This window comes from Candidatus Formimonas warabiya (assembly GCF_002777255.1).
GTDB classification, from domain to species: domain Bacteria; phylum Bacillota; class Dehalobacteriia; order Dehalobacteriales; family Dehalobacteriaceae; genus Formimonas; species Formimonas warabiya.
The window spans coordinates 3,286,852-4,209,597 of sequence record NZ_CP017634.1; the positions used below are offsets into that span (position 1 = coordinate 3,286,852).

792 protein-coding genes, 14 tRNA genes, 3 rRNA genes, 1 other RNA gene, 10 pseudogenes, 12 riboswitches and 2 other annotated features (2 of these 834 cut by a window edge) are annotated in these 922,746 nt (G+C 46.9%); of the genes and pseudogenes, 281 read left to right on the forward strand and 539 right to left on the reverse strand.

What is annotated here, in order from left to right; genetic code table 11:
* The 43 genes from ftsX to DCMF_RS15295 form a co-directional block, all read right to left on the reverse strand.
* A protein-coding gene (gene ftsX, locus DCMF_RS15085) for a permease-like cell division protein FtsX (RefSeq protein ID WP_236860031.1) crosses the window boundary here: on the reverse strand, positions 1–378 show its 5' end (the start). Its footprint begins 513 nt before the window's first position; the window shows 378 of its 891 coding nt (coding positions 1–378); it begins with the start codon at positions 376–378; its stop codon lies beyond the left edge, outside the window.
* Positions 344–1,048, reverse strand: coding sequence for a cell division ATP-binding protein FtsE (ftsE, locus tag DCMF_RS15090; protein ID WP_148137924.1), 705 nt, complete (start codon positions 1,046–1,048; stop codon positions 344–346). The genes ftsX and ftsE overlap by 35 nt, the downstream gene beginning before the upstream one ends.
* Before the next feature lie 141 nt (positions 1,049–1,189).
* On the reverse strand, positions 1,190–1,582 hold the full coding sequence (locus DCMF_RS15095; protein WP_148135183.1) for a MauE/DoxX family redox-associated membrane protein: 393 nt from the start codon (positions 1,580–1,582) through the stop codon (positions 1,190–1,192).
* The gene (locus DCMF_RS15100) at positions 1,582–1,992 is read right to left on the reverse strand and encodes a thioredoxin family protein (protein ID WP_148135184.1); all 411 of its coding nucleotides are present in this window, start codon (positions 1,990–1,992) and stop codon (positions 1,582–1,584) included. The genes DCMF_RS15095 and DCMF_RS15100 overlap by 1 nt, the downstream gene beginning before the upstream one ends.
* A 100-nt stretch (positions 1,993–2,092) precedes the next feature.
* On the reverse strand, positions 2,093–2,812 hold the full coding sequence (locus DCMF_RS15105) for a FadR/GntR family transcriptional regulator (RefSeq protein WP_148135185.1): 720 nt from the start codon (positions 2,810–2,812) through the stop codon (positions 2,093–2,095).
* Between the two features lie 63 nt (positions 2,813–2,875).
* Positions 2,876–3,592, reverse strand: coding sequence for an ABC transporter ATP-binding protein (locus DCMF_RS15110; RefSeq protein ID WP_148135186.1), 717 nt, complete (start codon positions 3,590–3,592; stop codon positions 2,876–2,878).
* Complete coding sequence (locus DCMF_RS15115; protein WP_148135187.1) at positions 3,589–4,365, reverse strand: ABC transporter ATP-binding protein; 777 nt, start codon at positions 4,363–4,365, stop codon at positions 3,589–3,591. Before DCMF_RS15115 ends, DCMF_RS15110 begins: the two co-directional genes overlap by 4 nt.
* A 50-nt stretch (positions 4,366–4,415) precedes the next feature.
* The gene (locus DCMF_RS15120) at positions 4,416–5,444 is read right to left on the reverse strand and encodes a branched-chain amino acid ABC transporter permease (protein WP_236860032.1); all 1,029 of its coding nucleotides are present in this window, start codon (positions 5,442–5,444) and stop codon (positions 4,416–4,418) included.
* A gap of 4 nt (positions 5,445–5,448) precedes the next feature.
* Complete coding sequence (locus DCMF_RS15125) at positions 5,449–6,363, reverse strand: branched-chain amino acid ABC transporter permease (RefSeq protein WP_148135188.1); 915 nt, start codon at positions 6,361–6,363, stop codon at positions 5,449–5,451.
* A gap of 87 nt (positions 6,364–6,450) precedes the next feature.
* Entirely contained in the window at positions 6,451–7,617 is a 1,167-nt protein-coding gene (locus DCMF_RS15130; protein WP_148135189.1) for a branched-chain amino acid ABC transporter substrate-binding protein, read from the reverse strand.
* 196 nt (positions 7,618–7,813) lie between these two features.
* Positions 7,814–8,836: a proline racemase family protein gene (locus DCMF_RS15135; protein ID WP_148135190.1), complete on the reverse strand. Its 1,023-nt coding sequence runs from the start codon at positions 8,834–8,836 to the stop codon at positions 7,814–7,816.
* A 625-nt stretch (positions 8,837–9,461) separates the two neighbouring features.
* Positions 9,462–10,400: a transketolase family protein gene (locus DCMF_RS15140; RefSeq protein ID WP_148135191.1), complete on the reverse strand. Its 939-nt coding sequence runs from the start codon at positions 10,398–10,400 to the stop codon at positions 9,462–9,464.
* A 45-nt stretch (positions 10,401–10,445) separates the two neighbouring features.
* The gene (locus DCMF_RS15145) at positions 10,446–11,270 is read right to left on the reverse strand and encodes a transketolase (protein ID WP_148135192.1); all 825 of its coding nucleotides are present in this window, start codon (positions 11,268–11,270) and stop codon (positions 10,446–10,448) included.
* A 51-nt stretch (positions 11,271–11,321) separates the two neighbouring features.
* Positions 11,322–12,176 (reverse strand): YitT family protein, encoded by an 855-nt coding sequence (locus DCMF_RS15150; RefSeq protein ID WP_148135193.1) that lies wholly within the window; start codon positions 12,174–12,176, stop codon positions 11,322–11,324.
* A 109-nt stretch (positions 12,177–12,285) separates the two neighbouring features.
* Positions 12,286–13,390, reverse strand: a protein-coding gene (prfB, locus tag DCMF_RS15155; protein ID WP_236860033.1) for a peptide chain release factor 2 whose coding sequence is annotated in 2 segments (ribosomal slippage) — positions 12,286–13,320 and positions 13,322–13,390 — 1,104 coding nt in all. Because the reading frame shifts where the segments join, the coding sequence is not laid out codon by codon here.
* A gap of 143 nt (positions 13,391–13,533) precedes the next feature.
* Positions 13,534–16,140: a preprotein translocase subunit SecA gene (gene secA / locus DCMF_RS15160; RefSeq protein ID WP_148135195.1), complete on the reverse strand. Its 2,607-nt coding sequence runs from the start codon at positions 16,138–16,140 to the stop codon at positions 13,534–13,536.
* A 163-nt stretch (positions 16,141–16,303) separates the two neighbouring features.
* Entirely contained in the window at positions 16,304–16,873 is a 570-nt protein-coding gene (locus DCMF_RS15165) for a DUF5317 domain-containing protein (protein WP_148135196.1), read from the reverse strand.
* A gap of 1 nt (position 16,874) precedes the next feature.
* Positions 16,875–18,170 carry an HD-GYP domain-containing protein gene (locus DCMF_RS15170; protein ID WP_148135197.1) on the reverse strand — a complete coding sequence of 432 codons (1,296 nt, stop codon included), beginning with the start codon at positions 18,168–18,170 and terminating at the stop codon, positions 16,875–16,877.
* Between the two features lie 259 nt (positions 18,171–18,429).
* Entirely contained in the window at positions 18,430–19,098 is a 669-nt protein-coding gene (locus DCMF_RS15175) for a 2-isopropylmalate synthase (RefSeq protein ID WP_148135198.1), read from the reverse strand.
* A gap of 219 nt (positions 19,099–19,317) precedes the next feature.
* A complete protein-coding gene (gene hpf / locus DCMF_RS15180) occupies positions 19,318–19,839 on the reverse strand; it encodes a ribosome hibernation-promoting factor, HPF/YfiA family (protein WP_148135199.1) in 522 nt (173 codons plus the stop codon).
* 313 nt (positions 19,840–20,152) lie between these two features.
* Complete coding sequence (locus DCMF_RS15185; protein ID WP_148135200.1) at positions 20,153–20,896, reverse strand: ComF family protein; 744 nt, start codon at positions 20,894–20,896, stop codon at positions 20,153–20,155.
* Positions 20,897–21,068: 172 nt separating this feature from the next.
* Entirely contained in the window at positions 21,069–21,524 is a 456-nt protein-coding gene (locus DCMF_RS15190) for a glycosyltransferase family A protein (protein WP_148135201.1), read from the reverse strand.
* Between the two features lie 557 nt (positions 21,525–22,081).
* Entirely contained in the window at positions 22,082–23,503 is a 1,422-nt protein-coding gene (locus tag DCMF_RS15195; protein ID WP_148135202.1) for a phosphoglucomutase/phosphomannomutase family protein, read from the reverse strand.
* Positions 23,504–24,045: 542 nt separating this feature from the next.
* Positions 24,046–24,609, reverse strand: coding sequence for a signal peptidase I (locus DCMF_RS15200; RefSeq protein WP_148135203.1), 564 nt, complete (start codon positions 24,607–24,609; stop codon positions 24,046–24,048).
* Positions 24,610–24,833: 224 nt separating this feature from the next.
* Complete coding sequence (locus tag DCMF_RS15205) at positions 24,834–25,628, reverse strand: HEAT repeat domain-containing protein (protein WP_148135204.1); 795 nt, start codon at positions 25,626–25,628, stop codon at positions 24,834–24,836.
* Between the two features lie 150 nt (positions 25,629–25,778).
* Positions 25,779–26,279: an SH3 domain-containing protein gene (locus DCMF_RS15210; protein WP_148135205.1), complete on the reverse strand. Its 501-nt coding sequence runs from the start codon at positions 26,277–26,279 to the stop codon at positions 25,779–25,781.
* Between the two features lie 17 nt (positions 26,280–26,296).
* Positions 26,297–27,361, reverse strand: coding sequence for a glycosyltransferase family 4 protein (locus tag DCMF_RS15215; protein WP_148135206.1), 1,065 nt, complete (start codon positions 27,359–27,361; stop codon positions 26,297–26,299).
* Positions 27,362–27,466: 105 nt separating this feature from the next.
* Complete coding sequence (fabZ, locus tag DCMF_RS15220; RefSeq protein ID WP_148135207.1) at positions 27,467–27,895, reverse strand: 3-hydroxyacyl-ACP dehydratase FabZ; 429 nt, start codon at positions 27,893–27,895, stop codon at positions 27,467–27,469.
* A 126-nt stretch (positions 27,896–28,021) separates the two neighbouring features.
* Entirely contained in the window at positions 28,022–29,578 is a 1,557-nt protein-coding gene (gene murJ / locus DCMF_RS15225; RefSeq protein ID WP_148135208.1) for a murein biosynthesis integral membrane protein MurJ, read from the reverse strand.
* A gap of 13 nt (positions 29,579–29,591) precedes the next feature.
* On the reverse strand, positions 29,592–30,689 hold the full coding sequence (csaB, locus tag DCMF_RS15230) for a polysaccharide pyruvyl transferase CsaB (RefSeq protein ID WP_148135209.1): 1,098 nt from the start codon (positions 30,687–30,689) through the stop codon (positions 29,592–29,594).
* A gap of 90 nt (positions 30,690–30,779) precedes the next feature.
* Positions 30,780–32,753 carry a DUF5693 family protein gene (locus DCMF_RS15235; protein ID WP_148135210.1) on the reverse strand — a complete coding sequence of 658 codons (1,974 nt, stop codon included), beginning with the start codon at positions 32,751–32,753 and terminating at the stop codon, positions 30,780–30,782.
* Positions 32,754–32,925: 172 nt separating this feature from the next.
* The gene (locus tag DCMF_RS15240; RefSeq protein WP_148135211.1) at positions 32,926–33,714 is read right to left on the reverse strand and encodes a tyrosine-protein phosphatase; all 789 of its coding nucleotides are present in this window, start codon (positions 33,712–33,714) and stop codon (positions 32,926–32,928) included.
* 15 nt (positions 33,715–33,729) lie between these two features.
* Positions 33,730–34,461 (reverse strand): CpsD/CapB family tyrosine-protein kinase, encoded by a 732-nt coding sequence (locus tag DCMF_RS15245; protein ID WP_214658631.1) that lies wholly within the window; start codon positions 34,459–34,461, stop codon positions 33,730–33,732.
* Between the two features lie 31 nt (positions 34,462–34,492).
* Entirely contained in the window at positions 34,493–35,869 is a 1,377-nt protein-coding gene (locus DCMF_RS15250; RefSeq protein WP_214658632.1) for a GumC family protein, read from the reverse strand.
* Between the two features lie 191 nt (positions 35,870–36,060).
* Positions 36,061–36,564, reverse strand: a complete 504-nt coding sequence (locus DCMF_RS15255) for a hypothetical protein (RefSeq protein ID WP_148135213.1) — start codon at positions 36,562–36,564, stop codon at positions 36,061–36,063.
* Between the two features lie 61 nt (positions 36,565–36,625).
* The gene (locus tag DCMF_RS15260) at positions 36,626–38,260 is read right to left on the reverse strand and encodes an S-layer homology domain-containing protein (protein ID WP_236860338.1); all 1,635 of its coding nucleotides are present in this window, start codon (positions 38,258–38,260) and stop codon (positions 36,626–36,628) included.
* 173 nt (positions 38,261–38,433) lie between these two features.
* Entirely contained in the window at positions 38,434–41,595 is a 3,162-nt protein-coding gene (locus DCMF_RS15265; RefSeq protein WP_148135215.1) for an S-layer homology domain-containing protein, read from the reverse strand.
* Between the two features lie 324 nt (positions 41,596–41,919).
* Positions 41,920–43,161, reverse strand: coding sequence for an S-layer homology domain-containing protein (locus DCMF_RS15270; RefSeq protein WP_148135216.1), 1,242 nt, complete (start codon positions 43,159–43,161; stop codon positions 41,920–41,922).
* 151 nt (positions 43,162–43,312) lie between these two features.
* On the reverse strand, positions 43,313–43,900 hold the full coding sequence (locus tag DCMF_RS15275; protein ID WP_148135217.1) for a TetR/AcrR family transcriptional regulator: 588 nt from the start codon (positions 43,898–43,900) through the stop codon (positions 43,313–43,315).
* An 18-nt stretch (positions 43,901–43,918) separates the two neighbouring features.
* Positions 43,919–45,070, reverse strand: a complete 1,152-nt coding sequence (locus DCMF_RS15280; protein ID WP_148135218.1) for a TolC family protein — start codon at positions 45,068–45,070, stop codon at positions 43,919–43,921.
* Entirely contained in the window at positions 45,067–48,219 is a 3,153-nt protein-coding gene (locus DCMF_RS15285; RefSeq protein ID WP_148135219.1) for an efflux RND transporter permease subunit, read from the reverse strand. Before DCMF_RS15285 ends, DCMF_RS15280 begins: the two co-directional genes overlap by 4 nt.
* A 3-nt stretch (positions 48,220–48,222) precedes the next feature.
* Entirely contained in the window at positions 48,223–49,311 is a 1,089-nt protein-coding gene (locus DCMF_RS15290) for an efflux RND transporter periplasmic adaptor subunit (protein WP_214658633.1), read from the reverse strand.
* A gap of 218 nt (positions 49,312–49,529) precedes the next feature.
* Positions 49,530–51,191, reverse strand: coding sequence for an S-layer homology domain-containing protein (locus DCMF_RS15295; RefSeq protein ID WP_214658634.1), 1,662 nt, complete (start codon positions 51,189–51,191; stop codon positions 49,530–49,532).
* A 457-nt stretch (positions 51,192–51,648) separates the two neighbouring features.
* On the opposite strand from DCMF_RS15295, the gene DCMF_RS15300 reads away from it, so the two are divergent.
* A complete protein-coding gene (locus tag DCMF_RS15300) occupies positions 51,649–54,303 on the forward strand; it encodes an S-layer homology domain-containing protein (protein ID WP_148135222.1) in 2,655 nt (884 codons plus the stop codon).
* Positions 54,304–54,529: 226 nt separating this feature from the next.
* Positions 54,530–55,219: pseudogene (locus DCMF_RS15305) on the forward strand (MFS transporter); the annotation flags it as partial.
* A 570-nt stretch (positions 55,220–55,789) separates the two neighbouring features.
* On the opposite strand, the gene DCMF_RS15310 reads toward DCMF_RS15305, so the two are convergent.
* From DCMF_RS15310 to DCMF_RS15350, 9 genes are all read right to left on the reverse strand, one after another.
* Positions 55,790–58,576 carry an S-layer homology domain-containing protein gene (locus DCMF_RS15310; protein ID WP_148135224.1) on the reverse strand — a complete coding sequence of 929 codons (2,787 nt, stop codon included), beginning with the start codon at positions 58,574–58,576 and terminating at the stop codon, positions 55,790–55,792.
* A 439-nt stretch (positions 58,577–59,015) separates the two neighbouring features.
* Positions 59,016–60,143, reverse strand: coding sequence for an ABC transporter permease (locus DCMF_RS15315; protein WP_148135225.1), 1,128 nt, complete (start codon positions 60,141–60,143; stop codon positions 59,016–59,018).
* Complete coding sequence (locus DCMF_RS15320) at positions 60,116–61,246, reverse strand: ABC transporter permease (protein ID WP_148135226.1); 1,131 nt, start codon at positions 61,244–61,246, stop codon at positions 60,116–60,118. The genes DCMF_RS15315 and DCMF_RS15320 overlap by 28 nt, the downstream gene beginning before the upstream one ends.
* A gap of 12 nt (positions 61,247–61,258) precedes the next feature.
* Positions 61,259–62,389 carry an HlyD family secretion protein gene (locus DCMF_RS15325; protein ID WP_148135227.1) on the reverse strand — a complete coding sequence of 377 codons (1,131 nt, stop codon included), beginning with the start codon at positions 62,387–62,389 and terminating at the stop codon, positions 61,259–61,261.
* A gap of 52 nt (positions 62,390–62,441) precedes the next feature.
* Positions 62,442–63,797: a TolC family protein gene (locus DCMF_RS15330; protein ID WP_148135228.1), complete on the reverse strand. Its 1,356-nt coding sequence runs from the start codon at positions 63,795–63,797 to the stop codon at positions 62,442–62,444.
* Positions 63,794–64,270: a MarR family winged helix-turn-helix transcriptional regulator gene (locus tag DCMF_RS15335; protein ID WP_148135229.1), complete on the reverse strand. Its 477-nt coding sequence runs from the start codon at positions 64,268–64,270 to the stop codon at positions 63,794–63,796. The genes DCMF_RS15330 and DCMF_RS15335 overlap by 4 nt, the downstream gene beginning before the upstream one ends.
* 231 nt (positions 64,271–64,501) lie before the next feature.
* Complete coding sequence (locus DCMF_RS15340; protein ID WP_148135230.1) at positions 64,502–65,269, reverse strand: WecB/TagA/CpsF family glycosyltransferase; 768 nt, start codon at positions 65,267–65,269, stop codon at positions 64,502–64,504.
* A 2-nt stretch (positions 65,270–65,271) separates the two neighbouring features.
* Positions 65,272–66,285, reverse strand: a complete 1,014-nt coding sequence (locus tag DCMF_RS15345; RefSeq protein WP_214658635.1) for an LCP family protein — start codon at positions 66,283–66,285, stop codon at positions 65,272–65,274.
* A gap of 74 nt (positions 66,286–66,359) precedes the next feature.
* Positions 66,360–66,971: a copper amine oxidase N-terminal domain-containing protein gene (locus DCMF_RS15350; protein WP_214658636.1), complete on the reverse strand. Its 612-nt coding sequence runs from the start codon at positions 66,969–66,971 to the stop codon at positions 66,360–66,362.
* 236 nt (positions 66,972–67,207) lie between these two features.
* Here DCMF_RS15350 and DCMF_RS29265 point away from each other — a divergent pair, with 236 nt between their 5' ends.
* On the forward strand, positions 67,208–67,366 hold the full coding sequence (locus tag DCMF_RS29265) for a hypothetical protein (protein ID WP_214658637.1): 159 nt from the start codon (positions 67,208–67,210) through the stop codon (positions 67,364–67,366).
* Positions 67,367–67,456: 90 nt separating this feature from the next.
* On the opposite strand, the gene DCMF_RS15355 is transcribed toward DCMF_RS29265, so the two are convergent.
* The 3 genes from DCMF_RS15355 to spoIIID form a co-directional block, all read right to left on the reverse strand.
* Positions 67,457–68,443, reverse strand: coding sequence for an LCP family protein (locus DCMF_RS15355; protein WP_148135233.1), 987 nt, complete (start codon positions 68,441–68,443; stop codon positions 67,457–67,459).
* A gap of 150 nt (positions 68,444–68,593) precedes the next feature.
* Positions 68,594–69,625: a rod shape-determining protein gene (gene mreB / locus DCMF_RS15360; RefSeq protein ID WP_148135234.1), complete on the reverse strand. Its 1,032-nt coding sequence runs from the start codon at positions 69,623–69,625 to the stop codon at positions 68,594–68,596.
* 201 nt (positions 69,626–69,826) lie between these two features.
* A complete protein-coding gene (spoIIID, locus tag DCMF_RS15365; protein WP_148135235.1) occupies positions 69,827–70,081 on the reverse strand; it encodes a sporulation transcriptional regulator SpoIIID in 255 nt (84 codons plus the stop codon).
* Positions 70,082–70,736: 655 nt separating this feature from the next.
* On the opposite strand from spoIIID, the gene DCMF_RS15370 reads away from it, so the two are divergent.
* Positions 70,737–72,047 carry a hemolysin family protein gene (locus DCMF_RS15370; RefSeq protein WP_148135236.1) on the forward strand — a complete coding sequence of 437 codons (1,311 nt, stop codon included), beginning with the start codon at positions 70,737–70,739 and terminating at the stop codon, positions 72,045–72,047.
* Between the two features lie 66 nt (positions 72,048–72,113).
* On the opposite strand, the gene DCMF_RS15375 is transcribed toward DCMF_RS15370, so the two are convergent.
* The 45 genes from DCMF_RS15375 to DCMF_RS15595 form a co-directional block, all read right to left on the reverse strand.
* Positions 72,114–72,788, reverse strand: coding sequence for a M23 family metallopeptidase (locus DCMF_RS15375; protein WP_214658638.1), 675 nt, complete (start codon positions 72,786–72,788; stop codon positions 72,114–72,116).
* 78 nt (positions 72,789–72,866) lie between these two features.
* Positions 72,867–73,805, reverse strand: a complete 939-nt coding sequence (gene spoIID, locus DCMF_RS15380) for a stage II sporulation protein D (protein ID WP_148135238.1) — start codon at positions 73,803–73,805, stop codon at positions 72,867–72,869.
* A gap of 87 nt (positions 73,806–73,892) precedes the next feature.
* Positions 73,893–75,146 carry a UDP-N-acetylglucosamine 1-carboxyvinyltransferase gene (gene murA, locus DCMF_RS15385; RefSeq protein ID WP_148135239.1) on the reverse strand — a complete coding sequence of 418 codons (1,254 nt, stop codon included), beginning with the start codon at positions 75,144–75,146 and terminating at the stop codon, positions 73,893–73,895.
* Positions 75,147–75,249: 103 nt separating this feature from the next.
* The gene (locus DCMF_RS15390) at positions 75,250–76,017 is read right to left on the reverse strand and encodes a YwmB family TATA-box binding protein (RefSeq protein ID WP_148135240.1); all 768 of its coding nucleotides are present in this window, start codon (positions 76,015–76,017) and stop codon (positions 75,250–75,252) included.
* Positions 76,018–76,299: 282 nt separating this feature from the next.
* Positions 76,300–76,701 (reverse strand): F0F1 ATP synthase subunit epsilon, encoded by a 402-nt coding sequence (locus DCMF_RS15395; RefSeq protein ID WP_148135241.1) that lies wholly within the window; start codon positions 76,699–76,701, stop codon positions 76,300–76,302.
* Between the two features lie 2 nt (positions 76,702–76,703).
* Positions 76,704–78,131, reverse strand: a complete 1,428-nt coding sequence (atpD, locus tag DCMF_RS15400) for a F0F1 ATP synthase subunit beta (protein ID WP_148135242.1) — start codon at positions 78,129–78,131, stop codon at positions 76,704–76,706.
* Positions 78,132–78,247: 116 nt separating this feature from the next.
* The gene (atpG, locus tag DCMF_RS15405) at positions 78,248–79,099 is read right to left on the reverse strand and encodes an ATP synthase F1 subunit gamma (RefSeq protein ID WP_148135243.1); all 852 of its coding nucleotides are present in this window, start codon (positions 79,097–79,099) and stop codon (positions 78,248–78,250) included.
* Positions 79,100–79,152: 53 nt separating this feature from the next.
* Complete coding sequence (atpA, locus tag DCMF_RS15410; RefSeq protein WP_148135244.1) at positions 79,153–80,658, reverse strand: F0F1 ATP synthase subunit alpha; 1,506 nt, start codon at positions 80,656–80,658, stop codon at positions 79,153–79,155.
* Positions 80,659–80,685: 27 nt separating this feature from the next.
* The gene (gene atpH, locus DCMF_RS15415; protein WP_148135245.1) at positions 80,686–81,225 is read right to left on the reverse strand and encodes an ATP synthase F1 subunit delta; all 540 of its coding nucleotides are present in this window, start codon (positions 81,223–81,225) and stop codon (positions 80,686–80,688) included.
* The gene (atpF, locus tag DCMF_RS15420; protein ID WP_148135246.1) at positions 81,222–81,722 is read right to left on the reverse strand and encodes a F0F1 ATP synthase subunit B; all 501 of its coding nucleotides are present in this window, start codon (positions 81,720–81,722) and stop codon (positions 81,222–81,224) included. The genes atpH and atpF overlap by 4 nt, the downstream gene beginning before the upstream one ends.
* 99 nt (positions 81,723–81,821) lie before the next feature.
* On the reverse strand, positions 81,822–82,034 hold the full coding sequence (gene atpE, locus DCMF_RS15425; RefSeq protein ID WP_148135247.1) for a F0F1 ATP synthase subunit C: 213 nt from the start codon (positions 82,032–82,034) through the stop codon (positions 81,822–81,824).
* Between the two features lie 72 nt (positions 82,035–82,106).
* The gene (atpB, locus tag DCMF_RS15430; protein WP_148135248.1) at positions 82,107–82,841 is read right to left on the reverse strand and encodes a F0F1 ATP synthase subunit A; all 735 of its coding nucleotides are present in this window, start codon (positions 82,839–82,841) and stop codon (positions 82,107–82,109) included.
* 27 nt (positions 82,842–82,868) lie between these two features.
* Positions 82,869–83,258, reverse strand: coding sequence for an ATP synthase subunit I (locus DCMF_RS15435; protein WP_148135249.1), 390 nt, complete (start codon positions 83,256–83,258; stop codon positions 82,869–82,871).
* A 6-nt stretch (positions 83,259–83,264) separates the two neighbouring features.
* On the reverse strand, positions 83,265–83,486 hold the full coding sequence (locus DCMF_RS15440) for an AtpZ/AtpI family protein (protein WP_148135250.1): 222 nt from the start codon (positions 83,484–83,486) through the stop codon (positions 83,265–83,267).
* Positions 83,487–84,079: 593 nt separating this feature from the next.
* Positions 84,080–85,204 (reverse strand): non-hydrolyzing UDP-N-acetylglucosamine 2-epimerase, encoded by a 1,125-nt coding sequence (wecB, locus tag DCMF_RS15445; protein WP_148135251.1) that lies wholly within the window; start codon positions 85,202–85,204, stop codon positions 84,080–84,082.
* 24 nt (positions 85,205–85,228) lie between these two features.
* A complete protein-coding gene (locus tag DCMF_RS15450; protein WP_148137928.1) occupies positions 85,229–85,498 on the reverse strand; it encodes a MazG-like family protein in 270 nt (89 codons plus the stop codon).
* A 57-nt stretch (positions 85,499–85,555) separates the two neighbouring features.
* Positions 85,556–86,005: a deoxycytidylate deaminase gene (locus tag DCMF_RS15455; RefSeq protein WP_148135252.1), complete on the reverse strand. Its 450-nt coding sequence runs from the start codon at positions 86,003–86,005 to the stop codon at positions 85,556–85,558.
* Positions 86,006–86,019: 14 nt separating this feature from the next.
* On the reverse strand, positions 86,020–86,649 hold the full coding sequence (gene upp / locus DCMF_RS15460) for a uracil phosphoribosyltransferase (protein ID WP_148135253.1): 630 nt from the start codon (positions 86,647–86,649) through the stop codon (positions 86,020–86,022).
* Between the two features lie 94 nt (positions 86,650–86,743).
* Positions 86,744–87,994, reverse strand: a complete 1,251-nt coding sequence (locus DCMF_RS15465) for a serine hydroxymethyltransferase (RefSeq protein ID WP_148137929.1) — start codon at positions 87,992–87,994, stop codon at positions 86,744–86,746.
* Between the two features lie 33 nt (positions 87,995–88,027).
* Positions 88,028–88,477: a ribose 5-phosphate isomerase B gene (gene rpiB / locus DCMF_RS15470; protein ID WP_148135254.1), complete on the reverse strand. Its 450-nt coding sequence runs from the start codon at positions 88,475–88,477 to the stop codon at positions 88,028–88,030.
* A gap of 63 nt (positions 88,478–88,540) precedes the next feature.
* On the reverse strand, positions 88,541–89,017 hold the full coding sequence (locus tag DCMF_RS15475) for a low molecular weight protein arginine phosphatase (RefSeq protein WP_236860034.1): 477 nt from the start codon (positions 89,015–89,017) through the stop codon (positions 88,541–88,543).
* A gap of 13 nt (positions 89,018–89,030) precedes the next feature.
* Positions 89,031–89,615: a manganese efflux pump MntP gene (locus tag DCMF_RS15480; protein ID WP_148135255.1), complete on the reverse strand. Its 585-nt coding sequence runs from the start codon at positions 89,613–89,615 to the stop codon at positions 89,031–89,033.
* 83 nt (positions 89,616–89,698) lie between these two features.
* Positions 89,699–90,430: a ZIP family metal transporter gene (locus DCMF_RS15485; protein WP_236860035.1), complete on the reverse strand. Its 732-nt coding sequence runs from the start codon at positions 90,428–90,430 to the stop codon at positions 89,699–89,701.
* A gap of 102 nt (positions 90,431–90,532) precedes the next feature.
* Entirely contained in the window at positions 90,533–91,615 is a 1,083-nt protein-coding gene (locus DCMF_RS15490) for an L-threonylcarbamoyladenylate synthase (protein ID WP_148135256.1), read from the reverse strand.
* A 20-nt stretch (positions 91,616–91,635) separates the two neighbouring features.
* On the reverse strand, positions 91,636–92,160 hold the full coding sequence (locus tag DCMF_RS15495; RefSeq protein WP_148135257.1) for a chromate transporter: 525 nt from the start codon (positions 92,158–92,160) through the stop codon (positions 91,636–91,638).
* A 71-nt stretch (positions 92,161–92,231) separates the two neighbouring features.
* On the reverse strand, positions 92,232–92,801 hold the full coding sequence (locus tag DCMF_RS15500; protein WP_214658639.1) for a chromate transporter: 570 nt from the start codon (positions 92,799–92,801) through the stop codon (positions 92,232–92,234).
* 5 nt (positions 92,802–92,806) lie between these two features.
* Positions 92,807–93,670, reverse strand: a complete 864-nt coding sequence (prmC, locus tag DCMF_RS15505) for a peptide chain release factor N(5)-glutamine methyltransferase (protein ID WP_148135258.1) — start codon at positions 93,668–93,670, stop codon at positions 92,807–92,809.
* Positions 93,670–94,737, reverse strand: a complete 1,068-nt coding sequence (gene prfA / locus DCMF_RS15510; protein WP_148137933.1) for a peptide chain release factor 1 — start codon at positions 94,735–94,737, stop codon at positions 93,670–93,672. The genes prmC and prfA overlap by 1 nt, the downstream gene beginning before the upstream one ends.
* A gap of 20 nt (positions 94,738–94,757) precedes the next feature.
* Complete coding sequence (locus DCMF_RS15515) at positions 94,758–95,639, reverse strand: DUF1385 domain-containing protein (protein ID WP_148135259.1); 882 nt, start codon at positions 95,637–95,639, stop codon at positions 94,758–94,760.
* A 100-nt stretch (positions 95,640–95,739) separates the two neighbouring features.
* Positions 95,740–95,943 (reverse strand): 50S ribosomal protein L31, encoded by a 204-nt coding sequence (rpmE, locus tag DCMF_RS15520; protein ID WP_148135260.1) that lies wholly within the window; start codon positions 95,941–95,943, stop codon positions 95,740–95,742.
* A gap of 157 nt (positions 95,944–96,100) precedes the next feature.
* Positions 96,101–97,372, reverse strand: a complete 1,272-nt coding sequence (locus DCMF_RS15525; protein ID WP_236860036.1) for a radical SAM family protein — start codon at positions 97,370–97,372, stop codon at positions 96,101–96,103.
* 157 nt (positions 97,373–97,529) lie between these two features.
* The gene (locus DCMF_RS15530) at positions 97,530–98,369 is read right to left on the reverse strand and encodes a peptidoglycan DD-metalloendopeptidase family protein (RefSeq protein WP_148135262.1); all 840 of its coding nucleotides are present in this window, start codon (positions 98,367–98,369) and stop codon (positions 97,530–97,532) included.
* A 249-nt stretch (positions 98,370–98,618) separates the two neighbouring features.
* Positions 98,619–99,872: a transcription termination factor Rho gene (gene rho, locus DCMF_RS15535; RefSeq protein WP_148135263.1), complete on the reverse strand. Its 1,254-nt coding sequence runs from the start codon at positions 99,870–99,872 to the stop codon at positions 98,619–98,621.
* Positions 99,873–99,906: 34 nt separating this feature from the next.
* Entirely contained in the window at positions 99,907–100,368 is a 462-nt protein-coding gene (locus tag DCMF_RS15540) for a DUF2062 domain-containing protein (protein WP_148135264.1), read from the reverse strand.
* Between the two features lie 381 nt (positions 100,369–100,749).
* Positions 100,750–101,727, reverse strand: a complete 978-nt coding sequence (gene glpX, locus DCMF_RS15545; RefSeq protein WP_148135265.1) for a class II fructose-bisphosphatase — start codon at positions 101,725–101,727, stop codon at positions 100,750–100,752.
* 18 nt (positions 101,728–101,745) lie between these two features.
* Entirely contained in the window at positions 101,746–102,393 is a 648-nt protein-coding gene (gene fsa, locus DCMF_RS15550) for a fructose-6-phosphate aldolase (RefSeq protein ID WP_148135266.1), read from the reverse strand.
* Positions 102,394–102,510: 117 nt separating this feature from the next.
* A complete protein-coding gene (locus tag DCMF_RS15555) occupies positions 102,511–103,365 on the reverse strand; it encodes a class II fructose-1,6-bisphosphate aldolase (RefSeq protein WP_148135267.1) in 855 nt (284 codons plus the stop codon).
* Positions 103,366–103,383: 18 nt separating this feature from the next.
* Positions 103,384–104,052: a hypothetical protein gene (locus DCMF_RS15560; RefSeq protein WP_148135268.1), complete on the reverse strand. Its 669-nt coding sequence runs from the start codon at positions 104,050–104,052 to the stop codon at positions 103,384–103,386.
* A 177-nt stretch (positions 104,053–104,229) separates the two neighbouring features.
* Positions 104,230–104,622 (reverse strand): response regulator, encoded by a 393-nt coding sequence (locus DCMF_RS15565; protein WP_148135269.1) that lies wholly within the window; start codon positions 104,620–104,622, stop codon positions 104,230–104,232.
* A gap of 103 nt (positions 104,623–104,725) precedes the next feature.
* Positions 104,726–105,898, reverse strand: a complete 1,173-nt coding sequence (gene alr, locus DCMF_RS15570; protein WP_148135270.1) for an alanine racemase — start codon at positions 105,896–105,898, stop codon at positions 104,726–104,728.
* Positions 105,899–105,942: 44 nt separating this feature from the next.
* Positions 105,943–107,025 carry a lipid II:glycine glycyltransferase FemX gene (locus DCMF_RS15575; RefSeq protein ID WP_148135271.1) on the reverse strand — a complete coding sequence of 361 codons (1,083 nt, stop codon included), beginning with the start codon at positions 107,023–107,025 and terminating at the stop codon, positions 105,943–105,945.
* A 211-nt stretch (positions 107,026–107,236) separates the two neighbouring features.
* A complete protein-coding gene (locus DCMF_RS15580) occupies positions 107,237–108,844 on the reverse strand; it encodes a CTP synthase (protein WP_214658640.1) in 1,608 nt (535 codons plus the stop codon).
* A gap of 80 nt (positions 108,845–108,924) precedes the next feature.
* Positions 108,925–110,607, reverse strand: coding sequence for an arginine--tRNA ligase (gene argS, locus DCMF_RS15585; protein WP_148135272.1), 1,683 nt, complete (start codon positions 110,605–110,607; stop codon positions 108,925–108,927).
* A gap of 297 nt (positions 110,608–110,904) precedes the next feature.
* The gene (locus DCMF_RS15590) at positions 110,905–112,257 is read right to left on the reverse strand and encodes a zf-HC2 domain-containing protein (protein ID WP_148135273.1); all 1,353 of its coding nucleotides are present in this window, start codon (positions 112,255–112,257) and stop codon (positions 110,905–110,907) included.
* Positions 112,258–112,261: 4 nt separating this feature from the next.
* Positions 112,262–112,840, reverse strand: coding sequence for an RNA polymerase sigma factor (locus tag DCMF_RS15595; protein WP_214658641.1), 579 nt, complete (start codon positions 112,838–112,840; stop codon positions 112,262–112,264).
* Between the two features lie 339 nt (positions 112,841–113,179).
* On the opposite strand from DCMF_RS15595, the gene DCMF_RS15600 reads away from it, so the two are divergent.
* Complete coding sequence (locus DCMF_RS15600) at positions 113,180–114,535, forward strand: bifunctional diguanylate cyclase/phosphohydrolase (protein ID WP_214658642.1); 1,356 nt, start codon at positions 113,180–113,182, stop codon at positions 114,533–114,535.
* Between the two features lie 7 nt (positions 114,536–114,542).
* On the opposite strand, the gene DCMF_RS15605 is transcribed toward DCMF_RS15600, so the two are convergent.
* From DCMF_RS15605 to DCMF_RS15630, 6 genes are all read right to left on the reverse strand, one after another.
* Positions 114,543–115,358: an undecaprenyl-diphosphate phosphatase gene (locus DCMF_RS15605; RefSeq protein ID WP_148135276.1), complete on the reverse strand. Its 816-nt coding sequence runs from the start codon at positions 115,356–115,358 to the stop codon at positions 114,543–114,545.
* 50 nt (positions 115,359–115,408) lie between these two features.
* A complete protein-coding gene (locus DCMF_RS15610) occupies positions 115,409–116,167 on the reverse strand; it encodes an energy-coupling factor ABC transporter ATP-binding protein (RefSeq protein ID WP_148135277.1) in 759 nt (252 codons plus the stop codon).
* The gene (gene cbiQ / locus DCMF_RS15615) at positions 116,164–116,976 is read right to left on the reverse strand and encodes a cobalt ECF transporter T component CbiQ (protein WP_148135278.1); all 813 of its coding nucleotides are present in this window, start codon (positions 116,974–116,976) and stop codon (positions 116,164–116,166) included. The genes DCMF_RS15610 and cbiQ overlap by 4 nt, the downstream gene beginning before the upstream one ends.
* Positions 116,977–117,125: 149 nt before the next feature.
* Positions 117,126–118,163, reverse strand: a complete 1,038-nt coding sequence (locus DCMF_RS15620) for an energy-coupling factor ABC transporter permease (protein ID WP_148135279.1) — start codon at positions 118,161–118,163, stop codon at positions 117,126–117,128.
* A 265-nt stretch (positions 118,164–118,428) separates the two neighbouring features.
* Positions 118,429–126,570: a glycoside hydrolase family 94 protein gene (locus tag DCMF_RS15625; RefSeq protein WP_148135280.1), complete on the reverse strand. Its 8,142-nt coding sequence runs from the start codon at positions 126,568–126,570 to the stop codon at positions 118,429–118,431.
* 225 nt (positions 126,571–126,795) lie between these two features.
* The gene (locus tag DCMF_RS15630) at positions 126,796–127,299 is read right to left on the reverse strand and encodes a DUF3024 domain-containing protein (protein WP_148135281.1); all 504 of its coding nucleotides are present in this window, start codon (positions 127,297–127,299) and stop codon (positions 126,796–126,798) included.
* 169 nt (positions 127,300–127,468) lie between these two features.
* On the opposite strand from DCMF_RS15630, the gene DCMF_RS15635 reads away from it, so the two are divergent.
* A complete protein-coding gene (locus DCMF_RS15635) occupies positions 127,469–128,470 on the forward strand; it encodes a polyprenyl synthetase family protein (RefSeq protein ID WP_148135282.1) in 1,002 nt (333 codons plus the stop codon).
* A 104-nt stretch (positions 128,471–128,574) separates the two neighbouring features.
* Here DCMF_RS15635 and DCMF_RS15640 read toward each other — a convergent pair whose 3' ends face one another.
* Positions 128,575–129,633, reverse strand: a complete 1,059-nt coding sequence (locus DCMF_RS15640) for a tetraprenyl-beta-curcumene synthase family protein (RefSeq protein ID WP_236860037.1) — start codon at positions 129,631–129,633, stop codon at positions 128,575–128,577.
* A 428-nt stretch (positions 129,634–130,061) separates the two neighbouring features.
* Between DCMF_RS15640 and DCMF_RS15645 the strand changes: the two genes are divergently transcribed.
* A complete protein-coding gene (locus tag DCMF_RS15645) occupies positions 130,062–130,877 on the forward strand; it encodes a copper amine oxidase N-terminal domain-containing protein (RefSeq protein WP_148135284.1) in 816 nt (271 codons plus the stop codon).
* A 224-nt stretch (positions 130,878–131,101) separates the two neighbouring features.
* Positions 131,102–132,106, forward strand: a complete 1,005-nt coding sequence (locus tag DCMF_RS15650; protein WP_148135285.1) for a copper amine oxidase N-terminal domain-containing protein — start codon at positions 131,102–131,104, stop codon at positions 132,104–132,106.
* 55 nt (positions 132,107–132,161) lie between these two features.
* Here DCMF_RS15650 and htpG read toward each other — a convergent pair whose 3' ends face one another.
* The 3 genes from htpG to DCMF_RS15665 form a co-directional block, all read right to left on the reverse strand.
* Positions 132,162–134,027, reverse strand: coding sequence for a molecular chaperone HtpG (gene htpG, locus DCMF_RS15655; RefSeq protein ID WP_148135286.1), 1,866 nt, complete (start codon positions 134,025–134,027; stop codon positions 132,162–132,164).
* 136 nt (positions 134,028–134,163) lie between these two features.
* The gene (locus tag DCMF_RS15660; protein WP_148135287.1) at positions 134,164–135,084 is read right to left on the reverse strand and encodes a SufB/SufD family protein; all 921 of its coding nucleotides are present in this window, start codon (positions 135,082–135,084) and stop codon (positions 134,164–134,166) included.
* A complete protein-coding gene (locus DCMF_RS15665) occupies positions 135,065–135,820 on the reverse strand; it encodes an ABC transporter ATP-binding protein (protein ID WP_148135288.1) in 756 nt (251 codons plus the stop codon). The genes DCMF_RS15660 and DCMF_RS15665 overlap by 20 nt, the downstream gene beginning before the upstream one ends.
* Before the next feature lie 197 nt (positions 135,821–136,017).
* On the opposite strand from DCMF_RS15665, the gene DCMF_RS15670 reads away from it, so the two are divergent.
* The gene (locus tag DCMF_RS15670) at positions 136,018–136,965 is read left to right on the forward strand and encodes a phosphodiester glycosidase family protein (protein ID WP_236860038.1); all 948 of its coding nucleotides are present in this window, start codon (positions 136,018–136,020) and stop codon (positions 136,963–136,965) included.
* Here DCMF_RS15670 and DCMF_RS15675 read toward each other — a convergent pair.
* The 13 genes from DCMF_RS15675 to DCMF_RS15735 form a co-directional block, all read right to left on the reverse strand.
* Positions 136,955–137,296 (reverse strand): DUF192 domain-containing protein, encoded by a 342-nt coding sequence (locus DCMF_RS15675; protein ID WP_214658643.1) that lies wholly within the window; start codon positions 137,294–137,296, stop codon positions 136,955–136,957. The two genes, DCMF_RS15670 and DCMF_RS15675, sit on opposite strands and share 11 nt — an antisense overlap.
* Before the next feature lie 37 nt (positions 137,297–137,333).
* Complete coding sequence (locus DCMF_RS15680) at positions 137,334–138,428, reverse strand: hypothetical protein (RefSeq protein WP_148135290.1); 1,095 nt, start codon at positions 138,426–138,428, stop codon at positions 137,334–137,336.
* Between the two features lie 65 nt (positions 138,429–138,493).
* A complete protein-coding gene (locus DCMF_RS15685; protein WP_148135291.1) occupies positions 138,494–139,105 on the reverse strand; it encodes a hypothetical protein in 612 nt (203 codons plus the stop codon).
* Between the two features lie 79 nt (positions 139,106–139,184).
* Positions 139,185–140,108: a type II secretion system F family protein gene (locus DCMF_RS15690; RefSeq protein WP_214658644.1), complete on the reverse strand. Its 924-nt coding sequence runs from the start codon at positions 140,106–140,108 to the stop codon at positions 139,185–139,187.
* Between the two features lie 54 nt (positions 140,109–140,162).
* Complete coding sequence (locus DCMF_RS15695) at positions 140,163–141,116, reverse strand: type II secretion system F family protein (RefSeq protein ID WP_236860340.1); 954 nt, start codon at positions 141,114–141,116, stop codon at positions 140,163–140,165.
* A 27-nt stretch (positions 141,117–141,143) separates the two neighbouring features.
* Entirely contained in the window at positions 141,144–142,496 is a 1,353-nt protein-coding gene (locus DCMF_RS15700) for a CpaF family protein (protein ID WP_148135294.1), read from the reverse strand.
* Positions 142,497–142,637: 141 nt separating this feature from the next.
* The gene (locus DCMF_RS15705) at positions 142,638–143,900 is read right to left on the reverse strand and encodes a CpaE/TadZ family protein (RefSeq protein WP_148135295.1); all 1,263 of its coding nucleotides are present in this window, start codon (positions 143,898–143,900) and stop codon (positions 142,638–142,640) included.
* Positions 143,818–144,597 (reverse strand): Flp pilus assembly protein CpaB, encoded by a 780-nt coding sequence (gene cpaB / locus DCMF_RS15710; protein ID WP_148135296.1) that lies wholly within the window; start codon positions 144,595–144,597, stop codon positions 143,818–143,820. The genes DCMF_RS15705 and cpaB overlap by 83 nt, the downstream gene beginning before the upstream one ends.
* A gap of 285 nt (positions 144,598–144,882) precedes the next feature.
* On the reverse strand, positions 144,883–145,788 hold the full coding sequence (locus DCMF_RS15715; protein ID WP_148135297.1) for a pilus assembly protein TadG-related protein: 906 nt from the start codon (positions 145,786–145,788) through the stop codon (positions 144,883–144,885).
* Positions 145,789–145,797: 9 nt separating this feature from the next.
* Positions 145,798–146,190 carry a TadE/TadG family type IV pilus assembly protein gene (locus tag DCMF_RS15720; RefSeq protein WP_148135298.1) on the reverse strand — a complete coding sequence of 131 codons (393 nt, stop codon included), beginning with the start codon at positions 146,188–146,190 and terminating at the stop codon, positions 145,798–145,800.
* Positions 146,191–146,193: 3 nt separating this feature from the next.
* Entirely contained in the window at positions 146,194–146,703 is a 510-nt protein-coding gene (locus tag DCMF_RS15725) for an A24 family peptidase (protein WP_148135299.1), read from the reverse strand.
* Between the two features lie 107 nt (positions 146,704–146,810).
* Positions 146,811–146,987, reverse strand: coding sequence for a Flp family type IVb pilin (locus DCMF_RS15730; RefSeq protein WP_214658645.1), 177 nt, complete (start codon positions 146,985–146,987; stop codon positions 146,811–146,813).
* Between the two features lie 67 nt (positions 146,988–147,054).
* Positions 147,055–147,231: a Flp family type IVb pilin gene (locus tag DCMF_RS15735; protein WP_236860039.1), complete on the reverse strand. Its 177-nt coding sequence runs from the start codon at positions 147,229–147,231 to the stop codon at positions 147,055–147,057.
* A 129-nt stretch (positions 147,232–147,360) separates the two neighbouring features.
* A riboswitch (cyclic di-GMP riboswitch) is annotated at positions 147,361–147,445 on the reverse strand.
* Between the two features lie 156 nt (positions 147,446–147,601).
* Positions 147,602–147,686: riboswitch (cyclic di-GMP riboswitch) on the reverse strand.
* Positions 147,687–147,835: 149 nt separating this feature from the next.
* Positions 147,836–147,918, reverse strand: a riboswitch (cyclic di-GMP riboswitch).
* Positions 147,919–148,175: 257 nt separating this feature from the next.
* Positions 148,176–148,258: riboswitch (cyclic di-GMP riboswitch) on the reverse strand.
* Between the two features lie 261 nt (positions 148,259–148,519).
* Positions 148,520–148,602, reverse strand: a riboswitch (cyclic di-GMP riboswitch).
* Between the two features lie 237 nt (positions 148,603–148,839).
* Here DCMF_RS15735 and DCMF_RS15740 point away from each other — a divergent pair.
* Positions 148,840–149,664, forward strand: coding sequence for a CAP domain-containing protein (locus tag DCMF_RS15740; protein WP_214658646.1), 825 nt, complete (start codon positions 148,840–148,842; stop codon positions 149,662–149,664).
* Between the two features lie 186 nt (positions 149,665–149,850).
* On the opposite strand, the gene DCMF_RS15745 is transcribed toward DCMF_RS15740, so the two are convergent.
* From DCMF_RS15745 to DCMF_RS15760, 4 genes are all read right to left on the reverse strand, one after another.
* Positions 149,851–151,029 (reverse strand): nucleotidyltransferase domain-containing protein, encoded by a 1,179-nt coding sequence (locus DCMF_RS15745; RefSeq protein ID WP_214658647.1) that lies wholly within the window; start codon positions 151,027–151,029, stop codon positions 149,851–149,853.
* 169 nt (positions 151,030–151,198) lie between these two features.
* Positions 151,199–151,642, reverse strand: a complete 444-nt coding sequence (locus DCMF_RS15750; RefSeq protein WP_236860040.1) for a hypothetical protein — start codon at positions 151,640–151,642, stop codon at positions 151,199–151,201.
* A gap of 10 nt (positions 151,643–151,652) precedes the next feature.
* Positions 151,653–151,916 carry a PqqD family protein gene (locus tag DCMF_RS15755; RefSeq protein WP_148135302.1) on the reverse strand — a complete coding sequence of 88 codons (264 nt, stop codon included), beginning with the start codon at positions 151,914–151,916 and terminating at the stop codon, positions 151,653–151,655.
* A 123-nt stretch (positions 151,917–152,039) separates the two neighbouring features.
* On the reverse strand, positions 152,040–152,747 hold the full coding sequence (locus tag DCMF_RS15760) for a hypothetical protein (RefSeq protein ID WP_148135303.1): 708 nt from the start codon (positions 152,745–152,747) through the stop codon (positions 152,040–152,042).
* Between the two features lie 371 nt (positions 152,748–153,118).
* On the opposite strand from DCMF_RS15760, the gene DCMF_RS15765 reads away from it, so the two are divergent.
* From DCMF_RS15765 to DCMF_RS15775, 3 genes are all read left to right on the forward strand, one after another.
* Positions 153,119–153,307 (forward strand): histidine kinase, encoded by a 189-nt coding sequence (locus tag DCMF_RS15765; protein WP_148135304.1) that lies wholly within the window; start codon positions 153,119–153,121, stop codon positions 153,305–153,307.
* Positions 153,308–153,327: 20 nt separating this feature from the next.
* Positions 153,328–153,714: a response regulator gene (locus DCMF_RS15770; protein ID WP_148135305.1), complete on the forward strand. Its 387-nt coding sequence runs from the start codon at positions 153,328–153,330 to the stop codon at positions 153,712–153,714.
* 250 nt (positions 153,715–153,964) lie between these two features.
* Entirely contained in the window at positions 153,965–156,706 is a 2,742-nt protein-coding gene (locus DCMF_RS15775; protein ID WP_148135306.1) for a UPF0182 family membrane protein, read from the forward strand.
* 146 nt (positions 156,707–156,852) lie between these two features.
* On the opposite strand, the gene ltrA is transcribed toward DCMF_RS15775, so the two are convergent.
* The 11 genes from ltrA to DCMF_RS15835 all read right to left on the reverse strand — a co-directional run bounded on the left by ltrA (position 156,853) and on the right by DCMF_RS15835 (position 169,734).
* Positions 156,853–158,271, reverse strand: coding sequence for a group II intron reverse transcriptase/maturase (gene ltrA / locus DCMF_RS15780; RefSeq protein WP_148135307.1), 1,419 nt, complete (start codon positions 158,269–158,271; stop codon positions 156,853–156,855).
* A 414-nt stretch (positions 158,272–158,685) separates the two neighbouring features.
* On the reverse strand, positions 158,686–159,696 hold the full coding sequence (locus DCMF_RS15790; RefSeq protein ID WP_148135308.1) for a tyrosine-type recombinase/integrase: 1,011 nt from the start codon (positions 159,694–159,696) through the stop codon (positions 158,686–158,688).
* A complete protein-coding gene (locus DCMF_RS15795; RefSeq protein ID WP_214658648.1) occupies positions 159,693–160,622 on the reverse strand; it encodes a tyrosine-type recombinase/integrase in 930 nt (309 codons plus the stop codon). The genes DCMF_RS15790 and DCMF_RS15795 overlap by 4 nt, the downstream gene beginning before the upstream one ends.
* A 29-nt stretch (positions 160,623–160,651) precedes the next feature.
* Complete coding sequence (locus DCMF_RS15800) at positions 160,652–161,884, reverse strand: tyrosine-type recombinase/integrase (RefSeq protein WP_214658649.1); 1,233 nt, start codon at positions 161,882–161,884, stop codon at positions 160,652–160,654.
* A gap of 405 nt (positions 161,885–162,289) precedes the next feature.
* On the reverse strand, positions 162,290–163,543 hold the full coding sequence (gene lysA, locus DCMF_RS15805) for a diaminopimelate decarboxylase (protein WP_148137939.1): 1,254 nt from the start codon (positions 163,541–163,543) through the stop codon (positions 162,290–162,292).
* 242 nt (positions 163,544–163,785) lie between these two features.
* A riboswitch (Lysine riboswitch) is annotated at positions 163,786–163,962 on the reverse strand.
* A gap of 123 nt (positions 163,963–164,085) precedes the next feature.
* Positions 164,086–164,916 carry an ABC transporter permease gene (locus DCMF_RS15810; protein WP_214658650.1) on the reverse strand — a complete coding sequence of 277 codons (831 nt, stop codon included), beginning with the start codon at positions 164,914–164,916 and terminating at the stop codon, positions 164,086–164,088.
* Entirely contained in the window at positions 164,876–165,823 is a 948-nt protein-coding gene (locus DCMF_RS15815) for an ABC transporter ATP-binding protein (RefSeq protein ID WP_148135312.1), read from the reverse strand. Before DCMF_RS15815 ends, DCMF_RS15810 begins: the two co-directional genes overlap by 41 nt.
* A gap of 12 nt (positions 165,824–165,835) precedes the next feature.
* On the reverse strand, positions 165,836–166,954 hold the full coding sequence (locus tag DCMF_RS15820; protein ID WP_148135313.1) for a DUF4367 domain-containing protein: 1,119 nt from the start codon (positions 166,952–166,954) through the stop codon (positions 165,836–165,838).
* A complete protein-coding gene (locus DCMF_RS15825; RefSeq protein ID WP_214658651.1) occupies positions 166,951–167,508 on the reverse strand; it encodes a sigma-70 family RNA polymerase sigma factor in 558 nt (185 codons plus the stop codon). Before DCMF_RS15825 ends, DCMF_RS15820 begins: the two co-directional genes overlap by 4 nt.
* A gap of 92 nt (positions 167,509–167,600) precedes the next feature.
* A complete protein-coding gene (locus DCMF_RS15830; protein WP_148135315.1) occupies positions 167,601–168,149 on the reverse strand; it encodes a DUF2179 domain-containing protein in 549 nt (182 codons plus the stop codon).
* A 271-nt stretch (positions 168,150–168,420) separates the two neighbouring features.
* Complete coding sequence (locus tag DCMF_RS15835) at positions 168,421–169,734, reverse strand: PhoH family protein (RefSeq protein ID WP_148135316.1); 1,314 nt, start codon at positions 169,732–169,734, stop codon at positions 168,421–168,423.
* Between the two features lie 360 nt (positions 169,735–170,094).
* Here DCMF_RS15835 and DCMF_RS15840 point away from each other — a divergent pair, with 360 nt between their 5' ends.
* On the forward strand, positions 170,095–170,649 hold the full coding sequence (locus DCMF_RS15840; protein WP_148135317.1) for a LemA family protein: 555 nt from the start codon (positions 170,095–170,097) through the stop codon (positions 170,647–170,649).
* A gap of 17 nt (positions 170,650–170,666) precedes the next feature.
* A complete protein-coding gene (locus tag DCMF_RS15845) occupies positions 170,667–171,443 on the forward strand; it encodes a TPM domain-containing protein (RefSeq protein WP_148135318.1) in 777 nt (258 codons plus the stop codon).
* A 147-nt stretch (positions 171,444–171,590) separates the two neighbouring features.
* On the opposite strand, the gene DCMF_RS15850 is transcribed toward DCMF_RS15845, so the two are convergent.
* A complete protein-coding gene (locus DCMF_RS15850; protein WP_148135319.1) occupies positions 171,591–172,007 on the reverse strand; it encodes a CBS domain-containing protein in 417 nt (138 codons plus the stop codon).
* Positions 172,008–172,176: 169 nt separating this feature from the next.
* Between DCMF_RS15850 and DCMF_RS15855 the strand changes: the two genes are divergently transcribed.
* The gene (locus DCMF_RS15855; RefSeq protein WP_148135320.1) at positions 172,177–172,995 is read left to right on the forward strand and encodes an RMD1 family protein; all 819 of its coding nucleotides are present in this window, start codon (positions 172,177–172,179) and stop codon (positions 172,993–172,995) included.
* 110 nt (positions 172,996–173,105) lie between these two features.
* Here DCMF_RS15855 and DCMF_RS15860 read toward each other — a convergent pair whose 3' ends face one another.
* The 6 genes from DCMF_RS15860 to DCMF_RS15885 form a co-directional block, all read right to left on the reverse strand.
* A complete protein-coding gene (locus DCMF_RS15860; protein ID WP_148135321.1) occupies positions 173,106–173,507 on the reverse strand; it encodes an RrF2 family transcriptional regulator in 402 nt (133 codons plus the stop codon).
* Positions 173,508–173,623: 116 nt separating this feature from the next.
* Positions 173,624–175,267: a hydroxylamine reductase gene (gene hcp / locus DCMF_RS15865; RefSeq protein ID WP_148135322.1), complete on the reverse strand. Its 1,644-nt coding sequence runs from the start codon at positions 175,265–175,267 to the stop codon at positions 173,624–173,626.
* Positions 175,268–175,464: 197 nt separating this feature from the next.
* Positions 175,465–175,662, reverse strand: coding sequence for a type II toxin-antitoxin system antitoxin (locus DCMF_RS15870; protein ID WP_148135323.1), 198 nt, complete (start codon positions 175,660–175,662; stop codon positions 175,465–175,467).
* Between the two features lie 13 nt (positions 175,663–175,675).
* A complete protein-coding gene (locus tag DCMF_RS15875; protein WP_418219655.1) occupies positions 175,676–176,458 on the reverse strand; it encodes an SPFH domain-containing protein in 783 nt (260 codons plus the stop codon).
* Between the two features lie 165 nt (positions 176,459–176,623).
* Complete coding sequence (locus DCMF_RS15880) at positions 176,624–177,298, reverse strand: TraX family protein (protein ID WP_148135325.1); 675 nt, start codon at positions 177,296–177,298, stop codon at positions 176,624–176,626.
* A 421-nt stretch (positions 177,299–177,719) separates the two neighbouring features.
* The gene (locus tag DCMF_RS15885) at positions 177,720–179,810 is read right to left on the reverse strand and encodes a glutamine synthetase III family protein (RefSeq protein WP_148135326.1); all 2,091 of its coding nucleotides are present in this window, start codon (positions 179,808–179,810) and stop codon (positions 177,720–177,722) included.
* Between the two features lie 310 nt (positions 179,811–180,120).
* On the opposite strand from DCMF_RS15885, the gene DCMF_RS15890 reads away from it, so the two are divergent.
* Positions 180,121–180,525, forward strand: coding sequence for a bacteriohemerythrin (locus DCMF_RS15890; protein WP_148135327.1), 405 nt, complete (start codon positions 180,121–180,123; stop codon positions 180,523–180,525).
* A gap of 141 nt (positions 180,526–180,666) precedes the next feature.
* Here DCMF_RS15890 and DCMF_RS15895 read toward each other — a convergent pair whose 3' ends face one another.
* The 4 genes from DCMF_RS15895 to DCMF_RS15910 form a co-directional block, all read right to left on the reverse strand.
* Positions 180,667–181,164 carry a prolyl-tRNA synthetase associated domain-containing protein gene (locus DCMF_RS15895; RefSeq protein ID WP_335582349.1) on the reverse strand — a complete coding sequence of 166 codons (498 nt, stop codon included), beginning with the start codon at positions 181,162–181,164 and terminating at the stop codon, positions 180,667–180,669.
* A gap of 140 nt (positions 181,165–181,304) precedes the next feature.
* The gene (gene cshA, locus DCMF_RS15900; RefSeq protein ID WP_148135328.1) at positions 181,305–182,747 is read right to left on the reverse strand and encodes a degradosome RNA helicase CshA; all 1,443 of its coding nucleotides are present in this window, start codon (positions 182,745–182,747) and stop codon (positions 181,305–181,307) included.
* 82 nt (positions 182,748–182,829) lie between these two features.
* Positions 182,830–183,027: a cold-shock protein gene (locus tag DCMF_RS15905; RefSeq protein WP_148135329.1), complete on the reverse strand. Its 198-nt coding sequence runs from the start codon at positions 183,025–183,027 to the stop codon at positions 182,830–182,832.
* Between the two features lie 221 nt (positions 183,028–183,248).
* On the reverse strand, positions 183,249–184,040 hold the full coding sequence (locus DCMF_RS15910) for a copper amine oxidase N-terminal domain-containing protein (protein ID WP_148135330.1): 792 nt from the start codon (positions 184,038–184,040) through the stop codon (positions 183,249–183,251).
* Between the two features lie 313 nt (positions 184,041–184,353).
* Between DCMF_RS15910 and DCMF_RS15915 the strand changes: the two genes are divergently transcribed.
* Positions 184,354–184,662 carry a zinc-ribbon domain containing protein gene (locus tag DCMF_RS15915; RefSeq protein ID WP_148135331.1) on the forward strand — a complete coding sequence of 103 codons (309 nt, stop codon included), beginning with the start codon at positions 184,354–184,356 and terminating at the stop codon, positions 184,660–184,662.
* A 27-nt stretch (positions 184,663–184,689) separates the two neighbouring features.
* Here the strand turns inward: DCMF_RS15915 and ybaK are convergent, their stop codons facing one another.
* Positions 184,690–185,166, reverse strand: a complete 477-nt coding sequence (gene ybaK / locus DCMF_RS15920) for a Cys-tRNA(Pro) deacylase (protein WP_148135332.1) — start codon at positions 185,164–185,166, stop codon at positions 184,690–184,692.
* A gap of 56 nt (positions 185,167–185,222) precedes the next feature.
* Positions 185,223–185,732, reverse strand: a complete 510-nt coding sequence (locus DCMF_RS15925; protein ID WP_148135333.1) for a hypothetical protein — start codon at positions 185,730–185,732, stop codon at positions 185,223–185,225.
* A 145-nt stretch (positions 185,733–185,877) separates the two neighbouring features.
* A riboswitch (TPP riboswitch) is annotated at positions 185,878–185,991 on the forward strand.
* Between the two features lie 125 nt (positions 185,992–186,116).
* Between DCMF_RS15925 and thiD the strand changes: the two genes are divergently transcribed.
* Genes thiD through thiE form a run of 4 tightly spaced genes read left to right on the forward strand, consistent with a single transcriptional unit; the run spans position 186,117 to position 189,555 of the window.
* Positions 186,117–186,926, forward strand: coding sequence for a bifunctional hydroxymethylpyrimidine kinase/phosphomethylpyrimidine kinase (thiD, locus tag DCMF_RS15930; protein WP_148135334.1), 810 nt, complete (start codon positions 186,117–186,119; stop codon positions 186,924–186,926).
* Positions 186,916–188,151, forward strand: a complete 1,236-nt coding sequence (cytX, locus tag DCMF_RS15935) for a putative hydroxymethylpyrimidine transporter CytX (protein ID WP_148135335.1) — start codon at positions 186,916–186,918, stop codon at positions 188,149–188,151. The genes thiD and cytX overlap by 11 nt, the downstream gene beginning before the upstream one ends.
* Positions 188,109–188,921 (forward strand): hydroxyethylthiazole kinase, encoded by an 813-nt coding sequence (gene thiM, locus DCMF_RS15940; RefSeq protein WP_148135336.1) that lies wholly within the window; start codon positions 188,109–188,111, stop codon positions 188,919–188,921. Before cytX ends, thiM begins: the two co-directional genes overlap by 43 nt.
* Before the next feature lie 4 nt (positions 188,922–188,925).
* Positions 188,926–189,555 (forward strand): thiamine phosphate synthase, encoded by a 630-nt coding sequence (gene thiE, locus DCMF_RS15945; RefSeq protein WP_148137941.1) that lies wholly within the window; start codon positions 188,926–188,928, stop codon positions 189,553–189,555.
* On the opposite strand, the gene DCMF_RS15950 is transcribed toward thiE, so the two are convergent.
* Together DCMF_RS15950 and DCMF_RS15955 are read right to left on the reverse strand one after the other, a co-directional pair.
* Positions 189,552–190,031 (reverse strand): GNAT family N-acetyltransferase, encoded by a 480-nt coding sequence (locus DCMF_RS15950; protein WP_148135337.1) that lies wholly within the window; start codon positions 190,029–190,031, stop codon positions 189,552–189,554. The two genes, thiE and DCMF_RS15950, sit on opposite strands and share 4 nt — an antisense overlap.
* A gap of 70 nt (positions 190,032–190,101) precedes the next feature.
* Complete coding sequence (locus DCMF_RS15955; RefSeq protein WP_214658652.1) at positions 190,102–192,213, reverse strand: putative bifunctional diguanylate cyclase/phosphodiesterase; 2,112 nt, start codon at positions 192,211–192,213, stop codon at positions 190,102–190,104.
* Between the two features lie 254 nt (positions 192,214–192,467).
* Here DCMF_RS15955 and DCMF_RS15960 point away from each other — a divergent pair, with 254 nt between their 5' ends.
* The 4 genes from DCMF_RS15960 (at position 192,468) to DCMF_RS15975 (ending at position 195,889) form a co-directional block, all read left to right on the forward strand.
* Complete coding sequence (locus tag DCMF_RS15960) at positions 192,468–192,929, forward strand: DUF4342 domain-containing protein (RefSeq protein ID WP_148135339.1); 462 nt, start codon at positions 192,468–192,470, stop codon at positions 192,927–192,929.
* A gap of 130 nt (positions 192,930–193,059) precedes the next feature.
* The gene (locus DCMF_RS15965) at positions 193,060–193,746 is read left to right on the forward strand and encodes a response regulator transcription factor (RefSeq protein ID WP_148137942.1); all 687 of its coding nucleotides are present in this window, start codon (positions 193,060–193,062) and stop codon (positions 193,744–193,746) included.
* Positions 193,736–194,914 (forward strand): sensor histidine kinase, encoded by a 1,179-nt coding sequence (locus DCMF_RS15970; protein ID WP_148135340.1) that lies wholly within the window; start codon positions 193,736–193,738, stop codon positions 194,912–194,914. The genes DCMF_RS15965 and DCMF_RS15970 overlap by 11 nt, the downstream gene beginning before the upstream one ends.
* Positions 194,915–195,016: 102 nt before the next feature.
* Positions 195,017–195,889 carry a DMT family transporter gene (locus DCMF_RS15975; RefSeq protein ID WP_214658653.1) on the forward strand — a complete coding sequence of 291 codons (873 nt, stop codon included), beginning with the start codon at positions 195,017–195,019 and terminating at the stop codon, positions 195,887–195,889.
* 85 nt (positions 195,890–195,974) lie between these two features.
* Here the strand turns inward: DCMF_RS15975 and DCMF_RS15980 are convergent, their stop codons facing one another.
* The 35 genes and pseudogenes from DCMF_RS15980 to DCMF_RS16145 form a co-directional block, all read right to left on the reverse strand.
* Positions 195,975–196,268 (reverse strand): iron-sulfur cluster biosynthesis family protein, encoded by a 294-nt coding sequence (locus DCMF_RS15980; RefSeq protein WP_332925418.1) that lies wholly within the window; start codon positions 196,266–196,268, stop codon positions 195,975–195,977.
* Positions 196,269–196,466: 198 nt separating this feature from the next.
* Positions 196,467–197,564: a glycosyl hydrolase family 18 protein gene (locus DCMF_RS15985; RefSeq protein WP_214658654.1), complete on the reverse strand. Its 1,098-nt coding sequence runs from the start codon at positions 197,562–197,564 to the stop codon at positions 196,467–196,469.
* A 109-nt stretch (positions 197,565–197,673) separates the two neighbouring features.
* On the reverse strand, positions 197,674–198,585 hold the full coding sequence (locus DCMF_RS15990) for a pyridoxamine kinase (protein WP_335582350.1): 912 nt from the start codon (positions 198,583–198,585) through the stop codon (positions 197,674–197,676).
* A 43-nt stretch (positions 198,586–198,628) separates the two neighbouring features.
* Positions 198,629–199,102: an HD domain-containing protein gene (locus DCMF_RS15995; RefSeq protein ID WP_148135343.1), complete on the reverse strand. Its 474-nt coding sequence runs from the start codon at positions 199,100–199,102 to the stop codon at positions 198,629–198,631.
* 58 nt (positions 199,103–199,160) lie between these two features.
* Entirely contained in the window at positions 199,161–200,588 is a 1,428-nt protein-coding gene (locus DCMF_RS16000) for a peptidoglycan D,D-transpeptidase FtsI family protein (RefSeq protein ID WP_148135344.1), read from the reverse strand.
* Positions 200,563–201,849: an FtsW/RodA/SpoVE family cell cycle protein gene (locus DCMF_RS16005; RefSeq protein WP_148135345.1), complete on the reverse strand. Its 1,287-nt coding sequence runs from the start codon at positions 201,847–201,849 to the stop codon at positions 200,563–200,565. Before DCMF_RS16005 ends, DCMF_RS16000 begins: the two co-directional genes overlap by 26 nt.
* Before the next feature lie 10 nt (positions 201,850–201,859).
* Positions 201,860–202,279 (reverse strand): FHA domain-containing protein, encoded by a 420-nt coding sequence (locus tag DCMF_RS16010; protein ID WP_236860041.1) that lies wholly within the window; start codon positions 202,277–202,279, stop codon positions 201,860–201,862.
* Between the two features lie 234 nt (positions 202,280–202,513).
* Positions 202,514–204,928: a sodium-translocating pyrophosphatase gene (locus tag DCMF_RS16015; RefSeq protein ID WP_418219656.1), complete on the reverse strand. Its 2,415-nt coding sequence runs from the start codon at positions 204,926–204,928 to the stop codon at positions 202,514–202,516.
* Between the two features lie 72 nt (positions 204,929–205,000).
* Positions 205,001–205,492, reverse strand: coding sequence for a helix-turn-helix transcriptional regulator (locus DCMF_RS16020; protein WP_214658655.1), 492 nt, complete (start codon positions 205,490–205,492; stop codon positions 205,001–205,003).
* Positions 205,470–206,243, reverse strand: a complete 774-nt coding sequence (locus DCMF_RS30595) for an NAD(P)-dependent malic enzyme (protein WP_472297462.1) — start codon at positions 206,241–206,243, stop codon at positions 205,470–205,472. The genes DCMF_RS16020 and DCMF_RS30595 overlap by 23 nt, the downstream gene beginning before the upstream one ends.
* Before the next feature lie 72 nt (positions 206,244–206,315).
* Positions 206,316–206,699 (reverse strand): annotated as a pseudogene (locus DCMF_RS30600) (NAD-dependent malic enzyme); the annotation flags it as partial.
* Positions 206,700–206,737: 38 nt separating this feature from the next.
* A complete protein-coding gene (locus DCMF_RS16030) occupies positions 206,738–207,295 on the reverse strand; it encodes a Fe-S-containing hydro-lyase (RefSeq protein ID WP_148133601.1) in 558 nt (185 codons plus the stop codon).
* A 15-nt stretch (positions 207,296–207,310) separates the two neighbouring features.
* A complete protein-coding gene (locus DCMF_RS16035) occupies positions 207,311–208,150 on the reverse strand; it encodes a fumarate hydratase (protein ID WP_148133602.1) in 840 nt (279 codons plus the stop codon).
* Between the two features lie 43 nt (positions 208,151–208,193).
* Positions 208,194–208,958: a succinate dehydrogenase iron-sulfur subunit gene (gene sdhB / locus DCMF_RS16040; protein WP_148135350.1), complete on the reverse strand. Its 765-nt coding sequence runs from the start codon at positions 208,956–208,958 to the stop codon at positions 208,194–208,196.
* Positions 208,951–210,711, reverse strand: a complete 1,761-nt coding sequence (gene sdhA, locus DCMF_RS16045; protein ID WP_148133604.1) for a succinate dehydrogenase flavoprotein subunit — start codon at positions 210,709–210,711, stop codon at positions 208,951–208,953. The genes sdhB and sdhA overlap by 8 nt, the downstream gene beginning before the upstream one ends.
* Before the next feature lie 110 nt (positions 210,712–210,821).
* Positions 210,822–211,436, reverse strand: a complete 615-nt coding sequence (locus DCMF_RS16050; protein ID WP_148133605.1) for a succinate dehydrogenase/fumarate reductase transmembrane subunit — start codon at positions 211,434–211,436, stop codon at positions 210,822–210,824.
* A gap of 104 nt (positions 211,437–211,540) precedes the next feature.
* A complete protein-coding gene (gene sucD / locus DCMF_RS16055) occupies positions 211,541–212,431 on the reverse strand; it encodes a succinate--CoA ligase subunit alpha (protein ID WP_148137945.1) in 891 nt (296 codons plus the stop codon).
* 434 nt (positions 212,432–212,865) lie between these two features.
* A complete protein-coding gene (locus tag DCMF_RS16060; RefSeq protein WP_148135351.1) occupies positions 212,866–214,080 on the reverse strand; it encodes a CaiB/BaiF CoA transferase family protein in 1,215 nt (404 codons plus the stop codon).
* Positions 214,081–214,104: 24 nt separating this feature from the next.
* Positions 214,105–214,509, reverse strand: coding sequence for a cobalamin B12-binding domain-containing protein (locus DCMF_RS16065; protein ID WP_148135352.1), 405 nt, complete (start codon positions 214,507–214,509; stop codon positions 214,105–214,107).
* Positions 214,510–214,531: 22 nt separating this feature from the next.
* On the reverse strand, positions 214,532–216,136 hold the full coding sequence (locus DCMF_RS16070) for an acyl-CoA mutase large subunit family protein (RefSeq protein ID WP_148135353.1): 1,605 nt from the start codon (positions 216,134–216,136) through the stop codon (positions 214,532–214,534).
* A gap of 29 nt (positions 216,137–216,165) precedes the next feature.
* Positions 216,166–217,059 carry a methyl-accepting chemotaxis protein gene (locus tag DCMF_RS30245; RefSeq protein WP_148135354.1) on the reverse strand — a complete coding sequence of 298 codons (894 nt, stop codon included), beginning with the start codon at positions 217,057–217,059 and terminating at the stop codon, positions 216,166–216,168.
* Between the two features lie 271 nt (positions 217,060–217,330).
* Positions 217,331–217,477 (reverse strand): hypothetical protein, encoded by a 147-nt coding sequence (locus tag DCMF_RS29270; protein WP_214658656.1) that lies wholly within the window; start codon positions 217,475–217,477, stop codon positions 217,331–217,333.
* 201 nt (positions 217,478–217,678) lie between these two features.
* The gene (locus tag DCMF_RS16080) at positions 217,679–219,220 is read right to left on the reverse strand and encodes an acyl-CoA carboxylase subunit beta (RefSeq protein ID WP_148135355.1); all 1,542 of its coding nucleotides are present in this window, start codon (positions 219,218–219,220) and stop codon (positions 217,679–217,681) included.
* Between the two features lie 278 nt (positions 219,221–219,498).
* Positions 219,499–219,651, reverse strand: a complete 153-nt coding sequence (locus DCMF_RS16090; protein WP_236860042.1) for a methylmalonyl-CoA mutase family protein — start codon at positions 219,649–219,651, stop codon at positions 219,499–219,501.
* 75 nt (positions 219,652–219,726) lie between these two features.
* Complete coding sequence (locus DCMF_RS16095) at positions 219,727–220,713, reverse strand: amidohydrolase family protein (protein WP_148135357.1); 987 nt, start codon at positions 220,711–220,713, stop codon at positions 219,727–219,729.
* A gap of 46 nt (positions 220,714–220,759) precedes the next feature.
* Positions 220,760–221,542, reverse strand: coding sequence for an enoyl-CoA hydratase-related protein (locus DCMF_RS16100; protein ID WP_148135358.1), 783 nt, complete (start codon positions 221,540–221,542; stop codon positions 220,760–220,762).
* A 105-nt stretch (positions 221,543–221,647) separates the two neighbouring features.
* Positions 221,648–222,760: an NADH:flavin oxidoreductase gene (locus DCMF_RS16105; RefSeq protein WP_148135359.1), complete on the reverse strand. Its 1,113-nt coding sequence runs from the start codon at positions 222,758–222,760 to the stop codon at positions 221,648–221,650.
* Between the two features lie 28 nt (positions 222,761–222,788).
* Positions 222,789–223,952, reverse strand: coding sequence for a thiolase family protein (locus DCMF_RS16110; protein ID WP_148135360.1), 1,164 nt, complete (start codon positions 223,950–223,952; stop codon positions 222,789–222,791).
* Positions 223,952–224,404 (reverse strand): Zn-ribbon domain-containing OB-fold protein, encoded by a 453-nt coding sequence (locus DCMF_RS16115; protein WP_148135361.1) that lies wholly within the window; start codon positions 224,402–224,404, stop codon positions 223,952–223,954. Before DCMF_RS16115 ends, DCMF_RS16110 begins: the two co-directional genes overlap by 1 nt.
* 47 nt (positions 224,405–224,451) lie before the next feature.
* Entirely contained in the window at positions 224,452–225,660 is a 1,209-nt protein-coding gene (locus DCMF_RS16120; RefSeq protein WP_148135362.1) for a CaiB/BaiF CoA transferase family protein, read from the reverse strand.
* Positions 225,657–226,076, reverse strand: a complete 420-nt coding sequence (locus tag DCMF_RS16125) for a cobalamin B12-binding domain-containing protein (protein WP_148135363.1) — start codon at positions 226,074–226,076, stop codon at positions 225,657–225,659. Before DCMF_RS16125 ends, DCMF_RS16120 begins: the two co-directional genes overlap by 4 nt.
* A 21-nt stretch (positions 226,077–226,097) precedes the next feature.
* Positions 226,098–227,702 carry an acyl-CoA mutase large subunit family protein gene (locus DCMF_RS16130; RefSeq protein WP_148135364.1) on the reverse strand — a complete coding sequence of 535 codons (1,605 nt, stop codon included), beginning with the start codon at positions 227,700–227,702 and terminating at the stop codon, positions 226,098–226,100.
* A 204-nt stretch (positions 227,703–227,906) separates the two neighbouring features.
* Complete coding sequence (locus DCMF_RS16135; RefSeq protein WP_148135365.1) at positions 227,907–229,268, reverse strand: MFS transporter; 1,362 nt, start codon at positions 229,266–229,268, stop codon at positions 227,907–227,909.
* A gap of 31 nt (positions 229,269–229,299) precedes the next feature.
* A pseudogene (locus DCMF_RS30505) lies at positions 229,300–229,695 on the reverse strand (enoyl-CoA hydratase-related protein); the annotation flags it as partial.
* 256 nt (positions 229,696–229,951) lie between these two features.
* On the reverse strand, positions 229,952–231,619 hold the full coding sequence (locus DCMF_RS16145) for a (2,3-dihydroxybenzoyl)adenylate synthase (protein ID WP_148135366.1): 1,668 nt from the start codon (positions 231,617–231,619) through the stop codon (positions 229,952–229,954).
* A 451-nt stretch (positions 231,620–232,070) separates the two neighbouring features.
* Between DCMF_RS16145 and DCMF_RS16150 the strand changes: the two genes are divergently transcribed.
* Positions 232,071–234,023: a sigma-54-dependent Fis family transcriptional regulator gene (locus tag DCMF_RS16150; RefSeq protein ID WP_214658657.1), complete on the forward strand. Its 1,953-nt coding sequence runs from the start codon at positions 232,071–232,073 to the stop codon at positions 234,021–234,023.
* A 341-nt stretch (positions 234,024–234,364) separates the two neighbouring features.
* Here the strand turns inward: DCMF_RS16150 and DCMF_RS16155 are convergent, their stop codons facing one another.
* The 19 genes from DCMF_RS16155 to DCMF_RS16245 all read right to left on the reverse strand — a co-directional run bounded on the left by DCMF_RS16155 (position 234,365) and on the right by DCMF_RS16245 (position 257,158).
* On the reverse strand, positions 234,365–236,803 hold the full coding sequence (locus tag DCMF_RS16155) for a sodium-translocating pyrophosphatase (protein ID WP_148135368.1): 2,439 nt from the start codon (positions 236,801–236,803) through the stop codon (positions 234,365–234,367).
* Positions 236,804–237,048: 245 nt separating this feature from the next.
* Entirely contained in the window at positions 237,049–238,053 is a 1,005-nt protein-coding gene (locus DCMF_RS16160; RefSeq protein ID WP_214658658.1) for an AEC family transporter, read from the reverse strand.
* Between the two features lie 116 nt (positions 238,054–238,169).
* The gene (locus DCMF_RS16165; RefSeq protein WP_148135370.1) at positions 238,170–238,574 is read right to left on the reverse strand and encodes a response regulator; all 405 of its coding nucleotides are present in this window, start codon (positions 238,572–238,574) and stop codon (positions 238,170–238,172) included.
* A gap of 2 nt (positions 238,575–238,576) precedes the next feature.
* On the reverse strand, positions 238,577–241,273 hold the full coding sequence (locus DCMF_RS16170; RefSeq protein ID WP_148135371.1) for a hybrid sensor histidine kinase/response regulator: 2,697 nt from the start codon (positions 241,271–241,273) through the stop codon (positions 238,577–238,579).
* 15 nt (positions 241,274–241,288) lie between these two features.
* Positions 241,289–242,314 carry a protein-glutamate methylesterase/protein-glutamine glutaminase gene (locus DCMF_RS16175; RefSeq protein ID WP_148135372.1) on the reverse strand — a complete coding sequence of 342 codons (1,026 nt, stop codon included), beginning with the start codon at positions 242,312–242,314 and terminating at the stop codon, positions 241,289–241,291.
* Positions 242,315–242,320: 6 nt separating this feature from the next.
* Positions 242,321–243,136 (reverse strand): CheR family methyltransferase, encoded by an 816-nt coding sequence (locus tag DCMF_RS16180; protein WP_148135373.1) that lies wholly within the window; start codon positions 243,134–243,136, stop codon positions 242,321–242,323.
* Positions 243,137–243,193: 57 nt separating this feature from the next.
* The gene (locus DCMF_RS16185) at positions 243,194–244,921 is read right to left on the reverse strand and encodes a methyl-accepting chemotaxis protein (protein WP_148135374.1); all 1,728 of its coding nucleotides are present in this window, start codon (positions 244,919–244,921) and stop codon (positions 243,194–243,196) included.
* Positions 244,918–245,433 (reverse strand): chemotaxis protein CheW, encoded by a 516-nt coding sequence (locus tag DCMF_RS16190; RefSeq protein ID WP_148135375.1) that lies wholly within the window; start codon positions 245,431–245,433, stop codon positions 244,918–244,920. Before DCMF_RS16190 ends, DCMF_RS16185 begins: the two co-directional genes overlap by 4 nt.
* Positions 245,434–245,451: 18 nt before the next feature.
* A complete protein-coding gene (locus tag DCMF_RS16195; RefSeq protein WP_148135376.1) occupies positions 245,452–247,533 on the reverse strand; it encodes a chemotaxis protein CheA in 2,082 nt (693 codons plus the stop codon).
* Between the two features lie 24 nt (positions 247,534–247,557).
* Positions 247,558–247,920 (reverse strand): response regulator, encoded by a 363-nt coding sequence (locus DCMF_RS16200; RefSeq protein WP_148135377.1) that lies wholly within the window; start codon positions 247,918–247,920, stop codon positions 247,558–247,560.
* Positions 247,921–247,935: 15 nt separating this feature from the next.
* The gene (locus DCMF_RS16205) at positions 247,936–248,538 is read right to left on the reverse strand and encodes a TetR/AcrR family transcriptional regulator (protein WP_148135378.1); all 603 of its coding nucleotides are present in this window, start codon (positions 248,536–248,538) and stop codon (positions 247,936–247,938) included.
* 269 nt (positions 248,539–248,807) lie between these two features.
* On the reverse strand, positions 248,808–250,628 hold the full coding sequence (locus DCMF_RS16210) for a cobalamin B12-binding domain-containing protein (RefSeq protein ID WP_148135379.1): 1,821 nt from the start codon (positions 250,626–250,628) through the stop codon (positions 248,808–248,810).
* 6 nt (positions 250,629–250,634) lie between these two features.
* The gene (locus DCMF_RS16215; protein ID WP_148135380.1) at positions 250,635–250,877 is read right to left on the reverse strand and encodes a hypothetical protein; all 243 of its coding nucleotides are present in this window, start codon (positions 250,875–250,877) and stop codon (positions 250,635–250,637) included.
* 1 nt (position 250,878) lies between these two features.
* Positions 250,879–251,973: a hypothetical protein gene (locus tag DCMF_RS16220; protein ID WP_148135381.1), complete on the reverse strand. Its 1,095-nt coding sequence runs from the start codon at positions 251,971–251,973 to the stop codon at positions 250,879–250,881.
* Between the two features lie 97 nt (positions 251,974–252,070).
* Positions 252,071–253,453, reverse strand: coding sequence for a hypothetical protein (locus DCMF_RS16225; RefSeq protein ID WP_148135382.1), 1,383 nt, complete (start codon positions 253,451–253,453; stop codon positions 252,071–252,073).
* A 13-nt stretch (positions 253,454–253,466) separates the two neighbouring features.
* Positions 253,467–254,750 (reverse strand): FAD-dependent oxidoreductase, encoded by a 1,284-nt coding sequence (locus DCMF_RS16230; RefSeq protein WP_148135383.1) that lies wholly within the window; start codon positions 254,748–254,750, stop codon positions 253,467–253,469.
* A 29-nt stretch (positions 254,751–254,779) separates the two neighbouring features.
* Positions 254,780–256,252 carry a PLP-dependent aminotransferase family protein gene (locus DCMF_RS16235; protein WP_148135384.1) on the reverse strand — a complete coding sequence of 491 codons (1,473 nt, stop codon included), beginning with the start codon at positions 256,250–256,252 and terminating at the stop codon, positions 254,780–254,782.
* A gap of 12 nt (positions 256,253–256,264) precedes the next feature.
* Positions 256,265–256,723 carry a RidA family protein gene (locus tag DCMF_RS16240; protein ID WP_148135385.1) on the reverse strand — a complete coding sequence of 153 codons (459 nt, stop codon included), beginning with the start codon at positions 256,721–256,723 and terminating at the stop codon, positions 256,265–256,267.
* A gap of 6 nt (positions 256,724–256,729) precedes the next feature.
* Positions 256,730–257,158 (reverse strand): DUF6917 domain-containing protein, encoded by a 429-nt coding sequence (locus DCMF_RS16245; protein WP_148135386.1) that lies wholly within the window; start codon positions 257,156–257,158, stop codon positions 256,730–256,732.
* A gap of 152 nt (positions 257,159–257,310) precedes the next feature.
* Between DCMF_RS16245 and DCMF_RS30115 the strand changes: the two genes are divergently transcribed.
* Entirely contained in the window at positions 257,311–257,439 is a 129-nt protein-coding gene (locus DCMF_RS30115) for a hypothetical protein (protein ID WP_257790912.1), read from the forward strand.
* A gap of 61 nt (positions 257,440–257,500) precedes the next feature.
* On the opposite strand, the gene DCMF_RS30120 is transcribed toward DCMF_RS30115, so the two are convergent.
* Positions 257,501–257,632 carry a hypothetical protein gene (locus tag DCMF_RS30120; protein ID WP_257790913.1) on the reverse strand — a complete coding sequence of 44 codons (132 nt, stop codon included), beginning with the start codon at positions 257,630–257,632 and terminating at the stop codon, positions 257,501–257,503.
* 287 nt (positions 257,633–257,919) lie between these two features.
* Between DCMF_RS30120 and DCMF_RS16250 the strand changes: the two genes are divergently transcribed.
* The 3 genes from DCMF_RS16250 (at position 257,920) to DCMF_RS16260 (ending at position 261,397) form a co-directional block, all read left to right on the forward strand.
* Positions 257,920–259,149, forward strand: coding sequence for an LL-diaminopimelate aminotransferase (locus DCMF_RS16250; protein WP_148135387.1), 1,230 nt, complete (start codon positions 257,920–257,922; stop codon positions 259,147–259,149).
* Between the two features lie 383 nt (positions 259,150–259,532).
* On the forward strand, positions 259,533–260,033 hold the full coding sequence (locus tag DCMF_RS16255) for a DUF6323 family protein (RefSeq protein ID WP_148137947.1): 501 nt from the start codon (positions 259,533–259,535) through the stop codon (positions 260,031–260,033).
* Complete coding sequence (locus tag DCMF_RS16260) at positions 260,030–261,397, forward strand: DUF6179 domain-containing protein (protein ID WP_148135388.1); 1,368 nt, start codon at positions 260,030–260,032, stop codon at positions 261,395–261,397. The genes DCMF_RS16255 and DCMF_RS16260 overlap by 4 nt, the downstream gene beginning before the upstream one ends.
* Before the next feature lie 11 nt (positions 261,398–261,408).
* Here the strand turns inward: DCMF_RS16260 and DCMF_RS16265 are convergent, their stop codons facing one another.
* The 6 genes from DCMF_RS16265 to DCMF_RS16290 all read right to left on the reverse strand — a co-directional run bounded on the left by DCMF_RS16265 (position 261,409) and on the right by DCMF_RS16290 (position 265,584).
* Complete coding sequence (locus DCMF_RS16265) at positions 261,409–261,849, reverse strand: C-GCAxxG-C-C family (seleno)protein (protein WP_214658659.1); 441 nt, start codon at positions 261,847–261,849, stop codon at positions 261,409–261,411.
* Positions 261,821–262,789 (reverse strand): lysylphosphatidylglycerol synthase transmembrane domain-containing protein, encoded by a 969-nt coding sequence (locus tag DCMF_RS16270; RefSeq protein WP_214658660.1) that lies wholly within the window; start codon positions 262,787–262,789, stop codon positions 261,821–261,823. The genes DCMF_RS16265 and DCMF_RS16270 overlap by 29 nt, the downstream gene beginning before the upstream one ends.
* Before the next feature lie 46 nt (positions 262,790–262,835).
* Positions 262,836–263,549 carry a TVP38/TMEM64 family protein gene (locus tag DCMF_RS16275; protein WP_236860043.1) on the reverse strand — a complete coding sequence of 238 codons (714 nt, stop codon included), beginning with the start codon at positions 263,547–263,549 and terminating at the stop codon, positions 262,836–262,838.
* A gap of 129 nt (positions 263,550–263,678) precedes the next feature.
* Positions 263,679–264,269, reverse strand: a complete 591-nt coding sequence (locus tag DCMF_RS16280) for a CDP-alcohol phosphatidyltransferase family protein (RefSeq protein ID WP_148135391.1) — start codon at positions 264,267–264,269, stop codon at positions 263,679–263,681.
* Positions 264,262–264,681: a hypothetical protein gene (locus DCMF_RS16285; RefSeq protein ID WP_214658661.1), complete on the reverse strand. Its 420-nt coding sequence runs from the start codon at positions 264,679–264,681 to the stop codon at positions 264,262–264,264. Before DCMF_RS16285 ends, DCMF_RS16280 begins: the two co-directional genes overlap by 8 nt.
* A gap of 186 nt (positions 264,682–264,867) precedes the next feature.
* The gene (locus DCMF_RS16290; protein WP_148135393.1) at positions 264,868–265,584 is read right to left on the reverse strand and encodes a YdjY domain-containing protein; all 717 of its coding nucleotides are present in this window, start codon (positions 265,582–265,584) and stop codon (positions 264,868–264,870) included.
* Positions 265,585–265,775: 191 nt separating this feature from the next.
* Between DCMF_RS16290 and DCMF_RS16295 the strand changes: the two genes are divergently transcribed.
* Entirely contained in the window at positions 265,776–266,342 is a 567-nt protein-coding gene (locus tag DCMF_RS16295) for a hypothetical protein (RefSeq protein ID WP_148135394.1), read from the forward strand.
* A gap of 209 nt (positions 266,343–266,551) precedes the next feature.
* On the opposite strand, the gene DCMF_RS16300 is transcribed toward DCMF_RS16295, so the two are convergent.
* The 30 genes and pseudogenes from DCMF_RS16300 to DCMF_RS16440 form a co-directional block, all read right to left on the reverse strand.
* Entirely contained in the window at positions 266,552–267,706 is a 1,155-nt protein-coding gene (locus tag DCMF_RS16300; protein ID WP_148135395.1) for a methyl-accepting chemotaxis protein, read from the reverse strand.
* Between the two features lie 454 nt (positions 267,707–268,160).
* Positions 268,161–268,658, reverse strand: coding sequence for an AbrB family transcriptional regulator (locus DCMF_RS16305; RefSeq protein WP_148135396.1), 498 nt, complete (start codon positions 268,656–268,658; stop codon positions 268,161–268,163).
* A complete protein-coding gene (locus tag DCMF_RS16310; RefSeq protein ID WP_148135397.1) occupies positions 268,648–269,187 on the reverse strand; it encodes an AbrB family transcriptional regulator in 540 nt (179 codons plus the stop codon). The genes DCMF_RS16305 and DCMF_RS16310 overlap by 11 nt, the downstream gene beginning before the upstream one ends.
* Positions 269,188–269,214: 27 nt before the next feature.
* Complete coding sequence (locus DCMF_RS16315; RefSeq protein WP_148135398.1) at positions 269,215–271,317, reverse strand: sigma-54 interaction domain-containing protein; 2,103 nt, start codon at positions 271,315–271,317, stop codon at positions 269,215–269,217.
* Positions 271,318–271,445: 128 nt separating this feature from the next.
* Positions 271,446–272,957 (reverse strand): tripartite tricarboxylate transporter permease, encoded by a 1,512-nt coding sequence (locus DCMF_RS16320; RefSeq protein WP_214658662.1) that lies wholly within the window; start codon positions 272,955–272,957, stop codon positions 271,446–271,448.
* A 29-nt stretch (positions 272,958–272,986) separates the two neighbouring features.
* Positions 272,987–273,478, reverse strand: a complete 492-nt coding sequence (locus tag DCMF_RS16325) for a tripartite tricarboxylate transporter TctB family protein (protein WP_148135400.1) — start codon at positions 273,476–273,478, stop codon at positions 272,987–272,989.
* 86 nt (positions 273,479–273,564) lie between these two features.
* Positions 273,565–274,518, reverse strand: coding sequence for a Bug family tripartite tricarboxylate transporter substrate binding protein (locus tag DCMF_RS16330; protein WP_214658663.1), 954 nt, complete (start codon positions 274,516–274,518; stop codon positions 273,565–273,567).
* A gap of 43 nt (positions 274,519–274,561) precedes the next feature.
* Complete coding sequence (locus DCMF_RS16335) at positions 274,562–275,059, reverse strand: 3-isopropylmalate dehydratase small subunit (protein ID WP_148135402.1); 498 nt, start codon at positions 275,057–275,059, stop codon at positions 274,562–274,564.
* Positions 275,060–275,071: 12 nt separating this feature from the next.
* Complete coding sequence (locus DCMF_RS16340; RefSeq protein WP_148135403.1) at positions 275,072–276,310, reverse strand: aconitase/3-isopropylmalate dehydratase large subunit family protein; 1,239 nt, start codon at positions 276,308–276,310, stop codon at positions 275,072–275,074.
* A gap of 11 nt (positions 276,311–276,321) precedes the next feature.
* Positions 276,322–278,196 (reverse strand): oxidoreductase, encoded by a 1,875-nt coding sequence (locus DCMF_RS16345; RefSeq protein WP_148135404.1) that lies wholly within the window; start codon positions 278,194–278,196, stop codon positions 276,322–276,324.
* Positions 278,189–278,323, reverse strand: coding sequence for a hypothetical protein (locus DCMF_RS30125; protein WP_257790914.1), 135 nt, complete (start codon positions 278,321–278,323; stop codon positions 278,189–278,191). The genes DCMF_RS16345 and DCMF_RS30125 overlap by 8 nt, the downstream gene beginning before the upstream one ends.
* A 482-nt stretch (positions 278,324–278,805) precedes the next feature.
* Entirely contained in the window at positions 278,806–280,809 is a 2,004-nt protein-coding gene (locus DCMF_RS16350; RefSeq protein WP_148135405.1) for an oxidoreductase, read from the reverse strand.
* A gap of 155 nt (positions 280,810–280,964) precedes the next feature.
* Complete coding sequence (locus tag DCMF_RS16355; RefSeq protein ID WP_148135406.1) at positions 280,965–282,587, reverse strand: BCCT family transporter; 1,623 nt, start codon at positions 282,585–282,587, stop codon at positions 280,965–280,967.
* A gap of 300 nt (positions 282,588–282,887) precedes the next feature.
* Positions 282,888–283,244, reverse strand: coding sequence for a PAS domain-containing protein (locus DCMF_RS16360; protein WP_214658664.1), 357 nt, complete (start codon positions 283,242–283,244; stop codon positions 282,888–282,890).
* 153 nt (positions 283,245–283,397) lie between these two features.
* Entirely contained in the window at positions 283,398–284,042 is a 645-nt protein-coding gene (locus DCMF_RS16365; protein ID WP_148135408.1) for a cobalamin B12-binding domain-containing protein, read from the reverse strand.
* Between the two features lie 38 nt (positions 284,043–284,080).
* Positions 284,081–285,472: pseudogene (gene mtbB / locus DCMF_RS16370) on the reverse strand ([dimethylamine--corrinoid protein] Co-methyltransferase).
* A 298-nt stretch (positions 285,473–285,770) separates the two neighbouring features.
* Positions 285,771–287,528: a sigma-54 interaction domain-containing protein gene (locus tag DCMF_RS16375; RefSeq protein WP_148135409.1), complete on the reverse strand. Its 1,758-nt coding sequence runs from the start codon at positions 287,526–287,528 to the stop codon at positions 285,771–285,773.
* A gap of 250 nt (positions 287,529–287,778) precedes the next feature.
* A complete protein-coding gene (locus tag DCMF_RS16380; RefSeq protein WP_148135410.1) occupies positions 287,779–289,197 on the reverse strand; it encodes a trimethylamine methyltransferase family protein in 1,419 nt (472 codons plus the stop codon).
* Entirely contained in the window at positions 289,194–289,847 is a 654-nt protein-coding gene (locus DCMF_RS16385) for a corrinoid protein (protein WP_148135411.1), read from the reverse strand. The genes DCMF_RS16380 and DCMF_RS16385 overlap by 4 nt, the downstream gene beginning before the upstream one ends.
* A 48-nt stretch (positions 289,848–289,895) precedes the next feature.
* Positions 289,896–291,341: pseudogene (gene mttB, locus DCMF_RS29705) on the reverse strand ([trimethylamine--corrinoid protein] Co-methyltransferase).
* A 71-nt stretch (positions 291,342–291,412) separates the two neighbouring features.
* Positions 291,413–292,213, reverse strand: coding sequence for a methyltetrahydrofolate cobalamin methyltransferase (locus tag DCMF_RS16400; protein ID WP_148135414.1), 801 nt, complete (start codon positions 292,211–292,213; stop codon positions 291,413–291,415).
* A gap of 32 nt (positions 292,214–292,245) precedes the next feature.
* On the reverse strand, positions 292,246–293,346 hold the full coding sequence (gene pylB, locus DCMF_RS16405; RefSeq protein ID WP_335582352.1) for a methylornithine synthase PylB: 1,101 nt from the start codon (positions 293,344–293,346) through the stop codon (positions 292,246–292,248).
* A 61-nt stretch (positions 293,347–293,407) separates the two neighbouring features.
* Complete coding sequence (locus DCMF_RS29280; RefSeq protein ID WP_214658667.1) at positions 293,408–293,578, reverse strand: hypothetical protein; 171 nt, start codon at positions 293,576–293,578, stop codon at positions 293,408–293,410.
* A gap of 183 nt (positions 293,579–293,761) precedes the next feature.
* The gene (locus DCMF_RS16410) at positions 293,762–295,519 is read right to left on the reverse strand and encodes a sigma-54 interaction domain-containing protein (protein ID WP_236860044.1); all 1,758 of its coding nucleotides are present in this window, start codon (positions 295,517–295,519) and stop codon (positions 293,762–293,764) included.
* A 225-nt stretch (positions 295,520–295,744) separates the two neighbouring features.
* Positions 295,745–296,764 carry an ABC transporter ATP-binding protein gene (locus tag DCMF_RS16415; protein WP_236860045.1) on the reverse strand — a complete coding sequence of 340 codons (1,020 nt, stop codon included), beginning with the start codon at positions 296,762–296,764 and terminating at the stop codon, positions 295,745–295,747.
* A 13-nt stretch (positions 296,765–296,777) separates the two neighbouring features.
* Positions 296,778–297,584 (reverse strand): ABC transporter permease, encoded by an 807-nt coding sequence (locus DCMF_RS16420; RefSeq protein ID WP_148135416.1) that lies wholly within the window; start codon positions 297,582–297,584, stop codon positions 296,778–296,780.
* The gene (locus tag DCMF_RS16425; RefSeq protein WP_148135417.1) at positions 297,574–298,455 is read right to left on the reverse strand and encodes an ABC transporter permease; all 882 of its coding nucleotides are present in this window, start codon (positions 298,453–298,455) and stop codon (positions 297,574–297,576) included. Before DCMF_RS16425 ends, DCMF_RS16420 begins: the two co-directional genes overlap by 11 nt.
* On the reverse strand, positions 298,455–299,690 hold the full coding sequence (locus DCMF_RS16430) for an ABC transporter substrate-binding protein (RefSeq protein WP_418219658.1): 1,236 nt from the start codon (positions 299,688–299,690) through the stop codon (positions 298,455–298,457). The genes DCMF_RS16425 and DCMF_RS16430 overlap by 1 nt, the downstream gene beginning before the upstream one ends.
* 88 nt (positions 299,691–299,778) lie before the next feature.
* Positions 299,779–300,831 (reverse strand): radical SAM family protein, encoded by a 1,053-nt coding sequence (locus tag DCMF_RS16435; RefSeq protein ID WP_148135419.1) that lies wholly within the window; start codon positions 300,829–300,831, stop codon positions 299,779–299,781.
* Entirely contained in the window at positions 300,821–301,057 is a 237-nt protein-coding gene (locus DCMF_RS16440) for a hypothetical protein (protein ID WP_148135420.1), read from the reverse strand. Before DCMF_RS16440 ends, DCMF_RS16435 begins: the two co-directional genes overlap by 11 nt.
* 252 nt (positions 301,058–301,309) lie before the next feature.
* On the opposite strand from DCMF_RS16440, the gene DCMF_RS16445 reads away from it, so the two are divergent.
* The gene (locus DCMF_RS16445; RefSeq protein ID WP_148135421.1) at positions 301,310–301,675 is read left to right on the forward strand and encodes a PadR family transcriptional regulator; all 366 of its coding nucleotides are present in this window, start codon (positions 301,310–301,312) and stop codon (positions 301,673–301,675) included.
* A gap of 40 nt (positions 301,676–301,715) precedes the next feature.
* Here DCMF_RS16445 and DCMF_RS16450 read toward each other — a convergent pair whose 3' ends face one another.
* The 6 genes and pseudogenes from DCMF_RS16450 to DCMF_RS16475 all read right to left on the reverse strand — a co-directional run bounded on the left by DCMF_RS16450 (position 301,716) and on the right by DCMF_RS16475 (position 332,010).
* Entirely contained in the window at positions 301,716–325,313 is a 23,598-nt protein-coding gene (locus DCMF_RS16450; RefSeq protein WP_214658668.1) for an Ig-like domain-containing protein, read from the reverse strand.
* Between the two features lie 309 nt (positions 325,314–325,622).
* Positions 325,623–326,510, reverse strand: coding sequence for a response regulator (locus DCMF_RS16455; RefSeq protein ID WP_148135423.1), 888 nt, complete (start codon positions 326,508–326,510; stop codon positions 325,623–325,625).
* A gap of 3 nt (positions 326,511–326,513) precedes the next feature.
* Complete coding sequence (locus DCMF_RS16460) at positions 326,514–329,615, reverse strand: ATP-binding protein (RefSeq protein WP_148135424.1); 3,102 nt, start codon at positions 329,613–329,615, stop codon at positions 326,514–326,516.
* 184 nt (positions 329,616–329,799) lie between these two features.
* On the reverse strand, positions 329,800–330,312 hold the full coding sequence (locus DCMF_RS16465) for a ferritin family protein (RefSeq protein ID WP_148135425.1): 513 nt from the start codon (positions 330,310–330,312) through the stop codon (positions 329,800–329,802).
* Between the two features lie 67 nt (positions 330,313–330,379).
* Positions 330,380–330,484: pseudogene (locus DCMF_RS29710) on the reverse strand (NAD(P)-dependent oxidoreductase); the annotation flags it as partial.
* A gap of 412 nt (positions 330,485–330,896) precedes the next feature.
* Positions 330,897–332,010 (reverse strand): IS3 family transposase gene (locus DCMF_RS16475; protein WP_148133300.1). Its coding sequence is split into 2 segments (ribosomal slippage): positions 330,897–331,739 and positions 331,741–332,010, totalling 1,113 coding nucleotides; the frame shifts between segments, so codons are not numbered across the junction.
* A 372-nt stretch (positions 332,011–332,382) separates the two neighbouring features.
* Between DCMF_RS16475 and DCMF_RS16480 the strand changes: the two genes are divergently transcribed.
* From DCMF_RS16480 to DCMF_RS16490, 3 genes are all read left to right on the forward strand, one after another.
* Entirely contained in the window at positions 332,383–332,730 is a 348-nt protein-coding gene (locus tag DCMF_RS16480) for a hypothetical protein (RefSeq protein ID WP_148135426.1), read from the forward strand.
* 65 nt (positions 332,731–332,795) lie between these two features.
* A complete protein-coding gene (locus DCMF_RS16485; RefSeq protein WP_148135427.1) occupies positions 332,796–333,476 on the forward strand; it encodes a response regulator transcription factor in 681 nt (226 codons plus the stop codon).
* Entirely contained in the window at positions 333,473–334,627 is a 1,155-nt protein-coding gene (locus DCMF_RS16490) for a sensor histidine kinase (RefSeq protein ID WP_148135428.1), read from the forward strand. Before DCMF_RS16485 ends, DCMF_RS16490 begins: the two co-directional genes overlap by 4 nt.
* A 147-nt stretch (positions 334,628–334,774) precedes the next feature.
* On the opposite strand, the gene gltX is transcribed toward DCMF_RS16490, so the two are convergent.
* On the reverse strand, positions 334,775–336,427 hold the full coding sequence (gene gltX, locus DCMF_RS16495; RefSeq protein WP_472297453.1) for a glutamate--tRNA ligase: 1,653 nt from the start codon (positions 336,425–336,427) through the stop codon (positions 334,775–334,777).
* 78 nt (positions 336,428–336,505) lie between these two features.
* Positions 336,506–336,580, reverse strand: a tRNA-Glu gene (locus tag DCMF_RS16500).
* Positions 336,581–336,780: 200 nt separating this feature from the next.
* Between DCMF_RS16500 and DCMF_RS16505 the strand changes: the two genes are divergently transcribed.
* Positions 336,781–337,734 (forward strand): GGDEF domain-containing protein, encoded by a 954-nt coding sequence (locus tag DCMF_RS16505; RefSeq protein WP_148135429.1) that lies wholly within the window; start codon positions 336,781–336,783, stop codon positions 337,732–337,734.
* 66 nt (positions 337,735–337,800) lie between these two features.
* On the opposite strand, the gene DCMF_RS16510 is transcribed toward DCMF_RS16505, so the two are convergent.
* Entirely contained in the window at positions 337,801–339,132 is a 1,332-nt protein-coding gene (locus DCMF_RS16510) for an amidohydrolase (RefSeq protein WP_148135430.1), read from the reverse strand.
* Positions 339,133–339,411: 279 nt separating this feature from the next.
* Between DCMF_RS16510 and DCMF_RS16515 the strand changes: the two genes are divergently transcribed.
* Positions 339,412–339,870 carry a hypothetical protein gene (locus DCMF_RS16515; protein ID WP_148135431.1) on the forward strand — a complete coding sequence of 153 codons (459 nt, stop codon included), beginning with the start codon at positions 339,412–339,414 and terminating at the stop codon, positions 339,868–339,870.
* A gap of 41 nt (positions 339,871–339,911) precedes the next feature.
* Positions 339,912–340,388, forward strand: a complete 477-nt coding sequence (locus DCMF_RS16520) for a hypothetical protein (RefSeq protein WP_148135432.1) — start codon at positions 339,912–339,914, stop codon at positions 340,386–340,388.
* A gap of 187 nt (positions 340,389–340,575) precedes the next feature.
* Here DCMF_RS16520 and DCMF_RS16525 read toward each other — a convergent pair whose 3' ends face one another.
* The gene (locus DCMF_RS16525) at positions 340,576–341,055 is read right to left on the reverse strand and encodes a hypothetical protein (RefSeq protein ID WP_148135433.1); all 480 of its coding nucleotides are present in this window, start codon (positions 341,053–341,055) and stop codon (positions 340,576–340,578) included.
* A gap of 198 nt (positions 341,056–341,253) precedes the next feature.
* Positions 341,254–341,832, reverse strand: coding sequence for a 50S ribosomal protein L25 (locus DCMF_RS16530; protein ID WP_148135434.1), 579 nt, complete (start codon positions 341,830–341,832; stop codon positions 341,254–341,256).
* 298 nt (positions 341,833–342,130) lie between these two features.
* On the opposite strand from DCMF_RS16530, the gene DCMF_RS16535 reads away from it, so the two are divergent.
* Positions 342,131–342,598 (forward strand): CarD family transcriptional regulator, encoded by a 468-nt coding sequence (locus DCMF_RS16535; RefSeq protein ID WP_148135435.1) that lies wholly within the window; start codon positions 342,131–342,133, stop codon positions 342,596–342,598.
* A gap of 35 nt (positions 342,599–342,633) precedes the next feature.
* On the opposite strand, the gene DCMF_RS16540 is transcribed toward DCMF_RS16535, so the two are convergent.
* The 33 genes and pseudogenes from DCMF_RS16540 to DCMF_RS16700 all read right to left on the reverse strand — a co-directional run bounded on the left by DCMF_RS16540 (position 342,634) and on the right by DCMF_RS16700 (position 386,301).
* Positions 342,634–342,837: a cold-shock protein gene (locus tag DCMF_RS16540; RefSeq protein ID WP_148135436.1), complete on the reverse strand. Its 204-nt coding sequence runs from the start codon at positions 342,835–342,837 to the stop codon at positions 342,634–342,636.
* Between the two features lie 427 nt (positions 342,838–343,264).
* Positions 343,265–343,435 carry a 4Fe-4S binding protein gene (locus tag DCMF_RS16545; RefSeq protein ID WP_418219659.1) on the reverse strand — a complete coding sequence of 57 codons (171 nt, stop codon included), beginning with the start codon at positions 343,433–343,435 and terminating at the stop codon, positions 343,265–343,267.
* Between the two features lie 128 nt (positions 343,436–343,563).
* Positions 343,564–344,442 (reverse strand): annotated as a pseudogene (locus tag DCMF_RS16550) (NAD(P)/FAD-dependent oxidoreductase); the annotation flags it as partial.
* 235 nt (positions 344,443–344,677) lie between these two features.
* A complete protein-coding gene (locus DCMF_RS16555) occupies positions 344,678–346,732 on the reverse strand; it encodes a chitobiase/beta-hexosaminidase C-terminal domain-containing protein (RefSeq protein WP_148135438.1) in 2,055 nt (684 codons plus the stop codon).
* A gap of 267 nt (positions 346,733–346,999) precedes the next feature.
* Positions 347,000–348,667, reverse strand: a complete 1,668-nt coding sequence (locus tag DCMF_RS16560) for a chitobiase/beta-hexosaminidase C-terminal domain-containing protein (protein ID WP_148135439.1) — start codon at positions 348,665–348,667, stop codon at positions 347,000–347,002.
* 118 nt (positions 348,668–348,785) lie between these two features.
* Positions 348,786–352,577: a hypothetical protein gene (locus tag DCMF_RS16565; protein ID WP_148135440.1), complete on the reverse strand. Its 3,792-nt coding sequence runs from the start codon at positions 352,575–352,577 to the stop codon at positions 348,786–348,788.
* A gap of 565 nt (positions 352,578–353,142) precedes the next feature.
* A pseudogene (locus DCMF_RS30510) lies at positions 353,143–353,223 on the reverse strand (hypothetical protein); the annotation flags it as partial.
* 34 nt (positions 353,224–353,257) lie between these two features.
* Positions 353,258–353,583 (reverse strand): annotated as a pseudogene (locus DCMF_RS29715) (hypothetical protein); the annotation flags it as partial.
* Between the two features lie 665 nt (positions 353,584–354,248).
* Complete coding sequence (locus DCMF_RS16580) at positions 354,249–356,246, reverse strand: molybdopterin-dependent oxidoreductase (protein WP_148135441.1); 1,998 nt, start codon at positions 356,244–356,246, stop codon at positions 354,249–354,251.
* Between the two features lie 35 nt (positions 356,247–356,281).
* Entirely contained in the window at positions 356,282–357,127 is an 846-nt protein-coding gene (locus DCMF_RS16585; RefSeq protein ID WP_148135442.1) for a 4Fe-4S binding protein, read from the reverse strand.
* Between the two features lie 177 nt (positions 357,128–357,304).
* A complete protein-coding gene (locus DCMF_RS16590; protein ID WP_148135443.1) occupies positions 357,305–359,395 on the reverse strand; it encodes a glutamine synthetase III family protein in 2,091 nt (696 codons plus the stop codon).
* Positions 359,396–359,563: 168 nt separating this feature from the next.
* Positions 359,564–360,646 carry a Glu/Leu/Phe/Val family dehydrogenase gene (locus tag DCMF_RS16595; protein WP_148135444.1) on the reverse strand — a complete coding sequence of 361 codons (1,083 nt, stop codon included), beginning with the start codon at positions 360,644–360,646 and terminating at the stop codon, positions 359,564–359,566.
* Between the two features lie 220 nt (positions 360,647–360,866).
* Positions 360,867–361,571 carry an ABC transporter ATP-binding protein gene (locus DCMF_RS16600; protein ID WP_148135445.1) on the reverse strand — a complete coding sequence of 235 codons (705 nt, stop codon included), beginning with the start codon at positions 361,569–361,571 and terminating at the stop codon, positions 360,867–360,869.
* On the reverse strand, positions 361,565–362,335 hold the full coding sequence (locus tag DCMF_RS16605) for an ABC transporter ATP-binding protein (RefSeq protein WP_148135446.1): 771 nt from the start codon (positions 362,333–362,335) through the stop codon (positions 361,565–361,567). Before DCMF_RS16605 ends, DCMF_RS16600 begins: the two co-directional genes overlap by 7 nt.
* Positions 362,316–363,269, reverse strand: a complete 954-nt coding sequence (locus DCMF_RS16610; RefSeq protein WP_148135447.1) for a branched-chain amino acid ABC transporter permease — start codon at positions 363,267–363,269, stop codon at positions 362,316–362,318. The genes DCMF_RS16605 and DCMF_RS16610 overlap by 20 nt, the downstream gene beginning before the upstream one ends.
* Before the next feature lie 10 nt (positions 363,270–363,279).
* Positions 363,280–364,176: a branched-chain amino acid ABC transporter permease gene (locus DCMF_RS16615; protein ID WP_148135448.1), complete on the reverse strand. Its 897-nt coding sequence runs from the start codon at positions 364,174–364,176 to the stop codon at positions 363,280–363,282.
* Positions 364,177–364,287: 111 nt separating this feature from the next.
* Complete coding sequence (locus tag DCMF_RS16620) at positions 364,288–365,493, reverse strand: ABC transporter substrate-binding protein (protein ID WP_148135449.1); 1,206 nt, start codon at positions 365,491–365,493, stop codon at positions 364,288–364,290.
* Between the two features lie 664 nt (positions 365,494–366,157).
* Positions 366,158–367,480, reverse strand: coding sequence for a type I glutamate--ammonia ligase (gene glnA, locus DCMF_RS16625; protein WP_148135450.1), 1,323 nt, complete (start codon positions 367,478–367,480; stop codon positions 366,158–366,160).
* Positions 367,481–367,628: 148 nt separating this feature from the next.
* Positions 367,629–368,555 (reverse strand): glycyl-radical enzyme activating protein, encoded by a 927-nt coding sequence (locus tag DCMF_RS16630; protein WP_148135451.1) that lies wholly within the window; start codon positions 368,553–368,555, stop codon positions 367,629–367,631.
* An 83-nt stretch (positions 368,556–368,638) separates the two neighbouring features.
* Entirely contained in the window at positions 368,639–371,050 is a 2,412-nt protein-coding gene (locus DCMF_RS16635) for a glycyl radical protein (protein WP_148135452.1), read from the reverse strand.
* A 28-nt stretch (positions 371,051–371,078) separates the two neighbouring features.
* Positions 371,079–371,270, reverse strand: coding sequence for a hypothetical protein (locus DCMF_RS16640; RefSeq protein WP_148135453.1), 192 nt, complete (start codon positions 371,268–371,270; stop codon positions 371,079–371,081).
* Between the two features lie 683 nt (positions 371,271–371,953).
* The gene (locus tag DCMF_RS16645; protein ID WP_236860046.1) at positions 371,954–372,748 is read right to left on the reverse strand and encodes a DUF169 domain-containing protein; all 795 of its coding nucleotides are present in this window, start codon (positions 372,746–372,748) and stop codon (positions 371,954–371,956) included.
* 142 nt (positions 372,749–372,890) lie between these two features.
* Complete coding sequence (gene panB / locus DCMF_RS16650; RefSeq protein ID WP_148135454.1) at positions 372,891–373,751, reverse strand: 3-methyl-2-oxobutanoate hydroxymethyltransferase; 861 nt, start codon at positions 373,749–373,751, stop codon at positions 372,891–372,893.
* A 34-nt stretch (positions 373,752–373,785) separates the two neighbouring features.
* Positions 373,786–375,768 carry a sigma-54-dependent Fis family transcriptional regulator gene (locus tag DCMF_RS16655; RefSeq protein WP_214658672.1) on the reverse strand — a complete coding sequence of 661 codons (1,983 nt, stop codon included), beginning with the start codon at positions 375,766–375,768 and terminating at the stop codon, positions 373,786–373,788.
* A gap of 236 nt (positions 375,769–376,004) precedes the next feature.
* Positions 376,005–376,922, reverse strand: a complete 918-nt coding sequence (locus tag DCMF_RS16660; protein WP_148135456.1) for a dihydrodipicolinate synthase family protein — start codon at positions 376,920–376,922, stop codon at positions 376,005–376,007.
* An 832-nt stretch (positions 376,923–377,754) separates the two neighbouring features.
* Complete coding sequence (locus DCMF_RS16665) at positions 377,755–378,741, reverse strand: ATP-binding protein (RefSeq protein WP_148135457.1); 987 nt, start codon at positions 378,739–378,741, stop codon at positions 377,755–377,757.
* Positions 378,742–378,819: 78 nt separating this feature from the next.
* Positions 378,820–380,028, reverse strand: coding sequence for an NAD(P)/FAD-dependent oxidoreductase (locus DCMF_RS16670; RefSeq protein ID WP_148135458.1), 1,209 nt, complete (start codon positions 380,026–380,028; stop codon positions 378,820–378,822).
* Positions 380,029–380,493: a 4Fe-4S dicluster domain-containing protein gene (locus DCMF_RS16675; RefSeq protein ID WP_148135459.1), complete on the reverse strand. Its 465-nt coding sequence runs from the start codon at positions 380,491–380,493 to the stop codon at positions 380,029–380,031.
* A gap of 88 nt (positions 380,494–380,581) precedes the next feature.
* Positions 380,582–382,630 carry a molybdopterin-containing oxidoreductase family protein gene (locus DCMF_RS16680; protein WP_148135460.1) on the reverse strand — a complete coding sequence of 683 codons (2,049 nt, stop codon included), beginning with the start codon at positions 382,628–382,630 and terminating at the stop codon, positions 380,582–380,584.
* Positions 382,631–382,676: 46 nt separating this feature from the next.
* Positions 382,677–383,327 carry an ABC transporter permease gene (locus DCMF_RS16685; protein ID WP_148135461.1) on the reverse strand — a complete coding sequence of 217 codons (651 nt, stop codon included), beginning with the start codon at positions 383,325–383,327 and terminating at the stop codon, positions 382,677–382,679.
* Positions 383,328–384,458, reverse strand: a complete 1,131-nt coding sequence (locus DCMF_RS16690; RefSeq protein WP_148135462.1) for an ABC transporter ATP-binding protein — start codon at positions 384,456–384,458, stop codon at positions 383,328–383,330.
* Positions 384,459–384,523: 65 nt separating this feature from the next.
* Positions 384,524–385,177, reverse strand: coding sequence for an ABC transporter permease (locus DCMF_RS16695; RefSeq protein WP_236860047.1), 654 nt, complete (start codon positions 385,175–385,177; stop codon positions 384,524–384,526).
* Between the two features lie 128 nt (positions 385,178–385,305).
* Positions 385,306–386,301 (reverse strand): ABC transporter substrate-binding protein, encoded by a 996-nt coding sequence (locus tag DCMF_RS16700; RefSeq protein WP_148135464.1) that lies wholly within the window; start codon positions 386,299–386,301, stop codon positions 385,306–385,308.
* A gap of 411 nt (positions 386,302–386,712) precedes the next feature.
* On the opposite strand from DCMF_RS16700, the gene DCMF_RS16705 reads away from it, so the two are divergent.
* Complete coding sequence (locus DCMF_RS16705; protein ID WP_148135465.1) at positions 386,713–388,404, forward strand: sigma-54 interaction domain-containing protein; 1,692 nt, start codon at positions 386,713–386,715, stop codon at positions 388,402–388,404.
* A gap of 350 nt (positions 388,405–388,754) precedes the next feature.
* Here DCMF_RS16705 and DCMF_RS16710 read toward each other — a convergent pair whose 3' ends face one another.
* The 13 genes from DCMF_RS16710 to DCMF_RS16770 all read right to left on the reverse strand — a co-directional run bounded on the left by DCMF_RS16710 (position 388,755) and on the right by DCMF_RS16770 (position 403,781).
* On the reverse strand, positions 388,755–389,813 hold the full coding sequence (locus DCMF_RS16710) for a DMT family transporter (RefSeq protein WP_236860048.1): 1,059 nt from the start codon (positions 389,811–389,813) through the stop codon (positions 388,755–388,757).
* A 216-nt stretch (positions 389,814–390,029) separates the two neighbouring features.
* Complete coding sequence (locus tag DCMF_RS16715; protein WP_148135466.1) at positions 390,030–390,656, reverse strand: cobalamin B12-binding domain-containing protein; 627 nt, start codon at positions 390,654–390,656, stop codon at positions 390,030–390,032.
* A 161-nt stretch (positions 390,657–390,817) separates the two neighbouring features.
* Complete coding sequence (locus DCMF_RS16720) at positions 390,818–392,257, reverse strand: trimethylamine methyltransferase family protein (RefSeq protein WP_148135467.1); 1,440 nt, start codon at positions 392,255–392,257, stop codon at positions 390,818–390,820.
* 15 nt (positions 392,258–392,272) lie between these two features.
* Positions 392,273–393,547, reverse strand: a complete 1,275-nt coding sequence (locus DCMF_RS16725; protein WP_148135468.1) for a phosphotransferase — start codon at positions 393,545–393,547, stop codon at positions 392,273–392,275.
* A 60-nt stretch (positions 393,548–393,607) separates the two neighbouring features.
* Positions 393,608–393,919 (reverse strand): hypothetical protein, encoded by a 312-nt coding sequence (locus tag DCMF_RS16730; RefSeq protein WP_214658673.1) that lies wholly within the window; start codon positions 393,917–393,919, stop codon positions 393,608–393,610.
* Between the two features lie 16 nt (positions 393,920–393,935).
* Positions 393,936–394,958, reverse strand: coding sequence for a DMT family transporter (locus DCMF_RS16735; RefSeq protein WP_148135470.1), 1,023 nt, complete (start codon positions 394,956–394,958; stop codon positions 393,936–393,938).
* 865 nt (positions 394,959–395,823) lie between these two features.
* The gene (locus DCMF_RS16740) at positions 395,824–396,612 is read right to left on the reverse strand and encodes a hypothetical protein (protein WP_148135471.1); all 789 of its coding nucleotides are present in this window, start codon (positions 396,610–396,612) and stop codon (positions 395,824–395,826) included.
* Positions 396,613–396,687: 75 nt separating this feature from the next.
* Positions 396,688–397,770, reverse strand: coding sequence for a hypothetical protein (locus DCMF_RS16745; protein ID WP_148135472.1), 1,083 nt, complete (start codon positions 397,768–397,770; stop codon positions 396,688–396,690).
* Positions 397,771–398,688: 918 nt separating this feature from the next.
* A complete protein-coding gene (rlmH, locus tag DCMF_RS16750; RefSeq protein ID WP_148135473.1) occupies positions 398,689–399,168 on the reverse strand; it encodes a 23S rRNA (pseudouridine(1915)-N(3))-methyltransferase RlmH in 480 nt (159 codons plus the stop codon).
* Between the two features lie 65 nt (positions 399,169–399,233).
* Positions 399,234–400,373 carry a S1C family serine protease gene (locus tag DCMF_RS16755; RefSeq protein WP_214658674.1) on the reverse strand — a complete coding sequence of 380 codons (1,140 nt, stop codon included), beginning with the start codon at positions 400,371–400,373 and terminating at the stop codon, positions 399,234–399,236.
* Positions 400,374–400,427: 54 nt separating this feature from the next.
* Positions 400,428–401,261 carry an MBL fold metallo-hydrolase gene (locus DCMF_RS16760; RefSeq protein WP_148135474.1) on the reverse strand — a complete coding sequence of 278 codons (834 nt, stop codon included), beginning with the start codon at positions 401,259–401,261 and terminating at the stop codon, positions 400,428–400,430.
* 228 nt (positions 401,262–401,489) lie between these two features.
* A complete protein-coding gene (murA, locus tag DCMF_RS16765) occupies positions 401,490–402,743 on the reverse strand; it encodes a UDP-N-acetylglucosamine 1-carboxyvinyltransferase (RefSeq protein WP_148135475.1) in 1,254 nt (417 codons plus the stop codon).
* A 132-nt stretch (positions 402,744–402,875) separates the two neighbouring features.
* A complete protein-coding gene (locus tag DCMF_RS16770; RefSeq protein WP_148135476.1) occupies positions 402,876–403,781 on the reverse strand; it encodes a helix-turn-helix domain-containing protein in 906 nt (301 codons plus the stop codon).
* 287 nt (positions 403,782–404,068) lie between these two features.
* On the opposite strand from DCMF_RS16770, the gene DCMF_RS16775 reads away from it, so the two are divergent.
* The 8 genes from DCMF_RS16775 (at position 404,069) to DCMF_RS16810 (ending at position 412,590) form a co-directional block, all read left to right on the forward strand.
* Positions 404,069–405,994 (forward strand): aconitate hydratase, encoded by a 1,926-nt coding sequence (locus DCMF_RS16775; RefSeq protein ID WP_148135477.1) that lies wholly within the window; start codon positions 404,069–404,071, stop codon positions 405,992–405,994.
* 71 nt (positions 405,995–406,065) lie between these two features.
* Positions 406,066–407,103, forward strand: a complete 1,038-nt coding sequence (gene citC, locus DCMF_RS16780; RefSeq protein ID WP_148135478.1) for a [citrate (pro-3S)-lyase] ligase — start codon at positions 406,066–406,068, stop codon at positions 407,101–407,103.
* Positions 407,104–407,149: 46 nt separating this feature from the next.
* Positions 407,150–407,443: a citrate lyase acyl carrier protein gene (citD, locus tag DCMF_RS16785; protein WP_148135479.1), complete on the forward strand. Its 294-nt coding sequence runs from the start codon at positions 407,150–407,152 to the stop codon at positions 407,441–407,443.
* The gene (gene citE, locus DCMF_RS16790; protein WP_148135480.1) at positions 407,444–408,325 is read left to right on the forward strand and encodes a citrate (pro-3S)-lyase subunit beta; all 882 of its coding nucleotides are present in this window, start codon (positions 407,444–407,446) and stop codon (positions 408,323–408,325) included.
* A 10-nt stretch (positions 408,326–408,335) separates the two neighbouring features.
* Positions 408,336–409,895, forward strand: a complete 1,560-nt coding sequence (citF, locus tag DCMF_RS16795) for a citrate lyase subunit alpha (protein WP_148135481.1) — start codon at positions 408,336–408,338, stop codon at positions 409,893–409,895.
* Between the two features lie 2 nt (positions 409,896–409,897).
* Positions 409,898–410,434 carry a citrate lyase holo-[acyl-carrier protein] synthase gene (citX, locus tag DCMF_RS16800; RefSeq protein ID WP_148135482.1) on the forward strand — a complete coding sequence of 179 codons (537 nt, stop codon included), beginning with the start codon at positions 409,898–409,900 and terminating at the stop codon, positions 410,432–410,434.
* 5 nt (positions 410,435–410,439) lie between these two features.
* Positions 410,440–411,312, forward strand: a complete 873-nt coding sequence (gene citG, locus DCMF_RS16805) for a triphosphoribosyl-dephospho-CoA synthase CitG (RefSeq protein WP_148137956.1) — start codon at positions 410,440–410,442, stop codon at positions 411,310–411,312.
* Positions 411,313–411,339: 27 nt separating this feature from the next.
* A complete protein-coding gene (locus DCMF_RS16810) occupies positions 411,340–412,590 on the forward strand; it encodes an MFS transporter (RefSeq protein ID WP_148135483.1) in 1,251 nt (416 codons plus the stop codon).
* A gap of 44 nt (positions 412,591–412,634) precedes the next feature.
* On the opposite strand, the gene DCMF_RS16815 is transcribed toward DCMF_RS16810, so the two are convergent.
* From DCMF_RS16815 to scfA, 9 genes are all read right to left on the reverse strand, one after another.
* On the reverse strand, positions 412,635–413,492 hold the full coding sequence (locus DCMF_RS16815) for a peptidase MA family metallohydrolase (RefSeq protein ID WP_148135484.1): 858 nt from the start codon (positions 413,490–413,492) through the stop codon (positions 412,635–412,637).
* Between the two features lie 233 nt (positions 413,493–413,725).
* The gene (locus tag DCMF_RS16820) at positions 413,726–413,899 is read right to left on the reverse strand and encodes a DUF362 domain-containing protein (RefSeq protein WP_148135485.1); all 174 of its coding nucleotides are present in this window, start codon (positions 413,897–413,899) and stop codon (positions 413,726–413,728) included.
* 159 nt (positions 413,900–414,058) lie between these two features.
* Positions 414,059–414,295, reverse strand: a complete 237-nt coding sequence (locus DCMF_RS16825; RefSeq protein WP_148135486.1) for a copper ion binding protein — start codon at positions 414,293–414,295, stop codon at positions 414,059–414,061.
* An 89-nt stretch (positions 414,296–414,384) separates the two neighbouring features.
* Positions 414,385–415,299 (reverse strand): thioredoxin-disulfide reductase, encoded by a 915-nt coding sequence (gene trxB / locus DCMF_RS16830; protein ID WP_148135487.1) that lies wholly within the window; start codon positions 415,297–415,299, stop codon positions 414,385–414,387.
* 13 nt (positions 415,300–415,312) lie between these two features.
* On the reverse strand, positions 415,313–415,699 hold the full coding sequence (locus DCMF_RS16835) for a CoA-binding protein (RefSeq protein WP_148135488.1): 387 nt from the start codon (positions 415,697–415,699) through the stop codon (positions 415,313–415,315).
* A 202-nt stretch (positions 415,700–415,901) separates the two neighbouring features.
* Positions 415,902–417,197 carry a peptidoglycan DD-metalloendopeptidase family protein gene (locus DCMF_RS16840; protein ID WP_214658675.1) on the reverse strand — a complete coding sequence of 432 codons (1,296 nt, stop codon included), beginning with the start codon at positions 417,195–417,197 and terminating at the stop codon, positions 415,902–415,904.
* A gap of 301 nt (positions 417,198–417,498) precedes the next feature.
* On the reverse strand, positions 417,499–418,185 hold the full coding sequence (locus tag DCMF_RS16845) for a cytochrome c biogenesis CcdA family protein (protein ID WP_148135490.1): 687 nt from the start codon (positions 418,183–418,185) through the stop codon (positions 417,499–417,501).
* A gap of 21 nt (positions 418,186–418,206) precedes the next feature.
* Positions 418,207–419,580: a thioether cross-link-forming SCIFF peptide maturase gene (gene scfB, locus DCMF_RS16850; protein WP_236860049.1), complete on the reverse strand. Its 1,374-nt coding sequence runs from the start codon at positions 419,578–419,580 to the stop codon at positions 418,207–418,209.
* A 70-nt stretch (positions 419,581–419,650) separates the two neighbouring features.
* Positions 419,651–419,791 carry a six-cysteine ranthipeptide SCIFF gene (scfA, locus tag DCMF_RS16855; protein WP_148135491.1) on the reverse strand — a complete coding sequence of 47 codons (141 nt, stop codon included), beginning with the start codon at positions 419,789–419,791 and terminating at the stop codon, positions 419,651–419,653.
* 164 nt (positions 419,792–419,955) lie between these two features.
* Between scfA and DCMF_RS16860 the strand changes: the two genes are divergently transcribed.
* The 3 genes from DCMF_RS16860 (at position 419,956) to DCMF_RS16870 (ending at position 423,206) form a co-directional block, all read left to right on the forward strand.
* Positions 419,956–421,158, forward strand: coding sequence for a hydrogenase small subunit (locus tag DCMF_RS16860; protein ID WP_214658676.1), 1,203 nt, complete (start codon positions 419,956–419,958; stop codon positions 421,156–421,158).
* Positions 421,159–422,502 carry a nickel-dependent hydrogenase large subunit gene (locus DCMF_RS16865; RefSeq protein ID WP_148135493.1) on the forward strand — a complete coding sequence of 448 codons (1,344 nt, stop codon included), beginning with the start codon at positions 421,159–421,161 and terminating at the stop codon, positions 422,500–422,502.
* Between the two features lie 134 nt (positions 422,503–422,636).
* Positions 422,637–423,206, forward strand: coding sequence for a cytochrome b/b6 domain-containing protein (locus tag DCMF_RS16870; RefSeq protein ID WP_148135494.1), 570 nt, complete (start codon positions 422,637–422,639; stop codon positions 423,204–423,206).
* Positions 423,207–423,305: 99 nt separating this feature from the next.
* On the opposite strand, the gene DCMF_RS16875 is transcribed toward DCMF_RS16870, so the two are convergent.
* The 14 genes from DCMF_RS16875 to DCMF_RS16940 all read right to left on the reverse strand — a co-directional run bounded on the left by DCMF_RS16875 (position 423,306) and on the right by DCMF_RS16940 (position 435,670).
* Positions 423,306–424,547, reverse strand: coding sequence for an NAD(P)/FAD-dependent oxidoreductase (locus tag DCMF_RS16875; protein WP_148135495.1), 1,242 nt, complete (start codon positions 424,545–424,547; stop codon positions 423,306–423,308).
* Positions 424,548–424,563: 16 nt separating this feature from the next.
* Positions 424,564–426,471, reverse strand: coding sequence for an anaerobic carbon-monoxide dehydrogenase catalytic subunit (gene cooS / locus DCMF_RS16880; RefSeq protein WP_148135496.1), 1,908 nt, complete (start codon positions 426,469–426,471; stop codon positions 424,564–424,566).
* A gap of 2 nt (positions 426,472–426,473) precedes the next feature.
* Positions 426,474–426,980, reverse strand: coding sequence for a 4Fe-4S dicluster domain-containing protein (locus tag DCMF_RS16885; protein ID WP_148135497.1), 507 nt, complete (start codon positions 426,978–426,980; stop codon positions 426,474–426,476).
* A gap of 113 nt (positions 426,981–427,093) precedes the next feature.
* Positions 427,094–427,735, reverse strand: coding sequence for a Crp/Fnr family transcriptional regulator (locus tag DCMF_RS16890; protein WP_214658677.1), 642 nt, complete (start codon positions 427,733–427,735; stop codon positions 427,094–427,096).
* Between the two features lie 124 nt (positions 427,736–427,859).
* Positions 427,860–427,933 (reverse strand) — tRNA-Gly (locus DCMF_RS16895).
* Between the two features lie 109 nt (positions 427,934–428,042).
* Positions 428,043–428,119 (reverse strand) — tRNA-Asp (locus DCMF_RS16900).
* A gap of 10 nt (positions 428,120–428,129) precedes the next feature.
* Positions 428,130–428,205: transfer RNA gene (locus tag DCMF_RS16905), tRNA-Val, on the reverse strand.
* 11 nt (positions 428,206–428,216) lie between these two features.
* Positions 428,217–428,293, reverse strand: a tRNA-Glu gene (locus tag DCMF_RS16910).
* Between the two features lie 11 nt (positions 428,294–428,304).
* Positions 428,305–428,380: transfer RNA gene (locus DCMF_RS16915), tRNA-Lys, on the reverse strand.
* A 340-nt stretch (positions 428,381–428,720) separates the two neighbouring features.
* On the reverse strand, positions 428,721–430,004 hold the full coding sequence (locus tag DCMF_RS16920) for an adenylosuccinate synthase (RefSeq protein WP_148135499.1): 1,284 nt from the start codon (positions 430,002–430,004) through the stop codon (positions 428,721–428,723).
* Positions 430,005–430,029: 25 nt separating this feature from the next.
* Positions 430,030–431,457 (reverse strand): NAD(P)/FAD-dependent oxidoreductase, encoded by a 1,428-nt coding sequence (locus DCMF_RS16925; RefSeq protein WP_148135500.1) that lies wholly within the window; start codon positions 431,455–431,457, stop codon positions 430,030–430,032.
* Positions 431,458–431,710: 253 nt separating this feature from the next.
* Positions 431,711–433,111 carry an aspartate aminotransferase family protein gene (locus tag DCMF_RS16930; RefSeq protein ID WP_148137958.1) on the reverse strand — a complete coding sequence of 467 codons (1,401 nt, stop codon included), beginning with the start codon at positions 433,109–433,111 and terminating at the stop codon, positions 431,711–431,713.
* Positions 433,112–433,314: 203 nt separating this feature from the next.
* Complete coding sequence (locus DCMF_RS16935; protein ID WP_148135501.1) at positions 433,315–434,292, reverse strand: VanW family protein; 978 nt, start codon at positions 434,290–434,292, stop codon at positions 433,315–433,317.
* A gap of 283 nt (positions 434,293–434,575) precedes the next feature.
* On the reverse strand, positions 434,576–435,670 hold the full coding sequence (locus tag DCMF_RS16940) for a 6-phosphofructokinase (RefSeq protein WP_148135502.1): 1,095 nt from the start codon (positions 435,668–435,670) through the stop codon (positions 434,576–434,578).
* Between the two features lie 188 nt (positions 435,671–435,858).
* Here DCMF_RS16940 and DCMF_RS16945 point away from each other — a divergent pair, with 188 nt between their 5' ends.
* Entirely contained in the window at positions 435,859–436,041 is a 183-nt protein-coding gene (locus DCMF_RS16945) for a 4-oxalocrotonate tautomerase (RefSeq protein ID WP_148135503.1), read from the forward strand.
* 159 nt (positions 436,042–436,200) lie between these two features.
* Here DCMF_RS16945 and DCMF_RS16950 read toward each other — a convergent pair whose 3' ends face one another.
* Positions 436,201–436,791: an MBL fold metallo-hydrolase gene (locus DCMF_RS16950; protein ID WP_148135504.1), complete on the reverse strand. Its 591-nt coding sequence runs from the start codon at positions 436,789–436,791 to the stop codon at positions 436,201–436,203.
* A 253-nt stretch (positions 436,792–437,044) separates the two neighbouring features.
* A complete protein-coding gene (gene ilvC / locus DCMF_RS16955) occupies positions 437,045–438,037 on the reverse strand; it encodes a ketol-acid reductoisomerase (protein ID WP_148135505.1) in 993 nt (330 codons plus the stop codon).
* Positions 438,038–438,325: 288 nt separating this feature from the next.
* Between ilvC and DCMF_RS16960 the strand changes: the two genes are divergently transcribed.
* A complete protein-coding gene (locus tag DCMF_RS16960; RefSeq protein ID WP_214659409.1) occupies positions 438,326–439,498 on the forward strand; it encodes an iron-containing alcohol dehydrogenase in 1,173 nt (390 codons plus the stop codon).
* On the opposite strand, the gene DCMF_RS16965 is transcribed toward DCMF_RS16960, so the two are convergent.
* The 6 genes from DCMF_RS16965 to DCMF_RS16985 all read right to left on the reverse strand — a co-directional run bounded on the left by DCMF_RS16965 (position 439,495) and on the right by DCMF_RS16985 (position 446,319).
* Positions 439,495–440,082: a hypothetical protein gene (locus tag DCMF_RS16965; RefSeq protein WP_236860050.1), complete on the reverse strand. Its 588-nt coding sequence runs from the start codon at positions 440,080–440,082 to the stop codon at positions 439,495–439,497. The two genes, DCMF_RS16960 and DCMF_RS16965, sit on opposite strands and share 4 nt — an antisense overlap.
* A 179-nt stretch (positions 440,083–440,261) precedes the next feature.
* Entirely contained in the window at positions 440,262–441,851 is a 1,590-nt protein-coding gene (locus DCMF_RS16970; RefSeq protein WP_148135507.1) for a polysaccharide deacetylase family protein, read from the reverse strand.
* 659 nt (positions 441,852–442,510) lie between these two features.
* Positions 442,511–443,989, reverse strand: a complete 1,479-nt coding sequence (locus DCMF_RS16975; protein ID WP_148135508.1) for a cytosine permease — start codon at positions 443,987–443,989, stop codon at positions 442,511–442,513.
* 49 nt (positions 443,990–444,038) lie between these two features.
* Positions 444,039–444,212 carry a hypothetical protein gene (locus DCMF_RS29290; protein WP_214658678.1) on the reverse strand — a complete coding sequence of 58 codons (174 nt, stop codon included), beginning with the start codon at positions 444,210–444,212 and terminating at the stop codon, positions 444,039–444,041.
* 252 nt (positions 444,213–444,464) lie between these two features.
* Positions 444,465–445,127, reverse strand: a complete 663-nt coding sequence (locus tag DCMF_RS16980; RefSeq protein ID WP_148135509.1) for a cysteine hydrolase family protein — start codon at positions 445,125–445,127, stop codon at positions 444,465–444,467.
* A 118-nt stretch (positions 445,128–445,245) separates the two neighbouring features.
* A complete protein-coding gene (locus DCMF_RS16985; protein ID WP_148135510.1) occupies positions 445,246–446,319 on the reverse strand; it encodes a C45 family autoproteolytic acyltransferase/hydolase in 1,074 nt (357 codons plus the stop codon).
* 284 nt (positions 446,320–446,603) lie between these two features.
* On the opposite strand from DCMF_RS16985, the gene DCMF_RS16990 reads away from it, so the two are divergent.
* On the forward strand, positions 446,604–447,152 hold the full coding sequence (locus DCMF_RS16990; RefSeq protein ID WP_148135511.1) for a GbsR/MarR family transcriptional regulator: 549 nt from the start codon (positions 446,604–446,606) through the stop codon (positions 447,150–447,152).
* 119 nt (positions 447,153–447,271) lie between these two features.
* Here DCMF_RS16990 and dnaB read toward each other — a convergent pair whose 3' ends face one another.
* From dnaB to DCMF_RS17070, 16 genes are all read right to left on the reverse strand, one after another.
* Positions 447,272–448,612: a replicative DNA helicase gene (gene dnaB / locus DCMF_RS16995; protein ID WP_148135512.1), complete on the reverse strand. Its 1,341-nt coding sequence runs from the start codon at positions 448,610–448,612 to the stop codon at positions 447,272–447,274.
* 75 nt (positions 448,613–448,687) lie between these two features.
* Complete coding sequence (lonC, locus tag DCMF_RS17000) at positions 448,688–450,604, reverse strand: Lon family ATP-dependent protease (protein WP_148135513.1); 1,917 nt, start codon at positions 450,602–450,604, stop codon at positions 448,688–448,690.
* A gap of 51 nt (positions 450,605–450,655) precedes the next feature.
* Positions 450,656–451,102 carry a 50S ribosomal protein L9 gene (gene rplI, locus DCMF_RS17005; protein WP_148135514.1) on the reverse strand — a complete coding sequence of 149 codons (447 nt, stop codon included), beginning with the start codon at positions 451,100–451,102 and terminating at the stop codon, positions 450,656–450,658.
* Positions 451,103–451,133: 31 nt separating this feature from the next.
* On the reverse strand, positions 451,134–453,020 hold the full coding sequence (locus DCMF_RS17010; RefSeq protein ID WP_148135515.1) for a DHH family phosphoesterase: 1,887 nt from the start codon (positions 453,018–453,020) through the stop codon (positions 451,134–451,136).
* Positions 453,021–453,073: 53 nt separating this feature from the next.
* Complete coding sequence (locus tag DCMF_RS17015; protein WP_214658679.1) at positions 453,074–454,060, reverse strand: YybS family protein; 987 nt, start codon at positions 454,058–454,060, stop codon at positions 453,074–453,076.
* Positions 454,057–454,374, reverse strand: coding sequence for a MazG-like family protein (locus DCMF_RS17020; RefSeq protein ID WP_148135517.1), 318 nt, complete (start codon positions 454,372–454,374; stop codon positions 454,057–454,059). Before DCMF_RS17020 ends, DCMF_RS17015 begins: the two co-directional genes overlap by 4 nt.
* A gap of 277 nt (positions 454,375–454,651) precedes the next feature.
* On the reverse strand, positions 454,652–454,921 hold the full coding sequence (gene rpsR, locus DCMF_RS17025) for a 30S ribosomal protein S18 (RefSeq protein WP_148135518.1): 270 nt from the start codon (positions 454,919–454,921) through the stop codon (positions 454,652–454,654).
* Between the two features lie 17 nt (positions 454,922–454,938).
* The gene (gene ssb / locus DCMF_RS17030) at positions 454,939–455,331 is read right to left on the reverse strand and encodes a single-stranded DNA-binding protein (protein WP_148135519.1); all 393 of its coding nucleotides are present in this window, start codon (positions 455,329–455,331) and stop codon (positions 454,939–454,941) included.
* 22 nt (positions 455,332–455,353) lie between these two features.
* Positions 455,354–455,641, reverse strand: a complete 288-nt coding sequence (gene rpsF, locus DCMF_RS17035) for a 30S ribosomal protein S6 (protein ID WP_148135520.1) — start codon at positions 455,639–455,641, stop codon at positions 455,354–455,356.
* A gap of 175 nt (positions 455,642–455,816) precedes the next feature.
* Positions 455,817–456,032 carry a DUF951 domain-containing protein gene (locus DCMF_RS17040; protein WP_148135521.1) on the reverse strand — a complete coding sequence of 72 codons (216 nt, stop codon included), beginning with the start codon at positions 456,030–456,032 and terminating at the stop codon, positions 455,817–455,819.
* Between the two features lie 3 nt (positions 456,033–456,035).
* Complete coding sequence (locus DCMF_RS17045; RefSeq protein WP_214658680.1) at positions 456,036–457,181, reverse strand: mechanosensitive ion channel family protein; 1,146 nt, start codon at positions 457,179–457,181, stop codon at positions 456,036–456,038.
* On the reverse strand, positions 457,174–457,998 hold the full coding sequence (locus DCMF_RS17050) for a HEAT repeat domain-containing protein (RefSeq protein ID WP_214658681.1): 825 nt from the start codon (positions 457,996–457,998) through the stop codon (positions 457,174–457,176). The genes DCMF_RS17045 and DCMF_RS17050 overlap by 8 nt, the downstream gene beginning before the upstream one ends.
* A 38-nt stretch (positions 457,999–458,036) precedes the next feature.
* Positions 458,037–458,627, reverse strand: a complete 591-nt coding sequence (gene yedF / locus DCMF_RS17055; protein ID WP_148135523.1) for a sulfurtransferase-like selenium metabolism protein YedF — start codon at positions 458,625–458,627, stop codon at positions 458,037–458,039.
* Positions 458,621–459,646, reverse strand: a complete 1,026-nt coding sequence (gene selD, locus DCMF_RS17060; RefSeq protein WP_148137960.1) for a selenide, water dikinase SelD — start codon at positions 459,644–459,646, stop codon at positions 458,621–458,623. Before selD ends, yedF begins: the two co-directional genes overlap by 7 nt.
* A gap of 60 nt (positions 459,647–459,706) precedes the next feature.
* On the reverse strand, positions 459,707–460,402 hold the full coding sequence (locus tag DCMF_RS17065; RefSeq protein WP_214658682.1) for a 4Fe-4S double cluster binding domain-containing protein: 696 nt from the start codon (positions 460,400–460,402) through the stop codon (positions 459,707–459,709).
* 75 nt (positions 460,403–460,477) lie between these two features.
* Positions 460,478–461,089 (reverse strand): CvpA family protein, encoded by a 612-nt coding sequence (locus DCMF_RS17070; RefSeq protein ID WP_214658683.1) that lies wholly within the window; start codon positions 461,087–461,089, stop codon positions 460,478–460,480.
* Between the two features lie 373 nt (positions 461,090–461,462).
* Between DCMF_RS17070 and DCMF_RS17075 the strand changes: the two genes are divergently transcribed.
* The 3 genes from DCMF_RS17075 to DCMF_RS17085 all read left to right on the forward strand — a co-directional run bounded on the left by DCMF_RS17075 (position 461,463) and on the right by DCMF_RS17085 (position 464,940).
* Positions 461,463–461,882: an EamA family transporter gene (locus DCMF_RS17075; RefSeq protein ID WP_148135526.1), complete on the forward strand. Its 420-nt coding sequence runs from the start codon at positions 461,463–461,465 to the stop codon at positions 461,880–461,882.
* A gap of 203 nt (positions 461,883–462,085) precedes the next feature.
* On the forward strand, positions 462,086–463,369 hold the full coding sequence (locus DCMF_RS17080; protein ID WP_148135527.1) for an ArsB/NhaD family transporter: 1,284 nt from the start codon (positions 462,086–462,088) through the stop codon (positions 463,367–463,369).
* 116 nt (positions 463,370–463,485) lie between these two features.
* Positions 463,486–463,536: a sequence feature (sodium ion sensor (DUF1646 type); this cis-regulatory element may regulate processes involved in with the transportation of sodium ions), on the forward strand.
* Between the two features lie 120 nt (positions 463,537–463,656).
* Complete coding sequence (locus tag DCMF_RS17085; RefSeq protein ID WP_148135528.1) at positions 463,657–464,940, forward strand: ArsB/NhaD family transporter; 1,284 nt, start codon at positions 463,657–463,659, stop codon at positions 464,938–464,940.
* A 112-nt stretch (positions 464,941–465,052) separates the two neighbouring features.
* Here the strand turns inward: DCMF_RS17085 and DCMF_RS17090 are convergent, their stop codons facing one another.
* Entirely contained in the window at positions 465,053–465,613 is a 561-nt protein-coding gene (locus tag DCMF_RS17090) for a UbiX family flavin prenyltransferase (RefSeq protein ID WP_148135529.1), read from the reverse strand.
* Between the two features lie 137 nt (positions 465,614–465,750).
* Between DCMF_RS17090 and ychF the strand changes: the two genes are divergently transcribed.
* Positions 465,751–466,845, forward strand: a complete 1,095-nt coding sequence (gene ychF / locus DCMF_RS17095; RefSeq protein WP_148135530.1) for a redox-regulated ATPase YchF — start codon at positions 465,751–465,753, stop codon at positions 466,843–466,845.
* Positions 466,846–466,915: 70 nt separating this feature from the next.
* Here ychF and DCMF_RS17100 read toward each other — a convergent pair whose 3' ends face one another.
* The 4 genes from DCMF_RS17100 to DCMF_RS17115 all read right to left on the reverse strand — a co-directional run bounded on the left by DCMF_RS17100 (position 466,916) and on the right by DCMF_RS17115 (position 470,625).
* Entirely contained in the window at positions 466,916–467,806 is an 891-nt protein-coding gene (locus DCMF_RS17100; protein ID WP_214658684.1) for a DMT family transporter, read from the reverse strand.
* Positions 467,807–467,862: 56 nt separating this feature from the next.
* Positions 467,863–468,759, reverse strand: a complete 897-nt coding sequence (locus DCMF_RS17105) for a selenium metabolism-associated LysR family transcriptional regulator (RefSeq protein WP_148135532.1) — start codon at positions 468,757–468,759, stop codon at positions 467,863–467,865.
* A gap of 173 nt (positions 468,760–468,932) precedes the next feature.
* Complete coding sequence (gene rnhA / locus DCMF_RS17110; protein ID WP_148135533.1) at positions 468,933–469,373, reverse strand: ribonuclease HI; 441 nt, start codon at positions 469,371–469,373, stop codon at positions 468,933–468,935.
* A gap of 151 nt (positions 469,374–469,524) precedes the next feature.
* Entirely contained in the window at positions 469,525–470,625 is a 1,101-nt protein-coding gene (locus tag DCMF_RS17115; protein WP_214658685.1) for a D-alanyl-D-alanine carboxypeptidase family protein, read from the reverse strand.
* 113 nt (positions 470,626–470,738) lie between these two features.
* Between DCMF_RS17115 and lepB the strand changes: the two genes are divergently transcribed.
* A complete protein-coding gene (lepB, locus tag DCMF_RS17120) occupies positions 470,739–471,263 on the forward strand; it encodes a signal peptidase I (RefSeq protein WP_148135535.1) in 525 nt (174 codons plus the stop codon).
* Positions 471,264–471,301: 38 nt separating this feature from the next.
* Here lepB and DCMF_RS17125 read toward each other — a convergent pair whose 3' ends face one another.
* On the reverse strand, positions 471,302–471,940 hold the full coding sequence (locus DCMF_RS17125) for a lactate utilization protein (RefSeq protein ID WP_148135536.1): 639 nt from the start codon (positions 471,938–471,940) through the stop codon (positions 471,302–471,304).
* 255 nt (positions 471,941–472,195) lie between these two features.
* Here DCMF_RS17125 and DCMF_RS17130 point away from each other — a divergent pair, with 255 nt between their 5' ends.
* Positions 472,196–472,849, forward strand: a complete 654-nt coding sequence (locus DCMF_RS17130) for a CBS and ACT domain-containing protein (protein WP_148135537.1) — start codon at positions 472,196–472,198, stop codon at positions 472,847–472,849.
* 56 nt (positions 472,850–472,905) lie between these two features.
* Here DCMF_RS17130 and DCMF_RS17135 read toward each other — a convergent pair whose 3' ends face one another.
* Positions 472,906–473,799 (reverse strand): L,D-transpeptidase family protein, encoded by an 894-nt coding sequence (locus DCMF_RS17135; RefSeq protein WP_214658686.1) that lies wholly within the window; start codon positions 473,797–473,799, stop codon positions 472,906–472,908.
* 99 nt (positions 473,800–473,898) lie between these two features.
* Positions 473,899–475,392: a DUF255 domain-containing protein gene (locus DCMF_RS17140; protein WP_148135539.1), complete on the reverse strand. Its 1,494-nt coding sequence runs from the start codon at positions 475,390–475,392 to the stop codon at positions 473,899–473,901.
* A 246-nt stretch (positions 475,393–475,638) separates the two neighbouring features.
* On the opposite strand from DCMF_RS17140, the gene DCMF_RS29295 reads away from it, so the two are divergent.
* From DCMF_RS29295 to DCMF_RS17145, 3 genes are all read left to right on the forward strand, one after another.
* Positions 475,639–475,809, forward strand: coding sequence for an FmdB family zinc ribbon protein (locus DCMF_RS29295; RefSeq protein ID WP_214658687.1), 171 nt, complete (start codon positions 475,639–475,641; stop codon positions 475,807–475,809).
* Positions 475,810–475,823: 14 nt separating this feature from the next.
* Entirely contained in the window at positions 475,824–475,976 is a 153-nt protein-coding gene (locus tag DCMF_RS29300) for a hypothetical protein (RefSeq protein WP_214658688.1), read from the forward strand.
* Between the two features lie 180 nt (positions 475,977–476,156).
* A complete protein-coding gene (locus DCMF_RS17145; protein ID WP_148135540.1) occupies positions 476,157–476,657 on the forward strand; it encodes a phosphatase PAP2 family protein in 501 nt (166 codons plus the stop codon).
* Positions 476,658–476,825: 168 nt separating this feature from the next.
* Here the strand turns inward: DCMF_RS17145 and DCMF_RS17150 are convergent, their stop codons facing one another.
* Complete coding sequence (locus tag DCMF_RS17150; RefSeq protein ID WP_148135541.1) at positions 476,826–478,877, reverse strand: methyl-accepting chemotaxis protein; 2,052 nt, start codon at positions 478,875–478,877, stop codon at positions 476,826–476,828.
* Between the two features lie 329 nt (positions 478,878–479,206).
* Between DCMF_RS17150 and DCMF_RS30250 the strand changes: the two genes are divergently transcribed.
* The 5 genes from DCMF_RS30250 (at position 479,207) to pstB (ending at position 488,428) form a co-directional block, all read left to right on the forward strand.
* On the forward strand, positions 479,207–484,126 hold the full coding sequence (locus tag DCMF_RS30250; protein WP_148135542.1) for a cation-translocating P-type ATPase: 4,920 nt from the start codon (positions 479,207–479,209) through the stop codon (positions 484,124–484,126).
* 207 nt (positions 484,127–484,333) lie between these two features.
* Complete coding sequence (locus tag DCMF_RS17160) at positions 484,334–485,515, forward strand: substrate-binding domain-containing protein (RefSeq protein ID WP_148135543.1); 1,182 nt, start codon at positions 484,334–484,336, stop codon at positions 485,513–485,515.
* A gap of 151 nt (positions 485,516–485,666) precedes the next feature.
* Positions 485,667–486,683 carry a phosphate ABC transporter permease subunit PstC gene (gene pstC / locus DCMF_RS17165; protein ID WP_236860343.1) on the forward strand — a complete coding sequence of 339 codons (1,017 nt, stop codon included), beginning with the start codon at positions 485,667–485,669 and terminating at the stop codon, positions 486,681–486,683.
* Positions 486,676–487,611 (forward strand): phosphate ABC transporter permease PstA, encoded by a 936-nt coding sequence (pstA, locus tag DCMF_RS17170; protein ID WP_214658689.1) that lies wholly within the window; start codon positions 486,676–486,678, stop codon positions 487,609–487,611. The genes pstC and pstA overlap by 8 nt, the downstream gene beginning before the upstream one ends.
* A gap of 1 nt (position 487,612) precedes the next feature.
* A complete protein-coding gene (gene pstB, locus DCMF_RS17175; RefSeq protein WP_148135546.1) occupies positions 487,613–488,428 on the forward strand; it encodes a phosphate ABC transporter ATP-binding protein PstB in 816 nt (271 codons plus the stop codon).
* Positions 488,429–488,491: 63 nt separating this feature from the next.
* On the opposite strand, the gene DCMF_RS17180 is transcribed toward pstB, so the two are convergent.
* Together DCMF_RS17180 and DCMF_RS17185 are read right to left on the reverse strand one after the other, a co-directional pair.
* Complete coding sequence (locus DCMF_RS17180; protein ID WP_148135547.1) at positions 488,492–488,896, reverse strand: hypothetical protein; 405 nt, start codon at positions 488,894–488,896, stop codon at positions 488,492–488,494.
* 160 nt (positions 488,897–489,056) lie between these two features.
* On the reverse strand, positions 489,057–489,578 hold the full coding sequence (locus DCMF_RS17185) for a glycine zipper domain-containing protein (protein WP_148135548.1): 522 nt from the start codon (positions 489,576–489,578) through the stop codon (positions 489,057–489,059).
* Between the two features lie 172 nt (positions 489,579–489,750).
* On the opposite strand from DCMF_RS17185, the gene DCMF_RS17190 reads away from it, so the two are divergent.
* On the forward strand, positions 489,751–490,470 hold the full coding sequence (locus DCMF_RS17190; RefSeq protein ID WP_148135549.1) for a hypothetical protein: 720 nt from the start codon (positions 489,751–489,753) through the stop codon (positions 490,468–490,470).
* Between the two features lie 104 nt (positions 490,471–490,574).
* Here the strand turns inward: DCMF_RS17190 and DCMF_RS17195 are convergent, their stop codons facing one another.
* The gene (locus tag DCMF_RS17195) at positions 490,575–492,767 is read right to left on the reverse strand and encodes a heavy metal translocating P-type ATPase (RefSeq protein WP_214658690.1); all 2,193 of its coding nucleotides are present in this window, start codon (positions 492,765–492,767) and stop codon (positions 490,575–490,577) included.
* Positions 492,768–492,950: 183 nt separating this feature from the next.
* On the opposite strand from DCMF_RS17195, the gene DCMF_RS30195 reads away from it, so the two are divergent.
* The 3 genes from DCMF_RS30195 (at position 492,951) to DCMF_RS17210 (ending at position 498,223) form a co-directional block, all read left to right on the forward strand.
* Complete coding sequence (locus tag DCMF_RS30195; RefSeq protein WP_214658691.1) at positions 492,951–497,552, forward strand: cation-translocating P-type ATPase; 4,602 nt, start codon at positions 492,951–492,953, stop codon at positions 497,550–497,552.
* A gap of 95 nt (positions 497,553–497,647) precedes the next feature.
* Entirely contained in the window at positions 497,648–497,986 is a 339-nt protein-coding gene (locus tag DCMF_RS17205; RefSeq protein WP_214658692.1) for a hypothetical protein, read from the forward strand.
* 15 nt (positions 497,987–498,001) lie between these two features.
* Positions 498,002–498,223, forward strand: a complete 222-nt coding sequence (locus tag DCMF_RS17210) for a hypothetical protein (protein ID WP_148135553.1) — start codon at positions 498,002–498,004, stop codon at positions 498,221–498,223.
* A 69-nt stretch (positions 498,224–498,292) separates the two neighbouring features.
* Here the strand turns inward: DCMF_RS17210 and DCMF_RS17215 are convergent, their stop codons facing one another.
* Entirely contained in the window at positions 498,293–498,838 is a 546-nt protein-coding gene (locus DCMF_RS17215; RefSeq protein ID WP_148135554.1) for a DUF2179 domain-containing protein, read from the reverse strand.
* Positions 498,839–499,052: 214 nt separating this feature from the next.
* On the opposite strand from DCMF_RS17215, the gene DCMF_RS17220 reads away from it, so the two are divergent.
* Both DCMF_RS17220 and DCMF_RS17225 read left to right on the forward strand, forming a co-directional pair.
* The gene (locus tag DCMF_RS17220) at positions 499,053–499,775 is read left to right on the forward strand and encodes a phosphatase (protein WP_148135555.1); all 723 of its coding nucleotides are present in this window, start codon (positions 499,053–499,055) and stop codon (positions 499,773–499,775) included.
* Between the two features lie 49 nt (positions 499,776–499,824).
* Complete coding sequence (locus DCMF_RS17225) at positions 499,825–502,170, forward strand: GGDEF domain-containing protein (protein WP_214658693.1); 2,346 nt, start codon at positions 499,825–499,827, stop codon at positions 502,168–502,170.
* 138 nt (positions 502,171–502,308) lie between these two features.
* Here DCMF_RS17225 and DCMF_RS17230 read toward each other — a convergent pair whose 3' ends face one another.
* Entirely contained in the window at positions 502,309–502,944 is a 636-nt protein-coding gene (locus DCMF_RS17230; RefSeq protein WP_148135557.1) for a LysE family transporter, read from the reverse strand.
* A 435-nt stretch (positions 502,945–503,379) separates the two neighbouring features.
* Here DCMF_RS17230 and DCMF_RS17235 point away from each other — a divergent pair, with 435 nt between their 5' ends.
* From DCMF_RS17235 to DCMF_RS17255, 5 genes are all read left to right on the forward strand, one after another.
* Positions 503,380–504,498: a BMP family ABC transporter substrate-binding protein gene (locus tag DCMF_RS17235; protein ID WP_148135558.1), complete on the forward strand. Its 1,119-nt coding sequence runs from the start codon at positions 503,380–503,382 to the stop codon at positions 504,496–504,498.
* A gap of 81 nt (positions 504,499–504,579) precedes the next feature.
* On the forward strand, positions 504,580–506,109 hold the full coding sequence (locus DCMF_RS17240) for an ABC transporter ATP-binding protein (protein WP_148135559.1): 1,530 nt from the start codon (positions 504,580–504,582) through the stop codon (positions 506,107–506,109).
* Complete coding sequence (locus tag DCMF_RS17245) at positions 506,106–507,191, forward strand: ABC transporter permease (protein ID WP_148135560.1); 1,086 nt, start codon at positions 506,106–506,108, stop codon at positions 507,189–507,191. Before DCMF_RS17240 ends, DCMF_RS17245 begins: the two co-directional genes overlap by 4 nt.
* Entirely contained in the window at positions 507,191–508,123 is a 933-nt protein-coding gene (locus tag DCMF_RS17250; RefSeq protein WP_148135561.1) for an ABC transporter permease, read from the forward strand. The genes DCMF_RS17245 and DCMF_RS17250 overlap by 1 nt, the downstream gene beginning before the upstream one ends.
* 17 nt (positions 508,124–508,140) lie before the next feature.
* The gene (locus DCMF_RS17255) at positions 508,141–508,710 is read left to right on the forward strand and encodes a xanthine phosphoribosyltransferase (RefSeq protein ID WP_148135562.1); all 570 of its coding nucleotides are present in this window, start codon (positions 508,141–508,143) and stop codon (positions 508,708–508,710) included.
* 108 nt (positions 508,711–508,818) lie between these two features.
* On the opposite strand, the gene argF is transcribed toward DCMF_RS17255, so the two are convergent.
* On the reverse strand, positions 508,819–509,805 hold the full coding sequence (argF, locus tag DCMF_RS17260) for an ornithine carbamoyltransferase (protein WP_148135563.1): 987 nt from the start codon (positions 509,803–509,805) through the stop codon (positions 508,819–508,821).
* A 175-nt stretch (positions 509,806–509,980) separates the two neighbouring features.
* Positions 509,981–510,325, reverse strand: coding sequence for a phage holin family protein (locus DCMF_RS17265; protein WP_148135564.1), 345 nt, complete (start codon positions 510,323–510,325; stop codon positions 509,981–509,983).
* 177 nt (positions 510,326–510,502) lie between these two features.
* On the opposite strand from DCMF_RS17265, the gene DCMF_RS17270 reads away from it, so the two are divergent.
* Positions 510,503–511,618: an aminopeptidase gene (locus DCMF_RS17270; RefSeq protein WP_148135565.1), complete on the forward strand. Its 1,116-nt coding sequence runs from the start codon at positions 510,503–510,505 to the stop codon at positions 511,616–511,618.
* Between the two features lie 93 nt (positions 511,619–511,711).
* Positions 511,712–511,978, forward strand: a complete 267-nt coding sequence (locus DCMF_RS17275) for a hypothetical protein (RefSeq protein ID WP_148135566.1) — start codon at positions 511,712–511,714, stop codon at positions 511,976–511,978.
* A gap of 110 nt (positions 511,979–512,088) precedes the next feature.
* Here the strand turns inward: DCMF_RS17275 and DCMF_RS17280 are convergent, their stop codons facing one another.
* The 5 genes from DCMF_RS17280 to DCMF_RS17300 form a co-directional block, all read right to left on the reverse strand.
* Positions 512,089–513,198: an ABC transporter permease gene (locus DCMF_RS17280; protein ID WP_148135567.1), complete on the reverse strand. Its 1,110-nt coding sequence runs from the start codon at positions 513,196–513,198 to the stop codon at positions 512,089–512,091.
* Positions 513,191–514,111 carry an ABC transporter ATP-binding protein gene (locus DCMF_RS17285; protein ID WP_148135568.1) on the reverse strand — a complete coding sequence of 307 codons (921 nt, stop codon included), beginning with the start codon at positions 514,109–514,111 and terminating at the stop codon, positions 513,191–513,193. Before DCMF_RS17285 ends, DCMF_RS17280 begins: the two co-directional genes overlap by 8 nt.
* Positions 514,111–515,013: an ABC transporter ATP-binding protein gene (locus DCMF_RS17290; protein WP_148135569.1), complete on the reverse strand. Its 903-nt coding sequence runs from the start codon at positions 515,011–515,013 to the stop codon at positions 514,111–514,113. The genes DCMF_RS17285 and DCMF_RS17290 overlap by 1 nt, the downstream gene beginning before the upstream one ends.
* Positions 515,006–516,001: an HlyD family secretion protein gene (locus tag DCMF_RS17295; RefSeq protein WP_148135570.1), complete on the reverse strand. Its 996-nt coding sequence runs from the start codon at positions 515,999–516,001 to the stop codon at positions 515,006–515,008. The genes DCMF_RS17290 and DCMF_RS17295 overlap by 8 nt, the downstream gene beginning before the upstream one ends.
* 180 nt (positions 516,002–516,181) lie before the next feature.
* Positions 516,182–516,775: a TetR/AcrR family transcriptional regulator gene (locus DCMF_RS17300; protein WP_148135571.1), complete on the reverse strand. Its 594-nt coding sequence runs from the start codon at positions 516,773–516,775 to the stop codon at positions 516,182–516,184.
* A gap of 165 nt (positions 516,776–516,940) precedes the next feature.
* On the opposite strand from DCMF_RS17300, the gene DCMF_RS17305 reads away from it, so the two are divergent.
* The gene (locus tag DCMF_RS17305) at positions 516,941–518,611 is read left to right on the forward strand and encodes a nucleoside kinase (RefSeq protein ID WP_214658694.1); all 1,671 of its coding nucleotides are present in this window, start codon (positions 516,941–516,943) and stop codon (positions 518,609–518,611) included.
* A gap of 192 nt (positions 518,612–518,803) precedes the next feature.
* A complete protein-coding gene (locus tag DCMF_RS17310; RefSeq protein WP_236860051.1) occupies positions 518,804–520,258 on the forward strand; it encodes an IS1182 family transposase in 1,455 nt (484 codons plus the stop codon).
* Between the two features lie 431 nt (positions 520,259–520,689).
* Here DCMF_RS17310 and DCMF_RS17315 read toward each other — a convergent pair whose 3' ends face one another.
* Entirely contained in the window at positions 520,690–521,100 is a 411-nt protein-coding gene (locus DCMF_RS17315) for a putative ABC transporter permease (protein WP_148135573.1), read from the reverse strand.
* Positions 521,101–521,266: 166 nt separating this feature from the next.
* A riboswitch (cyclic di-GMP riboswitch) is annotated at positions 521,267–521,352 on the forward strand.
* Between the two features lie 72 nt (positions 521,353–521,424).
* Positions 521,425–521,508, forward strand: a riboswitch (cyclic di-GMP riboswitch).
* 15 nt (positions 521,509–521,523) lie between these two features.
* Here DCMF_RS17315 and DCMF_RS30350 point away from each other — a divergent pair.
* On the forward strand, positions 521,524–522,534 hold the full coding sequence (locus DCMF_RS30350; RefSeq protein WP_148135574.1) for an HD-GYP domain-containing protein: 1,011 nt from the start codon (positions 521,524–521,526) through the stop codon (positions 522,532–522,534).
* Complete coding sequence (locus tag DCMF_RS17325; RefSeq protein WP_148135575.1) at positions 522,531–523,367, forward strand: GGDEF domain-containing protein; 837 nt, start codon at positions 522,531–522,533, stop codon at positions 523,365–523,367. Before DCMF_RS30350 ends, DCMF_RS17325 begins: the two co-directional genes overlap by 4 nt.
* A 20-nt stretch (positions 523,368–523,387) precedes the next feature.
* Here the strand turns inward: DCMF_RS17325 and DCMF_RS17330 are convergent, their stop codons facing one another.
* From DCMF_RS17330 to ilvB, 5 genes are all read right to left on the reverse strand, one after another.
* On the reverse strand, positions 523,388–524,350 hold the full coding sequence (locus DCMF_RS17330) for an acyl-CoA dehydratase activase (protein ID WP_148135576.1): 963 nt from the start codon (positions 524,348–524,350) through the stop codon (positions 523,388–523,390).
* Between the two features lie 10 nt (positions 524,351–524,360).
* Positions 524,361–525,464, reverse strand: a complete 1,104-nt coding sequence (locus DCMF_RS17335) for a 2-hydroxyacyl-CoA dehydratase (RefSeq protein ID WP_148135577.1) — start codon at positions 525,462–525,464, stop codon at positions 524,361–524,363.
* Positions 525,461–526,447 (reverse strand): acyl-CoA dehydratase activase-related protein, encoded by a 987-nt coding sequence (locus DCMF_RS17340; RefSeq protein ID WP_148135578.1) that lies wholly within the window; start codon positions 526,445–526,447, stop codon positions 525,461–525,463. The genes DCMF_RS17335 and DCMF_RS17340 overlap by 4 nt, the downstream gene beginning before the upstream one ends.
* Positions 526,448–526,887: 440 nt before the next feature.
* The gene (ilvN, locus tag DCMF_RS17345) at positions 526,888–527,385 is read right to left on the reverse strand and encodes an acetolactate synthase small subunit (RefSeq protein ID WP_148135579.1); all 498 of its coding nucleotides are present in this window, start codon (positions 527,383–527,385) and stop codon (positions 526,888–526,890) included.
* Between the two features lie 3 nt (positions 527,386–527,388).
* Positions 527,389–529,050: a biosynthetic-type acetolactate synthase large subunit gene (gene ilvB, locus DCMF_RS17350; RefSeq protein ID WP_418219660.1), complete on the reverse strand. Its 1,662-nt coding sequence runs from the start codon at positions 529,048–529,050 to the stop codon at positions 527,389–527,391.
* A gap of 367 nt (positions 529,051–529,417) precedes the next feature.
* Between ilvB and DCMF_RS17355 the strand changes: the two genes are divergently transcribed.
* On the forward strand, positions 529,418–530,623 hold the full coding sequence (locus tag DCMF_RS17355) for an ornithine--oxo-acid transaminase (RefSeq protein WP_148135581.1): 1,206 nt from the start codon (positions 529,418–529,420) through the stop codon (positions 530,621–530,623).
* A 176-nt stretch (positions 530,624–530,799) separates the two neighbouring features.
* Here the strand turns inward: DCMF_RS17355 and DCMF_RS17360 are convergent, their stop codons facing one another.
* The 3 genes from DCMF_RS17360 to DCMF_RS17370 form a co-directional block, all read right to left on the reverse strand.
* Positions 530,800–531,561 (reverse strand): dimethylarginine dimethylaminohydrolase family protein, encoded by a 762-nt coding sequence (locus DCMF_RS17360; protein WP_148135582.1) that lies wholly within the window; start codon positions 531,559–531,561, stop codon positions 530,800–530,802.
* A 97-nt stretch (positions 531,562–531,658) separates the two neighbouring features.
* Positions 531,659–532,945 carry an ArgE/DapE family deacylase gene (locus tag DCMF_RS17365; protein ID WP_148135583.1) on the reverse strand — a complete coding sequence of 429 codons (1,287 nt, stop codon included), beginning with the start codon at positions 532,943–532,945 and terminating at the stop codon, positions 531,659–531,661.
* Positions 532,946–533,039: 94 nt separating this feature from the next.
* Positions 533,040–534,278: an arginine deiminase gene (locus DCMF_RS17370; RefSeq protein WP_148135584.1), complete on the reverse strand. Its 1,239-nt coding sequence runs from the start codon at positions 534,276–534,278 to the stop codon at positions 533,040–533,042.
* A gap of 255 nt (positions 534,279–534,533) precedes the next feature.
* On the opposite strand from DCMF_RS17370, the gene DCMF_RS17375 reads away from it, so the two are divergent.
* Positions 534,534–536,318 carry a sigma-54 interaction domain-containing protein gene (locus DCMF_RS17375; RefSeq protein ID WP_214658695.1) on the forward strand — a complete coding sequence of 595 codons (1,785 nt, stop codon included), beginning with the start codon at positions 534,534–534,536 and terminating at the stop codon, positions 536,316–536,318.
* On the opposite strand, the gene DCMF_RS17380 is transcribed toward DCMF_RS17375, so the two are convergent.
* From DCMF_RS17380 to panB (DCMF_RS17410), 7 genes are all read right to left on the reverse strand, one after another.
* Positions 536,315–537,568, reverse strand: a complete 1,254-nt coding sequence (locus tag DCMF_RS17380) for a (Fe-S)-binding protein (RefSeq protein WP_148135586.1) — start codon at positions 537,566–537,568, stop codon at positions 536,315–536,317. The two genes, DCMF_RS17375 and DCMF_RS17380, sit on opposite strands and share 4 nt — an antisense overlap.
* Positions 537,565–540,297: an FAD-binding oxidoreductase gene (locus tag DCMF_RS17385; protein ID WP_148135587.1), complete on the reverse strand. Its 2,733-nt coding sequence runs from the start codon at positions 540,295–540,297 to the stop codon at positions 537,565–537,567. Before DCMF_RS17385 ends, DCMF_RS17380 begins: the two co-directional genes overlap by 4 nt.
* A 149-nt stretch (positions 540,298–540,446) precedes the next feature.
* Positions 540,447–541,883 carry a sodium:solute symporter family protein gene (locus DCMF_RS17390; RefSeq protein WP_148135588.1) on the reverse strand — a complete coding sequence of 479 codons (1,437 nt, stop codon included), beginning with the start codon at positions 541,881–541,883 and terminating at the stop codon, positions 540,447–540,449.
* Between the two features lie 123 nt (positions 541,884–542,006).
* Positions 542,007–543,170 (reverse strand): pyridoxal phosphate-dependent aminotransferase, encoded by a 1,164-nt coding sequence (locus tag DCMF_RS17395; protein WP_148135589.1) that lies wholly within the window; start codon positions 543,168–543,170, stop codon positions 542,007–542,009.
* A gap of 162 nt (positions 543,171–543,332) precedes the next feature.
* On the reverse strand, positions 543,333–544,103 hold the full coding sequence (locus tag DCMF_RS17400; protein ID WP_148135590.1) for an IclR family transcriptional regulator: 771 nt from the start codon (positions 544,101–544,103) through the stop codon (positions 543,333–543,335).
* Positions 544,104–544,438: 335 nt separating this feature from the next.
* Complete coding sequence (locus DCMF_RS17405; RefSeq protein WP_214658696.1) at positions 544,439–545,356, reverse strand: ketopantoate reductase family protein; 918 nt, start codon at positions 545,354–545,356, stop codon at positions 544,439–544,441.
* 44 nt (positions 545,357–545,400) lie between these two features.
* Positions 545,401–546,237, reverse strand: coding sequence for a 3-methyl-2-oxobutanoate hydroxymethyltransferase (gene panB, locus DCMF_RS17410; protein WP_148135592.1), 837 nt, complete (start codon positions 546,235–546,237; stop codon positions 545,401–545,403).
* Between the two features lie 351 nt (positions 546,238–546,588).
* Between panB (DCMF_RS17410) and DCMF_RS17415 the strand changes: the two genes are divergently transcribed.
* Complete coding sequence (locus tag DCMF_RS17415; protein WP_148135593.1) at positions 546,589–547,518, forward strand: PhzF family phenazine biosynthesis protein; 930 nt, start codon at positions 546,589–546,591, stop codon at positions 547,516–547,518.
* A gap of 26 nt (positions 547,519–547,544) precedes the next feature.
* Positions 547,545–548,702 carry a hypothetical protein gene (locus DCMF_RS17420; protein WP_148135594.1) on the forward strand — a complete coding sequence of 386 codons (1,158 nt, stop codon included), beginning with the start codon at positions 547,545–547,547 and terminating at the stop codon, positions 548,700–548,702.
* Between the two features lie 6 nt (positions 548,703–548,708).
* On the opposite strand, the gene DCMF_RS17425 is transcribed toward DCMF_RS17420, so the two are convergent.
* The 3 genes from DCMF_RS17425 to DCMF_RS17435 all read right to left on the reverse strand — a co-directional run bounded on the left by DCMF_RS17425 (position 548,709) and on the right by DCMF_RS17435 (position 553,929).
* A complete protein-coding gene (locus DCMF_RS17425) occupies positions 548,709–550,082 on the reverse strand; it encodes a sodium-dependent transporter (RefSeq protein WP_148135595.1) in 1,374 nt (457 codons plus the stop codon).
* A gap of 147 nt (positions 550,083–550,229) precedes the next feature.
* Positions 550,230–552,353, reverse strand: a complete 2,124-nt coding sequence (locus tag DCMF_RS17430; RefSeq protein WP_148135596.1) for an RNA degradosome polyphosphate kinase — start codon at positions 552,351–552,353, stop codon at positions 550,230–550,232.
* Between the two features lie 4 nt (positions 552,354–552,357).
* Positions 552,358–553,929, reverse strand: a complete 1,572-nt coding sequence (locus DCMF_RS17435) for a Ppx/GppA phosphatase family protein (protein ID WP_148135597.1) — start codon at positions 553,927–553,929, stop codon at positions 552,358–552,360.
* A 219-nt stretch (positions 553,930–554,148) separates the two neighbouring features.
* Between DCMF_RS17435 and ppx the strand changes: the two genes are divergently transcribed.
* On the forward strand, positions 554,149–555,645 hold the full coding sequence (gene ppx / locus DCMF_RS17440; RefSeq protein ID WP_148135598.1) for an exopolyphosphatase: 1,497 nt from the start codon (positions 554,149–554,151) through the stop codon (positions 555,643–555,645).
* 2 nt (positions 555,646–555,647) lie between these two features.
* Here the strand turns inward: ppx and DCMF_RS17445 are convergent, their stop codons facing one another.
* Positions 555,648–556,988 (reverse strand): vWA domain-containing protein, encoded by a 1,341-nt coding sequence (locus DCMF_RS17445; protein WP_148135599.1) that lies wholly within the window; start codon positions 556,986–556,988, stop codon positions 555,648–555,650.
* Between the two features lie 128 nt (positions 556,989–557,116).
* Here DCMF_RS17445 and DCMF_RS17450 point away from each other — a divergent pair, with 128 nt between their 5' ends.
* Positions 557,117–557,956, forward strand: a complete 840-nt coding sequence (locus DCMF_RS17450) for an AAA family ATPase (protein WP_148135600.1) — start codon at positions 557,117–557,119, stop codon at positions 557,954–557,956.
* 11 nt (positions 557,957–557,967) lie between these two features.
* Here the strand turns inward: DCMF_RS17450 and DCMF_RS17455 are convergent, their stop codons facing one another.
* The 9 genes from DCMF_RS17455 to DCMF_RS17495 all read right to left on the reverse strand — a co-directional run bounded on the left by DCMF_RS17455 (position 557,968) and on the right by DCMF_RS17495 (position 569,571).
* Entirely contained in the window at positions 557,968–559,104 is a 1,137-nt protein-coding gene (locus tag DCMF_RS17455; protein ID WP_148135601.1) for an acyltransferase, read from the reverse strand.
* Between the two features lie 191 nt (positions 559,105–559,295).
* Positions 559,296–561,485 (reverse strand): stalk domain-containing protein, encoded by a 2,190-nt coding sequence (locus DCMF_RS17460; protein ID WP_214658697.1) that lies wholly within the window; start codon positions 561,483–561,485, stop codon positions 559,296–559,298.
* Positions 561,486–561,573: 88 nt separating this feature from the next.
* On the reverse strand, positions 561,574–562,107 hold the full coding sequence (locus DCMF_RS17465; protein ID WP_148135603.1) for an FmdE family protein: 534 nt from the start codon (positions 562,105–562,107) through the stop codon (positions 561,574–561,576).
* Positions 562,108–562,198: 91 nt separating this feature from the next.
* Positions 562,199–564,001 carry an oligoendopeptidase F gene (gene pepF / locus DCMF_RS17470; RefSeq protein WP_148135604.1) on the reverse strand — a complete coding sequence of 601 codons (1,803 nt, stop codon included), beginning with the start codon at positions 563,999–564,001 and terminating at the stop codon, positions 562,199–562,201.
* Positions 564,002–564,266: 265 nt separating this feature from the next.
* The gene (locus tag DCMF_RS17475) at positions 564,267–565,628 is read right to left on the reverse strand and encodes an MFS transporter (RefSeq protein ID WP_148135605.1); all 1,362 of its coding nucleotides are present in this window, start codon (positions 565,626–565,628) and stop codon (positions 564,267–564,269) included.
* Positions 565,629–565,873: 245 nt separating this feature from the next.
* A complete protein-coding gene (locus DCMF_RS17480; protein ID WP_148135606.1) occupies positions 565,874–566,524 on the reverse strand; it encodes an RraA family protein in 651 nt (216 codons plus the stop codon).
* A 4-nt stretch (positions 566,525–566,528) separates the two neighbouring features.
* Positions 566,529–567,032, reverse strand: a complete 504-nt coding sequence (locus DCMF_RS17485) for a 3-isopropylmalate dehydratase small subunit (RefSeq protein ID WP_148135607.1) — start codon at positions 567,030–567,032, stop codon at positions 566,529–566,531.
* Positions 567,033–567,045: 13 nt separating this feature from the next.
* Entirely contained in the window at positions 567,046–568,296 is a 1,251-nt protein-coding gene (locus DCMF_RS17490; RefSeq protein WP_148135608.1) for a 3-isopropylmalate dehydratase large subunit, read from the reverse strand.
* A gap of 21 nt (positions 568,297–568,317) precedes the next feature.
* A complete protein-coding gene (locus tag DCMF_RS17495) occupies positions 568,318–569,571 on the reverse strand; it encodes a 4Fe-4S binding protein (RefSeq protein WP_214658699.1) in 1,254 nt (417 codons plus the stop codon).
* A 246-nt stretch (positions 569,572–569,817) separates the two neighbouring features.
* On the opposite strand from DCMF_RS17495, the gene DCMF_RS17500 reads away from it, so the two are divergent.
* The gene (locus DCMF_RS17500; protein ID WP_148135610.1) at positions 569,818–571,380 is read left to right on the forward strand and encodes a sigma-54 interaction domain-containing protein; all 1,563 of its coding nucleotides are present in this window, start codon (positions 569,818–569,820) and stop codon (positions 571,378–571,380) included.
* Positions 571,381–571,499: 119 nt separating this feature from the next.
* Here DCMF_RS17500 and DCMF_RS17505 read toward each other — a convergent pair whose 3' ends face one another.
* From DCMF_RS17505 to DCMF_RS17520, 4 genes are all read right to left on the reverse strand, one after another.
* On the reverse strand, positions 571,500–572,681 hold the full coding sequence (locus DCMF_RS17505; protein ID WP_148135611.1) for an acetyl-CoA C-acetyltransferase: 1,182 nt from the start codon (positions 572,679–572,681) through the stop codon (positions 571,500–571,502).
* A 33-nt stretch (positions 572,682–572,714) separates the two neighbouring features.
* On the reverse strand, positions 572,715–573,479 hold the full coding sequence (locus DCMF_RS17510) for an enoyl-CoA hydratase-related protein (protein WP_148135612.1): 765 nt from the start codon (positions 573,477–573,479) through the stop codon (positions 572,715–572,717).
* On the reverse strand, positions 573,476–574,336 hold the full coding sequence (locus DCMF_RS17515; protein ID WP_148135613.1) for a 3-hydroxybutyryl-CoA dehydrogenase: 861 nt from the start codon (positions 574,334–574,336) through the stop codon (positions 573,476–573,478). Before DCMF_RS17515 ends, DCMF_RS17510 begins: the two co-directional genes overlap by 4 nt.
* Positions 574,337–574,440: 104 nt before the next feature.
* The gene (locus tag DCMF_RS17520; RefSeq protein WP_148135614.1) at positions 574,441–574,734 is read right to left on the reverse strand and encodes a hypothetical protein; all 294 of its coding nucleotides are present in this window, start codon (positions 574,732–574,734) and stop codon (positions 574,441–574,443) included.
* A gap of 115 nt (positions 574,735–574,849) precedes the next feature.
* Here DCMF_RS17520 and DCMF_RS17525 point away from each other — a divergent pair, with 115 nt between their 5' ends.
* Complete coding sequence (locus DCMF_RS17525; protein ID WP_236860051.1) at positions 574,850–576,304, forward strand: IS1182 family transposase; 1,455 nt, start codon at positions 574,850–574,852, stop codon at positions 576,302–576,304.
* Here DCMF_RS17525 and DCMF_RS17530 read toward each other — a convergent pair.
* The 8 genes from DCMF_RS17530 to DCMF_RS17565 all read right to left on the reverse strand — a co-directional run bounded on the left by DCMF_RS17530 (position 576,290) and on the right by DCMF_RS17565 (position 582,000).
* On the reverse strand, positions 576,290–577,027 hold the full coding sequence (locus DCMF_RS17530; protein ID WP_148135615.1) for a thiamine pyrophosphate-dependent enzyme: 738 nt from the start codon (positions 577,025–577,027) through the stop codon (positions 576,290–576,292). The genes DCMF_RS17525 and DCMF_RS17530 overlap by 15 nt on opposite strands.
* On the reverse strand, positions 577,024–578,208 hold the full coding sequence (gene porA / locus DCMF_RS17535) for a pyruvate ferredoxin oxidoreductase (RefSeq protein ID WP_148135616.1): 1,185 nt from the start codon (positions 578,206–578,208) through the stop codon (positions 577,024–577,026). Before porA ends, DCMF_RS17530 begins: the two co-directional genes overlap by 4 nt.
* 4 nt (positions 578,209–578,212) lie before the next feature.
* A complete protein-coding gene (locus tag DCMF_RS17540) occupies positions 578,213–578,494 on the reverse strand; it encodes a 4Fe-4S binding protein (RefSeq protein WP_148135617.1) in 282 nt (93 codons plus the stop codon).
* A gap of 1 nt (position 578,495) precedes the next feature.
* Complete coding sequence (locus DCMF_RS17545; RefSeq protein ID WP_148135618.1) at positions 578,496–579,041, reverse strand: pyruvate ferredoxin oxidoreductase subunit gamma; 546 nt, start codon at positions 579,039–579,041, stop codon at positions 578,496–578,498.
* A gap of 34 nt (positions 579,042–579,075) precedes the next feature.
* A complete protein-coding gene (locus tag DCMF_RS17550; RefSeq protein ID WP_214658700.1) occupies positions 579,076–579,381 on the reverse strand; it encodes a hypothetical protein in 306 nt (101 codons plus the stop codon).
* Positions 579,382–579,402: 21 nt separating this feature from the next.
* The gene (locus tag DCMF_RS17555) at positions 579,403–580,863 is read right to left on the reverse strand and encodes a 4-hydroxyphenylacetate 3-hydroxylase N-terminal domain-containing protein (protein ID WP_148135620.1); all 1,461 of its coding nucleotides are present in this window, start codon (positions 580,861–580,863) and stop codon (positions 579,403–579,405) included.
* 381 nt (positions 580,864–581,244) lie between these two features.
* Positions 581,245–581,475: a hypothetical protein gene (locus DCMF_RS17560; RefSeq protein WP_148135621.1), complete on the reverse strand. Its 231-nt coding sequence runs from the start codon at positions 581,473–581,475 to the stop codon at positions 581,245–581,247.
* A gap of 228 nt (positions 581,476–581,703) precedes the next feature.
* Positions 581,704–582,000: an ATP-binding protein gene (locus DCMF_RS17565; RefSeq protein ID WP_236860346.1), complete on the reverse strand. Its 297-nt coding sequence runs from the start codon at positions 581,998–582,000 to the stop codon at positions 581,704–581,706.
* Positions 582,001–582,045: 45 nt separating this feature from the next.
* Between DCMF_RS17565 and DCMF_RS17570 the strand changes: the two genes are divergently transcribed.
* Positions 582,046–582,942, forward strand: coding sequence for an ATP-binding protein (locus tag DCMF_RS17570; protein ID WP_236860052.1), 897 nt, complete (start codon positions 582,046–582,048; stop codon positions 582,940–582,942).
* 64 nt (positions 582,943–583,006) lie between these two features.
* Here DCMF_RS17570 and DCMF_RS17575 read toward each other — a convergent pair whose 3' ends face one another.
* From DCMF_RS17575 to DCMF_RS17595, 5 genes are all read right to left on the reverse strand, one after another.
* Complete coding sequence (locus DCMF_RS17575) at positions 583,007–583,417, reverse strand: hypothetical protein (RefSeq protein WP_148135624.1); 411 nt, start codon at positions 583,415–583,417, stop codon at positions 583,007–583,009.
* 73 nt (positions 583,418–583,490) lie between these two features.
* Complete coding sequence (locus DCMF_RS17580; RefSeq protein ID WP_148135625.1) at positions 583,491–584,240, reverse strand: hypothetical protein; 750 nt, start codon at positions 584,238–584,240, stop codon at positions 583,491–583,493.
* A 55-nt stretch (positions 584,241–584,295) separates the two neighbouring features.
* Positions 584,296–585,030: a hypothetical protein gene (locus DCMF_RS17585; protein WP_148135626.1), complete on the reverse strand. Its 735-nt coding sequence runs from the start codon at positions 585,028–585,030 to the stop codon at positions 584,296–584,298.
* Between the two features lie 272 nt (positions 585,031–585,302).
* Positions 585,303–585,764, reverse strand: coding sequence for a hypothetical protein (locus DCMF_RS17590; RefSeq protein ID WP_148135627.1), 462 nt, complete (start codon positions 585,762–585,764; stop codon positions 585,303–585,305).
* Positions 585,765–585,973: 209 nt separating this feature from the next.
* On the reverse strand, positions 585,974–587,230 hold the full coding sequence (locus DCMF_RS17595; RefSeq protein ID WP_148135628.1) for a sigma-70 family RNA polymerase sigma factor: 1,257 nt from the start codon (positions 587,228–587,230) through the stop codon (positions 585,974–585,976).
* A 250-nt stretch (positions 587,231–587,480) separates the two neighbouring features.
* Here DCMF_RS17595 and DCMF_RS17600 point away from each other — a divergent pair, with 250 nt between their 5' ends.
* The 3 genes from DCMF_RS17600 to DCMF_RS17610 all read left to right on the forward strand — a co-directional run bounded on the left by DCMF_RS17600 (position 587,481) and on the right by DCMF_RS17610 (position 588,883).
* Positions 587,481–587,753, forward strand: coding sequence for a DUF3243 domain-containing protein (locus DCMF_RS17600; protein ID WP_148135629.1), 273 nt, complete (start codon positions 587,481–587,483; stop codon positions 587,751–587,753).
* Positions 587,754–587,804: 51 nt separating this feature from the next.
* Positions 587,805–588,071, forward strand: coding sequence for a DUF3243 family protein (locus tag DCMF_RS17605; RefSeq protein WP_148135630.1), 267 nt, complete (start codon positions 587,805–587,807; stop codon positions 588,069–588,071).
* A 140-nt stretch (positions 588,072–588,211) separates the two neighbouring features.
* Positions 588,212–588,883, forward strand: a complete 672-nt coding sequence (locus tag DCMF_RS17610; RefSeq protein WP_148135631.1) for a YkgJ family cysteine cluster protein — start codon at positions 588,212–588,214, stop codon at positions 588,881–588,883.
* Here DCMF_RS17610 and DCMF_RS17615 read toward each other — a convergent pair.
* The 3 genes from DCMF_RS17615 to DCMF_RS17625 form a co-directional block, all read right to left on the reverse strand.
* Positions 588,860–589,429, reverse strand: a complete 570-nt coding sequence (locus DCMF_RS17615; protein ID WP_148135632.1) for an indolepyruvate oxidoreductase subunit beta — start codon at positions 589,427–589,429, stop codon at positions 588,860–588,862. The genes DCMF_RS17610 and DCMF_RS17615 overlap by 24 nt on opposite strands.
* 1 nt (position 589,430) lies before the next feature.
* A complete protein-coding gene (gene iorA, locus DCMF_RS17620; RefSeq protein WP_148135633.1) occupies positions 589,431–591,191 on the reverse strand; it encodes an indolepyruvate ferredoxin oxidoreductase subunit alpha in 1,761 nt (586 codons plus the stop codon).
* A gap of 244 nt (positions 591,192–591,435) precedes the next feature.
* Positions 591,436–592,203, reverse strand: coding sequence for a hypothetical protein (locus DCMF_RS17625; protein ID WP_148135634.1), 768 nt, complete (start codon positions 592,201–592,203; stop codon positions 591,436–591,438).
* 145 nt (positions 592,204–592,348) lie between these two features.
* On the opposite strand from DCMF_RS17625, the gene DCMF_RS17630 reads away from it, so the two are divergent.
* Positions 592,349–593,209 (forward strand): YitT family protein, encoded by an 861-nt coding sequence (locus tag DCMF_RS17630; protein ID WP_148135635.1) that lies wholly within the window; start codon positions 592,349–592,351, stop codon positions 593,207–593,209.
* Positions 593,210–593,343: 134 nt separating this feature from the next.
* Here DCMF_RS17630 and DCMF_RS17635 read toward each other — a convergent pair whose 3' ends face one another.
* From DCMF_RS17635 to DCMF_RS17700, 14 genes and pseudogenes are all read right to left on the reverse strand, one after another.
* Positions 593,344–593,769, reverse strand: coding sequence for an aconitase X swivel domain-containing protein (locus DCMF_RS17635; RefSeq protein ID WP_148135636.1), 426 nt, complete (start codon positions 593,767–593,769; stop codon positions 593,344–593,346).
* On the reverse strand, positions 593,757–595,052 hold the full coding sequence (locus DCMF_RS17640; protein ID WP_148135637.1) for an aconitase X: 1,296 nt from the start codon (positions 595,050–595,052) through the stop codon (positions 593,757–593,759). Before DCMF_RS17640 ends, DCMF_RS17635 begins: the two co-directional genes overlap by 13 nt.
* 48 nt (positions 595,053–595,100) lie before the next feature.
* Positions 595,101–596,138, reverse strand: coding sequence for an ornithine cyclodeaminase family protein (locus tag DCMF_RS17645; protein WP_148135638.1), 1,038 nt, complete (start codon positions 596,136–596,138; stop codon positions 595,101–595,103).
* Between the two features lie 87 nt (positions 596,139–596,225).
* Positions 596,226–596,582: pseudogene (locus DCMF_RS30515) on the reverse strand (methyl-accepting chemotaxis protein); the annotation flags it as partial.
* 575 nt (positions 596,583–597,157) lie between these two features.
* Positions 597,158–597,805, reverse strand: coding sequence for a DUF1638 domain-containing protein (locus DCMF_RS17655; protein ID WP_214658703.1), 648 nt, complete (start codon positions 597,803–597,805; stop codon positions 597,158–597,160).
* A gap of 57 nt (positions 597,806–597,862) precedes the next feature.
* On the reverse strand, positions 597,863–599,854 hold the full coding sequence (locus DCMF_RS17660) for a hydantoinase/oxoprolinase N-terminal domain-containing protein (protein ID WP_148135640.1): 1,992 nt from the start codon (positions 599,852–599,854) through the stop codon (positions 597,863–597,865).
* Between the two features lie 59 nt (positions 599,855–599,913).
* The gene (locus DCMF_RS17665; RefSeq protein ID WP_148135641.1) at positions 599,914–601,365 is read right to left on the reverse strand and encodes a trimethylamine methyltransferase family protein; all 1,452 of its coding nucleotides are present in this window, start codon (positions 601,363–601,365) and stop codon (positions 599,914–599,916) included.
* 166 nt (positions 601,366–601,531) lie between these two features.
* Positions 601,532–602,524 (reverse strand): DMT family transporter, encoded by a 993-nt coding sequence (locus tag DCMF_RS17670; protein ID WP_148135642.1) that lies wholly within the window; start codon positions 602,522–602,524, stop codon positions 601,532–601,534.
* 69 nt (positions 602,525–602,593) lie between these two features.
* Complete coding sequence (locus tag DCMF_RS17675) at positions 602,594–604,408, reverse strand: nitrilase-related carbon-nitrogen hydrolase (protein ID WP_236860053.1); 1,815 nt, start codon at positions 604,406–604,408, stop codon at positions 602,594–602,596.
* A gap of 114 nt (positions 604,409–604,522) precedes the next feature.
* Complete coding sequence (locus DCMF_RS17680) at positions 604,523–605,899, reverse strand: sodium/glutamate symporter (protein WP_148135643.1); 1,377 nt, start codon at positions 605,897–605,899, stop codon at positions 604,523–604,525.
* 158 nt (positions 605,900–606,057) lie between these two features.
* Positions 606,058–607,503 (reverse strand): trimethylamine methyltransferase family protein, encoded by a 1,446-nt coding sequence (locus tag DCMF_RS17685; protein ID WP_148135644.1) that lies wholly within the window; start codon positions 607,501–607,503, stop codon positions 606,058–606,060.
* A gap of 89 nt (positions 607,504–607,592) precedes the next feature.
* A complete protein-coding gene (locus DCMF_RS17690; RefSeq protein ID WP_148137963.1) occupies positions 607,593–608,225 on the reverse strand; it encodes a cobalamin B12-binding domain-containing protein in 633 nt (210 codons plus the stop codon).
* A 33-nt stretch (positions 608,226–608,258) separates the two neighbouring features.
* Positions 608,259–609,707, reverse strand: coding sequence for a trimethylamine methyltransferase family protein (locus DCMF_RS17695; protein WP_148135645.1), 1,449 nt, complete (start codon positions 609,705–609,707; stop codon positions 608,259–608,261).
* Positions 609,708–610,010: 303 nt separating this feature from the next.
* Positions 610,011–611,786, reverse strand: coding sequence for a sigma-54-dependent Fis family transcriptional regulator (locus DCMF_RS17700; protein WP_148135646.1), 1,776 nt, complete (start codon positions 611,784–611,786; stop codon positions 610,011–610,013).
* A gap of 244 nt (positions 611,787–612,030) precedes the next feature.
* Here DCMF_RS17700 and typA point away from each other — a divergent pair, with 244 nt between their 5' ends.
* Positions 612,031–613,857 (forward strand): translational GTPase TypA, encoded by a 1,827-nt coding sequence (typA, locus tag DCMF_RS17705; protein ID WP_148135647.1) that lies wholly within the window; start codon positions 612,031–612,033, stop codon positions 613,855–613,857.
* A gap of 15 nt (positions 613,858–613,872) precedes the next feature.
* Here the strand turns inward: typA and DCMF_RS17710 are convergent, their stop codons facing one another.
* The 4 genes from DCMF_RS17710 to DCMF_RS30260 all read right to left on the reverse strand — a co-directional run bounded on the left by DCMF_RS17710 (position 613,873) and on the right by DCMF_RS30260 (position 617,144).
* Positions 613,873–614,601 carry a FadR/GntR family transcriptional regulator gene (locus DCMF_RS17710; protein WP_148135648.1) on the reverse strand — a complete coding sequence of 243 codons (729 nt, stop codon included), beginning with the start codon at positions 614,599–614,601 and terminating at the stop codon, positions 613,873–613,875.
* A 25-nt stretch (positions 614,602–614,626) separates the two neighbouring features.
* Positions 614,627–615,553: a DMT family transporter gene (locus DCMF_RS17715; RefSeq protein WP_148135649.1), complete on the reverse strand. Its 927-nt coding sequence runs from the start codon at positions 615,551–615,553 to the stop codon at positions 614,627–614,629.
* 78 nt (positions 615,554–615,631) lie between these two features.
* The gene (locus DCMF_RS17720; protein WP_214658704.1) at positions 615,632–616,351 is read right to left on the reverse strand and encodes a helix-turn-helix transcriptional regulator; all 720 of its coding nucleotides are present in this window, start codon (positions 616,349–616,351) and stop codon (positions 615,632–615,634) included.
* Positions 616,352–616,478: 127 nt separating this feature from the next.
* Positions 616,479–617,144, reverse strand: coding sequence for a methyl-accepting chemotaxis protein (locus tag DCMF_RS30260; protein ID WP_148137964.1), 666 nt, complete (start codon positions 617,142–617,144; stop codon positions 616,479–616,481).
* A 327-nt stretch (positions 617,145–617,471) separates the two neighbouring features.
* Between DCMF_RS30260 and DCMF_RS17730 the strand changes: the two genes are divergently transcribed.
* On the forward strand, positions 617,472–617,723 hold the full coding sequence (locus DCMF_RS17730) for a hypothetical protein (RefSeq protein WP_148135651.1): 252 nt from the start codon (positions 617,472–617,474) through the stop codon (positions 617,721–617,723).
* A 132-nt stretch (positions 617,724–617,855) separates the two neighbouring features.
* Here DCMF_RS17730 and DCMF_RS17735 read toward each other — a convergent pair whose 3' ends face one another.
* From DCMF_RS17735 to DCMF_RS17745, 3 genes are all read right to left on the reverse strand, one after another.
* Positions 617,856–618,233: a YkvA family protein gene (locus DCMF_RS17735; RefSeq protein ID WP_148135652.1), complete on the reverse strand. Its 378-nt coding sequence runs from the start codon at positions 618,231–618,233 to the stop codon at positions 617,856–617,858.
* A gap of 113 nt (positions 618,234–618,346) precedes the next feature.
* Positions 618,347–619,042 carry a response regulator transcription factor gene (locus DCMF_RS17740; RefSeq protein ID WP_148135653.1) on the reverse strand — a complete coding sequence of 232 codons (696 nt, stop codon included), beginning with the start codon at positions 619,040–619,042 and terminating at the stop codon, positions 618,347–618,349.
* 37 nt (positions 619,043–619,079) lie between these two features.
* Positions 619,080–620,555: a sensor histidine kinase gene (locus DCMF_RS17745; RefSeq protein ID WP_148135654.1), complete on the reverse strand. Its 1,476-nt coding sequence runs from the start codon at positions 620,553–620,555 to the stop codon at positions 619,080–619,082.
* 269 nt (positions 620,556–620,824) lie between these two features.
* Between DCMF_RS17745 and DCMF_RS17750 the strand changes: the two genes are divergently transcribed.
* Positions 620,825–621,955, forward strand: a complete 1,131-nt coding sequence (locus tag DCMF_RS17750) for an efflux RND transporter periplasmic adaptor subunit (protein ID WP_214658705.1) — start codon at positions 620,825–620,827, stop codon at positions 621,953–621,955.
* Complete coding sequence (locus tag DCMF_RS17755) at positions 621,952–625,110, forward strand: efflux RND transporter permease subunit (RefSeq protein ID WP_148135656.1); 3,159 nt, start codon at positions 621,952–621,954, stop codon at positions 625,108–625,110. Before DCMF_RS17750 ends, DCMF_RS17755 begins: the two co-directional genes overlap by 4 nt.
* A 159-nt stretch (positions 625,111–625,269) precedes the next feature.
* Here DCMF_RS17755 and DCMF_RS17760 read toward each other — a convergent pair whose 3' ends face one another.
* From DCMF_RS17760 to DCMF_RS17830, 17 genes are all read right to left on the reverse strand, one after another.
* Positions 625,270–625,818, reverse strand: a complete 549-nt coding sequence (locus DCMF_RS17760) for a nitroreductase family protein (RefSeq protein WP_148135657.1) — start codon at positions 625,816–625,818, stop codon at positions 625,270–625,272.
* Between the two features lie 232 nt (positions 625,819–626,050).
* Positions 626,051–627,328, reverse strand: coding sequence for a cardiolipin synthase (cls, locus tag DCMF_RS17765; RefSeq protein ID WP_148135658.1), 1,278 nt, complete (start codon positions 627,326–627,328; stop codon positions 626,051–626,053).
* Entirely contained in the window at positions 627,325–628,455 is a 1,131-nt protein-coding gene (locus DCMF_RS17770) for a YkvI family membrane protein (RefSeq protein ID WP_214658706.1), read from the reverse strand. The genes cls and DCMF_RS17770 overlap by 4 nt, the downstream gene beginning before the upstream one ends.
* A 492-nt stretch (positions 628,456–628,947) precedes the next feature.
* Positions 628,948–629,070, reverse strand: a complete 123-nt coding sequence (locus DCMF_RS30140; RefSeq protein ID WP_257790917.1) for a hypothetical protein — start codon at positions 629,068–629,070, stop codon at positions 628,948–628,950.
* 74 nt (positions 629,071–629,144) lie between these two features.
* On the reverse strand, positions 629,145–630,848 hold the full coding sequence (gene glgP, locus DCMF_RS17775) for an alpha-glucan family phosphorylase (RefSeq protein ID WP_148137965.1): 1,704 nt from the start codon (positions 630,846–630,848) through the stop codon (positions 629,145–629,147).
* Positions 630,849–630,964: 116 nt separating this feature from the next.
* Complete coding sequence (murI, locus tag DCMF_RS17780; protein ID WP_148135659.1) at positions 630,965–631,771, reverse strand: glutamate racemase; 807 nt, start codon at positions 631,769–631,771, stop codon at positions 630,965–630,967.
* Positions 631,772–631,832: 61 nt separating this feature from the next.
* Entirely contained in the window at positions 631,833–632,516 is a 684-nt protein-coding gene (locus tag DCMF_RS17785; RefSeq protein WP_148135660.1) for a TMEM165/GDT1 family protein, read from the reverse strand.
* Between the two features lie 212 nt (positions 632,517–632,728).
* Positions 632,729–633,442, reverse strand: a complete 714-nt coding sequence (locus tag DCMF_RS17790; RefSeq protein WP_148135661.1) for a metallophosphoesterase family protein — start codon at positions 633,440–633,442, stop codon at positions 632,729–632,731.
* A 27-nt stretch (positions 633,443–633,469) separates the two neighbouring features.
* Positions 633,470–634,681 (reverse strand): MFS transporter, encoded by a 1,212-nt coding sequence (locus DCMF_RS17795; RefSeq protein WP_148135662.1) that lies wholly within the window; start codon positions 634,679–634,681, stop codon positions 633,470–633,472.
* A gap of 38 nt (positions 634,682–634,719) precedes the next feature.
* The gene (locus DCMF_RS17800) at positions 634,720–635,433 is read right to left on the reverse strand and encodes an HAD family hydrolase (protein WP_214658707.1); all 714 of its coding nucleotides are present in this window, start codon (positions 635,431–635,433) and stop codon (positions 634,720–634,722) included.
* A gap of 143 nt (positions 635,434–635,576) precedes the next feature.
* Entirely contained in the window at positions 635,577–637,160 is a 1,584-nt protein-coding gene (gene pckA, locus DCMF_RS17805; protein WP_148135664.1) for a phosphoenolpyruvate carboxykinase (ATP), read from the reverse strand.
* Between the two features lie 229 nt (positions 637,161–637,389).
* A complete protein-coding gene (locus tag DCMF_RS17810; protein WP_148135665.1) occupies positions 637,390–638,148 on the reverse strand; it encodes an amino acid ABC transporter ATP-binding protein in 759 nt (252 codons plus the stop codon).
* 12 nt (positions 638,149–638,160) lie between these two features.
* The gene (locus DCMF_RS17815) at positions 638,161–638,811 is read right to left on the reverse strand and encodes an amino acid ABC transporter permease (protein WP_148135666.1); all 651 of its coding nucleotides are present in this window, start codon (positions 638,809–638,811) and stop codon (positions 638,161–638,163) included.
* Between the two features lie 44 nt (positions 638,812–638,855).
* On the reverse strand, positions 638,856–639,497 hold the full coding sequence (locus DCMF_RS17820; RefSeq protein ID WP_148135667.1) for an amino acid ABC transporter permease: 642 nt from the start codon (positions 639,495–639,497) through the stop codon (positions 638,856–638,858).
* 133 nt (positions 639,498–639,630) lie between these two features.
* The gene (locus tag DCMF_RS17825) at positions 639,631–640,491 is read right to left on the reverse strand and encodes an amino acid ABC transporter substrate-binding protein (protein ID WP_148135668.1); all 861 of its coding nucleotides are present in this window, start codon (positions 640,489–640,491) and stop codon (positions 639,631–639,633) included.
* Between the two features lie 28 nt (positions 640,492–640,519).
* Complete coding sequence (locus DCMF_RS29305; RefSeq protein ID WP_214658708.1) at positions 640,520–640,687, reverse strand: hypothetical protein; 168 nt, start codon at positions 640,685–640,687, stop codon at positions 640,520–640,522.
* Between the two features lie 126 nt (positions 640,688–640,813).
* A complete protein-coding gene (locus DCMF_RS17830; RefSeq protein WP_214658709.1) occupies positions 640,814–641,356 on the reverse strand; it encodes a 3D domain-containing protein in 543 nt (180 codons plus the stop codon).
* Positions 641,357–641,689: 333 nt separating this feature from the next.
* On the opposite strand from DCMF_RS17830, the gene DCMF_RS17835 reads away from it, so the two are divergent.
* Positions 641,690–642,478, forward strand: a complete 789-nt coding sequence (locus DCMF_RS17835; protein WP_148135670.1) for an amidohydrolase family protein — start codon at positions 641,690–641,692, stop codon at positions 642,476–642,478.
* A gap of 221 nt (positions 642,479–642,699) precedes the next feature.
* Here the strand turns inward: DCMF_RS17835 and DCMF_RS17840 are convergent, their stop codons facing one another.
* The 5 genes from DCMF_RS17840 to DCMF_RS17860 form a co-directional block, all read right to left on the reverse strand.
* A complete protein-coding gene (locus DCMF_RS17840; protein ID WP_148135671.1) occupies positions 642,700–643,053 on the reverse strand; it encodes a hypothetical protein in 354 nt (117 codons plus the stop codon).
* 56 nt (positions 643,054–643,109) lie between these two features.
* A riboswitch (SAM riboswitch) is annotated at positions 643,110–643,204 on the reverse strand.
* Positions 643,205–643,278: 74 nt separating this feature from the next.
* A riboswitch (SAM riboswitch) is annotated at positions 643,279–643,364 on the reverse strand.
* A 213-nt stretch (positions 643,365–643,577) separates the two neighbouring features.
* The gene (locus DCMF_RS17845; protein WP_148135672.1) at positions 643,578–644,204 is read right to left on the reverse strand and encodes a cobalamin B12-binding domain-containing protein; all 627 of its coding nucleotides are present in this window, start codon (positions 644,202–644,204) and stop codon (positions 643,578–643,580) included.
* A gap of 66 nt (positions 644,205–644,270) precedes the next feature.
* Complete coding sequence (locus tag DCMF_RS17850) at positions 644,271–645,752, reverse strand: trimethylamine methyltransferase family protein (protein ID WP_214658710.1); 1,482 nt, start codon at positions 645,750–645,752, stop codon at positions 644,271–644,273.
* Between the two features lie 41 nt (positions 645,753–645,793).
* Positions 645,794–647,056 carry an MFS transporter gene (locus DCMF_RS17855; protein WP_148135674.1) on the reverse strand — a complete coding sequence of 421 codons (1,263 nt, stop codon included), beginning with the start codon at positions 647,054–647,056 and terminating at the stop codon, positions 645,794–645,796.
* Positions 647,053–648,492, reverse strand: coding sequence for a trimethylamine methyltransferase family protein (locus DCMF_RS17860; RefSeq protein ID WP_148135675.1), 1,440 nt, complete (start codon positions 648,490–648,492; stop codon positions 647,053–647,055). Before DCMF_RS17860 ends, DCMF_RS17855 begins: the two co-directional genes overlap by 4 nt.
* A gap of 134 nt (positions 648,493–648,626) precedes the next feature.
* Here DCMF_RS17860 and DCMF_RS17865 point away from each other — a divergent pair, with 134 nt between their 5' ends.
* The 3 genes from DCMF_RS17865 (at position 648,627) to DCMF_RS17875 (ending at position 650,093) form a co-directional block, all read left to right on the forward strand.
* Positions 648,627–649,445, forward strand: a complete 819-nt coding sequence (locus DCMF_RS17865) for a MerR family transcriptional regulator (protein ID WP_148135676.1) — start codon at positions 648,627–648,629, stop codon at positions 649,443–649,445.
* Positions 649,446–649,507: 62 nt separating this feature from the next.
* On the forward strand, positions 649,508–649,795 hold the full coding sequence (locus tag DCMF_RS17870; RefSeq protein WP_148135677.1) for a type II toxin-antitoxin system Phd/YefM family antitoxin: 288 nt from the start codon (positions 649,508–649,510) through the stop codon (positions 649,793–649,795).
* Complete coding sequence (locus DCMF_RS17875; RefSeq protein ID WP_214658711.1) at positions 649,788–650,093, forward strand: type II toxin-antitoxin system RelE/ParE family toxin; 306 nt, start codon at positions 649,788–649,790, stop codon at positions 650,091–650,093. Before DCMF_RS17870 ends, DCMF_RS17875 begins: the two co-directional genes overlap by 8 nt.
* A 362-nt stretch (positions 650,094–650,455) precedes the next feature.
* On the opposite strand, the gene DCMF_RS17880 is transcribed toward DCMF_RS17875, so the two are convergent.
* From DCMF_RS17880 to DCMF_RS17910, 7 genes are all read right to left on the reverse strand, one after another.
* A complete protein-coding gene (locus DCMF_RS17880; protein WP_148135679.1) occupies positions 650,456–651,115 on the reverse strand; it encodes a DUF6483 family protein in 660 nt (219 codons plus the stop codon).
* A 448-nt stretch (positions 651,116–651,563) separates the two neighbouring features.
* Positions 651,564–652,040: a (2Fe-2S)-binding protein gene (locus tag DCMF_RS17885; protein ID WP_148135680.1), complete on the reverse strand. Its 477-nt coding sequence runs from the start codon at positions 652,038–652,040 to the stop codon at positions 651,564–651,566.
* A complete protein-coding gene (locus DCMF_RS17890; RefSeq protein ID WP_148135681.1) occupies positions 652,037–652,876 on the reverse strand; it encodes an FAD binding domain-containing protein in 840 nt (279 codons plus the stop codon). The genes DCMF_RS17885 and DCMF_RS17890 overlap by 4 nt, the downstream gene beginning before the upstream one ends.
* Entirely contained in the window at positions 652,863–655,205 is a 2,343-nt protein-coding gene (locus DCMF_RS17895; RefSeq protein ID WP_148137966.1) for a xanthine dehydrogenase family protein molybdopterin-binding subunit, read from the reverse strand. The genes DCMF_RS17890 and DCMF_RS17895 overlap by 14 nt, the downstream gene beginning before the upstream one ends.
* 397 nt (positions 655,206–655,602) lie before the next feature.
* Entirely contained in the window at positions 655,603–656,295 is a 693-nt protein-coding gene (locus DCMF_RS17900; RefSeq protein WP_148135682.1) for a DNA alkylation repair protein, read from the reverse strand.
* 95 nt (positions 656,296–656,390) lie between these two features.
* Complete coding sequence (locus tag DCMF_RS17905; RefSeq protein ID WP_148135683.1) at positions 656,391–656,993, reverse strand: class I SAM-dependent methyltransferase; 603 nt, start codon at positions 656,991–656,993, stop codon at positions 656,391–656,393.
* 44 nt (positions 656,994–657,037) lie between these two features.
* Positions 657,038–658,204 carry a DUF3800 domain-containing protein gene (locus tag DCMF_RS17910; RefSeq protein WP_148135684.1) on the reverse strand — a complete coding sequence of 389 codons (1,167 nt, stop codon included), beginning with the start codon at positions 658,202–658,204 and terminating at the stop codon, positions 657,038–657,040.
* A gap of 749 nt (positions 658,205–658,953) precedes the next feature.
* On the opposite strand from DCMF_RS17910, the gene DCMF_RS29310 reads away from it, so the two are divergent.
* From DCMF_RS29310 to DCMF_RS17925, 4 genes are all read left to right on the forward strand, one after another.
* The gene (locus DCMF_RS29310) at positions 658,954–659,121 is read left to right on the forward strand and encodes a DUF8066 domain-containing protein (RefSeq protein WP_472297463.1); all 168 of its coding nucleotides are present in this window, start codon (positions 658,954–658,956) and stop codon (positions 659,119–659,121) included.
* Between the two features lie 70 nt (positions 659,122–659,191).
* On the forward strand, positions 659,192–660,607 hold the full coding sequence (locus tag DCMF_RS17915; RefSeq protein ID WP_148135685.1) for a Na+/H+ antiporter NhaC family protein: 1,416 nt from the start codon (positions 659,192–659,194) through the stop codon (positions 660,605–660,607).
* Between the two features lie 17 nt (positions 660,608–660,624).
* Entirely contained in the window at positions 660,625–661,710 is a 1,086-nt protein-coding gene (locus tag DCMF_RS17920) for a M42 family metallopeptidase (RefSeq protein ID WP_148135686.1), read from the forward strand.
* Between the two features lie 156 nt (positions 661,711–661,866).
* The gene (locus tag DCMF_RS17925; protein ID WP_148135687.1) at positions 661,867–662,322 is read left to right on the forward strand and encodes a DUF6789 family protein; all 456 of its coding nucleotides are present in this window, start codon (positions 661,867–661,869) and stop codon (positions 662,320–662,322) included.
* Positions 662,323–662,385: 63 nt separating this feature from the next.
* Here the strand turns inward: DCMF_RS17925 and DCMF_RS17930 are convergent, their stop codons facing one another.
* Entirely contained in the window at positions 662,386–663,279 is an 894-nt protein-coding gene (locus tag DCMF_RS17930) for a multicopper oxidase family protein (RefSeq protein ID WP_148135688.1), read from the reverse strand.
* A gap of 312 nt (positions 663,280–663,591) precedes the next feature.
* On the opposite strand from DCMF_RS17930, the gene DCMF_RS17935 reads away from it, so the two are divergent.
* On the forward strand, positions 663,592–663,813 hold the full coding sequence (locus DCMF_RS17935) for a Fic family protein (protein ID WP_148135689.1): 222 nt from the start codon (positions 663,592–663,594) through the stop codon (positions 663,811–663,813).
* A 220-nt stretch (positions 663,814–664,033) separates the two neighbouring features.
* Here DCMF_RS17935 and DCMF_RS17940 read toward each other — a convergent pair.
* The 12 genes from DCMF_RS17940 to DCMF_RS17995 all read right to left on the reverse strand — a co-directional run bounded on the left by DCMF_RS17940 (position 664,034) and on the right by DCMF_RS17995 (position 677,293).
* Positions 664,034–664,131 (reverse strand) — tRNA-Sec (locus tag DCMF_RS17940).
* 78 nt (positions 664,132–664,209) lie between these two features.
* Complete coding sequence (locus tag DCMF_RS17945) at positions 664,210–665,559, reverse strand: stalk domain-containing protein (protein ID WP_148135690.1); 1,350 nt, start codon at positions 665,557–665,559, stop codon at positions 664,210–664,212.
* A gap of 171 nt (positions 665,560–665,730) precedes the next feature.
* Complete coding sequence (locus tag DCMF_RS17950) at positions 665,731–666,423, reverse strand: DUF881 domain-containing protein (protein ID WP_148135691.1); 693 nt, start codon at positions 666,421–666,423, stop codon at positions 665,731–665,733.
* A gap of 164 nt (positions 666,424–666,587) precedes the next feature.
* Positions 666,588–667,292 (reverse strand): ABC transporter ATP-binding protein, encoded by a 705-nt coding sequence (locus tag DCMF_RS17955; protein WP_148135692.1) that lies wholly within the window; start codon positions 667,290–667,292, stop codon positions 666,588–666,590.
* On the reverse strand, positions 667,292–668,062 hold the full coding sequence (locus tag DCMF_RS17960) for an ABC transporter ATP-binding protein (RefSeq protein ID WP_148135693.1): 771 nt from the start codon (positions 668,060–668,062) through the stop codon (positions 667,292–667,294). Before DCMF_RS17960 ends, DCMF_RS17955 begins: the two co-directional genes overlap by 1 nt.
* Positions 668,043–669,053, reverse strand: a complete 1,011-nt coding sequence (locus DCMF_RS17965) for a branched-chain amino acid ABC transporter permease (RefSeq protein WP_148135694.1) — start codon at positions 669,051–669,053, stop codon at positions 668,043–668,045. Before DCMF_RS17965 ends, DCMF_RS17960 begins: the two co-directional genes overlap by 20 nt.
* A gap of 9 nt (positions 669,054–669,062) precedes the next feature.
* Positions 669,063–669,941 (reverse strand): branched-chain amino acid ABC transporter permease, encoded by an 879-nt coding sequence (locus DCMF_RS17970; RefSeq protein WP_214658713.1) that lies wholly within the window; start codon positions 669,939–669,941, stop codon positions 669,063–669,065.
* Between the two features lie 257 nt (positions 669,942–670,198).
* A complete protein-coding gene (locus DCMF_RS17975; protein ID WP_236860056.1) occupies positions 670,199–671,395 on the reverse strand; it encodes an ABC transporter substrate-binding protein in 1,197 nt (398 codons plus the stop codon).
* Positions 671,396–671,583: 188 nt separating this feature from the next.
* Positions 671,584–673,494: a selenocysteine-specific translation elongation factor gene (gene selB, locus DCMF_RS17980; protein ID WP_148135695.1), complete on the reverse strand. Its 1,911-nt coding sequence runs from the start codon at positions 673,492–673,494 to the stop codon at positions 671,584–671,586.
* Positions 673,495–674,895 carry an L-seryl-tRNA(Sec) selenium transferase gene (gene selA, locus DCMF_RS17985; RefSeq protein ID WP_148135696.1) on the reverse strand — a complete coding sequence of 467 codons (1,401 nt, stop codon included), beginning with the start codon at positions 674,893–674,895 and terminating at the stop codon, positions 673,495–673,497.
* 210 nt (positions 674,896–675,105) lie between these two features.
* The gene (locus DCMF_RS17990; RefSeq protein ID WP_148135697.1) at positions 675,106–676,107 is read right to left on the reverse strand and encodes a GerMN domain-containing protein; all 1,002 of its coding nucleotides are present in this window, start codon (positions 676,105–676,107) and stop codon (positions 675,106–675,108) included.
* Between the two features lie 100 nt (positions 676,108–676,207).
* Entirely contained in the window at positions 676,208–677,293 is a 1,086-nt protein-coding gene (locus DCMF_RS17995) for a YkvI family membrane protein (protein ID WP_148135698.1), read from the reverse strand.
* 321 nt (positions 677,294–677,614) lie between these two features.
* Between DCMF_RS17995 and yyaC the strand changes: the two genes are divergently transcribed.
* Entirely contained in the window at positions 677,615–678,247 is a 633-nt protein-coding gene (gene yyaC, locus DCMF_RS18000; protein ID WP_148135699.1) for a spore protease YyaC, read from the forward strand.
* A 247-nt stretch (positions 678,248–678,494) separates the two neighbouring features.
* Here yyaC and DCMF_RS18005 read toward each other — a convergent pair whose 3' ends face one another.
* Complete coding sequence (locus tag DCMF_RS18005) at positions 678,495–678,737, reverse strand: YkuS family protein (protein WP_214658714.1); 243 nt, start codon at positions 678,735–678,737, stop codon at positions 678,495–678,497.
* A 27-nt stretch (positions 678,738–678,764) separates the two neighbouring features.
* Positions 678,765–679,031 (reverse strand): YkuS family protein, encoded by a 267-nt coding sequence (locus DCMF_RS18010; RefSeq protein ID WP_214658715.1) that lies wholly within the window; start codon positions 679,029–679,031, stop codon positions 678,765–678,767.
* A 204-nt stretch (positions 679,032–679,235) separates the two neighbouring features.
* Here DCMF_RS18010 and larB point away from each other — a divergent pair, with 204 nt between their 5' ends.
* The 3 genes from larB to DCMF_RS18025 are packed head-to-tail and all read left to right on the forward strand — an operon-like array spanning position 679,236 to position 681,826.
* Positions 679,236–679,994, forward strand: a complete 759-nt coding sequence (larB, locus tag DCMF_RS18015) for a nickel pincer cofactor biosynthesis protein LarB (protein ID WP_148135702.1) — start codon at positions 679,236–679,238, stop codon at positions 679,992–679,994.
* Entirely contained in the window at positions 679,991–681,166 is a 1,176-nt protein-coding gene (larC, locus tag DCMF_RS18020) for a nickel pincer cofactor biosynthesis protein LarC (RefSeq protein ID WP_148135703.1), read from the forward strand. Before larB ends, larC begins: the two co-directional genes overlap by 4 nt.
* A gap of 12 nt (positions 681,167–681,178) precedes the next feature.
* Positions 681,179–681,826 (forward strand): HAD family hydrolase, encoded by a 648-nt coding sequence (locus DCMF_RS18025; RefSeq protein ID WP_148135704.1) that lies wholly within the window; start codon positions 681,179–681,181, stop codon positions 681,824–681,826.
* Between the two features lie 7 nt (positions 681,827–681,833).
* On the opposite strand, the gene DCMF_RS18030 is transcribed toward DCMF_RS18025, so the two are convergent.
* From DCMF_RS18030 to rpmH, 12 genes are all read right to left on the reverse strand, one after another.
* On the reverse strand, positions 681,834–682,538 hold the full coding sequence (locus tag DCMF_RS18030; protein WP_148135705.1) for a DUF554 domain-containing protein: 705 nt from the start codon (positions 682,536–682,538) through the stop codon (positions 681,834–681,836).
* 22 nt (positions 682,539–682,560) lie between these two features.
* Positions 682,561–682,974, reverse strand: coding sequence for a hypothetical protein (locus DCMF_RS18035; protein ID WP_148135706.1), 414 nt, complete (start codon positions 682,972–682,974; stop codon positions 682,561–682,563).
* 101 nt (positions 682,975–683,075) lie between these two features.
* The gene (locus DCMF_RS18040) at positions 683,076–683,975 is read right to left on the reverse strand and encodes a ParB/RepB/Spo0J family partition protein (RefSeq protein WP_148135707.1); all 900 of its coding nucleotides are present in this window, start codon (positions 683,973–683,975) and stop codon (positions 683,076–683,078) included.
* Positions 683,968–684,729, reverse strand: a complete 762-nt coding sequence (locus DCMF_RS18045; RefSeq protein ID WP_148135708.1) for a ParA family protein — start codon at positions 684,727–684,729, stop codon at positions 683,968–683,970. The genes DCMF_RS18040 and DCMF_RS18045 overlap by 8 nt, the downstream gene beginning before the upstream one ends.
* A 180-nt stretch (positions 684,730–684,909) precedes the next feature.
* Entirely contained in the window at positions 684,910–685,635 is a 726-nt protein-coding gene (gene rsmG / locus DCMF_RS18050; protein WP_148135709.1) for a 16S rRNA (guanine(527)-N(7))-methyltransferase RsmG, read from the reverse strand.
* 1 nt (position 685,636) lies between these two features.
* Complete coding sequence (mnmG, locus tag DCMF_RS18055) at positions 685,637–687,532, reverse strand: tRNA uridine-5-carboxymethylaminomethyl(34) synthesis enzyme MnmG (protein WP_148137969.1); 1,896 nt, start codon at positions 687,530–687,532, stop codon at positions 685,637–685,639.
* Between the two features lie 10 nt (positions 687,533–687,542).
* The gene (gene mnmE / locus DCMF_RS18060) at positions 687,543–688,925 is read right to left on the reverse strand and encodes a tRNA uridine-5-carboxymethylaminomethyl(34) synthesis GTPase MnmE (protein WP_148135710.1); all 1,383 of its coding nucleotides are present in this window, start codon (positions 688,923–688,925) and stop codon (positions 687,543–687,545) included.
* Between the two features lie 85 nt (positions 688,926–689,010).
* Positions 689,011–689,745, reverse strand: a complete 735-nt coding sequence (gene jag, locus DCMF_RS18065; protein ID WP_148135711.1) for an RNA-binding cell elongation regulator Jag/EloR — start codon at positions 689,743–689,745, stop codon at positions 689,011–689,013.
* Positions 689,742–690,416: a YidC/Oxa1 family membrane protein insertase gene (locus tag DCMF_RS18070; protein WP_148135712.1), complete on the reverse strand. Its 675-nt coding sequence runs from the start codon at positions 690,414–690,416 to the stop codon at positions 689,742–689,744. The genes jag and DCMF_RS18070 overlap by 4 nt, the downstream gene beginning before the upstream one ends.
* Positions 690,417–690,463: 47 nt before the next feature.
* Positions 690,464–690,673: a membrane protein insertion efficiency factor YidD gene (yidD, locus tag DCMF_RS18075; protein WP_335582435.1), complete on the reverse strand. Its 210-nt coding sequence runs from the start codon at positions 690,671–690,673 to the stop codon at positions 690,464–690,466.
* Positions 690,655–691,005, reverse strand: a complete 351-nt coding sequence (rnpA, locus tag DCMF_RS18080; RefSeq protein ID WP_236860057.1) for a ribonuclease P protein component — start codon at positions 691,003–691,005, stop codon at positions 690,655–690,657. The genes yidD and rnpA overlap by 19 nt, the downstream gene beginning before the upstream one ends.
* A 133-nt stretch (positions 691,006–691,138) precedes the next feature.
* A complete protein-coding gene (rpmH, locus tag DCMF_RS18085) occupies positions 691,139–691,273 on the reverse strand; it encodes a 50S ribosomal protein L34 (protein WP_148135715.1) in 135 nt (44 codons plus the stop codon).
* A gap of 379 nt (positions 691,274–691,652) precedes the next feature.
* On the opposite strand from rpmH, the gene dnaA reads away from it, so the two are divergent.
* The 15 genes from dnaA (at position 691,653) to tadA (ending at position 704,832) form a co-directional block, all read left to right on the forward strand.
* The gene (dnaA, locus tag DCMF_RS18090; RefSeq protein ID WP_148135716.1) at positions 691,653–693,017 is read left to right on the forward strand and encodes a chromosomal replication initiator protein DnaA; all 1,365 of its coding nucleotides are present in this window, start codon (positions 691,653–691,655) and stop codon (positions 693,015–693,017) included.
* Between the two features lie 250 nt (positions 693,018–693,267).
* Positions 693,268–694,392: a DNA polymerase III subunit beta gene (gene dnaN / locus DCMF_RS18095; protein WP_148135717.1), complete on the forward strand. Its 1,125-nt coding sequence runs from the start codon at positions 693,268–693,270 to the stop codon at positions 694,390–694,392.
* 19 nt (positions 694,393–694,411) lie between these two features.
* A complete protein-coding gene (gene recF, locus DCMF_RS18100; RefSeq protein WP_214658716.1) occupies positions 694,412–695,527 on the forward strand; it encodes a DNA replication/repair protein RecF in 1,116 nt (371 codons plus the stop codon).
* A gap of 9 nt (positions 695,528–695,536) precedes the next feature.
* Complete coding sequence (gene remB, locus DCMF_RS18105) at positions 695,537–695,779, forward strand: extracellular matrix regulator RemB (protein WP_148135719.1); 243 nt, start codon at positions 695,537–695,539, stop codon at positions 695,777–695,779.
* A gap of 289 nt (positions 695,780–696,068) precedes the next feature.
* Positions 696,069–697,979 (forward strand): DNA topoisomerase (ATP-hydrolyzing) subunit B, encoded by a 1,911-nt coding sequence (gene gyrB / locus DCMF_RS18110; protein ID WP_148135720.1) that lies wholly within the window; start codon positions 696,069–696,071, stop codon positions 697,977–697,979.
* Between the two features lie 93 nt (positions 697,980–698,072).
* Positions 698,073–700,514, forward strand: coding sequence for a DNA gyrase subunit A (gene gyrA, locus DCMF_RS18115; protein WP_148135721.1), 2,442 nt, complete (start codon positions 698,073–698,075; stop codon positions 700,512–700,514).
* Positions 700,515–700,602: 88 nt separating this feature from the next.
* Positions 700,603–701,487, forward strand: coding sequence for a pyridoxal 5'-phosphate synthase lyase subunit PdxS (pdxS, locus tag DCMF_RS18120; RefSeq protein WP_148135722.1), 885 nt, complete (start codon positions 700,603–700,605; stop codon positions 701,485–701,487).
* A 10-nt stretch (positions 701,488–701,497) separates the two neighbouring features.
* A complete protein-coding gene (gene pdxT, locus DCMF_RS18125) occupies positions 701,498–702,085 on the forward strand; it encodes a pyridoxal 5'-phosphate synthase glutaminase subunit PdxT (protein WP_148135723.1) in 588 nt (195 codons plus the stop codon).
* Positions 702,086–702,353: 268 nt separating this feature from the next.
* Positions 702,354–703,625, forward strand: coding sequence for a serine--tRNA ligase (gene serS, locus DCMF_RS18130; RefSeq protein WP_148135724.1), 1,272 nt, complete (start codon positions 702,354–702,356; stop codon positions 703,623–703,625).
* Between the two features lie 69 nt (positions 703,626–703,694).
* Positions 703,695–703,771: transfer RNA gene (locus DCMF_RS18135), tRNA-Arg, on the forward strand.
* Between the two features lie 107 nt (positions 703,772–703,878).
* A tRNA-Ser gene (locus DCMF_RS18140) sits at positions 703,879–703,969 on the forward strand.
* A gap of 113 nt (positions 703,970–704,082) precedes the next feature.
* Positions 704,083–704,177, forward strand: a tRNA-Ser gene (locus DCMF_RS18145).
* Positions 704,178–704,182: 5 nt separating this feature from the next.
* Positions 704,183–704,259 (forward strand) — tRNA-Arg (locus DCMF_RS18150).
* Positions 704,260–704,285: 26 nt separating this feature from the next.
* Positions 704,286–704,362, forward strand: a tRNA-Arg gene (locus tag DCMF_RS18155).
* A gap of 23 nt (positions 704,363–704,385) precedes the next feature.
* The gene (gene tadA, locus DCMF_RS18160; protein WP_148135725.1) at positions 704,386–704,832 is read left to right on the forward strand and encodes a tRNA adenosine(34) deaminase TadA; all 447 of its coding nucleotides are present in this window, start codon (positions 704,386–704,388) and stop codon (positions 704,830–704,832) included.
* A gap of 75 nt (positions 704,833–704,907) precedes the next feature.
* Here tadA and DCMF_RS18165 read toward each other — a convergent pair whose 3' ends face one another.
* Positions 704,908–705,237 carry a hypothetical protein gene (locus DCMF_RS18165; RefSeq protein WP_148135726.1) on the reverse strand — a complete coding sequence of 110 codons (330 nt, stop codon included), beginning with the start codon at positions 705,235–705,237 and terminating at the stop codon, positions 704,908–704,910.
* Between the two features lie 199 nt (positions 705,238–705,436).
* Here DCMF_RS18165 and DCMF_RS18170 point away from each other — a divergent pair, with 199 nt between their 5' ends.
* From DCMF_RS18170 to DCMF_RS18195, 6 genes are all read left to right on the forward strand, one after another.
* Positions 705,437–706,975: an ATP-binding protein gene (locus tag DCMF_RS18170; protein ID WP_148135727.1), complete on the forward strand. Its 1,539-nt coding sequence runs from the start codon at positions 705,437–705,439 to the stop codon at positions 706,973–706,975.
* Positions 706,976–707,071: 96 nt separating this feature from the next.
* A tRNA-Ser gene (locus tag DCMF_RS18175) sits at positions 707,072–707,162 on the forward strand.
* A gap of 318 nt (positions 707,163–707,480) precedes the next feature.
* The gene (locus DCMF_RS18180; RefSeq protein WP_148135728.1) at positions 707,481–708,170 is read left to right on the forward strand and encodes a DUF3990 domain-containing protein; all 690 of its coding nucleotides are present in this window, start codon (positions 707,481–707,483) and stop codon (positions 708,168–708,170) included.
* Positions 708,136–708,777, forward strand: coding sequence for a helix-turn-helix domain-containing protein (locus DCMF_RS18185; RefSeq protein ID WP_148135729.1), 642 nt, complete (start codon positions 708,136–708,138; stop codon positions 708,775–708,777). Before DCMF_RS18180 ends, DCMF_RS18185 begins: the two co-directional genes overlap by 35 nt.
* A gap of 82 nt (positions 708,778–708,859) precedes the next feature.
* Positions 708,860–709,162, forward strand: a complete 303-nt coding sequence (locus tag DCMF_RS18190) for a DUF4180 domain-containing protein (RefSeq protein ID WP_335582436.1) — start codon at positions 708,860–708,862, stop codon at positions 709,160–709,162.
* Positions 709,163–709,258: 96 nt separating this feature from the next.
* Positions 709,259–709,804, forward strand: coding sequence for an MmcQ/YjbR family DNA-binding protein (locus DCMF_RS18195; RefSeq protein WP_335582355.1), 546 nt, complete (start codon positions 709,259–709,261; stop codon positions 709,802–709,804).
* A 237-nt stretch (positions 709,805–710,041) separates the two neighbouring features.
* On the opposite strand, the gene DCMF_RS18200 is transcribed toward DCMF_RS18195, so the two are convergent.
* The 4 genes from DCMF_RS18200 to DCMF_RS18215 form a co-directional block, all read right to left on the reverse strand.
* Complete coding sequence (locus DCMF_RS18200; RefSeq protein WP_148135731.1) at positions 710,042–710,224, reverse strand: hypothetical protein; 183 nt, start codon at positions 710,222–710,224, stop codon at positions 710,042–710,044.
* 97 nt (positions 710,225–710,321) lie between these two features.
* On the reverse strand, positions 710,322–711,632 hold the full coding sequence (locus DCMF_RS18205) for an Nramp family divalent metal transporter (RefSeq protein WP_148135732.1): 1,311 nt from the start codon (positions 711,630–711,632) through the stop codon (positions 710,322–710,324).
* Positions 711,633–711,812: 180 nt separating this feature from the next.
* Positions 711,813–712,289 (reverse strand): transcriptional regulator MntR, encoded by a 477-nt coding sequence (mntR, locus tag DCMF_RS18210; protein ID WP_148135733.1) that lies wholly within the window; start codon positions 712,287–712,289, stop codon positions 711,813–711,815.
* A 63-nt stretch (positions 712,290–712,352) separates the two neighbouring features.
* Positions 712,353–712,943, reverse strand: coding sequence for a flavodoxin family protein (locus DCMF_RS18215; RefSeq protein WP_148135734.1), 591 nt, complete (start codon positions 712,941–712,943; stop codon positions 712,353–712,355).
* A gap of 574 nt (positions 712,944–713,517) precedes the next feature.
* Here DCMF_RS18215 and DCMF_RS18220 point away from each other — a divergent pair.
* The 25 genes from DCMF_RS18220 to DCMF_RS18340 all read left to right on the forward strand — a co-directional run bounded on the left by DCMF_RS18220 (position 713,518) and on the right by DCMF_RS18340 (position 736,594).
* On the forward strand, positions 713,518–713,820 hold the full coding sequence (locus tag DCMF_RS18220) for a hypothetical protein (protein WP_148135735.1): 303 nt from the start codon (positions 713,518–713,520) through the stop codon (positions 713,818–713,820).
* A gap of 799 nt (positions 713,821–714,619) precedes the next feature.
* Complete coding sequence (locus DCMF_RS18225; RefSeq protein ID WP_214658717.1) at positions 714,620–714,871, forward strand: hypothetical protein; 252 nt, start codon at positions 714,620–714,622, stop codon at positions 714,869–714,871.
* Between the two features lie 123 nt (positions 714,872–714,994).
* A complete protein-coding gene (locus DCMF_RS18230; RefSeq protein ID WP_148135737.1) occupies positions 714,995–715,402 on the forward strand; it encodes a metal-dependent transcriptional regulator in 408 nt (135 codons plus the stop codon).
* Between the two features lie 147 nt (positions 715,403–715,549).
* Positions 715,550–715,792: a FeoA family protein gene (locus DCMF_RS18235; protein WP_148135738.1), complete on the forward strand. Its 243-nt coding sequence runs from the start codon at positions 715,550–715,552 to the stop codon at positions 715,790–715,792.
* Positions 715,789–717,888: a ferrous iron transport protein B gene (feoB, locus tag DCMF_RS18240; RefSeq protein WP_148135739.1), complete on the forward strand. Its 2,100-nt coding sequence runs from the start codon at positions 715,789–715,791 to the stop codon at positions 717,886–717,888. Before DCMF_RS18235 ends, feoB begins: the two co-directional genes overlap by 4 nt.
* Before the next feature lie 255 nt (positions 717,889–718,143).
* Positions 718,144–718,233 (forward strand) — tRNA-Ser (locus tag DCMF_RS18245).
* A gap of 65 nt (positions 718,234–718,298) precedes the next feature.
* Positions 718,299–718,563: signal recognition particle sRNA large type (gene ffs / locus DCMF_RS18250), an RNA gene on the forward strand.
* A gap of 159 nt (positions 718,564–718,722) precedes the next feature.
* Positions 718,723–720,279, forward strand: coding sequence for a DNA polymerase III subunit gamma/tau (dnaX, locus tag DCMF_RS18255; RefSeq protein ID WP_214658718.1), 1,557 nt, complete (start codon positions 718,723–718,725; stop codon positions 720,277–720,279).
* Between the two features lie 12 nt (positions 720,280–720,291).
* Positions 720,292–720,609, forward strand: a complete 318-nt coding sequence (locus DCMF_RS18260) for a YbaB/EbfC family nucleoid-associated protein (RefSeq protein ID WP_148135741.1) — start codon at positions 720,292–720,294, stop codon at positions 720,607–720,609.
* Positions 720,610–720,652: 43 nt separating this feature from the next.
* On the forward strand, positions 720,653–721,255 hold the full coding sequence (gene recR / locus DCMF_RS18265) for a recombination mediator RecR (RefSeq protein ID WP_269467149.1): 603 nt from the start codon (positions 720,653–720,655) through the stop codon (positions 721,253–721,255).
* Positions 721,256–721,467: 212 nt separating this feature from the next.
* Positions 721,468–721,821 carry a DUF2508 family protein gene (locus tag DCMF_RS18270; protein ID WP_148135742.1) on the forward strand — a complete coding sequence of 118 codons (354 nt, stop codon included), beginning with the start codon at positions 721,468–721,470 and terminating at the stop codon, positions 721,819–721,821.
* Positions 721,797–722,072 (forward strand): pro-sigmaK processing inhibitor BofA family protein, encoded by a 276-nt coding sequence (locus tag DCMF_RS18275; RefSeq protein WP_148135743.1) that lies wholly within the window; start codon positions 721,797–721,799, stop codon positions 722,070–722,072. The genes DCMF_RS18270 and DCMF_RS18275 overlap by 25 nt, the downstream gene beginning before the upstream one ends.
* Before the next feature lie 190 nt (positions 722,073–722,262).
* Positions 722,263–725,778 carry a pyruvate:ferredoxin (flavodoxin) oxidoreductase gene (nifJ, locus tag DCMF_RS18280; RefSeq protein ID WP_148135744.1) on the forward strand — a complete coding sequence of 1,172 codons (3,516 nt, stop codon included), beginning with the start codon at positions 722,263–722,265 and terminating at the stop codon, positions 725,776–725,778.
* 213 nt (positions 725,779–725,991) lie between these two features.
* Positions 725,992–726,504, forward strand: a complete 513-nt coding sequence (locus tag DCMF_RS18285) for an Hsp20/alpha crystallin family protein (protein ID WP_148135745.1) — start codon at positions 725,992–725,994, stop codon at positions 726,502–726,504.
* 20 nt (positions 726,505–726,524) lie between these two features.
* A complete protein-coding gene (locus DCMF_RS18290) occupies positions 726,525–728,663 on the forward strand; it encodes a CDC48 family AAA ATPase (RefSeq protein WP_214658719.1) in 2,139 nt (712 codons plus the stop codon).
* A gap of 19 nt (positions 728,664–728,682) precedes the next feature.
* Positions 728,683–729,060: a gas vesicle protein gene (locus DCMF_RS18295; protein ID WP_148137972.1), complete on the forward strand. Its 378-nt coding sequence runs from the start codon at positions 728,683–728,685 to the stop codon at positions 729,058–729,060.
* A gap of 19 nt (positions 729,061–729,079) precedes the next feature.
* Positions 729,080–729,865, forward strand: a complete 786-nt coding sequence (locus DCMF_RS18300; protein WP_148135747.1) for an Hsp20/alpha crystallin family protein — start codon at positions 729,080–729,082, stop codon at positions 729,863–729,865.
* A 10-nt stretch (positions 729,866–729,875) separates the two neighbouring features.
* A complete protein-coding gene (locus DCMF_RS18305) occupies positions 729,876–730,193 on the forward strand; it encodes a gas vesicle protein K (protein ID WP_148135748.1) in 318 nt (105 codons plus the stop codon).
* 4 nt (positions 730,194–730,197) lie between these two features.
* Positions 730,198–731,289 carry a GvpL/GvpF family gas vesicle protein gene (locus DCMF_RS18310; protein ID WP_148135749.1) on the forward strand — a complete coding sequence of 364 codons (1,092 nt, stop codon included), beginning with the start codon at positions 730,198–730,200 and terminating at the stop codon, positions 731,287–731,289.
* Positions 731,286–732,335, forward strand: a complete 1,050-nt coding sequence (locus DCMF_RS18315) for a gas vesicle protein (protein WP_236860058.1) — start codon at positions 731,286–731,288, stop codon at positions 732,333–732,335. Before DCMF_RS18310 ends, DCMF_RS18315 begins: the two co-directional genes overlap by 4 nt.
* Positions 732,336–732,671: 336 nt before the next feature.
* Positions 732,672–733,010 carry a phasin-related domain-containing protein gene (locus DCMF_RS18320; RefSeq protein ID WP_148135750.1) on the forward strand — a complete coding sequence of 113 codons (339 nt, stop codon included), beginning with the start codon at positions 732,672–732,674 and terminating at the stop codon, positions 733,008–733,010.
* A gap of 77 nt (positions 733,011–733,087) precedes the next feature.
* Entirely contained in the window at positions 733,088–734,791 is a 1,704-nt protein-coding gene (locus DCMF_RS18325) for an ABC1 kinase family protein (protein WP_148135751.1), read from the forward strand.
* A 15-nt stretch (positions 734,792–734,806) separates the two neighbouring features.
* On the forward strand, positions 734,807–735,538 hold the full coding sequence (locus DCMF_RS18330) for a putative ABC transporter permease (protein WP_148135752.1): 732 nt from the start codon (positions 734,807–734,809) through the stop codon (positions 735,536–735,538).
* A complete protein-coding gene (locus tag DCMF_RS18335; RefSeq protein ID WP_148135753.1) occupies positions 735,480–735,968 on the forward strand; it encodes an HD domain-containing protein in 489 nt (162 codons plus the stop codon). Before DCMF_RS18330 ends, DCMF_RS18335 begins: the two co-directional genes overlap by 59 nt.
* An 86-nt stretch (positions 735,969–736,054) precedes the next feature.
* Positions 736,055–736,594 (forward strand): CDP-alcohol phosphatidyltransferase family protein, encoded by a 540-nt coding sequence (locus DCMF_RS18340; RefSeq protein ID WP_148135754.1) that lies wholly within the window; start codon positions 736,055–736,057, stop codon positions 736,592–736,594.
* Between the two features lie 26 nt (positions 736,595–736,620).
* On the opposite strand, the gene DCMF_RS18345 is transcribed toward DCMF_RS18340, so the two are convergent.
* Complete coding sequence (locus tag DCMF_RS18345) at positions 736,621–737,202, reverse strand: TetR/AcrR family transcriptional regulator (protein ID WP_148135755.1); 582 nt, start codon at positions 737,200–737,202, stop codon at positions 736,621–736,623.
* 444 nt (positions 737,203–737,646) lie between these two features.
* On the opposite strand from DCMF_RS18345, the gene DCMF_RS18350 reads away from it, so the two are divergent.
* From DCMF_RS18350 to rsmI, 28 genes are all read left to right on the forward strand, one after another.
* Complete coding sequence (locus DCMF_RS18350; RefSeq protein WP_148135756.1) at positions 737,647–738,909, forward strand: hypothetical protein; 1,263 nt, start codon at positions 737,647–737,649, stop codon at positions 738,907–738,909.
* 33 nt (positions 738,910–738,942) lie between these two features.
* Positions 738,943–740,067, forward strand: coding sequence for a Glu/Leu/Phe/Val family dehydrogenase (locus tag DCMF_RS18355; RefSeq protein ID WP_236860059.1), 1,125 nt, complete (start codon positions 738,943–738,945; stop codon positions 740,065–740,067).
* A 54-nt stretch (positions 740,068–740,121) separates the two neighbouring features.
* Positions 740,122–740,970, forward strand: a complete 849-nt coding sequence (gene panB, locus DCMF_RS18360) for a 3-methyl-2-oxobutanoate hydroxymethyltransferase (protein WP_148135757.1) — start codon at positions 740,122–740,124, stop codon at positions 740,968–740,970.
* Between the two features lie 28 nt (positions 740,971–740,998).
* Entirely contained in the window at positions 740,999–742,504 is a 1,506-nt protein-coding gene (locus tag DCMF_RS18365) for a trimethylamine methyltransferase family protein (protein WP_257790918.1), read from the forward strand.
* A 49-nt stretch (positions 742,505–742,553) separates the two neighbouring features.
* Positions 742,554–744,017, forward strand: coding sequence for a trimethylamine methyltransferase family protein (locus tag DCMF_RS18370; protein WP_148135759.1), 1,464 nt, complete (start codon positions 742,554–742,556; stop codon positions 744,015–744,017).
* Between the two features lie 399 nt (positions 744,018–744,416).
* Positions 744,417–745,979 (forward strand): sigma-54 interaction domain-containing protein, encoded by a 1,563-nt coding sequence (locus tag DCMF_RS18375; RefSeq protein WP_148135760.1) that lies wholly within the window; start codon positions 744,417–744,419, stop codon positions 745,977–745,979.
* Positions 745,980–746,252: 273 nt separating this feature from the next.
* A complete protein-coding gene (locus tag DCMF_RS18380; protein ID WP_148135761.1) occupies positions 746,253–747,884 on the forward strand; it encodes a BCCT family transporter in 1,632 nt (543 codons plus the stop codon).
* Positions 747,885–748,128: 244 nt separating this feature from the next.
* Positions 748,129–748,794, forward strand: coding sequence for a hypothetical protein (locus tag DCMF_RS18385; RefSeq protein WP_148135762.1), 666 nt, complete (start codon positions 748,129–748,131; stop codon positions 748,792–748,794).
* A gap of 36 nt (positions 748,795–748,830) precedes the next feature.
* Positions 748,831–749,928: a transketolase C-terminal domain-containing protein gene (locus DCMF_RS18390; protein WP_148135763.1), complete on the forward strand. Its 1,098-nt coding sequence runs from the start codon at positions 748,831–748,833 to the stop codon at positions 749,926–749,928.
* Between the two features lie 22 nt (positions 749,929–749,950).
* On the forward strand, positions 749,951–750,718 hold the full coding sequence (locus DCMF_RS18395) for a thiamine pyrophosphate-dependent enzyme (protein WP_148135764.1): 768 nt from the start codon (positions 749,951–749,953) through the stop codon (positions 750,716–750,718).
* Positions 750,719–750,722: 4 nt separating this feature from the next.
* The gene (locus tag DCMF_RS18400; RefSeq protein WP_148135765.1) at positions 750,723–751,280 is read left to right on the forward strand and encodes a 2-oxoacid:acceptor oxidoreductase family protein; all 558 of its coding nucleotides are present in this window, start codon (positions 750,723–750,725) and stop codon (positions 751,278–751,280) included.
* Positions 751,281–751,298: 18 nt separating this feature from the next.
* On the forward strand, positions 751,299–751,562 hold the full coding sequence (locus DCMF_RS18405; protein ID WP_148135766.1) for a 4Fe-4S dicluster domain-containing protein: 264 nt from the start codon (positions 751,299–751,301) through the stop codon (positions 751,560–751,562).
* A gap of 470 nt (positions 751,563–752,032) precedes the next feature.
* A 16S ribosomal RNA gene (locus tag DCMF_RS18410) occupies positions 752,033–753,604 on the forward strand.
* 194 nt (positions 753,605–753,798) lie between these two features.
* A 23S ribosomal RNA gene (locus tag DCMF_RS18415) occupies positions 753,799–756,869 on the forward strand.
* Between the two features lie 77 nt (positions 756,870–756,946).
* Positions 756,947–757,063 (forward strand): 5S ribosomal RNA (gene rrf / locus DCMF_RS18420).
* The 16S, 23S and 5S rRNA genes sit together here, the layout of an rRNA operon.
* Positions 757,064–757,201: 138 nt before the next feature.
* On the forward strand, positions 757,202–757,984 hold the full coding sequence (locus tag DCMF_RS18425) for a polysaccharide deacetylase family protein (protein WP_148135767.1): 783 nt from the start codon (positions 757,202–757,204) through the stop codon (positions 757,982–757,984).
* Between the two features lie 324 nt (positions 757,985–758,308).
* Positions 758,309–759,883 (forward strand): PAS domain S-box protein, encoded by a 1,575-nt coding sequence (locus tag DCMF_RS18430; RefSeq protein ID WP_148135768.1) that lies wholly within the window; start codon positions 758,309–758,311, stop codon positions 759,881–759,883.
* Positions 759,884–760,281: 398 nt separating this feature from the next.
* Positions 760,282–762,183 (forward strand): methyl-accepting chemotaxis protein, encoded by a 1,902-nt coding sequence (locus tag DCMF_RS18435; RefSeq protein WP_214658720.1) that lies wholly within the window; start codon positions 760,282–760,284, stop codon positions 762,181–762,183.
* 150 nt (positions 762,184–762,333) lie between these two features.
* The gene (locus tag DCMF_RS30520; protein WP_418219661.1) at positions 762,334–762,513 is read left to right on the forward strand and encodes a sigma factor G inhibitor Gin; all 180 of its coding nucleotides are present in this window, start codon (positions 762,334–762,336) and stop codon (positions 762,511–762,513) included.
* Between the two features lie 126 nt (positions 762,514–762,639).
* Complete coding sequence (locus DCMF_RS18445) at positions 762,640–764,094, forward strand: aminotransferase class I/II-fold pyridoxal phosphate-dependent enzyme (RefSeq protein ID WP_148135771.1); 1,455 nt, start codon at positions 762,640–762,642, stop codon at positions 764,092–764,094.
* A gap of 39 nt (positions 764,095–764,133) precedes the next feature.
* Positions 764,134–764,823: a dTMP kinase gene (locus DCMF_RS18450; RefSeq protein ID WP_148135772.1), complete on the forward strand. Its 690-nt coding sequence runs from the start codon at positions 764,134–764,136 to the stop codon at positions 764,821–764,823.
* A gap of 64 nt (positions 764,824–764,887) precedes the next feature.
* Positions 764,888–765,385, forward strand: coding sequence for a cation:proton antiporter regulatory subunit (locus DCMF_RS18455; RefSeq protein ID WP_148135773.1), 498 nt, complete (start codon positions 764,888–764,890; stop codon positions 765,383–765,385).
* A gap of 4 nt (positions 765,386–765,389) precedes the next feature.
* Positions 765,390–766,601: a cation:proton antiporter gene (locus tag DCMF_RS18460; RefSeq protein ID WP_214658721.1), complete on the forward strand. Its 1,212-nt coding sequence runs from the start codon at positions 765,390–765,392 to the stop codon at positions 766,599–766,601.
* Between the two features lie 52 nt (positions 766,602–766,653).
* Complete coding sequence (locus DCMF_RS18465; protein WP_148135774.1) at positions 766,654–767,508, forward strand: DNA polymerase III subunit; 855 nt, start codon at positions 766,654–766,656, stop codon at positions 767,506–767,508.
* Positions 767,509–767,523: 15 nt separating this feature from the next.
* Positions 767,524–768,231 carry a PSP1 domain-containing protein gene (locus DCMF_RS18470; RefSeq protein WP_148135775.1) on the forward strand — a complete coding sequence of 236 codons (708 nt, stop codon included), beginning with the start codon at positions 767,524–767,526 and terminating at the stop codon, positions 768,229–768,231.
* 5 nt (positions 768,232–768,236) lie between these two features.
* Positions 768,237–768,524, forward strand: a complete 288-nt coding sequence (locus DCMF_RS18475) for an initiation control protein YabA (RefSeq protein WP_236860060.1) — start codon at positions 768,237–768,239, stop codon at positions 768,522–768,524.
* 7 nt (positions 768,525–768,531) lie between these two features.
* Positions 768,532–769,281: a tRNA1(Val) (adenine(37)-N6)-methyltransferase gene (locus DCMF_RS18480; protein WP_148135777.1), complete on the forward strand. Its 750-nt coding sequence runs from the start codon at positions 768,532–768,534 to the stop codon at positions 769,279–769,281.
* A gap of 6 nt (positions 769,282–769,287) precedes the next feature.
* Positions 769,288–770,118 carry a 16S rRNA (cytidine(1402)-2'-O)-methyltransferase gene (gene rsmI, locus DCMF_RS18485; RefSeq protein WP_148135778.1) on the forward strand — a complete coding sequence of 277 codons (831 nt, stop codon included), beginning with the start codon at positions 769,288–769,290 and terminating at the stop codon, positions 770,116–770,118.
* Between the two features lie 149 nt (positions 770,119–770,267).
* Here rsmI and DCMF_RS18490 read toward each other — a convergent pair whose 3' ends face one another.
* Positions 770,268–770,516, reverse strand: a complete 249-nt coding sequence (locus DCMF_RS18490) for an AbrB/MazE/SpoVT family DNA-binding domain-containing protein (RefSeq protein ID WP_214659414.1) — start codon at positions 770,514–770,516, stop codon at positions 770,268–770,270.
* A gap of 203 nt (positions 770,517–770,719) precedes the next feature.
* Positions 770,720–770,983: a binding site (T-box leader), on the forward strand.
* A 61-nt stretch (positions 770,984–771,044) separates the two neighbouring features.
* On the opposite strand from DCMF_RS18490, the gene metG reads away from it, so the two are divergent.
* The 11 genes from metG to DCMF_RS18540 all read left to right on the forward strand — a co-directional run bounded on the left by metG (position 771,045) and on the right by DCMF_RS18540 (position 783,713).
* The gene (metG, locus tag DCMF_RS18495) at positions 771,045–773,000 is read left to right on the forward strand and encodes a methionine--tRNA ligase (RefSeq protein ID WP_148135780.1); all 1,956 of its coding nucleotides are present in this window, start codon (positions 771,045–771,047) and stop codon (positions 772,998–773,000) included.
* 11 nt (positions 773,001–773,011) lie between these two features.
* A complete protein-coding gene (locus DCMF_RS18500) occupies positions 773,012–773,779 on the forward strand; it encodes a TatD family hydrolase (RefSeq protein WP_148135781.1) in 768 nt (255 codons plus the stop codon).
* Between the two features lie 241 nt (positions 773,780–774,020).
* Complete coding sequence (locus DCMF_RS18505; RefSeq protein WP_148135782.1) at positions 774,021–774,521, forward strand: thiamine pyrophosphate-binding protein; 501 nt, start codon at positions 774,021–774,023, stop codon at positions 774,519–774,521.
* 28 nt (positions 774,522–774,549) lie between these two features.
* Positions 774,550–775,209, forward strand: a complete 660-nt coding sequence (locus tag DCMF_RS18510) for a thiamine pyrophosphate-dependent enzyme (protein WP_148135783.1) — start codon at positions 774,550–774,552, stop codon at positions 775,207–775,209.
* A 67-nt stretch (positions 775,210–775,276) separates the two neighbouring features.
* A complete protein-coding gene (locus DCMF_RS29315; RefSeq protein WP_214658722.1) occupies positions 775,277–775,429 on the forward strand; it encodes a hypothetical protein in 153 nt (50 codons plus the stop codon).
* 40 nt (positions 775,430–775,469) lie between these two features.
* On the forward strand, positions 775,470–777,812 hold the full coding sequence (locus DCMF_RS18515; protein WP_148135784.1) for a xanthine dehydrogenase family protein molybdopterin-binding subunit: 2,343 nt from the start codon (positions 775,470–775,472) through the stop codon (positions 777,810–777,812).
* Positions 777,790–778,656, forward strand: coding sequence for an FAD binding domain-containing protein (locus DCMF_RS18520; protein WP_148135785.1), 867 nt, complete (start codon positions 777,790–777,792; stop codon positions 778,654–778,656). Before DCMF_RS18515 ends, DCMF_RS18520 begins: the two co-directional genes overlap by 23 nt.
* Before the next feature lie 20 nt (positions 778,657–778,676).
* Positions 778,677–779,150, forward strand: a complete 474-nt coding sequence (locus DCMF_RS18525) for a (2Fe-2S)-binding protein (RefSeq protein WP_148135786.1) — start codon at positions 778,677–778,679, stop codon at positions 779,148–779,150.
* 56 nt (positions 779,151–779,206) lie between these two features.
* On the forward strand, positions 779,207–780,604 hold the full coding sequence (locus DCMF_RS18530) for a UbiD family decarboxylase (protein ID WP_148135787.1): 1,398 nt from the start codon (positions 779,207–779,209) through the stop codon (positions 780,602–780,604).
* Between the two features lie 50 nt (positions 780,605–780,654).
* Entirely contained in the window at positions 780,655–781,695 is a 1,041-nt protein-coding gene (locus tag DCMF_RS18535) for a TAXI family TRAP transporter solute-binding subunit (protein WP_148135788.1), read from the forward strand.
* Positions 781,696–781,763: 68 nt separating this feature from the next.
* Positions 781,764–783,713, forward strand: a complete 1,950-nt coding sequence (locus tag DCMF_RS18540; RefSeq protein WP_148135789.1) for a TRAP transporter permease — start codon at positions 781,764–781,766, stop codon at positions 783,711–783,713.
* Between the two features lie 216 nt (positions 783,714–783,929).
* On the opposite strand, the gene DCMF_RS18545 is transcribed toward DCMF_RS18540, so the two are convergent.
* Positions 783,930–785,537 (reverse strand): PucR family transcriptional regulator, encoded by a 1,608-nt coding sequence (locus tag DCMF_RS18545; RefSeq protein WP_214658723.1) that lies wholly within the window; start codon positions 785,535–785,537, stop codon positions 783,930–783,932.
* 207 nt (positions 785,538–785,744) lie between these two features.
* On the opposite strand from DCMF_RS18545, the gene DCMF_RS18550 reads away from it, so the two are divergent.
* The 7 genes from DCMF_RS18550 to DCMF_RS18580 all read left to right on the forward strand — a co-directional run bounded on the left by DCMF_RS18550 (position 785,745) and on the right by DCMF_RS18580 (position 792,912).
* A complete protein-coding gene (locus DCMF_RS18550; protein ID WP_148135791.1) occupies positions 785,745–786,530 on the forward strand; it encodes a dihydroorotate dehydrogenase electron transfer subunit in 786 nt (261 codons plus the stop codon).
* Positions 786,530–787,444, forward strand: coding sequence for a dihydroorotate dehydrogenase (locus DCMF_RS18555; protein WP_148135792.1), 915 nt, complete (start codon positions 786,530–786,532; stop codon positions 787,442–787,444). Before DCMF_RS18550 ends, DCMF_RS18555 begins: the two co-directional genes overlap by 1 nt.
* Positions 787,445–787,493: 49 nt before the next feature.
* Complete coding sequence (locus DCMF_RS18560; RefSeq protein ID WP_148135793.1) at positions 787,494–787,979, forward strand: (2Fe-2S)-binding protein; 486 nt, start codon at positions 787,494–787,496, stop codon at positions 787,977–787,979.
* The gene (locus DCMF_RS18565) at positions 787,966–790,191 is read left to right on the forward strand and encodes a xanthine dehydrogenase family protein molybdopterin-binding subunit (RefSeq protein ID WP_236860061.1); all 2,226 of its coding nucleotides are present in this window, start codon (positions 787,966–787,968) and stop codon (positions 790,189–790,191) included. Before DCMF_RS18560 ends, DCMF_RS18565 begins: the two co-directional genes overlap by 14 nt.
* Before the next feature lie 243 nt (positions 790,192–790,434).
* Complete coding sequence (locus tag DCMF_RS30265; RefSeq protein ID WP_148135794.1) at positions 790,435–791,424, forward strand: ubiquitin-like domain-containing protein; 990 nt, start codon at positions 790,435–790,437, stop codon at positions 791,422–791,424.
* Between the two features lie 133 nt (positions 791,425–791,557).
* Positions 791,558–792,433, forward strand: coding sequence for a 16S rRNA (adenine(1518)-N(6)/adenine(1519)-N(6))-dimethyltransferase RsmA (gene rsmA / locus DCMF_RS18575; protein ID WP_148135795.1), 876 nt, complete (start codon positions 791,558–791,560; stop codon positions 792,431–792,433).
* Between the two features lie 8 nt (positions 792,434–792,441).
* Entirely contained in the window at positions 792,442–792,912 is a 471-nt protein-coding gene (locus tag DCMF_RS18580) for a ribonuclease H-like YkuK family protein (RefSeq protein ID WP_148135796.1), read from the forward strand.
* Positions 792,913–792,914: 2 nt separating this feature from the next.
* Here the strand turns inward: DCMF_RS18580 and DCMF_RS18585 are convergent, their stop codons facing one another.
* The 3 genes from DCMF_RS18585 to DCMF_RS18595 all read right to left on the reverse strand — a co-directional run bounded on the left by DCMF_RS18585 (position 792,915) and on the right by DCMF_RS18595 (position 795,972).
* Positions 792,915–793,817 (reverse strand): cation diffusion facilitator family transporter, encoded by a 903-nt coding sequence (locus tag DCMF_RS18585; protein WP_148135797.1) that lies wholly within the window; start codon positions 793,815–793,817, stop codon positions 792,915–792,917.
* Positions 793,818–793,870: 53 nt separating this feature from the next.
* A riboswitch (NiCo riboswitch) is annotated at positions 793,871–793,953 on the reverse strand.
* Between the two features lie 299 nt (positions 793,954–794,252).
* Complete coding sequence (locus tag DCMF_RS18590) at positions 794,253–795,029, reverse strand: cell wall hydrolase (RefSeq protein WP_214658724.1); 777 nt, start codon at positions 795,027–795,029, stop codon at positions 794,253–794,255.
* A 127-nt stretch (positions 795,030–795,156) separates the two neighbouring features.
* On the reverse strand, positions 795,157–795,972 hold the full coding sequence (locus DCMF_RS18595; protein ID WP_148135799.1) for a glycosyltransferase family 2 protein: 816 nt from the start codon (positions 795,970–795,972) through the stop codon (positions 795,157–795,159).
* A 121-nt stretch (positions 795,973–796,093) separates the two neighbouring features.
* On the opposite strand from DCMF_RS18595, the gene yabG reads away from it, so the two are divergent.
* Entirely contained in the window at positions 796,094–796,972 is an 879-nt protein-coding gene (gene yabG, locus DCMF_RS18600) for a sporulation peptidase YabG (protein WP_148135800.1), read from the forward strand.
* 84 nt (positions 796,973–797,056) lie between these two features.
* Positions 797,057–797,218: a rubredoxin gene (locus DCMF_RS18605; RefSeq protein ID WP_148135801.1), complete on the forward strand. Its 162-nt coding sequence runs from the start codon at positions 797,057–797,059 to the stop codon at positions 797,216–797,218.
* Between the two features lie 95 nt (positions 797,219–797,313).
* Here DCMF_RS18605 and DCMF_RS18610 read toward each other — a convergent pair whose 3' ends face one another.
* The gene (locus DCMF_RS18610) at positions 797,314–797,943 is read right to left on the reverse strand and encodes a cobalamin B12-binding domain-containing protein (RefSeq protein WP_148135802.1); all 630 of its coding nucleotides are present in this window, start codon (positions 797,941–797,943) and stop codon (positions 797,314–797,316) included.
* A gap of 379 nt (positions 797,944–798,322) precedes the next feature.
* On the opposite strand from DCMF_RS18610, the gene DCMF_RS18615 reads away from it, so the two are divergent.
* From DCMF_RS18615 to DCMF_RS18630, 4 genes are all read left to right on the forward strand, one after another.
* The gene (locus tag DCMF_RS18615; RefSeq protein WP_148135803.1) at positions 798,323–800,326 is read left to right on the forward strand and encodes a hydantoinase/oxoprolinase family protein; all 2,004 of its coding nucleotides are present in this window, start codon (positions 798,323–798,325) and stop codon (positions 800,324–800,326) included.
* Between the two features lie 231 nt (positions 800,327–800,557).
* Positions 800,558–803,185, forward strand: a complete 2,628-nt coding sequence (locus tag DCMF_RS18620; RefSeq protein ID WP_148135804.1) for a winged helix-turn-helix domain-containing protein — start codon at positions 800,558–800,560, stop codon at positions 803,183–803,185.
* 234 nt (positions 803,186–803,419) lie between these two features.
* Positions 803,420–808,315, forward strand: coding sequence for a leucine-rich repeat protein (locus tag DCMF_RS18625; RefSeq protein ID WP_214658725.1), 4,896 nt, complete (start codon positions 803,420–803,422; stop codon positions 808,313–808,315).
* A 182-nt stretch (positions 808,316–808,497) separates the two neighbouring features.
* A complete protein-coding gene (locus DCMF_RS18630; RefSeq protein WP_148135806.1) occupies positions 808,498–808,962 on the forward strand; it encodes an L-2-amino-thiazoline-4-carboxylic acid hydrolase in 465 nt (154 codons plus the stop codon).
* A gap of 38 nt (positions 808,963–809,000) precedes the next feature.
* Here the strand turns inward: DCMF_RS18630 and DCMF_RS18635 are convergent, their stop codons facing one another.
* A complete protein-coding gene (locus DCMF_RS18635; RefSeq protein ID WP_148135807.1) occupies positions 809,001–809,636 on the reverse strand; it encodes an MtnX-like HAD-IB family phosphatase in 636 nt (211 codons plus the stop codon).
* A 128-nt stretch (positions 809,637–809,764) separates the two neighbouring features.
* On the opposite strand from DCMF_RS18635, the gene DCMF_RS18640 reads away from it, so the two are divergent.
* The 12 genes from DCMF_RS18640 (at position 809,765) to DCMF_RS18695 (ending at position 822,434) form a co-directional block, all read left to right on the forward strand.
* Positions 809,765–811,948, forward strand: a complete 2,184-nt coding sequence (locus DCMF_RS18640; protein ID WP_236860348.1) for a diguanylate cyclase domain-containing protein — start codon at positions 809,765–809,767, stop codon at positions 811,946–811,948.
* 234 nt (positions 811,949–812,182) lie between these two features.
* Complete coding sequence (locus DCMF_RS18645; RefSeq protein WP_148135809.1) at positions 812,183–812,734, forward strand: RNA polymerase sigma factor; 552 nt, start codon at positions 812,183–812,185, stop codon at positions 812,732–812,734.
* Positions 812,731–813,225, forward strand: coding sequence for an anti-sigma factor (locus DCMF_RS18650; protein WP_148135810.1), 495 nt, complete (start codon positions 812,731–812,733; stop codon positions 813,223–813,225). Before DCMF_RS18645 ends, DCMF_RS18650 begins: the two co-directional genes overlap by 4 nt.
* Complete coding sequence (locus DCMF_RS18655) at positions 813,218–813,988, forward strand: hypothetical protein (RefSeq protein ID WP_148135811.1); 771 nt, start codon at positions 813,218–813,220, stop codon at positions 813,986–813,988. Before DCMF_RS18650 ends, DCMF_RS18655 begins: the two co-directional genes overlap by 8 nt.
* Complete coding sequence (locus tag DCMF_RS18660) at positions 813,970–814,881, forward strand: hypothetical protein (RefSeq protein WP_148135812.1); 912 nt, start codon at positions 813,970–813,972, stop codon at positions 814,879–814,881. The genes DCMF_RS18655 and DCMF_RS18660 overlap by 19 nt, the downstream gene beginning before the upstream one ends.
* 149 nt (positions 814,882–815,030) lie before the next feature.
* The gene (locus DCMF_RS18665) at positions 815,031–816,446 is read left to right on the forward strand and encodes a sodium:solute symporter family protein (RefSeq protein ID WP_148135813.1); all 1,416 of its coding nucleotides are present in this window, start codon (positions 815,031–815,033) and stop codon (positions 816,444–816,446) included.
* The gene (locus tag DCMF_RS18670; protein WP_148135814.1) at positions 816,439–816,681 is read left to right on the forward strand and encodes a hypothetical protein; all 243 of its coding nucleotides are present in this window, start codon (positions 816,439–816,441) and stop codon (positions 816,679–816,681) included. The genes DCMF_RS18665 and DCMF_RS18670 overlap by 8 nt, the downstream gene beginning before the upstream one ends.
* Positions 816,665–817,192 (forward strand): hypothetical protein, encoded by a 528-nt coding sequence (locus tag DCMF_RS18675; protein ID WP_148135815.1) that lies wholly within the window; start codon positions 816,665–816,667, stop codon positions 817,190–817,192. Before DCMF_RS18670 ends, DCMF_RS18675 begins: the two co-directional genes overlap by 17 nt.
* Before the next feature lie 48 nt (positions 817,193–817,240).
* Entirely contained in the window at positions 817,241–818,710 is a 1,470-nt protein-coding gene (locus tag DCMF_RS18680) for a trimethylamine methyltransferase family protein (protein ID WP_148135816.1), read from the forward strand.
* Positions 818,711–818,919: 209 nt separating this feature from the next.
* Positions 818,920–820,254, forward strand: a complete 1,335-nt coding sequence (locus tag DCMF_RS18685; protein WP_148135817.1) for a PocR ligand-binding domain-containing protein — start codon at positions 818,920–818,922, stop codon at positions 820,252–820,254.
* A gap of 15 nt (positions 820,255–820,269) precedes the next feature.
* Positions 820,270–820,935: a cobalamin B12-binding domain-containing protein gene (locus DCMF_RS18690; RefSeq protein WP_236860062.1), complete on the forward strand. Its 666-nt coding sequence runs from the start codon at positions 820,270–820,272 to the stop codon at positions 820,933–820,935.
* 80 nt (positions 820,936–821,015) lie between these two features.
* On the forward strand, positions 821,016–822,434 hold the full coding sequence (locus tag DCMF_RS18695) for a trimethylamine methyltransferase family protein (RefSeq protein ID WP_148135818.1): 1,419 nt from the start codon (positions 821,016–821,018) through the stop codon (positions 822,432–822,434).
* Positions 822,435–822,599: 165 nt separating this feature from the next.
* On the opposite strand, the gene DCMF_RS18700 is transcribed toward DCMF_RS18695, so the two are convergent.
* Entirely contained in the window at positions 822,600–824,057 is a 1,458-nt protein-coding gene (locus DCMF_RS18700; RefSeq protein WP_148135819.1) for a metallophosphoesterase family protein, read from the reverse strand.
* A 523-nt stretch (positions 824,058–824,580) separates the two neighbouring features.
* Between DCMF_RS18700 and dnaK the strand changes: the two genes are divergently transcribed.
* The 12 genes from dnaK (at position 824,581) to DCMF_RS18760 (ending at position 842,952) form a co-directional block, all read left to right on the forward strand.
* Positions 824,581–826,443 (forward strand): molecular chaperone DnaK, encoded by a 1,863-nt coding sequence (dnaK, locus tag DCMF_RS18705; RefSeq protein ID WP_148135820.1) that lies wholly within the window; start codon positions 824,581–824,583, stop codon positions 826,441–826,443.
* Positions 826,444–826,481: 38 nt separating this feature from the next.
* The gene (locus tag DCMF_RS18710) at positions 826,482–827,465 is read left to right on the forward strand and encodes a DnaJ C-terminal domain-containing protein (protein WP_148135821.1); all 984 of its coding nucleotides are present in this window, start codon (positions 826,482–826,484) and stop codon (positions 827,463–827,465) included.
* 1 nt (position 827,466) lies between these two features.
* Positions 827,467–827,790, forward strand: a complete 324-nt coding sequence (locus DCMF_RS18715) for a chaperone modulator CbpM (RefSeq protein ID WP_148135822.1) — start codon at positions 827,467–827,469, stop codon at positions 827,788–827,790.
* A 16-nt stretch (positions 827,791–827,806) separates the two neighbouring features.
* Entirely contained in the window at positions 827,807–830,428 is a 2,622-nt protein-coding gene (gene clpB / locus DCMF_RS18720) for an ATP-dependent chaperone ClpB (RefSeq protein WP_148135823.1), read from the forward strand.
* A 172-nt stretch (positions 830,429–830,600) separates the two neighbouring features.
* Positions 830,601–831,311, forward strand: coding sequence for a glutamine amidotransferase (locus DCMF_RS18725; RefSeq protein WP_148135824.1), 711 nt, complete (start codon positions 830,601–830,603; stop codon positions 831,309–831,311).
* Between the two features lie 266 nt (positions 831,312–831,577).
* Complete coding sequence (locus DCMF_RS18730) at positions 831,578–833,128, forward strand: spore germination protein (RefSeq protein WP_214658726.1); 1,551 nt, start codon at positions 831,578–831,580, stop codon at positions 833,126–833,128.
* Complete coding sequence (locus DCMF_RS18735; protein WP_148135826.1) at positions 833,128–834,228, forward strand: GerAB/ArcD/ProY family transporter; 1,101 nt, start codon at positions 833,128–833,130, stop codon at positions 834,226–834,228. The genes DCMF_RS18730 and DCMF_RS18735 overlap by 1 nt, the downstream gene beginning before the upstream one ends.
* Complete coding sequence (locus DCMF_RS18740) at positions 834,218–835,333, forward strand: Ger(x)C family spore germination protein (RefSeq protein WP_148135827.1); 1,116 nt, start codon at positions 834,218–834,220, stop codon at positions 835,331–835,333. The genes DCMF_RS18735 and DCMF_RS18740 overlap by 11 nt, the downstream gene beginning before the upstream one ends.
* A 251-nt stretch (positions 835,334–835,584) precedes the next feature.
* Positions 835,585–838,656, forward strand: a complete 3,072-nt coding sequence (locus DCMF_RS18745) for an FAD-binding and (Fe-S)-binding domain-containing protein (RefSeq protein ID WP_148135828.1) — start codon at positions 835,585–835,587, stop codon at positions 838,654–838,656.
* Between the two features lie 632 nt (positions 838,657–839,288).
* Positions 839,289–839,816, forward strand: a complete 528-nt coding sequence (locus DCMF_RS18750) for a nitroreductase family protein (RefSeq protein WP_148135829.1) — start codon at positions 839,289–839,291, stop codon at positions 839,814–839,816.
* Between the two features lie 207 nt (positions 839,817–840,023).
* A complete protein-coding gene (locus DCMF_RS18755; protein WP_236860063.1) occupies positions 840,024–841,883 on the forward strand; it encodes a SpoIIE family protein phosphatase in 1,860 nt (619 codons plus the stop codon).
* 181 nt (positions 841,884–842,064) lie between these two features.
* Complete coding sequence (locus tag DCMF_RS18760) at positions 842,065–842,952, forward strand: epoxyqueuosine reductase (protein ID WP_214658727.1); 888 nt, start codon at positions 842,065–842,067, stop codon at positions 842,950–842,952.
* Here the strand turns inward: DCMF_RS18760 and DCMF_RS18765 are convergent.
* Both DCMF_RS18765 and DCMF_RS18770 read right to left on the reverse strand, forming a co-directional pair.
* Positions 842,949–843,299 carry a DUF4870 domain-containing protein gene (locus DCMF_RS18765; protein ID WP_148135831.1) on the reverse strand — a complete coding sequence of 117 codons (351 nt, stop codon included), beginning with the start codon at positions 843,297–843,299 and terminating at the stop codon, positions 842,949–842,951. The genes DCMF_RS18760 and DCMF_RS18765 overlap by 4 nt on opposite strands.
* Before the next feature lie 26 nt (positions 843,300–843,325).
* Positions 843,326–843,790 (reverse strand): sigma factor-like helix-turn-helix DNA-binding protein, encoded by a 465-nt coding sequence (locus DCMF_RS18770; RefSeq protein ID WP_148135832.1) that lies wholly within the window; start codon positions 843,788–843,790, stop codon positions 843,326–843,328.
* A 151-nt stretch (positions 843,791–843,941) separates the two neighbouring features.
* Between DCMF_RS18770 and DCMF_RS18775 the strand changes: the two genes are divergently transcribed.
* Complete coding sequence (locus DCMF_RS18775; protein WP_214658728.1) at positions 843,942–844,544, forward strand: PAS domain S-box protein; 603 nt, start codon at positions 843,942–843,944, stop codon at positions 844,542–844,544.
* Between the two features lie 47 nt (positions 844,545–844,591).
* On the opposite strand, the gene DCMF_RS18780 is transcribed toward DCMF_RS18775, so the two are convergent.
* Positions 844,592–845,857: an MFS transporter gene (locus DCMF_RS18780; RefSeq protein ID WP_148135834.1), complete on the reverse strand. Its 1,266-nt coding sequence runs from the start codon at positions 845,855–845,857 to the stop codon at positions 844,592–844,594.
* Positions 845,858–846,182: 325 nt separating this feature from the next.
* Here DCMF_RS18780 and DCMF_RS18785 point away from each other — a divergent pair, with 325 nt between their 5' ends.
* Positions 846,183–847,958: a carbon starvation CstA family protein gene (locus DCMF_RS18785; protein ID WP_148135835.1), complete on the forward strand. Its 1,776-nt coding sequence runs from the start codon at positions 846,183–846,185 to the stop codon at positions 847,956–847,958.
* A gap of 1 nt (position 847,959) precedes the next feature.
* Entirely contained in the window at positions 847,960–849,894 is a 1,935-nt protein-coding gene (locus tag DCMF_RS18790; protein WP_148135836.1) for an S-layer homology domain-containing protein, read from the forward strand.
* 79 nt (positions 849,895–849,973) lie between these two features.
* On the opposite strand, the gene DCMF_RS18795 is transcribed toward DCMF_RS18790, so the two are convergent.
* Both DCMF_RS18795 and DCMF_RS18800 read right to left on the reverse strand, forming a co-directional pair.
* Positions 849,974–850,933, reverse strand: coding sequence for an MBL fold metallo-hydrolase (locus tag DCMF_RS18795; RefSeq protein ID WP_148135837.1), 960 nt, complete (start codon positions 850,931–850,933; stop codon positions 849,974–849,976).
* A gap of 49 nt (positions 850,934–850,982) precedes the next feature.
* A complete protein-coding gene (locus DCMF_RS18800; protein ID WP_148135838.1) occupies positions 850,983–851,783 on the reverse strand; it encodes a transposase in 801 nt (266 codons plus the stop codon).
* Positions 851,784–851,998: 215 nt separating this feature from the next.
* Here DCMF_RS18800 and ltaE point away from each other — a divergent pair, with 215 nt between their 5' ends.
* A complete protein-coding gene (gene ltaE, locus DCMF_RS18805; RefSeq protein ID WP_148135839.1) occupies positions 851,999–853,033 on the forward strand; it encodes a low-specificity L-threonine aldolase in 1,035 nt (344 codons plus the stop codon).
* Here the strand turns inward: ltaE and DCMF_RS18810 are convergent.
* Positions 852,987–853,901 (reverse strand): DMT family transporter, encoded by a 915-nt coding sequence (locus DCMF_RS18810; protein WP_214658729.1) that lies wholly within the window; start codon positions 853,899–853,901, stop codon positions 852,987–852,989. The genes ltaE and DCMF_RS18810 overlap by 47 nt on opposite strands.
* 55 nt (positions 853,902–853,956) lie before the next feature.
* The gene (locus DCMF_RS18815) at positions 853,957–855,333 is read right to left on the reverse strand and encodes a D-serine ammonia-lyase (RefSeq protein WP_148135841.1); all 1,377 of its coding nucleotides are present in this window, start codon (positions 855,331–855,333) and stop codon (positions 853,957–853,959) included.
* A gap of 301 nt (positions 855,334–855,634) precedes the next feature.
* Between DCMF_RS18815 and DCMF_RS18820 the strand changes: the two genes are divergently transcribed.
* From DCMF_RS18820 to DCMF_RS18845, 6 genes are all read left to right on the forward strand, one after another.
* Positions 855,635–857,233, forward strand: coding sequence for a sigma 54-interacting transcriptional regulator (locus tag DCMF_RS18820; RefSeq protein ID WP_148135842.1), 1,599 nt, complete (start codon positions 855,635–855,637; stop codon positions 857,231–857,233).
* A gap of 208 nt (positions 857,234–857,441) precedes the next feature.
* Entirely contained in the window at positions 857,442–858,611 is a 1,170-nt protein-coding gene (locus DCMF_RS18825) for an NAD(P) transhydrogenase subunit alpha (RefSeq protein ID WP_148135843.1), read from the forward strand.
* Between the two features lie 19 nt (positions 858,612–858,630).
* Positions 858,631–858,909, forward strand: coding sequence for an NAD(P) transhydrogenase subunit alpha part 2 (locus DCMF_RS18830; protein WP_148135844.1), 279 nt, complete (start codon positions 858,631–858,633; stop codon positions 858,907–858,909).
* A 4-nt stretch (positions 858,910–858,913) separates the two neighbouring features.
* Entirely contained in the window at positions 858,914–860,326 is a 1,413-nt protein-coding gene (locus DCMF_RS18835) for an NAD(P)(+) transhydrogenase (Re/Si-specific) subunit beta (protein ID WP_148135845.1), read from the forward strand.
* Between the two features lie 268 nt (positions 860,327–860,594).
* A complete protein-coding gene (locus DCMF_RS18840) occupies positions 860,595–861,392 on the forward strand; it encodes a TrmB family transcriptional regulator (protein ID WP_148135846.1) in 798 nt (265 codons plus the stop codon).
* 13 nt (positions 861,393–861,405) lie between these two features.
* On the forward strand, positions 861,406–862,314 hold the full coding sequence (locus DCMF_RS18845) for a DMT family transporter (RefSeq protein WP_148135847.1): 909 nt from the start codon (positions 861,406–861,408) through the stop codon (positions 862,312–862,314).
* Between the two features lie 23 nt (positions 862,315–862,337).
* On the opposite strand, the gene DCMF_RS18850 is transcribed toward DCMF_RS18845, so the two are convergent.
* The gene (locus tag DCMF_RS18850) at positions 862,338–863,378 is read right to left on the reverse strand and encodes a CehA/McbA family metallohydrolase domain-containing protein (protein WP_148135848.1); all 1,041 of its coding nucleotides are present in this window, start codon (positions 863,376–863,378) and stop codon (positions 862,338–862,340) included.
* Between the two features lie 377 nt (positions 863,379–863,755).
* Here DCMF_RS18850 and DCMF_RS18855 point away from each other — a divergent pair, with 377 nt between their 5' ends.
* Genes DCMF_RS18855 through cydC form a run of 4 tightly spaced genes read left to right on the forward strand, consistent with a single transcriptional unit; the run spans position 863,756 to position 869,520 of the window.
* On the forward strand, positions 863,756–865,144 hold the full coding sequence (locus DCMF_RS18855) for a cytochrome ubiquinol oxidase subunit I (protein WP_148135849.1): 1,389 nt from the start codon (positions 863,756–863,758) through the stop codon (positions 865,142–865,144).
* The gene (cydB, locus tag DCMF_RS18860) at positions 865,135–866,139 is read left to right on the forward strand and encodes a cytochrome d ubiquinol oxidase subunit II (RefSeq protein WP_148135850.1); all 1,005 of its coding nucleotides are present in this window, start codon (positions 865,135–865,137) and stop codon (positions 866,137–866,139) included. Before DCMF_RS18855 ends, cydB begins: the two co-directional genes overlap by 10 nt.
* Positions 866,140–866,161: 22 nt before the next feature.
* Positions 866,162–867,892 carry a thiol reductant ABC exporter subunit CydD gene (gene cydD / locus DCMF_RS18865; RefSeq protein WP_148135851.1) on the forward strand — a complete coding sequence of 577 codons (1,731 nt, stop codon included), beginning with the start codon at positions 866,162–866,164 and terminating at the stop codon, positions 867,890–867,892.
* Positions 867,889–869,520, forward strand: a complete 1,632-nt coding sequence (gene cydC, locus DCMF_RS18870; protein WP_148135852.1) for a thiol reductant ABC exporter subunit CydC — start codon at positions 867,889–867,891, stop codon at positions 869,518–869,520. The genes cydD and cydC overlap by 4 nt, the downstream gene beginning before the upstream one ends.
* Here the strand turns inward: cydC and DCMF_RS18875 are convergent.
* Genes DCMF_RS18875 through DCMF_RS18885 form a run of 3 tightly spaced genes read right to left on the reverse strand, consistent with a single transcriptional unit; the run spans position 869,461 to position 871,649 of the window.
* Positions 869,461–870,018 (reverse strand): OmpA family protein, encoded by a 558-nt coding sequence (locus DCMF_RS18875; protein ID WP_148135853.1) that lies wholly within the window; start codon positions 870,016–870,018, stop codon positions 869,461–869,463. The two genes, cydC and DCMF_RS18875, sit on opposite strands and share 60 nt — an antisense overlap.
* Before the next feature lie 34 nt (positions 870,019–870,052).
* A complete protein-coding gene (locus tag DCMF_RS18880; RefSeq protein ID WP_214658730.1) occupies positions 870,053–870,985 on the reverse strand; it encodes a polysaccharide deacetylase family protein in 933 nt (310 codons plus the stop codon).
* A gap of 43 nt (positions 870,986–871,028) precedes the next feature.
* Positions 871,029–871,649 carry a hypothetical protein gene (locus tag DCMF_RS18885; protein WP_148135855.1) on the reverse strand — a complete coding sequence of 207 codons (621 nt, stop codon included), beginning with the start codon at positions 871,647–871,649 and terminating at the stop codon, positions 871,029–871,031.
* Between the two features lie 408 nt (positions 871,650–872,057).
* On the opposite strand from DCMF_RS18885, the gene hydG reads away from it, so the two are divergent.
* From hydG to DCMF_RS18910, 5 genes are all read left to right on the forward strand, one after another.
* Positions 872,058–873,506 carry a [FeFe] hydrogenase H-cluster radical SAM maturase HydG gene (gene hydG / locus DCMF_RS18890; protein ID WP_148135856.1) on the forward strand — a complete coding sequence of 483 codons (1,449 nt, stop codon included), beginning with the start codon at positions 872,058–872,060 and terminating at the stop codon, positions 873,504–873,506.
* A gap of 28 nt (positions 873,507–873,534) precedes the next feature.
* Positions 873,535–874,584: a [FeFe] hydrogenase H-cluster radical SAM maturase HydE gene (gene hydE / locus DCMF_RS18895; RefSeq protein ID WP_148137979.1), complete on the forward strand. Its 1,050-nt coding sequence runs from the start codon at positions 873,535–873,537 to the stop codon at positions 874,582–874,584.
* A 98-nt stretch (positions 874,585–874,682) separates the two neighbouring features.
* A complete protein-coding gene (locus DCMF_RS18900; RefSeq protein WP_148135857.1) occupies positions 874,683–875,813 on the forward strand; it encodes a stalk domain-containing protein in 1,131 nt (376 codons plus the stop codon).
* A 376-nt stretch (positions 875,814–876,189) separates the two neighbouring features.
* A complete protein-coding gene (locus DCMF_RS18905) occupies positions 876,190–876,888 on the forward strand; it encodes a hypothetical protein (RefSeq protein ID WP_148135858.1) in 699 nt (232 codons plus the stop codon).
* 108 nt (positions 876,889–876,996) lie between these two features.
* Entirely contained in the window at positions 876,997–877,512 is a 516-nt protein-coding gene (locus DCMF_RS18910; RefSeq protein ID WP_148135859.1) for a DUF2179 domain-containing protein, read from the forward strand.
* A gap of 93 nt (positions 877,513–877,605) precedes the next feature.
* Here the strand turns inward: DCMF_RS18910 and DCMF_RS18915 are convergent, their stop codons facing one another.
* From DCMF_RS18915 to DCMF_RS18925, 3 genes are all read right to left on the reverse strand, one after another.
* Positions 877,606–877,890 carry a late competence development ComFB family protein gene (locus DCMF_RS18915; RefSeq protein WP_148135860.1) on the reverse strand — a complete coding sequence of 95 codons (285 nt, stop codon included), beginning with the start codon at positions 877,888–877,890 and terminating at the stop codon, positions 877,606–877,608.
* A gap of 282 nt (positions 877,891–878,172) precedes the next feature.
* Complete coding sequence (gene def / locus DCMF_RS18920; protein WP_148135861.1) at positions 878,173–878,691, reverse strand: peptide deformylase; 519 nt, start codon at positions 878,689–878,691, stop codon at positions 878,173–878,175.
* A 179-nt stretch (positions 878,692–878,870) separates the two neighbouring features.
* Positions 878,871–880,460, reverse strand: coding sequence for a methyl-accepting chemotaxis protein (locus DCMF_RS18925; protein ID WP_148135862.1), 1,590 nt, complete (start codon positions 880,458–880,460; stop codon positions 878,871–878,873).
* Positions 880,461–880,752: 292 nt separating this feature from the next.
* Here DCMF_RS18925 and DCMF_RS18930 point away from each other — a divergent pair, with 292 nt between their 5' ends.
* Positions 880,753–881,304, forward strand: a complete 552-nt coding sequence (locus DCMF_RS18930) for a flavodoxin family protein (protein WP_148135863.1) — start codon at positions 880,753–880,755, stop codon at positions 881,302–881,304.
* A 203-nt stretch (positions 881,305–881,507) separates the two neighbouring features.
* Here DCMF_RS18930 and DCMF_RS18935 read toward each other — a convergent pair whose 3' ends face one another.
* Positions 881,508–883,097, reverse strand: a complete 1,590-nt coding sequence (locus tag DCMF_RS18935; protein WP_148135864.1) for a methyl-accepting chemotaxis protein — start codon at positions 883,095–883,097, stop codon at positions 881,508–881,510.
* Between the two features lie 463 nt (positions 883,098–883,560).
* Here DCMF_RS18935 and DCMF_RS18940 point away from each other — a divergent pair, with 463 nt between their 5' ends.
* The 4 genes from DCMF_RS18940 (at position 883,561) to DCMF_RS18955 (ending at position 886,080) form a co-directional block, all read left to right on the forward strand.
* Positions 883,561–884,427 (forward strand): nitroreductase family protein, encoded by an 867-nt coding sequence (locus DCMF_RS18940; protein WP_335582356.1) that lies wholly within the window; start codon positions 883,561–883,563, stop codon positions 884,425–884,427.
* Positions 884,428–884,481: 54 nt separating this feature from the next.
* Positions 884,482–884,844, forward strand: coding sequence for a VOC family protein (locus DCMF_RS18945; protein WP_148135865.1), 363 nt, complete (start codon positions 884,482–884,484; stop codon positions 884,842–884,844).
* Positions 884,845–885,149: 305 nt separating this feature from the next.
* Positions 885,150–885,491: a PadR family transcriptional regulator gene (locus tag DCMF_RS18950; protein ID WP_148135866.1), complete on the forward strand. Its 342-nt coding sequence runs from the start codon at positions 885,150–885,152 to the stop codon at positions 885,489–885,491.
* On the forward strand, positions 885,484–886,080 hold the full coding sequence (locus tag DCMF_RS18955; RefSeq protein WP_148135867.1) for a hypothetical protein: 597 nt from the start codon (positions 885,484–885,486) through the stop codon (positions 886,078–886,080). Before DCMF_RS18950 ends, DCMF_RS18955 begins: the two co-directional genes overlap by 8 nt.
* Positions 886,081–886,155: 75 nt before the next feature.
* Here the strand turns inward: DCMF_RS18955 and DCMF_RS18960 are convergent, their stop codons facing one another.
* A complete protein-coding gene (locus DCMF_RS18960) occupies positions 886,156–887,961 on the reverse strand; it encodes a DUF4153 domain-containing protein (RefSeq protein WP_214658731.1) in 1,806 nt (601 codons plus the stop codon).
* Between the two features lie 184 nt (positions 887,962–888,145).
* Positions 888,146–889,105: an ABC transporter substrate-binding protein gene (locus tag DCMF_RS18965; RefSeq protein ID WP_148135869.1), complete on the reverse strand. Its 960-nt coding sequence runs from the start codon at positions 889,103–889,105 to the stop codon at positions 888,146–888,148.
* Between the two features lie 200 nt (positions 889,106–889,305).
* On the opposite strand from DCMF_RS18965, the gene DCMF_RS18970 reads away from it, so the two are divergent.
* Positions 889,306–890,214 carry a 1,4-dihydroxy-2-naphthoate polyprenyltransferase gene (locus DCMF_RS18970; RefSeq protein WP_148135870.1) on the forward strand — a complete coding sequence of 303 codons (909 nt, stop codon included), beginning with the start codon at positions 889,306–889,308 and terminating at the stop codon, positions 890,212–890,214.
* 8 nt (positions 890,215–890,222) lie between these two features.
* Here DCMF_RS18970 and DCMF_RS18975 read toward each other — a convergent pair whose 3' ends face one another.
* The 4 genes from DCMF_RS18975 to DCMF_RS18990 form a co-directional block, all read right to left on the reverse strand.
* A complete protein-coding gene (locus tag DCMF_RS18975) occupies positions 890,223–890,981 on the reverse strand; it encodes an ABC transporter permease (RefSeq protein WP_148135871.1) in 759 nt (252 codons plus the stop codon).
* Positions 890,965–891,738, reverse strand: a complete 774-nt coding sequence (locus DCMF_RS18980; RefSeq protein ID WP_148135872.1) for an ABC transporter ATP-binding protein — start codon at positions 891,736–891,738, stop codon at positions 890,965–890,967. The genes DCMF_RS18975 and DCMF_RS18980 overlap by 17 nt, the downstream gene beginning before the upstream one ends.
* 77 nt (positions 891,739–891,815) lie before the next feature.
* Complete coding sequence (locus DCMF_RS18985; RefSeq protein WP_148135873.1) at positions 891,816–892,427, reverse strand: TetR/AcrR family transcriptional regulator; 612 nt, start codon at positions 892,425–892,427, stop codon at positions 891,816–891,818.
* A gap of 109 nt (positions 892,428–892,536) precedes the next feature.
* Positions 892,537–893,427 (reverse strand): DMT family transporter, encoded by an 891-nt coding sequence (locus DCMF_RS18990; protein ID WP_148135874.1) that lies wholly within the window; start codon positions 893,425–893,427, stop codon positions 892,537–892,539.
* 138 nt (positions 893,428–893,565) lie between these two features.
* On the opposite strand from DCMF_RS18990, the gene DCMF_RS18995 reads away from it, so the two are divergent.
* Both DCMF_RS18995 and DCMF_RS19000 read left to right on the forward strand, forming a co-directional pair.
* Positions 893,566–894,774, forward strand: a complete 1,209-nt coding sequence (locus DCMF_RS18995) for an MFS transporter (protein ID WP_148135875.1) — start codon at positions 893,566–893,568, stop codon at positions 894,772–894,774.
* 299 nt (positions 894,775–895,073) lie between these two features.
* Positions 895,074–896,501 (forward strand): Sapep family Mn(2+)-dependent dipeptidase, encoded by a 1,428-nt coding sequence (locus DCMF_RS19000; RefSeq protein WP_148135876.1) that lies wholly within the window; start codon positions 895,074–895,076, stop codon positions 896,499–896,501.
* A 13-nt stretch (positions 896,502–896,514) separates the two neighbouring features.
* On the opposite strand, the gene DCMF_RS19005 is transcribed toward DCMF_RS19000, so the two are convergent.
* Positions 896,515–896,970, reverse strand: a complete 456-nt coding sequence (locus DCMF_RS19005) for a CBS domain-containing protein (protein ID WP_148135877.1) — start codon at positions 896,968–896,970, stop codon at positions 896,515–896,517.
* Positions 896,971–897,283: 313 nt separating this feature from the next.
* On the opposite strand from DCMF_RS19005, the gene DCMF_RS19010 reads away from it, so the two are divergent.
* The 6 genes from DCMF_RS19010 to DCMF_RS19035 all read left to right on the forward strand — a co-directional run bounded on the left by DCMF_RS19010 (position 897,284) and on the right by DCMF_RS19035 (position 902,313).
* Complete coding sequence (locus DCMF_RS19010) at positions 897,284–897,964, forward strand: hypothetical protein (protein ID WP_148135878.1); 681 nt, start codon at positions 897,284–897,286, stop codon at positions 897,962–897,964.
* Positions 897,965–898,090: 126 nt separating this feature from the next.
* Positions 898,091–899,296: a sensor histidine kinase gene (locus DCMF_RS19015; RefSeq protein WP_148135879.1), complete on the forward strand. Its 1,206-nt coding sequence runs from the start codon at positions 898,091–898,093 to the stop codon at positions 899,294–899,296.
* Positions 899,293–899,979 carry a response regulator transcription factor gene (locus DCMF_RS19020; RefSeq protein WP_148135880.1) on the forward strand — a complete coding sequence of 229 codons (687 nt, stop codon included), beginning with the start codon at positions 899,293–899,295 and terminating at the stop codon, positions 899,977–899,979. The genes DCMF_RS19015 and DCMF_RS19020 overlap by 4 nt, the downstream gene beginning before the upstream one ends.
* 43 nt (positions 899,980–900,022) lie before the next feature.
* Positions 900,023–900,502, forward strand: coding sequence for a flavodoxin domain-containing protein (locus DCMF_RS19025; RefSeq protein ID WP_148135881.1), 480 nt, complete (start codon positions 900,023–900,025; stop codon positions 900,500–900,502).
* A gap of 183 nt (positions 900,503–900,685) precedes the next feature.
* Positions 900,686–901,030 carry a PadR family transcriptional regulator gene (locus DCMF_RS19030; RefSeq protein WP_148135882.1) on the forward strand — a complete coding sequence of 115 codons (345 nt, stop codon included), beginning with the start codon at positions 900,686–900,688 and terminating at the stop codon, positions 901,028–901,030.
* A complete protein-coding gene (locus tag DCMF_RS19035) occupies positions 901,021–902,313 on the forward strand; it encodes an FtsW/RodA/SpoVE family cell cycle protein (RefSeq protein ID WP_148135883.1) in 1,293 nt (430 codons plus the stop codon). Before DCMF_RS19030 ends, DCMF_RS19035 begins: the two co-directional genes overlap by 10 nt.
* Positions 902,314–902,437: 124 nt before the next feature.
* Here DCMF_RS19035 and DCMF_RS19040 read toward each other — a convergent pair whose 3' ends face one another.
* The 5 genes from DCMF_RS19040 to DCMF_RS19060 form a co-directional block, all read right to left on the reverse strand.
* Positions 902,438–903,304 carry a hypothetical protein gene (locus DCMF_RS19040; protein ID WP_148135884.1) on the reverse strand — a complete coding sequence of 289 codons (867 nt, stop codon included), beginning with the start codon at positions 903,302–903,304 and terminating at the stop codon, positions 902,438–902,440.
* Between the two features lie 49 nt (positions 903,305–903,353).
* Entirely contained in the window at positions 903,354–904,799 is a 1,446-nt protein-coding gene (locus DCMF_RS19045; protein WP_148135885.1) for a sensor histidine kinase, read from the reverse strand.
* Positions 904,796–905,452 (reverse strand): response regulator transcription factor, encoded by a 657-nt coding sequence (locus DCMF_RS19050; RefSeq protein WP_148135886.1) that lies wholly within the window; start codon positions 905,450–905,452, stop codon positions 904,796–904,798. The genes DCMF_RS19045 and DCMF_RS19050 overlap by 4 nt, the downstream gene beginning before the upstream one ends.
* A 186-nt stretch (positions 905,453–905,638) precedes the next feature.
* Positions 905,639–906,094, reverse strand: a complete 456-nt coding sequence (locus tag DCMF_RS19055; RefSeq protein WP_148135887.1) for a DUF441 domain-containing protein — start codon at positions 906,092–906,094, stop codon at positions 905,639–905,641.
* A gap of 340 nt (positions 906,095–906,434) precedes the next feature.
* Positions 906,435–907,310 (reverse strand): LysR family transcriptional regulator, encoded by an 876-nt coding sequence (locus DCMF_RS19060; RefSeq protein WP_214658732.1) that lies wholly within the window; start codon positions 907,308–907,310, stop codon positions 906,435–906,437.
* Between the two features lie 326 nt (positions 907,311–907,636).
* Here DCMF_RS19060 and DCMF_RS19065 point away from each other — a divergent pair, with 326 nt between their 5' ends.
* Positions 907,637–908,923, forward strand: a complete 1,287-nt coding sequence (locus DCMF_RS19065; RefSeq protein ID WP_148135889.1) for an aminomethyltransferase family protein — start codon at positions 907,637–907,639, stop codon at positions 908,921–908,923.
* A gap of 210 nt (positions 908,924–909,133) precedes the next feature.
* Positions 909,134–910,543, forward strand: coding sequence for an SLC13 family permease (locus DCMF_RS19070; protein ID WP_214658733.1), 1,410 nt, complete (start codon positions 909,134–909,136; stop codon positions 910,541–910,543).
* A gap of 69 nt (positions 910,544–910,612) precedes the next feature.
* Here DCMF_RS19070 and DCMF_RS19075 read toward each other — a convergent pair whose 3' ends face one another.
* Both DCMF_RS19075 and DCMF_RS29320 read right to left on the reverse strand, forming a co-directional pair.
* Positions 910,613–911,179, reverse strand: coding sequence for a MerR family transcriptional regulator (locus tag DCMF_RS19075; protein ID WP_214658734.1), 567 nt, complete (start codon positions 911,177–911,179; stop codon positions 910,613–910,615).
* 150 nt (positions 911,180–911,329) lie between these two features.
* A complete protein-coding gene (locus DCMF_RS29320; RefSeq protein WP_236860064.1) occupies positions 911,330–914,479 on the reverse strand; it encodes a winged helix-turn-helix domain-containing protein in 3,150 nt (1,049 codons plus the stop codon).
* 318 nt (positions 914,480–914,797) lie between these two features.
* Between DCMF_RS29320 and DCMF_RS19085 the strand changes: the two genes are divergently transcribed.
* The 4 genes from DCMF_RS19085 (at position 914,798) to DCMF_RS19100 (ending at position 916,419) form a co-directional block, all read left to right on the forward strand.
* Positions 914,798–915,376 (forward strand): RNA polymerase sigma factor, encoded by a 579-nt coding sequence (locus DCMF_RS19085; protein WP_148135892.1) that lies wholly within the window; start codon positions 914,798–914,800, stop codon positions 915,374–915,376.
* Positions 915,360–915,743, forward strand: coding sequence for a hypothetical protein (locus DCMF_RS19090; protein WP_148135893.1), 384 nt, complete (start codon positions 915,360–915,362; stop codon positions 915,741–915,743). Before DCMF_RS19085 ends, DCMF_RS19090 begins: the two co-directional genes overlap by 17 nt.
* A gap of 115 nt (positions 915,744–915,858) precedes the next feature.
* A complete protein-coding gene (locus tag DCMF_RS19095) occupies positions 915,859–916,113 on the forward strand; it encodes a Nif11-like leader peptide family natural product precursor (protein WP_148135894.1) in 255 nt (84 codons plus the stop codon).
* A gap of 54 nt (positions 916,114–916,167) precedes the next feature.
* The gene (locus DCMF_RS19100) at positions 916,168–916,419 is read left to right on the forward strand and encodes a Nif11-like leader peptide family natural product precursor (RefSeq protein WP_148135895.1); all 252 of its coding nucleotides are present in this window, start codon (positions 916,168–916,170) and stop codon (positions 916,417–916,419) included.
* An 89-nt stretch (positions 916,420–916,508) separates the two neighbouring features.
* Here DCMF_RS19100 and DCMF_RS19105 read toward each other — a convergent pair whose 3' ends face one another.
* Positions 916,509–917,828, reverse strand: a complete 1,320-nt coding sequence (locus DCMF_RS19105; protein ID WP_236860065.1) for a radical SAM/SPASM domain-containing protein — start codon at positions 917,826–917,828, stop codon at positions 916,509–916,511.
* A 235-nt stretch (positions 917,829–918,063) separates the two neighbouring features.
* On the opposite strand from DCMF_RS19105, the gene DCMF_RS19110 reads away from it, so the two are divergent.
* The 4 genes from DCMF_RS19110 to DCMF_RS19125 all read left to right on the forward strand — a co-directional run.
* Positions 918,064–919,188: an ABC transporter substrate-binding protein gene (locus DCMF_RS19110; RefSeq protein ID WP_236860066.1), complete on the forward strand. Its 1,125-nt coding sequence runs from the start codon at positions 918,064–918,066 to the stop codon at positions 919,186–919,188.
* A gap of 13 nt (positions 919,189–919,201) precedes the next feature.
* Positions 919,202–920,188 carry an NHLP bacteriocin system secretion protein gene (locus tag DCMF_RS19115; RefSeq protein ID WP_148135896.1) on the forward strand — a complete coding sequence of 329 codons (987 nt, stop codon included), beginning with the start codon at positions 919,202–919,204 and terminating at the stop codon, positions 920,186–920,188.
* A gap of 61 nt (positions 920,189–920,249) precedes the next feature.
* Positions 920,250–922,376, forward strand: coding sequence for an NHLP family bacteriocin export ABC transporter peptidase/permease/ATPase subunit (locus DCMF_RS19120; RefSeq protein WP_148137984.1), 2,127 nt, complete (start codon positions 920,250–920,252; stop codon positions 922,374–922,376).
* A 34-nt stretch (positions 922,377–922,410) separates the two neighbouring features.
* Positions 922,411–922,746 carry the 5' portion of an NHLP bacteriocin export ABC transporter permease/ATPase subunit gene (locus DCMF_RS19125; RefSeq protein ID WP_148135897.1) on the forward strand. It continues 2,400 nt past the right edge of the window, so 336 of the gene's 2,736 nt are visible here — the first part of the coding sequence; its start codon is at positions 922,411–922,413; its stop codon lies off the right edge, out of view.

Sequence of the window (922,746 nt, forward strand, 5' to 3'; positions counted from 1 at the left end):
AGAATCCGGCAAGGGGTTTTCTCCCTCTAATGCGTCCAGCAAATCATTTTTTTCGCCGAATTGTTTTCGTAAAGACTCCAAAGCCTCATCACGGCTGACAAAATCAACCTCACTCACTCCCGGTAAGGCCCGGATTTGCTTTTCAATGATCTCAATCTGGTCCAACCGTGTATTGTCGTGCAAAAAGGCTTTGATTTCAACGCTGGATTCAATGGAATCGGCCACGTTATTGACATTTAAGACCAGAAGCCAAAAAATCCCACAGACAAACAAGGAAATGGCTACCGTGAGAATAGAAGCAAAGCTCATCCACCCATTTCTCCGTAAGGAGATCAACGACTCTTTAAAGAAGTAACCCATTGTTCTTATTTTCATCATAGCCACCCCCCGTGTCGTCACGCATCATTCTGCCGTTTTCCAAAGCCAGCACACGTTTTCGCATTACATCCACGATATCTCTGGCATGAGTGGCCACTAAAACTGTTGTCCCTGTTTTGTTGATTTCATTCAACAGCCGCATCAAATCCCAGGACGTTTCCGGATCCAAATTTCCCGTAGGTTCATCGGCAATAACCACCATGGGTTTGTTTACAATGGCCCGGGCAATGGCAACCCGCTGTTGCTCTCCTCCGGATAATTGAGCCGGCATGGAACCGCTTTTGTGCCCCAAACCCACCAGGTCCAGGACTTCCGGCACTCTCCGGGAAATGTCATTCTTGGCACATTCCGTTACTCTCATGGCAAAAGCCACATTTTCATACACATTTAGGTTGGGCAAAAGGCGAAAATCCTGAAAGACGACGCCGATATTGCGCCTTAGAATGGCGATCTCTTTGCGGTTAAGTCTGATGATACTTCTCCCGCCCACCATAATCTGTCCTGTTGAGGGAAGCTCCTCCCGGAAAAGTAACCGGATAAAAGTGGTTTTACCGGCGCCACTTTGGCCAATGAGAAAAACAAATTCCCCTTTTTCAATATGGATATTGATATCGTGAAGGGCAGCAACCCCGTTTTGATATAATTTTGAAACACCTACCATTTGAATCATCATCACAGTCACTCCCTGGAAATCTAGCTTGGGTCAGTAGCTGGCAGACATTTGGTAATGTATTTCGACAAGAAAGTAATAAATTCCTTTTAAAATTTTAATTTGGCAGAAAAAGGGCAAAAAAAAAGTCCTTACGGACTTTTACTTCTTCCATTCCCGGTAAAAAACAAATCCTGCTAAAACAGCAATGGACAAATCTCTGAAAACATGATACAAGGTAATTTTTTCCGGGCCGCCAAAACCAAAGCACCCGCATCCGTACGGCAAAATATTGCTGTAATTGAGAATCATCTGGACGAAAAAAAATAAGGAAAGCAGGAATAAAAACGCGCTGGAATACTTGGTCTTCCACTGCAAAACCAGGGACAACCCGGCCAGGATCTCAATCCAGGGGAAAACCAGGGCAATCAAGAAGGCCAGCCATTCCGGCATGGAGTAGTACGCCATAATGGTGGCTTTAAAAAGCAGTACATGAAAAATTTTGGATGCACCGGCAAATAAATAAATTGCTGCGAGCAATAATCTTAAGATCATCAAGCTCCACCTGTTTCTAAAAAGAATTTTTCGTATTCATCGGTCGTATCAAAAGCTCCGGTGATTCCTTTTACCAGCTTGCCCTTTTGATAAACAAAGATGGACGGGGTTCCGGGTATTTGGAGTTCTTCCCGCACAGATTCATATTTTTTCACATCCAGCTTTTTCATATTTGTGATGGAAAGCTTTTTCACAGCCTGGGCCAGCTTAGACTCGGACTTGAGACAATCCTGGCAGGTGGGGGAATAGAAGTAAACGTAAAAATCCTCTCCATCAGCCATCATTTTTTCTAATTGATCCGGCGTAATGTCCGGCGCCTGAAGGGTTTTGGATGCCTGGGTCTGCCAGAGATAGGCGCCCAAGGAAAGACAAATACCCACAATGAATATCACCAAAAACAGTTTTTTCATTACCGCTACCTTCCTATTCCTCGATCAAGGTGTCAGGGGGACGGGGTTGTTGACACACAAGTGTGTCAACAACCCCGTCCCCCTGACACCTGCTGGTCCGCTAGGCTTCAGCCTTGCCTCCCTTTGCCGTTTCCGCGATAAAATCCTTCAATTTGGCATCCACCGCGCGTAAATGTACCCGCATGGCTTCTCCCGCCTTTTCTGCTTCCCCTCGTGCTACACACTGAACAATCTGGCGCGCAGTATTAATACTATTTTCCCGCGTGTCGACAGAAATAGCCACAAAATAACTATCTTTGTAAAGCATTCTGGTAATCACTTTCATCATCTCTCTGATTACCAGATTACCTGTTGATTCTGTCAGGGCATTATGAAAATCAAGATCCGCATTTAAAAAGGTCTTCACATCCGTACTTTCCGCCATCCGGTTAATAGCCTTATGGATACGCAGAATATCCGCCTTATCAACTCTTTCCGCCGCCAATTGCACGACCTTTATTTCCAGTATTTCCCTTGCCTCCATTAAATCAAAGAAGGGTAGGGCAGCCATAGCCTTTTCCAAAAGGGAAGATTGATCACTGGCCTCTTCAGATTGGCAGAGAAAGGTTCCTTTGCCTTGAATCACCTCTAAGTTTCCCATCACAACCAGTGCCCTGATCGCTTCCCGCACGGAGGAGCGTCCAACCCCAAACATTTTACACAATTCCCGTTCGGAAGGAAGTCGGTCCCCAATCTTGAGTTTCCCTGTTTCCAGGTGTTTTCGAATTTGGTTCACAATCATTAAAGGAGTTGTGCTGCGTTGAATCGTTTCAAATACCAATTCCCTCACCACTTATCAACTGTTTTTCGTGCTCGGATAGGGGCAAAGATGGAGCCTTAAACATTAACCGCCCAGATATGCTTTCACAATACTTTCATTTTCTCTCAGCTTCGCACTGTCATCTTGCATCACAATAGATCCGGTATCCATCACATATCCATAATGAGCCAGCTTAAGGGCCATTTTCGCATTCTGCTCCACGAGAAGAATGGTTGTTCCCTCCTCGTTCAACTGTTTAATAATACGTCCGATCTCCTGCACAATTACCGGGGCCAAACCCATGGAAGGTTCATCCAGCAAGAGAACCTTCGGCTCCGTCATTAAGGCCCGTCCGATAGCCAGCATCTGCTGTTCTCCCCCGGACAGAGTGCCGCCCATCTGCTTCCATCTTTCCCGCAACCTGGGGAACCGGTCAAAAGCCCTGTCCAGTCTTCTCTTTCGTTCCTTTTCATCCTTTAAGGTAAAAGAACCTAACTCCAGGTTTTCTTTCACTGTGAGATCTTTAAAAATGTGCCTTCCCTCAGGAACATGGATCACACCCATTTCCACAATGGTGTGAGGCGCCAGGGTGGTGATATCTTTCCCCATAAACTCCACCTTGCCGGAGGATGCATGCACGATCCCGGAAATCGTCTTTAAGGTGGTACTCTTACCAGCGCCGTTAGAACCGAGCAGGGTGACAATCTGTCCTTGTTTTACCGAAATAGTGATACCCCGTAAAGCATGGATTTTTCCATAATATGTCTGCAAGCCCTGTAAGGAAAGAACTACTTCGCTCATACTGCTTCCTCATCCTCCTTCCCCAGGTAGGCTTCAATCACTCTGGGATTGTTTTTCACTTCATCCGCCGTACCTTCGGCAATTTTCTTCCCGTAGTCAATCACCACAATCTTCTCAGATATCTTCATAATCAATTCCATATTATGCTCAATTAAAAAGATGGTAATCTTGCGCTCATCCCTGATCCGGCGGATCAGAGCCATTAACTGCTGCTTTTCATCATGGTTCAGACCGGCGGCAGGCTCATCCAGAAGCAGCAATTTGGGCTGGGTGGCCAAGGCCCGGGCCCATTCTACTCTGCGCTGATCCCCGTAAGGAAGATTCCGGGCACAGCGGTCTTTTTTATTCAAAATACCTACAAAATCCAGGCATTCCTCTGCTACCTCATGAATTTTTTTCTCTTCCCCTCTTTGGTGGGGAGAACGGACAACGGCCCCCCCGATACCGGAGGTGGTACGGCAGTGCATACCGGACATGACATTTTCCAATACCGTCATATTTTTGAAAAGACGCAGGTTCTGGAAGGTCCGCGCCATCCCCATTTCGGTAATGGCATGGGGTTTCATCCGCATCACGCTTTTGTCCTGGAAAAGAATTTCTCCGGAAGTAGCTTTATAAAAACCGGTCAAACAATTAAAAGCCGATGTTTTGCCCGCGCCATTGGGGCCAATCAAACTGGTAATCGAGTGTTCCTGAACATCGAAACTGAGATCATCTACAGCGGTAACACCGCCGAATCTCAGGGTCAAGTTTTTTACTTCTAAGATCGCCATATTCACCTCGTCCTTTACTCTTTAATGGAGTCCTCTGATGGAAAAGGGCTCTAGCTTTTACGCTCGGGCCATATTCCCTGGGGACGGAAAATCATTACCATAACCAAAACTATCCCAAAAAAGAGCATTCGGGTTTCTCCAATGCTCCTGAACACTTCCGGGAATAAAACCAGCAGAAAGGCGCCGAGAAGGGCTCCAGGAATCTTCCCCATGCCACCCAGTACGATGGCCAAAAGCACATTGGCCGACTGAAGAAACAGGAAGGATTCGGGAGAAACGGCGGACATTTTAATGGCATAGAAGCATCCGCCCACACCGGCAAAAAGGGAACCCACAATATAGGCCAATAATTTATATCTTACCGTATCAATCCCCATCGCTTCCGCGGCATCCTCGTCTTCCCGGATATACTCAAGGGCCCGGCCAAATCTTGATTGATGCAGCCGGTAAGAAACAATAATCGCAATCACCACGAGAATAAAAAACACGTAGTAAAAATGGTTGATCAAGTAGATCTTCATGCCAAAGAATTCCGGCCGGGGAATACCGACCAAGCCGCTGGCTCCTCCGGTGATACTCAAATTCCGGGCAATTAACCGGGTGATTTCCCCAAAACCTAAAGTGACGATAGCTAAATAGTCACTGCGCAATTTTAGTGTAGGCCCCCCGATAATGCAGGCCACAATCACCGAGATCACCATGGCGATGGGGATGGTCAGCCAAAAGCTTATGCCCATTTTCACCAGAATCCCCGTCGTATAGGCGCCAAAGGCAAAAAAGGCCGCATTACCCAAGTTTAAAAGACCGCAGTAACCAACGGTAATGTTTAACCCCAGGCAGAGAACCATATAAAAGAAGGCATTGGTCATTACTTCCATCACATAGTTGTTTGACACCTGAGGCAAGATTAAAATGGCAGCACAAAGAATGCCCAGTACTAAATATTGAATCTTTTTATTTTCCATCTTTTCGTAAATGCTGTCCATAAACCGGGTAAAGGCATTTCCGCTTACAGCCTTTCTACCGTCAGCAGAGCCTGGCTGTTCGTTTATTTGCACGTTTTCTTTTTCTATGTTCATGGCATTACATCCTCTCAATCTCTGTTTTACCTAAAATGCCATTAGGCTTAAAGATCAAAAGCAGGATCAGCAGTCCGAAAGCAAATACATCCTTCCATTCTGAACCGATAAAGGGAACCTGGGTACCCGCCGCTTCCAGCAGCCCCAGGATCAGCCCCCCGGCCATAGCCCCGGGAATGCTGCCGATTCCCCCGATTACTGCCGCAGTAAATGCTTTGATCCCAATGACAAACCCCATGAAAAAGTGGATGCTGCCATAATAAACTCCTGCCATGTTCCCCGCAGCTGCAGCCAAAGCAGATCCGATAAAAAAGGTCAGGGCAATGATTTTATTTACATTAATCCCCATTAAACGGCAGGCATCCTGGTCAAGGGAGATGGCCCTCATCGCCTTGCCATACATGGTCTTGCTGATAAACCAGGCCAGAACGGACATTAAAGTAGCTGTGGAAAGGACTAAAACAATTTGGGTATAGGTAATATGAACGGAACCAAAATCAAACCCGTTATAACCTAAACCCGTGGTAAAAGCTTTGTATTCCCCTCCGGTGATTACCATAACCGAGTTGTATAATATCAAAGATACGCCCACCGCAGTAATTAATATAGACAAGCGAGGGGCACTCAGCAGAGGCCGGTAGGCAATGCGCTGAATAATCACGCCTAACAAGCCCACCAGGATCATGCTGCACACCATGGCAGACAGAATACCCAACCATCCGTTGCCCATCGCATCGCTCACCACGCCCAAGATAGCAAAACCAACAAATGCCCCGGTCATATAGATGTCGCCGTGGGCAAAGTTAAGCAGTTTAATAATTCCATAAACCATGGAGTACCCCAGAGCTACAAGACTGTAAAAAGAGCCCAAAATAAGTCCGTTCACAAGCTGTTGGAGGATAATATCCTGTAAGCCCATATATTTCATCCTCTCCTGCATAATTTGAGAAACATATGCCCGCCCCTGTGCAGGGCTGGCATATGTTCCAGTGGTTTTTACTTATTTCTATTGAACCAGCACAAACTTGCCGTCTTTCACTTCCACAACCATGAAGTTACTGGTGGCCAAAGTATGATTTTCCGCAAAGGTGGTGGTTCCGGCAATTCCTTGATAATCTTTGGTTTCACTTAAAGCTTTTACGACAGCGTCAAAATCTGTAGCATTGGCTCTGGTCATGGCATCGGCCAAAATTCCCAAGCCATCGAAAGCCAGCGCGGAATAGGGGCCGGGATCCATGCTATATTTCGCTTTATAATCTTCCACATATTGTTTCGCTGCCGGCAGATAATCGGCAATCGGGCTGGATAATACTTGAACGCCTTCGGTAGCCGTGCCGCCGATTTCGATCAGCTGAGGCGAGCAGGATCCGTCACCGACCATAATTTTTCCGGTATAACCGCTTTGGCGCAGCTGCTTGATCAGCAATCCGCCGTCCGCAAAGTAAGCGGTCCAGAACACCAGATCCGGGTTCTTCGCTTTGATCCGGGTTACTAAAGCGGAAGTATCCTGTTCCCCTTTATTCATTACTTCCATGGCAACTACTTCGTTGCCGGCTGCTTTCCATTCCGTATCAGCCATTTTGGCCAAGTCTTCGGAGTAGGCGTCCCCTTGATGCACGATGGCAACTTTCTTCACGCCGCCGTTGGTCCACATTTCAATGGCTTTTTCGACCTGGTGCTTCGCAGTTCCGTTGGTTTCGAAGGCATTGCCCGGGTTTTCGGTCTCGATCTTACTGGAGTTGGCTGCGGTAATCACAAAAGGAATCTTGGCATCGTTATAAAGGGTCAAAGTGGGAATGGTTGCGCCGGAGCAATAGCCGCCTACCACAGCTACCACACCCTGGGAAATCAGCTTGTTGGCAGCAGAAGCAGATTGCTGCGGGTCACAGGCATCATCGGCAGTAACGGTAACAATTTTTTTACCCATCACCCCGCCTTTAGCATTAATTTGATCCGCCGCGATATTAATGGCGTTTTCCATATCCTTTCCGTATGTTGCTTCAGAACCGGTGGTAGGCACCATAATACCTACAAGAATTTCTCCGTCAAATTGTTGTTCTTCCGTACCGGTGTTGTTGTCTGCCGGCTGCTCGGCCTGCTGCTGTCCGCACCCGAATGCCGCTAAAGCCAGCATTGCCATGACCACTACCAAGAATAACGTTTTTTTAGACATTAATTTTTTAACCCCCTTCGTTCTTCCTTCGCTTGGTTTTGAAAACCCTTTCTCTAGATAAAAATAGCTTGATCAAAACTGTCGGTTCAGACTCACCTCCTTCGTCGCCAAATAAAACTCAGTTGCAAAGCTTGAGAGCGAACCATTGCTGTCAAATGTGACGTCTTATAACAAACATGCCCCCTGCATGTAGTTATCAACCACCAGTAATGCGAAATCCTTCCGGCAGAGGATCTTCCGGTTCCAGAACCAGTTGATTGAATCCTACAATTTGAGCGGTTCCCCCCACAATGGGAATCACGGCATCAAAATCAGCCACCTTGGTAAATTCTTTAATAGTTCCGGTAAATGGGGTATCGATAATACTCTTATTAATCAAAGTCATACCCTTTTTCAATAAGCCTTTTGCATGCAAAAGAGCCACCCGGGCCGAAGTGCCTGTTCCGGTAGGAGAACGGTCAATTTGGGCATCCGCAAAAATACAGACATTCTTGGAATCCAGTCCTCCCTCCACTTCTTCCACCGGTGCGGTAATGATGGTGCCATAAATCCCGCACAGTTCCGGTTCCAAGGGGTGGACCACTTTCATCTGGTCCATAATCTGATATTTCAATTCCATGCCCCGGCGTACCAAATCATCCATCTGTTTCGGGGTCACTTCGAGACCTAATTTTTCTGCCTCCACCCAAACATAAAATGCTCCGCCATAGGCAATATCCACGGTGATTTCCCCGATGCCCCCCACCTTGACCTTCACATCCCGGGCATAAACAAAAGAAGGGACGTTTTCAAAATCGACCCGGATCACTCTGCCGTCCCGGACCTCGGCACAGGCTACCACCCGTCCCGCCGGAGAATCGATTTTTACCACTTTCACTCCGTTGGCGGCTTCAATCATACCGGTTTCAATAACTACCTTCGTCACGGCAATAATCCCATGTCCGCACATGGTACTATATCCCTCATTATGGGTGAAAATCACACCAAAATCTCCATCCTCGGTTACGGGAGGCGTAATAATACAGCCGTACATCCCGCTATGGCCCCGGGGTTCCAACATCAGCATTTTTCGAATATGGTCATAATTTTCCAGCATGAAACGGCGCTTCTCCAAAATGGTATTCCCTTTAATGGGGGGAAGACCGGAAGTGATCACCCGGAGCGGTTCTCCCGCCGTGTGTGCATCAATGGCATGAATAATCCGGGAAAACTTTAACATTTTTTTGCCTCCTTTATTATAGGTCAGGGGACACACCTCTATATTGAGCATTTCTATCTGGCTGAGGAATGTCCCCAATTATACTAGGGACATTCCTCAATCCAAAATACAAGAAGCCAGAAACCAGAAAGGTAAGTTAGAGTGAGGAAGGAATCTTGTTTCTTGCCTCTTGACTCTTGACTCTTGACTCTTGTAGCGCGGAATGTCCCCCATTCTGTAAAATTCCTCATGAGTATTCTTTATGTAAAATAATTTAACTCCTTAAAGATCTATTTCATGATTCACTCCCTTTTCCCATGCTTTTCCCTCCTTCTGTCCTATCAACTATGACCTGTTCATCATAAGGTCAGACCATATTACAATACAATAAAAATAAGAATTCCCCTTATTCCGATCTCTTCTATCATACAATTTAATAAATTTGGACTTCATATTGATTTCAATTAATTCTATTAATTCTACACTTTTTAATCTTTTCCTGCTTGATCCAAGGAAAATAAAAAACGCCTCTCAAATAATGAAAGGCGTCATTGCCATTTATCAGATACTCCCTTGTATCTAATCAAGATTATGCCACATTCCAGTTCCCTTGTCAACAACTTCCTCACGGGTCCCCCTGTCTGCCCTATTTTCGCTTGATCACTTCCCGGGCCCCATTCACAATGTTTTCTGCCGTCAGACCATATTTTATTAACAGGTCTTGAGGGGCCCCGGATTCACCAAAGCTGTCCAAGACACCGACCCTTTTCAAAGGAGCGGGCCGGTTTTCGCCCAAAACTTCTGCCACGGCACTGCCCAATCCGCCGATAATGCTGTGCTCTTCTGCCGTAACCACAGCTCCCGTAGTTTTAACAACCCGGACAATAGTTTCCCGGTCGATGGGCTTAATGGTATGAACATTCAGGACGGCAGCTGAAATGCCCTCCGTTTCTAGAACTTTAGCGGCTTGCACACAAGCATCCACCATCAGTCCCGTACCAATCAGGGCTACGTCTGTGCCCTCCCGCAGTACGACAGCTTTCCCCCATTCAAACCGGTAATTTTCATCATTAACGGCCGGAACCGCTAAGCGACCCAGCCGGATATAAACAGGACCTTCCGCCTGAGCTGCCGCTAAAACAGCTGCTTCTGTTTCCGCAGCATCAGCCGGAACAATTACCGTCATATGAGGAATGGACCGCATTAACGAAATATCTTCCACCGTTTGATGGGAGGCCCCGTCTTCCCCGACAGTAATACCCGCATGAGTCGCAGCAATTTTCACATTTAGCCTGGGATAAGCGATGGTGTTTCTAATCTGTTCAAAAGCCCGTCCTGTAGCAAACATGGCAAAGGTGCTGACGAAGGGAATTTTTCCTGTGGTGGCCAGTCCCGCCGCCGTTCCCATCAGGTTCTGCTCGGCAATGCCGACGTTAATAAACCTGTGCGGAAATACTTTTGCGAAATCCGCAGTTTTCGTGGATTTAGACAAATCACCATCGAGAACCACGATATTGGCATATTTTTCACCCAATTTAACCAAAGCTCTTCCATAAGCTTCCCGGGTGGCAATCTTAGTTGTCATGTATAGCAGCCTCCATCTCATAGGATAATTTAGGGGTTATCCGGTCTACTCCCCTGCCAACTCCGCCAATGCCTTCTCCGCTTCCTCCCGCTTCGGGGCCACCCCGTGCCATCCGGCGACATCTTCCATAAAGGAAACACCTTTTCCTTTTATCGTATTGGCAATTACCATGGATGGTTTCCCCGTGACGGTTCTGGCATGATCCAGGGCAGCCAGGATACGGGAGACATCATGGCCGTCAATGACCTGGACATCCCAACCAAAGGCACGCCATTTCTCATCTACCGGTTCCGGGGACATCACATCGGTAATTTTCCCGTCAATCTGCAGTCCGTTATGGTCCAGGAACACGGCCAAATTGTCCAAGTGATAATGGGCAGCAAACATCGCCGCCTCCCAAATTTGGCCTTCCTGACATTCTCCATCTCCAAGCAACGCATAAACCCGATAGCCGGCCCCATCCATTTTCCCTGCCAAAGCCATTCCATTCGCCGCCGAGAGACCTTGTCCCAAAGAACCGGTAGAGATCTCCACGCCGGGTACTTTTCTCATATCCGGATGGCCCTGCAGTTTGCTGCCAATTTTTCTTAAGGTCCATAGATCCTCTTTGGGAAAAAAGCCCTTTTCGGCAAGAGCGGCATATAAAACCGGGGCAGCATGTCCTTTGGACAGTACAAAACGGTCCCGCTCCGGCCAGGCGGGATTTTGCGCATCGACCCGCATTTCATGAAAATACAAAACAGTTACGATATCGGCGGCGGAAAGAGATCCCCCCGGATGGCCGGAGCCTGCTTCTGCCAGCATCTGAATGATGTCCTTTCTAATCTCTTTGGCTTTGTCTTTCAGCAAGTTGACTGTTTCTGAATCCATTTTATATGTACCTCCATGTTTTCGGTTTTCGCTCCTTTGTTCTCTGCTCTTTTACGGCAGGCCGTAATCGGCCTGTTTGAAGCCTTCCCCCAATACTTCATGAACATTGGCCACGATGACAAAAGCTTTAGGATCCACGCTGTAGACAATACTCTTTAAGGTACTTACCTCGGACTGGGCCACCACGCAGAGCAAAACTTCCCGCTCAGTCGCCGTATATGCTCCTTTGCTCTGGAAAGAGGTGACACCCCGGCTCATCCGGGTCAACAACTCTTCACTAATTTGGCGGTGATGCTCAGAAATAATTAAGGCCGCTTTGGCGTAAGTAACCCCTTCTTGGATCACATCAATCATTTTGCCGGTAACAAAGACCGTCACTAAAGCATACAAGGCCTTCTCAATGTCAAAGACAATCCCTGCTAAAATGATCACCATGGCATCAATAGACAATAAGGAGTAACCTAAACTGATCTTGACAAATTTGTGCAGCAGCGCGGCGGCAAGGTCCGTCCCTCCCGTCGTTCCCTTGGAACGAAACACAATGCCTAATCCCAAACCGCAGACCACTCCTCCATAAACCGCTGCAAGAAGAGGATCATGGGTCCATGGTTTGTCCACAATCGTGGCTAAACCATCCACAAAAAATGAAATCACAAAGGTTCCATACAGGGACTTGATGCCGAATTTCATCCCTAATTCTTTGGTACACAAGAGAAGCAACGGGATATTAATCACGAACATGCTCACACCAACCGGGAATTTAAAAACGTAATAAAGCACCGTCGCCAGACCGCTTACTCCACCGGCAGCGATTTTATTGGGAATCAAAAAAGCCACCAAGCCGAGGGCAGTGATGAAACTGCCTACCGTAACCCCGATTAGGTCGCCCACAATACGATAACGCATAAACAACTACACCCCATCAATTGGGGGCATACCTCGTTACAAGAGGCAAGAAATAAGATTTCTTGCTTCTGGCTTCTTGAACGAGGTGTGTCCCCTAACCGCTAACAAATTAATCCTTGTGCCTGAACTGGTGCAAATAGGCCGCAATGAAGGTGTCCAGCTCTCCATCCATAACCGCGTCCACATTACCCATTTCCATGCCGGTACGATGATCTTTCACCAGCCGGTAGGGTTGAAATACATAAGACCGGATTTGACTGCCCCAACCAATTTCCTGTTGATCACCCCGGAGTTCAGCCATCTGTTCCTCCTGTTCCCGGCGTTTGATCTCCAGCAGTTTCGCCCTTAACAGTTTCATCGCCTTATCCCGGTTCGCATGCTGGGATCTTTCGTCCTGACACTGGGTGACGATGCCGGTAGGAATGTGGGTAATACGCACGGCGGAATCGGTTTTATTCAAATGCTGGCCTCCTTTGCCCCCTGAGCGAAAGGTGTCTATTCTTAAGTCATCCGGATCTATTTCTACCTCGTCGTCATATTCCACCTGAGGCAAAACATCCACGGAAGCAAAGGAGGTATGCCTGCGCCCGTTGGCATCAAAAGGAGAGATTCTTACCAGCCGGTGCACGCCCTTTTCCGATCTGAGATATCCAAAGGCATTCAGCCCTTCTACAGAAAGGGACACACTCTTTACTCCCGCTTCATCTCCGGCCAAATAATCCAGCACTTCCACCTTAAAGCCTTCCCTTTCACAATACCGGGTATACATGCGCATGAGCATGGCCACCCAATCTTGTGCTTCCGTGCCTCCTGCCCCGGCATGCAAAGATAAGATGGCATGATGATTATCGTAGGGCCCTGATAAGAGTACGGCTAATTCCATGGACTCCAGGCTCTTGATCCAGCTTTTCATTTGGGCGGCAACTTCATGTTCTACCGACTCATCACTTTCTTCCGTGCCTAACTCCCAAAGGACCTTGATATCCTCAAATTGAGACGCTAATTGATCATAGCGCTTCACCCGTTCTTTTTGATCGGTAATCCGCTGCAATATTCTTTGGGCCTGCTCCCGGTCCTCCCAAAAACCAGGCCCCAAGGTTGTCTCTTCCAATTTTTTTATTTCTTCTTCCCGTTTGGCCACGTCAAAGAGAAACCCTCAATTCTCTCAGACGGCACCCTGCCTCTTCAATTTCTTTCTTTAAATCAGCAAGCATCCCTATCCCCCCTTAAAATGTTAGGGGACACACCATCCAAGAAGCAAGATGCCAGAAGCAAGGAGCAAGAAAAGAGATAAACAGTCTTGCATTTTACCTCTTGCATCTTGCCTCTTGTCCGAGGAATGTCCCCAATTTTATTGTTACTCTTGCGCGCCACAGCACTTTTTGTATTTTTTCCCGCTCCCGCACGGGCAAGGATCATTTCTGCCGATTTGTTTTTCTTTCCGTACGGGTTTCTTTACCTGGTCTTCCGCCCGATTCTCCGAAATATTTGTCCGTTCCTTAGGGGCCTCAACCACATTCACTCTCATCAGATACCGGACCACGTCGGACTGAATTTCTCCAATCATCTCCTGAAACATATCATATGCTTCGAATTTATATTCTACCAAAGGATCTTTCTGTCCATACGCCCTCAGTCCAATCCCTTGTCTCAATTGATCCATGGCGTCCAGGTGATCCATCCACTTGCTGTCCACCACTTTGAGAATGACGACCCGTTCCAGCTCACGCAGGGTCTCCTCGCCCAATTCCCCTTCTCTCTTCTCGTAGAATTCTCTCACCTTTTCCTCAAACATTTGAGGAATCTCGTCTTTATGCATCATCTTCAGGTCTTCCTCAGTCAGGGCATGATTGGGCAGGAACAAATGAGCCGATTCCAACAAGCCTTTTAAATCCCATTCTTCCGGATGAGGACTTCCCCCGGCGTAAGAGGCCACCGTCCGATCCACCACATCATGAATCATGTCATAAATGGTGTCCTTCAGATTCTCCCCGGTCAGCACCTGGCGGCGCTGTTCATAAATAATTTCCCGCTGCTGGTTCATCACATCATCATATTCCAAAACATGTTTCCGGAGCTCAAAGTTCTTCGCTTCTACCCGTTTCTGAGCTGATTCAATGGATTTGGAGATAATGGGATGGTCAATGGGCATGGAATCGTCCATGCCTAATTTATCCATCATACCGGTGACATTTTCCGCCCCAAATAAGCGCATCAGGTCGTCTTCCATGGAAATAAAAAACTTACTGGAACCGGGATCTCCCTGCCGTCCGGACCGGCCCCGGAGCTGGTTATCGATGCGCCTGCTTTCATGGCGTTCCGTACCAATAATATGCAGGCCTCCCAGTTCCACCACCTTGCGCCGTTCCTCATCCGTCTGTTCTTTGTATTTTGCAATCCATGGGCGCATTTCCTCATCGTCAAGTTCTTTTCCTGCTTTGCGTGCCTCCGCATGGGCGAGAAATTCCGGGTTTCCTCCTAATAAAATATCCGTACCACGCCCCGCCATGTTGGTGGCAATGGTCACAGCCGAATGGCGGCCGGCCTGGGCCACAATCTCCGCCTCCATTTCATGGAACTTGGCATTCAGCACCTGGTGGGTAACTCCCCTCTTTTTTAATGCCTCGCTAAACTGCTCGGATTTTTCAATAGAGATGGTCCCCACTAATACAGGCTGCCCGGTATCATGTCTGGCGACAATTTCCTCAACAACGGCATTGATCTTTCCTTTTGCCGTCCGATAGATCACATCCGGATGGTCCTTGCGCACCATCGGCATGTTGGTAGGGGCCACAACCACATCCATGCCGTAAATCTTCCGGAACTCTTCTTCTTCCGTAGCGGCGGTACCCGTCATCCCGGAAAGCTTTTTGTACATACGGAAATAGTTCTGGAAAGTGATGGTGGCCAGCGTCTGGGACTCCCGTTCAATTTTGACCCCTTCCTTGGCCTCAATGGCCTGGTGCAAACCCTCGCTGTACCTGCGCCCAAACATCAATCTCCCGGTGAATTCATCGACAATAATGACCTCTCCGTCTTTCACCACATAATCCCGGTCCCGCTTAAACAAGGTATAGGCTTTCAGGGCCTGGTTCACATGGTGGCTGATCTCCATATTGGCATTATCATAAAGATTCTCCACCCCCAACATCTGCTCGACCCGGGATACGCCCTGCTCCGTAAGAGTCACCACCCTTGCCTTTTCATCGATGGCAAAATCATCCTCTTTTTTTAACCGGGGAATAACCTTGGCGACGGTATAATACAATTGGGTGGGTTTATCTGCCTGCCCGGAAATAATCAAAGGAGTCCTGGCCTCATCAATGAGAATGCTGTCCACCTCGTCCACAATGGCGTAGTTTAATTCCCGCTGTACCATGTGATCCGGGTGAATAGACATATTGTCTCTTAAATAGTCAAAGCCGAATTCATTATTGGTTCCGTAAGTAACATCGGCACGGTAGGCATTTTTGCGTTCCTCAAAATCCAGTCCGTGCACAATCAAACCCACCGATAATCCTAAGAATTTATAAATTTTCCCCATCCATTCGCTGTCCCGGGTGGCCAAATAATCATTCACCGTAACCACGTGAACACCCTTCTCCGTTAAGGAGTTTAAATAAACAGGCAGGGTAGCGACTAGGGTCTTTCCTTCCCCGGTTTTCATTTCCGCGATTCTGCCATGATGCAAGACCATACCGCCAATCAGTTGCACATCAAAATGGCGCATCCCCAGTACCCGGCGGGATGCTTCCCGGACCACGGCGAAAGCCTCGGGCAAAATGTCGTTCAGAGAAGCCCCTGCGGCCAGTTTTTCTTTCAATTGGGCGGTTTTCCCCTGCAGGTCCGGATCAGAGAGCTTCTCTATTTCCGGTTCCAAAGCATTAATTTCTTCCACCACTTTGCTATATTTCTTGATATCTCTGGCATTATCATCCAGGAGGCTCTTTAAAAACTTGAGCAAGCTAATCCCTCCAATTTCATATTTATGGACATTTGACAATTGACAACGGACAATTATCAATTTCTTTCTGCTGTTTCCTATACTAAAAAGAAAGGAACCATATGGTTCCTATCCTTTTATGGTATCACTATATTTTAACATTTCCAGGTCCTATGTTCAAGTTTCATATCTTGAGCGTGCGCACGGAGGTGAGCTTTTCCGGAAATCTTTTCACGGTCATGGATTTAAAAACCAGCCAAAAAACACCTAGCGAAATAAAAATATCGCCGATGCTAAAAGCTTTTGCCTTCGGCCAGGGGAAAATCAGGGTATCTGCCAGCCAGGGCAGGCGGGTCTGCTCTGTGATCATGGAATAGGTAATCACGCCTTTATCCTCTAGAAGCTGAGCTAATCCCGGATCCAACCCGTCAATGGTTACGGGCATTGCGCCCCCGTTGACCCCAATGACAAGAAAATTCAAGGCAAAACCCAAGGCCAATACTTTAATTCCCGGCAGGCGGCGATGTTTCCACAAAAATATCAGCAGCAAAGCATAAGAAACCCCATAGAATAACAACCGGTAATCATCCATCGCCGTGAAACCTCTTGTCCAAAGGAGATCCATCCCCCACTGGATGATAAAAGCCAAAAATACCAGCCACACAGCGGATAGTTTGATCTTGGCCAGATTGGCTAATCTTCCCCGCGCCAGCCATCCCGCCACCACACCGATGATAATTGCTTCATATAACATATCATTCCTCCATTATCTTTTGGTCGCACGCTGGTTTGGCAGCAGGATCCATTTGTAATTTTTGCGTAAGTTTAGGATATCCCCGAATAAATGCATCCACGGCAGCCGGATCAAATTGGGTCCCTTTGCACCTTTCCAATTCCCGGAAGGCGTTCCCCACATCCATCCCTTTCCGATAAGGCCGGTCCGACGTCATGGCATCAAAAGAGTCTGCCACCGCAATAATCCGGGCGCCCAAAGGAATCTCATCACCCTTTAAGCCTTCCGGATAACCTTTTCCATCTAATCGTTCATGATGATATTTACAAATTTTGTGGTGTTTTAAAAAGGTAATCTGTTTAATAATTTCATAACCCACGGTAGGATGGGTTTTCATTTTCTCCATTTCCCAGTCGTCCAAACGTCCGGGTTTATTCAAAATATGTTCCGGAATGGCGATTTTTCCAATATCATGGAGCAAGGCAATATCTTTAAAATCCTCAATATACTTGTCGGGCAAATTCATTTCTTCGCAAATCGCCACCACATACTGGGCTACCCGTTTAGAATGACCTGCCGTATAATGGTCCTTGGCATCTATGATGGAAGCCAGATTCATAATGGTTTCTAAATAAACGTCCCGCATATCCATGTACAGCTTAAAGGAATGGCGGGCTAATACCAGGGGGATAAAGAGAATAATCACCCCAAAACTATGCAGATAGGAATAAATCACGGCAATAATATACCCTAAGGCCCCTAAGGCAAGATAATTGGGCATCGTCCACTTCAGCCCGGTGAGCCAGGTACGTAAAATCGATATATTGCTGGTAATCGATGAATACAAGATAAAAAAAAGTAAATTTAAGACCAGATAGAAAAAAATGGTAGCCAAGGCGGGGATAAAAATATTGTGTTCAATCTGTCCGGGTACGCCGCCCAACAACATAAAGATATGTCCTGAGATGAGAATGGTCACAGTAAATTGCCCCGCATCAAAAAGAGGCATAAATACATTTTTCACTTTACGAAAATTGATCATTTCAAAGATCAAATACGTACTTACTGCCACCGTTGCCGCTACCGTCGGTCCGAAAATGAGGATGACGGCAAAATCTATGGCAAAATTAACGGTTACGTGACCGGTTATGGGCAATTTTACCGGCAAGTACTCAGCCATGAGGGAAATAGCCGCAAAAGTAAGGAACGAATAGATATTTACCTGCAAAATTTCCCGATAATCACCAAGTAAACAAAAAGTCCCCACACCAAGAGCAAAGACAAATAAACAATAGGCTTTTTGTTTAAATAAAACCATAATTTATCACCAGTTAATTTAAAATTAAAAGGGCCGACAAATAACTCTATTTTCTTATGTACGAAATCTTGCACCACCGGCTAACACTAAGGTAGCCAAAGTGATAAATACCTTCAGCAAGGTAGCTTTCACTGTATAATCCCCCTTGCGGTTTATTCTGAACCTCCGCTATCTGTTCAGTGGTTGCCGCTCCGCTCGGATTATCAAAAAAGCAGTGAATCAATACATTAGGTTTCCCCTGGTATTTGTCGGCCCTTTTTTAACTTGATTGTGCACCCGGCACATAGGCTAATTTTCTGTTTACCGCACTTAAACTAGCTTTACATACCGCTTCTCTTTCATCACCTTTAATAAAGCACGCGCCCAGCAAAACATCTTCACTTTCCAGGCCTACGTAGAAAACGGAAACAATAATCACATCGTCTCCGCCAAACCTGACTTTGGCAACCTGGTCCACAGAAAGGTGCACCTTACCTTCAAAAAATTTCTCCAAAGCATCCAATGCGGCCTCAGCCACCATGCGCATCCGATTGATGGGAGAATTAGGCCCGGAAGCCTTTCCTTCTATAATCTTGTCTTCAATCATAATCTTTAACGAAACATCCGTTGTCTGCCTGGATATGGAAGTGTTAATGCTGTGTATCCGCGGTCTCCAATGATCGCCAGTCATTTTTAAATGGTCGTCCCCCATCTGCACGACACTGACGACCTTATGGTCAAGAGCGATGCCAAAAGCTACCATGATGACAGTTTCTACATCGCGGACAATCTGTTTGGGGCTTCTTTCCGTATTGGCTAAGATATGAACTTCCTCAAAATTCCCATCCTTGTCCAAAATAACCCGGGCGCTGATGACTCCCCGGATCTGTTTGATCACCGTTTCGTACATCTGTCCGCCAGAACCTAAATTACTATGATCCACTCCCATATTAACACCTCATTGACCAATAATTCTAAATTCTTCCTTTTATTACTTAATCAGATTCGACTTAAATCCTTATTTTCCTTTTTTTATTTTTTTTTTCATAGGGAAAACTTCATCATAATAAAGGGATGGTTCTGCTTCCTCACAAAAAGAAGAAGAACCATCCCCTTTGTCACACGGAAAAGCCGGGTGGCAAACACCCGGCTTCATCCAGATAAATTTTTAGAATTCTGGTTCAATCAATCCATAATTGCCGTCTTTTCTCTTATAAACCACATTTACTTCATCTGTTTCCCCATTGGAAAATACAAAAAAGCTGTGGCCCAGCAGGTTCATCTGCATGATTGCCTCTTCAACAGGCATCGGTTTAAATGCAAAGCGCTTCGTCCGTACTATTCTTGGTTCGTCACGATCATCTTCAAGCTTGACGGCTATATCCTTGATGCTATGGTTTTTAACTTTCCGATTGATGCGCGTCTTATATTTGTCGATTTGTTTTTCCAGTTTTTCAATGACTAAATCAATTGAGCTGTACATATCTAAAGTTTCTTCTTCCCCTCTAAGGATCAGGCCATTGAGAGGCATTGTCACTTCCACACGGTGGCGGTCTTTTTCAACCAGTAAAGTAACCTGTGCTTCATTCACTTCATCAAAAAATTTGTCTAGCTTACCTAATCTCTTTTCCACATAGTCGCGAAGAGCATCGGTGATTTCGATATTCCGGCCTTTAAGAATGATCTTCATAAAACCAGCTCCTTCCACCGTTATCTTAATAATAATATTATTCCCGAAATATCCAAAAAATCCTTCTAGAAAACACTCTCCCGTACATTTTTTCCCCGATGGCCGCAAAAAATACTCCTGCCCAAAAATCTTCCTAAGGGATGTTTTTTAAGTGCAAAAAAACGGCATTGTGTCGAAACCCGATTTCTCCAATGTTCTTTGTGGATGCATTTTTTGTGGATAATGTGGATAAGTCTGTTAATAACCAGCTAAAATTAGTTTCTCTCCTGTGTATTTCCCTGTGGAGGATAAAAAACCTGTCGGAAAATCAGTTTTAATACGATTTTCCCGCCGCACAGGTAACAACCCAGACAGATTTTGCCCCTTCTATCTTCAGAATCCGGGAGCAGGTTTCTATGGTAGCCCCCGTGGTATAAATATCATCTACCAGAAGAATGTTTTTCCCCGTTACAGCCTTCACGTCTTTTACCACAAATGCAGCGCCTAAATTTTCCTGCCGGGCCTTTCTGTTCAACCCTGTCTGGGAGGGAGTATCTACAATCCGTCGTAATAAATCCGGGACAACGGGCAATTTTAACCCTGTGCCGATTTCCCGGGCCAGAAGCTCACTTTGATTATAGCCTCTTGATCTTTCTCTTTTGATATGAAGGGGTACGGGAGCCAGCACCTCCACATCATGAAATCTGGCATCCCTCTCTATGGTGCGCAACATCAGCAATCCGAGCGGGACAGCCCATTTTGTCACACCATGATATTTGAACTGGTGAATGATGTCCCGCATGGCTCCCTCATAGGGGAAAACCGCTCTTGCTCCATCAAACCAATATTCTTTTTTTTGCCGGCAATTGATACAGCATGATCCTGTCTCGAAAACAAAAGAAGCACAATGAGCACAAGGGGGATATTTGTTTTCCATTTCCTCCAGCCGGCTCCAACACTGGCTGCAAAGGCCAGTACCATCCAACCCGCCTTCTTGTCCACAGGAAAAGCATCGATAATTCGGGAAGATCAAATTTAACAAAGCCCGCCACCAGTCAGCACATACTAGCCGTAACATGTAAAATTCCCCCTTTTTAGATACCCATGAGCGGCATAAAATCTCCTTTTGATTTTTATACCGGTTGACTCAGGTATGAAATTACTTATTTTCTGTTCCCTGTCGATTTAAATTTCTTCCCATCAAACAATCCGACACAATACCTCTGCCCGGATCATGACCAACAACTTTTTTACATGAAACTTCGCTCTTGGAACTCGGATCCCAACCGGCACTCATTGAGCAAAACAACCATTCTTTTTCGCACCAGCCTGGGCGGCTCCGGGCCGACAACAGAAAGAACACGCACATTCTCTCCCTGCCATCTCTTCATGCGTTCAAATCTTTTCCCCACCGAGGCACTGACCAGCACAAAGGGGTGCCTTTCTCTGATCGCTTTGAGAATGGATAAGGTATCATCCTCCGACTTATCGTCAATCACCATGAAGCTGAAATCACGGTAATTCCAACTTTGCAGCCGGAACACATCCCACATAATATATTCTACCGAATCTGCCGAATTTTTCAAAATTAAAATGAGAATATTCTTTTTCCCCGCCAGCTTTGCCTTACACATGAACCAGCCGGCCACAGCCAGGATGATCCCATATCCAGCCAACACGGATAGGAAAGCAAACAGCCCCGTCATCTGCTTTTTACCTCCCATAAACGAAGTACCATATTTTATGTATAATCTTTACCGGTTGACACATAATAGTTAAAAAAGCCCAAAGGGCTTTTCGGGATTCGGGAAAAAGAAAAGGAAAAAATTTTTTTGTTTTGAGGTTAGGAGTACCAATTTTAAGGAAGTGACTGAAATCATGGACTACGAGGTAGATAAATGCCTGATCTGCGGAAAATCATTGCGAGACTCAGATCCTTTAGAAAATGACAGCCCGGTACTAATTGGAAAAGACCGGGAACTATGCTCTTCATGCTACAAAGATATGATAGATAATAGAAAAAAGCTCTAGAGAGCTTTTCTTCACACAAAAAGCGCCTTACCGCGCTTTATTATACTTGCAAAATTTATAAGGTCCAAAAGGTTTGAAAGTATCAGTACAACTAAGGCTTGCGCCGTCGCCAGAGGCTTGACGCAAGCCAAGTTTTCTGAGGTAGGAAGGTTCTCCTATACAGTGATTTCTATTTGACTTTCCCGGAAACCGGTACCCGGATCCCGAGCCCGTAAAGCCCAAAGGGCTTTCCTTACATCTTAAAAAACGCACGCACTTCTTTTTGCATTTCCCTCATTTGCTGCTCTGAATTTGCTTCTACATAAATCCGGAACAAGGGCTCTGTACCGGAAGCCCGGATCAATACCCAGGACCCGTCATCCAGGATCACCTTAGTTCCATCCAGAGAGATTCGTTTTGTTACCTGGCGTCCGTTGAATACAGCAGGATCAAAGGCCCTTAACTCTTCCATAATACGGTCCTTTTCCTTCGGATCCACACAGACATCCATACGTTCACTGACTACAGTACCAAATTCATCGGTAATCTGTTTAATTACTCCCGTAAGAGTTTTGCCGTGGATGGCCCTGATTTCCGCCATCAACAGAGTGGCCAGAATGCCGTCCTTTTCCGGAATGTGTCCCTGAATGGACAATCCCCCGCTTTCCTCTCCCCCCAAAATGCTGCCCCGTTTTCTCATGGATTCGCCAATAAATTTAAAACCGACAGGAGTCTCTTCCGCCTGGTAGCCGAATTTTTCCGCCATGCGGTCCAACATGTGGGTAGTTGCCACGGAACGGGCCACCGGACCGCGACACTTGCGCACGTTAAGGAGATGATAGTACAGCATGTATAAAACCTTATTGGGAATTATATAGTCTCCGTTGGAGTCAATGACCCCGAAACGGTCGGCATCACCATCCAAAGCCAGCCCTAAATCCGCCCCTTCCGACAATACCCGGGATTTCAACTTGGTTAATACCCTCGCCGAAGGTTCAGGAATACTGCCTCCAAAAAGAGGATCCCGATAATTATTAATCGTAATTACACTGCATCCTTCTTCTTCAAGAATCTGATCAAGGTAATTGATCCCGGCTCCAAACATGGGGTCAACAACGATCCGTAAATTCGCTTTACAAATGGCATCTAAATTAATCAGTTGCTTGAGATGCTTTTTATACTCCGGCATGGGGTCAAATTCCTCATAAAGGTTTTCGCTTTTGGCCGTATTTAGTGCCATCTCGTAAACTAACCCCTCATCCATCACTTTGGACAATTCGTCCTCAATTTTATTTGTAATATCCGGAAGGGCAGGTCCTGCGTATTCAGGAATAAACTTGATCCCATTGTATTCAGGAGGGTTATGGCTCGCCGTAATCATAATCGCCCCTGCGGCATTATGGGTGGTAATGGCATAGGCGGCTACCGGTGTCGGAGTAGCCCTGTTGGCAATGTATGATTTAATGCCGTTTCCTGCCATGATTTTTCCCACTTCGGCAGCAAAATGTTCTGACAGGAAGCGGTTGTCATAGGCAATAACCACACCATTGTCTTTTAAAGGATGGTCTTGTAAAAAGGACGCAATAGCCTGAGCGACCAGTTTCACATTATCAAAGGTAAAATTTTCTGCCATTACCGATCTCCAGCCATCCGTACCGAATTTAATCTTCCTCATTTTACCCTCCTATTTTTGGAGTTTATTTTGCCACTCTATTCTATTTTACCAATTAAGCCCTCAATTAACAACTTAAACTGTCAGTCGAAAGTCAAATGTCATTTATTAGTTGGGCGCTGTCCTGTCTAAGTTTCAAAAGTGAAAGATCCTTAACCGGGCTTTAAAACTTCGACAGACCTTCGACTTTGGGCTTTTGACTTTTGACTCACGCCTAAAAGGACTGCTGAATAGTTATAAAATATTTTTGCCCAAAACCGGGAAGATATCCCCTTTCAGCAGAGAAAACCTTTCCATTGCCTGTTAATAAAATGACGTATCCAAAAGATACGTCTACTGGTTTACCTAAACTAACCGCAAATGGTTGGGAAAAATTTTTTTTCTACCGCTGTCGGCGGATTTTCTTGACTGCTCTGAAGTACTAGGAATAAAAGTAATATCTTTGCCGCAGTAAGGACAATTCCATATTCCGCGGTCACTGGCGGAATAAGACGATCGGTTACAGTTTGGACATAACTTATACGGCAACCCCCTACCCCCTTATCCTAATTCATTTTTTTAACGGTTTTTTCTCCTCCTGATAACTGATAGATTACCCAGAATTCTCCTGCTATCGCCAATAGGACAGGAAGAAAAATGAACAATGCCCATCCCAGCCTGGAATGGGAAAATTCGATCACATACCCGAGATATGGGATGGACAAGTTTACTCGTCCTACCACATTCTGTTCCGGAACAGGAGCAAAATCTCTCGTCTCGTTCGCGTCCCCTTTCGTAACAAAAAAGGTTTGCTCCCCTTCCCTTACAACCTGTATCACCCTGTGGGTAATTAATCGCCTTGTATCTTCCGTATCCTGATAGGTAATAATCTCTCCCCTTGTGATGGTCTGTGGATCCACTCTTTTTACCACAAGGAGGGCACCGGTGTCAAAGGTAGGCCTCATGCTACCCGATAAGACAATCATCATTTTATATCCCTTAAAACTAGGCGCCTCACCCCCATTTTTCTCCTGTTGGACCAGCAGAATAATTAAAAGACTCAACACCATGATCAGGATCAGACAAAAAAAATTTTCCGTCCAGGCTAGCACCTTTCCTTTACTGACCAACTTCTATTGCCTCCTGTTTTTTCGCCCCTAATATATCCTATCTAGGTCAGTATAACAGGAGAGGCAACAGAAACAGGCAATTCCTTGTCGAGTCTTCCTTATTTTATTTCCCCAATAATCACCCTTAATCAGACACAAAAAACAGGTGATTCTTTATCACCTGTTCATTTTTCGCACATTGCCCAAAAATCTGACCGAAAAAAATCATACCTTTTGTCGAAAAATCACGTCGGCCGATCCCAATAGAATAATTTTTTAAACTCTTTCCCGCCCATACCTCTGGCCTTAGCCTGATCCAGCAAATAATCGGGATAGGGATAGACAAAAAAATGGGGCGGATCAATTTCCGGCAAGATACTGTACCGAAAAAAACGATCAAGAACCGGATTTTCCTTCTTTACTTCCTCCCAGTAAGCCATTCCCTCTTCTAGGGAAGCAATGGCTAAAGCCAAAGCCTCAAGAATTACTTCACTTTTTACGATCCGTCCTTCCGGACTGGCCGCCCACCTGGCAATCACATCCAACGGCTCTTTTCCCCCTAAGCTGCCTAAAAGCCAGATAATTCCCCGCACCAGCAAAGGGTTATCTGTTTGACGTAAAAAAAGGGACAAGCCGGGTACCACCCTTTGGTCATGCAAAAGATAAAGACACTCCAAGGCGCGCAGCTGCCATTCCTCTCCCGGGTTACTTCCCACAAAATCCACCAAAGGAAGGCTGATGAACCGATCCTGCAACCTGCCTAAGCAAATAAAAACACGGGAACGCACCTGGTAATCCGGATGCCTGATCAATGCCATCACCTGGGCAGCCACGCCTGATTTTCCTCTTCCCTCTTGCTCAATTTTCTGCAATAAAAGAATAGCCAAAGGCCGTTCCGCCTGAGGCAACTGAAGCAAATAGCCCTGCACAACCTCATTGCGGTCGGGGTATTTCCCCAAATATTCCAGAGCTTTCTTCCGTTCCCTTGGTGCGGGATCAACCAATTGACGAATCATTGTGAAGATTTCTTCATTTCCCATGCTTAAAAGGCTCCTTCAAAGCTAGTGCCGGCATCTTGCCATCCCTTGTTTCAGAACAGGTTTACAGGTTTGTTCATGATTAGGTTTGTCCGTAGCACCATTTTTATGCGACAAAAAAATGTGGCCGGGGCCACATTTTTTCCCTCAAGTCTATTTTACTTCAACCAGCCAGTTGGCCACCCAACCTTCTTTTCCGTCTTGTAAAGTAATTTTATACCATCCATTCTCTTCCGAAACCATGGTGGCGGTATCGCCTTTTACCAAAGTGGTCACTTTAGCATAAGTGGTCCCGGGGCCTGTCCGAATATTGGCCGAATCACCGCTTACCACGACTGTCTTTCCCTGAGCGGGAGGATTTGATGATTGGGGAAGCGTGGTTTTTCCACTCCCTTTATTGGTCCCCGTGTCACCGGACAATGCGTCTACCTCTTCTTGAAGATCATCTACCTTTGCCTGCATCTCATCCAATTTGGTCTGCAGGCTTGCCACGGTTTCACCCACAATTTTTTCTACATAGCTTTGGGCCACAAGAGGATCTCCCGCAGTGCCGGGTATCGCCCCTGCCGCTTGCACCATTTGTCCGATCACAAAACCTACCGTCAAAAAAACAATCGCAGCTACTACCAGCAGCGCCGCCCGTCCTTTCGTCATCTCCCCACTCCTTCCTCTTAACCGCCGATATAATTTTTCGCCTTATTCCCATGGATACGACCAGACAGTTTTTGTCCCGTAATAATACCGATGCGGTCAGCCCCAATCAGGATCATTACTGAAATACCAATCAAAATGACGACACTTTGGGCCGTTGTGAGCATGGTCAATAAAACGGCACTGCTGCCCAGGAAGAAAGTAATGGCATAAATAACCAGTACCGTTTGTTTATGGGATAGACCCATTTCCAACAAACGATGATGCAAATGACCCTTGTCCGCTTGAAAAATGGGCCTATTATTAAAGAATCGTCTGATAATGGCAAATGAAGTATCCAATATGGGAATGCCCAGAATAACCACCGGGATAAACAAGGAGATGACGGTAGCCCCTTTGGACAGGCCCATTACAGCCAGTGCGCCCAGAATATACCCTAAAAACAGGGACCCGCAATCGCCCATAAAAAGTTTTGCCGGATGAAAGTTAAAGCGCAAAAATCCCAAGGATGCCGCTGCCAAAAACAAAGCTAAATACACGGTCGTATAATGGCCCTGGGTCCAGGCCACGACAGCCAATGTCGCGGCGGCAATGGCAGATACCCCGGCCGCCAGTCCATCCAACCCGTCGATTAAATTCACCGCATTACTCATACCGATGACCCAAAAAACCGTCAGAGGAATGCTGAAAATATTTAAAGGAAGGATTCCCCCGGTAAAGGGATTGGTGACAAATTTTACCTGCACCCCAAAGTAAACCAGTACCAGCGCTGCCGCTATTTGTCCCAGCAGCTTTACTTTGGGAGAGATCCCCCTCATATCATCCACCAAGCCCAGGACCATAACCATGGTCCCGCTGATCAGCAAGCCCCATACCTGGAGATTCAGTTCCCGCATCAGGAGAACCCCTACGACAAAGCCACCGTAAATGGCCACGCCGCCAATCCTGGTGATAATACCTTTGTGTACTTTTCGCTCATTAGGCTGATCCACCGCCCCAACCCGCACGGCAACTTTCATCATCACAGGGGTTAAGGCGTATGCTGCCGCAAAAGCAACAAATATGCTCAATATTAGTTTTAACATTGTTCCCTCTCCCTGAAATTATCATTGAAACCTAAACCAAATCTAGTTTAATACCAGTAGAAAGAAAAGACAAGATAGAATTATTATAAAATAATGCAAAAATAACTAATTTTTTTGAATCGCAAACATAATTTCCCCTTCGCAGACCAATTCTCCCTCTACGGTGGCTACTGCCTTCGCCTTTCCCACGGCACTTCGGAAGTTTAGCACTTCTACTTCCAGGCGCAGAATATCACCCGGAATTACCTGCCGCCGAAAACGGAGCTTATCAATGCCGGCAAACAGGGCAATCTTACCGGCAAATTCCGGTTTCTGCAAGACCAGGACCGCGCCTACCTGAGCCAAAGCTTCCACGATCAGTACCCCGGGCATCACCGGATAACCGGGAAAATGGCCTTGAAAAAAAGGTTCGTTCGCCGTTACGTTTTTTTGTCCCACAATGCGCTTGTCCTCTTCCATTTCTAAAATTTTATCCACCAAAAGAAAAGGGTAGCGATGGGGCAGAATTTTTTCAATTTCTCTGATATCCAACACGTGATCACCTCAATATTTTACTCAAGCATCAGGCGCCGGTTTTAGCCTTCCGGTAAAAACCACTTCTCCCGGAAATTAATGGACAATCATAATAATACTTCAACAAAAGATCCTATTCTCCTTTATTTATACCCGGTTCTTTTTTAGTTTTCCTGTTATTGTCTGCCAAATCAGGCGGACATCTTCCACTTTTAAGAGCACAACGAAAATAAAATAGCTGAGGCCCCCGGCAGAAATAGCCGTCATCACCGCCAAAGCCAGATTGTGTTTTGCCCCCATATCGAAGCGGGCGCTGAAAAAATCAGCGGCCAGCCAAGCCACAATCGCCATCATACCTGAGGCCAAACAAATTTTTCCGAAGGATACAAACAGTTCCCGCCCTTTCAAACTTGGCAGATGCTGTTTTAACCGGATAAAAAGGAACCAGGTTCCCGCTGCAGTAGCAAGCGAATAGGCCAGTGCCAATCCGGAATGGGACATGCGGCCCATCAAAGCCACGCTCAAGATTACATTCACACCTACAGACACGATTCCTGCGACGACCGGGGTCCTCACATCGCCTACCGCGTAATAGGCCCTGGTTATTACCATATAGGCCGCTCCAGGAAACAAGCCCAGAGCATAATAGAGCAAACCCGAAGCGGTGGCAATAGTGTCCTTGTGATCAAAGGCTCCCTGCTCAAACAATAACTGGACGATGGGAACCCGCAGCACCATCAGCCCAACTGCGGCAGGAATAGTAATCAGGCTGACCATGCTTAGTCCCCGCAGCATGGTATCGGATAATGATTTTTTATCTCCTTTGATCGCCTGTGCGGCCAGCGTGGGATAGATCGCCGATGCCACGGCAGCGACAAAAACGCCTTGAGGCAGGTTCATTAATTTCATGGCATAATTTAATGCCGAAATGCTGCCCTCAGCCAGCCAGGAGGCGAATACCCGATTCAGGGCCAGGTTAATCTGATTCACCGCCACGCCCAAAATGATGGGGCCAATTGTCACCATGAGCTGGCGCACAGCCGGGTGCTTGATGTCAAAAACAAAACTGTATTTAAATTTCACACTTTTCAAAAAGGGAACCTGCAAGAGAAGAAAACCCAGAAAACTCAGCAATGTTCCCACGGCAAGGCCCGTAATGCCATAATGGGCGGAGAAAAATATGACGGAAAAAATAATAATCAGATTCGAAAAACCCGGCGCAAAGGCCGCTACCGCAAACTTGTAAGATGCATTCAGAATGCCGGTAATGACCATGCCCACGCCCATAAAAACCACCGAAGGAAACATGATTTGAGTCAAAGTAACAGCCAACCGGGCGGAAACAGGATTAAAGCCCGGAGCGGTAATCTTTACCAAAACCGTCGCTCCCATTATGCCCAAAAGAGTCACCAGGGTAAGAACCACCAGGGTAAGATTTAAGATGGTGCTGGCCACATGCCAGGCCTCATCGTAATTCTCATCCACTAAATATCTCGTTAATACAGGTACGACCGCCGTTACCAGGGCAAAGCCCAGGATGGCCTGTAAAAAATAGGGCAAAGTATAGGCAATGAAGTAAGCATCGGTGTGAAAGTCCGAGCCAAACCCCCAGGCAATAAAACTTTCCCGGGCAAAGCCCAGGATTTTGGTGACCAGATTCATGACCAGAACAACGCCTACTGCCCCCACAATACTTCTTTTCATACGATATCTCCCTCTAGCTCAATTGACAATTTCCCTGATGGATCAGTTGTGCGGCAATCTTGGCGTTCTCCCGGGCCTTGATTTTGAGAACCTCGGTCTTTTGAAGCAGATCCTGCTTTATTAGACTGTAATCGCCGAGAATTTGTTCCACAACTCTTTTTAAATCCGCACAGGACAGGGTCTCTACCGAACAGGCTGCCGCCTGCCCCATCAATTCCGCAAAACGTTCTACTTTGGGGTCATAACTGACGGCAACAAAGGGGACCCCTTGAGCCCCGGCCATAATCAACGCATGAAGACGCATGCCGATGATTAAATGCATGCTGCCCACCGCATCCATCATCTCTCCAGGGCTGAAATTATCTTTTACCAGGAAGCTCTCTCCTTTCATCAAATTGGCTACTTTCCGGCATACCGAAATGTCTCCGGGAAAATGGAAAGGTAAAAAGATCACCCGGTACCCTTTTTCGCCAATAAAATCGCACACGGCAGCCATTTCCTTCTCATTGAGCCCGTCCCAATGCCGCAGGCTGACCCCGACACATTTTCTTTCATCCGAATTTAAAGGATGCAAACTGTCCGGAAAATGCCTATCCCCCGGCCGCGCCCAGCCGATCACCGGGTCAACCGTTACTGCAATGGGAGGCCGGGAAACCCCCATGGCCTCCAAATCAGCTTTGGATGCCTGATCCCGGACAGATATCGCCCTGACCCTGTTCAACACCCGGGCCATGAGTTTTCGAGCCCAGGAACGCTTTACGGGACCGATGCCCTGGGCGTAAATCATCACCGGTTTTCCGAACCAGTGGGCCAGTTGGATCACCCCTAAATAATAGAGAATGCTCTTGGGCCCGGTGACGTCTTGCAGCAAACTGCCCCCTCCGCTGATCAAGAGATTACAGCGGCGCAAGGCAGGAATAATCTGGGCCACACGCCACCGGTTCACTGCCTGAACAGAATATTGCTTTTCCGTCTGCTGAGGATCATTGGACAAAACAGTAATCTGAACGTCCGGCATCTCATCACGCAAGGCCTGAATCACCGAGGCCAAAACCGCTTCATCCCCGATATTATTAAAACCATAGTAACCGGACAAAACTATATTTTTCATTTTCTTTTCCGTCCTATCCATCGGTTATTTTTACCATACTATTCCCCGATGATTCCGGCTTCCGGAAACCGCTTACCGGATCCGAAACGGTTATTTATTCATGGTCAGCTGCCATTTTTCCATAATTATTTTACCCACCTTGTACACTCCAATCAATACGAGTCCCAAAATGATCCCCAGCCACAGGCCGTTGAAGGCCCGCATCAGGGAAATGAGCAAAGGCGTATGAATGTGGGCAAAGGTATTGACGATGGAAACCTGGCCGATCACGGCCACGAGCAGAACAGGAAGATACTTGTCCCGGTAGCCCAAGTAAAACATGAGCAGCATCAGGGGGTGACCGATTAAGAACTCCTTTGTCCGGGGCCTTACAGCGAGCAGGTCGGTCAGCCTGGCGCGCAAGGCCAGTTCCCAGGCAGAGACAGCGGCATTTTCATTGCCTGTGCGCATAATATAAACCAATAGTACGACGGCCAAAACGCCTAAAAGAACCACATATTTTACCGTTACGGGATAATCCAATAGTTTGAGCAGCTTTTTCCATGGTTTTCCCCCCCGATCCTTGAGAAACCAGAAAATAAAAATAATCAACATGACGGGAACCAGGTGGGCGATTTTAACGCCCATAAACTGGTCTAACGTATACATAAAGGCTTTGTCCCCAAGCAACCCCACCGTCAAAACAGCGCCGATCAGCGACACCAGGGTGGCCTTGATGAACAGCCAGATGGACTTGATGACTCCGGAGGGTTTTTCTCTCAAGTACCAGGTGACAGAAAGGGTAGGAAAAATAATTACTGCGAGCAAAGCCAGTCCTTTTCGGGCCAAACCCACCTGACCGATGAACAAGAGCCCGGCCGTGCCTAAAAATCCTAATACGCCTAACACCAATCCCCATTTTTCCAAACCGACGATCCGAAAGAGCAGCATTCCCCCCCCAGCCACGGCCAAAGTAATCACCAACAGGTAGATCCGGGAAAAGGGCAGAGATCCGAAAGATTCCGGTTTCCCGAAAATAAAGCCTTTACCCTGCAAAGAGCTTTGAAGTTCTTCCAGGTACAATTTTGTCTCATGCAGTCCCATATCCGGGAAAAAACGCACGAAAAGCACCCGGATATCCCGTTCGGAAGCAGCCAGGGTAAACCTGTCTACCGCTTTCGTCTGGGTCATGGCAGACATTTCATCTTCCGGAATGGAGTGGAGGCGGACCACATTCTTATCCAGATACTTGGCCACGGTCGCCAACCCTTTTTGAGGGAAAAACTCCACCATGCCCACCGGCACACCTAGACCTTCTATATGTTTGGCCAGGCTTTCAAAAGCATCGTTTTGCTTAGGAGCCGGCAGTCCTACGCCCGGAAGATCGCTGTCGTTAAAAAACACCGCGCTGACCGGCAAGTCCTTAAACTGCCCGAAAACAAAATCCAGTCCGTTTTCATTAACGGTCCGCCAGGACCGGATTTGAGGGATAATATCCAAATCCAGGGAACTGATTAATTTTAACTCCTTTTCATCAAAACCCAATCCCATGTTGGAAAGGTCTTTTGATGTCAAAGACGTTCCCAAAACAGGAATGACGCCCTGGTCGGCTTGCAGATAATAATGCACCATACTTTTTGCTTTTGATCCTGTCTTCAGCTCAAGATTCCGGCTTACTCTGTTCATGACCTGGGAATCGGAAAAGATGAGATAGTTCCAATCCTCATGAATTTCGGCAGCAGCCTCATTTTGTACGGGCAGCCGGCCGGTACCGGTCCCGAGCTTTAATTCCCACAGCATTTCCGTTCCGGTTTTCACCAAAACCTGGCCGGCGTTCTTTAAATCATTGAGTGTCGGCTCTTTGATGAGGACACCTGTAATATTCTCTTTTAATCCTGCCAATACCGCTTCTTCAGAGATGTTCTCCCGGCCGGCCAGATCTTTTACCTGGCTCCAGTCTACCGTTACCTCCAGCTTTTTGTTGGCCTGTTCCACTTGATGCCTCTCCCAGCCGATAAAAAAGGCCATCAAAATTCCTACCCCAATCATGCCCAGTAAAAGATACTTCATCCATTTATTCAACATCTTTATCCTCCGTACCGTACAATTCAACAATATCTTTATTTTACCACATCTTTCGGCGATAACAAACCCCGAAGGAGCTTTAAATAAAGCTCTTCGGGGTTGCGGGAATTGGGCTTTCACCTGAATTAAGAACTTGCGTCAAAAAGGCACGGCCGGAAGCCGTGCCCAAGTCTTATGATCCAAATATCTTGCGGAAAAACCTGCTTACCCCTGTTTTTAACGGTTTCGGTTCCCAACGCACCACATCCCGGCCTTCCAGCACGGCCAAAGGGTTATCCTGGGTTAATACTTGACATCCTTCTTTCCCCACAAGTTTCTCCACAACAGGATGCACCAGGTGCAGGCACGGTCCTCTTTCTCCCCCCGGCTCATGGGCGTCGCCCCCGATCATATGAGCCAGGTTCCGTTCCACCAGGGACAGAGCCGTCTGTCTCACCTTACTGCCAAAGTACCCCAGCAGGCTTCCCCCATTGATTTGCATCAAAACACCTTGCTGAACCATTTCAGCGACCAAATCCTCGTTCTCGCCGAGCTGGCGGTTTCTCTCCGGATGGGCCAGAATAGGAGTAACGCCCATCAGTCTCAATTCATAGAACACATGGCGGGTAAAAGAAGGCATACTGTAAAAGGGCAGCTCCACCAGCAAATATTTGCCCGTGTCGTTGATTGTTAACAGTCTCCCCTGTTTAAACAAACCGGGGACTTCATGGCAGATCTCCACTTCCATTCCCGGCAGGATTTTGATATCCAAATGGTAAGCGCTTAAAACATCATTTAACTCAGCGATGCAGTTGAAAATTTTTTCCTTGCCAATCTCACAGCTTCCCCGGATGAAATGAGGGGTTGCTGCCACAATGGTAACCCCTGTTTGGGAAAACGCTGCCGCCATTCTGATGGTGTCATCCAGGGTAGCGGCACCATCATCTCCGCAGGCCAAAATATGTGCGTGAATATCGATCATGGCCCCACACCCTTATCACTCATCGTAATATTTCCGGTAATACTGCTGGTAGTACTTTCGATATCCCTTGTAATAATTACCGCCATTCATCGTGGAATCGTTCAAAACAGTGCCTAAAAGCGGTGCCTCCGCCTTTTTGAGAAGCTCCTTTGTTTCTTTTAAGGCATTTAATTTGGTAAAACCGGCCCGAACGACCACAATCACGCCGTCGCACTTGCCGGCAAGAATAATGGGATCCGCTACCGCAATCGCGGGAGGTGCATCAATGAGAATTACTTCATACTGCTCTTTCAACAAATCCAATAAACGGTCCATACTCTTGGAACCCAACAGCTCTGCCGGATTGGGCGGGATAGGGCCGCTGGACAGTACGTTCAAATTGGGCAATTGGGTATTTTGCACAGCCTCATCCAGAGAACAGTACCCGGTTAAATACTTCGTCAAACCGATTTCATTGGTCAACTGGAAGATCTCATGCTGCACCGGCTTTCTTAAGTCACAGTCCATGAGCAATAATTTTTTCCCCGTCTGGGCCATGGCCACAGCCAGGTTGGAGACGATCGTCGACTTCCCTTCTTGAGGCCCGGAACTGGTGAACAAGATGGTTTTAACCTGCCGGTCCACATTGGTATACATTAAATTTGTGCGCAGCATTCTAAAGGATTCGCTGATATAGGCCTTGGGATGATCCATGGTGTAAAGCTTTCTGGTACCTAGCGGAATATCTTTGGTAAAAAACCTTTTCATATAAGCACACAACCCTCTCTATTCTATCACGCTAATGTCTTCCCGTCGGTATCGTGGCCAAAACAGGCACATCCATTAATTTTTTCAAATCATCAGCCGTTTTCACGGTATCATCAAAAAACTCTAAAACAAAAGCTATAAGAACCCCTCCCATCAGGCCTAAGATGGCGGCAATGGCCATATTCAGCTGCTTATTGGGCTTAACCGGCGTACTGGGAAAATAGGCCGGTGAAACCAGGGTCAGGTTCATGCGCCCAAAGTCTGCGGACTTGGCAATCTCTGTTTCGATAATTTTGCTGTTCAGCACGGTGTAGGCGTTTTCCAGAGAATCCATTTTTCGCTTTACGGTAGCTTCTTCCAATTGTTTTTTGGAAAGCTCCGCTTGTAGATCGCTAATCTCCTTTTCCAGAAGGCCAATATTTTTTTGGGTGCCGATAATTTGGGCTCTGGTCTGAGCAATTTCCGCATCTTTATCGTTTAAGCTTTTTACTAATTCCAGGTATACCGGGTTGATCTCCTCGGTAACCATACTGCCGCCATCCGCCGCCGTCCCGTTTTCTCCGGTAAGATCCTCAATGCCGTCCGCATTGATATCACCGGTCTCTCTGTTCCCATCATTCCAGGAATTTGTTTGCAGCTTGGCGGGTGTGTTGGCCAGGTTTTCTTCCAAGCGGTTCTTTCCCGCAATTAACTGTTCAAGCAATACCTGACTCTGCAGCAACTGGGCATTGGAAGTCGTCAAGATGTCGGTCTTGCTCATCAGTTCCTTTTCCAGGGAATCTGAATTTCTCGCCTGGGCTTTCCCCTCCTGATAGGCTTCCGTGGTTTTCTTCAATTCGTCCTCCGTCTGCTTTAACTGGGAAGCCAGATAGGCCACGGCCTCTTTGGCCTGCTTCTGGTTGCTGGTAAACAAAAAAGCATAAAATTCATCCACCAAAGTGTTGGCGATGGATGTGGCCAGGGCAGCATCCGTATTAATCACTTTAACTTCAATCATATTGGTTTCTTCGTTCCCGGTAACAGTGATCTTTTGGGCCAAGGTCTTGGCAGAATACCCTTCTTCTTCCAGATGTAATTTTTTGATCACATTATTCAAAATTTCCGTATTCTTAAATTGCCCCGTAAAAGTATTGAGATTTAAAGTGGGCATCCGGGAAAAACTGTCTACCGTGGACTCCAGAGAGCCGTTTTCCTCCCGGTAGACTCTTTCATAATTAGGCTGGGTAGCCATCAGCACCGAAGTAGTTTCATAAACAGGCGTCAAAATAAAAGCGCTGACAATGTAACTGGTTAAAACACAGCCCAAAGAAAAAAGAAGGATCATCCATTTCCATTTTAACAACACACTTATGTACTGCCTTAAATCAATCTCTTCTACCTGGTCAATTTCTTGTTGTGTTTGTTCCATTCTGCTCCCCATCTCCGATTTTTTGTTTTGCCGCCACACATCAACATCTGTTATTAAATGACAATATTTACGATAATTATAAACCAATAAACAGCAAGATTCAACTTGTAAAAAATCAACCTATTTTTGCGCTTAAAATAAAAAAGGCTTTGTTCTCCTGAAAACAAAGCCTTTTTCCATGCTATGATTTTTTACAGATATTTTAGAACAACCGATTTTAATTCTTTAAGATCACTGTCACTGAGCTTGCTGCGTAATAGGGTCTTGATTTCAGTTTTTTCATCCGCAGTAAAACCATTTTTTGCCAAAGACAAAATATACATGATCTCATCATTACTCAAACTTTTCTTGACGATCTTAAGGACTTTCATTTGGTCTCCTGAAGAAATATCTGCCTCCTTCAGACGGGATTCCGTTGATGCGTGATCTGTTGTGCCTTGGCTCCCCTGTTCATAGTTCTCCCAATAATTTGAACCGGTATCTTCTTCAGGAAGCGGGATTGGGTCGGAGGTTTCAGTCTTTTCCGTACTCTGAGGTTTTTGGCCTGTCTCCTCATCAAAGGTTAAGATTTCTTCCACCAAAGCTTTTTCCAGAATCGGCAGGTTTTGCAAACGCTCGTGGAAATAAAGCCCTACCCCGACAACAGACAAGACCGCCATATAACCCAGAAGAATCAAACAAATTTTTTTTTGCATGATCATCAACCCCATTTTTGATTAGATAACATAAATAACCCTATCGTCGTCAGCCTTTGTCTTATTCTATTTTTGACAAGAGCCTTTTGATGATCACCGCAGCTTCTGCTCTGGTAGTCTGGGCACGGGGGGCAAGAATCTTTTCAGAACGTCCGGTCATGATCTCATTTTCCATGGCCAGCACCAAAGCTTTTTCCGCCCAGGGAGAAATCTCCTGCCGGTCTGAATAAGCGGCAAGGCTGCCCTCCTCGCCCTCCGGCTCTTCTAATTTCTCTTTATAAGTCAGCGCATTCACCGCCATGGCGGCCAATTCCTGCCGGGTAATATTGTTGTTAGGAGCAAAAAGATCATCCTTCACACCTTGCGCCAAGCCGGCGGCACAAGCCCGGTAAACACTGTCCGCATACCAGGCCTCTGGGGATACATCCGTAAATTTCCGGTCGATTTCCTGGCTAGGAAGGCCTAACGCATTTACCAGTAAGGTGGCAAACTCCCCTCTGGTCACAGGGCGATTCGGGGCAAAAGTAGTTTCACTGGCCCCGTTAATAATCCCCCGGCTGGCCAGAAACTCAATGTCTGATTGGGCCCAGTGCTGGGAAATATCGCTAAAGGTTTTCACCGGACGGGTCATCACCGTGTATTTGCTAAAGTGGGTCACCGGACAAATGATCACTTTTCCTGTCTTATCAATAGTCCCCTCCAACGGGTCCCACTTTTTCGTCTCCTCGTTGTACCTGTAGACGGACAAATTGTCCTCCTCGGCATTGGTCACAAAGCTTTCTCCATAAGAAAAGGCCAAGGAAACCGGTTTGGCAAAATCCGGTCCTGAAGAAACAGAGGAGCTGTTTTTCAAACTTAATTCAAAAATACCGCTCACTCTCTTCATCCCGGCCGCCAGCTTTCCTGTGACGGTTTCCGCTTCCTGGGCAGTGAGTTTCGCAGCGGCAGCCTGAAGATCCTTTCCGGAAAAACCGGACAGCACTTCCGGCGGTATTGTCAAGCTTACTTCAGTGCCGTAACAGGATATGTTCAAGGACATGCCGGCTCCAATTATTTTCGTCAAATCGGCCGCCTTAATTTGGAGCGCACCGGATCCGTCCGCCATTTTTAAAGATACTTCCTTGGCGCCGGCTTTAATTTGGCGTGCAATCTCGGCACTGTCGGCTACAGATGACGATTCTTTAGCGGAACCGCCGCCACCGCCGCCGCCCCCACCGCCGCCGGGTTCATCAGAGGCATTGAGAATCTTATCTTTCACCAATCTTCCAATGGCCAAAAAGCTTTGGGGAAGCAGGTCAAGCACCTCATCCGTGCCCCCATTGCTATAAGCATCCATTAATGTACTGATCGACAAATTCCAGCCTGTAAAAACAGCCTCAAAAACATTGTCATGGTCGCCGGATAAAAATAAATTCAGTATGGCATCGGCCATCGCATCTTCAATGTTTTCTTCGGTTAGCCTGTTATTTTCCTTCAACTCACTTTCCACCGCAGAAATAAATCTTCTGATGTCAGATTCAGACGCCCCGTTATCTTTCATCCTTTGCAGTTCCTCGGGATATTGGGAACTAATTGTATCATAAATATCATCCAAGGAACCTGCCCAAGCCGGGACTGGGCACAAGGGAACAATCAGGGAAAAAAGAAAGACCATTAAAACGGTAACCGTGATTCTTTTCGTTATGTAATATTTCACTCTGGACAACAAATCCCCTCTCCTTTACCAAAATTATTCTCCATTCATTATAAACCGACAAAATGCTCCAAGACAACCATCCGCTTTATTTCATCAGAGAGCTTTTTTCTGGAAGCCTGCTTGGTATTGCAAAAAAGGGTACCGCGTGCGGTACCCTTTTTTGCAGCTGGTTTCTATTGAATCTGATCATACATTCTTTTGATCATTACAGTACTCTCGGCTCTGGTGGCATTGGCCTTCGCCACAAAGGTATCGTCGGTTCTGCCTGTAATGATGCCGAATTCTACGGCTTTGGCCACATCTGCTTGGGCCCAGGAGGCAATATTAGCGGCATCTTTGAATTTGGCCAGTTTCTCCTGGATCTGGGCGTCCGTCAGATCCGTTTCCGCACCTGCCGTCGCCATGGCCCGGGCAATCATCACAGCCATTTCCTGCCTGGTAATGTTGGCACCCGGTGCAAAGGTGGTGGCGCTGGTGCCTTCAACGATACCGGCCTTAAAGGCGGCGGCCACTTCACCGTAATACCACTGAGACTTATTTACATCGCTGAAGGACAAGGCATATCCGGGATCCGCTTCCAGGCCTATAGCCCGCACCACTAACGCGGCAAATTGGGCCCTGGTAATCGGATCATTGGGAGCAAACTTGGTGTCGGTAATCCCTTTCACCACACCCTTCTCAACCATATATTCAATATCCGCTTTTGCCCAGTGATTTTTAACATCCGTAAACGTCAGGGGTTCTTCACTGGCAAGAACGGCATACTTGCTGAAGTGGGTGGTGCTGAATTCTATCGCATTATCTGATTCATCCACCCTTCCGTCCATGGCCACCCAGGTTCCGTCTGCTTCATCATACCAATAAACATCCAGCAAGTCTTCATCTATCCCGGAAAGATCTAATCCGTCATAGGATATGGTTACATCAACTTCTTCCTGGGGCGCCGGTGTACTGGTGATATCAAACACTTTCCCCACAAGCTTCATGCTGGCATCCAATTTGTCGGTAAGATCTTTCGATGCTGTCAGTTCGCTCACCTTTAAGGTAATTTTACCGGATGAGCCGCTTACTGCAAAGGCCCCGGCGGGAATCGTGAAGGAAACTTTGTCCGTATTAATCACAAGGTCTTTATCCGCGGCAGCTATCTTTTTGTACGTCTGGACACTGATATTGATTGTTTTGGTTCCCTCGGGCACCGTAATGGTAATGGCCTTATTCCCGGCGTTCAACTGTTTCGTCACTTCACTGTCGCTGATGGTGTAACCGGTGCTGGAACCGCCGCCACCACCACCGGAACTGCCGGAAGTCGTGACATCAATTTGGGCAAAATCCGATTCCAAGTCATTGGCATCAATCGCCCTGACTTTAAAGGTATAAGTGGTGCCGGATCGTAAGCCGGTGACCGTATACGTATACGTATAGGGTTCGTTGGTGATAGTTCCTACCAAGGTATTACCCTGGTAAACTTCATAACTTCCTCCAACAAGACTGCTGGTCCAGGTCAATGCTACCGAAGAAGAAGTCGGTACGGCACCGGTAATTTCCGGAATTTCCACCGCTTCCGCTATCGCCACAGGACTCAAATTAGTTTCAAACTGCACTCCATCATCAGTTATGATTGCTTCCCTGTATTCCCACCGGTTGTTCGCAGAGTTAAAGTGGAAAGCTCCCACATTATCGTCTGGATCCAGGCCTTCAGGAAGAGGCAACACCAACGTTACTTCTTGTCCCTTTAATCCGTCGATGGTAATTTCTATAGCCAGAATTCTATTTCCCAGTTCACTTAACTCATCGGACAATTCCGCCTTTTTGATCTCCACAGAAGCCTGACCGCCCCCTAAGTCTAAGGGAGGAATTGTAATGGCCAAGGAGGATCCCGCAGGAAGCCCCAGAGCCTGGCTTAACGCAGAGGATACAGGAATTACCGCTAAAACCGGTTGGGTTTTCCCGTCATTACCCAAAGGAATATCAGGAATGTCTATGTCCGCTGTGCCGTCTTGGTCTACCGCATAATCATCAGAAATCGCAATTTCCTTAACTACAAATTTATAACTGAAGCTAGCTACCTGACTGCTCACTCCGTTTTTCACAGCAATCGCTTTAATTACCGTATCTTCCGAAATATTAATCGGGGCAGAATACCGGCTACTGCTGGTAGTCGGTGTATTCCCGTTGGTAGTATAATAGATATTAGCCCCTGATGTAATGCTACTCAAAGATACGTTGATCGATTGATAGTCTTCTTTGCTGTATGTACCCGGTCTAGGGCTGGCAGTAGGGGTAGCAGTCTTAATCGTATAAACAAAGGTTTTGATTTCACTGCTCTGATCATCCTTAACCGCCATAGCCTTGATGGTTGTAGTCCTGCTGATGGTAATGGCTCCCGAATATTTCTGGCTGGGAGTTACCACGGGATCATTTCCGTTTGTCGTATAATAAATATCCGCCCCGGCAGTAAGGGTACCTAACATAACGGACACATCATTGTAATAGATGCCTTCCTCAAGGCTGGCCGTAGGCGCCAGTACCGGTGCCGATAAACCTAAAATGCTGCGAATGGTCGCAATGTCGTCATCAGTAATTAAGCCTTCATCCAAAGCTGTTTCGATGGCAGTGTCATACGCCTCCCAATCGATCCCGTATAAAACAAGTTTCTCCTTAACATCCCCTGGCAACGCATCAATAACCCCATTAATAAAAACTTTATTCTCCGGAGTAAGCGCAAAAGGATCTATGGGCTCACTAAACAACCGGAAAAATGCAGTTGAAAGAGCTACTAAATCATATGTTTTTAACTTGTCCTTGCCGGCACCGACAGCATCGGGAAATTTCTCCGTGAAAGCCGCATCAAGGCCATGGTAGTAATCCAGTAAATCGTCCATGTCATCAAGGGTAACATTTTGTTTTCCTAGCAGGGTTGTTAAAATATCAATAAATCTTTGGAACTCATCCCCGCCAAAAACAGCATCCTCTTTATAAAATACAGCATCCAAGAATTCCTCAACCGTATCGGAGTCAATGCCATATGCCAGCAGTTTTTCCTTTGTTTTTTCAGGAACAATGCTATTTCTGGCACTGATCAGCATTTCCATTTTTTCCAGCAAAAAATCCAAATGGTGGGGAGTAATCCCTTCCAAACGGTCCTTCAGTTCAGCAAGGTCTCCCGCATAGTCTTCATTGTTTAAAATAGCGAGAATTAAATCAATTACTTCACCCGCATCATTCTCATCCTCTTGACCGGCGGCAAAGACTGTTGCCGGAAACAACCCGAACACCATAAATACAACTAACAGTACAGAAATGAAACGCATCTTTCTTATAAAAATCAAATTCATTATCGCCTCTCCTCCTTATAATAATTCTCTATTCTCTAACGCAATTAAAAAAACTCAATAATAACCAACCCCTTTACAAGCAACCTAACCGCCTCTGATGCTTGTCCACAAAGATAAAAGCTTGTTAATCTATAACAAAGAAAAACGCACCTGACGGGCGTTTTTCAGAAAGTCAGGTAACCTAAATCGGATCTTCAAAGGTAAAGTGAGAACAAACGAAAAAGATAAGACGACAATAAACGGGAGCTTTCCTAATTTTTCTATTTTATTATCATAAATCCTGCCAACTTTAAAATTTTTTTTAAAGATTAGAATAATTTCTTCTTATTTTATCGTTATGTTAAGCAGCCGGTGCAGAATTACCACCGCTTCGGCCCGGCTGGCAAATGATTCAGGAGCAAAACTATTGTTTTGCCTTCCTCCCATTATACCTGCTGTCACCACTGAGGCAACGCTTTCCTTTGCCCAACCGGCAATTTGTTTCCCGTCGCTAAATTTATTTAACAAATCCTGATTGGTTTTGACGGAAACCTTGGCATATTTTAAAGCCCGGTTCAGCATCACAGCCATTTCCTGGCGGGTAATTTTCGCCTCAGGATTAAAGCGGTCCCCGCTGACGCCGGCGACAATTCCGGAATTGGCTGCCGCCAGCACTTCCCGGTAGTATGGCTTGTCAGAGGTCACATCTTTAAACTTTTTGTTTCCCGTATTATCATTTAATCCAATGGTCCGGGACAGAAATACGGCAAACTCCGCCCGCGTAATATCCCGGTTCGGGTAAAACTTTTTATCGCCGGTCACCTGAACCACATTTTTGTCCAACATGAATTGAATATCGTTTTTTGCCCAGTGCCCGTTGATATCTGTGAATTGCTTGGGATTTTGGTTGGACAGAATGATAAACAAACCTGTTTTATTTGTGTTCAGGGTAATCACTTTTGTTTCGGTGTTCACACTGCCCCCCGCATAGTCCCATTTCGCCTTTTCTTCATTCAGCATATATAATTCCAAAGTATTTTCTTTTACAGAATTGGTCTCGCTGTTATAAGGATATGTAACTTTTAGGGTTACAGGCACCGCGAAATTCTTGACATCATATTCCTTTTTCCCTCCGATCAAAACTTCTCCGGACAGATCCCAGGCCGATGTACTGAACCGGTATAACCCCATCTGGTTATAATACCATTCATCAAAATTATCCGTTACTTTGGAAATATCACCTTTCTTTAATACAACTCGAAAAGTCAATGGTTCCCCGCTTTTTTCCGCCTGCTTCCATTCCTGGGTTAGAAACGATTCCGGGGAAAAAATCATCGTAACCTTAGGCGTCTCAATTGTTAAGGTGATTCCCTTTTTCTCCATATACCGGAGAGCTTCATCATTGATATCCAGCCTTTTCGTAGTAATATCCATATCCATCATTCTAAAGCTAACACTCGTACCCACAGCATAATTCTCTATATCCTCTTGATTTAAGCGTAGGGATTCATATTCTACTGCCCCAAATACCGGAAACGCAAACATGCAAAGAAACACGATGACCATTGGGACGAAAAGCTTTTTCATTAAATTGCCCTCCTAAATATCACACAATTAATTGAATAAATTATATCAGTTTAACACCAATTTTTCAATGAAATACCAATAGACGATCCTGAATTTACTGTTAAAAATAGCAAAATAAAGCTAAAGTGCGGTTTCGTACCGCACTTTAACTTTATTTCGCTATTCCCTTAAAAAATACTTCAATTATTGTTGTTGATAGCTGCTCAAGATCAGGTTCTTCGTCCAGAAAAATCATCGGTCCCCCCATAGAGTGAACCGCACCATGAAAAATTTGCGCGACAACTTTACAATCCAAAGGCCGAAGGATCCCCTGGCTCATGCCGTCCTGAAAAGTTTGGCTTAATAAGGTGATTTCCTGCTCATGAGCCTTCCAAAAATAATTTTGCATCTCACTTCCCAATTGCAGGAACTCTTGCATCATCACCCTGCCAAAATCCTTATATTCTTGAATAAATTTCAGGTGAAGATACGCTATTTTTTTCAATTTATTTTGAAGGCTTACTTCACTATTTACCTCTTTGGTCAAAGAATCATGATAGAAGTTCTTTCCCATTTGCAGCATTTCAAAAAACAATTGTTCTTTACTGGAAAAGTACTCATAGACCGTACCTTTTCCCACGTCGGCTTCCTGGGCAATTTCTTCCATCTTTGCCCGGTGGAAACCCTTTTGGGCAAAAACCTTGGCAGCAGACCGTATAATTCTCAGTTTTTTATCGCTTGACTCAAAACCTAAAGCCACCTTCTGCAGCCCCTTCCCTTACATTGAAGAGCTTCCAAAGATGCCGTAAGTAAATTTGGCTTTGGCAAGGTTGTAATTGTATAAGGCATTAAGCAAACCTAAATCAGCCTGTTTCAGGCTTGCCTCTGCGTTTAACACATCATAACCGGTAGCCATTCCTACATCGTAACGCAGTTTTGTTAACCTGTATGCCTCCTGAGCCTGTTCCAGGCTTTTGGTTAAGACTTTATAATTATCCTCCGCGGTCTTTAAATCTAAATAGGCCGCTTTGATATTTAATTCCAGGTTAGATTTAGCCGTATTAAAGGCAACCTCCGCATCTTTGTAAGCATAAGCAGCACTACGATAATCAAAGGTATTGGCCGTATAATATTTCTTATAGTAATCCATCGTCACCTCACTGCTATGATTGGCTTCTCGGGCTGCCACAAAAGGTTTATCCTTTTCCATCATTTCCTGGATCACCTTGGCTACATCAATAGGTTCGCCAGTTGTAAAGGTAAATTTATCAGTGAGATTTAACGGCGTATCCAGATCCAGGTTAAGGGTTTGATTCAGGTTCATTTTCGCCTTTTGAAGTCCTGCTTCCGCTTCATTTACAGACGCCTCCGCAGACTGCAGTTCAGCCTCCGCAGAAATCACATCAATCTTGGCGACCGTACCGGCTTTAAATTTGGCTTGGGCTTGTTTTAATTGCTCCTGGGCTCTTTTAAAAGAGGACTGAGCCGTTTCCAGCATCTTCTCTGATCTCAGTACCCCATAATAAGCGGCTTCTACCCCATATTTAATACTGTTTTCCGTATAGGATTTGGTTACATCCGCCACGATTTTTTGAGACTGGGCTAAAACCGGATCAACATCAATGGTCTTTGCTGTTGATTGATCTATTCTGACAACCGATGTGCCACCCAACATGTTCGTTTCTGTAGTCCCTATTTTATTTAGTGCTTTTCTCTTCGCAAACTCCTTCCTTTCCAGCTCCAAGGCCGCTTTTTCCACGCCTAAGCCGGCCAATTCCACCTGGGCGTTATCTTTCATCGCCAGTTCGATGGCCTGGTTCAGGCTAAGGCTTTTTGCCTCGGGAACAGCACTTTCTCCCATAGAAGCAGAAACACTGGCCGCTAATATGATTAGTACCGCAAGCACTCCCCATAAAACTCTCTTTTTCATGATATTACCTCCCCTTCTGAGATACTTTTTTTCTTGGCACCCAACCGGAATACCCTTCTCAACCACTGTCCAAAATCATCGATAATGGTATACATGACGGGAACAAAAATCAAGGTAAAGATGGTGGAAGTACTTAAACCGCCCACCACGGCAGTCGCCATGGGAGCTTGGGTTTCCGCCCCCTCACCGATGCCCAGGGCCAAAGGAACCATCCCTAGAATGGTCGTGAGGGCCGTCATTAAAACGGGACGCAGCCGGATGGGGCCGGCTTTCGTGATGGCTTCATTCCTGCTCAGTCCCCGGCGCCGGAGCACATTGATGTAGTCCACCAAAACAATGGCGTTATTCACCACGATACCGGTAAGCATGATTAAGCCGATAAAAGTGGTGACGCTGAAGCTCCGCCCCGTCAGGGCCAACCCGCCGATAACGCCGATAATCATGGTGGGGATGGAAAACATAATCACAAAGGGATGAACCAGGGATTCAAACTGGGATGCCATCACCATATAGGTCAGAATGATCGCCAGGATCATCGCCAATCCCAAACTGCTGAAGGCTTCTATCATATCGGCATTTTCCCCCCCATACTCTATGGTATAGCCCTGGGGAAGTTTGAAGTCTTTCAATTTGGCCTGGATATCTTTCGTGACACTGCCTACATCCCGCCCGCTCAGCTGACTGTTAATCGTGGCGGTTCTGGCCTGGTTTTCCCGGTCTATCTGAGTCGGCCCGGCATCTATATTTGTGATCACCAAATCGCTTAAAGCAACCTGGGCCCCGTTTGCAGTCGGCACGATGACGTCTTTTAAATCCCGCACATTTTCCCGGTAATGCTCCGGCAGAATTACCCGTACATCGATCTCATCCCCTCCGGTCCGGTATTTGGTGGCAACGTCACCTTCAAAAGCAGCCCGTACCGCCGACGCCACTTGGGAGACACTCAGCCCATAGGCAGCCGCCTTATCCCGGTTCACCCGGATCTGCAACTCCGGCCGGCCCACGGTGATGCTGGACTCTACCTCCCTGGTCCCCGGCACCGACTTGACCACGTCCACAATCTCCTCTGCCATGCTCTTCAGTACATCCAGATCGTCTCCTCTGATTTGGATGGATACAGGCGCTGAAGACTGGCCTCCTCCTCCTGTACTGTCACTCACAGTTACGGAAATATCCGCCCCCGGGATCTCCTGGATTCTTTGCCGGATATCATCAGCCACCTGGTCCGCGCTGCGCTGCCTTTCCGCCTTGGGCACCAGCATCACCCGCATTTGAGACACTTCCGGTGTGGAACTGCCCATAAAATCATCTCCGGCCGCCCCTACGCTGGTAAAGACGGTTTTCACTTCTTTGATGTCGCCCAATACGGTTTCAATGTGTTCCGCCACCTTATTCGTTTCAGATAAGACTGTTCCTTTATCCAACTCCACGCTGATCGCCAGTTCTCCGCTGTCCACCTTCGGCATAAATTCCATGCCGATGACCGGAACCAAAGCCAAGCTGGCCACCATTGCGGCAACTACGATCAGGACTACTCTTTTCCGGTGGGCCAAAGACCAGGCTAATCCTTTTCCATAAGCCTGCTCCAGCCTGCCAAATAAATCTCCCACTTTGGAGCCGGCCTTTTTCAAAGCGTTTTGTTTTCCTGATTCTCCCTCTGCTGCTTGATTCTTATCCACCACCGCGAGAAGTTTTGATGAAAGCATGGGTACTAAAGTGAGCGCAACCAATAAAGCGACCCCTTGGGAGGAGGCCACGGTTAAAGCCAGCTCCCGGAATAGCATGGCGGCGAGCCCCTGCACAAATACAATCGGCAGAAATACTACCATCACGGTAAGAGTAGAGGCAATTACCGGCATGCCCACCTCGCTGCCGCCTTTAATGGCAGCTTCCGTTAAGCTGTAGCCGTCTTCCCGGTAACGGAATATACTCTCCAATACCACGATGGAGCAGTCCACCAAATGCCCGATTCCCAGCGCCAACCCGCCTAAAGACATCATGTTGAGGGTCAAGCCCCCCATATAGAGCACGCTGAAAATGCCGATGATGGAAATGGGGATGGCCAGCCCGATAATGACGGTACTGCGCAGGTTGCGCAGGAACAGGTAAATCACCAGGATCGCAAGGACCCCCCCGGTCATGGCGTGGGAGGACACACTGCCGATGGACTGCCGGATAAATGTAGCCTGGTCGTAAACAGTCACGGCTTTCACGTTTCCGGGAATTTCCCGGGCGATCTGGTCCAGCTCTTTTTGCACCAGGTTGGATACCTGAACCGTATTGGCCTTGCTTTGCTTCTGCACACTAATTCCCACGCTGGGTTCCCCGTTCATCCGGGTATACTGCTGCTGCTCGGCAAAACCGTCCTTCACTTCGGCAAGGTCCTTCAGGAAAACCGTGCCGCCCCCGGGAAGGGCAATGTTGATATTCTTGATATCATCCAAGGAAGTATATTCGCCGATCGTGCGGACATAAAGCTCTTTTTTCCCTTCTGTAACCCGCCCGCTGGCCACATTCATATTTTCTCCCTTTAAGGCCTGACTGATCTGGTTTAATCCGATGCCATAGGCTTCCATTTTTACCGGATCTGCTAATACCTGGATTTCCCGGGTATACCCTCCGGTAACGCTGACGGAAGCTACCCCGGCCAAACGTTCCAAACGGGGTTTTACCACATCCTCCGCGATTTTTTTCAGGTCCATCAGGTCTTTCCCTCCGGACAAACCTAATTGGACCACCGGCATCATGGACGGGTCCGCTTTCATCACCATGGGATCGGTAACCTCGTCCGGGAAAGAGCCTTTGATCAGATCAATCTTTTCCCGCATTTGCAGCGTGGCAAAATCCATATCCGTGCCCCAGTTGAACCAGACAATGACCATGGACTGTCCGGCCATAGACTGGGACTGGATTTTATCCACATTCTGCACCGTACCCAAAACATCTTCCAGAGGCTCGGTTACCATCGACTCTACTTCTTCCGGACCGACTCCGGAATATTGGGTAATGGCAATGGCTACGGGAAACTTCATATCCGGAAAAAGATCCACAGCCAGTCTGGATAATGAAACAAATCCCAACAAAACCACACATAAGATAACCATGCAGATGGTGACAGGACGTTTTACGGAAGATTCAATAATCTTCATGGATTACATACCTCCCGACAGCGTCACGGGGGTTTCATTCTGCAGCTTGTTCTGACCTGTGAGGACAATGGCATCACCCGCTGTAAGACCGGATACCACCTCTACACGGGTGTCGTCTTCTACTCCGGTCTTGATTTCCGTTTGGATCGCCTTTTTGTCTTTAATTACAAAAACATATTTCATATCCCCGCTGTCAATCACCGCCTGCTTGGGAATCACCGGCACACCTTTTTTGGTTTCCAGGGCCAGCTTAATCTCGGCAAACATGCCCGGCTTCAATTGGTGCTGGGGGTTAAGGATCTCCACGGAGATGGGGAACGTACTGACCTGGCTGTCGGCTGCAGGACTAATGGTGCGGATCGTCCCGGAGAAGGGCTGATCACCTACAGCGGATACCCGTACATCCAGCTTTTGTCCTAAGGAAAGCTTGTTTACCTCCGCTTCCGTTACATTCGTTTCTACCTTTACCTTTTCAATATCCACAATCGTCATCACGGCGCTTTGCCCGGCGATTTCACCAACTTCAATATTTCGGGCCGACACAATCCCGTCCACGGGAGATTTGATCACCGTATTGGCTAATTGGGCCTCTATCAGTTGCACCGAAGCGGAAGCACTATCCGTGCTTCCCACGGCAGCCTGCGTTTGGGCATCATCTAACTGTTGCTTGGACACTGCTCCCTGTTCATATAAACTTTTTACCCGCTCCAGGTTGGTGAGAGCATTTTGATAATTTGCCTTGGCCAGAGCCAACCCTGCTTTTGCCTGTTTCAACTGGGCCTGAAGCTCTGTGCTGTCCAAACGGATCAAAATATCTCCCTGATGTACCCGGTCCCCTACTTGAAAGTTAACCTCCGCCACCTTTCCCGGTGTCTTGGGGATAATGCTCACTTCCTTATTTGGCGCAATCTTGCCGTTGACCGTGGAGGTATTCGAGATATCTCCGGTAACTACCTTTCCTGCCTCCACTAAGACCGCCTGTTCTTCTTGGGGCTGATCGGCCGGGGTTTCCTTTTGACCGCAACCGGCGAAGACTGACAAACTCGTGATTAGGATCAATAAAATCACGAGCTGCTTTTTCCTGATTACCACTCCGTTCTCCTCTCTTTCACTGTTTGTAATTTGTATTCCCAATTATGTTCCTAACCAAGATCGACCGACGGGTCGGTCAGTATGCTTTATATTGTAGGGTATGGAGAATCCCCTGTCAATTAAGATTTGTTTAAGATACATGATTCATTTTAAAATTTTTATTTAAAAAACAAGGCCCCCGCCAAATTAAAAACGGGAGCCCGCCATAAAGAAAAATATCAGTTTTCCTGACCAATAACCACAAGGGAAGTTGCCGTGATCATATTCCCCTGAATCTGACCCACGATCACAACCCTGTCTCCTGTTTTTAAGCGGGTTAACCGGGATAAAAGATCCCCCTCTGCTGTGATCATCTTGGTATCAGCATCTGCAAATACAATGTATGTTTTTGTCTCCATATCTTCTTTTCCCGAGATAACCAGTAAATTCAGATCAGGAATTATTCTGGTTACTTCCCCGATCACCTGGTCCTTTTCTTCCCAGGATTCCGCATATATCCGGCTGACTCGATTGCTCTCTAAACGCAGTTCAACTGCATCTCCTGCCCGCAGATCCAAAACCGTGCCGTCATTTCCGTCTTTTATGATCCTTGTCTCATTATCAATCAGAAATGTCCGCTCTCTTTCTGATTCATCGGTAATGGTTAAAACAGCTTCGTCCGAGACCAGCACTTCCTTGACCGTGCCTTCCGTTTTGCTGCTGACCGTTTCAGCCTGCATCCCGATTATTTCACTATTGATGATTTGTAAGGTGGCCTGATCTCCCGACACTATATCTTTTAATAAAGCGCTGCTGCCGTTTCTGCTCACACCACTGCAGGTATCCGCAATGGGATAGGTTTTAATTTTATTATCCTCATCCTTGACGGTAACGCTGAGGCGCGGAATAAAATTGACAGATACTATCGATACGGAAAGTTGACCGGTAAACGCCTCAGTGGTACCGGTATTTATGATATCGGTGTCCGTGTTGCCGAACGGATTGTCGGGTGGATTATCGGATATATTGTCTTCAGTAGCACCTGACGGCACAGTATCAATCAAAAGAGCCTTAAACCCGGTCTTTACGGCAAAAACCTGCCGGGAAACAGGAATATCATTTAAAGCCATGTCCGGAAAAATTAAACAGTCCTCCCCTACGGTCAAAGTCTCATAGCCGGAATCCGTCTTGATGGTAATAGTGGAGGTTGTAACCTGGGAAACCGTCCCCTGCACCTCTTTTTCAGGGAGTTTTCCCAGTTTTTCATCCAATCTGGCCATCAGTACGGCAAATTCACCCCGGGTCACGTTTTCCAAAGGACGAAAAGTCCCGTCCTCATTCCCTGTCATCATGCCGTTTGACTTAAGCAACGCCACATATCCCCTGGCGCTGGACGGAATATCCGATGCGTCCGAATAGGACAGAACGTCGGATGCATGGTTAGGGGCTATAGCTTCCAAGCCCAAGGCTTTGCCGATAAACTGGGCGACTTCATATCTTTTGGCAAAATCATCCCCCCGGAATAAGACCAGGTCATTACCGGAAATAACTCCCTGGATCACTCCCATGGCTATATATTGTTTGGCCCAGGCAGGAACTGCCTCTGGCTCTTGAAAAGTCAAAGGGATGCTTTTCCCTTCCGCCTGGGACTCTAAACCCATCGCCCGGATAATCATTACCACCGTTTCCAAGCGATTTACCGGTTTGTTAATCCCAAAAGATCCGTCATCGTAGCCTTTTGCCACACCCATCAGGTTCATCCGGGCAATATACCGCTCTGCCCAATGACCGTTAGGGACATCGGAAAAAAACCTCGTCGATGCAGCCAAAGAACTTCCGCTTAGCAAAATGATCATTATGAAAAACATAAGGCAGATTCTGACAAGTTTTGGCTTTGCCATATATTTTTTTGCTCCCTTCATCCTTTTATCTTTTTATTCGATCAATTTGCCATAAATCCTGTTAAAGCAGGAGGTTATTTCTAATTTCTATTTGTTTATTTTTTTGGGTGTGTTTCGATTCCTTATTAATTGTAAAGGACCAATTCCTTCTATTCTTTTATCACTTATGCGTAGCCAAATTTATTCAATTCAAGAACCGTCCCCGAATTTCCAGATTTATTCATCCATCATTTCCCAGAAAAAAAGCTGCAAGTTTTCTTTTCCCTGTTAAGTATTTATATATGTACGGGCTATCTAAGAGCGGATAGCTGGGGAAATACCCCCACTCATAAAAGTATGTTACTTAAAATAGTTTTTGAAGGGAGGGGACAATTACCGATCAACCAAAACATCTTGATCACTGAACTTAACGAGAAGATACCAAAATTCAACTTTGACATTAAAGGAGGACATTTGTGTGAAGAAAACAGTTGTTTTTTTGGTGATAGCAGCAATGATGCTCTGCTTTGCCGGAACAGCTTTTGCGGCTACTTTCAGCGACACTGGTGATTTGAGCAAAGATGCCCAAGCCAGCATTGCAAAATTAAACAGTTTAGAAGTCATTAACGGTTATCCGGACGGCACCTTCAAGCCGGCCAACACCATTACCCGGGCCGAGTTTGCCAAAATCGCCATTATTTTGGGCGGTTTAGGACAAAGTGCCGACGTTCTGAAAGATTCCACTACCAAGTTTAGCGATGTAGCCGCCAATCAATGGTATACCGGTTATATCAACTTGGCAGCTTCCCAGGGCTATGTGAAAGGTTTTCCGGATGGCACCTTCCGTCCCAATGCGAAAATATCCTATGCCCAGGTTGTCACCGTACTGCTCCGTGTTCTGGGATACAACGATAACCTGCCCGGTGCCTGGCCGGTAGATTATATTGCCAAAGCCGGCGCCTTGGACATAACTGAGAAGGTTTCTTTAAACGCCAATGCTGAGGCCCCCCGTTCCGACGTTGCGATCATGGCCGACGCTACTTTGGATGCGACCGTTGTAAAATGGAATAACGACACGGAAAGTTTTGATGAACAAAAAGACAGTGATGATAACGAAATCTCTTTGCTGGATAAAAACTTCAGCACCGCAGTCAACGAAGACTATATAGTCACCGACACCAAGTATGATGACGGAGTCTGGAGCATTAAAGTAACTGCTACCGACGATGAGGACGAGGCTCTGGATGAAAAGTGGATTGACCTCTCCCAAGACTGCGTCATTTCCGATGGATCCCTTCCTACCGGATTGGACAACGCCATGGTGGATATCCTCTATAATGATGACGATGAGGAAGTTCTCTATCTGGAAATTACCTCCACCACAGCGACCGTTGACGGTGAAGATTGGGAATACAATGATACCAAAGACCAATTTACCATTGACGATACCAAATACGATCAGGCCAGCTATTTTGACGGCTACGTATACGGCGAAAAAGATGCTACCGACTATAACAGCGACGCTGTTTACCGTGCTTTCATCAGTGATGATGATGAGGTATACCTGGTCAGCAAAAGAAATGCCGACACTCCTGCTATCGTAGATGAATATGACGCGGATGCCAATCAGTTGATCGTAAAAGAAGAAGGCAACTACGGCGCCTATGCTGATATCGAAGACATTGACTTCGGCAGCGACAGCGTATTGATTGAAAAAGGCGGCAAATTTATTGAGCCTAAAGATTTGGCTGAAAACGACGTAATTTATGTATCCGAAGACAGTTACGGCTATGACTATTATATCGAAGTCGCCGGCGGGATTACCCAGGAAGGCACCTTAGACGGCTTCGAAGCCGGAGATCCTGCACAAATTGAGATTAGCGGAGAATGGTACGATGTTGCCGATATTTCTCTCCTTTCCACTGATGGCGGGGATGAGTTTGACGGACAGCTTAACGACAGCGATCTGAGTGACAGCTATGACGCCACCCTGAAGTACGTGCTGAATAAATCCAATCAGGTCTGCATCGCCATCAGTAGTGCGGACGGCAGTGAAGGCAGCACCGTATACGGTGTAGTAACCGAGGTTACGGATACTAATGCCAGCGGAAAAATCACCAAAATCAAAGTGATGAAGAAAGACGGCACCGAAGCCAGTTATGCCGTGGACACCAGTGATGTAGAAGTATACTACGCGGTTGGTGCCACTACTAACCATGGCGGTACCTATGCCGGGAAAGAACTGGATGAGGATGATTTCATTAAGTTCTCGGTCAACGAAGACAATGAAATCGACAGCCTGACCATCCTTGCATATGATAATGGTGGTACCGGCGACTTCACTGACCCATCTGCAGAGGGCTCGGATAACGTAATAGACGACTACTCTGATAGCGACAGCGCCGATTATATCGGAACCATTACCGGCGGTGACGACGACAACAACAAGATTACATTTAAGAAAGCCGGCGGCAGTGCAGTCTCCTATAAGGTAAACGACAACACCATCATCTTTAATGCCGCCCCGGCTAGCGACGACGATGGAGCTGAAATCGTCAGCTTAAGCGACCTGCTGGATTGGGCTGCGGATACCACTGTGGGTACAAAATATGCTTATGTACAGTATGACGGCTCTACCGTAGATTACATTTTCATCCACAGCGATGTTTCCAACAGTACTGATGTCAGTTATGCAGCAATCTTGAAATCCTATACCAAGTCCGGAGACAAATGGGTGAAGATTGATGCCAAAGGAACCGCAGCAAGCTATGAAGTAAATGGTTCTCAAGCTCCTGAAGCAGGTTCTATCTATGATTACAGCATTACAGGCAATAAATTTAAAGCAAAAACTAACGGTGAAATATTTGATCCCCAAGACACAGTCAGTGCAACCACTTACGATAAAGTGACGGCTATTGACAAATCCGAATTGACCATCACACTGGACGACGGAACAAATGTGATGCTGGATGCGGACACCGTGATCTACGACTACAGCGATTGGTACAAAGACGGCAGCGATCCGGAATATTGCAAAAGCATCAGCTCCATCAGCAAAAACGATAAGATCTGGTACGCTCTGGATAATGACGGCAATGCGGACCTGATTGTAATCGTAAACAACATTAAGTAAATAGTTAAACAGATCCGTTTCAAAAAAAGAGATTGCTTTACAAAGGGAACTGCCCATCTGTTAAGAGGATGGGCAGTTTTTTGCTACTCTCATTCCCTCTGATCCCGTGATAGTCGGGAGTTGGCTATAGGAATTGTAAATTTGCTTGTGATGGTTGTTCACGAACTGCGATATCTGGAACCAGTGCTTGATATGAGACTATTTAAATAAGCTTTTTTTACTTTATCTACTATATATTTCTTCTGTCGTTCAAGTCGCTATGGTAGTGGCAATTTATCTTTTTCCCCTTTTCATGCAAAGCGTATTGGGACAGACCGTCACGCAAACCGGCTTGGTCATGTTGCCACCTGCGCTGGTTACAGCTATATTTATGTCCATCAGCGGTGAGCTTTTTGATAAATATTGGGCTCGGTACCTGGTCCTTATAGGCATGGTAATTATGACTGGTGCATCATACGTCATGAAGGATTTTAATGCTTCTACATCTTTTAGCACAATGACATTTTTGTTAAGGATCCGCGAAATAGGGATACGGCTAGCGTTGTCCCCCTCCATTAATGTAGGGATGGTAAGTCTTCCAAAAGAATCAGCCGGTACCACTTCTTCCTTGGGGAATGTTATTAGGAATGTAGCAACCACTTTTGGAATCGCTCTTATGACGAATCTAATGCAATCACGTAGTACCTTTCACTCTGTTAGTTTGGCTCAAAATGTAGTTTTGGATCAGCCGGATGGTTTGGATATAGTTTCGGCCATGCAGGGGATAGGGCTAAATTCTGATCTTAGGGTAAACGGAGAACAGGTTCTAAGCCTTTCTATGCTATACAAGTATGTAGCCCAACAATCGATAGTGATGGCTATTTCTAATTGTTTCATTATAGTTTTAATACTGGGCCTCCGTTCCCGGCTTTTGTAAACTAATATTTTATATCAAGGAATAGGCACATAGAGGAGTGCTTCATCTTTCAAAACCAATGCGTCCGTAATGTATTCTTCAAAATGCAGATGTAGATTTTGAAATGTGTAAACTCTTGATAAAAGCGAATTTTGCATTAGCCTAAATTGTGCGCCTGGCAACGTACAATTTAGCCTCTGCTGACTTCTCACGGTAAATTTTATTTAACCATACTACATACTTTGTTATTTCCACACGTCCATGAGACCACCCCGGTTAAGAGCGCAGTCTTTCCTTCCATTCACCTGCCACATCTACACTGTAAGCCTCCGAATATTTTAGGGTTTCAGTTTGGGTGGCAACCTTACCCAGCCTGCGTATGCCTTATGTGATTCCTGTTCATCAGGCCAGAAGTCTAGCTACGGCCTCCTTCAGATCCACCTTGCGGTGAACACCCATGCATTGGACTATGTGCCTGGCACTATCAACCCGCACTCGGGACTTGCACCCGTTAGAATACGTCCGTGCCTGGGCGCATCTATACAAAAAGAACGCTGTCCGTACGGACAGCGTTCTTTTTGTATAAACTAATTAATCTAATGTTTCGTTGTTGTTGATGATCACGACCAGATCTGCATTGCCGTCTTCATCCAGCACATACCAGACCCAATCGTTTTTGCTGATGGAACTGATGCTGCTGCAATAATCCGGATCGCTGCCGTCATCATAGTAATCGCTGTAATCGTAGATCACGGTGTCCGCATCCAGTATCACGTTCGTATCATCAGTCAGGGTTAAGGTCAGTTCGGATTTGTCGACTTTGTTCACCTTTCCGTAGGTGTCTGCAACTACCGAATCTTCCGGATCAAATACGGCATTAGCACTAGTTACTTCTAATTCGGATCCATCTTCATAATAACCGGTGTATCTCTTTGTGCTAAACTTATTGCCTGTAATGCTGTAATTATAGATGGAACCTTTATCCGGATTACCGGATTTTACTTCATAGTTTTCTGTGTTTCCTTTTGCATCGATTCTCACCCAGTCATCGGAGGACTTGGTGTAGGCCTTTAAGACTGCGGCAAAATCAACATCGGTGCTGCCGGAAACATCACTGTGGATGAAAATGTAATCTACGGTCGTGCCGTCGTATTGTACGTAGGCATATTTATCGGTAATTGATGAATCACTAGCCCAATCCACCAGGTCGTCTACGTCTACAATCTCGGCTACATCATCATCGTTAGCCGGGTCGGCATTAAACACAATGGTGCTGTCGTTTACCTTATAGGAGATTGTTCTGCCGTCAGAGTCTCTCGTAAATGTAATCCTATTATTATCGTCGTCACCGCCGATAATTTCTCCGATATAGTCTGCGCTGTCTTCATCGGAGTAGTCGTCTCTTACATTAGCCGAGCCCGCTGCAGATGGGTCAGTGAAGCCATCGGGACCACCACCATTGTCATATGCAAGGATGGTCAGATTGTCGACTTCATTATCATCATTTACAGAGAACTTAATGAAATCGTCCACATCCAGCTCTTTACCTGTATAGGTACCATCAGTATGTGCGTAGTATACTTCTACATCACTGGTATCCACGGTATAGCTGGATTCGGTGCCGTCTTTCTTCATCACTTTAATCTTGGTGATCTTTCCGCTGGCATTGGTATCCACAACCTCGGTTACCACACCATAGCTGGTGTTGCCTTCGCTGCCGTCGGCATCACTAATGGCAACTGTAACCTGATTGCAACCATTCAGCGCATACTTGATGGTGGCATCATAGCTGTCTTCCAGATCGCTGTTGGAAATTTCTCCATCAAAGTCTTCTCCGCCATCGGTGGAGAGGAGAGTAGTCCCTGCTACATCGTACCATTCCCCGCTAATCTCGATTTGGTCGAGATCGTCAGCATCTTCGCCTTCTTCAAAGCCGTCCAAGGTGCCTTCCTGGTCAATACCAGTGAGCACTTCGATGTAATAGTCATAACCATAAGCGTCGGGATCTTCGTCAACTAAAAGCAAATCGTTTTCTTTCAACTCGGAGGGCTCAATAAATTTGCCCAGGGTGTCGGATTCAATTAATACGTCGTCGCTGTCAAAATCGATGTCTTCAATGTCTTCGTAGGCGCCGTGGTTGCCCGGATCTTTCAGGCTCAGTTCGGCGGAGTCGGCATCATACTCATCCACGATGGCCGGAGTCTTATTATTTTTTGCGGAAATATCAAAGATTTCTCCGTCGCTGTTCAGGCGGACCTTGTAATACCGATTCGCATCCGGGTTGGGGATAAGTCTTTCCGTGTCGACCACCCAATCGGCGATATCGTAATTCTTGCCGTCGACATCATATTTGGTTCCATAAGTATAATCATCATCATCGTCATTTGTACCATTGTCAGAGTTCTCGATATCATCTGCATCGATGTCCAAGTCTTCCCCGTCCAAAGAAACAGAGGTGGACGTCACATTAATAAACACGATGACTTCATCATCATCATTGTAGACCAGGTCGGCGATTTTGCCGCCCAAGCCTGTCGGCAAGGAATCATCGGAGACAACAACATTATCTGCTAAATCATACCACTTGCTGGGCTGGCTCCCATCATTCTCGTCGCTGTAAGTGGCAAGTCCCTCTTCATCCTCATCAGTGGCTTCAACTTTGATTTTCCAGGTGCCGTTGTCATATTTAGAGTCGGCGATATAGTAGTCGTCGTTTACTGCAGAATCAAAGGAATCTTCCAGCAAAGTGGTGTCATCCTCGTCTTCTTCGAAGTCCTCGGTGTCGTTGTCCCATTTTACAATGGTGCAATCCAAGGTAGCGTCGGCCATAACGGCTACGTCAACACGGGTAGCGGCGCTGTTGGCATCAAAGGAAACATCTTCAGTGATATCCAGCGCACCGGCTTTGGCAATGTAATCTACCGGCCAAGGTCCAGGCAGATTGTCATTGTAGCCCAAGAGACGGGTTAAAACGGTAATTACTTCGGCATAAGTAATGGTGGCGTTGGGACGGAAGGTGCCATCCGGGAAACCTTTGACCCAACCCTGGGAGTTAGCCAGGTTTACAAAACCGGTATACCACTGTCCGGCCGCCACATCGGTGAATTTGGAAGTGGAGCTTTTCAGCACGTCGGCATTGGCGCCCATTCCACCGGCAATGCAGGCAATCTTGGCAAATTCAGCCCGGGTAATGGTGTTAGCCGGCTTGAAGGTGCCATCCGGATAGCCGCTGATAATGCTTAATGCACTTAATTTATTAATGCTGCCCTGGATGTCTTTGCTGAGGTCAGTGGTATCACTGAAACCAGCCGCCAAAGCTACGCTGCCCAGGCCAAGCACTAATGCTACTACAAGTAGAACTGTTAACAGCTTTTTCAAGTTTTAATCCCCCTTTTTCTGATTTCGATTTCTCCTCTTTTGTTCATGGCAACTAAATCATTTTTGCGTTTTGGTTCCCACTCCCTTCCTGAATATTTACTTTCTAAATGTCTAAAGGCTAGCCCCTTTAGAAACTTTGTATCAATTTGAAAGACAAGCTACTTGATACTTACATAATTAAATACAACTTATGCTAAAAATTTCTTGCACATTTTTGTCATTTTTTTTAAAAATTTTTTCCACCATTGGTTGCTGGGGTATACATTTGGATAGATTGTCCAATTTGCCCCTTTCATTATAAATGGGGAATAATGTCGAAGCAAGGATTTTTTAGGACCGGGAACACCAGGATAGATCCAGGCACAGGGTTTATGTCATTGGTAACGGTGTTACCAAGATGACAAGGATTCAACGACGAAAAACATTTTCATGAACCTTGTCAGCACGCAGAACGGTGTGTACGGCTTTTATAGAACAAAAATGCGCAAGGAAGATAAAGGGTAACCAATCCCAGCTGCCAGACCACATATTTGGCCAGCACACCCCAGTCCGCCCCCATCACCAGGCAGGCCCGGGCCCCATTCAGGAAGGGGGTTAAAGGATTCAGGTAATAAACCGGTCTTAAAAGATCCGGAATGCTCTGGAAAGGCCAGGTGTATCCTGTGACAAAGAACAACGGAGTGGCGAAAAACACAGCCGCCTGAAAGATTCTCACTTCTTCCCGGGCCAGGGAAAATAGCATCAGGGCAAAGACCGCAATCAACAAACCGTAGGGCAGGGTGAGGGCAAAAAAGCTCCCCAGGCTGCCCCGGGCAGGCAGTTTAAAAACCATTTCGGCCAATCGAAAAATGATATTGGTGACCACAGAGGCGAAAACACCGTAGGTAATTATTTTTGCCCCTAATTCCCCCAAAGAAAAATGATGTGTCCTTTTCTGCCGGCAAAGGGTCAAGGCAATCGCCGACATGGCCAGGCTGAAGATGCCGGCGCTGAACACCCCGTACGAGAGGTAATAGGCATAATTATAGTCGGGGTTGTATAAAATTTTCTGTTCCAGGATCACTCTTTGTACCGTTGCTTGGGCTTCATCAGGCAGGAATCCCTTGCCCTGCAGGGTTTCCAAGGCAATGCCGGCATTCAGGGTTTGCAGGATTTCGCTGGCTTTGGCATAAGCGGTATTTGCCGCGATATAGTTGGTGCCATCAATAATTAAGAGCAGTTCGGTCCCTTTTTGGTTCTTGATGTCCGCCGAAAGGTCCTCCGGAATGACCAGTCCCGCTATAGCCTTCCCTTCCTTGATCATCTCCAAGGCGGCGGGATAGTCGCTTACCTGGGTGACCGTGAACTTTTCGCTCTCCGAAAATCCTTGGCTGATGATCCGGCTGGTGGAGCTTTGGTCCAGGTCCGCCACCACCAGGGGAATGGATTTGAGCGCCCCCGCCCGGTATAAAAAGCCGATTAAAAAAACCAGGGCCACCATAAAGCAGGCATTCAAAATCAGCATCTTGTTCCGGGGCAGGGAGGAGAATTCCTTCCGCATCAGCCGGAAAAAGCTTGGCTCTTCCATGTATGTACCTTCTTTCTTATTGTGCAGGCAAAGAATATGCCCATGATACAAATTGCGCTCATCAAAAGCAAAACCTCTATGCCCTGCCGGTACAGGGCGCCCGTTCTGCCCGTGAGGGCCAGCTCCCGGAGGGGATCGGCAAAGTAGGTGAGAGGTTCGATCCGGCCCAGCATCTTCACAAACCAGGGAAAACCGCTCATAGGCCAGGTATGTCCGGAAAGCAGGAGGGCGGGCAGAGCGACGATGACGGCACATTGGCTGGCAACGATGGGACTGGGCAGGGCCAGGGAAAGAAAAGTACCCAAGGTTGTCAGGGCAACGACAAAGCATGCCACCAAAAGGAGAAGCGCCCCATAGCTCCCGTAAAACACCAGGGGAAATAATAGTATGGCCAGCAAAAGGCAAAAAAGCACCTCACCCATGCCGAGAAAAGAATAGGCGGCAATTTTGGCGGCAATCCCCGGAAAATCCGGTTCCTTTGCCTCCCCACCCCAGGAGGCGGCGCTAAAAACCAGGATGGGAAAATGGGCCACAGCGCCAATCAAACCCCAAAGCAGAAAATCGTAAAAACTCCCGGAAGGATTCCCCACCTGTTGATAGACATACTGTAAAGGAAGGGCCGTATTTTGCGCTTCGTCGGGGGGTAATCCCTTGCTTTCCAGCGTTTTTATCTCGATCCCGGCCTGAAAGGTAAGGATGATTTCACCCGCCCTTTTGACGGCATTGGAGGAAATCGCCATATTGGAGGCATCGGCGACGAAAAGCACGGAAGGGCTTTTTCCTTTTTTCAGATCCCGGCTGAAGCCCGGGGGCACAGCAACTACTGCATCCACCTGTTCCCGGTCTACCATTTCTACTGCGGTGTCCAGATCCTCCACTGCCCCGACGAGGTCAAAGCCTTTGTTATCGGCAAATTGGTCCACCAGGGACCTGCTTAAATTGCTTTGGTCCTGGTCCACCACCACCAATCTGGCATGTTCGATGACGCCCTGCTGAAACAGCAGCCCAAAATAAACGGTGAGCAGAGGAGGCATGATCAGGAAGAAAAACACGGTCCACCTGCTCCCTAGAATTCGTTTTATTTCCCGCCCCACAGTGCGCATTTTTTTACTCCTTTACTTTTCCCGGGAGGGAAACTGGACATAAGCCGTCATGCCCGGATACACCTTAACGTTATTCGAGTTTTCCAACGTCACTTTCACTTCATAGGCCAGCACATCATCTTCCTCATTGTTGGTGGCCCGCTGGGTGGCAAAATGAGGTTTGGGGGAAATTCTTTTTACGGTGCCGGCAAAAATCTTATCGCCTGTGGCGGCAAACCTGACCTGAACCTTTTGGCCCAATGCGACCCGGGCTAAATCCGATTCATAAACACTTAAGTTCAGCTCTATTTTGGTCAGGTCGGCCACGGTAGCGATGGGCATGCCGGTGGAAACCAGTTCTCCCTCCTCGCAGTTCAGCTCCACCACCGTCCCGCTCTTGGGGGCCACGATCTTGGTATCCTGAAGCAAGGAATTGACTTCTGCCAACCCGGCCAAGGCTTCCTGGTATTTTTGCTCCGCCAGCTGCACCTGCAGCCTGCTCGCATTGGCCGCACTCAGGGCCCCCGCGGCCTGGTTGGCCAGCCCCTGAGCCGACTCCACATCCTGCTCCCGGGCCCCTTCCTGGGCCAGGGAATACTGTTGCTCCGCCACCTTCAGCTGGGTTTCCACTTCATCTTTCTTTTGGGCGGGAATGGCCCCTTTTTCATAAAGCTTCTGCACCCGCTCATAGGTTTTCTGCATCATTTCATAATAGGCCTTGGCCTGCTCTATTTCCTGGGTGCGGGCCCCTTCATGGGCCTTATTCAGCTGGGCCTGAGCGGCTTCAAAAGCTCCGGAGGCTTGCTCCACATTGGCGTCCGCGATCTTTTTCTGCAGTTCCACCGCTTCCCGGGCCATCCTCACCTGGGCCTCCACCTGGGCTTTTTTGGCCTGGAGCTGGTTGCTGTCAATCTCCGCAATCAGTTTTCCGCTCTGCACCGCTTGACCTTCTTCTGCATAGATTTTGACTACTTTTCCGGGAATTTTGGTGTTCAAATCAACTTCTTCCATATCCACACTGCCTTTGATTACAAGTCCCTGATCCGGGTCAAACCCCCCCGTGGACGCATTGGCCCGGCTGCACCCGCTGCTGATCACAGCGGCAGCGGCAATCATCCCTGCTAAGACAAAGACACCCCATTTGCCGGTCTCTCTACTTCTCATCGATATTCCTCCCCATTGAAACTCATCGAACAGTCCTCCTAATTGTCAACCGTCACTTTTTAAACTGTTCATCCTTTTCCGTTGCCAGGTCGGCACAAATATCTACCGCATATTTGCTTTTGGCCAGATTGTAGCCATAGGTGATTTCCACCACTTTTTCTTCCACTTCGCTTAATTTTTCCTGGGCGGCCAGCACTTCAAAAACAGTGCCCCCCGCATCCTCCATATTCAGTGATTTGAGCACCGAGGAAGGAATCCCATAGCCTTCCTGGTACCGGTATGTAGCAATCTCCAAGGCCTCTTCCGCCTGTTTCACACTCTCCGTAACACAATCCAGCATGGTGCCGGTGGCCAGAACGGTCTGGTAAGAGCCGTATACCTCCGCCTGTACGGACAGCTTCTGCTGGTCCAGGGTCAATCGGGCATTATCCAAATCCAGCTGAATCTGCCGGTAATCAAAAGTTTTGGGCGCAGTATACCTTTTCGCCAGTTCCATGTTGATTTGGGCTACCTGGAGCTCCATATCCGCTTTTTTGATCTCCACCCGGTTTTCTAAAGCCTGGTCCAGCCCTTGTTCCAGCGGGGTAATGCTCTCTGTCCCGGAAAAGTCGTCTTTTAATTTTAACGGTGTATCGGCGCTTAGACCCATCACTTTTTTTAATTCGATTTCTGCCAGATGCAGGTCATTTTGGGCCTTGGCCACATCCGCCTTCATCAGGCTCAACTGGGCTTGGGCCATCAGCATATCATCCTTGGCCCGGAAACCGGCCTGGTAGCTGTCTAGAGCAAGCTGATACTGGCTTTGTGCCCTTTGGGCCGCCGCCTGTTTTACCGCGACCAGGCGCTGGTCTTTCAGCACCTCGTAATAATCCTGTCTGGTCAGCAAGGCATATTCTTTCCTGGCAATATCAACGCCCAGTTTCGTAACATTCAATCCCAGAGCGGCTTTTGTCTGATACAGTTCCGTCACCTGAGCGTTGGCAAGGTTATCCACTTGATACTGAGAATTACTTTGCAGCTCTTCTTCTGCGGCGGATAGTTCTTCTTCCATCTGCGCAATCTGCGCCTCGGTCAAAACACCCGCTGCCTTGGCTAATTTAAACTGGTGCCGCTGCTGATAATATTCCTCCCATCCTTCCTGGACCTTTTCATCCGCATCCCAAAGCTTCTCGCTGTAAAAATCTGCTTTATCAAGATCTAGCTCCCGTGCCGTAATTTGTTTTTCCAATAATTTCAGATCTACATTATTGGCCAGGGTCAGGTTTATCGCCTCCTCCAGGCTGATCGCCCTGCTTTGGTCTGTTGTTGTTTCCGGGGTTTCCTGGGCAAGGGCCAGGCCGATCCGGCAGAAAAAAAATACGCTAAAGAATACTAAAATCAGGCACATACCGGCTAATTTTCTTTTCATTTTACTTCCCCCATATTGCTCTGCTGCACTTTTCTCAGTAATTTTAAGAACAGTTCTTTTTCTTCTTCAGACAAGGTATGCATCACCTTTTCCGTAAATTCCTTCAATTGAGGAATCACTTCTTCCACCAGGTGTTTGGCCTTTAAAGTTAATCTTGCGGTCAAACTGCGCCGGTCCAGGGGATTTACCTCCCTGGTGACCAATCCCGACTTTTCTAAACGATCCATGAGGCCGGTAATATTGGCCCGGCTCACCAGCATGTTTTTTCCCAGTTCCCACAAAGCCATTTCCTCATTCTTGTGTAAGAGGAGCAAGGCGTTGAATTTTGTTTCGGACAACCCCCATTGAGAAAAAAAGTCCCCATAAACACTTTCTAACAATCCATATGTGGTAGCCATATTGACAATCAGCTTGCCCGAGTTGGTATCTACCCACCAGTAAGCAGGCAATTTCTTCAAAACATCATCAGACATGGTCGCCCTCCTCTAGCCGGTAAATTTGAAATATAGTTAATGTATTTACTATTTACTTATTAACTATTTTAGGCCGGAATCTGTGATTTGTAAAGAGAATTCTTGGAAAACAAGGAAGGAGGTGAAAGGGGCAAAAAAAACAAATCCCACCGACGGGTGGCGATTTGTCTAAATATCATAGATTAGGCTGTTCTCATCAAAGGGCCTATTTTTTATTTTTCTCCGGTTTCTTTAGGGCAGCCTCTTTTGCTTGGATTTTTTCTGCTGGGCTTCCTGAGCGCTTTTACTCTTTATTACCTGGAGTACAAACTTGGGCAAAGCCAGCATCCTTTTCGCCCGCCAGGGCTCCTTGATCAAGCGGGCCAGCCACTCCAGCTTCAATTTCTGTATCCATAAGGGTGCTCTCCTGACTCTGCCGGAAACGACGTCAAAACTTCCCCCTACCCCGACCGCCACTTTCACGGGAAGGCTGTCCCGGTAGCGGCGAATCCAAAATTCCTGGCGGGGTGCCCCCAGGGCCACAAAGATAATGTCCGGCTTCAAGCTGTCGATATGCACCAGAAGATCTTTTTCCTCGCTCTCCTGAAAATATCCATGATGGGTGCCGACAATATTGATATTGGGGTATTCTTCCCGTAATTTCTCCGCTGCTTCTGCCGCCACGTCCGGTGCGCCCCCGAGCAAAAATATTTTCCAGCCGTTATGGTGGGCCTGCTTGCAGATTTCCAGCATCAAATCAATCCCCGTCACTCTTTCCGGGACAGGCTCCCCTAGATAGCGGGCCGCCCAGACAATACCCGACCCGTCAGGCGTAACCAGATCGGCGGAATTGATTAATTCTTTTAGGGAGTCGTCAGATTGGGCACGATAAATGATCTCCGCATTAAGCGTAATAATATGATGGAACCGGCCTGCTTGAATAAAGGAATCAACAAAACATAACGAATCCATCATATCTACCTTGTCCACGCGGACCCCGAGAATTTTTAGTAACGCCATGCTTATTGCTCCTTTTGCGTTTCTTCCGTTTCTTCCGGCTCTGCCTCTTCAGGGGTGGTCCCATTCTCAAGCTCGTCTATCATTTGGGCAACTTCATCAGGATCAGTAATCCAGTAACTCACACCATTAATATATTCGGGTTTGCCCGGCAACATGCGGGTATCAATCTGGGATACATCCAAATTTTTAAAATCGTTGGCCAGTAATAACAGTTGTTTCAGCGATATATCGGTCTCCACATTATCTCTAAAAATTCCTGCCAGTTTGGGAATTTTCCACAGGGTGCTCAGGCTCATGACCTTATCCGCAAGAATGGGAAGAAATTTCTGCTGCCGTTCCACCCGCCCGATATCACCTAAACCGTCACCACGGTAACGCACGTAGCCTAATGCCTGCTCCCCGTCTAACTCCTGCAGTCCCGGCTGCAGGTCAATGCCTTCCTCCGGGGTGTACATTCTTTTTTCCACATCCAGGGTGATCCCGCCCAGGGCATCAATGAGACTGGCGAATCCTTTAAAATCCGTATCCACATAATGATCCACTTCAATATCCAAAAACCGTTCCACCGTATCTTTCGCCATCGTCATGCCCCCATAGGCAAAGGCATGATTAATCTTCGTCTTTATTTCCTTGTCCGCGATCGTTACATAGGTATCCCGGGGAATATTCAGGATTCGCACCGTTTTTTGTTTTGCATCAAGAAACACCAGGATGATGGTATCGGCCCGGGCCGGTTCATTTTTCCTTCGATCACTGCCAATAACCAGGATGGTTTGTTTATCGTCCTTGACCGGCCCGGTTTGAGCACCGGTGCCCTCGGGCTGGTCCGGTCGGGCTTCGGTGGTTTCTAAAGGAAAAAAGAAAGCCGCCTGAAAACCGATCCAAAGAAAAAAAGCCATACAAAAGAGGAGGGCCAAAAAAAACTTCACATTTCTTTCTCCCGCTCTCGTTTCTGCTTGCTGATCTTCTTGAGTCCGTTTATTTCCCCAAAATTGCTCTTCCAACGAATCTGACAAAATAGATCTCTCCTCACCCAAAGTGCACATAGTATTATTTTTGATTCCGGAACCGGCGGGCCGGTTTCCTGTCTTTATCGTATTTCCGCACTCTTTGTTTCCCCATGCCAGATTACCTTTGCGTCCAGTGATTCCCCGATAAAACGCAGGGGCACTAAGATTCTTCCCTCCGTCACTCTCCCGGGGACGTCCAGGGCAACCGACTCACTCCCCACTTGGGCATGGTTTTGGCCCATGGTCAAGACCACTTCTCCGGCGCGGGAAAGATAGGTCACTGTTTTTGATTGCTGGTCCCAGGCAAAATCAACTCCCAATGCTTCTCCCACAAAACGCAAAGGAAGGAGAATCCGCCCGGAAACAAGAAGAGGTGCTACGTCCAGTCTTTTTTCTTCCTGTCCCACCCACCCGGTTTGGGAGCCTATGGTTAATATAATAGTGGGACGAGCCTGGTCTTTAATTTGTTCCACAGAGGCATCCAGGGCCTGAATCGTCTGTTCCAGGGCCAGTGCCTGATTGTGCAGGGAAGAAAACTTTTCGTAAATATAGCCGTCCACCCATTTTTTGGTGATTAAAGGATCATCCTCTGAGGCGGGATTTAAAAAACCAGCCGTCACTTTCGGGCCAAAATAAAACCCGGTCAGAAAAAGGGCCAGAAAGATGATCGTGAAACGCCGGACAATTGTCATAAAGGTCCCCTCACGCATGAGACATCAGTATGAAATTTTATCATACATCTCTTTACATTTCTACATTTTAAGCAGATTTCCTGTTAATTTGTCGAGATAAACTGAGATTCGTCCGGTGCTTTTCACATTTTTGTCAGTATTTTACTACTAAATCAAATATTCAAAATATTTCTTTACTTTTTAAAACTCCTGAGATATAGTTTTTTTAGACCTAATTCTAGAAAGGGGAACCTGCGATGACAGAAGAGACAATCGCGTCTCTCAAGAAAGAAAAAAATTTATTGCTGCATGAGTATCTGAAGGCTCAAACCAAGGACAAGGCGAAAATACTGGTTAAGATTATAGATATCGATGACCGCCTGGAGGAAATCACCAAAAAAATAAAAAAAGCGTGACCTTTGTCCCGCTTTTTTCACGTTATGGGCAAGCATAAAAACTTTTTCGGCCGCAATTTTAGAAACTGCTTAACAAGTAAAGAACCTGCTTTAATTTGTTACGGCATATACGGTGTTCCACCAACCCTCCTGGCTGGGCACCCAAAACTTTTTCTCGTTGACCGACACATAGGTACCGGGCAGTATTTTTTTCGTAACGGAAGACGTGTCGATATTCTTAGCGATTTGGTAATGGACCCAGAGGTTGGGCCAGTTCAGTTCAAAGTCGGTATGGATATATTGTTTGCATGTCCAAACCAATTTGGGCAGCACGCCGAAATAGACCGTAGGTTTGGTTAAATTTTTCAAGAGGGAAGCCAAAATAATTTCGTCCTGGGGCGTAATTTCTTTGGTAAAGAGCTGGGCCAGGTTCACCCTTTCGCCATTCACATAAATGGGGTCCAAATAAGGCTCTACTTCCTGCAGCAAATTTCGGTCCACCATCACATAATAGTTAATCTCTATTTCCATGGCCGTTCCGATGAGCCGTTTTACTTCTTCCGCACCGTTTTGATAGAAAAACTCGGCCACAGACTGATTCCTGGTTCCCGGAACCAGAGTGTCCGTAGGGATAAAAACGGTTCCTGATTTCCACTTGTGCTCTTTATTAATGCTGTAGACGGTGAGCATCTGCAGCTTTTTGTCTTCAATACCGAAAAACATGATATTGTAATTGGCTAATGTTTTGTTTTGATGCCCAATTTCAGACAAGGGGACGGTTCTGCTGTCTGGGATTAATTCCGATGACTTAGGAGAGGTCCTATCTTTAATCTGAGCATCAGGAACCGAATGCGCAGCCTTTTCCGGCAGGATTTCCGGCGCCGTATTCGTCTGATTGGTCCTATTTTCCCTTGTTTCCTTACTCTCTCCTATTTCAGAGGCATCTTTCTTTAGATCCGACAGCACTTCCCTGCTTTGGGGTTCTTCGGTTGCGAAAGGTTTTTCCTGGTTAAACGTGAGATCAAAATACCCGTAAGCGGAAAAAACCCCTAAGCAAACTCCCACCACGATGGCCATGTGCAGTTGCTTCCAAGACATTTTTTACTTCCTTCCCATCAAGCATAATGGTTAGTTTAACCATCAGATAGGAAGAAAATGCATGCCAAAAGCCCAAAGGGCTTTTTCAGGATCCGGCACAGGTTACCGGGATCCGGAGAAACAAAAAACGCGGCAGGTGCCGCGTCACTTTTATTCCTTTTTAAAACTTCCCGTCGTCTGCAAAACATGCAGTTGGGAGAGGGCCTTTCCGGTGCCGTTTGCCACACAGGAAATGGAATCATCCGCCACATAAACCGGCAGACCGGTCTCCCGGGCCAGTAAAACATCCAGTCCATTCAGCAGCGCTCCCCCGCCGGTCATAACAATTCCTTTGTTGATAATGTCGGCAGATAATTCCGGAGGAGTTTTTTCCAGTACTTCTTTCACCGCACTCACCACCGCATCAACCGGTTCCGCGATGGCCTCATAGCTTTCTTTGGAAGAAATCACAATCGTTTTGGGCAGTCCTGTAATTAAATCTCTTCCTCTTACTTCCATCATTTTGTTTTCTTTCAATCCCTGGGGATAAGCGGTGCCGATGTTGATTTTCAGTTCCTCAGCGGAGCGTTCTCCAATCATCAGGTTATGTTCCCGCCGGATGTAGCGCACAATTGCCTCATCAAATTTGTCCCCGCCCACGCGAAGAGACTTGCTGCACACAATTCCGCCCAGAGAAAGTACGGCGATATCGGTCGTACCTCCTCCAATGTCAATAACCATATTCCCGCTGGCCTGGGAAATATCCAAGCCTGCTCCCAAGGCGGCGGCCAATGGTTCTTCAATTAAGTAGGCTTGTCTTGCTCCTGCGGACAAGGCGGCCTGTCGCACCGCTCTTTCTTCCACGCCCGTAACACCGGAAGGGATGCACACCATCACCCTGGGTTTAAAGAGCCAGCTTTTTCCACAAGCCTTTGTGATAAAATAGCGGAGCATTTTTTCCGTGGTGTCGTAATCCGCAATGACACCCTCCCGCAAAGGACGGACCGCTACAATGTTCCCCGGCGTACGGCCCAGCATGCGCCGTGCTTCTTCGCCTACCGCAAAAATATGGCTCGATTCCCGGTCAATAGCCACCACGGAGGGCTCGTTGAGGACAATCCCTCTCCCCTTCACATAGACCAGAATACTCGCCGTACCTAAATCAATTCCAATATCGTTGCCAAAATTAAACCGACTAAACATTTCCCTTCTCCCTTTCGTGCGTCCCTGTTTTACTCCTCTTTGTCTGGTAGGCTTGTCCTTTTTCAGTCCAGTAAAAACGAAGGCTACGCCTTCGAATCAAAGGTCTATTTCAGTATTGCCTTCTTATAGACACGATAAGCCAAATAATCACAATTAGTTTTATTATTCTCTCTTAAGTGAAAAAATCCTCTATTTTGCGTCTTATTTCTTCTTTGTGCTGTATTTTCTTTTTGTTGCTTCTCCGCCCCGCAGATGCCTTTCTGCTTTGTTAATTTCCAATATCTGCCTAACCCGTTTCGCAACCATTTCGTTTATTAAAGGTAACCGCTCCGTAACATCTTTATGAACGGTACTCTTACTAACGCCGAAAACAGTGGCTGTCTGTCTCACGGTGGCTGATGATTCTAAAATATATTGGCTAATTTCCAGCACGCGTTTCTGAATGTAGTCCTGCATAAACTAGCCTCCCTTACCGCCTTTTTTGTAAATATATATTGGGAAAAACCAAAAAAAAGAACTAAAAAGCGGCCACGCTTGATAGTTCTTTTTTGGTATCTTTTGGAAAATAGAGGAGAGGCTTCGCAACCGGGAATAAGGGGTAAGCCGGGGCAGCAAAATACCAGCTTCTCAATATAGACAGGCATACAATGGTCCAGACGGCAATATCCTTTTTATTGGTGATAAAAAATCGGTTTATGCACGTTTGAAATTGAAGGGTATCCTGAATCAAATCTTTTTCCCTGGTCCCGGCCAGGCTCACCGGGGTACTATTGATTCAGTTTTATGCCGATAATGGGTGTTAATTTTAAATAATTAACGCAAACAACAGCTCAGGGGATAATTAGGGTGATTAGCTTTATTGACATTCATTTTGCGATGTTGTACTTTATTAGAAAACTATCATTTAAATTCGTATTAAAGAAAATAGGATGTGAAATTATTTCATGGATGACCACCCTGACGGTAGAAGTCAAGATGGACAATGGTGTAGTTGCCTGAAAGAGGTGCAAATATTTTTTTTAAAAAAAGACGATAACTGCCTGCCCAGTGCAGTAAGGTAGTTATGTCTTTTTTTATATGCAAATTTATTTATCTATGGGGGTTGAGCGGATTGTTTTCAGAACTAGTCATATTAGCCATGCTGATTCTGCTAAATGGATTTTTTGCTGCATCAGAAATTGCCCTGATCTCATTAAGTGAAAATAAAATCAAAAAGATGGGGGATAAAGGAAATAAACGAGCCCTATTGCTTCAGAAATTCTTAGGTGAGCCAAGCAGATTTTTGGCCACCATCCAGATTGGGATCACCCTGGCCGGTTTCCTGGCCAGTGCTTTTGCCTCGGAAAGTTTTGCGGATAAACTGGTGCAGTTTATCAAAACTACCGGATTACCGGTCCATGATTCCCTACTAAAGGCTGTATCGGTAACATTCATTACCGTTATTTTATCCTATTTTACCCTTGTCTTTGGCGAACTTGTACCAAAAAGATTTGGCATGCAGAAATCGGAAGAGATATCTCTGTTTGCTGTTGGTCCCTTAACCTTTTTGTCCCGGATTACAGGGCCATTTGTGGCATTCCTCACCCATTCCACAAACTTCTTCATTCGATTAATGGGGGGGAATCCCCAAGCCGACGAAGAAAGAATTACGGAAGAAGAAATTCGCATGATGGTTGATGTAGGACAGGAGAAGGGAGTGATTCAAAGTACAGAAAAAGAAATGATCAACAATATTTTCGAGTTTGACAACACGGATGTTTCAGAAATCATGACCCACAGAACGGATGTGGTAGGTGTCCCTGTTAACGCCGGTTTTGAGGAAGTACTGAAGATCATGATCAGGGACAAATTTACCAGGATACCCGTGTATGAAGAAACCATCGACAATATTGTAGGGATCCTTCACGTCAAGGACTTTTTACAATTTATTTATCAAGACCAAAAAGAACATTTCAAATTGGAAAATATTTTAAGAAAACCGTACTTTGTTCCGGAGTCTAAAAAAACAGATGATTTATTTACGGAAATGCAAAAAAACCATATCCAAATGGCAGTGGTGATCGATGAGTACGGAGGAACAGCAGGAATTGTCACAGTGGAAGATTTACTGGAGGAGATCGTGGGAAATATTTTTGATGAACATGATGTGGAAGAAAGGGATGTTGAAAGAATTGATAAAACCACGTATTTGTTCGCCGGAAACACCAGCCTGGATAAAGTAAAGGAGTCCTTAGAAATCGAACTCCCGGTAGATGAATATGATACTTTAAATGGATTTATCCTGGGGCAGCTAGGAAGAATTCCGGATGACGAGGAAAAACCTGTTGTAGAATATACGGACGTTACTTTTAAGGTGGAAGAAATAGAGGAAAAAAGAATTGTCAAAGTCAAAGCGGTGCGTGGAACAGGGCTTACCGCTTAAATCCCTTGTCCTTTAGCTCTTCTTTTTTCCTGATAATCCGTCCCCGGTTGGCTCCCTTTATCCCTGCTAATGCAGGTATGCCATGGGATCTACTGCTTTTCCGTATTCATAGACTTCAAAGTGAAGATGGGGGGCCATTTTCGCTTCATATTTAGGTGAGACCAATACACTGCCGATGATTTCACCTTTCGCCACCGTAAATCCCGGCTCAGCCTTCTCCGGCTTGATGCCTTTATACCTGGTTTCCAATTTTTCTCCGTGTTTAATGGCGATTTCATACCCCCATAAGGGGCTGGAAGCGATTGAGGTGACTGTACCCGGCAGCGCTGCTCTCACCTCATAGCCCGGGGGTAGGGCAATATCAATACCCGAATGGAACCTGATATCATTAAATGTCTCTGAGTGGGAAAAACCAAATCCGGTAATTACCTGCCCTTGCCCCGGCCACCTCATGACGATATCCTGGGTCTCATCCGCCGGGCCCGCCAGGGGAATCTCTGCCGACTTTTGCACGGGCTCTTGAACCACCTGATTAGCACCGACTTCAGCTGCCTGTTCCTCCCTGGCACCTGAAGCCGACGGGCTTTGATCCCCAGATTGGCTTGTTTCCACAGGACTTCGATCTATTCTTTGGGAAACAAAATAGGCGCTTCCGGCAATGGTTAGCACCAGTAATACTGCAAAGGAAACCCATATTTTATTGATCTCCATATCTTTGATCTTATGCACATTGCCAAACATAAAAATCACCTCTTGCTCCATTTATAACCATTTTATGGTAATAATATACATAGCAAGAGGTTTTCTCATCTATCCGGCTTAATATAATTTTTCTATTTCGATCCCCTGATAATAATACTTTAAAATTTTCTCCGCATTATAGCCTTCTTTTGCCAGGCCGTTGGCCCCGAATTGGCACATCCCGACTCCATGCCCATAACCCACAATGGTTAACTCCACTCCTTCCTTTTGGATCTTCCAGGTAAAGTTGGTGGAATTAATGCCGAAAATTCTCCGGAATTCCGTTGCCGCCATCCGCTTATTTCCCACCAGGATCGTCTTCAGTCTTCCGGTCTTGGTTTTTTCTAAAGCTTTGATGGTGAAGGCTGAGGGGTTATTTATCTTCCCGCCTAGTTTTTCACTTAATTGAGAAAAAGGGATCAACAAGCGGGTCCGGTACTTCGGAGAATCCTGGTCCCATTTGCACGGGACACTTTTCAAATAAGGGGTGGCATAGGTCCAGACTTCTTCCGAATTTTCCGTACGCCCCCCGCAGGTGGAGTGGTATACCGGGTCGATCAATTGTTTCTCATAGGTGGCCACTTCTCCACAGGTGGCCTTTACCGCTGCTTTTAATTTTTTTTGATACTCCCAATATCTTAACCATCCCCACTTTTTTTTCATCTCTTCTTCCGATAACCAGCCCTGACAATGGCCCGGGTCGGTGCACACATCGGCGTTGGGATGCTCTTGATTGATAGTTTTCGTACTGAATTTGATTTTTTTTAAGGCATAAGTCCGGGCCGCGATGGCCTGGGCCTTTAATGCTTCTTTTTCAAATTCCGCGGGCATTTCCGCTGCCAGCACCCCCACCAGATATTCTTCCAGGGGCAGAGAAACTGTTTTCTTTTCCTGGACAAAAAAAACACGAATGGGGGGACCTTTTTCTCCTCCTGTCTCCCACGGACCGAAGTATTTGACTAACAGCACCATCCCCAAGGTCAAAATCATCAAAAAATAAAAAAATATTTTGCGCATGCTTTCTCTCCATATCGTTTTTTATTACCTAACCATATGAAGAAAAAAAGGGAATATGCCAAAAAGCCCAAAGGGTTTTTTGGTGTCTTATTCCTCCACGCGCACGATCCGGGCTCCTAACCCCTGGAGTTTTCCCACGAAGTCTTCATAACCCCGGTCGATATGATGGATGCAGCCCACAGAGGTCTTTCCTTCCGCGGCAAGGCCGGCGATAACCAGGGCCGCCCCTGCTCTTAAATCGGTTGCCTTCACATCCGCTCCCGTCAGCGTAGAAACACCTTTCACCACAGCGCTGTGCCCTTCTATTTTGATATTTGCCGACATTCTATTTAATTCATCCACATGCATAAAACGGTTTTCGAAAACCGTCTCCGTAATGACGCTGGTCCCTCTGGACCGGGCCATGAGCGCCATAAACTGGGCCTGCATATCCGTGGGGAACCCGGGATAGGGTAAGGTCTTAATATCAACAGGCGTAATCACTTCCGGTCCAATCACCCGAAGGCCTTCCGACTCTTCAATCACTTCCACGCCCGCCTCTTTCAGCTTGGCGACCACAGATTTGAGGTGATCTTCAATCACATTGTTCACCAGGACATTGCCTCCGGTAGCCGCAGCCGCCACCATAAAGCTTCCTGCCTCCACCCGGTCCGGAATTACGGTGTGCTGCACGCCCCTAAGCCGGTCGACACCGTCAATGCGCACGATTTTGGTTCCCGCCCCCTTAATTCTTGCCCCCATGGCGTTTAAAAAGTTGGCCAAATCGACGATTTCCGGTTCCTCAGCCGAATTCTCAATGATGGTGTTGCCTTCTGCCAGGGTCGCCGCCATCATAATGTTTTCCGTAGCCCCCACACTGGGAAAATCCAGGTAAATCCTGTCCCCGATCAATCTCTTGGCTTTTGCCTCAATATAACCGTGACCGATGGTTATGTCGGCGCCTAAGGCTTCAAAACCCTTGAGGTGCAGGTCGATAGGCCTGCTGCCGATGGCGCAGCCTCCGGGTAATGACATCCTGGCCCGACCCATTCTGGCCAGCAGAGGCCCCATGATCAAAAAAGAAGCTCTCATGCGGCGCACACATTCGTAGGGTGCTTCATATTGGGAAAGATCCGAAGCTTCAATCTCCAGTTTGTGTCCCCGAAAGTTGGTATGAACACCTAAAAAACCTAAGACTTCACAAATAGTTTCCACATCCGCCAAATGGGGGATGTCATTCAGTTGACAGAATCCATCCGCAAGGAGAGAACCAGCTATTACAGGCAGTACAGCATTTTTTGCTCCGCTGATGTTTACTGTTCCGTATAAAGGTACGCCTCCTTCAACTACTATCCTTTCCAAAATTCTGTTCCTCCCTGACTACTATTCCTTGCAATATTCCACAAATTCAGTCAATATCCTTCTTCATTCGTGCTGATTTTACTTCCGCTCATGCCATGTTATCTCAATAATCATAAAACACCAAAGGAGATCCTATGTAGATATAGGTCTTGTTCTCCAGCTCATTGTAAGACATGGCGACCTGCATATTCACATCATTGCTTCCCACTTTCAGCTTATCATGAATATTGGGCACATAACCCGTCTTACTGATATAATTTTCTTCCTCAACCCCCCCACTTATTTTTCCCCCGATGGAAGAAAAAATTTCATTAATTAAGGTCCGATAAGCACTTTTGGTCAATTTCCCCGGCTTAAACCCCACCATTAACTGGTTGAGTTCCGGCTCTTTTTGGAATTCCCGAAAGGCCGCGACCATTTTTTCTTTCGACCAATCCAAGGATTCCGGTCCCCTGGTATCAACCATATTTATAATTAAATACGTTTTGTCGTCCTTTTTTTTGTCCTGTAAAGACTGAAAAATAATTTCCACGCTTTGTCCTTGGGAAAGTTTTCCTTTTAACTGTAAACTATGAAATCCCTCATCTGCGATGCGCTCCCTGGTCAGGGAAGCAGGGGCTCCTAAAATATTCTCTACCAGTCCCCCATAATGATCCAATTCCGGTGCCGAGCAAAACTTTTCATCCACTTTTGCCCAGCCTTGAAGCTTCACTTCGGAAAAGACAGACTTGGAGCTTTCAAAGGCAGCCTGCATGGGCTGGTCTACTGTTTTCATGACAGGATTAATATCTCTGAGATAAAAATTCACTACAATAAGAATACCTGCCAAAAGCTCTAACAGCAACAGAAATGGCAATAAATATTTCTTCATCTTCTTCCCCCCCAATGGTATTCTTCACTATAATTGCCATCTGGGAAAAAGAATATACGTAAGTCAGTGAGTCAGAGTGAGTCAGGGGACGGTTCCCTGACTCGCCTCTTCCTGACAGCTGGTCTCGGAAAGTGAGTCAAAGAACCGTCCCCTGACTCACTCTGACTCGCACAAAGGACTGAGCTTATGAATTCAGCCCAGTCCTGTTCGCGTACCTGTTTAATAATATTTTAGTGAAACTATTACTTACATTTGGCCCTTGAAATCGTTATGAGGAAGTCTTTACTTGGCTGCTCTGATCCTGCTGATGGCCCGCTTTAAAGCCATTTCCGCCCGTAAGACATCCAAATCGGCGGCATGCTCGGTAAGACGCCTCTCCGCCCTATCTTTTGCTTCCTCGGCCCGGGTGACATCAATCTTCTCGCCCAGTTCTGCGGTATCGGCTAAAACAGTAACCTTGTTCTGGATCACTTCCATAAAGCCGCCGCTGATGGCCATCTTTTTTTCTTTGCCGTCCTGTTTAATGGTGACCACACCCACATCCAGCGCTGTGACGAGGGGGGCATGGCCGCGCAGAACTTCCAGATAGCCCAGGGCGCCGGGGACGATGACCGATTCGATGGCCCCGGAAAAAATAATCTTTTCGGGGGTTACCACGTCAAATGTAATGGGGTTATCTGCCATGATTAACCACGCCCTTCAAGCTGTTTTGCTTTTTCCACCGCTTCCTCAATGGTGCCCACCATCAGGAAAGCTTGTTCCGGTAAGGCGTCATGTTTCCCTTCAATGATTTCTTTAAAGCCCCGGATGGTTTCTTTTAACGGTACATATTTACCCGGAACAGAGGTAAATGCTTCCGCTACGTGGAAGGGTTGGGAAAGGAATCTCTGAATTTTCCTGGCCCGTGCCACGATGATCTTATCTTCTTCCGATAATTCATCCATGCCCAGGATGGCAATAATATCCTGCAGTTCCCGATAGCGCTGGAGAATTCCTTGCACCTCACGGGCTACCTGATAATGCTCTTCTCCGAGAATTCTGGGATCCAGGATTCTTGAGGTAGAGTCCAAAGGATCCACGGCGGGATAAATGCCCAATTCCACGATGGAACGGGACAGTACCGTTGTGGCATCCAGGTGGGCAAAGGCCGTCGCCGGCGCGGGGTCCGTCAAGTCGTCGGCGGGCACATAAATGGCCTGTACAGAAGTGACAGAACCTTTTTTGGTGGAGGTAATCCGTTCCTGCAGGGCACCCATTTCCGTAGCCAGGGTGGGCTGGTAACCTACCGCAGAAGGCATCCGGCCCAGGAGTGCCGACACTTCGGAACCGGCTTGGGTAAAGCGGAAAATATTATCGATGAAGAGAAGCACGTCCTGACCTTCCGAATCACGGAAGGATTCCGCAATGGTCAATCCGGTCAAACCAACGCGCAAGCGGGCGCCGGGCGGTTCATTCATCTGTCCGAAGACCAGGGCGGTCTTGGCAATAACCCCGGAATCTTTCATTTCGTTCCACAGGTCGTTCCCTTCCCGGGTGCGCTCACCCACGCCGGAGAATACCGAGAAACCGCCGTGCTCATAGGCAATGTTGCGAATCAATTCTTGAATTAGAACGGTCTTTCCTACGCCCGCACCCCCGAAGAGACCAACCTTACCCCCTTTGGCATATGGAGCCAACAGGTCTACCACTTTAATGCCGGTTTCCAAAATTTCCGTGGAGGGCTGCAACTCATCAAAATCCGGTGCCGGCCGGTGAATGGGCAGAGTCTCTGTGACTTCAATGGGGCCCATGCCGTCAATAGGTTCACCAATTACGTTAAACATCCGGCCTAAGGTGTTCCGTCCCACCGGAACCGTAATGGGGGCGCCTGTATCCTGGGCAAACATTCCTCTTTGAAGACCGTCGGTAGAGGAAAGAGCCACGCAGCGTACGGTGTTATTCCCCAGGTGCTGCATTGCTTCCAGGGTAATGTGAATATTTTTTGATTTTGCTTCTTCCGTCTTCTGGTCTTCGCTCTTAATTAAAACAGCGTTATAAATATTCGGAAGTTGGCCGGCGGGAAATTCGATATCCACAACCGGTCCGATGACTTCTTTTACGCTTCCAATTGCCACGATCTTAAACCTCCCTTACATAGGTTAGGGGACACACCTCTTTATGAGGTATTCCTGTCTGGCGGAGAAATGTCCCCAATGATAAGTGACGAGTGACTTAGGTTCCAATCACGGTTCTACTGCAGTGCCGCCGCGCCGCCCACAATCTCGGAAATTTCCTTGGTAATTGCCGCTTGGCGGGCACGATTCAGATTCAATGTCAGCTTCGCGATGATCTCTACGGCATTATCCGTGGCCGAACTCATCGCCGTCATTCTGGCCCCGTGCTCACTGGCCTTTGATTCCAAGAGGGCACGGTAAACAATGGTTTCCACATAGGAAGGCAATAGGGCATCCATTACTCCTGCTTCAGATGGCTCATAGATATACTCAACAGGCTTCTGGTCATTTCCTTGTACGGGCTCCACAGGCAGAAGCTTTAGTGTCACCGGTTTCTGGGACATGGCCGTCTTGAATTCGGTATACATTAAATAAATTTCATCAAAAACGCCCTCTAAATACAAAGCTGTGACCCTTTTGGCCAGCTCCCTGCCTTGAATAAAAGTCGGGTTGTCTCCGATATTGATGTATTCTTCCGTGATCTCCCGTCCCCGGCGCCGGAAATAATCCCGGCCTTTTCGGCCAATGGCGACAATCCCGGCCTGATGATCGGTACCTGCTAAAAAAGTGTCCGTCATGCGCATCACATTGGCATTAAATCCGCCGCACAAACCCCGGTCGCCTGAGATCACTACCAATCCCACTTTTTTCACTTCCCGGGCTTCGAGCAAAGGATGGGAATAATCCTGGGCGCTTCCTGCCAAACGACCCAATACCTCTTGAATCTTCTTGGCGTAAGGACGGGCGGCCAGCACACTTTCCTGGGCTCTTCTCAACTTGGCCGCGGAGACCATTTTCATGGCTTTTGTGATCTGCTGGGTATTTTTCACGCTCCGGATCCGCCTTCTAATATCCCGCGCAGTTGCCATACAGTATCACCACCTTTTGGTGTTAGTTGGCGGCAAAATCACCCTATTAAGGCTTACATAAAAGTTTTCTTAAATTCGGTAATGGCCGTCTTTAATTGTTCGATGATTTCATCGGATAATTTCTTTTCATCCCGGATGGTCTGCAGTATTTCCGGCTTGGAGTTGTGCAGATAATTGAGCAATCCTTTTTCAAAGCCCAGTATTCTCTTCACCTCAATGTCGTCGCAGAAGCCGTTTCCGGCGGCATAAATACCTACTACCTGTTCTTCTACGGGCATGGGAGAATACTGGTCCTGTTTCAGGATTTCTACCATTCTTTCCCCCCGGGACAGGGTGGCCTGGGTGACCTTATCCAGATCAGATCCGAATTGGGCAAATGCGGCCAATTCCCGGTATTGGGCCAGGTCCATACGGAGCCGGCCGGCCACCTGCTTCATGGCTTTAATCTGGGCCGATCCCCCTACCCGGGACACGGAAATACCTACGTTAATGGCAGGACGGACGCCGGAAAAGAACAGATCCGACTCTAAGAAAATCTGTCCGTCGGTAATGGAAATCACGTTCGTCGGAATGTATGCGGAAACGTCACCGGCCTGGGTTTCGATAATCGGCAGTGCGGTCATGGATCCGCCGCCCATCTCGTCGCTCAATTTCGCCGCCCGCTCCAATAGACGGGAGTGGAGGTAGAAAACGTCTCCGGGAAATGCTTCCCGGCCGGGCGGTCGTTTTAAGAGCAGGGATAATTCGCGGTAGGCCGCCGCCTGCTTGGACAAGTCATCATAAATAACCAGCACATGGCCTCCATTGTACATGAAATACTCGCCCATGGCAGCGCCGGAGTATGGCGCAATATAGAGCAAAGGAGCCGGTTCGCTGGCCGTTGCGGAGACCACAATGGAATATTCCATGGCGCCGAACTGCTCCAGCTTTTGGACCACGCTCGCCACGGTGGATGCCTTTTGGCCGATGGCCACATAAATACAAATAACGCCTTTGCCCTTTTGATTAATAATGGTATCAATGGCTACAGCCGTTTTCCCCGTCTGGCGGTCGCCGATGATCAGTTCCCGCTGGCCGCGGCCAATGGGTACCAGGGAGTCAATGGCTTTTAAACCGGTTTGCAAAGGTTCATAAACAGATCGTCTTTTCACCACACCGGGGGCCGGAGATTCCACCGCCCGGTAATGTTCCGTTTTGATGGGCCCTTTTCCGTCCAGGGGCTCCCCTAAAGGATTGACCACCCGGCCGATCAGCGCTTCCCCTACGGGAACCTCCATGATCCGGCCTGTGCGTTTTACTTCGTCCCCTTCTTGAATCTCGGTGTACGGTCCCAAAATAACACAACCGATGTTATCTTCTTCCAGGTTCAAGACCATCCCGGACACGCCGTTGGAGAATTTGATCAACTCTCCGGCCATAGCATTCTTCATGCCATAAATCCGGCAGATGCCGTCACCTACATTGATCACTGTGCCCACTTCAGAAACGTCCACATCAGCTTGATAATTTTCAATCTGCTGTTTTAAAATGGAACTGATTTCTTCATGTCTGATGCTCATTTATTGCTTTCACCCCTATCTTCCCAACTATATCAGTTGGAGGTGTTCTTTTAAAATATTGAGCTGTTTGGCAATACTGCCGTCATAAACCGTATCGCCTATGCGCACAACGATACCGCCAATTAATGACGGATCCACATTTACGGCAGCCTTAACTTTTTTCCCGGTCAGACGGGATAGCTTATCTTCCAATTGTCCGGTCTGAGCTTCCGTTAAAGCCACCGCCGAGCGCACCTTTGCCGTAAGGGTCTGATTCTCGGCAGCTAAAAATTGATTAAATTCTTCCACGATATCTGCCAGAAAAATTTCCCGGGATTTATCAATAATCAGGTTGATAAAATTAAACACCATGGGGTCCACCGCACCGGAAACAGCCTTCTTGATCAGGTCTTTCTTGGCGGCTCCCGGTACTAAAGGGCCATAAAAAAACTTTTTCAAATCCTCCCGGCTCTCCATTAATTCCATGATCAGTTTCAAGTCCGCGGCATATTTGTCCAGGGCATTGTGATTTTTGGCAATTTCAAAAAGCGCTTGGGCATATCGTCTGGCGACTGTTTTATTGATCATTGAATTTCGCCTACCCCTTGAATATATTGATCCACAAGCTCCTGATGCTCTTCAGTGGAAATGGCCTTACCCAGAATCTTTCCGGCCGCAAGCACGGCCAGGGTAGCTACCTCATGACGCAGGGTCGCCACCGCTTTTTCCCTTTCCACCTCAATCGCTTCTCTCGCCTTTTGCAATTCCTTCGCCGCTTCTGACTTGGCGCTGGCCAGAATTTCATCTTTCAGGCTTTCCGCATTTTTCGTCGCCTGTTCCACAATAGCGTGGGCTTCTTCCCGGGCTTTTTTCAGTTCCGCTTCCAAACCGGTTTTAATTTGCTCTGCTGCTTCCCGGCTGGCTTCAGAAGCGTTGATCTGTTCTGCAATATATTTTTTACGCTCGGACATAATCTTCACAAGCGGTTTATAAGCTACAAGTTTTAACAGGAATACCAGCACCACAAAGCAAACCAACTGGACGAGAAATGTGCCGTTTAATCCCAATTCTTGCAGTATCTCCATCAGAATCCTCCTCTCGAGGTAAATGTGGCGTATAAAGAAGGCGACCGCACCTAAAGCCGCCCAATCGCCCTCTTCCCACACGCCGAACCCTAATCAGAATTACTTATTCATTAACAAGAACGCTACCACCACTGCGATAATCGGAAGAGCTTCAATCAGACCGATACTAATGAACATGGTCGTTTGAAGAACACCTTTGGCCTCTGGCTGACGGGCGATCCCTTCAACTGTTTTACTGGAAACGAGAGCGTCACCAATAGCTGCACCGAGAGCTGCCAAACCTACTGCAATACCTGCTGCTAAAGCACCCATGTATATCCCCCCTTTCTCATCTCCGAATTTCACTTCTGTTAAAAATCCTCAATCCAGAAAATCTCCAAAAAATTAATGAGACTCTGCTTCAGCGGCCCCAATGGCCTGAGAAATATAAACAATGGTCAAAACGGTGAAAACAAAAGATTGAATAGCCCCTACAAAAATACTAAACCCGAGCCAGACAATTTGGGGAATAAACCCGCCGAAAACCAATCCCAAAATCGGCATGGACAAAATTAGCGCAATTAAAGTTTCTCCCGCAAAGATATTTCCGTAAAGACGGAAAGCCATGGTGACCGGTTTTGCCAGCAACTCGACTAAATGGATGAAAATAAATGGCGGAAAGGGCTCCAAATAATGTTTGAAATAATGGCCGCGCTGATAATTAATACCCAGGATAATCGCTAAGACATTCACTAAGACTGCCAGGGCAAGGGTCGTGTTCAAATCAGCAGTCGGTGATGCCATGGTCGGCCCTTCCACAATATGGCCAAAGACTCCGAAAGTCAGATTGGGGAATAGTCCCAATAAGTTGGAAAAGAAGATGAAGAGAATCAAGGTGACCAGCAAAGACATTAAATTGGCGCCCCTCTTTTCATCAATATTCGCTTTTACCAACCCGGAAACGAAATCAAAAACCCATTCAAAAAAATTGGCAATCCGTCCGGGATTTCTCATATCCGCCCCCGAACGAACAAAGAAAGCCAGGATTAGCAGAACGGCCATAACAATCCAGGTCATAATCATCGTCTTGGCATTTACTTCAAGTCCGAAAAAGTTCCAGATGACCTGTGCGTGTTCCATATGAGCATCTCACCCCCTTTGAAAAAATTAATTCTTATTTGAATGAATAATACTAATAAAAGCAGAAATCGTGGTATTTAAATGAATAATCAGGGGAACCACCAGCAACCCGGCGCCTGCCGCCATTAGATTGAATATCTCGGGAAGTTTTGCCGCAATATAAAGAGAGGCAATCATAAAAGTAATCCGAATCCCGGCCACTTGCTTCAACAAAAACTTTCCTTGCCAAATATCCATGGCGGAAGCTTTGGTGGTATATTTTATCAACAAATAGGCACAAATCAGGCTGACCGATGTTCCAAACAAAAAGCCGTATACCAGGGTTTTATCTTTCAGGAAAGGCCAGCAGACCAAAGCAACTCCCATCAGGAAAAGTCCCTGCCGGTAAACCCTGGATGTAATCCGTTCAAATTCCACTTGCCTTCATTCCTTCCAGAAGGAAGTTACCAAGGTGTAAATTCCGATCATGCCCACGACCACGCCGCAAATAACTCCCCCCAACATCAACCAAGGATCCGTACCCATTTTTTGATCCAAAAAGCGTCCGGCAAAAAAACCTAAGACCACACAGGTCGCCATTTCGAAACCAATCGTTGAAACAAGCGCAAGTGCCTGTAATACTTTCTGCCGGTCCTTGTCCACCATACATCCTCCTGCCTTTTTCCCAAATATGGCGGTAATCCCCCGGAAAGTCCCCAATTTTCGTATAATCTGGCTAGTATTCTACAGCAAATGTCTTATTCCTGCCGGTGCCAAAAATTAACATGGATCCCACTTCATCCTGTCCGGTGCCAACACCGAATGGACATAAAAATTGCAAGCCATATTCTCACCATCATAAACCAAGGGGACGTGCCGGGCTTTTGATCGGTCCAGCCTCCGCCTAAGACTCCCAATATATAGATCGTCAGATCTGTAGATTGCTCCATCCTTACCAGCCTGGAGCTTTTAGATACGGTTACCCTTGTTTTGCCAGAGTCAATGCTTGCACCTATTATTCATTATTCAATTTTAAAAGAGAATGTATGTATTCATTTGTAAATTTCTCCGCTGCCCACCGGTTCAACGCATCCGGCAAAGCTTCCCGGACCAAGAAATAAACCATCAAACCCTATATTTCGATATCTTTTTACTTATGTTTAAGATAATGTTATGCCTTTGTTCTTCTTTGAACAAGTTGAATTTAGTGCGATATGTTAGATTTTTTGCGCATTTCTTAATATAGCGTTAACATAGAATTAACAGCTATTTCCCCTAAAAAACTTCAATATGGCCCGAACAATCCGCCCGGATGCTTTCCCGTCTCCATAAGGATTCACCGCATTTGCCATTTCATGGTAGGCATGAGGGTTGTCTATCAGCTGTACCGTCTCTTTGATAATTTTTTCTCCATCCGTACCCACCAGTTTGACGGTACCCGCCTCCAATGCCTCGGGTCTTTCCGTGGTATCCCGAAGGACCAGCACAGGTTTGCCCAGGGAAGGAACCTCCTCCTGCATCCCCCCTGAATCGGTGAGTACCAGATAACTCTTCGCCATTAAGTTGGAAAAAGGCTGGTAGTCCAGAGGCTCAATCAAATGAATTCCTCCTGTGCCACATAAAATATCCCGGGCCAGATCCCGTACCAGAGGATTTTTGTGCACAGGAAAAATCACTTCCGTATCCGGTCGCATCTCTTTTATTTTTCGAATGGCCTGGAAAACCCGGGCCATGGGTGCTCCCCAATTCTCCCGGCGGTGACAGGTGACCAGGAGAATCTTTTTCTTCCAGTTTACCTGATCCAAACCTAACCCGGTCAGACAATATTCTTTACCTACCGTCTCCAGCAAAGCATCGATCACGGTATTGCCCGTGACAATAATGCTCTCTTCCGGTACATTCTCCCTGAGTAAATTTTTCTTCGAGGTTTCCGTGGGCGCGAAATGATAGTCGGCCAAACTTCCCGCCATGCGGCGGTTCATTTCTTCCGGAAAGGGGGCGTACTTGTTCCCGGTTCTTAATCCCGCTTCCACGTGTCCCACCTTTATTTGTTGATAATAGGCCGCCAAAGCCGCCACAAATGTGGTGGTGGTATCCCCATGGACCAATACCAAATCCGGCTTTTCCTGTGTTAAAATATCCTTTAAGCCTAAGAGGGCCCCCGCCGTAATGTCATAGAGGGTTTGGCCGTGGCGCATCAGATTCAGGTCATAGTCCGGCACGATGTGAAACAAGTCTAAAACCTGGTCCAGCATTTCCCTGTGTTGAGCGGTGACGGCCACCTGAGAGACAATTTCTCCGGGAAATTTGCTTAATTCTTTCACCACCGGCGCCATCTTGATTGCTTCCGGTCTGGTGCCGAAAACGGAGAGAACTTTAATCATAGTGGAGATTCCTTTCCTAGTAAGTTACGCGTCCTCGGTTTTTATATATCCTTTCTTTTTCAACTTGGCGATATGCTCTCTAACGACAAAATCAATGTTGACGCCAAACTTTTCCTCAATCACAAACATCATGGAAACAGCCGTTTGGGCCACATCCAGTAATTCCTCCGCAATCATTTGTACGACTTCACTTTCCTTTACCGTAACCTGCTCTCCATTTAAACCGCGGAATTTCCCGATCGCTTGGGCCAGTTCACCCGTTTCTTCCATCAGCTTTAAAGCCGTTGATTCCATGGTGGGGGACAGATTATTCAATTTGGGCAAACTAATCGTTTTCGTTACCACACACACTCAACCTCCCTTTAATTTTACCAGTTCCATGCCGACTTCCCGGGCAATCTGACAGGCAAAGGGGTCGGGGTAGTCCCCGTCAAAAATCACTTTTTTGATGCCGCTGGTAGCCATGGCCTTAATGCAGGTGGTGCACGGCTGATTCGTTACATACACCGTGGCCCCGTCCAAGGCTACCCCGTGCCGGGCGGCAAAATTGCAAATATTTGCCTCCGCATGCTGGGCCCGGCAAATTTCCTGGCGCTGGCCCGGGGGAATTTCCAGCTGGTCCCGGAGACACCCTACCTGATCACAGTGGGGTGCCCCAGGCAAAGCCCCATTATAACCGGTACCTAAAATCCGGTTATCCCCGCTCACCGCCACCGCACCCACAGAGCGCCTTAAACAGGTGGACCGGGAAGCAACCAAGTAAGCAATTTCCATAAAATACTGATCCCAACTTTTTCTCATATCCCATCCCCCGATTATTTTGTGCCAAACAGCCGGTCTCCCGCATCTCCCAAACCGGGAACAATGTACCCATGCTCGTTTAAGTGATCATCAATGGCTGCTGTAAAAATATCCACGTCTTCATGGGCTTGATGGACGACCCTGATCCCTTCGGGTGCAGCAATCAGACACATTAATTTCATACTTTTAATGCCCCGGTCTTTCAGAAACCCGATCGCCGCGGCGGCCGATCCTCCGGTGGCAAGCATGGGATCGACAATAATCACATCTCTTTCCTGGATATCATTGGGCAGCTTGCAATAATACTCGACGGGCAGTAAAGTCTCCGGATCCCGGTACAAGCCGATGTGACCGACCTTGGCAGCAGGAATCAGGCGCAGAATACCATTTACCATGCCTAGCCCGGCCCGGAGAATGGGCACGATGGCCACCTTTTTCCCGGCAATCACTTTGGCCTTTGCGGGCGCCACCGGTGTGGTGATATCAACCTCTTCCGTAGGAAAATCTCTCGTCACTTCATAAGTCATCAACATTGCCAGCTCATCGACAAGTTCCCGAAAGGATTTAACCCCCGTATTCTCATCGCGGATCATCGTCAATTTGTGCTGAACCAAGGGATGATCAAATACTTGGACTTTTGCCATGAAAACTCCCATTCCTTTCTATGCTATGACAGGGGACGGCTCCTTGTCACGAAAAAAATAGTTTCCCGCACAAGGAATCGTCCCCTGCCCCTTTTTACAGATCTGCGTAAAGAGGATATTCCTCCGTTAATTCCCGTACCATTTTTCGGGCCGCCCCCAGTTTATCCGGGTCTTTGCCCAAAGACAAAGTAGCATCAATGATCGCCGCTATTTTTCTCACGGCAGCTTCTTTCATTCCTCTGGTTGTTACGGCAGGGGTACCCATTCTGACGCCGCTGGTAACGGAAGGACTTTGGGGATCAAAAGGAATGGCGTTCTTATTTGCCGTGACGCCCACCTCATCTAAGATGTGTTCCCCTTCCTTTCCGGTCAGGCCTTTGTTCCTCAGGTCAATCAATAAAAGATGATTATCGGTGCCGCCGGAAACAAGCCGGAAGCCATAATGGGTTAATTCCTCCGCCAACACCCTGGCATTGGCAATAATCTGCCGCTGATAAAGGATAAAGTCATCCGTCAGGGCCTCTTTAAGAGCCACAGCTTTCGCGGCAATCACATGCATTAAGGGGCCTCCCTGAATGCCGGGGAAAATGGCCTTATCGATCGCTTCCGCGTATTCTTTCCGGCACAGGATCATGCCGCCCCGGGGTCCGCGTAAAGTCTTATGGGTGGTAGTCGTGACCACATCGGCATAAGGGACAGGGCTGGGATGCAATCCGCCCGCCACCAGTCCGGCGATATGGGCCATGTCTACCATCAATTTTGCACCCACTTCATGGGCAATTTTGTGGAACTCGGCAAAATCAAGGGTCCTGGGATAAGCACTAGCCCCCGCCACAATCAGTTTTGGCCTGCACTCCCGGGCAATTCTTCTCACTTCATCATAATCAATCTGTTCCGTTTCTTTATCCACACCGTAAGAGAAAAAATGAAAATATTTTCCTGATATATTCACCGGGCTGCCATGGGTTAAATGGCCGCCATGGGCTAAATTCATCCCCAGAACTGCATCCCCCGGCTGTAAGAGGGCAAAATACACGGCGGTATTGGCTTGAACGCCCGAATGGGGCTGCACATTGGCATGTTCCGCACCAAAAACAGCCTTAGCCCGTTCCCTGGCCAAGTCTTCCGCCAGATCCACACATTCACAGCCGCCATAATACCTTCTGCCCGGATACCCTTCCGCATATTTGTTGGTTAATACAGAACCTTGAGCAGCCATCACGGCCGGGCTGACAAAATTTTCCGAAGCAATCAGCTCGATCTTCTTTTGCTGCCGTGACAATTCCATTTGGAGCACCCGGGCAATTTCCGGGTCTACCTGTTCCACAAAATTCCTACACTCCATTTCCTCCACAAACTCTCCTCCGCATCTTGATGATTATTTATAATATTTCCTTTCCAGCTCGGCAATTTTTTCCACCCGACAGGCATGACGCCCCCCGGAAAATTCAGCGGCAAGCCAGGTTTTTACGATTTCCAGGGCCAAGCCCGGGCCAATCACCCGTTCGCCCATGGTCAGAATGTTGGCGTTATTATGTTCCCGGGACGCCCGGGCGGAAAATACATCATGACATAAAGCGGCCCTGATTCCAGGGACTTTGTTGGCCGCAATGCCGATGCCAATCCCCGTACCGCAAATCAAGATCCCCCGGTCATAAAGCCCCCCGGCCACGGCCTCAGCCACTTTTTCGGCAAAGTCGGGATAATCCACCGCATTCTCGTCGGCAGTCCCGAAGTCTTCAAACTCTATGTTTTCTGTGCGCAGATACGCTTTGATCATTTCCTTCATGCGGAATCCGCCATGATCACTGCCCAGTGCCAGCTTCAACTTGTCCACCTCACAAATTCATAAAATAAAAAAATTCTACAAAAAACAACATTTTCCTTTAAATCAGCAAATTACTTTTTCTATCAGCCGTTCAATGGCTGCTTCCAACTCCTCAGCACACTTTTGATAACGTTCCTCATCTCCCCCGTAAGGATCATCGATATTGACATCCGATAGGCCATGGGGAAAAATAAATTCTCTTAGGGTGTAGGTTTTCTTCTCCGCCCCGGGATCCAGAAATAGCACCTGCTGTTTTTGGATCATGGTCATGGTAAAAATATAGTCTGCCTCCTGAATCAAAGAAGGGGTTAGCCTTCTTGACCGGTGGGAAGAAAGATCAATATGCTTGCTTTTCAACACCGCTGTGGCCCGGGGAGAGGCGGGACATCCGTCGTAAGCCCCTGTGCCGGCGGACAGAATATTGATCTCGTGCGGGCCAATATTTCGCTCTTCAAGTTTGTGTCTCATTAACGCCTCAGCCATGCTGCTGCGGCAGGTATTTCCCGTACAAACAAAAAGTATGGTCCTCTGCTTGTCCACTCATGGTCCCTCCCTAAAAAAGCAATTTTGTTCCTACTGCTACCAAAATGATTCCTCCGGCTATCTCCGCCTTCTCTCCCATCCAGCTTCCCAATCCCCGGCCTAAAAAAAATCCCAGGGCGGTCATCATTCCCGCCACAATGCCCAAAACAGCTACTGTTCCCCAAATCTGGGCTTTCAAAGCGCCTAAGCCAAAACCTACGCTTAAGGCATCAATACTGACACTCCCCGCCAGCATGATCAATCCCCAGAAAGATTCCACAGGCTGGTTTTTCTTCCGGGAAAAATTCAACTGCTTCTTGGCTTGGGGAAGGGAAAACACGACATTTCTTTGCCTGATCACAGCCCAAAGCATGTTTAATCCGATCAGAATCAAGACCACAGCACCGATAATCGTGGCCACATCCCCAATTAAATTTCCCAGCACGATCCCAATCCCCAGCCCGATTAAAGGCATCACAATATGAAACAAGCATACCACGGCAGAGACAATGATGATTCTTTGCTTTCTGATTCCGGTGACGCCAATTCCCACCGCCAGGGCAAAGGCATCCGTTCCCAGGGCTAATGCGATCAAAAGGAGAGTGTATAGGCTCATGCGTTTTTCCTCCAAGACAAAGATTACCCTTATTATATGCCACTTTCCCATTTCATATTTCGGCAGATCCTTTCTAAGAAAACCTAATGGATGAGGGATATTAACAATATCACCATAATGCCCGCCGCAATACCTAATTTGGCATAATTGGGATGCCTGCGTCTTGATTCAGGTCCAATCTCTCCAAACACAATGTACAGCATCGCCCCTGCTGCCGCTGCCAGCAAAAATGAAATAAAATACCGGGAGAAGGAAACCAGCATCAGCCCGATGCATGTACCCAGAGGTGTAAAGATGCTGGTCAGGCCTGTGATGAGAAGAATAGTCCCGCCTCTCATCCCTGCCATTTTCAAAGGGGCGGAGATGGCCATTCCTTCCGGAATATTATGCAGTCCGATCGCCAAAGCAATCAAAAGTCCCAATTGGCCCGCCGCTTCATAACCAACCGCAATCGCCATCCCTTCAGGCAGGTCATGGAGGGCAATGCCGATTGCCACCAGATAGCCCATGTTCAGTAAATAGATGCGGTCTCTGGCCCGGGGCACGCCCAGGGTAATTTTTGACAAAATGAGATCCAGTATTTTTAACAGCAGCACGCCCGCCCCAAATCCGGAAAAAAACTTTGCCGGGGTGCCATAGACCCACGCAGAGGGGATCAGATCCAGGATGGCCACGCCAAACATGATCCCGGCAGCACATCCTAAAGTTAAGGCCAGGAACTTTTCCCCCGGTTTTTGGATCACCACAACCAAAAGTCCGCCCAGGCAGGTGGCTAAACCGGCGACCACGCTATAAAGCAGTATCGTCTGCATCATAGACCTCGCAAAAGCATTTTACTTCAAAATTATTCAATTTTTCGTAATTTATGCCCTAATTAACTCATTCCTTTCCCAAGGCTACAGTCACCGGACCATTACTCAATCATCCAGATCCCCCATATCTATGGTCAATGGGGCGTCTTGTACACCACCCGCCGCCTTGCGAATTCGGTTCATTACCGCAGCTCCCATCCCCTGATGGGAAAATTCTTCAATGAGAATAATTTCCGCCCCGGATAAATCACAATTGCGAAAAGCGGAAAATAACCGGTGGGCAATCCCGGACAGGTCCTGCCGTGATCCCAATACTTCCTGATAATAGGGTACAATTTGGCCTGTCATTTCCTTTTGGGTCTCCTCCGATAAAAGAAGGGCCACCTTTTTTCCTTCCTGTGTCAGGTGCAGAAAAAGCCTTTTCATTTTTTCTTTCCGTTCTTTGGCCTCTCCGGTAATCAGGACCACATCGGCCTCGGGAGAATAATGGGTATATTTCATTCCCGGTGCCCGGGGCACTTTCTTTTCAGTTAAGCCCGGGTCATATTCCACCGGTCCGATGGTGCTCTGTAATTCTTCCCGTGTTACTCCTCCTGGCCGCAAGATCAGGGGCAGGTCACCGGTCACATCCAGGACGGTAGATTCCACCCCCACCTTTGTGGCCCCGCCGTCAAGCACCAAAGGTATTTTTCCGTTCAGATCGGCCCAAACATGTTTTCCCTCCGTGGGACTGGGCTTTCCTGAGGCATTGGCGCTAGGAGCAGCCACCGGAACATTGGCCTCCTTAATCAATGCCAAAGCGACGGGATGCTTGGGCATGCGCACGGCAACCGTATCCAGTCCGGCGGTAACCTCACCCGGTACCAAGGCGCTTTTGGGAAAAATCAAGGTTAATGGTCCCGGCCAAAATTTGTCGATCAAATCATAGGCCTTCTCGGGGACTTCTTTGACCAAAGGAATTAATTGCTCCCTGTCGGCCACATGTACGATCAAAGGATTGTCCGAGGGGCGGCCTTTGGCTAAATAAATTTTTTTCACTGCCTGAACGTCTAATGCGTTTGCCCCCAGCCCATAGACCGTTTCCGTGGGAAAAGCCACCACCTCTCCCTGCTGTAAAAGCCGGGCCCCTTTCTTTAAAGCATTTTGATCAGGTTTTAAGGGGTCCACGATTATGTATTCTGTTTCCATATCTTCACCACCTCATCTTCCTAACGGTAAAGGATCACCCCTAAAAGCCCGGCACCCAGGATGACAAACAGGGGTGATACTTGAGCATATTGTAATACCAAAAAAGAGCATACGCCAATGATGACGGCTTTTGCATCAACCATGGAGGACTGGGCAATAGACAATCCGGCACTGCCAATCAACGCTACGACCATGGGTCTGATTCCTTTAAATACCCTTTGCATCGTTTCCCACTCCCGAAACCTGCTGTAAAACTTGGCGATTAACAGCACAATCAGAAAAGAGGGGGTAATGACGCCGATGGTGGCACCGACAGATCCCCAAAAGCCGCCCGCTTGATAACCCACGAAAGTTGCTAAATTAATGGCAATCGGTCCCGGCGTCATTTGAGAAATGGCAATAATATCCACCATTTGGGACAGTGTCAGCCACCCATGGATCCGTACCACTTCTTTTTCCATCAGCGGGATCATCGCATAGCCCCCGCCGAAAGAAAAAAGGCCGATTTTGAAAAAGGTAAGATACAATTGTATGAGAATAGGCATAACATACTCCTTATTCTGCATTTCTTTCTTATCGGTTACCGGGGATCCGGGTTCCGATACACCGTCCATCCTTATCGTTTCCGATAATACACCGCCCCAAACACGCCGGCTGCCAAAATCGCCCAGATCGGATGCACACCGAACCCAATGATCGCCGCCAGGCCAACCCCGATCATCAGGATGCCCGCCCGATCAAAAACAGCTTTCTTGCCCATATTTACGGCCGCTAAGACCAGAAGCACCGTAACCGCAGGGCCAACCCCCCTGAAAAAAGCCTCTATGTAAGGATTCTCACGAAAGTTCGAGAAAAAAACAGCAATCAAAATAATGATCAGAAAAGAGGGAAGAGCGGCGCCAAAGGTGGCGACAAGAGCGCCGGGGAAGCCGGCGATCCGGTAGCCTACGGAAACTGCGGAATTGATGGCAATCACGCCGGGAGCGGATTGAGAAATCGCGATCATATCTAAAAACTGATCCGATTCCATCCATCTCTTTTTCCGGACAATCGCCTCTTCTATCAGAGGAAGCATGGCATAGCCGCCCCCGATGGTAAAGGCGCCAATCTTAAAAAAAGTTAAAAAAAGGGCCCACCACAAGTTTTCTTCCCGGGTGGGTTGCATTGCTGCTTTTTCCTGGGACACTCTATTCACCTCTTTAGATGTCCGGATACGACTCGATCCCTATGTCCATAATCTTGAGAGATTGTGACGTTGGAAAAACCATAGCTTCGGCACAGGGCAGAAACATCTTCCCCCTGGTGATCGCCGATTTCCAAAAAAATAAATCCGCCCGGCTTTAGCACCCTTTGGGCCTGGGGCACCAACAGCCGGTAGCAGCTTAGCCCGTCCTCCCCGCCATCCAGTGCTAAGCGGGGCTCCTTTTGAACGTCGGCCGGGAGATAAGGAAGCTCCTTCTGGGGAATATACGGGGGATTGGACACGACGATATCATAATCTCCCCCGCCCAAAAATGGTTCCAGCAGGTTTCCCTGCAGAAAAGTAATTTTCCCGGCCACGTCATGGCGGAGGGCATTCCGTCTTGCTACCTCCAAGGCATCTTGTGAGATATCTACGGCATAATATTCCCCTTGGGGATAATATTTAGCCAGGCTAACCACGATCGCCCCGCTGCCGGTACCTACATCAACTACTGCAGGAGCGGCAAAATGTTTCATTTTATCTAGTACCAGTTCCACCAGGCTTTCCGTATCCCACCGGGGAACCAGAACAGCCTCGTTGACTTCAAACGCTAAAGACATAAACTCCTGGATTCCTGTCAAGTACTGCAAAGGATGTTTTTCCCGCCGTTTCTCTACCAATTGGGCATACTTCCGGGCTGCCCCGGCTGAAACAGGCTGATCCAATTGGACCAACAGGTCTTTGTATCCTACCCCGATGCTGAAAGCCAGGAGTATTTCCGCTTCCTGCCGGGCGTTTTCGATTCCCGCGCCGGCCAGAGTTGTTTTTCCCTGGGATAGTAATCCTATCACGGTTTCGCTAAAATCCTTCACTAGTCAACCTTCTTTAATTTTTCCGCCTGATCGGTGGTAATGAGGGCCTCAATGATTTCATCCAACTCCCCTTGAAGGACCCATTCCAGTTTGTGCAGGGTCAGGCCGATGCGGTGATCGGTTACCCGGCCCTGAGGAAAGTTGTAGGTACGAATCCGTTCCGAGCGGTCTCCTGTCCCCACCATGGTCTTTCGGGTATTGGCCAGTTCCCCTTGCTGTTCTTCCTGGTATTTTTCAAGCAATCTGGCCCGTAAAACGCGCATCCCTTTATCCTTATTTTTGATTTGCGATTTTTCATCCTGGCAGGATACCACAATTCCCGTAGGAATATGGGTAATACGCACGGCCGATTGGGTAGTATTCACCGACTGACCGCCGGGCCCGCTGGAGCAAAATACGTCCACCCGAATATCATTGGGGTTGATCTCCACCTCTACCTCCTCGGCTTCCGGAAGCACCGCCACCGTGGCCGCAGAGGTATGCACCCGGCCGCTGGCCTCCGTGTCAGGCACGCGTTGGACCCGGTGCACCCCGCTTTCAAACTTAAGTTTACTGTAGGCTCCTTTTCCTTCAATCAGGAAGATTACTTCCTTGAACCCGCCCAGATCCGTATAATGGGCGTCAAGAACTTCCATACGCCAGCCCTTTTTCTCCGCATACCGGGCATACATTTTAAACAAATCCCCGGCGAACAAACCGGCTTCGTCTCCTCCCGTTCCCGCCCGGATTTCCACAATCACGTTTTTCTCATCATTGGGGTCCTTGGGGAGGAGCAGCACCTTCAGTTCTTTTTCCAGCAGGGATACTTTCTCTGCCAATTCTTCCGCTTCAGATTCCACCATTTCTCTAAAATCATCATCCAGCTTATCCTTAAGCATCATCTTGGCGTCTTCCAGTCCGGCTGTGGCTTTCTTGAATTCTCTAAAGACGCCCACCACATCTTCCAGATCGGAATGGGCTTTGACGTGTTTCTTCCATTCCGTTTGATCCGCAATCACCTCGGGGTTTCCGATCAGCTGGGCCAGCTCCTCATATTTATCTTCCAAAGCCTGCAGCTTATCAATCATCATATCACCTCAACAAAAAATTATCTTACTAAGACTTCTGTTTTTTCCGGCAATACCGCCTTAAGAGCAGTAATCGCCACCTCCAGTTGGGCATCATCGGGTTCCCGGGTAGTCAGTTTTTGCAGCCAAAGGCCGGGAGCTACTAAAAAACGCACCAGCTTAGACTCACAGTGACGGCCGGAAAACTTGATCACCTCATAAGCTAATCCGGCAACCACCGGCATCATCACTAACTTAATTAAGATACGCAGCCATACCGTTGTCTGCCCCACGAAAGTAAAAATAAAAATCATCAGCAGCATTACCATCAAAATGAAGCTGGTGCCGCACCGGGGGTGAATGGTACTGTATTTTCGCGCATTTTCCGGTATTAATTCTTCACCGGCCTCATATGTGGAAAGGGTTTTATGCTCTGCCCCGTGATAGGCAAAAATGCGCTGAATATCCTTCATCCGGCCGATGGCAACCACATACCCAATAAAAAGACCGATCCGGATCAGCCCCTCCAGAGTACTGCGCCCAAACTGCCCGATATAGGGCAGGGCAAAGGCTGCTACCGATACCGGGACGACGATAAATAGGCCGATCCCTAAAACAAGGGCAATTCCCACGGTAACGATTAATTCCCATGAAGTTAACTGCTCTTCTTCCGATTCCCCCACCTGACTGGCAGACCAGGTGATCGCCTGCATGCCTAAAATTAACGACTCAAACAAGGAGACACACCCTCTGAGGATGGGCCACTTCAGCACAGGGAATCTTTCTCTTAAAGGAACACGGGTACTTTCTTTCAAAACAATTTCGTTGGAAGGCTTGCGCACAGCAATCGCGCTGCCCCCTGCACCCAACATCATCACGCCTTCGATCACAGCCTGACCACCATATTGAAATGGCTTCGCCATTTTAGCACCTTCTTTCTACCTAAAACACATTATACTCAATTAAAGTATTCCAGGCAAGACGGGGAAAATAAAGAAAGAGCAGAGCACTTGAGCTCTGCTTTTATTTGATGCCGTATTTTTTCTTAAATTTATCAACACGCCCACCTTGTTCCACCAGCAATCTCTTGCTTCCTGTGTAGAAGGGGTGACATTGCGAACAAACCTCCACCCTGATGCTCTTTTTGGTAGAGCCGGTGGTAAATTTATTACCGCATGCGCAAACAACTTCTACTTCCTGGTATTTCGGATGAATACCTTCTTTCATGCCCGTCACCTCTTTTCTTACCCTAACTTGACCATTTTATGTCAACGGGCAACATTATAGCATATTGGGATTAATTTGTAAACAGCAAAACTGGAACACGTCAAGGGCATCGGAGAATCATTACACCGCGCTTTTCAATTCAAGAACCGTCCCTGAATTACTCACGCATCACGGCTCTGGAATAGTTGCCTATTTCCAAATCAGGTACTTCCTGCCGCAGCATGCTGATCATGCCGGGAATTCCCCTTGTTTTGTACTTCCTTTCGGGAAGGATTGTTAAAAAATACGCCGGATCAATATTTAAATTTCTTAATTGTACTTTTTTCACTTCCGCCCTCTTGATTAAATCGATTAAACCTTTTATTTCAGATTCGTCATCGGTAAAGCCGGGAAAGGCCAGCAAATTTAGGGAAGTAAAAACCCCTGCCCGGGCGGCATAAGCCAGTGAATCAATCACGTTCCCCATGCCATAATTTCGGGGACGATGATAGGCGTGATAGATTTGGGCCGTAGGGCTGATCATGCTTACCCGCATCGCATCGATACCAGCATCCACAATCTTTTTAATATTTGCCGTATGCCCTGCGTTGGTGTTGATGTTGATCGTCCCCTGAGCGGTCTCCTTGCGCACCTGTTTGATACTTTCCGCAATCAAGCCGGCCTGAAGAGACGGCTCTCCTTCACAGCCCTGGCCGAAGCTGATCATGGCATTCTCTCCGCTATGCAGATGGGGCACAGCCAATTCAACAATTTCCTGGACGGTGGGGACAAAATTCAATCGTCTCTGGGGCGCCGGACAGCATTCTGAGGGTTGAGATGAAATGCATCCCACACACAGGGCATTGCATTCCGGCGAAACGGGGATTCCCCCTTCCCACCTGCCGTAAAAAATGTTTTGGGCGGTAAAGCAGCCGTATTCCAAAGAACAGGTAGCCAATTGAGCTACCAGCCGGTTTTGGGGAAACTCCCGCTTTTTTCTATTTACCCGTTCCGGCAGATCATGTGTATGATAATTTTCCGGGTTCCAGAGAAAATCCTCATCGGTCTGAACTGCCGCCACCACAAATTTGCCCCGGTGAAGGCCTACTGCCGTATAACCCAACAAGGGAAGAGTTTTTTGCCCTTTCGCACCGGCATAGGCAGGCACCAGGGTCCGTGTAAAGCCTTGAGGAAGCAAAGCCCCTACCGCCCAAACCCTTTCTTTGTTTCTCCTGTACGGATTAAAGCCTAAGGACAGGAACTTCCCCGTGTGCCTGTCTATCCCCAGCGGGAGCCGGCCGGGCAGGGCAGTCAGGGTGGCTCCCTGGGGAAGAGGAATCAGCTCATCCGGTCGGGGAGAGACAAGAGAGAATCCTGTCCGTCCGGCCATCTTCAGGCCAGGCAGATCCAATAACTCGCCGTTACTTCGGGCAAAAAGCAGATTAGGCACGCATACCATCCTTTACTAAAAAAGTCCGGGACTCGGGATCCGGGTACCGGGAAACCATCAAAGCAGGAATTCGGGTCCTGGGATTGCCAAAAAAATAAGGCGATAAACTATATCGCCTTTTAATGTATGTTACCTGAATAAGAAAGTCAAGTGAGAATTATAATTTAGGCAAATAACGCATCGGATCCACTGTCTTGCCGTTTACATGAATTTCCAGGTGCAAGTGAGGACCGGTGGTTCTACCCGTATCACCCACCCGGGCAATTATTTGCCCCTTATTTACCTGCTGTCCTTTTTTGACAAGCAGTTTAGAGGCATGTCCGTAAACAGATTGTATTTCATTGCCGTGATCAATGGTAATAGAGTACCCATAAATAGCGCGCCATCCTGAAAAAATCACGTTCCCGGCTTCTACGGCCCGGATTGGTGTTCCCGTCTTGGCGGCAATATCCGTTCCATGGTGAAAACCGCTTTTTCTCCACCCGTAACCGGAACTGATGATCCCCATTACCGGCAGAGACAATCCGCTTAGTCCCCGGGAGGCGACATTGAGCGCAGGTTTGGCAGCGACTCTGACAGGGGTCATTTCCTCAGCACTTTGTACCGGTATCTTGATCACCTGGCCGATTTTTAGCCTGCCTGGATCGGTAATTTGGTTGTAGCTAACCAGATCATCCACATGGACCCCGTATTTTTGAGCAACATTCCACAAGGTATCTCCCGCTTCCAAAGAATAGTTAATTTCCGGTTCCCTGGGGACATAAATACGCTGTCCTTGAAGAACCCTTGCGTCCGTATCTAAATTATTCATGGCTGCCAGCAGCTCAAAATCAACTCCGTAGTGTTGGGAAATCCTGCTCAGGGTATCTCCCGCTTCCACATAGTAGGTAATCCGGTAGGAATTTTCATTCTCTTCCTCAGTGGCGGAAACCTGTATGGGAAACAATATGAATAGGACAGCGGTCATCACGGCAATGTATTTTGTGGCTTTATTCATGCATTTCCAACTCCTTCCTGAGAACCACTCGTCCTATATAATTGACAAAAGGTGGGAAAAATATACGCAGGAGAAAGCTCAGAGCTTTTTTCTGGATCCGGGAACCGGTTACCGGGTACCGGGAAAACAAAAAAGATAGGTCCGGTCGTATGCCATCTCTATCTCTTTCGATAATTTGATCTCAGGTTTCTGTACACCTTTGCTGAGTCCACAAATTTTCCCAGACCGTCTCCTCGACTCTTGAAAAGCCTACTCGGGGAACAGCTTTGGTAAGGCTCTAAGCAAATCCGCATTGGTTTTGGTTTTATCCAGGGCATCTATAAGCATTTCCGTTACTTCCACACTGTTCATGGAAGCCGTGATGCGGCGGAAATGCCACATTAACTCAATTTCCTCTTTGTTTAGCAGCAGATCTTCCCGTCTGGTCCCGGACCGTTTCAGGTCAATGGCAGGGAATAATCTTCTTTCCGCCAGCTTCCGGTCCAGCACCAGCTCCATGTTGCCGGTACCCTTAAATTCTTCAAAGATCACATCGTCCATCCGGCTTCCCGTTTCGATCAGGGCCGTGGCCAATATGGTCAGGCTGCCCCCCTCTTCAACTTTACGGGCCGCGCCAAAAAACCTTTTCGGTTTATGTAAAGAGATAGGATCCAATCCCCCGGACAAGGTTCTGCCGCTGGGAGGAATGACCAGGTTGTTGGCCCGGGCCAGCCGGGTAATACTATCCATGAGGATCACCACATCCCTTTTATGTTCCACCAGCCTTTTTGCCCTTTCCAATACCATGTCGGCAACTTTGACATGATTTTCCGGCAGTTCATCAAAAGTGGAACTGATGACTTCCGCTTTCACGGAACGGGAAATATCGGTTACTTCCTCCGGACGCTCGTCAATGAGCAGGATCATCAGCTTGACATCCGGATAATTTTGACTGATACTGTTGGCGATCTTTTTCAGCAGGGTGGTCTTTCCTGCCTTTGGAGGCGCCAGAATCAATCCTCTCTGTCCCTTTCCCAGGGGAGCAATCAGATCGATCATCCGGGTCGCCAGGTCCCGTTCTTTCGTTTCCAGAGTAATTCTCTCCTGGGGATAAATGGGCGTAAGTCCCTCAAAATGGGACCTTTCGGGGGAAAACTCCGGGTCCATATCATTGATAGATTCTACCCTGAGCAAAGCATAATATTTTTCGCTATCTTTCGGTTTTCTGATTTGACCTGCCACGCAGTCACCTGTACGCAAATCAAATCTTCGTATTTGAGAGGGAGATACATACATATCTTCCGCACTGGGCAAATAGCCCACAGGCCGTAAAAAGCCATAACCGTCCGGCAAACGTTCCAGGATTCCTTTGGCAAAAAGCAGCCCGTCTTTTTCCGTTTTTGTCTTCATAATTTCCAAAATCAATTCTTTTTTATGCAATTGATAATACCGCGGAATTTCCAATTCCCGGCCGATTTTATATAATTCGGCCATGGTCTTGGCTTCCAAATCCGCAACTGACATATGAACCTCCTACAAACTTTTCTTTTTTTATTTTTTATTGAATCACGGTACTGTTGATTCGTCTTTTCCGGTTCCGAAAATTCCTGATCAGATACAAGGAAATAAAATAAACAGCCACACTGCTTATCAGGGCATTAATCACACTGCCCAAAAAAAAGGCATCGCTTAAATTTTTGATACTGTCCAGGCTCAAAGAAAATCCCTTCGGCACATCTACCTTTTCCACCGGTCGCCCCAGAATAATGCGTCCCACAAAAATATTGGCGGCATAAAAGGGTAGAATCAGCCATTTAAGAGCAAGAGAAGTAACCACGGCGGAAATGCGGTTTACTCTTCCTATCGTGGCAAACAGATAAGCAAATATGGCTCCCAACCCAAAAGTGGGCAGAAAATCTACCCCAACACCAATTGCAATTCCTTTGGCAATTAACTCAGGTTTTCCCCTCAAGCGCATAATTCTTAACATTTTTAAACGAAGCCAGCGCCTACACTTCATTATTTGTTAATTCTCCCCCGCAAATAAGTCGTCTGTCATCCGCAGCAACAAAAGTCAACCGGAAATACTCTGGCAAGGTAATCATTGTTTGGTGAAAATTATTTTTGAAAAAACAGGAGATAACAATGATGTGACTAGAAAGCCCTGGGGCTTTTTACAGAATTAGGGATCCGGGTACCGGAATTGACAATACCCCAAAGCCCACTGGTGGGGTCGACAAAAACTCTCTTCGTGCTCAGATTGCAAAAAAGTCTTCCAGCGAAGCAGGAAGACTTTCACTTTAGTTAGAGTATACCACCAAAAAAGTTTTTTAGTCAATCATTCCCTGAACAGTTCTAAAATTTCACAAATAAAACACCTTTGCCCCATCCGGAACCTGGATTAACACATCACATTCAATTTTCCAATTAAGGGCTTTTTAGCAAAGATATGCGTGGCTTCAATGAACCGGATCGTTCCTGTTTTTGCTCTCATTACCAAAGAATATGTTTTTGCCCCCGTGGCATTATATTCTACACCTTTGAGCAAACTGCTGTCCGTAATGCCGGTAGCGCTAAAAATGACATCATCTCCCCGCACCAGATCATTCATGGTGAGCATGCGATTCACATCACCGATTCCCATCGTTAAGGCCCGATTATACTCTTCTTCGTTGGTAGGCATTAGCCGCCCCTGCATTTCTCCTCCTAAACACTTCAGAGCGGCCGCAGCAATTACGCCTTCAGGGGCCCCTCCGATACCCATCATCACGTCAACGCCCGACCCGGCTACGGCTGCTGCTACAGCAGGGGATACATCCCCGTCTGAAATAAGCCTGATCCGTGCCCCGCAGTCCCGGACGTCCTTAATCACCTGCTCATGCCGGTCCCGGTCCAAAATCACCACAGTAAGGTCGTTGAGAGATTTTTTCAAGGCGCTTGCCACTGCTTTCAGATTGTCCCTGACCGGGGCATCCAGGCTAATTTTCCCGGCGGCTCCCGGGCCCACGGCAATTTTATTCATATACATATCCGGGGCATGGAGCAGGCATCCTGATTCCGCCACGGCCAACACGGCAATGGCCCCGTTAAGGCCTTTGGCGACCAAATTTGTTCCTTCCAGCGGATCAACGGCTACATCCAGCTTGGGATGACTGCTGTGGCCCAGCTTTTCTCCGATATAAAGCATGGGAGCTTCATCAAGCTCACCTTCCCCGATCACCACGGTACCGTTCATGGCAATGGTATCAAAAACCGCTCTCATGGCCTTTACGGCAGCGTCGTCTGCGGCAATTTTATCACCCCGGCCCATCCATCTGGCTGAGGCCAAAGCGGCTGCTTCCGTGACACGTACGAATTCCAAAGTGAATTCTCTTTCCATCCGGTTCTCCTCCCAAAATTATTTATTCTTTACGCTCTCCCAGTCAGCTAAAAATTTAGCGATGCCTGCATCCGTCAAGGGATGCTTGACCATCTGCATCAGTACTTTAAAGGGAACGGTGGCAATATCGGCACCCGCCAGGGCAGCTTGAGAAACATGGATGGGGTGCCTGATACTGGCGGCAATGATTTTTGTGGAAAGATAATAATTTTTGAAAACTGCCACCATCTCTTCAATCAGATGCATGCCATCATGGCTGACATCATCCAACCGTCCCACAAAGGGACTGACAAAGGCAGCCCCCGCCCTTGCCGCGAGAAGAGCCTGGTTGGTAGAAAAGATCAGCGTCATGTTCACCTTAATATTATCATGCCTTAAAATATGGGTAGCCTTTAAACCCTCGGGCGTGATGGGAATCTTGATCACAATATTGGGGTGAATTTTTGCCAGTTCCCTTGCCTCTTCCACCATGCCCCCGCTTTCCAGGGAAACAACCTCCGCACTGATGGGACCGTCCACCAGGGAAACGATTTCTTTCACCACTTGTTGAAAGTTTCTGCCCTCTTTCGCAATCAAAGAAGGGTTTGTGGTAACCCCGGAGATCACCCCCAGCGCGTGGGCTTCCCGGATCTCTTGAATATTGGCACTGTCAATAAACAATAACAATGTTTGCACCTCCAGCTAGAACAAATCCCCTATTCATTATTAATTTCAAAAAGGGGAAAAAATGATACTTGGGAAAAAAGAAATTAAAGAGCAGGGCATCCTGCTCTTTTTTTATCCTTAGCCCTTACCGGCGCTTCCAAACAGCCTGATCTTTTCCCGGATCACTGCAGTCATGGCTTTTTTTGCCGGCCCTAATACCTTTCTCGGGTCAATTTCACCGGGGTCTTGGGCGATTACTTCCCGCACCCCTTTCACAAAAGCCTCTCGAATATTTGTATCTATATTTACTTTTCTTACACCGAGCCGAATCGCCTCCCGGATGGCCTCATCCGGAACCCCGGAGGAGCCATGCAGTACAATGGGTATCTTTACCAAAGACTTAATTTTTTCCAATCGGGGGAAATCAAGCTTCGGTTCCCCTTTATACTGGCCATGGGCGGTGCCGATGGCGATCGCTAAAGCATCGACTCCCGTTGCTTCCGCAAAGATTCTCGCTTCCTCCGGATCGGTAAAAAGAGCCTCTCTCTCATGTACGGTAATGTCGTCTTCCGTGCCGCCGATTTTCCCCAATTCCGCTTCCACGGAAACGCCCACGGCCCGGGCCACCTCCAGCACTCTTTTGGTGATCTCAATATTCTGGTCCAAAGGCAGTTTGGAACCGTCCATCATCACGGAAGAAAAACCATATCGAATACACTGCATCACCTGGGCAAAACTGGTTCCATGGTCAAGATGCAAGGCGATGGGAACTGTTGCCTGATCTGCAGCAATTTTTGCCAATGCCACAATATAGGCTAGTCCGGCGTACTTGATCGCACCTTGACTGGCCTGAATAATCACGGGAGATTTTTCCGCTTCCGCGGCATCTACAATCGCTTGAATAATCTCCATGTTATTACAATTAAACGCCCCGACAGCATACCCTTCTCTCTCAGCTTTTTCGAGTAAATCCTTTACTGGAACTAAAGACATTCATTTCACCGTCCTAGATTATTTTTTCCATTGTCCTTTTTTTCTTTTTGGCTTGTGCACGTTCTTAATCACAAATCCTTGATCCGATAATTCTATTTTCCCCAATTGTTTTAATGTTAAAAGGTCTTCTTTGGTTTCGGCAAAAATAATTCCCCTGTTGCCGCAATCACTGCACACCATTTCTAAACGGTCCGGCAAAATATCCAAATCAATATTATGATTGCCGCATTTGCACGTAATAGCACCTTCGGCAGAAATATTGTTTAAGTATTCCAAAACCTGATACATCACATCCGGGTTATCAAAAAACTCCTCAAAACCGGTGTCTTCAATTAAATCCGCAAATGTGCGCTCTTGATTTTTTACGGCATCCTTCACCTTTTCCTTAGACCCGACAAAGCCAATCTCCAAACCGGTGTCCAAGCATACCAAAGGAAAGGCTTCCGGTGAAAACAGTTCTTTATAACTCAGATAAAACAAGTGGTTTGTCTCACACATGCCGCAGTCGGTTTTTAAAGTAAACTTTTTATAATTTGAAGTAGCAATCACCACCGAACTCGCTCCACAATCACAGTCAAAACACACGCTGCTTTTTCCGGAAAAAGCAAACAGCGAAATGGCATGAAAATTTAATTTTCCACACTTCGGACAGCGCATAGCTAAAACCGTGCCGGTATTAATCACCATCCATGCATCCCCCTTTAAAGCAATGGCCCCGGCCAACTTCAGGAATAAAAAAACAAAAGGGATACAGACCCGCTTGTTAGGCGTGTCTTTTTCACACCTCATACCCTCATGTTGGTACTATTTCGCCATCCTGCGACAAATTCCTGCAAAATTTTTATCTTCAGGAGTGAGGACTTATTACGCGATACTGGTTTCTTTTAGGGTCTCTTTAATTAATACTCTTAATTCCTTTAAATCAAAAGGTTTGGTGATATGTTTCTTCACACCCATTTTGGCCGCCTCAGAAACGATCTCCAGTTCCCCGTAGGCAGTCATCATGATCACTGGATTGTCGTATTTCATTTGTCGCAAGGTTTTTAGAACTTCCAGCCCATTCATGCGGGGCATTTTCATGTCCATCACAACCAAATCTGGATTACACTCCTGCACTTGCTCAATGGCCTCTATGCCGCTTCCTGCCGTGTATACTGCCATAAACTCATCTTTCAGCGCTTCAAAGAGCAATCTCCGTACGCCCAATTGGTCATCCACAATTAGAATGGACCAATTTTCTTTTGGTGTAGTACCCATGTTTGTCCCCCCATTGGTTCATTACCGGTATTTTGATTGTTAATGATTCTCAGTTCACCTAGTAATTTCCTTCTTTTTAAACAAAAATATCTAAATTTTTTTCCTAAATTCTGTAATCTTCCCAACGGCAAATACTGCGCAACCGCTTCAAGGAACCATCCTGCACATAAATTCTGGGCAAACGGGCTCCCGAGGTTGTCCGTCTCAAGGGAATCACCACTTCATCACCCACATGGATTCCCTTTCCTGTCACATCGATCATACTTAACTGCATGCCGACCCTGCCGATAACAGGCAATCGCTCTTGTCCCCGAGTCACGAAATGAGCCGGGACAATTCCCACCATGTTTGAGATAGATTTTGCCGCAGATTTCACAAGATCATAAGGTTTTACCGGCCTGGTATGGGGAACCATGCCAAAGCCGTCCGCGTATCCCACAGGAATGATGCCTACTTCCAGGGCCTTTTTTGCCACATAATCCCGGCCATATCCCACCGAGTCTCCCGGCTTTAATTGTTTCAGGGAGATCACGCGGGCCTTCATCTGCCAGGGGTCTTTCAAGGTAATTTTCCGGGCCACCTGATCAGACGGATACTGGCCGTAAAGCAAAGTGCCCACCCGAACCAGATCCAAATACATCTCCGGCAGATCCAGCACCGCCGCACTATTGGCAATGTGGGCAATAACGGAAAAACCTGCTTGTCTAATTTCATGCACCGCCTGGCTGAAAACGGCAAACTGCTTGTGGGCAAAACGCTTATCCGCCATCATCGCCGTGGCCAGATGAGAATAGACGCCGGACATTTCAATGGCAGGAAGATCTTTTAACCTGCTGAGGAAAGCAGAAAGCTGCTCCTGCAAAAGGCCGGATCGTCCCATGCCTGTTTCTACTTTCAAGTGAAAGCTGGCCCGGATGCTCTGTTTCTTTGCCCCTAAAGCAAGGGCCTCCAAAGCTCCCATGTCGTCAATCGTAGCAATTAGGCCTGATTTGACCATGATGTCGACCTCAAAAGGCAACATGGGGGCAAACACCAGAATCGGTGTGGAAATATCATGCTGTCTAAGTTCCAGTCCCTCCTCCAGTGTTGTTACAGCAAACATATCCACTCCTGTCTCTGCTAAAACCTGGGCCACCTCCACAGCTCCATGCCCGTAGGCATCGGATTTGACCACGGCCAGAATTTTCACAGGGGCCGGAACTAATTTTCTAATCTCCCGAAAATTATTAATAATAGCATCTAAATCCACTTCAATCCAGCGAATAAAATTATGCATGCCTATACTCCCTGATCCGGTTTCCAGGACAAAAACCCTGCAACCTATTTTTTTAACTTTTTCTTTAATCCAATCAACTTGCGCACCCCATGGTAGTAAAGGGGCTCCAGCGTCTGATACAGCCAATAGGCAGCCGGCTGGTAAACTAAATCATATTCCCCGATAAATTCCGTAAATTCTCCGCTGAACCCTTTTTTAAACCGGTACAGCCCGTAAAGGGGGTTTTCTTCCGTCAGCTGGCCGGGCACGCCGCGAAAATCATAGAGGGTACAACCCTGGCTTTTTGCCCATTGGATCATCGTCCATTGGATCAGGTAATTGGGCATGGCATTACGCTCCTTGTTGCTGGAGGCCCCATAAAGATACCAGGCTTTATCCCCTAACTTTAACAGCAGCGTACCAGCAATCACCTTGCCGCCTAATTTTGCCAGAAACAGCTTGGCATAACCCGGCGGCACCAAATAATCATACAAATCCTCAAAGTATTGATAGGACCGGACCAAAAAGTGGTCTCTTTCACAGGTCTCCTGCAAGACGCGATAGAAAACAGGTAAGTCTTCCCTGGTCCCGGTTTCTACAATCTCCACTCCTTTCCGTTCCGCCAGCCGAATGTTATAGCGGGTTTTTTGGTGAAAATTACGCATTAACTGATCACTATCCGGTGAAATATCCAAACGGAACACATATTTCGGCTGAACTCCCTCAAAACCCTCTCCTTTGTCCGCGCTCCGGAAACCTGCCTGTTTCAAGGCATCCTGCCACGCCAGGTCATGGGCGGGCACATCCGGGTCAATTTTTAAAAAAATTACCTGATGTTCCCGGGCCAAAGCTTTCATTTTCGTGAGCAAAAAGGGAAACAAGCCTGGTTCCTTGATATCCAGAACCGGTCCCCGGGGAGCGTAAAAAATATTTTTTTTTAAAAGGGGAATGGCCCTTTTTAAAACCGTCACCGCGCCTACCGGCTGTCCCTCTTTTTCGATCATGATCCGGAAGGGAATCCATCCTGTTTTTGCTTTTAGGTCTCCCCACTCCCAAGTCTGCAGAACATGTCCTTTCGGCGATGATTCAATAAATCTATTGAAATATGCTTTTTCTGAACTATCCATTAACCGCGCTTGAAAATCCAACGCCTTGTTCCTCCTTGCTGTACATTTTGCATCAATATCATTTCATGATTTCCTTATACCTATTCGTGGATTGGGATCAATTTCCTGCCTTCGGGGTGAGTCAGGGGACGGTTCTCTGACTCACCCCCAAAAGGAACAAAGGAACTTAACAACCTGAGTCAGAGAACCGTCCCCTGACTCACTGCAAAAAAAGAGCGGTGACCGCTCTTTTTTATTTATTCAATTTTTGATCCAGGGAAGCGCCGATAAACTGGCGGAACAAGGGATGAGGCCGGTCCGGCCGGGATTTAAACTCCGGATGGAATTGACAGCCGATAAACCAGGGATGGTCAACCAATTCTACGATTTCCACCAGTCTGCTGTCAGGAGATGTTCCACAAATTTTCATCCCCTTACTCTGCAATATTTCCCGATATTCATTATTAAACTCATAGCGGTGCCGGTGCCGTTCATAGACCACTTCATCTTTAAAGGCTTCATAAGCTTTGCTGTCTTCCATCAACTTGCAGGGATAAACACCCAAGCGCATGGTGCCGCCTTTATCCTCAATTTCTTTTTGTTCCGGCAAAAGATCAATCACGGGATAGGAGGTATGTTCGTTAAATTCACTGCTGTTGGCGTCGGCAAAATTGACCACATGGCGGGAAAACTCCACTACCGCCAATTGCATCCCCAAACAGATGCCAAAAAAAGGCACTTTCCTTTCCCGGGCAAATTGGGCCGCCAAAATCTTCCCTTCAATACCCCGGTCTCCAAACCCGCCGGGAACAAGAATCCCATCCGCATCCCCCAATTGTTCTTCCAGATTATCATCGGCTAAATCAGCAGAATAAACCCATTTAATCTTAATCTTTGCCTCATGGAAAATTCCCGCATGGCGCAGAGCCTCCGCCACACTTAAGTAGGCATCCTGAAGTTCCACATATTTTCCTACCAAGGCAATGGTGACACAGAATTTGGGGTTTTTAATTTTATGCACGATTTGTTTCCAGTCTTCCAAATCCGGCTCATTGCACTGCAAGCCTAAACGTTCAATAACGATATCGTCCAAGCCTTCCTGCTTTAACGCCAAGGGGACTTCATAAATACTTTCCGCATCAATGGCTTGAATCACGGCATCCTTGTCCACATCACAGAACTGGGCGATTTTCTCTTCCATTTCCCGAGATATGGGCATTTCAGAACGGCACACAATCACATCGGGCTGAATGCCGATACTTCTTAATTCCTTAACACTATGCTGGGTGGGCTTGGTTTTGGCCTCACCGGCTGCCCTGAGAAAGGGCACTAAGGTGACGTGGATATAAAGAACATTATCCCGCCCGATATCCCCCTTCATCTGCCGAATCGCTTCCAGAAAAGGCAAAGACTCAATATCCCCTACCGTACCCCCAATTTCCGTGATCACCACATCCGGATTGCTTTCTTTCGCCACCCGAAAAATACGTTCTTTAATCTCATTGGTAATATGGGGGATCACCTGAACTGTTCCCCCCAGGTAATCTCCCCGTCTTTCTTTCTTGATCACCGAATCGTATACCTTTCCGGTGGTAACGTTGCTGTTCTTGCTTAAGCTGATATCCACAAAGCGTTCATAATGACCAAGGTCAAGATCTGTTTCCGCCCCGTCATCGGTAACAAACACTTCTCCATGCTGATAAGGACTCATGGTCCCCGGATCAACATTAATATAGGGATCAAATTTTTGGATGGCGACCTTTACTCCTCTGCTTTTTAGCAAACGCCCCAAGGAAGCTGCCGTGATCCCCTTACCTAAAGAAGAAACAACTCCTCCCGTGACGAAAATAAATTTGGCCATGATCATTCCCTCCTCGCACGTTCCTGTCCAAATGCCCTCATTATTTTATCCCTTTTTTCGAAGGACTGTCAATCGCCTTTTTACATTCGTTCCGGGGCAGTAACGCCAATTAAGCGCAAAACATTGCGGATACAAATTCCTGTGGCTTTGGTTAAAAGCAATCGGGCATTCCTGATCTCAGTCTCCTCCGTTAATACCCGGCAATTGGTATAAAAACCATGGAATAAGCTTGCCAAATCATGGGCAAAGCTTGTCATGCGATGAGGCGCCATATTTAAAGCCGCAGAAACTATTTCATCCGGCAGGTCGGCCATTTTTCGGATCAGAGCGATTTCGGAGGGGTCTGAAAGAACTTTAAAATCAACCTGGGAAAGATCCGGCCATTGATAGCCCATTTCCTCCGCCTGCCTTAAAATACTGCAAATCCGGGCATGGGCGTACTGCACATAGAATACCGGATTATCGGCAGACTGGGACTTGGCCAGGTCCAAATCAAAGTCCATCTGGCTGTCCGGGCTGCGCATGATAAAAAAGTACCGGGCCGCATCCCTTCCTACATCCTCCATTAATTCATTTAAGGTCACATAGGTACCGGTGCGTTTGGACATGCGCACAATTTCCCCGTCCCGGAAAAGGCGCACCAACTGCATTAAAATCACGGTAAGCTGGTCGGGGTCATAGCCAAGAACCTTAACGGCCCCTTTCATCCGGGCCACATGACCGTGATGGTCTGCGCCCCAAATATTAATGACCTGTTCAAACCCTCTTTTGAATTTATTCTTATGATAAGCAATATCCGCCGCAAAATAAGTAGGCACACCGTTGGAGCGGACCAGCACTTCATCTTTTTCATCGCCGAATTGGGTGGTATTAAACCAGATCGCCCCTTCATTTTCATAAATATGGCCCTTCTTTTTTAATTCCGCGATCACCTTTTCCACTTCTCCGCTATCATGAAGGGTCTGTTCGCTGAACCAAACATCATAATGAACGCCAAAATCCTCCAATACCTTCCGGATACTGGAAATTTTTTCATCCAAAGCATACCGGACAAGAAATTCCCGGCGCAGGGCATCATCCATATTCTGATATTTATCGCCCACTTTTTGAATCAGGTTTTTCATGGTATCAATTAAATCCTCCCCGTGATACCCATCTTCCGGGAAGGGTACTTCTTGTCCCAATAATTGCAGATACCTGGCTTCTAAGGATTTGGCAAACTTTTCAATCTGGTTACCGGTATCGTTAATATAAAATTCCCGGGAAACATCAAACCCGGCAGCCGCCAGTACACTGGCCAAGGAATCCCCCAAAGCCGCCCCCCGGGCATTTCCCATATGCAGCACCCCTGTAGGGTTGGCACTCACAAACTCCACCTGTACCTTTTTGCCTTTACCTACCTTTGACTTTCCATACGCATCGTCTTGCTCCAGGATCACCGGCAAAACATCATAGACCCAGGTATGATTGAGATAAAAATTGATAAATCCGGGACCGGCAATTTCGATTCTATCGATCCAAGTACCTTCCGTAGAAAAATGCCCGACCATGATCTCGGCAATTTTACGGGGCGCTAATCTTGCTTCTTTCGCCATCAGCATGGCGATATTTGTCGCAAAGTCCCCATGCATTTTTTCCCGGGGTACCTCCAAAACAAAATCAGGCAGTGCAGAAAAATCCAATTGGCCGGCAGCTTTGGCTTTTTGAGCCGCCTGCTCAATCTGTCCTTTGATTTGGTTCTCCATGTTTTCCACCATACTCACAAAAAACGACCTCCGTTTATACCATGATTTTACTCTATTCGCCTCTTATCCTGTTTCTCCTGCCAAAAAAAAGATCTCTCTGTAAAAAGAGGGCATCCCCTTTCCGGGTACCGGGTACCGGGATGAAAACTCCCCTTGGCCCCTTGTCCTCCTGTCTTATCTTACCAAATAGTATTGACAAAAACAAATTGAAATAGCCGGGAAGGCATGGGCAATGTCCCTGAGAACGCCGGAAAAAATAAAGAGGGAACCTTCCGGTTCCCCATCATAAAAACCATCTTTAATTAATCCAAACGGTTAAGGCAAGGTGACACGATAAATTCCCTTAGGCGAGTCGGCATTCTTCTTGCCGTCAAAAATGATTCCTTTCGAATCCGGTGTCCAAACAAAGTGTGCCAAGCTGGTGAATTTCTCGTTCTCACTGGAATTGGTCACCGGAACCAGCATGTTTTCCTCCACATAAAACACATACAGATTCACATCAGGGTCTGTAAAGGCAATCTTTCTGCCGTCCGGGGACCAGGCGACGGCACGGCCTCCCCCCTCCGGAGCCACCTGCATTAAGACCGACCCATCCGCCTGCCCAATCCACAGGCCGGTGGAATCCGGATTAGGAGAATTCAGATTAATCGCCACCTGTCTCTGACCAGGAGCCCAGGCAACCTCTTTAGACCGGGCATCTTTCACCGGTTCCGTGTCAGTTAGCCATTCGGGGATTTTTACCTTAGGCGCCTCATACTTTCCATCTTGAAAAACCAAATCCCCCTGGGCTATCTGAGGCTTGGCGCCTTCTTTTAATTCCAATTTCCATTCTTCCTTGTCCCCATTGTCGGATACAAGATAATGAACAAACTTGCCATCCCCGGACAGAACAGGATAGGAAGCATTATCCTCCTTGTCTTCAAACAGCGGCACCACCTCAATGGTCTTCTTCTGAGTTTGGCCGGTAGCAGACAAGGGTAATTCAATCACATCTGTTTCAGGCGGAGAAACGGTTTCCGCCGGCTTCTCTTGGGAAGATGCTTCCGAATCCGGTTTTTGCTCCTCATCCCCGGAAGCCGGGTTATGATCAACATCTTTTGGCTCTGTACCTTTTGGGTTCGTGTCTTTCGGTTCCGTATCTGTATTCGGTTCAGAATCAGCCGGTGCCGTAGGTTCAGTGACATCTGCTTCACTGTCCGGCACCTGGCTCGTTTTTGCCGGATCCGGATTTACATAAGCAATCTGATCGTCGGGTGGCTGTTTTTTCACGAGCGGCGTGCCGAAAATATTTCCCCAACTGCCCGCTAAAACCAGCGCACATAATCCTAAGGTCACTGCGGCAGTCCGAAACTGCCAGCCGCCTGCCAGCCTTTTCCACCCTTCACCTAAGCCACGGAAATATTTTTTCATCCGTGCCGCCAAGCCCAAAACTTCCTCCGGGTGAGCAGCTGAGGCTACCTTTTTCTCACAAGGGAAAGGTATTTGGGCCATAATTCTATCCGTCAAATCAACCGGGGGGATTACATGGCCTAAGGCCTTTTTCAACAGATCGTCGGTGTCTTGCACTAAACCGAATTCTGTACGACAGTCCGTGCACAAAGACAAATGGTCATCGAGGGCCTTTTCTTCCTGCAAAGAAAGCTCATGATCCACGTATGGAAAAAACATTTTTCTAGCCTCTTGACAGTCCACTTTTTGCCCCCCTTTCCACTAAATTACTAAGACGTTTCTGAAGTAATATCCGTCCCCGATAAAGCCTGGTTTCGATGGTAGATACGGGAAGATTCATCACCTCGGAAATCTGCTGATAAGACATGTCCTCCAAATATTTCAAAACCATGGGGACGCGAAAATTTTCAGGCAATTCCGCGATCGCCTTATGTACCGTCTCCTGGATTTCTTTACTTTCAAAACAGGCTTCCGGCTGATCGGAAGTGAGCGAAGTAAATTCAATCACATTATCCAATGGTAAAAACTCTTTCGGCCTTTTTTTCAAAGCATTATAGCAAACATTGGTGGCAATGCGGTACATCCAAGGAAAAAATTTCCGGTCACCATCAAATTTATCCAAAACACGAAAAAGGTGTAAGAAAACTTCCTGAGCCAAATCAACAGCATCATCATAATTATTCGTTAAACGATAAGCCAAACTAAAGATCTGCCGTTCATACCTTTTAACAAGCACTTCAAAAGCTTCTCTTTTTCCCTGTAGGCAAAGCTCAACCAGTTGTTCATCTTGCAGGCGGTCCAACAAAGACCACATCCTTTACCTATCCATAATATAATACAAAAATTCGAGAGAAAAACTTGCAAAAATTTTAAAATAAATCATATCAAGTTTAACACAACAAAATTCCTTTTCTCAACGGAAAACTTTGGAGCGAAAAAAGCGTCTTGTGCTTTTTCGAGAACTCCCTGCGCCAGAGGAACCGGTGCCTGTAACCCCTAGAGAACTCTCCCTCCTAGGCGTGCCGGAGGGCAAGGTGCAAAAAAATTTCTCATGAGCCGAAAAGCAAACCCGGGCTTGGTTTTTTCTATGGAAGGATTCCCTATCCCAGGGTATAATTAGTAAATGGGGAGGGATGGGAAAATGGCGAAAAATTTAGGCGCCCGGCTTTTTTTGATGCTTCTTTTTGCCGGCCTGGTTCCGCTGGGCATCTTTTTTGCCGCCAGCACGGGGATCGTCCCCTCGGAAGGAAAAAACTACCTGCTCGTCATTTTTTTGACCTGCCTGGTGATGGTGCTGATTTCTGCTTATCTCCTCACAGGAAGCATGGTCAGACCCATCAAAAAGCTGGAAAAATCCCTCGACGAAATAGGTGCAGCTTTGGAAAATCAGGCATACTTAAGGGAAAAAAACGCGGCGTTGACGATCCTGGCCCATACAGACGATTTAACCGGCCTTCCTAATCACCGTTACCTTGATCATAAGCTGGATGAATTACTGTCCGAAGCAGAAAAAACAGGTCAACCCCTCTCCCTGGTCCTGTGCGCTATCGATCATGATGTGCCGGGATATGGGGGAGGAGATGAAATCTTAAAAAACTGCGCAAACAGGATGAAGCAAATGATTCCTCCGCTTGGTGCGGCCATAAGATATGGGGGAAACAAGTTTGCCTTAATTCTCCCGGGCTACGATAGGCCCCAGGCTTGCGCCCTGATAAAAGAAATTCAACTGGCTATGGAGAAACCGGTGCCATTAAAAAACCACAGAATCCTATTTTCTACGGGAACTGCCTGTTATCCTGCTTGGGCCTTAAACAAGCAGGAGCTGATCCAAAGGGCTGAAGAAGAGCTGGATCAAACCAAAAAAAATCATCTCCCTGAAATTGGCAAATATTTTTCCGGCCTGCTCTTTTTAAAGGATCATCCTGATCATCCTTTAAGAGAACTCCATTCTTTTGCCCAGTTTATCATGATCATGATCCATGCCAAAGATCAATATACCCTTTTTCACACCGAGCAAGTGGCAAAATACGCCGCAGCAATGGGCGAAGCCTTATCACTGCCCCCAAATGAAATCATCTATGTGCAGTTAGGCGCTCTATTTCAGGATGTGGGAAAACTGGAAGTGCCGGAAAGCATTCTGAATAAAAAAGGTCCCCTCACCGAGGATGAATGGAATTCCATCAAACAACATCCCCTGTGGGGTGCCCAAATTTTATCCCTATTTCCGGACACCGGCCCGGTAATCAACCTGGTCAAGCACCACCATGAGCGCTTCGATGGCACAGGGTACCCGGACCAATTGTCTGGCGATAGCATCCCCCTAGGGGCCCGGATCATTGCCGTAGCCGATAGTTTTGCGGCCATGACTACGCCCCGCCCTTACCGGAAAGAGCGCAGTATTTCAGATTCCTTAATAGAACTGCGGCAGCATGCCGGAACACAATTTGACCCGGAAATGGTGCAGGTATTTATGACGGTGGTCCATGATCTGATTTAAAACGCCTTTAGAATACCAGATATCCGAAAACCAAAACCACGAGGCCAATGAGGATCCGATAGTAGCCAAATATTTTGAAATCTCTTTTTTGAATATATCTTAACAAAGCAGCAACTACTCCTAAGGCGACAAAAAAAGAAACTACAAATCCTACGGCCAACACCTGCCACTGGGTGGCCGTAATCACAGCCCCCGTCTCCAGCATAGAATATAGGGAATAAACGGAGGCAGCCATCATGGTAGGTATGGCCAGAAAAAAGGAAAACTCCGTGGCCACACCCCGGGAGGCCCCAAAAACCATGGCGCCGATAATGGTGGCGGCCGACCGGGAGGTACCCGGAATCATGGCTAAACACTGAAACAGGCCGATCAAAAAAGCAGTTTTGTAACTTAACTCTCCTATGGATCGGATGGCTTGTTTTTTGTGGGTGGACTCCAAAATAATCAGGATGATCCCTCCCACCACCAGCGAGATGGCCACCGTAAAAGGATTAAACAATTTTTCTTCCACATAGTCCCAGCATAAAACGCCCAGGACAATAGCCGGTAACACGCCCACAATGGTTTTGCGCCACAGGCGCCAGATTTCAGTTTTGTCAATGATGCTTTTGCGGGACCCAAAGGGAAATAAGCGGTTCCAAAAATATACAATGACGGAAAGAATCGCCCCCAACTGAATCACCACATCAAAGGTATTGGCAAACTTGCCTGTAAATCCGACAAACCGGTTTACCAAAATTAAATGTCCCGTCGATGAAATAGGTAAAAATTCTGTAATCCCTTCTACGATTCCTAAAATCACGGCACTAATAAAATCGTTCATCTAATGCTCCTCCAACCCTGATATCATTGTCAGGCATACTTAATTATACATTATACGTTTTTTCCGCACACAGGACAACCCTGCATGCGCAAAGGTTTCTCCAAGTGCCCTTTTAGCAGCACTTCTTCATTTTGAAATATTTCCCTGGTGGGTCCATCGGCAACGATTTGCCCTTTGCTTAGTACAATGGTCCTTTCACAAAGATCCAAAACCAAATCCAGGTCATGAGAAGCAATAATCTTCGTGTGCGTAAAGCCGGACAGCATGTTGATCAGACGGCGCCGGGCCAGGGGATCTAAAGCCGCGGAGGGTTCGTCCATAATCAGAATATCCGGGGACATGGCGAGCACCGTGGCAATGGCCACCGCTCTTTTTTCCCCGCCGGAAAGCTTATAAGGAGGCCGGTCTTTCAAATGAAGAGCGCCCACAGTGTCCAGGGCCCGGTTGACCCGTTCCTGAACCTCCTCAACAGGGAGCCCCATATTTAACGGGCCGAAGGCCACATCCTCAAAAACGGTGGGCATAAAAAGCTGATCGTCCGGATCCTGGAAAATCATCCCCACACTGCGCCTTACCTGAGGGAGCGTTTTTTGGGTTACCGGGTAATCGCCCACCCGGACGGTACCGCTGGCAGGAAAAAGAAAACCGATTAAATGGAGTAAAAGGGTGGATTTACCGGCCCCATTAGCCCCTACAAGGCCTACCGCTTCTCCGTGGGTAATGCGAAAAGACACATCCTGCAAGGCCTCCGTCTTGCTGTTGGGATATGCATATCTAATTCCTTTCATTTCTACGATATGATGGCTCATTTTATGCCTCCCAAAAATAATGACCCCATAAACTCGGGAATATTATAGAGACGGGCCAGGATAAAATACCCGGACCAGCCGCACACATAAAGAATATCCTTTCCGGAGATTCGATTTGTCTTCAGCACGGGAAACTCCCCGGTAAAACCGCGGCAGAGCATGGCCTGATAGATCCTTTGGGCCCGGTCGATGGTCCTTAACAGCAGTTGGCCCAATAATGACCCCCACACTTTAAAATGGACACCTTTGTCCCGGAGGGACCGTAAGGCATTGGCCCGGAGCACCCGTGCCGTTTCCTCCAGCATCACGCTCAGATAGCGGTACATAAAAAGCAGCTGAACGACAAAAATTTTGGGTAATTTCAGCCTGAGCATGGCAGAGGCTACCCCTCCGATGCCGCTGGTAGCAATCAGTAATAAGGCCCCTAAAACAGTGAAACAAAAGCGCAAAATAATCGACAAAAAAGACACCCATCCCCCTGTAAGGACGGTACTTCCCAGCACCATCACGGGAGTGTGATCAAAAATGGGATTGAAAATGCCCACGCCGAATGCAAAGGGCAGGGAAATCAGCATCCTTTTGAAAATCGGCCCCGGGGGCAAATCGCCTAAAACCATGACGACAATCAGATATAAAGCAAAGGGCAGCAATTCTACCACCTGATACTTGTGGAAGGAAACAATGGCAATAATAAATACCAGGGTGGTGAGGAATTTTGCCAGAGGGTGCAAACCATGGATCATCGTTTGTTTCGCGGACAACTCGTCAAATAATCTTAAACTGTTCCAGGAAGAAGCAAAGTTCGCCATGTCCCTACTCCCTATTTGTGAAATATTTTAATCATGATACTACAATTGGACAAAAAAGTATACCCTATTCAGGTTCCGGGTTCCCATACGGATACGAAAGGCGGGAACCTTTGGTTCCCGCCCCTTATCATATTTGGTTCCCCCGGGTTTTATGCATGTTTCTTCATAAAGCGCAAACCGGCACCGATCATTCCGGCAAAAACCAGGGTCAGCAACCCGCCCAGCAATCCGGAAAGGGAGGTTCCCCCGTTTACCGCCGGCCAGGTTTCTTCACTGCCCGTTTCCGTTTCGGTGACCGCTGTTTCTGCCTGTTTAAAGCCATAATCGGGAAGAAAAGCCGTCTTTTCCTGTAGGGCCGCCAAAGCTTGATGAATTCCCCCAGGCGCTTCTAATTCTTCCTTCCCTGAAGTATGAAACATGGACCATTCCAAACCATCCGGATTGGCAGAGGCAAACCAGGATAAGGCCCCTCCCGTGCACACCGCAAACAGGGCAAATCCTACAATTACTTTGCGCATAGATAATTTGCCATAGGCTTTCCCCTCCGCCGCCCGTTCAATGATTTCAGGACGGGCTTTCCAGACAAAGGTAATTGCCGCCGTGGTAATCAGTCCTTCCACCACACCGATGGCCAAATGAATGGGCTGCATTAACAGCACAAAAGTACCAAAGGGCAGGTCGGAGATGCCGGAAAAAAGGGTTTCCAGAACCACACTAAAGGCCCCCAACTGCAGTCCAATCACCGCCGCAATGGTGGCGCCGAAAAAAATCCGGCCGGAAGAGAACTTATTTTTCGTTAAAGGTTTAAATAAGAGGGGATAAGCAATAAAACAGGAATAAACGCCCATATTAAAAATGTTACAACCCAGGGCCAGTAGCCCCCCATCCCCAAAAAACAGGGCTTGAATCGTCAGAATAGATGCCATGACGAGAAATCCGGCATAGGGGCCTAAAAGAGCGGCCAGAATCAATCCCCCGCCCAGATGCCCGCTGGAACCGGTGCCCGGAATGGTAAAATTAATCATTTGGGCGGCAAACACTGCCGCTCCCAACACACCCATGAGGGGAACTTTGCTCTCATCTAGATCTGCCTGCACCTTTTTAGCCGAGTAGGCGGCAAGCCCTGCAGAAGCGGCCCACATCACTCCTCCTACGGCAGGAGATATTAAAGCATCTGCCATATGCATATCTATCGTCACTCCTTTTCAAATCATAAACACGGTTACCGGGATTAGAAAACCAAAAACAAAGGAATCCTTTTTCATAAAACCGGACAAGAACCGGAAAAGAAAAAAGACCATGAAGCAGCAACCTGTTACATACAGGTTTTCCGGCCTTCATGGCCTTGTTGAGATTATAGTATTATGTCGCCCATAAAATGTCAAGTGTAATTTTTTTGTCTTCAGCGCAAAATAGCAACCATCATTCGACCTCTAACCTTTGACTGCATAATTACCCCATCACTACTTGCACCTGATGATCTTTTTGATCATTTACCAATGGGATGATCAGGTCTTTCATTTCTTTGCCATCCAGCATCATTGTCTTCACCCCTTTATTTACACCCAAAGGATTCCGGACATGAATCTGGTAAAGGGTTTGCTGATACTTGTACTTAATTTCGTATTCCGGCCAGTCCCGGGGGATACAGGGATCAAGGAAAAGCTTTTCCCCCTCTTTGCGCAAACCTAGAATCTCTTCCAGGCCCACCCGATACATCCAGGAAGCCGCTCCGGTATACCAAGTCCATCCTCCCCTGCCCACATGGGGGTAAACCGCATAAACATCCGCCGCCATCACGTAGGGTTCAGCCTTGTATACCGCAGATTCAATGGAGGTCCTGCTGTGATTGATGGGATTAATCATGTGGTACAGGGCCCATGCTTTATCGCCTAGACTCATTCGGGCAAAGGCAGAGATGACCCAAACCGCCGCGTGGGTATACTGGCCTCCGTTTTCCCGCACACCGGGCACATAGCCTTTGATATATCCCGGATTTAAATCACCGGCGTCAAAAGGAGGGGTCAACAGGAGAATCAACCCTTCTTCCTTTTTGACCAGGTAATTTTCCACTGCCGTCATAGCCTCACGAATCCGGTCTTCCCGGGCCGCACCTGAAATCACCGCCCATGACTGGGCCAGGGAGTCAATTTTGCATTCGGTATTTTCCGCCGACCCTAAAGGCCTGCTGTCGTCAAAATAGGCGCGCCGGTACCAGTTGCCGTCCCAGGCATTTTCTTCAATATTCTGTTTGATCCGCACCGCTGTGTCCAGGTATTTCTCTGCTCTTTCCGGGTCCTTCATGGCTTGACACAAGGGGGAAAAGGATTGCAAAACCTTAACCAAAAACCAGCCCAGCCAAACACTTTCCCCTTGGCCGCTGCTGCCCACGGCATTCATGCCGTCATTCCAGTCTCCCGAACCCATGAGAGGAAGCCCGTGGATCCCAAACTGGGCGGCCCGTTCTATTGACCGGATGCAGTGCTCATAGACGGAAGACGTCTCATGAGATACCCTGGGTATGCCGTATCGTTCTTGTTCACCCTCTTTCAAAGGTTCTTCTTCCAAATAAGGCACCGGAACATGCAACAGGTCAAAGTCCCCCGTCTTATCCACATATTCTGCCACAACATAAGGAAGCCACAACAAATCATCGGAAAATCTCGTCCTGACCCCCTTGTCTCCCGCCCCCGGGTGCCACCAATGCTGAACATCCCCTTCCAGGTACTGGTGGGCGCAATGTAACAGGATCTGATTTCTGGTCACCTCCGGCTGGGCATAGATCAGGCTTAACACATCCTGAAGCTGGTCACGAAAACCATAAGCCCCCCCCGATTGATAAAAGGCGGACCGGCTCCATACCCGGCACGAAAGCACCTGATACAACAGCCAATAATTGATCATGATGTCCATGGACAGATCAGGCGTAGCCACCTGGATGGTACCTAACCTTTCCAGCCAGGACGCTTTTACCCGGGCCAAAGCTTCTTTTGCCGAAACAGGGCTCAAATACTTGGGCACCAAGGCATGAACAGCCTCCATATTTTTCTCCTGCCCGAGCAAGAAGACGATTTCTTTCTCACCGCCCGGAGGCAATTCGAATGCCACCTGAACCGCCACACAAGAGTAGGATCCGGTCGGCAAACTGTCAGACAATTTTTCCCGTTTTAAGGCTTGAGGAAACACAAGGCTGCCTTCCCTGCCGATAAATTCTTCTTCATCACCCGTAAAGCTGTGTACAGGTTCCGAACTGCTCACGAAAACAAGCCGGCCGGGAAAATCATGCTGATAAGAATTATTCACGATGATACTATGCAGATCCCCTTGGTATTCTGAAGAAATAAACTGCTGGGTAATTTGGTCCGTCACCCCCAGAACCGGTTTCAGGTAATAAGTAAGAGACAGTTTTCTGGTCTCCGGTTCCTGATTGGTGAGACGAATCAGGCCAATTTTCACCGGATCATCAGGAGAAACGAACAGGGTCAGCTCCTGACCGATGCCCTGACTGTGGTGACGAAAATGGGAATATCCCAGACCGTGCCGCACCGTATAGCTTTCCTTTTCCCTGATGGGAAGAGGAGTCAGGGACCAGAGTGCGCCGGAATCTTCATCCCGCATATAATAAACTTCTCCCGGGGGATCACTGACCGGGTCATTGGACCAAGGCGTGAGTTTATTCTCCCGGCTGTTTTCTGCCCAGGTGAAACCGGCCCCGCTTTCCGTGACCAGGAAACCGAAACCCGGGTTGGAAATCACATTGGTCCAAGGAGCCGGCGTATGCATCTCTTCCTTTAAGCGGATCACATACTCTTTCCCCTCTAAATCAAAGCCACCGTACCCGTTAAAATAAGTGAGATTGAGCGGTGTGTCCTTGGAAACATAAGCCCTTTTCGGCCCGGGAAAAATTTTTTCTTCCGGTAAATGGTCCGCTTCCCGGTCTGTCTTTAACTGCACGGCCAGAGGCCCGTCCTCCCCTTTGAGAATAATTCTGGCTACCGTAAAGAACAGCACTCTATCCTCGGCCGGCATCAGCCGGGCATTCAGGACAAATACGCCGCCGGGACAGTTGAATACTTCCCGGGCCAGGCTGGACTGGACCGTCTCCATAATTTGATCCTGTACCGGCTGCAAATAGCCGGTTTCATCTTCATTTAAGATCACCAGATCCACATTAAGCCCCTTAAAACGCCAGTATTCATGGGCTTTGAGAGCGCTTTTCACCAGGCCTATTTCGTCGGTATTTTTGATCGTCACCAATACCATGGGCAAATCCCCGGAAACCCCGTAAGCCCAAAGTCCCGGCTGTCCTTTCCGGTTTTTGCGGAAAAGATCCTGATATTTGCGCCGCAAAGGGCTGAGAAAGACCAGATGGGCAACCATCTCCTGATAAACTTCTGTCTCCTCAGGCTTCAGGTTCAGATATCCCTCCTCGATCCGGCCTCTGGACCAGGCCAATTCAAAGGCCCGCTTGATGGAAGCGTTCTCATGGTATTTTTCCGCCAGCTCCATGGCCTGGACCCGGTCATCGGCCACCGCCACCACAAAAGCAATTTTGGCGGTTTTACCCGGGTTAATTTTGATCCGCCTTCTCAAACTCAGTACCGGGTCTAGCACCGGACCAATGCTGTTGGACAAAGGATGTCCCGCATCCAATGCCAAGGGATAGGCGATGGTTCGGTTCCGCCCCAAAAACTTGCCCCGGTCGGTTTCATACTGATAATTTCCCAGTGCCTCTCCGTCTACCACCATGGTATGAATGGCCCAGGTAACCGGCCGGTTGTTTTCTCTGGGCCGTCTAAAGGCCAAAATTCCCTCATATTTGGGCAAAGCCTCCGTACGCACAAAAAGATTGCTAAAGACAGGATGGGCCACATCCGTAGCATGGGAAGTGAGCACAATCTCCAAATAACTGGTAATATCCAGAACCGCCGGTTCCTCCCCGTGATTGGCCAAAGAGACTTCCCTGATTTCCGCCTGGTCTTCCGGAGAGACGGTGATTTCCGTGTGCGTGGTGATCAGACCGTCATCCCTGATAAATTCCGCCTTATGGGGAGAAAAAATCGCCTGGTATTGATCGGGAGCCTTGAGGAAAGGTTCTTGGGTGACGGACCAGGCCTGATTCGATTGCATTTCCCGCACAAAGATAAAAAAACCTGATCTGCCGGCAAAACCCCGGTCCCGCCACCGGGTCACCTGCACGCCGTCCTGACGGCTGTAGCCTAGACCTTCTTTGGTCACCAGGACAGAGTATCGCCCGTTTGATAAAAGGTGGCAGGAAACCCCGGACAGATTGGGTGCCACATACTTCCCCATGGCGTCTGCCTGTTCTTTTTCCTCCGGGGCAAAAGGCTCTACCCTTTCCTTATTTTCTTTCGTCAGGATCACACGCAGGGGCACTTTCTCCTGAAGCAAAAGTTCGCCTGCCTTGACCAGGGGATCCTGGTGGAAGCGCCGCTGCATCACATTTTCATGGAAGAAATTATTTAAGGCAATTAAACTCATGCCCTGGTGGTGGGCCATATAGCTTTGCACAATCCCCTTTTTCCTCCCCATGAAAAGCCTTTCCGGGGTATAATCCACTGCTTCGTACAATCCGTAATTCCCCTCCACGCCGTCTTCCCGCAGCCTTTTGATATTTTCCCAGGCGCTTACAGGATCAAGGGGCAGAGCTAAAAAAGTAGAATAGGGTGACACCACCATATCATTGATTAACCCTCTTTTTAACCCTAAATCAGGCACACCACATGCTTTATACTGGTAATTCAGCTGAATGTCAAAGGCATAAAAGCCGGACTCGGATGTCCCCCAGGGAACCTTCCGCTGCAGTCCGTACTTCTGCTGGGCCTTCACTACAAAACGGTATGTCTCATCCAGCAGGGTATTGGAATAGCTTTTCATGATGAGAAGAGGCATCAAATACTCGAACATGGTACCGGCCCAGGAAACCAGTCCCTTATATCCATCCACCATGGTTAAAGATTTTCCTAAGCGGAACCAATGCTCTTCCGGCACCTCTCCCCGGACGACCGCCAAAAAGCTGGTAATTCTGGCTTCCGAGGCGAAGAGATCATAGTAGCTGTTGGTCAATTTTTCTTCTTCCACATTATAGCCAATGGAAAACAATTGTTTTTGTTCGTCAAATAAAGGAGCAAAATAGGTGGCGGAAACCAGGGCATCAATTCTCGCCATTAAGTGCTCCAGTTGTGGGGCAATGCCATCCGGCTCCGCCAAAGACCGCTCCAGATACTCGGCCAGGCCCTGTTTCAGGGTGATTAAAAAGCCGACAAAATTCCCGCTGTCCACAGATGAAATATAAGCGGGGCGGAGAATCTCCAGTGTCCTGGTATCATACCAGTTATATAAATGGCCTTTCCATTTTTTCATCCTTTCCACCGTATCAAGGGTGCGGCCGATCTTTTGCGCCATTTCCCCCGTATGGATAAAGCCAAAATCCCGGGCGGTTAAAATAGCCAGCAGCAAAAAGCCGATATTGGTAGGAGAAGTACGGTGGGCAATGCCGTTGGGAGGATTCTCCTGATAATTATCCGGGGGTAAAAAATGATCTTTCTCCCCCGCGAAATCCTCATAAAAAGCCCAGATTTTTCGGGCCAGAGCCTCTAAGGCCTCTTTGGCCTCCCGGTCGAGATGAGGCTGCTTTTTCCCGTCGTCTTTGCTGATCTGATAGGCGACCCAGGGAGACCCGATCCACATTAAACAACTAAAAAAGGCATACCCTAAATTTTCCGGCGCCCAAAAGAGCACCAGGAAAAATATGATCACCGCTTCCCCAAGGGCGGGAAACATGGTATAAAAAAAGCTGGTCCCATTATTCTTAAGAGTTTTTTCCACATCCGCCGCGGTGACCCACTCCAGCATTTTTTTCCGGGAAAAAAACACCCGGTACAAAGTCCTGATCATGGCGTCGGTCATCATGTAAGCCTGATAGGGCAAGAAAATCCAGGTGAGCAGGACCTGATACAAAACGGCTTTCAGGCCGAAAATCATATTGCTGTGACATTTTTTCCACTCGGTCTTATAGTGCTTAAAAATCAAAAAATCAAGAAACCCCAAAACCAAGGGGAGACCCACGGCAAGCAAACCCAGTCCCAGCCAAACAGAAGCTTTTCCGGGAAAAACCGTCAGCCCTAAAGTAAAAAGGAGCAGCACAGACAGAGAAATCAGGCTTCTGCGCAGATTATCAAAAATTTTCCATTTAGAGAGGGGAGAAAGGGAGTTTTTCGTCACCAGCCATCTGATCAGCTGCCAATCCCCGCGCACCCAGCGGTGCATTCTCATGATATAGGAATTATAGCGGGCCGGATAAGCATCCACCAGTTCCAAGTCTGTCGCCAGCCCAACCCGGACATAACAGCCTTCCAAAAGATCATGGCTTAATACGGTGTTCTCGGGAATCACCCCGTTTAATGCCTGTTGGAAAGCCTTCACCTCATAAATTCCCTTTCCGGTAAAAATACCTTCGCCAAAATAATCCTGATAAATATCGGATACCGCCGAAGTATAGGGGTCGATCCCCCCTTGCCCGGCAAAGATTCTGGAGAAAAGGGTTTTATTGGCACTTTCCACATTGACCCCAATGCGCGGTTGAATTAAACCGTATCCCTCCATTACGATCCCTTTTGCCGGATCGTATACGGCCTTATTCAGGGGATGGGCAATGGTGCCGATTAACTTCTTGGCTACATGCAGGGGAATCCTGGTATCTGCATCGACCGTGATCACGTACCTGATTTTTTCTAAAAAGGCCGGATCGCTCCCCTGCCTAAAAGAACCTGTATCCCGCGGATTGGCCAGCAGCCGGTTCAGTTCCATTAAGGCGCCCCGTTTTCTCTCCCAGGCCATCCATCTCTTTTCCCGCGCCAAGTATCTCCGTTTCCGCAAAAAGAAATAAAATATCGGCTCTTGATCGGCGTATTTTTCATTCAGTCTTTTGACCCCTGCTTCAGCACTCTCCCATATTTCCTCATCACCGGGCAGATTTTCCTCTTCCGCGTCCTTCACGTCACCCAATAAAGCAAAATAAAGATTCTTCTCTTTATTTGACAAATAATGTACTTCCAACTGGTCAATTAACTCTTTTGCCCGCAGGGCATTGGGGAGTAAAGTAGGAATCACCACCAAGGTAGCCGCTTCTTCCGGGATCCCTTCCCCAAACGCTAATTTAGGCAAAAAGGCAGGAGCAGTTTTCCTGGTAATCACACGCTGGACCAGGTTGATGGCAATATCGCTTACGGGAATCAGCACCCCCAGTCCCACCAGCACTAAAACTGAAATCTTTTTTTCCGGCGCCGCCTGATAGGCATAAAAAAGAAACAGTACCACCAGGAGACCGGTCAGAGAAGCCACATAAATTAAATATCTGGCCAGGGGAGAAAAGCTCTTTGCCCCGCCCTTTCTCTTGCCGATGGTCTGAAGCAATAAGTTTTTCCCTTCACCAAAAATAAAGTAGCCGATATGCCGTGCCTTAAAATTCTTCCCTTCTCCTCTCCGGGCCAATTCCAGGGCATTTCTCACCACATGGGTCTCTGATGTCCTCAGTTGTTTGGCGATTTTCTCAACTTGATGCCGGTAATAATCCCGCGAGGGGAAATCCATGCGGGAGTATGTACCGTCCGGGTCCTGCCGCAGCATCCCTTCCACAAAACTAAGATTTTCAAAGACATCATTCCAATTGATGGACGTGAGCAACCGCATGCTGGTAATGGAGTTGCCCATGGCCACCTGCCTGGCTGCCTGCTCCCGGTGTTCCTCCTGAACCACCTGTTCCACAGCAAGGTCAAATTCCTGCAATTTTTTCTCCAAAAAATCATAGAGACGAGAGGTGTCCCCCCCTTCCCGGCGGGCCCTTTTCAACAGATGTTCCACAAGAGAAAATGCCCCTTTGTGCAAGGTATGATGCGCCCCCATAAAACCATCCAGATCCGGCAAAGCATTAAGGGGCATTTTTTCTGCTTTGCACCATTCCATCTGGGACCGGCCTACCTTTGCACAAATATTTTTCAGATTCTCCATCAAGGCCATTTTCAGCATCATGGGCAGGGCCCATAACTCGCCCATGGAAAGGATGCTGTTGGACTGATACGCCTTGATGAAATCCACCGTTACTTTTTCATCAATCCGGCCATCCAGGTGAGACACCAGTTCCAGAGCGATGGCATAAACCCTGGGGTAGCCTTTTAAAAAACCGCTGTCTAAAATATTCAGCCTTAGGCATTTCTCCCGGATCAAATTTTGCCTAATTTCTTTCACCTGTTCTTCCAGCAGATAAAAATTGTCCAGCAGCCATTCGGCGGCAGGAGGAACCGGTATTTTTTCCTTAATATCTTGATTTAACATGCGGTATACCGCAGTGATCAAACGAAAGTTTCGGTCCATCCGGGACAAGAGGCAGTCGGAGGACCCGGTATTTTTACTGAAGGTATGAGATTGGGCAATTTCTTGGGCATGTTTTTCCAATTCTTCCGGGTTCAGCAAAGCATCCTTCGATTCCTGGTCCATATATTTTTGCCTTTTTACCGGCCAGCTTAATACTAACAATAGGGCAGCAATGCAAAGAACAACAACCCAAAGCGGCATAATGTCAATCCTTCCTGAGTTCTGGATTAGAAAACTTGGCTTGCGCCCGGCCTCTGGCGACGGCGGAAGCCTTTTCAAACTGGTAAATCTCTGAAAAGATAAAAAAACCAAGGACAGATGTCCTTGGTTTTTATTATCTCCAGAATATGATAAATTAACCCTTTTCTAGGCCAGACCCGGTTTTTGCTCATTCCCAGACAAAATCCGCATCCCCACCCCCTTCTCTTATCCGAAAAAACAGCCGAATTCATCCAGTTTTAACAGGTATAAGGTCTTCCATAACAATCCGCCGATATTCTCGATATCCGAAACATAGGGGCACCACTTCCCGTTGCTTCTTTTCCAGTACAAATGCCACATACCGTCAAAGGGCGTGTATCTCAACTGGCAGAGATCGTAAAAACCGCTTTGCCCCTTATTCTTAATACTGACCGTGATTCTGTTTTGACGCCGTACTACCCGGTACTGCAAAGCCGGCCAAGCAGTAATAAAAAAGTCATTAATTTGATTTAAGGCCTCTTTCATGGTTTCCTTGTCCGGGGTAAAAAGCTCCGTTAAGGCCCGAATACCGGAAATTCCTCCTGCTTCGTAGGCACTGATCCATAATTCCAGTTTTTCTTCACCCAGATTAAATCTTTTTACTGATTCCATAAAGCCCCGGTCTCCACCATATATATCCATCGCCTCAATCGTCGCCTTGACAATTCTTTCTATTTCATGTGGGCTCACTATCCTGTTCTCCTTTACTAAGAGTCGACAAAAAAACTATACCTCATTTTACCCTGGCTCACCTAAAAAGCATATCCTATTTTTTAATTTTTCCTTATGGTAATTATGCACCAATATTTTTTATTATTCCAGCAAATACTAAGAAACACCGCAAGGAGGTCTTTCAAGCATGGAACAAATCTATACCAACCAGCCCTGGACAACCCAGCAGACAAAATTAGGGCAGCTGGTCCCGGAAATTACCCAGGTGGAATCTTTACTTCATGAAGTGATTGGATCCGGCACAGGAACCATCGTGGACATGTGCACCTATCTTCTGGAATCAGGAGGAAAAAGACTTCGGCCTTTATTAGTAATCTTAAGCGGGAAAACAGTTTCTTCCCCTTCCGGAGACCGATTGGTCGCTGCGGGGGCGGCGGCTGAATTAATTCATATGGCCTCCCTGGTCCATGACGATATCATCGACCAGTCCCTGGTGCGCAGGGGCCAACCCTCTTTATATGCCCTTTGGGGGCAAAAAAACGCAGTTTTAGCAGGGGATTTTTTATTTGCCAAAGCATTTGACCTCTTGGTATCCGCCCAACTCCATGCCACCTTAAAACTAATGGTCACGGCGATCCAAGAAATGTGTCAAGGGGAAATAACCCAAGCGGACCAATTGTTCCGTACATCTCAATTAGAAGAGGATTATTTCCACAAAATATACCAAAAAACAGGAAAGTTCCTGGCGGCGTGCTGTCAAGCCGGAGGGATCATTTCCCATGCCGGCGAGGCCAGAGAAACCGCTTTACAAATCTACGGGACTAACCTGGGCTATGTTTTTCAGATTATTGACGATCTTTTAGATTTTGACGGCCACAGTGAGATTCTAGGTAAACCGGTCTGCCAGGACCTGGCTCAAGGTAATTTAACACTTCCTGTCTTATATTTATTAAAGCACCCGGAACATGGCCCCCAGGTGCGGGAAATCATCAAAACCCGGCGGTTGGACAAAGTAAATTGCGCCATGATCATCGATTTGTTAAACCAAACCGGACTGCTGGACCAAGCCCGAAACGTGGCCGCCCATTGTGCCGGGATCGCCAAGGCGGAGCTGGCCAAACTGCCTCAGGGCATGAGCCGGAACATGCTGGAATACATTGTGGATCAAGCTTTGGAACGCACCTCATAGTTCAGTCTAAAGCCCAAAGTCAAAGGTCAAAAGTATCAAATCCTTAACTGCGCTTCAAGACTCTGCGGCCAGCCTTCGACTTGGTACTTTAGACTTCTGACTCATTAAATTATTTTTTTCCGGCGCAGCAGTTTACAGATTAGGTACCACCCGGTACAGGTTTTTCCGGTCTTCCTGATTAAAGTGCGTGCCGTGCCTTTCAGCCATGCCTCCGATGTTTTGGGATCAGACAGATATAAGGAGACCATCCCGGCAATCACGGCGGTATGAAAGGATGCGTGCTCCAACATGCCGGCTTTTGTGAGAGACTGGTGTAAAAAGTAGGCCAGCCTTTCCTTCATTTGGCCTGGGTCATGGTAATAAAAAAAGAAATTCAAATCGCCTTCCCGGCGGTCCTCCGCCTGATCAATGAAATAGTCCAGCAAAATATGCAGCCCGCACAGATAAGGAAAATAGGCGGTTTTTATTTTCCTCACGTCTTCCTCTGTTAAATCGGCAGCACAAGCGGCCCCGCACAATACAAAAACCCCCAAAGTGGACCCGCAGGCAGCCCCAAATTCCCAAACAGAGATATCCGGATAATCGGTTACACAGGGAGAGGCCCAGGCCACCATCTTTTCTTCCCGCCGGTCCACCCCAAGATGTTTCAGGCTTTGGAGGCTGTTGTAAAGGGAGACTAAAGCTACCGCCTCTTTGCGTACCAGCCGGTAAGAAATAAAATGACTTAAACAGGCGCGGCATTCTTCAACTAAGGAGGTAAGATAGCCTCCGTCATTCCGGTAGGGATAATAGGCATAGTAATCCGACAAAGGAAGCTCAGGGGAAAGGGCCTCCGTCATCGCCAGGTGCAGTTGGCGAAAACTCTTTTCCTCTTCACATCCTGCCCGGTCACACAGGTTGTCGAGATAATCGCTGATCGTCTGAAAAGCGACAATAAACCGGACCATGAGGTCCTGGTTTACCCCGGGATATAAGGCATAAATACTTCCTCCCTGGCAATGGAACCGTTTCATATGGATACTGGCCAAGGCCTGACGGCGTAATTCCTGATCAGGAATCCTTTCCGCCCGCTCCCGCCACTTTGCCAAAGCCTGTTCTACTTTCGGAAACACTTCCTTAATAAACCGCATCACCAAAATCCACTGCTCCATAGCCTGACGCAAAAAAAGCACATCCTTTAGTCTAAAGTCCAAAGTCTAAAATTGAAAGTTAGTCAAAATTTTTCAGGTCCGGTAAAGTTTTTTGACTTTTGACTTTTAACTTTCGACCTTTGACTTATTTTTTCGGGAACAAAGGGAGGAAAAATTTCGTCTCTATTCTATAATATGCCTTGAAAAAATGCAAATTAACCCTGAAAAGATATTCTTTTGAGAAATGGGCAAAAAATCATTTGGCGTGCATGTTTATTACTGATATAATAGGCTGATAACAGATATTGACTGTAACAAACCTGTAACATGACTTCTATATAATAATAACGAAAGCGGATCATTATTTCTTTTGATATTTCTCTCTTTTTGTTGAAGAAAAAATCTTTATTAACTATAATTAAAGTTAATATAAATACTAATTAAAATCCAAGGAGGTACATATGTTTACAAAGAAGAAAAAAGTTATCGCTATCACAGTTACCGCTCTGATTCTGGCTCTCTCTTTAGGTACCACAAGCTTCGCAGACACTGTTTCCAATACCTTGAAAGCCCAGTATAAAGCACTGAAAATATTGCTGAACGGGCAGCAGGTCACCATGGAGAGCCAGCCCATTATTGTTAACGGCAGTACCTATTTGCCCTTACGGGCCTTTGCCAATCTTTTCAACAAAAATGTAGACTGGAATGCGGCTCAGCAGCAGGTGACCATCACGGACAAACCGGATAATCAATTGACCAGCTTACAGGCGCAAGTCACGGAAAAAGAAAACCAGATCATCACGTTAAATGCCCAGCTCACAAGCGCGAAGAACAAAATTGCCGATCTGGAAGATGAACTGGACAGCAATTCAAATGATGATGAGGACGACGTTGATAATGCGATCGATGATTTGGAAGGCGACTTGAATGACAACTATGATTCCCCCGGAGATTCGGATTATATGGACAATGACGATATTGGATTTGATGAAATCGTTGTATCCGGGGATGAAGATGATATCACCATCAAAATCTATTTAGAATTGGACGATGCTGTTGACGCTGGAGATGGAGATTATGAAGATAATGAGGACTTTTGGTACAGCATTGATACGGAGGGGATCCTCAACTACCTGGACGATATTTGCGATGATGTCTGGAAAGTAGACGAACTTGAAGATTGCGACATTACAGGAACTTTCTATGATTCTGATGACAGCAACAATAAATTGGATACCTTCACCGCTGATAATGGTGACAACGCAGAAATTGATTAGACTTTCATGCTAGATTAGTGTACGATTAAAAAATAAAGGCAAAACGATTGAACAATCGTTTTGCCTTTATTTTTACCGGCAAAACAGAACATAAAAAAACTCTTAATTTTAGTAAGAAATAAAAAATTTTCGGGAACAATTTCAGGAAATTTTTCGTCTCTATGCTATAATATACTAAAAAATTTTTTGAAAAATATAAAAAATTATCATTTAAGGAGGTACATATGTTTACAAAGAAAAAAAAGATTATCGCCATCATGGTTGCTGTTCTGGTTCTGTCCCTGTCTTTTAGCACCACAAGCTTCGCTGCCAGCATTTCCGCTACCTTAAATGCCCAGTTCAAAGCCCTAAAAATTTTACTGAACGGACAGCAGGTGACCATGGAAAGCCAGCCCATTATCGTCAACGGCAGCACCTATTTGCCCTTACGGGCCTTTGCCAATCTTTTTAACAAGAATGTGGACTGGAACGCCACCCTCCAGCAAGTGACCATTACGGACAAACCGGATAATCTGGTCACCAGTTTACAGGCCCAAATCAAGGAAAAGGACAATCAAATTTTGGTTCTGCAAACGCAACTAGCCGCAAAAAGCGGCGGCAAGAGTCTAAGCGACATGGAAAAACAGCTCAATAGGGATTACGAAGATTACGAAAAAATGGATGTAAGCATTACCTTAAGCGGCAGTACCAGCAAAATTACCGTGAAAGTCGATATCGGTGATGAAGATGACTGGGACGATCTTTCCAGCACCAAGCAAACCAAACTGCTCCAATATATCGCGGACGACCTTAACGATGAATATGACGACCCGGACATTTCCGGGACGGTAAGAGACGGTTCCACAACTCTAAAGACCTTTACCGTCAACTCCAGCGGCACGGTAAAAATCAGCAGCAGTTCCAGCAGCCTCAGTAACTTCGCAGATGAGTTGGAGGATGACTATGATGAATTGGGCGATATCGACAAACTTTCTATTTCACTTTCCGGAAGCACAAGCGGTACCATTACCTTTACAGTGAAAATTAAATACTCCAGCTTCGAAGATGAGTGGGATGAACTGGACGACGATGAAATTGAAGATTTTATGCTAGACATCCAAGGGGATATTGAAGACGAGTATGATGACGCCGATGTGAAGGGCTATATTAAGGACAGCAGCGACTCCGATGCAAACATGGCTTCTTTGTCCACATCGGGAAGTTTCAAACGATACTCGGATTACGATTAAATTAAAATTTTCATAAAAACCCGGCAAGGAACATGTTCCTTGCCGGGTTTGTCTTTTATCCTTCTCTTTCCTGAGCCAACAAACTCAGAATCTTATTGCTCCTCGTGATAAACTCCGTCATGGCCGCCGGCTCCAGCTGCTTGTGGCTCAGCATGGCCAGGTCATAGACATGCCGGCAAATCATCTCCGCTTCTTCTTTTTTATCCGGCTGCTCACCCAGCCGGGCGATGGATTTGATCAAATCGTTGTCTGCGTTTAAGACCAGGGTCTCCTCGTCGGGAAACATATTTTTCATGTCCCCGCGGCCGAAAAGGGCGCTCATGTCCTGCATGCGCCGGGACTGCTCACTGAGCAGAACCATAGCCGGCATCTCCAAGGCCTTCAGATGCTCCACCTGCAGTTTCAGCTGCTCCTTATTTAAAGCACTTTTAAAGATGGCATCCAATTTTGACCCCATTTCCCGGTCATCCTCTTGATCCGTCCGCTTCATGCTTTCCGAGAGATCGGAATCGATCCGGTTAAAGTGTACCCCGGTTTCTTTGCTTTCGATAAACTGGATAAAATGAAGGTCAATGGTCCCGGACAAAATCACCGCTTCCAAGCCCTGCTCTTTAAAGAGGTTGATGTACTGGGCCTGCTGCTTTTCATCACTGACGTAAAATACCTTGTTCTCATGCTGGGATTTGTTCCGGTCTAAATACTCCTGCAAGGTCACATAATCCCCCTTGGTGGTCCGGTAAATTAAAATATCCTTCACCCGGTCATAAAATTTGTCTTCCCGGATGCACCCATATTTCACGAAAGGATTGAGATCCTCCCAGTACCCATTGTACTTTTCCCGCTCTCCCTGGAACAGCTCCGACAGCTTGTCCCCCACCTTTTTGGTAATGTGCCGGGAGATTTTGATCACGTTGCTGTCATTTTGCAGGAAGCTGCGGGACACATTTAAGGGCAGGTCGGTACAATCGATGACTCCTTTTAAGAGCAGTAAAAATTCCGGAATCACTTCCTTAATGTTGTCCGCCACAAAAACCTGGTTGTTAAATAGTTTGATTTTCCCTTCCAGGCGATCAAATTCCGTGCTGATTTTGGGGAAATAGAGAATCCCTTTCAGGTGGAAGGGGTAGTCCACATTGAGGTGAATCCAAAATAAAGGTTCCCGATAATCCATGAATACCTTATAGTAAAAATCCTTATAGTCCTGACTGGTGCACTCCTTCGGATCCCGCATCCAGAGAGGATGGATATCATTCAGGGGTTTCTCCTCTTTGGCCTGGTCCGGCTGCTTTTCATCCTGCAAAAAAATTTCTACGGGCAGGAAGGAGCAATATTTGTCGATGATCTCCCGGAGCTTGAATTCATCAAGAAACTCCCCGGACTCCTCGGACAAATACAAGGTAACGGTTGTTCCTCTTTCTGTAAGGTCGGACGGGCTTAACTCGTATTCCGTGCCGCCGGCACATACCCACCTTACCGCTTCCGCATCTTTTTGATAGGACAGGGTATCAATCTGCACCCGGTCCGCGACCATAAAGGCGGAATAAAAACCTAAGCCAAAATGGCCGATAATCTGGTTCCCTTCATCAGACTTGTCCTGATATTTGGCCAAAAATTCCTCGGCCCCGGAAAAAGCAATCTGGTTGATATATTTTTTTACTTCCTCCGCCGTCATGCCGATACCGTTGTCCCTAAAGTGCAGTATTTTCCGGTCCTTATCGAAGGTTACCCGGACCCAGTATTTCGTGTCCTCCGCCACGTCAGCCTCTCCCAAGGCAGACAGTCTTTTTAATTTATTTACGGCATCCACCCCGTTGGAAATCAGTTCCCGGACAAAAATATCTTTGTCGGAATACAACCATTTTTTGATGATGGGAAAAATATTTTCCGTATGAATAGAAATACTGCCGTTTTCCTGATGCAAGGAAATCCCTCCAATATCTCTAAATGTAAATTTTTTATTATTTATTCTATCTCTCCCGCAAAAAAATTTCAAGAAAAAATTAGCACTCATCTCAATTGAGTGCTAACAATTTTTCCCTTTATCCAGTTTTGCCGGCTTATCTCAGGAAACCCTGAAGAATGGTCTCTTCCGCTTCTTTTTCTGTCAGTCCCAGAGACATCAGTTTCGTCAGCTGCTCGGAAGCAATTTTGCCGATGGCGGCTTCATGAATAAGCTGGGCATCCGAATGGAAAGCGCTAATCTCCGGAACAGAGGAGACCCGGGCCTGGTGCATGATGATGGAATCGCACTGGATATGCCCGCGGCACCTGTTTTTTCCCCGCATATTGAGGTGGAACACCTGTTGGGAGGTATCCTGGGCTACGGAGCGGGAGATAATTTGCGCCGTAGAGTCTTCGCCCACCAGTTCCACATTGATGATCGATTCCGCCGTCTGGTCCCGGTAGGTCAACAGCCTTTCCACCACGATCAGGCGGGCATTTTTGTGCAGCCGGACCTCCGTATCCCTTTTCGTCCGGTCCACGCCTTTAATCTGCACCATTTCCAGTTCTGCTACTCCACCCTCTTCCACTTCAATGATGGTTTTGGGATTGAGAATTTTTTCTCCGCTGCCCTCCCCCTGGCCGTAGTGCTTCTCTACATATTTCAGGCGGGCCCCTTTGCGCACATGGAAATCGTGAATGCCGTCATGCTGCGCCTTTTTGCTGCCCGGATTATGGATGCCGCATCCCGCCACCACCAGCACGTCGGACCCTTCCCCAATTTCAAAGGTATTATAAACCACATCCTCCAAGCCTTCGGCAGAGACAATGACGGGAATATGCACACTTTCCCCTTTGGTGTGGGGTTTTACCAGAATATCGATACCCGGCTTGTCCGTTTTCGTGACAATATTGATGTTGGCAGTAGTACCCCGGCTGATTCCTGCTCCGTTTTTGCGAATATTATAGGCGCCTTGAGGGATGTCATGAAGGCCGGCTACAGCCTCTAATAAAACCTTATCTACCGTATTGAGCACGCGGTACCACTCCTTTGTCGCAAGCTTTACTGCACATACAGTCCAGATCCCTTTTCTGGATATCGGCCAAAACCTTATCTTTGGTAGTAATCTCCGCGATTTCTCCATTGGCCACCAGGATCACCTCATCGGCCAGGTTTAAAATCCTTTCCTGGTGGGAAATAATCACAATAGCGGTCTGATATTTTTTGTGGATGTTGGCAAAGGTTTCGGCAAGTTTTTGAAAACTCCACAGGTCGATGCCGGCTTCCGGTTCGTCGAAAACCGCCAGTTTTAGATTTCGGGCCAGGATGGTGGCAATTTCAATCCTCTTTAATTCCCCTCCGGAAAGGCTGGCGTTTACTTCTCTGTCTAAATAGTCCTGGGCGCAAAGTCCCACATCCAGAAGCAGGTCATACACGTTGATATCCTGATTTTTTCCCGCCGCTAACTGGAGCAGCTCTTTCACCTTGATCCCTTTAAACCGGGGAGGTTGCTGAAAAGCGTAGCCAATGCCCAGACGGGCTCTTTCGGTGATACTTAAATCAGTAATGTCCTGCCCCTGAAAAAATATTTTTCCCGAGGTAGGCCGGTAAATGCCCATAATAATTTTCGCTACCGAAGACTTCCCTCCCCCATTGGGTCCGGTGATCACATAGATCTTGTTTTCCTGCAGGGAAAAGGTGATCTTGTTTAGGATATCGAACTGTCCTTGTTCTTCGTCCACCTGAAAGGTAATATCTTTTAATTCCAGCATCGGTGCAACCTCCTTTATATTTCACTATTTTACATGATTCTCTCGAAAAAATATAGCAGGAGGATGGGGCACACAAAAATATTCCAAAAAAACTGCGGAACTTTTATCCCTAAAATTTCGTATACCAATTAGAGGACATGAAAGATCCGCCCAGAAAAATACCGCATGAAAAAATCTTTACACGGGAGCCTTTGGATATGGCAAAATTCTTGAAAAATTTTTTTCTTGTTTTGATGCTGCTTTTCCTTACCGGCATAGCCAGCCTGGCCTTCGTCTTGTATGGACCTTTTACCGGCTTGAGGGACTTGTATGTCACTTCCGCCATGACCACCATGCAGCACCAATATCTAGCCAAGATATTTTTTTCCGCGGATAAAATCGCCGAAATCATGCGTAAAAATGCCCTAACCGAATTTCTTTTCCCAACGAATGTAGATCTTATTGAAGAAGAGAACCAGTTGCCGGATCATATTCAGCTCATAGATGTGAGCACATCCACCTTTAAAGGGTACCTGCTTCTGGTCAGCCGTCCGGAAAGGATTAAGGTAGGGACGTCGGAGCATTTAGGATCAAAAGGAATGAAATTACAGGAAATCATCGAAAAATACCATGCCGTGGGAGGCGTCAACGCAGGAGGATTTATTGATCCGGGCGGCCATGGAACGGGAGGCGTACCGGAAGGAATCATTATAGAAGACGGAGAAATTCTTTACGCAGATAAATCATCCAAATATAACGTGATCGGATTCACGAAACAAAATGTGCTGGTGCTGGGAAAATATACTTTAAAGGAAATAAAAAAGCTAGACATCCGTGACGCCGTATCCTTTCGCCCTTTTATTATTGTGAACGGCGTACCTGCCATCACCACGGGAAACGGCGGCTGGGGAATCGCCCCCCGCACCGCCATCGGTCAAACAAAAGACGGCACGGTCCTTCTCCTGGTGATTGACGGACGCCAGGTATCCAGCATCGGCGCTACGCTGAAAGATGTCCAAGACATCATGCTGGAATATGGAGCCGTCAATGCGGCAAATTTGGATGGAGGATCCTCAAGCACCATGTACTACGAGGAAAAGCTGATCAACAGCCCCAGCAGTCAGTACGGGGAAAGAAGGTTGCCCTCGGCCTTTATTATTCAATAAAGATCAGCCGGTCACCCAAGGCAATGTTTTTCTCCTTCATGAGTCCTGCTTTTAATTCTAAAACCGCTACTGCGCCTTTTTGGCAAGCGGTAAAACCGGGGGCCAGGTGATTTGCCGTTTTGATCACCCGGTTATTTTTATCCAGAAAAACAGCATCGATCGGAAACCGCATTCCCATACAATGTACCCCGGCACAGGGGCGCAATAAAAGGCCTTCCCGCTCTCCCAGGCCCTTTCGGCCTAACAGGCCGATCAACCTGCGCCAAAAAGTTTGAGCAACCATGACCCGGTCAGCGATCAGTATATGACCATCCTTTTTGATAACTTTCATATCCTTTCTCTCCCCAGATGGTTTTTCCTCAGCTTTTTTATTTACGGATTTCTTCCAGCCATTGATCATACAGCCAGTCCCCGATATCTTTCAGTTGGAGCCAGGCGATCATCAATACTTTCTTCACAATAGTCGTGATCTCATCACAAGTTTCCATAAATTTTTCATTGAGGTATTGATTTTGCAAGTCGTAAAAACTTACGCCAAAATATTTCTGTGAAATTATTTTTCCCGTATCTGTAAATGTGAGCAGGCAATAGCAGGCGCATAAAGCGGCCAGGGTACCCATTTTATGCTTCATGATTAATCTTAGGGGAAAACAAAATAGATAAAATATCCGATCTACCGCGCCTCTCACGCAAACAACGAGTGGGGCGCTTTTTTTACGTTCCGAATCTTTGGGGTACCTCTCGTATTTTAAGAAAGTTTTTCTTTTATTTTTCTCATTTGTTTTGAGATTGGAGAGCAAATTAGTGAGCATCAAGGGTAATTTACAGGTAAAAAACAATTTTACTTTGCTGTACCAGGTGGTAAAAAATTTCTCAGAAAGACTCTTTGCCATTGTTAGGATGGTGGAAGGAAGTTTGATCAGCTTTTGCTTTCCGGTGCTGAGAAATTCGCTATAACACGCATTTAACCATTCCTGAAAGGAAAAACATGTTTCAAAGCGAATATCCTGATTTCGATGGTGATTTCCGTTTTCCCGCTCTAATTTTGAAGTAAGGGGCGATGAGGAGAGATTGAACCGGGGGGAAGAAAATGAATCCTCAAAACTGATCCTAAAGAGATCATAGTATTGCTCACTTCCGGTAAATTTATAGATCATTCGATGAGATATAAATAATTCCATCTGCCATTTTAAGCAAATGGATTTAATCGTCCAGGCAGCTAATTCTTTATTGCTGAGACTTTCCGACGGGTCATCCAAGATTCCCTCCAGAGCATTGACGGCACCTTTTAATTTCAGGCTATTGATCCTTAAAATCGCAAGACGCCGGATATATTCATCCGGATTTTTCAGATAGAACTTTAATTCTTCCCCCCGAGAAAGCTTGTTAATTATTTTTTCCGTCTCTCTTTCCAATCGATACCATTCCGGATAGTCTTTCAAACAAATATTTTCTGTATACATATCCTTTCACATCCTTGTTTTCTTACCCTTGAAGGACTGCATAAGGCCACAGGCGCTATCATAAATTACAGGGAAGAGATCCCTCTCAGCTGTGTCATGAAGCCGTCAATATCTTTGAAGTCTAACTGAACAGGATATGGGAGGGGAAGGGTCGATAGGACATATTCCAAATCTGAAACTAGTTCATTTTTTCTTGTTTCCAGCCGCAGATACCCCTGATAATAATCACCCTCCTTGATCTGCAGGAGGGCTTTTTGTTCCAGCCCCTGCTCCCAGTTGGTCAGCTTTTCCATGATAAATCGGTTTTCAATGGTCATGCTGCCAATTTCCCGATTTATTTTTCTGATCCTTTTCTTCAGTTTTCTTTGATAGAAATAGAATTGAACAGGAAAAAACAATCCTTTCATTTTTCTGGGATTTTTCACAAAATCATACCATAAGTTTATTTGATTCATGATTTCATAATTTAACGCTACATTTTTTTCGATATTTGCCTTATATTTATCAACTTGGTCTTGGATATTCCCTCTGTCTTCATCAAAAATTTTTTCGTAAACAGAACCCGAGGTCTTTTCTATCTCTAATAATTCATGAGCCAATTGATTTTGGATATTTTTTAGCGCACACAGCAGATTGAGGGAAAAATCAATTCTTCTCTGCAAGGGATCGTCCGGCACTCAGGACACCTCCTATTTCATGAAGTTAGAGGGACAATTTACCCTATCCTCTCTTTTCGCACAAATATTGGGCAAATTATTATTTGGACAGATTCTCAATTAACTGAATCACAGCAGGTGCCAATATCACAATAAAGATGGTGGGAAAAATAAAAAACACCATGGGGAGCAGCATTTTGATGGGAGCTTTCATCGCCTTTTCTTCAATGCGCTGTCTCCTGGCATTACGCTGCTGGGCCGACTGCACTCTTAACACATTGCCGATGCTCACACCCAGCTGGTCCGCCTGGATCACGGCGCTGATAAATGCATTTAGTTCCTCTACGCCGGTTCTGCTTCCTAAATCTTTTAAAGCATCCTTGCGCTGTTTACCCATTTTGATCTCCTGCAGCGCAGTGGAGAATTCTGCCGAAATGGGGCCTTTCACTTTTTGCACCACCCGGCTCAGAGCTGAATCAAAGCCTAATCCGGCTTCCACACTTACCGTCAATAAATCCAACACGTCCGGTATTTGTTTGGAGATCTGCTCCTGTCTGCTTCTCGTTTTCATTCTCAAGTAAAGTTCAACCATGAAGTACCCCAAAAACAACCCCCATAAGCCGCAGACCATTTGGGTGAGGATATTTAACCTGGCAGCAAAAGCCAAACTGCAGCTGATCAATCCGAAAAGTACCGCCATAGCATAATACAGGGAAATAAACTCGTAGGAAGTTAGCCCCATGGGTCTTCCCGCTAATAGCAGCTTTTTCTCTAAATCAACTCTTTTTTTCACGGGAGTAAACCGGCTTGTAATGAGAGAAACCCATTTGAGAATGGGCCGGATGACCCGGTCAAAAAAGGAGCGCTGTAATTCCTCATTTATCTCATGTTTGGGAACAGCTTTTTGCTTGATTTGTTTCAACCGTTTTTCGATCTGTAAACGGTCCGCGGCTACGATCAGGTAGATCCCGTAAATAAAGGAACACCCTGTGATAAAGCCCATGATGATAATAAAAATGAACACCTTACTCCCTCCAATCCCGGCCATAAATAAAACTTTAAAATTCTGCTGGGAGACTTACACTTCGATATTTACTATTTTTCTGATCATGATCACCCCAAACAACTCAGAAAGCACTCCCCCCAGCATGATAAAAAATCCGGTTTTACTTTGGATCAAGACGCTGATATAACTAGGGTTGATCACCAAAAGGAGGGCAAAAATAGCCGGGGGCATAAAACCGATGATTAAACCGGAGATCCGCCCTTGCGCGGTTAAAGTTTTAATTTCCCCCTTAATTCTGATGCGTTCCCGTAAGGTATAAGAAATATTATCCAGGATTTCGGCCAAATTACCGCCGATTTGCCTTTGGATTAAAACTGCGGTGATCATTAAATCCACGTCTTCACTCTCCACATGCGCTGCCAAATTGCTTAAAGCCTTTTCCGTGGGCGTACCAAAATTTATTTCCCGGATCGTTTTTTTTAATTCCATTGCTAAGGGGCCTGTCATTTCATTGCTTACCAAATCCATCGTTTGCTGGAGACTGTATCCCGCCCTTAAGGAATTTGTCATTACGGTAAGACAATCACTGATCTCCGAGTTGATCTTTTCCAGTCTCTTTCGTTTTCTTCTTTTGACAAGTAAATAAGGAAAAGCCATTCCCAATGCGCCAAATACCATTCCAGCGCCAATCCCTCTGGTAAACAAACCTGCTACGCTTCCCGCCAGAAAACTGATAATATTAAGGACAATAAACTCTTCTCCCCGAAGAGGAATGCCCGCTTTGGACAACTCCTCTTCCACCTTTTTGGTAAAGGAACGGGAAGCAAAAATCTTTCCGGCCGCACGCAAGATGTTTTTTACCTTCATTCTCCCTTTTCTTCTCTGATTTTCATCCGAATGATGGCCCGAGTGATCTTTGGTGTACTTTTTTATTCTTTCCGTCATCTTTCGCCTATTTTCCGTGAGCAGTAAATAGAGGCCCCAAAAAAGACTGATTCCGGTAATACCGCTACATGCGGCAATCATGATCTCCACCGATCATCCTCCTGTTCTTTATTTCATAAAGATATCCTGAGGAAGAAAAATGCCTTCCGCTTCAAACTTATCCACACATTTGGGCATGATACCGGTTGCCCGGTGTGCCCCGATTATATTTCCACTCGGATCTATTCCTGTTTGCTCATAGGTAAAGATATCTTGTAAAACAATGGTATCCCCTTCCATCCCTAACACCTCCGTCACATGGGTGATTTTCCGGCTCCCGTCCCTTAAACGATTTTGCTGGACAATGATATCTACCGCCGAAGCAATTTGCTCCCGGATGGCCCGGATGGGCAAATCCATTCCGGCCATTAATACCATGGTCTCCAACCGGGAAAGAATATCCCGGGGGCTATTGGCGTGCCCTGTGGTCAAAGAGCCGTCATGGCCGGTATTCATAGCCTGCAGCATGTCCAGGGCCTCTCCTGCTCTCACCTCACCTACCACAATCCGATCAGGCCGCATGCGCAAGGAGTTACGTACCAGATCCCGCATGGTCACAGCACCCTTTCCTTCAATGTTCGGCGCTCTCGTTTCCAAGGTAATTACATGATTCTGCCGCAGTTGAATCTCAGCGGCATCCTCGATGGTAACAATCCGTTCATCATGGGGAATAAATGCGGAGAGGACATTTAATGTGGTTGTTTTGCCGCTCCCCGTACCGCCGGAGATGACAATATTGAGCCTGGACCGCACACAGGCTTCCAGAAATTTCGCCATGGACGGTATAAGAGAACCAAATCGAATCAGGTCGGAAATTTTTAAAGGATCACGGGAAAACTTGCGAATGGTTACCACCGGTCCTTTTAACGACAAAGGGGGAATAATGGCATTTACCCTGGAGCCATCCGGTAATCTGGCATCAACCATGGGCATGCTTTCATCAATTCTTCGGCCGATGGGGGCGACAATTTTTTCAATTACATGCATCACATGCTCATCATCCCGAAAACGGATCTCCGACAAAAGTATCTTTCCTTTTTTCTCCATAAAAACCTGATGGGGGCCGTTCACCATCACCTCACTGACATCGCTGTCCCTAATTAAGGACTCTATCGGGCCTAACCCTAAAACCTCGTCCAAAATTTCGGAAGAAATTTTTTGTCTTTCGGAATAGGGCAAGAAACTGGCCTCCCGTTCCAAAATAGTATTAATCACTTCTTCCACTTTTTTCGCGATCTCGTTGTCGGAAAACCCCCGGTTTTGTTTCAACTCCTTATCCAAAATTTCAATTACTTCTTTATGTACCTTTATTTTTAATTCCCCGTATTTATCTTTAAACTCTTCCTTCGCATAATTTTTTTCTTGTTCCATCACGGTTTCCTGAGGAGCATTTCGTTTCTCTAAACGCTGCAATAAAGACATGTAAGCCCACTCCTTTTGTTAAAGCAAGTTCTTAATTCATCTGGGGATTCCTTTACTCCATCTGAATTCTAGAACTGCACATGCATGACTTAATTGGCGTTAGACTCCCGCCTACGGGAGCCTTACGCCAAGTTAGTCAGGTTAACCAAACATTTTTCCAAATAGAGATTTCTTGCGATACTTTTGGCTCAGGTCCTCTTGATATCCCTTATCATGAATCACCAGATCGGCAATTCTGTCTATGGACCGGCTGGGTTTGGCCTTTGTATCACTTAACACAAAAGGTATTCCTTTATTCACGGAAGTTACCACAAGTTTTCCGTCACTGGGAATCGTTTCCGCAATGAAAAAGTCTAACGAGGTCTCCACATCTTTAATCGTAATGCCCAGATGTTCTGTGGCTCTGTTCAGAATAAGTTTACTTTTATTCTTTTGGTTCAATGAATGAAGCAGGTCCAGATTTAGTTTCATGTTCTTAATCGCCGGCAAATCCAATGTCATGACCAATAATAACTGCTGGGACATTTCTAATGCCGTGAGCGTAGTATCCTGAAAATACGGCGGGGTATCAATAATGACGTAATCAAAATTTTCTTTTAAGATGGTGAGGATTTTAGAAATATTTTCTGCGTCAACCAGTTCCGCATATTCCGGTTTCATCGGCGCGGGCAAGATTTTTACATTTGAAATATGGGTAAGCAAATAGTTTTCGATCAACTGGATATTTAATTTTCCTCTTTCTTGGACCAGCTCTGCGATGCTTTTCCTGGGCACGACATTAAAGAAAATAGGTATATCGCCAAACTGCAGGTCTAAATCCACCAACGCTATTTTACCTTTTGTTTTATTCGCCAAATGAGCGGCTAAATTTACGGAAAGTGTGGTCTTTCCTACCCCGCCTTTTGCGCCAAAAATAGTAATAATCTGGGGATCCTGAGAAACAGATTTTCTCTTCCCCATGCTTTTATCCCGGCGGATTTTTTCTGCGTAGTTTACCCGTTTGATGGTATCCACCAATTCCTGCCCATTGATCGGCTCTACCACATACTCTCTTGCGCCGGCGACCATTGCCTTTTTTAAGTATTCCGGACCGCTTTGCATACTGATGATAATGACGGAGACATGAGGATCATTTAAAATAATCTTTTCTGTTGCCGCAATTCCATCCATTACCGGCATTTCATCATCCATGACGATGATATCGGGCAACAGCCGTTTGGCCTTGTTTAGAGCCTCTTCCCCGTTGACAGCTTCTCCCACCACCCGGAATTCTGCTTCTTGCTCTAAGATACGCCGGATATCATTTCTCGCCTCGTCATGATCATTTACTATTAGGATTTGCACCCTTTCCACTTCCATCTCCTCCTGTGCCATACTCGACAGCTTTTTGATTGATATTTTCATTTAGTAAGTCCTCCAGCTTTGAAGGTGCCGAATATCCCCATGAATTGTCAATAGGAGATCTTAGCATCAAACGGATCACGCCCCGTTGACTGGCCATCATTAAACGCTTTGCCTGCGTGAAGGTAACAGCCAGCGTAACAGTTTTATACTCTTTAGGATCCTTTTGGGAGGTATCCGATTTCTCATCCATCTCTTTTCCTACCGCCAACACCTCAATATCCTGTAAGGGCACGGAAGTATAGGCAACCTCATTGATCACCACTGTGGCCAGTACATCTACACTATCTCCCGGTTTTAGCAATCCTGCGATCCCGCTCACTTCATCAACAGGAACGGTAAGCGCTCTTTTGCCTTTCGGCACGATAAAAGCTAAGCCTTCCGTGCGGTCATCAGCGTCCAGAACTTGATTGATCATAATACTTTCTCCTGCTGTTACCGGAATTAAAAGAATCCTATTGACCACATCCTCCGCATGGGTGGTTTCCTTCGGGTGCTGATAACTTTGGGGTATTTCCTTAAAGGCCACCATTTTCTCAGTAATTTTTGTTTTAGCTGGAATATCTTGAGCCGCTACAACAATTTTCACATATTCCGTGTTGTCCAAAGCATGTTTTGCGTCCGCTAAATACTTATACAAAAGAACGGATGTTGCTAAACCGAAAACGACTGCCAGAAAAAAAACCAGTTTACCGCGCAACTTTTCTTCCTCCTTTAAAGGTCAGGGGACACACCTCTATATCAGGCATTCCTATCCCGTCGGAGGAATGTCCCCAATTTATGTCAGGGGACACACCTCTATATCAGCATTCCTATCCCGTCGGAGGAATGTCCCCAATTTATGTCAGAGGACACACCTCTATATCAGCATTCCTATCCCGTCGGAGGAATGTCCCCAATTTATGTCAGAGGACACACCTCTATATCAGCATTCCTATCCCGTCGGAGGAATGTCCCCAATTTAAAGAATTGCCTTAGGGGGCCTTTATTCGATCAATTTTACGCCCAAGACCCCAAAATTTTCTGCTTCTCCGCTAATTTCCCCGGGTAGGATTGTTTGCACAAACCGTCCTTTCACATAAGAATCATTTCCCTGACCGGTAACATCATCCAATAACAGCACCCCAAAACCCACCACTTTTACGTCCCGCGCATTTATTTTTTCAATAATAGGAATCTTTACCAATCTGGCACAGTCTCGTTGGAAATGGTCCACCGTACAATAGGGGGTATGGTTACATGCTAGGAGGCGAAAATCAATGGCCCTTTTTGTGGGATTGGAAATATTTCCTGTTTGAACATCCAAAATATCCCCAATACTGATTACTTCAGGATATCCATAAGTAAGGTTCTCTTCGTAGGTACTAGCTCCCGGACCTCCCAAAGCTAAAGCCCCAAACCATCCAGTGTCTGATTCTCCCGCCCCGACTTTTAGCGTGTACTGTTCGCCAAAATTCAGCTCCTGTTCCTGGATTCCCAGGGGGACTACCCCCTCGGTAGCGGCAATGGGCCCCACCTGAGCTGTAGCTTCATGTTCCACAAATCCCGTGTTAATGCCTAATATTTTCGCAAATAACAGGTTAACATTTCTTTCCGCCTGCACCCTGATGGCTTTATTTTCATTCATAACTTCTATATCTAAATCATGGGCATTAACCCCATTGGTCACCGCATAATTCTCTGCAACAGTAACCGCCAGGTCAGGCCTCCCGGGAAGCTCCTGAGCCCCGGCTAGGGCAGCTGCATCGACAGCGTTTACTAATTTAGCCTGAGAAACGAATATCAAGCCCGTATCTGTGACAAGAGAAACTAACCCTAATAGTACAGCCATTCCTAGTGCCACAAGGATCATGGCACTGCCTTTTTCATTGTCAAATATTTTCTTATTCATATTGATCACCTATTCTACTCTCATGGCAATTTCGCTGCTCACCGTATAGGGATCTCCTATTAAACTCGAGATAATAGGGGCATAAATTTTAACCGGATATGCAATGCGAACGGTGACAGAGTCACCTCTTATTCTTGTTGATTCGTCAGGCGAAATGGTTACGGTCATCTTAGAACTGTCCAGTATGGAAGCACTGTTTTCCGCACTTAAAACAATCGTGGCATCCGAAGCACCTACTGCCGCTTCCCGGGCAGCCTCCCGGGCACTGCTGGTAATCAGCAATTGGGTGGAAAAAACTCTGCTAAACTCAACAATGCCAAAAATAAGCAATAACAATACCGGCAAAATCAAAGCCAGCTCTACCATGGCTTGTCCTTTGCAGCTTTTGATTAATTTCATCATCGTTCACATCACCTCAACCGCATAGGTGGCCAAAACACCTACAACAATCGCAATTCCGTATGGAAAAAGATTTTGCTCACTGCTGTCCCCAAATGTGACCACACGAAAACGGGTGGAAAACAAAATAACCAATCCCCTCGCCAGGTTACCCAATGCTTTCCCTAACCGTCCCTGAAACAACAGAATTCCCAGTGCGATGAGTCCCCCGGCCACCCCAGTCCCTAAAAAAGTATAAAAGACGAATTCTGTTCCTTTAATGGCACCAATGACGGCCAAAAGCTTCACATCACCCGCCCCAATGCCCTCTAATAAAAAGGGTACAAATAATAACCCCAATCCTAAGATAAAACCCTTACCTGATACAAGCAGACCTACCCATCCATCATCAATGAAATTGATTACCATACCCAGCACCAGGCTAGGTACCAGCACCGCATTATAAATCTTCCTGTGCTTCAAATCCGTCACCAGGCAAACCAGTATTGTTACCAGTAAGAGCACGTCACGCATCATCCCAACCTCTTTTGCATTTAAAAAATTTTATGGTGGTAAAGCATTTTGTCAAAGAAGGCCCTACTTAAATTCAAGTAGGGCCTATTGCCGGAGGCTGCCGCTATTTCTTACGGCGTGGTTGCATCAGGGTCATCAAAGCTGATGCCTTCAAAAACAGCGGCAATTTTGTCTTTAAATATGACTAAAGATCCGATAAGCAACACTGCGACCAGAGCAATGATCAGCCCGTATTCCGTCATTCCTTGTCCTTCTTCTTGTTTCCATAACTGTTTCATCATGTTCATTTGTCACGTCTCCCTTTTCAAATTTTTGTAATTTTTTAAAATACCAAACTTCCTGCGTCCTGGCACATCAAACTATTGGTAGTGCAAGAATGATTCTGCTTAAGAGTGCCAGTAATTTATCTTTAAATGTCGCTAATGATACCATTAGAGCTATTGCTACCAAAACAATAATCAGTCCGTATTCCGTCATTCCCTGTCCCTTTTCATCGTAGATTAAATATTTTATGGCATTAATGATTTGCACCTCCTTCCTCATTTCACTCATTCCGTTACCAAGAGCGTTTTTCTTAGGGACCAAACAACAACAATAGCTCTATTGGGGGGTTACCAAATAGAGCTAATACACACGTATCATCACGCCATACTAGTCATCTTCGGTAACCCGGCGACCATAGTAGTTTTACCTCAGGCCCGTAGCTTTGCGTCCCCGGCTTTCACCGGGTTTGCCATTATCGGAATGCCTTTTCATCATTTAGCGCGCGCTAAAAATTATTTAACCCTCACAAAATCCTAAAGTAATCTTAATAATATCCGGATATCGGCCAAGAGAAAGCTCTATTTGGAGTCACCAAATAGAGCTAATACACACGTACCATCACGCCATACTAGTCATCTTCGGTAACCCGGCGACCATAGTAATTTTACCTTAGGCCCGTAGCTTTGCGTCCCCGGCTTTCACCGGGTTTGCCATTATCGGAATGCCTTTTCATCATTTAGCGCGCGCTAAAAGTTATTTAACCTCACAAGATCCTTAAAGTAATTCTCAATGATATCCGACCAACAAAGAGCTCTATTTGGAGTCACCAAATAGAGCTAATACACACGTATCATACGCCATACTAGTCATCTTCGGTAACCCGGCGACCGTAGTTTTTACCTTAGGCCCGTAGCTTTGCGTCCCCGGCTTTCGCCGGGTTTGCCATTATCGGAATGCGTTATGGTTCAATTTCGAAATATGATTCTGCTGCAAAAGTCAAATTTGAGGAAGTCTTAACGATAAATAGTACTTGATAAATATTGCCAGCAACAGATTGCGGGGTGCTGTATAAACAGTGTTTTTGCAGCAGAATCAAATATGATCTCCTTTCAAAGATTCCCCAGCATTTTTTTAGTAAAACAAAAATAGCTCTATTGGGGAGTCACCAAATAGAGCTAATACACACGTATCATCACGCCATACTAGTCATCTTCGGTAACCCGGCGACCGTAGTTTTTACCTTAGGCCCGTAGCTTTGCGTCCCCGGCTTTCGCCGGGTTTGCCATTATCGGAATGTCTTATGGTTTCATTTAGAAATATGATTCTGCTGCAAAATGCCCGATTTGAGGAAGACTTAGCGATATTTAATACTAGGGGAATTATTAGCTAACCAGATTATTGAGGGTGGCTGTTAAAAGAACGCATTTTGGCAGCAGAATCAAATAATATCCTCTTAAAAATCTCTCACTCTCCCTTTCCCTAAACAAACAAAAAGCTCTATTTGGTGGTTACCAAATAGAGCTAATATACGTATCATCACGCCATACTAGTCATCTTCGGTAACCCGGCGACCATAGTATTTACCTTAGGCCCGTAGCTTTGCGTCCCCGGTTTTCGCCGGGTTTGCCATTATCGGAATGCATTATGGTTTTATTTCGACAAATTATTCAAACAACTAAAAATTTTTTCTTCAAAAGTAATATATTAGGTTATTTACGTGCATCTTAGCATATAATTGGAAAATTGTAAATACCTTTGACAAAATTTACTTACAGAAATTTATGTGAAAGTATAGTAAGATAAAAACCATAAATTTTCTGCACCTAATTTCCGCAGAAAAAATAACACAAGAGGAAAAGAATGGAGGAATGTTAAATGAAGAAAGTGACTCGTCTAGGCCTGCTTGTGTGCTTGATCATGGTGTTTACAATGCTGTTTTCCACCATGGCATGGGCCGCTTCCCTTGGAACCTCCGGAACCAAATGTCCCCTAAAGAACACCGGTAACCAGCAAATTACTGTGGACCAATTTCAGAAGTGGTTAGGTTTAGGTTCTTGCTCAAACAATACTGACTGTGTGGATCAATCCTGCAATAACGTAACTTCATGTTTGAGTAAAAACCTGTGCCCGAACCCCGGGACATGCCTGGTGCAAACCGGAACAGCAAAAGACTGCAAAAAGACACAGCTTCAATCAACTCCGGCACCCGCTTCCAAGCCGACAGTAACTAAACCGGTACCTGCCAAGAATTCCACTCCTAAAGCAACCAAACCGGCACCTGAAAAAAATTCCACTCCAGCCTCAACTCCTGTAGCCGGTTTAACTGCTGACGAACAGAAAATGGTTGACCTGGTGAATGCAGAAAGAACTGCCGCCGGCTTGCCCGCTTTAGAAGTGGATATGCGCCTGGTAAAAACGGCAAGAATGAAGAGCCAGGATATGATTGATAACAATTATTTCGATCACAACTCTCCTACTTACGGCTCACCCTTCGACCTGATGAAGAGTCAAGGGATCACCTATCGCACGGCAGGGGAAAACCTGGCCGGCAACAGTTCAGTCGATGGGGCGCATAAAGGCTTAATGAACAGTTCGGGACACCGAGCCAATATTCTGAACAAAAACTATACCCACATCGGTATCGGTATTATCGACGGAGGCCCTTATGGTAAAATGTTTACGCAACATTTTATCGGCTAAACTTTTCTGAAAAAACCGGGTGGGTGCAGATCCCGCCCGCACATAAAAAGCACACAACACATGGGTTCCGGCGATTTGACCGCCGGAACTCTTTTCTATTCGGGGGTCAAAAATAGGGCCTGCCCCGGCCTTTTCGCGGCGAAATAAAAAAAACAGCAAAACTACGGGCAAACTTTTTTACCCTGATTATTGCTGAATTTTTTTCATCTTCTCTACTCTGGATTCTGTTAAGTAAGTGATGAGACCGAGATTTTGTCTAATGCGGGACCGCCTATATATAACCGTACGCATTCCCCGAATTGCCCAGCATACCGGCATTAAAAAAGGCATCTTATGCAGAAAGGGAAAAAGTATCTCCATATGGGGTCTTGCCGGGAAAAGCATGCGCAAAGCGAATTTTAGTTTGGCTACAGTGAAACCTTCCGCTTCCTTCGTTTCTCGAATAAACCTATTTATCACAGCATTTTTACCAGAACCATAGGTACCGTTGGCAAGAATATAAGCGGCCACTTCCTGATCAATTTCTTGATCTATTTTTTTGTTAAACCACTGTTCAGACAACCCCTCCATACTTTGGGCAAAGCCGGATAAACCTGTTTTTTCAAATTCAGCGCGGACATAATTCCCATCTATTTGTTCTTTGTAGTAGTTCCTGTATACCCACACATCCATCACCGACCGTATGCCGGTGCCGCCGCCTCGGTGGTGCTTGGCCATATGGGCCATGAGATAAATATAGAAATCCACTTGGGACATTTCATATTGGTAGCTGGTCCCGGCATGTAATTTCACCCGGTTCCAAATACTCTCGAAATAGGTATGTAAACGATCCATTCTTTCGGGAATAAGCGTGCGGTGAAGTTCAATATTCATCACCGGCTGTTTGTGATATACGTCATGGTGGCCGCCCGTATGCTCGACTGTATAACCAAGGGACAGCATCGTATCTCTGGCCCTTTTCATTTGGCTATGATCAACTAAAATATCCACATCAGCCATCAATCTCATATCAGGCTGCGGATAGAAATGTTTAATGATAAATCCTTTGAGGGGCATACACTTGATATAATTTTCCTCCAATGCGGACAGGATCTGCCGGACCTCCAATTCTTGCCTGGCTTCCTTGGCCAGGCCCTTTTTCCGGGCTTCCTGAAAAGCCTTCATTTTATCCGGATCCGGTAAAGGGTCCAGACGGCTCAGCCCATAACAGGCCATATTCGCCACACTGTGCCGGGATGCCAGCTTATAGAGGAATAACAGATCCAGATTCTGCGGTATGGGCGGGGGAACCTCGTTGTGCAGTACTGCAGCCAAAAGGGAGATTAAATAGCGCCCGGCTATTTCTCTATCCAGTTTTTCGTTCATCCTGTTTCCCCCCTCTTGTACGGATACGCTTATTTCCCATGCCAAGGACCCTCTCACAAACATCCGGGACCCCTGGTAATGGGATATCCTCAGACAGGACTTGCCTGACAGAACCGCCAAATGGTGCAAGAGCCTTTTTTTGGTGTTTTCGCCCGGAAGGGAAGTAGCTTCATGAGATACTTTTCCTTACCCGGCGGGCCAGGCCCTGAAACCTGAAGAAGATCTTTCTGACCCAAAACAATCTGGTCCAAATCAGGCAATACAGCCGGTAGGCCTTGTTGCTGCAGTCTATATACTTTTTCCCCCGGTAAAAGGCTTTCACTACAGCGATAACCTGATCGTGCCTGACGCCGTATTCCGGTTCCCATTGATGGTCGCCGCACAAAACGTAGCCATTCTCTTTGACAGCCACAATCCGGTGCAAGACAAACTGTCCGTTATGGCGCCGGTAAAGAGGAATATCGTATTTTTTCAGTTTCTCTGGGGCCTGGACCAGTATGATCTTATCCTGCCGGTCGCGCAGCAGAGGAAGCATGCTCTTTCCAGACGGTACGAGGGCTACTTCCCCGCCGCTTTGCAGGATCTCCACCATCAGTGCGCATACTTCCTTCAAAAAAATTCTCTTAGGCAAGTAAATCCGCGCCTTTCAACTTATCAATAAATTCTGCGATATCAGTTTTAGCAGTCGGGGCATCAATTTCATATTCACGAAGCATCGCTGCCACTAATGCCTGTTCATCTGCGTCTTTTTCAAGCATTTTCCAGAGAAAAACCCCCGTACTGTTCAAGGTGATGAGTCCGTTGAAATCCAAAGCGGTCTTGCCCACTGCCACTACCACGCTGTTTCCTGCTACCTCCCGCAGGATATATCCCTCTTTTATTTTCACTTTTTTCACCCTCTTCAACCGGAATTTGAAGCAAGTTCTTAATTCAGATGGAGATTCTTTTACTCCATCTGAATTTTAGAACTGCAAATGCATGACTTACGCCAAGTTAGTCAGGCTAAATTTTCAAATTGAAGACATGGCTTGATAAGCCATGTCCACTGCTTCAACATCGATAGTACAGCCCATTTGATAGAAGGGAATCTGCCTGATCAGTTTATCCAGTATGGTGAGTAGGCTTTCCATCCCTTGGATCTCACGAGGGCGCAAAGTTTGATTCAAAATTAGTTTCAGGGCTGCTTGCGCTTCTAATCTTTCGATCCAATTATGCCGGGATTGCTCCAAAAAGCAAACGGCCTGCAAAGGTACTTTTACATTCAGGTTCTGCTCGCTCTTGCCGCTCCAGGGGGTTCCGTAGACATAAAAAGAGTTATCCATGTACCGGAGAGCCGGTTTATCATCATTGATGATGCTGACCTGATTCCGTCCGAAATGCTGCCGCCACAACCTGGCGTGGGTGGATTTTCCGGTTCCGCAGGAGGCGGAGAAGAGATAACTTCGGCCTTCATAAGCCAGGGCCGAGGCATGGAGCATTAAGCCGTCAAAATTTAATAGCCGCCGGTAGAAGTCGGCACCGGTCCAGATGTATTCGCACTCGTCCATACTCAAGTGAGGATTCTCCTGTTGTTTATGCTGCAGGAAATCCGGGCTTAAGAAGATCGTGAAATCAACCGGGCGGGTTGTCTCAAAGAAATAGGGCTGACTTCGCCTGGCCAGGATGTGACCGTTGGCCTGCAATCCTACTGTTAAATCGGCGATTCTATATGTTGGCATATTTTTCTCCCTGGAATCCCCTAACCACCAATTAATCGATATCATTCCAGTAGATTTCATCCCTGTTTCCTTCAATCATAGTGGTCATCCGCTGGATGCACGCGCTGCTATAGAGCTGGGTAGGGTCGCAGTTAAAATTAATCATTTATTCTTCAGCCTTTTTTTGTTTTCCTTTATTTTAGATTATTTTTTTAATATAAAAGCATACCACACATAGGTGGTTTTATGATCGCTTAGTCCCTGAAATTAACAAACTTGTTAAATAAATTAAGCAGTACCTGTTTAAATTAATTACAAATATGGTAAAATACTTTTATATGTCCAATTTACTAATCCCATTGAACTACAAAAATATTAGGGGTAGGTACGGAATGAAAAACCATGATATCCTTAATTTTTGTGACGAGATATTAAATCATCTCACCGTGATCAAAGGATATTTACAATTACAAATCGAAAGAAAAGATGTCGACTATTTATTCCTGATCTTAAAGGAAATTGACCAGAGTGAATCAGTAATCGATAGTATCATCAATCAAGTGAAAGCTGACCAATATTAACAACAAAGGGGTGTCGACCTATGTTACACAAAATACTGGTGGTTGATGGTCATCTTGGGGTTTGTAGGCTAATAAAGGATGTCCTGATTGGTGAAGGCTATGATGTGTGTATTTGCCCGGAACCACTAAAGGCTTTGGAAATAGTTCAGAACGACAGGTTTTCCTTAATCCTCCTGGATGTTAGGATACGGGGAGTGGATTGCTGGGACTTGTATCACCGGATTCGTGCCTTTTGCCAGGGAACCATCGTGTTAATGGCTTCATCTGTAAACCTGGACCAAGTTGTCACCGCCCACGAAAATGGCGTTGTCGATTATTTTATGAAAAAGCCCTTTGACATTAAGGATCTCCGTAAGCTGGTAAAAGCCTTGACAGGGCAGCAAGAAAACTGTTCATGCGGGCCATAAGTATCCATAAATGCCCTCCAGGCAAAAAAGGTGCATCTTTCCAAGTAAACGACCGGAGAAAAAATTTCCCGGTTTTTATTTTATTCCCTTTCCCTTGATCCCATTTTTTCTTTTCAACTTTGAAGGGTATCATCCTAAGAAGTACAAAAAAAGGAAAAAAAATTTTTCGTTTATTTAAAGGCATATGCCTATGGTTTGAAGAATAAAAGCATCTATCAATAACTTTGTTAACCGGTTAAGGAGGGATCCCATGAAGAAAATTCGACTTTTTCAAGTTTTGGCTTTCCTTTTTTTTGCAGCCTTGTTGATAAAAATCACCTCCGGGTTTTACGTAAACTACATCTGGTTTAAAAATCTCGGATACAGCCAGCTGTTTACTACGCCTATCATTGCCAAGTTATCCATCGGCGTGATTTCCTTTCTGATTTTTTTTCTCATCCTGTTTGGCATGGGGTTGATCGCGTTCCGGACTTACCAGCGGGCAGAGCAAGAAAACCCTTCCTTTTGGAAAAATTTTCGTTTACGGGTACTGAAATACCCGGACCCTGCTGAAGAAGTCAACGTAACCCCGATCAATAAAAGAAAAGTGATTGCCGTTATTTTTGTGGTCAGCATTGCCTTCAGCTTTATCTTGTCCTTGCAGACCGTAGAAAACGGTTGGATGAAATTGCTGGAATACTTAAACTATGCCAAGTTTAATGTGGACGATCCGATTTTTCATAAAGACGTATCTTTTTATGTCTTTCAAATGCCCTTTTACAATTTTGTCTTGAATTCACTTACTTCATCCTTAACTATGATCTTTCTGGCCAGTCTCTTTTTCTTTCCTTTAACAGGCTTAATTCAACTAAAAGGAAATCTCTTCAAAAAAGGAAGCCTGCATATTCCCCGGAGTATCCGCAGGTTTTGGTCCTGCTTAATAGGAATTTTGTTCATTCTTTACGGGTTGAAACAGATTATTGCCATGTATACCATTGTTTATTCGCAAGCAGGCTACGTCTACGGAGCAGGTTATACCGATATTCATGTAACCCTGCCCTTGTCCATCATACTGGCCATTCTGGCTGTTTTGTGCAGCATCGCCGCTTTTTTGTTCTTTTTCATCAACGATCATCGTTTGGTCACCAGACCCATTGTAATTTACCTTTTAGCAGGTATCCTCGGCATGGGGGTGCACAGCTTTGTGCAATATACCGTGAGCAATAACGAATTTTTCAAAGAAAAACCCTACATTGAACGGGAAATAAAATTCACCAGGCTGGCCTATGGTTTAAATGATCTGGTGGTGAAGGACTATCCCGGAACAGCAAAAATTACTTGGGAGAACATCCAAAACAACCGGTCCACCATCGAAAACATCCGTCTCAATGACCCGAACCCCCTCAAAGCCGCCCTGTCCCAAAACCAGGGTTTAACCTACTATTACCAGTTCAACGACATTGACATCGACCGCTATCAGATAGACGGGAAGTACCGCCAAGTTCTTCTGGCCCCCCGGGAAATATCGGACAAATCCCTTACGGAAAAAGCAGGCACCTTTGTCAACCTGACCATGAGATATACCCACGGATACGGCATTGCGGCCACTTTGGCCAATGAAATCGACGAATCCGGCTACGCCCGCTTAATTGTGAAAGATATTCCTGCCAAGTCAGAAGTCCAAGGTATTGACATCAAGGAACCCCGCATCTATTTCGGAGAATTGACCAACGACAGCCGGTACGGTTATGTGATCGGCAATACCTCTGCCAAGGAGTTTGATTATACCCTGGGCGACAACAACATGGAAAATGTCTATCAAGGTTCCACCGGCCTGAAATTAACAGGCCTCGACAAGCTCTTTCTCAGCGCTTACTTTAATACCTTTCGCTTCTATTTTGCCGGCGAAATCACAGAAAACAGCAAACTGCTGATGCGAAGAAATATTGTGGACCGGGTCAATACCCTGATGCCTTATTTAAAACTGGACCAGGACCCCTATATTGTTGCCGCCGACGACGGCAAATTATATTGGATCCTGGACGCCTATTCCTTCACGGACAAATTCCCCTATTCTTCTCCCGTGGGGGACGTCAACTATCTGCGTAATTCTGTAAAAATCGTCATTGATGCATACAACGGAACCGTTAATTTTTATACCTTTGACACCAGCGATCCCATTATTAAAACGGTTTCCGCCATATTTCCGGGAATTTTTAAAGACGCATCCGCCATGCCCAGTAACCTGAAGGAGCACGTGCGTTACCCGGAAGACTACTTTAATATCCAGTCTCATATTCTTCTGAATTTCCATGTAGATAATCCTTCCATCTTTTACAACCGGGAGGATACCTGGGACATTGCCAAAAAAGTGACTACAGAAGGGACCAGCAATATCGATCCCTATTATACCATTATGAAACTGCCCGGCGAGCAAGAGAGCGAGTATACCCTGACCATTCCCTTTACTCCGGCCAGCCGGCAGGAACAGCACCGGAACAATATGGTGGCTTGGCTTGCCGCCAGAAACGACGGCGATGAATATGGCCAACTGGCCCTGTACCGGATGCCTAAAAATGTGGAAATCCAGGGACCTTTAATGATCGACAGCATGATCGACCAGGATCCCTCCATTTCCCAAAAGCTGACCCTTTGGGGGCAAGGGGATTCGGAGGTGATCCGGGGCAACCTGATGGTGGTTCCCATTGACGACGGGTTTATTTATGTGGAGCCCATTTATATTCGGGCGGAACAACAAGGGGCATCCATTCCTCAGATGCAGGCCATCGTGTTCGCTGTTGATAAGAAACTGATCCTGGTTGAGACGAAATCTCTGGACAAAGCCATTGCGGAATTTTTCGGCAAAAAAGGTTTGCCGGAAGAGCCCGGCCAAAAACCAGAACCGGGTCAGGAACAGCCTCAGGTGGTCCAACCGAAGGAATCCCTCCTGGAAAAGATTGAAATTCTGAAGCAGCAACTCTTAGAGTTGGAGGAAGAAATACGGTCCATGTAAAAATCACAAACCAGAATATCCTTAATATAACAACAACCCAGATAACCATATTTAGAGTTAGAATCGAGTAGGAGGCTACCCATTATTTGAGTAGCCGACCTCTCACACCACCACTCAAGCGGTTCCGCAAGTGGCGGTTCCCAAGTTTACACCTGGACAGATTTTAAGTAATCCGAGAAAAATACGTAACCTGCCTGTCTGAGGCGGGCATCGGTTACGGTGACATTTAGAATGTGGCTATTGGCGATCCGCCAGTAGCCTTTTCTTGTGCACGCAAACTTAATGGCATTGTCATGGTTGAGTCCGAGTTTCTTCAGCATTGCATATCTGGTGCGGATTTTCTTCCACTGTTTCCAGATATACATGCGAATTCTCCTTCTCAGCCATTTATCGGTTGCCCCAAGCATCTTCTTCATATCCGCGAGTTTGAAATAATTTACCCACCCCGTTATGAATTGTTTTAATTTAAGTTTCAGTAGTTCGTATCCGAGTCCGTTACTTCTAGACGTGATCTCTTTTACTTTTGCTTTCATCTTACTGATGCTCTTAGCATGGACACGAAGTTTGATTCCATCTTTTGATGGATAGAATCCGTATCCTAGGAATTTAACTTTGCCGATATAGGCAACCACCGTTTTCTCTCTGTTCACCCTTAGAAGCAGTTTGTCCTCAATGAAAGGTAGGATGTGCTCCAGCATCCTTTGCGCTGACCTTTTCGTCTTTGCAAAGAGTTGCACATCATCCGCATATCTGACAAATCTGATTCCTCTACGTTCCAGTTCATGGTCAAGTCCATTCAGCATGATGTTACTACATAAGGGACTGACGTTTCCGCCCTGAACGAGACCAAGTTCTGTCTCCTCGAATCTCCCTCTGTTTACTGCTCCTGCCGTGAGATACTTATGTATTAGGGATATGACTCTACCATCTCTGATTGTCCTTGACAGTATCTCAATCATTTTCGATTGGTTTACCGTATCGAAAAACTTCTCTAGGTCCATCTCTACAACGTAGGTATACCCTTCGTTCGCGTATTCCTTACACTTCCTCAGCGCGTCATGAGCACTTCTCTTCGGCCTGAAGCCGTAGCTAGTTTCTGCAAATTGGGGTTCGAAGATGGGTAACAGTACTTGTGCGATTGCCTGCTGCAGCACTCTGTCTACTGCTGTTGGTATCCCCAACGTCCGCATTTTTCCCTTGTCCTTGGGTATTTCTACTCTTCGGACTGGATTAGGACGATATTTTCCGTCCAGAACCAACTTTACGAGTTCCTCTCCATTGTCTTTGAGATATTGCGAAATATGCTCCACTTCCATCCCATCGACTCCGTGTGCGCCTTTGTTTCTCTTAACCTGCTTGTATGCTTTGTTGAGGTTGTCTCGGTTTAAAATTCTCTCTAAAAGTCCGTTCTCTTCACTGTCGGCATTGGTGTTGTTGTTTTCAGTTATCCTCCTGTCGGTGAGCGCTCCCGCATACCCTTCGTGTTCCGCACTATCTCTTTGCGAGCAGCCCTTGCCACAGCAAGGTATTCTGCTTTCTTTTATCCCGACCTTGGTAACATTCATTGACTAACACCTCCTTAGGTTCAACCCTTCATAACGCCGTCGACTGCGTTACTACTATGGTATCTGCTGACTTCTCACGGTAAATCTTGTTTCAACCGCATTTCGCTAACTCGTTCCATGCGTCCGTGAGACCTCCCACGGTAAGACACGTAACTTTCATCCCATGTACCCGCCGTATTTACATCCCCGTGTCCGTGCAGTTTATTGGATTTGTCTTGTCATGCAGACTCATCCCACTTCGGATGCCTGATACGATTCGTGTTCCTCGGGTCGGAACTTTGCCGTAGGCTTCCTTCAGATTATCTGAAAACTCAGATAATCTGAATTATCCAAGAGGAAACATTATCCGAGGAATCGCAGAAGTGCGCTGGTATGCAAGTGAAACACGCAAATTTCCTCGGATAACTTTTCCTGTTATATCTTCTTTAAAAACTCTAATCCTATGTCTTCATAAGCAAGAGCTGCTTTAACAGGCAGAATATTGGCTAAGCTGTGCTCCGCCAAATACTTATCCTTTAATTCATCGCTTACGGTTGCGTAAATCAACGTCGTTTCCAAAGAAACGTGTCCAAGAAAGTTTTTGATTACTGGTAAAGGCACGCCGGCCTCCAGCATATGAACCGCTATGGAATGCCGGAATGTGTGGGGAGTGTATATTTTTTCCTTAAATAATGCCGGATGTTTTCTTTTTGCTTCCCTTACATATTTCTTTACGATTTCCTCAACGCAGGAAATTGTCATATGTTCATGAGCCTGGCTTGAAAAAACATGGCTTTCCACCGCTTTCTTTTCGTGTTCCAGATATGTTTTGAGCAGGACTGCACAATCATCAGGAATTGTAATAATCCGGCCTCTTTTTCCTTTACCGATAAGCTTGATTGAAGCTTTCTCTCCAAAACGGATGTCAGATACCTTTAAATCGCATAATTCCTGTGCTCTGGCACCGCTTGCATAGAGTACGCTTAACAGCACAAGATCCCTGTAGCCAACTGTTCCAATCCCGGAAGGAAGATGCAGCATAATGGAAATTTCTTCTTTGGTAAAGTATACAGGCATTTTATCACTTTCCTTCTTTTTGGGGATGGAAGAAAGCGTCCCATGGAACCCGGCTGCTTCGACCGGCTCCTTTCTGGCGGCATACTTAGAGAAAGAGGATATGCAGCTTAGCCTCTGGTTTCGTGTGCTTATGCTGCATGATCTGCATTTTTCCAGCCATGACAGGAACTGCTCCGGCATATCTTTTTCCAGTGTATGGAATGTTACCTTTTCTGGAAGAACCCCTTTTTCTTCCTTTAAAAAGCTGAACAGGAGCTGGAATGAGTATTTATATGAACGGATGGAGTTACTGCTCAGCCCTTTGGTAACAGGCAGATATTCCGTAAAGTATGATGAAAGCACATCAAGAAAAGCGCTGTTTTTTCTCATGCCTTCACCTCAGGGAACAACCCTCTTGTATAGTCCGAGATTCTTTCCTGCGCCTCGGAATACAGTTCATAAGAGAACCTCAGGTAACGGTCTGTTTCCATGATGTTTTCATGACCGAGATAGGTGGATAGAAAAGGAACTGTGCCATCAAATGAATCGCCCGAGCTCTGAAAGGAGCGGAATACAAATGTATGGCGAAGACAATGGGGACAAATGCCCCTTTCTCCCGGATAACGGCGTTCCTGCTTTATGCCGCTTAATACCAATGCAACAGCAAACCACCGTTCCACCCAGCTGTTGCTGTAGGGCTTTCCATCCGTTCCGGCAAAAAGATGATCCTCCGGTTCCTGCAGGAGTCCTCTCCTGATGCAGTATTTCATTAGCAGGTCAGCAGTGCTTTGTTTCATTGGCACAAGACGCTGCCGGTTACGTTTGGCTTTACGGATAGTCAGGCAGCCTCTGTCAAAATCTATATCCCCGGATTTCAACGAAAGAGCTTCTGAAAGACGCAGCCCGCAGGCATAGAGGAGCCTTATGATCATCGGGAAAGCTATCGGCATATCGGAACCGGAAACTTTTAAAGCGTATGAAAGATTGTCTACTTCCTGTATCATGCGTCTCCACTCTGATTCGTCGAATATGTAAGGTGCATATGTACTTGCTGTTTTCCGCGGAGTTTCCGGGATATTGCAATGGATTCCTTCTGCTGAAAGATATCTCATGAACCCTCGCAGTACAATATATTTTTTCTTTCTTGTTGCCTGAGAACAGATCAGCTGACTGTCCCATGCAAAAATGGCCTGCGGCGAAAGTGCTTCTTCGGCAGAGCTGTCTTTCTGAATGAACCGCTCTAGCTCCCTGAACAGGCTTTCAACATGCGGCGTATATCTTCCTGATTTGTCCAACAGGTTGAGATAGGCACACATTTTCTCCCCCAATACAGTGGAATACAGTCTCATTTCCAGGTACCTCCTTCCAGATAGGAAGCAAAACACCCGGTTGCCTCAGGGCATTCCAGTGCGCATTTGCGAAGCCTTTCTGTGTCGATGGATGCATATCGCTTTGTTGCATTCGGATCTGTATGCCCCAACACCTTCTGGACTACCGTATAAGGGACATCGTCAGCAATCAGCCCGCTTGCCATGCTTGAGCGGATTGCATGAGCACCTCTTTTCCTGCCGTTGATAACAACAGAGCATTTCAGCCTTGATGCCACGATGCTCCAGACTGCACTCCGCGACAATGCGCTGCAAGGGGCTGAAACCCTTCGGAAGAGAAAAGTTTGGCTATGAACAGAAGCTGCTTCTGTAAGATAGGATAAGAAAGCTTTCTTTACCGCCGGAAGCAGGGTTGCACGGTATTCTTTCCCTGTCTTTGACTGGATAAAAGAAAAACAGTTATGTTGAAAATCTATATCCCCCACTTTCAGGCGTACAAGATCAGTGGCGCGAATCCCATAAGTCGCAAGCATCAGAAGAATAGCGTAATCCCTTTTCCCAATCAGGCTGCCGTAGTCGATGCTCTCCAGTGCTTTGCGGAGCTCTTCTTTTTTGTAAACTGTTGGAAGCTTTCTATCGGGCAAAAATGGCGGAACTGCTTTTGACAAGTCTCCCTTTGTCAGGCCGCTGCAATAGAGGTATTTAAGGAAATATGGGAGCTTTTCACATATTCCTTCCATAGAACCTGCACAAAGCACGGCTGTTCCTACATGCGAGGCAGTGATATCTGCTATGGAATTGATTCCCTGCCCTTCAATCGAATTTAAAAATTGCGCAGCGAAAATACGTCTGCAGGCTATCGTTGCCGGCTTTAGCCCCCGGTCTGCCATTTCCATCAGGTAACATCCCAGTATTTTTCGAAAAACCGCCGGTGGTTCAATCCCTCCTTGTGGCTGCCTGTAAGCATAAGGCGAACCAGACAGATATTCATTGAATCTCCTTACCGCTGTTCTGGTATGCTTTTTATAGCTTTCTGAAAGCGGAAGTTCAGAAAGAATATCTGTCAAAAACATTTCCGAATACTCTTTTGTATAGCTTAAGGTTCCATTTTGCTCCATAAATGAGCATGCTTTTCTCAGAAAGGACTGATAGCTTTTAAGAGTTGTTTCTGAATATCCCCTTCCTTTCATGGCGGTGAGAAATTTTTTGATTTGCCCTTCAAGCTGCTGAGGTTTGAATAAAAAGTCCATTGCATTCATCTCCTTGTATAATGTACGTATTTCATTGTTTCATGACGCATTATACTTGGATAGAACTTATCCGAGGAGTTTTTCTTGGATGCCATAAAAATACAATGTTTGATTGAATATCTCGGATAGTATTTTCTCTTGGATAATTCAGATTCCTCCTCGCGAAGGACACCCTTGCCATTGGCTAATGGTTGGCAACTGCCAGCCCCCATAGCGGACTTTCACCGCCTAGTTACGCGTCATGCGTGGCGCACATGAATAAAACAGCATCCCAAAATAATATTTGAGATGCTGTTATTTTTTTCGTAACAAGGATGCGTCATGAATCATGATTACATTTGTTTTACTAAATCATATTTTGATCATCGCCTGGAATCATGCTTCCTGATAACCGGTTCACCGGTTTTATAACTTCGAAAAATCCAAAGTGGCAAAATAATCTTCCAGAGTTTCCGCCCTTCTGATTATTGCCGCCTGTCCATCGGGTTTTAACAATAATTCGGCGGAGCGAAGCTTGCCATTATAGTTGAATCCCATGGCATGACCGTGGGCTCCGGCATCGTGTATGACGATAATATCTCCAATATCGATTCTGGGCAAAGGCCGGTCTATGGCAAATTTATCATTGTTTTCACAGAGAGAGCCGGTCACATCATAAATATGATCCAGGGGCCAATCTTCTTTACCGGGTACGGTAATATGATGGTAAGCGCCGTACAAAGCGGGGCGCATCAGATTCGCCATGCAGGCATCAAGACCGACATAGTTTTTATAGATCTCTTTTTTATGCAGTACCTTGGTCACCAGATAGCCGTAAGGCCCGGTGATCATCCGGCCGCTTTCCATGGCAATTTTTACGGGATCCAGACCATTGGCCACAATTTTTTCCTCATAACTCCTTCTGATCCCCTCTCCTACATAATCCAAATCAACCGGCTCTTCTTCAGGCCGATAGGGGATGCCGATGCCGCCTCCCAAGTTCAGATATTCTATTCTAATATCTAATTTCTCGTAGATCTCCCCGATCAGGTCAAACATCATATTGGCGGTTTCGATAAAATATTCCGGGTCTAATTCATTGGAAATTACCATGGTATGAATGCCAAAACGTCTGGCCCCTTTATTCTTCATGATCCGGTAGGCTTCAAAGATCTGCTCTTTTGTCAGTCCGTATTTTGCTTCCTGGGGTTTGCCGATAATATCGTTTCCCCCGGCGCGCAAGGGCCCCGGATTATAACGGAAAGAAATCAAATCCGGAAAACCGGCCACTCTTTCCAAAAAATCAATATGACTAATATCATCCAGATTAATAATCGCCCCTAATTCCTTTGCTTTTTGAAATTCTTCCCCCGGTGTATCATTGGAAGAAAGAATGATATCCTCTTTTTTTATGCCCGCTTTTTCCGCCAGAATCAATTCCGTCAGTGAACTGCAGTCAGCCCCCAAACCCTCTTCCCTGAGGATCTTTAAAATATAAGGGTTGGGCGTAGCCTTCACAGCAAAATGTTCCTTAAACTCAGGCGCCCAAGAAAAAGCGGATTTCAGTTTCCGGACATTTTCCCGAATATCCTTTTCTATATAAATGTGAAAAGGAGTGCCATACTCTTTAATAAATTCCTCCAATTGTTCTTTCGTAAACGGTAGTGTTTTTTCTGCCATCATGAATCCCCCTGATTATTATATTTTTTGCCAAGACGATTGGTCTACTTTTGGAGGTGTTTTGTGCCATACTTCAAGATACTAGAAAACTTGGCTTGCGCCAAGCCTCTGGCGGCGGAAGCCTTAGTTGCACTTATACTTTCAACCCTTTAAAACTTATAAATTCTGAAAGTATAAAAAAGGCGGCTATGAATGAGCACATCCACAACCGCCCGAAAAGATAAACGCTTTTCAGTTATCTTGTGTTCGATAGCGCTCCACCCAAAAGCAGAAGGGTGACAGTCCTGTATTTGTTCAATACAAGCCCAGCATAAGAATTCAGCCAAATCCTCACACTTCGGCGGGTATTCCTTTCTGCACCCTTCATGGCCGGCTGCTCCGGGTACATACTATTAATAGCCCGCACCTCTATCATAAAATATTTAATTTTAATTATTATCCTATAACACTAAACAAAAAGTCAATGGAAAAAAAATCCATTTTACTCTTTTCTAGTTGGGGTACTGGTGACCGGGATTCAAAAACATGCAAAACTAGTAATTTCAAATATCCCTTTGGGAAAACATCCTTACCGCTGCAACCAAAAAGAAGATACCATAGATAATAGTATAAATCACCATCATATTACTGGGGGGATACCTGCACGCAAAAGGATTAAAAGAAAAAATATCGAGGGGATGGGTCGGACCTGTGAGTAAACTAAAGATCATTTTGCGATATAAAGCGTCGGCAGGCATCAAGAGGCTGGTAACGATGCCGATGTTCATCAGGGAACCTTTTTCTAATATGGAACCGATTTGTTCCACCATCCCCCCGACTGCACCTATGATAAAGAGCATGCATAAGGTGATGCCATTAGCCAGCGTAGACAAAAAAGATGATCCCCAAAAGCTTACTGCTAATAATACCAGGGGAATTAGTTCAAAAAGCATGAAAGCATGCCACACACCTGCTAACTGATAGCCGGTTATGACACGGCTAATTCCGGTCACGCCGAAAAACAGTAAGGCGGAATAACCAAGCATCATCAACGCATTTCCCAAAAACTTGCCCAACAAAAATTCGGTGCGTTGAAGGGGCTTGGAAATTACTGCTTGAATCGTGCCGGATTCAATTTCTCCGGAGATGGCACCAACGGTTGAAAAAATGGTCATCAAAGCCACAATAAAGGTAGAAAAATAAAAGGCCAGAGACAAAAGCACAGACAGCATCATCACTTTTTCCACACTGGGACCCATGTCATGCAAATCTTTGACCAAATAATGCAGGACCATCCCATAGCCAAGCAAAAAGACAGCGGTCATTGCCAAAACAATATAAAAAACTTTTTTACTAAATATTTCTTTCACGGCTAGTCGAGCTATTGTCAGCAAGGTTCTTTCCTCCATCCCCCATCAGTTCCAGAAATAACTCTTCCAGAGAATTGTGCCGCATCTGAAGTTGATACAATTTGCCTCCGTTTCCCACCACAGATTCCACCAAATAAGGGATTTGCTCCTTCGTTTTGACTGTCACAATCAGGTGGCCATTTTCCTGCCGATAGGCACATCCCATGCCGGATATCGCTTGAAATATGCCCTGATTCAAGCCTGCAACCTGCATTTCTACTTCGCATATTTGGCCTAACAAGGAGTGGATACTTCCTTGGGCAATCATTGTTCCCTTCTTAATTAATGCTACATGATCACATACCATTTCCATCTCGCTTAACAAGTGGCTGTTTAAAAATATCGTTTTTCCCCGGGATTTCAAACCCAAAATTAGGTCCCGGATCTCTTTTCTTCCCAACGGGTCCATGGCAGAAGTGGGTTCATCCAAGATGAGCAAATCCGGGTCGGGAAGAAGCGCTCCCGCCAAGCCCAACCTCTGCTGCATCCCTTTGCTATAAGTCTTAATTTTATGATGTTCGTGGCCCGTGAGGCCCAATAGATCCAGTACTTCTCTTATTCTTTTTTCCCGTTCCCGGGAAGAAATGTGGTATAAGGCCCCATGAAAATGCAGAAGCTCATAACCGGTAAGCCAATCATGATAACGAAAATTTTCCGGCAGAAAACCGATCATTTTCTTGGTCTCAGGATTCCCTAAGGGTTTTCTAAAAATTGTTGCTTCTCCTGCAGAAGGATAAATTAAGCCCACCAGCATCTTTACTAAGGTACTTTTTCCTGCTCCGTTATGCCCTAAAAAACCAAATACTTGCCCCTCGGAGACCGAGAGGCAAATATTTTGACAACCAATTTTATTTCCATACCATTTGGTCAGGTTGTAAGTCTCAATGACCATACCACACCTCAATTAGTGCAAAGATTCTGCTACTTTTAATAATTCTGTTTCAGGTACATTTTCCCCTCCCAGGCTATAAAAATAACCTTGATCCTGCCAAATTAAAATCTCATCCTTTTTCCCCTGGTCAGTGATGGCGACGCCGTCAATACCGTTGATCTTTATTGGTTTCGTGCTGCCGTGGGCCGGCTGAGGAACGTAGAGAGTATTTTGCCAGTTCTTCAATGCGGCTAATTTTTGTTTGACGTCATCCGGAATAACGGGCAGATCAAGAACCGCATTCCTTACTTCTTCCACGTCAACATCTTTTGGTACATCCATTTCTGGGCTTTTTGCCTGCAATAAATGGATGGCTTGATTTTTACCTTCCTCTCCGGACTTTGCTGAAACAGTTACACTATCCGGTAAGAATAAGGTGAAGGTCTGGCCGTCAAGGTTCTCCGGGAAAAGATGGGTTCCTCCAAGCTGTTCTACAACGGTGTTTAAATTATTAATGTCAAAAGTAAAGGCAATGATATTCTCCGGCTCATAGGACAGTTCTTGACTCCATGCCATATTGTCCGGCAGGTAAGAGGGAGTCAAAGGAGTATATCCCAATAATTCTTTGGCCTCTTCCAAATCCACAGAACGATGTTTTCCCTTCTTTTGGTTTTCCACTTTTCCTAAGTTTTTAATATCCAAATTGATCCCCTGGTCATCAAAGGCCTGACTGATTTTTTCCATATCTTCTACACTGATTGTTGTTGTCGCCACGTTTTGGACCCGAAAAAGCGTTAAAAATTGAGCCGCCCAAGTTCTCACCGGGGCAAAACTGAACAGGATTCCCAGGCAGGCTGCCGCTGCTACAGCACCGGCCAGCTTACGATATTTCTGTACCATATCAAACACTCCTTTTTTGGGTTGCTGAGCAGATCTGGAAGAAACCATCATCGAAGGGTACTCCATTTTCTCCAGTTGTTTTTGATAAGTGATTAAATGGATATCAACAAATGCGGCATTTTCCTCCAATCTTTTTAATACTTCCTGACAGTGGGAACACGATGCCAGGTGATCTTTAATCAGGTTGTGCTCTTTCCCGGAGACCTCTCCATCCAAGTAGGCCTGCAAAACATTCTCATCTAAGCACATCATCGATTCCCCCCATGTCTTAAAATAAATTCCTTCTTAAACTTATCCCGAGCCCGGGCCAAAACTTGACCGACCGATGTTTTTGGCACTCCGGTTATTTGGGAAATTTCCGTATAACTAAATCCGGAGAATTTTAGAAGTAAACAGAGGCGATCCCTTTCATCCATTTGATCCAAAACCTCTTTTACTGCTAACACTTCTTGGTGGGAAACAACAGCCTCCTCCGGAAGACACAAGCCCGTGGGATCCATATTGCGGAAATAAGCCTTGCTTTCCCTCAGCTCTCTCTGCTTACGGTTTTTGAGATAGTTATAGGCCAAGTTTGATGAGACTCTTAATAACCAGGCGGTAAGATAATCGTCGGCTACCGGGGGCGACGCATATAGTTTGATTAAGGTTTCTTGGGTAATATCTTCGGCTGCGGAAGCGTCTCCCCCAACCAGGTAGTTTACGTGACGAAAAATCACAGAGAAATATTTCTGATATAACGCTTGGAATTCATGGTCTTCTTTGATAAATCTCTCCCGGGATAATTTATCAACTGAAATAGGGAGCACCTCCCTTCCTGTCTCTATGATATAAACAAAACCGGCAAGACTTTTGTGACATCATAAGGAAAAATTTTAGGAGCAGCTATGCTGCTCCTATTTTACATCGCTCTCCGTCTTGGGTGGGGAAAAATTCCCCCATGGATGGACCGGATGTCCGAAGTATTAAAAAAGGTCTCCGGAGCAACCTGATCCATGATTTTAATAATATCGGGCAAATCCTTTCTTTTAATGGTTACCACCAGAATTTCCCTAGGGCCCCATTTCCCTTCTCCCGGGATGCAAGTAACGCCATAATTATGCTCGCGCAATAGGTTTCTTAATTTGGTACAGTTTTCTTTTTCAGGGAAAATCTGCACCACCGTGTATCCAATCGCCATTTTTTGTTCGATCCTGATGCCCAGGAGATTTCCTGTGGCAAATCCTCCCGCATAGGCAACAACCTTGAAAAGGTCCAGGTGTCCTCCTGCAAACACGGTGCCCAAAGCCAGGACAAAAACACTGACTTCTACAAACCCGATGGCCGCGGCAGGAATAGAGTATCCCCGGGTTAATAATAATACCCGGAAAACATCCAGAGACACATCAATCACCCTGGCGAAGTAAATGAATAAATAGGCGAACAAAGGATGAGAACTAATAATCTCCATAGATGCACCCCTTCTTTATCATATTCTCTCCTACAAACATTAGTTCTCCACAGATATAGAAAGTCCCTTTTTTAAAAATACGTTAACATAAACTTTTAGATCTGGGTAATTCTAGATCACCCCAGACACAAAAAAATTGGAAATTGGGGAAATTCAGGGACGGTTCTTGAATTGAATCAATTCAAGAACCGTCCCTGAATTTCCTGCAGGAAAGGGGGCGGCAGAGTGATCTCTGCCGCCCCGGGCCACCTTTTTTCTAAGGGAATAGGGATTATTTCATGCGATTGCCTGCCTCCATAGCAAGAAGAGATCTTTTGGTTTCAGACAGGGTAATATGGGAGTGCCGGGTACTTCCTTTCATCATTTCAATGGTAAAAGACAAGCCGTTTGTCCTGGCATCCAGGAAGGGATGATTGATTTGTTCAGGATCCCCCACCAATACCACTTTTGACCCTTCTCCCGCCCTGGTGACAATTCCTTTCGCTTGTTTGGGGGTCAAATTTTGTGCTTCATCAATAAAGATCCATTGTTTGACAATAGACCGTCCTTGCAAGAATTGAATGGCCTCCGTAACAATAACCCTTTTATCAAACAAATAAGATACCTTGGAATTTATTTCCTTGTCGCTATCATAACTGGGTTTGGAATCGATCAGTTGCTCCAAGTTATCGATAATAGGGCGCATATAGGGAGCAATTTTCTCTTCTTCTCTCCCGGGTAACAGCCCAATATCTTCCCCCATGCCGATATTCGGCCGGCAAATAAGCATGCGCCGAACCGTCCGGGCATCAACCTTTTCCAACCCTACGCCCAGAGCGAGCAAGGTTTTTCCGCTTCCCGTGGCACCGGAGATGGTGACGAGAGGAACCGAGTCGTCTAATAGTGCTTCTCGGGCAAATTTTTGCAGCGTGTTTAATTTAAAACCATAAAAATTAGGTTCCGGATCTCTTAGCAGAACTATTTTTTTGTCCGTATATTTTCCTAAAACAGACTGTTTGGGGTTTAACCTGTTTTTTAAGATAAAAAATTTATTCGGAAGTTCTTTCTTGGACCAAGGTACCACGCCCTCACGGTACATGGTTTCAATCTTTTTTGCAGATACCCGGACTTCTTCCCAGCCCGTATATTGTTCCGATAAATCTACCACTTGATCACTTTTAAAATCCTGGGCTTCTACCTGGATGGTGTCCGCTTTGATGCGCATAAAAATATCTTTTGTCACTATTGCTACCGGCTGGCCGGTTCTTTGAAGCCCTTTGGCAACCGCCAGTATGCGGTTATCCGCTTTCGTCCCCTTCCACGTTTCCGGCAGTTTTACATCCAGGCAATTCATTTCCACCTTTAGTGATCCTCCGCCGGGCAGTTTCACGCCCTCATAAAGGGATGTCTCTTGCTGGCGCAGCCCATCTAAAAAACGGGCAATCCACCGCACATTGGCCTTAATCTCCGGATCCTGGTCAGCCTTTTTATTGTCCAATTCTTCAATCACTACTTCCGGGATCACAACGGTATTATCCTCAAAGGATAAAAGGGCCTGAGGGTTTTGCAGCAGTACGCTAGTATCCAGGACATAAATTTTTTTCAATTTTTTTCACATTCCTTTGTTGATCATAATCAATGCACCTAAAGAAACCAGCTGTTCCTTAATATTAGTCTGTTCCCTCCCCAAAACTTTAAATTTATTAAATTATATTAAAGAGAGTTTAAGTTTAAATTAAAAAAAATTGCCGAAAGCATTAAAATTATGTAAAAAATAATTTTTTTCAATTAGGAAATTCGAAATTCAGGGACGGTTCTTCTTGAATTGAATGAAATTCAAGAACCGTCCCTGAATTGAATTTTTAGAAACCAGAATTTATCCGTTGACCGCGGCAGGTCAGTTTCTTATACTGTACGTAAGTACCATCATCAGGAATCTAAGGGATAACAAACAGGAGGGAAAAAAATGAAGAAGGGACTGATCATTGGCCTGGTTATTGTGGTGTTGCTCCTATTCGGAGTATTCTCCTCATATAACGGCCTGGTCTCGCTAAATGAAGATGTCAACGGTAAATGGAGCCAAGTGGAAAATCAACTGCAAAGAAGAGCAGATTTGATCCCCAATTTGGTCGCTACAGTAAAAGGGTATGCCGCTCAAGAGCAGACAATATTTACAGCTGTGGCCGAAGCAAGAAGCAAACTCTTGAATGCCCAGGGCCCCGCCAGCTCCGCCCAGGCTGACGGAGAACTGACTTCCGCCTTAGGAAGGCTTTTGGCAATAGCGGAATCTTACCCCCAACTAAAATCAGATGCGAATTTCCGTCAGCTGCAGGACGAATTAGCGGGTACGGAGAACCGGATTGCTGTGGCGAGAAAGGATTATAATGATTCGGTACAGGTATACAACACGAAAATAAAGAGATTCCCCACCAATTTATTTGCCGGCATCCTAGGATTCCCGGCCAAAGAATACTTTCAAGCCCAGGAAGGTGCGCAAGAGGTCCCGCAAGTTGAATTCTAAGGGGAAGGAATCAAGGCATGAATGTTAAGATGAGAAATTTGTTTTTCAAATTATTGCTCCCTGTTTTTCTTTTTCAATTTATTTTGATTCCGGCCGTATACGGGCAGGCTTCATTTCCCCCCAAACCGGCGGCAGATATCTATGTTCAGGATCATGCCGGCATCCTTTCCTCCGCAACGGAACAAACAATCCTGCACATGGGAGCGGAACTGGATCAAAAAACGACCGCCCAGCTAGCGGTTGTAACGGTAGAAAGCCTGGACGGCATGGCCATAGCAGACTATGCCAACGATTTATTCCGGGCTTGGGGAATTGGGGCGAAAGATAAAAACAACGGGGTACTCTTATTAATTGCTCCCTCGGAGAGACAGTCCCGTATTGAAGTGGGATATGGCCTGGAAGGAGCCCTGCCGGACGGAAAAACAGGACGCATTCAAGACGAATATTTGATTCCCAAGTTTAAAGCGGGAGACTATGACGGGGGCGTATTAGACACCTATTCGGTGTTAGCCGGAGTTATTGCGGATGAGTATAAAATTGAATTATCCGGGGACAACGGAACCGATTCACCTGCCCCGTCTTCTTCAAATAGCTTGCCTCCCTGGTTGACCGTTCTCATCGCCATCGGCGTAATCCTGTTCCTTTTTTTGGATTTCAAGTTCTTTGGCGGCATGATCACCTGGGCTATTCTCAATTCGTTGCGCCGGGGCGGCGGGGGTGGTGGCCGCGGTGGCGGCGGCGGAGGTTTCGGCGGGGGATCTTCCGGAGGCGGCGGAAGCAGCCGAAATTGGTAAAAATACCTGCCGGCTCAACGCCAGGAAAAAGGAGCCGAGCCTGAAGTCTCTCTAACTCCAAAAAGCAGGAAAGGAGGCGCCGAAACAATCGTTTTCTGCGCCTCCTTTTTTTGGCCGGAATGAGACTAGACCATGGACAAAAAATGTTTACGGTGCAGAGGGTTTTGCCAACCCTTGGGCATAATACTCGATGATTTCTCTGCGCCGAATGATGCCGATAAAGGTGTCAAAATCATCCACCACGGGAACAAAATTCTGACTAATGGCCAAAGAAAGCAGGTCTTCCAGTCTGGCATCAATACGGACAGGTTTATTTTGAATTCTCCTGGGCACATCTTTGATCAATAATTTTTCTGTTCCTTCAAAACTTAGCCCCGGTGTGTTTTTTAATTTCCAGAGCAAGTCACCTTCGGTAATCGTTCCCACGTATTTTCCTTCTTTATCAATGATCGGCACCGCCGTATAACGGTGGTACTCCATTCTTTCCAATGCCTGCCGCATGGTGCAATCCGGCGCCAAATATACAATCTCTCTTTTGGGAATAAGGAAAAAAGCAATATTCATGAAAAAACTCCTTTCCGGTGAAAATTCCGATTATTTCTTTTTCAACACTTGCAGCGATAATTCCTGCAATCATGTTTTTCCTTTTCCCGATCCAAGCAGGACAAGCTTGCTTTTAACACCTTATTTTGGCATAATATTTAATATCAAACAAAAAAAGGAAAGTGGAAAAATGCAGATTGCTGAATTCAAAGCATTGGCATTAGATAATGAAATAAATTTGAACAAAATGGCCGCCCATTTCGGCATCGAAAAAAAGTTCAAGTGGGAAGATCCTCTCATCCTGGGAAACAACTATTTAAAAGGAATTCTTCAGGTTCCTGAGCAAAAAACGGTCCTCGTTTTTTCCTTTGGCAGCCTTGTCTGTATTAATTGCCAGGACCATGAAATCACCGACATCTTAAAATATCTGCACAAAATTGATGCCAGCCTGAATATTCAGTCCCCTTTTACCTATAGTGACGATTATAAGATGGAAATCAACCCGGAATCCCAGACAGTTTTTAACTTCGACTATATCGTCTCCCCGGAATTTAAGAATTATCATCAGGAAATATTGGCAATTGTACTGGCAAAATCCGTTGCTTTAGATAGAATTGAAGATGCCATCAATGGATTACTGGATGAAATTGAAAGCAAGATCGACCGTTTGGAAAAGGGCCGTCTGAACATTTCCGACCGCAGTCTCGCCCTCATCTCTTCTCAGGTCCTCCGCTTTAAGTACAATACCATTTCCTATCTTATGTTACTGGATAAGCCGGAGATTACCTGGTTAAACGAGGAGAGCCAAGAATTTTTTACCGATATGAGCAAATTGTTTGAACTTGATGACCGGTATGAGTCTATCCACCATAAGACGGAAATTTTAATGGATATTACCCAGGTATTAAGCGATCTCACCCATGCCGAACGGGGCACCAGACTAGAATGGATGATCATTATTCTCATTGCTTTTGAAATCCTTCTTTCCTTAGCAGAAAAGTTGATTTGACTCCTCTTTCCCGGGTAAATAAACCTTTGGCATAAACGTCCTCTCGTAAGAAAGCCCCTGCTCCGTGGTTTCGGTCAGGGGCTGGAGAATATAGACGGCAGACTGGAACTTTATAAAAACTCACTGATTTTTTTTGTTTCCAAATAGCCGATAAACTCCTGGTTCAACTTCTCAGGAAGTCCTCTGAAAATACATGCCTTAAAGCAACAGGCCTGACGGTTCGTAGGGCATCCGTCTAGCTTCACCGGACCCTCGATGACCTGATAAACGTCCAAAAGAGAAATCTCTTCCGGTGATTTAGCCATGCCGAATCCCCCTTTCGGTCCCCGGATGGAATAAAGGAAACCTGCCCGGACCAGGCGCTGAAGGACCTTAACCAGGTGAGCCTCGGAACAGCCTGTAGCCGCGGAAATCTCTTTCACATTTACAATTTCCTTGGTGCTGGCAGCAATCAGCACCACACTATGGAGCGCCAAGGAAAGCATTTCGGAAATATGCACTACGCCCGGCACTTATCAACACCTCTTATCTTACACCTGATCGTTCTACGACTGCCTGATCCAAAAAGAGGGATAACAGGACACTCCTTCTTTCCTATTATCCCCTTTTTTTCAATCAAAAACAACTCCTAGATCATCTTTCTCAGATCATCTTCCACATTTGAAATCCCGGAGATGCCGAAGTTTTCCACCAGTACCTTGGCTACATTGGGCGATAAGAAAGCGGGCAAGGTAGGCCCTAAATGAATGTTTTTCACACCCAAGTAAAGCAGGGCAAGCAGCACAATACAAGCCTTTTGTTCATACCAGGCAATATTGTAGGAGATCGGAAGCTGATTCACGTCATCCAGGCCAAAAACCTCTTTCAGTTTTAGGGCCACTACCGCCAAAGAGTAAGAATCATTACACTGGCCCGCATCCAATACCCGGGGAATGCCTCCAATGTCGCCCAGATCCAATTTGTTGTATTTATATTTGGCACAACCGGCCGTAAGAATAATGGTGTCTTTGGGAAGTTTGGCGGCAAATTCCGTGTAGTATTCCCGGCTCTTCATCCTGCCGTCGCAGCCGGCCATGACGACAAACTTCTTAATCGCCCCTGCCTTAATGGCTTCAATTACTTTATCCGCTACGCTGAGTACGGTGTTATGGGCAAATCCCCCCACAATTTCTCCTGTTTCTATTTCCACCGGAGGGGCACATTTCTTGGCATGCGCGATGATGGCCGTGAAATCTTTTTCTTTTCCCTCTTCCGCATCCCCAATGTGCTTCAGCCCTGGGAATCCCACCACACTGGTGGTATAAACCCGGTCCTTGTAAGAATCCTTGGGGGGAATGAGACAGTTGGTCGTCATCAAAATCGGCCCGTTAAAGGATTCAAATTCTTTATCCTGTTTCCACCAGGCATTGCCATAGTTTCCGGCAAAATGAGGATACTTCTTGAAAGCCGGGTAGTAGTGGGCAGGAAGCATTTCACTATGGGTATAGACATCTACCCCGGTACCGGCCGTCTGTTTCAGTAATTCTTCCAAATCCTTCAGGTCATGGCCGCTGACAAGAATCCCCGGATGGTTTCTCACGCCGATGCTCACCTTGGTAATCTCCGGGTGACCGTAAGTGGAGGTATTGGCCTGATCCAGCAGAGCCATTACATCAACCCCGTATTTGCCGGTCTCCATGGTGAGAGCAATCAATTCATCGGCACTTAAGGTATCATCCAGTGTGGCCGCTAAGGCCTTTTCCATAAAAGCAAATATTTTATCATCTTGATAGCCCAGAACATAGGCGTGTTTGGCATAAGCGGCCATCCCTTTTAACCCATAGGTGATCAGTTGACGCAAAGAGCGGATATCTTCATTTTCTGTAGCCAGAACCCCAACGGTTTCCGCTTTTTGGTCAAAATCCCCTTCGGTTTCACCCGTCCAGACTGCGGCATCAGGAAGGTTCCCCGTCATATTTCCCCCTGCCTGCATCACCCAAGCTTTCATTTGCTCCCGCAAGGCCAAAGCCTTTTTTACCTTCTCCACAAAAACCTGTTTATCAAAATTTACATTGGTAATGGTGGAAAACAAGCTTTCCATAATAAATTTGTCGGTTTCTTCATGAACAATTCCTAATTTTCTTGCCTCCACGCTGTAAAAGGAAATTCCTTTCAGAAGATAAATCAATAAATCCTGCATTCTTGCCACATCATCCGGTTTACCGCAGACACCCCTGACAGTACAGCCTGTTCCTTTGGCAGTCTCTTGACACTGGAAGCAAAACATACTCATTTGGAAAAACCTCCTTAATTTATTTTAATTTATATATGTATTGTAGTACCTAAATACCTTAATGTCAATATACTTTAAAAAATTTTTCCAATTCTATAAAGGTTTCTCTCCCCCAAAAAAGGAAAACAACCCAAGCATTTTCCTGCCCGGTTGTTTTCCTGCCTTTAGTCAGTTTTGCAACTTTTCTTTCGTTCGTTTTACATCTTTTCTCTACTGGTTTCTCCTTCTTGATCCGGTGCCTTATCCTTGGTCAGGCGACCGGCTTTCGCGGCCGCTGTGCGAAGAATAAACTCCATATGGGCATTCACACTGCGAAACTCGTCTGCCGCCCAGCGTTCCAGGACTTCATAAAGTTCGGGACTAATCCGCAAGGGAAAACTTTTCTTCGGCGCCATGATGACCCCACATTTAATACAGGCTGCCGGCATTGATTACCGGCTGGGCTGCCCGGTCGGAAACGATGGCGACCATTAAATTGTTGATCATGGCCACTTTTCTTTCTTCATCCAGTTCAACCACGCCTTCTTCCTCCAGTTTGGCAATGGCCATTTGCGCCATGCCCACAGCCCCTTCCACAATTTTTTGGCGAGCCGCTAAAATAGCTGTAGCTTGCTGGCGCTGAAGCATGGCGCTGGCAATCTCCGTGGCATAAGCCAAATGGGTCAGACGAGCCTCCAATACTTCCACCCCGGCCACCTGCAGACGCTCCTGAAGCTCCCGGGCCAATTCCCCCGCCACTTCATCGGCATTGCCCCGCAAGGAATAGCCTCCTTCTTCAAAGGTATCATAAGGATACCGGGTGGCCACATGGCGCAAAGCGGTTTCACTCTGAATTTCCACAAATTTTTCGTAATCCTCCACATCGAACACAGCCCGGGCCGAATCCACTACTTTAAAAACCACCACAGCTGCAATCTCAACAGGATTCCCTTCCACATCGTTGACCTTCAGAGTTTTGCTGTTAAAATTACGTACGCGCAAAGAAACCTTTTTATGCAAGGCAAAAGGAACCACAAACCAGATCCCGCTTTCTTTGACACAACCGATATAGCGTCCAAAGAACGTTAATACCTTGGATTGGTTAGGCTGGACAATCAAAATCCCGGCAGATAACACACAAACCAAAACCGCCAAGAGGATGCCCAGTATGATTTGGATGTTGATAAAGGCGTATACTGCTCCGGCCACCATCCCGAGCAACAATAAGATGAACACAAACCCATTTATTTTCCACGCTTGGTGTTCCGACATACCTGTTTCCTCCTTCTATATCATTAAGATATTATTATGATATCACATTAGTCAATATCTGTAAAGTCCCCTCGCCTGATCTGCTCCTTTTCTTCCCTCTGGCTGTTAATAGGCCAGTAACAATTTGATCCCGTAAAGGAAAACTAAATGGGCGGGATAGAAAATATAAAAAGTATATTTCAGATTCCTTCCTCTTTGGCCGTTATACCAGAAAATAAAAAAGAGAGCCCCCAGAGAAAAGGGTTGCACCAAATCCACAGAGGATATATTGCTGAGACGCCACCCTGCCGCAAAGGCGGCAAGGCCCAGATCGACCATGTTTAATAAGCCTTGAGACAGGACCATTTTTTTAAAATCCGTATAAAAGAAATAGAATAAAAAAATACTCAACACACCATAAAAACCATAGTCTGCCTGGATCAGTTCACTAAAAAGGGCGATGAGGAAGACTGCCCCAAAACCCTTCACCTGATTCGAAGTGGCGCGATAAAGATAAATGGCGGCCAGACCCAAAAATAGGGTAAAAAAGATATTTAGATAAAAGTCCTTAAAATAAGCGGAATAGGGAATCTGTAACAAAACAGCGCAGAAGATTAGTCTCCTCAGATAGCGAAAAACATTGCGGGTATGGAGAAAACCGGTCGCAAGGAGCCAGGCAAACAAAGGGAAGGAAAGCCTGCCGATCACTCTGAGGAAAATCTCCTGAGGAAAAAAAATCACGCCCACATGGTCAATAAACATACATGCACAGGCCAGTACTTTCATCTGAAAGCCGTTCATATCCGCTGATTCCTTTCTCCCAGCCCTCTATGGGGGATGAGGTTAAATAAAAACAATTACCTAAAATAGAGTTAGCTAAAATATGCTAAATTCCTTTTATTTTCGCGTTTAAACATCTTTCAATAGCTTCCCCGATTATGAAAAAAATAAAAAAGCCCCAAGGGCCGGGATCCGGGTATCGGTTACCGGGTAAACCGATTCAATCAATATCACCTTACTTGCCGATACCCATCACTTATAAATTCTAACGTATAAAAAGACCTGGTCTCCACCGGAAAACCAGGTCTCATTATTTTTTATGAACAGTAAAAATCGTTTTAGAAGTTGCGGATAACGGGGGCCTTGGACGGCAAGAATTTGTCTATTGCCTTTTCCCGGTACCCCGGATCCCGGAACCCGAAAAGCCTTTTAGGCTTTTTTCTTACAGCATAAACAGCATTTGAGCATAGGTGGGCATAGGCCAAAGTTCCGCATCAACTATTGTTTCTAATTTATCGGCATCCGGCCGCAGGTCATTCATTGCTTTAAAGACGCCATCCCGATAGAATACGCTTTTCTCATACAAATCATCCATGGCTTTGGCCTGGGCCGTGGCCGCCTCCAAATGATTTAACTTTTGCTTCAAGGAAGCAAGAAGAGCAGAAGCCTCGTTTAAGATCCCCTCCTGGACGGAGGTGTCGGCCAGCGCCGAGGCATTTTTCACGGCCGCCACGGAAGTGGCGAGAGAGGTCACATATTTCACCGCAGCCGGAATGATCTGTCTTTTGGCCATATCGATCATGGTTTGGGCCTCGATATTGATATGCTTGCAATATTGCTCCAGGACGATCTCATAACGGGAATGGAGTTCCACCTTGCTTAAAATATGGTGCTTTTCAAATAGCTGCACCGACTTTTCAGAAATCAGGTAAGGCAAGGCCTCGACCAGGGACTTGATGTTGGGCAGGCCGCGCCTTTCCGCTTCCTCCACCCATTCTTCCGCATAATTGTTGCCGTCAAAAATAATCCGGCTGTGTTTCCGGGCGATTTCCCGCAAAAGCTCCTGCAGTTCCCCTTCAAAATCGATGGCCTTTTCCAGCCGGTCGGCAATTTGATCCAGTACCTCCGCCACAATGGTATTGAGCACAAAATTAGGTCCGGCAATAGACAAGGATGAGGGCACCATGCGAAATTCAAATTTATTTCCCGTAAAGGCGAAGGGCGAAGTCCGGTTTCTATCCGTGGAGTCCTTGGAAAGAGCAGGCAAAGTAGTGACCCCTACCGTAATGGTTCCCCCCTGCTTGGAGCTTTTCAAGCCCCCGTTCCCCAACTGGTCAAAGATATCAGACAACTGATCGCCTAGGAAAATAGAAATAATCGCGGGAGGAGCTTCATTGGCGCCCAGACGATGGTCATTACCGGGATTGGAAGCGGCAACCCGGAGTAATTCCGCATAATCGTCCACAGCTTTCACCACAGCACAAAGGAAGGTCAAAAACTGGGCGTTTTCATGGGGGGTATGCCCCGGCTCCAGCAAATTCTGCCCGTCGTCGGTGGCCATAGACCAGTTATTATGTTTCCCGGAACCGTTCACCCCGGCAAAGGGTTTTTCATGGAGCAGACAGACCAGACCGTGTCTCACCGCTACTTTTTTCATCACATCCATCACTAATTGGTTATGGTCGGTGGCAATATTGGTGGAAGAAAAAATAGGCGCGATTTCAAACTGACCGGGAGCTACTTCATTGTGCTGAGTTTTGGCCAGAATGCCCAGTTTCCACAGCTCCGTATTTAATTCCTTCATAAAGGCGGCAACCCGTTCTTTGATGCTGCCAAAATAATGGTCCTCCAGCTCCTGTCCTTTGGGGGGCATGGCACCATACAAGGTGCGCCCAGTCAATATTAAATCCAGCCGTTTTTCATAAAACTTCTTATCAATCAAAAAATATTCCTGTTCCGGTCCCACCGTGGTGATAACCCTGGTGCTGGTTTCATTGCCGAAAAGGCGGAGAATACGCATCGCCTGTTTGGACAGGGCCTCCATAGAACGGAGCAAGGGAGTTTTTTTGTCCAGGGCCTCCCCGGTATAGGACCAAAAAGCAGTGGGAATACACAGAGTGACTGTCCCGCCTTCTTCTTTTAGAAAAGCAGGAGAGGTGCAATCCCAGGCCGTGTAACCTCTCGCCTCAAAAGTGTTGCGCAACCCTCCGCTGGGAAAGGAGGAGGCGTCGGGTTCTCCTTTAATCAGTTCTTTGCCGGAAAACTCCATGATCACCTTGCCGTCGGCAGTAGGAGAAATAAAGGAATCATGCTTTTCCGCGGTAGCGCCGGTCATGGGCTGAAACCAATGGGTAAAGTGGGTGGCACCCCTTTCAATGGCCCAATCCTTCATGGCATTGGCGACTACTTCAGCCACGCTGGGATCCAGGGCCAGCCCTTTGTCAATCGTATTACGCAAGGATTTGTACACATTTTTCGGTAAACTCTTACGCATTAAGGCATCATTAAAGACATTTAAACCAAAAATCTCCATTTTAATCTCTCCTTTTGTCTTTCTATAATTTTCCATTAAAAATAAAAACGCTCTTAAAAGATGAACTATCTTTTAAGAGCGCCGTTGCCCTTAATCACATCATCGCTTTTTTACTAACTTTGATACTAATTTATCATATTATCGATCCGGCTGCAAGAGATTTTACAGATGTACATTGTATTTTTTTCTGTGCTTGAATTTTTCGTCAAATCATGCTAAAAAACACTTTATTTCTGAGATAAAAACTCAATTTCCCCAGAATATGCTATAATAAAACCATCAAATAGATGGAAAAAATGGAGGGGATTTTATGTCATTCAAATGGAAGGATAGCTATACTGTAGGTATTGGAGAAATTGACAGCCAGCACAAGAGGCTTTTTGAAATTGGCGCCCAAATCTACGATTTAGCCCTCGTAAAAGATGATTTGGATCATTATGACGAAATCATCGGCATTCTTCAGGAATTAAAGGATTATACCAAATACCATTTCCAATATGAAGAAAAGTTAATGGACCAGCACAATTTACCGGATGCGCCCAAACACAAGACAGAACATGCCAACTTTATCAAGACCCTGGAAAAGTTCAAAGGCGAAGAGATCGACCGGTCTCAAAACAAGACCATTTTGGACATCCTCCAATTTACCGTAGACTGGATCACCCAGCACATTCTTAACACGGATCAAAAGTTTTTCGCCCGTCTAAAGGCCTAGGTTTTCTTTAGCCCAGCGCAGGGCTCGATGGATTTCCTGATGCACTTCTTCCGGGACAAGTTCGGGCCGGTGGGCGGGCGCGCTCAGCTATGGTCAGACTGCCTGCCGCCACCCGGTTTTCAAAACTAGGGATCATTACCCTTAAGACAGGGGGACAAAATGGACCTTGTTCCCACACCAGTCCAGGAACCTTAAAAAGTCTTCATAGGTCACGGTGATGGTCACCGAATTAATATTGGGATGAAAATTTACGTATGCGGCCCTGGTTAGACTTTCGTCCAGAACAACTTCTACCTCTTTTTCCCGGTCGTTGATCAGGCCAAAGGGACTAACGGCACCGGGTGTAAGCCCTAAATATTTCTTTAGCCTTTCTTCAGAAGCAAAACTTAATCCGATCGCACCTAAGGCATCTCCCGTCTTCTTTAAGTCAACTTTTTGGGGGCCGGGAATAATCACCAAATAGTGTTTGTCCCCTTTCCGGTTTCGGACAAAAAGGTTTTTACAGTCCTCTCCTTCTATGCCCAAATCTGCAATACGGAGTTCTTCCATGGTATAAACAGGTCCATGTTCGTATCTTTTATATGGAATATGTAATTGATCCAGGATTTCATAAACCCTTTGTTCCGCTTCGGTTATCATTGCTTGTCCCCTTCCTTCAAAATCCCTCTTTTCTCTTCTTATTGTAACAAAAAATTTCCTAAAAACAATTTTTTATCTGCCAAAACAGCAGAAAAGCCTCTCCCCTTTTAGGGCTGAGGCCTTTCGTTCTGAGAAATTGATCAATACTTGTTAACTTTTTGAGCCGGCTTCGGTCTGTTCCGGCGCGCCTTATTAAATCCTCTTTCCCCATCCCATTTCCGGTACTCCTGTTGCCGGGCCATGATGTTTCTTGATTTTCTGGTTTTCAAAGGAGCTTCCTCGGTAATGTTGACCGGAGTCACATTCGGTTGTTTCGTAAGAAGTTTTAAGGCAGCAGATAAGAGAGAGACCGAATCATTTTCCTCCAGCAGCTCTTCAGCCAATTCACGGTAGGGAAGCGTATCTTCCTCTTCTACTACTTTCATTAATCTTTCCACGGTGAGCCGTTGTTGCCCTTCAATGGCTTCAATCAGCGTGGGCACAGGTTTGCGGTCAATTTTTTTCCGGATCGCCTGCTCAATCAATTTCAGCTGTCCCAGCTCCCGGGGTGTGACAAAGGTCACGGCCAGCCCCGTCTTTCCCGCCCGCCCGGTTCGTCCGATCCGGTGCACATAGCCTTCCGTATCCTGGGGGATATCAAAATTATAAATATGGGTTACTCCCGGAATATCCAGTCCCCGGGCCGCCACATCCGTGGCCACCAGGATCTGTGTCGTTCCTTCCCGAAAGTGCTTCAGCACACTGTCTCTTTTCGATTGGTTCAGGTCGCCATGAAGCCCTTCTACGGAATACCCCCGGGTATTTAAGGCCTCGCACAATTCATCGACCCGGCGCTTTGTCCGGCCGAAAATAATGGCCAGGTCCGGCGTCTGAATGTCCAACAAGCGGCACAGAACGTCAAACTTCTGCCTTTCCTGGACTTCAATGTAGTTTTGTGCCGTATCGGGAACAGTCACCTCTTTATTCTTGATGCTGATAAACTCAGGATGATGCATAAACTGCTGGGCCAAGTTCTGAATCGGCTTGGGCATGGTAGCGGAAAAAAGCAGTGTTTGCCTTTGCTCCGGCACTTCCCTGAGGATATTTTCGATGTCCTCGATGAACCCCATATTCAGCATTTCGTCTGCTTCATCAATAATCACCATGGTCACATGCTGCAGCCGGATCGTCTTTCTTCGCATATGATCCATTAAACGCCCCGGCGTACCGACGATGATTTGGGGCCTATTCCTTAAAGCCCGGATCTGGTAATTAATATCCTGCCCTCCGTATATGGGCAGGGCCCGAATGTGTTTAAACCGGCCGATTTTATTTAATTCTTCCGCCACTTGGATGGCCAGTTCCCGGGTAGGAGCAACAATCAATCCTTGAACAACTTCCACGTCCACATCCATTTTCTCTACCAGGGGAATCCCAAAAGCTGCCGTCTTTCCCGTTCCTGTTTGCGCCTGTCCGATGACATCAGTGCCCTTCAGGGCAAAAGGTATCGTCTGCTCTTGAATCGGGGTAGGCTCTTCAAACCCCATGTTCAATGTGGCTCTAATGATGGGGTCGCTAAGCCCCATATCATAAAATGTTGGCATTAATTTTCCTTCCTCCAAAAAAAGGACCTTTCCGCGAATCCGGAAACGTCCTTTCCAGTACACATAAAATAATTAATCGTGATTAGACAAGAGTAACATTTGATGCCTGTGGTCCACGGTTGCCTTGAACTATATCGAATTCCACTTTTTGCCCTTCTTCCAGGGTTTTAAATCCGTCCCTTTGGATGGCTGAAAAGTGAACGAAAACGTCTCCACCTTCGTTACTTTCAATAAACCCAAAACCTTTTTCCGCATTAAACCATTTGACTTTTCCTTGCAATGTAAAAGCCTCCCTTAAATTAATTCATTAAAAAGAAGATCAACTACACAAAACCTTTCGTCCGAACCGGATCCCAGAGGCCTCAAGATATTTCGGTTGTTATCTCTTTTCAACACAATGTTAATATTACCATAAATGCAAATAAAATTGCAAGAAATTTTTGGAAAATTTTTTCTTGGGTTTATTTTCGGCATCTTTTATCTTACCCGGACCCATTCATTCTACTCTTGGCTAATGGTAATGGTACCGTTCTCCCATTTAATTTCGGCGCCCAAGGCCTCTCCTACAAAGCGCAGAGGAATAAAGGTGCTTCCGTTGATCACCTGGGCAGCAGTGGTGAGCGACTTGATTTGATTGTTCACATAGGCACTATTTTTGTTTATTGTTAATTTAACTACGGTATCATTTTTTGTGCCCACGGCTGTTTTGGTTGCTTCATCCCAGGTAACCTGGCATCGCAGCGCTTCGAAAAAGCTGCGCATGGGCACCAGTACACTGCCGTCTTTATTTACCGGTGCCGGGGAAAAGCTTTTGGGGGAACCGTTTATTACCACTTTTATCTCGGTATTGCCGGCATTGCTTTGAGGCTGTTTGATTCCTCCCGGTCCCTGGCCACTGGGGACCGGCATCATTTTCAACAGGGTATCCGCTTGGCTCTGGGTGAGAATTCCTTCTTGCACCAGTGTGGCAAACAAATTATTTTCCTTTTTGTGCTCCTCCGAATATTTCTGACGTTCCTCTTCACTGAGGCTCTGCATTTTTTCCATTTCTTCTTTTCTTGCCTCTTGCTGATCCTGCACATATGCTTTGATTTTATCAGCGGTATCTTGGGTGATCACCTGATCGGTCACCGCTGCCTCCAGAATGCTTTCCATGCCGCCACCCCCCGGCATGCCGGTGGGAGGGCCTCCTGGGGCATTGGTGGTGCTGTCCGCACATACGGCGGTTCCTCCCCATAGGAACAAGATCCCTAAAATAAATCCGCTTGCTATTTTCTTTAGCTCCTTTTTCATTCTCTGATTTCACCTTCCTTTTTATTCCTGGATATTTCCTGCTGTTGGTATTTTAGGTGTGCTTTGTTACAAACTTGTTACCGGATGATGTCTGTTTATTGACAGTTTTCTCCGGCTTTTTTTCATCCCTATTTTCTGCCTGGGTTGCGCTGGTAAAGAAAGATAATATTTTACTTGTAAATTTTCTATTTTTTGGGTATACTTATAAGGCTCGATAGTTAATGGATATACATAAACCTTCTCGATGGCCTGAGGCTAGGGAAGATTTAGGATTTTCCTTTGCCGAGCGCAATAAATTTGAGGAGGCCATTTCATGTTTAACGACAAGGTTTTAGTATGTAAAGACTGTGGCAACGAGTTTACCTTCTCCGCATCCGAGCAAGAGTTCTTTGCGGAAAAAGGGTTTACCAATGAGCCGGGTCGCTGCCCCCAGTGCCGTGCGGCGAAAAAAGCCCAGAGCAGATCTAATCACAGGGGCGGTTTTGGACGTCAAGAACGTCAAATGTACCCTGCTGTTTGCTCTTCCTGCGGAAAGGAAACAACCGTTCCCTTTCAACCCACAGGTGAGAAACCGGTGTATTGCAGAGACTGCTATCAACCACGCAGCCGGAATAGCTGGTAATAAAAAAAGCCCTTTGGGCTTTTTTTATTATTTGATTACGTCACACCAGGACGCCCCGGTAACCTCTCGTAAATCTTCCCCGCTCAATTCGATCTGGATCCCGATCTTTCCTCCGCTCACTGCCATGCCGGGCAGACGCAACCCACTCTCATCAATGAAAGTGGGATAAGATTTTTTCATCCCAACCGGGGAACACCCTCCCCGAATATAACCGGTCCACTTTTGAATATCTTTTACCGGTATCAGGTCAATATTTTTCTCTTTTGCGCAGAGAGCCGCCTTTTTCAAGTCCAACTCAGCTTCTACAGGGATGATAAAGACATAAATATTTCTGCTGCTGCCCTGGGTTACCAAAGTCTTATAAACTGTCTCAGGAGCTTTGCCCACTTTTTGGGCCACAGACACGCTATCAATTTTTCCGTCCTGGCTGTCATAGGTCATAACCCGGTAAGCAATCCCTTTGGTATCGAGAATGCGCATGGCGTTTGTTTTAACCTGTGCCATTTTTGTTTCCTCCTTCCAGGCAGAACTGGAAACGCTAGGACCGTCCCCGTGTTTCTTTATTTAAATCTGATTCTCTCCCCAATGCCTACTTGCTTGCTTTTGGGTTCTCCCTCTTTCGTGGTCCATGAGACGGTGACCATTTGGGGGCGATAGATACCCTTGATGGTGCTGTTGTCTAATCCCTTGGCGTAAAAAATAAACTCCTCATGATAGCGGGCAAAATCTTCCAAGGGATTATCCTGTTGGGAGCTCTCTCCGGACAAATATCGAGAGCTGTTGTCATACTGATTGATGCCCTCTTTCATTGGGGGAAGGGTTACTTTTCGATCCCGGATCTCTTTGGGTTGGGTGACATTTAAATCGAAAACAAATTTCCTAAAATCTTCTTTGGTGGGATTGATGAAACCCGTCGGGTCCACCTCCTGAAACTCCTCATCTGTCAGGTGATAGACGACGGCCGTGACTTTTACTTTGGGTTCTGCGGCCTTTTGTTTGCCCACATAATACCCCACTCCCATGGAGACGGCCAAAAGAAAAAATGTAACTAACAGCGCAACTTTTTTCACTTCATTCTACCTGCTTTCCCAAAAAGTAATAGCCCTTTTGAAAAAATTTTACTTGAAAAGACCTACTCTAAATAATATAATCTATCTAATAACTTACAACAATTCATTTCTCTGATTTTTTTCGAGAAAAATTTCAATCGCATAGCGTTTAGGCTGGGGGTGCTGGAAAAAGGCCGGCTGAGATAAAGACCCGATTAAGTCTTTAACCCTTTAACCTGATCTGGATAATGCCAGCGTAGGGAAGAAGCACTTCGGTATTAAGATTATTTTGAGAGCTCAGGTCCTGATTCTGGACATGGGCTTTTTTTATTGGAAACAATACGGGGAAAGGATCATTGCTTATTTTAAAAAGACCTATTTAAACGGAAAGGAATGAACCATAAAATGAAAAAAGTATTAACCATTGCCGGATCAGACAGCAGTGGCGGCGCAGGAATTCAAGCGGACATTAAAACCTTTTCCGCCCACGGCGTATTCGGCATGAGTGTCATTACCGCCGTCACCGCCCAAAATACCCAAGGGGTGTTTGCGGTTCAGGACATCGATGACGACGTGATTGCCAAGCAGATCGACGCGATTTTTCAGGATATTGAAGTGGACGCCGTGAAAATCGGCATGGTATCACAGGTAAATACCATTAAAACCATTGCTGCCAAGCTGAAAGAATATCAACCGCAAAACGTAGTACTGGATCCGGTGATGGTGGCAAAAAGCGGCTTTCACCTGTTAAATCCCCAGGCGAAAGATACCCTCGTCCATACCCTGTTGCCCTTGGCGACAATTGTCACACCCAATATTCCGGAAGCGGAAGTGATCACAGAGATGGAGATAGCAAATTTAGGGGATATGGAAGAAGCCTGCCGCAAAATTTTTTCCCTAGGCCCTCAATCTGTTCTGGTCAAAGGGGGCCATTTGGCCGCGTCATCAACCGACGTGTTTTTTGACGGACAGGCCTTTACCTATTTGAAATCACCGAGAATTCATACCAAAAACACCCATGGCACCGGTTGTACTTTATCCGCTGCCATTGCCTCCAACCTGGGAAAAGGGGATAACCTACTGGAGGCGGTAAAAAAGGCCAAAGAATACATCACCGTGGCTATCGAGCACGCTCTGTCCATCGGCAAAGGGGTCGGTCCCACCCACCATTTCTATGTTTTGTATCAGAAAGGAGGGCTTATCGATGCCGAATAATTCCCAAAACAATATTACGGCCCTCAATTTTGCTTTTCTCTGGTTCGGCGCCGCCGTTTCCATCGCGGAGATCATGACGGGAGGACTTTTGGCTCCCTTGGGCTTCCAGACGGGAATCGGCGCCATTATCGCCGGGCATCTCATGGGTACAACCATCCTGGTTTTAGGCGGTATCATCGGTACCGAGGAGCGCATCCCTGCTTTGGCATCGACCAGGATTTCTTTCGGTACCTATGGTTCCTACCTGTTTTCCGGGTTAAACGTGCTGCAGCTCTTAGGGTGGACCGCCGTGATGATCATGGCCGGCGCCAGGTCGGTCAATCAGATTACGAAGACCCTCTGGTCCTTTGACCATATCGCCCTGTGGAGTGTCGTTATCGGCCTCTTGATTTGCCTCTGGATCTGGACCGGCAAAGAGGGGTGGAAAAAGTGGAATCTTACCGCAGTGTTTGCCCTCTTCATTCTAACCATCCTCTTAAGCCTGGTGGTCTTTCAGGATGACGGCATCTTTACGAAACGCCCGGCCGGATCCATGACCTTGGGCACGGCCATCGAACTGAACGTGATCATGCCCCTGTCCTGGCTTCCTTTGATCGCCGATTACACCAGATTTGCCCGGCACAAACGGGACGGCGCATGGGGCAGCTGGCTGGGGTACTTTACGGGCAGCTGCTGGATGTATATCATCGGCCTGGGCACAGCCATTGCCGCAGAAAACTCCGACATTACCGCCATGATGCTGGTCGCCAATTTAGGGTTTGTCGCCCTGGGCATCGTCATATTATCTACCGTCACGACTACTTTTTTGGATGCCTATTCGGCGGGGGTAACCTTTTTAAACTTTTTCCCGAAGCTGCCGGAAAAAACCGTGGCGCTAGTCATGGGGGGCCTGGGCACCATCTTAGCCCTTCTCGTCAACATGGAACAGTACGAAAACTTTTTATATGCCATCGGCTCCGTCTTTGCTCCCCTATTTGCCATCGTGCTCACGGACTACTTTATTTTGAAAAATAAAAAAGCCGACCCCCAGCTGATGATCAATTGGAATGCTCTCCTGGTTTGGATTTTGGGCATTGTCCTTTATTACCAGTTTATTAAATTTGATCTGATCCTCGGCGCTACTGCCCCGGTGATGGCGTGCACAGGAGGTATCTATTTATTAACATGGAGGTGTACAAAAACATGGAAATGCTTAAAAGTATCTCAGAAAACTTACGCACAGTAAAAGAAAAAAGCCCCCTCGTGCATCATCTGACGAACTACGTCACCGTCAATGATTGTGCCAATATGGTCCTGGCTGTCGGCGGCTCCCCTGTCATGGCGGATGATATTGGTGAAGTAGCAGAAATGGCCTCCCTGGCCTCCGCCCTGGTGATCAACATGGGCACCCTGAATAAACGCACCATTGCATCCATGATTCTGGCCGGGCAGACCGCCCGGGAACACGGCATTCCCGTCATTTTCGATCCTGTGGGCATTGGGGCTACTACGTTAAGAACCGATACGGCGGTAAAAATCATCCGGGAGACCCAACCTGCCGTGATTAGAGGGAACATGTCGGAGATCAAATGCCTCTCCGGACTCAATGTGCAGATTAAAGGGGTTGACTCCACGGCAGACGAAGCCGGGGGGGAAAGGATTGCGCAAAATCTGGCCCAAAAACAGGGCTGCGTCATTGCCATTACCGGAGCCACGGATATTATTTCCGACGGCAGCAGAACCTGCCTGATCACCAACGGTGACAAAATGCTCTCCCGGGTTACCGGAACGGGCTGCATGACTACTTCTTTAATCGGTACATACTGTGGAGCCACAAAGGACCTTTTTTTAGGCGCCGCCTCCGGCATTATGACCATGGGGCTGGCCGGAGAAATTGCCTGTCACTCCCTGAAAGAAGCAGAAGGAATCGGCACTTTTCGGGTGCGCCTGTTTGATGCCGTCTTCAACCTGTCTCCCGAATCCCTGCTCAGAGGAGGAAAAATCAGCCTTGCGTAAACCTATGATGAATTATCAACTCTATTTGGCAACGGACCGGGGGCTGCTGGGTCAAAAGGATTTATGCACCAGCGTGGAGGAAGCGATCTATGGCGGGGTGACGGTGGTACAGCTCCGGGAGAAAGACGTTTCCACCAAGGATTTTTGGGAGATCGCCTGCCAGATCAAAAAGATCACCGAAAAATATCAGATTCCTTTAATTATCAATGACCGGCTGGATATTGCCTTAGCCGTCGATGCGGAGGGACTCCATATCGGCCAGGAGGATATGCCCATGGAAGTGGCCCGGAAGTTACTGGGGCCGCAGAAAATCATCGGTGTTTCCGCCGCTACGGTGGAAGAAGCGCTCACTGCCGAGAAGCAAGGGGCGGACTATTTAGGGGTTGGTGCGGTCTTTCCCACCGACACCAAAAAGGATGCCGGTCATGTGGGCTTAGAACAATTAAAACAGATTAAAGCACAGGTAAAAATTCCTGTCGTGGCCATCGGAGGCATCCATGTAGGCAATGCCTGGAGTGTCATGGAAACCGGCGTTGACGGCATCTGCGTCATCTCCGCCATCTTATGCCAAAAGGATGTGCGCAAAGCGGCCGATACGCTGCGCAAATCCTGCCTACGTCTAAGTACGCCCTAAGGTCGCTTTCCCAGAAGATCCGGTGCTTTTTTCTGCAAGCACTTCAGGCCTGTCTCTTGCCAATTCAACTGTTTGTAAAAGGCTAATGCCAGAAAATTATGCACCTCTGCCAGAAGCTGTAGTCTTCTGGCATTTTTTTGGCATGCCCAAATTTCTATGGCATGAAGCAATTCTTTTCCAATACCCTGCCGGCGATAATTTTCCTCGATCACCATATCTTCTACTAAAACGGATAAGCCCCCTTCCGCAGTGGAAACGAGCATTTGGCCGGTAATCATTCCTACCACTCGCTGGTCCATTTCCGCTACAAAAATACACCGGTTTTCCTGATCTTGCAGCATCATTTCCAGGCCCCGCCGCTGCTTTTCCTCATGATACATAAAATCCGTCTCCAGAGAAAAAAGAACCTTTAACAGCGCAACCACCGCCGGAATGTCGCCGTGCTGAGCGCTCCTGATTATCGCAGCCGTTCTCATCCGTAAATCTCCTTTCTTTCCTTGGCATCTCACCTTTTACCGCAAAAGTCTGTCATTTTTATAAAATCTATTAGGAAATGAACTCACCTATTTGGGGGGAAATCTGTACATTTAGGTACCTTTGTTCCAATGCGCCGGGGGCCAATGCTTTACTGAAAAAAAATCCCTGCATTTTGTCACAGTGACGTTCCCGCAAAAAATAAAATTGTTCTTTCGTTTCCACCCCTTCGGCAACCACGGTCAGGTTCATCTTATGAGCCAAGGATACCACGGTTTCGGTGATCACTCTTTTTTCCACATTATCCGTAATATCCCGGATAAAAGACCGGTCAATCTTAAGGGTATGAATAGGCAGCAGCCTTAAATAGTTTAAAGAAGAATACCCGGTGCCAAAATCATCCAGGGAGATTTTAAACCCTTTCTCTTTTAACTGGTTTAGGGTTCTCACCGTCGCCTCCAAATCTTTTATGGCCGTGACTTCCGTGATTTCAAATTCCAGGCTGCCTGGAGGCAAAGCCGATTCCCCCATCGTTTCCTGGAGCATGTCCAGAAAAGCGGCACTTTCGAATTGCTGGGCGGAAAGATTAACTGCCACCGGTAACAGGGTACAATCTCTTTTGCGCCATTCGTTTAACTGGCGGCACACATTTTTCAGCACCAACTGGTCGATTTTCACCACCAGCCCGGTCTCTTCAGCAATATCAATAAAAGAATAAGGAGCCAAAAGGCCTTTTACGGGATGGTTCCACCGGACCAGTGCTTCCATGCTGCTCATTCTGCCGGACACAGCGTCGATGATGGGCTGGTAATAAACAACCATCTGTTCTTTTTCCAAAGCGTATCTTAATTCGTTTTCCATTTCGACTTTATGTAAAAATGCATCATCCATTTCCCAGCTGTAAAACTTGAAGGTATTTTTTCCGGACTTTTTTACCCGGTACATGGCGGTGTCCGCCTTTCTCAAGAGGGACTCTTCATCGGTACCGTCGTCGGGAAAAACAGTTATTCCCGCACTGGCCGTAATATAGAATTGCTTGCCTGCAAGGGTCCATCTCTGCTCAAATACCTGGAGAATTTTTTCCGCAATTGCCCCCGCCTCAGACCGGTTCCTAATATCCGGAAACAGAATCACAAACTCATCCCCGCCAAACCGAAAGAAAAGCAGGTGATCCGGCAAAACTTCCTTGATTTTTGCGGTAATTTGCCTGAGCAACTGGTCTCCGCACAGATGCCCCAGGGTATCGTTTACCGATTTAAAGTTGTCCAGATCCAAATACATCAAAGCAAATTTCCGGTTCCGGTCCCTGTTTCCGGCCAGTTCCCGGGTTAAAGTTTCCTGCAGGAATGCCCGATTCGGCATATTTGTAATGGTATCGTAAAAAGCCAGGTGATGGATTCTATTTTCAAAGTTTTTCCGCTCCGTAATATCCGTGTGGGATCCCGCCATGCGCACAGGCTTCCCTTCCCCATTAAACTTAGCTTTTCCCCGGGCCAGAATCCATTTATAGGTGCCGTCTCTGGTTTTCAATCTGTGCTCACATTGATAATAGGGCGTTTTGCCCGCTAAATGGTCGGTGAGATTTTGGATGGTGGGGCCGGCATCCTCCGGGTGAAGCAGGGTCCGCCAGACGTCAAAATGGTGCTCCACCTCATTGATGCCGTAGCCCAGCATATCTTTCCACCTGTCTGAATAATACATGGTATCCCCGGCAATGTCCCAATCCCACAAACCGTCATTTGATCCTTCAATGGCCAGTTTATATCTTTCTTCACTGAGCCTGCGGAATTGATCGGTTTTATCCAGTTCCACCGATTTTGTGCGGAGCAGGTCTTCCGTTACCGCCAAATTTTTCTCTGTTTCTTTCAACTGCACACAAATTTGCCTTACCTTTTCCCCTGATTTCTGCAAAGCTTTCACATACATGTTGGTGAGGAGGTAGATCAGACAAGCGCTCACAGTGACATAGATCCACCCTTTATAGGTTTGCAGGGGAGTAATCAGGGCTCGGTCTTTGACAAAGGCCTCAATAAAATTGTCGGAGAAAAAGATCCAGACAACACCCAATAATAGATAACTAAAGGATATTTTGAAAGGAATTTTTCTGATGGCAGCGTTAGCAGACAAAAGCTCCCTGAGAATAGAAACTATATTCCCGTTCTGCTCATGCACATCCTTTTCCATCACACGCTCTCCTTTCTTGCTCTGCCCTATCGCCTGAATATGCCCGCATCTATAGTCCATAATTCCTTAAATTCTACTTCAGAGGTGGAATAACCTGCCTCGCTTTGACAAAATTTGCACTTTTTTCTGAATAATAGCAAATTCTTAATTGTTTATAGAAATGATTTTAATCGAATTCTAATCTTCAGCTAATACCGTTCTAAATCTAGTGGCCTATGCTTTATCCATAATAGAATTTAAACGGAGGAATGAACATGGAAATCACCTTAGAACAAATTGATCTATTAAGGAAAAGAGCAAATGTGAGCTACAAAGAGGCGAAAGAAGCCCTGGAAAAATGCGGAGGGAACATTGTGGAAGCTTTAGCCTTTCTGGAGGAAGAAAATAAGATTAAGCCGGAAAAAGAGTGCTCCGGCCCTTCATCTTGTTGGCAAAAGACAAAAAACATCATTAGAAAATTAAACCGGATCGGTCTTGTGATTTCTCACGAAGAGCGGACGATCTTAAATATTCCTTCCACCATTGCCGTGGTGCTGGTTGTGTTCGCCCTGCCCCTTTCCGTAGCCCTGCTGATCCTGGCCCTGTTTACAGGTTGTAAAATCAGGTTTCATAACAGTAACGGCGAGGAATACGGCATCAACAAAAACATTGAGGATATCTCCAATAAGGTGACCAAAATCACCAATAAAGTGGCGGAAGAGATCAAAAATTCTTAAAAATTTGATATCCGGGAAAACGACACGGCCTGCGGGTATTTTTTCCTGCAGGCTTATTTTTTCTTGTATTTCATCGACAATTTCATTAAATTATATAATATATAAGGAAGGTGCGCAGGAGGGGTCCATGATGTCAGGGAAAAGAATTCTCATCATTGAGGATGAAGTGAAAATCGCCCGGTTTCTCCAGTTGGAGCTGGAACATGAGGGATATACCGTGGATCAGGAACAGGACGGCCGGTTAGGTTTGGAAAAAGCCCAGCAGGGTAATGCCGATTTGGTGATCCTGGACGTGATGCTTCCTTCCCTAAACGGCATGGAAGTATTAAGACGTTTGAGACAAGTCTCCGAAATCCCGGTGATTATGCTTACGGCCAAAGATGATATCATGGACAAGGTGATGGGCCTGGATTTCGGCGCCGACGATTATTTGACCAAACCCTTTGCCATTGAAGAATTACTCGCCCGGATCCGGGTTGCTTTCAAACATAAAAGGGTGGCCCATGGGAAGGGACAGATCATTCAGGTTGGCCCCCTCAAAATTGATACGCAAAAGTATACGGTCACCTTTGATCAGGAAACCATCGATTTGACAAAAACGGAATTTGATTTACTGAAATATCTGATGCTGAACAATGAAATCGTATTAACCAGAGACACCATTTTGGAAAAAGTATGGGGCTATGACTATTCCGGGGACACTAACATTGTCGATGTCTATATCCGCTATCTCAGAAGCAAAATTGACGACCGCTATCGCCAGAAATTTATTCATACCGTACGAGGGGTGGGATACCAGCTGAAATATGAAGAATAAACTGATCTTGATCTTCACCACCTTGTTTAAGGTGATGAGAGCCTTCTTCGTGATCGCTGCCCTGATCGTTCGGTTTACCTTTCGCTTGCTGCATAGTATTCTCGACGGCATCACGGAAAAAATCCGTTTTTCCATCACCTTCAAAATCACCTTCACTTATGTCTGGTTATTTCTTTTGATTTTTTCCTTTATGAGCGCCGGTATTATGGGCAGTTTTAATTATTTTATCCAAGACCACCCGCCTGAAAATTACACCCATCTCTTAGGGGCGATCCTGAGCTTTTTTAACCTGATCGGATTGATCGCCATTATTCTCATAGGCGCCAGAGCGAGCAGAAAACTCCTGGCCCCCGTTAAAACAATGACGAAAACCGTGCAGGAAATCTCCTTTCATGCCCTGGATAAGCGGCTGAATGTGAAAGGTTCCAAAGATGAGTTAAAAGACTTGGCCAAAACATTTAACGAGATGCTGGATCGCATCCAAAAGTCGGTGGAACAGCAAAACCAGTTCGTCTCCGATGCCTCTCATGAATTGAGGACCCCCATTGCTGTCGTCCAGGGATACGCAGATCTCTTGGTGCGCTGGGGCAAGGACGACCCGAAAGTGCTGGAAGAATCCATTTCTGCCATTAAGAGCGAAGCGGAAAGCATGAATGCTCTGGTGGAAAAATTGTTGTTTCTCGCCCGGGGTGATAAGAATTCCCAAAAGGTGGAGAAACAGAGTTTTCCCCTTTGCGAAGTGGTCCAGGAAATTTTGAAAGAAACCCGGCTCATCGATCCCCATCATCAAATATTAAACGAGCGGAATGAAGAATTTATGGTCTTAGCCGATCGGAAGCTGATCAAAGAAGCGATCAGAATCTTTATGGACAATAGCATCAAATTTACTCCGGTCGGGGGCACCATTAAACTCAATCTCTATCAAAAAGCGAAAAAAGCCGTGATCAGCATTGAAGACTCCGGTATCGGCATTTCTAAGGAAGACCTTCCTTATATTTTCAACCGGTTTTACCGGGCAGATAAATCAAGAACTAAGTCCAGCGGCGGCACAGGGTTAGGTTTGGCTATTGCCAAATGGATCATCGACAATCACCAGGGTAAAATTGATGTGTGGAGTGAATTGAACGCCGGAACAGTGGTACGGATTGAATTGCCCCTGCAAAGATGAAAAAGGCGGTGGTTTTGTTAATTTCTTGTTAAGTTTATGTTAATTTTAGGTTAATTTTTGGTATAATGGATTTGTGGTGAATCTGATCCAAGGAGCATGACCATGACCTTAAGCTGGTTCCCTTTGGTTTTAGTTTATATTGTCACAAATACAATATCAAAAATCATTCAGAAGCAGGCGGTAAAAGATGACGCGGTAGATCCGACAGCTTTTAGTGCCTGTTTTCTTTTCACCGTAGGTATCATGACGCTCCCCTTTCTTTTCGTGGAAAAGATCGTGCTGACTTGGGACCTCAAAGTATGGCTGGCCGTTCTTTTATCCAGCATTTTTTACACGGCCTGCATGGCATTATTTTATCATGCCATGAAACAGATCGAGGTCAGCCAGGTCGAAGCCGTGGCCACCACCCGGTCTATTTGGGTGATGGTGATTGGAGTGGTTTTTTTCCATGAAACCCTTGGCTTCAGCAAATTCGTCGGTGTGATGCTGATCTTTTTAGGATTGGCGGCAACCTATTGGGACCAGGGGAAATTCACCAATTTTGCCCGGCCCCATTTTTACACGTTGGGTTATGCCCTGATGATCAGCAGTGCTTACGCTTTGGATAAGTACGCCTTAAATTATTTTTCCGTTTGCCTTTACCAGGTGATCATTTATATCTTTCCTTCCCTGATCACGGCTATTTTTATGCCCGGAACTTTGGGGAAAATGAAAGCTTTCCTGAAACCTCAAAAAACCACCTACTTCATCCTTTTATGCTGTTTTTTCCAGATGATTTCCACGCTGGCTCTTTACCGGGCCTACCAGGTGGGCGGAGAGTTGTCTGTGGTCGGGCCGCTATCTCAAATAACCACGGTCCTAACGATCATGACAGGCATTCTCTTATTAAAAGAAAGATGGAATTTGAAAAACAAGATTGCCGGAGTAATTCTGGCTTTTTTAGGCGTCCTTTTTATCAAAGTAATCCGTTTTTAACCGGATCGCCAAATCTCCGGCAAAAAAAAAGCCTTTTCGAGGCTAACTCGAAAGGGCTTATTTTCCTAGAAGCCGGAAAATCACCTTAACAACATCCGTCGGCATGGGGGCCATCCTTTCCCGGTTCCACATAGAAGCCGGTACCAAGCCAACTGCGGCGGAAGCCAATATTTACAAAGGGAAGAAAGTTTTCCAGATTTTTATCCACAACAAATTTGATTCCTGCTTTTTCAATCACCATATCGTTCGTCTTAGGCTCATCCAGAGCCATGCCCAATCGCGGTCCGCCTCAGCCTGCCCCGGAAGAATAAATCCGGATCGTTTTCCCCAGATACGGAACCAATTCTTTTTGGGCCGAATCAGACAGAGTAATTTCCATGCCAATGCACCTCCTCTTATTATATACCTATACCCCCTACTGGTATAAATATATCATACTATCATTCCTTTTACAAGGAAAAATATTGATAAAGTTTGCCTTATGTATCGTTACACCGCAGAGCAAAAATGTCCGAAAGCTTTCCTTGCAAAAAATGCTTCCCCGTTTTTCGGAAAAGCATTTTCTTCCTTAATCTGATTATTTTATTTTCTCCCCAATCACCTTCCAGAAGGATGGGGTCTCAAATCCCAGTCTCCAAATGCAAATTCCGTGCAGCTTGTATTTATCGACCAGATCAATTTTTTCTTTAATGGTCTGACTGCTCTCGAACCATACCTCCCGGTTCCCTCCCGTATCCGGGTCCCGATAAACATAATAGGGTTCATGAAATTCTTCACTCCATTTGACATCGATGCCCTTTTGACTTGCTTCCCGTAATATTTCTTTCGTTGGCCTGGAATAGCCGCCTCCTTTGGCAACCGGCCAATCGTATCCGTAGGTGGCCACTCCCACGCAGATCTGCTCCCGCTTGAAGCCCTGGTCCATGGTGGTGCGGATATTCGTATCCGCCCACTTTAAGGGAGAAACAGGGCCGGGAGGGCTGGAAGCCTGGTGCCTGTCATAGAGCATCAGGGTTACCACATCCACCAGAGGAGCCAGGGCGGTATAGTCATATATGCCGGAAACGTCTGTAGATACCTCAAAATGAGGGATTACCGACATATTTAATGTTTTACCCATCGGTTTCATTTTCTCGCGCAAAATGCTCATAAACTTGGTGAGGAGATCTTTGTCATGAACATAATTTTTTGTTCCCTTGGGAATGAATTCAAAATCAATGTTGTACCCGTCAAAATCGTGGGTCTTCAGTAATTGGACCAGGTTGATAATCGTTTTATCCCGTATTTCCGGCGTTGTTAGTACGATATCGTTGCTGTTTGCCACATTGACCAAGGGTATGACTTTTAACCCTTTCTTCTTGGCAAATTCCAGAGCAGTCTTATCGGTCATATCTTTGATGGAACCATCCGCTTTTACTGTCAGCCACAAGGGGGAAAACATGTCTATGTGCTTGTAATAACGCTGCAGGGAGGCAAAAGAACCTTCACTCCCCGGCTCCACATAAAAGGCAGTTACGTGGGGTTTATAAGTGTTGCGGGCCTGCTGCGCATTTTTGGGGGTTGTATCAGGGTTGGCAAGAGGTTTCTTTTGAGCCTTCGCACAGCCAAAGGCTATGATCAATCCGGTCATTAAAAGAGCTACAATGAATATTTTGGCACCATTTTTCATCCGCATCACACATCCTCCTATACCTTTTTCACATTTATTTTCTCCTCCCGCTCCGTCTTTATCCCTGTTTTTTAGCCGAAAGGAGTTCCCTGAAAAAGGCAAGAAGGACAGTTTTTTATTCTAAGAGCTCATAGCTGCTGACCAGAAAAGGCATATTCAAATGTCCCAAAACTCTTTCTAACAGCACCCCTTCCCTGTTGGGATAGGTTGTGCCGTAACTGGCTCTGATGGCCGCAGTGATAAATTGCACCCCGCGATCCAAGGCAATGGGCAGGTTGTCCCCCTGCAGCAGGCTGCCCACAATGACACTGGTAAAGGCATCCCCTGTCCCTGGGTAATGGGCCGGAATATAGACGCAGCTCACTTTCCAGAACCGGTTGTCTTCTCTGTTATAGGCCACCACATTGGTCGTTTTGGAAGCTCCCCGGGCAGGGGCACTGGTGATGATCACCTTTTCCGGTCCCATTTGGGATAAATCATAAAGCCATTTCTTTATTTCCTGATCCCCGATATCTAAATGATAAGGCCGGTCTAAAAGAAAAGCCGCTTCCGTAAAATTGGGTGTAATCATATCCGCCTTTTTAATCAGTGTGCGCATTTGCTCCACCATATCCTGACCCATGGTGCTATATAAATTTCCGTTGTCCCCCAGCACCGGGTCAATCACTACCAGAGTATCCTTTTTGGACACAAAATCATCAATAAATTTTGAAATGATGCTGATCTGTCTGGATGAGCCCAGGAATCCGGTGTAAATACAATCAAAATCAAGATTAAGCTTCTTCCAATGGGCAAAAAATTCTTCCAGAGAATCGGTAAGATCAACAAAGCTATACCCCTCAAATCCTCCGGTATGTGTAGACAAAACTGCTGTAGGCACCGAGCAGACCTGAAGGCCCATGGTTGATAAAATAGGAATTACTACCGCTAAAGATGATCGCCCAAACCCGGATAAGTCGTGTACCGCAGCTACTCTTTTTACCGACCGCTTTTCCATGCCCCATTCCTCTCTTTCAGATGTTCCCAATTTTCCTCCCCGAAACAACCATCCTCTTTTTCCTGGGGAGAAGTCAGCCCTTGATCTCTTGAAGAATTTTGCCCAGGCGTTCCCTTTGTTCTTCCCTTTCCAAAGGAAGGCCGAATTGATAGCAGTCAAGTACATCCGCATCTTTGACGACTTCTTCCAAAGGAGTGCCTATTTCCTTTTTACTGCTGTGATTCCGTGCGGTCCGGGTGATCTCATCAATTTCCCGGGCGGAGAACCAGCCGCTGGCGGCAAGAAATTCTTTGAGAGGCTCAAAGCTTGCCTGCGCATGATTTCTTTGCCTGCCGGTAACAATGCGGCCATAATCGTGGACAGAACAAGCAATAGCCGCCAGTTCCGTATCAACCCCTCGTTTCAAAGCGAGGATTTGGCCTGCTTTCGCACAGCTGATCATATGGATTCTCTCCCAGTTTAAAGGCATATCCCGCTCCATGTCCTGGTGGGCCAGTTCCTCAATCTTCTCCAGCATCTTTTCCTGCATGTAAAAAACTCTTTCCATTCCTGATTCCCCCTCTGTCTGAGACTTTATTAAGCCCCATGTTCTCCTCCTCAAGCTGTTACAGCATACCCAGTTTTTTCAGCCAGTCTACCATGAGCTCCCTGGCGATGGGCGCCGCTTGTCCTCCCCCGGTAGAACCGCTGTAAGCCAGTATCACCGCCACGGCTATTTGGGGATCTTCCGCGGGAGCAAATCCAATAAACCAGGCATGTTCTTTATCTGCCGTGGAGCGGCTCAGTTCATTCTGGGCGGTCCCGGTTTTTCCCGCCACATTCACACCCCAGATGCGCGCATTCTTTCCCGTACCGCTGACAACTACCTCCTGCATCATCTCTTTCACCTGGCCGGCGATATCGGGCGGGGCAATGCGGAAGAGTTCCTCCGGCTCCCGGTCTTTCAGAATGGTCCCCTGGGGCGAAACGACCCGGTCGACGATAAAGGGCTGCATCACCACCCCATTGTTGGCAATACCTGCGGTAATTAAGGCCATATGTAAGGGAGTAACTAAAATTTTTCCCTGTCCCATGCCTACTGCCGCCTGGTCGGTTTTACTCATGGTCTGATAATCAAAGCGGCTTGAGCTTACAGGCAAATCAAAGGGGATTTTTCTGCCGATGCCCACGTTTTTTGCCAGCTTTTTTAAATTATCCTGACCCAGTCCCACCCCTATCTGGGAAAAAACCACATTGCTGGATACGGCCAAAGCATGGGTCAGGTCCAGGGTGCCGTATGCTTTATTTCCCGAGTTGCTGATGGGCTTTCCGTCAATCACTACGGTTCCCGTATCTTCAAAAGTACGCGTCTTCCACCCTTTTTCCACGGCCATCAGGCTGATCGCCACCTTAAAGGTGGAGCCGGGAACATAGAGTCCCTGCGTCGCCCGGGGTAATAAGGGATCGTCCTCCGCCTCAACCAATTGATTCCAATTTTCCTCCAAACTTTGCCGGTTGGGATCATAATCCGGCTTGCTCACCATGGCGAGGATTTCTCCCGTTTTCGGCTTCAGCACCACTACGGCCCCGCTCCTGTTGCCTAAGAGGTCGGCGGCATAGGCCTGTAAACCATGATCGATGGTTAAAATCAGGTTGTTCCCTACACTCGGTTTGCCCAACAATCTATCTTTTAAATCCAGGACCGGATTAAGGGGATTGATGTTTAACAAGTCATTGTTAAATTTTGCCTCCAGCAAGGATTTTCCATAAGAAGTAGAGTTATATCCTACCACATGGCTGTACAGGGGACCATACGGATAAATCCTTTCCTGGCGTTCCCCCTTGATTTCACTTTTGGCGATGGCGATGCCGGTGCTGTCAAAAATAGTGCCCCGCAAAGTGCCGGTTTCCCGCTGCCATTGCCGGCGGTTATAGGCGCTGGAGATAATATCTGCCTTCATAAAAAGTTCAAAGTAGGTTAAATAGCCGATCAGGGAGATAAAAAGAATACTCATCAAAATTAAAACATTAATGATTCTCTTGTTCTGAGGCATGGACAACCTCCTCCTCTCCGGCAGATTTGTGCGAAGAAATCCCCTGCAGGATGCCTAAAGCGATAAAACTGGTAATTAACGAGCTTCCCCCATAGCTGATAAAGGGCAGCGTAATGCCTGTGAGAGGAATTAATTTGATCACACCGCCGATGATGATAAAGGCCTGGAAGCCAAACATCACCGCCACGCCCAGAGCCACGGCCTTGTGAAAACTGTCTTTTACCTGCAAAGTAATCTTGATGCCCCGGTAAAAGAGAATGAAAAAGAGCAAAATGACGGCGATGCCTCCGAAGATACCCATCTCTTCACAAATGGCGGAAAAAATAAAGTCGGTATGGACTTCAGGAATGTAATCCGGCTGCCCCAATCCGATGCCGGTGCCGAAAAAGCCCCCTGACCCGATGGCGAAAAGAGATTGGGTAATCTGAAATCCTTTGCCGGGAACATCCGCCCAGGGGTTGAGCCAGGCTTCCACCCGCACCTGAACATGATGAAAAAGAAAATAACCCATAATCGCCCCGAGGCAGAAAATGATGCCATTGGCAAGAAGGAACCGGGCATCATGGTCAAAGACATAAAACAAAACCAGGTACATGAGAAAAAATAACAGGACCGTACCTAATTCCTTTTGCAAGGCCAAGAGACCCATCTGCATATACACGAAAAGGGAAAAGAGATACTTACTATCCAGGGAAATTTCCCGTCCCCCTAATTTAATATTTTTAAGAGACAATTTTTCCGGATGGCGGAAATAGGCAGCAATGAAGAACACAAACAATAATTTCATGATTTCCGAGGGCTGAAAACTAAAATTTCCGATCAGGATCCAGTTGGTCGCCCCTTTGACACTGGTGCCGAATAATTGGGTCAGACAAAAAAGGATAAAAGAAATGAGCGGATAAATATAGATCAGCTGATCCAGGAAATTAATTTTCCGATAGATCAGGGCGGTGCAAAAAAATATCACATTTCCCAGCACAAACCACAGGATTTGTTTTAAGCCCAGATCGGGATTTAAGCGGCAAAGAATAATCATGCCGATGGTGCTAAGCATGGAAACAATGAGAAATAATATTTCATCCTCGTATTTTAGTTTAATCACCAGGATGTTGGCCAGGTAGATGATGCCGATCATGGAGCCGCCCACCAAGGCAATGTGATTATTGAGAGGCTTTTGGTATAAATACAGGAGGCCAAAAGCAATCAGGTTGATCAGGGCAATGATATTTACGGGTCTGCGGTAATTTTGCAGAACAGACACGGGCAACACCTCATTTTTGATCTGATACAAAAAGAAATTCCACCAGGCCGAAGGAGATGCGGTCCCCGTTGCGCAGCGGCATCGGTCCGGTCATTTTGCTGCCGTTCATATAGGTGCCGTTTTTACTTTTCAAATCTTCTAAAAAATACGTGCCCTCCCCAAGAATGATGCGGGCATGTTCACTGGAAATGAAGGGGTCCTGCAGCACGATATCATTCCGGGCCGAGCGCCCGATGCTTGTTTCATTGCTGAGGGAATAGCTTTCCTCCACTTTAAAATTCAATTGATCCCGCTGGTTAATCAGCTTCAGATAGGGTTGGTTCCCCTTGGCCGGGGGCCGGAAACGGTACATAATGTTGATGTCCAGATAAATCAAGCGGGCAATCCAGAAAATAAAAAGATAAATCAAAAAAGTAAAAACGTATTTCATGGACGAAGATATCAGCTCAAAGATGACTTTCTCCCCCTTTCGGGTTTCCTTTTCGCCAAAAAATTGCGGGCCTTAACCTTAATTGTACGTCCTTCCCGGAGATTTCACAATGTAAATTCCGATATTCACAATTTGTTTAACCCATTTTGGGCAAGATTATTCCAAAAAACAACCTCACAACAGGTATTTGTTGTGAGGTTGTTTTTTAAATTGCAAAACCAAAATAGATATTTTCTACTTATCCTGAATCCTCATGCCATAGAAGGAACGCCAGACGAAGAACAGGGCAATGGCCAGGAAGACAAAGCCGATCGTGGGCGCAATATTCCGGAAGGATTCGGAAATCGCCATTTCCATGGCCAGCAAACCAAATAAGGTGGTGAATTTAATGATCGGGTTCAGCGCTACGGAGGAGGTATCTTTAAAGGGATCTCCCACCGTATCCCCCACTACTGTGGCATCATGCAAGGGAGTGCCTTTTTCTTTCAGGTCTACTTCTACTACCTTCTTGGAATTATCCCAGCATCCGCCCGCATTGGCCATAAATACCGCTTGGTACAGTCCGAATACGGCAATGGAAATCAGGTAGGCTACAAAGAGGGCTACCGGTTCATTGCTGTTTTTCGGGGCCGACAGGCAGGCAAAGGCCATGGCAAAGGAGAAGATGACGATAAAGATGTTGAACATGCCGTTCTGAGCATACTGGGTACATATTTTGACCACTTCTTTGGACTTTTCTGTGGCCGCTTTCTGGTTGGCATTTTCGTCCAGGGAGATGTTCTTTTTGATATATTCTACCGCCCGGTAGGCCCCCGTGGTTACGGCCTGGGTGGACGCTCCGGTAAACCAGTAGATTACCGCGCCCCCGCACAGGAAGCCTAAGATGGTGTAGGGGTTCAAAATGTTGAGAATGGTTTCCGGCTCCACCCCTAAGACATTCCGGATGACGAGAATTAAGGAGAAGATCATGGTGGTGGCGCCTACCACAGCCGTACCGATTAAGACGGGTTTCGCCGTGGCCTTGAAGGTGTTCCCCGCACCGTCGTTGGCCTCTAGATAATGTTTGGCTTTTTCAAAATCAGGTTTGAAGCCGAATTTTCCCTGAATTTCTTTTTCGATATCGGGGATGGATTCGATTAAGGATAGTTCGTAGATGGACTGGGCATTATCCGTGACCGGTCCGTAACTGTCTACGGCAATGGTCACAGGACCCATGCCCAGGAAGCCAAAGGCCACCAAACCGAACGCGAAAATGGAGGGATAAATCATGATTTCCCCTAATCCGTATCCGCTGGCAAAATAGGCGGCAAACATTAATCCGAAGAAGACCATGCCCATCCAGAAACCGCTGAAATTACCCGCTACTAAACCGGATAAGATATTTAAGGAAGAACCCCCTTCCCGGGACGCTTTCACTACTTCCGCCACGTGAGAGGACTTGGGGCTGGTGAATATTTTCGTGAATTCGGGGATCAAGGCCGCCCCCAGGGTGCCGCAGCTGATGATGATGGAGAGCACGAACCAGAGGCCCTGCGCCATTTGATCCAGTTCTGATCCCGGTCCCAGCATCAGGTAGCTGATGGCAAAGGTGACGATGATGGAAAGGATCGAGGTAATCCACACCAGATTGGTCAGGGGCTGTTCGAAATCGAAGTCGTCTTTGTTGCTGTATTTCGCCTGGCTGAATACTTTGTTCACATAGAAAGAAGCGATGGAGGTGATGATCATTAAAATCCGCATCACAAAGATCCAGGTCAACATGGTGCTCTGCAGGGAGCTGTCCACTGCCAGCACAATAAAGGACACTAAGGCCACACCGGTCACACCGTAAGTCTCGAATCCGTCCGCCGTCGGTCCTACGCTGTCTCCGGCGTTGTCCCCCGTGCAGTCCGCAATCACGCCCGGGTTCCGCGGGTCGTCTTCTTTAATCTTAAAGACGATTTTCATCAGGTCGGAGCCGATGTCGGCGATCTTGGTGAAGATACCCCCGGCAATACGCAAAGCGCTGGCTCCCAAGGACTCACCGATGGCAAAGCCGATAAAGCTGGCCCCGGCCAGTTCCCGGGGTACAAAAATCAGAATGATCAGCATCATGATCAATTCCACGCAGATGAGCAGCACACCAATGCTCATGCCCGCATCCAGGGGGATATTTAAAAGCTTCAAAGGCTTTCTTTCCAGAGCGGCAAAGGCCATCCGGCTGTTGGCCAGGGTATTCATGCGGATCCCATACCAGGCTACGCTGTAAGAACCCAGAATGCCGATCACCGTCCAGCACAGAATCAGCAGCACCCCGCCTACGGATGTGCCTTGGAGGAAGCCAAAGTAGAAGGCAATACAAATAGCAATGAAAGCAAGCAGAATTAAGAGAAATTTACCCTGTTGGACCAGATAGGTTTTGCAGGTTTCATAAATGATATTTGCCACATCCAGCATGGATTTGTGGGCCCGGATCTTTTTCACTCTGGTAAATTGGTAGAAGCCAAAGAGCATGCCCAAAAGACAAACCCCGATGCCGAATGTAAGTGAAGTATTCTGCGCCGGCGTTAATTCCGGAATCTTCAGGTTGGCTTCACTGGCAAAGGCCATGGCCGGCGAAAAAAACAGCATCAATAGTCCTAAAAATCCTCCCCAGGTTGCGCTCAGCATTTTCTTTTTGGGTTTTGCATCCATTTGTCTAAATCACTCCTCTTAAATGATCATCTTTCTTTAGATCTTTCTTTAGATCTTTCTATGTCTTTGCGTCTTTCTGTAGCCTCTCGGTGTACACCCTTCCCATTGTTTAAAAACATTGATGAAATAGTGGACATCATGATAGCCTACCCGTTGCGCAATTTCGGAGATGTGCAGGTCTGAATGGAGGAGCAGTCTGCGCGCCTGTGCCATGCGTATTTCCGTGAGGTATTGCCGAAAACTGCATCCTCTTAATTCTTTAAAGACACGGCTGAAATAACAGGGGCTGTAATAGATCTGCCGTGCTACATCCCCAAGTTTGATGTCTTTCGGGTAGTTTTGTTCCATAAACCGCATGGCCTGGTCAATGTTTTCCCTCATGGATGGGTTCGAGAATTTCACTGCAGCCTGGACACGATTCACCATCGTCACCTTACCCGTATCTTGATTCTCATCCTTCATCAATTGGCCAAATTGGGCCGGGTAAATTTTAGCGGTAACTTCCGGCTCCTGTTCATTAAGCAATGGTATACATTTCACGGCAGTGCTGCCCGACCCATTCCGGATCCACTTGTTTCCCCGCCACGCCGCTCTCAATGGCCGCCTGTGCTACCGCAGCGGCTACCGCCGGCCCTACATCGGGATTGAAGGCCTTGGGAATGACAAATTCGGGGGACAGTTCTTCTGCTTTGACCGCACTAGCGATGGCATAGGCTGCCGCCACTTTCATGGCTTCGTTGATATCACGGGCCTCTACGTCGAGGGCGCCCCGGAATACGCCGGGAAAGGCGAGCACGTTGTTGACCTGGTTGGGGTAATCGGACCGGCCCGTGCACACGACTGCCGCCCCGGCTTTTTTGGCTTCATCGGGCATGATTTCGGGGGTGGGGTTGGACATGGCCATGACGATGGCTTTTGCGTTCATGCTCGCTATCATTTCCGGGGTGACTAGTCCGGGCCCGGAGACGCCGATGAAGACGTCGGCCCCTTGGAAGGCGTCGCCGATGCCTCCTTTTCGTAATTCCCGGTTGGTGATTTGGGCGATTTCTTCTTTGACGGGGTTCATCCCTTTTTCCCGCCCTTGGTGGATGATGCCGGTGCGGTCGCACATGATGACGTCTTTTACCCCCATGCTCATGAGGAGCTTGATGACGGCAATGCCGGCCGCCCCTGCCCCGACGGTGACGACTTTGATTTGGTCGATTTTTTTGCCGACGATTTTGAGGGCGTTGATTAGTCCGGCCATGCAGACGATGGCGGTGCCGTGCTGGTCGTCATGGAAGATGGCCATGTTGGTTTCTTTTTTGAGCCGTTCTTCGATTTGAAAGCAGCGGGGCGCGGAGATGTCTTCGAGGTTGATGCCGGCGAAGGTGGGCTCTAGGAGCTTGACGAATTGAACGATTTGATCGGGGTCTTTGGTGCCGACGCAGAGGGGAAAGGCGTCTACGCCGCCGAAGGCTTTGAAGAGGACGCATTTCCCTTCCATGACGGGCAGGCCGGCCTGGGGGCCGATGTCACCCAGCCCTAGGACGGCGGTGCCGTCGGAGACGACCGCTACCATGTTCCAGCGCCGGGTGTAGGTGTTGACGGCGCTGATATCGGTGCTGATGACCCGGCAGGGTTCGGCTACGCCGGGGGTGTAGGCCAGGCTGAGTTCTTTTTGATTGGTGACCGGGGCCAGGGGGGCGATCTCTATTTTCCCTTTTTTTTCTTGATGGAGCTGTAGTGATTCTTGGTAGATGTCCATGGTATGTTCCCTCTCTTTTTCTGGTTTTTTCCGGAGGTTTAGTCCAGGCGATATTGTTTGACCCCTTCCTGGTAGAGGTCGCCCCCGTGGATGTCGTTGATGACGGTGAGGGGCAGGTTTTCTACGGTGAGCTTTCTTACGGCTTCGGGGCCGAGTTCGGCATAGAGGATGATTTCCGCGGCTTTGATGCTTTGGGCGATGAGGGCGGCGGCTCCTCCGGTGGCTCCGAAGTATACGGCTTTGTGTTTTTGCATGGCTTGTTTGACTTCTGTGTTGCGCATGCCTTTGCCGATCATGCCTTTGAGTCCTGCTTTTTCCATGAGCAGGGGGGCATAGGCATCCATGCGGTAGCTGGTGGTGGGCCCGGCGGAGCCGATGGGCCGGCCGGGTTTGGCCGGGGAGGGCCCGACGTAGTAGATGACCTGGCCGTTGAGGTCGAGGGGCAGGTTTTGCCCCTGGCGCATGAGGTCGGCCAGTCTTTTGTGGGCCGCATCCCGGCCGGTATAGATGATGCCGTTTAGATAGACCTGGTCCCCGATCCTGAGCTGTTGTAGGTCGGCCTCGGTGAGGGGGGTGGTTAAGTGTATGACGGCCATTTTTTTCTACACCTCCTATAGGATGACTGTTTGGTGCCGGGCGGCATGGCAGTTGATGTTGAGCGCTACGGGGAAGCTGGCGATATGACAGGGATGGTATTCGACGGCAACGTTGAGGGCGGTGATCCGCCCCCCCAGCCCGGCCGGTCCGATGCCTAGTTTGTTGATGTCACTGAGCAGGTCTTTTTCTAGTTCTGCGATCTGGGGTAAGGGGCTGGGCGCGCCGATTTTTCGTAGGAGGGCTTTTTTGGCCAGGAGGGCGCAGTATTCGAAGTTGCCCCCGATCCCTACCCCGACCAGGATGGGGGGACAGGGATTGGACCCGGCCTGGTCGATGCGGTCGATGATGAATTTTTTGAGTCCTTCTACTCCGGCGGAGGGGGGGAGCATGGCGATGGCGCTCATGTTTTCGCTGCCTCCCCCTTTGGGTGCGACGGTGATTTTTAAGTGATCCCCGGGGACGATTTCGGTGTGGATGATGGCCGGCGCATTGGTTCCGGTGTTTTGCCGGGTGAAGGGATCACACATGGATTTTCTGAGGTAGCCGTCGGCATAGCCTTGGATGACCCCTTGGGTGACGGCGTCGGTGAGGCCGCCTCCGGTGACGCTGAGGTCCTGGCCGATTTCTAGGAAGACGACGGCGACCCCGCAGTCCTGGCACATGGGCATTTGTTCGTCCGCGGCGATGCGGGCGTTTTCGATGAGCTGTTGGAAGATGTCTTTGCCTGTGGGGGAGTTTTCGTTTTCCCATCCTTTTTGGAAGGCGTCTTGGACGTCTTTTCCTAAGTAGTAGTTGGCTTCGATGCACAGGCGGGCGACCTGGTCGACGATGGTTTGATAGGCGATGGTTTTCAAGAGGATGACCTCCTTTCGGCAAACGGTTTGTTTTTTCCTACCCTTAGGTGGTGAACCAGCGTTTGAGGGTGTATTTGAGGCTTTGCCGGTTCATGGCCGCGATATGGGTGGTGAGGGGGATTTCTTTGGGACAGACTTGGCGGCAGTTCTGGGCATTGCCGCATTCTTGGATCCCTCCCGCCCCCACCAGGGCCTCGAACCGTTCTTCTTGGTGCATGGCGCCGATGGGATGGACGTTGAAGAGCCGTACCTGGGCGATGGCCGCGGGGCCGATGAATTGGGATTTGGCGCTGACGTTGGGACAGGCTTCCATGCAGCACCCGCAGGTCATGCACCGGGAGATGATGTAGGCCCAGCGGTGTGCCCGGTCGGTAAATCTGGGCCCCCGGCCGATGGCGAAGCTGCCGTCTACGGGCACCCAGGCTTTGACTTTTTTGAGGTTGTCAAACATGATTTTTCGGTCGACCATGAGGTCCCGGATCACGGGGAATTTGCTTAAGGGTGCTAAGGTGATGGGCGTCCCGAAGCCGGTTTTCTCATAGATTTTGTCGATGAGGGCGGAGCAGGATTGCCTGGGCACGCCGTTGATGAGCATGGTGCACGCGCCGCATACTTCTTCTAGGCAGTTGCATTCCCACACGACGGGGTTGGTGCTTTCTCCCCGGGCATTGACGGGGTTTTTCCGGATTTCCATGAGCACGGAGACGATGTTCATGTTGGGTTTGTAGGGTACCCGGAATTCTTCCCAGTAGGGGCCGGCGCCGGGCTGGTCCTGCCGTTTGATTTTGAGCTGGATCTGTTTATCCATTTTTGGCCGCCTCCTTGTCGACGTTGTAGACCCGTTTCCGGGGCGGGATGTGGGAGGTGTCTACTTCTTCCCATTCGATGACGGGCCCTTTTTCAGTCCACCGGGATTTGGACGTTTTGAGGAATTCTTCGTCGTTTCTTTGGGGATAAGCGGGTTTGTAATGGGAGCCCCGGCTTTCGTTCCGGATTAGGGCGCCCAGGGTGATGGCCCGGGCCATGGCCATCATGTTTTTCAGCTGTTTGGTGAACAGGATGGTCTGGTTGTTGTATTCGTTGTGGTCGACGATGTTGATGTTTTGCCACCGTTGGTTTAGTTCCTGGAGCACCTGGTCGGTTTTTTCGAGAGCCGGGTTGTGCCGGACGATGGCTACGTTCTGGGACATGATTTCCCCCATTTCCTGGTGCAGTTGATAGGGGTTTTCTGGGCCGTGCATTTTTTTGACGCTGTCGTCTATTTCTACCTGGCGCCGGTGTTCTTGGTCCAGGGCTTTTTGATCTTCTGCCCCCAGTTTGTTTAAGCCGGTGACGTATTTGACCGCGGCGGGGCCGGAGACGGTGCCGCTGTAGAGGGCGGATAAGAGGGAGTTGGCTCCTAAACGGTTGGCGCCGTGATACATGTAGTCGCATTCTCCGGAGGCGAAGAGGCCGGGGATGCAGGTCATGTGGTTCCAGGCGACATGGAGGCCGCCCATGAAGTAGTGCACCCCGGGGAAGATTTTCATGGGTACTTTTTTGGGGTCGTCCCCATGGAATTTTTCGTAGATTTCTAGGATGCCTCCTAAGCGCCGGGTGAGGAAGTCGGCGGGCAGGTGGGTGAGGTCGAGATAGACCTGGTTTTGCCCTTCGATGCCTAAGCCCATTTCGACGCAGACCTGGTAGATGGCCCGGGCGGCAATGTCTCTTGGTACCAGGTTGCCGTAAGCGGGATACATTTCTTCCAGGAAGTACCAGGGTTGGCCGTCTTTGTAGGTCCAGATCCTGCCCCCGTCGCCCCGGGCGGATTCGGACATGAGCCGGGTTTTGTCGTCCCCCAGCATGGCGGTGGGATGGATTTGGATGAATTCCATGTTGGCCAGGCAGACCCCTTGCCGGTAGACGGCTCCCGCAGCGCTGCCGGTGCAGATGACGGAGTTGGTGCTTTTGCCGAAGATCAGGCCGCCCCCTCCCGTGGCCAGGATGACGGCGTCGCCGCTAAAGGAGCGGATGTCCAGGGTGGCCAGGTTCTGGGCGATGCACCCCCGGCAGATGCCCTGGTCGTCGATGACGGCGGAGAGGAATTCCCATCCTTCGTATTTGGTGACCAGGCCGGCGGCTTCGTGTTTGCGTACTTGTTCGTCGCAGCAGTAGAGCAGCTGCTGTCCGGTGGTGGCCCCGGCAAAGGCGGTGCGTCTTTTTTTGACCCCGCCGAAGAGGCGCAGGTCGAGGAGTCCTTCCGGCGTCCGGCTGAACATGACGCCCATGCGGTCCATGGTGTAGATGAGGCCGGGGGCGGCTTCTACCATGTTTTTGACCGGGGTTTGGTTGGCCAGGAAGTCTCCTCCGTAGATGGTGTCGTCAAAGTGTTCCCAGACGGAATCTCCTTCTCCTTTGGTATCGAGGGCAGCGTTGATCCCGCCCTGGGCACAGACGGAGTGGGACCGTTTGACGGGCACCAGGGAGATGAGATCGACGGGTATCCCTTTTTCGGCGATTTTCATGGTGGCCATGAGGCCGGCCAGGCCGCCCCCCACGACGATGATTTTTGGTTTCTTCAAGGGTTTTCCCTCCCTTACTGGTTTTTGTCTGCATGTCGCTTGGTTCTTTTCTGGCGCAAGGGTTTTTTGCCCCAGTTTGAGCACTGCCGATGCAGGATTTCTCTAAGACCTTAGAAACGGGCGATCACGCTGAGGATGCTGATGCCGAGGATGCCCAGGGCGGCGAAGACCGCCCCGGAGCACCAGGTGAAGATTCTCTGGGCTTTGTCTCCTTCCGCTATCCCCCAGGAGATGAGAAAGGTGAACAGCCCGTTGGCAAAATGAAAGAGGGCGGATAAGACCCCTACCGCATACAGGATGAAGAAGAGGGGATGATGCAGGCTCCCCGCCAGGCTCTGGATTACGGCGGCCGGCTCATGCTCCAGGAATCTTAAGCTCACTACGTGGGCCAGGAGAAAGACCAGGGTGATCACGGCCGTGATCCTTTGCAGGTAGAAGGCCCAATTCCTCAGGTAAGGGAATTTCAGCACATTGTTTTTCGCTACGTAGACGATCCACAGCCCATATAGGGCATGAAACAAGATGGGGATGCCGATGATCACTACCTCCGCTACCATGATCAGGGGAAGCCCTTTCATCCATTCTACCGTCACCAGGTAGTTGGCGTATCCCCCAAAGAATACCGTGCTGTTTAAACTTAAGTGCACCATGAGAAAGATCCCTACCGGGATGATTCCCAGTAAGGAGTGTACTTTCCGGATCAGATAATTGCTCTTCTCTCCCAATCTTTTTTCCCCTTTCTCTCTGATTTTTAATAGCTAAGAGAGTATAAAATACTTTCTGCTATCAAGAAAATTTACCTTGGCTGTTAGGCGAATGAAATGAGCGCTTATGCGCCAAAGGCGATTTTCTTATTTAAAGCTTTCTTTACCAGTTCAGGGACTTCAAAGGAAAGCGTGGCCACGTCTACACCCACAGCATTTAACGCCTTCACCTTCCCTTCAAAGGTGCCCATGCCCCGCTCTATGATCGCCCCCGCATGACCCATCCGCTTTCCGGCCGGGGCACTCTTGCCGGCAAGGTAAGCCACAACGGGCTTCGTGATGTGCTCTTTGATGTAGGCCGCCGCTTCTTCTTCTGCCGTGCCGCCGATTTCTCCCACCAATACGATCACTTTTGTCTCCGGGTCCTTTTGAAATTCTTTCAGGACATCGATGAAGTTTAATCCCACCACCCGGTCTCCCCCCAAACCGACGACAGTCGTTGTGCCCAGTCGTTCCGCCGCCATCGCCCCTACGATTTCATAGCTTAAGGTGCCGGAACGGGCCACTACCCCGACAGGACCCGGCACAAAATACTGGTTGGGCGGAATGCCGATTTTGCATTTTCCGGAAGATACCACCCCAAAGGTATTGGGTCCGATCACCGTGGTTCCTTTACATTTTGCGTAGTTGACGATCGCCATGGCATCATGGATGGGAATATGCTCCGGCAGCAAAACCAGCAATTTCACGCCGGCGGCCATGGCTTCAAAAGCCCCATCCTTGGCAGAGGCAGCCGGCACAAAAAGGATGGAGGCATCGATGGGCTGGTCGTTGACGGCCTCCGCGACGGTGTTGTATACGGGAATATCATCAATTTTCTGCCCGCCTTTCCCGGGAGAGACCCCTGCGACAACTTTTGTGCCGTACTTTACCATTTGCCAAGCATGAAAGGTCCCTTGCCTTCCTGTGATTCCCTGAATTAATACCTGGGTATGCTGATCAATATAGATCGCCATCTGTGCTTCTCCCCCCTTCGTTCTTTGCCAACTGAACAGCTTTTTGGGCGGCTTCATGCATGGTGTCGAAGGCTTCCAGGCCAACTTCCCGCAGGATCTCCCGTCCCAATTTCGCGAGGTTTCATTTTAATAGACAAGAGGACGCAGAAAAGGGGACAGGGACTTGTCTGTTTATCTTTTTACCAGACAGTTCCCTGTTCCTTTATCTTTGGACTTATTTATCCATATTTTCCTTACTTAAACAGAGAAGCAAAAAGAACCGTCCCTTTGATTTCCCTAGAACTGCAAATGCATGACTTAATTGGCGTTGGACTCCCGCATATATTGGGGACATTCCTATAGAGGTCAGGGGACACACCTCTTACTGAGGAATGTCCCCAATTAGTGTGTCCCCTGACCTCTAATGGCGGGGGACTTACGCCAAGTTAGTCAGGTTAGATTAATTTCCCGTTTTTCAGCATTTCGATCTTTTCCCGGTCAAACCCGAGGACGGCTGATAATATTTCTTCGGTATGCTGGCCCAGAAGGGGCGCAGGATCAGCCTTTGTCTCCACAGGCATACTCTTTATTTTTACCGGGTTGCCTACTAATTTGATGGTAGATGCCACCGGATCATTTACTTCCACCCACATGCGCCGGGCTTTTGCCTGCGCGCAATGGTAAAGGTCCTGGGAGGATCTTACCGGACCGCAGGGGACCCCCACGGCCAAAAGCTTTTCCGTCACCTCTTCGGAAGTATACTGCTCCATCCACTGCTCAATTACGGGATCAAGCTCCCGGCGGTTTTTGGCCCGCAGCATGGCGTTGGCAAACCGGGGATCTTCAAAAAATTCCCCATGCCCGATCACATCACAAAAACGTTCCCACATCTTTGCTTCCAGTACGATGATCGCCACATAGCCGTCTTTGGTCTTGTAAGCTCCCCAGGGATGGATCAGGGACTCCTTGCCCCGGCTCATGACATTTCCTGTCAAGGAATACAGGGTATTGGCCCTTTCGGTGAGGGCCATCATCACATCGAACATGGCAATATCGATATAATCGCCCCGGCCTGTCATTTGCCGGTTATAGAGACTCAACATCACGGCATAGGCCATGATCATGCCCGGTACCACATCGCCGAAAGCAATCATCGGGTGCAGGGGGGGACCGTCTTCATTGCCAATCAAATGCATCAGCCCGGCCATCGCCTGAATGACGATGTCATAAGCAGGTCTTTTGGAGTAGGGGCCCTCCAGTCCTTCCATCTGACCGTAACCGCTCACAGAACCATAGATCAGGCGCGGGTTGACCTCTTGTACCACCTCATAGCCCAATCCCATTTTTTTCAGCGTGCCCGGGCTCAAATTTTCCAACAGCACATCGCTGTTTTTGATCAGCTCTTTCATGATTTCCAGGCCCTGGGGATCTTTTAAGTTCAAGGTAATACTTTTTTTATTGCGGTTAAAGCGCAAAAAATATCCGCTTACTTTTTCTCCCTTTTCATTTTTGATGATGGGACCCGGTTCCCGGGCCACGTCGCCTCGCCCCGGCGTTTCAATCTTGATCACTTCCGCTCCTGCATCCGCCAGCATCATCGTGCAAAAGGGAACAGCCACCTGGGTTTCCACCGCCAGCACCCTGATTCCTTCCAAAGGTTTTCCTTGCATGGTAAAGTCCTCCCCTCTTACAAATTAGATTGTTTTATTTTCGAAATGGGATTGAATAAAACCGACTATTTCTTCCGACCGGCTGCCGGGGCCGAAAACGGCACCCACACCCATTTCCTTCAGGCTCTGCCTGTCCGCCTGAGGGATGATGCCGCCCAGGATCACCAAGACATCCTCAATTCCCTCCTGCCCCAGCCGCGCCATAATGTTTTTTACCAACACCAGATGGGCTCCCGAGAGGATGCTTAATCCAATCACCTGAACATCTTCCTGAATCGCTGAAGTTACGATCAGCTCGGGAGTCTGACGCAGGCCGGTATAGACCACTTCCATCCCGGCATCCCTTAACGCGCTGGCGATCACCTTAGCCCCCCGGTCATGCCCATCCAATCCGGGTTTTGCGATTAAAACCCTTATTTTCTTTTCCATTGGTGCGATCCCCTCCAGCTGTTTAATATATGCCCAGATCTTTATAAGTACCGTAAACTTCCTTCAAACACTCGGTTATTTCGCCTAGCGTGGCATAAGCTTTTACCGCCTCCACTGCGGCCGGAATAATGTTTTTCCCCGCTGTGGCCTCTTTCTTCAGGTGATCCATGGCCTTGGCCAAAGCCAGCCCGTCACGCCGCCCTCTTAGTTCATGCAATCTTTTTACTTGTCTCTCCTCAGTTTCCGGGCCGGTAACAAAGATGGGGATATTCTCTTCCTGGCCGCTTTGATAAGCATTTACGCCCACGATGATTCTCTCCCCGGTCTCGATAGATTTCTGGTATTGATAGGCCTCTTTGACCAGTTCTCTTTGAAAATAGCCGCTTCTGATACATGCCACGGCCCCGCCCATCTCCGATATTCGGCCCAGGTATTTATGAACTCCCTTTTCAATCTCCGAGGTAAGGCTCTCCACCACATAACTGCCCCCCAGAGGGTCAACGGTATTAACAATGCCCGATTCATGGGCAATGATCTGTTGGGTGCGCAAGGCCACTGTGACGGCTTGCTCCGTAGGTATGGAAAAGGCCTCATCAAAAGAGGAGGTGGCCAATGTCTGTACCCCGCCCAAAACCGCTGCCAAAGCCTCAATGGTCACCCGGGCCACATTGTTCAGAGGCTGCTGGGCGGTAAGAGCCCCCCCGGCGGTATAAGCCAGGATGCTCAGCTTCATGGAGTCCGGATCTTTCGCCCCATATTGCTCCTTCATCATTTTTGCCCAGACCCGGCGGGCCGCCCGGAACTTGGCGACTTCTTCCAGCAGATCCATCTGGGCGGCGAAAAAGGTATACATTTTCGGGGCGAACTGATCGATATTCAGCCCCCGGTCCACCGCATCCTTAAAATAACTGATGCCGTTGGCATAGCAAAAAGCCAGCTCCTGAACGGCCGTAGCACCGCTTTCCCTGATGTGGTATCCGCTTAGGGCCTGGGGAACCCAATTGGTGAGCCGATGGGCACAGTACTCAATCACGTCTACGGCCAGCTTCACAGCCGCGTCGGGAGGAAAAACGTAGGTACCCCGGGCAAAATATTCCTTTAAAGGGTCATTTTGAAGCAGAACCTTGATCATGTTGGGATCGATGCCCTTTTTCTCGGCAAAGCCCACAATCAGGGCAGTCATTAAAGGACCGATGGAGTTGGCGGTGGTTCTGATCTGGCGCACCTTTTCCAGGGGAATGCCGTCAAACAGCTTTTCCATATCCTCCAGACTGTCGATGGCTACACCTACTTTGCCCACCTCCCCGCAGGAAAGAGAACTGTCGGAATCCAATCCGATCTGGGTAGGCAGGTCAAGAGCAATAGAAAAGCCGGTCTGTCCTTGCTCCAGCAGGTACCGGTAGCGCAGATTCGCTTCCTCGGCGGAGCCAAATCCGGAATACTGGCCCATAATCCAAAGCTCATCCCGGTACATCCCAGGCTTGATCCCCCTGGTAAAAGGGTATTGCCCGGATCTATTTAAATCTTGGTTATCATCAAATTCAATACGCTCCAGATCCGTCTGAGCATAAAGTTCTTTTAAAGGTATCCCGGACATGGTCTGATACTTTTTTTCTTTTTGGGACATGTTTTTCACCACCCTGTTATTCTTTTGCTTTAAATGATCTGGGCCACTGTTTCTATTTTTTGCGCAAGGGTAGCCAGCTCCTGGACGGATGCCGAAATCTCCTCTGTGGCAGCGGCTTCATTCTGGGCCTCGTCCGACACTTGGGAAATGCTTTTGGCCATCTTGCCCACCTTTTCGTTGATAGCGACCAATATATCTTTGATCTCCTTCACGGAATTGGTGCTATAGGCCGACATCTTCCTGATTTCCTCAGCCACCACCGAGAATCCCCTGCCGCCTTCCCCTGCCCGGGCCGCCTCAATGGCAGCGTTTAGGCCTAATAGGTTGGATTTTCCCGCCACTTCCCTGATGAAACCCAAAATCGTCTCGGTCTTGCTTACCTGCTGGCGCACTTCCTCTACTACGGAAAGAAGGGTTTCATGGTGCCTGGTCAGATTCTGCGCCGACTCCGCCAGCCCCTCTACCGCCATCGACGCATCCCGGGCCAGGGTAGCCACAGTGCCGGCAACCTCCGTCAAGGCATCCTGCGCGGACAGGCTTAAGGCCAGTCCGACGGCACCAATAACACGGCCCGCCTCATCCCTTACAGGTACGGTGGTAGTCTTGAATGCCGGTCCCCCGTAAGTCTCCCCGGATACCGTGATCCTGACCGTCCCCTCCTTTTGAATCGCCTTGCTGAGACCGCTTTCCCCGGGAATAGGCTTCCCAGGGATTGCCTTAGGATTTTTAATCTCTCGCCCATCCAGGTTGTAGAGAAACTTTTCCCGGTCGGATATGCCAATCATACAGTCCAAAGGAATCAATTCCTGAATCAGCGGCGCCAGCCGCACAAAATACTCTAAAATGGGGTCCTTTTCTTCAGGCGGCAGGGAAAGTACTTCCAGGCTTTGTTGTCCCTCCCCGTCTCTGTTTTGATCATCCATTGGGTCATCTCCCCCTTTTACCTTTTTTACCTGACTAATTTGGCTTACTCTGTATTCGCAGTTCTAAGGTTTGGTAAAATACAACCAAACCTTAGAACTTGCTTACGTCGTCCGCATAAATTGGGGACATTCCTGAGCAGTCAGGGGACACACCTTTTACAGAGGAATGTCCCCAATAACTGTGTCCCCTGCCGCTTGATGACGGAAGTCAAACACCAAGTTAGTCAGGCATTTGCACTTCTCACGCTGTATTCGCAGTTCTAAAACTGCTTCAAGCGGTTCCGCTTTCCTGCTTCTGTCGGGCAACCGCAAAAGTTTGGCTATAGCCGTATCGTTCCTGGACCACCATCATGCCGAAAGCGGCGATTAAACTGGGAATGGTGATAATCATGAAATTCTGCTGAAGGGAAAAGCCCATGCCCAGCAGCGACCCATGATCAATGGTCCCAAAATTCCCCCGATACGTCCAACTTTTTTATTTGAGGCGAACCAACAAATTTGTTTTTCAAAATAATTAGAGCTTACCAACTATTTTCGGTACTTAGCAAAATCCGGTTTTCTTTCGCCTTCTAATTAAGAGACTGGCTTAGCAAATCCTCCGATATTCTAGCGTACTCCCTTACAGAGGGATATTCCCATGCTTGCGTGCTGGGCGCTCTTTTTTTCTACCCCAAAACATACGCAACGTTTGGATGATCTTCATTCTCGATTCAGCTGGCTCAATCACATCCTCAAATTTTGCGAGTTCAGCGGAACGGTAGGGGTTTAAGAATTCTTCTTCGTACTCTTCCGTGTACTTTGCCTTGGCCGCGGCAGGATCCTCAGCCTGCTCGATCTCTTTTTTATAAAGTACCTTCACGGCGCCTTCGGATCCAACCACTGCACGTTCACAGCTTGGCCATGCAATGATGAAATCCGCCTTCATGTCTATGCTGCACATCGCCTGCGTGGCGCCGCCATAGGACTTTCCGATCGGCATGACGATCTTGGGGACCGTCGACTCCGCCCATGCGTAGAGCATTTTGGCCCCGTGCCTGATGATGCCATCATGTTCCTGCTTGACCCCGGGCAGGTATCCCGGGACATCCACGATCGACAGAAGCGGAATATTAAAGGCGTCACAGGTTCGGATAAAGCGCGCCGCTTTGCAGGATGCGTTGATGTCGAGACAACCCGCCATGTAGTTAGGTTGACTGGCGATGACACCGACCGGCATACCACCCATGCGAATAAACCCGACCACAATATTGCGGGCAAATAACGGAGAAATTTCAAAAAAGAAATTGTCGTCGGCGATTATTGTAATAACGGTTTTTATATCGTAGGTTTTGCGTCGATTAACGGGAACAAGGTCGTTGAGTTCTTCGTTCCTGCGATAAATGTCATCGTCTGTTGGATAGATCGGGGGAAGCTGTTGACAGTTATCGGGGAAAAAGCTCAACAAGCATTTGATCTGTTCGATGCAGTTATAGTCGTCGATCGCTATTAGCTGAGAAAGGCCCGATTTGGTGCTGTGCGTCATTGCACCGCCCAGAGTTTCGAAGTCTACGTCCTCACCGGTTACTTCTTTGATGACGGCAGGACCGGTGATGAAAGCTTTGCTGGTCTTGTCGACCATGATGATAAAATCATTGAGAGCCGGGGAATAAGATGCGCCACCCGCACAAGGACCCATGAGAGCTGAAATCTGCGGAATGACTCCGGACGCCATCACGTTGTTATAAAAGACGGTACCGTATACTGACGCTCCAGGCCCTTCCTGGAGTCTGCCGCCACCGGAATCGTTGAGCCCGATGATGGGTACCCCAGCTTCCACCGCCAACTCCTGCATCCTGGCTAGCTTCAATCCATGCATTTCACCCATCGCTCCTCCCAGCACGGTGGCATCCTGAGAGTACGCAAAGGCTTTTCTATCATTGATAAGCCCGTGCCCCGTGATAATCCCGTCTGCTGGTGCGTCGACTTTATCCATGCCGAACCGGGTTGCCCTGGGTTTTACGAACATGTTGTATTCCACGAAGGTGCCTGGATCAAACAGCAAGTCGATTCGCTCTCTAGCGGTCAGCTTGCCCTTCGCATGTTGCCTGTCAATTTTATCTTGCCCGCCTTGGAGCATAATGTGTGCTTTTTTATCCAGCATGGTTTGAAGCTTCTGATTCATACTTATGACCATCCTCCAATAATCTTTAATTTTCTTCCGATAGCTCCCGAAATCACAGTATCTCGCCAGTTGCGCAAAGCGGCTACGGGTATGGACGGCGTCAAGCGCCAAATCCAGCGGGGAAAAGGGTATCGCAAAACAGCTTCAAGTGGTTTCTTGATGACAGGTCATACGGTAACCCACAAATCCCGCAGCAGCAATCCCCCCATGTCTAACAGGGTCGATGCCCTCAATTCCTTCGTTCTGCTTGCCCGCTAGGTGGTGTCAGTCCTGCTCCTTTACCGAGTCGATGCTCTGATGGATTCATTCAATGACCGACTACCGGCTCTGTGTTCGTAACCCATCTGCGTGGGGAAATCCAGCGCCACGGAGAAACCCGTCTGCCCCTGCTCGATCAGATAGCGAAAGCGCTCGTTGGCCCCATCGGGCAATTCCAGAAGATGCGCTCATCTCCGCCGAGTAACGTTTGACATATACCAACTATTGGCGCATGGTCATTGATTCTGTTAGACTAATCCTTTCCAAGGACTTAAGTCTAGTCCACACTTCTCAAACCTTTCGCCAAGGAAATTGAGGGCGTTTTTATACATTACTTTTTCCATTATACCAGGTCTTAGATCTATCTCCTCCCATTGTTTCAGGAGTTCGCCGAGATCGAAATATCCCCACTCGGAACCGAATACGAATTTGTCTTGTAAACGTCTGTTCATGTCATACGTCATACAATGAGGGAAATATTTGGGCCACATACCGGAGGTTTCGCGCATCACATTCCCCTTATGCATAGCCACATGGTTGATAACTTCGGGCCAAGGTTCCGCCGCATGCAACGCGATGATCTTCAGGTTCGGGAAATCCGCAGCTACTTCATCTACATGAAGAGGCTGGCAATAAGACATACTGTAAAACCCATCTCCGCCGGGGCCGCCGCTGCCTAATCCAGTATAGCCAACGTGAAATTGAACTGGCGCGCCTAGTTGCTGGCATAGATCCCATAAGGGATAGAACTTCTTATCGTTGACATAGAAACGTTGAGAACACTGCTGGAACTTTAAACCGATCAATTTCAGTTCCGTAAGAGCTCTTTCTGCTTCCTCTAGGGCCTTCTGGCCCTGCCAAGGGTCTACTGAACCCCATGCTCCTAAAAACGCATCGGGGAACTCCTTCCACAAACCGTAAACAAAATCGTTGCTGACGGGCTTTTCTCCGGTACTGCTCGTAGCATCCCAGCCGACCGGCTGCATTTTTACGCCGTGGGCGATCGCATCTTTTGCCATTACATCTCTTTCAGGAAATTCTTCATACAAGTCCTCTAAGGTTCTATTGCCCGACTTTCCGACCCAATTTGGCTGGGTGTATTTTCTGGCGGACAGCGTGGCCTTCATTGCGGGAGGGTATCCACCCTTAACATTGGGATGTGCGTGGACATCCAATACGTAGAAGCCTCTTTGTTCAAGAGTTTTCGGGATTCTGTCTCCTTCAGGCTTAGCCATGACTCTTTCCTCCTTTAATGTTTAATCTTTCAGAAACTCAAACGCATTAGCGGTAGCGGGCATAGTTGGGAGGTCTCTTTTCGTTAAACGAGTTGTGCGCTTCTAATGCCTCGTCTGTGTCTATATACATATTAAGCGCAATACCTGCCATGGACTGAATACCCCAGACAGATTCTGTGTCCGCATTGAAAGACATTTTCACCGCAGCCAGGGAGGTTGGGCTGTGCCCGACAATGGTGTCAACCCATTTATCCGTTTCTTCCATCAGTTTTTCCGGCGGGACTACCGCATTGACAAGTCCCATCTGCAAACACTCTTCTGCTGTGTAACGTTTGCACATGTACCAGAATTCCCTAGCCTTCTTTTCACCGACTATGCGGGCAAGGTATGCGCTGCCATAGCCGACGTCAAAGCTTCCGACTTTCGGGCCGACTTGACCAAACTTCGCTGTGCTGGCTGCGATGGTGAGATCGCAGACGACATGAATTACATGACCGCCGCCGATGGCATAACCGTTGACTGCTGCTATAACCGGTTTAGGGATGGTGCGGATGGTCTGCAAAAGCTGAGCGCACAGATTGGGCATGGGCAGCTTTTCAAGGAGCTGAGGTTCAGCTTCATTTGTCATATCGCCGCCAATACTAAACGCACGATCTCCTGCCCCTGTGATGATGATAGCCCCAACCTCTTTGTCAGTCCACGCGCTCTGCAGCGCCATGATCATCTCGTTTAGTGTGTGATTGGTGAACGTATTCATCTTTTCAGGTCTGTTAATGGTAATCTTGGCCCGGTTATTATACTTTTCATAAATGATATCCTGAAATGCCATTTTTTGTTGCAACCTCCTTATTTGTACGCCGCAGTGTCGGGCGCGGAGTAAGGAAGCCTTGTTTCAAAAGAAAGCAAGGCTTCCTTCGCATGCATTTAAATGATATTAGCCTTGGTAGAGAGGAGCATAGGGATCGACGCCCTTCTTCTCGCAGACCTTCTCCCAAATGATGCAGTTAACCGGCACATGAGCGCGGTCACGGTCCATGCAGGTGTTGCAGTATACGCATTTAACAAGGCTGGGATCTTTTGCAGCTGCCTTGTTGACGAATTCCGGATCAGCGATACCGGGACGGCAGTAGCCAGCGATGTCGCATCCGCCCTCGTCGATGACCTTCTGGCCAAACTCAAGGGTGTCGAGCTTGCCGGCGATGATAACAGGAACATTGTAGCCCTTGCAGACTTCGCGGATGCCCTTGCCCAGATATACGTGCAGGCCCTGCGGATAGGAAGCGGGAGCCATGCAGCGCTCGCCGGAATAACCGGTATACCACGGGCCGTCTTCGGTTTTGCCGCCGGCGGATACGCTGATGAAGTTAACGCCGGCTTCGCAGAAGATCTTAGCGCATTCGGTGGTCTGTTTCAGGGTGTTGCCGCCCTTAACAAACTCTTCACCGGAAATACGCAGACCGATGCAGTAGTCATCGCCCAGCGCTTCGCGGCAGGCTGCAATGATGTCGGTAACGATCTTACAGCGGCCTTTGGTGTTGCGGCCATACTCGTCATCTCTGTAGTTCAGCAGGGAGACGAAGGAAGAAAGGGTGTAGCCGTGGGCAACGTGCAGCTCGATTGCGTCGTAACCAGCTTTTTTAGCATAGATAGCGGAATCGATGTGCTCCTTAATAACGCCCTGGATCTCTGCCTTGTCCATTTCTTCGATCGGGCGTTTGTAGTTGTTGCGGGGGGACTGTTTCATGTAGTGAATCAACTGAATGGTGGTTTTTGCGCCAAACGAATGGCAAGCATCGTTCAGTTTCTTGTGGCCTTCGACATACTCCTCGCCGCAGAGGCGGAGCAGGCCGGGGCTCTTCATTTTGTTAACGCCGCAAGCTTCGACCATAAGAAGGCCGAAACCGCCCTTAGCGCGTTTCATGTGACGGTCGATCAGTTCGGGGGTCATCATGCCATCTTGGTCTGCGAGGCAGGTGACCGCCGGTGTCCAGGCAATTCTGTTCTTGAGCTCGAGGTTTTTAAACTTTACAGGTTCGAGAATGTTCATTTTGCCACTCCTCACATAATAATTTTAATTATTTTTTAAGAATCGTACACGAGGCATTGGGGCCTGCCCCCGAGGCATGGGTCATGCCGACTTTTGCACCCTCAACCTGTCGTGGACCGGCTTCGCCTCTGAGCTGTAATGCAATCTCATATATTTGCCTGCAGGCTGTAGCTCCCAGCGGATGGCCGCATGACATAAGTCCTCCGTCTGTGTTGGTGGGCAAATCCCCGCCAATGTCAAATTTACCAGCTCTTAGCAGACTTGGCGCCTCATTTTTCGGGCACAAGCCCAATTTTTCAATGTCCCATAATTCGGATGGAGACATACTGTCATATACCTGAGCCAAGTCAATATCTTCGGGTCCGATCCCTGCCTCTTCATAAGCCATTCTGGCAGACATTTCTGTCATGCCCTCTTTGGGCGGGAATTTAATGCTATGTTTTTGCGCCGACTGATAAAAGGGGTCGCCATATACTCCCGTTGTAAGCACTGAGCCGGCAACGGTCAAAGCATTACTTGCCGACTTTAATTTGTCTTTGCTGCAAAGGATGAATCCGGCAGCTCCGTCAGCCAGAGGGCAGCAGTGTAAAAGCCTGAGCGGTGATGCTATCGGCCTGGACGCCATTACTTCTTCTATGGTAACAAGCTTTTGAAAGCGCGCCAGGGGATTTAACGAACCGTTTTTGCGGTTTTTTACGCTGACACGGGCGAAGTCTTCAACCGTTGCACCGCTTTGAATCATATATTCCAAAGTTTCATTAGCATAATTGGCAGGCTGCAGGTTAAAACCCATTTCAAGCTCCCACGGTCTAAAGGCTGTGCTGGGAATGGGACCCCTGGGCATTTTCTCCATACCGAGTACAAGAACGCAGTCATAAATTTCAGCCGCTACCGATTGATAAGCCAGCCTGAAGGCAGATCCTCCGCTGGAACATGCATTCTCGATATTTACAATGGGAATTCCCGTAAGCCCAACTTCTTTTATTGCCTGGTGTCCGGACCCTGTCCCCTGGTAAACGCTGCCGCAGAAAGCTGCCTGGATATCAGACCACTGCATCTCAGCATCTTTTAATATACTAAGGATAGCCTCTGCACCCAGATCAAACCATTTAACGTCATCCGGGTATGCGTTAAACCTGGTCATTCCAATACCTGCTACATAAACCTGCCTCATTTGATTTAATGGTTTCATTATCTGGGCCCCCCTGCCTGTTTTTTCACCGGCTTACATTTATAAGTCAGCACTTCAGCCCCTTCAGCATTATCATGAAGTTTCTCCACAACAACTTCTACTTCCATACCCACTTTAAGTTCATCCAGTTCACAGCCGGTAAACAACGTTTCAATGCTTACTCCGTCATTCAGTGTCACCCAGCCGTAAGCATACGGTACGGGACCGAAGTAAAAACCGCCTGCCGGTTTTTGTTCAACCACCGTAAAACTCATAATTGTTCCATGACCGTCTAATTTAATTTTCTCAAGATTATTGCTCTGGCAGTGCGTACAAATGTTTTTTGCCTGTTCCGGAAAAAACAGCTCTCCGCAGGAAAGGCATTTACTGCCGATCAAATTTACCGTCCCATCCCCGGATATTTCCCACATGTCTTTTTTAATAGGTATTACAACCTTCTCTTCATTTGCCATTGCAGCCACTCACCCCTTTTGCTAATTATTTAAATAAACAGAGCCTTCTAGACTATTTTTTCATCCTTGAGAGTCTCTATTTTTTCCTTGCTGTAACCAAGAGCTGACGACAATACTTCTTCGGTATGCTCACCCAAAAGCGGAGCGGATTTAGCCTTTGTAGGTGCAGGCATACTGCCTAATTTAACGGGGCTGCCGACCAATTTGATCGTCGACGCCACCGGGTCATCAGCCTCAATCCACATGCGGCGGGCATTTGCCTGGTCGCAGTTATAGATTTGCTCTGAGTTTCTTACCGGGCCGCAGGGAAGTCCTGCCGCCAAAAGCTTTTCGGTAACCTCTTCTGAGGTATATTGGGTCATCCATTCCTCAATGATCGGGTCCAGTTCCTGGCGATTTTTTGCCCTCAGCATGGAATCAGCGAACTGGGGTTTTTCAAATAACTCAGGTTGGCCAATTGCATCACAAAAACGTTTCCACATCTTAGATTCCTGAACAATGATAGCCACATATCCGTCTTTGGTCTTGTAAGCGCCCCATGGATGAATCAGACTTTCCTTACCGCGGCTCATGACCTTTCCGGTAAATGAATATGTGGTCAGGGCTCTTTCCGTCAGAGCCATCATCACATCAAACATAGCAATATCTATATACTCACCAAGACCTGTCTTCTCCCTTTTATAAAGGCTCAGGCTTACGGCATATGCCATCAGCATTCCGGGAACGACATCTCCGAATGCAATCATGGGGTGAAGCGGCGGTCCGTCTTGAGCACCAATGAGGTGCATCAACCCGCCCATCGCCTGAATAATGATGTCATAAGCAGGCCTTTCCGAATAAGGCCCTTTAAGTTCTTCCATCTGCCCAAAACCGCTGACAGAACCATAAATGATCTTAGGATTTATTTCTTTTACATCCTCATAGCCAAGGCCCATTTTCTTAAGTGTGCCAGGTTTCAAATTTTCCAGCATCACATCGCTGCTTTTGATTAGATCTTTTACTATTTCCAGGCCCTGAGGATCTTTTAAATTTACGGTGATACTCTTTTTATTACGGTTAAACCGCAAAAAATATCCGCTGACTTTCTCTCCCTTGGCATTTTTTAAAATGGGACCCGGTTCTCTGGCGGCGTCGCCCCGACCCGGAGTTTCGATCTTAATTATTTCAGCGCCCATATCGGCCAGCATCTGGGTGCAAAAAGGAACGGCCACTTGTGTTTCGCAGGCCAGTACTCTTATTCCTTCCAATGGTTTCATGGAGCCATTACCCCCTTATTGTTTTCTTTAAAATGAGCTTCAATACAGCCGACTATTTCTTCCGCCTGGCTGCCGGGGCCGAAAACGGCGCCTACACCCATTTCCTTTAAGCCCTGCCTGTCAGCCTGCGGAATAATTCCGCCTACCAGCACCAGGATATCATTTACCCCCTCCTGTTGAAGCCGGGCCATGATATTTTTAACCAGCACGTTATGCGCTCCTGATAATATGCTTAATCCTATCACCTGGACGTCTTCCTGGATCGCCGAGGCCACAATCAGCTCAGGAGTCTGACGCAGGCCGGTATATACCACTTCCATCCCCGCATCTCTTAAAGTACTGGCAATAACCTTTGCCCCCCGGTCATGTCCATCCAGTCCGGGTTTTGCAATTAAAACCCTTATCTTCTTATCCATTGCCACGCTACCTCCAGCTGTTTAATATACCCCGAGATCTGTGAAAGCGCCGTAAACTTCTTTTAGACAATCTGTCATTTCGCCTAAGGTGACATATGCCTTTGCTGCCTCGATTGCTGCCGGTACAATATTTTTACCCTTGGAAGCATCCCTGCGCAGTTTTTCTATTGCTTTGGCCACCTGCGCGGCGTCGCGCCGCCCTTTCAGTTCATTCAATCTTTTGATCTGCTTCGTCTCGGACGCCTGGTCGGTTACAAAGATCGGGATATCTTCCTCTTCATCGTTCTGATAAGCATTCAGTCCCACTATTATTCTTTCCTTGCCTCCTATTGACTTCTGGAATCTATACGCCTCTTTGGCCAGCTCTCTTTGAAAGTACCCGGCTTTTATGCATTGAACGGCGCCACCCATATTGTCAATGCGTTCTATGTATTCATAAACCTCTTTTTCTATCTCTGACGTCCGGCTCTCGATGGCATAACTGCCGCCTAACGGGTCAACCGTATTTATCACTCCCGATTCATTGGCGACTATCTGCTGCGTACGCAGCGCCACTGTTACCGCTTCTTCGGTAGGTATCGAGAAAGCCTCATCATAAGACGAGGTGGCAAGTGTCTGAATTCCTCCCAGAATTGCCGCTAAAGTCTCTATGGTCACCCTGACTATGTTGTTGAGCGGCTGCTGGGCGATCAGCGTACTCCCGGCTGTATATGCCAGAATACTAAGCTTCATGGAGTCAGGGTTTTGCGCTCCATATCTCTCCTTCATAATTTTGGCCCAGATTTTTCGGGCAGCCCTGAACTTAGCGACTTCTTCCAGTAGGTCAATCTGAGACGCAAAGAAGGTGTACATTTGAGGCGCAAACTGGTCTATGCTCACTCCCCGCGCCACTGCTTCATTAAAATAACTAATTCCATCCGCGTAACAAAAGGCCAGTTCCTGAGCCGCCGTAGCGCCGCTTTCCCTGATGTGGTAGCCGCTTAGTGCCATGGGAACCCAGTTGGTGAGCCTTTGGGAACAGTACTCAATCACGTCTACGGCCAGTTTTACAGCTGCGTCAGGAGGGAAAATATATGCGCCGCGCGCAAAACATTCCTTCAGCGGGTCATTCTGGAGCAGAACTTTGATCTTATTGGGATCTATGCCGTTTTTTTCGGCAAAGCCCACAAGAAGCGCTGTCATCATTGGCCCGATAGCGTTGGCTGTAGTCCTTATCTGGCGTATTTTTTCGAGGGGTATGCCGTCAAACAGTTTTTCGATATCTTCAATACTGTCGATGGCTACACCCACCTTGCCAACTTCACCGCCGGAAAGAGAATTATCTGAATCCAGTCCTATTTGGGTAGGCAGGTCAAGAGCGATTGAAAATCCAGTCTGCCCCTGCTCCAGCAAATACCGGAGGCGAAGGTTTGCTTCCTCCGCAGAGCCAAACCCTGAATACTGGCCCATTATCCATAGCTCATCCCTGTACATTCCGGGTTTGATTCCTCTGGTAAATGGGTACTGCCCGGAACTGTTCAGGTCCTTGTTATAATCAAATCCCATGCTTTCCAGATCAGTCGGAGAATATAATTCCTTTAAAGGAACCCCAGACATGGTCTGATATTTTTTTTCTTTTTGCATCATGTCATTCACCACCCTGTTATTCTTCTGCTATTAATTAATTTGGTGCAGTTTCTCAATTTCTCCGCAAGGGTAGCCAGGTCCTATATGGATGCTGAAATGCCTACCAATCTCGAATGGTCTCATAAATGGTGCTTTCCCCGGGAATCAGCTTCCCGGGGAAAGCCATCGGGTTCTTAATACCCCGTCCATCAACAATAATACAGTCTACAGGGCCTTATTCCCTATATCTGCTTCCAGCTTCTCACGGGAAGTTGCCAAAGTGCTGGCACTGTTATATTTTTCCTGTACGATCATCATGGCGAAAGCCGCAATTAAACCGGGAATAGCTATTGCTATAAAGTTTAGCTGGAGTGAAAGGTTCATCGAGAGTAGAGACCCAACCATCATAGGGCCAAAAATTCCTCCTAGACGTCCTATACCTAAAGACCACCCAATCCCGGTAGATCGAACATTATTGGGGTAATATTGAGAAACATAGGCATTACAGACAATTTGAGTGCCCATTGTAGTAGCCCCGGCAATGGTAACCAGAATTGAGATAATAAATGTACTGGATTTAAAGCTGAGCAGGCAGATCGCGATGAAGGATATAGCATAAAATACTATTATTACTTTTCTGCCATTTATTCTGTCCGCGAGTAATCCGCCGATGACGGCTCCGATAATGGCCCCTACGTTGCAAATCACCATGAATAACAGGCTTGAACCCATGGAGTACCCTGCGTTTTGCATTAGCTTGGGAAGCCATGTTTGTAAGGCGTAAGTCATCAGTAAACTCATAAACATTGTTACCCAGAACATACTGGTGCTTCTTGTCCTATTGTTCTCAAACAAACTTACCACCGGCATACCCTTTGCCTTTGCTGCCCCCAGAGAATATTTTTCTCCTTCCACCGGCTTGTAACCCGGACTGAGTTTCTTTAACCATTTCTGAATTCTTTCATCCTGATTTTTGGCAACATAGAGATTCATTGATTCGGGCATGAAGATCAGAAACAATGGTAATAGCAACAGCGGTAAACCACCTATAAAGAACATCCCCCTCCAACCGAAAGATGGAATAACAGCTATGCCCACCCCGGCTGCAATCATTGCGCCCACTTGCATACCGCTAAACATAATTGTTACAAGCGTGCTGCGGATTGCCTTTGGAGAATACTCTGTAATCATGGCAATTAAGTTGGGCATGACTCCGCCTAGCCCTAGCCCTGCGATAAAGCGGAATAACCCAAATTGGTTTGGTCCTTGAGCGAAACCCACCATCAGAGTAAAGAGTCCAAATAGTGTCAGACACATCAGGATTACTTTTTTCCTTCCAATTTTGTCGGCAAGTGGCCCAAAAACCAAGGCGCCTATCATCATTCCAAAAAGTGCATAGCTGCCAAGCGCCCCCGCCTGCGCCGGCGATATATTCCAATCTTTCATTAAAACAGGGACAATGGTACCGTAAACCACCAGGTCATATCCGTCGAATATAATTGCACAGGAACATAAAATCAGGATTAGGAGGTGATAGCCATTGAATTTACTCTCATCAATAACTTTATTTACATTAACCGAATGCATCACTTTTGCCTCCCTACTTTTTTTTGACCAACTAATAAACCATCTCCCCTAAAATAATCTCTATGATTGAATAATAATCACCTCCGGTACTTGCCGTAGTCAGGTTTTCCTTTTCTAAAAAAGCATTCTTTCCCTCCACTGCTTCGTCAGTTCCATAATACATATTTAAGGCCACCCCGGCCATGGAATGGATTCCCCAGACCGACTCAGTATCAGCGTTAAAGGATGCTTTCAGAGCCGTAAGAGCGGTTCTTTTCCACTTCCTCCTCCAATTGCTCAGGAGGAACTACTTTGTTTACCAGTCCCATCTGCAAGGATTCTTCTGCAGTGTATTGTTGGCAAAGGAACCATATTTCCCGGGCTTTTTTTCGCCCACTATCCGTGCCAGATAGGCGCTTCCGTATCCGGCGTCGAAGCTGCCGACTTCCTTAGATTGCCTTTTTGCCTAATTTGGCTAATTTCTTTTCTGCTACGATGCAAATGACCGGTTCCCAAGTCTGGTCTCTTTCCATGCAGGTATTGCAGTATACACACTCAATAATATCTTTCGGCCTGTTTTCAACTTGCTTGATAAATTTAAAAGCGCCTCCTAAATTTAAGTTGTTTAAATTATTGCTTTGTAACCGGAGCAGATCGCAATTTACTCCTGCAATCCGCTCCGGCTACCTTCTTAACTCCTTGACTTAGAGTAAGCCCTCTTTTTCCATAATTTCCTGGATTTCAACCCGCAATAATTTCTTTTCAATTTTTCCTACATTGGTTTCCACTAACTCATCACGCACTTCAAGCCGTTCAGGCAACTTGAATTTAGCCAGTTTCCCTCCCAGGAACTCGCAAACTTCTTCCAGCGTGAGCGTGTCGTCTTTATTATTCAGGCTTACAAACATACAGCCTTTTTCTCCCAGTATCTTATCAGGCATTGCAACCAAGGCGCAGTTATGTACTTTGGGATGCTTGAGAAGCAGGTTCTCAACTTCCGAGCAGGCGAATTTCTCTCCGCCTCGGTTGATCAGGTCCTTAATACGGCCGGAGATTATTAGGCCCCTGCCGCTTGGATGCATTCTGGCAATATCGCCGCTCTTATAAAAACCGTCTTCCGAAAAGGCCTCTTTATTTTTCTCAGGCTCGTCCCAGTAACCCCTGATCGTATACGGACCACGGAACCAAATCTCCCCGTCCTCTCCGAAAGGAACCTCTCCGGAGCCATCTACAGCCATAAATTTGTACTCGTCATCCGGGGATACAGGCAACCCGATCGTAGTATAATTAACCTCCCATGTATCCAACAAACTCGTTTGCGTGATCGTACCTTCAGACATGCCGAACTGGGAAATCAGTTTGCATTTTAATTCAGGCACTACTCTAATGGCTGCGTTGTACTCAAGCTTAGATGCACCATTAATGATAATCTCTAAAGATGAGAGATCATATTTAGGCCTATCTTCAAAATCTAATAGTTTAATAATCATAGCGGGAACCATTGGCACGTGGGTAATCTTTTCTTTTTCAATTAATGCACAAATATCTTCTATCCGGGTAGAGGTACCCATGACAACTGTTCCGCCAAACATGAGACAGCCCTGGATTCCAGGAGCGTTTAAAACAAAATTGTGCGCCACCGGGGCAACGCACAGATACCTTGTATACATGGTAAGCGCGCACTCCCAGCTGGACTCATAACCCACATACCTGTAGGCGTTATATTCACGCGGTATCAGCTTGTTCATACCGGTTGTCCCGCCGGAAAGAAGAAGGATACATATATCATCCGGACTGGGATGGGCAAGCTCGAGAATTTCAGGCGACATTCTCTGCTCAATCGGATCATCCATCAGATCGTGAATGGAATAATAGCCTTTGGGGCATTCCTCGCCAAGCCCGGCTATCATGCAGTACTTCATCTCAGGCATATTGGCTTTGACTTCTTCAACCAGCTCCCGATAATCGTAACCGCGGAAAGTGCCGGCTACCACGTATCCTATGGCGCCGGCTTTTTTGGCGAGATACGATATCTCTGTATACCTGTGTTGCTGCAAACACATCACCGGAATAACACCTATTTTTTGCATAGCCAGATATATAACTAAAAATTCAGGTATGTTGGGAAGCTGTATCACTACTCTGTCTTCTTTTTTCAGCCCCATGTGCAGAAAATGCATGGCCAGCCTGTCTGATTTTGTCTTCAGCTCACCGTAGGTGTATCTTTGATCTCCGCCGACCAGTGCTTCTTTGTCCCAGAAACGACGGGCCATCCGGTCAAATTCATCTGTGAAAATTTCCTCTTTCCAGTACCCTCTTTTTTTGTAAAACTTAGCCAATTCGGGCCTGTAGGGGATAACTTCATTTAACATGTCTTCCCTCCATTCTATTATTCTGTGACTACCCGAGACGTCAGCGGCCAGATCACACTCTCATCTTTTGCTTTCCCTCCAATTTGATTATCTTGACAGTACTGAATTGCCAGCAATTTTCAAAAATTAAAAATATGCAAGAAAGGTACCAAAAAAAGCTCATTCTGCAATTTTTTTATTTTTTCCTTTAATTCTGTTAATTTTTTAGCTCTTTCGGCAGTGTATTGTTGGTAATCTTGGAATAATTCAAGAGAACTGCCCAAAATGCAGATCACGATTTACAAGCTTCGAAATGAGATGTATGATAAAAGTAGCTCAATTATTGTTCATTAAATGTACATTTTTGCAGGAGTTGATGTTTCATCTGTTGCAGTGTCACTGTAACATTATTGGACATGTAATATATATGGACATCCTAGGCGGATATTTTTCTTGATGGGAGATGGCATTGATGGAAACTCTGGAGACCAGAAAAGAATCACTGAAAAAAGCGTGGGAAACCTTTGTCCATGACAGCAGTATTGACCCCACAGTAAGGCCTGTCATCGCCGAGTCGTGGGGACGGAGCAAGGCGCTGGGCATCGATCCCAATGTTTTCCGCATCCAAAGAACGGCCCCGGACACGATCGAAAAAGAATTATCGGACCAGCAACAATTTATTAATACTTCCTTGTCCATCATGAAAAACCTTTTCGATTTCGTGCAGGGGACAGGCTTTCTCATCTCCTTGGCCGACAAAAACGGCATGATTCTTGACCTGGTAGGCGAGGACAAAATCGTCAAAAAAGCAGGGACCCATATTGGAGACATCTGGACCGAGGAATCCCTGGGCACCAATTCTATCTGTCTTTCTCTCCTGACTCGGGCCCCGATTCAAGTTTTTGCGGCGGAACACTATTTAACATCCTTCCACAGCTGGACCTGCTCCTCCGCGCCCATCTTCGATGAAAACGGGGCCATCCTGGGCGTGCTCTCCATGACCGGGGAATGCGATCAGGTCCATTTACATACCCTGGGCATGGTGGTGGCCGGCGTAAATGCCATTAAAGACAACCTGCAGATGCAAACATCCTTTAAACAAATCGCTATCTCCAACACCTATAAGACTGCCATTATGGAATCCATCGACGAGGGCATTGTGGCCTTGACCACAGAGGGAGCGGTAACCCATATCAACAATACGGCCAGAAGGATTCTGAAAATCGACCGGCCCATGAAGGAAATTGTGGGCACTCTTTTGCGCCAGGTGCTCGGATCCCACCACCCTCTTTGCGACAAGATTGAAAACTGTTTCAAGATATCCAACGGTGACATATTTTTCATGGATGAGGGAAGTTTTACCGTCACCCACCGGCTGATCCACTCCCGGGACAATCAAATTATCGGCATGGTATTGGTCCTACGGGAAATGAAAATGATGAAAAAACTGGTCAATGGGATGGTGGGAGCGCGGGCCCGCTACACATTCCACGATATCATCGGCAATAACACCAAATTCAAAGAAACCATCAAACTTGCCAAGGCTGCGGGCAACAGCGTTTCCAATGTTTTATTGCTGGGTGAAAGCGGTACAGGGAAGGAAATTTTTGCCCAGTCCATTCACAATGCCGGGCCGCGGCGGTCAGGTCCTTTCCTGGGTATCAACTGTGCCGCTCTGCCTCGGGGGTTGATTGAAAGTGAACTATTCGGCTATGCCGAGGGAGCATTCACCGGAGCAAAAAAAGGAGGTAACCCGGGGAAATTCGAATTGGCTGACGGAGGCACATTTTTCCTTGATGAAATAGGCGAGATGTCTCTCGATCTTCAGGCGATTCTGTTGAGAGTTCTACAGGAAAGCTCGATTGTCCGAATAGGAGGTAAAGAAATAATCCCCGTAGATGTGCGTATCATCGCCGCTACCAACAAAGACCTTTTGAAGGAAATTAAAATCGGGAATTTCAGGAGAGACTTATACTACAGATTAAATGTTTTAACCATCAACATTCCTCCCCTGCAGAAAAGAAAAGACGATATAAGCACACTGGCAACGTATTTCCTTAATATCTTGAATCAAAGATTGAATACGAATGTAAAGTTCATAAGCGACGAAGTATTGGAGATATTCGGCAGCTATCACTGGCCAGGTAATATCAGGGAACTGCAAAATATTTTGGAGAGAGCGATAAATATTACAAACGGCAACACTATTATTCCCGCAAGCTTGCCGGAATTTATGTTCAGTCCCAACGGCACGCCAAAAAACATCGCGGCCGGCAGCCAAGTACCTTTGAAGGAATATGAAAAGCAACTGATAATCTCCCTATTAGAAGAGCATAATGGCAACCGGGCAAAGGTTGCAAAAATCCTTAACATCTCAAGAACAACCCTCTACAGAAAGATAGACGACTACAACATCGGGATTTAAAAAAATCTATCAGGATTTTTGGGTAAACTAAAGACAGGATCGATTTCTGACCCTGTCTTATCTATTCCCAGTCCTCCGCTTCTTTCTGCATTCGACAATTTCATTTTAGGCCTCCCTATGGGAGGCCGTCGCAAATTTGCCCCTTATTTGCATCGAGCTAATAATTTTTCCCATTTTGCATCCACAGCCAGAATAGCCAGAGGACGGTTCCCCCTGGTTACCCCCAGAAAAATAGACGAATACCATATTGAAGCTTAAAAAAGCGGTATGAAAAAACAACCTCACAACAGGTATTTGTTGTGAGGTTGCTGTTTAAATTGCAAAACCAAAATAGATATTTTCTACTTATCCTGAATCCTCATGCCATAGAAGGAACGCCAGACGAAGAACAGGGCAATGGCCAGGAAGACAAAGCCGATCGTGGGCGCAATATTCCGGAAGGATTCGGAAATCGCCATTTCCATGGCCAGCAAACCAAATAAGGTGGTGAATTTAATGATCGGGTTCAGCGCTACGGAGGAGGTATCTTTAAAGGGATCTCCCACCGTATCCCCCACTACTGTGGCATCATGCAAGGGAGTGCCTTTTTCTTTCAGGTCTACTTCTACTACCTTCTTGGAATTATCCCAGCATCCGCCCGCATTGGCCATAAATACCGCTTGGTACAGTCCAAATACGGCAATGGAAATCAGGTAGGCTACAAAGAGGGCTACCGGTTCATTGCTGTTTTTCGGGGCCGACAGGCAGGCAAAGGCCATGGCAAAGGAGAAGATGACGATAAAGATGTTGAACATGCCGTTCTGAGCATACTGGGTACATATTTTGACCACTTCTTTGGACTTTTCTGTGGCCGCTTTCTGGTTGGCATTTTCGTCCAGGGAGATGTTCTTTTTGATATATTCTACCGCCCGGTAGGCCCCCGTGGTTACGGCCTGGGTGGACGCTCCGGTAAACCAGTAGATTACCGCGCCCCCGCACAGGAAGCCTAAGATGGTGTAGGGGTTCAAAATGTTGAGGATGGTTTCCGGCTCCACCCCTAAGACATTCCGGATGACGAGAATTAAGGAGAAGATCATGGTGGTGGCGCCTACCACAGCCGTACCGATTAAGACGGGTTTCGCCGTGGCCTTGAAGGTGTTCCCCGCACCGTCGTTGGCCTCTAGATAATGTTTGGCTTTTTCAAAATCAGGTTTGAAGCCGAATTTTCCCTGAATTTCTTTTTCGATATCGGGGATGGATTCGATTAAGGATAGTTCGTAGATGGACTGGGCATTATCCGTGACCGGTCCGTAACTGTCTACGGCAATGGTCACAGGACCCATGCCCAGGAAGCCAAAGGCCACCAAACCAAACGCGAAAATGGAGGGATAAATCATGATTTCCCCTAATCCGTATCCGCTGGCAAAATAGGCGGCAAACATTAAGCCGAAGAAGACCATGCCCATCCAGAAACCGCTGAAATTACCCGCTACTAAACCGGATAAGATATTTAAGGAAGAACCCCCTTCCCGGGACGCTTTCACTACTTCCGCCACGTGAGAGGACTTGGGGCTGGTGAATATTTTCGTGAATTCGGGGATCAAGGCCGCCCCCAGGGTGCCGCAGCTGATGATGATGGAGAGCACGAACCAGAGGCCCTGCGCCATTTGATCCAGTTCTGATCCCGGTCCCAGCATCAGGTAGCTGATGGCAAAGGTGACGATGATGGAAAGGATCGAGGTAATCCACACCAGATTGGTCAGGGGCTGTTCGAAATCGAAGTCGTCTTTGTTGCTGTATTTCGCCTGGCTGAATACTTTGTTCACATAGAAAGAAGCGATGGAGGTGATGATCATTAAAATCCGCATCACAAAGATCCAGGTCAACATGGTGCTCTGCAGGGAGCTGTCCACTGCCAGCACAATAAAGGACACTAAGGCCACACCGGTCACACCGTAAGTCTCGAATCCGTCCGCCGTCGGTCCTACGCTGTCTCCGGCGTTGTCCCCCGTGCAGTCCGCAATCACGCCCGGGTTCCGCGGGTCGTCTTCTTTAATCTTAAAGACGATTTTCATCAGGTCGGAGCCGATGTCGGCGATCTTGGTGAAGATACCCCCGGCAATACGCAAGGCGCTGGCTCCCAAGGACTCACCGATGGCAAAGCCGATAAAGCTGGCCCCGGCCAGTTCCCGGGGTACAAAAATCAGAATGATCAGCATCATGATCAATTCCACGCAGATGAGCAGCACACCAATGCTCATGCCCGCATCCAGGGGGATATTTAAAAGCTTCAAAGGCTTTCTTTCCAAAGCGGCAAAAGCCATCCGGCTGTTGGCCAGGGTATTCATGCGGATCCCATACCAGGCTACACTGTAAGAACCCAGAATGCCGATCACCGTCCAGCACAGAATCAGCAGCACCCCGCCTACGGATGTGCCTTGGAGGAAGCCGAAGTAGAAGGCAATACAAATAGCAATGAAAGCAAGCAGAATTAAGAGAAATTTACCCTGTTGGACCAGATAGGTTTTGCAGGTTTCATAAATGATATTTGCCACATCCAGCATGGATTTGTGGGCCCGGATCTTTTTTACTCTGGTAAATTGGTAGAAACCAAAGAGCATGCCCAAAAGACAAACCCCGATGCCGAATGTAAGTGAAGTATTCTGCGCCGGCGTTAATTCCGGAATCTTCAGGTTGGCTTCACTGGCAAAGGCCATGGCCGGCGAAAGCAGTAACATAAGCATAGTAAATAATCCTTTAAACATCGCTTTCGCCGTTTTCTTTTTGGATATTGCATCCATTTGTTCAAATCACTCCCTTTAAAATTATAGAATCTATGTAAAATAATGGAACTCATAAAGTTCCTTACTTTGTGGGAAGCGCTCCCTCAACAACAGCTATTATATTATAATATGGGTAAATAGATTATTCAATATGCACCATTATAGAACTTTCGGCAAATTCACGTCAAGGTTATGGACAATTATAGAAATAAATCTCTACAGATCGCAATTTTTTTGCATTCCGCCAGGACACTTCCCCCCCCTTACCGAAGCAGCACCCAAACAATACAGGGAATTGTGACCATAGACAACAAAGTACTGACAAAGATGAATCTGGACGCCAGGTGATAATCGTTGCCATACTTGGCGGATAGAATAGAAGTAATGGCTGCCACAGGCATGGCAGCATAAAGCACCGGTATGTTCATCAGGTAGCCGGTGAAATGGAATAATTTCAATAGACCGAAGATGATGAGGGGCAGGAAAAGTAATCTTTCCAAACTGCACAGCAGTACCTTCAGGTCCCGGAAAATGACTCTTACCTCGATATCTCCTAAAGCAGAACCAATAAAAATCATGGATAAAGGGGTCGTTAAGCTTCCTAATAATTGCAGGGATTGATGCACCGGTCCCGGTAATTTAGTGGAAGTGACCAGGAGAAGGAATCCGATAGCAACGGCGATGATGCTGGGGTTGACGATTTGCTTCAGCATGGGAAGCCAGGAACTGACCGCGTGATTCGTCGCCGCTTCCTGGGCCGGCCGGCACACCACCATCACCCCGAAGGTCCACACAAACAAGGCAAAAGAGACATCGAATACCGCCATAAAAAATATCCCCGGTTCTCCAAAAATGGCATATGCCACAGGAAATCCCATAAAACTGGTATTGCCGAAGACAAGGCCGAATTGAAAGATATCCCGGGTTGTGCCCTTTACTTTCAACACCTTGACCAAAGGGTATGACAATAAAATAAAGATCAGATAGGTGCACAAGGATATCAGTAATAACTGGCCGCTTTCTGCCAGCAGTTTTCCCGATAAGCTTAAACCGTTTAAAGAAACAATGATAATGGCGGGTAAGGAAACATAGACCAGAAGATTTCCCACATCCTGGTTCATATGATTGCTGATTAGCCTGGTTTTTTTACAGAAATATCCTACCCCGATCAGTAAAAATAATACCAAAATTTGCATCAATACTTTCAGCATACGACCTCCGCTTTGGGTGCCCGGGCAACCAAAATAGAGAAGTCGCAAGATCGCCACGTTACATCGTGCCTCCCACGTCTTCTCTATCTTCCTCTCGTCGAAAAGTTGTTTCATGGATCATCTATGGATGGACCTATCTTACCAGACCACAACGTTAATTTCAAGCATCAGACCTATTCTTTATTTTGGATCAGCCCCAGCTTCCGGAGCACCTCAACAAGCTTTTCCGTATCAATGGGTTTGCTGGCATAAGCATCACAACCCGCTTCAAAGGCATTCTGGACAATTTGTGTCTTTGCCAAAGCCGTAGTCATAATCACTTTCACCCGCTTTTCGGGAAGGATGCCTTTTTGCACCTCCAAATCTTTGATCGCTTTTAAGATTTTTACCCCATCCACTTTCGGCATCATAATATCCAGACAGATCAGGTCATAGGGCTTGTCCTCCTTAATGGCCATTAAAAATGCATCTAAGGTCTCCAGTCCGTCTACCGTCATATCGCATTCCCCAAACTGGGATAGAAATTTAAATAAGAATTTCCTGCTGGATAAATCGTCTTCGGCAATTAGAATCCTCATGGCTACACCCCCCTTCCGTTTAGAACCGTTGATTTTTTAAAGGTATCCCATTCATGTTTAATTAGTTTTACATAGTTCCATATATCGATGAGGGTTCCCCGACGGGCGGCAAGTTCAATCTTAAATGCCATGATCTTGATTTCATCCGCATTCACCCGATTTGACAGCACCTTGATTTTATGGGCGATTCTTTCCACCGCCTCCAGGTCGTTTTTTTGGAAAGCAGGCTCCAATTCTTCTATACATGCTAATATTTCCCTCAACACCGGAATCATGTCCTGATCCATGCGAAACTCACTTTTCTTGGTAAAAACAATATTGCCTTGGTCATCAATAAACACCCCGTGGGGTAGGTTTTTGGGCGGATCATCTTTTGCCGGGGAAATTTTCTCCAAAATGTAATACAATTCTTCCATTTGGATCGGTTTGGCGATATACTCGTCCATGCCCATGGAGAGAAATCTTTCCCGGTCTCCTTGCAAGGCGTAGGCGGTCAAGGCCACAATCGGCGTGTGCCTGGCGCTTCCCTCCTTCTCTCTTATTCTTCGGGTGGCTTCGATCCCATCCAGTTCAGGCATTTGAATATCCATAAGAACGAGATCGAAGTCCCGCCGGTGAAACAAATCTATGGCCTCCTTTCCATTGCCGGCCACTTCCACCACATGCTTCCCTTCTTGTAACATGCGGGATATCACCTTCTGGTTGATCGCATCATCTTCGGCTAAGAGAATATGCAATGGGTTGTTGGACCGGTAAACCTTCCTCTGTTTGGGTTCTTCCGGCACGGGTCTGCCCAGCTTGAATTTTAATAAAAAGTAGAAGGTGCTGCCTCGATCCTTTTCGCTTACCACGCCCATGGTTCCGCCCATCATCTCCACCAGTTGTTTGGAGATGGCCAGCCCTAAGCCGGTACCGCCGTACTTGCGGGTAAAGGATCTGTCAATTTGGTTGAAACTCTGAAAAAGATTGCCTAAATCAGATTGGGCGATGCCGATCCCTGTATCCGATACGGCAAATTTCAATTCTGCAGATTCCGGGGTGTGGGCAATGGTTTTGATGGAGACCGTGATTTCTCCGGCTTCCGTAAACTTAATGGCATTGCTGACCAGGTTATGCAATACCTGTTGCAGCCGGTATGGGTCACCCACCAAAAAGGCTGGAATGGTGGAAGAGAGGGTATAGTTCAACTCCAGCCCCTTGCTTACGGCCCGGGGAGAATGGGTTTTAATGACCTCTTCCAGGCACTCCCGGAGGGAAAAATTGGTCTCCTCGATCACCAGTCTTCCGGCCTCCATCTTGGAAAAATCTAAAATGTCGTTGATAATATTCAGCAGGGAATCGGCACATGTTTTTGCCGTGGCCAGGTTGTCCTTTTGCTCAAAATTTAAATCGGTGGAAAGGGTTAGATTGATCATGCCCACAATACCATTTAAAGGCGTCCTTATTTCGTGGCTCATGTTTGCCAAGAATTCACTTTTTGCCCGACTGGCCGCTTCCGCTTCTTCCTTGGCTTCCTTGAGCACCTGTTCCGCAAGTTTTCGCTCCGTTACATCCCGGATGATACTGAGCAGGATCTGCTTGCCTTCCAGTTCGGCCCCCTGGGAGCTGACTTCCACCGGAAAAGAAGTGCCGTCTTTTCGATAATGGGTCGTCTCAAAGAAAATACCTTTGTGCTCTGCCTGTTTCATCTGTTTCAGAGCTAAGTCTTTTGCCTTGCGCAAATCGAAGATGGTTAAATTCAGCAGCTCTGTGCGGGTATAGCCATAGGCTTTTACCGCAGCCTCATTGGCATCAATAATTTGGCCGTCACGTTCCACAAACAGGATAATGTCCCGGGCTGTTTCGGAAAGGAGGCGATACCGGTTTAACCCTTCTTCCGCACTTTTTAGCTCCGTAATATCATCGATGGCGATCATAATATGGGTTTTGCCATTTAAAGCCACTGGAACCAGATTCACTTTGTACCAGGGTTCCACCTCTTTTTCCGGCAGTCTACTGGGATATTTGACAATTAAGCCTTGACATGGCTTACCCGTATGGAAGAGCTGGATCACCTTATTGCGCAAATCGCAGCATTGGCACTCTCCCCCATTGCCGCATCCTTTGGCAAAACTGTAGAGGCATAAAAGGCCTTCACCCAGTTTGCGCCCGACAACTTCCTTCTCGCTTCTCCCAATCGTGCGCAGAAAGGTAGGATTTACCTGCTTAATGATCAACTGTTCATCCACAATAATCATACTCATGGGGGCAGCTTCAAAGATGGACTTAAAATTATTGCGCTCCGTTTTTAATTGTTCCTCCACCTGCCTGATTCTGGTAATATCCCGAAAAACGATCACCATGCCCGTATTCTCCCCCCGGGCATTTCTGATCGGGGAACAGTTGGCCGAGATATACTTTTTTCTCCCGTCTCTCAACAAGAGGGCCGAGTCCTTCTTTAGTCCGGCTACCCTATCCATCCTGGCTACAGAATCCATGAGACTTTCCAGGGGTTCTCCCGTTTCATAATCGATGACTACAAAAACCTGTTGAAAATCTTGGCCATAGGCCTCTTCCGCCCCCCATCCCGTTAAACCTTCCGCAGCCGTATTCATAAACGTGATTTTACCGTCCAGATCAATGGTAATGACCCCGTCTCCAATACAGGACAGGGTAAATGCCATTTTATCGTCTGCCTGATTCAGGTATTTTTTGCTCATGGAAACCACCTTCAATTAGGAATGAAAAATTTTATAGATCCAGAGCGGTATATTCTCTAGGGAGATCTGTTTTTCCACCGCTCCTATTTCCAGGGCTACTTTCGGCATGCCGTATACCACGCTGGATTTTTCATCCTGTCCCATGGTTCGTGCCCCATTTCGTCTCATATGGAGCAGACCTTTGGCGCCATCGCAACCCATTCCTGTTAGAATGACACCGACTGCTTGATTTTTTGCTTCCTGGGCCACCGATTCGAAGAGTACGTCTACCGAAGGACAGTGGCCGTTTACCCTGTCCCCGGGGAAACACTCGACCTTGTACCTGTCTCCTATTTTTTTCACACGCATATGTTTGTCGCCGGGAGCGATCAAAACACGTCCCGGTTCCACAGCATCTCCTGTCTCTGCCTCCTTGACCTGAAATGGGGTAGAGTTGTGCAGCCTTTCGGCAAACATGCGGGAAAACAAAGGAGGTATGTGCTGGACCACGACCATGCCCGGCATTCTGGCCGGCAAGGCCCTTAAAATCTTATAGATCGCTTCCGTGCCTCCTGTGGAAGCCCCCACGGCAATCATTTTATCACCCAGATCAGCTTTGATCCCGGGCAGGGCCGGTTGGCCCGGATGGGTTGTCTTTAAGGGGGATACATTGGCTGTGGAGGCAATTTTTATCTTTACAATCAGTTCATGAATAAATATTTCCACATTTTTTGCGGACTGGACATCAGGCTTGGTCACAAAATCGACCGCTCCGGCATTCATCGCATCAAAAACGGCCGCGCTGATCGTACTGACTACGATTACAGGAAGGGGGTATTGGGGCATCAGCCTTTTGATAAATTCTATGCCATTCATCTTCGGCATTTCCACATCACAAGTCATGACATCGGGCTGATAGCGGATGATTTTGTCCCTGGCCTCGAATGGGTCGGCTGCAGTATCTACCACTTCAATATAAGGGTCGGAAGAGATCCCTCTGGACAGTACCGCTCTGAACACCATACTGTCGTCCACAACTAGAACGCGTATTTTCCTTCCCATTCCTACCTACTCCTTTCTATAAACAGCAGGGATGATATATTTGTACCGGCACAGGTCACGATTTAATGATTCTGCATGCCCCACAAATAAATATCCTCCCGGCTCGGTCCAGTGATAAAATTTCCCCGCCAAATCCAGTTTGGTCTCATCATTAAAATAGATCATCACGTTCCGGCAAAAGATCACATGGAATTTCCTCTTAAAAGGAAATACGTTCTCCATCAGATTAAACTTTCGATAGATCACTTCGTTCCGGATCCGGTCTACCAAAACAGACTTTTCTCCGTTCAGTTTTTTAAAGTAATTGTTCCTCCAGTGCACCGGGAGTGAGGTAAGATGCTCATTAGGGTATTCCCCTTTCACAGCCTGATCAAGGACCCTGTTTGAAATATCTGTGGCTAAAATCTTGGTGTCCCACCACTTTTTTTCTTTTCCCAGAAATTCATCTAAAATCATGGCCAGGGTATAGGGTTCTTCGCCCGAGGAGCATCCGGCGCTCCAAATGCGCAAATCTTTGTCTTTTGCCGTTTCCACAAGTACGGGTAATACCTGATCCCTAAAATAGTGAAAATGGTCGGCTTCCCGCATAAAAAAAGTATGGTTGGTCGTAATCTTTTCAATCAGGGTGCCTGCGGCGTCTCCTGTTGGATCGGAGACCAGGTAATCATAATACTCGGTAAAATTGCGAAAGTTGTTACTGGTCAGTACATGGTACAGCCTCCCCGTGACCAGGGTCTGCTTTTCTTTTTTTAATTGAATGCCATAATTGGCCTGGATGTAATGGGATATTTTTTTAAATTCTTTTTCCGTAATGTTGATCACGCGCATCACCGACCTTAATACGCAGGGGGAGTACCATCTCCCCCTGCGCTAAGAGCATTAATATTTGCCGAATTCCTTATCGCTTAAGGCAATTTCCAATTTAGGCTTGGCGGCCGCCGCTTCTTCATAGTTCTCTATGTCCGGGCTGCTTTTCTTTTTCTTCTCCGCCATACCTTCCAATACCCTTAAAACGTCCGGATTGATCTCTTCCAATTCTTTGTAGGAGGATAAGCCCACTCTTTTCAACTTAAACCTATTTACCTGCCCCTTTAACAGTTCTGCCTGGCTGGATAATTCTTCACTGGCGGCTGCACTTTCCTCAGAAGTGGCCGAGTTGGTTTGAACGACCTGGGACACCTGCATAATCCCCTGGTTGACCTGGCCAATGGCGGCGGCCTGCTCGTTTGAAGCGGCAGCAATATTGCCCACAATGCCCGTTACCTTTGCCACGTTCTCTACAATCTGATTGAGGGCGGCGGCCGTTTCATGGGCGATCTTAGTACCTCCTTCCACTTTCTTGATCGATCCCTCAATCATATCGGTGGTTTCTTTGGCGGCATTCGCAGAACGGGCCGCCAGGTTGCGCACTTCTTCCGCCACAACGGCAAATCCCTTACCGTGTTGACCGGCCCGGGCCGCCTCTACGGCAGCATTTAGGGCAAGAATATTAGTCTGGAAGGCGATTTCATCAATCACCTTAATGATTTTGGAAATATTGCACGAGGCGTCATTGATTTCTTCCATGGCTTTGAGCATGCTCTTCATCTGGTCATTTCCCTGCAAAGCATTGGTCTGGGCGATTTCCGCCAGGGTGTTTGCCTCGCCGGCATGCTGGGCGTTCAGGTTGGTCTGAGAGGAGATCTCTTCCAGGGAAGCCGTAAGTTCTTCGATGGAGCTTGCCTGCTCCGTGGCGCCCTGAGAAAGGGCCATGCTGGAGGCCGATACCTGCTTCGCCCCTGAAGCCACCTGCTCCGCCGCGGCATTGATATGGGACAGGGCATTATTCATATTCTCCGTCATGGTGCGGAAAGATGCAGCCAGGATGCCGATTTCATCCTTTGTCTGAATATCAACATTTACGTTCAGATCCCCTTGGGCAATTTTGTTTGCGGCCGCCACAATCTTTTTGACAGGTCTGCTGATGGAGGAAGAAATGAATATGCCCAGCACCAGGGCCAAAATAACCCCGACAATTAACAAAATGACGGTTGAGCGTGTGGCGGCATTGGCGGTCTGGGTATTGTTCCCTGCAGCCTCTTTGGCAAACTGAACCTTCAGGTCTGTTACCAGCTTCAGGGCATCCTCCATTTGCTGAGTGGCGGTTTCCGCATCACCTTTGAGGAGAAGAATCGCTTCCTGGTCTTTGTTTGCTCTGGCCAGTTCAATTATTTTGGCAGCTTCCTCATCGTAATTGGCCTTCGCCTCCTCTAAATCCTTGATTGCGGCTGCCCCTTCATCGGATAGCAGGGTCTTTTTAAAACTTTCCAGGTTGCTGGCAAACTCATCATTTCTCAGTTTAATGCTGTTTTCATAATCATCAAATTCTGCCGGCGTGGAAGCTAGGATGATATCCCGGACATTGCCCCGCATGCGCTGGTATGATTCAGTGATCGTCACCAATTCTCCCAAAGGAGCAGTCATCTTCTCATAAAGGTCCGTATCAAGGCTCTCAATTTCTTTAATATTCTTCACGCCTATAACTCCGATAGCCCCGGCGATGATGGCGACAATAAAAAAGCCGGCCAAAAGTTTCACACTGATTCTCAAATTATAAAACCACTTCATGATATTTCCTCCTCTTTCATGACCGCATTTTCTAAAAGCTCTGCTTCATCCTGCTTCAGAAGCTTGTCGCAATCCAAGATCAGCTTTACTTCACTGCCCACTTTACCGATTCCTTTGATAAATTTGCTCCCCCCTTTGTTGAGATCCGGAGGGGGAACAATCTCTTGCTCCGGGATGGACAAGACTTCCGAGACACAATCGACAATAAGTCCGATGGATATTTCCTGCAGATCGACCACAATCACACAGGTGCGGTCATTATACTCCCGAAAGGGCTTTTTAAAACGAAGCCGTACATCCATGACGGGAATGATCTTGCCTCTAAGGTTAATGATTCCTCTTACGTATTCGGGGAGTTCCGGGACTTCGGTAATGGACTGGATACCAATAATTTCCGTAACATATTTGATCTCAATCCCATAAAACTCAGGACCAATAGAAAAGGTTAAGAACTTCCCTTTCTGCGTATCTTCTTCCTGGTCCCCTAATTCCTGCACAAATGTCTCAGCCATCTGTCGCATCTCCTTTGCTTATAGATTTCCTGCTTTTCCCGCTTCAGGTATTAGACCTCCAATATCCAGTATTAAACTGATGCTGCCGTCTCCCAGCAAGGTGCACCCTGCCAACCCGTGAATTTTTTTAAAGTTTCTGATGTAGCCGGGAAGGGCCTTCACAACCACCTGTTGCTGTCCTAATAATTGATCGGCAAAGATGCACAGGTTTTTTTCATCTTGCTCCACCAGGATCATGATGCCGTCCGTAAATGAGGCGGCTTCGGCTTTTACCCGGTATAATTCATGAAGACGCAGGATGGGCAGGCACTGCCCCCGCACCATCATCATTTCATTTCCTTCCGGGTCGGTAATGATATCCCTTTCTTGGGGCCGGAAGGATTCTTTGATGGCCGTGATGGGAATGGTGTATCTTGCAGAACCGACACGAATATTCATGCCGTCGATGATCGCCAGGGTCAAAGGGATCTTGAGCATGATCGCCGTACCTTCACCTTCCCTGCTCTCTACCGCCACAGAGCCGCCCACCGTTTCAATATTCCTGGCCACCACGTCCATGCCCACACCCCGGCCGGAAAACTCCGTAACGGTCTCTTTGGTAGAGAAGCCGGGGAGAAAGATGAGATGATAGATTTCCCGGTCAGAGAATTCCCCTTCCGGCTTATGGAGCAGACCGTTTTCCCTTGCTCTGGCCAGAATCTTCTCCTTATTTAAACCCCTGCCGTTATCTTTAATCAGAATCAAGACATCTCCGCCTGCGTTTTTTGCTTCCAGCGTAATCTTGGCAGGCTCCACCTTTCCTTTTGACTGTCTTTCTAGAGGAGGCTCAATGCCATGATCAAGGGAATTTCGAATCAGGTGCATCAGAGGGTCGGCGATATGTTCGATAATATTCTTATCTACTTCCGTTTCTTCCCCAATGATCGCCAGTTCCACCTCTTTGTCCAGCTTTTTACTCATATCACGGACCACCCGGATCATTTTCTGAAAAATGGTGGCCAGAGGCACCATGCGGATGGACATAACTACATCCTGCAATTCACCGGTAATTTTTTGCAGCTGCCGGGCTGCCTTGTGGAAATTATCCAATTCCAGACCTTTTAAATCGGGGTTTTGCGTTACCATCGCTTCTGAGATCACTAATTCTCCTACCAAATCCATAAGCTTGTCCAGCTTGGCCACATGGACAGGAATCATGCTCTGGTAATTCGTCTGGGGCCCTTTTTCCCCCTGATCCCCTTTATTTCTCAACTGCCCGTCCTCACCGCATGCTTCATCAGACTCCACCTGCCTGCGCTGAGAGAGCTGTTTGAATTTCTCATCGTTTTCCAACTGGATCAGTTCTAATTTCTGTAAGAAGGGGATCTGCATAAAAAAATCATGCATTGCTGCATAAGTCTGCTCGGTGATAAATAATACCCGGAACCCCTCTTCCTGAATCACCCGGCTACTGTCGTCATCATCAATTAAGTTCCCAGGGAGATGATAAACATCCGCAGCCCGTTCTTTCAGATCATGGATAAAGGCATAGGCACGGAGGCTTTCCATTTCACAACCCTCTTCAAAAAATATTACCGCTTCAAAGGCATTTTTCGAGGCCGGCACGGGTATTTTATTCTGCGTGATATAATACTTCTGCGGGAGATCTTCCTTTTCTTCCGCCCCTGCTTCCCGGACCGGGGAAAGATTATGCTGCTTCAGGACCACCAGGAATCCCTTGATTTTTCCCATCAAAGGCCCGGGTTCTCCGTCTGCCTGATCCCCATTTTTGATCCTCTCCATTTCCCCTCTAAAAAAATCAACGCCTTCAAAGACCAAATCTAAAAGTTCCGAGTAGTTTACGTTTTCCGGCTTTTCTTCCCGAATAAAAAAGAAAAGGTCTTCCACCGCATGGGCAAGAGTAGATATGTTTTGAAAAAGCATCATGGCGGACGAACCCTTGATCGTATGCATAATCCTAAAAATCTCATTGATCACCGGCTGTGTAAAGCCACCTGACTTTTCGCCGTTCAAGATTACTTGTTCCAGTTTTTCCAACAGTTGCGTCGTTTCAAAAATAAACAGATCCACCATTGGCTCACGGTTAAGGTGATCCGACATACCCTGTCCTCCTTGTTCTGTCCCTTACATCGCGGCAATTTTATTTAAGGTCTCAATAACCTTGTCTTCCTTAAAGGGTTTCAGCAAAAAATTTTTCGCCCCGCATTTTACCGCTTCCTTTACAAAGACTTCCTGGCCCAGCGCGGAAATCACGATTACCTTCGCCCGGGGATCCATGGCCTTAATCGCCTTCAGTGCTTGAATCCCGTCCATTTCAGGCATGGTGATATCCATGGTCACTAAATCGGGGCGGTGCTCATGATATTTTTGAATCCCCTCCGCCCCGTTTTCCGCTTCCCCAACCACATCGAAGCCGTTCTTTTCCAGCATCGTCCGCAGTAATTTTCTCGCAATCAAAGCATCGTCAACGATCAGTACTCTTCTCATTCTCCACACTCCATTCTATTGTTGTCTCACAGAGGGAGTAAAAGCATCTAAAATCACTTTTAGAGTTAATAGAATTTTTTCTTTCAAGGGAAATGCATAGTTGTTCAGCCTCCAGCTCAGGCATACGGATCGAAAGGAACCTGCCACAATATGCGTTAAATGATCACTATCCACATCTGGACAGATTTGCCCCACTTTTTGCCCTTGCTCAATTGTTTTCTGAATAAAGTCCGTGCGGTCGGTGTAAATGTTTTTTACCTTTACTGCCAGGGCAGGATCGCAAAAAAGCACATCATAGGCTTGGTCAATAGCGGTGATGGCGGGGTAGTTCTCATAGTATTCCGCAAAAGCATTCACAAAATAGGTGATCGCTTCTTTGGGCTTTAATTCCAAGACTTCAATGGACTGGAGAATATCACTGTCATATTGGGCAAAATAGTCCAGCACGGCCAGGAGAATATCATTTTTTGTCTTATAGTGTTTAAACAAAGCGCCGTCAGATATCCCTTGCCTTCTGGCAATCTCCCGGGTGGATAACCCCTGTATCCCCAGCTCATTAATGATGTCCACTACCGTTAAGATGATGCCTTCCTTTCTTGGTAGCAAGTGGCTTCCCATATCATTCCTCCATAGGAAGTAAGCGCTTACTTCCTTATTTTTAGCTTATCATGAAAAATTTACCTTTGTCAATATTTGTTTTTTTCTGTCCTAATTTTTACCCGGAATATGTCCTTTTTATCCTTGACTTAACTAGAAAACTTGGCTTGCGCCAAGCCTTTGGCGACGGCGGAAGCCTTAGTTGCACTTATACTTGTCACCTTTGAATTTATATATTTTCTGACAAGTATAAAAAGGCGCGGTCTTTCGCCGCGCTTTTTTCGGATATGTCATCTTTTAATAGTGACCGTATCTTTTCCCACTCTTCCCGGATAGGCCCCGTCTTCCCGGCTGCCCAGCATCCCTTTGTGAATCGCCTCGGTGAAATCGCCGCACTGAATTACCTGATCCAGAACAGACCGGATACCTTCCACAATTTGCTCGGCAAATCGCGGGGCCTGTTCGGTGGGCTGGATCCCGGCCTGGCCAAAAAACCGGAAACCTTCATGGACCGAATGCAGGGTGTCGATCTTAGCAGGCACCGTAATGGGACCGCCGGAATAGGCCTCATCCGTTGAGGCAATAGAAATGGCATCTACTTCCAGGGACATCCCTAAACAGGCGTGCAGGGCCGTAGTCGTCGCGGATTGGACCCGGTCTTCCGTATGGGTCAGGAAACCGATGGGGGCTCCCGGCCAAAGAGGAGCATTGATGATGCTGCGTAAGGCCAATATTTTGGCGGCATTAAAATCAATATAGTTGTCCGTCATATTGCCATTAATCATTACTTCCGGAGAATAGGCAAAAAGAGGCTGGAGAATAGGCCTGGCCCCCAGGCGGAGAGCCAGATCGGTCACAATCAGCATGCCGGCAAAGGCTTTATAGGCCGGAACACCGGACAATTCTTCATTTGTGACCACATCAAAAGGCAGCCCATACTTTTGGGCATATTGGATGCTGTAATATCCGTCCACCACCATCCTGGCCGGGTCCGTGCCCGCCCCGAGGCAGCCGTAGCAGAAATTGATTTTGGTGAGGTCGGCGCCGATTTTCCCGGCCAAAACCACCGTTTCCGGCGTATTGAGACCCCGGTGGGCCCGGACCTGCCAGAGGGTTGACTTTTCCAACCCGGAATGAATCCGGTTTAAATTCGCCGGCGTAATCACCGTGCCATCTTCCTGGTGGGTTAAAAAGCCGTCCAGAAAGCCTTCTGTGCGGGCTCCCCAGGAAGGGTCAAAATGGACCACCCCATCAATTCCCCAAGCTTCGCTGGATAAAATATGACCGATATCCATAAAGGGGCAGCCCGTCCCATACTGATTAAAAACCAGTGGTTTCACACGGGTATGCTGCAATTTATGTACAGACATGCGGGCTTTGGTTTCGGCTAAATATTTTTCTAAACCGATCACTTCTTCCCGGGTAAATCGGCGTGTTTTGGGGTGGAGGATGCCGCCGGCATAAAATTTTTTCGGCAGCTCATCACAGAGATCAGGATAGTACTTCTCTAAATCCCCGTTACCTTCCCGGTTGCGCCACCTCGCCACATCCCAGAGCTCATCCCGCAGCCGGGCCCGTTCCACCCCCGGGGAGGTCTTATCCTTGACCCATGCCATGATCATATCGGAGATGCGGCTCAGCTTTTCCCCGATCTGGACATGTCGATATTGGTAATCATAAGGAGCCGTCATATCTCTTTTTACCTTTTGGAATCGGGTGGGGTCAGGATTATAACAGGTACCCTCAATAAAGCAGATGACTTCCTCTATAGTGGTTCCGGGGCCAAAGCCCCCGTCAAAACCAAGCTCGGCGGCCAATTCCGGCCGGATCGACATGCCGCCGATGCCGATCTTGATTTTTTCCCGAATCCCTGAGGCATCCGTGAGGTCGATAAATTTGGCCAGGAGTTCTGCTACCCCGTAACCTAAGGTGCGGCTCAGGAGCAAGGTATCCACATTCCCCTGACGCACAACCTGTTCGATGATTTCTTCCGGCGCTAAGTCCGGCGGTAACAGGATCGTTTCATATCCCGCCTCTGCCAAACCCCGGGAAATTTTTTTGAGTCCAATGTCATGTACCGGATCAATCGGTGCCAAAAGTACTTTTTTCATCTCAACTCACCCCTTCAGCGACACATCCGGCAGCAGCCAAAAATATCGATCTGCCGGCCGGTAAACATAGGCCCGGCCTCTCACGCGCACACCCGGCCCTTCATGTTGGGCAAACACCACATCCACATCATTGAACCCCAGCTCTTTCAGCATACCGATCATTAAATTCCGCCCTTGCTCTTCATTATCGCAAACAAAAAAAGTTTCCACATCCAAAGCATCCATTACCTGTTCTAAAGACTTATGCATGTCACATCCCTTCCTTTCGGCTTAGAATGAGATCGACCAACGCTTCAGGACCTTGTTTCACAATATTGTATACCGGCACTTGCACCGCTCTCTGCACGGAAACCCGGAGCTGTTCCGCATCGACAAAGGCAGGATCATAGGTATGTGACTCGACCCGATAATGAGAGTAAAAAGGATTGACAGTCACAGCCAGGAGAGGGACACGCCGCAGCACGCCTACAAAGATACCTGCTTTTTCCAACCTGACGATTAATTTGTGATAGGAAGAGGGGTTTCCCGCAGCAAGGATTTTGATGGGATCGGCAAAGGTGAAAAAAGCCTGCCCCCCTTGCCTCTCAAACAGGGCACAGGCCCTATGAAAGGATTTTTCACTGGCGATGCCCGGAATATAAAGATAGCTGCCTTCTTTTCTGGGCGTGTCGGTCAGGTCGATAATATCCCTTTCCGAGAGAAGAGAAGGTGTGTCCAGCCTTTTGATCACTTTTAAGTCCGGACTGAGCAGTGCTGCAACAGGCGGTGCCCCTTGGGCCAACTCAGCTGCCCGGGGCACGGTGGGCAGGTTGCAGATGCGCCAGATGATTTCCGTTTCCTGGGCCAGGCTAAGGATATCCGGTGTTTTGGCTGCTCCCGTGGCCAGGATAAACCCATCTGTTTCCGTCATAGGGGCGATGCGGTTTAAGGCCCCGTCAAAGATGGTGATTCCTGGCCCCAGCTTTTGCAGCAAATCATTTAACCGGCGCGCCTCGGAACTTTTATTGGGGCCTGCCGTCACCACCAGGCCGGGTTTTTTCACCCGTGTGATCAATACTTCGCCCAGGGGCGTAAATATATCGGTTTTCCCCATGACTTCCAGGGCAGCCGTACTGGAAATCAAACATTTTTCCGCCGTCACCACAATATCCCCGGCTTCTACCCTCAGCTTCGGTTTAGGCAACCCGGTCACATTATCGATATTTTCTCCGTCATAACCAATGCTCGTTAAAAAAAACCTGCATTCCCTCTTCCGTAGCTCTTGGATCATGCTCGCCGTAACCGTAGTTTTGCCTGTATTTTTCGCGGTGCCGGCAACGCCCAGCCTAATTTGCATAGTGTCCATCAAACATTATCCCCATACAACGTGAAATTTCCCTTCATCCCTATTAACAAAAGAAGGTGATACTTGCTATCACCTTCTTCGAGAGATAAATGGATCCTCACATGATCAGGATCGCGATGATGGTGGTGGCAATGAAGCCCAGGACTACCGGAATGAAATTTCTCCGGGCCAGCTCAATAGGATTAACCCCGGTAATAGCTGCTACAGGAATCAGCCCCCAGGGAATAATGGTTCCCCCGCCGGTCCAGACACCGGCAATTTGTCCCAAAGCGGCCAAGGTAGCCTTATCAACGGTGAGAGCACTGCTTAAAGTAGCGGCAACACTTCCCACCAAGGGCAGGGGTGAAAAGCCGGAACCATCCAGGCCCACGACGATGCCGGTCGCTAAACTGACCAAGGCCACGAAAACCTTATTCAGAGGCACTGCCTGAGAAAGGGCGACCCCAAAATCCTCCAAAAAGCCCGTGGCTTCCGGGGCGCTAAGGATGGTTTTGGCCAGCTCGCCTTTACCCAGGAAGAAGAATCCCCCGATAATCACCACCGGGGCAAAAACCTTGATCCCAAACATAAAGCCGTCCCGGATATAGTCGGTAATTTTCTCCAAACCGTCCACGCCAAATTTGAATATGGTGCCCACAGCCAGAATGAGGGTTGCCGTGCCCCCCAACAGAGCGGTAGCATCTCCTCCTGTCAGGTGCAGCATCCACATGGCGATCACATCCAGGGCAAAAGCCACCGGAGTCGCCACCGCTAAGAAATAGGAAACCCAATTTAATTCCCGTTTCACTTCTTTTGCCATCAGCGCGTCCTGTTCCGCTTTCAAGGCCTCCGGATTTTTCCGCATATCTTTTTTGATCATCAGATAGGCCGTGACGGTGGTAACTAAACCCATGGTGATAATCAGGGGGATGCTGGCGGAAATCACCGGAGAAGGGTCGGCAAATCCTGCCGCTTTGGCGGTAATAGTAGGCGCGCCTTGGATCACATAGTCCGTGGACAGGCCAATGCCATGGCCAAATAAGTTCATGGCCATCGCCGCCCCCATCACAGGTAATCCGGCTCGCACGGCGACAGGAAACATAATGGCGCCGATCAGAGCCGTGGCCGGTGAAGGCCAAAAGAACCAGGAAGCCAGCAGCATGGTAATGCCAAGAACCCAGAAGGCAACATCCGGATTAACCATCAGCCGGGCCGCCGGGCTCATCACCAGGTAATCGGCTCCCGTTTCACTAAGCAGTTTTGACAAGGCCACGATCAGGGATATTACCACAATAATCCCCCAAAACTCGGTGCCGGCTACAATCAAGGCATTATAGACCACGGAAATACTTGCCACAAAGCTGTGCTTAAACAGCCATCCCACCGTTAATAAGCCCAAAATACAGGGAACGAGCGGATCCTTACGTAAGCCCATCACGACAATGACCACGAATACCCAGAAAAGGAACAGCCAGTGAACTGACGTCAGTGTTACTGACATATGGACTCCCTCCTTAATGTACTGGTTGAGCAAATACCCCGCTCAATCCCGCCTCTTCAACCCGACTTTTGATTGCAGGGACATCGGTACTGTACAGGCCTTTTTCCTTCATACGCTTAAAGTACTGGGCCCCGGAAAAAGTATATTTTAATTTTAGCCCGTCTTCTGTCTGCATCGCTTGATTCACGTGGCTGATGGCATCGCCGATGGCCAGACTGTCCGGCAGTACCAACGGTTCCTTTCCCATCTCAAACCGCACCGCATTATGCCCGGCCAAGGTTCCCGTGACGATGGCTTCCGTATGGCCTACCAGCAGGCCGGCCTTTTCTCCGGCGCAGAAAAGGTTGTCCACGCCTTTCACCTTGAGGGCATCATCCCGGGGCGACATGGCCAGGTATCTCATGGAATTTCCCATACTGCCGGCATAGGGATCTTCGAACCGGGCATTTTCAAATCCCGGAATCTGGCGCAGCTTGTCCAAAGGATAGAAGGGGGACATCAGCTTGGCGTGGCCGGTATCCAGGAGAACCACATTTTCCGCAAACTCTTTTAGGGCATATTGTTGACACGCTTTAATCGAAAGAGATTCCGATTTTCTCAGATTTTCAGGAATCGGCACCACCGCTACGCCACGGCGATCAAGCTCTTCTACGATTTCTTTGCCCAGAGATTCTTTCAGCAATTTACAGGATCCGCTCATGGCACCGAGAGAGCCATCTGCTTTCCTGCCGTTCAGTTCCTTCACTCCTGCCTTGGATGCTACCGAGATCCGGGGGCCAAAAGAAGGACAGCGGATAATGCACATCACACAACCATTGCCATATTTGCTGCAATTGGCCTGAGGCCCGGCCGTACCGGTGGCTTCTACAAAAACGTCACCATATACCTCATCTTCCTTATCGGTAATCACCGATTTGATCCTTGCCCCATCCATAGTAATATCTCTTACCCGGGCCGTTGTTTGAAACTCAATGCCAAATTTACTTAATATTTCTCGTACGGCAGGTTCTATCTTCGCCACATCATAAAGATTGGCATGCTGATGGCCGGGAAATTCGATATTGCGGTGACGGGTTGCCATCTCCACGGCATCGAACATATCTCCGCCCCCTAAGGCATATGCTTCTTCCGTAGCGGTAAAACGGCCGTTGTTGCGCATAATGCCTCCTACCAGCCCTGTACCTAAGAGCATGTCGGCCCGTTCGAGCAAAACCACTCTCTCAGCACCTGCTTTTCTGGCGGCAACCGCAGCGCTGCAACCTGCCCAACCTCCTCCTACTACGACAACTGTAGGCATCTTTCTACCCCCTCGTCTGGAAAAATTTTTTACTCCCTTAGGCCAGCGTAGGTGCAGGTAATTTCGATTAATTTTACCAACCCTTTAATGCCATAGCGCATGGTTTCCTCTATTAATTGCCCTTTGCTGTCACAAGTACCCAGGCCGGGCGAAATGTAGATATTGCCGTCATAAGCTACGGTGGGGATAATGCCCATTTGGGCGCATCCGGTTTGGAAGATATTGGTTCCCGCATACATGTCTTCAATCGAAAAGATAGGAATCCCCAGTTCCCCGCCCTGCCAGGTTTTTTCATAGTTTACTTCCACCGCGGTAGAATTATAGGATTTACTGATGACAATGCCGTTCTTTAAATGGCTGGGCAGATTAATCTGAGCGAATTCCTCTTTGACAATTTTTTCTAAACCATCTACCGGTTTGGTCAGCACTTCCGGCTCATCCCGCAGGACTTTCAAGGCCTGAATCTGAGTTAAAAGGGCCTCCTTCCCGGCATCAAAAGTAACATAAGCCGCTTTCCCATAAGAGGTTGTGGTCCCATAGCGGTCACCATGCATGCCAAGGGCCCGGCGGATGGGTACCATTAAATCTTCCCGGCCGATAATCAAGCCACTGGTGGCTGCTCCGGTAGCCTTGTCCATGCTGTAAATAATCACATCCGCCCCGGTTTTGAGCGGATTGCACCCCACAAAAGGCAAACCCCAGGCATTATCAATCACATAGGGCAAATCGTAACCATGGGCAAGTTCCCCCAGACCTTTTTGCAGCAGGGGCGTACCCTCTTCATCTTTTACCGCATAGCCGTAACCGGGGGTTTCATAGCCTAAACCGGTAAAACCTGCTAAAAAGGGAAGATGCACCTCCGCATGGTTGGTAATCATCTCCAGGGATTCTTCCGGATCCACATCGGTGAGCATCGGTACCGGGTGGTACTTAATCCCGTGCACATCATATCTGGCTCCTGCCAAAGGAACGATCACGGTATCAAGATTGTTTTGGCGTTTTCCATAAAAGCCCAGTTCTCCGGCAGTCGTGCCCCGGTCGGCAAGAATATCTTTGTACCGAGGCGGGTAAGGCCGTCCGTAAGCGCCTTGATGATGCAGGTGTTTTTCATATAAGGCAATATACCGGGACCGGTAATTGTCCCCTCTGCCCAACGCGGGCGGGCTAAACAAGCTGTCAAAAGTGACCCATAAACCGGCTTCACAGGTAGAGGTGGGCGCCGCATCATATTCATCGCCATACACGCTTTTGACAATTTCCCGGATATCATCCACCAGCTTGGCTAAGGGGATCACTTCTTTTGCCCCATCTTCTCCCGCCTTCATAATATCGTCCCGGAGGGGAGCCGGGCATCCGGAAATGGCGCCCGTTAAGCCGAATTTTCCTCTGATTTCCTTGGGAATGCCGATCTCATCCGCCGCTTTCCTGGCATCGGCATAGATATTGGGAATATTTGCCTGCAAAGTTTTGTACATCTGGAACTTAAATTTGGGTTTGGCCATGATTATTTCCTCCTATTTTATTTTTACAATCATTTCAACTTCTACAGCTGCATCCAAAGGCAATTCCGAAACACCTACAGCAGAACGGGCATGCGCACCGGCAGCACCGAATATCTGCCCCACTAACTCGGAGGCTCCGTTGACAACCTTGGGCTGTTGATTAAATCCGCCCGCGCTATTGACAAAACCGACGATTTTAATCACCCGTTCCACGGCATCCAAATTCCCAATCACACTCTTGATCGCGGCCAAGCAGTTCAGGGCGCAAATTTTGGCTGCGTCATAGCCATTTTCCGCCGTGACATCGCTGCCCACCTTTCCTTGATACTTCAATTCCCCGTTAACGAAAGGAATCTGCCCGGAAGTATACACATAGTCGCCCACGCGCACAGCCGGAACGTAAGCTGCTACCGGTTTGGCCACCTCCGGAATCGACAAGCCCAATTCAGTAATTTTTTGTTCAAAGCTCACTTTATCTCACCCCTTACCAATTAATATTTGATCGTTCAAAGCAACGCCCCATTCCTTGCCCGGTTTCCTGTTCCCGGACAGGACGATATTTAAGTGGTTAGGCATGTGTGTTTCATCAAATCCGGCAATCCTTCCCACCTGCTGATTTTCAATGAATACAGGGTCACCTACAATCACAACCCCCCCGGCGCTAAATTCGGCAAATCCCAGGTAGGCGATACGGTTGACCGTATCCCCCGGCTTAGCCTGCTCATCGGTGATAATAAACTCGTGCACCTCATTTTTCTTGATGGCACGGGAAGATTGTCTGATTAACTGGAGCCCCCGCTCCTCAAAGATACCGTCCAATACCACTACCAACCTGCCCGGAACAGGTATTTTAGCGTAATACGGGTTAAATTGGCCAAACATATTGCGCGCGTAAGGATCGGCCACAACTCTCCCCCCTTTCCACAGCAACCTTCTTTTGTTATTCTTTCTTTTAGAAATTTATAATATGCTTGGAAAAATAAACCACGCCTTTATCCGAACAGGACCGCAACAAAAGACCTTACTCGGGAAATACTATGGAACAGGAGGTGATATCGGTGGAACAGAGTCAACGGTTAGAGCCGACAGATACCTTAGAAAATAAAAACAAAAAAGCCTTAAGCCTCACCAAAGATGAAGAAGACTGTTTAGCGTGTGATTTCAGCTGCATTCAAGGCTGCGTATAGCTGTATAAAAAAGAAGAGGCGCCCATTTAAGGGAAACCTCTTCTTTTTTGTTCCAAAATGATTAGGGAAGGCTGTCCACCACTTCCATAATTTCTGTGACACTATTTGAAGTATAGCTTGTTTCTTCCTGGGCATCGGTTTGCGTTTTATCCGGCCGCTTCCCTTGGTTTTGCGGTGTTTTCTTGTTCTCCACGGACTTCACCCCTATCAATGATATTTTTGTTAGTCTCTGCCTAAGGCAATCCTTTTATGAAGGAAATATCTGCCAAATAATTGTATAAAAAGGTCGATTTTCGCGGGGAACTCCGCTCTTCTCAGAAAAAGCAGGGTTGAATTTATTTCCCCTAGAATAGGCCCGAAGAAATTTTTTACCATAAAATATGCGCCTTTCTCTTGGATAAAGTTGAAAAATCTGCTCAAGATCAATATAATGTTTCCATATCGTTCTAAATTTTCACGGAAAGGAGATTGAAGTAAAATATGGCACATGTAAATGAAGATTACCTAAAATTGCCCGGAAGTTACCTTTTTTCGGAAATTGCCCGCCGAGTCACCCAGTTTAAAATAGAAAACCCTCAGGCCGATATCATCAAACTAGGTATCGGAGATGTTACCCGGCCCCTTCCCCAGGCTGTTGTGGAGGCTATGAAAGGGGCGGTGGAAGAAATGGGCCGCCAGGAAACCTTTCGGGGTTATGGTCCGGAACAGGGATATGATTTTCTGATCAAAAAAATAATCGAAAACGATTTCCTTCCCAGGGGAGTAGAACTGGCCCTTGATGAGGTGTTTGTCAGCGACGGCGCAAAGACCGATACGGGCAACTTTCAGGAGCTGTTCGCCCAGGACAACATTCTGGCTGTGAGCGATCCGGTTTACCCGGTTTACGTAGACAGCAATGTTATGGCAGGACGGACCGGCCCTGTAAACCAAAACAAACAATTTGACAAAATCGTCTACCTCCCCTGCACTGAGGAAAACGGCATGAAACCTCCCCTCCCTCAGACCAGAGTGGACATGATTTATCTGTGCTTTCCCAACAACCCCACCGGGATGACGCTTTCTAAAGAGGAACTGAAAAAATGGGTGGATTATGCCAAGGAAAACAGGTCCATCATCTTGTTTGACGCTGCCTATGAGGCTTTCATCCGGGAGGAGGGAGTCCCCCACAGCATCTTCGAAATTGAGGGAGCCCGAGAGGTAGCGGTGGAATTCAGGAGCTTTTCCAAGACCGCCGGTTTTACTGGAACCAGGTGTGCTTATACCATCGTGCCCAAAGAAGTGAAAGCTTACGACGCCAAGGGCAAGGCCTACAGCCTGAATCCCTTGTGGCTAAGAAGACAAACCACCAAATTCAATGGCGTCTCCTACCCGGTTCAGGTCGGTGCAGCTGCGGTCTTTTCCCCGGAAGGGCAAAAGCAGATCAAAGAAATTATCAACTACTACATGGAAAATGCCCGAATTATCAGGGAAGGTCTGAAAAATGCCGGCTACCAGGTATTCGGAGGGATCAACGCCCCCTACATCTGGCTGAAGACTCCCGGTAATATGGGATCCTGGGAATTTTTCGATAAACTGATGAAGGAAGCCAACGTGATCGGCACCCCCGGCGCCGGCTTTGGCGCAGGCGGAGAAGGATATTTCAGGTTAACCGCCTTTGGTACCAGGGAAAACACAGAAAAGGCCATTGAAAGAATCAGGACGAAGCTATAAGGAAATTAGGGGGGGAAATTCGGGGACGGTTCTTGAATTGAATTATGGTAAAAGTGTGCATGGTTCCCATTAAATTCAGCCTATAATTTTTATTATCTGATTTGGTTGTTGGCACTTAATGATACAGCATCTGCGGGCTCTTCGGGGCCCGCAGTTTTTATTTTTAAGCATAAAAATAGGCTGGTACCCAACGAATTATTTCGTTTGCAACAGCCATAATTAACTTTCGTTATTGACTTCTCACAGAAATATTGCTATACTAAAACTTGGTACATAAATTATTATTTATACAATAATTCTATTTTACTATATCATGTTTGATTATCTTTGTCAAGAGACCTGAGAAAAATTTTTCTGTTGGGGAGGTGTCACTTGTGCAGAACATGATTTCTCTTTCCTTTCCCTTAGCTGCCCTTTCAAAACGTACCGCCCTTGAGGAAATTATGAAAACAAATGAACTGTCCCACCGGTATGGCCTGATCTTAACGGAGAAGGACGCTATTGACCTTGTGGAGACGAGGAATGGGGCCCTTCAGGCAAATGGGAGAATCGAAATAGGAAGCGGAACCATTGGCCAAATCATCGTCTCCTTTTGCTCTTCATCCTTTATCTGGCAGGAAAACTATGTACAGACCCTTCATGATCTGGTGGAGGCTTTCTACTATCTGAAAAATGAAACCTTGGATTTACTTCCCGACGATGATCTGATTAAGTTGATGCGGGACTACTTTGAAAACCGGTGCAAAGGATCACTGGAACTGCTGTTTAACCGAGACCTGGAACAGTTGGCCCGGAACCTGCGTTATGGTGTGGAGGATTATGCCAATTTAGATGAGGTATCGGAGGATCCGGAGGATTACTTGGATGAGGAGGAGATGTTTTGAATCCCGACGCTAATCAATTTGCGCTTTCCCTGATGGACCAGGGCTACAGGGCTAATATTTTTACCGGGGCGGAAATCGAGGCCATCCAGATACAGGTTTTGCAGCTGTTAAAGGAGTATATCCTGAAGTATACACACTATGACAGCAGTTCTGTAAAGGAAGAAACCGCCCAGTCTATCCTGCAGTCAATCTTTTATTGTATCAATTCCTATCTGATGGGCTTGGAAAATCATGAGCAGAGCATACGTATTTTAAAAACTACCGGTATTAAAGAGATCCACAGGAGAGGGCTCGAACTGACAAAAAACCAGGTGTGTCAAGCCAGGGACATTTATCAAGAGGTAAAAAGCACCAAGCTGGAAGTTTCCCTTACTGCCTATGAGGACACGATCAATGAAGGAATTCAGTCCTTTTTTCAAAATTATGACGTTTATTTTGACGCCCACAACACGGTGGCAAATATTGATTATCCCCTGCTCTGTGATGATATGAGCCGGACCGGTATTTCCTATATCAAAAATTATCTGGAAAAACTGAAGATGGAAAACGAACTGTGCAGACACTTCTCGCCAGAGGAAATCAACTTGCTTTTAAAAGGCTATGGCCAGCAGTATGGCTTTGAGTGCACAGAAATGTTGATTAATATTTCCGAGTTAATTCTGAAAAACGCTTTGTTTTCTGTTCTGCTGGGCAAAAGGGCAATTGAGCTCACCCTCTCTTGGGGGGAATGCGATCTGATCGGAAAAACTTTGCAGAACCTCACCAAGCAGCAGTGTTGGGAAAGGGTACAAAATGCCTTGGATAACATGCTTAGGGAATTACAGGATATCAGCCCTTCATTAAAGACATACCTCCGGGAGTTTCTCTGGGCATTCTTTCCCGCGCTGTATCATGCCATAGAGCAGAATACCCTTCCTTCTTTATTGGTGGTTTCGCAAAGGATGGATCCGCCGCCGGTGCTCCTTTATGAAGCGGGAGAAAAACTAAGTGACGAGCAATTGCGTGCCGTTATTGATGAACTGCAGCACTGCGGAGACGGCCCGGCAAAGGCCTCCCTGATCATGTCCAAAGTCCGTAGCCTGGAGGATTTGATGGAGATTTTAGGGGCAGATTGCCTTTTCGGCAATGAATATGCCGCTGTTTTTGATCTGCTGGGTGATTACGAAATGGCGATCCTGGTGGCAAAATTTTTTGAAGATACAACCTTTACCGGCACCCGTGACCTGTTTGTGGATGAGTGGCACAGGACGGCAAATGAAACGCAGTGGTTGACCCATTTTGTGCATTATCTCACCAAAGGGGCCAGTGATCGGCAGCAAAAAATTATCGATTTGGCAAAAAGTTTGGCAAACAGCACCGGTTAATCCCGGGCTGCTCAGAATGATCCCTTGCTTTTACTTTTCCCGTCCCGGATCACCTGGTCCCAAGCCTCCACCAGCATCTCCGCCGTCGTCCCGGTTAATTGCTTGCAGCCTTTGTTGAAAAATCTTTGGGGCAATGTTCTTTGCCTCCGCAGTTCTCTGCAGCAGGAAGAGCCAAACCGGTCGACAAACTGTTTATACAGGTCGGGAACCAATTGGTTCCCTTTGGGATGGGGAAACCGGCTGGACAGAATTCCCGAGACCATCACCAGGCCAACGAGAGCTCCGCAGGAACATCCGCTTCCCATGCCATGTCTAAAATACTTTGCCGCCGCCAGGGTCTCTTGGGGTAAACGAAGGTCCCAGATCTGGTCCGCCGCCATTAAGACCGCTTCACAACAGTTACGGCCCTGATGCATGGCTTCTTTACTGATTTCCGAAGCTTTCTGTGCCAACAGGCAACTCTCCCTCCTTCTTTTTGATGCCGATCCAAAGCATACCACCCCATAAGCTGCACAAGCTGACCAAAAAGGCATAGAGCACCGACGCCGTAAAAGCAGCAGCAGGCTGCACCCCAAACGGAGCGAGAAGCGTAATATAGGCACCTTCCCGGATGCCGTAACCATTAATCCCTACCGGCACCATGGAAATGGCGGCAGCAGCGGGAACCACCAGCATGGCCTCGAGAAAACTAACCCCGGTTAAACCCAACCCCTGAAAAATAAAATAATTGACCGCCACATTGGCCAGTTGAAACAAAGCAGACCAGAGTACTACTTTCCCTATCACTCCGGGCTGCTCTTTCAGCCTGCCTCCATGGCTGATAAACCGGCTCAGGAAAACAGCCCCTTTTCCCTGTTTTCCTTTTAAAAAGCCGGGCACCTTACCCCAGATTAATAACCACACCCCGACCAGGCTTCCTAGTAAAAGCAGAACAAATAATCCCTTCAGGTTCTTCAAGGATGTACCGGTTAGAATCAAGGCCGGCAAACCAATGCAAGCGATCCCCAAGGTGGCCAACACTCTTTCCGCCACGACGGAAACGCTAACCCCGGCCATATCCCCGGTTTTTTTACCGACTAAAAAAATACGCATGCCGTCTCCGCCAATACTGGAGGGCAGAAAGTTGTTGAAAAAAAGCGCCACCCAATAGGCCTGCCAGAGATCCTTCCAAGAGGCGGGAATCCTTTGGGCATGAATCAATAAACCCCATTTCACAACACTAATGATCATGGCCACAATAATGGAAAAAACGGCCCAAATCAGGGCAAAGGGCTTGATCTGATGCAAGCAATGGCAAATTTGGGGCCATTCCACCGAGCATAAAAGCCAGCCAAGCAAGAGGATGGAAACGAGGATTTTCAGCCCTAATTTAATCTTACCCTTTTGATTCATAATATGTCCATCCTTTTTATCAGGCATAAAATCGTTTCCCTGTACCCTAGCGGGTGGTCGTTTTTTCGCCTAGATTCAGGTCTTTGTTCTTGTCGGTCCAGATCTTTTTAATCAGAAAACCAAGGACGGTTAAGGAAAACAGCAGCAGCAGGCCAAAAACAAACTTTTTCGCGCCCCCTACCAGCATTCCGCCCACATAGGAGTAAACTATAGTGGCGGGAAGCTGCCCCAGTCCGGTGGCCCAGAAGAAGGGCCAAAAGCCCATGGAGGTAAGTCCAGCAGCATAGCTGACAATATCAAAGGATATAAAGGGGAGGAGCCGGGCAATCAGAATGGCATATTTGCCATATTTCTTAAAGAAAGCATCGATGTTCTCCAGAGCAAATCTGCCGGTTAGTTTCTCCACCACTTCCCGCCCATAAAACCGGGCGATAAAGAAACATACTGCTGCTCCGGCCATGGCGCTGGACCAGGAAAGAATGGCCCCCTTCACCCAGCCGAAAAGGCCCGCATTGGCAAAGGTCAGCAAAAAAGCAGGAAGAGGGGCCAAAACGGATTGAAACACCATTAAGAGAAAAGAAACAATGGGCGCCCACCACCCGAAGGAAAGAATATAGGCTTTGACCGCATCCACATCCAAGGTAGAAAATAGCACCAAAATGTCTTGTATCTTCTCCCGGCAGGGGGGGACAAGAAAGGCAATAGCCAATACCATAATAAACACAGCCAGCTTGAAACCTGTTTTTTTCTTTAAACCCATCACGGACACACACTCCTCCATTTTTGCTCTGTCATCGCCAAATTGAAGCAAGTTCTTCATTCAGATACAGATTCTTTTACTCCATCCGAATGAAGAACGGCAAACGCCAAGTTAGTCAGGTTGAAATTGCTACTCTTCTTTTGTCAACAGCCTCTTTGCCTCCAGCAACCGCTGACCGGCTGTAAAAAGAATCATGCCAAAAAAGGCCAGGGAGATCACCACCAATTGGCCGGTAAAAACCATCATCAAAGAAAACATGATGAACCCTTCCGTTCGCTCTGCCAACCCCGGCTGGTAATAAAAAGATTTCATCCCCTTTTTTTCCGTCACTGCCCCCACCGTGAGAAAAACCGTCATGGAAATAATAATGGACACACTTAGGAGCAGCAGGGACCAGGCTGCCTGGGGAAAGCGGAATGCTAATCCCAGGATTACGCTGATTTCCACCATGCGGTCAAATGTGACATCAAGCACTGTCCCCCAGGGGGAAGGTTTAGTCATTCTGGCCAGGGCACCATCCACCGCATCCAAAAAGCCGGACACCCAGAGGATGATCACCGCCGCAAGGGGATAACCGCCCCATACCAAGGGGCCGGACAGGATGCCGGTCACAAAGGCAATCCAGGTAATTAAATTGGCCGAAAAGCCTTTTTTGAGCAAAAATTTCGCGCTAAACTGGATCACAGGATCAACAAATTTTCTCCCACGGGTATCAAGCATAGATATCCTCCTTACGCAGGGATCCATTCCGGCCCGGTTTTCCCGGCAGGAACCAAAGGATGTTCCCGGTCGCCAGCAATATCAGAAGCAACCCGTTTGCCTGGGAAAGAGAAAGGAAAGATAAGAAAAAAGCTTCTTTGAGCATAATCGCCGGCATGATGGCGAAGGCAGCCGGGTCGCGATAAATCACCAAAAAAACAGCCAAAAAGAGAATTTCGGCACCATAGAAAACAAACCGGTGCACAGGGCGCTTGGGGAAGAATGCCCAGATTACCGCCAGAAAAGAACAGGCCGGTATCACCAGGGAAATATTTGTGCGCATGGCCAGCCAGATCCACTGATTTAACACCACTGCCATAAAAAACCCCAAAATAAACCCGAAAAAAAAGCATCGCCCGATCCTATTTCCCATGATGTCTCCCTCTCTCCTGTTGGCTCCCCAGCAACCTGCTCCGCCAAAAAACTCTTCTTGGCATAAACAATGATCATAAAGATAAGGGCAATACCTCCCAAAAGATAATGCCCTACGTACAATTCAGCGCAACTTGTCAGATCCAGCCCGTGTATCTCTGGATTCTAGTCCGGTGTAGAATCGACCCTATTTCTTTAATGCCATTTTGACTGCCACAAATGTGCCGTCTGCCGGCAAGACGTCTTTATTTCCCATGAACTCTACATCTTTACGGCTTTCTACGGCCCCAAAGGTATAAGCGGCATTACTGGTGATCCCCACCGGGCAGCTGTCAAGACAAATCAGGCAACCTGTCTTTTTATCCTGGGCATTCTTCAGGTTTCCGCCAAATCTGATATCAAAGGGCGTCCCGTTGCTGTCCGTAATGGCTTCATCAAGAGTGACTTCTTTTTCCGCACCTGTCCAGGTCACCGTAACATCAAACCCATCGCCTTGAACATTTGTAGTCTCCATATTTTCCATGGTCATGTTCTCTCCCGCTGTGGCCCCGATTTCCACCAAGGCATGATAAAATGCTTCCGGATCTGCGAATGCCCGGAAAACGGATTTCTCCCCATTTCCCCCTTCGGCAAAAACAGCCCCATGACGGGTTGGCTCGTAAAAATATTTCCCGTTTACCTGAGCCAGGAAGGTCACGGTCCCTTCCTCCTTATTTACCTCCAGCGGATTCTCTTTCGTCAGGTTCCCTACCGCATCCGCCGGCGGTGCAGTCTGTTGATCGGACCCCTCTACATTTTGTTGTTCCCCTGTCTGCTGTCCTTCCGTCTGGTTGCCGCATCCCGCACTGATGATCACAAATAAGGCCAATACCGCTACAAATATCAGTTTAAAATATTTTTTCATTTTCCAAACTCCCCTTTCGCTTTAACTTCTTTTCCATTATAAAAGGATCAGACAGGTTTTTCTAATTGCTTATTTTTATTGGCTTTTATGGTATCATAAAACTTTTTTATTATGTCTTTTCTTTCTTTGATTGTCTATTCATTTATATTATGATCAATACAGATGATGCACCGATCTGGAGGGATTTTTTTATGCAAAATAAACACAGACTTAAATGGTTCATAGCAGCCGGGGTTATTATTGTCTTCATCGCCCTTACCGGCTTTTACTTTTTAAAGCCGGCTTCCGTAAAACAGGCCTCCTTCCATATCAACCTGCCTGCGAACGAAGTAAGAACCTTAATGATCGATATCTCTAAAACTACTTTTTTGGACAGATCTGTGGTGAGAAAAGTGACCTTAAGCGGACAAGAAACCGGGGCAATCATCAATCAGGCAAACCGTCCTTTAAGGTTAAAGATCAGCACCTCCGGCTTTCCCGCTCCGGTGCGCATCACGACTCCCCATTCTTCTTTTGATGCCGCCAGTGGCATCATCAAGGATCCCCTGTTGCCCTCCCAAGGGCTGATGCTGGATCTGGAAACGGAAATACCGCCAGAACAAATCAACAAAGCCCAAATTTGTACCGGGTATATTCATTTGACTGACCAGGAAAAGGGGAAAGAATTGGGGGCCGTCCGGGTGATCATTTATAATTCCTACTTGACGAACAAGTATGGTCACTTGATTTCCTCCCAAAGACCTAGTTGTTGTGAATAGGCCTTCCCGGCCCAGATTCAGGACATAGAAAACAAATCAAAAGGACAGGCACCTTGATGGATCCTTCATCAGGGTACCTGTCCTGAAAAGACCTTTTTCTTCATTTTAAATATGTAATCAGGCGATTTATGCCACACAAGAATTCCATGTTAAGCCCTACTTGCAAAATCTTTCATGCCTTGCCGGGGTTGTCCGATCAGATCAACATCTTACATGCTTTTCGCTTTCTCGTTCAGTTTTTGAGCAAGAGTTGACATTGTTTCCACACTGGCGGTTATTTCTTCCGATGCTGCCGCCTGCTCCTGGGTGGAGGCAAGAATGGTTTCACTGCCTTTCACCGTGGTCTCAACCTTCGATTTGATATCTTTCGTCAGGCTCCGGATTTTCACTACCGTATCTTTCGATTGATCGGATAATTTTCGGATTTCTTCCGCCACCACGCTGAAGCCGGCACCTGCTTGTCCGGCCCGGGCCGCTTCGATTGCCGCATTAAGGCCCAGCATTTTTGTTTGGTCTGCTACTTGCTTGATGAAATCCAAGACACTGTCAATTTCATCGGAGAGCCTGTCCATTTCCTGAATATCAGTATGAAGCGCCGATTCATTAACGTTTATCTGGGAGGCAGAACCGGCTAATTGCTCAACGGCGGCAGAAATCTGCTCCATTCCTTCACTTAGTTTATCAGCCATCTCATGCAAATCAGAGGATAACTGTTTCGGCAGGGCAAGGCCGAATGTCCCCACTACCGTAGTTTTATCATCTTCGTCAAAAACAGGATAGGTCATAACCAAAGCGGGTACCCCGTAAACACTGGCATCCGTTTCCTTTTGAATCGGTTTACCGGTTCGAATCACCTCGGCACTGGAGCCGCTTCCCTTTAATACTTTTCCGGGCTGAAGCCTCGGTATATCAAATTTTTCAGACCCTTGACGATGGGTAAATGTCTCTAAATCAGTAAAATACAAAAAAGCTCCTTCCGGGAACATCTCCGCAATCAGGGGGGCAAAATCCGGAAAAGCACGGGCAACAGGATGGGTGCGGGGAATCAGGATACTTAGAGCCCCCATAATTTCTGCTTTATCATTTACAAAGGGGATCGATTTTTCAGTGATCCGCGTTCCGTAAATCGTGCGGGGAACATTTTCCATCAACTCTTTTTGTTGTGCGATCGCTTTGCAGGCTACACTTTGATCGCTGACTTGGCTGCCTACCTGTAGTGTGGACAGGTCAAACTGTTGGGATGCTAATTTCCACGTAATTTGGTCACCTTCGACGATTGTGAAAACAACCCCCCCGGGAACGAGGTCAGCAATAAAAGCGGCAAATTGTTTAAAACTCTCCAGCTGTGTGATATGCACCATCATTACTCACTCCATTTCTTGTTTCGTTTCAGTAAATCTGATCACTGCAATAATTGCAAGCAAGCCTGCTTACCTTTCCATAAATATAGGGCTGTTCCATGGATTCTTTTTCATAAGCCGCTTTTAACAAATCAACCGTCCTTTCACCTTTTTCTGAGATCTAAGAATGAAAAAATTTCTTTTTAAGTACATATTTGCATGCTTTTCCACACATATTATAACTCTTTCGACATTTTTTTGCATTAAATTATATAAAATTTTTGGAAAAAATAGAAAAGACAGTTAATTTCCCATGTTATGGGAAATCCCTCATGCCACAATGTCAGGGGGACAGGTCCCTTGACATAAGGAAGAACCAGCACATTAAAAATGAATCCCAAGGGACAAAGTTCCCTTGGGTTAACGAAAAAGATCGATAGAATTGTTAGACCAGCCGATTACTGCGTTCGATAATCTTTTATAGAAAAACAAAACCAAGCACCTTGATGACAATGGGAATGATGATCAGAACCGTGATTAAGCGAAAAAGGTGAATCGTGGTAATGGGAACCGGGTCGGTCTGAAAATCTTCTGCGTTCATGCCGATTTCCGATAGGCCCGCCGGTGTCGAGCTTAAGATCGCCGTCTTCAGATCCCAGCCATAAAGTTTGTGGAGAATAAGCATGGTCAGAAGGGTAAGGATGCTCATTCCCCCAATGGTCATAATGGCAGGCCAGAGGATGTCGCGAACTTGCCTGATCCCTTCAGCTGTGATCCCCAGACCCACATAAGCGCCCATAATCATGCGCACTAAACGCCGCACCTTCAGGGGCACCTCCATTTTGTCCTTTTCTCTCACCTGGATGATCACCGTACCCAGCATCGCTCCCACCATGGCGCCGGCCGGAATGTTCAGGTAGGTTAACAGCAGGCCCCCGGCAATTGCGCTCAAGATCGTGGCCAATTTAATCTTCATCGCTTTGCAGCCTCCTGCTGGGCTTGATGCTGTAAAAGGCCCGGGCCAAGGGCAGCATCAGAAGCATTACCAACTGGTTGCGCACCAGCTGCAGGATGATCACCTTCTCGGTTGCGGCGCCAACACTGTCCGAAAGAATCGCCATCTCCCCCTGGCCGCCGGGGGTGGTGGCCAGAATTACCGTTTTATAATCCCAATCTGTGGTGATGCCTAAAATCAACGCAATTAATAAACCGCCTCCCAGCATCAGGGCACAGACAGTTACCGTGGGCTTGATCAGCTTTTTTAGTCCGTCCAGGTGAACTTTAGCAAAGCTGGTACCCAGTACGATGCCGACAGCAATCTGTACCATGGTCCTTAACCACACCGGTCTGTCCATCAAGGGGCCGTAAAACACCTGATAGGCCCCGATGATGAGAATGGGGCCTAAAAAAACACCGGCAGGGATTTTTATTTTCATTGCCACCCAGGCCCCAATCCCACCCAATAACAGGGTAAGGGCAAGCCTGAGGGCAAATTGTGTGTCCATTTGCTCATAACTCCCTTCCTGTGGTATCTACATCCTTTGGGTAAACAAACGATGCAGAGCCTCGCCTAAATGGGTCAGCCGGGAACCTTGCCTGGTGGTGCCTACAGTAATGCACCCGGCACGTTCCAGCTTCTTGAGAAAGAGGCGTACTTTATGCTCGGGGCAGGGCATGCCCTTCTGGGCCAGGCTGGAAACCAGCATTTGGCGTCCCACTCCCCTGTTAAAAGTAGCTTCTTCATGAAATTTCTTAATAATCTCCTTTAAATAGTCTTGGCCACCCAGCTTATCAAATTCCTGAATCACATTTTTCATGAGGTCATCGGTACCGGTCTCAACCGGAGCAGGCGCCCCCCATGTGGGCACATCCTGTGTTAAATAAGTGGTGAGATATTGGGTGGTAACGCTATCCTCCGGTTTGATAATTCCGCACAGGTAGTTGGTGATATTTTGCAGCTCCCTGATGTTCCCCGGCCAATGATAATCCATAAGCAGGCGCAGGACGTCCGGAGTAAAGCCTAATTCCCGCTGATACAGCTTGCGGGCAAAATAACGAAAAAGCAGGGGAATATCTTCTTTTCTCTGGCGCAAAGTGGGAACCATCACCTGGATGGTGCATAAGCGGTAGTATAAATCCTCCCGGTATTTACCCTGTTTCACCAGTTGCTTCAGACTCTGATTCGTGGCGGCAATCACCCTTACGTTAATGGGTGTAACCGTGCTGGAACCGATCCTTCTCACTTCCCTTTCTTCCAGGACGCGCAGCAATTTCTTCTGCACTTCCAAGGAGGCATCGCCAATTTCATCCAGGAAAATGGTACCGGTATGGGCCTCCTCGAAAAGGCCGGATTTGCCCCCCTTTTTTGCCCCGGTAAAGGAGCCTTCCTCATAGCCAAAAAGTTCGCTTTCGACCAGATTGTCCGGCAGGGCGGCAAAATTGATGGCCACAAAGGGAGCGTTTTTGCGGGGAGAAGCCAGGTGGATGGCCTGGGCCAGCAGCTCTTTTCCCGTTCCGCTCGCTCCTTCAAGGAGAATGGTCAGATCGGTGCCGGCAAATGTTTTGGCCATTTCGATGGTACTTTTTAAAGCGGGAGCCTCGCCAATGATATCCTCAAAGGAATACTTGGCGATGTTCCCTTTGCGCTTTAATTCCCGCCTTACCTTGGTATCCATTTCCTGCACCTCATGAATCGGCTTCAGAGTGGACACGGCGCCCAGCACTTTATTCTCTTCATCAAGGATGGGACTGATATTGACTACAAAATAGTTGCTCCGGATACAGCGGATACTGTTAATGAGACTTTCCCCGGTCTGGAATACCGTGCGAAAATCAACCTCGGGGAGCACTTCCCCCACATTTCTGCCCAGGACAGCGTCTGCGGCAATACTCAACTGCTTTTCTGCCGCGGGATTGAACACAACCAGCTCATTGGTCTCGTCAATGGCGATAATGGCCTGGTCCACCGTATTTAGTACCACCTGAAGACGCTGCTTCAGCCGGGCGCTCTGTTCGGCAATTTTCGAGCGTCTTTCCGCAGAATGGAAGATCGTAGCAATATAATGCTTCGAGATGTCATCGATAATTTCCCGGGGCAAATCCAATTTCACAATGATTTCTACAAAGGTCGATAGATCGAGGGTTCTCACCCCAATGTCAATCACCCGTTTAATTTCGGGAGGAATGGCCTGATCACTGGTAATTACGGCAATGTCCACATGGCGCGGATAATCCTCACAGCCATCCCAGTATGGATAAAAACGAATTTTATCCAGTCCGAACCCCCGGAGCAGGTCAATCTTCTCCTGCGCGGTCTCCTTCCAAGAACCTGCCACCAGCACTTCACTGTCCTTGGGCAGGGCCATAATTTCCTCCAGGCTGTCCACTTCCAGGGTGCGATTCGCCATCAAGACCCGCTGGTCGGCAGGAAGCTTTTTTCTAATTTCCCGGTAAACAGGTTTGTTGGCCGCGATAAAAAGGTCGCAATCCTTTTCCGCCGGTACTTCCTCGGTGTCCTTCAAGCACCAGGTCCGGACTTCAATATATCCTGCCAAATACTGGGTCAGCTGCTGCTGCACCTGAACGCAGGTAAATGGGTTTTGGGAGACGATATAGACAATCTTTTTATCAGGCATCTCTTTCACTCCAGACAAGGCTTTTCCTCATTATAACAATCATTTGCGCAATTAAAAATCCCACAAATCTTGCCTGTCCTCCCTGCATCCCGGAGCAGCTCATATCACCTCTTGAGCAGCAAGGACGATCAGGGCATAACCACCTGCTTCTCGCGGCGCGTGTCACTCCAGCCCCGGTAAATCGTCAAGCCGAGACTGACGAGAGAAATGATGATTAATACGGAGCTCAGGGGGCTGCCAAAAAACACATTCCAATAACTGCCGTCACTGATAATCAGCGCCCGGCGCAGGTTATTCTCCATGATGGGTCCCAGAACAAAGCCGAGAACTGTGGCGGTAGGAGGCAACCCAATCTTTTTCATGCCGTAGCCGACCAGACCAAAGGCCAGCGTGAGAAAGATGTCGGAAATCTGGCAGTTTACGGCATAAGCCCCGGTAAAGACAAGGGCAATGATGGAAGCCAACAGGGCCGGCCTGGACAGGGTTGTAATCCGATAGGCGACTTTGATAAAAACCAGTCCCTGAACAAGCATAAAAATATTGGCAATAAATAAAGCAATGAAGGCACCGTAGGCGATCTCAGGGTTTCTTTCAAAAATCGTGGGACCGGGAACCACATTATGCAGCATCAAGGCCCCAAGCATGATGGCGGTAGAATTGGACCCCGGTATGCCCAGGGACAGTAAGGGCACCATCGCCCCGCCGGTCACGGCGTTATTGGCGGATTCCGGAGCGGCAATGGCACGGATGTCTTCCCCCTGGCCAAAGGTATCGGTATTCTTGAACCATCTTTTCGCCTCATTATAGGCGATAAAGGAGGAAGTGGACGCTCCTGCACCCGGCATCACGCCGATGATGGTACCGATGACACCGGCAAAAAGGGAGACCGGCGTCATCCGCTTGATTTCCTGCCAATTCGGCAGCTTTTTCCCTTTGGCCTCATACTTGCCAATAAAAGTTTCCCCGCCGAAACATTCCCGGGTTTGTTTCAGGACTTCGGTAACGGCAAACAGGCCCATCATTACCGGAATGAGATCAAAACCCTCGTTCAGGGAACGAATCCCAAAGGTAAAACGGGTCACGCCGGAGATATCCATGCCCACTGTGGCTAAAAAAATGCCGAACAGGCCGGCCAGGATCCCCTTAAAAACATTTTTCCCCCCTAAGGTGCAGATCATGGTCAGACCCATAATGGCCATGGCGCAATACTCGGCCGGCCCAAAAGCCAGGGCCACAGAAGCCAGGGGAATGGCCAAGATAATCAGTGCGATATTCCCCACCATCCCGCCGATAACGCCTGAATAAAGAGAGGTGCCCAGGGCCAAACCTGGCCGCCCCTTTTTCGTCATTTCATAGCCGTCGATTACGGTGCAGGCCGCAGCATTGGTTCCCGGCGTTCCAATCAGGCAGGCCGGTACGGAACCGCCATACTCGGCGCCGGCATAGACGCCCAGAAGCAGCATGATGGCAATGTGGGGCGGCATCCCCCAGGTAAAGGGGAGAATCAGTGACATCGCCACCGTAGCGTTAATGCCCGGGATAACCCCCCCTATGATACCCCAGAGAACACCCAGGAAAATCATGAGGATGGCGTGCCATTCGAAAGCAAAATTTATTCCTAATGCCAAATGTTCCAGCACGTTTATCAACTCCTTTTCAGAACTGGTTTCTACCCAAATAAGACAGGCAGCAAAACACCTAAAAGTTCGCCGAACACAAAGTACAAAAAGACGCTGAAGGCCACACTGATGATCAGCACTTTCTGCCATTTCCGTTCATTGAATAAATATAAAAGAACTGCCATCAGCATGATCGTCATGAGCAGGTAGCCCAGTTTGGGCAACAAGAAGATATAGACAAGGGAAACCAGAATCACCAAATACAAAATCCCCTCCTGGATGCCCTTCTTTGTTTCTTTCTTTTCCTTGATGCTGTCCGGATGGGCATTCTGATCCCGCATCCGGTAAGAAACGGCTAAATGCACCAAACCAATAAGGATCATCAGCACAGCAATAATATTGGGTAAACCCGAAGGCCCCATGACTTCGCTTAACTGCTGCGCCTGTTGGACCCGGCCATTGAGAGGCAGGGAAAAAAGGAGAATGAACAAACCAGCGCCTAAGGCCAGAAGACCCGTCTTCCAATCATCCTTTTTGAACATGGTTATCACCCCTTACATGGTATTGATTAACAGAGCGCAAAAGAGGCGCAGAACCAGGCGCCTCTTTTGGCATGTTGGTTCACTTGTTATTCCAGTGTCTTCTTGATTTGCTCATATTGCTCATTGATGATCTGGGCCGCCTCTTCGGGACCTTTCAGGTTGGGAACCATTTTGGCCGTCTCATAGTACTTAATGAAGCCAGGATCTTTAAAAGCTTCGGAGATCGCCTGGTACATCTGGTCGATAATCTCCCGGGGCGTGCCCTTGGGCGCCACGATGGCGCGGAACTTTTCCACATGAATATCATAACCATAGTCTTGGATCGTTTTGACGTCGGTACCGGGCAATGGATTGAAGCTCACCAGTATCTTTAGCTTGCCCGATTCCACCATGGGACCGATTTCCCCGTATTCCCCGATGCCGATGTCCAGGTGTTTGCCCACCACAGCCACGGGAGCTTCTCCGCCCCCTTCAAAAGGCACTTCTTTGATGTCCAGCCCCGCTTTTTCTTTCAAATCGCGCAGCGCCATGAAATCCACATTTCCGGGAGTTCCTCCGGCAATCTTTACCACACCGGGGTTTTCCTTCACATAGGCCACAAAATCGTCAAAATCTTTCCAACTGTCGGTACGGCAATACATAATCAAAGGATCCGTGAAGAGAACTGCCACCGGGTCATAATCCGCCGGTGTGATATCCATCTTATTAATCAACATGGAACTAAGGAAGGTGGGTGCAACTCCCCCAAAGGTATAACCATCGGGAGCGGCTTTCCTCAGATAATCCCAGGCATTATAACCGCCGGCTCCTTCCCTGTTCTCCACCACCACGGCTTTGCCCAGGTTTTGCTCTATGACGCTGCCCAAATTCCGCAAAAGAATGTCTCCGGAGGAACCTGCTTTGGAATGCCAGATAAAATGAATTTCTTTTTCCGGCCACCCACTCTGTGCTTCCGTCCCGGCTTTATCGGCGCATCCGCCCAAAATCGCCAACAAACAGACCATGCCAAGCATACCCACGATTATTTTACGATAAGACATTATCCTTAACCTCCTTAATTTTTTCGTCCCAGGCACCATTCTATCAATCAATCCTTTTTTTTAAATCCATGGCATTCAATGTTTCAATCAAGCCGCCGTTCTCCATGATTTCCCGGAGGAAAGAGGGGAAAAGGGGAAAAGAGTAAGTTACTCCTTTGGTCAGATGATGAATGGTTCCCTTCTCCAGATCCACTTCCACGCTGTCTCCTTCTTCGATTCCGTCCACAGCCTCCGGACAGATGATGGCCGGCAGCCCGATGTTTAAGGCATTGCGGTAAAAAATCCGGGCATAGGAGCGGGCGATCACGGCGCTGGTTCCCGCCCCCTTTAAGGCCCATACGGCATGCTCCCGGCTGGATCCGTACCCATAGTTCTCTCCGGCTACGATAATGTCTCCGGTCTGAAATTGGCCGGCAAAGCCGGGACGCACATTCTCCATAATATGGGTCCCCAATTCCCGGGGGTCTACCACGACCATATACTGCACGGGTATAATTTCATCTGTAGAAATATTATCACCAAATTTCCAGCATTTCGCCAAACCCTTTCCACCTCACGATCTACATGATATAAATTCTCGAGGGTCGCAGATATATCCTCTAATTGCGGAAGCAGCTACCGTGGCCGCACTTGACAGGTACACCTCCCCTCCCGGCCCCATGCGGCCCGGCATATTTCGGGTGGAAGAGCTGAGGCCCACCTCACCGGGAGCCAGGATGCCCACATCATGGGCGCCGCAGTTTCCACAACCCGGTGAGCAGATAATTCCCCCCGCGTCAAAAATTTTCTTTAGATATCCTTGAGTTAAAGCCTGGTCATAAATTTTTCTTGTGGCCGGTACGACGATCAATCGAACCCCCTCGTGGACCCGATGCCCGGCCATGATGCTGGCGGCAACGGCTAAATCCCGCAAAGAAGCCCCGGCGCAGGAGGTAATAGAAGCCTGTTGGATGAATATTTTCTCCTGTTCTACCTCCCGGGCCGTTTTCACATTGGTAGGCAAGCTGGGACAGGATACCAAAGGCTCCAGCCCCGAAACATCATAGAAAAGCCGGGCATGATAGCCTGCGTCCGCATCGCTTTTAACCACCCCCGGGCCATGAGCAGGAACAATAATCGCGTTCTTGGCACCCATTTCCATGCTCATGACGCATAGAGTGGCCTTCTCGCTGAGCTCAAATCCCTCGATCACAGGTCCGGTAAATTCTACGGCATAGTAATTGGCTCCTGAAGGTCCTAGACTTTTCATCACCTGAGAGATCACATCCCGGGCATCTACCCCCGCCTGAAGGGTCCCGGTGATGGTGATCAGAATGGATTCGGGAACCCGGAACCAGGTGGTCCCCGTGGCCAACACACCCGCCATTTCCGTGGCACCGATCCCGGTGGCGAAGCTGCCCAGGGCACCCTGACCGGTAGTATGGGAATCCGAACCCACAATCACCTGTCCGGGACCGGCCAGACCCTCCTCCAGCATCAGAATGTGGCTGATTCCCGACCCGCAGTCATAAAAATAACGAATTTTTTTATCTTTCACAAATTTGCGCATGCTCTGTTGATGAGCGGCTGCTTTTACGGAGGTAGAGGGACTGTGATGGTCAATCACAAAGACAATCCGTTCCGGATCCCAGACATCCTGAATATTCAGCCTGTTGAATTCTTTGATCACAAGGGGTCCATTGTTGTCATGAATCATGGCCCGGTCCACCTGTACCGTAATAATATCTCCCGGTTTTACGAAACTTCGGCCGCCGGCCTGCGCCAGGATTTTTTCCGTTACGGTCATAGCCATCTTATCTCACCTCATTTCACCACGATCCCCAGAGCGGTGCGAAAGGCATCATGGATAGCATCCATCGCATCCCCCGCGACCTTCGCGCTCCCGATCAAATAGACTTCTTGATCCGGATCCTGGGCCTGATGGTACAAATCTTCGTTGGCCCCGTATCCACAAGCCAGGACATAGGTATAGCGGCCTGGTATTTCCTCAGTTTCCCCATTTTTATTCTTAATGGTAAAGGAGTCGGTGCCCAGAGAGATAACCAGGGCATCCCGGATGATGCGGATCTCTCCTTTCTGAAAGCGTTCTTCCATAAAACGCCAGCGGGCGATGCCCAGCCGGGCTAAAGGATCCTCCGGATTGTCGCCGACCATGATTACTTTTTTACCCTTTGCGATCAGGAAATCCACTGTCTCGTATCCTACCAGACCGTCTCCCACTACCACAAAAGAATCCCCGTCCGCTTCCCTGATTCCGGACAAAAGGTCTATGGCCCGGTAGAGAGCGGCCCCGTTATTCTCCAAAGCAGGGATGATCTCGCGCCCGCCTACGGCCAAAAGATAGATGTCGAAGCCCCCTGGCAGTTCGTTGATCTGATGATCAAAGACAAATTTTACCCCCCGTCGCGTCAGCACCTTTTCAAAGTACCGGAGAAGATTAAGATAGTCTTTTTTCCCAGGTGGGACACTGGCCCAGCGAAATATTCCCCCCAATTCCTTCTCTTTTTCAAATACCGTCACCTGATGTCCTCTTTGGCTCATCACGTCGGCGGCTTCCAGCCCGGCGACCCCTGCGCCGATGATACAAACCTTTTTGATTGTTTCATCCTTTTTGATCTCTACCAGTTCTTCCTGTCCCAGCATGGGGTTCTGCAAACAGGTGCAGGGAGATTTTTTCTTTCCCCGCTTGTTCCGGCATCCTTGATTACAGCCGATGCAATGGCGAATCAGGTCTTGTTCCGGGCAACCGATAGATTTCATCCAGTCCGGTTCCGCCAACAGAGCGCGACCTACGGTAACAAAATCTGCCTTTTCCGTCTCAATAATCTCTTCGGCCACAGTCCAGTCCACGATCCGTCCTACAATAATCACCGGGATCTGAAGATTCTTTTTGAGCATTTCCCCCATCCAGGCAATATGTCCCTGGGGGATGTCCGAGGAGGGGCATTCCCATTGCTCACTATCCGGCATCCCTACCGATACGTGAATGGCATCCGCACCGGCGGCTTCCACCAAACGGCATAATTCAATGGTTTCCGCCATTTGCCGTCCCCCCGGTAACCTTTCCTCGCCGCTGATGCGCAGGATCACCGGGAAATCCTGGCCCGCATAATTCTTGATTTTCTTGATCATTTCCGTGACTAATCTGGCATGTCCGGCCAAATCACCGCCATACTGATCCGTCCTCTGATTAATCAGGCTGGAAAGGAAAAGAGCGACCTCATGGCCATGGGCGCCATGAATTTCTACGCCGTCAAAGCCTGCTTTTTTAGCCCGTAAGGCTCCCTGGGCATAAGATTCGATAAGAAATTGGACCTCCTCGGCGGTATGCTCCAGGGGGTTCTTGGAAAAGCCCACCCGTCCGAACTGAATGCCCGAAGGATGAAGCTGGCAAAAAACACGGCTGTCATAACGGTGCACCATATCTGTTAAACGGCGCCATTGGGATATCCGGCTGTCATCGGCAATGGAGGCCCGATTAGGCTTGTTTGTGCCATGCGGGTTGGCCGGAATAATGAAGCCGGCCACTCCGACCTGGGCCCGTCTTTCTACAAAGGTATAGAGTTTATCTGTGACATTACCGTCTTGATCGGAAAAATATAAACACATAGAGGGAAAAATAACCCGATTTTTTAACTGAATGGGTCCAATCATTGCAGGACTGAGCAATTTATACATGTTGTTTACCTCCTGCCCTCAGCTTGTCGTTCTTGACCATGGGCCTGGTTGCCGCTCCTAATTTTTCACCGGCCTTATTTTCTTTGGCGGTATCTATCCTCATTTCAAACATGGGTACTTCGATCATAGGCCTCCTCCGTCTTTTAGCTAGACTTCTGTTTATTTTCCTGCTGCATCTCTCGTTAAAGATTTCACAATAATGACCATGAAAAAAGCTTCCTTATGTCCATTTCTTTTTATGGATGGTCCCCATAACTGATCTCCCTTCCTCGTAAAATGAGAGCTTAAGCCTTACCATGCCATTTAGCAAGTTCTGTGCCACTCCCGATAAAAGAGGGATTAAAGCTGAAAACCCTTGGGCGGCATACGCTGATAGAATTCTTGCATATTGTATATTAAATTCTTTCTCTCCTATTAGGCGATATAGGTGATTTAATAGGCGAATATTAGCTTTATTAGGCGTCCTAAATAGCCTAATATTTCGCCCATCTTTCTGCCGGCATATTGCTGCTCAAAATAAAAAAAGACTAAACCCCTGATAAATCAGTAATAGGTTCAGTCTCAGAATATCAAATTGTCACAGGGACAGGTCCCTTGACATAGTTACAATTAGATGCTGCGCGCTATTTCATAGGCATCCCATATGGCCCACATGATGTTTCTTACTTTTCGGGCATCACCAATGAGATAGGTTTCCGGTATTAAATCTTTTATTTTTTCATATAATTGTCTGTCGGGTTGATAGCCGGTTGCCAGGATCACGGTAGCGGCCGGAATCTCATCTTTCTGAAAAGACCTGTCTATTATTTCAACCCTATTCAGGCTAATTTCTGCCACAGTTGTGCCGGTCATGATTTTTACATTGTGCCATTCCAACAAATCATGTAACATTTGCTTATTTGCGTAAGGAACATCCCCTGCCCACATGAGCTCTTCGGTTATTTCCACAATCGTGACATTCTTGTTCTGCCGGCGCAGCCATAATGCCACCTCACAACCGACCAGTCCTCCTCCGATCACCACGACAGGATCTCCTACCTTTTCTTGATCCAGTAAGGCTTCACATGCCGTCAATACATGATCTTGATCGACTCCCTGTATTTGCGGAATTCGGGACGTTGAGCCGGTAGCGACAATGATTACTTCAGGCTTCTTTGCCTCAATTAATTCTGCACTCACTTCTTCTCCCAAATAAATGGGAATACCTAATTCGTCCAGTTCATTTTTATACCAGTCAATGAGACGTCTTTCATCTTCCTTAAAGTCAGGAACGGATGCCTCGGTGAGATGTCCTCCTAATTGATTGGTTTTTTCATACATGCTTACCTGATGCCCCCTCAGCGCAGAAACCCTGGCAGCTTCCAATCCTGCCACACCGCCGCCGATAATGAGAACCTTCTTTTGCTGAAGCGGGGGATGCAAAGCATACTCTACTTCCCGTCCACAGGCCGGGTTTACGGCACAAGAAAGAGGACGGCACAGGTCTTGCCTGCCCAGGCAGCCGTCATGACAGCCCAGACAGGGTCTTATTTTTTCTATTTGATTAGATCTTACCTTTACCGGCCAGAAGGGTTCGGCCAGTAAACCTCTGCCCAGCAGTACCATATCGATTTTACCCTCGGATAATGCTTTCTCCGCTAAGGCCGGTATCTCCATCCTTCCCGCCATTAATATGGGAATCTTTACTACTTCTTTCAGTCTTTCCACAAAGGGTAAATAACACCCGTGTTTTTGATATCCGGGCGGGTGGGCCCAATAAAAACCTTCATAAGTACCGCAGTCAGCGTCCAGTGCATCATATCCTGCCTCTTGAAGAATCTTGGCAGCTTCCAGTCCTTCATCCACATCCCGGCCTTTTTCGATAAACGTTTCACCCGGAAGACCGCCTTTGTTCCAGTCCTTGATAAAGCTTTTCACACTAAACCGCATGATCACAGGAAATTCCTGCCCTACTACACCCTTTATCTGTTGAACGATCTCAGTGGAAAGAGCCAGCCTCCCTCTTAAGTCGCCGCCGTATTTGTCTCCTCTTTTATTAAACATGGCCAGGGCAAATTGGTCCAATAGATACCCTTCATGAACGGCATGTATTTCTACGCCGTCAAAACCGGCAAGTTTCGCGATTTTCGCAGCCTCTCCGGATTTTTTTATTAAGAACTGAATTTCTTCCAGGGATATTTCCCGGCACGTCTCCTGCGGGTTCCAAAAATTCGGTATGGCCGAAGGCGCAATGGGCTTGCAGCTGATCCACGGTTCGTAACCTACTCTGCCCAGACCCAGGGTGATTTGCAAAAATATTTTTGCTCCATAGGTATGGACTCTTTCCGTCATTTCACCGGCTGTGCAAATAAACCTGGGCGGGTTCACAGAGGGGTTTTGAACGATCCCCGAGAGAGAGACCTCCACCTCGTTTTCAATTTCCGAATATCCGGTAATGATGAGACCCGCCCCACCTTTGGCCCGTTCCACATAATAGTCGATGCCCCGCTGAGTAAAACAACCATCTGCCGATACCATCCCAAAGACAGACATAGGCGCCATGCCGATGCGGTTCTTGATTTCCACATTGCCGATAGAAATCGGTTGAAAGAGACAGGTAGATTTTTTATTCATTCATATCCCCCTATTTTCTAATTTTGTCCTCCCATAAATACTCTTTCACAATAAAGATACTGATGGAAAGATTTATGGGAGGACATATCCTTACCCTCCTGTCGAGGGTAAGGACCACCTTCCTAAAGACATTATATGATCATAGGCCTTTCAGCTCAAATATTTTGGGATTGGGATATTTCAGAACCGAGACTGTCCCGCTGATAATCGGCACTGCTCTCATCCATATACTTGTCCGTGGTTAAATAGGGGTCATAGCCAAAATCTTCCCGCAGCCACTTAACTGTAGAAATCGCCAGTATCACCAGCAGAGGGAGCACCGGCACAGCAGTTAATACGGAGGACAACTGAACAACGTCCATGCCACCCACTAATAGCAGCGCGGTAGAGGCAAAAAAGAGCATCGCGGCCCAAAATAACCGGATCCACTTGGGCGGTTCTACCCCGTCCCGGATTTCATGACAGGTCATATTGGCCAGGGTAAAGGAAGCCGCATCCGTACCAGTGGCCGTTGAAATCACCATTACCGCAATAAAGAAGGGAATGACCAGCCATTTTAAGGGCAGGGAATTCAAGAAGAAGGATACGACGGCCGGTCCCCCTTGGTCCTGCAAAACTTGCGCCACCTGGGAGCCGTGATTCAATATGGCGTCTACCTGATAACCGCCAAATATCAGGTAAAAGAGCATGCATGCCAGCGTAGAGGAAAAGATCATATTTAAAATAAGTGCCCTGATTGTGCGGCCTTTGGAAATTCTGGCCGCAAAAAGGCCTACGTACATGGCCCAGGCCAGCCACCAGGCCCAGTAAAAAACGGTCCAGTCTTGGGGAAAGCCTGATTTTGTGACAGGATCGGTATAAAAGCTCATGCGCACAAAATCATGCAGCAGCACGCCAAAATTATCACAAAACAAAGAAAGCATGAAGACAGTTGGACCGACAAGCAACACAAAGGCAAGTAAAATAAAAGTCAAATACATATTAAAATCCGCCAACCGGGCAATACCGCCCTTTAAACCGTTATAACAGCTCCAGCCATAGACGAGCGCCATCACAAAGCAAATCAGCACTTTAAAGCCTGTGGTTTCCGGAATGCCAAAGAAGTCTGCGGAAACCTTTGATATCATCGGTACAATAAAGCCAAGAGCAGTAGCCATCCCGCCCACCAAACCGATGACAACAACGGCATCAATGAGTTTTCCTACCCAGCCGTCTACCACGCTGCCCAGAATCCCCCGGCAGGCATAGCTGGGATAAAGATAAGGCCGTCTCCGGACATAATACATATAGGCGAAAGCAACAGCCGCCACAGCAAATGTAGCCCAAGCGCTGAAACCCCAGTGAAAAATTCCGTAGGCTAAGGCATATTGGGCTGATTGAGGGGAAAAAGGTTCCAGCCAAAAGGGAGGATATTGTAAATAGTAAATGGGTTCATTTAAGGACCAGTAGACGAGACCTCCCCCGGTGCCACCGCAAAACATCATGGCCACCCAGGTAAAAACAGAAAAGTCCGGTTTATCCTCAGGTCTTCCTAATTTCACTTTGCCATACCGTCCCAAAGCCAGCCAGGCTAAAAATACCAGACATCCAAAAACCACGAATTCCCACATCCAGTCCGTACTATGCGTGATAACACTCATGGATTTATTGACCAGATTCTGCGCCCCTTCTTGAAACACGACCATTGGCCCATAGAATATCAAACAGGCAAGTGCGGACCAGACAAATACGGTCTTATTCACTCTGGCATATACCGGTTTTGGTTTACCATTATCCATTGTTACTCCTCCTTTATTTTTCTCTCTGTCTATCTGGTGGCAAGCTGTGCATAGCTGTTTGATCCGGCGACGATTTTAGGACAAATAGGCACCTCCTTTTTCCCGTATTACCAAACCTAAAACAATCTTGATTTTGCTTGCCATAAACGTGCCATTCAGAAATCGCCCCTTACTATCCCCTGCCTTCGGTCAAAAGCATTACCCGGTCTAAACCATTTCCTTTATCAAGATACTATTTCATTTATTTTTTTGCATTTTCTTTTATTGTACGAAACGGGTAATTGAAGCAGTTTTAGACACTTAGCTGGACAATCTTTCTAACAATTCTTTCATTTTCCAATCACAGAACCGGCTCCTGTCTCTGCGCATTATTTTTAATGTCATCATGACCCGGATCAGTTCACCATCATTATCGGACAGCGGCATTCCCGTTGCCAGAACAATCATCCCTTTCCTTAGTTTCAGGATCCTCGCTACTTTTCTTTCCCACCGGACCGTATTCAGGCAGATTTCGGCTAAAATCACATAATTTTTACCCAAATCTGTGATATATTTTCCTGTTACATCAGCTTCTTTCACGTCGAATATGGTTTCAGCCTGGGAATCGAAATATAAAATAAAACCTTTTCGATCGGTAACAATAATCGCTTTTCCCATGCCATCTATTCTCCTTCCATCATTGCCGGATCCCATATCGAGGAATCGAAACCAATTCCGCCCAGGGTTATCAGGTAAACGGCTTCTGTTCTGGGCTGCCAAAGGGCAGAGGGAAGAGCGTCCTTTCGGGCCCTCTTCCCGGGATCATCCTGTTTATTCATTTAACAATGCTAAGGCTTTGTTTACGGCATCAGCCGCATCTTCTCCATAGGCATCTGCGCCAATTCTGTCTGCCCAGCGCTGCGTAGCAGGAGCACCGCCTACCATCGTCTTAAATTGATTGCGCAGCCCTAATCTCTTCAGTTCCTCTTCCAGCTTTTTTTGTTCCACCAGCGTGGTTGTGAGTAGGGCACTAGTACCGATTAAATCGGCATCTACTTCTACAGCCTTTTCGATAATTCTGCTTACCGGAACATCCCGTCCCAGGTCGATGACTTCAATCCCCTGGGTTTTAATCAAAGATATCACAATACCTTTGCCAATGTCATGAACATCTCCCTCCACAGTAGCAAAAATCATTTTGCCTTTTTTATGGGCCTCCTTGCCTTCTATCGCCCCTTCAAAGGCTCCGGTTACAGATTTCATGACATCTGCAGACAGCATCAATTCAGGGAGAAACACCTCTCCCCGGCCGAAAAGATCTCCCACTTGCCGGATTCCCGCGCTAAATCCATTGGTAAGAATGTCCACGGGATCCAAACCTTCGGACAATACTTGTTGGGCGACCCGGACCGCCCGCTCCTGGTCATATTTAAGGATTGTATCAATCGCTTCCTGAATGAGTGCTTCACGACTCACTGTTCCTTCCCCCTCGTTTCACATTTTTTTTTGATTTTTTATACCAGATGAATTTTACTTTTGAACCTGTTCACACTATTGATTTCGATATCGAGAACCCGCGCGATATTAAACTTAGCCTCCATGCCATTGGCGCACTTGGTCCGGTCCAACACGTGGCCGATATCAAGCTGTTCTCTTATTTCTTTCATCATATTGGAATCTGAAAGATCGAACACAGAAACCCCTAATTTCCCTGCTACATATTCTTTCGCATCCTTTAATTTCATGCCCTTCAGCATTTGCATCCGTGCTACCAGATCTCCGGCAGTCCGTATTCCGCCCATGCCTGTGGCAACCTCATGGGTAACAGCCATCCCGTAGGCATCACCATGGCCAATCTACAATCCGTCGGCCTTGGCAATTTCGATAATCGCTTTGGAAGCCCGGGATGTGGCATCGGTGGGCGATGTATTCGTTAAGGGAATTCCCCCTACGCCCATCCCGGCATTGACATGAACCGGGATATCCGCCGCTTCCACACAGGCTTTGGCAAATGTCACTGTCCGGGCCAGGTTCCAGGCAAAGGACATACTGCTGTTGGTGTTAATCACACAGCCAAAAATGGTTGCTCCGGCCTTTTCACATACTTTTACCTGCTGATGCGGGTAAAGGCCTGCCAATCTTACCCCATCATATTTCAATTGTCCGTGCATGCCTAGGACAAACTCTCCCGCCATACCCATCTCAATGGGAATCCCGGGATACTTGTCCTTTAAAATTTCTGCCGCTTTTAAGGCCGCTAAATAGTCTCCGTCTCCCGATGCGCCGATGGTATCAAAGTTGATCCCATCCGCACCGCTCTCGTACAGGGCGCTGGCAATAAAGACCATATCCCTGACAGCATGCTCCACTGCTTCTTCCTGGGCAGCTCTGGCCTCCGGAATTTTCGCCAGAGGCAAAAGTTCCGACCAGTTATCGATGGGTCCGTCGGGTTTGGTGTATAGCCCCAAATTAGGCATGGCCCCATAAAAAATAGGAATGATGCAATTTAATTGGGCCCGCTCCATGGCCATGGCCTCTTCACTGACGATATTTTTTAAGGCTTTGTAACTGTAGTCCGTAGCACAAAGTTCCATGGTATCCGAACAGAAAACCCTTTCGTGGGTGAGGATGGTCGTGGTTCTATCCATAGGAAGCCCTGCTCGCACAGGTAACTTCAATGTCCCTGCATCAAAGGTAACAACTGCTTCGTTTCCTCTTTCACAGCTCACGGTTTTTTGCGGATGGGTTATGATTTCGAACAATTGCTCGATCTCATCATCAGTTAGCTCCGGAATTTTTCCCCGGTCTGCCGCGTCTTTCATTCCTTCTTCTAAATCCCAGCGAATATCTTCATCGCTCATCCAGACTGCGGAACCGTCGCCCATCCTTGTAAAATACTTTTTCATTTAAACCCTCCTTTTCCTATTTCGCATCAAAAAATCTCATGTTACCAGGATCCCAACAATAGATAAAGCAACAGTTATGCCAATGTACCTATTCTTTTAAAAGAATCCCATTAATTCTTTCATCTCCGCGGATGCCTTGATTTTACCGGCATTTCTCCTCTCCAGGTTTTTCATGAATGAAAGGATCGTTTCGACCAACCGCCCGAAAACGCAAGAAATGGCAAGTAATTACCCGGGAGGACCGGCGATTACTTGCCGTTTCTTGCGTCGAATCGTCATTCGGTCATTGATGTTATCTTTATTTTATGCCCAGTTTACGCATGCGATACTGTAATCCCTGACGGCTGATGCCGAAGGCCTTTGCCGCCTTGGTAATGTTGCCCCCATGCCGCTTTAATTCATCCACCACTTTCACGATTTCCTGCTCCCGAATTTGCTTGGAAACCTCCACGCCTCTTTCCACACTGGGATGATTGACAATATTTAAGCCCAGATTGGATTCCCGGATAAAAAAATAGTTGAATTTTTGGGGAACATATTCCTCGATCAGGATGGTCTGATCCTCGGGGACCATATTCATGGCACATTCTACCCAGTGCTTGAGCTGCCTGACATTGCCCGGCCAATCATATTCCTCCAGGTGCCCATAAATCTCGGGGGAAATTTCATAAATATTTTTTTTCAGTTTGATATTAAAGCACTGGATAAAATAATCGACCAAAATCCGAATATCCCTTTTTCTTATCCGCAAAGGAGGAATCTCAATATTAACTACCGCCAGGCGATAATACAAATCACTGCGCAGCTGTTTTTCCGCAACGGCTTTTGTCGGCTCGCTATTACAGCTGCTAATGATCCGTACATCAACCGGTATTTCATGCTTTCCCCCCAAGCGCCTGACTTTTCTTTCTTCCAATGCCCGCAGCAATTTGCCCTGTAAATTGAGGGGCATGGAATTAATTTCATCTAAAAAAAGCGTGCCCCCGTCCGCTTCTTCAAAGAGACCTTTCCGGTCCGTAGCTCCCGTAAACACGCCTTTCACCGTGCCAAAAATGATCCCCTCCAGCAGGTTTTCCGGGATGGCGGCACAATTAATGGAAATAAGGGGTTTCAGGTTGCGGCTGCTGTTGCTGTGAATACTCTGGGCAAACATTTCTTTTCCCGTTCCGGTTTCCCCATAAAGAAAAACCGGCGAATCGGAGCGGGCGGCACTTTTGGCCCAGAGCAGGCTCTGGCGGATGGCGTCGCTTTCCCCGAGGATATCTTCAAAGGAAAAAAAGCGTTTCTCCGGTAAATAGCCGCTTCCCAGGGTCCCGGCCAAATCACGTTTTCCTTCCTGAAGGGTCTTTTGCAGTTCCACTACTTTGGCAACCATTTCCTCGCTATTTTGCAAGTTCCGATCAATGGCTACGGCACCAAGGGTTTTCGAACCCTGCTTGACGGGAAAATTATTTCCCGTGACGCGCACATACTGGCCGGCACGGGAAAGATAGTAATGAACATAAGCTTTTGACGGCTCTTCCTTTTGCAGACATTTAAACAAGGTGCTGTCCTTTTTCTCAAAATTATAGACATCCCAGGAATATCTCCCCACCACGTCTTCAAATTTTTGGCCGTCAAATTTTAACTGGACCTCATTGCAGTAGATAATTTTTCCTTCCGCATCCACCACAATAATCCCTTCATCAATATGATCCAAAACAATTTTGAAGGCTTCATTGAGCAAAACTGTTTTCGTTTCATCCCGGTTCATGACCTCGGACATGATAACGAAAAAAGTGTTGTTTCCTATCGGTATTGTTTTCACACGCACAATTTTTTGCAGATCAGGCAGGAAAAATTCCCGGGGGCCGCTTTCCCCAAGAGTAAGACCGGGAATCATTTCCCTGATACTTTTTCCCTTTAAAAGAGGATCCTTTACTCCAAGGATTTGGGAAAAAAAGCGGTTAAATATTTCTGGCACTCCTGTTTGAGCGTCTACCACCGCTAATCCCAGATCGATTTCCGAAATAATTGGTTGAAGCAAGTCTTTGATCAGGAAGTTGTTCTGTTCCATTTCTTCACCCCGTCGCAAAATGAATTGGCCTTCTTGTGGCGGTATAACCCGGGCAAAAGGCAGGCAACCTTTTACCCGGGTTAAATGGATCTCCGTGATCTTGGGGATACAGGCAGGGAATGAAATTAGCAAGTCTACATTGAAGCAAGTTCTTAACTTGGTAAGTGCTTTTCTTACCAAGTTTTAGAACTGCAAATGCATGGCTTAATTGGCGTTGGACTCCCGAAGCGGGAGTCTTACGCCAAGTTAGTCAGGTTAAATCAGCTTTTGCTGCTGCAATAATGCGGTCAAATTCTTTTTCCACTTCATCATCCAAAGGCAGTACCTGATGGGTAGCGAGCAACTCCTTTGCTCTTTGTCTGGCAATATCCTCCAGTTTTTCTCCTTTGACAGCCCACTGTTCGAAGGTCTGCCGCTGGCTGATGCCGGGCACCCACAATTCCCCGGCGCGCAACTGTTTCCTGGTATGTTTGTGTTCCAGGAAATTGCCCTGGTTTTCAATGACTTCCGCGACCACATTCACCGCCAGCTTGTCTTCATTCACTTCTACCTCTTTGATGGTTCTCTGAACCAGGGCAGAAATCTCATTGTCAATCACCAGCATCACGTAACACTTGATCAAGGCATTGTCCAAGGACCCGGCGGAACCAATAATATCCACCCCGCCCAGTCCCTGTACCAGGGCATTATACATGTGTTCATAGGCACTCTGGGCATCGGCAATCTTAGAGGCCCCGGAATATCCCCCCGGTGCGCAAGGGATCTGATAGTACCGGGCCAGTTGATTGGCGGCCAGGGCAGCCAGCCCGAACTCAGGAGCAGCCCACAAGCACAAACCGGTTCTCATATCCATAAATCCCGTCCGGGAAGACATGGTTACCGGTGCTCCCGGTCGATAAAGCTGCGCGGCAATGACACCGGCTAACATTTCCGCATTATGCATGGCCGTGCATCCGACTACGGTCATGGGACCCGTAGCACCCATGGTAGGGCTGGGTTCTACGCCAAGAGGAATTCCGGCTGCGACAATATCCAGCATGGCCTCGGCCGGATGCAGGCCATATTCCAGGGGGCTCACCGGGGATACGGGAAGAGTAGCCAGAGGCTTTTCTTTCAGAGCCTTCTCGCTGCCGGCCGCCGCAATCAGAATTTCCAGGATATATTTCATTTCGCGGCAAGATTCCACACAGATACTAAAGGGTTTCGAGCTGTTCCTGAGCAAAGTGGCGGTTTCCAGGGTCAAAATAATTTCTTGGGGAACATCTCTGGGGAAAGAAGGGGAAATAATATGGACATGGTCCAGGGCATCCGCCAACCGGGTAATATCCGCCAAATCCTGCATCAGGGTATCTCTTCTTTGGCCTGTCTCCAAATCAATCACGGAAGGTGCCCCTACCAGAGTCTGGCAGTAGGCTTTTTTCTTGCCGATATCCAGCACGTAACCGTCTTTTCGCCCATACAGCTGGAAAGAGGAGGGGGCTGTTTTCAATCCTTTGTCGATCACATCTTGGGTAAAAACAACGCGGTTTCCTTTCTCTTTACACCCGTGATCCAAAAGCAGTTCTTTCAATCTTTGGGATTGGGTACCGATCCCTACCCGCTTTAGAAGATCCAAACTGGCCTCATGAACCTGGGCCAATTGCTCCTCGGAAAGGTAATCGAATCTCATCCTGCGTGCACCTCCACTAACCTTTTCGCTACGGACACAGCTACGGAAGCATCTTCCGCATAACCGTCGGCGCCGATTTTGTCTGCCCAGGCCTGGTTAATGGGCGCTCCGCCAATCATTACTTTTACCTTTTTTCTCAGGCCTTCTTCTTCCAACAACTCAATAATCTCTTTTTGCCGGCCCACGGTGGTCGTTAACAAGGCGGAAATGCCAATGACATCCGGGTGGTATTCCTTGGCCTTTTGGATAAATTTTTCCGAAGGCACGTCTACACCCAGATCGAATACATCAAAGCCTGCCGTTTTCAACATCATGATCACAATGTTCTTCCCAATTTCATGCAAATCTCCTTGCACCGTTCCCATTAATATTTTGCCTAAGGATACTCTGTTTGTCCCGTCCAGAAGGGGTTCCAGTTTTTTAATCCCGGCATCCATGGCTTTGGCGCCCAGGAGCAGGTCGGGTAAGAAATAATCTCCCGCAGCAAAATGATCGCCCACCTGCTGAATTCCTTTCGTCAAACCGTCATTAATGATCGCCAAGGGGTCCAACCCTGCTGCGATTGCCTTGTCTGTCCATTCGGCCACCAGATCCTCGTCGCCTTCAAAAACCGCTCCTGCCAGCTCTATAAAAATTTGTTCCTGTTCCATCTCCATACCTCCTATCATTTTTTTGCCTGTTGGGCAAAAATTATCTCTTTATTTTTTCTTGATCCCATACTCTTCTTCCGCTTCTTCCACGATCGATCTGATCGTAGCCTCTACCCCCGGTGCCAAAGGCGCTACCTGATGGGTGCTGAGGATATGATTCGCCTCTTCATAGGCCCGCTCCGTAAAGTCTTTTCCCCCGTTCAGCAGCCATGTTTCCCGCATGGTGCGGTCAATTAGCTTGCTTTGGGATTGCTCTCTTTTGAAGTTTTCAAAGGTATGGGCGTGGCTGATGAATTCGCCGCCCGGGCCGATCTCTTTGATAATATCCACCGCCATGTTGGCATCGGTAACACTGATGCCGCCCACAGCTTTTCTGATCATCTTATACATTTCGTTGTCCATGACAAATTGGGCAAAATCAAAAGTGATCCCTAGCTCCAGCATCCCTGCCCCGTAGATCAGATTGGCGCCACCCTGGGCTGCCAAAAGAGCGGTAAGGGTTTTTTCATGAGCTGCTTGAGCATCCGGTATTTTGCTGTCTGCCTACCCACCGGCCACAAAGCTGGGCAACAGGTAGTACTGGGCCATCTTTGCCACCGATGCGCTGATCATGCCCAACTCAGGCGCTCCTACCGGCGCCGTGGTATATCTCATATCCATAATCGTGGTGGAACTGCCATAGATACAGGGAGCACCTTTGCAGGCCAATTGGTTGAGCACGATGGTGGACAATACTTCCGCATTATGGGTGACCAATGTTCCCGCCAAGGTCACCGGAGAGGTGGCTCCCGCCATGGCCATGGAAATGATGTTAATGGCAATACCCGCCCGGGCCGCCTCTATCACCACGTCCGTACATTCAGGAATTAGTTTTAAGAGACTGGTCGGACAAACGTTGAAGGTGATTAAGGGTCTTTCTCTTAATTGATCCTTTCCTCCGGCCACTGCCTGGGCCATCTTGATCAATTTTCTCGCATTCTTCACGCCGTCGGCGCCGATAAAAAAGTGTTTGGTGGTATTGGGAAAAATGGCCTCCGCATTATGGAGAGATTGGACATGTCCCGGTTGATCCTGGGCAACCACGGCCCGGTAGGATATGTCCATTTCCGATAAATAGTCGCTCATGCGGGCAGCATTGGCTACGTCTGCTTTGGTCGTAGTCCGGTATTTGCGCGTCACCGGGTCAATCACATTAACCCCTTCCCCAAAGTTGACAAATCCGACCCGGTTCGCCTCCATACAATAATCCTTGTTGGGATCACGACCAGCCAGGATCAGGGTACCGGGTGTGGAACGGATGGCGTCTTCCACCAGGTAAGGAGGAATCTTGACAATATTGGTCTTGGGGTCGACAAAGGCGCCGCCGCCGTCAAAAAGATCCCGGGCTTCCGGACTGTCTACCCGGACCCCTACATGGTGCAGGACATCCAAAGTAGCGCAGTGAATGGCATACAATTCATCTTGGCTAAAAGTATTGAGCGCAAAACCATCCATCCGGTTAAACCCTGCGTGTAAATTCCTTGCCACTTCTTTCACCTCCGAAAATTTTTCCGCATCTTGCTTTTTTATTCCGCATACATTCCTTTGCGATGGGCCGTTAAATAACCCATACAAAACTTGTCTTTACCTAAAAGGGCCTGCGTCCCGTAAACAAACCCCATCATGGTCTTATCCAAAGGATTGAAGATGTATCCATCCATGCCCATGCCCATGGTTAGTACGGTGAAAAGCCTGTTTAATATTTTTCGGTTCGGCAGTCCGTAAGATATATTGCTCAACCCGCAGATCTTGTGCACACGGGGAAACTCTTCGGTAATTAAGCGTACGGTATCCAAAACTTCGATCCCGGCATTGTTGCTGACACTGACGGGCTTTACCAAAGGGTCAAAATAGATATCCTCTTCCGGAACCCCTGCTTCTGTTAAACCTTTATACAAAGCGCGGGCCACCTTCATGCGGTCTTCTCCCGTTTCAGGCATGCCATGATCGTCCATGCAGAGAGCGACAATTTTGGCTTGATATTTTAACACTAAAGGCAGAATTTGCTCATAGCGCTCTTTTTCTCCCGTAATGGAGTTAATCATGGGCTGGCCATACTTGACTAAGGCCAGTCCGGCTTCAATCGCTTTCGGGTTGGGGCTGTCTAAGCACAAGGGAGCCTGCACAGCTTCCTGAACGGTGTTTACCAACCACTCCATTGTCTCAATTTCGTCAAAAACTTGGGTTCCACAGTTAATATCGATATAGTTTGCGCCGGCCTCAAACTGGTCCAGGGCAATTTTTTTAATTCCCGCCGCATCCCGTGCTTCTACTAATTCATTAATTTGCTTTCGACTGGTATTGATCAGTTCTCCCACAATAAGCATGAACTTCATCCTCCTGTTCCTTCCTGATTCCATCAGGCACCTTTTGTTTTGTAATTGCTTTCCCGTAATTTATCCTTTTCCCGGTTGACCCAGGATCGGTATTCCCCCGGACTTGCTGCTGTTAAACCCATTTGTTCCAAAATGGGGATTACTTCGTAAACCGTCCGATAGCCTTCATTGATATCTTTACTGTTTTGGGCCACTCCGGCAAAACCAAGCTGGGGGGGGATTAAAGAAGTAACTACATTTGCCCCTGCCTTTATTCTGTCCTGCAGTCCGTCAATCCCGTCCACATCAAGAGATGCCGGAATTAATCGGTCCGGGAAAAGCAGGCGCATCACGGCAATGACCTTTAATTCCTGGACCCGGGAAGAAGTTCTCCATCCTTCCATGGGGGTGCCTTTCTGGGGCACAAAACTCATGACCCGAACCTGGCGGGCGCCCATGCGGGACATATGCTCCAGAGAAATCAGGATATCAGAAAGGGACTCGCCTACCCCGGTCAATAAGCCTTCTTCCACCAGCATGCCTGCTTTCAAGGCCATTTTTTTGCTGTGCAACCGGGCATCATAACTTTGGTCAATGCGCAGCTTGTTAAACAGCACTTTGCTGTGGGTTTCCTGATAACAGGCATACCAATCGGCACCGGCAGCGGCCAATTTCTTCAAGGCATCTTCCGGAACAACTCCCGGAGAGATCATTACAGGTAATTTGGTTTCCCTTTTTACTTGGCTGATCAGGTCTGCCAGATCATCGAATCCCTTTTGTCTCTGGTAAAAAGGGTCCTCTCCTAAGGTTAAGTCAATCAGATGAACACCGGATTCTTTTAATCTGACAGCCGCTTCTATGGTCTCATCAACATTTTTCCGGTACCGGTTGCTTTCCGGGTTTGATCGGCGGTAATAACAGAAGGTACAGTCATTGCGGCACCAGGTAGAAAAATAGATAAAACCATAGAGAAAGATTTTTTGACCAAAATACCTTTCCCGCCTGTCCCGGGCAGCCTGAAAAAGTTTTTCCAGATCCTCGTCCTTATTTAAATTAAGTAAGAACATGATTTTCTCAGGGGAAACCGGCCTGCCTGAAAGCCCCTGATCCAACAAATTGTCTAAGTAATAAGTTTCCTGGCTCAAAAAACACCCACCTTCTCGCAACATCTCTGGGAAAAAGTCTGTTTTCCGGAATTTCCGAAAATTACATCTTTTCTCCTTCCTGCTTCATCATGATTCCTGCCGTGAAATATTTTTCATGAATCCCCTCCTTCAAAACCACCAAAGAGAAATGTTTTTGGTACTGACATGTTTTTGCAAAACATGTGCCAATTTTTCGGATCGCCATTTCTTTCGCCCGTGTTTGCCTTTTCATCGTTTATGTAACGTTTTTCAGAAAGCCATTCCCTAGGAAAACCTTGAGGAGGCAGAGAGGAAACGATAAAAAGAGTAAAAAATCGCAGAATTCATTCTGCGATTTTTTACTCTTTTTTACTATTTTCTGAATTTCCCCTTTGTTAGAATCCCATCTGATCTTTCATCCGCCTATGAATTGAACCTATTTCATTCCGTACTTGCGCAACCGGTACAAGAGGGATTGCCTGCTCATTCCCATCTCATGAGCGGCCTTCGTAATATTGCCTTTATGGCGTTCTAACATTTCTTTGATTTTAATACATTCCTGTTCTTTAATCTGATTGACAATGTCTCTATATTTTATGCCGTAGGGACCATCCTCTATTTTTTCTTGTGGTTTATTGTTGTTAAAATTAAAAATATGGTCTTCCTTGGGGGTATAATTTTCATCGAGAATGTTCTCGTTCTCCGGGACCAGATTCATGGCACATTCCACCCAATGTTTCAGCTGTCTCACATTTCCCGGCCAACTGTAGTCCTTGAGAAATTTTTCAATTTTGGGAGATACCGCGCATATCTTCTTGCCAAATAGCTCGTTAAAATAATTGATATAGTATTCTACCAGTAGTTTAATGTCGTTACGCCTGATGCGCAGAGGGGGTATTTTAATGGTTACAACCGCTAAGCGAAAAAACAAATCACTCCGTAATTGAGACGTGATCTCCCGGTTTGGCTCCAAATTACAACTGCTAATTAAACGGACATCCACAGGAATCTCCGTTTTTCCTCCTAAGCGCCGCACTTTTCTTTCTTCCAATACTCTTAAGAGCTTACTCTGCAAATTGAGGGACATAGAATTTATTTCATCGAGAAAAAGTGTCCCGGTATCGGCTTCTTCAAATAATCCTTTATGGTCATTGGCACCGGTATAAACCCCTTTTACCGAACCGAAAAGAATCCCTTCCAGAAGGCTTTCCGGAATCGCCGCACAGTTGATGGCGATAAAAGGGTTCTTCGATCTGTTGCTGGCCGCATGAATACTCTGGGCAAACATTTCCTTTCCGGTCCCGGTCTCACCCAGAAGCAATACAGGTGACTCCGTAACGGCAGCTCTTCTCGCCCAGGATAAAGCCTCTTGAATGTGCTCGCTTTCTCCTAAGATATCATCAAAGGTATAATATTTCTTTTTTGAACCGGTGTCGAAAGATGCCATTCCTTGTTCCATCTGGTGCTGGTGCAGCTTCTTTTGCAGTTCAATGATCTTACCCACCATTTCCTCACTTTTCTTTAAATTCCGGTAGACCGCTACCGCCCCAACCACCTTGCCGTCAATGGTCACAGGAAAATTGTTGCCCGTCACCCGGACATATTGTCCCCCATTGGTGATATAGTAATGGACATAATCCCCGAACGATTGTCCTGTCTCAAGTACTTTTAACAAGGTACTGATTTCCCGGTTGAATTGATAAACATCCCAGGTGTATCTCCCATTAATCTCCTTCATTTTTAGTTCATCAAACTCCAGTTGCACCTGATTCAGGTAAACAATTCTTCCTTCCCCGTCCACAATGATTAAACCCTCATCAATATTGTCAAGGGCAACCTCATAGGCCTTCCGAAGCAATGTTGCTCTCTCCCTATCCTGATCACCCCTGGATAAAACAAGTAAATATAGCTTTTCCTGGCTTTCATCATCTAAAATCCTTACTTTCACATTGATTATTTGCTCTCTCTCAGGAATGAGATAGGCCTGGGAACTATGCTCTATTAAATGCAAACCCGGCATAATTTCGTCCAAAACAGCTCCCGCTACATCAGAAGCCGACATTCCTAACACTTGGAAAACTTGCTCGTTACAGAGCTTAATCACTCCGGAACTGTCCACAACTAAAATTGCTTCATCTATTTCCTGAATGATTTGTTCCAGCAACTGCCTTTGGCATGTCATATCAAGATTCAATGTTGCACACCTCCGCATTTAGTCAGCTTCATTCCTGTAAAGTGATAAAGTCTGTGAAGATAATATTTGACCTTTATCGGTTAATTCCTTCAGAAATTCTTTTCCATCCGATGAAATTAATCTTTCTCACAGACGGGGGTGTTTATCTCTCCCTGCGCTATGTAAATGACTTGAGGACAGTTAACGGATTACCAAAAATAGACTTCCCTTAAAGAGGAGGGCTTATCATGGATGGGGAAACAGGACGGCTCTATCCGGATCGAAGGATAGGGACACCAAATCGCCTAATTGAAGCCTACAAGGAGAGGGAACGTTGGCATTGATCCTGTTTCCGGTAATTTTGTGCGCCAGAACAGCGCTGTAGTTTTCTCCTTTGTAGTTCATCTCACAAATCTGAAAATTTTTCTCACCTGTGAAACCAATCCGTACTGCGGAGGGACGAAACATGGCCTGATAGAGGCCGTCCGGCCGGTCTACGCGGAATGTGATCATGTCGCTTGTGAAAACATGATCTTTGATGCTGCCGTCTACATAGACAGCATCTCCAAAATATTCAGCAACTTCACGGCTGACGGGAGATTCAAAGATGATCTCAGGCGTGTCATACTGCACCACTTCACCATGCATCATAAGAGCGACTTTATCAGACATACTTAACGCTTCCTGCCAGTCATGGGTCACCAGCACAGTGGTAATCTTAAACTCTCGCTGCAGTCTAAGCACCAGGTGGCGCATATCCTGGCGCAGGTTTTCATCCAAACTGAAAAAGGGCTCATCCAGCAACAACACATTGGGCCCTGCGGCCAGCGCCCTGGCCAGGGCCACCCGCTGAATCTGCCCGCCGGACATTTGATGAGGCTTGCTCTTTTCAAAGCCTTTCAGCTGCACCTTTTCCAACAGCTCCGCAGCGGTTTTCAAATATTCCTTTTTAGACGCCCCACGCATTTTCAAAGGAAAGCCGATATTCTCTTCTGCCGTCAGATGGGGAAACAGGCGGAAATCCTGAAAGACGATCACGGTGCCCCGCTTGTAAGGAGGCAATTTGTCCGCACATTTCCCGTCCAGTATAATCGAACCGCCGGATTGAGGAATGATCCCGGCAATGGTTTTTAAGAGCGTACTTTTCCCACAGCCGGATGCCCCCAAAAGAGAGACGAAGGTGCCGTTTTCTACCGTAAGACTGACAGATTTGATGATTTCTTTCCCTGAAAGAGACACGGAGATTTTTTGCAAAGAGAGCTCCAACAGTCTCCCTCCTTTAGTCCATCTTGCCATACCAGAAAACAAATTTTTTCATACAGAGTTCGATGAGAACGAAAACAATCATCGTGGACAGGATAAATAACAAAGCATAAGCAGAAGCGATGGTCCGGTCCCCGCCCTGAATAAAGGGGATCATGACGATGGTGAGGGTTTTGACCTTGCCGCCTCCGATCATCAGCGTTAAAAAGTATTGGCTGAATGAGATGATATACCCCATGCTGGCCGCAGACATCATTCCCGGCATAATCAGGGGCAGTGTGACATAGAAAAATGCCTTTCCCGGTGGAACGCCAAGAACCTGGGCCTGCGTCTCCAGCGTTTTCCCTACGGCATGGGTGAGATCTGTCATAATATTTACCGTATAGGGCAAGGCATAGATCAAATGGACAAGGATCACGCCCAGAAAGGTATCTGCCAATCCCAGATGTATGAATACCACATGGATGCCCATGGCGAAAGCCGTACCAGGAACAATAATCGGCAAGATGGTGCCAAATGAAACCAGCGATTTGCCCTTAAAATCATAAAATACCAGGGCCCGGGCGGTCATCATGCCAATGACGGCCGCAAGCACCGCCACAATGAAGGAAAGTCCCATACTGGAAAGCAGTACAGAGAGCACATGGTTATGAGGGCCCAACAGCTCCTCCACGGCACGCAGGGAAAACCCTTCCGGTGCAAGATGAGGCCAGGTCCACCGGCTGGAAAAACTCCAGACCGGCAAAAGGAAAAGAGGTACCACAATAGAAAAAACTGAGGTATACAAAAACATCTGCAGCAACCTGCGCTTTTTAAATCTCATTCCGGTCACCACTTGTTTGATTGGTCTTTCCGGACAGTAAATAATAAACTGCGGATATGGCCAGTGTTATTAACAGCATTACCCCATTCATCGCCATCGCATAGGAACGGTGGCGTAAATCGGGATCGATATATTCGATATAGGCCTGAACGGGCAGGGCCTTTGGTAAAGTTGCCCCCAGCAGAAAGGGCAGCTCATAAGCGCCAAAGGAAAAGGCGAAAATGATTAAAAAAGCTTTATGCACCGCCGGCATAGAGAGAGGCAGGGTCACATAAAAGAAAGATTTTATTCCCGAAGCGCCCAGGTTTTCCGCGGCCTCACCCAGTGTGGTATTAATACTTGCCATTAACGCCAATACAAAATAAGCGACAAAGGGGACTTCCTTCCATAGATAGGCGATGATAATACCTGTGTTGTTTGTACTGAATAAGAGGGCAGGAAAGTCTCCCTGTACATGCAGAAGGTTCAAAGCATAAAGAATGCGCGCCAGTAAGCCATTTTGAGAGAAGAACATGATCACGAATAAGGCCACAACCATGTGGGGGATCAGAATAGGCAGTTTGATCACCTGCAAGATTTTCCCCCCCACCTTGCCGTTTAAAACAAGAGCAGCGCAAAGCAGCACGCCGAATATCGTTGCCAGTACGGATGAAACCAGAGCAATGACAAGACTGACCCGGATAGAGGCGAGCAGGGTTGGCTCCTGGAAGGCCTCTTGATAATACTGAAGCGTAAAATCAGTCATATCAAAGGCCGGAATATATCCCAGACTCTGGATCAAGGCATTGCCGATACCTAAAAAGAAAAGAAAGCCGAGTACCAGTATAGGCAAAAGGAGCAGGTAGGGGGTCCATTGAGATGAGCGGCCCATTACTTGCCTACCACCTCTTCCGCCCAGATTTCCTCAATGAGCGGAACCAAATGTGCCGGCATTTCCGGTAATCTTTTGGAAAGGAGCTCATCTTGAGGAATCGTCCCCTTGCCGATATCCACTTGATCGAATAAGGCTTTTTCATCAGCCGTCAATTTGCTATATTCCACCACAGGCAAGGCCTTCAGTTCGGAGAATTGGGTTGCCTGCAACTCAGCGGAAAGGATTTCGTTGATCGCAGCCATGGCGGCCGCCTTGTGCGGCGAGTTTGCGGCAATAGCGATATAGTTTGTGTTGCCGATGGTGCCTTTATCGAAGAGAAAAGACCGGGCCGTATCCGGATAAATACCCTTTTCAATCGAGACCGCAACGGAATAGGGGCTATAACTCATGTTCAAGACCAGTTCACCGTCGGCAAACATGTTATCTACCTCGGTAGAAGTAGCCGGGAAGGTTTTTCCCTGATTCCACAAATAGGGGTTCAGCTCTCTAAGGTAAGCCAATGCCGGCTCGATGGCAGCTTTGACCGTCTCCTTATCGGCCGGCATATCCATGAACTGTTCATAGCCCACCATATCATAGATGACATTGCGCACAAAAGCACTGCCCGTAAAGTCCGGCAGAGCAGGATAGGTAACCTTTCCCGGATATTTTTTCACATACTCCAGAAGCTCCGCCGTGTTTTTCGGTGTTTCGGGGGTCACAGCGCTGTTATTGATTAGAACCAGCTGCGCCTTGCCATAGGGGGCCTCATATCCCTCAATGGGATAACCAAAATCCTTTTGGATTTCTGCCCCATCAGCGTCAATGTATTTTTGAAAATTAGGCAGCTTATCGGCAAAAGGCCCAAAGAGCAACCCGTTTTCTTTGGCGGAATAGAAGTTTTCCCCGTTGATCCAGATCATATCAATAGAGCCGTTTTCCTGTCCCGCCTGTTTTTCGCCGGACAGCTTGGCCAGAATCTGGTCAATATCCATGGGCACACGCTCCAGGGTGATGTCATACTTATTTTTTAAAGCAGAAGCTACCGTAGTATCCAGCCATTTGTTTCTCTGTTCATCGCCGCCCCATCCGTAAAAACTGACCGTTGTGCCCTTTGCCTGTTCGATCATGGTGTCAAAATCGGTATTGACGTCAAATTCTTTGGAGGCCCCATCTTCTTTCCCGCCCGAACAGCCTGCAAGGATAAATAATGCCCCCACTGTAACCAACAGTAAATAAATTACTTTTTTTATCATATGTAACACCCTTCTCCATTTATTTAAAATTTGATTTATGCCCGTCAACTTTCCGATATATTAGACTTTGTGAAAAATGGTCCAACTAGTTTAAGGAATCCGTCTGGTGCAGATATTCTAAATTCAAAGGGATCTTGCTCTCATCGCCCCGGCGGATGTGAGTAAAGCCGCACTCAAAGAGCATTTTGCGGCAGCGGGCCATATCCATGCCGCGATTTTTAGAGGTATCGCCCTGGCAGTCCCGGGGATTTGCCCCGCTTTCTGCCGTAATGATGTTGGCGCCGGAGGCATAACTGAGCGCATTGGGTTCGTGAACACCGATGTAGGCCATGGTGGGTACGGTAAGAGAACAGAGAGCGATTACGGCCACAATGTGGGCAAGCCTTAACTCGCTGATTTGGCCGTACTTTGCTAGAGGCGTTCCCGGAACCGCCACCCTGCGCATGGCGGCATGCTGTGTGATGCCCATTTCTACGCCGATAAATATATTGTCCACCAGTTCATCTACGGTATGTTCCGGACCGATGGGCTCACAGCATGTATACAGTTCAAGGCCTGCATCAAGTGCATGGCGCATGGTCCGGATACGGTCTTCCGGCTTTAAATTGGTGTCTTTCCCCTCTCCGATCCGGCAGACGTGATAGATCCCGGTGACACCTGCCTTGCGGATTTCTTGGAGCGCTTCAAGACCGGAATCTCCTACATTCGCCCAGATCTGCGTCGTTTCAGAAGCCGATTTTCTGGCCTGACGAATGACGCGCAAATAATGATCCAGATCATACTGATGCATGGTCATCAAATAGAGACCATACAGGTCGCCAAATTTGCAAAAGCCTTCTATCTTTTCATAGAGTTCCTCCTCGCTCATATGACTGGAGGTAAATTTCGTGTGTCCATCCCCAAAAACGCAGAATTTGCAGCCCCCCGGGCAAAGAGATATATCTACGCCAATCTGTCCCAGGATAACGGCGGAGTTATCGTTTTTACTCCGGATGATACTGCCGGCCGTGCTGCGGAGCAGCCCGGACGCAAAGCTTGTCTCCTCCAAAGACAGCAGGTATTTACAGTCTTGCCGGGTCAGCGGGATGCTGCACCAGGCTTTTTCTAGTATCCTGTGCAATTCGGCTTCAATTTTCATCTTTTTTCTCTCTTTCTTTACCGGTTGATCCGGTATCTGCCCTCAAAATAGATCTGATAAACAGGTTCCTTTCTATGATCATACCAATAAGCGGCCTTTTCGTAAAGATAGCGGGCAACCGGTAATTCTGCCCGGCCAGAGCGCCGCTTGTATCCTGCCCGGGAGAAAAGGCGGTGATGCAGCTGTTTCCGGTCGCAATAGCGCTATTTCCTGTTTTGTCTATCATGACCTCCTTCCCCCGATTCTTGTATAAATCTTATTATCAGCAAGAAAGTAATATAGACTTTGTCTGATACCAGACAAAGTCTATATTACAAAAATATTATAAATTTGTGCGTAAAAGAAGTCAATCATATCTGGTTTTTTTTTCTAAATACAATAAAATTAGTATTAATAGCCTCTAAGATAGGGATCGTCCGGATACCTTGTTTTTCAAAGCAGAACGTATTACAATAATTAAAATAAAAAAGCGGGGGATATGATGAAACAGTCAAAATGTGCCTGCGAAGGAGCTTATCTGGATAAATTTATCCGTCCTTCCATTCTGTTGGAGTTATATGATCAGGAACTAAACGGATTGCAGCTTTTAAAGCATGTAAATCAGGGAACGATGTCAAGATATGGGAAACTTGATCCAACCGGCTTTTATCGGATGCTGAAAAACATGGAGGAAACCGGTTATATCTCTTCCCATTGGAAAATTACGCAAAAAGAAAAACCTGTTAAAGTATATTCGATTACCAATAAGGGAACAGCCTGTTTAAAAACTTGGGAACACACTTTAGGGCAGTATATTAAAGATATTGGTGAACTTTTAGCCCATATTATTGAAAAAACAAAATAATATGGGCTAAATTGATCATCTCCTTAAAAATAACGCTCTCTTACCATAACGGCTCTTCAATGTATTGCTCTACTTTTTCTGTCCCATCCTCATTGATGATATATTGATGAGAATGATATGCTTCCTCGATATTTCCCGCACCCCAATAGGTCCGTTTCACATCAGGGAATACATCTCTTCCTTCTCCTATAGGACCTCGGTAAAGCATCCTATTAATACAAGTAACGGCTTCTGTTCTGGTGATACTGCTATTTGGCTTTAAAGTACCATCCGGATAGCCCTGAATAATACCATACCGGTACACCTCTTCAATAGATCCTTTGGCCCAGTTTTGGTCAATGTCGCTAAAATGTACCTCAATAGGCGGAATATTGCTATCGCGTTCAACCCCAAAGTATCTGGCAATGATAACAGCCAGTTCAGCCCGGGATATCGCCTGATTGGGAGCAAAGGTCCCATTTCCCTCTCCCTTCATCAGTCCCTTTTGCGTAACTGCCATAATATATTCATGGGCCCAATGGGAGCCCGGTACATCGGAATAAGTCTCCGTCTTGTCTGTCACGGTACCCTCAAGATTTAACAGTCGGGCAAATATTGCTGCGGTTTCAGCCCGGGTAAGGTTATTCTCCGGTTTAAATTCACCTGCCGGTGTGCCTTTAATATAGCGGTGATGAATTTTTAGATAGCGGTTTGAATAAACCATAATCTGAATTTTTGAAGTGTCATCCTCCAACAAAGATAATTGATCTTCACTCGTTACCGCAACAAGGATTTCTTTGAAAACCTCTCCCTGATCAATGGTGTCGGCCTTCAAATTTAATATGAGATACTCTTTGCTTCCCGGTTGAATACCCTCTTTGTTCCATTTGACGGTATTCCCTTCTTTTATTCCTCCTTCACTGCTTACAAAGCTTAACCCTTCAGGTATGAACACCGTAATAAGGGCATTGTTAACCTCAATCTCCGACTTATTGATAAAGGGAATCGTTAATTGAACCTGGCCTCCTTCACTTACTTTCATTTTATTTGTATATATTGTTACGCCCAGGTCTTTCAACTCATTGCCGGAGGCCTCATTTGTTTCTTCCGTTCCTCCACCTGATCCTCCTGATCCTCCCGACCCTCCAGAACCAGGATCATCCTCAGATGGGATCTTCGTCATAAAAATATTGTGTTTAACTAGTGAATACTCCACTGAGATGGTGGGACTGGTATAAGAAAGATAGCCCTCTTTAGTCGCCGTAATATAATAGTCTGTTTCAGGGAACACCATAAAGGCATAGTCACCGTTCACATCCGTATTCTGAGGGTTGGCATTATCATTGGGCGGAAAATCCAGTGACGGAAGCAATACCTTTTCCCCGGAATCATGTCCTTTTGCCTTGTTGCGCTCTGAATCGGCATAATGCAGTATGACCTCAGCACCCGGAATAACCGCGCCTGTTTTATCATCTTTAACGACCCCATACGGGTCGATCAATATTTGACTGATATTGATTTCACCATCATCTTTTAATTCTACTTCTATTTCGCCGCCACAGAGCTCTACCCCATCAACCTCATAAGTAACGACAAACATATATTTTTTGTTTGGTTGCAGGTTTTCCACGCGGAAAATCCCTCTATCCGATTCCATTCCTTTATCAATATCATTCACTACCTCTCTGGTTGCCTGGTCCAGTACTTCAAATTTAAGTTTTGAAACATCTTCAACGATATGTTCCTTACCTTCCTGGTCTTTGGCAATAATCAGACCGGTCGCCGTAAGATCTGAAGAAAATGCTTTTCCGTCTACCTCATCCACTCTTGCTGTCTGAACATATTCCATCTCACTGGTTTCTCCGCCTACCGTAACAGGCTTGGTAATCATAATTTCATATTCAATGCCCGCCTTCGGTACAGCAATCCGATATGTCCCATCTGCTCCTGTGATCTGGGTAAAGGAGAAATCAGTAATTCCGTCATCATCAAAATCCTTGTATACGACCACTTTTGCCCCTGCAACAGGTTTGCGTTGGTCGACAGACGAACCTCCGGTACCACTCTCCGTGACCACACCGGTTATAAAGCCCGGAGCAAAGGTAACAAAGATGCTTTCTTGGGCAAATAGCCCTCTCTCCTCATCTCTCACCGTTATTGTTACAGGTACAATTACGGTGCTGTTGATGGCAGAAATATCCGCAGAGGTATATCTGATCTCTGCCGCGCCATTATTGCCCGTAACGGATGTAGCATTCCCGGAAAAAGTACCCATAGGTGCTTCGAAGGTTACCGTTACATTACTGATGGGCTGCCCGTCTCTATTCGTCACTATCGCGGTCAATAATGTAGATTCTATCCCGTCTCCTTTTATCGTAGTTGGGTTGGCACTTAACTGGATATTGAATGACGCCAGGTAAAAATCTTCTATGATGCTTCCCTGGGGAGCCCGATCAAAAGTAATTTCAGCAACATGCCTGTTTTCACTGTAGTGGGGATGGGTAACAACGATATGATAATAATTTTCCACGATCGCCTCAAATTTATATTTGCCGGCACCATCCGTGGTCGTTCTTTGTATGGTCTTTCCTGCCAGGTCAAGAAGGGATACTTCTGCACCACTAACCACGTTATGTGTTTCCACATCATATACTGTCCCTTCCAGCGTTAAATCTTTGTCATTGATCACAACTCGCACCAGTTGCAAGACCTGTCTCCCATCACTGCCTGTTACCAAAACGGTGAATTGATCCGTACCGACATAATTTGGATTAGGCGTATATTTATAGGTGCCGTTAGCTGCTAAATCTACTTGTCCATGCTGGGGATGTACACCAATAACACAAGTGGCTCCATTTTCCACATCGACACTTGAATCAATAGACGAATTTTTTACCGTTGTTTCAATGTATTCTTTCGTTATCGCCAATGCACGAATATCAAAACTTAAGGTGGCGGTTACTGTGCCTCCATGTCCATCTGAAACCCTTATTGCGATAGATTGATTTCCCACATATTTCGCCAGGGAATTAAAGGTCCAAGCACCTGTACTGTTTATGATAAAGTTCCCATTTATCGCACCAGGTGCAGTCTGTAGTTCAAAATTAAGCGTATCTCCATCAACATCGGTGGCAACAATTTGCCCTTTTACGGTTGACCCGGAAGTAATGATATAACTATAGTCTGCAGTAACAGGCAGGTCATTTACCGGCTGAACCGTGACTGTGACGGTAGCCGTGGCCTGGGCATTCCCGCTGTCTTTCATGGTATAGCTAAAGGTTTCCGTCCCGTTCCAGTCCGCATTTGGCGTATAGACTAATTTTCCTCCGGAAACCGCTGCCATGCCATGTTGGGCAGTCACCGGCTCAATAATAGTCTTGCTGTCCCCATCATCAATATCCGTATCATTGGCCAACACATCGATGGTCACCGCCGTTTCTTCGTTGGTACTCGCTGTGTCGGCTAAGGCTACCGGGGTATCATTGACATTTGTTACTGTTACCGTGACCGTGGCAGTCGACGTCATGTCCCCTTTATCTTTCATGGTGTATGTGAAGCTGTCCGTGCCCACAAAGTTGCTTTTCGGCGTATACGTGACAGACTTCTCATCATCCGCTACCGTGACCGTTCCGTTGGCTCCATTCCCTGCGCTTACAATGGTTAGGTTGTCTCCTTCATAATTCAGGTCGATGTCGGTGTCGTTTGCCAAAACATCTATGGTTACTGACCTTTCTTCATCGGTGCTTGCGGAATCTCCCACCGCAGCCGGTCCGTCATTCACCGGGTTGACCGTGACGGTGACGTTGGCCGTGGCCTTCACATGGGCACTGTCTTCCATGGTATACGTGAAAGTTTCCGCCCCGTTCCAGTTGGCATCCGGCGTATAGACGAGCCTACCGTTATCTACAGCCACTGTGCCATGAGGTGCGGTTAATGGTTCGATGATCGTTTTGGTATCTACGGCATCGTTGTCCGTGTCATTGGCCAGCACATCGATGGTCACCGCTGTGTCTTCGTTGGTTACTGCCGTGTCGGCTAAGGCTACCGGGGTATCATTGACATTTGTTACTGTTACCGTGACCGTGGCAGTCGACGTCATGTCCCCTTTATCTTTCATGGTGTATGTGAAGCTGTCCATGCCCACAAAGTTGCTTTTCGGCGTATACGTGACAGACTTCTCATCATCCGCTACCGTGACCGTTCCGTTGGCTCCATTCCCTGCGCTTACAATGGTTAGGTTGTCTCCTTCACGGCTGAGATCTACGTCGGTATCATTGGCCAGCACATGGACGGTTACCGCCTTTTCTTCGTTGGTGCTTGTAACATCATCCACTGCAGTCGGCCCGTCATTCACCGGGATGACCGTGACGGTGACGTTGGCCGTGGCTTGGGCATCCCCGCTGTCTTTCATGCTATAGCTAAAAGTTTCCGTCCCGTTCCAGTCCGCGTTTGGCGTATAGACCAATTTCCCTCCCTCTATCTCCACTGTGCCATGGTCCGCAGTCACCGGCCCGATGAGGGTCTTGCTGTCCCCGTCATCGATATCCGTATCATTGGCCAGCACATCGATGGTCACCGCTGTGTCTTCGTTGGTTACTGCCATGTCGGCTAAGGCCACCGGGGCATCATTGACATTTGTTACTGTTACCGTGACTGTGGCTGTCGACATCATGTCTCCTTTATCTTTCATGGTATATGTGAAGCTGTCCGTGCCCACAAAGTTGCTTTTCGGCGTATACGTGACAGACTTCTCATCATCCGCTACCGTGACCGTTCCGTTGGCTCCATTCCCTGCGCTTACAATGGTCAGGTTGTCTCCTTCATAATTCAGGTCGATGTCGATGTCGTTTGCCAGAACGTCTATGGTTACCGGCCTTTCTTCATCGGTGCTTGCGGAGTCTTCTAACGCAGCCGGTCCATCATTTACTCCTGTTACTGTGACTGTAACGGTGGCTGTGGCCTGGGCACCTATACTATCCTTAATCGAGTAAGTAAAGGTATCGATTCCACTATAGTTTTCATTTGGAGTATATGTAACCGACTTCTTATCTTCCGCAACTTTAACGTTTCCATTTGTGCCGTTTTGTGCGGATAGGATGGTTAAGTTGTCACCTTCATGACTTAGTTCTACATCAGTATCATTCGTGAGAACATCAATAGTTACTGTCGTTTCTTCATTTGTGCTCACAATATCTTCCACAGCAACCGGACTATCATTTACTGCATTTACTATTACTGTGACCGTGGCTGTCGATTGCGAACCGGCACTATCCTCCATTGTATATACAAAAGTCTCGGTCCCATTCCAGTCAGCATCCGGCGTATAGACGAGCCTGCCGTTATTTACGGCCACTGTCCCATGGGGTGCAGTCAGCGGTTCAATAATGGTTTTAGTATCTTCGGCATCGTTGTCCGTATCATTTGCCAGGACATCTATGGTTACCGCAGTATCTTCGTTGGTTGTTGCTGTGTCTGCCATAGCTATCGGGGCATCATTTACTGGGTTTACTGTTACGGTAACGGTGGCTGTCGATTCTAAATTTCCTTTATCTTTCATGACGTAAGTAAAGCTGTCTGTGCCGATGAAGTCGGTATCAGGCGTATAGGTTAGGGATTTCTTATCTCCTGCTACTGTGACTGCCCCATTTGCTCCGTTTTCTGCGGAAACAATGGTGAGATTGTCTCCTTCACGGCCGAGATCTACGTCAGTATCATTGGCCAGCACATGAATGGTTATCGCCGTTTCTTCGTTGGTGCTTGCCACATCGTCTATAGCATTAGGTACATCATTCACCGCATTCACTGTTACCGTGACACTGGCTGTTGCCTTCGCATGAGCACTGTCTTCCATGGTATACGTGAAAGTTTCCGTCCCGTTCCAGTTGGCATCCGGCGTATAGACAAGTCTCCCATTCGAAACTACTACTGTGCCATGAGGCGCGGTTAATGGTTCGATGATCGTCTTGGTATCTCCGGCATCATTGTCCGTGTCGTTTGCCAGGGCATCTATGGTTACCACTGTATCTTCGTTGGTTGTTGTTGTGTCTGCCACAGCATTGGGTGCATCGTTGGCATCCGTTACTGTTATGGTAACGGTGGCTGTCGATTCTAAGTTTCCTTTATCTTTCATGATGTAAGTAAAGCTGTCTGTGCCGATGAAGTCAGTATCAGGCGTATAGGTTAGGGATTTCTTATCTCCTGCTACCGTTACTGCCCCATTTGCTCCGTTTCCTGCGGAAACGATAATAAGATTATCTCCTTCACGGCTGAGATCTACGTCGGTATCATTGGACAGCACATGGATGGTTACCGCCGTTTCTTCGTTGGTGCCTGCCACATCATCCACCGCAGTCGGCCCGTCATTTACCGGGGCAACCGTGACGGTGACCTCTGCCGTTGCCTTCACATGGGCACTGTCTTCTATGGTATACGTAAAGGTTTCCGTCCCGTTCCAGTCAGCATCCGGCGTATAAACGAGTCTGCCATTTGACACTACTACTGTACCATGAGGCGCGGTTAATGGTTCGATGATCGTCTTGGTATCTCCGGCATCATTGTCCGTGTCGTTTGCCAGGGCATCTATGGTTACCACTGTATCTTCGTTGGTTGTTGCCGTATCATCCACAGCATTGGGCGCATCGTTGGCATCTGTTACTGTTATGGTAACGGTAGCTGTCGATTCTAAGTTTCCTTTATCTTTCATGATGTAAGTGAAGCTGTCTGTACCGACGAAGTCAATATCAGGCGTATAGGTTAAAGATTTTTTATCTCCTGCTACCGTAACACTTCCGTTGTCTCCGTTTCCTGCGGAAACGATAGTAAAATTATCTCCTTCACGGCCGAGATCTACATCGGTATCATTGGCCAACACATGGACGGTTACCGCCGTTTCTTCGTTGGTGCCTGCCACATCGTCTACTGCAGTCGGCCCGTCATTTACCGGATTGACCGTGACAGTGACCTCTGCCGTTGCCTTCATATGGGCACTATCTTCCATTGTATACGTGAAAGTCTCGGTTCCATTCCAGTCGGCATCCGGCGTATAGACAAGTCTCCCATTCGAAACTACTACTGTGCCATGAGGTGCGGTCAGCGGCTCAATAATGGTTTTGGTATCTCCGGCATCGTTGTCGGTATCATTTGCCAGGACATCTATTGTTACTTCCGTATCTTCGTTGGTTGTTGCCGTATCATCCACAGCATTGGGCGCATCGTTGGCATCCGTTACCGTTACAGTAACGGTGGCTGTCGATTCTAAGTTCCCTTTATCTTTCATGACGTAAGTAAAGTTGTCTGTGCCGGTGAAGTCGGTGTCAGGCGTATAGGTTAGGGATTTTTTGTCTCCCGCTACTGTTACTGTTCCGTTTGTCCCGTTTTCTGCGGAAACGATTGTGAGATTATCTCCTTCACGGCTTAAGTCTACGTCGGTATCATTGGCCAGCACATGAATGGTTATCGCCGTTTCTTCGTTGGTGCCTGCCACATCATCCACCGCAGTCGGCCCGTCATTCACCGGGGTGACCGTGACAGTGACCTCTGCCGTTGCCTTCACGTGGGCACTATCTTCCATGGTATAGGTGAAAGTTTCCGTCCCGTTCCAGTCAGCATCCGGCGTATAGACGAGTCTGCCATTTGAGACTACCACTGTGCCATGAGGTGCGGTCAGCGGCTCAATAATGGTTTTGGTATCTCCCGTATCATTGTCCGTGTCATTTGTCAGAACATCTATTGTTACTTCCGTGTCTTCGTTGGTTGTTGCTGTATCTGCCACAGCATTGGGTGCATCATTGGCATCCGTTACCGTTATGGTAACGGTGGCTGTCGATTCTAAGTTCCCTTTATCTTTCATGACGTAAGTAAAGTTGTCTGTGCCGGTGAAGTCGGTGTCAGGCGTATAGGTTAGGGATTTTTTGTCTCCCGCTACTGTTACTGTTCCGTTTGTCCCGTTTTCTGCGGAAACGATTGTGAGATTATCTCCTTCACGGCTTAAGTCTACGTCGGTATCATTGGCCAGCACATGAACGGTTACGGCTGTTTCTTCGTTCGTGCTTGTAGCATCGTCTATAGCATTAGGTGCATCATTCACCGCATTCACTGTTACTGTAACACTGGCTGTTGCTTTCACATGGGCACTGTCTTCCATGGTATAGGTGAAGGTTTCCGTCCCGTTCCAGTCAGCATCCGGCATATAGACGAGTCTGCCATTTGACACTACCACTGTGCCATGAGGTGCGGTCAGCGGCTCAATAATGGTTTTGGTATCTCCGGCATCGTTGTCGGTATCATTTGCCAGGACATCTATTGTTACTTCCGTATCTTCGTTGGTTGTTGCCGTATCATCCACAGCATTGGGCGCATCGTTGGCATCCGTTACCGTTATGGTTACGGTGGCTGTCGATTCTAAGTTCCCTTTATCTTTCATGATGTAAGTGAAGCTGTCTGTACCGACGAAGTCAATATCAGGCGTATAGGTTAAAGATTTTTTATCTCCTGCTACCGTAACACTTCCGTTGTCTCCGTTTCCTGCGGAAACGATAGTAAAATTATCTCCTTCACGGCCGAGATCTACATCGGTATCATTGGCCAACACATGGACGGTTACCGCCGTTTCTTCGTTCGTGCTTGCCACATCGTCTACTGCAGTCGGCCCGTCATTTACCGGATTGACCGTGACAGTGACCTCTGCCGTTGCCTTCATATGGGCACTATCTTCCATTGTATACGTGAAAGTCTCGGTTCCATTCCAGTCGGCATCCGGCGTATAGACAAGTCTCCCATTCGAAACTACTACTGTGCCATGAGGTGCGGTCAGCGGCTCAATAATGGTTTTGGTATCTCCGGCATCGTTGTCGGTATCATTTGCCAGGACATCTATTGTTACTTCCGTATCTTCGTTGGTTGTTGCCGTATCATCCACAGCATTGGGCGCATCGTTGGCATCCGTTACCGTTACAGTAACGGTGGCTGTCGATTCTAAGTTCCCTTTATCTTTCATGACGTAAGTAAAGTTGTCTGTACCGACGAAGTCAATATCAGGCGTATAGGTTAAAGATTTTTTATCTCCTGCTACCGTAACACTTCCGTTGTCTCCGTTTCCTGCGGAAACGATAGTAAAATTATCTCCTTCACGGCCGAGATCTACATCGGTATCATTGGCCAACACATGGACGGTTACCGCCGTTTCTTCGTTGGTGCCTGCCACATCGTCTACTGCAGTCGGCCCGTCATTTACCGGATTGACCGTGACAGTGACCTCTGCCGTTGCCTTCATATGGGCACTATCTTCCATTGTATACGTGAAAGTCTCGGTTCCATTCCAGTCGGCATCCGGCGTATAGACAAGTCTCCCATTCGAAACTACTACTGTGCCATGAGGTGCGGTCAGCGGCTCAATAATGGTTTTGGTATCTCCGGCATCGTTGTCGGTATCATTTGCCAGGACATCTATTGTTACTTCCGTATCTTCGTTGGTTGTTGCCGTATCATCCACAGCATTGGGCGCATCGTTGGCATCCGTTACCGTTACAGTAACGGTGGCTGTCGATTCTAAGTTCCCTTTATCTTTCATGACGTAAGTAAAGTTGTCTGTGCCGGTGAAGTCGATATCAGGCGTATAGGTTAGGGATTTCTTATCTCCTGCTACTGTTACTGTTCCGTTTGTCCCGTTTTCTGCGGAAACAATGGTGAGATTGTCTCCTTCACGGCCGAGATCTACGTCAGTATCATTGGCCAGCACATGAATGGTTATCGCCGTTTCTTCGTTGGTGCTTGCCACATCGTCTATAGCATTAGGTACATCATTCACCGCATTCACTGTTACCGTGACACTGGCTGTTGCCTTCGCATGAGCACTGTCTTCCATGGTATACGTGAAAGTTTCCGTCCCGTTCCAGTTGGCATCCGGCGTATAGACAAGTCTCCCATTCGAAACTACTACTGTGCCATGAGGTGCGGTTAATGGTTCGATGATTGTCTTCGTATCTCCCGTATCATTGTCCGTATCATTGGCCAAGACATCTATGGTTACCGCCGTGTCTTCGTTGGTTGTTGCCGTGTCGGCTAAGGCTACCGGGGCATCATTGGCATCTGTTACCGTTACCGTAACGGTGGCTGTCGATTCTAAGTTTCCTTTATCTTTCATGATGTAAGTAAAGCTGTCTGTGCCGATGAAGTCAGTATCAGGCGTATAGGTTAAAGATTTTTTATCTCCTGCTACCGTAACACTTCCGTTGTCTCCGTTTCCTGCGGAAACGATTGTGAGATTATCTCCTTCACGGCTTAAGTCTACGTCGGTATCATTGGCCAGCACATGAACGGTTACGGCTGTTTCTTCGTTCGTGCCTGCCACATCATCCACCGCAGTCGGCCCGTCATTCACCGGGGTGACCGTGACAGTGACCTCTGCTGTTGCCTTCGCATGAGCACTGTCTTCCATGGTATACGTGAAAGTTTCCGTCCCGTTCCAGTTGGCATCTGGCGTATAAACAAGCCTGCCGTTATCTACAGCCACTGTGCCATGAGGCGCGGTTAATGGTTCGATGATCGTTTTGGTATCTCCGACATCATTGTCCGTGTCATTGGCCAGAACATCGATGGTTACCGCTGTATCTTCGTTGGTTGTTGCTGTATCTGCCACAGCATTGGGCGCATCGTTGGCATCCGTTACCGTTACAGTAACGGTGGCTGTCGATTCTAAGTTCCCTTTATCTTTCATGATGTAAGTAAAGCTGTCTGTGCCGATGAAGTCAGTATCAGGCGTATAGGTTAAAGATTTTTTATCTCCTGCTACCGTAACACTTCCGTTGTCTCCGTTTCCTGCGGAAACGATTGTGAGATTATCTCCTTCACGGCTTAAGTCTACGTCGGTATCATTGGACAGCACATGAACGGTTACGGCTGTTTCTTCGTTCGTGCCTGCCACATCATCCACCGCAGTCGGCCCGTCATTTACCGGGTTGACCGTGACAGTGACCTCTGCTGTTGCCTTCACATGGGCACTGTCTTCCATGGTATACGTGAAAGTTTCCGTCCCGTTCCAGTCAGCATCCGGCGTATAGACTATCCTGCCGTTATCTACAACCACTGCGCCGTGAGGTGCGGTCAATGGTTGAATTATTGTCTTTGTATCTCCGGCATCGTTGTCGGTATCATTTGCCAGGACATCTATGGTTACTTCGGTGTCTTCGTTGGTTGTTGCCGTATCAGCTAAGGCTACCGGGGCATCATTTGCATCCGTTACCGTTACAGTAACGGTGGCTGTCGATTCTAAGTTCCCTTTATCTTTCATGACGTAAGTAAAGTTGTCTGTGTCGGTGAAGTCGGTGTCAGGCGTATAGGTTAGGGATTTTTTATCTCCTGCTACTGTTACTGTTCCGTTTGTCCCGTTTTCTGCGGAAACAATGATAAGGTTATCTCCTTCACGGCTTAAGTCTACGTCGGTATCATTGGACAGCACATGAACGGTTACCGCTGTTTCTTCGTTCGTGCCTGCCACATCATCCACCGCAGTCGGCCCGTCATTTACCGGGTTGACCGTGACAGTGACCTCTGCTGTTGCCTTCACATGGGCACTGTCTTCCATGGTATACGTGAAAGTTTCCGTCCCGTTCCAGTCAGCATCCGGCGTATAGACTATCCTGCCGTTATCTACAACCACTGTGCCATGGGGTGCGGTTAATGGTTCGATGATTGTCTTCGTATCTCCCGTATCATTGTCCGTGTCGTTTGCCAGAACATCTATTGTTACTCCTGTATCTTCGTTGGTTGTTGCCGTGTCATCCACAGCATTGGGTGCATCGTTGGCATCTGTTACTGTTATGGTAACGGTAGCTGTCGATTCTAAATTTCCTTTATCTTTCATGATGTAAGTGAAGCTGTCTGTACCCACGAAGTCGGTATCAGGCGTATAGGTTAGGGATTTCTTATCTCCTGCTACTGTTACTGTTCCGTTTGCCCCGTTTTCTGCGGAAACGATAGTGAGATTATCTCCTTCACGGCCGAGATCTACATCGGTATCATTGGCCAGCACATGGACGGTTACCGCCGTTTCTTCGTTCGTGCCTGCCACATCATCCACCGCAGTCGGCCCGTCATTCACCGGGGTGACCGTAACGGTGACCTCTGCTGTTGCCTTCACATGAGCACTGTCTTCCATGGTATAGGTAAAAGTTTCGGTTCCATTCCAGTTGGCATCCGGCGTATAGACGAGCCTGCCGCTATCTACAGCCACGGTGCCATGAGGTGCGGTTAATGGTTCGATTATCGTTTTGGTATCTCCGGCATCATTGTCCGTGTCGTTTGCCAGGACATCTATGGTTACCGCTGTATCTTCGTTGGTTGTTGCTGTGTCCGCCAAGGCTACCGGGGCATCATTTACCGGGTTTACTGTGACGGTAACAGTGGCTGTTGATAATTCCCCATTTTTATCTTTCGCAGTATATAAAAATGTATCAATCCCGTTCCAATTCGCATTCGGTTTATACCTTACAAGTTTTCCTTCTGCTACGATTTGAGCAGTGCCATGCGAAGGAACAGTTACCGAAACAACCGTAAACACATCTCCCTCAAGATCATTGTCAATATCTGTATCATTAGATAAAACATCAATAATTGTGGTAACATCTTCGTTTATAACTACAGTATCGTCAACCGCCACAACTGTATCATTTGTGGCATTTACTGCCACAATCACGGTTGCCGTGGATTTTTTATTCGTTGTGTCCGTCAGAGTATACGTAAAAGAATCGATGCCGTTCCAGTTGGCATTCGGCGTATAAGTCAGGTCCTTTTTATCATGAGAGATGCTTACAGTGCCATTTACGCCATTTGTCGCCGCATAAATGGTTAAATCATCGTGCAAAGGCAAATCGGGATCTGTATCATTCGCCAGCACATCAATGATTTTTGCTTCATCTTCATCAGTAACGGCTGTATCATTTACTGCGGTCGGCGGATCAGGTACAGGACGAACCGTCACTGTTGCTGTGCCGGTGGCTGTCCCTCCATTTTCATCCTGAATAGTATAATTAAATGTATCTTCCCCGTTCCAATTCAGGTTCGGCATATAGGTTAAGGACTTGCCGTCTGCCGATACCACCACTGTGCCGTGGGGTGCGGTAACAGGAGATACTACGGTAAGGTCATCCCCCTCAAAGTCAAAATCTATGTCCGTATCATTGCCGGCCACATCAAATGTTACCGGGGTATCTTCGTCTGTACTCGCACTATCGTCATGGGCAACCGGTTCATCATTTACGATATTTACCGTGACAGTGACAGTTGCCGTTTTCCGAGTGCCTGTAATATCCTCCATCGTATAGGTGAAGGAGTCGTCTCCATTCCAGTTGGCATCCGGCGTATAGGTTAATGTCTTTTTATCACCGGAAATACTTACACGCCCGTTTGCTCCGTTTGTTGCTTCGTAAATCTTCAAATTATCATGAAGGGGCAAATCGGGATCTGTATCATTCGCCAGCACATCAATGATTTTTGCTTCATCTTCATCAGTAACGGCTGTATCATTTACTGCGGTCGGCGGATCAGGTACAGGACGAACCGTCACTGTTGCTGTGCCGGTGGCTGTCCCTCCATTTTCATCCTGAATAGTATAATTAAATGTATCTTCCCCGTTCCAATTCAGGTTCGGCATATAGGTTAAGGACTTGCCGTCTGCCGATACCACCACTGTGCCGTGGGGTGCGGTAACAGGAGATACTACGGTAAGGTCATCCCCCTCAAAGTCAAAATCTATGTCCGTATCATTGCCGGCCACATCAAATGTTACCGGGGTATCTTCGTCTGTACTCGCACTATCGTCATGGGCAACCGGTTCATCATTTACGATATTTACCGTGACAGTGACAGTTGCCGTTTTCCGAGTGCCTGTAATATCCTCCATCGTATAGGTGAAGGAGTCGTCTCCATTCCAGTTGGCATCCGGCGTGTAGGTTAATATCTTTTTATCGCCGGAAATACTTACACGCCCGTTTGCTCCGTCTGTTGCTTCGTAAATCGTCAGATTATCATGAAGGGGCAAGTCAGGATCTGTATCATTTGCCAGCACATCAATGGTTTTCGCTTCATCTTCATCCGTAACAGCTGTATCATTTACCGCGGTCGGCGGATCAGGTACAGGACGAACCGTCACTGTTACTGTGCCAGTGGCTGTATGGCCGTTTTTGTCGCGACTCGTATAATGGAAGGTTTCTGTTCCATTCCAGTCAGGATCAGGGGTATAGGTTAAGCTCTTTGCACCGGCTTCTATTTTCACTGCACCATGAGCACCTTGTGTTACAGATGCAATAATTATTTCATCGGCATCAATGGAAATGTCGCCATCAGTGTCGTTGTCCAGGACGTTAATATTTACAAAGGTATCCTCATCACAGCTGCCGGTGTCTGCTACCGCCACCGGATCGTCGTCTACCGCATTTACCGTTATGGTTACCGTAGCCGTTGACTGGGCATTGGCACCGTCCCGCATGATGTAGGTAAATGTATCTGTCCCATGCCAGTCGGCATTTGGCGTATAGGTCAGGGATTTCTTATCCCCCGCCAGCGATACCGTACCGTAGGTCCCGTTTGTGGCCGAAACAATGGTCAGATTATCCCCACCGGTTGATAAGTCAATATCTGTATCATTGGCCAGTACCGTAATATTTTTGGCCGTGTCTTCGTTCGTAGAAGCGGCGTCGTCTACCGCCGTGGGCGGGTCGTTTACAGACGCCACGGTTACTGTCACAGTTGCTGTCGCACTATGATTATTTTCATCCGTTACGGTATAGCTAAAAGTATCCGTTCCATGGTAGTTTGCCGCCGGCGTATAGGTGACACTCTTGTTGTCCTCCGCTATGGCTACGCTGCCATGCTCTCCCTGTGTTACAGCGGTGACGTTTATTTCATCGTCATCAATGGGAATATCGCCATCGCTGTCGTTGGCAAGCACATTTATATTGACATTGGAATCCTCATTGCAGCCGGCTGTGTCTGCTACCGCCACCGGATTATCGTCTACCGCATTTACCGTTATGGTTACTGTAGCCGTTGACCGGGCATTGGCACCGTCCCGCATGATATAGGTAAATGTATCTGTTCCATGCCAGTTGGTACTTGGCGTATAGGTCAGGGATTTCTTATCCCCCGCCAGCGATACCGTACCGTAGGTCCCGTTTGTGGCCGAGACAATGGTCAGATTATCTCCCCCGGTTGATAAGTCAATATCTGTATCATTGGCCAGTACCATTATATTTTTGGCTGTGTCTTCGTTTGTAGACGCGGCGTCGTCTACCGCCGTGGGCGGGTCGTTTACAGACGCCACGGTTACTGTCACAGTTGCTGTCGCACTATGATTATTTTCATCCGTTATGGTATAGTTAAAGGTATCCGTTCCATGGTAGTTTGCCGCCGGCGTATAGGTGACACTCTTGTTGTCCTCCGCTATGGCTACGCTGCCATGCTCTCCCTGTGTTACAGCGGTGACGTTTATTTCATCACTGTCCGTTGCAATGTCGGCATCCCTGTCGTTGGCAAGCACATTTATATTGACATTGGAATCCTCATTGCAGCCGGCTGTGTCTGCTACCGCCACCGGATTATCGTCTACCGCATTTACCGTTATGGTTACCGTGGCCGTTGACCGGGCATTGGCATCGTCCCGCATGATATAAGTAAATGTATCTGTCCCATGCCAGTCGGCATTTGGCGTATAAGTAATCAATTTTTTATCTTCTGAGATGGTTACGATGCCGTTCGTTGCCGTTACAGGCGATACAATGGTGAGACTATCCCCTTCACGGCTGAGATCCACATCCTCGTCGTTTGCTATGAGATCCTTAGTCACAGGAGTATCTTCATCTGTACCGGCACTATCGTCCTTGGCTACTGGCGCATCATTAACCGGCCGGACCGTCATGGTGACGGTTGCTGTCGATTCATTATTCTCATGGTCTCTGATGGTATAGGTAAATGTGTCGCTGCCGTTCCAGTTTTCTGTATCCGGAGTATATTCCAAATATTTGCCGTCCGGCGTGATTTCAACAGTACCGAAGGACCCGTCCGTTTTATTGATAATAGTAAGAGCATCTCCTCCGTATTGAATGTCCGGATCCCCATCATTTTCCAGCACATCAAGGGTGGCGGTGGTATCCTCGTCCCCGGACAAAGCATCATTTACCGCCTGGGGTAAATCCTCCACGGCATTGACCGTAACGGTAATTGGGGACGTAGCGGTCAGATTGCCTTTATCCTTGATCGTATAGTTAAACGTTTCCGATCCGTTAAAGTTTGGGTCCGGCGTATAGGTCAGGGATTTTTTATCATCCGCAATGCTTACCCGTCCATGGGTCAAACCGGACACGCCGTCAATTAATAAATCATCCGCTTCATCCCCCAATTCTGCATCGGTATCATTTGCCAAGGGATCGATCAGGACAGATCCGTCTTCATCACATGTACTTGTGTCCGGATTTGCCACCGGTGCGTCATTGACAGCATTGATGGTAATAGATACGGTCCCTTCATCCGTCCCTCCATCACGATCCATGACGACAAAGCGGAAACTGTCGCTGCCGAAATAATCCTCCAGCGGTTCGTAGGACCATGACCCATCAGCATTTACATCCACTGTGCCATGTTCTGTCGTAAAACCTTCTATTAAGGAAAAGGTCAACGTCATATCCGCCATCTTATCCTCCACATCCGTGGCGGTTAATTGCCCGCTGTAGGTATCGTCCTCATCCATAGTGACATGATAATCTTGTGTCACAGGAAGATCATTAACGGGGTGAACGATCACATCCACCGCCTGGGTGGTAGTGTTAACGCCGTCATTGATGGTAATGGTAAGCTGCAAACTCCCATTGGCATTTAACGACGGGGTAAGCTGGATAGTGTAGTTCCCGTTTGTTCCGGTAAGCTTGATATTTTTGTCCGCAATTAGCTCCTTATTTGTGGACGTGATTTTTGTGAGCAGATTTGCGCTTGAGGTTTCAGGGTCGGAAATCACCACGCCAAAGGTTGCGCTTATATCCTCATTCATTTCCCACATCCAAGAGCCGCTATTTGACGTAACGGCAGGGGGATCGTTGAAGGATCCCACCGTGATGCTTACCGTACCGGTGCTTTCCAAGAAACCGTCGCTAATGGTATAGGTGAAACTGTCCGGGCCATTGTAATTCAATGCGGGGGTATAGGTAACCTCTCCCCTGGCGGCGTCGAATGTGACTGTGCCGTGACCGGGCTGTGCCACTCCGACCAAGCTAATGCGATCCGACTCTACATCGCTGTCATTTGCCAGCACATTCAGGGTAAACGGCGTATCCTCTTCCGTTGTTTTATAATCGGTAACGGCTCTTGGGGCATCGTTGACCGGATTAATGGTAATGGAAACCGTAGCCTGCATGGTATTGCCAAAAACGTCGGAGATGGTATAGGTAAAACTGTCTGCCCCATGATAATTTGAACTGGGTCGATAGGTTATGGTGCCGTCCATATTATTCGTGACAGTTCCGTGCTGGGGATTGGTATAACTGATCACATGAAACGAGTCTCCATCCGGATCGCTGTCATTAGCGGTGACAGGGAATACGGTTACCGTATCTTCATCAATCGTATAGCTGTCATCATAGGCCAGGACCGACCCGCTTGTAGGATCAACAATGAAAACAAAGGTGGCCACATAGTCTTCGGTTCCGTCATTGGCTGTCACCACAATCACACTGTTGCCGCTGGTATTTGGTTTTGGGGTCACGGTAAGGGTATAATGGGTGCCACTCTTCTCCAGCAAGAATCCCGTGCTATTATCAACTAAATTTGTATTTTTTGAGGAGAGGGTCACCGTAATCAGGTCATGATCCGGGTTGGGAATATCAAATGTGATGGGTTTACTCGTGTTTTTTTCCGTTGTCACCGATGCGGGCAAATTCTCAATGCCGGTGGGATCGTGGACCGGGTTTACAGTTAAATGCACCGCCTTTGTGCTGGATTCTCCTGCTCTGTCGGTAACCTGGTAGGTAAATAAATCCTCCCCGTAATAATTATGATCAGGGGTGTATACCAAGAAGCCGTTCTCATCCACCGACGCAGCGCCATGTTCCGGCTGCGCCACAATAGCTACCGTCCATTCATCGATAATATCCGGGTCAATTTGATTCTCCGCAGGATTCATGACGATTTCCGTATCTTCATCTAAGGTTTTATTTAACTCTATGGCAACCGGAACATCGTTGACCGGAGTGATGGAAATTTGAAAAGTTTCCTCCGCATAAGCAACGCCATCGCTGACTTTCATCATGATCGTGGTTTCCCCATTGGCATTGGGAACCTGGACAAATTCCAGGGTATAGGTTTCCCCGTCTTTTTGGACTGTGATTCCTTCCCGGGCAATCACAGACTGATCTGAGGAACCGATCTCAAAAACAAGGCCGGAAATAGCGTTGTCAACATCATCAACTGTTACGTCCACATCATCTATGGGGGTATCTTCGTCAACCGTGATGTCGGCCACACTTGAGAGGGTGGGAGCATCATTAACAGGCCTGATGTAAATGACAATGTCCTGTTCTTTGACGGTGTCGCCATCGGTTACTGTATATTTAAACCGTTCCGTTCCATTATTATTTCGTCCCGGTGTGTATTCAATAATCATGCCGTTGACACTGGTTGTTCCCAGGGTAGGCTTTTTGCCCTCTTCTGTTGAAACGCCCAATGTCAAGGGATTGCCTGTAAGATTCGAGATATACCCGGAAAGATCAATCGCCAGGGTTCCGCTGTCTTCCATGATCGTATTTGAATAAGACGACAAATAATAGCCTGTCCCGCCATAGGAACTAAGAATAATTGTCGCTGTGGCAGTTAATCCGCCACTATCTTCAATGGTATACGTATATGAAACCGTGCCGTGAAATCCCGGCTGGGCCGGAAAGGTGATGGAGCCATCTTCGTTAATGGTGTAGGAATCCGCGCTACAGCTTATTACCGTTAAAATATCCCCGGAATCAATATCGTAATCATTATCTAAAACAGGTACGGTCACAGGCTGGCTGAAATCATGATGATACACCCCGTCGTCCCTTGCCACAGGCGCATCGTTGACAGGTGTGACCTCAATGGTCACTTGAGCCGAAGCAGGTGCTGCGGAAGAATCCATAATGGCATAGGAAATCATTTCTGTCCCGTTCCAATCCGGATCAGGTGTATATTGGTACTTTCCGCCTCCGATATAGGTTAATAATCCATGCTCCGCTTCCCCCACAGAAAGTACCGTCACGTAAGACTCCGGATCGCTGTCATTTGCCATCAGATTCATTTCAACCGGGGTGTCTTCCTCTGTGGAAATTAGATCGTCTACTGCCGTAGGAAGATCATTCACGGGATAGACTGTGACAGTAAAATTGATGCTGCACTGGCTGCCCTGGGAATCTGTCGCAGTGATGGTAATCGTCGAGGACCCGGACTGATTGTCCAATGGTGTCACCTGAACGGTATAATTGGCATCATTAATTTTATGAAGGGATACCCCATTATCTGCTATTACTTCATGGTTGCCGGATGATGCGCTGAGACTGACACTGGATAAATCCCCGGAGTCCATGACACGCAACGCCAGATCACCGGTTGAACTGTCCTCGGCAATTATTTGACGGGGGATCATTGTTAAAATAGGCACGTGGATATCGTTTTGACAGGTTACCCGTACATTACCGGTAGCACTATTGCCGTTTCCATCCTGAATGGTATAGGTAAATGTAGCTGCCCCGACATAAGTGCCGTCCGCCGTATAGGAAACTGTCCCGTCTCCGTTCACGGAAGCACTGCCTTTGGCCGGTTGGGTAACGGAAAAAAGCGTCAGGGAATCACCGTCTACGTCATAATCATTTGTTAAAACGGAAATTTGAATGGTTTGATTGATTTTGGTCGTTGCCACATCGTCGGTGGCAACGGGTGCATCCTGCACCGATGTAACAGAAAGCAAAAAGCTCTTGGTCGTATAATACTCACCGTCGCTGACTGTAACACTGATCCTGGTATCGCCAAAAACGTTGGCATTCGGCATGATGCTAAGCAAACGGTCCGTCCCTGTTCCGGTAGCACTTAAATTTGCATCGCTGACAATACTCTGATTGGAACTGGCCAGTGTCAGTATTAATTGGTTGGGGGTTGTTTCATAATCCCCCAGGTGCAGGGGAATATCTGAGATTTCGTTGTCCTCGGGCGTGGTTTGATCAGAAAGATCATCCATCCACGGTGCATCGTTGACCGGTCTGCAGGCCAGGGTGACAGTGGCCGGATTTAAACAGCCGGTACTACCGTCAGAAATCTGATAGGTGAAAGAGTCATTGGTATCTACATTAGCATTGGGCGTATAGGTAAATGTCCCTGCAGAATCGTTATAATCTAATGTCCCTTTTGCCGTACTGGTTATTAACCCGGCAAAGTGCAGGGGATCATTTTCCACATCGCTGTCATTTGACAGAAGCTGGGCCACCGTAAAGGTGATGGGAGTATCTTCCGTAAAGCTAAATGAATCATTCCCTGCAACAGGGGCGTCATTTACCGGCAAGATGTTCAGGATAAAGGGATAGGTACCAATATTAAAACTATCCGACACCTTAATGGTAATTGTCGCCTGGCCATTTTTATTTGCCTCGGGCACCAGGTGCAATCGAAGGGCAGGATCATTGTCGCTCAGTCCGATGACGGTAATCTTTTCATTACGAATAATCGACTGGTCTGAAGAGGTAACCTGAACCGTGAGACTTTCATCGGCAGTTACGTCGTCGGATAAAGCAAAGTCAATATCCCGGACCGTATCCTCATTCATTTCATATGTTTCTTCCAGATCGATCACCTGGGGATCATAGTCAAAGTAATTTACCTCTACAGTAACCTGGGCTGTAGCGGTAGCCCCGCCCGGAACATCCATGATCGTATAGCTGAAGTTTTCCGTACCGTACCAATTGACCGTGGGCGTATAGGTCAGGGTTTTTTTGTCCTCGGCAATTTGCACGGTGCCATGGGACACATCTGACACGCTGTCAATCACCAGGGGATCCAGATCCACATCGCTGTCGTTATGCAAAACATCGATCTCTATCGCTACATTCTTGGTGGTCGTCTCTTCATCATCCTGGGCAACGGGTGCGTCGTTTACCGAAGCTACATTTATATATACACTTGCACATACCGTGGCATGATCCGGGTCCTCAATCTCATAGGTAAATTCCTCTTCGCCAAACCAATTTGCATCCGGGGTATAGGTAACCGTCTTTTGGTCGGAAGAGATTGCCACCGTACCATGATCCGGGTCGGCAGCGGATAATATCAGAAGATCATCCCCATCCGCATCGGCATCATTTTCCAGAACATCTATCACCACCGGCGTATCTTCATCGGTTTCTTTACTGTCGTTAACTGCTACCGGAGGATCATTTTCCTCAACTACGTTTACATCCACAGTTTTTGTAGCGCTTAATTCCCCATCGCTTACGGTAACCGTGAAAACAGTAGCGCCATTTTTATTTTCTCCCGGCATGGTTTCGGCAACGCAGGAGCCGTTCGTATTGGTTATTTCAACGGCGTGGGGGAACAAATCCGTGTCCTCTGCCACAACTTCCACACGAAGATCATGGGGGTCCGTTTCATTGTCATTGATATCAAATAAGATGGATAAAACATGATCCTCATCGAGGGAGATTTCGTCCGGCAAATTTAAAATCTCCGGTCTTGTGCCCAGGGTAAAAAGTTCGATGGCAGCATTACCGCAACTGTCCTCGGCATAAATTGTATATTGGATATTTTTCTCGGCAGCAAATGAGTCGGTAAAATCTGATCCGTCACTGATAAAATACTCTGCCGATTGATTGCCTACTGCGTATTTTTGCGTTACTACCTGCGTATATTGGTCGTTTGTGCTCACATGAACCGTTCCCGTTAAATCTCCCGGGTCCAAACTAAAGGTGGTACTGATGGTTGGGGCCGAATGATCCAGGTAATAAACGGTGGAAGTAGTTTTGGTCGGAATCCCTTCCTTGTTTAAGATCCGGGCCGATACCGTGTGGGAACCTTCTTCCGTCATTTGTACGGTATCGGTATAGGTTTCCCATGCCCCATCGTCGATCCGATATTGGATGCTGCCATCTTGTGGTACATCCCCGGAAATAGTAACCGAAATATTGTTTGCCCAGTCGTTGTCGTTAAGGAAAATCGTTGGTCCATCCTTGACCGGCTCCACGGTGATAGAAACCGTGGCCGTCGAGGTCTCATGTGCGGAATCTTCTATGGTATATGTAAATGTATCTTGTCCATTCCAATCAACAGTTGGCGTATAGGTGACAGTACTTTTATCCTCTGTAATAACAGAACTGCCGTGGCCAGGCTGAGTGACGGATATGATCGTTAAAGGATCATTTTCCGCATCGGTATCATTATTTAATACGTCGATCACTTCAGATGAGTTTTCCGCTACAACTACGGTATCATCTTCTGCCACCGGCCCGTCATTCACATCTGTTACGGTGACGTCAACATCTTCACTTGAGCTAAGCGTGCCGTCTGACACAGTTACCGTTATCCGGCTGGTCCCCGATAAATTTAACCCAGGCGTAGCGGTTGCTACGCAAGATCCATTTGTATTCTCAACCATAAATGGATCGGGAAATAAAGTTTGGTCCTCTGCCTCAACGGTGACAATAAGACTTTGGGCATCTGTTCCTTCATCATATACGGAAAATGTAACAGACAGTTCTGCCTCTTCATAAATATTTACTGTTTTGACCAAGCCGGAAATCACAGGCGCCGTATTTACCGTATAGTGTGTTACAGTCCCGTTTCCGACACTGTCTTCAGCAAAGATGGTATACTCTTCTCCCACAGTGGCGGCAAAAGCCCCCGTATAAATATCTCCATGCTCTGAAAAATAATCTATCGTCTGATTCCCCGGGGCATACTTTACCTGAGCAACAGAAGTATATTCCTCTGTCACAGATACGGTGACCTCCACAGTATCATTATCCGCCGCACTGGTGGCATCTATTCCCGGAGCGGTAGCATCCAGTCTATATTCAGCCGATGCTTCTTCTGAGTAAGCATCATCATTACTGCTCATACGTGTATATACGGTGTGGAATCCTTCTTCCGTCATGAAAACCGGCGCGGTATATTCCTGCCAATCTCCTTCATCGATCCGGTATTGGATACTTCCGTCTTCCGGCACAGCGCCTGTTATGGTCATTTCCACTTGTTGCGACCAGTCGGAAGTACTCATGGTGATCTGCGGCATATCCAGTGTTTCCAGTTCGAACTGGAACATTTCTTCCAATTCTAACCGGGGTGTTGTTTCCAGCTCTGTTTCCAGCTCTGTTTCCGGCGTTATTTCCGGCTCTGTCCCCTGGGTTGCCTCCGGCTCAGTCTCCGGTGTCGTTTCCGGCTCTGTTTCCGGTTCCGTCTCCGGTGTTATTTCCGGCTGTGTTTCCGGCGTTGTCTCCGGCTTTGTTTCCGGTGTTGTTTCCTGTGTTGTTTCAGGCTCTGTCTGTCCACCAATATCAGCATTCGGGGTTATGAATACGGAGTCATCGGCAAAAGCTACAAAAGCTGGTGTTTGTACCAGCATCAACATAATACATATATTTGCAATGATCTTTTTATATCTACCTATCAAATGCATAATCGAGACCCTCTCCTATCTCTATCCTTATCGTCTTTTCTCGTTATTCATTTCAATCGTTTTAAATATATGGAATAGAATATAAATACTACATTTTATCAGCTTCTTGAAAAATTTAAGAGCGTTGATCATTTCTTATCTGAATTTAGTATGTTTACCATATTGAACCTTTTTGCCCATTTTTATTATACTTTTCTGTTCTGACACGATTCTGACAAAAAAACAAAAAACGATATTTTTCGTCGTTTTTTTAAAATTTTTATTATGTTACATTTTTTCTCCGGATATTTTACATTGCCCCTATTACGTTTAAGATAGATTCTTCCCTTTTATTTTTTGCAAAGCCGTCAAGTACTTTTTGCGTAATAATAGTTTCTGCGGTTCAGCCCAAAGCCATCCTTCCTCTTCCAGATAATCACCGGTGTACAGTTTTATGGCCTGCTCCATATATGTTATATCCTTAGAATCCCTCGCTTTTTGCATCAAGCTTTCAAATTGGTCGACATCAATAACGGCATCTTTCAGGGTTAAAGTATATTTATTAACGGCATATTTTATTTCCAACTGCTCCTTCTCCGCCGCTCCAAAGGTTTTTCGAATAGAATACATAGCCGTTTGCAAATTCATCAAAGCCTTTTTAGGTGCTACGTCCGGCCATAATAAATCGCAAAGTTTTTCTTTGTGCAAGGGGCAACCCTTGTTTTCCAGAAGATAGGCAAAAAGCTCCGTTGATTTTTGACGATTCCATGCCAACAGCTCATTTCCCCTATGCACGGTAAATTTACCAAACATATGGATATACAGCCTTTTGTCCTTGTCCTCTATTCCGTTCTTTTCTTGTTTTTTTGCCATAAATTTGGTTAGGGCCTTGAAAAGCCGTTCTTCCCTAACCGGTTTTAGAACATAGTCAACCGCATTTACCTCAAAAGATTCCGTGGCATAATGATTATAAGCAGTGATAAAAATAATCCCCATATGGGGAGAGATCTGAGACAACCTCTCAGCAAGCTCCAGACCGTTCATCACCGGCATTTCAATATCCAACAAAGCCATATCAAAAGAACATTTCTTTGCCCGTTCCAAAGCCTCCAAAGCGTTTGAACAGGTCACACAGAAGTCAAAACTGCCGAATTTATGAATATGTGCCTCTATTTCCTTCAACGAATCAGCTTCATCATCTACAATCAAAATATTCATGCGCTACTCACCTTTTTTATGGCATGGTATGATAAATTCTATTGTCGTACCCTTCCCCGGCTCTCCAGCTATATCAAGCCCTTTACCGTATAAAACCATAAGCCGCTGGTGGATGTTTTTTAATCCGATACTTCCCTTGATTCCTTGTCCCGACAAAAGAGAATTTACAATATCCTGATTTATGCCGACTCCATTATCTTTTACAGTTATCTTGACATGGTCCCCTTCCTTGCCTACTGAAACGCTTACCCTCCCCCCGTCAATCAAAGGCATAATACCGTGCCTTAAAGCATTTTCTACCAATGGCTGGATAGACAGCACAGGGATCCTGCAATCCACATTTTCTTCAATATCAAATTCTACTGTCAGCCTTTCTTTAAAGCGTGCTTTTTCAATGGCCAGGTACGCCCTTACAAGTTCCAACTCCTTTTCAAGGGTAGTTAGTCCATTGTGACTTTCAAAATCGAAACTGCCGCGTAAGTAATCCGATAGATCCAGCACAAGTTCCTTTGCCCGCTCCGGTTCTCGGATACTAAGAGAAGAAATTATGTTCAAGGCATTGAATATGAAATGGGGTTTGATCTGTGCTTGCAGGAACATTAGCTCAGTAGAAACTCTATCTTTTACAAGCCGTTTAAGTTGGATCAATGTTTTGGCGCGCACGCGCAATTCCCCCGGTTCAAAGGGTTTTCTTAAAAAATCATTTGCCCCGGCACGGAAGCCTTCGTTAATATCCTCCTTGCAGGTCCGGCCGGTAAGAATCAAAACCGGCAAATCAACATAAGAATATCTTTGGCGCACGATTTTCAGCACTTCAAAACCGGTTATTCCCGGCATCATCAGATCCAGAATCACCAAATCAAAGTCACAGCGATCTGCCAGCAATTTCAAAACTTCCTGCCCGTTGGGTACTCCTTTAATGATATAACCATCCAGGGCCAGCGTGTTAATAATGGCATACAAATTTGCTTGATCATCCTCTGCTACAAGCACTTTTAACCCGGTGCAGCCTTTAAATTCCATCGTGGCAATTACTGTTTGGGCATGAAGGATCCGGACAGGTTCCGCCTCAAGCAAATATTTCTCTTTCTGGAGAAATTCCTCTGTGACCGGCAAAGTAAATAAAAACTTAGACCCTTTTCCCAGCTCTGATTGGACCCAGATTTCCCCCCCATGAAGTTTTACCAATTTAGATGCAATTGACAGGCCCAGTCCGACGCCGCCCTGTCTAGCAGATACATCACCGTTTATTTGGGCAAAGGCATCAAATATTTGAGAAAGTTTATCGGCTGGGATTCCAATGCCCGTATCCTGTACAGCAACTTCCATCCATCCCTTTTTGCATACTGCCGTAATGACAATGCTGCCTTGCTCAGTAAATTTTACGGCATTTCCAATCAGGTTATATAATATTTGTTTTAATCTTGCTCCATCAGCCAAAACATTGGGAAGGTTGTCGGAAATCTCGTTGCGTAAAGATATATTCTTCTCTTTTACCAAGAATCGAAACACGTCAATAACGGATGATGCTGCTCCTTTAACCGTTACCGGTCTCAAATCGAGTTTAATCTCACCCTGCTTTAGTTTTGAAATATCCAGAATATCATTGGTTAAATTGTACAGGCGGTGGCTTGAGGACTTTATCATCTCCATATTTTCTTTCTGGGTTTTCGTTAAATTTCCCGTATCTCCCTCCAATAAAGACTGGGCAATACTAATAATGCCATAGAGAGGGGTACGCAGTTCATGGGAGGTGCTTGCTAAAAACTCATCTTTCAATTGATCAAACCTGATCAGCGTTTCGGAAGTTGTTTGAATTTTTAAAAATGCTTCCGTATGCCGATGTGCTAGAAGCAGGGCGATCAGCAACACAAATAATAAGATGCTGCCGTTAAACGCCCAATACCCATGAAGAATGCCATGATCATAAAAGATACAGGTGATGCCGGAGAGAAAAGGAAATAAAAATGCCACCAAGAGAATCATCATACTCTTTTTCCCCATTGGGGCATAGATCTTTTTCCTGATTGCTCGGAAAATAAACACAGGTATCCCCAGCAATAAAAAATTAGATATACCATTGAAAATATCCATGAACGGAGAATAGGTTGATAGGGAGGTGAAAGCTATCAGCATAATCATAGCAGTAAAAACAGCGATAGATCCATTAAGAAATAAGGAAGGAATTATTTCCGGGCCAATCGTTGCTAAAAAAATCATATCAAAAATTAGAGCCAGGTATAAACTGCCCAGCACAATTTTATATGCCATTTCTGTAGGTAACCAAGGGACCATTTGGAAAAACACTTTTTCGCCAAAACCGGCACTGCCCAGGGCATAAAAAAAACAGCTTAAACTGAACACTAGAAATATATGATCGTTTCTTTTCCTGATAAATCCCGCCATGTATACCATAAAATAGATCAAGGAAATCATTAAGAGAGAAGAAGAAAACATCAGATCCCTTGCCAAAAAAATAAACCTTTTATCTTCAATATTCTGCTGGTTCCCAAAATATATGGGCTGTAGAATCCCCCCGCTGATAAAATCAACATTCATGTCCTGGATAATAATTTCTACCGCATCACCAGCAAAATCAAAGTACCCCGTTTGAGGAGTATTCCCGGGCCATGGATGCTTGCCGGTCACCGAAAACCGGCCATTCTCCGTTAACAAGTCCCCATTTGCATAGATCCGGCTGTCAAATCGAATATCCTCTGTTTTTAATCCCAAAACTGTTTTTAACGGATCCAGTTTTATTTTGAGGCGGTATGTTGCACATCCCCTGCCTGGTATTACCTGGTGATTTACCTCCCGGGTCCACTTGCCGGGTGCCGCTAAGTACCCGGTCAGCACCGGCTTAACCCCTGTTTCTCCGGCAAAATCCTCCGGCTGCAAAAGTTGATTCCAGTAAAATTCCCATTCACCATTGAGTTTAATTGTTCCGGTATCTTCCAGATCAATCCCGTGCAAATCCAAGACACCCTTGGTTGCAAAAACGCTGGTCCCCTCTTTTTTGACCGATCCGCTTTCTGCGCTAGAAACAAAAACCGCCAATATGAAGAATATGCCTACCAGAGAAAGAAGCATTCTGACGCGACTCAATAGCTCACCCGCTTCTGCTTAACTTCGACAATAAAAATTATTATTCTACAAAAAATAACATTTTCCTTTCTGATTCTTCCTCTCCTATCCATTTCAGGCTCTCCAATCGGAATACGCAAAGGTAAAATTATCCGTAATTGGGGAGGCGGGAAGTAACTAAGAAACAAGGATATTTTTAAAGCATTTATTCAAGAGAATCATATTGATCCGGGTCATATTTTAATAATAGTTGTGTCAAATGTTCGGCATGCTCCTTTTCCTCACTTGCTACTGCATAGAAAACATCCTTTATGTCTTGATAAGAAATTTGGGCCAGGTGTTGCTCATAGAGAATTACGGCTTCAAGTTCACCTTTTATATCATCTCTGATATTATTTAAGATTATCTGTTTGGTGTAATCAGGTTTATATTTTTGCATAGGGTCTTTAGGACCTAATTTATCATCGATATGATCTTTATAACTTTTATATTGGACGGGGTCATATTGGCGCAGTAGGTTAAGAAACCAGCCATAGTGCTTCTTTTCATCGTCCATAATGCTTCTCCAAGTGGCATTAATGTCTTCCATATTTGAATTTGCAATATGCTCAGCGTAGCCATTTATAGCATAAATTTCGGCTATTAATGCTTCTCTAATTTTATTCGTAACATAAAATGGGTATCCTTGGGGTTGCCCTTTTTTAACTGTATAACTCACAATCGTTCCCTCCCACCAATTTATATTTTGGTATTCGACTCCATTTAAAAATACCCGGCAATACCGGCTACGAGTAACGTATCTTTCCGCCATTAACGTGGAGTACCTGTCCGGTCACATAAAAGGAATCTTTAGCTGCCAAATACACATAAGCCGGTACAAGTTCAAAAGGCTAAAGGTTTTTGGTTGTTTCCGGTGATTCAGGTAATATATATGTCTCTAAATTCTATTTTATTAATATCTCAATATTTTTTGCCGGTGCCCGGTTTCCGGATTGGTATGGTGGACTACTTTGTCAAGACAATTTTTTGACCCTGTTTAAGGTGTATTCACACCACCTTTCGCTCCTTGATAATTGTATATAATTGTAAGTTTATTTAAAAACGTATTGGTAATTCCGTTAATTATTTCCACTGGATTAGATATTATGTCAAGGGTCGGCTTTGCCGACAGCGAAGCTGCTTGCCCTTGACATGTTGATCAGCAAGACCCTTTTGTTTCCGGTCTGTTCATAACAGACCGGTTGCCTCCCGGCGAGGGCGGGGTGGTTTGGAGGGGCAGAGCCCTTCCAGGGTTTTAAGAAGTCATTTTTTAAAGTAAACTTCTGCCGGAGTAAGTTCCTTCAATGCTTGGTGTGGCCGGTATGTGTTGTAGCTTTCAAGATATCTTCCAATACCATACCTGGCTTCTCTAGGGCTTGCATAATCATTAATATATATTTCTTGGTACTTAACAGATCTCCATAATCGTTCTGTGAAAATGTTATCTAATGCCCGGCCTCTTCCGTCCATGCTAATTTGGATGCTACTATTTATCAGCGTATCTATATATCGTCTGGATGTAAATTGGCTACCCTGATCGCTATTGGCAATTACAGGTTTTCCGATTTTTAGACCTGCTTCCAATGCGGAAAGAACAAAATCAACTTCAAGGTTATCACTTAATTCCCATGAAACCACGTAACGTGAATACCAGTCCAGAAATGCTACAAGGTAAAGCCAGCCGCGTCGTAAGCGGACATAGGTAATATCAGTTCCCCAAATATGGTTTGGATAACTGGCGGTAATATTTCTAAGTAGGTATGGATAAACCTTATGTTCATGGTTTCTTTTGCTGAGGTTAGGACCAGGATGTATTGCAACCAAGCCCATTTCACGCATATATTTTTGAACCGTTGACCGACTAACCAAGTGTCCCTCTCGTTTTAAGACCGTCGTAATACTTCTCGAACCGAAATAGGGTGATTTAGTATAAATTTCGTCAATGGCATGCTTAAGCCGAATTTCCTCTTCTGATGGTGGAACTGGTTTATAGTAAAGACTGCTCCGATTGAGAGAAAGCATTTGAGCTTGCACAAAAACGGACATTTCGGGATCGTCAAAATCTACAAGGGCAATCCGTTCACTTCTTGGCAGGGTCGATCCCAGATTTTTTTTTAAGCCAATTGAATTGGGCGGTGACCTCTCCAAGCTGGGTATACAGATCTTGCACTTGCTTTTTTAGATCTTCTTTTTCGTCATCCTTCCTGCGTCCATCTGCAAGTATCTGAGGGAGCCCTTCAATTGCTTCTTTCTTCCAACTAGACAGCTGATTTGGATGTACTTCATATTCGGCAGCAAGCTGGGATATGGATTTTTCTTCCTTTAGAATTTCCAGTACAACCTTGGCTTTAAATTCTCCTGTAAATGTTTTTCGCATACCTCATTATACACTTTAAATCAGGCTGTTTTGTTGTCTAGTTTTCTTAGTCCATTATATGGTATCAATATGAAAGGCTATTGCCTACCTTGCGCATACCGCAACAGTTTGGTATCCTTTTTTGCTTGGAAATAACTTTGAATGGTGAAACGAGTGATTGGCTTTCCACGTAATTAAGACTCCTCTTTGCCCAAAAACTGGAATTTGAGTAAAACCGGTGGAAGTAGTAAGATATAATAAAATAAAAGTTGCATCAAAAAATGATTTATACTTGAAATATCCTAACTATTTCTCAACCATTGACTTGTTATACTCTGATTACAGGTTGCAACCCTAAAAAATCCAGACAACAATGGAAAGGAGTAAACAAGGATGTTTTTTACAAAGCACAAAAAGATTATTGTAAGTCTCGCTGCTGCAGCAGTAATGTCTCTGGGAGGCGTTACGGCATTAGCGGCAACGGGACCTTCTCTTACCCCGGCAGGTTATGTGGATCTGGCCAATATGGATATTCAAGCAGATACCTTAACTGTTGTCAAAGACTTTACCCCGCAGATCTTCGGCAGACAGACAGCCAAGACTGCTCCGGGCCTGGCATCAACGCCTGTATCGGGCAGTATAGATACTACTAATGTTCAAGAAGGCACCTATACCGTGGTTAAAGGTGTTACCCCGCAGATCGCCGGTGGGCACACAAACTATACCACAGCCGCAAAGTAATCTGAAATCGGCAAGGTGAGCAGCAGCAGACTGTTCACCTTGCCTGTTTTGTTAAGGGAGGTTTTATGAAGATACTGCTGATCGAAGACGAAGAAGAATTATCGGCAATTGTGACGAGAGGGCTACGCAAGTGTGGTTACGCTGTTGATGCTGCGTATGACGGAGAAGAAGCGCTCGATTATTACAACGTAAATGAATACGACGTAATCGTGCTGGATCTCAATCTGCCCAGGATGGACGGCTTGGAGGTTTTAAAAAATATCAGGCAAACGGATAAAAAGACAAAAATCTTGATTTTATCCGCCCGAAGCGCGGTTGACGACCGGGTACAGGGATTGGATGCAGGGGCAAACGACTATTTGACTAAGCCCTTTGATTTTTTGGAACTGGAAGCAAGAATCCGGGTTTTATCGCGGATTGCTTATATTCAGCAGGGAAATGAACTTTCCTGCGGCGGATTAAACTTGAACATGGCGGCAAAAGCGGTTTCTTTTCAGGAAACAAAACTGCCTCTCACGAAAAAGGAATATGCCATTTTGGAATATATGATGCTCCACAAAGGACAGATCGTCGGAACAGAACAGCTATTAAACCATGTGTGGGACAGTGATGCGGAGCTTTTCCCCGACACGCTGAAATATCACATTCATACGTTGAAAAAGAAGCTGTGCGATGCCGGCTCCCATCAGGAGCTGATCCGGAACGTCCGCGGCATGGGTTATAAAATCGAGGAGGCAGGGGAATGAAAATCATGAACAGGATATCCCTGAGAATGCGCATCACATTACTTTCCGGAGCAATTCTGCTGCTTTGCTCCCTTATCCTGACCTTAGGCGCTACCTATAACGCCCGTCTCCAATTCAACGAGGTAACGCTTACCGACGGCACTTTTACGGTTGTTCCGGACAAAATAATCCCCAGCGGTCAGGCGGAACTATATTCCAACGGCACGGTAACAAATTTCCCCGAAACAAACGTGCCGATACTGACCGAGGCAAGGAAACAATTTGATACGACGAACATCCTGATCCTTGCTTTTGTTTCCGTACTCGGCATGTGTCTGGTCTATGTTGTCGCGGGCAGATCGCTCCGGCCGATCCATGATCTGAGCCAAACAATTTCCCAAATTTCCGAGGACAATTTGCGGCAGCGTATCCCGGACGACAACAGGAATGATGAGGTCGGGGCCCTGGGGCGTTCCTTTAACATTATGCTTGACCGGCTGGAAAAATCCTTCCTACGGCAGAAGCAGTTTTCCGCCAATGTCGCGCATGAACTCAAAACACCGCTTGCCACGATCAACGCCGGGATACAGGTGCTGCATCTGGATAAAAACCCGTCCGTTTCCGATTACGAGGAAACACTCGCAACGACGGAACGTAATGTGAACCGTCTCATGGCGGTTGTGGACGACTTGATGAGCCTCTATGAGCAGGAGGAATTCGAAACCGCTTCCATTGACCTGAAGAACCTGTTTGAATCCATTTTGAGCGAACTTAGTCCGGTTCTGGAGGAGAGGCATATTGAAACGGAATTCCGATGTGGTCTTAAAACTGTCTGCGGTAATCAGGTTTTGCTTTACAGAGCTTGTTTCAATCTAGTGGAAAACGCAGTTAAATACAATCAGGAGGGCGGAAAAATACTGATTGAAACCAAGGCAGAAGAGAAAGCCGGGCAGATCATGATAGCCGATACTGGCAATGGCATCCCGGCAGACGAGCTAGAACAGATTTTTGAGCCGTTTTACCGTGTGAATAAATCGCGCTCCCGCAAGGCAGGCGGGGCAGGGCTTGGTTTATCGATTGTAAAAACAGTTATTGAGAAACATGGAGGGAAAATTTCTGTTGATAGTACATTGGGGCAAGGTTCAGTATTTACTATATCCTTTGTTTCATAAAGCTACGATATCCGCGACTTTAGACCCTCTGACTTTACGAAAAAGGGGTGCCGCCTTGCCCTATGCGTTAATAAAGGGCATATAAAAAGCTGAGATATTGAAAAATGTTCATCCTCCTATCTCAGCTTTTGTATGCGTCACACCTTCTTAAATCCCCTGGATCCGGCTTTGAATTCTTTTCCTTACTTTTTCTTCGCCCATAATTTGTTGAATCTCCCAAAGTTCCGGTGAGGAGCTACGACCGACAAGGGCGATTCTCACGACAGTACTTACATCACCCACATGGCCCTTGTACATTCCGGGATTCTTCTTAAGGTCCTTCGGTTTCGCTGCATATCCATTTTCTGTGGCTATTACTCTGATCTTATCAAACCATTGGCCTTGGTCGTCACTGTGCTGATAGGTTTCAATATATGCTTTCAAGAGCTTTTTAGCTTCGGCGTCCTCAATATTTTCCGGATAGGGATCAACCACTTGAAAATAATCGTCGAAGAAATAGCTTATAAACTCCATGATTTGTTCACAATATATTAAATCTTTACGTGGCTGGGGAGAATCTCTGCCTATAGACAACAATTTTACTACCGCATTCTTGTCATCCATTAGAGGATGGACCATTTCTCTCCCATAGCGCTTCGCCCATTTCAGGAGAAAATGATAAATTTTTTCCGCAGGAATTTTTGCCAAAACATTTTTGCTGATATCATTCAACTTATCTAAATCAAATAAAGCACCGGAATTGCTCATTTTATTCAGAGTAAACGGGAAATCATCCGTACTGCTGTCCGGGTTTTCAATTCTCCATTCTTCGAAATTAGAATTCAAGATTGTCAGCAGGTATTCCCTGACTGCGGCCGGATGATAACCTAATTTCATGTAATATTCCAATCCCAATTCCGGATCTTTTCTCTTGGAGAGCTTTCTCTTTACCCCGTTGTCTATCTTCATTAAATGAGCGGTATGACAGTATACCGGCAACGCCCAACCTAATGTATGAAATAATTCATAATGGATGGGTAAGGTGGAAAGCCATTCTTCTCCCCGTACCACATGGGTAACTCTCATCAAATGATCATCTACCACATGGGCAAAATGATAGGTAGGTATGCCGTTCCCCTTTAAGATAACTACATCCTGATCATTTACCGGCAATGTAAGGCGGCCTCTAATGGCATCGTCAATCTCAAATGTTTCTTCCTGGTTCCCCAGGGATTTCAAGCGAATCACAAAACTTTGGTTATTTTTTAAACGTTTTTGGACATCTTCTAAGGACAAATCCCGATCCTTGGCCCATTTCCCATAATATCCGGTATTGATATTTGCCGCTACTTGCTCTTTCCTTATTTCTCCTAATTCTTCCTCCGTACAGAAGCAGGGGTAGGCTCTGCCCATCTCCACCAAATATTTCGCCACAGTCTGATAAATCTCTCCCCGGTTGCTTTGAAAATAGGGTCCATAATTCCCTATTTCTCCATCCATGCTTGCTCCCTCGTCAAATTTTACATCAAAGTATTCTAAGGAGGAGATAATGATTCTTTCCGCTCCCTCTACCTTACGCTTATCATCCGTATCTTCAATGCGCAGGAGAAATACCCCTTCGCTTTGATGGGCTAAACGTTCATCTACGAAGGCGCCATATAGGTTACCCAGGTGAATAAAACCGGTAGGGCTTGGTGCCAATCTGGTGACTTTTGCTCCCTCACTTAAGTTTCTCTGGGGAAATACAGTTTCTTCATAGTAAGATATTGATTTCGTAATGCCTGGAAAAAGCGTATCCGCCAACTTCTTATAATCCATCATTTTTCCTCATTTTCCTTGTCATTAAAATTAAAGACGGCTTCCTTAGGCAATTTTGCCAAGAACCGTCCTTTCCTTCTTTGGTGACCCATAGGGGAATCGAACCCCTGTTTCCACCGTGAGAGGGTGGCGTCTTGACCGCTTGACCAATGGGCCATATGCATCAGTGTTAATCATACACCTAATAGATAAATTTATCTACAAAATTTTTCAAGAAGGTAAAGATTCTGTTTCACCTCATATCTCTATTTTTAACACGCCGATAATTTTTTAAACAGATAAAAAGGAATTCCCGTAAGATAGAAGAAACTTCATTACTATTTGATGCTTTAAATTTACTTAAGGGAGGGAGAAAAATGCTCTTTGATAGGATTATGCACAGCGCAGCCATTTACAAGCATGTGATCGAAAACATGCAAGACGGCGTCATTACGGTCGATAAAAATGGGATTATTACCATGATTAACCCGGCAGCGGAAAGAATACTTGAAAAAAAACGTGCAGACGTAATAGAAAAAAAATATAGTGAAGTCTTTTTTTGCGATAAAGAAAACGACAACTTTAATCAGACTGTATTGGATGCCATCTATGAATCACCACAAGTTCACCGAAAAATAGTCAATTATTATACAGGGAAAAAACTAATAACACTTTTTCTATCTACTTCCTATATAAAAATGGAAATTGACAAAGAATGTGAAACGGTGGGCATCGTCGCCGTTTTCAGCGACATCACGGAATTGCAGGATTTGAGAGAAGCCGGTAAGGCCTTTGAGCAAATCAAGTTACTAAACAAGAAGCTGGAGAATTTATCATACCTGGATGATCTGACCCAAATTCCTAATCGCAGATACTTCAATGACACCTTAAACAGAGAATGGAAAAGAGCTCTGCGAAAGAATCAATTTCTTTCTTTGATTTTTATTGATATCGACAGCTTTAAAGAACTGAACGACCATATGGGGCATCAAGCAGGAGACAAATGCCTTTCTGAAATCGCGTCTAAATTAACTGAAATCGTGAAGCGCCCCGGTGATATGATCGCTCGTTTCGGCGGAGACGAATTTGTTGCTATATTACCGCAAACAAATCTGGAATCAGCCCGCAGAATTGCCCAAAAAATGTGCCAAGCAGTAAAAAATTTAAGAATCAAGAATCCCGGGTCCCCTCTAGGAATTGTCACCATTAGTGTTGGAGTAGCATGTGCCAAACCGTCTCTTGAAACAGGTTACGGAAAGCTGGTAACTTTGGCTGACAATGCTCTTTTCCAAGCTAAAACACAAGGTCGAAACCAGGTGTGTCAAGGATAAACCGGACTGTAAATACCTCTCCTATCCGTTCCCGGATGGGCCTGAAAACCAGCATTTCTCCTGTTATCAGGTAATATTAATAATCCGGTCCTCCTGACATTTTCCGATAAGGTTAACGACAATTTCTAAAAGTAATTCAACGCTGCACGCTAAAGTAGCTTCATCAAAGTCAAAATAATAGTCATGATGCCCACTAGCTAGTTGAGAACCAATCATCATATAGGTGCCTTGACCACCGTTTTTTTGGACCGTTGTCATAAAGGCGGTAAAGTCTTCACTTGCCCCAAAGCTTACATAATCTATTAATTCAGTAAACAACCCGGTTCCTTGGGCGATATCTTTAACTTTGGTGATTAACTCCGGACTGCTCTCACCACTTATTGTTTCACCCACAATTTTTATTTCATAATCAACCCCGTACATCTTTGCCGCACCGGCAATAATATCGCGTACGGAGTTAACCATATATTCGTTGATTTCTGTAGTTTCTCCCCGGGTTTCTATCTTCATTTCCGCATGGGGAGGAATCACATTTCGGGCTTGTCCCGCATTTAGAGTCCCTACAGTAATTCTGGTAGATCCTTTTCCATGGCGGGAAATGGCATGCAGATTCAGTGCGGCACAAGCAGCAGCTAAAAGAGCATTATGCCCTTCTTCAGGTGCAGCACCTGCATGAGCGGGAATTCCGGTAAAACTCACATCTAATTTAGATGTAGCTAAAAAATGTCCTGTGCCGCAAATTAATTGCCTATTTTTCGTTGCCTGAAAACCGATATGCGCTCCCAGAATATAATCAACCCCATCGGCAGCACCACGGGCTACCATCGCTTTAGCTCCTCTAACTCCCTCTTCGCCCGGTTGAAATATCAATCGAATCTTCCCCTGCAATAAATCTTTAATTTTAACAATCATCCTCGCAACACCCAGACCTATGGCAGCATGTCCATCATGGCCACAAGCGTGCATCACTCCCGGGTTTTCCGAAGAAAATCCTTCCCGAAAGGGCCGGTGTTTTTCTTCTTTCGGTTCATCGATATCATTGGCATCCATATCAAACCGTAAGGCAACAGTAGGTCCTTCGCCGCAATTTAACTCAGCAATAATTCCGGTAAGTCCGCCTTCCATCTCTTTTACCAGTTCAGGATTGGCCCCCTGCTTCACTGCACGGTTCATATGTATTTTTAGTTCTTCTTCCGGAGGAACTCCTAACATATCGCTTTTACTGACTGCGTCGGCACCTAATTTTACCGAGTATCCCAGCTCGAGAAGTATCTCTGTAATTTTTGCGGCAGTTCTGAATTCCGTCCATCCTGCTTCCGGGTATTTATGAAAATTCCGCCGGTATTGAACAAGCAAAGGCTCTATTTCTTGCACTAACCCCTTAAGCTTAACGTTCATTCATATATCACATCCCTCTAACGCTATTTTAGCTTTCCTTATTCCCTCTGTAAATAAGAATGAGTCAAGAGGAATTGTCCTCTTAACTCATGTGTATCTCCTCAGCTTGGTAGAATGATATTACCCTGCCAAGTTTAAACAAAAAAATTCGGAAAATATTTAGAACTTCTGATGGTAATATATTTTCATTTATGGCATATCTTCCTACCCGATAGATCATAAATCCAAGAAAGAATGCACAGAATAAACAGCAAATAGCACCAACAAGGGGAGTTCACTTTGACTGATACTATCCAAAGAGGGATTTATGCTGGTTTGGCAGGTAGTATGGGGGATTTGGTAATACATAGCATAGGATACTTTATTTTCGGAACCACCCTGACAGCCCACTATATTTCCCAATTGATTTTTCCCTTTGCTAAAGTTACAGCCATCAAGTTTGCTTTTGGACTGGCTACTCATTTGTTTGTCGGAGCAATAGCTGGTATATTACTAGCGCTCATTTTTCAAAAATTTGGTTCAGATTACCCCTATTATAAAGGTGTTGGCCTTGGCATCGTATTGTGGATCGCTCATGTTGCAGTTATCCCAAACTTAGTTGCTCCAAGACCATACTTATATCGTACTGAATTGGAGGCACTTGTTGACCTTATTGCCCATACCACTTTTGGAGTATTAAGTACCCTCTATTTGTTGCGAACAACAAAAAACATAAAGCAACATTTAGATACAGAATAAGCAAAGAATCTATTACTAAACTACATTCTGAGGTGAAGGGCATGTTTATCGGATTAGGTAAAAGTGTGTTTTTCTTTTATAAAGCCCTGTTATTCGGTTTGGCTACAGTAATTGTCATCCCGAGAAATGTCTACAAACGATATTTAATTTACGGTTTTATGTTTGGAGCTATTGGTGATTTAATAGTTGCCACTATTTTCGGTCCCCTTTTACATATCATTCGATATAAAAACATGGGGGTTTTTAACATCTTTGGTATTGTATCTTTCTGGACACCTATTGCGTGGATGTTTGCGTTTATGCTTTTCTTCTATTTCCTGCCGGTGAGAAGAATTTTCCTGTACCCTTATATTATTGGTTTTTCTTTCTTTGGATATATGGTGGGCATTGTTTTGAAGCAGCTTGGTCTGTTCGAATATATAGGAAGCTATATATATTTTGCGCCCCTAACTTTTATTGTATGGTTTTCCATAGCCGCCTGGATATACTTAAAGGACAGTTCTATCTCTTTGCATTAATCAATAAAAACTACTATAAAAGTAGTTTTGCGACACTCCCTTTTGTTTTAAGTTTTGAATTACCGCCTAGTCCACTTTTTTCACAAAAACGGTTTAAAATGTTTTTGGTTAATCCACTTCTATCTCTTTCTATCAAAAGTTCAACGTTAGCTGGTCTAATATTCCCGATTACTAAACCGGTTTACAATCAACCGGGAAGAGTCCCCACGGCTAGAGCCAGATTATCCCAAAGAATATTTTTCACCATTTCCGCCAGATCATTACGGCATTCAACGATGATAACCACCTGGGCAGCTGTTCCTTTTGCAGTGCCGGTTGCCTTGCTTGACAACCGCTTTTTACCAAATATTTGAGATAGAAAGATGTCACCAAGCAAGCCTAAAATAGCTCCCGACAGTAAACCGATTAATCCCCAAATAATTGGGCCCCAGTACAGAACAAATCCATATATGGCCCCCAATAACATACCGAATGTTCCTAAAAGTGCAGCGGCATCAAAGGAGCTTATCCCATCGGCGCGGTGGATGGTATCTAATATTTTTCTTTCCTCCACCCGGCTGTCCATGATAACAGCGGCTATTGCGTCCCGGTGAATTCCTTTTTTCTCCAGTTCCGAAATAGCCAGCTCCAAATGCAAATTATATTCAAAAGAACCAACAACAAACAACTTATTAAGCCTCCTCGCTTCGGACTTTTACTAAACAGGAGCGAAAACGAGGACTCTGATAATTGTCCCGGAGAAAACGGGCTTGTTCCTGTTCAAATAACTTATTGTATTCAACTGTATTGACATTTAAGTGAGGAGACCCCACGGCCTGATTTGGCAGAGGGGTCTCCTCAAAGCAGTAATCCCCATATACTTGTTTTAGGTTGTTTCGTTTTCAGTAGGTTCCTCAGCGGGTTGTTCCTTATTCGCTTTTATTACTGCGTATATTTCATCTTTTGAATCATTAATTCTAATCTGATTGTCTAAATCGAAATCCCGGAAAGTGATGGCATCACCCATTTCCTTATTTGATACATCTACAACAACAACATTGGGCATTAAGTTGGTTCTACCAACAACTTCTATCTCAGATTTATACACTTGAAGCAGTAGCATTCTGTGTTCTAATTCTTCAATTCCAATAAAAGATATGGGAAGTTGAAGTTTTATCTCTTGATCCCTGGAAACAAGCTGTACATCTAAGTGAATAACGTTTCCTTCCACCGGATGTTTCTGTACTTCCTTGATAAATCCAAATTTCTCATTCTCATCCATGCTAACCCAAACTTTCGCATTAGAGCCGTGTTTAGCCAGAATCCTTTTTAAAGCGGAAGCCTCAAATTTTACTGAAGTTGCTTTTGAACCTTCACCATATAGTACTCCGGGAATAAACCCCGCTTCCCTAACCTTTCTAGGTTTTTCAATTCTTTCTATTGCCTTTAAAATGACCTTTTCCATAAAATAAATCACTCCTTTCGGCTAACGCGCCGTAAATAAACAAAATTACCATATTATTTTCCGAATATTACTTATATTACCCAAAATCAAAACTTACAAACCGTCAAATAAATAATTCGTTTCTTAGGGTAAAGATCTACGCACAACTTCCTATTGTATTTATGATGTTATAAATTTAATTTTTAATTTACCCTATTATGTATTGACATTATTTCTTTAAATATGGTAAAATATTTTTTTACTAAATTCCGTATTTTGTGGTATACTTATTATGCTACTCTATAAGGGGGGTGATATAATGTTTCAAATTGGCGATAAGATTTTTTATCCAATGCATGGAGCAGGTGTTATTGAGGCAATTGAAGAAAAAGAGATACTAGGATACAAACAGCTTTATTATGTAATGAGTATCAAAAACATGCAAGTAATGTTTCCTATGGGATCCAACATAGGAATAAGACAGATTGTTGATTTAGAAATTTTGGAAGACGCATTAACAACTTTTAGTCATGAAGCATCTGATCCAATCCAGAATCCAGTTCAAAGATACCGTTGTAATATGAATAAATTAAAAAGTGGCGATATATACAAAGGAGCTCAGGTTATCCGTGATTTAACACAAATAGGTAAAAAGAGGGCACTTGCCGCAGGAGATAAAAATATGCTGGATAATGCCCGGCGAGTTTTAACCAGTGAGCTTGGATTAGTAAAAGGAATTGATCAAGAAGAGGCTGATGATTTTCTAAATAAGGTTATCAACAATTAAAAATGTCCTTAACCAAAGGTTAAGGACATTTTTTCTTACAGCTTTACAATATTCTCAGCTTGCAATCCGCGATTGCCTTTTACCACATTGAATTCAACCCGTTGTCCTTCTTCCAACGATTTGAAGCCGTCTCCCGTAATGGCGCTAAAATGGGCAAATACATCGTCGCCCCCTTCATCAACTTGGATAAAGCCAAAGCCTTTCTCTGCGTTAAACCATTTTACTGTACCTTTTTGCATGATATTACCTCCGAATTTAATTTAACATGTATTTTTTCTTTCCAAAATAAAGAAAAATCACATATTGTAAAAGGTTCTTTCGCACAAATAGCAACCCTTTACATTGTGATTTCAGGATCTAATTCATGTTATGGTAACTATATCACAGTTGGAGCGTTAAGACAAGTATTAATACCGGGTGGCAAGGGGATGTTCTGTTTGCCACAATTTTATCTAATTATACTTTTCCCAATAAAATCCCAAATAAGCCTTGTCCCCCAAGGCTTCTCAGAAAAAATTCGTTTCACTTATGATACGGATGGCCATATCGGGTCCATCGAATAATTTGCAGAAGGCAACTATTCTTTTTTAGTATGGCTCTTTTTTATTCCCGATCTCCCCATAATTAGTGCATCTTCATATTCCTTTATCGTATTTATTTTTGTGTTTACCTTTCGTCGATTTTTTCCATCATAATAGCACCGTTCGGACAAGAATTGGCGCAAAGGCCGCATCCCCAGCAAAGCTCCGGATTAAATCCGATATTCTTTCCCTTCTTTCCATTCAACTCACGTTCCGTCCCGTCAAGAAAACATGCTTTAAATTGGCACCTCTGAATACATAATCCGCACAATTTACATTTTTCCTGATCGAAGTGAGCAAGATAACGGGACTTAGTTTTAGCGTGCCGACAAATTTCTTTTTTTGGCGAATCAAGGGTCTGATTCTTCCTAAAAGAGTCACCTGATCGGCGTCTCCTACCACAATACCACCGACAGGGATCTCTCCCTCCAAAACGACTTTACCGTACCGCCCATGGACAGAATCAAAAAATTGTCTTATTTCATAGCCCTCCCCATCCAGGAATTGACCAATAGAAGCCACAGTCTTGCCAAACATTTGGGTCACATTCATATTCAGGCTTCCCTGGTAAGATCTACAACCGCCTGACATGTTAGCACCGGCAACCTTGCCCTGTTCAACGGCCGTAGGCCATAATGCATGAATTACATGGGGTTCACCAAAAGTAGTAGGCCCCTGGGCCACATCTCCGGCAGCGAAAATACCCGGAACACTGGTTTCCATCCTGTCATTAACAAGAATTCCCCGGTCTATCCTGATCATTTTGTCTAAAAATCCCATATTGGGACAGACTCCCGTTCCCACAATGATCAAGTCCACATCCAGAGGAGCCTCGCCCTTGACATATACCGTCATAGAACCGTCTTGATTCCTGCTTATTCTTTCCGCCGGCGTATTAACCTTTAAATCTACACCATAGTCCAATATGTTCCGGTGTAAAATATCCGCCCCTTTTTGATCCAACACCTGGGGCATAATCCGTGGCATTAATTCAAAAATAGTTACAACTAACCCTCTGCTCACAGCAGACCAAGCCGCCTGCAAAGAGATAAATCCTGAACCAAGAACTAAAAGCCGTTTTCCCGGTTGAAAATAAGCTTCGATATTTTTCGCATCCTCCAGGGTCCACATATGATAAATCCCTGGCCCCTCCAAATTTGTTACCGGGGGTTTCATTGGTAAAGCCCCGGAAGCGATCAACAGCCGGTCAGACACAGTCTCCTGTCCCCTTGTCTGCTTTAAAAAACTTCGTCTTTGCAACACTAGTAATGCAAAGACGAAGTTTTTTCAATTGGATTACTATGTTTTGAACCTATCTTTGGTAATTATTTCGCCACATTTTGGACAAACCGCATTAGCATCGCTGCAACTTCGGCGCAGGTAACATTACCTGTGGAATCGAGAATGCCCTTCAAAATCTCAGAATCAAATATCCATCTTCAGCGGATATCTATTTTTGCACCTATCTTGGTTAATTACTCAATCCTCTCGACACCCATCATTGCGCCACATTTTCCGAAAGCAGGTTGTAAAGTACCTGTGCCATCTGAGCTCTTGTCGACCGGCCCTTCAGGTCCAGTTTTCCATTGCTTCCGGTAATTATGCCGCCTTTGACAAGCGCTTCCATCGCCTCTTTGGCATAGTCTGAAATCTCCGTCCCATCGGCAAAGCCGGAAAGTCGCGCTCCGTTATCCCCCTCCGGCAGTTCGCCGAGTAGGTCAAGAGACCGGTAAAGCAGCGTAACCATGTCCTGCCGCGTAATCTCGCCGCCAGGATTGTATTTGTTATCGCCGGTTCCCTGGGTGATCTTAAGATCCTTTGCTGCGGCAAGATAGCCGGTATAGTAGGTGTTTCCGGCATCCGCGAAGTTGTCTTGCGGGTTTTCTTCAGGCGCTATGCCGTATGCCTTCATCAGCATCACAATGTACTGCCCTCTCGTGATTGCAGCATTAGGGCTGAATTTGCCCGGTTCCGTGCCAGTTGTGATCCCTCTTGCCGCGATAAAGTTTACCGCATCGCTGTACCATGCGCCGGAAGCAACATCAATAAAGCTTACCTTATGGTAGCCGATAAAATATTTGGAGAAGTGGGTTACCGTAAAAACAACCGTTCCCGTCGCCTCGTGATACGCTCCGCGCATCTCCTGGGGATTGCCCGATTCGTCGATAAAGTAAACGACAATGGCGTTCTTGTCCTCGCCATCCCTAAGGGTGTAGGGTACGCTTATGTTAGCACTGCCGCCGCCCAAGCTGGAAATCAGTTGGCTCCCCGCTGTCACCGAGAAATCGTAAACGGGACGGTCTCCCACTGTTTTTTGTTGTGCTTCGGTGAGTGTGGAATTGTCCACCTTTTCCATGCTCACTTTGACATCTTCCGAACCCTGCGCACCGCTGATACTCTCGACAGCGTTTGCATCAAAGGTGATCGTACCAATTCCCGAATCTATTTTGAGATTGGCATCCGTTTCCTTGGCCAAACGGTCCAAGGCATTTCTTGGAATGGTTAGTTCAACTGATCTGGTCTGCTCCGTTGTTTTTATCTCGATTACCACAACAGCTTCAGTACCTTCTTTTTCAGCGCTCTTGGCAGCGGTAACAAGCTTTTCTGCGGTAGCTTGGTCCACCGCAGCAGTTGTTGTTCCGGTACTGTCCGTGGTGCTCGTTGTCACTGTACTTACCGAAGTAGTATTTTCCTTGGTTTCGCTGACAATAGGCGGTTTTTCTTCTTTGCCGCCGGAACCAGTACCGCCGCCGCCTGTATGGATTGTATAGGCAAACTCCGCCACCTCGCTGTCCTCATAGCCGCTCTTCACAGCAAAGGCCTTGATCGTCATGGTTCTGTCCACGGTGATTGGTCCTGTATAGGGCGTGCTGGAACTGGTTGGCGTCGAACCGTTTGTCGTATAATAGATTTCCGCTCCGGCCGTGGCGCAGGATAAGGTGACATGCTGCACGCTTTCGTATGTGCCCGTCCCAGGAATGGCTGTTGGTTTGGCCACGGTTGGCGGTGGTGGCGTACCCCGGGATATTTGGATTGTCCTGCTCCAGTCCAGAGTTTCCTTCTTAAGCTCTGGTATGCCGTTCGTCACTTTGCCGGTCAGCCGCCATAGCTCTAATTTATCAAATTTCACCGTCTGGGGTGTGCTTCCCGTATACTGGAAAGTGACGGTACAGATGGATCCCTCATTCTCATAACTGTTTTCTGGTGAAAAAAAGCCTGCCTGATATAACACCTGATTGCCATTTACTCTCCCGCCGGATTTGATCGTATCAACTTGGTCGCCGTATTCGCCGGCTTTAGCTACAATGTTATCCTTATCAAAGGTAATTTCCGTTGCTGTAAGTTCATTTTTGTCACTTACCGTGATATCAAACTGGGCGGAAGCATATAGTTCTTCGATCGGGTCAAATTCTACCGTATAGGTAAATTCATTATGCCCCGGTTGCAAAATAATGGACGTTTCTTGGTCAGATGCCAGTGCTCCGCCCGTCGTACCGAGGATCAGCAATACCACTGCCAGCAGGATGACCAGCTTTATATGCTCTCCCTTCATCCACTGCACCTCCACTTTTTATTTTTTAGAGGGATGGCTGCCCATTAACCATCCCTCAGTTAAATGCACCCTCGTCTAAATTAATTTATGTCAGGTGTGCCGCAAGATAAGCCAAGATCGTCAGGTCGCCGATGTCAATGACTACGTTTCGTTCCCCCTTTATGCCGCAGCCATTGCAGATACCCGGTCCACTGCTCCGGGAACCCCATCAAAACTACTGGAAGCAGTTAGCAACGCCCTCTTAGGGAAGTTTGTTTTAAAATGACCTTATAAGCTAAAAAGATCAGCAATTCTATAGAGAATAACAGCGGTTTCCGCACGTGTGATATGCTGCGTTGGATTGAGGAAACCATTGCTCCCCTGTATCATCCCTTTCCCTACCAGAAATGATACCGCTTGCTCTGCATATGGCGCCACTTTAGATGCATCACTAAATGAACTTAAGGATGCTTTAGTTTCATCTGTTATTCCCAGTCGATTTAACAGGCGGTATATTATGAGAAAAGCGTCTTGCCGCGTGATGTTTCCTAGGGGCACAAATCTGCCGTTATCTTGACCTAAGATTATACCCGCTTCGCTAGCCTGTCCGATTGCCTGGGTATAATACTGATCGGCAGGAATATCATTAAAGTGCACATTGCCTTCGACGTTCAGATCGACCAATCTTGTAATCATCACCACAAAGTCTGCCCGCGTCACATTATTTCCAGGTTTAAAGCTTCCGTCATCATACCCCTTTATAACGCCACGGGCCACGAAGTTGCTAATCGCCTCTTGCGCCCATGAATACTGCACACCTACATCTTTAAACGTGACCCCGCCGTCCTGCTGCTCCGGGTTGGTGGTTGGCGCAGACCCGCCTGACCCGCCTGACCCGCCACTTGAAATTGTATAAGAAAAAGTCTTAACCGCGCTATCCTGATAGCCTGCTTTGACCGCAAAAGCCTTGATCGTCATACTGCTATTCACGGTAATAGGACTGTAATAAAGCGTGCTTGAATCCGAAGGTTCTGAACCATCAACCGTATAGTAGATTTCCGCATCAGCCGTTGCGCTTGACAGTCTGACTGACTGATGAGAACTGTATACGCCCGGTGAAGGACTGGCCGTCGGTGCTGCTACCGTTGGGGTGTCACTTGAAATTGTATAAGAAAAAGTCTTAACCGCGCTATCCTGATAGCCTGCTTTGACCGCAAAAGCCTTGATCGTCATACTGCTATTCACGGTAATAGGACTGTAATAAAGCGTGCTTGAATCCGAAGGTTCTGAACCATCAACCGTATAGTAGATTTCCGCATCAGCCGTTGCGCTTGACAGTCTGACTGACTGATGAGAACTGTATACGCCCGGTAAAGGATTGGCCGTCGGTGCTGCTACCGTTGGAGTGTCACTTGATACTGTGACTGTGATCGTTTTGCTCCATGATTCTTCTGTTTCTTCCAGCTCAGGAATGCCATCAAACGTGTTGCCGGTAAACCGTTCTAATTTTAAATTGTTTAATGTTACGGTCTGAGGGCTGGTGCCAGTATAGCTGAATTCGATGGTGCAAACTGTCAGTTTTCCGGAAAATTGGTTTTCCGTGGACAAGAAGCCTGTACTATACATTATTTCATTACCGTTTGCCCTTGGTTCGGATAAAGCCGTTCCGCTGGCCTTCTTCCTGATATCCCTATCAAAAGTGATGTCTTTCACATTAACATAGTTTCCATCGCTAACTGTTATGGTAAATTCTGCAGACGCAAAGGGCTGTTCAATATCATTAAATTCTACATCATATGTAAAAGTGTTTTCACCTGGATCCAAGGTAATGGTAGAATCATTTCCGGAAGTGTCACTATCAAATGCCTGTGCATAGCCTGGCATTCCCATCAGCAGTATGGCAACAACCAATAAACTGACGAACAGCTTTGGATTAAATCCCCTTTTCGTTTCCATATTCCGCACCTCCTTTTATTTGGGTCCGCAGGACGGCTGATGGCAACCGCCCTGTGGATCCAGGTGGTCATGCATATTGTGGTTATTATTACTCGATGCTATTCTGAATCAGGGGTTATTAAACTTCGGGAACTGGTTCCGGATCAGGTGTCTGTCCTTCATCAGGAGTCTGTCCTTCATCAGGAGTCTGTCCTTCATCAGGTGTCAGTCCTTCATCAGGTGTCTGTCCTTCATCAGGTGTCAGTCCTTCATCAGGTGTCTGTCCTTCATCAGGTGTCAGTCCTTCATCAGGTGTCTGTCCTTCATCAGGTGTCTGTCCTTCATCAGGTGTCAGTCCTTCATCAGGTGTCAGTCCTTCATCAGGTGTCAGTCCTTCATCAGGTGTCTGTCCTTCATCAGGGATCAATTCCTCATCAATGCTTTGTATCAACAATTCATCTACAAAGTGAGCCGCCAGATAAGCAGAGATGGTTAGGTCCGCAATGTCGATATCATGGTCCCCGTCGAGATCAACGTACCATGCCCCGCTTGTGAACCAGTCAATGTCTTCATCTAAAGCGCCATAATAGGTCAGTGCGATGGAAAGGTCTGCTCCGTTTATTTCTTCATCACCGTCAAAGTCACCGGTAACGCTGCTGGGGAAGTAAATCTCTGCTTCAGCTTCGCCCTCACCAACAACCTTGGATGGAATCGCCTCGGACTGATGTACGCCATTTTCATCAACATAACCGACATACATGTCTACAGAATCCAGAACCGCATTCAGCGAAGCTGCTGTTTCGCCATCTTTTAGCTTAATGGTGATATCCGCCAAGTCAGCTTGCAGCGCATCAGGAATTCCGTCGATTTGGTACATGTTGAAGTAGGCTATTTCGGGATTACCGTTATATTCCAGGTTCCTGGTAAACATCACGTCTTCGACCAGCGGACTGATGTCCACAAACTCAAATCTGTCGTCGTTGAGCTTGATCTGGCTTTCCAAAACGCTGACGCCTTCCAAATAATCCACCGCAACGCGCAAGGTAATCTCTTTGTCCGGTCCCAGGATGACATTCGGCGACACTTTCAAAGATACCTGATTCCTCTCGACCAGCGCATCCTTGGCATTCGCAATGGCCAAAAGCAATGCATCTTCTTGTTCAGTGGACGTACCTTCAGAAATCGCCTGGTTGACACCGTCAATCACATACACGGCGGATGCGACCGTTGCTGCTGTGTATTTGCCGGTTGCCAGCTCTGCTTCCAAATCTGCACGGGCTGCACCCAATCCAGTGCCCGACTCAAGCATAAAGTTGAATATTATTGGGAAATTACCATCAGCTTGGGACCGATTCATTGGTTTCATGCCAGTCGCCAAAATCTGTCCTGCTCCCAATGGAATTTCCACGGCTCCCGGGGTACTTAAAACGGCTTCTTCACCAACAGTATAGCCGCTTAACATTAACTTATCGTAGGCATAAGTAAGTACACTCACTGCGTCTGGATTGGTTACTTTAAATATTGGACCATTATTAAAGAAAACAGGACAATTTGTATCTAACGCAAAGCTATATGCCGGCGCTGCGTCAGGGTTAGCATATGCTTGTAGAATGCTTCCTGGACAATACCAGTCACCTTTTTCTTGTGTTGATTTTTGTGCTAATCCAACATCAAACCTGTTAACTATTAAATTTGAAGAAGCATTCATGGTCATTAAATAGCCACCGTTTTCTACAAACTGCTTCAAGAGAGCAACTCCTGTTGTGCCCAATCCGCCTTTCATATAATCCGGCATAAAAGAAGCTGTCGCTCCATTTACTATACTGCTCTCGCTTTGATCCGAAATAATTATTACATCATAATGTTTATTAAGATCACCTGCTAAAACTTCATTCTTAGTTACCCGCGTAAATGGGAGGTCATATTCTTCAAATACCATTCTGTTCCATCCCTCTTGCGTGGTGTTGCTCCAGTCATAATATAAGCCGATCCGGGGAAGTTTAATTTCTTTACTCTTAACGTCTATGTTACCGACTGAGTAAAAGGTCAGTTTTAGCTCATCTGCCAAATCTGCCACGAGTTCCTCAACGTCTTCGTCTTGGTTGGGAACGATTATTGTTCCTTTGGGGAAATCAATCCCGTCTACAGTAAATGAATTGTCACTCCATGAGACTTTCACTTTATCCTCTAACAGGTCACAGACAGCGTCGATAACTTTGTTCTGTTGGTTTCTAAGAACAAAATTCTTACCCCCATCTCCTATTACCTGACCGACCGCCATATCTGCATGATCAACCAGTGTCATGTCGGCATTAAGTACTGCGGAATCATGAATTTCTACGCAATTAACCCCCATTTGGAGAGGCATGGTCCAGCCAACAACATCGTAGGGTCTTGTACCGGTGCCTGCAGTAACTGAGAAATCCTGCTTCTCTAATACAGCCTTCGCAAAGTTTCCATAGGTTTGACCCAACAGTACGACATAACTGCCTGCTTTATAGGTGGTATTTCCTATAACTAAATCTGAATTTAGTTTATGGACATCCACTAATCCTTTTATCAAAATGTTTACCATCTTGTCTGCTAAATTCGGATCCTTCTGAGCGCTTGCTTCCGGGATAATATATGCATAAGGATAATTAGAATAGTCTTTGTTACTCAGCTTGAGATAGTCTTCATAGTCAGCGTCTTCGTCAATGATAGTCATTAAAGGATCCTTAGAATAGTCTTTGCCATTCACAATGAGATTTTCATAGTCAAACTCTTTATAGGTAAAGTTTGGGGTATGATTACCCTTTGCAATTGTTTCATTAACTACCCGGTTTCTGTTTTCCATGATTAAATTCTTATATTTGGCCGCTTTTATCACCAATTGGTCCATTACTTCATGGGCGTAAACACCACCCCAGCCAAGCGATTGTACGCCTGTACAACCAATTTCTACCGATCCGGCGCCCACTCTTTGGTGCAGCAGTGACATTGAAGCAACATAACCTGGATAGTCCATGGTAATTTCAGAAAAGGTCGTGTTTGTATACTTCTTACCGGGTGCATATTCTTTTTGACCCATCTCGCCATACATTTCACCGATAATCTCATTGCTTAAAGCAAACAAACTATAGTCGGTATTGACATTTGTCTCTGCCGGCTTTAAGCAGGTATTGTTGTACATTCCTTCAGCAGAATTACCCTGGTGAAAGTCATAATAGTAAGGCGGACAGAACTTAGACCACACATCCCACCATACTGCTATTTCAATAGGCTGTTGATACCAGGCACCTCTGTTATTATCGTGGCTGACCCAACCGCCGTAGGTTGGAAGATTACTTTTTGTGCCATACTTTTCGTACCAGTCTACGACGTCATCGCTTCCATCTGGGTGCTGAGGAAAAAATACGACAATAAGTTTTGACAAAGCATTATATAACTCTGAGCCTTCCGGGGCCGTCGCAAAATCATAAAGAGCGTAAGGACTTGCTTGAACGGGACCATTTTCAGAAGAATGCATGCCAGCATCAAACATATAGAACATTGGAGCATCGTCAATGAGGTCTTTTTGATCTTGGGCGGAAAGATTATTACCTACCGGATCAAGAAGCTTTTTATTTACTTCTAAGTACTCGGGCCAATGTGCCAGATTGTCTGGTGTGGATACTACAACATAGCCCATTTCCGTACCTCTGGCACTATAACCTGCTTTATAATATTCGAACCGATCTGAACGCTCGGCAAGGTACCTCATGTAGTCAAGGACTTCTGTTTGCCGAGTTAATGTTTGTGTCATATCGTGTCCTATAAATTCCGTTGGGGTTTGAATATAATCGGGAGCGTTAGGGTCTGTTCCCTGGGCATTCGCGGTATTTAACATTAAGCCAAACAGCAATCCAAGCAATAAACAAACAAAAACAGGTTTTTTTGCTTTTTGATACATTTTTATCCTCCTCAGTTCTTTTACTTTTACATTTCACCAACATCCTTTTCACCAAGATCCTCTTCACCAACATCCTCTGAATTTTCAGATATAAACCATTTTGGTTGCCTCCTTTCTCCGTAATTTAGGCAAAACTATCATCCTCTGCAACAATTATCCCTTTTAGTGAAATTGTATTTCATTATAGTATAGGACTTGTCCAAGTTTTTTCTTTAATTTGATCACTATATTCTGATTTTAATGCAAATTATATGCCAACCTGTAAAGGACTCATTATAAGGCTGCTTTTGATTGGAAAGTCAGTTAAAACATTTTCCCGTCTTAAATTAAAACAGAATATGTATCATATTGGAAAGCTTGTAACAAGCTGCTACAAAAATTGTATATGTATATTTGAATCTACAAGTGTTTCACATACTTCAAAATATCCGGTGCTCCTTTAATACATCTTAAGATGCCTCGATACTTCCCATGCATGTACTGTGGAGCGGTACCTATCCCATTCATTAATTCCCGCATTCATAAACCGTTCATAAATGTGTTTTCCCAAGGTGTCCTTGATTAAATCGATTTCATGCTGCCCCGGGGCAGTTTCGTGATGCGATGCTTCTATTTCGAAACCCATTTGTTCAAGAGCTAAAACCATGCTTCAACAAATTTGGAGTTATACGACATGTCGCATAATCCATAAACGCTGCAGTTTCTTCTCCGGAGAGAGGCTCCTTCAGCCCTACGGTCATGACTCCCCACAGCTCTCCATAGACGATCTCCACCGATGGGTACGGGCTATACACCTTTTCCTTGAGAGCATCGTCGTGAATGTACTCGGCAAGACCACGATCATTTTTAAAGTGCCGGTTCTCCTTGGCGATGCAGCGAGGATTTGATTCTCATATGCCACGGCCTCCCTGGGTGAGATATCCTCCCGCTCATCCTCCGAGCAGTCATATTGAGGATAGTTGACGATCTTCAGAGGGAAAAAGATACGCATTGTTTCGTTTCCCATTTTGATTACCTTCATTTTATTGACATGATTAATTTGAAGCTCTAAAAAGGGGCATAAAAAAAGCTGGGGTATCTTCATTAGAAAATACCCCAGCTGATTTTCAGGAAACATTTATATTCCGTAATGTAGGGAATCGCGGGGACCGCAGGCCGTGTGAAAAGTCATGTTAAATTATTAGGTGTGGGCCTCTAAACCTGTCTATCATCTACCAATAAATTACTTATTAATAGGGGAAGCCAGTACTCATACCAGTATCGATTTCCTTCTTTTCCCCAACAATCTCAATATTTCTCTCACTCCTAGAATATTTATGGCCCGTCTAAAGTTATAGGATAAAAATGATAACCCAATCTCTACAGTAACAGAAATTTTCCCCTTTGGTGAGAAAATAATATGCGTCCCAGCTTCGTTTTATCGTACCAAATGGGTGCTCAACAATCATTTGACGGAGTTTGCATTTTTCCATGTTCATTTCGGTTTGTAAGCCAATGGTGTCAAGAAAATCCTGATCTACATGCCGACATACAACTCTGCCTTTTTACTTTTTGTACATCTATCTTTAAATTCACATTCTTTGCAGGCGCTTTCCTCATACCAAGAGCCTGCTGATATATCGCTGAAGGTTCCTTGATATACTACGTCCCAGCAATGGAGAGGAGCACAGATTAGGCTGGTCTTACATCGACTTTAACATCATAGAGGGTGCTTGCAGCTGCTCTATCGGTCAGTCGCTGGGATGTAAGTGCATTTACGGATCGGTTACCTGGCATATCTTTAAGGTAAAACAGTCCCTCCGTGACAACTACTCCTGGGGGGACTTTAGCTGTTACATTTAAAATAAAATGTACTGAGCCTCTTTCGTTAAAGGCCACTACTTCCTGACCGTCAATTAAATTCTTTTCTTTAGCATCGACTGGATTCATTTTCATATATGCCGCCTCTTTTTTATGTAAGAGTTCCGGGCGCTCATTAAAGGACGAGTTAAGAGAATATAAACTCGGGGAGCTCATCAGATAGAAAGGAGCATCGTCCCTGTGGGGTTCCTTATAGTAAGGAAGCGGTTCAGTCTCATTAGGACTGAATATTTCTATTTTGCCGGATGGAGTATGAAAGGACATCTTATAATCCCCAGGACGACATACTTCAACTGGATACCCATTTTTAAGTTCGAGAATATGTGCGCTATTAAGCCACGGTGAAGCCTCTGTAATAAGCTGCTCAATAAGATCATCCGCGGTTTGGTAAAAATAAGACTCCTTAAAGCCCATATCTTTTGCCAATAGCTGAAAAACTTCCCAGTTAGATTTAGATTCACCTAATGGATTAATAACCGCCTCTGCTCTCTGGACGCAATAATGGCCATATGCCCGATAGATATCGGGGTGTTCCAAAGAGGTAGTAGCAGGCAGCACTATGTCTGCATAAAGGGCAGTATCTGTCATAAACCGTTCATGGACCACGGTAAATAAGTCTTCTCTCATGAACCCTTTAATAATCATATTTTGGTCAGGAGCAACTATAGCCGGATTTGAATGATAGACATAAAGACTCATAATGGGAGGTTTTGTTAATTCTGTTAAAGCAGTACCTAATTGATTCATATTTACAATACGGGTGGGTTTTGTCAGGAAATCCTCCCGTGTAACCGGTTCAACAGGCAGAGTTTTTATCGAAATATCGCCAAGCAATCCACCCCCGGGCTTAGACCAAGCTCCTACTAAAGCGGGAAGACAGGTAATTGTTCGTACCGTCATTGCCCCATTACCATAACGGGAAAGGCCTGACCCTAATGAAATAAACGGAGCCCGGGCGTGGCTATACCCCTTGGCCATTTTATGAAGCAACTCTGTGTCGATCCCAGTTATTTGGCTGACTTTATCCGGGGAGTATCTAGGCAGAACCTGGTTTTGCAGTTCTTGGTATCCCTGAACATGGGTTTCAATAAATTGTTTGTCAATCCAATCCTCTCTATCCATGATATGCATTAGCCCGAGGGCTAGGGCCCCGTCGGTACCAGGCCGGACTAAGACAATGTGATCGGCAAATTGGGCAGTCGGGGTTTCATAGGTATCAACTAACCAAACAATAGCCCCACGCTTTTTCGCTTGCCGGATCTTTTCCAGAAGATGAACATTTGTCGCTAACGCGTTGGTACCCCATAATATAATAAAGTCACTGTCTAAGACTTCGTCAGGATGGGGTGCCAATGTTCCTCCCATTACTGAAGACCAACCGTAATCTTTCGCAGGTGAGCAAATAGTTCGAGCGAGACGGGATGCACCTAACCGGTGGAAAAAGGCTTCGCCGCATTGACGTTGGACAATTCCCATTGTACCTGCGAAGGAGTAAGGTAAAATCGCTTCCCCGCCATATTTTGAAATTACTCTTTGCCAATGATCAGTAATGCGATCTAGTGCCTCGCCCCAAGTGATTGCTTGGAAACGACCCGATCCTTTTTCACCTGTGCGCAGTAAAGGATGAGTTAACCGGTCTGGGCAATGCACAGTTCGTTCATAATGAGCCATCTTGGGACACAAAATTCCTTTGGTATGGGGATGGTCCGGATCCCCGGATACCTTAAGCAATTGATCGTTTTCAACTTCGACTATCAATCCGCATGTATCAGGACAGTCATATGGACAGACCGACCGTTTTATTACCATTGGTAATACCCCCCTCAATTGTACCGATACTTCTGTCAATTTCCAGGGATACCGCTTGCGCAGGGCACTCCGGCCTGACATTTTCCACAACCATATCGCGGCAGTCTTTCTTTGGTCTTGTTTAAGAATTTAGCACAAATTAAATGGTCTTTGCCTTTTTCCAGGGAAATAGCGTTAACCGGGCAATTCTCAGCACATTTACCACACATAGAACAGTATTGGTAAATCTCCTCATACTCTCTTTTATCAGGCGGTAGAGATAAATTAGTGATGATGCTGCCCATCCGGCCGGCAATGCCATTTTTCGTAATCAACCCCTTTGAAAGTCCAAAGGTCCCTTGGCCACAAATAAAACCTGCATGTCTTTCTGACCAATTGCTTGTAAATTTAAGAGAGGTTTCCCCAATAGGATCATCTTCCGTTGCCGCAAGATTTGAATTGGTAAAGGACCAAAATCTTTTATCCCGGGAAGGTACCAAACTTTCATATCCAGCATTAATCAGCTCTGAATTTAAGTGTTCACAAAGCTTAAATATTAAAGCCTGTCCTTCAACACGTCCATGCAACCATCCTTCTGACGGCCAAATTTTATCTTTCATATTACTCTTGATAATCTCATCGCTAAATGGTATAAAAATTGATATCACTGTTTTTGCATTAGGCAGCCATTCCAGGGGAGTCAAGTAATGATGCCCGATAATGGAAGGATCTTTCAAAGAATTAAATAACTTATCATCTGCAGCACCAAAAGCAATTAACGGTGTCTTAAAAATCTTCATGCCAACTACATTCTTTGAAAGTGCCACCTGTTCCGAAATAATATTGTCATCTGAATTATTGAAAAAATGCCCTGCAATTTGAATTATGTCCTCTTTTAGCATCTGATTCCTCCTCAACGTTTCAATGATTGGTATTTTCTCCTTCCCGGATTGGAATCCTTCTCCCTGTAGCAGTATTGGGAGTCCTTATTTAGTTAAATTAAAGGGATTGACGCTGCTCTTGTCGTAGTCAGCGGCAATCCCAGATCTTTTGCCATATGGGCTTATGATAGATTCGCTTTAAAGCATAAAAAGCATTTGAGCATAGGTCGGGAGAGGCCATAATTCTTCATCCACAATAGTCTCCAATGTATCCGCTTCTATGCGCAATGCTTTCATAGCCATGAAAACCCTATCGTGATAGCACACGCCCTTTTCATATATCTCTTCAATAGATTTAGCTTCATCAGTTGCCATTTCCAATTGGTTCAGTTTCTCCTTTAAAGAAGCAAGAGTCTTAGATGTCTCAATCAGAATTGCCTCCTGGGTTGAGACAACAGCATCAGCGGAAGCATTCTTTACACTATTAATAGAAGCTGCCAAATTACTAACATATTTTATGCCGGCAGGGATGATCTGTCTTTTTGTCATATAAATCATCGTCTGAGCTTCAATATTAATATTCTTAATGTATTGCTCCATAAGAATTTCATAGCGAGAATGAAGTTCTTTCTCACTTAGCACTTTATGCTTGCTAAATACCTGGATTGTTTTTTCTGAAATCAGATGAGGCACGGCCTCTACCATAGATTTGATATGGGGGAGACCTCGTTTTCTAGATTCTTGAACCCATTCCTCTCCATAACCATTCCCATCAAAGATAATCCTTTTATGGTTTAGGGCAATTTCTTTCAGCAAGAGCTGCAATTCGGTGTCAAAGTCCTCAGCTTGCTCCAACCTGTCCGCTATTTGGCTCAGTGTCTCCGCAACGATAGTATTAATTACCACATTAGGGCCTGAAACAGATAATGAAGACGGCACCATGCGAAATTCAAACTTATTACCGGTGAAGGCAAAGGGAGAGGTCCGGTTCCGGTCTGTTGAATCTTTTGCTAGGGTGGGTAGGGTATTAACACCTACAGTGATGCTTCCTCCCTGTTTCGAACTCTTTAATCCCCCATTAGCCAATTGCTCGAAAATATCAGATAACTGATCCCCTAGGAAAATGGAAATAATTGCAGGCGGAGCTTCATGCGCCCCCAACCGGTGTTCGTTGCCGGGATTTTCTACGGAAACCCTTAACAGCTCAGCATAAACATCCACTGCTTTTACCACGGCGGATAGAAATGTCAGAAATTGGGCATTTTCGTGGGGAGTTTTCCCCGGCTCTAAAAGATTTAGTCCGTCATCAGTGCCCAGAGACCAATTGTTATGTTTTCCTGAACCATTAACACCGGCAAATGGTTTTTCGTGGAGCAAGCATACTAGTCCATGCCTTATAGCAACTTTTTTAAGAATATCCATGATCAACTGATTGTGATCAGTAGCAATGTTTGCGGAAGTGTAGATTGGAGCCAGCTCAAATTGGGCAGGAGCTAACTCGTTATGCTGTGTTTTTGCTAAAATTCCCAATTTCCACAACTCAATGTTTACCTCTTTCATAAAAGCGACAACTCTTTCTTTAATGCTGCCGCAGTAATGGTCCCCTAATTCCTGCCCTTTAGGAGACATCGCCCCGAACAAAGTGCGTCCTGTTAATACCAGATCCAATCGTTTTTCAAAAAACTTACGGTCAAGTAAAAAGTATTCCTGTTCAGGCCCTACATTAGATTTCACATTAGAACTGGTTTCATTGCCAAAAAGGCGCAGAACCCTTATTGCTTGTTTAGATAACGCCTCCATAGAACGGAGCAGAGGAGTCTTTTTGTCCAAGGCTTCACCCGTATAAGAACAAAATGCTGTAGGAATGCAAAGGGTAACTACACCGCCCTCTTCTTTCAAAAAAGCTGGAGAAGTACAGTCCCAGGCTGTATATCCCCTTGCCTCAAAAGTTGCCCTCAGCCCTCCGCTAGGAAAGGAAGAAGCATCTGGTTCCCCTTTAATTAATTCCCTGCCGGAAAACTCCATTAGTACCTTTCCTTCTGTTGTCGGCGAAATAAAGGATTCATGTTTTTCGGCTGTTGCCCCTGTCATAGGTTGAAACCAATGTGTAAAATGTGTTGCTCCCTTTTCAATAGCCCAGTCTTTCATGGCATTCGCTACGATTTCCGCTACCGCCGGGTCAAGAGGAAGTCCCTTATTAATGGTATTCTTCAGTGATTTGAATGCATTCTTGGGAAGCCTTTCCCGCATGACACTTTCATTAAATACATTTACCCCAAAATAATCCATGATATCTCCTCCCCAGAATCAAATTTTTAGTTTAATAAATAAAAGGCGCCCTTAAAAGATGCAATCATCTATTAAGAGCGCCATTGCCCCTAAAACTCATAACTTATTCTGAAAATAAAATTAGCTATTTTGGCTAATCCCGTCAAGAGTTTTTTAGATGAATCTGTGTTATTTATTGAGAAACCAGCTCTTCCGATTAATTGCCGATTGAATTCTTTGTTCGGCCAATTGACGCGCGGCCTCAACAGTTGTAATATTTTTCTCTTGGGACATCCGGAGAACCTTACGAATGTTAGTAGTAATATTTCCGGCTACTTGCGCATATGCCCGCTCACGGTTATAACCTATGAATTGGTGAGAATTGTTGATACATCCGCCAACACTAAGAATATAATCAACAGCAAATACAATATTTCGTTCAACAAGCATCTTACTGTGCTTATCTTCATCTTTCAACTGATTGTTAGCTGAACCGGCAATCATTTTACACTTTAATCTAGGTATTGTATTATCGTTAAGTATAGCTCCCATGGCGCACGGTGCGAAAATGTCCACTTCCTGATCATAAATTTCTTCCGGAGAAACTACTTCCACATTAAGCTCGTCCTGTGCTTTTTTCAGGTTAGTTGGGTCAACATCACAAACGATTACCTTGGCTCCTTCATTTTTCAAAGATTGAGCCAGCGCAAAACCTATATGACCAACTCCCTGGATGGAAACAGTTTTCCCATTTAAAGAAGGAGAGCCGAATACTTCATCAGCGGCAGCTTTGATACCGTTATATACGCCATGAGCTGTTGCCATGGAAGTACTGCCGCCACCACCGTATGCTTCCGGTAAAGCGGTGCAATTATTGGTTTCCTGGTGGACAATAACCATATCGTCTTCATCTGTGCCGATATCTACACCGCCGATGAACCTTCCACCGAGTCCCTCAATTAAACGACCATAGGCCCGGAGCAAATCTTCGGTCTTGTCCTTTTTCGCATCGCCAATGATGATAGCTTTTCCGCCGCCAAAATTGATCCCACCAGCCGCATTCTTATAAGTCATTGCTTTCGATAAACGCAGCACATCATATATTGCATCATCTTCACTGGCGTACGGATACATCCTTGTTCCCCCAAATGCAGGACCTAAAGCTGTATTATGGATTGCAATAATGGCCTTTAAACCTGAGAACTTGTCATACCCGTAAACGACTTGTTCAAATTCTTCTTTTTGTAAGACTTCAAAAAAAACTTTTGACATTAAAAAACACTCTCCTTTGATTTGTTAATTTGTTGCCATACATAAAATTAAAGTAATACCACTTTATTATTAAGCAAGTTTTATGCCAATCTTGAAAGGCTTAGATATATTAGATCCTAAGTGGAAATTTTTTTCCCGTCTTAAAATAGAACATTATTTGTGTCATATTGGATCATTTTCATTCTTTTGTCACAAATTTGTACTCCTAATAATTCTTCAATTAACCACCAAGGTAAGCCTTGCGCACAGACTCGCTGCAAGCCAATTCTTTTGCAGTACCTGATAGCGCAATCTTACCTGTCTCCAGCACATATGCCCGATGAGCAATGGAAAGAGCCATATTGGCATTTTGTTCAACTAGAAGAATTGTGGTACCTGTTTCGTTGATCTCCTTAATTATTGCGAAAATTTGCTTAACAAGAATAGGTGCCAAGCCCATCGACGGCTCATCTAACAGTAAAAGCTGGGGTCTGGACATTAAAGCTCGGCCCATAGCCAACATTTGCTGTTCTCCACCAGAAAGAGTTCCCGCCAGCTGGCTCCGGCGTTCATCAAGCCGTGGAAAAATCTTAAAAACTTTAGTAATATCGTTTTTAATCTCTGCCTTATCCCGGCGCATATAAGCGCCCATTTCCAAATTCTCGTACACTGACATATTGGCAAAGATCTTACGACCCTCTGGAACTTGGGAAATCCCCTTTGCAACAATTGCTGACGGAGATAAAACGGAGAGTTCCTGGTCCGTAAACAAAATCCTGCCTTTTCTTGGCCGGAGTATACCGGAAATTGTTTGTAGTGTCGTACTCTTTCCAGCTCCGTTAGAACCGATCAAAGTGACGATTTCTCCTTTGTTGACCTGGAATGAAACATCTTTTATTGCGTGTATCGCACCATAATAAACATTGAGTTCTTCCAGAACTAGCATTGCTGAACCTCCTCTCCCAAGTAAGCTTCGATGACCAGAGGGTTATTTTTAATCTCATTCGGCGTTCCGTGGGCGATAGTTTCTCCGTGATCCAAAACATAAATCCGTTCACATATCCCCATTACCAAGGCCATGTCATGTTCGATTAAAAGAATAGTCAAACTAAATTCCTTACGGATCCAATCAATCAATTCCATTAAATCTTGAGTTTCCTTCTGATTCATACCGGCAGCCGGCTCGTCCAATAGCAATAACTTGGGCTTAGCGGCCAGTGCACGGGCGATCTCCAATCTCCGTTGCTGTCCATAGGGCAGGCTGCTGGAAATTTCATGGGCGATATCTTGAAGTTTAAAGATTTTCAGCAATTCCATGGCTTTCGCGGTAATCTCTTTCTCACCGCTGAAAAAGTTAGGTAATCTCAGCAATGCACTGACGGTATTGTAGGATGCGTGCTGATTGTAGGCAATTTTGACATTATCCACTACGCTCAGGTTGTTGAACAGCCTAATATTTTGGAATGTCCTGGCTATGCCCAGTTGGGTTACCTGATAAGGCTTAAGTCCACTAATTTCCCGTTCTTGGTATAGGATTTTACCGGAAGTTGGTTCATTAACACCCGTTAAAAGGTTGAATACAGTAGTTTTCCCGGCACCGTTAGGCCCGATAAGCCCAATCAACTCACCTTCGTTAATCTCAATATTCAAGTTAGTAACTGCCTTTAATCCGCCGAACTGTTTGCAAAGATTATTCAATTTCAGTAACATTGTTCTCATCCTTCTTTCCTAGGAAACTAAGGGTGAACTCTTTCGTTCCCAACAAGCCTTGTGGCCTAAACAGCATCATGATTATCATGATCAAGGCAGTTATTACCAATCGCCACTCTGGGATACCGGCTAAGGCGGCTGACACTCCCGTCATAACTACGGCACCGACGATGCTTCCCGTCATGCTCCCTAAACCACCGACAACAACCATGACGAGAATATCAAAGGTCTTCAAAAAGCTAAAAGTATTTGGCTGGACCAGAAACATGTAATTGGCGTAAATAGCTCCTGCTAAACCAGCGAAAAAAGATCCAAATACAAAGGCTATTACTTTATATTTTGTGGTGTTTATCCCCATGGTGCCGGCGGCAATTTCGTTTTCCCGTACGGAAATGCAGGCACGGCCAAAGGTGGAGTTAATATAATTGAGCATAAAAAGCAAACTGATAACTAAGGCCCCAAAGGTCCAAGTCCAGGTAATAGTACTGGGAACCGTAAAGCCGGAAGCACCATTCACATAATCCAAATTCGTAAAGAAAATACGTACGATTTCACCAAAACCCAATGTGGCAATGGCAAGGTAATCACCATAAAGCCTAAGACTGGGCAGTCCGATCAGGAAGCCGGCTATTGCCGAAACAATTGCCCCGCTAAGCAATGCGATGATCAAAGGCATATGAAAATTAACAGTCATTATCGCTGAAACATAGGCGCCGATGGCCATAAAACCGGCATGGCCTATGGAAAATTGCCCGGTTATTCCATTAATCATATTTAAGCTGGTCGCTAGAAGTGCGTAAATACACATTAAAATTAAGGTTAGCTGATAAAATGGAGGCAAAATATTGGTGACAATCAACGCTTGGATTATGCCATAAAATAATACTACTCCCAGGGATGAAAAGATGTTCTTGCGATTGATCAAATTGTTCACTTAATTTCACCTACACTTTCTCTCTTATGTTACTGCCAAATATGCCGCTTGGCTTAATAAGTAACACCAAAATTAGGATTAAGAATGACGCCGCGTCCCGCCATGTAGACGCACCTAAACCGCTGACAATTGCCTCTATCACACCAAGGGCTATACCTCCAACCATTGCCCCGGGGATAATGCCGATCCCTCCAAGGACCGCCGCAATAAAGGCTTTCATACCAGGGAATAACCCCATCAGTGGTTGAATGGTGTTGAAATACATCCCCAGAAGAACACCTGCTGCTGCTGCCAGCGCAGAACCGATGGCAAAGGTGGCGGAAATAGTAGTGTTAACATTCACACCCATAAGCAGAGCGGCATTTTTATCAAAAGAAACTGCCCGCATCGCCTTACCGACTTTCGTATAGTGCACGATGTATTGTAACAAAGCCATTAACAAGGTTGCGGTAAAAATAATCAGTAAATCGCCGGCCTGAAAGTATACGCCAGCAACATTAAAACTTTTATCCGGGAAGACCGGAGGGAAAGTACGGATATCAGGGCCTACAATAAGCATACCACCATATTCCAAGAGTAAAGACATACCAATGGCTGTAATTAAGAATGAGATCCTTGTCGCGTTGCGCGCACGCAACGGCCTGTAAGCAACCCTTTCAATTACGACGCCCAGAATAGCACACGATGCCATTGAAATGATCAGAGCTGGGAAAAAGGACAAATGCAGAACGCTTGTGGCAAACCAACCAACATAAGCTCCGACCATAAAGACGTCTCCATGAGCAAAGTTAATTAGGTTCATAATTCCGTAAACCATGGTGTAACCCAACGCGAGCAAAGCGTACACACTGCCAAGTGAGATACCGTTAACCAACTGTTGAATCATTTCCCGGATTACTTCTGCCATCTTTCCACTTCCTTTTTTTACATATAGCGCACGAAGAAGGGGTTCAGCGCCCCCTCTTCATGCTTGGGTTGTCTCAATTAAAAATGCCCTAATTAGTTAGCGGTCTTTAGCTTACTGAGGATCAATTTTTTGCAGGAAGGTCGGTTTTCCGTCGATATACTCAGTAATAACTGCACTCTTTTGCGGGTTGTGGGTTGCCGGATCCATATTAATTACCCCGGCAAGGCCTTTGAAATCCTTCGTGTTCTCTAAAGCCTCACGCACTTTTTCCGGATCAGCTGAACCGGCGTTTTCGAAAGCATTAATCAAAAGGTTGGCAGTGTCATAAGCGAGAATCGCCTCAGCATTGGGATCAATATTATACTTGGCTTTATACTGGCTGACAAAATCAGCAACAGCAGGGTCTGTCAAGGATACATGGTCAACAATAAAGCAATCCTTAAGATTTTCCGGACCGCCGGCTAATTCAACAAGCTGTGGTGAACTCCAGCCGTCGCCGCCCATAATTGGCTGTTGCATGCCTAAACCTCTGGCTTGTTTGATGATTAATCCAACTTCCTGATAGAAACCGGGGATGAAGATGCAATCAGGCTTCGCGGAACTGATACGGGTCAGGATAGCACGGAAATCGGTATCGGCACCGGCGGTGTATTTCTCTGTGCTGACAATAGAACCGCCATTTGCGGTAAAGGTCTTTTCGAATGCTTCTGCCATACCTTTTGAGTAGTCACTCTTCTGGTCAATAATCATGGTAGCAGTCTTAGCATTTTTGTCTTTAGACAAGAAATTTGCTGCCACTGTACCAGCAAAATCATCGATGAAGCATGCTCTGAAAATATAGGCTTTTAGTGTTCCGTTTTCAACGGTAACTTTGATATTTGTGGAAGCAGGAGAAATCATGGGTATTTTGTTCTGCTCACAAACCGGGGAAGCGGCAATACTGTCACCACTGGTTTGGCAGCCGATAATAGCCTGAACCTTATCTTGGGTGATCAGTTTAACGGCAGACGCAGTAGATTCGCCTGCGTCGGTCTTATTATCTGCTACAATAAACTTTAATGTTTTGCCGCCCAAGATACCACCATTTGCATTCACCTGTTCGAAAGCAAGCTCAACTGAATTTTTCGTAGCATTGCCGAAAGGTGCCGCGCCACCTGTCAATTCAAGGTTACCACCAATCAAAATTTCACCACCGGTTGTTTCATTTTCAGTTGCACTGTCGGTTGTGCTGTCAGTCGTAGAATTTGATGTGCCACACCCAGTAACCATAACTAAACTCAAGACTATCACCAAGGCTATTAATAGTAATTTTCTCATTTCTTTTACCCCCATACATTTTTTACTTTTGAATGGCGATTAGAATATAAAATTAAAATCAAGGCTTTCCGTCTGAGTCTGTATTAAACCGAAACTTATTAATAGCTGCCGAGTTATGACACATCTTTTTGACAAAATCTGATTCGGCACAACTAAAATTGTCCACATCACTCCTTTACAATTGAAGATGAAAAATCTGTATACATGGTAGCCGTCGAACCAATAAGCCTCTCATAACCCATCCCAATGCAAATCCGACGCATCACTCCTTTACAGATAGCTTTAGTGATACTTTGGCTTAAATCCTTAACTCAAAAATATCTTAAGAAAAGGATTTTAGGTCTCAGTATTCTTTACAATTGAGGACTTGTCCAATTTTTTCTCATAAATTATTTTCCTTTTACTAACTACGATTGTTCTTATCGTCCATATAACTAAGTTTTTATGCAAGTTATATGCCAACCTACAGAAGGCACATGATAAGGTTGCTATAATAGCGAAGTATAAGGTTACATCGTTTTCACGTCTTAAATTAGAGCAAAATATGTATCATATTGGAACCTATTTTATTAATGATGTAACAAACTGCTACACAACTTATATCAATTCAACTTTATGTTTGGCATTCTTTAAATCAGTCCTTAAAAGTCAATTATCTGTATTCTTAATACATCTCCAGATACCTTGATACTTCCCATGGGTGTACCGTGGAGCGATACCTGTCCCATTCTTTGATTCCCTCTTTCATAAACCGTTCGTAAATGTGTTTTCCCAGGGTTTCCTTGATTAAACCATCACGGCTAAGTTCTTGTAATGCGTCATAAAGATTTGCTGGTAAAGCTTGAATCCCCTGAGCTTTGCGTTCTTCATCCGACATTTTATAGATATTCTGTGATACCGCCGAAGGAGGAGTCAAATTTTCCTTAATCCCCGCTAGACCAGCTTTAAGTTGAACTGCCAAGGCTAAATAAGGGTTACATGAAGGATCTGGAAATCGGGCTTCAATTCTTGTTGAACTACCCCGCTTGGAAGGAATCCGTATCAAAGGACTACGATTACGTGCTGACCATGCTATATAGCATGGTGCCTCAAAACCAGGTATAAGACGCTTATAGGAGTTTACCGTTGGATTAGTTATAGCAACAAAAGAATGTGCATGTTTCATTAGGCCTGCAATATAGTTATATGCTTCTTTCGACAAGCCCATTTCCCCATTTGGATCAAAAAAAGCATTTTGGCCGTTCATAAAAAGTGATTGATTCGTATGCATTCCCGAACCGTTAATTCCAGCAATTGGTTTAGGCATAAAGGTTGCATGCAAACCGTGTTGCTGAGCTATCGTGCGTACAACAAAACGAAAAGTTACAATTTTATCAGCTGTATCTAAGGCATCAGAATACTTAAAATCGATTTCGTGCTGCCCTGGGGCAGTCTCATGATGCGATGCCTCAATTTCGAAACCCATTTGTTCAAGAGTTAAAACCATGCTTCGACGTGCTTCTTCACCAAGGTCAACCGGAGTCATATAGAAGTAACTAGCATTGTCATGCGTAATCGTCGTAGGTCTACCATCACCATCAACTTGGAATAAAAAAAATTCCACCTCTGGACCAACATTTAAAGTGTAACCCATCGAACTTGCCTCAGCCACAACCTTCTTTAAAGCATAACGCGGATCTCCTTCAAAAGGAGTTCCATCGGGATTGAAAACATCGCAAATCAAACGCGCGACGCCCCCCTTAATCGGGCGCCAAGGAAAAACTGTAAAAGTGTTTGGATCTGGTCGTAAATACATATCAGACTCTTCAATCCGAGCAAAACCTTCAATGGACGAGCCATCAAACATTAGTTCTCCTTCAAGTGCCTTTTCTAGCTGTGCAGTTGTAATTGCCACATTTTTTAGGATTCCTAGAATATCTGTAAACTGTAATCTAATAGATTTAATACCTTTTTCCCGGACCTCTTTTAATATATCTTCCTTTGCCATTTTCTGTCTCCTTTCGTCACTTTTGGCAAAGAAAGTAACGTCGGCGCTTATATCCATCAGTACCCATTGACATCATTTGTTCTATATGCACACAGTATTATGTATACCATGGCACGCAGGAGAATACTTCCAATTTTTAATGATCACATTAAACTACATTTACTTTCAGTCCAAAAGACTCCAATATTTTGACCTTGCTTTTGATATTATCCTTTTGTAATGACGGTAAATTTTCAAGCATATACTCCTCACCAAGGGCATGATATTTATTTACACCCAGCCGATGGTAAGGGAGTATGTCAATGCTGTCCAGGCCCCATAATTTCATAAATCGTCCTATTGCCGTAATATTTTTTTCGTCATCATTATACCCGGGAATTAACGGCAATCTGATGATAATTTTTTTACCCATTTGTCTTATTTTAGAAGCATTATCTAAAATAAGCCGGTTGTCTACACCCGTAAATTCCTTATGTTTCACAGGATCTAAATGCTTTATGTCAAATAGGACTAAATCAACCTTTTGCAATATTTTTTCCAATATACTCCAGGGAGCGTATCCGCAAGTATCGAGACAGATATGGATACCTCTTTGGTAGCATCTGTCCAGCAGTTCCAAGACGAATTCAGGTTGAGAAGTGCACTCTCCACCACCAAGTGTTACCCCTCCATCGGAATTCATATAGTATATAACATCTTTGTCAATAATTTTATAAACCTCGTCTACCGTCATCCACCTTCCGGCAATAGACCTGGCATTAGATGGGCAAGCTTCTACACAAGCGCCGCAGTTCTGGCAAAGATTACGATCCACCCAAACTGTACCGTCATCCTTTTTTTGGTTGGCCCCGTTAGGACAAACCTTCAGGCAGGAGTAGCACTCTGTACATGTGTTTTCAAAATAAAGCATCTGCGGTTTATGCTGCTTTGACTCCGGATTGCTACACCACAGACACCTGAGCGGACATCCTTGGAAAAACACCGTTGTCCTTACCCCCGGACCGTCTTCAGTGGAATACCTCTGGATGTTAAAAATAAGCGCCTTTCTTTCCGATGCAATCTCTTTATTATCCATACTGTCGCCTTCCCCTTTTCTGGCTAAAACCTCCCGCCCAAAGCGGGAGGTTTTATTACCGCCATCAAGGTAGTTAATTAATATTAGTTGAAGTTTAATTCAGTTCTCTTGATGATCTCATTCTGCACGCCAGGATCCAATCTGGTAAAGTATGCGCTGAACCCTGCCACCCTAACGACCAAATCCTTATACTTCTCAGGATGCAGTTGAGCAGCCTGGAGGGTTTTACTGCTGACAATATTAAACTGAATATGCGACCCGCCCTGATCCATATAGGTCTTGATCAGTGCCAGAAGTTTTCTCATTCCCTGGGGACTTTCCACCGCTGCCGGATGGAATTTCATGTTAAAGTGATTGGAGTTGAAGCGCACCGTATCAAGTGCTTTAGCCGCCGAGTTAACCAAAGCTGTAGGCCCGTTTACATCTGTCCCCGGCATAGCCGATACGCTGCCGTCGGTAAGAGCCCGGTATGCTTCCCGACCGGTAGGCAAAGCTCCCATTACCGCACCGAACAGGTTGTGCAAGCTGTTGGAATACGCTTCGGGTTTTCCCTTTTTACCGCAGTAGTTGCGGCCTGCTTTGTAATAAGCTTCCCAAACAAGATCGTAACACTTACGCACAAATGCATTCACTTCATCATCGTCATTTCCGTGTTTAGGGGCATCCAGGCACATTTTTTGCACATGCTCATAACCTTCAAAGTTTGCCGCCAGCGCTTCTTTAAGTTGAGCTATGGTTAATTTCTTATCTTCGAAGCATAGTTTTTTCACAGCCATAAGAGAGTTGGCCGCATCGACGGTAGCCACATTAATCATTAAATCAGCGGTATACTTAGCGCCATTGTCCCAGCAATCCTTACCGGATTCAAGGCATCCGCCTGTCATCACAGAACGCAGCGGCAGCGGGAGATTTTCCGCTTGATAATTGTTTCCTGACCGGCCATGTCCGCGCATTGTTTTCACGGCAAGGTCAACCTGGGTCCGGAAAGCTTCAAATAATTGATCAAAGGAGGCAAATTCTGCCGGGTCTCCGGTCTTGGGTCCTACCTCAATACCGGTAAGGGGATCCACACCGTTGTTAAAGGCAAGTTCAAAAGCTTTGGCAATACACACTTCACCCTCCACAGGGTGGGAGGTACAGCCGGCGATGTCGGTACCAACGCATCCGAAGATGGCCACCCGCCTTGCCTCTTCTAAAGTAACACCGTCTTCAATATACCTATCCATTTCCCTGGTAATAGCCAATGGGGCATTCATGAATTGCGGGTGTCCGACACCGGTTTTTACTACTTCTAAAGCCTTAAAGAGAAAATCTTCTTTTAGACCGGGATGCCAGAACAAAGCCAGCGGAGGCTGGATATTTTTCAGGTCAATATGGGCATCACAGCAGATATAGTCCATTTCACCGGTGGCATCTTTTCCATCCGAAGTCAGACCGCCGATACATAGAGTCTGGCCCACATGGGAGGACCAAGCCTTGGCGAATTTAGGCCCGTGATAGTAGCCGATCTCCTGAAGCTTGATAAATACTAGCTTAGTCAAGTAAAGGGCCTCTTCTCTGGTAATTCTTCCCTCAGCTATATCCTTCTGATAGAATGGCTCCATGTACTGCCCCCAGTAACCCAATGAATAACCGCAGCCGGTTACTTCGATCTCCAGCAACAAGTGGGTAAGCAGGAAGCTCTGTAAAGCTTCTTTTAAAGTGCATGCCGGGTTTGCGGGTACATGATCGCATATTTCCGCTATTTCCAGTAACTCCTGGCGGCGTTCGAAATTTTTCTCTTCGCAGGCTATTTTTCTCGCCAGTTCGGCATAACGCTCTGCCATACGGATCAGGGTGTTCATAACGATGATTACTGCTTCGTAGAAATTCCTTTTGGATCTGTTCTCACTATTTAAAAGCAAGGCAGCCTTCCGTTCTTTTGCCTCTTCCATGATGCTTTTCGCCCCTCGAACCAGCATCATGTTGTAATCCATAGTTCCGCCCCCGGCAGGCCAGGAGTTGCCATCATAGAACAATCCTGTTTCCTGGGCAGGTAGGGAGCTATAGCCGTATACTTCTTCAAAAATTCTGTTAGCATTGGGGTAGCAGCTGCGCTCGTCCCAATACTTAACGATTTCATCAAAAACCTTCCGGTCTTCATCGGTAATTTTGATCTCACCCAGGTGGCTTACTGCTTTTCCTTCTTTATCCTTCATCCAGTCACAGTTCCACTCAGGGAAAGGGTAGACTCCCGCCACATACTGGGTTACACTGCCCACAAAAAAGTTATCATCAATGTACAGAGTCTTGTTTTCAATAATGTATTCAAGCAGCTTAGCCCTCCTTATGATCGCGGGATAGCCATCCAATTTTGGGTAAATCTCCGCCAGCAGTTTGAGCCGTTCGATGTCTACTTTTTGAGGTGCGTCTAACAAATAACTTTTTAGCCTCTTTACCCGCTCCTCATCAACTACACGTGTGTTAATTTCCGGTGCTGTTGCCATATTACTCATAAAAAATGCCTCCTATTAAAATATATAGTTAAATATTACATGTGCCTTCGCCGGGAACCTGTATACTGCCTGAAGTTATCACAAAACCTCTTTCATGCAACTTAACCTGATAATCAATCTTAACCGGACATATTCTCTTCCAAAGTTTCCGCTCTACCACAAATGTAATCTCACTAATTTCAAAAACCTCGTCATCTTCCATCACATCGCTTGGAGTCATCAAGACCTCAGTTTTTGATGCTCAGCCGCATCCGCTCCTAGACTCTTCCAATCTGATCGGCCGCTTACCATTTACCTTAAAAAATTCTCCCAACCTTTTTAATGCTTTGTCAGTAACCTCCATCCGGGAAATGTTACCACCTCCTTCACCTGCATCAAGGTGCCGGCGAAAAAAACACCAAGAAATACAATGATATATAGCAATTTTCGTGCCAATTATATAGTAATGGTTTTCAAAAAGATCAGCGCCTGTCCAAATTCAGGGTTTTTGCAGACAAATAATCTCCTCCAGATGAGTCGGGTTTTTCTAAAATAATTGTCCGTAATGCCGGACACTCTATAGGGCTTTTTTTGCGATTAGAAAATGTCTTTTTTTGAAACAGCCATGTTTTGTTTCAAATCACACCAGTTGATCTTTCCCATAATATCTATGCTCGGACAAATTCTTTTGTGACACCGCTTATAACGCATCGGTAGAAAATTTTCCGGTTGTAGGAAAATTTTCTTACCTCTGCGCGTTTCAACGAGGCGGGGATATGCCCACCGCCTGAAAGCTAAATCAGTACCCGCCACCTGCAGGGGTGGGGGACATTATCCGCCCCGTTATAAAAATTATCAGAGATGATCCTCAAAAGATCCCATCATTAAAAAAAGGTAATATCTCTCGATACCACCTTTCGTGAACTAATCTATATCCTTCAAACGAATCATGGGACATTTCTTGCAGACATCCAAACCGGGCCACTCAGTCCCGCTATAGGGGAAGGAGGCACCTTTTGAGAATTCAGTCCGCTTCATTAATTGCCGGGCTACCCCAATAATCTGATCACCGGGTATAAAAACATTAACCTCACCCTTCTCAGTTTTACCTGAGGTATAGCTGCCGGAGCACATCGTATTCATGTTGGGTTTATGGTTTAGGTAACTCCAGACAGCACCGCCGCATACTGCAGAACTTACCGTCTGATTAAACTGCAAAGGGTGTACATTAAAAGCGCCGACATAATCATTGAGAATGTGATAGGCTTGTAAAGGGTTGCAGATAAATAAGACTACATCCGGATCAACAGGCGTTTTCCCAAGGGGAGCAGTGATAAAAGAGTGAATTTCCCCCAAAGGCAGGCTCAGCTTGCTGGCAACCACCTGCTTTGCCTTCTCCATATCCATCACATATTTCATATGATCCCTGACTAATTGTTCCGACGGCTCAGCATAGCCAAAAGATGTTAAGCAGTTTTCGCACATAATACTATCTTTGGTACCCTTTAGTATGTAGTTGGCCATGCGTGAAACAGCCGTGAACTGGCAAAAAGTTACCTTGGACGCTATCTTCATTTCCGCCTGATATTGGCCGGCTTCCTCTTGAGTTTTAAAGAATTTTATCGCTACGGGATGGTAATCCAGTTTCAGCAGTCTTTCCAACACCTCCTGGGCGCCGGCATAATCCAGTTTATCAAGGTTCATCGTTTTTACATCCATCTTGTTCTCTCCTTAATCAAACGCAAATAACCTTAAAATCCTTTTTATGTGGAAAAGGTGGCTGATGCTAAACCTCGCATGAGCCACCTTTAATAATACCGCGTAAAAATGCTTTATTTGAATAAAGTTGGCGGTAAGGAGTTTAGTTTTCGGTTTTTGCCAGAAGAGCTAAAAACTCCTTCTCATCCTCTTCTTTCATCAGATAAGTATGTTTTTCGTCTATGGGGAAGGAACCCTGATGCACCTCATCCACATAATCCTTAAAGGCTTGTACCATGATCGCTCCCACATCCGCATATTTCTTAACAAATTTCGGTACAAAATTATCATACATGCCGACCATATCTGCATAAATTATCAATTGGCCATGAGTATAAGAGCCTGCCCCAATGCCTAAAATAGGAATTTTGGCCCGTTCGGTAATCGCTTTCCCTACAGCGGCAGGAACACCTTCTACAAGGATCATGCAGGAACCGGCTTCTTCCAGCGCTTTGGCCTGGTTAACCAGTTTTAAAGCAGCTCCGGCACTTTTACCTTGGGCCTTGTATCCGCCCATCTGGCCCATAAATTGGGGAGTCAGTCCAATATGGCCGATCACCAAAATGCCTGCCTCATTTATCGCCTTGGCTCTGCTCACCATTGCGGCTCCGCCGCCCTCCAGTTTGACAGCGTCCACTAAGCTTTCTTTCACGAATCTGCCTGCATTGGCCACGGCTTGTTCGTCGGAAACCTGATAAGACATATATGGCATATCCCCAACAATAAATGTATTGGGGGCACCCCTTCTTACAGCTTGGCAGTGTCGGATACAATCATCCATGGTCACCGGAAATGTCGTGTCATAACCCAGGCAGACCATCCCCAAGGAATCCCCTACCAGAATCATGTCCACACCGGCTTTTTCCTGTAATTTTGCGGTTAAATAATCATATCCGGTGAGCCAGGTAATCTTTTCCCCTTCGGCCGCCATTCTCTGAAAATCAATAATATTCTTCTTAGTCATGATTGAATCCCCCTTCTTAACCCTAATTATCTATTCATTTGTCCTCCTGATAGATGATGTTATATTCTCGCATTTTGCGATACAAAGTACTTCTACTAATGCCCAACACATTAGCAGTTTCTAAGATGCTGGATTTTTGTGCCAAAGCCTTTCGAATTGTTGCTTCCTCAACTTCATTTAACGTCGAAACCTTCGTCATATCCTCATGTTTTTGATTATCCCCGGTGAAAACACACCACGGTAAACTGCTTACTTGTATTTGATCTACTTGCGACATTAGAATGCTTCGCTCCAGAATATTCTCCAATTCCCTAACATTACCCGGCCAGTGATATTTTGTAAAAATGTTCATAGCCTCAGGAGATACGGAAGTAATCCTTTTATTCAGCTTTTTACTGATGGAAGGTACAATCTTCTCTATTAGCAAAGGTATATCGCTCCTTCTTTCCCTCAACGCCGGAATTTCAATTTTAATTACATTTAGCCGGAAATAAAGGTCCTCACGAAATACTCCGTCCTTGATTCTTCCCAAAATATCCCGATTTGTGGCGGCAATTACACGTACATCAATCGGTATGGGTTTATAACCCCCTACCCGGACTACCTCCCGTTCCTGTAAAACCCGCAATAAAATAGCCTGTAAATCTGAAGGCATATCCCCGATTTCGTCTAAAAAAATAGTACCGCCGTTGGCACGCTCAAACTTACCCGGCCTGCCGTTACGGTCTGCACCCGTAAAACTCCCGGATTCATATCCAAACAGTTCACTTTCGATGAGACTTCGCGGGATGGCAGAACAGTTTACTGCAATAAAAGGTCCCTTTCTCTTGCTAGCATTATGAATAGCCTGGGCAAACAATTCCTTTCCGGTACCGCTCTCACCCAAGAGCAAAACTGTGGAATTGGTTAATGCCGCCTTACTTGCAAGATCTTTAGCCTCCATCAATTTCTCATTTTTCCCAATGATAGAATCAAAATTAAAGGATGCCTGAGCGCCCGTAATATTGTTTACCAGTTGAAAGACTTTTTCTCTTTCTTGTAAAATCAGCACCGCACCGTCATAAAGTTTTTCCTCATTAGAAAGAGCCTGAATCCATACATTTGCCTCAACTCTTTCCCCTTTGGACTCAAAAGATAACTCTTTCATACAGCCTGAGTTATCTTGGATCATCTTTTCAATATTGCCTAAACTCGGTACTATTTTTATCAGCTTTTTTCCCAGGGCCAATTCCTCATTAATCTTTAATATTTTTTGTGACTGACTGTTTATTTGCGTTATCTCTCCCTGGGCATTTACCCTAATGATGCCATCTGTTACATTCTCAATCGTGCTTCTCATAATGTCGTTGGTCTGCTTTATTTCGTCCATAGCTTTTTTAATCTTTAATTCATTTTCAATTGCTTTTGCAGATGCCACGACCATACCAAGAGTATGTGAATGAACGTTTTCACATCTGGCCGACATGTTCAATACACCGATAAATTCACCTCTAGCACCAAAAATAGGACTTGCGGAGCAAGTAGTCTCATGATGTATTGCGCAAAAGTGTTCCCCGCCAACAACCTGTACTGCCTTGCGTTCTTTAATGGAAGTCCCAACAGCATTTGTCCCGGCTGCTTCTTCTGACCAAATCGCACCCTCTTTCAGGTTTATCTGCCGATAAGTATCCAGTTGATCCTTATCTCCTGCGAGCAGAAGAACTACCCCATTTTCATCCGTAAGAAAGATAACAAAACCGCTTCCCTTTACATATTCATAAAGCAAGTTAATATACTGATGGGCAACTTGGATGAACCTTTTCTTTTTTTTCTTTAGTTTCCCAAACTCCACTGGCGTAAGTATCAATGTAACCTTGGTAGAGAAAGGATCAACATGTAAGTCCTTGCACCGCTGCCAGGATTTCAAAATTACAGGCCGAATGTACTTATCAACTTTTCCCTGGTTAATAAAATGCTCCCATGCCATAAGAAATGAATCTAGCTGACTTTTTTCTGAACTCATTTTTATTTGCGACATGATCATTCCTCCAAAGTTAAGACACTTTGATTTCAGTATACAATACTCCTGATTATAAATAAACATTTAGCTTTTTGCATAGGAATTGACTGTCGCAAGAATGATACTTTGCCGAATATACCTGCTCGTATCATAAATCTAAATCATGATCAAACCTCCCTTATAATCATGTCTTTTAATATCAACTCAAACTAAAATCTAAATATCATCATCAATAGGCTCATTATTATTTGATGCTAAATAACACCAATAAACTTAAGCACTGCATCCATTTCAGCTTTGCGGCAATTATCAAGTGGCTCCATCACAACCTTACATTTATCACTGGCAATTATATCCATCTTTCTGAGTGCATATTTATAACACTGGATATATTGCAACACATTGCAAAATGCAATAGAGCTTAAGGGACAAACTTTTTTATAATAGATGTCTCTCGCTTCATCAAGCTGCCCATTTTGTATTAAGTTGAACATGTCACTTTGTTCTTTCGGTAGGACGCAGCTTGCAATTGTAGTCATCCCTTGAGCGCCATAAAGCAACATTTGGAAATTCATTTGATCATGTCCAGCCCAAGCTTGGACTTTTCCCTCAGTGGCACCATTGTATAAAGCAATTTTCTGAGGGTAGGGTAAAAACAATTTTGCACATGTTAAGTTTGGTATTGTATCGGCCATTCTTTTTAGAAGCGGCAGGGATATTTCGATTCCTGCTCCACCATCATAGACCATTAGCGGAAGATCCTTTACAGCATCAGCAATATGCTTAACATGACGGTAGACCCCTTCTTCACGGTGCGGGTGATAATAGGGCGGGCAAGTAAAAATATAATCGGCCCCAACACTTGCAGCATGTTTTGCTAATAGAACAGCCTCATCACTGGATGAATGATTTACCCCTACTCCAACCGGAACTCTTCCTTTGGCTTGGTCAACGGCAATTTCCACATACTTCTTACGTTCATCTACAGTCAAAGCGAAAACCTCGCCAGAACTGCCAAGGGTGAGAATACCATGAACACCTTGTTCAATAATGTAGTCAATTAGTTTCCGGGTAGATTCCTCATCAAGCTCTCCACATTCCTTAAACGGAGTAACCGTAAGAGCGTGATTCCCAAATAATCTTTTCTTTCTCTCTTCTAGGGTTAATGTCATGTTAATTCCCTCTTTCACAATGATTCATGTTAATTAGTAAGCTCAGTATTCAAGGCCTTATCTCACTACCATTTCCCCTTCTTTTCTATTAGCTAAAATTTAGGGACTTTTCTTTGCTCATTTTTTTCTTTTTCCTTTTGATTTACTGCCTTGAATTGCCGACGACCCTTCTTATTGCAATTTCTGTGCCAATTGACATAACTCATGTTTATAAGAACTTATAACTACCATTTGGCAAGGCGCTAAAATAATTCATGGATGTAGATTTGCATAAATAATTCAAGGATATTTTTTAAGTAACATTGTTCTAATATAGAGCATACGTGTATTATTTCAGGAAAAAAACTGTGTTTTGAACTTATATTGTTTTAATATAAAACATAATCTTATACTTCATGAAAATCGTTAAAACTCAAAATTAACAACATCAAATGAGGATTTCCTACTATAAGGAAAAAGGATGCTAGCAATTTTGAATGAAGTCAGCATCGAAAAAGAATAAAATCAACCATCCATAGGACAGACCACAGGATAACCTAAAATAAAAGATGTCCTTTCAATGATAAAATTCAAGGGGCTATAATAAAACTTGAGGAAATTTTTAGGTAGCGGAGAACGATCGCAAAAATAGTAACTTTTCGCATGAGAAAGTGGTGGGAGGAGCGTGGCATTGTAGTAATATTCCTTATAAAAGTGGGGCTGTAACAAAATGCTCGCTAAGTTTTGTTACAGCCCCCATGGAAGTAATTATTGGATTGATAGGTGGAAATGGAAATCATTAATTCTCTGGAACTTAGAAGAAACACATTGAAATTTGGTAAACTCAAAAACACTACAAATTTTCATCGATTTTTTCCATCATAATAGCACCGTTCGGACAAGAATTGGCGCAAAGGCCGCATCCCCAGCAAAGCTCCGGATTAAATCCGATATTCTTTCCCTTCTTTCCATTCAACTCACGTTCCGTCCCGTCAAGAAAACATGCTTTAAATTGGCACCTCTGAATACATAATCCGCACAATTTACATTTTTCCTGATCAAAGTGAGCAAGATAACGGGACTTGGGCCACTTCCCCTTGGTTCCATACTGTTGAGCAGCCCTAAAAGGATAACAGCAACAGGCGCAACAATTGCAGATAACACTGGGACCCACCTCCCGCCAATTATGCGGACTAGCCGTATGCATCAGCCCTTCCCGGTCCGACATGCGCAGCAGTTGTTTGGCTTCTTCTTTGGTCAGACTTCGGCCATTAGTTCTGTCCGTGATACTTCGATTAAATCTAAGGCAAACTTCTCTAGGCCGGTCACAATGATCAGCCAGCATCCTGCAATCGCAGGGGACAACCATGATTTCATCTGACGAATCAACAAATTCCTCCGCTTCATGCAAAAGCATAATCAAGTCATTATGGCAATTATCGTAGTCAGGCTGATTTTCTATTACCGCTTGAAAATAGTTATGTTTTTTATGGTACTCACTAAGGCACCATTCATCTAATTCTTTTCGGATATTTTGGGGAAGTACATAGTAATTTCCAAACATGGCATGGTTGTTCATCCTTTGGGCGAAATCAGCGATCCGGTAATAAAGAATTCCTTCTTTTTTTTCTCTATTAATAATTTCTCTTTGGTAGCATTGTTCCAAAAAAGCACTGGTCATGGTCTCACCTAATAAGTCAGATAGTCCCTCAAGCGTAAAATCTTTCTCACCCATATGGACAACTAAGTCAATTTCTTTTTGAGTAACAAAAATATGCAGGTATGGTTGAATAAAGTCCGGTACCTTGAATAAAGCGATAAAATTTTCTAGTCCACTCATTTTACATTACCTCCAAGTTTGATCATCTTATGCAGCTCACTTGTTAAGACTCCTTTGAGAGTCCCTCGGAAGAACACTTCAAATAACTTTCGATAATGCGTTTAGTGTGCCGACAAATTTCTTTTTTTGGCGAATCAAGGGTCTGATTCTTCCTAAAAGAGTCACCTGATCGGCGTCTCCTACCACAATACCACCGACAGGGATCTCTCCCTCCAAAACGACTTTACCGTACCGCCCATGGACAGAATCAAAAAATTGTCTTATTTCATAGCCCTCCCCATCCAGGAATTGTCCAATAGAAGCCACAGTCTTGCCAAACATTTGGGTCACATTCATATTCAGACTTCCCTGGTAAGATCTACAACCGCCTGACATGTTAGCACCGGCAACCTTGCCCTGTTCAACGGCCGTAGGCCATAACGCATGAATTACATGGGGTTCACCAAAAGTAGTAGGCCCCTGGGCCACATCTCCGGCAGCGAAAATACCCGGAACACTGGTTTCCATCCTGTCATTAACAAGAATTCCCCGGTCTATCCTGATCATTTTGTCTAAAAATCCCATATTGGGACAGACTCCCGTTCCCACAATGATCAAGTCCACATCCAGAGGAGCCTCGCCCTTGACATATACCGTCATAGAACCGTCTCGATTCCTGCTTATTCTTTCCGCCGGCATATTAACCTTTAAATCTACACCATAGTCCAATATGTTCCGGTGTAAAATATCCGCCCCTTTTTGATCCAACACCTGGGGCATAATCCGTGGCATTAATTCAAAAATAGTTACAACTAACCCTCTGCTCACAGCAGACCAAGCCGCCTGCAAAGAGATAAATCCTGAACCAAGAACTAAAAGCCGTTTTCCCGGTTGAAAATAAGCTTCGATATTTTTCGCATCCTCCAGGGTCCACATATGATAAATCCCTGGCCCCTCCAAATTTGTTACCGGGGGTTTCATTGGTAAAGCCCCGGAAGCGATCAACAGCCGGTCAAATTTAATTTCACCCCCATCATCTAGGTAAATTAAATGATCTCGGCTATTTAATCGAGTCACCTTCTTCCCAAAAACAGTTTCCACATGAAGTTTAGTGTAATACTCGGCGGAATTCAAAAATAAGTTTTCAAAAGTTATCCTTTTCCTCAGATAATAGGGCAGAAGAACGCGCGAATAAGCAGGGCCCGGTTCCGCAGAGATCATAGTAACCGGTGAATCACAATCAATTTTCCTGAAGCTTTCCAAGGCATTCAACCCGGCAGCACTATTACCAATGATGACAACCTCCATTTAAACACTTCCTTTTAATTTTGACCGAGCGGAAAAACGTTTAAACGCATAGGCATCTTGGACATCTACAAATTCTAAAGCCCTGGACACACAAAACTTAATACATTGGGGATCCCCGCCGCATAAATCACATTTCTGGCTGACATGTTTCTCTGCATCAAAATGGATATTACCAAAAGGGCAGGCCAACATACACATTTTGCATCCTACACATTTTTGGGCATTTATTTGGACAGCATTACTTTCTCGGGTGCGGGTAATGGCTCCGGCCGGACAAATTTCCATACAAGGTGCATCCTCACATTGGAAACATGTTAAGGGCAGACAGCAACGTTCTTCCGGATAGACACCAACCCGAATATTTGAATTTTTTACATTAAAGTCTCCAGCCTGTGCAAAAGCACAAGCCCGTTCACAGTTTTGACAGCCCACACACCTGTCCAGATTAACTGTAATCAGTTGCATCTTCCCACCTCACGATCCCTACTAGATACTTCTGAAAACCCAATATTAATATGTCTCAGTAGGTTAGACGCTCCTCTAGAATAAATATTTAAATCTTTCTTATATCTACCGGTAGCGCTTTTAACATGGGGAACCCACTGATCGGATCATTAAATTGGTCTGTTGTCAATAAATTTACATTCGCTTCTTTCCATCCATGGGTAATTTCAACTGTACCCCGGACAATCTCGCAAGGGTGCACAACCTTCACCCTGATCTGAATGGAACCGACTTCTGAACTAACACAAACCATTTCACCATCAACTACCCTTATTTGAGCCGCATCTAAGGCATTGATTTCAATTTCCGGAAAAGGAACCGCCTGAACAAACCTGGGTATGTTCCGGTACCGGCTATTGTTAAACAAAACATTCCTGGCCCCACTCGTTAGTACAAAAGGAAATTTCCCATTTGCCTCAGTTAGGTAGGAGGGAGAATGATATTCCGGCAGTTCGTGATAACCCAGCTCCTTAAGATAATTTGAGGTAAACTCCATTTTCCCGGATGCAGTGTTGAATGGTCTTGGCTGGTTCTGATATTTCAAATACTCAATCGGTTTATATTCCTGACCCTCCGGTTTCGTCTCTAATTCTTTCAAGGTAATGCCTGTGGGTTCCAACAGCCAGGCATTCACTTCCTCCTCATTGCGCCAGGGAAAATAATCTCCCATCCCCAGCTTATGTGCCAGACCCTGCCAAAAGGTATATTCATCAACGCATTCTTTATTTTCGATTATTTTTGTGGTTTTATAGATTCTTTGAAACTGCTTGTTGACAAATAATTCTGACCGTTCAAGAAACGAAGCGGCCGGCAAAACATAATGGGCTAATTTCGCAGTCTCGGTTAAGAACAGGTCTCTGACCACAAAAAGATCAAGACTGGATAAAGCCTTCGTAACCTTAGCGCTATTGGCATTTGTTAAAGCCGGGTTAGCCGCAGTAAGAATCAATCCTTTAAGGGGATATGGTTTGCCCGTCAAGATTGCATCCATCGCCAAGAGAGTATGGTTTTCGCCAAAATCATATAAAACAGGATACTCCTTGCTGCCGATAGGTTGCTTATATTTCAGTTCCCTCCAATTGGGCACCAGCGCGTTTAAATTTAAATCTTCGGGAATCAGTTCCCCGCCCTCATGATCAACACAACCGCACAGCACGCCAATGCTGGCTATCGCCCTAATGTTGTTGACACAATTCTCACAGTGATCTAATCCGTTTCCGGTAAAAATAGCTGCCCGGGGTGCATTCCTGGCAAATGTTTTTGCAATTTCCAAGAGCGTCTTTTCATCGATGCCGGTTTCTCTTGACACATAATCATCAGTAAACTTCGCCGCATAATCCGCAAGTTCGTTAAAGCCTACTGTATAGTTTTCAACAAAGCTTTCATCATACCACTTATTTTGGATCATTAAATTGATCATTCCTAAAGCCAAGGCCCCATCTGTTGCCGGCTTGATTGGAACATATAAATCTGCACACCTGGCCATGGCAGACTGTCTGGGATCAATCACAATCAGTCTGGCGCCTCTTTCCCGGGCATCTAAGACCATTCTGGTCAATTGGGGTTGTGAATACGGGGGATTTACTCCCCAGATGATAATGCATTTTGCCTTTTCCAGGTCTGGTACAGGTTTATGGCCTCTGACCAAAAAATAGCCGATTTTTCTGGCAATAGAACATTGCGTATTATTAGAAAAGTAATTTGGCGTTCCAATTGCATAGGCAAACCTTCTGGCATAGCCTTCCTGTTGGTTAAAACCAACCCCTTCACCTTTCCAAATTCCGATACTCCGATCCCCATATTCCTTTTGAATGTCTTTCATCCTTTGGGCAATTTCAGTCAAAGCCTGCTCCATACTGATTTCAAGCCAGTCGTTTCCTTGTCTTTTCAAAGGCTTCCTCAGCCTGTCCGGAGAATAGGCAATATCTAAGGCGGCTCTCCCCTTGGGGCATATTCTTCCTTTGTTCCAAGGATGATGTTCCATGCCGTCAATATTGATGATCCGGCCTTCTTTAATATAGACATTAATGCCGCAATGATCATCGCACATGCGGCAAAGAGTTTGTACCACACCGTCTCGTGTCATCGTTTCAGCCATTTTCTAATACCCCTACCCCTTTTCCTATTTGTCATGGTTTAAAGTATTAAATATCTTCTATGATCATACCGGGTGGAATAAAGCTGGCTGCCAATTTCGCCAACAAAAGATCTGCTACGCTGGCCAATATCGCGCAAGTGATGCCGCCTAAAAGCAGCGGTTCCGGCCAATTCATACTTAAACCAAGGAAAATAAATTCGCCCAGTCCGCCGGCACCGATGACCGCGGCGATCGTGGCACTGGCGATTACAATCACGGTAGCGGTACGCACGCCGGTCAAAATAACCGGCATCGCCAGAGGCAGTTCGACTTTGAACAATATCTGCCGCGGGTTCATGCCCATGCCTTTCGCGGCTTCGAGATAATTGATATCGACATTATTGATCCCGGCCAGCATGTTTTTTAGGATCGGCATGATGCTAAACAGACTGAGCACCATGATCGTGGGCTTAATACCTATGCCAAGGACCGGCATGGCCAGAGCGATCAGACTCAACGAAGGAATCGTCTGAAGTATGTTGATGATGCCGGACGCAACGTTACTATATTTTCTGAACCGGGGCCGGGTCAGAAAAATCCCAAGAGGTACAGAAATGATCAGAGCAACGGCGATGGCAAGCATCGTGATCAAGATATGTTCGATCAGGCTTGGCACATATGAAGTAGAAAAAAAGCCGGCCATCCTTTCCCAATTCATTTATTCATCATCCTCCTTATTGACAAAAATGCGGATATCGTCGAAGAAGGCCGAACCGATGATGTCGTCATTGCGCACAACCGGGACGCATTCCGAATTATGTTCCAGCATTTGCGAAAAAACATCGCTTAAATTGGTATCATGATGCACGGCGGCTTTCTGGTTATCGGCAATCAGGCCTTTCAGGCCTTCGATTGTGAAATTGCCCACCAGCTTTTTTTCCATCTCTTTTGTGATCAAGCCTACCGCCCGTCCGGCATTGTCGATATAGCAAGCCACGTGATAATCGCCTTTTTCACGCATCAGGTCAAAAGCTCTGGGTAGCTCGCTTTCATTGATACGCAGCGTTTTCTCTATCGGATAAATGATTTGCTCTGCCAGCAGGATGTTCAGCTTCTTCACCATCCGGTCCGCTCCAATAAAGTCCTGAACGAAATCATTCACCGGATGGGATAAAATATTTTTCGGCGTATCATATTGGACGATCTGACCTTTATTCATAATGGCGATCTTATCGCCCATTTTGACAGCTTCGTTTATGTCATGTGTAACAAAACAGATGGTCTTTTTCATGACGGTCTGCAGACGCAGGAACTCGTCTTGGAGACCGCGGCGGGTGATTGGGTCCACGGCGCCGAAGGGTTCGTCCATCAGCATGGTGGCCGGATCGACGGCCATAGCGCGGGCCACGCCCACACGCTGCATCTGTCCGCCGGAAAGCTGCAGGGGATATTTATTTTTCGTGATCCCGGGGTCCAGTCCCACCAGTTCCAGGAGTTCCACGACACGCTTATCTATGCGCCCTTTATCCCATCCGTGTAACTTGGGCACGATAGCGATATTCTGGGCGATTGTGAGGTGAGGCAACAAACCTATATGCTGAATAACGTAACCAATATTCATCCTCAGACGGTTCGGATCGGTATCCTTGATATTTTTGCCGTCGATAAATACGTCTCCTGACGTGGTTTCGATCATACCGTTAATCAGACGGATCGTGGTACTTTTGCCGCAGCCGGAAGGGCCGACCAAAACGGTGATTTCACCGGTCTCCATGATCATGGACAGATTGTCGACCGCTTTGAACGACTGGCCTGGGTATGTTTTTGTCACATTTTTTAATTCGATCATCGTTATTCACCTCATGACATGTTTTTCAGCCAATTCATAAACCTAGACAGCTGCATTTGCAAGCATTAGTTTCTTCCCACGCGCAGCCCCTTCGGAACCATTTTCTTCTCACAAAAGGCCAGGATATAATCCATCACCAATGAAATGATGCACAAAGAAACCGAACCTACGATCAACATCTCCATATAATGCCGATTCATGCCGTCGAAAATAAATTGGCCGAGATTTTTCTCGCCGATAAACACCGCGATCGTCGACATACCTGTGGTCATGATTACAGTCGTACGAAAACCGGCAAACATTACCGGCATTGCCAGTGGTAGCTGTACCTTTTTCAGAATTTGATTTTTATTCAGGCCCATGCCTTTAGCGGCTTCAATGACCGTTTTATCCACCCCTGATATCCCAACGTATACATTGCGGACCAGCGGCATCATCGAATACAATACCATTGCCACTAAAGCTGAGGTACGGCCGATACCTAAGAAGGGAATTGACATAAAAATAACAAACAAAGCCAAGCTGGGCGTACAGTAGATAAAATTTGCCACAGTCATCACTTTTTGAGCATACTTTCGGTGCCGGACCAAGAATATGCCCAGAGGGACCCACAATATCAGTGATATAACCGTCACCAGGATAATTAGCTCAAACTGATTGGCAATATACTGTAAAAATTTATCTGAATAATTGTTTAAGAATTTTATATAGGACTCCAAAGTACTACCCCCTACTAATACCCACATTCAACTGGTCAATAAGAGTATCTTAACAAAGGCCGTCACCGACCCCTACACGGGGGGCCGGGCAGCCTCACGTTATGTTTGCGGGCAGCGGTCAACAAATATTATTTGATTAAACCCTTCTCTTTCAGGAACGCCACAGAGACTTGGTCCTCGGGAGTTTGGTCAAGGTCGACTTTTGCTATCTGTTCAGTAATATTAGTCACGGTAAAGATAGAGCTCAGGGTCTTCATATCTTCTGCCAGATTTGGGAATGTTTCCAGCAGGTCGGCGCGGACAATGGGCGCAGCATAGTAATTCTGGAAAGCGTGCTTATCATCCTCCAGGACAGCCAGTCCAAGCTTTACAATCTTCGGATCTGTGGTGCCTAATTCTGTAATATCAATCTCCTTGTTCACCAAAGCTTCAGGATCAAGCCCCATCGACAGCGTCACGCAGTCTTCACGCGGCATGGAAAAATCATAGATCTTTTCCAAAAGGGGCAGGCCATCTTCTCTCGTCTGATATTCCGGTGAAGCAGACATCTTGAAATGCTCGCCGTTTTTGATCAAATCAGCCATTTCGGAGAATTTGGTGATATGATATTTGTCCAGGATCTCCTGTCTGGTGCAAAAGCAGTATGTATCGTTGATGTCGGACTTATCCAGCCAGATGATACCGTTCGTTTTCTCATCCCAGTCTTTGACAGCAGTATAGCATTGGTCAGGGTCAAGTATCGGCTCTGGCGCAGCCATTTCGCCCATGGCGATACTGCCGTCATATTCCCAGTACAGGTCTACCTCGTCGTTTTTCAAACCAGCGCGCAAGATGCCTCTGGAACCTAAGTTGAGGTTCGATTCAACCGGATATCCCAGATATTTTAAATAATCATAGGTCATCTGGCCCAGCAGGACGTTCTCTGTAAAATTAAGCGAGGAAATAACGATCGGATCGGCATCTGCCGGGATAACCCTGTCACCAGAAGCGTCGCCCGTATTGGCCTGATCCTCGGCCGTACTGTCAGTCGGCGCACCCGTATCTTTGGCGCCGCAAGCAGAGAACAAAACCAGAGAAGACATTAGGACCACCATCATCAGAATTAATAACCAAGTTCTTTTCATGTACGCATCCTCCTCGTATAAATAGTTTTATATCTATATAACCGTCAACATGAGACGGAATATAGGTCTGATTGGGAGATCCGGAACTAATAATCAATTTGTGATTACTTCATCATTTAATTGATGATGCAATTTTCGTGCCACACTATTCTATTGCCTAATATATACTTAAAAGCTTGTTTGCCTTCTTTCTACGGGTACGTCTATGCATGAACATGGCTATTGGGCGCATTGCTATTTGGCGCATTGCCATTTGGCAGCGCAAATCTTTTTTGCATAATAAAGTCTAGGATACATAATTTTAATCTATTTGCAATTTTGTATGGTACAATTACAAATATAGCACAGTTTAATTTTCTTTGTAGATCAATAATGGCTTAGAAAATACTACCAATTTTCAGGAGATGTCATATGATTTCAATGAATATAATTTGTCAGGTTGACCGCCACAGCATCATACGCAACATCATATCTATTAATAGATCCAACAACAATAACCACCGGTTTGATTTGTTTCTTGATCGGCCTTTAAAGGATTTCATCAATCTTGATGATAATTCTCATTCCGGAATTATAACAATAGAAGGAACCACAGCAAATTATTATAAATTCACCAATCCATGTCATGATAATTTTACGGTTTTCATCACAAACTCAATTTATTGTTTGAACATATATGAAGCTGCCTTAGACAAAGTATCTGACGGCATAAATATTTTTGATAAGAATGGTTATTTACTTTTTTCTAATATAAAGGCGCAACAAATTGAAAATTCAAATAGGAAAGTCACCATTGGTAAGCATCTGCTCGACATTTATCATTTTGATCTTGATAAAAGCCAAAGACAAGGTTTCATTAATAGCGAAAATCCGATTAATGACTATTGCGATTATTTCAAATCTCAATATTCAAATCAATTTGTGTCGACCCTCAATTCAACGCTACCAGTCTTCGTGAATAACGAAATGGAAGCAATAGTAAGTGTTGTGAATTCCAAAGAACAACTCGAATCAAATAACAAAAAACTTTTAAAACTTAAAGCATGTCTCAAAAAGGATAAACCACAGATTAATTCTAAATCCATTAATATGTACTACAGTTTTCGAGATATTATTGGAAATAATCCTGATTTTTTAAAGGCTGTTAATCTTGCTTCTTTAGTTGCCGATCGAGAATGTTCTGTTCTTTTGTACGGCGAAACAGGCACCGGAAAGGAGCTTTTTGCCCAAAGTATTCATTCTGCAAGTTTAAGAAAAACAAAAAATTTTGTGGCTCTTAATTGTGCGGCAATTCCGGAGAATTTGGCTGAAAGTATTTTATTCGGAACAGAGAAAGGTAGTTTTACAGGTAGTATCAACAAAGAGGGGTTACTCTTCGAAGCCAATGGAGGTACTATTTTGCTTGATGAACTTAATTCTTTGGAAATTTCTATTCAAGCAAAACTTTTAAGGGTTCTTCAAGAAAAGAAATATCGAAAAGTTGGGGGTTCAAAGGATATTGACTGTGATGTTCGGATTATATCAGCAATAAATGAAGATCCTTTGGAAGCAGTAGAATCTGGTAAAATACGTTCAGATTTATTCTATAGATTGAATACTATTTCCATCCACATTCCTCCTCTAAGAGACAGAAGTGATGATATTATTCTATTATGTGAATACTTTCTAAATAAATATAACATCCTTAATAATTCATGCTACAGCATTCATCCTGATGTGATCCAGTTATTCAAAAACTATTTATGGCCTGGAAACACTAGAGAGCTTCTGCACGCTATAGAGTATTCTGTAACAATAGCTAAGAATGATATAATCACACTCAATGATATTCCGACTCACATCAAAAACTCTATCAACACAAATATATTTTCATCCCCAAAAGAGTCTAAAAATAAATCTATCACATCTTTTACACAGCCATTTCCCTCAGAAAAAATAGTTTTGGACCATCTCGATAAAATGATGGAAGAATATGAAAAGAAAATTATTATCACTTCATTAACAAATCATGCCGGAAATATTACAAAGACTGCCGAAGCTCTTGGAATATCCCGTCAAGGCATGCAATACAGAATAAAGAAATACCATATTCACCATAGGTAGCTTAGGGTTTATAAAATCATTTCTCTCTTCAAATAGTTCCTCCGAAAACTCGCTACTAGCTGCATCTTGGAACGGGGTGTTATGGAAAACACATTCGGTAAAAGGAAGAATTATGGGGACGGTCCTATTGAGTCAATTGCTGGCATCATTCGGATCGTCCCCTGTTTCTCTAAAAACTAATTATTTACCCTGATCCTATACCTTCTAATTCTATGCGGTTTATTTTATAGTGTAATCTGAATTTTAGGTGAACCAACCATAAAAGTACCTGCTAAACCTTTTTGCTCCGAACCGATTTCCAGAATAATCCCCAGGTATCCTTGAAATATGCGACAAATAATCTTATCTCCCTAATTCCGCAATTTTAGTAATTCTTTAGGATTAGCCACCACTAACAAAGTTCCAAAAGTTATAATGCAAGCCCCAATGACACCTTGGACTGTTATTGAATAGCTATAAAGACCACATTTGGAAAATACGATACCAAACAGAATACTCCACAAAGGGTAAGTAACATTGAAAGCCATTGCCCGTCCCACACCAGTCATATTGAGAGACTTGTACCATGCAACATAAGATAACCCGCCGGCTAACCCTGCCACTGCCACCCACATCATGGGTACGCCTGCTTTGAAAGCGCCAGCAAAAATATCCCAGCCCGCTAAGCCTGCTCCAACAATAAGTCCTGCCAAAGGTACTACTAAAATGAGCAGGGTAAAGCCCGAAAAAATTTCCCTTAGCCCAAGAGCCACATCTGAATCAATCAAATCCATGCCGAAAGTGGCTATCACACCCTCAAGAGCCCAACCAACAACCGGCAAAAAAGAGAAAAAGATGCCCAGATAAAAGTAAGGAAAATCCTCCAGGCCACCTTGTGGCGGTGTGTACGAAACTACATATGCCCCTGCCATACAGGCGATAATCCCCACCCAAACCCGGAAATTAATTTTTTCCTTAAGAAAAATCACACCTAATATTGCACCCACAGCGGGATAAATAGCGGAAATGGAAATCGCATAAGTGGCTCCTGCCAAATTAAGAGCAATTAAATAGGAGCCCATTCCAATGGGTCCGCCAAATAGCGCTCCCAGCAAAATAATCTTTCCCGGCTTTGTTCTTAATGATCGGGCGTATTCAACCCAACGTCCGGTAACAATATTGTATATAGCCACCCACCCTCCCGCAAACAAATCATGCATCGCTGCTGAGGCCAGACAAGCTACAATCACAGTAGCAAGAGAATACCCTTTGATCCAGAAGGGAGCCAGATAGCCCGCAATTGTGAGAAGAACACCGTCTAACCCCCAAGCCGCCCCCGAAATGATGCCGAGATAAAGACCTTTTTTGGCATATCTCAATTGATGATTGACAAGAGCCTGTTGTGCCTGCAAACTGGTTTCCATGGCCATTAGATTACCCCTTTTCTCTACTCTATTTTTTTAAATCCTAATCATCTATATAACTCTTGGCAAATCTATAAATTTATTACGTGTTTAAGCATCAAATTATCATAAAGAACTGCTCAAATAAAAGCAGCCCTTTATGCACGAATATTTATCCCATTATTAACAATCTTTTTTCTCTAATTTAGGAAGCGGAATCTCTTGATATCTCTCCTTCCTACCCTAGCCAATCAGCTTTGCGCACAATTCTACCGCGGAAGCAGCATCGGGTGCAAATCCGTCGGCCCCGATTTCGTCAGCAAAATCCTGGGAGATCGGAGCCCCGCCCACAATACATTTTACTTTTAGACCTTCTTCTTTGATTAATTCAATGGTGTCTTTCATATGCAGCATCGTGGTGGTGAGAAGAGCAGACATAGCCACGATGTCCGGATGATGTTCTTCAATAGCTGCGACAAATTTTTCGGGGGCAATGTCGATTCCTAAATTGATCACTTTGAAACCGCCGCTTTCCATCATCATACCAACCAGGTTCTTCCCAATGTCATGGAGGTCTCCTTTTACAGTTCCTAAAAGAATCTTTCCTTTGCTGGGCATGTCTTTTTCGGCGATCAAGGGTTTGACGAGCTCGATGCCGGCAGCCATGGACTTTGCTGACATGAGCACTTCCGGAACGAACATTTCGCCATTTTTAAACCGGGCACCGACTATGTTCATACCGGCGATTAAGCCCTGGTTGATGATTTCGAGGGGATTCGCTCCTGCGTCTACCAGAGCTTTTACTTGTTCTTTAACCTGTGCTTCTTTCCCGGAAATAACACTTTGGGACAATGCTTCAAAATTTGCCATACTCTTAATTCTCCCTTTAATATTTTGTATGTATTTATTTGAGCAAGCTCAAAGATTCAGATAAAGATTTCTTACTTCATCTGAATTTTTGAGCTGCAAGGACATCGCTTAATGGACGTTTTATTCCCATCTCATAATTATTTATTGACGAAGATACATGTTTAAATTTTGCGCTCAATTTTGGCAATAAAATCTTTCATTGCTTTTTCTTGCTCGGCATCAAGTAAAGTTTCAGGAGCATTTGCTAAGATCTGTGCTACTTTTCTCCGGGCAGATTCCACAACATCTTGCTGCCCATCTTGTTCCCATGCATCATAAGATCTCCAATCGGATACGGTAGGCTGCCAGCCGTCCCGGAGGTGCATCATGGTGGAATCACTCGTCAGAAAATCCTGGCAAGCTTTTGCACTAAGCAAATCAGCCATACCCATAGACTCCGGGTCCGTATTCATCCCGTTGATCATATAACGGACTCTGGCAATCAGTTCATCGTCCAGTACGGTTTTTTCCAATGATGAGGCCAATAGATTCGCTAAAGTACCCACTGTTTGGCTGGTAAGGTTTACCCCGGCCAGGGCCGAGAACAAAAAGCTCTGCATGGTTTCCATACCTGATTGATAGTCAATAATCTTGGAACTGGTAACTCCCGTTTGAGCCCGGGCCGGCATATGATAAAAATTTTTAAACATTTGGATTGTGGCGCCAAGCATCAAAGCGGTATCGGGGCTTGCACATTCCCAAGTGGCAAAACGCATATTGCCATACGTTAAAGAGGCTGAAGCTACCACAGGAACACCGGGCCTTACCAATTGAGCGTAAACAAGGCCTGCCAACGATTCAGCCACTGTCAAAATTACCGTTGCGTACAAATAAATGGGAGAGGTAATCCCGGTCATAGGAGCCGATACTAGAATAATCGGCTGATTATGTTCCGCGTATACCTTTATTCCTTCACAGGCAAAATTGGAATAAAAGAAAGGCGAATTGGAACATACGGCATGCCAGGTAACATAGTGACTGTCTAAATATCCTTCCCGGCCGTAAGCAATTTCAAAAAGTTGGAGGCACTGTTCTTTCTGAGCAATGGCATCTAGTTCCATGGGGCTTAAGATAGGTTTATCGCTGTGCTGCATAGAACTAAGGACGCAATATAAACCTTTGACTTTTTCATTCACATCCATCGGGCTCAAGGGCTGAAAACCTGCAATATTTACATTGTCACAAGCCTGGTATACTTTTTGTAAATCAGCAAAATCTTTTAAAGTGGGGGTATGTCGATTCCCTTTGTGATCGGAAACAAAAACTTCCCCACCGGCAGGGTGAATTAATAAACCCTCTCCAACGGTCACACTTTTTTGGGGGTTCAATGCCTCCAAGCGAAAGGTTTTAGGGCATTGGGCCACACATTTCTCCACTAATTCTTTATTCATAAAAACGGTATGATCCTCGATTCTGGCCCCATGTTTGCGAAAGGTTTCAATCGTGTTATCCGATTCGAAGACAATTCCCCGTTTGCTCAATAATTCCAATGCTTTTTCATGAACCATATTCATCTCATCCGGAGACAATACTTTTACCTGAGATGACAAATTCATAATCATCAATCCCTTCTAATCTTATAATCTTTTAGATAATTCCCGGATTTCAGATTCATGATCTTCCAGCCAATGTAAGCAAGCAATCAAATGTTGGGTATAGAATAAATATTCATAGGGATTTAAGGTTGGATTGTAAACACACGCAACACTGCACCATCCAATAACATAGAGGGCACCTTGTACAATTACTTCGTAAAGATATTTTTTCTCAGTCCCATTCATGGGGGCCAAGCCACCCATTTTTGACAGTTCAGTATTATAGGTATCAATAAATTTTTTCACACGTTCAAGTCTGATGCTCCCGTTGGTTTCCGATTTCCAGGACGCAAAGCAGTAGTGCATGGCTAAACCGATTTCAAACAGGCGGGAATCAATTTTGGCCATATCATAATCGAAACTGCCGCACACGGTACCATCCTCAGTATATTTAAAGTTTCCGGGATGAAAATCACAATGGCAGGGAACGGAAATCATTTTCACATAATCTTCATCGGGAATTACGGAAGCGGCACACATCCGGGACATAAAATTATAATTTGCGTCAAAATACTCCGTATAGGCATTCTCGTAGCCCGTATCGGCATAGCTTTTGCGATAATTTTTGAGCGTTTGAGGGAATTTTTTTATGATATCATTCACTGTGATATCCTCATTGTCCATAATGTTATCCCCATGTCTTCCTTCTGGGTCAAAATTCTTGGTAGAATTATGGAACTGAGCCATCGATATCGCCGCACTCAAAATTGTGGTATCCGCGATTCCATCGTCAGCCCAGTTAGGAATCCAATCATATTTATTTGATCCGCCAATATAGTTAAAAACCGCAAAATAAAAGTCTTCTTCTCCTTCAGGCATGATCTGTTTTTCGACATGATACGTTTTTCCGTTTTTTGCCTTAATAGGAATGGCACCAAAACTGAATCCATTTTTGCGGGCATGAAGCAATAATTTATGTTCAAATAAAAGAGATTCCACTTCCTTTCCCCGTTTATATTTACGGAATAACCAGGTTTCCTTTTCTCCGTCTTTCTCGGTGTAAATACCAAAAGTAGTGTTAATATAACCCCCGAAGATCTGATACGCATCGACTAAGGTCCCCAAATCATAATACCCTTCCACAATCTCCCGAATTTGGCTGTAAAAAAAACATTCTTTTGTTAACTGGGCCAGTTCATCCGTTTTAGCTGAGACACCTAAAACTTCATGATGCAAATCCAATAACATTTGCGCCGTGCAGCGGGGATAATGCTTCATGACCTGTGTTTCCATCTCAACAAAGTTTTTACTTGCCATTTTCCTCACCTTTCGTGATAAATTTTTTTAATTTTGTCCCTTCCCACTTAAATCCCGCTTTTATGCAGTAAGCCGCCCTCCGCTCACACCGATTTTATCTCGCCAATCCCGGGGTAATAAGTTGAGCCTACTGCGCCCAAAATCCGTTAATTTAAAGGACTCCTGAAGGTCCCCTTTCTCGTTTAACGAAACAGCGCAGTCTTCCAGCAGACCGGCCGCCCGTAAAGAGTGAAGATGCATAATTATTTCAGACTTTCTGTACTGGCCCTCCGTGCCATATTCACTCTTCAGTGCTTCAAAGATATCCACATCCGAAAGAGTGTCTTTTTTAGCAATCAGCGTCAAAATCCTAAATCTCATAGGAAGTTTCATTTTCTCCACCGCCTTTTTAAACTTTTCTTAGATTGACCATTTCTTTCGGATTAGCCACAACCAAAATACCGCCGAAGGTGATAACCAAGGCACCAATAATTAGGTTAGCCGTGATCGTTGAGTGCAAAATCAACCAACCAAAAATAACACCCCAAAGGGCGTAACTGATATTAAGACCGGTGGCACGGGCAGCCCCAGTCATGTTAAGGGCTTTATAGTAGGCAATATAGGAAGCTGCTGCAGAAGCCCCGGCAAGGCAGAGCCACCAAAAACTATGGTATTTGAAGACACTCCCAAATAGAGCGAATGAAGCACCCAGAGGAATGATCGCAACTAAATATACGACAAAAGAAGTAGCCTCACGGATGCCAGCACAGACTTCCGGATCTACCATGTCCATTCCATAGGTAGCTAAAACACCTTCTAAGGCCCAGCCCAATGCGGCTACGATTGCCATGCCAATACCCAAATAAAAATGGGGGAAAGCATTTCCTGTCGGTGGTATATACCCCACAACTACAGCGCCAGTAATACAAAGAAGTATTCCAAACCAAACACGGGGTACAACCTTTTCCTTAAGAATGATCACTGCAAGGATCGCCCCCACCGCCGGAAACATGGAGGTAATAGCAAGTGTGTACATCGGCCCCGCCAGGTTGATACCGATTAAGTAAGCAGACATAGCCAGTGGCCCGCCAAAAAGGGATGCTAAACACACAATCATACCGGGTCGTGTACGCAAAGTTCTGCCATACTCTAAGAATTTGCCCGTGAACAGATTATAAAAGAAAAGCAGGATACCTCCAGCCCCATCGTTAATTGCGGCGCCAACAAGAGGCGCGGCGTAAAGAGAGTTTAAGCCCGTGAAAGGAGGCATCACTAAAGCAATACTTAACAAAATGCCGTTAAGCCCCCATGTAGCACCGGTACTAACCGCCCACAGCAGTCCTTTCTTTGCGTGTGCGATCTCCAGTTGGCTTTTTTTTTGCTGCGCTTTGGCGTGCAATTCCGTATTTAATGCGAAATCACTTACTGACATCAAAATTCCCTCCTTGTTTTTTTTGACTCCACTAAAGCGGCCAAAGGGTTCATGTTTTCATTTTTTTCATCACCACCTTAAGTTCTCGTTTTGTGCGCAAGTTATCATTTCTTCACCGTTTCGAATTATTGGATATTTAACTGCACACAGTAACCGCACAATCGGTAGGCCAGTCAGTTCTGGTCAAATGGTATTGCAACGTTTATGCCACAATTCTTGATCGGCTCAACCCCTTGAGAATCAAGGGTTCTTTACATTTGCTTTTTTAGAATTCATTAGAATCCGGGAATAACAGAATAAAATTTGTTCACTTAGGTCAAGCTTTAATGAATCCGCAAAGGATAACAAAAATTGTTCACGAACAATTTTTTTTCACTTTCATACGCATCGGCATGTTTTACATAAAAAAAGCCGCCCAAATATTTGTATTGGGCGAACTTTAGCCTTAAAGAAAAATTCCGAGCAAAAAATGCGCCTTGCATGGGCTTATCTAAGCCTTTCCAAGGCGCATTTTTTTACTTTTAGATCTAGTTCTTCGGGCAAATTGCTAGTGCAAATTCATTTTGCAATAGCATTTGAAATTTGGGAAAGAATTAGAGGAAACCACTATAGACGTAAAAAAGTATCTGATGTCGTGTTCGAAAAGCTGCACCCTATGAGTGACAAAAGGGCATGTCAAAAACAGGTGCATTGACTCGGCTAGACAGACACTAGTTTAGTTTGTCATAGTCTTGGCATCAATAGGACCCCATGATTCCGGTAATGGTCTCCAAAGTAGCGATAACAAAAAAGGGATCCAGTCTCCCGATCCCCTTTTACTACATCCTTGGCTCTTTCTTGGTATAATTTTAAATAACATTTCCATTTAATTGCGGGTGTCGATAGTTCGCCCTAAGGCAAGTATAGCCAACAGGTTTTCATCACTACCGAATAGGTACGTATTCGTACGAATTTGGTCCGGATTAAACGCTTGTCGTTGTCGAGTACTTCGTATGTCCGACTCAGATTCAAAGGTATTGTCATTATATAGAAATATTGGATGTATATCTTCCATCCCCTCGGGAATATCCAATCCGGAAATATTCTTGGCTTTAATTGTCAGTCTTTTAAGGTAGGGTTCCTTGGTATCATTCGCGATCGAAAAGGAAATCAGATCAAATGCTTTGTTGTTTATTACATTGTTCCCATCTGAGTACACATCTCCACCTTCAAATGCCTCGATAAGGGGATGTTTCATCAAACGATCGTCACTAACCTCTACTAAGCTATTGGTTTGATCCCACTTAAAACATATCTCAAATTTCTCAAAAAACTCCCTTGCAGAAATAAATATTTTTCCGGCCTCTATATAGAATTTTTCTTTGGTTAAATCAAAAATAACATTGCGGTCTAGGAAAACTATATCTACTTGGTGTTCATCTGGAACATAAGTGATCTTTCCCCCTAACAATTCAGTAAAAGTTCTTAATGGCAACATTAATACCCCTTTATCGTTAATAAAAGGGGAAATAGGATAAGCATATAAGACATAATACTGGTTGATTTTTAGTAGTACCGATTTTTCTTCTGAGGCTTCTTGAGCAATAATATTGAATTGGTATGTTATGGAAATTAATACTACTATCACCACAATAAATTTCTTCATGTACTTCAAAATTTACAACTCCTCCTTTTATCTTGGGGATTTAATATAAGATACCATAACAGAAGTCATGGTATCTTATATTTTTTAATCAATTGAAATGGCATTACCTGAACGATCTATCATAGATAACGGCCAATCAATTGTTCCGTACCATTTTTTGTATTTGTCACTCCAATAACTATACAGTGTAAAGTCTTCAAAATCTTCGTACGGCTCATCAATTGTACCGGCTCTACAATCATCAAAAATACAGTCTATTGAACTTCCGCTAATATTAGTTCCATCGAAGCCATCTTTTGCTATGGAGGATACTTTCTTAACTGAAAGTGTATTATAATTATTAAATTGCTTAGTTCTTGAAATAATTGTTTCGTAATCAATCATTAATTGTACATTGTTAGTGGAATCATCCGTAACACGCGCCCGTACCATTTCAATAAAGTCCCCATCATAATATGGGGTATCATCATATTTAAAAAGTGTTTCACCATATCTGATATAGGGTAACCACCGATGTGTACCTGTTTGATAAGCAAATCCCGCCTCAATTCCATTTGCAAAATTTTCATCGTCAAAACCAAAATATACCCAAGCCTGTTCATCATAAATCCCTGTTTCAGGGTTTTTATTAATAGTCACAGTCGGTAATGTTATATCTGCTTTAATTTTATAGAAACCAATGAACTCCAGTTGTTCCCTGGAAAAAGCTCCGCCAGTACCTCCATGGACTTCAGAGGCAGTGGGATTTTCCTTACTCATGGGTACTATTTGATCAAGAGATTTTAGGGGTAATTGTTCATTTACTTTTTCCAGATTCTCTTCTATCTTTTCCACTTTCCCACAGCGCCCATGCTTAGAGCTGTAAATTTCTCCATCATTAGACTCAATAACGTAATCAGCCTTCGTCAACTTATCGATATTTTTTTTAATCTTTAAGTTTATTTTACTTTCATTAAACAGTTTGTCTACATCAATCAGCAACTCATCTAAGGAAGTGTATTCATTCTCCAAATCGATACCATTTTCTTCTAATTCAAATAGAATGTTGTCAATTTTTAATTGTTCAAACTGTGCATTTAGTTCTGACTCACTTTCTTTCGCAAAAACACATGTGACTGTTATTAGTACCAACAAAACAACCAATAACAATAGTCTTATATTTTTCATAATGCACCTCCAAAATTTTACTTCCCTGAAAACAAGGTTTTAAATATTCAAAATTAATCCCCCCTCGCATTACAATAAATAACTTAATTTCTTTAAATAGCTCTTATCTCCATAAAATACCAATGATAAAAAGCATACTCTTTTTAACCTTGAGGAATGCTGGTATCATTTTATAGTTCCTCGGCAATTTGTCATGCTGATCGCATACATTATGTTTTTCTGAAGATCGTTATTTCTTTTCATTGGGGAATATGGAACGGACACTTAATGGGAAAATTTCAAATTTATAATTTTTCAAAAACCATTAAACGTTGTGGTTACTCCTTTTTAAATGCACCTACTTCACGGATTGTAAGCTTTCATCTTAAAAGTACTGTCATTTCTAATATTTTAGAAAAAGGCCCCTTCTAGGCCTTTGCAGTAGTAGTTATTCGAAGTACATGGAAGCCTATTTTCATACTTTCTCGAGGTAATTTTGAGCCCTATATGGCTGTTGGAATTTAACTAAATATCCATATATCACCTATAAATTTTGTTTGTTACATTAATGGAATAATATAAATTTTTTATCTTTTATCATAAATATATACATATTTTACTATTAATATATATATTTGTCAATTAATCGACATGTTCACTACAATAACTTACTTTTATGCAATTTGTCCCAATCCTAAAATAATTGCCTTAGTATAATGGGCTAAGAAAACTAGACAACAAAACAGCCTGATTTAAGTGTTTTGCAATCATGTTTATTTTTGGGGGGACAATGTCTAAAACGTTAATAACCCCCTCTGCCAATACTGCAGAAGGGGCTATTAACGATCTTAATGAACTTAACAATTGCCTAAGCATTTCTTTATTATTTAGTACAGGCCGAGGCAAGCCTTCCCGTTTAAATACTTCCAAAATTATCCGTCACTTATGATACGGATGTCCCATATTAATCTTAAAAGCCCGATACACCTGCTCCAACAGAATCAGCCGCATTAACTGGTGGGGAAAGGTCATGCGCCCAAAGGACAGCCGGAAGCCCGCCTTATTCAGGAGATGGTCGGCCAAACCGACGGAACCGCCGATGAGAAAAGTCAGATCACTTTTTCCTTTCACACCCAAGTCCTGCAGCATGGCAGCCATTTCTTCCGAGGACAGGTTCTTGCCTCGAATATCCAGGGCAATTAAGTAGGTACCTTCTTTCAGGTACCTACTGATTTTTTCCCCTTCTTTGTCTTTAATGATCTTTAATTCGGTCTCTGACGGATGGTCTTGCGTCTTTTCGTCAGGGACTTCCGTAATTTCCACCTTGGCATGGGGAGAAATTCTCTTTATGTATTCGTGAATCCCCTCGGTCAAATATTTTTCTTTCAATTTCCCCACGGCAATAATTCTAATATTCATGCAGCCTCCACAGAAAATACTCCGGTTTCCGCGTACAGATGATGTTGCGTCAATGATCCCGGCTCTTACTGTTCCAATTCTCCCAGTTTTACAGAAAGGCTTACCTTTTTACTATCCCGCACCACGACTACCGGTACAGTATCTCCCACTTTTTTGCTGAATATTTCATTTTGCAGATCAAACCGGTTGGTTACTTTTTTGCCGGCAATTTCAATGACAATATCATACCGTTTCATCCCTGCTTTAGCGGCTGGTCCCGAGGGCTGGGGATCAATCAAAACTCCATAATCCACACCCAGGTCGTTGTAGTCGGCCAATTCTTTGTCCACATCACGGATCATCCACACCCCTAAGGCCGGCCGGATCACCTTTTTGTATTTCACCAAATCCGCCACAATCTGCTGCACATTGTTGGAAGGAATGGCGAAACCCATGCCTTCAAAGCCTTCCCGGGCAATCTTGATGCTATTGATGCCGATGACCCTTCCTTTCACATCAACCAGGGCTCCTCCGGAATTTCCCGGGTTAATCGCCGCATCTGTCTGAATCAGCTTGAACTGAAGCCCCTCTTCAGTAATAAGCAGGCGGTTCAGGCCGCTGATAATGCCCTGGGTTACCGACCGGGCAAATTCCGTCCCTCCGGGATTTCCAATGGCCACTGCCACATCGCCCACGCGCAGGTCGTCGGAATTACCGAAACGGGCTACCGTGAGATCACCTGCATTAATCTTAATTACGGCCAAATCCGTCCTGGGATCTGTTCCCACCATTTGACCAGGAACCTGCCGGCCGTCTGCCAGGCTGACGATCAATTTACTGGCCCCTGCCACCACATGGTTGTTTGTGACGATGTAGCCGGCAGAATCAAAGATCACTCCGGATCCGGTACTTTTCTCCACTTCCTGTTCTCCCTGAAAAAAGTCGGAGTATACGTCTAAGTTGCTGATGCCGACAACTGCCGGTCCTACCTGTTCCGCAATAGTCACCACGGCAGTCTTTCCCGCAGTGTTTCCTGAAGGCGGGATGTTAATTTCCGGAGTTGTCCTTGACTCTCCCGGGGGCACCTGGGCAGGGCCCAATAAGCCCAAAGCCTTCGCCCCGTTAAGAGCAATGAGTCCGCCTACTACTGCACTGATCAGCATCATCGCTACAAAAAAAAGAAGGCCCCGTCGTCTTTCATAATGATTCTCGTTAAAATAGCTCATAATTTTTTCATCCCTCCTCCCATATTGTACCAATAAACAGCACCGGATATGCCTTTATAAACGTTTAATTTTTATCAGGGGGTGGGCTGCGTAGCGCGGGGCAACGGTAAGGTCGACCGCATCCAGAATACCTGTTTCCCGCAATGTCTCAGCCACCGAGTTAAAGGCAATTTGAGGAGTATTGTTTACCTCGCTTAAATGAGCGAGAACCACCTGCCGGGTATCCCCGGTAATCAGCTCCGTTAAAGCTTCCCCGGCGGTCCGGTTGGATAAATGGCCCCGGTCACCGGCAATGCGTTTCTTTAAAGGGTATGGGTAGGGTCCGTTTTTCAGCATCTGTTCATCATGGTTGGCTTCAAAAATGAGGGCATTGGCACCGGCAAGGACTTTTTTCATGCCGGCCGTGACACAGCCCGTATCGGTGGCAATGCCTATTTCACCGTCCTGATGGAAAAAGGCGATTCCCACCGGCTGGACGGCATCGTGGCAGGTTTTAAAAAACTCCAGTTTCAGATCGCCGATTTCCATGCCGTAGTCATATTCTCTTTTATTCTGCTCATCCACTTCCCCGATGCAAGCCAGCTCGGTCCACGTCTTGGGAGAAGCATAGATGGGTATATGATAGCGCCGGGATAAGACTCCCAACCCCTTAATATGGTCAATATGCTCGTGGGTAACCAGTAAGGCCTGGATCTCTTTGATATCAATATGTAACTCGCTCAGGGCCTGGACAATCCGTTTTCCCGAATGTCCCGCGTCTACCAGAACCTTGGTGCTTTCCGTCCCCACATAAATACAATTCCCTGAGCTCCCGCTAAAGAGAGTGGCACATTCCATGATTTCATACCCCTTATCTAAAGTTAGGGGACACACCTCGATGTGTGGCATTCCTAACCCACCGGAGGAATGTCCCCAATTTATGTCAGGGGCCACACCTCGTCCAAGAGACAAGAAAGGAAGTCAGCGTTAGGAGAAAGACAACCATCTTATTTATTGCCTCTTACCTCTTGACTCTTGTAGCAAGGAATGTCCCCAATTTAATCAAACTAGTAAATTAGGCATTTGGGGGCAAATTCCTTCTAAAAAATGAAAAATCGCTTACAGCGATTTTTTCATTTAGTCTGCTCTCATGATATCGGCCCCTAGGTGAGACAGTTTCCTCTCGATATTTAAATAACCCCGGTCAATGCTTTCCAGGTTATGAACTTCACTTTGGCCTTCCGCTGCTAAGGCAGCTAAGACCAGTGCCGCACCCGCCCTTAAGTCCAGCGCTTTCACGGATGCCCCGTACAGCTTTTCTACCCCTAAAATCACCGCGGTACGCCCTTCCACCTTTATCTTAGCGCCCATTCTTTTCAACTCATGGGCCAACTGGAGCCTGTTTTCAAAAACATTCTCCATAATCATGCTGGTTCCCTCAGCCAAAGCCAGCAAGGCCATCATCTGGGACTGCATATCGGTGGGAAATCCCGGGTAAGGAAGGGTCTTTACATCAATGGGTTTAATTGTCTCAGGGCCTATTACCCTTATGCCTAAATCATTTTCTTCAATGTAGACCCCGGCCTCCTGAAGTTTCGCACTCACCGGCTTGATATGGGTAGGGATCACATTCTCCACCAGAATATTTCCCCGGGTGATGGCTGCCCCCACCATAAAGGTGCCCGCCTCTATGCGGTCCGGAATAATCCCGTATCTTGTCCCCTGCAAGCGCTTGACCCCGGTAATTTTAATCACATCGGTTCCGGCTCCCCGGATTTTTGCGCCCAAGGCATTTAAAAAGCTGGCTAAATCCACTATTTCCGGTTCCTTAGCCACATTTTCCAGGATAGTTTGTCCCTCTGCCACGGCAGCGGCAATCATAATATTCTCTGTCGCTCCTACACTGGGAAAATCCAAATAAATTCTCGCCCCGCGCATGCGGGAGCGGGATGCCTTGATATAACCGTGCTCAATAGAAATTTGGCAGCCTAATTGAGTCAGCCCTTTGATATGAAGATCCATAGGCCGGGATCCGATCTGACACCCGCCCGGCAGTGATATTTCCGCCACCCTTTTCCGGGCCAGAAGAGCGCCCAGAAGGAGATTGGAAGCCCGCAGGCGTTTAACCTGATAATAGGTGGCGACATGGTCAATTTCTTCCGGTACCCTCAGTCTTAAGATTTCTTCATCCATCCAGCACACATCGACGCCTAAGGAACTTAATATATCAGATAAAATCATCACATCCTGGATCTGGGGAACATTTTCCAGTACGGTCTCTCCCTCTGCCAGTAATGATGCGGAAATAATGGCCAAAGCGGCATTTTTTGCCCCGCTTATTTTGATGCTTCCTTCTAATCTGGAAGGCCCTTTGATGATCAACCTGGACAAGCTTAACCCTCCTTTATTACAATACCGTATTTATATATTCTTTTAATTAACGTTTTATTCCTCCCCGGATTTAAAATTAAAGACCTCCTGCGGCCTTTTTTTCAGAGGTTATTGCTGACATGCGATCCAGGTTTATTTGATGGAAGATATATACGTGTTTTTGAAGCTGGTGGGAGACATGCCATTCAACTTTGAAAAAGTGTTGGAAAAATAATTAGGGTCGTTAAAACCAACTTTTACAGCAATTTCTGAAATGCTTTTATCCGTTTGGATTAAAAGTTGTTTTGCGTGTTCCATACGGAGTTTATTAATATAGGATTTAATCGACATTTTTACAGTCTTTTTAAAAATATGACTTAGAGTAGAAACACTGCAATGGCAAAAATACGCAATATCTTTCGCAGATATTTGAGCATAATAATTTTGCTTAATAAATTCTATCGCATGAGACAAGATATAGTTTATTTCCGGGCGGTTTTTTAAGTTTGCTTTGGGTAAACTTTTATTCGTGATCAGCAGACCGGTATAGATATGAGAGATGTATTCCGCCAGTATTCCTAAAATATTGCTCATAAATTTATGATCATATTTGTTTTGCCGTATCACCAGTGCAAATTTATCAAGTATCAAAGAAATGTTCATATTATAGCGTTCCGATACGGCTTTAATTCTTTCCGCAGCTTTATCTTCACGGGTGCAGAAAAGGCCGGCATAAATGACGCCCACCACATGGTCCGCACAAATAATGGGAATAACATATTCTTCTAATCCGCAGTAGCACATGCCATAAAACGGCCCTTTTACCTTTTCGGATTTTTCAAGTATTTTATCTCTCATTTTATAGCATTTTTTATAAAGAGTCTTATTTGATTTTACGTAAAGGCAAAAAGGATTTTTGTGAATCATATAAGGTTGCAAAACCGCAGTGACGTCTGGGTCTGACAATAATAGTCCCGTAAAATCATTAATACAGAATTCAAGTTCAAATTCGTTTGTTAAATACTCCAGGTAATGATGAATAGCAGTGTATTTTGCCATCTCAGTATCCTTTATTTTCACTAATGATCTAGACTTTGATATCCTAAAATTGATTTAATAGTGAAAATGCTTTATTACTTTACGCCATACTTTTAATTATATCATGATCCGCAATAAAAGGACCGTTAAAAAATAACTGATCCGTACTCATCATGATTAATAAATTTTGCACGATTTTCTAGATGAAATACATTTTTTTAAAGGCAGTGTTTTTGGAGAGTCTATATAATAAAACCCATATTTAAGCAGTATAAAGCTATTTATCAAGCGAAATCGGGAGGTATATCATGTCTGGGACAATAACGGAAAAGATACTGAGACAGCATATTGTCGAGGGAAAAGCTGTCGTAGGTGAAGAGGTGGCCTTAAAAATTGACCACACCTTAACACAGGATGCCACCGGAACCATGGCATATCTGCAATTTGAAGCCATTGGCATTGACCGTGTGAAAACTGAGTTAAGTATCAGCTTTGTAGACCACAATGTCCTGCAAACAGATTCAAAAAACGCAGATGACCACCGTTATCTGCAATCTGTGGCCCAGAAGTACGGGCTGTATTTTTCCAGACCCGGAAACGGGATTTGCCACCAGGTTTACCTGGAGCGGTTTTCCTGTCCGGGAAAAACCTTAATCGGCTCCGACAGCCATACACCTACTGCAGGAGCGATTGGCTCTTTTGCCATCGGTGCGGGAGGACTGGATGTTGCTGCCGCCATGGCCGGCGAACCTTTTAGAATAAAATATCCTGCCGTTGTGGGTGTAAAGCTTACCGGCAGGTTGTCCGACTGGGTTTCCGCAAAAGATGTCATCCTGGAAGTACTCAGGCGAATCAACGTAGACGGCGGATTTGGCAAGGTACTGGAGTATTTTGGACCCGGATTGAAAAACTTAACTGTCCCGGACAGGGCTACCATTACGAATATGGGGACAGAAACCGGATGTACCACCAGTATTTTCCCCAGTGATGAGGTTACGCAGAAATTCCTGAAAGCACAGGGAAGGGGAGAACAGTGGCAAGAAATCATGCCTGATGAAGACGCCCGGTATGATGAAATCATGGAGATCAATTTAAGTGAATTGGAGCCTTTGGTGGCTCTTCCCCACAGCCCGGGTAGGGTAAAACCGGTGCGGGAAGTTGCCGGTTTAAAGGTCAACCAGGTAGCCATCGGCTCGTGCACCAATTCTTCTTTAAGAGACCTGAAAGTGGTGGCCCATGCCTTAAAAGACAAAACTGTCTCTCCAAACCTTCATCTCACGGTCAGTGCAGGATCCCGCCAGGTTGTTGAGCATTTAATCGACAGCGGCGAAATGAAATATCTGATCCGGGCCGGAGCACGCATACTGGAAAATACTTGCGGACCTTGCATTGGCATGGGTTCCGCGCCCTGTTCTTCCGGTGTGTCCGTGAGGACATTCAACAGAAATTTTGAAGGCAGAAGCGGCACAAAAGATGCTCAGGTTTTTCTGGCAAGTCCCGAAGTGGCCGTTGCATCCGCATTGACAGGGACTTTATCAGATCCGAGGGAGTTAGGCGACTATCCAAAGTTCGAAATGCCGGATCAGTTTTTGATAAATGATAACATGATCATAGAACCGCTGCCTTTCGAGGATGCGAAAAATAGCAAGGTTGTCTACGGACCAAATATTAAGCCTTTGCCTACATTTTCACCCCTGGCGGATGTATTGAAGGGAGAGGTTCTCGTCAAGCTGGGGGATAATATCACCACGGATCATATCATGCCGGCCGGTGCAAAAGTTTTGCCTTTGCGCAGTAATATCCCGGAAATATCTAAATATGTTCTGAAAGCGGTCGACAAAAATTTCTCTAAAAATGCCCTGGAAAAGAACGGGGGATTTATCATTGCCGGCGAGAATTACGGCCAGGGTTCCAGCCGCGAGCATGCGGCACTGGCACCCAAATATCTGGGTATTAAAGCTGTGATCGGGAAATCCTTTGCCCGTATCCACCTGGCAAATTTAATAAACTTTGGTATTGTGCCGCTCACTTTTGAAAACCCTGGTGATTACGACATGATTGAGACGGGAGACTTCTTAGAGGTGGGAATAGGCGATCTTCAAGGGGAAGTTTTCTTGAACAACATCACAAAGGGAACAAAAATTAAATTGGTGCACACACTCTCCCCATTAGATGCTAAAATATTAAAGGTTGGAGGCAAACTCCCCTGGATAAAAAAGAATGTGGCAAATTAGCCAGACAGGACCGCTGCCTATGGGATAATCGACAAAATAAAAGCGTGATAAATTAAGGAGTTCTTTTACGGATGGAATATTTAATGGAAGAGGTTCTCAAACCCACATCGCAAAGTGAAAGGGAAAGACTGGGCGCTTTTCTGAAAAAGCAAGGGCTCACCGTCGATCAGGATCTTGAATATTCCATGGTGCTTACTGACGGCGGCAGAATCGTCGCTGCCGGTTCTTTTGCCGGCCGGGTACTCAAATGCATTGCTGTTGATGAAGCGTATCAAGGCAGGGGACTCTCCGCCCGGGTTATTACCCATTTGGTAAATGAGCAATATCAAAGAGGCCGAACCCATCTATTTATTTATACGAAGCCGGAGAACAAACTTATTTTTTCGGAATTGGGCTTCTACCCGGTTGCCGAAGTGCCGATGAAGGTAGTTCTGATGGAGAACAGAAGGGACGGGATAAAAAAATATCTGGAAGAAGTCTCGGCAGGAAGAAAAAAAGGCGGCCTTTGCGGAGCAATCGTTGTGAATTGCAACCCTTTTACCCTGGGGCACCAATACTTAATCGAGTATGCCGCGGCAAGATGTGACATCCTGGACATTTTTGTTTTGTGGGAAGATAGATCCAGTTTCCCTTCAGAGGTACGATACAGGCTGGTCCAGGAGGGTGTACGGCATATTCCCCATGCAGCCGTTCATAAAGGAAAGGATTACATCATATCTGAAGCTACTTTTCCGTCCTATTTTATCAAAGAATATCAGGATTATGTAGAAACCCATGCCAAGCTTGACATCACCGTTTTTGCCGAACATATCGGGCCGGCATTGGGCATCGTCAAGAGGTTCGTGGGAGAAGAGCCCTATTGCCCGGTGACATCCGTTTATAACCGTATCATGAAAGAGATGCTGCCGGCTAAAGGGATTGATGTAGAAGTCGTACCGAGGGTCTCTCACAAAGGAAAGGCGATTAGCGCTTCCAGAGTCCGGGAACTGATCCAAATGGGCGAGATGGATGAAGTAAAAGAGCTTGTACCGGAAACAACGTATCATTATTTACTATCTGACGAGGCCAAGGAGGTTATCAAGAAGATTCAGTCGAAGAATACGCCTTAGAATGAGTAATCGATTGCTTGAAATGTTAAAAGAAGGGGTGAAGTAAGTGGAGATCAAAAATGTGGGAATGGCCGGAACCCTTGAATCCAGTGATATTATGATCCATATTGAGAAGAATGAAGGCAAAGGGATCGAAATTGAGCTGAAAAGTACGGTGGAAAGCCAGTTTGGCAGTCAGATCAAAAAGGTGATTACAGCAACATTGGAAAAAATGAGCGTAACGGATGTACTGGTACGGGCAAATGATAAAGGGGCCCTGGATTGTACCATTCAGGCCAGGATGATCACGGCCGTGAATAGAGCGGCCGGGGCCAACTGCCAGCCATGGGAGGTGGAGTAGATGCAGAAGCTGAGACGGACGATGCTGTTTGTTCCCGGAAACAATCCCGGCATGTTGCGGGATGCCCACATTTATGGCGCCGATTCCATTATGATCGACCTGGAGGATTCGGTTTCCATCAAGGAGAAGGATGCTGCGCGCCTTCTGGTATATCATGCACTGAGAACTTTTGACTATGGTGAAACGGAGGTAATTGTGAGGGTCAATGGGTTGAATACGCCTTTTGGCAGAGAGGACTATGAAGCAATTGTGCGGGCCAGGCCCCAAGCGATCCGCATGCCTAAAACAGAAACTCCTCAGGATGTGGTGGAAGCAGACCAGTTGATCACAGAGATTGAGAAGGCCGTTGGCATGGAACAGGGCACCATCAAAATATTTGCCGCTGTTGAAAGCGCAAAAGGCGTGCTCAATGCCCAGCACATAGCTGCAGCGAGCAGCCGGTTGATTGGTATCGCCCTGGGCGCGGAGGATTTTGTCACAGATTTAAAAACCACACGCTCCCTGGACGGGATTGAGCTTTTGACGGCCCGGAGCCTGATCTTGTTTGCGGCGAGAGCCGCGGGAATTGATGCGGTGGATACGGTGTTTTCCAATGTTAACGATGAAGAAGGGTTTAGAAACGAGGTTAAGCTGATCAAACAGCTTGGGTTTGACGGCAAATCCATCATCAACCCCAGGCAGATTGGCATTGTCCATGAAATATTTACACCTAGCCAAGAAGAGATTGCCAAGTCTGTGCGGATTATAGAAGCCAGTGCTGAAGCCGAAGAGAAAGGCTCGGGAGTGATCAGCCTGGACGGCAGGATGATCGACAAACCCATTGTGGAAAGAGCACGCAGGGTGCTTGCTCTGGCGGCAGCAGCAAAAGTAAAGTTGAAATGAGGCTGATATCATGCAGAATGGAGTAAACAGAGAAGTTCCCATACAAATTGAAGGGCTGGGGATGCTTCGGCCTTTTCAAAGTATCCAAGGATACGGTCCGGTCAAAAACATTGAGAGACTAAAAGAGCGCCAGATGAATCCCAGCAAGAATAAAATTATCGGTTCCCTGGAAGAAGCAATCAGGGCCACCGGCTTAAAAGATGGCATGACCATATCCTTCCATCATCATTTCCGCAACGGAGACTTCATTGTCAACATGGTCATGGATGTGATTGACCGGATGGGATTTAAGAACCTTGTTCTGGCCCCAAGTTCCCTGACGGATATTCATGCGCCCCTGATCGGGCATATTAAAAACGGTGTAATCCGCAGGATCGAAACCAGCGGCTTGAGAGGGGAACTGGCCGGTGCCATTTCCAACGGATTAATGGACATCCCGGTGGTAATCAATTCCCATGGAGGCCGGGCCAGGGCCATTGCCTCAGGGGAGCTTCCCATCGATGTAGCTTTCTTAGGAGTCCCTTCCTGTGATCCCTACGGCAATGCCAACGGCTATTCCAGGCAAAATACGGCGGCATCTGCCTGTGGTTCCCTGGGCTATGCCAAGGTGGACGCCCAATACGCTAAAAATGTGGTCTTGATTACAGACAACCTGGTGTCCTATCCGAATGTGCCTTTTGGCATACCGGAGTCCCAGGCGGACTATATCGTGGTGGTAGATTCCATCGGAGACCCGAAGGGAATTGTATCCGGTGCCACCAGGTACACCAATAACCCCAAGGACCTTCTCATTGCCAAAAGTGCGGCTGATGTCATTGAGGCTTCGGGCTATTTTACGGACGGCTTCTCGCTGCAAACCGGGTCTGGAGGAGCATCCCTGGCCACGACAAGATTTTTACGGGAAAAGATGATCGCGTCCAATATCAAAGCCAGTTTCGCTTTAGGCGGCATCACGGCCCAGATTGTGGCCATGCACGAAGAGGGTCTGATCCACCGGCTCCTGGATGTGCAGAGCTTTGATCTGACCGCTGTGGAATCCCTTCAACACAACAGGTTCCACCATCAGATCGATGCAGAATACTATGCCAGTCCGGACAATGAAGGGTGTGCCGCCCACCAGTTGGATGTCGTGGTATTGAGTGCTCTTGAAATAGACCTTGATTTCAATGTCAATGTCATTACCGGCTCGGACGGCGTGATCCGGGGGGCTTCCGGCGGGCACAGCGATACCGCGGCCGGAGCATCTGCAGCCATTATTGTGGCCCCGCTGATTAGAGGCAGAATGCCCAGTATTTTGAACCGGGTGAATACGGTGGTTACTCCGGGGCATACGGTGGATGTGCTGGTAACGGATCAAGGGATTGCCGTCAATCCATTAAGGAAGGATATTGGGGAAAACCTCAAAGCGGCAGGGATTCCTACGCTCTCTATTGAAGAGTTGAAAGCAAAGGCCGACCGAATTGTTGGTACGCCGGATCCCATTCAATGGGAAGATAAGATCGTTGGTATTGTCAAATACCGGGACGGGTCTGTGATTGATGTGATCCGCCAGGTAAAAAAAGGTGTCTGAAAATGACCCACCCATGTGAGATCACCCTGGCGCAGCTGCTCAAAGCCCGGGATGAGCGGGCGGAAAAACAAAAAGAATTAATCAAAAAATTCGACTTGCCCGTGATATCGATGACGGTTAACATACCGGGGAAAAATAAAAAAACCTCTGCCAGCACCCGTATTTTCAGAGAGGGCTGCCATGTACTGATCGAAAAGATGGAGGAAAATGAAAATCGTCTCCTCTATGTTGAAATACGTGAGCCGAATACCGGTTCTGAGGCTTATGTTGTCGTCAAGGCCGATGCACCTGCGTTAAAGGAATTGATGCTTCAGATTGAAAATGAGCATCCCTTAGGAAGATTATGGGATCTTGATGTAATTGGGCCTAATGGGTCTGCCATTTCCCGTGAAGAGCTGGGATATCCCAAGCGCAAATGCCTGTTATGCGAGGAAGATGCCCATGTTTGCGCCAGAAGCAGGGCGCATCCTGTAGAGCTTCTCCTAGAAAAGATTCAAACCATTGCGGATGCATATTTTTCCGGAAGGATAGTAGAGTGAAATATATGGTTGCATATTGCGAAGCTGTAGGACGATGTGCTGTTACCGCCCTGCTTTACGAAGTCTCGGCAACGCCCAAGCCCGGATTAGTGGATAGGCTCAATCAGGGCGCCCATAAAGACATGGATTTTTTCAGTTTTATGGCCAGTACCGCTGCCCTTTCTTCCTATTTCATAAAATGTGCTTTTCAGGGCACCATGTTTGACGGAGATGATCTTGGGAGGCTTTTCCAAAGCCTGCGGCCTTTGGGAAAAGAAGCGGAAGACGCCATGCTGCGGGCCACCGGAGGGGCCAACACCCACAAGGGATTGATATTTTCCATGGGAATTATTTGTGCTGCGGCAGGCAGGTGTCTGAAAGGGAAAAAAGACGCCTGTCTGGATGCGGAAGAAATATGTACCCTGGTTTCCTGTATGACACGGGGCTTGTGTGCAAGGGAGCTTTATGCCCTGAAGAAGGCAGCAGGATTTACCCATGGGGAAAGGATCTATCAAAAATACGGGTTCAGGGGAATCCGGGGAGAAGTGGAAAACGGATTCCCCACCGTAAGGACCTATTCCCTGCCGGTGCTAAGACAATTGAAATCCAGGAAGGATTACCCCATAAATGATATCCTTGTTCAGACCCTTTTGCATTTGATGGCGGTAAATGAAGATACAAATGTTGCGGCAAGACACGACAAGGAAACGCTCAACTATGTGAAAAGATATGCATCCGAAGCACTTGATGCAGGGGGCATGTTTACTGCCGAAGGGATCGATCTCATTCATGCCATGGACCGTGATTTTATCATCAAAAATATCAGTCCGGGGGGAACGGCGGATTTACTCGCAGTTACGATTATGTTTGATCTTCTGCAAGGTACCCGCCTAATTTGAAAATCAGTAAACGGGAGAGCATAAATCATGAACGTTGCGCTAAGGGCCAGACTTGGCCGGACCTTTCCTGCCCTGACTCATAAAAATTTTCGTTATTTTTGGTTTGGTCAGTGCCTATCACTCATGGGCACCTGGATGCAAAGAACTGCCCAACAGTGGTTGGTCTATACGATCACGAAATCTGCATTTTTACTCGGGGTCTTAGGGGTTGCCCAGTTTGGACCCATGCTTATTTTTTCTCTTTTTGCCGGTGTTTTTGCCGACAGGTATCCCAAAAAATCGGTACTCCTATTTACGCAAGCAGCGCTGATGATCCAGGCCTTCATTTTGGCTGTCCTGGTTTTGTCCGGACATATTTATTATTGGCAAGTCCTGATTTTGGCTGCAATACTGGGTTTGGTCAGCACCCTGGATATGCCTACCCGACATTCTTTTATCATTGAATTAGTGGGCAGAAAAGATTTGACCAATGCCTTAGCCCTCAATTCCAGCATCGTTAATTTAGCCCGGATTATCGGCCCGGCTTTAGCCGCTTTATTAATGGCAAATGTGGGTGCCGGATTCTGTTTTTTCTTAAACGGCATCAGCTTCATTCCGGTACTCATCGGTTTATATCTCATTCGTCCTCAGCAAATTACCATAGTGAAAAGAACAGAGAACATGCTTAAGAGCATCGCGGACGGATTCAAATACATTATCCGGAAGCCGGTTTTATCCTGTGCTGTTCTTACCGTGTTGGATGTAGGGACATTCGCCATGAACACCAACGTGCTCTTCCCGGTTTTTGCTGATCAGGTTCTCCACAAGGGTGTACATGGTTATGGTTTTCTCCTCTCGGCGATGGGTATTGGTTCACTTGTTGGTGCCTTGTTGGTTGCGACTCAAGTCCGTACCGACCCGAAACGGCGGACCATGTTTGCCAGTTCTTTGATCATCGCCGCCTTGCTGATCATGATATTCTTTATTCATTCTTATTTTTTAGCCGTAATCGTAATTGGGGGTATTGGTTTTTTTAATATTATTTTTATGAATACGGTAAATTCTACTTTGCAGTTAAACTCCAATGACGAATATCGGGGCCGCACCATGAGTTTCTACTCTCTTTCTCTTGGTGGAACTACTCCTATCGGCAATTTGTTTGTCGGCGGTTTTACCCAGAAATTTGGGCCCTCTGTTGGCTTCTTAATGTGTGGTGCCGTAACGGGAATTTTCATACTGATGATCATTGGCCGGACTCGATGGGCGGAGAGAAAACAATTAACGCAGCCCATGTCATAATGAAAAAAGCCCTTTCGGGCTTATGAATGGGATCAAGGGATCCCTTATTTGATACTGTGCAGAAATTCCGCTTCAAAACCTTGCATGTTGATACCGATGCTATTCGTAAAGGCGCCGTCCATGCTGTTTCCTTTTCCTAAATCCGCTAAAATCTGTTTCAGGGCATCCTCGCCGTATCTTTCCACCAGAAAATCTACCATGGCCAGGGACTGTCGATAAGCGGCGCTTTGGTTCGGCAGCAGATCATACCCGGCATCCATTTTAGACAAGGGATAAATCTCCTCGGTCCCGGTCAAGGCCATTTCAAAACCGGTGATTTTTCGTTCCTCCCGCTGGGCGATCCCCTCCGTGAACCAGCGGGGGTAGTTTCCTCCGGCCAGGTAATCCACGATTAAATGGGTGTATTCATGGGCCATGGGTCCATCAGACTTAAATTTGGCCTCTATATCTCCCCCTTCAATCCAATAATTCGGGGACAGAACCCGAATCACCCCTGCCCAGTAGACGCCCATGGCACTTTCATCAGCGGCCCAGCCAAAGCTTTTATTCATCGATACCGTATCCGGATAGAGAATAATGGGAATCTTGCGCCTGGGATAATAATCCAGGGCATTGTTTACCGGCACATAGGCCTCCTCCGCATTATCTAAGACCATTTTGGCTACATTTTTATCCCCCGACTGAAAGCGGAGCACAAAATTCTGTCCTTCGATTTCTTCCCAGTGTCTGGTTTTCCATGTCATCGATATCCTGACATATTCCCGGAAAGCCTTGTAAACAAGTACTTTAGGCAGATTGGGATACCGGATGGAAAAAGCCACGAGCAGCACCAGGGATGCAATGATGGCGCCGATAATTAATTTTGTCACATGCCTGGTGCGGCAAAAAAAGCTTCCCTTCATGTCAACCCCTCCCCCCTGGTCGACACGGAAATATTCCGATGTCAAATTCATGCTGTCATAAGCCAATTTTTTTGCTTCTTTATTATACTATACTTATTCAGCCACTTCATTGGTAATTCTAACAAGAAAAAGCCCTTGAGGGCTTTTCTGGGGTACGGGTAAACAGGGGTTTAGGGACTACCTCGGCAAGGGGCCCAGGAAGGTACAAAAAAAAGAACCCTTAACAGGTTCTTTTAGCTAACTTCCTCAGGTGCCCCCACCGGGCAAACCTCGGCACAGTTACCGCACTCAATGCATCCCTCTTCATCAATCACGTATTTATCTTCCCCTTCACTGATTACCTCAACGGGACACTCAGGGGCACATGCACCGCACGCGATACATTCATCACTAATTCGATACGCCAATATGCTCGCCTCCTATTTGTTTAAAACCGCGGATATTCTCCCATGTCCCTTATAGCTTTGGCAAAGTTGAAAACTTTTATTCCAAAAACTGAAACATAAAACCCCAAAATAGCCCAGAGGCTTTTCCGGGGTTTTAGAAGAAAGATTTAAAGCCAAAGCTTAAGCGACCTCGTAACCGGCATCTACAATTGCCTTCTTAAGGGCATCAAGACCCACAACATGGGTATCAAAGTTTATGGTAACCGTACTGTCGTCGAGAGTAACTTCAGCGGAGCTTACTCCCGGAAGAGCTTTTACAGCTTTTTCCACCGCATTCTTACAATGCCCGCAGCTCATCCCTTCCACCCGGAGTACGACCGTATCAATACCGCTCTGGCAGCCACATGCTTCACACATCTTTTTCACCTCCTCCAATAAACTTTTGTATAATATCAAGCGACTGAACAGGTCAAATGTTTCCTGTCGTGATGTGCTCAATAAGCCTGTTAACCAAGTTCAGCAATGTACCGTTCCGCGGCCATAGCTGCCTCTGCACCATCTCCCACTGCAGTACTTACCTGGCGCAGGAATTTGTCCCGCACATCTCCTGCGGCAAATACCCCGGAGACAGATGTTTTTAACTGGTTGCCTGTTCGAATGTACCCATCCTCCGTTAATTCCACCGTTCCTGCCAAAAAGGACGTGTTCGGAATATGTCCTACAAAAACAAAGACACCGTCCGTGGCCTCAACCTTATTTTCCCCTGTTTTCACATTGCGCAGCCTTACCTTTTCCACCCCCTGGGTGCCTTCAATCGTTTCGATCACGGAATCCAACATAAAGTGTAATTTGTCGTTGCGCTGGGCCCGGTCCTGCAGGACCTTAGCCGCCCTCAGTTGATCCCGGCGGTGAATCAGCACTACTTCCCGGGCATATTTGGTCAAAAACATGGCTTCCTCCAGGGCCGAATCGCCTCCCCCGGCAACCACCACTTTTTTCTCGCGGAAAAATGCCCCGTCACAGGTGGCGCAATAAGAAACGCCCCGGCCCTGAAATTCTTTTTCCCCCGGTACATTGAGAAACTTGGGCCGGGATCCGGTGGCCAAAATAATGGCTTTGGCGGAAAAGCTTTTCCCGTCTGTCTCAACGGACTTTTCTGGACTGTAAAAATTTACTTTTTTTACTTCTTCAGATTGATATTCCAGTCCAAAGCGTAAGGCCTGTTCCATAAAACTCATCATCAGTTCAGGCCCGCCTATGCCCTGGGGATATCCCGGATAATTCTCTATTTTTTCGGTCATTGCGGCCTGTCCTCCCGGCATCGCCCTTTCCAGCAATAAAATTTTCAGTCCTGCCCGGGCCCCATATAACCCCGCCGTCAAACCTGCCGGTCCCCCGCCAATCACAATCACGTCATGCATATTCAACCTCTCCCTATCCTATCTGGCCTTGATGCACTTTCATAATACAGGTATCCATGACCACATCCAGACCTGCTTCGAGGGCCTTCTTTTTTGCCTCTTCATTCACAACCCCCTCTTGCATCCAGATCATTTTCGCCCGGCGCTTGATGGCCTCATCCACAACCGGGCCAACGGCCTCCGGCTTTCGAAAAATATTCACAATGTCCAGAGAAATTCCCGACGGTAAAGAGATGAGATCCGGATAACTTCTCTCCCCTAAAACCTCTCGTTCCCCGGGATTCACCGGTATAATATCATAACCCTTTTCTTTCAAATATTTCGCCACCCGGTAGCTGGCTTTAGAAGGATTTGCCGAGAGACCAACCACAGCAATGGTTTTGGCATTTTTCAGGTCCACACTTTCCCCCCCTTTGATAATACCCCATGGGAGTATATAATATATTATGTGATATTTCAGGAAAAATTTCAACACTCCTTCTTTAGTTTAAATGAATTTAAGGGATTTATGCAAAGCCTGAAGGGCTTTTGCACTTCCAAAATTTTTTCCTGAATAGTTTAAAAGCCGGAGGCATTTAAGCATCCGGCTTTGATATTTTTTATTAATCCAAATATTTTAGAGGATTAACCGCATTCCCGTTGATTCTAACTTCAAAATGCAAGTGGGAACCGTAAGCTCTGCCGGTTGCACCCACTCTGCCGATCAGGTCTCCCCGTGCCACTTTTTCTCCCGAGCTAACCTCATAGGCGGACAGGTGAGCGTACCAGGTCTGTACGCCATCTCCGTGATCAATCTTGATCAGCTTACCATAATTCCCATCTCTGCCCACGTAAATGACTTTACCGTCTTCCGCAGCACGAACAGGGTCTCCAATGTCGCCGTCAATATCGGCCCCGGTATGGTATTCTCCGTGACGATACCCGAAGGGAGAAGTAATGGAGCCTCTGAGCGGCCACATCAATTGTCCGCTTCCGCCGCTGCCACGGGATGCCAATACTAATTTTGTTCCCTTGACGACCACTTTATTTACGGGCTTAGAAAGCACCGTAGCATCTAAAAACTGCTTGTCTATTTGTTGCCCGTTAACTTGGACCAAAAGATACTTGAATTCCTTTGATCCGTCCTTACCGTCTTGTTTTACGGTTTCTTTCCCCCGAAGCACATTTTTATCGGAAATAACTTCTACTCCGAAAGGAACTGTTTTAACTTCCGTGTACTCTGCAACCGCCGTTACATGTAGCATCGGTTCCGCTTTTACCAGCTTAATTTCATCCCCGATTTGAATTTTATCCGGATTGATCTGAGGATTAGCGGCCTCAAGATCCTCCACTTTCATGCTGTTGTCCTTGGCGATAGACCAGAGCGACTCACCGGACTCTACAATGTGGGTAACCAGTTTTTCCGTACCAACTGTGAGAAGCTGAAAAGCCTGATCCTCTTTGATAATTTCTTTTACAGGCACATTCTTCTCTGCCACCTGAATCTTTTCTTTCAAGTCCAGTTTTTTCACGATCAGGTCCTTACCTTGAGGGGTAAAACTGTTTTTTACTTTTTGAATCAGCTTTTCGGCACTTTCTTTATCGGCAACAATCAATTTCTCCTGACCGTCAATCACGATTGCCGCTCCCGGAACCAGCATGCTTAACTGCTCCGATAAAATTTTGTCCGTATTCCCGGCAAACATGCGGTCTTTTTTCTCCACCTGAACTTTTTTGATTTCAATTTTGTCTGGCGTCGTCACAGGCTTTCCGATTTCCTGGGACTTTTTCTTTAAAAAGTTCGCAATGGATTGCTCTGCTTGTGATTTGCTGTCGAATACTGCGGTTTGTTGGCCGTTAATAACAATCGCGTAGGCCGTGCTGGTTTTTTGTAACCAAATTCCCCCCAAAAGAACCAAGGTTATTAATCCTACTGCAAATAGTGCTCTTTTTTTTGTAATAAAAGATCTACTGCCTTTGCCCGATATTCTACGTTTCTGAGGTCGGTTTTGCTGTAGATCATCCTTGGTAAAAACGTACATGCCTTCCCCCTTTCCGTAGCTTGACTGTCTTAGGAAGCCCGCCACAGGATTTTTGTTCCTGCCTCCCCTTTCTATCTATCTATGTAAAAACCACATTCAGTATACCATAATAAAGCGGTGCGGTAAACCAAAAATTTGTGCCTCTTCTGCCATATTTCCCATTATTCGTCATGATTCGTCAACTGCCCAGGTAAATAAAATAGAGTCCGATCAGTATTAAAATAGCGCCGCTAAAATAGTTGATGATGTTTGTGCCTTGAGAGATACTTCTTATTCCCTTCACCAATCCGGCACATGTTCCGACGATGAGCAGGAGGAATCCGTGACCTAGGCCGTAGGTAAACAAAAGCAGTCCCCCCAGCCCAATATTCGAGGTGGCGGTGGCCATGGCCAGAATAGCTACCAGCACCGGAGTCGCACAGGGAGAGGCAACGATGCCAAAAAAAAGCCCTGCCACAAATGCCCCCAGTTCCCCGCCCAATTTGGGAGGAGCCATTTTTAATCCGGGAAATCTCACCTGCCAGACTCCCCATAACTGGAGCCCCATAGAAATGCTCACCCCGCCGATAATCAAATACCAGATGGGGCCCACCTGGCCAAAAAGGTTCCCCACTGCTACCGCAACCATACCTAAAATAGCGAAGGTAACGGACATGCCCAAAACAAAACACACAGCCAGCAGAAAGGCCTTCAATCTGGAAGGCTGGCCGTACCCGCCGATAAAACCGATTAAAACAGGGATCATGGCGAGAACGCAGGGGCTGATGCTGGTGAGAATCCCTGCTAGATAGACGGCCAGAAAAGTACCCAAAGAAATTTCCTGCAGTAAATGGGGTACCGTTTCACTTAGAAAAGCATCAACCATGGAAAGGCCCTCCGTGAAAGGTTATTCCAAAGCATCCAAGGCCTGCAGCCAAATGGCACATTCCAGGCGCATTTTCTGCAGGGCACAGCCTAGCGCATAGGGCTGATAAATATCTTTGTTAAAAGCATCGGCATTGGCGTGACATCCTCCGCTGCAGTAGAATCTGGCCCAGCAGGCAACACAGCAGGGTTTATGGTAAATATGCGCCTGTTGAAATTTTTTTCTTAAAGGTTCGTTGAGTCCGCCGGAATCCAGGCTGCCCAATTTATATTCCTTCCGGCCCACAAATTGATGGCAGGGATAAAAATCTCCTTCCGGAGTAACCACCATATATTCATGCCCCGCCCCGCAGCCGGTCAGTCTTTTGGGCAGACAGGGCCCGTGGCGGAGATCCAGGTTAAAGTGAAAAAAGGTAAAGGGCTTCCCTTCCTTCTTCCTTTTTCGGTAATACCGGGCCAGCTTAATATATTCTTCATAAAGATGGGGCAAATCTGAGTCCTTCAAGCCATAGGCTTCCTCCTCAGATGTTACCACCGGCTCCAGAGAAATAATATCATACCCCTGTTCCACCAGATGAATGGCGTCCTGGCAAAAGTCCTTGTTAAAGCCGGTAAAGGTACCCCGCACATAATAGTTTTGGCAGTCCCGGCTTTGAATAAATCTTTTAAGATGGGCGTTGATGATTTCATAGCTTCCTTTGCCCGAGGGAAATTTCCTTACCCGGTCATGCACTTCGGGACGACCGTCCAGGCTCAGTACCACACTGATATTTTCCCGGTTAAGAAAATCCTGCACCTCGTCATTTAAGGCCACCCCGTTGGTGGTTAAGGTAAACTTGATTTCCTTGCCGTATTTTTTCCCTTGCTCCCGTCCATAGGCGACCACCTCTTTGATGGCATGCCAATTCATCAAAGGTTCCCCACCGAAAAAATCTATCTCACAGTGTTTCCGGGAGCCGGAATGTGCCATCAAATAATCGATGGCTTTCTTGCCGATCTCTTCCGGCATTAAGAGACGCTCCCCCCCAAAGGGGCCGCTGGAGGCAAAGCAGTATGCGCACCTGAGATTACAGTCATGGGAAATATTCAGACATAACGATTTCAGCACGGGATTTTCCGGCAGCGCATACTGGCTGACGTTTTCATCGGAGCTAAAAAGCAATCCCTGAGCGATCAGGTCCAATACCTCTTCTTTTAAGGCAGCCAGTGACCGGGCATCATACTCGGCGGCACAATCCCGCAACGCTTCCTCAAAGTTTCCTTGTCTGTCCAGCATCTTTTCATGAAAATTCCACATCAGGTCATCGATCACGTGGACCGATCCGGAATTGACATCCAAAAGGATTTTCGTGCCGTCGATTTCAAACTTATGGGTATCCCCTATCTTAAAATTCACAGTATCTCTCCTCAAAAATTATCGGGTAAAAAATGAGGCCCTACACCTCAGAGGTTTAAGGCCGTTTTTCTTACTTCGCGCAAACTTGATTTCCTACCGTACAGGACGTTTTACAAGCGGACTGGCAGGAAGTCTGACAAGCTCCGCAGCCTCCGCTCTTGACGGTCCCCTTTAAGTTTCCCGCCACGATGGTCTTAATATGTTTTTGCACTATGCTTTCCCCCCTATGTAAAAAATTAACTTCTTTTCACGCCAAATATTATATCACACCGCATCTACTTTTTCATCCCTCATTTTTCGCATGGTTCTGCGCCCAATTTGACATAATAAATGGCAGAAAAGAAATTTCTTAGAATTATCAGAGGAGAATACTTCATGCTCACCCGGAGAGAATTTCTTAGGCTCTGTACATCAGCTGCCTGCGCCTGCGGTTTAAGCCGGGTGCTGTCCCCTTTTCTGGGCGAAGCTTATGCCCGGGCAGAGGCGGAAAAACCACCTCTCATCTGGCTGGAATTAGGGTCATGCACCGGCAATTCCGTCTCTTTATTTGACGCAAAGGATCCCGATTTCAAATATTTCCTCACCGAAATGGTAGACTTCCGCTACCACTGGCTGCTCACAGCAGCCCAGGATCAAACGGCCCGGGATCTCTTTCTCTCAACGGTTGAAGAAGAGAAAGGCCGCTATTTTCTCGTCATCGAGGGCTCTGTAGTGACTGCCGGAGATGGAACCTATAATTATGTTTTTTTTGAAGGCGACCGGCCTGTTACGGGGAAGGACCTGCTCTTAAGCCTGGCTCCTCAGGCAAAACATATCATTGCCGTGGGAAGCTGCGCCACCTGGGGCGGTCCCAGTGCCGCCTACCCTAATCCGTCCAAAAGCCAGGGAGTACAGGATTTTTTAAAGCGTAAAGTGATTAATGTCCCCGGGTGCCCGGCCCACCCGGATTGGATCATTGGCACCATCGGGCATTTAATTCTTTATGGTGTTCCGGAATTGGATCATTTAAACCGGCCCACCATGTTTTTTGGGCAAACGATCCACGACCTGTGCGAAAGGCGGTCTCAATTTGAGAACGGCGAATTCGCCAAGTTTCCCGGACAAAGGGGATGTCTCTATAAAGTAGGCTGCAAAGGTCCGGTCACCTTTGCCGACTGCCCGAAGCGCCAGTGGAATAACCATATCAACTGGCCGGTGAAAGCAAACACCCCCTGTATCGGCTGTGTCAATCCCGGTTTTCCTGATTCCTCCGAGCCTTTTTTCTCGCCCCTGCCGGATATTTCCCTGCCTAATATCAAAGTCAACGCCACAAAAGTAGGTTTGACGGCAGGAGGAATCACCGCCGCGGCAATTGCCGGTCATTTCACGGCTTCCGTCTTAAGGGGAAGAATAGGAAAACACCTGGTGGGAGGAACCGTTCCCCAAAAGCCTCTTTCAGAAGAAAAACAGTTTGACGAAGCACTGAAGCAAATCTTGTCGGATCAAAAAAAAATTATCAAGCAAATTGATGCGCTTCCCCGTAAGAAGAGAAACATCATGAAAATCACCCGTAAATTAGTGCCCAGAAAGGACGATTAAATGGCTTCCAAAACAATTTTCCCCATCTCCCGGGTGCATCAGCCTTTAGCCGTAAAACTGGATCTGGAAAATAACGTGGTGCAAGACGCCAGGTGTACCGGTATTTTATTTCGCGGTTTTGAAATTATGTTGCAGGGCCGGAGCCCGATGGATGCCCCTTTTTTTACCCAACGCATTTGCGGCATCTGTTCTGCCGCCCATGCCATTGCCGCAGTTTTGGCCCTGGAAGAGGCCTACCGGCTTGCACCGACAAGCAATGGCCGCCTTTTAAGAAATTTGATTTTCGGTGCAGAATTTCTCCATAACAATTTAACCCATTTTTATCTTCTCGTCTTTCCCGGCTTCGTGAAAGGGCCGGAAATGCATCCTTTTATCCCCTATCCCAAAGACCTGCGCCTTCCCGAGACTGTAAACAAAAAAATGATGGATCACTACTGGCAGGGCTTGGAATATGCTGCCCTGGCCCATCAGATGCTGGCAATTTTCGGGGCAAAAATGCCCCATCTGCAAACCCTCTATCCCACAGGGGTTAGCGTACCTCCAGATGGCATGAAGATCAGCACCTTCCGGAGCATGTTGGCAAAAATTCACTCCTTTATCTCCGATGTGATGATCCCCGACTCTTATCTTTTGGGCGACTACTACCCGGAGTGCTATGAGCTGGGGAAATCTTCGGGAAATTTTATCAGCTACGGCCTATTTGAGGGAAAGGATTTTCCCGCCGGAATTATCAACTCTTATGATCAGAAAGAGCCCTTGGACCGAAGAAAAATTTCCCAATCCATCACCTATTCCTGGTATGCCGAAGAAAGCAGCGGGCCTCCGGAAAAAACCAGGACGGTGCCGGACAAAGAAAAGAAAAATGCCTACACCTGGGTCAAAGCCCCCCGGTATGACGGCAGGCCCTTTGAAACCGGCGCCCTGGCCCGGGGGTGGATTTCCGGAGCCTACCGCCGGGGAGGCGGAACCATGGACAGAATTGTCGCCCGATCCCTGGAAACAAAAAAAATTGCCCAACTTATGGAAACATGGCTGGACCAAATAGAGCCCCAAGCCCCTTCTCTTACGGAATTTCAAACCAAAGCATCCGGCCAGGGAGTGGGTTTGACCGATGCTATGCGGGGAGCCCTGGGCCACTGGTTGAAGATTGACCAGGGGCGGATTGCGCACTATCAGATTATTACCCCTACTGCATGGAATTTCTCACCCAGGGATGAAAAGGGCGTCCGAGGTCCGGTGGAACAGGCCTTAATCGGTACCGAACTTGATCCCAAAAATGAAGCAGCGGAAATCGGCAGAATCATCCGCTCTTTCGACCCTTGTTTTACCTGTGCGGTGCATTAAAAAAGCCTACAAGGCTTTTCGGGATCCGGGTACCGGTTACCGGGTTCCGGGAAAACCAATTAAATCAATATTGCTTACTTGCGATACCCATAGACAAAGGGACAATTCTGCCGTCTCTGCCATAGGGAGGAAATATGAGTAAAAAAGTGCCCTCAACAATTACCCAACCCTTAGGAATACGCCTGCTGCACTGGTCCTTGGCATGTACAGTTACTCTTTTAATCGCCACCGGCTTCTACAGAGCGCATCCCGGCTGGCTGGACATAAGTTTAAGAACGGTACGGCTGATTCATTCTTCGGCAGGCTTTCTTCTGCTCATCATTGTCCCTGTATTTACTCTGTATCATATCCTGTCCGGAACCTGGAAGGATGTCTTCTTTTTGCCCCAGGATTTGAAAAAGTCCCCTGCCTTTTTAAAATATGTCTTTTTCCTCCGGAAGTCCTGCCCGTCCGTCACCAAATATAACCCCGGTCAAAAGGCTATTTACACCAGTTGGTTTTTCTTGTTTATCCTCCAGCTGATCACCGGGTTTATGCTTTATACCCACACATTTTTTTCCCATTTCAGCATGGATCGGGTCATCTACCTTCATTATGCAGCCACCTTTGGCTTTGTGACGATCCTGATTCATATCTATTTCGTCTTGACGGAAGACCCGGCCAAGCTGCAATCCATGTTTACCGGGCGGGAAAAAGATCCCTAGGAAAAGGTCTGGTTTGAGGGGGCGTGAACACCCAAGGTGGAAAGAAGCAGGGCAAGCTGTAGGCACAGCATCGCCCTGCTTCTTGGCCACTTGACGAATTTACCAGAGGAACCGGGGCCGGATGGAGCCCTGTTTCAGTTCCTCTTTCATTTTCCCCAACGGAATTTGCTCCCGCACCAGGGCGGTGAGGATCCCCGCCTGGGCTGTCTTTCCTGCCAGAATATATCCCACCAGGTGATCATCCTGAAAAACAAATTTCCGGTACAAATTCTTCCCGGGATAGAGCCGTACCACTTCATATCCCTGATCCTGCTCTCCTTTGGCCCACCCGGCGGCAATCACGGACAGGCCATAAAAATCCGCTGAATTCATACCTAAAGAACCGCTATAAACAGTAGGAATCCCGGCCATATTTTTACCTGCTGCGGTTCCCTGGTCCGCCGCATTGGGCCAGATGGCGTTGATCCTGCGTTGGCCCGAGATCAGATCATATCCCAGGGCCACATCACCGGCGGCATAGACGTCGGCATAGTTGGTCTGCAAAAATTCATTGACCAAAATACCCTGCCCGGTTTCGATGCCGCTCCCGGCCAAAAAGTCTACATTGGGCGCCACCCCTTTGCCGATAATCAGTACATCAGCAGGCAACTCCTCCCCGGTGTTCAGCTGTACGCCACCCACAACTTCACCCCGGACGCTGTCCATTCTGCCGGTGACAGCCGCCACATCTGTGCGGTATTTGATTTCCAAACCGTGAGCAGCCAATACTCCTGCTACCATAGCCGCCGCTTCCCGGTCCAGCATTTGGGACAATACAGACCCGGAGGAAATAATACAGGTTACGGAGAGTCCTGCTTGGAGCAGGGCATAAGCCGCCTTCAGAGAGACAAAGCCTCCCCCCACCACCACGGCCCGTTTTCCGGGGCCGGCATACGCCAGGATCCCTTTCGCATCCGCCCAGGTGCGCAAGGGGAATACTCCTTTCAGGTGCCTGCCGGGGATCTCGGGCAGCACCGGAGAAGCCCCGGTGGCGAGAAGCAGCTTATCATAAGCAAACCTCTTTTCAGACCGGGTATAGAGTTCTTGGCGATCCGGTTGTACCTGCACTACTTTCTCCCCCTTATGAAGGTGCAGATCATAGGTCTCGTAAAAATCCGGGGGACGGATCAGCATCTGCTCATCCTTCATGGTCCCGGTAAGATAGTAGGAAGTGAGACACCGGGCATATGCCGGGTAATTTTCTTCACTGAAAATGTCAATTCTCCCATTGCCGTCCAGGGCCCGAATGGCTTCCGCAGCCCAAACTCCGGCTGCACTGTTGCCAACGATACAATAGCGCATTTTGCCACCCCCCAAGCTATATGCCCAGGGCGTGGCGTTTTGCCTGAATATGCTCAATCAACCCGTGGGCTGCCTTGATGGGATCCGTTTCCACATAGAACTTGCCGCCCAGAAGGCTTTCTGCCGTATCTCCCGTAAGAATTTCCGTCACCTTTCTGCCGCCCAATACCTGGGGAATTACACCCAAATGGGTCAGTACCCCTAAGGACACTGCCCAGGTGCCGATACTTAAGGCCTTTTCATGCTGGTGTTCCGGGGCGGAAGCGGCCACCGGGAGGGCTTTGATGGGCACGTTCAGATAAGAAGCCAAGGCGCTTAACAAATCCCCGATTCTGGAGTTATCCACACAACTGCCCATATGCAGGACCGGGGGCAAAGGTGCGTTCAGACCGGCCCCGTTCCCCACAGCAGTAAGCACTGTGCGCAGCGTATCCCCGGCATATTTGTCTGCTGCTTCCGGCACCATTAAACCGGCTTTGGCCAAAGCCTGGGCAGAACAGCCGGTAGTGACCACTAAAACATTATGCTTAATTAATTCCTTCACCATCGTGACATGGAAGGAATCATGCACCACCTTGGCGTTATTACAGCCTACGGTGCCTACGGCGCCGAGAATATTTCCGTTAATAATGTTGTCCACCAGGGGCTTCAAGGGATTCTCCCCATCAAGCTTGGCCAGGGCCCCTACGATGGCTTCCACGCTGAAACCGCCAAGCATTTTTGTTTTTACGTCAGGGATGTGGACCCGGCTTTTATCCCGCCGGCGGAAGTTCTCCACCCCTTTGCGCACAATTTCCTCCGCTTTTTTGTCCGCCTCTGCGAGAGAAAAATCAATATGCTCTGCTCCGGGCATTTTCACAATGGGCATGGTGGTAAAGATCTTGGTATGATAACAGGCAGCCACCCGGGCCAGAGAGGGCATAATGCACTGGACATCGACGACCATGGCATCTACCGCTCCGGTGATGATGGCCAATTCTTGGGCCAGGAAATTGGTGGCAATGGGAATGCCCTGGCGCATGAGGGTCTCATTTCCCGTACAGCAGATCCCCGCCAACTGGATTCCTTTAGCTCCTGCAGCCTGTGCCTCACCCTCCAGCTTCTTCGACCATTCCACAATCTTTTCCGAGAGCATGGGCTCATGGCCATGGACAATAATATTCACATAGTCTTCCTGGAGCACGCCCAGGTTTGCTTCTGTAGCCACCGGGGCAGGCGTACCGAAGAGAATATCCTGCAGGTCCGTGGCCAGGTGCAGGCCGGCATAAGCGTCCACCAGCCCCTGCTTGACGGTGGCCAGGATCAGATTGACTGGGTCTGCGTCCATCCCCATAGTTGTTTGATGGAGGGCCTCCCGGATTTCCCGGTCCGGATTGCGGGGCAGCACCCCCAGTTTCTGCCAGGTTTCCACCCTTTCTTGGGGAGCAGTGGCCAGGAGCCATTTCATGGGTGCACCGGTATGATTGCCGAAATCCCCGAAAGCAATATCCACGATTTCTTTTGCCAAGTCAAGATTATTCTTTCCCGCCACCTCTAAGTCCAGCTTGGCGGCTACCGCCTTCAGTTTGTCCGGGTCCTTCACGGTGTAGGGCCCATTTTCTTCCGTGGCAATTTTTAAGGTTTCTATAGCCTCATAGGCATGATCCACATGGGCTGCCGCCCCTGCCGCCACCTGTCTCAAAAGGTTCCGGGCCACAATCAGGTCGGCATCGGCCCCGCATATGCCATATTTAGGCCCCTCGCCAAAGGGGTCAATCCGGCAAGGTCCCTGGTTGCAATGGCGACAGCACAGTCCCAGTAAGCCGAAACCGCACTGAGGCTGCTGGGCCTCAAAGCGATCCCAAACGGTTTCTACCTGGTCTTTCCGCGCTTTCCCTAATAGTTGGCCCGCAGCCGGGTCTATGGTCATTTTCCCATAATCCATGGCTAAACCTCCTCACCTGAAATAAATTTGGACAGAAATGCCTTCTTCACCGTCTTATCAAACGCACCGATAGGCATAAAAGACAGGGCCTTGGTGGGACAGGATTTCACGCAAGCCGGGTCGTGGCCTTCCGACAGGCACTGGTCACATTTTACTGCTACCTTATGTTCCTCACTGGGGGTAATCACCCCGTATGGGCACACCATGACACACATCCAACAGCCCACGCACTTCTCTTTTCGATTCAATACCAGACCGGTCCCGGCATCCAGGTACATTGCCCCTGTCATGCAGGCATGGACACATTTGGGATCCTGGCACTGCCGGCATTGGACCGGCAGATTGATCGTCCGCTCTGGGTTGGTTTCCACCGTCACCCTGCGCACCGGCCGCTCTCCGCTTAAGAAAGCGCCCACAAGATCCTTGCTCCGGGAATGGGTGATGCTGCACGCCAGTTCACAGGTCTTACAGCCCACACACTTTTCCGTCCGCACTAAAAGCTGGTTCACCGCACTTCCTCCCTTCCAATTTTCAGAATTTTTGGAGTCTTATATCATTCATTTTAATAAAAAAAGGCGGGCATTACTGTCATCCCGCCGACACTCCTATTTTGTGATTTTTATTAACAAAGTTCTTCTAATTCCTCGATCCTGTGCACAATAATTCTTTTCTTTTGGAGGGAAAGGATCCCCGCCCTTTCAAAACGGTTTAAAATGGTTGTCACTGTTTGTCTGGTACTGCCGATGAGATAGCCGATCTCCTCATGGGTCAAATTTAGCTCGATCACAGTCCCGTCCCGGTGCGCAAGGCCCTGTTCCTTGGCCATTTTCAACAACCAGCCGGCGAGCCGGGAATTAACCTCCTTAAAGGCCAGATTTAATAACGCCTCATTGGTATTCTTGAGAATCGCGCCTAATATTTTAATCAAAACCAAGGCCAGCTCCGGATTGTCCAGTAATATTTTTTTAAAGTCCTTTAACCCGAGATACCATATTTCCGCAGGCTCGATCACAGCTAGGGTGGCTTCCGAATGCATACTGTACATATCCCCCGGGTGCAGAATGGTGACAATAATCTCTTTACCCTCCGGAGAAAAATAGGAGACTTTCACCCGGCCGCTTTTCATGAAAAAAACATAATCCCGGAAAGAGTCGGCAAATTCCACCTGCTGCTTTTTGGCAAAATTCCTTTTTTTAAAAAAGGGCAGAATCTTTTTGTAGGCTTCAGGGGGCAAATCAGCAAAAAGTTTAAATTCACGCAACATCACGGACATCCTCCCGGCACATTTCCGCAGACAAGCGAGACAACCAGACAAGGGGACGGTTCTTCCGTCTGAGACGGAAGAACCGTCCCCTTGTCTGGAACCGTCCTGATCACATAAAAATAAATGGAGCGGGTGATGGGAATCGAACCCACGTAACTGGCTTGGGAAGCCAGCGCTCTGCCATTGAGCTACACCCGCATCGTGACTGTTTTCTTTATGGTATCTATTATACTTAATTCTAAAAACCATTGCAACATGTTAGCTGAAGAGAAAATAAAGAGCAGTATCATGACTGCTGAATTATCAATGGCGGAACTGACGGGAGTCGAACCCGCGATCTCCGGCGTGACAGGCCGGCATGTTAGACCACTACACCACAGTTCCGTATTTTTGATGGTGGGCGGTGACAGGATCGAACTGCCGACATCCTGCTTGTAAGGCAGGCGCTCTCCCAGCTGAGCTAACCACCCGCAATGATTAATGGTGACCCGTAGGGGATTCGAACCCCTGAATGCCAGCGTGAAAGGCTGGTGAGTTAAGCCGCTTCTCCAACGGGCCAAGAAAAAAAATGGTGAGCCATCCGCGACTCGAACGCGGGACACCCTGATTAAAAGTCAGGTGCTCTACCTACTGAGCTAATGGCTCATGTCTCACAGGAACTTATGATACTATAAAACCTTTTTCATGTCAACATCAATTTCTGGTAAATTCACATTTTCCCGGCCCATTTTGGAAGCGGTTTTCCCGCCCGCGCTGACTGCTTTTATATATTGCACCAAAACTCCTTTATTGTCAATTGGTATTTTACGGTTCTCGCCCAGACAATAAAGTGTTTATAGTATACCATTATTTGGAGCCTGTCATACACCCATTTTCAGAAAGCCTGGCGGCCTTCTTCGGGATCCGGGTACCGGTGTCCGGAAAAGAGAACCGAACGGCCCTGCATCCCGGTACCCAGATCCCGTAAAAGCCTTCAGGACTTGCTTCAATATAATTCCTCTCTGACGATGGTTTGAGATCTTTTGGGACCTACCGCGGCCAGAGAGATCTTAACTCCGATCAATTCCTCAATCCGTTTCAAATACTTTTGGGCTTTAGGAGGTAGTTCCTCAAAAGTTTTTGCCTGGGTAGTATCTGCCTTCCAGCCTTCCATTACTTCATAGATGGGCGTGCATTCCGCCAATGCTTTCAAGCTGGCGGGGAAATCCTGCACTACCTTTCCCTGGTAATGATAACCATGGCAAATTTTAATTTCGTCCAATTTATCGAGGACATCCAGCTTCGTCAAAGCGATACCTGTCAAACCGCTCATCCTGGTACTGTAGCGCACAATCACCGCGTCAAACCAGCCGCAGCGCCGGGGCCGGCCGGTAGTCGTGCCAAATTCGCAGCCTTCCTTACGGATCTGTTCCCCCAGGGCGTCAAAGAGCTCTGTAGGAAAGGGACCTTCCCCCACCCGGGTGGTATAAGCTTTCGCTACCCCATAAATCTTTTTGATTTTCGTGGGGCCGATTCCCGCGCCGATGCAGGCGCCGCCGGCAATGGGATGAGAGGATGTGACAAAAGGATAGGTGCCATGATCTAAATCTAACAGCGTGCCCTGAGCTCCTTCAAAAAGGACATTTTTCCCGGCATCTACCGCATCATTCACAAGCACGGACGTATCCGCCACGTAAGGTTTAATTTTTTCAATGAACCCAGCATATTGGGCCAGAATCTCCTCTTTATTAAAACCTTCCACGCCATAAACTTTTGCAAAAAGGGTATTTTTTTCTTCCAGATTGGTTTCCAGCTTTCTCTGGAACACTTCTGGATCAAATAGATCAATGACCCTGATTCCCACCCGTGAGGCCTTATCCACATAGGCCGGACCAATGCCCCGTTTCGTAGTGCCAATCTTGTTTGCGCCCTTTCCTTCTTCCTGCAACTCATCAAGCCTGCGGTGATAAGGCATGATCACCTGAGCCCGGTCGGAAATACGCAAATGATCCGTAGAGATTCCCCGCTGATTTAATGCCGCAATCTCTTTCAGCATAACTTCCAGATCAAGCACAACACCATTGCCGATGACGCAGATGGTATTGGGATACAAGATCCCGGACGGGATTAAATGCAGTTTATATTCTTCATCCCCTACCACGACCGTATGGCCGGCATTGCTGCCGCCCTGATATCGGACCACCATATCGGCTCTTTCAGCGAGGAAGTCCGTTATTTTACCTTTTCCTTCATCTCCCCACTGAGCTCCGATTAACACTACTGCTGACATGAACCAGCACCTCCACTAAGCTTTATTATTTTTTAGCCCCGTGCTTAAAGCTTGATACAATATCTCTCGCCACGACCACTCCGGTTACCGATGCCTGCATCAGGCCCCTGGTAATACCCGCTCCGTCGCCGATGGTATAGAGGTTTTTCACATCGGTTTCAAAATTGTGGGATACTTTTACCTTGGAAGAATAAAATTTCACTTCTGCCCCATAGAGCAAGGTATTCCGCGCATAGATTCCCGGGGCAATTTTATCAAATGCCTTAATGGTCTCAATAATCGAAGTCAGATAGCGGGCGGGGAGGACATAACTTAAGTCACCGGGTACAGCGCTCTTTAATGTGGGAATGGTCGTTGATTTCCTAAGGCGGTCATAATCCGTTCTCCGGCCTTTAATCACATCGCCCAGACGCTGCACCATCACACCGCCCCCCGTCAGCATGTTCGCCAAACGGGCAATATATTTTCCGTATTCAATCGGCTCATTGAAGGGCTGGGTAAACTTGGTGGAGACCAAAAGAGCAAAGTTGGTATTATTGGTTTTTAATTTTTCATCGGCATAGCTATGCCCATTGACCACGGCAATCTGCCCGTCATAATGCTCTTCCGAAACGACGCCTCCGGGATTTACACAAAAGGAGCGCACCCGGTTGTCAAAAGTATCGGAATAGTAAACCAGCTTCGCCTCATAAAGATCCCGGGTGAGATGGTCCAAAATAGAATTGGGCACTTCCACCCTTACCCCGATATCCACTTCGTTATTATCAGTTTTAATATTTAACAGCCTGGTTTGTTGAGACAGCCACTCTGCCCCGCCCCGGCCGGGAGCAGCTACCACAAATTCGGCAGAAATCTCAAAGGGGTCTTTCCCCTTGGGCTCCACCAGGACCCCGCGCACTTTGCCCTCATCCGTCAAGATATCCCGCACCTTGGTAAGCTCTAAAAAGTCGGTATTGGTTTCATTGATGAGATAATGGTACATTCCCTTCAATACGTCAAAAGCCCGTTCCGTCCCAAGGTGTCGCACCGGGCAAGGGATCAGTTGAATGCTGTATTTAGAAGCTTCATACATAATGTCATCCACGCGTTTGTCATCAAGACCATAGACCACATTTTGCGCTCCAAACTCCAGGTATATTTTGTCCGTATAATGAATCACTTCCTGAGCTTCTTCATGGGACATATAATCGGTGATCCGGCCGCCCACCGCAGGAGAGAGAGAGAGCTTACCGTCACTGAAAGCGCCTGCTCCTGACCAGCCGCTGGTAATGCCGCAGGGGTCGCAATTACAGCAATGACCTTGCTCCCGGGCCGGGCAGGTTCTCTTTTCAATGGTACGTCCTTTATCAATCAATAAAGTCTTGATGTCAGGATTGCTTCGGGCCAATTCAAGGGCCGTGAATATGCCTGCCGGGCCGGCTCCAATTACCACCACATCATATTTATCCTTCATTTTCATCTCTCCTGATCTGTCTTGTTGCTATTGTGACCGTTTTTTGGCACAAAAATTACCCAAATAGAATCTTTTACTAAAAACTCTATTCAGGCCTATCTCCATGAAAATTTATGGTCGGTTTTTTTGCCCATAATCCTTATTTAGTTTAGCAGAAGCCGGAAAAATTGTCAAATAAAATCCGAATATTTTTTATCGATTTACCATTATTGTTCGCATTCTTGACCGAAAACCCGGATCCCGGTACCCGCTTCTACTTTCGCTTAAACAGGGCGCCAAGGACCGTTTTCGCGCTGGATAGCACCATGTCCCCGAATCCCTTATTTTTTTCACACACCTGTTCTAATGCTTGCACCATCCGATCCAATTGAGCAAAAGAAACCGTGAGAGGAGGTTCCAGGCGGATCACGTTAGGATTATTTAAGGTATAGGCCGTGATAATATGGTGTTTGTTCATCAATTCCCCGGCCACCAGAGCCCCTAAATATTCTTGCGCTACCTTTTCTAAAGCCCCTCCCGTTAAACGGTTGAGAAAATTGTGGTCCGGCTGGGCAAATTCCAGGCCCAGCATCAATCCTCGTCCCCGCACCTCTCTGATAAAAGGATAACGCTCCTGAAGTTTCAATAATTTATCCTTTACATACGCCCCTTTTTCTGCTGCCTGAGCAGCCAGATTCTCCCGCCACATCACCTCTAACGCTGTGATTCCTGCCGCCGCAGCCCGGCTGTTGCCCCCAAAAGTTGACGTATGCAAGGTGGCTTTATCCACACTGCCGTAAGCACTTTTCCATACAGCCTCTTTGGCGATATAGGCCGCCAAAGGCATAATTCCTCCCCCGAAGGACTTGGCTACGCACATAATATCAGGCACAACCCCCTCATGCTCACAAGCAAACATGGTCCCGGTCCGTCCAAACCCGGTCTGGATCTCGTCCATAATCAGCAGGGTTCCGTAGGAGGAACAGATCTCTCTCACCTGCCGTAAATAACCTTCGGGAGGTACAATAATACCCCCTTCGCCCTGAACGGGCTCCACAATAAAAACGGCCGCATCCCGGCCGCATAGGGCTTTTTCTACGGCTTCCGCCTGGCCATAAGGAACAAATTCCACTTCGGAGAGTAAAGGCTGAAAGGGCTTGCGGTATTTTTCCCGGCCGGTTACGGACAAAGCCCCAAAGGACTTGCCATGAAAAGACCCTTGGCAGGAAATAATTTTTTTCCGGCCGGATGCCGCCCGGGCAAGTTTGATCGCTCCTTCCACGGCTTCTGCCCCGCTGTTGCCAAAAAAACAATATTGAAGATCTCCCGGCGTCACCAGAGCCAAATTTCTCGCTAAAGCCCCCGCTAAAGGATTCAGTGCCGCCTGCAGGAGGTTGGGGGTATGCCGCGCTAATTCCACGGCGGCAGCAATTTCCGGGTGGTTATGCCCCAGGTTCAGAGCCCCATACCCGCCCAGAAAATCCAGATATTCCTCTCCTTCTGCATCCCACACGGAACAATTTTCCGCCCGGACAAACATCTTGTCAAAATTTATTAAGCCCAAAAGGGTTACCATCTCCGGGTTGACAAATTTCCGGTGGTTTTCCCGATTCTGTTCCCGGGACAGGGTCAAGGCTTCTTTAAGTGTAACAAAACCCGGCAGGGTTCCTTTCATCTGTATGACCAACTTTCTCCCTCCTTGTTTCCGGCCTGGTAAAGTGATTCTCCGCCACTATAAAAATGTTGCCAAAAAAGTTAGGACATTCCTAATGCCATTATATCACGATTCTGAAAAGGTTACTATTCGGCTCTTCGGAATTCCCCAGCCGGAATTCAGGAGAAATTTTAGCGCAAAATTATTGAACTTCTTGCTCCTGACTACTGAATGGGTGCGGAGAATATTTCCACGGAAAGTTTATTTTTAACCACAGAAGCATGTAGAATCACTGTTTTTTCCGTGTTGTTTTTAAACCGGAAGTCTGCCGTTCCAAAATTCACCGTAGCGTCTCTGCCCTTAGGAACATATGTGACCGGCAAACTGTGGCGGTGTCTTTCTACAACCTCCAGCCCCGCCGCGAGAACGGCATTATATAAGGTGGTGGAGACCTGGCATACTCCCCCGCCGTACCCTTCCACCTCTTGTTTATTCACAAAAATAATGGCTTCCCGGTATCCCCTTTCGGGTGTTCTCGGCCCTACGGTATCATTAAAGGAAAAAATTTGTCCCGGAGCAACCGCTACGTTATCGAGCGCTTCTGCGGCAAGCTTTAAGTTTTCCGTGCGGGATTTATAGGAAAGGTTAAAATAGGTGGCATAAGAGCCCATCTTTTTGGGCATTTTTTCTTTTTCCTTAACGATCAGGTCACGGACCACATTTAATTTTTCCGGTGCAGGGGGACCGGCCTGATCATTGATATGCGCAGGCACATCTAATCCGCGTCCTCCCGTCTTTGCATCATACCAGACCTTTACACCCAATAATTCCACCATTCTCAAGGGAAGATACACCCTTCCCTCTTCCATAAATGCTTTTTCCCCAAATTGATAGGGCGTCACGGCATCCTTTACCACATAAACAGTCTCTATCCCGGGAGTGATTACTGTCGCTTGCCCATTGGTCTGCCAAACTACCGACCCGGTATCCTGATCCCACGCTAAGGGCACATGAATCGCCGCAGAAATATCTCGGACCGGAAGAAAAGTGGTACTGCCGATGATCCCGGATAAATAAACGGTTTGGGTGACACTTCCCTGATGCACCGTCAAGGAAACCTCTTGATCAGCCCACGCTTCATTGCAAACACCCAAAAAACATAGGGCAAAAATAATACATACCATAACCATTGTTTTGTTCACTCGGATCACACCCTCCTTTTTTTCACCACCCCATTATAGTAAAAAGCCGGCGGAAAAAAAAGCCAAAAGGTGTCGATGGCGTCAACAAATTAAACAACTTAAAACGTCAAAAAATTGCACCCCCACAAATAATCAGCCCTGTGCGAATAAATTAATCAGAGGGATGCCTCTTAAATACCAAGTGTAAGGTTTGAATCCTCGCCCCCAAAACCTTATACTTTGGTTATTTTTTTCATTAAAAAAACCTGACTGTCCGGTCAGGTTTAAATAGGCAAAGGGGGATTTATGATTCTTGCGGCTCCCCAAAGCTAATTCCCATAGATTTGGCTGTTTTGACCAGATCTCCCTGGGGGGGAACCTGTTTTAGCTGTTTGATCGCTTCTATCAAAGGAACTGTGGTTACATCCTGACCCCGGAGACAAACCATGGACACTTTTTCCCCCCGGGCCAAGGCACGGACGGCGGCGGTTCCATACCGGGTTGCTAAAATGCGGTCAAAAGGAGTGGGGCTTCCTCCTCGCTGCAGGTGGCCCAAAACAGTCACTCTTGTTTCATGGCCCGATAATTCCACGATCTTTTCCTGGACAAATTTCCCGATGCCCCCCAGTTTTAAAGGATTGTAAATGTTTCCTTCATTTACCCCGGAGGTGACAGGCGTTCCTCCCAAAGGAACAGCTCCCTCTGCGGCCACAATGATGCTAAAATGACGGCCCCGCTCGTTTCGTTCTGCTATTTTTTTACATGCGGCCTCGATCGTAAAGGGTATTTCCGGGATTAAAATAACATCCGCGCCCCCGGCCAGCCCGGCATGTAAGGCAATCCATCCTGCATCCCGGCCCATCACCTCCACAATCATCACCCGGTGGTGGCTTTCTGCCGTTGTGTGCAGCTTGTCAATCGCCTCCACTGCAGTCGTGACAGCCGTATCAAATCCAAATGTGACATCGGTGGCCGATAAATCATTGTCTATGGTCTTCGGTACGCCGATCACATTAACCCCTTTTTCTGAAAGTTTTTGGCCAATGGTCAGGGTGCCGTCGCCTCCAATCACAATCAACGCTTCCAGCTTATACTGATCTATCACGTGCAAAACCTTGTCGGACTGGTCGGAATAAACATACTGTCCGTTTACTTTTATCCCGTACCGGAAAGGGCTGTCCCGGTTGGAAGTGCCCAAAATGGTTCCTCCTTTGGGCAAAATTCCTGCTACTTGTTCTATGCCCAAAGGAATAAGCTCTTCTTCCACCAGTCCTCTGTATCCGTCTTTGACACCCCAAACTTCCATTCCATAATCTGTGACGGCAGTTTTTACTACCGCCCTGATCACCGCATTTAAGCCAGGGCAGTCTCCTCCCCCGGTTAAAACACCGATGCGCATGGGAACCCCACCTTTCTGCTAAACTTTCTTTTCTCCAGTTTTTTTCCCCTATTTAGGATAACCAAATTATTTTTTATTTGACATTTTTCTTTGAAAACCTGCTTTTCTAGCCATAATCACAGCCTGCTTTTAAAGGAATTGCTTCGCCCGCGTCGAAGTGCTATAAAATAATTTTGGAGGTGATAAAAATGCCCATTATCCAGGTGGAAATTTTAAAAGGACGTACCGTTGCCCAAAAACGAGAAATGGTAAAAGAAGTAACCGGCGCCGTCTGCAAAACCCTCAGCTGCCCTCCGGAAGCGGTCAGCATCGTAATTAGAGAAATGGAAAAAGAAGACTATGCGGTAGCAGGTAAGCTGTATAGTGATTAGGTCAAAGTCCGGGATCCGGGTGACCGGTTTTCAGTTGCCGGATTTAAGATTTTTAAAAAATCCCTTGTAAGCAAAAGCTGAGATAGTAAGGATGATCATCCGATATCTCAGCTTAGCTTTTTGTAAGTTTGTTCCCTAGGTTACAGGGTTTTTACTATTTTACAGGGTAAATTCATCATTCGGTCTGATAATCTTTCGGTTATTTACGGTAAATCCCTCTATTTTTGATTCGTCAAACAGCACCTCAGGATCCGTATGAAAAGGTATGGATACAGCAGCTCCGATCAGGGAAGCACATTCGGCAGCCTCGGCTGCGTCCATGTTGAATTTACCGTCTACCGGAAGGAATGCATAATCCAGAGACAAGCTTTTTAAGTCTCTCATTTCAGGTATTTTTGATGTGTCTCCGGCATGATACAATTTTTTGCCGTCAACCTCAATGATATACCCGACACATTCCTTCCGCTTGTGATTTTTGTTGGAAGCCGGGAAAGCAGTTATTGTTACTCCTTTTACTGAGAAAGTCTGATACGCGCCGTTTTTCATGGCATCCCAATTCTGAATGACAACGCAATCACTTTTACGACTGGGAAGATCGATCCGCTTGTGGTCATAATGCTGGTGGGTAACCAGTATGATATCAGCCGGTTGATCATAACCCTCTCCGACAAACGGATCCACATAGATCACGACCCCGCTATCTGATGTAATTCTAATGCTCGAATGTCCTTGGTATAATAATTTAGCCATTTTTACACCCCCTATTCATACATTGATTACAATATATTCCATATTTCCCCTGTTGTAAATAGGTTCAAAAGAAGTTAGTTTTAATTCAAAAAAAAAAAAAAAAATTTTTTATTCTAATTACAAGAAAAAATTATAGCTTAGATAGAAATCTTTTAATAAAACGCAAAGCTCCCGCCCAAGGAAGAAATTGTCCTCCAAACGGCGGGAGCTGGAAAGGGATTAAGACAGAAGGGTTTTTACATCGGCCATTCCATTATTTCTTCAGCCAGGACATCATATTACGCAGTTCTGCCCCTACTTTTTCAATCTGATGCTCTTTGTCTCTCTTCACAATGGCGTTGTACATGGGACGTCCGGCCCTGTTTTCCAAAATCCACCCCTGGGCGAACTTACCGTTCTGGATTTCTCCCAGCACTTTCTTCATTTCTTTTTTCGTTTCCTCGGTGATGATGCGGGGACCGATAGAGACATCTCCCCATTCAGCCGTATCGCTGATGGAGTATCTCATGTTGGCAATGCCGCCTTCATAGATTAGGTCAACAATTAATTTCATTTCATGGAGGCATTCAAAATAAGCGATCTCCGGCTGGTAACCGGCCTCCACCAAGGTCTCAAAACCGGAGCGGATCAGATGGGTCAAACCGCCGCACAAAACAGCCTGTTCCCCAAATAAGTCGGTTTCCGTCTCTTCCTTAAAGGTTGTTTCAATGACTCCTGCTCTGGTCCCGCCAATTCCTTTAGCAAAGGCTAAGGCATAGTCTTTCGCTTTACCGGAATAATCCTGTTTCACCGCAATTAAACAAGGCACCCCGGCGCCTTCTTTGAATTGTCTTCGGACCAGATGCCCCGGCCCCTTGGGGGCAATCATAATTACATCCACGTTTTCCGGAGGCACGATTTGGGAAAAATGAATGTTAAACCCGTGAGAGAAGCCGATAATATTTCCCGGTTTCAGGTTGGGCTCAATGGCTTCTTTATAGATGCCGGCCTGCAATTCATCAGGTAGTAAAATATGTATGATATCTGCCTGAGCAGCCGCCTCCGAGGCCGTAGTAACCGTCATTCCGTCGGCTACAGCCTGGTCCCAGGCTTTACTCCCCGGTTTCTCAGCCACAACGACATCCATTCCACTGTCTTTCAAGCTTTGCGCCTGGGCATGTCCCTGACTCCCATAGCCGATTACCGCAATTTTTTTCCCTTCCAGCAGCGACAAATCAGCATCATTATCGTAGTACATCCTTGCCATAAAAACTTCCTCCCTCTAATTCAAAAATCAGGATTGACCCTTTGATTATTCTATTAATTTTACATGATTGTAACCGTTTGTGCAAGTTTTTTCCCTTTTTTGATGCCCCTTTTCCTCTTTTTCCAGCCTAAGACCATATTTCCTGTCATTCGTAAAACTGCTCGAAAATTGCCCGGCTTACCCATGTTTCCTGGATAATTTTTTTGGCCAGGAAAATAATATGATTATGCTTAAAGGAAATCGATCAGACACTGATCACATATCATTTTTAATGAGCAGGAGATCATGATGGAGAATACGCACAATTTTATTATGCCCAGGACCAATTTGATGGGTGTAGGCGCCCTCAAGGACTTGCCCACTCTGCTTCTTTCCTGGAAACTTAAAAAGGCCCTCATTGTTACCGATAAAAACATCATCTCCTTAGGGTATGCGGAAATGATTGAAACAATCTTAAAAAGCTTGTTTATTTCTTATGACATTTTTGACGGCGTGCTGCACCCCAATCCAACCGTTTCTTTTGTCCAAGATGGGTTGTCCTATTTTCATAAAGGGATCAATATGTTAAAGCGGGATTACGCTTTCATTATCTCTATTGGGGGCGGAACAAATCATGATTGTGCCAAAGCGATTGCGATACTGGCAACAAACGGCCGTGCCATTAGCGATTATGAAGGATATAACAAAGTGACCAAACCCGTACTTCCCCAAATTGCCATTAACACGACAGCCGGATCAGGTTCTGAGGTATCCTCTTTTACAATTATCGCAGATGAATCCAGAAAAGTTAAAATGACCATCGGCGACCCTGAAATTACACCTTTTATTTCAGTCAACGATCCCATGTTTATGTCCACGATGCCCAGGGAAGTAACTGCCAGCTCAGGAATAGATGTGGTGGTACACGCCATAGAATCTTATATCTCTACAGAGGCCTCACCGATAACAGATCATTTGGCCCTTGGGGCCTTAAAACTGGCCTTTGATTATCTGGACAGGGCGTACAATAACGGCAATGATCTGGAGGCTAGAGAACAAATGATGTATGCCGCTGCAATGGCTGGAATGGCCTTTAACAATGCCGGTTTAGGACTTACCCATGCGATGGCGCACCAACTGGGTGGGTTCTATACCGGGCCCCATGGTGTATATAACGGGGTTCTGCTCCCTTATGTCATTGAATTTAATTGCCCATCTGTCCCGGAAGATCGCATGATGAAAATAAGTGAAACAATTGGCCAAAAAGCCGGGTCTAAAGGGGAAGCTATGAAAAAAATCCATAAAGCGATCAGAAAACTCTGTACAGAGATCGGCATTCCGGAAGGATTGAAACAAATGGGGGTAGCGGAAGGTGTTCTTGAGGAACTTTCTCAAAACGCTTTAAAGGACATTATTACCTTTACGAATCCCAGGCAGGCTTCCAGGGAGGATATCATAAATATGTTTAAAAATGCCCTCTAATCCTTATGCCAGTATCTGATTAATCTAATACTTCTCTTCTTTTCTTTCTGTTCAATTTTTCTGGCCGGCTGGGGTGACAATCTTATCCATGGGCTGCTTTTTTCCTTTTGGAGCTGTCCGTCCTGGGGCTGCCCTTCGATGAAGGCATTCAATTTATAAAATCCCCACGTGGCCACACCAAACCATAGCGTAAAACCCAGTATAGGTACAATCATCCTGCTTGGTGTTCCAAAAATGCCCAGATCAATCATCAGATTATAATACAGTACAGAAGTACCAATTGCAGCGCTAACAAAAATATAGTTCAAGGGCTTTTGTTTGGGCAAAAAATAGAAATATAAAATGAAAAAAATTGCCCAGGCAACACTGGCAAAAATGGATATCCCCTTAAAGGCAAAGGGGCCATAATTTATCCAGCTGAACAAACCGGTAATATGGCCGAAGATGTGTACGATCACATCCATGATGCCCCCGAAGATAATTCCGTAAATGGATAAGCGGCGGATTTCCGTTTTGGGCACGGTGGCGATCAGGACAAAGGCAAAAATGGCTGTAAACATCGGATAGATTAGATACTTGGGCACTATGGCTAATCTCCCCTTATGGCTTTGTAAATGCTCAAAATTACGTTTGATAAGAATAGTTTTAGAATAACCTTTTTTCCATCTCCTTATTCTGGCCGTAACAGCCATTAAATTCGAGAAACGAGTGAGTTCAGAGAAGGCCGGGAGGGGTAAGGGATTAGCCACCCTTAATTAGGCTTTTATTTCTGTACGGGCCGCATGGGATCTGTTACTGATTCAGTATCAAAGAAATTCCTCAGCCTGTCGCGCTGGTAGTAAAAAGCCAGGCCGTCGATATGTCTGCGGTCCATCATGGCATAAGCGGGCGTGCTCTTTAGATATTCTGTAGGACCTACGGAACAGAGCACTTGAAAGCCCGAATCCAGTAAGTACCGGAACTTGGCATCCCCGGGCAGCACCTTGCTGCCAAAAGGATAGATGTAGATGTTGGTGGCACCGGTCAATGATTCTACTTCTTCTTTCCAGCGCAAAGTGTCCCGGACAAAAATTTTATAACTTACTTTGGCAGCATCCAGATGACCATAGCCATGGGAGGCAAAGGACCATCCCGTCTCCTTTAGGTGCCGAATCACCGGGAGTACCTCCTTTTTTTCCTGCTCCGCACTAGGAGAACCGTCTTGGGTCCGGTAGCCCAGCACCCCTTGGTATCCGGTCAAGGCAATGATCCCTTTTTCCCCTTGCCAGGAAAAATCCGGATGCTTCTCGACAAATTGATCCAGAATAGGTATGATCTCAAGATCACGGCTGATTACTTTCTCTCCTTGAGGAGTAAAGGATAACACGGCAATATTACCCTTGCCGTCCAGGATTAATTTATGGGCATTGCCGTTTTTAAGCATATATTCATAATAGTTCAAGTCGTCGATGGAAATAATGAGAGGTTTTTTGCCCGGTGGTAAGTATAGCTTCTTTTTTACCAAAACCGGCTTCCCCTTTTCTTCACTCTTCGCAAAGACAGTATCCAGGCCGATTAGCAGGTAGTTGTTTTTGTACAGGGCATCAAGGATTCTGTTAAACTCATGGACGGTAATAAAATAATCTTCGTACCCTTGCGCAAGATTGTCTTCATCAAAAGCCAGTTCCGGGTAAACGATCAAAGGATGAAAAAAGAGATGGGGAATTGGTCCGTCATATGGGACCAACTGCCCGGCCTCTTTCCAGCACTGGGTTAGTCGGGAAGTTAACAGCGGATCTCCGGGATAAGTCTGCAAAGCCTCATCCAACACTTGTTCGGCTTCATCATAAGCATACTGACGGCGCAGCATTTCTGCCCGGGCCAAATATTGATATTTAGCCAGTTCCGTGGTCTTGCCTGTGATACTCTGCAAGACGCCTAGCTCCTCGGCCAACATGGAATAGGTGATTTTCTGATCCCAATAGAGGTTGGTAACTTTAGTCAGTTCAGCATCCAATAGGGGGGAAAATTGCTCGGGAAATTGCTTTAAACCTTGAATTTTGGCGGGAGATACCGGATCACCCTTTAATGCCTGACTGAAGACAGCCTCCATTTGGCCGGCCAAAGCCTCCGTGATGTGGTTTGCTGCTTGTTCACTGTAAGTGCCACCGTACTTTTTCAAGCCTTCAAAGACCCCTCTGGCTTCCTGGTATTTTTCCGCCTGCAGCATGTTTTCCAGCAGATCCACTTGGTGGCGGGCCTGCATCGTATTACTCAGTATCCATATGCCTATCCCCGTCAACAGAAGTAATACCAAGCCTCCGGCACGGAAAGAAATATGCTTTACTTTTAGGCTATCAATCTTGATCTCCACGCCCAACATCCTTTCCGGAAAACAAAATCTGACACAAACATGTTAAATATCTCTTATTTTTCTTCTCACTAGACGAAAAAGTCCAACCTTTTTGTTCCGGAAAAAGAGATGCTTTGTAAAATATTTTAAGTGAGTCAGGGGACGGTTCTCTGACTCACTGACTTCGTTGAATAATTAAACATATTGATTTTTTTCTTCTATCGGGATAGATAAAAGCAAATACCATTATGTTCCCGACAATCTTACCTTTGGAAAAATATTTTCTTACTATTTTTGACACGTTTGAAGTTAATTAGCATCACTTAACATATGTTAGTTTCCTGACCTGATACCAAGATTAAGATGCAAAAATCCCGTAATATTTTCTCGATCTAAAAATATTACAGGGATTTTTGCATTTGCTTTTCACTTTTAACACTTTCCCTAGCTTCATCATCTATCACGAAAATAGCACTAAGTAGGAAACGAAAATCTCGAAAATTAGGCCTACCATCCCTTGACTTACATTATTAACGTCTATGTACGAACTATTTTAATCCGAAAAATTAATGATGACTTTCGCAGCAGTCTGAGAAGAGGTAACCTTTACTGGTTACCTCTTCATATTTCAAAATTTGGATATATACTTAGGGGAGTTCTTATCTTTGATTTCATTTCGCTTATTGCATCGGGTTTGCTGGCTGAGAATGATGATAGCTATTCTTTCCATCAAGCCCATTAAAATCTCCATGTAGATCTTTTCTTAAATACTGATTAACCCATTTAAATCTGCTCAGCACAACATAAATACCCCCACTTACAATCATCGCTAATCCAGTTGCAGTAGTAAAATAAAATATTCCGCTTTTGGGTACGGTAGCAATAGGATCATAGACTGAATAATAGCATACCATCCCAGCAAAAAAAGCTATTAATGCTGGAATATTAAAACCTGCAGTATAGTTATATGCTTCTGAACCCTGACTTCGATAAAGTGACCTTAATGAAAACTTTTGTTTTCTTAAAATAAAAAAGTCTACAATGATTAACGCAATCGCTGGTCCGCTAATAGCACCTACAAGGGCAAGAAAGGTCGTATAATATTTCCAAACTAACGGCCAAAAAACTAAAAGAATGCAGTAAAGGGACCAAAAAGTGGCAACTTTTTTGTAATCCCAGTCGGGTTTCAATACTTTTGTACTAACAGTAAGAGTATACGTAGCAACTGCTTGTGTCGTAACATTTGCTACACAGATAAAAACTAGAGATAATAATCCTAATTTAGGTCCCCCGAGTTTCACTAACCACTCAGTAGGGTCCGTACTTGCCGTCCCGGTAACTTGCGACATCGCCATCCCGGTTAACGCACCAATAATAATAAATACCCCCATCACTGTAGCGCAAGCGAAAACATGGGCCCAATAACTTTTTCTTTCCGTTTTTACTAGTCTTGGAATACCCCCCATATTGGGATACCAGGCAATTACAAAAGCGATGTTCCATTCTAAAATCAGCATATATGTTTCCCATCTATTACCATAATTACCAGCATTTATTGGCTTCATCGCAAGAATTTCCATCAATGAATATTGGCTAAAAACCAGGAAAACAATAATTAATCCAACGAGCATTAAACTTGGCACCATAATATATGTAGAAGTCTTTACAGCAACCGGCCCTTTAATCGCTATCCACCAACCGAAAAGAATACATGTCGTAGCAATCCAGGGGTTCCACGATGTGGCCAAATTAATACCTCCCGCTTTAAACAATAGGATAATGGCATTGCCGTACATAATAGCATCAATTGCCTCGTATCCCCAAGTAGCGGAAAAAATTAGGAGCCACACCACAATTAGACCCCTATAGCCGAATACCGCTCTTTGGTAGAACCATAAGTCTATGCCATACCTATTTGTAGCAATAATGCTTAAACACAGAATTAATCCAGCCAGTGTTGCCCCAAAAATAGTACAAAAAATAATTTCTTTTATGCCAGCTATTGTTGCTATATAACCGCCCTGAACATAGCACCACGTTGCGATGGCGAATCCACTCATGATTAATAAAGTATCCCAAAAACCATAAATCCTTTCTTTCGGCAGTATCGGGATTGTCCCATAATACACTTCTTCATTTACTCTGCTTTCGGTGTCCACTGAAAATTCCCCTCCTTTAATATATCTACTAAAGATACTACTTCACTTTTTAATAGAGCCCCAGAATAATTCCGATCATACAAATAATCGAGGCCCCAAGTATGATTTGATAATCCCTATTAGTTAGCCTTGGTATTGGCTGAAATTCAGGGGATTCCATTAATTGAATCCTCTGGTCAATCTCCTCCTGAATCTTAGATGCTGTCTCACTTTTTGCAGACATCCGGTTTACCCTCCTTATATTATCGTAGTGAGATGTTACTTATTATTTTCCTTTGCTACTTTACAGTACCTATGTGCATCTAATCTTAGGCTGAATATTAAGTTAACAAATGTTGGAAGGGATCAAAGGTGAGGTAATATTGGGAATAGTATTCAGCATGGGAAAATTTCGGGAAAATGGTTGGAAACTAAAATTTGTCCTCTCTTAAAAGTAATTCCTATCATAATTTAAAAAATACTGTCTTAAATGCTTTTATTTTAACTTGCTAAAGACCTGCGTCATTGTATCAGGTGTATATGTGAATGCACCAGGGGATTGCCATTCCCAAACGGAATATGGTTTATCCTCGAGAGCTTTAACTAATTCTGAAGCCTTTATTATTTTGCTTTGGTAAATCCAGTTAGCCATATTGATGATACTAGCCTGATGCAATGCATGTTCCGTTGCCCCGCAGCAATCCTCAATAATTGTTATCAGATAGTCCCTGTAAAAGGCGTCATAGGCAGTTAACATTACACAGCAATCAGTAGTTACTCCGCACATTATTAAATGTTCAATTCCCAGACGCCGTAAAATAATTTCCGTTTCCGTATTAAAGAAAGCACTCCACCGGTGTTTATTAATTACAATATCCTTTTCAGCCGGTTTGATCGCAGAAACAATTTCCAGGCCTGCTGAACCTTCCATATAAGGATAGCCCTCAGGTAATCGTGGCTCTCCTCTAGATGTATCAATACCGCTTTTGCTATGGTATTGTCTCGTATAAATCACCGGTATACCCATATTCCTGCACCCGGTCAAGACTGGTTGTACATTTTTTACAATTTGGGGCATATTGGGAACACCATAGTATTCATTCGGCCAGCTTACCATCTGTAGGTCTATTACTAATAAAGCAGCATGAGAAAAATTCATGATTAACCTCCTTTTCAAATTGAAACATATTTTTATTTTTCTTTATAATGATACCTTTATGATTTGAACACCCCCTGTCTTAGACCACTTTTCCCGAAACTGTTTATCAACAATTAAATTATGATTTGTGTTCTAAATGATATTCATCAAAACCCACTTCACATGGCCTACCGTTACTGGCAAGCATTAAACCGTCTTTCGGTGAATAAATAATCGATGATTGAGTCTGCCACGGGCTATTTGGACTATAATGCCTACAAATACTTCCTGGATAATTAACATGGTCACACATTAGTTTTTTACAGACATTTAGATCTATTGAACCTTTGTATTGTTCTAACAATTGACGCATTCTACCGCTCCGAACCAGGGTGTCGGGAACGATGTTAGGCAAATATTCTTCATATCCAAGAAGGCTGGATGCTTCATAATGGTTTGCATGAGAAAAGACATCGTGAACATAGGAGACAGCGTACTTTTGGGCTGTTGCTTCTACATTTACAGCAGCCTCAGGGCATGCAATTAAATAATTCAATCCGTTAGCTCTATAAGCACTGATTACCATTCCTATCGCACCGGATAGGTTGTTTTGCTGCAATACTTTCCTTCCGATAAAATTTACAGGCACCCCTATTCTTGTGTCAGTTGGTTTTAAGCTGTTCCATACAAACGCAATGCCTGAATCATTTAACCCAGAACCCCCAATTAGCCCGGGATGGATCAAACCAATGATTTCCTTATCATGATCCGTTGGCTTACTGTGAAAAATATATGGCATGTACCAACTATCCATGTCCCAGCCTTGCCCAATGAACGTTGATCCAGAAAATGTGCCTGTTCCCGTTGCCGCAAAGGATGTACAACCCTTTAGCCCTTTTGCTACCACATCAGGACTATAGCTGCTCACTTCATCGTAACAATTCAAAAAAAATACTTTTTCAAAGTCGATATCTGCCCCTTGGGCAATCCCTTCGATCTCCTTAATAAGTTCCGGGGCAAATTTTTGTGCATAAGGAAGGTGCATTTTTGCATATTCAAGCAGATCTTTCTCCCTAGGAGGATTAGGGCCTTCTTGTGCAACTTTTATCCATGTCTCATAAAATTCATGAATTTCCTTCTGAAGTAACTGGCCATGCTGAAAACCTCTCTCTGCAAAACTGCCTATTAGTTCAATTATTTTCATCTTTACCATTTAATAAATCCTCCCAGAAACAAATTATATTAAGTTTGTACAGTTTGAACTGTACAAACTTAATATAATACACTTTTTTCTACATCTCAAATTCCGGATTTAGACAAATACTTAATAAAATGCATGATTTATATTTATTTTTACGCTAAATGCTCCTACTATTACCCGATCTCTTATATTTATAGCCGTTTTCATGGGATACTAATCCCTGTTACTTTACAGTGATAGAAGACTTTAGTACAATTTGTACTGTAGAATCTTTTTCAAAAAATGGAGGATAATTGATGGGTACAGAAGAAAGGGAAATGCTAGATAAAGCAAGACAAATAATAATTAATTCTTTAGGGGAACAAATCAGACTATATGGCATAACACCCTCAAATGGCCGCTTGTTTGGAATCCTATATTTCCACGAAGAACCCATGACATTAGACGAAATGGCCCAAGAAATGGGAATGAGTAAAACAGCCATGAGCAATGTGGCACGAAGTTTAATTGATGTTAAAATGCTTGATCGTGTTTGGACAAAAGGTAGCCGAAAACATCTTTATCGTGCCCGAACAGACTTTTTTAAGAATTACTTGGAATTTGTAGCCATGCAAGCTAAAGCGGAAAGAGAAATTGCCTTGAAAGATTACGACAAAGTTGAACCTATCTATGAGCAGCTTTTACAAAGCTCAGACGACGAAATAAAACGGCAAGCCGAGTTAGATTTCAATAAAATCAAAGAAGACAAAAAGTATTATTACTGGTTGGAAAGAGTAGCTAAGTTTTTGGAAAACGAAGAAATTATTAAATACGTCCCCAAAGAAGAACCGAATTCCTTTAAGTAAAGAGGTGATTCACCTGCTTCTTAAAAATGGAAGATGGCAGCCAGCAAGGCTTACCATCTTCTTTAACGAAGATAAGTTATCTTGAGCCAGGGAACTTTCCCTGGCTCACCAATAAATAATTAATAGGATCCTTGGCCCGGTTCTTTGGCCAGGTCCATAAACTTGGTATATTCTTTTAAAAATGCCAGCTCCGCTTTTCCTACCGGCCCGTTGCGGTGCTTGGCCACAATGATTTCCGCAATACCCCTTTGTTCCGTATCCGGATCATAATACTCAGGCCGGTGGATGAAAATCACCACATCGGCATCCTGCTCCAAAGCGCCCGATTCCCGCAAGTGGCTCAGGGTGGGCCTTTTATCGGAACTTTGCTCCACGGCACGGGACAGTTGGGATAAAGCCAATACCGGCACTTCCAATTCCCGGGCCAATGCTTTCAGGGAGCGGGATATTTCTGAGATCTCCTGCTGCCTGTTTTCCGACCGGCGGTTTCCCTGCATCAGCTGAATATAATCGATCACAATCAAATCAAGTCCTTTTTCTGCTTTCAGCCTGCGGGCTTTGGCCCGCATTTCCAATACGGTAATACCGGGGGTATCATCCAGATAAATTTTTGCTTCCGCCAAAGGAGCCAATGCTACGGAAAGCCTGCGCCATTCTTCTTCCGTAACATATCCGGTTCTTACCTTGGATTGGTCCACTCTGGCTTCCGCACAGAGCATCCTTTGTACCAGCTGTTCTTTGGACATTTCCAGGCTGAATACGGCCACAGTTTTTCCGTATTTGACCCCGGAATTCTGGGCAATGTTTAAACAAAAGGAAGTCTTTCCCATCGCCGGTCTGGCCGCAACAATAATCAGATCGCTTTTTTGCAGCCCGGAAAGATAGTAATCCAGGTTTTTAAAAGTAGGAATTCCCGTGACCCCTTCAGTTGCCTTGATCTGACCGATCTGCTCAAAAGTAGCGACGACCACATCCCTGATGGGAACAAATCCGTCCCGGGCTTTACGCTGGGTAACGGAAAAAATCATTTTTTCCGCCTCATCGATTAATTCCCACGGTTCCGAACTTTGATCATAGCCCTGTTGGGCAATCCGGGTGGAAATACTGATTAAAGAACGAAGCAAGGCTTTTTCCGCGACAATTTTGCCATAGTAAACTGCATTGGCGGCCGTTGGTACGGCATTCGCCAAAGCAGCCACGTAGGAAATGCCGCCTACCTTCTCCAAATGGCCTTTTTGACGCAATTCCTCCACTAATGTCACTAAATCAACCGGCTCTCCCTGGTCGTTTAGGTCAAGCAAACAGTCAAAAATAATCCGGTGTGCTTCTTTATAAAAGTCGGTGGAGCGGACATGCTCAACAACGCTAAAAATAGCTTCCTTATCCAGCATTAACGCTCCCAGCAATGCCTGCTCGGCATCCAGGTTCTGCGGAGGAACCCGGTCTAAAGCGACACTCACGTTCCTTTGCCTCCCACGAAAATATAGCGGTTCCCGGTACCCGGAAACCGGATCCTGTTGACCCGGGGAATACCCTTAAGCCAACAGATACTCCAATGCTTCTTCCACCGTAGAAACGGTGATCACTTCAATCCCCTTAATCCCGCTAGGGATATCATTTTCATTATCTTTAGGAATAAGGACTTTCATCATCCCTGCTTGTTTCGCGCCGTAGATTTTTTCAAATACTCCCCCCACCGGTTTCACTTTGCCCTGAATAGACAATTCACCTGTTACCGCCACATCCTGACGCAACTGTTTCTGGTACACGGCACTGTATATGGACGAGAAAATGGCTACTCCGGCAGAAGGACCATCAATATTGCCCCCTCCGACCACGTTGACATGGACATCATAACCTGAAAGGTCCTCACCGCATACTTTTCTAAACACAGAAGAGGCATTGAAAACAGAATCTTTCGCCATACTGCCTGCCGTATCATTAAATCTGATCTGACCTTTTCCTTCTTTTGAGGGGAAAGTCACTGCCTCAATTTCCAAAACCGATCCCACAAAGCCGGCCACCCCGAGGCCAAAAACCTTGCCTACCTCCCTTTGTTCCGATGCCTTTTGAACGACATAAGGAACAAGGCGGGATATCTGTACCACCTCATAGACGTCTTCCTTGGTGACAAATACCTTTCCGCCCGATTCATCCGGAGAAACCTGTTGCCTGTACAAGGCCAGTCCGAAGGCGTCTGCGAGAATATTGTTGGCTTTCCGTCCCTCAATAGTATATTCGGCAATGATATCCGGTACGGAGGCATCAAATCCAATTTCCAGCTTATCCGCCGCATTCATGACGATTTTCTTAATATCCTGGGGCGTCAGGGGCTCAAAAAACACCTCCGCACACCGGGACCGGAGGGCAGGATTTAAGTCCCCGGGACTTCTGGTGGTAGCCCCAATGAGCACAAAATCCGCCGGCGCTCCATCCTGGAAAAGCTTCCTGATATATTGGGGCACATTTTCATCATAGGGATCAAAATAGGATGATTCAAACTGAACCCGTTTATCTTCCAAGACTTTTAACAATTTATTCAACAGCATGGGGTCCATTTCCCCGATTTCATCGATAAACAGCACGCCCCCGTGGGCTTCCGTGACCAAACCTAGTTTCGGCTCGGGAATGCCCGTATCCGCCAAATCTTTTCTTGCGCCCTGATAAATCGGGTCGTGCACGGATCCCAAGAGGGGATTGGTGACATCCCTGGGATCCCAGCGCAAGGTGTTTCCGTCTACCTCTACAAATTTGGCCTCGGACCCGAAAGAGGTCGTCTTCATTTTTTGGGCCGTTTCCAAGGCTAACCGGGCCGCAGAGGTTTTCCCCACCCCGGGAGGTCCATACAAAATCACATGCTGGGGAAACGGGCAGGCAATCTTGGCGATCAGTGCCTTCAGCGCTTTCTCCTGTCCCACCACTTCCTCCAACTGCCGGGGTCTTAATACCTCCATGGCGGAACGGGCCAATCTGGTATGCTCCATTTTTTCCAATACCGCCAGCTTTTTCAAGGTCTGGGCATTTTCCGGCCCGCTGTTCTCCTTGACAATCTGCATTTTTATTTCTTTCATATATTCTTCATGCCGTTCCTGCATGCGGTCCGCAATCATTTTTTCCAGTCTTTCCTCTACGGAACGGCGGGCAATATAATCAGCCAGTTCTCCTTCGATTTCCTGAATAATGGCCGGAATATCCTCTCTGCGGGGAACCGCGTCTAAAGTAGGATCCTTAAAAACAATCTTTTGCAGCCCTAACACTTTTTCTGCTACGTCCGTAGAGCGAAGTAAGGGCAGCGCTTCCAGTTTTGTGGCCTTAATGACCACCCGGTCCGAACCAAAAATATCACTTACCAAAGAATATAAGGCCGCTACCTGATGCTCAATATCCTCGCTCTTGTTGTTGATATCCACTTGCTGCTTCTGGCCGATGAATTTGTCTAAGAACCCTTTCATTCAATTTACCCCTTCCTGTCGTATGCGCTTAATTGTCATGGTATTTTGGGATCACTGGGCGGAAACGTCGATTTTAATTTTAGCCTGAACCTCGGAATGAAGTTTGACCACCGCATCGTACGTCCCTATACTTTTAATTGCTTCTTTCAACTCAATTTTCCTCTTGTCAATTTCTACCTGGAATTGGTGCTGGATTTGTTCGGAGATTTCTTTGTTCGTAACCGAGCCAAAAAGCCGGCCCCCTTCTCCGGCCTTGGCAGCAATATGGACTACCGCTTCCTGCAGCTTTTTCCCTAAAGCCCTTGCATCTTCCAGCTCCTTCGTTTTTTTGGCCTGCAGCCGGGCGTTTTCGTGGGCCAAACTCGCCATGTTTGCCGGAGAAGCCTCCATGCCCAGTCCTCTGGGCAGCAAAAAATTCCGGCCGTAACCCTCGGCAACCTGGACCACATCTCCTTTTTTTCCCAAGCTTTTAACATCTTGTGTTAAAATAATTCTCATCGCCATACACCCCCCAAATTTGTACTAAACCTCATATCACGCCACTGTTTTCCTCTAAATACTCTTTCAAAACAGTATTCAGCTTTTCTTTTGCTTCCGGAATCCCTATTCCCTTCAACTGAGCGCCGGCCACGGTCAAATGCCCGCCCCCGCCCAGTCTTTCTAAAAGCACCTGCACATTTATTTCTCCACTGGAACGCCCGCTGATATGGACCCCCTCCGGAACCGCATAAAGGACAAAAGAAGCCTTAATATTCTCAATACTCAGCAAGATATCCGCAGTCTGGGCGGCAATAATGGTATGATGGGGCACGATCCGGTCCAGTATGGCCACAGCAATACGTCCATACAAAATTTCCGAGCTTTGGATCACCCGGGCTCTTTCCAGTACGGTATCAAAATCGTCCTGGAGCAATTTTCGGATCAAATGAGCTTCTGCGCCTGCCCGGCGTAGAAAACCTGCCGCCTCGAAGGTACGGACCCCGGTTTGAAAAATAAAATTTTTCGTATCCACCACAATTCCCGCCAGCAGTACCGAGGCTACTAAAGAATCCAGCGTGACTTCCTCTCCCAGGTATTGGAGAATTTCCGTAACCAATTCACAAGTGGAAGACGCGTAAGGCTCTACATAGACAAGCTGAGCTTCATTGATAAACTCTTCCGCCCGGCGATGGTGGTCAATAAGAATGGTCCGGCCCACCTTTCCCAACACGGCCGGCTCAATTAACAGAGAAGGCTTGTGGGTATCACAAATCACCAGCAGCGTATCCTTGTTGGCAGCTTGCAGGGCTTCTCTGCCGGAAAAGATTCTCCGGGTATACTCCGGGTAATCTTCCATAATCTCCAAAAGTCTATCTAAGGTACCGGAGGAATTATCCAATACCACATGCACCTGTTTCTCATAATTCAAAGCAATCTTTGCTACACCCAAAGAGGCTCCGGCACTATCCAGATCTGAGCCTTCATGGCCCATGACAATCACGTTGGATGCCTGCTGAATATAATGGCGCAAGGTATAGGCCACAACCCGGGCTCTTACCTTGGTTTTCTTTTCCACTACATTGCTTTTTCCCCCATAAAACAAAACCCGGTCGGCCCATTTGACCACCGCCTGATCACCGCCCCGGCCCAAGGCCAGTTCCAGCCCGCCATGGGCTAAGCGGGACAAATCCATGATGGTCTCTTCCCCAGTGCCGATCCCCATACTTAAAGTAAGGGGAATCTTGTTCCCTAAATTAATTTCCCGCATCCGGTCCATAATGTCAAAACGGCTTTTTTGGCTTTCCCGCAAAGCCTCCTGACTGATCACCAATAAATAACGGTCTTCCGCATATTTTCTTAAGATCCCTTCCATCTTCACGGCCCATTCCGCTAAAACCTTATCGATTTCCGCCAGCAAAAGGGGTCGTTTTTCCTCTTCCACATCTTGAACCGTTTCAGAAAAATTATCGATTTGAATCAAACCGATCACCGGTCGATCTTCCTGCCGATGCTGATCGATATTTACCCGCTCCGTAATATCCTCAAAGCTCAGGACAAAACCACTGCCGTTTTTTAACCTGCGGCTTTCTACCCGAAAGATTTTCTCTTTTAAAGTAATTTGAATCGTCTTTTCCTGGGAAAACCAGGGATGCCTGTGTACGGCCAGTTCGGGCAATAAATATCCGATATTTCCTTTGATGTCTTCCCGGCCCAAAATCCGGCCAAAGAAAGAATTATACCAAAGAAGGGTCGCTTTTTCATCCACCACCGCGATACCCACAGGGATGTAATCCAAAAGTTCTTCTGTGACGATGTCAATTTTTTGAAACAATTTTTCCTCTTTTTTCAGCCAAGTCCTTCTCTGGACCGCATATAAAGCAAACACCACCAAGAGCAGTCCCAGAAAAAGCATCATCATTTGGTATGGCTCAAACACAAAAGGCGACTCCTTTCACCTCTATTTTCCCGATCAAAAAGCCTGCATCCAGCTTAGTCCTCTCTTTTTCTCTTAACAAGACGTCGAAAATCATACAATGAATCTAAAACTCCGATCATTGCAAGCAAATAACCAATGAAAGCACCAGAAAATACTAATAAAAAGACAATCATCATTCTCGAAAAAAGGGTAGGCGAATAATTTTTCCAATAGAAGACAACAAAAGAAATCCCTGCTACTAAGTAAAAAGCTAATAATACTGATAGAATGTTGTAGCTGATATTTTGTATCAAAGAATTACTGAAATGGTCTCCAATTATTTTTAGTCCAAAACCTAATATTAGTGCCCATACAATATACCATGGAAAATGCCAGTCTTGGAAACGAGGCAAAAAAGGTACATCATAATCTAATCTCTTTAATATGCTTTTTGCTATTAAATAAATCAATAAAGAAAAAAGAGCACATCCAAATAGAAAACTACCGGGGATCAAAATCTCTGCCTGGTGAAGCATTGTTTGCCTAAACTGCTCAAAAGTGATTCCTTGTAAAGATAAATACCTATTAAGAGACTCCGATTGTTTATAAATTATTAAACTCTGATCTAATACCTGTATTGGTTGTAAAATTATTTGAGAAAAAGTAAAATTTAACCCGAATATCGTTATGAGAATTGATGCAGAGAATGAAAAAACATTCACTATTATCCCCAACAATATTGCTTTTACTGGATTCAATTTATATTTAAAATAATAACCAAATAATATTGTAAGCCCACTAAATATTAAGACTAAGGGAAGCCCAGGGTAAGCAAAAATAGCGACTATTGCTATTGTTACTATTAATCCCATTACACCTACCTTAATATTATGTCGCACAATTAAAACTATAATAGGAAGACCCCAAATAAAAAGACCAAGAAATCCTAAAAAAGGAATGTAAATGGTAATAATTACAATTAACGCCGATAATGCCGCCATCAATGCCCCTTCTGTAAGGGCACGTACCGATAGGTTGGATCCGCTTTGTTCAAATTTCACCGTCTGTTTTCCTCCACATAATGCCTCAGGCCCGTAATGTCGCCAAACCATTTCTCCACTTCATGCTCTTTCATGGCACTGTCCTGCAGCCGGGCTTTCACATTTAGATCAATGCGGGAAAAAGGAATGCCCAACCGTTTCCCCAAAACATAGGTCGTGATTATTATTCCCGTAATACAATCTAAAATTAGCCCTTCACTGCCCTTTACCATCGCCCTGAGTAAAGCTGCCACAGAGCTAACCAATTCTGCCTTCAGCCACTCAATCACCTTCAGGTTTTTTGCTATGTCTACGTCCCTGGTGTTGGAGTGCATGTAATTACCCCCTCCAGTAAAATATCCCTAATAGTTTCTGCAAGTCCTAGGCCTTTTCCTGCCGGAGCCGGTGGTCAATTTATGACAGATTAGGGGACAGGTGACAAACATGAGTCAAAGGTCCAAAGTCTAAAGTCTAAAACCGTAATAAGTGAATTCTGACATTTAACCTTTGAAACTTAGACAAAATAGCTAATACATGACTCTTGACTTTTAACTTTAGACTTTCGACTGATTAAAAGAAAGAGGAGCAAATGCTCCCCTTGTTTTTTTACCTTTATTCTGTCGTAAACGGCAATAAAGCGATGTTTCTAGCCCGCTTAATTGCCAGGGTCAACCCTCTCTGATGCTTGGCACAGTTGCCGGAAATCCGCCGGGGAAGAATTTTTCCCCGCTCGGTAATATGTTTTTTCAGTTTGCCGATATCCTTGTAATCGATGACATCTATCTTATCTACACAGAAACTGCAAACCCGTTTCCGGCCGCGACGTCCCCGGTTCCCCCGGTTTCCCCGGCCGCCCCGGTCACCACGTTCGTTTTCAGACATTTTTTTCCCTCCTCATCCTAAAATGGCAAATCGTCATCAGGAGGTTCGATTTCCGTACCGATGAAATCCCCAGAACTCATGCCGCCCGAGTCTTTCGGACTTAGGAAACGTACGGTTTCCGCAACAACTTCGGTAATCCAGCGTTTTTGCCCATCTTGCCCGTCATAACTTCTGATCTGCAGACGGCCATCAACGGCGGCCAGCTTTCCTTTGGACAGATAGTTGGCACAGTTTTCCGCCTGTTTTTGCCAAACCACGATATTGATAAAATCCGTTTCCCTTTCCCCTTGTGCATTCTTCCGGTTCCGGTCAACGGCCAAAGTAAAGGTTGCCACGGCTACTCCGTTTGGCGTGTAACGCAATTCCGGGTCTTTTGTTAGTCTCCCTATGAGAACAATTCGGTTAAGCACGGAAAATCACCACCTGTTTTTTTTACTCTCCCTCTTTAACAATCAGATAACGGATCACGTCATCGGAAATCTTGAAGTTACGCTCCAACTCTGCCGGAGTTTCCGGCGCACCGTTGAATTTGGCCAAAACATAAAAACCTTCGCGCAACTTGTTGATTTCGTAAGCCAGTCTGCGTTTTCCCCACAGGTCTACTTTGACCAGCTCACCACCGTTGTTCTGGATCAGCGAGGAATACTTTTCCATCGTCGCCTGTACTTTTTCTTCATCAAAATCGGGTCGGATAATATACATGGCTTCGTATGCCCGCATGATCTTCACCTCCTCCCTTTGGACTAACGGCCCCGGCGCCGAAAGGCGCCTCAGCGGGGCAGGGACACTACTGCTTATAGTGACACACGGTATTATAGCATAAATTAACAAGAGAGACAAATTATTTTTTTAAAAGACGGAGCCGGTTCCCGAAAACGCTCTCTATTCCGCCCCGTCAGCTTTCAGCAGGCGGCGTTTCTTCAGGTACATTACTTTTCACGACCTTTTTCACCCTCTTTTCAAAATTGGGCCGTGAGATCATTACCTGGTGCCCGCAGGTGAGACATTTGATACGGAAATCCATTCCCGTACGCATTACTTCCCATTCATAGCCCCCGCAGGGATGGGGCTTTTTCAGCCGTACAATATCTCCCAGATGAAACTGAGCCAAGTTCTATTCCTCCTTAACTCCTACCGTATTTTGGATGATCACCCGGCGCGGATAAGGAATTTCAATGCCTTCCCGATCCAAGGCCTGCTTTAATCTTCTTCTCAGTTCCCGTTCCACGCGCCATTGCTCCATGGGTTTGGTGTGGGCAACAATGCGGATGATCACGTCAGAGGGCCCCAGATCCTGGATTCCCAAAACGACAGGGGCATTCACAATCACCTCACCAAATTCCTCGGCTACTTTGTCTGCAGCTTTCTGGAGAATTTCCATGGCATGATCCATGTCCTCCTCGTAGGCAATGCCAATGTCCACCATCGCTCTTGCTTTGCCCCGGCAATGATTGGTGACCATGGTGATTTGACTGTTGGGCACAATATGCAGTTCCCCCGACCAGTCCCTGATTTTGGTCGTTCTCAGACCCATCTCTTCCACAATTCCTCCCACACCCGCCGCATTAATATATTCCCCCACCGTAAAATAATTTTCCAGAATGATAAAAAAACCTGTAATCACGTCCTTGACAAGGCTTTGGGCCCCAAAACCCACTGCCAGGCCTAAAATACCGGCACTGGCCAAAATAGAGCCCGTTTTCACGCCTAAAGTCTCCAGAACCATTAAGACGGCAAGGAAATAGACGGCGTACATGATCACGCTTTTGGACAAAACCTTTAGGGTTTCAATCCTTTTTTCTTCGCCAAACAGGTTGGTGCGTACAGAATGATTAAAAAGCCGTTCCACCACGGCCTGCCCTATTTTTACAATAATTCTGGCCCCTAAAATGATGCCAATAATTTTGAGCAGATTCCCCGCCAGGATAAGCAGATTTAATTTTTCCACAATATTTACGCCAAAAAACTGAAATGCCCATAAGATGGCGGCAAAATAAGTCCCATAAAAAACAAGTGTTTTCAAAAGGGTATGGATCATATCCCTAAATTCTTCCGTAAAACCCGAGTTTGCCTGTTCTTTATTCCGGAAAAACCGGTTGATCAACCGGCACAATATTTTTTGGGCGATAAAAGCAGCTCCAAAGACCAATATAGTTTTTCCCAGATTCAAAAAAAACCAGGTCAAAAAGGCAGGTGTCCCATACCGCTCTACTAAGGTCTGAAATGTATTTGACGAGATGAATTTCAAGTAATTAAGCATCCTGTTCCTCCACAGGTCGGACGATTTTATTTAATGCTTCCCGGGCGTTGGTCCGAACCCACCAAGCTTCATCGTGAAGCGCTTCCTCCAATATGGTCACGGCCTGATAGGCCCCCATCATTCCCAGTGCCTTGGCGCTTCTTGACCGGACACCCCAATCAGGATCTCTCATCAATAGTAACAAGGCATCTACGGCCTCCTGATCGCCAATTTCCCCCAGGGCGTCTACAGTGCGCATTCTCACCTGGGCAGAATCATGGGACAATTCATGAATTAAAGCCGGCAGAGCCTTCCGGTCGCCGATCTCCTCCAAAATGGAAATAACCAGGCACTTTGGGGTTTCCGGTAAATTTGCTAAACAGTGTGCCATCGGGTCCACCGCTTCCTGGCCCAATGAGATGAGAACTTCCGCTACCCGGGCCGGCACATATTGTCCCGGTTCTCCCAAGGCCTTCATTAAAGGGACAATCAGTCTTTTGTCCTTTATTTTCCCCAATACTGCGCTGGCCCCAATGCGCTCCTCTTCTCCTTTGGCGCCCAGGGCCCGGATATAGTGATCCAGATATCCTTCCTCTTCCCATAAAATCACCAGCTGGTCCCTGATCTCCGGGGCCAGTTGGGGCCAGATCTCCAAAATCACCGGTACCAGTTTGATTCCCCCTGATCTCATCTGTACCAACAGCCTGTCCGGCAACCTGCCGGAAGCAGCCTTCAACACAGCGATCATGTGAGGAGATTGATTTTCCTTTTTCGGACCGCCCAGCAGTCCCTGCCCCATCCTCTGAAAAAAAGCCTTCCCTCTCTGCAAAAAAGACAAGAATCTCCCCCCTTGATCCATTTTCCCTATGCGTTAAGTCAGATGGTGAGGGTTTTTTCTACCAGAGATAATCTTTCTAAAATCGTATACATATTGGTGACGGATCCTACGCAAAGCTTGCGTTTCATATTGTAAAAATCCAGGCAGGTACCGCAGGAGATTATTTCCACGCCGTGTCTTTCCAATTCCAGCAAATATTCCATCACGGCGGATCCTTCACAAGCCAGGTAAACACCGCTATTCACAAAAACGATGATCTGGGGCAGGTGGTCGCTTTGAGTTAAAGAATAAAACAGGCTCTTGATCAAGACCGCCCCTAACTCTTCACTGCCCTTCCCCAAAGTATTTGAAGTCACAAAAAAGGCTTGGCTGGCATGCTCAGGATCCAAATGGGTAGGAAGATCCGTTACCGAACCTTTCTTAATAAACACCTGGTAATCATTGCCCTTTTGCTCTACCGATACCCCGCAGTGCAGTGCTTCCGCCAGCTTCACCAGGTTATCACGGGCCGCTTCATTATCCACCAGGGTCACAATTTCTCCCTGGTCCATGTCATCAAGGACTTTTTTGGTATTTACCACCGGCAAAGGACAATTCATTCCCCTGGCATCGATTTGTCTCGTTACCATTTTCCCTTCTCCTTTACAGATATTTTTCCAGGATTTCCTCCAGTTAATTTGCCGACCACAGAAAAGACCAAACCCTTTTCTTTTAAAGAACCGGTCAACTGTTCCAGTCTCTCTTGGGGCACCGCCATTAAAAGGCCCCCGCTGGTCTGGGGATCAAAGAGAATATCCCGCATGAAAACAGGCACCTCAGGGGCAAACTCCACCCGTTCTTTCAGATAGTCCTGATTCCGGTAACACCCGGCGGGAATCATCCCCATTTTAGCTAATTCCACCGCTTCAGGCCATACAGGAAGCCGGTCTGCCCAAATTTCCGCCGAAACCCGGCTGGCTGCCACTACTTCCCCTAAATGGCCCAAAAAACCAAACCCTGTAATATCCGTCGCAGCAGTCACCCCTGCTGTCTTCATGGAAAGGGCGGCCTCCTTATTCAAGGCCGACATCTCCCCCATCACCATTTCAACCGTCCCGGGTTCCAGCATATCTGCCTTAATAGCGGTAACGAGAATACCGTTGCCGAGCCGTTTTGTCAGCACCAGGGCATCCCCTTCTTTGCCTTTTCCATTCGTCAGTATTTCTTCCGGCTTCGCCACGCCGGTCACGGACAGGCCATATTTGGGCTCTTGATCGTCCACGGTGTGCCCCCCGATGAGGAGAGCCCCCGCTTCTTTCACCTTATCCGCACCGCCCAGTAAAATCTGCTCAAAAATGTCCCAATCACCGCATTGGGGAAAGGCGGCAACATTCATCACCGTCAGCGGCTCTCCTCCCATGGCATAAATATCACTTAAAGCATTTGCCGCAGCAATAGACCCAAAAGCATAGGGATCATCCACCATGGGGGTAAAGAAATCCACCGTTTGAATCAAGACCAGGTCGTCGTTAATTTTATAGACTCCTGCATCATCATAATCTTCCGGTCCCACCAGCAAATTAGGATGGGTAAACTTGGGCAGCTTTTTCACAATCTTTGATAAGGTCCCCGGACCTATTTTAGCCGCTCACCCTGATGCGGAAACCATCTGTGTTAAGCGAATTTTATCATCCGGCACATATATCACCCCACTTTCCTGACTTAAAAGTTATTTTCCCCAGGGACATGCCGCCAGACACCTGCCGCAAATCCTTTTGCCGAAACTATGCCGCACTTTAGCCAGATAATCATGGCAGGCCTGGGCATCCAGCCTTACTTCCAGCGGGTCTTCCACCCGGTGGTGTATGCCTTTGATGGCTTTTGGGGGACAGGCATCCTGACAAAGGGTACAAGCGCCGCACTTATTTTCCGGGAAAGGCTTGTCAGGGGGTAGAGGAGCATTGGTCAACACCGTAACCAGCCTTAAACGGGGCCCTACCTCCGGATGGATCAGAGAGCAACTTTTGCCGATCCAGCCTAGTCCGGCCCGGTGTGCCGCCAAACGGTGGCTGAATATTCCGGCCAGTTTCGATTCATTAACCCGTTGAGAAGCCGGGATAGGAAATGTTTTATATCCTTTCTTCTGTAAAAAATTGCTCATCCTTAAGGCAATATCATCCAGGCGGGTATTGATGGCATCATAATAGTTGAGATAGGTATGGGTAGGTCCTTGGGCCAGTTCATTGATCACCGCTTTGGGAAAAAACACGGCCACGGAGACGGCCCGGTCCAAATCATGATAGGTATCCCCATATTCCTCAGCAATTTTATCCGCCACGTCATCAAAAGAGGCAATGCCGAAAAGATCTCCTCCCAGCCGGTACACCAGTTGGCCCAGTTCCTCTTTCAGCAACGTTTCATCCATATGGGCATTCATTCCTTTCCAAGGCGATTGTCAAAGGTTCTCACCTTTATTATTTCCTTCTTTTTTCCTGATATTTTAATTTTGAAATAAGTGTTCCAAAAACAAAGCAAAATTAGACTGATCCAGTGCCGCGGCAAAATGGCTTAAAATCCCCTGGGAGGGAGCGGGCTGACCTAAAACGAAAGAAGTGCCCATTAATCCGATGCCGATGATCAGTCCGGCAAAAAAAACGCCCAAGATTCCCCCTAAAAACCGGTTCAAAGGGCCCATGACGGTGTGGTCCAGACCGTTGGTCAATAAACGGCCGAAGATGTTGAACAATATTTTCGTCAAAAGAAATACCAAAAGAAAGGACAGGATATATAACACTAGCCCGGACAAATAGTGCGCCGGGGAAGCAAGAAAATTCGCCGTTTGGTCCGCACCTTGTTTTCCGGCGAAAAGGTTAAAAGGAAAAGAAGTAGCCAGCTTAGCCACTGGAAGGTGCTGCGCAAAAAAAGCGGTCAGTTTTTCGGTCAAACCCCAAAACTGGTCCATGGCTTCGGCCACTCGGCCGCTAAAATGAACGGCAAGGTAAATTTCCAAAACCAGCCCCATTATTCCGGAGATAATCCGGAGCAGCCCCTTGCGCCATCCGAAAAAAAACCCCGCCGCTAAGATTCCTCCTATCACCCAATCGGCAGTCAAAATATTCACCTCCTGGCTCTTTGACGCCAACGATACATCCTCGTCCTCTCACCCTATCTTGCGCGTAAATGCGGGCCATGAATATTTTACTCCAAAAAACCCAAAAATGATGGTAAAGTCGGGACATTCCTCGGTACAAGAGGCAAGAGGTAAGATGCAAGAAACAAGGTGTTTGCGCTTTTTTCGGAATTTAGCTTTCTTTTCTTGCCTCTGACTTCTGGCATCTTGCTTCTTGGATGGTGTGTCCCTTTCAAGAGGCAAGAGGTAAGAGACAAGAAGCAAGATTGTTTATCCTTTTTTCTTGCTTCTGGCTTCTTGGAGCTTGCTTCTTGGACGAGGTGTGTCCCCTGACCATACTAAAGGGGGGAAAAAATTGAAGCCTTATACCTATGCCTTGTTGGCAGTTTTATCTTGGGGAATGGCACCCATTTTCGGCAAATTAGGCCTTGCCAAGACCGACCCCATGATTGGCCTTTCTATTCGCACCCTGGTCACAGTCTTATTTTTGCTGATCACCCTGGGGGCCCGAAACGAGTTTCACCAATTCCTGACCCTGGACAAATTTTCTTTAGGAATGCTGGCATTAGAAGGTTTATTTGCATCTGCATTAGGCCATCTTTTCTATTTTTATGCTCTAAAATTCGGCGAAGCTTCCCGCATCACATTCATTATGGCTGCTTATCCCCTGGTCACCTATATCGCCGCGATGATTATTTTAAAAGAGGGTTTCTCATTAACCAAGCTAGGCGGAGCGGTTTTCATCCTCGCAGGTGTCTTTTTGCTTACCAAGTAGCTGTGATCACAGGTAACGTTAATAAAATTATACGAGATTACCAATAACAAGTAAATCAATTCACTGACAAAAAAATTAATCTACTCCCAACAAATACTGCTATAATATTTAAATAGTGGCAGTATTTTTACATAAAGCAAAAGGAGCTAATACGCTGATGCTCAAAAAATTCTGTCAATCAATAACGATCGGGAGGGAAATGAATGGATCATTCGGTATTTGAAGTGGCGATCTCTGCTGCGATATTTGTCACAGCCTATGTGCTGATTATATTGGACAAGTTCGACAGGACGATCATCGCCTTGTCCGGTGCTGCATTAATGATATTTTTGCACATCCTCACCCAGGAGAAAGCCTTTCTGGAAATCGACTATAATACCATCGGGCTTTTGATCAGCATGATGGTGATTGTGATGATTACCAGAAGGTCCGGCGTCTTTGAGTATCTGGCGGTGAAAACAGTAAAAATTGCCAAAGGGGAACCTTTTCAGATCATTATTCTTTTATCACTGATCACAGGCATCATCTCCGCCTTTCTTGACAACGTCACAACCATCCTGCTCATCCTGCCCGTTACTTTTACGGTAGCCAAGGATTTGCATATCAATCCTGTACCCTTTATTATCGCCGAAGTATTTGCTTCCAACGTGGGGGGAACAGCCACCCTTGTCGGCGACCCGCCCAACATTATGATCGGCAGCGCGGTAGGATTAAGTTTTATGGATTTTATCAAAAACGATGCTTTAGTGGTTATTCCCATCCTTTTTCTAACCACCTATATCTTCGCCTTATTATATAAGAAAAAGCTTGTAGCCACGAAAGAAAATAAAGAAAAAGTAATGCAGATGGACGAAAGCAAATGCATCACAGACCATGTTCTGCTCACGAAGAGCCTGGCCGTATTAAGTCTTACCATCCTGGGTTTTCTCCTGCACAGCCAGCTTCATTTTGAATCGGCCACCATTGCCATCGGCGGCGCAGTCTTGCTTTTGGCCATTTCAAAAGTGAAGACGGAAAAGATCCTGGAAGAAGTAGAATGGAAAACCATCTTTTTCTTTGTCGGCCTGTTTATGATGGTGGGAGGGATCAAAGAAACAGGCATCATCAAAATGCTGGCCCAGGGTGTCCTGGACCTGACCCACGGGGATCTGGTCTTAACCACCATGGCCATTTTATGGGTATCGGCCATTGCCTCCGCTTTTATTGATAATATTCCTTTCGTTGCCACCATGATCCCCATGATTAAGGACCTGGGCGCTCTTTCCGGCATGAATCTGAACCCCCTTTGGTGGGCCTTATCCCTGGGTGCTTGTCTGGGCGGCAACGGCACCATCATCGGCGCCAGTGCCAACGTCATCGCTACTGGGATGGCAGAGGAACGGGGACATAAAATTACCTTTGCCAGATATTTTAAGATCGCTTTTCCCGTGATGCTCCTGACCATCGTCATTTGCACCGTTTACCTGTACGTATTTTATCTGATCTAACAAAGTCTTACAGGATTTTTGCGCATCCCGGTATTCAAATTCGGAAAAAACAACACACGATATTGATTATAAATGATATTTATGTTAGTATGGATCAATAAGCGATAGTTGTTGTCGGTTGGACGGATTTTCCGTTTTCAAGAAATAGGCTTTTTGGGTGGAAAGCTGTTTTTGTCAAGCTTTCCACCCTTTTTTATGTGCAAATTTAAAATTGGGGACATTCCTCCGACGGGAGAGGAATACCCGAAATAGAGGTGTGTGCCCTAACATCTAGAGGAGGTATTTTCATGGAACATTTAACCCTTGAGGTGGCAATATCTGCCGCCATATTCGTCACGGCCTATGTACTGATTATTCTGGACAAGTTCGACCGGGCCGTGATTGCCCTATCCGGCGCTGCATTAATGATCTTATTAAAAATACTGGCCCAGGAGGACGCTTTTCTGGAGATCGACTATAATACCATCGGTCTTTTGATCAGCATGATGGTGATTGTAATGATTACCAAAAGGTCCGGCGTCTTTGAGTACCTGGCGGTGAAAACAGTAAAAACGGCCAAAGGCGAACCTTTTATCATCATTATCCTGCTATCATTGATTACGGGTATTCTCTCGGCCTTTCTCGACAACGTCACAACCATTCTCTTGATTTTGCCCGTTACTTTAAGTGTGGCCAAGGATTTGCATATCAATCCCGTTCCTTTTATTATTTCGGAAGTATTTGCTTCCAATGTGGGCGGAACAGCCACCCTAGTCGGCGACCCGCCCAATATTATGATTGGGAGCTCGGTAGGTTTAAGCTTTATGGACTTTATCCTAAATGACGCGGTAATTGCTTTTCCCATGCTGTTTTTAACTACCTATATCTTCGCCCTGCTCTATAAGAAAAAACTTGTGGCCACGAAAGAAGCCAAAGAAAAAATTCTTGATATGGATGAGGATAAGTGTATTAAAGATCCCATTCTGCTTGTGAAGAGCTTGGCAGTTTTAGGCCTTACCGTAATAGGATTTCTCCTGCACAGCCAACTCCATTATGAATCAGCCACCATTGCCATTAGCGGAGCAGTCCTCCTCCTCTTTATATCCAAGGTCAGGACGGAAAAGATCCTGGAAGAAGTAGAATGGAAGACCATCTTTTTCTTTGTCGGCTTGTTTATTATGGTGGGAGGAATCAAAGAAACAGGCATCATCAAAATGCTGGCCCAGGGTGTCCTGGACCTGACCCACGGGGATCTGGTCTTAACCACCATGGCAATTTTGTGGGTGTCGGCCATTGCTTCCGCTTTTATTGACAATATTCCTTTCGTTGCCACCATGATCCCTATGATTAAGGACCTGGGCGCCCTTTCCGGCATGAATCTGACCCCCCTTTGGTGGGCCTTATCCCTGGGTGCTTGTCTGGGCGGCAACGGCACCATCATCGGCGCCAGTGCCAACGTCATCGCTACTGGGATGGCAGAGGACCAGGGGCATAAAATTACCTTTGTAAAATATTTTAAGATTGCTTTTCCCGTGATGCTCCTGACCATTGTCATTTGCACCGTTTACCTGTATGTATTCTATCTAATTTAAGAAAGCCCGGGAGGGCTTTCTTCGGGATCCGGGTACCGGGAACCGGGGTTCGGGAAAAGACGATAACAAAACCCCCTATCCTTCCGGATCAGGGGGTTTTCTGTATCAAAAGTTATTCCTGTCCTTCCCACCGTTGGACAAGGTTATTTTCAATGTCCAGCTGATCCAAAACCCGGGCTAAAAAGTGGTCAATCAGATCCTCAATTTTACCAGGCCGGTGATAGAAAGCCGGCATGGGAGGCATGATGGTGACGCCAAGCCGGGACAATTTCAGCATGTTCTCCAGATGGATCGGGTTTAGCGGGGTTTCCCGCGGGGCAAGAATCAATCTGCGTTTCTCCTTCAACATCACATCGGCGGTGCGGACGATCAGCGTCTCCGCATAACCGTGGGTAAGAGCGGAAAGGGTTTTCATGCTGCACGGTACGATCACCATGCCGGAAACGCGAAAGGATCCGCTGGCCGGTGCCGCGCAGAGATTTCTATTGTCATAGCAGCAGTGAGCCAACCCTTCTATTTCCTTTATGGAATAATCCGTTTCAATTTCGACGGTCTTTTTTGCCCACTCGCTTAAGATGAGATGGGTTTCCACATCATGCCGGCGCAGCTCTTCCAGCAGCCGAATCCCGTAGATCACACCTGTCGCCCCTGTAATACCAACCGCAATTTTCATATCTTCCTCCCCAATCGTTCAAGCTAAGGTTATTTTAAATCCCCCTATCTTCTTTGTAAAGAAAATATCCCTGTTCTTTCTCCCTTGTACCTCCCTGCCCGATAAAGTATAATATTTACCAGTGGAGGTGTTTTTTTATGGCTCTTTCCTGCGGTATTGTGGGGCTCCCCATGGTGGGCAAAACAACCTTTTTTAATTTGCTGACGAATGCCGGCATAGAAACCAGTACCTTTTACTCAGGAAAAACGACAACCAATATTAACATGGCTACCGTGCCCGATGAACGGGTGGAATTTTTATCCCGGATGTTTCACCCCAAAAAGACGACCTTTGCCCAAATCGAGGTCATTGACGTGCCCGGTTTGGTGCGCGGGTCCAGTGAGGGGAAAGGAACAGGCAACGAATTTCTGGCTGCGGTACGGGATTCCGATGCCCTGGTTCATATCGTGCGGGCTTTTGAAAACAAAGATGTGCTTCATGTGGACAACTCCCTTGATTTGATGCGGGATTTGGAAACGGTCAATATGGAACTCCTTTTTGCCGATTTACAGTTAATTGAAACGCGTCTGGAGCGGATTAACAGCGGTAAAAAAAAGAAATTGGAAAACCCGCTGGAAGAAACCGTCTTGCTGAAAATCCGGGATGTCCTGGAAAATGAACAGCCTGTAAGCACCATCAAGTTTTCCGATGAAGAAAGGGAAGCTATCAAACATATTACCTTTCTCACCGATAAACCGATGCTGATTGTGGTAAACCTGGATGAAAAGCAATTTACCAGTGGTTCTTACGATCAAAAAGAAGAAATTCATACCTTTGGAACAGAGCACAACATGATCGTGTTGGAAATCTGTGCCCAGGTGGAAGCTGAAATCAGCCAGCTGGAGCCGGAAGACAAACAGCTTTTTATGGAAGACCTGGGGGTGAAAGAACCGGGCATTGACCGGCTGGCGAAAGCCATTTACGACCTCTTGGGACTGATATCCTTTCTTACAGCGGGGGAAGATGAGGTGCGGGCCTGGACCATCAAAAAAGGCCTGTCTGCCAAAAAAGCCGCGGGAAAGATTCACTCGGATATTGAAAGAGGATTTATCCGGGCAGAAATTGTCGCCTTTCAAGATTTAAAGGAAGCAGGATCCATGGCAAAGGCCCGGGAACACGGATCCTTCCGTTTGGAAGGAAAAGAGTATATCGTGCAAGACGGAGATATTATTAATTTCAGATTTAATGTGTAAAAGCGGGATCCGGGTACCGGGAAAACCCATTAGCTCCATATAATATAAAGAAAGCCCTAAGGGCTTTTTTTTATGGATTGCCGGAAACGGTATCCCGCTCCGAATTGGTTGGGGCGAGAGTATCCTGCTCCGCCGGCGGGGCGGAATTAATCCAGGTATCTGTGATTAACCCCGCCAAAATGCAGAGACCTCCTACAATGCCGTAAACAGTGGGAATCTCTCCCAAAAAGAGCAAAACCCAAATGGGATTAAAGGCAGGTTCCAATAAAGCCACCATGGTAGCTTTCTGGGGGGTAGTCGTGCGTAATCCGATGGTGTATAAAACATAAGCGATCCCCAGCTGGAATACGCCTAAGATGACCAGCACCACCCAGCCGGTAAAATTAACATCCGCAATTTTAGCCCCCTCCGGTACCAACAACCAAATCAAGGGGGCGGCACCTAAATTGCAGATGCTGATAAGTCCAATGCTGTTTTCCCGGCCCAGCTTTTGTAAAAGTTTTGTATTCACGGCAAAAAATATGCCGGAACCGATGGCCACCAAATTTCCCATAGCGCTGGTCCCTACGGCCGGTTCGCAGAGAAAGGCGCCCAATCCCAAAGCAATTAGGCCTACCGGCAAGGCCTGGTGCCAATTCACTTTCCGGTAAACAACAAGAGTAGCCAGAAAAATCCAGAGAGGGGCGGTAGATTGAAGCGCAATGGCGTTGGCGGCCGCGGTCAATTTTGTGGACACCACAAAAGAAGTAGACAAGGCCCCATAGAAAAAAATCAATGCCGGAAGTTGCCAGCTCAACTTGATGGGCCGAATAAAAGGAGCCAGGGCTAAACCTGCGATCACCGCACGGATTGCAGCAATCAAAACCGGGTCAGCCGAGACCAGTTTAATTAACACACCCCCTGTACTCCATAGAATAGCCCCAAAGGCAATGTAAACTGTGCCGGGTAATTTCTTGCCCATTTTGGCTTTCCTCCTCATTGAAGCTAAAAAGCTTGCTTTTGGACACTAATCGCCCCTTATGCGCTCAGAGCCCTACCCAGCAAATGTTGGAGAAAAACATCTCTGGTTCTGGTGGCGCTGGAGTTTTTCATATACACAATATAAAGATCTCTTTCCAGGTTCAGACCTTGAACCGTCACCTGCTGCACCACTCCCGCCCGTAATGAGGCTTCGGCGGCCCACTTGGAAACAAAACCGACGCCTAAACCTGCTGAGACTCCTGTGATGACCGCCTGGGTACTGCCTAATTCCATCACAATGTTCAAATCCGATTCTTTAATCTTTTGGTCCGCCAGGGACTCTTTCACGGCAATCCGAGTGCCGGACCCGGCTTCTCGGGTAATCATCTCCATTGATAATAAATCCTTGTAATGGATCTCAGGAGGAATACTGCTTTCGGCACTTGCGATCAGAACTAGTTCATCCTGTAAAAAGGGGATGAATTCCACATGATCCGATTCCACTTTTGCCCCCACAACCCCTAAGTCGATTTTCCGCTCATAAAGCAGGTCCACAATCAGCCCCGTGTCACCCACCGTCAGGGAAACATTAATTCCGGGATACTCTTTGCGGAATTCCCCGATAAATTTCGGCATCAGGTACTCACCGGGAATGGTACTGGCTCCAAGAGCCAGTTTTCCTCTGTGCAATCCTTTAAAATCTTCCATGATCTCGATGGCCCGGTTATATACCGTCAAAATTTCTTTCGCATCCCGGTAAAAGTGTTTTCCTGCTTCCGTCAACTGCACCCGTTTATCATTTCTCTCAATCAAGGGAAGCCCGATGGTCTCTTCGAGAGATTTTATCTGAGCACTTATGGCAGGCTGGGTCATAAACAAAGCTTCTGCCGCATTGGTAAAACTTTTTAAGTCCGCGACCATAATAAAAGAACGAATTTGTTTAATACTGGACATGATCAAATCTCCTTAAGTAGTTTAGATGTGATCATCTAGTTTTCTTCGCCTCTATTGCTAAATCCTCCTGATAATAAAATTTTTTTATTGAATTTATACAAGAATTGAATCTTCAAATGAAAAAGCCTCTGCAGATTGTCATCCGTAGAAGCTATGATCTCTGGTAAGACAAATTATGCCTTATGCTTGGAAATCTCTGCCCGGGCCAATTCATCGCACCGGTTGTTGAAGGGGTTTTCCGCATGTCCTTTTACTTTCATCCAGCGTACTTGATGCATCGACCCCAGTTTAAGAAGCTCTTTCCACAAATCCTGGTTTTCTACCGGTTCCTTTTTGCTATTTTTCCATCCGTTCCGCTGCCAATTGTCCAGCCAGCGCTGATTAAAGGCGTTCACCAGATAAGCGCTGTCGCTGAATATTTGGACGGCGCAGTGTTCTTTGAGCTGATTCAGCCCCTGGATCGCCGCCGTCAACTCCATGCGCTGATTGGTCGTTAACGGGACAAAGCCGGAAATTTCTTTTTTATGTTCTCCATAAATCAGGATTGCGCCCCACCCTCCGGGACCGGGATTTCCCGAACAGGCCCCGTCCGTATAAATGGTTACTTCTTTCATGAGGGATCTCCTTTCAAGAAGCAGGATACCAGAAGCAAGAAGCAAGAAAAAAGGATACGATCTTGCATCTTGTACCGAGGAATGTCGCCATTCACTTACCCCTCTATTATACCCAATTTCTGGAGTTCTGCACTACTTGATTTTTTATCTTTTACTTGTTGCGAAAATTGAAGATGCGGGCCCTTTTTACCCCGTTATTTGCGGCCAGTTCGCTTTTTTCTTTCAATTGGCCTTGAAAATAGACCTCCACTGTGCCCAATACTTGCCCTTTGCGCACGGGCGCCTTGACGGTTTGGACGATGTTGTTCTTCACTTGCCAATCCCCGGCGGCATCTTTGAGAAAACTGCAGTAAAGACCGGTTTTCGGCACCACTTCCACATAGTCCGGCTCCCCGTTGATCACCTTGATGCGGTCAAAGATCTCTCCCGGCCGCACCACAATTTGGTCAAATTTTTCAAAACCGTAATTCAGTAATCCGGCTGCATCGTCATACCTCCGGGAACTGCCCAAAACAGTGGCAATATACCATTTGCCGTTTCTCACCGCGGAGGCCACGAGGCAACCTCCGGCAGCATTTGTCGTTCCCGTCTTTACGCCGTTAGCCCCGGCATAAAAATCCAGCAGTCCGTTGGTGTTGCTTACTGTCTTTGATTTCTCCCGATTCAGCCATTTGATTTCCACACTGTTTTTTTTCACCGTCTCCGCAAAAAAAGGCTGCTCCATAGCGGCACGGGCCATTAAGGCCAGATCATAGGCCGTGGAATACTGTCCCGGTACGGAATACCCATTGGGATTTCGAAAGCTGGACTGAAAAGCGCCTAAAGCCCATGCTTTTTTATTCATGAACAGGGAAAAGAGTTTCGGATCTCCCGTCACATGTTCGGCCAAAGCCACCGCGGCATCATTGGCAGACCAAAGCAAGGCGGCTCCCATTAAATCCCTTACGGTCATCACATCCCCTTCCTTGAGGCCAATGGTCTGTCCCACATAAGTCTGGTGGGCTTTTTTGCCAATCACCACTTTTTGATCTAAGTTTTCCAGGTTTAAGGTTATTAAGGCGGTGAGGATTTTTACGGTACTGGCCGGGTGCCTAAACTTATGGGCATTTTTTTCCCAAAGAATTTCCCCCGTATACCCGTCAATGAGCACCGCCGCCTCCGCCCGTAGTTTGGGTTCGGCCCAGGACTTTGCCGGTTGTATCAACATGGCGGTCAAAAAAACGAGCAGCAAAAGCCATGCTTTTTTGTGCATGTTATCACCCCCGCTCGTTATTATTTGCAGCTCCATTTGGTTTCATCCTAAAAAAATTGGCACACTGAGCAAAGGGTGATATAATAGAAAGATCGAGAGAGAGGTGGAAATGGATGAAAAAAACGATCAGCAGTGTCATCTGGGAATATTTGAAAAGTTTTTTGCTGGCAGTAATCATCGCTTTGATCATTAGAACCTACTTGTTCCAAATAACGGAGGTATATGGCCAGTCCATGTATCCAACCCTCCATGATCATGATCGATTGTTTACAAACCGGATTATTTATACCATCGCCAAACCTGACCGGGGAGATATTGTGATTCTTGATGCTCCGGATCGTCCCGGTACCTTCTATGTAAAAAGGGCTATCGCTTTGGCCGGAGACCGGTTGAAAATAACCGGCGGCATTGTCTATGTAAATGGCGAGAAACAGGACGAACCCTATATTAATGGAAACTTTACCGAGGGAGACATTGATACGGTTGTGCCTCCGGGCACTGTCTTCGTCATGGGTGATAACCGGGGAAACAGCCATGACAGTCGCAGCCCAGATGTATCCTATATCCCGGTTGATGATATTGAGGGGAAAGCTGTGTTCCGCATTTGGCCTTTTGATAAGTTTGGAAAAGTAAATTAAAAAAAACGCGACAGGGTCGCGTTTTTTTTTAATTTCTTTTAATACCCTAAGTTTTCCCCCACTAAAACTACGGTAATATCACTGACCATGGGCCTCTTTTTCATCACGGCATAAATACGGCAGATCCTGGTCTTTCCCTGGCAATCACAGCACACACCTGTTGTCAAACAGGGATTGGAAGTCTCTAATCGCTTATTGTTTTTGGGGGAAGCAATCATGCTGATTCTCTCAAAGGCAGCCTTTTCATCGGTACAGACCTTATTGATCCCGGCCACAATCACGACCTTTTTCGGTCCGAAGGTCATCGCCCCCACCCGGTTTCCCACGCCATCCACATTGACCAGATATCCCTCCAGCGTAACCGCATTGGTGCTGCATAAAAATACGTCACTAAGCAATTGCCGGCGCCGGATATCCATTTTGGCTTCCGGGGACAAGCCGGGAAGATTGTGATTGAGTATTTTGGCCCCCAGGGCTGCCGCCTTTTCAGGGATTCCCAATTCGTTTAGTGTTGCCGACCCGCCAATGCCTACCGCGTCTCCCGGAGAAATATATGTGAGCACCTGCTCTATCGCTTCCTGCCGGTGAGGAAAATAGACGGCGTCAAATTCATTTTTCCTCAACGCCTGAACCACTTTTTCGCCTAATCTATCATGATGCCATTGATCGATACTCATCAAAACCCACTCCCTCTTTCCCATTTTTCTATCACTTTTCTCTGCCCAGAAAAAAAATCCTGCCCAAGCACTCTTTCTATTCATAAAAAACCGGGGATGGTAAAAATTATTACCGGGTGCGAAAAAAGAAATTTTGCGGAAAAAATTTTTTGAGCAGGAACTGAGCTGAACTGGTAGAAAGAACATTTATCAAGCTTATGAAACATATAGTAGAATGAATCTCCTTAACATCCGACTGAGAGGAGGAATGAACCCATGCATGTTCGTTCTAAAATGACCAAAGAGCCTGTTACCATCACCAGACAGACCACCATTGCAGATGCCCTGGAATTAATGCGCAAACACAACATCCGCCGACTCCCGGTAATGGAAAATAATAAGCTGGTGGGGATTGTCACGGATCGGGACATCAGTGAAGTATCCCCCTCCCCGGCCACAACTCTCAGTGTTTTTGAAATCAATTACCTGCTGGCCAAAATGAAAATCAAAGATGTCCTGCCCAAAAACCAGAAAGTAGTGACCATTTCTCCGGACGCCTATGTGGAAGAAGCCGCCATCATCATGCGGGAACACAAAATAGGCGCCCTTCCGGTGATAGAAAACAATAAGCTGGTGGGAATCATTACCGAGACCAACATTTTCGATGCCTTTATCGAACTTCTGGGCGTCAAAGAACAAGGATCCAGAATCACCATTGAAGTGGAAGACAAACCCGGCGTGCTGGCGGACGTCACCCAGATCATCAAAAATGACGGGGCAAATATTTCCCGGGTAGCCGTTTTTAGAGAAGACGGCAAAACCTTTATCGCCATTCGCCTGAATACCTTCTACGGAGAACCCATTATTGCCACCCTGGAGAAAAACGGCTATACCATTCATTCCTATAAAAGCTATAATGAGTATCAGTGAAAAAGAATAAAAGCCCCTTCGGGCTTCTATCGCACAAGATCAAAATAGTTGGGATTCTACTTTTGGGGGAAGTACTGGTCCAGCCGTTTCAGCATTTTCAGATCCGCTTCTCCGTCCACAGGCAGCATATGATACGCCTCAAACAGCTTTACCGCAAATTCCGTGAGGCCTCCGTAACGCCCGTCCGCGTAATCGATGCCAAAACCTAACTCCTTTAAGCGGTATTGGAGCATGACCACATCCTGCCCGGATGATTTTAATTTCAAGGGTCGGACAAAACCCTGAAACTTCGGCGTATAGCCCATAATCAGCACCCTTGTGCCAATGGGGATCCAGGGAAATATTTCTTCCACATCTTTGTTATACATACGGAAACAGCCATGGGAAGCAGACCGACCGATGGAATAAGGATTATTTGTTCCATGGATTCCGTATATTCCCCAGGGGACGTTGATCCCCATCCACCTGCTCCCGAATCCTGTTCCCCAGTTCAGGTCTTTGTGGATGATTTTATACTCTCCCACCGGGCTGGGGGTTTTCGATTTTCCCGTCGCCACGGAGTATGTCTTAAAAAGTTTTCCATCATCCAAAATGTGCAGCTGATTTTTATTGAGGTCGATATAAATGCTCACCTCGCCCTTCGGCCCGTCTCCCCCTGGATTGCTTGCCATGGCCTGGTCATAAAGCGCGGCCAGGGCATCCCAGGTTTTATGTTCTATAGTACCGTTGGGAGCTAAACCATGGTCTCTCTGAAATTTTTTTACCGCTTCTGCCGTCATTGGGCCATAATTCCCATCCACCTTGGCCCGATAATACCCGGCAGATTTCAACAATTCCTGAAGTTCGGCAATGTACCCTCCTGACTGGACCGGGTCTGTAAAATGCAATTCCGGACAAGACGTATAGTCGGTACAGGCTTGGACAGGCAGTGACCATGCCATAAAAGCCATGAAACAAATCATGATCGAAAAAACAGTCTTGTTAATTTTTTCTTCCCCCTTTTTCAAAATAATCATAGAACAATACATGGGAAAATAAATACTTATCTCTTATTGCAAAGTGTGGAATGTCTGATTTTGAGACCGGTAATTCTCCCTTTCCAGCAACCCTAGCCCATATTTAGCTGCAAAGACCGGATTGCTGTCCCGCAAACCATGTAAACTTTTTAATAACCTGGTTGCTTTCTGGGCATAGGACCGGTCCCCTAACACACAGGCCATGTTCAGAAAAACCGTGGCCAGCTCCGCATTTTCCACAAAGGGAACTAGGGGAATATCCAAATAGCCCGGATTGGCGGAGGCTAAGGGAATATCCCCAAAATATCCCTCCGGCAGCCGGTAATTTTTATACACATGCTTCATTAATAATTGGGCCTTTTCCAAATAATCAATTTGCCGGGTACAATTATATGCTTCCCATAATGCGCAAATAAATTTTACCTGGTCAGAAAAAAGTTCTACTTCCGACGGTCCCTGGAAGAAAAAGTGACTCATGCCCCGGCCCAAACGGTAGCACTTGGCCCAAAAAGAGTGCAGCACCGCCAAGGCAATCTCCAAATATTTCTTCTCACCGAAAACCCGGTAGGCCAGGAGTAAAGATGAGACCATCATGCCGTTCCAATTGGCAAAGGGAGAAAAATCAACCTCATGGCCTATTTGACTGCCGCCAAAGGCATGCACTCCCGGATCAAATAAATGATCGATAAGATACCGAAGGGTATCTTGAGCCACCCTTTCATATCTTTCCTCGCCCCACCTGTTAAATGCCAGCAAATAGTTGCGTAAAAGCCCGGCATTGCTCTCGAGAAGTTTTTCCCCATGGGGCAAGGTCCAATTCTGTCCTTCACATAAGCGGAAAAAGCCTCCTTTTTCCCGGTCATAAATCTCACCGGTGCTCATGACATCCAAGGTGTGGGTCAACATCGTCTCTGCCTCCGGACAAAAATTCTTTTCCGTATAGGAAATTAAAAAGTCGTTAATTTCCGGGAAGGGAAATTTCGCTTCCGCCGAGTATACCACAAATCCCCCAAATTCATGGTCATAGGCTTTTTTAATGATCTCCATCACATGGTCGATCTGCCCCAAGGATAAGCAATCTTTGTCCATTTTTTTGGACAGCATGTTTTCCTTATTGAAGCCCGCAGGCAAATTTGCTTGTTTTTCCCCATTCCTGGGCGCTAGAACCCGCTTGCGTTTGCTCACGTCATGCAAGACTTCCTCCAACAGGCTCTTCATTTGCTCTCCGGGCAAATAATTTTCTCCCTTCAAAATATGGCCCTCTCCTGATAAAAAAACAATGCTCGGGTATCCTCCATAATGATACCGGTCCGCCACGTGGGGGTATTGGTCTACATTCACCTTCATGGGAATAAAATTTCTTTCAATGATATGGATCACCTGAGGATCCTGGTAAGTTGTATCTTCCATCACAGCACACCAGCCGCACCAGGGTGCCGTTAAATACATCATAATCGGTTTTTTTTGGACCGACGCTTGCTCAAAAGTATCGTTGCCCCAGGGAAACCAATTGATGGAACAGGGCATATCTTTTACCTCCTTCCCGATATTATCTTTTGTTTTCACGATTTTTTTTAGGTGTAGAAAATGATGGAAAGCCAGTAAAGTTTCTCCCGGCTGTAATATTCACTCTAAATTAATATATGGGCTCCCCTCAGACTTATGCGAACTTCACGTTTCAGGAAATCTGGTATAAAAGCTCCCTTTTTTTGTCATAATAGCCTAATAATAAAATTATTTAAAAAGAGATAAAATGATCCAGGAGGCTAAAAAATGACCGATAATTACGGAATGCCTGATAATGCCGTGCGCGCCTATAAATGTGCCCGCTGCGGAAATATGTTTGAGGCACAGCGCCAGGTGGCATCCACCTGCCCTATATGCGGCTATACCTGCAGCGAAAACCTGTGCAATGTTGTTGACACCACGAATGAAGACTATTGATAGGAGGCCCCCTCATGTCAAAAAGGAAACAGGAAAAAATCACCGCCCCCCTAAATCTGACTCAGGAGCTGGAAGGCTCGATTCCTAAAGTTAACCTGGACGGCGTTTCTGAGGCCAGAATCCCGACAAAAATCGTGCCGGAAAAAACTCCCCCAAGCAAAAAGTAAAATTTTATTTTTCTTCCATAAAAAGGGCCGTTTTGCAGAAGACAGCCCTTTCTTTTTTGGCGAAAAACCTTTACAATCTTTATAATGTTTTAATTCAATTTTTATCTTTTTTTAATCTGCAAGATGCAAAATGAAAGCAGTAAGCATCAAGATATTGCCTGGTGACAGGAGTGACGGCTCGTGCAGCTTATTTTATCGTGGGATCTTTTCCTTTTTCGCTTTATTAACCGAAAGTGGCGCTGTTCTTTGCTGGACAGATTAATGCCCAGGATGACTCATCTGGGCGGGCTGAGGGCTTCCATCCTCATCTGTTTGGCTTTGCTTTTCTTCTCCAGGGAAACCCTGGGGAAAGAGGTGGTGTACGCCATGGTGGGGAGTCAGATTGTGGTGCAGGCAGCAAAAAAAATCTTACCCAGACGGCGCCCTTTTCTTACGGTTCCTGAGACAAATATCTGGCAGCCTCTGATCCTGAAGGACTATTCTTTTCCTTCCGGTCATACTGCGGCCAGCTTTTCTCTCAGCGCCGTCGTTGCTTTATACTTTCCCCTCCTCACCCCTTTTGTGCTGCCCCTGGCCGCGCTGATCGGCATCTCCCGGATCTATCTGGGCTTGCATTATCCCTCCGACGTCATCATGGGCGCTCTTTTAGGAACCATATCGGCCGTCTTGGTCTGCCTATAGGGAAAAGGCAGGGATCCAGGTACCGGGGTCCGGGAAAAACCAAAAGATCAACTTTTGCTGCATAAGGGTTGAGGCTTCATCTAAATAAGTCCCCTCGTACTTCAAAAAAAAATCCCGTATCACTGTCAAAGCGGTACGGGATTGCTTTTTAGAGCCGGCCGGCCACCCTCACGCCACATGGAACTCCAGCACCATGGAACGCAATTGCTCTGCCCTGGCCCCCAGCTCTTCTACGGTAGCCAGCATCTCCTGGGCTCCGGCCGCCGTCTGTTCTACTTCCAGAGAAACCTCCTCGATTACGGAGACTACATTGCCGCTCCCTATGGCCTGATTTTGGGCCTCATCAGTAATTTCATTGACCTTGTCCACCGTTAAATTAATTAAAGAGGCAATGGCCTGAAAAGATTGTCCCGATCTTTCCGTCCAGGTACTGCCGTCTTTTACCGCCTTTTCCGTGTCCAAATTTCCTTTCTGAATGGCAAAAACGATCTGGCCTATTTCCTGGCTTTCTTTTCGGGAACTATCCGCTAATTTTTTTACTTCCTGGGCCACCACCCCAAAACCCCGGCCGATGGTACCGGCCCGGGCAGCCTCAATAGCGGCGTTCAAGGCCAGAAGATTGGTTTGGCCGGAAATTTTATCGATCATCTTGATGATTTCACCAATTCTTAAGGAGTTCTTATTTGACCGCTCCATATTTTCATGAATCAGCCGCATGCCAAAAACAGCTTGAGAAACGTTTTCTTCTCCGGTTTGGGCCTTTTCTTTAGCCTCCTGAACGGTGGTCAACGCATTTTGGGCATTATTTGAGACCCGTTCCGCCGCCCCTGCCAGTTCTTTTACTTCGGCGCTAATCGTAGTTAAATGATAGGACTGATTTTGCGACCCTTCGGCAATCAGCCGGGCACAAGACAGCATCTGTTCACTGGCTGCTGCCAAATCCCCCGCATGATCCTGAATATTGGTGACGATCCGGTTCAGGTTATCTTTCATTTCATTCAGGGTCTGCCCCAGGACGGATACTTCATCCCGGGAATGGATGGTCAAATCGGGAATGGAAAGATTTCCCCGGGATATCTCCTGGGCAAAATTCACCGTAGTTAAAATAGGCTTGGTAATCCCTCTGGTAATCACTGCCGCTAAAATCATTCCGGCGACAAAGCATACTCCTGTGGCACAAACCAAAAGGGCAAAAGCAAACCTTTTCGTGTTGTTACTCTGACGGGCTCCGGACACCATCTGATCTTTGGCGGCTTTCAAGAGGGTATCCCCGTTTTTGACTACAGCGGCCATTTGCTTGACTTTCTCCCCATCTGCCTCGGTAATACCCTCAAAAGCACTGCCCAGACTTTTGATCTGGGCCAGGAGTTGGGCCCCATGGGTAGAAGCTTCCTGCCCCTGGAGCTTTTCTTTTAGGGTTAAGGCCAGAGCTTCCGCCTCTTTTAGTTTTTGGCGTGCGGCCAGAGAATAGGCCTCCTTTTTCGGACCTTCTGCGCCGTCCACGACAAAACCGCGCACCTCCAGCCCGATTTCCGTAATCTTGGTTTTCAGCTCATATTCCAGTTCCACATTACCGGAACCCTGGTCCTGGGTGAGAATCTCCTCCATCAACCTGTACCCCTGGGATTCGCAGGTAAGATAGGAATTGAAAAATTTGTCCTGGCGGTCTTTTAACAAGGCATATGAATTAATACTTTTTTGATACTCCACCACTAACTTCCACATATCCTCCAAACCGTCCGCATCCTGACTAGTGGTCAATTTTTTTCTCTCAGATTCCAATTCCCGCATCAGGTCGTTCACTTTGGTAATATCCTCAGAAGCACCTGTCCTCTGATAATCTTTTACGGACCCGCCGATTTGATATACCTGGTCCACAAAAGAAACAGTAATTTGATTCTGATTAAATACATGGGCCAATCTATTCATACCGACAAAGCCTGTAATGGCAATAAAGATACTGATGACCATGAGCAGAGTGAAGCTGCCCCCGATTTTTAATCCTAAGCTTTTCGCATCCTGAAATTTTTTCCCGACTTGCCTCAGCCGGTAAAAAAAAGATTTCACCAAAGGCAGAAAACGACGGGAAGCCTGCTTCCATCCCGCACCCAGATACTTTTTCCCCCATCTGTTTTTCCCCCTAGGCATTTTTTTGCCTAAGTCATTCATCCATGAAATAAGCCTTTTTTTCATGTGCGCGACTTTGATCCCTGTTTTCAATGTATTTCCTAACTCCTTCCCTTATTCTCCTATCATGCAATTCTTGCTAAAGAAAGGCTTTCCTTTCAAGGCACAAATACTTAATACAAACTTAAAGCGTTCTTAAGAAAAAATTCTTCAACCAAGATTAGTTGAAGAAAATCAGCAGGGTACAGGGTTTTTATGTGCTTTATTTTAAACGCCAAATATTAAGATTTTCCCTCTCTCCTATTTAATTTTCAGTTAAGAAAAAAATCCCCTGGCGGTACCAGGATTTTTTTTCTCAAATACATATTAATTTATTCCCGCTGCCATACTTTAATTATGATTCCAGAAAAGGAGGCCTGCCGATGGCTGCCCTAGCGGTTGTGACAAAAGAGATGCACTGGATCCCAGGCAGATTGCGCATCAGAATATCCGGCCTGAGAAACAACCCAGTTTTGGCCACCGGACTGCTGCAGTCCCTGTCCTCCCTTGATGGGGTTAATGGCATTTTGCCTAATATTGTGACGGGAAAATTACTCATCCATTATGATCCCACTATTTTAACCCTGCACCGGTTACTGGCAGAGATTCAGGAAAACACCCGGGCCTCCATGCAGGCCCGCCTTCCCCGCCTTCCGGAATCCGTAAGCCCTCCCGCAAAAGGAAAAGTGCTTCCTGTGATTGAACCGGAGGATACCCCGCTGAAGTCTCAATGGCTCCATGTGGTGGGGGGAGGGTCCTTATTATCCTATCTGTTCTTAAAAAGAATATTTTGGGGCAGGCCTTCTTGGGCGGACAACCCCGCCTTACTTCACTTGGCGACAGCTACCACCTTAATCTCCGGTTATCCCATTTTAAGAAGCGGCTTGGGCTCCCTGACCCGGGGTAAAATCAGCCATGACTTGCTCATTAGCATGACTGCTTATGCCACGCTGCTTTTACGGGAAAATATATTTGGCCTTGCCACCGTCTGGGCGGTCAACCTGATCTCTTTGCTGCAAACTTTGGCGGTGCTAAAGTCCCGGCAGCATCTGGAATCAAACTCCGACCTGAGCAGGATCCTGGTGCAACAAGAGTGGTCTCAGGAGATGATCCCTGCCTCCCAAGTAACCCCCGGTGAACTGATCCGGGTCCAGGCCGGGGAATTGATTCCTTTTCAAGCCAGAGTACACTCCGGAACCGGCCTCATCAATGAAACTCCCACAACGGGAAAAACCTTACACCGTTTGGTGAAGGAAAACGATGTTGTGGAACCGGGCAATCTGGTGGAGGCGGGCAGGCTATCCTTAGAAGTACGGAAAATCCCTGCTCCTTCTCCTGTTAAGATCTGTTTGGGACAAGGACATTTACGCCAGGACCGCTTCATGGATCATTTTGTCAATTTATCTTTTGCTTTAGCTTTTTTTTCTTTTTTACTGACAAAAGATATCCAACGGTCTCTCACCATGCTGCTGGCGGCTATTCCTGCCTCCTACTCTTTGGCCACCCCGTCCGCTTTGTGCAGCGCTGTCCGCTACCAGGTTAAGCGGGGGGTCCAAGTCCTTAACCCGGAGCAACTGCTCAAGGCAGAACAAATTGACACGGTTCTGTTTGACAAAACAGGCACGCTGACTACCGGAGAGTGGGAAGTAAGCCAGGTGCTCCCCCTGGATGATAACTGGACCAAAGAAACGATCCTGGTAAAGGCCTCCCGCATCCGGTCAGGTGCAGGATACGGAAAAAGAGACCCTTTAGCGTCTTTACTAACGGCAGGCAAGTCAGGTCCCCTCTTGTTAAAAGATACACGACTGCACGCTTCAGGAATCCGGTGTCAAGCAGGGGATCAATCTATCCTTTTAGGCACACCCGCTTATATGGCAACCCGGGGTATTTCTCTCAAGAAATATCAACCACAGATTAAGTCACTTCAGGCGAGTGGAACCACCGTGATTGCCCTTGTCATCAACCGGGTACCGGTTGGCATCATTGGATTTGAGGAGTCCATCCGCCCGGAAAGCTACCTGTTGATCAAGGAATTAAAGCAGATGGGCATTACCCGGTTGGGCATCCTTTCCGGGGATACCCAGGATGCTTGTCTAAATGTGGCCCGGAAATTAGGGATCAGCCAAGTATGGGGAAGCTTACATGAGCAAGAAAAAGCGCAGGTGGTACGAGAATTTCGTCATTTAGGCTGTCATGTTTGCGTGGTGGGTGACGGTATGAACGATCGGGCTGCGCTCAGAGAGGCCGACGTAGCCATCGGGTTAAAAAACCCCCAATATCTTACGCCGGTGACAGAGGCAGGCATTATTTTGCCGGAACACGCTCTGGACCAGGTGGCCGACCTTGTGAGTTTTGGTGCGGAAGTGAGTAACTGTGCAAAAAACAACAAATTTCTCGCCGGCTGTCTGGATGTGGTGGGCTTAACGCTGGCATGCGCCAATTTGCTTACACCGGTCCTGTCCACACTCATGGCCAATATTTCTATCTTTGGTGTGATTTTGAATTCCTCCCTGGTCAAGTTCACAGAAAAAAGAAGCATCCAAGCCAGTTCCCCTCATCTCTCCCGGGTCTACAGGTGGTCCCTTGATAAATCCTTGGCGGGGAGAAAAAAAGGAGCCTTGATTTCGCCAGCCATGAAAAATTTCGTACAACCGGTTAAACCCTGGCATGCCTTGACGGCGGAAGAGACCATTCATGAGCTGCACTCTCATTTAAATCAAGGCCTTACATGTGACCAAACCCCCGGCATGCTTGATACTCTCGGACCGAATCAATTTTATCAGCCCCCTCCGGCCAGCCTTCTGGCCAGGTTTTTCAGCCAATTAAAAGACTTCATGATCCAGCTGCTCTTGGGAGCCAGCATCGTATCCTTTGTCCTGGGCGAAAGGGTGGATGCGGTGACCATTTTAGGGATCGTCTGTTTGGAATCCTTCATCGGTATGATCCAAGAACATCACGCCGAGCAAGCCCTCGCCGCTTTAAAAGAGCTAGCTGCTCCTGTGGCCCGGGTAACTCGGGAGGGAAAAAATCTTCTCATCCCGGCCCGGGAAATCGTCCCGGGAGATCTTATCCTCCTGGAACCCGGAGACCGGGTGCCCGCCGATGCCCGTTTAATCGAGGGATCTAGCTTGGAAGTAGAAGAAGCCGCCCTGACCGGGGAATCATTATCTGTGGCCAAGGAGGGCAATCGTTCCCTGCCTGAGGAAACAGCGGTAGCTGACCGAAATAATATGGTATTTATGGGAACCCATGTTACGGGAGGAAGAGCCAAGGCGACCGTGGTTAACACGGGAATGTCCACCGAGATGGGTAGGATCGCCGCCCTGTTGGAAAACACGGAGGAAGAGTCTACACCTTTACAAAAATATTTGGATCAACTGGGAAAACAAATCACGTCCGGGTGTTTGGCCGTCTGCGCCTGCATGGTGATCATGGGCTGCCTGAGAGGGCAATCCCGGTTTCACATGCTGCGCACCGGGATCAGCCTGGCGGTAGGTGCCATTCCTGAAGGATTGCCCGCAGTGGTTACCATTGCCCTTGCCTTCGGGGTAGGCCGTATGGTAAAAGGCAATGCCATTATTCGCCGGCTTCCTGCCGTGGAAAATTTGGGCAACACCCAGGTGATTTGCACCGATAAGACAGGTACCCTTACCAAAAATGAAATGACGGTAAAGCAGGTTTATTCTTCCGGAAAAACCTGGCATGTAACAGGCTCCGGCTATACGCCAGAAGGAGAGTTCTTCCTGGACGGAGAAAAAATGATTCCTTCCGCAGATCCAAACCTCCTGGGCATCCTCACCATCGGAGCTCTGTGCAACAACGCGAAAATGGAAAAAAGCGGCATCGCAGGCGACCCTACGGATTGTGCCGTTTTAGTGGCGGCAGCAAAGGCGGGGATCGGGCCGGAAACCGCCGGGGCCTTTTTACGGCGCAAAGAAGCGCCTTTTGATGCCACCCGCAAAGCAATGTCTGTCGTCTGCCAGGACAGGGAGGGTAAACTCGCTCTCTATGTGAAAGGAGCCCCGGAAGCGATTTTAGAAAAATGTACGAAAAGTTTTCAGGATGGCCGGTTAGAATTGCTGACCCCGGAAAAGAAAAAAGAAATCTCCGCAGCGGGGGAGAGCATGGCGGACAACGCGCTCAGAGTGATCGCCACAGCCTATAAAACAATCCGTCCGTCCGGCATCAACGAGGACCCCTCTGTTTTGGAAGAAAACCTGATTTTTTCCGGCCTTCTGGGTATGGAAGACCCGCCAAAACAGGGTGTCGTCGAGGCCGTTGCCGCCTGCCATGAGGCAGGAATTAAGGTGATCATGGTTACCGGCGACCACGTCCACACTGGGGAAGCGATCGCCCGGCAAATTGGATTACTGACCCCCGTGGGAAAATCTCTCACGGGAAACCAATTAGACCACTTGGACGACAAGGATTTGGCCGCTATGATTGATGAAGTCGAGATATTTGCCCGCACTTCCCCGGAGCACAAGCTCCGTATTGTCAAAGCCTTTAAGAGCAAAGGATATATCGTAGCGATGACGGGTGACGGAGTAAATGACGCCCCGGCGGTAAAAGAAGCGGATATCGGCATTGCCATGGGCCGGTCCGGTACAGACGTCACCAGTGCCTCCGCCGACGTGGTGCTGACAGACGATAATTTTCCCACCATCGTTCTGGCGATTAAAGAAGGCCGGGGCATCAAAGAAAATATCCGGACTTCCATCCGTTATGTTCTGGCAGGAAATTTTGGCGAAGTTTTGGCCATGTTTTTGGCGGTTCTAGCCGGCCAACCGGTCCCCCTCATTCCGAACCAGATTCTTTGGGTCAACCTGGTTACGGAAAGCTTTCCCGCCTTAGCCCTAGGGGGAGCTCCTCCGGGATCTCATTTTATTCCGGCCAACCGCCGGTTTATGGACCGGCACCAGTGGCGGGGCCTTTTCCTTAGAGGATTGCTGGCGGGAGCCGCTACCTACGGAATTTTTGCTTTTAGTCTTCGTTCCGGAGCCTCTCTAGTCAAGGCACGAACCTTGGGCTTTGCCAGTTTAATACTCAACCAGATGTTCCATGCCTTCGACTGTAATGCTGCCTCCGGGCAGAAGAAACATCCCCGGGAATTATTTATGGCCGTCGGACTATCTACAGCCCTCATGTTAGGGGCAATTTATTTTCCGGGATGCGGTCCGGTTTTTTCCACGGTTCCATTAAGGGGAACAGACTGGTTGATGGTTTTACTTTCTGCCGGTGTGCTGGGCCGGTTGGATCTTGTGCTTCGGCATCTCTCTCTTCCGCCAGCCACAAAAACATAACTCCGCACAAAATAGCAGATAAAAAATTCCCTCTAAATGAAGCAGACAGAAGAAGGATGCTGTATTTAGAGGGTTTTTTCTATTCCTCTCTTAACAGATTATTTACCAGAACTTAACAATCACTAAAGAAACGTTAACAATACCGTTAACATTTCGGTGATATAAATAAAACAATACTATTTCTTAATAATTAAGGGAGGTTATCACATGTTTAAACCCAAGTATTCTTTCGTAGGGATGCTGGTCTTGGCCCTGTTTTTCGCCCTGACGGCTTCCGCCTTTGCGGCAGACGGCATCAAGGTGAAATTTGACGGGAAGGAATTGGCTCTTAAGGTGGCACCTGTCCTTTCCCACGGCACCACATTAGTGCCCATTTCCGCTATTGCCGAAGAAATGGGAGGAACCAGTCTTTTCAACGCGGCGACAAAAACCATCACCATTAAAACCGCAGATAAGAACATTGAACTGAAGGTGGACTCAAAAAATGCCAAGGTAAACGGGGCCGCTAAAACATTGGATGTTCCTGCCCAGGTGATCAACGGCAAAACCATGGTTCCCCTGCGTTTTGTCAGTGAAGCATTGGGAGCCGAAGTATCCTATTCGGCTTCCGCAAAAACCGTCACCATTACTTACTTCACCAATATGACCGGGACCCTGAAGATTGGCGGTTCCACCACGATTCAGCCTCTTGCCCAGGCGGCGGCAGACAAATTAATGGCGAGGAACAAAGGGCTTTCCATCACCATCGCCGGCGGCGGCTCCGGGGAAGGAATTAAAGGAGCCCATGCCGGAACCTTCAATATTGGTAATGTGTCCCGGGACCTGGAAAAAAGCGACACAGACACTTACCCCGGGTTGATCAGCCATACCATCGGCTATGACGGCATCGTGGTCATCGTCAACACGAACAATCCCGTGAGCGACTTAACCAAAGAACAAGTTTTCGATATCTTCACCGGAAAGATCAAGAACTGGAAAGAAGTGGGCGGAAGTGACGCCGCCATCTTTGTCCAAACCCGGGAAGCTTCCTCCGGAACTTTGACTGCCTTTGAAGAACTGGCCCTGGAAAAGAAAGGAACGGTTCTGGCTACAGCTACTCCCCATACTTCCAATGGCTTGATGAAGCAGGCTGTAGCGCAAAATGGAAACGCCATTGGTTTTCTCTCCATGGGCTACCTGGATAAAACTGTGAAAGCACCTAAAATAGCCGGTATTGAAGCGACCCAGGCCAATGCCCTGTCCAAAGCCTGGCCCTATGTGCGTACCTTAAATGTGGTGACCAAAGGGACGCCTTCCGGATTAGCAGCCCAGTTCATCAACTTCCTGAAAAGTTTTGAAGGCCAACTGCTCGTATCCGAAGACTATTTACCCTTGAAAGCCCAGGACTAACCACTTCTCCCCTCCCTTCCCAGGTTGTATTGTATAAAAGGAATTCCCATTCACCCCGATACTGTTCTGCCCGATCCGGTGCAGAGCAGTATCGGTTCTGTTTTATTCTCTTTTCCATACCATATTGAGGTGGTGAATTGTTTTGCAGCAAATGGAAAGACCTGAAGCCGGCGCCCCCTATTTCGTGCTCAATAAGTCCAGAATCAGATTTTTAAAAAGAAAGGATTTCTTTTTTGAAAAATCTGTGCAAGCCTTGGCTGTGGTCAGCGCCCTGATCATTGTCTTTATCTTTATTTTCGTGGGACTGAAGGCCTGGGATGTTTTAAAGATCAGCGGCATATCTTTTGTCACCGAGCGAGGGTTTGACCGGCAAATTATCGACGCTTTCAATGCCCCTGTAGAAGCCCAGGTATGGCAGTTTGGCGCTTGGGGTTTATTAATCGGCACCATCACTACGACCCTGGGCGCCTTGTTCATTGCCGTCCCCATGGGCATCGGCACCGCGGTGGTGATTGCTGAGCTGTCCCCTTCCTGGGTCAAGAATATGCTCCAGCTGGTGGTGCGGCTGTTGGCCTCCATCCCATCCATCATTTACGGCTTAATCGGCCTCTTAATTATCGTGCCTTATATTCAAAAGCTGTTCATTACCGGGGACCTGCAAATTCAGTACATTGATTATTTCCAGCTTACCGGGAACAGCATGCTGGCCGGAATACTGGTGTTAAGCATTATGATCGTTCCCTTTATTATTGCCCTCTCCGTAGATGCCATTAATGCGGTACCGAGGAGATATAAAGAAGCTTCTCTGGCTCTCGGGCTTTCCCATTGGCGCACCATTGTGCGGGTGATTTTGCCTGCCGCCAAGTCGGGCATCCTGGCCGGCATCATCCTCGCCACAGGAAGAGCTGTGGGAGAGGCCATTGCCCTTTCCATGGTCAGCGGAGGGATCGGCAATGTGCCCCAGCTCTCCCACGGGCCGGTTTTTTTCCTCACACCCGTTTTAACTTTGGCCTCAGCCATCGTTAACAAATCGGAAATGATGTCGGTACCTTCCATTCAGGCCGCCTTATTTGCCTGTGGGGTGATCCTGTTGTTGACGACCACCTTGCTCAGCCTCTGCGCCAAACTGGTGGAGTTTTTTGTGAAAAGGAGTGAAGGAATTGATTAATGGTAAATTGCGGGATTCCCTGGGCCAATTTTTTGCTTGGGCTTCCTCCGGTCTGGCTATTTCCGTCTGCTTGGGCATTATTGTCTACCTGTTCGTAAAAGGTCACGCGCAACTTAGTTTGGATTTTTTATTGACGGAGCCCACTGCTTCTCTCCAGGACGGCACCAGCGGCGGCATCAGCACACCCCTGATCGGTACTCTGTTATTAGCGGTTTTAGGGATGGCCCTGGCCTTTCCCTGGGCTTTAGCCACTGCCGTCTATCTGGCGGAGTACGCGGGAAAAAACATGGCCGTCGGCTTGTTGCGCCTGGGTATCGATGTTTTAGCGGGTGTCCCCACCATCGTCATTGCCATTTTTGGCGTGGCCATTTTCACCATCCCTCAACTGGGCTTCCTTAGTTCCATGGTGGAGGGAGTGGAAGGCACCAACCGGGCGTTTGGCCGGTCCTTTTTAGTGGCGGCCATTACCATGGCCGTGATGATTCTCCCCTTCGTGATCAAAGTATGCGAAGAAGCTATCAAGGCGGTCCCTCACTCCTACCGGGAAGGTTCCCTGGCTTTAGGAGCAACGAAATGGCATACCGTGTCCCACATCGTCCTGCCCTCGGCCCGGGGGGGCATCATTACGGGAGTAATCCTGGGCATGGGCAGAATCATTGGCGATACCGCCATCGTCTGGTTAACGCTGGGAGGCACCATGCGCATGACCGGCATCCAGCCCTGGTGGCAGCCTGTGAATTGGATCAGTACCCTCCAGAATACCGGGTCCACCCTTACCTCCTACATTTATTACACCTCTCCCGCCGGAGAGGGAAATATGCCGGAGAAGGCCTTCGGCGCCTCTTTTGTATTGATTATCCTGATTGTGGTCTTAAATCTTTTAACTGATTTTTTTGGCAACTATAAAAACAAAGTAAAGGAGGACTAACATGGCACCCTTCAATTTGTTTGATCTGAATCAGAGCAAGGGCAATGTAAGTACTCCTGGCACTTCTGTGATCGAAGTTCTCGGTGTTTCTGTCCGGTATCAAGAAAATCAGGTTCTCTCCGATGTGCATTTAAGTATTAAAGAGCATCAAATTACCGCTTTCATTGGGCCCTCGGGGTGCGGAAAAACCACCCTGCTGCGCTGTTTTAACAGGATGAATGATTTAATCAAAGGTTTTCAGATTCAAGGCACTATCACCTTTAACAATACAAATATATACGATACCACCCAGGATCCCATTGCCCTAAGAAAAAAGATCGGTATGGTTTTTCAGCAACCCAACCCCTTTCCCAAAAGCATCTACAATAATATGAAACTTCCCCTGGAAGAGAACAACAGCAGCAAAATGACCCGTCAGAAAATAGAAGAAGTCATCATCACCAAATTAAAGGACACCACCCTCTTCGATGAGGTAAAGGAGCGCATGCATCATTCCGCCCTGAAATTGTCCGGCGGCCAGCAGCAAAGGTTGTGCATTGCCCGGGCATTGACGGTGAACCCGGAAGTTCTCCTCCTGGATGAACCATGTGCCGCATTAGACCCCATTTCCATGATGAAAATAGAAAATATGCTTCAAGACTTAAAGAAAAAGTACACCATTGTCATCGTCACCCACAACCTGCAACAGGCGGCACGCATTGCGGATTATGTGGCATTTTTTTACCAGGGGCAAATCGAGGAACAGGGCTTCCCGGAGGATATTTTCACTAACCCCAAATCAGAAATTACGGCCAAGTATCTGGAAGGGGCGTTTTAAGAAAAAAATATAAAAAAGGGACTGTTTCCATAAGCAGATCACTTATTAAACAGTCCCACCTTACTATTTATTTTCACCTTTCGCTGGGTTTATAGCAGTCAGTGCACCGGTGGCAGCACCGACTCCTGTACCGACAGCACTGCCGGTGGGGCCGGCTACAGCACTGCCGATGCCGGCTCCTGCCAAAGCGCCGACTCCCGCTCCGACAGGGACCCGCAAGCTTTGGTTTCTACCAGCCTGGGCTTCAGCTACGATATCTTCCCAGCCTTCCTTGATGTTACCGATCGCTCGGCCGGTTTCATCTGCCACACTAATAACTCCTTTGGCTGTAACTAATAATGCCGACCTGAGGGCTTTACTCATGATCGGCGTCCCCACCATTACTGCAGCTCCAGCAACTACCCAGCTCCAGGGAGAATTGCCATATAACCATTTGGTAACATTTTTTGGTATCAACAAAACTTTCATCCTTCCTTCTACTTTTTCGCATGAACCTGGCATATGCGGCCTTTTTCTATATTGCTTGCTTTTCCAATGGTATAAACAAAGGCGATACCTAGAACATGTAGGATCCAAAACCCCGGATGCGGGTAGCTGAACATATCAGATTCACCCCCTTACCAAGCTTTTATTTTCCCGGTTTATGCTCCTCTTTCGTCACGGTTTTAGGTTTAGGCCCCGCTTTTGGGCCGGAAAGCTCTTCTTTCGTCGTATGCGCTTCTGTTTTCATTTCCTGGTTATTTTGACCACCGGCGCGGTCTTCTAATTCCTCGCCTACCATCGCACCAACTGCTCCGCCGATGCCGCCTCCGGCAGTCGTCCCTAGTCCGGGGCCTGCCATAGAGCCTAATCCTGCTCCAATCGCTCCGCCAATACCCGCCCCAATCGTCGCTCCTGCTGCGTTTTCCATATAAGGTACCTGATAAGCCCGGGCTTCCGACACAATGCTGTCCCATTGTTTTCTTCCCTGATTGACAATTCCGCTCAACTGATCGGAAACTTCCAGTGCCCCTTTTACAGTCGCAACACCTACGGTTCTCAACCCACTCTTAATGACCGGAGCGCCAAATAGAGCGGCTACACCTAATGCCGCTAAAGTTAACGGAGATGCCTCCGAGAGAGCTTCCCCAATTGCACCTAGTGCTTTCATCTTATCACCTCTTGGTTCAGATTTAAGTTTATTATGAAACAAAATCAGTCCGTTCATACACTGAAAAAATAATAAAGAATTAACATTTTTTTAACAATCGAATAATCGGGACTTAACGGTGTTTTTTTATAATTTAATTAATCATTTATTCGATAAAATAATGAGGTAAAGAATGGAACTGCAACCAAACACTTTTTTCGGACTAAATAGTGAGCACCAAAAACTGGCCAAAACCTGCCAGGTGGTGGAAAAATGCCTGCGCCTGACAGACGCATCCTTAAACCAGTATTTTTATCAGATGGAACGTACCTTAGTATCTCAGGTGGGAAAAGGTGATTTCCCCGCAGAGGTAGAAAAGTACCTTCACGAATACCTGATTCAATCAAATCCCTGGAGTAATCTCATTTTTCCCAGAGTGAAAGTAAAACTGGAAAAGCACTTTGGCACCAAGGTGAATATGTTTATCTCCCCGGAAGAAATCGTCACCAGCCAGTCTGATAATACCTGCGCGCCATTAAACCAGTTTTTTCACGAGACGATCCGGACAATTGCTTTTACCAAGGAAGCGGCGCATCTTAGTGTCAAGGTTTGGGATCAGAGCTTGTCTTCCCTGCCCCTGCCCCAAGAAATAAGGCAATTTGCCGGTCATATGAGATTGGCCCGTCTGATCCCGTACTTGTTAGAACTGGATCCGGAGCATATTGGCGTAGATAGGGTCAAAATACTCCGCTTAATGCTACAGGGTTTACTAACCAACCATAAATTACGCATGCGCGACCTGATTACTTTTAGAATCGCCGAGCATGCTTACCAGCTCCATGATCAGATCTTTGGATCACCCTGGGAACAGCAGCAGAGTAAAAATACCCGGTCAGAAAGAATGTATGCCTAAAGACGCTTAGCGGCTTTTACAGCTATCCGCTCATACCCGTGAAGTCCAGCGGCTGGCTTTGTCCGGAATTTTTGGCAAAATACAAAGAACCTTTTCATGATGTTTCAGAAGGGGTTCTTTGTATTTTGCTTCATTATTTCACAGCATCCTTTGAACTCTGACGGTGATCTCAGCCTGTCCGGACTGAGATACTCGATCTGTTTGTTAAAAAGCAGTGCCATCAGGGAATTTATGGTATTAAAGCTCTTTGCCTGAAAGGCATCGATCGCTCCCACAAAGGCCAGTCCCCCCAAAAAAATATTGTATAACTGGGAAAGGGAAATGCATTGATTCATCTTACGATAGGCCCTCTGGGAAAGTGCGATCATATCTGCAAGCCTCAGCATGTGATCTTCAAATATGATCACATCGGAATTCAGTTTTACCTGGTCGCAGGAAAAGTTTACAAAGCTCACGCTGGTATCAGCTTCCCTCATCGCCATGACATCGTTGATCCCATCACCCACCATCATCACAGTTTCCCAGGTTTTATACTCCTCGATGACCTTTGCTTTATCCTGATCGCTGCAATTGCTGTAAACATCACCGATACCCAGTTTTTGGGCAATATATTTTGATTTGTATGCATGATCCCCGGACAGCAGTGTGAGATCAACAGAACCTTTTTGTTTAATCCTTTCGATCAGATCGCCAGCGCCTTCTCTTACCACATCGGCTAAAGCCATTATTCCCGTCAATTCGTGATCGATGCTCACCAGAACAGGAGTTAGCAGCCTTTTTTCCCAGCTCTGAACCATTTCCTGCCGATCACCCAGATCAATGCCGTTTTCATGCATAAATTCTTTATTTCCGATGAGGACCGTGTGCTGTTCATAGGTAGCTCTAACACCCTTAGATGGGATCAGGATTGCGTTTTTTGCTCTGGGTATCTCCCTGCTTTTTTTCTGGGCTTCATCCTGTAGTGTCAGAGAAATAGGGTGATAATGGTCGCTTTCGCAGGCAGCACAAATTTGAATAAGTTCGGCATCGGAAAAATTAGGATCAAAGGATGTGACCGATACCAATTCCATTCTTCCATATGTGAGGGTTCCTGTTTTATCAAAAAAGATATGATTGGTATCGATTATTTTTTCAAAAACTTCCGGCCTTCTTAAATAAATCTTGTGCTTGTTCAAAAGCGTGATATAGCTTTTCATGCCTGTACTTAATGCTGTTCCTGCCCCGGAAGGGGTAAGAACCAATAATACCGCTAAAGCATTCATGATATTGCCTGATAATAAAAAACTGGCTGCACCCGCTCCCAGCGCAATCGGCGTGATGGTTTTCCGGTACTGGCTCACTCTTTGGTGGATGCGCATGTCCTCTTTTTTTAAGAATCCCTTTTCCGTTTTTTCCGGAAGACTTTTTATCTTGATCCTTAGGTTCCCGGAAAGGAGGGACATTCCCGCATCAACCATGCTCCCTTTGGCGATGCGGGAAATGATGGGCTGTCCGCTGTAATAAAGGGCATTCACGTAAGCGCTCCCCTCGATAACCTCCCCTTGAACCGTGATCACCTCCCCCTCATGGACAGCGATCACATCTTCCCTCTTTAAGGTCTCTAGATGCACCAGATTTTCCTGGCCGGATGGGAAAACAAGCCATGCCATCCCGGAAGTCCTGCTTCTGCTCTGGTTAAAAAGCCTGAAACTTTCCGCGTCTGCCGCGTACTTAAGATAGTCGTTCAGTGCTTTCAGCATCAACAGGGAAACTCCCTTGGCGCTTTCCCTGGCCAGGGTAAAGGACAATGCGGTCAGACTTAAAAGAAGATCAGAGTCGGTAGGTATGTGCTTGGAAAATTTCTGATACAGACTTTTCAACAATGGGTACCCGCCGATAATCGTCACAAGGGAAGCGGCCTGCAGGATTCTGATATTCTTGCTGAAGGGAAATTTGCCGTAGATCGAGTCTTTTACTTTTAAGGCCAGATAAATCGTCCCGTAAATGAAGAAGTTTCTTTTTGCCTGATCCCTTTTTTCCAGTGCCTGAGCATATTCATCATATGCTCTGATGGGCTCCGGCTTGTTTTGCAAGGCAGAAGAAATGGCATTTTCAATATTTCTGCCAATGATCCGGTAATCTGTCTTGAAAGGATCATAGAAAACCAGAATGCTTGCTGTAATATGATTTACAACACTGTATTTGACCCCATACAGGTTATCCACATACACGTTGATATACCTGGCCAACGCCTTATTATAGGTTAACGAAGGATTTCTCCACCGGATCCGGCCAGGCAATACACTGATTTCCTGCACGAGCATTCACCTCTTTTTTGGGGTGTTCTAAGATTCTATACAATGATGATGCGGTACATGTATATTTCCCACTTTTTTCTATGTCATGTATCCGATATGGAAAAACCTTCGGGTTTTTATGAATAAAATTCTTCCCTTTTTTTCAAACTAATCTCTATGAAACTTTTTGAGCAGAGGGAAATTATGGAGATCAACACGATTAAAGTTGTCCATTATCTGCCTGGCCGGGTGCGGTTCCGGGTACCTTATCTTTATCGAAACCAAGAAGCGAAATGGTATTTGGAAAAAGAGCTTAATAATTTAACCGGCGTGATGAAAGCCGAAGCCAATCCTTGGACTGCCTCCCTTCTGGTTGTCTTTGACGCTGCCTCCCTTTCTCTGTCCCAATTAAACGAATTTCTCACCAGACCTTTGATCAGTCAGGAAGAAGCAGCGGCAGCAACCCAGATGAGACCGGGAGCCGGAAAAGCCCCTGTCTCCCAGCATCTGCCTTGGGCAGGCTTACTATTGGGGGGATGGTGGCTATCCCGGAATCGTTCTTTCCCGGCCCCGCCCCTCTTCAGAAGGCCCGGACGGGGGCTTGGCCTGGTCGCAGAAATTTGGGGCTACTCCCTCTTGTTTGAAGGAATAACCGATTCTATCAGACAAAAACGGTTTGACCCTCACGTGATTGTGGGCGCCGCCGCCCTCCTGGCCACCTCCACAGGACTGGCCCCCGCGGGCTTGGCCTACCTGGTGCTCACCCAACTGACGGATGCCGTCCGGCACTCTCCCGGAGGAGATGCTCCCTCCCGTCCTGCCGGACAGATTTTATTACCGTCCTTAGCCGCTCTTCTCGCCTTCACCCTGACAGGGAGCAGGCAGAGAGCTTTGATTCCCCTGATGGCAGGATATTCTTTAGCCTCAGGCCTGACCACGGCGCTGCCTCAATCCGCCCTTTTGAACCAAGGGGCGCCAACCGGCTGGGTGTCCTTACGCCCTGATACGGTAAGCCGGTCCTCAGGAATTGACACGGTATTGTTCAGCAGCGAAAATCTGCTTTCCGCTGACCGGCAGGAGATTAAGGATATTATTCCCCTAGACCCCAATTACTCCAAAGAACAGGTGCTTTTCATCGGGGCGGCGGCTTATCAGCACCAGGAGGGGACTTTGGCCCGGAACCTGGTGCACCAGGTTCAAATTGCCCAGCTTCCTCTTCTCGCCCTGGAAAACCCGGTATGGGAAAGAGGCAAAGGCATAAAAGGTCTTCTGGAAAATCATCCTGTTTTGGTGGGTAATGAGAAATTAATGAAAGGGGAGGGAATTTCCCTTTCTTCCGCTCTTCCGTATGTCTGGCGCTTAAAGCACCTCAGGCAGAACCCCCTTTACATTTCCCTTAACCATAAGCTCATCGGCCTCATTGGCATTGGGCATGACTTTCACCCTTCCTACCGGGATCTAGTAGAAAGTTTGCGTGCCGCCGGGGTGGCGAGAATCGGCATCTTCCGGGATGAGCATGAAAATCTGCCTTCTTTCAAAGACAGCGGCCTATTGGAGTACGGACCTGTATCCTCCCCGGATGAAAAAGCCTTCATCATCCGGCAACTGCAAAAAGCCGGCCACCGGGTGGCGGTGATCGGCCAGGAGATTTCCGACCTGGCCGCTCTAGAGGCAGCCAACCTATCTGTGGTTTTTTCGGACGTCAAACCCCAATTATGGAACTTTGCCCACCTGGCCGTTGATTTTAAAGACCCGCGTCAATTGGGGAACTATTTTCACCAGGTGAATATTTTCCGCCAGGTCGTGCGCCAAAACACCGCCCTTGTGTCCGCACATACAGCGGTAGGGTCTGCCTTGGGATTAGCCGGCACCGTTACGCCCTGGTCCGCCCTGCTCCTGCAGGTAGCCTCCGGTTTTCTCGTCGCCTGGAACTCCCGGCACAGATTTCCCCGGTCACCCCAAGGCAGCGCCTTCCCGGCTGTTCAGGAAGTAGCGGCCACAGTAGTGCCTCTCGGCCTTCCCGCCCCAGGTTTAGCCCCGTCATACCCTGTGCCTGCAGAAAGCCGGTACCGTCCGGTTCAAGAACTGGCCCACCGGCTTCAGGAATCCCGTTTTCTTTGGCACAGTCTCTCCGGCGAGGAAGTTGTCAAACTGATGGGCTCCCAGGAACAGGGACTGTCCGGAGAGGAAGCCGCCCTGCGCCGGCGTGTCTTTTCTCCCAACCGCTTGACGGAAAGTCCCGGTCTGTCCGTGTGGCAGCTGATAAAAAAACAATTGGGGGATGTGATGGTAACCATTCTCTTAGGAGCGGCAGGCTTTTGCCTGGCGGCGGAAAAATATACGGACGCCATCACCATTATTACCATCCTTCTGATCAATGGCCTCTTGGGCATCCTGCAGGAAATCAAGGCCCACAAATCCTTAAAAGCTTTGAAAAAACTCACGGTACCCACCGCCCAGGTAGTGAGAGAGGGCAGACAAATCACTGTTTGTGCGGAAGAGCTGGTCCCGGGGGATCTGATCGTTCTCCATGCGGGAGACCGGGTCCCTGCCGATGCCGTACTGCTCCGTTCCGTAAACCTGGAAGCAGAGGAATCCTCCTTGACCGGGGAGGCCGCCCCGGTGAGCAAAAAACCGGGGGTGACTCCCCCGGATACCCCCTTAGGAGAGCGTACCAATCTTCTTTTTATGGGCACCTGTATTACCAGGGGCAGTGGAGCCGCCCTGGTAGTGGCCACAGGAATGGCCACGGAGGTAGGGAAAATTGCCGGCATGATGATATCTGAGGAAAAACCGGAACTGACTCCTCTGCAACAGACGCTGGCCGGTATGAACAAATTTATCGTATCTGCCTGCTTCATCATCTGCGCCGTGATTTTTTCCCTGGGTCTTCTGCGGGGAGAGGGGATCTTCGACATGTTTCTCACCGCGGTGAGCATGGCGGTGGCAGCGATCCCGGAAGGATTGACGGCCATTGTCACCATTGCCCTGACCTTGGGGGTTTACCGGATGAGCAAAAGCAACACCATTGTCCGGCATCTTCCCACCTTGGAAACTTTGGGCTGTGCCAATGTGATCTGTACGGATAAGACGGGAACGATCACCAAGAATGAAATGACGGTACGAGAAGTTTTCTGCGGGCAAGAAAAATATGCCCTTACCGGGGATGGATATGCCCCGGAAGGCAAACTCTTTCTGGCGGACAGGGAAATGGCAGGGCCCACGCCCGGTTTAAGGAAGCTCTTCCGGGCAGGAGTTTTGTGTAATAATGCCCGTTTATCCCTGGAAAACGGGCGTTGGGTGGTGCACGGGGACACGACGGAAGGAGCCCTCTTAACCGCCGGTGCCAAAATGGGCATCAAAAAAGAAGATCTGGAAAAGATCTATTCCCGGGTGGAAGAAATCCCCTTTGACGCGGACAGAAGGCTGATGACGGTCATTTGCCGCCAGCCCGATGGTTCTATGGCTGCCTTCTCCAAAGGCGCTCCGGAAACAATCCTCCCCTCCTGCGCAAGTATTTGGAGCGGCAGTGCCGCCTCCCCCTTAAACCAAGCTTCCCGGAAGAAAATTTTAGCCCAGGCAGAACAAATGGCGGGCAAGGCTTTCCGGGTCATGGCCCTGGCCTGGAAACCTTTGGAGGATTATGGTGCCCTGACCACGGCGGAAGCAGAAAATAACCTGATCTTTTGCGGACTGGCGGGAATTCTCGATCCGCCCAGACCGGAGGTGAAAGGCGCCCTGGCGGCATGTCAGTCTGCCGGGGTAAAGGTCATCATCATCAGCGGGGATCATCCTCTGACAGTAAAAGCGATTGCCAAAGAAATCGGCTTGAGTGGGGCATCCGGAAACCGCCTCATCACCGGGCAGGAATTGGACGGCATGGATGATGCTGCCCTGGCCCGGGAAATCGGTGCCATCAATTTAATCGCCCGGGCTGCTCCTGACCACAAATTAAGATTGGTAAAAGCACTGAAACAGCAGGGTCACGTAGTTGTCATGACCGGTGATGGGGTGAATGACGCTCCGGCAGTAAAAGAAGCGGACATTGGTGTGGCCATGGGCATTAACGGCACCGATCTGACAAAAGATGTTTCTGCCCTGGTCTTAACCGACGATCATTTTGCCACCCTTGTCAAAGCGATCAAGGAAGGCCGGTCCATCTTCGCCAACATTCGCCACGCCATCCGCTACCTGGTTGCTACCAATGTGGGGGAAGTGGTGGCCATGCTGGGCGCTACTTTGTTGGGCATGCCTTTACCTTTGACCCCTTTACTGCTGTTGTGGCTAAACCTGTCCGGAGACGGTCTTCCGGCCATCGCCCTGGTTGCCGACCCGCCCGATCCCAACCAGATGAATCATCCGCCCCGCAAAGTAAAAGACGGTCTCTTCAGCGGGGTTTTAGGAAAACAAATTCTGCGCCGGGGCTTATTCATCGGCCTTAGCACGGTGGCTGTTTTCAAGTGGGGCCTGGGGAAAGGTATTCCCGTCGCGCGCAGTCTCGCCCTGGGGGTTCTGGGTGTAAGTCAGTTTTTCCATCTCTTTGACTGCCGGAAGGATGAGCCATCTTCCCCGATTAAGCTCCTAAATAATCGTTATTTGCTGGTCGCAGGTTTTCTGGGACTGCTCATGGTCTTGGCGGCAATCCAACTCCCGGGGGCAAACCGGATTTTTCTAACGAGACCCCTGTTTATGGGCGAATGGCTTGTGGTTTGGGGTATTAGTCTGATCACAGCTCTCCTGGATGATCAGGGTTTTTTGACTGCTAAAAAACCCTTCGGGCAACTGAGGGGCCAAGCAAATGTATAAAATTTTCCATCATAGGAAATAATAGCATGTAAACGCTTATAGGGGGGATTATTCTGCCCAGACGAAAAAAAAGCCGGGGCCATGATGCTGAAAATATGCACACTGCCCGCCAAAATATGCCGAAAAGAATTAAGGGGCAGTCCCGGTCAAAATTTCCCCAAAGAATGTTTGATTCTAAAGGAGGCACCTTTGCGGCCGGATTTGGCACAGGGGTGTTAACTACCCTCTTGTTTCCTACGGTGGTGAAGTCTTTCCGGCCGGCCGTTGTGGCTGCCGTGCAAGGAATGATGAGTGTTTCAGACCAAATCAAAGAAACGACCTCCAGCTTTCGGGAAAACCTGGAAGACATTGTGAGCCAGGCCCAGTTCGACCGGTTAAAAAATGATATTGATGCGGAACTGGCCCGGCAGCACCACCCTTTAAATAATACTTAAGGAGAAGAGACCGGCATGAAGGAATTAGAACAACAATTACGGGAAATTATACGCAATCTGAAAAGTGCCATTGATGCCAGCGTGGACTTAAGAAAGCAAGGAAGCGAGGCAAAGGGGCAAGTTAGCCAACTTTGGCAGGAGTTTTTGGCCCAATTTATGTCCTATATCCGGGAAAAGAGTATCGCTTCAGGGGAAAACCTGCTCGCAGGCGTTGCCTTCCCCAAATGGAAACGGTAAACCAATATCCCTTAAGGCAGGCAAAGGAAACACTTCTTCGCCGGCTTTAAGGGATATTTTTTTCACCGTTCAGGCGGCCTTTTTCACTGGAGCGGCAAAGGAGTGATCCTTGGTGCTGCTGACCCGGAAACCTCCCCGGAAATTCCGGGGCTCCTGGGAAATGATCAGGATATTTGAATTCAAGGTCTCCACCAGTTTAAATAAACGGGATTCGTATTTTCTTTTCGTCAGTACCTCCATCACCAACCGGCTGGTGTCTCTTCCTTCGGCATACCAAGTGGTGACGCCATAGCCGCTCTGCCGTAAAGTATCGGCAATGTGGATATCCTCACGCTGGGCAATGATTTGCACCACCACGTGGCCTAAGGCCATTTTTTCTTCGATCTTACTCCCGACCAAGATGCCCAAGGCATAGCCAACACAGTAAACAGCCAGATGCGCCGGATTATCCAGGCTTTTTAAAACCAGATTCAATCCCAAAACATAAACAAAGACCTCCACCATGCTGATCAGGGATGCTAAATAGGTCCGGTTCTTTAGAGTAAAAATCATGCGCATGGTAAATAGGGACACGAAAACGATTTGAATTCCTAAAATCGTCAGCAATATCTTCATGAAAAGTCCTCCTTGTCAACCCGAAATAGTCACAAGGAGATTTTAGACTTTTCCCGTTAGGATCGGATTAAAACTGTGTAACCGATTTGTTATATTTTGGTTAGCTGCCCCCTCATGATTTAACACAGCGTTAAAGCCATGATAAGCAGAAATTAATAATCCCCCGGTAAAATAGGGGTAAAGAGAATTGGCTCTAGACAAAGAGGGTGAAAAGATGTATATTCGTGTTGATTTGCATACCCATACCATCGCCAGCGGACATGCCTACAGCACGGTAAGAGAAATGGCCCAGGAAGCAAAAATGAAAGGCCTGGAAGCCATCGCCATTACCGATCATGGTTTAAATTTTCCCGGAGGACCCCATGAATATTATTTTGCCAACCTGACGGCAATTCCCCGTTACTTAGCAGAAGTAGAAGTATTGAAAGGGGTAGAGGCAAATATTATAGAACCATCCGGAAAAATAGATGTGCCTAAATATCTTCTCACGGGTTTAGATGTGGTTTTGGCAGGCTTTCATGAATACTGCGGCTACATCTCCGGTTCGGTGGAGGAAAATACAGACGCCATGATTGGCGCTTTAAATAATCCTTATGTACATTTTGTGAGTCATCCGGGCAACCCTGATTTCCCGGTGGATTTAGAAAAAATCGCTTATGCCGCAAGCAAACTGGGTAAGGCGATTGAAATTAATAACAGTTCATTTATCCACTCCCGGCCGGGAAGTGACACCCGGTGCCGGCAGTTTTTGGGCTATGCGAAAAATTACCAAACATTGTTGGTGGTAAACAGCGATGCCCACATTTCGACCTCGGTTGGGGAAGTGGGTGCCGCCCTGGAAGCGATCGTAAGTACGGGGATCGGCCCTGAACAAATTTTGAACAGCAGTTTAGAACGGATCCGCAATTATTTGAACAAACAGAATGCATCTCATTGAAGGCTTTATTCCTCTTTATTTACCGCTCATTAGGAAGGAAAGAAAGGCCGTGAATTTCATCAAAAAGTGGGTAAACAAATTCCCCGCGTCCCTTATGTCCGGATTCATTTCCCACTATCACCGGTATCAGGGACAGCCTCTGGAAGCCCATCCCCAATTCGCGAAAAAATTAGAGAAATATTTGTTTGAAAAAAAAACTCCGGTCATTATTGTTTATTTAAGCCTCTCAAATTTTGTAAAAATCAAAAATATATCCCAATCCGGTACCTGTAAAGAAATTCTGCGCATTTTTAACCGGACCGTGGAAAACTATCTGGTCAAAAATTGTCCCCCCTATGCCGAAGTAATTGCCTGTCATAAAATGTCGGAAGATGATTTTGTGATTTACCTCTCTCTTCAAAGCCCTTCTTTTTTACCTCAGGAAGACTCCGGGGAATTCCTTCAGGAACTAAGCCTCCAAATTAAACAGCAGGTGGAAGGAACGGTAAATGCCTCCGTGCGGAACTGGTTCCCCTATTCTTTAAATATTTCCGTGAGCATTCTTCCTTTTCAAGCAGGGGAAGGGTCCAAACAAATGTCCCGGGAAATTTGTTCCCATCTCGTTCAGGTAATAAAGATCTCTGAATCATGGCATGCCAGCGCCAAACCCATCGTCCAGCAACTGAAACAGATTATTGAAAACAAAAACCTGACCATGGTCTACCAGCCCTTGGTTTCCCTGGAGACAGGGGAAATCATCGGTTATGAAGCCCTGTGCCGGGGACCAAAAGAGAGCAGGTTTGCCTCCCCCGCCATTCTCTTTCCTTTGGCGGAAGAAAACGGGGTGCTCTATTCTTTAGAAAAAGCCTGCCGGGAGCTGGCCATCAAAAACGCCTGGGATTTCGCCGGCAAAGGAAAGCTCTTCCTCAATATTAACCCGCAGGTGATTAACGATCCCCAGTTTACCGCGGGTATGACTAAAGAGTTGCTGAAAGAAACCGGCTTTGCTCCTCAGAACGTGGTTTTTGAAATTACAGAGCGTACCTCGATTAAAGATTTTGTCAGCTTCAAAAACATCCTCTACCATTACCGCAAGCAAGGATATTCGGTGGCCATTGACGATGCCGGCGCCGGGTATTCCAGCCTGCAGGCGATCGCCGAATTAAGGCCGGATTTTATTAAAATAGATACCTCTTTAATCCGGGATATCGACAGGGATCCTGTCAAGGAAGCTTTGTTGGAGACCTTTGTGCTATTTTCTCAAAAGATTAATGCCAAAATCATTGCCGAAGGAATTGAACGGGCAGAAGAACTGAAAAAGCTGCAAGAACTTGGGGTAGACCTGGGACAAGGTTTTTTTCTGGCCCGGCCCGCCTACCCCCTTCCCCCTGTTTCCCCTGAGGCAAACAAAATATTATCGGCAAAGCAATCGGCAAGAGAAATCACCAATAATTTAGGTATGATTGCAGAAATTACCTATCCGGCGCTGCTGATTCATCCCGAAACCACGGTGGGAGAAGTTTACTCCGCCTTTGAAGAAAACCCCAATTGGGAGGGTTTGCCCGTTGGGCGGGACGCTGTCCCCGGCGGCCTGATTATGCGGGACAAGCTCTTTCATCACCTGGCCACCCAGCATGGATTTGCCCTCTATCATAACCGTCCCATTAAAATCTTAATGGATTCCGAGCCTTTGATTGTCAACCAGTCCGTGTCCATTGAAAAGGTTGCCCAGCTCGCCATGGGCAGAAACACGCAACGGCTCTATGATTGTGTCATTGTGGTAGACAACGGAAAAATCATCGGCACCGTTTGTGTGCGTAACCTTTTAGATTTTATCAATAATAAACAAATCGATTTGGCCCGGAACGCCAATCCCTTAACAGGGCTTCCGGGAAATATCAAAATTCAGGACCAATTAACCAGCCTGATTTACCATCATAAGCCCTTTTCCGTAATTTACCTTGATTTGGATAATTTTAAAGCCTATAACGATAAGTATGGTTTTGAGCGGGGAGATCAGGCGATTCTTTTCACTTCGAAAATCCTCACCCAATCTGTCGCGCTGTGCTCCCTACAGCGGCCTTTTATCGGGCATATCGGCGGCGATGATTTTATTATCATTATCGATCAGCCGGAATGTGCCGACAGGCTTTGCCAGGAAGTCATCCGGCTCTTTGATGAGAAAATCTCTTCCTTATATGAGGAAGAAGACCGGAATGCGGGGGGGGTTTTGGCAAAAAGCCGAACCGGCCGCAAAGAGTTTTTCCCTTTTATGAGTATCTCCATCGCGGTAGTTGATAATATCCCCGGCCATTTTCAAAATCACCTGCAAATCGGGGAAATCGCCGCTGAGCTGAAAAGATATGCCAAATCACAGCCGGGGAGCTTGTACGTAAAAAACCAAAGGCAGCGCTAAAGGGTAAAACTGGAAAGTATAAAAAAATAGGAATCAGAAAAAATAAAAAACGCAGGGATGCTCCCTAGCTAGTTATTCAAGGGTTCAACACCAAGTCCCCCTTACGATTGTACTCGGGTTAGGGACGTCCTTGCTCGTTTATAAAACATAGGAAAACCCGGAATAGAGGAACTGCACCGCCAAAAATGCCAAAAAAATTCCGCATGCAAACAATAAAATCCGGTAAATTTTTGTACTTAGAAATCTCTTGCTTTCCCCAATCAAGTAAGCCACTAAAAAATACCAGAAAAAATCCGCCAGAATATGTCCGAAAAAAAACACGCCCAGTCCCACCACCCCTTTTCCCAAAGCGATGGTCACATAGGCTAATCCCAGTGTGGCCCACCAGAGGATGAAATAGGGGTTGGAAATACTCACCAAAATGCCCTTGGCCACAATATTTTTTCCCGGTTTACCTTTTCCTGAGGCGGCCAAATCAATTTCTGCCTTTCCGGCACCTTTTAGGATACCATAGGCCATATAAAGGAGAAATAATCCGCCGATTCCCGCGATCACGGCTTGGACCCAAGGAATGACAATGATTTTGTTCAATCCCCAAACCAGGCCTATCAACAAAAACAGTTCCACCAGGGCATGCCCTAAAACAATCAAAGGACCAGCTTTATATCCCTGGTTTAACGATTCATCAATGGTCACCGTCAGCATGGGGCCGGGCACCATGGCTCCGGAAAAAGCCACCCCAAAGGAGGTGGCAAACAAAGAAAGCAGCGTCATATCTTTCCCTCCATTTCAATAGCCCCATCATAAGACGATTTGCGCGTGCGGTCAAGAGCCTGCCGAAGAAAGGGAAAAAACCGGAAGAGAGCTCTTCCGGTTTTTTCTCTATTTGAATTGGGGGTTTGGCAAGGGCATGAGACAACTTTCACTATTAGATTAGCGAAAAAGTTTTAACTTTGCATTATTCTTTCTGGAATTTTGGGTTAATTTATATAGAGAGAAAGCCACAGGAAGTTTTCACCACTTACACGAACAATAGCTATCCCCTGAGAAAAAATCTTCGTGTCCTGCTCCCAAACCCGGCAGGATTTTTATCTCTTGCATGGAATTTAAATGGGGGGGAAATAACTTTTATTATTGCGCCAAGGGGGGAAAATTTTAGCTCGATTAAGAACGAAAAATGAAGATTTGAATTGGGAGGTCGGTTCATTAATGAAAAGATTAAAAAGTATTTTGGTATTGCTATTGGCAATGCTCATGATTGCGGCTTTCGCCGTAGGCTGTGGGAAGCAGCAGGCGGAAGAAACACCGGAAGAAACGCCTCAAGCTGAACCAATGAAGGTTGGCTTCATTTATGTGGGATCTATCGGCGATGCCGGTTATACCTTTGCCCATGATCAAGGGGCAGAGTTCATGAAAAAGGAACTCGGGGATGCTGTGGAACTGGTGAAAGCCGAAAACGTCGCCGAGAACCCGGCGGACGCTGAACGCGTATTAAATCAGATGGTTGATCAAGGATGCAAAGTGATATTTGCCACCAGTTTCGGTTATATGGACAGTGTGATTAAGGTGGCTGCCCAACACCCGGATGTAGTATTCCTGCACTGCTCGGGATATAAGACGGCGGAAAATGTGGGTACCTATTTTGGTCAAATCGAACAACCCCGTTACTTGTCGGGAATTGCGGCGGGAAAAATGACCAAAGCCAACAATATTGGTTATGTAGCAGCTTTCCCCATTCCTGAATGTATCCGCGGGATTAATGCTTTCACCATGGGCGCGCTTTCGGTTAACCCGGACGTAAAGGTAAAAGTGGTTTGGACCAACACCTGGTATGACCCTGCCAAAGAAAAGGATGCCGCCAAAAGTTTGCTGGAAGCAGGCGCCGATGTGATTGCCCAGCACCAGGATACACCGGGACCCATGCAAGCTGCTGAAGAGGCCGGGGCTTACGGCCTCAGCTACAACAGCGATATGTCCAAATATGCGCCTAAAGCTATTTTGACCGGTCCGGTCTGGAATTGGGGCCCCTATTATGTCAAGACCGTAAAAGCGGTTCAGGATGGCACTTGGAAATCGGAACAATACTGGGGACCTATGTCTGACGGCATTGTTGACTTGGCGCCATATGCCAGCTTTATGCCGGATGACGTCAAACAGCTGATTGACAGTAAAAAGGCTGACATCCTGTCCGGAAAATTGAATATCTTTACCGGACCCATTAAGGATCAAACCGGCACTGTCAAAGTACCTGAAGGAACCACGATGACTGGCGACGAAATACTAAATATGAATTGGTTTGTCCAGGGAGTAGAAGGTAGTCTCAAATAACTTTTAAGCAAATTAGGCTGATCAGTGTTTGGCTGCCGGGGATGGTCCGGCGGCCAAACATTGTTATTTAGGGGGATAAAAATGGCCCATAGCGTGATGATTCAAATGCAAAATATTACCAAAAGATTTCCTGGCGTTACCGCGAACGAAGATGTCCATTTGGAAATTCAGGCAGGAGAAATTCATGCTTTATTGGGGGAAAACGGAGCGGGTAAAAGCACGCTGATGAATATCTTAACCGGGCTCTATAAAGCTGATGAGGGCCAGATTTTCATCAAAGACACTCCCGTTCATTTTAAATCCCCAAAGGATGCCATTGCTTCCGGTATCGGCATGGTGCATCAACATTTTCGCCTTGTCGGCTCTCTCTCTGTGGCCGAGAATGTAATTTTGGGTCTTAAGGAACAGTCCTTTTGGCTTAACAAAGCAAAAATTTATCAATCGATTAAGGAGATTTCCGCAAAGTATGGCTTGGCTGTTGATCCGAGGGCGAAAGTATGGCAGCTCTCTGTGGGAGAACAACAGCGGGTGGAGATCGTCAAAATTCTTTACCGGGGATCCGATATTTTGATCCTGGATGAACCCACTGCCGTCCTTACGCCCCAGGAATCTCAAGACTTATTTTCCACCCTGCGGAGAATGGCCGATACCGGAAAAGCGGTGATTGTGATTACCCATAAAATGCAGGAAGTCATGGAAATGGCGGACCGGGTTACGGTACTCCGAGGCGGGAAATCAATCGCTACCCTGGAAAAAGGCCGCACAAATAAAGGGGAACTGGCTCAGCTGATGGTGGGTCATGAAATCCCTGATGACCGAAGGGCTAGAGTAGCCCATGGGGAAAATCCTATTGTGAAACTGGAAAAAGTCGGGACCTTAAATGATAAAGGCCTTCCCGGTTTATCTGATATAACACTCCAAATTAATGCCGGTGAAATTGTAGGCGTGGCCGGAGTAGCCGGTAACGGTCAAAGAGAATTGGTGGAGGTGGCCACCGGACTTCGGGGCATTACGCAAGGAAAGATTCTCATTGACGGCCGGGATTTCACCGGGTTACCGCCCAAAAAATTTGTCGAGGCAGGTATTTCCCATGTTCCGGAAGACCGATTGGGCATGGGGTTGGTGCCCAATCTGAATGCAGTCGATAACGTGATGCTTAAAAAATACCGGAACCACCAGCAATCAGGCTGGTTTCTCAGGTATTTACCGGTGCGCCAGGAAGCAGCATCACTGGTAAAAGAATTTAACGTAAAACTATCCAGCCTGGATACTCCTGTCAAACTGATGTCCGGCGGCAATTTGCAAAAGCTTTTGCTTGCCCGTGAAATCTCCACCAACCCCAGAGTGATTGTAGCCGTTTATCCTGTGAGAGGATTAGATATTGGTGCCACCGAATCTGTCCGTTCCCTGCTCATGACCCAAAGAAACGCCGGAACCGGTATCTTGCTGATTTCCGAAGATTTAGACGAGATCATGCAATTGTCCGACCGGATTATTGTCCTTTATGAGGGAAAAATAATGGGTGAGGAAATTCCCGCGACCACAACGAAAGAAACATTAGGCCGTTTAATGGCGGGAATCAGGCCTGGTCAGGAGGAAGAAGGATCATGAAAATTATCCTGGAAAAACGAGCAACTCCATCACTGTTGATGCTGGTCGTTAGTCCCATTGTTTCCATATTTTTTGCCCTCTTGATCGGGGGAATTTTTCTCGCGCTGAACCATACCAATCCTTTACAAGTATATTCCATGCTGGTTACTAGTGCGTTTACCACTTCATTCGGCATTTCCGAGAGTATTGTCAAAGCGATCCCGCTCATGCTGTGCGGGCTAGGGGTATCTTTGGCTTTTAGAATGCAGTTATGGAATATCGGGGCAGAGGGCCAATTGTATTTAGGGGCCATAGCCGCTACTTGGGTAGCACTGTCTTTCCCCGCACTGCCCGCCTTGATCATGATCCCCTTTATGTTCCTGATGGGTTTCTTGGGGGGAGGCTTCTGGGCACTGCTCACGGCCATACCACGTGCTTACCTGAAGGTAAACGAAACGATTACCACATTGTTGATGAATTACATTGCCATTGCACTGGCTGATTATTTGGTTTATGGTCCCTGGAAAGATCCGAATGGTTTTAATTTCCCTTTGACACCACAATTTCCTTCTGCTGCTATTCTGCCCGCTTTGGGACAAAGCCGGATCCATTTGGGACTCCTCTTTGCCATCGTAGCAGCAGTCGTTATTTATATCCTGGTAGGTCATACCAAATGGGGATATGAAGTCCGCGTGATTGGAGAAAGCCCTGCTGCCGCCCGTTATGCAGGCATGAACATTCCAAAAAACATCTGCCTGGTGATGCTGTTAAGCGGGGGATTAGCCGGTATTGCCGGCATGTCGGAAGTTTCAGGTATTGCCGGCAGACTGCAGCATGGATTAAGTCCGGGATACGGATATACGGCGATCATCGTGGCCTGGCTGGCTAGGCTGCATCCTGCTTCCCTTGCCCTTGTGTCCTTTCTGCTCGGCGGTCTCTTGGTAGGGGGCTATGCCATCCAACTTGTCGGCCTGCCGGTGGCTACTGTGAATATGCTCCAAGGCTTGATTCTGTTTTTTGTTTTGGGAAGCCAAATATTAACCAATTATAATATTAAATTAGGCAGGAAAGATCATAAACCGGCCACAAAGGAGGTAGCATAATGGACAGCACTTTTGGGGTCACGATGCTGGCTACTGCCGTTATTGCGGGGACGCCCATCTTTTATGCGGCTTTAGGGGAAATTCTGACAGAAAAATCGGGCATTATTAATTTGGGTGTGGAAGGTATGATGCTTGTGGGCGCCGTTTCCGGTTTTATGATGACTGTTTCCACCCAGAATCCCTGGCTGGGGGTTCTTGCCGCCTTAGCAGCCGGAGGAGCAATGGCTTTCATCCATGCTTTTTTAACCATTACTTTACGTGCGAATCAGGTGGTAAGCGGTCTGGCTTTAACCATCTTCGGCTCCGGTACCTCCAGCTTTTTGGGGAAATCATTCATTGGCATTCCGGCGCCTGTTTCTTTCAAGCCCTTTTCCATTCCCATATTATCGGACATCCCGCTCATCGGACCGGTTTTTTTCCGCCAGGATGCTTTGGTTTATCTCAGTTATATCTTGGTCATTGTTGTGGCGGTTATCTTCTATAAAACCCGCTGGGGATTGCATTTGCATGCGGTGGGAGAAAACCCGGCGGCGGCAGATGCCGTAGGCATTAATGTTTTTCGCACACGTTACCTGTATGTCATTTTAGGCGGCATGCTTGCCGGCCTGGGCGGTGCTTATCTGTCCCTAGCTTATGCGCCGTCCTGGCTGGAAAATATGACTGCCGGCCGCGGGTGGATTGCCGTAGCTCTGGTCATTTTCGCTACCTGGAACCCGCTCAAATGCCTGGCGGGATCATACATCTTCGGAGGAGTGGATGCTCTGGGCTTTCGTATTCAAACGAAGGGCATCGATATCTCACCCTTCTTCTTGCAAATGCTTCCCTATGTATGTACCATATTGGTATTGATTTTAATTACCCGGGAGACGAAAACCCGCAAAGTTAGTGCTCCCGGAGCCCTTGGACTACCCTATGACCGTGAAGAGCGCTAAAGAAATGAGGTAACTGCATGGAACTGCTAAAACAAAAAATACTTTCGGAAGGAAAGGTCATTTCCGATGAGATTCTTAAAGTAGATTCCTTCTTAAATCATCAGATTGACCCCATATTGATGCAGGCTATTGGCGAAGAATTCGCCAAAAAATTTCGAAGTGGTAACGTCACCAAAGTACTGACCCTGGAAGCATCAGGTATTGCGGTGGCCATTATGACGGCCCTGGCCCTTAAAGTACCCGTGGTGTTCGCGAAAAAGAAGATGCCCTCCACCATGACCACAAAAGCCTATTTCGGGCGGGTCCATTCCTTTACCAAGCAAGAGGATGTAGAAATTATGGTATCCTCTACCTATTTGGACCATCATGATCGAATTCTGATTATTGATGATTTCCTGGCTACGGGAGAAGCCTCCCGGGGGATGATCGAAATTATCCGCCAGGCCGAGGCCACATTAGTGGGCGTAGGGATTGTCATTGAAAAGGCTTTTCAAGAGGGAGGCCAATCTCTGAGAGAGGACGGCATCCGGGTGGAATCTTTAGCCCGCATCGCCAAACTGGAAAACGGCCAAATCTATTTTGATTAAGAAAGCCTGTAGGTTTTTTTCGGGATTAATAAAAAATTATGGCTCTAAGCTAAGACTTAGGGCCATAATCTTATTGAAGTAAAATATTGCTTTTTTCGATGGGCATAATCAGAGGGTTGCTACCATCACCGCTTTAATGGTATGCATCCGGTTTTCAGCTTCATCGAAGACAACGGAATGCCTGCTTCTGAACACTTCGTCGGTAACTTCCCGAATATCGTATCCTTTTTCTTTTTGCTCTTTTGCCAATTTGGTTTCAAAATCATGAAAGGCGGGCAAGCAATGCATAAATATAACATCCGGATTGCCGGTTTTCTCCAGCATTTCCGTCGTGACCCGGTAGGGAGTCAAAAGTTTTACCCGCTCCGGGATTTGATCTTCTTCTCCCATGGATGCCCACACATCCGTATAGATCACGTCCGCACCCTTAACCCCGTCTAGATCCGAGAGAACCTCAATGATGGCGCCTGTTTCTTGGGCCAATTCATTCACTTTTTTAATAATGTCCGGATTGGGCGTAAGCTCCTTTGGCCCTAATGCCACAAAATGCATGCCCATTTTGGCACATCCGTACATCCAGGCATAAGCCATGTTATTTCTGATGTCACCGGCAAAAACAACCTTCACTTTGTGTAAAGGTTTGGCCACATGTTCTTCTATCGTCATCAGGTCAGCCAAAATCTGGGTAGGGTGATCCACATCCGTAAGCCCGTTCCAAACGGGAACCCCGGAAAATTTGGCCAGATCTTCCACCACCGCCTGCTTAAATCCTCTATATTCAATGCCGTCATAAAATCTCCCCAAAACTTTGGCCGTATCTTCCAACGATTCTTTTTTCCCCATCTGAGAGCTGTTGGAATCAAGAAAAGTCACATGGGCGCCTTCGTCTAAGGCCGCAACTTCAAAAGCACATCTGGTTCTTGTCGATGCTTTTTCGAACAAAAGCACGATGTTCTTTCCTCTGAGCACATCATTGATAACTCCCGCCCGTTTTTTTGCTTTTAAATCCCGGGCCAGGTCCAATAAATACCGAATTTCCAGGGGGGAAAAATCCATTAATGTGAGTAAACTTTTTCCTTTTAGATTAACCGCCATATCCATCTCCTCTTTCCCATTTTGTTTTATGTAATTTCTTAATAGTATAACAGCTTTATGCAAAAAAATAAATATTTATGTATAATAATAAATCTGAGCAACCTCCTGAACTGGGAATTTGCTCAGATCAACCTCATGAAAAATCTTGTATTTACGCACATACCCAACTTTGTTTTTAACGATCCCGTACCAGCACCGAGAATATGCCGCTGATCAGGGAAAGCACCAATGCACCGAATACAGTGGCCCAAAATCCCTGGGTATCAAATCCTACCACCACATGGTCCACAATTTTTAACATAAACCCGTTCACGAAAAGAGTGAATAACCCTAGGGTAAGAACATTAATCGGCAACGTCAAAACCAGAATTATCGGCCTGATCACGGCATTGACAATACCCCAGACGATAGCTGCAACGATGGCGGAAAATACGCCGGTGATGGTAATGCCCGGAATTAGCCCGGCTGTAAGCAATAGCGCCACAGCATTGATTAACCATCTGGTAATGATCCCACTCATTTTTGTATCCCTCCTTCCTTTTATCTACATTATAAGTGATCTTTCGCCCAACAACCAGAATTTTCTTTCTCCTTTTCAAAAAATTAATCTATCCCGGCACAATTGTTTTTCTTTCAATTTTTTGCTAAAATGTCTGTGTTCCGGTAAATTTTTCCGGCATAGAGGAGGAAATAATCAATGAAAGACCCCAGATTTCAAGCCTTAGCCCATAACCTGATCAATTATTCTGTGCAGCTTAAGCCTGGAGAAAAAGTCCTCATTGAGACCACCGGCTTTGAAGTGGCCTTGACAAAGGAATTGATCCAGGAGGCATATAAAGCAGGGGGCATCCCTTTTGTTTCCATTAAAAACCCCGAAATCACCCGGGTACTTTTGGAAAACGCCAGTCAAGAGCAATTATCATCCATTGCCCGGTGGGAATCCGCCCGGATGGAGGAAATGGATGCCTATATTGGCACCCGGGCAGGAGAAAATACGGGAGAAATGAGCACGGTCCCTGAAGATAAAATAGAGCTGTACCTGAAATACTGGATGCACCCGGTTCATCACAAAATTCGGGTGCCAAAAACCAAGTGGGTGGTACTGAGATACCCGAATCACTCCATGGCTCAGCTGGCAGGTATCAGCACGGATGCCTTCGAGGATTTTTATTTCAGCGTGTGCAACCTGGATTACCGAAAGATGTCTCAAGGCATGGATGCCTTAGTGGATCTCTTCCACCGTACAAACAAGGTGCGCGTTACCGGCCCGGAAACGGATCTTACCTTTTTCATTACAGGGATCCCGGCCGTTAAATGTGACGGCCACCTGAATATTCCTGACGGAGAAGTGTATACCGCCCCGATTAAAAACTCGGTCCAGGGAAAAATCACCTACAATACGCCGACGATTTACCAGGGCTATACCTTTGAAAACATTTGCCTGGAGTTTAAAGACGGAAAAATTATTCATGCCACATGCAACAATACGGAAAAGATTAATAAAATCCTGGATACTGACGAGGGAGCCCGATTTATCGGTGAATTTGCCCTCGGAGTCAATCCTTACATTATTAAGCCCATGAAAGACACTCTGTTTGATGAAAAAATTATGGGCAGCTTTCACCTCACACCGGGGGCCTGTTATGATGATGCCGATAACGGCAATAAATCCGCCGTTCATTGGGACCTGGTTTGTATCCAAACAGAAGAATTTGGGGGAGGAAAGATCTATTTTGACGATGTTTTAATCAGGGAAAAGGGCTGCTTTGTCCTGGACAGTCTCCAACCTCTGAATCCGGAAAATTTAAAGTAAAAAGCCCAAAGGGCTTTAGGTCTGAAAGTATAATAAAAACGGGCGGGGAAAAACTACCAATATGAATAATCTTAAAAAAAGAGGTTATGTCAATTGAGAAAATTTTTCCCCTTGATTTTTTTACTCCTGGTTGTGCTGCTTCTTGCCGTCCCCGCATTCATAAAACAGAGCACGCCGCGCAAAAACCTGCCTCAGGGTGATCCCCCCGGTTACTGGGTAGTGGATATGGGGAACAACAAATACCTGACCCACACCTCTGTTCCCCTCAGTGTGGGTGACGAATATCTTTCAGCCGATAATAAAGTATACCGGATCACAAAAATCGTTGCCGATAAGGCCTATGTCCAGCGCATAGAATAAGGAAGCCCAAAGGACTTTTCGGGATCCGGGAAAACCAACTCCATCCATATTGCTGTCTTGCTGAGACCTCTCAGGAACCCGGCAGATTTGTCGAAGGGTTGATACAGGGATCAGGCGATTTTTTTCTTGAATTTAAGGGTACTGATAATCAATAATACCACGGAAAAAACCAGCAGGGAGGTTACCTGGCCCACCAGGTAAGAAAACCCAATCCCCTTTAATACAATGCCCCTGATAATATCCAGGTAATAGGTGAGGGGTATGATGTCCCCGATGTAATAGACAAGACGGGGCATGGCATCCCGGGGAAACATGAAGCCGGAAAGGAGGATGCTGGGCAGCATCACAAAGAACCCCATCTGCATCGCCTGCATCTGGGTCTTGGCGATATTGGAAATCAGAAGCCCCAATCCCAGGGAAGCTGTGATAAAAAAGAGGGTTAAAAGATAGAGTTCCAGGAGGCTGCCTCTGATGGGCACGCCAAAAACAACCACACCGATGATCAGGGCCACCGTAATCTGTACGTACCCCATCACAATATAGGGCGCTATTTTTCCGATCATCAACTCCAGAGATCTGATCGGTGTTACCATCAGCTGTTCCAAAGTGCCCCGTTCCCTTTCCCGGACAATGCCCATGGAGGTGAGCAGCACCATCGTCATGGTCACCACAACGCCCAGGATGGCCGGTACCATGTAATAGGCCGTAATGCCGTCCGGGTTATACAAGGGGCGGACCCGAATATCATAAGGCGGTCCGGACAGACTGACTTTTTGGGTGAGGATCTCCTGAGACTTAAGCAGTCCAATGGAATTAGCGATGGCAATGGCCTGGTTCGCCACCATGTTGTCGCTGGCATCCACCAGCACCTGGACCGGCGCGGAAACGCCCCTGTTTACATTGGCGGCAAAATCCGGGGGAAAAACAATCCCTACCTTGGCCTGACCGCTGTCGATCATTTCATTCACATCATCATAGCTGTTCGCCGCATACTGAATATCAAAATAGCCGGAAGCACTGAAAGCGTCCAACAGCCCCCGGCTTTCACCGGTTAGGGACTGGTCGAAAACCACGGTAGAAATATGCTTCACTTCCGTCTGGATCGCAAAGCCAAAGAGCAAAAGCTGGACCAAGGGAAGCATAAAAACCATGCCCAAGGTCATCCTATCCCGCCGCATTTGTAAAAATTCCTTTTTTAACACTGCGATGATCCTATGCATCACGTTCCCCCCTTTGACGTTTGGTCAAGGCCATAAATACATCCTCTAAGGACGGTACGATCGGTCTGGGTTCTCCCCCGCTGAAGTCACGCAAATCTCCCAGATGCCTTTCATGATCCAGCAAGACATGAAGTAAAGAGCCGTGAATGGTGCAGTCTTTCACATAGGGCAATTTTTCCAAAGCACTGATTTTCTCCATGGCCTGGGGTATCGCTAATTCTACCAGAGAACCCTCAATGGTATTCTTTTTTAGATAGTCCGGGGTATCCACGGCCAGCAGCTTGCCCGCCGAAATGAAAGCAATTTTATGGCAGCGCTCCGCTTCGTCCATAAAATGGGTCGTCACCATAATGGTCGCTCCCTGATGGGCCAATCCCTGGATAATGTTGAAAAACATGCGCCGGCTGGTGGGACTCACCCCGCTGGTGGGCTCATCCAGAAAAACAATGGCGGGACGGGCAATAATCGCACAGCCCAGGGCCAGCCGCTGTTTCCAGCCCCCGCTGAGATGGGCGACCAATTCTTTTTCCCGCCCTGTTAAACCTGCCATGGCTACCATTTCCTGAATCCGTGTCTGGCGTTCTTTCCGAGGAATACGATAAATACCGGCATAAAAATTCAGGTTTTCCAGAACAGTAAGGTCGTCATAGAGACTAAACTTTTGCGACATATAACCAATGTGGCTTTTAATTTTCTCTGTTTCCCGCAAGAGATCATAGCCCAGGATGGTGGCGGAACCGGCACTGGGTTGGAGGATGCCGCACAGCATCCGGATCGCGGTGGATTTTCCTGCCCCGTTTGGTCCTAAAAAGCCATAAATCTCACCCGCCTTGATCTTAATATTCAGTCTGTCCACGGCGGTAAAACTGCCAAAAACTCTGGTCAGATCTTGGGTTTCTACCACGTATTCCATTAGAGCACCTCTTTCTCAGCCAAAGATACAAAGATGTCGTCCATGGAGGGTGTGATGATTTGGAGAGACCTGACCAGAACCTCTTGCTGCTCCAGGGAACGCCTGATCTCTTCTACCGTGGCTGTTTCCTGCAGCACCAGGTGGTAACGGTCGCCAAAAAAATAGGCATCCTGCACCCCCGCCAGCTTCTGAAGCAGTTCTCCTTGTTTTAACTCGGCCTGTAATTCCAGGACCGTAAAAGGGAATTTCTCTTTCAGCCCCTGGGGGGTATCAATTTTCACGACCCGGCCCCGGTCTATAAAGGCTACCTTCGTACAAAGCTCCGCCTCATCCATATAGGGTGTAGAAATGAGGATGGTCATCCCCTCTTTATTAAGACCATAAAGGATGCGCCAAAATTCCTTGCGGGATTCCGGGTCTACACCATAAGTAGGCTCATCCAGGACCAGAATTTTCGGACGGGTCACCAGGGAACAGGTGAGGGCCAGCTTTTGTTTCATCCCTCCGGAAAGATGATCGGCAAACCGATCCTTGAAAGGAATGAGATTGGTGATCTCCAGGATTTCATCCGCCCGCTGCAAAATGGTCTTCTTGTTCAGTTTATACATGGCGCCGAAAAAATTGATATTCTCCATCACCGTCAGGTCTCCATAAAGGCTGAAACGTTGGGGCATATAACCCAGATCCTCTCTTTTCGCCAGCCGTTCCGGCGCCACACCCAAAATGGCGACCTGGCCGGCATCCGGTGTCACCAACCCGCAGATCATCCGGATCAGAGTGGTCTTACCCGCTCCATCCGGACCCACTAGGCCGCAGATTTCCTGCTTTTCCACGTGCAGATCCACTGTACGGACCGCCTGAACGGGACCAAAGGCCTTGCTCACGCCTGTGGTTTTAATCATCTTGACCGCCTCCGGGGAAAACCACATCCGCCGGCATGCCCGGCTTCAGGACACCGCCCTCGCTGCTGATCCTGATTTTCACCGCGAATACCACATTGGTCCGTTCTTTTTTGGTCTGAATGGTTTTGGGCGTAAATTCTCCCTGGGTAGCAATCTCCTCCACAGTACCCGTAAAGCTTCTGGACAACCCGCTCACGGTAAATGTCACCTGCTGGCCCAAAATGACCTGGGGAAGATCATCGGTGGGAATATACACTTTGATCCAGAGGTCATCCATATTAACCACAGTAGCGATGGAAGCGCCTGCCCCCACATACTCCCCCGGCTCATAGTTTTTTGACAAAACCACCCCGTCAATCGGGGCGTAGATTTTGAGATCCGCCAACATGGCATCCGTCGCTTTCAGGATCGCTTTGTTCCGCTCTATTTCTACCTGAGCGGCATTGATCACTTCCTGGCGATTGCCCGCCTGCACAAGGCTCAAACGGGATTTCGCGGCCTCCAGCTGATTTGCACTGATTTCCCGGTCGGTCTGAGCCTTTTCATACTCAGCCTGGTTAATAGCTCCTGCTTCAAACAGGGCTTTGATTCTGGCTAAATCGTCGGACGCCCTTTTCAGGTTATCTTGGGCAATATTCACGTTGGCCTCCGCCTCTTTAATTTCCTGGTTTCTCGCTCCGGACTGCAGGTCGGCCAGGCTGGCCTCGGCCTTGACCACGCTTAATTCATCCCTTTCCCGCTGGGCCACCAGGTCATTACGGCTTAATTGGGCTATCAGCTGACCCTTTTTCACCGTATCCCCCGCATTGATGGTCAGGTCTTCGATTGACCCGGCCAGCTTGGCTGTAAGTTCCACACTCGTCGCTTCAATGGTGCCCGTGGCCTGGAGTACTTGCTCCTCCACCGGGAAATATTTTTGCCAGACCCAATATGCCCCTGCTAAAAGACCTAGGACGACAATAAGAGCTGCTATCCTCGTTTTCCCCATTGCCTTTCCTCCTCCGTAAAAAGTATCGGTTGACAATTCAGGTATTCAGAATTCCCTGAAAAAAATTCAGAGTTCGCCGGGATGATACACCCATCTTATTCCGATCCCAGCTCCTCATCACCGCATCTCCCATCTTCATATGTGACCAGCCTGATCTATCCCTAAAATAAGCCGGTTTTTCTACCTTTTTGTGAGCCCGTATAAAAAGATATGAACGATTTCATCCAGGTATCCTTGCCGTTTTTCCTGATCAAAATCTTTCATGGGCAGAAAATTTTCCGTCACCAGCAGAGAGAGCATCATTCCTACCAGAATCCGGGTGGCGACGATGGGATCGATGCTGCGAAAAATACCTGTTTCCATTCTCTTTTCCATGTAGCCAGCCACTGTCCCTAACACGTGGGTGCCAATATTGTCAAATACTTCTTTTCGAAAATCTTCATGATATTGGGCTTCTGTAAAGATTACTTTCAGTAAATCTTTATTCTGGGCGATGGTGACCAGTCTGTTTTCCAAAATAGCCCGTAAATTGGATTCTTCATCCTGATTGGGCAAGCTGTTCATCACTCTTTTTAATCCTGCCACCGCATGGGGTTCTGCCAAGGCAATCAAGATATCTTTCTTGGTGGGAAAATAGCGAAATACCGTCCCTTCCGCAAAACCCGCCTCCTTGGCAATCTCTTTGGTCGTGGTGCCGGAAAATCCTTTTTGGCTAAAAAGGCTTAGTGCGGCATCTAAAATCATTTGACGTGAATCTTTCTTCGTCTCCGACAAATCATCACCCCCTGAAAAATTGGAAAAATGAGTGAGTACTCACTTAAATTATCTGCCGAAATTATTCGTTTGTCAATACCATTATTTTACCCTGCTTCATAATTTAAAATGGGCAGGACTTTTCAGCCGGATGTTGAAATAATTGTTTACAAGGAGGCCGACAACATGAGTATGCCTAATCTAAAACTTATCCAAGTTACCATAGGGGAAAAACTTATAGAATTTGCTCAAGGAACGTCTTTGCAGGAAGTATTGCAGCATTTGACGCCGCACCCTTTTCCCATTATGGCCGCATTTGTGAACGGGGAACTGCAGGAATTGACCTATCCTCTATACGCGGACAGCACGATACAATGGATTGATGCTTCTTCGGAAACCGGAATCAGGATTTATAAAAGAAGCCTTCATTTTGTACTCTTAGCTGCCGTTACGAAGCTATTTCCCAAACACAAGTTAAAAATTGAGCATTCCATCGGCCAGGGGAATTACTGCGAACTGCGGGGAGAGGAATCCATTGGGGAAGCGGATTTGGTGAAGATTGAACAAGAAATACAGGCCGTGATTGATCATGATTTACCCATTACCCGGCGTGAAGTATCGAAAGATGATGCCATTAAATATTTTCAAAGCCAGGAAAGGCCGGAAAAAGCCAGTTTGCTGAAATATAAGCCGGGGGACACCGTAAGCCTTTATTCTTGTGAACCGATTACCGACGACTTTTTTGGCCCTATGGTACCGTCAACCGGCTGCCTGGGACTTTTTGAGCTGAAATATTTTCCCCCGGGCTTTATCATTCGCGTTCCGGACAAATCTCATCCCGAGCTGATTCCTCCCTATCAGGAGCCCAAAAAACTGTCCGTTATTTTCCGGGAATCGGAGCGCCGGGGAGAACTGATGCGGGTGGAGAATATTGCCCAGCTCAATGAAATTGTGGAAGCAGGATCCCATAATGAAGTGATCCAGATGGCGGAAACACTTCATGAAAGGGATTTAACCAAAATTGCGGATGCCATCTGTGCCGACTATCGGGATGTAAAGCTGGTCCTCATCGCCGGGCCGTCCTCTTCCGGCAAAACCACCTTTGCCCAGCGCTTATCGATCCAATTCCGGGTGAATGGAATTAAACCCGTAGCCATCTCTCTCGACGATTATTTTGTGGACCGGGCCAATACACCCACGGATGAATTCGGCGAAATGGACTATGAAAATATTTATGCCTTGGACCTGGAACTTTTTAACCGGCACCTGTCTCAATTAATTGAGGGAAAAGAAGTCCGGGTGCCTAAATATGATTTTGTCACCGGAACCAGATCCTCCCGTACCCAGCAGGTAAAGCTGGAAAAGAATCAAATTCTGATTGTGGAAGGGATCCATGGTTTGAATGAAATCCTCACTTCCACCATTCCGAAAAAAAATAAAAGAAAAATATACGTGAGCGCTTTAACCCCATTAAATATCGACGACTGCAATCCCATCTCCAGTTCCGATACCCGGCTGATCCGCCGCATGGCCCGAGATCTTCAGTTCAGGGGAAGCAGTGTGGAAAAAACTTTGAAACGTTGGCCGTCTGTGCGCCGGGGAGAAGAAAAGTATATTTTCCCTTTCCAGGAAGATGCCGATTTTATTTTTAATTCTGCGTTAGCTTATGAACTGGCGGTATTGAAAGGCCTGGTGGAACCGGAACTGCAAAAGATTACCCCCCCTTCTCCGGAACACCCTGAAGCGAAAAGGTTGACCCGCTTTTTGCAGTATTTTACTCCCATCTGTGCCGACGGCATTCCCCTCAACTCTATCTTACGAGAGTTCTGGGGGGGAAGCTGCTTTCTGGTACATTAGAAGCCAGCCCTAAGGCTGGCTTCGGGATCCGGGTACCGGTTACCGGGATCCGGGAAAACCATAGAAAAAAAGGGCACTGAAAAAGTCCATTCGCATAAGCGGGATGGATTTTTTCATATATTTTTGGTATAATTATGCATAGAAAGAAAGGATGGATGGGAGCGGGAGAGAATGCTGAGGGACAACAGTCAAATGCAATTGTCCTTGTCACCATATCAAGGGCTTTATGATATCGTGGTTCCCCAAGAACACCTGTTGCGAAAAATCAAAGAGCATATAGATTTCAGCTTTGTGAATCCCATGTTGCGGAAACAGTATTGTGAAAACTTCGGGCGCCCGGCTAAGGAGCCGGAGATGATGTTCAAGCTGATGTTTTTGAAAAAAATGTACGATTTGTCTGACGAAAAGCTAATAAGTGGCGCGCAGACCGACATGGCATACAAATACTTTCTGGATTTAGACCCAGAAGCTGAAATGATAGATCCAAGTTTGCTCACAAAATTTCGCAAGACCCGCATTACAGAAGATATTTTGGAAGATATGCTAAGAGAAACCATACGGCAAGGGATAGAAAAAGGAATCATCAAATCCACAGCGATCATAGTGGATTCTACCCATACAAACTCGGCGGCACGGCCCAAAACGGTCACACAGGTACTGAGAGAACTTAGCAAACAATTCCGCAGAAAGATTTACCGTGAGATGATAGAGCTTTCCGAAAAGTTTCCGGAAAAGCCAAGCGAAACCGCAGAATTGGCGGAGGAAATCGAATATACATACCACTTGCTTGAAAATGTCAAAGAGGACATACTGCAAAGCGAGAAAATTTCGCTGATTGAACTGTATGAGCGCATTAAGGAATTGCTGGACACACAGCGTATTCGTGAAATACGTTCCAAAAACGATGAGGATGCCCGCTTTGGGCACAAAACGGCAACCAGTACATTTTTCGGTTATAAAAGCCATCTGGCTATGAGCGAAGAGCGGATCATAACAGGCATTGAAGTCACACACGGTGGAGAAGCGGATTGCAAGCAACTTCCGGCACTACTTGAAAAATCCCAAAACAATGGTGTTGAGGTTAAGGAAATTATTGGCGACATGGCGTATGTCAGCGAAGATAACCTTGATACTTGCGAAGAAGACGGCGTGATGCTTTTCGCTAAAACGAATTCCGCTGTGGCGGCTGCTGCCGCCTCGTCGCTGGATGAAGGTTTTTCTTTCAACAAAGATGCCGGATTGTTACAATGTCCGGCAGGGGAATTGGCTATGCGTGTTGAAAAAAGGGCCGCAGAGAATGGGAATACCTATTTGAGATATGTGTTTAGCAAAGTCAAGTGCCGAAAATGCCCGCTATGGGAGCAGTGCCGTGTTGGGAAATCAAAAGCGAAAGAACGGAGTTACAGCATCACGCAGCCGAACGAGAAAAACCGCCTAAGACTTGAATTTGAAGCCGGTGAATACTTCCGTGAACGGCTGAAAATCCGGCACCGTATTGAAGAAAAAAACGGTGAAATGAAAGTGGCGCACGGTCTTGGCAAAGCCGATTCCGTGGGGCTTGACGCCATGCGATTACAAACGTATTTTACAGCGTTTGTGGTAAATGTGAAGCGGATAGTTAAGCTTTCCGCACTAAATCCGGCCTGATTGGGGCTGCTTTTTTATTTCAAGCGAAACCCAACAAATTTTCCGCTTATTCCTACGAAAATTACAACGCATATTTATGCACTGAGAAATCCCCGTCTCTAAAAACGGGGATTTTTCAGTGCCCTTGAAAAAACGGGTTTTACGGTTTTTCAGTTCTTCGGTTTTTGGTGAAGCCTAGAACATGTACTGTTGCTCAAAGCTGTTTCAGGAAAAAACTTAGACTATCTAATAAAAGAGCTTGTTCAGAAACCGGCTAAGGTCAGGGGACACACCCCAATGCATGAGAGATAATGTGCGGGGAATGTCCCCAACTAACGTACGTCGAGCAAGAATGCGCAGCTGTAGTCGCTCCTTGCCATCCATGGCATCGCGACACTAGGCCGTCCATGGCCTTCGCAACGTAGATGAGGGTTTATCAACAAGCTCAAATTTTAGCGAATACCGATCCTCTTTAAGTAATCATGAATTTTTTCAAAGGCCAGTCCTGCTGCGAACCAGGCCGGGGCATAGTCTAAACGGATATACCCCCGGAACGTGGCTAAAGAAGCGTCCCGGGCATAATTCCAGGGACAGGCCCCAATGACCAGATCCAGGATGTAGCCTGTGGTATATTCAATAAAGAATATTACCACCATCCAGACGGTCCCCCGCACCATCCAGGAATACTGCCTGACGCGCTCGTGCAGGGGCTCTAAAAATACGGCCAATCCGTAAATAGCGAACATCCATAAATAGGTCCTGCTCACCAGCCGCAAATCTCCCCTGAGGAGAGAAGCAAGTCCTGTCCAGATGACCTCGATACACCAACCAATTATTCCATAAAAAACAAATCGATTGATCATATTATATTTGTGTCATTTATGGACAAATTTATGCTTTAATTTTTATCTTACCGGGCTGGACAGGAATAAAGCCTAATTAAAAAGAAAAATTTGGCTAAAATATTGACAAAGCTCGACAAACTTGGGAGAATGTATTCATATAAAGAAATTTTTGGTTATTTTACTTTCCGATAATAGGCAAAACTGTCGAAAGGCAGTGGCGCAAAACTACAGGGCCTAAAACAATTTTTGTTATGGCAGCCAGCTACCGAAGAAGTATTTTTCTTTGTGTAGTCGTGGCTGTATTTTTTTCGGCATAAACGGCTATTCGTCCCATTTCCGCCTTAACCGAAAGGGCAAAACTGTCGAAAGGCAGTGGCGCAAAGCTATAGGGCCTAAGGTGCATAACCATGGTAGCCAGCTACCGAAGGAGGGTTTTATTTTTTGTTTGGTCTTAAATACTTATGGGCAGAAGACTTTATTGATGCAGCTGACCTTTCCCTGCAAAAGTCTCATCAACCGCTTTTATGCTTCCCGGCGAAAAGGAATATTGTCCATCTCTTGCAGATTCTAAAAAAACACCATTATGAGACTTTCAGGCACTCGATTAATGTGGCGCGCTGGTCTTTTTTAATCGCAAAGGAAATAGGACTTTCCCCGGATAAAGTAATCACCGTTACTATCGGAGGTCTGCTCCATGATATCGGCAAGATTAAAATCGCACCGCTCATTTTGGAGAAGTCGACAAAATTAACAGATCAGGAATGGCACTTAATTAAACAGCATCCCTTAACCGGGGTCAATATTTTGTCTGCCTTTCCTTGGACCAAAAAGATAGAACATATTATTGCTTATCATCATGAAAGAATGGACGGCAAAGGGTATTTAGGGCTGAAAGGGTTGAGCATTCCCTTAGAAGCAAGAATCATCTGTATTGCCGATGCTTTTGACGCCATGATCTCCCGCAGGCCCTATCAACCATCCCTGTCGTTGCATGAAACTTGTGCGGAATTGATGAAGAATTCCGGAACCCAATTTGACGCTCATTTAGCACAAACACTGGTCACACTTACTTCTCAAAAAAAATTGATTGGGGAGATAGAAATGCCATCTTCTAACGAAACCGTTCGGCAAGCCGAAATATCCCTTAAATTTTCACAATTTGAAATACCCCCCATGCAAGATGTGCTTCTAGTCGGCCGCAAAGCCCCCATCGGGCCTGAGGCGGCGCGAAGAATGGTGAATGCTTTATCACCAAATCAATATGAAATCATTCCCCAGAAGGAGGGCCATATCGAGGCAGTCATCGTACGCAAATCACTTCTGGATCTGATTCCCCAAGAGAAATTACTCCCGATCATTCTGGAAGAAGGAGTCAAAGCCGTCAGTGAAACTACGGTGGCCAAAGCTCAATTAGATCTCACAATCGTCGTAAAAAGGGTGGTTGAATTATGATTTCTGTCGTTGACAGCATCATGAAACATCCCGTGATCACGACTCATCCCGAAGAAAGCATCCGGCAGGCAGCCCAAAAGATGGACCGGTATAAAATTGGCGGGCTCCCTGTGGTAGAGGAGGGTAAAGTGATTGGTATTATTACGTCACGAGATATTCGTCAGTCCAATGGGAACAGACTTGTGGCCGACGCCATGACGGATCACCCCCTTACCATCAGTAAGGATGCTTCTATCTGGCAGGCCTTTCAGCTCATGGAAGATGCCGGCATCGAACACCTGCCCGTACTGTGGGAAAACACGCTGGTGGGGATTATCACAAAAGCCGATCTCTTATATGAAAAAGGAAAACACATTGATCCTCTGACCGATTTACATAACTCCAACTATGTCCGGTTTATCGGTGAAACACTTTTGAGAGAAGGAATAGACATTGTCGTTTTATTTTTTGATCTCGATGATTTTGGCCAATTCAACAAAAAATTTGGTCATATTATGGGTGACAAGTGCTTAAAAACCATCGGCCAAATTTTATCTTCCGCGATTAAACCGAATCAAGACTATCTGGGACGTTTCGGCGGGGATGAATTTATTGTGCTTTCCATCCGGAAAATAGAAGCATTGACAAAATGGGCGGAAGAGGCCATTCAGTTAATTGAGCGTAGTTTTCAATACAAAAACCTACCAATCACAATATCAGTAGGTTTATCGGGGGGAAAAAGACAGCGCAGACGTCATATGGATGATGCCGCAGTATTGGATGATTTGATCAATTTGGCCAGCCTTGCTTCCACCAAGGCCAAAAAAGAAGGCCACTCTTTACTGATGATGTAATGACATTGGAAAATTTCTACCTAGATGGTGCCGTTGGTCCATTTGCCGCACCGGTCACCCCAAGCAGCCACGAAGGTGCCATCCAGCTCTACCCGGATGATCTCACAATTATTGGAACACCCGGAGCAGGTAAAACTGGACGGGACAAAATCCAAGTCCGCCACATCAAAGCCCCGAAACTTGGTCTGGGCACCGCTTTCACTGATATAATCCTTCACAATCAGCGCAGCGCCAATGGCGCCCATGATGCCGAAATGCTGGGGAATGATAATCTCCGACTTCATTTCTTTCTCAAAAGCGGCTCTGATTCCTTTATTGGCGGCCACTCCCCCTTGAAAAACAAAGGGCGGCTCCAACATTTTTCCTCTTCCCAGGTTGTTAATATAATTCCGCACCAATGCTTCACAAAGCCCTTTAATAATTTCTCCTTTGGAAAAACCGAACTGCTGCTTCGCGATCATATCCGATTCCGCAAACACAGTACATCTCCCGGCGATGCGCACATCTTTTACAGCCTCTAAAGCCAGATCGCCGAACTGCTCAATGGGCACTTTTAACCGTTCGGCCTGATGATCCAAAAAAGATCCTGTTCCCGCGGCACAAACCGTATTCATAGCAAAATCAACCACAACCCCGTCATTGACAACAATGATCTTGGAGTCCTGCCCGCCGATTTCAAAAATGGTTCTCACCTCAGGATATTCAAAAACTGTGGCCGTAGCATGGGCTGTGATCTCATTTTTTACGACATCCGCCCCGACCATGATTCCCACCAACTGTCGGCCGCTCCCTGTCGTCCCTACGCCCAGCACCTTAATTTCTCCATGCTGATCACGCAAGTGCTTGAAACAAGTTTTCACTGATTCCAAGGGCTGTCCGTCAGTCCTTAAGTATTGGGAATAAAGCACCCTGCCGTCTTCCTTGATGGCCACCACATTGGTACTGACAGAGCCTACATCAATGCCCAAATACACACCTTCCATCGTTCTCCCCCTAGCTGACATGCTTAAACTTGGTGCTGTTTTTCTTGGCCCGAATTAAATCTACAAATGCCTCCAACCGGGTTAAATTGTTGGCGCGTCCCGTTTGCTCATCAAGAGACAGGGTCAGGATGGGGATATCCAGCTCTTTCGCCATTTTAGGCAGGATGCTTTGGGAAATAAGTTCCGGCAAACATCCAAAGGGCATTAAATGAACAATACCGTCAAAACCCTGCTCCTTGTAATCCACCACATAGCCCATATTTTCTCTGGCGTGGCCGCCAATACATAATTCAATATACTTTTCGCCCTTGCGAATGATCTCCAGTTCATGAGGTTTGCTAAAACGGTGGGGAATCAAATTGTAATCCACCCACTCGGAAAGGTAATGGGCTCTCCTGACTTCACAGCCCAGATCGCCTAATTTTTGTTCCACGCGCATATTGACGGAGGATTCCATCACCACATAAATTTCGCCCACAATGCCGATGCGCACCTTTTGTTTTTCCGGCACTTGATAAATCTCAATCGCGTCAATCATTTGCTGACCGGCCTTTGCCGCGCGGGTCAACTCTTCCTCCGTGAGCGCCTGATCCAGCATTTTTTCAATTCTTTCCCAGGTCATGTTGGACTGTCCCTTATTCACCTCATAGGCGCGCACAGTCTGAATCTGTTTTTCCAGGGAATCCAGGATCTTCAGAGTACGGTAGGAAAGCTTTAAAGCGTGCCACACATCCCGCCAGGAGCTTTTTCCTTTAATCTTCTTGACTTTTTTCACAAATCCCCAAAAATCCTGCTTAAAGGAATCAAAGATGATCACCTCAGCCTGATAGCCCAGGCTTCTGAGAATCTTTTCCTGAACCTCGCCGTAAAACCCGGCCCGGCAAGGGCCGTGCCCCCCCGAGGATACCAGCGTGTCTGCACCCATTTCAATTGCTTCGATATAGGTCCCTAAAAGAACCTTCATGGGAAAACAGGCAAATTCCGGACTATACTTGGCGCCCAGATCAATCGTACGTTGGGTTGGTTTAGGCGGATCAATAATTTGGTGACCTAAAAGAGTTAAAAGCTTTTTATAGCCAATTGGCGTTCCCATATAAGGAAAAGATACCTTCATTGCACAACCCTCTTCTTTTTTTTCTTTCGCAACATATCAACAAAGGCTTCAATCCTTGTTTGCAAGTGACTTTCTCCGGTATGCTCATCTACCCGCACCGTCATAAAAGGCTTATTAAACTCCCCAGAATCCAATTCCAACAGCTTCCCGAGCAGGGAATCAGGTCCGCACCCAAAGGCCGTAACATGAACAATGCCGTCTATTCTGGGATCTTTATAAAAATTTATTCCCGCTCCTAAAATTTTATTAGAAAATGTCCAAAATAGAGCTTTATTCATGGGTTTTATTTCCCGGGCGATGATTTTTTCCTCCAACATCTCAAAGGTTAAGACGTTCGCCCCCATGTCCTCTAATTTTGAAGCAATATTCATACTGACGAATTCGTCATAAACATCATAAACATAGCCGATTAACCCGATGGTCACGTCGCCCTTATGCACCTTAGGCTTTACTTCTTGAGGCTTTTCCACCAGATTCATGGCTTCATGAATCAGATACCCCTTTTTGCTGATCTTTCGGAAGGCCATCCAGTGCTTTTTGGCCTTCCTTAAAGCCCGCTTCATTTCTCTTTCTTCAATGTTAAATAGTTTCTGGACCTCCCGGTAACAATCAAGATCAGAGATGGTCTCATTTTTGGCGCTAATCTTCGGGGTAATGATTTTTCCTTCTAAAGCCGGGAAAGTATACCTGGCCATATCCGGTAAGCCCAAAAATTTGGGGCAAAAAGTGAGCCCCCGTTCCACAGAGATCATGCGGGGAATAAAGAAATAATCCACCTTCTTTTCGATCAGGTTTAAAATATGACCGTTAAATATTTTTATGGGTACGCAAATTTCCGGAACGGAAACCTTTACACCCGCATCAACAATCTTTTTTTTCGTCACATCAGAAATGATCACCTCATGGCCTAATTCCTCAAACAAAGTTTTCCACAGGGGAAAATAATAATAAAAAAGCAACGCCCGAGGTATGCCGATTTTCATGGAATTACCCTCCGAAAAGGCCTAAATAAATTTTGGAACCTATTAGTTACTAGCCCGTTCATCAAAAAATATCCCCATCAACGATAAATTATGCCCAGCTCCACAATTATGGGAAATCAATCACAAAAACAATCAAAATAAAACAAGTCCAATAGACCTGTGCTAACAGATGCCTCCTGCAGTCTTTTCGCAAAAGAGGGTACCCTGATTTTTTAATTCGACGTGAAAAAAGGAACTCCTGCAACTTAATTAATACTTAAAAAAGCCCGCCAGGGCTTTTTTTTACTTTCACAATTTATACTTCCGCCGTCGCCACAGGCTGGCGCAAGCCGAATTTTCTCGCGGGAGCGGGTGCCGATACCCGGGATGCCGGGAAACAATTGCATCATTTCCCAAGAAAAAACCCACCAAATGGTGAGTTTTCCCCTCACAAAATTGCTTCAACTGTCTTTTGCCGCCTGGGCACTTCGGGATAAGGCGATTTTTCCGGTGCGCACAATCTCGATGATGCCGTGATCCTTCAATACTTCACATAAAGCGTCTATTTTGTCTTCTTCTCCGGTGAGCTCAATCACCATGGTTTCCGGATGCACATCCACAATCTTGGCCCGGAAAATGTCCACGATGTCTACAATATCCGACCGGTTTTTCGGCAATGCCCTCACTTTAATCAAGGCCAGATCCCGGTTGATGGAGTCCACTTTCGTCAAATTAATAATTTTAATCACATCAACCAGCTTACTTAACTGGTTTACTACCTGTTCTAATTCATCTTCATTTTCCGCATCCACCACTAAAGTAATTCTCGTCATATCCGGCTCTTCCGTATGCCCGGCCGTAATGCTTTCAATATTGAAAGCCCGGCGGGAGATCAGTCCGGAAATGTGGGTAAGCACTCCCGGTCTATTTTCTACCAGGACCGCTAGTGTATATTTCATTCCTCATCCTCCTATCATCTGATCGATAGGTGCACCGGCAGGCACCATGGGCAGCACGTCTTCCTCTTCCGTAACCAAAATATCTATCAGTACCGGGCCCGTAATATGCATGGCCTCTTTCAGTACGGGCAGCAACTCATTTTGATTGGCGACCCGAAAGCCTTTGGCGCCAAAAGCTTCTGCTACTCCGGCAAAATCGGTCCCTACTTCATGCTTGGAACCGGAATATCTTTTTTCATAAAACATACGCTGCCACTGGCGCACCATCCCCAATCCCCTGTTATTCAGCACCGCTACTTTTACGGGCAGGTGATGCTCTACAGCAGTGGCAATTTCCTGAACATTCATTAAGATACTGCCATCTCCGGAGATGGTCCAAATCATTTTATCCGGACAGCCAAACTGGGCGCCGATGGCGGCAGGCAGGCCAAATCCCATGGTGCCCAAACCGCCGGATGTAATAAAACTCCGGGGATTTTTAAAGTTGAAGTACTGGGCGGTCCACATTTGATGCTGGCCTACATCCGTCACAATCAGCGCTTCACCGCAGGTCAGTTCGTCTATGGCCTGAATCACGCTTTGCGGTTTTACTTCCTTTGCGCAAGTTTGGTATTTCAACGGCCTGTCATTTTTCCAGGCAAGCACTTGTTCTTTCCAATCTTCAATTTCACCCGGCTCCACAATTTTGTTCAGCTGGGGCAGGGACCATTTTAGATGTCCTACCACCCGGATATCGGTCTTCACATTTTTGTTAATTTCCGCCGGGTCAATATCAAAATGAACAACCGCCGCATTGGGGGCAAACCGGGAAACCATGCCGGTAACACGGTCATCGAACCGCACACCGATACCGATGAGCAGGTCACAGTTCGTGACGGCCTGATTCGCAGCATAAGTACCGTGCATCCCTACCATTCCTAAGTGCATCGGTTCCTGAGAAGGAAATGATCCCAAGCCCATTAAGCTGGATACAACAGGAATCCCCGTCTTTTCCGCTAAGAGGGCAAATTCATCCCAGCCTTCAGAAATATTGATGCCGCCCCCCACAAAAAAAACGGGACACCGGGCTTTTTTTATTTCCTCCGCAACCAAGCGGATTTTGCATTGGTCTCCGGCAAACAAGGGTTGATATCCTCTTAAATTAACCTTCTCCGGGTAGTGAAAATCGACTTTCGCACCTGCGATATCTTTGGGAATGTCGATTAGTACCGGCCCAGGCCTGCCTGTACGGGCAATATAGAATGCCTGCTTAATGGCGGTAAGCAAATCCTGGGGTCTTTTTACCAAAAAATTATGTTTCGTAATCGGTGTGGTAATCCCGGTAATATCCGCTTCCTGAAAAGAATCTTTCCCGATCAGTGAAGTGGGTACCTGGGAGGTAATAAAAACGACCGGTACCGAATCCATATAGGCGTTGGCAATTCCCGTCACCAAATTTGTCGCGCCGGGTCCGGAGGTGGCAATACAGACCCCCACTCTTCCCGTAGCCCGGGCATAACCGTCTGCCGCATGGGCGGCCCCCTGCTCATGCCTGGTCAGGATATGGGTAATCCCTGAATCATAAAGAGCATCATATAAATGTAAAGCTTGGCCTCCGGGATAGCCGAAAACTAGATCCACGCCCTCTGCTTTAAGGCTCTCCACCACTGCCTGGGCTCCACTCATCAACACAGCTTTTCCCCCCATAACAATATCAATTCAAATGGTAAAGTAAAATATTTCTACTATTTTAACACCTGGCAAGAATTCTGGCAAGGAAAACCTGGGCAGGATCCCCGTGTTTTTTCTTTTTGGTCCGGATGCGCCGAAAAAAGCGAGGCCAATTCCCACATTCATTAACATAAATGAGAAAGATTTTTCAATATTGACAAATCACCTTGACCCTTGTTTTTGCCTTTTCCTACTTTTTCACTTTCCCCCTGCCGGCACTTGAACAAAAAAATTCATCTTTACGATTTCAGAGCGTTTTTCTGGCATATAAATTGCAGTAAAAAACCATAAAATATAATCACCACACAGGAGGAATGAAAAGATGACGATTACTTCTGAAATTATTGCATTAAATGAACAATATGGTGCCCGGAATTATCTTCCTTTACCCATTGTAATTTCCCGGGCGGAGGGTGTCTGGGTGGAAGACCCGGAAGGGAAAAAATATTTGGACATGTTGAGCTGCTATTCCGCATTAAATCAGGGGCACCGGCATCCCAAAATTATCCAGGCGCTGAAAGACCAAGCGGACAAAGTTACCCTTACTTCCCGGGCATTTCATAACGATCAGTTGGGTCTTTTTTTAGAAATGGTGAGTAAGCTAACCAGGGAAGATAAAGTACTGCCTATGAATACCGGGGCTGAAGCAGTTGAAACCGCGCTCAAAGCCGCCCGCCGCTGGGGCTATGAGGCGAAAAAAATTACCCCGGATCAGGCGGAGATCATCGTCTGCAGCGGGAATTTCCACGGACGGACCCTGGCCGCAGTTTCCATGTCTTCAGAACCGGCTTATAAAAGAAGCTTTGGCGCCTTTGCCCCTGGTTTCAAAATCATCCCTTACGGGGATATCGAGGCATTCAGAAACGCGATTACAGACAATACGGCCGCACTTTTGATAGAGCCCATTCAAGGGGAAGCAGGCATTGTGATTCCTCCGGACGGCTTCTTAAAACAGGCGGGGCAAATTTGCCGGGAAAATAATGTTCTGCTTCTAGCGGATGAAATTCAAACCGGGTTCGGCCGTACCGGAAAAATGTTTGCCTGTGACTGGGAAGATGTCACCCCTGATATTTTCATCCTGGGAAAAGCCCTGGGCGGAGGAGTATTCCCCATCTCAGCCATCGCCGCCAACAGGAAAATTATGGATCTTTTCGAACCTGGATCCCATGGATCCACTTTTGGAGGTAATCCTTTAGCCTGTGCAGTAGCCATCGCCGCCATGAAAGTAACCATGGAGGAACATTTGCCCGACCGGTCTCTGGAATTAGGCCGCTTCCTGGTAAATGAACTTCGGGAAATCAATAACCCCTTGATCAAAGAAATTAGAGGAAAGGGCCTATTTGTGGGAATGGAACTTCGTGTGAAAGCCCGGCCTTACTGCGAGTTGTTAAAAGAAAAAGGAGTCCTGTGCAAGGAAACCCACGACAATGTGATCCGCTTTGCCCCTCCTTTGATCATCACCAAAGAGGACCTGCAATGGGGGATAGATAAAATTAAACAGGCTTTATCAAAAGAAATCTCCCTCTAAATACCTCTTTGCCCCCTGAAAGAGACTAGAAAACTTGGCTTGCGCCAAGCCTCTGGCGACGGCGGAAGCCTTAGTTGCACTTATACTTTCAACCTTCTAGAACTTATAAATTGTGAAAGTACAAAAAAAGCCGGTTGTGATCGCGCAACCGGTTTTTTTATCGGGCTAAATCTTATTTAGAATCTTAATGAAAGACAGCTTAACCCTCCATCCAGCTTTCTAAACTCCGACATGTCTACTTCATGGACCACATATCCTAATTGCTCGACTTCTTTTAGCGTCTTCGGGAAACCGGCCGGAATCAGCACATGATCATTGACCCAGATACAGTTGGACGTATATAATTCATCTTCCGAAACAATGATTTTGTGAAATTCTTTAAAGGCAGGGTCTTCCACAAATTCACCCGAAATCAAAAGGTGGTTATTTTCCAGATAAGACAGCCCTGTTTTTAAGTGCAGCACTTCTTTTAACGGTACCATGGAACCGGTAAAGCCGCATTTGTTTAGGATATGAATCATTTGGCGGGCGCCCTCTTGATTGGTCCGGGCGGAAAGACCGATATAAAAATGGTCCCCCACCATCATAATGTCTCCTGCTTCCACGGTGCCCGGATCTTGGATAAATTCCATATTTTCATAGAACCTTTTTAGGACTTCCTTCATTTCTTCTTCTTCGCCTTTACGGGTGGGAGCCCCCGGGTTGGTAATAATGGCGCATTTTTTCGTACAGAGGGCAACGTCTTCCACAAAGCAAGAGTCCGGATACCTTTCATCAGCTTCTAATACCGTCACCTCAACCCCGCATTTTTTCAAAGTTTCCACATAGAAATCATGCTGCTTCAGGGCCAGTTCATAGTCCGGTGTGCCCAGGTTTGCCGTAGTAATTCCATCAATCATGGCTTGACATGGCTTTCTCACGATGGCATGTTTAAACATTAATTTCCCTCCTTAGTAAAAACAGTAGTCCTTCCCGATGCCCAGCTTCTACCGCTAAATTACATGCAAGAACAATGCCAAAATAATATCCGTCACACTACTCCCCGCACCATTGACAAATGGTTAAGGCAATCACATTCATACAGTAAAAAATCTCATCCAGGGAAATCCACTCATTGACGGCATGGGCATTTTCTACATTTCCGGGGCCGTAGAGGATAGCCGGGATACCGGCATGGTTGGTAAAAAGCCGCAAATCCGACCCGTAGGTCACGCCCCGGATCTCAGGATCCTGACCCAAAATACACCGGTGCGCCTCGCTGAGCGTTTTAATAATCGGTTCATGAATATCCGTGATGCCGGATTCAAATTGTCCTTCAAACCATTCCACGACAGGAAGATTTTCTTTTAACCAGTCATCTTTTTCCGCAGCGTGTTTTACCGTTTCCTCAAAGAGTGCTTTTGCTGCGCCGGGAGATTCACCGGGGAAGATGCCGTATCTCCCTTCCGCGACCAGTTCATCCGGCACTGTAGAGGGCCAATCGCCGCCTTTGATGGTGCCGAAACAAATCGGTGCGATATTCTTGGGATCGTCATACAAGTCGTTTCGGTAGTGATGATGCCGCTGGTATTCCAGTGTGTTAATTGCGTCAAATATCAAATAAAACTTATCAATGGCACTTATTCCTTTATTCTTCATACAAGCATGAATGGACCGGCCTCTTACTTTGATCCGGAAAGACAAGGCACCCGATTGCACCGGGCAGATTTTTAACTGGGTTGGTTCCAAAATGATCGCCGCATCCGCTTTGTAACCTTTCGCGATGTTTGCTAAGGTGCCGGCTCCGCCGGTCTCTTCTCCCACCACACTTTGAATCATGACCTCTCCGAGAGGAGAAAAACCGATCTTTTGCAAGGCTTTGATGGCAAAGATTGCCGCGGCAAATCCGGATTTCATATCGCAGGAACCTCTTCCATATAGCTTTCCGTGCGCAATTCTCCCCTGCCAGGGGGACCCTTGCCATAGTTGCTCATTTCCCGGCGACACCACGTCCATATGGCCGTTGAGGATTAAAGAGCCGGCCTTGCCTTTCTTTGGGCCTTCCGCGCCGTGCTTTGGTTTCCAGCGTCCAATCACATTGAGCCGGTTTCCAAAAGAAACGCCGTCATCACAAAAAGCGGGATGGTCCGTGATTTGATCAAAATTTATGTAATAAGCATCCACTTCCAGTCCCAGGGACTTTAATTTTTCCGCTACCACCATTTGCACTTTTTCTTCCTGGCCGGTTAAACTGGGATAGGCCATCAGTTGTTGAATAAATTCTATCATTTCTTCTTTCAGGGAATCTACTGCCTGGGATATTTTTTGCTCCAAACCATTCATTTAGCCTCATCTCCTAGCCCTCATTATATCATAAGAAAAAGCCCAGATGGGCTTTTTTCAGCATGCGGGCATCGGTATAAACGGAAAAGGGATTTTACAGTTTTTCCCGTACCAACGGCATACTCATACATCTAGGTCCGCCCCGGCCCCGAACCAATTCCGAACCTTCTATCTCCACCACATCAATGCCGTGCTTCCGCAAAGCCTCGTTTGACACTTCATTTCTGCTGTACGTCATGACCACTCCCGGCGCGATGGCCAGGGTATTGGTTCCGTCATTCCACTGCTCTCTGGCAGCCGTAACATCATCCTCTCCCCCGGTCTGGATCAGATCAAGGGCAGGGAGCTTCAAACTTTTTTTCAGCGACTTAATCAGGTTATTTTCCGCACTAACCTTAAAATTGTCTTTCCCCTGCCGGGACAGTTTATAGACATGAACCTTATCCCGGATTCCCGGATAAATAGTAAATTTATCCCTGTCAATCATCGTTAACACCGTGTCAAGATGCATAAATTCTCTTATTTCCGGGATATGCACCACTAAAATTTCTTTCAGGGGATGTTCATCGGCAAATAATTTTTTGGCGATGAGTTCAATCGCGTAGGGGGATGTTCTTTCTCCGGATCCGATGGCAATTACTTCTTTGCTTAAGACCAGGATGTCGCCCCCTTCGATACTATGGGGCATGGAACAGTTGTACCACATGGGGGAGCATTCTTTTTTGAAAAGGGGATGGTAATCATAAAGATAGCGAATAATCATCGGTTCTCGTTTTCGGGCTTCCGTGCGCATGGAATTGATACTGATGCCGTTTCCGATCACTGCGGCCGGGTCACGCATAAAATAAAGATTGGGAATGGCGTTAATATATTGGGGACGGTCACGATAGACGTAATCTGCCAAAGTACGGGGCTTTTTTTCATCTGGCAAATCCTTTTTGTATAAACCCGCCACGGCAATTTCCGCTACTTCCTCAGGCGTCTTTTCAGCCAGATAAGAAAACAATGCTTGATTCAGTTCGGGGGAAATGATCTGGTCACCGTGCAGCACTTCCTGGATAAAAAGCTTTTTCACCTCATCATTCTCCAGAACCTGCTTCAGCAAATCATCCACATAGTAGATGGTGGTGCCCATTTGACGGAGCGTATCGGCAAACTCGTCATGCTCTTTCCTCATTTTTTTCAGCCAAGGAATATCATCAAACAACAGTTCTGTTAAATGCTTGGGCGTAAGCTTTTCCAGTTCCTTTCCGGGTTTATGCAAAAGAACCGCCTGAAGCTTTCCTATTTCCGAGGTGACATCCAAAAAAGATTGTTGTTTCCCCGCAGCCATCTTGCTTGCCTCCTTTCATCAATCCAGTCAAGCCTTTATTTTTGTTGATGCAAAAACCATGCCGAAAAGGAAAAGACCCTTCCGCTTTTTTACTTTGACCACGAAGCCGGAGCAATCCTGCTATTTTAAAGGGATCGTTTTAGATCGCACATATGAATTTCAAAAATATCAACCCCAAAACCGGCAGGAGTTCTCAATTCTAAGACGAATTTTTCACTCATGACAAATGTGAAACACCGTTTCGGAGGGGATCAAATGGGAGAACTTTATCAAATCCAAAAAGACGCCCAGAGTATCGCCGAGGTGATTGCCGCCGCCCTGAATGTAGAAACGGAAATTATTGATGATACGTGTAAAATTATGGGCGCTACCGGACGGGTAAGAGGCTTTCTGCTTACCAAACGAACCGACTCCTTTATTACCCAATGGGTGATTAAACACAATCGTCCCTTTGTCATCACCAATCCCGGCAAAAACAAACTCTGTCAGCCCTGTCCGGAAAAAGACGAATGCATTTTTACCGGAGGCATTTATTATCCCATTGACGTAAACGAAAAATGTCATGGCGTGATCAGCCTCGTCAGTTTTAACGAACACCAAAAAAACCTCTTGGTGGCCAATCAAAACAGTTTTATTGATTTTGTGGCCAAAATGGCCGATCTATTGGCAACCAAACTACAGCAGGTGATGACGATGAACGAATTATCCCGGGCCAATGAATACCTGGAGGCGATTATCAATTCTGTCAATGAAGGTATTATTTCCTGTGATGAAAATGGTCTCATCACCTGTTTCAATCAAACAGCAGAAAGAGTATTCGGTCTTTCCAAGCACGAGGCCATTGGCCATAATATCTCGACCGTTTTGCCTAATTCCTTGCTCAATAAGGCTTTATTGGAATGCAAATCCTTTTATGATGAAAAAATTCCCTGCACACATACCAATGGCGACGGCATCAATTTAATTTCCAATGCCACCATCGTCACTAGTAATAAAAAAATTCTTGGTGCCGTAGAATCCTTTTCGGAGGAAGAAAAAATCTTCCGGGTCGCCTACCGGCTTTCCAACCGGGAGGATGTCACGGCCTTCGACAATATCATCGGCACTAGCGCCATTATTAAAAAAACCAAACGCCTTGCTTTGGAAGTTGCCCAAAGCGCATCTACGATTTTGATTACAGGAGAAAGCGGCACCGGAAAAGAACTTTTTGCCCGGGCCGTTCACAGTGCCAGTCACCGGTCCAAGGAGCCTTTTGTCGCCATCAACTGCAGTGCCATACCGGATTCTCTGTTGGAAAGCGAGCTTTTCGGCTATGAACGAGGTGCCTTTACCGGAGCGAAAAATGAAGGAAAACTGGGTAAATTTGAACTGGCGCATGGGGGCACTATTTTCCTGGACGAAATCGGAGACATGCCTTTACACCTGCAAATAAAGATCCTCCGGGTGCTGCAGGAAAAAAATATCGAAAAAGTAGGCGGTACCAAAAATATTCCCGTCGATGTGAGAATCATTGCAGCCACGCATCAGAATCTTACGGAGCAAATCGCCAAAAAACAATTCCGTGAAGATCTATACTATCGTTTAAATGTCATCCCCCTGACCATTCCACCGCTGAGAGAACGCAGCGAAGACATCCCGGTTTTAATAGAATATCTTTGCCAAAAATATGCCTCCATCTTAAATAAGAATATTCAAGGCTTATCCAAGGGAGCCTTAAATATCCTATTAAAATATAAATGGCCCGGCAACGTGAGAGAACTGGAAAACGCCATTGAATATGCCATTAATTTTTGCCCCAACGGAAGCCATATCACGAAAGACACCCTACCTTCCTGGCTTTTCAATACAGTTGATATTATCTCTGCTTATGGCGAAAATATGAAACAAAAATTAGAAATGAGCGAAAAACAAATTCTTTTGGAGGCTTTGGATCACATGGGCAGTTCCCTCCAAGCAAAAAAACAAATTGCCCAAAATATGGGTATCAGCCTGTCCAGCCTTTACCGGAAATTACGCAAATATCACCTGATCGCCGATTAATAAAGCCTCCAGGCTTCCTGAACAATTTCCGCCAAATGCCTGGCTTTAACAGGAACATGAAAGATCCTGGCCCCATGCTCCAGCTGCATGAGGCAGACGGGACAGCTGGTTACGACCTGATTGGCCCCTGTGGTCCTGATCTGCTCCATCTTCCGCGAGAGTATAGATTCAGCCAGTTCCGGATGGGTGACAAAATAGGATCCCCCGGCACCGCAGCATACATCGGCTTCCGGTAATTCCACATATTTGATCCCTGTGATTTTTTTTAATACTTCTTTTGGCTCTTCTCCAGCCTTTAGGTCCCGCGCTAAATGGCAGGGCACATGATAAGTAACCTTTTGCCCATCACCGGATAAACTTTTCCAGGGATCGAGTTTTAGCAGCAGTTGGGCATAATCAACTATTTTTGCCGCCATTTGTTTAGCTGTGGCGGCATAAGGGTCCTGGGGGGGAAAAAGTTTTTGATAATCCTGCACCATACTGGTACAGCTGGCACAGTCGGATACAATGTAATCGTAGTTACCCTTCTGAAGCAGGTCCATATTTCTTCTGGCCAATTCCCTGGCTGCTTCACCCTGGCCGTAGGTAACAGCGGGCAACCCGCAGCAAAAAACTTCCGGTATTTCCACCCGGCACCCCATTTGCCGCAGCGTATTTACAGCGGCTATCCCTTGGGCAGGCTTTAACAGGTTTGTCCCACAGCCTAAAAAATATCCCACCCGGCAGGTAGGCTGAAGAGGATTCTCCTTTAAACGGGCCTGAGCATCCCGAAAAGTAGGAGGGATCCCGGGAATGACATCTTCCGATTTCGCTAAGGGTCCCAATACCCCGATCAGGCCGCTTTTTTTAAGCAGATAGCGCAGTCCGGTGTTTTGATAAATCTTTAATAAGCGATTCGTGAGCATCAACCGTTTAGGAAAAGGGATCAGATGATGAAAGATCAGTTTTTGTCCCCAAGGCAGATCCTTCTGGGCCAGATTTTCCCGGGCCGCCAGTAAAATATCCGGCGTCGGCACACCGGCGGAACAATTTTCCGCACAGCGTCCGCATAATAAACATTCGTACAAGGTTTCTTTGAAATCCCCATTAAAGGGTATTTCCTCTTCCATGGCAAACCTTAACAAGGCATTTCTTCCCCTGGCCACCGAACCTTCTTTTTTAGTTTCTCTATAGATGGGGCATACCGCCTGGCAGTCGCCGCATTTGCTGCACTTTGCCAAAGCCTCGGCTAAACTCTCTAAATTGTTCATGATTTTATCCCTCCCGGAACTTGGTCAGGATGAAAAAGATGCTTGGGGTCTAATGTTTCTTTTAATCGTCTCCAGAGAAAGTTTTCTCCCGGTTGTTCCTTGAATTCTTTCCCACCGGCCCAAAAATAAAGGTCCTTCCCCTCTACTGTGTGACTGCCATATCCGAAGGAATGGGAAAAATTCTTCAGGATTTCCAGGATTTCTTCCGACCTTGCCGGGGCTGCTTCCGGCTCAGGATGGGGAATCGTAGCATACATAATTCCTTGCGAAATATGTCCGTAAATTCCCACCTTCTCTTCCGGATCCATTTTCAAAATATCCTCCATCCAGGCGGGAATGTCCGTAAACCGGATCCTGCTTCTGATCACATATTGATTGAGCTGAGATATCCCCGGTTTGAAATAGTCGGTAAAAAAGGTTTTGCCATAACGTAACTTTGTATCCTCCATTTCCTGAACAAGCTCCATGCCGTTTTTCTCAGCCAATTGATTTATTGCTTCCCTCTGCCTGTCTACTGCCTGCTGAGGCCCGCCCAGGCCAATATTGCTGTAAAATTTCCCCTTTTGCACCATCAGATCAAAACTAAGCGGTGACAAATCCGCTTTTTGCACCTGAACAATAAAGTTCATAAAATCACGGAAATTTTTCGCCCGATAGGTGCGGTAGACCGCCCTTTCCGGCAAAGGATACAATTTCAGCGTGATTTTCGTGATCACCCCCATCTTGCCCCAGGAGCCTATGAAAAGTTTGCGCAAATCATATCCGGCTACATTCTTCATGGTTTTACCGCCATATTTTATTATTTGGCCTTCCGCATCCACAACTTCTATGCCCAGCACTAGATTCTCCAAAGTATGGTACTTCGCCCTTAGACTGCCCGTGCTATTTGCCGCTACAATTCCCCCCATCGTTGGCGTACCGGTTTCCAGAGGGTCAACCGGTAAGAGCAGCCCTTGATTGCCTAAAATCGTCTGTAAGTCCTCCAGCCCAACTCCTGCCTCCACCGTAGCGGTCAGATTATCCGCATCGATGTCCAGAATCCGATTTAACCCGCTTAGATCAAGGCAGAGTAGATTCCCAACTGTTTCCCTTATTTTTGTTCCTTGTCCCCTGGGAACCAACGGGATATTAAAGCGGTCCGCCAACTGAATCACCTGCTGTAGCCCTTCCACATTCTGTATTTTTACAACACACCAAGGTCTTTGACCGTTATAACCATAGGGTATCAGCTCCCTCTCTGCCAGATAATACCCGGGCACGGGACTCAATTGGTTTAATTCCAGTAAAAATTGGGCTCTATCTTCCTTTTGCCCCTTTCTTTCAAAAGCCGGTCTATCGCCCGCATGATCCGGAAGGGCCTTTCCCGGATTCAGCAATCCTGCCGGATCAAAAGCTGCTTTCACTTTTTTCATAAAAACCAGTTCATGGGGAGAAAAAAGCAGCCCTAATCCTTTTAATTTTTCCACCCCTACGCCATGTTCCCCGGTGATGGTTCCCCCCAGCCTGATCGCTTCTTTCATAATTTCCTCAAAGGCCATCCCCACTCTCCTGCTTTCTTCCCCATCTTTGTCATCGTAGAAAATAGCGGGATGAGAATTCCCGTCGCCGGCGTGACAGACCGTACCAATGGTTAAAAAATGTTTGCAGGCGGTTTGTTCCAGAGCCTTCAGCATCTCCGGAAGCTGAGCCCTGGGAACGGCAATATCCTCCTGCGCATAGGCCGGTTTTTTGGTGGTAAGACAGTTAATGCCGGCTAACCGCCCCGTCCAAAGAAGCTGTTTTTCTGCTTCGGACTGGGCATTTTGGATTAATCCGGCCCGGTTTTTCTGACAAATCGCCATTATGCTTGGTACTTCTCCTGCTAAATCGTCGGTAAAACCATCAACTTCAATTAGCAGCGCCGCCCGGGCCTGGGCCGGATAGCCCAGTTTAAACCGTTCTTCAACCGCTTGGATCACGGGCTGGTCAATCATTTCTAAGGTCCGGGGAATAATTCCCCGGGCCATAATTTGGGATACGGTGGCGGCGGCATGGTCCACGGTGGGAAAAACCGCGAGAAGAGTTTTTACGGTTTCCGGCGCTTTCAAAATGCGGAGCCAGGCTTTGGTAATGACCCCAAAGGTCCCCTCCGAACCATGCATCAGACCCGTAAAGTTATATGCGAAAGCACTTTCCAAGGGGCCGTTGGCTAAAAAGACTTGCCCGTCGCTTAACACCATTTCCAGTCCCAGTACGTTTTCACTGGTGACGCCATACTTGACACATCTCATTCCCCCGGCATTCTCGGCAATGTTGCCGCCTATGGTGGAAACCTGCATACTGGCCGGGTCAGGGGCAAAAAAATAGCCAAAAGGCTCCAGCGCCTTTTGCACGGCGATATTGGTAACGCCGGGCTGGACCGCAATATACCGGTTGAGGATATCCAGTTCCAAAATTTGATCCATTCTCGCAAATTCCAGAACCACCGCTTCATCTAAAGGAATGGTACCCCCACAAAGGTTCGTACCGGCTCCCCGGGGAATAGAGGGTATTTGCCATTGATTTAGAATCTTTAGCACCTGGGAAACTTGGAACGTGTTTTGCAAGAAAATGACGGCCAGCGGATTGATCCCCCTTAGATGCTCGGCATAACTGTATGTGAGCAAATCTATTCTGTTATTTAACACATTTTGTTTACCTACCACGGCTTGAAGCTTTTTAAGTACCCCATCAAAAGTTTTTCCTTTCAATCTAAGCCCTCATTTCAGAAGAAGTCGCTTCCATGAGATTTCTAAAAAACTTTATTCGGACAATAACTTGATTTGAAAAAAGAATGCGGGAGGAAAAATAGCCCACGATCCTCACGCATTCTTTGATTGGTGATCAGACAGCTATGCGTCTAGATGCCTTCTTGAGCATCCTGTAATTGTCTCACCCTCTTGTTGGGATCCCGGAGGGAGCCGATTACGATGCTTGCTACAGAAATGGCCATACTCAAGTAAACCGGGTCACCGCCGGGTCCCAAAATACCTCGGATCTGCATGTAGAGACAAGAAATGGCCCCAAGGACAACACCTGCCGTAATCCCCCATTTCGTCGCTCCTTTCCAGTATAAAGTAAAGATAAAAGGCCACATCAGGGCCGAGCCAATCAAAGAGAAGACGAAATACATCACATTCAGCAAGGACTCAATCTGCAGGGCAGCATATGTAACGATCACGCCGATGACAATCACCGCCCAGGGCAAAATTTTATTGAAGGTCTCGTCTTTGGTCTGGGGAAACAAACATTGTCCTATATCATAGACCAGGTGGCTGGCCCCGACCAGAAGCATCGCGCTGATGGTCGACATAATGGCGGCAATTAAGCCGGCGATACCAAACCCGGCTAAACCGGTAGGATAGTATTTCATGATAAATATGGGAAATGCCGCTTCTGTGGTTCCATATGTTTCTTTAAGATCCGGCATCACCGTCATCGACCCTGCGCCGATAAAAAGAAGGCCTACGCCGTAAAGCACCACCGGAATGGATACGAACAGAAAGGCTTTCTTGGCGGTATTGACGTCTTTTGCGGCCAAGCCCCGCTGGGGAGTTGTCGGGTCGGAGGGTACAGACAGGAAAATAAGTAAAAATGAAGTGATGGCATAGGTAAAAGTAGTGCCCTGAAAGGGATTAAAGAGGGAAAGATGCTGGGATGCCAGAGCCGTTTGCATGGTGCCGATACCGCCGGCAGTAGCGATGGCCATGATCGGTCCGATCACCACCACCACCAGGAACATAATCACAAACTGCACGACATCGGTCCAGACCACCGAATACAATCCCCCTAGGGCCGTATAGATCGTGGTAATGATACTGGTAATGACAACCGCCGTGGTAATGGATATCCCCAGCGGTTCCCCCAGGTAGGTAAGCAATCTGGCCATCCCGGTTACACAGAGGCTGACAATACCTGTGCAATAAAACACGACAATAATGGCCACAAAAAAGCGGGGCAGGTTGCCGAATTCTCCGGCAATCACTTCAGCCATCGTGCGCTTTCCGGTACCCCGGAGCCTTTTCACCATAAAGGCAAATACCACCAGCCCTACCCCGAAGCCAAGGTAATTCCAGATCACCCCCGCTCCATGCTGATAAACGGAACCCGCGATCCCCAAGGTTAAACCGGCCCCGATCAGCGTCGCCATAATCGTACCCACCAGAGCAAAGGTATTGAATCTGTGTCCCCCCAGCAAATAGTCATCCACACTCTTAATTTTGGTTCGCGCCACCAAACCGAGGCCAAACATCATAAACATGTACAGTACAATAATGATAAAATCCAGAATCGTCATCGTTCATCCCACCTTTCTTAACTTTACTATTGGGCATGTTACCGGACCAAAAATAATTGCCTAAATTCCCTTCCCCACCTTCCTTTCTATCTCATGATCCCTTTTGCTTTTCACCGGATGCATTTAATGGGAGAATATATCCATTAAGCTGATTCTGTCAAAAGCTTCCCCCATCTTATCTAATCCCACGGAAAGAGCGATGCGGACGTATCCTTCGCCACTGGCCCCAAAAGCATACCCCGGCAGGACCAATACGTGGGCTTCGTGTAATAATTTGGTGGTAACCTCTCGAGAGTTTAACCCTGTCTTTTTAATATTGACAAACAAATAGATAGAACCCTGGGGAAAGAGCACCGACATGCGCGGAATATTCTTAATCCTTTCATAAGCGTAGTAAGATCGTTTCTGGTACTCTTCCACCAGGGGGGGCTGAACCAGGTTGCGCATTCTCAAACCATGTAGAGCAGCTCTTTGGGAAATGGAAGGGGCGGTGAATACATTGTTTTCATTGATTTCCTCCATCATCTTGGTTAAAAAGGGCGGGGCCAGCGTATAACCGACACGCCACCCGGTCATGGCGTAGTCTTTGGAAAAGCTTCTGATGGTAATGGTTCTTTCCCGCATTCCCTCGAGGGTCGCTACCGGGACATGGGGTTCCGCATAGCTGAATAAGGGATAGATATCATCGGCAATGATCATCAAATCATGATCCATCGCAACTTGGGCAATCCTTTCCAGCGTCTCTCTAGAATAACATACTCCTGTCGGATTATTAGGCGTATTAATAATCATCGCTTTTGTCCGATTGGTCAGGAGGGATTTCAATCTCCCCATATCGGGTTGAAACCCATCCTCCTCAAGGGTGGGTAAAACAACCGGCTTCCCTCCCGAAATGCGAATTTGGTAGGGATAGGGCGTAAAACAAGGCTCCGGGACAATGACCTCGTCCCCCTCATCCAAAATAGCTTCTAAAGCCAGAAACATGGCCTGACTGCCGCTGGTTGTAACTAAACATTCATCCAGCCCCACCTGGAAATGATACACATCATGATGATACATGCAGATTTCTTCTCTCAGCTCCGGATCGCCGAATAAATCCGTATAGTGGGTATGCCCGTTTTTGGCATCGGTAAAGGCAGCGTTAATAATCCTTTCATCTGTAGTAAAATCGGGATCCCCAATCGAAAAGTTAATCAGGTCGGGATACTCCTTTCCCAGAAAGGCAGATTCCGTCATCGGGGTGCAGATTTCATTCCAATATTTTTTTGCAATAAACCTGTGTTTCACGTTTCTTTCCTCCTTTTCCGAACCATAATTTTTGTTTTCATGTGCCTGAGGGAAAATCTTGTGGTCCCGGCAGAATTTTCATTTTCAGATCAAAATCAATTGTTATAATTGTATGTCTATGAAACATTGTTTCAGAACCTGCCTAAAAAAAGAAGAAATAGTCTATAAAAAAATTGGTTGCCGGTTAATCAGATTACCGGTCTCTTTTAACTTTTGGGCAATATTCTCTTTCCCTTTGATATTCAACCTGCTTGTCGGCGCCGAAACACTGACTCCCCCAATAATTTCCCTTTTATGATTAAATATGGGCACCCCCATACAAGTTAACCCATATTCATATTCTTCATCGTCAAATGCGATGCCGTTTTCTTTGACCGATTTGATTTCCGCCATAAAATGTTCCACATCTACAATGGTATTAACCGTCCTGGGCATTCTTTTCTCCGACTCAAAATACTCTTTAATGTCGGTTTCATGATCAGCACTGATGAGAACTTTGCCAATGGAAGAACAGTAAATCGGCGCCACTGGACTTAATTTTGCTACTAATACCGAGGATTCTCCTTCCACTGATTCTAAAATCAGCACTTGATGATCATTTTTGATGCCCAAACTTACGGATTCTCCTATTTCGCCTGCCAATTGCCGCATAAAAGGCAGGACAATTTTATTTAAGCTATTTTGTCTTTTAATTTTTTCCCCGATTTCAATAAATTTGGGTCCCAAACTATATTTTTCCGTCAATTTGTCTTTTTCCACCAAGCCGTACTTGGCAAAAGTATATAAGGCCCGAAATACCATCGCTTTGGGCAATCCTAATTCATTAGACAGTTCGGTGACACCTAAAGAATTCTGCGCATCATGTAAAGTTAGAACTACTTTAATCGCCCGGTCAACCATGGAAATAATATTTAAATCGGCTTCATTTTTCATTAATTAAACCCCTCTTTTAGTTTTGCGAAACGTTGTTTCATCCTTATTTTATGACCTATGATGCTAAACTGCAAATAATTTCTTGCCGGTTTGGCATATTTTCCCGTAGTCTTTTATCTTGTTGATGGCACGGATGTTTAGACTTTTATTTTTGCAAGAACGATGCCGAAACAAATGATCCCCACAAAAAAATATGAGCAAGAACATCTTAAGATGGGTTCCTGCTTTCACGAGTAATTAGCAAAGAAAACACATGGTTTAGCATACAACCATTCTTAGAGCTAAGAATAATTTGCCAACCATGACAAAAAAAGAACCTGGATATTTGCTCCAGGTTATCTCTTTCCCTTCTCCAGGGAACGTACCAGTCGTGTCATACAGGTATTGACGGGAGTGGGCACCTGATATCTCTGTCCCCGCATGGCCACCATCCCGTTAATGGCGTCTATTTCCGTACGCCGTCCTTTGACCACATCCATCAACATGGACGACTTGTTTTCCCGGGTAGCCGCACAGACACTCTTGGTATACTCAAACATATCGTCCCGGAACAGCTTGATCCCCTGGGCTTCTGCTACCGCTTTCCCCTCTTCCAGGATACTCTCCATCAATTTTAATAAGTTCTCATCTTCCAGAAGGGCCCCGTTGCACAGCCCGGTAATGGCGGTAAGAGGATTGATGGCGGCGTTGGCGATCAGCTTGGTCCAAATGGTTCCTGTGATATCCAAAAAAACTCTTGTGTCCATGCCCGCCCCATTCAGCAGCTGGGCAATTTCTTTTGCCCAAGAATCATCCCCCTTGTCCACAGGACCAATAAAGGTCCGGGCTCCTCCATTATGGCGGATCACGCCCGGTCTCAAGAGCATCGCTCCGTGAGAGGTTACTCCGGCCAATACTTGCCGGGGAGGAACCACTTTGGTGATGGCGTCGATATTCCCTTCTCCGTTTTGCAAAGTCAACACTTTCGTGTGCGCATCAATACAAGACTTCACCCCCAGAATCGCCGCCCCGGTGTCGTAGGACTTGACTAAAACGACCAGCAAATCGGCTGTGCCCAACCGGTTTAAATCTGTGGTCGCTTTCATTTTCACCGTGCGGCGACCGTCGCCCTGTTCAATCACCAAACCATGCTCATTAATGGCATCCACCTGTTCCTTGGCAATATCATAAAGTATTACATCATTACCGCTTTCGGCTAATAAGGCGCCTACCAGGCTGCCCATTGCTCCGGCACCGACTACTATGGTTTTCATCGTCTTGTCTCCTCGTCTCATATGCATTCCTCTTATGTATATTTTTAATACATTTTCTCAATTTCTTCTGCAGATAGGCCAAAACTGTGATGGGGCGTGGGAAATTCTCCGCTCCTCACCTCATTTGAATAAGTTGATAAAGCATCAATAATCGTTTTGCCGATATCGGCATACCGTTTGACAAATTTGGGGGTAAAGCGCTCAAACAGGCCAAGAATATCGTGGAATACCAACACCTGGGCGTCACAATAGGTCCCGGCGCCAATGCCGATGGTGGGAATGGTTAATTTTTCGGAGATCATTTTTGCTACGCGCACCGGCACGCATTCCAGAACAATGCTGAAAGCCCCCGCTTCTTCCAAAGCGATGGCATCGTTGATCAACCTTTGGGCGCTTTCCTTGTCCCTGCCCTGTACCTTATACCCGCCCAGCTGAGAGACCGTTTGGGGGGTCAAACCAATATGCGCCATCACGGGAATCCCGGCATTTACCAGCGCCTTTACCGTGGGAGCAACGGTAACGCCCCCTTCCAGCTTTACTGCATCGGCGCCGGCTTCCTTCAGGATCCTGGTGGAATTCCTGATGGCGTCCTCAATGCTGATATTGTATGAGCCAAAGGGTAAATCCCCCACGACGAAACTGTTGGGAGCACCTTTTACCACCGGCTTGATGTGATGAATCATCTCCTCCATGGTCACCGGAACCGTGCTGTCGTATCCCAGCATGGTCATACCCAAAGAATCTCCTACGAGAATAGCCTCAATATCTGTTTTATCAACCAAAATTGCGGACGGGTAATCATAGGCGGTAGTCATGACAAACTTTCGGCCTGCTTGTTTCATCTCTTGCATCGCCGGAATGGTTAATTTCTGTTTTTTCATAACACCACATCCCTTAAAATTAAACTTGATTTATGGTATATCTTTCTGCTTAGAAGTGGTAAATCCTGCAAAGTTTTTTTAAGGTTTCTTGCTCTTTTTCCTTTTTATTCTGCCCAAACCAGGGCGAGAAATAATTAAAAAATTTGGCCGGTGCAAAAGTAAACAAAATGGAGGGAGACACAGCATGGTTTACTGGTTACAATTGAGGTAAGAGCTTTTAAAGATAGGTTTGATCCAAAATATTTTTTTCTGGGAGGTATCCGAGAGCTTCCCGGACTGTTTCCCGATCTTTGCATCATATCTCCGGGAAAACGGCATAAAGTGAGGAAAGAAGGAGGAGCACAGAGCACCATGAAAAAAGTGAAAGTGTATCAGGTGGACGCCTTTACATCCTGCCCCTTTGGCGGCAACCCGGCCGGTGTGGTCACCGGGGCGGAAGGCCTTACAGATCATGAGATGCAGCTTATTGCCCGAGAAATGAATTGTCCGGAAACAGTTTTTATCTTACCTGCCGCCCATCCCCAGGCCCAGATTCAGGCCCGTTTTTTCACCCCCGCCGAAGAAGTGGATTTATGTGGTCACGGCACCATTGCCGCATTTCATGTGCTGGGGGCAGAAAAAAAAATCACCCTGTCCCCCGGAGATAATGTGATCTATCAGGAAACCAAGGCGGGCATATTGCCCGTAAATCTGCTCGCCGGCCCTGGAGGCGATCTGGACCGGGTAGTCATGGGTCAGCCCTTACCCACTATGATGGGCATATGCGCTGACGTAAAAACAGTTGCCGCCCTCCTGGGCCTGGCAGAATCGGACCTTGCCTGGAGAGAGCTTCCTTTACAAATTGTTTCCACCGGGCTGCCGGATCTGATGGTTCCGGTCAAGAACTTAGCAGCCTTAAAGAAAGCGGTTCCTGATTTTGCCCGCTTGGCAGCCTATCAAAAAGAGAATGGCTTTATCAGCATCCATGCCTTTACCTTTGAAACGGAAGATCCTGCCCATACTGTTCATGTGAGAGACTTTGCTCCTTCCGTTCAGATCAATGAGGAGGCGGCCACCGGAACGGCCAATGGTGCTTTAGCCGCCTATTTGGTCACCCACCGGGCCCTCCCCTTAGACAGGGAAAAAATTGTGGTCACAGTCGAGCAAGGGTATGTGATGCAGAGGCCCAGTGAAATTGTTGCGGAAATTACTCATGCCGGCGGCCAAGTGCTGGACGTAAAAGTAGGCGGCAAAGCCGTCCTTGTTTTAACCGGAGAAATCACATATCCTTTTCCCGGGTAGTAGCCTGGGAAGCAGAGGTGCATAAGATGAGCTGTCCGCAAGACGATTTGCCCAAAACCCTCACGACCATTCAGGGGACCCCAGTCGGGGTTGATTATGCCTGCCCGGCAGGAACCAGAAGGCTCATGGTTTCCGATGCCCCCGAAAGATTGGATGCCCGCTCCTTAAAGGATGGGGACGGCCTGCCCCTGGCCCACGCCACCCTCTGGCATGACTATGTGCATACCTGGTCTTCCAGTCAGTCCCACAGAGTTTTTCTTTGGCACGAGAACAAAACCGGCATCCGGGTAAAACTGGGTCTGACGCTGCAAAACTTGTCCCCTGCCAACACCCTTCAGATTACCCGGGGCAAACAGGAGACCTGCTATGAGCCAAGGGACTATCTCGGGGCCGGCATGTGCCTGGCGAAAGCCTGCGCAGGGGATACCATGGAATGGCTCACCCCTGTTGATCCGGTCATTGGGCCGGATACCCTGGGGATCATTTCCCAAACAACTTTTGAGACCAATCTTTTAATGGGGGCCATTTACGAATTTGACATTGCCAAACTTTCCGGTCCGGGCCAGCTTCATTACAAACTTAGAACAGTGGTATCAAAGCAGGTTGATAGGGACCTGAGAACGCTTCGGGATGCTCCCATTCATAACGAGGGGCCCCACCCCCGGGGCAGTTGGCCCTACTCGGAAATAGAGGCTGCCATACCCCCCTACATGGCCGGGCAAACAGCTTTTTATAATGTATCCATGGCAGGCAGCCCGGATCAGTTGTTCCGCAAGGAAAACAGCTATGACCCTGATCATGCCGTCACCAATAGAGGACATTTTGGCGCGACCTACACCTTAACCATTCCCCTGGCAAATCCCACCTGTGTCCCTCAAGGGGGACAGATCAGCCTTACCCCAAGAGGGAATAATCCCTACGCCGGTGCGGGAGCCTGCGCATTTGCCGGCTTTTTTCCGGGCATCGAGAAGAAGGTGGCGGGAATTCCCGTTCTTAGACCAAGTCCCACTGCCACGAAAGAAATAGCTATTCTGGGCACTTTTACCCTGCCTCCCTATTTTTCGGCTCCGTGTAAAATCCGTTTGATGCATGCGGGAGGAGCAACCATGCCCGTGGCCGTGTATATCAGCTCCGCAGCCCCCGGCTGTCCGGTTCTCTCACCCAAGCGTCTGCCCCAGGCGTGATTCTTGCTATATGTTTAGCACGCCGATGGAATTTAAAAACACCAGGGCCAGCAGCACCGGGGTTACCCATCTGATCAGAAAGTAAACAAAATTGATCAACCCGTCCATACTTAGGGTTCCATGGTTGGACAATTCGTCTCTGAATTCTTCTTTTCTGACCACATGCCCTACAAACAAGGCAATCAGAAGCCCGCCTACAGGGAGCAGAATATTGGAAGAGGTATAATCGAATAAATCAAAAAAGGTTTTGCCAAAAACAGGGATCTTACCGAGCAGGGCTGCTTTATGGGCAGAAAGAGTGGCTAAAATTCCGATCAGCATAATCAAGAAACAATTAAAAATTACGGCACCGGTCCGGGAGATTCCTCTTTCCTCGGCAAAATAGGCGACGGGAACCTCCACCAGGGAAATCATCGCTGTGGTAGCCGCAATCGATGTGAGGAAAAAAAAGGCCACTAGCAAAATGTTTCCCAGGGGAATTTGGGAGAAGACGAGAGGAATGGTCATAAACAAAAGTCCCGGACCTGCGCCCGGCTCCATCTGAAAGGAAAAAACCGTGGGGAAAATCGCAATCCCGGCCAGCAGGGACACCATGGTATCGGATGCGGCCACTTTCACCGGGGTCGCAATCATGTTGTTGTCATCGGTAAAATAGCTCCCATAGGTAATCATCGTTCCCATGCCCAGGGATAACTTAAAGAAAGCCAACCCCAGGGCAGTAAGAATCACCTCCGGTGTCAGCCGGGCAAAATCCACATGAAACAAAAACTGTACTCCCTGAGAAGCACCGGGCAAGGTTAATGCTCGGATATCACAGACAAGTATTAAGATAAATAAGACCGGGAGAAGCGTTTTGGTCACCCGTTCAATGCCTTTTTTGACACCCCCGATTAAAATCACCGCTACCGCCACCAAAACAATCAACTGCCAGATCAAGGGAGACCAGGGCCCAATCACCGCACTGCCGAATTCCGCTTCTGCCGACCGGGCCGTGATGGAGGCAAAATCGCCTTTTACCGCTTTAAACATATAGAGATAAACCCATCCAGCCACACAGCTGTAAAAAAACATAATCAGATAAGCTGATAAGATCCCCATAAAACCGATTATTTTCCATGCCGGGTGTGCTTTCAGCTTTTCAAAAGCCCCTACGGCATTTTTCCGGGTTTTCCGGCCGATATAAAATTCGCACACCATCACCGGTATGCCTACAAACAGGATACAGATCACATAAACAAAAAGAAAGGCCCCTCCCCCGTTTTCACCCGTGAGATAAGGGAATTTCCAGATGTTGCCCAGCCCTAAGGCGGATCCCAAGGTAGCAAAAAAAACGGCCAAGCCGGTGGAGAATTTTTCTCTGGATTCTTTTTTGGCCCACAATGTGCATCATCCCTTTCCCTAATACAAGCTATTATTAAATTACTCCGGTCAGGGACAACTTATGCATAAGAAAAAAGCCCTGATGGGCTTTTCGGGATCCGGGTACCGTATGAATCTTGTAAAGACAGGATCGATACTATAAAAAGCTTAGGCGAGATTTTCCTTATCTTTCGGCGCATATACCGTTAATATTTTTTCGATTTCTTCATCATCCATATCCTGAGACCGATGCACGGCCATGCGTCTAAAATAGTCCTGGCAATCCAAAGCCCTTCTTCCTCTCTTTTCCACCCTCCGGTAACTGCCGTCCGGGTTTAAAATCCTGGCATTGACATTATCCTGCAAATAAGTTTCCAGAATCTTTTTGACCCTGCTTTTCAGCTGCTCATCCTCAATGGGGAAAAGGATCTCCAGTCTCCGGTCCAGATTCCGGGGCATCAAATCCGCGCTGGACAGAAGGATGATTTCTTTCTGGTTGTTATGAAACAGATAGATCCGGCTGTGTTCCAAAAACCGCCCCACGATGCTCCGGACGGAAATGTTTTCACTCAAACCCGCGATACCGGGCCGCAGGCAGCAAATACCCCGGACAATCAGGTTAATCTCCACACCTGCTTGAGATGCGGCATAAAGTTCAGAAATAATTTCCCCATCCACCAGGGAGTTTAGTTTTGCCAGAATGCGCGCCGGCTTCCCCTGCCGGGCATACTCCGCTTCCTGCCGGATCAGTTGGATAAATCTCTGGCGTAAATTAAAGGGCGCCACAGAAAGCTTGTACATATCGGTCAATTCGGAATACCCTGAAATCAGATTAAAAAGGATAGAGGCATCCGCCCCGAAGCAGGGATTGGCCGTAAAGAAACCTAGATCCTCGTACAGCTTGGCCGTAAAATCATTATAATTGCCGGTGCCCATGTGCATGTACCGTTTAATCCCATCCTCTTCCATGCGGACAACTAAGAGCAGTTTACCATGGGTCTTCAGACCCTTAATGCCGTAAATCACATGACAGCCCGCTTGTTCCAGACGCTTAGCCCAAAGAATATTATTTTCCTCGTCAAATCTCGCTTTCAATTCCACTAAAACCGTAACCTGCTTCCCATTTTCCGCGGCCTCGGCTAAGGCATTGACAAGGGGTGAATTGCCGCTCACCCGGTATAAGGTCTGTTTGATCGCTAAAACATGGGGGTCATTGGCTGCCTGTTTCACCATTTCCACCACCGGGTCGAAGGATTCATAGGGGTGATGCACGAGTAAATCAGACTCCCCAATGGCTTTAAATAGTTCCCCGCCCTGTTGGAAAAAAGGGGGAATCTGGGGCTGCAAGGGACGTTGCTTCAAGTGTTCAAAGCCTTCCAGCCCATAAAGGTTCATCAGGAAGGTCAGATCCAAGGGGTGATTTAAGGGGAAAATTCCCTCTGAGGGAACTTCCAATTGTTCCTTGAGCATGTGCACCAGATTGGCATCCATCTCTTTTTCTATTTCCAGCCGGATCACGCCGCCCCATTTTCTTTTGCGCAGGGATTCTTTGATCGTGTCCAGCAGATCCTCCGCCCCTTCCTCTTCCATGTCCAAATCCGCATTCCGGGTGACGCGAAAACAGCCTGCAGCCAAAATCTGATGGCCGCTGAACAAGGTAGGCAGAAAAAGTTTGATCACATCCTCCAGAAAGACAAAGGACTTCCTGCCCTCGGAAACCGGAACCTGTACTAAACGGCCTAACACAGAAGGAACTTGGACAGTAGCAAAAAGGGGTTCTCCCTCTTCTTCGTCATTTGACAATAAGAGGGCAATGTTAAGGCTCCGATTATTAATGAGGGGAAAGGGCCGGCTCTGATCCACAACCAAAGGGGTAAGCACCGGGTAAACCGTCTTTTGATAAAACTGTGCCAAATTCGCCTTCTGCTCGGCAGTGAGATCCGGAGCACGCAATAAATGAATCCCTTCCTTTTTCAAGGCGGGAACAAGAGATTCGTTAAAACACTGATAAAGAACCTCTACTGTTTCATGGACCATCCCGGAAATAGCCTCCAGCTGCTGGGCAGGAGTCATCCCCGAACCGTCCGGCTCCCTGAACCCGGCCAGTACCTGGTCCTGCAAAGAGGCTACCCGGATCATATAGAATTCGTCAAAGTTGGAACTGACAATAGAAGCGAACTTTAACCTTTCCAGCAGGGGATGGCGCCGGCCTTGGGCTTCTTCCAGAACACGCTTATTAAATTCAATCCAGCTCAATTCCCGGTTAAAAAAATTCGAATTCTCCTTGTGCATGTGATCAACCCTTTATCTGGATTTTTTCATTCCGTTTGAAAACAGGCCGGTAACCTACTACTTCTTCAAAAAAACCTGCCCCGTTTTTAAAATTCCACTCTTCCAGCAGGACCTCTGCTGATGTTTCCACCCGAAAAATTAAATCCCGTCCCGCTTTTTCGATGCTCAGCTTGTTGATTCTTTGCTTGTGTGAGATATCCATGGCTTCAGCCAGTTTCATCATCGCCGCCAGCTTGGAAACAATAATCTTGTCCATCTCACTGAGATGGGTATAGTTCTCATGAGAAGGGCGGGGGATTTCCCCGGAATGATAGCGGGCAATGTTAGCCATTAATTCCAGTTCCCTGTTAGAGAAACCGATAATATCGATGGATTTAATAATATTGTATGATTGGATGTGATGCTGATTCACGTTGATATAGCGCCCAATATCGTGCAGAATGGCCACGACAAGCAAGTAAAACCTTTCCCGCTCGCCCAGTTTATGCACTTTTTTGATGCCGTCAAAGATATCCAAGGCCAAGCTCTGTACCTTTTGACAATGGGGGATGTCGATGCCGAATTTTTGCCCCAAATACCAGACAGAACTGATCACGTCATCGATAAAATACTTTTTGTGCTGGATTTCCCAAAACTTTTCCCCCATATCGGCCAGTAAACCGTGGCGCAAGGCCACGGGTGCAATGAGGATTTCCTCCGCCTGGGTTAAAGTAAGCATTTTGTTGAAGATAATGACCGTGGGCAAAAGATTCTCCACCTCGGTGCGGGTTAAGTCAAATTCCCCCACCATTTGGTCCACGGTCATTTTTTGCATTTTCAGGAAAAGCACATGAAGAGCATCTTTTTTAATGGTACTGCCTGCTTCAAAAGCGTGAACCTGGGCGCAAAGGCGGGAAATGGCGGGCAGGGCGCTGCCGATGCCGATGACATTTTGGAGGGGATATTCTTTGATATGGGCCTGAATGGAATAAATCTGACTCTCTAAAAACTCTTCCATGACCCGGGGAAAATCCAAGGTCAGCTTTTCCATGTCGGAGAGATTTTCCCACAAGCGCAGAGAACCGACTTTGAAGTACTCCCGAAACCTTAATACCCCGCGGCTGTAAGCGGATACGCCCAGTCCTCCCGAACTCATATTGGCGATCATCACCCCTTCTTCCTGGTATTTCAGGAAATCCGGCGTGGTGTGGCGCAGGGCCTTATAGATCATAAACCGTTCCTGAGAGACATTAATAATCTCCACATTCAGCCCTGTTCTCAACCTGATTTGTTCCAGAATATATTCCTTGTTTTCCGCTTCCCGGAGCCCGCTGGTGGCCACCGCCCGGTAGTCCTTGATGCGGTAATCGTTCATCAATTTCACAAACCCTTTCAGCACTTCGCAGGCCTCATTAATGGCCGGGGCACTAATCCGTCCTGTGTTAAAACTATCCCGGCCGAAATCCGTAGGTTTGGTCAGGTCTTCCAGGGGCACAATATTTCCTTTATTCTCCATCTGGGCAATCATTAATCTGAGGGAGCTTGATCCCACATCAATCACGGCCAGCAATCGATTATTTTTTACTTTTTTGACCAAATTTCCCGCCGTCCCTTTCCTCTATCTGCCCCGTAAAACATGTTTCTACATTTTCTATTCTAACATAGGGTGCCCTGGAATATGATCAATTTAAGTGTTAAGATATTGTTAAATTCATGAAATTATCCTTAAAATAGTAATCCCGGCCCGTTCTTTCGTGTATCATTTACTGGCAGGGATTTGGTCCGATCAATTTAGGCGTGAATAGAGGAGGTTCCCATGAAACTGGCAATCATTGACATTGGCTCAAATTCCATCCGGATGATCCTGGTCCGGATGGTAGACGGCTGCTACAAGATCTATAATGATCTAAAAGAATCTGCCCGCCTGGGCGAAGGTCTGGAAACAACGGGTCAACTGGGTGAAGAGCATATGGACCGGGCCCTGAGCACCCTAAAAATGTTCAAGAGATTAATTGATGCTGTGGGCTGCGATACCATTATTGCCGTCGCCACCGAAGCGGTCCGGAAAGCCTCGAACAAGGAAATTTTTTTGGAAGCGGTAAGAAAGAAGGTAGGCATCGACGTCCGGGTGCTTTCCGGTGAAGAAGAAGCATTTTTTGATTTTCTCGCCGTGAAAAACAGCCTGCCCGTGAGCGATGCTTTGATCATGGATATTGGGGGCAGCAGTACGGAATTGGTTTATATGCAGGACAAAAAGATGGTGGAAAAGGTGAGCCTGCCCCTTGGGTCCATCAATTTGGCCGAGCGTTTTGATCTGTCCACAGAGCTAAAACCGGAGCAGGAGACAGCTTTAAAACATTTCTTGTTTCATCAGTTCAGTAAAATTAACTGGCTGGCCACATGCACCGCCCCTGTTTTAGTGGGCATCGGCGGTACCATCCGCAGCCTGGGCAAGATCGACCGGGCGCGCAAAAATTATCCCCTGGATATTACCCATTATTACCAAATGGATCCCCATGATGTCCAAGAAATTTACCAGACCGTGAAACGGCAATCCCTGGTCAAGCGTCAGAAAATCAAGGGCTTGTCCAAAAGCCGGGCCGATCTGTTTCTGGGGCCGGTAGCCGCCCTTTCCGTGATCACCGAGCTTTGCGGGATAGAAGAGATCGTCATTAGCGGCAGCGGCCTGCGGGAAGGCCTGATTTTTGACCATCTGGCCCGCCAGGAAAAAATAATCCGGGATCCCCTTGATTATTCCATCCGGAATATCGCCGGCAATCACAATTTAAATGAAAAACATGGGCAGAGAGTTTACCATCTTTTCCGCTCCCTTTTTGACCAGTTAAAACCCCTGCATCACCTGGGACCGGAATATGGCAATATTTTGAAAACCGCAGCCCTGCTCCATGACTGCGGCATCAATATCAATTATTATGGCCACCCCTTGCATTCTTTTTACATGATCCTTCATTCCGGTATCCAGGGTCTCACCCACCGGGAATTGCTCATCAGCGCTTACATCGCCGGGTCCCACCGCAAAGACGAATGTAAAGTGGACCTGAGCCGCTACCAGCAGCTGCTCAGCAGCCAGGATGCCCTGATCATCCGCACCCTGGGCGTCCTCTTAAGTATGGCGGAAAGCCTGGACCGGAATATGAGCAGCACCGTGCAGGATGTCTCCTGCCGCATGGAGGATCACACCGTGACGATAAAAACCATGGCCACAGAGACTCCCTATCTGGAAATCAATGACGCCATGCAGTTTAAAAATATTTTCGCCAAAGTTTTTGGCCGGGATTTGAGAATTATTTAATATTACACGATTTTTCTTACAGCCTGCTCCAATTGATCCAGGTTCCGGCATTCTATCACATCCGAACAGCTCTGTCCGTATAAACCGATGATGCTGTCGTCCTGGTTCCACTTCGCCTTGGGCTCTGGGTTGAGCCAAATAATCCGATGCACTTGCTCAGAAATGGTCCTCAGCTCTTCTTTCCGGGGCGGATACCAGTTATTTTTCGCATCCCCCAAGATGACCAGGGTCGTTTTGGGGTGCAGGATTTCGCCATAGTGCAGGCGAAAAAGTTCAAAAACCTGTCCAAAGTTGGAAATCCCCAATCGGGAGCAGCGGGCCTCCTGAAGAGCTTGCCGGACAGCATCCTGCACAGGGCCGGTTTTCAATGGGAGAGTGACCTCCGCAATCTCATCCACAAACAAAAAAGTTCTCAAATCCGCAAAACGCCGGGCCATGGCATAAACCAGCTGTAAGAGAAAGGCACTGTAGACGGCCACGGAACCGGAAATATCACACAACACCACAATGCGGGGCCGATCCATCACCTTGTCTTGATAAAAGAGCCTTTCCGGCGTCCGGCCCATGCGGGCCGCCTTCTGCAGCACTCTGCGCATATCCACCCGGCCGCTTTTGGCCGGCTTAAAACGATAGGAATAGCGGGAAGCCAGCTTGTTGGCCAGCCTTTCTACCCGTTTCTCCATTTCTTTTACCTGGACTTCGTTTAAGGCGCCCAGATCTTTTTGCTTGAGATTCTCTTCCCATAGAATATCACTCAGACCCTGCTCTCCTTTTTGGGCAACCGCCAGCTTTTCGATGCGGTGCCTGAGATATTGTTCCAGATCCTTTAAAATTCCGGCATTTTCCTCCCCTTCTTTGCCTTCCCTTTCAAAGGCATTCTCCACCATAAACCATTCCATGCTCACCTTGATCTGGTGGAGCAATTGGTCGATTCCTTCCTCTCCCACGGTCAGCTGGGCCAATTGTTTCTCAGCCAGACTGATCAGGATCTGGGACTGCCCTTCTTGAATGGCATGATATAATTGCCGGGATGCTGCCCCCATGCCCGCTTTTCCTGTCCCTGAGCCATCTACCCCGGAAGCAAATCCGTCACAGCATCCCGGGGACGTTAATGGTTCCGGCTTTTCTACTTCTTCCTGAAAATATAAACGAAAGGCCAGGTCAAAAAGGGGGGTATCCGTTTCGCTTTTGATTAATGTCGCCTTCAGGAGGCGGTAAAAAAGCCTGTGTTCGGCAATCCCATAAGATTTCAGGGCCTCCAGGCAATCAACGATTTCCCCCGGAGAAATCCGTACCCCGGCAGATCGTAAAGAATTTACAAATTCCAACAGTCTTTTCTCCATGGATCAATCTCTCCTTGATGGAATACTTTTATCATAACACAGGACAATTTTATCCGTCTATGTTTCCCATTTCTTCTATGGTATACTATCAGTGAATTGTATTTTGCAGCTTCTGCGGGGGTTATCACATGCTGTCTATTGATGAAATTAAAACAAAACTCAAGGGCCAAAATTATTTATGCGATGATGATTTAGCCACCATTGTCAGTCTGTCCTCTGTGCTGAAAAAGCCCATTCTTTTAGAAGGTCCGGCCGGAGTGGGAAAAACCGAGCTGGCCAAGGCATTAGCCGCCGGCCTGCACAGGGAATTAATCCGCCTCCAGTGCTATGAAGGTTTGGATGAGCATCATGCTCTGTATGAATGGAATTACCAAAAACAATTATTATACCTGCAAACGATGGCCCATGATGCTACCGGCTGGGACATGGTCCAAAAAGATATTTTTTCCCGGGATTTTCTCCTGCCCCGTCCTTTGCTGAAAGCATTTTTCTCGGAAAAGCCGGTGGTCCTGCTCATCGATGAAATTGACAAAAGTGATGAAGAGTTTGAAAGCTTTTTGCTGGAGGCCTTAGCCGATTTCCAGGTTACCATTCCGGAATTCGGCACCGTTCCAGCCAACTCCATTCCTCTGGTGATTCTTACCAGCAACGGAGCCCGGGATTTCAGCGACGGTTTAAAAAGACGATGTGTGCACTATTTCATTGATTACCCGGATTTTGACCGGGAATTGGAAATCATTTGCACAAAGGTGCCGGGGATATCCCAAAACCTGTCTCACCAAATTGTAGAGTTTGTCCAGCACCTGAGAAAACAAAAACTGAGAAAAAAACCCAGCATCGCGGAAACGCTGGATTGGGCCAAGGTTTTGGTGGCTTTGCATGTAGCCTCTTTGGCCGATGAAAAAGTGAAAGCTACCTTGAATTTTATCCTCAAGTACCAAGAGGATATTGAATCGGTAGCAAAGTAAAACGGCAGGAATCAACCCGGACTTACTGAGTCCATCGAAGAGGTTTCTTTCTTTGGCCTGGCGACTTCTGGGGTTACTTTGCCGATAAAGAGCCAGACAAACCGATACTTTCTCATCATCAGATATCCCGCCCAGGGTAAAAGCAGGGAAACAATGCCGCCCAGGACCGTGATCAAATGATATCCTACGGGATACGCCGTCACCATATCCACTATGTAATGCCGCCAAAGCAGCAGCACCGCCGGGTGAGCCAGATAAATTAAGAAAGATGCCATTCCCCACTGGGCGGGCAAGCTTAAATATTTTTCCCAGCGTTGATGTAAGAAATGGGAAATCAAGAACAAAGCCAGACAACTGAAGGTCACATAAAGATAATAGAAAAGAAAATTGGCGTAGGAGAGCCACGGGTATCCGGCCCCAGGATGCTGAACAATCCACCATCCTTTGGCCGTGTAAATCATTCCGGACACCAGCCATAGGATGCCCCAGAGATAGGGCCGCTTCATTAACCAATTCTTACAGGCAGAGTAGTTCAGGGCCAGGTATCCCCCCAGCAAATAAAACAACATATACGTAAAAGCAAAACTTCCGGTCGCCTGAATATGAAGATAGATTCTATTGACGAGAAAAAAAGCCACCTGGAAAACTGCCCCGAAGATCAATAGATTTCGCCGGAAGCAGGAGAAATATTTCATCAAAACCATCAAGATAGGAAATAAAAGGTAAAACTGCAGGATAATAATAATGTAATAAAGATGGGCATAATTTTTCCCCGTGATCAGCTTTACCAGGGAATCATCCATCTGAGAAAAAATGTTGGTGCCGATGATGATTTGCACCCCCACAAAATAAAAAAAGGACCATATGATGTAAGGTATCACCGTAAACGAAAGCCGCTTGTAAAAAAAAGATTTACATCTGGCGCTGGTCCAATTCCCTTCGTAATTATAGAAAAGAACAAAACCGCTCAGAAAAAGAAAGGCCGGAACGGCAAAGGAACTCCCTGTATTCACAAGATAATAGAAAAAATAACCCCAGGAATCGGCAGGCAGTTTGGCAAGGGGTTCCGAAGTCACATGAATAGAAATCACCGCACAAATACAGAGAAAACGAAAGAGATCCAAGCATAGAACCTTTTCTTTTTCCATACCTCTACGACTCCTTAGATAAATTGAACGTAAAATTATAAAATTCTTTTTTTTCCTAAATAATCCTGCCTAAAAGGATTCATGTTCCAGAAAATAAAAAATCGCCCATCTCCTGCTATGTGCCGGTGATGGCGATTTTTTATTTCTTTCTGTGCCTGTCTTTAACTGTCTACAAAACCATTCCCGGCAGCCTAATCTCCTTTTTTTTCAAAAGGAATAAACAAAAAGGCAACCGGCAAATTGGAGGCCGCGGGAGGCACAAAAATAAATTCTGTTTCCTGGTACTTATCCAGGGTCAAATTCATTACGGCCTGGGCCCCGGTATTGATGGCACCGTTCTCAGGCATGCCGTAGACGGTTCCATCCGGTGCCAAGGCAGCCCCCCGGAACACGCCGCCCCTGGGATTGGTTAGCAGCCCCATCTGAGTGCCGGCCTTGATCTTCAGCCGGTAAACGACACCATAATTGCCGCCGTTTGCCACCTGCTCTCCGGTGAGAGCATCTATGCCCCCCTGGTGAAAATCGTTTTTATTGTCGGCAAGGGTAAAGCGCTGGGATTGAGTGCCGTCCACGTTCAAAGTGACTGTCTTGTTTGCCCCATAAAAGGTGCCTCTGGGGTGATTATCCCTGGCCAGTACGGGTAAGTTCTGAAAAGCGGTCAAAACGTCGCTGCCCACATCCACCATCACAAAAGTAAACCTAACGTTCCCACTGACAGCCATATCCATCATGGAAAAAACACAGTCGTTGGGAGCAAGATCCTTGCCATTGCCGCCGGTATCCAAGACCATCACTTGTCCCGGTGCCAATTCATAATGGTCGGCGCAGCTTGAGGACAGATACCGCATCAGGCCGTTGCGCCCCGTGGTTAAAACATCTATATTGGGGCCGCCGAACCCTTTCTTGGTGATATTGATCACGGCAGGCCTCAATTCCAGGTTTTCCGCCAGGACATAGATCCGTTTCTTGCTATCGGTTCCATTGGTGTGGTGATACATGAGGCGAACCGCACCGCTCACGGTATCCCGGTACAGAATGCCGTTTTCCGTCACTTTTTCCGGAGAATTGGACAGCAAAAGGGTGGTATTGTCCTCCTGTCGGGATAACGGTTTAATCTCCGGAAAAGACAAGGGGTTAACCTCCGTCAGGTTTACTGTTTCCCCGGGGAGAGGATAGTTCAGGTTGTATTCTATTTCCGTCATCACGACTTTGCTGGTTACGTTAATTTGCACCGTAAAAGGCTCGGACCATTTCCCCCTTTTATCCCGGACCTTCAGGCTCACCGGAACGGTGCCTTCTTTAAAATAAGCCCTTTGTTTTCCCGTCCATTGATATTCTACTACTTCATCCCCATCCGGGTCATAACTTGCATCGGTGAAAACCACGGTTTCCCCCTGGTTTACCTCGGTACTCCTGACAGAGAACTGGGCCACAGGAGGTTCGTTGGGTTTTTCCACCACCTCAATCATCTGCACAAACTTGTTACTCCAGGCCCCATGCCGGTCTTTGACCATCAGGCTAACGGTATAAATACCGGGCGTGGGGAAGGAATCCTTCTTGTTCTCCCAGACCCAGTCCACCAGTTCGTCGTCGCCGTCCGGGTCGTAGCTTTGGTCGAAATACTGTATTGGCTGATTCACAAAGACCCGGGTATTATCCGTGGAAAATTGGGCGACAGGATTGGTGTTCGGTTGATCCGACACTTCAATGGTCTGTTCAAACCACTCGCTCCAGGCACCCCGGCTGTCTTTTACCTTCAGAGAAATGGTAAATACGCCGATTTCCTGAAAAAATTGGTTGTTATTACGCCAGACCCGGTCTACAATCGCATCCCCGTCCGGGTCAAAACTAAGATCCTGGTATGTAACCTGTTCCCCGAGCAGCACATAGGGCTTATTGATGGTAAATTCCGCCTGGGGCGGGGTATTGGGTTTTTTTATGGTAATTTTTTTGGTGGAACTCTCATAATTTACCTCACAGCCGAAGGCTTCCGCCAAAAAGCGCAGGGGCACCATGGTCCTTCCCTTGATCACCTTGGGTGGCGCATCCAATTGCCGAACCGAACCGTCAATATCGGCGCTATTTTTTCCTACCCATAATTTCGTAGATTTTGACCCTTGAACGACCGTAACTTGTTTTTGCTGAGGGTCCCAGTTCACGGTGGCACCAAGGGCTTCCCCGATGAAACGAAGGGGCACCATGGTTTTTTGTTTTTCTATCACGGGTACGGCATCCAACGTTACCTTTTGGTTATCGATCAAGGCTTCACTCCGGCCCACCGTAAGCGAAACCTGGCTGGGAATCTTTCCTGCGGCAAACGCTCCAAAACCGGTCCATAAACAAATTGCAATCAGTGCTATGATCCATGCTGACTTTTTCATTTGGCTTTCCTTTCCCCCATTATTTGATAAATACATTTAGACATACAATTCTTTAGACGCAAAAAACGGGCATTTTGTTCCCATCCTATTACCGGCTATAATCTTCAAAACAGGCCAGGCACACAATTTTCCCTTTCTGGATTCTGGCCCGGATTTCCGCCATTTTTTCCCCGCAGCATTCGCATACCACAGAAGGAAAAATGCGCGCCTTTTCCGGTAATTCTATATCGACAAATTCACTCTTACAAAACTCTTCCTCAGGAGCAGTCAGAATCATCGTCATTCTGGCCATGCGGTCATCCTTGTCCACGGCCAGTTTAGAGGCGTCCACATAGACCCGTACGGCCTGTCCCGTTTTCCGGTTGACAATGGTAAAAGCCTGTTTGCCATGATTTTTGTAAATAAGATTTCCTTTTCCCATACTGCACCCGGCCACCACCTGGACCGCATCGACGCTACAGGCATCGGTCTCTACAATCGCCAGCAATTCCTCATCCTTTGCCCGGGTTACCCCAAGTTTATCCAAAGCAATACGTACAGCACGAAAGCCAATGGCTAACCCGGGGCATTCGTGGCCATGAAAAGCCACAACTTCTTTCCATAATTCTCTATCGAAATCCATCCTCATTCCTCCCCTTAAGGTTTGTCCCATGGTTTCATCAATCGGTTTCACAATGTTTTCCCTTGTCCCTCACGCAGCGAATCACCCGCTCTTACAACATCTTCTCCATTTCCGTCAGCATTTCCTCAAATACTTTTAAGGCCTGAACCACCGGTGCAGGCTCAGCCATATCCACCCCGGCCTTTTTCAGCAGGTTAATCGGGTAATCACTTCCCCCGCCTTTTAAAAACTCCCGGTACCGGTCTACGGCAGGCTGACCGTCCTGGAGAATCGCCTGAGACAGGGCGGATGCGGCGGAAAAACCGGTCGCATATTTATATACGTAGAAGGCATTGTAAAAGTGGGGAATTCTCGCCCATTCCAAAGAAATATCCTCATCGATCACCATTTCAGGTCCATAATAATCCTGGTTCAGTTTATAATAAATTTCGCATAAAGCATCCGTCGTTAAAGGTTCCCCGGACTCCACCTTTTCGTGGATGATTTTTTCAAATTCGGCAAACATGGTCTGACGGAAAACCGTGCCCCGGAATTCTTCCAGGTAATGATTGATCAGATAAAGCTTTTGTTTTTCATCAGGGGCCGTTTGCATCAGGTACCTGGTCAGAAGGGTCTCATTTACCGTAGAGGCTACCTCTGCGACAAAAATTTTATAGTAAGAATACACGTAGGGCTGGGTCTGCCAGGAATAATAGGAATGGAGCGAATGCCCCATTTCGTGAGCTAAAGTAAAAACATGATCCAAGTTATTATGGTAATTCAGCAGTACATAAGGATGGGTCCCATATGCCCCCCAGGAATAAGCCCCAGGCGTCTTTCCCTCATTCTCCTGAACATCCACCCAACCTGAGGTAAGCCCCCGGTGCAGGTCGCCTACGTAACTTTCTCCTAAAGACACCAGTCCCTGCTCCACCATTTTAACCGCATCTTCATAGGGAATATTGGTTTTTACCTCCTTCACCAGAGGCGCGTAAATATCGTACATGTGCAGATCCGGAACGCCCAATATCTTTTTCCTTAAGGCCACATAGCGGTAAAAAATATTGAAATGGTCCCGCACCGTTTTGATGAGATTTTCATATACGCGCACCGGAACGTTATCATCGTCAAGAGAGGCTTCCAGCGCCGAACCATACTGACGCACCCGGGCATAGAACACATCCTTTTTTACGCTGGCATTCAGCAGGGCAGCCAAAGTATTTCTTTGTTTTCCGTAGCTATCATATAGCCCTTTAAAGGCCTCCTGGCGGACCCGGCGCTCTTCACTTTCCATAAATTTAATGTAACTGCCATGGGTGATGGGCACCCGGTCGCCGTCTTCATCCGTGATTTCGGGAAATTTGATATCCGCATTGTTAAGCATACTGAAAATACTTCTCGGCCCCTCAGCCATTTCTCCGGACATGGCAATGATTTCTTCTTCCCGGGCGGAAAGAGTATGCGCGCGCATACGGGTGATTTCTTCCAGGTAATACTGGTAAAGGCCCAGTCCCGGGTCCCGGCGCAAAAAATCCTGCAGCCGGTCCGGCTCAATGGCCAGGATCTCCGGCTGGATAAAGGCTAAGGCCTCTCCCACTCTGACCATCAGGCCCTGGGCCCGGTCTTTCATGCCCTGATATTTCGTGTTGGCGTTGTTCTCGTCTTTTCTCATTTGGGCATACACAAACACTTTGTCGGACAGCTTTCCCAACTCATCCTGAAACCGCAGGCACTCGAGCAGGGTCCGGGCTGACTCCGCCAGTTTCCCCCGGAACTGAGAAACCTGACCGAGCAACTCCTTCAATTTATCGAAATCCTTTTCCCATAATTCGTCGTCGGCATAGATTTCTTCCAAATGCCATTTGTATTTTACGGGAATATCCTCTCTTTTCTTAAGCTTCTTCTCGTCTCCCATCTAAATTCCACTCCTTTCCAAATACAGCTTATCACAAGCCTTTTTCTGTTCAAAGTTAAATTTTTCCTATTATCCCGCACACATCTTGTTTACTAGCATATTTCCCCTGATCACAACGGTTTATCCTATTGTCATAAAAAGAAATTTTTCCCTGTATGGATCATAAATGGGCTATCCGTCTATTGATCAGACGGGATAGCCCACCAAAATAAAAATCATATCACCCAATTTGTTCCACTACAAAAGAAATAGTTAATCGCTTTTCCTATACTGCAACGCCTCTATTTATTTCCTCTAAAGATTTTGCCTTTGTTTCGATGCCAAAAATGCCCACCACCAGCGCTAAGAAGAAGGCATATCCTGCTAAACTCTGAAAGACGGACTGAACACCGTAACTATTGAGCAGCCAAACCACAATATAGGGATTTAAAATCATCGCCAGACGACCCGCGCTGTTTGCCACACCCGTCCCCCTGATCCGGAGTCTGGTGGGAAACAGTTCGGGAACATAAATGCCAAAACCAATTGCACACACAATATATAGAAGCAACATAAAGCAAAAGCCCAAAAGCATTAATAACGGAGGGGTCGTCGATATGGCATATACATAGCCGCAGATGCCCATCAGGATAAATACAATAATGGAAATTGGCTTACGCCCAAACTTATCTGTGATGAGTGAACCAATCAGCGAGCCAAAGGGTGCCCCCAGCATCATTACGAAGGTATATCCCAGGGATGTTGTAATACTGATGCCCTGTTTGATGAAGATGGTAGGCAGCCAATTAACATATGTGTAAGTGAAAAAGTTAGTCCCAATCAGATAAAGCATGGAAACAATTGTTCTTTTGAGATACTCTCTGCTAAACAGCTCCCAGATTGACCCACCTTTTTCGCTGGTTAACACCTGATAATGATCCGCATTTACCACAGGCAGGCTATGCCCTTTTTCCTGGGCAATTTCATGCTCAATATCGGAAAGAATCTGTTCCGCTTTTTCCAATTTACCCTTTGCCTCCAGCCAGCGGGGTGATTCTGTTAAGTACTTCATGCGCAGCCACCAGACAATTAAAGCGAGTACCCCCACAATAACGAACATGTACCGCCAGCCCAGATTGGGGATAATAAAATAGGCGAGAATGGCGCATACCGGCAGGGAGCTATTGGCAACAAGGGATAATAATGAGATCCAGCGTCCCCGGACTTTAGCAGGGACAAATTCCGAAAAAGTCGCATAGCCGATCACAATCTCGGCACCCATGCCCAGCCCCATGATGCCCCGGAAAAGGATCAGCCAGCCCATACTGGGCGCTAAGGCAGCGGCAAATGAAGCAATACCGACGATAAGCAGGTCGATTTGATAAGCAAACCTTCTTCCAAATGAATCGCCAACAAGGCCCGTAACAAAAGCCCCAATCAACATCCCAACAAAGGTGACCGAAATAAAGCTGGCATTCAACTGCATCGTGGACCACCCGTTTTTCACAAGTTGACCCAAAACTCCCCCCGCTAGATATACGTCGAATAAATCGAGAAACATTCCCGCGCCAATCAAATAGAGTACCTTTCGATGAAACTTGGATATAGGCAGACGATCAAGCCTTGCACCGGCTAAAATATGGTCCATCTTTTTTCCTCCCTTACTCACTCTAATTTTTACACCAGGGATTTTTGCTCATAACCTCTCTTGGAAACAGACTTGACATGGGACAAGCCGGATGCTTGAATGGGAAAGGGGGCCTATGATTGGTTCCTTTTAAGGTTGCCCCATCTTACGTATGAATCTGTCCTCCTCATGTCAAGCCTGCTCTGAGGGCAATGGTTCCTACCGGGTTTTTCAGTCTCTCTGCCTGTTTGGGTAATTTATTTCTTCTAAATAATCCTTTCCTTGAAATAGTCGGATTTCAGACCTTTTTTTAAGTCGGCCAAAACTTTCTGTTCCCACTCATAAGCTTCTACGGCTTTTTGGATCACTTCATCCAAATGGGCGTAGGGAATGCAGCATACGCCGTCATCATCAGCAATGATTAAATCTCCCGGGTTGATGATGACTTCCCCACATTGAATGGTTTCATTGATTTCCAAAGTGGCAAATCGTTTGACGGCGGAAATCGGCGTGACATATTTTGACCACACCGGGAAGTCATACTCCCTGATTTCCGAAATATCCCGGGCTGCCCCGTCCACAATAACCCCGGCAATTTCCTTCAATTGGGCTCTTAAAGTTACCAGGCCGCCCCAAGTTCCCGCGTAGGGATCGCTCCCCCCGTCAATAACAAGGACATCGCCCGGTTGACACAATTCCATGGCCTCACCCAGCCGAAGTTTGCTTGGGGTGGGAATTACCCGGCGCTGTTTCACCGTTACCGCCGGTCCTACCAGCACCTTTCCGGCACAAACGGGTTTCATATCCAGCATCGTGCCGTGAATACCCAGTTCGTCAAAGGTATCCGAAATGATGGTGGTATTCAGCTTTTTTACTGCCTCAATCTGTTCCTGCGTTGGCCTTCTAACTTCTGTCATTTTTTTACCTCCCTTGAAATTGTTTTTTCAGATTTGAAACTAACCCCCCATCCTTGATGATCTCCATCAAGAATTCCGGAATTGGTTTCGCGATCAGGAGAATGCCCTTTGCCTCATTCCTAATCTCTCCCTGGGCGATATCAACGGCCAGGGTATCCCCCTCCTGGGCAAACCCGGCGATGCCTTGACACTCCAGCAAGGGCAGGCCGATATTCAGCGCGTTCCGGTAAAAAATCCGGGCGAAACTCTCCGCAACCACCACACTGATCCCGGCATATTTCAGCGCCACCGGCGCCTGCTCCCGGCTGGAGCCGCACCCAAAGTTCCGGCCCCCGACCAGGATATCGCCGGCGCCGAACCTTTGGGCAAACCCCTCTTCCAAGCCCTCCAGGGCATGAACTGCCAACTCCTCGGGCTTGGTGAGAGAAAGATAGGCGCCCGGCAGGATCACATCGGTGTCAATACTGTCCCCTAACTTCCACACCTTTCCTTCGATGATTTTGCTCACCCCAATCACCCCTTTACATATATTTCCTTGGATCAGCGATAACCCCATCCAGGGCTGAGGCCGCAACCACCAGCGGCGAGGCCAGGTAAGTGTCGGATCCCTTGCCCATTCTGCCTCTGAAGTTCCGGTTGGAACTGGCGATGCATGCTTCCCCTGCCGCCAATACTCCTTTGGGCCCGCCGAAACAAGGGCCGCAGCCGGGGTTGCAGATCACGCACTCCGCTTTTATAAAGGTTTCGATCAGGCCTTCTTTCAAAGCATCCAGGTAAACCTCTGCGGAACAAGGAATTACGATCATGCGCACATCCCGGTGGATTTTCCGGCCTTTTAAAATTTCCGCCGCCTGGCGCAGATCTTCCAGCCGGCCATTGGTGCAGGAGCCAAGGAAGGCCTGGTGGATTTTTGTGCCCAGAACCTCTTGCAGTGGTTTGACATGATCCACCGCGGGGGGGCAGGAAACCTGGGGCTCCAAATTACCAACCTCATAAGTCAGAACCCTTTCATAGACGGCATGAGGATCGGCTCTGACCGGTTCCAAAGCCTGGGCGGTCCGGCCGGACAAAAACGCAAACACTTTTTCATCCGGCTCGATCAATCCGGCTTTAGCACCCATTTCAATAGCCATATTGCACATGGTCATCCGGCTTGCCAGGGTCATCTCCCGAATGGTTTCCCCGGTAAACTCGATGGATTTGTAATTGGCTCCTTCCCCGGTGACATCGCCAAGGATTTTCAGGATCAGATCCTTTGAGACCACACCCACGGGGAGTTTCCCATTAATCACGATTTTGAGGGTCTCCGGAACTTTAAACCATAGCTTTCCCGTGGCGAAAACAGCCGCCATTTCCGTAGACCCGATCCCGGTGCCAAAGCAGCCCAAAGCACCATAGGTACAGGTATGGGAGTCTGTCCCCACCACGACCTCCCCCGGCCTGACGTGCCCTTTCTCCGGGAGAACCTGGTGGCAGACGCCCGCCTTGATATCGTAAAAAGCTTTGATCTTTTGGGCGATGGCCCATTCCCGCAGCCTTTTTTCGATTTCCGCCGACTTGCTGTCCGCGGCAGGAACGGTATGGTCGAAAAGAACCACCACCTTATCCGGATCCCAGACCTGCCGGCAGCCGGCTTCTTCCAAGCCGGTCACCGTGGGCATGCCGGTGGCCTCATGAATCATGGCCACATCAATGTTTGCCGCCACGATCTCTCCGGGCGTCACGGATTTTTTTCCCGCGGCTTTTGCCAGTATCTTCTCAATGATGGTCATTATTCATGCCTCCTCCCTAATTTACTCACTGCGGCGCAAAGCGGCGATATATTCATCCTCGCTGGCCCTGTTTTGGTAGCCGATGGCTTCGAAGGGGCAGACATACTGGCATAATCCGCAGCCCACGCAATGGTCGGGATCAATATGACCTTTCTTGTCCTGTACCGTCAAAGCATCATAAAAGCAGACATGGGGGCACCGCCCGCAGCCGATGCATTTTTCCGGATCAATCAGGCCAAACCTGGCGGGGATCTTCTGGGGGATCTCGGAGGAAGGCGGGATGGGCAGCACCAGCCCCACCACGTCACTGGCCTTCTGGTATCCTTTGCGCGCCATGAATTTTTCCATATCCCGCAGCAGCTCTTTCACATATTTATAGCCGTAAATCATCAGGGCGGAACAGGTTTGCACCGCATGGGCCCCACCCATCATGAACTCAATGAAATCCTGCCACTTGGACGGACCATTGGCTGCCATCACCGGCACGCCTACTTCCGAAGCAATCTTGGCGACCCAGCGCAGAGAGAATTCCTTGGTTCCCGGTCCGCTGGTGGAACAATAGCTGTATCCCAGTGTTTGGGCGTTTTCAATATCAATTCTCAGGGACAGGTTTCGGGACAGGCAGGTGACGCCGGCAGCACCCGCTTCCTTTAATGCCGAGGCAATAGCCGCAGGGTCTTCCGCTTCGGGAGTAAGCTTGGGAAAAACGGGCAGGTTGACTTTGGCCTTAATGGCCTGCACAATTTGGGTCCCCAGCACCGGGTCTTTGCCGGTCCAGGCGCCTACCGGATTGCCTTTTTCATAGGACTTGGACACTACCATGGGGTGGGGACAGCAAAAGTTTAATTCCAAAGCGTCCACCCCGGCCTGTTCATGCATTTCCGCCAGCTGGACCCAGGCCGCAAGATCCCCGCCGGCTTCAATGGAGCCAATCACTTTGCAGTCATTGGCTTTGGCCAATTTCATGGCTTCGGCAATGGTGGCCACCCATTTTTCCGGCTCCTGGTGCTGCAGGTGGTCTCTGTGATAGAGGGCCCAGAAATCAGGCTTGTACCAGACATTATCCTTTTTGGTGGGGAAATCGACCAGGTATTCCTCCATTCTGGGATAAGTGCGGAAATAGGGGGTGTGGGTGCAGGTTTTCGTCACAATCGCACCCAAGCCTGATTCGATGGCTCTTTTCAGCGTGCTGCTGCTGTGGGTGAGGGGGCCGGAGCCCGCCACCAGGGGGTTCTTCAGTTCCAGATTTGCCAGTTTCACCGAGAGATCAACCATTTGACATTCCTCCTTCATGTTTTTTTATTACCAGCCAATTTCTTGGCCTGGCTTACCAACTGTTGGGCCTTTTTCCCACAGACTGTTCCCAATATTGCCTTCTTTGTAATAAATGGCCGGCTTTGATACGAACGTTTTTAATCTTTTTATTATTTTTTTAAGATCGAATTTTGGCAGGAAATTACCCTGCCCTAACGAACTTCTAAATAATGAACCTACACTTGACTTGTGAGGGTATGATGCGAAATGGACATTTCTGACACCGAAAATCTTTTTAACATCCTCTGTGACGCCCTTCCCATCCTGGCGGATATGTCCTATGGTTATGCCTGCGTAACGGACCCGTCCGGGACAAGATTAAAAACCGTAGATTCCCAGGGCCAGGAAATCGTAGAATTGCAAGGCACCAAATACCCCCTGGCGGCAGAAGCGTTCACAAAAGGCACCGCCATTATCGGCACTTCCCAGTTAATGCCGGAAGCCGAAAGCTGGGCGATTCCCGTCGGCCCCTATGTGATCTGCTGCAACAACATGACGAACATTATTTTTATGCGCCAATTGGAAGAGGCCCTGCTCAAAGCTCTTCCTTATATTGTCAAGGTAGTGGGCGGCGATGCTTCCCTCTATAACCTAAAGGAAAATTTATTGCTCACCTCCTCGGGGGATAAACAAATCCAAGAAGACGTCCTGGGGGAGGATCTTAAAAACCTTCTCGCGGAGAGAAAACCCTTTGTCAAATTCTCCGACAGTGTCGAAGGCGCTATGAAAGTCTATATTCCTGTGACCCATGGTTTCGGTCTGGTTTTGAGCAACGAAACGGCAATTTTGCGTAACAAAAAGCTTTACCATGAGTTGAAAAAGAGCAAGAGCATCCGCTATACCCTGGATGACCTGATCGGTAACAGCCGGCATATCCAAAATATCAAATCTATGGTCGAATGCGCTTCTAATGCCCTCTCCAATGTCTTAATCATGGGCGAGACAGGCACCGGAAAGGAAATCATCGCCCAGGCGATCCACGCCCACAGCCCCCGGGCAAATAAGCCTTTTATCGCCATCAACTGCGGCGCTCTGCCCGCCAGCTTGATCGAAAGCCAGCTTTTCGGCTATAAACAGGGAGCCTTTACAGGCGCCAGCACCCAGGGTCAGGCGGGCATCTTTGAACGGGCCAACGGGGGAACGGTTCTCCTGGACGAAATCGGGGAAATGGACCTGGAACTCCAGACCAAACTGCTGCGGGTGCTCCAGGAAAGAACCGTCACCCGGATCGGCAGCGTGGAACCTATCCAGTTGAATGTGCGCATTATTTCTACCACCAACCGGGATTTATATCAGGCCATCAAAGAAAAAAGCTTCCGGGAAGATCTTTTCTTCCGCCTCAATGTGGTGAACATCAACGTACCGCCCCTCAGGGAGAGAAAAGAAGACCTGCCTATTTTAGTCAAACATTTCATCAACAAATTTGAGCTAGAGACCGGGAAGACGGTGCACGGTATTACGCCTGCCGCTCTGAATATCTTGCAGCAGTATTCCTGGCGGGGAAATGTCCGAGAACTGGAAAACTGCATTGAGCGGGCTTTTAATTTTATCAGAAACGATAGTAAAATCGATTGCGCGCACCTTCCCGAATATATCATGGACGCCATGGCGTACAGCGACAGCAATGATATTGATCTCAAAAAAGCCATCCGGGATGCGGAAAAAAGGGTGATCTCCAAAGCCTTAAAAATCACCAACGGAGACAAAAAGCAGGCTGCCGTCCTCCTGGGCATCAGCGATACCACCCTCTGGCGTAAGCTTGACACCTAAAGTACGATCCGGGTTATGGAAGGGCAGGTCCTCGTCGGCAGGCAAGGACCTGTTCCTTGCCATATGTCCGGGGATACTTTGCTCTTCCTGATGGCCGGCTGCAAGAATAGACCGGGGATTTAGCACCTTTCCACCACCAGGGCGGTTCCTTGGCCGCCTCCCACGCAAAGCCCGGCCAGTCCATAGCGGGACTTCCGTTTTTGCATCTCGTGCAGCAACGTCACCAGGATTCTGGCGCCGCTGCCCCCGATGGGATGGCCCAGGGCAATGGCGCCGCCGTTTACATTGACCTTGGACATGTCAAGATCAAGCTCCCGGCATACAGCTACGGATTGTGCGGCGAAAGCCTCGTTCAGTTCCACCAAGTCCAGATCCGCCTTGTTCAGGTTGGCCTTTTTTAAAGCCTTACGCACCGCTTCCACAGGCCCCATTCCCATTACCAGAGGCGCGACACCGACAGAAGCCCAGCTTACCACTCTGGCCATGGGGGCTAGGTTCAGTTCCTGCAATTTTTTCGGGGAAACCAGCAGCACCCCTGCCGCCCCGTCGTTGATTCCGGAAGCGTTGGCGGCAGTAACCGTGCCGTCTTTCTTAAAGGCGGGGGATAAGGAGGAGATCGCCTCCAGGGTTACGCCGGCCCGGGGAAATTCATCCACCGCAAAATTAACCTTTTCCTTTTTTACTTTGACAGGCACGGGCACAATCTCCTCTTTGAATCTTCCTTCTTTCATGGCTATTTCCGCCTTAATTTGGCTGGCGACGGCAAATTCATCCTGCTCCCGCCGGGTGATCAGGTATCGTTCCGCCACAGCCTCCGCCGTCAACCCCATGTGCACGTTTTCCCAGGCACACCACAGCCCATCCTTGATCATGGTATCGACCAGGGGGGCGTCGCCCATGCGCAGGCCGCTGCGCACTCCCTCCATCACATAAGGCGCCCGGCTCATGTTTTCCATCCCCCCGGCAATCACCACATCCCTTTCTCTCAGGGCAATCGCCTTAGCGCCCAAGATGACCGCCTCCAGGCCGGAAGCGCAGACCCTGTTTACGGTCAGGGCCGGCACTTCTACAGGCAGTCCCGCTTTAAGAGCGGCTTGGCGGGCAGGATTTTGCCCCAAACCGGCCTGAATCACGTTGCCCAGATAGACATCTTCTACTTCTTCTTGGGGCACCCCTGTTTTTGCCAACAGCCCTTTAATGACAGCGGCCCCTAAATCCACGGCCGGAACAGGCATCAGAGAACCTAAATACTTGCCGATGGCCGTGCGCAAGGCAGCGACAATGTAAATCTCCCCACTCATTTTTATCCCCTCGCTTATTGTTTTCTTTCGGCTTCACTTAAAACTGGGCACCCTTTTTTCCCCGAAGGCCTTCATGCCTTCCTTTTGCTCCCCGCTGGAAAAGCACAGGCCGAAACCTTCCGCTTCGAAGCGTAAAGCCCGCGCCATATCCATATTTAATCCATGGACCACCAGTTGTTTGGTCTGTTTTACGGCAAAGGGACTCTTCGTGCAGATGCATTGGGCCAATTTTTCCGCCTCTTCCAGCACATAGGGCACAACTTTATTGACCAGGCCAATGCGCCAGGCCTCTTCCGCAGGGATGGTCCCGCCGCTTAACAAAAGCTCCAAACCCAGGCCTTTCCCCACCAGGCGGGGCAGTCTTTGGGTCCCCCCAAAACCCGGGGTAATGCCCAGTCCCACTTCAGGCTGGCCAAACCTGGCATGCTCCGCGGCATACCTGATATCACAGGCCAGGGCAAGCTCGCACCCTCCGCCCAGGGCAAAACCATTGACCGCGGCAATCACCGGTTTATCGGTGGTCTCCACCATGGTAAATACCTCATCGCCCAAAAGAGCAAATCTTTTCGCTTCTTCCGGGGTCATCCCCTCCATTTCTCTGATATCGGCCCCGGCCACAAAGGCCTTGTCCCCGGACCCGGTAATAATGATCACCTGTACCTGCTCATTGCTTCGGAGCTCAACAAGGGCCATTTTTAATTCCTCCAGCGTTTGCCGGTTCAACGCATTCAGGGCGTGGGGACGGTGAATGGTCAGAATCCCTGTTCCATCTTTGATTTCAATTAGAATATTGTTCACTTCGTCCCCTCCTGGTAGCTGTAAAATCCCCTGCCGGACTTGACGCCCAGCCAGCCGGCCCGCACATAAGAACACAGCAGAGGACAGGGGCGATACTTGTCGTCGCCCAGCTGTTCATGAAGAATCTCCATGATCGCTAAACAGGTATCCAAGCCGATCAAATCGGCCAGGGCCAGAGGTCCCATGGGATGATTGGCGCCAAATTTCATTACGCTGTCGATGGCTTTCACGTCGGCTACACTTTCATATACCGAATAGACCGCTTCATTAATCATGGGAATCAGGATGCGGTTAAGGGCAAATCCGGGGCTATCCTGAACCACCACGGGAACTTTCCCCAGCTTCACGGTGATATCATACACCATCTGATAGGTTTCCTCTGAAGTTTGCAGCGCCTTGATAATTTCTACCAGTTTCATCACCGGCACAGGATTCATAAAATGCATGCCAATCACTTTTTCCGGCCGTTTCGTGCAGCTGGCCAACTCCGTAATGGGAATCGACGAGGTGTTTGTGGCCAGTATGGCTTCCGGCGCAAGATAGGGCTCCACCTTCCCAAAGATCTTCTTTTTAATTTCCATGTTCTCAGTAGCGGCTTCCATCACCAAGGCGGCTTCTCCTGCTCTGGTGAGATCCAGGGTCGGCTCCAGATGATGCAGGATTTCCGCCATGGTTTCTGCCGTCATCTTTTCTTTTTCCACCAGTTTTTTTAACCTGCCCGTGATATTGCTGATGGACTTATCCAGGTACTCCGTGCTGATATCGTTAAGCAAGACTTGATATCCATTCTGGGCAAAAACCTGGGCAATCCCGCTACCCATTTGACCGGCGCCGATTACCATTATCTTGACACACATGGAAAATTCCTCCTTTCAGGTACCATCATCTCCTATGGTTCAATTTTGTGCCGGCTCCGGAACCCCGGGTATCGGCACTTTCTTATCTTCTCTAATTGTTTTGTTTAGTTCGTAATGTTGGCCCAGTGGTCGTCCACCTGTTTTTGCAGTTTTTCAATTTCCTGTTCCGGCAGGTGCCGGTAGCGCCCCTGACCCTTGAGATATTCCTGGACCGGTTTTCTGTTCTTGATCACTTTGGATACTTTATATGTGCCGTTCTCGTATTCCGCCAGTTCCCATACGCCGCTTTCCACCGCCATCCGGGCCATTTCCACTGTTTTTGCCGTGTCGGTACCCCAGCCCGAGGGGCAGGGAGCCAGCACATGGATAAAAGCAGGTCCTTTGATTTCCAAGGGCACTGAAAAAGTCCATTCGCATAAGCGGGATGGATTTTTTCATATATTTTTGGTATAATTATGCATAGAAAGAAAGGATGGATGGGAGCGGGAGAGAATGCTGAGGGACAACAGTCAAATGCAATTGTCCTTGTCACCATATCAAGGGCTTTATGATATCGTGGTTCCCCAAGAACACCTGTTGCGAAAAATCAAAGAGCATATAGATTTCAGCTTTGTGAATCCCATGTTGCGGAAACAGTATTGTGAAAACTTCGGGCGCCCGGCTAAGGAGCCGGAGATGATGTTCAAGCTGATGTTTTTGAAAAAAATGTACGATTTGTCTGACGAAAAGCTAATAAGTGGCGCGCAGACCGACATGGCATACAAATACTTTCTGGATTTAGACCCAGAAGCTGAAATGATAGATCCAAGTTTGCTCACAAAATTTCGCAAGACCCGCATTACAGAAGATATTTTGGAAGATATGCTAAGAGAAACCATACGGCAAGGGATAGAAAAAGGAATCATCAAATCCACAGCGATCATAGTGGATTCTACCCATACAAACTCGGCGGCACGGCCCAAAACGGTCACACAGGTACTGAGAGAACTTAGCAAACAATTCCGCAGAAAGATTTACCGTGAGATGATAGAGCTTTCCGAAAAGTTTCCGGAAAAGCCAAGCGAAACCGCAGAATTGGCGGAGGAAATCGAATATACATACCACTTGCTTGAAAATGTCAAAGAGGACATACTGCAAAGCGAGAAAATTTCGCTGATTGAACTGTATGAGCGCATTAAGGAATTGCTGGACACACAGCGTATTCGTGAAATACGTTCCAAAAACGATGAGGATGCCCGCTTTGGGCACAAAACGGCAACCAGTACATTTTTCGGTTATAAAAGCCATCTGGCTATGAGCGAAGAGCGGATCATAACAGGCATTGAAGTCACACACGGTGGAGAAGCGGATTGCAAGCAACTTCCGGCACTACTTGAAAAATCCCAAAACAATGGTGTTGAGGTTAAGGAAATTATTGGCGACATGGCGTATGTCAGCGAAGATAACCTTGATACTTGCGAAGAAGACGGCGTGATGCTTTTCGCTAAAACGAATTCCGCTGTGGCGGCTGCTGCCGCCTCGTCGCTGGATGAAGGTTTTTCTTTCAACAAAGATGCCGGATTGTTACAATGTCCGGCAGGGGAATTGGCTATGCGTGTTGAAAAAAGGGCCGCAGAGAATGGGAATACCTATTTGAGATATGTGTTTAGCAAAGTCAAGTGCCGAAAATGCCCGCTATGGGAGCAGTGCCGTGTTGGGAAATCAAAAGCGAAAGAACGGAGTTACAGCATCACGCAGCCGAACGAGAAAAACCGCCTAAGACTTGAATTTGAAGCCGGTGAATACTTCCGTGAACGGCTGAAAATCCGGCACCGTATTGAAGAAAAAAACGGTGAAATGAAAGTGGCGCACGGTCTTGGCAAAGCCGATTCCGTGGGGCTTGACGCCATGCGATTACAAACGTATTTTACAGCGTTTGTGGTAAATGTGAAGCGGATAGTTAAGCTTTCCGCACTAAATCCGGCCTGATTGGGGCTGCTTTTTTATTTCAAGCGAAACCCAACAAATTTTCCGCTTATTCCTACGAAAATTACAACGCATATTTATGCACTGAGAAATCCCCGTCTCTAAAAACGGGGATTTTTCAGTGCCCTTGATTTCCTTGGCTTTGCGGATATTTTCCATGTACTCTCTGGGGTGGGAGATGCTGGCCCGGGCGGCATAGGGAATATTGTGGGCCGCCATGATCCTAACTAGGTCTTTCTTGGGCTTATCTTCCCACATCTGATTGCGCCCCACCGGAGTGGTTGTTGTTCTGGCTCCGTAGGGCGTTTCGCTGCTTCTCTGACCGCCGGTATTCATATAAGCCTCATTGTCATAGCAGATATAAACAAAATTTTCTCCTCTTTCCACCGCGCCGGACAGGGCCTGAATCCCAATGTCTGCGGTGCCCCCGTCCCCGGCTACGCCTAAGACGGTGATATCTTCCTTGCCCTGAACCTTCAGTGCGGCAACCAATCCGGAAACTGCCGAAGCCGTACAGGGAAAAGCCGTTGATACCAACGGAATATTTACTGCCATCTGGGGAAAAAAGCCGGATACCGCCATCATGCAGCCGGCCGGCAGCACCATCACGGTGTTTTTGCCCAAAACCTTTAAGGCCATCCTAAGGGCGATAATTCCTCCACAGCCGGCACAGGCCATAGTGCCATACAGAAGCTCTTCTTGTGTTACATCCTGCAATCTCATCATTCGTACCACCTCAACCCAATGTACTCAACGGCCTGGTTCCCTTGGCCTGTATTGCCGATATCCAGCAGTTGCCGATAGATTTTATCCAGGTCGTCGGCTGTCACGTCTCTCCCCCCAAGTCCGGCGATATAGTTGACGGCCGGAGGATTGATTCTGTTGTTGTAGAGGGCTGCTTTCACATCAGAGAAAAGGGGCCCCTCAAAGCCGAAAGAGTTGCTCCGGTCGATCACCCCGATCGCCCGGGCGCCTTTCAAGGTCTCGCACAGTTCTTTTTGGGGAAACGGCCGGTAAAGTCTGATTTTGGCCAGCCCTACCTTGTGCCCTTGTGCGCGCAAGTTGTCGACCACCTCTTTGGCCGTGCTGCTCAAAGAACCCATGGTCACAAGCACGGCGTCGGCATCGGCGCATTGGTAGTTCTCCACTACGCCGCCATAGCTCCGCCCTACCAGTCGGCCATATTCCGCATCCGCCTTGTTCCATTCATCCTTGGCCTTTTGAATCGCCTGTTCCTGCAGGTATCGCATTTCCATGTACAGGTTTGGCGCCATCCCGGCCGAGACGGTAATGGGGTGGTTCACGTCCACTGCGTCCGCCAGCCTGAAGGGAGGCAGAAAGGCGTCGATGGCGCTCTGCTCAGGCAACTCGACAACTTCATCGGTATGGGAAAGCACGAAGGCATCCAGGCAAACCATGACCGGCGTGAGAATATCCTGATTTTCCGCTACCTTAAAGCACTGGATGGTGGTATCCAGGGCTTCCTGAGCACTTTCCACATGGATCTGCATCCAGCCTGCATCCCGGGTGGACATGCAGTCCTGATGGTCCAGCCAAATCGTCCAGGGGGCGCTGATGGCCCGGTTGGCATTGGCCATGACCACAGGCCTTCTGGCGCCACTGGTAAACTGCATCATTTCGTACATGTATAAAAGTCCCTGAGAGGAGGTGGCCGTAAAGACCCTGGCCCCCGCACAGGACGCAGTGTAGCAGGCGGTCATGGCCGTATGCTCCGATTCAACCTTGACAAACTCCGCATCCATCTCGCCATTGCTGATGAATTCACTGATTTGTTCCACAATCTTGGTCTGCGGGGTGATGGGATAAGCTGCCACAACCTGGGCCCGGGCCAGCTTTACACCGTATGCGACCGCATAATTTCCGTTTAAAAATAATCTTTTTCCCATCCTCTTATCCCTCCTTTGCCATGGCTATAGCTTTGCTGGGACATTCATTGGCGCAAATCCCGCATCCCTTGCAGAAGTCATAGCTGATTTCCACGCACTTTTCCTGTCTTTTGATCATACCCTCCGGGCAAAACACCCAGCACAGCAGGCAATTTTTACATTTTTCCTTGTCCAAAACAGGCTGGAAAACCCGCCAGTTGCCGGTTTGGGTTGTGGGGTGGCCGCCTTCGAAAGCTGCCCCTGCCGGAAGATCGCCTAATTTGCTTGGATTGGGAATAAACCCCATTTCAGGCACCCCCTTTGTACTGTTTGTATGCTTCTTCCAAGGCCTTCACGTTCTTCTCCCCTAATGACCCGCCAAACTGCTCTTTCACCGCATCTTTGAGAAATGCTAATTGAATCACATCAGTGGCGGCACAAAGGGTTCCCAGAATGGTCGTATTGACAATGGGCCGGCCCAGGGCATTGAGAGAAATGCTGGTGGCGTCTACCGTTACCACCTGGGCCGGGTTCTTGAAGGCAAAATCTTCCGGCTTCTTTTCCGTGTTGATGATAATCATGCCATTCTCCTTGATGCCTGCGGAGACGTCAACCGTGGTTAAGAGCCCCTCATCAAAAACGATTACAATATCCGGGTGATAAACCTGGCTCCTGTTCCTGATTGGTGTGTCACTGATTCTGGTAAAGGACAGCACCGGGGCACCGCGCCGTTCTGCGCCGAAAGCGGGGAAAGCCTGGGCATATTTGCCTTCTTTCACAGCCGCGCCGCCGATAATTCCCGCCGCCGTTACGCCGCCCTGTCCTCCTCTGCCATGTATTCTTATCTCTTTCATCTGTCGACCTCCTGAAAGTTTTCTTTTGCTAAATTTAGGGAGATCCTGTCCGGGAGCCTGCGCCAAAAAGGATAATCTGATCGGCCACCTCCCGGCTGAGTCTTTCCTCCCTTACCGCCCTGTCACCAATGATCTCGCCCCGTACGGAAATCCGGTTTTTATGCTGGGAAAAATCGCTCGTCCGGCATGCCGTCGGACATCCGTTCAGGATCAATAAACAGGCTACAGGGTCGTCCCCGTCCAGGGAAAATTGAAAAATATGGTCCGGCAGCAGGTCTTTCACCTTTTGTAAAAGGTCCCTTCTGTCAATCTCAGGTTTACAACCCCCACAAAAAGCCACAAAAACCCTTTTCATAGACCTTTATTCGTTGATTCCCGCCAATTCTTTCGCCCGCGCCATAAGCTGCTTGGATTTACGCCGGAACATCGCCCGGATCATCACGCGCTGGGTCTCGGGAGCTCCCCCGCCCAGAACCGATTCCGCCGGGATCACGGAAGACTGCCCGGAGAGATACTCGATCAGGCGGGTGATTCTGATGCGGTTTTCTGTTTTGACACCTTCCACTCCGGCAAAGTATTTGTTCACATAGGCACCAATCACCGGGCTCTTTAGGTCCTTCTCGCTTGGCATTGTACAGAGCAGCCCTCCGGCAATATCATAGGCCTGTTGCGCGGCGATGCACACGGCCTTGCCGCCCTGGAGCTTGGCGGCGTTGACCAGGCTGGTTTCCGGCTGGAATACCCCGGCCGGCGTGCGGGAGCCAAAACGGGCCGCCCCGATGGCACATCCGTAAGACAATTCCGAGTTAAACATGATGTCGGTCATCTTTTCCTTGACATGCTCCGTTTTGGCCAGGCCGGCATACTCGACGGACACCTGGAGCGCCCCCAGAATCAGGTCGCAGTGGCCGGATTTGCACCCGCAGAAGGCCAGCCTGTGGTAATTGGCGAAAAGCCCTACCAGGGGACCGGCAAATTCCGTTTCCCCGTACATGAAAACCCTGTCCCAGGGTACGAAGACATTGTCAAAAACCACCAGGGAAGCACCATGAACCCCATATTTGTAGTTCCCCACATCGATATCTGAATTTTCCAGGGATCTTCTCAGGGTACAAGCCGGAGATTCAAAAATATGGGTAATTCCTGCGGCGTCGGCAGGAATGGCAAAAGCCAGGGCATAAGCCTTATCGTCAGGAGTCATGGCTTCCGTAGGCAGGATCAAATTCTCATGGGCATGCAGGGCCCCGGACTGATGGGCCTTGGCGCCTTTGACGATGATTCCCTCCGGCGTTTCCCGGACCACATGAAGATAAACATCTGGATCCGGCTGCTTGCTGGGCCCCAGCCGGCGGTCCCCTTTGGCGTCAGTGACCATGCCGCTTACCGCCAGGTCCTTTTCCTGGACCTCCTTGAGCCATTTCTGAACTCTTTGATGATAAGTGGTGCCATTCTTCATATCCATGTCGTAGGTGGTGGCATAGATGGCGTTAATGGCATCGGACCCGACACAGCGGGCGCCGACACAACCGCCGTGCCGGGGGGTAAGATTTTTAAGCTGCTGGACACGGCGCACCAGATCGTCAGGTTCCGTATGAATATTGGTGAACATATTGATTTTTTGTCCATCAAAATGGGACCTGCACGTATAGGTGCTTTCGTTTTCCGGCTCATGAGCCAGGTCATAGGATAGCGCGATGGCGTTAAAAGTGGGCCGGAGCTCAGGATGCTCCACCAGGTTTGGCACCAATTCCCCCCTGATATACACCCTGGTGTGCATTTTTGGGATGCTTTCCAGATACTGCCTTCCAGTCATTAAAGGCATTGCGTACGTCCTCCTTTGTCTAAAATGTTTTGTGACTTGTTTTTAGGACATTGCAATTCCTTTGCCAAGGATTCTAGCCGGTTTTTACGCCTTTTGGAGTCATTTTTCCGCAATCCTATTTCATTTTTGAAAGAGCACATGAGTGAAATCACTATTTTCCTGATTGCATTTTTGGAATCCCTTTTCACTTTTGAAATTAAGCATAATTCCTATCAGTGGTCATGGTCGGGAAGGCAGTAAAAAGGTGGGAAAATCGCTGGGGTTAACAAAAAAAACCTGCCCCAACATATTAAGGGCAGGCTTGCTAGGAGCATCGCTCATTCAATTTATGTAGCAGTTCTTTTACGGCAACAGAGCTAAAGTTTTTCTTCTGAAATTTTATCAAATTCTGGGTGGCTGGTGAAAAAAGCTATATGACTTTTTTATAAAATGGGGTTGGACGGAAAACTCGATCGTCTGATCGTCCCTTTTGTCTTTGATAAATATTTTTAGCGGATGATCCATCTTTTCATAAGGGAAAAAATCTCCCTCTGTGCCAAAATCTACCCAATCATTTTCTGATTCATACTGGGCCCAATGGGATCTTGCATAATGGATTCCCACCTCATCCACTACTTCCACCTCAACGAGTGAGTCAGGGGACGGTTCCCTGACTCACTCGAAAAATCTTGAATTCCCATCTTCTTCAGCGAAACCTTGCCTTGAAAACGCTATGATTATGGCTAGAATCCAAGCAACCCGTAAAAAAAGTTTTAATTTACCCTCCCTGTTTTTAACAGTATCCTCCATCATTTCATTTATTAGACAGATTGTTTTTCAAAAAAGTTCCCTTTCGATGAGTCAGGGGACGGTTCCTTGACTCACTCTACATTTATAATCCACCATAAAGGAATTAATTGCTTTTTCCCAGTTCTTGACTTCTTGAATTTCATCAAATAAAAAATAATATTTAAGGTTTTTACTGATTTTTGATTTTACAAAAGCGTATAGACTTTTAGCATTATCTATCTCAGTGTATTCCATAGACTCAAAGTTAATATAGAGGATGTTCTCATCGCTGATTCCGCGTTGTCTCAATTCTTCTTTCAGCATCAGTAAAATTGCTGATTTACCGCTTCTTCTAATGCCGGTCAACACTTTGATCAAAGGCTTATCAATAAATGTCCTTAGTTGTTCTAAATAGTGTTCACTGCCGACATTTATATTACCGGTTCAAATTCAAAGCTATTGTCCTCCGAGCTTGCTACTTATATTGCCGGAAGATATATTAAAATCAATGTGACGCCTTTATCCTTTAAAGAAAACCTGGAGTTTAAAAAAATACTTACCGGAACAGAACCTACAGACATTCAAAAGGAATTTATCCGGTATCTCCGGCTTGGCGGATTCCCTGTTATTCATACAGCAAACTATTCTTATGAAGATGCATATAAAATCATTAATGATATTTATGCTTCCGCTACACTGCGAGATATTGTCCAACGCCATCGTATCCGGAATATTGAGTTGTTGGAAAAGGTTGTAAAATATGTGTTTGAGAATATCGGAAATATGTTTTCTGCAAAAAAGGTAGCAGATTATTTTAAAAATCAACAGAGAAAGATTGATATTGAAACAGTTTATAACTATCTGGATGCTCTTGAAGCTGCATTTATTATCTATCGTGTCCCAAGATATGATTTAAGGGGCAAAGAGGTTTTGCGAACCAATGAGAAATACTTTATTGGCGATCAGGGATTGAAATATGCTGTGATGGGCTATAAGGATAGAGATATATCGGGCATTCTTGAAAACATTGTCTTTTTGGAGCTCAAACGCAAAGGATATCAGGTATATGTAGGAAAGTTTGACGATAAGGAAATTGACTTTGTCGCAGAAAAAAAAGATCAAAAGATTTATGTTCAAGTCGCCTATAAATTATCGGAAGAGGCAACAATAGAAAAAGAATTTGGAGCGCTGCTTGGAGTTAGAGACCATTACCCAAAGTATGTTATTACAATGGAAGATTTTTGGCAGGATAACATAGAGGGCATCAAGCATAAAAACCTTGCAGATTTTCTGCTGATGGATGAATATTGATTGGCAGGGTGGGGCAGAGAACCGTCCCCTGACTCACCCTGACTCACTTCCTTAATATTTTTCATCATTTCTCTTCAGATCTTTGAGCTGGGTAAAATGCTTTGGGCAAAAAATATCCTAATAACAAGGAGAAATACGTAACGTTATCCCCTATACACCTACGGATTAACCCAAAAATAAATACAATAGCGGGTGCGTCGGTGAGAAAATACAATATAGTAAATAAAACTATTAATAATGAAAATGCTGCTAAACCAAGATTAGGAATGTTCACAATAAGTTTTTCTTTTCTATTAAAAAGATCCAGAATATTGGGATATGATAAATAAAGTCCTAACAAGAAAGGGTAGATCATGGTCCAAATAATATTTATATAAAATAATTTTTTAACTATGGGTGAAATAATCATTATCATGTGAAAAAAAAGAATTAGCAAAAGTACATGAATTAGAATATGTAAATATTTCTTTTCCATTACATTACCTCCCAAAAGTAGGGTTTCTACAACATTTCGTAGAAACCCTACTTTATGCAATTAACAATTGTAATTATTCTATGTGGTCATTAGTGAAACTGAAGTTCCAATTAGCTGTTCCTCTAGTTAATTTAACTGTAGAAGTCATGCCAATACTCGCAGAACCCTGCCATTTTACTACATATTTTGTAAAACCGGTATTGTAGGCGTATGCATTAGCTGTGGGAGTTTGAGTGTATTTTTGCTTAACAGAAGGTCCACTATCTATAGTCATTCCACTACAATAATATTGTACCGTCCTATTAGAAAGAGAAACCTGAGCATCCTGTATTTGCCATCCGCCATTAACTTTTGTTAATAAATAACCGGTGTTATCTAAACTATCTGTTACTGTGTTCCAATAAACTGTTGAATATGCCAGTACAGAACCTGTACTATCCCCGTCCTCATCATCATAATGACCCGTTCCTTGAATCGAAAAATCACTACTTTTAATTTCTACAAAGGTGGTCACTGCTACTGTCTTTTCCGTACTGCCATCCTTTTTCTTTATTTCCTTAAGTACTTGGGCAGTGGTGAATGATTCCAGTTTTTTAGAATTACCATGGGATTCTAAAAATACATTTTGTTTTTTTATAAATGGTTGAACATTTAAATCACTTTTACCGTTTTTTGCCCGTGAGAGAAGTTGATTAATATCAGTTATTTCAGCTTTTTCAATCACTACCAGATCATTGCTTTTTGGGGTGTCCATTGCATAAACGGCACCAGTAAACAGCATTAATAAACAAACTAACGAAATTAGAAAAGTTAACTTTTTCATATTCGTCCTCCCTTAGTTAATTATATTAACATTTTTACTTGCTTAGCACCAGTCCTTATGAAATAAAGTTATCGAAAAACAAATACCAATTTGCTGTTCCTCTGGTTAATTTAACTTCGGTAGAAACACCAACACTAAAACCAAGATCGAATCCATGACAAACATATTTTGTAAAACCTGTACTGTAGGAGAATGTGTTACTTGTTGGAGTTTTAGTGACGTGTTGGGTTGTAACAGCAGGTCCACCATCTGCACCTGCTCCATTGCAATTATAAATAACCTTCCTACTAGAAAGAGAAACTTGAGCATCCTCTATTCTCCAACCACCGCTAGCTCTTGTTAACAAATAACAGGTGTTATTAACAGAATCCGTAATTGTAGACCAGTAACGTGTTGAATATGCTACCACAGCGCCAGTCGAATCAGGTTTCTCATCGTTATAACTACCACCTCCTAGGGGAACAATTACAAATGTAGTCACTGCAATAGTCTTTTCAGTACTGCCATTTTGTTTTTTTGTTTCCTTAAGCACTTGAGCAGTCGAGTATGTCTGCAGTTCTTTAGAATCCCCTTGGGATCGTAAAAATGCCTTTTCATTTTTTATAAATGGTTTAACATCACAGTCAGTTATGCCATTTTTTGCCCGTAAGAAAAGCTGGTCTACATCAGTTATTTCGGCATTGTTAATCAATGTGACATCATTATCTTTTGGAGCTTCCTTTGCATAAACTGCAACAGTACATAGTATTAGGATACAAATTAACGAAAAAACAATCGTAATCTTTTTCATATACTACTACCTCCTAAGTAAATATTTGTAAAATGTGGGCACCATTGAAATAATTTATTTTACTGTAAATTTAAAATTTATTTCCTTTTTCCTGAACTATGCTTACAGTATGGTTGAAAGAGCCTCATGCCTTCTTTAGTCCATTATGAACTAATTTCCCTTCCTCAGATAAACGGCATTCTAATCACCTCCAACTGTAAATCCATGGATGCCTTCAAATAATACGCCTTCGTACTCCCCGAATTTAGGAGATTTTTTAATAAAGATCAAATTTATTCACAATAATTTTCATCGTAGACACTGACAGATTCATAATCAGCGCCTTTATAAACTTTAGCGCTAATGGTCAGCCTGTAAGTATACCCCCTGGTAACGTAGTAGCTCTCGTTACATACTAATTCATTTCCCATTTCCTCTAAGCCACTCCATGTTTTAACGGTTGTTAATGTACCTGACGTGCTTTTCCGTTGCAGTGTCACCGTAGCAGTGATTTTGGTTACACCCACTTTACCTAAAACACGTGCATAAGCATTTGCTTCGGCTCCGGAAAAAGATAGCTCTGCTTTTATACTGTCCGTGTTTTGCCAATATGGTGTAATGATTTGGTTCGAAATCGCCCTAAAAACGTTTTGATTTTCCTGCATCACCCCAGTGTCTGCAGCCCGTGCCCCCGCACTCACAGATACACACATGATCACTGCTGCCAACAGGGAAAATAGTTTCTTTGCTTTCATTTTGGCTCACCTCCTTTTTTAATATCCCGATATTGAATCATTTATAATAAAAACGATAGGGTAAGGTAATTTGTTACAAAAAAAACAAAATTTATTAACAAAATTTTTTATTAATTTAACAAATACCCACTTGACCGAAGTTGAGATATAAAAAGCCCCGTAATATTTTCAAGTTAAGAAAATATTACGGGGCTTTTTATATCTGTTTTTCACTTATTTACGGCCACACTTTCCGCAATTTTTAGCAACTCATTTTTATCAAGGTAGGAAATAAGCTCAAAATGATATACACTGTTTCGCCAAATGATGATCGTCCTGTCCGCTTTAGTTTTTCCTTCGAATAAATAAGCAGGATATCCTCCAATATCTATTTTCATAAAATTAGTATTTTCGTTGTCTACTGCCATTGAACCGCTTTCCTTTAAGGGAGTTTGGTCAAATATGATCTCATTTCCCTGGCTGTTTAGATATTTTGTGGTAAAGCCTGCCCCTGCTTTCCTGGTTTCTTTTTCCTTAAAGCCATCAGGAATATATCCCAACCGGTAGGGAGATTTTTGAAAATCAGTATTTTCCTCCTTAAAACTAAACCGGATAAATTCCTTTTGGTATTCCATAATGGTATTTAATACCTGAACCCGGGATGCCTCTACGCTCATTAACACACCAAAGGATCCAACCAATAAAATAGCAACAACAGCGGCGATTTTCCCTCCAAAGCGTGTCATTTGCCTGATTCTCGTTTTATGCCGGTAATTTTTGATCGTTTTTTCCATTCTTGCAGTCAATTCCAGCGACACTGGGTGGATTTTTGCCAGTTCCTCTTCCGAAGGCAGCTGCTCCATTCTTTTTTCAAAATCTTCTTCTAACGCAATGGCCAGCATAGCATCAAACAATTTTTCCTGTTGTTGTTCTTTATTCATGGTACAGCCCCTCCTTCCCCAATATTTCCCGCAGCTTTTTTTGGCGCGATGTAACCGCACCCGTACATGATCGTCGGTGATATGAAGAATTTTAGCTATTTCTTTATCGTCATAATTATATACATATTTGAGATACAGTGCATCGGTATATTTGTGATCCAGATGTGAGATGCACTGCAAAAGTAGCTTGTACCCATCAGCGGCCGTAACAAAATCCGCTGGAGATGACTCATTACTTTCTAACGTATACGCCACATCATCAAGAGCAATTTGAGCAATTTTTTTGCTTTTTCTTAGGATATCAAGGGAAGTATTTCTTGTGATAATAACGATTAAACCCTTCGATTTGTTACAGGATATATCCGAAAATTTATCCAAACAGACAATAATTTTAAGAAATGACTCATGCACGGCATCTTCGGCGAATTGTCTGTCTTGTAAAACAGAGTAAGCTACATAATACATGAGCTGCTTGTATTGTATGTAAATTTGTTCCACTTTGTCGCGTTCACTTTGACTTTCGATAGCCATCAAATAAATCAACATGATTGTCCCTTTCTTTATGGCTTTCCTCAAGTATGCAAAAAGAAAATTTACAAATTTTTCGTCGCCATTACTAGGATAAGAAATCTGGCTTTTTATGTAATATTATCATATTTTTATGTTTATTTCCATCTATGGTCTTAGTTGACAATTATCCATTTTTATAAATCCAAAAAATTTATGCCTTCCATGCATTTTAACTTTTATTCTGTGAGATACTATCAGTACGTTAAAAAAAGGGAGGCGAGTACAAATGCAACAAATCTTAAACAGGCTGGATACTTCTTCCTGGGAAAGCTATAAGCGTTCTTTGGGAGAAGCTATGGAAGTTGCCAATGACATGGGGATATCGGAAGATCAGATTTCTCAATTTGCGCAGCAATTCGGCAGTTTTCTGGCAAACAATATTTCCCCTGATATTCCTGAAAACAGGGCACTAAAAGATCTTTGGCAGGCTGCCTCTCCCGAGGAACAAAAAACCATTGCCGGCTTAATGATTAAGCTGGCCAGAAACAGCGAACATTAACCAAGGTTCCTATAGAGGCCTAGCCGTACCAAGAAGAAAAGGAGAATTTATATGCACGAAATATTAAACAAGTTGGATACCTCTTCCTGGGATAACTATAAACGTTCTCTGGGACGGGGCATGGAAGTGGCTAAAGAATTGGGCATGTCTGAACAGGAGATAGCTTCTGTGGCCCAGAAATTCGGCAGCTACTTATCCCAAAACATCAATCCTGATTTACCGGAAAACAAGGCCCTGAAAGAGTTGTGGCAAATTGCCGATCCCCACGAACAACAAACGTTAACCAACTTAATGATGAAAATAGCAAAATCGTCATAGAAGCGCACAACCTGCGCTTCTTATTTTTTCCCTGAGAAACCGTTTGTCCCAGGCAGGAAAATATTGAAAGCAAGAGAAGTAACTAGGGAAATCTAAAAACCGGCTCCTTGCATCTCGAGGAATTACGAAAGGAAGCATCCATGAAAATCAACGTCTTTTTAGCCCATTTTGATGATGCCGTAGGTTATGATTTAGAAATTTTAGACCCGGAAGCAACTGTACAGGACTATCTCGACGCCTTAAACCTGTTTCAAGAGACCCATGTGGCTAGTTGCCGGGGATGTGACGGCTGTTGTTGGGAGCGCATTCCTCTTACCTCTCTCGATGTGGTAAAATATTTAGCCCAGCCTGAAATTACCAGCCGGCTTCCCGGCAATGCCTCTCCGTTAACGTCTTTCATCCATCAATTTTGTCATGTCTGGGGCAAGGGGCCGGTGGTGGATATTATGCTCAAGCAGGAAAAAAACGGGGCCTGTGTTTTTTTGGACCCGGATGAAAAAATCTGCCGGCTCCATCCGTCGCGTTCCTTCGTCTGCCAAACCTTTATCTGTCTGCCTCATGGGGAACGGGCCGGCCAACTGCGGGACATCTTGTTGAATATTGGGGAGGACGACCTGGTACACCGCTACCTGAGAGAAGCCCAAGAAAAAAGAGAGACCCCAGTGATCCATGGTGATCACGGCGCCTCTCCCTCGTTAACAGATTATCCTGCCACACCTTTTTCCGAAAAACAGGCTTACACGGAAGTAAAGATTAAAAATGTGGTCCCGGAAAAACTGTGGAAACAATTATACGTTCATCCCGGCTTCTAAAGCCTGTATATTTAAAGCATGGAGTTTGGGGGGAATCTGCTCTTTTAAGATCTCAAACCAATCTACCCCGTCCAAATCCAAGGCCTTGATTAATGCCCCTAAAAGAATAATGTTCTGAGCCTTAATATTTCCCAAATCCTCTGCCATCTGTGCCGCTTTGAAGGCTTTTACATTTTTCACCTTTTCCTGAAGCCGCTCCACAATCTGGTCCGGGTAACTTTCCTGCCCCATCAGAACAGGCAGGGAATAAATTTCATAATCATTCACCAGCAGGGTTCCTCCCGGCTTTAATTGATGCAGCCACCGCACGGCCTCAACCTTTTCAAAGGCAATGAGAATATCGGCTTCCCCTTTGCCGATGCAGGGGGAATAAACCTTTTTACCGTACCGAACCTGGGTGGTGACGCTGCCGCCCCGTTGTGCCATGCCGTGGATTTCGGACATCTTGACATCGAATCCGAGTTTCAATAACCCTTCCGTTAGTATTTTGGACGCCAGGATAATCCCTTGTCCGCCTACGCCCACAAACAAAATGCTTTTGGTCATCTTATTCACCCACCTTTTCAATGGCACCAAATTTACATACCTGCAGGCAAAGAGCACAACCGTTACACATATCCCGCTCTATTTCTACCTGGCCCTGCTTAAATGCGATGGCCGGACAGCCGGTCTTGATGCAGGCCCGGCATTTTGTACATTTCTCCTGATCAATGCGGCAGGACAAATGGGCCCTTCTTTTTTGTACCTCTTTGATCAAAACACAGGGCTGCTTGGTAATGATCACAAAAGGCTCTGTCGCGTCATAAGCCTCTTTCACCGCTTTTTGGGTAGCCTCCAGCTGGTAAGGGTCAACCACCCGGATATTTTCTGCTTTAATGCCTACCGCCTTCACGAGAGCTTCAATATCCACTACAGGGGCGGGTTCTCCCATCAAAGTTTTCCCGGTGCCGGGGTTTTCCTGATGGCCGGTCATGGCAGTAATGCTGTTGTCCAGAATCACCACCACCATAGGCGTATTATTATAGACCGCGTCGATCAACCCGGTAATCCCGGAGTGGAAGAAGGTAGAATCCCCGATAAAGCCAAATATTTTTTCCTTTCGGCCCGCTTTCATGGCGGCCCGCTGGAAGCCCAGCCCGGCGGAAATGCCTGCCCCCATACAGATGACAACATCCGTCACATTTAACGGCGGCATCATGCCCAAGGTGTAACAGCCGATATCTCCGGTAGCCACGACATCCTTATATTTGCTCACAGCGTAATAGATACCCCTGTGGGGACAACCGGGGCAGAGCACAGGAGGCCGGGAAGGCGCCTGAATATCCACTTCATAAACTTCTTTATTTTCTGAGGGCAGTAAGGCCCGGCGAATAATCTGGGGACTGAGTTCCTCACAACGGGGAATGAACTCTTTGCCGATACAGTCAATCCCCAGCATGCGCACATAATTTTCTAAATAAGGTTCATTTTCTTCAATCACATAAAGCTTATCAACCACTTTGGCAAATTTCCTGATCATCTTGTCCGGCAAGGGAAAGGTAAAACCAATTTTTAAATAGGACGCTTTTTCCCCGAAAACTTCTTTGGCATGCTGGTAGGAGATTCCGCTGGTAATAATGCCGATTTTTTTCTTGCCCCATTCGATTCTGTTTAAGGGGGAACGGTTGGCATATTCCTGCATGCGAGCCAGCCTGTCCTCTACTTCATGATGCTTAATCCGGGAGTGGGCGGGAATCATCACATACTTTTTGATATTTTTCTGATATTCCTTGACTCCCACTTCCATTCTTTCCCCTAATTCAACCAGGCCTTTACTGTGGCAGATCCGCGTCGATACCCGGAACAGAACAGGGGTGTCAAATTTTTCACTGATTTCAAAGGCCTGTTTTACAAAATCCTTACATTCCTGGCTGTCTGAAGGCTCGATCATCGCCACTTTGGCAAAAGGGGCGTAGAGCCGGTTGTCCTGTTCATTTTGGGAACTGTGCATGCCGGGATCATCCGCAGTAACGATCACCAGCCCCCCGTTCACCCCTTCATAAGCGATGGTAAACAGGGGATCGGCAGCTACATTGAGTCCCACATGCTTCATGGCAGCCAATGATCTGGCCCCCCCGATGGATGCGCCGCAGACTACCTCTACGGCAACTTTCTCATTAGGAGCCCACTCAGAATAAATTTCTTTATACTGAGCCATGTTTTCCAGGATTTCCGTGCTTGGAGTCCCGGGATACGCCGCCGCAACGGTACACCCGGCCTCGTAAGCGCCCCGGGCAATGGCCTCGTTACCGGTCATGATTGTCTTCATCTTTCTCCTCCTTTAAATGTTAGGGGACACACCTCTATTTCGGGGATTCCTTTTCCGTCGGAGGAATGTCCCCAATTTATGTCAGGGGACACACCGAGGGATGCCCTAATTTATGCTTCTATAAAAAAGTGTCTAAATGAAACAAAATTCGGGATTGATCGCCAAGATCCTGCCTCCCGAAAAATTTTCCCTCAGGAATATTGTTGCAATTAGGGGTAAAAATTCTTTCAGAAAGATCCCTATGCTATTTTCCCTGATCAATTTTCCCCTCATCCTGACAGCGGGGAAATTGTGTGATGACAGGGGAAATCAGGGTGAGAGAACCATTTATAAATAAAGGGAATTCTTCCTCAACCTGTTCCCTTGCTTCTTGAATCACGCCGGTCATCGCAGCAATATCCGCGGTGTGCACCTGATGACGTTTTTCCAATTGCACAGCATATTTTTCCGCCAAATGGAGAGGCGTGACCTGGGAAAGGCAGAAGAAGTGGGGCATTTGGCGAAAGGTCATTTCAATCTTACCCGTATCCAGGCCAAAATAACGGGCCAGTACCTGGGAGCACCGGTGCACAGTTTGATCATCGCTCAGGGCCTGGAAAACGGACTCCGTTAGATGGGGGTGCTTTTCCACGGCGATTACTTCATAGGCCATCTCAATAAAATTGTGCGCTTTCCACAAACCCATATCAGGCGGGATTCCGCAAGCTGCTACCACCTTGTCCACTAAGGGAACTGCCCTTTGAAAACAGTATCCCGTGTCCTTTCCGGCAAAACTCTGGTCGGCATAATAATCCAGTCCCCTGGGATCGGACCCATGGGAGATCACTGCCTGGGCAAAATCCAGAAACTCTGGGTTCCCTTCCCGGCAGAACTGATAAAAATCCCGCCCCATTGCATGGGTCACATCCCGGTTCAGTCCAATCGCCGTGCCCAGGTCGGGGAATATTCCGCCCAGAATAATCCGGGGATGAGCATTCCCCAGCAATGTTTGGGCCACTAACGTATGCGTCAAGGGAAACATCCTATTTCTCCTCGTAATTAAAAAATATTTTTGGGACATAAATAAAATAAGCAAAAATCTGACCGCAAATGTCTTGAAAAAATTCCCTTTTATTCTTATTATAAAGGGGACTCCGGAAAAAAGGATAGTGATTATTTTGAGCAGTAAACAAAGTTTTATTGATGTTGTATTGATCACATTCGGTTCTTTACTGATTGCCCTTTCCTATGGCGTATTTATCATCCCCAATGAACTGCTGGCCGGAGGAGTTTCCGGCTTAGCCATTCTGACCAACCATTTTACCGGCTGGCCTGTCGGTCTGATGATTCTATTATACAACATACCTATTTTATTTTGGGCCAGAAAAGAACTGAGTAGACGTTTTATTATTTATACCATCATTGCCGTATTTCTCCAATCCTTTTTTCTTAATTTTATGTACCTGGTAGAGCCCTACAGAAATGACCCCCTCCTGGCCAGTATTTTCGGGGGTATTTTGACCGGTGTGGGGGCAGGTATTGTGATTCGCCAATACGGTTCTTCCGGAGGAGTAGATGTGATCGCCATCGTTTTAAGAAAAAGACTGGGGATTAGTATTGGCACAGTCTCCTCCATCGCCAACCTGATCGTGATCAGTTTGGCCGCCATCGTTTTTGGCATCGAGCCGGCCATGTACACGGTGATCAGCTTTCTGGTCGGCGGTCAGGCCGTAGACGTGGTCCAGGAAGGTCTGAACAAAAAACGTACGGCCATGATTGTGTCCGATAAATCACGGGAAATCAAAGACGCTATTATGTTCCAGTTGCACCGGGGTGTGACCCTGATGCATGGCGCCGGCGGCTTCGAAAATACGGAAAAAGATGTGATTTTCTGTGTGGTGAACCAGTTTGAACTGGCCCGGTTAAAAGAAATCATTACGGCCGTAGATAAAAGCGCCTTTATGACGATCTCTGAAACGTCGGAAGTATTGGGCCGTTTTACCGAGCACTCTTTCCTCTGGAAGAAGGATCGCACCTAATTTGCGAAAAAAATCAGGGTGGCATTCCGCCTCCTCCCTGATTTTTTATTTTTCGATTTTGCTATCTATTGGTATCAGATGGGACACCGGTTAACCGTTTGCCAGGGTTCGTGGATAAGGGAAGGATTTCTCCTTCACAACGGGTTTCTTGTTATTTCTACCAGCCCCGTATCGCCGTCTATTTTTACCCAGTCACCGGTTTTAATGACCTGAACAGGATCCACTTCTTCAAAATCTGCTACAGCGGGGACATCTAAGGAGGCAACGGCCACCCCCAGCCGGGAATCTACTTTGGTGATGACCCAACCGGCGGGACATACTCCCGAAATTTTAGCCGCCTTAAAATGGGCGGAAAAACCATTGGACCCCTTGGCACAAGGCAATACTAAAATACTGCCTTTGATACTTAATCCTCTGTTCGGATTCCCCTTTTCCATAATAATGCCTGTTTTATCCTGCAATGAGCCCGAATTTCCCGCCAGACTGTCCGGAAATACAAGGGCGGGCGCTTCAACAATGCCGCCCATGGCCGGCCGGCCTTTAATGATTATTTTCTCCATCCTTCTCCCTCCTCCCATCTGCCCCTGACGGCAGCATCCATGCATTGATAAATATCACCGAAATAGACCTTGGCCTTGGTCTGCGCCTTAATGGCATGGGCTTGTTTTGCCCCGTTCATCACCATTGCTTTGGCATGTTTATGGCTCTCTTCTTTCATCACTACCGGACAGCTGCCTGTCAAGACATGGGCGCCGGCCTCCTCAATCATCTTGGTATATCCGTTCGCATCGGACATGGCTTTCGTGGCGTAGTCCGTCCAGACTAAGAATTCCACCTGGTCCTTAACCTTTTTCCCCTCCAGATAAAAGGCCACATCCCTCAGCTCATCTAAGGCCAGGTGGGGGCAGCCGATATTCACATAATCGATTTCTCCGCTTCCCGGGTCACAGATCATTTTTTCAGATTCTTTGTACTGGGCCTCCGTAATGTTGATGATTTTTTTAGGAGGTTTTCCCCCTAAGGCCATGTCCAAAGTGTGGGCCTCCGGAGTAATGCCCACCACATGGCAAATTTCAGCGGCGCTGGTAGTGGCCAGGGCGGAAAAAAGCTGCCTCATTTTATTGATATTGGGTCTTTTGAAATTGCCGCTGATAATGGGCTTCTCACTAAAGGGCAGATACCGGCCTACTGTATAACCAATAAGATCCCAGTCATAGACGGTATCTGATTTGCATTGAATATTAAAAACAACCGTACCATACCTGTTTTCCTTGAGATGATTTCCCCACAAAGGAGATCTGCCGCAGATCGCCGAACATACGGCGGCCTCAATGCCGTCCGAGTTGCCGTAAGCGCCGAAGAGAGAATTGCTCATTAAGGTATTGCTGGATTCTGTGGTAACAAAATGTTCGCCCATGAGCGGGATCCATCCCACATAATAAGGGGTGCAGGAATTAACGATATTCACGCCCGCTTGTTTTGTGATTTCTAAAAACCTTCTGTCCCGATCAAAAAATTCTTTCGATAAATGAGTGGTTACATAATCAGATAAATCACATGCGGCGGCACAGGTCTGGCAGACACAGTTATCCGAAAACCTGCCCATTTTAATTTTTTTATCACTGCTCAGATAAAACTGGGAGAAAATCTCTTCATAATCATCTGTTTCAAAACAATCCAGGTAATGCTGGGCGCCAATAAATAAGGTTGCTCTTGTGATTTCACATAACTCTTCCGCCCCTAAAACATGGGCATATTTTACAATAAACTCTAATGCTTTTTGTTTAAATTCCCCCATCTCTCCCTGAAACATTTTCTGCTCGTATGCTGTGAGCTTGACCACGGGAATTTCACCTTCCTCTCCATAATAAAATAATCAAGGCCTGCCTGCCTAAAAATTGAACGGCGCTTTCCATTGGTATACTTCTGTCCCTAATCCTTTCGCCACAGCGTTTTGATAGATTTGGTAAGCCACGGCTGTATCAGTAATGCATAACCCCAGTGTGGCAAAGAATACTGCGTCATCGGGGCTCTCCCGGCAAACAGTTTTTCCGCCGATGATTTCACCCAGCATCACAATGTCACGGGGATTGAGTTTTCCTGAAATTGTTAATTCGCTTAAAGGATACTTCCGGTCCTTCAATCTTTCTTTCCCATCCATGCAGTACTTGGTGCAACTTTCTAAAATGGTCTCGTGCTGATAATCCCACATGGAAACCGCGGAATGAAAAGATCCTTTCTTGATCCATTCTTTGGGGATATACTCCTGTCCCACATTCACATTTGTGCACGTATGGACGATGTCCGAATCAGCCACCGCTTGCTCGGCACTAGCGCAAATCTCAAAATTGTATCCTAACTTGGACCACTTCTCCGCAAACTTCTCCGCCTTTTCCTTGACAAAATCGTAGAGACGCACGGTTCTAATGTTCTTCATTACCACGCTGGTAGCCAGAATACAGGTATCCTGGATGACCCCGCAACCAACCAATCCGAGAATTTCCGCATCCGGGTTGGCACAATATTTGGCCCCTAATGCGCTGGAGGCTCCGGTCCTCATGGAACTGATCATCGTCCCGTCCATCACGGAAATAGGAAGTCCCGTATCTTCATTATAAAGGATAACCAGCCCATTAGAGCGGGGCAGGCCCCGGTTCACGGGATTTGCAGGATTGCTGGGGATCCCTTTGATGGAAGCCACCATCATCTCCTCCGCCCGAATTAAGGCTGAGCTGATGCCAATGCGCTTGCTTGCGTATGCCCCCGGATCCCAAACCAAATGTACCAAGTCTGTTTCTGTGGTTTTTCCTTGCGCCAGCCATAAGTTAGCATTTTCTACGTTCTTTAGCACCATTGCCATATCCAAGGCCCCTGCTTCAATACACTCTTCCTGGGACAACCATAACACCTTGTTTTCTTTTTCACCCATCAAAATTCCCTTCCTTTATCGTTTCTAAAGGCCAAACCTGTATTTCATGGGAACATGGTAACCAAGTGCACAATTGGACCAGCATCACTATTTGTTCTCGTTTTGTGTTAAAAAGTCTGTCGTCAAGCCTTTGGCCATCGACACAATCGTATCCGCCAAATCAGTCAAGTCATCTACGGCAGCAGTAATTTCTGTAAGGACTTGGGCCTGATGATTGGCCACCGATGCCACTTCTTTCACGGCTGAATTAATTTGTTCCACGGCATTTTTAATTCTGTCCAGGGTAATCTTAATATCTCTGGTTGATCCGGAACTGGACTTAGCCAGTTTCCGCACCTCTTCCGCTACTACGGCAAAGCCGCGGCCTTGCTCTCCCACCCGGGCTGCCTCAATGGCTGCATTAAGACCGATTAAATTGGTTTGGTCAGCTATTTTTTTGATAACCTGGGCAACCTCATCCGTTTCTTTAACCTGAACGCTGGTTTCCTCCGAAACGCTGCCCAATTCCTGACCTGTCGCGGACAGTTCTTCCGCTTCAGCTGCGATCTGTTGCACAGTGAGATCCAATGTCTTGATGGTCTGATCCAGAGAATTGGCGATATGAAACATTTTTTCTTTTTTGTCTACCGACTGGTACATGGAAATGCCGCCGACGATTTGATCCTTTTCATAAATTGGCATGGCAACTGCAATGTATGGCACGCCAAAAGCTTCCCTGGCTACTTCCTTTACGATCCGCCGGCCATTCTGGATAGCCTCTGACAGTACGGATCCCGGTGCGGGCGGGTCACCCAGGTAGGAATCCTTGGGAAACCTTACCGTTTGGGGAGGATCATAAAAGACATATTTTTCTGTGGTGCATACTGAAATGCCAATATCTTCAATCGTTAATCTTTTAATATAAGGAGCCACCGCCACAAAATAATGTACGATTTCACATAATTCATTTTCTGCCGGCACTTGATTCACCTCCCTTATGTTTTTGACGGGGCAGTCCCAGAATGGAGTCGGATCCTTTCTTACATAAAATTGTTGATTAAAATATTCTTGCCGGGAGGGACAATCAGGAATTCCTTGTTCCAATTGCCATTTACCAGCTGTTCAAAAAAATACAATGAACCTTCGATCTCAAAGAATTCAACATTCAGGAACTTTGCCACTTCACGGCCGTATTTTACGTATTCGTCGTTATTTGTCCCGGTATGAATAAATGCTACCCGTTGATAATTCTTATATTCTTCGGCGATGATCCAGCGAGCACTTTCTTCTCCATACTTTTCACAATACCGGTGAAATCCGGAAAGGGGCTCGGCCTTTTGTTTAATCCATCCTTTACTTAAGTAATAAGTACCGGGATACATCTCGAACTCGGCATCATAGCGCTTTCTGGACCCCAATAAAAGACTGATGCAATCATGAACCCGGGGAATGACCATGGTATGTTTCTCTGACCTAAGTCCTGCCACCCCATTGGAGCATAAGCCATACCCAAAAAGCAGTGTTTCATATTGTTCAGCTTCTTCAATCCGTTTTTGCAGTTCCTGACGCAGCTTATCGGGAGTGTTGTGCAGGCCGTATTCTAAAAATTCATAGTCTACATTTGCCGGCAGTACCTCTCTGATTTCTTCTTCAAGCGTTCTACAGGCAAAAATTTTTGTTTGGTTCACAACAGTCCTCCTCACTTCATCCCATCAAATTTTTTCCCTATACAACCCGTTCGGTGATCAGTCAGCTACTGCATGCAGAACTTCTTCCGTCTCCCAGTCCGGACGTCCTACTGCGGTAACTTCTATACGCGATTCCACATAAATGTCATTTTCAATCATGCTGGCATTGGCATAAACATCTTCATGGTTCACTACCAGATCAAAATCCTTCGCTCCCGCTTTTTCCGCCGCCCATATCGCCCGTAATTTTGCCTCATTTAAGGCGTAAGCAGTTGCCTCTTCCAAAAGGTCAAAGTATTTCCGTTCCCAGGGAGCATGCAGAAGATAGCCGGTACCCCCTTCTCCGGGCTTAATCAGTACTTTGACAGTCTCCATAATTTTTCCGGTAGCTGCTCCTACAGCATTGGCCACTTCCGCATGTTCCGGAATCACCAGTTCGGCGTGAAGGATTTCCGCTACTTTGGGCAACCATGCCCGCACCGGAGCGCCAATCCCTACAATGGGCATTTTGACTCTGAAAAAGCTGTCAAACCCAGTTTTCTCTTCCCGGCCAAGAGCTTTCTTGATAAAGTACATTGCCACTTCACTGCCTTTAAGCCAAATACCTTTCCGTTCACACCCCACCAGGCTCTGCAGGCAAGTAAGGCAAAGATCGTGGATAATGGTTTCCGAAGCTGCATCGATAAATTTATCCCCGGTTAGGCCCATTCTACTTGCAAGTATCTCCACGCCGGTCCAGGCCGCTACTCTGTTCCACTGGGTGTAGGCCCCTTTAGCATGGAGGATATCCGTAGGGGTTAAGGATACCCTGGCCACAATCCCCAGGTTAACCAGGTGCTGGAAACGGAAAAGATTCGGATCTATCTTCACATGAGTAGCCAAATAGCAGAGGGTTCTTGGCCCATGCCGGAGGATTTCTATGATTTTCTCCTCCAGATCAGAAAGTTTTTCTGATCTAGACTGCTTAAGCAGCATAAAGCAGTCGGTAGCCTGAGCATCCATCAAATCATAGTCTTTTTTAAAAGTGTTCTTCAGTTCTTCCGCCAGATAAGGATAGGTATGCGCAACAACACAAAGGGGCCATACCCTTTGAGGTCCCACCTGCAGTTTCTGATCTTTTGTGATCTGCAGATAGCTGTCTCCCCCCAGACCGTATGTATAGATTTCTGCCGCTTGAACTCTGGTCAACCAGCCTCCAACCATCGCCCCTTCCTGGTTCATCCGAGGGATGCCGTTTTTGAGGATTGCGATATCGGTGGTAGTTCCTCCCATATCAAGGACTATCGCTTCCGGGGTTTGCGTCAGAAAGGTTGCTCCGATAATACTGGCGGCCGGACCTGAGAGAATCGTTTCGATGGGTTTTTCCCGGGCCAGGACTTCACTCATTAAAGAGCCGTTTCCTTTGACGATCATCAGCGGGGCGGCAATACGCTTTTCATTTAATACGATTTTTATTGATTCGATCAGTTCGGAAATAATAGGTATTAACCGGGCATTAAGCACCGCTGTAACGGTGCGCTCGTGAAACCCCAGTGATGTGGTGAGCTGATGGGCGCATACAACAGGCAAGCCAAGGATTTCCTGTACCATTTCTTGTACCTTAATTTCATGCTCAGGATTTCTTACACTTAGGTAACCCGAGATGGCAATGGCATCTACCTTGCCTTGAAACTCCATTACGGCCTGGCGGGTTTTTTCCAAGTCCAGGTCTTCTTGAGGCCGCCCTTTAATATCATGCCCGCCGGTCAGTACCGAAAAATGCTTTACCGGCAGTTTACCGATGGGCGCATGACCAATCATGAGCAAGCCTACTTCACAGCCCCGGCCTTCCACGATGGCATTGGTAGCCAGTGTCGTAGAAAGGGAGACCACGCTAATTTTGTCAAAATCTCTCAAGTCAAGATTGTGAACACAATTTCTGATACCGATGGCCAGATCTTCCCGCGTGGTCAAGGCCTTAGCTTTTTTTAGTATCCGTTTGTTTCTGAGCTCTACCACTACCCCGTCAGTATAGGTTCCTCCGGTATCAATCCCTAAAACCAGCGACATAATCCTTCCCCCCAAAATGTACCATCCTTAAGCCAGCGCAAAACTTATCCTTTAGATCTTTATTTATCTTTGATTTGAGGATATTTATTTTTAACTCTTCTTCTAATTTCCTCCGGAATACGATTTGGCTCATGGGTGTCCAGGATTTCCTTGGCGATTTCTTCCGCTAACGTCCAGGTATCCTTTCTCCCAGCCTTTTCCCAACTATCATAGCTTATCCTATTTACTGCTTTGGGATAATAAAATTCTGTACGCATTTTTTCCACGGTCAGCTCTTGGTCTAAAAAATTTCCCCCAGGCCCAACATCTACAATCACATTTGTTGCCAAAGAATTTTCATCCGTTTCTATTCCCCGGACAGCACGTAACACATAACCGTTGATATCGTTATCAATCACATACTGGGCATAGGAAATCGTCATACCCCCGTCCAATTGCCCGGCTGCTTCGTGAATGAAATTGGCGCCTGCCAGGGCCGGCAGGATACAACTAATTCCCTTTTCAAAACCGGCTTGCTGGTCCGGTTCCTTGGAATCACTGATTCCACCGGTAGAATAGAGGGGCAGTCGATAATATTGCGCCATTTGGGCCATCGCCGCGTTCATGAGACCGGATTCTACACTCCCGAATAAAAAGGCCATGGTCCGCATATCCATAATGGTGGGTACGGCACAATAAAGGACCGGCGTACCGGGTTTAATAAGCTGGGTCAAAATAACCCCTGCCAAGGCTTCGGCATTTAACTGCACCAGGGTACCGGCTAATGTAACAGGTGCCGTGGCCCCCGATATTGGCGCACAGGACGGCGCTACCGGAAGACCCGCCCCGGCAATTTTGAAGAGGTTTCTTAATCCTTGATCATCCAGTTTTAAAGGACTGATGATGCTGGAAATAAAAGAGATAAAGGGTTTTTCCCGAAGCTGATCCATTCCTCCGGCGATGTGGGCAGCCATCTCAATTACTTTGTCCAAACCGTCTTCTGTCAAAATACCGCCCATAATTGGCTTAGTTGTATTATTTATGGCATGATAAAACCTATTTATATCTACATCCACGCTCTCAACATCATTAGGATGGCAGGGAATCACAAAAAAATGGATATGATCAAGTGCATCCACCAATTTTGCCGTATCGACAATATCCTGGACCGTGGTCTTTCTTCTTTTCCGGTCCAAATCAAGAATATTAATGGCTGTTCCGCCGGTACCTGTATATACTTTATTTCCCCCGATCTCAATATTCTTTGACTCATCTCCCCGCCCATACAGCGTTACGACAGAAGGAGCCGTTTCCACCGCCTTCATGACCTGCTCTTCTGTAAAATAGACCCGTCTTTTTTCATCATCCGACCGGAGACCCTTTTCGGCAAAAAAATCTCGTACCGTCTTTTCCGTGATTTGGACGCCCACTTCAGATAGCACTTTCATGGATGCCCGGTGAATTTTTGCCATATCCTCTTCTTTTAACAATTTTAAAACATCTGTTTCCATGCCACCTCTTAACATCCTCATCCCTACCCCTCTTGTAATTTTTCTCCCATATTTGCCCCTTTACCGTTCTTGCTCTTTTTCCCTTCCCGGCCTCAATTAAAATAAAATCTTCTAATCCTTGTACACCAAAACAGATCGGGGGTTTAGAAGAATAAGCAAATCAGCAATGAATTTATCCTAAGCTACCCTAGTTTTGAAAAAATAAATCAGGGGCTTTTTTATCTTTTTTAAGATTCAGGTCCTCATAAATGACCACCAAGACATTACCCATGATGATGAAAAAGATGCCTGCTAAATCAAGAAATCCTACCTGCTCCCCGAGAAGTAACATTCCGATCATAAACGAAAATACGCTGCTGCTCATAGACAAGATGCCCCCCAGGATGGTAGTGCAATATTTGTATGCGGAAGTCATCGTTACCTGGCTTATTAGCCCGGTCAGGCTTGTTAAACCAATCCATAAAAATTCCACAGGCAGAGGCCATTTCCACTGGGCAAGGGCTAAAAAGAAAGACAGGACCGCTCCGAAAATGCAAAAATAAAAGAAAATTGTCCACACAGGTTCATCATTCTGACGCAGCTGCCTAATCGCGGTTACGGCAAAACCTCCTACCAGACCGGATGCAAGGGCGAGCAAATCCCCTATTTTCATATGGCCCAGATCAGGGCGGATCAGTAGAATGATGCCGATAAAGCTTACTGCCATAAAAGAAACGGATGGGAGAGTAACCTTTTCTTTCAATAAAAGAAAAGACAACAGGACCGCAAATATGGGAAATGTGTTTTGCAGCACCGTACTGTTGGTGACCGTCCCTTCTTCTATCGCCATAAAAAAGAGCAGTACTGTGATGCCGCCAAAAAATCCCCGCAGCAAAAGCAACCTTGTATGAGCCGTAATCAGCTTATGTCCGCATCTTTTCATCATGAGCAGAGAAATAACCACGCCTAAAAATAAGCGGAAAAAGGTGACCTCAGGACTGGGAACCGTTTCAGTGGCAAGCTTCGCATAATAGACCATCAAGGAACTACACAGGGACGATACGATCATCTGCACGGGTCCCCGAATAAAATTTTTTATGTTTTCTTCCTGCTCCGGATTGACTTTTGCCCACCTATTTTTTACTAAAGTAACGATATCTTTTTTATCTCCATCGGTTTTATCCCTCACCTGTTTATGCATCTCAAAACAACTTCTAAGCTCAGAGGGAGAGTCACCTCCCTCTGAACGTTAGAAGAAAGTCCTCCCCAACTAATACACCAACGGTTTGTAAAAATGGGGCCGTCTTTGTAAAATAAGATATTCCTGATTCCACCACCAGCTGGCTTGGATGGTGGTAAAATCGGCCAGCAAAAATTCTTCCCCATCTTGGCTTAGGGCCAGGGGCTGGTCTAACCCATACAGAGGATCTAAAGTATAAAGAGAGCTGCTCCCCTGATAATTCTGCTCCGTCCCCACAAAATTCGCCACGAGGGTATAGCATTCGGCGCTCATGGCGATGGAATCCCACAGGCACATGGCGTTCTCCGGGTACTTGTTTGCCGACATGCCCGTATTGGCCTCAATCTTTTTGCCATATTGCCCGTTCCAGCTGGAGGGAATGGCAATAATATCCGCCCTGTTCACGGATAAGACGCCGGCTACTTCAGGAAATGCCGCATCATAACCGATCATGATGCCGATTTTACCGATTTCCGTGGAGAAAACTTCCAGCTTATCTCCTTTTTCCGCCCACGATTTATCCGCTGTATCTAAGTGTGTTTTGCGGTATTTGCCGATCACTTCTCCTTTGGGATCAATCAAAACTGCCGTATTGTAGAGTTTGTCATTTTCTTTTTCTGCAAAGCCAAATATGATATGGGTTTGATTATTCTTGGCCAGTTCTTTAAAGCCGGCGACCAGGCTGCCGTCCATAGGCTCCGCCAGCTGTTGCACCTTCCCTTTATCCGACAGGGGACCAGTTGCCGACAACTCCGGCAGTACAATGAGATCTACTGTCTTGCCTTGATTTTTTGCTTCATTTACACTTTGCTCGATGAGCTGTCCAATTTTAGCCATATTGGCATTTTTATCGCCCAGTACCGGTTCATATTGCAGGGCAACTGCCGTTACATCGTGGGGAGTGGTATTCTTGGTATAATCCCATGGGCCGATATAAAGCACCAAATCTTTATATAGTTCCGGTCTTCTTTCACTAAGTCTTTTCTTCCCATCATTGTTGTATTGAGCCGGGTCAATGGTGCCGTATAAAATTGTCGGCTCATTGACATCCTCTGCTGAAGTGGGAATAAACTTGGCCTCCGCCAGCTTGGATCCATCCGGAGCCCAAACGGCACTGGCCCCAATCATATGAAAACCGTTTTCCGTATTTGACCGGTTGGCACTGACGATATAAAGACCGTTCTGCACCGCCCGGGCTTGCAATGCTGCTAGTGCTTGAGCGGAAGAATTGGTGGGAAAGGCTAAGATGTTTGCCCCTTTTAAAGCCGCTATGCGCGAGGATTCAAAAAATGCGGAATCCATGCAGATATTGATGGCAATCTTGCCGATTTCCGTATCAAAGACGGGAACCCCCAGGTCGCCCCAGGCGGCCCAATGGGCTTCTGTTTCCCATTGATGAGTTTTTCGGTATTTGCCCATATATCCTTTAGGGCCGACCAAAGCTGCCGAATTGTAATAGATCCCTGTCCCCTGGTCTACTTCCGCCATGCCGATGACGATATAAGCGTTGTATTTTTGGGCCAGGGTTTCAAATTTCTTTGTGGTGATCCCCGGAATGGTGTCTACAAATGGTTTAATCGCATCCCGGTTTTTGTAGTAATATCCTGTAGTTGACATTTCCGGCGTCACGATCAGCTTTGCCCCGTTTTTGGCCGCTGTTTCCACTACCTGATATAAATCATTAATATTTTCATCTCTTTCATTTAATTGGGGGTTAAACTCAACTGCAGCACATTTAAATGCTTTTAGATCGCCGGTATTTGAATTACTGTCTGCCGCAAAAACAGCGCCAAAAGAGAATACTAGCATGCATGAGATGATCAAGAAAATCCATCTTTTTCCCATTGATATGCCCCCCATATTTTTTAATGAAAAGAACAGGCCCGGCCAACATCCAGCAAGCATTTGCGGAATGTCAGCCGGCACGATCCAAACAGATCCTAAGAATACCCCTAATTCTTAGACTGATTGCGGCGTACTATTTTCTGGCACAGGTTTTCCCAAGGGTTTGTGGATAAAACCCATCAAAAGCGCCAGAATCATCAAGACGAGTGTTGCACCCAGGAGTACGGCAGTTGTTTGGATAACATACCCCAGGCCGAGGAAAACAGGAGTCAAAGAAACCAGGGCAACTTCAATAAATGCGATGGGAATATAGGCAAGACCGTAATCCTCCAGCGTATTGCTCTTAAAATGGGGATCAATAATGCGAAGCAAGGTCACGCCGCAGGCAACGTTTCCACATGCCCAACCCCAAAGGAAGATCCCTCGTTCAAACCAGTTGTCGTGAAAAATACGCGGTCCCACCCACCAAAGGTAAAAGGAACATATCGCCAGTCCCAGGAGGCAGAGCAAAAACAGGGGCACAGCAAATTGGACGACAATGGCCGTTTTGATGGAGGCAATACCAAAAACGATCAGAAAATCCGTAGACATACTGCCAATTCTGTCCACAACCGCTTTATCCACATAATCGCCTAGCTTGAAGGCATTTAATAATACTTGAATCACCACACCGGCCAACATCGTTAAGCACATCATGGGCACATCGATGGTGGGCCAAAGCACCTTAAAATATAAGTTTGCATAGTAGCCGATGGCAGTAGCGATTAATACTAAGCCTAAATGCCAGGCAAGGGGATCCAGGGAATTGGGGCTGATGGTGCCGATGCCAAGAGGCTTTCTTTCATTTTCCGGAATAAGGCCCGTTTTAATGCTCTCCGGAAGTTCTGCTACTGATTTGGTAAAACGGGTGGCCCCTATCCTGGTGCCGATATTAATCATGATGATGCCGATAAAATTACCCACCAGCATTCCAAAGGTGGCCATGGCTAATCCTACCGTAGTGGCATCCGTAAAGCCATATTTCTCCAGCGATCCGCCTATGGCTGTAGCATAGCCGTATCCCCCGGCCCAGCCGGCGGGAAGCATAATCGCAAAAGCTTTATTGATTTCAGGGAATAATTGCCATAACACTAAAATTCCGAACAAAAGAGCCACCCCAAATTGACCAATCTCCGCAATCATGGAAGCAAAAAAAGTGTCTCCCGTTTTGCTGACAATCTTCTTCAAAGGCTCGAATTTCGTGCGGCCTAAAAATAAGGTAGCAAACAATACACAGACCAGCAGATAGCCGTAGGAACCAATCTGACCGGAAAAGGGCAACATTTTCAGTCCCTGGGGTCCAAAGATTAATGCCAGGGTACCGGCGATAATACTGGCCGGAATAAAGAATTTTTGAAAAAAGCCTATTTTTGCTCTTAACAATTGACCCACCACTAAAAGCAGGGCCACAATACAAAAGTCTATCAGCATATTGTACGGTCCAAATTCCATGTGTGTCCCACCCTTCCTTTGTTTTACTCAGTCCTTTGCCCTTACATTGAAAACTTTCTCTCTTAATCAGGAATAGGGTTCTTTTTTATCACTCAAGTAAACCCTTTCTTAACTACATCGCTGTGATATTCCACAATGAATGAGCACCTCCTTCTTGGTTAATCTGTGATTAATTCCGGCAGTTCCTTCTTCAGGCTTGCGACCACAGCCGGATCAATAGGGACAGGTTTATGCTTCCGGAGAATTTCCTTGGCGATTCTCAGGGCTTTCTCTCTGCCGTCAATGGCGCCGTTTTCTTCCCAACGCAAACGAGGCAACCGATCCGCTACTTGGGGCATAAAGAACTCGCTGCGCATGTATTTGATGGTATGCTCCTGGGCCACGTAATTTCCTCCGGGGCCTACTGTTTTAACGGCTTCAAGGGCCAGACTATCTTCATTGATTTCTACCCCGCGCACCGCTCTCATCACCATGCCGTTAATTTCATCGTCGATCACATACTGCTCATAAGCTACCGTCATGCCGGACTCGATTAATCCGGCGGCATCATGAATGAAATTGGCGCCCGCCAAGGCTGTCAACAGGGAGGTAGACATTTTTTCATAACCGGACTGGACGTCGGGAATTTTTGCTTCCGTGACCCCAGCCGTAGCATAGATGGGAAGCTGGTACCGCTGTGCTAATTGAGCGGCCACAGCATTCATGATGCCATTCTCTACTGCTCCGAATAAAAAGCTCATGGTTCTCATATCTGCCGTAGTAGGCACCACACTGTACAGGACCGGGGTTCCCGGATTGATAATCTGGGCCAGGATTACCCCGCTTAACGCTTCCACGTTTAACTGCATAATTGTCCCCGCTAAAGTTACGGGGGACGTAGCGCCGGCAATAGGGGCGGGAGGTGTTGCCAAAGGAATTCCTGCTTCGATCACCTCCAGCATCAAATCCGTATACTTGGCATCCAATTTTAAAGGACTCATGATGCAGGTAATCATGGAAAAGATAGGCCGTTTACGTAAAGCCTCTTTCCCTCCCATAATAGCTTCCCCAATTTTGATCACTTTTCGGATCCCTTCTTTGGAATAGACCCCACCCATTACATGCTTGGAAGTATTGGCTAATCCGGCATAGAAGCGATTCACATCTACGATTTCCTGGTCTAATTCGGCAGGGTAGACAGGCAGGACAAAAAAGTGAATATTGTCTAAAGCATCCACTATTTTTGCCGTCTGGCGCACATCACTTAAGTTCGTCTGCCTTTTTTTCCCCGTGTCAATATCTAAAATATTTAAAGCCGTGCCTCCTGTGCCCAGGTAAACCTTAGTCCCTCCCAGTTCCAGATCATTTTTTTCTTCCCGTCCGCACAAGGTAATCTTGGCCGGAGCCTTGCTGATTTTGTCCATCACCCAGTTCTCCGAGGCCCAAAAGCGTTTTCTTTTCAAATCCACGTCCGCGCCTGCTTCATGCAACAATTGGAGCGCACGTTCATCATGAACTTCCACGCCCACTTCTTGAAAAACGCGCATGGAAGCGTTGTGAATCATTTCGATTTCTTGGGGAGCAACCGTTCTATAAGCTCCCCCGCATAAACCCCGTAAAGTCATCGTTCTCCCCTTTTTTCCGGTAACGCGGCAAGGCGCATCAACCCTGCAACGTTACCTGACCTTTCTGTTGATTTTTTCTTATTGACTTCTTATGCCTTCCCCAGCAAATTTTTGCACAGTTCCGTGGCGGAAGCCGCATCAGGGGCAAATCCATCGGCACCGATTTCATCGGCAAAATCCTGGGAAATCGGGGCGCCTCCGATAATGGCTTTTACTTTTAAGCCCTCTTCTTTAATTAATTCAATGGTATCTTTCATATGAAGCATGGTGGTGGTTAATAAGGCAGACATGGCTACAATGTCCGGGTGATGCTGCTTAATCGCCTCGACAAATTTTTCCGGCGCAATGTCAATACCAATATTGATCACCGTAAATCCGCTGCTTTCCAACATCATAGCGACCAGGTTTTTGCCGATATCATGCAGGTCGCCTTTCACCGTGCCAATTACTACCTTGCCGATGCTGGGCATATCTGTATCCGCAATTAAAGGCTTGACGATTTCAATTCCTGCCGCCATGGAACGGGCGGCCATTAATACCTCCGGCACAAACATTTCCCCGTTTTTAAAACGGGCGCCCACCACGTTCATTCCCGCGATTAACCCCTGGTTAATAATGTCCAGCGGATTGTTCCCGGCTTCTACCAGTTGCTGCGTCTTCTCCTTTACTTGGCTCTCCTTTCCGGCAATGACAAATTGAGATAAATTTTGATAATCAGACATCATCCGTTCTCCTTCCTTTGCTTTGAATAATTTTTATAAATCTTCTCCTTTAATTCCCGGGAACATGCGGCGGATCTCCGCCTGTACTTGGGCATCAACAGGGACAGCCCTGTGCTCTCTTAAAATCCTTTCCGCCATTTTATGAGCCCGGGCATGGGCATCAAGGCTTCCCTTTTCAGTCCAGGTAATGCGGTTCCACCGGTCGGACACCTTGGGAATTAAAAATTCCCCCCTAAAATGGGATGCTGTGTGCATATTTGCTAAAAAGTTACCCCCGGGTCCCACTTCTTTGATCACATCGATGGCTAAAGTGTCGTCATTCACTTCCACTCCTCTGAGCACCCGAAGCACATTGCCCAGAATTTCGTTATCAATCACTGTTTTTTCATAGGAGACGGTGGTGCAGCACTCCAAGAGGCCTGCCGCATCATGGATCCAGTTGGCCCCGGACAAGCCCAGGACCATGGCTTGAGAGGCGCTTTCATAGCCCGCCTGGGCATCATTTAGCTTGGCGTCGGATTGACCCCCGGTGGCATAAAGGGGCAGGTGATAATATTGGGCCATTTGGGCAAATCCTACATTGATCAGGGAGGATTCGATTGCTCCCGCCACATAAGTCCCGGTGTTCATGTCCATAATACTGGAGGTGGTGCCGATTAAAGCGGGGGTCCCGGGGTTAACCAGCTGGGTGAGGGTTAATCCGGCCAACGATTCGGCCAGGTTGATCGTTATGGTGGATGCCAGGGTAACCGGCGAGGTGGCGCCGGCTAAAGGTTCCGAAGGTACCGCCAGAGGCAGCCCCTTACTTGCAACTTCAATGAGAAAGTCGGTATAGAGCCAGTCCATGACCAGCGGACTGACCATGAGCGTAATGAAGGAAACAAAGGGGCGCTCCCGTAGTTTCTCCGCACCGCCGGCCACCATCTCGGAAACTTTGATCGCCTCCCTTAATCCCTTCATGGTGTACATGCCACCCATAATTGGTTTGGTGGTATTGGTGATGGCCCAGTAAAAACGATTGACGTCCACATCATTTTCCGGGACATCATCCGGATAGGTGTGGATGACATAAAAGGCGATATTTTCCAGCGTATCTACTAAGCGGGCCAAATCGCGCACATCATGGGTGACGGTAGGTCTTCTTTGCCCAGTCTCAAAATCCAGGGCGTAGCATACCGTCCCCCCGGTACCAAAGTGGACCCGATTTTTTTCTAAAACGGCATCATGTTTTTCCTCCCGTCCGTGAATAGTGATTTTGGACGGGGCAGTTTTAATGGCCTTTTCTAACATCGCCCGGGGTATTTTTACAATCTCTGTGGTAGGATCAACGATCGCCCCGTTCTTTTCAAAGATTTCAAAGGCCTGTTTGCTCTTGACTTTCATGCCGACTTCTTCTAAAAGCCGCACGACTCCTTCGTGAATGGTATTGACCTGGGCATCGTTAAATAAGCGCAGCTGATCTCCATTTAATGCTGGATACATAGTAGAAACATTCTCCTTTCGTTTGCCTTGATATATTGTCACCCCGAAAAACGCCTCACCTCCCCCAAAACGGGGTATCAAACCACAGGAAGTTTTTCTAACCTGATCAGGTTCTTCGTATGTCTCTTTCCAGCAACTGTTTAAGCAAAAGATATGCCAAACAAAAAAAGAACCAAGAAGCCCAGTAAAATGGGCCTTTTTTGGTTCTTAAGAAAAATCAGATCGATCTTTAATTTTTCAAAATGAAAATATTTTTTACGGGAGCTTTATGAAATCAAGCATTTTTCAAATTGAAAATAATTTTCAATTTGAAAAGTCCGCCAAATCATATTTTTTTCCTTTCCGATAAAGGGTCGTTAATCCGATCCCTAATGCGGCTGCGGCATTCTTTTTTCCCTCCAGGGAGTTGCCAAAATAATTCAGCGCATTCATGATCAATTCTTTTTCCACCGTATCCAAAGACCGGACCCCTAAAGGCCTGGTATCAACCGCTGCAAGCGTCTGCCGGATCCTTTTGGGCAAATGATTCATTTCAATATAGGCATCCGCCATATGGGTACAATACTCCACCGTATTTTGAAGCTCTCGGACGTTCCCCGGCCAGGAATATCTTAGTAAAACAGTCTCTGCTTCCTCGGTAAATCCGGAGACGGACTTATTTAAAATGGTGTTGTAATAGTCAAGAAAATGCCCCAGAAGTAAGCTAATATCCTCTGTGCGTTCTCTCAAAGCAGGAACAACAAAGGGAATCACGTTCAATCGATAATAAAGATCCTCCCGAAACTCCCCTCTTTGCACCATCCCTTCCAGATCCCGATTTGTCGCGGTGATTAAACGGGCCTCTAATTTAACGGAGTTCAGACCGCCGATTCTCTCAAAACTCTTATCTTCCAGTACTCTTAACAGTTTCGCCTGAAGGTGCAAAGGCATATCGCCAATTTCGTCCAAAAAAAGGGTTCCTTGCTGGGCTAATTCAAATTTCCCCACCTTTCCCCCTTTTTTCGCTCCGGTAAAAGAACCTTCCTCAAATCCAAACAACTCGCTTTCCAGCAGTGTTTCAGGAATTGCGGCACAGTTAATGGCAATAAAAGGGCCTTTTCTTCTTTCACTTTCGGCATGAATGGCTCTGGCAAATAATTCTTTCCCTGTACCGCTCTCTCCCCGGATCAAAACAGTAGAATTACTTTTTGCTATTTTTTGTACTTGTTGCTTTAACTTAATGATTAAATCGCTTTTCCCCAAAATGTTATCCAAACCGTAATTACCATGACCGGTGAGACTATGAATAAATTTTCCCACACTTTTGATATCTTGAATGACGGCAACAGCTCCTACTACCTCTCTATTGGCAAAGATGGGCTGGAAACTGCTCACTAAGCCAATATCTCCTTTACGGCTTTTGAATAGAATCTCCTTCTCCAGATATCCTTGCCCCTTTTCAATCACTTGCATGAACGGAGATTCCGGGTTAATCGCCTCAATATTCTTGCCGATCATCTCCTCACTTTCTGTTTGGAGAAGTTTTTCCGCCATTCTGTTAAAATGGGTAATATTGCCTTGTCGATCAACAGCAATAATCCCCTGGCCCACCGCATTGATCACCGCCTGCAATTCCGAAGTAGTTACGATCACCTGACCTAACAAAATATTTTCCGCAATTTTGCTCGATATCAAGTCCGCCATCCGGTAGAGAAAATCCATCAGTCTATCCCGATTGTCCAACAAGTTTTTTTCCTGCTCCTCCGTAAAGGTAATCAGGCTGATCGAACCGATACATTGTTCTTTATATAAAATGGGGTAAATTATTTGGGCATGGTAATGGCAGTTTTCATGAATAGGACAATTGATACAATATTCATGTTTTCCCGGTTCGGGAACAACCAAGGCTTGGCGTCTGCGCTGAACCTCACGGTTGATTACACCATAGTCCATGCGCAGACCGATCTTTTTTTTAGCGACCCCTGTTCCTGCCACTCTGACAAAGTCGGCGTCAACAATTTCCACGTCGACATTGAGAACAGCTGCGATGGCCTCCGCTACACGCTGTACCGTTTCTGAAATATCCTTTAACACAACCATTGTCACCCCTCCAAAAAATCCGGTTATTCTGTTCGCCTTCTTTTTTATTGTGTGCTCCAATTAGTTGTTCCGTCTCAGCTAGAAAGTATGATTGATCGCCATAACTACTGTATTCTAAATTCTTTTTACTTTTCCTTTTTTTCTGATTAATTACACCGGAAATAATTCCTCTCCTTAGCATGTTGTAACCTTAACATGAAGTTGATATACTAGAAGGAGTGCAATTTTAGGGAGGAAGTTTTTTATGGCACCAAACATTCGGAACATCGCCATTATTGCCCATGTGGACCATGGGAAAACGACTTTGGTGGACGGGATGCTGAAACAAAGCGGCATTTTTCATGAGAATGAAGTAGTCACGGAAAGAGTGATGGACTCCAATCCCCTGGAACGGGAACGGGGTATTACCATTTTGGCAAAGAACACCGCCGTCATTTACAAGAACACCAAAATTAACATTGTAGACACCCCGGGTCATGCCGATTTCGGGGGAGAGGTAGAGAGAGCCTTGTCCATGGTGGACGGGGTATTATTGATTGTGGATGCCTTTGAGGGACCGATGCCCCAAACCAAATTTGTTCTGAAAAAGGCGCTGGAGTTAAATCTCCAACCTGTCGTGGTGGTAAATAAAATTGACCGGGCGGATGCCCGGGCCCACGAAGTGATCGATGAAGTTTTTGATCTTTTTTTGGAACTGGGCGCCAATGAGGAACAACTGGATTTTCCCATTGTCTACACCTCTGCCCGGGCCGGCCTGGCCAAACGGGAAATAGAGGACGACACCATGGACCTGGAGCCTCTTTTTGAGGTGATCATCAGCCACGTTGCCCCGCCTCAGGTGGAAGAAGGTCCCTTTCAAATGTTAGTGGCGAATTTAGACCACGACAGCTATTTAGGCAAATATGCCATCGGAAAAATCAACAGGGGCACCATTAAAGCCGGCGATCCGGTTGCCTTAATCCGGCATGACGGCACCGTGGAACGGCAAAAGATCTCCAAAACCTTTGTCTTCCAGGGATTGAAAAAGCTGGAGGTGGCGTCTGCTGCCGCCGGAGAAATTGTGGCCCTGGCAGGGATTGATGATGTCAATATCGGCGAAACCTTGGCTGATGTGGAGCAGCCGGACTCATTACCTGTAATTACCGTGGACGAACCCACCCTCACCATGACCTTTTCCGTTAACAACAGCCCCTTTGCCGGCCAGGAAGGCACCTATGTCACCTCCCGGAAGCTCCGGGAAAGGTTGTATAAAGAACTGGATTCCAATGTCAGCCTGAGGGTAGAAGATACGGACAGCACCGATGCCTGGCAGGTATCCGGCCGGGGAGAGCTTCACCTTTCCATTCTCATTGAAAATATGCGCCGGGAAGGATATGAGCTTCAGGTTTCCAAACCGGAAGTCATTTATAAAAGAGTCAACAACCAGCTTTTAGAACCCATCGAACACCTGATGATCGATATTCCCGAGGATGCCATGGGACCGGTGATGGAAAATTTGGGCCGGAGAAAAGCCGAAATGGTCAATATGATCTCCAGCGGCACGGGCAGTGTGCGCCTGGAATTCAAAATTCCCGCCCGGGGTTTGATCGGGTTTCGCTCGGAACTCCTTACCCAAACCCGGGGCAACGGCATCATGAATCACCTTTTTGACGGCTACCGGCCTTATAAAGGGGACATCAGCACCCGCTACCAGGGTTCCCTCATCGCCTGGGAAGACGGGGAAGCCACCGCCTATGGACTGCTGGCGGTGGAAGACCGGGGGATCCTGTTCGTTGTTCCCGGGACCAAGGTCTATGAAGGAATGGTTGTGGGCGTGGGGAACCGGGAGCAGGACATTGAAATCAACGTCTGTAAAAAGAAACACCTGACCAATATGCGCTCCTCCACCGCCGACGAAACCGTAAAACTGAAAGAACCGCGCCTCCATACCCTGGAGGAGGCCATCGAATTTATCAACGATGATGAATTGGTGGAAGTAACCCCAAAAAGTATTCGGATTAGAAAAAAATATTTGAAAAAGAATGAAAGAGTACGGGCCGCCAAAGAAGCCAACAATTTGAGGCAGGACTGAGCAGCAGGGTGGAAGTTATCTTCCACCCTCCGGACTCTTTTTCACCGTTTCGGAAAGCAAATTGACTAATTTTGTATCCAGTAAGCGCAAATGCTCCCGGACGATTTCCGCGGCTTTGTCCCCCTCACCCCGGGCCACCATCTGCATAATTTGGCGTGCCGAAGCTATACTTTTTTCCTGGGTTTCCCCAGAAAGGGTCATAAAGTGGTAACGGTGCTTATGGATCATCTTCGTAATCACCTTCATCATTTCACTAATAACCTTATTCCCCGTTGATTCCGCCAGGGCATAATGAAAATCAAGATCTGCTTCATAGAAAGAGCCCATATCCTCTTTGCTTTCCACCATCTGCTTAATCGCCTGATGCAGCCGAAGGATATCCTCCCGGTCCAAGCGGTCTGCCGCCAGCTGAACTACTTTGATCTCCAGAATCTCCCTAGCCTCCATCAAATCAAACATCGGCATGGCCTGGAGCGCCTTTTCCAGGAAAGAGCCTTGATTCCCGGTAGGCAATCCTTCCCGGAGAAAGGTCCCTTTTCCCTGGATCACCTCAATGTTCCCCATCACAACCAGGGCCTTAATCGCCTCCCGGACGGAAGAGCGGCCCACCCCAAACAGTTTGCACAGTTCCCGCTCAGAAGGCAATTTGTCCCCCGCCTTCAGCTGACCTGTTTCCAAGTTCTTCAGAATCTGGTTCACAATCATTAAGGACGTTGTGCTTCGATGAATCACTTCAAATTCCAATTTTCTCACCACTGATTCATATATTTTAAATACGCGGCATCAAACGATGATGATTACCTTTTTTCTTTCCTTTACTGTGCTCGAAATCCATGACTAAATATACACCCAATAATATGAGCAGGCTTCCCAGAAAAAAAGACAAGGACATGCGCTCGCCCAAGATCAGATAACCCAAAATACTTCCTACTATTGCCTGCAAAAAGAAGAACATTCCTCCTTGATGCGGATTGGTCAGGGTCAATCCCTTGTTCCAGCAATAATAGGCCAGGGCTGTAGAAATAAAGGCCAAATAGGAAATGCTGAACAATACCCAGGGTTTCCTAAGATCAGCCCAATCCCAAAGGGATCGTTCCATTAGCGCCGGGGGAAAAGTGCATACGGTAGCCAAGATAATGCCCCAAGCCGTTATGCCTAGCGTCGAATAGCGGTCCCCAACTTTTTTCATCAATACGGAGTAATATCCCCATAAACAGGCTGCTCCTAAGAAAAATAAATTTCCCGGATTCACTGCTTCACCGCCGCTGATCCTGGACACGCCGGTGGTAACCAGGACACCCATGAGGGAGAGCCCCATCGCCAACAGCTGTTTACGTGTAATTCTTTCGCGGAGCAGCAAGATGGCAAATCCGGACTGAAAAACCGGAGCAAGTGTAGTAATCACCGCCCCCATGTGGGCGGAGGAAAATTTAGTGCCGATGAACTGGGCCGCAATGGAAAGGAAGTTCCCAAACAGGCCCATTTGAAACAATGTCCATTTATCTTCCCGGGGTATGATTTCAACCTGACTCCGGCGACACCACAGCACCAAGACCAAGGATGCTAAAAAGTAGCGTATAAATAACAGTGTAAAAGGTGGAATAAGATCTAAGGCGTATTTACTGGTAACATACATGCCCCCCCAAATACTGGCTGCTGCCGAAAGATACAGGGCGCCTTTATAATTTACCGCCATCCGAAAACCTCCCGTCCAATGGATCGTAAATTCATTGTAACAGAAGGCGGATATTCACTTTTCACTGCCTTACGGGTATTATTTCATCCCCTTTCGGGTTTTTTGCCGATAGGCGGTAGGGGTGATCCGATACCGTTCCTGAAAGAGCCGGGTTAAGGTCGATTGGTGCCGGTAGCCCACCTGTTGAGCAATTTGCATCAGGTTGTACTCCGTATGGGCCAATAAGTCTTTCGCGTTTTCCAAACGCAGATAACGGATATACGCCATAGGAGAGAGGCCAAACTGTTTTTGAAACCACTCACAATAATAAGAGGGGTGATAATGCTCCATACCGGCCAATTCTTCAATGGTAATTTGCCTGTGGTAGAATTGATGGATATACTCCAGGGAGGCCGGATAACATCGTTTTTCCAGCAGTCGTAACATATACCGGAACAAGTCCGACAGTCTTTGATTCGAGGTAGGTTTTTCCCCCACTTCATCACCTAAAAGGGTCTGAATTGCTCTCCATCGGTTATCCAGAAAGTGATCCAGCAATAATGTACTATTTTTCGGTAAATAAGCACTGGGAATATCAAAAACAAAAAATCGATTTGCAGTCCGGGAATGAAAAGAATGAAGGGATGCCGGGGGAATATAGACCACATTTTGCCGGTCATCCTTCACAAGGTAGGATTCAACCGTGACAGACAAGGTCCCTTTGATGGGCACAACCAATTGGGCCCACGGATGAACATGGGTATGGGGCCTTTCCGCAAAGGTCCGGCGGTCACAGACAATTTCATCAGGATAACCCATCTGCCTCTCTCCCTCCATTTTTTTACTCTATTTTAGCCGTAAACCGTTCTGAATACAAGGCCTAAAAAAAGAAACAGAGCCGTGCAACGGCTCTTCCAGCTGGATTTATCAATTCTCCCCGGCCAAACTATTTGTGACCATACTGGCTGTATACATCCGTCGCCAGATCATTGGCCATGGAGACCACGGAATCGGCCAGGACGTTTAATTTATCCACCGCAGAAGACACATCGGTGAGGGCCTCCGCCTGGTGGTTGGTCACTGCGGCCACCTCTTTCAAAGCGGAATTAATCTGTTGCACCGCGTTTTTCACTTTGTCCAGCGTTTGTTTAATGTTTTTGGTGGAAGTTGAACTGGTGTGGGCCAGTTTGCGCACTTCTTCCGCCACCACGGCGAACCCGCGGCCGTGTTCCCCCACCCGGGCGGCTTCAATAGCCGCATTAAGGCCGATTAAGTTGGTCTGGTCCGCGATCTTGCGGATTACTTCTATCACTTGGTCCGTTTCACCCACTTGCGCATTTGTTTCATGGGAAACGCCTTCCAGTTCCTGTCCTGTAGCAGAGAGCTCTTCTGCTTCTGCCGCAATTTGCTGCACAGTAATATCCAAATTTTTGATCGTCTCATTTAAAGAATTGGCAATTTTAAAAAGCTTGTCCTTTCTGTCCACGGATTGGAAGAGGGAGATGGTGCCCACCAGTTTATTCCCTTCAAAAAGCGGGATGCTAATGGCTACATGCTCGACGCCGAAAACTTCTTTTTTTACCACCTTCACAACGCGTTTTCTCTTTTGCATGGCCTCGTAGGAAATCCAGCTTGGTTCAATTTTTTCTCCCTGATAGGTTGGTACGGGCCATTTAAAGGTATGGGGATTGACATCATAGATGCACTTTTCCGTGTCACACAACAATAAGCCGATGTCGTCAACGGTAAACTGGTTGATATAAGGAGCAACTGCGATAAAATGTCGGAGTGTTTCGCAATATTCTTGGCCCTCTGCCACTAGTATCACCGTCCCTCATCATTTTGGGGAAAGATTTCGTCATTTTATGCAATTTTCCTTCTTCGATAAGAATGAAAATATTCGGACATACTAAAGGCAAATATGGAAGGAGGTTTCACCATGCAGCAAAAGCATCCCAAAACCGATGACCTGCGCAAGATGCAGATTGACCGCCTGACAGACTTTGTTCTGAAAAACAAAACCAGCCTGGGCACCCAACGCATTGTCTCCATGGTATTACATGATAAGAATAGATCCTTCAACGAAAACGACTTATTGGAATTCCGGGCCCAGGTGGGCAGGCTAAAAAGCGAAGATCTGGATCAATTAATGAATCTTATCCCCCAACCGGAAACGGACTATCTCCATTAACAGTTTCCTTGCCGATGATGATTAGGAAAATCGGGGACGGTTCTTGAATTGAATGCTTGTTTAAGGCTTTTAGTAAAAATTAAATATTACCGAATTAATTCAATTCAAGAACCGTCCCCAAATTTACCAAACTTATTTTATCAAATATAGTACCAAGGCGGCTAAAGACAGCCAGATAAAAATAATTCCTACCGCACCAGCCCAATTAACCGGTTTATTTTGTTCTCCAATTTCTTGAGCTCTCAAACGGAACTCCACCAAGATTTGGCCAGGAATGAGCCGCAACACAAGGGTGATTCCTAAAGGGATGATCAGCAAATCATCTAAATATCCTAACACCGGAACAAAATCCGGGATCAAATCTATTGGGCTGAAGGCATACGCCAGCAGACAAGCCGCCAGTATTTTGGGAAACAAAGGCACCCTGGGGTCTTTATAGGCTAAATAAATTACATAAATCTCTCGTTTCAATGCTCGTGCTTTTTGTTTATATTTTTCAAGAATCTTCATAAATGCACTCTATTAAGACTTTATGGGTATTTATTTCTCCACTGAAAAATCGAATCCTTTTATGTCTTTTTTTAATTTTGCACAAAATCCTAAAAAACATTGCACTCAGGTCTCTAAGAAATATTTAGCCGGTATCCTGCCCCCCATACGGTCTCAATATATTCCGGATTGGAGGTATCTTCCTCTATTTTTTCCCGGATTTTCCGAATATGAACGGCAACCGTGGCTATATCTCCCACATTATCGATCCCCCAAATCCTTTCAAAAAGCTGTTCCTTACTGAATACCCGGTTGGGGTTTTCCGCCAAAAATACCAGCAAATCAAATTCCTTGGTCGTAAAAAGAATTTCCCGGTCATTCAAATAAACCCGCCGGGAACTTTTATTGATGCACAATCCTTTAATCTTCAGCTCCTCATTCTGCCCCAGCTTTTTTTGGCCCACCAGGCGCTGATAGCGGGACAGGTGGGACTTCACTCTAGCTACCAGTTCTGCCGGACTGAACGGCTTCGTCATATAATCGTCTGCCCCCAGCCCCAATCCTCTGATTTTATCAATATCTTCTTTTTTGGCTGATACGATAATAATGGGTACGTCCATCCGGTTACGGATGGTCCGGCAGATTTCAAAACCGTCTATTTCAGGCAGCATCACATCCAGAATAATCATGCCGTAGTTTCCTTGAAGGGCCCGCTGCAGACCTGCCTTCCCGTTTAATTCAATGTCTGTTTCGTATCCATTGATCTCCAGGTAATCTTTCTCCAGTTCCGCAATGGATCGTTCATCCTCAATAATTAAGACCTTTCTCATGATGTTGCCTCCCCCCAAAAAAATCCCTTTCCCGTTTTTACTCATGTGCAAAACAGGCCGCCTTTTTTAAGGTGAAAAAAATGCTTGTCCCTAAGCCCTCGGTACTTTCCGCCCAGATTTTGCCCTGATGGGCTTCAATAATTTGCTTGGCAATGGAAAGGCCGATGCCGCTGCCTCCTGTGGTGCGGTTTCTGGCATAATCGGCCCGGTAAAACCGGTCAAAAATCTGAGGGAGTTTGTCTGCCGGAATCCCGCAGCCATTATCCCTGATTTCGATTAAGGCCCCATCTTTTTCTTCCTTTAAAACAATCATGATTTCCTTTTCCTGCTTATTTAAATGTTTTGCGGCGTTTCGGATGATGTTATGAATCACTCTCACCAGCCTCTGCCGGTCCGCCATGATTAAGTCTTTGCTTTGATAATGGGACTTGTAGTTGAGAATAATGCTATTTTCGCTTAACGTAAAATTCAATTCCTCTCTCACATCCTCAAAGTATTTCTCAATATCTACGCACTCAAATGTAAAAGGCAGTTGTTTGATGTCCAGTTTGGAAAAAAGAAATAAATCATCTGTCAAGCGCTCCATTTCCACGGCGTTGGTAAAAATAGTGTGAAGATACTTTTTTATCTTTTCCGGGTTATTGGCCACACCGTCCATAATCCCTTGTACGTAGCCTTTAATGGAAGTAATGGGGGTCTTAAGATCGTGAGAGATATTTGAGACCATCTCTTTTCTGCTCTCTTCGTACTGTACATTCAGCGTTTGCGATTCCTTCAGCTTGATCCGCATCTCTTCAAAGGCTTGGTAAAGTTGTCCGATTTCATTCTTCTCCGGATAGCTGATGGGGTAATCCAGATTTCCCTGCTGAATTTCTTTGGCCGCTTTTTTCACGGCATTCAAGGGCTGGATTAAGGTTTTGAACATGCGGTATGTCAAAAAAGTATTCATGGCAAAAATACAAATGATAAAGATTAAAAAAACCCATTTCACATACGCAATGTGTTTTGGCGGCGGAGCGCCTATGGCCCAGGGAACCCTTCTGCTTAGAAAGAGGTAGATGCGGCCTGGTGTGCCGTCACGGAAAGAGAAGGCCCGGCATTTAACCAGATAATCTTTTGCCATGGCGGAGACCCATTTTGTGGCAATGTCTTGTTGAAGAAATTTTGATAAATAAGGTTTTAGTTTTTCCGCGTCAACGGTCAGGGAATTATACATGTATTTTCCCTGATATTGAATGAGCATGCCCATCTGAAAAGAGGCCGTTTCTTCTCCTAATTGAGACAAATATGCCGGATCTTTAAAAGAATCCGGATTATGGACCAGGGTTTGATCCAATCCCTCCATAAAAATCATACTTGCTTTCATTTTTTCGTCTACCGCATTTTCGATAATCTGGAGCTGGTGATCCTGTTCATAATTGGTCAGAATCAGCTTGGCCGACAATACCGCCAGAAGAAGGGGCACCAGGATCATCATGATATAGGACGCCCAAATTCTTTGGATTAAGGTCACGTTTTTACCTCCTCAGGACCGGTTACGAAAAGATTTCCTTTTTTTCATTATAAAGCCTAATTTTAAATAACTTTGAAACTATTTCTAAATTTTTTATAAACTATAAAAACTTGCCTCATCAATAGCTATTTAACTAGATTTTCGAATTTGTTAATAAAATGTTTATATTTGGTTTAAGGTCAGTTTATTTTCTTTCTTTATAATGGTGAAAGTAGGAAAAGGAGGCAGTTCCTGCACATAAAGCTGAAGATGAAGGGAGATAAAAAATTTTGAAACGGTCCGCAGTAGTAATCTTTATTCTGTTGGTATCTTCTCTGTTGGGCGGTTGTGGCGGCCCACCACCCTCAGGCAATGAAAACTCCGCAATTGCCGTTAAAGTGGAACAGGTGGCAAAGGCAGATCTGAAAACGGCATTCCATACCTCCGGCCTGATCGAGGCATCAACTGAAGCAACCATTGCCCCGAAGGTTTCAGGACGTGTCACTGTGGTAAACGTGAAAATGGGCGACCGGGTGACCAAGGGACAGGTTCTTTTCCAAATTGAAGCCAAGGAAGCCCGGAACCAGTTAACCCAATCGGAGGCCGGCTTAGGCATTGCTAAAGCAGGTTATGATTCGGCGGTACAGGCCCTTAAGGACGCCCAGGCTAATTATGACCGCTACCAAACCCTGTACAAAAATGGGGTTGTATCAGAAAATGACCTGGAACAGGCTACTACCGCACTGGTCAATGCCAAACTCGGCCTGAAGCAGGCAGAGCAGCAACTGGATCAGGCGGAGGCAGCTTTAAGCACGGCCCAGGAAAATGTGAACGACTATTCGGTCACTGCGCCTATTGGCGGCCTGGTCAGTACCATTGAGGTGGAAACAGGGGAAATGGTAAGCAGTCAGACAGACGCCGCAACCATCGTTAATATCGACACCGTCAAGGTGAAAGCTTCCATCCCGGAAAGTGTGATCAACACCATCCAAACGGGAACAAAGGTACCGGTAGTCCTTGAATCTCTCAACAAGACTGTGGAAGGCACGGTCACAGCCATTTCCCCCAAAGCGAATTCCGCTACCATGGGTTACCCGGCGGAAGTGACGGTAGCCAATCCTTCCGGGACTATCAAGCCAGGAATGTCCGCTCAGATCAATCTTTTCACCGGGATTGTGCAAGATGTCATCGTCGTACCGGTGGATGCGGTGATAGAAAAGGATGGACAGCACATCGCCTACATTGTGGAAAATGACAAAGCTAAAGAAGTTTCCCTTCAAGTAGGGGTATCCAGTGAGACAAAGACAGAAATCACGGAAGGCCTTACCGTAGGGCAAAGTCTTGTGATAGAAGGCAACCGTCTTCTCTCCGACGGGCAGTTGGTAAGAGTGGTGGAAGAACAGGCAGGTGCTGCCGAATGAAAATTGCAGATTTCTCCGTAGCGCGGCCGGTGGCTATCTCCATGCTCATCATCGGGGTGATTTTTCTCGGCCTCTTTTCTTTACCTAATTTGGGCGTAGCGCTCATGCCGAACATGAATATTCCGGTGGCCATCATCAGTACCAGTTACGCAGGGGCGGTACCGGCGGAGGTGGAAAAAGTAATTACCAAAACCATCGAGTCCGCAGTAAGCTCGGTGAGCGGCGTCAAAGAAATTAGTTCTACCTCTTCCAACGGAAACTCTTTGGTGATGGTGCAATTCAACTATGGGACCGATCTGGATGATAAGGTAAACGATTTGCGGGACAAACTGGATGCGGTCCGGGGTACCCTGCCGGATGATGCGGGCAGCCCCACCATTATGAAAATGGATCCCAATTCCCAGTCCATCATGACCTATTCCCTTTCCGGGACCAGTCTCACCAAAATGAAAGAAATCGCCGAAGATACCATCGAGCCTGCTCTGGAACGGATTGACGGGGTCAGCTCTGTTTCCCTAAGCGGCGGCAAAGAGCGGGAGATCCAAATCCGGCTGGATCAAACCAAAATGGATGCCTATGGCCTGACAATCCAGCAAGTATCTCAGGCGATCTCCGGTGATGATATCACCGGTACGGCCGGAACCATCGTCAAAGGTTCCAGTGAAATCAGCATCCGGGTGATGAACGAATTCGACAGTGTGGAAGCCATTCAGCAGGTGCAGATCAGTGTCCCCGGGGCACAGGGGAACTATATCTCCCTTTCAGATATTGCCGAGGTCAGGGATTCTTTTAAAAAGGACAGCACCCTTACTTACGTGGACGGAAATTCATCCATGAGCCTGGATATTATGAAAACCTCGGACGGCAACACCGTACAGGTGGCCAAAAAAGTACGGGAGACCATGGCCGGCTTGATGCCGATCCTCCCGGCAGGTGTGAAGGTCAACCTGGTCAGCGACACTTCCACCACCATCAACGATACCATTAGGAGTGTTGAAGAGCACGGTATTCTGGGCGCACTCCTGGCGGTAATCATCCTCTATTTTTTTCTGCGCAGCGTGCGAAGCACCCTGGTGGTGGCCATCTCCCTGCCCATCGCCCTTATCGGCACCTTTATGGCTATGTATTTTGCCGGCCAGACCATTAACATGCTGTCTTTAGGAGGATTGATGCTGGGCCTGGGCTCTCTGGTGGACTTTGCCATTGTTGTTTTGGAAAGCATTTATAGAAAGAGGCAGGAAGGCTTTGATGTCGTCAATGCGGCGAAAACAGGCGCTGCGGAAGTGGGAACCGCCGTAATGGCCTCCGCTGCCTCTCAGATCGTGGTTTTTCTCCCCGTTGTTTTTGTCAGCGGCCTTGCCAGTATGATTTTTACCCCGCTGGCATTGACGGTCACCTTTTCTCATGCCTGCGCCCTCTTTGCCGCTCTCACTCTGGTTCCCATGATGTCCTCAAAGTTGCTCAAGAGCGTGCCCGCACCTGAACAGTTCGTGTATCAAAAAGGCAGCAAAAATCCGGTGACCCTTTTCGGGTACGGCCTGCAACGGCTAACTGCCGGATACAAAACCGTCCTTTCTTGGGCATTAGGCCACCGGAAAACAGTGGTGGGCACTACCCTTCTCCTCTTTTTCCTGAGCTTGGCATGTATTCCCCTAATCGGCATGGAATTCATGTCTTCCATGGACGAGAGAGGCGTGAATGTCACCATTGAGCTGCCCACCGGGACGAAACTGGATACAACCCGGGAAAAGGCGGAAGAAGTGGATCGTCTGGCCAGAAAAGCACTGGGTGAAGGGATTAAAAACGATTATATCACGGTAGGCGGAGGAGGCTTCATGTCTTTCTTTGGCGTTTCCGACAGCAATACAGCTACCATCAAATATAAGTTGCAGTCGGCGGAGCAATATCAGCCTACCGCCAATGAAGCGTCAGAAATGGTCCGGCAGGCTTTGGCTGATGTGGCGGGCGCCACCATTACCGTCGCGGTGGAAAGCGGGGCCATGGGCATGTCCAGCAGTGCTGTTGACGTAATTATCCGGGGTGACGATCTGGATATCCTCACAGAACTGGGGAACACGGCGGTGGGCATCATCAAGGAGGTGACCGGGACCAGAAACGTTGCCAGTTCACTGTCCAGCAACATCCAAGTACAGGTGGTTGTTGACCGGGAAAAGGCGGCCCGCTATGGGCTTTCCGCCAGTCAGATTCTTTCGGTGATCAAAACGGCTTTTGGCGGGTCGGTGATTGGCACCCTGCACACCGGGGACAATACGGTAGACATTCGGCTGAATTTCTCCGATGATTTCAGCCAATCCCAAAGCAATCTGTCCAGCCTGCTGCTCGTTTCTTCTTCCGGAGCCAAGGTGCCGGTGAGCGATGTCGCCAGCATCACCATTAATAATTCTCCCAAAGAGATCAGCCGCTCCGATCAAAACAGGGAGGTGGAAATTACCGCCGATGTTTCCGGAAGGGATTCCGGCAGCGTCAACAGCGAAATCCGGCAAAAACTTGCCCAAATGTCCCTGCCTCAAGGATATGCCATTGACTACAGCGGAGAGCAGCAAAATATGTCCGAGTCTTTCGGCTCCCTGGGCATCGCCCTCCTGCTGGCCGTTGTCCTTGTCTTCATGGTAATGGCGGCCCAGTTTGAATCCCTGTTCCAGCCCTTCATTATCATGTTTTCCCTTCCCCCCACCTTTATCGGGGCCGTGATAGGGTTGGGGGTTACAGGCAGCCGCTTAAGCGTTATGAGCCTCATCGGGGCGATTATGCTGGTGGGTATTGTGCTCAACAACGCCATTGTCTTAGTTGACTATATCAATACCCTGCGCAAGCGGGGAATCGAACGCCGTGAGGCGATCCTGCAAGCCGGGCCGGTCCGGCTGCGGCCGATTCTCATGACGACCCTTTGTACGGTACTGGCCTTGCTGCCTATGGCCCTGGGCGGCGGTTCCGGCAATGAGATGATGAAACCCATGGCCATTGTCATTGCCTTCGGCTTAACCTTCTCGACCCTGATCACCTTGGTTCTGGTACCGGTGGTGTATACCAGTTTCGACGATCTGCGGTCAAAAATTTCCCACTGGTTATCTGGCAAAATGGGAGGATCAAAAAAATTCTTTTCCCGATCAAACTATGCTTCTCCCGATGTATAAAAGTCTATCCTCCCCGGCATCCCGTCCCTGGCTGGAAAAGTTGTGACGCCATTCTCCTTCCTGGGCAAAATATAAATAATTAGATCATTCTTCTCCCCATCAAAAAAGGCATCATGACCCCATGATGCCTTAGTTTTTCAGCCTTCCCTTGCCCCTTTGCTATTTCACATAGTTGACAGTGCCTCTTTTTTCTCTGGGCGCCGAAAAATCATTCTCGGCAGCATGTCCCAGGATTACCGCACAAAAGACCGTATACCCTTCTGGTATCCCGGCTTCTTTTGCCAATTCCCCGGTCTTGTCTCCGGCAAATGCCAGCGTAGGGGTAATCAGATAACAGCTTCCCAAATCAAGGGCGGTGGCGGCTAAGATCATGTTTTCTGCTGCCAGGGCGGTATTGGCGGCACTATACGGATTGCCGGCCGGGGCAGAAAGAAGAATTGCTGTCGGAGCTGCGTAAAGAGGCTGATAACCGGGGATGGCGACTCTGCTCATCAAAAATTCATTGCCGGAATTGCGCATGGCATCGGCAGCCAGGTCGTTGAGTTTTTTCAATAAGGCGGGGTTTTGCAGGACGGAAATCTGATAAGCCCCGGCATTCGGCGGGCATTGGCCCGCATCTATGATTTTTGCCAGTACCTCATCGGAAATCTGTTCTTTTAGATAGGCCCGGACACTTTTCCTTTTCGCAATAGCTTCTAGTAAATCCATTTTTTCAACTCCTCACGATTTGAAATATTTACCTTCATCATAAAAGGATTTGGATAAATTTGCAAGATCTTCACTAGTAAATTCAGTAAATTCAGGGACGGTTCTTGCAGTAAATTCAGGGACGGTTCTTGAATTGAATGTGTTGCTAAATTAATTTCACCTTCTAGTAGTGAAATAGAGTAAATGATGCAAAAAATTCTTTCATTCAATTCAAGAACCGTCCCCGAATTTACTACATCCAGTTTTCAAAGATTTTGACCGCTTTTTCGCCGATCATATCCCACAGGGGGCGGCTTTGGTATTCTTTCAGCGTCAGCCTTTTACTGTGTTTAATGTCTTCCTCATACCAGCTCCGCTGGGCCCGGGCTGTTTTTTCATCCGCCATCAAGACACAGATTTCCGCATCTTCGCTCAAACCTCTTTTGTCAAAATTGGCGGAACCGATACAAGTTAACTGCTGATCTACGATCATACTCTTGGCATGCAAAAATCCCTTCCGATACTTCCAGACGGTGGCTCCTGCCGAAAGTACAGATCCTAAATTGCCCTGGGTAGCCAAATAGGTAGTGTTCACATCCGGATGTTCCGGAATCATGATTTCCACCCGGACACCGCGTTGGATCGCTTTTATTAAGGAATTGTTCAGACTTTTTTCAGGGATAAAATAGGGGGTGGAAATCAAAATTTCCTCTTTGGCGTTATTGATCAAGCCGCTAAATAGTTTCTCGATCTCCTTCTTATGCATATCAGGCTCGCTTGTGACGATCATTACCTGCTGCGCCCCGGACGACGCATGGGGCTGATAATATTTTTTCTGAAGGATTTTTTCTCCCGTAGAGAGATACCAGTCTTCCAAAAAGGCTGCCTGCATTCCTTCGACGGCCGGCCCTTTGATCTTTACAACCAAGTCCCGCCAGAACCCGATCCCCGGTTTTTTTCCCAGATACTCGTCTCCTAAATTAATTCCCCCCGTAAAGCCGACTTCTCCATCCACAACCACGATTTTTTTATGGTTTCTGTGATTCAACTGGCCGCGGACGATTGAAGCCAGGATAGGTTTATACGCTACCATTTTAATACCTGCCTGATTACAGTCGGCAATAAACTTGCGCTTTACGGACATACTGCCGACGGCATCATAAATAAAGCGCACTTCCACCCCCTGGCGTACCTTTTCCGCTAAAATACGCTTCATCCGTTGACCAATGGCATCATCACGGATAATAAAGAATTCGATGTGCACATGGTCTTTCGCCTGTTCAATGGCGGAAAAAATTTGCTCGAAGGATTGGTTCACATTATTCATAATCTCACTTTGATTTTGGGAAAAAGTATAGCCCAGGGAAGTAATTTGCGTTTTATCCCCGTGCAAATACTTCATATTCACCTGGTCTCTGTACGTGATCCTTTTTTGCGCCATTAACCGGTTATTTGGGGAACCATATGCATAAATACTGATGATTAAAATTAAGATTGCACCAAGGATGATCCAGTGATACCGCTTTTTCATCTCTCCTCCTGGGGATTTCTCTGATCGTTCGGATACTTTTTATAGGACGGCTGGGGAATGGCCCTCCTGGTTTTTCCGAAAGGCCTTAGCTGGTGGTAAACCAGGCCTCCCAACATGAAAATCCCTGCATATCCTACTAAAGGAAACAAAACCCGCACCAGGGCCGTAAACCCGAATTGAGCGGCTATCAAAGCACCCACACTGGTACCTGCTGCCAATAAATTCAGGCTTCTGCTCCCGGGCCGGGTAAAGCGCACGGTAAACCCATACAGGCTTCCCACTGCCGTCGTGTAAATCTCCAAATATAAAATCACGGCATAAGCAACTCTTACTAGGGGTGAAATCTGTCCCGCCACATAAATCATGGGCAGCTCAAAACGGGCCGCCTGGGGCATATGGGCCAGCGTGGCAAGGAAAATAGCGGCCGCACCGATTCCTAATCCCAGCCCGCCCCATAGGGCGCCTCTTCTGAGCACCTGAACATCTGCGCTTTCTTTGCCCATAGGAGCCAGCACGGCCACAGCCACCAGGAGATTGTAGGAAATATAGACGATGGCGGACACCGGCCAAAAAGGAACAGCGGGATTTCCTGCACCAATAGCCCCTTGAGAAGCGCCAGGAGAAAGACCCGTGTCGGCAATTACATAAGCGCCGATTCCCACCACCGATACGACCAGAACAGGCACCACAAAGCTGATGGCGGAAATCACTCCCTTTAATCCGAGAAGAACGGTACCCAAAGTAATCAGAATCAGCAGGCTGCTGCCCAAAAATCTAGACAAGCCCAGTTGTTCGCTAAATAGAGCGCCGGCTCCCGCTGCCATCACCGTTAAAGCGCCAAAGAGAAAAAACGTAATGATATAATCAATCAAAGCACCCAGCCATTTGCCTCCGGCATATTTAATCACGGGCACATGGGAATCCGCTTTCAATTCTGCACCTAATTTCAAAATCAAATAACCAAAATAGACAAACAAGATGGTGGCTACCAGCAGGCCTGCTAAACCCACATAGCCAAAATAGCCGAAAAACTGCAGTACTTCCTGTCCGGAAGCAAAACCCGCCCCCACAACAGTACCAATGTAAGCCGAAGCTACTTTAAACGTCGATAGTTTTTTTTCTCCCACTGGGCTCTCTCCTTTTTGCCATAGATGATGTTAGTTTGACAACAACCATTTTTTTTATGCCCTCCGGCTTCTTCCCTTTTCTGCCAGTGCGGCCTGGGGCATTTTTTAACCTTTCAAAAATTACATAAAGTTAACCCTGTATTAAAGAAATCTTTTTATTTATTACGTATTCTATGGTAAAGAGCTTTTCCGGCAAAAAATTTAGGGAGTACTTCTTGGGGGAAGCAGGTTGAAAAAGCGCCTGACACTTTCCAGGAAGTTCCCTCCCTTTAAACATAATAGAACTGATACTATTAAAAAAGGAGGTGTTCTGACTATGACCAAACAAATTGAAGAAGAGAGCATCATTGTCGGAGTAGATTTTCTAACCGGAAAAATTTTTGGAATGGGCATTGAAGAATATTGGCGCAAAGAAAGATTTGGTTACTAAAAATTAAATGAATCAGCATATAAAAAGTGTAGGAATATATCCTTCCTACACTTCTCCAGAGACTAGTCAATACCGGCCCGCAGCATTTTTGGCTGACCTTCTTGCTGATTATAAAACAGGGAAATCGCTTCATTAACGTTGATAAACATGTGCGCAAATTTGATGCCGGTCCATTCAAAAACCATTCCCGGTTTCTTCTTTTAAATGATTAACAAATGTCATTCCCATTCAATTCAAGAACCGTCCCTGAATTTCCTGTTTAATTTTGGTAGGGCTGCGGCTGGTTTTCCTCCCATGACGGGTACATATAAGGAGCTGTTTGAGTTTCCTGCTGCACCTGAAGAGCAGGAGCGTAAAAGACATCATCATACTCTTTCAGCATTCTTGTGGAGGAAAAATTCCACTGGGCCATATCAATACTGGCTTTCATCATTTCGATCCAACGGTCCCGTTGATTATAATAGGTGGGAATCACTTCATTAAATAGAACTTGGTATAACTCCTGGAGGTCTTTCTCGTCCTGGTCCCATGCTTCAGATTGCCTAGCGGCCTGTTCCAGCAGCCAACCGCTGATGCCATGCTGCAATCCTTCCGCCACCCACCCATCTACCACGCTGAAGTTGAGCACGCCGTTCATGGCCGCTTTCATCCCCGAAGTACCGCTGGCTTCTAAAGGACGCCGGGGATTATTCAGCCACACATCACATCCCCGCACTAAAAACCGGGCTACTTCCATGTTGTAATTTTCTAAAAACACTACCGCATTCCCGTACCTCCGGTCCATTTTCACCAAATCGCTGATAATCTCTTTTCCTAACTGATCATTGGGATGGGCCTTGCCGGAAAAAATCAACTGGATTTTCCCATTGATCAGTAAAGGATTGAGCAAGTCCGAATTGCGGAAAATGAGATCACTCCTCTTATAGGGAGCCGCCCGCCGGGCAAAACCGATCGTCAGCACCTCCGGGTTCAGTTGCTGGCCCGTGCGATGAAAGATATAATCCATCAGCTCTTTCTTACATTGTATGTGGGCATCCCATAAGCCTTCATCCCTGTTAAAGGCTTCTTTTACGCGCCGGTCCTGCCAGGTTTTTTCATGAACCCCATTGGTAATGGAAATAATCGGCGCGGGCAATTGAATGCTTTTCCACATATTGCGCGCGGTATGTCCATGCAGTTTTGATACGGCATTGGCCTTGCTGGATAACCTTAACCCGGCCACCGTCATATTAAAAGGGTCGCCCCCAATCTGGTTCATCTGATCATAATCCAGCCCGTTATAGGCATTCATGTGCTGCAGCAAAGCATGGTCATGAACTTCATTGCCGGCGGGAACAGGGGTATGGGTCGTAAAAACAATTTGGGACCGCACCGCCTGCCAGGCCAGGGAGAAAGATAACCCGGACTCCTCCATTCTTTCTCTGATCAGCTCCAGCCCGGCAAAGACAGCATGCCCTTCATTAAAGTGAAATAAATCCACATCCAGTCCCAGCGCGCGCAGGAGCCGGACTCCGCCGATACCCAGGATCATCTCGGCGGCAATGCGGTCTTGGGCGCCGCCCCCATATAATTTGCTCGTCATCCACCCGTGCCGGCTGCCGGGAAAATTGGTATCCAGCAAGTATAAGGGAGCATTGGCATAGCAGTCCACCAATTTTACTTTACATTCTACATCTTCCCCCCGGATCTGAACATGGACGGATACTCCCGTATCCTTTACCATATGATAGTCGTAATGGGGATAAACATCATAGGGCCGCCCGTTTTCATCAATATACTGCTCCGTGTAATCATTGGCCCATAAGATGCCGATCCCTATCAGGGGGTAATTTAAATCATAAGCCGCTTTCAGGTAATCTCCCGCAAGTATGCCCAGACCTCCGGCATAAACAGGCATCTTTTCATGCAAGCCATATTCCATGCAAAAATAAGCCACTTTAGGAAGTTGATTTGGATGATTCATGGTCAGCCGGTATTCGGCCTTACACCTCCTAGCCAAACAAGTTATTTTTTTTAAACGCACCTTCTTTTATTTTGTTATGAATCCCTGTAAAATATGCGAAAACAGGCTTGACTGGGTCAAGCCTGTTTCTGTTTCTCCTGACAAAAGGAAAACAACTGCTCGCATAATGGTTGGAAGATCTCCGGCCGCCCGGAAGTAAAGCAGGAAATCGTCCGTTCTTTTGGATCCCGGTCGGAAAGCAGCCCTCTCTGTCCCAGGATCCGGGCCAGGTGCTTTACCGTTCCCCGGTTGCCGTCAATAATTTTCACCCCGGGAATTAATTTTTCGATTTCATGCTTAATAAAAACATAATGGGTACAGCCTAAAACAATGGTGGCGATCTCTTCCCGGTTGATCCCGGAAAAGACCCGCGCCAAATAATCCTCTATGGTCCGGCCTGTATAAACGCCTCTTTCGATCAGATCGGCCAATCCCGGACAGGAAAGAGGAATAATATCACGCCGGCTCAGGTATTGGTTTAGCAAATTATTGAATTTTTTCTCCCTTAAGGTAATCGGCGTCGCCATGACCACAATGGTTCCCTGATTGTCCATCTCTACGGCGGGCTTTAACGCCGGTTCCATTCCAATCACCGGAATGGTCCATTCCTTACGCAAGTCACTAATGGCGACACTAGTTGCCGTATTGCATGCCACCACCAGTGCTTTGATCCCTTTTTGTATCAAAAACTCGACCGCCCCCATGGACAGCCGTTTAATCTCTGCCACTTCCTTGGTTCCGTATGGGTTATGAAGGGAGTCCCCATAATATACGAAGGATTCCCGGGGCAGCAAACAAGCTGCTTCCGCTAATACGCTAACCCCGCCCAACCCAGAATCAAAAAAGCCGATGGGAAGGTGTTTGTCAAGAATCTCGCTCACCACCTGAAGTTTTATCCTTTAAATTATAATCCTTCCCTCTGGAAGGTTCAACTGATAAAGTTCCTTAAGCGGTTCCCCCGGGTTTTTTTCTTGTTTGGGGAGATTTTCCCCTTTGCCTGAAGTAAAGTAAAAAAATATACCCCAAAACCATCCCGGTAACCGTAATCAGTACAACGGTCCGGATCATGGGATCAGAGATATACTGGAACAGGCCCAGATATCCGAAGAGGATAAAGATGCCGGCAGAAAATAGTTTCACCGCTTTTTCGGGAATCTTTTTTCCCAGCACGATTCCCACCATAATTCCCAAAGCGTTACTGATCATCATCCCCGCTGTGGTGCCCATCCAAACCGCAAACAGGGAATGGTATTTCGCCCCCAAGGCAATACTGGCCAACTGGGTCTTGTCCCCCATTTCAGCAAGAAAAAAAGCAATTGTCACCGTCCAGAAAGGGGTAAAATATGTTTTTTTCTCCTCTCCCGCCAGCTGATCCCCCCGGAGGGTCCAAAGGCCAAAGACCACAAAGGATAAGGCTGCTAAAATCTGAATATAGGAAAGGGGAATCACGTTTGTTAAATAATTACCCAATCCCACCGCCAAAAAGTGATTGGCCAGCGTGCCCACCAATACGCCGGCAAATACCGTTAAAGCATTGAACCGGGTGGCCAGCGCCACACCCAAGAGCTGGGTTTTATCACCCATCTCGGCTAATACTACAAAGATCATCGAAGCCAAAAATGCATCCATTACCTGAACCTCCTAAACAAAATTTTTGAGACAAAAATAAAAGACCTTAGGCATAATAAAATATACCAAAGGTCTCGTTAGACAGGATCCTGCCGGTAAAGCCAGGCCCAGGGCCAGTATGTTGACTTTACACAGAAACTACTCCCCTAAAGTTGTAAATTAATTATACTCCCAAGCTCCCCCAAATGCAACCGGCTTTTTCACTATTTCTATCAATGCCCTTTTCTCAGCATGTGCGCAAATGCATCGGGCAGATCGGATTTCTCAATAGCCGAAGCAGTTGCCTCCACATCATAAGCTACATCCAAAAACTCCACGGCAATACCCTTTGTGATCTGGATCAAAGCATAAACCGCGGAAGATTTACCGTGCTTAGGCTTGCCAATGCTTCCCGCATTCACCAGATGCCCTTGGTCCCATTGTTTATGACAGGGAATATGGGTATGCCCGCAGATCAATACATCTGTGTCTTCTTCCTCCAGCAGACCTTTGAGGTAATGCTCGGAAGTATCTGCCGAAAGATACTCATTTAAAGCTTTGGGGCTGCCGTGGACAATGAGAAGCCGCTTTCCCGCCGCTTCGATACGGATTTCATAAGGCAAAAAACGCAAAAATTCTTTGTTTTCCTCCGAAGTGTGCTTTTTGGTCCAAAGGAGGGACTGTTCCCCTAACAGCCTGGCCTGATCGTCCTTGAAATCACAACCGCAGACCGGACGGAAGAAACCGACGCCGTCATCATAATTGCCCATGACACAGGGAATGTTTCGTTCCTGAATCAGGTGGATCACTTCATTGGGAAAAGGGGCATAGCCCACCAGATCACCGGCACATACCGTATAATCCACCTTTCTTTTTTCTACATCGGCAAGCACGGCCTGCAAAGCGGCCAGATTCCCATGAACATCGGAGAATACCGCTATCCTCATGGTTGAACATCCTCCTTTAAATGATCCTTATATTTCTGTTCCCGGTTGGGTACTTTTTTTATTAATCAGGTGAATTCTGAACCAAACCGCATTAATCAAGAAAAGGGCGGCGGAAAAGAGGAACAAACCCCGGACGCCAATGATTCCCGCCATCATTCCCCCGGTAACCGGTCCCAGCATCATGCCGATATTAAAAAAGCTATTGCTGTACCCATAGGTGCTGCTTTCCATCCCCTGGGGCGCATACCAGCGGATCAGGGTATTTACGGCGGGGATTAGTCCCCCCACGGCGATGCCGAACAAAAAGCGGCAGATTAATACCTGGCCATAGGACGTGACCAAAGCATGAGGAATTAAAGAGACCACGCTGGCGAGAAGACTGTAAAAAAGAATGCGCTCTGAGCCCACCCGGTCCCCCAGCCGTCCAAAAATAGGAGAAAAAAGCACGGAAGCCACTCCTGCCGCGGATACGGCCAGCCCGATCAAAAAAGAGGTACTGCTCTCATTATGCTCTAATTCCTGAATAAAAACCGGCAAAAAGGGATTGGTGCTTAAAAGAGCAAACTGAATCAGCATCCCGCTGGTAAACAAGGCAGGCAGAGGAGGCGTAGAAAATATTTTTTTGGCATCAGCGGCCATCCGGGAGCCGGAAACACCCGGGACCGGTTTATTTATTTCCTTCACATAGACTACTACCAGCAATGTGGCAAGAAACAGCACCAAACCGGTAACAAAAAAAACATGGCGCAGACCAATCAGTTCTGCCATCACCCCGCCGATTACCGGCCCTAACACGGATCCCCCTACTACCGCAGCATTTAACGTCCCTAAGGCAAAACCTACCTTTTCTTTTGGGGAGTCGGTAGAGACTAAAGCGATGGATGCGGGATTAAAGCCGGAAATCGTCCCGTTGATCAGACGCAGAATAAGCAGTTGCATGGGGGTCTGGGCGATACCCATGAGGGCGATGATTGCTCCAATTCCTAACCCGGAGCGGACAATCATAATTTTCCGCCCATAGCGGTCCCCCAGTTTGCCCCAGATAGGGGAAACAATCATCATAGACAAGAAACTGGCTCCATAGATGATCCCGGTCCAAAAATTTATTTGGCTGTCTCCCTCGACCCCTAGATAATCTTCCAAATACATCGGCAAAAAAGGAATGATCGAACTCCATGAAGCCATCACTAAAAACAGGGCCACACAAAGTACGGCCAAATTCCGTTTCCACTGTTCCATTTATTTCATCCCCATTACTTGTGCCGGAACTAAAAATCTCATTCCACACAAGGCAAATTGGATACAAAGTGATAGAGTTGCTCCAAAGACCCCATGTGGTCTGCCTGAAAGCCGGGTTCGCCCCGGTCAATCAGGCAATCGGTCACAAGAAATGTCGCCATGCCCATGGTTCCCGCCACCAAATCCTCCTGAACATCATTGCCGACCATCAGGCATTCTTCCGGCGCAACCCCCAGTTTTGCGCAGATTTCCTGAAAATAATGGAGATGGGGCTTACAGCCGCAACTGGTTTCATAGGTAGTAACAAGGGCCCAGGGAAAGTGGGCTACCCCAGCCCATATCATTCTCTGCTCCGTTGCCATCCGGGGGAAAACCGGATTTGTCGCTAAAGCGATTTGATATCCTTTTTCAACGACCCGGCTGACGATTTGTTCTGCTAAATGGGAATACCCCGCATATTGCTTCAGTTTGGGAAATTCCTGCTCGTAAAAAAGATTGAACAGGTCATACACGGTTTCTTTTTCCTGTTGCATCCCTGGTAAAAAGCTGGTCATAAATACTTCTTCATTGGTATACTGCCCTGGGTTTTTCACCATTTCTTCCGTTGAAAACATCAAGCATTTCAGGAAAGGCGCCGGCTCCGCCATGTTCTTGAAATAAGGAGTTACCGCCTGGAAATACCTGCGCAGAAAAACATCAAAATCGACGGGCAACAAGGTGCCGTCCAAATCAAACAGTACTGTTTTTATCACCTGATCACCTCTATGAAAGCCCTGGGGGCTCCCGTTTTTCAAAGTTACAGCGGCAGGGAAAGACATGTCTTTTAAAAAATAAGCCTTACGATTTTACCGATGTAAAATCACTAAGGCTTATTATAACACAAAACGATAGTAAATTATTTCCTTAATATGGGTGCAGCTGCCAAAATATTTTCCGAAATATTTTTGAACTTGCCAAAGTTTTGCACAAAGCGTTCCGCTAACTTTCGTGCGGTTTCCTCGTATTGATCCTGATCCGGCCAGGTGCTTTTGGGATTTAAGATCCCATCAGGAACTTCAGGACAAGTTTTCGGCACGGCAAAACCGAAGAACGGATCGGTCTCATAGGCTACCCCATTTAAATCTCCCTTGATGGCCGCCCTGACCATGGCCCTGGTGTAAGGCAAGCTCATGCGCTTGCCAATCCCATAGGGTCCCCCGGTCCAGCCGGTATTCACCAAAAATACATTCACCTGATGTTTTTTAATTCTTTCTTGCAAAAGCTGGGCATAAACCATGGGAAATCTGGGCAAAAAGGGCTCCCCGAATCCGGTGGAGAAAGTCGCCTGCGGTTCGGTAATGCCTCTTTCTGTCCCGGCCAGCTTACTGGTATACCCGGAAAGAAAATGGTAAATCGCCTGTTCCGGAGTGAGCTTGGCAATGGGAGGCATGACGCCAAAAGCATCCGCCGTCAATAAAATGATCGTTTTTGGGTGGTCCCCTATGCCGGGAATCACGGAATGGGGTATGTAATCAACCGGATAGGCCGCCCGGGTATTTTCCGTTAACGCATCGGAATCATAATCGACAGACCGGTCGTCTTCATCCACGACCACATTTTCCAGGACCGCGCCGAAACGAATGGCCCCCCAAATCTGGGGTTCATGTTGGGCAGACAGCTTAATACATTTGGCATAGCAGCCTCCCTCAAAATTAAAGATGCCGTTGTCCGACCAGCCATGCTCGTCGTCCCCGATCAACCGGCGTTCCGGATCTGCGGAAAGGGTGGTCTTGCCCGTCCCGGACAGGCCGAAAAATAAAGCGGTGTCCCCCTCCGGCCCCAGATTGGCGGAGCAGTGCATGGGGCATACCCCTTTTCCGGGAAGCAAATAGTTCATACAGGTAAAAATGGCCTTTTTCATTTCTCCGGCATAACAGGTGCCGCCAATAATAATAATCTTTTGTTCAAAGTTCAGTACCACAAAAGCCTCGGAACGCGTGCCGTCTATTTCCCGCAAGGCATTAAAGCCGGGCGCGCAAATCAGGGTGAATTCAGGCTGATGCGCTTCTAATTCTTCCTTGGAAGGACGAATAAAAAGCTGGTGCACGAAAAGATTTTGCCACGCATACTGGTTAATCACCGTAATCGGCATGCGGTGGTCCGGATCCGACCCGCAAAACCCGTCAAAAGTAAAAAGATCCTTCTCTTCAAGGAACGCCATTAAACGGTAATAGATGTGCCAGAAAGTGTCCTCCTCCATGGGCTGGTTGGTTTTTCCCCAGTCAATGGCCTCATGGACGGAAGGCGTATCCACAATGAAACGATCCAACGGAGAGCGTCCGGTATATTTCCCCGTTTTCACACACAATGCCCCGTTGGCGGCCAGTATTCCTTCTTCCCGGTTTAAGGCCATTTCCACCAGCCGGGCAGGTGCCAGATTTCGATATTGATGGTTTATGTTGATAATACCTAATTTATCCAATAAATTGGCATTACTCATAACCCTCCCCCCTTTACAGGGGAATCATACCAAAAATGGCCCTATCCAGTCAATGTAAAAAACAAACTTTGTTGCGGAAAATAAAAAGTTCTAATTTTTTCAATTTTATCTCAATACAGACTTTTAATACAACCGGTTTTCATCTCTTACTGAGGGGGGGCTGTCTTCTCTCTCATCAAAACCTGCGCGTCCTTTTTTCTCCGAAAAAAAACACCGTTGATCACGGTGTTTAGAGCATCTTTTCCAAAAAGGTTTTGATTCTCGGGTGACGCGGGTTTTCGAAAAACTCCTTGGGGCAGCAGTCTTCTAAAATTTCTCCGTTATCCATAAAGATCACCCGGTCGGATATTTCCCGGGCAAACCCCATTTCATGGGTCACAATCAACATGGTCATATGTTCTTGGGCCAGTTTTTTGATCACATTCAGCACTTCTCCTACCAGCTCCGGGTCCAGTGCGGACGTAGGTTCATCAAAAAGCATAATCTCCGGGTTCATCGCCAAAGCCCGGGCAATGGCGACCCGCTGTTTTTGTCCCCCGGATAATTTGGAGGGATAGGCGTCCTTTTTCTCCAGCAAGCCTACTTTTTCCAATTGCTTCTCGGCGCTGGCCACGGCCGCGTCTTTGGCCATCTTATTCACCACCATAGGCGCTTCGATCACATTGCCCAAGGCCGTCATATGGGGGAAAAGATTGAAGCTCTGGAACACCATGCCCATTTTTCGATAGGTAGCCCGGATATCCTGGTGAGCGGCGGTCACTTTCACACCCACATCTCCTGCTGCCTCCACCAGCATCCCTTCGATCTCCAGCATGCCCCCGTCTATTTTCTCCAATTGGTTCATGCAGCGCAGCAAGGTGCTTTTTCCGGAGCCGCTGGGCCCGATAATGGACACAATTTCCCCTTTGTTTACTTCCAGGGACACCCCTTTTAAAACATGGAGACTGCCGAAATATTTATGGATATTGCTCATACGGATCATCGACATTGGCTCACTCTCCTATTCATAAATCGAATACTTCTTCTCTAAGATGCTAAAAAGTTTGACCAGTATAGAAGAAATAATCAGGTACAGCACAAAAGCGACGATAAAGGCGGTAATGTCCGAATCCCGGGTGAAAATCTGGTTGGAAATACGCAGCAAATCCGGCATGGCAACCACCGCCAATAAGGGGGTATCCTTCACCAGGTTCACCGCCTCACTGCAGGTAGGAGGCAATACCCGCCGGATGGTTTGAGGAATAACAATCCGGCGCATGGTCTGAGGATAGGTCATGCCCAAAGCTTTCGCCGCTTCATATTGGCCTTTGTCGATGGATTCGATGCCGCCCCGGAAAATCTCCGTCAAATAGGCACCATAATTCAAGGTATAGGTCAGGATCGCTCCGGCAAAATCGGGCAGCCTGATACCGATCACGGGTAAGCCGAAAAACACGAAAAAAAGTTGCAGCAGCAAGGGCGTGCCCCGCCAAATCCAGGTATATAAAAATAAGATCCATTTTATAATTTTCGGTCCGCTTACTTTGCCGATGGCGGCTAAAAGGCCCAAAGGCAAAGCAAAGATCAGCGTGGCGAAATAAATCTTTGCGGTTAATTGTAAGCCCGACAAAATAAAGGGCAGAATGTCCAAAACATATTTGACATGATCCATGGCTATTTTATCCCCTTACATGTGCATACAATAATGAAAATTCCTTATTCGTAGATGGAAAATCTTTTTTCTAATCTGGCAAAGATCTGAACCAAAATAGACGAAATGATGAGATAAATGATAAAGGCCACAAAAAAGGGCGTAATCTTAAAATCTCTTGTCACAATTTCCTTGGCGGAACGAAGCAAATCGCTCATGGCGATGGCTGCCACCAATGCCGTATCCTTAAAAGTAAGGATGGCTTCACTGCACGTGGCAGGCAATACCCGGCGGATGGTTTGAGGGATGATAATGCGGCGCATGGTCTGCACATAATTCATGCCCAGGGCTTTGGCCGCTTCATACTGGCCCTTGTCAATGGATTCAATGCCCGCCCGGATAATTTCCGTTTCATAAGCCCCCACATTTAAAACAAAGGCAATGATCACGGCGGTAAAGGGTGACAATACAATGCCCAAGTAAGGCAGGGCGTAATAAATAAAAAATAGTTGCAGCAGCAATGGGGTGCCCCGCCAGATCCAAGTATATAAAAATAAGATCTTTTTCAGAAATACCGGACCGGACACTTTGCCGATGGCGGCCAGCACTGCCAAAGGAAGAATTAAAACAACCGCAATGATGTATATCTCCAGAGATAGCAGCAGCCCTTTTAAAATATCCGGCAATATCGTCAAAACGTAATCCATTGTTTTCTCTTATCCCCTTGCGCTTTGTCATTTATGACCCGGTTAAATGCCACACATCCTATTGTACCAAAATAAAATGAAATAGGAAGTATTTTTGTTTACTTCCTATTTCTTTTATTTCCCTATTTATTTCTTATTTCTTAATAATATCCGACCCGAACCATTTGTTGCTGATCTCGGCCGCAGCGCCGTCCGCCTTCATTTCATCGAGCACCCGGTTCAGCTCAGCCAGGAAAGCTTTATCCTCCATGCGTACACCGACCCCATAGGGTTCTTTGCCCAGGTCTTCTTCCAGGATCGCGTATTTGTCAAGGGCTTTATCCTTGTTAATCAGGTACCGGCCATTCATTTCATTGGTCACGACCGCATCAATACGGCCAGCCTGCATATCCATTAAGGCCTGGGTGGGACTTTCAAACTTTCTCACTTCTTTAATTTCAGAGGAAATGGGATCATTCTTCACCGCATCTTCCGCGGTACTGCCTAATTGCAAGCCAATAACTTTACCGGCCAGATCCGCCTTAGTCTTAATGGCGGAGCCTGCATTCACCACGATAATATTGCGGTCTTCCATATAGCAGTCGGTAAAGGCGATTTCCTTCTCCCGTTCGGGGGTAATGCCCAGCGCATTCCAGATCACATCAATATCCCCGTTTTTCAGGTTCATCAAAACTCCATCCCATTGCACCGGCTTAAAGACGACTTTAACGCCCAGCCTTTCCGCTGCTTCTTTGGCTAAATCGATATCACAGCCCACTAGTTCTCCTTTTTCATCCCGGTAACCCGCCGGCGGGTAATTATCGTCCAAACCGACCACAAATTCTCCTTTTTCCTGAATTTTAACCCACGACTGATCCACTGATTGATCGGTGGTCCCGGACTGTTCTGTCGTCCCGGACTGCTCTGTGGTATCGGCCTGTTGTCCGCCGCAGCCGGCAATAAGTAACGAAATGGCACAAATGGTCACAAATAAAAGAATCCACCTTTTTTTCACACTATCCTCTCCTTTGTTAAAATATTAATTACATATTCCCTAAGGGTATTGTACTATAATACATTAACTCAGTAAAGCTAGGGGCAGTAGGGCAAAATCTCCCAAAGCGAACATGGGTACCATCATTATATAACACCAGGAACAAAATATGAAAAATACCGTACAAATTATTACCTGTATTTTCGCCAATCATCATCAGACTCCTCCATCCAGGAAAGGAATTTTTCATAAAACTTAAAATTTTCTTTTTCATAGGAAAAAACAGGCTTTTTTTGCCTGTTTTTTGCCCATGGGCTGACGATGAAACCGGATAAAGCAATGGTTAGAGGATAACTTTCACATTTTTCCGGCCAAATTGCAGCGCTTTCTCATGGGTTTCCATGTAGATATCGATTCTATTTCCCCGGAAATTGCCTGTGTCTTCCGCCACAAACCAGCCCATTCCCTCAATATACACTTTTGTGCCCAAGGGGATCACCTTGGGATCCACCGCTAAGGTTCCTTTATGTACCTTCACACCGCTTTTGGTGATACCGTCACTTTTCCCACAGCATTTCTTACAACTGCAGTAGGCAGTCGCTTCAAAAATCTGTGCTGTTCCGTACTCCCGATGCCTGGATACATTGGTTGCCTCCGGCTCCCTTTTGGCCTTTGCGGCATTTTCATTTTTCTTTGGCTCGGGGGTATTTTTTTCCTGCGCTTTTTCCCATACAGCCACTTGCTTTTTCTCCACCGCTTTAACCGGCGGTAATACCTTCTCCTTGCTTAACCCTCGGACGATCTTATCTGTCGCTGCTACTTGCTGGACCGGCATGGCTTGTCCGGGAGCCTCAATGGGAGCCGGTTCTCCTTGACAAAAAAACATGACCTCCAACAAAAGAACGAGCATAAATTTTTTCACTTTTATCACCTAATACTTAAATTTTCTTATCCTCTCCCAGATTTATTATTTATTTTCCCTATTTGTTCATTAAATATACATATATTTCCATATTTTATTAATTTGCTACTCTTTTTATGTTGGAGACACAAGAATTCCATTTTTTTCTCTCATGACAAAACAAAAACAGCCTTTAGATTTTTTCTTTCAATCTAAAGGCTGTTTTTGTTTTATTGCGTGCACCGGGCAAAATTCGTCTGTATAATAGTACTTATGAAGGAGTAAAAATTTTAATACCTGGAGGTCTTTTCTTTCGTTATGTTAATCGATGTTCATACCCATTGTTTTCCCGATCATCTAGCGTTAAAGGCAATCCCTGTTTTAGCCAAAAGAGCCGGCATCACGGCTTACGCAAACGGTACCATAGAGGTACTGAAAAAATCCATGGGTTGCGCAGGAATAGACAAAAGCGTGATCCTCCCCATCGCCACCAAACCGGAACAAACATCCGTCATCAACCGCTGGGTGGCAGGGATAGAGGACAGTACCATCATCCCTTTTGCTACCCTCCATCCGGATTTAGATCACTGGCAGGAGGAACTCCGGTGGATCGTGGAGCAGGGCATCAAAGGCGTTAAATTTCATCCTTATTATCAAGATTTTTATGTGGATGAAAAAAGGATGTTTCCCATCTATGAAAAAGTGTTCCAATCCGGTTTAATCGTGCTGTTTCATGCCGGCATCGATATGGGCTTTCCTGATCCTTGCCGCTGCACCCCCCTCCAGCTCAAAAAAGTAGTGGAAGATTTTCCCGGCGCCCGCATCATTGCCGCTCATATGGGGGGGTACCTCTTTTGGGACGAGGTGGAAAAATTTTTGGTGGGAAAGTCCTTATTCCTGGATACCTCCTTTTCTTTTCACAAATTAGGGGCCGCCGGCATGGAAAGGCTCATTCAAGCGCATGGTGCGGAAAAAATTCTTTTCGGCACAGACTCTCCCTGGACCGACCCATCAAAAGAAGTCTCCCAGATCAAATCGTTAAAATTAACGGATCACCAATTAGACCTGATCTTGGGCGGCAATGCGCAGCGATTATTGAAGCTGTAAGCCTTAAAAAAAAGCGCGCCTGGTCGCTGCGCTTTTTTGGGGATCCGGGTAACCCACTAAATGAATATTGCTTACTTGCTGATCCCCTAAGACCCTTCAGACCAAGGGGCAAGCATAACGAGACGAGGATGCGTTCGGCAACGGGTCCCCCTGCAGGACCCAATGGGTGGGCAACTTAAGCCTGGATATGGAATCGAACACCTGCATAACCTTTGGATAACTTACTTGATGGGTCCCTTTGTCGGACGCTGGGACCGGAACCAGGTCTTGAGATAGGCGGAATTCCGGTCCAACTGGATGCCTCTGTCTTCCAGCCTGATCAGAATCAACTCTTCCAATCCTTTTGCGTTTACCTGGCGGAAACTCTCCAGCCAGGGAAGGGAAAAGGTGAACAGGAGATAGCCGTCTGCCAGAATCCCCGCCATGGTTTCACTAAATTTGATGCCAAGTCTATGATCGGGTAAAAGGGAATGATTCATGGCCTGAATAACCTGCCGTGCATAATCCTCTGTGGAGAGGAGACCGCTTTCCTTCCCGTGGGTCAGACTTATTTCTTCCGGTATTCTGTTTTCCACAAAAATTCCTCCCTTAAAAACAAAAATCCCTGCGCAGAAAGGGATTCTAAGCAATTTACTTATCGTCCCTCAAGCTGGCGGTAGCACCTTGTTTCTCAACAGGTTGCTGTGAAGTCATGGAGCCAGGTCTCTACTTCACTCTGGATAAGCAATTATTCACGATCCGGAAAACAAAAAAACCTTCCTGCTCCGCACAAGAAGGACATCTGAACTTTAATTAGACACCTCCCATCGCTTAGCGGTAGCACCTTGTCAGGGACAGGTTGCTGTAGGGTCATCGGACTAAGTCCCTCACCTACTCTTGATAGAATAATTTATAGCTATGGTACCAAAAAATAGAAGTCCCGTCAAGGGTAGAAAAGGGATTGATCTCCCCTGAAAAAAATTTGCTCCGCACAGATAACACATGCGGAGCAAAAACCATCCTCTATTATGATTGACGGATCGGATTTTGGATCTCTTGGTCTTGATCGTGTTTCCCGGATCCGGGTAATCAGTCCCCGGATCCCGAAATTTTTTTTATCTTAGGCAAGCAGTTTTGCACACAGTTCTACAGCAGAAGCGGCATCGGGAGCAAAGCCGTCGGCGCCGATCTCATCGGCAAAGTCCTGGGAAATAGGTGCGCCGCCCACGATGCATTTAGCTTTTAAGCCTTCTTCTTTGATTAATTCAATGGTGTCTTTCATGTGCAGCATGGTGGTGGTAAGAAGAGCGGACATGGCTACGATATCCGGGGTATGTTCTTTGATTGCAGCCACAAATTTTTCCGGAGGAATGTCGATGCCTAAGTTAACTACACTGAAGCCGCCGCTTTCCAACATCATACCCACCAGGTTTTTACCGATGTCATGAAGGTCGCCTTTAACGGTGCCCAGTATGATTTTTCCTTTGCTGGGCATATCTTTGTCGGCGATCAAAGGTTTCACAATTTCAATACCGGAGGCCATGGATTTTGCGGACATGAGTACTTCAGGAACAAACATTTCGCCGTTCTTGAACCGGGCGCCCACCACATTCATGCCGGCGATTAAACCCTGGTTGATAATATCAAGAGGGTTTACTCCGGTGTCGACCATTGCTTTCGTTTGTTCTTTCACCTGAGCCTCTTTTCCGGAAATCACACTCTGGGATAACGCTTCAAAATTTGCCATACGATCTTCTCCTTTATCTTTAAATTACTTCCTCCTGTTCAGGAATGCCCCGGTAAAAAAATATATTTATTGGGGTCCAAAGGGAAGTTGCGGGATCTTCAGCTCTTTCATGATTTCTTTCATCACCCGGTCTACCTCGCCCGCCTTTTCCGGGGCCAATAGATTGGGGGTTCCTTTTTTCAGCATTTCCTCGACCCGTTCCCGGGCCCGTACCAGCGTCGTTTTCGCGCCCATCGCCTCCCAGACGTCACGGTTGCTGCGTTCAATTACGGCAGAAGGCAAGTAGGGCTCCTTCTTGAACCAATGAAAGGTATGTTCCGTAGACAAAAAGTCTCCCCCCGGTCCCAGGGAAGAAATTAACTCTTCCGCCACCGTCTCCTCCGTAAACGCGACACCTTTTCCCAGTCTTTTCACCATGCCGCAGATATCGTTGTCGATCATCAGCTTCTCCATGCTGATAATGGTGCAGAAATCAAGGACACCGGGCCCTGAAATCACATTAATTCCCCCCAGCAGGGCCAGCATGCCGCTCATCCCTGTTTCCAAACCCGCCTGGGCATCGATTTCCTTGGCGTCGCTGAGGCAAGCATAGGTATGGGTGGGCAATCCATAATATTTCCCCATTTGGGCGTAACAAACAGAAATCATGGTGGCCTCCAAAGCACTTAAAGAGGTGGTGCTGTAGCGCATATCAAAATGCATGGGGGCTCCCCCGTACACGACCTTGGCGCCGGGAGAAACACATTGGGCCAGCACGATCCCGCTTAAAACCTCTACGGTATGGACCAGCACCGATCCCGCCAAAGTGGCCGGGGAACAAGCGCCCGGCATAGGCACGGAAATAAACTCAATGGGCAGACCCCAGCGGGCGCAGTCGATCACATTTTGACAGCTGATATGGGTCCACTTTAAAGGGGCCGAGGAACAAATGTCCGCCACAATCCGGGGCCTGGCCCGGAGTTCTTCATACCCGCCTACGGCAGCAGCCAAAACATCCCGGATTCTTTTGATCCCTTCTACGCTGAAGGCGCCCCCAATGGTGGCTTTTCCGGCATTCTTCAGAATTAAATAGAAGCGGTAAACATCGCCGATCTCTACAGGCACATCATGCATCACCAGGGCCGTGGAAAGCAGGTCGATGTTCTCCAGGGCGTCCCCTAAGAGGGACAGTTGAACCAAGTCTTTCGCCACCGTCGGCCTTACCGTCTTTCCGTCTGATTCCATAAACTTGAGCACGGCGGAACCCGGATCAAAATAGGACTGATTGCCCCCTAACTCCACAGCCAATGCCCCGTCCCGCTGATATAGATCAAATGACCCGGGCACCTGGTTTAAGGCATTCAGCACCATGGGGGCGGGAAATTTGGCTATTTTCCCTTCATGGTCGACGATGGCGCCCTGTTCCTCCAAAATATGCAGGGCTTCTGCCGAATCAAATTTTACCCCCGTATTGTGCAGAATCCTTAATGCTCTTTCATGCAGGGAAACAATCTGCTCATTGGTCAGTAATCTTAAGGCGGGCTGACTTTCAAAAGAAAACTTTTTCACACTGGGTACCTCCCCCGTTTTTATCCTTTTGATCAAAAAACTTAGAGAGACTCTGCTGGGGTCTGATTTTTATGCTGATCTTTTTTTATTTTTCTCAGCAGAATGCCGCTGGCCATAAAGCCGATGACGCTGAATACCGTCATAAAGGTAAACATAATCTTATATCCGGCAATCCCCGGGTTGGCGTCCATCCAGTTGCCAAATAAGGTATAAATGAAGGCTTCCGGCATAAATCCGATCAGGGAAGCAAATCCCACCGCAGCACCCGTATATTCCATGGGAATGGAGATTTCATCAATGGCGGCAAAATAAATCCCCCTGGTGACAAAGACGGATAAGGCCAGCAGCACCATGGCCAGCAGCCCTGCCCACAGGAATTTGGGATCGCCGGGGATAAGAAGAAAGGCGATCAGGGAAACAATAATCAGGGCAAAAGCACCCAGCAGCACTTGCACCGAAGACCCGATCTTGTCCGCCACAAAACCGCCCACGGGACCGCCCCCGATGGCCAGCACATAGGTGCGGATCAGCCCTAAAGCAGCGGCCAGGGATACGGAAGCGCCGAAAATCTCGGTCAGATACGGCGTTAAATAACTTTGGGCCGTATATTGAATATAGGAGGAGAAGATGATCAAAGCGATCAGCCACACCCCGGGTATGCGGACCACTTTGCCGATATCCTTTAGCACCGGGTTGGAGGGACCGTTAGACTTGTCATCGTTAAATAAAAACCAGGTAAATACTCCCGCCAGAACCGCCAGGCCGGCATAGCGAAAAATCAGCCAACGCAAACCAAAAACAGAGGCGCCCAGCCGGTTAAACAAGGCCAGAAACAAAAAGCCGTAGAGGGTGGGGAGCAAGCCGCGCCCCCCTTCCAGAATGCCGAAAAGCCTGCCCTGTTCACTTCTGTCGCCCAATTGCCGGGTCCCTTTGATCAAGGCAGCCCAGAAGGTGAGGGTGGTCGTGACCGCCCAGCCTACATGGATGGCCAGCTGCATATGGTATCCCGGGAAGGTGCCGAAATAGAATCCGATCAATCCCGTGGCAACCAGGGAAAATGAAATCAGCTTCCGGCTGGAAATACGGTCGGCCAGCCAGCCTCCGGGGAAGTAACAGAGCATGGCAATAAATCCGTAAACACTCATGAGGGTACCCAGTTCGGTATTGTTCAGCTTGAGGGCCTCTTTCAGTACATCATAATAGTTGTACCGGAGATAAGGCAATTCATAAATGGCACTTCCCGCCAGAATCAGGATAAACATCATGATAACCCGTTTTACGTATCCGGTATTTCCCTCGCTCAATTTTTTCCCCTCCCCAGCCGGGCCTCCGCCCGGGCAAGAATGGCGTCGATTTTCTCTTTTTTACTTTGCTCCAGGGGCTTTGGCTTATGCTCGCTGAGAATGCGCTGTACCTTTTCATATGCCTTGTCTTGCATGGTCTTGCCCCCGTCTTTTTGCCAGGCATCATAAATGGCCCTGGTGGCCAGTTCCGGACGGAAGAGCACGCTGCGCAAATATTTCACGGTATGCTCCTGCACAATGAAATTCCCCCCGGGTCCCACCTCGTGAATCATCTCAGCAGCCATCCTGTCCTCATCAACGATCACACCCTCAGAAAGGCGGCGCGCCATGCCCACGATTTCGTCACAAATTGTGAGCAGATGAATGGATCCGGTCATGCCGATGTCCATCATGCCTAAATCATGGACCAGATTAGCCCCTGAGCCCAGGGAAAAAATAATCTCCATGGTCACTTCCGCAATCGCCTGGGCATCAATGACCTTGGCATCAGTGGCTCCGGCCAGGCCAAAGGTAGGAATGCCCAACCACCGGTAAATCTGTGTCGCCGCGGCATCCTCCAGACACATTTCGGGACTTCCGTAGGCCGCCTGCAAGGTACTCATATCCAATGCCCCCGCGTTGGCACTGGTGATAATAGGCGCGCCGGGATTGACCAGCTGGCTGATCACCACACCGGTAAGCCCCTCGGAAAGGCCCACGGTGAGCGCGCCGGCAATGGTGATGGGCGTAGTGCCGCCCAAGGTCATCCCCGGAGAATAAACGGCCGGAATCCCTTTTCGGGCCAGAAGCATCAGTTTTTCCACCGCCTCTTTGGTATGCACCAAAGGGGTAGTCGGCTCCGCGTACATGATCAGATTGGGTTTGGCGCGCAAGCAGTCCATACCGCCTACCGCTTCCGCACACATGTCAATGATATCGGACAGATTTTCCTTGGTAAATGCCCAGCTTAATATAGGTTTCGTACTGTTCTGGATCATAGCATGGACTTCGTGAAGATCGGCCAACTCAGGGGTTTCGTCTCCCACCATACATAAGGACATTAAGAAATCCACGTTTTTCAGGGCATCGGCTACCTTGGCCACATCAACGACATTCTTTTTTGTCGCCGGTTTCCGTTCCATGGTCACCGGATCAAAAAAATAGGGGCAGGTCACACCAGGCCCAAAATAGCTGTTATGGCCGCTCAACTGCATGGCCAATTCTCCCTCCCGGTTGTAAATGTCAATACAGGACGGAGCACTTTCGATGGCTTTCCGGACCACCGCTTCCGGTATTTTTACCAGATGATCCTCCACCTGGCAGCCTGCTTCTGCCAGGAGCCGGCATGCCTCCTCACTATAAACTTTGACCCCGGTACCTTCCAGCACCGTAAGAGCCCCGGCAAAAATAGTCTCCATCTCCTCATGAGACAGCACTTCAATACGCATCTTAGCCATTTTTTTCCTCTCCTCATTTTACTTTGTCACATCTGCCCGGGTAAAAAATCAGATTTCAAAAAATGTCTAGACATTTCATTATTTAAAGTGTAAACTATGCCCTAAGGACAGAGTCAATAGGGTGAGGTGACGGGATGAAAAAATATTTGACCACCGGAGAGGTTGCCAAACTAAAGGGCATTACACCGAAAGCCCTGCGTTTGTACGACAGAATGGGGCTGGTAAAACCTTGTTATGTGGATTTGGACACAAACTACCGTTATTATTCCATTAACCAGTTATTTGAAATTGAAATGATTGTTTTGTTTAAAAGTTTAGGCGCAAACCTGAACAGCATAAAAGGAGTCCTGCATACGCAGGACAGCCTTCATTTTGCCAAATTCTGCGCCGAGCAGCGTCAACGGGCCCAAGAGCAAATCGCCCTATTACTTGAGGGCTGTGCCAAATTTCAGATGCTGGAAGAACGGATTTACCGGGACAGGGAACTTCTTAATAAGGAAGGTATTTACTGGCGGGATATGGAAGATCGTGCCGTCATCATGCGGCCTTGTTCCACCGAACCCACCCACGATGATACCTATCGAATCTACTTTGACGTGTATAAAGAAATCCGGAAGAACAAGCTGTTTACCATCTATGCCACAGGATCCCAGGTGCAGATTGATCCAGCCGCAAAACTGCTTCAGTACACAAATATGTTTGTCGAGGTCTATCACGACGCCTCTTCCAAGGTAGAACTGCAAACCCTTCCAAAAGGCCGCTATATTTGTATCAATTACCGGCGGCATAACAGAGAGCAGCAAATTAATAAATTGCTGCATGCCTTAAAAGAATATAACATTACTCCTGTTTTCGCCATTGAGGCCGACACCTTTGTCGATATTGTTGATTTATCAGATCCTCTGATGGAAATTCAGGTTTTAACCGATCATTTTACAATTTTACATTCTTAGAGAATTGACCATTTAGCATAATTATGATAAAATTATGCTAACTCAATTAAAGGAGTGATCGCATGCCGCAAATTAGACCCGTATCTGATTTAAGGAATAATTTTGCTGATATTTCAAGAATTGTTCACGAAACCGCTGAACCGGTATTCCTAACTAAAAACGGTTATGGCGATATGGTTGTGATGAGTATGGAAGCATATGAACGTCATCAATTTGAAAGTGAAGTATATTTCAAATTGAAGGAAGCCGAATTAGAGGCTAAAATAACGGATAAGAGATATTCCCATAAAGAAGTGTTTGATGAATTAAGATCAAAACTTTCTGATCAAGTGGAGTCCGGTGATGTATGAAATCAGGTATTTAGCCTTGGCCAGGAAAGATTTAGCCGATGTCACAGACTATATCGCCGATCATTTAAAAGCACCAAAAGCTGCGATGGATTTATTGGATGCTCTGGATGAATCCATATCCAGGCTTGGGCAATTCGCTTATTCCTGTAAGGTGTATCAGCCCATCAAGGCATTGCCTGATGAATACAGGCTGCTGCCAGTCAAAAATTATGCTGTCTTTTATGTAGTGAAAGCACAGGTGGTGGAAATTCATCGGATTATTTATTCCAGGATGGACTCGAGTAAAATAATAAAGTAATGCCCATAAAGAAAAGGGGCTGTTGTGAAAATTTCTTGTGGATAGTTTGGTGTGCTCCCCGCCAAGTGGACAGGGGAAATATAAAAAATTTGTGATGACCGTCATCTTAATAGGGGTGGCGGTTTTTCTCATGCGGCCAGCAGCGCCTTATGAGCCTCCATCGGCCGGGTCATCAGGTTTCGCTGGTATCTTTACTTTTTTATTGCCTCCCCAGTTATTTCAACATGATGCATTTTTTTCCTCCAGCAACTCTAAAAGAAGACAAATATCATCCTTAAGAAACAACATAAATGAGCCTTTCCAGGTTTAAGTGAAAAGGCCCAAAAATATCTTTAAATATTTATACATTCACCAATTAGTCTTTAATTTTGGTATTGTTGCAATTTATTTAAACCGTCAATCACTTCATCCAACGGCAGATTTCCATCTTTTAAATCCCATTCCGTTTTATTCATCAACCTTTTATAAAAATCAATTCCTTTATCAACCATTTCAACGTCATAATAAGTGGATTCCAGTAATTCATAAAGTAGATCTTCTGCTTTCGCGTACTGTCCGTTGTGTTCATAGTACTGAAACAACAAGACCTGCGTGTCCTGGGGCATTACACGGTCACTGATAATATCGATAATTTCCCGAATCTTTTCCCGGTGCTGTTCTGAAAATGTTTTACCGGTGGACAAAAACACTTCAATTAAGACATTTAGACTCTTAAAGTATAAATTATTGCCCATATCATGGTTGCCCTCTAAATCATACAAATCGGCTTTTTCTTTAAGCAGCTCCGCAAGCATTAGACTTTTTGCCTGATCCAATTTTCCCCCCGTACTTATGAGCATAAGCAAGGCTTTATAATCTAGATTTTCTATTGTCTGGGGATTTAGCCCAAATAAATCCTTCAGCGCCTCGTTTACTATTTGCTTTCCTTCCTGATACTGCTTTCTTACTTTGAATCCTGCTATTTGGGCAAGAAACGAGGAAAGTTGCTCAATCATTTTCATGATGTAATCATTTTTTATCATTCATATGCCTCCGGAAATTTTCTCCTAATCGCTGATTAGTTTCTTACATTTTAACATTTTTAAAACATATATTGCATGTTCCATTAAATTCCGCATTGGCATCTAGACCTAGAGCCTTCCCTCATAGGGCTTTTATATACCGGTCTGGTTCTTCACCTATTCGACAAACGCTTCTTTGAGCTAATACCTTTTCATGTGATAAATTATACTAGTGCTTACTGCAGATTAATACCTACGTAAAATTATTATATATCAGTTAAAAACAAGGGGGTAAGCACTCTCTGCCTCCCTCTTGTTTAGTATAAATCTATACCACTTATATTTTTTTAATTTGATTTACACATTCTAATTAAACCATAATTGACACATTTACAGGGATACTTTGCTTAATTGATATGGCATAATATTCCTTTGAATCGTAGTGCTTGACCTAGCACAATAGGTTAAATTATTTACCTTTGCTATTTGCTAATACTGATTTTACAGCTTCTCCGATCTCTTCATAGCTTGTGCATCTGCAAATATTGGACTGCAGCCACTCCTCAATAGCAGCCTCATCTGCATCCGGATGGGTGTTTACCAGGCTATGGCAGTTCATAATAAAGCCGGAGGTACAATAGCCGCATTGAAAACCTCGTTTTTCAATGAATGCTTTTTGTATCGGCGTTCCCTCCAAGCCTTCAATCGTCACGATTTCATGCTGGAAGGCCTCTATGGCCAGCATGAGGCAGGATTTAAAAGGCAGCCCGTCCAGGAGCACGGTACAGGCGCCGCAGTCACCATTTTCACACCCTATTTTAGCCCCTGTCAGCCCCAATTGCTCTCTAAGGACTCTTAAAAGGGTATCTGCCGGTCTGACAACAACCGTTCTCTTTTCGCCATTAACATGAAGCGCCAGCTTCACGGCCTTTTTGTATGCCTTCATAAGCTCTCTCCACCCCATTTCACTAAGATATCCTCAAGCAAATTGCTCAGCACAAACCTTCTGTATTCCGAAGAGCCCTGAATGTCATCCAGGATGGGCCCCGGCACATGGCTTATTGCCTGCTTTATTCTGAGCTCCTTCGGCATCCCTGTATTATTTATATCCGCCTCCATCCTCTCGGACCTGAAAGGGAAATCACAAACGCCGCTAAACGCCATTCGTATCCAGTTATCTCTTTTAAGCGCTGCCATACTTATTAACGGATAACCGCCTTTGCCCTGCTTTGTCTTCTTGATGCAGAAATTGGGCAGCTTTGAATAGCTCATATCGGTTGCAAGCTGATAAACCAATTCTCCTTTTTCAATCTGGAGGCTTTTATCAAAAACTTTATTTATGGAAAGCACCCATCTCCCGTTTTTTCCGCAAATAATCACGCTGCTGTCTGTAACCAAATAGCCCAATACGGCTTCTTTATATGGGATCTTGCCGCATATATTTCCAATAACCGTTATCTTATTGCGTGCGGTATGATCTGCCGGAAACCCTGCTGTTTCACTTAATACCGGAAAAGATTTAAACTCCCGCAGCTGCGTTAATGCTATTGACGCCCCTATGACAAGCGCATTGTCTTCTACGGCAAAGACCCGGCATTCAGGAATTTCCTTTATATCTATTACAGCCTTTGTTATTAATTCATTTGTCCTTGCCATAGTGATTATCTCGGTACCCCCGGAGTAATATAGCGGCTGCTTATTCATGGAGGAAAGCGCATCGTAGATATCGACTGCCTCGCTTAATGAATCCGGCTTATAGTATTCAAAATTATACGGAATCATGGTCTTCCCCTCTTTTTACTCTCCAAATATACTCAGGAATCAGAGGCAATTTGTTCAGCGGCACCCTTGCCGCCCGGGACAAGCTGTTGGCAAGCGCCGCCGGCATTGCAACGGTTCCGTATTCCCCGACGCCTCTGGCGCCGTAAGGCGCATCCGCTTCAGCCGTCTGTACAAAGTCTGCAAGGTATTGGGCATTTTCTCCGTACCTGAAGGTTCTATAGGTTCTTAATTGGATATTCTGCACAATTCCTTTTTCGTCGAACAAAAATGCTTCTTTACTGGCAAAGCTAAGCCCGGTGTTCATGCCGCCGGTAAGCTGTCCTTCCGCCAGCTTAAAATTTATAACGGTTCCTGCATCGATGACGCAAGCAGCTCTTAAGAGCTTGTAGCTGTGGTCAAGTTTATCATACTCCACCTCTACCGCACCGGCACCAACCGTCCATTCCGGTCCCGGATTTCCTTTCCCTGTCTGCTTATTTATATGAGTCAGATGCTCCATAACATAGCTTCCTCTTCCGATCACCTGCCCTTGGATAGAGTTTCCGTTCGGATAGGTGTATCCTAATGCAATATCCTTTATATCGATACCTGTGTCAGGGTCACTTTTTAAAAATATTCTTCCATTGCACATATCCAGCTCATCCGGCAAGGTCCGCAATACGATAGAAGCCGTCCTAAACAGCTGCCTGATGGCATCCTCCGCAGCCCGAAGCGCTGCATTTCCTGCCAAAAAAAGGCTTTTGCTTGCTACGGTTCTCCAAGTATTGGGATCGGTTTGAGTATTGACCTGCATGATTACATGAACCTTTTCCACACCCATCCGCATTTTTTCCGCCAGTATTTGGGCCAGACCGGTCTTGGTGCCCTGCCCCATCTCTACGACGCCGCAAATAAGATTCACGCTTCCATCCGGATTAAAGGTAATAACCGCTCCTGCTTCTGTGTTTTGGACCCCTCCGGAGTTCTTCCAGAAGCAGCTGATGCCTTTGGCCCTGACCTTGCCATCTTCACGATCCGCAATAATTCCGTCATTCCAATCAATCAACTCAGCCACCTTTTGTATGCACTTGGGCAGATCCCCTACATTATTCCTATTCAATACAGTTTGCGTGGCACTGGTATGTCCAGGTAAAATTGCATTCCTTAACCTTAATTCCATGGGGTCCATTCCAAGCTTATCCGCTAATATATCCATTGCCCTTTCAACCGCAAAAGCCTGTTCAGGGTGTCCGAAGCCCCTGAAAGCGGTGGCATAAGGGTGGTTTGTATAGACGCAGATTGAATCGCACCATACGTTTTCGATGTTATAGGGGCCGGTACAGTCAAGACCTGCAGACTGGCTTATGACGACTGCTCTGTCGGAATAGGCCCCTCCGTCAAATAAAAGGGTAATCTCTGCCGCGGTAAGCAGTCCATTCCGTTTAGCTCCCAGCCTCACTTTTGCTTCCAAACCGATATGATCCGGTGAGGTTATGAGGTCCTCCTCCCTCAAATTGGTTAGTTTAACAGCCCTTCCTCCCACTGCGCCGGAGCAAAGTAAAGCGATAAATTCCAGCTGTACGGAGGTTTTGCCCCCATATGCGCCACCGACAAAGGGAACATTTACGATTACCTTTCCGGGCGCTATCCGGAAAAAACGGCTTATTTGATCTTTTATGATAAAGGGGGATTGGGAACAGGCGGTAAGGATCACATTTCCATCCGGCTGTATCTCCGCTATGGCAGACCTTGTTTCCATCGCCGCATGATCGGAGGGCGGAATAAAAACGCTGGCCTCAGCGATAACCTCACTGGCTCTGAAGCCTTTTTCCGCATCCCCTTTTCTTATTTTCGTTCTATTCGCAATGTTTGTACCTGCTTCAGGGTAAGCGCCACCCAGAACCTTATACTCTCCAAGCCTTTCATGGACTAAAGGCGCATTCATTTTTATTCCTTCTCCAGGCGAATTGACCACTGGCAGAGGCTCATATTCTGCCTTAATCAGGTATACCGCCGCTTGCGCTTCAGCGTCGCTATCCGCCACCACCACGGCTACAGGTTCGCCATGGTATCTTACTTTGTCTATTGCTATCGGAGGTCTGTCTATAATAAGCTCACCAGTAAGATGCGGAAAATATGCCCCGGTCAAAACCGCTCTGACCCCTGATGCCTTCTGCGCTTCAGAGCAGTCAATTGCTTTTATCCTGGCATGGGCGTAGGGACTTATTAACATTCTTGCGTACAAAAGCCCCGGCTTATTGAAATCATCTGTATACACGGCCGCGCCGGTTACCTTTCTTTTAGCGTCCTTCCGCTGCACGCTCCGGCCTATAAGATTATAGTCGTCCATATGCCGCTCCTGCATTTATCATTTATTTCTCCCTAAAATATATTTGCCTCAGGCACCTCTTATGAATTTATATGCCAAATATTTACAACCCCCTTAGACGCAAAAGAGTCCTGGATTCAATCATTCCAGGACTCCGTTACTGCCTATCCCCCCGGGATGCTTACAAACCAACATAAAATCCTGCCTCTAACCTTCCCTTAACTATAAAGAAGCAATAAAAAAAGGCCGGTTAACGACCTGCTTACAAAACTATAAGGGTTGGTCCCCATCGCGTGAATTGTCTGTGAATATACTAAGCAAGATGTCAACCGGCAGACCCACAAAGTCGATTGTCAGCAAGCCGATTCCCTCCGATCAAGATAGACGGGATTCCGTCGCAGTTATTTGGATTCCGGCCTTATTTTACTTTCAGTGTCCGCAGGTACGCCTTTGCTTCGTCGCCGATCCGGTAGCTCTCAATCGATTTCTGAATAGCTTTGTTATGCGTCCACTTCTCCAAACGCTGTTCCTGAATGTAGGGCAAAGCCGCTTCGTACTGCTTGGCCAATGCCGTTGCGAAATACCAGGCGATCATCATGTTGATATAGTATTCATCTGATCGGATACCCGCCACAAGTTCAAGCATCTCCGGCCGGAAATCGTCATCGAGATAGAAGCTCATCAGCATTCCGATCCCGAAGCGCACCGTATAGGTCCGGCCGGATATCAGCCAGACTTTGATTTTTTCATAGAGCTTGGGCAGATGCTTTTTAAATATCTTCGGTGAAATCAGGTCACAGGTTGCCCAATTATCTATGTACGGCAGAAACTTGTCAACGGCGTCAATAGCGGCATCATAATCCCTGATCGTTTCAATCAGGAAGCCGTGCAGGTTATTTTCTTCATAATACGCGTGCGGCAGAATTTTGATAAACTCCGAAGCCTCCGGCGTTTTGGAGAACTCCCGGGCGAGCTTCCGCAGATCCGGCGTGCGGACGCCGATCACGGTTTCCGGGTTCACCGTCGGCATAAGTTTACACGCAAACTCTTTGTATTTCAGATCCCGCAGCTCGAATAGCCGGCGCCGGACCTCTTCTTCTGTGCAGCTCATATCGTTTTTCCTTTCATCAACTGAATGTTTGTTAATAAATTCAGCCTGCCCAGCCAATGGGATTTATTAACCAGGTAAGCGCTTAGAAAGCACCTCTATTTTTTAGCATTTAGAATAAAAAGAGAAGCATCCTGATTCATAAATATCCTTTGTCCACTATAAAATGTGTGTGCACCAGCAGATGCAAAGCCGACTTGTTTGACCAAACGTATCAACTCTTTTTGCTCAAAACCATTATGAACTTTATCGGATATTATGCTTTCGTTTTTGTCAAAATCAACAATTATCAAATGACCGTCTTTTTTTAGTATATCAAATAATTTTGTCAAAATTAAATGGCAATCTGTAATGTGAAGAAGAACCTGGGACATTATGACATAATCGACTTGTAATGTGCGGGGTACCTCTACCGAAAAATCACAACATAACGTGCTTGCGGATTCAATATGTCCATTTTCGATTTTTCGTTTAACTTGTTCGATCATTTGCGGGGACGAATCTACAAAGAGCATTGATATAAATATGTCGATTAGGCCCAAACCAACAAGACCTGTTCCACAACCATAATCCAAAGCAGTTTTCTCTTTTGTGTCCGCTAGCTCGGAGCGTACTGCTTGTACGATGATTTTAGCCGTGTTCACTCTATCCTCTGTATCATATCGGCATGCCATCTGTTCAAAAATATCATTTGTTTCCATAAAATTTCTCCTAATAGTTTGCCCATTTAATAGATAACGTACCTTTATCGCCCACTAGTATCTTCATCTTCAAAATATTTATAAAGGGTCTTGTATTGAGGTTTGTTAAGTATGTCAAGTTTTCCGCCTGTTGCTAGTTTAATAATATCTCTACACTTTTTTAAACGGTGTAACATCGGAATAACCACAGTGGAAGCATGGTCTGTGAAATCATATATTTCAGTCTCTCTTACCGGTAATTTATATCCCTGTGTTGAGCTAGCAATAATAATACCTTCGTCACGAAGTTTAGCTATAATCTTTGTTCTTAAGTAGTGAGCATTCAGTTTAATATTTTTATACTGATTTAGATGGTTCAAGAGTTCCCGCGTAGGAATGTATTTTTGATGATCAGAATCAATAAACTTAAAACGCAAATATTTTAAGGTAAGTACTTGTTCTTTTATAACCTTATCGTCATTGGTTTCATTTTTTTTAATAAATTCATTTGTCAATCGTAAAGCTGTCTGTGCAATGATATGATTAAACTCTCCAGTATCATTTTCAGCATGCATGACGTAGGAGGTATACTCAATTGGCCAAAACTCAATTCGTATCCTCTTTTTATTTAAAAGCTGATGGTATGTTTTTGCCTCGGGGCAATGCTTACGTTCATCGTATATGTATGATAGTGTTCCACTAACAAAATCCGCTAACTGTATTAGTATGCTATTTTTACTATCATTGAACCAGAAATCATATGAGTCGAATAAAGACTGATTAGCGTTTTCCATAACATATTTTCTAAAACTATTCATATACTCCTTAGAACCATGTTGGTCAGAAATCATGCATAAACTTGGATATACTTTTCTTAATTCCATATGTAAACGATTATTTATAAATTTATAAAAACTTTGCTTATGTATTAGTCCACAATCTTTGTAAATTTTTCTCTTGTCAACGACAACAGCAAAAAAAGAAAAATCAATCTTACTAAGTTCAGCAAGAATTCTTTTTCTTCTATCATGGTCACTGCCAACGTTACTCGACTTTATTTCTCCATTGCCAAAGTATTTCTCACGCACTGCTTCAATTTCTGTTTCTAGCTTTTGAAGATCATTTTCCTCAACAATTATTGCAGTAATAATAAAATGTGTAGAAGTTTCCTGATTATCAAAGTTAAGCCCCGAGTCACCGCATTCGTTCATAAAAGCATATTTAGTACTCATGATAAAATCCCCAATGCTTTTTTATCTATTCCATGGTTAAGACCTTCAGTAACTTCCATCATAAATTCCTCCCTGAATACTTCAAAAATTATATTAAATCATTTCTAAAATACTAAAATAGTCTTCATATCCAAAGATTCACGAAGAAGTTTTAACATGTCTTGATATTCTTTCAAAACATACGAATTGTTATGAATCCTCTAGTCTTTCCACCTATGTACACGAGCTTATTTTTCTAATGGAAAATAAACTTCACTAATACCTTAAATTATAACTCCTATCAATATAAAAATCACCAAAATTTTCCTATTGTGATTCAGGTAATGAGTCGGGGGACGGTTCTCTGACTCACTCTAAAATCCATTGTAAGATTTTCTCTAGCTCCAGCATCTCTGCCAACTGTCTAATAGAAAATTTGATTGTTTTCAATGATAGCAATAAATTGCTTTATCTTTGTCATCTCTGAAAATTTCTGTTTTTCCCTGAATCATGAAATGATAGTTTTTGCTTTCACTCAATTTTCTGCGCTACCTCGGCATTTTTTCCACCCCTGTCTGGGTGGATTATGCCATTCCTGTTTACTTGTGAGTCAGGGAACCGTCCCCTGACTCATCCTGACTTACTTACTTTTTCATTGTTCTGAGTATAGTGCATACATCTACTACAAACAATATTTAAGAAGCATGTATATCACAAACATGGAACCTTCTGTTAATGAATTTTTTTGGAGGACATTTTCTTTGTGGCGAATGAGGTACGTCCGCTTTTGGATTATGCACTTAATCTGTTTGGCGGTTTTGGTAGGTTATGTCATCGTAATTTTTGCCTTTTGGCGGTTAATGGTTGCTCATAAAAATTTGGCAGAAGCTGTTGAAGAGGTTGCTCAAAACATCAACCCTAAAAAGTTAGTTGATTAAAAGGGTATCAAATAGGACTGAATTTTTTGCTTGGCAAATTTAATGAGAATTTTTTGAAAGGCGATGGCTTATGCACTGGTTATCTCTAATTCCTCCTTTTGTAACAGTGCTAACTGCAGTTTTGACAAAAAGAATTATTCCTTCTCTTATACTCGGACTCTGGATGGGAAGTATTTGCCTGGAACCAAATTTACTAAAAGGAACCATAAAAGCAGCCGAATATATTTCCGCTTCATTGGCAGATAAAGAAAGTGCTTACATTGTTCTATTCCTGTTTGTTTTTGGTGCTTTGGCAGAATTATTTAAAATATCAGGAGGAATCAAAGGTTTTGCAGCTATTGCAGAAAAGTATGTCAAGAGCGAAAAAGGGGCTCTGTTGGCGATTTGGGCTGCTACGCCGGTTACTTTCTTAGACTGCTGTTTCCATGTTATTGCCACTGGTACTATCGCTAAACCTCTTATCGAAAAGGTAAACGGATCAAGGGAAAGATTAGCAATGGTAGTTAATACCACCTCTGCACAATTGATTGTTCTAATTCCGATTGCCACTACGTATGTGGGATATATTATTGGCGTCACTCGGTCAGCAATGCGCCAGGCGGGAATAGAAGGATCCCCATATTTCATGTATTTAAAAAGTATTCCGTTTAATTTTTATTCCATTGGTATGGTGGTATTGAGCATATTAATTACGCTATTCGGCATGAACTTTGGAAAATGGAGAATTGGAAAGGCCGGAAAGGCAGAAGGTGGCGTGCACGAGAGTGATGAAGCCCATGAACAATGTGAGTTTGAGGAAAAAGTTTCTCCCCGGGCCACAAATTTGCTTTTTCCTTTAATTGTTCTAATTAGCTTGATCCTGTATTTATTCTGGTATACGGGCAAAGGTTCTGGCAGAAGTTTTATGGAAGCCTTGATGCATGCGGAATTTGAAAAAGCAATTTTTATAGCCACTTTCGCGACCGTTGGATTAACGGCTATATATTATCTCTTGCAAAAGATACCCTTAGGAGAAATGGAGACTCACTTTTTATCAGGGGGAACCGAGCTCTTACCTCCCATTGTGATACTTATTTTAAGCTGGTCTTTGTCTAGCGTAACCAAGGATCTTGGTTTTATTGACTTTGTCTCAAAAACTGTGGGTGTGGCAATCCCTAAAACATTTATTCCTGCAGCCATTTTCCTCATCGGTGGTTTCACTTCATATTTTATCGGATCTTCATGGGCTACATGGGCTTTAATTATGCCTCTGGGACTTCCTTTGGCGGTGAGTTCGGGAGCTGATCTAAGTTTAACTATGGGGGCCATTTTAGCAGGGGGATCAATTGGAGATAATGTATCTCCTTTAGGAGAAACACCTGTATTAACTTCAGCGATTACCGAAGTCCCTATTATTGATCATGTTCAGACAACGCTGCCCTACGCTTTGATTATTATTCTATTTTCCACAGCTCTTTTTGTTCTCTTTCAGGCAATTGTATTTTAATTAGGAGGAAGAAAACTTTGAATAAAACACTAGAGATATTACAAGCGGTAACTGAAGCCCCGGGGGTTTCCGGCTACGAGTCACCTATCAGGAAAATATTGAAGGATTTGTTGATTCCTTTTTCTTCAGAGCATATGGTGGATAATCTGGGTAGTTTGATTGTTGCTAAGGAAGGGAAAAGTGCCGAACCCAAAATCATGATCGCCGCTCACATGGACGAAGTGGGATTTATGGTAACCAGAATTACAGATGAAGGGTTTATTAAATTTCAACAGTTAGGCGGTTGGTGGGAGCAGGTACTACTTTCCCAAAGAGTGGAAGTCCTAACAGATAATAAAAAAATCATAGGGATAATTGGAGCGAAAGCACCTCATATCATGAGTCAGGAAGAGCGCAAACAGCCAATTAAGATGAATTCCTTGTATATTGATGTAGGGTCAACGAGCAAAGAGGAAACAGAACAATTAGGAATAAAGCCGGGAGATCCGGTTGTTCCTTGGAGTCCGTTTATGGTAAGCAGCAATGGAAAGACAATTTTGGCAAAAGCTTTAGATGATCGAGCCGGTTGCGCCATGGTTGTAGAAATATTTCAAAGACTAAAAGGCATTCATCATCAGAACACCATTTATGGAGTAATGACGGTGCAGGAAGAGGTCGGTTTACGTGGTGCGGCCACTAGTGTGAATGTGGTCAAACCTGATTTGGCTATTGTGGTTGATGTGACAGTGGCCACAGATACTCCGGGTATTAATGACAACGAAGTAGCGACAAAAAATTACTTAGGTAAGGGACCGGTAATCGGGTTTTATGACGCCAGTATGATCCCCAATATTCCTCTCAGAAATTTGGTTGTCCGGACCGCAGAAGAAAATAATATTCCTTACCAGGTGGAAGTAATGGCCGGAGGAGGTACGGATGCCGGAAAAATTCATATTTACCGCCAAGGTGTTCCTTCTGTGGTGATCGGCATTCCTGTTCGGTATATTCATGACCACATAGGAGTAGCACATTTGGATGATTACCGGAATGCAGTGGACTTAATCTGCCGATTAGTAGAAACAATAAACATGGAAACTCTTACTAAATTACACAATGAATTATAAAAAAGCCGTTGATGAAGAAGAAATTTATTTAATATCAACACACAGCCCTTGGTTAGTAAAACCCTTGGTAAAATTATTTCTACAATCGGCGGACTTGGCATCATGGGCAGTATTGTTGTTTATGGATTGGATTATATTAGACGGGGGTAATAAAAAATGAAAGATACTCTAACAATTGGTACAATAGCAGGAATAATAGGCACGATAGTTATGCATTTGCTGTCTATGCTGTGGAAATCTCTCGGATTAATTAAAATAACTTCGTTACAGGTTGCGGCTTCACTATTTCTTAGTTGGAATCAAGTTACTACCCCGATTGGGTACATGGTAGGTGTTCTTTCTCATATCATGATTGGTGCGGCAGGAGGTGTTCTACTGGCCTACTTTATAAGGTTTTCAGGAAAAGACTATTACTGGTTAAAGGGACTGGCATTGGCTGGATTTATGTTATTAGCCGGAATGGGCTTTGTGGTACGTATTTTAAAAATTGCCCCCCAGATGGGAAACGATAGTTTAACAGCGCTCTTACATATTTTAAATTATATGGTTTATGGGTTAGTATGCTCATATATCATTGCCAGATATAGTAAGTTTGTGAAAACAAACTGTTGAACCTCAAAAACCTTAAAGTTGAAATTATAGGTTGCTCTTTCATTTTATCCATGACTTTCATCCTTACTCCATTTTATAAATTATGGTGGTAAACATTCCTCCGGTTTTTTCGGAAAAATTGTTTGCCATGTGATGGGGAATATGACAATGAAAGGGCCAAATTCCAGGGTTGTTGGCAGTAAATTCTATATCCCAGGCTTCACCTGAAGCGACCAAAATTGTGTTTCTACGTAGTCTGTTGTAATATGGAATAGGATTGCCATCAGATCCAGAAACACAGAATTGATGTCCATGAATGTGGATTGGGTGAGCGTCCATCATATGATTGGTCAATCTAATTCTCACGTTTTCCCCATATGCTACTTCCACAGGGGTCTGAAAAGGAAAACACCGGCCATTCATAGTAAAAAAATTAAACATATCGCTTTTTGGGTCTATCTCATACACTCCTGGTTTTACTTCCCCTTTTTCCAGACCTTTCAAAGCAAATTCCCCCAACATGATAAAATAATCTCTCTGAATATGGTTGGGATAAGGCTCCAAAATAATTAATCCGCCACCGAGACCCATCATTTGTTGTACAATTGAGTTAAAGTGAGAATGGTACATATGTGTGCCGGGTGGATTGATTATTTTGAAGTGATAGTCAAAATAATGGCCGGGTTCTATTTTGGGGGAAGGCTCCACATCCGGTACTCCGTCCATTATGTTAGGGAGATCCAAGCCGTGCCAATGGATGCTTGTTGACTCAGGTAGTTTGTTAATTACTCTAAAACTAACATAATCACCCGGATAAGCCTGAATTGTTGGGCCAGGAATGTTGCCGTTGTAGCCCCATCCGTTTATAAATAGTCCTGGAAGTAACTCCTGACGGACGGGTTCAGCTACAAGCTCAAAAAACTTAATACCTTTTTTATATACATATTGAAGTATTGGAATATCAGGACTTTCAACCATATGACCACTCCATTCTAGAATATTTATACCATATATATGGAATTATCTTAATGTCTAGAATGGTGTGTATTTCTATCAATTTTTTCCTTGGCCAAAGGTACTGCATGAAAATAGTTATGAAATACTTTTAGGTCCCGGTGGGCTTTCCGTTTTACACTCCATTACCCATCAAACTGAAGGACCCTGCAACCAATGGATTCGAAAAATATATTTTTTCCAGATAGCTATATCCCTTCCATCCGGAAATTGATTTGATCACCTATTATGTAGAGAGCCTCCGGGAGTGGGCAGAGGTGCAGTGGTAAATCCGGCGTGGAACGAGTTCGTTTTATTCCTGTTCCTGCCTGGCAAACAAACGAGGCCATAGATGAATTAGTAAATAAATTTTCTGGTCAAAAAAGATCAGGCGGGATTAATGAACTGGTCTTGATCGGGGCTTTAATTTTAGACTTTTTGTGCATTCATCCTTTCAGCGATGGGAACGGACGCTGGCCAGGCTCTCCCGGTCATTTTTTTAAAATAAAAATATTTTAGTTTACCCAGCGTGCCTTATATCCCGATAACTGAAGCAAGCGGCTTTACGACACGTGGGCAAAAATTCTTGGTATCCTAGTCTTTGCGACCCCAGCAGGAACATTAATTAAAAGGTGCCAGGCCAAAAAATAGCCCGACAGGATTACTTTAAAAACAAGCAACAAAAAAGGATTATGCCAGTTTTTTTCAAAACCGCATAACCCATAGTATTACAAATATTTGGCGGGAACGTGTGCGAATCGAACACACCAAACGCAGGATCACTACGTCCCGACTGGATTTGAAGTCCAGGCCAGCCACCAGGCCAGATCCGCTCCCGTTTAGCTTATATATTGTACCATAAATCTTCTTTTCATGTAAGCGGAATATTATAGATTTTCTTTATGCCTGGCCGAACTAATCTTTATTGATTATTTCCCAAATATCCTGAGGAATAATACCCAATCTCCAGAGCGCTACCCCGGCTAAACGATATTTTTTGACCAATTCCATTTTGGCTTTGACACTGTCCCTTTCTTCATACCAGACCTGATGGGTTACCCCTGCGTCATCGGAATAACTAAAAAAGGAAACTCCTGATACTGCATCCTTCTGAATCACGGCCTTTTCAGTTGCAGCCAAATCCCGGGCAGCCTGCACATAAAGGGATTTTCCCGCTCCGGTTTCGGGCCAGTCATAGCCGTAGATTCCTAGGCCCAATTCAAATTTTTCCTTGGGAATGAGGGGAAGAAGGTATTTAATCACCTGCTCCACCCAATCGTTGCCCGCCACAGGACCAGGGGTGCCTCCCGCATAATGCTGGTCATAGGCCATGATCATCACCCGGTCCGCTACTTTGGCCAGACCGGCATAATCATATCCATCACGCCAGGTTTCACGGTCCGAAGACCGGGAGGGTAATGAAAGAGATAAGGTATAGGATGATCCTAATTTATTTTTTAAGTTTTTCACAAAGGCGAGATACTGTGTTCTGAGAGTTTTGTCGATGTTTTCTAAATCCAGGTTTACCCCGTCAAAGTCCCGCTCTTTTAAAAATCTCAGGATATCATCTATCAGTACTTTCTGGGCATTTGCATCATTCAATAGCGTAATTAACTGGGCCCGGTTGTTGCCAAATACCAGCATTTCTACGCCCATGCCGTTTTGCCGGGCCAGCTGGTACCCCTGATCAAAATAGTTGGTTTCCTCGACCCTGCCCTGACTGTCAATTTCATAAGAAAAATGAATGGTATCGGTGATCTTGTTGATATTGCTTTGTAGAGATTCCAATGAACGCCAGTCAAAATAGTAACCGGTCACCACAATATCCAGTTTTCCCGTAGTGTCATTCTGAATGACCGTAACCCTCCGGGTTCCGCTGTTCCAATCAACAGACGCATCAAAGGCCTCCGCCACAAATCGGACGGGAAGGAAGGTCCTGCCTTGAATAATGGAAGCCGGTGCATCCAGAGTGTACTTGATGCCGTTTACTTGCGCTTCTTTGCGATCAATCTTGAGTATGACCTTTTTTTCTCCTTTGGACACTGTCACCGTGCGGCTTTTGCTGTCCCAGGAAAACTGGGCTCCTAAAGGTTCTAAGATCGCCCGGGCGGGTAAAATTACCCGTCCCTGAACAATTCTGGGAGGTACGTCGGCAGTAATTTGCTCGCCATTGACAAAAAGACTAATCGGCGCGGCAGCAAAGGCGGGAAGAGAAAATACGGTAACCATCATTACTGCCAGAAGGATCATGATTCTTTTTTTCATTTGTGCTTGCCTCTCCTGATTTCATTTTTTGAACTATTTCTACACGTCATGACAAATTTCCTTTGAAAAAGACCCTGGAAATTACTTGATTCTGCTGAAATCCCTTAACCCTCTATCAGCCATGGGCGGCGTCCCGGTATACAAAAAAAGCGCAATGGAAAGTGATTGCGCTTACCGCTTTAAGTATTTTGAGCTAAAGTGAGAAGAGGCTATCGGAATGACCAGGTCCTCTTGCTTTTTAATGACTGGAAAAACCTGATAGATATTTAAAGTGTCGATAATTCCCCCGGAAAAGGTAAGTCCTTTTTCCAGCGTGTCCGGGTGCCCCACCGCTTTGATAATCACAGGACTTAACAGGGGTTTATTATTAAGGGTGATGATCAAATTGTGGTTAACATCCTCCGCCTCATAAATGACGGTGTTGTTCATGATGCGATATTCGTTAATGGCGATCGCTTCTGCCCCACTGGCCCACAATTCATTAATCAGATCAATCAGATCGCGATAATAGAGATTGGAATCCTGGGTGATGGTGATCTTTATTCCCGGCCCGTGCACCGGTACATTGCCATCGATTACTTGTAATTGCTTCAGTTCATTCTTAAGACTGGCAACCAGGGTGGAGTCGGCGGCCGCTTGCTGGTCCAAGGACCGTTTGGTCCCTTCCAGGCCGGTTACCTCCTGCTCCAATTGAATCCTTTTTTCATTCAGTTGCTTGACAAGGGTCACTAAGTCCTCGGAGCTCTGGCTGGCTAAGGAATTTAAGACCGCCACCTGTGTGTTGTACTGGGCGGACATTAACAGGCCGAATATGAGCAGGGTACAAAATAGCGGCACCTGCCACTTTTTCCGAAACATGGTCATGGATCCTTCCTCCTAAACGCCTATTTATATTAGCATAACATACAGGAAGTAAAAATTATATCGAAAATTAGGAGAGCCTGTCGTCTTCAGACATTTATTTCAGGGGGATCCTGACAAAAAGGAGCCTGGCTTATTTACCAGACTCCCCAAGTTTGCATATTGGTTTATCCGCCCAGATAGGCTTTTTTAACCTCTTCCGAAGCAGCCACTTCGGCAGCTGTGCCGCTCAATACAATCTTCCCGGTTTCCAGCACATAGGCCTGGTGGGCGATAGACAAAGCCTGGTGCGCATTTTGCTCTACGACCAGGACGGTGGTCCCGGCTTCGTTGATCTCTTTGATGATGTTAAAGATCTCCTGTACCAATATGGGGGCCAATCCCATAGAGGGTTCATCCAGTAAAAGCAGCCTGGGTTTACTCATAAGCGCCCGGCCCATAGCTAACATTTGCTGCTCCCCCCCGGAGAGGGTCCCTGAAGATTGGTTCTTTCTTTCCGCTAAACGGGGAAACCGCTGAAATACATTGTCCATGCGCTGCTTCACGGCCGTTTTGTCAGTTTCCAGAAACGCCCCCAACTCCAGGTTTTCCTGAACACTCATGTTGGCAAAAATGCGCCGTCCTTCCGGAACCTGAGAAATACCCATTTTTACAATGGATTGGGCCGGGGCGCCGGTAATATTTTTTCCTTCAAAAAAAATACTTCCGGACTTGGGCGTTAAGAGACCCGAAATACTTTTCAGAATACTGCTTTTTCCCGCGCCATTGGCTCCGATCAAAGTAACGATTTCACCCTGGTTCACTTCAATGGAGATTCCTTTTAATGCGTGAATCGCCCCATAATATACGTTAATCGCTTCTACCTTAAGCACTAAACCCGAACCTCCTCCCCAAGATAAGCCTGGATCACTTTGGGATTCCGTTTAATTTCGTCCGGTGTGCCTTCCGCAATAACCTTGCCGTAATCCAGCACATAAATCCGTTCACAGACTCCCATGACAAGGGACATATCATGTTCAATGAGCAAAATGGTCAGATGAAATTGATCCCGGATCCAGCGGATCAGTTCCATTAAATCTCGTGTTTCATGGGGATTCATCCCCGCCGCCGGTTCATCCAATAAGAGCAGTCTGGGCTGAGCAGCCAGGGCCCGGGCAATTTCCAACCGCCTCTGCTGGCCGTAAGGTAAATTTTTGGAGAGCTCCTGTTTTTTATCGGCTAAGCCGAAAACCTCCAGGCATTCCATAGCCTTTTGGGTAATTTCCTCTTCTCCCCTGAAATGACGGGGAAGGCGGAAAACGGAACTAAAAACACCATGTTTGGCATGAATATGATAAGGAATTTTTACATTATCCAATACCGTTAAATCTTTAAATAAACGAATATTTTGGAAGGTGCGGGCAATTCCTCTTGCCGTAATATGATAGGGTTTAAGTCCTACCACGGATTTCCCTTCGAAAATAATGTCCCCTTCCGTAGGCAGGTATACACCGGTAAGCATATTAAAAACCGTCGTTTTTCCGGCTCCGTTGGGCCCGATTAAGCCCACCAGTTCCCCCGGCTTAATGGCAATATTACAGTTGCTCACCGCCCTTAAACCGCCGAAAGAAATCCCCACATTATTAATTTCCAGAAGTGCCACGCTGCCCACCCCTTTCTTTATCCGACTTGAGGAAAGAAAAAGTAAACTCTTTCCGTCCCATTAATCCGCTTGGGCGGAACAGCATCACCACAATCAACACCAGGGAGTAAAGAATCATGCGCAATTCCGGCACTCTCTGAAGCGCCACATTCACCACGGTTAATCCGGAAGCAGCCAGTACGGTACCGGTAAGACTGCCCAAACCGCCTAAAACCACCATCACCAAATATTCAAAGGACTTGAAGAAATTAAATACGTTGGGTTGGATAATATAAAAATTGTGGGCATAAACGGCCCCGGCCACACCGGCAAAAAAGGCGCCCAGGCAGAAAGCCATGGTTTTATACCTGGTGCTGTTGATGCCCATGGTTTCTGCAGCGATCTCATCCTCCCGGACGGAGATACAGGCCCGGCCATGGGTGGAATTAATAAAATTCTTGGCAAAAAGGATCGTACCCACGGTCAAGAAAAAGATCCAGGTCCAATTGGTTAGCTTGGGGATGGGGCTCAGTCCGCTGGCCCCACCCACATAGTTGATATTAATTAAAATAACCCGAATAATTTCCCCCATCCCCAGGGTGGCAATGGCCAAATAATCTCCTTTCAAGCGCAGGGTGGGGAGTCCGATGATCACGCCCATCACGGCTGCCGCCAATCCTCCGGCCAGGATCGCCACCGGAAAGGGAAGGCCCAGCTTCATGGTGAAAATCGCCGATATATAAGCCCCCACGGCCATAAAACCGGCGTGTCCCAAAGCTAACTGACCGGTAATGCCGCAGACCAGATTCAAGCTGACGGCAAGAATGATGTTCATGCCCATCAAATAGAGGTTAAGGGTATAGTATTTATTTAATTTGTATTTTGTACCGCCTAAATTAAAGCCATCAATCCAAAAATAAAAAATCAGATAAACGGCCAACAAGACCACTGCCAATATGATTACCGGTGCATGCCGTTTCCAAAACGAAGGCTCTTTCTGTTTATCCGTCATGGCCGCCACCTACACTTTCTCTCTGACATTTTTGCCCATAATCCCTGTGGGCTTAATAATCAAGATGATGATTAATATCGTAAAGGCTACCGCATCCCGCAGCATGGAATAACCGGCACCGCTGACAAATGCTTCCGTAACCCCCAGAATCAATCCCCCTACGGCGGCTCCGGGAATAATGCCGATGCCTCCGATCACTGCGGCAATGAATGCTTTTAATCCGGGCATAATCCCCATCAAGGGATCAATCTGTCCGTAGTACATGCCCACCAATACCCCTGCGGCAGAGGCTAAGGCCGAGCCAATAGCAAAAGTTGCGGAAATGGTTTTATCCACGTCAATCCCCATCAATTTTGCCGCATCACTGTCAAAAGATACCGCTCTCATGGCTTTCCCTGTTTTTGTCCGGTTCACCACATAGGTTAAGATCAGCATCAGTGCCAGACTAATTAATAAAATCAAAATATCCTTGCTGGAAATGACGATGCCGCCCAGGTGAAAGTTGTGCAGCTGAAAGCTGGCGGGAAAAGCCCTGGGGTCCGGCTTTACAAAATACATCATGCCGTATTCTAAAAGAAAAGAAACCCCAATGGCCGTAATCAGCACGGTCAAGCGGTTTTCGTTACGCAACGGTTTATAAGCGATCCGTTCAATCAAGACCCCTAATACGGCACAAGCAACCATGGCAATGAGGAGGGCGGGAAAAAAAGACAAATGAAATAAGGAAATGAGGAAAAAGGCTACAAAAGCCCCCACCATGTACACATCACCATGGGCAAAATTGATTAATTTAATAATTCCGTAAACCATGGTATATCCTAAAGCGATCAGGGCATAGATACTGCCGAGCGCGATACCATTAATAAGCTGTTGAATGAGCATCTCCAATCTGGCCACTCCTAACCCAATTAATCTTCCTGTTCATCTTTATCAGAAGCTTACGCGAATTTTCTGTGCTATGTTTAAAGCTTTTCTTTCATGCCCTTTGAACCTGTAGGAGCTATCCGAATGGACAAAACAAGATAAATCTCCCAGTTAAACCGGGAGCTGTAAATGTAATAAACTGGAAAGGCAAAGCATGAGGTTAAATGAGGGGAGTCGCCTCCCCTCATTGCCCTCTTTCGTCTTTTATCTCCTGAAAATTGTTAAGGTTGTATTTTTTCTTTAAAGGTTTGTTTGCCGTCTTTCATTTCAAGAATAACCGTGCCTTTGACCGGATTGTGCTTCTCATCCATGCTCATTGTCCCGGTAATGCCCTTAAAGTCTTTCGTTGCCGCCAAAGCATCCTTAATGGCAATAGAGTCAGCCGCTCCGGCCCTGTTAATGGCATCCGCCATCAGGTACATGGCATCGTAGCCAAGGGCGGCAAAGCCATCCGGTTCGGTTCCATAAGCCGCTTTATAGGCTTCTACGAATTTCTGCACCGCGGGATCGGTATCCTGAGAGGAATAATGATTGGTAAAGAATACATTATTCAGGTTTTCCGCACCACCCAGGGCAACCAGGTCCGGAGAGTCGTATCCGTCCGCACCGACGAAAGGAACGGTAATCCCTAATTCTCTGGCCTGTTTCACGATCATACCCACATTACCATAGTACCCGGGCAGATAGATCACTTCCGGTTTAGCCGCGGCAATCCGGGTTAGGGTAGATTTGAAATCCTGGTCCGTATCTACATAGGACTCTTCGGCTATAATTTCTCCGCCTAGATCAGTAAAAACTTTTTTAAATACTTCCGCAATCCCTTTGCTGTAGTCACTGTTGGAATCAACATAGACAGCGGCTTTCTTCAGATTGAGAGATCCAAAAACGAAATTGGCACCCACCTGCCCTTGGAAAGAATCCGTATAGCAAATACGGAAAGCAAACTCCTTGCCCTTACCGGTGGCCTCATCCACGGTAACCTTATCAGTCGTAGCGGAAGTGGTGAGCAGGGGAACTTCATTTTCCATGGCAACAGGAATCGCGGCAAAGGTGTTGGTAGAAGTTGCCGGTCCCAGCGTAGCCAATACATTGTCCATGGTAATCAGCTTGGTTTGGACGTTGGTGGCTTCAGCGGCGTCGGATTTGTTGTCGGCTTTCACCGCTTCGATTTTCGCTCCGCCTAAAACACCGCCGTTTTCATTGATTTCTTTGATCGCCAGCTCAATTCCTTTTACGGTATTTCCCCCGTAGGTGGCCACTTTACCGGACAACTCATAGTTCAGCCCAATCTTCACGGATTCAACCGCGGGCTGCTGCTCGTCTCCGGACTGCTCGGCCGGTTGTGCTCCGCAACCTGCTGCAAATGCCACAGCCAGTGCAAGAGCCATAAGTAATACAAGCTTTTTACTTAATTTCACCCTCAAAACCCCCCTTTTTCATATAAAAATGACAATTGTTTGGCATATATCGAAATGATTTAGGATATCTACGTCACGGTACCCTATTCCTATCTCTATACCCAAACAACAGCACATTTCAGAATTATTATAAACTTGTCCCGCGATCACTGTCAATTTAAAATATTCCCACTGTTTTTCCCTTTTCTTTAGGAAAAAAGGATCCTGGTATCTGCTTTGCGCCGGGTAAACTTAATCTGATCCAAATATTCCAGTAAAGGAAGGGCATATTTTCGGGATGTGTTTAATAAATCTCTTGTTTCCGCCAATTGAATCATCCCATGTTCTTTGATGTATTGCTTAATTTTTTCTTTACCTTCTTCCAGGGCCTGGTTGTGGATCAGCACATCCTCCGCCAGTTTCGCCACGCGATGATGATTCTGCAGCCAAAGCAACACTTCATTTTTCATCTCACCGGCGAGGCCGGCAGCTTCCGCAAGGGCCTCCCAGCCGGGGGGAGAAAAAGGTTGCTCCAGCAGTTTTTCTTCAATGGTTTTGATTGCTTTCTCCAAGGACGGGGAAATTTCCACCCGAAAATCGCCCGCCGCGATATTCTGGCTCTCTGCCCGGATTAAGCCGGTATTTTCCCAGTGTTCCACGAGCAAATTAAAGACCTTTCCGGAAATATTCGGGAAATCCCGGGACCTTAATTCTTCTTTCGGCATGCCCGGGCGCAGGGGATATTTATCGTGGAATTCTTTCAATCGTTTTTGCGCGCTGAGGCGCCACTTCACATCCCGGTCACGGGTCAAATAATACCCGGTTCCTTCCCCGGCCACAGCGAAAACCTCTCCTTCCCGGGATAAGCTGTTTAATTGCTCCCCAACGAGCGGTTCTTCCAGACCGGTTTTACCGGCAATATCTTTTGGGGTCAACATGCCCATGGGATCTTCGGACAAACTCTGAAGCACCAGATCCCTGGGATTGCCCAGGGACTTCACTTCCAGGGTTTTTATGACCTCTTCTTTATATCTTTTATGTTTGCCAGGCACAGGATCTACGATCACGCCTCCCCCGATGGTGATCATGGGGGAATAGGTACGCATCACATAATGATCCCCTCTCAGCGCCATCAAAGGTGTTTCCAATACCAGCTGGCAGAAACAGCTGTCCCCGGGAAGCAATTCTTCCCGGTCCAACAGATTGATCCGGCCCAGGACTTCCCTGGTCCCATGATGTATCCGCACCCGGGCCCTCTGATCCAAAGAAATGCCGTTGTGCGCCAACAAGCGGAGTCTCACGTCCATCCGGAAGGAGGTTTCTAAAAGCCCCGGTTCGGCAAGAACATCTCCCCGTTCTATTTCTTCCGCCTCCACCCCGGCTAAATTAACCGCCACTCTTTGACCGGCAGTGGCCTCCGGCACCTTTTCCCCATGCACCTGCAAAGTACGTACCCGCACATTTAAGTCCTTCGGTAAAATCTCCACCATATCACCCACCTTGAGCCGGCCAGCCCACAAGGTTCCGGTAATTACCGTGCCAAACCCGGTAATGGTAAAGACCCGGTCAATGGGGATGCGTACTTTTCCCGTCACCTCTTTGGGAGGCGTTTCCTGGGCTTGTTTGTCAATCATCGTTAATAATTCGGCGATTCCTGTTCCCGTAAATGCGGATACCGCCACCATGGGGGCATTCTCCAGCACCGTACCTGCCAGCACCTGGGTGATGTCCTGTTTGATTAATTCCAGCCATTCTTCATCCACCAAATCCGATTTCGTGATTACCACAATCCCTTTTTTTACTTCCAAAAGATTGATGATGTCCAGGTGCTCCCTGGTTTGAGGCATCACTCCTTCATCTGCGGCAATCACCAGCAGCACCAAATCGATCCCGGCAATACCGGCCAGCATATTCTTGATGAACCGTTCATGGCCCGGTACATCCACTAACCCTACTTTTGTCCCGCTGGGAAGGGTCAGGGGGGCAAAACCCAACTCAATGGATATTCCCCGCTCCTTTTCTTCTTTTAAACGATCGGTGTCGACCCCGGTAAGCCTTTTGGTCAATACCGTCTTCCCGTGATCCACGTGACCTGCCGTGCCGATAATTATTCGCTGCATCTATCTTCCTCCACATGCCTTTTTCAACACTTCCACCAACTGTTCATACTGTTCGGGAAAAATTGTCCGGGGGTCTAAGACGACCCAGTCTTCTCTGATATAGGTAAGCAGCGCCGGATTTCCCTTTCTCAGCGCAGAAACAAAGGAATCCACCTTTTGCGCTTTGGGCTTGATAAAAACCAGCCAGGTGGCAAGCTCTACAGTGGGCAAGGATCCTCCCCCCACTTGGGAGACTCCCTCCGTGATGTGCACGTCCAGATCGGACTCCAGATCCTGGGTAATCATGTCCCCCAGCTTACGGGCTTGCTCCGCCAGTATGCCCAAAGGCCGGGTCAGCATTTCCAGGGTGGGAATTTCTCCGCATGCTTGATCCTGATCCAGATAACTCCTCAGGGTAGCCTCCAAAGCTGCCACTGTCATCTTATCTATTCTTAAGGCCCTGGTGAGAGGATTTTTTTTCATAGGCGAAATATATTGTTCTTTTCCTACAATAATACCTGCCTGGGGGCCTCCCAATAATTTATCCCCGCTAAAGGTGACCACGTCTGCCCCGGCTGATACTACCTGCTGGACCGTAGGCTCATCGCCCACCCCTGCCGCCTTGAGGTCATAGAGGCAGCCGCTGCCCAAATCCTCCATCACCGGTATGTGGGACTTTCTCCCCAGTTCTACCAATTCCCTTAACGCCGGCTCATGGGTAAACCCTACGACCCGGTAATTGCTGGTATGTACTTTCAAAAGAAGCCCGGTCTCCGCTCTGATTTCTCTTTCATAATCCCCGATATAGGTCTTATTTGTGGTACCCACTTCCACCAGTCTGGACCCGCTTCGCTCCATCACTTCCGGGACTCGGAAGGCGCCCCCGATCTCTACCAGTTCCCCCCGGGAGACGATGGTTTCTTTTCCCTTCGCCAAGGTATCCAGTGCTAAAAGGACGGCAGCAGCATTATTGTTGACTACCAAACAGGCTTCCGCCCCGGTCAGTTTCAGGATCAGGTCTTCTACGTGGGCATACCTGGATCCTCTTTGGCCCAAGTCCAAATTCAATTCCAGATTGGAATATCCCTTTGTCGCCAAATCTACCGCTTCCCGCGCCGCCTGGCTTAATACCGCCCGTCCCAAATTGGTATGCAAGACGATTCCTGTCCCGTTGATCACCGGCCGAAATACCGGTTGGGCACTTCTCCTGATGCGGGAAATCACATCTTTCATAATGGCTTCCCTTAAATGATCCGGATCTGGGTATTTATCCGCTGTTTGACGCAGGATGCGCCGGTGCTCGGCTAAAACAGCCCGGATACTATCCACCACCAATACCCGGGGAAGGTTCTGGAATTGTCGTATGCGCTCATTTTCCAGCAGCTCATCCACTGCAGGTATCCATTGAAAAACATTTTCCACCGGCCTTGGGCCCCCTTACCTTGTTTTTTCTAAATATTCCCCAAGGAGAATCAAATACCTTCTTTACAATATATCGCATTCTTTTGGGGGATGCAAATGATAGCCCAAAGACAGTTCCTGCGAACTTCCTTTGGGCTTTTGTACCGTTGACCCGGATCCGGAATAAACAACGGTTAATCATCTACATAAACATGATTGCTCTTGGGGTGATTAGGGCACAAAATTTATTTTTTGGGGTGCCGGTATAGGAGAAGAAACATCCGTGCCTTCAGGGAAATACTCCATCTTTTTCCCTTCCACTAAAAATTGCACAGCTTCAATATTCTCAAATTGTGTAAGTGTTAGGACCACGGAATTGACCAGCATGCTTTCCGCCGTGGTTCCTCCCCCATAACCGAGAACCTTTGCATTAAAGTCAACGGTAGCTACTCCATCTTCCACCTGTAAATTCTTTACACTGGTCCCTGGCCAAATCGTTGGAAATAACCCGCTTTCTTCAGGGGGTCCCGCGATTAACCGTTTTAAAGCAGACAAGGGTAAATTTTTCTTGTCCCCCTTTACCGTCACAGGAACCACATACATGGCATTGGCGTCGCTGAAAAAAACCTTTACCCCATCTTCCCCGGGCTCACCGTACGCGTTGATCAAGTTCGGGCGTTTGATGGGTTTACTAATATCCACCGGTCCTAATTTGGGCACGATTTGACCGGCAACCAGAATCTGTACATCATCAACCTGTGCAAACTCCGTGAGGGTAAGTACCAAAGCATTGACTGCCTGCTCCGCTTTTTCCTTGGGAATCTTCGTGATTTCTTCCGTGAGATCCACATATCCCGTACGTCCCTGCAAATAAATATCCAGTAATTTGGTTTCTTCAGGTATGGTACCGGATGAAAAATCATTTTCAGGCCCGGCAAGAAGTTTTTCCACAGCTACTTTGGCCGCCTCTTTTGTTGGATTGATTGACAATGTTACCGGAACCAAGTTTTTTCCGTCGGGTGTGGCAAAATACACTAACACCGTTCCCTGGTCCTTTACTAAAAAGGCTGTCCGGTCTTGGGATTTTGCCCGCTCCTGGGTGGAGCCGGCCGAATCTTCGGCGTCCGGGGACAATTCTTTTTTTATGGTACATCCGCCCAGGATAAAGAGGACCAAAATAAGAGCGATGATCAAACCCATTCGTCTCATGAGCATCTTTTTTTCCGGCAACAAACCGTTCACCTCCTTTTTGTATTATCCTTCACTTTGACCCTGTTAAGTAAAATTCGCCCTGTCGAAAAAAAATCCTGCCCAACTTATTCGAACAGAAATTTTACCTGGGAAACTTTTTTTTTGCTCTTTTTCCTAGATATTCTTTCATGACTCCCCACACCTGGATGGTCAATACAAAAGTGATAATCATGCTGAGATAGCCAAACAAAGGATAGACCCGGGCAACCAGATGGACAAAATCACATAAAGACAAGGGAATGGCCAAAATTAAAAGTAAGCTCATCACAAAAAAATAAGGGACATTCCATGCGTACTGTAAACGCCTGGCCAGCCCGTAGGCATTGGCAATCGCCGTCGTAATCATCGCCGCCCAAAGCACCGCACCATACAGGTAAAACATGGCCGGATTCACCTGGTAGGCCAAATATAACATGGGAATTTGATAAGAAAAAACAGGGGACCCGGCAGATAAAAGTGCGCCTACGGCAAATAAGACTAAAAGAGACAGCAGGCCCCCTCCCAGCATCCCTCCGGCGAAGCTGCAATTTCTTTTATCCGCTGCCAGCGCTACCAATACGACGACCGCCCCCACCATGTTATAAGAAACATATAACACCGAGGAACAAATCCAGTTGTCGGAGACCCAAGACCCGTTGCCCGAAAAAAGGGTGCTTTCCGGGTTGCTCACAGGCATGGAACAGATGGTTCCCACCGACACGATGCCCAAAACGGCAATTAATAAAGGGATCAAGAGAAAATTAAACCAGAGAACGCCCTCATGCCGGGCGAGCAAAGCCACTAAAACCAACCCTTCGGTTAAGAATATGCCGATCCAGGACGGCAGCCCCAGGTGTTCTTTGAACAAGGCTCCACTTCCTGAAAGCATCACACTAAACCCTAAAAATAAAAAGATGATCACGGCGCCGTCAATCAGCAAAGCCAGTTTCGGCCCTAGCATCAGATCCAGAAGATCTTTATAGGTTCTGAACCGGTACTGTCCGGTCATGAATATGGTCATGGCGCCTAAAACAATAAAAAAGATACCGGCTAAAGCAGCCCCGTACAGCCCTTTGATGCCGAACTTGACGAAAAATTGCATCAATTCCTGACCCGATGCAAAACCTGCTCCGACTACGGTTCCTACATATGCCACGGCGATCTGCCAATCCGTATTCCTAATCTTCACCCTTTCTCCCCCCTTTAAAGGTCAGGGGACACACCTCTATATTAGGCATTCCTTTTCCGCTGAGGAATGTCCCCAATTTATGTCAGGGGACACACCATTCAAGAAGCTAGATGCCAGAAGCCAGAGGCAAGAAAAGGAAGCTAAAGTCCGGAAAAAAGCGCAAACATCTTGTTTCTTGCATCTTACCTCTTGCCTCTTGTACCGAGGAATGTCCCCAATTAATACATATGCTGTTGTCCCGGAAAACATGAAAATTAGCTCTGTATATCTGGCTGATAAGCCACATATACTATCATGTAACATTGCTTTTGGAGGAGAAAAATGAATTTTTCCATATTCCCTTCACCCATCTATGCCGGGAAACAAATTAAATGTCATTATGAAAACCCTGTGACCCTATCCACCCTATCGGAACAATTATGTAGGTATCTAACAGAACTGGATCCTTATGGGCAAAAGGAAATTGCCGTTATCTGCATTGGTACCGACAGGTCTACAGGCGATTGCTTGGGCCCCTTGGTAGGCTGGTATCTGAAGAAATACCCCATCAATTTTTCCATTTACGGCACTCTGGATGAACCGGTCCATGCCACCAATATGTCGGAAAAATTGGCTGCTATTCAGCAAAATCATCACACCCCCCTGATTATTGCCGTAGATGCCTGTTTAGGAAAGCTGGAAAGCGTGGGCATGATTAATTTAGGATTAGGCGAAATCAAACCCGGTGCCGGCGTACACAAGAACCTGCCCCCCGTAGGAAACATTTATTTTACCGGCATCGTCAATGTGGCCGGCTACATGGAATTTATTGTTTTGCAGAATACCCGTCTCAGCATTGTGATGCAAATGGCCTTGCTCATTGCCAACAGTATTGTCATGGGGGTGAAAAAGGCCCAAAGAAAACGAGACGATCTAAAAAAGCGCGATACGTTTTTAAAGAACTCGCTTTGCTAGAGGACTTGGTGCCTGGAGCACCCGCGCGCATAGCTCGTGAGAGGACAGGATAAAAATAAACGACGTACAATAAAAAGCCCTGAATGGGCTTTTTATTTTTGCATATAGGCGTAAAACCGACTGTTTTACGGGATGGGAAATAACATTTTTTAAGTGGGCTATCCCAGGCTCCGACCTTTATCCTGATGGGATGCTTCCGGACCCCGGTAACCGGTACCCGGATCCCGAAAAGTTTTTTTGGCTTTATTTACTGCACAAATCTTTTTACGTCATTTACGACTTCCTGGGCACTTTTTCCCTTGGCAATCACCACCGGAATATCTCTTTGCACATCTTCCCGGCCCAAAAAGTTCTGGTCCATTCCCGTCGTCACAATACAGCCGGCTTTTGCCACCCGGCTCATATCTACCGTCGTGTATCCCTGGGCTTCCAACGCTTGTTTCACATTCTGCAAGCCATCTTCCACCGCGATCGTCTGATTGGGTGTCATTTTCATCACCTCCCCTGCTTTATTTTGCTAGCCCAGCCTGGATCCAATGAAGTCGGCGGCTTCACCCGGATCCATATTGACCGCATTGATCAGCACCACCCGCTGACCAGGCCCGCCCGGTTCAAGGGAATCCGTGATTCCCGGAGCGCCGTCCCAGGCACAGGTAACGCCGGAATAAACAATGGCATCTACAGGCGTATCACACTCCTCCAAGGGGACCACCTCATAGCCGCCCTGCCGGAGAAGAGCTGCCAATTCCGTTAAGTCCCCCTGGATTGCCACCCTAGGTTCCACCAAATCACCTTCTTCACCATGAAACTATTTGCTATTTTCCCCCCACCCTGGGAGATTTATCCCTTCTCCGTTCATGAATTGCTTTGTTGACAATAATTTTTCCTTTATAATACAATGAAGACAAACCTTGAAGATATTCTCCTTGTTGGAAGGTGTTTTCCTACAGCTAAAAACCCAGAAATCAAGGAATAAGGAGCAAACGACATGGATATAGAAAGGCTTCGCTTTCTTTTAGAAAATGTAAAATCCGGCCATACTACCATCGATGATGCCTTAAAAGATTTAAAAAACCTGCCCTATGAAGATCTCGGTTTTGCCAGAATCGACCATCACCGGGCGCTGAGAAACGGTTATCCGGAAGTAGTTTTCTGTCAGGGAAAAACCGAAGAACAAGTACGGATCATTATGGAAAAATTAGTCGCCCATAATCGTACCGTTTTAGCCACCCGGGCAACTCCCCGCATGTATCAGGAAGTCTCAAAAAGCATCCCCGGTGCCAGGTATCATGAATTAGGACGTATCATTGAATTTGGTGCTGGCGTAACCCCCAAAAAGGGGACGATTCTGGTGATCAGTGCCGGGACCGCGGACTTGCCCGTTGCAGAGGAAGCCGCTATTACCGGTAATGCTTGGGGTCATTTTGTAGAAAAGCTTTACGACGTGGGAGTAGCCGGAATCCACCGCCTTCTGGACAAGCAGCAGCTACTGAATACCGCCCGGGTCATTATTGTTGTCGCAGGTATGGAAGGCGCTTTGGCCAGCGTCGTTGCCGGATTAGTCGATAAACCGGTGATCGGGGTTCCCACCAGTGTAGGCTATGGAGCAAGTTTTCTCGGACTGGCCCCCTTGCTGACGATGTTGAACAGCTGCGCGGCCGGGATCGGCGTGGTAAATATTGACAACGGCTTTGGCGCGGCCGCGCTGGCCAGTGCCATTATCAGGAGCGAGGAGACGGAATCATGAAAATTGCTTATTTCCATTGTCCGGCAGGAATTAGCGGCGACATGTGCTTAGGCGCCCTGGTGGATGCGGGAGCGGATTTGAACGAATTACAGCACCGGCTGGCCCTTCTTCCCCTCACGGGCTACAATATTTCTTCCAGTCCTGTGGTGAAAGGGGGTATTTCCGCCCGCAAAGTTTCCGTTGAATATGCCGAGCATCAGCCCCACCGCCGGCTTCACGATATTATTGAAATCATCAATCAGTCCGGTCTTTCCCCGGAAATACAGGAAAAATCTTGCGCCGTCTTTTGTCGCTTGGCGGAAGCGGAAGCAAAGGTGCACGGAACAACCCGGGAAGACGTGCATTTTCATGAGGTAGGAGCCGTTGACGCCATCATCGATATTGTAGGAACCGTTATTTGTTTATCGTTACTGGGAATTGATCAGGTAATCTCTTCCCCCTTGCCCATGGGCCACGGCTTCATTAAATGCGCGCACGGGCTGCTGCCCCTCCCGGCCCCTGCCACCCAAGAGCTCCTCAAGGGAGCTCCCGTCTATGGCGTAGACGTGGAGGGGGAACTGGTCACCCCAACCGGGGCCAGTTTGATTACCACCTTGGCCCAGTCTTTCGGCCCTTACCCGGAAATGAGACTTGACGCCGTCGGCCGGGGAGCGGGTACAAAAAACTTTGCTTTTCCCAATCTGTTAACGGTTTCTATTGGCTCAAGGGATGCGCACCCGGACACAGGCAGAGAGCAGATTATGGTACTGGAGACTGCCATCGATGATATGAACCCGGAAATATTTTCTCATCTTTGGGAGGTCGTTTTTTCTCTGGGTGCCTTAGATATGTATCTCACAGCCGTTCAAATGAAAAAAGGACGGCCCGGTTCCCTGCTCACCCTTTTATGCCGTAGTGAAGCTGTGGACCCCCTGATACAGACGGTCCTGAAGGAAACCAGTTCCCTGGGTATCCGAATCCGCAGGGAAGACCGTTTTTGCTGTCCCCGTCAGAAAGTAACGGTTCGCACCCGGTTTGGCGAGGTGAGTATCAAAATAGGTACCGTGGAAGGGACGATGAATATCTCTCCGGAGTACGAGGACTGTCGAAAATTGGCTCAATTCCACCAGGTGCCTCTTAAAGAAATCTATTTAGAAGCGATTACATCCGCGAAAAATACTTTGCAGAAATAAAAGGAGAAAATCATGTCTATTGATACCGTTCTTTTTGATTTAGATGGAACCGTGGCGGATTCTTTGCCCCTGATCAAACGTACCTATAAGGAAGTTTTCCAGGAGATGCACATTCCCTGGGGAGACGATGAGGTGATGAAATACATCGGCCTCCCCTTAAGGCAAATTGGCGGCATGATGGCCGGACTGGGAAAAGAAGAGGAGTTTTTTGAAACCTATCAGAGACACTACCGGAAGCTTCACGACCAGTATCTGGGCGTTTTCCCCGGTACCAGGGAAATGCTCACGGTGCTCCGCGAGAAAGGCTTTTCTTTAGGCCTGGTTACCTCCAAAAGCCGGTATGGTGCCGAAATGACCCTTTCCTTAATTGATTTAGGCCCTTTTTTTTCCGTTGTTGTTACGGTAGATGATACCGAGCTACACAAGCCCCACCCTGATCCTGTTTTGTTGGCATTGGAGAAACTAAAAAAAGCTCCCCCGGAAGCTATTTTTGTCGGCGATAGTCCTTTTGATATCGGGGCAGGAAACCGGGCCGGCGTCACAACCATTGCCGTTACTTGGGGGATGGCAGTCAAAGAGGAACTCCTGAAATACCGGCCGAGTTTTACCGTTGATACCAGGGAGGAGCTTTTGCACCGCATCGAAGAGTTAGGAAGATAAAATACCTTTATATTCCTAACCCGAATTTAACCACCAGTGTGGTAAATAGAATGGCATACACTACGGCCGGAAGCATATTGCCGACCCGGATCTGCACGATATTCAGCATATTTAACCCGATTGCCACAATTAAGAGTCCTCCCGTGGCTTTCATTTCTGTGATCGCTTCCTGGATAATAAGAGGGGAAATCCAGCCCGCCAACAAGGCAATTGAGCCTTGGTATAATAAAACGGGCAGAGCGGACAAGGCTACGCCTATGCCTAAGGTGGACGCCAAAACAATAGAAATCACCCCGTCTAATACCGATTTGGCATAAAGAATGGTGTGTTCTCCGGTAAGTCCGCTTTGCAAGGAACCCATGATTGCCATTGCTCCTACGCAATAGATTAAGGTCGCCGTGACAAAGCCTTCCGCCAGCCCCCCTTTCCCTTCTTCTTTTCTTTTCATCTTTTTTTCCAACGCCTGAGCGGCCTTGTTTAAATACTTTTCGATGCCGATGGTTTCCCCCGTTACCGCACCTAGCACCAGGCTGATTAACATGACAATCAAGTGCTGGGTTTCAAAGGCCATTTGCATGCCGATGAAAATTACGCCCAGGGCCACTCCTTTTGACACCGTATCTTTTGTTTCTTCTCTGAGGAAGTTTCCTCCCAGGACCCCCAGAAGACTGCCTCCAATAATCGCTATGACATTAACGATCGTTCCCCACATGTTTCTATTCTCCCATTCCTTGCTAAAATGTCTTTTTGCGCCGATGTTTCACGTGAAACATTTTTGATTCTGCTTTTACCGTTTTCACAATCATCACCCCGGTCCATAAAGCCCCGATTAATTGAAACTCCTGAGCAAAATTGTTCAGCCAGCTCAGGCAGCCTGCCGGAATCCCTAGCTCTATCACCCATTTTGACCAGGTCAGATTAGTAAACAAGAGGAGGGCCGGGATCCCTTGCCCCAAAAAAATCTGCCCGTCAAATCCCACACCCTTTCTGCTCTTGATATGCCGGTAAAAGTCAGGCAGTTCCAGGATGATGCCGGCACAGACGGCAGCACCGGAATAATATGCTTGATCCGGAATGCCTTTGAGAAAAAGGGCTATCAGTACGATAAATATGAAACTGATCAGTAAATTTTCCAGTGTTCCTTTCATTTCTCTTTTATCTCTCCCATAAATCCTGTTTCAGCCAGTAAGACATGCCCTGATACAAGAGCAAGACAGGGGAATGTTTCACGTGAAACATTCCCCTTTTCTCAAAACGTATCGTCCGGCAGCAAGGTACTGGCTATCCTCTCCAAATCTTCTTCACCATAATAGTCAATCTCGATCCGTCCACCTTTTTCGGCCGGCCTTATTTTTACTCGCGTGCCCAATAAGCTCCTGAGCCGGTTTTCCACATCCCGAATGACCAGAGGAAGAGGGGGATCGGGCTTTTTCGGAGGATGTTCCTGTTTGACCTTGTCGGTCGCGGGGGCCATGTGTTGTGCGTTTATTTCTTTTGCCAGTTCCTCTGCCTGACGCACAGATAACTTGTCCTTAATAATTTTTTCCGCAAAAACCAACCGTTTCTCCGGCACATCCAGAGAGAGAATGGCCCGGGCATGTCCCGCAGTCAAAACGCCTTCCCGGATAAATCCCTGGACCGGCCCGGCTAAATTGAGTAAGCGGAGGGTATTGGCCACATAGGACCTGCTTTTTCCCAGCCGGGCCGCTAAAGACTCTTGGGTATAATTAAATTCTACCAGCAATCTTTGGTAGGCTTCCGCTTCTTCCAAAGAATTTAAATTTTCCCGCTGAATATTTTCAATAAGGGCCAGCTCTGTGACGGTTTTTTCATCAAAGTCTTTCACAATACAGGGTATTTCCGTGCGGCCGGCCAGCTTGCCTGCCCGCCAACGCCTTTCCCCCACCACAATTTGGTATCTTCCCTCAGAGACGGGCCGGACTACAATCGGTTGAACAATACCGTGCTCGGCAATGGATTCTGCCAATTCCCGGATTTTGTCAGGGTCAAAATTTTTACGGGGCTGATTTGCATTGGGGAGGATATCCTCAATGGGCAATAATAAAACCTGATCTTCCGACTTTCTATCCAATAAGGGCCCCGATGGAATCAAGGCCTGCAGCCCTTTCCCTAGACCTTTTTTAGTCATGACTGATCACTTCCTTTGCCAGCTCATGATAAACCTCAGCACCTCGGGATTTGGGATCGTACAAGGAAACCGGCTTGCCATGACTGGGTGCCTCACTAAGTCGTACATTACGGGGAATAATGGTAGAAAACACCTTGCCGCGAAAATAGTTCTTGACCTCATCCACCACCTGAATCGCTAAATTTGTCCGGGCATCGAACATAGTTAATACGACTCCTTCAATCTCCAAATGGGGATTCAGGTGCTTGCGTACCAGCTCATAGGTATTCATTAATTGCCCCAACCCCTCCAGAGCATAATATTCGCATTGAATGGGAATTAAAAGGCTGTCCGCCGCAGTAAGCGCATTCAACGTCAGTAAACCCAAAGAAGGAGGACAATCAATCAGGATGTAATCATAGCGGTCACGAATACTTCTCAGCGCCTTCTTCAATTTGCTCTCTCGCGAGATTGCGGAAACCAGTTCGATCTCAGCCCCGGCCAACTGAATAGTGGCCGGAACAATTTTAAGATTTTCCAATTCTGTATCATGGGTTACCGCATCAAGAGAAACACCGTTGATGATCACATCATAGATACAATACTCCGTCTCTAACCGATTGATGCCGAGACCACTAGAGGCATTTCCCTGGGGGTCGATATCAATGATCAATACCTTTTTCCCTTCCATGGCCATAAATGCCGCCACGTTTACTGCCGTAGTCGTTTTTGCTACGCCGCCTTTTTGATTGGCAATCGAAATGATTTTACCCATGCTTCCACCACCGGTCATGAATTCAAAATGGGCTCCTGGAGAAATTCAGCATGTTTTTCGTCCTTTTTCCCATTCTGGTCCCTGAGTAGTTACTCAAAAAGTTTTAATTCCACATTTCACGCGCGTACTCCTGCAAAAAAAAGAAAAAGCCAAAAAAACATTTTTTGGCCGGTTCGTTATTTAGAGAAGAGGTTTCTTTTCCGGCATCCCCGGTTTTCTGGGATATTTGGCCGGAGTAGGGGATACCTTTTCCATGATCACTAAAGAGCGCCGATCTCCTGAAGAAGGAAGCCGGTAATGTTTAATTTCCCTCAATTTACCCCCTAAAGCAGCAACAGCCTTTGCTCCCTTTTTTACCTCTTCCTCCACCTCCGGTCCCTTCAGGGCGAAAAAAATTCCCCCCACCCGGAGAAAAGGCAGACAATATTCCGCCAGGACCGGCAAACTACTGACGGCCCGGGCTGTGGCCAAAAAAAATTGTTCCCGGAACGCGGGTTCTTTCCCCTTTTCTTCTGCCCGGCCATGGACCACGGAGGTCTCTTTCAAGGCCAGGGAGGAAACCACGGTGTGCAAAAATTGGCAGCGCTTTGCCAAAGAATCAAGTAAAGTTAATCTCATCTCAGGCAGCAGGATTTTGATGGGGATACCGGGAAATCCTGCTCCGGTCCCCACATCGATGCAGGTATCCTGGGCAGGATGGTCCAGATACTTGGCACAAATTAAGGAATCCACAAAATGCTTGACGGCAATTTCCTGAGCATCCTCAATGGCAGTAAGATTTATTTTCTGATTCCAGGTCAAGAGCAGGTCATGATAGGTTTCACATTGAGAGAGCTGATGCTCCTCTAAAGGAAGGTCAATTTCCTCCAGGCATTTTATCAGCACCTCTCGGAAAAGGGAGCCCAAATCAGATCTCCTCCTTTGACGACATGCGCCGCCGCTGCTCCAAATAAATGAGCAAAACAGAAATATCGGCCGGAGAAACCCCGGAGATCCGGGAAGCCTGTCCAAGGGAGGAAGGCTTGATTTTTTCTAATTTCTGCTGGGCCTCCGTGCGCAGTCCCCGCACCAGGGTGTAGGAGATATCCTCGGGAATGCGCCGGTTTTCCAACTTATTAAATCTGTCTACCTGGTCCAGCTGCTTCTTAATATAGCCTTCGTATTTTACCTGAATTTCCACCTGTTCTTCTACCTGTTGCTCCCCAGCCAAATTTTCCTCGGTCAAGGGGAGGAGATCGTGATAGGTAATTTCCGGTCTTTTTAATAGTTCATAAAGGGATACGGAAGAGTGTAACTCTTTCGCCCCCTTTTCTTTCAACAAGTGATTTAAGGCCTCATTCTGAGGGGAAATCTTTGTTTCTTTGAACAAGTCCAAAACCTCACTGATTTTTCTCCTCTTCCGGTCAAATTTCCCCCAGCGCCGGTCATCGACCAGGCCCACATTCCTGCCGTATGCCGTCAGCCTCAAATCAGCATTATCCTGGCGTAAAATCAAGCGGTATTCCGCCCGGGAAGTTAACATCCGGTAGGGCTCATTGGTGCCCTTGGTAACCAGGTCATCGATTAAAACACCGATATAGGCTTCCGACCTTTTTAAAATCAAAGGCTCCTTTTCCTTTACCTGCCGGGCGGCATTGATCCCGGCCATTAATCCTTGAGCCGCCGCTTCCTCGTAGCCGGAGGACCCGTTAATCTGTCCCGCCGTATACAAACCGGAAATAAATTTGCTTTCTAAGGTTGATTTTAACTGGGTCGGGTCAATACAATCATACTCAATGGCGTAGGCTGGACGCATCATCTCTACCCTTTCCAACCCTTTAATGGTGCGGAGAAATGCCAGCTGCACATCCTCGGGTAAACTGCTGGACATGCCCTGCACATAATATTCATAGGTATGAAGGCCTTCCGGCTCCAAAAAGAGCTGATGGGCCGTTTTGTCGGGAAATCTTACCACCTTATCCTCAATGGAGGGGCAGTACCTGGGCCCGATTCCTTCAATAAAACCGCTGTATAAAGGAGAACGGTGCAAATTATCCCGAATGATTTGGTGGGTTCTTTCATTGGTATAGGTAAGCCAACAAGACACCCGGGGACGGTCAAACCGTTCCGTCAAAAAAGAAAATGCCCACCGGCCCTGATCTCCGGGCTGTTCCATAGTTTGGGAAAAATCAATGGACCGATAGTCAATCCGGGCCGGCGTACCCGTTTTAAACCGCCTTAATTCCCATCCTATATCCTTGAGACTGTCAACCAGACGGATAGAAGCATGCTGGCCGTTGGGACCACCCTGAAAATGGGTATCCCCGATGATAATCCGGCCCCGTAAATAGGTGCCCGTTGTTAATACCACCGTGCTTGCCGAAAACCGGGCTCCTGTTTTGGTCACAACTCCCGCCACCCGGTAATTTTCCACGAGAATTTGATCCACCGTGGCTTGTTTGACATCTAGATTTTCCTGGGATTGTAATACCACCGTCATTTCCTGCTGGTACAATTTTTTATCCGCTTGCGCCCTCAGGGCATGTACGGCAGGGCCTTTTCCCGTATTAAGAAGGCGAATCTGAATCTGGGACCGGTCAATCATGAGACCCATTTCTCCGCCCAAAGCATCGATTTCCCGCACCAGGTGCCCTTTTGCCGGACCTCCGATGGCAGGATTACAAGGCATTAAGGCAATATTCTCCATATTCAGGGTAATTAATAAGGTTTTACAATTCATCCGGGCCGCCGCTAAAGCAGCCTCACAGCCGGCATGGCCTGCGCCGATGACGATGACGTCATATGATCCTGCCGAATATTCCACGATCTCACCTCTATTTGCCAATACAAAAATCAGAAAAAATCCTGTCCAATAAATCTTCTCCTGCTGTGTCCCCTGAGATCTCTCCCAAAGCCTCCCAGGCCGCCTTTAAATCAATGGAAAGAAAATCCAGCGTCATGCTCCGGTTTACCCCATGCAAAACCTCAGACAAATGATAAGATGCCTTTTGCAGGCTTTCTTTATGCCGCATATTGGTGATGAATACCTCCCGGGAAGCTTGAATTCCTCCCTGGAAAATAAGTTCCACAATCTCGTTTTCCAGTCTTTCAATCCCGATATCCTCTTTGGCGGAAATAAAAACATGGGGAAAATCCTTCACCCAGTCTTCAATTTCCTCCTTTTTGTCCCGGTGGGAGGGAAGATCAATTTTGTTGATCAGAATCAGGGCTTTTTTATTCTTTATATCTTGGAGCAGGCGCTTATCCTCGTCTGTGATGCCCTCTGCCACATCTAACACTAAAAGGACCAGGTCGGCTTTCTCCAATATTTCCCTTGTGCGTTCCACGCCGATCTTTTCCACTAAGTCGGTAGTCTCTCTAATCCCGGCCGTATCAATGATTTTGAGGGAAAAACCGCCGATATTGATAAACTCCTCCACGGTATCCCGGGTTGTGCCCGGAATTTCCGTGACAATAGACCTGTTTTCCCCCAACAAGGCATTGAGAAGGCTGGATTTACCCACATTGGTCCGCCCTACGATGGCCGTATGAATCCCCTCCCGGATCAGTTTTCCCCGATCCGCGGTTTGAATCAATTTTTCCATTTCCTGCAGCGTCTTATGTACCGTAGCCTGAATTTGCCCTAAAGTAATTTCGTCCAGATCCTCCTCAGGGAAGTCGATAGCGGCTTCAATAGCAGCCAGAACGCCTAGAAGATCCTGTCTCAGGCGGGAAATGATGTGCGATAAATTTCCTCCCAGTTGTGCCACGGCACTATTCAGTCCCATCTCACTCTTGGCCCGGACAATATCAATAATCGCCTCCGCTTGGGGCAAATCAATTCTGCCGTTTAGAAAAGCCCTTTTCGAAAACTCACCGGGTTCCGCCAGCCGGGCACCCGCCTGTAAAACCGCCTCCAAAGTGAGCCTGAGGGAAATCAGTCCCCCATGACAGTTAATTTCTACGACATCTTCCCCTGTATAAGATTTCGGCCCTTTCATCACGGATACCAAAACCTCGTCAATCACTTTTCGATCTTTTCCATAAACCTGACCCAAGTGCAGGGTAAAGCTTTTGACCTGGGTCCAGTTTTTTTCCTTCTTGGGCTGAAAGATCTTGGCCAAAATGGCCAGGGCATTTTCTCCGCTCATCCGTACGATGCCGATGCCGCCTTCACCGGAGGGTGTTGAAATAGCGGCAATGGTATCCGTCCACATATTATTTCACCTCAGCAACAAATTTAGAAAAACCCAGCAATGAGATTACTGGGTTGGCTTTCTCGATTATTTGGCTTTCCAAAATCTATTTGGCCTTTTTCGTAATAATTACTTTCCGGTAAGGTTCTTCCCCTTCACTGAAAGTACGCACCCTTTGATCGTTTTGCAAGGCGGTATGGATAATCCGTCTTTCATGCGGGTTCATCGGCTCTAAAACAATATTGTGGCCTGTTCTTTTTACCTTTTCGGACAGCCGGTGGGCTAAATTAATCAAGGTTTGCTCCCTGCGCTTCCGATACCCTTCCACATCCAAGACAATGCGATATCTTTGTCCGCATTTTTTTCCCACGACCAGGTTTGCTAAGTACTGTAAGGAATCCAATGTTTCTCCCCGGCGTCCGATCAAAATGCCTAAATCATCCCCATGAAAGGACAGATAAAGAAAATCCTCCTGATAGGAAACCTCCGTATTTACTTTGACATCGAGCTTTTGAAATATTTTACCCAGAAACTCTACGGCTACTTCTTCCGGATGCCCATGATCCTCAGCAGCTTCCACTTTCTCCAGAGGAGCCTTTTTCACACTTTCTATTTTAGAGCTACGCCTTTCTGCGAAAGACATGACTTTTTCCGGCTCACTTTTTTTATCCCGCAAGGTCACTTTTACCCTGGCGGCTTTGGTCCCAATCAGACCAAACAACCCCCGGGAAGGAGCGTCAAGAATTTCTACCTCCGCATCATCACGCACACACTGTAATTCTTTTAAAGCCAACTCGATGGCATCATCGATGGTTTTTCCCGTTTTTTCTATTGTTTTCATTCCTTCGCACCCTCCTTTGCGGGAGCAGGTTTAATTCCCTTATTAATCATAATCTGCTGGATGGTCCCCACCACACTGAATACGATCCAATACAAAGCCAAGCCGGCAGGAAAGCTTCTCGTCATCCAGCCGAATAACACAGGCATAGCGTACAACATTGTTTTTTGGGTCGGGTCATTGGCATTTGGCGATGTCACATATTGCTGAGCAAAGGTGGTTAGTCCAACTAACAAAGGCAGAATAATTCCCGTGGGATCCGCTTTACCTAAATCACTAATCCAGAAAAAGTTATAATATTCGGGATTGGTGGGGTGAAAGGATTGTAATCCCCGGAATAAAGCAATCAAAATGGGAAATTGGATCAAAAGAGGCAAACAGCCTGCCATGGGATTGGCACCATGCTGCTTGTACACTTCCATCATAGCTTCTTGTTTTTTCTTGGGATCATTTTTATATTTTTTATCCAGCTCTTTAATCTTGGGCTGCAGCTCTTGCATGGTTCTCATGGATTTCATCTGTTTGTACGTTAACGGATAAAGCAATACTTTAATAATCACCGTCAAAAAGACAATTGCCAAGGCATAACTGGGAATACCAATGTGAACTGATACTTGATAGAGCCATTCCAAAGAAACCCGAACAAAATCAACCAATGAATTAAATAGACTCACGTTTTCTCCCCGCAAATAGGATTTGCAGGTTTCACCTCCTGTTCTTTTTAAGCAGGATCATACCCTCCGGGATGCCAAGGATGACACTTGGAAATTCTTTTTATCCCCAACCACAGTCCTTTGAAAAATCCGTATTTTACTAAAGCGTCAATCATATATTGCGAACAGGAGGGATAAAACCGGCACCGTGCCGGAAAAAAAGGCGAAACAATCCGTTGGTATCCTTTAATACAGGTAATTAATAATTGAACCATGATTGGTCTCCCATTCTTTTGACCAAATCAAACACACTTTTTTCCATGACCCGGTAGGATGCATCTTTGATCCTTACTCTCGCCACAAAAATTAAGTCCCATCCCTTCGGGAAAATACGCTCATGTAACCGGCAGATTTCCCGCAACCTTCTTTTCACTCGGTTTCGGATCACAGCTTTCCCGACCTTTTTAGAGATAGAAAAGCCAATCCGATATTGATCCTTTTGGTTTTTTCGGCAGTAAAGCACCAAATATGGATTTACAAGAGATTTTCCTTTTTGATAGGCTTTCCGGAAATCCTTCGGGCTCTTTAACCGATAAATTTTTTTAATCAAAATGGGAAGCCCCCTATTTACCTACCAAACATATTATAGCCACCAAAAAAAACCAATAAACAATTTTTTATCTTTCCTGAAAAATTTTCACATATCAAAAAATTTTGCATATGCGAAAAGGCCGCTTCCGGCCTTATGCTGACAGTCTCTTTCTTCCTTTGGCTCGCCTTCTTTTAAGCACATTGCGCCCGTCTTTGTCGCTCATTCTTGCTAAAAAACCATGAACTTTTTTGTGTTTCCTGTTTTTCGGTTGATAAGTCCGTTTCATCAAATAGTTCCTCCTTACTGATACTACACATTACCAAAATTAAACAACCGGAAAATTAGCATTAGCATTAGAATTATATCTTACTGATTTTGAACTGTCAAGAATAAAGCAAGAGGTGTACCCGAAACCTGGGGATAACTTATTTTTTTTAATATTGAATTTGTGGATAATTTTTGCTATTATGGATATGCATTTGAAAAAAAACATTTTTTCTGATAATTTTATCCACAATTTCTTTATTTTTATTTCCCCCTTGTGGATATTTTTTTATCCAGCGGATTGTTTTCTCATCCTAACAAATTTAGTAAACAAAATAGCTGGGGGCATTAAACAGAGATTCCACTTTTTATTCCGGCTTTTTCTTTTCAAGGAGGTTACAATGAATACAAAACTTAAAGAAGACTGGCAGAAGACTCTAGATATTTTAAAAACAGAATTAAGTAAGCCCAGCTTTGAAACCTGGTTAAAAACCACGAAAGTGGTGACAAGATATGATAATACCGTGGTGATCGCCGTTCCCAATGAATTTGCCAAGGACTGGCTGGAATCCCGGTATGCGAATCTGATCAAAACCACCCTGCAGCTGGTAACCTCGGAAGAATTAGATTTGGACTTTGTTTTACCCCAATCGGAAGAAGGAGAAATTAATTATCTGCCCAAAGGCAAAAATAAGTCTGCCTTTAACCGTTCTTCAAAACAAAATGACGATATTCTTTCCAGTTCCTGCTTTAATCCGAAATATACTTTTGAAAGTTTTGTGGTGGGAAACAGCAACCGTTTCGCCCATGCGGCTTCTTTAGCTGTGGCGGAAGCCCCTTCTAAGGCGTATAACCCCTTATTTATTTACGGAGGAGTTGGACTGGGGAAGACCCATTTAATGCATGCCATCGGCCAATACGTCAATTTACATAACCCCCATGCTAAAGTAGTTTATGTCTCCTCCGAAAAATTTACCAATGAATTGATCAACGCCATCAGAGACGACAAAACGGTTCAATTCCGTAATAAATATCGCGGCATGGATGTTTTGCTGGTCGATGACATTCAATTTCTGGCCGGAAAAGAACGAACCCAGGAAGAATTTTTTCATACCTTTAATGCCCTCCATGAGGCAAACAAACAATTGATTATCAGCAGTGACCGTCCTCCAAAAGAAATTCCCACTTTGGAAGATCGCTTAAGATCCCGTTTCGAGTGGGGACTGATTACGGATATTCAGCCGCCGGATTTGGAAACCCGCATCGCCATTCTCAGAAAAAAAGCCAAAATTGAAAATATTATGGTGCCCAATGAAGTGATGGTCTTTATTGCCAACAAAATTCAATCCAATATTCGGGAACTGGAAGGAGCCTTGATCCGGGTAGTGGCCTATTCTTCTCTCACAGGAAAGGAAGTCATCCCGGAATTGGTACAGGAAGCATTAAAAGATATTCTGCCGGAAAGCAAACCGAAAAAAATATCCATTGAATTAATCCAACAAGCCATCGCGGACCATTTCAATTTAAAGGTGGAAGATTTTAAAGCTAAAAAACGCACCCGGGCTGTAGCATACCCTAGACAAATCGCCATGTATTTAGCCAGGGAATTAACGGATGCCTCCTTGCCGAAAATTGGCGAAGAATTTGGCGGCCGGGACCATACCACTGTGCTCCATGCCCATGAAAAGATCAGTCAGGAACGCTCCCAAGATACCAATTTAGACCGTACCATTTCTGCTCTGGTATCTCAATTACAACAATTATAATTGTGGACAAGTTTTGGGATTTTATGTGGGTTATTTTTGGATAAAAAAAACGCGAAAAAAGTCATTGTGTGTATGTGCATGCATGGGACATCCCTATGCACACTTTTTCAACATGGGGCAGCCCTTCTCAATGCTGACGAAATTAGCCTTATCCACATACCCACCGCCCTTATTACTATTATTACGGAATTTAAATAAAGAATAAAAAAAATAAAACAAAATTTGAAGATGTGAATAAGGAGGCAGTAAGATGCACATAAATTGTACCAAAGATGATCTGGTCTATGGCGTACAAATCGTAAACAGGGCCGTCTCAAATAAAAACACCCTGCCCATCTTAAGCGGTATTCTTTTAAAAGCGGAGCAGAATAAATTAACCTTTCGCGCTACGGATTTGGAAATCGCCATTGACTGCTCCTTAGACGTGGAAGTAATTGAAGAAGGAACTATTGTTGTGCCCGGAAAATATTTTAGCGAGATGGTGAAAAGATTGCCCTCCGGCTTGATCAATTTAAAAAACACGGACAATTTCGGTTTGGAAGTAAAATATGAACAATCGGAATTAGTGATCAATGGGCATTCCAGTGAAGAATTTCCCTCCCTTCCGGAAATTAACGGTCATATGAAGGGCAGTATCCGGCAGGATTTATTTAAAAAAATGATCAAACAGGTTGCCATCGCCGCCTCTGCCGATGAATCCAGGCCTGTTTTTACCGGAACATTACTGGATGTGGTTGAGAATCAGGTGATCATGGTGGCCACCGATACCCATCGTTTGGCATTACGGGAAGGGATATGGGAGGGAGCTTTGGTCCCGGAGAAAATTTCTGTGATCATTCCTACCAAGACCATGTTGGAAGTAGCCCGGATCAGTGGCGATGAAGAGGAACCTTTGCTGATCGAAGTAGGAAATAATCAAGTCTATTTTACGGCGGGAAATGTTTCTCTCATTTCTCGTCTGATTGAGGGACAATATCCCAGTTACCGGCAGGTGATACCGGAAAGCAGTAAATGTAAGAGTAAAATCAGAGTAAGAACCAAGAAACTGTTGGAAACAACAGAAAGGGCATCTTTGCTGGTACGCGATGAAATAAAAGAAAGATACAGCTTGATCAAACTGAAAGTTCATGACGATATTTTGGAAATCGAGTCCCATGCTCCGGAAATCGGCAGAATTTATGAAGAGATTCCGGTGTTTTTGGAGGGGGAACCTACAGAGATCGTGTTTAATTCCCGCTATTTGATGGATGCGCTCAAAGCTGTAGATGCAGAAGAAATTTACCTGGAGCTCATCGGTCCCTTAAGTCCCGGCATTATCCGGACGGTGGAAAATGAAGAATACATTTATTTAATTTTGCCGGTCCGAACATCATAAATATAGTGGAGTGTTTTTCTTGAACTTAAGCAAGCTGGTGCTGAAAAATTTCCGCAATTACGGCACGAAAGAAATTGATTTTCACCCCCTGGTTAATGTCATTACCGGGTTAAATGCCCAAGGAAAATCAAATCTTTTGGAAGCGATCGGCTATCTGAGCACCCTTTCTTCCTTTAGAGGGGCGAAAGATCTGGATATGGTCAGGTGGGGTTGCCCGTATTTTTTTCTGGAAGGGTTGATCAAAAAAAATACGGGTGATTATACGATTTCTCTGGGGTACAATTTAGAAAATAAGAAATTGCTCAAGGTCAATGGGAGTGCGCGAAAAAAATTCAATGAGGTTTTGGGTATTCTCAATAGTGTGGTTTTTTCCCCGGAAGACTTGAATATTGTCAAATTAGGCCCGGCGGCGAGACGGAAATATTTAGATGGAGAAATGATGCAATTATTCCCCACCTATTATTTTACTTTGATGCAATATCAAAAAATTATCCAGCAAAGAAATAACCTGCTTAAAGAAATTCGGGAGAAAAAGCAGCAGGAAGAAATGCTGGACATTTGGGATGAACAATTAGGGGAAAACGGGGCCAAAATTATCAAGAAAAGATTGGAGGTTCTTCAGAAACTTGCTCCTTTAGCCCGGTTAACCCACCGGAAAATTACCGAGGGAGAAGAAGAACTGGAAATAACCTATGAAAGTGTGGATCAGGAAGAAATCTTAAAAAAAATTACCTGGGAAAAAATTAAAGAAATTTTACATACTATGATCAGGGAAAATAGAAAAAATGAAATTATCAAAGGTGTCTCCCTGTTTGGGCCCCATCGGGATGATTTAAAATTGATGGTCAATGGCATCGATGTAAGAAAGTTTGGTTCTCAGGGACAACAAAGAACGACGGCCTTATCCTTAAAAATGGCAGAACTGGAATTAATGAAATCGGAAACAGGAGAATATCCCATTTTGCTGCTGGATGATGTGATGTCGGAATTGGATGAAAAAAGAAGAAGTCACCTGATTGCCATGATGGGGGATAAAATTCAAACTTTTATTACCACCACGGATATGGCTTTTCATTTTCGGGAAGGCCAGGTGATGAAAGTATTCCAGGGTGAGATCAAATATTTGAATGTATAGGTGAGAGCCATGTTTGTGCATATTGGAAAAGAAAAGATGATCCATATTAAGGACATTATTTTAATCTTGGACTATGAGAAAATTAAAAATTCTCCCATATCCCAAAAATTTTTAAAAAGTTGTTGGGAAAAGGGATCTGTGGATAAAGAATCCGCTGAGGAGCAAAATGCCAAATCCGTGATTGTCACGGCAAAAAAATTATATTATTCACCTATTGCTGTCTCTACGCTATCGAAAAGGACTTTGGAATAATTTTTATTCAGACAAATTCTTCCGGCATTATGGTGGATGCGACAAAAATGGATACTTTTTGACCCTGTAAAAAAGCCCCTCTGGGCTTTTTTAAGTGTTTTAGAAACGAGGAAACTTGGCTGGCATTTTTTCTCTGAAATGGTAAGGAATTAGCCTTCTTTACTATATCTAGTGATAAAATTTACAAAATGATGCATACTATACAATATTTACTTGTGATCTTAGACCTAATCAGGTATAATTGTAATTTAGAATAGCCGGAATATTGCTTTGTTCTGGAGGGACAACCATGATAGACGAAAGAATTGAAACAAATTATGATGCCAGTCAGATCCAGGTATTAGAAGGTCTAGAAGCCGTGCGAAAACGCCCGGGGATGTATATCGGCAGTACCAGTGCCCGGGGTTTACACCATTTAGTCTATGAGATAGTAGACAATAGCATTGATGAAGCTTTAGCCGGATACTGTGACAATATCATTGTGACGATTCATGAGGATAATAGTATTACCGTGTTCGATAACGGACGGGGTATTCCTGTAGATATTCATGAAAAAACCGGCAAACCGGGTGTGGAGGTTGCTTTAACCTTACTTCATGCCGGAGGAAAATTTGGGGGAAACGGGTATAAGGTTTCCGGCGGACTCCACGGTGTAGGGATGTCCGTAGTAAATGCTTTATCCGAATGGCTGGAAGTAAAGGTAAAACGAAATGGAAATGTTTACTATCAAAAGTATGAAAGAGGTACTCCCATCACGGATTTGAATGTAATCGGACAAGAAGACGGTACCGGGACAGAAATATCTTTTAAGCCGGACGAAGAAATTTTTGAAGAACTGGTGTTTAACCGGGAGACCTTGGCCCAAAGAATTCGGGAATTATCTTTTTTAAATAAAGGTGTGTCCATCACTTTAAACGATGAGAGAGAAGGCAATGAGGTAACCTATAAGCACAACGGCGGCATCATTGATTTTGTCAAGTATTTGAATAAAAATAAAGATGTGCTGCACCATGATCCTATTTTTTTTGCCACGGAAAAAGATCAGGTCCAGGTGGAAATTGCCTTGCAATATAACGACAGCTACACAGAGAATATTCTTTCTTTTGCCAATAATATTCATACCCAAGAGGGAGGCACCCATGAAGCCGGATTTAAGACGGCTTTAACCAGAGTCATTAATGATTACGCCAGGAAACTGAACGCGCTAAAAGACAACCAGGGTAATCTTTCCGGGGAAGATATCCGGGAAGGTTTAACTGCTGTGATCAGCGTGAAGGTGATGGAACCTCAATTTGAAGGACAGACCAAGACCAAGCTGGGAAACAGTGAGGTCAGGGGCATCGTTGATTCTGTGGTGGGAGACGGGATGGGTACTTTTTTGGAGGAGAACCCGGCCCACACCCGGAGAATCATTGAAAAAACGGTCCAGGCGGCCCGGGCCCGGGAAGCAGCCAGAAAAGCCCGGGAACTTACCCGGAGAAAAAGTGCCCTGGAGAGTACCAGTCTGCCCGGAAAATTGGCGGATTGCTCTATGAAAGATCCTGCCATGAGCGAATTGTATCTGGTGGAGGGAGATTCTGCCGGCGGCTCGGCCAAACAGGGACGGGACAGAAGAACCCAGGCCATTCTTCCTTTGCGGGGAAAGATCCTTAATGTGGAAAAAGCCCGGTTGGACAAAATCCTCAATAATGAGGAGATCCGGGCGATGATTACAGCCATGGGCACAGGCATTTCCGATGACTATGATATTCAAAAAGCCCGGTATCATAAGCTGATTATTATGACGGATGCGGATGTGGACGGGTCCCATATCCGGACCTTGCTCTTGACTTTCTTTTTCCGGTATATGAGGCCTTTAATCGAAGCAGGCTACGTCTATATCGCCCAACCCCCTTTATATAAAGTCGCGGTAGGGAAGGAAGACCACTATTTGTATTCGGATCATGAGTTGGAAAAATTTCTTGCCCAGCTGAAAAAGGAAAACCCTTCCATTCAAAGATATAAAGGGTTGGGGGAAATGAATCCGGATCAGCTTTGGGATACAACGATGAATCCGGAGACCAGGACCATCTTGCGCGTGACCCTGGAAGACGCTTTAGCGGCAGATGAAATATTTACCATCTTGATGGGGGACAAAGTGGAACCCCGTAAAGAGTTTATTCTTACCAATGCCAAAGAAGTAAGAAATCTGGATATATAAAAAAAGCAAAAGGGCTTTTCGGGATCCGGGAACCGGTTTCCGGGAAAGACAAGAATCAACACCGGTTGGTTAATATTGGAATGAGGTGGAATAATGGAGTCATCTTTTACTCATGGAAAAATACTTCCTTTAGGCATAGAAGACGAAATGAAAAAATCTTATATTGACTATGCGATGAGTGTAATCGTAGGACGAGCTTTGCCCGATGTGCGGGACGGCTTAAAACCTGTGCACCGGAGAATCTTGTATTCTATGTATGAAAGAGGCGTAACTCCGGATAAGCCCCACAAAAAGTCTGCCCGTATCGTGGGAGACGTCCTGGGTAAATATCACCCCCATGGCGATACCGCAGTTTATGATTCTGTGGTTCGTATGGCCCAGGATTTTTCCATTCGCTATCCCCTGATTGACGGTCATGGCAATTTCGGTTCTATAGACGGGGATTCGGCCGCGGCCATGCGCTATACGGAAGTCCGCCTGTCCAAATTTGCCATGGAAATGATGTCCGATATTAATAAAGAAACCGTGGACTTCAGCCCAAATTATGATGGAACCGAGGAGGAGCCCGTTGTTTTGCCCTCCCGGGTGCCCAATCTGCTCGTAAACGGATCCTCCGGGATCGCGGTGGGGATGGCGACCAACATTCCCCCTCATAATTTAGGGGAAGTCATTGATGGTGTGATTAAACTGATTGAGGATCCTGAAGTGGATATTTCCCATTTAATGACCATTATTAAAGGGCCTGACTTTCCTACCGGGGCCTTGATTATGGGGAGGGACGGCATTCGGGAGGCCTACGCCACAGGGCGGGGTTCCGTAAAAATGCGGGCCAGAGCCAATATCGAACAGATGAATAACGGCAAACAGCGCATTATTGTCACGGAAATTCCTTATCAGGTGAACAAGGCCCGGCTCATAGAAAAAATTGCGGAACTGGTGCGAGATAAAAAAGTTGACGGTATTGTGGACCTGCGCGATGAGTCGGACCGGACCGGCATGCGTATTGTCATCGAATTAAGGCGGGACGTCAATGCCCGGGTGATTTTAAACCAATTATATAAGCATACCCAGCTGCAAGACACCTTTGGCGTGATTACTTTAGCCTTAGTGGACGGTCAGCCCAGGATTTTAAATCTGAAACAAGTTTTGAATCATTATCTGGAACACCAAAAGGACGTCATTGTGCGCAGGACCCGGTTTGATCTGGCCAAAGCCGAAGCCCGGGCCCATATTGTGGAAGGATTAAAGATCGCTCTGGATCACATTGATGCGGTCATTTCCACGATCCGGGAATCTAAAAATACGGAAATTGCCCGGGAACGCCTGATGGAAAGATTCGGACTTAGCGATAAGCAGGCCCAAGCGATTTTGGAAATGCGCTTCCGTGCTTTAACAGGCCTGGAGCGGCAAAAGCTGGACGACGAATACCGGGATTTAATTAAAACCATTGCTTATTTGACCGATGTTTTGAAAAATGAAAAACTGGTCCTGCACATTATCAAACAGGAACTTTTGGCCATGCGGGATAAATATGGGGATCCCCGCAGAACCCAAATTGTGAAAGATGACAGCGACTTTAATGAAGAAGATTTAATTGCGGAAGAAGACATGGTGATTACCATTACCAATAATGGCTATATTAAACGGCTCAATACCAATACTTATCGCAGCCAAAAAAGAGGCGGCCGGGGAATTACGGCGATGGCGACCAAAGAGGAGGATTTTGTCGAACACCTCTTTATTACCACGACCCATCATTATTTAATGTTTTTTACCAATAAAGGAAAAACGTACCGGCTGAAAGTCCATGAAATTCCTGAGGCAGGGCGGACCGCCAAAGGAACGGCACTGGTCAATTTGCTTTATATTTCGGGAGAAGAAACGGTAAACACCGTGATTCCTGTCAAAGAGTACAGCGAAGATTTATTTTTGTTTATGGCCACCCGCAAGGGCATCGTGAAAAAGAGTGTCTTAAGCGAATATGATTCTTCCAGAAAAGATGGGATTATTGCCATCAGTCTAGATGAAAATGATGAATTGATCGGCGTAAAACTGACCGGCGGGGCGGAAGAGATTATTTTAGGCACGAGAAACGGTAAGGCGATCCGGTTCAGTGAAGAAGAAGTGAGAGGAATGGGGCGTACCGCCCGGGGCGTGAAGGGAATTAACCTGGATGAGGAAGACTGGGTGGTCAGTATGGATTCTGTCACCGAAGGCGGAGAGCTGATGGTGATATCGGAAAACGGTTTCGGCAAAAGAACCCTGCTGGATGAATACGGCCGGCAAAGCCGGGGAGGAAAAGGGCTGCTGACCATGAAGGTGATCCCCAAAATCGGACAGATGGTTGCCATTAAAGTGGTCAAACCCGGCGATGAGCTGATGATTATTACCAAGGAAGGAATCATTATCCGCATCAATGTGGAAGATACCTCGGTGATGGGCAGAAACACCCAGGGAGTTACTTTAATGAGGCTGCAGCCCAATGATCATGTGGTAGCGGTGGCCAAGGTAGTTTCCAAAGATGACGAAGTATAAGGATCCCTTTACAAAATGAAAGAAACATCATATAGTAGTGAAAAAAATACGACAGTATTTTGGGGAATTTTTCAGGGGGTAGGATGAGATGACAGCAACAGGTACTTGGACGGTAAAAAAAGGTTTGGCAGAAATGCTCAAGGGTGGCGTAATCATGGATGTGACCACGCCGGAGCAAGCAAAGATTGCCGAAGAAGCGGGAGCTTGCGCCGTAATGGCATTGGAACGGGTGCCTGCAGATATCAGGGCTGCCGGCGGCGTGGCCCGGATGGCAGACCCCACGGTAATAGTAAGGATTCTGGATGCTGTAACCATTCCCGTGATGGCGAAAGCCCGGATCGGTCATTTCGTGGAAGCACAAATTTTAGAAGCCCTGGGCATTGATTATATTGATGAGAGCGAAGTTTTAACACCGGCGGATGATAAGTATCATATCAACAAGCATGATTTTAAAGTGCCCTTTGTGTGCGGGTGCCGTAATTTAGGGGAAGCCCTGCGCCGCATTGGGGAAGGTGCCGCCATGATCCGGACCAAAGGAGAACCGGGCACGGGAAATGTGGTGGAAGCGGTGAAACATATGCGCCAGGTGATGGGAGAAATCCGCTGGCTGCAAAATCTTCCCGCGGATGAATTGATGACGGCGGCAAAAAATCTGGGGGCGCCTTATGATTTGGTGGTGGAAGTCCATGAGACGGGAAAATTGCCCGTGGTGAATTTTGCTGCCGGTGGCGTGGCCACGCCGGCTGATGCTGCTTTAATGATGCAGTTAGGATCGGACGGGGTTTTTGTGGGATCGGGAATCTTTAAATCCGGCGATCCGAAAGCGCGGGCCAAGGCAATCGTGGCTGCCGTGACCCATTTTCGTGATCCCCTTGTCTTGGCCGAAGTCTCCAAAGATTTAGGAGAACCGATGGTAGGCATTGAGATTTCCACTTTGCCGGTTTCGGAAAGAATGCAGGAACGGGGCTGGTAGGAGGATTAACATGCAAATCGGCGTATTGGCCCTGCAGGGAGCTTTTGCAGAACATCGACGCATTCTCTCCCAATGTGGTGTGGAGGCGGTATTGATTCGCAAGCCCGGAGAGATGAAAAAGATCGATGGCTTGATTATTCCGGGCGGAGAAAGCACCACCATTGGTAAATTAATGCGGGATTATCATTTAGACACAGCCATTTTAGAAAAGACCCGGGAAGGAATGCCGGTTTTCGGCACCTGTGCCGGCCTGATCATGCTGGCCAAGGATATTTCCGGCCGTGATCAGTTTAGCCTGGGCTTAATGGATATTAAGGTGAAGAGAAACGGGTTTGGCCGCCAGGTGGATAGTTTTGAAGCAGATTTGCACATCGACGCTTTGGGGAAGGCTCCCTTTCACGGGGTGTTTATCAGAGCCCCCTATGTGGAATCGGTTAAGCCGAATGTGGGTATTTTAGCGCACCATGAAGGAAAAATTGTCATGGTACGACAGGGAAACTTCCTGGGTGCCGCATTTCATCCGGAATTAACGGATGATTTAAGGGTTCACTTATATTTTAAACAAATGATTGAGGATGCGAAAAATGCCATCGCCTAGCCCTGGGAAAAAACCCAAAACAAAATCTTGCCTTACCATAGCGGGGTCTGCACCCGGGAAACTGTCTCCATAGCGTAAAAGAGCAGGCTGATGTTTCCTTTTGGGGAGCAGAGGTCCGTTTTTTTAGAAAAAGAAGATGCATTTGGGTAAAAAGATGGTAAACTAATAAGGGATTGGAAAGGATTTTGCATCGTCCGCCTTAGGGTAATAATCCAGATACAATTTGGAAAAAATATACTTGTGGGAAGCGGCTAAGGGGGTTGTAAACATGTTGGATTTGAAATTTGTCCGGAGCAATCCGGAAAAAGTAGAACAGGCTTTGAAAAATCGCGGGGGGAAAATCAACTTAAATAATTTTCTCCAGATGGAAACGGAACGCCGGGACCTTTTAGTAAAGGTGGAACAAATGAAGGCGGAAAGAAATGCTGTTTCTCAGGAGATTGGCAAAGCAAAAAAAGCGGGCCAGGATGCGGAAGAAAAAGTTTTGGAAATGCGCAAGCTAGGCGATGAAATCAAAGATTTGGACGACCGCTTAAAGGAAATTGAAACCGGGTTGCAAAAGGAACTGCTCACCATTCCCAATATTCCCCACCCGTCTGTGCCCGTGGGATTATCCGATGAGGAAAACAGGGAAATAAGAAAATGGGGAGATCCCCCCCAATTCGCTTTTGAGCCCAAGGCACATTGGGAATTGGGAGAAAAGTTGGGTATTTTGGATTTTGAGCGGGGAGCGAAGGTGACCGGGGCCCGATTTACCTTTTATAAGGGACTGGGTGCCCGTTTAGAAAGGGCTTTAATCAATTTCTTCTTAGATTTACATACGGAAAAACATGGTTATACGGAGTTTTTCCCGCCTTTTATGGTGAACCGGGACAGTATGATTGGAACCGGCCAACTGCCCAAATTTGAAGAAGAGGCTTTCAAAGTGGAAAAGACGGATTATTTCCTCATTCCTACGGCAGAAGTGCCTGTGACCAATCTTTACCGGGAAGAGATCATGGACGGCAATCTGTTGCCTGTTTATCATTGCGCCTATAGTGCTTGTTTCCGGGCAGAAGCCGGAGCGGCTGGCCGGGATACCAGAGGACTGATCCGCCAGCACCAGTTTAATAAAGTGGAACTGGTGAAGTTTTCTCTGCCGGAAGCATCTTATGATGAGCTGGAAAAGCTGACCAATGATGCGGAAGATGTTTTAAAGGAATTGGGGTTGGCCTACCGGGTTGTGGCCCTGTCTACAGGGGATTTAGGCTTTTCCTCCGCAAAAACCTATGATTTGGAAGTGTGGCTGCCCAGTTTTAATTGTTACAGGGAAATATCATCCTGCAGCAATTTTGAAGATTATCAGGCCCGGCGGGCGAATATCCGATTTCGCCGGGATGCCAAGGCGAAACCGGAGTTTGTGCATACGCTGAATGGATCAGGTGTGGCCGTGGGGAGAACGGTGGCAGCCATTTTGGAGAATTACCAGCAGGAAGACGGGAGTGTGCAGGTCCCGGCGGTGCTGCAAAAGTATATGGGGGGAATTGAGGTCATAAAATAAGAGAAAAAATATACCCAAAACCCTTGACCCATAGAACAGGTTATGTTATCATTACAAAGCTGTTGACGCGCGCCCATAGCTCAGCCGGATAGAGTGACAGACTTCGAATCTGGAGGTCGCAGGTTCGAATCCTGCTGGGCGCGCCATATTACCACCCAGATAGATTTTTTTGGTAACCTTGCTCTGGTTGACAAGGAAAAACCCATATGCTATAGTAGAGAATGTACCCTAATTCCGAGCTAATGTTCGGTGAGGAGGGGTGTCTGAGCGGTTTAAGGAGGCGGTCTTGAAAACCGTTGAGCCTGCTAAGGGTTCCGTGGGTTCGAATCCCACCCCCTCCGCCATTACTAGATGCATGAGACTAGAAGCAAGACTTAAAAAAATAGATTTTAGGCATTTGTTACGATGCAGGCAGGTGGGAAAGTTTTCTGGCATCTAGCATCTTGCCTCTTGATATGGAGAGATGGCCGAGTAGGTCGAAGGCGCTCGCCTGCTAAGCGAGTATACGGGCTAAAACCTGTATCGCGGGTTCGAATCCCGCTCTCTCCGCCATATATGCGCCCGTAGCTCAGTTGGATAGAGTGTTTGACTACGAATCAAAAGGTCGTGAGTTCGAATCTCGCCGGGCGCACCATTTTTTTTTGGATATTTTTATTTTTTGCGCCCGTAGCTCAGGTGGAAAGAGCAGCGGTTTCCTAAACCGCGTGCCGGTGGTTCGAGTCCTCCCGGGCGCACCACTCAATTTTTATGTGGTGAGGCCATGATTGATCGGATCTATATGAAAGAAGCGCTGATGGAAGCGGAAAAAGCATATGCAAAAGGCGAAGTCCCCATCGGGGCTGTTCTTGTTTTTGGGGGAAAAATAATCGCCCGGGCCCATAATCTGAAGGAAGAAAGAAAAGATCCTACGGCGCATGCAGAAATTTTAGCGGTAAAAGAGGCGGCCGCAAGCCTGCATAATTGGAGACTGAACGGCAGCAGCATTTATGTGACCGTAGAGCCTTGCCCTATGTGTGCCGGGGCCTTGGTTCAAGCCCGCGTAAGCACATTGATTTTCGGCGCTTGGGATAGCAAGGCCGGAGCAGCAGGATCCCTGGTAAATTTGACCCAGTTTCCTCAATTTAACCACCGCATGGAGGTATATGGAGGAATTATGGAGGACGAATGTAAGGCCATTATGCAGCGTTTCTTTGAAAAGCGAAGATAAAAAACATCTATTTTTCCATGAATAAGCGCGGCCTTTTCAGGACGCGCTTTTTGCATACTTCAAGCACCGGCTTCTTTAGTCTTGAATAATTTCTGCCGCACCGGACTGCTCCATGATATTTCTGACGATATCGGTGTTGTGTTTGGGCGTTTTTACCGCCACAAGGATCCCTTCCTTACCCTTTAATCCTTTGATTCCCTCTGCAAAAGCACCAATTTCCCACAAGCCATCCCGTTCTGTTTTAATGAAGGAGACTTCCTCTGCTGCCTGCTCCGGGCGGCTCCATTTCTCTTCCTCCCCCATATTGCTGATGATCATATCCCTACGGTCAAACCCTATTTTTTTCAAAGAATCCACAAGAAAACCTACCTGATCCTGGGTGGGTATTCTGGCAATTAGTCTCATTTGATTCACCTCCATCACTATTATAACCAGGGGATCCATTTATCATTTAAGAAAAATAGCATCTGACCGGGGCGCACTTTTCTTTCTGAAAAGTCCCTGAATGTCCTAAATGGCAGCATATCCCAGAGGAGTTCCTTGTTTTTCCAAGAATAAATAAGAGTCAATTCAATAAGGAACAAAATTTGGGGGGCCGGCGTGAATGAGCAGTGACAAAGAAACATTCAACAACAAATTGTTAAAACAGCTGTACCAAAAAAGTCTTACAGAAATAAAGCGATTGGAACTCCAGCTGGAAATTGAGCGCTTGAAGATCGTAAGAACGGAAAGATCTTTACAGTATCAGGTGGATCTTTTTGATAAATGTTTTCAGAGCTTTTTATCGCCCACGGCAATCATGGATCAGGGTTTTAATTTTATCAAAGTAAACAAGGCTTATGCCAATCTGGTCGGTAAAGAGGTAGCGGATTTTCCCGGACATAATCATTTTGAATTTTATCCATCTGATACCAGAGAAATTTTTGAGCATGTGGTCAAAACAAAAAAACCGTATTCTGTGTTAAACAGAGTATTCTCATATATGTATGACCCGGATAAAGGGATGACCTTTTGGGATGGGGATCTCGTGCCTGTTTTAGATCGGGAAAATGAGGTAGAATTCTTGATTCTAACCCTCAATGATGTCACGGAAAGGGTCAGAATCGCGAAAGAGCTGGAGTACTTTTTCGATCTCTCCCTGGATGGTTTCGTCATGTTAGGTTTTGACGGAGAAATTATCCGTATGAATCATTCCTTTCGCAATATTTTCGAACTGAAACAGGAAGGGCAGGCCAATTCCTTCTGGGCACGAATCGAAAATAAAATTCATGGGGAAGACCGGGAAGAAACAAAAAAAATGAAAACGGATTTGCAGAAAGGGGTCTCGGTACGCCATTTTGAGAACCGCATCCTCCTGAATGGTGTGTGCAAATGGCTTTCCTGGGAGGCATTATCCTGTAAGGAAAGAGAAATCATCTTTCTCGTTGTCCGGGATATTACCCAACAAAAAAAGTTGGAGAAGGAATTAGCAAGATTAGATCGTTTAAACCTGATCGGCGAAATGGCCTCCAGTATCGCCCATGAGATCCGTAATCCTTTAAGTGTGGTACGGGGCTTCCTGGAACTGATGAAAGAAAAGGAAATTCTCAGTGGCGATACGGAGGGGATTGATCTGATGATTGATGAGTTAGACCGGGCAAATTCTATCATCTCGGAATTCCTTTCCCTGGCCAAGGATAAACCGATTGACCTAAAAATCGCCAGTTTAAACAACATCCTGCAAAATGTGTGTCCTTTAATTATGGCAGATGCCATTAAATCAGATAAAGAAATCATCCTGGACTTGGGCAATATTCCAGACATACCCCTGGATGAAAAAGAAATCCGCCAGTTGATTCTGAATCTGGTTCGGAATGGGTTGGAAGCGATGTCTCCCGGGGGAACCCTATTTTTAAAATCATATTTTTCCGGACAAGAAGTGGTTCTTGAAGTAGAAGACAGCGGGAGCGGGATTCCCCAAGAAGTATTGGACCGGTTCGGTCAGCCCTTTGTGACAACCAAAGAAAACGGCACCGGTCTGGGCGTATCCGTCTGTTACAAAATTTGCGAAAGGCATCAGGCAAAAATGGGCTTTCAGACCAGTCCCGAGGGAACAACGGTTTCTGTTAAATTTGCGGTGGAAAATAAAACGAAAAAGGGGTAGGGGAAAAATTTTTTCCCAAGCAACCTTTGGTCTTAGTTGGAACTTTACTTGGCAGGGTATAAATAGTATAATATTCGAGCAGGTGGTTGATAGTATGGAGCGGTATCGAAGCGGTCATAACGGTCCTGACTCGAAATCAGGTGTACCTTTACGGGTACCGTGGGTTCGAATCCCACCCGCTCCGCCAGACGGGGCCTTGCCCCACCGGAGGGCCTGCCATTTGGCAGGTCCTTTGCGTTTTATAAACTTAGCATTGATTGCCTTGCAGTCAGTCCTAAGTTTTTTTATTATACTAAAAATAGAGGGTAGGCTATGAGCCGGATCTATACCCTTGATGAGATTCGCAAGGTGGCAGGTGAAATCGCGAAGCGTCATGGCGTAGAGCGGATGCGATAAATGAAAGCTAAAAAATGATTTTAGTTGACATAATATCGCTCTAATGAGGTACTGAAATTGCATATAAAACCATCGTTATGACGATACTACCTGCGAGGAGGAATTCACTATGATTATATATCATGGCTCGCCTCAGATTGTGAAGCATCCCGGGCTTGGCAAAGGTAAGCCTTATAACGATTATGGGCAGGGATTTTATTGTACCGAAAGTCTGGACTTGGCCAAAGAATGGGCCTGCCCGACGCGGAAGGACGGTTTCGCCAATAAGTATACCATGAATACCGAGGGTCTTTCTTTGCTGCACCTTTCCGGCGGCAGCTACCACATTCTGAATTGGCTGGCGCTGCTATTAAAAAATCGCACCTTTGATTTGTCTGCTGCACTTGCCCTGCAAGCACGAGAGTATATCATCCAGACTTTTATGCCGGATTTATCAGGAAAGGATTATATTATAGGCTACAGGGCGGATGACTCTTATTTTTCCTTTGCGGAGGATTTTGTCAGCGGAGTCCTCTCCTTGCGCGATTTAAGCGAGGCTATGCGCCTTGGTGCTCTTGGGGAGCAAGTGGTATTAATTTCTCCAAAGGCTTTTCAACAAATCCGTTTTGGAGGATACGAGACAGCAAGTTATCAGGAATATCATGTCAAACGGATGAGTAGGGATAACCTTGCCCGACAGGATTATCAAAGCAGGAAAAAGGATCTAAAGACGCTGAAGAGCGACCTGTTTGTTCTGGATATCCTCAGAGAGGAGATAAAAAATAATGACCCGCGCCTACAAAGAATCCTACCTGAATAAAGCCCAGAAAACCCTTGCGGCCATGATGGACTATGCGGTTTTTGACCTTAAATATGAGCCGGATGAATTTTTTATATTGTTTCTACAGTCCGGGCTTGTGGATGAATTCGGCCGCGGCAATCCAAAATATATTGCCGGAAAAAGCGGGGCCGAGCTTGCCCGTGAGGTTGTTTTTATTACAACAGGCCAGTCGGTGGAAGTAACTCCTACGCCTCGTTTTGACCGTTCTCCGGTCTATTGGGCGGCTTGGGCATTGGCATATTATCAATGGTATTCGGGACACAGCTTCGAAGGAATCCATAGGGTATTGCCTTTTACGGAACTTTTGCATATGTACCCCACTCTTCACGAAGCCGATATAAATAAGTTTGTTTTCATAGCAGACGAAGTTTTAGCAGAAAGTAAAAAGAAAAGCGAAACAAATTTAAGCCGGTTGCGGAAGGCTCGGGGACTTTCGCAGAAGGAGCTTTCCAAAGCTTCGGGTGTTGCCCTGCGCATGATTCAGCTTTATGAGCAGAAGCAAAATGATATTAATAAAGCCCAGGCATCCTCGTTGCAGAGTCTGGCACAAGCATTGGGCTGCAAGATTGAGGATCTGTTTGAATGAGTTTATTCGTTTACACGATGAAGGTCAAAAAAATTAAAAAAATAATACTTTAATTGCTCTTGTTCAAAGCGACGACCTCCTGATCACAGATGCCCAGTCGGCCTTAGATTTAATCGCAACTGTAAGATATGAAACAGGATGTGACCGTATGGCACTGAATAAAGGGGCCATTACAGAAGAATTTTTTAGGTTAAGCACAGGCCTTGCCGGAGAAATACTGCAAAAGTTTGTCAACTATCGTCTAAAATTCGCTATTATTGGCGACTTCTCTTGCTATTCAAGTAAACCATTAAAAGACTTTATTTATGAGAGCAATCGCGGCAGGGATGTATTTTTCGTTTCCGCTGAGGCTGAGGCAATTGAAAGGTTGGCTACCGCCCAATAAGTTGGGCTGTGTAGGACAACCACGGGAAATGTTGCAAAACGGGGCCCCAATTACGGCGGATTTATTACGAAAATAAGTGGGAAGGGGAGAATGATTATGACAGAGCCTAACCCTATCTTAATCAGGCCGGAGCGGACGGCCGACTACCGTACCGTGGAGGAATTGACCCGGGAGACATTTTGGAACGTCAATGTGCCCGTAAGGAAAGACGGTGTACCGGACAAATCAGATCCCAGAGGAGGCGCAGAAATGAACAATTACGGATGGCTTGACTCCTACCTGCTGAAAAAGGCGGGAGCAGAGCGGGACTATAAAGTAGAATGGGGCTGGCATCGTTATTTGGTGCGGGGAAAAATGTTTGCCGCCGTTTGCACGCCCGATCCGAAGTATCAGCCTCACCAAGGACGGGAAATGGTGATCCTGAAATGCGAGCCCCTTCTGGCAGAGCTGTTACGGGCTGAGTATCCGGACATCGTGCCCGGGTTCTATTGCGACAAGGCAAACTGGAACTCGGTCTATCTCAACGGCGCCGTGCCTGACCAGGTCTTGAAAGAACTGTGCGACAGGTCCTATGAACTGGTATTCTCGAAACTGACGAAAAAGGTGCAGCGGGAAATAAAAGAGCATTATGGGGTCCTATGATCTTTAGGATTTTTTAAGCTTTTCTTTGGTTTCCTGCTTTCTTGAGAATAGGTTTCCGCACTTTCCGCTAAGGCGTTTCTAATTTCTCCTGCAGAGGGATTACAAGGATCAGGGGTCCTGTTCTTTTCAGAAGTCATGCTTTTACCTCCGGAATAAATAAATCTGTGCTAAATAAAAATCAAGCAGCTGAAAAATCATAGGCTACTTGACTTCTAAAGAAAATGATCATTAGCTGTTTCAATCACCGATAATTTCCGCAGCAGTTTTACGAGATATTTCTTTTAAATCCCGGTCCAACTTTGTTTCCTCCGGGTTTTTCATTTTCCGAACCTGGTGATGGGGCTCCGGGATGCCTGCCTGAGTGGTTTTACTTGTTTGGCACCCTTTCGATTTGGTTGTGGCTGGGGCTTTTTGCACCATGTTTTGCCTCCTTCTGAAACCCAGTTGACTTTTTTAGTATCTCCAACAATCCATGCAATATTTACATTTCAATAACTTGGTCTTTCAGAGGCTCTTTCTAAACCTTTCCTGAGAAGGTTAGAAATAACAAAACGCCGTTTAAACTGAGGATGAGCAGAGTAATAAACCAGCCCATATATTTGGTAAGCGCGTCATTGACCAGGGTGCCCATGATATCTTTACGACTGGTGAGCAGGATCATGGGGATAATGGCGGCCGGAAGAGCAAAACTTAAGGAGACCTGACTTAGAACCAGGGCTTTCATAGGGTTAATGCCTAAAGAGATGATGATGAGAGCAGGTGCCACGGTAAGGAGCCTTCTGATATTGAGGGGAATTTTTAAACCGATGAAACCATCCATCACCGTTTGCCCGGCCAGGGTGCCGACAGCGGAGGAAGATAATCCCGAGGCTAATAGGGCAATGCCGAAGGCAGCGCTTGATAAAGTGCCGGCCAGGGGTGCCAAGGATCGATGGGCCTGTTCAATACTTTCTACAATCACTCCATTGTTATAAAATATGGCCGCAGAAACTACCACCATGGCGGCATTGACGATAAAAGCAATGTTCATGGCCAGTACAATATCGATTTTTTCCATGCGCAGATGCTTTTGTTTTTGCTTGTCAGTTACATATCCATAGGGTTTTCGGCTTTGCACCAATTGAGAATGCAGGTAAATCACGTGAGGCATCACGGTAGCTCCCAGCATTCCCACCGCAATCAGCACTGCTTCCCCGTTGGGCAAGGAAGGAATCAGCGTGTGCATGGCCACTTGGGGCCAAGCCGGTTTCGCTAAAAACAGTTCAATGGTATAGGCAACACCAATGATCCCCACGAGTACGGTAATTAACGCTTCTACCACCCGCTGCCCGTATTTTTCCGTATATACGATAAAAAAGGTCAAAACAGCGGTAATAAAGCCGGCCTGGATTAAGGGCACGCCGAAAAGCAGGTACAATCCCAGAGATGCTCCCAGAAATTCCGCTAAAGCGGTTGCCATGGAGGCAAAGGTGGCCATCAACCATAAGAAATAATTGGTTTTTCGGCAAAATGTCCGCCCGCACATTTCCGGAAGATTACATCCCGTGGCAATGCCCAGTTTGGCGGAGAGGGTTTGCAGGAAGATGGCCATCAGGTTGCTCCAGAGGATCACCCAAATCAGTTGATAATTAAAAAAGGATCCTCCGCTGATATTGGTGGCGAAATTTCCCGGGTCAATGTAAGCAACACTGACGATAAATGCGGGGCCAAGGTATTTTAATAATTGGGAAAAACGGGATATCAGTGAAGGCTTGGGGTATGTCGTGATATTTTCCAACACGGAATTTTCGGGCTGGGGGACTGGCTCCGGGTACACTTCTTTTAACATACGGACACCTCTTTTGACCCTCATGATCAGAATAGAACGTTAACCGGGGCTAAAATTTTTACCTTAATTCAGACTATGTGGAAATTGAGTTTTTGTGAAAAAAAGATCATTTTGGAGAAAAATTTGGGGTTTCCGCCAGGTCAAAAGAGGGGCGATAAAAAAGGAACCCCAAGGGTTCCTTTATTCTTTGTCTTTTTTGCGGGGAAATTTCTGGAAGGCATCCACATAGGCGGGAGTTGCCTGCATAAATTCCACAAAGTGGCAGATACACTCCAGGGTTTCCTCACTCAGACTGTGTTCGATTTTCTCTGTGTCTTCCAAAACATTTTCCTGGACGCCCAGAAGGCGCAAAAAGGTTTCCAGCTTCTCATGCCTCTTTAAAAGCAGGCGGCCTACCTCTATCCCAACAGGCGTAAGTTCGATGATACCGTATTTTTCATATTTAAGATAATTGAGTTCAGCCAGTTTTTGGACCATTTTGGTCGCAGATGGTGGTTGTACATTGAGAGCTGAGGCCAAATCATTGATACGCGTATAAAATTTATTTTGAGACAGACGGAAAATCATTTCCAGGTAGTCTTCCATGCTGGGAGTAAGACCCTGATGCTGCTTGGCGTAACCCCGGAAGGTATAAAACTCATTATTGGAGTCGTTCATGCCGCTCACCCATTCTGTTTTTGTATATCATACGTTTTGGTGAGGCAAAAAATTACCATTTGGTTAAGATGATTCATGTAAGAAGAAGGATTTTACATCTGTGATTACCTTCGTTTTGATCGTTTCCTGGTCGATATCGCCTTTCTGATCAATGCCGGGAACAAAAGTTCCTCCCCGGTAACTTGTTTCCACGGTGGCGCAAAATATTTTGATCAGTTTTTCCGAGCAGGAAAAGGTATCGGATAAATTGGTTGCGCCGCACATCAGGGCGTATAATCCTCTTTTTGACCGGAGCACCGGGTCTGCAACCACTTCCCGGTGCAACAAGTGATGTGCCGACCAGAAGCATTGCATCCGATCAATGAAAGACTTGGCTAAAGCTCCTAAGGATTGAAAAAAAACCGGGGCCGCAAAGACAATTTTTTCTGAGGTAATAATTTTGGGATAAATTTGCGTAAGGTCGTCTTTTAGGTGGCACATGCCGTCTTTGGCACATGCTCCGCAAGCGATACAGGGAGAAAAGTTCAGATCCCGGAGAAACAGGAGCTCACCGGCAAATCCATTTTCTTTTGCAAGGCCGTTCGCCCAATGGGCCATGCGGTCGGTATTGCCGTTTCTCCGGGGACTGAAGCCAAGGACCAAGACATCCTTCATGGGAATACCCCTCTTTCTTTCGTTTCTAATAATATTATCTGGAAACCGGCCAACCCCTTCTGAAAGATGGTATTGGAAAAATTTAAATTTCTAAAAATTTTTGCGGGAGAATTATGACAAAAGGGGAAAACTTGTTTAATAAGACAGGAATTTAGCGAACAAGGGGGCCTTTAAGAGGGAAAATGCTTTTGTTTTTTGTGGAGACCGGCGCTGACTTTTTCTTATCAAGGCGCATTACCAGTTAAACTTAAAAAAGGGGTATATTTATTAAAGGACAGGAACCGGTTTTATTAATTCTTTAAGATTCTCAGGGAGCCTGATTAAAGATAAAGGAAAAGGTTCGGTTCGTTAAGTAATCATTCACCTACAGAAAGCTTTGATTTCCTTGTTTCGCCAGGAAAATCAAGGCTTTTTGCGTAAAAACACATTCGAAAAGAGTGTGTTTTTATTCATTTTTGCAGAAGTCTTTCTAAAAGTTCTTTTTCTGCCCGACAATGTTTACTATTCTCTCAGGGCTATTTCTGATAAGGTGGTATCAACAAAAAGACAAAGGGACAGGTTGGGAGGAAGAAAGATGAGAAAGTTATTGTTCGTCAGCATGATAAAGAAAGTAAGCATGATGTTTTCCTGGGTCATGAGCGTTTCCTTTATAGGATATTTGTTTGGCGGAGGGACGACCGCTCTGGGATTTATATGCAAAAGTAGTGCCGGGCCCGTCCGCATCGTACCGGAAAACATGGTGCAGCGAGACAGCATATTATTGAAAGAAAAGTTCTGGTTATTTGGCAAAGAACAAATTTTGATTTCAAAAGCGGCCAGGCGGTTGATGGAACAATCCTATCGTATAGGTCGGGGTCCTCCGCAGGGAGTCCCATGAATATCCTACCGGTGAGGCTCACCCCATCTTAACCTTAATACTTAGTGTCCGTCTCCCGCATTGGTTCAGGACCATTCCACAAATGGCATTCATACTGGAGAGAGGCCACATAGAGCGGGAGTCCAAAAGTAAGTCAATCCGCATGAGCAACTTTTCCTCTGTTTAGCAAAGCGAAACCTTGGTAAAAAACTTTTGCACGTAAGAACTGGTTCAACATGGTCCAAGTCCTGCCGGAAAGGAGAAAGGGCTCTGCAGCCCGGCAGAAGAAAGGAGAGGGAGACGTTTTCGGTCAGGGCGAAAGGACATGTTTTCCCGATGATTTGCCAGGCCTGGTTGACGATAAATGATGAGGGATAAAAAAGAATTAGGGGGGAAACGTCAAATTAATTGAGGTAGATTTCCTCATGAACCTTTATTGGGGAGTCAAAAATCTTTTAGGAAAATCAAATTGTAAGATGGTATCTTAAAAAGGGGAAGAGAGCATCCCACGAAAATAATGACAAGTGCCTCTTACAAAATACTTCATGAATGACACAGCAAATTCATATCGTTGTGAACAAAAAAGGTGAGGTTTCTCACAAACGACGGCGTTAGCCGAAAATCATGAAACAACGAAAAAATTGAATAGGATAAAAACGGGGGAGCTGACGAAAAATCAGGTCCCTTGCTTTATTTAGGAAAAAAAATATAGTTTGGCAGGAATAATATGACATTGTGTGGAATTTAAGTAAAAAAAACTTCTGACTAAATTTCGCTTTCGCACACGTGTGATCGAACAACGAAAAAGGTGACAAGATTTATGAAACAAAGTTTTGAAAATTGCTTTCAGTGTGTTTCATACAAAAATTGTTTTGCAGACAAGGACCGCATGGATTTAAAGACGGCCCGGGAAATAGCCGCCTTATGCACGAAACCTTATAAGGGTTTAGGCACGGATCTGGTACGGATTACGGATGCCGTTAAGTGTATCAGCCTGAAAAAGGCCCTTCGGTTTTCCGACGAAGGCAGGATTGAATGGATTGACCACCATGTGATTCGTTTCCTGGAATAAATGAGGGACAGAAAAAATAAAATAGGAAAAAGAAGTATAAAAGTTGGGGGTTCGTTTGACAAAACCGGAATGGAGCGTTATGATGGTAGTAGAGTTAGGATAAACTAACACGGTGAGGGTGTAATGATGAACCATGTTTTTATTTCTAATTCCCTTGAGGATTATTTGGAGGCAATTCTCATCCTTTCTGAAACCAATGATAGCGTACGGATAACCGATTTAGCCCAGATTATGGGAATTGCCAAGCCAAGTGCCACTGAGGCGGTAAAATCCCTGGTGGATTTAGGTTTGTTAAAACATGAAAAATATGGGCCGGTGGAATTAACCATGCTTGGGAAAAAGCAGGCCGTGGAAGTACGACGCAGGCACCGGTTAATAAAAAAGTTTTTGACGGAGGTACTGGGTGTCCCCCAGGAAATTGCCGAGAAAGATGCTTGCTTAATGGAACATGCTGTAAGCTCAGACACCATTAGCCGGTTGGTTTTCTTTCTGGAGTCCCGCATCGGGGTAAGTGAGAAAAAAGAAATTTAAGGTTTTTGTCCGGGTGTTAGGCCCAGCTAACAAAAATTTTCCTGCTGCCAAGGATACCACAGAGGCCAGGAAGACAAAGGGTATTGTCAGTGAAGATGACCTTGCAGCTTGCATAAAGGCGAAGAGAAATTAAGGAGAGGAATCATCATGAAGAGGCGGACTTTGAAAGATTTGGCTCCGGGGCAAAGAGCCAAAATTGTGAAAATTAACGGATCGGGGGCAATCCGGCGGCGGCTGGTAGAAATGGGCGTGACACCGGGCTCTGAAGTGGAAATGGAACGCTATGCCCCTTTGGGAGATCCCGTGGAAATAAAACTGAAGGGGACCCACCTTTCCTTGCGCAAGTCGGAGGCGGAAATTGTTGACATTGATCCGGAGGGTACAAAATGAAAACAATTACCCTTGCCTTAGCAGGTAATCCCAACAGCGGAAAAACGACGATTTATAATCATCTCACCGGGGCCCGCCAGCATGTGGGAAATTATCCCGGGGTAACGGTAGAAAAACGGGAAGGGAAAAAAATTTACCGGGATTATGAGTTTACCATTATTGACCTGCCGGGGATTTACAGTTTGACCGCCTATTCTCCTGATGAAGTAGTGGCGCGGAATGTTCTCTTAGAGGAGAAAATCGATCTCATTGTGGATATTGCGGACGCCACCAATGTGGAACGTCATTTCGGCTTAACCGTGCAATTAAAAGAATTGGGCTTGCCCATGGTTCTGGGGTTAAATATGATGGATCTGGCCCGGGACCAGGGATTTACTTTCAACTTCCCTCTTTTGTCTCAGCTGTTCGGGATGCCGGTCCTTCCTGTGATTGGTACGAAAAATGAAGGGGTAAATGAACTCCTTAATGCGGCCATTGACCTGATGGAAGGGAAAGAAAAATCTGCCGAGCGGCCCGTTCGCTATCAAAGGGATATTGAAACACAAATAGGCTATATTCAAGCATTGATGCCCAACATTTATGAAAAAAATAGTTTGGTGGACCGGAAAAGGAAAGAAGTCGTTGACCGGTGGGCTGCGGTGAAGCTTTTAGAAAAAGACCCGGATGTGGTGGCACGGGTAAAGAAAAGTCCCCAATCCCAGCCCGTATTGGCACAGATGGAAAAAAGCCGCCGGATCCTGCGGGAGCAATACGGAGAGGACCCGGAGTTAATTATGGTAGACAGCCGTTATGCCTTCGCGCGGGGAGCCATCCGGGAGGCCGTGATCTTTCCGGGGGAAGACCGGGCCACCCTGACGGAAAAAATTGACCGCATCATTTTAAACAGGGTATTAGGCCTGCCCGTTTTTTTGATTGCCATGTGGCTTCTTTTTCAGCTTACCTTTAGCCTGGGACAATTCCCGGTAGGCTGGATTGAATCAGGGGTGGCCTTCCTGGCTGATGTGGTCGGCCGGGGGATGCCCGAGGGATTGCTTAAATCCCTGATCGTTGACGGCATTATCGGCGGTGTGGGCGGAGTCATTGTTTTTCTGCCCAATGTTTTACTGCTCTTTCTTGGCATTACCTTTTTGGAAGGAACGGGGTATATGGCCCGGGCCGCTTTTGTGATGGATCGATTAATGCACAACATGGGGCTGCACGGGAAATCGTTTATTCCCATGGTGTTGGGGTTCGGCTGCTCGATTCCCGGCATTATGGCCACCCGCACCTTGGAGAACCCCCGGGACCGTTTAGTGACCATTTTGGTGGTGCCCTTGATGAGCTGTGGGGCCCGGCTCCCGGTGTACACTCTGCTGGCAGGGGCCTTTTTCAGCCCGGGCAATGCCGGTAATGCCATCTTTTCTATCTATATCATCGGCATTATCCTGGCCGTAATCATGGCCAAGGTATTTCGCACCTGGGTACTGCCCGGACCATCGGAGCCCTTTGTGATGGAACTCCCTGTTTACCGGCTTCCCGTCTGGAAAAGTGTCCTCCTCCAAGTGTGGGAGCGGGCCTTGCTCTATTTGAAAAAAGCGGGAACGGTGATTCTGGCGGCTTCCGTGTTGATGTGGGTATTCTTTACCTTTCCGGTTGCCGAGCAGCAACCTCATCCGGACCCCTCCGTCCAGATGGAAGAAAGTTTTGCGGGAAGAATCGGGCATGGCATTGAACCCCTCATCAAACCTCTGGGTTTTGACTGGAAAACAGGGGTTGCCCTGCTGGCCGGTTTTGCCGCCAAAGAAGTGGTAGTCAGCACCATGGGGACACTGTACAGCATCGAAAGCGGGGACCCGGGGGACGGCACGGGAGAGGTGCCCGAGGAAAGCTATGCCGCCCGGGTAAAAGAACAGTCCGGGTTCACCCCGTTAACGGCCTATGGTTTTATGTTGTTTGTGCTGATTTATGTGCCCTGTCTGTCCACTGTGGCGGTGGTTTACCGGGAAACCAACGGATGGCGCTGGCCCATGTTTTTAATCGGGTATACCATGACTCTGGCTTGGCTGGTAAGCTTTTTGGTTTACCAGGGCGGGTCCTTTCTGGGCATTGGTCGATAAGGAAATGGACAGAATGGATGGGATACGGAATCCGGTGGCAGTTTTTCCAACATTTCTTTCGTTTCTTTTCCCGGTTTGTCCGGAAAAAAACTTGCATCCCATACAAAATATATGTATAATTAACTAGTCGCATTTGTTGGGAGTAGGCACTCCCTTTGATGAATGGCGTATAAGAACAAGAGTCAAGATGATCGAACCCAAAAAACAACAAATACGTGGTTCCGGTTCTAGTTTCCGGTATCCTGTTCCTGATGGGGAGAGGTGGCCGAGCTTGGCTTAAGGCGCACGCCTGGAAAGCGTGTTGGTGTAACAGCCTCGCAGGTTCAAATCCTGTCCTCTCCGCCAGTAAAATTATGATCGGCATGGAAAAATTGATACCTGCCGGTCTTTTTTAGACAAAATTGATTTTGCCGTGCTAGATGGGGAGGTAGCGGTGCCTTGTAACTCACAATCCGCTATAGTGGGGTCGAAGTCCTGCCTGAGGGCCTATCCTGTGGGGTCAGCCTCGGAAAAGTGGCAATGATAACCGGGTCTTACGCAACAAGAAGTTATAAACCCCGTCAGGTCCGGAAGGAAGCAGCGGTAAGTAACCACTTTTGTGTGCCGTAGGGGAGCCTGGTTTGAGTTAACTAGTTGAGTAACGTCCGGAGGGTAGTTTCGAAGGTAGGTGCACGGCTAAAATTTTTTAAGGCGCCCCGTCAAGGGCGTTTTTTTGGTATTGCGGATCCCGAAAAACCGGAAGCCGTCAAGGCTTTTTGGCAGAGGAAATTTAGTATCCATATCAAATATAGTTTTGCATATCAAATGTCTGAGTCTGGTTGGGGGGCAGGGAACTTGTCATATATCGCATTATATAGACAGTGGCGTCCGCAACGATTTGATGAGGTCGTGGGGCAGGACCACATTAGTAAAACCTTAAAAAATGCCATCAAGACAAACAGAATTGTTCATGCCTACCTTTTTACCGGTCCCAGAGGGACAGGAAAAACCAGTTCGGCCAAAATCATGGCGAAAGCCGTAAATTGCCTTGCTCCGGAAGATGGTGAGGCCTGTAATGCGTGTGCTTCTTGTCAAACCATCAACGCAGGCCATTCCATGGATATCATTGAGATCGATGCCGCATCCAACCGGGGCATCGACGAAATCCGGGACCTGAGGGAAAAGGTTAAATATGCTCCTGTAGCATGCACATATAAGGTATATATTATTGATGAAGTACATATGCTGACCTCCGAAGCATTCAACGCTTTATTAAAGACCTTGGAAGAACCGCCGAAGCATGTAATTTTTATTTTAGCAACCACAGAGCCCCATAAGATCCCTTTGACGGTGCTCTCCAGGTGCCAGAAATTTGATTTCAAAAGAATCGGCTACCGGGATATTGTTGCCCATTTAAAGGAAATCTGCGGGGCAGATGACTTAAAAGTACAGGAGCGGGCCCTTCAGATGCTGGCCAAAAAATCCGAAGGAAGTATGCGGGATGCTTTAAGCTTACTGGACCAGTGTTTAAGCTTTGCTGAGGGAGAAATCACGGAGGAAACCATCGCTACTGTGTTAGGGACGGTGGACGGGGAATTTATTAAAAATATTGTGCAGGCAATGGCAGAAAAAAACTACGGGACGATGATGGGGTTAATTGAAGGTTTGGTTCAAGAAGGAAAGGACATCCGCCAGTTTTCCCATGATCTGGTAGAGTATTTCAGAAATTTGGTTCTGGTGAAATTGTCCGGGCAGCAGACCAAATACTTTGATCTTCCGGATTTTTGGCATGAAGTGATGCGGGAACAAAGTGCGCTGTTCTCGGAGCCTAGGCTGTTTCACATCCTGGAGGTTTTAAGTGAAGGAGAAACCCAGTTAAGATTTAGTTCACAGCCCCGGATTACTTTGGAGCTTTCCATCATTAAGGCTACCGGACTTCATGAAGCAGAAAGAAGGATGCCCGGGGAAAATAAGGGGTTGACCCCTGGTAAGGCGGAGCCAAAAGCAGGGGGGGAAGATACCTTGGGCAAACCTGATAAACCGGTTCTGCCCCAGTCCCCTGCAGGAAAAGACGAAGGAATTAGTCTGGAGGCAATTCGGGAACAGTGGAAAAAAGTTCTGGAATCCGTGCGAAAGCAACGGCCCACGACCTATGCCTATTTAGTTGAAGGGGAACCGGTGGAAGTAAAGAATGGTAAAATAATTTTACTGTATAAAGCAAACTTTCACTTGCATATGGAGAATTTAGAGCAGCCGGGGAATAAATCCTTGGTGGAAAAAGTATTATTGGCCGTTTATCAACATAGACTTACCGTACAGGGATCAATAGCCCCTGTTTCTGAAAGTAAAAACGATTTGGTTTCAGAAGTTCGGGAGCTTTTTGGGGATATGATACTGGAAATCAAAGAATAAGGAGGTAATCAAATGAGTTTTGGCAATATGCAAAAGATGATGAAGCAAGTGCAAAAAATGCAGGCGGACATGGCACGTCTTCAGGAAGAATTGGCCGGCCGAACTGTAGAGGCAAGTTCGGGGGGAGGAGCTGTGACCATAGTAGCCAATGGAAAACAGGAAGTGGTATCCATCAAAATTAAGCAGGAAGCCGTTGATCCGGATGATGTGGAAATGCTGGAGGATATGCTGCTGGCAGCGGTGAACGAGGCGATCCGTAAATCCCAAGAGATGGTATCTGGAGAGATGAGCAAAATCACAGGCGGCATGAAGATTCCCGGGTTGTTCTAACAGGGAGGCTTTTATCGCATAATCCCTTCTTAGGAGTGTTGGTATGTTAATGTATTACCCGGAACCCGTAGCTAAGCTCATTGATGAGTTGATGAAGCTGCCTGGTGTGGGTCCGAAATCTGCCCAGAGACTGGCCTTTCATTTGCTAAATGCCCTGGAAAAGGATGCCCTGGGCTTAGCCCAGGCCATTGTATCCGCCCGGCAGAAAATTAGACAATGTTCCGTCTGTGCTAATTTAACGGAACAGGATCCTTGCCCTTTATGCCTGGATCCTACCCGGGACCAGAGTTTGCTGTGTATTGTGGAGCAGCCCAAAGATGTGGTGGCTATGGAGAAGACCAGGGAGATCAAAGGGAAATACCATGTGCTTCACGGCGCCATTTCCCCCATGGATGGCATCGGTCCGGAACAGCTCACCATCAATCTGTTGTTATCCCGCCTGCGCGATTCTCAGGTGAAAGAAGTTGTCGTGGCGACCAACCCCAATGTGGAGGGAGAGGCGACGGCGCTTTATTTGTCCCGGCTTTTAAAGCCCATGGGGATTAAAGTAACGCGTATTGCCCACGGCCTCCCTGTAGGCGGGGATTTAGAATATGCAGACGAGGTTACCTTGGCAAAGGCTTTCGAAGGGCGAAAAGAAATGTAATGAATAGTTTGAAGTATTGACCCCTTGAGAGACCCTTCTTCAGGGGTCACTTTTTGAAAAAACGGCTGATGCGCGCACCATTTACCAAACCCTCAGGATATCTGTTTCCCCCCATCCCAATCAGCGAAAAACCGAAACCCGGCAGGGTTTTTCCAAACATATTTGGGACAACTTCCCCATATAATGATAAAAAACATTGGGGGGGTAAGGTTATGTGGAAAAGAGTGATTCATTTTCTGTATGTTGCTTGGAACAGGTGGTATGACCGGCAATGGTATTGGAAAAAGCCCTTGGATAAAAATCAGGAATATGTTCTTTTGGTAGAGGAAGCCCGGAAAGAGTGGCAATGGGCCAATCAACTGGTTAAGGAAGTAAAGGAGAAGAATCTCATCGATCAGGCCATATACTGGCAGAGTGCTGCGGAACGGAAGTATGTTTATTTGCTAAAGCAGGCGGCCCAGGAAGGGGTCCGGGCTGATTTCGGCCTGATTGTTTACATGGCTTTAACAGATCGGCGGATAAATAACTGGGGGGTGAGGACGTGCCAAACGACCTCTGGCAAATAATCCTAATCGTCGTTGTGGCGTTGGTGCTTTTGTTTCCAATGATTCGGTTTTTATTTAAGCCGGTCAAGCTGATTGTGAAATTGCTCATCAATGGAGCCACAGGATTTATTCTGTTATGGTTAATTAATACTTTCGGAGGAACGATGGGGATTTTTTTGCCCATCAACCTTGTGACGATATTAGTTGCGGGTATTTTGGGGATCCCGGGGATTTTTCTGCTCTTTTTTATGAAATTGATTTTAGCCGGCTAGTTTCTGGTCAGTTCTTAGCGCAGAATTTGCTGCACTACGTTAATTGATGGAAAAGTATAAATTTTTGTCCAGGGGGATAAATTAATAAATTTTTCTGGAAATTTTAACATAAAGTTATTACAATGGTTGTTAATAGGTTTTAGAAAATTTAGGCCATTTGGCCAAAACATATAAAAAAGGGGGACAAGTAATGTCAAAAAGCACCAAAACCATGGACGGGAATAAAGCTGCGGCATATGTATCCTATGCCTTCACCGAAGTAGCCGCCATCTTTCCCATCACCCCATCTTCGCCCATGGCCGAATACGTGGATGAATGGAGTGCATTAGGGCAAAAAAATATTTTCGGGCAACCCGTCCAAGTCGTTGAAATGCAGTCCGAAGCCGGGGCGGCAGGAGCCGTACACGGATCTCTCAGCGCCGGAGCGCTCACCACTACCTACACCGCATCTCAGGGGTTACTCCTGATGATTCCCAACATGTACAAAATTGCCGGGGAATTCTTGCCCGGCGTGATGCATGTCAGTGCCAGGTCTCTGGCTACCCATGCCTTGAACATTTTCGGCGATCATTCCGATGTCATGTCCTGCAGCCAGACCGGCTGGGCCATGCTCGCCTCCAACAGCGTCCAGGAAGTCGTCGACATTGCCGGGGTTGCTCATTTGGCCGCCATCAAATCCCGGGTTCCTTTTATCCACTTCTTTGATGGGTTCAGAACCTCTCATGAACAGCAAAAGGTAGAAGTGATTCCCTACGAGGATTTTGCCCGGATGGTGGATTATGACAGCATCAAAGCCTTCAAAGACCGGGCTCTGAACCCGGACCATCCTGTGATCAGAGGAACCAACCAGAATCCGGATATCTTCTTCCAATGCCGGGAAGCCAGCAATACATACTACGCCAATGTGCCGGATATCGTTGCTGCGTACATGGAGCAAATCAGCAAACTCACGGGCCGGGAGTATAAACCCTTCACCTATTACGGTGCCCCTGATGCGGAAAACATCATTGTCGCCATGGGGTCGGTCTGCGACACCGTCGAAACCGTAGTCGACTACTTAGCATCTCAAGGAGAAAAAGTAGGCCTGATCAAAGTACATCTGTACCGGCCTTTCTCCGCCAAATACTTCTTTGATGTGCTGCCCAAAACCGTGCGGAAAATTGCTGTTTTAGACCGGGTAAAAACCGCCGGGGCTCTCGGGGAACCCCTCTTTTTGGATGTCCAGAGCATCTTCTACGGCCAGGAAAACCAACCCTTGATTGTAGGAGGCCGTTATGGCCTGGGATCCAAAGACACGGTACCGGCAGATATCATCGCCGTCTATGACAACCTAAAACAGGACAAGCCCAAAACCAACTTCACCCTCAGCATCGTCGACGATGTCACCCATACCTCCCTGACCCGGGGAGCGGATATCGACATGACTCCAGCCGGGACCATCCAGTGCAAATTCTGGGGCCTGGGGTCCGACGGCACAGTGGGGGCCAACAAACAGGCCGTAGAAATCATCGGGGACAACACCGATATGGCGGCACAGGCCTACTTCGCCTATGACTCCAAAAAATCCGGCGGGGTGACCATGTCCCACTTAAGATTTGGCCAAAAACTGATCAAAGCCCCCTATTTAATTACCACGGCCGACTTCATCTCCTGCAGCAACCCGGCCTATGTGCACAAATATGATTTACTGGCCGGATTAAAAGACGGCGGCACCTTCCTGTTAAACTGCGTCTGGACACCCGACGAACTGGACGAAAAACTGCCCGCCGGTCTAAAAAAATACCTGGCGGAACACCGCATCAACTTCTATACCATTGACGCCATCAATATTGCCCAAGAACTGGGGTTAGGGAACCGGACCAACATGATCATGCAATCCGCCTTCTTCAAATTGGCCAACGTCATTCCCCTGGAGCAGGCGGTAGAGCACCTGAAAGAATCCATCGAACATGCCTACGGTAAAAAAGGCCAAAAAATTGTCGATATGAACAACGCAGCGGTAGACAAAGGGATCGAAGCCCTAATCAAAGTAACCGTTCCGGCCTCCTGGGCGGCTGCGGTGGAGGAAGCAGCCGCAGAACAGGATGTTCCGGCCTTCATCGCCGATATCATGGAACCCATGAACCGGTGCGAAGGAGACAAGCTTCCCGTCAGTATCTTCACCAAGCACGGCTGCGAAGACGGCACCTATCCCACTCAGACCACCCGGTACGAAAAACGGGGTGTCGCCGCTTTTGTGCCCGAGTGGAATCCGGAAAACTGCATTCAATGCAACCGCTGTTCCTTCGTCTGCCCCCATGCCGCCATCCGGCCCATACTCTTAGACGAAGAAGAACAGAAAAAGGCGCCCGAGACCTTTATCACCCTTGCCGCCACAGGAAAAGAACTGAAAGGCCTCGCCTACCGGATACAGGTCAGCACCTTAGACTGCCAGGGCTGCGCCAGCTGTGTCAACGTGTGCCCGGCTAAAGAAAAAGCTTTAAGCATGGAATCCATCGAAAGCCAAACAATAGACCAGGTAGCCAACTGGAACTTCAGTACCACCGTATCCATCAAAGATCATCTCATGAACAAATACTCCGTTAAAGGAAGCCAATTCGCCCAGCCCCTAATCGAATTCTCCGGTGCTTGTGCCGGTTGTGGGGAAACCCCCTACCTCAAGCTCATCACCCAGCTCTTTGGGGACCGCATGATGGTAGCCAATGCCACCGGGTGCTCCTCCATCTGGGGCGGCGCCGCACCGGCCATGCCCTTCTGCGTCAACAAAGAAGGAAAAGGACCTGCCTGGTCCAACTCCCTCTTCGAAGACTCCGCCGAATTCGGCTTTGGCATGTACTTAGGCGTCAAACAGATCCGCAACAAGCTGGCCGATTTAATGAGAGAAGCCCTGCTAGTAGATCTCGCACCCGCTTTAAAAGAAGCTTTCCAGCAATGGCTGGCGGGTAAAGACCAGCCCGCTGCCTCCCAGGAAGCGGCCGGTAAAATCATGCCGCTGCTGGCAGGCCAGAATCATCCGATACTCAAACAAATCGCCGAAAGGGCGGACTTCCTTACCAAACGGTCCCAGTGGGCCTTCGGCGGTGACGGATGGGCCTATGACATCGGGTACGGCGGCGTCGATCATGTGCTGGCATCCGGAGAAGATGTAAACATCTTTGTCTATGACACCGAAGTCTATTCCAACACCGGAGGCCAGTCCTCCAAGTCCACCCCGGCGGCGGCCATTGCCAAATTTGCCGCTTCCGGCAAAAAGACCAAGAAAAAAGACTTAGGCATGATGGCCATGTCTTACGGTTACGTTTATGTGGCCCAGATTGCCATGGGGGCTGATTACAATCAGGCCATCAAAGCCATTCAGGAGGCGGAAGCCTACAACGGACCGTCCCTGGTCATAGCCTACAGTCCCTGCATCAATCATGGACTCAAAGGAGGCATGGCCAATGCCATGACCGAAATGAAAAAGGCGGTCGAGTGCGGCTACTGGCACCTGTACCGCTATAACCCGGACCTGAAAAAAGAAGGGAAGAATCCCTTTACCCTGGATTCCAAGGAACCTACGGCCGGCTTTAAAGACTTTATCTTAAGCGAAGTGCGCTATTCCTCTTTGGTCCAGCTCTTCCCAGAAACCGCGGATGAACTGTTTAAGAAGACGGAACAGGATGCCAAAGAAAGGTACGAATCTTACAAACGCTTGGCCAACGCTTAGAAATATTAGTTTTGGATGCAGAAGCGCCCCTGGAAAGGGGCGCTTTTTATTTTTTTATGACCTATTAATTCAGGAACATCGGCTTGCCCACCGCCATAAACTAAACAAGGCACCATAAAGGCAAGAGGCCTGTCTATGCGAAATGGTCAATGAACCCATAAGGCAATAGGTAAGCAAAGAAAAGATCAGAACCAGAAGGATGAGGGGAATCGAATGGGAAAAAAGGATGGCTTAGGCGGTTGGGGTCTCGGCGATCTCTTCAAAGATTTAGGGAATCTATTGGAAATCATAGACAAGATGGAGGACATGGGCTGTAATGAAATGAGCAAAACGGGAGAATTCGGTTCTCCCGGACCCAAGGGATTAAAGGGGACCTATGGATTTAGTATCAGAACCAGCGGTTTGGGGAGGCCCATGATTCAACCCTTTGGTAATGTGCGGGCCGGCGCGGGCAAGGTAGAATTTGATGAAACCTGGGAGCCGATTTTAGATGTCTTTGATGAGCAGGATCACGTCCTGGTTGTGGCCGAATTGCCCGGTATCTCGGAGGACCAATTAGAGTTGAAAATTGAAGACGACCATCTTCAGCTCAGGGCTTCCGGACTTCGGCAATATAAAAAAAATATTCCTTTACCTTATGCCGTGGACGAAAATAAGATCGTATCGGTTTTGAAAAACGGTATTGTAGAAATTACTCTGCCCAAAAAGTCCGATCAACCCGAATAAGGAAAATGAGGTTAGGTTCGATGGAAAACAGTATTTGTCTTAGTGTAGCCGAGGCCCTAACAAAAGACGTAGGCCGGGGAATTGCCCGCATGGACCCGGTGGATATGCAGTCCGCAGGTGTTCATATCGGAGATGTGATTATCATCCGGGGGAAGAAAGAGTCGGCAGCCAGGGTGATGCCTGCCTATGCGGACAACAGGGGGGACCGGCTGATTCAGATTGACGGCATCACCAGGGAGAACGTGGGCGCCTTACTTGGTGACAAGGTATCTGTGCAAAAGGGTGATGTCCAACCCTGCCGGCAACTGGTCCTGCGTTTCCTGAATAACCGGCTGCCCTTAAACAGTGACTTTGTTTTACGGACGATTCAGGGGCTGCCTCTGAAGCAGGGCGATAAAATAAGAATTCCTTTGCTTGGCCTGAAGAACCAGGAGTGCATCGTGCTGAGTACTGCCCCGGAGGGTATTGTATTGGCGGGAAAGGATACAAAACTGATGTTCCAGAATAGTGAAAGCGCTGTTCAGGACACCGGGATCACCGTACGGTACGAAGATATTGGGGGTCTGCAAAAGGAATTGCAGCGCATCCGGGAAATGATTGAGCTTCCCCTAAAATACCCCGCTCTATTTGACCACCTGGGGATTGATCCACCCCGGGGCGTATTGTTATCCGGTCCTCCGGGCACCGGGAAGACCTTAATTGCCCGGGCCGTGGCCAGTGAGGCCAATGCCTATTTCACCCATGTCAACGGGCCGGAAATTATTAATAAGTATTATGGGGAAAGCGAGGCCAAACTGCGGGAAATTTTTGAAACCGCGTCCCGGCGGGAACCGAGCATCATCTTTTTAGATGAAATCGATGCCATTGCCCCCAAAAGGCAAAACGTAACGGGAGAGGTGGAAAAAAGGGTCGTGGCCCAGCTGCTGGCCCTCATGGACGGACTGCATGACCGGGGCCGGATTATTGTGATTGGGGCCACGAATATCCCGGATGCCCTGGATGGTGCCTTGCGCCGGCCCGGCCGTTTTGACCGGGAGCTTACCATCGGCATCCCGGACCGGGAAGGAAGAGGAGAAATTTTACAGATTCACTCCCGGGGCATGCCCTTGACAAAAGAGGTAGATCTGGACAAAATTGCCGAGGTTACCCACGGCTTTGTGGGGGCCGATTTGCAGGCCTTGTGCCGGGAGGCGGCCATGCAGGCGTTGCGCAGGGTTTTACCGGACCTGGATTATCGCTCGGGGGATCTGGCACCGGAATGGTTGAATAAAATCCAAGTGGGCAAGGAAGATTTCTTCGCGGCCCTGAAGGAAGTGGAGCCCTCTGCAACCAGGGAATTGACCGTTGAGGTGCCCCGGGTGCAATGGAAAGATGTGGGGGGCCTTCAGGAAGTAAAAAAACAATTGCAGGAAGCGATTGAATGGCCCTTTCAATATGAGCAGTTGTTTAAATGGGCCAAAATTGACCTGCCCAAAGGCATCTTGCTCTACGGTCCTCCCGGAACGGGAAAAACGTTGCTGGCCAAGGCAATGGCCAATGAAATTAATGCCAATTTTATCTCCATCAAGGGACCGGCCTTATTATCCAAATGGGTGGGGGATTCGGAAAAGGCCCTCCGGGACGTGTTTAAAAAGGCGCGGCAGGTTGCCCCCTGTATTATTTTTTTTGATGAGATCGATGCCCTGGTTCCCCACCGGGGGATGGGGGGACAGATTTCGGAAAGAATGTTAAGCCAGATGCTCACGGAAATGGACGGGGTGGAAGAATTGCACCGGGTCGTGGTGCTGGCCGCCACCAACCGGATCGATCTCATTGATCCCGCGTTGCTGCGCCCGGGAAGATTTGACCTGATCATTCCCATGCCTTTGCCCGGTGAGGAAGACCGCAGGGAAATTATCGGCGTGCATTTGCACGGGCTTTCTCTGGAGGAAAATGTTGATTGCGGGGATCTGGCGCAGAAAACCGCGGGCTTTTCCGGTGCGGAATTAAGATATCTCTGCCAGCGGGCAGCTCTGTGGGCTGTCCGGGAATTTATCCAGTCCACCAGTCAGCATCATTTGGCGGAGCAAGAGACGGGCTTTCACATTTCGGCCGGGCATTTTCATCAGGCGCTCCTGGACATGGAGAAGCAAAAAAAACTTGAGAAACGAGAAGGGTGAAGGGGGTAATTCACTCGTGATGACTGCATTAGAACCAAAAAGACAGAGGAATGACGACACCCTGGCCGCCTTAGTGGACCGGCTCCTGGACAAGGGGCTGGTGATCAATGCGGACATTGTGGTATCCGTAGCCGGTGTGGAACTTCTAGGCGTGAAGATCCGGGCAGCCCTGGCCTCTTTTGAAACCGCCGCCCGGTACGGTCTGGAATTTCCTTCCGGGACAAATTGCGAAACGGCTGTTTGGAAAGAGGCCACCATTGACAAAGAGACCTGTCCCCAATGTGAAAAAAGAGTGGATAAAAAGGAATTGTTAGAAGAGGGCTGCCCGTGGTGCGGGTGGATATCGGCGAAGACGAAGAAGCTTACGGGGCAGGTATCTGTGCCGGTACAACGGTAGGATGGGAGGGACCGGATCGATGGATCAGGATCTGACCAGGGAAGAAAAAGATTGGTTGCGCCGGTTTTTAAACAGCTTGGATTACCGGAGCCGGGCGATGTTCTGGCACCTTTGGCAAAAAGGGCATGCTGAGCTTGAGGAATTAAGGATTGCGGCGAACCTGGCCACCGATATGGAGGCCCTGATGCATGTGAAAGATGTCCTGAACCCTAAGGCCTGCGAGTTTTTCGGCCAGCCGGTACTGGTGTTTCACCGGTCAAAGGTCAACCCCCAGACGGGGGAAAAAGTGTTGTTCAACTGGTGGCTGGAGCTGGATCCCTTTTCTCCTGGTGAGCAGCAGGCACCCATTGTTGATTTGTTTGAAAATGGCAATACCATTATGGTCGTGGCGGAGGTGCCGGAGATCCGCATTGATTCTGCTGAGCTCAATTATAAAAACGGCATCCTGACGGTACGGCTGCAGCTGGCGGAACTGGAGCGCCCGCATGAGAAGAGGCTTGATGCCGGCAGTGTGCCGGGTCCTGGGGGAAAGGAAAAAGGGCCTGGAACCGGGTGCGGAGCCGGTCAGCGGGAAGATATTCCTGCGGATATCTTTGATGACGGGGAAAGTCTGCTGGTGATTCTGGACTTGCCGGCGGTGGAAGAGAGCAGCATCCAGGTCTCTTTATCCGGGTGCGGCCTGCGCATTGTTGCCTGCAGCCAGGGAAGGGATCTGGAAGGGCAGATTCATTTACCCTGTCCCGTGATAAAAATTAGGCAGCAAACTTATCGAAACGGTGTCCTAAACATTGAACTGGAAAAGTGAGGTGTTGTCCTTGCTTGATATTGATGAAGATAATTTGAAGCACGGCTTGCTCGGATTGGTGATCGCCGTTGTGGAAATCATTCAAGAGGCCTTGAAGAGAGAGGCATTCCGGCGCATGGAAGACGGCACGCTTTCCGAAGAAGAAATCGAACGCCTGGGCTCGGCAATTTTGGAGCTGGACCGGGCCATCGAGGATATCAAGTGCGAACAGGGGGTTTCCGAATCCGTGAAAAGCGTGCGGGATGGTCTGGACCAGATTGTAGACGAGGTCGTGGATCGGATCATGAACCCAAGACGCTGGGCTGAGGAAGAAGCGCAGAGGAGGTAACTTTATGGACGACGGTAAGAAACTGAAAGGGGGCATCAAGCGGATCGTCTTGCAGGAACTCCGGGATCTGGGGTTCCAGGATTTGGTCCGGGAGGTGGTCAAGGAAGAAGTGGCGGGTATGATCCGTGCCACCCTGCGGGAGCTTAGTGAAGAAAGCGGGTCAGATGAGCCGGCATCTATCGGGATGCCGATGTTTCATGAGCCCCATGATGGTGCGGCCAACCCAAACAGGTCTGTGGCATCCTTAGATAGGGAAATCCCTTCTTTTCAGGAAATAGAGAGTACCGGTGCCGGTGATGCGGCGGCTTTGTATCTCTACGGAGTCGCTCAGGGGCGGGAGGAAGCCCGTTTTGGGCCGGTGGGCATCGAGGATGGGGAGGTTTATACCATCGTTCATGACGACCTGATCGCCATTGTTCATGATTGTGCGCCGGAGCCTTATCAGTCACAAGAGCAGGAATTGGTTAAGCAATGGCTTTTTACCCACCAAAAGGTGCTGGATTTGGCATACCATCAGTATGGTACCGTTTTGCCCATGGGCTTTAACACCATCTTCCGTCCCCAGGGAGAGCCTGTGGTTCAAGCCGTAAAACATTGGCTTGAGGAAGAATCCGCGCGGCTGCACCAGATTTTTCACCGGGTGCAGGGCAAGGACGAATATGGGGTGCAGGTCTTTTTAAATCAAGAGATATTAAAACAATCGATCCTTGATCAAAATGCCGGGATCCAGAAGATTAAACAAGAAATGGAAGCAAAACCCGAGGGAGTCCGCTACATGTATCAGCAAAAAATAGAAAGAGCCGTTAAAGAAGCATGGGAAGAAAAAGGGGAAGCCTGTTTTCATGAAGCATATCAGGTAGTAAGCAGTGTCAGTGACAGCGTGAAGGTGGAAAAAACCAAAAAAGCCGAAAACGGGCTGTGCATGGTGGTCAACTTATCCTGCCTGGTCGCCAAGGAAAAGGTAGAAGAGCTGGGCCGTATTTTGGCTGAAATAGATGATCGTGAGGGATCGCAGGTGCGTTTTACCGGCCCTTGGCCGCCGTATAGCTTCATGGATTCATTTTCCATGGGAAATGAGGAGAGTATGTCTGCATGAATCAGGTAATGAAACCTCTTGAACCTAGGTATCACCGGGAAACTACCTTAAATGACCTGATCGACCGGCTTCTGGAGAAGGGGCTGTTCCTTACTGCCGACCTCATCATCGGCGTGGCGGGAATACCTCTGATCGGCATCAATCTCCGTCTTGTCTTAGCCGGCATGTCAACGATGCTCAGGTATGGCTTTTTGCGCGATTGGGATGAGGCCACGCGTGCCTGGGAGAGCGATCAACGCCGCAGGAAGGTCAACCAGGGCGACCTGCGTCTCGAGAAAGAAGAACAGCTCCTTTGGTCAGGTTTTGCGGCCCACTGGTATGAGCAGGGGATCTATGCGGCCTGGAGACCGGGAACGATGCATCTTACCAATCGTAGAATCGTCTTGGTCCGGCATGAACCCTATGAAGTGCTCCTTGAGTTACCCTACGGCGAAATAGAAAAGTTAGAGGTGGCAAAAAACACCCACTTTACCGGTGAAGAGCGGGAAGAACTGCACCTGCTGCACCAGTCAGGTGATTGGAAAAAGATTCATGTGACCGAACTGAACCGGGTGCGGGAGCTGCTATCCCGGAACTTGGGTCTCAGCCTGGATGCCACAGGGGAAAAACAAGCCGGCACATTTCCGGCCAAGTGGTTTCGGGTTTGGCATCGGACCGAGAAGAAAACAGGCAGCCTCTGGCAGCCGGGGCGGTTTTGGATTGGGCAGGGCAGGCTGTTTTGGTCTGCCGGCCCGAAAGAGGGTCCCGTATTTTCCCTCTGGCCGCCGGACTTGCTGGAGTGTCGTGTGCACCGGGAAGACTTGGGTTTGGGACTCAATGATAAACCGGTCCTTAGCCTCCGTTACCTTTCCAAGACCGATCCGGAAACCGCCTGCTTTTCCGGTACAGAAGAAGTGCTTCTATATTGGCGGGAAATTTTGCAGTCCTTGCAGGGGGATGAACTGGAATTGTGCCCTGGCTGCGGGGCGCCGGGGGCCGCCCGGCGTTTGTTGGATGAAGGTTGCGGCAGGTGCGGGTGGCTGAGTCCCAGAAAACAAAAACCATAAAAGCAGAATTAGCTTAAAAGCGACACAAAGGGAAGGCGGAAAGGCCTTCTTTTTTTCTTTTTTCAAAGAAGGATTGCAGAGAAAAGAGGGATTAGCCAATGAAATGATCAAAAAGATCATGGTGTCAAAGGGCTTGTCCCAAGACATGGAGCCGATAAAAGGCTGTTGACTGGACAGGGAATTCTTGTTAAGATTAATACGGACGTCCGAACGCTTTGGGCGCACAGGATGACAACGTCATCCAAAAAGGTCAGGATGATGCGATTGATATTCGGATTTAGGGGCAAGATATTTCTGTATGCTTACTTTATGGATAAAAAAACAGGAGGGTCTTTTATGACAAATTTGTTGGAAAAATCAATTTATCTGGGCCTAGGCATGTTTATGCATTCCCGGGAAAAGGTGGAAGAATTAGTGGAAGAACTGGTGAATAAAGGGGAAATAGCCAAAAAAGATGCCCAACACTTTGCGGTTGATCTGATCAAAAAAGGAGAAGAACAGAGAGAGGAATTCAAGAAGTTAATCGCCGACGAGATCAGGGCAGCCTTAGACCAAATGAATATTGCCAGTAAGGGAGATATCGTGAGCAAAAAAGAAATTGGGGAAATTGTCCGGGACCAAATTATCCAAGTTTTGCAGGAGCAAGGACTTACAAAAAAGGAAAATGAAAAATAATGCCGGGTAGATGAACCCCATTTTTCCCGTATCACAGTGCCGAAAGACAAGGGAAATTTGGCAAGACGAAAGTAACCATGGATAGGGATGATAGCACGATAAACAGGCGGGATCATATAAAAAGGTATCAAGAAATCGTTACTGTTTTTGCCAAACATGGATTTGGCGTACTGATAGAACAGTTGGGGATTTTCCGTTATTTAAAAATCAGAAAAAGATTTTCAAATCCGGGGGATAATCCTGGGACCAGGATTTCCACCGGGGAAAGGTTAAAATTGTCTTGTGAAGAATTGGGGCCCACCTTTATCAAAATAGGACAGCTTTTGAGCACCCGGTCGGACATTTTTCCTCCGGACATCACGGAAGAACTGGAAAAGCTCCAGGATTTTGTACCGCCCTTTCCTTTTGAGGATGTGAGAGCGTTAATTGAAGATGAATTTGAAGATCACCTGGAACATATATTTCAAGAGTTTCATCAGGAACCTCTGGCGGCGGCCTCGGTATCCCAGGTTCACTACGCCAGATTGCATGCCGGGAAACCGGTGGCGGTAAAAGTGCAAAGGCCGGGCATAGAGAAGAACGTAGAGCTTGATTTGAGTATCCTCAAAGACTTGGCCCATTTTCTCGATCAGCATACCCACTATGGTAAAATGTATGACTTTCATAATATGGTACGGGAACTGGAAAATACCCTGAGAGATGAGCTAAACTTCATGAAAGAGGCAGAAAATGCCGAAACGTTTCGGAAAAACCTAAGGCAGGATCAGGGCATCAAAATTCCGGACATCAAATGGATGTACACGACAAAACGTGTGCTGACCATGGAATACATTCAAGGGAGCAGAATCACCAGCTTTGACGAGCTTGATACAAGGGGGATTGATCGAACCATCGTGGCAAAAAATCTCGCCACATCCCTTTTTCAGCAAATCCTCCGGGACGGATTTTTTCATGCGGACCCCCATCCGGGAAATATTCTGGTTTTACCGGATCATACCGTGGTCTTGTTGGATTTGGGTATGGTAGGCCGGCTGAGCGAAAAGCGCAAAACCCTGTTTTTAAATCTATTTATCGGTGTTGGCACCGGAAACACCAGAAAGGTGATCAAAGCCATTGCCGGACTCAATACCATGAATCAGAGAGTGGGCTTGAAGAAGTTTGAAAAAGATATGGACATCTTAGTGGACCGCTATTTGACCATGCCATTAAATCAGATTAAGGTAGGGGAAGTTTTGCATGAAATTTTTAAACTGGCCATGAAGTACCATGTGAAGATCCCCCAAGAATTCACCTTGTTGGCAAAGACTCTGGCCACCCTGCAGGGTGTGGTGGAAAAGCTGGATCCCAGTCTGAACGTATTGGATGTGATCAAACCGATCACCAATAAATTAGTGTACCAAACCTGGTCGGTCCCTAAAATCGGTCATAGAGCGATGAGAGTTTTATTCGATTACCAGGATTTGCTAAGCGAATTTCCGGTGATCATGGCTGATTTTTTGAAAAAAGTGGAAGATGATGATTTTTCCCTGCAATGGGAAATCAAAAATATGGAACAGATTCAACAGCGCTTTGACAAAGTTGCGAACCGGATCGTATTTAGTCTGGTTTTGCTTTCCTTGAGTATCGTCATTGCGGGCATTCTCATCGGTTCCGGGATCAGTGCCAGTTCCGGGGCGGAAATGTATCTCTTAAACATGACCGTTTTAAAAATAGGGTTTTTTCTGGCCATTCTAATTATTGCCGGTTTAGTTGGGTCCATTCTGAAATCAAAAGGGTTTTAGGGAGGGGGAAAAATTGTGGATAGCTTTAGAGATGCCCTGCTGTTTTTTGCCATATATTCCTTCTTAGGGTGGTTGCTGGAAACGGTATTCGCCAGCGTCAGGGAAAAAAGATGGATCAACAGAGGCTTTCTCACCGCCTGTTTTTGTCCCATCTATGGGTTCGGGGCCCTGATCATCATTCAAATATCTCAATGGATGGAGCGCTTTTCTCCGGATCCAGGCACCGGGTTGCTGCTTAGTATTTTGCTTTCCGTGGTGCTGGTTACGGCATTGGAATATATAACCGGCTTTGCCATGGATAAGATTTTTCACTTTACTTGGTGGGATTATCATGATGAGCCGGCAAATCTTCACGGCTATATCTGTTTAAAATATTCCCTGATCTGGGGTGTCCTGTCCTATCTGGTCCTGGTCGTAATCCAACCCGGCATTTCAGGGACGGTTTTATTCATACCCGTGTTGATCAAAAATTATTTGGGTCTAGGCCTGATCCTCTACCTGATCGTTGACACCACGAAATCGGTGATGGAAGCCTGGGATTTAAAAGATGTCATTCTCAATTATGCAAAATTCCCTGTTCATAAATATCGGGCCAAGATCATGCGTTATCAGCGCTTTTTTCACGCTTTTCCCCGACTATTAGTCCTTAATGCAGAAATCGTCAACCGGGATGTAAGGAGTATTATCCATGGCGGCATTGATACAATTAAAGATGAGCTTAAAAGCAGATTCCAGCACTTTCAGTGAATATCACAAGTGCATCAGCGATTTAATAGAAAATGACATCGTTTGGGCCATGAGCGGATTTAAGCACCATGGCAATATCACCTGCCTGGAGCACAGCGTCCATGTGTCATACAAAAGTTTTTTGATGTGCAAGTCTCTGGGACTCGACTATCGATCCGCGGCCCGGGGCGGTCTGCTGCACGATTTGTTTTTGTATGACTGGCACCGGACAAAACCCGCTCAGGGATGGCATGGCCTTGTTCATCCTTTGATTGCCTTGGAAAACGCCAATAAAAATTTTTCTTTGAATAAAATAGAAAAAGATATCATCATCAAGCATATGTGGCCCTTAACGATGAATTTGCCCAGGTATAAAGAATCTTTTATTGTTCTCTTGGTAGATAAGTATTGTGCCTTGGTAGAAAGCATGAAATTTAGCAGAGCCAGATGAATGGTGCAGAAAATTATGACATAAAAGCGGGCTGGCGTGTAAGAACGTGCGGATATTCTTGATTTGATAGGAGAGATTAGGCCAAAATGAATTTGACAAACAAAATCAATATGGCAAGAATTTCTCTCGTACCGGTTATTGTGATGATCCTGCTGGTCAGAACTCCCCTCTATGTAGACTATTTAGCCGCAGCGGTTTTTGTTTTTGTGGTCGGGACAGGCGCTTTGACGAGGTACATCACCCGGTCCCATAAACAAATTACCAATGGGAATAGATTTTTGGACCGTATGGTTGATAAATTGCTGATATTGGCGGTTTTGATTTCTTTCGTGGAAATGGGACGGATCAAAGCGTGGATCGTCATCATCCTAGTGGGCGGAGAATTTGCCGTTTCCGGTCTAAGAGCAATTGCCGCCGGAGAAGGAATGATTGTTTCTCCGTCAAGATGGGATCAATATAGCGTGATCTCTCAAAGTGTTGCCATTGTGGCAAGCCTGGTGCGTGATTTTCCCTTGGGCGGGGGGAATATCCATTTTAGCGCTTTTTTATTTTATCTTGCTGTACTGTTTTCTATCCTCTCAGGAGGAGAGGAGTTTTTGAAAGTAAAAAAGTTTTTCGAAAATTGAAGGGGAACCAGATCAACTCCATCTGTTTATTCAAATAGGATTTGAATGGCATTGATGGAACCGGCGACAGTTTCTTCTTCATAATCAAGAGTAGCCTGGAGGGCAGTGCCCAGCAAGGTGCCCAATATCATTCTGGCCAATGCTTTAGAAGAATATTTTTCGAATTTTTCTTTTACGGAAGCATTGCGCACAATATGAGTTTCGATTAAATTAGATAGATCCTGATACAGATGGCACAGTAAGGAGCGAAAAGAGGAGGCCCAAAGAGCCATGCCGGTAAAATCGTAAAGAAGTTTAAATATTTCCGGGTTTTTTTTCAACATTTCTTGAAAATAATTGATGAGATAGGAGATCTTTTCTTTGGCGGTGGTCCCTTTTTTCAGATCGTGCTCAACTTCATGGAGATACTTCTGGATGGCCATTTCTATGACTTCTCTAAACAAGCCTTCCTTGTTTTTATAGTAGTAATTTAATTGACTCAATACTACCCCTGCTTCATCCGCAATATCCCGCAAGGACACATTTGCATATCCCTTTGATGCGATGCATTGATAGGCTGCATTCAGGATTTTTTGCGATTGGCTGATCTCGGGTGCTTTTTCCCTCATTTAATTACCCCTCAGTTTGGTTTCGGTATTAAAGTTTTTCAGGCGGCGATTAAGGCTGGAATGCCGGATTCTTCGGACGGGTCTTGACCCATCCTGAACCGAACAGGTTTCTTAGAAAAGCCTGTCCTTCCATCGATTCGGACGTCTGTACGAATCAAGTTTAGCAAAGATTACCTTTCTCGTCAACTAGGGATATGATCGGGAAAAACATAGAATAGGTGATAACAACAGACTCTATTGATTGAAAAGGTTTCCCGGCTCCGGCCGAGGGACCTTCTTTTATTGTGGAAACAATAGTTTCCATCTGGAAGCAAAAGCAGAAACAATTGTTTCCACGGGGGATATTGATTTGAACAAAATCCTTGGCAGCCAGGGGATGATATGTTGGCATGAGATTTGCTCTGAGACTTTGATAAAAAACTAGTTTAAAAAGGAGAGAGCATCATGAATCGGGATCTTTTCAAGCTTGACCTGACTGGAGTGGAAGAAGTAAACCGGTATTTAACTGATCCGAATAATCCTCTCATGAATGATGTGCTGCGCATGGTAGCAAAGTACGGCACTGTACAAGAAATTAATGCGTGTGCCCAAAAGGCCCGGGACTTGTCGCGCATTCTGGAGCGCCTGCAAAATATGAAGTCCCCGTACTATGAAGATTTAAAATGGCTTATGGCGGAAAGAGATAAGGGATCGTTCATTTCTGTGTCCCGGTACCGGGAAAATATGCTGGGCAGGGACGCCGGGAAAATGAATTTTGATGAAGCCAGAGCGGTAACCCTGGAAATCAGTGCCCTGCAATATTTTCCCTGGTTGATCAGAGAAGCGGAACAGGCGATCGCCCAGCAGGAAATCATGCCGGGAAGGTATATTCGGGTCCGTAAGATGAAGGAGCAGGAATCTGACCAGGGAGATACCATGGCCATGGTTGGTGCCATGCAAATTATGGGGGCAACTTGGGTGGAGACTTTGGATACCAAAGGAACCGACGGCTCAAATGTACATTTGGGCGGGCCGGAGACCATTACCGGCTATTTTGGGGGAATCGGCCAGCCCAATGAGCACCCCCTGCAGTGGATCGATGAAGTCCTTTATTATTATACCCATTACGGCATTGATCAGGTCTTAAATATTAACCCGGGTACCGTTCTTCTGGGATACCTGCTTCATCGGTTGGGCATCGACATTAAGTTTAAGATTTCCGTATTTATGGGGAATGATAATCCCTTTTCCGTATTATGGACCTTGATGATGGCCCGACTATTTGCCCGCGAGGATCAATCGACCCCACTGGTAGGCTTTAATCTAGCCAATTCCGTAAATGCCAAAACGATTATTACAAGCTCGGAAATCAGGCATAAGCTGGGATTTGAAAATAAGGTGCGCTTGGAACACCATATTACCGAAACCTATAAAAGTATAGTCTGCCAGCCCTATAACCGGAGAAAGGAGCTTTTGGAGGTTGCTTCGACCGTTCCGAATATTTCCGCCAAGCACGAAGGGGGTGAATGGGAGATTGAAGCAACGCGTGAGCATCCTTCCGATATCCTGGACTATTTCCGTACGAAGGATGAGTTGCAAGCCTCAGAAGAGATGGCATTGCTGGAGCAAAATTATCTGGATAAACATCATTCCGTAAACCTTACGGCCCAGGCTCTTACCAAACAAGGAATCGGATTTATCGGCGCCGCTAACCTGCATCGCAGATAAGAAAAATTTTAGGATATTATACGAGGAGGAAACATGATGGAAGTTATTGAGAGCATGAACAAATATAGCTTTGAACAGATTGTTTTCTGCAACGACAATAAGACCGGATTAAAAGGGATCATCGCCATCCATAATACTACGCTGGGGCCGGCCATGGGGGGAACCAGAATTGCGCCTTACAAATCCGAAGAGGAGGCTTTGGCGGATGTGATGCGTTTATCCAGAGCAATGACCTACAAGAATGCCGTAGCAGGATTATATTATGGGGGAGGAAAAGGGGTCATTATTGCCGATCCGAAAAAGGATAAAAGTGAAGCGTTAATGCGGGCCTACGGACGTTTTATCAATAGTCTGGGGGGGAGATATATTGCCGGAGAGGATGTGGGAAGCACAGAAGAGGATATGCTGGCCATCCGGCGGGAAACACCTTTTGTGATTGGCCTGCCTAAAGTATACGGGGGGAGCGGAAACGTTTCCGAACCCACTGCGTACGGAATTTGGAAAGGAATCAAAGCTTCTTCCGCCCATGTTTTTGGTGACCCTTCCTTAAAAGGGAAGAGAATTGCCATCCAGGGTGTAGGAAATGTGGGGTCCAGCCTGTGCCATTACTTAAAACAAGAAGGTGCGGAAATCTTTATTTCCGATGTAGATGAAAATAAGGTAGGCATGGTCGCGGCACAGACAGGGGCAAAGCCGGTGGTGAATGAAGAAATTCATAGACTGGAAGTGGATGTCTTTTCACCCTGTGCCTTGGGCGGCATTCTCCATGACCAAACCATTCCCCAGTTAAAATGCCGGATTGTAGCCGGAGCGGCCAACAACCCGCTGGTGCATGAAGAAGAACATGCCCAAATGTTAGCAGACCGGGGCATTGTTTATGTTGTTGATTATGTGATCAATGCAGGTGGGGTGATGTGTGCCTCGAACGAACTGATTGGGTACAATCCTAAGCGGGTGTATTTTGAAGTGGATAACATTTACAACAAGGTCACGGAAATGTTGAAAATTGCCCGGGACAAAAATGTGACGACCGCAAAAGCCGCTATGATGATGGCGAATAGGCGTTTCCAGGATGAAAACAACATCCCCAGATTAGCGTATAGCTTTAAACCACCCATGTTTAGTTCGCCTGGTCCCAGAATTAATTCGGAAGAATAAAAGGGATCAAAGCAGATGATATAAAGATATGGAAAGGAATAAGGAGGAAGGAAGATGGTAAAAAAGAAAAGCTTGGGTGATTTCATCAAAATGAAGCAGGAAAAACAACAAGTGACATGGGTAACGGCCTATGATTTCCCTACAGCTTCATTTGCAGAGCAAGCAGATATCGATATGATTTTGGTCGGGGATTCTTTGGGTATGGTTGTTTTAGGGTACAAGGGCACAAATCCCGTAACAATGGAGGATTGTATCTCCCATTGTCAAGCTGTCCGAAGGGGTGCCCCCCATACCTGGATGGTGGGAGACATGCCTTTTATGTCTTACCAGGTGTCCGACGAGGAAGCGGTGCGCAATGCCGGGCGTTTTATCAAGGAAGCCGATGCCGATTGCATCAAATTAGAAGGAGGCGTTCGGGTTGCCAGCCGCATTAAAGCCATTACCGATGCAGGCATTTTAGTGATCGGACACATTGGGTTGACCCCCCAAAGCACAGGACAGTTGGGCGGGTTTAAAGCCCAGGGAAGAGATGTGAAAAATGCCCGCCTGCTCATAAAAGATGCCTTGGCGGTTCAGGAGGCAGGTGCCTATGCCCTTTTGGTGGAGGCGGTGCCTCCGGAAGTGACGAAATTTATGGCACAAAAATTAACTATTCCGGTCTATGGGATCGGGGCCGGTCCGGCTGATGGGCAACTAATCATTTGTGGTGATATGCTGGGGCTGTTCCAAGCCTTTACGCCTAAATTTGTCAAAAAGTATGCCCAGCTGGCGGAAATTGAAATCAATGCTTTCAGGCAATATGGGGAAGATGTAAAAACAAAAAAATTCCCGACCGATGACCATGTCTACCATGTTTTAGAGCCCATTGAGGAATTTGAAAAGATGTTTAAGGAATTCGAGTAAATACAGGTGATGAACAGGTAAAAACAAGGTGGTTTTTGATCGGAACAATCGCTACAAGGAGGAAGGAGCAATGAAAATTAGAAAAGTCAATTATCAAGAGCAAGCTACTCCTGCACTTAGTTTTATTTCCCAGGATCAGTTGTACGAGATTCATATGGCCACACTGGAAGTTTTAGAAAGAGTGGGCGTCCAGGTAGATGAGGATGAAGCTCGAAAAATGTTAAGAGAAGCAGGTGCTTATGTCAAAGATAAGATTGTAAAAATCCCCGCCCATTTAGTCGAAGAGGCCTTACGCACGGCGCCTCCCAGAGTTGTTCTCGCGAATAGGGAAGGAGAACGGGCGTTATTTTTAGAGAAGAACCAAACTTATTATGGATTAGGATCCGATTTACCCTATACGATTGATTTAGAAACCGGCCAGCGCAGAAGAAGTGTAAAACAGGATGTGATTAACGCGGCTAAAATTTTAGATTACTTGCCAAATTATGATTTTATGATGTCTTTTGCCATTGCCACCAATGTATCCAACCAATTGTCCTATCTTCATCAGTTTGAGGCCATGGTTACCAACACGAAAAAGCCGATTGTTTTTACCGCCCGGGATCAAATCGATTTTCTGCAAATTGTAGAAATTGCCGCAGCTGTTACCGGGGGATATGATCAATTAAGAGAAAAGCCTTTTTTAGCCTGTTATCATGAACCGATCTGCCCCATGACCCATACCCGGGATGGGGTGCAAAAACTTTTTGCCTGTGCGGATTACGGAATTCCTGCTGTGTATACGCCGGGCATGGGCGCCGGGGGAAATAGTCCCTGTACCATGGCCGGTTTGCTCACCCAAGCCAATGTGGAACTCCTGAGCGGGCTGGTCATTCATCAGTTGCGCAAGAAAGGGGCTCCCTTTATTTATGGAGGATGTCCCTCGATCATGGATATGGCTACAACGATCTTCCCCTACGGATGTCCGGAATGGCATATGAATAGTGTCGTATTGTCTCAAATGGCCCGCTTCTATGAACTGCCTATTTTTAGCACCGGGGGTTGTTCCGACGCCATGATTTTTGACCAGCAGGCGGGAATGGAGATCGGTTTCAGTTTGTTAATGGCAGAATTAAGCGGGGCTAATTTAATTCATGACGTGGGATACTTGGAATCCGGCTTAACTGGGTCCTTGGAGTCAATGGTCGCGTGCAATGAAGTCATTGGTCTGGTCAGGAGAATTAGCCGGGGATATACTATCAATAAAGATACTTTGGCTGTGGAAGTAATGGAAAGGGTAGGGCCTGGCGGGAGTTATTTTGGTGATGCGCACACCTTTAAACATTATAAGAATGAATTCTGGATGCCTGAGTTGCTCAATCGGAAACGGTATCAGGAGTGGATGGAGGGGGGCGCCTTAACTTTAGGGGATAAAGTTAAAAATAAAGCCCAGTATATCCTCAAAAATTATCAGAGTGAAAAATTGCCGGAAAATGTTTTAGAACAAATAAAGGGGATCATGAACAAAGCGGAACAAGAAATAAAAAATCTTTAACAGGATGATTCTTGACTAATTTTGTGTACACAAAGGAGGGGACAAAGGGATGGAAGGGAGAAAATCCAACTACAAAGTGAACCAGTCCGTTCAATTTAGGGTACTGTCCGATGATCAGTGTGCAGAGATTTTTCAAGCCGCTCTAGAAGTCTTGGAAAGAACGGGAGTAAACATTCATTGTGAAGAAGCGTTGAGTTTATTAAAAAATGCCGGGAGCTGGGTCGATGGAAAAAGGGTAAGAATCCCGTCCCATTTGGTAAAGAAGGCTTTGCACAGGGTACCTGCAAGGGTAGTTTTGTGTACCCGGGATGGGGAAAGAAAACTATTTTTGGAAGGCCATAACAGCTATTTCGGACCGGGACCGACAAACCCTTATTTTATTGATGTGGAAACGGGCGAACGAAGAAAAGTAGTGAAAAAGGATGTAGAAAACGTTGCAAAAGTGTGTGAAGCATTGCCTAATATCGATTTTGTGATGTCTTTGGCGATGATTTCCGATTGTACACCGGTCTTAGCCGATGTCCATGAAGTTCATGCCATGTTACAAAATACGACGAAACCTATATGTACCTGGGCATTTAATGTGGAAAACCTTAAGGATATTGTGGAGATGTGTTGTGCCGTGGCCGGAGGTCTGGAAAATTTACAGCGCAATCCGTTTTTCTCCCTTTATTCAGAACCCATCGTTCCTCTTACACACCCCAAAGAAGCGGTGGAAAAGCTACTTTATATGGCCGATATGGGATTGCCCCAAATTTATGCACCCGGAATGCAAATGGGCGGAACGGTTCCCATGACCATCGCAGGGATGTTGGTCGTGGGATTGGCGGATAATCTGGTGGGACTTTTGTTAAGCCAGCTGAAAAGGGAGGGGGCACCTTTTATTGCCGGCCTGATGCTGGCCCTGATGGACATGCAGACGACCAATTGCAGTTATGGTGCGCCGGAATTCAGTTTGGCGCTGGCTGCCCAGGCCGATTTGTATCATTTCTTAAAGCTACCGGTATGGTCTGCCGCAGGAGCAAGCGATTCCATTGTTTTTGATGAGCAGGCAGCCGTGGAAGCAGCGATACAATGCTATTCTGCCGCTCTTAGCGGGGCTAATTTGATTCATGATGTGGGCTTTCTGGAAAGCGGCCTATCCGCGTCTTTGGAGCAATTAGCTTTGGGGGACGAGATTATTGGCATGGTGCGGCGGATTATTTCCGGTGTAGAAGTGAACAAAGACACTTTAGCTGTTGATGTGATCGACCAAGTAGGCCCGGGAGGACATTTTTTAGGGGAGGAGCATACCTTTAAATATTTTAGGCAAAAAACATGGTTTCCTACTTTGATGAACCGGAAGAGATATCTGGATTGGAAGAACGAAGGCGAGAAAACGATGGGGATGCGATTAAATGAGAAGGCCAGAAAGATTTTAAACGAATTTGAATCAAAACGACTTCCGGTACATCTTGAGGAAAGGTTAAACGAAATTATGGAAAAAGCGGAACAAAGAGCAAGAAAGAATTAGTGTGGCAGACGCGGGATCGGAATAGACCTCATCCGTATGAGGTGAGACTTACACGAATCGCGAGATTGTTTGTAAACGTAGACAGATGTATCAAAAAGGGGTAGTCCATCAATTTTTGTTGAGGATTTACCTCTTTCTTCATTTTTATCATATAATTGGAAGTAAACGAAAAATCATCTCTAAAGAGGAAATGGTTTTCATATGTAGAATGTAAAATGAATCTCACCAAAATTCTTGACAATAAAACTGATTTTTTCCTCCAATATTTTTGCCCTGATTCATGTCGAATCTTAAAATTCTTAGGTGCATTTGCGCAAATGATGAATTTGGCCGGGTGATAAAATCACAACTTTAGGGAGTAAGGGTTATTTCACTGGGTGCCGTTGGAGGTAATGAGCAATGTCAGTTGTACGATGGAAATTTGAAACCGAAAACAGGATTGGCATGATCACGGAGGTGGCGCGTGCTTTTTCCGAAAGAATGATTCCGGTTTTTGTGATGGAAGTATATCCGGGAGAAATCTATGTGAAATTTGAATTGGACGAAAGGTGGGACGCTCTGGCCTTAAAAGAAAATATGCGCCAAATGAAAGATGTTAATCAAATATTTGATATTGAGGTTTTGCCCCAGGAACAAAAGGAAAATGAGCTGCAAGTTATTCTGCAGTCTGTATCGGAGGGCATTGTGGCCATCGACCATTCCGGAGTAATCCGTTATATTAATCCTCATGGGGCCGGTTTATTTTTACTTGATGCGGCCCAGATGGTAGGGAAAAAAATAGCAGAGGCCGTCTCTGCGGATTGCCCCATCTTAAATATTTTAAAAACAGGAGACCCCTTTGATAATAAAGAAGTGCTGGTGGATACTCCGAGAGGGAGACTCCATTATTTGACCACCGGACGTCCCCTAAAAAATGAAAATAATAAAATTATCGGCGCAGTTGCTACGTTAAGGAGCATGAAAGCAGCACGGCAGTTAGTGAATCAACTGACAAAGAGTCAAATGATTGAATTCGAAGAAATCATTCACCGGAGCAGAGTGGTGGAAGATGTTATCTGTATGGCAAAAAAGGTGGCAAAAAGTAATTATACCATTCTAATTAGAGGGGAAAGCGGAACGGGGAAAGAGTTATTTGCCAGAGCCATTCACAGTACCAGTGATCGGCGGGATAAACCCTTTTTGCCCATAAATTGTGCCGCTTTACCGGAGACCCTTTTGGAAAGTGAATTATTTGGCTATGAGGAGGGAGCCTTCAGCGGTGCCAAAAAAGGCGGAAAAATGGGACTTTTTGAGGCGGCCAATGACGGTACCCTTTTTTTAGATGAAATAGGTGAATTATCTTTAGTACTGCAAAGTAAATTGCTCAGAGTTCTGCAGGATGGCGTGATCCGTCGCGTCGGGGGTCAAAAAATCATCCCGATAAATGTGAGAATTATCGCCGCCACAAACAGAAATTTGGAGCATATGGTTGGGGAAAACAAATTCCGGCAGGATTTATATTACCGGATCAATGTCATTCCTCTATTTATTCCCCCTTTGAGAGATCGGCCGGAAGACATACCTCTTTTGTGCGGATATTTTTTAGACAAGTACGGGATGGAAATGGGGAAAAAATTATATTTTTCTAAGGAAACAGAGAGTATCATGATTTCCCATTCCTGGCCGGGGAATGTGCGAGAAATGCAAAATGTGATTTTAAGGGCAGCCCATATTGTGATGGGAAATGAGATTGGCGCCCATGATTTATTTTTTGGAGAGAATTTTCCCATTCAGCCCAATGGTGCGGTTTTCCCGGAAAATAGAAATCTCAAACAGGCGAAGGATCAGATAGAACGGATAGAATTAGAAAAATCTTTAAGGAAATTCGGCAGTGCCAGGGGGGCAGCCAAAGAGTTAGGAATTTCACACACTGCGGTTTTACGGAAGATTCGCCGTTATCATTTAGAGGATTTGATTAAGTGATGGGGCGAGATATTTTTTATTATTTTTTGTAACCTGTGTAAACATTTGATTCCGTGCGGAAACATTATGTGCCAGGTTATTTTTTTTGGCCTTCTGATCCGGTGGGGAAAACCATGAAAGGCTGAATTTTTAAGGCTTTTTCAGAAGGGGACTTTGTTTGCCGGGACCGGGAAAGTGGTATCGATTTTGCAATAATACTTTTCCAAAGGAGGTGGGGACGAGGGTTTAAAAAGTCAAAGGTGGGATTTTTTAAATTTTGGAAGGGGGATTTGCATGTTTAGCGATTTTACCAACGGGAAATTAAAAAAAAGTGTTTTTTGGCCGCCGTTTCTTTTGCTGATTGCAGCAGTCATCTATAGTTTCGCGGACAAAGAGGGGTTTGCCAAACTCACGAATGATGCAAACTATTGGATATTTATTCATTTTGGCTGGCTCTTTATGTTAACTGCTATGGCCCTGCTTTTCATTTGTCTGGCAGTTTGTTTTGCCCCCATCGGTAAAGTCAGGATTGGAGGATCCCACGCCAAACCGTTGTTAAGCAGGTGGAAATGGTTCGCTATCACCTTGTGTACAGGAATTGCCGTGGGGATCCTGTTTTGGGGAGTTGCTGAGCCCATGTCGGTTTTTTCAGCCCCGCCCAATGTGGGAATAAAAGGAAGTAGTACGGATGCCGCCATCTATGCCATGTCAACGATGTATTTCCACTGGACTTTTCTTCCTTATGCCATTTATACCGTTCCGGCATTACTATTTGCCTTTGCCTATTATAATATGAAAAAGCCCTTTAGCTTAGGATCTCTTTTATATCCGTTGTTAGGTGAAAGATCTTTGGGGATATTCGGCAGGATTACCGATGCCGTTTGTGTGTATGCCCTTGTATTGGGTATGGCCGCTTCTCTTGGCATGGGGATCTTGTCCATCGCCGGAGGGCTCAGCAAGCTTTTTTTAATCAAAGCGAATTTGATCACTTGGGCTGTGATTGATATAGTCATCGTGGTCACCTTTGTGATATCCGCCATCACCGGCCTGATGAACGGAATCAAATGGTTGTGTGATATTAATGGAAAGATATTCCTCGCCCTGCCCATCTATATTTTAGTTTTTGGTTCGGCGACTTTTGTGGCTAATTTTTCCGTTCAGTCGTTGGGGCACTTTCTGAAGAACTTCTTTGAAATGGCTTTTTATACAGGCGGGATCACCAATGACCAGTGGCCTGTTTGGTGGACTATTTTTTGCTGGGCAAACTGGATGGCTTGGGCCCCCATTACCGGGGTGTTCCTTGGCCGAATTGGGTATGGGTACACGGTCAGGGAGTTTATTGGGGTTAATTTAATCGGCACGTCCCTATTCGGTATGGTCTGGTTTGCTTCATTCTCCGGCTCGGCTCTTCATATGCAACTATTTCAGAATGTTAATTTAGTGGAAGTTCTAAATACGACCGGGTCGGAATCTGTTATTTACGCCTTTTTTCAGCAGTTCCCCCTCTCTGTACTCTTGAGTTCCTTATTTATCCTAACCATTTATTTGTCTTATGTGACCGGGTCGGATGCCATGACCTCTTCTATCGGCGGTTTATGCTCTACCGGCATCTCGCCGGAAAGTCCGGAGCCCTCTATGTTTCAAAAAGTAATCTGGGGGGGCATGCTTGGCATCGTGGCATGGGTGATGATCGCCTTTGCCGGGATTGATGGCGTGAAAATGCTTTCCAACTTAGGCGGATTCCCCGTGCTTTTCCTTGAAATTGCCTGGGCGGCAGCATTGGTCAAGGTAGCTTGGAATCCCAGCAAGTATGATTACTTCAAAGAGGATTATACCAAAGATGGTTATCCGATCATTTTTAAGGATGATCAAGATCAGGGAAGTAATCTTAACCAGATAAATGCAAACCCACCCATTCAAGGTTAAATTACTCAAACCTTTAGACTGTTTTAAATCGGGTCCCCCGGCTCCGGCCGGGGGACCTTTTTTTATACTTTCAGAATTTATAAGTTTTAAAAGGTTGAAAGTATAAGTGCAACTAAGGCTTCCGCCGTCGCCAGAGGCTTGGCGCAAGCCAAGTTTTCTAGTCTATTTTAAATTTTCGAGTAGATAAATAACATATGTCTTGATTACATATAATAATCCATATTGAGGCGGAGGCCAAAAGAGAATGCCGGGACGAATTGTGGAAGCCTATGTCGGTGAATATGCTTCCGGAAAAAGTGAAAATGCGGTAAACCGGGCTTTATCATTGAAACAGTCCGGCCGCCAGGTTGCTTTGGTGGATTTGGATCTGGTGGAGCCATTTTATACTTTGCGGCCCGTGAAACGCCTCCTCATAGAGAAAGGCCTTGATGTAGTGGCTTGGGAGACAAGCCAGACCATGGGTTTGGGGGAAGCCGGTTCTGTGCTGCATCCGGCAATGAAGTGGGTGCTGCGCCGGCCCGGAGACATTATTTTAGATGTAGGTTACGGCAGTAAAGGGACCAGTGTTTTAAACCTGGTAGAAGGGGCCAATGAGGACCCGGATTTAAGAATCATTGCCGTGATCAATGTCTGTCGCCCCATGACTTCCACGGTGTCCGATATTGTCGATTACATCCGTCAATTAGGCAGAATCGATGCCTTGTTAAATAACACGAATTTGGGCGATGATACGACCATTCCTGTGATCCTTGAGGGCGAACAAATCGTTCAGGAGGCAGCTGCCCTGCTGCATCTGCCGGTAGTGGCCACATCTGTTGCGGCCATTTTTCAGGGAAAAATTGAAGATCAATTATCATCCCAGATACCGATCCGTTATCTTTCCAGGTTTATGCCCCAAAGTTTTTGGTAAATTCCATACAGACTATAGAGATGGAGGTTAGTGCATATGGTTTCTAAGCCCATTGAAGGAGAAAAAAAAGCGTTTGTCACGGGGAATGAGGTTGTAGCTTGGGCCGCTTTGACGGCAGGGGTGGAGATTATGTATGGGTATCCCATTACACCCCAAAACGAGATTATGCATTATTGGACCCGAATGGCGCCCAAATTCGGGCGGAGATTTCTCCAGACGGAAGATGAAATTTCCGCAGGGTTTACTACCGTAGGGGGCATTATGGCAGGGAGAAGAGCCTTTACTGCTACGGCAGGGCCAGGTACTATTTTAATGCAAGAGTCTATGAGCATGGCGGAAATGATGCGCATCCCTGCGGTTTTGGTGGTTCAGCAAAGAGGCGGCCCGTCCACCGCCACGGTAATTTACTCGCAGCAAGAGGTCACCATGACCTGTTATGGCGGAAACGGGGAAGGTTTTCGGATCGTTTATTCCACATCAAGCCACCAGGAATTGTATGACTATACGATTAAGGCCTTTAACACGGCATGGAAATACCGGTTCCCTACCTTTGTACTGGGTGACGGATACCAGGCAAAAATGCGGGAGCCCGTGGTCATGTATGATCCGGAATCACGGGGCATTACCATGGAAGCCACGTCCCCTTATTTAGGCGCTTCCGGCCTTCCCGGCACGGACCGGGAACCCACCTTATTGAGAAATACCTATAATACGGAAGACGAACTGCTCAAAGTGGTCCTTGATATGGCCCGGGACTACGATCAGATTGCTCCTGAGGTGATCGAGTACCAAACCTTTGATACCGAGGATGCGGATGTGGTGATTGTGGCCCATGGGGTGGTGACCCGCGCTGCTCAGGCGGCGGTGAAAGAATTGCGGGCAGCAGGCGTGAAAGCGGGCCATTTTCGGCCCGTAACCCTCCGGCCCTTTGCGGCAAAAGAATTAAGGCAAATTGCCGATCAAGCCCGGCACATCCTGGTGGTGGAATCTGCCTATGGACAGCTGAAAAAACTTATTGTGGATGCTATTTACGGCTGTACCACTCCCCTGGATACCCATTACAAACCAGGAGAAGGGATTACTTCGGAAGAGATTGTGCAAAAAGTGCACAGCTTGCGCAATCACCTAAATTAATTTGATGGAAAGGAGTTTCAATATGGCGCTTGAACTGAAGACTGTAGAACCGGTAATGCCAAAATGCTGGCGTAAAGAAACAAAGACCCATAAATTTTGTCCGGGATGCGGACACGGCCTGGTCTTAAAGGCATTAGGCACGGCGATAGACGAATTGGGCATCCAGGAGAGGATTGTTTTCGGATGTGACATTGGTTGCTCTCTTCTCGCCTGGGACTTTTTTAACGTAGACAGTGTCCAAACACACCATGGCCGGACAACTCCTGTGATGACCGGAATTAAAAGGGCTAACCCGGACTTAATTTGTATTGCCTATATGGGCGACGGGGGAGGTTATGCCATCGGATCTCAGCACCTTGTGAATGCGGCCGCCAGAAATGAGAGGATTACGGTGATTCTGGCCAATAACACGAATTATGCCATGACGGGCGGACAAATGGCACCGACCACCCTGCCGGGGCAAAAAACGGAAACTTCTCCTTATGGGCGCAGTATCGAACAGCAAGGGGAACCTACCCGGGGTCCGGAGATGGTGGCGGCGATTGCTTCAGAAGGAGCCTATGTGGCCAGGGGGAGTATGGCGAATCTTCGTCAATTAAAAAGCTTCCTGAAAAAGGCTTTGGAAACCCAGATGGCAGGGACCGGCTTTTCCTTTGTGGAGGCTCTATCCACCTGCCCGACAAACTGGGGTATGAACGCCGAAAAAACATGGCGCTTTCTGGAGAATGATATGCAGAATTATTATAAAACAGGGGAATTAAAAGTTCCCGGCGTGAAAAAGGAGGGATGATCCGGTGGCCGTGACAACAAAAATAGCGATTGCCGGTGAAGGCGGACAAGGGGTACAGTCTGTAGCGAATATTATTGCCGAAGCGGCATATGCCAAGGGAAGACAGGCACTTTACATCCCCAACTTCGGGGTGGAACAACGGGGCGGCGTGTCCATTGCCTTTATTCAGATTTCTGACGAGGTAATCGGCTCTCCCAAGTTTCCTAAAGGAGATATTGTGGTAGCTTTAAGTGACCGGGCCGTGAGGAGGATGCGTCAATATGTAGATGAAAAGACAACCTTTGTATATGATTCCGGTATTAGGGGTGTAGAAAATGACCTGCCTAAGTCCGCCAAAAAAGTGTTGGGGATTCCGGCCATTGAGATTGCCAGTCAAGAATTCCACCCCCGGGTATTTAATGTCATTATTATGGGGGCGGTCATCGGGGCCACGCAAGTGGTAGGATTGGATGATGCCAAGCAAGCACTCGAGAAAAAGCTGGCCTATAAATTTGAACAGGATCCCGACTTAAGAGAATTAAACTATCAGGCTTTGGAACGAGGAACCGGTCTGGTTCAATAAGGAGGTAAAAAAGTAGAAATGACGGTACAAACAGTACAATTTAAAGCAATCGTTACGGAAAACGGTAAGGGGATATTTCACCTGTTTCCCGCCTTATGCAAGGGATGCGGATTATGTAAAGAAAAATGCCCGGTCGCTACCATCGGCTGGTCGGAAGAATTAGGTGTTTATGGGACGCCTGCTGTGGAGCCGGGACACGGAGAGAAGGACTGTATTGCTTGCGGTATTTGCCAGACGGTCTGTCCTGATTGTGCCATCCGTATTGATAAGAAGAAGCAATGATTTGTCAAAAAAAGTCCTTTCTTTGCTTGACAGGCTGTTTGCATCTATGGTATATTAGACAATGTCGCTGGGTACGAGAACAAGTATCCAAACAAGGCGGATCTTACCAAGTGAAAAGTTGTTGACAGACACTTAATTATTTGGTAAACTGATTAAGCGCCTTGAGAGGGCGGGAAAAGTTACCAGGAACAAAACGGTTGACAAGAGCCGGAAAGTCTGGTAGACTGGTCAAGCGCTCGAGAGAGCGGCAGGGAAAAAGAGGAAGAAAAAAAGTATGTTGACAAACGTAAAAGAGTTTGTTAAGATACGAAAGCTGGTCTTTGAGAACTGAACAGTGAAAAGCCTGATGTTTAAACAAAAAGCATCAAACCCTGTAAATAACTTTGAGAGTTAAGAACAGGTAATTCAAAAACGAGCCAATTAAACTACGATAAAGAGCGTAGCGGCCGAGAGGCTGAGACGATAAATTTTTATTGGAGAGTTTGATCCTGGCTCAGGACGAACGCTGGCGGCGTGCTTAACACATGCAAGTCGAACGGAGAAAGAAGAGGAAGCTTGCGAATCTTCTTTTTTAGTGGCGGACGGGTGAGTAACGCGTGGGTAACCTGCCCTAGAAACCGGGACAACAGCTGGAAACGGCTGCTAATACCGGATAAGTTCATTAAGAGGCATCTCTTGATGAAGAAAGGTGGCCTCTGAAGATGCTACCGATCAAGGATGGACCCGCGTCTGATTAGCTAGTTGGCAGGGTAGAAGCCTACCAAGGCGACGATCAGTAGCCGGCCTGAGAGGGTGACCGGCCACACTGGGACTGAGACACGGCCCAGACTCCTACGGGAGGCAGCAGTGGGGAATCTTCCGCAATGGGCGAAAGCCTGACGGAGCAACGCCGCGTGAATGAAGAAGGCCTTCGGGTCGTAAAGTTCTGTCTTTAGGGAAGAAGACTTTCTATGTAAACAATGTAGGAAGGAGACGGTACCTAAGGAGGAAGCTCCGGCTAACTACGTGCCAGCAGCCGCGGTAATACGTAGGGAGCGAGCGTTGTCCGGAATTACTGGGCGTAAAGGGCGCGTAGGCGGGATATTAAGTCAGGTGTGAAAACTCCGGGCTCAACTCGGAGATGGCACTTGAGACTGGTATTCTTGAGGACAGGAGAGGAAAGTGGAATTCCTAGTGTAGCGGTGAAATGCGTAGATATTAGGAGGAACACCAGTGGCGAAGGCGACTTTCTGGACTGAACCTGACGCTGAGGCGCGAAAGCGTGGGGAGTGAACGGGATTAGATACCCCGGTAATCCACGCTGTAAACGATGGGTACTAGGTGTAGGAGGTATCGACCCCTTCTGTGCCGGAGTTAACGCAATAAGTACCCCGCCTGGGGAGTACGGCCGCAAGGTTGAAACTCAAAGGAATTGACGGGGACCCGCACAAGCGGTGGAGCATGTGGTTTAATTCGGCGCAACGCGAAGAACCTTACCAGGGCTTGACATCCCTCGCAATCCATAGAAATATGGAGTTCTATGCTTCGGTATAGACGAGGAGACAGGTGGTGCATGGTTGTCGTCAGCTCGTGTCGTGAGATGTTGGGTTAAGTCCCGCAACGAGCGCAACCCCTACTTTTAGTTGCCAGCATTAAGTTGGGCACTCTAAAGGAACTGCCGGTGACAAACCGGAGGAAGGTGGGGATGACGTCAAATCATCATGCCCTTTATGTTCTGGGCTACACACGTGCTACAATGGCCGGTACAGAGGGAAGCGAAGCCGCGAGGTGAAGCAAATCCCAAAAAGCCGGTCTCAGTTCGGATTGCAGGCTGCAACTCGCCTGCATGAAGTCGGAATCGCTAGTAATCGCGAGTCAGCATATCGCGGTGAATACGTTCCCGGGTCTTGTACACACCGCCCGTCACACCACGAAAGTTGGCAACACCCGAAGTCGATGAGCTAACTCTTTATGAGAGGCAGTCGCCGAAGGTGGGGCTGATGATTGGGGTGAAGTCGTAACAAGGTAGCCGTATCGGAAGGTGCGGCTGGATCACCTCCTTTCTAAGGAGCTACACGAAAGTGTACATCCTAAGGTCGATCTCAGGCTTTTAAACACTGTTTAGTTCTCAGGGACCAAAAATCTCTGAGAAATGATCTTTGAAAATTACACAGTGAAGCAAAAAAGGGTAAATCAGTGTAAGAACTGAAAATTACAATTTTAAATGCTTAGGATTCATCATCAAAAGAAAAAATAAGGTCAAGGTAATAAGAGCGTACGGTGGATGCCTTGGCGCCAAGAGTCGAAGAAGGACGTGGTAAGCTGCGAAAAGCTTCGGGGAGCCGCAAGCAGGCGTTGAACCGGAGATGTCCGAATGGGGAAACCCGGATGGAGTAATATCCATTCATCCTGTATTGAACACATAGATACAGAGAAGACAACCTGGGGAACTGAAACATCTAAGTACCCAGAGGAAGAGAAAGAAAACTCGATTCCCTGAGTAGCGGCGAGCGAAACGGGAAGAGCCTAAACCAGCGTCTTCGGATGCTGGGGTTGCGGGACTCACATGAGAAGGATGAAAGCCTAGCCGAAGAGGTCTGGAAAGGCCCATCACAGAGGGTAACAATCCTGTAGGCGAAAGGCAGAAATTCTTGTGAGGATCCCAAGTACCGCGGGACACGAGAAACCCCGTGGGAATCCGGGGGGACCACCCCCCAAGGCTAAATACTCCTTGGCGACCGATAGTGAACCAGTACCGTGAGGGAAAGGTGAAAAGAACCCCGGGAGGGGAGTGAAAAAGAACCTGAAACCGTATGCTTACAAACAGTCAGAGCACTTTTAATGTGTGATGGCGTACCTTTTGTAGAATGGACCGGCGAGTTACGGTAACGAGCGAGGTTAAGTCGAAAAGACGGAGCCGGAGCGAAAGCGAGTCTTAAAAGGGCGAATAGTTCGTTGTCGTAGACCCGAAACTTGGTGATCTACCCATGGTCAGGGTGAAGCTTAGGTAAGACTGAGTGGAGGCCCGAACTGACCGGCGTTGAAAAGCCGGCGGATGAACTGTGGGTAGGGGTGAAATGCCAATCGAACCAAGAGATAGCTGGTTCTCCCCGAAATAGCTTTAGGGCTAGCCTCAATTGATGATTCATGGCGGTAGAGCACTGTTAGGGCTAGGGGCCTAACCAGGTTACTGAACTCTCACAAACTGCGAATGCCATGAATTTAAGTTGGGAGTCAGACTGCGGGGGATAAGCTTCGTAGTCGAAAGGGAAACAGCCCAGACCGACAGCTAAGGTCCCAAAGTAAGTGCTAAGTGGAAAAGGATGTAGAGTTGCTAAAACAACCAGGATGTTGGCTTAGAAGCAGCCACCATTCAAAGAGTGCGTAATAGCTCACTGGTCGAGTGACTCTGCGCCGAAAATGTAACGGGGCTCAAGCACAACACCGAAGCTTCGGGATCGGACAGAATCTTAATGTTCTTAAAAGAAAGAGTAAGTGGAAAGAGGAACATTTGCCGAAAAGCAACAAGGAATTATGATAAGAGGTGTTTTCGGGCAAATGGACTTAAGGATCAAGGTCAAGTAAGTTAAGGGCATTAAGATTCTGTTCGATCGGTAGGGGAGCGTACTCAACAGGACGAAGCATGACCGGAAGGACATGTGGACAGTTGAGCAGAGAGAATGCCGGTATAAGTAAGCGAAAAGGCAGGCGAGAATCCTGCCCGCCGAAAGCCTAAGGTTTCCTGGGGAAGGCTCGTCCGCCCAGGGTAAGTCAGGACCTAAGTCGAGGCGAAGAGCGTAGATGATGGACAATCGGTTAAAAATCCGATACCACCTGAACCCGTATGAAGGAAGGGGTGACACAGGAGGGTAGGCACAGCGCACCGTTGGTCGAGTGCGTCCAAGCCGGTAGGGAGAATAGTAGGAAAAACCGCTATTCAAAATCCCGAGAGGTGACGGGGAGCGAAACTAAGTAGCGAACTGGCTGATCCCACACTGTCAAGAAAAGCCTCTAACGAGGGTTTGGGTGCCTGTACCGCAAACCGACACAGGTAGGTGGGGTGAGAATCCTAAGGCGCGCGAGAGAACCCTCGTTAAGGAACTCGGCAAAATGACCCCGTAACTTCGGGAGAAGGGGTACCTCGGTAATGTGAAAGTAAACAACTGGAGCAAGAAGAGGTCGCAGAGAAAAGGCCCAAGCGACTGTTTAACAAAAACACAGGTGCCTGCAAAGTCGAAAGACGACGTATAGGTGCTGACGCCTGCCCGGTGCTGGAAGGTTAAGGGGATTGCTTAGCGCAAGCGAAGGTGAGAACCGAAGCCCCAGTAAACGGCGGCCGTAACTATAACGGTCCTAAGGTAGCGAAATTCCTTGTCGGGTAAGTTCCGACCCGCACGAAAGGCGTAACGATTTGGGCACTGTCTCAACGAGGGACTCGGCGAAATTGTAATACCGGTGAAGATGCCGGTTACCTGCGACAGGACAGAAAGACCCCGTGGAGCTTTACTGTAGCCTGACATTGGATTTTGGTATATCATGTACAGGATAGGTGGGAGACTTGGAATCTGGTACGCCAGTATCAGAGGAGTCACCGGTGGGATACCACTCTTGATGTGCTGAAGTTCTAACTTTAAACCGTAAGCCGGTTAAAGGACAGTGTCAGGTGGGCAGTTTGACTGGGGCGGTCGCCTCCCAAAGAGTAACGGAGGCGCCCAAAGGTTTCCTCAGCGCGGATGGAAATCGCGCGAAGAGTGTAAAGGCAGAAGGGAGCTTGACTGCGAGAGAGACATCTCGAGCAGGGACGAAAGTCGGGCTTAGTGATCCGGCGGTACCGAGTGGAAGGGCCGTCGCTCAACGGATAAAAGCTACCCCGGGGATAACAGGCTTATCTCCCCCAAGAGTCCACATCGACGGGGAGGTTTGGCACCTCGATGTCGGCTCATCGCATCCTGGGGCTGTAGTAGGTCCCAAGGGTTGGGCTGTTCGCCCATTAAAGCGGTACGTGAGCTGGGTTCAGAACGTCGTGAGACAGTTCGGTCCCTATCCGTCGCAGGCGTAGGAAATTTGAGAGGAACTGTCCCTAGTACGAGAGGACCGGGATGGACAGACCTCTGGTGTACCAGTTATCCTGCCAAGGGTACAGCTGGGTAGCTAAGTCTGGAAGGGATAAGCGCTGAAAGCATCTAAGCGCGAAGCCGGCCTCAAGATAAGATTTCCCACAGCGCAAGCTGGTAAGACCCCAGAGAGACGATCTGGTTGATAGGCCGGATGTGGAAGGGCAGCAATGTCCGGAGCTGACCGGTACTAATTGGTCGAGGACTTGACCTTAAAGATAGAATCTAAGCATGAAAAGCTCACTGTGTAGTTTTGAGAGAACAATTCTTTCAACAAAGCGCATAAATTTTCCTGGTGATGATGGCGGAGAGGCCACACCTGTTCCCATTCCGAACACAGAAGTTAAGCTCTCCCGCGCCGATAGTACTTGGGACGCAGGTCCCTGGAAGGGTAGGTCGTTGCCGGGATCTAATTTTAAACACACCGTAAGGTGTGTTTTTTATTATACCCGGATCCCGAAAAATGCCCGCCAGGGCTTTTTTATGTACATATTCTTAACAATTACGAATAGATATTAGGAAGATGGTAAATCGGAGGTGGGCTTCGTGATTGTGATTGATATGAGGGGAAGACGTAAATATAAATGGGGGGTAGGTCTGATCCTGACCGTGCTGATGCTGGGGATGGTTTTGGCGCCTGCCCAATTAACCGGAAGAAATTATCTGATCAGTATGGTGGCCAAAACCTTTAAGCTTTTGCCCATTTACAGTGTTGATGTGCCGGATAAAAAAATTTCTATTAGTTTTGATGCTACTTGGGGATCGGAAAGGACCCAGAAAATTTTGGACATATTGGATAAACACCAGGTGAAAACCACCTTTTTTCTCGTCAATATCTGGTTAAAAGATTATCCCGATATGGCGAGGTTAATAGCGAAAAAAGGGCATGAGATCGGCATGCATTCCACGACCCATCCCCACTTTACCCAATTATCCGAAGGACAGATGGAGCAAGAATTAAAAGATAATTTTCAAATGATCCAAGAGATCACGGGCCAAAAACCGGTACTTTTTCGTCCCCCCTTCGGCGATTACAATAATACGGTTATCCGTACCATCGATAATCTGGGATTTAAGACCATTCAATGGAGTGTAGACTCCTTGGATTGGAAAGATCTATCGGCGGAGCAGATTCAAGAAAGAGTCCTGAATAAGATCAAGCCCGGAGCAATTGTTCTGTTCCATAATGACGGGAAGAATACGCCGGAAGCTTTAGATCCGATCTTAACGACCTTGGAAAAGGAGGGATATAAAATAGTTCCTATTTCAGAACTGCTTCTGAAAGGGGATTACTATATTGACTATGCCGGGGTGCAGAGAAATAAATAGATCATGGGAAATGAAGATCGCGGGTCAATCTGAAATTTATTTTGGTGAAAAACTAAAATAAAATGAAGTAATACTTTAAATTTGAAAAAACAATATTTAGCGGTCCTGAATAAGTCATGCCTACAGAAGCTTTCTGTAGGCATGACTTATTTAGTATGGGTACATTCGAATAAAGCAATATTTTTTCAAGTAGGGATAAAGTATTTTTCAAAAAATACGAAATGAAAGGAAAAGCTAGTGAGGCAAATAATATCAAGTAATATAATGAATTTAGACAAAGCATAACTTTATTCGACATTGGGGGATAACATAGGGGGAAACTAGATGGAACAAGGAGTAGAGGCAGGCAATGAGGGCAGCTCATTTTGCGGGATTGCAAATGTGCTGAATCATATCAGCGATGTTTTTTACATTATCGATAAGGAATGGAGGTTTATCTATGTTAATAAAGCTGTAGAACGGATAACGTCAAAAAATTCGCAGGAATTAATAGGGAGGAACCTTTGGGACATCATCGATAAAAACCATAATTTGATTTTAGATAAGATGTTATGTAAAGCATTAAACGCGCAAAGAGAAGTACACTTTGAATCAGCTGGTTCCCCAACCAAAGGATGGTCTGAAAGGCATATTTACCCCACAGAAAACGGCTTGGTTGTGATTCAACATGATATCACACAGCGCAAACAGCTTGAAGAAAAGCTTCAGGAAAGTGAAAAGAAATTGGTGGATTTTGCGAAAGCAATGCCTGACATTAGTTTCATTCTCGATGAGGACGGTACCCATGTGGAGGTCTTTGGAAATAATGATTTGCTGTTGCCTAAACCAAGGGAGGAACTAAAGGGATTAACCCTGCACCAAGTATTTCCCCAAGAACAGGCGGATGTTCTGCTTAGTGGGATACGGCAGACCATTTCCACAGGAAAACAGCATTGTTTAGTCCGTGAAATGCGGATCGGGCAGCGCTATATAGAGGGGCGGGCAGCACCTATGAGCTATCAGGTAAATGGTAAAAAAACGGTTGCCGTCGTTGTGATTGATGTTACTGAGCGCCGGAAAGCAGAAAGAATGCTGCAGTCCGCTTATGAATTACAGCGCAAAAGTGATTTATTCAATGACATCATCAGTGGAAAAATACCGGTGGGTAAAAAAACGATCACAAGTGCCAAAACCTGGGGAGCAGATTTTTCTCTTCCCATGTTTTGCTGTTTGGTAGATATTGCAAAGTCCTCCGATCCGTTCCGCAAGCTGGACCAAAAGCCAAATAAACTGCAGTTTATCAGAAATAATATCATAGAAAACCTGAGCGGCCAGCCGGAATATGTGGTGTGGGACTGTCGGGGATATATTGGTTTTTTGTGCCAGGCGGGACAAAATGATGGATGGGAAAAAAGTATGGAGGTAGCCGGGAGCATTCAGAAACGAATCGAAATTTTGATGCCCTGTCTCGCGGTAACAATGGGGGTGGGGGGGATCCATATGGGTCCCCACAGTTTGGGGAAAAGCTTTGAAGAAGCCCAGATTGCTCTCTTCTCAACCCAGTGTGAAGATGAAAAAGGTCCGGGAATTTACCATTACCGGAATTTAGGGGTTTATCAGCTGCTCACTACCCTTGGGGGAAAGGAGAATGCCTCTAAATATGTACGGAAAATGATCGGCCCCCTGATTGATTATGATTGCGGGAAGGGAACCAGTCTTTTAAGAACCCTTGAAGCCATTCTGTATTGCAGCAATCTTAAGGAAGCTGCCCAAAAGCTCTATCTCCATCATAAGACCTTAGTTTTTCGGAAACAACGCATTGAAAAAATAATCGGAAATTCTCTTGACCCCTTTGAAACCCGGTTAGCCCTTGCCACAGCAATCAAATTGTATAAACTAAACAATTTCTTCAACAAATAAATCGACAGCATCAACCTAAGAACAAGCTATTATCTTTAGAAGATAATAACTTGTCTTTTTTTGTCGAAAAAACTAGTTTCTAGGGATAATAGCTGGAAATGCCGATTTAAAATATAATTAATGAGTACCCAACCTTGCTGTAGAGAAAAGGGAAAAGCTTTGCCGGGTGCAGTTGGTTAAATTGGGGACATTCCTCGATACAAGAGTCAAGAGGTAAGAGGCAAGAAACAAGATGTTTGTCCTTCTTTCCTGACGCTAACTTCCTTTCCTTTCTTGCTTCTGGCATCTGGCATCTTGGATAAGGTGTGTCCCCTAACATAAATTGGGGACATTCCTCCGACGGGATAGGAATGCCCGACATAGAGGTGTGTCCCCTAACATTTAAAGGAGGATTCAGCATGCGTAGCCGAAAAAAAGGGTTTGGCTTTAAAAGCCTCAAAGTTCAACTGGCAGTTGTCTTTTCGTTTTTGGTTCTGGTTGCTTGTTTAAGCCTGGGTTATTTATCTTACCAAAAATCATCTAAAGCATTTCTCACGGAAATATCCGGGAATCTACAAGCTAGAGCAGAATTGGCGAGTCTCCTGATCAATAGTAAAATCGAAAGCGAATTAAATGCTTTGGACAGTATCGCGCAAAAAGAGGCGGTAAAAGATCTGGACTGGAAACGGATCCCGGAAATTCTCCAAGCCGAATCCCAGCGTTTAGGCTACTTAGATGTGGGCATATCCAATTTAAATGGGGGGCTGACCTTTGGAAGTGGAGAAAGGGTGGATATATCGGATCGGGAGTATTTTAAGCAGGTTTTAAACGGACAGGCCTGTGTTTCAGACCCCGTTCTCGGCAAGGTGTCAGGTAGCTTAGAGGTTTTACAGGCGGTGCCTATCACAGATGGTGCAGGAAAGATCGTGGGCGCGGTGGTAGCCCGGACGGATGCAGATAGCTTGTCCAAAGTGATCTCGGATATTAAAATCGGCTCAACCGGGTATGCTTTTATGTTAAATAAAGAAGGGACTTTCATCGCCCACCCGGATCAAGAAATTGTGTTAAGCCAGGAAAATGATTTAAAGACTTCGGATCCGGAGCTAAAAGAGCTGCGTGCTTTGGAAACGCGCATGGTTGCCGGCGAAAAGGGGTGGGGGGAATATCAATTTAAGGGGAAAACCAAAATAACAGCCTATACTCCCGTGGGGGCAAACGGCTGGTCTGTGGGCACAAGCGTGGAGAAGGAGGAATTGTTTGCTCCCATTTATGCTTTAATGAGAGACATTTTTGTTACTACAACCGTCATTTTATTGATTGTGATCCTCATTAGTATTTTGATTGGGGCCAAAATTGCCCAGCCTATCGGCATTGCCGCAGGGAAAGCGGAACAATTGGCAGAGGGAGATTTTAGCGAGCCGGTAGCGGCAAAATTTCTTAGGCGAAAGGATGAGATCGGAAATCTGGCCAACTCATTTCAAAGAATGATCGAGAGCCTGAGCGGGCTGGTCAAAGATGTGCAGCAAGGATCGGAGAGTTTGGCCGCCGCTTCTCAGCAGACGTCGGCAAGCACCCAGCAGGTTTCCAGCGGGATTCAGGAGGAGGCCAACCTGGTGCAGCAGGTGGCCCAGTCCATGGAGAAAATTACCGGAGACGCGACAACAGTAGTTGAGTCTGCTTCAGCGGCGCTGGAGATGGCGGAAAAAGTCTCCCAGACTACTCAACAGGGGGAAACTACGGTGGGCTATGTAGAGAAAGGAATGGAAACAATTAATGCCAACATGGAAAAACTCAGCAATAACTCCGGCCGGATTGGGGATATTCTTGGTGTCATAAACGACATCTCGGACCAGACCAATCTTCTTGCCCTCAATGCAGCCATTGAAGCAGCCCGGGCAGGAGAACATGGCAGAGGCTTTGCGGTGGTTGCGGAAGAAGTAAGGAATTTGGCGGAACGCTCCAGTCAGGCAACCAAGGAAATTGCCAACCTGATCCAAGTGATCCAGCGTGATATTGGTGAAGCCGTTGAGGCAGCAAGAAAGGGCAGCCAAATGACGGTTGATACCCGGGATGCTTTTGAACAGGTTTTTGTCATGGTCCAGAAAAATAAGGAAATGGTGGAAAAGATGAGTTTAGCCGCTCAGGATGCCGCAGAAAGCGTGGAGAATGTAGCCGGTTCCATAGAGAATATTTCTGCCGTAACGGAAGAGTCGGCGGCAAGCATTGAAGAAATCGCTGCTTCGTCCGAGGAAATGGCAGGCATGGCGGAAAATCTTCATAACGTGGCCCAGAAATTTAAGATTTTGGCAGAAAAAAATTAATCGTGAGTGTCATTATCAGTCAGGCACCATGCTCCTGTTTGATGCGTAATATAGAGTAAATTTGATTAAAGACCTGTTTCCTTGTCAATACTGGCAAATAAACAGGAGGTGCACAGGATGGAGCCGGAAAACCTAAGACCGACGTGCTTGATGTGTGGCCAGAATACTCCCTTATGGACAGAAGGGATATTCATCAAGGGAAAATTTATTTGTGCGCGATGTGAGCAAATGATATTGGCCGTTCATGTAGACGATATCTGGTATCCCTTTATTAAGGATCAACTAAAACATATCTGGTTCAACAGGACAGAGGGGCCGTACTTTTCTTAAAAGAGTACGGTCTTTTTGTTCGCGGATATTTCTGTTATAATTTAAGGTAATTTAGCCGAACCATTACTGCTGCCAGGTAGAAATACCCATACGGGTACGAGAGGGTGGCAAGCTCCGGGGGGACCTATGTTTAATGGCAATCAAAATAAGGCACCATTGGTAGAGGCTTTATCTCAGTATAGCAAGCAAGGGTTTGCCTCCTTTCATATGCCGGGGCATAAGGGAGGGGCGGGGGTACTGAAAGAATGGCAGCATTTACTGGGACTTCCGGCTTTCTCCATAGACCTGACAGAAGTGGAAGGACTGGATGATTTGCATCATCCTACCGGCCCTATTCGCCAAGCCCAAGAACTTGCGGCTGATTTAATGGGAGCACAGGCAGCCTTTTTTTTGACGAATGGGGTTTCCGCAGGGATTCACGCGCTCATCATGGCCTTATGCGGCCCGGGAGACAAAATCATCCTGCCCCGGCATGCCCATCGCAGTGCCTATGGCGCACTCATCTTATCCGGAGCCATGCCCGTCTATGTGCGTCCTTCTCTGCACCCTGATTTGGGCATCCCGGTTGGTGTTCGGGTCTCAGATATTGCCTCCGCATTGGATACCCATCCGGAGTCCCGGTGTTTGTTCATGGTTCACCCTACCTATCATGGGTGTGCCTCGGATCTGGCGGCCATCGTTCAATTGGCCCGTCAGCGGGGGGTAAAGGTGATTGCCGATGAGGCCCACGGCGCCCATTTTCAATTTTCCCCGGAGTTTCCCGCTCCCGCCCTTCAATGCGGCGTTTCCGCTTCGGTACAGGGCTGGCATAAAACCATGGGATCTTTGACCCAATCTGCCCTGCTCTTGACAAAGGATCAGGATTTGGACGCAGGAGGCTATTTAAGGATACTCCAGTCGACCAGCCCCTCCTATTTATTGATGGGCTCCCTGGATGCAGCCCGAAAGTACTGGGCGCAAGATGGAAAGGTGATGGGGGAAAAAATTTTGCATCTGGCTTGTAATTTTCGGCATAAAATAGCCGGACTTAAAGGGATTTCTTGCTTGGATCGAGAAAGTATAAAGTCACCTGTACTAGCCGGCCTGGATCAGACAAAATTGATGTTAAACGGCTGGGATCTGGGCCTGAACGGCTTTCAGCTTGCCTATGAACTGCGGAAGAGATACGGTATAGAGCCGGAGATGGCGGCATATGAAGGTGTTACGCTGATGGTGACCATTGGGGACAATGAAGAGAAATTGAACCATTTGGCCCATGCCTTAAAAGAAATCGCCGGCAGATTTCCCGTCAAAAAAATGCCCAGACCACCGGTTTGGGACTACTCTCTGATTCCGGAAATAAAACTGCTTCCCGGACAAGCATTCAAGGCAAAGAAAAAAGCGATTTCGGTCAGGGCTGCGGCAGGAGAAATTGCCGGAGAATTTATTTGCCCCTATCCTCCGGGGATCCCTCTTGTGGCACCGGGAGAAGTTATCTCCCGGGAAACGATCGGGATCATGGAAAGGATCCGGAAATGGGGGGGGCAGATACAGGGACCGGATGATTCTTCCGGGAGGACGGTCAGAGTGGTAGCCGGCTAACTTGGTAAGGTGATGATATGGGTAAGGAGATAGGAATCGATGACCGGAAAATTAATCATTATTGAAAGCGGTTCTGACAGCAGTGGAAAAGCGACCCAAACCGACCTCCTGTTTCGCAGATTAACAGGCCAGGGTGTCGTTGCGCGTAAGGTGGAATTCCCCAATTATCACAGCCCGGCATCATCTTTGGTAAAAATGTATTTAAACGGTGATTTCGGGAAAAATCCTAGTGATGTGAATCCTTATGTGGCCTCTACTTTTTATGCCGTGGACCGGTTTGCTTCTTTTAGAACGGCATGGCAAGAGTTTTATCTTCAGGGAGGCCTCGTGCTGGCGGACCGGTATACCACTTCCAATATGGTTCATCAGGGGGCAAAACTGAACGGAAGAGAAAAAGACCGGTATTTAGACTGGCTATGGGATTTGGAATTTAACATTTATCAACTCCCGGTGCCGGACGGTGTGATTTTTTTGGATGTGCCGGTGGAATTCAGCTGTAAGTTAATGGCGGAAAGGGATAATAAGTTTAACGGCACAAAAGAAAAAGATATTCATGAAAGAAATAAGGAGTACCTGGCCAGATCCTATGAAAATGCCAGGTATATTGCGCAAAAATACGGATGGATGATCATTCATTGTGTGAAAGGGGGGAGTTTAAGAACGATCGAGGAAATTCATGAAGAGATCTATGGGCGTGTGGAAAAAATCTTAAGAGACAGTTCTATCTAGAGGGCAGGAATCGTAAATAGTATCAACAAAATGAATAAGTATTTTATTTAGGAGGAATAGGAAAATGTTTTCCATTCATGAGACCGAGCTTCCGGGGATCGGCCAGAAATTTGTCATCAAAGCCCGCAGCGGAGATAAACTAGTGGTGATCATCCATGATGACGGAAGACGGGAAATGTATCATTTTGCTTATGATGATCCGGACGACAGTATTTCCATGATTACCCTTGATGATAATGAAGCCCGTCAAGTGGCGGCGATTGTCGGGGGGATCATTTACAAACCGAAAGCCTTGGAAACCATCGAGGTTGCCCTGGACGACCTGGTGATCGAATGGATTAAGATGGAACCGGATTTCCCCTGTCTGGGCAAGACCATTGGCGAATTGGAGGTGAGGAAAAAGACGGGCGCAACGATTATTGCCTTGGTGGGGAAGGATCATGCCAAAGTTTTGAATCCCGGTCCCGAGCATGTATTCAAAGAAGGGACCACGGTGGTGATTATCGGGGAAAAGGAGCAGGTAAAAAAATGCAGATATTTAATAGCTAAGGGAGGTGTGTGACAGAGTGGAACATATTGTCCTGGAGATTGGTCTTGCTTTACTTGTGATGTCCTTTGCCGGCTTTATTGCCTCCAAGCTTCGTTTGTCCACCGCTCCCCTGCTCATCTTTGCGGGACTGGCGGTAGGGCCCCATCTGCCCTATTGGGGTGTGCTGGATTTCCGGTTTATTAACAGCGCTCCCATCATCAGTCTCATGGGCCGGTTAGGCGTCCTGTTTTTACTCTTTTACCTGGGACTGGAGTTTTCCATCGGCCGTTTGTTAAAAGCCCGGCGGTCCATTGCGGTAAGCGGCATCATCTATATGGCAATCAATTTAACCCTGGGAATTATTTTTCCCTGGGTGTTAGGCTGGCCCTATCGGGAGATTTTAGTTGCCGCGGGGATTACCACGATATCTTCCAGTGCTATTGTGGCAAAAATGATTGTGGATTTGAAAAGGGCGGCGAACCCGGATACGGAAATTATTTTAGGGCTGATGATGTTTCAGGATGTTTTTGTGGCCGTTTATCTTTCTGTGGTATCAGGATTGGTATTGACCGGTGAGACTTCTTTTCATCATGCCATGCTCGCCGCAGGGATTGCCTTAGGTTTTATCGCCACGCTGATTCTGTTGGGACGGAAGTTTGTCTCACGTTTGAATTTTTTATTGGATATTGCCTCGGACGAGCTGTTTCTACTGACTTTGTTTGCTTTACTGACCATTGTTTCCGGTTTCTCGGAAACCCTCAATGTGGCGGAAGCGATTGGGGCCTTGATATTTGGCCTGGTTTTATCCGAGACGGAGCATGTTCAGCGCATTGAACACTTAATTGTGCCTTTCCGGGACTTCTTCGGTGCGTTTTTTTTCTTTAGTTTTGGACTGAGTATCGATCCTTTGGCGCTTAAAGGGGCGGTATGGCCCGCTCTGATCGCTGTTTTGCTTACGGTAGTAGGAAATTTTGTGGCCGGAATCTTTGCCGGAAGAATTGCCGGTATGTCCCCCCGGGGAGCGGTAAATATTGGTTTGACGATCACATCCCGGGGAGAATTCTCTATTATTCTTGCCAATCTGGCCAAGCAGGGAGGACTGTTAGCGGCCCTCCAGCCTTTTGCCGCCCTGTATGTTCTGGTGTTAGCTGTTTTAGGACCCATTCTGACAAAAGAATCAAAACGTGTTTATAAACTGTTTAGTCCATTGATCAAATGGCGTGTAAACGACAAATATCCGGTAGGTTAATATATTTTTGGCATGTAGGGATCGTAGGGATTTATCTAAGGGGTTGAATGCTATGCTTCCTCAACTGGAGCAAACAGTTAAATCAGGCTTATTAGGCCATGCTTATTTATTTCTCGGTGAGAAAAATAAGACCTGGGAGAACGCCACCGCATTTGCGGCCGCGGTGAATTGTCTTTCTCCTGTTCAGGGACAGGCTTGCGGCGCCTGTTTAAGCTGCAGGAAGATTCAGCACGGCAACCATCCCGATGTATTGATGATGGAACCGAGAGGGGCCAGCTTTAAAATAGATCAGGTGCGGGAACTGCACCGAAAAGTGGGCTATAAACATTATGAAGGCAGGTATAAGATACTGGCCCTGTCCGGGGCGGACACCATGACCACCGAAGCGGCCAACAGCATGCTGAAAGTATTGGAGGACCCTCCGCCCCATACGGTATTTATACTGATGGCGGAAAACGGGGATAATATCTTATCAACTGTACTTTCCCGCTGCCAGGTGATAAAATTTGGTGGGGAACACCAAGACAGTGACCTGAAAGACGGGGAAGAAAAGAGCAAACAACTGGAACAGGTGATCGATACCTTTCAGGATGTTTTTTCCCTGGATTATTGCCAGCTGTTCAAGCTATCCGAGATGTGGGAAAAAAATAAGGATGGGGTCAAGACATTATTGGACGGCATGTTAACATGGTACCGGGATCTAGCGGTGGCAAAGCTGACGGGAGAGGTTTCCCGGGTGCGGAACCCTCATCTGGCGGAGGCCATTCTCAAAAGTCCCCTGGGACCGGATACCGCCCTACTTGCTGCACAAGAGGTGGAGCGAAGCCAGAGATTAATCGCCCAAAATGCCAATGTGCGCTTGGTGCTGGATGTCTTGTTATGTAAACTACACCGGTTAACAGGATGAGATCGGAGGAATAAGATGGAGAAGGTTGTTGGGGTTCGATTTAAAAAAGCGGGAAAGATTTATTATTTTAGCCCGGGTGAATTGGAACTGACGATCAGTGATCCCGTAGTCGTGGAAACAGCGCGGGGAATGGAATACGGTATCGTCGTAGTAGCTCCGAAAATGGTTACTCCCGAGGAAGTTGTCTCGCCTTTGAAAAATGTGGTCAGAAAAGCTACCCCACAGGATACCGACGTGCATCAGGAGAATAAGAAACGGGAAAAAGAAGCGTTTAAACTGTGCCAGCAGAAGATTTTGGAGCATAGCCTGCCCATGAAGCTGGTAGATGTGGAGTACACTTTTGATGTCAGTAAAATCATTTTTTATTTTACTGCGGAAGGAAGAGTGGATTTTCGGGATTTAGTAAAAGATTTGGCAGCCGTTTTTCGCACCCGGATTGAATTAAGACAGATTGGCGTACGGGATGAAGCGAAAATGCTGGGCGGGTTGGCCTCTTGCGGCAGGATCCTGTGCTGTCATACTGTACTGGGAGATTTTCAGCCCGTATCCATTCGCATGGCGAAACAACAGAATCTTTCCCTCAATCCTACGAAAATATCCGGCATTTGCGGAAGATTGATGTGCTGCTTGAAATATGAAAGTGATGACTACGACCAGAAATATGTTGAGAGTGAAGAAGAAGTCGAACAGGATGGTCTGGATAGTGACTTTGTCAAGGAGTGATGGCGGTGGAATTAACTCAGGCACTGCATGAGCTGGAGGAAAAGGTGGGGGAAATTCTCTCGGAAATACAAACCCTGCGCCGCCATGTCCATCAACTGGAGCAGCAAAATGAATTCTTGCGCGCCAGGCTTTATGCAGAAAAAGCCCAGGGGAAAGGTTTTGACAACCTCACCCGTTTGTATGAGGAAGGATACCACGTGTGTCCCATCCATTTTGCCCGGGCCCGCACGGAGGATTGCCTGTTTTGTATCAGTTTTCTGAATAAGGAAAGCAAGGCCGGTGAGGGGGCCTGATGCTTTGATGCTCAGAGGCGAAGAGCGCATGGATGATTTGATCTGGCGCAATTTAAAGATTATCCAAAACCCCCGCTGGTTTTGTTTTTCCTTGGATGCCATTCTTTTAGCCGATTTTGCCACAATCAAGCCCGGGGATCGGGTGGTTGATCTGGGCACCGGTACCGGCGTTCTTCCTTTGCTCTTATGTGCCCGGGTGCGCGACATCCGTATCATTGGCCTGGAAATCAAGGCGGAAGTAGTGGACATGGCCCAAAGAAGCGTGGCCTTGAATGGATTGGGAGAGCATATTCTCATCCGGGAAGGGGACATTCGGACGGCGGCGTCAGACCTGGGCAAGGGGGGATTTGATCTGGTGGTGAGTAATCCTCCCTATGCTCCTGCTGGCTCGGGGAAGGTGAGCGGCTGTGCCATTAAGGCGGCCGCCCGCTCAGAAGTCTTATGCAAGCTGGAGGATGTGATTCAGGAGGCTGCTGCTTTGCTGAACACAGAGGGCAGGATGGCCCTGGTCCACAGGCCCTTTCGTCTAACGGATATTCTGTGTTCCATGCGGCATTCTCAATTGGAACCGAAACGCTTGCGCTTTGTTTATCCCATTTTAGGGAAAGAACCAAATTTGGTATTAATTGAAGGGATCAAAAACGGCAAAAAAGATCTGCACATTTTACCGCCTCTTTTTGTCTACCAACAACCGGGGATTCATTCAGAGGCTATGAAAGAGATCTTTGGGGGAAAATTTTTGTCCCAAGAATGGTAGGGCGATATGGCAGAAGGAATTTTGTATGTAGTAGGCACTCCGATTGGTAATTTAGATGATATGACTCTCCGGGCCCGGAGAATTCTTCAAGAAGTGGATTTGATCGCGGCCGAGGACACCCGTCATACCAGGAAACTGCTCAGCCACTTTGATATTCACACGCCCATGACCAGTTATTTTGAGCATAACAAAAAAGAAAAGGGCGGCTATCTTATTTCTTTGTTGCAACAGGGGAAATCGGTAGCACTGGTTTCGGATGCCGGCATGCCGGGTATTTCCGACCCCGGGGAAGATGTGGTAAAAGAGGCGGTGCGGGCCGGTTTAAAGGTGGTGCCCATTCCCGGACCCAGCGCTTCTTTGGCAGCCCTTGTTGTTTCCGGCCTGCCTACGGCCCGGTTTGTCTTTGAAGGTTTTTTACCCCGGGATAAGAAAGAGAGAAAAGAGCGTTTAAGCCTTTTATGCGGAGAGCTTCGTACCACCATCCTTTATGAATCCCCTTACCGGTTGATAGAAACCTTAGAGGAGCTTTTAGAATATGTGGGAGACCGGCCGGCGGCAGTTGCCCGGGAGATTACCAAACACTATGAAGAAATAATCCGGGGACCATTAGGGGACCTGATTCTTTATTTTAAAGAGCACCCTCCCAAAGGAGAGATCGCCCTTGTTCTGGCGGGTGCCCAGGAAGCCCAAGCGGAATTCCCCGGTCTGGGACAAATCAAAGAGGAAATTAACAGACTGGTGGCGGCCGGGATGATGAAAAAAGAGGCGGTAAAAGAAGTAGCCCGCCGCTATGGCATGCCTAAAAGCGAGGTTTATAAAATTAGCCTGGAATCATGAATGAGAAAACTAAGGCTTGCGCCATGCCTCTGGTGGCGGCGCAAGCCTTAGTTACCCTGATACTTTCAACCTTTTGAAACGTATAAATTTTGAAAGTATAAAAAAACAGGCATGGTGCCTGTTTTTCCGTTTGTCGATTTATGTAATTTTTAGACAGCTGCAGCATTCATAGCGGCCGCGCACTCGCGACAAACATTTTTCCCTTTAAAATTCTGCACGTCTTCAGCGCTGCCGCAGAAAATGCAAGCCGGTTCGTATTTCTTCAATATGATTTTTTCGCTGTCTACGTAAATCTCCAAAGCGTCCTTCTCATCGATTCCCAGAGTCCTCCTGAGTTCAATGGGCAGAACAACCCGCCCAAGCTCGTCCACTTTACGAACAATACCCGTTGATTTAATCACTAGATGCACCTCCCCCTCTAACAAAATTCGACATTCTTCGCCCCGCCTAAATAATACCAAAGGTTCCAGCTAAAGTCAACCAAAATTTTTAAAAACTTGACAAAATTTCAAAACAAAAATATAATCTACCTAATGCGATTCCATACATGAAGGAACTTTTCCGGGTTCCGGTCAGTTACCAGGATACTTAGTTACATACAAAAAAGGCGAAGATGGGGAGGAGTATTCTGCCAGTCATTTCTCAGAGAGCGGGGGAGAGGTGAAAACCCGTAGTGGCAAACAGGTGAACATGGCCCCAGAGCTGTAGGGTGAACAGGAAAACACCATGGGCGGGAGGATTTTCTAAGTAGCTTTTATCGGGAGGGCACCCGTTATCACTGCCCGGGTATGAAAGTACCTGTGAAGATCTGTGCTGTGAGGCGCAGATGAATTAGGGTGGTAACACGAAAACCTTCGTCCCTGGCGGGCGGAAGGTTTTTTTAATTTCATCAATAAAAGGAAATACTATTAAATGGAGGGAAGTCTATGTCGAAAAAGAGTTTTTACATCACCACGCCGATTTACTATCCCAGCGATAATTTGCACATTGGGCACGCCTATACCACGGTAGCCGCAGATGCCATGGCCAGATATAAAAGAATGCAAGGATATGATGTCTGGTTTTTGACAGGCACGGATGAACACGGCCAAAAAATTGAACGAAAAGCGAAGTCCGTAGGCAAACAACCGTTGGAATTTGTGGATGGCATTGTAGACGGGATCAAACATTTATGGGATAAAATGCTCATCAGCAACGACGATTTTATTAGAACCAGTGAAGAGAGGCACAAAAAAGTAGTCCAGCATATTTTCAAAAAAATCTATGAAAACGGCGATATTTATAAGTCGGAGTACGAGGGCTGGTACTGCACCCCTTGTGAGACTTTCTTTACGGAACGGCAGCTGGCGGAAAATCAAGTCTGCCCGGATTGCGGGCGTCCGGTGGAGCTGGTAAAAGAGGAAAGTTATTTCTTTAAGATGAGTAAGTATGCCGAGCGCTGGCTCCAGTACATTGAAGACAACCCGGACTTTATTCAGCCTGTCACCCGCAAAAATGAAATGGTCAATTTTGTGAAACAAGGCCTGGAAGATTTGTGCGTGTCCCGTACCACCTTTTCCTGGGGGATCCCGGTGCCCATCAATGAGAAGCACGTGATTTATGTCTGGTTTGACGCTTTGACCAACTATATTTCCGCTTTAGGCTATGGAACCGAAGACGATCATTTGTTCCAGAAGTTTTGGCCCGCTGATGTACACCTGGTGGGAAAAGATATTGTGCGTTTTCATACCATTATCTGGCCCATTATTTTGATGGCTGCCGGCATCGAGCTGCCGAAAAAGGTATTCGGACACGGCTGGGTCCTTCTAGCGGAAGGAAAGATGTCCAAGTCAAAAGGAAATGTGATTGACCCCGTGATCTTATGCGATAAATACGGCGTCGATGCCATCCGCTACTTTCTCCTGAGAGAAGTTCCCTTTGGTCAGGACGGCTATTACTCGGAAGAAGCCCTGGTGAACAGAATCAACATTGATTTGGCTAATGATTTCGGCAATTTGCTCAGCCGTACTACGGCTATGGTTAACAAATTTCTCGGGGGTATCGTTGTTGCTCCGGGTGAGGGTACGGAGTTTGACGAGGAACTGGTTCGGCTGGCCAAGGCTATTCCCGGACAGGTAGAAGAACTGCTGGATCAGATGGAATTCAGCAATGCCCTGGCGTTGATCTGGAAGCTGGTCAATAAGGCCAACAAATATATTGACGATGCCGCTCCCTGGAGCTTGAATAAAGATCCCCAGGGCAGGGAGAAGCTGGGCACGGTTTTGTATAATATGGTGGAGGTTCTCCGCTTAACCACCGTCATGTGTACTCCTTTTATGCCTTCGGTACCGGAGAAGGTCTGGACTCAGTTGGGCATGATTGATCACAAAGAAGTACAGTCCTGGGATAGTCTGGTGTGGGGACGTTTTCCCGCCGGTACGGCGATCAACCGGGGAGAGCCGATTTTCCCCCGCATTGATTTAAAGGAGATGGGAAATGAGGAGGAACTCCCCCAAAAACAGGCTTCTCCCGGGAAATCCTTAAAAGAAGAGGGTAAACCGGAGGAGTTTGAACCGGCGTTACCGGAGATTACCATAGAGGATTTTGGCAAAATTGATTTACGTGTGGCAGAAGTACTGGCCTGTGAAAAGGTAGAAAAGGCGGATAAACTGTTAAAGCTTTCCCTGAAAGTAGGGGAGGAAGTCAGGACAGTGGTGTCAGGAATTGCCCAGCATTACCGGCCTGATGAAATGGTGGGGAAAAGGGTGATCCTGGTGGCGAACCTGAAACCGGTAAAACTGAGAGGAATCGAATCAAAGGGAATGATTCTGGCCGCCTCCCAGGGAGGAAAACTGGAAGTGATTACGGTGGAGTCCGTGGAACCGGGCGGCAGGGTGAAATAGGAGGCTAAAAGATGCTGTTTGATACCCATGCCCATTTAAACGACGAACAGTTTGCGGGAGATGTGCCGGAAACAATAGAACGGGCAAAAGAAGCGGGCGTGACAAGAATTGCGGTGGTAGGTTATGACTTGGCCTCTTCCATAGAAAGTATTAAAATTGCCAAACGGTATGGGTCGGTTTATGCCGTAATTGGGGTTCACCCCCATGATGCTGCTACTTTGGACGGGGATACCTTAACCAAATTACGGGTGTATGCCCGGGAGCCTGAGGTTGTAGCCATTGGTGAGATCGGGCTGGATTATTATCGCAACCTCTCGCCCCGGCAAATTCAGGTGGACGCTTTCCGCACCCAAATTCATTTGGCCAAAGAACTGAAAAAACCCATCGTCATTCACGATCGGGATGCTCATGAAGATACGGTAAATATGCTCCGATCAGAGCAGGCGGGAGAGAACGGGGGCATCCTGCACTGTTTTTCCGGCAGTTGGGAAATGGCGCGTCAATGTATGTCTTTAGGGTTTCATATTTCTATTGCCGGCCCCGTAACCTATCATAACGCCAACAAATTATTGGAGATTGCCAAACTGGTTCCTCTGGACCGGCTGCTTGTGGAAACCGACTGTCCCTACTTGGCCCCCCATCCTTTCCGGGGTAAAAGAAATGAACCTGCCCGGGTCCGCTTGGTAGGGGAAAAAATCGCGGAACTGCGCAGAATATCCCTGGAGCAGCTGGCCGAAGCAACCACAAAAAATGCGCTTACTGTTTTCGAGATAAAGTAAACTAGGAAAGTCCGTCAGGACTTTCTTTTTTTACTTTCAGAGTTTATAAATTTCAAAAGGTTGAAAGTATAAGTGCCTAATTTAGATAAATCCGGGCGAGTTTATTTAGCAAAAAGAGAAAAGGTTAAGTTCTGTTTGGCGAAGAATTCTATAGCTATTGAAAGCAGGTCCGATAGATTGAAAGGCTTTAAGAAAATTTTATATCATCTTAAGCCAAACATTTAAACTAGGAGGACAGATTATGCGCGAAGAGGTTGTTGAGCTGGTAGTTGATTCAGTAAAGAAGGCAGGCATAAAAACGATCGTATCGTTGCCGGAATCAAAATTCAAGGAACTGTATCCGGTGTTGGCTGCCGACAAGGATTTTAATTACATCATGGTCACCAATGAAGGCGAAGGCGTAAGTATCGCCGCCGGTGCCTGGCTGGCCGGTAAAAAGGCGGTCATGATCATGGAGAATGCCGGACTGAGAGTGGCAACCGAGCCTCTGGCTAGACTTGGGCTGAGCCACGGTATCCCTGTGATGATGATTATGTGTTATACCGGGGATATCGGCGAAAGGAATTGGTGGGGCATCCCTCACGGCATCACAATGGAGCCTCTGTTGCAGGCAATGCGTATCCCTTATATCGTTGTGAGGAAAACGGAGGATGTTGCCGACGCCATCGTCAGGGCGGCAAAGCATATCAATGTCTCTTTATATCATGTTGCGGTGATCCTTACCGGCGATGTAGTCGCCTAAACTATAAATTCAACTATGGGGGTACAAAATGAAAAGATTTGAATGCTTGAAGATTATTGCCTCCCATTTACAGGGAGATGAATTAGCGGTGGTTGCTTTGGGTGGAATGATAGATGAATGGCATCATTTACGGCCCAGTAACAAAAATTTGTTTTTAAAAATTATGGGATCGATTACTCCTGTGGCGTTCGGCCTTGCCGATTCGCTGCCTCACCGGAGAGTTGTATCCTTGGATACCGACGGTAGCATGTTGTTAAATATGGGGATATTGTGTACGATCGGCAATGTACAGCCCAAAAATCTGATCACCATCATTATGGATAACGAATGTTATGAGGTAATCGGTGGGCCGCCGACCCATACCGCCTATCATGTGGACCTGGCGGCAATGGGCAGAGGCGCAGGTATTGAGCGGGCGGTAGCGGTAAATAACCTTGAGGATTTTGAAAAAGCGCTGACCGAGGCCTATCATACCGAGGGCCCGTCATTTATTGTCGCCAAATTAGAACGAGGCACCGAAATTTTCCCCGAAGAAGAGCGTAAAAGAACGGACGGCCTGGAGGATAAGTATAATTTTGTCCGCTATATTGAAGACAGCGAGAAGGTAACGATTATACCGCGGGAAGTTAAAAGCTTGCGTAAAGTGGAAGGACCGGTGAAGTGGAATGAGGATCCGGTAATTGATTGATTTAGCGTACGTAATGTTTATCAAGCATGATAAACATCAAAATAAAATTTATATGGAGGGAAAAATTATGGCCAGAATGTTTTGGGTAGTTTGTCCTGAATGCAAGAAAAAGTTTTATGTAGCTACCATAGATTTTAAAAATAAGAAGGACCGCCGCATGCTTTGCCCCTTCTGCTCGGCAAGATTTAATGAGGACGAGGCTTTGGAAGTCATAAGATAATTAGGAAAGGGGGTTTCTCTCAATCATAGGAGGGTAAAGGATGACGGAGTTCTCTGTAGTGACGCAGAATATCAAACGGGTAGACGGATGGACAAAAGAAACAGGCGCTGCAAAATATACAGGCGATTTGAAGTTTAATCATATTCTTACCGCTGGATTATGCCCTAGCCCTCATCCGTTTGCCAAAATCGTAAAGATAGATCTTACTCGGGCAGAAAAGCTTCCTGGTGTTGTCGCCGTGATCAGTGGTAAAGATGTCAGCGGTCTTTTTGGCTCCGTTATCAATGACAGGCCGATACTGGCAAAGGATTTTGTGCGTTTTTGGGGAGAGCCGGTAGCGGCGGTAGCCGCGGTGGACCGGGTAACGGCGGAAGAAGCGGTTAAGCTGATAGAAGTGGAATATCAGGTTTTGGAGGGTGTTTTTGATGCGGAACAAGCCATATCAGCCGATGCACCGCTCCTGCATCCTGATTTGGGTGATTATGAGCATGATTCCTACATCTATCCTGAGGAAAAGAGCAATATTTGCCACCATTTTAAATTACGGCAGGGAGATGTGGAAGCCGCTTGGAAGGAAGCCGACTATATCTTAGAGGACGCTTATACGATTGCTCCCGGATATCATGCCTGCCTGGAATCCCATGTGACGGTTGCGCAAATAGAAGATCACGATCTGATTCATATCTGGGTAAGCAATCAGTCTCCCTATGTCATGCAAAAACAGATCGCGAATTTGTTTTCCTGGCCGGAACATAAAGTCAGGGTTTCCGTTCCTTTTCTTGGCGGAGGTTTCGGATCAAAGATCTACCCGGGTCTAGACCCGATCGTCGTTGCTTTGGCTATGCGTTCAGGTGGTTTGCCGGTAAAGCTGGAATTAGACCGGGATACAGATTTTATAAACAGCGTGATCCGGCATGGCGTAAAAATATACATAAAAAGCGGCGTCAAAAAAGACGGCCGCATTGTGGCGAGGGAGATAAAATCTTATTGGAATACCGGTGCCTATGCCGATTGCGGGCCTTTGGTAACACGCAATTCAGGTTATGTCTCCGCCGGGCCTTACCGGATCGATAATATCAGCATCGATAGCTATAGTATTTATACGAATAATCCTGTAGCCGGAGCTTTCCGCGGCTATGGTGTTCCTCAGGTAACCACCGCTTATGAATGCCACATGGATAAATTAGCCGGATTATTGGCTAAAGACCCGCTAAAGTACCGCCTGGAACAGCTTTACATCAAAGGAGATAAAAACGCTACCGGTGAAAAGCTGTCGATAGCGAGCGTCAAAGAGTGTCTGGAGAAAGCCGCTGGAGCCGCCGGCTTCGAAAACAGCACTGTTCCTGCTCCTGAAGATCTGGGCGATGGACGCTACCGCTGTTACGGTGTAGCGGCTTCCCAAAAAGCCAGTCAAAGGCATTATCCCACGTTGGCGACCATTAGGCTGTTTGAAGACGGTACCGCCGAGGTCAACTGCAGTGTAGTAGATATGGGGCAAGGAGCTATGACGGCATTCAATCAGATCGCTGCTGAAGAGCTGGGTTTAGCAAGCTGCCACGTATTTGTCAATAAACCGGATACTTCTATTACGCCCTATGATAAGACCACCAGTGCCAGCCGGGGCACGTTTCATGGCGGCATAGCTATCATAGAGGCGGCCAGAGATATCAAAAAGCAATTAAAAGCGATGGCTGCTGAATCATGGCAGTGTCCGGCAGAAGAGATCACCTTCGCCAATCAAAAAGTATCTCATCCAGCCACAAAAAGAGAGATGAGCATCAATAAACTATTCAGCGCGCAGATGCTTGGCTGTACCCATATTATTGGTAAAGGCGTATCTTTGCTTGAGGGTTGTACCGGTATCGATAAAGAAACCGGGCAGGGAGAGAAGCCGACCAGTTTTTGGATGTTCTGTGCGCATATCGCTCAATTTATCGTAGATACCGAAACAGGCAAGATCAAAGTAGAAAGAATCTATGCGGCTCATGATGTTGGCAGGGCCATTAATCCGCTTAATTGCAAACAGCAGATCGAAGGCGGTGCGATGATGGGGGTTGGTATGGCGCTGTTTGAGGAGTTGTTGTTTAAGGAAGGGAAAATAATCAACACCAATCTTCATGATTATAAACTTCCTACTGCCGTAGATGCGCCGGTTGTGGAGGCTATCCTGATTGAAAATCCTCATCCTGATGGACCTTATGGCGCGGTGGGATTGGGCGAACCGCCCGTCGCCCCGCCGGTGGCAGCCATTGCCAACGGTTTATATCGCTTGTTAGGACAAGCCGTCACGAAATTCCCCTTGACGCCTCCCGTAGTATTGGAGCTGGTAAACAACAGCAATTTGGGAAAGAGGTGGTCTTATGCGGGCTCTGGCGGATTTTGATTATCTTGCTCCCGCATCCTGGGCAGAGCTTTGGGCTATTGTTAAGGGGCGGGCTGGCGACGTCCTGTACCTAGTAGGCGGTACGGATCTCCTGATCGACTTAAGAACAGGGAAAAAAGAGGCGGGGCTGGTTATCGATTTAAAAAAACTACCCGATATGCGGGGGATTACCGTCAAAAATGATCGTTTGTGGGTCGGGGCTTTGACGACGATTGCGGAAATAGAAAATTCTCCGTTGGTCAGAAAATATGCAGCCGTTCTTGCGCAGTCGGCGGGTGAACTCGGTTCCTGGCAGGTCAGAAACAGGGGAACGATCGGAGGGAATCTCTGCAACGGATTGCCTACTGCGGACACCTCCTCTCCGGTTCTCGCTTTAGGCGCTAAGCTGCATTACCGCGATTTTGAAGGAGATAAAAAAGTCGACGCTGCGGATTTCTGGCTGGGAGCCGGAAAAACCGTCTTAAATAACTACCAGGTCTTAACGTCGATTGAGATCCCTATATCCGAAGATACTTTCTCTTCTTATGCCAAGCTGGGCACGAGGGACGCCATGGAAATAGCTGTGATCAGCGTGGCGTCCGTATTGAGGATCAATAACGGCATCATAGCGGACGCCGGCATTGCGGTAGGCGGAGGCGGACCGGTACCGATCCTGGCAAGATCAGCGATGGCATATCTGAAAAATAAACAGACCGGGGAAATAGACTTCAGTGAAGCGGGGCGCCTGGTGACCGCTGCCACCAATCCGCGCACCAGCGCCAGGGCGAGCCGGGAATACCGTCTTCAGACTTTTCAGGTAGTGGTGGAACGCTCCTTGGCTCAATTGTTACGGCAGGCCGGATAAAAGAGGGAAGGGCGAATGAGATGAAGCAAACGATCACGTTTGAACTTAACGGTGAGGAATTGACCGCCGATGTAAAAGCCAATTGGCGTCTGGTCGATTTTCTCCGGGATGAGCTTGACTTAACAGGTACCAAAGAAGGCTGCGGTACCGGCGATTGCGGCGCCTGCACCGTATTGGTGGACAGGCGTCCCGTCAACTCCTGTCTGATGCTGGCTGTGGAGGCCGGCGGAAAAGAGATTATCACCATCGAATATTTGGAACGGAATAAAGAGTTGAAACAGCTAGCAGAGGCTTTTCTTAGTCACGGAGCAGTGCAATGCGGATACTGCACGCCGGCAATGCTTTTAACGACCTGGGCCTATCTTATGGAAAATCCTGATCCGGAAGAAGACCAGTTAAGGAAAGCGCTTGCCGGGAATGTTTGCCGCTGTACAGGATATCAGCGGATCATTGAGGCTGCCCTGGATTATCAAAATCAAAAAATGGGTGCCTGAATGACCGGTGTAATTCCTGTTTGGGGTGTTTAAAAAAAAGGAAAAGGAGTAAGGCCATGGTTAAAGATTTACGGACTTTTATTGCCGATATGGAAAAGAATATCCCGGGTGATATCAAGTATGTAAATACCTGCATGGATCCCAAATTTGAAATCTCCGCCATTGCGGAAGAATTAATGGAGCAGGGCCAGACGCCGATGATTATTTTTAATCATGTCAAAAATAATAAAGGCGTAGACAGCGGCTTCAAGGTGGCGATCAATACCTTTGCCAGCCGCCAGAAATGTACGGTGGCCTTGGGATTGCCGCCAGAACAATGGAAAATGGAAACCAGCCTTCGGTTTGCCCAGCTTTCGGCGCACCGGATCAAACCGGTGATAATTTCCAAAGAAGAGGCGCCTGTCAAAGAAGTGGTGATTACCGGAGACGACGTGGATCTGTATGATTTGCCGATCTTGACCCACCATGAAATGGACGGACATCCTTTTCTGGTGGACGCCGTGATCGCCGCCGATCCGGATACGGGATGCTATAATTCCTCCCATCACCGCCAAATGGTTCGTAATAAAAATGAGCTGGGGCTTTATTCTTCTCCCCGGCATCTCTGGAATTATTGGCAGAGGGCTAAAGCGCAGGGTAAGCCGTTGCCGGTGGCTCATGTGGTGGGCCACCACCCCGGATTTTATTTGGGTACGGAAGCCTTGGTCGATATGGAAGACGATGAGTACGAAGTCATCGGCGGCGTATTGAATGAGCCTTTGCGGTTGGTTCCTTCGGAGACTTACGGCGATAAATTGCTGGTGCCGGCTGATGCGGAATTGGTCATCGAGGGTGAGATGCTCCCTGATCAGATGGATGCCGAGGGTCCTTTCGGTGAATTTACCGGGTATTACGGTCCGCAAAGATGGGCGCCCATCGTTAAGGTAAAGGCGATCACCCATAGAAAATCACCGATCTATCTGAATATTATGCCGGGACGTCTCGACCATGCGATCATCGGCGGCATCCCGAAAGAAGGCGGGTTATTTGATTTAATTAAATTGGCCGTGCCTACCGCGAAAGCGATCCATCTCCCGGTTTCCGGTTGCTGCCGTTTCAGTGCCTATATCTCTATTGATAAAATGGCCGAAGGGGAAGGGATGGTAGCCGCCATTACCCCCTTCCCCTATCATGATGAATTGAAACTGGTAGTCGTGACAGACGGCGATATCGATCCGTTTAATGAAAACGATGTTTGGTGGGCTGTCAATACCCGGGCCCAGGCGGATGAAAACGTACAGATTATCCGTAATATCAGAGGCGGCACCTTGGATCCTTCGGCCGTTATCAACGGCGTAGGAGCAAAGCTGATTATCGATGCTACCAAACCGATGGATAGACCTTTTGCGGAAAAGATCAACGTGCCTAAGGAAGTAAGGGCCAGAATCAAAGCCAAAGATCTGGATTGGGCATAAGGGCGAATTCACAAAAGAATCTTAATTTAAAACATTCAAGGAGGGATCCCATGGTGAAAAAGTTTAGTTGTTTAGGAGTCTTGTTGGTTTTACTTGTTGCTCTATCTTTACTGTTTGCTGGCTGCGCTTCAAAGGCGCCTGACCAGTCGGGAAGCACGCAATCTACGGATAGTGCTACATCAACCGCCTCAAACGAGCCGTTTAATTTGCTCTTTGCGGGAGCTAATCCCGGTGGCGGCGGTACCTGGGATTTAGTTGGCGGCGGTATCAGCGAATGTATCCGCAGAGAAGGCGGTACGGTTACCTTAACACCGGGCGAAGGAGTCGCCAATCCTGTTACTGTTTTCAATCATAAGGCTGATTTAGCTTTCTGTCAGAGTATTGTTGTCAATGCCGCTACCCAGGGCATTGAACCGTACAAACAAGCTTATCCCGGGGTCAAGGCCATTGCCGCATTATATAGCAGCGCCGCTCAGATTTTTGTGGCTGCAGATAGCAAAATTCTGTCTTTTGAGCAGATCAAGGCAGACAAGATGCCGATCCGCATCGCGGTTGATGAAAACGGTTCTACTCAGGAATTGACCATGAGAAGAATGCTTGAACAGTATGGAATTACCTATGATGATATTAAGGCCTGGGGTGGATCCGTTATCTACAAGGGCTTTGGAGAAGCCTCAGAGATGATGATGGATAACAGGGTCGACGTCTTTGGAACATTGACCATTGTACCCACAAGCTCTGTTCAGGAAGTAGCTACCAACAAAGAGTTGCGTATGCTTGATGTGAGCGGGGTTGCCGATCAGATGTGCGATCAATTTGGCTACCAACCCTTTGAGATCGATAAGAGCAACTATGATTTTATGAAGGAAAATGAGAAGAGTTTTGCGACTCAGGTTTTGGTAATTGTGAATGCAGATATGGACGATGAAACCGCTTACCGGATTACCAAGGCTCTGGGGGAGAATCTTGATTATTTGAAACAAGTCCATAGTAACCTCTCCGGCCTGACCCTTGAAGCGTTGGCCGATTGCAGCGGGGTGGAGCTTCATCCTGGAGCTGAAAAATATTACAAAGAGGCCGGCGTTTTATAATCTAATCGTTCGTTGCTCGGGGAGAGCCGCTTTCCTCTCTCCCCGGGCATTACCATTAAGGAGGTCAGATGATGGGAGCTATTTTAAAAAACCTGTTTGTAGAGAGCGGTGAAAAGCGCAAGCTGGGCCAGAGATGGAAAATGGTTTCCCGGTACTTTGCGATCGTGTTCGCTTTATATCTGCTCTACAGTAATTTGGTGTATTATCCTGATTTAATTATTCTGCGCAGTGTGTTTGTGGCCGGTGTTTTAGCGCTCGGTTTTATCTGGTATACCATGCCCGGAGAGGATCCCGCCAAACCTATTCCGGTTCGAGATATTGTGTGCGCCATACTATGTTTGGCGATAGGCATTTATGTTGTAGCCAACGGCGAACGGTTTATTACGAGGTATGCTTTTTTTGACGCGTTACAGCCCTTGGATTATTTTTTCGGCGTTATAACTATTCTTTTAACTTTGGAAGCCACGCGCAGGATTGTGGGCCCGCTTCTGATGTGGGTGGATGTGATTGCCTTGCTTTACCCCTTTTTTGGCAAGTATATACCCGGATTATTTGGCAGTCCCGGGTTTGATGTGAATCAGGTCGCGGAAATGTCGTTTATGACCACCGGCGGTATTTTTGGTTCATCGGTAGGGACTGCCGCAACTTATGTGTTCATTTTTTGCATTTTCGGTGCCGTCATGACGGAAACGGGGGTAGGGGAATTCTTCTTCGAAATTGCGACCAAAGTTGCCGGTAATTTCCGTGGCGGTCTGGGCAAAGTGGCTGTTGTTTCCAGCGCCCTTTTTGGCTCCATCTCCGGCAGCCCGATTTCTAATGTGTTAACTACCGGTAATTTTACCATCCCCGCTATGAAAAAAGCCGGTTATCCTCCCCATATTGCCGCGGCTTGCGAAGCGGCCGCCGCTAGCGGCGGCACGATCCTGCCTCCGGTTATGGGTTCGGTTGCTTTCGTGATGGCCGAGATTATTGGTTGGAAATACCGGGATGTGATGATTGCGGGTATTGTGCCCGGTCTATTATATTTTTTGGCTGTATTTATTGCGGTTGACGCCGTGGCGGTCAAATACAGCTTAAGGGGCATGAGCAGGGATCTGCTGCCGAAGCTTAGTGTGGGTATGGAATGGTTGCCCAAGGCAATAACTCTCTTTGTACCAATGTTCTGGCTGGTATACAGAATCATGGTCGGGTATACCGCGATCCGGGCGGCTGCCGAAGCGTCGCTGATGATCTTGGTGTTTTCCTTATTAATCGGCGGGAAAAAACGGATCACATTCAAAGGGTTGCTGAATGTGCTGGACAAATCAATTAAGGACGTGATCATGGTCGGCGTGGCTTGCGCAGGGGCCGGCATCATCATTGGGATGACTGTTTTGACCGGGGTAGGGGCCAAAATTACCTCGACTCTCATGATCCTTTCCGATGGCTCAATCATGCTCGCTTTGGTTCTGACGGCTATTATTACGCTGATCCTTGGTTTGGGAATGTCCATTACCCCGACCTATATACTGGCCGCCTCCTTATGCGCTCCCGGTTTGATCTCTATCGGCGTGCCCTTAATTTGCGCGCACATGTTTATTGTCTATTTTTCGGCCATGGGGACGATGACGCCGCCTGTCGCTTTGACTGCGTTTACCGCGGCTGGAATTGCCGGCTCGGAACCGCAAAAAACAGGTTGGATCGCGTTTAGATTCGCCCTATGCGCTTATATTATTCCCTTTGTCTTTGCGTATCGTCCGGAATTATTATTGCAGCTGACCGGCGCATCGATTCCGATGACTTTATTATTTGTCACGATCGGGGTAATAACTATGTCCTTTACCATAGCGCCCGTATTTATTAGCGACAACAAACTGTATCATCGGATTATCTTAGGTATCGCCACCTTCTTATTATTCGTACCGAATTATGGTCTCAATCTGATCGGCCTTGGCGTGTTTGCCATAGTAATCATTTTAAAGCTGTTCCAGAAAAAGAAAACCGATCGGAACACCGAGCCTATGGCGGTTAACCTGTAAGGAGAAGAGAAAGAAGGCTCCTCAACATAATTTAAGGGCCGCTGTGGGCAGCGGCCCTTAAATAAAATATAGACGAAAAACAAAACAAGCTGTTGCTTAAACCGTCTGCTTAGCCGTTAGGCATGGCGGGTCCCCCGGATATAAACCGACACCCGGGGGCTCAAGCCGACTGCGAAGTCGGATCGGGTTCGCACATACCAAGTGTAAGCCGTGCGGCTATGCCTCGGCGATCATATTGAGGATCCTCATAATCCTGATGCCAAGATAGGTGTTATAAAGCTGCTCTCCCGATTTGAAGTTGAGGCCGGTGATCGCCTTGATCCTGTCGATCCGGTATTGTAAGGTCTTGACATGGATGAATAAATCCTGGGCGGTTTCGTTTTTATTATTGCCGTTTTCCAATAATACGTCCAAAGTGTGCATCAGTCGGGTATTATTTTCCTGATCATACTTTAAAAGGGTAAACAGATAATTGGGAATATAGGACTTTAGTTTTTGATCGTCGTTAATATCCAACAAAAGCCGCGATATGCCCATATCGGAAAAGAAATTGCACCTGTTTTTGGTGGGGAGCCGGTTAATGAGCGCTTTGGTTTCAATCGCTTCATTATAGCTGGAGTGGATATTGATTAACCGGCTTTTTATTTCGCCGGCGCAGACGGTGATATCTTCTTTGACCAGGCTGGCAATGGTCCCGCCGATCTGGCAAACGGCGGAATGGAGATTGATGTGGTCCGACGGGTCCGCATGGAGCAGAAGGACTACATTATTATGGTAAATTTCGGCGATCATTTTAATGTTTTCGCTAAGATTAACAGCCGCAGTATTCTGTGTAATGATCTTTTGCATGTGGCTTAAAAGATTTTGATCTTCAGCAGGGGCAAAGACGATGGCAACCTGAAACAGCCCGCTGTGGGGAAATCCAATGGCTTTGGCTCTTTGGGCGGCGATCGCCTCGGAATGCAAATAGCCTAAGAGGATATCCTCAAGGAAATTAATATTCTGGTTATGCTGGATATTCTGAAGCGTTTTATAGCTATACAGTTGTAAGGCGAGACTGGTAATAAAGCTCTTAAGTATGGTTTGCCGGTCTTTGGCCGAAATCAGTTTATCGGCTCCGGCGGTCGTTTTGTTGGCAAGGATCAGATAACCTTCGGTGTGGTTCTCAATGATTAAAGGGTAGATCTCATAAGCCGGGGTAAAAACCGGTTCATTTTTAGACTCTTCCGTCATGGCTTTGATGCTTTCGCGGATATTTTCCTCCATTACCTCCTGGGAAAAAATATTGACGGCTGTCTTAGCCAAAATCTGACCGTTTACGCTCATGATAATACTTTTTTGGCGGATCAGTTCACTGAATGAATTCAGCATCGTTTTCATATCCGAACCGCTGATGATGGATTCCGAAGCGCTTTTCAACAAGTTTAACGAGGTATCTCTGTCGATGATCTTTTTAAATAAAGTCTGCATGATGTCCCGGTAAAGCACATCGGGAGCCAGCTCCAGCAAGGGCAGGTGGTATTGGTTGGCGGTATCGATCATCTTCTGCGGGATGCTTTCCATGAAACGCTTGCTTTTGATGGCTAAAGCCGCGACACTCCTCTCGGACAGTTGCTTGACAAAATCAATCTGTTCGGGAACGGTTTGCGGCAGCGCTATACCGCTGGAAAGGATAAACTCATTGCCTTTGAGATAATGAATATAATCGGGCACCTCCATGACGGCGACATGAAGAATTTGCCGGTCTAGTCCTTCTCTGCCGGCAATGATCTTAGTATTGCGCAATATATCGGTGGATAATGCTTCCTTGACGGTAACTGACATATTGCTACCTCCCCTGGGCATTGTCCGATCATCATAAATCCGATCATCATAAAATCAAAAGATAAAATTTCGAGTGATGTATAGGGAGTAAATTAGTGGTATTGGTAGGAATATTCCAAAATTCAATAAGCCGTAAATAGTTTTACCTAAAATACTTCATCATGATATTTAAATATCCTGCTTTATTTACAGATTGGGGGTATACAATTGTTTCAGACAGAAGGCACGATTCTAACGAATCGCCGGATCAAAGCAAGTTATTATCACCTATGTCTTGAAGTACCGGCTGTTGCCGGCATTGCCCAACCAGGGCAGTTCATTCATATCAAGTGCGGAGACGGTTTTCGGCATCTGCTGCGACGTCCTGTCAGCATTCATGGTATCGACCGTTCCCGCGGCTGCCTGGAACTGCTTTTTGAAGTCAAGGGCAGCGGTACGGCCTGGCTGGCGGAACGAAAAGGGGGGGAGTCCCTCGACCTCCTGGGCCCATTGGGAAACGGTTTTCCGATTGAGCCCGGCTATCAGAACGTCCTGCTGGTAGCGGGCGGCATCGGTATTGCTCCCATGTTTTGCCTGGCCAGGGAACTGCGTTTAAGACAAGTCGAAGTGATCATGCTGATGGGCGCTAAAAATAAAGAATGGCTCTTACTGGAAAAAGAATTAAAAGACCTGGGGATTGTGTTACATATTGCTACAGACGACGGTAGCCTCGGGCATCACGGTTTCGTTACTGATATTCTACCCCATCTAGTAAGCCAAAATACCGTCGATTGCCTTTATGCCTGCGGTCCCCAGGGCATGCTGGCAGGAATCGGCAAAATGGCTCCTGCTCTTGATTTGTCTTGCTATGTTTCCCTGGAAGAAAGAATGGCGTGCGGCGTAGGCGCCTGCCGGGGCTGCGTGGTGGGGATCAAAGATTCTGCAGGCAATATCGGATACAAAAATGTGTGCAGCGACGGGCCGGTTTTTGCTGTTGAGGAGGTAGTATTCTGATGACTTTAGATATGAGTGTCAATATAGCGGGACTTCACTTAAAAAATCCGATTATGCCCGCCTCCGGGACCTTCGGGTTCGGCGAGGAATACGCCGATTTTATCGATCTCAACCGGTTAGGGGCTATCGTGGTAAAATCCGTCACGTTAGCGCCGCGGGCGGGCAATCCCCCTCCCCGGCTGGCGGAAACGGCAGCCGGAATGCTGAATTCCATCGCCTGGCAGAATCCTGGGATCGAGGTGTTCATCCGGGATAAACTGCCCTTTTTACGCCGTTTTGACGTACCGGTGATCGTCAATGTGGCGGGCAGCAGCATTGAAGAATATGTGGAAGTGGTGGAAAGGCTGAATGATATCGAGGGTGTGGCAGCTTTTGAATTGAATATTTCCTGTCCCAATGTGCATGAAGGAGGAGTGGCCTTCGGTACTTCGGTCAAGCTGGCTTCCCAGGTGACGGCAGCGGCGGCGCAGGCGGCAAAATTGCCGCTGATCATCAAACTTTCTCCTAATGTCACAGCGGTCGAGGAATTTGCCCTGGCGGTGGAAGCCGCCGGCGCTCAGGCGGTCTCACTGATCAATTGCCCCACCGGCATGGCCATTGATATCCAGAGCCGGCGCCCGGTTCTGGGAAATATCGTCGGCGGTCTGAGCGGGCCGGCGATCAAACCGATCGCTTTATATCAGGTCTGGCGGGTGGCCCAGGCCGTGAAGATACCGGTAATCGGCATGGGCGGCATCGCGAGTGCCACCGACGCCATCGAATTTTTGCTGGCGGGCGCTTCAGCAGTGGCGGTAGGGATGAACAATTTCATCGATCCCCGGAATATGTTGACGATCATTGACGATTTGGAGAGGTATTTAAAAGAGCATAGAATTGACGCAGTCAGCGAGCTGATCGGCGCGCTGCGGAAATAAGGACTGTTTTTGTGAGTAAATTAATCTTTTAAATTAAGGAAGGATACCAATGGAACAAATTCTCTTACATATTAACGGGGAAGACAGGGAAGTAAGCGTCAATCCTTCGTGGACGCTGCTCTATGTCTTACGGGAAGTAATGGATCTCACGGGTACCAAATGCGGTTGTAATACCGGCGACTGCGGGGCCTGCAAAGTAATCATAGACAGCCGGGCGGTGCAGTCCTGTCTGATTCGCGCCGTCAATGCCGTGGGCAAGAACATCGAAACCATTGAAGGGTTGTCGGATGGGTATCATTTGCACCCTATCCAGCAGGCGTTTGTTGATTGCGGAGCCGTGCAATGCGGTTATTGTACTCCCGGTATGATCATGGCGGCCAAGGCTTTGCTGGACGCCAACCCGCATCCCAGTGAAGAGGAGATACGCCTGGCGATCAAGGATAATTTCTGCCGCTGCTCCGGTTATGTGGAAATTGTCAGAGCGATACAATATGCCGCCCGGCTATTGGAGGAGGAGAAAAGTGAGCGCTTATAAATATCTTGGTAAGAAAATCCCTGTGATAGACGCAGCGCAAAAAGTAACGGGCCAGACCCGTTACACGGACGATCTGAAACTTTCCGGAATGCTCTATGCCAAGGTCTTATTTAGCCCCCACCCGCACGCCCGCATCGTTGCTATCGATACCAGAGAGGCGGAAGCCTTGCCCGGAGTGCGCGCCGTAGCGACTTACCGTAATACGTCCCAGGTGTTATATAACAGTACCACCCGGTTTCTGTTACAGGATCCTCTTATTCTGACTGAGAGGATCTTTGATCAGACGGTACGTTTTGTCGGCGATCGGGTGGCGGCCGTCGCCGCGGATAGCCTGGAAATCGCCGGAAAGGCAATCCGCCTGATCAAGGTGGAATACGAGCTTTTACCCTATTATCTGGATGGGGAAGAAGCGGTGCAGGAAGGCGCTTATCCCATCCACCCTCAAGGTAACCTGGCCCTGGAGGTAGTACAAAATGCCGGGGATGTGGACAAGGCTTTTGCCGAGGCCGATTATATCTTCGAAGACCGTTATACGACGCCTCCCGTACATCAGGCGGCCCTTGAAACTCATACGGCTATCGCTGATTTCGGCGCTACCGGTAAATTAACGGTCATTTCGTCTACCCAAAATACGTTCGGGCAGCGGATCGTATTGTCGAAAATATTTCAATTGCCTATGAGTAAGGTCAGAGTGATCGCCCCGCCTTTAGGAGGCGCTTTCGGCGGTAAGATCGAGGCTATCGTAGAACCGGTGGCCGCCGCTTTGGCCATCCTCTGCCATAAGCCAGTCAAACTGACCTATAACAGAAAGGAGAGCATGATCTCCACCCGTACGCGGCACGGCTCTGTCACGTATCTCAAGACCGGCGTGATGAAGGACGGCACCATCATCGCCCAGGATTTTAAGGTAATCACCAATACCGGGGCTTACGCCGCCAGCGCTTCAAATGTGATTAAAGCGATGAGCAATAAAGTATTCGGATCCTATAAAATACCCAATATGCGTTTTATCGGTAGACCGGTGTATACCAATCTGCCGATTGCGGGAGCCATGCGCGGTTACGGTTCGCCGCAGGCTTATTTTGCCCAGCAATGTCAAATGCAAAAAATAGCAAAAGCGCTAAATATAGATCCGGTTAAAGTGCAAATGAAGAATCTGATCGATCCGGACGGGGTGGACCCGCGCAACCAGAAGCCCATCGGTAATCCCCGCCCGAAGGATTGCTTAAGGCGGGCCCTGGAACTGAAGAAAAACTGGCCGCCTCTTGATGACGAAAACGGCGAATACCTGATTGGCGAGGGCTTGGCCATCGGCATGCACGGCAACAGTGCTTACGGCGCCCATACCGACCAGACCTCGATCATCATTAAAGTGCATGACGACGGTTCTTGTATCCTCTATACCGGTACCCATGAAATGGGGCAGGCGGCTTTGACCTTGCAAAAGCAAATGGTTTGCGAGGTGCTTGATTTACCGTGGGAGATGGTGGATGTCGTGGCCGCCGACACGGATACCTGTCCTTGGGCCTTGGGGGATTTCTCCAGCCGGGGCACGTTTATCGGCGGTTACGCCGCGAAAGAGGCGGCGGAAAAGGTCAAAGCGCGTATTTTGGCCGAAGCCGCTTTACTGATGAAGGAAGACCAGGGTCAGTTGGTTTTAGAGAATGCCGCAGTGCGTTCTTGGCAGAGCGGTCGCTCCGTATCTTTACCGCAAGTGATGGATCATGCGCAAAACGTAACCCATCAGGAAATCATGGTGACCCATACTTATCCTACGCCCGGCGGCCCCGGGTCTTACGGCGCGCATATCGTACGGGTAAGGGTGGAGCGCCAAAGCGGCGTTGCGGAAGTGACCGATTATATCGCCGTACAGGATCTTGGCACGGTGGTAAACCGTTTCAGCTGCGAAGGGCAGGTGGAAGGAGCCATTCAAATGGGCATGGGTTACGCTCTCTACGAAAGCTTGAATTTTGATGAAAGGGGTAAATGCACCAACAGCAATTTCCGGAAATACAAGATCGTCAATGCAACCCAGATGCCCCGTATCCAAATGGATTTTATTGAAGAATACGAGCCGACCGGACCCTTCGGAGCTAAAAGCCTTTCCGAATGCGCTCTGGTTCCCAGCGCGCCCGCGATCATCAACGCCGTATCCAACGCCATCCATCAGGAGATTCATGATCTGCCTTATCGGCCGGCCGGCGGGCGTTAGATTCCGTAAACGTTCATTCGGAATTATTCCGGTTGGGCGTTTTTTTAACGCAAAGTACAATAAATCTGATCCTGGCGCATAAAATAAGAATAAGGACAATCAAAAAGGATGCGGAAAAAATCGAAAAAGAAAAGAACTTGTTTGCTGGAATAATGTGGAAAAGCACTGTGCTGACATTGACAACCTGTAGTAAACAAGGTAAAATATTTATACCTCGTCTTAGAGGTAACGGAGGGGAGAACCATGCAATACGCTTTTGCGCATCAAGGTCGTCCTCGAGGGATAGTTAAATTTATACCAATTTTTTTAGCAGTACTGGTGGTTGCTTTTGGTTATGCAGCTTATATGGTGATTCAAAAAGAAGTAACAGTTGTTGTTGACGGTGTAGCGACACATGTTAAAACATTCAAAACTGATGTGGGTAGTGTTCTTGAAGAAAAAAACATTAAACTATACCCTAAGGACTTAGTGAAACCGGAATTGACAACCCAGATAGCCGACGGGCAGGTTATTAACATTACCAGGGCATTTAAAGTTTCCGTCCACGCGGATGGGAAACAGATTGATGTCCTTACTATTCCTGCCACGGTGCAAAGTGTTCTGTCACAAGCGCATATCGTTTTAGGGAAAAAAGATTTGGTGGAACCCAGTTTATCCGCTTTTGTGGATAAAAAAACCGCTGAAATTACCGTAAACCGGATCACAGAAGAATTTATCACCCAGACCCAGCCGGTAGCTTTCCGGACAGAGAAAAAAGATGATGCCACACTGGAACGGGGGATCCGAAGGATTGTCCAGCAGGGAAAAGATGGCGTGAAAGAAGAGACAATCAAGATTACTTATAAAGACGGCAAAAAGATCCGGCGGGAAATTGTTTCTACCAGTGTGATCAAAGAACCCGTTAGTCAAATAGTCGCCTACGGAGTATTGCAGTTTGCCTCCCGGGGGGGACAACGCTTTGAGTTTGACCGGGCCTTGGTGGTCAGGGCGAGTGCATATACTCACACCGGCTATCGAACCAGTCTGGGGACAAATCCAAAGGTGGGCACGGTGGCCGTGGATCCTTCGGTGATTCCTTTGGGAAGTAAGCTGTACATAGAAGGATATGGTTTTGGCCGGGCGGAAGATACCGGAGGCGCCATCAAGGGGAACTGTATTGATTTGTTTCTGGAATCGGAACGGGAAGCGCGACGTTGGGGGCGAAGATCCGTTAAAATCTATGTCCTTAATTAAAGATAGGTGGTACTTACCCTTGAGACCGTTGGTTTCAAGGGTTTTTCATGTTTAGGAGTATTTGCACATAAAAACTACATAAGCTATAATGAAGCATAAGCATAATCAGGTTTTCAAGATCTGGAGGCACACGATGGATGTAATTGCGACACCCCGTATCACGCGAGAGATTGTTCATAAATATGGCTTGAACATCCGGAAAAGTTTAGGGCAGAATTTTTTGATCGAACCGAAGTTTATCCAAAAAATTATTGATGCCGCCGGGTTGGATCAGAATAAAGTGGTCGTGGAGATTGGACCCGGCATCGGCGCATTGACCCAAGCCCTGGCAACCCATGCCGGTTACGTGATCGCAGTGGAAATAGATCAGGGACTGACCCGTGTTTTAAAAGAAATATTTGCTCCGGTTTCTAACGTCACGATCGTTCATGGAGATGCCATGAAGGTAAACTTTGATCAACTTGTGGCAGAAGTGCCCCATCGGCAAGAGCCTCCCTTTCCCTACAAAATTGTCGCTAATCTTCCTTATTATATCACGACGCCGATGATCATGCGCTTACTGGAAGAGGGGTTTCAATTTTCTTCCCTGGTCCTGATGGTGCAACGTGAAGTAGCCCAGCGGATCATGGCCCATCCGGCAACGAAAGACTATGGGGCCTTGTCCATCGGCGTTCAATATCACTGTTCGCCCAGTCTGGTTTCCCTTGTACCGCCTACGGTTTTTCACCCCCGGCCGGAAGTAGACTCTGCAATCATAAAACTGGAGAAAAGAGAACACCCTGCCGTCCACGTATCTGACGAAAGGCTGTTTTTTTCTCTCGTCAAAGCGGCTTTTAATCAACGGCGCAAAACATTGCTCAATGCCCTATCCAACTCAGGGCTTCTATTAAGCAAAAACAGTTGGCAAGAAGTATTAATAGAAAGTGGTATTGATCCTCAAAGAAGGGGTGAAACGCTAAATTTAGAGGAGTTTGCTTCGTTGGCCAACCTATTAGGCAGGAAGAGGTGAGATCTTATATGCTCTTTATCAGCCCTTCTAAAGGGAGAATGCCCTTCCAGGCCATGATGAAAGACATTTTGGAGTTCATCAATCTGGCTCCGGAAGATAATTACCGGGTAATCATCGGATCGGATTCTCAGGTCCATCATGAGACCTGTTTTGTTAGTGCGGTGGTGGTGCACCGGGTTGGGAAGGGGGCCCGATATTTTTATCATAAAAAACAGCAAAGAAAAATCACCAGTTTAAGGCAGAGAATTTTTTATGAGACGGCCTTAAGTTTAGAATTGGCCAGCCAAGTGGTTGCTGTTTTAGCGGACAATGGGTACGGCGATCTGAACGTAGAAATCCATCTTGATGTCGGTGATAAAGGCGAAACAAAAGAACTGATCAAAGAAGTGGTGGGGATGGTAGTGGGAAGCGGCTTCGACGCCCATATTAAACCCGATTCCAGCGGCGCTTCCAAGGTTGCCGATAAGTATACCAAGTAGGCCTATTTTTCGTTTTCCGTACAAGTTGTCTTGCATGCATCACAATCACTTTCACAAGGCTCAATGTGGATCAAGACATGGGAAGAAGCAAAACGGTGTTTAATTTCCAGTTCAATTTGGTCGCACATGGCATGGACTTCTCTGACATGCTTATCACGAGGGACCACTAAATGCAGGTCGATATGCCTTTCCGATCCGGCCTTTCTTGACCGGAGTTTATGAAATTCTACGAAATCCTGTTGATACCCCCGGATAATGTCAATGATTTCCTTTTCTTCTGCTTCGGGGAGCTTGGTATCGATTAAAGGCAGCAGGGCTTCCTTGGTAAGAGCAAAAGAGGCTTTGATGATCAAGCATCCCACGATCATGGCAGCCAGGGGATCTAAGACCTGAATGCCTGTTAACTTGATTAACCCCAGTCCCGCCATCACCCCCAGTGAAGTGAACACATCGGTGGACAGGTGAAGGGCATCGGCTTTGAGGGCAATGGAGTCGGTGGCTTTAGCCACTGAGAAAAGATACCGTGCCACGAAGAAATTGATCAGCGCGGCAATTCCCATCACCAGAATGCCAAGGCCCACCGATTCTAAATGAGCTCCGCTCATCAATTTTTTTACCGCCTCCACCATGATCCAGATGGCCGCGATAAAAATCAGGATGGCCTCAAGCACGCCGGAGACATTCTCAATTTTTCCGTGCCCGAATTGATGCTGGTCATCGGCCGGCTGGGAGGCCTGCCTCAACGATAGAAAGGCGATCAAAGCGGCCACCAGGTCTAATCCGGAATGGATGGCCTCGGATATCACACTGACCGACCCCATCCATAATCCCACAAACAATTTAAGAACCACTAAGAGAGAATTGCTCATTACAGAAACTTGGGCTGCTTTAACACGGGCATCCATGCGCTGTCCCCCCAATTTTACTCATTAAAAAAACACCTGGAGACTAAAAATTGCCTAGTCCCACAGGTGTGTTAACCTGCTGCCCAAAAAGGCCCGGCACACGAACCAAAGAATGTGCCTGATCTAAATGGCTTATTGTGTATTGTAACAAATACAGGTCGATTTGTCCAGAGGGGGGGCCCTTCTTCGGATTTTCCGAAAACTGTGCGCCCCCTAACCTTGCTTGTTATGTTCAACAAGCCCGCTTCACCGCTATCCGGACCCCGAAAATAGCCTCACAGCCTTTTTTCCTACTATATTCCCAAACAATTTCAAGGGTTACAAAAGGCTTGGGAGAAAAAAGATGCCGCACATTTCTTTTGTGGACATCTCATCTTCCCGCCTGTCAACGCTTTTTAAAAGGCAAATGATATCATGATCGATAGCATTCTGGTATTATTTGGCAAATACATGGTTGCCGATTCTGGCCAGAATCGGCTTGGCATTTAAGAATTTATTATTTGGCGCTTTCGCCGGGTTCCAATAGTATAAGGAACCATTAGAAGGATCCCAACCGTTTAAAGCATCTTCCGCTGCTTTAATAGCTGTTGCGCTGGGCGCCAGATTGATCTGCCCGTCCAGCACGACGGAGAATTCGTTGGGTTGATAAATTACGCCGCTTAGGGTATTGGGGAATTTTGAGCTGTCTACCCGGTTTAATACCACTGCCCCTACGGCAACTTGTCCTTCATAAGGTTCTCCCCGGGATTCCCCGTTGATCAGCCGGGCCAGAAGCATCACCTCACTGCGGGGGTAGCTGCTTGCTCCCCGGGAAGCACTGGCAGCCGTATTCCCGCTGGAAGAGCTTGTCCCGGTAAGCACCAGTTTCTGCCCCACATAGAGATAATCGCTTGTTAACCCGTTGTTGGATTTAATTGATGCTACCGATAAACCATATCTTTTACCCAGAAGGTAGAGAGTATCCCCGGATTTTACCACGTAATTGAATCCGCCGGCGGGGATTTTAAGTACTTGTCCCGGGGAGAGGTATGTCGAGCTAAGGCCGTTGGTATTCTTTACGCTGTCAACCGTCGTATTAAACTTACGGCTAATCAAATAAAGACTGTCACCGGATTGAACAGTGTATTGTGCTGCCAGGGCTTGTCCAGTGCCGCATATCACAAAAAAGCCCACGAGCGCGGTGGTAATCACTCTTTTACCATATCGCATCATGTGTTTCCTCCTGTCTATTATTCGGCCAAACTGGTCTTTCATAGGCGGGTATTAATATTATATCTGGATCAGGGGGATATTGCATTAGAGTGGTAATACCAATCTAACCAGATTTTGGCATCCCCCCCTAACCCCTGGCATGAAATACTTGCGCAATATTTTCGTTCCGGCAGAATTTCTCCAGCAAGTCAAAACGGCGCAAGGAATGATAGCCCTCATAGGTGATACCGGCTTCCGTGCGGTGCCTGTTTGTACCGTTTAATACTGCGATTGCTTCCAGGCAGTCTCCAATAATCGTATGCGCCACCATTTTGGTATGGTCCAGTGATTTTTCCCGGGATCCTAAATGCTGGTGGGAGACAGCCGCAGAAACCTCTATCTGCAGCTTGTTTAGTTTTGCTAAAGCGATTTCTACCGGGGGAACAGCTAATGCTTCTATAGGGAGTGTATCCAAAAGTTTGCGGGAGACGGCATGGGGACCGTGGGAGGGACTGGCTAAACCAAGTTGATGGAACATTTCCAGTTTCCGGTTTAAAATTTCCCGGTAGCGAAGCACTCTTTTGGTGAGAGGATGGCGGGAATTAATATAGGGGTAGCAGTTGGTCAGGGCACAGTCTGTCCCGGCTTTGACAGAACGGATTAAAAGGTTTAACGGGTGGGACAGGTTGCCGTTCATATCTCCGTCCACAAATAATACGCCTTGGGCGCCTAATTTTTTGGCATAGTAAGCGCCTACTGCTCTAGGGACATCGATGCCAAGCGATTCTTCAAAATTCAAAATATATACTTGAGCAGAACAAAGGGAAAGACAGGCTTGAAGCGTATTGTCCCGGCAGCCGTTGACCACAGGAATGATAAAATCTAAAGGAAGCCTAAACAGGTTCTTGATCACCTGCTTGACCCGGATCCCTTCGTTTTGGGCAGGTATCACTGCAGCAAACATGGCTTTCCTCCCTTACGAATTTATATTATTATATTGATCCCGGTGAATTAGGGAAACTTGAACACCAATAAAAGTAATCAATCATAGAATATAAAAGACTGGGGAGAGGAGGTCTTTGGGAATGGCCGGTATCCAAACGGGAGACGTGGTAGCCAGGAAATCATACGGGTATGATATTGTGTTTCGCGTTAAAGCAATATATGAGAATCAAGCAGGAAAGTTAATAGCAATTCTCAAGGGGGTGGACGTGAGATTAATAGCAGATGCTCCGCTGGATGACTTGGAGCCGGTTGTGGAAATGGACTATAACCGCTATAGGAATGAACATCAGGAGCAGGATTATGGAAAGGTAAAGTCCGTTCTGGAACAAAGAAGACTAATGCGAAATAAAGGGTCATGGCGGGGGACTGCCTTAGCTGTTCCAGAGGGAGAAGAATACTTTGATATTCCGGGAAAAGTACTGCACATGGACGGGGATGAAGAATATTTAAATAAATGCCTGGATGCATACCGGAAACTGAGGATCCCGCATCATGGTGTGAGTGTGCCGGAAAAGGAACAACCAAATGTGATGTTATATTATCTGCAAAAATATCAGCCGGATATATTGGTAATTACCGGCCATGACGGTCTGTTAAAAGATGCGAGAGATTTTAAAAATATGGAAAGTTACCGGAACTCCCGGTATTTTGTGGAGGCGGTGAAAGCGGCCCGGCGGTTTATTCCGAGCAGAGATGATTTGGTTATTTTTTCCGGGGCTTGTCAATCCTATTATGAGGAGCTGCTGGCCGCAGGAGCAAATTTTGCCAGTTCCCCCAAGCGGGTTTTTATTCATATTTTTGATCCTGTTTTCATTGTAGAAAAAATAGCCTTTACATCTATCAAAGAAACCTTAACATTAAATGATGTTTTGAGAAACACGGTAACAGGAATTGATGGGGTAGGAGGAATTGAGACCAGAGGGTGTTTTCGCTTAGGATACCCAAAATCTCCATACTAAAAAAGGGGTAAGTTGAATAAAATTTTTCTAAAAACTTATAATAACGAGAGTTGAAAGGATTAATCAGGTGAAAGGGGAAAAATTATGGAAAAATGGGGCTGTTCGGTGTGCGGGTATATCTATGATCCGGAAATAGGAGATCCGGAAAACGGCATTAGACGAGGAACGGATTTCGATGACTTGTCTGATGATTGGGTTTGCCCTGATTGTGGGGCAGATAAAGAGAACTTTGATATTGCGGAATAGGAATTATAGAAAAAAATAATAAAGCAAGGCTCCGTGTTTGATACACGGAGCCAATTGTTTTTCCGGATCCCCAAAAGCCCTTTGGGCTTTTTCATTTATGCCCCCAGAAGCTTTTTACACAGGTCTACGGCGGATGCCGCATCAGGGGCAAAGCCGTCTGCGCCGATTTCATCGGCAAAGTCCTGGGAGATAGGCGCGCCGCCTACAATCACTTTTACTTTTAAGCCTTCTTCTTTAATAACTTCAATGGTATCCTTCATATGAAGCATGGTTGTGGTAAGAAGAGCAGACATGGCCACAATGTCGGGGCTTTTATCTTTGACAGCCTGCACAAATTTTTCAGGAGTAATATCGATGCCTAAATTGATTACGGTAAACCCGCCGCTTTCCAGCATCATGGCAACCAGGTTTTTACCGATGTCATGAAGATCGCCTTTTACCGTACCGATCAGAATTTTTCCGATGGAGGGCAGATCCTTTTCCGCAATTAGCGGTTTGACCAGTTCAATTCCTGCGCTCATGGCTTTGGCTGCCATTAATACCTCGGGAACAAACATTTCTCCGTTTTTGAAGCGAGCGCCCACTACGTTCATGCCGGCAATTAACCCCTGATTAATGATGTCTAGCGGATTTGTACCCCCATCGATTAAGGTTCTCGTTTGTTCTTTCACCTGATTCAGATTGCCTTCAATCACGCTTTTAGATAATTGTTCATAGGTGGCCATGTTTAGATTCCTCCTTATTTTTCTTCTGGTAGAGATTCTTTATGGCTGGCGAATACAACAAAAACCAATATTCGTCATGAAAGTATGGGGAATGCGTTTTTGCCCGATTTAACACCTCCTGCTAAAAAATATCGAAAAAATGTTTGCGACGTTTAAAACAAAAGTATTGTGAATTTTCCGGAAACGGACAAGGTTTAATTATTTAGTTGATTCTAATAACTATTTTAAACTGTAATTGTTTATCTGAGAAGATGAAATTGTGATTTTTTCCCAAAAAATATTCTAGTCGTGTCCTTGAACCACTTTATGATATAATAAAACGTAGTTTAGGCATGAAAAGAGTTTTTGGCTTTAATTCGGTATTTGAGGAGGAAGAAAAATGGCGTTAATTCTGGGGATTGATACCGGAGGCACCTATACGGATGGTGTCATTGTGGAGATGAAAAATAAAAAAATTTTAAATAAAGCTAAGGCGCTTACGACCCGGGAAGACTTAGCGATCGGGATACGAAACTGTATCAACAACCTGGATTTTCATGAGTTTCATAAAATCAGTGTCGTCTCTTTGTCCACTACTTTAGCGACCAATGCTACCGTGGAAGGCAGGGGATGTGAAGTCGGCTTATTGATGATCGGACATGAACCGATTGGGAAAATGCCTGTGAAACACTTTTCTGTACTGCCGGGAGGCCATAATATTCACGGAAAACCGTTAGAAGAAATCGATGTGGAAAAAACCCGCCAGGCCATTTTAGAACTAAAAGGCAAGGTTGATGCCATCGCCATCTCCGGGTATTTGAGCGTGAGAAACCCGGAACATGAATTGCTGGTCCGGGATATGGTGCGCCAAATTTTAGATCTTCCCGTGGTATGCGCCCACCAGTTGACTACTTCTTTAGGATTTCATGAGCGGACGGTTACGGCCGCACTGAATGCGCGTTTGATTCCCATCATTGCGGAATTGATTGAATCCGTAAAAAAAGTGCTTGCCGAAAAACAGATTGACGCTTCTGTGATGATCGTCAAAGGGGATGGGTGCCTCATGAGTGAAACCCTGGCCCGGGAAAAGCCCATTGATACCATTCTGTCCGGACCGGCGGGAAGTATTATCGGAGGAACTTTCTTGACCCAAACCGACGATGCCCTGGTATTGGACATGGGAGGGACGACGACGGATATCGCCATTCTGAAAAATGGCGTACCCCGCATTAATAAAGAAGGCGCCATGGTGGGAGGATGGCTGACCCGGGTCCAGGCCGCAGAAATCTATACTTACGGACTGGGCGGAGACAGCTACCTTCAACTAACCAGAGAGGGCAAATTGCTGGTAGGCCCCCAGAGAGTATGGCCTCTTTGTGTGGTGGCTTCTAACTCTCCTCATCTGGTTGAGGAATTAAAAATTAACTTTACAAAAGAATATGACCTCATGTTTGCCCAGGCTACGGATTGTTTTATGTTTTTAAAACAATCCACCACGGAAAAACTAACCGGCTATGAGGCAAAAGTGATTGAAATTCTCCAGAAGGGTCCCCGGAGTCTCTTTTATTTAGCGAATATGCTGGGCATTGACCCCAACCTCTTTAGCCTGCAGCACCTGGTCAATCTGGGCGTGATAGCCCGGATCTCCCTTACCCCCACCGATATTCTCCATGCCAAAGGAACCTACACCCAGTGGAACATAGAAGCGGCCAAGACGGGAGTAGCAATCCTGGCGGAGAGGATTGGCAAGACGGGGAAAGAATTCATCGAAATGGCTTCGGAACAGATTATCAACGATCTTTGCCTCACCTGCCTGCAAAGCCTGGTCAATTGCGAGGGGGAGAATATTTGGCTGAGGAGTAATGAGACGGCCATGTATTTTATTGCCAAGACCCTCACACCAAAAAAGAACCAGCAGTTTGACTGTGCTTTCAAAATAAACATGCCCATCATCGGCATTGGGGCGCCGGTAAGCGCCTGGCTGCCCAAGGTCGCGGAAAAAATGGGCACAGAACTGGTGATCCCGGAACACGCCGAAGTAGCCAATGCGGTAGGGGCGGCCACAGGAAAGATCATGGAAACGGTGCGCGTATTGATCAAACCGGGAGAAGGGGGCACCGGCTATACCATGCATGCCTCCTGGGAACGCAGGTACTTTGAGGAATTAGAGGAAGCATGTGCCTATGCCCTGGAGGAAGCCAAAAGACGGGCGGCCTATGCCGCGGAAAAGGCCGGGGCCAAGGATTTTGAACTGGTGATCAATCACGAGGATGTTTATGCCACGGCCAGCATGATCGAGAACGATATTTACGTGGAGTCAAGAATTGAAGTGACTGCGGTGGGCCGCCCCGAGTGGGAGCTGGACGAGGAAAAGGAAAAGTTTTTTGTCGATGCCAGGAATTAGTTTTTGAGTTGCACTGATTCTAAGTGCACTTAACAGATCAATAATCACACGTAAAGCGTCACTTGCTGGCTGATAAGCCGGCAAGTGACGCTTTTAAGTATCAGGTATTTCAGGTATACTTAAAAATTTCTTCAAAATGAAATATAATAAATGCAACAACACTTATCCGAAAGACAAAATGAATTATATGAGCAGGAATAATTCATATTTCACAGGAAAGGAGACCGGAAATTGTTAAGAGCCAAGCTTCATGCACCTGCCCTAAACAAAAATATCGTCAGCAGGGAAAATCTTCTGACAAAGCTCCAGCATGCGCAGGAATGCAAGCTGATGCTGATTACGGCGCCTGCAGGCTACGGCAAGACCACCGCCGTCCTTGACTGGCTGGGCAAATGCGGCCTGCCCTATGCCTGGCTGTCGTTGGATGCTCAGGACAACGACCCTGTGAGGTTCTGGCAATATGTCTGTGCCTCCCTGGAAGGTATTGCACCCGGGGTCAGCAAAGACACGGAATATGTTTTCTCTTCCCGGGAACTGATGAAAGCCAATATCCATATCAATATCCTGATCGACCGCCTGGCGGGGGGGCCATCCGACTTCCTGCTTGTGCTGGACGATCTCCATCTGGTCCGCGATCCGTCTGTCCTGGCGGGCCTGTCCTATCTGATCGACTATCTGCCTGCAAAAATGCACCTGGTTCTCATCAGCCGGACAGAACCCGAACTTGACCTAGCCAGGCACAGAATCAAGTGGCAGGCACAGCGGCTGGAGGAAGAAGACCTGCGTTTCGGGAAGGAAGAAATCTCCCGCTTTTATCAGGCAAGGGGTTACCATCTTCCCGAGGATGACGTGAAAAGGGTGGAGAGCTATACGGAAGGATGGGCCGCGGCGATGGTCGCCGTCGCCATGTCCATGGAGAATGACAGCGGAAGCAATAACGCCATTGCAGCTCTCACACGGTCCAGCCGGGATATCGAGCAATATCTCAAGGACGAAGTGATCGGTACATGGAGGCTTGAAAAACGGTCCTTTGCCATGAAAACCTGTATTCTGGATACGCTTTCCGAAGCCCTGTGCGATGCCGTTACGGGAGACAGCAACGGCGGCAGAGTACTCAGGGAAATCAGTGAAGGAAGCGGGTTCCTGATTGCTTTGGATGAGCAAAAACAGGAGTACAGATACCACTACCTGTTTCAGAGCTTTCTTCATAAGCTGCTTTTAGAAATGGCTCCTGAAGAAGTTGCCCTTCTGCATGAAAAGGCAGGCATGTGGTTCCGGAAACAGGGCCTGCTGCCGGAGGCCGTGGAACACTTTCTAAGCGGCGGCGTTTACCGGGAAGCCTTTGAATTGATTGAACACCAGATGGACTACTTAATCAATAAAAATGACTTCGGCAGGTTGCTGTCCTGGATCGAACGCTTACCGGCCGAATACCGTGACAACAGCTTCAAGAGCGCTGTTATTTATGCGTTGTATTATGCGGAAATAGGCCGGTATGATTTGTCGCGGCAGTGGATTTCGAGGATGAATATCCTCAAAGACGATTGCCAATATGCCTCAGGGCCAGAGTGGAGCGGTTACAGCCGTACGGTATGCACGATGGTTGAGGCCAACCTTCTCGTCCGTGAAGGCAATATAGCGTTTGTTTCCCTGCTTTTTTCAGCGGCCGAGACAGCGGGAGGCAGATATTACAAAATTCCGGAATACAATGATTTCAACACGGCAGATATTTACTTTTACCGTTGCCCCATCAATATGGTGACTGGTCTGTTCAAAGAAGCTCCCGATCAATATGGCAGGATCATCGAAAGCTACCGGGGGATGATAACAATAAATCCCGGCTACGCGCCCCTGGGCATCGGAGAATACCTGTACGAAAGCAATCGGCTGGAGGAAGCCCTGCCCTATCTGCTTTGTGCGCTGGACGAAGCACAGGGCGCGGGTTGCCCGGGCGCTCTTGTTCCCGCCATGGTGGACATCGCCCGGATCAAAAGGGCCCGGGGCGACATGTCGGGTGCCTTTGCCGTTCTCGAGGAATGTGAAAAACAACTCCAAAGCATCGGCAAGACGCACTGGCTGTATTTGCTGGACGCCTTCCGGTGCAGATTGTATATGGATATTGGAAACACGGATAAGGTGCGGGAATGGTTTTCCTCCGGCAAACTCAATATATTCACAGAGCCTAATAGAATCAAGGAATTTGAATTGATTACCTATGCAAGAGTTCTCATATCATTGAACCGCATGCAGGATGCGCAGCTTCTTCTGCAAAGGCTCCTTGCGTTCACCGCAGACAGCAAAAGGCTCCACAGCCGGGTGGAGGTGCTGAATATTCTTGCCTTGCTTTCTTTCAGGGATCATCATACGCGTATTGCTTTAAGGTATATGGACGAATCCCTTGCCATCGGCATGAAGGAGGGGTACTTAAGAAGCTATTTGGATGAACTCTCCCCCATGGCTCAAATACTCCGGGCTTACATAAAATCGAGGAGAAAGCAATCGGAAGATCATTTCCCGAAAGAGCGGAAGGTATTTGCCGTAAACCTGCTCAAACAGATGCACGGCACTCTGCTGCAAACCCTGAAGGCGCATAACAAGGTTGCCGAGGAAATAAATGAGGGAATTATTAGGCAGCTTACGGCACAGGAGAAAAAAGTGCTGGAACTGATACTGAATGCCGATACGAACGAAAAAATCTGCGAAAAGTTAGGCATCAGCCTCCGGACCGTCAAGACACATACCGGAAACATATACGCCAAGCTGGGCGTAAAAAACCGGGTGCAGTGCATCCGGGTGGTTCAGGAAATAGGATGGCCGGAACAGCCGAAGGATTCCGAGGAATTTATATCAGATAAATAAAATTTGCGGGGCTTTTTTTACCCCCCATCGTCCTGTCTTGATCAAAGATATGTGCATAACCTGCATGTATCTTTTTTGTTTTGCCGTACTCAGGTACGATGTAGGACTGTATCTTTTGTGTTATTTTAATAAATGAGAAAAATTGGTTTTTGTCAGGGGATAGGACCAAAAGCTAACATACGCTGTTTATCTATATACATTATTTAATTTAGGGGTGAAAAGATGATAAAAAAATTGAACAGACCATTTTCCTCATTATTGTCCGTGCTGCTGTTTCTGGCGCTGATCCTGACGCTGGTACCGGCGGCGGGGCAAACAGCAGGCGAAACAGGCACAACCGGAATATGGAAGTGGAAGGTGCTCGATGACGGCACGCTGAGCATAACCGGTTGCACCGCGCCGTCCGGCGACCTGACGCTTCCGGATTCGTTCATGATCGGTTCCAGCCCGGTGCCCGTAACGAGGATAGAAAATAACGCCTTTAAGCCGAGTAACCCTATTTTCTTCCCCTCCGCAATTAAAACCTTTGCCATGCCTGACACCGTGACGAGCGTGGGAGACAGTGCTTTCTCCGGATGCAGCAAGCTGACGTCCGTGACGCTCTCTCAAAACCTCCGGAATATCGAGGCTTCTGCGTTCTACAATTGCGGGTCCCTCACCGAAGTCATCATACCAGATTCGGTGGAAAGCATCGGCAGCGCCGCTTTTTCCAACTGCGGAAGTCTGGTCAGTGTGACGCTGCCGAAAAACGCCGCCTTTACCGCCATACCGGAGAAACTTTTTTCAGGAGACGGCAAGCTGAAAACGACGAATATGGCGTCTTTAACGCATCTTGAATCCATTGGAAGCCAGGCCTTTTTCGACTCAGGTATTGAAAGCATGACGATTCCCAATTCGGTCACCTCCATTGGCGACAGAGCTTTTGAGGCCTGCCGGGCTCTTGAGAGCGTCACGCTGCCGGAGAACGCCGCCTTTACCGCCATACCGGACCATCTGTTCGGTGAATGCGAAGCACTTCAAAGCCTCATGATTCCCGAAAGCGTGACTTCCATCGGCGCGGATGCGCTGAATGGCTGCTACGCGCTGGCCGCAATCACCGTTGACGAGGATAACACGGTGTTTTCCAGCAAGGACGGCGTGCTCTATAACGCCGACAAAACGACCCTGGTCTGTCACCCCGCCGGGCGGTCGGGAGGGCTTGACATCCCGGACAGTGTCACGGAAATCGGCGATTACGCGTTTCTTGATTCCGCTCATCTGACCGACGTCATGATTCCGGACGGGGTCAGGATTATCGGCGAAGGTGCGTTTTTCAACTGTATCAATACGGTGTTTGAAGAGCCTGTTATTCCGGATAGCGTGACAAGTATCGGCGCCTACGCCTTTGAATCTTGCTGCAGATTAGGGGAAATCACCATCCCGGAAGGAATTGCAGCCATCGGCGCATATACTTTTTATGGTTGTACAGACCTGTCAGAAATAGCTCTGCCTGAAAGCTTGACCAGTATTGGTGAAGGTGCGTTCATGGCTTGTGATGGCCTGGGTGACGTGACTATTCCGGAAGAGGTAACAAGCCTTGGCGCTAACGCCTTCTCGTTTTGCACCGGCCTGGGCGACGTGATCATTCCGGCAAAGGTAACAAGTATCGGCGCTAACGCCTTCTGGTTTTGCACCGGCCTGAGGAAGGCGGTTATCCTTGGCAGCGGCACGTCTTTTGGGAGCGACGTCTTTAAGGACACAGCCCTGTCAGTGAGCGGCATCTACGGCTTTGCCGGTTCTACGGCGCAAACCTTTGCGTCTGCCAACAGTTTCACCTTCCACCTCCTGTATACCGTCTCCTTTGACAGCGGATCAGGTTCAGTGGTGGACGACGTTTACGCCGCAGAGGGAGAAAAGATTGCAGAACCCACAGATCCCACACGCTCCGATTACAATTTCGGCGGCTGGTATAAAGATGCGGCTTACACAGACGATTGGGATTTTGGCAATGACACAGTGTCGGGCGACATGACCCTGCATGCCAGGTGGGTGCCTGTGCCCTCCAGTGCCACCATCGACCCGACAACAGGCAGCTTTGATAAAAACCCTGCCAATCAGGCAAATGTTCAAACCACTATTACATGGAACGATGCCGGTTCTGTTACGGATGTCAAGGCCGGGGCTAACTCCATTGGCGCAGGAAACTATAGTGTATCAGGCGTATCAGGCAACACCCTGAGCATTAACAAGGGGTATCTTGCAACACAATCTACCGGCATCCTGGTCCTGACGGTCGAATTTGATGCGGGCGATGCGGCAACCTTAACCATAGAAATCTCAGACACAACGCCGGAACCGGTGGACAGTGCCACCATCGACCCGACAACAGGCAGCTTTGATAAAAACCCTGCCAATCAGGCAAATGTTCAAACCACTATTACATGGAACGACGCCGGTTCTGTTACGGATGTCAAGGCCGGAGCTAACTCCATCGGCCTAGGAAACTACAGTGTATCAGTCAACACCCTGAGCATCGAAAAGGGGTATCTGGCAACACAATCCACCGACAGCCTGGTCTTGACCGTTGAGTTTGATATTGGCGATCCTGCTACGCTGACTGTTGCCATCAGGGACACGACGCCCCCAAGCATCAGTCCCTCCGAAAGAAATTTTGACTTGAGCAGCCCTGCCGATATGGACACTGTAATTACCTGGAACAGTGCGCAGTCAGTTACGGAGGTGGTCTACGGTTCGGATACTTTGACAACACCCGGTGATTATACTGTCACCGGAAGCGCTTTGACCATTAAGGCTGATTATCTGTCTGCTCAAGGCTTTTCCGAAGGAGATGCGGCAGAATTTGAGATTGGTTTTGACACCGGCGATACCGCAGTTCTGACGGTATATGTCGTGAACAGTTATGTTCCCAGCAGCAACGCCGATTTGAGTGACCTAACGGTGGACGGCAGCACAGTAAGCGGTTTTGATCCGGACGTCACATCGTATGAAGTGGAGCTGCCCTACGGCACCCAGCCAGGCAGCGCAGCGGCGACGGTAAGCGCAACTGCTGACCCGTACGCCACTGTAGACATCACACAGGCTGTAACCCTGCCCGGCAGTGCAACCGTGGAGGTAACTGCCGAGGATAATATAACCACAAAAACTTATACCATTGACTTCACCCTGGAAGCAGCGCCGAATATACCTGTAACAGGTATTACCGTGGCAGGCACAGGCGGAGCGACCAGCGTGGAGGTTGGCGATACCTTGCAAATGCTGGTAACCATAGTGCCGAATAACGCTACCAATCAGGATGTCGCCTGGAGCATTGCAAACGGAAGCGGCGCGGATATCAGCGTAAGCGGAGTGCTCGAAGCAAATGCCGCAGGCGCGGTTACCGTCCGCGCAACCGCACAGGATGGCTCTGGCGTGTATGGGGAAAAGGAAATTACCATCACAAGCTCAGCGCCCGGCACCCACAGCATTACCGTCCAGAACGACGGAAACGGCACAGGCAGCGCCAACCCGGCCTCGGCGGCACAGGGTACAACCATAGCCTTGAACGCTGCGGCAAACAGCGGCTACCACTTCAAGGAGTGGCAGGTCATCAGCCCCGCAAGCCTCACCATCACCGGAAATACTTTTACCATGCCGGATGAAGCGGTGACTGTGCGGGCCATCTTTGAGGCAGACGCAGTAACGAACTACACTGTTACCTTTACCAGCAGCGGCTCGGTATATGCCACCAAAACAGTTCAGGCTGGTGCAAGCATCGGCACCGCCGACTGGCCGACCGATCCGGCGAGATCCGGCTATAGCTTCGGCGGCTGGTACACGGGAGAAAACGGCACGGGCAGTGCGTTTACCTCCGCAACAGCGGTAACCGCAACGATCACTGTATACGCAAAATGGACAGCTAACAGCAGCGGCCCCAGCGGCGGTGGCGGAGGAAGCAGCACTCCTTCTGCACAAAATGCCCATGCGGAAGTGTCGGTAGACGGCACAACCTCAATAACCGTGCCGGTTAATATTGATGCGGGTTCAAACAGTGCGGCTGTTAACCTAGGCGGTGAGCAAGGAGATCCCATCGCAGGCGGTGGAGCCCTGTCCATCACCATCCCTGCCATCCCCGATGTAAACAGCTATACCCTGGGCATCCCGGCTGATTACCTGTCCAGCACGGGCGGTGAAGGTACGCTGACATTTCATACCGATGCAGGCAGCATGACCCTTCCTTCAAACATGCTGACAGGTGTTTCGGGAGCAGGGGGAAATAAAGCGGAGATCACCATCAGCGAGGGCGATAAATCCGGTCTGCCGGATGACGTAAAAGCAGCCGTAGGCGACAGACCGTTGATACAACTGGCAGTGATCATAGACGGAAATCAGACCGAGTGGAACAATCCCGACGCTCCGGTGATGGTATCCATACCCTATACACCGACAGCCGCAGAGCTTGCTAATCCTGAAAGTATTGTCGTCTGGTATATCACCGGCAGCGGCGACCCAGTCTCCGTACCAAACGGACATTATGACCCGGTAACCGGCACTGTAACCTTTACTACCACCCATTTCAGCTACTACGCGGTGGGCTACAACAAGGTGGGCTTCAACGATGTGGCTGCAACGGCGTGGTATCATAAGGCGGTAGGTTTTATCGCGGCAAGAGGTATAACCGGCGGCACGGGAAGCAGCAATTACAACCCGGACGCAAAGCTTAAGCGCGGTGATTTCCTCGTATTGCTGATGAAGTCCTATGATATAGCGCCGGACGCAAATCCTGCAGAAAACTTCTCCGACGCGGGTGATACATACTATACCGGCTATCTGGCGGCAGCAAAACGGCTTGGCATATCCGGCGGCGTAGGAAACAATAGGTACGTTCCGGAAAGGGAGATCTCCCGTCAGGAGATGTTCACTTTGCTGTATAACGCCTTAAAGGTGATAAATCAATTGCCCCAGGGTGATTCCGGCAAGCCACTCTCCGGGTTTAGCGATGCTGGACAGATCGAATCCTGGGCAATGGATGCCATGACGCTGCTGGTGGGAACAGGGGCCATCGGTGGAAACGCTGGAAAGCTCACGCCGACGAGTACGACCACCAGAGCTGAAATGGCGCAGGTACTTTATAATCTGCTGTTAAAGAAGTAGACATCTTGCCGTCGGCGTTATGAGCGACTCTGAGGCGAATGAAAATAGTATAAGATAAGCAATGATTCATTTTTCCTTCCGGACTTCTCAGGAAGGATTATTTTTTTCCACCAATGACTTGAGAAAGGAAAAAAACAAAATCAGCCGAATTAATAACATAGTTCACCAAGGAGGGATGATCAATGAGTAATATTAGAAGTACGGATGATCCTGGTGTGCGTTTTGCAAAACTAATGGCAGAACTGTATTATTTTATGGGTCAAGAGATGGTGGCCCAATTGGGGGAGGAAAAGGGAAAAGAAGCCATTCTTGCAGCTGTGCGTAAATTTGGGGAAGCCCGGGTGAAGGCCATGAAAGAAGAAGCCCGTGATCTGGGCCTGGAAGCCCATGGTACGGAAACCTATCGCAGGGTGCGGGATATGCCGGGAACCGGATGGAAGACCAACCCGGAAAATCCTTTGGAAATTACTTATTGTCCCATGTGTGAGGCCTGGGAGCAATTTGGGAGCGCAGGTCGGGAACTGGGTTACCTGTACTGCCAAATTGATCATGTTTTATACGGCGGGTTCGGAGTCCGGATGGAACGGCCCTTGTGCCGGGCAAAAGGTGACGGGGCCTGTCTTTTCCTCCTGAACGAAAAAGGATAAGGAAAACAGCCGTAAAATAGCCTGCCCGGGAACCGGTTTTAAGAATGGTTCATCCAGCCCATAACATCTGAAAAATCTTGGAACGGCATGGCCGGGATGTGATTCTCCCGGCAATATAAGAGAAGGTTGTTTTTGGCAAAAATTAAATCAGTGGTTTGACTGGCACAAAAGTCCGAACAGCCGTCTCCAATATAGATCGTTTGGCAATGGGGCTTCGTTAACGAGGCGATCAGGCTTTTTTTGCACGTGCCGCATTGACCGCACCGGTCATTGAGGTGGGGAAAGTTCACGAGAAAATGGTTGTTGGTAATTGTCATCTCATTGGCGCAAATCGGCAAATGCCCCAGATGGTGTTTGCCCAGGATGTAGTTGATGTTTAAGTCGTAGCCGTCGCTGAGAATAAAAATTTCGTTTTCTTTTTCGGCGCATAAGTGAACAAAATCGCCAAAATAAGGGTCAAGCTCAACCGTGTCCAGCAGATGATAAAAATCCTCCGCAGTGGTATCCATTAGTTTTAGCGTCTCTTGGGCACATGCGACGGTAGAAATCTTGCGCTGTTCCCATTGTTCGTTAAGTTCCTTCCACCCATCCCGGCAAAAAGCCTGGGTAAAGTAATCGACGGTATCCTGCTTGGTAATGGTGCCGTCAAAATCGATAAAGAATATTTTTTTCATAACAGTGATTGTCCTTACATTTTGATTACCTTTCTGTTTTTGATTATAGTGGATGAAAACAAATCATGTCAATCAGTCCATTTCATTTCACAATTTGACAGGCGGAAAAGAAAGGGGGGAACCCCGTGATGGAGTCAGATGCACAAGAGATGTTAGATTTGTCACCTTTGCCTCTTTGTGTCATACAAAATGGTTTGTTCCGGTACGCGAACAGAAGCATGGTGCAATTGAGCGGATATTTATGGGAAGAAATGAGCCATTTGACTTTAGAGAAACTTATTTTTCCCGGGGACCTTTTTTCCGTGCACAGATGGATTGCTGAGCCTGGAAATCAAGAACAAATTGAGGGGGAGCAGATCCGGTTTCGCTTATTAAATAGCAGGGGACAAGTTATTCAAGTGGTAGGTTTTTTTCGACGGATTGCTTTTCAGGGAGCCCCTGGTGTTCTTTGCCAAATTATGGAGGAGACGGAATTTGCCCATGGGGAAAATAATGGTGTTCATCCTCTTGAAGCCATACGCTTGCGGGAGGTTTTTGACTATTTAAGCTGTGCGGTTGCGGTCTATGAAGCAGTGGCAGACGGGGATGACTTTGTTATAAAGGACTTTAATCTGTCGGCAGAAAGAATTGATAAAATAGAGAAGAAAGTTGTGATGGGAAAACCCCTTTCCTATGTTTTCCCGGAAATTAAAAAGTGGGGGCTCTTTGAAGTTTTTCAAAGAGTGTGGCGCACAGGAAAAGCGGAGCATATTCCCAGGTATATTTATCAGGATGCCCGGACGGTAGGCTGGAGAAATACGTACGTATTCAAACTGGGCACAGGAGAACTCGTCTCTGTTTATGATGATATTACCCAATGTAAACAAGCGGAAGAAGTATTGAAAGACAGTGAAAAGAGGTTTCGGGAGATTTTTTCCCAATCTCCGATCGGCATTGCCATCTATAATGGAGACGGCCAGTTAATGGATGCCAATAAAGCCTGCCTGGATTATTTTGGCTTGCCCGGTGTGGATGCGGTAAAGGGAAAGGAATTACTCAATAATTTCCATATTCCTAAGCAGCTCAGAAGCCAGTTGCTGGATGGGGAAACGATTAAATTTGTCACAGATATTAGCTTTGACAGACTAAGAAAAAAGTACACTTTTCCCACAACGAAATTGGGGCGATGCTATTTTGACTTTCTGATCACTCCTTTGAAAACGGAACGGAATACCTGTTATGGATTCTTAATGCAGGTGCAGGATATTACGGCCCAAAAGCTGGCAGAGGAACAACTGAAATATTTAAGCCTCCATGATTCTCTCACCGGCAGTTTTAACCGGGCCTACTTTGACCAGGAGATGAAAAGAATCGAAGAAAGCAGGCTGGACTCCGTGGGTATCATTATGTTTGATATCGACGGGCTGAAGCTGGTTAACGATACCTTGGGACATAACGCCGGGGATGCTCTTCTGGTGGCAGGAGCCAATGTGATCAAGAGATGTTTTCGGGCCGGAGATATTATTGCCCGGATCGGGGGAGATGAATTTGGGGTCATTCTTCCCAACAGTGACCAGGCAGCTGCCGAAACCGGCTGCCAGCGCGTGCAGGATGCTGTTTCCTGTCACAATGCCAACAATCCGGAGCTTCCTTTAAGCATTTCCATGGGATATGCCGTAAGCTCCGATGTGAAGAACACGGCCAATTTGCTGAAACAAGCGGATGATAATCTTTACCGGGAAAAATTGTACCGCCGGCAAAATGCCCATAATGCCGTGATCCAGACCCTCATGGAAGCGCTGAAAACGAAGGATTTCTTTACCCAAGGGCATGCGGAACGTTTAGCCCTGCTTGCCGAGAAGTTTGCCCAGTTTTTGGATCTGGGTCAAACCACCCGGAATCATCTGCATCTTTTGGCTCAGTTTCATGACATTGGAAAAGTGGGGATTTGCGATTCCCTGCTGTTTAAAACGGAGGCTTTAACTCCGGAAGAAGAAACGGAAATCCAACGGCATTGTGAAATCGGCCACCGGATTGCTCTTTCCGCACCCGGACTGGCTTCTGTGGCCGATCTGATTCTGAAGCATCATGAGTGGTGGAACGGAGAAGGCTATCCTTTAGGATTAAAAGGGGTGGCCATACCTTTTGAATGCCGTGTCTTCAGCATTCTTGATGCCTTTGATTGCATGATCAGCGACCGGTCGTACCGGAAGGCCATGCCTGTTCAGGACGCCATCAAAGCGTTGATTTTAGGATCAGGTACTCAGTTTGATCCTTTTCTGGCCAACTCCTTTGTAGAATTTGTGGAGCGGGAGTTGAAGACTACCTCCTAAAGGAAAACGAAACCGGGCAGGAGTCGCCATGAGAGAACCGGCGCAGGCAACCTGAGTGAAGGACCGGCAGGGAAAGAACCCTTATGACCGGGAAGCATTCTCAATAATAAGCTGTCCCCTATTGATGGCTTTGAACCACGATAGGGGCATTTATTTTTTATTTAGGATGATTTTATTGCAGTGTTTTCTCCTGTTTCAACGTCTTTTAATATGAGAGAGGAAAGGAGGGGGGCCATGGATTTTGAAGAACAGCTGATCCGGCAAATATTGACCGGAGAAGAAGAGGCCTTTCGGCTGTTGGTAGAAAAATACAAGGCATACGTTTTTGCCGTCATCTTTAGCTTTGTTCAGGAGAAAGATCAAGCGGAAAACGTAGCCCAGGAAGTGTTCCTCCAGGTATTCCGCTCCCTTCCCCAGTATCGGTTTCATAGTTTTAAGTCTTGGATTGGAAAAATTGCCGTCAGGAAGGCGATTGACTGGCGGAGAGCCAGGGTGCGTTTATCCCGGGAAGAATTTAGCGGGGATCCCGGAACTGCGGGGGAAAGGGTTTGGGCCTTGACGCCGTCTCCGGAAGATATTTTTTTCCAAAAAGAGCAAGAAGCCAGGGTCCGAAAGGTTTGTGGCAGGTTACCGGAGATCTACGGCAATGTATTAATTAAATTTTATTTTCAGGAAAAAAGCTATCAGGAAATTGCCAAAGAAGAGGGGACAACGGTGAAAACGGTGGAATCCCGGTTGTACCGGGCCCGGATTTTATTTCGCAAGAAATGGGAGGAAGGGGCATGATGAGGCATTTTAGTGATGAGGAATGGCTCGTTTTTAAAGAGGGGATGGTTCCCCCGGATCTGGGACAGAAGATGGAAAATCATCTGGTAGAATGTGACCGGTGCCGGGAAAGATTTCTGATGTTATTTGGGGACAAGGAAATCGGTGCCGCAGAAACCCTGTTGTCAGAGGATTTCACAGACCGGGTTCTGGATGCCCTGGGGCAAGAAAAAGGACTTTTCCCCAAGGAAAAAAAGAGGGTCTCCCGGCCCAATAAAGACAGTGCCGTTTATTTCGCTGTCGCCGCGGCCATTACCATTCTTCTGATGGGAAGCGGGATCTTCCAATCTCTGGTTGATATAGTCCCTCAGTTTGCTTCTCGGGCCAATGTTCAGGAGCAATGGGCCGGGGAAAAAACCGGAATTGGCTGGTCGGAAAAGCTGGTCGATCAGACGGCAGACTGGATGCAAAATTTTGAAATGCAAGGAAGAGGAGGGTCTTCATTTGACTAAAAAAAGCAAATTTGTGGTGTTTATCCTTTCTTTTATTCCGGGATTGAGCCATCTCTATGTAGAACGCAAAGAACGGGCCGTTATTTTCTTTGGCTTGTTCTTCGGGGTTATTTTTGGGGTGGTGGGGATGTCGGCCATTACCGGCACGGACGACCTTTTAGCAATTCTGGCCCTGGGGTTGCCGGTGATCTGGTTTGCCGCTTTGGTGGATGCCTTTTCCTGGACAAACCGGTCAGGAGAAGAAAAAGATACCTGGGCGGGAGAGGGGCGAAACTTCTCTAACCGGAAATTGATCACCGTGGCCTTGTCCGTAGTGCCCGGAGCAGGACATATGTATTTGGGGCGCCAAAAACAAGGGGTGCAATTGATGAGTGCCTTTTTCTTTACCGCTTTTTTAATGGGCTGGCTGCACATGAGCTTACTTTTATTTGTCTTGCCTGTGCTTTGGTTTTATGCCATCTTTGATGCTTTTCACCAGGTAGAAAAAGAGCAGGGACAGGAGCGGGAGAGTTCCGCTGCCGAGATGGGCATTTTTGATTGGTTGGGGAATTACCCCAAATGGGTAGGCTGGGGACTGATTCTTTTAGGCAGCTTTGTCGTCTTCGACAGAATTGTCTCGCCCTTTCTGTCCTGGGAAATTAAGAATTATATCCAGACCGGGCTGGTTTCTTTGGTTCTGATTTTCAGCGGCATTAAGCTGCTCACCGGAAGTAAGGTCCCGGTAGAAGAGGAGGATGGGGACAAATGCGAAGATGGAGAGTAGGCACCTTATCCATGGGGATGGTGTTAATTGCTGCGGGGGCCTTGCTGTTATTTGCCCAAATCAATCAGGTAAAAGTCTTAAATCAGATCATGAAATGGTGGCCGGCGGTTCTTCTCTTGCTGGGCGGGGAAGTTCTCTGGTATGCCTACCGGGGAAAAGAGGAAAGTCCCAAAGTCAAATATGATGTTTTTAGTATTTTTATCATCTTTATCATTGTCAGTATCAGCATGGTCATTTATGGATTATCGGAAATCGGACTGGTTTCTCAATTTCAGAAAATGGTTTCCGCCCAGAATTTTACCCAGGTTTCCGATCAAACCATTTCCCTGGATAACAGCATCAAAAAAATTGTCGTGGAGTCGGTCCAAGATTCCATGGACGTGCGCTTTACGAAGGAAAAGATGATCAGAGTCCGGAGTACGGCTGATGTGACCGCAGACAACCGGGGCACCGCAGCAGAAATCTTAGGGGATAGTCAGGTCAAGGCGCTAAAGTCCGGGGACACCCTGTATCTTTCTTTTAATAGTGTATCCGCAGGAAGCGATCTGGGCTATCATGCCAGGATCATCCAGCATACTTTGCTGATTCCGGAAGACAGGGCATGGGAGATTCACAATCAAAGCTCTCTAAAACTCTATGCGGATTATTTATCCTCTGACTGTGTGATTGACGGCTCCGGCGATACGGAAATCCGGTTGGGAAAAGAGGCCGACGTCAAGGTTGAAGTATCCTCAGAAGAGCCTCTCCGGTTAGGGGGCAATGTGAAATGGACTGTCTCGGGTGAAGAGAATGGGGAGCAAGGACCCTTTCGGGGGACTTATGTGTGGGGAGCAGGGATGCGGCACCTGAATGTAATTGGCGCAGGACCGGTGGATATTTATCAAATGAATTAAGGAAATCAGACGATCAGAATACCTTGAGGATACTCCTCAGGGTATTTTTTCTTGCCAAGAAAGTACTTGAAAACCAAAGAATTTACCAAGGAGTATTCGAACCGGATCACAAATTTTATTGTTCAGATAATAAAAACGGGGGTGAATATATGTTGCTGACAACCATTGATACAGTGACCATTATTCTTTATGCCGCTCTAGTTGTGGGAATCGGTTTTTTCTTTTTTAGCAAGATTTCCAGTATGGAGGATTTTTACTTGGCTGGGCGCAAACTTCCCTTATCTTTAACTGTGGGAACTTTAATGGCTACTTGGTATGGGGCAAGCGGCACCATTGCGACTGCTGAATATGCCTTTGCCTATGGTTTATCCTGTTGGGTAGTGTGGTGTATCCCCGCCCATTTGTCCCGTATTCCGCTGGCTCTATGGATTGCGCCTAAAGTACGGATGTCAGATGGGGTGACCATGCCTGATTTGATTGAAAAGCTTTATGACAAAAGGACCGCAATTGTTTCTACGATTATGCTGTTGTTTTATTGTACCGTAGTTTATGAAGTGACTGCATTGCAGGTATTGGGTAACAGCGTCTGGCAGATCAACGGTTTTTGGTTTGCAGCGGCTTGTGTAGGCATTGTCGTCATTTATACCATGCTGGGCGGCCTATTATCGGTGGCTGTGACCGATATGGTACAAATGGTATTCATGGTAGTAGGACTCTGTATCGCTTTGCCTTTCGCCTGGGCGGACACCGGGGGATGGGCCAATATTCTCAACGGGCTATCTCAGCAGGGAGCCTCGGATATTTTAGCCCCTCTGGGGGGCATGTCTCCTTTTAAAATGATTACCTTGGTGATTTTAGGGCTATGCGCTTACTCGGATCCGACTTATTATCAACGGTTTTCTGCCGCCGATTCCCAGCGTACGGCACGGCGAGGGTTTTTAATCTGTCTCTCTTTATGGATTTCTTTTGATATTTGTTTAACCATGATGGGGATTATTGCCCGGGTGCAGTATCCTAATCTGGTGCCTGGCACGGCTTACTTAACCTTAAGCTTGACTTACCTGCCCCCCATATTAAAAGGTTTATTTATTGCCGGAATTCTCGGTGCGATCATGTCCACCCTTGATTCATATTATTTGATTGGCGGTACCACCATGGCCCGGGATATATACACGAAAATATTTAATCCAAAGGCGTCGGATAAACAAATTGTCAACTGGACCAGAGTAGGCGTTCTGCTCATGGGCATTATCGGCGTTTTGCTGGCGGGACAATTCACGATGGTGGCGGATGCCTGGGTGTTCATCGGTGGTCTTTGGATTGCCGCTTCCGTGGTACCGGTTGTGGGCGGACTCTTTTGGCCCTATAGAAGAACGGCTATGGGCGGATTGCTGTCCATGCTGATTGGGGGCGGCACCGTAGCTCTTTGGAAGATATTAGGCAACCCCTATGGGATTGACGGTTTGCTAATCGCCTTCCCCTTGTCCTTTGCCTGCTTTCTAATCGGAAACCAGTTCGGACAGAACCTGACGATAAAAAAAGAAGGTGGTGTTACTCATGTCTAATAAGGAAAACCCCCAATCCATTGGCGCTGTGGAATGGACTTTAGTGATACTGTTTTTTGTAATTGTCGTGGCGGTATACTGGGGTTTAAAGGCGAGAAACGATCTTCTCATCGGATATGTGATGCCGATTGGACTGATTGTGGTTATTTGCTACTTGGGGATTCGATATTTATTTGAGCAAAGAGCGATGCTGAAGGCCATAAAGGAGTTTCAAAAACATGACGATCTCAGTTAGCCCATTGACCATGCCTGAGGAGGCTGCCTGGTTGGTGGCGCAAAAGAAAGGCGGGTGGATCGGCAGGCTCATCGTCCGCAAGGCCTTTAGCGAGATGGAGTTGACCTACTTTCCTTTTTATAAAGTGACCTTGGAAATCGGCTTGGAGGCAAGGAAATTTCCTTTTGCGCCCAAAACTAAGTTTAATTCGCAAATCAATGTCTTGGTGAGCGGTACCACCGGGCAGGCCTCCATCATCGATAAATTTCCCCGGCTGGAAAAGATCAATGAGGAGAATTCTCCTACCGTGGATCCATCCATACCAGAAGAAAAAATCGTGGAGTCGGCAACAAAGTGTGCCAATAAATTCGTGGTCAGAAGGGCTCGGGCAGTGCCGGCAATTAGGGGCGTACAAAGTGAACTGGTTTTCCGGCCTTATTGGGTAGCCTTCTACGGAGAAAGAGTAGAAGGAAGCAAAATACATTACCTGCCCATTCAGGCGGATGGCTTTAATGTGGCCACGGCAACATAAGTTAGTCTATTAAACAGAGCAGAAGAATAACATAATAGGAGGCAATTTATGATCAACCAATATTTTAACCATGCACCCAAATATTTCACCTGGACCGATGACCAGCTAAAAGTTTTGCACCTGGCTTCATTGGAAATTCTGGAACGGACGGGGGTACGGGTCTACGATGAAGAGGCGTTGAAGTTATTAAAAGAGGCAGGAGCTTATGTATCAGGCGACTTGGTAAGAATTCCCGCCTGGCTGGTGGAAGCGGCTATTGCCAGCGCTCCGGAAAGAATTGTGTTGAGAAACCGGTGTGGGGAAAGGAAGGTACGCCTTGAGGAAGGAGTATGCAATTTTGGCTTAGGGACAGATTTACCTTATTTTGTAGATCCCTATTCCAACCAGATCCGGGAAACCACCATTGAAGATGTAGAAAACGTGGCAAAGTTTGCGGAAGATGCACCTAACTTGGATTTTGTAGCTTGCCTTGGGGTAGCCCATAATGTGACAACTCAACTGGCGGACCTTTACCACTTAAAAGCGACCGTTTCTTATTGTTCCAAACCGGTGTTAACGACAGCAACGGATTATGATAATTTGAAGGCCTTAATCGATATGTCGGCTGTTTTAGTCGGAGGATACGAGGAGTTAAAAAGAACACCTACTTTTGTTTTATACGCCGAGCCCATTTCTCCCTTGATCAATAGTAAGGAAGCTGTTCAAAAATTGTTGCTTTGTGCAGAATATGGCATTCCTGTTACCTATGCTTCCGGAGTGATTGCCGGGGCCACAGGCCCGGCAACTGTGGCCGGCTCATTGGCCTTAGGCAATGCGGAAGGGTTGGCCGGCTTGGTGATGCACCAATTAAAATGTAAGGGAGCCCCCTTTATCTATGGCCTGGTCTTCTCGGTGATGGATATGCATTCGGCGGTAAGCTGTTATGGGGGCCCGGAACTGCCTTTGGGCCATACCATCGTAGGCCAATTGGGCAAGTTTTACAAGCTGCCTACCTATGGCACTTCCGGATGCAGCGATGCTTGCGAGATTGATGCCCAGGCCGGCATGGAGTCGGTTTATTCCACGATGATGGCCGCCCTGAGCGGGACAAACCTGGTCCATGACAACGGGTACTTAGGCTCCGGGCTGGTAGGAAGCCTGGAAAAAATATTATTGGATGATGAAAGTGTGGCTTTTGTGAAAAGGTTTATGGAGGGCATTGAGCTGTCGGAGGATACCCTGGCTTTGGATCTGATTCATCAGGTGGGTCCGGGAGGTCATTATTTAAAAGAAGAACATACCTTTACCCACTATAAAAAGGAAACCTGGTATCCCAGATTTTTAAACAGAAAACACTTTGAAAACTGGCTGTTGGAGGGTAGGAAAACTACGAAAGACTTAATTCATGACAAGGTTCTAAAATTGTTGGCGGCGAAACGGCCCCGGATGATTACGGAAAAGCATATTGACGCCTTGGATGAAATCATCAAGGAAAATGAAGAAAGGGTAAAAAAATTAGGACCAGTCTCTGGTTTTTGATAGGCATGGCGTCAACAAAAGTTGACGCCTGTTCTATCACCAGGAAGGAAAGAAAGTCCATATATTCGTCTATTTTGGTAAATTTTATAAAGGAATTTCCAGTAACCTTGTTGAAGAATACCCTAGGGGTAATTATCGGACGAATACTTGATATTTTGGGCAGGCCTGAAAAAGTAAACTGTAAAGGCTTATGAAAAGGAGTGCCTGCTATGCGGTTAAAGAGTAAAAAAGATGATGCCACGATTAGTCTCACATCCCGGAGTTCCCGCTTACTGGATTTAGTGGACAAAAATACCTTAAAAAAGCTGCTCCATGCTTTTTCTAATGCCACCGGGCTCCGGGCGGATATTGTTGATATCAAGGGTAAGTCCATATTTGGCATCTCTGACGTCCAAAAAAGCTGCCGGTTTTGCCAATTAATCTGGCAGTATCAGCATGGGGCGGCACGTTGCCAGGCTGCTTATGCCCGGGCCGGAGAGGAGGCCGCTAAATACGGTGAGCCTTACATTTTTCGCTGTCCGGCAGGTCTGATTGAATGGGCTGCTCCTATCATCATTGAGGGAGAACATCTTGGTTCCATTATTTGCGGGCAGGTACTCATGTGGGAACCGGAGGAGTTCTTTTGGGTCGAACTTGAATCCATGAACAAATGTCTGGAAATTGATCTTACTTCCTTGATGGAGGCAGCGAAAGAATTAGAAATTGTATCGGGAAAAAAGGTCCAGGCGGCTGCGGAACTGCTATTCGTCACAGCGAATTATATCATGCGGGCAGGATGGGAGAGCTTGTGCCATCGAAAGGAAATAGTACGCCAACAGGCGATGTTGGCTGACGAAATCACTGCCAAGAAACACCTGGAGGCCCAGCTTAATGGGGAAAATGCTACCAACCTGGATAATTGTTTAAAAAAAGAAAGGGAATTAATCAGCAAAGTAAAGTTGGGGGACAGGGAAACCGCAAGGAAAATTCTGGGGAGCCTGCTTGTGGACATTCTGGTGGTTGGTGTGGGTAACCTTCCCTTAATTAAGGCGCGGATTATAGAATTGATGGTAGCACTATCCCGGTCGGCTGTAGAAAACGGCTCCGATTTGCAGGAGGCATTAGATATCAATGCCGGATTGGTAGAGTCTATTGTACAGGCGGAAGCAACTGAGGAGATAGCCGATTTTGCTCTCCGGGGGTTACAGCAGTATATGGATTGCCAAATTAAAATCAAACATATCAAGAATCCGCACATCATTCATCAGGTGAAGCAATATGTCAGGGAGAACATTTTTTTAGATCTGTCCTTAGAATTGATCGCTCAATCTGTCTACTTAAATCCTTCTTATCTTAGTAAATTGTTCAAAGAAAACCAGGGTATCACCCTTATGGATTATGTCACAAAGGTGCGCATGGAAGAAGCGAAGAAGCTTTTAGGGAATCCTAAATACCATATCGATGAAATTTCCAGTAAATTAGGATTTGCCGACCCCAGCTATTTTTCCAAAGTATTTAAACGCTGTGAAGGGATGTCCCCCAGGCAGTTCCGACAAAGGATATAACAGGAGTGAATAAGGGTGGAGCCAATTCTGACGAAAATTCGGGAAGCGATGAAAAATGGAGATGCCGGGCAGACGCAAAATTTAACCAGTAATGCCCTTTCATTTGGTATTTCTCCTTCTGCAATCATCAAACAGGTACTCGAACCTACCATGCAGGAAATCGGAGAGAAATTTAAAAAAGACGAGGTTTTTATTCCCGATGTCTTAATGTCATCCCGGGCCATGCATGCCAGCTTGTATGTTTTAAAGCCTTTAATTTCCCGGCCCATTATATCAGGGCGGGGAAAGGTTGTTTTAGGTACTGTTGCCGGAGACTTGCATGATATTGGAAAGAATATGGTAGGGATGATGCTAGAGGGTGGGGGATATGAAGTGATAGATATTGGCATTGATGTTCCTGTTTCCGAGTTTGTATCTGCCGTCAAAAAGAATAAGCCGGGCATTTTAGGGATATCAGCTGCCTTAACAACTACAATGGGGAAAATCTATGAAGTGATCAATGAAATAGAGGAGAAGAACCTCCGTCATAATTTAACCATCATCGTGGGCGGAGCACCTGTTTCAGCGGTTTATGCCCAAAAAGCAGGAGCCGACGGTTATTGTGCGGATGGGTGCAAAGTAGTGAGTCTGCTTGATAGCTTGATGCATACACGCAAAAACTTTCGGAAGGTTTACCGGTAGCGTTAGACGGAAGATACGGTAAACCGGGTATCCCGTTGCTATGCCCCAAGTTTGCTTAAGAAGGCAGGTGAAAAAATTCTATGGATAATAGAGACAGATTGTTGCCTTTACGCAAAGAAGAAATTGAGTTGGTTCACCACAAGTCTCTAGAGGTTATGGATAAAACAGGCATGTGGTTCCAGTCTTCCCGGGCCAGGGAAATCTTTCAAAAGCATGGGGTTAGAGTGGAGGGAGAATTTGTTTATTTTACGGAAGACCAAATTCAGGATGCCCTAAAAACTGTTCCGCCCAAATTTACCTTATTAGCCAGAAATTCTGCGAGAAATATGCCTGTGGGGGAAGGATACTTTGCCTTTGGACCCAGCGGGGGTTCGCCATTTATTCTGGATTATGACGGTACCATGCGGGTAAGTACCAGTGAAGATTATGAGAACTCTCTAAAACTAACCCAAATGTTGGATTGTGTTGATTTTAACCGGGAATTGGTGGCGTCCGGAGGGGATATTGCAGCCGATAATATTCTTTTATATGAACTTTTCGCCTCTATAAAAATGACGGATAAACCGTTGGACTGTACCTTGGCAGAGGGTGTGGGCCTGCTTGCCATCCTTTTTGGTATTAGTAAAGAGAAAATGAAGGACACCGGCCAAGGAATAGCCTATGCCATCGGTACAGCCAACCCGCTTTCACCTTTGGGCATGTCTGCCCATGAAAGTGATACCCTGATCGATATTTGTCGGTATAACGTAGCTGTGGCAATATCTCCTATGCCTATGGCGGGTATGACCGCACCAAGCACCTTGCCGGGTCTGCTGATCACGCAAAACTGTGAGATTCTTGGCGCCCTCGTTCTATCCCAACTCGTAAACCCGGGGTGTCCGGTATTATATGGCTGCATTGGAACGATTACCAACATGAGAAACGCCTGTGCGCCTATTGGCGCTCCAGAAGCCCGGCTAATAGAATATGCTTCTGCTCAGTTAGCTTCCTGGTATGGTGTTCCTGCCCGGGGAGACGTGGGACTTTCTGATGCCAATTGCCTTGATTTTCAGGCAGGGGCAGAATCGGCGTTTCATTTTGTCAATGCGGTGCGCAACGGACTGCACCTCTTACCCGGTTTGGGCGCAATGGGCAGTTGGAACATTGGCTCATTAGAAAAGATGGTATTAGATGCCGAACTTGCCGCATACACAAAAAGGTTGCTTCGGCCTTTGGAATTCTCCGAAGAGAACATGGCTGTTAGTCTTATTAAAAAAGTTGGCCCAAGAGGTTCTTTTATTGCGGAAGAGCATACTTTTCATCATTTCCGCCGGGAATTCTATGACTCGGTTCTATTCTCCCGTATTCCCTATGAGAATTGGGAACAGCAAGGGAAAAAGGATGTTTTGGATAACGCCCATAAAAAAGTGAGAGAGATGTTAAACGACTATCAGCCCCCTGACTTGGAAGGATCCCTGGAAAAAGATCTGGAAAAGTATACGGACACGCATTATGTGTGAAAAGAGATTGGCCGAAAATGTCGGCTTTACCCTAATTAGCCTGGGGACCGATTGGTGTTGAGGAGTTTTACTCGTTCCGGATGCTAATCCTTTGGCCCATTTCCCACGCTAAAATTCTGTGGGCAAATGGACCTTTTTTAGCATGATCGTAATCAGACCTTTCCCTTACTGTCCCTTGGAAGCCGTAGTAACAGAGGCCCTTTCCGGATTACTCCCTTCTTCCAGGTGCCGTTTGAGAGAAAAATTTTGAGAAGCAAGATCATATTGGACAAAATCTGTCGCTATAGCCCCTTGATCGGTGCTGTAATGCAAAATTACGGCAGAATAAGGGATATTATTTTTTGCATACAGGCCCCGCATTCCGGCAGCACCGGTGGTGCCCGGGTTAATTAATAGGGTACCGTCTTTCAGGATCTCCCGTGCTTGCAGATGGGTGTGGCCGCTAATCAGCAAAGAAGCGCTGCCGGCCAGCTTGCGGGATATTTGGGGATTATGCATCACCAGGATATCCGGGCGGCCCTCTTTCTGGATGGTTTCTAAAGCGTTTTCCGCGGTGGAATTTACCACTTCGGCCCACGCATCGGCATCCTTGATCTCCACCGCCGGGTCAGACGAGAGAGGATCAGGTATTCCTAAGATACGGATTCCTTGAAAAGTTTTGGTCTGCCCTTGCAGTACCACCACATTGGGCAGAGTCTTCATATAGGCTACCATTTCTTCAGTTTCATGATTTCCCGGGCAAAACAGATAAGGTATGCCCAGCTTGCTGACCTCGTCGGCAGTTTGGATTTCCAAATGGGAGCCGAAATCTGTTAAATCCCCGGCATCGATGATAAAATCAATTTTAAAGGACTTGACGAGGGATTTCATTAATTCCACGCCCATGGGATTAGAGTGAAGGTCGCTCACCAGGAGAATTTTTTTCACGCTGCCTTCTTTGCCTAGCGTGCCCAGGTTTGCCACCGATTCCGTACTGGCGGCCATGCCTTCTACATTTTCCATTAAAGTCCCGGCTTGACTTTGGATATTTTTTATTTGGGACGCGGAAAGGCTGGCTAGGTGGATAAAATTAGGGGCCTCGGAAATAACGCCGTCATAGTGGGGTTCCTGAAAAGCCTCTGTGTTAAAGGTAAAAAAGCCCAGGAGGAAACAAGCTCCCATCAAGAGCGCGCCCAGCAACCCTGCGCCCAGGGCCGGTTTAAAACGAAGCCGCCAGATAAAAAAGACAAAAAGGAAGGCGCCGAAAAATCCGATGCCTATTTGGCGTAAGGAAAAGTGCACCAGGACCTGGGGAATACTGTCTTGAATATCGTTGACGATTTGGGCCTGAGACTCTTTGGCCAGGTATTTTGTTTGCACCAATTGGGGCCCTACCCGCTCCAGGCGAATGTGCAAGTCCAAGGGACTCACATGGGTTTGGGCGGAAAGGTTGCCGAAAGGGGGAAACTCAATCACAGTTTGCCCCTGCAGGGAAGGAACGGCAAAAATTTTCCAGGTCAGGTCGTGCACCTTGAAAGAGGTGGTGCCGAAAAGGAAGAGGCAAACCAGGATTCCTACCCCGGCAGTAAGAAGAACACCCGCAGCTTTACAGGCCTTGCGGAGCAGATTTTGATCAGGGCGCATAAGATTTACCTCCTCTACTGATGATAAAAAAAGGGCTACCCTTTACAATTTTGTCAAAAATGAAACTGGTTCATCAATTGGCAAAACAGGTAACCCGATCCTAAATCCCAAAACCGCTGTTTTTTCCCGGACCCCGGTAACCGGTAACCCGTACCCGGATCCCGAAAAGCCCCTAGAATTTTCTACTGTATTACCCGTATCTTACAACAAATTTTTTTCCCTTGTCAAAGGTAAAATAAAGCAGGATCAGGTGACCCGGCCCATTCATTTAAAGGTGAAAAAAGGCAAAAAATTTTCAAAAAATGGGAATAATATGCGTAAAATGATCTCAAGCTCTTTCTTTTGACGTCTTGCTAATTCCCACTAATTGGCTCATAATTTGACCTTCTTTGACCTATGTTATATACTATACCCATGACAAAAAGGTGGTGTGCATAGAGGGAAGGCCGGCAATCTGACCATTCCGGCTGTGCGGCTTCAGGGCATACTTATCACCAGATCAAACTTTTAAGGAGGGATTTCCATGGCAAAAGCGATAGGAATCGATTTAGGAACAACGAACTCAGTTGTTGCAGTGGTAGAGGGAGGAAAGCCGGTAGTGATCCCCAATGCGGAAGGTGCCAGGACCACCCCTTCTGTAGTGGCCCTTTCCAAAAACGGGGAACGTCTCGCCGGGCAAATTGCCAAACGGCAAGGGATTATGAATCCTTTGGGCACCATCTATTCCGTGAAACGGTTTATGGGGCGGAAATATGATGAGGTGCTGGGGGAAACGGCCCAGGTTCCCTATCAGGTGGTGAAAGGCCCGGGGGATACGGTGCGTTTTGATATTGACGGTAAGTTGGTTTCTCCCGAGGAAATCAGCGCTCAGATTTTAAGAAAACTGGCGGACGACGCATCCAAATATTTAGGGGAAAAGGTAACGGATGTGGTGATTACGGTACCCGCTTATTTTAATGACGCCCAGCGTCAGGCCACAAAAGATGCCGGAAGGATTGCCGGACTGAATGTATTAAGGATCATCAACGAGCCTACCGCGGCGGCGCTGGCCTACGGGTTGGAAAAGAACAAGAATGAGACGATCCTGGTCTATGATTTAGGGGGAGGAACCTTTGATGTGTCCCTGCTCGATGTGGGGGACGGAATTTTTGAAGTGCGGGCTACCTCCGGGGATACCCATTTAGGGGGAGATGATTTCGACAGGCGTATTGTCCAGTGGATGGCGGATGAATTTAAACAGGCCCAGTTTGTTGACCTGTCCAAGGACCGCCAGGCATTACAGCGTCTTTATGAAGCAGCGGAGAAAGCAAAAGTGGAATTATCCGCGACCAGTGAGGCCCCTATCAGCCTGCCCTTTATTACGGCAGACAACACAGGTCCCAAGCATTTGGAGATGAAGCTGACCAGGGCCAAATTGGAACAATTGATCGGGGATCTGGTGGAAAGAACCAAGGATCCTGTGCACCAGGCCATTGCCGATGCCAAAATCAGTGCCGATGAGATTGACCAGGTGATTTTGGTGGGCGGATCGACCAGGGTACCCGCTGTGCAAGCCCTGGTAAAGGCGATGACCGGAGGTAAAGAGCCCAACATGTCGGTGAATCCGGACGAAGTAGTGGCTGTGGGGGCCGCGATACAGGCGGCGATTATGAAAGGGGAACTGCAGGACGTGGTGCTCCTGGATGTGATTCCTCTATCCTTAGGGTTAGAAACCTTGGGAGGAGTCATGACGAAACTGATTGAAAAAAACACCACCATCCCAGTTCAAAGAACAGAGATTTTCTCTACGGCAGAGGATAATCAGCCCGGTGTAGAAATTGTGGTCTTGCAGGGTGAGCGGGAAATGGCGGCAGATAACCGCAAGCTGGGTCAATTTAAGCTGGAAGGAATAGAGCCGGCGCCCAGGGGCGTGCCCCAGGTGGAAGTGACCTTTGATGTGGATGCTAACGGCATCTTGCATGTATCCGCTCAGGATAAAAAAACCGGGAAGGAACAGAAAATTACCATTAGCGGATCTACCAGCCTATCCAAGGACGACATCGAGCGCATGATCAAAGAAGGGGAGAAAAATGCCGCGGAGGACAAGAAAAAACGGGAATATATTGAAGTAAAAAACCAGGCCGACTCTTTAATCTACCAAACGGAAAAAACACTGGGCACAGCCGGCGAAGTTCCGGTGCATGTGCGGGGAAGGATTCAAGACCTGATCCAGCAATTAAGGGATGCCCTCCAGCAGAATGCCCCCATCGAAAAGATCCGTGCCTTGACAGAAGAACTGGGGCAGGCAGGAATGCAGCTGGCGGAGGCTTCCCCGGAGCAGAAATCTACCGGCCGGCCCGGCCAAAAGGATGATGATGCCATTGATGTTGACTTTACCGAAGCATAAACCGGCTGATCCGGTATTATTCGTCCGGGGGTGGGAAGATGAGTGTTAAATTTGAGGATTATTATCAGGTTTTAGGGGTCCAGAGGGATGCTACACCAAAAGAGATCCAGGCTGCTTTCCGTAAATTGGCCCGTAAGTACCATCCCGACGTAAACAAGGATCCGGAAGCAGAAAAAAATTTTAAAAAAATAAATGAAGCCTACGAAGTATTAAAAGATGAAGAAAAAAGAAAACGCTACGACCAGCTGGGTGCGAACTGGAAAGCGGGGCAGGATTTTACTGCCCCGTCCGGCTGGGAAAATATGCAGGATCATTTTGGCCAGGATGGGAGCCGGGAGTTCCATTTCAGCGGCTCCGGCGATTTCAGCGATTTTTTTGAAATGCTTTTTGGGCGGGCTGCCCCGGGCAGAGGCTTTTATGATTACGCCGGGGAAAAAAGAAATTGGTCCCGCAAAGGTCAGGACCAGGAGTCGGAATTAACGGTTTCCCTGGAAGAAGCTTATTTTGGGGGAACCAGGACCGTAGGGCTGCACATTCTGGAAGAGCAGCCGGACGGTACGGTGGCCACTAACCGCAAAGAGATTCAGGTGAAAATCCCTCCCGGCATCAAAGAGGGCAGCCGGATCCGCTTAAAAGGGCAGGGGAGCCCGGGGTTGAACGGAGGGCCTGCCGGCGATCTGTTCTTTCGCATCAAAATCGCTCCCCATGATAAATTTACCGTCGAGGGATTTGATCTAAAAACGAACATAGAGATATCCCCCTGGGAAGCCATTTTGGGTGCGAAAATTAAGGTGCCTACCATGGAGGGATGGGCGGCAATCAACATCCCGCCCGGAACACAAAACGGCCAGCGTTTTCGTTTGCGGGGCAAAGGGCTGGTGCAGGGAACGGAAAAAGGAGACCTGTACGCGGTGGCAAAAGTGATCATTCCCAGGGATCTGAGCCAGGAAGAGAAGGGTCTGGTGGAACAATTGGCGAAAAAAGCGTCTGCCCGGTCCGGTCGAGAACAGGAGGTATCCTGATATGGAGGAGAAAAAATACCAAATTGTCCTGCTCTGCCAATGCCCCGGTGTTTGGAAAGAAAGCGGCTTAACCGTCGCAGAGGTGGCTTATGAGGCAGGCATTGACCCTGCTCTTGTGCAAAAATTACTTGAACTGGGTTTGATTAATTACCAAGGCAGAATCAGCAACCCGAGAATTTCCCGGTCGGAGGTCACAAAGATCCGGCAGATGGTGCGCCTCCGGCGTGATTTGGGCATTAACTGGTCGGGAGTCAGTCTGGTGCTGGACTTATTGGAAGAGATTCAAGCCCTGCGGGAAGAGATTAAAAAATTACAATCCTGGTAAATAAGGGGGAGATCAGATGGATTTAAACCGTTTAACGCAAAAATCATTAGAAGGAGTGCAGCAGGCGGAGACCAAAGCCCTCAGATACGGCAATACGGAAATCGATTTGGAGCACCTGCTGGCCGCCCTGGTAGAGCAGCAAGACGGGCTGATCCCAAGGGTTCTTCAAAATATGGACATCGCCCCGGAGAATTTTCTCAAGGAGATCGAAAGGATCCTGGACAGCAAGCCCCGGGTCTCGGGACCGGGCCGGGAGCCGGGAAAAATCTACGTGAGCAGATCCGTCAACAATGTGCTGGTGAAAGCGGAAGATGAAGCCAAACGCATGAAGGATGAGTATATTTCTGTGGAGCATTTATTTTTGGCTTTGATTGATGAGGTGAAAGACAGCCGTTTGGGCCGGATTTTTCAAAACTTCAACATCACCCGGGACCGGTTTCTTCAGGCATTGACCGGGGTCCGGGGCAACCAGCGGGTGACCAGCAGTACACCGGAGGAGACCTATGAGGCGCTGACCAAATATGGCCATGATTTGGTTCACGAGGCCCGGACCAACAAACTGGATCCTGTGATCGGCCGGGACAGTGAAATCCGCCACGTGATCAGAATTTTATCCCGGAAAACCAAAAACAATCCGGTGCTCATCGGCGAACCGGGCGTAGGAAAAACCGCCATTGTGGAGGGCCTGGCCCATCGTATCGTCCGGGGCGACGTGCCGGAAGGGTTGAAAGATAAAAAGATTTTCTCCTTGGATATGGGCGCTTTGGTGGCCGGGGCAAAATTCCGGGGAGAATTTGAGGAAAGATTAAAGGCTGTCCTGCAGGAAGTGAAGAAAAGCGAGGGGCAGATTATCCTTTTCATTGACGAGATTCATACCATCGTGGGCGCGGGAAAAGCGGAAGGGTCCATGGATGCGGGAAATATGCTGAAGCCGATGCTGGCCCGGGGCGAATTGCATTGTATCGGGGCCACCACGCTGGATGAATACCGGAAAAATATTGAAAAAGATGCCGCCCTGGAAAGAAGGTTTCAGCCCGTTCTGGTGAACGAACCCAATGTGGAAGACACCATTTCTATTTTACGGGGTTTGAAAGAACGTTTTGAAGTATTCCACGGCGTAAAAATTCATGACAATGCCCTGGTTTCTGCGGCAGTCTTGTCCAACCGTTATATTACGGACCGGTTTTTACCGGATAAAGCGATTGACCTGGTCGATGAAGCCTGCGCCTTAATTCGTACGGAAATCGATTCCTTGCCCGCAGAATTGGATGAGGTATCCCGCCGGGTGATGCAGCTGGAGATCGAAGAAGCGGCGCTCCGGAGAGAAAAGGACCGGGCCAGTCAGGAACGATTGGAACACCTGCAAAAGGAACTGGCCGACCTGAAAGAGAAAATGGCGGCGATGAAATCCCAGTGGGAAAATGAAAAAAACGCCATTCAGGGTGTGCGCAAGCTGAGAGAAGACCTGGAACAGGTGCACCAGGAGATTGCCAAAGCCGAACGGGAATACAACCTGAACAAAGCGGCGGAATTAAAATATGGACGCCTTCCGGAACTGGAAAAGAAATTAAAAGAAGAAGAAAACAAGCTCTCGTCAAGACGGGGCGGCACGCCCTTGTTGCGGGAAGAAGTAAATGATGAGGAAATTGCCCGGATTATTTCCCGATGGACGGGAATTCCCCTCGCCAAATTGGTGGAAGGAGAACGGGAAAAATTGCTCCGGCTGGATGAAATCCTGCACCAGCGCGTGGTGGGCCAGGATGAAGCGGTGGAACGGGTGACCGATGCCATCCTTCGGGCCCGGGCCGGGATTAAAGATCCCAACCGCCCCATCGGCTCCTTTATCTTCCTCGGTCCGACCGGGGTGGGCAAAACAGAACTGGCGAAAACCATTGCCCAGACCCTTTTCGACTCGGAAAACAATATGGTGCGCATTGATATGAGCGAATATATGGAAAGGCATGCGGTATCCCGGTTGATCGGCGCTCCTCCCGGCTATGTAGGCTATGAAGAAGGGGGGCAATTGACCGAGGCGGTGAGGAGAAAGCCTTATGCCGTGATTCTTTTCGATGAAATTGAAAAGGCCCACAACGATGTCTTCAACGTCTTGCTCCAGGTCCTGGACGATGGACGGATTACGGATGCCCAGGGCCGGACGGTGGATTTTAAAAATACCATCATTATTATGACCTCCAATATTGGTTCCGGCTACCTGCTGGACGGCATTGGCAAAGACGGCCAAATTTCCGAACCGGCCCGGCAGCGGGTGATGTCTGAACTGAGGCTCCAGTTCCGGCCGGAGTTTTTGAACCGGGTCGATGATATTATCTTTTTCAAACCCCTTGTGAAAGAGGAGATCGGCCGCATCGTCCACCTGTTGATCCAGGAAATCCAAAAAAGACTGGAAGACCGGCATATTGCTTTGCATCTGACCCCCCAGGCGGTGGACTATATTGTGAGCGGAGGGTTTGATCCGGTATACGGAGCCCGGCCTTTGCGGCGATTCTTGCAGCAGCATGTGGAAACCTTAATTGCCCGGGGGTTAATTGGCGGTAAAATATTCGATGGGGCCAGCCTCGCCGTAGACAGTGACGGTCACGAACTGAAGCTGAGCTGGAAAAATCCCGAGGAAAATTAATGAAGCGCCCTGTTTTATGGAGGACTGAGGCTGGAGAGTTTCTCTCCGGCCTTTATTTTTGGAAAGTTGGGGAAAATAGTCTCCCCTCAAGAAGGAAATAGGCGGAATAAGGAGAAAGAACAATTCTTTATAAGCAAATTAGATAGGCGTAAAACGACAAGGAGTATGTCCCATGGGAAAGCCGCTGATTGTAAAGACGGGAGCCACATTTGATTCCATTAAAAAAGAATATGGGGACTTTGATGATTTTATTGTCAAGAATATGGGGTTAGCCCGTAAGGATGTCTTTGTTTGGCCGGTTTATCAAAAGCTGCCTGCTCCTGAGTGGGAGGATGTTTCAGCCGTGATTATCACAGGCTCCCATTCCATGGTCACGGATAACGAGGATTGGAGTTTAGACCTGTGCACCTGGGTAAAATCCAACCGGTGGAGAAATATTCCTACCCTGGGCATTTGCTATGGTCACCAGCTGATTGCCCGGGCCTTTGGCGGTGAGGTAGGTTATCATCCGGGGGGAAAAGAGCTGGGGACCGTAAAGATCGCATTAACGGAAGAAGGAATCAGGGATCCTTTGCTGGGTGTTCTTCCGGAGGTCTTTGAGGGACATGTGACCCACGCCCAGACGGTATGGGAGCTTCCCCCCCGCGCCCGGATTCTGGCCAGAAATGATTTTGAAAGGCATCAGGCCTTTGTCATTGATGATTGTATTTGGGGAGTGCAATTTCATCCGGAATTTAACGCCGGTATTACGCTGGGATATCTCGAGGAACAGAAGACAGGCATCCTCGAAGGGGGAAGGGATTTTGCTTCTGTGCAGCAGACAGTCCGGGAACACCTTTATGGGAGGATGCTTTTGGAGCGGTTTCTGGAGCTGTCTTTGTAGATCCTACCCCTGTGCCCAAATTTGTTTACCTTTCAAATTTTTGCAAAAAAGGAATAACCCCATCCTCCAAAGGCCTGAAGGGCTTTCTTTTTTTGCAGTTATCCGCAAAACCGAAGCCTCCAAAAACCGTGGTATATTCTTTTTCACACAGGGGAAAATTTATTGAGGTGTAAAAAATCCTGTTGAAAAGCATATTTCGGGCCCCAAAAAAGAGGGCTATAAGACAACCAGTATTTTTAGGATCGTGGATGATTGGAGATGGCACCATGTTTTTTGATAGATTTATAAAAAACAAAAAAAGGCCTGTCCTTGCAAAAACGGCTTCTTCTGTAGGGCATACTGAGGGGATTAAGGGAAATGCTGAGGAAATTGCACAATATATCCTTCAATGTACAGGAACTCCCGGAGACCTGGTCATTCATCGTATTAAGGCTGATGAAAAAACTGTCGGAGCCATCATTTACTTAGAAACTTTAGTGGACGGGAATGTGCTGGGCCAACATGTTATTGAGCCGATCAATAAGTTTATCCGAAAGAATGAAGAGCCCCTTGGTCCAGGTAAAGTGCAATTAATTTTATCTGCGTCTAAATGCATGGAAATTGACGACCTCCATCATGCCATTGAAAAACTGCTGTCCGGATATGCATTAATCATTCTTAATGAAGTAAAAAGAATCCTTGCCGTATCACTGCTTAATTCCGCTAAACGACCTGTTGAAGAAGCACCCACGGAAAAAGTGATCAAGGGGCCGCGGGAAGGCTTTAATGAAACCCTCAATGACAACATCAGCATGATCAGGCGGTCCATCAAAGATCCCCATCTGAGACTGGAAAAGAAAACTGTCGGGGAACGGACCAAAACGGAAATTGCCGTAATCTACCTGGATGATGTAGCTAACCCGGATATCGTACAGGAAGTTCATAAACGCCTGGAGCAGATTGAGATTGACGGAATTGTGGAAAGCGGCTATATCGCCGAATTAATCAGTGACAAAAGGATAACGCCTTTCCCCCTTGTGCAGGAAACAGAAAGAGTGGACCGGGTAGTGGCGTCTATATTGGAGGGCAGAGTCGCCATCCTGGTAGACCGGTCCGCATTTAATATTATTGTTCCCGTTACGTCCAACGAGTTCTACCAGACCTCGGAAGATTTTTATTTCAACTGGATTACCGCTACAGGATTGAGATTGATCAGAGCCATCGGCACCATTGTAGCCGTTACTTTGCCCGGGTTTTATCTGTCCATGATATCCGTAAACCCGGAACTCCTGCCGCCTTCGGTGATTCAGCTGGAAGCATCTGCCCGTACCCAGGTGCCTTTTCCTGCCGTTTTGGAAATGGTTATTACCTTTTTTGCCTTTGAGGTCTTACGGGAGGCCAGTGTACGCTTTCCCACCAATATTAATATGATCCTGGGTGTAGGCGGGGGCATCGTGATGGGCCTTGCGGCGATCAACGCCGGTTTAGTATCCGGTATCACCGTAGCGATAGTCGTGTTTTGTGTTCTGGCCACTTTTACCACGTCCAATCTTGCCAAAGAACAGGCCTGGAGATGGGTGAGATACATCTTGTTTGCTGCGGGAGCAATCTTTGGCTTTATTGGTGTGATTGCCGCCGGTGTATTAGTTTTAGCTCATATGGCGGGGTTAAAGTCCTTTGGAGTATCCTATCTGGCACCCTGGGGGCCCCCCATCTTAACAGATATCGCAGATGCGCCCGCCCGGCTGCCCTGGTGGCTCAGCTACCGGCGCCCGCCTACTTACCGTCCCCGGCAGGAAGACAGAATGGGTAAAAACAAGGGGGAGGATGAGGCCTGATGTTAAAAGAAAAAACAGAAATCGGTCCCGGGCTTCTATTTATGGTTTTATTTGCCCCTTTGGTGGGCTATGGTTTAATGCAGTCACCCTACATAGCTGCCGAACAAATTGGCAACAACGGTTATTGGGGTTTTGTCCTGGCCTTTGTTCCGGCCGTTGGCTTAATCGGTATCTTAGACGCATTAGGAAGGAGATTTCCCCAAAAATCCCTGATCCAGTACCTGCCCGATGTTTGCGGCCCTTTCTGGGGAAGAATTTTAGGTTTCATTTATCTGCTCTTTATGATGGCAGTATTGACCATATCCAGCATTTTGGCCGTTTTACAGAGCGAAACATATTTTCTGTTCAGGACGCCTTCCTGGGCACTTATCCTGTTTTTTCTCGGCATTTCAGCGTATATCGCTCACCAGGGAATCGAAGGGATCGCCCGCTTGAGTGCCTTTGTTTTTCCGGTCACTTTTGTATTGAGTGTGCTGTCTATCGCTTTTTCTTTTCAAAATTTTGAACTGGATAATATCCGTCCCGTCTGTTTGATAGACGGTTTTAAGATTCCTTTGGGGGCTGTGCAAATGTTTTATCCCTTTTTTCCCCTGTCCACAGTTTTGTTGATCTATCCATACTTAACAGAAAAACAAAAAGGGTTTAAAACTATTTTGGGGGCTGCATCACTGGCTTTTATCATCATTTTGGTCACGATCGTAAACACCATCGGCAATTTCAGTGCCCCAGGCATATTAAGGTACAGCTGGCCTGTTATTGAAGTGACCCGAAAGGCGAACCTGCCCTTTGTCCTGCAAACCTTCGGCCTCTTTTTCACAGCGGCCTGGCTGACTCTAACGTTAGCGGGGACAGGGTTCTTCTATTATGTGTTGGCGGAAGGAAGTGCCCAATTATTAAGGAGACTAAACTATAAATGGTTTACCCTGGTTTTATTCCCTTTGATCTATTGTCTCATGATGCTTCTGACCGGGGTGATTGAAGTACGCTATATTTTCTCATATTTTTGTGTCATAGGCGCTGCCTTAAGCCTGGGTATTCCTTTATTGGTATGGTTTTTGGCGGTGATCAAAAGATGGGGTGAGAAAAAAGATGCTGCGTAAGACTTTATTACTGCTCCTGTTTTTTTCGATGACGATAATTGCCGCCGGCTGCTGGGATGTGCAGGAGATAGCCCGGCGGGGGATATCTTGTGCGGTTTTCTTTGACATCGGCAGTACCAACCGGGTGAAACTGGGTGTTTCCGTTCCTGTACCCGGTACCCAGATTCCACCGGTGCAGGGAACAACCCAGCAGTTTGAAAAACGCCATTTTATCATTTCAGGTGAAGGGAAGTCCGCCTTGGAGGCCTGGACACAAATCCAAAGCAATTCTGCCAGTGATATCTTCTTCGGCCAAGTCAGAAGCATTATTCTTTCCGAAAAAGCAGCCCGGGGAAATATCAATGATTTCTTAGATTTTATAGGCCGCTTTCCCATAGTTCCTCCCAACACCAATATCTTAATAACCAAAAGTGATCCGGAAAAGCTCCTGGATATCAAAAATGAGGCTAACTATATCCCGGGTAATTATATTGACTTTTATTTTCAGGTCCCCGGCAAAAGAACCCTGGCTTTGCCCTTGGATCTTTGGCGGGTTAACTCTATTCTGGATAAAAAATGGCAAGACCCCTATTTGCCCATCATTGAGCAATCCCAGGGCAGTTACAGGATTGCGGGAACGGCGCTTTTTTCGGGGAGCCGGATGGTAGGAGAGCTGAATATGGATGAAGCTCAGACGCTGGCTCTAATCAGGGGGGCCGATGTTGGATACTTGACAGTTCCGTTGAGCAAGGGCGAGCTCGTGGCTTTTCAAAAGATCAAATCACAAACGAAAATTGAACCCACTGTTTCCCGTACCAATAGCATTACTTTTAACATTAAGGTTAAAATCGCAGGCGGAGTTGTTGAAAGCCGGCCGCGCCGTGAGATTTCCCTGGAGGAAAAGAAAAGGATAGAAAAAGAAGCAGAAAAGCTAACCAAAAGAAAAATTGCAGACCTGCTGGCCAAACTTCAAAATCTGAACACGGACCCTGTTGGCTTTGGGGGCAAGCTGCGCATCAAATACCCTAAACAGTGGGAGGCTATGGATTGGCACCAGGTCTATCCGGCAGCCAGGCTTAACGTGGAGACTAAGTTTTCAATTAAGTCAACGGGATTGTTCCGATAACATAATCCCAGGGGGCATAATGACTATGTATTCGGAAAAAGCTCATTTTAATATTTAAAACGTTTTCACCCCGGCTAGGGGAATAATCAATCCGAAGGGGATCTAACCATACAAAAAATAAGGGTATAGACCATTGGCTTTTAGACCTTACCTGATTGACATGGATAAAAAAATTTGTTAATATACCTATAGGGGGTATAGGTAGTTTTAAGACTTTTGATTAAATATAAAGATTGGGGGAGGTTCGGGAAATGGCTCATTTGTCAAGTGAAATCAGAGAGCAATTAAAGGCCCGCTGGGAAAACCGGATTAACTTTGATGAATTGGAACGGAAAATATATGCCCGTGATATGGGCGTGATGCCGTCTATGATTAAACCTTTAGTCGGCAATCCGGTTCCGGAGGGGATTGTCCAGCCTGTTTCCGAAGCGGAATTGATCGAACTGGTAAACATGGCCCGGGAAGAAAAAATCAACCTGGTGCCCAGAGGCAAAGCGACCTCGGGCTACGGAGGGGTTCTTCCCGTGCACCAGGGTTTAGTGGTGGAATTTAACCGGATGAAGCAAATTCACCCCATCCATGCGGAAGATCAAACCGTGACCGTGGAACCGGGAGCGGTTTGGGAAGAAGTAGAATTTCATTTGAATCAGCACGGGTTAACCTTAGCACTCTATCCTACCAGCGCCCTTTCCTCCACCGTAGGCGGGTGGTTGGCCCAGGGAGGGGCCGGTATCGGCAGCTTCGAATACGGCTATTTCCGGGAAAACGTGGTTTCCGCCCGGCTGGTGTTGGGAGACGGCTCTGTCCAGGAAATGAAAGGACAGGACTTGGACCTGGTCTCCGATGTCAACGGCATTACCGGTTTGATCAGTCAGGTTACTTTCCGGGTAAAACCTTTGACCCAGCTGCATATAAAGGCAATTGCCTTCGACGATTGTAGGAATCTGGCTTCCTTCATGAAGGAGATTTATGACCGCAAAGTTCCTCTTTGGTCGGTATCTTTTATCAATCAGGATGCCGCCCGTTTGAAAAATCAGCTTCCTCCCCATTTGCACCATGGACATCCGGTCGTTGATGCCCACAAAGTAATGTTACCGGAAAAGTATATCGCCCTGCTTTCCTGCACCCATGACCGGTGCGATGTGGTCACAGAAAATGTTTTGGCATTGGCTGCTGCCCATCACGGACAGGTGTTAGGGGAGGAAATTGCCCGGCATGAATGGGAAGCCCGTTTCGAACCGATCCGGGCCAAAAGGATCGCTCCCTCCTTAATCCCCAGCGAGGTGGTGGTGCCGGTGGAAACATTAGGTGAAGTAATTGAAGAAATTGCCCGGGATATCAAGCATCCCTTTATTTTAGAAGGTTTTGCCACGAATAAGCGGGAATTTGTTTTGCTGGGATTTATTTTGCATGACGAGAGAAAAATCTATTTTAATCTGGCCTACGGTTTATCTTTATCCATTTTAAAGACCGCCCAGAAATTTGGGGGAAGGCCCTATGCCACCGGCCTTTATTTTACCGGTTTTGCCCACCAGGTTCTCGGTGAAGACCGGGTGCAGCGGCTGCGGGATTTTAAAAGCCGTACCGACCTCCAGGGAATCATGAATCCGGGGAAGGTCCTGGACAGCAGTTTGGTATCTGCGGGAATCGGTGTGGCCGGCTTGTTTGAACCGATTGTGAAGGTATTTGGCAATTGGGCCAAAACCAAAGAACCGGGAGAAGTCTTTCAAGATAGGAAAGGAATTCCCGGGGATGTGGCCTGGTACGCCTATGCCTGCTCCCAGTGCGGCTACTGCGTGGACCATTGCGACCAGTATTATGGCCGGGGCTGGGAATCCCAGTCTCCCCGGGGCAAATGGACCTATCTGAAGATGGTTTTGGAAGGGGAAGCGGCCTTCAACCAGAAGACGGTGGATACCTTTTTGGCGTGTACTACCTGTGAAATGTGCAACAAGACCTGTCAGTTGGATTTACCCAATGAATCCTCCTGGCTTAAACTGCGGGGAATGCTGGTGCAAAAACGGGGTTACCGTACTTTTCCGCCTTTTGAGATCATGGCAAATTCCTTGCGCCGGAACGGCAATATTTGGGGGAGTTATGCCAAAGACCGGGATCAGTGGATGACGGATGAAATCAGGACGGTGGTAAAAGAAAAAGCGGATTATGCCTTTTTCCCGGGGTGCACCGCGTCCTATGTGGAGCATGATGTGGCCCAGTCAGTGGCACATTTGCTCAAGGCCTCCGGAATTGAGTTTGCCTACCTGGGGAAGGAAGAACGGTGCTGCGCCATTCCCATGCTAGTTTCCGGGCGCTGGGAAGTCTTTGACGAAACAGCAGCCAAAAACATTGAAAACATGAAGAAAACCGGGGCTCATACCGTTGTTACGGCATGCCCGGCCTGCTGGCTGGTCTGGGAAGTCTATTACCGGCAATGGGCGGAAGAACGGGGCGTGGAGTATCCTTTTCATGCCAAACATTATGCCGATGTGCTGGCAGAACGGATTAAAGCCGGGGCGTTAACGCTGCCGAATAATGTGGAGCGCAAGGTTACCTATCATGATCCCTGTCATATGGGCCGGGCCGGGGGCCGGTATGAAGGGCCCCGTACCTTGATTCAGGCCATTCCGGGATCTCATTTCCGGGAAATGCGCTTTCATAAGGAGAAGGCCCACTGCTGCGGCTCGGTGCTTTCTCTGGTGGCAGACCCGGATATCGCCGCGGATATCGGCGCCGTTCGTCTCCAGGAAGCCCTTGAGTGCGGAGCGGATACGGTGATTACGGCTTGTCCCTGCTGCCGGGTGCAGTTGAAAAATTCGGCCGATGTAAAGGGCGTGCCTATTCAGGTAAGAGATTTAGCTACCTTGGCTGCGGAGTCTTTAGGCTGCCGGATTCCTGATTCAGACCCGGTGATCGATGAAAAATGGGCCGTATTTGACGGCATGATCCGGATGATGACGCCCTGGGGAATGGCGGAGATGATGGCGGAGATGATTCCGGATATGATTGAAGCCATGCCGGACCTGTACCGCAGAATGATGCGCATGGTAATTGCATCTCCTCCCGTAATGAAGGAGCCGATGATCGGGATGATGAAGCGGGTGATGCCTTCCCTTTTCCCCAGCCTTTTGCCGGGAATGATGCCGAAGATCATGCCGGCCATGCTGGAAAAGGTAGCCCAGGCCGTCCCCATGCCGGAATATTTGCTGGAGCAGATGCCGGACCTGATGCCGAAAACCATGGAAGTGCTCATGCCCAAAATGCTAAAAGAAATCATTCCTCATTTTATGCCTAAGATGGTGGAATATTTGAAAACAGCATCCTGATTTCCCTGAATGAGCCGAGGGAGGGAGCGCCTTTTTAACAGGCCTCCCTCTCTCGCATTTTCTGGGAACGTAAAGCTGATCCCGGGATGGTAAAAATCCTCCAGTTTTTCTAAACAAGGTAGAAATCTAGTAACAATATAGGTATAATTTAGATAGAAAAACGATCCTACATCTTCTTATACCTATGAAAGCAAGCTTTTGGTTTACCGGATGAGGAACAAAACATAGAAGGTGGTATAAAAAGTATGTCATCAGGACTGCTGCGTTGGATTACTGGGGCACATCTTTTTCTGGGAGCTTGGATTTTTATAGGTTATGTGGTTTGGTGGGAAATCAATCATGCTACGGGAAGTCCCTTTTGGATGCATGTTCGTATCGCCGTTTCTTGCATTATTACCCTGATTCTGTTGGAGATTTCTCTCAATTTAATGGGAAAGACCCATATTGTTCCAAGGCTTCCCTACTCCTTTTAACGTCAGCGCCGGGTGGGGTAGGCCTGAGATTTTATTTCAGAACAAGCCACTTTTTGCCTTTAGGGGCGGAAAGTGTTATTATTTTTGGTAGGAAAAAACAGGACATAGGGGAAAACCTTGTTACCCTCACTAGTATTTAGAAGAAAGGAGAGTCCAGGCATGCTTTTTATGGAACTGGCCAAGAAAAGGTATTCGGTACGGAGTTATCGGAACATTCCGGTAGAGGAAGAAAAACTGAGACAAATTCTTGAGGCGGGCCGAATTGCCCCGTCAGCGGTGAATTTTCAACCCTTGTACTTTATTGTGGTGCGGGAACCCGAATTGAAGAAAAGAGTGGCCGCCACTTACCGGCGGGACTGGATCCAGCAAGCCCCGGCGATCATTGTAGTTTGCGGAGACCACAGCAAGTCCTGGCGGCGGGCGGACGGGAAAGACCACTGCGATATTGATGCCGCCATTGCCATTGATCATATGACCCTGGCCGCGGTTGAATTAGGGCTGGGTACATGCTGGGTATGTGCTTTTAATTCTACGGACTGCCATACCGTATTAAACCTTCCCGCCCATATTGAAACGATTGCTTTGCTTCCTTTAGGATATCCGGCCGATGAGCCGGATCCGGAGCGCCATGCTGCGAGAAGAAAGAAAATGGAAGAAATGATCTGCTGGGACGGGTTTAACAAGTAAAACCATTTAAAAAGCCTGATCTCCTATCCGGAGGTTCAGGTTTTTTACTTTTCCAGGAAGGATAATGATCAACCGTTGTCGAAAAATTACCAACTATCTCTTTTCATGGGAAAAATGCGCGACGATACCCTTTGATGTCCTTTCTTTCGGGACAAAACAATCCAAATGTTTCGGCGTGCTATAGTTTACGATAAGTGGGGTATCGTTATGTTAAAAGAATTGATGGGTATTAACAAAGATCAGAAAAAAGATGTAGGAGATTTATTTGATTACAGTACGTTAAGGGTCATCATTCTGGCCAGCTTAGTTATCGTGTTATCTGCTTTTCTCATGGGCGGAATCAGCTATATGATTGCGGAAAAAGCCATCGTCAAAAAGATTAAGTCACAGGACTTGGTCTATATTGTCCAATCTGCAGCCGCGAAGATTGACGGGCGAATTGAACGGGCCAAGGAAACTGCTTTAATCCTGGCCCAGGACCCGGCCATTCTGGAATGGGTGAAAAGCGGGGAAAAGGACACCCGGATGGGAGATTATGCCCAGGAGCAAATTACCGATATTGCTCAAAATTATGACTACAGCAATTCTTTTATCGTCAGCAGTATCACGAACCATTACTGGGCAGAAGGCGGAAAATTGATTGATACCATGAAAATGAGCGACCCGGATGATTCCTGGTTTTTTCAAACCATTCAGTCAAAAAAGCCGGTCTCCGTACAAATAGATTTTAACAAGGAACGCAATGACACCTTCGTCTTTGTGGATGCGCTGATGGGAGATCTGAATCAGCCTTTGGCGGTAACCGGAGTAGGGGTCAATTTCAAAGATATTGTTCAAGAATTCCAGAACTATAAATTCGGGGAAAAAAGTAACCTGTGGTTAATTGACGAACAAGGGGACATCTATATTTCCGAAGATACCGAGCACACTGAATATAATATTGAAAGTTTTCTTCCCCTGGACATCAGTGCAAAAATCATTGCCCCGACGGAAAAAAGGGATTTTTCTCCCCACGTATTAGAGTATCAAAACCGGACGGGGGAAATCTTTGATTTAATTTACCTGCCTCTGAAATCAACAGACTGGAAGCTGGTGCTCCAGATCCCCCGGAAGGAAAGCCTGTCCATTGTTGATTCTGTGAAGCTAAATATGGCATTAGCCGGCCTGATCAGCATCATGGTTGTGGTTTTTATCTTTTATTTTATTTCCAGCAGAATAGCAAATCCCTATAAAAGAGCGGTTATTTTAAGCAAAGAGCTGGAAAGAAAGGTTAACGAGAGGACCCAGGAGTTAAATGAACAAAATTCCCGAATTATGGAGAGCATCGAATATGCGAAAATGATCCAGGAATCCGTCCTGCCGCCCAGAGAAGAATTAGAAAAAGCATTGGGAGAATACTTTACCATTTGGAAACCCCGGGACACAGTGGGGGGAGATTTTTACTGGCTGCGCAGGGGGAAAAAGGGGTTTGTTTTTGTGATTGGAGACTGTACCGGCCATGGGGTACCCGGAGCATTAATGACGATGGCGGTAAATGGTATTCTGAACCATATTGTGGATGATATTTGTGCGGACAATCCCGGACTGATTTTGAAAGAGATGAACCGTTTGTTAAAACAAACCCTTAACCGCAACGATACAGAAAATTTTGTAGAGGATGGCCTTGATGCAGGGATCATTTACAAGCCGTGGGATGGGCCAGTGGTTTTCGCCGGGGCCAAGATTTCCCTTTATGTGAAAAAAGGGGAACACTTGCACGTGATCAAAGGAAGCAGCAAAGGTATCGGATATCGAAGCACCGATTTGGAATATGAGTTTTTAAACTACGCCATCGAGTTGGAGGGCAGCCCGGTCTTTTATCTGGCCACGGATGGTTACATGGACCAGAATGGGGGAGAACAAGATTATTCCTTTGGCAGAAAACGTTTTGAAGAGGTAATTCATGGCTGTGATTCCGCATCTTTGGCAAAACAGCAGGAGATTTTCGAAAGAACTTTGGCAGAATATATGGCTGGTGAACGGCAAAGAGATGACATTACCGTAATTGCCTTCAAACTGACTAGTTAATAAAAGTTCCTGAGATCCGGAACAAATGCTTTCTTGTCCTGCAAATCCCTCTGCTCAGGTTTGCAGGTTTTTTATCATCCGGGGGAAAGAATTTTCCGCAGCCAATAGATGGGACGGAGAATGGAGGTTCTGGCAAGTATTTTTCTCTGAAAGAAAAATCATTTATAGGAGGGACGGTCCGATGGCACTGAGTTTAGAGAAACGGCTCAAACAATTAGCCGGTCAAGAAGGAATTGACGTGATCAAATTTACGGATGCGGCACCATTTCAGAACTATGCCCTGGAGGAATCCTCCAGGAGAGACCCTCGCATTGCTCTTTCCGATGCCAAGAGCGTGATCATTTGCGGAATTTACATCGGAGGATTCCAGGTTCCGGACCCCCAGGATCGCTCCATCGGCCGGTTTAGCAGGCTTATTCTTTCCAGTTTCTACTTTGATGTGGTGACCCCCCTCACCCCGCTGATCTCAGAACTGAAAAGCGAAGGATATGCGGCGATTCCTTGTGATGGTTATCAGGACCGTTCCGTTCTGCCCTTAAAACTTGCGGCCGTACGGGCCGGTATGGGCTGGCAGGGAAAGAACTCCTTGCTCATTACCAGAAATTACGGGAGTTTCATGGCTTTAGGGGGAATTATTACCAATGCGCCTTTGGAACGGGATGCTGGTGAAAAAGAAAAAGATCATTGCGGGAAATGTGAGGCCTGCAAAAAAGCGTGCCCGATGGGAGCCCTCCATGAACCCTACCGGTTAAATGTGGACAGGTGCCTTTCCTATCTCTTAGAAAGCCAGGGAGAGCTCTCCCAGGAAGTACGCCGAAAAATGGGCAATATGGTTTTAGAGTGTGATATTTGCCAGTCGGTCTGTCCCTGGAACAAAAAACAAAAGGCAAAATTCACAAAGGAATCTGCCTTGGGGAAACTGGATTTAAATGAATTTTTTAAACTGTCCCGTTTAGTTCAACTGTCCGAAGAAGAGTATCGTCAGTCCCTCGGGTACCGCCTTACGGGGGTGGATTATAATACTTTTCATAGAAATGTCATCTATGCTATGCGCAATGCCCCCTCTTAAATCTTAGCCACGATTCCTTGGATAAACGGGTAGGCATACAATCTTCCCTCGATTGCCCGCCAGGCCGCGATCAGAGAAGTGACCACCAAAATAATAGCCAGAATCAACAAGACAGGAACCAAAAGAAGGCCTACCAACACCATACATAAGAGTCCCACTACTAATCCCGCTACCAATAGCATGACGTGGGCAACTAATGCTTGTTTGGCATGATCATACACAAAAGGGTCATCTTTTTTCCATAGAAAAATTATCAGGGGAGCAATGATAAACCCCACACCACCTAAAAGATAGGCCAAATGAGCAATGACAGCGAGAAATTTTTGTTCGCCCGAAACATTTTCCATGCACTTACCTCCAAAATAGTATTTCACTATATACTATACAGAGATTTATGGGACTCTACAAATATTTTTTGATATTGTTCTTTCACTAAGTTCCGGGCCTGATATAAATCTTTTCTGAGCACTGGTTCCGGTTCATCTAAAATTTGCATCACTTCTTGGCGGGTCAGTTTTAATACATCATGAAGAATGAGAACAATTTTTTCCTTTGGAGGGAGGGATGACAGGCATTTTTCCACGGAGAGATTTCTTCTTATCTCACCATGAGCATACCGTTGTGCGGTGTGTAAGTATTCTTGACAAATGTTGGTGATCAGCAAATGGAGAAGGTCATTTCCGCAAGATAAGGCCGATATTTGATGGGTCACGGCAGCAGAAATCAAATTTACCGCGTGTTCTTCCTCTCCTGTCAAGCGGTAAGCCAGGTTATAGACTAAATGGCTGTTATGGTTGATACAATCGATTATTTCATGAATGGTCCCTGCATTTTTCATATTGAATCTCCCCACTAACTGCTCTTTATAACATAAGACGATAAATAAATTCGATGGGAACAAAAAATATCTGACCATCTTGAAACACGATTTTAGGAGCCTGCATGTTTGCCGACATCATCTTTAATTTTCACGAAAGGGGAAATTGATCGTGGATAAGCTTTTTGAACAAAACAATTTTTTCCGCACCCTATTTCATGCTATTCCGGTAGTGGTATTGGTTGCTGATGCCGAGGGAAGGGTCCGGGCGATCAATGACGCGACAGAGAAACTATTTGGCATTACCAGCCAGGAAGCTTTTCTAAAAAGAGGCGGGGAAGTCTTTAACTGTGTTTTTTCTACATTAGACCCCCGGGGCTGCGGTTTTTCGCCGGCTTGTCAGCACTGCCAGGTGAGAAAGACTGCCATGGCAGCGATAAAAGGCCAAAAATTAACCCGGATCAAGGCGCAGCTCCAAATTTCCTCTGCCGGAGAAATAAAAACGTTTAATCTCCTCATCACATCGGCGCCTATTCATTATGGGAAACAAACATATGCCGTTGTGGTGATGGAGGATGTGTCAAATATTGTTGAGCTTCAAGGATTGCTCCCCATTTGTTTTTCCTGTAAAAAAATAAAAAATGACCAAGGGTATTGGGATCAATTGGAAAAATATATTGAAAAGAATTCTGAAGCGGAATTTACGCACAGCATTTGTCCGGAATGTCTGACAAAATTATACCCTGACTATGCAGAAAAAGTAAACGCTGATTAATCGGTAAATAAAACCACTTGGGGTCCCCAGCTCTTTGGGCTTTCATATTATTCCGGATGAACAAAGTTCTGGGTCTTTTTTTGCCGGTCGATAATCATCACATAAAAGAGGGCGGCACTTGCCAAAAATAAAAAGGAGAATATGGTCAGGCTCCAAAACAGTTTGAAATGGGTATTTAAGAACCCTCCCAGGATGGGGCCGAGAAACATTCCCACCGAATAGCAGGCGTTATACAGACCATAGATCACTCCGGCGCCCTGGGGAGAGGTTTCGGGGTCCGATACCACCAGGCGGTACATGAGGGGCTGGCTGGGCGTTACTGCCGCTCCCGAAGCAATCCCTATTAAGGTCATCAGCAAAAGAAGGATGACGATGCTTGCCGTCAAGGCGAGAAAGGGAAAGAAAAGGGCCGTTGCCAGCAATCCCCAGAAAACAAACCGGTCATAGCCGTAATGGTCGGACAAATGGCCGGCCAGCGCATCACTGACGGCATTAACAATGCCTGTAAAGCCAAAGAACAAGCCGATCTGCACCGCACCTAAGCTGAATTGCTGATCCAAATGAACCGATAACAAGATTTCCAATAGGCCCCAGGTGCTGGCTAAAATGATCAGGACTAGGCTAAAGTAAAGCAGCTTTTGATTTTTTAGCACGAAAGAAAAATTGATATGCGAGGAGCCCCTGCCATCACCGTCTAAATCGGCAAAATCCACTTTAAAAATTAAGAAAATCAGTGCTCCGCAGAACAGGGACAGCACGGCAAACATTTGGTGATAACCGAAAAAATGATAGAGAAATCCCCCGATGGGGGGGCCGAAGATAGTGCCCAGGGACATCACCGCCATCAAAAGGCCGATTTTTTGTCCTTGTTGAAGGGGGTAAAGGACTGCTACGGCAGCTAAACCTGCCGTCCAACTGGCCGCTGCCGCCGCTCCCTGAAAAAAGCGGCATACTAGCAGCATCCAGGCATGATTCGCCAATCCATAAAATAAACAGGAAAGTGCCAGCGCGGTCATACCGGACAAAAAAATTTTCCGGTAACCGTATTTCTCCGCCATCATTCCTAAAGGAATGCTTAGCACCAGGACCCCGAAAGCATAGGAGGAAAAAATGATGCCGAAAGTGAAGGTTGTCAGGTGAAAAGTTTTCATATAAACAGGAATTAGTGGGACAATGCTTCCATATAATACAGTATCTGTAAAAATCAATGCCATGATCAGGTAAAAAATTTTCTGCCGGTTGTGATGGCCGGCTTTATCAGCACACATGTCAAATTCCCTTTCTTGGAGCGCCTTTTGCATAAGATCAGACATTCGCCGGAAACCCTATTTTTTCCTTTAAAATCGCTAAAATAGATTTTTTGTGATCAGTTTTTACCAAAATATATCATAAGCACCCTTCTTCATGAAAGTAGAGACTGGGTGCTTTTTTCGTGTCGAATCAGGCAGGAATTTATCTTCTTCTATAGAAATGTTTTCCTAAAAGCGCTTTATACAACAAGATAGGAAATGCAAAATACATCAGGGGAAATATATGCTATAAAATCTCAGCCTGATGAATTTAAACATCTTACCCGCCAGGATCCGGTAGTTCCCATAAGTAAATAGGAGCTGCTTTTAAACAAAGGAGATAACTAGAATGCATGCCTTAACCTTGATAGTAATAGCGGCTCTGGTTTACATATTGGCCTATCGCTTTTATGCTGCCTTTATCGCCGCCAAAGTCTTAACTTTGGACGCGGCAAGATCTACGCCGGCAGTCCTGCATAATGACGGACGGGATTTTTCACCTACCAATCGCTGGGTATTATTTGGCCACCATTTTGCCGCCATAGCCGGGGCGGGACCATTGATCGGGCCGGTTTTGGCCGCTCAATTCGGCTATTTACCCGGCTATTTGTGGCTGCTTATCGGAGCAGTTACGGCCGGAGCGGTACACGATATGGTTCTATTGTTCGCTTCGGTACGGCATGAAGGACAATCTTTGGCAGAAATAGTGCGCCGGGAGTTGGGCGGGTTTTCCGGGACCCTGGCGTCGGTGGCGATTCTTTTCATGCTGATTATCGTTTTGGCAGGGGTAGGCGTATCGGTGGTCAATGCCCTCTATCAAAGTCCCTGGGGCGTGTTTACCGTCGGGTTTACGATTCCTGTTGCCATTCTGGTGGGCATTTATTTAAAATTGCTGCGCCCGGGGCATATCGGTGAAGCCACCGTTATTGGGGTTGCGCTTGTCCTGCTGGGCGTGGTTTTAGGACCCGTTATCCAAAACTCCTCACTGGCTCAGTATCTATACTTAAGTAAAAATCAACTTTCTATCATCATACCCATCTATGGATTTTTGGCAGCAGTATTACCTGTTTGGCTCCTCCTCATTCCGCGTGACTATTTAAGCTCCTATATGAAGATTGGCACGATTCTTTTGCTGGCGGGGGGAGTGATCTGGATTAATCCCGTATTGCAGATGCCGGCCTATACCGGCTTTATAGCCGGCGGGGGTCCCGTCATACCCGGCAAGGTATGGCCCTTTATGTTTATTACGATTGCCTGCGGAGCACTTTCAGGATGGCATTCCCTGGTGTCTTCGGGAACCACACCCAAACTGATAAGCAATGAGGCGGATATAAAGATAATTGGTTATGGCGCCATGTTAACAGAAGGATTCGTAGCGATCATGGCACTTATTGCTGCCACAGTTCTGGCGCCGGGTGATTATTTTGCCATTAACAGCCCGCCCCAGGTTTTTGCAAAATTGGGCATGAATATCCAGGATTTATCTGTACTTTCTCAGGCAGTCGGTGAAGAATTAGCCGGACGTACCGGCGGGGCGGTGTCTCTCGCTGTAGGCATGGCTCACATCTTCTCGGCGATTGGCGCCATGAAACATTTAATGAGTTACTGGTATCATTTTGTGATTATGTTTGAAGCTCTCTTTATCCTTACGCTGATTGATGCCGGAACCAGAATAGGACGTTATTTACTGCAAGAAATGGGAGGGACGATTTATCAGCCCTTGGGGGATACCCGGTGGTGGCCGGGGACCCTGATTACCAGTGCGCTCTTTTCCTGTGCCTGGGGCTATCTTTTATACGGAGGTACGATTGCAACGATCTGGCCCCTTTTTGGAGTGGGCAATCAATTACTGGCCGCTATTGCACTGGCTGTGGGCACAACTATGATCATCAGAATGGGCCGGGTCAAGTATCTTTGGGTAACCCTGATCCCGCTGGCGTTTATCACCGTGACTACGATTACCGCCGGTTATCAGAATATCGTATCGATTTACCTGCCCCAACAGAATTATCTGCTGGCCGGTATTTCCGGGGTACTTATTTTAATGGTACTGGCTATTATCCTTTATTCCATAAGGAGCTGGGTGCTTTTGCTGGGCGATCATCAATACCAGAAGGGGGATTAATATGGTTCGTTATTTAATGAAAATCCTGCTGACCATGGGGGTCGCAGTAAGCTTGACCTGTCCGGCAGGTTTGGCGGAAGCTTATGAGGTCCAAACCATGCCTCAGGTAAAGGCGGAAATGCTTCAAGCTGATTATTGGATTCATAAAATTGCCAACCCGGATCAGGTGATCCTAAATCCTGGCCAAATTGAGGAGTTTAACCGGGAGATTATCCGCAAACTGCCGGATTCGGTTTATAACCTGGCGGATTATCCCAGCTCATGGACCCGGGAGCAGTTAACCAGGGTGATTGACTATCCCTTTCCCAGCGAACCTTCCTATATGGGGGCAGAAGTAGTAGCCGCCTCCTATTGGCAGCAACTGAAGCGGCAAATGAATCTGGATGGTTTAAAGGAAAAAAATCAGGTTCAATATGGGTTTACGGTAAAAAGGAGCAATTTAAAAATTTATCCTACCGCCGACGTCATTGGAGACGAGCCCAATGATCCTGCCTTTGATCTCTTTCAAAACAGCGCCATCCTTGCTGCCGAACCGGTGGTCATCCTCCACCATAGTCTGGATCAGCAGTGGTATTATGTCCAAATGTATAATTGTCTGGGCTGGTTGCCTGCGGCAGATGTAGCTGTATGTGACCGGAATACCTGGCTGGATTATCAGAATGAACCGGATTTTTTGGTGGTCACCGGTAATTACATCAGGTTGGATCAGGATCCCTTCTTACCACAGATTTCGGCAATGGAGTTTACCATGGGCACCAGGCTGCCCCTGGTAAAACCGGAAGACCTGCCGGATTCCATGCGGGGCCGGAGGGTTTACCAGAATTATGTGGTAAAACTGCCGGTTCGGAATATGTCCGGCCAACTGGAATTTGTCATGGCGCCTATTCCCATCTCCCATGATGTAACCATAGGCTATCTCCCTTATACCCGGGAGAATGTCATCCGTCAGGCCTTTAAAATGCAAGGTGAACGTTATGGCTGGGGGGGAATGCTCAATGGCCGGGATTGTTCCGCGCTGGTTTTGGAGGTATACCGCTGTTTTGGGTTTAGACTGGCGCGAAATTCAGATGCGCAAAGACTTTCGGCAGGGAAAACACTATCCTTTGAGGGCTATAGCGTTGCCTACCGGGAGAAATTGCTCCAAAGCGTAAGCCCGGGCGCTTCCCTGCATTTTTCCGGCCACGAAATGCTGTATCTGGGCGAAGACTCCGGTCGTTATTATGTATTGAGCGATCTGGGTTCCTTTGCGGAAATTAAGGCGGGAGAAACCGAACTCCACAGTGTCCGGGTCCGGACCGTGGTGATAAATGACCTTAATGTTACAAGAGCCTCCGGCGTGCCTTGGATAGAGGCCCTTACTACGGCTAAATTACTGGAAAAAACATCTTTTACCGACCTGGCCAATCACCCGGACCGGGCCGTTATTGAAAACCTGGCCGATAATTACCTTGTGCAAGGAGTAAGTGCTACTGAATTCAACCCGGAAGGGACAGTCAGCCGGGCTGAGTTTGCCGCCATGCTTTGCCGCTTGTGGAAGCTGGAACCGGATCAAGCCGAGGCCCAAGGTCAGTTTACCGATGTTTCCGATCAATGGTATGCCGGAGTGGTGGGGGCGGCGGTTAAAGCGGGCCTGTTCCAGGGTAGTGATGATAAAAAGTTTCATCCGGAAGCACCTCTCGACCGGGCTCAGGTAGCAGTAATTCTATCCCGGGTACCTGAGATTTCTGCTACCGGAGCGGACGGTGATCAGCTGGAAAAATTCAGGGACAGAGATTCGATTCCTTCCTGGGCGAAAGAAGCTATGAATAAGGCTATCGCCAAGGGACTTCTGCGCTGTCAAACCCCGGATCAGATTGCCCCCTTGGATTTGGTGACCCGTTCGGAAGCAGCCGTGATCCTGGACGCCCTATTAAAGATGCCGGCAGGTGAGGAGTGATTTAGCCAACCTTTCCGGTAAGGGCTGCCGCCGGATATTAGGGGTTGAACCGTTGAGTCCTTGAAGAAAGGGGGAATTTTCATTTCCCCTGGGATTTTTCTACCCAGTCCAAAAGACCTTTGGCATCTAAATCAATATTTTGCTCAATAAAAATGGGGAGCGGCTTTTCCTTAGGGTAGCCCATTTTCACCAGTTTGTCCTTCACCGCAATTTTCAGCCGCCCGGCAATTTCCTGCCATGTCGCCTCCCCTTGGCTGCATGCCTCTGCGGTAACTTGCTGGAACAGGGCTAAGTTTTCCCGGCAGGTGTCGATATATTTGGCCGCTAAACCTGTGACAACCCCAAAATGAGAAAAATAAATGGTCCGGGGGTTGATTTCTTCAATTTTTTTCAGAGAAGCGGTAAATGATACGGGGTCAAACTGGCTGGGGGCAGTAGACAGTAAACTGTAGTCGATGTTATATTGGGCAAATTCCGGGACATGAATGCCTAAAAGATCGCCGCTGAAAAGACCCTGCGTCAAACTGTCCAAAGCGGTGAGATGGTGATTGGCATGTCCCCTGCCATGATAAAAAATCAATTTCCTGTTTCCCAGGTCCAAAGCTTCTTCGTGCGCTACAGACAAAATCCGTTCCGGGGGAATGGGGATTACCGGCTGAAAGCGAGCGTCAAAATCATCAAAGGCCATTTTGGCTCCTGCTATTAAACGGCTGGGATCAGCCATGTGCCGCGCCCCGGAAGGGTGCACCACAAGCATGGCCTGAGGGCACCTGCTTAACAGATATCCCGCCGCTCCGGCGTGATCCAAATGAATGTGGGTGACCACAATATAGCGGAGATCCGAAAGCGTGTAACCCTTTTCCCGGAGCACATGCAAAATAAGGTCTCCGGAAGGACCCGGCCCGGTTTCTACCAGGGTCAACTTTTCCGCCTCAATTAAATATCCGGCCGTTCTTCCTTCTGCTCCGCTCTCCATAAGGTCAATCATACTAATATGATCCCCGACGGAAGATACCAATGGGTTTATGTTTTGAACCATGATGCAATTTCTCCTCTCTAATAGTTGAGTCAGGGGACGGTTCTCTGACTCACTTCCTTCGCTGAATAATATTTCTGTCTAGATTTAGTATTTCTGCCAATTGTCTAATGGATAGATTTGATCTCATTTTAAGTGCACAAATTAATTCATCCCTGTGGTTGATATTGTTCTTGTTTTTTAAGTCATTTAATACGAGATCTTTTTTTCGCAGATACTCATTAATAAATATTCGGGCATTTTTTTCGTTTATGATATCTTTCTCTTTCTCGTCATTTTCTTGATATTCCAGAAAATCATCCTTTGTATCCTGGCTCGTGTATTCAATAAACATCTGAACTGCCGTCTGTCTATCCGGGGAAAGTATCCCCAGTATCATGTCTGTATCAACTATATTCTTCATTAGGTCGTTCTCATGAATATAGGCAGGATAACTGCTCCACCTATACTGTGATATTTTTTGCGTAATTCCTGCCTTAAGCGGATTTCTGTGGATATATCGTGCCGCAGCCAGCAGATAACTATCCGTTTCTATGATTTCACTTTTAAACCGATCCTGAAAGAGATGCCCGGTTCTGTTGTACTTTTTGTTGAAGTAATAAACATAACTGACATTGATTCGTTTCATAATCCGGGATATCTCATCCCGGCCCTCATTAATCAGCAGGTGAACGTGGTTATCCATAAGACAGAATGCATATATGCTGTATTTATTATGTTCGTTTTTTTCCTTCAGGATAGCGATAAAGCGTGCCTTATCCTCATTATTCCGGAAAAGTTCTTTTTTTTCGTTTCCCCGAATCATCACGTGATAATTTTTGCTTTCACTCAATTTTCTGCTCTGTCTCGGCATTCTTTTCACCCCCTGTTAAGGGGAGTATATCATCAATCCTTTTTTGAGTCAAGGAACCGTCCCCTGACTCACTGGCTCAATTCGTGTTGTTTTGCACTCTTTGGTTGCTTATAATAGGTTTAGTGAAAGAGAAAAAGAAAAAGGGAAAAACGTTAAGGATGCTGAACAAAAGCAAGTGTTTACTTGCACTGATTGATAAAAAGGAGTGAGGTAGGGTGCGGGTGATTGATTTAAGAAGCGATACGGTGACAGAACCAACACCGGAAATGCGTGAAGCCATGGTTCGGGCTGAAGTGGGGGACGACGTCTACGGGGACGATCCAACAGTTAAGGAGCTGGAAGAATTGGCCGCCCGGGTAGTAGGGAAGGAAGCAGCCTTGTTTGTACCCAGCGGGACCTTTGGCAACCAGCTGGCTCTTTTTACCCATTGCCTCAGGGGGTCGGAAGTGATCCTGGGAGACGACTGCCACATTGTCCAGCATGAGGTGGGAGCGGCTTCCGTCATTGCCGGGGTACAGCTAAGAACTTTGCCGGGCCATAAAGGGGAATTTAGCCTGAGCGAAATAGAAAATAAGATTAGAAAGGAAGAGGATATCCATTATCCTGCTACCGGCTTAATCGAAATAGAAAATGCCCATTCCGGCGGGCGGGTGATTTCCTTGAACTGGATGCGGGATGTTTACGGGATCGGGGAAAAATACCGCATTCCGGTCCACCTGGATGGGGCGAGACTTTTTAATGCCGCCGCCTATTTACATGTGGACGTGAAAGAAATTACCCGGTTCTGTGATTCCGTGATGTTTTGTCTGTCCAAAGGGCTGTGCGCCCCGGTAGGGTCCCTGCTGGCCGGCAGACAGGATTTTATTGACCGGGCGAGAAAAAAAAGAAAGCTGATGGGCGGAGGATTGAGGCAAGCCGGTTTCTTAGCTGCCGCAGGAATACTGGCCTTAGAGAAAATGCCCCACCGGTTAAAGGAAGATCATGAAAATGCCCTCTTTTTAGGAGAGCAGCTGGCCAGGATACCCGGAATTCACGTGAAATCGGAGGATATCCAGATCAACATGGTATTTTTTAGTATCCGAGATTCCGGCCGGGATGACCTGGCCCTGGTCGCACAGTTGAAAGAGAGGGGAATAAAAGCCAGCTCTGCCGAGGGCGGTCTGATGCGTTTTGTCACACACTACGGCGTAACCAAGGACGACATTAGGTATGTTGTTGACACGATGCGGCATCTTCTTGCGGGCTCTTAACCTCTTCCCGGGCGTAGACAACCATCACTGCCCCGGAAATAACTCCGGCCGCTCCCCCCAATTGTAAGAGGGTTAAATGATCATGAAACAATAAAATGGCGATGATCACACCGAATAAGGGTTCCGCCGTGCTCAGAATGGTAGCCTTGGTGGGTCCGAGCAATTCCAGGCCCCGGAAGAATGTGAGCATAGCAAACACCGTGGAAAGGATCACCAGCCCGAGTATCCAGGGCCAGGCCTCAGACTGAAAGCGGAATTGGATGCCTTTGGTGGACAGCCCCCAAATGAGCCAGCCCGCGGAGGCGGATAGAGCAATATAAGCGCTGGCCACCAAAGGAGGAACCCTTTTCAGTATTTTGTTTGACAGGATGACATAAGCGGCATAAACTACGGAGGCGCCCAAGGCGAACAGGATGCCTGCCCCGTTGATGTTTTCCGTAGTGGTTCCCAGCATCAGGATCAGCCCGATAAAAGAAACGGTCACGGAAGCAATGATTTTTTTGGTCAGGGGTTCATGATCAATCAAAGAAGACGCTGCCGCAATAATGGCCGGATGGGTATAGACAATGACAACTGTCAAGGAAGCAGGGATATACTTTACGGCAGAAAAATAGAAGCCGGATTGCAGGGTATAGCAAACAGCCCCAAGAAAAAATAAACCGCATAAGTCTTTGGGCGTGAATCTAATCTTGCCGGATTTGAAGGCTGCCCAAATAAAAAGAAGCAGACCGGCCAAGAAAAATCTGATAAAAAGAAGGGTGGAAATAGTCACGCCGTTTGCATAAGCAAACTTGGCAAAGGTAGGCATCAAACTAAAGCCCAGGGCGGAGATAAGCACCATGACGATGCCTTGATAATAATGATTCATTTTGTCACCTGCCGTCAGCAAACTAATCTCATTTAAACAAATGCCCCGGATAAAGTCAAGATGATGGATTTTGGGCATGTTTGGAGTAGCCCTTTTGGTAGTATTCCGCCATCACAGCCGGAGGGACCATGCTTCCCCCCGTAGCCCAGACAATATGGGTGGCATTTTCCATTTCCGGCAGCAGGCTGTTTTTTTCCAGGTATTCCTGTCCGGCCCTTTCCTGAAACAACCGGAACGGCCCGGGCATGCCGGCTAATGCGGATGGTTCTAAATAAATTTTCTCTGTGTCGGCTAATGTGCGCAAAAGCAGGTATAAGTGGTCGTCCCCGACGGTATAGACCCCGCTGATTAATTTTTCCAAAGTCTTTCCCACAAAACCGGACGGTCTGCCTACGGCCAGGCCGTCTGCTGCGGTGATGTTGTCAATGCCGAAATCAGTAACGGATACCTGGTTATGGAGTCCCGTCATTACACCGATCAGCATACAGGGTGAGTGGGTCGGTTCGGCAAAGAAGCAGTGCACATGATCTTTAAACAAGAGCTTAAGTCCAAAGGTAATCCCTCCCGGACCGCCTCCCACACCGCAGGGCAGGTAAACAAACAGGGGATGGTGCCCATCAACCCCTATGTTTAATTCAGCTAATTGATGCTTCAGCCGGGACGCTGCTACGGCATATCCCAGGAACAGGTCTTGAGAATTTTCGTCATCAATAAAATAGCAGCGGGGATCCTTCTGACACTGTTTTCTCCCTTCCTGCACCGCTTTACTGTAGTCCGCCTGGTATTCCATCACGTGAACCCCTTTGCTGCGCAGCAAGTCTTTTTTCCATTGCCTGGCATCCGCCGACATGTGTACCGTAACCTGAAATCCCAGTTGAGAGCCGATGATGCCGATACTTAAACCCAGGTTTCCCGTGGAACCGACGGCAAGGGAAAATTGGCTAAAGAAATTTTTAAATCTTTCCCCGTCCAGGATGGCATAATCGTCTGCCTCCGTTAACATGCCGTGGTCCAGGGCCAAATCCTCCGCATGTTTTAATACCTCATAGATCCCTCCCCGGGCTTTTACAGAGCCGGAAACAGGCAGATGGCCGTCACATTTCAAAAGCAGTTTTCCCGGCACCTGCCTCTGAAACCTTTCTTCCATCCATTCTTTCATCTGCGGGATGCCTACCAGGGGCGATTCGACCCTGCCCTGGGATTTTTCCGTTTCCGGAAATACCCGGGAAATGTATGGGGCAAAACGTTCCCAGCGCTTTTCGGCATTTATCAGATCCGCCATCCCCAGGGGGAGCCTATGCATGTTTTCCTGCATCCTGCCATAAGCAGGGTTTGCCCAAAACACCTCCTGGGTGGACATGAGCCGGTGCAGCAAGGGATAGAGACTCTTCCATTCCTGCAGGGTTTTCGGACCGATTGTTTTCTCTGTCATGGTTTACCTCTTTCTGGCGAAGTATGTGAAAAAAGCTGGTCTTCCCTAAGCCAATACCTGTGATGGATCCTCACTTTGGAAAGGTTGACCGTCCTTGAGGGTATCTGCTTAAAAATATTTTAACATGGGACAGATCCAGTTCCAAACAGAATCGTCACAGCCTTTGGGACTATCACATAATTTTACATAGGCGAAACGGAAACTTTCCTGCCATATACTGTAGGAGGATGAAAGAGAAAAGGAAAAAGGCTGTTGATGTCAAATAGATACTCCATGGATTTGATCATGAGGAGGGCCCAACGTGGAAAATCCCAGGCTGAAAATTAATTTTAAAGACCGGGTGGGTTTTGTTTTTGATGTGTCCCGGGTCATTTTTAACTGGGGCATCAACATTCTGTCTCTGGAAATTCAGACCGGGTGCCTTTACCTTCATATTGAAAAGATTGATGCGGCCAATTTGAAAAAGGTGATTGATGAAATAAAATTGGTGCCGGGAGTTACCGGAATCGATCCCCTTGCCATGATGCCGGCAGAGGAAAGGGAATTTAAGATAAAAGCGGTGCTGGACTCCGTCAGTGAGGGGATTATCGCCGTAAACGAGAGGGGAATGATCACCGCCTTTAATCCTGCCGCGGAACATATTCTGAAAGTATCTGCCTCGGAGGTGGCGGGAAAAAACATTAAAGAGGCGATCTCGGCGGATGTTTTGATTACCGGCTGCCTGGACGAGGGAAAATCCTATAATTATCAAAAGGTGAGCCTGCCCATTCCCCAAGGACGGGTCAGCTTGCTGAGTTCCGGCCGGCCCCTAAAAGACGAGCAGGGAAACATTGTGGGGGCGGTGATTTGCATTAAAGATATGTCGGATGTAAAACGGCTTGTCTATACGGTCACCGGTCCCCAGCTCACCACCTTCAGTGACATCTGGGGAAACAGCGAGTCCTTAAAAAAGGTTTTGGATCTGGGAAAAATTGTGGCGAAAGGAGATTCCACGGTTTTGATCCGGGGAGAAAGCGGTACGGGAAAAGAGCTTTTTGCCCGGGCCATCCATATGGAAAGTTTCCGCCGGGGAAAGCCCTTCGTGCCTATCAACTGCGCCGCTCTTCCGGAGAATTTATTGGAAAGCGAACTCTTTGGCTATGTGGAAGGCGCCTTTACCGGGGCCAGTAAAGGAGGAAAAACCGGCCTGATCGAATATGCCCATAACGGCACCTTGTTCCTGGATGAAATCGGCGAACTTTCTCCCCGCTTGCAGGTGAAACTGCTCCGTGTGCTTCAGGAGGGCCAGGTACGGAAGATCGGCGACAGGAAAGAGCATCCGGTGAACATCCGGATTATTGCCGCTACAAACCGGAATTTAGAGGAGATGATGAAGATGGGCACTTTCCGGGAGGACCTCTATTACCGCTTAAATGTGGTGCCCATTTTCCTTCCTCCCCTGCGCCAAAGAAAAGAAGATATCGCCTTGCTGGCCAGGCACCTGATCAAAAAATTTAACACCCGGCTCAATAAAAGAGTGGACAGTATTTCCGAGGAGGCTGTGCACAAATTAATGGCGTACCACTGGCCGGGCAATGTCCGGGAGTTGGAAAACGTTTTGGAACGGGCCATGATTTTAACGCCGGATGAAAAAATTATTACGGAACACGTGGTACTGGATTACTTTGGTGATGAAAAGGAGAGCCGGAATCCCCGGGAAGAGCTGGGAGCCCGGGAAGAAACCTGGCCCTGGAAAAATCAAACCCTGGAGCAAGTGGTGGGCTGTTTCGAACGAAAGCTGCTCCTCCAAGCCTTAAAGGAATTCGGGGGCGTACGCCGTACTGCGAAAGCCCTGGGTGTTTCTCATACCACTATCCTCAATAAAATCAAAAAATATGGATTGGGATCGGAACCCTCTTAAGGGAATCAGGATAGCAGGAAATCAAAATGGTAAGAAAAATGACCGGTGGTAAGAAAAATTACCACGTGCTGGACATTTTTCTTACCATTTTGATAAAGGCCCCATTGATCTCTTGGCGGGCTTAGGTTTTTTCCTCCTGAGAATTGGTATGGATTTTGCTTAAGAGTATGGTAGCGAATGATCTATCTATGCCAAGGAGGAAAAGACGATGAAATTTAAGGATTTAATCATCGGGGTGCCCCGGGAAATTATGAAAGGCGAAAGACGCGTGGCGGCCATACCGGAAACTGTAAAGAAGATAATAGGGGAGGGGGCCCAAGTCCTCGTCGAGAGAGGCGCGGGTAACGGGTCTTATTTTTTGGATGGGCAGTATCAGGAAGCCGGTGCCCTCCTAGTGGAGGACGCAGAAGAGATTTATGCCAAAGCCGATATTATTTTGAAGGTAAAAGAACCCCAGTTCAACCTGGCTAAGGGGAAACATGAAGTGGAGATGATGAAGGCCGGCCAGTACCTGATCACCTTTATTCATCCGGCCTCTCCCGGCAACCACCAAATGGTGCGGGATTTGGCTCAAAAAGGCGTCATCGGTCTGACCCTGGACGGCATTCCCCGCATCTCCCGGGCCCAGGCCATGGACGCCTTAACATCCATGAGCACGGTAGCCGGGTACAAAGGGGTATTAATGGCGGCGGACCGTTTAGCGAAATTTATGCCCATGGTGGGAACGGCAGTAGGGATGATTAAACCGGCCAATGTGCTGGTGATCGGTACCGGAGTAGCCGGATTGCAGGCGGTGGCGACGGCCAAGAGAATGGGTGCCCTGGTTTATGGGGCCGATATTCGACCGGAGGCCAAAGAACAGGCGAAAAGCCTGGGAGCAAAAATGGTGGAACTGGATATCCCGGCGGAATTAGCCATGGGAGAAGGGGGCTACGCGAAGAAATTACCCGACGAATGGCTGGAAAAAGAACGGAACATTTTAAGAGATTTCGTCGCCCAGTCCGATATGGTGATCCTAACCGCGCTTATTCCGGGAAGATTAGCGCCGATCCTTCTCACCGAAGAAATGGTAAAATCTATGCCTGCCGGTGCCGTCGTGGTTGATATTGCTATTGATCAGGGAGGCAACTGTGCAACCACTGAGCCGGGTCTGGTAGTAGAAAAGCACCAGGTCAGCATTGACGGGACGAAGAATATTCCCGGCATGATGCCCACCAGTTCTACCTGGATGTTTGCTCATAACATTTACAACTACCTGGCCAATTTGGTGAAGGATGGCCGGGTGGAGCTCAATATGGCCGATGAGATTATTGCTTCCTCCCTTGTGACCAGGGACGGCAAAATCGTCCACGCCGGTGCCCTGGAAGCAATGAGCTGAGACAGAAGGAGAGGGAAAAATGAACGCCCTTTTATTGATAGCGTTGTTTATTGCCGCCACTTTGGCGGGCTATAAAGTGATCAGTAATGTGCCAAGCTTACTCCATACTCCTTTGATGTCCGGAATGAATGCCCTTTCCGGGGTGACGGTTCTGGGCGCTCTGGTCGCTACTGCTTTGGCCGTGGTTACCGTGCACAAATGGCTGGGCGCGGTTGCCATTGTACTGGCCACGATTAATACCGTAGGAGGCTTTTATGTCACCCACCGGATGCTGAAAATGTTTAAGACAAGGGGTTGAAACGATGAGCGCGGTAGGATATTTTTTTGTTTCTATCGGTTTGGCCTTGCTTATCCTGTTTGATCTGTATTTGATGAGCTCGCCCAAAACAGCGGTCAAAGGCAATGGCATTGGCGCAGCAGCGATCCTGGCTGCCATTGTGGCCACCCTCTTTTATTACCAGATCGTCACCCTGAAGATTCTCTGGGTTTGCCTGCTCGTGGGCGCGGTTATTGGCTTATACTTGGGCGGAAAAGTAAAAATGATGCAAATGCCGGAGATGGTGGCTTTTTTACACGGCCTGGGGGGATGCGCAGCCGTGCTCCTTTCTATTACCGTATTGCTCAATCCCGGGGAGGTTACCTCTTTTAGTACCTTTACCGGCATGCTGGCCCTGGCTGTGGGCGGCCTTACCTTCAGCGGCAGCATGGTGGCGGCATCCAAGCTGCACCAGATTATCTCTTCCAGGCCCGTCGTCTTTCCCGGTCATACCAGGATCAGCGTTCTGGCCCTGGTTGTCATGGGCATACTGGTGCTGGGGTCCCTTTTTTTCCCGGGAACCATGGCTTTGCTGATCGCTGTCTGTTTGACGGTTTCCCTATGCTTCGGCTATTTATTCACCATCCGGGTAGGGGGGGCGGATATGCCCATCACCATTTCCCTGCTTAATTCCTGTTCCGGGGTGACGGGGGCGATGGTGGGATTGGCCACCTATGACCCCCTCCTGATTGCCGGAGGCGGAATTGTTGCCGCGGCCGGATATCTCCTCACGGAGATTATGTGCCGTGCTATGAACCGGAGCCTCCTGGAAGTGCTGAGCGGCAAAACCACCGCTCCCAATATAAACAGAGCAAAGACAGACGTGTTGGATGACCCGAAAGATGATGTGCCCATGCCGCAAGTTCAGGAAAAAAAGACGGCAGGGCAAATCCTCGCCGAGGCGCAAAGGATCATCATTGTTCCGGGGTATGGCATGGCCCTGGCCCAGGCTCAAAGAGAGGTGAAACAGCTGGCGGATCTCCTGGAACGCCGGGGGAAAGAGGTGAAATATGCCATCCATCCGGTGGCCGGCCGCATGCCGGGGCATATGAACGTACTTTTAGCGGAAGTTGATGTGGATTACGATCAGCTTTTTGAAATGGACGCCATTAATGCGTCGTTTAAAGAAACGGACCTGGCCTTAATTGTAGGGGCCAATGACGTGGTAAATCCTGCGGCCAACACGGCGGAAGGGACCCCCATCTATGGGATGCCCATCTTAAATGCCTATGAGGCGAAAAACGTGATTATTTGCAATTATGATACCAAACCGGGTTATGCGGGAGTGGAGAATCCTCTTTACAAAAGCGCCAATTCCCTTTTGATTCTGGGTGACGCCAAAGAAACGGTAGGCAATTTGGCCGGTGCCTTGGCGCAGATGGAGCCTGCCCCTTCCTGAAACCCAGGTGTCCGGTTTCTGAATCCTTCAAGAAAGCCTGCGGGCTTTCTTATTTTTTTCCCTTAGATCCACCCCAAGTGCCCTGGGGAGCGGAGTCTTAGACTGTAAAAAGCAGATAAAATTTATTATATGCATGTCCGGATCGGTTTATGACAAGAATTTTTGGCAATAGAAAAAATATTTCTATCTACCCTAGTGGGGTGTTTATTGCCGCTGATAGAAGAACCCCTTAAGATATAAATAGATGACTATCTAAGGGGGGCGGACAGTGAGCGAGATTATTCATAAACTGGAACAGTTGGGTTTTTCTTCTTATGAAGCAAAGGCTTATTATACCTTAATCCGAAAGCACCCTGCCAATGGGTATGAGATCAGCAAAATCGGCAGGATTCCGGCGGCTAAAATCTACGATACCCTGAATCGTCTGAAAATTAAAGGGTTTATTATTGAAAGCAGTACAGAAACAGGCAAGTATTATCCGGTACCCCCGGGAAACCTGTTAAGCAGGGTTAAAGAAGATTTCACGGCGCTGATCGACGATTTGGACGTTCAGCTCAAAGAAACGGAGCCTGTTCCGGATATTGACCTGACCATGAATTTGTCCGGCTATGACCTGTTTGTGGAAAAGATGATTCAAGTGATTGAGAAGAGCCGGACCACTTTGTTGTTATCGATCTGGCCCGAGGAAACGATGCTGCTGGCCGACCCCATTGCTGCGGCAAAAAGGCGGGGCGTCACGGTAGTGGCCGCGGTATTCGGCAGTACGCCGGTTGAGAGCAGCTATCGTATTAACTTAGAGCAGTGCGGGGTATCTTCCCGGGCACGGCTGGGAAAACGGCTGACAGCCATTGTGAGCGATCACAAAGAAGTGGTGATCGGAGAGATTGATCAAGCAGGGGATACGGAAGGTATTTGGACAACCACCCCGGGTATCGTTTTAGTGACGAAGGAATACATCAAGCACGATATTTGGGGAAATGTCTTGATAGATGCTTTAGGAGAGGTTCAATTCCAAAAGCTTTGTAAGAACAATCCGCTGCTGTCTTACCTGATGAAAAATCGTTAGGGGGGGTATTTTGATGTCCACCCTGTGGATCCACCTGGAGCTTTTCTTAGTAGTAGCCATTTGGGCGGGAACTTTTGTCTCTACCAAGATGGTGCTTGCCGAAATGACACCTGTGCTCTCTGCGCTGTTTCGCTATCTGATTGCCTCGGCGATTCTGTGCATCATAGACTATAAAAACCCGGAAAGGGTCGCCAAAAAGGATTACCCGTTGATTGTATTTCTTTCGGTCACAGGCGTGACTTTCTATTATCTCCTGCAGCATTACGGCATCAAGTATACCAATGCTACTAATGCCGCAATCCTGGTTAGCCTTTCCCCCGTATTTATCGGGTTGATTTTCTGGACTTTGCTGGGCGAACGGCTGAAAGGTATCACCGTCATTGGACTGGCCTTGTCCTTCACAGGCTGTTTTCTTGTGATCACGAATGGGAATCTAGCCTCCATGCAAATCAACGAACAGTTTTGGGGCAACGTACTGATCTTATTAACGGCAGTCTCCTGGGCGCTGTACAGTGTCTTCGGAAAAAGGCTGTTAAAGTTCTATTCGGCACGAACCATCATCAAGTACACTACTGTTATAGGCACGCTGCTGCTATTTCCATTTTCATGGGGGGAAATTCAATCGGTGGGCAGCTTTTCGTTGTCTTGGGTGGGATGGGCCAACCTGTTCTATTTAGGCGGACTGGCCTCGGTTTACGGTTATCTCGCCTGGTACCGTGGTCTGGCTAAGCTTCCGGCGGTAACAGTGGGCAGTTACCTGTACTTCCGGCCTTTCCTGACGGGGATTCTGGCGGCAGTGATATTAAAGGACCGAGTCGGCCCGGCCCTTATTCTGGGCGGTGCGCTGATCCTTTTCGGTACATATCTGACTGCACGCGAAGACAGGCCCGCGCGAGACCATCAGGACGTCATCTCTGGGTAACAGTAAAGATCAGGAAATTGATTCTAATTCAAAAGATAAATAGGGTTGCTGAAAATCCAGGGACGGTAAGCTTTCCTGAGGTTTTTATCGGTAAGATATACTTCGGCCCGGTAAGCTCCCGGCTCATGAACGCTGTGGTGCAATTCTCTGGCCCCGGCCACGCCGGCAATCTCTTTCCTATCTTTGACAATACGGAGTACAGCGGCCTCAGGAGATGAAACAGTTAAAGTAACGCCTTCCATTAATACCAGTTCCTCTCCCATGATCACCTGATTTTTGCCGTTGCTGGCGGAGAATAAAAATCCCCGGGCATTGTGATTGAGGTCGTTGCTGAAATAACAGTTCCCTTTCTGTAAGGCGTGGTAAATCAGTCTTTTGTCTTCTTTAAAGGAGGACTTATGAAAAGAAAGTGCTTTCGCGGGTAAAATGTGGGTGCGTAAGGTCTTAAACATTTCCCGGTAGGAGTGAATATAACCATGGGCATCGACACCGCCGATTCCCACCACTTTTTGATAGCGGAGCAGTTCATCCCACTTTCTGATCACACTGGTAAATGGCCCGTGGGCATAACTCCGTGTACAAACTACACCCGAGGGATGGGGGAGTATCCCATCAAAGTGATCTTTCCAGTTCTGGCTGTAATTCCATATTTCCAATCCGGAAAAGCCTTTGGCATGCCAGTTTTTCCAGGAACAAGGACCTAAGGATAATAATCTGCGGGATGTTTTTGCGCAAGGATGGGCGATAAAGCCGATACCTCCCTGGGCGGACACCTGATGAATGGTTGCCTGGGCTTTTTGGTGAGGCGGCACTTCGGATGCAACATTCATGGCCAGGTAGTGCCCTTGTCTGGACCTCACCGTGACTTCTTCCCCTACCAGGAGCAGGGTTTTATGGTAAATCCCTTCTAAGGGCAAAGCCTTTAAAGTATCATGATCGGAAAGGATCAAAAAATCGCATTGGGCTTCCTGGGCCGCAGAGACAATTCTTTCCACGTTTTCCCGCCCGTCAGAGTTCTTGGAATGAACGTGGACTACTCCGGCATAATCAAAGCAGGTGGCCATCACTTTTCCTCCAAAACCTATCGCATTCTAGTTATATCATATGCACCTGCCCCCAGCCTGGCTCAAAATAACCTCCTTCTGTTTGGGGGAAAATGATCTGCGCTATCTGGGTATGCGGGCAGGTGTGGTTGCTGGCGGTGTTTTGGTGATATCAGGAGAAAGATAAATATTTTTTTAGGCTTGGAAACAGCTTGACGAATAAAAAAGAGAGGTCTATACTGAAATTAAAACTATACCAAATTGGTATAGTAAAGCACATAGGAAGGCGCCCAAATACATATAATGAATGGAGAAGGGGGGGTTTAATGAATCTAAACTATACCGAAAAGATATAGTTTGTCCGAAAGATAGTAACAAACTCTTGGGGAGGGACGTCTATGAACGAACTCTTGCTGGCAAGATGGCAATTTGGCATTACTACCGTTTATCACTTTTTGTTTGTTCCTTTAACATTAGGGCTGACCGTGCTGCTGGCCCTGATGGAAGTCACCTATGTGCGCACCGGCGATGAAACCTATAAAAGGATGACTAAATTCTGGGGTAAGCTTTTTCTCATCAATTTTGCCATGGGTGTGGTGACCGGGATTGTTCAGGAATTTCAATTCGGCATGAACTGGTCCGGCTATTCCCGTTTTGTGGGGGACATCTTTGGCGCTCCTTTGGCCGTAGAGGCTTTGGCGGCATTTTTCCTGGAATCTACCTTTATCGGCTTATGGATTTTCGGCTGGGATAAGCTGCCCAAGAAAGTGCATGCAGCGGCGATCTGTCTTGTTGCCTTTGCCACCAATCTTTCTGCTTTCTGGATTTTGGTTGCCAATTCATTTATGCAGGCCCCGGTAGGGTATGTGCTGAGGAACGGACGGGCGGAAATGACCGATTTCTTTGCCTTACTGACCAATCCCTATGTCTGGCACCAGTTCCCCCATACTATTTTATCCGGTTTTACGACGGCAGGCTTTTTTGTGATGGGGATCAGTGCCTATCATTTAATCAAGAAAGGTTATCCGGACTTTTTCCGCCGTTCTTTCAAGTGGGGAGCCACTTTCGGGTTAATCAGCCTGGTCTTGGTATTAGGATGGGGGCATGTTCAGGGCCAGTACCTGAATGAAGTACAGCCCATGAAAATGGCGGCCGCAGAGGCATTATGGGACACGGCGGATCCTGCTCCTTTTGCCCTGGTGGCCCTGATCGACGAGAAAAATCAAACCAATCAGGCGGAAATACAAATTCCCCAATTTTTAAGTTTTCTTACTTATAACCAGTTCAGCGGTAAGGTGGAAGGGATGAAAGACCTGCAGGCCCAGTACGAGGCCCAATATGGCCCGGGCAATTATATCCCCCCTGTGACAACCGTGTACTGGAGCTTCCGCATCATGGTAGCGGCCGGCCTGCTCATGCTGTTCTTAGCGGTCTATGCTTTCTATTTAATGAAAAAAGGGTCCCTGGAAAGGAAACCCTGGTTTTTAAAGGTGATGCTGGGAGCAATCCTCCTGCCGTATATTGCCAATACCAGCGGCTGGTTGATGGCGGAAATCGGGCGGCAACCCTGGATTGTCCAGGGGCTGCAGCGGGTGGAAGAGGCAGTATCTCCCGCCGTCTCCGCCGGCGAAGTTCTGGCCAGTTTGCTTGGTTTTACCCTGCTCTATGGGATTTTAGCCGTTGTTGACGTGTACCTCTTGCGCAAATTTGCCAAAATGGGGCCTGGGGACGAAGAGGAAGCAAGTCTGTTGGGAACTTCTGCAAAGGAGGCGTCGTTATGGATTTAAATATGGTATGGTTTGGCCTGGTTACCATTCTCTTTATTGGTTTCTTCTTTTTGGAGGGTTTTGACTACGGGGTAGGGATCCTCCTGCCTTTTCTGGGGAAAAACGACACGGAAAGGCGGGTGGTGATCAATACCATCGGTCCTGTTTGGGACGGCAATGAGGTCTGGATGCTCACGGCCGGCGGGGCCATGTTTGCCGCCTTTCCCAATTGGTATGCCACCCTGTTCAGCGGTTTTTACCTGGCCCTTTTCCTGATGCTGGCTGCCTTGATTGTGCGGGGGGTGGCCTTTGAGTTCCGCAGCAAACACAGCAGCCCGTCCTGGCGCCGCTTGTGGGATGGAGCCATTTTTGCCGGCAGTCTGATACCGGCCCTGCTCTGGGGTGTGGCGATGACCAACCTGATCCAGGGAGTACCCATTGATGCCCAGATGGAGTATGTGGGTTCCTTTTGGAGCCTTCTCTCCCCCTACACCTTAGTGGGAGGAATCGCAGGCCTTTTGGTTTTCATCCTCCATGGGGCGATTTTTCTCACCCTGAAAGCCGAGGACCCGGTGCGGGACCGGGCCAGACAGACGGCAGAGAAGATAGGATTGGTGACGGTACCTGTCTTTTTGCTTTATGTCATTTTAAGTTATTTTAACACCGACCTTTTCGCCAAGGCAGGGGCGGCAGCGGCTTTGCTGCTTGCTCTCTTGGGGGTGATGGCAGCTTACTTATTAGTCTGGTCCCGCCGTTCGGGCTGGGCGTTGGCCGCTAACGGCCTGGCCATTGTTTTTTCTACCCTGGCTGTTTTCTGGGGCTTGTTCCCCCGGGTGATGGTGTCCAATCTTCACCCGGACTGGAGCCTGACCATTTATAATGCATCCTCCAGTCCCTATACCCTGAAAGTGCTGACCATCGTCGCCCTGACCCTGGTGCCTGTGGTGTTGCTTTACCAGGGCTGGACTTACTGGGTGTTCCGGAAAAGAGTGGGGGGCAAAAATTTAGAGTATTGATGATCAACGAGGAGGGGGGCATATGCTGGATCAGAGGCTGATCGCTGAAGCCCAAAAGGTCCGTTACTTCCTGGCCCTTACCATCGGCTTGGGGGTAGGGGCAGGGATTTTGACGGTGCTGCAGGCCGGTTTCTTTGCCCGGGTAATCAACAGGGTTTTTTTGGAGGGCCAGAGCTTGGACCAGGTCATGATCTGGCTGATGCTCCTTTTGGGCGTGATCTCGCTGCGGGCAGGTTTGGCCTGGTTGAGTGAAGTATTTGCCTACCGCACGGCGGGGCGGATTAAGGAAGATCTGCGCCGGAGGCTGTTAGCCCACCTCTTTGTTTTGGGACCGGTGTTTGTGCGGGGGGAAAGAACCGGGGAGCTGGTCAATGTGATGGGGGAGGGAGTTGAGGCACTGGAAGCCTATTTTGCCCGCTACTTGCCTCAACTGGCTTTAGCGGCCTTAGTGCCTCTCTTAATTCTGGGCTTCGTTTTTCCCCTGGACCTATTTTCCGGCTTGATCATGCTGGTTACGGCTCCCCTCATTCCCCTGTTTATGATTTTAATCGGCAGATGGGCGGATACTCTTTCCCAAAAGCAGTGGGAGGCTTTAAGCCGGATGAGTGCCCACTTTCTTGATGTGCTGCAGGGTTTAACTACTTTGAAGCTTTTTGGCAGAAGCAAGACCCAGGCGGAAATCATCGCCCGGGTCAGCGACGGTTTCCGCGCGACGACCCTGGGTGTTTTACGGGTCGCCTTTCTTTCCGCCCTGGTCCTGGAACTGCTCTCAACCATCAGCACGGCGGTGGTGGCGGTGGCTTTGGGCTTGCGTCTTGTTTATGGTCACATTTCTTTCGAACAGGCTTTTTTTCTTTTACTCTTGGCGCCTGAGTTTTACCTGCCCTTGCGTATGCTGGGAACTCAGTTTCACGCCGGGGCAGCGGGGGTGAGCGCCGCCCAGCGGATTTTTGAAATACTGGACCATGCTCCGGAGAGTAAACCAAGCCGGGGCAAAAAAGGCTTTCTCCCGGGTGCGCCATTTCATGTTTCATTTGAGGACGTTCATTATGCTTACGAAAAGGACCGGCTTCCCGCTCTCCGGGGGGTCACTTTTGAGATTGTTCCCGGGGAAATGGTTGCTTTGGTTGGCGCCAGCGGATCCGGCAAAAGTACGGTGGCCAATCTGCTCCTCCGGTTTGGAGAGCCGGACGCCGGCACCATCCAGGTGAATCACGCTTCTCTGAGCCAAATAGATCCGGAAGATTGGCGGCGCCATGTCTCCTTTGTGCCCCAGCACGCTTATCTGCTTTATGGCACCATTGCCCAAAACATCTGCCTGGGACGTCCGCAAGCGTCCCCTGAAGAGATGGTGGGGGCGGCAGTCTTGGCGGGGGCGGATGATTTTATTCAAAAGCTGCCCCAAGGATATGAAACCGTGGTAGGCCAAGGAGGCCTCCATTTAAGCGGAGGTCAGGTCCAGCGTATTGCCATTGCCCGGGCCTTGCTGAAGGATGCGGGCCTGCTCATTTTCGATGAGGCCCTGACCGGTTTGGATCAGGCAAGGGCAGCACAGGTAGAGGCGGCTTTGGACCAGGTGCGGAAGAACCGGTCGGTGCTGGTGATCGCCCACCATTTTTCCGCCGCCCTCCGGGCGGACCGCATCCTGGTTCTGGACCAGGGGAAAATTGTGGAGACGGGAAAACATAAGGAACTGCTGCAAAAACAGGGGGCCTATTATCGCCTCATTACCGCGTCCGGAGGTGCCGCATGAAAGATTTGGCCAGGCTGTTACATTTGATCGCTCCCTATGGGAAAGGAATGACCGGCGCCGCCCTTTTTAGCTTTTGCACCGTAGCGAGCAATGTGGGCTTACTGGCTGCCTCTGCTCTCCTTATTTCCCGGGCGGCCCTGCATCCTCCCGTGCTGGATCTGATGGTGCTCATTGTGGCCGTACGGTTTTTCGGCATTTCCCGGGCTGTGTTCCGCTATGCGGAGCGCTATTTTTCTCACGATATTACTTTCCGCATCCTGCAGAAAATCCGGGTCTGGTTTTATGCCGCGGTGGAGCCCCTGGCGCCGGCCAACCTGATGGGATACCGCAGCGGGGAGCTTTTAAACCGGATTGTGGCGGATGTAGAAACCCTGAAAGAGTTTTATCTCCGGGTTCTGGCGCCGCCCCTTACGGCTTTCTTCGTTTTGGTAGCCACCTTCGCTTTTGTGGCCTGGTTTGATGTGAAGTTCGGACTGGTCCTGGTGATTTCCTTCCTGGGAGCAGGGGTTGTGGTGCCTTTGCTGATCAAGCGTCTGAGCCGGGGAGTGAAAAAAGAGGCGGGGGAAATCAGGTCGGCTTTACATGCCCACCTGGTGGACAGCATCCAGGGCATGCGGGAAATTGCCGCTTTCGGACAGGAAGAAAAGCACTTGAAAGATACGGCCCAACTGGGCCGGACCCTGGTAAAACTGGAGGGAAAAACCGCCGGTTTCTCGGGAATTTCTCATGGGGCCTCCCTTTTTGTCATGAATCTAAGCCTCTGGGTGGTCCTGGTGCTGGCGATTCCCCTGGTGCACAGCGGAAGGCTGGACGGAACCTATTTGGCGATGGTGGCTTTAAGTATTTTAGCCAGTTTTGAGGCGGTGCTTCCCCTGCCCTTTATTTACCCCCATTTGGAGGAAAGCCTGGCTGCGGCCGGCCGGCTTTTTCAAGTGATTGATACCAAGCCGGCGGGTGATCCTTTTTCAGGCTCTTCCCTGCCACCCCGGGATTACTCCCTTCAGGTGGAGAACCTGCGTTTTCGTTATACGCCGGAACAGCCCTGGGTTCTGGACGGTTTAAGTTTTGAACTGCCCCAGGGGGGACGGATCGCTATTTCCGGTCCCAGCGGGGCGGGAAAAAGTACCCTGGTCAACCTGCTGCTGGGCTTTTGGGACTATCAGGAAGGCTCCATCAAGCTGGGGGGGCGGGAGTTGAAGGATTATCGACAGGAGGATCTGCTCCGCTGCTACGGGGTGGTGACCCAGCAGACCCATCTTTTCAATACCACAGTCCGGGAAAACTTGGCTTTAGCCCGGCCCTCCGCCCGGGAGGAAGAGATGATCAGGGCGGCCCGGGAAGCCCGGATTCATGAATTTATTCTTACTTTGCCCCAGGGGTATGAGACTTATATCGGGGAGGGAGGCTTTAAACTTTCCGGGGGTCAGCGCCAGCGCCTGGCTATTGCCCGGGCTTTGCTGAAAGATGCCCCGGTTTTGTTGCTGGATGAGCCCACCGCCAATCTTGACGCGGTCACGGAGCAGGAAGTGATGGAGGCTTTATACCGGTTAATGGAGGGAAAAACTGTACTAATGATCACCCACCGGCCGGAGATCCTGGAAAAGATAGATATCTACTCTTCTATTTAATGCCCGCCCTTCCGGTGTTTTATTTGAGCCTGCCGGCTCCTGGTTCCCCGAAGCTACTAGGGAAATCCTATCGGCTGTTATACCATGGGTCAGTAAATAGTTTTTCACCGCTTCCGCCCGTTTCTGGGACAGGGCCATGTTCGTCAAAGAATTCTGCCCGGTGGTAGTGGCGGTATGTCCTTTTAAAGAGATGGTAAAATGATTGTAGATCCGGACCAGATTTATGAAAATACTCAGACTGCGGCGACTGTCTTCTGTCAGTTCATATTGATCCGGTTCAAAATAGATGGTCAGAACGGCTTTATGTAAATAATCTCTGTTAATAAAGTCTGCTTCTTTGCTTGGGGGTGGATCTGGAGGGGTGGGACTGCTGAGGGTATGGGGAAGGGACAAGAACAGCCCATATAAGAGGACTAAAAAGAAAACTGAAATAACGATTTTTCCCCGGGCTGTTAAACGATACTGCATGAGACCACCATTCCCTTTTCTTACTTTCATGCTGCCCTTTCTAGAAGTTGGAATTTAAGAAATCTTAATATCCTGTTTTTTCCTGCTCTCTGGCGGCAACTTCGGTCTGTGAAAACTGTTCCACAGCGGGGGCGCCGCTGATTAATTGAGAAACGGTTACCAGTTGATAGCCCTTTTGCTCCAATCCGGAAATTATTTTCGGCAAAGCCTTCCAGGTACTCTTCCTGCCTTCGTGCAACAAAATAATTGCTCCCGGAGTTACCCGGGATAAAATCCGGCTGACGATGAGATCTGCTTGTTTGGTGTTCCAGTCTTGGGGATCCACATTCCAGCCGATGCCGATTTGGCCGAATGTTTCCGCTGTGTCCAGAACCGCCCTGTTATAAGCGCCGTAAGGAGGCCGGAAAAGAAATATCTCCTGCCCCGCTTTTTTAAAGGCAGCAATCGTTCTTTGGAAATCTTTCTCCAAAGCCTGTTGATTTTTCAAAGTAAGCTGAGCATGCTGGTAAGAATGGCTGCCGATTTCACATTGTTTTGCCGCAATCTTTTTTACTAATTGGGGAAACTTTTCCGCCCTTGTCCCTACCAAAAAAAAGGTGGCCGGGACGTGATATTCTTCTAATACCTTTAAATATTCCGCTGTCCAAATAGCATAGGGACCATCATCAAAAGTGAGGGCTACCTGCTTTCCTGCTTCAGGATTTTCGCGAAAAATTTGGGCCGACCGTTTCTGTTCCGCTAATAGACTGATCGAATAGTCTTCCCCGGCGTCCGTGTTCGCCTGGGAAAGCTTAGGGGCGGGCAGCTCTTTTTTCCCGGGTGGTGTACCATCCGGAGCGGAAATTTCAGGAGAGCTTTGCCCGGATGTATTTGATGGAAAAACCAGTGGGGTTATAGAAGAATCAGATGGTATCGACCCTTCCATTTTCTGAGTATGAATTACCGCAGCAGCCCACATGAAACCGGCAATCAGGGCAAAGGTGCTGGCGATGACCACGGTTTTTCCTCTTTTTGTTAACCGATAGCGTGTGTGATCCATGCTATTTGGAGGGTTGAACAAAATCAATAATATTACTTATTTTTTGTGTTTCATATTCAATCGTGGCCTTTTGGGTATCCTGCAGTTCCTTTATGCCGGCAATAGACTTCTTTAACTGGTTGATTTGTTCGGTGAGCCGTTCAATGTCCTTCTCATATTCTTGAATCGCTTTATTGTTGCTTGTGGAGAATTGTTCCAAATGATTTTGCAACAGCGTTAATCTTTCCTTGCCATCTTGAATCAATTTATCTAATTGCATTCCGGAGGAAGTAATGATATCGGTTACCGACTGACGTTTTACCGAATCCGGCAAGTATTGGGGCAGTGCCTTCAAAAATTCATCAATAATGAAAACGGTATTCCAGGAATCTGTTTTCATGTTTTGGGTCTGGTATATTTCCGCGACGGTCAAGTGTTTGTCAAACCTGGTCTCATTCGTTAAAACTTCTTCGGATTCAAGATTTGCCCCTTGTCCCTTTATCTCATGAACCAGCTTGGCCAAGTTGGTTGCTTCTTCGCCAAGGAGCTTAGATTTTCTATTAACAGTATCCGTTTCGGTTCCATTTGTTTCTACTTTTTCCACCAACCCCATTTTTTCAAAAATGGACTTTTTTTCTCCCATTCGCCCCACCCCTTTTATGGTATTAAAGAATTATGTTTGTCCATAAAAACATCCTGCACATACTAAAAACCATTACCTACAAAATTCAACTGTTTTCCAATTATTCCTGCATCATTCGCGAAAATCGTAAAAATTTCAGGCTATCGGCAAATAACCTAAAATTATTGGAAAGAATTACAGACAAATGGAACAGAAATAGGTATAATATAATCAGTGGATTTTGACTGATGAAGGAAAAACCTTCATCAAGAGAGAGGACAAAACAACGAATTCGTCTTATGCCAAGGGAGTTTTCTGAGGCAGCGGAGCTTTCGGTAATAAAGGGATAGTAGGATCGGTATACCCTTTTTGCTAGTGCCTCCGCATGGTAAAAGGGATTTTTTATTTTATCAAAGGGATGTGAACTTGGTGAATTTTTTGGAGAGATATCAAAAGGATTTTGAGGAGTACAACCGGATGGAGCGGGATTTTATCGATGAGGAGAAAATCTGGGACCAGTTAAGGAAATGGGAAAACCCTAAGCCTGCCGATGTGCGCCGAGTCCTGGAGAAGGCGGAAAAGAAGGCTCGTCTGGAACCGGAGGAAACCGCTATCCTGATTCAGAATCAGGACCGGGAGACCATAGAAGAAATGTTTGCCCTGGCCAATAAGCTCAAAAGAGAGGTATACGGAGACCGCATCGTGTTTTTTGCCCCCCTCTATATCAGCAATAAATGTGCCAATAACTGCCGGTACTGCGGGTTTAGGGGGAGCAACCAGCAGATGGAAAGAAAAATGCTCTCGATGGAAGAAATAGAGGTAGAAATAAAGATTATGATTGGGGAAGGGCAAAAAAGAACCGTTCTGGTTTATGGAGAGTCTCCTGAAACGGATATTGACTTTATCTCTGAAAGTGTGCGTCAGGTCTATCGCACCAAAAGCGCCCATGGGGAAATCCGGCGGGCAAATATCAATTGCGCCCCTTTATCCAGGGAGGAATTGAGTGAGCTTAAAAAGGTAGGCATCGGCACTTACCAGGTGTTTCAGGAAACTTATCACCGGGAGACCTATGCAAGAGTACACCCCCAAAATACCATTAAGGGAAATTTCCGCTGGCGTTTATATGCCCAGGACCGGGCCCAGGATGCCGGAATTGACGATGTGGCCATCGGGGCCTTATTCGGGCTTTATGACTGGCGTTTTGAGGTAATGGGCCTTTTATACCACACTATCCACCTGGAGGAAACCTACCATGGCGTAGGCCCTCATACCATTTCCTTCCCCAGAATAGAACCGGCTTTAGGGACTCCCGACGCGGAGAACCTGCCCTATGCCGTGAATAATGAGGATTTCAAAAAACTGGTCGCCATTCTGCGCCTGTCCGTACCCTACACGGGAATGATTCTAACGGCCCGGGAAAGACCGGAGGTGCGGAGAGAGGTGATCCCGCTGGGCGTAACTCAAATTGACGGCGGAAGCCGGATCGGGGTGGGCGGCTATAAAACGTCCCAGGCGAATGAATTGCCCGACAAGGAACAGTTTCAGCTCGGGGACAGCCGTTCCTTGGATGATATCGTTTGTGAAACCTGCACCATGGACAGCCTGCCTTCCTTCTGTACCGCCTGCTACCGGGCAGGACGGACGGGGGAGAGTTTTATGGGGTTTGCCAAATCCAGCTTTGTGCATAATTTTTGTATGCCCAACGCCATTTTTACCTTCAAGGAATACCTGCTGGACTATGCTTCCCCGGGGACGAGGGTCGTGGGAGAAAGGGTGATTGAGGAATACCTGAGCAAGTTTGCCGGGGAAAAGGTGTACGGTGTGATTAAAGAAAACCTGGAGAAATTGGAACAGGGAGAACGGGACCTGTATATTTAGAGTAAGGAAGGTAGTGCTGATGCGGATTTTGCGGGAATTGACCGATCAACTGGTCCGGGACCACTGCTTATCGAAAGAAGAATTGCTTTATGTGCTGGACCATATGGATGAGGACTCCAGGGCCTATTTAACGGCCCAAGCCCATGAAACCAGGGTTAGGTATTGCGGGAAAGGGGTCTATTTAAGGGGTTTAATTGAATTTACCAATTACTGCAAAAGGGACTGTCTCTACTGTGGTATTCGGGCATCAAACCAAAATGCGTGCCGGTACCGGTTGAGCGCCGATGAAATCATGGCCGTGTGCCGGAAGGGATATGATTTAGGCTACCGGACCTTTGTGCTGCAGGGGGGAGAAGATGTCTTTTTCACCGACGAAAGAATGGAGGAAATTATCACCAGGATCAAGGCCGGGTTCCCTTTATGCGCGGTGACCCTTTCCCTGGGGGAAAAACCCTTCGCATCTTATGAAAAATATTTTCAGGCCGGAGCGGACCGCTACCTGCTGCGCCATGAAACGGCTTCCCCAGCCCTGTATCGGCGTCTGCATCCCCCGGGCATGCGCCTGGAACACAGGATCCAGTGTCTGAAAAACCTGAAGAAAATTGGCTACCAGGTGGGGGCAGGCTTTATGGTGGGGCTGCCCGGTCAGACCAATGCGGATTTTGTGGAGGACCTGTATTTTTTGCAGGAACTTCAGCCCCATATGATCGGTATCGGGCCTTTTATCCCCCACAAGGACACTCCTTTGGCGGGGGAAAAAGCCGGTACGGTGGAAGCTACTTTGGTGCTGCTGTCCCTGATCCGGCTGCTGCTTCCGGAAGTCCTTTTACCGGCCACCACCGCCCTGGGCACCATTGACCCTACGGGCCGGGAAAAAGGGTTAAAAGCCGGGGCCAATGTGGTGATGCCCAACCTGTCTCCCGGGGAGGTAAGGGAAAAATATGCCCTCTATGACGGAAAAATCTGTACCGGGGAAGAAGCTGCGGAATGTCTCCATTGTATCCAAAGCCGCATTGCCCGGGCCGGATTTTTAGCCGATATGTCCCGGGGAGATCACCCGTCCTGGGAAAGAAAATAAAAAATGACCGGCCTCAGGAGAAACTTTTTATTGCTTTCACCGTCTAATGAAGTGTAGATCGATTTACGGTACCTACTTGACGAAGGGAGCATGGAAATATGATGAAGAAAACGGTGAGTTTAGTAGCTGGCGTTGTTTTACTTCTCGCACTGATTTTTTCCTTGACCGCTTTTGCTAAACAGGACATAAAAATTAAGCTGGATCAGGAGACGATCTCTTTAGGGGAAGAGCCTTTCTTGGAGAAAGGTAGAGTGATGGTGCCTTTGAAAACTTTTGCCCAAGCCGTGGGGGCTGAAGTGAATTGGGACGCCAAGAGCAGTACCGTTTGGGTAAATAGGGACAAAATAAAGGTGGAGATCCCCCTGGGAAAAGACATTCTTTTGATCCATCGGCAGGATGATCTTACCGGTATCCCTGAGGAAAGGAAAATGGATGTACCGGCACAGATCGTGCAGGACACCGTCTTTATTCCGGCAGGAACAGTGATCGCATGTTTCGGATGGGAAGCAACCTGGGAGGCAGAAAATCAGACTCTGGTGGTGAAAACTTCCCTCCCCTACGAAATTGTCGGAGCGGACGAGCTGAAAGAAAACCCGGCTCTTGCCGCCTGGTATGAAGAGAACCTGAAAAAAGCAGGCCTCCATTTTATCACCCAACAGGACAGTACTTATGTGATCATCAGCGGGGGGGAGAAACCTACCGGAGGCTACAAAATGGTAGTGGAAAGTGTCACTCTGACCGCTCCCGGGAAAGCCTATATTTCTTCTCTGCTCTTGAAGCCGGCGCCGGACATGCTGGTGACCCAGGCGATTACCTATCCCCATGCTTTCATCAGGCTGAAAACAGATCAGATTCAGCGGGTGGATGGCCAAACCAAGGAAGACTTTGCCCGGAAAACCTTTGGTGAAATGGGATATGATCTTGGCGGGGAGGATGTCCAGTCTATTGCCGTGTATAATCTGGCCCAGGAAAAGATAAAGGAATATCCCAAAGAAGAATTTGCCCGGATCATCGACAACCTTAACAAAAGTACCCTGGATGACAATCCTTATATCGAAATGATCGCGGGAAATACGATCAAGATCCTTTTGGCGGATAATGCCAGCATCAGCCTGACCAGTTACGGTTCCCCCACCAATTATGTGGCAACCGTACAGGTAGGCGGTGCGTATGCAACTTATCACCTGGTTAATCCTGAAATAGCAGGTCTGCTGCTGGGGAAAAATTAGGCGTGACCCGGGAGCAAAGTAAAAGAAAAAAAGCAAGGTAAATGGGGATTCGGTTATTTACTGAATCCCTTTTTAATTTAGGAAAAAAGTTTAGTTAGCTACCTGGTTCATTGGTTGGTAATAAAGGATAAATTATGATAACGTCGAACACAGACCATAAAATCAATTTTATCTGATGTTTAGGGTGAATAATATAAAAAACATGCTCTTTTTGAGAAGGAAAAATCCTAAAATATGAAAAAAGTATATCATTTTTTAAGGCAATCCTGTTATGATAGAAAATGAAGGATCAATTCTCATGCTAGCCCGAGTCAGGGAAAATTGAATAGATATTAGGCTCAGATTGATCGTCACAAAATAGTTTGGAGGTATGGGTATGTTTATTGGACACTATGGGGTGGGTTTTGCCCTGAAAAAACTTGAAAAAAGGGTATCGCTGGGACTGCTTTTTTTACTGGTGATGCTGCCGGATATTCTATGGGATGTTTTTCTGCTTCTGGGTGTGGAAAAGGCAAATGTGATCGAAGGACCGATACGAATAAATTCCCTGGCCCCGGTCTACACGCCCGTCTCCCACAGCCTGTTGTCAAATTTCATCTTAGCCGTACTGATTTGCTTTGCCTTTAAGGTCTTTAACATCGTGAAATTTCCCGTGCGGGCAATGATATTTTTGATTGCCATCTTGTCTCATTTCTTTTTGGATTTTCTGGTTTCCCCACCTGAACTACCCCTCCTATTCAGCGGTATCAAAGTTGGCTTAGGATTGGGGGATCATGTGCTTCTCTCCTACCTGATAGAAGCAGGAATTTTTCTTTTGGGCATCTGCCTATATTTCTCCACTATGAGGGAACTGAACACCGGGAAAACGATGGGGATCGGCATCCTGTCCCTGATTTTGTTGGGGCTTAACTTTTTCGCATTAACCGAAAAAATCTCCCTTCATGTCGATCTTTTTGCCGCTTTCCATCTGGCCCTGAATGCCGTTGTGATCGGGTTGGCCTTTTGGCTGGACACGGGAAAAACAGCCGCCTATGATTCCAGCCACCGGGTAAGCAGCGTGCGCAATATTGTTTAGGCACTTCAAAGGGAAAACACCCTTTCCGCTTTTTTGGGGCAAAAATTTAGGGTGCTGATTTTCTGTACTTGGGCATATCTTATTTGTTGTGAAGGAGGGGCAAGAGAAATGTACACGATCTTAATTATTCTGGGAGTCCAAATTATTTACGTATCTATGTTTACCATCCGGATGATTTTGACGCTGAAAGGCAGATCTTATTCTGCGGCGGTGATCAGTATGGGAGAGATTTTTATCTATATGTCGGGATTGACACTGGTGCTGAATAGACTGGATAATCCCATAAATCTCTTGGCCTATTGTGTGGGCTACGGGTTGGGTATTTTAACAGGCACCTTTATTGAGGGAAAAATGGCCTTGGGATATGTGATGGTGCAAATTATCACCAGCCGGGAGGATGCCGGTTTGGCGGAGCAACTGCGGGAGAACGGTTTCGGGGTAACCAGCTGGCTGGCAGAAGGGCGAGATGCGGACCGCCTGGTGCTGGAAGTGCTGGCCAAAAGAAAAAATGAACCCCACTTGTATAAAATGGTCGACTCTTTATGCCGCCCGGATGCTTTTGTGATTTCCCATGAGCCGAGGCATTTCCGCGGGGGATTCTGGATGCAAAAGGTAAGGTGTTAGATTTAGAGAAAAAAGATTTGGGCAGACGGTTAATGGTGCCTGTTCATGAGCAACCGGCATCAAAGGGTAGCAAAAGGATAGGGCTAAGATTGTTTAGGCATTGTTTTCATGTTTCGGGTGTTTCAGAACTGCTTCCACAGCTTTGGTCAGCTCCATCAGAACACTCACGGTGAATTGGGGCAAATCTAATGTTTTGGAAATGATTTCACCGTTTGTTCTCACCACATATTTGGGAGTCAGGGACTTTAATGCCAAAGCGGCGATATCGGCCAGGCAGGTGTCACATTTACAGGCGTGGGGATATTTCTTCATCACTTCCGGCAGCAATTCCCAAACATAGTCTTCCATGACATTTTTCACTTCTTTATGCCGCGCCATTTCACAACATCTCCCTTAAAAATGTTACTTACAAATTCAACTTTTTCCCACTTATTCCTGCAAAAACCGGGGGAAATCTAAAATTTTCAGAACCATTTGACCCCGTCATCCGGACAGAATCCCATGGGCATTCTTGTGCACCGCCGGCTCCGGTGCGTCCCAATGACCGAATCCGGGAAGATTTTGAAGAGGCGGCATGGGTTCTTTTTCCAAAGGGGACAGGGGCATACCGGTACTGAAGGTGGCCCGGCCCCCTGAAGTCGGCTCAGGGGGCCGGTGGGATTACAAATTCTTTTTGGAAAACTGAATTACCTGAAGCACATCCAAGGGTTCCTCCGTCAGTTCATGGAAAAGCTTGCCGGCTGGTACATGGTCAATAAATAAAACGCCGTCCAGGTGTTCAATCTCATGCTGCAGGCAGACGGCAAGAAATCCCTTTGCTTCAAGGGTCCTTTCTTTCCCGGATCTGTCCAGGGTTTTTACCATCACATAATCTGCTCTTTTCACTTCCCCGACCAGCCCCGGCATGGATAAACAGGCTTCCTGACCGGTCTGTTCTCCGGACTTTTTGATAATTTGAGGATTGATTAATTCCGTTAAGCCGTCGCCGCAATCTAATACGGCCAGTCTTTTGGCGATTCCTACCTGGGGTGCGGCCAATCCGGCCCGGTTTGGCCCTGCGTAAAGGGTATCGGCCAAATCATCAAGAAGCTTTAGCACCTGGGGGGTAATCTTTTTTATGGGTTGACAAATTTCACGGAGAATCGGGTCTCCTATTTTGATTATGCGCCGCCCTGCCATCTGAACCCACCTTCCCTTAATTCTTCAAATAAAAAAATCTATTTTAAGTATAAGAGTTTATTCCCTAATTGTAAACTTATGGATTTTTTCCTTGATCCTTCATCACCCTTAAAATAACAATGCCATCACCGTTCTTTCCCTGGTGATGGCATGAGAATTTTTCATGGTCCTAGAAGTCCCTAGATTTTAAATTGAGAAACAGACCTTTGCAGCATCTCAGCAATATTGGCAAGTTCTTGGGTAGAGCTGGCCACTTGCTGGATGGTGGAGGCTATTTGTTCATTGTTTGCCGATAGCTGCTGGGTTCCTTCACTTGTCTGTTTGGCGCCCAGTGAGATCTCTTCGATGAACTTAATATTGTGGTGAATGGCTTCAATGATATTTTCCAGAGCCGTTCCGGCCTCCGAGGCCAAATGTACCCCTTCATTTACATCTGCCGCACCCTGAGCAATGGCTTTCATAGCCAGTTCAACCCCTGACTGAATTTGGGTAATAAGCTGGCCGATTTCTTTGGCTGCGGCTGCCGATTGTTCCGCAAGTTTCCGCACCTCTTCCGCCACTACAGCGAAGCCTCGTCCGTGTTCCCCCGCTCTAGCCGCTTCAATTGCCGCATTTAGGGCCAAAAGATTGGTCTGATCGGCAATACCGGTAATGACGTTGGTGATATTTCCTACTTGTGCGGAGAGGCCGCCAAGGTTCTGAATGGAGCTATTTACCTGATCGGTGGACTGAGAAATGGCCGTGATTTTCTCGATGGTTTTTCCTACTATTTTGCCCCCCGACTCGGCCACTCCAATTACTTTATTGGACTCTGCAGCAGTTGCGGTGGCATTCTCCATACTATTATCCGCCATTGCAGCAACTTCGTTTGTGGTGCTTGCTGCTTCTTCCATGGTGGCGCTTACTTCTTCCGCAGAAGCGGCCAGCTCTTCGCTGTGGGCGGCCAGGGTCTGGGAATGGGCGGCAACATCGGCAATCAAATGCCGTAGTTGAGATGCCATGCCATTTAAGGACCGGGCCAGATCGCCCACTTCATCGGCGGATTTTACCTTAATTTCCTCCGTAAAATTACCCAGGGCAAACTGATTGGCGCCGTTCACCATGTTCAGAATGGGATTTTTTATGGACCGGGCCAGGAATATACTTAAGCCGATGCCCAGGATCATGGCCAAAATACTGATCAGGATGGCAACAAAAATTGCTTTGGAAACGTATTGTTTTGTCGCAGTGATGGATTGATCGAATTCCTTCGTGTCCAGGTCGACTAACTCTTGAAGACTCTCTGTCAGCTGATTTGTAATGGGTAATAGGGTACCGGCGATCTGGAGGACCTCTTTTTGGGCTTCTTGCATGCTTTGGAGATCGGGAGATGCAAGCTGAGTTTCAATGGCAGGAATCAGATCGTCCGTAATGCCTTTGTGATAGCTGTCTGTTGTGGCGATAAGCTTTTTAACCTCTGCTTTATGATCTGCTTCTGTGATATCCTGCAACTCCTGTTCCATTTCGAGCACGGTATTCATTTCTTTGTTGTAGGTATCCTTAAAAGTATCCTGTCCATAGGCCACATAACCGCGAATATTGGATACTGCGTTGTAAAAATGAACTTCGATATCTTTCTCAAGGGTAAGGCTTTCATTTGCCACGGTAATTGTCGCAATATTTTTTTCCGTTGACTTTGACGAAAGGATAGAGTTTACACTGATGATACCCAATAATAGTAATATGAGGGAAAACCCTAACCATATTTTTACGCCGATTTTTAGCCTCATTGTATCGCCTCCTATGCCATTTTAAGTTGCTGTTTTAAGTCTTAATCCATTATGATACCCTTGAGGACACTCACCTCCATCTGTTTACAAATTAACCTGTATAAATTTGGATCCTGCTGGAATATTTTTCTTTATTTCGACACATTTAGACATTTTTCCTTCAATTTCGAACAAATATTCTTAATTTTGACATTCCCGATCGATAAAAATTAAACGTTTGGAAGGACTATCAAAAGGAAATTATGGTAAATTGCAGAAAATATAAGTAGGTTCACCGAGGAGGGATAGGGGAATGAACATTTTGGCGGTTCAAGGAAGCCCTAAAAGAAATGGCAATACAGCGGCTCTTTTGCATCATTTTCTCAAAGCAATGGAGGAAGATAAAAATGTGAAAATAGAACAGATCTACCTCGCCTCAAAAAATATTAAGCCGTGCATGGGGTGCGGGAAGTGCAAAAAAGCCTCTCAAGGGTGTGTGATGAAAGACGATATGCGGGAGATTTACTCAAGTCTTTTGGCGGCAGATGTGCTTGTGCTGGCATCACCCATTTACTGGTTCAATGTGACTGCGCAGACCAAGCCTTTTTTGGATAGGATTTATGGCCTTCCAGACTATGAAAATGTGTTACAAGGGAAAAAATTTGTCCTCTTAATGACTTATTTTGACCCGGACCCCAATATTGGAGCCCGAATTACGACGGACATGATGAAAGAAGCCTGTGCTTACGTAAAGATGGATTTTGCCAAAGTCTTGGGAGTTTGTACCGGCACTGTTTCCGTACAGGAGAATTTTCCAGCTCAAGCAGAGGCCTATCATTTAGGAAAAGCTCTTTTGGAGGAGTGAATCCGGTAAGTACGGGGATAATAATAAAGTATCCCTATTTGTTTTTGGGGAAGCTGTGATGATGGGGAATCGGGAATCATTATTAAAAAGCCTATTATGGAGTTGATCAAAAAGAGGCCTCTGGCCTAAACCAAGGGGACGGGTCCTCTGGTCGCGTAAGCGGCAAAGGGCCCGTCCCCTTGGTTCCCCTGAAAGCCTGGTCCCTAGATTTTAAATTGGGAAACAGACCTTTGCAGCATCTCTGCAATATTGGCAAGTTCTTGGGTAGAGCTGGCCACTTGCTGGATGGTGGAGGCTATTTGTTCATTGTTTGCCGATAGCTGCTGGGTTCCTTCACTTGTCTGTTTGGCACCCAGTGAGATCTCTTCGATGAACTTAATATTGTGGTAAATGGTGTCAATGATATTTTCCAGAGCCGTTCCGGCTTCCGAGGCCAAATGCACCCCTTCATTCACATCTGCCGCACCTTGAGCAATGGCTTCCATGGCCAATTCAACACCTGACTGAATCTGGGTGATGAGCTGGCCTATTTCTTTGGCCGCAGCTGCCGACTGTTCTGCAAGTTTCCGCACCTCATCCGCCACTACGGCGAAGCCTCGTCCGTGCTCCCCCGCTCTGGCCGCTTCGATTGCCGCATTTAGGGCCAAAAGATTGGTCTGATCGGCAATACCGGTAATGACATCGGTGATATTCCCTACTTGTGCGGAGAGGCCGCCAAGGTTCTGAATGGAACTATTTACCTGATCGGTGGATTGAGAAATGGCCGTGATTTTCTCTGCGGTCTTTCTTACTATTTTGCCCCCCGACTCGGCCACTTCAATTACTTTATGGGACTCTGACGCGGTTACGGTGGCATTTTCCATACTATTCTCCGCCATTGCAGCGACTTCGGTTGTGGTACTTGCTGTTTCTTCCATGGTGGCGCTTACTTCTTCCGCAGAAGCGGCCAGTTCTTCGCTGTGGGCGGCCAGGGCCTGGGAATGGGCAGCAACATCGGCCATCAAATGCCGCAGTTGGGATGCCATGCCATTTAAGGACCGGGCCAGATCGCCTACTTCATCAGTGGATTTTACCCTAATTTCCTCCGTAAAATTACCCAGAGCAAACTGATTGGCGCCGTTCACCATGCTTAGAATGGGATTTTTTAGGGATCGGGCCAGGAATATACTTAAGCCGATGCCCAGGATCATGGCCAGAATACTGATCAGGATGGCAACAAAAATTACTTTGGAGACATATTGTTTTGTCGCAGTGATGGATTCATTGAATTCCTTTGTGTCCAGGGCGACTAATTCTTGAAGACTCTCTGTCAGCTGGTTTGTAATGAGTAACATGGTACCGGCTAGCTGGAGGACCTCTTTTTGGGCTTCTTGCATACTTTGGAAATCAGGAGATGCAAGCTGAGTTTCAATGGCAGGAATCAGATCGTCCGTAATGCCTTTGTGATAGCTGTCTGTTGTGGCGATAAGCTTTTTAACCTCTGCTTTATGATCTGCTTCCATCAGATTATACAACTTCTTTTCCAGTTCGAGCACGGTATTCATTTCTTTGTTGTAGGTATCCTTAAAAGTACTCTGTCCATAGGCTATATAACCGCGAATATTTGATACCGCGTTGTAAAAATGAACCGCAATATCTTTCTCAAGGGTAAGGCTTTCATTTGCCACGGTAATTGTCGCAATATTTTTTTCCGTTAACTTTGACGAAAGGATAGAGTTTACACTGATAATAGCCAATAGTAGCAATATAAGGGAAAACCCTAGCCATATTTTTACGCCGATTTTTAGCTTCATGGTATCGCCTCCTCTGATATTTTCAGTCTTCATTGATTTTACCCTCGAGAAAATACTCACCTCCATCTGTTCATGAATAATGAAGTCGGTTTCATTTTGCCTATAGATTATGGATACATGGATACTTGGATATTTTTCTTAATTTCAACACATTTAAACAGTTTTCCTGCTTTTTTGCAAAACAAATATTCTTAATTTGGATATTTCCTGATCGATAAAAATTAATCACCGGAAAGGGCTATCAAAAGGAAATTCTGGTAAATTGCAGAAAGTATACACGTAAAGATGGATTTTACCAAAGTCTTGGGAGTTTGTACCGGCACTGTTTCCGTTTCCGTACAGGAGAATTTTCCAGCCCAAGCAGGGGCCTATAATTTAGGAAAAGCTCTTTTGCAGGAGTTAATCCGCTAAGTACGGGGTAATAATAAAGCAGGTATCCATATTTGTTTTTGGGGAGGTTGTGATGATGGGGAATCAGGAATCCCTATTTAAAAAGCCTATTACGGAGGTGATCGAAAAGAGGATCTCTGTCCGGACCTATCTGGAGCAGCCTTTGACACCGGACATAAAGGACCGGCTGCAGGCGGCTTTTTCATCCATAACCGGACCCTTCCGGGTGCCGGTCAGGTTTGTCCTGATGGAAAGTGATCTGGTTTTAAAGGAAGCAAATGTGAGGCTGGGAACCTACGGTGTAATCAAAGGAGCCTCTGCATATGTGGCCGCGGCCGTGAAAAAGGCGGATAGAAACCTGGAGGAATTGGGTTACACTCTGGAAGAACTGATTCTGTATGCCGCATCTTTAGGGTTGGGCACCTGCTGGCTGGGGGGTACCTTTAAAAAAAGCCAGTTTGCCCAAGCCGTAAAATTGAAAAATGACGAAATCCTGCCCTGTGTCACCCCGATAGGATATCCCAGCAGCCGCAAACGTATCCTAGACTCCGTGATGCGGTTTTCCGCCGGGTCCAAAAACAGAAAAGAGTGGAGGGAACTTTTTTTTCTCCATGATTTCGCTACCCCTTTGACCCAAGAGGAGGCGGGAAAATACGCAGTACCTCTGGAAATGCTCCGCCTGGCACCCTCCGCCTCGAATAAACAGCCTTGGCGGATCGTTAAGGATGATCACGGCTATCATTTCTTTCTCCAACACACCAAAGGTTATGCGGAGCACCTGGCCTACGATTTGCAGCGGGTGGACATGGGAATTGCCATGTGCCATTTTGCCTTAACGGCAAAAGAGACCGGTATGGGCGGAAGATGGGAAATGAACGAGCCGGGTATGGGGAATATCCCCCACAACACGGAGTATCTTGTCAGTTGGAGGGAAACTTAATAAAGCGGGATGGGAAAAGGAAAAACAAAAATTTGATGAAGGGGGAAAGTAAGCATGAAATTTTGTTGGACCACATTAAGGGTGAAGAATCTGGAGGAATCTTTAAAATTTTATCAGGAAATTGTTGGCCTGAAAGTGGAAAGAAAATTTTCGGCCGGACCCGGAACGGAGATCGTATTTCTGGGGGACGGGGAAACAAAGGTGGAACTGATCGGTAACGGAACCAATCAAGAAGTAAACATGGGAGAGGATATCTCCCTGGGATTTGAAGTCGGCTCAGTGGATGAAATGTTCAACGTTGTGAAAGAAAAGGGGATCGAGATTCATAGCGGACCGTTTCAGCCCAATCCGCACGTAAAGTTTTTCTTTGTCAGGGATCCCAACGGATTAAAAATTCAATTTGTGGAAAACATGTAGTTCCGTCATAAATTTCAAGCATCTTCTTACGAGAAGATGCTTTTTTCATGCATTGACCCGGGCCAAGTCTCGCGTGGACAATTCAGCATGTGCTTGAAGTCCGGGTTTTTTTATTTTAGTGACTCCCTATGTTTTTACATCGGATCAAAGGCGGCGGCACAAAAAGAAGTTTATTTGGATGAAACTGGAAAGGAAAAATTGGGCCACATACATTGCATTATATAGTATAATATGTTACAATGCATAAAGTAATAATGTATATTGCATAATATAGATAAGAGGGAATAGGAAAGGAGGCAGAAATATTGGAAATCGAGAAGGAAATGCTCAAGGGATACATCGATATCATTATTCTTTCCATGCTTTATGGAGATGACCTGTATGGCTATGAGCTTGGCAAGCGGGTCAAGGAACAAACGCAAAATAATTTTGAGCTTAAAGAGGGCACCTTATATCTTGCCTTCAAACGGTTGGAGCAGAGCGGCCTGATTGAATCCTACTGGGGTGAAGAAAGTATTGGCGGCAGGCGCAAGTATTACCGGCTCCTGCCGGAAGGGCGCAGGCATCTGTCCCAACGCAAGCGGGAATGGGAGCATCTCAAAAGAATTATGGATTTATTTTTGAAAGGAGTAGATATTCATGAGTGAGCATATGCTGGACCGTGAGACGATGCGGAAAATTGATAAGCTGGTGGAGCGCGTGGCCCGAAAAGCAGGTTATTCCGGGCAGGAAGAGATGACCTACAAGGAACACCTTCAGGCTAAGTTCGAGCAACAGCGCGATAAGCTGGAACGAAAATTTCAAAAGTATCGCCACAAATTCAACCTGAAATCGAGAAGAACGGACTTTGCCGAGGAGATTAAAACCTATTTGCGGGACGGACTGGTTGACCTTATGAAAGAAGGCTATTCGGAAGAGGAAGCCCTGAAAATGACCATGGATAAATTCGACGAGGCGGAGCTCAACAGCAGTTTTGAAGAGTTTATGCGGGAATTTGACGGTTTTGGCATGGAGGAATATGTGCAGTTGGATAAGTGGTATCGGGAAAACGGCGATGCCATCGGCCTTTTTTATGGGGCTTTTCTGATCCTGGGGCTTACCCTGGGGGCCTTTTTCGGTTATCTCGGCGGTCATAGCCTGGTAAGTACAGGCATTGGGCTTGCTGTAGGGTGCGGGGCCGGCATCGGTTTAGGACTTTTAAGCAATGGCATCATTGTATTGATCAAAAGGAAATAAGCTTGTTGATAAACCCCCATCTACGTTATGAAGGCCATGGATGGGAATAAACGAAAAGCCCTGAGGGCTTTTCGTTTATTTCACCGTCAGGAAAACTTCTCCTTCCATGTTTTCTATCTTGAGCTGATTATTCTCGGGAATCACTGATCCGTTGATATTGTTAAAGATAATCATGATTTTGAGGGTATCGGTCTCATCGGTGAGAATGGCTCTTTCCGAACTGGAGGAATTGGTGCCGGGCTTCATTCCTCCTTCTATATTGGTGCCATATTTGGCATAGAGGGGCTGAACATAGTTCATTAAATCATATTGGTAGATTCTATCCCCGTTTTTAAACAGGAGCAGGTGATATTGGGGGTCAAGGGCTAACTTCACTTTTCCCTTTTCAGTATCGATTTCTTTTTCATAGATATTCTCGTTGCCGGATGAATAGGTAAAAGCTTCCAAGGGGAAGAAGGTCTCATATCCCGAAATTTTTACAGGCACGGTCCGGTCCCAATTGTAGGAGAAGTAATTCCCCGCTCTGCCGTCCGGGTAAACCTGCTCAAACCCAAAAACATCCTTCATCTGATCCATGGTAAAGTTGGGGGGAAGGTATTTCAGATCACTGAGTTCATGGGACTGGTCAAAGTAGCGCAATACGCCGCTGATTTCCTGCTGGTCCAGGATTTCCACGACACGGTTGTTCTTGACTACTTGACCGTTCTGGATCAGGTCATACTTGGAGGCAATCTGGACAAACCGGTTGCTCTGACTCATTTTGGACACTTCAAAGGCATTCCAGGGCCCGATAACGGTTAAAAGAGCGACCAGGGCCAGGCTGGCCGGAAGCACGGTATTGTTTTTCCCTTTGCTGAAGTTCAGGAAAATCATAATCGCGGTCGCCCATAAACCGATGACCAGGATAAAATACCTGTTTTCCGTAAAGCCGAATTGGCCGATGCGCATGCCGATGGAGATAAACATCATGCCCAGCAGGGGAAAGATTAGTTTAGTAAAGCCCGTGGTAAAGACCTTGACCCATTTGTTCTCCTCCCGAAAGGGCGTGGCCAGAAAGATGGCGGCAATTCCTGCAGCCGTATAGGAAACGACCAGGTAAGAAACAATGCCTTTCGGCCAGACCTGGGTGACGATAATTTTGCTGAAATAGGCATATAAGACAATGGTGTAAATGGTAATGATGGGCAAAACAATATAGAGGAGCATGATTTTGATTACTTTATTGAAATGCTCTCTGGTAAAACTATCCTTCAAGCAGGGCAAATTAGAGAGAAAATGGAGCGGGGCAAAAATTGTCCAGGCTAAAACCCAGGTATCCGCGTAAAGGCGGGAATCCATGCCGCTGTATAGCAGGGATTTGACGGCAAACAGGGTGGCTACCAGCCCTAAAGCCAGCACAACGGTAAAAAAGGCGGTTGTCGCGGCCCCGGTAATAATACTGGTGACATAAATCTCAAAATGATCCCTTTTGGGGAGGTAGGGAATAAAGAAAAAGGACAGGGTCATGGCCAGGGTGAGCAGCAACAGCCGGGTTACCGGGACCATATCGGTATCGGGGAACAAAAACAGGTAGTACAGGTACAGGAAAGCCAGCTCTGCCAGCCAGGTGCCGATCTGGAAGAGAAGATATTTTTCTTTCCCTAACCGCTCCAATAGCAGGGAGACGCTTAAGGAAAAGGGGACACCCAGAGCCAGCACACCGCTGATCCGGTCAAGAATGGTATTGATCTCTTTCAGCTTTTCATAAGGAGTTTCGATGCGATAAATAAGGATGGCCGCAAGCCCCAGAAACATAAGGAGCGGAATGGGAAAGCGGCGGAAAGTCGTGGAGACGGCCTGAAGACCAATTCTGGCATACCTGCGCAAGGCGGGTGTTACCACTTTTACATCACCTCGTTTAAATTTTACCATCAATGATTAAATTATACAGGCTCATCATAAAACCCTTCCCTAAGCGGAAGAAACCGTCAACAACTGCAAAGCAAAATTTTTTCCGCCGTATCATAGACGAAAAGCAAGCGAAGATAGTTCCCCGCTTGCTTTTTTATTTTTCCTTCCTGTCTCTTTACATCTCCTGGACCAGGTTCTCATATGTCAGGTCATTTTTCAGCAGTCCTTTTTGATCCATCCATTTCAGCACATTGTCCACATCTTCCTTCGCAGGAACCTGGGGTTTAGGGTAGTGCTGGATCTGATAGTCTTTGGCAATGGGTTCCGGAACATTTGCGGTCTCCACCATCAGCTGCTGATAATCCGCGGGATGGTTGTTCAAATCATCTACCGCCTTAGCGTAGGCCCGGTAGAAGGATTCCAGGGCCTCCTTCTTTTGGTCCAGGGCTTTCTGTTCAAAGAGCACCACCGCCTGGGACAGGTTCTTTTCCGTATCTTGGGCCAAGATTTTTGCACCTTTAAATTCGGCAAAAGTCACCAGGGGGTCCGGCACTACGATAGCATCAATCTGGTTGCTAAAAAGCATTTCCATGCGTACGGGAATTTTAGGTACGGAGACCTTCTTCACTTCTGAAGGATCGATCTTTCCCGCCTCCAGCAGTCCATCGGTAACATATTCAATAATGGAATTTTGAGAAATTCCTACCTTCTTCCCTTTAAGATCCTGCAAAGTTTTAATATCCGAATTGGGTGCGGCTACAATGGCGAACCGGCCTTCCTCAGGCGTTACCCCGAGGGTCACGGAGGTTATTTTAATATCCAGTCCGGAATCCTTGATCAGGCCGGCCACAATCATGTCCGTGACCATGCCGTCCAGTTCTCCCGACTGCATGGCATTTCCCTGCTCCACCGCGCTTTGAAAAGGGACCAATTCCACGTCCAGATTTTCCTGGGCAAAATAACCGTTTTTCTCTGCCACCACCATCGGCATAATATCTTCGATGGGCAGCACCCCGATTTTCAAATGTTGCGGTTCAGTTTCCTGGGCGGTTTCTTTTACCTGGCCGCATCCGGGCAATATCGCTGCCATAACAAGCAGTGCCAGCACCACCCTGAGCTTTTTAATCAACCCCATTTTTCCCTTCCTCCTAAATACATGCAAATTAAAAGAATGAATTGATATTCATTTTATTAGTGATATCTTAAAATTTCCTTTGAGAAAAGTCAAGAGGTTTGTGCCCGGGGGGGAATGTTTTTCCTTTGTCCTTTTAGGAAGGAATCCGGCAGGAGAACACGAATAACTAAAGAAAAATGTTTTTTTAGGGGATAAATGAGATGTCACAATCAAAAGAGAATTTAAATCGCTTTACCGTCTGGATGCTGGCCATCCGTCCTAAAACCTTGCCTGCTGCCATGGGCCCTGTGATTGTAGGGACGGCGCTGGCGGCAGGAGATCAGGCTTTCCGTTTCGGGCCGGCTCTGGCCGCTTTGCTGGCCGCCCTGCTCTTGCAGATTGGTTCTAATCTGGCCAATGATGTCTTTGATTTCAAAAAAGGAACAGATACCAAAGAAAGAACCGGACCCGTGCGAGTGACCCAAGCAGGCCTCCTCACTCCCCGCCAGGTCATGGGGGGAATGTGGGCAGTCTTCGTCCTGGCCTTTTTGATCGGCACCTATCTGATCTGGGTGGGGGGATGGCCCATTCTGGTGGTAGGGGTTTCCGCCATTATTTCGGCCATCGCTTACACCGGCGGCCCGTTTCCCTTGGGCTACCACGGGCTGGGCGAGATTTTTGTCTTTATATTCTTTGGACCGGTGGCCGTCTGCGGCACCTATTATGTTCAGGCAGGCTCCGTCAGCACTGCCGCCTGGTGCGCTTCACTGCCGGTGGGATTATTGATTTCCGCCGTCCTGGTGGTGAACAATTTCCGGGACCTGGAAACGGATCAAAAAACGGGGAAAAGGACTTTAGCCGTTCGCCTGGGCCCGGGCCATGCCCAAATGGAATATGTTCTCTTGCTGGCCAGTTCTTTGCTGATTCCCTTGCTGATGTGGCTCACCGGCCAGTCTTCCCTGTGGATTCTCCTGTCCTGGTTTTCCCTGCCCCTGGTTCCTCCCTTAATCGGTGATATCCGGACCAAAAGGGGCGTCCCCCTTAATGCCACTTTGGCAGGGACCGCCCGTCTTTCCTTAGTATTCAGCATCCTGTTTTCCTTTGGTTATCTGCTGGACAAGGGAATCTGACGGGAACCCTAAAGATGCATCCAGGTACAGACCATTTTTTCCGCTTTATCCAGCAGGAGATAGAGAAAAAATCCCATCAACCCCATGGCAATGATGCCGGCGAACATTTCTTCGTAATTCATCCGGCTCAGGGAATCCATGATAAAAAAACCGATTCCGGTCTGGGTGGCATAGGTCTCGGCGAGAAAAAGCACCGCCATGGCTGTGCCCAGCCCCAAGCGCAGGGCCGTAAGGATGGCGGGCAGGCACCCGGGAAAATAGACGTGGCGGTACAGGTCCCAGGGCCTGGCGCCCAGAGACAGAACCGAAGCAAGATACCCTTTTTCCAGGTTTTTCGCTGCGTCCCGGGTAGTCACCAGGATTTGGTAAAAGGTAATCAGGGTAATCAAAACGATTTTGGACAGGTCACCGATGCCGAGAAGAATTAAGAGAATCGGCATAAATACCACTTTAGGAACCGGGTAAGTTAAATAGATCATAGGGGCAACTTTGGCGTCTATGCCTGGGTTCTTGCCCAGAAAAATACCCAGGGGCACCGCCAGGACCGTGGCCAGAACCAAGCTGGCCAGCACCCGGTACAGGCTTACGATCAGGTGGAGGGAAAGATCCCCCTGCATACTGGTGAGAAAGCTTTTCAAAGCCGCCAAAGGGGCGGGGACCGCCGCGCTTTTTAAAACGAAGGAGAGCAGCCACCAGATGAGGAGGAGAAGAATGGATGAGGAAAGAAGAGACCACAGTCCCCGGGTTTTTTTAAGCACCTGCCGCATTATTTTCCCTCCTGTGCAGGAATGAGCGGAGGTAGCTGCACATTTCCAGAAATTGCACCCGTCCCCTCAGGTGACCCTCTCCTGCCATGGTATTTTCTACTTCCTCTTGGATCCGTCCCGGGCCGGAAGACATGACAAAGATTTTTTGGCCCAGAAAGACGGCTTCTTCGATGTTGTGGGTGATGAGCAAAGTGCTGAGCCGGGTTTCTTCCCAGATCTCCAGGAGAAAATCCTGAATTTCTTCCCGGGTTAAGGCATCCAGGGAAGAAAAAGGCTCGTCCATTAAAAGCAGCTTCGGTTCCAGCACCAAGGCCCGGGCAATGGCCACCCGCTGCCTTTGGCCCCCGCTTAATTGGGCGGGATACCTTTTGGCCAGAGAAAAAAGGCCCAGCTTTTCCAGTACCGCCTCTGCTGTTTTTTTGATTTGCCCCGGATTCTTTTTGCGCAGCTGCAGTCCTAAAATCACATTTTCCCACACCGTTTTCCAGGGGAGCAGCCCAAAGTCCTGGAGAATCAAGGCGGTATCGCCTCCTCCCTGGGGTGGGTTGCCGTCGATCAGCACCTGGCCGGAATAATGGGCATTAAGACCGGCTAAAACAGAGATCAGCGTGCTTTTCCCACAGCCGGAAGGACCGATAATCACCCCTCTCTGGCCCCGGGCAAGGGATAAGTCCACGGATTCCAGGGCTCGGACCCTTTCTCCTTTATGCTGGTAATCCACCGATAAAGACCGGATGGACAGATAAGAATCTTTCATTTTCACCATTTCCTTGCACTTTCCGGTGGCGCGCCGTCGTCAGAGGCTTGGCGCAAGCCAAGTTTTCTAGTCCGGAGTTATTTTTGTTTGCCCAAGCCGCGGAGATTGTATGCCATCAGAGTGTCGCAAGCTTCGGCCAAATTTTCCGGTTTCCCTTCCCGGAGCCAGTTGATGATCACCTGGCGGAAGCTGCCCACAAAAGCCATGGCACAGACCAAGGTATCTTCTTCAGGCAGCATCCCCCGGCTTTTTAATTCATCCAGGTCCCCTTTGGTCAGCTTGATCAGCTCGTTTTCGATTTCAATCAGCTTGGCGTTAAAGGCGTTGTTGACGCCCGGCACCTGCACCAAAAGAATTTTGGCCATAGTTTTTTCCCGCATGAAGATGTTCAGGCACGCTTCCATGGAAGCCTGGAGTTTATCATAGTTGTCGGTAAACTTGGCCCGTTCTTTTTTGATATGGTCCAGGAGTTCATGGAACATTTCATCCACAATCATGTTGATCAGGGCTTCTTTATTGGAAAAATAGAGGTAAAAGGTTCCTGTGGCAATTTTCGCCTTCTGGGCCAACGCTTTGATGGACGTACCCTGGTAGCTTTGTTCTGCAAATACCTCCCGGGCTGCCCGGATAATCTCCTTTTTTTTGGACTCTAGTTTTTCCTTTACTCTGTCCGTCTGACGGTATGCCATGGGTGGGACCACCTCGTAAGTGAAAAAGTGAATTTAAGTTCATTTTATATTCAATATTTTATGCTTCTTCCCGGTTTAAGTCAATCATAGGATGGGTGGGTGAAGGGTGCTAAATTTTTGTTTCCCGGTATTTTTCATTTTTTATGGGTAATTGGGGAAGCAAAACGGCGGAAAGAACCAAAAGTGCCCCGATGATTTGCCAGCCTGTGAGCTTTTCGCCAAATACCCAATAGGCAAGGAAAGCTGTACAGGGGGGTTCCAGGGTATTGATGATTGCAGCTAAGGTAGGACCTACCAGGGGCAATCCATAAATTAAGGCGAGGGTAGCGGTGGCAGTGGAAATCAGGCTGAGGCCGGCCAGATAAACCCAGCCGGAAAGAGCAAAATGAAAATCAAGGGCTCCGGAAAAAAGGCCCAGGAAGCCAAAAAACACCGTACTGCCGACAAAAAACCAGGTAATCACGGTTACTTGATGCACGGTCTTTAAGAGTTTCGGTAAGTAAATCATGTAGAGGGCATTGGCCGAGGCTGCTATCAAAGCCAGGACTGCGCCCCACATGTTCAGCTTTTCCCAGGAAGTCCAGAGCAAAAGAATCAAACCGCAGGCGGAGATGACCAGGGCACATATTTTCACCTTGGCTAAGCGTTCCCCGTCTACCAGAAAAGCCAAAAGGCCCGTTAAGACCGGGAAGGCATAAAAAAACATAATGGCCATGGTAGCTGGCAGCAGGGCAAAAGATTGAAAAAGCAAGAGAGCAATGACGACATAAATGCCGAATAAAGGAAGAAAGAGCTTGCGGCTCCCTGGGGGGATGCGCAGGGATGTTCCCGTCACATAGGATACCAGCAAAAGAATAAGTGCGGGCAAAACAAAGCGCAGCGCCAGCACAGTGATTAAATTGACCTGGGCTCCATAGGCCAGCTTGGCAAAAATAGCCTCCGTGGCAAACAAACAGGTTGCCGCCGTTACCAAGAATGCCCCTTTTCGCGCGGAATGCACCTTGCACCACCTCTCCCATCTTTTTTAATTATACGGTTAGCCGGAGAGAAACGCAATTTTAGTTTTATTTTCTACTTGACTTCATATTGATAATCAGGTACGATCCTCCTGTCCGGAAAAAGGATCAGGAGGTTTTTTATGCTTAGTTTGTTTCGCAACCCGATTGTGCAGGCGATTTTATTATCGGAGATTTTTCTCCAAATCGGCATCTGGGTGCGTAATTTTTCCGTGCTTTTGTATGTGGTGGAAATGACGAACGGGGATGCCCTGGCGGTTTCCCTGGTTTCTGTGGCGGAATTTGTGCCGATCTTTGTCTTCTCCTTTATCGGCGGAACCTTTGCCGACCGGTGGCGCCCCAAACGTACCATGGTCTGGTGCGATACCTTAAGTGCGGTGTCGGTATTCGCCGTGCTTTTGACCATGATCTTCGGTTCCTGGAAGGCGGTCTTTTTCGCCACCATGTTCTCGGCCATTTTGTCCCAGTTTTCCATGCCGTCCGGGTTGAAGCTGTTTAAAATTCATGTGCCGGAGGACCAGATTCAGGCCGGCATGTCCATTTACCAGACAGTTTTTGCCTTGTTTATGGTTTTCGGCCCGATTCTGGGCACATTTGTTTACCAGCATTTTGGCATTCAGATTGCCATTGCCGTGATGGGCATCTCGTTCCTGATGTCGGCCGCCGCCCTGTTATGGCGCCTGCCCGGTCATGACCCGGGGGGAGAGGGGGCCGGGGCCACCGTTCTTCAGGATATGGGCGCCGGAATCCGTTATATGCTGTCGAAGAAAGTGCTCACCCTGCTCGGCGCCTGTTTCTTTGCCGCCGGCCTGTCTCTGGGTTTGATCCAACCCTTGGGTGTTTTCCTGATCACGGAAAGGCTGGGCCTGACCCAAGATAATCTGCAGTGGTTGATGACGGTCTACGGCGTCGGCATGATTTTGGGAGGCGGACTGACCATGGCCTTCGCCAAAGCGGTTCCTCCCCAAAGACTGCTGGCTTTCGGTTTGTTCTTCGACGCCCTGGGCATTGGTTTGTCGGGGATATCCACGGTTTGGTGGTTAACATTGGGGGCCCAGTTTTTAAGCGGGCTGGTGCTTCCCTGCATTCAAATCGGCATCAATACCATGATTCTGCAAAACACGGAAAACCAATATATTGGCCGGGTCAACGGCATCCTCAACCCCTTGTTTACCGGGGCCATGGTGGTGACCATGAGCCTGGCCGGCCTGTTGAAAAAAATATCCTCCCTGGTATCTATGTACGAAGGGGCGGCCCTATTGATGATTGTGGCCTTGGTGTGTATCGTGCCCTTGTACCGGATGCCGGTTGTTGCGAAGAATGAAGAGTAAAATTGCCATCCGGAATCGATTTCAGAAGGATGAATAAAAACACCGTCAGAACCCATGATTCTGATGGTGTTTTTGTATTCTATACAATGTGTCCAATGGGGTTTTATGATCACGTAAGTTCCATGATAGCATACAGGTATTTTTAGATATATTTCTTTCCTTTCAGTATCTGATTGAATTATCCAAAGCTGCTAATTTGGCGGGCAGAAATTAACAAAAGTTTGTATAGTAAAAATCTTTCATTAAATGTAGTATTTAGTTAGATAAAGTTATTTTGCATTTTAGGAGGCTTGAGTAAAATGACGGATGAATATGATCGGGACGTCCTTTTCCGCTTTATTGACGATCATGCGGCGCAAATGGCGGCGGATGTCGGGGATCTGGTGCGGGTGCCCAGTGTGTCCAAAGATCTGGGCCAGGTGGCGGAAGCATTGCGTTTGGTCTTGAGCAAAGCAGCCGGTATGGGCTTAAAAGCAGAATCCCTGCTGGATGACCGGGTGGGGCTGGTGGAAATAGGCCAAAGACAAGAGACGGTCGGTGTGCTCGCCCATGTGGATGTAGTGGACGTGGACGGGGATTGGACCGTTCCCCCCTATGGAGGCCTCCTGGTGGACGGGGAGATATGGGGGCGGGGGGCGGTAGACGACAAGGGGCCGTTGGTGGCTGCCCTTTACGCTTTATGGGCCGTAAACAGCCTGCCCTTACCCAAATACAAAAAAGTGCAATTGATTATCGGCACCCAGGAAGAAGTAGCCTGGACCGACATGGAGGACTATACGGGAAGATATCAAACACCGGATTACGGTTTTACACCGGATGGAGAATTTCCCGCCACCAACCGGGAAAAGGGGTATGCCGATATCCGGCTTGATTTTGCCAAAAACGAGGAAGGGGAGAAGAATTTCGAGATCTTAAGCCTGGAGGCGGGGAGTACGGTAAATGCCATTCCGGCCCGGGCCCAGGCTCTGGTCCGGGGAGAACCTGCCCGCATGGAAGGATTTATCACCCATTATCTGGAAAATTACCCTGGAGAAAAAATAATTCTGGAGAAAAAAGAAAATGCCCTTCTCATTACCGCTTACGGGGTTGCCGCCCATTCCTCTGTTCCGGAAAAAGGAAAGAATGCCATTACCCTGCTCTGCCATTTTTTAAACGGTCTTCCCGGGAAAAAAGACGGCTCCTCCCGGCTGATTGCCTTCATCGACCGCTTTTTCCACGGGGACATCTACGGGAAGGCCATCGGCCTGTACAGCCAAAGCGAATATTTGAACGGGGAGTACATTCATCGCAATGTGATTTCACCCACCCTGCTGGAAACGAAAGAGGGGAGCTTTCATGTTACCTTTAACCTGAGAACCTCCTTCGGCACCACCAGGGAAGATATTGAAAAGGCCTTTGCGGCCTTTGCACAGCAATATCACTATACCTGGACCCACTTGAGCTATTATGAGCCGATTTATGTCAGCAAGGACATGCCTTTTCTCAAAGTCTTAGGAGAAGCCTATGAGGAGATCACGGGCCTGTGCAGCGAACCGGCCCTGGCCCACGGCACCTCTTATGCCAAGGCGATGCCCAATACCGTGGCTTGGGGGCCTGTTTTCCCCGGTCAGGAAGATTTCTGTCACGGGGCGGACGAAAGAATCTCCCTGGCATCTCTGGTGACAGCGGCCAAAATCTATGCCAGGGCTTTGGCGGACCTGGTCTTTTCCCCAAATTCGTTTAAATAATCCGGAAAATTCCCTATTCCTGGTTTTGCAGGAAGGTTTTTAGAATATCCGCCCGGCTGACAATCCCAATTAATTTTTTGTTTCTTAAAACAGGTACCCGGTTAATGTTTTTATGGACAAAAATGGTGGCAATATCCTGGACGTCCATGTCCTCTCCGATGGTGGCAACATCGGTGGTCATGATTTCTTCCGCTTTTGTGGCCGCCAGTTTTTTAAAGTCCTCTTTATACTGTTCCACACCGCTGAAATAAATAAACGCTCCTAAAACAGAAAGAACTTTGGGCAGCCTGGGGGCCGTTTCCTGATGAATCAGATCTCCTTCCGTGACAATACCCATTAATTGATGATCATCATCAACGACAGGCACGCCGGAAATATGGTGATCAATTAATATTCTGGCAATTTCTCCGATTGGGGTATCTTTTTTCACGGTAATCACTTCTTTGGACATAATATCCTTTGCCTTCATGATTATCCCCCTTTCCTTTCTGTAAAGCTTGTCTCCATCTTTCAGGAAACATGGTTGATGTCTCCAGTATAAATGACTTGGCAGAAACTGTCCAGCAAGAGGAGAAAAACAATTTTTATCAAATTCCGGCCATGCCCCGGAAAGAGCAAGATGGGGAAAAGATCATCGGGCAGTTTTCAGATATGCTGGAGTAAGAGACTTGTTTTAAATGATAGGATATTTAAGTTTGTTTATAAAAATTTTAAGATTGCTTTATGGCCGTTTTATTTTTCCCCGTTATAATGACCTCAAACAAAAAAAGGAGGTCATTTTTATGAACAAAATAAAAGTGATGTATGATGTGGTAAAAAAATTGAAGGAAAAGGAGGTTTTCAAGGGGACCCTGGCAGGAGAAATAAAAAAAGACCAGGTAAAGCTGTTCGGTCTGGCCAAAGAGTTTGAAAAGGATACGGCCCAAGGCCAGGTAAAAGCCAAGATCAGCACCGAATGGGACTTTGCGGGAAAGAAAGGACGGCATGAAAGCAGCACTGAATTTCATACCCCGGAATGTGCCGGCACCGGTATGCACCACCACCATTTTATGAGACACGGGCACCATTTTGATCATCATCCCGGCATCCATGGCTGCTGTGGCGTGAAGGGCAAATTAGATAAGATTGCCTTTGTGCTCAACCTGTTCAACAACATCAAAGTGGACGAGGAGAAAGACGGCAGAGCCGTATTGTCCCTTACCGTCACGGAACTTCCGGAAGATGTGAAAAATCATCTGAAAGCACATTTGGATCAAAAAATAAACAGGCCGGAAGAGGGGGAGAAAGGCTGCGTGCTCAAGGAGCTTGCCGCTTTGGAGGAGGCAAGCCTGGAGGTAAAAGTGATGATCAACCCCAACAGCGAGATAGAGAAAATAGTCCTGGCCGGGCAAGGGAAACAGAAGGATGCCCAAAATGGGGTCCATGACCTCAGCTTAGGAGCAGAAATAAACTTAGTTTGGTAATCAGAGCACAGATTCTAAGTAAAGGGCGTAAAGCGGGTGAAGTTTTACGCCCTTTCTCCCTTTTGAAAGCTTTAGAATGTGGTAGAATAGAATCAATAATTGATTTTTCAGGCAGCAGGTGAGAAGATGTTCGACAAGAAAAGACGGGTGCATCAACATTTCCATAAAATACACGAGCAATTCCATCGGAAGCATCCCCATTCCCCCGGAAAGTGGGGCAATAATCACTGGGGTGAAGAATACCAGAACCACTGCAAATACCATCATGATTTTGATTCCTTCCACAAGGGCCTGAAATGGCTGCGCCCGGCAGCTTTCATCTTTACCGTAATCCTTTTATATTTGCTCTTTAGATGGATCGGCACTACGGCTATTGCCGTTTTCTTTGCCCTTTTTATCGCTATCAAAGAAATCATTCATCTCGGGTTTCTCCAGCGCCTGGAGAAAAGGATCTTTCTGCCCATGGATGAACTGAAGAAAGCCGTGGATGAAATTGCCCGGGGAAACTACTATGTGCAGGTGGATTATCCTGTGACCAATGAATTCGGGGTGTTAATCCATTCTTTTAATGAAATGGCCCAAAAATTACAGGAAAGTGAAAAAGTGCAGCTTTCCTATGAAGAAAACAGGAAGGCCTTGATCGCCAATATTTCCCATGATCTAAAAACGCCCATTGCTTCCATCCAAGGATATATTGAAGGAATTTTGGACGGGGTGGTGGCATCCCCGGAAAAAACCAATAAGTACCTGAAGATTATTTATCATAATACTGTCTATATCAATAAACTGATTGATGACCTGTTCCTTTTTTCTAAATTGGATATGGAGAAACTGGATTTTCAATATGAGACGCTGCCGGTGAAAGGGTATATGAGTGATCTGATGGAGGAATTCCGGCTGGAACTGGAAGAAAAGCAGATTCAGTTCAGTTACCTGGACAAAATGGACCCGGACGGTTATGTCCGCATCGACAGGAAAAGAATCCATCAGGCGATCAGAAACATTATCGGTAACGGGGCAAAATTCGGCGGGGGCAACGAATTAACCATCACCGTAGAATTATGGCGGCAAGATGATGCGGTCTATGTCAGCGTAAAGGATAATGGGCCGGGGATTCCCCAGGATAAACTGGCTCATGTGTTTGAAAGATTTTACCGCATTGATACGGAACGGACCAAGGACATGATGAGTACGGGCTTAGGTCTGGCTATTGCGAAGGAATTAGTGGAGGCGCATCAGGGCAAAATTACCTTGTCAAGCACGGAAAATGAGGGTACTTGTTTTACGATTATGCTGCCAATTGTGAAAGAACAGGGAGAGGCTGGCCAATGAAACAGATCCTGATTATTGAAGATGATATTAATATTGCGGAACTGGAACGGGATTATCTGAACCTGAACGGTTATCAGGTGGAAATTGTCCAGGACGGGGCGGAGGGACTGAAAAAGGCCGTCTCCGGCATCTTTGACGTGATCCTGGTGGACCTGATGCTGCCCAACAAAGACGGCTATGAGATTATTAAACAGGTGCGGGAGCGGTGGGAAATTCCCATCATCGTCGTTTCGGCCCGGAATGAAGAAATTGACAAAATCAGAGGCCTGGGCTTCGGGGCGGACGATTATCTCACCAAACCTTTCAGTCCGGCGGAGCTGGCCGCCAGGATCAAGTCCCATATCAAAAGATATGAGCGCCTGATGGGCAAAAAAACGGTAAACGAAGTGATCAACCACAAAGGATTGGAAATTAATACCGCCTCCCGCAAAGTCTATGTAAACGGGAAGGAAGTCCTCATGACCACAAAAGAATATGAATTATTGCTGTTTCTGGCCTCCAACCCCAACATTGTTTTTAGCAAAGAGAGAATTTTTGATACCATCTGGGGTGAAGACTATTTTGGGGATACCGCCACCGTGGCGGTTCACATTCAAAAAGTAAGGAAAAAGATTGAAAAAGACCCCTCTGCTCCCGAATATATCGAAACTATCTGGGGGGCGGGATACAGGTTTAATGCCTGACAGCCGGTCAATTTGATACTTGGGAAAGGAATGAATTTAGCAGATGAAGAATGCGATTGTTTTTGCCTCCTCTCATGGCACCACAGAGAAAGCCGCCCGATTACTCGGGGAAAACCTGAAGGGAGAAGCGGTTTTAATCAACTTAAAAAAGACACCTAACCCGGATATTCAAGGGTATGACGGTGTGATCATCGGCAGCTCTATTCATGCCGGTGCCATCCAGTCAAAGGTAAAGCAGTTCCTGAAACAGAACCAGCCTGTTTTCGGCACGAAAAGGATCGGCCTGTTTCTTTGCTGCATGTTTGAGGACGAAAAAGCCCAAAAGCAATTCGAGACAGGTTTTCCCCGGGAATTGCGGGAAAGATCTTCCGCCAACGGGTTGTTCGGGGGAGAGTTTATTTTCTCAAAAATGAACCTGGTGGAACGGATCATCGTCAAGAAGGTAAGCGGGGTTACTGCGGATATATCTAAACTGGATGTCAATGCCATCAAAAATTTTGCGCATCAGTTCCAGGCAAGCTAAATTCTTTCTTCCCACCAGCCAAAAGCCACTCTTCCTACAATTTTTCACAAATGAAGACGATCAGACTAAGAAATCTGATTCCCTTGATTCAAAAAAAGAGTTGATTTTTAGAGGAATTTCTGTTATATCTATACATAGATAATCTATGCATAGATATAAAGCTTATTGGAAGGAGGGACTGATGTGAAAGTAAACAAGGAGCTTCTAAAAGGGAGCAGCGTAATCCTGGTTTTAAGCTTGCTGAACCGGGAGCCTATGTATGGCTATCAGATGATTAAAGAAATGGAGAAAAGATCCAGCGGGGTGTTTCAGTTCAAAGAGGGTACGCTTTATCCTATTTTACATGGTTTAGAAGCCGATGGGATGGTTGAATCCTATTGGTGGGGACAGGTGGGCAGCCGGCAAAGAAAATATTATCGCATTACCCATCAGGGAAATCATTATTTAAAAGAAAAAGAACAAGAGTGGGAAACATTTCGTTCTGCCGTCGATCAGGTTCTCACAAGGGAGGCTTACATATGGTCTTAATCCAGAACCCCAAGATACAAGCATATATTGGTGATATCTGCGCCCAGATTAAATTTCGCGAAGTTCATCAGGAAATACAGCTGGAAATTAACACCCACCTTCAGGAGAGTATGGAAGAATATATGGCGCAGGGCTTTTCCGAAGATGAGGCGGTAAACAAAGCAATTGTTCAAATGGGCAGTGCGGATACCGTAGGAAAAGAGCTTAATAAAGTTCACCAGCCGAAACCGGAGTGGAGCATCCTAAGTTTAAGTCTTTTTTTCGCAGGCTTGGGTTTAGCCGCCATGTATTTTATGGGCAAACAAGGTCTGCTTCTATCCACTCAGCCCCGGATATTTACCAAAACGTTGGTTTTCATCATCATGGGAGCAGTGATTGTACCTGGATTATATCTATTTGATTACCGGAAATTAGAGCCCTATTCAAAGTACCTCTATCTGGGCACCCTGGTATTGATGACCCTGACCACGCTGGTTGGGGTGCCATTTCAAGGCAAACCCTATTTAAATATCGGTCCCTTTTATTTGGATATTATCGGCATCAGTCCTTTCTTGTTCAGTATCGCTTTTGCCGGGCTATTCCATAAATGGCAGTGGAACGAACCCAAAAAATTGTTACAGGGTTTTCTGATATGTCTGGTGCCCCTGTTTTTGATCTTGACAGGCCGTTCCTTGTCCACCGCTGTCATTTATTCGATTATGTGCCTTACACTGATGGCAGTTTCAGGGGTAAAACATAGAATTTCCCTGCTGTTATTTGGTTTATTGGGAAGTATCACGCTGTGCTCCGTCATCAGTACTCCTTACCGCTTACAACGCCTGATTACCTTTTTAAACCCGTCGGCGGATCCTGCCGGTAGTGGCTGGCTCAATATCCAGCTGAGTCAATTAATGCACAGTTCCGGATTTTTTGGCCAAGGATTCACGCTCGGCCAGAAATTGATCCCTGACCTGCATACCGATTTTATTTTTTCTTATATTACCTTCACTTTTGGTTGGATTGCAGGGGGTATTTTGGTGGCCCTGGTTGTTTTGTTTATGATCCGGATCATCTTCATCGCTACAACCGTAAAAAATAGTTATGGCAGGCTCCTTACCAGCGGGTTAGCAGCCATTTTTGCCATCCAGTTTTTCTGGAACATATCTATGAACCTGGGATGGGCCCCGATCAGCGAAGTGGGGCTTCCCTTTATCAGTTTTGGCGGTTCCCGGTTAATCCTCAATGCAGCAGCCTTGGGAATTATTTCAAGTATTTACAGACGAAAAAACATTTCCCTAACTTGACCTTAGCATAATCCATACGCGACTTAGCAGTTATAAAGTTTCTGCACAGACCGAAAAGATCTATAAAATGGAGGGGACGTTTTGTCTGAAAAGCTCACATCAAACAAAACGTCCCTGTGCTGCCTTATCCTACTGATTTACCTGTTGCGGGATGATAGTCTAAACTGCCGTCGTACCCATTGGGAAAGAAAATATAGGCTGCTGCTTCCTTGTTTTCACCTGTTAAGCGCACTGCGTATGCGGAGCCGTCGGATAATTCACATACGACGATGACGCCGCCTGCCGGCGTTGCTAACACCACCTTGCTGCCGGTGATGGAAACATTCTCCGGCAAAAACTTGGCTATTTCTTGTAAAGCCTTATTTGTCCACGCGGGATTATCCAGATCTTTGTTGTTTTCTTCCCGATAATTAAGGTTATAAAAACTTGCATCCAGCATTCTACCGTTCACAGAGTCTATGGAGGCAATATACCTTTTGGTATTTTGATCTTCCTTGGGGGCGTGGAATATTACCGTCCAGGAATCGGAGTTTGGTACCGGGCTTCTGGAAAAGCTTGCTTCCGCAGTATAGCCTTGAAAATCAACGCCATAGGCCTTTTTCAGGATGCCCGCAGCATAAGCGGCCGCTTGCTCCGCTGAAAGATCCTTTTCCCCGGGAGTCATATTCGAAATAATTTCATGATATTTTTCTTCGATCTGCTCAGGGGTGATGCCGTCTATCATGCTTAACTTTTCTCTGATATATTCCTTTTGGTCAGACACAGTCTTAGATAGGTCAGTAACGGAGTACTCCGCAGTAATTCCGGTTTCGGCAGCGGGAATTTGATTATAGGCATTCGCATCAATTGTGATGCCCGCTGCATGTGCCGATGCGCTTTCCGGCACATTACGGTCAAGGGCAAAAGCCATTGCAGAGCTGCTTCCTGCTATTAATGCAGCTGCCGCGACAAATACCCATGCCTTGTTGACTACTGTTTTAAATTTCGTCATTTTTCGTGATCTCCCTTTTTCATCAATGTTTGGTAGCGCTACAAGTAAATCATACACCCTCATCGATCAGAGAGTTTTCACTGGGTTGTAAAAGAGTTGTAAAAGCAACCTGCACGGTGGTGCCTTTTCCGGGACAAGAGTTGATTCTTAGCTCAGCTCCGTGCAAATGCGCAATCTCACGGCAAAGGGACAATCCCAGTCCAACACCGCCTGAGCTCCGGGAGCGGGCTTTGTCCACCCGATAGAAGGGTTCGCACACCAAAGCAGCCTCTTCCTCTCCCATGCCGCAGCCCGCATCCTTCACTTCCAGTATGGGTACGGTATCAAAATAGGCGGACAGTTGAATGGAAGAATCATGAGAAGATGCTTTCACGGCATTATCTACCAGGTTCACCAGCAGGGACTGGAGAAGAATAGAATCTCCTGTTAGATCTTTCAATGGGCAATAAATATCCAATCTAATACGCTTTTCTTCCAATTTTGCCGCCAACACTGTTTGAACCTGATGAAACAATTCTCCTGGGATGAGGGGCTGCAAATCCGGCTTATTGTTTCTTACAAGGGCCAAATCCAGCAGTTTAAATGCCAGGTTCTGCATCCTGTCCGTTTCGCTGATAATATAATTCGCTGCTTTGATGCGATTTTGCTCATGGGTGTTAGCACTTTGCAGATATTCGGCATAACCTCGAATCGCGGTAAGCGGTGTGCGCAACTCGTGGGCCAAATTATCGATGAGCCTTTGTTTATCTTGGGCGTTTTTGTCAAGCTCGGTAATCTTATCCTGGATGCGGGACGCCATCTGATTAAAGTTTTCTGCCAGGTCATGGAATTCATCTTTCCCGGGGACACTGATTCGTTCATGATATACCCCGCCGGCTATTTTACGGGTAGCCTTTTGCATGGTTCGGATCGGATCGGTAAGCTTCCTTAATAGCATCAGTAAGATTATTGTCAGCACTATTTCCACCAACGCGGTGACCGTGATCAGATAGCGGGTGAGTTGAGAGTGAGTCTGATACAGTTCAGACAGGTCGCGGACGTAGGTAAGCGTATAGTCCTGATACTGCCCGCCTACCTTTCCCGCTATAGATAAGTAGTTTTTTCCGCTGCTTGACAGCACCTTTATGGTATAGGCATCCTTAGCCGGTTCTCCGTCATTCATATCGGATATGGCGGCAGAAGGGACATTTGTAAAAAGCAGCTTATTTGAGTGCCGGAGTTCCAGGAATACATTCTGTATTCTGTAGTAGTCCGCATAGGAACGCATAAAGCTTTCTATCGAAGTGGGTGTCAGCTCACCCTGTTCACGGTAGTAAATACTGTTCATCGTATCGTAAACGCCATTCATGATGAAGTGATATTCGCCTAACGCCCGGTCCGTATCCCGCTTCATATTAAGAGAGAAGCTGTATTTAGAAGTCAAATAGAGGCAGATATTGATGGATATAATGAAAACTACTAAAATGCCGATAAAGGCTTTTTGCCAAAACTTCACTGGTCCACCTCCAGGCGGTACCCCATTTTGTAAATAGTTTTGATTCTATTTTCCCAGTTTAATTTTTTGCGCAGTTTTTGAATATGCACATCTACGGTTCTTGTCTCTCCAAAGTAATCATATTCCCAGGCCAGTTTAAGCAGTTTTTCCCGGGACAGGGCGATATTTCTATTTTTAATGAGTATTTCCAGCAATTCATATTCGCGAAGGGTCAGTTCGATTTCGCTGCCTTTCACGGTGACTACTCTGCTTTCCAGATTTACCACGGTACTGTCCAGAGAAAAAATATGCAAGGACCGCTGGGTACGGCGCAGCACGGCTTCAATACGAGCCAGCAGCTCAATCGTTTCAAAGGGTTTGACGATATAATCGTCGGCGCCCAGTTTCAGCCCTTTCACCCTGTCGGACAGATTGCCCATGGCAGTGAGGAAAATGACGGGCGTGTTCTCAGAAACATGCTGCATCAGGGTGAACCCGTCCAGCCCCGGAAGCATAATATCCATTACAATCAGGGCATAAGTATGCTGCTTTAGGTATGCAAGGGCCTCATTGCCTTCATATGCCTGGGTACTGGTGTGGCCTACCAGCTCCAGATTCATCGCAATAAGGTCGTTTATGGATTTTTCATCCTCAACGATGAGAATGTGCGCCATAAAACCACCTCCGCTCCTATTTTAGCATAGATGGAAAACAAGCAATGTAATAGAGTTGTAAATTACATTTGGTGGATATTGGATAAGAACTATGTCAAGGGGACAGGTCCACTGACATAAGAGGATAAATTGGCATGAGAGGAAGACCATGTCAAGGGACCTGTCCCCCTGACATAATTGACATATTTAGCTATGGATTATCTTGGCAAATAAAGCCAGTATTCCCGCTGTAATCAGCGGTCCGACAGGCACTCCGCCCAAAAAGGCCGCGGCGCCGACTGCTCCGATGATCATGGCAGGCATAACATTGCCATGTCCCTGAACAGTTAGATAGTTCAAGCCTTGACCGCTTAAATATGTTGTGAAAAATGAAAGAGCTAAAGCAGTGATACCTGTCCAGGATGTGAATACGCTTTTTATATTTTCTGCGGAAATGCTGCCATTGGCAATCGGTATCATGATGGCAGCGAGAAGGAATATCAGTCCCCAGGTCATACCGCTTTTTTCTATAAACGGATACACATAGCTGTCCAAACCTATTAATTTCAGTAAAAGTAAAACACATGTAGCAATAGCCACCGAATTCGCCTTGCCCAATATAGCAACAGCAAGAATCCCCAATAAAATAACTGTAGAACTCAAGACCATTCATCTCCTGAAATTTATTTAAATTATATAAAATAAAATGAAGCGCTTTTATTTCAATTCCCTTTTCCGTTCCATTTTATTACCTTCCTCACTATTTTACCGGCTTGCCGCAAAAATTATTTTTCCAACGTCATGCCAATTTTCTCAGCAGTCCATGTTCTTATATTCCTTTAAGGACAAGGAAAGGAAAAAGGGGGCAAAGAGGTCAGGACAATAGCTCCCTTGCCGATTAAGTTCATGCGGAATGCGAATTGGCAGAAACACCATGTTTGTGGAAATTCAGCTTGGTGCCGGATGTATTTATCAGTGAGTTTGAAAAAGCTCAGCCGGAATATTAAGGAAAAAGGCTTAGAAAAAGCTGCGTCACGGTGTTTGTGTTGTTTGATCGATAAGCCAGACATCTGGCAATAGCAAAATTATCATTCTCGATTTCGAGCACCGCGCAATTTGTCAAATGTCTTTTCATGTTTGTAGTCAATATCGCTATTCCGGCTCCTGCCTGAGCGGTCAACAACATCATCTCATAATTGGGTACAAGGATGGGATTTGCAATGTGAACGCCATTTGTCCTGCATAAACCTCTGATATATTCGAAATATCCTCTATAGAAGTCGTCATCAACGCTGACAAAAATTTCGTTAGCTAAATCCGATATTTGAATGCTCTTTTGTTTGGAAAGAGCATGTTTCAAACTGACCATTACAATGAGGGGCTCGGTATATAGGTCAACAAATTTCAGCAAATCACTGTTTTTGAAATCGACATGCATGGTCGCGCAAACATCTATGTTCCCATCAAAAACTTCCTTGAGCAATTCATTGGGAGTTCCGGCGACAAAGTTCAGTATAACGTCTGGATATTTAAGCTTAAACATCTCAATTTTTTCTAAAAAAAATTCTTTTTGATAGTATAGGAGCCCTAAACCCAGTTTTCTCTTGTGTGCAACATCAATTTGTTTCACCGCTTTTATCGAGCTGTCATATTGGGCAACTATTTCTATGGCCTTGTCAAGGAAGGCTTTGCCGGCCTCTGTTAATTTGACAGTGCGCTTTGTGCGGAGAATCAGACTAGTGCCAACCTCTTCCTCAAGGCAGATCAGATGCCTGCTTAGCGTGGGCTGGCTCATATGAAGGATTTCGGCGGCTTTTGAAAAATTAAGCGTTTTTGACAAAACTACAAATTCACGAATGTAGTCTAAATCCATACCCATACTCATACTCCTTGAGAACTTTTTAACAGTGCTTTGGTGTAAAAAATATTGGTAAGTATAAAAAAGTGACTACAATACCTTCATTATACAGTTTTTCCCCTTGTTTTGGTAGATGCGCTTAATACAGTGTTTGAATAACAGTTATTTTTTAATTGAATTTCCGTTTTTTGAGTGCCTATGCTATCCTTGAACCAGGATCAGATCCGAAATGGCAGTTGAGAAAAGCTTTTCTAAATTTGTATCATTTCCTGCTTGGGAACCATTGTCTTTGTGTATTATCATGCTAAGCAAAAATCAAGTTATTTATTGATTGAAGGGAGACATTTATGAGTGACCAAGATATGAACAAATACCGCGTAACACCTCCCGGCTATTTTACGATACGGTGGGGTCAACCTGAATACACCGACTGGATGGATGAGAGTATGTCGTGGAAGGAGAACTGCTATATCGGGGATTGGTCCTTCCTTTGGGAGCGCTGGTTCAGAGGTCCCGATGTGGAGAAACTGTTCTCCGATTTTTCCACGACCAGCTTTAAAAGGTTTGAAATAGGCCAGTCCAAGCACTGCATTCATTGCAATGTAGACGGTAAGGTTATCCACGAGGGTATTTTGTCCCGTATGGGTGAGCATGATTATTTGCTTTTTGGCCGAGGATGTTTCTGGATGAATTACAACCTGGAAAAAGGCAACTACAATGTTACATCCGAACCTGACGATTGGTTCAATTTGCAGGTATCGGGTCCCAATGCCGTAGCCCTTCTCGAAAAGTCCTGCGGTGAAAGCTTGCGCAATGTCAAATACATGCACATGAAAAAGATCGGGATCCGTGGCAAATGGATGTACGCACTGCGGCAGGGTATGGCGGGAGAGCCTGGTTTTGAGCTGGTGGGCCCTAATGAGTGGAAGGAAGAGGTCATTCAAGCCATTCTGGAGGACGGAGAAGAATTCGGCATTCGCAGACTGGGTGGAAGAACGGTCTTTATTAACCATCTGGAAGCTTGTTTCCCCACGATTATTACCGACTACATCCCGGCGATGTTTAGCAGCGATTTAACCGATTATCTCACCGCTTTCAAAACATCAATGCCCGCCTCTATGACCACATTGAATCTCTACGGCAGTTTTGAAGGCAACGATATCAGCGATTACTATCGCAGCCCGATTGAGCTGGGGTGGAGCAAGGTTGTAAAATTTGACCATGATTTTCTAGGGCGGGAAGCCCTTGAAAAGGAAATGGCAAATCCCAAAAGAATCATTCGCACGCTGGTTTGGAACCCGGAGGATGTGGTAGATGTATATGCTTCCATGTTCCGAAAAGGCGACCACTATGATTATATTGAGTTGCCCAGATTCCAGAGAGGCGGCATGTATGTTGATAAGGTGGTGAAGAACGGAAAATTAGTCGGCACCACTTCATCCTATGGATATAGCTACTATTTCCGCGAGATGCTCTGTCTGGCTGTTCTTGATGTTGACCAGGCTGACATCGGCAATGAGGTCAAAATTGTATGGGGTGCTCCCGGACATCCGCAGAAGGAAATCAGGGCGACCGTGGCTCAGGCACCTTACAAAAAGGACGGATCGAAGGGTGATTTGCACCTCGTGAGATAGCTCACGTTAGATGCTGCCATCATTGCACATAGAAATATTGTGGATCAATGATTTTGGGCATAAGGCGATTATCATTCCGCCAGTTGCCCGGATATGAATTATCTTTTAGTCGCCTCGTTATACATAGAAAAAATGCATAGTGAGGCGACTTATTATTAATTATGATTTATGCCAGTCTGTGAAAATGTAATAGAGCGGAGGAATAAAATCATGGAAAAAATTGTGCAAAAAATCGGCTTTTTGCTGTTCGTAGCCATCAGTTTGCTGATCGGCATCCTGCAATTATTCCAACCGGCCCTCGATGCCAAGGGGCATTTTGTCGTGATGATACTTATTATTACCATTGGACTTTGGATTTTCAAACCCCTGAATATACCTTTTTCGGTAAGCGGCGTACTATACATGGCCTGCCTGTTGGCGATAGGGGTTCCTGCAAGCAATGTGTTTTCGGGTTTTTCGGGAACGGCTGTTTGGTCATTGATTCCCGCTCTTTTTTACGGCTTTGTGCTTGCAAAAACCGGACTAGGCAAACGCATTGCCTATCTGGGAATGAAGTATGTAAAAATAAGCTATCCAGGGCTTTTGCTCATGTGGGCGGTAATCGGTATTGCGCTTTCCATGCTGACACCGTCCATAACAGTACGGGTAGTTATCGTTACCCCCATAGCTTTAAACTGTGCGAATATCTGCAAACTTCCCGAAAACTCCAAAGAACGATCTCTTATCTTGATAAATGCTTGGGCGATGGCTGTCATTCCGGGTATCGGATGGCTGAGCGGCTCGCTGGCAGGTCCCATTATGTCCGGCTTTTTTGCCTCTGTTCCCGAGCTTGGCGCAATTGACTTTGCGTCGTGGGCCAGAGTTTCTCTCCTGCCGGTAGCTGTCATTACGGTTCTGACCATCATCGCCGGTTATATTGTACTAAAGCCTTCTGAGAAACTGAATATTTCAAAAGATACGTTCATTGAGGAATATCGAAAGCTTGGTGCTATGAGTAATCAGGAAAAGACCAGCAGCATTGTTTTGGTGCTCTCATTTGTGCTGTTTGCGACTAGCTCCTACCATAAAATCCCTGACGCGGCGGTCTGCCTTGCTGGTTTGTTTATCCTGACTGCGGCACAGATTATCAACAGCAAAGAGATCGGTTCAGGAATCAGCTGGGATCTTGTGCTATTTATCGGTACGACCATGGGATTTGGCTCGGTGTTTGCCGCAACTGGCGTATCAAGCTGGATGTCGTCGATACTGGTCAATGCACTTGCTCCTATCGCCGGTAATTCATGGTTGTTTGTTTTGGTTGTATTACTAATTATGTTCTTAGTTCGATTTGTGGATATTGCCGTGTTTGTTCCGACCATGGCGATTGTTTCATCAATTGCCCCGAGCGTATTTGAAAGGTACGGAATTAATCCCCTTGTTTGGGTGCCTTTACTATGCATCGCTATGAACGCCTTTTTCCTGAGCTATCAGAACATGTTTGCACTGGTTGCCGAGGCAAATATGGGAGGAAACGGTTGGGCATCCAAGCATTTGTTTAGATTTGGCACCGCCTATTTTGTTGTCTGCATGCTGTCAATGCTTATTGCAATACCATATTGGATATCAATAGGAATGTTTTAATAGTATGGGAATATGTCAAGGGGACAGGTCCACTGACATCCTGTCCCCCTGTTCCCTTGACATGTAAAACTAGGTTTGGAACTCCTGGATTATTCCGTGAAGTACTTTTTCCATTTCAGCCCGATCTTTGGCGTTCATTTGGAGCCATTCATTTCCAAGTTCCTTGATTTTCTCTTGGTCTAAAATTTCACCCTGCCTCTTCAATCTTTCTATTTTTTCGGGGGTGAGCTGATGCTTTTCTGACATTACAATCACCTCAATTATTTTGATGAATTTTTCTGTACTTACTTTTTGCTGCCCTTCCAGAGCCTTTTCGACGGCCTCTAGTTTTTGACAGAGCTCTTCCTGAAGCTGAATGTGCTCACGGGTTTTCTCCAAATGCAACCGTATTATTTCATGGGGAGAAAATCCAGGATTACTTAGGAGTTTTTTTATTTCATCGAGTGAAAAGTTCAAAGCCCGTAGCGATAATATCTGCTGAAGGAGAGCAATATCTGATTTGATATATAAGCGATGCCCTGATCCTGTTTTTTCAGAAGGAATTAATAGCCCTATCTGATGATAATGGTGTAAAGTTCTTACGGATAATCCTGTAAGCTTGGATATCTCACCAACTTTCCAATGTTCTTTGCCCATATTTACACCTCCATGCATGGAACTTTATTGCCGGCACCTTTAATATACAACCTGACGTTACGTAAGATGCAAGAGGTTTTAAATAAATCTTTAAGAATAGATGATGCATTAGAAAAAGGTTTATGTCAAGGGACCTGTCCCCTTGACATACTATGTATCGTAGCGGTGCCCATGGTAGCTCAACCCCGTGCAGCGCCGGAGCAGGTCCATTGCCTTTGCTCTCTCTCCCGAATTCCGGTAGTTTTCCAGAAGAGCGTCGGCCGCCTCCAGAAAACCGTCCTCGCACTGCAGTCTGGCACTCTCCGCCCACAGGGCTTCCAGATCGTCCAGATACCGGCCGGTGTAGCAGTCTACCACCCTTTGGGCGTTTTCGGGTCCAGGCTGTCGCCGGAATTCGTCCGCCGCCTGCCGGAGCAGGTCATAATCGCAGATAATTTCCTCCCTGTTCAGGTGGTATACGCCTTTCTCATACAGGATGGGATTGTCCGCCCCCAGGCTCTCGAAGGCCCGCCGGATTTCCCCCCGGCGCGTGTGGAACAGGTTGGTCACATTGGCCTCGCTGTCTTCCCACAAGTCGGCATAAATCTGTTCCCTGGTGACCCCCTGGGGATGTGCCAGCAGATAAGCCAGAAGCTCACGGGCCTTTTGCGTGCGGATTTTGACGGGACTTCCCCGATCGTAAGCGGGGGCGATATAGAAGTTTCCCAAGGTATGGATATAAACCCGTTCGGCCGTATATCCGCCATAGGAGAGCATTTCTCGGGTAAATTCCGGGGTGATGCCCGACTCCACAGCCAGTTTCAGCACAGAAGTAAAAAGCGGTTTGAAGCGAATGTAATAAAGGTGGTTGTATTGGCGGGAAAGTTCTAAAAAGCGCCGGGTGTATTCCCTTGCGGCATCCCTGTCTCCTTCCCGCAGATAAATGGCCGCCAGCCTTCCATAAGCAATGGTAGCATAAGCATAGCTTCCAACCTCTTCCCCAATTTGGATGCATTGTTTGTAAAAACCCTTGCATTGTTCAGGGTCCCGGCCCAGGGTGTCCAAGGCGTTGGCGATACGTCCGTAGGCCAGGGATTGAAAAAACGGCGTTGTGCTTTTGAGGAGAGCAAGTGTTTCGCCGATAGACTGCCCGGCCTTCTCCGGCTGTTCCAGCAGGCGCGTGCATAGCCGCCATATTTTGACAAACAAAAAATGATCCCGGGTGCTTCGGTTTAAAAGAGCGTATTCCTCTGCCATACTCAGATAACGGTCCACGGCTGAATACTCAAAGGTCATTCCCAGGTAGCGCTTCAAAAGCTCTACAGAATGGAGGATTTCCGCATGAAGCAGGTAATTGACGCTGTACTCTTCATAAAGCCCAAGCTGTTTTAAGCGTGCCAACTCTGCCTCCAGCAAAGGCAGCACTTTCTCTTCCTGTCCGGTTACCTGGTAAGCCTTGGCCGCATAGGCCCCGATGCTGTGACGCATCAGCCAGTCCTGTTCTTCCCGGGGGATGGACAGGGATTTTTCATACACTTTCAGACAGCTTTTGTAATCTCCCGTGTAAAAATAAATGACTGTCAAATATCGCTCAAACCAGGCCTTGACACCAGCCGCTCCGGATGTCAGGCATTGCTCCATCATCGCCATGGTCAGTTCCAGCGCGTCGGAGAGCCGGGAGGTCAGGGTAAGGTTGTGAATTTTTTCAATCATCACGCCGTACCAATTCTGCATGGGCGCATCCTGCAGCAAGGGCAGCAAGGCATCTATGCAGCGGGTACTTTCGTCGAAGGAAACCCTGTTCCGCAGTACCCTGGCCATATGGGTCATGGCGTGCACATAGAGATCTTTATCGTCGTTGCTCAACTGAGGAATGGCTGTGCGCAAGTACTTTTCCGCTTGATAAAAATCCCCCTGATCGGATAAAAACATACCTTTAGCCAACATCACCCGGGGGGACAAATCCGCAGACTGCTCTTCCAGAAAGTCAAAGTACTTTCTCAGGCTCCAGGTACGGCCCCAGTCAAAGGGTTTGTCAAGAATAGCACCGATACAGTCTTGGATGACATTTCCATTCTCTAAAAGTAGGGCATAATCAGCGGCCTGTTCGTAATCCTTGCCATCATAACAGAAGGCCATGGCTTTGCTCAGGGTTTCTCTTCCCAGGCCGTCGTCATTTTGCTGTAAAAATAAGTGAAACAGGGCATGGTAGCGGTAAGAGGCGGCGGAAACCCGTTGTGTAAAAATATTGCGGTGGATCAGGTTCTCGAGTATTTCCCGGGAATTGCCGATACCAAGCAGGAGGTCGCAAAGCCCGGTTTCCAGTACGGGCAGGCAGGAGGTCGCTTTCAGGAAATATTGGGTTTCCGCCGGCAGCTGCCGCAAAATCTCATTTAACAGATAACGGTAAAGGTCCTGCTCCGCCTGGAGGCGCGATCCGGAAAGCATCCCGCCGTCTTTTGCCGCCAGGCGGTAAGATTGGATGGCCAAACTCCAGCCCTCGGTTGCTGCGTAAGTCTCTTCATCGAAGAAGCCCCACAGCTGTTCCGCCTCTTCCCGGCTGAAACATAAATCGTCTTTGGTGAATTCAGCGATCCCTCCGGCCATTTTCAAGCGCAAAAGGCCGCTCCACGGTTCATGGCGGCTGGCCATGATCAGGGAGATGTTCGGGGGACAGGTCATTGCCCATGCGGTGAGCAGCCCTGTTACAGTATCATTATCAATCACATGGACATCATCCATCAGGATGGACAGTCTGCTCCGGCCGATTGCCTTCAGCAGGGCGGGCAGAACGGTGGACGCAAATCTTTTCCTTCCGGCAAAGGGGATATAATCTGCCGCATGAAACTCAAATCGTCCCAGCTTTTCCCGAATGGACGCCTCCAGATGGCGCAGAAAAAACTGGGTATCGCTGTCCCGGTCATCCAGGGCAAGCCAGACCACATCATTACGGCCCTGGGCGTATTGCATCATCAGGGTGGTTTTTCCGTGGCCCGCATCCGCATGGATGTAGGTGAGCCTGCTGCCGGGAGGGGCAAGCTTCTCTACCAGGCGGGAACGGGGAATGATTGCTTCATCTGCTGCCTCAACCTGTCCGGGAGGCCTCTGCGGAACGGAAAGATCCTGCTTTCCCTTGATGTAACGGCCGGATTTGATTCTGGCGTCTTCCGGCTTTTTTGATCTTTCCGGAATCAACCAGGTCCAGCCATGGCGTTCCGTATCCTTGATCCTGCCCTCCAGGCAGAGGGTATGCACCCGGCGCTGGGAGATGCCCCATTTTTCCGCGGCCTCCTTGGGCGTTATATATTTCAGTCTGCGCACCCCCTCCAGATCTGTTCTTTTCCTTCGCGTTTCCTAAATTTTCATTTTCTTTGATTATAGGCCAAACTTCGAACAATATCAATGATGATACCTTAACTGCCGGAAGAAATAGCTGACAAGCATTCCTGTTTTGTCCCGGATGAAGCGACGCCGGACAAGAATCGACAAAATTCCCTTGTTTGGCGGCAGTTTTGGTGGTAGTCGACTTTTTATCATAAATTATGGAAATAAAAGGGCCTAAATAAAATAAAAACGGGCACCGTCCAATGAAATTGCCGGCAGGGTTAAGAATCGGGGTTCGAAGGAGGAGTACAAAGGATGGTTACACTGACGCAAACAGAGGAAACATCATTGGTTGCCCCGGCCAATGATCATGAGCGCACATTTGTTGAACTTTATAACAGTTACTTTTCCCGGGTTTACAATTATGTGCATTACCGGGTGAACGATTTTCATGATGCCGACGATTTAACCGGTCAGATCTTTGCCAAACTTTTTAGCAAACTAAAATATTACCGGCCGGAAAAGGCGCCCTTTGCCGCTTGGGTCTTCAGCATCGCCCGCAATGCCGTCACGGATTATTATCGCTCCCGGATGCGGAATCCTTCTACTCCCCTGGAGGAAACGGCAGATTTTATAGATTCCCGGCCCGGCCCGGAGGATATCGCCGCTGACCATGAAATGCACCGGCATCTGCGCAAGGCTTTAGCCTCCTTGACTCAGCGGGAGCGGGAAATCATTGCCTTGAAGTTTTGGAGCGGTTTTACCAACCGGGATATTGCCAGATTTACCGGTATCAGCGAAAGCAATACAGGGATCATCTTATTTCGGGCCATGCGGCGGCTGCGCCAAATCTTGGAAAGCCAGGGGATGAGTATTGATGACGGAAATGACTAAGGCGGAGATATACCTAACTTACCTGGATCAGATCTTAGCCGGGGAAAAAGATATCGGGCCGGTTGAGGATACTGAAGTGGCCAAACTCCTCCAGCTGGCCCAAAGCATGATTACCGCTGATTTCAGCGTGCATAGTGAAATCAGGGAGACTTTAAGAAAACAGCTTCTGGACCAGATATCTCCGGAAGATAATTTCATTTTGGCCGATATATTGAAAGATGAACAGGAAGCGGAGGATGAGCTGACGGAAGAGGAATTAATGTATGCGGCCGCCGGACTGCCGGAAGAAGCCGGAGAAAATATCTGTCCCCGCTGCGGGGCAAGGATGAACAAAATGCACGGAAAATGTCCCGTCTGCCGTTATTAATTATAGGGGAAATGATGGCTTTTACTGTAATACATCGAAGAGAGCGGCGTACTAACCTTTGAGAACACAAATTAAATGCGCACCAGATACACCAAAATAAGACGGAGGTGAGAAAATGAGTGTCGAATCAGCAAAGGCCTTTATTGAAAAAATAAAGAGCGACGAGGACTTTAAAAACAAACTGGGACAGCTTAAAGACGGTCAGGCGCGGCTGGACTTTGCCAAAGGGGCGGGTTTTGATTTTACGGCGGAGGATATTGCCAAAGTGAAAGAGGAACAGGGTCTCACGGATGAAGAATTGGACGGCGTAGCCGGCGGCTGCGGGCATGCTTGCCTCGCCATACCAGGAGCGGACCTTAAATTTACGTAAAGTGATGTCGGATCATGGTCAAATGTACCCAAAAATAAAAAAGGAGGCTCTATTATGAGTATCGAATCAGCAAAAGCATTCATCGAAAAAGTGAAAAATGACGAGGACTTTAAAAAGAAACTGGGAGAACTTAAAGACGGCCAGGCGCGGCTGGACTTTGCCAAAGGGGCGGGTTTTGATTTTACGGCGGAGGATATTGCCAAAGTGAAAGAGGAACAGGGTCTCACGGATGAAGAACTAGACGGCGTAGCCGGCGGCTGCGGGCATGCTTGCCTTGAAGGAATAGGGGATGTTCAAGTTTGGTAAACTGACCTATTCATAAGCAATACCCTCATTCCACTTTGAACAAGGGAATGAGGGTATTTTTATCTTCCATTTGATGAGCATGTCCCCGGTTAAAAGTCGAGGGGACAGGGTTTGGGAGGAAATATTTCGTGAGCGTTAAGGAAAGCGCGGTCCTGGTCATCAAAGCGGCCGGCCAGAACTGCAGCCAGTTCAAGTTCCCGCTGTCTCAGGCGGCACATTTCCGGGGAGGGGGTCCAGGCTGAACCGCAGGAGCCCGCGTTATCATGTTTGCACCCTCCGGCGCAGTAGTAGCGGGCAAAACAAGCAGCGCAAGCCGGCACCCGGGTAAGGGGGGATTCCCGGTAAATTTCCCGCTCAAAGCCGGCTTCAAAGACATTTCCCAGCTTATAGCCATCCAGGCCGACGAAGCGGTGGCATAAATAGATATCCCCCGCACAGGAAACGGCGGTGAATTTTACACCGGCGCCGCAGGCATAGCGCATTTTTCTGTTGTGCAGAAGGGCCAGCAGGGCATGGAAAAGCTGGGCTTTAGACTTCAGATCTTTTAAGGACCAACTATCCCTGTTTTTGACAAGCTTCAGCCATAAGTCCGCTTCCCGCTCCAATTCCCGGAGCAGGCCATCCAGCTTTCTGGCCTGGTTGGCTTTTACCGCTCCCTCTTCCCCTTCAAACAGTGAGGGGGATGCCGGCAAAAGGGTTACTTCCGGGAAACCGATATCCTGCAGCGCGTTTTTGATAAGTTCCGTCTTGCTGTCGTCGACGAGCACGGCATGAACGCAGGTTTCCGGCTTCGCCGCCAGCAGTTTTTTTACCCGGGGCAGAATGACGTCGTAAGAGCCCCGGCCGCCGGCAAAAGGCCGCTGCCGGTCCTGGATCTCCCTGGGGCCGTCCATACTGACCAGCACGTTGACATCATACTCCCGGAGAAACGAAATCATTTCCTCATCCAGCAGGGTCCCATTGGTCGTGACGTTGAAGCCTACTACCTTGTCCAGAGCGCCGGCTTTCTCCCGGGCGTAGGCCGCGACTTTTTTTATCAGAGGGAAATTCAAAAAGGGTTCGCCGCCGAAAAAGGAAATATAGATTTTTTTGGTGTTTCCCGCTTGTCCGAGCAGCCAGTCCACAGCCTGGAAGGCGGTTTTTTCCTCCATTTTGGCGCCGTCTTTTTTTTCATAGCAGTACACACAGCGCAGGTTGCACGCCTGGGTGACAAACAAGGCGATACTGATAATAGGAACGGATAAGCCGGATGCCGGCGGTTTTTCCGGTTGGGCTGATACCCTTCTTAAGGTTTCGGCAGTCAGGTCATCAACAGCGCTTGCCTGCATTTTTTCAATATCAATGACATAATTTTCACCGCCGTATTGAAATACATGAAAGGGCATGATTGTTTTCGTTTTTTCGTTCACAGAGTATCCCCCTTTTTTGCCGTCTTCAGGTTAAACCGCCTGATTGGTTTAGTTAACTTTAAAGTTAATACGTTTCGAAAGAGGGGTTATTACAAAAAAATTATTTTTATATGAATCCGTTTTCGGAATAGGAATCGCTGCAAAAACTGTAATACTTTCTTTTGTCTGACGTATTTACTTTAAATAATGGCATGAAAAGCAAGATTAGGCGGCAGGAAAGGCAGGAGAGGCTGTGTTGAAAAAAAAGGGCGGAATTTTCGGGGGCTTCATGTTAGGCCTGTTTCTCTTATTTGGCCTGACCGGCTGCACGCAGCCGGCAGAACCTCAAGAGATCGTCATCGGGGTGGTCTGGCCTTTTGCCGCCGACAACGATCTGTTTAACGAAGGCATCGATTTGGCCGTCAAGGAGATCAACGCCAGCGGCGGCATTAACGGCAAAGAACTGAAGCTGCTCAAAGAAGACGACGGTTCCGAGGTTGTCAAAGGGATCGCCATCGCCGAGTCTTTGGCGGAAAATAAGTCTGTCCGGGCGGTGATCGGGCACCGCAATTCTTTTGTCTCCATCCCGGCTGCCGCCATTTACGAACAGGCCGGGCTTACCATGCTGTCCCCGGCTTCTACGGCCCCGGAACTCACCCAAAACAATTACCGGCATATCTTCCGCGACCTTCCCGGGGATGAGGAAATCGCGCGGCAGCTGGCAAACCACCTGGCCGGGCAGGGCTTAAGGCGGCTGGTGATATATTATTCCGCGGATGCTTACGGGACCGGTTTGGCCAATTCCTTTGAGGATGCGGCCAAGTTATTGGGAATCACCATCGTCGACCGTTTTAACTACTATTCCGGCCCGGAAGAACTGAAACGCCTGCACAGCAGGTGGCAGGCCTTTGGTTTTGACGGTGTCTTTATCGCCTCGTCCCTGCCCGGAGGAGCCCGGTTAATTGCTGATGCCGGGCAAATCGGCATAGACGGACCTTTTGCGGCCGGAAACGCCCTCGACGCTCCGGAGCTGGCCGCCATAGGCGGAAAAGCGGCGGCAGGAACGGTGGTCGGCTCCGTGTTTGATCCGGGCAGCGACCGCCCGGAGGTACAACGTTTTGTGGCGGCTTTCCGGGAAACGTACCGGGAAAAACCGAGTTCCCATGCGGCCCTAGGTTATGACGCTGTCAAGATGCTTGCGGCCGCGATGGAAAAAACCGGCCGGCAGGACCGGGCCTCGGTCGCCGAGGGATTAAGGAATTTGGGCAGATGGCCGGGTGTCTGCGGGGTGCATGAACTGAGCGCAGCGGGAGACGACCTGGGCGACCTGGTAGTGCTGAAGCAATTACAGGACGGGGAATTTGTCGCCCTGGAAAAATAGAGAGGTGCCGGGCATGAAACAAAACATCTTCCGGGAAGTATCCTTAAAGAGGCTTTCCTCGCCGGAACAGCTGGATCAACTGATCAAAGTGACTTCACCCAAGGGCTGGCTGGCCCTGATCGCTCTGGGCCTTCTTTTGGCCGGGGTGATCGTCTGGAGTTTTATGGGCAGTATTCCCACGAAAATAGCGGGCCAGGGGATCCTCTTAAATGACGGCGGCGTCTTTTCCTTAACCCATGATAGCTCCGGCCAGGTCCTTGACGTCCGTTTCGCGGCCGGAGACGTGGTAAAAAAAGGAGATGTCATCGCCAGAATTGAACAGCCCCAGCTGGTGGAAAAGATTAACGGTGTGCTCGGTACGCTCCGGGATTTGGAGAAGAATCAACAGACCTCTTCCCCCGAATATCGGAACTTGGAAAACCAGGTGGCTGAGCTGCGGGAGGAACTGGACTACCGCTCGCAAATCGTTTCCCCGATTGAGGGGCGGGTTTTAGAACTGAATATCCGTCCGGGCCGTATGGTCCAGCCGGGTGAGACCCTGGCCACGCTGGAACAGTATGGTGCTGTGGTCCGGCTGGAGGCTGTGCTCTATGTTCCCGCCGAACTTACGGGAGAAATCCGGCCCGGGATGGAGGTTCAAATCTCTCCGACTATTGTCAACAAAGAGGAATACGGTTTCATGCTGGGAAGGGTTACCGCTGTTGCGGAATATCCGGCCACCGCCCAGAGCATGATGCAAACCCTGGGCAACGAAAATCTGGTCTCCTTATTGGCGGGGCAGGGCGCCCCCCTGGAGGTGCAGGTTGACCTGACTCCGGACGGCAGTACGGCAAGCGGGTATAAGTGGTCTTCGCCTGCCGGTCCGCCGCTTTCCATTCCCAGCGGAACGCTGGTCCAGGGTGCGGTCGTGATTGCCAGGGAAAAACCGGTTGCCAAGGTGATCCCTTTCTTCGGGGCGCGGGCCGGTGAAAACGGGGAGCGCGAAAGTGGGGAGAAATAACGTGGGAAAAAATGCCGAAATAAAAATCCCCGCCGTCGTCAGGGTTCCCACCGTCCTTCAGATGGAAGCTGTGGAATGCGGGGCGGCGTCCCTGGCCATGATCTTAAGATATTTTGGAAAATATGTGCCGCTGGAGCAGGTCCGGATCGCCTGCGGAGTATCCCGGGACGGCAGCAAGGCCAGCAATATCCTGAAAGCGGCCCGGCAATACGGCCTGGAGGCCAAAGGGTTCCGCAAGGAACCGGAGAAACTGAAGAAAATGCCCCTGCCCGTGATTATTCATTGGAATTTCAGTCATTTTATGGTCCTGGAAGGGTTCCGCAAGGGTAAAGTCCTTTTAAATGATCCCGCCGCCGGCCGGCGGCGCGTCACGGAGGAAGAATTCAACCAGTCTTTTACCGGGATCACCCTCACTTTCAGCCCCACACCGGAGTTTCAAAAAGACGGCAGAAAACCCAGCCTGGTCTCCGCTTTCATAAAACGGCTGCGGGGTTCGGAAGCCGCTTTGCTTTACGTGGTTCTTGCCGGCCTGGCCCTGGTCATTCCGGGCCTGGTCCTTCCCGTATTTGCCAGGATTTTTGTCGACGATATTCTGCTTGCCGGCAAAGATTCCTGGATCGCCCCCCTGCTTTTGGGGATGGGAGTGACGGTGGCCATGCGCGGCATTCTCACCTGGCTCCGGCAGTATTACCTGTTAAGATTGGAGTCGAAGATTGCCCTGACGTCCTCCAGCCGCTTTTGGTGGCATATTTTAAAGCTGCCGGCGGAATTTTTCGCCCAGCGTTCGGCCGGAGACATCGCGTCCCGGATGCTGAGCAACGACAGGGTGGCCGCATTGCTGTCGGGCAAACTGGCCACCGCAGTTTTAAATCTGATCATGATCGTCTTCTACTTTATTTTGATGCTCCGCTATAATATGGTCCTGGCTTTGGCCGGTCTGGTGATTGCCCTCGTCAATATGGCGTATTTGAAAATGGTTTCCGTCCAAAGAAAAGACCAAAACAGCAGGCTCTTAAAAGACCGGAGCATGGCAGCCGCTACCGGGATGACGGGCTTGCAGATTATCGAAACCCTCAAAGCCACCGGTTCGGAATCGGACTTTTTCGCCAAGTGGGCGGGATACCAGGCCAAAGCGCTGAATGCGGAGCAGGAGTTGGGGAATTCTTCCCAATACCTGGCCGTGCTTCCCACCTTTTTGACCGGGATCAATAACACCGTCGTCCTGGCTTTAGGCGCTTATTTTATCCTTGAGGGGCAAATGACCATCGGCATGCTGGTCGCCTTCCAAAGCCTGATGACCAGCTTTATGACGCCTGTCACGGAAATTGTAGGACTGGGGGCCGAGCTGCAGGAAGTGGAAGGGGAAATGAACCGCCTGGACGATGTTTTACAATACCTGCCGGAGCCGGGAACCGGGGACGAAGAGAAAGGGGCGGAGGAAGATCAGGTGCCCCCTGCAGGGCAAAAGCTGGAGGGGTTTGTGGAACTGAAGGGAATTACTTTCGGCTATAGCCTATTGGAACCTCCGTTAATTGAAGATTTCGGTTTAAAGCTCCGGCCGGGATCCCGGGTGGCGCTGGTGGGCGGTTCCGGCAGCGGCAAATCCACCGTGGTCAAAATCCTGGCTGGCATTTACAAACCCTGGTCCGGGCAAATCCTTCTGGACGGCCGAACCCGGGCAGACTGGCCCCGGGCGGTGATCACCGATTCCCTGGCCATGGTCGACCAGGAGATCCGCATGTTTGAGGGAAGCGTGCGGGACAATATCACCCTGTGGGACGAAACGGTTTCGGAATTCGAACTGGTCCGGGCGGCCAAGGACGCCTGCATCCATGAGGATATCACGGCCCGGGCCGGCGGCTATGACCAGCCGGTGGAAGAAGGCGGCAAAAATTTCAGCGGCGGGCAAAGGCAGCGGCTGGAGATCGCCCGGGCTTTGGTGCAAAACCCCGCGATCATCATCCTGGATGAAGCCACCAGCGCGCTGGACCCATTAACGGAAAAAATCGTGGATGAAAACATCCGACGCCGGGGGTGTACCTGTGTCATCGTGGCCCACCGCTTGAGCACCATCCGGGACTGTGACGAAATCATCGTCCTGGAAAAAGGAAAAATCGCCGAACGGGGCACCCATGAGGAATTATATGCGCGGGGCGGGCTTTACGCCGGTCTGATTAGAACCGGTTAAGGCGCGTGCGCGGATTTTATAAAGCAGGTGAATTATGTCTATTGCAGATTTTTTTGACAGGGAAGGCACAAAGATTGCGCTTGAAGGCAGCAAACCCCAATTACTCGACGATCCCGGCTTTGTCTGGCTGGTCGGGCCGGAGCAGGTTTCTGTTTTCTTAACGGCTTTGGCGTCGGACAACCAGCCGGGGGTCAAAACTTTCCTGTTTGAAGCCGGACCGGGAGAATTGCTTTTCGGCCTGACCCCGGAAGGAGCACCGGAAAAATTGGCCTTACTGGCTGTGGGTCCGTTAGGTTCCGGCTTGATCCGGCTGGAAGCAAAGCGGCTGGAAGAAGTGCCGGCGGGGGAAATGTCCGGGGAAGCAGCCCGC

Bases quoted from the DNA above. Each gene is read 5' to 3' on its own strand.
- DCMF_RS17915 (WP_148135685.1), top strand. From the start codon at position 659,192: ATGCACTGGTTATCTCTAATTCCTCCTTTTGTAACAGTGCTAACTGCA.
- DCMF_RS15775 (WP_148135306.1), top strand. From the start codon at position 153,965: ATGAAGAAAATTCGACTTTTTCAAGTTTTGGCTTTCCTTTTTTTTGCA.
- glpX (WP_148135265.1), bottom strand. From the start codon at position 101,727: ATGGAAAGAGAATTCACTTTGGAATTCGTACGTGTCACGGAAGCAGCC.
- panB (WP_148135757.1), top strand. From the start codon at position 740,122: ATGGTAAAAAAGAAAAGCTTGGGTGATTTCATCAAAATGAAGCAGGAA.
- DCMF_RS19020 (WP_148135880.1), top strand. From the start codon at position 899,293: ATGAAACAGATCCTGATTATTGAAGATGATATTAATATTGCGGAACTG.
- DCMF_RS18225 (WP_214658717.1), top strand. From the start codon at position 714,620: ATGAAACAAAGTTTTGAAAATTGCTTTCAGTGTGTTTCATACAAAAAT.
- DCMF_RS18180 (WP_148135728.1), top strand. From the start codon at position 707,481: ATGATTATATATCATGGCTCGCCTCAGATTGTGAAGCATCCCGGGCTT.
- atpG (WP_148135243.1), bottom strand. From the start codon at position 79,099: ATGGCAACTGCGCGGGATATTAGAAGGCGGATCCGGAGCGTGAAAAAT.
- DCMF_RS15635 (WP_148135282.1), top strand. From the start codon at position 127,469: ATGGAACAAATCTATACCAACCAGCCCTGGACAACCCAGCAGACAAAA.
- DCMF_RS17540 (WP_148135617.1), bottom strand. From the start codon at position 578,494: ATGGGGTTTATTCCCAATCCAAGCAAATTAGGCGATCTTCCGGCAGGG.
- DCMF_RS29315 (WP_214658722.1), top strand. From the start codon at position 775,277: ATGGCCAGAATGTTTTGGGTAGTTTGTCCTGAATGCAAGAAAAAGTTT.
- DCMF_RS18270 (WP_148135742.1), top strand. From the start codon at position 721,468: ATGTGGAAAAGAGTGATTCATTTTCTGTATGTTGCTTGGAACAGGTGG.
- cls (WP_148135658.1), bottom strand. From the start codon at position 627,328: ATGAAAAAGCGGTATCACTGGATCATCCTTGGTGCAATCTTAATTTTA.
- DCMF_RS18610 (WP_148135802.1), bottom strand. From the start codon at position 797,943: ATGGCCACCTATGAACAATTATCTAAAAGCGTGATTGAAGGCAATCTG.
- DCMF_RS18730 (WP_214658726.1), top strand. From the start codon at position 831,578: ATGTTTTTTGATAGATTTATAAAAAACAAAAAAAGGCCTGTCCTTGCA.
- rsmI (WP_148135778.1), top strand. From the start codon at position 769,288: ATGGCAGAAGGAATTTTGTATGTAGTAGGCACTCCGATTGGTAATTTA.
- DCMF_RS16565 (WP_148135440.1), bottom strand. From the start codon at position 352,577: ATGTATCAAAAAGCAAAAAAACCTGTTTTTGTTTGTTTATTGCTTGGA.
- DCMF_RS17690 (WP_148137963.1), bottom strand. From the start codon at position 608,225: ATGTCTGATTATCAAAATTTATCTCAATTTGTCATTGCCGGAAAGGAG.
- DCMF_RS16255 (WP_148137947.1), top strand. From the start codon at position 259,533: ATGATTTCTCTTTCCTTTCCCTTAGCTGCCCTTTCAAAACGTACCGCC.
- DCMF_RS16640 (WP_148135453.1), bottom strand. From the start codon at position 371,270: ATGACTCCAAGCGATGTGATGGAAGATGACGAGGTTTTTGAAATTAGT.
- DCMF_RS16655 (WP_214658672.1), bottom strand. From the start codon at position 375,768: ATGTCGCAAATAAAAATGAGTTCAGAAAAAAGTCAGCTAGATTCATTT.
- DCMF_RS15350 (WP_214658636.1), bottom strand. From the start codon at position 66,971: ATGACAATTGTCCGGCGTTTCACGATCATCTTTCTGGCCCTTTTTCTG.
- DCMF_RS17285 (WP_148135568.1), bottom strand. From the start codon at position 514,111: ATGGAATACGTGGTAGAAACCCAAGATCTGACCAGAGTTTTTGGCAGT.
- DCMF_RS17720 (WP_214658704.1), bottom strand. From the start codon at position 616,351: ATGGGTTATCCTGATGAAATTGTCTGTGACCGCCGGACCTTTGCGGAA.
- murJ (WP_148135208.1), bottom strand. From the start codon at position 29,578: ATGAAAAGAAGTATTGTGGGGGCAGTAGGCGTTGTTCTGGTCATGAAT.
- DCMF_RS17180 (WP_148135547.1), bottom strand. From the start codon at position 488,896: ATGAAAGTTTTGTTGATACCAAAAAATGTTACCAAATGGTTATATGGC.
- DCMF_RS17105 (WP_148135532.1), bottom strand. From the start codon at position 468,759: ATGTCCAGTATTAAACAAATTCGTTCTTTTATTATGGTCGCGGACTTA.
- DCMF_RS17330 (WP_148135576.1), bottom strand. From the start codon at position 524,350: ATGGAAGGTGTGTATTTGGGCATTGATGTAGGCTCTGTCAGTACCAAT.
- DCMF_RS18790 (WP_148135836.1), top strand. From the start codon at position 847,960: ATGGTTCGTTATTTAATGAAAATCCTGCTGACCATGGGGGTCGCAGTA.
- DCMF_RS15820 (WP_148135313.1), bottom strand. From the start codon at position 166,954: ATGATGTGCTTAGATGAGAATGTTTTGCAGGCCTACTTGGATGGAGAG.
- lysA (WP_148137939.1), bottom strand. From the start codon at position 163,543: ATGGCAGAAAAAACACTACCGTTTACGAAAGAACAATTGGAGGAATTT.
- DCMF_RS17115 (WP_214658685.1), bottom strand. From the start codon at position 470,625: ATGCACAAAAAAGCATGGCTTTTGCTGCTCGTTTTTTTGACCGCCATG.
- DCMF_RS18670 (WP_148135814.1), top strand. From the start codon at position 816,439: ATGTCTAATAAGGAAAACCCCCAATCCATTGGCGCTGTGGAATGGACT.
- DCMF_RS19100 (WP_148135895.1), top strand. From the start codon at position 916,168: ATGAGTATCGAATCAGCAAAAGCATTCATCGAAAAAGTGAAAAATGAC.
- DCMF_RS18535 (WP_148135788.1), top strand. From the start codon at position 780,655: ATGGTGAAAAAGTTTAGTTGTTTAGGAGTCTTGTTGGTTTTACTTGTT.
- DCMF_RS18825 (WP_148135843.1), top strand. From the start codon at position 857,442: ATGAAATTTAAGGATTTAATCATCGGGGTGCCCCGGGAAATTATGAAA.
- DCMF_RS18310 (WP_148135749.1), top strand. From the start codon at position 730,198: ATGGACGACGGTAAGAAACTGAAAGGGGGCATCAAGCGGATCGTCTTG.
- DCMF_RS16480 (WP_148135426.1), top strand. From the start codon at position 332,383: ATGTTTTTTACAAAGCACAAAAAGATTATTGTAAGTCTCGCTGCTGCA.
- DCMF_RS18285 (WP_148135745.1), top strand. From the start codon at position 725,992: ATGGGAAAAAAGGATGGCTTAGGCGGTTGGGGTCTCGGCGATCTCTTC.
- glnA (WP_148135450.1), bottom strand. From the start codon at position 367,480: ATGGCAAAGGAAGATATATTAAAAGAGGTCCGGGAAAAAGGTATTAAA.
- DCMF_RS15555 (WP_148135267.1), bottom strand. From the start codon at position 103,365: ATGTCTTTAGTTCCAGTAAAGGATTTACTCGAAAAAGCTGAGAGAGAA.
- lepB (WP_148135535.1), top strand. From the start codon at position 470,739: ATGAAAAAAACGATCAGCAGTGTCATCTGGGAATATTTGAAAAGTTTT.
- dnaK (WP_148135820.1), top strand. From the start codon at position 824,581: ATGGCAAAAGCGATAGGAATCGATTTAGGAACAACGAACTCAGTTGTT.
- DCMF_RS18900 (WP_148135857.1), top strand. From the start codon at position 874,683: ATGATGAAGAAAACGGTGAGTTTAGTAGCTGGCGTTGTTTTACTTCTC.
- DCMF_RS17445 (WP_148135599.1), bottom strand. From the start codon at position 556,988: ATGGAGAAAAGACTGTTGGAATTTGTAAATTCTTTACGATCTGCCGGG.
- DCMF_RS16845 (WP_148135490.1), bottom strand. From the start codon at position 418,185: ATGGTTGATGCTTTTCTAAGTGAAACGGTACCCCATTTACTGCAGGAA.
- DCMF_RS16670 (WP_148135458.1), bottom strand. From the start codon at position 380,028: ATGGAGGTTGTCATCATTGGTAATAGTGCTGCCGGGTTGAATGCCTTG.
- DCMF_RS18760 (WP_214658727.1), top strand. From the start codon at position 842,065: ATGGCACTGAGTTTAGAGAAACGGCTCAAACAATTAGCCGGTCAAGAA.
- DCMF_RS17575 (WP_148135624.1), bottom strand. From the start codon at position 583,417: ATGGAAAAGAAATATTTACATATTCTAATTCATGTACTTTTGCTAATT.
- cshA (WP_148135328.1), bottom strand. From the start codon at position 182,747: ATGCCAACATTTTATGATATGGGGCTTAGCGACCCCATCATTAGAGCC.
- DCMF_RS17530 (WP_148135615.1), bottom strand. From the start codon at position 577,027: ATGATGAGATTGCAGGATGTAACACAAGAAGAGCTTCTGTATGGCACT.
- jag (WP_148135711.1), bottom strand. From the start codon at position 689,745: ATGAAAACAATAGAAAAAACGGGAAAAACCATCGATGATGCCATCGAG.
- alr (WP_148135270.1), bottom strand. From the start codon at position 105,898: ATGCATAATTTTATTCGCTGGATTGAAGTGGATTTAGATGCTATTATT.
- DCMF_RS15530 (WP_148135262.1), bottom strand. From the start codon at position 98,369: ATGAATAAAGCCACAAAATACATTGCCGTGATGACCGCTGTCCTATTC.
- DCMF_RS15185 (WP_148135200.1), bottom strand. From the start codon at position 20,896: ATGTTACGGCTAGTATGTGCTGACTGGTGGCGGGCTTTGTTAAATTTG.
- DCMF_RS16420 (WP_148135416.1), bottom strand. From the start codon at position 297,584: ATGAGATTTAAAAAGCGCAGGTTGCTGCAGATGTTTTTGTATACCTCA.
- DCMF_RS15565 (WP_148135269.1), bottom strand. From the start codon at position 104,622: ATGGGTACTACACCAAAAGAAAATTGGTCCATTCTAATTGTGGATGAC.
- DCMF_RS18585 (WP_148135797.1), bottom strand. From the start codon at position 793,817: ATGGATGCCCGTGTTAAAGCAGCCCAAGTTTCTGTAATGAGCAATTCT.
- DCMF_RS15340 (WP_148135230.1), bottom strand. From the start codon at position 65,269: ATGGCGTTACTAAAAATTCTCGGGGTCCGCGTGGACAAGGTAGATATG.
- DCMF_RS17295 (WP_148135570.1), bottom strand. From the start codon at position 516,001: ATGGGGAAAACGAGGATAGCAGCTCTTATTGTCGTCCTAGGTCTTTTA.
- pckA (WP_148135664.1), bottom strand. From the start codon at position 637,160: ATGAGTAATGCCAATTTATTGGATAAATTAGGTATTATCAACATAAAC.
- DCMF_RS18765 (WP_148135831.1), bottom strand. From the start codon at position 843,299: ATGGAAAATGTTTCGGGCGAACAAAAATTTCTCGCTGTCATTGCTCAT.
- DCMF_RS17375 (WP_214658695.1), top strand. From the start codon at position 534,534: ATGGGAGAACTTTATCAAATCCAAAAAGACGCCCAGAGTATCGCCGAG.
- DCMF_RS16220 (WP_148135381.1), bottom strand. From the start codon at position 251,973: ATGGACACTATGCAAATTAGGCTGGGCGTTGCCGGCACCGCGAAAAAT.
- DCMF_RS18750 (WP_148135829.1), top strand. From the start codon at position 839,289: ATGCTTTTTATGGAACTGGCCAAGAAAAGGTATTCGGTACGGAGTTAT.
- DCMF_RS18615 (WP_148135803.1), top strand. From the start codon at position 798,323: ATGGCGTTAATTCTGGGGATTGATACCGGAGGCACCTATACGGATGGT.
- DCMF_RS17305 (WP_214658694.1), top strand. From the start codon at position 516,941: ATGAGTATGCCTAATCTAAAACTTATCCAAGTTACCATAGGGGAAAAA.
- DCMF_RS18810 (WP_214658729.1), bottom strand. From the start codon at position 853,901: ATGAATCATTATTATCAAGGCATCGTCATGGTGCTTATCTCCGCCCTG.
- DCMF_RS18800 (WP_148135838.1), bottom strand. From the start codon at position 851,783: ATGCCGAGACAGAGCAGAAAATTGAGTGAAAGCAAAAATTATCACGTG.
- DCMF_RS16230 (WP_148135383.1), bottom strand. From the start codon at position 254,750: ATGCCTACAGTTGTCGTAGTAGGAGGAGGTTGGGCAGGTTGCAGCGCT.
- DCMF_RS17925 (WP_148135687.1), top strand. From the start codon at position 661,867: ATGAAAGATACTCTAACAATTGGTACAATAGCAGGAATAATAGGCACG.
- DCMF_RS15515 (WP_148135259.1), bottom strand. From the start codon at position 95,639: ATGGCGAAGCCATTTCAATATGGTGGTCAGGCTGTGATCGAAGGCGTG.
- DCMF_RS18875 (WP_148135853.1), bottom strand. From the start codon at position 870,018: ATGAAAGTAAGAAAAGGGAATGGTGGTCTCATGCAGTATCGTTTAACA.
- DCMF_RS16315 (WP_148135398.1), bottom strand. From the start codon at position 271,317: ATGCCTGATAAAAAGATTGTCTATATCGTCTCCCAAAACCCATTTACC.
- DCMF_RS17895 (WP_148137966.1), bottom strand. From the start codon at position 655,205: ATGGACGACTATAATCTTATAGGCCGGAGCGTGCAGCGGAAGGACGCT.
- DCMF_RS16385 (WP_148135411.1), bottom strand. From the start codon at position 289,847: ATGGAACAGGAACAAATTTTTATAGAGCTGGCAGGAGCGGTTTTTGAA.
- DCMF_RS17865 (WP_148135676.1), top strand. From the start codon at position 648,627: ATGAAAAAATATTTGACCACCGGAGAGGTTGCCAAACTAAAGGGCATT.
- gltX (WP_472297453.1), bottom strand. From the start codon at position 336,427: ATGATGGATTATAAGAAGTTGGCGGATACGCTTTTTCCAGGCATTACG.
- atpH (WP_148135245.1), bottom strand. From the start codon at position 81,225: ATGATCAATAAAACAGTCGCCAGACGATATGCCCAAGCGCTTTTTGAA.
- DCMF_RS15985 (WP_214658654.1), bottom strand. From the start codon at position 197,564: ATGCGGATGAAAAATGGTGCCAAAATATTCATTGTAGCTCTTTTAATG.
- DCMF_RS16175 (WP_148135372.1), bottom strand. From the start codon at position 242,314: ATGGGAAGGAAAATACGCGTTCTAGTTGTGGACGACAGTATGGTGTTC.
- DCMF_RS15590 (WP_148135273.1), bottom strand. From the start codon at position 112,257: ATGTTTTTTCCATACGTGGATCATGAGCTTTCTTTGCAGGAAGAAAAG.
- DCMF_RS18630 (WP_148135806.1), top strand. From the start codon at position 808,498: ATGAGTAATATTAGAAGTACGGATGATCCTGGTGTGCGTTTTGCAAAA.
- atpA (WP_148135244.1), bottom strand. From the start codon at position 80,658: ATGAGCATCAGACATGAAGAAATCAGTTCCATTTTAAAACAGCAGATT.
- DCMF_RS18040 (WP_148135707.1), bottom strand. From the start codon at position 683,975: ATGACTAAAAAAGGTCTAGGGAAAGGGCTGCAGGCCTTGATTCCATCG.
- DCMF_RS15795 (WP_214658648.1), bottom strand. From the start codon at position 160,622: ATGTGTGCCTATCTCAACCTGTTGGACAAATCAGGAAGATATACGCCG.
- DCMF_RS17335 (WP_148135577.1), bottom strand. From the start codon at position 525,464: ATGAAGGTATCTTTTCCTTATATGGGAACGCCAATTGGCTATAAAAAG.
- DCMF_RS15800 (WP_214658649.1), bottom strand. From the start codon at position 161,884: ATGGACTTTTTATTCAAACCTCAGCAGCTTGAAGGGCAAATCAAAAAA.
- DCMF_RS15175 (WP_148135198.1), bottom strand. From the start codon at position 19,098: ATGGGAGTGGATCATAGTAATTTAGGTTCTGGCGGACAGATGTACGAA.
- DCMF_RS18740 (WP_148135827.1), top strand. From the start codon at position 834,218: ATGCTGCGTAAGACTTTATTACTGCTCCTGTTTTTTTCGATGACGATA.
- DCMF_RS16860 (WP_214658676.1), top strand. From the start codon at position 419,956: ATGCTCACCCGGAGAGAATTTCTTAGGCTCTGTACATCAGCTGCCTGC.
- DCMF_RS16485 (WP_148135427.1), top strand. From the start codon at position 332,796: ATGAAGATACTGCTGATCGAAGACGAAGAAGAATTATCGGCAATTGTG.
- DCMF_RS17465 (WP_148135603.1), bottom strand. From the start codon at position 562,107: ATGGATTTCGATAGAGAATTATGGAAAGAAGTTGTGGCTTTTCATGGC.
- DCMF_RS17020 (WP_148135517.1), bottom strand. From the start codon at position 454,374: ATGCACTCCAACACCAGGGACGTAGACATAGCAAAAAACCTGAAGGTG.
- DCMF_RS16000 (WP_148135344.1), bottom strand. From the start codon at position 200,588: ATGCCTCAGAACAAGAGAATCATTAATGTTTTAATTTTGATGAGTATT.
- DCMF_RS18635 (WP_148135807.1), bottom strand. From the start codon at position 809,636: ATGAAAAAAATATTCTTTATCGATTTTGACGGCACCATTACCAAGCAG.
- DCMF_RS16455 (WP_148135423.1), bottom strand. From the start codon at position 326,510: ATGAATATTTTGATTGTAGATGATGAAGCTGATTCGTTGAAGGAAATA.
- dnaN (WP_148135717.1), top strand. From the start codon at position 693,268: ATGCACATAAATTGTACCAAAGATGATCTGGTCTATGGCGTACAAATC.
- DCMF_RS16130 (WP_148135364.1), bottom strand. From the start codon at position 227,702: ATGATGCAAAAAGAAAAAAAATATCAGACCATGTCTGGGGTTCCTTTA.
- DCMF_RS16115 (WP_148135361.1), bottom strand. From the start codon at position 224,404: ATGGCAAATGAAGAGAAGGTTGTAATACCTATTAAAAAAGACATGTGG.
- DCMF_RS15705 (WP_148135295.1), bottom strand. From the start codon at position 143,900: ATGAAAATATCAATCAAAAAGCTGTCGAGTATGGCACAGGAGGAGATG.
- DCMF_RS15280 (WP_148135218.1), bottom strand. From the start codon at position 45,070: ATGAAAAAGAGAGTTTTATGGGGAGTGCTTGCGGTACTAATCATATTA.
- DCMF_RS15830 (WP_148135315.1), bottom strand. From the start codon at position 168,149: ATGGAGATTATTAGTTCTCATCCTTTGTTCGCCTATTTATTCATTTAC.
- DCMF_RS17215 (WP_148135554.1), bottom strand. From the start codon at position 498,838: ATGAAGATATTGCTGACGATTTTAGGAATTCAAATCGTTTTCGTGTCC.
- DCMF_RS15205 (WP_148135204.1), bottom strand. From the start codon at position 25,628: ATGGGAAATGAAGAAATCTTCACAATGATTCGTCAATTGGTTGATCCC.
- DCMF_RS18220 (WP_148135735.1), top strand. From the start codon at position 713,518: ATGAGAAAGTTATTGTTCGTCAGCATGATAAAGAAAGTAAGCATGATG.
- DCMF_RS17885 (WP_148135680.1), bottom strand. From the start codon at position 652,040: ATGAAGGCATACAAAAAGGCCGTGAAGCTGGCGCTTCATGTTAATGGC.
- DCMF_RS17430 (WP_148135596.1), bottom strand. From the start codon at position 552,353: ATGCACAAGGAGAATTCGAATTTTTTTAACCGGGAATTGAGCTGGATT.
- mreB (WP_148135234.1), bottom strand. From the start codon at position 69,625: ATGTTTAGTCGGTTTAATTTTGGCAACGATATTGGAATTGATTTAGGT.
- ilvN (WP_148135579.1), bottom strand. From the start codon at position 527,385: ATGAAATATACACTAGCGGTCCTGGTAGAAAATAGACCGGGAGTGCTT.
- DCMF_RS18030 (WP_148135705.1), bottom strand. From the start codon at position 682,538: ATGTGGGGAACGATCGTTAATGTCATAGCGATTATTGGAGGCAGTCTT.
- DCMF_RS16450 (WP_214658668.1), bottom strand. From the start codon at position 325,313: ATGCATTTGATAGGTAGATATAAAAAGATCATTGCAAATATATGTATT.
- DCMF_RS18545 (WP_214658723.1), bottom strand. From the start codon at position 785,537: ATGTCAGTTACCGTCAAGGAAGCATTATCCACCGATATATTGCGCAAT.
- DCMF_RS17820 (WP_148135667.1), bottom strand. From the start codon at position 639,497: ATGGATTACGTTTTGACGATATTGCCGGATATTTTAAAAGGGCTGCTG.
- DCMF_RS17695 (WP_148135645.1), bottom strand. From the start codon at position 609,707: ATGTATCCAGCATTAAATGGAGATCAGCTGCGCTTATTTAACGATGCC.
- cbiQ (WP_148135278.1), bottom strand. From the start codon at position 116,976: ATGGCGAACTTTGCTTCTTCCTGGAACAGTTTAAGATTATTTGACGAG.
- DCMF_RS17760 (WP_148135657.1), bottom strand. From the start codon at position 625,818: ATGGATTTACTAGAAGCTATTGCGAAAAGGAAAAGTGTCCGGGCCTAT.
- DCMF_RS15440 (WP_148135250.1), bottom strand. From the start codon at position 83,486: ATGGTGGACAAGGACCGGCAGAAAGTATTACAGGCACTTGCGCTTGTT.
- DCMF_RS16660 (WP_148135456.1), bottom strand. From the start codon at position 376,922: ATGACATTAACCCTAGAAGAGAGAAAGAAAAGATTATTTGGGAATCAC.
- DCMF_RS17585 (WP_148135626.1), bottom strand. From the start codon at position 585,030: ATGAAAAAGATTACGATTGTTTTTTCGTTAATTTGTATCCTAATACTA.
- panB (WP_148135592.1), bottom strand. From the start codon at position 546,237: ATGAAAAAACAGAAATTAACCATTCCGGCGATGCAAGAGATGAAACAA.
- DCMF_RS16195 (WP_148135376.1), bottom strand. From the start codon at position 247,533: ATGTCGGATCACCTTAACCGTGAGCCAATGGTGGATCTGTTTATTTTT.
- DCMF_RS15600 (WP_214658642.1), top strand. From the start codon at position 113,180: ATGGCGAAAAATTTAGGCGCCCGGCTTTTTTTGATGCTTCTTTTTGCC.
- DCMF_RS17190 (WP_148135549.1), top strand. From the start codon at position 489,751: ATGGAACTGCAACCAAACACTTTTTTCGGACTAAATAGTGAGCACCAA.
- DCMF_RS16425 (WP_148135417.1), bottom strand. From the start codon at position 298,455: ATGGGCCGCTCATCTCAATGGACCCCCTACCTGCTCCTTTTGCCTATA.
- DCMF_RS18780 (WP_148135834.1), bottom strand. From the start codon at position 845,857: ATGTCTGATCTTATGCAAAAGGCGCTCCAAGAAAGGGAATTTGACATG.
- DCMF_RS15875 (WP_418219655.1), bottom strand. From the start codon at position 176,458: ATGGTGGCCGGAGCAGTATACGCCTTTATCAACATCCAAATCATACTG.
- DCMF_RS16110 (WP_148135360.1), bottom strand. From the start codon at position 223,952: ATGAAACCATTAAATCAAATGAGGCAGGTTTATGTAGCAGGTATTGGA.
- DCMF_RS15885 (WP_148135326.1), bottom strand. From the start codon at position 179,810: ATGGAGATTTTTGGTTTAAATGTCTTTAATGATGCCTTAATGCGTAAG.
- DCMF_RS16945 (WP_148135503.1), top strand. From the start codon at position 435,859: ATGCCCATTATCCAGGTGGAAATTTTAAAAGGACGTACCGTTGCCCAA.
- DCMF_RS17715 (WP_148135649.1), bottom strand. From the start codon at position 615,553: ATGGCGGTAAATTATAAAGGCGCCCTGTATCTTTCGGCAGCAGCCAGT.
- DCMF_RS16165 (WP_148135370.1), bottom strand. From the start codon at position 238,574: ATGAGGATTCTAATTGCCGAAGACGATTTATCCAGCAGGAAATTCTTA.
- larC (WP_148135703.1), top strand. From the start codon at position 679,991: ATGAAAATTGCTTATTTCCATTGTCCGGCAGGAATTAGCGGCGACATG.
- DCMF_RS15790 (WP_148135308.1), bottom strand. From the start codon at position 159,696: ATGAGAAAAAACAGCGCTTTTCTTGATGTGCTTTCATCATACTTTACG.
- DCMF_RS29270 (WP_214658656.1), bottom strand. From the start codon at position 217,477: ATGGGCTTTTCCCTTCAGCAGAATTTCATGATTATCACCATTCCCAGT.
- DCMF_RS17235 (WP_148135558.1), top strand. From the start codon at position 503,380: ATGAAAAGATTAAAAAGTATTTTGGTATTGCTATTGGCAATGCTCATG.
- DCMF_RS18430 (WP_148135768.1), top strand. From the start codon at position 758,309: ATGGAACAAGGAGTAGAGGCAGGCAATGAGGGCAGCTCATTTTGCGGG.
- DCMF_RS17670 (WP_148135642.1), bottom strand. From the start codon at position 602,524: ATGCATAAACAGGTGAGGGATAAAACCGATGGAGATAAAAAAGATATC.
- DCMF_RS16295 (WP_148135394.1), top strand. From the start codon at position 265,776: ATGCAAAATAAACACAGACTTAAATGGTTCATAGCAGCCGGGGTTATT.
- DCMF_RS16645 (WP_236860046.1), bottom strand. From the start codon at position 372,748: ATGGATGTAAAAACGATGAACCTTGATAAACTGGATTATGCCGGCGCC.
- DCMF_RS17815 (WP_148135666.1), bottom strand. From the start codon at position 638,811: ATGGATCATGTCAAATATGTTTTGGACATTCTGCCCTTTATTTTGTCG.
- DCMF_RS15395 (WP_148135241.1), bottom strand. From the start codon at position 76,701: ATGGCAGATAACCCCATTACATTTGACGTGGTAACCCCCGAAAAGATT.
- DCMF_RS16270 (WP_214658660.1), bottom strand. From the start codon at position 262,789: ATGAATCAAAAGGGTAAGATTAAATTAGGGCTGAAAATCCTCGTTTCC.
- ychF (WP_148135530.1), top strand. From the start codon at position 465,751: ATGGCTCTTTCCTGCGGTATTGTGGGGCTCCCCATGGTGGGCAAAACA.
- DCMF_RS15880 (WP_148135325.1), bottom strand. From the start codon at position 177,298: ATGAACGGCTTTCAGATGAAAGTACTGGCCTGTGCATGTATGTTTATT.
- DCMF_RS16890 (WP_214658677.1), bottom strand. From the start codon at position 427,735: ATGTTGCGTGAATTTAAACTTTTTGCTGATTTGCCCCCTGAAGCCTAC.
- DCMF_RS17160 (WP_148135543.1), top strand. From the start codon at position 484,334: ATGTTTAAACCCAAGTATTCTTTCGTAGGGATGCTGGTCTTGGCCCTG.
- iorA (WP_148135633.1), bottom strand. From the start codon at position 591,191: ATGAAGACAATCATGACCGGTAACGAGGCCATTGCCCGGGGCGCTTAC.
- lonC (WP_148135513.1), bottom strand. From the start codon at position 450,604: ATGAAAGGGTTCTTAGACAAATTCATCGGCCAGAAGCAGCAAGTGGAT.
- spoIID (WP_148135238.1), bottom strand. From the start codon at position 73,805: ATGCGCAAAATATTTTTTTATTTTTTGATGATTTTGACCTTGGGGATG.
- DCMF_RS15135 (WP_148135190.1), bottom strand. From the start codon at position 8,836: ATGTTAAAGTTTTCCCGGATTATTCATGCCATTGATGCACACACGGCG.
- DCMF_RS18755 (WP_236860063.1), top strand. From the start codon at position 840,024: ATGTTAAAAGAATTGATGGGTATTAACAAAGATCAGAAAAAAGATGTA.
- DCMF_RS16190 (WP_148135375.1), bottom strand. From the start codon at position 245,433: ATGGCTGAGACATTTGTGCAGGAATTAGGGGACCAGGAAGAAGATACG.
- DCMF_RS19120 (WP_148137984.1), top strand. From the start codon at position 920,250: ATGGAAGCTGTGGAATGCGGGGCGGCGTCCCTGGCCATGATCTTAAGA.
- DCMF_RS17845 (WP_148135672.1), bottom strand. From the start codon at position 644,204: ATGGCAAATTTTGAAGCGTTATCCCAGAGTGTGATTTCCGGAAAAGAG.
- DCMF_RS16150 (WP_214658657.1), top strand. From the start codon at position 232,071: ATGGAAACTCTGGAGACCAGAAAAGAATCACTGAAAAAAGCGTGGGAA.
- rho (WP_148135263.1), bottom strand. From the start codon at position 99,872: ATGTCAGTTGCGGATTTGGAAGCCAAGACCATGGCCGAATTATATAAA.
- DCMF_RS19005 (WP_148135877.1), bottom strand. From the start codon at position 896,970: ATGAAGGCAAAGGATATTATGTCCAAAGAAGTGATTACCGTGAAAAAA.
- yedF (WP_148135523.1), bottom strand. From the start codon at position 458,627: ATGGTAACGAGACAAATCGATGCCAGGGGAATGAATTGTCCTTTGCCG.
- DCMF_RS15910 (WP_148135330.1), bottom strand. From the start codon at position 184,040: ATGAAAAAGGAGCTAAAGAAAATAGCAAGCGGATTTATTTTAGGGATC.
- hpf (WP_148135199.1), bottom strand. From the start codon at position 19,839: ATGAAGATCATTCTTAAAGGCCGGAATATCGAAATCACCGATGCTCTT.
- DCMF_RS16735 (WP_148135470.1), bottom strand. From the start codon at position 394,958: ATGTCAGTAAGTGATTTCGCATTAAATACGGAATTGCACGCCAAAGCG.
- DCMF_RS16720 (WP_148135467.1), bottom strand. From the start codon at position 392,257: ATGATTATGAATTTGTCATCTCAGGTAAAAGTATTGTCTCCGGATGAG.
- typA (WP_148135647.1), top strand. From the start codon at position 612,031: ATGGCACCAAACATTCGGAACATCGCCATTATTGCCCATGTGGACCAT.
- DCMF_RS17230 (WP_148135557.1), bottom strand. From the start codon at position 502,944: ATGACGCTGCTTTCTTTGTTTGCCACCTCCTTTGGGGTGGCTTTTTCC.
- DCMF_RS15190 (WP_148135201.1), bottom strand. From the start codon at position 21,524: ATGACGGGGCTGTTTGCTTTCCTATCCGTGTTGGCTGGATATGGGATC.
- DCMF_RS29280 (WP_214658667.1), bottom strand. From the start codon at position 293,578: ATGAAAAGGCAAACACGGGCGAAAGAAATGGCGATCCGAAAAATTGGC.
- DCMF_RS16925 (WP_148135500.1), bottom strand. From the start codon at position 431,457: ATGAAGGATAAATATGATGTGGTGGTAATTGGAGCCGGCCCGGCAGGC.
- DCMF_RS17600 (WP_148135629.1), top strand. From the start codon at position 587,481: ATGCAACAAATCTTAAACAGGCTGGATACTTCTTCCTGGGAAAGCTAT.
- DCMF_RS15995 (WP_148135343.1), bottom strand. From the start codon at position 199,102: ATGGAAAGAGTTTTTTACATGCAGGAAAAGATGCTGGAGAAGATTGAG.
- DCMF_RS15675 (WP_214658643.1), bottom strand. From the start codon at position 137,296: ATGAAAGTTATCAAAAAGGATGGTCATATACTGATCGCTGACCGGGTC.
- DCMF_RS17255 (WP_148135562.1), top strand. From the start codon at position 508,141: ATGGAACTGCTAAAACAAAAAATACTTTCGGAAGGAAAGGTCATTTCC.
- DCMF_RS15390 (WP_148135240.1), bottom strand. From the start codon at position 76,017: ATGAAGAAATATTTATTGCCATTTCTGTTGCTGTTAGAGCTTTTGGCA.
- DCMF_RS18695 (WP_148135818.1), top strand. From the start codon at position 821,016: ATGGATAATAGAGACAGATTGTTGCCTTTACGCAAAGAAGAAATTGAG.
- DCMF_RS17490 (WP_148135608.1), bottom strand. From the start codon at position 568,296: ATGACCATCATTGAGAAGATACTGGCAAAAGCCGCGGGAAAAAAATCC.
- DCMF_RS16615 (WP_148135448.1), bottom strand. From the start codon at position 364,176: ATGGCAGAAGTAATCCGGGAAATGATTCAACAGTTGGTTAACGGTATC.
- DCMF_RS16815 (WP_148135484.1), bottom strand. From the start codon at position 413,492: ATGAAGGGAAGCTTTTTTTGCCGCACCAGGCATGTGACAAAATTAATT.
- DCMF_RS18580 (WP_148135796.1), top strand. From the start codon at position 792,442: ATGCTCTTTATCAGCCCTTCTAAAGGGAGAATGCCCTTCCAGGCCATG.
- DCMF_RS17795 (WP_148135662.1), bottom strand. From the start codon at position 634,681: ATGGAACAGTGGAAACGGAATTTGGCCGTACTTTGTGTGGCCCTGTTT.
- cytX (WP_148135335.1), top strand. From the start codon at position 186,916: ATGCCGAATAATTCCCAAAACAATATTACGGCCCTCAATTTTGCTTTT.
- atpF (WP_148135246.1), bottom strand. From the start codon at position 81,722: ATGGAGATACTGCAAGAATTGGGATTAAACGGCACATTTCTCGTCCAG.
- DCMF_RS16095 (WP_148135357.1), bottom strand. From the start codon at position 220,713: ATGGCTAAGCCTGAAGGAGACAGAATCCCGAAAACTCTTGAACAAAGA.
- DCMF_RS15120 (WP_236860032.1), bottom strand. From the start codon at position 5,444: ATGAACATAGAAAAAGAAAACGTGCAAATAAACGAACAGCCAGGCTCT.
- DCMF_RS30140 (WP_257790917.1), bottom strand. From the start codon at position 629,070: ATGGTTTTTGAATGGACCGGCATCAAATTTGCGCACATGTTTATCAAC.
- DCMF_RS18340 (WP_148135754.1), top strand. From the start codon at position 736,055: ATGAATTTGACAAACAAAATCAATATGGCAAGAATTTCTCTCGTACCG.
- DCMF_RS15895 (WP_335582349.1), bottom strand. From the start codon at position 181,164: ATGATAACCGAAGCGGAACAAAGGGTTTATGAAATCCTGGATCAATTA.
- sdhB (WP_148135350.1), bottom strand. From the start codon at position 208,958: ATGGATAAACAGATCCAGCTCAAAATCAAACGGCAGGACCAGCCCGGC.
- DCMF_RS18935 (WP_148135864.1), bottom strand. From the start codon at position 883,097: ATGAAGCTAAAAATCGGCGTAAAAATATGGCTAGGGTTTTCCCTTATA.
- DCMF_RS29300 (WP_214658688.1), top strand. From the start codon at position 475,824: ATGTCAAAAAGGAAACAGGAAAAAATCACCGCCCCCCTAAATCTGACT.
- DCMF_RS18165 (WP_148135726.1), bottom strand. From the start codon at position 705,237: ATGAGACTAATTGCCAGAATACCCACCCAGGATCAGGTAGGTTTTCTT.
- DCMF_RS16250 (WP_148135387.1), top strand. From the start codon at position 257,920: ATGGCACATGTAAATGAAGATTACCTAAAATTGCCCGGAAGTTACCTT.
- rnhA (WP_148135533.1), bottom strand. From the start codon at position 469,373: ATGAAAGAAGTAACCATTTATACGGACGGGGCCTGTTCGGGAAATCCC.
- citG (WP_148137956.1), top strand. From the start codon at position 410,440: ATGGTTGCATATTGCGAAGCTGTAGGACGATGTGCTGTTACCGCCCTG.
- thiE (WP_148137941.1), top strand. From the start codon at position 188,926: ATGATGAATTATCAACTCTATTTGGCAACGGACCGGGGGCTGCTGGGT.
- DCMF_RS17675 (WP_236860053.1), bottom strand. From the start codon at position 604,408: ATGGGAAAAAGATGGATTTTCTTGATCATCTCATGCATGCTAGTATTC.
- DCMF_RS18520 (WP_148135785.1), top strand. From the start codon at position 777,790: ATGCGGGCTCTGGCGGATTTTGATTATCTTGCTCCCGCATCCTGGGCA.
- DCMF_RS16030 (WP_148133601.1), bottom strand. From the start codon at position 207,295: ATGGCCGTCATACACTTAACCACCCCCCTCACCGAGGCCGACCTACAA.
- DCMF_RS15965 (WP_148137942.1), top strand. From the start codon at position 193,060: ATGTCAGGGAAAAGAATTCTCATCATTGAGGATGAAGTGAAAATCGCC.
- DCMF_RS15320 (WP_148135226.1), bottom strand. From the start codon at position 61,246: ATGCGCACTGTGGGGCGGGAAATAAAACGAATTCTAGGGAGCAGGTGG.
- DCMF_RS15625 (WP_148135280.1), bottom strand. From the start codon at position 126,570: ATGCCGCTTTGGGTTGTTGTTCTTTGCATTGCTGCCCTATTGTTAGTA.
- pepF (WP_148135604.1), bottom strand. From the start codon at position 564,001: ATGGGAGACGAGAAGAAGCTTAAGAAAAGAGAGGATATTCCCGTAAAA.
- DCMF_RS17400 (WP_148135590.1), bottom strand. From the start codon at position 544,103: ATGAAAAATGAAGCCGATTTAAATATTATTTCCATGGTTGACCGGGCG.
- DCMF_RS17950 (WP_148135691.1), bottom strand. From the start codon at position 666,423: ATGACCATGTTTCGGAAAAAGTGGCAGGTGCCGCTATTTTGTACCCTG.
- DCMF_RS16290 (WP_148135393.1), bottom strand. From the start codon at position 265,584: ATGAAAAAATATTTTAAACTGATATTTGTAGCGGTATTGGCCTTATTT.
- atpE (WP_148135247.1), bottom strand. From the start codon at position 82,034: ATGGGTGCTTTAGCAGCAGGTATTGCAGTAGGTTTGGCAGCTCTCGGT.
- DCMF_RS18665 (WP_148135813.1), top strand. From the start codon at position 815,031: ATGTTGCTGACAACCATTGATACAGTGACCATTATTCTTTATGCCGCT.
- DCMF_RS17415 (WP_148135593.1), top strand. From the start codon at position 546,589: ATGAAAAAAGTGAAAGTGTATCAGGTGGACGCCTTTACATCCTGCCCC.
- DCMF_RS18770 (WP_148135832.1), bottom strand. From the start codon at position 843,790: ATGAAAAATGCAGGGACCATTCATGAAATAATCGATTGTATCAACCAT.
- DCMF_RS17185 (WP_148135548.1), bottom strand. From the start codon at position 489,578: ATGAAAGCACTAGGTGCAATTGGGGAAGCTCTCTCGGAGGCATCTCCG.
- upp (WP_148135253.1), bottom strand. From the start codon at position 86,649: ATGGCAAAAGTCCAAGTATTTGATCATCCCTTGGTTCAGCACAAATTG.
- DCMF_RS16340 (WP_148135403.1), bottom strand. From the start codon at position 276,310: ATGGCTATGACCGTAACGGAAAAAATCCTGGCGCAGGCCGGCGGCCGA.
- DCMF_RS16440 (WP_148135420.1), bottom strand. From the start codon at position 301,057: ATGATAGACAAAACAGGAAATAGCGCTATTGCGACCGGAAACAGCTGC.
- DCMF_RS17645 (WP_148135638.1), bottom strand. From the start codon at position 596,138: ATGGGTGAAAAAGAAAACAAGGTGTTATGGTTGTCCCAGGAAGAGTGT.
- hcp (WP_148135322.1), bottom strand. From the start codon at position 175,267: ATGAGTATGTTTTGCTTCCAGTGTCAAGAGACTGCCAAAGGAACAGGC.
- DCMF_RS15730 (WP_214658645.1), bottom strand. From the start codon at position 146,987: ATGAACATGATGAAACAGTTATGGAAACAAGAAGAAGGACAAGGAATG.
- DCMF_RS16755 (WP_214658674.1), bottom strand. From the start codon at position 400,373: ATGAGCTATTTTAACGAGAATCATTATGAAAGACGACGGGGCCTTCTT.
- DCMF_RS16505 (WP_148135429.1), top strand. From the start codon at position 336,781: ATGCTCTTTGATAGGATTATGCACAGCGCAGCCATTTACAAGCATGTG.
- DCMF_RS15095 (WP_148135183.1), bottom strand. From the start codon at position 1,582: ATGATCTTAAGATTATTGCTCGCAGCAATTTATTTATTTGCCGGTGCA.
- DCMF_RS18785 (WP_148135835.1), top strand. From the start codon at position 846,183: ATGCATGCCTTAACCTTGATAGTAATAGCGGCTCTGGTTTACATATTG.
- DCMF_RS16630 (WP_148135451.1), bottom strand. From the start codon at position 368,555: ATGGATAATAAAGAGATTGCATCGGAAAGAAAGGCGCTTATTTTTAAC.
- DCMF_RS18355 (WP_236860059.1), top strand. From the start codon at position 738,943: ATGATGGAAGTTATTGAGAGCATGAACAAATATAGCTTTGAACAGATT.
- ilvC (WP_148135505.1), bottom strand. From the start codon at position 438,037: ATGGCAAGGATGTACTACGATAATGATGCTGATTTGTCGCTGCTGGAA.
- DCMF_RS18235 (WP_148135738.1), top strand. From the start codon at position 715,550: ATGAAGAGGCGGACTTTGAAAGATTTGGCTCCGGGGCAAAGAGCCAAA.
- DCMF_RS18470 (WP_148135775.1), top strand. From the start codon at position 767,524: ATGGAGAAGGTTGTTGGGGTTCGATTTAAAAAAGCGGGAAAGATTTAT.
- DCMF_RS18510 (WP_148135783.1), top strand. From the start codon at position 774,550: ATGAAAAGATTTGAATGCTTGAAGATTATTGCCTCCCATTTACAGGGA.
- DCMF_RS18855 (WP_148135849.1), top strand. From the start codon at position 863,756: ATGAACGAACTCTTGCTGGCAAGATGGCAATTTGGCATTACTACCGTT.
- DCMF_RS16725 (WP_148135468.1), bottom strand. From the start codon at position 393,547: ATGGCAAGTAAAAACTTTGTTGAGATGGAAACACAGGTCATGAAGCAT.
- DCMF_RS18445 (WP_148135771.1), top strand. From the start codon at position 762,640: ATGTTTAATGGCAATCAAAATAAGGCACCATTGGTAGAGGCTTTATCT.
- DCMF_RS15845 (WP_148135318.1), top strand. From the start codon at position 170,667: ATGAATGTTAAGATGAGAAATTTGTTTTTCAAATTATTGCTCCCTGTT.
- DCMF_RS17900 (WP_148135682.1), bottom strand. From the start codon at position 656,295: ATGAGCTGCACAGAAGAAGAGGTCCGGCGCCGGCTATTCGAGCTGCGG.
- DCMF_RS16535 (WP_148135435.1), top strand. From the start codon at position 342,131: ATGTTTCAAATTGGCGATAAGATTTTTTATCCAATGCATGGAGCAGGT.
- DCMF_RS16950 (WP_148135504.1), bottom strand. From the start codon at position 436,791: ATGGCTAAATTATTATACCAAGGACATTCGAGCATTAGAATTACATCA.
- citX (WP_148135482.1), top strand. From the start codon at position 409,898: ATGACCCACCCATGTGAGATCACCCTGGCGCAGCTGCTCAAAGCCCGG.
- DCMF_RS17730 (WP_148135651.1), top strand. From the start codon at position 617,472: ATGCAGCAAAAGCATCCCAAAACCGATGACCTGCGCAAGATGCAGATT.
- DCMF_RS17280 (WP_148135567.1), bottom strand. From the start codon at position 513,198: ATGCATAGGATCATCGCAGTGTTAAAAAAGGAATTTTTACAAATGCGG.
- DCMF_RS17880 (WP_148135679.1), bottom strand. From the start codon at position 651,115: ATGATAAAAAATGATTACATCATGAAAATGATTGAGCAACTTTCCTCG.
- citF (WP_148135481.1), top strand. From the start codon at position 408,336: ATGCAGAATGGAGTAAACAGAGAAGTTCCCATACAAATTGAAGGGCTG.
- DCMF_RS18500 (WP_148135781.1), top strand. From the start codon at position 773,012: ATGCTGTTTGATACCCATGCCCATTTAAACGACGAACAGTTTGCGGGA.
- selB (WP_148135695.1), bottom strand. From the start codon at position 673,494: ATGCAGCGAATAATTATCGGCACGGCAGGTCACGTGGATCACGGGAAG.
- DCMF_RS15145 (WP_148135192.1), bottom strand. From the start codon at position 11,270: ATGGATTCAGAAACAGTCAACTTGCTGAAAGACAAAGCCAAAGAGATT.
- DCMF_RS16355 (WP_148135406.1), bottom strand. From the start codon at position 282,587: ATGGATAATGGTAAACCAAAACCGGTATATGCCAGAGTGAATAAGACC.
- pstC (WP_236860343.1), top strand. From the start codon at position 485,667: ATGGAAAGACCTGAAGCCGGCGCCCCCTATTTCGTGCTCAATAAGTCC.
- rpsF (WP_148135520.1), bottom strand. From the start codon at position 455,641: ATGCGGGCATACGAAGCCATGTATATTATCCGACCCGATTTTGATGAA.
- DCMF_RS17130 (WP_148135537.1), top strand. From the start codon at position 472,196: ATGCATGTTCGTTCTAAAATGACCAAAGAGCCTGTTACCATCACCAGA.
- DCMF_RS15720 (WP_148135298.1), bottom strand. From the start codon at position 146,190: ATGATGAAATTAATCAAAAGCTGCAAAGGACAAGCCATGGTAGAGCTG.
- DCMF_RS15970 (WP_148135340.1), top strand. From the start codon at position 193,736: ATGAAGAATAAACTGATCTTGATCTTCACCACCTTGTTTAAGGTGATG.
- DCMF_RS16585 (WP_148135442.1), bottom strand. From the start codon at position 357,127: ATGCTAAAAGAGGACATAATTCAAATTGCAGGGCATTTTTTCAATAAT.
- DCMF_RS18745 (WP_148135828.1), top strand. From the start codon at position 835,585: ATGGCTCATTTGTCAAGTGAAATCAGAGAGCAATTAAAGGCCCGCTGG.
- DCMF_RS16345 (WP_148135404.1), bottom strand. From the start codon at position 278,196: ATGTATAAATTGCTCAGTCCTGCAATGATTGGACCCATTCAGTTAAAA.
- DCMF_RS15465 (WP_148137929.1), bottom strand. From the start codon at position 87,994: ATGGAGTGTAGGAATTTTGTGGAACAGGTAGACCCGGAAATTGCCCGG.
- DCMF_RS15265 (WP_148135215.1), bottom strand. From the start codon at position 41,595: ATGAATTTGATTTTTATAAGAAAGATGCGTTTCATTTCTGTACTGTTA.
- DCMF_RS18675 (WP_148135815.1), top strand. From the start codon at position 816,665: ATGACGATCTCAGTTAGCCCATTGACCATGCCTGAGGAGGCTGCCTGG.
- spoIIID (WP_148135235.1), bottom strand. From the start codon at position 70,081: ATGCAGGACTACATTCAGAAACGCGTGCTGGAAATTAGCCAATATATT.
- DCMF_RS16580 (WP_148135441.1), bottom strand. From the start codon at position 356,246: ATGGTAATAAAACGGTCGGTCTGTCCATATGACTGTCCTGATACATGC.
- DCMF_RS18595 (WP_148135799.1), bottom strand. From the start codon at position 795,972: ATGTTTGCTGCAGTGATACCTGCCCAAAACGAAGGGATCCGGGTCAAG.
- serS (WP_148135724.1), top strand. From the start codon at position 702,354: ATGTTGGATTTGAAATTTGTCCGGAGCAATCCGGAAAAAGTAGAACAG.
- DCMF_RS16680 (WP_148135460.1), bottom strand. From the start codon at position 382,630: ATGGCTGAAACGATGACACGAGACGGTGTGGTACAAACTCTTTGCCGC.
- DCMF_RS16980 (WP_148135509.1), bottom strand. From the start codon at position 445,127: ATGAATTTTTCTCATGCTGCTTTATTAGTAATAGACCTACAGATGGTA.
- DCMF_RS30195 (WP_214658691.1), top strand. From the start codon at position 492,951: ATGGAGATCAACACGATTAAAGTTGTCCATTATCTGCCTGGCCGGGTG.
- DCMF_RS18925 (WP_148135862.1), bottom strand. From the start codon at position 880,460: ATGAGGCTAAAAATCGGCGTAAAAATATGGTTAGGGTTTTCCCTCATA.
- DCMF_RS16235 (WP_148135384.1), bottom strand. From the start codon at position 256,252: ATGGCCAAACCCAAATTTAAGTTCCAGATGTACAAAACTTTGCAGGCA.
- DCMF_RS15815 (WP_148135312.1), bottom strand. From the start codon at position 165,823: ATGGTCATTGAGACTTACAACCTGACCAAATGGTATGGAAATAAAATT.
- DCMF_RS17525 (WP_236860051.1), top strand. From the start codon at position 574,850: ATGCAATTGTCCTTGTCACCATATCAAGGGCTTTATGATATCGTGGTT.
- DCMF_RS15665 (WP_148135288.1), bottom strand. From the start codon at position 135,820: ATGCTGGAATTAAAAGATATTACCTTTCAGGTGGACGAAGAACAAGGA.
- DCMF_RS15700 (WP_148135294.1), bottom strand. From the start codon at position 142,496: ATGTCTTTATTGCAGCGTTTAGAGAAACGAAATGCTCCTCAGGAAACC.
- DCMF_RS18390 (WP_148135763.1), top strand. From the start codon at position 748,831: ATGGTTTCTAAGCCCATTGAAGGAGAAAAAAAAGCGTTTGTCACGGGG.
- DCMF_RS17045 (WP_214658680.1), bottom strand. From the start codon at position 457,181: ATGCTTAATTACTTGAAATTCATCTCGTCAAATACATTTCAGACCTTA.
- DCMF_RS18170 (WP_148135727.1), top strand. From the start codon at position 705,437: ATGAGCAGTGACAAAGAAACATTCAACAACAAATTGTTAAAACAGCTG.
- DCMF_RS17065 (WP_214658682.1), bottom strand. From the start codon at position 460,402: ATGGATGAAACGTTGCTGAAAGAGGAACTGGGCCAACTGGTGTACCGG.
- DCMF_RS16675 (WP_148135459.1), bottom strand. From the start codon at position 380,493: ATGCAACTGATTACAGTTAATCTGGACAGGTGTGTGGGCTGTCAAAAC.
- DCMF_RS17555 (WP_148135620.1), bottom strand. From the start codon at position 580,863: ATGCCTTTAATGACTGGAAGGCAGTATCTGGAAAGCATCCCAAAAATG.
- DCMF_RS18710 (WP_148135821.1), top strand. From the start codon at position 826,482: ATGAGTGTTAAATTTGAGGATTATTATCAGGTTTTAGGGGTCCAGAGG.
- DCMF_RS15110 (WP_148135186.1), bottom strand. From the start codon at position 3,592: ATGAGCGAAGTAGTTCTTTCCTTACAGGGCTTGCAGACATATTATGGA.
- rpmH (WP_148135715.1), bottom strand. From the start codon at position 691,273: ATGAAACGGACTTATCAACCGAAAAACAGGAAACACAAAAAAGTTCAT.
- DCMF_RS30520 (WP_418219661.1), top strand. From the start codon at position 762,334: ATGTGTGGCCAGAATACTCCCTTATGGACAGAAGGGATATTCATCAAG.
- DCMF_RS16865 (WP_148135493.1), top strand. From the start codon at position 421,159: ATGGCTTCCAAAACAATTTTCCCCATCTCCCGGGTGCATCAGCCTTTA.
- DCMF_RS18290 (WP_214658719.1), top strand. From the start codon at position 726,525: ATGGAAAACAGTATTTGTCTTAGTGTAGCCGAGGCCCTAACAAAAGAC.
- DCMF_RS15495 (WP_148135257.1), bottom strand. From the start codon at position 92,160: ATGCCTATTCTCATACAATTGTATCTTACCTTTTTCAAAATCGGCCTT.
- DCMF_RS15170 (WP_148135197.1), bottom strand. From the start codon at position 18,170: ATGGTTTTATTTAAACAAAAAGCCTATTGTTTATTTGTCTTTGCTCTT.
- DCMF_RS16135 (WP_148135365.1), bottom strand. From the start codon at position 229,268: ATGCATTCGGTTAATGTAAATAAAGTTATTGATGAGAGTAAATTCAAT.
- DCMF_RS15330 (WP_148135228.1), bottom strand. From the start codon at position 63,797: ATGAAAAGAAAATTAGCCGGTATGTGCCTGATTTTAGTATTCTTTAGC.
- DCMF_RS17140 (WP_148135539.1), bottom strand. From the start codon at position 475,392: ATGCCCTGTTCCATCAATTGGTTTCCCTGGGGCAACGATACTTTTGAG.
- DCMF_RS18555 (WP_148135792.1), top strand. From the start codon at position 786,530: ATGACTTTAGATATGAGTGTCAATATAGCGGGACTTCACTTAAAAAAT.
- DCMF_RS18525 (WP_148135786.1), top strand. From the start codon at position 778,677: ATGAAGCAAACGATCACGTTTGAACTTAACGGTGAGGAATTGACCGCC.
- DCMF_RS15695 (WP_236860340.1), bottom strand. From the start codon at position 141,116: ATGATTGCCGCATGTAGCGGTATTACCGGAATCAGTCTTTTTTGGGGC.
- pstB (WP_148135546.1), top strand. From the start codon at position 487,613: ATGGCACCCTTCAATTTGTTTGATCTGAATCAGAGCAAGGGCAATGTA.
- yabG (WP_148135800.1), top strand. From the start codon at position 796,094: ATGGCCGGTATCCAAACGGGAGACGTGGTAGCCAGGAAATCATACGGG.
- remB (WP_148135719.1), top strand. From the start codon at position 695,537: ATGTTTGTGCATATTGGAAAAGAAAAGATGATCCATATTAAGGACATT.
- DCMF_RS16325 (WP_148135400.1), bottom strand. From the start codon at position 273,478: ATGTTCAAAAAGGATGATTGGAAGACGGGTCTTCTGGCCTTAGGCGCT.
- DCMF_RS18850 (WP_148135848.1), bottom strand. From the start codon at position 863,378: ATGGCCACCTGCTTTGATTATGCCGGAGTAGTCCACGTTCATTCCAAG.
- DCMF_RS29305 (WP_214658708.1), bottom strand. From the start codon at position 640,687: ATGATGATTGGCGAAAATACAGGTAATAATTTGTACGGTATTTTTCAT.
- DCMF_RS17265 (WP_148135564.1), bottom strand. From the start codon at position 510,325: ATGAGTGGGATCATTACCAGATGGTTAATCAATGCTGTGGCGCTATTG.
- DCMF_RS15140 (WP_148135191.1), bottom strand. From the start codon at position 10,400: ATGACAACTAAGATTGCCACCCGGGAAGCTTATGGAAGAGCTTTGGTT.
- DCMF_RS16510 (WP_148135430.1), bottom strand. From the start codon at position 339,132: ATGAACGTTAAGCTTAAGGGGTTAGTGCAAGAAATAGAGCCTTTGCTT.
- DCMF_RS16715 (WP_148135466.1), bottom strand. From the start codon at position 390,656: ATGGCAAATTTTGAAGCATTGTCCCAAAGTGTTATTTCCGGGAAAGAA.
- DCMF_RS18540 (WP_148135789.1), top strand. From the start codon at position 781,764: ATGATGGGAGCTATTTTAAAAAACCTGTTTGTAGAGAGCGGTGAAAAG.
- DCMF_RS19000 (WP_148135876.1), top strand. From the start codon at position 895,074: ATGACGGATGAATATGATCGGGACGTCCTTTTCCGCTTTATTGACGAT.
- DCMF_RS18480 (WP_148135777.1), top strand. From the start codon at position 768,532: ATGCTCAGAGGCGAAGAGCGCATGGATGATTTGATCTGGCGCAATTTA.
- DCMF_RS18465 (WP_148135774.1), top strand. From the start codon at position 766,654: ATGCTTCCTCAACTGGAGCAAACAGTTAAATCAGGCTTATTAGGCCAT.
- DCMF_RS15650 (WP_148135285.1), top strand. From the start codon at position 131,102: ATGTTTACAAAGAAAAAAAAGATTATCGCCATCATGGTTGCTGTTCTG.
- DCMF_RS18700 (WP_148135819.1), bottom strand. From the start codon at position 824,057: ATGCGCCCTGATCAAAATCTGCTCCGCAAGGCCTGTAAAGCTGCGGGT.
- DCMF_RS30265 (WP_148135794.1), top strand. From the start codon at position 790,435: ATGCAATACGCTTTTGCGCATCAAGGTCGTCCTCGAGGGATAGTTAAA.
- DCMF_RS15855 (WP_148135320.1), top strand. From the start codon at position 172,177: ATGCAGATTGCTGAATTCAAAGCATTGGCATTAGATAATGAAATAAAT.
- DCMF_RS16105 (WP_148135359.1), bottom strand. From the start codon at position 222,760: ATGAACATTCTCGAACCTGTAAAGTTTAAAAACCTCGAGCTCAAGAAC.
- DCMF_RS18905 (WP_148135858.1), top strand. From the start codon at position 876,190: ATGTTTATTGGACACTATGGGGTGGGTTTTGCCCTGAAAAAACTTGAA.
- DCMF_RS19075 (WP_214658734.1), bottom strand. From the start codon at position 911,179: ATGGGCAAAGAACATTGGAAAGTTGGTGAGATATCCAAGCTTACAGGA.
- DCMF_RS15355 (WP_148135233.1), bottom strand. From the start codon at position 68,443: ATGTCTTGGAAGCAACTGCACATGGCCATCGTGGTGGGAGTTTGCTTA.
- DCMF_RS15955 (WP_214658652.1), bottom strand. From the start codon at position 192,213: ATGGAAAAGGATGTGCATGAGCAGAACGGGAATATAGTTTCTATTCTC.
- DCMF_RS18505 (WP_148135782.1), top strand. From the start codon at position 774,021: ATGCGCGAAGAGGTTGTTGAGCTGGTAGTTGATTCAGTAAAGAAGGCA.
- porA (WP_148135616.1), bottom strand. From the start codon at position 578,208: ATGGGAAAAAGATTATTTTTAAACGGAAATTATGCGGTCGCATACGGT.
- DCMF_RS17790 (WP_148135661.1), bottom strand. From the start codon at position 633,442: ATGAGGATAGCGGTATTCTCCGATGTTCATGGGAATCTGGCCGCTTTG.
- DCMF_RS15485 (WP_236860035.1), bottom strand. From the start codon at position 90,430: ATGATGCAGACGATACTGCTTTATAGCGTGGTCGCCGGTTTAGCCACC.
- DCMF_RS18455 (WP_148135773.1), top strand. From the start codon at position 764,888: ATGTTTTCCATTCATGAGACCGAGCTTCCGGGGATCGGCCAGAAATTT.
- DCMF_RS15850 (WP_148135319.1), bottom strand. From the start codon at position 172,007: ATGAATATTGCTTTTTTCCTTATTCCCAAAAGAGAGATTGTATATTTG.
- DCMF_RS16685 (WP_148135461.1), bottom strand. From the start codon at position 383,327: ATGAATTGGGAAAGGATGGCCGGCTTTTTTTCTACTTCATATGTGCCA.
- DCMF_RS16620 (WP_148135449.1), bottom strand. From the start codon at position 365,493: ATGAGAAAATTACTATTAATAGCCTTGGTGATAGTCTTGAGTTTAGTT.
- DCMF_RS15610 (WP_148135277.1), bottom strand. From the start codon at position 116,167: ATGAGCCATCATATCGTAGAAATGAAAGGAATTAGATATGCATATCCC.
- ltrA (WP_148135307.1), bottom strand. From the start codon at position 158,271: ATGAATGTTACCAAGGTCGGGATAAAAGAAAGCAGAATACCTTGCTGT.
- rpsR (WP_148135518.1), bottom strand. From the start codon at position 454,921: ATGTCTGAAAACGAACGTGGTGACCGGGGCGGCCGGGGAAACCGGGGG.
- DCMF_RS17460 (WP_214658697.1), bottom strand. From the start codon at position 561,485: ATGAAAAAGTCAGCATGGATCATAGCACTGATTGCAATTTGTTTATGG.
- DCMF_RS18995 (WP_148135875.1), top strand. From the start codon at position 893,566: ATGCTTAGTTTGTTTCGCAACCCGATTGTGCAGGCGATTTTATTATCG.
- DCMF_RS15975 (WP_214658653.1), top strand. From the start codon at position 195,017: ATGACCTTAAGCTGGTTCCCTTTGGTTTTAGTTTATATTGTCACAAAT.
- DCMF_RS17545 (WP_148135618.1), bottom strand. From the start codon at position 579,041: ATGAAAGAGATAAGAATACATGGCAGAGGAGGACAGGGCGGCGTAACG.
- DCMF_RS18835 (WP_148135845.1), top strand. From the start codon at position 858,914: ATGAGCGCGGTAGGATATTTTTTTGTTTCTATCGGTTTGGCCTTGCTT.
- tadA (WP_148135725.1), top strand. From the start codon at position 704,386: ATGATTGATCGGATCTATATGAAAGAAGCGCTGATGGAAGCGGAAAAA.
- DCMF_RS17740 (WP_148135653.1), bottom strand. From the start codon at position 619,042: ATGAGAAAGGTCTTAATTATTGAGGATGAACGATCCATTGCGGAACTG.
- DCMF_RS17945 (WP_148135690.1), bottom strand. From the start codon at position 665,559: ATGAAAAAAAGAATCATGATCCTTCTGGCAGTAATGATGGTTACCGTA.
- DCMF_RS18515 (WP_148135784.1), top strand. From the start codon at position 775,470: ATGACGGAGTTCTCTGTAGTGACGCAGAATATCAAACGGGTAGACGGA.
- DCMF_RS17615 (WP_148135632.1), bottom strand. From the start codon at position 589,429: ATGACCAAAAGCATTTTGTTTGTGGGCGTAGGCGGACAAGGGATTATC.
- DCMF_RS15455 (WP_148135252.1), bottom strand. From the start codon at position 86,005: ATGAGAAAAAGTTGGGATCAGTATTTTATGGAAATTGCTTACTTGGTT.
- DCMF_RS15715 (WP_148135297.1), bottom strand. From the start codon at position 145,788: ATGAATAAGAAAATATTTGACAATGAAAAAGGCAGTGCCATGATCCTT.
- DCMF_RS15100 (WP_148135184.1), bottom strand. From the start codon at position 1,992: ATGAAAAAACTGTTTTTGGTGATATTCATTGTGGGTATTTGTCTTTCC.
- DCMF_RS18375 (WP_148135760.1), top strand. From the start codon at position 744,417: ATGTCAGTTGTACGATGGAAATTTGAAACCGAAAACAGGATTGGCATG.
- DCMF_RS19040 (WP_148135884.1), bottom strand. From the start codon at position 903,304: ATGACGAAATTTAAAACAGTAGTCAACAAGGCATGGGTATTTGTCGCG.
- citC (WP_148135478.1), top strand. From the start codon at position 406,066: ATGGAATATTTAATGGAAGAGGTTCTCAAACCCACATCGCAAAGTGAA.
- DCMF_RS18680 (WP_148135816.1), top strand. From the start codon at position 817,241: ATGATCAACCAATATTTTAACCATGCACCCAAATATTTCACCTGGACC.
- DCMF_RS18315 (WP_236860058.1), top strand. From the start codon at position 731,286: ATGAATCAGGTAATGAAACCTCTTGAACCTAGGTATCACCGGGAAACT.
- DCMF_RS18945 (WP_148135865.1), top strand. From the start codon at position 884,482: ATGAAATTTTGTTGGACCACATTAAGGGTGAAGAATCTGGAGGAATCT.
- DCMF_RS17310 (WP_236860051.1), top strand. From the start codon at position 518,804: ATGCAATTGTCCTTGTCACCATATCAAGGGCTTTATGATATCGTGGTT.
- DCMF_RS18530 (WP_148135787.1), top strand. From the start codon at position 779,207: ATGGTTAAAGATTTACGGACTTTTATTGCCGATATGGAAAAGAATATC.
- DCMF_RS15245 (WP_214658631.1), bottom strand. From the start codon at position 34,461: ATGAAAAGGTTTTTTACCAAAGATATTCCGCTAGGTACCAGAAAGCTT.
- DCMF_RS16070 (WP_148135353.1), bottom strand. From the start codon at position 216,136: ATGTCCCAAAAAGAAAAAAAGTATCAGACCATGTCCGGGATACCTTTA.
- DCMF_RS16530 (WP_148135434.1), bottom strand. From the start codon at position 341,832: ATGGAAAAGGTCATTTTAAAGGCAATAGAAAGAATTGAAAAACCTAGA.
- DCMF_RS16060 (WP_148135351.1), bottom strand. From the start codon at position 214,080: ATGCAAGGAAAACCTTTGGAAGGAATCAGGGTGCTGGCGGTGGAAACC.
- DCMF_RS15210 (WP_148135205.1), bottom strand. From the start codon at position 26,279: ATGACGAAAGGACGGGCGGCGCTGCTGGTAGTAGCTGCGATTGTTTTT.
- DCMF_RS17905 (WP_148135683.1), bottom strand. From the start codon at position 656,993: ATGGAAACAAATGATATTTTTGAACAGATGGCATGCCGATATGATACA.
- DCMF_RS16350 (WP_148135405.1), bottom strand. From the start codon at position 280,809: ATGAATAAAAAATCTACCTGTCTCTTTCAACCGATTTCTATCGGCAAT.
- DCMF_RS30260 (WP_148137964.1), bottom strand. From the start codon at position 617,144: ATGCAAAAGAGAAAACGCGTTGTGAAGGTGGTAAAAAAAGAAGTTTTC.
- DCMF_RS16870 (WP_148135494.1), top strand. From the start codon at position 422,637: ATGAGTAAAAAAGTGCCCTCAACAATTACCCAACCCTTAGGAATACGC.
- DCMF_RS16400 (WP_148135414.1), bottom strand. From the start codon at position 292,213: ATGCTTATTGTGGGAGAACTGATCAATACCAGTCGAAAGCAAATTAAT.
- DCMF_RS17505 (WP_148135611.1), bottom strand. From the start codon at position 572,681: ATGAGTGGGGAGATTTACATTGTCGCTGCCTTGCGCACGGCCATCGGC.
- DCMF_RS15240 (WP_148135211.1), bottom strand. From the start codon at position 33,714: ATGATCGATATTCACGCACATATTTTGGCCTGCGGAGATGATGGTGCC.
- DCMF_RS16540 (WP_148135436.1), bottom strand. From the start codon at position 342,837: ATGCAAAAAGGTACAGTAAAATGGTTTAACGCAGAGAAAGGCTTTGGC.
- DCMF_RS17735 (WP_148135652.1), bottom strand. From the start codon at position 618,233: ATGAAGATTCTTGAAAAATATAAACAAAAAGCACGAGCATTGAAACGA.
- DCMF_RS17205 (WP_214658692.1), top strand. From the start codon at position 497,648: ATGCACACTGCCCGCCAAAATATGCCGAAAAGAATTAAGGGGCAGTCC.
- DCMF_RS19115 (WP_148135896.1), top strand. From the start codon at position 919,202: ATGAAACAAAACATCTTCCGGGAAGTATCCTTAAAGAGGCTTTCCTCG.
- DCMF_RS18715 (WP_148135822.1), top strand. From the start codon at position 827,467: ATGGAGGAGAAAAAATACCAAATTGTCCTGCTCTGCCAATGCCCCGGT.
- feoB (WP_148135739.1), top strand. From the start codon at position 715,789: ATGAAAACAATTACCCTTGCCTTAGCAGGTAATCCCAACAGCGGAAAA.
- DCMF_RS18735 (WP_148135826.1), top strand. From the start codon at position 833,128: ATGTTAAAAGAAAAAACAGAAATCGGTCCCGGGCTTCTATTTATGGTT.
- rplI (WP_148135514.1), bottom strand. From the start codon at position 451,102: ATGAGAATTATTTTAACACAAGATGTTAAAAGCTTGGGAAAAAAAGGA.
- DCMF_RS16200 (WP_148135377.1), bottom strand. From the start codon at position 247,920: ATGAGAAGAGTACTGATCGTTGACGATGCTTTGATTGCGAGAAAATTA.
- DCMF_RS17480 (WP_148135606.1), bottom strand. From the start codon at position 566,524: ATGACAGAAGTTAGAAGGCCAACGCAGGAACAGATTGAGGCAGTAAAA.
- DCMF_RS16665 (WP_148135457.1), bottom strand. From the start codon at position 378,741: ATGAGTGGACTAGAAAATTTTATCGCTTTATTCAAGGTACCGGACTTT.
- DCMF_RS18650 (WP_148135810.1), top strand. From the start codon at position 812,731: ATGATGAGGCATTTTAGTGATGAGGAATGGCTCGTTTTTAAAGAGGGG.
- thiD (WP_148135334.1), top strand. From the start codon at position 186,117: ATGAAAAAAGTATTAACCATTGCCGGATCAGACAGCAGTGGCGGCGCA.
- DCMF_RS16010 (WP_236860041.1), bottom strand. From the start codon at position 202,279: ATGAAATACGTTTTTACTTTTTTGATTTATCTTTTTATTTTCTGGATT.
- DCMF_RS18885 (WP_148135855.1), bottom strand. From the start codon at position 871,649: ATGGGAGAAAAAAAGTCCATTTTTGAAAAAATGGGGTTGGTGGAAAAA.
- DCMF_RS17610 (WP_148135631.1), top strand. From the start codon at position 588,212: ATGAAAATCAACGTCTTTTTAGCCCATTTTGATGATGCCGTAGGTTAT.
- DCMF_RS16435 (WP_148135419.1), bottom strand. From the start codon at position 300,831: ATGAAAATTGAAGCCGAATTGCACAGGATACTAGAAAAAGCCTGGTGC.
- DCMF_RS16285 (WP_214658661.1), bottom strand. From the start codon at position 264,681: ATGGGAAATAGGATCGGGCGATGCTTTTTTTTCGGGTTTATTTTGGGG.
- DCMF_RS17270 (WP_148135565.1), top strand. From the start codon at position 510,503: ATGAAAGACCCCAGATTTCAAGCCTTAGCCCATAACCTGATCAATTAT.
- metG (WP_148135780.1), top strand. From the start codon at position 771,045: ATGTCGAAAAAGAGTTTTTACATCACCACGCCGATTTACTATCCCAGC.
- DCMF_RS17380 (WP_148135586.1), bottom strand. From the start codon at position 537,568: ATGAACAATTTAGAGAGTTTAGCCGAGGCTTTGGCAAAGTGCAGCAAA.
- DCMF_RS19060 (WP_214658732.1), bottom strand. From the start codon at position 907,310: ATGGGTATGGATTTAGACTACATTCGTGAATTTGTAGTTTTGTCAAAA.
- gyrA (WP_148135721.1), top strand. From the start codon at position 698,073: ATGGAGTCATCTTTTACTCATGGAAAAATACTTCCTTTAGGCATAGAA.
- wecB (WP_148135251.1), bottom strand. From the start codon at position 85,204: ATGATTAAAGTTCTCTCCGTTTTCGGCACCAGACCGGAAGCAATCAAG.
- DCMF_RS16080 (WP_148135355.1), bottom strand. From the start codon at position 219,220: ATGAATCAGAAGCTTCAAACCATGCTGGATAAAAAAGCACACATTATG.
- DCMF_RS15560 (WP_148135268.1), bottom strand. From the start codon at position 104,052: ATGGTGATTAATACCGGCACGGTTTTAGCTATGCGCTGTCCGAAGTGT.
- DCMF_RS18985 (WP_148135873.1), bottom strand. From the start codon at position 892,427: ATGGCATACCGTCAGACGGACAGAGTAAAGGAAAAACTAGAGTCCAAA.
- DCMF_RS18185 (WP_148135729.1), top strand. From the start codon at position 708,136: ATGACCCGCGCCTACAAAGAATCCTACCTGAATAAAGCCCAGAAAACC.
- DCMF_RS19095 (WP_148135894.1), top strand. From the start codon at position 915,859: ATGAGTGTCGAATCAGCAAAGGCCTTTATTGAAAAAATAAAGAGCGAC.
- DCMF_RS16760 (WP_148135474.1), bottom strand. From the start codon at position 401,261: ATGCCACACATCGAGGTGTGTCCCCTAACTTTAGATAAGGGGTATGAA.
- sucD (WP_148137945.1), bottom strand. From the start codon at position 212,431: ATGGCGATCTATATTGATCAGCATACCCAGGTATTAATTCAGGGAATC.
- DCMF_RS17680 (WP_148135643.1), bottom strand. From the start codon at position 605,899: ATGGAATTTGGACCGTACAATATGCTGATAGACTTTTGTATTGTGGCC.
- DCMF_RS29310 (WP_472297463.1), top strand. From the start codon at position 658,954: ATGAGGTACGTCCGCTTTTGGATTATGCACTTAATCTGTTTGGCGGTT.
- DCMF_RS19050 (WP_148135886.1), bottom strand. From the start codon at position 905,452: ATGGCGCACATTCTCATCGTTGAGGATGAAAAATCCATAAACGACCTT.
- DCMF_RS18965 (WP_148135869.1), bottom strand. From the start codon at position 889,105: ATGGGGTTGATTAAAAAGCTCAGGGTGGTGCTGGCACTGCTTGTTATG.
- DCMF_RS17890 (WP_148135681.1), bottom strand. From the start codon at position 652,876: ATGATTCCGTATAATTTTGAATACTATAAGCCGGATTCATTAAGCGAG.
- DCMF_RS15580 (WP_214658640.1), bottom strand. From the start codon at position 108,844: ATGGCCAAATTTATTTTCGTCACGGGAGGAGTTGTTTCTTCTTTAGGT.
- DCMF_RS15235 (WP_148135210.1), bottom strand. From the start codon at position 32,753: ATGTTGAATAAATGGATGAAGTATCTTTTACTGGGCATGATTGGGGTA.
- ilvB (WP_418219660.1), bottom strand. From the start codon at position 529,050: ATGAGTGGAGCCCAGGCAGTGGTGGAGAGCCTTAAAGCAGAGGGCGTG.
- DCMF_RS17875 (WP_214658711.1), top strand. From the start codon at position 649,788: ATGTATGAAATCAGGTATTTAGCCTTGGCCAGGAAAGATTTAGCCGAT.
- DCMF_RS16330 (WP_214658663.1), bottom strand. From the start codon at position 274,518: ATGTCTTATCGTAAAATAATCGTGGGTATGCTTGGCATGGTCTGTTTG.
- DCMF_RS30595 (WP_472297462.1), bottom strand. From the start codon at position 206,243: ATGGCCATCTTCCATGACGACCAGCACGGCACCGCCATCGTCTGCATG.
- citE (WP_148135480.1), top strand. From the start codon at position 407,444: ATGCAGAAGCTGAGACGGACGATGCTGTTTGTTCCCGGAAACAATCCC.
- DCMF_RS16015 (WP_418219656.1), bottom strand. From the start codon at position 204,928: ATGCTGAGCGCAACCTGGGGAGGATTTTTAGGACTATTGATGCTGTTT.
- DCMF_RS17495 (WP_214658699.1), bottom strand. From the start codon at position 569,571: ATGGTTGATCTCTCGGTGAAACTGGCAAATCTGGAACTGAAGAACCCC.
- trxB (WP_148135487.1), bottom strand. From the start codon at position 415,299: ATGCATGACGTGATTGTGATTGGCGGGGGACCGGCAGGTTTGACGGCG.
- DCMF_RS17210 (WP_148135553.1), top strand. From the start codon at position 498,002: ATGAAGGAATTAGAACAACAATTACGGGAAATTATACGCAATCTGAAA.
- DCMF_RS17595 (WP_148135628.1), bottom strand. From the start codon at position 587,230: ATGTTGATTTATTTGATGGCTATCGAAAGTCAAAGTGAACGCGACAAA.
- gyrB (WP_148135720.1), top strand. From the start codon at position 696,069: ATGATAGACGAAAGAATTGAAACAAATTATGATGCCAGTCAGATCCAG.
- DCMF_RS15740 (WP_214658646.1), top strand. From the start codon at position 148,840: ATGAAGAAAGTGACTCGTCTAGGCCTGCTTGTGTGCTTGATCATGGTG.
- DCMF_RS30125 (WP_257790914.1), bottom strand. From the start codon at position 278,323: ATGATCGAAGTACCCATGTTTGAAATGAGGATAGATACCGCCAAAGAA.
- DCMF_RS18450 (WP_148135772.1), top strand. From the start codon at position 764,134: ATGACCGGAAAATTAATCATTATTGAAAGCGGTTCTGACAGCAGTGGA.
- DCMF_RS17360 (WP_148135582.1), bottom strand. From the start codon at position 531,561: ATGTTTAAACATGCCATCGTGAGAAAGCCATGTCAAGCCATGATTGAT.
- ybaK (WP_148135332.1), bottom strand. From the start codon at position 185,166: ATGGCACAGGTTAAAACAAACGCCATGCGCATTCTCGATACCAAAGGG.
- DCMF_RS17080 (WP_148135527.1), top strand. From the start codon at position 462,086: ATGGATCATTCGGTATTTGAAGTGGCGATCTCTGCTGCGATATTTGTC.
- DCMF_RS16145 (WP_148135366.1), bottom strand. From the start codon at position 231,619: ATGTTAAATGAAGTTATCCCCTACAGGCCCGAATTGGCTAAGTTTTAC.
- DCMF_RS16185 (WP_148135374.1), bottom strand. From the start codon at position 244,921: ATGAAGTGGTTTTATAATTTGAGAATCAGTGTGAAACTTTTGGCCGGC.
- DCMF_RS18940 (WP_335582356.1), top strand. From the start codon at position 883,561: ATGATGGGGAATCAGGAATCCCTATTTAAAAAGCCTATTACGGAGGTG.
- DCMF_RS16490 (WP_148135428.1), top strand. From the start codon at position 333,473: ATGAAAATCATGAACAGGATATCCCTGAGAATGCGCATCACATTACTT.
- DCMF_RS18025 (WP_148135704.1), top strand. From the start codon at position 681,179: ATGTCTATTGATACCGTTCTTTTTGATTTAGATGGAACCGTGGCGGAT.
- DCMF_RS19025 (WP_148135881.1), top strand. From the start codon at position 900,023: ATGAAGAATGCGATTGTTTTTGCCTCCTCTCATGGCACCACAGAGAAA.
- atpB (WP_148135248.1), bottom strand. From the start codon at position 82,841: ATGGAACACGCACAGGTCATCTGGAACTTTTTCGGACTTGAAGTAAAT.
- DCMF_RS19065 (WP_148135889.1), top strand. From the start codon at position 907,637: ATGAGTGACCAAGATATGAACAAATACCGCGTAACACCTCCCGGCTAT.
- DCMF_RS18910 (WP_148135859.1), top strand. From the start codon at position 876,997: ATGTACACGATCTTAATTATTCTGGGAGTCCAAATTATTTACGTATCT.
- DCMF_RS17090 (WP_148135529.1), bottom strand. From the start codon at position 465,613: ATGAAAATTGCGGTTGGTATTACAGGGGCGACAGGTGTGATCTACGGG.
- DCMF_RS19085 (WP_148135892.1), top strand. From the start codon at position 914,798: ATGGTTACACTGACGCAAACAGAGGAAACATCATTGGTTGCCCCGGCC.
- DCMF_RS18795 (WP_148135837.1), bottom strand. From the start codon at position 850,933: ATGGTTCAAAACATAAACCCATTGGTATCTTCCGTCGGGGATCATATT.
- DCMF_RS16305 (WP_148135396.1), bottom strand. From the start codon at position 268,658: ATGAAGATTAAATTGGCCACGATCTTGAGCGCAATTGCCGGGGGCCTG.
- DCMF_RS18320 (WP_148135750.1), top strand. From the start codon at position 732,672: ATGACAAATTTGTTGGAAAAATCAATTTATCTGGGCCTAGGCATGTTT.
- dnaA (WP_148135716.1), top strand. From the start codon at position 691,653: ATGAATACAAAACTTAAAGAAGACTGGCAGAAGACTCTAGATATTTTA.
- DCMF_RS17240 (WP_148135559.1), top strand. From the start codon at position 504,580: ATGGCCCATAGCGTGATGATTCAAATGCAAAATATTACCAAAAGATTT.
- DCMF_RS19090 (WP_148135893.1), top strand. From the start codon at position 915,360: ATGACGGAAATGACTAAGGCGGAGATATACCTAACTTACCTGGATCAG.
- DCMF_RS16125 (WP_148135363.1), bottom strand. From the start codon at position 226,076: ATGGATAAGAAGATAAGGGTTTTAATTGCAAAACCCGGACTGGATGGA.
- DCMF_RS18435 (WP_214658720.1), top strand. From the start codon at position 760,282: ATGCGTAGCCGAAAAAAAGGGTTTGGCTTTAAAAGCCTCAAAGTTCAA.
- DCMF_RS18405 (WP_148135766.1), top strand. From the start codon at position 751,299: ATGACGGTACAAACAGTACAATTTAAAGCAATCGTTACGGAAAACGGT.
- DCMF_RS17365 (WP_148135583.1), bottom strand. From the start codon at position 532,945: ATGAATGGTTTGGAGCAAAAAATATCCCAGGCAGTAGATTCCCTGAAA.
- DCMF_RS15745 (WP_214658647.1), bottom strand. From the start codon at position 151,029: ATGAACGAAAAACTGGATAGAGAAATAGCCGGGCGCTATTTAATCTCC.
- DCMF_RS18345 (WP_148135755.1), bottom strand. From the start codon at position 737,202: ATGAGGGAAAAAGCACCCGAGATCAGCCAATCGCAAAAAATCCTGAAT.
- DCMF_RS17100 (WP_214658684.1), bottom strand. From the start codon at position 467,806: ATGGGCAAGAAATTACCCGGCACAGTTTACATTGCCTTTGGGGCTATT.
- DCMF_RS16590 (WP_148135443.1), bottom strand. From the start codon at position 359,395: ATGGATTATTTTGGGGTAAATGTATTTAATGAAAGTGTCATGCGGGAA.
- DCMF_RS17835 (WP_148135670.1), top strand. From the start codon at position 641,690: ATGTTAATCGATGTTCATACCCATTGTTTTCCCGATCATCTAGCGTTA.
- DCMF_RS16280 (WP_148135391.1), bottom strand. From the start codon at position 264,269: ATGCTTGATACCCGTGGGAGAAAATTTGTTGATCCTGTGATCCAGTTT.
- DCMF_RS18590 (WP_214658724.1), bottom strand. From the start codon at position 795,029: ATGATGCGATATGGTAAAAGAGTGATTACCACCGCGCTCGTGGGCTTT.
- DCMF_RS17245 (WP_148135560.1), top strand. From the start codon at position 506,106: ATGAAAATTATCCTGGAAAAACGAGCAACTCCATCACTGTTGATGCTG.
- rlmH (WP_148135473.1), bottom strand. From the start codon at position 399,168: ATGAATATTAGAATTATTGCCGTGGGGAAATTGAAAGAAAAATATTTG.
- DCMF_RS15915 (WP_148135331.1), top strand. From the start codon at position 184,354: ATGTTTAACGACAAGGTTTTAGTATGTAAAGACTGTGGCAACGAGTTT.
- DCMF_RS18260 (WP_148135741.1), top strand. From the start codon at position 720,292: ATGAGTTTTGGCAATATGCAAAAGATGATGAAGCAAGTGCAAAAAATG.
- DCMF_RS18930 (WP_148135863.1), top strand. From the start codon at position 880,753: ATGAACATTTTGGCGGTTCAAGGAAGCCCTAAAAGAAATGGCAATACA.
- DCMF_RS16555 (WP_148135438.1), bottom strand. From the start codon at position 346,732: ATGAAGGGAGAGCATATAAAGCTGGTCATCCTGCTGGCAGTGGTATTG.
- DCMF_RS15670 (WP_236860038.1), top strand. From the start codon at position 136,018: ATGGCAAAATTCTTGAAAAATTTTTTTCTTGTTTTGATGCTGCTTTTC.
- DCMF_RS18640 (WP_236860348.1), top strand. From the start codon at position 809,765: ATGGAGTCAGATGCACAAGAGATGTTAGATTTGTCACCTTTGCCTCTT.
- DCMF_RS15195 (WP_148135202.1), bottom strand. From the start codon at position 23,503: ATGAGGAAGATTAAATTCGGTACGGATGGCTGGAGATCGGTAATGGCA.
- DCMF_RS16810 (WP_148135483.1), top strand. From the start codon at position 411,340: ATGAACGTTGCGCTAAGGGCCAGACTTGGCCGGACCTTTCCTGCCCTG.
- DCMF_RS17755 (WP_148135656.1), top strand. From the start codon at position 621,952: ATGAAAATTGCAGATTTCTCCGTAGCGCGGCCGGTGGCTATCTCCATG.
- DCMF_RS16960 (WP_214659409.1), top strand. From the start codon at position 438,326: ATGGAGAATACGCACAATTTTATTATGCCCAGGACCAATTTGATGGGT.
- DCMF_RS29295 (WP_214658687.1), top strand. From the start codon at position 475,639: ATGACCGATAATTACGGAATGCCTGATAATGCCGTGCGCGCCTATAAA.
- DCMF_RS15890 (WP_148135327.1), top strand. From the start codon at position 180,121: ATGTCATTCAAATGGAAGGATAGCTATACTGTAGGTATTGGAGAAATT.
- csaB (WP_148135209.1), bottom strand. From the start codon at position 30,689: ATGAAAAATATAGTTTTGTCCGGTTACTATGGTTTTAATAATATCGGG.
- DCMF_RS18035 (WP_148135706.1), bottom strand. From the start codon at position 682,974: ATGAAAGGAACACTGGAAAATTTACTGATCAGTTTCATATTTATCGTA.
- DCMF_RS18325 (WP_148135751.1), top strand. From the start codon at position 733,088: ATGGATAGGGATGATAGCACGATAAACAGGCGGGATCATATAAAAAGG.
- DCMF_RS17700 (WP_148135646.1), bottom strand. From the start codon at position 611,786: ATGGTTGTGTTAAAGGATATTTCAGAAACGGTACAGCGTGTAGCGGAG.
- DCMF_RS18685 (WP_148135817.1), top strand. From the start codon at position 818,920: ATGCGGTTAAAGAGTAAAAAAGATGATGCCACGATTAGTCTCACATCC.
- DCMF_RS18350 (WP_148135756.1), top strand. From the start codon at position 737,647: ATGAATCGGGATCTTTTCAAGCTTGACCTGACTGGAGTGGAAGAAGTA.
- DCMF_RS17085 (WP_148135528.1), top strand. From the start codon at position 463,657: ATGGAACATTTAACCCTTGAGGTGGCAATATCTGCCGCCATATTCGTC.
- DCMF_RS17685 (WP_148135644.1), bottom strand. From the start codon at position 607,503: ATGACTTTACGGGGTTTATGCGGGGGAGCTTATAGAACGGTTGCTCCC.
- mnmE (WP_148135710.1), bottom strand. From the start codon at position 688,925: ATGTGGACGGATACCATTGCCGCTATTTCAACACCCTCCGGTGAAGGC.
- DCMF_RS15315 (WP_148135225.1), bottom strand. From the start codon at position 60,143: ATGGAAGAGCCAAGCTTTTTCCGGCTGATGCGGAAGGAATTCTCCTCC.
- DCMF_RS15870 (WP_148135323.1), bottom strand. From the start codon at position 175,662: ATGGCGCCGAAGAAAAGTTTTCCCTTGCGGATTAGTCCCGAACTTTAT.
- def (WP_148135861.1), bottom strand. From the start codon at position 878,691: ATGGCAGGGCGGCGCATAATCAAAATAGGAGACCCGATTCTCCGTGAA.
- DCMF_RS17135 (WP_214658686.1), bottom strand. From the start codon at position 473,799: ATGGCTTTTATGGCATGGTCACTGCCTGTCCAAGCCTGTACCGACTAT.
- thiM (WP_148135336.1), top strand. From the start codon at position 188,109: ATGGAAATGCTTAAAAGTATCTCAGAAAACTTACGCACAGTAAAAGAA.
- DCMF_RS17405 (WP_214658696.1), bottom strand. From the start codon at position 545,356: ATGAAAACCATAGTAGTCGGTGCCGGAGCAATGGGCAGCCTGGTAGGC.
- DCMF_RS18335 (WP_148135753.1), top strand. From the start codon at position 735,480: ATGGCGGCATTGATACAATTAAAGATGAGCTTAAAAGCAGATTCCAGC.
- DCMF_RS18380 (WP_148135761.1), top strand. From the start codon at position 746,253: ATGTTTAGCGATTTTACCAACGGGAAATTAAAAAAAAGTGTTTTTTGG.
- DCMF_RS18970 (WP_148135870.1), top strand. From the start codon at position 889,306: ATGTCACAATCAAAAGAGAATTTAAATCGCTTTACCGTCTGGATGCTG.
- DCMF_RS15605 (WP_148135276.1), bottom strand. From the start codon at position 115,358: ATGAACGATTTTATTAGTGCCGTGATTTTAGGAATCGTAGAAGGGATT.
- recR (WP_269467149.1), top strand. From the start codon at position 720,653: ATGTTAATGTATTACCCGGAACCCGTAGCTAAGCTCATTGATGAGTTG.
- DCMF_RS17290 (WP_148135569.1), bottom strand. From the start codon at position 515,013: ATGATTAAAACCACAGGCGTGAGCAAGGCCTTTGGTCCCGTTCAGGCG.
- DCMF_RS18195 (WP_335582355.1), top strand. From the start codon at position 709,259: ATGACAGAGCCTAACCCTATCTTAATCAGGCCGGAGCGGACGGCCGAC.
- panB (WP_148135454.1), bottom strand. From the start codon at position 373,751: ATGACTAAGAAGAATATTATTGATTTTCAGAGAATGGCGGCCGAAGGG.
- DCMF_RS16745 (WP_148135472.1), bottom strand. From the start codon at position 397,770: ATGAAAAATATAAGACTATTGTTATTGGTTGTTTTGTTGGTACTAATA.
- DCMF_RS18975 (WP_148135871.1), bottom strand. From the start codon at position 890,981: ATGCGGCAGGTGCTTAAAAAAACCCGGGGACTGTGGTCTCTTCTTTCC.
- DCMF_RS15335 (WP_148135229.1), bottom strand. From the start codon at position 64,270: ATGTCTGATGATGTTTTGAAGAAATTGCCTGCTTACTGGTGGGTAGAT.
- DCMF_RS15250 (WP_214658632.1), bottom strand. From the start codon at position 35,869: ATGGAACAAACACAACAAGAAATTGACCAGGTAGAAGAGATTGATTTA.
- DCMF_RS16600 (WP_148135445.1), bottom strand. From the start codon at position 361,571: ATGCTAGTTCTGGAAGAACTCAATGTTTATTATGGTGCGATACACGCA.
- DCMF_RS18395 (WP_148135764.1), top strand. From the start codon at position 749,951: ATGGCGCTTGAACTGAAGACTGTAGAACCGGTAATGCCAAAATGCTGG.
- DCMF_RS18295 (WP_148137972.1), top strand. From the start codon at position 728,683: ATGACTGCATTAGAACCAAAAAGACAGAGGAATGACGACACCCTGGCC.
- DCMF_RS15540 (WP_148135264.1), bottom strand. From the start codon at position 100,368: ATGAAGTGTAGGCGCTGGCTTCGTTTAAAAATGTTAAGAATTATGCGC.
- DCMF_RS30245 (WP_148135354.1), bottom strand. From the start codon at position 217,059: ATGGATGATCAAAACAGAGACGGGGAGGGACAACAAAGCCTGGAAGTA.
- DCMF_RS18605 (WP_148135801.1), top strand. From the start codon at position 797,057: ATGGAAAAATGGGGCTGTTCGGTGTGCGGGTATATCTATGATCCGGAA.
- DCMF_RS16205 (WP_148135378.1), bottom strand. From the start codon at position 248,538: ATGGGAAGCCACTTGCTACCAAGAAAGGAAGGCATCATCTTAACGGTA.
- cydD (WP_148135851.1), top strand. From the start codon at position 866,162: ATGCTGGATCAGAGGCTGATCGCTGAAGCCCAAAAGGTCCGTTACTTC.
- DCMF_RS17515 (WP_148135613.1), bottom strand. From the start codon at position 574,336: ATGTGTGTCAAGATAATGGTAATCGGCGCCGGTCAAATGGGTAGCGGG.
- DCMF_RS16700 (WP_148135464.1), bottom strand. From the start codon at position 386,301: ATGAAAAGAACTTGGTTATTAATTCTGATGATGGTGGTCCTAATGTCT.
- DCMF_RS18830 (WP_148135844.1), top strand. From the start codon at position 858,631: ATGAACGCCCTTTTATTGATAGCGTTGTTTATTGCCGCCACTTTGGCG.
- DCMF_RS17475 (WP_148135605.1), bottom strand. From the start codon at position 565,628: ATGGACCATATTTTAGCCGGTGCAAGGCTTGATCGTCTGCCTATATCC.
- DCMF_RS17325 (WP_148135575.1), top strand. From the start codon at position 522,531: ATGATTTCTGTCGTTGACAGCATCATGAAACATCCCGTGATCACGACT.
- DCMF_RS16730 (WP_214658673.1), bottom strand. From the start codon at position 393,919: ATGAAACTTCCTATGAGATTTAGGATTTTGACGCTGATTGCTAAAAAA.
- DCMF_RS15725 (WP_148135299.1), bottom strand. From the start codon at position 146,703: ATGATGCGTGACGTGCTCTTACTGGTAACAATACTGGTTTGCCTGGTG.
- mntR (WP_148135733.1), bottom strand. From the start codon at position 712,289: ATGAACGACTCCAATAATGAGTTTTATACCTTCCGGGGTTACGCCAAG.
- DCMF_RS16445 (WP_148135421.1), top strand. From the start codon at position 301,310: ATGATGAAACAGTCAAAATGTGCCTGCGAAGGAGCTTATCTGGATAAA.
- DCMF_RS17355 (WP_148135581.1), top strand. From the start codon at position 529,418: ATGACGATTACTTCTGAAATTATTGCATTAAATGAACAATATGGTGCC.
- pdxS (WP_148135722.1), top strand. From the start codon at position 700,603: ATGACAGCAACAGGTACTTGGACGGTAAAAAAAGGTTTGGCAGAAATG.
- DCMF_RS17580 (WP_148135625.1), bottom strand. From the start codon at position 584,240: ATGAAAAAGTTAACTTTTCTAATTTCGTTAGTTTGTTTATTAATGCTG.
- DCMF_RS18645 (WP_148135809.1), top strand. From the start codon at position 812,183: ATGGATTTTGAAGAACAGCTGATCCGGCAAATATTGACCGGAGAAGAA.
- DCMF_RS15680 (WP_148135290.1), bottom strand. From the start codon at position 138,428: ATGTATACAGAAAATATTTGTTTGAAAGACTATCCGGAATGGTATCGA.
- DCMF_RS16215 (WP_148135380.1), bottom strand. From the start codon at position 250,877: ATGCATAAGTCTTTAGAACAGGTAATGGATGCTTTGGATGTGGAAACT.
- DCMF_RS15645 (WP_148135284.1), top strand. From the start codon at position 130,062: ATGTTTACAAAGAAGAAAAAAGTTATCGCTATCACAGTTACCGCTCTG.
- DCMF_RS18385 (WP_148135762.1), top strand. From the start codon at position 748,129: ATGCCGGGACGAATTGTGGAAGCCTATGTCGGTGAATATGCTTCCGGA.
- DCMF_RS15295 (WP_214658634.1), bottom strand. From the start codon at position 51,191: ATGGCAAAGCCAAAACTTGTCAGAATCTGCCTTATGTTTTTCATAATG.
- DCMF_RS15765 (WP_148135304.1), top strand. From the start codon at position 153,119: ATGAAAAACCATGATATCCTTAATTTTTGTGACGAGATATTAAATCAT.
- DCMF_RS18660 (WP_148135812.1), top strand. From the start codon at position 813,970: ATGCGAAGATGGAGAGTAGGCACCTTATCCATGGGGATGGTGTTAATT.
- DCMF_RS19070 (WP_214658733.1), top strand. From the start codon at position 909,134: ATGGAAAAAATTGTGCAAAAAATCGGCTTTTTGCTGTTCGTAGCCATC.
- DCMF_RS17810 (WP_148135665.1), bottom strand. From the start codon at position 638,148: ATGTCGATGATCCGTATGAGCAATATCCATAAATATTTCGGCAGTCTC.
- DCMF_RS17965 (WP_148135694.1), bottom strand. From the start codon at position 669,053: ATGACGGATAAACAGAAAGAGCCTTCGTTTTGGAAACGGCATGCACCG.
- DCMF_RS19015 (WP_148135879.1), top strand. From the start codon at position 898,091: ATGTTCGACAAGAAAAGACGGGTGCATCAACATTTCCATAAAATACAC.
- DCMF_RS29290 (WP_214658678.1), bottom strand. From the start codon at position 444,212: ATGTCTGCAAAAAGTGAGACAGCATCTAAGATTCAGGAGGAGATTGAC.
- DCMF_RS17860 (WP_148135675.1), bottom strand. From the start codon at position 648,492: ATGGCTAAGATGCGTATTGAAGTGCTGTCTCATGAGGAGATGGAGACT.
- DCMF_RS16605 (WP_148135446.1), bottom strand. From the start codon at position 362,335: ATGTTACTGAAATTGAATAATCTTTGCAAACAGTTCGGCGGATTAAAG.
- DCMF_RS16155 (WP_148135368.1), bottom strand. From the start codon at position 236,803: ATGGATGCAATATCCAAAAAGAAAACGGCGAAAGCGATGTTTAAAGGA.
- DCMF_RS17500 (WP_148135610.1), top strand. From the start codon at position 569,818: ATGGACATTTCTGACACCGAAAATCTTTTTAACATCCTCTGTGACGCC.
- DCMF_RS19010 (WP_148135878.1), top strand. From the start codon at position 897,284: ATGAACAAAATAAAAGTGATGTATGATGTGGTAAAAAAATTGAAGGAA.
- DCMF_RS16770 (WP_148135476.1), bottom strand. From the start codon at position 403,781: ATGGCAAAATACACTGCTATTCATCATTACCTGGAGTATTTAACAAAC.
- DCMF_RS16775 (WP_148135477.1), top strand. From the start codon at position 404,069: ATGTCTGGGACAATAACGGAAAAGATACTGAGACAGCATATTGTCGAG.
- DCMF_RS17370 (WP_148135584.1), bottom strand. From the start codon at position 534,278: ATGGCTGCGGGGAAACAACAATCTTTTTTGGATGTCACCTCGGAAATA.
- pdxT (WP_148135723.1), top strand. From the start codon at position 701,498: ATGCAAATCGGCGTATTGGCCCTGCAGGGAGCTTTTGCAGAACATCGA.
- DCMF_RS16275 (WP_236860043.1), bottom strand. From the start codon at position 263,549: ATGGGTTTAAAGAAAAAAACAGGTTTCAAGCTGGCTGTGTTTATTATG.
- DCMF_RS19035 (WP_148135883.1), top strand. From the start codon at position 901,021: ATGGTCTTAATCCAGAACCCCAAGATACAAGCATATATTGGTGATATC.
- DCMF_RS16375 (WP_148135409.1), bottom strand. From the start codon at position 287,528: ATGGAACAGAACAACTTCCTGATCAAAGACTTGCTTCAACCAATTATT.
- DCMF_RS17420 (WP_148135594.1), top strand. From the start codon at position 547,545: ATGAGCTGTCCGCAAGACGATTTGCCCAAAACCCTCACGACCATTCAG.
- DCMF_RS15115 (WP_148135187.1), bottom strand. From the start codon at position 4,365: ATGGCGATCTTAGAAGTAAAAAACTTGACCCTGAGATTCGGCGGTGTT.
- DCMF_RS15375 (WP_214658638.1), bottom strand. From the start codon at position 72,788: ATGTTTGGCAATGTGCATAAGATCAAAGATATGGAGATCAATAAAATA.
- DCMF_RS16300 (WP_148135395.1), bottom strand. From the start codon at position 267,706: ATGATGGTGCATATCACACAGCTGGAGAGTTTTAAACAATTTGCCGCT.
- DCMF_RS15480 (WP_148135255.1), bottom strand. From the start codon at position 89,615: ATGAGCCTATACACTCTCCTTTTGATCGCATTAGCCCTGGGAACGGAT.
- DCMF_RS18915 (WP_148135860.1), bottom strand. From the start codon at position 877,890: ATGGCGCGGCATAAAGAAGTGAAAAATGTCATGGAAGACTATGTTTGG.
- DCMF_RS17315 (WP_148135573.1), bottom strand. From the start codon at position 521,100: ATGATCAATCGATTTGTTTTTTATGGAATAATTGGTTGGTGTATCGAG.
- DCMF_RS15285 (WP_148135219.1), bottom strand. From the start codon at position 48,219: ATGAAGATTATTGAATCTTCCGTAAAACGTCCTGTCACCATCTGCATG.
- DCMF_RS16635 (WP_148135452.1), bottom strand. From the start codon at position 371,050: ATGAGTAATATGGCAACAGCACCGGAAATTAACACACGTGTAGTTGAT.
- DCMF_RS18845 (WP_148135847.1), top strand. From the start codon at position 861,406: ATGTCCACCCTGTGGATCCACCTGGAGCTTTTCTTAGTAGTAGCCATT.
- DCMF_RS15150 (WP_148135193.1), bottom strand. From the start codon at position 12,176: ATGCGTTATCGTATTGTGGGCGACCTAATCGGGGTTACGGTAGGCAGT.
- DCMF_RS18815 (WP_148135841.1), bottom strand. From the start codon at position 855,333: ATGACAGAGAAAACAATCGGTCCGAAAACCCTGCAGGAATGGAAGAGT.
- DCMF_RS16560 (WP_148135439.1), bottom strand. From the start codon at position 348,667: ATGGAAACGAAAAGGGGATTTAATCCAAAGCTGTTCGTCAGTTTATTG.
- DCMF_RS16985 (WP_148135510.1), bottom strand. From the start codon at position 446,319: ATGGTAAAGATGAAAATAATTGAACTAATAGGCAGTTTTGCAGAGAGA.
- DCMF_RS15130 (WP_148135189.1), bottom strand. From the start codon at position 7,617: ATGTCTAAAAAAACGTTATTCTTGGTAGTGGTCATGGCAATGCTGGCT.
- DCMF_RS16690 (WP_148135462.1), bottom strand. From the start codon at position 384,458: ATGATCGAATTAAAAAATGTGACAAAAACATACCCAGGCCAGTCGTTC.
- DCMF_RS15760 (WP_148135303.1), bottom strand. From the start codon at position 152,747: ATGCCAACATATAGAATCGCCGATTTAACAGTAGGATTGCAGGCCAAC.
- DCMF_RS17125 (WP_148135536.1), bottom strand. From the start codon at position 471,940: ATGAGTATCGATCAATGGCATCATGATAGATTAGGCGAAAAAGTGGTT.
- ftsE (WP_148137924.1), bottom strand. From the start codon at position 1,048: ATGATTCAAATGGTAGGTGTTTCAAAATTATATCAAAACGGGGTTGCT.
- cooS (WP_148135496.1), bottom strand. From the start codon at position 426,471: ATGGATTATGGGAAAATGACCATAGACCCGGCTGCGGGCCAACTATTA.
- DCMF_RS16875 (WP_148135495.1), bottom strand. From the start codon at position 424,547: ATGCGCTATTGTATCGTTGGCAACAGTGCAGCCGGAGTTTGGGCTGCG.
- larB (WP_148135702.1), top strand. From the start codon at position 679,236: ATGGATATAGAAAGGCTTCGCTTTCTTTTAGAAAATGTAAAATCCGGC.
- DCMF_RS18560 (WP_148135793.1), top strand. From the start codon at position 787,494: ATGGAACAAATTCTCTTACATATTAACGGGGAAGACAGGGAAGTAAGC.
- DCMF_RS17450 (WP_148135600.1), top strand. From the start codon at position 557,117: ATGCTGTCTATTGATGAAATTAAAACAAAACTCAAGGGCCAAAATTAT.
- rsmA (WP_148135795.1), top strand. From the start codon at position 791,558: ATGGATGTAATTGCGACACCCCGTATCACGCGAGAGATTGTTCATAAA.
- DCMF_RS17340 (WP_148135578.1), bottom strand. From the start codon at position 526,447: ATGAAAATCGGCATACCTCGGGCGTTGCTTTTTTATTATTATTTTCCC.
- DCMF_RS15215 (WP_148135206.1), bottom strand. From the start codon at position 27,361: ATGTTAAAACTAATATTGAGCATATTTGTTGCTTTTGCGGCAGCATAC.
- DCMF_RS17250 (WP_148135561.1), top strand. From the start codon at position 507,191: ATGGACAGCACTTTTGGGGTCACGATGCTGGCTACTGCCGTTATTGCG.
- DCMF_RS15270 (WP_148135216.1), bottom strand. From the start codon at position 43,161: ATGAAAAAGCTTTTCGTCCCAATGGTCATCGTGTTTCTTTGCATGTTT.
- DCMF_RS17930 (WP_148135688.1), bottom strand. From the start codon at position 663,279: ATGGTTGAAAGTCCTGATATTCCAATACTTCAATATGTATATAAAAAA.
- DCMF_RS15450 (WP_148137928.1), bottom strand. From the start codon at position 85,498: ATGGAATCAACGGCTTTAAAGCTGATGGAAGAAACGGGTGAACTGGCC.
- DCMF_RS16360 (WP_214658664.1), bottom strand. From the start codon at position 283,244: ATGGGAAAAGCGATTATTGTTACCGATCGAAAAGGTTTTATTTTATAT.
- DCMF_RS15840 (WP_148135317.1), top strand. From the start codon at position 170,095: ATGAAGAAGGGACTGATCATTGGCCTGGTTATTGTGGTGTTGCTCCTA.
- DCMF_RS16065 (WP_148135352.1), bottom strand. From the start codon at position 214,509: ATGGAAAAGAAAATAAGGGTTTTAATCGCAAAACCCGGATTGGATGGG.
- DCMF_RS18230 (WP_148135737.1), top strand. From the start codon at position 714,995: ATGATGAACCATGTTTTTATTTCTAATTCCCTTGAGGATTATTTGGAG.
- DCMF_RS16120 (WP_148135362.1), bottom strand. From the start codon at position 225,660: ATGAAACCATTGGAAGGAATAAGAGTACTGGCCTGCGAAACACAAGTG.
- DCMF_RS18005 (WP_214658714.1), bottom strand. From the start codon at position 678,737: ATGACACCCAATCAGACGATCGCGGTGGAAGATGGCTTGCAGAATGTG.
- DCMF_RS16520 (WP_148135432.1), top strand. From the start codon at position 339,912: ATGTTTATCGGATTAGGTAAAAGTGTGTTTTTCTTTTATAAAGCCCTG.
- ppx (WP_148135598.1), top strand. From the start codon at position 554,149: ATGAAACTGGCAATCATTGACATTGGCTCAAATTCCATCCGGATGATC.
- DCMF_RS16930 (WP_148137958.1), bottom strand. From the start codon at position 433,111: ATGAAAGGAACCCTGCCGGGTTTTGTTACACTTAAAGAAGCCTTGACC.
- DCMF_RS29265 (WP_214658637.1), top strand. From the start codon at position 67,208: ATGACAGAAGAGACAATCGCGTCTCTCAAGAAAGAAAAAAATTTATTG.
- DCMF_RS15490 (WP_148135256.1), bottom strand. From the start codon at position 91,615: ATGGAAACAGAATACATAATCGTGGACCCCTTAAAACCTGATCAAAAT.
- DCMF_RS17660 (WP_148135640.1), bottom strand. From the start codon at position 599,854: ATGTCGCTGGTTTTAGGGATTGATACCGGAGGAACCTATACTGACGGG.
- DCMF_RS18200 (WP_148135731.1), bottom strand. From the start codon at position 710,224: ATGGTGCAAAAAGCCCCAGCCACAACCAAATCGAAAGGGTGCCAAACA.
- DCMF_RS30250 (WP_148135542.1), top strand. From the start codon at position 479,207: ATGGCTGCCCTAGCGGTTGTGACAAAAGAGATGCACTGGATCCCAGGC.
- DCMF_RS16595 (WP_148135444.1), bottom strand. From the start codon at position 360,646: ATGTCAAAAGTTTTTTTTGAAGTCTTACAAAAAGAAGAATTTGAACAA.
- DCMF_RS15950 (WP_148135337.1), bottom strand. From the start codon at position 190,031: ATGAGAACGGCTGCGATAATCAGGAGCGCTCAGCACGGCGACATTCCG.
- nifJ (WP_148135744.1), top strand. From the start codon at position 722,263: ATGTCAAAAAGCACCAAAACCATGGACGGGAATAAAGCTGCGGCATAT.
- DCMF_RS17830 (WP_214658709.1), bottom strand. From the start codon at position 641,356: ATGTTTTTTTGTCAAGGAGAACCGGCTCCCATTGAGGCTCCCGGACAA.
- DCMF_RS18205 (WP_148135732.1), bottom strand. From the start codon at position 711,632: ATGTTAAAAGAAGTGTACCCGGAGCCAGTCCCCCAGCCCGAAAATTCC.
- DCMF_RS16920 (WP_148135499.1), bottom strand. From the start codon at position 430,004: ATGTCAGCAGTAGTGTTAATCGGAGCTCAGTGGGGAGATGAAGGAAAA.
- DCMF_RS17220 (WP_148135555.1), top strand. From the start codon at position 499,053: ATGTATATTCGTGTTGATTTGCATACCCATACCATCGCCAGCGGACAT.
- DCMF_RS17455 (WP_148135601.1), bottom strand. From the start codon at position 559,104: ATGGAAAAAGAAAAGGTTCTATGCTTGGATCTCTTTCGTTTTCTCTGT.
- DCMF_RS16380 (WP_148135410.1), bottom strand. From the start codon at position 289,197: ATGAGATTCGATTACCTTTCCGAGGAGCAATTGGCCCAGGTTCATGAG.
- DCMF_RS18725 (WP_148135824.1), top strand. From the start codon at position 830,601: ATGGGAAAGCCGCTGATTGTAAAGACGGGAGCCACATTTGATTCCATT.
- DCMF_RS16170 (WP_148135371.1), bottom strand. From the start codon at position 241,273: ATGAGCAAAAAATACCTGAATCAGGCAGACGATAAAATGGCATTTACC.
- DCMF_RS16705 (WP_148135465.1), top strand. From the start codon at position 386,713: ATGATTTCAATGAATATAATTTGTCAGGTTGACCGCCACAGCATCATA.
- DCMF_RS17635 (WP_148135636.1), bottom strand. From the start codon at position 593,769: ATGGAGAAAATAATCATTAAAGGCCGGCCGGCCATGGGCGGCATTGTT.
- DCMF_RS16225 (WP_148135382.1), bottom strand. From the start codon at position 253,453: ATGTCAGTAACACTGACGTCAGTTCACTGGCTGTTCCTTTTCTGGGTA.
- DCMF_RS16825 (WP_148135486.1), bottom strand. From the start codon at position 414,295: ATGTGTGAAGCATGTGGCTGCCAGAGCGGTATTGATACGGTCGTACTC.
- DCMF_RS18300 (WP_148135747.1), top strand. From the start codon at position 729,080: ATGGATCAGGATCTGACCAGGGAAGAAAAAGATTGGTTGCGCCGGTTT.
- DCMF_RS18980 (WP_148135872.1), bottom strand. From the start codon at position 891,738: ATGAAAGATTCTTATCTGTCCATCCGGTCTTTATCGGTGGATTACCAG.
- DCMF_RS18215 (WP_148135734.1), bottom strand. From the start codon at position 712,943: ATGAAGGATGTCTTGGTCCTTGGCTTCAGTCCCCGGAGAAACGGCAAT.
- DCMF_RS17910 (WP_148135684.1), bottom strand. From the start codon at position 658,204: ATGAGTACTAAATATGCTTTTATGAACGAATGCGGTGACTCGGGGCTT.
- DCMF_RS18955 (WP_148135867.1), top strand. From the start codon at position 885,484: ATGAGTGAGCATATGCTGGACCGTGAGACGATGCGGAAAATTGATAAG.
- cydC (WP_148135852.1), top strand. From the start codon at position 867,889: ATGAAAGATTTGGCCAGGCTGTTACATTTGATCGCTCCCTATGGGAAA.
- DCMF_RS16310 (WP_148135397.1), bottom strand. From the start codon at position 269,187: ATGGACACACAATTTGCCCTCAGGCTTGCCCTTACCCTGTTATTGGGT.
- DCMF_RS16100 (WP_148135358.1), bottom strand. From the start codon at position 221,542: ATGGCATTTCAGGATATCATTTATGAAAAGTATAATAACCGGGCCAAG.
- argF (WP_148135563.1), bottom strand. From the start codon at position 509,805: ATGGCGGTTAATCTAAAAGGAAAAAGTTTACTCACATTAATGGATTTT.
- DCMF_RS17605 (WP_148135630.1), top strand. From the start codon at position 587,805: ATGCACGAAATATTAAACAAGTTGGATACCTCTTCCTGGGATAACTAT.
- DCMF_RS18370 (WP_148135759.1), top strand. From the start codon at position 742,554: ATGGAAGGGAGAAAATCCAACTACAAAGTGAACCAGTCCGTTCAATTT.
- DCMF_RS15960 (WP_148135339.1), top strand. From the start codon at position 192,468: ATGGAAATCACCTTAGAACAAATTGATCTATTAAGGAAAAGAGCAAAT.
- DCMF_RS16210 (WP_148135379.1), bottom strand. From the start codon at position 250,628: ATGAAAAAAGTACTTTTGGCACCGATTGATCCGGTACATGACATTGGA.
- cydB (WP_148135850.1), top strand. From the start codon at position 865,135: ATGGATTTAAATATGGTATGGTTTGGCCTGGTTACCATTCTCTTTATT.
- DCMF_RS17870 (WP_148135677.1), top strand. From the start codon at position 649,508: ATGCCGCAAATTAGACCCGTATCTGATTTAAGGAATAATTTTGCTGAT.
- glgP (WP_148137965.1), bottom strand. From the start codon at position 630,848: ATGAATCATCCAAATCAACTTCCTAAAGTGGCTTATTTTTGCATGGAA.
- DCMF_RS17590 (WP_148135627.1), bottom strand. From the start codon at position 585,764: ATGAAAGCAAAGAAACTATTTTCCCTGTTGGCAGCAGTGATCATGTGT.
- DCMF_RS15620 (WP_148135279.1), bottom strand. From the start codon at position 118,163: ATGCATATGGCAGATGCTTTAATATCTCCTGCCGTAGGAGGAGTGATG.
- DCMF_RS18045 (WP_148135708.1), bottom strand. From the start codon at position 684,729: ATGGGTAAAATCATTTCGATTGCCAATCAAAAAGGCGGCGTAGCAAAA.
- clpB (WP_148135823.1), top strand. From the start codon at position 827,807: ATGGATTTAAACCGTTTAACGCAAAAATCATTAGAAGGAGTGCAGCAG.
- DCMF_RS15125 (WP_148135188.1), bottom strand. From the start codon at position 6,363: ATGGGCTTACAGGATATTATCCTCCAACAGCTTGTGAACGGACTTATT.
- prfA (WP_148137933.1), bottom strand. From the start codon at position 94,737: ATGATTGATAAGCTGCAGGCTTTGGAAGATAAATATGAGGAGCTGGCC.
- DCMF_RS16990 (WP_148135511.1), top strand. From the start codon at position 446,604: ATGGGTACAGAAGAAAGGGAAATGCTAGATAAAGCAAGACAAATAATA.
- DCMF_RS15770 (WP_148135305.1), top strand. From the start codon at position 153,328: ATGTTACACAAAATACTGGTGGTTGATGGTCATCTTGGGGTTTGTAGG.
- rpmE (WP_148135260.1), bottom strand. From the start codon at position 95,943: ATGAAAGAAGGTATTCATCCGAAATACCAGGAAGTAGAAGTTGTTTGC.
- DCMF_RS17665 (WP_148135641.1), bottom strand. From the start codon at position 601,365: ATGAGGATGTTAAGAGGTGGCATGGAAACAGATGTTTTAAAATTGTTA.
- DCMF_RS15325 (WP_148135227.1), bottom strand. From the start codon at position 62,389: ATGAGAAGTAGAGAGACCGGCAAATGGGGTGTCTTTGTCTTAGCAGGG.
- DCMF_RS17785 (WP_148135660.1), bottom strand. From the start codon at position 632,516: ATGGATGCATTTTTGGCTTCGATGATCTTTGTAGTATTAGCCGAGATG.
- DCMF_RS17390 (WP_148135588.1), bottom strand. From the start codon at position 541,883: ATGACGATTCTGGATTTTATCATTATTGTACTGTACATGTTTATGATG.
- DCMF_RS16710 (WP_236860048.1), bottom strand. From the start codon at position 389,813: ATGGCCATGGAAACCAGTTTGCAGGCACAACAGGCTCTTGTCAATCAT.
- DCMF_RS15165 (WP_148135196.1), bottom strand. From the start codon at position 16,873: ATGTTATATGAAGCAATTATCATCGGTGTGGTGGCGGGATGGCTGGCG.
- DCMF_RS15255 (WP_148135213.1), bottom strand. From the start codon at position 36,564: ATGCAAAAAAAAATTTGTTTGATTCTTCTGGGTTATATGGCGGTCTTG.
- yyaC (WP_148135699.1), top strand. From the start codon at position 677,615: ATGAATTTTTCCATATTCCCTTCACCCATCTATGCCGGGAAACAAATT.
- DCMF_RS16940 (WP_148135502.1), bottom strand. From the start codon at position 435,670: ATGCGCATCGGTGTTTTAACCGGGGGAGGAGACTGCCCTGGCTTAAAT.